Raw genomic sequence first — 916,544 nt, 5'->3', positions numbered from 1 at the left:
ACACGACGACCCTGCGCTGGGGTGAGGACGGTACATCCCGCCGCCGACAGCGCGTCCGCCAAGGCGGCGTAGAACCCGAGCAGCCGATGGGGGTGCCCGGTCCCGAGCAACACCGTGGCACCACGCTCCGCTACGGCCCCGAGCCGATCAGCGAAGGCGTCAAGCGCGGCAATAGTCCGATCAGGATCAATCACATCAAGCCCATTAGTGCGCCTGATATCGCCAGAAACCCCACACCTATCGGCCATCAACTGAACCAGATCCGGCTGCTTCCAACTCCCCGTCGGATCAATCCCGATCAACACCCGAGGATCCCGAGCAGCGAACAGCCGATAACTCCGCAGACTCTCCTCGCGAGAGGTGGCCACGGTCCCGGCCAGCCGAGCGGCCACCAGATGAGCGCGCAGCGCGCCGGTGCTCAACACGAAGCGATGCTGCCGGATCCCAGCACACCCCGCCCCACGAACAGAAAAACACCGCACAGTCGGCGTAACGCCACCGAGACCACCGCCCTGGCTGGAGGCAGCAGTGCCGCCTCATGCCACCGCGGCAGCCGGGACGACACCCACCCAAGCAGCATTCGCCATCCATCTGCCACCGCTGCGCCCGCCCGGTCACAGCATCCGCGTCTCCGCCCCAGCTGCGGCCAGTCATGCCGCTGAGGCGATGCCCACCCCAGCAGCGGCACCCGCATCCCTGCGCAACTGCGGGCAGTCACACCGCCGAGACAACGCCCACCCAAGCAGCGCCAGCCGTTCATCAGCCGCCGCTGCAGCCAGTCATGCCGCCGGGGCGGCGCCCACCCCAGCAGCGGCACCCGCATCCCTGCGCAACTGCAGGCAGCCACACCGCCGAGACAACGCCCACCCAAGCAGCGCCAGCCGTTCATCAGCCGCCGCTGCAGCCAGTCATGCCGCCGGGGCGGCGCCCACCCCAGCAGCGGCACCCGCATCCCTGCGCAACTGCAGGCAGCCACACCGCCGAGACAACGCCCACCCAAGCAGCGCCAGCCGTTCATCAGCCGCCGCTGCAGCCAGTCGCGCCGCCGGGGCGGCGCCCACCCCAGCAGCGGCACCCGCATCCCTGCGCAACTGCAGGCAGCCACACCGCCGAGACAACGCCCACCCAAGCAGCGCCAGCCGTTCATCAGCCGCCGCTGCAGCCAGTCGCGCCGCCGGGGCGGCGCCCACCCCAGCAGCGGCACCCGCATCCCTGCGTAGCTGCGGGCAGTCGTGCCGCTGGGGCGGCACGGGTGGGCGCAGCGGCACCCCGCCAGCGCGGGCGAGCGAAACCCACCCCCGCTCAGCACCGACGCCGAGCACCCGCAAAGCCCAGCCCAGCACCGACGCCGGGCACCCGAACCACCCCGCCCAGCCCAGCAGCCCTACGCCACAACCACGCCGCAGCCCTACGCCAACAACCCCCGCAACGGAAACACCGCCCGCCGAGTAGCCAACACCGCCTGATCCAGCCGGTCAGCCGGGTCGTACCCCGCCTCCCAGTCGGCCCAGGACACCGGCCACCGCCCATCAGTCATCCGCATCGGCCCCAGCTGCCGAGTCCGAGCGAACACTTCCTGCCGCCAACTCTCAGGAATCACACTCTCCGGCGCCAACTCCCGCCCCGCAGCGATCCCCACCAGATGCGTCCACGACCGAGGCACGACGTCCACGACCGCGTACCCACCCCCACCCAAGGCGACCCACCGCCCATCGGCATAAGAGTGCGCCAACTCATGACACGCCACCTGCACAGCCCGCTGCGCATCCAACGACACCGCGAGATGAGCCAACGGATCCTCGAAGTGCGTATCCGCCCCATGCTGCGTCACCAACACCTGCGGCCGAAAATCAGCAAGCAGCTCAGGCACCACCGCATGAAACGCCCGCAACCACCCCGCATCCCCGGTCCCCGCAGGCAACGCGACATTGACCGCACTCCCCTCCGCGGCCCCGTCCGCCCCGGTCTCCTCAGCCCACCCGGTCTGCGGAAACAACGTCCGAGGATGCTCGTGCAGCGAAATCGTCAGAACCCGCGGATCCTCCCAGAACGCCGCCTGCACCCCGTCCCCGTGATGCACATCGACATCCACATACGCGACCCGCTCGGCCCCCAGCTCCAGCAACCGCGCGATCGCCAGCGAAGCATCGTTGTAGATACAGAACCCCGACGCACCCCCCGGCATCGCATGGTGCAGCCCACCCGCGAAGTTCACCGCGTGCAGCGCGCCCCCGTGCCACACCGCCTCCGCCGCCCCCACCGACTGCCCGGCGATCATCGCGGACACCTCGTGCATCCCGGCGAAGGCGGGATCGTCCAGCGTCCCGATCCCGTACGCCCCGTCCGCCGCCCCAGGATTCTCCGAAGCCGCCTTCACGGCCTCGATGTAGTCCTCCCGGTGCACCAACCGCAGCGTCGACTCACCCGCCGGCTTGGCCGCGACGACATCCACGTCCCGGTCCAGCCCGAAGGCACTCACCAGGCTCCGGGTCAGCGCAAGCCGGACCGGATCCATCGGATGCTCCGGACCGAAGTCATAGCCCGTTACTGCCTCGTCCCACATCAGCTGTGCGCGGCCGCTCATGCCCGCCACCGTATCGGTCCGGTTGAGCGGCGAACGACCGGGCGTACACAAGCGTCACCAGCACCAACACCATCGGCACCAGCATCGCCCCGCGATAACTCCACGCGTCACCGAGCGCCCCCACCAACGGCGAACCGATCAAAAACCCCACATAGTTGAAGACATTGAGCCGGGCCACAGCCGCATCGGACGCTCCCGGGAACAGCCGCCCCGCCGCCGCGAAGGTCTGCGGCACCAGCACACACAGCCCCAGCCCCAGCAACGTGAACCCGAGCATCCCGACCCACGCCCCGGGCGCCACGGCCACCACCGCGAACCCGCCCGCGGCCACCACGGCCCCCGCCCGCACCACCGCCACGGCCCCGAACCGCCGCACCCCGAAGTCCCCGAGCCCCCGCCCGATCAGGGTGGTGACCATATAGACGTTGTACGGCACGGTAGCCAACTGCTCCGAGCTCCCCAGCACGTCCTGCAGATACTTGGCACTCCAGTTGGAAACGGTCGAGTCCCCGATGTACGCGAAGGTCATCACCAGACACAGCGGCAGCAACGCCTTGAAGACCACACCGCCCCCACCGCCGCCGGCCTGCGCGTCCACCGGCTCGGGATCATCGCTGTCGACGTACCACCGACTCCCGACGAACGCGGCCGGCAGCAGCACGGCCACCACCGGCAGATACGACACGAACAACGCCAGGTCCCAGTGCGCCCCCACCCACGCCAGCGACGCCCCCACCATCCCACCGAGGCTGAACACGGCATGGAAGCTGAGCATGATGCTGCGCCCGTACGCCCGCTGCAGACTGACCCCGAGCATGTTCATCGAGGCGTCCAGCGCCCCGACGGCCAGCCCGAACGCGGCCAGCGCGACCGCCAGCTCGACCGTCGCGTCCCCCGCCCCGACCCCGAGCAGCGCCAGCAGCACGACCGGCTGGGCCCACCGCAGCAGCCGGCTCGGGGGTATGCGCTTCACCAGCTTCTCGGTGGTCACGCTCCCGACCCCGGCCAGCACCGGCACGGCGGCCAGGAAGGCCGGCAGCAGCGCGTCGGAGATCCCGTACCGGTCCTGGATCGCCGGAATCCGCGTCACGAGCAGAGCGAAGGCCGCCCCCTGCGCGAAGAAGCTGAACGCCAACGAGGCCCTACCGCGCCGCAGCACATCTGTCATGGCGGCGAGCGTAGGGCCCCGGACTACCCGTGGGTAGATCCAGCCAAAGATGAATTTCCCTCAGCTTCGATCCGAGCCGGTCCCGGAAGGTCTTGGCTCACGACGATCCTTGCCTTACGGCAACGACGTCAGGCGGCGACGGCGACCTGGGCCTTCATGGCCTCCTCGGCCGCCTCGACCTCGGCGGCGATCATCCGCTCCATGGGCCCGGCGGCCAGCGCCCCACCCACCACCATCCCGAGCCCGATCGCACCGACCAGGACGACCGAGCCCAGCCACACCATGGTGTCCACGGGCACGGTGTACGCCCCCACCATCCGCACCACGCACTCGCCGAGGAGCACCACACCCCACACCACCGAGAAGACCCGCTCGGCCCGCAGGAAGTCCGCGGACCCGGCCGCGCCGCCACCCAGCAACCGCTCCCAGGCCGCGTGCTTGGCGGCGTCCGCCTTCACCAGGAACGGCTTGAGACCGGCCGTCATCATCGGCCGCCCCAGCACCACCGACGCCAGGATCCCGATCCCGATCGTGCTGCTGACCGCACTGTCCTTGGCGAGCATCAGCCGCGGATCTCCGGAGACGAAGCTGAGCAGCAGCGACACCAGGTTCACGACCAGGATCAGCCCGGCGAGCCCGTTGGCCTTCCGCTCCTTGACGACCGCCCACACGGTCCGCCCGGCCGGCACAACACTGCTCCAGGCGAGCGCCGCGAAGGTGCTCATCCCGAAGGCCTCCCGGAAGAGGTAGTACGACCCGACCGGCACCGCCACGTCCAGGAGCAGGGGGCGGAAGGGGTTCTGCGGCTTGTTCGCACTCGTCGTCGTCATGCCCTCAGCTTCTCGTCCACCAGGGGTCCCCCAGTAGAAACGATCGTCCGGAGCTGGGCGTGACAAATGTCAGGCCGCCGACGATGCCCACGATCACTTCAGCAGGTCGGCCAACTCGCCCATGTCGGAGAAGAGTTGAGTGGCACCGGCAAGCCTGTCGGCAGGCGTCATAGCGGTGAACCCATAGACATCCATCCCGGCCGCGACAGCCGCCTGCACCCCCAGCGGACTGTCCTCGACGACCACACACCGCCCCGGCGCCACCCCCATCCGCTCGGCGGCGTACAGAAACAGATCCGGCGCCGGCTTCCCCCGCCCCACATCCTGCGAACTGAAGACCCGCGACTCCTCGAACCACCGGTCCAGCCCGGTCGTACGATGCCCGACCCGAATCCGCTCATGACTCCCGGACGAGGCCACGCAGTACGGCACCCCGGCACCGGCCAGCCTCTCCAGCACGTCCACCGCGCCGCTCACGGGCTTCAACTCCCGCTCGAACGCGTCAAACACCCGCCGATGAAAGACGTCATCGAACTCGGCCGGCAGCCGCTCCCCCGTGCGCCCCAGCACCAGATCATGAATCCGATGCATCGCGGACCCCATGTAGTCCCGGATGGAGTCCTCGTACGAGGTCGGGTGCCCGAGCTCCGTCAGATAGGCGGCCAGCAACCGGTTGGAGATCGGCTCACTGTCCACGAGGACACCGTCATTGTCGAAGATCACCAAGTCATAGCGCATAACTTCACAGCCTAAACGCAGAAAACCCCGCACCGAACCGGTGCGGGGTTTTCTCAAAATTTGTTCGGCGGCGTCCTACTCTCCCACAGGGTCCCCCCTGCAGTACCATCGGCGCTGTAAGGCTTAGCTTCCGGGTTCGGAATGTAACCGGGCGTTTCCCTCACGCTATGACCACCGAAACACTATGAAACTGTCAGCCGCACCATGCCGTGACCAGGCATGGGGCTGTTCGTGGTTTCAGAACCAACACAGTGGACGCGAGCAACTGAGGACAAGCCCTCGGCCTATTAGTACCGGTCACCTCCACACGTTACCGTGCTTCCAGATCCGGCCTATCAACCCAGTCGTCTACTGGGAGCCTTACCCCATCAAGTGGGTGGGAATACTCATCTCGAAGCAGGCTTCCCGCTTAGATGCTTTCAGCGGTTATCCCTCCCGAACGTAGCCAACCAGCCATGCCCTTGGCAGAACAACTGGCACACCAGAGGTTCGTCCGTCCCGGTCCTCTCGTACTAGGGACAGCCCTTCTCAATATTCCTGCGCGCGCAGCGGATAGGGACCGAACTGTCTCACGACGTTCTAAACCCAGCTCGCGTACCGCTTTAATGGGCGAACAGCCCAACCCTTGGGACCGACTCCAGCCCCAGGATGCGACGAGCCGACATCGAGGTGCCAAACCATCCCGTCGATATGGACTCTTGGGGAAGATCAGCCTGTTATCCCCGGGGTACCTTTTATCCGTTGAGCGACGGCGCTTCCACAAGCCACCGCCGGATCACTAGTCCCGACTTTCGTCCCTGCTCGACCCGTCGGTCTCACAGTCAAGCTCCCTTGTGCACTTACACTCAACACCTGATTGCCAACCAGGCTGAGGGAACCTTTGGGCGCCTCCGTTACTCTTTAGGAGGCAACCGCCCCAGTTAAACTACCCATCAGACACTGTCCCTGATCCGGATCACGGACCCAGGTTAGACATCCAGCACGACCAGACTGGTATTTCAACGACGACTCCACCCGAACTGGCGTCCGAGCTTCACAGTCTCCCAGCTATCCTACACAAGCCGAACCGAACACCAATATCAAACTGTAGTAAAGGTCCCGGGGTCTTTCCGTCCTGCTGCGCGAAACGAGCATCTTTACTCGTAGTGCAATTTCACCGGGCCTATGGTTGAGACAGTCGAGAAGTCGTTACGCCATTCGTGCAGGTCGGAACTTACCCGACAAGGAATTTCGCTACCTTAGGATGGTTATAGTTACCACCGCCGTTTACTGGCGCTTAAGTTCTCAGCTTCGCAACCCCGAAAGGTCACTAACCGGTCCCCTTAACGTTCCAGCACCGGGCAGGCGTCAGTCCGTATACATCGCCTTACGGCTTCGCACGGACCTGTGTTTTTAGTAAACAGTCGCTTCTCGCTGGTCTCTGCGGCCACCCCCAGCTCAGACAGTAAATGTCATCACCGGTGATGGCCCCCCTTCTCCCGAAGTTACGGGGGCATTTTGCCGAGTTCCTTAACCATAGTTCACCCGAACGCCTCGGTATTCTCTACCTGACCACCTGAGTCGGTTTAGGGTACGGGCCGCCATGAAACTCGCTAGAGGCTTTTCTCGACAGCATAGGATCATCCACTTCACCACAATCGGCTCGGCATCAGGTCTCAGCCTTAATGAGCGGCGGATTTGCCTACCACTCGGCCTACACCCTTACCCCGGGACAACCACCGCCCGGGATGGACTACCTTCCTGCGTCACCCCATCACTCACCTACTACCAGATCGGGTCAGCGGCTCCACCACTCCCCTTCGCCCGAAGGCTCCAGGGCGGCTTCACGGCCTTAGCATCACTGGATTCGATGTTTGACGCTTCACAGCGGGTACCGGAATATCAACCGGTTATCCATCGACTACGCCTGTCGGCCTCGCCTTAGGTCCCGACTTACCCTGGGCAGATCAGCTTGACCCAGGAACCCTTAGTCAATCGGCGCACACGTTTCTCACGTGTGAATCGCTACTCATGCCTGCATTCTCACTCGTCAACCGTCCACAACTCGCTTCCGCGGCTGCTTCACCCGGCAGACGACGCTCCCCTACCCATCACAGCACCCGTTGGGGCTATTGCTGCAATGACACGACTTCGGCGGTACGCTTGAGCCCCGCTACATTGTCGGCGCGGAATCACTAGACCAGTGAGCTATTACGCACTCTTTCAAGGGTGGCTGCTTCTAAGCCAACCTCCTGGTTGTCTGTGCGACTCCACATCCTTTCCCACTTAGCGTACGCTTAGGGGCCTTAGTCGATGCTCTGGGCTGTTTCCCTCTCGACCATGGAGCTTATCCCCCACAGTCTCACTGCCGCGCTCTCACTTACCGGCATTCGGAGTTTGGCTAAGGTCAGTAACCCGGTAGGGCCCATCGCCTATCCAGTGCTCTACCTCCGGCAAGAAACACACGACGCTGCACCTAAATGCATTTCGGGGAGAACCAGCTATCACGGAGTTTGATTGGCCTTTCACCCCTAACCACAGGTCATCCCCCAGGTTTTCAACCCTGGTGGGTTCGGTCCTCCACGAAGTCTTACCTCCGCTTCAACCTGCCCATGGCTAGATCACTCCGCTTCGGGTCTTGAGCGCGCTACTATACCGCCCTATTCGGACTCGCTTTCGCTACGGCTTCCCCACACGGGTTAACCTCGCAACACACCGCAAACTCGCAGGCTCATTCTTCAAAAGGCACGCAGTCACGAGATATGTGCAAGCACATATCCGACGCTCCCACGGCTTGTAGGCACACGGTTTCAGGTACTATTTCACTCCGCTCCCGCGGTACTTTTCACCATTCCCTCACGGTACTATCCGCTATCGGTCACCAGGGAATATTTAGGCTTAGCGGGTGGTCCCGCCAGATTCACACGGGATTTCTCGGGCCCCGTGCTACTTGGGTGTCTCTCAAACGAGCCGCTGACGTTTCGACTACGGGGGTCTTACCCTCTACGCCGGACCTTTCGCATGTCCTTCGCCTACATCAACGGTTTCTGACTCGTCCCACGGCCGGCAGACCGTGGAAGAGAGATCCCACAACCCCGTATACGCAACCCCTGCCGGGTCTCACACGCATACGGTTTGGCCTCATCCGGTTTCGCTCGCCACTACTCCCGGAATCACGGTTGTTTTCTCTTCCTGCGGGTACTGAGATGTTTCACTTCCCCGCGTTCCCTCCACATACCCTATGTGTTCAGGTATGGGTGACAGCCCATGACGACTGCCGGGTTTCCCCATTCGGAAACCCCCGGATCAAAGCCTGGTTGACGACTCCCCGGGGACTATCGTGGCCTCCCACGTCCTTCATCGGTTCCTGGTGCCAAGGCATCCACCGTGCGCCCTTAAAAACTTGGCCACAGATGCTCGCGTCCACTGTGCAGTTCTCAAACAACGACCAGCCACCCATCACCCCGCCACACTCGGCGAGTTCACTGGGGCCGGCATCGAAGTACAGCCATACGGCCGCTACTTCAGACACCCAACAGCGTGCCCGACACCCTCGCCACTCATGATCAGCGTTCCACGCTCCGAAGAGCAGTACTGGCAGCCCGAGATGACTGAAAGTGCCGAATAATCAACGTTCCACCCATGAGCAACCAGCATCGGACATTCGCCGATGTACTGGCCTCTGGACAACCTTGCGGCTGCCTAGAAGTGCTCCTTAGAAAGGAGGTGATCCAGCCGCACCTTCCGGTACGGCTACCTTGTTACGACTTCGTCCCAATCGCTGGTCCCACCTTCGACAGCTCCCTCCCACAAGGGGTTGGGCCACCGGCTTCGGGTGTTACCGACTTTCGTGACGTGACGGGCGGTGTGTACAAGGCCCGGGAACGTATTCACCGCAGCAATGCTGATCTGCGATTACTAGCAACTCCGACTTCATGGGGTCGAGTTGCAGACCCCAATCCGAACTGAGACAGGCTTTTTGAGATTCGCTCCACCTCACGGTTTCGCAGCTCATTGTACCTGCCATTGTAGCACGTGTGCAGCCCAAGACATAAGGGGCATGATGACTTGACGTCGTCCCCACCTTCCTCCGAGTTGACCCCGGCGGTCTCCTGTGAGTCCCCATCACCCCGAAGGGCATGCTGGCAACACAGGACAAGGGTTGCGCTCGTTGCGGGACTTAACCCAACATCTCACGACACGAGCTGACGACAGCCATGCACCACCTGTACACCGACCACAAGGGGGCGACCATCTCTGGCCGTTTCCGGTGTATGTCAAGCCTTGGTAAGGTTCTTCGCGTTGCGTCGAATTAAGCCACATGCTCCGCTGCTTGTGCGGGCCCCCGTCAATTCCTTTGAGTTTTAGCCTTGCGGCCGTACTCCCCAGGCGGGGAACTTAATGCGTTAGCTGCGGCACCGACGACGTGGAATGTCGCCAACACCTAGTTCCCACCGTTTACGGCGTGGACTACCAGGGTATCTAATCCTGTTCGCTCCCCACGCTTTCGCTCCTCAGCGTCAGTAATGGCCCAGAGATCCGCCTTCGCCACCGGTGTTCCTCCTGATATCTGCGCATTTCACCGCTACACCAGGAATTCCGATCTCCCCTACCACACTCTAGCTAGCCCGTATCGAATGCAGACCCGGGGTTAAGCCCCGGGCTTTCACACCCGACGTGACAAGCCGCCTACGAGCTCTTTACGCCCAATAATTCCGGACAACGCTTGCGCCCTACGTATTACCGCGGCTGCTGGCACGTAGTTAGCCGGCGCTTCTTCTGCAGGTACCGTCACTTTCGCTTCTTCCCTGCTGAAAGAGGTTTACAACCCGAAGGCCGTCATCCCTCACGCGGCGTCGCTGCATCAGGCTTTCGCCCATTGTGCAATATTCCCCACTGCTGCCTCCCGTAGGAGTCTGGGCCGTGTCTCAGTCCCAGTGTGGCCGGTCGCCCTCTCAGGCCGGCTACCCGTCGTCGCCTTGGTGAGCCGTTACCTCACCAACAAGCTGATAGGCCGCGGGCTCATCCTTCACCGCCGGAGCTTTCAACCCCCACCCATGCGAGTGGAAGTGATATCCGGTATTAGACCCCGTTTCCAGGGCTTGTCCCAGAGTGAAGGGCAGATTGCCCACGTGTTACTCACCCGTTCGCCACTAATCCCCACCGAAGTGGTTCATCGTTCGACTTGCATGTGTTAAGCACGCCGCCAGCGTTCGTCCTGAGCCAGGATCAAACTCTCCGTGAATGTTTTCCCGTAATCGGGATGAACACCACGAGAGCGGAACCACCGGAGGAATAATCCGGCAGTTCACAGCGTCCTCGCTGTGTTATTTCAAAGGAACCTCGCCCCAGTCGGAATGACTGGAGACGGGGTATCAACTAATCTGGCGTTGATTTTTGGCACGCTGTTGAGTTCTCAAGGAACGGACGCTTCCTTTGTACTCACCCGAGAGACTCTCTCAGGCTTTCCTCCGGGCTTTTCCCTTCGGTCTTGCGTTTCCGACTCTATCAGATCGTTTCCGGTTCTGATTTCCTCGGCGCTTTCCAGGTTTCCGCTTTCGCGTTTCCCTTTCCGGCGGTTCCGACTCTATCAGATCCTTTCGGGCCTGACTCCCAGTCAGAGGGGCTTGTCTTCCCGGCCGTTGGGCCGTTCCGACGAGTGAGACTTTAGCGGATTCCCGGCCCCCGAGCTAATCGGGGTCCGCGTCCTTTCGAACGTGGATTCCTCATTTCGCAAATACGCATGGCGATACGCACGACGACGGGTCATCGATTGTTTGCTGGTACCTGCGGAATGGCTGTCCGGGGACCGACCGGAGTCGGCTCTCACGTCGGACAACTCGGAGAACAGTACGGACCGGGCCTGGGTGTGTCAACTCCGCTCCGGAGGGGACCCTCCCGGCGTACTCTGGGACGCATGACGACGCGTACGTACACCCAGCTGTGGTGGGCCGCCTGACGGCGGCCGGACTACGTATGCACTCAACGGCCGCCGCCTCGGCGGCCGTTCTCGTATCTCCCTCCAGAGCTCCAGGGGGACGGCCCGCAGGGGTGGCGGTCCCGACCAGGAGGTGGAGTAGGGATGACGCGGGTCTTCAGTGGGATCAAGCCGACCGGGCATCTGACGCTGGGGAACTATCTGGGAGCCATGCGGCGGTGGGCTGCCGTGGATCAGCACCAGGCCGACGCGCTCTTCTGCGTTGTGGACCTGCACGCGCTGACCGTGGACCACGATCCGGCGCGGGTGCGACGGCTCAGTCGGCAGGCGGCGACGCTGTTGCTTGCGACGGGGCTGGATCCGGAGCTGTGCACCGTGTTCGTACAGAGTCATGTCGATGAGCACGCGCGGCTGTCGTATGTGCTGGAGTGCGTGGCCACCGACGGCGAGATGCGGCGGATGATCCAGTACAAGGAGAAGGCCGCGCGGGAGCGGGAGCGTGGGGGGAGTGTCCGGCTGTCGCTGCTGACGTATCCCGTGCTGATGGCGGCGGACATCCTGGCGTACCGGACGGACGAGGTGCCGGTCGGGGACGACCAGACGCAGCATGTGGAGCTGGCGCGGGACATCGCGGTGCGGTTCAACCAGCGGTACGGCCATACGTTCGTGGTGCCTCGGGCCACGCGTCCCGGTGTGGCGGCTCGGGTCATGAATCTTCAGGATCCGGTGTCGAAGATGGGGAAGAGCGACGACGTCGGGCCGGGGATCGTCTATCTGCTGGACGAGCCGGACGTGGTGCGCAAGAAGGTCATGCGGGCGGTCACGGACAGCGGGTCCGAGGTCGTGTACGACCGGGAGGCGCGGCCGGGGGTGGCGAATCTGCTGGAGATTCTTGCTGCCTGTTCGGGTGGGAACCCCGAGGAGCTGGGCGGTGTATATGAGTCGTACGGCGCCTTGAAGAAGGACACCGCAGAGGCCGTGGTGGAGGTTCTGAGGCCCGTGCAGGAGAGGCACAAGGAGTTGTGCGCGGATCCTGGCTATGTGGAGGGGGTGCTGCGGGATGGTGCGGAGAGGGCTCGGGCGATGGCCCGGCCGACCGTGGATGCCGCGTATCAGGCGATCGGGTTGCTGCCGGCGGCCGCTGATATCGGCGTGACCGTTTAGGGGTGTGCTGGGCCGCCCCTCCCTCAGTTTCCGAGGGGTGGGGCGGCCGGCGGTGTCAGTTGTTGCCGGAGGCCAGTTCGCGGCTGCGGTCGCGGGCGGCTTCGAGGGCGGCGATGAGGGCTGCTCGTACGCCGTGGTTCTCGAGTTCGCGGATGGCGTTGATCGTCGTGCCCGCGGGTGACGTGACGTTCTCGCGGAGCTTGACGGGGTGCTCGCCGCTGTCGCGGAGCATCGTGGCGGCGCCGATCGCGGACTGGACGATGAGGTCGTGGGCCTTGTCGCGGGGCAGGCCGAGCAGGATGCCGGCGTCCGTCATGGCTTCGACCAGGTAGAAGAAGTACGCCGGGCCGGAGCCGGAAAGGGCGGTGCAGGCGTCCTGCTGGGACTCTGGGACGCGGAGCGTCTTGCCGACGGCGCCGAAGATCTCCTCGGCGTGCGCGAGGTGGTCGGCGGTGGCGTGGCTGCCGGCGGAGATGACGGACATGGCCTCGTCGACGAGGGCGGGAGTGTTCGTCATGACGCGGACGACCGGGGTGCCCGTGGCGAGGCGCTCCTCGAAGAAGGAGGTGGGGATGCCTGCCGCGCCGCTGATGATCAGGCGGTCGGCGGGGACGTGCGGGGCGAGCTCGGCGAGGAGGGTGCCCATGTCCTGCGGCTTGACCGTGAGGATCAGGGTGTCGGCGGTCTTGGCGGCCTCGGCGTTGGTGACCGGGGTGACTCCGTAGCGCGCCTGGAGTTCGTCGGCTCGCTCCTGGCGGCGGGCGGTGACGAGGAGGTCGGCCGGGGCCCAGCCGCCTCGGATCATTCCGCTGAGCAGGGCTTCGCCGATCTTGCCGGTGCCGAGGACTGCGACTTTCTGGGTCATGGCTGCGGGTGCCCTCCGGGGGTTGCGTCGTCCGGGGTTCATCCTCGCACCGGGGGTAGGGGTACGGCTCGGTTGTCCGGTGGGCGGGACGTCCGGGCGGCCGGCGGGACGGGGTGTGGGCGCCCGTGCGGCTACGGGGTCCTGCGCTTGAGGGTCGCGGCGCCGAGGCCCAGGACCAGGAGGGCGCAGCCGGCCACGATCAGGGTGTCGCGGACGAAGGCGGCGGTCATGTCGGTGTGCTTGAGGACCTCGTTCATGCCGTCGACGGCGTAGGACATGGGGAGGACGTCGGAGATGGCCTCCAGGACGGGGTGCATGTTGTCGCGGGGTGTGAACAGGCCGCAGAGGAGGAGCTGGGGGAAGATCACGGCCGGCATGAACTGGACGGCCTGGAACTCGGAGGAGGCGAAGGCCGAGACGAAGAGGCCGAGGGCGGTGCCGAGGAGGGCGTCGAGCAGGGCGACCAGGAGCAGCAGCCAGGGGCTGCCGGTGACGTCGAGGCCGAGGCCCCAGAGGGCAAGGGCGGTGGCGAGGGTGGACTGGATGATCGCGAGGGTGCCGAAGGCGAGGGCGTAGCCGGCGATGAGGTCGCCTTTGCCCAGCGGCATGGCGAGGAGGCGTTCGAGGGTGCCGGAGGTGCGTTCGCGGAGGGTGGCGATGGAGGTGACCAGGAACATCGTGATCAGCGGGAAGATCCCGAGGAGGGAGGCTCCGATGTTGTCGAAGGTCTGCGGGCTGCCGTCGAAGACGTAGCGCAGGAGGAACAGCATCACGCAGGGCACCAGGATCATCAGCGCGATCGAGCGTGGGTCGTGGCGGAGCTGGCGCAGGACGCGGGCGGCGGTGGCGAGGGTGCGGGAGGCGTTGAGGGGGCTGGTCGGGGCCGGGGCGATCGGCGGGGTGGTGGTCGTGGTGCTCATCGGGTCGTCTCCTTGTTGCGTCCGGCCGCGACGGCCTCGTCCACGAGGTGCAGGAATGCGTCTTCGACGGTCTCGGAGCCGGTGCGGGCGCGCAGGGCGTCCGGGGTGTCGTCGGCGAGGATCTCGCCCTCGCGCATGAGGAGGAGGCGGTGGCAGCGCTCGGCCTCGTCCATGACATGGGAGGAGATGAGGAGGGTGGCGCCGCGTTGGGCGGTGATGTCGTGGAAGAGGTTCCACAGGTCGCGGCGCAGGACGGGGTCCAGGCCGACGGTCGGCTCGTCCAGGACGAGGAGTTCGGGGGTGCCGAGGAGGGCCACGGCGAGGGAGACGCGGCTGCGCTGGCCGCCGGAGAGGTTGCCGGCGAGGGAGTCGGCGTGGCCGGTGAGGTCGACGTCCTCGATGACTCGGGTGACGTCGGAGTGGCGGCGTTCGGCGGCGGCGTGGCCGGGGGCGAGGATCGCGGCGAAGTAGTCGAGGTTCTGGCGGACGGTCAGGTCGTCGTAGACGGAGGGGGCTTGGGTGACATAGCCGATGCGGGTGCGCAGGGCGGGGTGTCCGGCGGGGCGGCCGAGGACGTCGAGGGTGCCGGTGACCTTGGCCTGGGTGCCGACGACGGAGCGCATGAGGGTGGATTTGCCGCAGCCGGAGGGGCCTAGCAGTCCGGTGATCTGGCCGCGGGGGACGGTGAAGTCGAGGCCGCGCAGGACGGTGCGGGGGCCGCGGTGGACGGTGAGGCCTGCGGCGTGGACGGCCGGGGTGCCGGGAGGACCGTCGGAATAATTCATCATGCGATGAATAATGCTCTCGCGGACGAGGGTCGTCAAGCGGCGTGCGTGCGGCGTGATCGGTGGCGCAGGCGCGTGATGGTATGACCGGAGGCAGGCGGTCCGGTCCTGGTCCGGTCCTTGCGCCTCGAGAGCCCCCTGCGGCTCGCCGGAACGGGGTGCGCGATCAACTCCCGTTCCTGACAATGGGTTTCAGTGCCGCGTACTCCCCCGACGCGGCACGCCCACGCATCTCCCGTAGCTCCCATGGCTTCGTAACCGGAGGTGCTCCTGTCATGCGTGTACTGCGCGCTCGCGTACGCAAGGCCGATCTGTTCGCTTCCCTCGTCGTGTTTCTCGTGGCGCTGCCGCTGTGTGTGGGAGTCGCCATCGCCTCCGGTGTGCCGACCGAGCTGGGGCTGGTGACCGGGATCGTCGGCGGGCTGGTCGCCGGGGCGCTGCCGGGCAGCAGCCTCCAGGTGAGCGGGCCGGCGGCAGGGCTCACGGTGCTGGTCTACGAGGCCGTGCACCGGTACGGGGTCGGGGCGCTCGGGGTGCTGGTGTTCGGGGCCGGGCTGGTGCAGCTCGGGCTCGGGATGCTGCGGCTCGGGCGGTGGTTCAGGGCCGTGTCCGTGGCGGTCGTCCAAGGGATGCTCGCCGGAATCGGACTCGTTCTGGTCGCCGGTCAGATGTACGCGCTGGGCGACGTGACCGCGCCAGGTGGCGGTTTGGGGAAGCTCACCGGGCTGGTGTCGTTGCCGGCGCTGCTGGACCCGGTGGCGTTGTCAGTGGGGGGTGCCACCATGGCCGTACTGCTGCTGTGGCCGCGATGGAAGCGCGGGGCCCGCCTGGTGCCCGCGCCTCTGGTCGCGGTCGGCCTCGCGGCGGCGGTGACCGGGGTGTTCGGCCTGGAGGTGCGGCGGGTCGAAGTGCGCGGGCTGCTGGATGCCGTACGGCTGCCGGAGGCCGCGGATGTCGGCCGGCTGACGGAAGTGGGCGTGCTGGGGACGGTCGTCGCGTTCGCGTTGATCGCGTCGGCGGAGTCCCTGTTCAGCGCGGCGGCGGTGGACCGGCTGCATGACGGGCGGCGTACGGACTACGACCGCGAGCTGATCGCACAGGGCGCGGGCAACGCGGTGTGTGGGGTGCTCGGGGCGTTGCCGATGACGGCGGTGATCGTGCGGAGTGCGGCGAACGTGCAGGCGGGTGCCGAGACGAAGGCCTCCCGGGTGCTGCATGGGGTGTGGCTGCTGCTGTTCACGGTCGTCGTGCCCGGGGTGCTCGGGGTGATTCCGGTGGCGGCGCTGGCCGCGCTGCTGGTGCACGCCGGCTGCAAGCTCGTGCCGGTGCGGGAGGTGCGGGAGGTGCGGGGGTTGTGGCGCGGGCATCGCGGGGAGGTGGTCGTGCTGGTGGTGACGGCGACGGCGATCGTCGTCGGAAACTTGTTCGAGGGGGTGTTGGTGGGGTTGGCGCTGGCGGTGGCGAAGACCGCGTGGGATGTCAGCCATGTGCATGTGGAGACCGAGGACCGGGGTGAGGCGGGGCTCGTCGTCAGGGTGCTGGGGCATGCGACGTTCCTGCGGCTGCCCAAGCTGCTGGACGCGTTGGAGGCGTTGCCGCGTGACCGGGAGGTGCGGCTGGAGTTGGGTGGGCTGCGCCATCTGGACCACGCGTGCGCGGCGGCCCTGGAGGGGTGGGCCGCCGGGCGCGGTCAGGCGTTGACGGCGGGCGTGGGGGTGGGCGGTTAGGGGGCGGGCGGCTTGGTGGCGACGAGCAGTTCGACGTCGTAGGTCTCCTCGACGATGCCGTCCGGGAAGACCTCCAGCAGTTGGCGGCGCTCCTCGGTGGGGAAGGCAGTGGCGCGTTCCTCACCGGCGACCAGGAACATCGAGTGGCTGCCGATGTTGGCGAGGTGGGTGTCGACGGGGACGCGGCGGCTCCAGCGGACCAGGCGCTCGGTGAAGTCCAGGCTGCGCGTGGGGTCGGCGAGGGCGGCTCGGGAGCCGCTGCCGTTCGCCTCTACGGTCGGTACGGCGCCGACGTCGCGGAAGTTCGCTTCGATGCGCTCGCCCTGGGCGGCGATCCAGGGCACGTCGAGGGGGGAGATGTTCCACCACAGCGCCAGCGCCCCGCCCGGCCGCAGTACGCGCAGGGCCTCCGGGGCCGCGAGGCTCGGGTCCGTCCAGTGCCAGGCCTGGGCGTAGGTGAGGAAGTCGACGGAGGCGTCGGCCAGCGGCAGGGTGTTGCCGTTGCCGCGGACGATCGGTATGTCGGGGTGGCCGCGGCGGAACTGGGCGGCCATGCCGTCGCCGGGTTCGACGGCGATGACGTCGGCGCCGCGGGCGTGCAGGAGGGCGGTGGCGATACCGGTGCCGGCGCCTACGTCCGCGACGCGGGCGCCGGTGAGAGAGCGGCCGGCGAGGTCCTCGATCGCGTCGAAGAGGGCGGGCGGGTAGGAGGGGCGGTTCGCCGCGTACTGGGCTGCGGCGGCGTTGAAGGAGTGAGCTCGGGCGGAATGCGAAGGGGCCGTCGTCATACGGCCATGGTGGCGGAGGTGGGTGCAGGGTGCAGTGAGTTTTCGGTGAGAGAGGGCGGCCTCTCGCAGCGGGAGCGATGAGGCCCCGGGGCCGGCGCCCCCGCTGTGGCTTCCGCTCAGGAGCGGCGGCGCTTCTTCGACGGGTTGCCGGAGCGGCGGGTGGTGCGCTTCTCGTAGTGCTGGAGGGCGGCCTCGTACTCCTCGCGGTGGAGCTTCTCGCCGGGGGCCTCGGTGAGGGAGCGGAAGAAGTAGGCGAGGAGGGAGCCGACGAAGCCGATGGCGAGCAGGCCGCGGAGGGAGGCCTGGCGGTCGGGGTCGGGGCGCTTGGTGAAGCCGTCCCAGGTGTGCCGGAAGGCGAGGGCGCTGCAGATCGCGAACATCACCACCATGAGGAGGGTGACGAAGCTGCCGATGTCCGCGATCGCGAGGCCTTCGTAGGCGAAGCGGAGGACCAGGCAGGAGGCGACGGCCGCGGCGAGGGAGCCGACGGCGGCACCGATACGGCGGGCCGTGTAGCCGTTGGCGTGGTCGACCCAGGTCGTGCCGAAGAACCGGATGGGTTCCGGCCGGGGGCCGGGTGCGGAGCCCGCGGGGGTTTCCTGGGTGCCGTTGTCGTCGCTCACGCGTCGATTATGGCTCCGGGGCGGGCGCGGGCTCCGCGGGGGCTCAGCGGCGCCTGGTCGCAAAGCGGGCCGCCTCTGGACCTCCCCGGTGGTCAGAGTGCGCAGCGTGGGCGGATGTAACCGTCGCTGCCCGTCTGCACATAGGTGTCCGACACGTACTCACCGCTGGAGATGCAGTCCCAGATGTTCGACGTGCCGTACGGACCCGTCACGGTCGTCCCGGGCGAGAGCCGGGTTCGGAAGGTGCGGCGGCGGAGGCGGACAGGGCCGCCTCCGCGATGTCACGTGCGCGTACGGGGTGACTCAGCCGCAGCGGTCCGCGACATAGCCGTCGCTGCCGGTCTGGACGTAGGCGTCCGAGACGTACTGGCCGTTGCTGATGTTGTCCCAGATGTTCGACGTGCCGTACGGGCCCGAAACGTTCGTCCCCGGCGTCTGGCAGTAGATCGGCACCTTGGAACCCTCGGGCAGGACCCGCACGACGCTGAAGTTGGTGCCGGGGCCGTTGCGGACGTTGAGACGGATGCCCGGCGCGATCGAGTAGTAACGAACCGATGCCGTCGCCGACAGGGCCTCGATCTCCTCGGCTCCCGCGGCCTCTTCCACACGGTCGACAGACATACAAAAACCTCCCCCGTTGAACCCCATGACTGCCATGGGGCCCCGTTGATTCCCCCGAATCACGCCATCAAACAGATGTGCGCAACTCGCGCACGGAGACTAGCAAGCCGCCTCTGTCTCGTACGAGTCATCGACTAGGCTCCGTGCGTCGCGCGCGCGGACGAACAGCACGGGGGTGGTCCCATGGCGCCACAGCGCAATACCGGAGCGGGCGCGGAAGCGGAACTTCCGGAGTACGCCGGTCACTACCGTCTGGAGTCCCGCCTCGGGTCCGGCGGGATGGGTGTCGTGCACCTCGCCCGCAGCACCTCGGGGATGAAGCTCGCGGTGAAGATCGTGCACGCCGAGTTCGCGCGGGATCCCGAGTTCAGGGGACGGTTCCGGCAGGAGGTGGCGGCCGCGCGGAGGGTGAGCGGGGCGTTCACGGCGTCCGTCGTGGATGCCGACCCGGAGGCCGAACGGCCTTGGATGGCCACCCTGTTCATCCCTGGGCCGACGCTGTCCGACCATGTGAAGCGGAACGGCCCCATGGATCCTGCCCAGTTGCGCCGCCTGATGGCCGGACTGGCGGAGGCGCTGCGGGACATCCACCGTGTCGGCGTGGTGCACCGTGATCTCAAACCGAGCAATGTGCTGCTCGCCGACGACGGTCCGAAGGTCATCGACTTCGGCATTTCCCGGCCAAAGGACAGTGAACTGCGCACGGAGACCGGGAAGTTGATCGGCACTCCGCCCTTCATGGCGCCCGAGCAGTTCCGGCGGCCCCGAGAGGTGGGGCCTGCCGCCGACGTCTTCGCGCTCGGGTCCGTGTTGGTGCACGCGGCGACCGGACGCGGTCCGTTCGACTCCGACAGCCCGTATGTCGTCGCCTACCAGGTGGTGCACGACGAGCCGGACCTGACCGGCGTACCGGAGAGCCTCGCACCGCTGGTGCTGCGCTGCCTGGCCAAGGAGCCCGAGGACCGGCCCACTCCCGACGAGTTGATGCGTGCGCTGCGGTCGGTCGCGGCCTCGTACGACACGCAGGCCTTCATACCGGCGCAACGGGCCGCGGACGTGCAGAGATCCGAGCCCGTACCACCGCAACGCCGGCTCCGGAGACGCCCTGGCCGGAAGGCGGCCATCGCCGCCGCGAGCGTCCTCGTCGTGGCCGGCGCCCTTGCCTCGGTCATGTTGTTCGGCGATGGCGGAGACGGCACGACGCCGGAGGACGACGGCTCACCCACACCCTCCGTCTCCCGGTTCAGCGGCTGGGCGGCGAACCCGGTACCCGAAGGCGTGGGTGCCGCTCAGTGCTCGTACGGGGGACGGCAGTTGATCTGCGCACGCCCTGGCGCGGTCTTCGGCCTCGCCCCGTCCGACGGCCGTGTGCTGTGGCGCCACCCGGTGGCCACGTCGAGCACGAGCAGGCCGCCGGTCCTCGCAGGCGGGCTCGTGCAGCCGATGGCGGACGGGACCCAGCGCCTGGAAGCGCTGGACCCCGCGTCGGGCAAGGTCCGATGGCAGCGCAAGGTGCCCGCGCACAACGCGATGCAGGTCGCCGGGGGCACGATCCTCCTCACCGGCCCCGACGGGACCGTCCACGCCGTGGACGCTGCGACGGGCGACTCGAAATGGAGCCACCGGATACCGGGACACCCCCTGCCGTCCTTCGCGTCGTTCGCCGGAGATCCGCTGGTGTACGCGACGAATCCGTCCGTCGACGCGTCGAAGACCCGGGTCACCGCCGTGGACCCGGCCACCGGCGCCGTGCGCTGGGACGTGCGACTCGACGGGTGGCTGACGCTGGTCGGTGATCAGGACGGCTCCCTCTTCTTCCTCGCCGCCGACAAGGACTACGGCGACACGGACGCTGTCGTCCGCTACACACCGTCCACCAAGTCGACGCGCCGGGTGGCGCTCCCGGTGGGGCGTGCCGACGCCCAGGCGGCCGTCCGCGGGAACGTCGTCCACCTCCTCGGTTCGGGCGGCTCGCTCGAGGCCGTCGACATGACGACGGGCAAGCGGCTGTGGCATCTCGAGACGGCCGTGAGCAGGGGCTCTGTTCCCGTCTCCGACGGGACGCACGTGTTCTTCGTCGCCGCCGACGGCCGGCTGCTGGCCGTGGACGCACACGAGGGGGACCTGGTCGGGCAGACCCCGGTGCGTATGAAAGCGGCCTCGGGCCGGGTCGCCGGTGCTGTACCCAGCCCCTTGCTCGCCCAGGGGCACCTCTACGCCACCGCCCCCGACGGCACCGTCTTCGCCGTCGACGCGCACAACCCGTCGGCCTGGTAGCAAGGAAAAGGGCCGCCCCCGACAGGAGGCGGCCCCGTGGGTCAGAAGGCTCAGCCCAGCTTCGACACGTCCCGGACCGCGCCCTTGTCCGCGCTCGTCGCCATCGCCGCGTACGCCTTCAGCGCGGCGGAGACCTTGCGCTCGCGGTTCTTCGGGGCGTACGCCCCGCCCAGCGCCTGCTCGCGGCGGGTCAGTTCGGCGTCGTCGACCAGGAGGTCGATCGTGCGGTTCGGGATGTCGATGCGGATGCGGTCGCCGTCCTCGACGAGGGCGATCGTGCCGCCCGCGGCGGCCTCCGGGGAGGCGTGGCCGATCGACAGGCCCGAGGTGCCGCCGGAGAAGCGGCCGTCGGTGACGAGGGCGCAGGCCTTGCCGAGGCCGCGGCCCTTCAGGTACGAGGTCGGGTAGAGCATCTCCTGCATGCCCGGGCCGCCCTTGGGGCCCTCGTAGCGGATGACCACCACGTCGCCCTCCTTGATCTCCTTCAGGAGGATCTTCTGGACGGCTTCCTCCTGGGACTCGCAGACGACCGCCGGGCCCTCGAAGGTCCAGATGGACTCGTCGACGCCCGCCGTCTTCACGACGCAGCCGTCGACCGCCAGGTTGCCCTTGAGGACCGCGAGGCCGCCGTCCTTGGAGTACGCGTGCTCGGCGGACCGGATGCAGCCGCCCTCCGCGTCCTCGTCCAGGGCCTCCCAGCGCTCCGACTGCGAGAAGGCCTCGGAAGAGCGGACGCAGCCGGGGGCGGCGTGCCACAGCTCGACCGCCTCGGCGGACGGGGAGCCGCCGCGGACGTCCCACGTCTTCAGCCAGTCCGCGAGCGACGGGCTGTGGACCGAGTGGACGTCCTCGTTGAGCAGGCCCGCGCGGTGCAGCTCGCCCAGCAGGGCCGGGATGCCGCCCGCGCGGTGCACGTCCTCCATGTAGTACGTGCGGTTCTTCGCGACGTTGGGGGCGACCTTCGCGAGGCAGGGGACCCGGCGGGAGACCGCGTCGATCTCGTTGAGGCCGAAGGGGACGCCCGCCTCCTGGGCGGCGGCCAGCAGGTGCAGGATCGTGTTGGTCGAGCCGCCCATCGCGATGTCGAGCGCCATCGCGTTCTCGAAGGCCGCGAAGGAGGCGATCGAGCGCGGCAGGACCGTCTCGTCGTCCTGCTCGTAGTAGCGCCGGGTGATGTCCATCACCGTGCGGGCCGCGTCCTCGTACAGCCGGCGGCGGGCCGTGTGCGTGGCCAGGACCGAGCCGTTGCCGGGGAGCGAGAGGCCGATGGCCTCCGTCAGGCAGTTCATCGAGTTGGCGGTGAACATGCCGGAACAGGAGCCGCAGGTCGGACAGGCGTTCTCCTCGATACGGAGGATGTCCTCGTCCGAGATCTTGTCGTTCACGGCGTCGGAGATCGCGTCGACCAGGTCGAGCGTGCGGACCGTGCCGTCCACGAGGGTGGCGCGGCCGGACTCCATCGGGCCGCCGGAGACGAAGACCGTCGGGATGTTCAGCCGCAGCGCCGCGTTGAGCATGCCCGGCGTGATCTTGTCGCAGTTGGAGATGCAGATCAGGGCGTCGGCGCAGTGGGCCTCGACCATGTACTCGACCGAGTCCGCGATCAGGTCGCGGGAGGGGAGGGAGTACAGCATGCCGCCGTGGCCCATCGCGATGCCGTCGTCGACGGCGATGGTGTTGAACTCGCGCGGGATGCCGCCCGCCTCGCGGATCGCCTCGGAGACGATCCGGCCGACCGGCTGGAGGTGGGTGTGGCCCGGCACGAACTCGGTGAAGGAGTTCGCCACGGCGATGATCGGCTTGCGGCCGATGTCCGCGCCGGGTACACCGGAGGCGCGCATAAGGGCGCGGGCGCCCGCCATGTTGCGGCCGTGGGTGACTGTGCGGGACCTCAGCTCGGGCATCGTCGCTCGCTCCTTCAGACAGTTCTGGCTGCTATCGAGCGTACGCCGGTCATCCAGAGGGCGGACAGGGTGTCCGGAATGCGGGACGCATGTCTCAGGGACGCCTGCGTCAGGGACATGCGTCTCAGGGGTTCGTCAGATGCCCCTGCACCACCGGCGCCACCCGCGCGATGATCTGCTCCACGTCCGCCGACGCCAGCGGCTCCACCTTGATCACGTACCGCAGCATCGCGATCCCGACCAGCTGCGCGGCCGCCAGCTCGGCGCGCAGTTCCGCGTCCGGGGCGTCGAGCTCGCCGGCGATCCGGCGCAGCAGCTGCGTGGAGACGAGGCGGCGGAAGACGGTGGCCGCGGCCTCGTTGTTCACCGCCGAGCGGACGATCGCGAGCAGCGGCGTGCGGGTCACCGGGTTCTCCCAGAGCCCGAAGATGACGTGGGTCATCCGCTCGCCGATGTCCTCCACCGGCCCGTCCAGCACCGTGTCCCGCTCGATCAGCGCCGGCGCGAAGGCCACCTCCACGGCCGCCTCGAAGACCTGCTCCTTGGTGCCGAAGTAGTGGTGGACCAGGGCCGAGTCGACCCCGGCGGCCTTCGCGATGCCGCGCACCGACGTCTTCTCGTACCCCCGCTCGGAGAACTCCGCGCGGGCGGCGGCCAGGATGCGGTCGCGGGTGTCGGCCGATTCCGTACGAGGGGGCCGGCCCCGTTTGCGCGCGGTGACGCCGTCGGTCACGGCAGCCTCTGCGCCTTCACGGCCGACGCCAGATGCAGCCGGGTGAACGCCAGCGCCTCCGCGAGGTCGGCCTCACGTTCGGCGCCGGACATCGCGCGCCGGGTGTTGACCTCGATGACGACATGGCCGTCGAAGCCGCTCAGGGCGAGACGTTCCAGCAGCTCGGCGCAGGGCTGGTTGCCGCGCCCTGGCACGAGGTGCTCGTCCTTCGCGGAGCCGCGCCCGTCGGCGAGGTGGACGTGGCCGAGGCGGTCGCCCATGCGGTCGACCATCTCCATCGCGTCGATGCGGGCCGTCGAGGAATGGCTGAGGTCGATCGTGAAGTGCCGGTAGTCCTCTTTGGTGACGTCCCAGTCGGGGGCGTACGCGAGCATCTCGCGGTCGCGGTAGCGCCACGGGTACATGTTCTCGACGGCGAACCGCACGTCCGTCTCGTTGGCCATCCGCCAGATCCCCTCGACGAAGTCGCGGGCGTACTGGCGCTGCCAGCGGAACGGCGGGTGGACGACGACGGTGCTCGCGCCGAGCTTCTCCGCGGCGGCCTGGGCGCGCTGGAGCTTGACCCAGGGGTCCGTCGACCACACCCGCTGCGTGATGAGCAGGCAGGGGGCGTGCACGGCGAGGATCGGGATCTGGTGGTAGTCGCTCAGTCTGCGCAGGGCTTCCATGTCCTGGCTGACGGGGTCGGTCCACACCATGACCTCGACGCCGTCGTAGCCGAGGCGTGCGGCGATCTCGAAGGCCGTCGCCGTCGACTCCGGGTACACGGAGGCCGTGGAGAGCGCCACCTTCGCGTCCGGGATCCGTACGACTGGTTCTGCCACGTGGGTCAGCCTAAAGGGTTCGGTCGGGTGGATGCGGGGTGCCTATTCGCCGTTGTGGGGTACGCCACGGGCGGGCGTCACACCGAGCCCATGTGATCAAGTCGCCGCAGGATCACGCCTTCCCGCAGCGCCCAGGGGCAGATCTCCAGGCTCTCCACCCCGAACAGGTCCATCGCGCCCTCCGCCACCAGCGCCCCCGCGAGCAGCTGGCCGGCTCGGCCCTCCGAGACTCCCGGGAGCTCGGAGCGCTGTGCCACCGTCATCCCCGCCAGCTGCGGTACCCACGCCTCCAGGGACTCCCGCTTCAGCTCGCGCTGGACGTAGAGGCCCTCGGTGGAGCGGGCGGCGCCGGCCAGGCGGGCCAGCTGCTTGAAGGTCTTGGAGGTGGCGACGACGTGGTCGGGGGCGCCGAAGCGGCTGAACTCGCCGACCGTGCGGGCGATCTGGGCGCGGACATGACGTCGTAGGGCCCTTATCGCCTCCGGGTCCGGCGGGTCGCCCGGCAGCCAGCCGGCCGTGAGGCGGCCCGCGCCGAGCGGCAGCGAGACCGCCGCGTCGGGCTCCTCGTCGATGCCGTACGCGATCTCCAGGCTGCCGCCGCCGATGTCGAGGACGAGCAGCTTCCCGGCCGACCAGCCGAACCAGCGGCGGGCCGCGAGGAAGGTGAGACGGGCCTCTTCGGCGCCGGTGAGGACCTGGAGCTCGACGCCGGTCTCGGTCTGCACGCGCGCGAGGACGTCGTCGGCGTTGCTGGCCTCGCGCACGGCGGAGGTGGCGAACGGCAGAAGGTCCTCGACGCCCTTGTCCTCGGCGGCCTGGAGGGCCTCCTTGACGACCGCGATCAGCTTCTCGACGCCTTCGGGACTGACGGCCCCGGCCTCGTCGAGGAGTTGGGCGAGGCGCAGCTCGACCTTGTGCGAGTGCGCGGGCAGCGGGCGCGCGCCAGGGTGTGCATCCACCACCAGGAGATGCACCGTGTTCGATCCCACGTCGAGGACACCGAGTCTCATGTACGGAACGCTACTGCCAGGCAAGCCGTGCGCCGTCCCCGGAGTCGTCCTGGGCGACTTACCCTGGACGCGTGCCAAAGACCAAAAAGGCGAAGAATGAGCAGGCCGCCACTGCCTCCGGCGCTTCTTCGCAGGCGAAGTCGCAGGTGAAGTCGTCGGCGAAGTCGTCGGCAGCGTCGGCGGACTCCCAGAAGTCACAGCTGATGACCGAGGTGAAGTCGCCGAAGATGTCGAAGAAGGCCCGGGCAGCGGACGAGAAGGGGCTCGACTTCGCGCGCGCGTGGGTGGAGTTCCCTGATCCGGCGGACGACGAGCAGGTCTTCCGGTGCGATCTGACATGGCTGACCTCTCGCTGGAACTGCATCTTCGGCAGCGGCTGCCAGGGCATCCAGGCGGGCCGCGCGGACGACGGGTGCTGCACACTGGGCGCCCACTTCTCCGACGAGGACGACGAGCAGCGGGTGGCCGGGCATGTGGCCAGGCTCACTCCGGAGATCTGGCAGTTCCATGACGAGGGCCGGGAACACGGCTGGATCTCGGAGGACGAGGACGGCGACCGGCAGACCCGCCCCTATCAGGGCTCGTGCATCTTCCAGAACCGTCCCGGCTTCGCCGGTGGCGCGGGCTGCTCGCTGCACATCCTGGCCATAAAGGAGGGCCGCGAGCCGCTGGAGACCAAGCCGGACGTCTGCTGGCAGCTTCCGGTGCGGCGGACGTACGACTGGATCGACCGGCCCGACGACACGCGGGTGCTCCAGGTCTCGATCGGTGAGTACGACCGGCGCGGCTGGGGTCCGGGCGGCCATGACCTGCACTGGTGGTGCACGTCGGCCACCTCGGCGCACGGCGCGGGCGACCCGGTGTACGTCTCCTACGGCCCGGAGCTGACCGAACTGATGGGCAAGGCGGGCTACGACCGGCTGGTCGAGCTGTGCGAGGAGCGGCTGGCCTCGCAGCTGCCCCTGCTGGCACCGCATCCCGCGGATCCGGCGGGCTGACCGGTCCATCGGCGACCGGTCGTCGCTCTGACCGTCCATCGGCGGCCGGCCCACGACCGATTCCCTCGGCGGCCGGCCCACGACCGGGTCCATCGGCGACCGGTCTACGACGTCGACGGGCTCGGGTCGCCGCTGTCGCTGGGCGGCGGCGAACTCGCCGGGTCCGACGGGGTCGGGTCGGTCGGGGTCGGGTCCGGGTCCGGCGACGAGGGCGGTGGGTCGCTCGGCGTCGGGTCCGTGGGCGCTGAGGTGCTGGGGGTCGGGTCGGGGTCGTCGGACGAGGGCGGCGGGTCGGCGGGGGGGCCGGTCGGGGTGGGCGCGGTGCCGTAGCCCTCGATGGAGACGACGGCGCCGGCCGGTGACACGGCCACCCGCGCGCTCCAGTAGCCGGACGGCTCGCGCAGATGGTCCACGTACACCTTGATCGTCAACGAGTCGCCGGGGGCGAGGGTTCCCGCGGACTGGCTGAGGTAGAGCCAGGAGGCGCCGGTGGTCGCGGACCAGCGGACCGGGGATTCGCCGGTCGCGGTGAGCGTGATCAGCGTGGTGTCGCCGCTGTTGGCGGCCGCCACCTCCAGATGACCGGCGCCCTTCTTGCCGGCGCCCGCGACGCTGATGACCTCCACGGACACATCGGGTTTGTTGCCCTTGGCGAAGCGGTCGCCGGGCTGACTGCTGGCGTTGCCCGCGTTCTCGTAGCCGTCCCCGACCGCCTCGCCGTCCAGGCCGTCCGGGCCGCGCGCCTCGCTGGCGGAGGCGGAGCGGCCCTCGCCGCCCTCGGCGGTGGGAGTGCCTCGGTAGGCGGCCCAGAGCGCCAGCACCGGCGCCGCGACGACGGTGGCGACGACGGTCGTGGTGACGGCACGCGCGCGGAGACGGTCCCGGCGGGCGGCGCGGTCCTTGGGGTCCATCGGGAAGCCGCGCCGGTCGAAGCGCGGCGCGGACGCACCCCGCGCGCGCGGGAGGTGCGCCATGGCGACATGCAGGGTCGCGCGGGGCGCCTCCAGGACGGGCAGCTCCGAGGGGGTGACGCTCGCGCCGGGCCAGCGGCCGGTGATCGCGCGCTCGGCGGTACGGCGGCAGCGCGGGCAGTCGTCGACATGCCGGACCAGCTCACGGCGCACGGCCGTGCTGAGCACCAGCTGGTCGCCGGTGAGGCGGGCGACGCCCGGGCAGGTGCCGGTCTCCACTACGGCGAGGGCCGCGCGGGTGCGCTCGACCTCGCAGGCGGCGGCCGAGAGCAGTTCACGGGCGGCGGCCAGGTCCATGCCGAGGACGGCGGCGACCTCGTGGGCGGCGAGGTGGTGGCGCACGGCGAGTTCGAGGGCCTCGCGCTGCTCCGGGGTGGTGCCGGCGGCCTCCGGCCAGGCGAGCAGGGCGAGTTCACGCCGGCGCGCCTCCTGGACCTCCTCGGAGACGGGCGGGGCTGCCTTGCGGTCGACGGTGTTCCGGTCGCCGGCGTGGCGGCCCGCCGCGTGGGTGGCCTGACGTTTCTGCTTGGCCTCGGCCAGCTTGCGCAGACAGGCCCAGCGGGCGAGCGCGTAGAGCCAGGCCCGGCGGTCGCCCGCCGCGTCCGGGCCGCGGCGCTTCTCGGCGAGCGCGAGGACGTCACCGAGCGCGGCGGTGGCCGCGTCGTGGTCGCACAGCACCGACAGGCAGTAGGTGAACAGGCCGTCCAGGTACGGCTCGTAGCGCGCGGGCGGCCGCTGCGCCAATGTGCGCGCGGCACCGCGATCGCGCGCCTCCCGTTGCGCTCGATGTGCGCCGGTGGTGCGGGTCGAGGTCTCCGGACTGCTGCTCATCACCCGTGGACGGTAGGACGCGGGCGATCGCCCCTTCTCCCACCTTGAGCACTTTTACTCCGTACGGGTGAAACGATCCCTCATAAGGGGACAGGAACCCTTCGTTCCGTGGCTTGTTCCTGACAGCGGTGGCCGGTTACCGACGGCGCGCACCGCCCGGCGGCCGATGCGCCGCACTGAGTGTGAGGCACGCCATCTCCTGAGTAGTCGTACTCATGTCCGGTCTCTTGCGCGCTCACAGACTTCCGGCATGAGACGAATTTCCCTGCTGCCCATAGCCGCACTGACCGCGCTGTGCGGGCTCGCGCTCGCGGGCTGCGGCACCGAACGGGCCGCGGACGCGTCCGCGCGGACCGAGGTCGACCAGGTCCGGCCCGGTTCCTCCGCTGCCGCCACGCCCCGGCCCGACCCGGCCGACGACGAGTCCGGCGACTCCGAGTTCCTCGCGTTCATGATGCTCCTCAACACGGTCGTCGAGCCGTGCGCACCGGAGCTTCCGACCGCGATGCCCCCGGAGGAGTCGGAAGCCACGATTCCTGCTGATATATCCGTCCCCGACGAACTGCCCCTCCCCGACGAGCCGCCGCCCACGAGCGCGCCGCGCGACCCCGAGGAGGCCCGGCAGGAGATCGAGCTGAGCTCCGTCGAGAAGTGCGAGGCCCGCGAGCACACCCGCCGCATCACCAAGGCCCTCGCCGCCGGCACCGCCGACCCGGCGCCGGGCGACGTCGCCGGGGTCCTACGCAAGCTCGGCTACCTCGAGGAGCGCATCGACGGCCCGCAACGCGCGCGTGGGGGCGTCGAGTTCACACTTGACCTGCGCGTGATGGGCGGCTCGCTGTGCCTGTCCGGCACCACGACCGGCACGAAGACCACGATCGAGCCGTACGGCGCCGACGTGGAGGTCGCCTGCACGGAGGTCCGGAGGTGAGGCGCGGAAACTGAGCCCTGGCGGACGTTGTCAGTGCGGGCGGCTACGGTTTCGTCCATGGCTGCCCGTACGAAGACCGCCAAGGACCGCCCCGCCTTCCGCTGCACCGAGTGCGGCTGGCAGACGGCGAAGTGGCTCGGCCGCTGCCCCGAATGCCAGGCATGGGGGACGGTCGAGGAGTACGGCGCGCCCGCGGTGCGCACGACGGCACCCGGCCGCGTCACCACCTCCGCCCTGCCCATCGGCCAGGTGGACGGCCGCCAGGCCACCGCCCGCTCCACCGGCGTGCCCGAGCTGGACCGCGTCCTGGGCGGCGGCCTCGTCCCCGGCGCGGTCGTGCTGCTGGCGGGCGAGCCCGGCGTGGGCAAGTCCACGCTCCTGCTCGACGTGGCGGCCAAGTCGGCGAGCGACGAGCACCGCACGCTGTACGTCACGGGCGAGGAGTCGGCGAGCCAGGTCCGGCTGCGCGCCGACCGCATCAAGGCCATCGACGACCATCTGTACCTCGCCGCGGAGACCGACCTCGCCGCGGTCCTCGGCCACTTGGACGCGGTGAAGCCGTCGCTGCTGATCCTCGACTCGGTGCAGACGGTGGCCTCCCCGGAGATCGACGGCGCCCCCGGCGGCATGGCCCAGGTCCGCGAGGTCGCGGGCGCACTCATCCGGGCCTCCAAGGAACGCGGCATGTCCACGCTCCTGGTGGGCCATGTCACCAAGGACGGCGCGATCGCGGGCCCACGCCTGCTGGAGCACCTCGTGGACGTGGTGCTCTCCTTCGAGGGCGACCGGCACGCGCGCCTGCGTCTCGTCCGGGGCGTCAAGAACCGCTACGGCGCGACGGACGAGGTCGGCTGCTTCGAACTGCACGACGAGGGCATTACGGGCCTTACGGACCCGAGCGGACTTTTCCTGACCCGTCGTGACGAACCGGTCCCCGGCACCTGTCTGACGGTCACCCTGGAAGGCCGCCGCCCGCTGGTGGCCGAGGTCCAGGCCCTCACCGTCGACTCCCAGATCCCCTCCCCCCGGCGCACCACGTCCGGTCTGGAGACCTCCCGCGTCTCGATGATGCTCGCCGTCCTGGAGCAGCGGGGCCGGATCAGCGCCCTCGGCAAGCGGGACATCTACTCCGCGACGGTCGGCGGAGTGAAGCTCTCGGAGCCCGCCGCGGACCTGGCCATCGCCCTCGCGCTGGCCTCCGCGGCGAGCGACACCCCGCTGCCCAAGAACCTCGTCGCGATCGGCGAAGTAGGCCTCGCGGGCGAGGTCAGACGGGTCACGGGCGTCCAGCGCCGACTGTCCGAGGCCCACCGTCTGGGCTTCACCCACGCCCTCGTGCCGGGCGACCCCGGCAAGATCCCCCCCGGTATGAAGGTCCTGGAAGTCGCCGACATAGGGGACGCCCTGAGAGTCCTTCCGCGCTCGCGTCGGCGAGAGGCCCCACGGGACGAGGAGGAGCGCCGGTAGACTTTGCCCTGGTCTCGCCCGTCCGTACGAACCGCATGTACGAAAGGGGAGCGCCAGAAGACCTGCGACCGGAGGAGTGCAGTGGCAGCCAACGACCGGGCAGCAGCTCCCGGAAAGTCCGGCGGGAGCTCCGGTGCCGATGGCCTGATGCGCGCCTCACTGAGCGCCGTGGCACCCGGCACGGCCCTGCGCGACGGCCTGGAGCGGATTCTCCGCGGCAACACGGGCGGGCTCATCGTGCTCGGCTTCGACAAGACGGTGGAGCCGATGTGCACGGGCGGCTTCGTCCTGGACGTCGAGTTCACGGCCACGCGCCTGCGTGAGCTGTGCAAGCTCGACGGCGGCATCGTGCTGTCCACGGACCTGTCGAAGATCCTGCGGGCCGGCGTCCAGCTGGTCCCGGACCCGACGATCCCGACGGAGGAGACCGGCACCCGCCACCGCACGGCGGACCGGGTGTCCAAGCAGGTCGGCTTCCCGGTCGTCTCGGTCTCCCAGTCGATGCGCCTGATCGCCCTCTACGTCGACGGCCAGCGCCGCGTCCTGGAGGACTCCGCGGCGATCCTGTCCCGCGCGAACCAGGCGCTGGCGACCCTGGAGCGGTACAAGCTCCGCCTCGACGAGGTCGCGGGAACGTTGTCAGCGCTGGAGATCGAGGACCTCGTCACGGTCCGGGACGTCTCCGCGGTGGCCCAGCGCCTGGAGATGGTCCGCCGCATCGCGACGGAGATCGCCGAGTACGTGGTCGAGCTCGGCACGGACGGCCGCCTCCTGGCCCTCCAGCTCGACGAGCTGATCGCGGGCGTGGAACCGGAACGCGAACTGGTGGTCCGGGACTACGTCCCCGAGCCCACGGCCAAGCGCTCCCGCACGGTCGAAGAGGCCCTGTACGAACTGGACGCCCTCACCCACGCCGAACTCCTCGAACTCCCCACGGTGGCAAAGGCACTGGGCTACACGGGTTCGCCGGAGGCGTTGGACTCGGCAGTGTCCCCGCGCGGCTTCCGCCTGCTGGCAAAGGTCCCGCGCCTCCCGGGCGCGATCATCGACCGCTTGGTGGAACATTTCGGCGGCCTGCAGAAGCTCCTCGCGGCGAGCGTGGACGACTTGCAGACGGTGGACGGCGTCGGCGAGGCACGGGCGCGGAGCGTACGGGAGGGCTTGTCCCGCTTGGCCGAGAGCTCGATCTTGGAACGCTACGTATAAGGGCCTATAGGGGCGCGGGGAACTGCGCGACAAGCCCCCACGGAGCCGCACACGACAGGCAACCCACCCTGGCCGCCCCTTAGTCGCTCTCCAACACGAACGACGTCTGCACCTTCGCGTACCCCGGAGCAGCCAACTCCACCAGATACGTCCCCGCTCCCGCCGACCCCGCTGGAGGCGTCGCACACTGCGGAGCACTCGGCTTCCGGTCCCACTTCACCGTGTACGTGATGCTGCTGCCCGCAGGCGCCCGGAACACCAGACTCCCCGCGGTCTTCGGGCAGTCGGCGGACGACCAGTACTCGTCGTCCTCCGCGGCCTGAGTGATCGTCAACACCGCGCTCTTCGGCCCGAGATCGACCTTGCAGTCACTGCCGGAGGAGTTGGCCGCGGTCACCAGCAGCGTGGGCGTCTCACCGGGGCCGTACCCGTTGTGGAGGCTGCGCACGGTCAACTTCACCGCGCCGCTGGTGCAGTTGGGCAGCGTCGAGCCCGCCGGCACGGTGTCGTCCTGACCGACGCCACTGCCCGCACCGCCACCGGCTGTCCCGCCTTCCGAGCCGCCGGAGCCCGCGGACCCCGAGCCTCCGGACCCGGCGGTCGAGCCGGCGCCGTCACCGGACCCGTCGTCGGAGCCGGACCCACCGCCGTCGCCGCCACCGCTCGACTCGTCGCGCCCGCCCGGCGCTTGACTGATCGCGGGCCCTGAACTCGACGGTCCCGGGGTGATGGAGGGCGCGGGATTCTTGCCGTTGGACCCGTCGGCACCGTTGTTGCCGCCACCGCCGTCCGACGTGACCACCCAGGCGATCAGGAGTGCCAACAGGGCCAATACAGACAGCAGTACGGCCCTCCGTCGCCAGTAGATGGAGGAGGGAAGCGGCCCGACCGGATTGCGCAGAGATCCCACGGCGCAAACTGTACGAGAGATCGGCGCCCGCGCTGGCCCTACCCGCCGCGGGGGATCACAACTTTTCCGGATCATCATTCCGGACGCGGGCGTTCGCCCCCTGCCTTTCGTCGGGTGCGGCACCTGATGATCGCGGGGTGTGACCATTTCGGCCCGCCGTCTACGTTCCGTGACCACGGAGGGCGAGGACACCGGGCGCTGTTCCGCCATCACCGACCGGCCCACGACACTCTTACGTGGGTACAGCGCACGGTTCGCGATCGCGTCCCTTGCACCTCTGGCCACGGCTCTGGCGTATACGGAAGAGGGCGTTCAACCGGCCGACGTCACAAGTGCCCGGAGAAACGGCACTGCTGTCGACCGTCAGGGACTGCCGTACGCCTGAGGGGTGGCGGTGCCCCCGCGTCCCCTGTCCGGCATGGCAGGATCGGAAGGCCATGACTGCGCCCATCACCAAGTCCCCCGCCCTCTCCGAAGCCGAAGCCGAAGCCGAAGCCGTCGCCCGAGTCGGCGCTCAGGTCGACGCCGACGCCGCCGGAGCGCATCTGCACGCCCCCGTCATCGACTGGTTCGACGAGCACGCCCGCGATCTGCCGTGGCGCCGCCCCGACGCCGGGCCGTGGGGGGTGATGGTCAGTGAGTTCATGCTCCAGCAGACGCCGGTCAGCCGGGTCCTGCCGGTCTACGAGCAGTGGCTGGCCCGCTGGCCGCGCCCCGCGGACCTCGCCCAGGAGGCGCCCGGCGAGGCCGTGCGCGCCTGGGGCCGGCTCGGCTACCCCCGCCGCGCGCTGCGGCTGCACGGCGCCGCCGTGGCGATAACGGAACGGCACGGCGGGGACGTACCCACCGACCACGCCCAGCTGCTCGCGCTGCCCGGCATCGGCGAGTACACGGCCGCGGCCGTCGCCTCCTTCGCCTACGGCCAGCGGCACGCCGTCCTCGACACCAACGTCCGGCGGGTCTTCGCGCGGGCCGTCACCGGCGTGCAGTACCCGCCGAACGCCACCACCGCCGCCGAACGCAAGCTGGCCCGCGCCCTGTTGCCCGAGGACGAGTCCACCGCCTCCCGCTGGGCCGCCGCCTCCATGGAGCTCGGCGCGCTGGTGTGCACCGCCAAGAACGAGTCCTGCCACCGTTGCCCCATCGCCGCGCAGTGCGCCTGGCGCCTCGCGGGCAAGCCGGAGCACGACGGTCCGCCGCGGCGCGGACAGACGTACGCCGGTACCGACCGCCAGGTGCGCGGCAAGCTGCTGGCGGTGCTGCGCGAGGCGCACGCGCCCGTGCCGCAGGCCGCGCTGGACCGGGTGTGGCACGAGCCGGTGCAGCGCGCGCGGGCCCTGGACGGCCTCGTCGCGGACGGGCTCGTGGAGCCTCTGCCCGGTGGTTTGTATCGGCTGCCGTTGACGTAACGCCGTGCAAACACCTCTCCAAATCAGCCCAAACCGGCGCCATTCGCTGCGCCGGTTTACCCCTTTCCTGCTTCCGTTACACAACCGACGGACAGCCGAGGGCTAGCCGCGCGCTGCTCCGCACAGCCCCGTGACAACAGCTCCGTAGCTTCATTGGCGTACCGCAAGGACGGCGGCACACAGGCAATGAGGAACCGACGGCAGGCGAGTCGGAAACGGGGATGGAGGCGGTCGATCATGGCGCAGGGCGAGGTGGCAGAGGTGCTCGAGTTCGAGGAGTACGTCCGCACCCGGCAGGACGCGTTGCTGCGCAGCGCTCGTCGCCTGGTCCCGGACCCCGTCGACGCGCAGGACCTGCTCCAGACGGCGCTGGCGCGGACGTACGGCCGCTGGGAGACCATCGAGGACAAGCGGCTCGCGGACGCCTATCTGCGCCGGGTCATGATCAACACCCGGACCGAGTGGTGGCGGGCCCGCAAGCTGGAGGAGGTGCCGACCGAGCAGCTCCCGGACGCTTCGGTCGACGACGCCACCGAGCAGCACGCGGACCGCGCCCTGCTGATGGACATCATGAAGGTGCTCGCCCCCAAGCAGCGCTCCGTGGTCGTGCTGCGACACTGGGAGCAGATGTCCACGGAGGAGACGGCCGCCGCCCTCGGCATGTCGGCCGGTACGGTCAAGAGCACGCTGCACCGGGCCCTCGCCCGGCTCCGCGAGGAGCTGGAGAGCCGCGATCTGGACGCACGCGCGCTGGAGCGTGAGGAGCGGGAGCGTTGCACGGCGGCCTGACCGACAGGGCTCGCGGCGCCGACGGGACATTCGGCGCCGACCCCGACCCCGCACCGGGGCGGGGCGCTTTCCAGGCGGCGATGACGGCGGTGGCCGTACTCGCCGCCCTTGCCCTTTTCGTCTCCGCCTGCGCCACCGGAGGCACCGGCACCCGTGACGAGGGTCCGGCCCATGTCGAGACCTCCGCCGGCTCGGAGATGGCCGCGGGCGCCGCGCCCTCGGCGAAGGCCTCGTACTCCGGCAATCTGACCAAGGCCGAGGCCGCCCAGCTGCTCAAGGACGACCCCTCGGTCTCGGCCGAGGTCAAGAACGACCTCCAGCCCTGCACCGGCGACGACCCGCCCGTCGACGTGACCTCCGGCGACCTGACCGGCGGAACCGCGCGCGACGTCGTGGTCAACGTGCTGACCTGCGGCGACATCATCGGCATAGGGGCGTACGTGTATCGCCTTCAGGACGGCGCGTACGAGAATGTGTTCAAGGCCGAGGAGCCCCCGGTCTACGCGCAGATCGACCGGGGTGACCTGGTGGTGGACAAGCAGGTGTACGAGAAGGGCGACGCGGTGGCGGCACCCTCCGGCGAGTACGTGTTCATCTACCACTGGACGGCGGGGCGGTTCGTCAAGCGCTGGGACCAGTACAGCGAGTACGGCAAGACGAGCGAAGGCCCTGCCGAGACCACGCCGACGCCGGTGCCGACGAGCTGAATTTCGAGAAGCCCCGGATTCCGTGAACCGATCGGGCCGTTCGGAACGATCACCTTTCGACAGCAAGACCACGCGAGACCACAACGCAGGACCAAGGACAGAGAGCAGCGGGATGGCAGACCAGACTCACGTTCTGTTCGTCGAGGACGACGACGTCATCCGCGAGGCCACCCAGCTCGCCCTGGAGCGGGACGGCTTCGCGGTCACCGCGATGCCCAACGGCCTGTCGGGCCTGGAGGCGTTCCGGGCCGACCGCCCCGACATCGCCCTGCTGGACGTCATGGTCCCGGGCCTGGACGGCGTCAGCCTGTGCCGGCGCATCCGGGACGAGTCGACCGTGCCGGTGATCATGCTGTCGGCGCGCGCGGACTCCATCGACGTGGTGCTGGGCCTGGAGGCCGGCGCCGACGACTACGTGACGAAGCCGTTCGACGGCGCCGTGCTGGTCGCCCGTATCCGCGCGGTGCTGCGCCGCTTCGGGCACGCGGGCGGCGGCGAGCGGGCGGACGACTCCGCGGCCGCGGCGGACGGCGGGGTGCTGACCTTCGGCGAGCTGGAGATCGACACCGAGGGCATGGAGGTGCGCCGGGCCGGCGAGCCGGTGGCGCTCACCCCGACCGAGATGCGCCTGCTCCTGGAGTTCTCCTCCGCGCCGGGTACGGTCCTGTCCCGCGACAAGCTCCTGGAGCGCGTGTGGGACTACGGCTGGGGCGGGGACACGCGTGTGGTGGACGTCCATGTGCAGCGGCTGCGGACGAAGATCGGCCAGGACCGCATCGAGACGGTCCGTGGCTTCGGCTACAAGTTGAAGGCCTGAGCGGGGCGGACATGCGGGGGACAATGCAGCGCCTGGTCCCGGCGCGACTGGAGCGCGCGGGCATCCGTACGGGACTGCGGTGGAAGCTCAGCGCGGCCATCGCGTTCGTCGGCGCGCTGGTCGCGATCGCCCTGAGCCTGGTCGTGCACAACGCGGCCCGGGTCTCGATGCTGGACAACGCCCGCGACCTCGCGGACGAGCGCATCCAGATCGCCCAGCGCAACTACGACCAGTACAAACGCCCGAACCCCTTCCCCAACGTCAAGATCAACGACTCCTCGCTGCCGAGAGAGCTGCGGGAGAAGGTCGAGCAGGGGCGCCGGGCGACGTATGTGACCGACCGGCCGGGCGGCGAGCCGGACATCTGGGCCGCCGTCCCGGCGGCGAACGGCAATGTGCTGTCCCTGCACACCACGTTCACCGACCGCAGCACCGACATCCTCAAGGACCTCGACCAGGCCCTGGTGATCGGCTCCATCGCCGTCGTCCTCGGCGGCAGCGCCCTCGGCGTGCTCATAGGCGGCCGCCTGTCGAGCCGGCTGCGCAAGGCGGCGACGGCGGCGGGGCAGGTCGCGAGCGGTGAGACGGACGTACGGGTGCGGGACGCGATCGGCGGTGTCGTACGGGACGAGACCGACGACCTGGCCAGCGCGGTGGACGCGATGACCGACGCGCTGCAGCAGCGCATCGAGGCCGAGCGCCGGGTCACCGCCGACATCGCGCACGAACTGCGCACCCCGGTGACCGGCCTGCTCACGGCGGCCGAGCTGCTGCCGCCCGGCCGTCCCACGGAACTGGTCCTGGACCGGGCGAAGGCGATGCGCACGCTCGTCGAGGACGTGCTGGAGGTGGCCCGCCTCGACAGCGCGTCGGAGCGGGCGGAGCTGCAGGACATCCTGCTGGGCGAGTTCGTCAGCCGGCGGGTGGCGGCCAAGGACCCGGACATCGAGGTCCGCGTGGTGCACGAGTCGATGGTCACGACCGACCCGCGCCGCCTGGAGCGCGTCCTGTTCAACCTGCTAGCCAACGCCGCGCGGCACGGCGCGCCGCCGATCGAGGTCACCGTCGAGGGCCGGGTCATCCGCGTCCGCGACCATGGCCCCGGCTTCCCCGAGGACCTCCTCGCCGAGGGCCCGAGCCGTTTCCGCACGGGCAGCGCGGACCGCGCGGGGCACGGCCACGGCCTCGGCCTGACCATCGCCGCGGGCCAGGCCCGGGTGCTGGGCGCCCGCCTCACCTTCCGCAACGTCCGCCCGGCGGGCGCGCCGAACGGCGTGCGGGCGGAGGGCGCGGTGGCGGTGCTGTGGCTGCCGGAACACGCGCCGACGAACACGGGGAGCTATCCGCTGATGCCGTGAGGCTCCCTGCGGTCGATGGTGGCACTGGGCGCCGGCATCGTCGTAGGGCATGAAGATCTTCGTAGGCCATGAAGTAGGACACGAAGTACGACATGAAGAAGGCCCCCGGGGCGGACACCGACCGGGGGCCTTCAGCTCATCTGCGCCTGTGCGGATCAGACGGCCTCGACCATCGCCGCCGGAGCCGCGGCGGCATCCGCGTCCTGCGTCTTCGGCCCCGCGCCCTTCAGCGGGACCTCCTTCACGAAGACGGCCGCCACCAGCGCGACCACCGCGACGACGGACCCGAGCAGGAACGCCGAGTGGGTGCCGGAGGACACGGCGTGCTGATAGGCCTCGCGCAGCGCGTCCGGCAGCTTCGCCAGGCTCGCCGCGTCCAGCTGCGCGGACTGCTCGGTCATCTTGGCGCCGGCCGCTCCACCGCGCTCGGCCATGACGTCCTGGACCCGGTTGTTGAACAGCGCGCCCATGATGGCGACGCCGAACGACGAGCCCAGCGTCCGGAAGAGGGTGGTGGACGACGAGGCGACGCCCATGTCCTTCATCTCGACGCTGTTCTGCGCGACCAGCATCGTGATCTGCATCAGGCAGCCCATGCCGAGACCGACGACGGCCATGAACACCCCGGAGGTGAACCGGGACGTGCCGGTGTCCATCAGCGACAGCAGGTACAGGCCGACGACCATCAGCATGCTGCCGAGGACGGGGAAGACGTAGTACCGCCCGCTGTTCGTGGTCACCCGTCCGGCCACCATCGAGGTCACCAGCATCGCGCCGAGCATCGGCAGGAGCAGCAGGCCCGAGTTGGTCGCCGAGGCGCCCTGGACGGACTGCTGGTAGAGCGGCAGATAGAGGGTCGCGCCGAACATCACGAAGCCGGTGATGAAGCCGATGACCGACATCAGGGTGAAGTTGCGGCTGCGGAAGATGTGCAGCGGCACGACCGGCTCGACGGCCTTGGTCTGCCAGAACACGAACCCGATCAGCGAGGTCACGCCGATGCCGATGAGCTCCATGATCCGGGCGGACGTCCAGGCGTACTCGGTGCCGCCCCAGGTGGTGACCAGCACGATCGAGGTGATGCCGACGGTCAGCAGGGCGACGCCGAGGTAGTCGATGCGCGCCTTGGCCCGCTTCTTCGGCAGGTGCAGTACGGCGCTGATCGCGGTCAGCGCGACGACGCCGAGCGGCAGGTTGATGTAGAAGGACCAGCGCCAGCCCCAGTTGTCGGTGATGGTGCCGCCGACGAGCGGTCCGCCGATCATCGCCAGCGCCATGACGCCGGCCATCATGCCCTGGTACTTGCCGCGCTCCCGCGGCGGGATGAGGTCACCGATGATCGCCATGACGCCGACCATCAGACCACCGGCGCCGAGGCCCTGAACGGCCCGGAAGCCGATGAGCTGGCTCATGTCCTGCGCCATGCCGCTGAGCGCGGAGCCGATCAGGAAGATCACGATCGACGTCATGAAGGCGCCCTTGCGCCCGTACATGTCGCCGAGCTTGCCCCACACGGGCGTGGAGGCCGCGGTCGCGAGGGTGTACGCCGTCACGACCCACGACAGATGTTCGAGTCCGCCCAGATCGCCGACGATCGTCGGCATCGCGGTGCCCACGATCATGTTGTCGAGCATCGCGAGCATCATCGTGATCATCAGGGCGAGCAGGACGACCCGCACGCTCCTGGGCTGCTTCTCGTCTTCCGGTACCGCTGGCTCGGCTGCCTGTGTGTCCGCCATCATTCCCACTCCCCCGGCACTTACTTGCCGCCCGGCTAGTTAACTACACTGAGGGAAGGTAGACCCGTAACTAGCCGGGCGTCAAGTAAGTTTTGTTCCAAGCACGTTTCCCCAGTCAAGGAGTGCGCGAGGATGGGCGGCACCATGGACGGCACCAGGCAGCGGCGCCGCGGGGACACCCGCCAGCGCATCCAGGACGTAGCGCTCGAACTCTTCGCCGAGCAGGGCTACGAGAAGACGTCGCTGCGCGAGATCGCGGAGCGGCTGGAGGTCACGAAGGCGGCGCTGTACTACCACTTCAAGACCAAGGAAGAGATCCTGGTCAGCATCTTCGACGATCTGACCCAGCCGATCCTCGACCTGATCGAGTGGGGCAAGCAGCAGCCGCACACGCTGGAGACCAAGCAGGAGATCGTACGGCGCTACAGCGACATCCTCGCCGACGCCACCCCCCTGTTCCGCTTCATGCAGGAGAACCAGGCGACGGTACGGGAACTGCGCGTCGGCGAGACCTTCAAGGAGCGCATGCAGGGCCTGCGCGACATCATGATCGACCCGGCGGCGGACCTGGTCGACCAGGTCCGCTACATCAGCGCGATCTTCACCCTGCACGCCGGGATGTTCTTCCTCCAGGACCTGCCCGGCGACGCGGAACAGAAGCGCAAGGCGGTCCAGGAGGTGGCGGCGGACCTGGTCACCCAGGCCCACCGGGGCATCGCGAAGGGCTAGGGCCTGTCCGGGTCTCAGACGGTGACGCCCTTGGAGCGCAGGAAGGCGACCGGGTCGACGGCCGAGCCGTAGTTGGCGGTCGTACGGATCTCGAAGTGCAGGTGCGGACCGCTGGAGTTGCCGGTGTTGCCGGACAGGGCGATGCGCTGACCGGTCTTGACGACCTGGCCGACCTTGACCTCGATGCGCGAGAGATGGGCGTACTGCGAGTAGAGCCGGTTGCCGTGCTTGATGACGATGGCGTTGCCGTACGCGGGACCGTCACCGGCACCATTGCCGCCGGCCTTGACGACCGTGCCGCCGTGCGCGGCGAAGACCTTGGTACCGCTGGACACGGCGAAGTCCTGCCCGCTGTGGGTGGACTGCCACATGCTGCCGGCCTGCGCGAAGCTCGCGCTCAGCGTGTACTTCTTCACCGGGTCGATCCAGGAGGCGGCCTTCTTGGCGGGGACGCCGGTCTCGGCGGCCGCCGCGACCCCGGTCCCCAGCACGGCCGAGGCTCCCAGGCCGACGGCCACCACGGCCGCGCGGGTGCGGAGCTTGGACATACGGGAAGAACGGGAAGCAATACGCGGGGACATCGGAACCTCATGGGGACGGGGACAGAAAAGCCACCCGACGCACAGGCATCCGCCGGATGGGGCATCCCTTGGTAACCCCGACCTCCCGAAACGCCCAAACCACCTGTCTACGACGGAAGCTAGTACTTCATCCGAAAACTTCCGCTTTCTTGACAGAGGCACCACTTGGGACGAATCCACCCAAGACGGTGAGATAGCGCCAGAGGTTGTAGGCCGAAAGTCCTTTTCGTCCGCATCAGACCCATCACTAAGCGCCTTAGTAAGGGACAAATCGCCTGTGCGGCATGTCACCGGGCGTGGAGATCCACTGACGGGGAGATGTGACGGGGGCTACTCCGCACGACCTCTTCCCACTTACCCCCCAGTAACCCTACGGTTCCCCTCGCGCCACCCACGCCAAGCACCATGCCCCCGTCAACGGCAGCAGCACCGGACGTGAGAGGACCCCCCACCCATGACGAGCAGACGCCCCTTGGTGCGCCGCATGACCGTCACCGCCGTCTCCACGGCGGCCCTCGTCGCACTCGCCGCGCCCGCCGACGCGGCGACCACCGAGGACGTCGACTACGCGACCTGGCAGCAGGACTGTCAGACGGTCATGAACCAGGCGCTTCCGTACCTCAAGCAGCGGATCGCCGCCCCCAAGCCCGGAGAGAAGCAGGCGATCGTCTTCGACATAGACAACACCACCCTGGAGACCGACTTCGGCTTCAGCTACCCGCAGCCGGCCAACAAGCCGGTCCTGAACGTCGCCCAGTACGCCCAGGAGCACGGCGTCTCGCTGTTCTTCGTGACGGCCCGCCCCGGCATCATCCGCTCGGTCACGGACTACAACCTCGACCACGTCGGCTACGACGTCTCCGGCCTCTACGTCCGCAGCTTCATCGACCTGTTCAAGGACGTCGCCGCCTACAAGACCGCCCAGCGCGTCGACATCGAGAACAAGGGCTACACGATCATCGCGAACATCGGCAACAGCGCCACCGACCTCTCGGGCGGCCACGCCGAGAAGACGTACAAGCTCCCGGACTACGACGGTCAGCTCTCCTGACCGACCTGGTCAACTGCCGATATCCTCACCTCCGTTGACGCGATCACGGGGGTGAGGCGGATGGACCCGGCGGTCCTCGGCAGCAAGTTGGCGTCAAGCCTGATGGCGTCGCTGGTGCGCAAACTCTTCGCGCCGGACGCCCCGGGCGCGGGCCTGACCGACAAGCCCGTACGCCTGTCCTCCCTGGTCTCCTTCCGCGGCGAGAAGCGCACCCTCGGCGAGAAGGAGGTCCGCGCCCTGGCCCGCCGCATGGTCACCGCGGCCACCGAATCCCCCGGCGAGCCCCCTTTCCCCGCCGACGAGGAACCGGCCGTCGTCGACGCCCTGACCGCCCGCCTGCTGGCCCTGGGCGACCTGGACATGGACGACGTACAGGCGGTGCACCTGGGCCACTGGGAACTGGCCCGAACCCTCGCCCGTACGGTCCCTCCCCCCACCGGCCTGTCCACCGACGCCGGCTACTTCCTCGACTCCGCGACGGAGTGGGCCTGCCTCCAGATCCTGGAGTTCTTCACGCGCAGGTCCACCTTCGTAGCCCGCACCCTCGTCGAGCAGACCCGCAACCAGGCCGTACTGATCGCCAAGACCGACGAGCTGCTGTCCCGAACCCCCCGCGCCGGCGCCGAGGACCGCGCCTTCGAACGCCGCTACCTCCAGCACATCGCCGACCGCCACAACCACATCACGATCTACGGCATCGACCTGCGCGACTCCCCGGACCGGTGGCCGTTGGAGGTGGCGTATCTGAGCCTGGAGGCGACGACGGTCGAGGAACGGACCCTCCCGGAGGAACGCCCCGCCGGCCCGCTGACCGTCCAACTCCCCGCCGAGGACGCCCTCCTGACCCACGCCCGCGCCCTCCTGCGCGGCGACGCGGGCTCCGGCAAGACGACGCTGGTGCAGTGGCTGGCGGTGACGGCGGCGAAGGAGGCCGCCCACGTGCCGTTCGTCCTCCCCCTCCGCACACTGATCCGCACGGGCACCCTGCCCACACCGGCGGAGTTCCTGAACGCCGTGAGCTGCCCCCTCACTCCCCCGCAGGGCTGGGCCGAACGCGTCCTGACGGCCGGCCGGGGCCTGATCCTGATCGACGGCCTGGACGAGATCCCGGCCCCCGACCGCACCCGCACCCGCGACTGGCTCCTCGCCCTCATCCACGCCTTCCCGGGCAGCAACCGCTGGCTCCTGACCTCCCGCCCCACCGCCGTACGCCCCGACTGGCTGGCGGCCGAAGGCTTCCACGAACTGCTCCTGGCCCCGATGCGCCGCCCGGAGGTCGCGACCTTCGTCCACCGCTGGCACACGGCGGCGGAGGCCCCGGAGTACGAGGGCCCGCTACTGGACTCCCTGCGCACCAAACGCGACCTCGCCCGCCTCGCCACCAACCCGTTGATGTGCGGCCTGATCTGCGCCCTGCACCGCGACCGGCGCGGCTACCTCCCCAGAGGCCGCGAGGAGTTGTACGAGGCGGCCCTCACGATGCTGCTCACCCGGCGCGACCGGGAGCGGGGCCTGGGCGAGGAGGAGCTGGGCGAGAACGCGCAGCTGGAGGTTCTCCAACGCCTCGCCTACGCCCTCGTGTTGAGCGCTCGCACGGAGATGGACGTCGAGACGGCCGAGGCCATCGTGGAGCGCTGCCTGCCGTCGATCTCGGCGCGCGGTGGCGCGGCGTCCGTGCTCCGCGCCCTGCTGCTGCGCAGCGGCCTGCTCCGCCAACCGGCCCTGGGAGTCGTGGACTTCGTCCACCGCACCTTCCAGGACTACCTGGGCGCCCGGTACGCGGTCGAGGAGGGCCACCTCGACGTCCTGCTCAGCCACGCCGACGACACCCAGTGGGAGGACGTGATCCGCCTGGCGGTGACCCATGCCCGGCCCCGCGAACGGGCTGCGCTGCTACGGCAGTTGCTGGCACGGGAGACACCCCGGCTGACGTTGCTGGCTCTGTCCTCCCTGGAGCACGACACGGTGGTGGACGCGGCGGTCAAGGCGGCCGTGGAGTCACAGGCGGCCGCGCTGATCCCACCCCGGACGGCCGCGGAGGCGAAAACCCTCGCGGAGGCCGGGCCGCTGGTCCTGGAACTGCTGCCCGGCCCAGACGGACTGACCCCCGAGGAGGCCCTCGCCGTCACCGTCACCGCCTCGATCCTCGGCGGGGAGGAGCCCGACGGGGCATTGGCGGTGCTGAGGCGGTTCCGTGAGCATCCGGATCTCGATGTCCGGCGTCAGCTCGTGGGGACGTGGGACCGGTTCGACGCCGAGGAGTACGCGGTGGAGGTTCTGGACCACCTTGACCGTAGGGATCTCTTCATCATCTGTGCGTCGGCTGAGCAGCGAGCGGCGCTTGGCCGGATGCGTCCCTGGCCCTATCTGACGTTCAAAGGCGCCCACTCCGCCAAGGACATCCTGGCCTCCCTGCCCGCGCCCGAGGCGCTGACGGAACTGAACCTGTGGGACAACCCGCTTCTCACGGATCTCAGCGCCCTGCTGCCGCTCACCTCGCTCGACAGGTTGTTTGTGTTCGGCGGCCCGACCCTGGAAGGCCTCGATCGACTCACCACACTGACCGGTCTCGGTTTCTCCGATATCGGCGACATTTCCCAGCTGCGTTCTCTGAGGGGAATCCGCTTTCTCTCCGCGGGGCGATTGCCAGGTACCGCTCTCACAGATGCCCTGCCTGTCGACTCCTCCCTGGAGTTCCTCCTCCTGAGCGCGGGCGCCACCGATCACACCGGTCTGCGCGGATTGCGGCACTGGGCCACCCTGCGAACTCTCAGCCTCGGCCCGCTGACCACCGAACTGACCGTCGCCGACTGGCGGGAAGTCACGGAACTCCCGGAGTTGACGCACCTCTTCCTGAACGCGAAGATCATCCGCGACTTCCCGCACTCCATCGAGGCCATGCCCGAACTCCCCGGCATCGAAGTGCTGCAAATCGCGAACATGCACGGCGCCGAAGACCTTTCGCCCCTCGTCCCCCACCTGCCTGGCCTCCGCTCCGTAACCCTCCATAGCCGCCCCGGCGAACCCATTTCCCCCGCCCTCTACGAAGGCCTCTTCCCAGGCATCGAGATCAACCTGGACCTGCGGTAGGCAAACTGAAGGGGCCGGCGCCCAAAGGCACCGGCCCCTTCAACGCATCGCCCTACGGCTTACGCGTCCTTGCTCAGATTCGGCCCAGCCCCACCGGCCGCCTGCTCGATCGGCGGAACGTCCGGCAGTGCCGACTTCTCCTCGCCGCGGAACGTGAAGGTCTGGGCGTCGCCCTCGCCCTCCGTGTCCACGACGACGATGTGACCGGGACGCAGCTCGCCGAAGAGGATCTTCTCGGAGAGCGTGTCCTCGACCTCGCGCTGGATCGTGCGACGCAGCGGCCGCGCGCCCAGGACGGGGTCGTAACCCTTCTTGGACAGCAGCTCCTTCGCGGACTGGGAGAGCTCGATGCCCATGTCCCGGTCCTTGAGGCGCTCGTCCACCTTGCCGATCATCAGGTCGACGATCGCGAGGATGTCCTCCTGCGTCAGCTGCGGGAAGACGACCACGTCGTCGACACGGTTGAGGAACTCGGGCCGGAAGTGCTGCTTGAGCTCGTCCGAGACCTTGTTCTTCATGCGCTCGTAGTTGGACTTCGTGTCGCCCTGGGCCGCGAAGCCCAGGTTGAAGCCCTTGGAGATGTCCCGGGTGCCGAGGTTGGTCGTCATGATGATGACCGTGTTCTTGAAGTCCACGACCCGGCCCTGGGAGTCGGTCAGACGACCGTCCTCCAGGATCTGCAGCAGCGAGTTGAAGATGTCCGGGTGGGCCTTCTCGACCTCGTCGAAGAGGACGACCGAGAACGGCTTGCGGCGGACCTTCTCCGTGAGCTGGCCGCCCTCTTCGTAGCCCACGTAGCCGGGGGGCGAACCGAAGAGACGCGAGACCGTGTGCTTCTCGCTGAACTCCGACATGTCGAGGGAGATCAGCGCGTCCTCGTCACCGAAGAGGAACTCGGCGAGCGCCTTGGACAGCTCGGTCTTACCGACACCGGACGGGCCGGCGAAGATGAACGAACCACCGGGACGCTTCGGGTCCTTGAGGCCCGCACGCGTACGACGGATCGCCTTGGAGAGCGCCTTGACGGCGTCCTTCTGGCCGATGACCCGCTTGTGGAGCTCGTCCTCCATGCGCAGCAGACGCGAGGACTCCTCCTCGGTCAGCTTGAAGACCGGGATGCCGGTGGCGGTCGCGAGGACCTCGGCGATCAGCTCGCCGTCGACCTCCGCGACGACGTCCATGTCGCCGGCCTTCCACTCCTTCTCGCGCTTGGCCTTCGCCGCCAGCAGCTGCTTCTCCTTGTCGCGGAGAGAGGCCGCCTTCTCGAAGTCCTGGGAGTCGATCGCCGACTCCTTGTCGCGACGCACGCCCGCGATCTTCTCGTCGAACTCGCGGAGGTCCGGCGGCGCGGTCATCCGGCGGATGCGCATCCGGGAACCGGCCTCGTCGATCAGGTCGATCGCCTTGTCCGGCAGGAAGCGGTCCGAGATGTACCGGTCGGCCAGCGTCGCGGCCTGGACGAGGGCCTCGTCCGTGATGGACACACGGTGGTGGGCCTCGTAGCGGTCGCGCAGACCCTTGAGGATCTCGATGGTGTGCGGGAGCGAGGGCTCGGCGACCTGGATGGGCTGGAAGCGGCGCTCCAGGGCCGCGTCCTTCTCCAGGTGCTTGCGGTACTCGTCCAGCGTGGTGGCACCGATGGTCTGGAGCTCACCGCGGGCCAGCATCGGCTTCAGGATGGAAGCCGCGTCGATGGCGCCCTCGGCGGCACCCGCACCCACGAGCGTGTGGAGCTCGTCGATGAACAGGATGATGTCGCCGCGGGTGCGGATCTCCTTGAGCACCTTCTTCAGGCGCTCCTCGAAGTCACCGCGGTAGCGGGAGCCGGCGACCAGCGCGCCGAGGTCGAGGGTGTAGAGGTGCTTGTCCTTGAGGGTCTCGGGCACCTCGCCCTTGACGATGGCCTGGGCGAGGCCCTCGACGACGGCGGTCTTACCGACGCCGGGCTCACCGATCAGGACCGGGTTGTTCTTGGTACGGCGGGACAGCACCTGCATGACCCGCTCGATCTCCTTCTCGCGCCCGATGACCGGGTCGAGCTTGGATTCACGAGCGGCCTGGGTGAGGTTCCGGCCGAACTGGTCGAGGACCAGGGACGTCGAGGGGGTGCCCTCGGCAGGCCCGCCGGCGGTGGCGGTCTCCTTGCCCTGGTAACCGGAGAGCAGCTGGATGACCTGCTGCCGCACCCGGTTGAGATCTGCGCCCAGCTTGACCAGGACCTGGGCGGCGACGCCCTCGCCCTCGCGGATCAGGCCGAGCAGGATGTGCTCCGTGCCGATGTAGTTGTGACCCAGCTGAAGGGCCTCGCGGAGCGACAGCTCCAGGACCTTCTTGGCACGGGGGGTGAAGGGGATGTGCCCGGACGGGGCCTGCTGGCCCTGGCCGATGATCTCCTCCACCTGCTGGCGGACCGCCTCGAGCGAAATCCCGAGGCTCTCAAGGGCCTTGGCGGCGACACCCTCACCCTCGTGGATCAGGCCCAGGAGGATGTGCTCGGTGCCGATGTAGTTGTGGTTGAGCATCCGGGCTTCTTCCTGAGCCAGGACGACAACCCGCCGCGCGCGGTCGGTGAACCTCTCGAACATCGTTAATCGCTCCTCAGAGCGGTCAGGCAGTGGGGGGAACTTCCCCTCCCTGTCCTTCCGCAGCTTAGTCCCGCAAGCGGGGACCGCTCATTCCAACTGCCGACACCGTCGATGGCCTCCTGACCCCGAACGCCGACATCTGCTCCAACCTGATGGTGCGAGACGATGTTCCCGCAGGCCAGGCAGTTACCCCTACTGTCAGTACGCCGATGGCGAACGTGAGACGGCCTGTCCTGCGTGTCGCCCCCTCCCACTAGGGATGTCTTACCCGCTGGGACTGACACTCCATGCCGAGCGCCCCGGTTCCCTCCGCTATGGGCGAACAACCTTGCGTCCCCTCACACCCCGGGACGCCCCCTCTTTCGCCACGCTGCGCATTCACCGGAACACCCAGCGTAACTCGCACGCTCCTCGGACGGTTGCACTTGGCATGGTTGGCACCCTCCCCCCGGCCGCCCCTCCGCTCCCGGCGGCCCCCACGGTCCCGCTCCCCCGCCGGCCGCTCGACGCGAGCGATCAGGTCCGCCGGTGGTACGAGAACGATCTGGGGTGGCCGACGGTGCCCGACGGCCCGGGAACTCCGGTACGACTTTTCGTGGGCCCGCTGTTCGACGTCCTGGACGTGCCGGTCGAGGCGGGCCTGGCCGCGCTGCGGCATCTGGCGCCGGGCTCTCCGGTGGCCGTACAGGACGGACGGATGCGGCTGCTGCTGGCCGCGGGCAGCGCGGAGGAGGTGCCCGGGGTCCTGGACTGGCTGGAGTGGGGGTCCCTGCGGCTCGACCTGAGCACGCTGGGCGAGGGCGACACGATGACCGCGCCCCTGCCCGCCGACAGCGGCGTGACGCCGCCCGGCGGTGCCGGCGTTCTGGAGCCGAACTCCACCGGCCTTCGGCCGTTGCTCATTCGGAGCGCGTACGGCGCCCTGCAGGGGGCCGCCGTGTGGCTGCGGCCCCCCGAGGCGGGGTGCGAGGTCGAGGCCTCGCTGCCGACGCTGTCGGCACTGGGGGGCGGTGGGGGCGCCCCCGATCTCGTGAGAGTGCTGGACACGGTGGCCACGCAGTGCCACCGTCTGCGGCTGCGCGCGTGCGCTCAGCCACCTGCCTTTTCCTAAGCGTCGCGCTCAGGCGTTGGCCTTCTCGTAGGCCTCGCGAATGGCCGCGGGAACACGACCGCGGTCGTTCACGTCGTGGCCGTTCTCCTTCGCCCAGGCGCGGATCAGCGCGGTGTCCTGGCTGCCGCCGCCGGAAGCGGCGCGCGTCTTTCCGCGACCGCCCGCAGCACGGCCTCCGGTACGACGACCGCCCTTCACGTAAGGCTCGAGAAGGCCACGGAGCTTGTCCGCATTGGCAGTCGTGAGATCGATCTCGTACGTCTTGCCGTCCAGCGCGAACGTCACGGTCTCGTCCGCCTCGCCGCCGTCGAGGTCGTCGACAAGAAGGACCTGAACCTTCTGTGCCACCGGATTTCCTTTCATCGATAACTTCAGGACCAGGGTCTGCGGCGTCCGCCGTTTCGCCACCCCTGTTATATGCAGTACTGCAGTACGTCGGAAAGCAAACCGCTTTTGCTGGAAAAACACAAACCCCTGGGAGAGACAGACCGGCCGACACCGGTCCGGAAACATGCGCGTTTCGGACATAGGGAACCTGGGCATCGTGCCGCGGCCGAATACGCCTTGATCACAGATGCAGAAGCATCCGGCTGTTGCCCAAGGTGTTCGGTTTCACTCGTTCGAGCCCCAGGAACTCCGCGACACCCTCGTCATAGGAACGCAAGAGCTCCGCGTAGACATCGGTGTCGACGGGCGTCTCGCCGATCTCGACGAAGCCGTGCTTGCCGAAGAAGTCCACTTCGAAGGTCAGACAGAAAACCCGGCGAACACCGAGCCAGCGCGCGGTGTGCAGCAACTTCTCCAGCAACTGATGCCCGACACCGGCACCCTTCAGGCCGCGCTTCACCGCGAGAGTACGAACTTCGGCAAGGTCTTCCCACATCACGTGCAGTGCGCCGCAGCCGACGACCTCGCCGTTGTCGTCCCGTTCGGCGACCCAGAACTCCTGGATGTCCTCGTAAAGCGTCACCGTCGCTTTGTCGAGCAGGATGCGTCGCTGGACGTACTCGTCGAGGAGAGCGCGCACCGCCGGCACATCGCTGGTGCGGGCCCGCCGGACGGTGATGGCTTTTGCGGTGACTTCGGGGCTCTGAGGAGACGAGCTCTCTGCTGACATGTGCGGACGCTATCGCCCGTCGCCGCCCGGCGCCGAGGCGGGGTTCTCGCGGCCGGTTTCGGCGGCGGTATCCGCCGCGGGCGCTTCCGGGGTTTCCGGTCCTTGGACGATGCGTACGGCGTCCCGCAGCGCCTGTCGCTGTTCGTCGCTCATCATCCCGAAGAAGGCGACGAGAGCGGCGGCGGGGTTGTCGCTCTGCGACCAGGCGTCGTTCATCAGGGCGGCGGCGTAGGCGGCGCGAGTGGAGACGGCCTCATATCGATAGGCCCGCCCTTCGGCCTCCCGTCGCACCCAGCCCTTCTGATGGAGATTGTCCAAAACGGTCATCACCGTGGTGTAGGCGATGGACCGTTCCTGCTGCAGATCTTCCAGGACTTCCCGAACGGTCACCGGGCGGTTCCACTTCCACACCCGCGTCATGACCGCGTCTTCGAGTTCTCCCAATGGGCGAGGCACAACTCAGCACAATAGTGGGAGATCTCGGTATTGGCGTGCCGGACGTGCACGTCACCGGCAAACGAGAACAAAAAGGGCGTACGACTCGGAAAGCGAGGGAGTCGTACGCCGGTGAGGGCGGGCTCGGACGCGGGTCAGACGTCCGTCTTCGCGGAGGCCTGCCGGGCACCCTCCGCGCGCGCGAGGGCGGCGTCGACGACCGCGTCCTCCTTGGCCTTGTTGGCCCCGCCCTGGGTCTTCACGATCACGCGGATCACACCGATGAAGAACACCGCCATGACGACGGGGGGCAGGAGCGCGGAGACATAGTCCATGCGTCCAGGGTAGCCAGGGGGCCCACGCGCGCGGGCCCGGGGTGGGCGTACCGGTATTTGCCGACACAGGGGGCGTGTCGTGACGGACGCCCGGTACGCCCGGTCGAATCAGCCCGCGGCGAGTTGCTGCGGCGGGTTCGCGGGAGGCGGTGGGGTCGGCTTGCGGCGGGGGAAGACCTCGCCCGGGGTGGGGATGGGGCGGCTCGGCTTCGGGTCGGCAGGGACCGGGCCCGGCTTCTCCGCGGGCTTCTTCGCGGGCGACGCGGGCTTCTCCGGCTGCTCGGCGGACGCTTCGCCCAGCGCTCCGACGAGGGCGCCACCGGAGCCGGCGGGCGCGGCCGAGAGGCCCCCTGGGAGGGCCAGGAGGCGGGTGCGGGAGGCCGGGACGGCCGGGGCGGCCCGGCCAGCCGTGCCGCGCGCCAGACGGGCGCGTACGTCCTGTTCCGCGAGCCTCTGGCAGCGGTCCAGCAGCGCTGCCGCCGTGGGGTTGCCGCGCAGGGCGCGCAGCGCGGCGAGGTCGTCGGGGTTCGGGCGGTACCCGGCACCCAGCGCCTCCTCCAGGAGGGCCAGGTAGCCGGCGGCGGTGCCGGGCAGGGCGTCGCGGTACCGGGCGAGGTCGGCCACCAGGAAGGCACGCAGCCGGGCGCCCTCGCGCATCGCCTCGTCGAGGGAGTCGGCTAGGCGGAGACAGTCCTGGACGTCCTCGGCCGAGGCGGTTCGGGGGTGAAGGGCGAGGGCGAGAGCGCGGCGGAGCACACGCAGCTCCTCCACGCCGAACGCCATGCCGCCGCGGGATCCGTATGGCGTGGGCATGCGGCGACGATACGCGCTAATCAGACAAATTCGACATAGCGGATGGGCGTGGCGCGAGCGGCCACCCGGTTGCCCGCCCCCGTCTCACATCCGCGAGACGTTCCGCTCGTACACCAGCCGCAGTCCCACCAGCGTCAGCCACGGCTCGTGCTCGTCGATCACCGACGACTCGCCGAGGACCATCGGTGCGAGACCGCCCGTGGCGATCACCGTCACGTCGTCCGGGTCCTCCGCCAGCTCCCGGGCCATCCGGTTCACGACCCCGTCGACCTGACCGGCGAAGCCGTAGATGATGCCGGACTGCATCGCCTCGACCGTGTTCTTGCCGATCACGCTCCGCGGCCGGGCCACCTCGATCTTCCGCAGCTGCGCGCCCCGGACGCCGAGCGCCTCGACGGAGATCTCGATGCCGGGCGCGATGACCCCGCCGATGTACTCCCCGCGCGCGGACACCGCGTCGAACGTCGTCGCCGTACCGAAGTCGACGACGATCGCGGGGCCGCCGTAGAGCTCGACCGCGGCGACCGCGTTGATGATGCGGTCCGCGCCGACCTCCTTGGGGTTGTCGGTGAGGATCGGCACGCCCGTCTTCACGCCCGGCTCGACCAGGACCGCCGGCACGTCGCCGTAGTAGCGCCGCGTGACCTCACGCAGCTCGTGCAGCACCGAGGGGACGGTCGCGCAGATCGCGATGCCGTCGATGCCGTCGCCCAGTTCCTCGCCGAGCAGCGGGTGCATGCCCATGAGGCCCTGGAGCAGCACCGCCAGCTCGTCGGCCGTGCGGCGGGGGTCCGTGGAGATGCGCCAGTGCTCGACGATCTCCTCGCCGTCGAACAGACCGAGGACGGTCTGGGTGTTGCCTACGTCGATCGTGAGGAGCATCGCGACTACTCCGCCTCACGCAGGTCGAGACCGATGTCCAGGATCGGCGAGGAGTGGGTGAGAGCTCCTACCGCGAGGTAGTCGACGCCGGTGTCGGCGTACGCGCGCGCGTTGTCCAGCGTCAGCCGGCCCGAGGCCTCCAGCGCCGCCCGCCCGTGCACGAGCGCCACCGCCTCCTCGCACTCGCCCGGCGTGAAGTTGTCCAGAAGGATCAGGTCGGCGCCCGCGTCCACGACCTCGCGCAGCTGGTGCAGGGTGTCGACCTCGACCTCGATCGGCACGTCCGGGAAGGCCTCCCGTACGGCCTTGAAGGCCTGGGCCACGCCACCGGCGGCGACCACGTGGTTGTCCTTGACCAGGGCCGCGTCGGACAGCGACATGCGGTGGTTCACGCCGCCGCCGCAGCGCACCGCGAACTTCTCCAGCGAGCGCAGGCCCGGCGTCGTCTTCCGCGTGTCCCGCACGCGTGCCTTGGTGCCGTCCAGGGCGTCCGCCCACGCGCGCGTGGCGGTCGCGATGCCGGACAGGCGGCACAGCAGGTTGAGCGCGCTGCGCTCGGCGGTGAGGAGGTCGCGCGTGCGCGTGGTGACCGACAGGAGCTTCTGCCCGGCCTCCACGCGGTCGCCGTCCTCCACGTGCCGCTCGACCTCGAACTCGTCCTCGCACACCACCGAGACGACCGCCTCGGCGACCCTGAGGCCGGCCACGACGCCCGCCTCGCGCGCGACGAAGTCGGCGGTGGCGACGGCGTCCTCGGAGATGGTCGCGACGGTCGTCACGTCCACGCCGTGGTCGAGGTCCTCCTGGATGGCCACGTTGGCGATGTCCTCGACCTCGACGGGGTCGAGCCCGGCGTCGGCCAGGAGCTGGGCGAGCGCGGGGTCGAGCCCGCACTCCAGATATTCCTCGCCGCCGTCCGCGCCACAGGCGCAGCCGTCGCCGCAACCGCCGGCGGAGGCGAGGGGAAGGTCGTCGGTGCTCACTGCTGTCACTGCTCCTGAAGGGGCCGGCGGGTCGGGGGGAAGTCTGCGGTATCCGTGGTGTGTACGGCGAGGGTCCGGTCCGGATTCAGCCGTACGACGATGTGGCGCCGCCATGCCGCGTCGTCGCGGTCGGGCTCGTCCTCGCGCCAGTGGCAGCCGCGCGTCTCCTCGCGCAGCTGGGCGGCGGTGACCAGGACGCGGGCCACGCACAGGAGGTTGGTGGCCTCCCAGGTGTCGACGCCGGGCTCGGCGGTCTTGCCGTTCTCGTCGAGGGCGCCGCGTGCCTCGTCGTGCAGCCGCTGGAGCTGCTCGGCGGCCTGCGCGAGGGACTCGGCGGAGCGCAGGACGCCCGCGCCGCTCGACATGATCCGCTGGATCGCGAACCGTGCCTCGGGCGACTGCAAGGGGTGCGCGGGCTTCTCGGGGTGCTCGACCGGCTCGGGCACGCGCGCGTGGAGGCCGTTCGCGGCGTGCTCCGCCGTGATGTCCGCGACGATGCGCTCGGCGTAGACGAGTCCCTCGAGGAGGGAGTTCGACGCGAGCCGGTTCGCGCCGTGCACGCCGGTGCAGGCGACCTCGCCGCACGCGTACAGGCCCGGGACGGTCGTCCGGCCGTGGGAGTCGGTGCGCACGCCGCCGGAGGCGTAGTGGGCGGCCGGGGCGATCGGGATGGGCTCGGTGACCGGGTCGATGCCATGCGCGCGGCAGGCGGCGAGGATCGTCGGGAAGCGGTGCTCCCACATGTCGGCGCCGAAGTGCCGGGCGTCGAGGTACATGTGCTCGGCGTCCCGCTCCAGCATCCGGCGCAGGATGCCCTTGGCGACGATGTCGCGGGGCGCGAGCTCGGCCAGTTCGTGCTGCCCGACCATGAAGCGCACGCCGTCGGCGTCGACCAGGTGGGCGCCCTCGCCGCGGACCGCCTCGGAGACCAGCGGCTGCTGGCCCTCGGCGTCCGGGCCGAGGAAGAGCACGGTGGGGTGGAACTGGACGAACTCCAGGTCGCTGACCTCAGCGCCCGCGCGCAGGGCGAGGGCCACGCCGTCGCCGGTCGACACGGACGGGTTGGTGGTCGCGGCGAAGACCTGACCCATGCCGCCGGTCGCGAGGACGACCGCGGGGGCGTGCACGGCGCCCACGCCGTCGTGCTGGCCCTCGCCCATGACGTGCAGGGAGACGCCCGCCGTACGGCCGTCCGCGTCCGTGAGGAGGTCCAGGACGAGCGCGTTCTCGATCGTGCGCAGGCCACGCGCGCGTACGGCCTCGACGAGCGCGCGGGAGATCTCCGCGCCGGTCGCGTCGCCGCCCGCGTGGGCGATGCGGCGGCGGTGGTGGCCGCCCTCGCGGGTGAGCTCCAGGGCGCCCTCTTCGGACTCGTCGAAGTGGGCGCCGGTCTCGATGAGGCGCCGTACCGCGCCGGGGCCCTCGGTGACGAGGATGCGGACCGCGTTCTCGTCGCACAGGCCCACGCCGGCGACCAGGGTGTCGTCGAGGTGCTGCTCGGGGGTGTCGCCCTCGCCCAGGGCCGCGGCGACGCCGCCCTGCGCCCAGCGGGTCGAGCCGTCGTCGAGGCGGGCCTTGGTGACGACGACGGTCCGCAGGCCCGCGGCCTCGCAGCGCAGGGCCGCGGTCAGGCCGGCGACGCCGGAGCCGACGACGACCACGTCCGCGTCGATGGACCACCCGGGCGCGGGCGCGTGCAGTCGTATGCCTGTGCTGGTCACGAGGCGGCTCCGAGGTTTCCGAAGGTGAGCGGGAGGTTGTCGATCAGCCGGGTCGTCCCCACCCGGGCGGCGACGGCCAGGACGGCCTCGCCGGTGAAGTCGTCCTCGACCTCGGTGAAGTCGGAGGGGTCGACCAGGGCCAGATAGTCGAGCTCCAGGGGCGGCGAGAGGCGCGCGGCGTCGTCGAGGACCAGGCGGGCGGCGGCGCGTACGGCCGAGGGGGCGCCCGGGATCGCCTTCGCGACGGCGTGCGCGTCGGCGGCCGCGCGGGACTCCCCTATGGCGCTCAGCGCCTCGGCACGCGCGTGCGTGGCGGGCACCTCGCGCGCGCGGGCCCGCAGCGCCTCCTGGGCGGCGTGCCGGTCGCGGCCCGCGAACAGCGCCTGGGACAGCGCGAGGGCCGTGTGGCGCTCCTGGGGCGAGAGGTAGCGGTTGCGGCTGGACAGGGCCAGGCCGTCCTCCTCGCGCACGGTGGGTACGCCCACGATCTCGACGCCGAAGTTCAGGTCCCGCACCATGCGCCGGATGAGGGCGAGCTGCTGGGCGTCCTTCTGCCCGTACAGGGCGACATCGGGACGGGTGAGGTGCAGCAGCTTGGCCACGACCGTGAGCATGCCGTCGAAGTGGCCGGGGCGTGAGGCCCCCTCCAGGCGCTCGCCCATGGGGCCCGCGCTGACGCGGACCTGGGGCTCGCCGCCGGGGTAGACCTCGTCGACGGAGGGCGCGAACACGGCGTCCGCGCCCGCCTCCTCGGCGATCTTGACGTCGGCGTCCAGGGTGCGCGGGTAGCGGTCGAGGTCCTCGCCCTGGCCGAACTGCAGGGGGTTCACGAAGACGGTGACGACGACCTCGCCCTTGGGCCCCGCGATCTCGCGCGCGGTGCGGATCAGGGTGGCGTGTCCCTCGTGGAGGGCGCCCATGGTCATCACGACGGCACGGCGGCCTTCGCGGACGCGCGCGTGGAGCTCGTCGGCGGTGCGCAGCAGGGTGGTGGTCATCCGGCATCTCCCTCGGTGCCGTCGGTGCCAGGGGTCCCGTCGCTTCCGTGGGTCCCGTTGGCGAGTACCCCGAGGAGGTCCTCGGCGAGCTCGGGCTTGAGCAGCCCGTGGGCGAGCGCCCGGTCGGCGGTCGCGCGGGCCATCGCCAGATAGCCCGCGACGGTCTGCGGGGAGTACTTGCGCAGCTCGGCCACGTGCGCCGCGACGGTGCCGGCGTCCCCGCGCGCGACGGGCCCGGTCAGGGCCGCGTCGCCGGAGCGCAGGGCGTTGTCGAGGGCGGCGCCGAGGAGCGGGCCGAGCATACGGTCGGGAGCCGTGACACCGGCCTCCCGCAGCAGCTCCATGGACTGGGCCACCAGCGTGACGAGGTGGTTGGCGCCCAGCGCGAGCGCCGCGTGGTAGAGCGGCCGGCGCTCCTCGGCGATCCACTCGGGCTCGCCGCCCATCTCGATGACGAGGGCTTCGGCGGCCATCCTGAGCTCCTCGGGCGCGGTGACCCCGAAGGAGCAGCCGGCGAGCCGCTGGACGTCCACGGGCGTGCCGGTGAAGGTCATCGCCGGGTGCAGGGCCAGCGGCAGCGCGCCCGCGCGCAGGGCGGGGTCGAGGACCTTCGCGCCATATCGCCCGGAGGTGTGCACCAGCAGCTGTCCCGGCCGTACCGCGCCGGTCTCGGCGAGGCCCTCCACGAGGCCGGGCAGGGTGTCGTCCGGGACGGTCAGGAGCACCAGGTCGGCACGCTGGAGGACCTCGGCGGGCGGCATCAGCGGCACGTCCGGGAGCATCTCCGCCGCCCGCCTGCGGGAGGCGTCGGACACCCCGGACACGGCCACCGGACGGTGCCCGGCGAGCTGGAGGGACGCGGCCAGCGCGGGCCCCACGCGTCCGGCGCCGACGACGCCGACGGTGAGGCGCGCGGGGCGGTCCCTCGGGTCTGGCTGTTGGCTTGTACTCACGCGACGGAGGCCTTCCCGTTCCAGTCCGCATCTGGGTACCGGACGATTTCTCGTCATGTTAACGCGATTGGTTCGAGGGCCGTCCGGTTGTCCACAGGCTGTGGGTTTCCCCACGTCGCCCGCGAACGGAAATGGGGGTGCCCATGGGACGGGCCGCGGGGGATGATCACGGGCATGAGCGATGCTGCGGAGCAGGTGGACGAGAAGTCGGCGGAGGAGCGGTTGCGGGAGCGCCGCAAGAAGGCCGTCCGTGCGGCGCGGCGGGTCCTGTGGCGGGGCGGGCTGAGCCTCACGATCCGGGACCGGCTCGCGTCACTGGCGGAGGCCGCCCCCGAGGTCTACGACCTGGAGGAGCAACCGGACATCTACGGCAACGGCGTCGTGACAGCCCTGGAAGAGCGGGTCGCGTCCCTGCTGGGCAAGGAGGCCGCCGCGTTCTTCCCGACCGGCACGATGGCCCAGCAGGTCGCCCTGCGCTGCTGGGCGGCCCGTACCGGGAACGCCACGGTCGCCCTGCATCCGCTGGCCCACCCCGAGGTCCACGAACGCCATGCCTTCGCCCAGGTCAGCGGCCTGCGCCCGGTACGCCTGACCGGAGAGCCGCGGCTGCCCACCGCCGAAGAGGTGCGCGACTTCGACGAGCCCTTCGGCGCGCTGATGCTGGAGCTGCCGCTCCGGGACGCCGGATTCGTCCTGCCGACCTGGGAGGAGCTCACCGAGGTCGTGGAGGCGGCGCGGGAGCGCGACGCGGTGGTGCACTTCGACGGCGCGCGCCTGTGGGAGACCACCGTCCACTTCGGCCGCCCCCTGGACGAGATCGCGGGCCTGGCGGACAGCGTCTACGTGTCGTTCTACAAGTCCCTCGAAGGCCTCGCCGGAGCCGCGCTCGCAGGCCCGAAGACGCTGGTGGACGAGGCGAAGACCTGGCGGCACCGGTACGGCGGGGCGCTCTTCCAGCAGTTCCCCACGGCGCTGTCGGCGCTCGTCGGCCTGGAGCGGGAACTGCCCCGACTGCCGGAGTACGTCCGTCACGCGCGCGTGGTGGCCGCCGCGCTGCGGGAGGGGTTCGCCGAGGCGGGCGTGCCCTGGGCGCGCGTGCACCCCGAGGAGCCGCACACCCACCAGTTCCAGGTCTGGCTGCCCTACGACCCCGAGGTCCTGGTCGAGACGGCGGTGCGACAGGCGGAGGAGACCGGGACGTATCTGTTCACCGGCTTCTGGGAGCGCGGCGGGCCGGGGCTCGCCCTCACCGAGGTCACCGTGGGCGCGGCCGGCCTGGAGTGGACGGCCGACGACGTGAAGGCGGCGGTGGCGGACTTCGTGGCGCGGCTGCCGTAGGGCCCGGCCCAGCGGGGCCTGCCGTAGGGCTCAGCGAGCGGGGTGCAGCCAGTGGGCCAAGGCCCGCCTCATCCGCCCCCGGGCCGGCCGTTCGGCGAGCACCGCGCGGAAGCGGCGGTAGTCCCGCCACTCGCGCACGACCTGCCAGTCGTGGGCGCCGGGCGCGGGCGGGGCGGGCTCGCCGTGCTGCCGGGCGCGGTAGGTGTCGAGGAGGTACTGCTCCGTGATGCTCATGACTGATCGCCTTCTCGGCTCGTGCTCCGATGGGGCGGGGGCCGCGGCTGCCCCGGTCCTCCCAGGTTGCGCCGGTACGGCGGCGCCGTCGCGTCGATTGACGGCCGCCGTCAATCGGGGGCGGCGTTGTCAGTGGCGGGGTGCACCATGAGGGCATGAGCGTGCGCATCGACATCGCGGGGCTGCGGCCGGAGAGGGTCGCCGTCGTGCCCTCACCCCTGGCCGAGCTCGGCATGGCGCTGCACGCGCTGGCCGAGCCGGGACATCATCCGGGTCTGCAGGGCTGGGTGACCGGCGTGACCGCGCGGCTCGACTCGCACCTCGCCGACCGGATGTGCGAGGCGGACTTCCTGTGGCGGACGACGTTCTCCGACCTGTTCCTGCCCTTCGCCGGCATTCCGGGCCGGAGCACGCTTCCGGGGGCGACGATCACCCAGGAGCTGGACCTGCTCGACAAGCTGACGGACGAGCAGTTCGTGGACGCGGCTCTGGAGTTCACCTGCGCGGTGCCCTACTCGTCGTACGGCCCCACCGTGCTCTCCGACCCCGAGCTGCACCGGCGCGCCCTGGAGCTGGCCGCGTCGCGCGGGCCCCAGCAGGTGCGGTTCACCGAGCGGCTGCTGGCCGACCCGGTGCGGATCCGGACCTGGTTCCGCGAGTTCGTTGAGGACTGCGACGCGGCGTTCTTCGCCGACACCTGGTCCCGGCTGCGCCACCAGCTCGCGGCCGACGCCCGCCACAAGACCGACCTGCTGCGGCACAAGGGCCTCGCCGAGGCGCTGACCGCGGTGTCCACGGCGTTGACGCTCGACGAGGCCTCCGCGCGGATCACCGTCGACAAGCTGGGCGACGGCCGGACCGCCACGGAGGGCGGCGGCCTGCTGCTCGTCCCGACGAGCCTGGGCTGGCCGCATCTGAGCGTGCTGCACCGCCATGGCTGGCAGCCGACGCTGCACTACCCGGTCGGCTCGCCCGAGCTGGCGTCACCGTCCTCGGTGGAACAGCTGGCCCTGCGGATGACCGCGCTCTCCCACCCCGTCCGGATGCGCCTGTGCCGCCATCTGGCGCGCAGCGCGTACACCACGAGCGAGCTGGCCCAGGCGCACGGCATGACCGCCCCCGAGATATCCCGCCACCTGAGCGTCCTGAAGAAGGCGGGCCTGATCACCACCCGCCGCCGCGGGCGGTACGTCCTGCACCAGCTGGACGTGACCGTGGTGGCTCGGCTGGGCAGCGACTTCCTGGAGGGCATCCTGCGCTGAGCGCGCGGGAGTCCGGCTCAGTCGAACCGGATGTGCTTCACCCCGATCCGCACCTGCCTCAGCCGTGTCCGCAGCGCGCCCTCGTTGTTCGGCCTCAGCCGCAGCCCGGCGAGGACCGCGATCCGGTCCGCCGTCTTCGGCACGGTCGAGTCGTCCGTCCACAGATGCTCGGCGAACTCCGGCTCGCGCAGCCGCTCCAGACAGTGGTCGAGCTGCCGCACGGCCCAGGTCTCGCGCCCCAGGCCGGCGTTCTTGCCGCCCACGAACCGAAGGAGGTGCCCGAAGCCGCGCTCCCGGAGCCGCTTCACGACCGTCTCGCGCTGCGCGAGGAGCGTGAAGTGGCGTACGTCATGGCCGAGTTCTCCCAGGCGGCCGACGGTCTCGGCGAAGTAGCCGGAGTCCGTCACCGTCATCGGCGCGATGACCACGCCGTCGTGCTTGGTGAGGGCGAGGTCGAGGACCTCGACGACGCCCTGCCGCCAGGACGTCAGATCCTGGAAGTCGCCGCGCAGTCCGGGCGGCAGCATGCGGCGCAGCCCGAAGCCGGCGTGCTCGGGGTCGCAGACGACGCTGCCGGGCAGGCGGCGCTGGATCTCGTACGCCGTCTGCGTCTTCCCGCCGCCGAAGGGGCCGTTGATCCACAGGAGCATGCGCAGACCCTAGTGGGCGGCGGTCACGCGGGCGTCACGTTCGCGTGACTCAGCCGTGCCCGCCGGCCCGGACCAGCCCGGTCTCGTAGGCCAGGACGACCACCTGCACCCGGTCCCTGAGCCCCAGCTTGGTCAGGATGCGGCCCACATGGGTCTTCACGGTCGCCTCGGACAGGACCAGGCGGGCCGCGATCTCGCCGTTGGACAGGCCCTGGGCGACCAGCACCATGACCTCGCGCTCGCGGTCGGTGAGCCGCTCCAGCTCCTTGTGCTGGGGCTCCTTGCCGGTGCTCGGCAGCATGGGCGCGAACCGGTCGAGGAGGCGGCGCGTGGTCGAGGGCGCCACCACGGCGTCCCCGCTGTGCACCGCGCGGATCGCGGCGAGCAGCTCGCCGGGCGGCACGTCCTTGAGCATGAAGCCGGAGGCGCCCGCCTTCAGCCCGGAGAAGGCGTACTCGTCGAGGTCGAAGGTGGTCAGGATGAGCACCTTCGGCGGGTTCTCCTCCTGGCAGATGCGGCGGGTGGTCTCCACGCCGTCCAGCTTCGGCATGCGCACGTCCATCAGCACGACGTCGACGGTCGTGGCCCGCAGCACCTGGAGCGCCTCGACGCCGTCGCCCGCCTCCGCGACGACTTCCATGTCCGGCTGGGCGGCAAGCACCATCCGGAACCCGGTGCGCAGCAGCACCTGGTCGTCGACGAGCATCACGCGGATCGTCATCGGGGCCTCTTCCGTCTCTCTACGACTCATCTGGTTGCGTCGGCAGGGGTGTTACAGGTGTCAACAGGGGGCGTGCGTCGGCGTCAGTGCACCGGTTTCAGCGGGAGCAGCGCGCTGATACGGAATCCTCCGCCCGGACGCGGTCCCGCATCCAGGGTGCCGCCGACCATACCGACGCGCTCGCGCATCCCGATCAGTCCGTGTCCCTGGCCGTCGGCGCCGCCGTCCTCGTACAACTCGTGCGGCGCGCCCTTGCCGTCGTCCTCGACGAGCAGGCCGAGCCCGTCGTCGAAGTACACCAGGCGCACGCTGGCGCCCGCGTTGGGCCCGCCGTGCTTGCGGGTGTTGGTGAGCGCCTCCTGCACGATGCGGTACGCCGTCAGCTCGACGCCACTGGGCAGCGGGCGCGGGGTGCCCTCCACCTTGAAGTCGACCGGCAGGCCGGAGGTGCGGCACTGCTCGACCAGGTCGTCGATCTGCTCGACGTCGGGCTGCGGGACGTACTCCCCTACCTCCTGGTGCTCGCCGGTGCGCAGCACGCCCAGCAGGCGGCGCATCTCGGCGAGGGCCTGGCGGCCGGTGGAGGAGATCGTCTCCAGGGCCTTCTTCGCCTGGTCGGGCGCGGCGTCGAGGACGTACGCCGCGCCGTCGGCCTGCACGACCATCACCGAGACGTTGTGCGCGACCACGTCGTGGAGCTCGCGCGCGATGCGGGCGCGTTCGGCGGCGACCGCGACCTTCGCCTGCGCCTCGCGCTCCTTCTCCAGCCGGCTCGCGCGCTCCTCCAGCTGCGCGAAGTAGGCGCGGCGGGTGCGCATCGAGTCGCCGAGCACCCAGGCCAGCGCGAACGGCACCGTCTGGAACACGATCAGCGCCGCGTTGGCCAGGGCGCTCGCGTCGTGGTTCCACCACCGCAGATGCGCCACGCACGCCGCGCTCAGCCCCATGGCGAGCGCGAGCCGGGACGCCCAGCGGGCGCCGGTCGCGGCGACCGTGTAGACGATGACCAGGAACGCGAAGTCACCCGGCGTCGTGGGGACGTCCGTCAGCAGTTGGGCGACGCCGATGGCGATGGCCAGGAGCAGCATCTTCTCCGGCATGCGCCGACGCAGCGCGATCACCACGCACAGCAGGAGGACGATCGGGATGACCGCGGCCTCGGCGTCGGTCCCCTCGTCCGACTGCTCGGCGACTTCGAACACGACCGAGATCCCGAACAGGAAGAAGGCCCAGAAGCCGTCGACCCATGTCGGGTGCCTGCGGAGGAAGTCATAGAGGCGCTGCACGTAACCCAGCGTAGGGAAGCGTGATAGGTGCAGGGGTCAACCGGAGGGTCGATCCATGCGCCCCCGGCCTACTCCCCAAGGTGGAGGCTCCGCTCCCCTGTGCGCATAGTCTGGCGCCGTGACGGACGGGACTGCGGAGGAGTGGCACGGCTGGCGGGCGGCGACAGAGGCCGCCCTGTACGGCCCTGACGGCTTCTACCGCCGCCCCGAGGGCCCGGCGGGCCACTTCCGTACGTCCGTCCACGCGTCGCCGCTGTTCGCCGAGGCCGTGGCCCGGCTGCTGTGCCGGGTCGACGAGGCCCTGGGCCGGCCCCCGGCGCTCGACTTCGTCGACATGGCGGCCGGCCGGGGCGAGCTGGTCACCGGGGTGCTCGACGCGCTGCCCGCGGACGTCGCGGCCCGCACGCGCGCGTACGCCGTCGAGCTCGCCGACCGACCGCCCGGCCTCGACCACCGGATCGAGTGGCTGCCGAAGCCCCCGCGCGGGATCACCGGGCTGCTGTTCGCCAACGAGTGGCTCGACAACGTGCCGGTGGAGATCGCCGAGGTGGACCCCGCTGGGGTCGCGCGCCGGGTGCTCGTACGACGGGACGGTACCGAGCGGCTCGGGGAGCCGCTGTCCGGCGCGGAGGCGGAGTGGCTCGCGCGGTGGTGGCCGCTGCCGGCCGAGGAGGGGCTGCGGGCGGAGATCGGGCTGCCCCGGGACGAGGCGTGGGCCGACGCGGTCGCGGCGGTCGGGCGGGGGCTCGCGGTGGCGGTCGACTACGCGCACACTCTGGACGCGCGCCCCCTGTTCGGGACGCTCACCGGGTTTCACGCGGGGCGCGAGACGGCGCCCGTGCCGGACGGGTCGTGCGACATCACGGCGCACGTCGCGCTGGACGCCGCGCTGGAGGCGTGTGGCGTGCCCGGGGGGCGCGTCCTGACGCAGCGCGCCGCCCTGCGCGCCTTGGGGATCGCAGGCGCACGCCCCCCGCTCGCACTCGCGACCACACAACCCGCGGCCTACGTACGCGCCCTCGCGAGCGCCGGCGAAGCCGCCGAACTCACCGCACCCGGCGGCCTCGGCGACTTCGGCTGGCTGCTGCAACCGGTCGGCATCGCGCAGGCGCCCCTGGGCGGCCTACTTGTCGATGTCCCCGACCACGAAGAACAGTGACCCCAGGATCGCCACCATGTCGGCGACCAGCGTCCCCGGCAGCAGCTCCACCAGCGCCTGGATGTTGTTGTACGACGCCGAGCGCAGCTTGAGGCGGTACGGGGTCTTCTCGCCCTTGCTGACGAGGTAGTAGCCGTTGATGCCGAGCGGGTTCTCGGTCCAGGCGTAGGTGTGGCCCTCGGGCGCCTTCAGGACCTTCGGGAGCCGCTGGTTGATCGGGCCGGGCTCCAGCGCGGCGAGCCGGTCGAGGCAGGCGTCGGCGAGGTCGAGGGAGTTGTGGGTCTGCTCCAGGAGGACCTCGAAGCGGGCCAGGCAGTCGCCCTCGGTCCGGGTGGCCACCTTCAGGGTGTCCTGGAGCTCGCCGTAGGCGAGATAGGGCTCGTCGCGGCGCAGGTCGAAGTCGACGCCGGAGGCGCGCGCGATGGGCCCGCTCACGCCGTACGCGTGCACGGTCTGCGGCGCGAGCGCGCCCACGCCCCGCGTGCGCCCCCGGAAGATCTCGTTGCCGAGCACCAGGTCGTCGTACACGTCCATGCGCGAGCGCACGGCGGCGACGGCGGCACGCGCGCGTCCCGCCCAGCCGGCCGGGAGGTCCTCCTTGAGGCCGCCGACGCGGTTGAACATGTAGTGCATGCGCCCGCCGGAGACCTCCTCCATGACGTTCTGGAGGACCTCGCGCTCCCGGAACGCGTAGAAGACCGGCGTGATGCCGCCGAGCTCCAGCGGGTACGAGCCGAGGAACATCAGGTGGTTGAGCACCCGGTTGAGCTCGGCGAGGAGCGTGCGCGTCCACACCGCGCGCGTGGGCACCTCCATGCCCAGCATGCGCTCGACGGCGAGGACCACGCCCAGCTCGTTGGAGAAGGCCGACAGCCAGTCGTGGCGGTTGGCGAGCATGATGATCTGGCGGTAGTCGCGCGCCTCGAAGAGCTTCTCCGCGCCGCGGTGCATATAGCCGATCACCGGCTCCGCGTGCTGGATCCGCTCGCCGTCCAGGACGAGCCTGAGGCGCAGCACACCGTGCGTCGACGGGTGCTGGGGGCCGATGTTGAGCACCATGTCGGTGCTCTCCGCGGCGCCGCCGATACCGACCGTGGTCTCCGTCGTGGGAGTCATGGACACAGTCTCTCCTACGTACGCTGGCCCTATGGAGACGGGGAGCGGGCAGGACACGGAGTCTGTGGCGGGTGAGCCGGTGTGGATCGGGCTGCCCCCGGGGCTGCTGCGGATGCGACGGCTGTTGCTGGTGGTGTGGCTGGGGCTGATCGCCCTCGCGCTGGGTGGGCTGCTCTGGCTGTTCGCCGGGCCCGCCTGGGCCGCGATCGCGCTGCTGCCGGTCGCCGCCATCGCCTGGGGGTGGGTGATGGTCGGGCGCAACTGGGCTTCCTGGCGTTACGCGGAGCGCGCGGACGACCTGCTGATCAGCCGGGGCGTGCTGTGGCGCGAGGAGACGGTCGTGCCGTACGGACGGATGCAGCTGGTCGAGGTCACCTCCGGCCCCGTGGAGCGGCACTTCGGGCTCGCCAGCGTCCAGCTGCACACGGCCGCCGCCGCGACCGACGCCACCATCCCCGGCCTCAACCCGGCCGAGGCGGAACGGCTGCGCGACCGGCTCACCGAGCTCGGCGAGGCCCGATCGGCGGGCCTGTGACGACGCCGGGCCTCGACGGCGGCGTGCCCGAGCTGCGGGCCAAGGCGCCGGTGATCGAGCGCCGGCTGCACCCCGTGACGCCGCTCAGGCGGGCGTGGGCGCCGGTCGCGGTGCTCATCGGCTGGGCCGTGCACGACCCCGACCAGGCGCAGCGCCAGCTGACCCGGCTGACGACCACGACCCTGCTGATCGCGCTCGCCGTGCTGGTCCCGGCCGCCGCCCTCTACGGCTTCCTCACCTGGTGGGCCACGCACTTCGCGGTCACCGAGTCCGAACTGCGCATCCGCACCGGGCTGGTGTTCCGGCGCACCGTGCACATCCGGCTGGAGCGCATCCAGGCCGTCGACGTCACCCAGCCGCTCCTCGCGCGCGTGGCCGGCGTCGCCAAGCTGAAGCTCGACGTCATAGGCGCCGACAAGAAGGACGAGCTCGCCTTCCTCGGGGAGCGCGAGGCGCGTGCGCTGCGCGCGGAACTCCTCGCGCGCGCCGCCGGGTTCGCACCCGAGACGGCGCACGAAGTCGGCGAAGCGCCGGCGCGCGAGCTGCTGCGCACGCCCCCGCGCGACCTCGCGATCGCCCTCGCGCTCACGGGCGCCACCTGGGGCGCGCTGGTCGCCGCCCTCGTCGTACCGCCCGTCCTGTGGTTCGCCACCCACAGCCTGTGGACAGTCCTCGCGACCGGCGTGCCCCTGCTCGGCGCGGCGGGCGCGAGCAGCGTGGGGCGGTTCGTCGGCGAGTACGACTGGACCGTGGGCGAGTCGCCCGACGGACTGCGGATCGACCACGGGCTCCTGGACCGCACGCACGAGACGGTGCCGCCGGGACGGGTGCAGACCGTGCGGATCGTGCAGCCGCTGCTGTGGCGGCGGCGCGGCTGGGTGCGGGTGGAGCTGGACGTGGCCGGGTCGTCCAACTCGGTGCTGGTGCCGGTCGCTCCGCGCGCGGTCGCCGAGGCGGTCGTCGCGCGCGTGCTGCCCGGGGTGACGGTGCCGCCGCCGGACGCCCTGTCCGGGCCGCCGCGGCGCGCGGGGCGGTGCGTGCCGCTGTGGTGGCGCGGCTACGGACTCGCCGTCACCGACGCGGTGTTCGCGTCCCGGGAAGGACTCCTCAGGCGCAGCCTCGCGCTGGTCCCGCACGCGAAGGTGCAGAGTGTGCGGCTCGCGCAAGGGCCCTGGGAGCGTCTGTGGCGGCTCGCCGACGTCCATGTGGACACGGGGGCCGGCAAGACCGTCACGGCCCGTCTGCGGGACGCGGAGGAGGCCGCCGAGCTGCTCCGCTCGCAGGCCGAACGCTCCCGCACGGGACGCCGCGACGCGCTGCCGGACCGCTGGATGGCCTGACGGCGGCACGAGCGCAGGCGAGAGGACGGCCTGACGGCGCCGCGAGCACGCCACGAGCACGGACGAAAACGGCGAGGCCGCGCGGCCCCACCGGGAACCGCGCGGCCTCGCCGCCAGGCACGTCGCTCAGGACACCGCGCTCCGCAGCCCCTGAAGGTCGATCTGCTCCGTCTCGTCGTGGGCCGTCAGGTCGATGACCTGACCGGCGCCTCGCGACTCCTCGTCGGCCGGCTTGAACTCCGACTCGGCCTCGGCCTTGTGGAGGGCGAGCGCCTCCTGCCCCACCACGTCGGCGAGGTCCTCGTTCTGCACCGCCTCCAGGGCGGCGGACGCCTTCTGGGCACCGAAGAAGTCGAAGCCGCCCTGGACGGCCGGGCGCCGCACGGGCGCGGCCGGTACGACGGCCACCGCGGTCGGCGCGACGAAGTGTCCGGAGGGCTGCTGCACGGGCTGGGCCGGCTTGGCCGCGGTGGTGGTGACGGCGGCCGCGCGCTCATGCTCGTCGGCCGCCGCGGGCTGCCCCTGCGCCTCGTCCTCCTGCGCGGCCTCCGCTGCGGAGTCGCCGGGCGCGGCGACCTCGGCGGCGACGGGACCGGCCTGGGCCGGCACGCTCCTCGCGGGACCGTCGCCCTTGGGACCGCCGTCGCCGTCCGGCGTGCCGTCCCCCTTCGGGGAACCGCCGCCCTTGGGCGAACCCTCGCCCTGGGGAGCCTCCTGGGAGACGTCCCGGGCGACCTCGGTGACGTCGGTGGCCGCAGCGGCGGCGGTGACGTCCTCGGGAGCCTCGTCACCCTTCACCGAGTCACCGGAGTAGGCAGCGACAGCGGAGTCCTCGGCGTCATCGGCGTCATCGGCGTCAACGGAGTCGCCGGACACCTCGCCCCCCTTGCCGGCCGCCCCCGCGTCCTCCGCGTCGAGCCGCGCCAGCGCCACCTTCGCCCGCAGGAACAACTGCGAACCCTCCGGCGAGAAGATCGCGGGCGTCTCCGGCTCGTCGTCGGCGGCCTCGGCGGCCCCCGCGCTCTCCACGTCCACGTCCACGTCTACGTCCGCGTCCTCGACCGGGGCAGCCACAGCCTCGGTCTCCTCGACGGCGCCGCCGGGAACCGGAACCGACGCGGGCGGCAGTTCGCGGGCCGGAACCGCGGTCTCTATCTCGAGCAGCCGGCGGCCCTCCAGGGCGCTCGCGCGCTCGGTCTCCGCCGTGGCGTACCGGCGCAGCAGTGCCGCGTGCTCGTTGCGCAGGCCCGCCAGTTCGGAGCGCTTGGCCCGCAGCCGCTGCTCCAGCTTGGCGCGCAGCTCGCGCGACTCCTCAAGGTCGGACTCCAGTTCGGCGACCCGCTCCTCGAACCGCCACTCGTCGCTGGCACGCGCGCGCGTGAGGTCGGCGACCTGCTTGCCGGCCTGCGCGTCCCAGCGGCGCATGACGGCGGCGCCGACCACCGCCGTCGCCGCGGCGCTCGCGGCGATGACACGCAGCACGGCCTGTTGCGAGAACACCCAGGGGCCGAAAGCGCAGACGAGCGAGACGCCTGCGATCGCCGACGGGGGGAGCAGCCTGTGCAAGGGCGGTGAATGGCGGTGACGTCCACGTGGCATGGCCAGAAACTTACCGCGCGTAGGCGAATCATGGTGCCCCGGCCCGTAAAAACACAGCCATCCCGCGGCCTTCACACGACATCAGGAATCAGACCGGCCACCGAATTCGGCAAGGGGAACTCCCGCACCCCTCGAACATCAAGATCATTTACGGTCTCACCGGTCGCTCAACCGCCCGCTGATCCACTGCAAGGTCGCCGGAATCTCCCGTCGCCAGGTGTTGAAGTTGTGCCCGCCGCTTTCGAGGATGATCGACGAGATACGGGTCCGGTCGGTCGCCTTGACGCGCTCTATGAACTTCAGGGTGTCCTTGTAGTTCGACTCGCCCACCTTGCTGCTGCTGACGAGCAGTGAGGTGTCGGGCGCCGGTTCGTGCTTGAGGTACCACCACAGGTCGGCGCGATTGCGGAGTTCCTTGTTCCCCTGGAAGAGATCTCCCGTGGTGGGGTCGATCGGTGCCTTGTAGTACGGCGAAAGCCCCGCGCCCGCCGCGTACACGTCCGGGTGGTGCATGGCGAGCTTCAGCGCGCAGTAACCGCCCGTCGAGTCGCCGATGACGCCCCAGCTGCCCGGCTTCTTGCCGACCCGGTAGTGCGCGAGCACGGCGTCCGGCAGGTCTTTGGCGAAGAACGACTCCGTATGCGGTCCGTTCGGAATGTCGACGCACTCGGTGTCCCGTGGCGGCGCCACGGTCGGCCGCAGCATCACCAGGATCATCGGCTGCATACGGCCGTCCTTGGCGAGCTCCAACGCCGTGCTCGGGTAGTGCAGTTTGTCGACCAGCGCCTGCGCGGTGCCCGGATATCCGGTGAGGACCACGGCCGCCGGGAACGTACGCGTGCGGTACTGCGGCTGGAAGTACTCCGGCGGCAGGTACACGAACGCGGACGTCGCGATGTGCGTCGTACGGCCCACGATGTCGACCTTCTGGATCTGGCCGCCGCGCTGCGGCCGCCCGCTGCCGGTCTCCTTGACCCGTCGTACGTCCGTGACCTGGAGCGGGCCGCCCGAGCCGCGGTTCGCCGTGTGGTCTATGACGACGCCCTGCTCGTCCTCCTGCCCGAACAGGTCGGCCCAGCTCGCGTAGAACCCGAAGGACTGGTTGGCGCCGAGGCCGAGCGCCGCGAACAGCGCCAGCTGGGTCGCGAACAGCAGCCCCACGCGCCCGCTGACGGCCCGCCAGCCGCGCCGCGCCAGCCGCGGCCACAGCCATACCGTGCCGACGAACAGAGCCACGGCCGACGCGATCGCCAGCACCAGCACGTTGTTGCTCGTGAGACCCATGGTTTGTTTCCTGCCTGCACTTTCGCCCCGTGCCGACGCGCCTCCCGCGGATCTTCGCGAGGGCTTGTCCGGCCCTTTTCCCGGCCTTTGAACCGGCTTTGAGGAAGTGAGTGAACCTCTCTCCCCGAGACACCGTCCTAGAGGGCGCAATGTCGCCGGATGCCCGAAACGGGCACCGGATCCAGGTCTCTCGCAGAACTACGGGATGCGATGTCTGTCAGGACAGATGAGGAAATGTCGGCCGGGGTTCCGAGCCGATCACCGCGCGTGCGGCGCGTACCGCGTGGTCCGCGCCCTGAGGCCGTCCCGGTCCTGGTCGCCAGAGCCTGCGCGGTGGTGGGGCTTCTGGACATCGCCGCGGGCGTGTTCCCGCGCTTCCGTCACAGCCGTATGCACACCCTGGCCGAGGTGCTGCCGGGCGCGCTCGGCCCGTTCGCCGCGGCGCTCTCGCTGAGCGCGGGCGTCCTGCTGCTCCTGCTGGCGCACGGCCTCCGGCGCCGCAAGCGGCGGGCCTGGCGGGCCGCCGTGGTCCTGCTGCCGGTCGGCGCGGTCGCGCAGTTCACGTACCGCCACTCCCCGGTGGGCGTGCTCATCTCGCTCGCGCTGCTCGCGCCGCTGCTGATCCACCGCGACCAGTTCAAGGCGCTGCCCGACCCGCGCAGCCGCTGGCGCGCGCTCGCGAACTTCGTCCTCATGGGTGCCGGTTCCCTCCTCCTCGGCCTGGTCATCGTCAGCGTCCACCCCAAGACGCTGGTCGGCGACCCGAGCCTGGCCGATCGCATTACGCACGTCCTGTACGGCCTGTTCGGCTTCGAGGGCCCGGTCGACTACCAGGGCAACACCTCCTGGACGGTCGCCTTCTCGCTGGGCGCCCTGGGGCTGCTGACGGCCATCACGACGATCTACCTGGCCTTCCGCCCCGAACACCCCGCCGCGCGCCTCACCGAGGACGACGAGGCCCGCCTGCGGGTCCTCCTGGAGAAGCACGGCGGCCGCGACTCCCTCGGCCACTTCGCGCTGCGCCGTGACAAGGCCGTCGTCTTCTCCCCCAGCGGCAAGGCCGCGGTGACCTACCGCGTCGTCTGCGGCGTGATGCTCGCCAGCGGCGACCCGATCGGCGACGTCGAGGCCTGGCCGGGCGCCATCGAGCGCTTCATGGACGAGGCCCAGGCCCACTCCTGGACGCCCGCCGTCATGGGCTGCTCGGAGACGGGCGGCGAGGTGTGGACCCGCGAGACCGGCCTGGACGCCCTCGAACTGGGCGACGAGGCGGTGGTGGACGTCGCGGATTTCTCCCTCGCCGGGCGCGCGATGCGCAACGTGCGCCAGATGGTCAAGCGCATCGAGCGCGCGGGTTACGAGACCCGCGTACGGCGCGTCCGTGACCTCGGCGACGCCGAGCTCGAGCGCATCCGCCGGGCCGCCGACGACTGGCGCGGCACCGATACCGAGCGCGGCTTCTCCATGGCGCTCGGCCGCATCGGCGACCTCGCCGACGGCGACTGCCTGATCGCCACCGCCCACAAGACCGACGAACAGCCGGGCGAGTACGGCGACCTGAAGGCGATCCTGCACTTCGTGCCCTGGGGCCGCGACGGCGCCTCCCTTGACCTGATGCGCCGCGACCGCTCGGCCGACCCCGGCATGAACGAACTGCTCATCGTGGCCGCCCTCCAGGCCGCCCCGAAGTTCGGCATCACGCGCGTGTCCCTCAACTTCGCCATGTTCCGCTCCGCCCTCGCGCGCGGCGAGAAGATCGGCGCGGGACCGGTGCTGCGCGCCTGGCGCGGGCTGCTGGTGTTCCTCTCGCGCTGGTTCCAGATCGAGTCGCTGTACAAGTTCAACGCCAAGTTCCAGCCCCGCTGGGAGCCCCGCTTCGTCGTCTACCGCGCCTCCGGCGACCTGCCCCGCATCGGCTTCGCCGCCATGCAGGCCGAGGGCTTCGTGAACCTCGCCCTCCCCGTGCCGCGCTTCCTGCGCCGCCGCAGGACCGTCCCGCGCGCGTGCGCGCACTCGGTGACGGAAAGAGACGTCCGCGCGGCGTGACCCCTGAGCGGCCCGGAGCCGCCCGAGGAGCAGCGTGCCCATGGGCGGCCCGGAGCCGCCCGAGGACCAGCCTGACCCTCAGCGGCCCGGAGCCGCCCGAGGACTGGCCCGAGCGGAAGCCCCACCCCCCAGCCCGGGGGCTTCCGCTCGGGCCGCACTCCGGTACGGCTCCCCACGGGGCCTAGGCTGAACGCATGAGCAAGCAGAGCGGACGCGGGCGCGTCGTCGGCCTACCGGCATGGGACCGCTGCGCGGTCATGGGAGTCGTGAACGTCACGCCCGACTCCTTCTCCGACGGCGGCCGCTGGTTCGACACCGCAGCGGCCGTCAAGCACGGCCTCGCCCTGGTCGCCGAGGGCGCCGACCTGGTCGACGTCGGCGGCGAGTCCACCCGCCCCGGCGCCACCCGCGTCGACGAGGCCGAGGAGCTCAAGCGCGTCATCCCGGTCGTCCGAGGCCTCGCCTCCGAGGGCGTCACCGTCTCCGTCGACACCATGCGCGCCTCCGTCGCCGCCCAGTCCCTCGCCGCCGGCGCCGCCCTCGTCAACGACGTCAGCGGCGGCCTCGCCGACCCCGCGATGATCCCGGTCGTCGCCGAGGCGGGCGCCCCCTTCGTCGTCATGCACTGGCGCGGCTTCCTGGAGGGCGGCAACGTCAAGGGCGTCTACGACGACGTCGTCACCGAAGTCGTCGACGAACTGCACGCGCGCGTGGAAGCCGTCCTCGCCGGCGGCGTCTCCCCCGACCGCATCGTCGTCGACCCCGGTCTCGGCTTCTCCAAGGACGCCGAGCACGACCTCGTCCTGCTCGCCCACCTCGACCGCCTGCTCACCCTCGGCCACCCGCTGCTCGTCGCCGCCTCCCGCAAGCGCTTCCTCGGCCGCGTCCTCGCCGCCGGCCCGGAGGCGGCGCCCCCGCCCGCCCGCGAGCGCGACGCCGCCACGGCCGCCGTCTCCGCGCTCGCGGCGCACGCCGGCGCATGGGCGGTGCGTGTGCACGAGGTGCGCGCGACGGCGGACGCGGTACGGGTCGCACGCGCCGTGGAAGGGGCGCGCGCGGCGGGCAACGGCGCAGAAGGAGCCCGGTGAACGCCCCCCACACCGACGTCGAGCAGGTGGAAGCCGCCAACACCGCCTACTACGAGGCGATGGAGCGCGGTGACTTCGAGGAGCTCTCCTCGCTCTGGCTCACCCCGGCGGACCTGGACGTCGACGAGGAGTACCACGACCCCGCCGACGCCGGCGTGATCTCCTGCGTGCACCCCGGCTGGCCCGTGCTCACCGGTCGCGGCGAGGTCCTGCGGTCGTACGCCCTGATCATGGCGAACACCGACTACATCCAGTTCTTCCTGACCGACGTGCATGTCTCCGTCACCGGCGACACCGCCCTGGTGACCTGCACCGAGAACATCCTCAGCGGCGGGCCCGCCCCCGAGGGCGGCGAGGAGCTCGGCCCGCTCGTGGGCCAGCTGGTGGTCGCCACCAACGTGTTCCACCGCACCCCGTCCGGCTGGAAACTCTGGTCCCACCACGCGTCCCCCGTTCTGGCCGAAAACGACGAGGGCGAAGGGGACGAGACCCCCTCCTGAGTGGGTAGGCGCACCACAAGCCACCTACCTGAGACCCCCGGAGACCCCCGAAGGCCCACCGACGACCCACCGGAGCCGCCCACAGGGACCAAGAAGTGGTTGGAATCACCACCCCTTGGGTAGGGGCGGCTACCAACCCGTGAGCTGCCGGGTTCCCCAGGGGAAACACACCGTGAAACCTCCTGGCCCCGGCTCGGCCCCATGCCCCCGTGGCCCGGTGCTGTCAGTGCCCGCAGGTAGATTCGTTCGAGGCCGGTGTGCCGCCCGCACCCGGTACGAACCGGCCATTACCGACGATTGCAGGAGTGATTCGCGTGGATCGTGTCGCGCTGCGCGGCCTGAAGGCCCGCGGGCACCACGGTGTGTTCCCCAAGGAACGCGAGGAGGGCCAGACGTTCATCGTGGACCTCGTCCTGGGTCTGGACACCCGGCCGGCCGCCGCCGACGACGACCTGGCGAAGACCGCGCACTACGGCATCGTGGCGGAGGAGGTCGTGGCCGTCGTCGAGGGCGAGCCGGTGAACCTCATCGAGACCCTCGCCGAGCGCATCGCCCAGGCCTGCCTGAAGCACGAGGGGGTGGAGGAGGTCGAGGTCACCGTCCACAAACCGGACGCGCCGATCACGGTCCCCTTCGACGACGTGACGATCACCATCACCCGGAGCCGAGTATGACCGCGTCCTTCGCCACGGGCCCGAGCGACCCGACCGTCCAGCCGGTGCCCGCCTCCGTCGTCCAGCAGGTGGACGCCGCCGACACCACGCTGCACAACCCCAAACGCGCGGTGATCTCCCTCGGCTCCAACCTGGGCAACCGCCTCGAGACCCTCCAGGGCGCCATCGACGCGCTGGAGGACACCCCCGGCGTCCGCGTGAAGGCCGTCTCACCCGTGTACGAGACCGAGCCGTGGGGCGTCGAGCCGGGCAGCCAGCCGTCGTACTTCAACGCGGTGGTGATCGTGAAGACGACGCTTCCCCCGTCGTCCCTGCTGGAGCGGGCCCACGCGGTCGAGGAGGCCTTCCACCGCGTCCGCGACGAGCGCTGGGGCGCGCGCACGCTGGACGTCGACATCGTGGCGTACGCCGACGTCGTCTCCGACGACCCGACGCTCACCCTCCCCCACCCGCGCGCCCACGAACGCGCGTTCGTCCTGGCGCCGTGGCACGACGTGGAGCCGCAAGCCCAGCTCCCCGGCCGCGGCCCCGTCGCCGGCCTCCTGGCCGACGTCACCCGGGACGGCGTGGAAGCCCGCAAGGACCTGGAACTCCGGCTGCCCGAATAGTCGTTAAGGTCAAGAGCACGGGCTCGTTAAGGTCGGAGCACGAGCGTCGGGCACAAGGATCAGGGCACCACACCGTCCCTGCCATCCGGGGGAGCTGAAGGGTCACCGTGAGAGAGCTGCGCATCAGGCTGCTGGCCGGCGTGTTCATCGTCGCCGGAGTCCTGTCCTGGGCGGGCGCCGGCCTGTGGGCCTCGATCGGGACCCTTCCCAGCGTCCCCCTGGCCGCCCCCATCGTGCTGGCCCTGATCGCCGTGGTCCTGCTGTCCACGGCGCTGTCGATCCGCGCCCGCCTCAAGGCCCAGCGTGAGCGCCGTCCCGAGGCCAAGGGCGTGGACCCGCTGATGGCGGCCCGCGCCGTCGTCTTCGGGCAGGCCAGCGCCCTGGTCGCCGCCCTGGTCTCCGGCATGTACGGCGGCACCGGCGTCTTCCTGCTGGAGTCCCTCGACATCCCCGCCCGCCGCGACCAGGCCATCTACGCCGGTTTCTCGGTCCTGGCGGGCATCGGGGTGATAGCGGCCGCCCTCTTCCTGGAGCGCGTGTGCAAGCTCCCGGAGGACGACGACCGGAACACGGGCGCGACGTCGACGGCCTGACGCCCCAAGGCATCAGACCCCACCTCCGGGTCTCCCAAGGCATCAGACCCCACCTCAGGGTCTCCCAAGGCCTCAGCGCGCCATGATCAGGCTCATCGCCTCATTGCGCGTCGCGGGATCCCGCAGCTGCCCACGGACCGCCGACGTTATGGTCTTCGCCCCGGGCTTGCGTACCCCCCGCATGGACATGCACATGTGCTCGCACTCGACGACGACGATCACGCCACGCGGCTCCAGGATCTCCATCAGGGAGTCGGCGATCTGCGTGGTGAGACGTTCCTGCACCTGCGGCCGGCGGGCGTAGACGTCCACGAGCCGGGCGAGCTTCGACAGCCCCGTGATCTTGCCGTCGGCGGACGGGATGTAGCCGACGTGCGCGACACCGACGAACGGCACGAGGTGGTGCTCACAGCTCGACAGGACCTCGATGTCCTTCACGAGGACCATCTCGTCGTGCCCCAGGTCGAACGTCGTCGTCAGCACGTCCTCGGGCTTCTGCCACAACCCCGCGAAGATCTCCTTGTACGCCCGGGCCACCCGCCCCGGCGTCTCCTTGAGCCCCTCCCGGTCCGGGTCCTCCCCGACCGCGATCAGCAGTTCGCGGATGGCGTTCTCGGCGCGCTTCTCGTCAAACTCGCCGATGGCGCCTTCGCCGTCCAGCGTCACGGGGTCGGTCATCTGGTGCCTCGTTCCTCGGTGTCCCTGCCTGCACGGCCGAAAAACGCCGCGCCCCCCAGGCTAGAACCTGGGGGGCGCGGCATCCATTCCGGGCCTGGTGGGGGCCACCGGGGCCCGGAACATCAGCTCTCCGGACGGTCCTCGGGGGCCGGCTCGGTCACGGGCGCGGACTCCGCCGCCGTGGCCTTGGCGGTCGAGATCGCCGGGGTGGCGCCGTTGGCACCGTTCGTCAGGGCGAGCTCCTTCGGGGAGAGCACCGGCGGACGGGTGGACGGCGTACGGCGGGAGGAGCCGGTCCAGGCGGGCCGGGCCGGACGCTTGACGATCGCGGAGAAGATCTCGGCGATCTCCTCCTTGCCCAGCGTCTCCTTCTCCAGCAGCTGCAGGACGAGGTTGTCGAGGACGTCGCGGTTCTCGACCAGGATCTCCCAGGCCTCGTTGTGCGCGTTCTCGATGAGCTTCTTGACTTCCTCGTCCACCAGGGCGGCGACCTCTTCCGAGTAGTCGCGCTGGTGGGCCATCTCACGGCCGAGGAACGGCTCGGTGTTGTCGCCGCCGAACTTGATGGCGCCGAGACGCTCGGTCATGCCGTACTGGGTGACCATCGCGCGGGCCGTGGCGGTGGCCTTCTCGATGTCGTTCGCCGCGCCCGTGGTCGGGTCGTGGAAGACCAGTTCCTCGGCCGCGCGACCGCCCAGCATGTAGGCGAGCTGGTCGAGCATCTCGTTGCGCGTGGTGGAGTACTTGTCCTCGTCCGGCAGGACCATCGTGTAGCCCAGGGCACGGCCGCGGGACAGGATGGTGATCTTGTGGACCGGGTCGGAGTTGGGTGAGGCCGCCGCGACCAGGGCGTGTCCGCCCTCGTGGTACGCGGTGATCTTCTTCTCCTTGTCGGACATGATCCGGGTCCGCTTCTGCGGGCCCGCCACGACGCGGTCGATCGCCTCGTCCAGCATCTGGTTGTCGATCAGCTTCTTGTCCGAGCGGGCCGTCAGCAGCGCGGCCTCGTTCAGCACGTTGGACAGATCGGCGCCCGTGAAGCCCGGCGTGCGGCGGGCGACCGCCGACAGGTCGACGTCTGGGGCGACCGGCTTGCCCTTCTGGTGAACCTTGAGGATCTCCAGACGGCCCTGCATGTCCGGGCGGTCGACCGCGATCTGGCGGTCGAAGCGGCCGGGGCGCAGGAGGGCCGGGTCGAGGATGTCGGGCCGGTTGGTGGCGGCGATCAGGATGACGCCGCCCTTCACGTCGAAGCCGTCCATCTCGACGAGCAGCTGGTTCAGCGTCTGCTCGCGCTCGTCGTGACCACCGCCGAGGCCGGCGCCGCGGTGGCGGCCGACCGCGTCGATCTCGTCGACGAAGACGATCGCCGGGGCGTTCGCCTTGGCCTGCTCGAACAGGTCACGGACTCGGGAGGCACCGACACCGACGAACATCTCGACGAAGTCGGAACCGGAGATCGAGTAGAACGGGACGCCGGCCTCGCCCGCGACGGCACGCGCGAGCAGGGTCTTGCCGGTGCCGGGAGGACCGTAGAGCAGGACGCCCTTCGGGATCTTGGCGCCGACGGCCTGGAACTTGGCCGGCTCCTGGAGGAACTCCTTGATCTCGTGGAGCTCCTCGACGGCCTCGTCGGACCCGGCGACGTCCGCGAAGGTCGTCTTGGGGGTGTCCTTGGTGATGAGCTTCGCCTTCGACTTGCCGAAGTTCATGACCCGGGAGCCGCCGCCCTGCATCTGATTCATCAGGAACAGGAAGACGACGACGATGAGGACGAAGGGAAGCAGGGAGAGCAGGATGCCGACGAACGCGTTCTGCTTGGTCGGCGAGACGGTGTACCCGTCGGGGATCTGCTTCTGCTCGAACTTGGTCTGCAGTGTCGCGGCGAGGTTCTGGCCCTGGTCGCCGATGTAGCTCGCCTGGATCTTTGAGCTGCCGTCGACCTTCTCGCCGTCCTTGAGCTCGACCTTGATGGTCTGCTCGTCGCCGGTGGTCAGTTTGGCCTGCTGGACCTTGTTGTCATTGATCGCCTGGACCACCTGGCCGGTGTCCACCGTCTTGTAGCCACCGGACGAGCCGACGACCTGCATCAACACGACCACGGCAAGGACGGCCAGCACGATCCACATGACCGGCCCACGGAAGTATCGCTTCACGTCCATCCATACGGAGCGGTGTCGCCCCGTCCCTCCTGCCATAGTGAGTTTGATAAGACAGTTCTTCTGACGGTACCCCAGCTTTGTTGCCCAAAGCCGCACGGGACGGCTGAACGAGCCCGTCTGCATGCTCCAACGGCGCGAAACCCGCCGGGGTTCCCGATCGTCTTAGGAAGACGGCTCGCTTGGCCCCAAGGCCGAGTCAGCCGCCGTAGACGTGAGGCGCGAGCGTACCGACGAACGGGAGGTTGCGGTACTTCTCGGCGTAGTCGAGGCCGTAGCCGACGACGAACTCGTTGGGGATGTCGAAGCCGACCCACTCCACGTCGATGGCGACCTTGGCGGCGTCCGGCTTGCGCAGCAGGGTGCACACCTTCAGCGACTCCGGCTCCCGGGAGCCGAGGTTGGACAGCAGCCACGACAGGGTCAGGCCGGAGTCGATGATGTCCTCGACGATCAGGACGTGCTTGCCCTTGATGTCGGTGTCGAGGTCCTTGAGGATCCGGACGACACCGGAGGACTGGGTGCCCGCGCCGTACGACGACACGGCCATCCAGTCCATGGTGACGGGGGTGGACAGCGCCCGCGCGAGGTCGGCCATGACCATCACCGCGCCCTTGAGGACGCCGACGATGAGCAGGTCCTTGCCCGCGTACTCCGCGTCGATCTTCGCGGCCAGCTCGGCCAGCTTGGCGTCGATCTGTTCCTTGGTGATGAGCACCTCTTTGAGGTCGGTGCCCATGTCTTTCGCGTCCACCCGCATCACTTTCGGTCGTCCCACCGGTCTGCCCGTCACCCCTCGCGAGGGGGAAGGATTCAGCCTTGCCGAATCACCAGTCTGCCACCCTGCCGCTGGGCGACGACCTTGCCGGGGAGATTGATGGCCCCCTGGCCGCGCCAGCCGGTGATCAGCCGGTCGACTTCCTCGATGTGCCGGGCGAACAGCGAGCCCGCCGGGGCGCCGGCCTCGATGGCGGCGCGGCGCAGCACTCGGCGGCGCACGGCGGGCGGCAGGGCGTAGAGCTTGGCGCATTCGAGCAGTCCGGCGGCGTCACGGACGGCGGTCGCGGCCTGGCTCGCCCAGGCGTCGAGGGCGTCGGCGTCGTCGCGGGAGAGCTGGGCCGTCCGGGCGAGTGCCTCGACGACGCCCTTGCCGAGGGCCTTCTCCAGGGCGGGCAGGCCTTCGTGGCGCAGCCGGGAGCGGGTGTAGGCGGGGTCCGCGTTGTGGGGGTCGTCCCAGACGGGCAGCGACTGGACCATGCAGGCCTTGCGGGCGGTCTGCCGGTCGAGCTGGAGGAAGGGGCGACGGTAACGGCCGTCGGCCCCCGAGACCGCAGCCATTCCGGACAGGGAGCGGATGCCGGAGCCGCGGGCGAGGCCGAGCAGGACGGTTTCGGCCTGGTCGTCGCGGGTGTGGCCGAGCAGGACGGCGGTGGCGCCGTGGCGCTCTGCGGCGGCGTCGAGGGCGGCGTAGCGGGCGTCGCGGGCGGCGGCCTCGGGGCCGCCTTCGCGGCCGACGGTGACGGCGACGGACTCGACGGGGTCGAGGCCGAGCTGGCGCAGCCGCAGGGCGACTTCCTCGGCGCGGAGGTCGGAGCCGGGCTGCAGGCCGTGGTCGACGGTGACGCCGCCGGCGCGGATGCCGAGTTTGGGGGCCTCGAAGGCGAGGGCGGAGGCGAGGGCCATGGAGTCGGCGCCGCCGGAGCAGGCCACGAGCACGAGCGGGTACGGCGGGCGCTCGTGCGGGGAGTCGTCGGAGGGGGTGGTGTGTTCGGTCAGGATGTCGTGGAGGACGCGGCGGACCGCCAGGCGTATCGCCGCGACCGCAGGATGGGGACCCATGTCCGGTTCCCTTCATGAAGTTTTCGGGGGGTGAGCCCGAGGTTCGGTCACTCAGAGTGTGTAGATGGTGACAGAACCGGGCCGTTCCCCGAGCATTGCACGCCTACCCAGGGCTCACGGTCCCTCGGACGGGTGATTGGAGGGGCGTTCGCCTGCCGTCGGCCGGTTTTCTTTCACGACCTTTCCGCGCGGTTCACGACTCGGTCGCGGAGTCCCCCGGATCCCCCTTGCGGTGCACCCGCGCGATCCAGTCCGCCGGTTTGGCGATCTCCGTCTTCGTCGGGAGCGTGTTGGGGGAGGTCCACACGCGGTTGAAGCCGTCCATGCCGACCTCGTTGACGACGGCCCGTACGAAGCGTTCGCCGTCGCGGTACTGCCGGAGTTTGGCGTCCAGGCCGAGCAGTTTGCGCAGGGCGATGTCGAGCCGGGAGGCGCCCTTGGCCCGCCGCTGCTGGAACTTCTCGCGGATCTCCTGGACGCTCGGCACGACGTCCGGGCCCACGCCGTCCATCACGAAGTCGGCGTGGCCCTCCAGGAGGGACATCACCGCGGTGAGGCGGCCGAGGATCTCGCGCTGGGCCGGGGTCTGCACGATCTCGACGAGCGAGCGCCCGCCGTCGTCCTCCTCGCCCTCGGGACGCCCGCCGGCGAGCGACTGGGCGGCCTCCCGGATGCGTTCCAGGACGGTCATGGGGTCGACCTCGGTCTCCCCCAAGAACGACTGGATTTCGCCCTCCAGGTGGTCCCGCAGCCAGGGCACCGCGGTGAACTGCGTGCGGTGGGTCTCCTCGTGCAGGCACACCCACAGCCGGAAGTCGTGGGGCTGTACGTCGAGTTCGCGCTCCACGTGCACGATGTTCGGCGCGACCAGCAGCAGCCGTCCGCCGCCGTTCTCCCCGGCCGGGAGTTCGCGGGTGGCCGGGGCGAAGGTCTCGTACTGGCCGAGGACGCGGGAGGCCAGGAAGGACAGCAGCATGCCGAGTTCGACGCCGGTGACCTTGCCGCCGACGGCGCCGAGGACCGCGCCGCCCGGGGTGTTGCCGCGCCGTTCCTGCATCTTGTCGAGGAGGGGCTTGAGGATCTCCCGGAAGCCGGCGACGTTGGCCCGCACCCAGCCGGGGCGGTCGACGACGAGGACCGGGGTGTCGTGGCTCTCCTCGGTGGCGAGCCCGGTGAAGGCGCGGACGTGCCCCTCCGAGGTTTTGGCGTGCCGGCGCAGTTCGGCGACGACGGCCCGGGCCTCGTCGCGGCTCACCTCCGGCCCCGGCCGCACGAGCCGGGTCGCGGTCGCCACCGCGAGGTTCCAGTCGACCATCTGAGAAGAAGCAGCACCGCCGATGCTCGTCATGCGTCAACCGTACGTGAGCGTCCGCGCTGGGGGCAGGCCGCGACGATGTCGGCTCCCTGGCGGCCCGTCAGCCGCAGCCGCACGCCGCGAGCGCCGTCGCCGCCCTGTCCAGGGCCGCCTGGGCGGCGTCCTTGCTCGCCGTGTTCGACGCCAGGAACGCGAAGGCGAGGAGGCGGCCGTCCTGGTCGACGACCGTGCCCGCCAGCGTGTTCACGCCGGTGAGGGTGCCGGTTTTGGCGCGTACGACGCCGGCGGCGCCGTCGGGCGTGTACCGGGTGGTGAGCGTGCCCGTGAAGCCGGCCACGGGGAGGCCGGTGAGGACCGACCGGAGTTCGGGGTGGCCCGGGTCGCCCGCCTTCGCGAGGAGGGAGGTCAGGAGGTCGGCGGTGAGCTTGTCGTCGCGGTTCAGCCCGCTGCCGTCCTTGAAGGAGACGCCGGCTACCGGGAGTTGGAGCTTCTTCAGCTGGGCCCGGATCGCCTTGCCGCCGCCCTCGAAGTCGGGGCGCGTCTTCGTCGCCACGGCCGTCTGGCGGGCCAGGGCCTCCGCGATGTCGTTGTCGCTGTTGGTCAGCATGCGCTCGACCAGGGTGGACAGCGGCGGCGAGGAGACCTCCGCCAGCGTCTCCGCGCGGTCCGTCGCCTTGGAGGGGCCCGGAGACGTCGTCTCGATGCCCTCGTCCGCCAGGAAGGCGGCGAACTTGCGGGCCGCGTCGTCGGCCGGGTCCGGCGCCCGGACGGCCGTGCCGCTCGTGGAGTCGTTCGTCCGGGCCTCGTCGGCCATCAGGGGGCTGACCAGGGCGAGGTTGGCGTCGACGCCGATGGGGTGCAGGGCGGAACCGGCGTAGAGCGTGGTGTCGTACGACAGCGTGACCTTGCGGACGCCGTCCTTCTTCAGGGCCTTCGCCGTCTTCACGGCCAGGTCGCGCAGGCTCGCCCAGCCTTCGGCGTCCTTGCGGGCCGTGAGGGTGGGGTCGCCGCCGCCGACCAGGACCAGTTCGTGGGTGCCGGGTTCCAGGGCCGTGCGGGTGGTGAGGCGGTGGTCGGGGCCCATCGCCGACAGAGCGGCGACCGCGGTGGCGATCTTGGTGGTGGAGGCGGGGGTGAGCGCGGCGTCGGCGCCGACGCCGTACAGGCGCTTGCCGGTGGCCACGTCGACGACCGCGGCGGTACGGCGGCTGCCGAGCGCCCCGTCCTTCAGGAGCGGCCCCAGGACGGCGGAGAGGGCCTCGCCGTTCGGCGCGGACTTCACGGTGTTCGTGGCGCCGCCGAGGCCCGCGAGGACCGAGGAGGCGCTCGGGGCGGGCTCGGGAGCCCCTGCCGTCGTACCGGAGCCACGGTCGTGATCTGCGCCACCCGTGTCCTGGAGGGCGGCCACCCGGTCCCGCTCGGCCGTACGCTGACCGGTGGAGTCCCAGGGGCCCGCCGCGGTCACCACCACGGCCGTCAGAGCCAGGCCGGCGGTGGCGGCGCCCGTGGTGTACTGCCAGGTCTTCACCGTCGTCAGACGCTTGACCTGCGGTTTCACCGCGTTCGCGGCGCGTGCCAGCTGGGGGCGTGCGGCTGCCAGACCGGGTCGTACGGCGTTCGCGAGCCGCGTCACATGCGGTCTCGCGGCCCGCCAAGGCCTCAGTTCAGGCACGACCACCAGCCCCTTTCGCGATCACACACCTGCGTGAGGGACACTTAACCACCAGAACTATGTGCTGATCATGGAGGAGCCACCGGTGGAGTTCGACGTCACGATCGAGATCCCGAAGGGTTCGCGGAACAAGTACGAGGTGGACCACGAGACCGGTCGGATCCGCCTGGACCGTCGACTCTTCACCTCGACCGCCTACCCGACCGACTACGGATTCGTCGAGAACACCCTCGGCGAGGACGGCGACCCGCTGGACGCGCTGGTCATTCTTGACGAGCCGACGTTCCCGGGCTGCCTCATCAAGTGCCGCGCGATCGGCATGTTCCGCATGACGGACGAGGCCGGCGGCGACGACAAGCTGCTGTGCGTCCCGGCGACGGACCCGCGCGTGGAGCACCTGCGTGACATCCACCACGTGTCCGAGTTCGACCGCCTGGAGATCCAGCACTTCTTCGAGGTCTACAAGGACCTGGAGCCCGGCAAGTCCGTCGAGGGCGCCGACTGGGTCGGCCGCGTCGACGCCGAGGCCGAGATCGAGCGGTCCTACAAGCGCTTCAAGGACCAGGGCGGCCACTGAGCTTCCTGACGTCGACGGGCCGCACGCGCACGCGTGCGGCCCGTTCGCGTATCCCCTCACCTGCGGGGAACGTGTCTGTGCGCATACTGATGCGACGGATGGTGCTACAGGGAGCGATAGGCAAGTGACGTCGGCGGAGGACCGCAAGCCGCAGTCGGACGAGGCGAGGAGCGTCTACGACCCCGAGATCACGTCCGAGTTCGCCATTCCCGACGGACTGGCCGTCCCGAAGCCGGGCGGCGGCGAGTCGGAGACGTCCTCGGAGTTCGCCGTACCGGAGGGCCTTCAGGCGCCCGAGGGGCCGGCGGCCACCGAGCCGGAGGGGTCGGCGTTCAGTACGCCGCGCACCTACAGCGCCAAGCACGCCCCGGCCGCGTTCACCCCGCCGACCGGCGTTCCCCTGGTCTCGCTGACCAAGGACGCGCCCTGGCAGGACCGGATGCGCACGATGCTGCGGATGCCGGTGGCCGAGCGGCCCGCGCCGGAGCCGCTGCACAAGGAGGACGAGACCGGGCCGGCCGTCCCGCGCGTGCTCGACCTGACGCTGCGTATCGGGGAGCTGCTGCTCGCGGGCGGTGAGAACGCGGAGGACGTGGAGGCGGCGATGTTCGCCGTCTGCCGCTCGTACGGCCTGGACCGGTGCGAGCCGAACGTCACCTTCACGCTGCTGTCGATCTCGTACCAGCCGTCCCTCGTCGAGGACCCCGTGACGGCCTCCCGGACCGTGCGGCGGCGCGGCACCGACTACACCCGGCTCGCGGCCGTCTACCAGCTGGTGGACGACCTCAGCCACCCCGAGACGGCGTTCTCGCTGGAGGAGGCCTACCGGCGGCTCGCCGAGATCCGCCGCAACCGGCACCCGTACCCCGGCTGGGTGCTCACCTCGGCGAGCGGGCTGCTCGCGGGCGCCGCGTCCGTGCTCGTCGGCGGTGACGTCATCGTGTTCGTGGCGGCCGCGCTGGGCGCGATGCTCGGCGACCGGCTGGCGTGGCTGTGCGCGGGGCGCGGGCTGCCGGAGTTCTACCAGTTCACGGTCGCCGCTATGCCGCCGGCGGCGATAGGGGTGGCGCTGACGGTGGCCCACGTGGACGTGAAGGCGTCCGCGGTCATCACCGGTGGGCTGTTCGCGCTGCTGCCGGGGCGGGCGCTGGTGGCGGGCGTGCAGGACGGGCTGACCGGGTTCTACATCACCGCGTCGGCGCGGCTGCTTGAGGTGATGTATCTGTTCGTCGGCATCGTCGTGGGCGTGCTGGTCGTCCTGTACTTCGGAGTGCAGCTCGGCGCCGACCTCAACCCGGACGTGGTGCTGGTCATCGAGAAGCGGCCGCTGTGGCAGATCGGGGCGTCGATGCTGCTGTCGCTGACGTTCGCGGTGCTGTTGCAGCAGGAACGTTCCACCGTGCTGGTCGTGACGCTCAACGGGGGTGTCGCGTGGTCGGTGTACGGCGCGCTGCACTACGTCGGCGGGATCTCGCCGGTGGCCTCCACGGCGGTGGCGGCGGGGCTGGTGGGGCTGTTCGGGCAGATGCTGTCGCGGTACCGGTTCGCTTCGGCGCTGCCGTACACGACCGCGGCGATCGGGCCTCTGCTGCCGGGGTCCGCGACGTACTTCGGGCTGTTGTCCATCGCGCGGGACGATGTCGACAAGGGGTTGGTGTCGTTGGCCACGGCTGCGTCCTTGGCCATGGCCATCGCCATCGGGGTCAATCTGGGGTCGGAGATCTCGCGGTTGTTCTTGAGGGTGCCGGGTGGGGCCTCGGCGGCGGGGCGGCGGGCTGCTAAGCGGACCCGAGGGTTCTGAGTGCCCAGGAGCTCGGGTCCTTCGCTTTGGCGGCGGGTGCGGGTTGTTCGTGGTTGCTCGCGCAGTTCCCCGCGCCCCTTAGGGCGTTTCAGTAACCCTGGTTGTACGGGTACTGCTGGTTCTGCTGCTGGTCGTAGCCCTGCTGCTGCGGGTACTGCTGGGCGTACGGCTGCTGCGGGGCGTAGTACTGGTCGTCGTAGCCGTACTGCTGCTGTTGCCCCTGGTTGCCGTTGCCGTATTGCTGCTGGTCGTCGTTGGACGGGATGCGGCGCAGCTGTGTCGTCGCGTCGTCCATCGGTGGGGGCTGGTAGGCCTGGGGCTCGGGGGCCGGAGGCTGTTCGGCTGCCGCCCTCTTCTTCTTTCCGCGCTCGCGGAGGTACTCGATGATGATCGGGACCACCGACACGAAGACGATGAGAACGAGGATCGCCTCGACGTTCTTGTGGATGATGTCGATCTGACCCAGCCAGTACCCCGCGAGGGTGACGCCGGTTCCCCAGGCGACGCCACCGATGACGTTGTACGTCAGGAACGTGCGGTACTTCATGCGGCCGGCGCCCGCCACGATGGGGGCGAAGGTGCGGACGATCGGGACGAAGCGGGCCAGGACGATCGCCTTGGGACCGTACTTCTCCATGAACTCGTGCGCTTTCTCCAGGTTCTCCTGTTTGAAGAGCTTGGAGTTGGGGCGGCTGAAGAGCTTGGGGCCGAAGAACTTGCCGATCATGTAGCCCACTTGGTCGCCGAGGACGGCGGCCAGCACGATCAGGAGGCAGACCAGCCACAGCGGCTGGCTGATGTAGTCGCCCTGCGCCACGAACAGACCCGCCGTGAACAGCAGGGAGTCGCCCGGCAGGAAGGCGAAGAGACCCGACTCGGCGAAGACGATCAGCAGGATTCCGGGAAGGCTGAACGTCTGGATCAGATAGTCGGGGCTGAGCCACTCGGGGCCTAGCGCGAGCGTGGTCACGGGTCTGTGACTCCTGGTGCTGGGGGACGGGCGGGGGCTGGCTGCCCAAAAGTATCAACGCAGGCCCCGGAGCCCAGGTTCCATGGGGTCGCAGAGGATGCGCCGTGGGCTCTCCGGGAGAAAGCTGTGAGCCATGAGTATCGATGATTTCGGCGGCGGCCAGGGCCCCGAGCCCGATGTGCTCGTGGTGACCACCAACGACGTGCCCGGCCTCCGGGTGCAGCAGGTACTGGGGGAGGTCTTCGGGCTGACCGTGCGCTCCCGGCATCTGGGGAGCCAGATCGGGGCGGGCCTGAAGTCGATGGTCGGCGGTGAGCTCAAGGGGCTCACCAAGACGCTGGTGCAGACCCGCAACCAGGCCATGGAGCGGCTCGTGGAACAGGCACGCGCGCGTGGGGCCAACGCCGTCCTGGCGTTCCGCTTCGACGTGACGGAGGCGGCCGACGTCGGCACGGAGGTGTGTGCCTACGGGACCGCCGTGGTCCTGGCCCGGGAGTGAACCCCGGGCCAGGACGGACTACGAGGCGTGCCGGGCCGCGTTCGCCCTGATCGCGTCCCTCAGGTGCTCGGCCAGGCCGTCGCCCATCGCGTCGTAGAAGGCCTTGAAGCGCTCGTCGGCGACGTACATGTCGCCGAAGCACAGGTGCATCTCGTAGGGGACCTCGAAGTAGTACCGGCCGATGTGCTGCCGGTGTTCCTCCGCGAGGTCCATGGCCGCCTCGGCGGAGGGCTGCTCGCCGGCCGTCACCAGGGCGGCGTAGCGCCGGCCCCAGTCGTCGACCTCGGCCTGGATGCGCTTCCAGTCCTCCTTGGTGTACGTCGCGGCGCGGCGCTGGGACTCGGCGTACGCCTCGGTGCCGCCCCAGCGCTGTTCCGCCTCCTCGGCGTACTGCTCGGGATCCTTGTCGCCGAAGACCTCGAAGCGTTCCTCCGGCGTGAGGTTGATGCCCATCTTGCGTGCCTCCATGGCCTGCTCCACGGCCGCCGCCATCTTCCGCAGCTTCTCGATCCGGGCGGTCAGCAGCTCGTGCTGGCGGCGCAGGTGGACGCGCGGGTCCGTGGCCGGATCGTCGAGGAGGGCGGCGACCTCGTCGAGCGGGAAGCCGAGCTCCCGGTAGAACAGGATCTGCTGCAGCCGGTCGAGGTCGGCGTCGCTGTAGCGCCGGTGGCCCGCGTGGCTGCGCTCGCTGGGCGCGAGCAGGCCGATGTCGTCGTAGTGGTGCAGCGTGCGCACCGTCACTCCGGCGAAACCGGCGACCTGTCCCACGGAGTAGCTCACTTCGTCCGCTCCTTCCCTTCTCGGTACGCCGTCCACGGTGCGTCCTCACGCCACGTGAGGTGCAAGCCCCTGGGGCGACTCCGGATGTGGTGACCGTTTTGCCCGTTTATGGTGTGCCCGTGGCCCAGGACACCGCGCAGCAGGCACCCGCAGCCCCGGCGACCCCGGCCCGCGCGCTGCTGCCTCTGATCCTCCCCGCTCTCGTCGTGGGCGTGGGTGCGAGCCTGATCTTCGTCGGGGTGAGCGCGGCGGCCGAGGCGTTCCAGGACGTGCTGTGGAAGAACCTGCCCGACGCGCTGGGCGTGGGCCGGTACTCGGTGCTGTGGATGCTGGTCATGCTCACCGCGACCGGGGTGGCCGTCGGCCTGGTGGTGTGGAAGGTGCCCGGGCACGCCGGGCCCGACCCGGCCACCATGAGCCTGGACGCCCCCGTGCTGCCGCCCGTCGTACTGCCCGGGCTGGTCCTGGCGACCGCCCTGATGCTGGCCGGCGGGCCCAGTCTCGGACCCGAGAACCCGATCATCGCCGTGAACGTCGCGATCGTCTTCTGGCTCGGGCGGCGGTTCCTGCCAAGGGCTCCGGGCAGGCTGTGGCCGGCGCTGGCGGAGGCGGCGACGATCGGCGCGCTGTTCGGCACGCCGGTGGCGGCGGCCCTGGTGATCTCCGAGGCGCTGGCCGGGCGGCAGGTCCAGGGGGCGCTGTGGGACAACGTCTTCGCGCCGCTGACGGCCGCCGCCGCGGGCGCGCTGACGACCACCCTGGTGGCCCATCCGTCCTTCGATCTCCACCTGCCCCCGTTCGGGCGGCCCGGCTGGGGTGATCTGCTGGCGGCGCTGGTGATCGCGTCCCTGGCGGCCCTGCTCGGCATGTGCGCCGTCCGCGCCTTCCCGTACGTCCACGGCGCGTTCTCCCGGCTGCGGCACCCGATGCTGATGCTGCCCGTGGGCGGCCTCGTCCTGGGCCTGCTCGCGGCCGTGGGCGGCCATCTCACGCTCTTCAAGGGGCTGGAGGAGGTCGGGGAGATCGCCGCCGACCCGGACGGCTGGTCGGCCGGGGAGTTCGCCACGATGTCGGTGGTGAAACTGGCCGCGCTGCTCGTCGCCGCGTCCTGCGGCTTCCGCGGCGGACGGATCTTCCCGGCGGTGTTCGTCGGCGCCGCCTTCGGCCTGTGCGCCCACGCCCTGGTGTCCGGCGTCCACCCCTCCGTCGGTGTCGCCGCGGGTGTGCTGGGCATGCTCCTCGCCATCACCCGGCAGGGCTGGGTGAGCCTGTTCACGGCCGCCGTCCTGGTGGCCTCGCCGGCGATCATCGCCTTGCTCTGCTTCGCCTCGCTGCCGGCCTGGCTGCTCGTGACCGGGCGGCCCCAGATGCAGTTGCGCGAGGACGGAACCCCGGTCCGCTGAACCCATCTCGAGGAGTCATCGATGCCGCTCCACCAAGGTCCCGACAAGCGCGACGAGCGCCCCATGTCCGTCAACCCCTTCTACGGGGAGGCCAATCCGGTCGGCGGCATGACCGAGGCACCGCCCAAGCACAGGCTGCCGGACACCCCGCTGCCGCCCATGACGGCGTACCAGCTGGTGCACGACGAGCTGATGCTGGACGGCAATTCGCGCCTCAACCTGGCCACCTTCGTCACCACCTGGATGGAGCCGCAGGCCGGCGTCCTGATGGCGGAGTGCCGGGACAAGAACATGATCGACAAGGACGAGTACCCGCGCACCGCAGAGCTGGAGCGGCGCTGTGTGGCGATGCTCGCCGACCTGTGGAACGCACCCGATCCAGCAGGTGCCGTGGGCTGTTCGACGACCGGATCGAGTGAGGCCTGCATGCTCGCCGGGATGGCGCTGAAGCGGCGCTGGAGCAAGCGGAATCCGAAGCCGGGCGCCCGCCCCAATCTGGTCATGGGCATCAACGTCCAGGTCTGCTGGGACAAGTTCTGCAACTTCTGGGAGGTGGAACCCCGGCTGATCCCGATGGAGGGCGACCGCTTCCACCTCGATCCGCAGGCCGCCGCCGCGCTGTGCGACGAGAACACCATCGGGGTCGTCGGCATCCTCGGCTCCACCTTCGACGGTTCCTACGAGCCCATCGCCGACCTGTGCGCCGCCCTGGACGAGCTGCAGGAGCGCACCGGCCTCGACATTCCCGTGCACGTGGACGGGGCGTCCGGCGGCATGGTCGCGCCCTTCCTCGACCCGGACCTGGTCTGGGACTTCCGGCTGCCGCGCGTCGCCTCCATCAACACCTCGGGGCACAAGTACGGCCTGGTCTACCCGGGCGTCGGCTGGGCGCTGTGGCGCGACCAGGACGCCCTGCCCGAGGAGCTGGTCTTCCGCGTCAACTACCTGGGCGGCGACATGCCGACCTTCGCGCTCAACTTCTCCCGGCCCGGCGCGCAGGTGGTCGCGCAGTACTACACGTTCCTGCGGCTGGGCCGGGAGGGCTACCGGGCGGTGCAGCAGACCACCCGGGACGTCGCCGGGCGCCTCGCCGAACGCATCGAGGCCCTCGGCGACTTCCGCCTGCTCACCCGGGGCGACCAGCTGCCGGTGTTCGCCTTCACCACCGGGCCCGACGTGACGGCGTACGACGTCTTCGACGTGTCCCGGCGGCTGCGCGAGAAGGGCTGGCTGGTGCCGGCGTACACCTTCCCGCCCCATCGTGAGGACCTGAGCGTCCTACGGGTCGTCTGCCGCAACGGCTTCTCCGCCGACCTGGCCGAGCTGTTCGTGGACGACCTGCGGCGGCTGCTGCCCGAACTGCGCCGCCAGTCGCACCCGTTGACCCAGGACAAGGGCGCGGCGACGGGCTTCCACCACTGAGGGCGGCTACTTGCCGAGCGCCGCGAACCGCCGTACCGCCAGCGGGAAGAAGACCGCGAGCAGCGCCAGCGGCCAGGCCACGGCCGCCCACACGTGGTCCGTGCCGAGCCCGCCGAACAGGTCCCGTACGGCCGTCGCCGTGCGGGACATCGGGTTCCATTCGACCACCGTGCCGAGCCAGTCCGGCATGGAGGCGGGGGTGGCGAGCGCGTTGGACAGGAAGCCGACCGGCCAGACCAGGATCTGCACGGCCTGCACCATCTCGGGCTTCCCTGCCACCAGTGCCAGGAAGATGCCGATCCAGAGCATGGCGAAGCGGAGGAGCAGCAGCAGTCCGAGGGCGCCCACGAACGCCCCCGGGCCGCCGCCCGGCCGCCAGCCGAGCGCGAGGCCGACAGCGACGAGGACCCCGAGTCCCACCGTCGACTGGAGCATGTCCGCCGCCGAACGCCCCACCAGGACCGCCCCGTTGGCCATGGGGAGCGAGCGAAACCGGTCGATGACGCCTTTGTCGAGGTCCTGGGTGACGGCGATCATCGTGCCCTCCAGACCGAAGGCCATGGTGAGCGCGAGCATCCCGGGGACCAGATAGTCGACGTACTCCCCCTCGACGCCCCGGCCGCCGCCGATGAGATAGCCGAACATCAGCAGCAGCATCACCGGGAAGACCAGGCCGACGACGACCCGTACCGGCTGCCGTGCCCAGTGGGCGAGTTCGCGCCGGGTCATGGTCCAGGAGTCGGTCAGCGCGTACGTGTTCATGCGGCTCCCTCCGTGAGGTGCAGGAACACCTCGTCCAGCGTGGGCCGGCGCAGCACCACGTCCTCGGCCTCGACACCCGCCTCCTCCAGTGCCCGTACGACCCCGGAGAGCGCCGCCATCCGGTCGGTGACCGGGGCGCTGAGCAGCCGGCGGTCGGGGTCGACGGAGACCCCGGCCGGGTCGACCGGCAGCAGCGCGACCGCCGCCCCCAGTTGGCCCGCGTCGCGCAGCACGACGTCGATACGGTCGCCGCCGGTCGCCTTCTTCAGCTCCTCCGGTGTGCCGTCCGCGACGACCCGGCCGGCGTCCACGACGGAGACGCGGTCGGCGAGTTGGTCGGCCTCCTCCAGGTACTGCGTGGTGAGCAGGACCGTCGTACCGCCGCCGACCAGGGAGCGGACCGACGCCCACACCTCGGCGCGGCCGCGGGGGTCGAGGCCGGTGGTGGGCTCGTCCAGGAAGAGCACCTCCGGTTCGGTGATCAGGGAGGCCGCGAGGTCCAGGCGGCGGCGCATGCCTCCGCTGTAGTGCCGTACCGCCTTGCGGCCGGTGTCGGTCAGGGCGAACCGCTCCAGGAGCTCGTCGGCACGCGCGCGTGCCCGGCGGGCGCCGAGGTGGTGGAGGCGGCCGAACATCTCCAGGTTCTGCCGGCCGCCGAGCTCCTCGTCGAGCGCCGCGTGCTGGCCGAGCAGGCCGATGCGCAGGCGGACGGCGTAGGCCTGGCGTACGACGTCGTGGCCGGCCACCTCGACGCGGCCGGCGTCCGGGCGCAGCAGGGTGGAGAGGATGCGGACCAGGGTGGTCTTGCCGGCGCCGTTCGGGCCGAGCACTCCGTGCACCGTGCCGCGGGCGACCGTGAGGTCGAGCCCGTCCAGTGCCTGTTTCGTGCCGTACTTCTTGCGTGCTCCGTCGACGGTGATCGCCGTTTGGGTCACTGCCACTCCCTTGCTAGTCAAAGTTGACTACCTGATCGAAAGTAACTGCGCGAGACCCATTGGTCAAACTTGATTAGCTCGCATCCCCCGGGTGCCGCTCCCCCGTCGCGTACGGGTTCTCCGCGCCCTCGGCGAGGACGCCGACGAACGGCTCGCCCTCCCCCGCGAAGGTGTAAGCCCCCTCCTCGACGCGCCCGATCAGGCCCTGGATCCAGGCGAGTTCGGCGTCGGCCGTGTGGATCCAGAGGTTCATGATCTCGCCGATGTGACCGAGCTGCTCGGGTCCCTCCTCGGGGACGTAGTGCTCGGTGACGGAGGCGCGCCACTGCTCGATGCGCCGGATCCGCTCCTTCAGGAGGGAGACCGCCTCGGCGCGCGGAAGGTCGACCATGAAGCCGAGGGCAGCTGACTTCACGTCCATCTTCTGGTCGTACGAGGTCAGCGCCTCGCGCAGCAGCCGCAGGAACTCCTCGGTGCCCGCCTGGGTGATCTCGTACTCGGTACGGGGCGGGCCACCGGCGGTGGACGGCGCGATCTCGTGCGCGTGCAGCAGTCCCTGCTTCGCCATCTGCTTCAGGGCGTGGTAGATCGAGCCGGGCTTGGCGTGGGACCACTCGTGCGCGCCCCAGTACTCCAGGTCGTTGCGCACCTGGTAGCCGTGGGCCCGCCCGTGCTGGCGGACCGCGCCGAGCACGAGGAGACGGATCGCTGACATGGGGCCAGCGTAGGACGCTTGACGTCAGGTCCAGCTCGTGCCCTGCTCCTTGGCCACGAGTTCGAAGGCGGTGGCACCGTCCAGGGACTCGCGGATGATGTCCGCGTGGCCGGCGTGCCGGGCCATCTCGCGGATCAGGTTGAGCAGCATCCAGCGGACGGAGACCCGGCTGTCCGGCGGGAACCAGGGGTCGTTCGGCAGCGCGAAGGTGTCGTCGAGGCTCGGCACCGAGCGGGCGTACGCCTCCGTCTCGGCGGCGACCTTCTCCCAGTAGGCCAGCTGGGACTCGACCGTCTCGCCGTCCACGAGGGCGAAACACTCGTGCCAGTTCTCCTCGGTCCGCCGCACGGCCGGCGGCTCGCCCTGGGCGCGGGCGACCCAGCCCTGCTCGACCTCGGCCACGTGCTTGAGCAGCCCGGCGAGGGACAGGTCGCTCGCGCTGGGGCGGGAGGACGCCTGCTCGTCCGTCAGTCCGAGCAGCGCCCGCCGGATGGCGCCGCGCTCCGCGGCCAGATAGCCGAGCAGCGCTCCGCGCTCGTCGCCGGGTGCTTCCGCGGGAACGTGGGTGACCATGGCGGCCGCCTTTCATCGAGTGCCTTGCCGACACCGACGAAGCTACGGGCCCTTGCGGTCAGCTTCTGTCCGCAAGGGCCCGGCGCGCGCGGGAAACGCCTAGAAAGGGAAGCCGCTTCGGCCGTGCTGCACGGAGATCCACTTCAGGGTCGTGAAGGAGTCAATGGTCGCGTCGCCGTTCAGGCGGCCCATGCCCGAGCTCTTCTCGCCGCCGAAGGGGACAAGGGGCTCGTCGTGGACGGTGCCGTCGTTCACATGGAACATGCCGGTGTCGATCCGCTGGGCGAAGAGGACACCCCGCTCGATGTCCGCCGTGTGGACGGCGCCGCTCAGGCCGTACGGAGTGTCGTTGACGATGCGTACGGCCTCCTCCTCGCCGTCGAAGGGGATGAGGAAGGCGACCGGGCCGAAGACCTCCTGCCGCAGCAGGGCCGAGCCGGCGGGGACGCCGGTCAGGACGGACGGTTCGACGAGGTTGTCGATCCGGCCGCCGCGTACCAGGGCCGTCGCGCCCTCGGCGAGCGCCTGGTCGATCACGCCGGTCACGGCGTCCGCCTTGGAGCGGTTGATGAGCGGACCGATGACCGTGTCGGGCTCGCGGGGATCTCCGGTCCTGAGCGTCTTCACCTTGGCGACGAACTTCTCGGTGAACTCGTCGAAGACCGAGCGGTCGACCAGGACGCGGTTGGCGGCCATGCAGATCTGGCCCTGGTGGATGTACCGGCTGAAGACGGCGGCGTCGACGGCGTAGTCGACGTCGGCGTCGTCGAGAACCACGAGCGCGCTGTTGCCGCTCAGTTCGAGGACCGAGCGCTTGAGGTTCGCGGCGCACACGGCGGCGACATGACGCCCCACCTGGTCGGAGCCGGTGAACGAGATGACCTTCAGGAGAGGGTGGTCGATGAAGGCGTCACCGGTCTCGGCTATGTCGGTGATGACGACGTTCAGCAGGCCGCCGGGCAGACCGGCGTCCTGGAAGATCCTGGCGACCAGTGAACCGCCGACGATCGGGGTCTCCTGATGCGGCTTGAGGACGACTGCGTTGCCGAGGGCCAGGGCCGGGGCGACCGACTTGATCGACAGGAGGAAGGGGAAGTTGTAGGAGCTGATCACACCCACCACACCGACCGGGACGCGGTGGACGCGGTTCTCCTTGCCGTCGACGGGAGAGGGGAGGATCCGGCCTGCGGGGCTCAGTGCCTGCTGGGCGGCTTCGCGCAGGAAGTCCTTGGCGAGGCGCAGTTCGAAGTCCGCCTTCAGCCGGGTGCCGCCGAGTTCGGTGATGATCGCGTCGGCGATCTCCTGCTCACGTTCCTCGACCAGACGCAGCGCCTTTTCGAGGACGGCCCGGCGGGCGTACGGATTGGTCGCGGCCCACGCCTTCTGGGCACGGGCGGCCGCCTGGTACGCGTCGTCGACCTCGTCGACCGTGGCTATGGTGATCGACGCCAGCTTCTCGCCGTCGTACGGGTTGAAGTCGATGATGTCCCAGGAGCCGGTGCCCGGACGCCACTCACCGTCGATGTACTGCTGGGCGAGGTCAGTGAAGTACGACGACATGTGATCCCCAAGTCACTAGCGGACGCGCGATCTGCATCACGTCTGAGCACACGTCATCGTACGTGCGGCACAAGCGAGTTGGGGACGGAGAGCGAACTTATGGGGAGAACCCTAAGAAAGCTGGAGAAGACCCCGTAGCAGGTCCCGGCTCTCGGCCGGGCCCGGGCTGTCCTGCTGGAGCTCCTTGAGGGCGGTCTCGTACTGGGCGACGTCCTCGCGCTTGTCCAGGTAGAGGGCGCTGGTGAGCTGCTCCAGATAGACCACGTCGGTGAGGTCGGACTCCGAGAAGCTCAGGATCGTGAACGCGCCGCTCTCGCCCGAGTGCCCGCCGAAGCTGAACGGCATGACCTGGAGCCGGACGTTGGGGCGCTCGGAGAAGTCGATGAGGTGCTGGAGCTGCTCCCGCATCACCTCGCGGTCCCCGTAGGGGCGGCGCAGGGCGGCCTCGTCGAGGACGATGTGGAAGTCGGGGGCGTTCTCGGCGACGAGGTACTTCTGCCGCTCCAGGCGCAGCGCCACCCGCTTCTCGATGTCGGCCGTGCTCGCGCCCTTCATGCCGCGCTGGACGACTGCACGTGCATACGCCTCGGTCTGCAGCAGACCGTGCACGAACTGCACCTCGTACGCGCGGATGAGGTTCGCGGCGCCCTCCAGCCCCACATAGGTGGGGAACCAGCTCGGCAGGACGTCGGAGTAACTGTGCCACCAGCCCGCCACGTTGGCCTCGCGGGCGAGGGAGAGCAGCGACATGCGCTCGACCTCGTCCGTGATGCCGTACAACGTCAGCAGGTCCTCGACGTCCCTGGTCTTGAAGCTCACCCGGCCCAACTCCATCCGGCTGATCTTCGACTCGGAGGCGCGGATGGAATAGCCCGCGGCCTCGCGCGTGATCCCCCGCGCCTCACGCAGTCGCCTGAGTTGTGATCCGAGCAGCATGCGCCGCACCACCGATCCCGGCTCTCCCGCGCTCACGTTCGCCAGCCTCCCCAACCGTCTTCAGGGGCCGAAGTCTGCCACTAAAACACTTCGAGCTGTACTCGTCCGATTACAGAGATGGAAAGAAGCCAAAGATTCCACACCGGAGGTGGCCGCGAGAAGGCAAGAGAGAGGAGGAAGTTGGCGGAAAAAATGCCCAACAAGCGGTACGGCACCGTCCAATTCGGTCACGTGCACGTGCATCTGCACCTTGCATCTGCACCACACATCCGAAACCATGGTCCCGCGCAACCGCTGCATCGCAACGACCGCGAGTTCCCGGGAGTGCCTCGCATGGGGATGAATGGATCGACCATGCTCGAGCCGTTACGGCAGGGCCTTCCGCCGCTGGATCCCGCGGCCGTGTCCAACGCCGCCTCCTGTGCGCTGCCCGCCCGCTACGAAGCGGTGCGCGAGGCACGGCAGTTCGCCCGCAGAACGCTCGACCAGTGGGACATCGGCGACCGTTTCGACGACATCTGTCTCGTGGTCTCCGAACTGGTCACCAACGCCCTGCGCCACGGACTGCCGGCCGGCAACGGCCACGCTCCCGCGCCGATCCCGCCGGTGCGGCTGCATCTGATGCGCTGGACGGACCGGCTGGTGTGCGCGGTGCGCGATCCCAGCCACGACAGCCCGGTGGCGCGCGATTCGGACGACTTCGCGGCGGAATCCGGCCGCGGCCTGTTCCTCGTCGACTCCTTCGCCGACAGCTGGGGCTGGCACCCGCTGGCCGGCACCCTCAACGGCAAGGTCGTCTGGGCTCTGTTCCTGCTCCAGCCGCGGGAATCCGCCGAGTGAGGCACCGCGGCGTTTTCGACGCCGCGGTTCTACGCGCGTCACCGCAGGTAGGGAGCCGGTCACCCCGGGTTGACCGGGGCGGCCGTCGCCCTCAGCCGGCTATCAGGTGGTCGAACTCGCCGTCCTTGACCCCGAGGAGCATCGCCTCGATCTCCGCGCGCGTGTAGACGAGCGCCGGACCGTCGGGAAAGCGCGAGTTGCGCATGGCCACGCCGCCGTCGGGCAGCCGCGCGAACTCGACACAGGAACCCTGCGAGTTGCTGTGCCTGCTCTTCTGCCAGGCCACCCCGCTCAGGTCCGTGGCCGCCATGCCGTTGTACACGTCCATGCCGTTGTACACGTCGTGGTCCACAGGTCGCTCCCCGGTGCTGCGGTGGCCTTGGGGCCAATTGATGCAATGGTCAACTGGTCCGGATCATAGCTCTGTTCACGTGCAGATGCATGAGCAGATGCACGTGCACGCGGGGTGTTCCCGTGGTTACAGATGTGACGCAGGAGCCGCTACATCCGTTCCAGCACATCCCCCAGAGCGCGCATCACATGCGATCTCCAGCCCCCGTCCATGATCGTCCGGGCCATCAGCTGTGCGGGGTCGTCCGGGTCGAATCCCTCGTGTACTAGAAAGAGACGCGTTCCACGCCCTTCCTGTTCCAACCTCCACGTGATGGTCCAGTCGGCGGAGTTGGCGGGATCGGTGTCGGTCCAGCGGACGCTCAGCATCCGTTCCGGCTGAAAACCGAGAACCTCCACGTCGACGGTGCCGGAGAAGTTGGTGTTGGGCCGCGGGACGGAGGTCATCGTGTACCGGTGACCGACCTCGAGACGGAACGCCTCGGTCCCTTGCATCTGCCACTGCACGAGCAACTCGGGCTCGGTGAGGGCGCGCCACACCTTGGCGGGCGGGTGCGGGAAGAACTGGTCGACGCGGATGACGGTGAGGTCGTCGTCAGGGGTGGCGTTCATGTCGCGTCATCGTCGGGCATGCGGTCGAGCAGCTCGCCCAGCCCCTTCAGCCGGTCGCGCCAGAACCGCTCGTACGGGTGGAGCCAGTCCTGCACCTCGGCGAGCGGGGCCGCCTCCAGGCGGTAGATGCGCTGCCGGCCGGAGCGCTGCTCGGAGACGAGACCGGCGTCGCGCAGCACCTTGAGGTGCTCGGAGAGGCTCGGGCGGGCCATGTCGAAGTGGGCGGCGAGGGCCTGCACGGGCTGGGGGCCGCCGTCGCGCAGGAGGCGCAGCACGGCACGGCGGGTGGCGTTGGCGAGCGCGGCGAACACCCGGTCCGCCTCGGCCTCTTCACCGACCCCGGCTGCGGTCATGCCGACCCTCCTAGTGGTGTGCCTCCGTCAGCAGCATCAGACCGTTGCCGTCGGGGTCCGTGAAGGCGGCCATCCGGCCCCAGGGGAGTTCGTCGGGACCCTGCACGGACACACCGGCCTCGGCGAGGCGCGCGCAGTCGGCGTCGACATCGGTCGTCACCAACATGATCCCCCGGGCCGAACCGGGCTCGAAGCCGCCCATCCCGGGGCCGGAGAGCGTGAAGACGGTCTGCGCGCCCTCGGGGGCGACCTGGAGCCAGCGGCCCTGGGGCAGGTCCCGGTCGGCGGTGACCGTCATGCCGAGGACGTCGGTGTAGAAGCGCAGGGCGCGGTCCTGGTCGGAGACCGGGAGGGTGACGAAGGAGGCGTGGGTGATGGTCATGCGGACAGGATAGGTAGGCGATTCCCTACGCGTCAAACGTAGGGAATCGCCTACCTATCAGTGTTCACCTGGTGCTGGAGTACGGCAGCAGTGCCGTCTCCCGCGCGTTCTTGACGGCGCGGGCCAGCTGTCGCTGCTGCTGGGCCGTGACGCGGGTGACGCGGCGGCTGCGGATCTTGCCGCGGTCGGAGATGAACTTCCGCAGCAGGTCGGTGTCCTTGTAGTCGATGTAGGTGATCCCGGCGGCGTCCAGCGGATTGGGCCGGGACTTGAGGGGCTTGCGGTCGCTCTTACGAGGCATCAGACCTCCAGGAGGGTGTCGAAGGCGGGCGGCAACTGCTTCCAGGCGGTGCGGCCCGCGGCGTACTCGGCATCGGTCAACAGGCAGGACTCCAGGAGCCGTTCAAGTCCGTCGCGGTCGAGGGCGGGGGACGTGAACACGAGGTGCTGGCAGCAGTCGCCGTGCTCGGGGTGCCAGTCCAGCGCGGCGGCGGCGCGCCGCACCGGCGGGACCATCTCCCAGGCCGCGTCGGGGAGGGAGGCGAGCCAGGGCCCGGCGCTCTCCACGCACAGCGCGCCCCCGGCCGCGTCCCAGTGCAGCAAGGTGTCCGGCCGGTCCGCGAGCCAGAACCGGCCCCGGCTGCGGGCGGCGGCACAGGTGATGTCCTCCAGCGCCTCGTACAGCCGCTCCGGATGGAAGGGCCGGTCCCGGTGCCATACGAGGGTGGAGACGCCGTGGGCGTCGGCCTCGGCGGGCAGCAGGGCGCAGGCCGGATGCTGGGCCGCGGCGGCGGCCTCGACGTCGAAACCGGCGAGGGCGGCTTGGGCGAGGGAGCCCGGCACGCTCGCCGGGGGCGCCGCGCCCGCCAGGTCACCCGGGCCGATCGGGACCTGGCGGGCCGTCGGGTGGAGCTGGGTGAGCAGCTCGCGGTCCTCGTCGTCGGCCTCCTCCGAGTCGGCCACGGCGAGGACGGGGGCGTACTCCAGCTGGCGGGCGAAGGTGTCGGCGATCGTGCGCTGGTCGGTCGCGGCCGCGGCGAGGCCGCGCTCGGCGAGGTCGTCGCCGTTGCCGAGGTAGGGCAGGACCAGCGCCGGGTCCACGGCGGTGATCACGCCGGTGACCATGAGGCCGCCGGCGGTCACCACCTCCGCCATGGCCTTGGGCTCGACGGAGTCCCACAGTTCGACGATCGCGAGCCGTGTCGCCCCGTCGTCCGCCAGCCGCCGCAGCTCGGGCACGAGGTCTTCCCGCAGCGCGCAGCACGCGCAGTCGTTGACCAGGGGCGCCTCCTCGGCGGACAGCAGGCCGGAGGCGTCGCGCACGGTGCGCACCACGGTGCCCGCCGCGGCCGTCGCCAGGTCGTGGTGGAGTACGACGCTGGCGGGCACGTCGGCGAGGAGGCGCTCGACGGCCGCCTTACGGGCGTCGGCGTGCAGCCCGCCGACGATCACGACCGAGAGCATCAGCCCCGCTCCCCCGACCGGCCGTAGCGCCGCTCGAAGCGCTCCACGCGGCCAGCGGTGTCGAGGACGCGCGCGGTGCCGGTGTAGAAGGGGTGGCTGACGTTCGAGATCTCGACGTCCACGACCGGGTCGGTGGCGCCGTCCTCCCACTCGACCGTCTTCTCGCTCGTCATCGTCGAGCGGGTGAGGAAGGCGTGGTTCGCGGCGCGGTCCCGGAAGACGACGGGCCCGTACGCCGGATGGATTCCCTTGCGCATGGCGGCGGTCAGCGCTCCTCTCGGAAGTCGACGTGGCGGCCGACGACCGGGTCGTACTTGCGCAGCGTCATGCGGTCCGGGTCGTTGCGGCGGTTCTTGCGGGTGACATAGGTGAAGCCGGTCCCGGCCGTGGACCGGAGCTTGATGACCGGGCGGAGTTCGTTGCGAGCCATGCCGTGTATCTTACTGAAAATGAATTCCATTTACACAACTGCTTCGAGAGAGGTGCGTCACCCGTGTCCGCCCACTGCATGCTGACCGGCGCACAGCCCGGCTTCGGTAACCACATCTCCCACTCCCACCGGCGCACCTCGCGCCGCTTCGACCCCAACATCCAGTCCAAGCGGTACTGGCTGCCCAGCGAGGGCCGGTACGTCCGGCTGCGGCTGAGCGCGAAGGGGATCAAGACCGTCGACACGATCGGCGTCGAGGCGGCCGTGGCGCGCATCCGTGCCCGGGGAGTGAGGATCTGATGGCCAAGAAGAGCAAGATCGCGAAGAACGGGAAGCGGCAGGAGATCGTCGCCCGGTACGCCGAGCGGCGGGCCGAGCTGAAGGAGATCATCCGGCGGCCGTCCTCGACGGACGCCGAACGCCTGGAGGCCCGGCGGGAGTTGGACAGGCAGCCGCGGGACGCCAGCGCCACCCGGGTCCGCAACCGGGACCAGGTGGACGGCCGGCCGCGCGGCTACTTCCGGGCCTTCGGCCTGTCCCGGGTGAGCCTGCGGGAGCAGGCGCATGCCGGGTACCTTCCGGGGGTCCGCAAGTCGTCCTGGTAGCTTGCTGCGGTCGTAGCGTCGCCGCGGTCGTGGCGTCGCCTGCCCTCCGCTAGGGAGCTTTCATGGGTTCGGCTTCGGCTTCGGTCAACGTCTCGCGCATCGCGACGGCCGCGGCCTTGGCGCTGGCGGGCGCCCTCGTGCTGGGTGCGTGCAGCTCGGACGGCGGGTCCGACTCCGACGACGCCACCCCGAGCGCGAGCGCGTCCACCGGCGGCTCGGCCTCGTCCTCCGGCTCCGCCGCCCCCTCCGGTGACCTCGCCGGCAGCTGGCTCACCACCGCCAAGGGCAAGGCCGTCGTCCTGATGGTCAACGGCACCGAGGCGGGGCTGTTCGCGACCGGCGGGACGGTGTGCAGCGGGACCGCGGGCGAGGAGTCCGGCATGCAGATGATCCACCTCAAGTGCACGGACGGCAGCAAGGACCGGGCGACCGGGATGGTCGACTCCGTCGACAAGACCACCCTCAAGGTGACGTGGGAGGGCGGCCTCGGCGCGGAGACGTACACCAAGGCCGACGGCGGCAAGCTGCCGTCGGGCCTGCCTACGGCGAGCTTGGGCTGACGTAGAGGCCGTTCCGCGGGGGCGGGCAACCGCTGCCCGGGCTCGTGCGTGATGATCCATGCACGAGCCTCAGCGGCACCAGGCCGCCCGGAGCATCCAAGGACCACCATGCGCGCCCTCCCCCTCGCCGCCGCCACCCTCGCCGCGGCCTTCCTGCTGACCGCCTGTTCCGACGACGGCGGCAAGGACACCGGCGCCTCCGCCTCCCCCTCCGCCAAGGCCGGCGGCGCCTGCACGATCGAAGGGCTGGGCGTGCGGGTCGGCCCCGCCAACGCCGCGCCCGCCGCCGGCGACACCGGCAACGTGCCCGTGACCCTCACCAACAAGAGCGGCGCCACGTGCACGCTGGACTCCCTGCCCGGCGTGGACCTCATCGTCGGCGGCAACTCGGTGAGCGTGGCGGCCGACCCCGCCGTCACCGCCAGGAAGACGTCCCTCGCCAAGGGCGCCTCGGTCGTCTTCACCCTCACCTACGTCCGGGGCGAGAAGGGCAGCGACCGCAGCCTCGCCGTGACGAGCGCGGAGTTCAACCTGACGGGGTCCACCAAGCCGTACGCCTTCAAGTGGTCGTACGGCGATGTCGCGCTGAAGAAGGACGGCCAGACACCGGACGCGACGGTGGCCGGGTTCCAGCAGTCCGGCGACTGATCCGGCTCAGCGCAGGGGCTTGCGGGACTTCACCTGCGCCCGGTCGGCCGCCTCGGCGCCCTCCACCCAGCCCGCCTCGTCGGTGACACCGCGCAGCCGGGTCGCGGTGGTCTGCGGGAACATGCGGTCCACGCGGTCGGTGACGGCGACCTCGCGGGTGGCCAGGACCGGCAGCAGGTCGTCGCCGACCTGGGTCTCGGCGGCGGCGCGCAGCCGGTCGCCGACACGGTGGGCGTAGGCCGCGAGGAAGGACTGCCGGAAGGTCTTGGTCCGCTTGCGGCCACCGGCCCGCTGGGCGGCCTCCGCCTTCGTCATCGCGGTCGTGGCCTGCACCAGCAGCGAGGTGTAGAGCAGCTCGACGGCGTCGAGGTCGGGTCCGAAGCCGACCACCGTGGAGAAGGCGAAGCCCTCGTTCCAGACGGCCCGGCAGTGGTTCGCCGTCGCCACCGCGTCCAGCAGCACCGCCTTGGCCTGCTCGTACGGCGGCTCGACCCCGATCCGGCAGGCGCCCGGGGAGTCGTGCGTGGGCGCCTGCGCGTCCAGCAGCGCCTCGTCGACACTGTGCCGGGCCATCAGCTCCTGCGCCTTGGCGGTGAGCGCCTCCGCCTCGTCCGGGTAGCCGGTCGCCTCCGCCTTGGCGAGCAGCGCGCGGATCCGGGTGAGCATGCGGGGCTCGGCGGAGGAGTGCCGGGAGACGGGCTCGTCCAGGGGTTCGAGGGTGGGCAGCCGCAGCAGCAGGCGGTACAGCTCCAGGACCGCGGTGGCGTGCGAGAAGCGGTCGGTGCGGGGTGCGGGTTCGGCGGGCAGCTCGGCCAGCTGGGCCGCCCACCGGGGGCCGCGCGCCCGGTCGTCGGGCGCCTGCGCGCGGATCAGCGCCGACAGCAGGCGCAGGTGTACGTCGTCCAGCTCGCGCCGCACCAGTCGTACGACGTCGGCGGGCTGCCAGCCACGGCGCCAGGCGGCCGCGACGAACTCCCTCCCCCGGCGTTCGAGTTCGGCGTCGGCCTTCGTGTCGGCGGCGAGGAGGGAGGCGGCCATGTCGAGGGCGGAGTCGGCGTCGGTGTAGAGGGCGGCCTCGAAGGCGCGGTCGACGGTGCCCGGGGTGCCGGGGGTGCCGGGGGTGTCTCCGCTGGGCGTACTGCTGCTGGTCACGGGGCGATCGTCTCACTCCCCGAAAATCGGGTGCCGCGGGCCGTGGGGGCTTCGAGCATGGCCGCATGATGGACATGTCTCTCTACGCGGCCTTCCTCGTGGCCGCTTTCGCGCTCTGTGTGACTCCGGGTCCCGACATGATGTTCATCGTGGCGATGGGCGGCCGGGGCGGGCCGTCGGCGGGGGTGATGGCGGCGTTCGGGGTGGCCTGCGCGATGTTCGTGCACACGGTCGCCGCGGCGCTCGGACTGTCGGCGCTGTTCCTGGCGCTGCCGACGCTCTACCACGTGCTGCGCTGGGCGGGCGCGGCCTATCTGCTGTACCTCGCGGTGAAGGCCTTCCGGGACCGTTCGGTGCCGGGTGAGGGGACGGCGGCCGGGCCGGGGATGCGGCGGGCGTTCTGGCAGGGCGCCGTGACCAATCTGCTGAACCCCAAGGTGATCCTCTTCAACGTGGCGTTCCTGCCCCAGTTCGTGGCGCCGGAGAGGGGTCATGTGTGGGAGCAGTTCCTGGTGCTCGGGCTCTCGATCACGGTCATGGGGTTCGCGGTGGACGGTTCGATCGGGCTGCTCTCCGGGAAGCTGTCGGCGTTGCTGCGGCGGAGCCGGCGGGTGGCGCGGGGGCTCAACGTCTTCAGCGGGACGGTGTTCACGGGGCTGGCGGTGCGGCTGGCCGTCTCGGCGCCGAAGTAGTGTCAACTCCGGGTTGACACCCCATGGGTGTCAACCTACGGTTGACACATGACGACGAACCCCATCATCACGTCATCCGTACGCCTCGACGACCTCATCGCGGCCATCAAGAAGGTCCACGCCGAGCCCCTCGAACAACTTGAGGACGCGGTGATCGCCGCCGATCACCTCGGTGACGTGGCCGACCATCTGATCGGCCACTTCGTGGACCAGGCCCGCCGCTCGGGCGCCTCCTGGACGGACATCGGCAAGAGCATGGGGGTGACCCGGCAGGCGGCGCAGAAGCGGTTCGTGCCCAAGGAGGGCGGGGACGCCGGCGCCAACCAGGACTTCAGCCGGTTCACGCCACGCGCGCGGAACGTGGTGATGGCCGCCCACAACGAGGCCGTCGCCGCCCGCAACGCCGAGGGCCGCCCCGAGCACCTGGTCCTCGGCCTGCTGGCGGAACCGGAGGCGCTGGCCGCGAAGGCGATCGTCGCGCAGGACGTCCTCCTCGACACCGTCCGCCAGGCCGCCACCGCCGCGCTCCCGCCGGCCGCGGAGAACGCCCCGGAGCTGGTGCCCTACGGCGCCGACGCCAAGAAGGTCCTGGAACTCACCTTCCGCGAGGCCCTGCGCCTGGGCCACAACTACGTCGGCACCGAGCACCTGCTGCTGGCGCTGCTGGAGTTCGAGAACGGCGAAGGAGTGCTGTCGGGTCTCGGGATCGGCAAGCCGGCCGCCGAGGAGTACCTCACCGCGGCGCTCGCCAAGATCCAGGCGAAGCCGGCGGAACAGGGCTGACCCTCGTTGTCAGACCCTCCTGCGACACTCGCCATCATGACCGACCGCTGGGCGCTCGCCCCGGCCGAGGGCGGTGGCGCGCAGGTCGCCCCCCTCGGTGACGACGGGCTGCCCGTGGGGCCGGTGGTGCGGGAGCCGGACCTCGCGGCGGCCGTGCGGGGGCGGCCGGAGGTCACGCGGTGGGTGTGGCGGTCCACCCCCGAGGTCTATCCGCGACTGCTCGCCGCGGGGGTGCGAGTCGAGCGGTGCTACGACATCGAGGACGCGGAGACCCTGCTGCTCGGCCATGCCGGGCGGTACGGCGAACCCCGGTCGGCCGCCGCCGCGCTCGCCCGGCTGCGCGGCGGCCCCGTACCGCCCGATCCGCCGCTGCGCTCCGCCGCACCCGCCTCCCAGTCCTCCCTCTTCGAGCCCCAGGCCGTGGACCTCCCCCTCACCGATCTCCTGGAGGTCTACGCCGACCAGCTGCGCCGCCAGGACGCCACCGCGCACCCCGACCGGATGCGGCTGCTGATCACCGCCGAGTCGGCCGGGATGCTGGTGGCCGCCGAGATGAACCGCGCCGGGCTGCCATGGAGCGCCGACGTCCACCGGGCCGTGCTGCACGAGCTGCTGGGCGAGCGGTACGCCGGAGGCGGTGAGCCCCGGCGCCTCGCCGAGCTCGCCGACGAGGTGTCCGCCGCGTTCGGCCGCCGGGTCCGGCCCGACCTGCCCGCCGATGTCGTGAAGGCCTTCGCGCAGGCCGGCATCAAGGTCGCCTCGACCCGTCGCTGGGAGCTGGAGACCGTCGACCATCCGGCCGTGAAGCCCCTCATCGAGTACAAGAAGCTGTACCGGATCTGGGTCGCCCACGGCTGGTCCTGGCTCCAGGACTGGGTGCGGGACGGCCGCTTCCGCCCGGAGTTCCTCTGCCACGGGACCGTGACCGGCCGCTGGGTCACCAACGGCGGCGGCGCCCTGCAGATCCCCAAGGTGATACGCCGTGCGGTCGTCGCCGACCCCGGCTGGCGGCTGGTCGTCGCCGACGCCGACCAGATGGAACCGCGCGTGCTCGCCGCCATCTCCCGCGACCCCGGCCTGATGGAGGTCGCCGGCCGGGAGAGCGACCTCTACCAGTCCGTCTCCGACCGCGCCTTCTCCGGCGACCGCGACCAGGCCAAGATCGCGGTACTGGGTGCCGTGTACGGCCAGACCTCCGGGGACGGCCTGAAGAACCTCGCCGCGCTGCGCCGCCGCTTCCCCAAGGCGGTGGCCTACGTCGACGAGGCGGCCCGCGCGGGCGAGGAGGGGCGGCTCGTACGGACCTGGCTCGGCCGCACCTGCCCACCCGCGGCCGGCTCGGGCGAGGACGGCGCCGAGGAGGCCGGCATTCCGCAGGAGGACGACGGATGGGTGCCGGGCTACGCCTCCACCAACGCCCGCGCCCGCGGCCGCTTCGCCCGTAACTTCGTCGTCCAGGGCAGCGCCGCCGACTGGACCCTGCTGCTGCTCGCGGCCCTGCGGCGGACCTGCGCGGACATGGCGGCCGAGCTGGTCTTCTTCCAGCACGACGAGGTGATCGTGCACTGCCCCGAGGAGGAGGCCGAGCAGGTCGTCGCCGCCATCAGGGAGGCCGCGGCGCTGGCCGCCCGGCTGACGTTCGGCGAGACGCCGGTGCGGTTCCCGTTCACGACGTCGGTGGTGGAGTGCTATGCCGACGCCAAGTAGCCGTCGCACGGCCCGGTCAGCTGTCGAGCAGCTCCCTGAGCTCGGCCAGGACCTCCTTCTTGTCGGTGCCGTCCAGCGCGGCCAGCGCGACGCGCCACTGCTCCCGCGCCTCGGCCGGCCGGCCCGTCTCCCGCAGCAGCAGCCCGTACTGGTGACGGGCGAGACCGCCGGTGTAGCCGTCGGCGCGGGCGTCCGCGCGGCGCAGCAGCTCGACGCACTCGCTCTCGCACGGCCCGGTCCGGCCGAGCAGCCGCAGCGCGCGTACCAGACCGAGCCGGGACTGGGACTCCCCGTGCCAGTCGCTGTGCCCGCCGAGCATGCTCAGGCTCTCCTCGAAGTGCGGTACGGCGGCGGCCGGTTCACCGAGGGCGAGATACGCGTAGCCGATGTTGCACAGCGCCGAGTGCGCCACGATGACGTTGCCGATCTCGCTGCCGATCGCGAGCGAGCGCCGGTGGTACTCGATGGCGGCCCGCGGGTCGGTGTGCTCGTAGAGGTTGCCGAGATGGCCGTACGCCACCGCGTCGCCCCACGGGTCGTCCAACTGCGGTGACAGCTCCAGGCATTGGAGCAGGGCCTGCTCGCACTCGGCGTACCGGCCGAGGCTCTCCAGCAGCAGGCCCTGGTTGCCGAGGCAGCGCCGGACCCGGGAGATCATGCCGAGCCGCCGCCACAGCACGGTCGCCTGTTCCATGAACGCGAGGGACTCGCCGTGCCGGCCGGCGAGGAAGTGCATCCCGGCGAGGTCGCTCAGCGCGTACGCCTCGGCCACCTCGTCGCCCAGGCGGCGGGCCAGCTGGAGCGCGACCTGCCCGAGCACCTCCATCTCGGAGACCCGGCCGCCGCGCTGGAGGCAGGGGAAGATGAGCCGCAGCAGCGTGGAGACATGGGCTGCGGTGCGCTCGTCGGAGGCGTCCGCGTACCGCTCGGCGAGCGCGACGATGTTCTCCAGCTCCACGGTGCTCCAGGCGAAGGCCTCCTCGGAACCGGCGAACGGCGGCACGGACCCGACGTGCGCCGTGTGCTCGGGCGGTTGTGTCGGGGTCGGGCGACGCCGGTCCTCCTGGTCGAAGCCGGGCACGACGGTCTCGGTGAGGACGCGTTCGGCTACGGCCGTGTACCAGCGCACGCCGGTGCGGGCGACGTCGGCTGCCTGTCCGCTGCCGGCGAGTTCGCGGGCGAAGTCGCGGACCAGGTCGTGCGGGGCGTAGCGGCCGTACGCCGTCTCCTCCAGCAGGGCCACCTCGACGAGCCGGTCCAGCGCCTCCTCCGCACGGTCGGTGTCGGTGCCGAGCAGCCGGGCGACGAGCGGGGCACCGTACGTGGGCAGGTCCAGGGCGCCCAGGCGGCGCAGCGCGAGGGCGGCGTCGCGGTCGGAGCGGCGGCCCGAGGCGGCGAGCGCGTCGTGGGCGACGGCCAGGGAGCGGCGTACGGACAGGTCGTCGTACTCCAGCCGCTGCAACCTGCTTTCCGTGGCGGCGAGTTGGTCGGCGAGCACGTCCGGGGTGAGGGCGCGGCGGGCGGCCAGGCGGGCGCCGACGATACGCAGGGCGAGGGGGAGGCGGCCGGTGAGTTCGACGAGGGGGTGGGTGGCGTCGATGCGGTCGCCCCCGTCGTCGGCGTCGGCATCGGGGCCGGGGCCGGGGCCGCGGCCTGAAGCCGCGCGCAGCAGGGCCGCGCTCTCCTCCGCCGACAGGGGTTCGAGCGGGAAGCGGCGGGCCCCGTCGAGCGCGGCCAGGGGGGAGCGACTGGTGACGATCACCGCGCAGCCGGGGCCGGCCGGCAGCAACCGCCGTACCTGCGCGGCGTTCTCGGCGTCGTCCAGCACCATCAGGGTGCGGGTCGGGGCGAGCATCGAGCGCAGCAACGCGGCGGCCGCGTCGGGGTGTTCGGGGATGGAACGGGGGTCGGCACCGAGGTCCCGCAGCAGCGCGGTGAGCGCCTGGGCCGAGGTGAGGGGGGTCATGCCGGGGGTGGCGCCGTGCAGGTTGACGTACAGCTGCCCGTCGGGGAAGCGGTCGCGCAGGGCGTGCGCCGTGTGCAGGGCGAGAGCGCTTTTGCCGACGCCGGCTGTGCCGCTGATGACGGCGACGGGGGTGCGGGAGTCGCGGGGGGCGAGGGTCTGGCGCAGGTCGTCGAGGTGGGTGGTGCGGCCGGTGAAGTGGGGTGGGGGTGGGGGGAGTTGGGCGGGGCGGGGCAGGGGTGCCGGGGGCGGGGTGGCGGACGGGGTCGAGGGCGGGGCGGGTGTGGGGTCTGCGGCTGCGGTGGCTGCGGCTGCTGGGGTGGCAGGAGCGGCGGTTGTGGTTGCGGGGGCCGAAGCGTCGGCGGACGTTGGCGGAGCGGTCGGTACGGCGCCGGGTGCCGCGGACGTGGCGAGCGGGGCCGGCGTCCGTCCCGCCGCGCCCACCGAAGCGTTGGACGTGTCCGGCGAACCGTCGGCCGTGCCCGTCGAGCCGGTCGTGTCCACCGAGCCGTTGGCCGTGCCCACAGACCAACCGGCCGTGCTCACCGCCCCGTCGGCCGTACCCCGCGCCCCTTCCACAGCGCCCGGCGCCCCTTCCGAAGTGCCCGGCGCCCCTCCCGAGGTGCGCGCGGCCCCATCCGAAGCGCCTGCCACCCCTCCCGTAGTGCCCGTGACCCCATCCGACGTGCCCGGTGCCGCATCCGACGTGCCCCGCGCACCTCCCGAAGTGCCCGCGGCCCCATCCAACGTGCCCGGCACCGCATCCGACGTGCCCCGCGCACCTCCCGAAGTGCCCGGCGCCACCGACTCCCCCCGCAGCACCTCCACATGCGCCTCCCGCACCCCCGCCCCCGGCTCCACGCCGAGTTCCTCGATGAGGCGGGTGCGCAGGTCGCGGTGGACGGCGAGGGCCTCGGCCTGGCGGCCGGTGCGGTGGAGGGCCAGCATCAACTGGCGGTGGAAGGCCTCACGCAGCGGATGTTCGGCGGCGAGCGCGGTCAACTCCGGTACGGCGGCGTCGAGTCGACCGCCACCGACGGCGAGCTCGGCGTCGTAGCGCCGCTCCAGGAGCCGCAGCCGGGCCTCCTCCAGGCGTTGCACGAAGGCGTATCCGCCCAGCTCGGGCGACAGCCCGGCGAGCGGGGTGCCGCGCCACAGCGTGAGCGCCGCGGTGCTCGCGCGCAGGGTCCGCTCCCAGTCCCGCCCGGCGTGCGCGGCGCGGGCCTCGGCGGTCAGGGACTCGAAGACATGGACGTCGAGTTCGCCCTGTTCGACCCGGAGCAGATAGCCGGGCGGCACGGCCCGCAGCCGGTCGGGGTCGTCGAGCAGCCGGCGCAGCCGGGTGACGTGGTTGTGCAGGGAGGCCTGCGCGGAGGCGGGCGGCGACCCGCCCCACAGGGCGTCCTTGAGCGCGTCGACGGAGACGGTACGGCCGGCCTCCAGCAGCAGCGCGGCCAGCAGCACCCGCACCTTGGGGCTGCTCACCACACGAGCGACCCGGCCTTCGACGTCGTACAGGACCGGCGGACCCAGGAGTCCGAAGCGCAGCTCGCACCGCTTCACACCGACCCACTGCCTTCCGACGCGCTGTACCTGGCGAAATCTCGCCGTTGGCCACATGTTAGCGATCCGTTGGTGACGCCTGATGTGATCATTCCATCGGATCTGGCCCGAGGGTGCGCGCGTCTGACGCGTTACTCGGGGGAGTGTCGCCGTCGCGGCCGGATCCGGGGATGTGACAGGACCCCGGTCGTCGGAGGTGAACGACCGGGGTCCTCGTCCATGTCCCCCTCATTCCTGTCCTGGGCTCGGGCCTTCCCAGGTCAGACGATCGGCGGCCGCCCCAGCCGGGTCAGTCGCCACACCGTCCGCCAGCGCATCGGCCGCCGCTCCCCCGCCGACTCCCGCAGCCCCTCCGCGAACCCGCCGAACCAGGCGCGCAGCCCGGCCCCGGACCGGTTCCGGGCGACGGTCAGCAGCATCCACACCCCGAGGTGGACGGGGATCAGCGGCAGCGGCAGCCGGCGCCGGGCCAGCCACACCCGGTTGCGGGCGTTGACCCGGTAGTAGACGGCGTGCCGGGCGGGCGAGGTCTTCGGGTGCTGGAGCAGCAGCTCGGGGGCGTACAGGATGCGCCAGCCGGCGTCGGCGGCCCGCCACGCCAGGTCGGACTCCTCGTGCGCGAAGAAGAACCGCGCGGGCCAGTCCCCGATCTCGTCGAGCATGGCCATCCGGAAGCCGTGTCCTCCGCCGAGGAAGCCGGTGACGTACCCGCCGCGCAGCGGATCGGCGGAGCCGAGGCGGGGCACGTGCCGCTGCTGGGTCTCGCCGTGCTCGTCGGCGATCCGGAAGCCGACGATGCCGAGCCGGTCGTCGGCCGCGAACAGCTCGCCGACCCGCCGCAGCACGTCGGCGTCGACGAGCAGCCCGTCGTCGTCCAGTTCGACGACGACGTCGACGTCCCCGAACTCCCGCAGCCTGGCCAGCCCGACGTTGCGTCCGCCGGGGCAGCCGAGGTTCTCCTCCAGCTCCACGACGGTGACCTCGCCGGGCAGTGACAGCCGCTCGGCGAACTCCGGGAGCCGGCAGCCGTTGCCGACGATCACGATCCGGGTGGGCGGGACGTCCTGCTTGGCCACGGACTCCAGCAGGGCGTCGACCTCGGCCGGCCGGTTCCCCATGGTCACGACGGCCACGGCGACCCGCGGCGCCCGCGCTGCCTCCTCCATGCCCTCACCTCATCCCGGCTCTCAAGTACCGCCGCGATGCTAGTGGTTCACGGTAAGGACTTCTCGACGACTCCTCAGGTACGGGGACGAGTCGCCCGTTCCGCGCCCCGGTTCTCCTTCCTCCGTACGAATTTCAGCCCCGACCAGTCCTCCCCCAGCGCCGCCACCTTCACATCGACGACGCCGAGCGGGAGGAAGAGCTCCCGCAGGTCGTTCTCGGTGATGTCGCTGACATGCCCGGCGGCCTTGCGGGGCCAGGCGATCCAGAGCATGGCGTCGTCGGCGAGGTCCCGTACCAACGCCGTCGCCTCGGCCGCGAGTCGGGCACGTTCCCGGTAGAAGGCGAGGGTGACGTCCATCCCGCGCGGGCCGCCCACGGCGGGGGAACACCCGTCGGGCAGCCCGGGGATGTCCCACCCTTCGGGCGCGTGCCGCAGTCCCACCCGCTGGCCGCCCTTGATCCCGATCTTCCGGGCGAGCGGGGTACCGGAGTAGCCACTCGTCATGTCTCTCTCCCTCGCACTCCCTCACCCCATCATGGCGCGTGTGACCCATGCCACACGGCAGGGGTGCATAGCGGGACCGGGCCCCACGTCCTTATTAGAGGTGTGAGGGAGGGGCGACGCTGATGAGGCAGGGGCGGTCCGACGCGTTCGACCGGTTCGTGGCGAACCGGTGGCCGGCGTTGCTGCACCTGGCGCGGCTGCTCACCGGCGGCGACCGGCACCGGGCCGAGGACCTGTTGCAGGAGGCGCTGGTCAAGCTCTGGTTCGCCTGGCCTCGGGTGGCCGACCAGGCACCCGAGGCCTATGTGCGCAAGATCCTGGCCCGCGCCGCGGCCCGCTCGGCACGGCGTCGCTGGTGGGGTGAGCAGCCCACGGATCCGCTCGACCGGCTGCCCGACCCGCCCGAGCCGGCGGACGAGACCGCCGCCGTGGACGAACGGACCCGTCTGGAGGCCATGTTGGCGCAGCTCCCGGCACGTCAGCGGGCCGCGGTGGTGCTGCGCTACTACCAGGACCTGCCCGAGCAGCAGGTGGCCGAGGTGCTGGGCTGCCCGGTGGGGACGGCCCGCTCGCTCACGGCACGGGGCGTCGGACGGCTGCGGCGGCTGATGGCGGAGACGGCCGAGCCCGTGTCGTCGGCCGAGGGAAGGGCGGGGTGAAGAAGGAGCCATGGACCACTTCGAAGAGGAACTGGCGCACATGATGCGCCACAACGGTGCCCCGGAAGAGGGGTACGAGGACCGGCACCGCCGACGCCTGTACGCCGGCGTCCGCGCCCGGCAGCGCACACGGCGGGCCTGGATGGCCACGGGTTCGGCGCTGACGATCGCCGCACTCGGGGCCGTACTGATGACCCTGCCGAACTCCTTCGCCCAGAACGGCCCCGGCCCGCACACCCCGCGCCCCGCGACCTCCGCCGAGCCGCTCCCGACCCGCTCGACGGCGGACGGCGCCCCGATACCGGCCCTCACGTCGAGCAGGACAACCGTCCCTGTGGCGTCACCTCGCGGCGGAACCCGTACGACGTGAGAGCCGAGAGCACCCCTACGGTCGCGGCAGCACAAGCCACCGAGCCCTCCCCACCCCCGTGGGAACAACGCCTGCGCCGCTTCGGATACACGCCCCGCCCGCACCCACCCCTCCGGGACCGCCTGACCGCCCCCTTCCCCCAGCCCTTCGCACGCTGGTCGGGCTGGGCCGGCCCCCTGCTGGTGGCGACCCTGGCCGGCGTGCTGCGCTTCTGGCGCCTGGGCGACCCGCACACGCTCGTCTTCGACGAGACGTACTACGCCAAGGACGCCTGGTCGCTCCTGCACCTCGGTTACGAGGGCACATGGCCGGACCGCAAGATCGCCGACCCTCAGATCCTGACCGACCCGCAGGTGATCCCGCTCTCCGACCCCGGGGTGTTCGTGGCGCATCCGCCCGGGGGCAAGTGGGTGATCGCGCTGGGCGAGTGGATGTTCGGCCTGGACCCGTTCGGCTGGCGCTTCATGACCGCGGTGCTCGGCACGCTGTCGGTGCTGATGCTGTGCCGTATCGGCCGCCGTCTGTTCCGCTCGACGCTGCTGGGCTGTCTGGCCGGGACCCTGATGGCGCTGGACGGCCTGCACTACGTCATGAGCCGCACCGCACTGCTCGACCTGGTCGTCATGTTCTTCGCGCTGGCGGCGTTCGGCTGCCTGCTGATCGACAGGGACAAGGCACGAGAGAGGCTCGCGTCGTCACTACCGCCCGCCGGCACCGACGGCCACATACGCCCGGACGCCCACGCGGCCGCCCACGCAGGAACCGGACCACGCCCCTGGCGCCTCGCGGCCGGCGTCTGCCTGGGCCTGGCGTCCTCGGCCAAGTGGAACGGCCTGTACTTCCTGGCGTTCTTCGTGGCCCTGACCCTGCTGTGGGACGTGGGCGCCCGCCGAATGGCCGGGGCACGCCACCCCTACCGCGCGGTCGTCCGCAAGGACCTCGGCTGGTCGCTGCTCTCCCTGATCCCGGTGGCCACGGTGACCTACCTGGCCACCTGGACCGGCTGGTTCCGCTCCTCCGACGGCTACGACCGCCACTGGGCGGACGGACGCGGCGGCCCCTGGTCCTGGATACCGGCCCCGTTGCGCAGCCTGTGGCACTACGAGCACGACGTCTACCAGTTCAACGTGCACCTGGACGCGTACCACAAGTACAAGTCGAACCCCTGGAGTTGGCTGGTCCTGGGCCGCCCGGTCCTCTTCCACTACGAGTCCCCGAAACCGGGCACGACCGGCTGCCACACCCCGACGAACTGCTCCCAGACGATCCTGGCCCTGGGCACCCCGGCCCTGTGGTGGACGGCCTGCGCCGCCCTCGCCTACCTGCTCTACCGCTGGGCGCTGCGCCGCGACTGGCGAGCCGGCGCGATCCTCTGCGGGGCGGCCGCCGGCTACCTCCCCTGGTTCCTCTACCAGGACCGCACGATCTTCTCCTTCTACGCGGTGATCCTGGTCCCGTACGTCTGCCTGGCGGTCACGATGCTGCTGGCAGCCCTCCTGGGCCCACCGGACTCGCCGGAGACCCGCCGCGTCCGAGGCGCGGTGGCGGCCGGCGTGATCGTCCTGCTCATCGCCTGGAACTTCATCTACTTCTTCCCGATCTACACGGCCCAGACGATCCCGTACGCGGACTGGCAGGCACGGATGTGGCTGGACTCGTGGATCTGACCCGAAGCCCCGCCTTAGGGGATCAACCGCCGGCATGTGACGCTTCGGAGGCGGCGTCGGAGTCGGAGTCGGCGTGGGTGGGCCAGTTGTCCCGCCGTTCCCGGGCCACTGCCGCGCGAGGCAGCGCGGGGCGCGGGATACTGCGGTGGATGGATTCGCCGTCGGTCTCCCGGCTCTGGTGCTCGAAGAAGCGGAGCATTTCCACCGGGAACGGCATGACCAGGGTGCTGTTCTTCTCCGCCGAGACGTCCACCACGGTCTGCAGCAGGCGCAGTTGGAGCGCGCCCGGAGTGTCGGCCATGGTCGCCGCGGCGTCACTCAGCCGCTGGGACGCCTGGAACTCACCGTCGGCGGCGATGACCCGGGCACGGCGTTCCCGCTCGGCCTCGGCCTGCTTGGACATGGAGCGCATCATCGACTGCGGAAGGGCGATGTCCTTGATCTCCACCCGCTCGATGCGCAGTCCCCACGGTTCCTCGGTGGGGGCGTCCATCACCTTTTTGAGCTCCGCGTTGATGTGGTCGCGGTCGGAGAGGAGCGTGTCCAGATCCGCCCTGCCGATGACCGCGCGCAGCGAGGTCTGGGCGATCTGGGAGACGGCGCTGGGGTAATCGCGGACGTTCACCAGGGCCTTGACCGGGTCGATGACCCGGAAGTAGACGACCGCGTCCACGGTGAGCGTCACGTTGTCGGCGGTGATGGACCCCTGCGGCGGGATGCCCAGCACCTCGGTCTGGACGGACACCTTCCGCATCCGGTCCCCGATCGGCCGGATGACACGCAGGCCGGGCCCGCGGATGTCCGGCAGCAGCCGCCCGAAGCGGAACACCACGCCCTTCTCGTACTGCTGGACGTTGCGCAGGCTCATGGCCAGCAGCACCAGCCCGGCCACGGCGAACACCACCAGCACAGTGATCAGAACACCCATGGTTCTCACATTCCTTGCGTCGATGACGGTCCCGGACCGAGCGGCCCGGGAAGCACCCGGCACGGGAGGACCCCGGCCTGTGCCCGTGGGTGCGGCCGGGGTCCCGGGCTGCTGTTGAGGTTCTGCTACGTCGGCCCGGCTCGGCCGGGAGAACTCCGCGGTACGTCGCTCGGGCCGGCCCCGGTGATGCCGGTGGCGGCCAGAATCCGCTCGGCGGAGACGTCGTTGTCGTCCTGTACGGCCATCACCATCGCGTCGTGCGCGGGGCCGGTACCGGCCCCCGGCGGGATCACCAGGAACAGGAAGTGGTCCTGGTCGCCACGGGTGACGATCATGGTGTGGTCGCCCACGGCGGACCAGTCGATACGCACCATGTACCCGTCGACGAACAGATGGCCCGGAGCCCCGTCCCAGTCGCTCGCGTCGAGGCCCACGCGGGCGATGGGGCCCAGGCGTTCCGTCAGCGCGGTGAGGAGAGCCGACAGCTGGCTCTTGAAGTCACGGGTCCGCGGCCACCAGGCGCCGTCGAACGTCCCCGTGCGCCTCGCTGTGGTCTCCATCCGCAGGACCGCGGTGCCGGGAAGCACCGGCTCACCCCTGGTGTCCGCCAGAAGCTTCACGGACTGCGTGGCGGGGAGCATGGCGACTCACTTCCCCGCCATCCGGGTCCGGGTCCGGCGCCGTGGCCGGAGCCGTCCGCGTCCCCCGTCGCGGTGGTCGCGGCGATCGTCGGCGCCCTGCGTTCCGGCACGATCGCGAGGCTTCTGCGGGGACGATGGTGCCGCCCCCCGGACAGCCGACCGGGAGCGGCCGTAGGGGAAAACGGCGATGCGCTCGTCGTGCTGGTTGTTGAGCAGGTGGATCAGGAGCACGCCCACAGCGATCATCGCCAGGAGCGCCATCACGCCCACGAAGGTCTCCATGACCCTCACCTGCCCTTTGCCGGATTCGGTGTCGGCGGGGCGACGGCCGAACGGGCCGTGGACGTCGTCACGGTGCGCAGCCGCGCTGCGTCCTCCATCAGTCGGCCCGTGCCTGACACGCGCAGTGGATCGCTCACGGCGGGTATCAGCCACGAGGGTCGGTGTGCGATTGCCGGCGCGTACGAATCGGTCGCTGTCATGATGCGAACCCTGCTCCGGGCCGGTCGGACCGGCCCGGTGAAATCAATCGCCGAAAACGACACAAGCATGGAGGCCGGTGCGCGAAATACCCTCGGTAACACCAGCCTACTCCTCCGGCGGCCCGTTCCACGGACGCGTTCCACCCGTCGCCGTCAGCGGAGAGGACGCCGCTTGGCACGCCGGGACAGCCGCACGGCGACCACGGTCACATCGACCACGAGAACCACGATGCCGACGATCAGCAGATAGCCCAGACCTTCGGCCGCCACGCCGATGATTCCCAGGACGACGGCGACAAGGACGAACAGGAGAAAGTACGCCACGGCTTGGACACCTCCCTTGGACCGTGCCGTCGCTCAGCGGCGTGCGAGCTTTCGTTCGCCGTTCGCGCCCGGCTGGTACGTCATCCCGTAGTGCCGGAAGATCGCTTCCTCCCGCTCGGCGGGCAGGACGTCGTCCGTGCCGATCGAAGGAGCCTTCCTGACCAGGCCCCTGGTGTAGGCGATCTTCACGTAGCCCGGCCCCAGGAGAGCGTCCTCAACGGGCACGAAGACCAGGCGCCGACGCGTCGGCAGTCCGGTCCGTACGGTGGCCACGGCCGGTTCGTCGGTGGTGGTGTCCACGTAGACCGCTTCGAGCACGCCGATCTTGTGCCCCTTCGGGTCGACGACGTCACATGTGCGCCACTCGCGGATGTCGGCTGCCTGGATCATGCGCTGTCCCTCCTGAGCGGGACACCGGTCGATGCGGGCCGCTCCCCTGGAAGATCGCGGTCCGGCCGGAACCGGAAGAGCGGCGGTGCCAACGACTCCGGCGCAACCACGCCGGAGTCGCCCTTCCGGGCGGCTGCACGTGAGAGTGAGCCAACCCACCATCCAGGGTACTGCGGCTACCGCGGCTCGCGCCCTTGATGGGGTGAAGGCGGAGGCTGGGACCCTGGCGGCAGTTCCGATCTCCGGGACATCGCCGGGAGACGAAGTCCGCCTGCGGCAGGGCGCCGACGAGCATCCCTCCCGCCAGGTTCACCTGCTCGGCCCCCACTGCTGCCGCAGTTCGAGTTCGTCCATCACGAGCTCGACCCGCTCCTCCATGGCTTCTCGACGCCTCCACTTCGCGTGCGTCGCACCCGACCGGCGCAGGCGGCTATCCGGGCCGTTGGGTCCGGTCGTTGTGCGCGAGGCCGTCCGGATGCTGTGTCGTGCGCTCTCCGAGGGACAGAAGCAGTACGCGCAGGAGGGTCGGGGCGCGGTGGACCTGGCCCACCTCCTGCCAGCCCCACGCCTCCAAGGCGGCACGGGCCGGACGGTCGGACCGGTCCAGCAAGGTGACACCGAGCGAAGCCTGGTGGTCGGCGAGCAGGCGCTCCTGGAGCCGGCGGGCGAGCCCGCGGGCGTACTGGTGCGGATGGACGACGGTTTCGAGGATCGCGAAGACGTGTCCGGACGCGGTCAGTTGCTCCAGGTTCTGGGGCAGCGGACCGTCGAACCCCTGCCACCAGGAGCCGTCACGTGGCACGGGGATTCCGAAGACACAGCCGGTCAGGGACCGGGCCTCGGCGACCAGCATGTCGAATCCCGGCAGTTTCACGCCGTCCGCCAGACGGCGCAGGAACTCCTGCCGGCCGCGGAACTCGGCGCCCGGCGGGGTGGTGGTGGACTCCACGTACAGATCCGCCAGGTCCTCTCGCAGGCCCTCGGCCTGCCAGCGGTTCAGCCGGCGCAGCCGCACCGTGTCCATGGCGGACGGCTCCAGGCCTTCGGGTTCGTGGGGTTGCCGCGGAGTGCGCATGGGGCGCCTCGGTTCAGGAGACCGGCGGATGGGCGGGAGTGCCATCGTGGCCGATGTGCGGTGCGGCGCCGGGGTCCGGGACGTCTGTTCGCCAGCATAGCCCCGGATCGGCGCCGCTCCGGGGCCAGTTGGGGGCGCGGGGCCACTGTGGCCCGGGCGGCGGGTCGGCCGACCGCCAGGTCGTTCAGCACAACCGGCGTTGACACGAGACGAGCACCCTGACGTCAGGCCCTGTTCCGCCGCTCCTGAATCTCCTCTAGGCTGCAGGCGGGGAACGTAGGACTGCGACCGTTTCAGGTACCAGCACGTCTCCCCACCCAGGCTCCCAGCCCCCGAGTCGGAAATCAGGCCCGGCCGGAGCCGCCTCGCCGGACAGCGCGGCTCCAGCCCCAGTCCTCCCGGCATTTTCCAGACGGGGTGTTCCCATCAGTCCCGCCGCCGCGGAGGGCAACGCGCGAGGACATGGCGGAGGGGGGCCTCCCATCCTCGCGCTCCGGACGGCCGCCGCCGTCGTGCGGCGGCGGCTGTCCGGCCCACGGTTCCGGGCGCGGGAGCGGCGTGCCGATGCGCGTAGGCCGCGGCGCGGTGTGGGTCAGGACCCCAGCCCGGCAAGGGGCTCCGAGCCGTCGACGAAGGCGCGGGCCACGTCGGCCAGGCGGCGGTTGTGGGAACGGGCGTAGCTGCGCAGCGCACTGAACGCCTGCTCCATGTCGAGGCCCTGGCGTTCGGCGAGCTTCCCCTTGGCCTGTTCGATCAGCACCCGGCTGTTCAGCGCCGTCTGCAACTGTTCGTTCAGCACGGTGCTGCGCTGCGCGGTGCGTTGTTGCAGCAGGCTGATGGTGGCGACGTCGGCCAGCGCCTGGGCGACGAGGGTGGCGGCCGGGTCGAAGGGGCCGGGCGCGGCACGGAAGAGGTTCAGGGCACCTACGGTCTCCTCGCGCAGGCGCATGGGCAGGGCCTGGACGGCCCCGAATCCACTGCGGTGGGCCGCCGTGACGAAGCGCGGCCAGCGGTCGACCTCCCGGGTCAGGTCGGGGATGATCACCGGCGCGCCGGTGCGGAAGCACGTGAGGCAGGGGCCTTGGTCGTTCTGGAGCTGGAAGAGCTCCAGCACCCGCACCTGTTCGTCGGAGGCGGCCATGACGCGGAGTTTGCCGTCCCGGTCGGCGAGCAGTACGCCGGCGGCGCTCGCGTCGAGCATGCTGACGCAGCGGTCGGTCAGCAGGCGCAGGAAGTCCATGAGGTCGAAGTCGGCGACCAGATTGTCGGCCAGCTCGACGAAGGTCTTGGCCAGGAGTTGTTGATCCATCGTGGGCACCCTCGATTGAGACTAGTCCCGGCCTGAAGGGGCGGGAAGTACTGCACGTTCCTCGGCCGGCACCCATGCGTCAGGTTTCCTCCGCGGCCTGGTCCGGCTCCGCGTCCGGTGGGAAACGAAGCCGTCGGGCCACCACGTCCGCGGCCACGTCGGCGAGCCGGCGTCCCTGCGCATAGGCGTAGGCGCGGAGCCGGACGAAGGCTTCCTCGATGCCGACGCCGAGCTGAACCGTGAGCATCCCGCTGGCCTGGTCGATCTCCGCCCGGTAGGCGCCCAGATCCTCGACGGGATCACCGCGCGGCCCGCCCGTCGCGTCGATACGCGCGTCGAGCAGCACCAGAGTGGCGAGATCGGCGAACGCCAGCGCGTCCGCCAGTTCCTCCGCGCTCAACCGGACCGGAACGTGGGCGTACAGGTCCAGAACTCCCGGACTGATCGCGCCCATCTGCAGAGGAAGCGCGAAGACCGCGCGGGCCCCGGCTTCCAGGGCCGCCTCGGCGAACACCGCCCAGCGGTCCTGGGGGTCACGGGTGAGCAGATCGGGGGTCAGGACGGCCGAGCCGTGCCGGAAGGCGTCCACACAGGGCCCCTCGCCCAGCGTGAGCTGGAGCTCTTCCAGCTGCTCGCTGACGGCGTCGGTGCTGCACAGCGGGTGGCTCGGCACGGCCCTGGACATCGCCGACAGCCCGGCCCCGCCGACCGGCAGCGCGGCCACGGCCGCGGTGCACACGTCCACCACACCGACCCGGGCACCGCGCCGGGCCGCCTGCTCGGCCACCAGCAGCTGGATGCGCGCCGACCTGCTCTCAGGGCCCACCCGGGCCACCTCCTCCCGGCAGCGCGGCAAGGCCCAGCGGCGTCACCGTGGCGCGTTCCGCCAGGGGAAGCACCAGCGCGCGGAACGTGGTGACGCCCAGTGGCCTGCGAAGCTCTCCGACATCCAGCCATCCCCAGGAGCGGAGCGCGGCGAGAGTCGGCTGATCGGTCCCGTCCACCAAGGTGGCGCCGAGCGACGCCTGATGGTCGGTCAGCAGCCGCTTCTGCACACGACGGGCGAGTTCCCGGTCCTGCGGGTGCGGGCGGATCAGGATGTCACCGAACGCGAAGGCCCTGCCGGACACCGTGAGTTGCCCGACGCCGCGCGGCAGCACGCCGTCGAAGCCGAGCCACCACGAGCCGTCGCCGCGCACCGGGAATCCGAAGGCGCATCCCATCAGGCCGTCCGACTCGGCGATCACCATGGCGAATCCCGGCCGGCCCAGGTCCGCGGTGAGACGGTTCAGGAAGTCCTGGCGGCCGGTACGGCGGCAGGCATCACCCGGCGCCGGCACGCGGGACTCCACGTACAACTCCGCCAGATCCTCGCGCAGGTCCTCCACCAGCCGACGGTTCAGCCGGCGCAGTCGCGCCGGAGCCACGCCGTCCCCCGGCTTCCGTGACTGTCCCCGCCCGGGTCCGGCCGCCATCACACATCGCCCGAGAGAACAGGCGCAGGCGGGACAGACCCGTGCCCGTGCGGCAGGGCTGGAGCCGGGGCGTCGCCGGAAGGAGGTGGCGGGTCGTACGGAGGACCGAGGAGCAGGAAACCGCACCCGGTGAGGCCGACTACGAGGACGAGCATCGGCGGTGGGTGGTGCAGTCGCAGGGTCCCGCCCGCCACAGTGGTCTGCTGCGCGGCGTGCAGGAAGGCGTTGAGGCCGCTGCAGTCGCAGAAACTGACGGGGGTGAGGTCGACGTCGATGGTGCGGATGCCGTCCCGCAAGCACTGTTCCACGGATGCTCGCACCAACGGCGCGGATTCGAGGTCGATCTCACCGGCCAGGGTGATCAGCGCCCGTTTCCTTCGGTCATGGCGATACACGGTGAGCTGTGGAAGGGGCATGACGCCTCGGTTCGGAAGACCGTCCGGCAGCGGGCCCGGCCGTGCCGGATATCCGGCACCACCTGGCGCGCTCCCGGTGGGGGCGGACGTTCGGCGGAGTCGGAGCGAACGCGGGTGCGGCCGCCTGTGGCGACAGGCAAGAGGCCCACCCGGTTCCCTCCTGGGATGCGCCGGGTGACGGACTACGAGTCCGCTCCCCGCGCGCTGTGTGTCGAGCACGACAAGTCGCCGGGGTCTGGGACGTCCGTACAGCAGCATAGTCCCCGGTGTAGTCCGGTGGGGTCCGCTGAGCCGCCTGGTCTCAGCGCCTGGACCGTGGCCGCGATGTGGACGGCGTACGCAGGCATGTCCGACGCGTAGCGCGGTACTGGACAAGCGGCGCGAAACGCGGCGGCCGACGGCCGCCGGGCACGTCAGTCCGTGCACCACCCGAGGAGGTGGCTTCACATGACGGAGCCGAACGGTTCGACCCTGCCCCAACCCGATCCGAGGGAGCCCAGCACCGACCTGGGCACGACACTGCACGCCGCACGCCCCGGGCTCCAGGAACCGCCGGAGACCCGCGGCCGGACGACCATCGCCGACGGGGTGGTGGAGAAGATCGCCGGCATCGCCGCACGGGAGGTCCCGGGAATCCACGCGCTGGGTGGCGGATTCACCCGCACCATGGGCGCGATGCGCGACCGGGTTCCGGGCGGGCATGCGAGCGCGGGGCGCGGCGTGAAGGTCGAGGTCGGTGAGAAGCAGACCGCCATCGATCTCCAGGTCGTCGTCGCATACGGGGTGAGCATCACCGATCTCGCCGCGGAGGTCCGTGAGAACGTGATCGCGGCGGTGGAACGGATGACGGGCCTGGAGGTCGTCGAGGTGAACATCGCGGTCAGCGACGTGCACCTGCCGGACGAGGACACGCAGGAGACCCTGGAGGGCCGGGTGCATTAGGGCCTTGCCCGGGGGCACGTCGAACGGACGCGGTCAGAGGGCGGTCAGCGGCGCGCGAGTTGCCGTTCTCCGCCCGCGCCGGGCTGGTAAGGCAGTCCGTAGTGCTTGAAGACCGCTTCCTCCTGCTCGGCGGGAAGCACGTCGTCGGTGCCGATCGATGGAGCCTGTTTCACCAGCGTCTTTACATAGCCGACCTTCAGATAGCCCGGCCCGACGATCGCGTCCTCAAGGGGGACGAAGACCAGACGGTGCCGGGTGGGCAGCCCGGTCCGTACGGTGGCCATGGCCGGCTCGTCGGTGGTGGTGTCCACATAGACCGCCTCCAGGACACCGATCTTGTGCGACTCGGAGTCGATGACATCCCGGGTGCGCCATTCCCGGACGTCGGCTGCATGGATCATGGTCTCTCCCTACCTGGACGACTCATCGGCCGATGAACAGTCGCGCCCTCGGTCCTCCGCGCCGAACCGCCGCAGTGCACACCGCAGCGCACGCTGCATCCGCTCCGGCAGCGGCTTGCCCTCCCAGGCGGCGACCACGGCCGCGGCCACCTCCGGAAGTCTGGTGTCGCACTGCCGCGAGATGTCGACCAGCAGGTTCCTGGCCGCCCCGCGGCTGCAGGGGGTCAGCACCATCACCATTCCGCGGGCCTGGTCGATGACCGCACGGCCGGCCAGCGCCCGCCGCAGCTGATCGTTCTCGGCGCGCAGGGCGACGAGGTCCTGCCCCGCCGACGCGTTCCCCCACGTGGCCTCGGCCCGCAGTTTCCACCAGTCCTCTTGGAGCACGGTTGTGCGTTGCATGGCATGTACCTCTTCACGAGTTCGACGTCTCCGGTCCGGCCGAGCCGTCCCGGACCGTGGTTGCCTGCCCACTCCCCGGGTCACCTGTGGTGGTCATGGTCCCGACGGTCCTCGCGCCGCCGGCGCGCCCGGTTCTGGCGGCTGTAGCGGCGGTCCCAGCGGTCCTGGCGATCTCGGCGCTCCTGATAGTCCCGGTAGTCCCGGGGCTGCCGGTAGTCCCCGAGATCGGAACCGCCACGGCTTCGGCCTCCGCCACGATCGCGGCCGTGGCGGGTCGCGCCGTAGACCAGCACCGCCGCCGCCACCCACCAGAGGGGGTGAAGGAAGCCGAAGCCGAAGAGAACGGCGATGAGGACGAGGAGCAGGACGAACACGGTGGGCCTCCCCGGGAGCAGAACACGGCATCGATACCGGGGACCGGGGCCTCACCTCGCAGCGTAGTCCTGTCCAACGGTTGTGGATACCGTGCGACGTCAGCGCGTCCTGTCCGGCACGGATGGCCGCTTGACACCTGTCGGGACACTGCGGCGAGGGCTAGCGTGCGACATGCCGCCCCGGCCCCCGGCAGCGTCGCACCGCCAACGCGCTCCTCAGAGGGCGCGCCCTGCGCATCGGAACCGGAACCCGCCGCGTCACGAGCCCGGCCGTTCCCGCACCCGCCCGTCGTCACGAGAACCCGGCGACGCTCCGATGCGCCTCAAGCGGGCAACGATCCACCGCCCGCCGCGTCGCACGCATCCCCTACCAGGCGGTACACATGTACGCGCTGATCGTTCCCGCTTCGACCCCCTTCGTCCTGCTCATCACGGTGATGGCCCTTTCGTGGTGGGAGGACCACATCCTGCCGCCGTCGACCGAGCCGGCCGAGTCCCCCGCCGAATCCCCCGCCAAGTCCACCGCCGAGGCTCCGCTCACCCCGGTGGCCCCGGCGCAGCTCCCAGAACTCGCCCGTGTCGACACCGCGTTGACAGGGGAGGTTGCCGGGCGTTGACTGGCAGCACGGCGTAGGGCCATGCCACTCCGGAACATCGGGGCGCGGCATTCCACCTTCCCACTTCGCCCGGACCCCGCGGACTCAAGGAAATCCCCGCGATCTGGAGGCCCGGCAATGATCTGGATTCTTCTCCTTCTGCTGATCCTGGTGGTCTTCGGGTTCGGCTTCACGATGCAGATCCTGTGGTGGGTCGCCGCCATCCTGCTGGTCGTCTGGATCGCCGGCTTCGCGATGCGCGGGCGCGGCAGTGGCCGCCGCCGGTAGCCCGTTCCGGAGTCCGCCCCTGCCCGCAGGGACAACGGCCTGTGCGGCGATCACCCGCGGGACCCCACTCACCAGACAAGCAGGAGGCCGGCCATGAGTGTCGGACAGACCATCAAACACAAGACACAGGCGTTCAAGGGCCGGGTCACCGAACGCATCGGCCGGACCACCCGCAACAGGCGCCTGCAGCGCGAAGGCAGGACCGACCGGGTCTCCGGAAACCTGAAGCAGTCCGGCGACAAGGCCAAGGACGCCTTCAGGCCCTGACCACCGACGCCCCCGGGTGGTGCCCACCTCGGGCGGACATCACCCGGCAGCCCGAACGCCCGACAAGCCGACAGGAATCGACGGCAATGAAGCAGACCAGCGTGCGCACCGAGAGCCGGAGAAGGCAACCATGATCATCGCCGTGATGATCGCCGCGGCCGTCATCGGCCTGGCCATCCTCCTCTACACAGGACGTGGACGAACCCGAGGCAGTGGCGGGCAGGGACTGCAGCGCCGCTTCGGACCCGAGTACGCCCGCACGGTCGCCGACCACGACGGCGACACCAAGGCCGCCGAACAGGAACTCGGCAAGCGGGTGAAGGAGCACGGCTCCCTCACGCAGCAGGCGCTGTCGCCCGCGGCCCGCGAGCGCTACAGGACGCGATGGGCCGCCGTCCAGGAGCAGTTCGTCGAATCACCGCAGCAGGCCGTCACCGAGGCGGACACCCTGCTGGCGCGCCTGGCACGGGACCGCGGCTTCCCCGACGGCGAGCGGTTCGAGGACCAGATCGCCGCCCTCTCCGTCCACCACGCCCACTACGTCCAGGGCTACCGCAGCATGCACGCGGCGGCCCACGGGCCGAGCGGTACGGAGGACATGCGGGAGGCGATGGTCGAATCCCGAGGCCTCTTCGAAGCACTGGTCACCGGGGACCCTGCCACCCCGCCCCGCCCCTCCGCCTCCGCCTCCGCCTCCGCCTCCGCCTCCGACGGCCAAGGCAATGCGCCGCGGCCACTGACCCGACGCCACGCGAAGGGAAGCCGCACCTGATGTCCCACGACACCGAACACGCACCGCGTGAGCCCGGCACCGGCCCCGGCGCCGACGCCGCCGGACCCGAGCGCACGCCCGGCCCGGACCTGATCCCGCAGGGCGACCGGGACAAGCTGACCCTGCGCCTCCAGCAGGCCCTGGCCACCTTCGTCGACGGGCCGCGCCAAGCGGTGGAAGAGGCCGACGCCGTCCTCGACGAGGTCACCACCCGGTTCGCCGACACCCTCGCGGAACGACGGCGCGTCCTGCGCACAGGCTGGCAGGCCCCGGACGCCGACGCGCAGACCGAGGAACTACGGCTCGCCCTGAGGCAGTACCGGGAGATCACCGAACGGCTGCTGCACATGGCGGTGCCTGCCGGTCAGTGACAGCGCCCTCCCCGCTCATTCATCCGACCGGTACGGCGAAGCGCAGGATGCGTCCCCAGGTGGAGCCGTACTGCCGCCACAACGGTCCGGTGACGTACGGGATGTTGTGCTTCTCGCAGAGTGCACGCACACGCGGGGCGATCTCGGCGTAGCGGTTGCTGGGCAGGTCCGGGAAGGCGTGGTGCTCGATCTGGTGGCCGAGATTGCCGCTGAGGATGTGGAAGAGCCCGCCGCCCTCGATGTTGGCGGAGCCCTGGACCTGACGCAGGTACCACTCACCGCGGGTCTCGTCCTCGATGTGCTCCTCGGTGAACGTCTGGACGTCGCCGGGGAAGTGCCCGCAGAAGATGATGGTGTGGGTCCACAGGTTGCGCACCGTGTTGGCGGTGAGGTTCCCGAGCAGACACGGCAGCGCGGAGGGCCCGGCCAGCAGCGGGAAGACCACGTAGTCCTTGGCGATCTGCCGGGTCGCCTTGGCGAGAAACCCCCGCACATCGTTCAGGAAGGAGCGCCACGGCTTGCGGCCGGCGGCGACGACATCCGGTTCCAGGTCGTACAGCGCGATGCCCCACTCGAAGAGCGGCGCGAGCAGGAAGTTGTAGAACGGCTGGGCGAGATGGCGCGGATGCCAGGCCTGGTCGGCGCTCATCCGGAAGGCGACGTACCCGAGGTCGCGGTCGCGGTCCACGACGTTGGTCCAGGTGTGGTGCAGGTGGTTGTGGGTGTGCTTCCAGGCCTCGGCGGGAGTGAGGAAGTCCCACTCCCAGGTCGTCGAGTGGATCGCCGGGTCGCCCATCCAGTCCCACTGGCCGTGCAGGATGTTGTGGCCCAGCTCCATGTTCTCCAGGATCTTGGCGAGGGAGAGCAGGGCGGTGCCCGCCACCCAGGCGGGCGGGAACAGCGAGACGGCGAGGGCGACCCGGCCTCCCGCCTCCAGGCCGCGCTGCACGGCGATCACCGTACGGATGTAGCGCGCGTCGTCGGCACCGCGCGCGGCGATGATCTCGGCACGTATGCGGTCGAGTTCCTTGCCGAACTCGTCGCCGAGGGTGACCTCGGGAAGCTCGGGAGCGGTTGCGGTCACAGGGGACTCCTTGCGTGGCTGGGCGTGAAGTTCGCCGGTACTCAGGTCGCGTGCGCGACCTGCAGGAGGGAACACGTCCACAAGCCGGGGCCCCGGTTTGTCGTCGGCGGATGCATGGTGGCGCTCACCGCTGGCGCCGAGACCTGCGTGCGCGGCGCGCCTCCCAGGAACAGAGCGATGGAGCTGCTGCCGGGGGCTCGGGCCTCGTCGGCCACCCTAGTGCCGCTTCCGGGTCGGCCGACAGTACGCCTACGGCCAACCACGGGCAGGAGACCTTGCAACCGGGCTCTCGCGCGTACGGCGCCGCCGAGCGGTCTGTGATGTGTCAGGCATCGACAGCCTGAACATGAGCCGGAAACAGCAGGCCGGGGCATGTGGGCAGGGCCGCTGTCAGCCAACCCGCTGCATTGCCTTCCGGCGCCGTTCCGCCACTGCCGAACCGGACTCCCGGCGGGCCATCCTGCGCAGGACGGAGGGGGCGATCAGCAGCCCGGCGACCGCCCAGACGCTCAACACCCCTGCCGTCTCCAGATGCCGCCAGGACTCGCCGATCTCGGCGGCGACGGCGTCGGCCGGAAGCAACGCCGAGCGGACGCCGAGCCCGAGCCAGTACACGGGGAAGACCTGCCCGACGATCTGCAACCACTCGGGCAGCTTCGTCAGCGGAAAGTAGATACCCGAGATCACGACGAGCCCCATCACCGGGAGCATCAGCAGCCCGACGGTGCGAGGGCTTTCCACCAGGGCCCCGATGACAGCGCCGATCGGCAGGCTCGCCAGGAGGCCCAAAGGTACGACCCACAGCAGTGTCAGCCATGCTTGGCCGCCCTGCCGGGCCACACCGTCGACCAGGAACACACCCGCGATCAGAGCAAGAGCCATGGAGACCAAGGCCGTACCCGAGACCAAGATGATCTTGCCGACCAGGTGGCCGACCATGCCGTGCGGCACGGCCTTCGCCCGCAGCAGGGTGCCGTCCTCGCGCTCGGCAGCGAGCAACTGTGCCGTGGTCATCACTCCGGTGAAGGCAAGCGTCATTCCCACCATGCTCGGCAGCATGAACGCGCCGGCCGAGATGCCCGCGCCCTTCAGCGGATCGTCCCTGACGAGGAACATCGGCACGATCAGCAGAACGGTCCAGAGGGCGTGCCCGAACAGGTCCTGACCCGTGGTGAAGGTCTGCCGCAGCTCCGTCCGGCCGCGCCGGACCCCGGCTCGCGCCGCATGCCACACCGGGTTCATCGCGTTCCCTCCCCAAAGGTCTGTGCCGCCCGTTCGCCGGAGGCGTTCCTCCCCGCCTCCCACTCCCTGACCATCAGCAGGTAGGTGTCCTCGAGATGGGCCCGGCGCACCTCCAGGTCACCGATCGCGCCGCCGTGCTCCTCGAACAGTCGACGGACGAACTGAGTGGGCTGCGCCGTCTGCTGCTCGAAAGGCCGCCCGTCCCGCGTCCAGCGCACAGTGGCCTCGGCCGACGCCTGCCGGGACAGCTCCTCGGCGGACCCGTCGGCGACGATCCGGCCGCCGGCCAGGATGAGGATCCGGTCGGCAAGTTTCTCCGCTTCGGCAAGATCGTGGGTGGTCAGCAACACCGTGGTGTTCTCGTCCGCGAGCCCGCGCACCAGGCCGTGGAACTCGTTCCTGGCCTCCGGATCCAAGCCGGCCGTCGGCTCGTCGAGAAACAGCACCTCGGGCCTGCCCACGATGCCGATGGCCACGTCGAGCCGCCTGCGCTGCCCCCCGGACAGTGCTCCGACCCGCTGGTGCGCCTGCTCGGCCAGCCCGACCGCGGCGAGGAGTTCGTCGACGGCCCACGGACGAGGCACGAGGAGGGTCGAGTAAGGGGTGTAGTACGAGCCCAGATGGGCCAGCAACTCCCGTACCCGCCACTTGCCGTGATCGCGCCAGGACTGCAGCACGATGCCGAGCCGTGCTCGCCACCGCTCGTCCCCGTGCGCCGGATCGGCGCCCAGCACGGTGACGTCACCGGACGAACGCATCCGGAAGCCTTCCAGGATCTCGATCGTGGTCGTCTTGCCGGCGCCGTTCGGGCCGAGCAGGACGAGTACCTCACCCCGCCGCGCCGTGAAGCCGACCCCCTTCAGTACGTCCTGACCGCGATAGCCCATCCATAGATCGCTCACGTCGATGACCGTGTCGCCCTGCGGCGGTGCATCGGCCCGTCCGTCGAGCGCCGCATGAACAGTCGTCACAGGTGTTCCTCCTCTGTAAACAGGATCGAGACTCGCCGATGGCCGATAAGGCGCCCATGTGCGAGAAATCTTCTGGCGCAGAACCCCATTGGAATCACTCTTGCATTTCCCCTCTCCTCTCCTATTATTGACGTGCCCATAATCCCTCAGGGAAACCCAGGTGATTCCAGATGAACCCCAGGACAGCAAAACGAACAATCGCGTCCATCGCTGTCGTCATCGCTGCCTTATCTTCCTCAGTGAACTCAGCGACAGCCGGTCCCGCAAGTTCAGCGGCCACTCCGGTGGAGTGGTCGGCAACCCACGGTTCGTCCAGCGCATCCGGCACCCGGTGGACCGAACAGGACGGCAGCAGGACAGCTCTCGTGGTCAACGGAGAAATCCAGAACACAGGAACCGAATGTTTTTCCGTCTGGGTCCAGTGGACCCGTGACTTCATCCCTTCCCCCTATACCAAACATGCCACTCAATGCGGTGCCGGAGTCTCTCCCGTCAACCTTCGACTGAGCCCTTATCAACTCACCACCACCGGCCGACTGAAGGTCTGCCAGGGCGCCGCGGACACCACGGACTGCGGATCGGCCATATCTCTCACTACCTGGCCGATAAACAACTCGAAAAAGACCGCCTCCACCAATCAATCACCTCCTCGTTGATATCCCGGGTGGGCCGGCGGACCAGGACTCTGGAATGCCGCGCCCACCCGCAAGTCCCCCCACTGAAAGGCCCCCCATATGCCACAGTCCCTGTGGAAACGCCACGGCCTGGTGCTGACCGCCGGCGCCGCGTGCATCCTCGTCAACGGCAAGGGCATCGGGCCGTTATGGCTCGTCGGGCTCGCCCTGCTGGTGACAGGTCTGCTGATGCGGCAGGCGATGACGCGTGCCCAGCGCCCGCCGAGCGACGAAGCTCCCCCGTTGGCACTGGACATCCCCGTGAAGGGCCGCTGGATGGCCCGCAACGGGCCCGCCACCAAGGTGCCCAGCCACACCCACAACCTCGCGCAGACCTACGCCATCGACCTGGCCCGCCGCCCGGCGCCGGAACCCGTGTGGCTGTGGCCGCTGACGCGACGCCCCGAGTCCTACCCGTCCTTCGGTGAACCGCTGCTCGCCCCCGCGGACGGCCACGTGGTCGCCGCCACGGACGGCCAGCGCGACCACCTGACGCGTAGTTCCCTGGCCGGCTTGCTTTACGTACTGCCGGAGGGTTTCGTGCGTTCCCTCGGCCTTCCGCGCCACCTGCTCGGCAACCACCTGATCCTCGACCTGGGCGACGGAGCACACGCCGTCTTCGCTCACCTGCGGCGCCACTCGCTGAAGGTGGCCGTCGGGGACCACGTGACGGCCGGTCAGCCGCTGGCCGAATGCGGCAACTCCGGAAACTCCGCAGAGCCACACTTGCACTTCCAGTTGATGGACGGCCCTGACATCACATCAGCCCATGGCCTGCGCTTCAGCTGGCGGTATCAGGACGACGACGGCCGCGAACACGAAGGCGTACCCGCCGACAACACGTGCTTCGTCCCCGTCCGGACCTCCCCCGCCGACTCCGCAGAACCCTACGCCGCGTCATAACCGGGATCGAGCGCGAAGCGGACCGACTGGACACGGCCGTCCGGGGCGAACTCGCCGAAGGCGAAGACTTCCTGCGGCCGCTTCGGGTTCCCGTCCCGGCTGGTGGTGTAGCGGGCCGCGAAGCGGTTGCCCTCTCGCAGCGTCTCGTGCACCTCCACCGGATAGGTGTGGCCCAGCTTGCGCCCCTCCTCCAGCGCCTTCAGGACGCCCGAGCGCTGCATCACCTTTCGCCCGACCTGGTGCAGCGCGTCGGGGGTGTGAAAACGGTCGTGGGCCTCGGCGGCCGGTACCGCCACGTCGTATCCGGCCGCGTAGTAGGCCCGCAGATAGTGCGCCGGGTCCTGGGCGGGCGTCGGTTCCTCTCCCTCGGCGGGCGGCGGTGCCGGCGAGGTACCCGGCGCGGGGCGGGCCGCGCTGTCGAACGGCTCGTCCCGGTCCCGTCCCGACCAGCCGGGCCGGGTGGCGGAGAAGGAGATCGTCCGGGCCACCCGCCCGTCCTGGGCCAGTTCGGCGAAGACGGCCGCTTCCGTAGCGGACTGGATCTTGCCCAGCATGGGTGTGCTGATCGTGTACCGGGCGGCGGCCCGGCGTCCCTCCACGGTCACTTCGTGGATGTACAGCTCGTACGACGCCCCGAGGGAACGTCGGGAGCGGAGGCTGCCCAGGATCTTGTCGCGGTCCCACATCCGGCCGTTGACCTGGTGTGTGCCATCGGGCAGGTGATAGCGGTCCCAGACCTCCGCGACCGGGTCGCTGCCGTCGATGGCATCGGCGTGATAGGCCCGCAGGTACCCGGCGAAGTCCTCCGCGGCGGTGGGACGGTGGCTGACACTCATGACGCTCTCCTGCTTTCCTCTGTGGGGGGGCGGATTGTTCTCTGTGGGGGTGGGGCCGCCGTTGGGCCCCAAGTGCGGCACGGCGACGATGTGGAACTCTCGGCGGAGGGCGGCCATCGCGGCGAGGTGGCCGCACATGCCATGGACACTGGGGCCGGGTGGCGTCGACGCCGAGCACAGGTACACCCCGGGCAGTGGTGTGCGGTACGGGTTCCATGCGGGTGTGGGCCGGAACACGGACTGCGTCAGGGTGATGGCTCCGGCGCCGATGTCCCCACCCGGATAGTTCGGGTTGTAGGTCTCGTACTCGGCGGCCGGCACGCCGCGCGCCGCGATGACCGTGTCGGCGAAACCGGGGGCGTACCGCTCGATCCGGCGGGTGATCAACGGCACCGGATCCCGGGTGTCGCCGTTCGGGACGTGCGCGTACGCCCACACCGGGCGGCGCCCGCCGACGGCTCGGCCGGGATCGGTCACGGCCGGGTCGACCAGCAGGACGAAAGGCTCCTGTCCGGCCTTGCCTCGGACGGCCGCGTACTCCGTGGCGAACATTTCGGCACGTGTACCGCCCAGGTGTACGGTCCCGGCTCGTCCCACCTCCGGGTCGGCCCACGGAATGGGCTCGCTGACCAGGAAGTCGGCCTTCGCCGCGCCCGGACCGTAACGGAAGCGTTCCAACGCCCGGCGGTAGCGGGCCGGCAACCGGTCGCCGGCCAGCGTCAGCAGACCGCGCGGCGTCGTGTCCAGCATGATCACCCGGGCATCGAGTTCCGCGAGGTCGGTGACCTGTCGGCCGGTGTGCACCGCGCCGCCGTGCGCCGTCAGGTCGTCGGCCAGGGCCTCGGCGATGCGATGGCTGCCGCCCTGCGGCAGCGGCCATCCGGTCGCATGAGCCAGATGACCGAGCAACAACGCGATGGCGCCGGCAGGCAGGCTGGGCAGCCGACCCACCGCGTGCGCCGCGACTCCCGTCAGCAGTGCGCGGGCCGCCTCCGTGCGAAGTCCGTTGCCCCGCAGGAGATGGTCCACCACTCGTGGGCCCAGGAGCAGCGGTGCAGCGGGGTCGGGTGGCAAGGACCGCTGGCCGGACAGCAGGAAGTCGGTCACGCCCGGGCTGTGTCTCACCAGCGGCGCCATCAACCGGTACCAGCGCCGCCCGTCCGCGCCCAGCCGGTCACGCGTCGCGGCGAGGTCACGGTACGCGAACGCAGCGGCACCACCGTCCAGCGGGTGCGCGTAGGAAATGGGCGGCTGCAGCAGCCGTACACCGCGGGCCTCCAGGTCGAACGCGCGGAAGAACGCGGAGGCGGCCGCCATGGGGTGGACGGCAGCGCAGAGGTCGTGCCGCACCGCGGAGTCGAACAGGGCTTCGCCGCGCAGGCCACCGCCGATGACGGCAGCCTGCTCATGGACCTCCACGGTCAGCCCGGCGCGCGCCATGGTGACGGCGGCGGCCAGACCGTTGGGACCACTACCGACGACCGCGACATCAACCCGTGTCATGCCAACGCGCCCTCGGTCGCGAACTGCCCACTGGCAAGCCGCCGGTAGACCGCGTCGGATTCGATGAGCTCGCGGTGGGTGCCGGTCGCCCGTACCCGTCCCTCCTCCATCACGATGATTCGGTCGGCCTGCACGATGGTGGACAGCCGGTGCGCGATGGCAAGCACGGCGCATTCCCGGCCGGCTTCCATGATGGCGTCGCGCAGCGCCGCCTCGGTGTCGCTGTCGAGGTGGGCGGTGACCTCGTCGAGCAGGATCAGCTCCGGACGCTGCAGCAACGTCCGTGCGATGGCGAGCCGCTGCCGCTGGCCGCCGGACAGGCCGGCCCCGCGCTCACCCAGCTCGGCGTCAAGGCCGTCGGGCAACGCGGTGATGAGTTCCTCCAAGCTCGCGAGCCGCAGCGCGCGAGCGATGTCGGCCTCGTCGGCCTCCGGGTTCGCGTACGTCAGGTTCTCGCGGATGGTGCCGCGCAGGAGCGGTGCGTCCTGCTCGACATAACCGACCAGCGAGCGCAGTTGGGCGAGCGGAAGAGCGGCGATGTCATGGCCCGCGACCCGAATGGTGCCGGTGTCCGGCTGGTGAAAACGCTCGATGAGCTGGAACGTCGTCGTCTTGCCCGTGCCGGAGGCGCCCACGATCGCGGTCAGGCCGCGACGCGGCACGGTGAACGAGACGTCCCTCAACACCGGCGCGTTCTCGTGGTAAGCGAAGCCGACGCCCTCGAAACTGACCGCCACTGCCGACTCCACGACGGACGCGTGCTCCTGCCGTTCCGCCGGCCGCCCCTCTTCCTGCTCCTCCTGGGGGATCGTCCCCAGCTCCGTCACGCGCTGGATGGCGGCGCGCCCCTGCTGGATCTGGGCGATCGACATGAAGAGCATCACCAGCGGTGACACCAGATAGAAGAGGTACATCACGAACGAGGTGAGGTCGGCGGGCGTGAGCGATCCCGTGGCGACCCGGGCCATACCCCAGGTGATGACGACGGCGAGCGAGAGTTGCGTGCCGACGTTCATCATCGGGGTGAGCAGTGAGCTGAATCCGGTGACGCGGATCCCGCTGCGCCGAGCCCGGTCGGCGAGCCGTACCAGTTGCTCGGTCTCCCGCCCTTCGGCGCGGGACGCCTTGACCGTCGTGATCGCACCGAGCACCCGTTGCAGACCCGAGCCGAACGCACCGATGTTCTGCCGGTTCTGCAACGCGGCGATCCGGACCTGACGGGCCAGCAGCAGCGCACTGGCGCTGGCCAGCCCCAGGCAGCCGAGCGTGGTGAGCAGCAGCTTCCAGTCGAGCCTGGCCATCAGCACGATGCCGCCGAGCACCATGAAGACGGACGTCACCACCTGCGCCAGGGCCTGGGCGATGACCAGACAGGCGATGGAGGTGTCGGACACCGTGCGCGAGAAGACGTCACCGTGCTCCAGGCGCGAGAAGTGCGGAATCCGACTGCGCAGCAGACGGCCGCCGAGGATGCTCCGGGCGTCGAACACGATGTTCTCGCCGGCCCTGCCGATGGCATAGGCATGGCCGGCACTCAGCGCCGCGTCCGCGAGGAAGAACAGCGCGATGAACGTGATGGGCCAGGCGATCGGTTCGTCCAGGGCCACGGCCTCGATCAGCCGGCCCAGCATCCAGGGCTGGGCGAGGGTGGCCGCCGCACCGAGCAGGCCCATACCGATGCCGGCGATCAGCAGGACCCGGTGGCGGAGGACTATCTCCCGGAGGTTCATACCGGCTTGGTGTAGGTGGCGACGAACAGTCCGGTCGCGGGGACGTACTCGGTCCGCCGCCAGTCACTGTAGTGACCCTCGGTCCGCAGGCCGGCGTCCTGTGCATAGCCGTCCACCTCTTCGGGCGTGAGCAGGCGGGCGACTTCGGTGCCGATGCGGTGGGTGCCGTCGGCCTCGAACCACACGGTGGACACCTGCCAGATCCGGTTGTCCATCAGGAGCGTGGCGTGCATCTGAATGCCGGTGTTCGGCTCCGGGTAGGGCACGAACATCGTCGTGCGCGTCAAGCCCTCGTGCTGAGCGACGACTCCTGGGCGGTTGTGGGTCTCGACCACCAGTCGGCCGCCAGGCCGGAGGTGTTCAGCCGCGCGAGCGATGGCCTCGCGCTGTCCCTCGGGGTCGAGGACCAGCGCGAGCGTGGAGCAGACGCAGTAGACCAGGCCGTACTGCCGGTCACCGCGGTAGGTCCGGATGTCCCCGAGCTCGGCGACCACCTGTCCTTCCCCGGCCCGCTTGTCCAGGGCTCCAAGCATCTCTTGAGAGGAGTCCACACCCACGACCGGGCCGACACGACGCGAAAGCGGCAGCGCGATCCGGCCTGTCCCGACGCCGAACTCCAGCGTGCCCCAGGCAGGGTCAGGGTGGAGTTCGGTCAGCGCCTCGACGGTGATCCGGGTGGAGGCATCGTCCTGGAAGATGCGGTCGTACCAGCCCTCGAACTGTTTGCCATAGCCAATGTCCGCGATGGTCATCGGTTCTCCGTTTCTCTTGGGTGAGGACACTCAGGCGGCCCGCAGAAAGGCTGGCTGTGTTGGATTCATCGCCTGATAGGTGGAAACGTAGAGAACCTCCGGATCCTCACTGTCGTCGTGACCGGCAGCACGGACCACAGCGAATTGGAAGCCGCGGACATGAGAAACATTCGGGGCCTCTCTGATCTGCCTCCGAATGAATTCTGACAACACTCGGAAGGGCGGAGTACCGGTCGGATCACTGCCCTTTGCAATGTTCTTGATGATCGCGGTGCAGATATCAAACACCGCTTTTTCCGTCCGGCGGGACGAGAACCAGAATGCCTGGATCATCCTGCGGTTCTGGATCAGGTCAAGTTCGATCCATGGGGACGTCTCATGACGTTCGTCGAGGGTGCGGTAGAGGTAGTGGTAGTCGTGCGTCGCGGGGTTCGGGGCGAAGAACTTCCAGTTCGGCACAAGGGAGAAGAGGTCCTTTTCCCGTGCGCGCTCGAAAGCCGGATTCGGATGCTGTGCGGCCAGGGTGGTCACCAGCAGGGCGGCGCCCGCGAGACGCGTCACCGCACCGGGCCCGGTGAGCGCCTCCTTGAGGGATGCGGCGATGCTCACTTCTCCTCCCCGGCCATTCCCGCGAGCTTCCCGGCGGGTGCCGCGACGGTCGGCGCGCAGTGCTGGTCCACGAAGGCAGCGATCAGGTCCGCGGCGGTTCGGGCATGGCGAGCGTCGGTCAGGATGGTGTCGTGACCGGCACGCTCCACGACGGTGATGTCACCGTGCCGGCTCGCCGCGTGGTGGGTCCGGACGATGTCGTTGAACATCAGCAGCTGTTCGGGATCCATGTCCACGGTCACCTGCGCGGCAACGACCAGGCCCGGTACGGGAACCGGGGCCAGGCTCTCGTCGAAGGAGTGGAACTCCTCCCTGACCACCTCCCACTCCCGTGCTGCCGCACGCCACAGCCGTGCGTCGGTGTAGAGAGAGAAGACCTTCTGGCGATAGGCGTACGGCAGGTCGTCCACCCAGCGAGGGCGCGACATCAACGCACCGCTGCCCAGCTTGGTCCAGCGCGCCATCTCCGTCAGGGAGTAAGTGAACATCTCACTGCCCTTCCGCTGCTTCTCCGACCGCACGAGCTGCCCTGGGTGCGTGGGGTCGAGGTGGACGACGCCCGCCACCCGTTCACCGAGCTGAGCCACCGCCCGGCGGTTGAGGTCCGCGCCGAGGGAATGCCCCACCAGCACCACCTTGCGGGCCTCGGGAAGCGCCTGGCGGACCAGGTCCTCCAGGTCGTCCACGGACTCCTGGATGGTGTACGGGGCCTGCTTCACCCGGCGGCTGGGGCCGTAGCCTGCGCGGGCATACGTCACCACGGGGTGTCCGAGGTCGAACGCCAACCGCTCGACCATCCATGCGAAGTGCTCGGGGGTCGAGGCAAGGCCGTGGTTGAACACCAGGACCGGGCGGTCGTCGAGTGCCTGACCTCCGGTGTCGTAGAAGAGGATGTTGCCGTGCCGGGTGGTGACGGTCCGCGAATTGGGCCAGCCCGCCACAGCCCGCGCGCGCCGCTGGGTCGCCAGTACACCCGCGCCGGCGACACCTCCGGCCAGCAGCACCAGTGCGGTCCTGACCATCCGATCGTCCCGCCCGGCGACTGCCGAGAACGTCCGCGGCGCCGTCGTGTAGGCGATCATGGGATGCATGGCGGGAAACGCGGTCATGAACCGTCCCAGTCCCATGACGAACGCGTTGGCGACATGGAAGCCTGCGGCCGAACCGATCATCACTCGGGTCATCCGCCCGCCGGCCAGATAGACGACGGGGAAAAGGCATTCCATCGCCAGTACGGCATGCTGCGTCGCCTTGCTGATCTTGGGATAGCGCTGCGTCAGCCGGTAGGCGCGCTCGAAGCCGTAGGTGCGGGTCCGCATCACACCGGGGAGAGCCGAACCGTCGCGCCACTTCGTTCCCGCCAGCTTCGCCCAGCCGGACGCCGCGTAGGACATGTTGGCCTGGATCGCCAGGTACCACATCAAGGCGTCGCTGACCTGCGGACTCTTTGACAGCCGAGCAAGCCCGGTGACCGTCTGCACCTGGGTGGCGACCTGGTCCGAGCCGTCCGTGCCGTAGCGGTGGCGGGCCTGCAGCAGGGTGGTCGTCGCGGCGAGATAGAGGTTGCCCGCCGCCCGCCACTTGCTGTTGCCGGGCAACAGCATTCCCAGGCTGCAGGCGACGCGCGTGGCGTGCAGCGTCAGCGTGGTCCGCCTGCCGCTCACGGCATTGGTGAGCTTCTGGATCGCCGGGATCTTGCTCTCCGGCGTCTGCTTCATGATCTCCCAGTCATTGAGACCACCCGACTCCAGGTTCCGATGCTGGTGCAGGTATTCGAGAGAAGATGAAAGGCTGGAGAGGGCCGCGAGACGTTCGGATATCCCTATCGCGCGATCCCGGGAAACCGGAATTGGCGAAAATACTGAAGGAACGAGTCTCTTTATTCGCATCATGCCGAATGTTTCCTCCACGTTGAACCTGTTGAGGGTAGGGTGGAAAGGCTGTCGGGCCGCGATTCCGCCGCGGCCCGACAGCCTGTCGCTCCCTGGAGACAACTCCCAGGTGGGAGCCCCCTCAGAAGCCCACAGGGCTCCTCAGCAGGTGGTGCTCAGTCGGGTCGAACCGATCAGTCGTTGGCACCTGCTTCGTACGCCTGCACGGTGACCCAGGCAGCCCCGGCGCCGCCGGCGAAGCCCACGCCGAACGCGACCAGAGTCGGGGTGGCCTGAACGGGCGCCATCGCGCCGAATTCGCCCTGGCTGTCGTCCGTCAGGTGCGCCGGCGTGACGGCGACAACACTGTCTACGATCCTGCTCATGGCATTTCTCCTTCGAGATTGATCGTCGTGAATCGTGGCGAGGTTCAGCCGACGACGCGGCCGGTGACGTAGGCACCCACAACAGCGGCGGCGCCGGCAGCCGCGCCGCCGACGTACCAGCAGGTGGCGACGGCCGCGGCGGGGGTGGCCAGGACCGGCATCGGGGCGTCGTCCCGGTAGCCCTGCTCCAGCGAACCCAGGTCCTGCTCGTTCATGAACGCGGCGATCTTCTGTTCCATCGCGTTGTCTCCCGTTTTCTCTATTGCGTTGCGGTGAATTCCGGTTCTTGCTGGTGGTACCGCCGGGCCAGGACGTGGCCCGACCATGCCTGACGTGGGATATCAGGCAAGCCTGTGAGGGGCATTGCAAGAGATCGCGTCGCTCCTGCAGCGGCTTCGCCGACCGGACACTACGCGCGTCACGCCGAAGGCGATAATGCAGAGCGAGCTTCCCCGAAAAGGTGTAGGAGCTATGACAGGCATGTCAGACAGCACTATTCCCCCATTTAGTCGCATGCCTCGGAGTGTCAATATTTCCGGGATTATCCACAACCGATGAGCCAGCAGTGGTCAGCCACTGGCCTCTATCGATCGATTGCCGCACTTCCCGAAGGCAACGTCACACTAACCACTGAGGATCAGCGAGAACAGGCCATGAAGTCGTCCTGGCTTGATCCGAACCATGCCGCCTGACGCCGTCCTCGACCTCGACACCGGGATCGACCTGCGATTTCACCAACGGGATGCAGGCGCCCGCGAGTAACGCCTGAGCAATGGGATGACCGGTTCTTTCCCATGAAAGAGTAATGGAATCCTAAATTCCGCTCACGCTCGCGACGAAGACCTCCGGCATGGCGGAGGTGTCTGAGCTGCCTCGCGCGGAGGCGGGAGGGCAACACAAAAGGCCAGGTCAGAGTGAATCTGACCTGGCCTTGAAATGGAGCCGCCTTCGGGATTCGAACCCGAGACCTACGCATTACGAGTGCGTTGCTCTGGCCATCTGAGCTAAGGCGGCGCGCCGTCCGCACCATGGTGCGATCAGCAACGTCGGTAAGTCTACACAGTTTCGGAGGGTGCTCCGTACCAGCCCCCGGAGCACCCCGCGCACCCCGCGACCGGGGCTACGAGCAGCGCTTGCCCCGCGTCGGAGGCGTGCCGCGGAGCAGGTACGTGTCGATCGCGGAGTCGATGCAGGTGCTGCCGCGGCCGTAGGCGGTGTGGCCGTCGCCCTCGTAGGTGAGCAGGCGGGACGACGTGAGCTGGGCGGCCAGGGCGCGAGCCCAGCGGTACGGGGTCGCCGGGTCGCGGGTCGTACCGACGACGACCATCGGGGCGGCGCCGCGTGCGGCGATGCGGTGCGGCTCGCCCGTGGCCCGCACCGGCCAGTACGCGCAGTTCAGGGAGGCCCAGGCCAGGCCCTCGCCGAAGACCGGGGACGCCTTCTCGAACTCGGGGAGCGCCTCGCGCACCTCGTCCGGCGTCGAGAACGCCGGCGGCAGGTCGAGGCAGTTCACGGCTGCGTTGGCGAACATCAGGTTCGAGTAGCGGGCGTCGGCGTCGCGCTCGTAGTAGCTGTCCGACAGGAACAGCAGCCCGGCGCCGTCGTTCTCCTTCATCGCCGACGTCAGCGCCTCGCGCAGCTGCGCCCAGGCCCCCTCGTCGTACATCGCCGCGATCACGCCGGTCGTGGCGAGGGCCTCGCCGAGCTTGCGGCCGTCCGCGTCGCCGGTGGGGATCGGGTGCGCGTCGAGCTTGCGGAAGAAGGCCTTCAGCCTGGTCCCCACCTGGTCCGCCCGCTTCCCCAGCGGGCAGTCCGGCTGCTGCACACAGTCCCGCGCGAACGACTGGAACGCCGTCTCGAACCCCGCCGTCTGGTCCAGGTTCATCCGGCGGGCGGGCAGCGACGGGTCCATCGCGCCGTCCAGCACCAGCCGCCCGACCCGGTCCGGGAACAGGCCCGCGTACGTCGCCCCGAGGAACGTCCCGTACGACGCCCCGACGTACGTCAGCTTCGCGTCGCCCAGCACGGCCCGCAGGATGTCCATGTCCCGGGCCGCCTCGGCGGTGGACACATGGCGCAGCAGCTCGGGCGAGTGCGCCCCGCAGCCCTCCGCGAACTTCTGGTACGCGGCGACGAGTTCGTCGGTCTCCTCCGTGTCGTCGGGTGTCGTGTCGGTCTGGGTGTACGCGTCCATCTGCCGCCCGTCGAGGCACTTGACGGGCTCGCTGCGGGCGACGCCGCGCGGGTCGACCGCGACCATGTCGTACCGCGCGCGGACCGCGGCCGGGTAGCCGACCCCGGCGTACGCCTGGAGGTAGCCGACCGCCGAGCCGCCCGGCCCGCCCGGGTTCACCAGCAGAGAGCCGAGCGCCTTGCCGGAGCCGGTGGCCTTCTTGCGGGCGACGGCGAGGCGGACGTCGCCGCCGTCCGGCTTGTCGTAGTCGAGCGGCGCCCTCATCGTGGCGCACTGGAAGCCGGGGACACCGCAGCTGCGCCAGCTCAGCTTCTGCTCGTAGTACGACGTGAGCGCGGCCGGTGTGGCCTTCGGCAGCGCGGCCAGCGCCGCCTCCGCGGCCGAGCTGGGGGAGCCGGTCGCGCTCCCGGACGAACAGGCGGAGACGAGCAGCGCGGCGACGGCGAGCACGGCACCGCCGGTGCGGGTACGCCGGTGGCGGCGTGGACGAAGCGGCCGGGGGAGCGGGTCTGCGGAGCGGGGACTGCGCCTGATGTGCATCACGCGAGCGTAACTGTGCGCAGTGGCTTGAATGCTCTCCGTGCACGATCCGGCTCGTACGAGTTACCTGGTCAACCTCCTGTTGATCGTCGGGTGGGGATGCGTGCCCGGCCGGTCAGCCGGCGCGCAGCGCCATCGTCATCGCCTCCACCGCGAGCAGCGGCGCCACATTGCGGTCCAGGGCGTCGCGGCAGGCGGCGATCGCCTCGATGCGGCGGAGCGTGGCCTCCGGGGAGCTGCCGCGGGCGAGCCGCTCCAGAGCGTCCTCCGAATCCGCGTTGGCGATGGCCACGCGCGAGCCGAGCTGGAGGGCGAGGACGTCGCGGTAGAAGCCGGTGAGGTCGGTCAGCGCGACGTCGAGGCTGTCGCGCTGGGTCCGGGTTCTGCGGCGCTTCTGCTTGTCCTCCAGGTCCTTCATCACGCCCGCCGTGCCGCGCGGCAGCCGCCCGCCCTGGGCCGCGCCCAGCGCCGCCTTCAGCTCCTCGGTCTCCTTGCCGTCCATCTCCTCGGCGAGCAGCTTGGCGTCCTCGGCGGCGGCGTCGACGAGTTCCTGCGCGGCCTTGAGGCAGCCGCCGACGTCGTCCACACGCAGGGGGAGCTTCAGCACGGCGGCCCTGCGCTCCCGCGCGGCCGGGTCGGTGGCCAGTCGGCGGGCGCGGTCGACATGCCCCTGCGTGGCCCGGGCGACGGCCGCCGCCACGGCGGGCTCGATGCCCTCACGTCGTACGAGAAGGTCCGCGACGGCGTCCACGGAGGGCGTCCGCAGGTTGAGGTGCCGGCAGCGGGAGCGGATGGTGGGCAGGACGTCCTCGATGGAGGGGGCGCACAGGAGCCAGACCGTGCGGGGGGCGGGCTCCTCCACCGCCTTCAGCACGGCGTTGGCCGACTTCTCGTTCAGCCGCTCGGCGTCCTCGACGAGGATCACCTGCCAGCGGCCGGTCGCCGGGGACGTGAAGGACTTGCGGACGGTGTCCCGCATGTCGTCGGCGAGGATCTGGGTGCCGACGGCGGCCACGGTGGTGACGTCGGCATGCGTGCCGACCAGGGCCGTATGGCATCCGTCGCAGAACCCGCAGCCGGGGACCCCGCCGAGCGCCCGGTCCGGGCTCACGCACTGCAGCGCCGCGGCGAAGGCCCGCGCGGCCTGCGTACGCCCCGCGCCCGGCGGGCCGGTGAACAGCCACGCGTGCGTCATCTTCGACGTGGCGGGCGGCGGCGTGTCGGAAGCGGCGGCGGTGACGAACGCGTCGGCGTCCCGAGCGGCAGCGGTCAGCTGCTCACTCACCTTCTCCTGTCCGACGAGGTCGTCCCAGACGGTCATGCCTCACGCCGCCCTTTCGTCATGGTCGAGGTCGCGGATTCCCTATGGTCGAGGTCGCGGATTCCATTGTGCGGTGCGGCACTGACAACGCCTGCCTCCAACTGAGACAACGCCACCCCGCACTCGACCCCTCAGCCCCGACGCCCCCGGCCACGCCGCCCACGCCCGTCGCCGAACTCGTCGCCGTCCCGGTCCCGCGGGCCCAGCAACTCGTCCGCCAGCGACGGCAGATCGTCCAGCGGAGTCTCCTCGGCCCAGTCCGACCGGGCCCGCCGCCGAGGCGCCCCGGTCTCGTCGACCTGAGGCATCTCGCGCGTCCGGTCCTCGGCCCCGTCGGGCCGCGACTGCTCCTCCCGGAAGAACCCCGGCGGCACCCGGTCCGCGGGATCCTCCCCCGGCACAGGCGGCAACACGGCCGTCTCGTCAGCGGCCCCCGGCACGACGGGCGGCAGCACTGCGGTCTCGTCCGCCGCACCCGGCACGACCGGCGGCAGCACCGCGGTCTCGTCCGCCGCACCCGGCACGACCGGCGGCAGCACCGCGGTCTCATCAGCGGCCGAAGCCGGCGGAGGCTTGGGCAGCTCGGCGGTCACCTCGTTGTCAGCAACCCGCCCCGCAGCGCCACGCCCCTCACCGGCGTCCGCATCCGCATCCGCCCCCTCGGACACCTTCCGCAGGACCGCCGTCTCCTCCACCGGCCCGCCCGACGCGTTCGTCGGCGTCACCACCGGCGTGGGCACGGTCGCCGCGTCCGGGGCCACCGCGGGCGGCGTCGGCTTCTTCGGGCCCGCCTCGGCCGCCGCGGACGCCTGCTCGGCGAGTCGCCGCGCCTCCTCGGCCCGCAGCAACGCCTCCTCGGCCTTGCGCTGCTTCTCCAGGCGCCGCGCCTCGGCCTCGGCGTGCAGCCGCGCCTCCTCCTCGGCCTGCTTGCGCCGCCGCTCCTCCTCGGCCTTGCGGCGCGCCTCTTCCTCCGCGCGGGCCTTCTCCTCGGCGAGCAGCCGCTGCCGCTCCTCCTCGGCCCGCTTACGCGCTTCCTCGGCCCGCAGCCGGGCCTCCTCCGCCTGGCGTTCGGCCTCGCGCCGCTGCGCCTCCTCCAGCTCGCGCCGCTTGCGCTCCTCCTCCTCGGCGCGCAGCCGCTCCAGCTGCTCCTGGCGCTCCCGCTCCAGCCGCTCTTCCTCGGCCTTGCGCGCGGCCTCTTCCTCGGCCTTGCGGCGCGCTTCCTCCTCGGCCTTGCGCCGGGCCTCCTCCTGCTCGCGGATCTCCTGCTCGGAGAGCGGCAGCAGCTGGTCGAGCCGGTGGCGTACGACGGTGGTGACGGCCTCGGGCTCTTGGCCCGCGTCCACCACCAGGTACCGCCCGGGGTCGGCGGCGGCGAGCGTCAGGAACCCGGAGCGCACGCGCGCGTGGAACTCCGCCGGCTCCGACTCCAGCCGGTCGGGCGCCTCGGTGAACCGCTCCCGGGCGATCTCCGGCGAGACGTCGAGCAGGACGGTCAGGTGCGGGACCAGTCCGTGCGTGGCCCAGCGGTTGATGCGGGCGACCTCGGTCGGGGACAGGTCGCGGCCCGCGCCCTGGTAGGCCACCGAGGAGTCGATGTACCGGTCGGAGATGACGACCGCGCCGCGCTCCAGGGCGGGCCGGACGACGGTGTCGACGTGCTCCGCGCGGTCCGCCGCGTACAGCAGCGCCTCCGCGCGGTGCGAGAGTCCGGCCGAGGACACGTCGAGCAGGATCGACCGCAGCCGCTTGCCGACCGGGGTCGCGCCCGGCTCGCGCGTGACCACGACCTCGTGTCCCTTGGCCCTGATCCACTCGGCGAGCGCCTCGGCCTGGGTGGACTTCCCGGCGCCGTCGCCGCCCTCCAGGGCGATGAAGAAGCCGGTCGCCATGGGCGCCGTCACCGGGTCGTCGCCGCCGAGCAGCGCGTCCCGCAGGTCGTGCCGCAGCGGCACTCCGGAGCGGTCGTCGACCTTGGCGAGCACCAGCGCGGCCACCGGCAGCAGCAGCGCGCCGACCAGCATCAGCGTGAACGCCGCCCCGCCGTGCGCGAAGACGAACTTGCCACTCTCCAGCCGGTGCGGCCCGATCAGCGCGGCGACCAGCGGGGCGATGACGGCGCCGAGCGCCACGAACACCCGTACGACCGCGTGCAGATGCTCGGTCGTGCGGGGGCGGCGGTGGTCCTCGGTCTCCTGGTCGAGCAGCGCGTGCCCGGTGTTGGCGGCCACGCCCGCGCCGATGCCGGCCAGCGCGACGATCAGGAGGACGGTGGTGACGTCCGGGACCAGGCCCGCGGCCAGCAGGGCGACGCCGGTGAAGGCGATCGCCAGCGCGAGCAGCCGGCGACGCGACAGCGAGACCAGCACCTTGGGCGCCGTACGGATGCCGACGACGACCCCGCCGGTCAGCGCGAGCACCAGCAGGCCGTACGTCACCGGCCCGCCGCCCAGGTCCTTGGCGTGCAGCACGGACACGGCGACGGCCGCGGAGACCGCGCCCGCGACGGCGGCGGAGGCGAGGACCAGCAGCGGCAGCACGCCGGTGCGGCCCTTGTCGACGCCGGCGCCCGTCTTGGGGCGGCGCAGGCCCTCCAGCGGCGAACGCGCGCGCGGGGTGCGCGTGTCGGGCAGCTCCAGGAAGGTCAGCACGGACAGCGACGCGGCGAACAGACCCGCCGCGACATACGAGGCGAGGGCGGCCTGGTGCTGGTCGAACCAGTCGATCCCGGCGCCCAGAAGGTTGTTGACGAGCGCGGCGGTGACGAGCGCGGCGGCGGCCAGCGGGATCGCCACGAAGCCCGTACGCAGCGACAGCCGGCGCAGCGCGTCCAGGTGGTCCGGCAGCGGTCGTACCGTCGCGCCCTCCGGCGGCGGGGCCGGGAGCAGGGCGGGCGCCGCGCTCTCGCGGCACACCGACCAGAAGCGCTCGGCGACTCCGGTGACGAAGGCCGTCACCAGGAGCATCGCCAGCGCGTTCTCCGGCGTCCAGTCGATCCACAGGGGCGCGACGATCAGCAGCGCCGCCCGCACCCCGTCCGCGCCGACCATGGTCCAGCGGCGGTCGAGCGGCCCCTCCTGCGCGGTGAGGGACGTCAACGGGCCGAGGAGCACCGCGCCGAACAGCAGCGTGGCCAGGATGCGCACCCCGAAGACGGTCGCCACTGCGAACGCGACCCCTCGGTACCCACCCCCGAAGGAGCCCTCGGCGATCGCCGCCTGGAGGGCGAGGAGGACCACGACCAGAAGGGCGAGGGTGTCGCCGACACCGCCCACCAGCTGGGCGCTCCACAGCCTCTTCAGCTGTGGTTGGCGCAGCAGGGCGCGGACGGCGCGCTCGCGGGAGTCCGCGGCAAGGGCGTCGTCGGGGGCCGGGTGGTGGGCCGTTGGCTGCTCGGCTCGCGTCATGCTTTCAGCCTATCGGGCAGCACCGACAGACCGCGGCGCCCGTCCGAACGTGCGCACGCCCCGACACCAAAGTGATGCCGGGGCGTTCGTTTCGCGAAGCCTCAGTGGGGCAACAGGGCCGAAAACAGCCCCTGGTGCCGCCGGTCTCAGTCCTCCGACGCCGTCTTCGAGGCCGCCGCCTTCTTCGCGGTGGTCTTCTTCGCGGCCGTCGTCGTCTTCTTCGCGGCGGTCTTCTTGGCGGCCGTCTTCTTGGCCGGGGTGGCCTTCTTCGCGGCGGCCTTCTTGGCGGGAGCCTTCTTCGCCGTCTTCTTGGCGGGGGCCTTCGCCCGCTTCTCGGCGAGGAGTTCGTAGCCGCGCTCGGGGGTGATGTCCTCGACGCTGTCGCCGGAGCGCAGGGTCGCGTTGGTCTCCCCGTCGGTGACGTACGGGCCGAAGCGGCCGTCCTTGACCACGACCGGCTTCTCGCTGACCGGGTCGGTGCCCAGCTCCTTCAGCGGCGGCTTGGCGGCGGCCCGGCCGCGCTGCTTGGGCTGGGCGTAGATCGCGAGCGCCTCTTCGAGGGTAATCGTGAAGAGCTGCTCCTCGGAGGTGAGCGAGCGCGAGTCCGTGCCCTTCTTCAGGTACGGCCCGTAGCGCCCGTTCTGCGCGGTGATCTCCTGGCCCTCGGCGTCGACGCCGACCACGCGCGGCAGCGACATCAGCTTGAGGGCGTCGTCCAGCGTCACCGTGTCCAGGGACATCGACTTGAACAGCGAGGCCGTCCGCGGCTTCACGGCGTTCTTGCCGGTCTTCGGGGTGCCCTCGGGGAGCACCTCGGTGACGTACGGGCCGTAGCGGCCGGCGCGGGCGATGATCTGGTTGCCGCTGACCGGGTCGGCGCCGAGCTCGAAGTCGCCGCTCGGCTTGGCGAGCAGCTCCTCGGCGTACTCGACGGACAGCTCGTCCGGGGCGAGGTCCTCCGGCACGTCCGCGCGCTGGTGGCCCTCGGAGTCCTTCTCGCCGCGCTCGATGTACGGGCCGTAGCGGCCGACGCGGAGCACGATGCCGTTGCCCACCGGGAACGAGGAGACCTCGCGCGCGTCGATCGCGCCCAGGTCGGTCACCAGTTCCTTGAGGCCGCCGAGGTGGTCCCCGTCGCCGTTGCCGGCCTCGGCCGCGCCGCCGCTCTCCGGGGAGCCCTCGCCGAAGTAGAACCGCTTCAGCCACGGCACGGACTGGGCCTCACCGCGGGCGATGCGGTCGAGGTCGTCCTCCATCTTGGCGGTGAAGTCGTAGTCGACGAGCCGCCCGAAGTGCTTCTCCAGGAGGTTGACCACGGCGAAGGACAGGAAGGACGGGACGAGTGCCGTGCCCTTCTTGAAGACATAGCCGCGGTCGAGGATGGTGCCGATGATCGACGCGTACGTCGACGGGCGGCCGATCTCGCGCTCTTCGAGCTCCTTGACCAGGCTGGCCTCGGTGTAGCGGGCCGGGGGCTTGGTGGCGTGCCCGTCGACCGTGATCTCCTCGGCGGAGAGCCGGTCGCCCTCGCTGACCTGCGGCAGCCGGCGCTCGCGGTCGTCCAGCTCGGCGTTCGGGTCGTCGGCACCCTCGACGTAGGCCTTCAGGAAGCCGTGGAAGGTGATCGTCTTGCCGGAGGCGCTGAACTCGACGTCCCGGCCGTCGGCGGCGGTGCCACCGATCTTGACCGTGACGGAGTTGCCGGTCGCGTCCTTCATCTGGGAGGCGACGGTCCGCTTCCAGATCAGCTCGTAGAGCTTGAACTGGTCGCCGGTCAGGCCGGTCTCGGCGGGCGTGCGGAAACGATCACCCGAGGGCCGGATCGCCTCGTGCGCCTCCTGCGCGTTCTTGACCTTCCCGGCGTACGTCCGCGGCGCGGACGGCAGGTAGTCGGCGCCGTACAGCTGCGTGACCTGCGCGCGGGCCGCGGCGACAGCGGTGTCGCTGAGCGTCGTGGAGTCCGTACGCATGTAGGTGATGTAGCCGTTCTCGTACAGCTTCTGAGCGACCTGCATGGTCGCCTTCGCGCCGAAGCCGAGCTTGCGGCTGGCCTCCTGCTGGAGGGTCGTCGTACGGAACGGGGCGTACGGCGAGCGGCGGTACGGCTTGGACTCGACGGACCGGACGGCGAAGTCGGTGTTCTCCAGCGCGGCGGCCAGAGCGCGGGCGTTCGCCTCGTCGAGGTGGAGGGTGTTGGCGCCCTTGATCTGGCCCAGCGAGTCGAAGTCACGGCCCTGCGCGACCCGCTTGCCGTCGACCGTCTGGAGCCGGGCGACCAGCGTCGACGGGTCGCTCGGGTCACCGGCGCGGCCGGTGCCGAAGGTGCCGGTCAGGTCCCAGTACTCGGCGGAGCGGAAGGCGATGCGCTCGCGCTCCCGCTCGACGACGAGCCGCGTGGCGACCGACTGGACACGGCCCGCCGAAAGGCGCGGCATGACCTTCTTCCACAGGACCGGCGAGACCTCGTAGCCGTAGAGACGGTCGAGGATGCGGCGGGTCTCCTGGGCGTCGACCATGCGCTGGTTGAGATCGCGCGGGTTGGCGACGGCGGCCCGGATCGCGTCCTTGGTGATCTCGTGGAACACCATGCGCTTGACCGGGACCTTGGGCTTCAGCACCTCCAGGAGGTGCCACGCGATGGCCTCGCCCTCGCGGTCCTCATCGGTGGCGAGGAAGAGCTCGTCGGAGTCCTTCAGCAGGTCCTTGAGCTTCTTGACCTGGGCCCTCTTGTCGGCGTTGACGACATAGATCGGCTCGAAGTCGTGCTCCACGTCCACGCCGAGGCGGCGCACCTCACCGGTGTACTTCTCCGGCACCTCCGCGGCGCCGTTGGGGAGGTCGCGGATGTGCCCGACGCTCGCCTCGACGACGTATCCAGGGCCGAGGTAGCCCTTGATCGTCTTCGCCTTGGCTGGCGACTCGACGATGACGAGTCGGCGGCCGCCGTGTGCGGTCTCGCTGGTCGGGGACAACTTCGCTCTTCTCTCCGGTCGACGCTGGGGCCTCCCCAGGCGGTCCCCGGGGTCGGGTCATGGTGACGCTGCGGAGTGTGACGGTACATCCCGCCCCCGTGTCAAACGGGAAAAGCCCGCAACGGCCACTCGAACGGTAACCCGACTACCGCCATTCCTGCCGCCCGGAGTACCCACCGGTCATTTCGAGCCTTAGTGGAGGACCCCCCTCCCCATTACCGGGACCTCGGCCTTTCCATGGTCGTCACAGCTGGGTGAAGCACCATGCGCCGGCGACGAGCGCGATCACCGCGGCCGAGCTCGCGATCATCACCGATGCGACCGGGCTCACACCGTGCGCCACCGGTTCCCGGTGCCGTACGCGGACCGCGGTCCACGCCAGCAGCCCGGCTCCGAACAGCGCGAACACCGATCCAGCGAAGATCGCCGGTCCGCTCTCCATGCCTCCCCCTGTCCCTTTTCTCCCGACCGCACGTGCCCTCGGGCAGGGAGGTTGACACGCGCGGGCGGCGGCCAGGCGAACCCAAGGTGAACGCGGGACCGACCCGGTTGTGGACTCCCCGGGGCGCCGGCCCCGGCCGGGCTCAGACCGAACCGGGCGCGGGTATCTTTCCGGTCGTCTTCTCGCCGTCGGCCCGGCTCACCGTGCACACGGCCTTCTTGAACCCCTTGTTCCAGTCCTCGTCGTCGGCCACCCAGCCGTAGACGGTGCGCTCGGATCCCGGCGCCCAGGTCGACTCGAATTTGTTGCGGCACAGCTTGGTCGCGTTGTCGCTGCCTTTCTCGTAGGTCATTTCCTCGGGTGCCTGAACCACGCCTATGACCTGGTCGGTGTGGGGTTTCAGGCAGTCGGTGAGCGGGGCGTTGTAGCCGTCGTCCTGCTCCTCGTAGATCCAGCAGTCGCCGATGCTCATCTGACCGACCCACAGCCGCGTGCCCTCGTCCCGAAGGCGGCCGACCTCACCGCCGATCGCCGCATGGCGGCCGAGTACGAGACATGCCGTACCGCTGTTGGCCGCGGTGAAGCCCGCCTTCGTCGGTACGACGGCGTAGAGCGCCGCGTCGGGAAGGGCGTCGACGACCGCGCGCGTCTGGTTCTCGCAGCGCTGAGCACCCTCCGCGCGTGCGTCGGCGTAGTCGGTGGCCGTGTCGACGGCGACGACTTGTCCGTCCGGCCAGTCCTCGGCGCAGTCCACCACACCGAGGTTCGGTTCCGACTTGAACGGCGTCCCCGTCCAGACCGCCTGCACGCAGTCACCTGTCTCCAACGGCTCGCTGAGGCCGACGACTTCGCCGTACGGCAGCACGGGCCCGGTCGGCGGCGGTGAGCTCTTCGGGACGCTGGAGGTGGGCGGCTTGTTCGCCGTGGTCTTCGTGCCTCCGCCGCCGCTGTCCTTGGTCAGCGAGACGGCCAGCCAGGTGCCACCGGCGACGACGAGGACGGCGGCCACGACGAGCGCGATGAGCGCGAGCCGCTTCTTGCCTCCGGAGGGCGGCGGTCCGCCTCCGGGCACCCCCGGCCCACCCGTGCCCCATCCGGCCCCGGAAGTGCCGCCCAGGTAGGGCTGGGTGGGGCTGGCGGCGACAGCGGGGTTGCCGGCGTAGGGCGGAGTCGGGCCGCCGGCGTAGGGCGGAGTCGGGCTGCTCCCGTACGGCGACGGGGCGCCGCCGCCCGCATAGGGGCCGTAGGGCGCGGGGCCGCCGCTCGCATAGGGCCCTTGCGCATAGGGGTTGCCGGGTTCGGGCGAGGGTGAGGACGGCTGCGGTGAGGACGGCTGCTGAGGAGCGGCGGCCTGCCGCCACGGGTCGTACGCGCCCCCGGCCGCCGCACCCGGCGTGGCCGCCCCACCACCGCCGGCCGCGGCTCCCGGGGTGTGCGGCGTCTGCGGGGCACCGGGCGTGAAGGGCCCACCCGACGACGGCGGAGCCCCGGACGACGGTGGGGTGCCCGGCGTGAAGCCCCCACCCGGCGCGCCCGGCGTCTGTGGCGTCCCGGGTGTCTGCGGAGTACCCGGAGTCCGCGGAATCCCTGGAGTCTGCGCGGCACCCGGCGTCCCAGGTCCCGCACCGAACGCCCCTTCAGCCGCGCCGAACCCACCGGCCGGCGGCCCGAACCCCGGCGTCGCACCGAACCCCGCCGCCACCCCGGCGCCGACGCCCGCACCCGCCTCTCCCCCCGCCGTGGGCCACCCCGGCGAAGCCCCCCGCACCACCCGCTCCAGCCCCCGCGCCACCGCCTCCGGCGACGACCTGCGCACCGGGTCCTTCACCAGCAAGCCCTGGAGCACGGGCGCCAGTTCACCGGCCCGCACCGGTGCCGTCGGTTCCTCGCCGAGCAGGGCCGTCAGGGTCGCGTACTCGCCATGCCGGTCGAAGGGGCCATGGCCCTCCACCGCCCAGTACAGGGTCGCCCCCAGCGAGAACAGATCCGCGGCCGGTGTCGGCGGCTCCCCACGCGCGCGCTCCGGCGCGAGATAGCCGGGCGTGCCGAGGATGCCCGCCGTGGCGGTGAGCCGGGGTTCCCGGGACTCGGGTTGGAGGGCGATGCCGTAGTCGGTGAGCAGCACGCGCGCGTACGGGTCGCCCGAAGCATCCGATCCCAGCAGGATGTTGGCCGGTTTCACATCCCTGTGGAGGATGCCGATCCGGTGCCCCGCGGTCAGCGCGTCGAGCACCGCGAGCCCGACGCGGGCCGCCTGGACGGGCGGCAGCGGCCCCGAACTCCGCACCACCGCCTGGAGGTCGACCGCGTCCGGCACGTACTCCATGACGATCCACGGCAGTCCCTCGTGCACCACCACGTCGTGCACCGTCGCCACATGGCGATGCCCGCGCAGCCGCGCCGCGTGCCGTGCCTCGCTGCGGGCCCGCGCGATGCGCTGCGCGGGCTCGCTCGCGTCCATCGGCACGTCCGGCAGCGCGATCTCCTTCAGTGCGACCTCGCACGCCAACTCGTCGTCGTACGCCAGCCAGACCCGGCCCATGCCGCCCGCGCCGAGCGTCCGCAGCAGCCGGTAGCGGCCACCCACGACCCTGCCTTCACCGTGATCCGGCGTCTCCCCCGACATCGCGCCTCCCCCCGAGGCCCGAGCGGGTACGCCTCCCCCGAGGACGCGTCGGGCCTGCCCCTCGAAGGTAGCCTCGCACGCCCCACTGACAGGAGACCTTTTCGTCACCAATCAGGCCAGACCGGACGCACCCGTCTCAGGGGTACACCCACACCTCAGCCGCCCCGGCCCCAGTCGCCTCGACCTCAGCCGCCCCGGCCTGCGTCGGATCAGGCCGGCTCCAGGAACCCCTGCTCCACCAGCACCCGGATCTGCGCCGGGGTCCGGTCCCGCAGCGACACCGGGTCCTCGCCGACCAGTTGCGCGATCGCGTCCAGGATCCGCCCCGCGCTCAGCGAGCCGTCGCACACGCCGGCGAAGCCCGCGCCGACCGTGTCCACCTTGGTGGCGCGGCGCATGCCGCGGTTCTGGCGCAGCACCACATGCTCCGGGTCCTCGGCGCCGGGCAGCCCGACCTGCTCCTGCACGATCTCCGGCGCCAGCTTGAAGTGCCCTTCCAGCAGTGCCGCGTCGTCGTGCGCCCGCAGATAGTCGAGCCGCTCGAAGTGCGCCGCGACGGTGTCCCCGAGCGGCTGCTCGACGGGGTGCGGCCACTCCTCCGCGACGACCGAGGGCACGGCGGCCGCCGTCCTCCGCAGGGTGATCCAGCCGAACCCGACCGCCTTCACCTTGCGCGCCTCGAACTCGTCCAGCCAGGCGTCGTACAGCGCCTGGTACTCGGCCGGGTCCCCACGGTGGTCACCGGCGTCCCTGAGCCACAGCTCGGCGTACTGCGTGACGTCCTGCACCTCGCGCTGGACGATCCACGCGTCGCACCCGCGCGGCACCCACGACCTGAGCCTGTCCTGCCAGTCCTCCCCTTCCACGTGCTGCCAGTTGGCGAGGAACTGCGCGAACCCGCCCTCGTTCAGGCGTTCCCCCGCCTGCTGAACGAGCGACCGGCACAGATCGTCCCCGCCCATCCCGCCGTCCCGGTACGTCAGCCGGGCGCCCGGCGAGATCACGAAGGGCGGGTTGGAGACGATCAGGTCGTACGTCTCGTCGTCGCGCACCGGCTCGAAGAGCGAGCCCTCCCGCAGGTCCGCCGCCGGGGCGCCGGACAGGGCCAGGGTCAGCGCGGTGATGTGCAGCGCACGCGGGTTGAGGTCGGTCGCCGTCACGCGCGTGGCGTGCCGCGCGGCGTGCAGCGCCTGGATGCCGGACCCGGTGCCGAGGTCGAGCGCGGCGCCGACGGGCTTGCGGACGGTGATCCCGGCGAGCGTCGTGGAGGCGCCGCCGACGCCGAGGACGACACCCTCCTCGCGGCTGCCGATGCCACCGGCGCCCCCGACGGCGCACCCCAGGTCGGACACGATGAACCAGTCCTCGCCGTCGGGCCCGCCGTACGGCCGTACGTCCACCGTCGCGGCCACTTCGTCGGCGCCGGCCCGCACCAGCCACCCGGCCTCCAGACACGCCTCCAGGGGCAGTACGTCCGCCACGCGCGCGTGGCGCACGGGTTGCTGCAGCAGGAAGAGCCGTACGAGCACCTCCAGCGCGCTGTCCCCGCGGGTGGCCCGCAGCGCGGGCACGGTCTCGCTGCGGGCCAGCGCCGCGTACGCGGGGGCGCCGAGCAGTTCGAGCAGGCCGTCGGCGGTGAAGGAGGCGCTCAGGAGGGCGTCGCGCAGGGCGGCGGCGACGTCGGGGCGGTCGGCGGAGGGCAGGGGGGCAAGGCTGGAGTCACTCACGCCCCCATTGTGGACGCAAACCGGCGCCGCAGGCGGTGCCTGCGGCGCCGGGGGCCACCCGGGGCGGGTGTCAGCCGTTCGTCGCCGACGGCGTGGCGGACGCGCTCTTGCAGCTCTCCTGCTGGGCCATCGCCTTGCCGACGTCACCCTCTTCGAGGTTCTTGAGGGCGTCGCTGCCGGTCGTGCTGAGCTTGTCGAGCTCGGTCGCGACGTCCTTGAGACCGTCCGCGAACTTGCCCTGGTCCTTGGTGTCGAGCCCGTCGACCTGCTTCTTGAGGGAGGCGTAGGAGGCGGACAGGCTGTTGAGCTCCTTGACCGCGTCCAGCTGCTTCTTCTCGGCGTTCTTGCCGTCGCCGGTGTCGGGCGCCCCGGCCTTCTGCACCGCCGCGCCGATCGCCTTGTAGGCGTCGGACATGTCTTGGAAGGCCTGGGCGTCGGTCTTCTGGACGTCCTCCGGCTTGCTGTTGTCCGAGGTCTGCTGCTGGATCGCGGCGTTCGCAGCCTCGATCTTCTTGGCCTGCGGCTGGACGGCGTCACAGACCTGCTTGGCCCAGGCGTCGAGCTTCTCGCTGTTGTCGTCACCGCTGCTGCATGCCGACAGCGCCATCGCCAGTACCGCACCGCCGGACAGCGCGGCTGCGAGCTTCTTGTTCACCGGATTGGTCCCTTCCATGGCTCCTCGGCCCCGGAACATACACGGCGACTGGAGGACACCTACAAGCAGGGCGTCCGATAAGTCATGCATTAAAGCCATTTGCACCAAGTGAGAGAAGGGTCACGAAGGGGGCGTGCGCACACAGAGCGGGCGGGCGGCGCGTCCACCGCGCCACCCGCCCGCCCCAGGTGAGGAGGCTGCCGTAAGACCGCCTACGAGACCACCGCGGGATCGGCCGAACCGGCCACCCTATTGGCACTGTCCTCCTCGTCCCCCACGGCGATCCCGCGCCGCTTGGAGACATAGACCGCGCCGACGATCACGGCGAGCGAGAGCAGGGCGATCCCGATCCGGACGCCGATGCTCTTGTCCTCGCCGTAGCTGAACTTGATGACCGCGGGCGCGATGAGCAGCGCAACGAGGTTCATCACCTTCAGCAGCGGGTTGATCGCGGGCCCGGCGGTGTCCTTGAAGGGGTCGCCGACCGTGTCGCCGATGACGGTCGCGGCGTGGGCCTCGCTGCCCTTGCCGCCGTGATGGCCGTCCTCGACGAGCTTCTTGGCGTTGTCCCAGGCACCGCCGGAGTTGGCGAGGAACACCGCCATGAGCGTGCCCGCCCCGATCGCGCCCGCCAGGAACGAGCCGAGCGCGCCGACGCCGAGCGTGAACCCGATGAAGATGGGTGCCAGCACGGCCAGCAGTCCGGGCGTGGCGAGCTCGCGCAGGGCGTCCCGGGTGCAGATGTCCACGACCTTGCCGTACTCCGGCTTCTCGCTGTAGTCCATGATCCCGGGGTGCTCGCGGAACTGCCGCCGCACCTCGTAGACCACGGAACCGGCCGACCGCGACACGGCGTTGATGGCGAGCCCGGAGAACAGGAAGACGACCGCGGCGCCCGCGATGAGGCCGACGAGGTTGTTGGGCTGCGAGATGTCCATCATCAGACTCATCGGAGCCCCGTCGCCGGACAGCTTCTCGCCGACGTCCCGGGCGCCCGTGGTGATGGCGTCACGGTACGACCCGAAGAGCGCCGACGCCGCCAGGACGGCGGTGGCGATGGCGATGCCCTTGGTGATGGCCTTGGTGGTGTTGCCGACGGCGTCCAGGTTGGTGAGCACCTGCGCGCCCGCGCCCTCGACGTCGCCGGACATCTCGGCGATGCCCTGGGCGTTGTCGGAGACCGGCCCGAAGGTGTCCATGGCGACGATCACACCGACCGTGGTGAGCAGACCGGTGCCGGCCAGCGCCACCGCGAACAGCGCCAGCATGATCGACGTACCGCCGAGCAGGAACGCCCCGTAGACGCCGAGGCCGATCAGCAGGGCGGTGTAGACGGCCGATTCGAGACCGACGGAGATACCGGCGAGGACGACGGTGGCCGGGCCGGTGAGCGAGGACTTCCCGATGTCCATGACGGGACGCCGGTTGGTCTCGGTGAAGTAGCCGGTCAGCTGCTGGATGACGGCGGCGAGCAGGATGCCGATGGCGACCGCGACGAGCGCGAGGATCCGCGGGTCGCCGTCCTTGCCGGCGATCTCCGCTTCGGTGACACCGTCGAGATCGGCGTACGACGACGGCAGGTACGCGAAGACGGCCGCGGCCACCAGCACGAGTGAGATCACCGCGGAGATGAAGAACCCCCGGTTGATCGCGGACATGCCGCTGCGGTCGGACCGGCGCGGCGCCACCGCGAAGATGCCGACCATGGCCGTCAGCACACCGATCGCGGGCACGATCAGCGGGAAGGCGAGCCCGGCGTCGCCGAAGGCCGCCTTGCCGAGGATGAGCGCGGCGACCAGGGTCACGGCGTACGACTCGAAGAGGTCGGCCGCCATACCGGCGCAGTCGCCGACGTTGTCGCCCACGTTGTCGGCGATGGTCGCGGCATTGCGCGGGTCGTCCTCCGGAATGCCCTGCTCGACCTTGCCGACCAGGTCGGCGCCGACGTCGGCGGCCTTGGTGAAGATGCCGCCGCCGACACGCATGAACATGGCGATCAGGGCGGCCCCGAGGCCGAAGCCCTCGAGCACCTTCGGCGCGTCGGCCGCGTACACCAGCACGACACAGGAGGCGCCCAGCAGACCGAGCCCCACCGTGAACATGCCGACGACGCCGCCCGTGCGGAAAGCGATCTTCATTGCTTTGTGCGAGACGGCGGTGAGATCCTTTTCCGGTTCACCTTCCGCCGGGGTCGCTTCCCGTGCCGCCGCGGCGACGCGCACATTGCTGCGCACGGCGAGCCACATGCCGATATAACCGGTGGCCCCCGAGAACCCCGCGCCGATCAAGAAGAAGACGGACCGACCGGCACGCTGATTCCAGTCGTCCGCGGGCAGCAGCATGAGCAGGAAGAACACGACCACGGCGAATACACCGAGCGTGCGCAACTGCCGGGCCAGATAGGCGTTCGCGCCTTCCTGTACGGCCGATGCGATCTCTTTCATGCTGTCGGTTCCCTCGCCCGCCGCGAGCACCTGGCGCACCAGGACACCCGCGACCACGAGCGCGGCCACCGCGACGGCGGCGATCACCCAGACGATGATCCGGTTGTCGTCGGTCAGGACCGCGGCTGCGAGAGAAGTGGGATGGTCCAACTGAGGGGTAGAAAGCCCCGCCATTCGTCCTCCTTGACGCTTGGGCTGAGCTCAAGATGTGGACGGATTGTAGGTAGCGGAACCTGATCAAAACAGTGGGCGGTAAACGGAATTAGCCGTCGCCTGCTCTTCAGAACCCGAAAGAGCTAATGCCCCAAAGGCATTGACTGATCGTGAATCATTTCACGAATTCCGAAAATACAAAGGGCCCCGCCGGAGCGGGGCCCTTTTGATGTTCTGCTCGTATGTAGTCGTATGTATGAAGGTCAGGCGCATGGAGGTCAGGGAAGCGTTGCGGCCGGCGGGGTGGTCGGCCAGGTCATACGGATCGACCCGCCGTGCTCCCCCGCGGTGACCTCCACGTCGTCGACGAGGCCGCTGATGACCGCGAGGCCCATCTCGTCCTCCTCGGTCTCCGCGTCCGGGTCCTCCGCCGCCGCGCCGGGCGCCCGGTGACCCGGGGCCGAACGCGGCGCCTCGTCGCCGACCTCGATGGAGAACTGCTTCTCCTCCTCGATCAGCAGCACCTTCACCGGAGCGGTGATGCCGCCGTTCTGATGCAGTCCGACGGCACGGCTGCAGGCCTCGCCCACGGCGAGCCGCACCTCGTCGAGCACGGCCTCGTCCACTCCGGACCTGCGCGCCACCGCCGCCGCCACCAGGCGGGCGGTCCGGACGTGCTCGGGCAGCGCGCTGAAGCGGAGTTCAACGGTGGCCATGCATCCCCCTCGGAACTACGGGCGTGCTGTCGGGGGACCGGACCGCCGATCGCCCGGACCCCCCATGTACTACAGCCGTGCCGGGAGCGGTTCAGGTCACCGCGCCCGGGACGCTGGTTCAGTCGGTCGCCGCAACCGCTTCCTCGACCGAGGTGTGGATCGGGAACACCTTGGTGAGACCGGTGATACGGAAGATCTTCAGAATGCGCTCCTGGTTGCAGACCAGGCGCAGCGAGCCCTCATGGGCACGCACCCGCTTCAGGCCGCCGACCAGCACGCCGAGCCCGGTGGAGTCGAGGAAGTCCACGCCCTCCATGTCGACGACAAGGTGGAAACTGCCGTCGTTCACCAACTCGACCAGCTGCTCGCGCAGCTTGGGCGCGGTATATACGTCGATTTCGCCACCGACCTTGACGATCGTGCGATCGCCGACGGTCTCAGTCGACAGGGACAGGTCCACGGATCCTCCAGCACCTTGCTATCGAGCGGTCGTCCCTCGGGACACCTCGGCTTGAAGCCCCCGGGACGGTTCGCCAGCCGCGATGGCATTCAATCACTTACCGGCAGGCGTGCACGACGCCTTGGTCCCATTGTCCGTCACGCCGGTGACACACTCGGTGCCGATGGCCAAGAATCACCGATCCGATCGATCCCCGACGGACGCCGTATCCCGGGTGGACCCGGGCACGGTGCTGGGCAGGCTCGCCTCGGGGCCGAGCCGTGCTTCGCGCATCACTCATACGGAGCACTTGCCCCCGCGCGCGGGCCGCCATGCCGTCTGGCCTGACCGGATTCGCCCGGAGGTGCTCGCGGCCGTGCAGGCGGCGGGCATCGAGCACCCCTGGGCCCACCAGGCACGTGCCGCGGAGCACGCCCTGGACGGCGAGTCGGTGGTCGTCGCCACCGGCACCGCCTCCGGCAAGTCCCTGGCGTACCTCACGCCCGTCCTGTCGGCCCTCCTGGACGGCTCCGAGGCCCCGAACGGCCGCGGCGCCACCGCGCTCTACCTCGCCCCGACGAAGGCGCTCGCGGCGGATCAGCGCCGTTCTGTGAAGGAACTTTCACAACCACTGGGCAATTCAGTTCGACCAGCCGTCTACGACGGTGACACCCCGTTCGAGGAACGCGAGTGGATCCGCCAGTACGCCAACTACGTGCTGACCAACCCGGACATGCTGCACCGCGGCATCCTCCCGTCCCACCCCCGCTGGTCCTCCTTCCTGAAGGCGCTCAAGTACGTCGTCATCGACGAGGTCCACACCTACCGCGGTGTGTTCGGCTCGCACGTCGCCCAGGTCCTGCGCCGGCTGCGCCGGCTCTGCGCCCGCTACGGCGCCTCCCCGGTCTTCCTGCTGGCCTCCGCGACGGCCGCCGAGCCCGCGGTCGCCGCCCGCCGCCTCACCGGGCTGCCGGTCGTCGAGGTCTCCGACGACGCCTCCCCGCGCGGCGAGCTGGTCTTCGCCCTCTGGGAGCCCCCGCTCACCGAGATGCAGGGCGAGAAGGGCGCCCCGGTCCGCCGTACGGCCACCGCCGAGACGGCCGACCTCCTGACCGACCTGACGGTCCAGGGCGTCCGCTCGGTCGCCTTCGTCCGCTCCCGGCGCGGCGCCGAGCTCATCTCGGTCATCGCCCAGGAACGGCTGGCCGAGGTCGACCGCTCGCTGGTCCGGCGTGTCGCCGCCTACCGCGGCGGCTATCTCCCGGAGGAGCGCCGGGCCCTGGAGCAGGCCCTCCACTCGGGCGAGTTGCTGGGCCTCGCCGCGACGACGGCCCTGGAGCTGGGCATCGACGTCTCCGGCCTGGACGCCGTCGTCATCGCCGGCTACCCGGGCACACGCGCGTCCCTGTGGCAGCAGGCCGGCCGGGCGGGCCGCTCCGGCCAGGGCGCCCTGGCCGTCCTGGTCGCCCGCGACGACCCCCTGGACACCTTCCTCGTCCACCATCCCGAGGCCCTCTTCGACCGCCCCGTGGAGTCGACGGTCCTCGACCCAGACAACCCCTACGTCCTCGCCCCGCACCTGTGCGCGGCGGCGGCGGAACTGCCGCTGACGGACGAGGACATGGAGTTGTTCGGCCCGGAGACGGAGGGCCTGCTCCCCCAGCTGGAGGCGGCGAAGCTGCTGCGCCGCCGCACGAAGGCCTGGCACTGGACCCGCCGGGAGTCCGCCGCCGACCTCGCCGACATCCGCGGTGGGGGCGGCCGCCCGGTGCAGATCGTCGAGTCCCGCACGGGCCGCCTGCTGGGCACGGTCGACGCGGGCGCGGCCCACACGACCGTCCACGAGGGCGCGGTCCACCTCCACCAGGGCCGCACGTACCTGGTGCGGACCCTGGACCTGGAGGACTCGGTGGCGCTGGTGGAGGAGGCGAACCCCCCGTACTCGACCGTGGCCCGCGACACCACCGCCATCACCGTCCTGGAGACGGACGTCGAAGTCCCCTGGGGCCAGGGCCGGTTGTGCTACGGCTCCGTCGAGGTCACCAACCAGGTCGTCTCCTTCCTCCGCAGACGCCTCATCACCGGTGAAGTCCTGGGCGAGACGAAACTCGACCTCCCTCCTCGTACGTTGCGCACGCGCGCGGTGTGGTGGACCGTCACCGAGGACCAGTTGGACGAGGCCCGCATCAACCCCGAGATCCTCGGCGGCGCCCTGCACGCCGCGGAACACGCCTCCATCGGCCTGCTCCCCCTGTTCGCGACCTGCGACCGCTGGGACATCGGCGGCGTCTCGATCCCCCTGCACCCCGACACGCTGCTGCCGACGGTCTTCGTCTACGACGGCCACCCCGGCGGCGCGGGCTTCGCGGAGCGCGCCTTCCACACCGCCCGCGCGTGGCTCACCGCCACCCGCGAAGCCATCGCCTCCTGCGAGTGCGACGCCGGCTGCCCGTCCTGCATCCAGTCCCCCAAGTGCGGCAACGGCAACGACCCGCTGCACAAGAGGGGGGCGGTGCGGTTGCTCACGGTGTTGCTGCGGGGGGCGCCGGCGGAGGGGGCGGCTGGGGAGGCGGGGTCCTCGGGGCCGGCGGAGGGAGCGCCTGCGGAATCGGGGGCCCAGGGACCGGCAGAGGGAGCGCCTGCGTAACCCGAGCCCCCAGGGCCGGCGGGCGGAGCCGACTACGGAAGCCGGTCCCCAGGCACCGAGGGAGGGGGCGGCTCCGGAAGCGGAGCCCCAGGGACCGGCGTCGGAGCCGACTGCGGAAGCCGGTCCCCAGGTACCGACGGAAGGGCCGGCTGCGGAAGCGGAGCCCCAGGGACCGGCGCCGGAAGCGGCTGTTCCGCCGGGCCCGCCCGGGACCTGACCTCCGCCGCGAACGGCCCCCGTCCTGCCGCCGCCGTCACGTCCGAGACCTCACCCACCAACGCGCACCGCACGAGCCGCGTGCCCTGCGCCCGGGCCACCCGACCGGCCCGGGCGCAGGCCGCCGTAGCGCCCTCGGCCCAGTGGTCCGCCGCCGCGAGCGCCGCCAGATCCGCACCGCCGGCCGCACGATGCCGGGTCACCACGGACTGCCCCAGAGCGAGCACGACCCCGAACACCACGCACAGCACGGCGATCGCACCGACGCTCCACACGGTGGCGGAGCCACGGTCGGAATCGAGGCCGCGACGCCGCCCGCTCATCTCCCGCCCTCCACCGAGGCCACGGCCTCCTCCCGCACCTCGAACGGCAACCCCCGCAGCACCGATGGCTTGGCCACGACCACCACCCGGACCTGCGTCTCCTCCCGGCTGACCGTGACCTTCGCACCGCCCGGCGCCGCCCCGCGGGTCACCTCGACGACCGCGTCGGCCGGGTCCTCCCGCGCCGCGGCCCGGGCCCCCGTCCGAGCCGCGTCCACGCACTGGATCTGCGCGGCCACCACGAGCAGCCCCCACACCAGTGCCGTCGCGAACATCACCAGCACGGGCAGCACCACGGCCGACTCCGCCGTCACGAACCCCCGGTCCGCGCGGCCCCGTTCACATCCGCGCATCGAGGGCCTGCTTCACGATGCCCTGGAGCTCCGCGCTGACGGCCCCGCTGGTCACCACCTTGTAGAGGACGACCGCGAACGCCACCGCCGCGACGATCCCCATCGCGTACTCCGAGGTGACCATCCCCGTGTCCTTCCGCGCCGCCCGAAGCCGCGCGAGTACCACCTTGCACATCTCAACCCCCGTAAGGATCAGCTCTGTTGCCTGCTGCTTCTCTGTTGCCTGCTGCTTCTCTGTTGCTTGCTGCTTCTCGTTGCCTACTGCTTCTCGATCACCGGAACCGCTGCACGCCCACCCCCGTCATCCACCACCCCCGCCCATGGCCGCGCCCGCCAGCCCGATCACGATGGGCAGCACCCCCACCGCGATGAACGCGGGCAGAAAACACAGCCCCACCGGCGCCGTCACGAGGACGGCGGCCCGCCGGGCCCGTGCCGTCGCGGTGCGCGCCCAGTCGGCCCGTGCCTCCGCGGCCAGCCGGGCGACCGGGACGGCGGCCGGCAGCCCGGACACGTCGGCCCGTTCCAGCAACCGCGCCAGCGGCCCGGCGCCCGGCATCGAGGCCAGCCGCCGCCAGGCGTCGCCGGGTTCACCGCCCAGCCGCACCTCCGCCGCGCCCCGCGCGAGCCCCTCCCCGACCGGCCCGCCCAGCGCCTCGCCCACGGCCTGGGCCGCGACCACCGGACCGGCACCGGCCGCGATACAGGCCGCCAGCAGATCGGCCGCGAGGGGCAGTTGACGCGCGGCCTCCCCGACGTCGTACTCCTCCTCGGCGCCCGCAGCCGTCTGCCGCCTGCGCCACCACCACAGTCCGGCGGCCACCCCCAGCCCGACGGCGACCCCGACGGCACCCCCGACGAGGGCCCACCCGCCGGCCGCCACCCCCACCGAGGGCAGCCACCGCCGTACGGCCTTCCGCGGGTCACCCCGCGGCCCGGCGGACTTCGCCTCCCGCGCCACGAGCCGGGCCAGCCGCCGCCGAACCGCCCGCTCGCGACGAACCCCCTCGGCCCATCTCGCGCCCCACGCGAGAACCAGCAAGGCCCCCACAACCGCCCCCAGCCTGTGGACAACTTCCGCGCTCACAGCACCCTCCTCCGCACGCCCCGACACTCCGAGCCACTACGGCCCCTCACCCGCCTCACACCGCCCCCCTCCGCGCACGCCCCACGCTCAGGACCACCACCGCCCCTCACCCGCCTCACACCGCCTCCGCTCCCCGCACGATCCGCATCGCCCACCACATCCCCAGCCCCTCCAGCACCCCGCCCACCACCAGGCACCCCAGCCCTGACCCCGTGTGCAGCAGGACATGGAGCGGGTCGGAGCCGAGGGCCGTGCCGAGCAGCAGGCCCAGGACCGGCAGGCCGGCGAGCATCAGAGCCGTGGAGCGGGCGCCCGCCAACTGGGCGCGCAGGTCGGCGCGTTGGTCCCGCTCGGCGCGCAACGCCGCTTCGAGCCGGTCGACCCCGGCGGCCAGCCCGGCGCCCCGGTCCACGGCGACCCGCCAGCACGCCGCGAGCCCCAGCAGCCCACCGGCCCCCGGCTGCCGTGCCGCCGCCGCGAGCGCGTCCGGCACGTCCCCGCCGAACCGCGCCGCCGCCAGCACCGCCGACTGGGCGTCACCGAGCCCGTCGCAGTCGCGCGCGGCCCGCAGCAGCGCCTCGCCCGGCTGCCGCCCGGCCCGTACCTCCCCGGCGAGCACCCCGCACAGCGCGATGACCGCGTCCCCGCGCCGCTCCCGGGCCCGCCGCTCCCGCCGGGCCAACCGCACCCGCCGCAGCAACGGCACCCCGGCCAGCCCCACGACAAGCGGCACCACCGAAGTCCCCAGCACCGCGAGCACCGCCCCGGCCGCCGCCGACCACCACTCGGCCCCCAGCCGCCCCCGCAACCGCCGTACCTCACCGCCCAGTTGCCCCCACAGCGGCGGCCCGGCCCCGACCGCGCCACCGCTCCCCGCGAGCAGCAGCCGCGCCCGTCGAGCCCCGACATGGGGCCCGCCCAGCAACCAGACGACCGCCCCGGCACAGGCCGCGGCCGCACCGGCCGACATCTCACTCACCCCGGTCATGGCATCCCTCTCCGAGCAGCCCCCGCAGCCGCTCCCACCCCTGCTCGTACGCGAAGCCCTCCGCGCCCCAGCGCAGCGCCGGCACCGTGCGCACCAGCCCCGACGGGTCCCGTTCCAGCACCCGCACCTCGGCGATCCGCCGCCGTCCGGTCCGGTCGCGCACCAGGTGCAGCACCACTGACAGCGCGGCGGCCACCTGGGAGTGCAACGCGGCCCGGTCGAGCCCGGCGGCGGTGCCGAGCGCCTCCAGGCGGGCCGGCACGTCGGCGGCGGCGTTCGCGTGGACCGTCCCGCAGCCGCCTTCGTGGCCGGTGTTCAACGCGGCCAGCAGATGGACCACTTCAGGCCCCCGCACCTCGCCCACGACCAGCCGGTCCGGCCGCATCCGCAGCGCCTGCCGCACCAGGTCCTGGAGCGTGACCAGGCCCGCGCCCTCCTGGTTGGCCGGTCTGCTCTCCAGGCGGACGACGTGCGGATGGTCAGGCCGCAGTTCCGCCGAGTCCTCGGCGAGCACGATCCGTTCCCCGGGCCCGACCAGCCCCAGCAGCGCGCTCAGCAGCGTCGTCTTGCCGCTGCCCGTCCCGCCGCTGATGAGGAACGACAGCCGTGCGTCGACCAGCGCCCGCAGCACCCGGTCCCCACCCGGCGGCACGGTGCCCGCCGCCACCAGCTCGTCGAGCGTGAACGCGCGCGGCCGCACGACCCGTAGCGACAGACAGGTGCAGTCGACGGCCACCGGTGGCAGCACCGCATGGAGCCGCGTCCCGTCGGGCAGCCGGGCGTCCGCCCACGGCCGGGCGTCGTCGAGGCGCCGCCCGGCCACCGCGGCCAGCCGCTGCGCGAGGCGTCGTACGGCCGCGGCGTCGGGGAAGGAGACCCCGGTCAGCTCCAGCCCGCCGCCCCGGTCCACCCAGACCCGGTCCGGCGCCGACACCAGGACGTCGGTGACAAACGGGTCGGCGAGCAGCGGCTCCAACGGCCCGCTGCCGACCAGCTCGGACCGCAACCGCGCGGCGGCGCCCAGGACTTCGGCGTCCCCGAGCACCCGCCCCTGTTCACGCAGCGCCTGCGCCACACGCGCGGGCGTCGGTTCGGCCCCGCTCTCGGCAAGCCACTGCCGCACCCCGTCGAGAAGTTCCGAGGCCATCACGGCACCACCCCGCCCACCGTCGGCAGACGCCGCGATCGAACCCGCCCGACCGAGCCCATCGTCGAAAAGCCCCGTCGGCCGTCCACGCGCGCGTACCCCGTCGAACCCCACGGCCGTGGTCATGCCGCCTCCACCAGTGCCCGCTCCCAGAACTCCTTGCAGAACCGCGTCAGCGGTCCCCTCCCGGCGCCGGGCGGTGTCCTGGTCTCGTGCGGTCGCAGCAGACCCGCCTCGACCGGCACCTCGCCCACCAGGGGCAGGCCGAGCAGGCGTGCCACCTCGTGGTCGTCGAGTCCGGGGGCGTACGGGCCCCGTACGGCGACCCGCAGGTCGCGTACGACCATCCCGACGGCGGAGGCCACCCGTCCGGCCGCCGCGACGGCCCGCAGTTCGGCGGGGACGACGAGGATGCCGAGGTCGAGCTGGGCGAGCGTCTCGGCCACGCCGCCGTCGATACGGCGGGGCAGGTCGACGACGACCGTGCCGCCCCGGCGGCGGGCCGCGGCCAGCACCGCCCGGACGGCCTGCGGCGGAACGGCGACGCAGTCGCCGCGGTCCCAACTGAGCACCCGCAGGGAGTGCAGCTCGGGCAGCGACTCCTCCAGGGCGCCGCCGCCGACCCTGCCGCGCGAGGCGGCGAACGCGGGCCAGCGCAGCCCCTCGGCGGTCTCCCCGCCTAGGAGTACGTCGAGTCCGCCGCCCAGCGGATCGGCGTCCACGAGCAGGGTGCGCAGTCCCTCCCGCGCGGAGGTGACGGCGAGCGCACACGCGAGCGTGGAGGCCCCGGCCCCGCCCCGGCCGCCGATGACGCCGACGGTGAGGGCGGGCCGGCCGACGCCCTCGGCGACGTCGGCGATCCGGTCGACGAGCCACTGCTCGCCGTCGGGCAGCATCAGGACGTGGTCGGCGCCGATCTCGACGGCCCGACGCCACACCCCGGAGTCGTCCTGGTCCCTGCCGACGAGCACCACCCCGCCTCTGCGTGCGGCGCCCCGCACCCGTCGTACGGCGTCGTCGCCGACCAGGACGAGCGGTGCGGCCTCCCAACGGTCCCGCGGCTCGGGCACCCCTGGGTGCACCTCGGGTGTGGCGCCGGCCGCCGCGCAGAGCCGGAGCAGGTCGTCGAGGAGCCCGGGGTCCTCGGTGATGATCAACGGCCCGCTCTGGCGCCCTCCGGCGCCGGACGGCGGATCGTGTGTGACGGCTGCGGTCACGCTTTCCATCCCCCTTCGCTGCATCCCGCGAGGGCTCAAGCGCCTCGCGATTCCCGAACGTGTGAAGAACCGGCAAGCGGCCTCCATATGAACGGCCGATAGGAACCGGCCAAACGCGCCCGACTAACCGGATCCAGCCATCGGATCGGCGTCGGCGGGCCGCGCTGGAATCACGGTGCAACGCAGCGGGAAATGAAGTGGATCTTGGTCGATATCTGTGGACAACTCGGCCGTTGTGAATATGTCCGTCACCCGAACCGGTGAGCTCCGCACCGACCCGTACCGACCTCTGTGCGACTTCCGCAGAGCAGCGCTACGACTACGTACGGTGACGGATCATGGGCATGCAAAAGAGGCGGTCGAAGCCGCCTCGGTGTGGCGGTCCAGCCGCCTGTGAAGAGGAGAAAACCCACCCGGACATGCGACGACCCCCACCGGGGGGGAGAGTGGGGGTCGTCTCCACGGCCGACTCGGGGGGGGAGGAGCCGGGCCGGGTTAGCACGGTCGCGAACGATCCGTGACTTCCATGGTGTACCCGAGAGCCCTCTCAGGCAAACCCACGCGCCCCACCTTACGCCGAATGGGCTGCGCCTATGCTCGGGGTCGTGGAAAACCACTCCCTGCCCCGCACAGCGGCCTTCTTTGACCTGGACAAGACGGTCATTGCGAAGTCGAGCACGCTCACGTTCAGCAAGTCGTTCTACCAAGGCGGGCTGATCAACCGCAGGGCCGCGGTGCGTACCGCGTACGCCCAGTTCGTCTTCCTCGTGGGCGGTATGGACCACGACCAGATGGAGCGGACCCGCGAGTACCTCTCCCAGCTCGTGCGCGGCTGGAACGTGCAGCAGGTGAGGGAGATCGTCGCCGAGACCCTGCACGACCTGATCGACCCGATCATCTACGACGAGGCCGCCTCCCTCATCGAGGAGCACCACCGGGCCGGCCGCGATGTCGTGATCGTGTCCACGTCGGGCGCGGAGGTCGTCGAGCCGATCGGCGAACTCCTCGGCGCGGACCGCGTGGTGGCCACCCGGATGGTGGTCGGCGAGGACGGCTGCTTCACCGGCGAGGTGGAGTACTACGCCTACGGCCCGACGAAGGCCGAGGCGATCAAGGAGCTGGCCGAGTCCGAGGGGTACGACCTGGAGCGCTGTTACGCCTACAGCGACTCGGCAACCGATCTGCCGATGCTCGAGTCGGTCGGCCATCCGCACGCCGTGAACCCGGACCGCGCGCTGCGTCGTGAGGCGCTCGCGCGCGGGTGGCCGATTCTCGATTTCCACCGTCCGGTCCGGCTCAAGCAGCGCTTCCCCGCGTTCTCCGTACCGCCCCGTCCGGCACTGGTCGCGGCGGCCGCCATAGGGGCCGCGGCCGCCACCGCGGGCCTGGTCTGGTACGCGAGCCGGCGCCGGGCGACGGCTCTCTGAGCCGCGTCGGCGGGCGTCACCACTGTGGCCCTGTCCGGCCCATCGGTGCCCGTTTAGCGACTGTTTGAGAGTAAAAGTAAAGAACTGCAGCCAGCACTTCCGCTTGCCCAGGTCCTGGAGTACAAAGGGGTTAACGGCCCGCGAGACCAAGGACATCCGAGAGGATCACCTTAATAACGCATTTGGCCCCACGGACCGCGCATGAACACTGGGCACCCACGCGACGTCGACCCGTCGATTACGGGCCAGCCGCACCAGGTGACGGGCAAAGTTCCCGACCTGATGGGCAACACATCGAGGACGCTTGGTACCCCGGTGAGCATGCCAGCGGCGGTACGAATTCTCGTACCGCCGCAACCCTGTTCAGGCCCCCCGCGCGGGGGCCTGTTTCATGCCTTACGCCGCCCCGCGCTGCAGCGCCTCGCACACCGCTGTCGACTCGCGCACACCGAGTTCGACCGCCTTGCCGCAGTGGGCGATCCAAGCGGCCATCCCTTCCGGAGTGCCGGAGACATAGCCCTCAAGGGCTGCCAGATAGGCCGCCCGGCCCAGTTCGGCGTGGCCGACCTCCGCCGGACAGACGGACTTGGGGTCGAGACCACTGCCGATCAGGACGATGCGCTCGGCCGCGCGCGCGACGAGGCCGTTGTGCGAGGTGAAGGGCCGCAGCGCGAGGAGTTCACCGTGCACGACGGCAGCCGTCACCAGCGCAGGGGCGGAACTGCCCGCGATGATCAGCTCGGACAGTCCCTCCAGCCGGCCGTTGACCTCCGCCGCGCTCGGCAGCGGCAGCTCGATCAGCGGCTCATCGACCGATTCGCCCTCCCGGCGCGGGCGCCCGACCTCGTCGCCGTTGCTCGCCGCGGCCACCAGGTGCAGCCGGGCCAGGACACGGAGGGGCGACTGGCGCCAGATGGACAGGAGTTGGCCCGCCTCGGCGGTCAGCCTGAGCGCGGCACCCACCACGCGCGCCTCGTCGTCCCCGCTGAAGTCGGAGCGGCGGCGCACCTCTTCGAGCGCCCAGTCGGCGCCGGACAACGCCGCGGAGCCGCGGGAGCCACGCAGCGCGGCCTCGCCGGTGACGGTATTGCTGCGGCGCCGCATGATCCGGTGCCCGTAGACCCGGTCCACGGCCTTGCGCACGGACTCCACGGAGTCGGCCACACCGGGCAACGAGCCCAGGGCCGCGAGCGGGTCGGCGGTCGCGCCTGTCGTACTCATGAGTACGACACTACGCAACCGCGGACCGGACCCCACGATGGAGTGGTCTTCTTCACGCACACCTGCCACGTACAGCTATCACACCGCTACCCTTCGTGAACATGAAAATTGCTTTCGTCGGGAAGGGCGGCAGCGGCAAGACCACCCTGTCCTCCCTGTTCATCCGGCATCTCGCCACGACCGGGCGGCCGGTGGTCGCGGTCGACGCCGACATCAACCAGCACCTGGGCGCCGCCCTCGGCCTCGACGAGGCGGAGGCCGCCGCGCTGCCCGCGATGGGCGAGCGGCTGAAGCTGATCAAGGAGTACCTGCGCGGCGACAACCCGCGCATCGCCTCCGCCGAGACGATGATCAAGACCACACCGCCCGGCGAGGGCTCCCGGCTGCTGCGGGTACGCGAGGACAACCCGGTCTACGACGCCTGCGCCCGGCCGGTGGAACTCGACGGCGACACCGTCCGTTTGATGGTCACCGGGCCCTTCACCGACGCCGACCTCGGAGTGGCCTGCTACCACTCCAAGACGGGAGCGGTGGAGCTGTGCCTGAACCACCTGGTGGACGGGCGTGACGAGTACGTCGTGGTGGACATGACGGCCGGCTCCGACTCCTTCGCCTCCGGCATGTTCACCCGCTTCGACATCACGTTCCTCGTCGCCGAGCCGACCCGGAAGGGGGTCTCCGTCTATCGCCAGTACAAGGAGTACGCCCAGGACTACGGCGTCGTGCTCAAAGTCGTCGGCAACAAGGTGCAGGGCCAGGACGACCTCGACTTCCTGCGCGCCGAGGTCGGGGACGACCTGCTCGTGACGGTCGGGCACTCGGACTGGGTGCGCGCCATGGAGAAGGGCCGGCCGCCCCGGTTCGCGCTCCTGGAGGACACCAACCGCCGCGCCCTGCGCCTGCTGCAGACGGCCGTCGACGCGACGTACGACCTGCGCGACTGGCAGCGCTACACCCACCAGATGGTGCACTTCCACCTGAAGAACGCCCAGGCCTGGGGCAACGAGCGGACCGGGGCCGACCTGGCGGCGCAGGTCGACCCCGGGTTCGTGCTCGGCGAGAGCCTGGCGGCGACCGCCTGACGGACTCCTACCGCTTGGCCGCCGGTGCCCCCGGTACGCCCTTCGGGGCCGGGGCCGGACGGCTGGAGAGGAAGGACGCCCAGCCCTGCTTGGGGGCCTCGCCGACGCCGAGCGTCCGCATCTTGGCCAGGGTCTCGGGGTCCTGGGCGTCCAGCCAGTCGGCGAGCTGCCGGAAGGAGACACAGCGCACGTCGGGCTTGTTGCAGACCCGCTCGACGGTCTCCTCGACGGCACGCATGTAGGTGCCGCCGTTCCAGGACTCGAAGTGGTTGCCGATGATCAGCGGGGCGCGGTTGCCGTCGTAGGCGCGGTGGAAGCCCTTGAGCAGGCCGTCACGCATCTGGTCGCCCCAGAACTCGTACCTGTTCGGGTCGCCCTGCGTGTTGGTGCCGGACTGGTTGACCATGAAGTTGTAGTCCATGGTCAGCTGCTCGTAGGAGTGCCCGGGGAACGGCACGAGCTGCATCGACAGGTCCCACAGCCTCTCCTTCTTCCGGGGCCAGAGCTGCTCGTTGACGCCACTGGTGTCGTAGCGGAAGCCCAGCTCGCGGGCGGCCTTCATGAAGTTCTTCTGGCCCTCCAGGCAGGGCGTGCGGGCGCCGACGAGCTCCTTGTCGTAGTCGAAGGGGAGCGGGGCGGCCTTCTTCATGCCGGTGTTGGTCTTCCAGGACTTCACGAACTGCTTCGCCTGGGCGATCTCGTCCTTCCAGTCGGCGACCGACCACTGGCCGACCCCGCCGCCGCTGCCGCAGAAGTGGCCGTTGAAGTGGGTGCCGATCTCATTGCCCTCCAGCCACGCCCCGCGCAGTTGCTTCACGGTCGCGGCGATGCCCTCCTCGTCGTTGAAGCCGATGTCGGAGCGGCCCGGGGAGTGCTGCGGCGGCCGGTACAGGTCGCGCTTCTCCTCCGGCAGCATGTACACACCGCTGAGGAAGTAGGTCATGGTCGCGTGGTTCGCCTTGGCGACCTTGCGGAAGTGGGAGAACAGCTTCTGGCCGTCCTCACCGGCGCCGTCCCAGGAGAACACCACGAACTGCGGAGGCTTCTGACCGGGCTTCATGCGCTCCGGCCGGGGCAGATGCGGCTGGGCGCCGGTGTACGCGGTGGAGCCGTCGCCGATCAGGCGGACCGGGCTCTTCGGCGGTGCCTGGGCGGGCTTCGCCTTCTGCGGGCCGGCGGCCCCTTCCTTGGAACCGTCGGTGCCGATCGCGCAACCGGCGAGCGATGCGGCACAGACCGCGGCGACCACGGCGCCGGCGGCGATCCTCTGGGTGGCGGCCATGTTCCGCCCACCTACTTCCTTCTGTCTCGGGAACTGGGGCCAACGACAGCGCCGCCAAGCTCGCACGAGACCGAGAAGGAATTAGTACGACAAGCCGATCAAATGTCCGCATCACCCTGATGGGTGACTTATTAACCCATTTGCCAGGAAAGTCTATGCCTGGCCTTTACTCTGAATTACGATCCGTTTACCGAGCGTTGATTCATCCCGCCGCTGCACGCCGTGACCCACGGCCGCGACCCGCCCCCCGTCATCCGGCGGGGGACCACCTGTTCCGCGACCGCGCTGCCCCGGAGGAGACGGGAATTATGTCCGCCTGCGTCCCCACCCGCGCCACCGACTCGAGTCGGCCGAAGCGCATCCACCGCCCCCACAGCCCCCCGCCGCCCCCGCCCCGCCGCTTCCGCATCGCGGGCGCCGACGTGTCGGCCTCGATCGCGGTCTTCCTGATCGCCCTGCCCCTGTCCCTGGGCATCGCCCTCGCCACCGGCGCGCCCCTCCAGGCCGGCCTCGTCGCCGCCGCCGTGGGAGGCATCGTCGCCGGACGGCTCGGCGGCTCCCCGCTCCAGGTGAGCGGCCCCGCCGCCGGACTCACGGTCGTCACCGCCGACCTCATCCACCGCTACGGCTGGCGCACGACCTGTGCGATCACGGTCCTCGCCGGTCTCGCCCAACTCGGCCTCGGCTGCCTGCGCGTGGCCCGCACCGCCCTCGCCGTCAGCCCCGCGATCGTGCACGGCATGCTCGCCGGCATCGGCGTCACCATCGCCGTCGCCCAGCTGCACATCGTGCTCGGCGGCACCCCGCAGAGTTCCGTCCTGGCCAACCTCCGCGCGCTGCCCGCCCAGTTGGCCGGCCTCGCGCCCGCCGCCGTGTCGGTGAGCGCGCTGACGCTGACCCTGCTGCTGCTCTGGCCGCGCATCCCCGGCCGGGTGGGCCGCCTGCTGCGCAAGGTCCCGGCCGCCCTCGTCGCCGTCACCGGCGCCAGCGCGGTCGCGGCCCTCACCGGGCTCTCCGTGCCCAAGGTGGACCTGCCCTCCTGGAGCAGCCATGCCCTGGCCGGACTCCCCGAGGGGCCGGTGCTCGGCATCGCCGCCGCCGTCCTGACGACGACCCTGGTGTGCAGCGTGCAGTCGCTGCTCGGCGCGGTCGCCGTGGACAAGATGGCGGCCGCCCGGCCCGGTCTGACCGCCCGGGTCGGACGCTCCAACCTGGACCGTGAGCTGCTCGGCCAGGGCGCCGCCAACATCGTCTCCGGCACGCTCGGCGGACTCCCGGTCGCCGGGGTCGCCGTGCGCAGTTCGGCGAATGTGCACGCGGGTGCCGTGAGCCGGAACTCCACGATGCTGCACGGCGTTCTCGTAGTGATCGCCGCACTGCTGATGGTCCCCGTCCTGGAGTTCATCCCGCTCGCCTCACTCGCCGCCCTGGTGATGGCCGTCGGCATCCAGATGGTGTCCCTGCACCACATCCGTACGGTGACCCGCCACCGCGAGGTGCTGGTGTACGCCGTCACCACCCTCGGCGTGGTGGGCCTCGGCGTCCTGGAGGGCGTGACGCTCGGCATCGCCGTGGCCGTCGCCGTCGCCCTGCACCGCCTCACCCGCACCCGCATCACGCACGAGCACGACGAACAGGAAGGAGTCCATCACGTCCATGTACGAGGCCAGTTGACGTTCCTCGCGGTGCCCCGCCTCAGCCGGGCCCTGCACCTCGTACCCCAAGGCGCCCATGTCGTCGTCGAGTTGGACGGCTCCTTCATGGATCACGCGGCGTTCGAGGCATTGCAGGACTGGCAGAACACGCATACCGCCCAGGGCGGCACCGTCGAACTCACGGGCCGCCGCGCCGGAATCACGATCGCCGAGCCCGGCGAGACGCCCGCGACCGGCGCCGGCCTCACGCCCCCGGCGGACGCCGACGCGCCACCGAACGCCGCCGGCTGCCGCTGCCGCCCCTGGACACCCTGGCGCAACCACCAGTGCGAACGCCCGCCGTCCGCACCGCCGTCCGAGACGTCCGACGCGTCCGACGCACCTGGCCAGCCCGGTACGCCCACCACGTCCGGCACATCCAGCACGTCCGGCACGATCGGTGCTCCTGGCACCCCCTCCCTCGGCGCCGCCAGCGCTGTCGGACCGAGCGGGCATGAACTGGCCCGTGGCATCAGCGCGTTCCAGCGCAACACCGCGCCCCTGGTGCGGGGTGAGCTGGCGCGGCTGGCCCGTGAGGGGCAGCGGCCCTCCCAGCTCTTCCTCACCTGCGCCGACTCACGGCTGGTCACCTCGATGATCACCTCCAGTGGTCCGGGCGACCTGTTCGTGGTGCGCAACGTCGGCAACCTCGTCCCGCTGCCCGGCGAGGAGAGCGGGGACGACTCGGTGGCGGCCGCGATCGAGTACGCGGTGGACGTGCTGAAGGTGCGGTCCATCACGGTGTGCGGGCACTCCGGGTGCGGAGCCATGCAGGCGTTGCTCAACTCCGAGCCCGGGGGCGCCCAGACGCCGCTCAAGCGGTGGCTGCGGCACGGGCTGCCGAGTCTGGAGCGCATGGCCGACGACAGCCGGACGTGGGTCAGACTCTCCGGCCGGGCGCCCGCGGACGCGGTGGAGCAGCTCTGTCTGACCAACGTGGTCCAGCAGTTGGAGCATCTGCGGGCGCACGAGTCGGTGGCCCGGGCGCTGCACAGAGAGGAGTTGGAGCTGCACGGGATGTACTTCCACGTGGGTGAGGCCCAGGCGTATCTGCTCACCGAGGCCTCGGACTCGGGGGTGTTCGACCACGTGACGGATCACGTGGTCGACACGGAGGGGCTGCGCAGCCCCGCGTGACCCTCGCAGTCACCCCACCCGCACGCCCCGCCCGGCGAAGACCGGACGTCTCCGCCGGGCGGGGCTACGGAGCGGGACTACAGAACGGGACTACGGAGCGGGACTACGGAGCGGGACTACGGAGCGGGGATCGGATGGCACGGGGCGACTTCACCGCGGTAGAAGCCGAAGCCGCTGACCGTCATGAAGCTCCCGTCGGGCTGGCGCTGCCCCGCCCTCACGACGGCAAGGGAGTCCCCGCGCCGCAGGTCGAACACCTGGCTGGGGCCCCCGTCCGCCTCGGGGCGGCCCCGGACCCACTCCCCCCGGCCCTCGGCGCACTCGTAACCGTTCGGCAGCTTGTCCACGACGACGTGGATGCCGTTCGCCTCCAGCCGGTCGACGAATTCGTCCGGCAGGGTGCCGCCGAGGCCGATGTCGTTCAGGGTGACCGTCAGGCTCCCGTCCGAGTGGGACACCACCGCGTAGGCCGGGCTCTCGGCGGGGGAGCCCGGCATCAGTACCGCGGCGGCCGCGACGGCGGCGCAGGCCAGGGCGACGAGGCCGAGCCTCGGCGCCGTAAGAGCCGTAAGAGCCGTACGGCCTCGGAAGCGGCGGCGCTCCGCGGGCGTCGGTGCCGCCTCGGCCGTAGCGTCGGCCGCGCGCAGGTCGATCTCGCGGCGCAGTTCCGCCAGCAGCCGGTCCTCGAATGTCGTCCTGGTGGTCATGCCTCTCCCCCGGTTCCTCCGGTGACGTACGACAGGGTGGTGGCGCGCGGGCCGTCGGCGGGCTCGTCCGCCGCCCGGCGCAGCGACTTGCGGGCCCGGTGCAGCCGCACGCGGGCCGTGACCTGGGTGATGCCCAGGGCGGCGGCGGTCTCGGGGACCGTCAGCTGGTCGACCACGATCAGCTCCAGAACGGCTCGCTCCCCCGCGGGGAGCCGTTCCAGCGCGGCGAGGGCGCGGCGGCCCGGGGACTCCGCGTCGAGCTTGTCCTCAAGGCGCGCGATGTCGTCCGGCTCCAGCAGCCGCCGCCCGGAGATGCGCCGGTCGCGGGCCGTCTCGCGGGCCACGCGGCGGTGCTCCCCCGCGACGACGTTGCGGGCGATCCCGTAGAGCCAGGCCGTCTCGCTGCCCCGGCCCGGGCGGTAGGTGTGGGCGGAGTCCAGGACCGCGAGGAAGATCTCGGCGGTCAGGTCGGCGACCGTGTGCGGGTCGGCGACACGCCGGGCCACGAAAGACGTCATCGCGTCCACATGGCGCCGGTAGAACTCCTCGAAGAGCTCTGGGTCGCGGACCGCCGCCTGCGGCCCGCCCCGTATCCCTTCCACACGTACCTCCTTCATGTCGGTGGCGCTTCATCAGGCGCTTCATCAGGCGCTTCATCAGTACTTGGGCCGGAGTGTGAAAGGCGTTACAGGGGCTGAACTCTGCCTGGTCGGCGTCCGTGGGTACGGATGACGTCGGCCGCCGCTGGAGACGTACGAAAAGGTCCCCCACAGACCGTCCCGCACAGGTCTAAACCAATTTTCCGTCGACCCTTGTCAGCAGGGGCTTCGGTCTGATGAGCTGTGGCCTGGGACACAACGGACACCCTGGGAAAGGGAGATGTCGTGAGCAACGAATCCTTGGCCAACCTGCTCAAGGAAGAGCGCAGGTTCGCGCCGCCCGCGGACCTGGCAGCGAACGCCAACGTCACCGCGGAGGCGTACGAACAGGCCAAGGCTGACAGGCTGGGCTTCTGGGCCGCGCAGGCCCGTCGGCTGACCTGGGCCAAGGAGCCGACCGAGACGCTGGACTGGTCGAACCCGCCGTTCGCCAAGTGGTTCAAGGACGGCGAGCTCAACGTCGCCTACAACTGCGTCGACCGGCATGTCGAAGCGGGCCACGGCGACCGGGTCGCCATCCACTTCGAGGGGGAGCCCGGCGACAGCCGCGCCCTCACCTACGCCGAGCTCAAGGACGAGGTCTCCAAGGCCGCGAACGCCCTGCTGGAGCTGGGAGTTCAGAAGGGCGACCGGGTCGCCGTCTACATGCCGATGATCCCGGAGACGGCGATCGCGATGCTGGCCTGCGCCCGCATCGGCGCCGCGCACTCCGTCGTCTTCGGCGGGTTCAGCGCGGACGCGCTCGCGACCCGTATCCAGGACGCGGACGCCAAGGTCGTCATCACCTCCGACGGCGGCTACCGGCGCGGCAAGCCGTCCGCGCTCAAGCCGGCCGTGGACGAGGCGATCGCCAAGGTCGACAACGTCGAGCACGTGCTGGTCGTACGCCGTACCGGGCAGGACGTCGCCTGGGACGACAGCCACGACGTGTGGTGGCACGAGATCGTCGACCGGCAGTCCGCCGAGCACACCCCCGAGGCCTTCGAGGCCGAGCAGCCGCTCTTCATCCTCTACACGTCGGGTACGACGGGTAAGCCGAAGGGCATCCTGCACACCTCGGGCGGTTACCTCACCCAGGCCGCGTACACCCACCACGCCGTCTTCGACCTCAAGCCGGAGACGGACGTGTACTGGTGCACGGCCGACGTCGGCTGGGTCACCGGGCACTCGTACATCGTCTACGGGCCGCTCGCGAACGGCGCCACCCAGGTCATGTACGAGGGCACGCCGGACACCCCGCACCAGGGCCGCTTCTGGGAGATCGTGCAGAAGTACGGGGTCACGATCCTGTACACGGCGCCGACCGCCATCCGTACGTTCATGAAGTGGGGCGACGACATCCCCGCGAAGTTCGATCTCAGCAGCCTGCGGGTGCTGGGGTCGGTGGGCGAGCCGATCAACCCCGAGGCCTGGATCTGGTACCGCAAGCACATCGGCGCCGACCGGACGCCGATCGTGGACACCTGGTGGCAGACCGAGACCGGCGCGATGATGATCTCGCCGCTGCCCGGCGTCACCGAGACCAAGCCCGGCTCGGCCCAGACCCCGCTGCCCGGCATCTCCGCGACCGTCGTCGACGACGAGGCCAACGAGGTGCCGAACGGCGGTGGCGGCTACCTGGTCCTGACCGAGCCGTGGCCGTCGATGCTGCGCACCATCTGGGGCGACGACCAGCGCTTCCTCGACACGTACTGGTCGCGCTTCGAGGGCAAGTACTTCGCCGGTGACGGCGCGAAGAAGGACGACGACGGCGATGTCTGGCTGCTCGGCCGGGTGGACGACGTGATGCTCGTGTCCGGGCACAACATCTCCACCACCGAGGTCGAGTCCGCGCTCGTCTCCCACCCGTCCGTCGCCGAGGCGGCCGTCGTCGGTGCCGCCGACGAGACCACCGGGCAGGCCATCGTCGCCTTCGTGATCCTGCGCGGCACGGCGAACGCCGAGGACGAGAACCTCATCGCCGACCTGCGCAACCACGTCGGCGCCACCCTCGGCCCGATCGCCAAGCCCAAGCGCGTCCTGCCGGTGGCCGAGCTGCCGAAGACCCGCTCCGGCAAGATCATGCGCCGCCTGCTGCGGGACGTCGCCGAGAACCGCCAGCTCGGTGACGTGACGACCCTGACCGACTCCACGGTCATGGACCTCATCCAGGCGAAGCTCCCGGCCGCGCCCAGCGAGGACTAGGAACCTAAAGAAAAGGGGCGTCCGGCGTCAGAACGCGCCGGGCGCCCCTTTTAGGTAAACTAAACAAAACTAGCGTGACCCCACAGGTGTGCCGGGAAGTCTGGTCGGCGAGCAGCTCAGCCCTACCCACCGACCGGAGGTCCCCCTGATGGCCGCGCCCCGCTCCACCACCCCCCGCAAGGTCTTCGGACGGCTCTCGCTGCCCGAACGCACCTTCGTGGCGGACGCGCTGCGCACCGAGACCGTCGGCGGTGTGCTGCTCCTCGCCGCCGCGATCGCCGCGCTGATCTGGGCGAACGTACCCGCACTGCACGACAGCTACGAGTCCGTCAGCCACTTCCACTTCGGCCCCGAAGCCCTCGGCCTGAATCTCTCCGTCGCCCACTGGGCCGCCGACGGACTCCTCGCGCTCTTCTTCTTCGTCGCCGGCATCGAACTCAAGCGCGAGCTGGTCGCCGGTGACCTCAGGGACCCCAAGGCGGCCGCGCTGCCGGTCGTCGCGGCCCTGTGCGGGATGGCCGTACCGGCGCTCGTCTACACGCTCACCAACCTCAGCGGCGGCGGGTCGCTCGACGGCTGGGCGGTCCCGACCGCCACCGACATCGCCTTCGCGCTCGCCGTGCTCGCCGTCATCGGAACGTCCCTGCCCAGCGCCCTGCGCGCCTTCCTGCTCACCCTCGCCGTCGTCGACGACCTCTTCGCGATCCTGATCATCGCGGTCTTCTTCACCGACCGGATCGACTTCGCCGCCCTCGGCGGCGCGGTGATCGGCCTGGTCGTCTTCTGGCTGCTGCTGCGCAAGGGGGTGCGCGGCTGGTACGTGTACGTCCCGCTCGCCCTGGTGATCTGGGGGCTGATGTACAACAGCGGCGTCCACGCCACCATCGCCGGCGTCGCCATGGGGCTGATGCTGCGCTGCACCACGCGCGAGGGCGAGCAGCACTCCCCCGGCGAGCACGTCGAACACCTCGTACGCCCTCTGTCGGCGGGCCTGGCCGTGCCGCTGTTCGCGCTGTTCAGCGCCGGGGTCTCGGTCTCCGGCGGCGCCCTGGGCGACGTGTTCACCAAGCCGGAGACGCTCGGCGTCGTCCTCGGGCTCGTCGTCGGCAAGGCGATCGGCATCTTCGGCGGGACCTGGCTGACGGCACGGTTCACCCGGGCCTCGCTCAGCGACGACCTGGAGTGGGCGGACGTCTTCGCCGTCGCGACCCTCGCCGGCATCGGCTTCACCGTGTCGCTGCTCATCGGCGAGCTGGCCTTCGACGGGGACGCGGCCCTCACCGACGAGGTCAAGGCGGCCGTCCTGGCGGGCTCGGTCATCGCGGCGAGTCTCGCGACCGTGCTGCTGAAGGTGCGCAACGCCAAGTACCGGCGGATGGTCGAGGCCGAGGAGCGCGACGACGACCTCGACGGCATCCCGGACATCTACGAGGAGGACGACCCCGCGTACCACCTGCGGATGGCCGCGATCCACGAGAGCAAGGCCGCCGAGCACCGCCGGATCGCCGAACTGAAGGCCGCGCAACGCGCCGGGCTTGCCGAAGTGACGGGCGGGGCAGGCGAGGAGGACGACCGTCGGGCATGATCTGACGGGACGGTACAAAAGGACACGCCCCATAGAGTCCCAGTGAATATAGGGAGACCGCGATGAGCGCACCCGACGGCAGCCCGGTCGGCGCCGAACGCAGCATCGGCCAGTTGTTCGCCTCGGCGACGACCGAGATGTCCGCGCTGGTGCACGACGAGATCGCACTGGCCAAGGCGCAGCTCAAGCGGGACGTGAAGCGCGGCGCGACGAGCGGCGGCGCGTTCACGGTGGCCGGCGCGGTGCTGGTCTTCTCGCTGCCGATGCTGAACTTCGCGCTGGCGTACGGCATCCGGACCTGGAGCGACTGGAACCTCGCGGTCTGCTTCCTGCTGTCCTTCGCCGCCAACGTGCTCATCGCGGGCGTCCTCGCGCTGATCGGCGTGGTCTTCGCGAAGAAGGCCAAGCAGAGCGGTGGCGCGCAGAAGACCGCGGCATCGATGAAGGAGTCGGCGAGCATCCTGCAGAACGCCAAGCCGCACCCGCGGCCCGAGCTGCCGCAGGACCGTGTCCCGGAGGCCATCGAGGCTGTGGCACGCTCGTCGTCATGAGCGAGCCCGCCACCCCTTCGGCCGAATCCGTCGTACGGCCCGACGTCCTCGGTGACAGACCGCTGACCCACCGGGACGTCGCCGCCAACGGCGCGCGGTTCCACATCGCCGAGATGGGCGACGGGCCGCTGGTGCTGCTGCTGCACGGCTTCCCGCAGTTCTGGTGGGCGTGGCGGCATCAGCTGCCCGCGCTCGCGGACGCCGGGTTCCGGGCCGTCGCCATGGACCTGCGGGGTGTCGGCGGCAGCGACCGCACCCCGCGCGGCTACGACCCGGCGAACCTCGCCCTCGACATCACCGGCGTGATCCGCTCGCTCGGCGAGCCGGACGCCGCGCTGGTCGGCCATGACCTGGGCGGATATCTGGCGTGGACGGCGGCGGCGATGCGGCCCAAGCTGGTGCGGCGGCTCGCGGTGTCCTCGATGCCGCATCCGCGGCGCTGGCGCTCGGCGATGCTCTCGGACGTCAAGCAGACGCGCGCCGGGTCCTACATCTGGGGGTTCCAGCGCCCCTGGATCCCGGAGCGGCAGCTGACCGCGGACGACGGCGCGCTGGTCGCCGAGCTGATCCGGGACTGGTCCGGGCCGAGCCTGCCGGACGACGACGCCGTGGAGACGTACCGCCGCGCGATGTGCATCCCGTCGACCGCGCACTGCTCGATCGAGCCGTACCGCTGGATGGTGCGCTCGATGGCCCGCCCGGACGGCATCCAGTTCAACCGGCGCATGAAGCGGCCGGTCCGCGTGCCGACGCTGCATCTGCACGGCTCGCTCGATCCGGTGCTGCGGACCCGGAGCGCGGCCGGTTCCGGGGAGTACGTCGAAGCGCCGTACCGCTGGCGGCTGTTCGACGGTCTCGGGCACTTCCCTCATGAGGAGGATCCGGTCGCTTTCTCCACGGAACTGATCAATTGGCTGAAAGACCCCGAACCCGATCGGTGACCGTCCGATCGCGCCCGGTATCCGGACCTGAACATCTGTCCTACGAACAGCCACTTGCCCGGCGCATAGGCCAATTGGGGGCCGTGGGGGCGGTTATCGACCTTGGGGCAGGGGCACACGTCGGGGTATGGGCTGGACGCACGACTACAGTGACGCAGCACGCTCCCGCCGCTCGGGCCACGGTCTGAGCCCCCACCAGCGAGGAGGTGCCCCGCAGGAGCAGGGAACGGACCTCCGGGTGGGCATCCCGCGCATCCTGCGCCGCCGGGCCCGCTGGGTCTCGGTAAGGCTGCGTCACCCCCGAGGCTGACGCACCCTCAAGCCCTCCCCGCGACTCACAGCGCGCAGCTGTCGCTGTCCACCTGTTGGTTCGCGGTGCGCCCCTTGTCGATGTCCTCCCGGATCTCGTCCGCGGTCAGCGCGTACCCGGTGTCGGCGTTGTCGAGGGACTTCGCGAACACGACCCCGTACACCTCGCCTTCGGGCGTGAGCAGCGGGCCGCCGGAGTTGCCCTGGCGGACGGTCGCGTAGAGGGAGTACACATCACGGTGCACGGTGCCGCGGTGGTAGATGTCCGGACCGTTGGCCGGGATGCGGCCGCGCACGCGCGCCGCACGGACGTCGTACGAGCCGTTCTCCGGGAACCCCGCGATGATCGCGTCGTCGCCGCTCACGGCGTCCGTGGCCGTGAACTTCAGGGCGGGCGCCTTCAGTTCGGGTACGTCGAGGACGGCGATGTCGCGCTTCCAGTCGTACAGGACGACCGTGGCGTCGTACTTCGGGCCCTCGCCGCCGATCTGGACGGTGGGCTCGTCGACGCCGCCCACCACATGCGCGTTGGTCATGACGCGGCGCTCGCCGAAGACGAAGCCGCTGCCTTCGAGGACCTTGCCGCAGCTCTGGGCGGTGCCCATGACCTTGACGATGGACTGCTTGGCCTTGGCGGCGACCGGGCTGCCCACGAGCGCGGGGTCCGGCGGCTGGACCTCCTTGATCGGCTCGTCGGAGAACGGGCTGAAGACCTGCGGGAAGCCGTTCTGCGCGAGGACCGAGGTGAAGTCCTTGAACCAGGTGTCGGCCGCGTCCGGCAGCGCCTCGGAGACACCGAGGAGCACCTTGGAGCCGCGGACCTCCTTGCCGAGGGTCGGCAGGGTGGTCTGGGCGAGGGCGGAGCCGATGAGCCAGGCCACGAGGAGCATCGCGACCACGTTGACCAGCGCGCCGCCGGTGGCGTCCAGGGCGCGGGCCGGGGACCACGTGATGTAGCGGCGGAGCTTGTTGCCGAGGTGGGTGGTCAGGGCCTGGCCGACGGAGGCGCAGACGATGACGACGACCACGGCGACGACGGCCGCGGTGGTGCTGACCTCCGACTTGTCGGTCAGGGCGTCCCAGATGACGGGGAGCACATAGACGGCGACGAGACCGCCGCCCAGGAAACCGATCACCGACAGGATGCCGACGACGAAGCCCTGGCGATAGCCGACGATCGCGAACCACACGGCGGCGACCAGCAACAGGATGTCCAGCACGTTCACCGGTTCAGGCCTCGCCTCATCACATGACACAGCACGGCAGACACCCTGTCATGACCGCCAGTCGAGCGGGACCTGCCTGTCCCGGTCCCAGGGGCGCTCCCAGCCGGAGTAGTGCAGCAGACGGTCGATGATTCCGGCCGTGAATCCCCAGACCAGGGCCGATTCGACCAGGAATGCCGGGCCTCGGTGGCCGCTGGGGTGGACGGCGGTGGCCCGGTTGTCCGGGTCCGTGAGATCCGCCACGGGGACGGTGAAGACGCGGGCCGTCTCGTTGGGGTCGACGACCCCCACCGGCGTCGGCTCGCGCCACCAGCCCAGCACGGGCGTGACGACGAAGCCGCTGACCGGGATGTACAGCTTGGGCAGCACGCCGAAGAGCTGGACGCCGGACGGATCGAGGCCCGTCTCCTCCTCGGCCTCGCGCAGCGCGGCCCGCAGCGGCCCGTCACCCTGCGGATCGCCGTCCTCCGCATCGAGGGCGCCGCCCGGGAAGGACGGCTGCCCGGCGTGGGAGCGCAGCGAGCTGGCCCGCTCCATGAGCAGCAGCTCGGGCCCGCGCTCGCCGTCCCCGAACAGGATCAGTACGGCGGACTGCCGCCCCGCGCCGTTCGCCGGCGGCAGGAAGCGGCTCAGCTGCACCGGCTCGACCGTCTCCACGGCGCGCACCACCGGGTCCAGCCAGCCGGGCAGGCCTTCCTTGCTCAGCGCCACGCTCCCCTGCGCGTTGCTCGCGTGCGTCATCGCCACCCCCGTTCCACCCGCTTCAACGCCCGGGTATCCACAGATCGTTCCGTCATCCGGCCCCCAGCGGCGGGGCCGCCTTGCCGCCCGCGTCCAGATAGGACTGGGGCGGGTTGAGGCGCTGGCCCGGGAAGCCGCCCTTCTCGTACTTGAGGAGCTTGCGCGCCTTCTCGGGGTCCGTCTCGCCCTCGCCGTACGCCGGACAGAGCGGGGCGATGGGGCAGGCGCCGCAGGCGGGCTTGCGGGCGTGGCAGATGCGGCGGCCGTGCCAGATGACGTGGTGGGAGAGGTCGGTCCAGTCGCTCTTCGGGAACAGCGCGCCGACCGCGGCCTCGATCTTGTCGGGGTCGGTCTCGTCCGTCCACTGCCAGCGCCGCACCAGCCGCTGGAAGTGCGTGTCCACGGTGATGCCGGGGCGCCCGAAGGCGTTGCCGAGGACCACGAACGCGGTCTTACGGCCGACGCCGGGCAGCTTGACGAGGTCCTCCAGCTTGCCGGGCACCTCGCCGCCGAACTGCTCCACCAGCGCCTTCGACAGCCCTATGACCGACTTGGTCTTGGCCCGGAAGAACCCGGTCGGGCGGAGGATCTCCTCGACCTCCTCGGGGTTGGCGGCGGCCAGGTCCTCGGGGGTGGGGTACTTGGCGAAGAGCGCGGGGGTCGTCTGATTGACCCTCAGGTCGGTGGTCTGGGCCGACAGGACCGTGGCGACGACGAGCTGGAAGGGGTTGGTGAAGTCCAACTCCGGGTGGGCGTACGGATAGACCTCGGCCAGTTCGCGGTTGATACGGCGGGCGCGGCGCACCAGGGCGGTGGCGGACTCGGCTCCGGCGGGCTTGACGGCCACCTTCCTCACCGGAGCGGCCTTCTTCGCCGGGGCGGCCTTCTTCACGGCGACCTTCTTCACGGCGACCTTCTTGGCGGCAGCCTTCTGCACAGCCTCCGGGGCCTTCTTCACCGCAGCCTTCCTTGTCGCTTTTACGGCTTTCGTCGCTTCGCTCTTTCCGCCACCGGAGTTCTGTTCGCCCACAGCGGAATCCCGACGTGCAACCACCCGTCCAGCCCCCTTGGCCTGTGTTCTCACCGGCGATTTGGACACCCGGCCAGCCTAAAGCCCGGCACCGACAATCGCCCCGGACCCAGGAGATCGGCCCCCGATTGGACCCCTGCCGCTTACCTCAGGACAGGTGTGCGGCATCCTTGTGACAGATCACACTGTTTGGACCGTCCGGCAAAATGGGGAGCACGGTCCCCTGGTACCAAGGGGGAGAAAGATCCCCTGAGCAGGTCGACAAGGAGAGAACTCGTGGACGACGTCCTCCGGCGCAACCCGCTCTTCGCGGCACTCGACGACGAGCAGGCCGCTGAGCTGCGCGCCTCCATGAGTGAGGTGACTCTCGCTCGCGGCGACTCCCTCTTCCACGAGGGCGACCCCGGCGACCGGCTCTACGTCGTCACCGAGGGCAAGGTCAAGCTCCACCGCACCTCCCCCGACGGCCGCGAGAACATGCTCGCCGTCGTCGGCCCCGGTGAGCTGATCGGCGAGCTGTCGCTGTTCGACCCGGGCCCGCGCACGGCGACCGCCACCGCGCTGACCGAGGTCAAGCTGCTCGGCCTCGGCCACGGCGACCTCCAGCCCTGGCTGAACGTCCGCCCGGAGGTCGCCGGCGCCCTGCTGCGCGCCGTGGCCCGCCGGCTGCGCAAGACCAACGACCAGATGTCCGACCTGGTCTTCTCGGACGTCCCCGGCCGGGTCGCCCGCGCGCTCCTGGACCTGTCCCGCCGCTTCGGCGTGCAGTCCGAGGAGGGCATCCACGTCGTGCACGACCTCACGCAGGAGGAGCTGGCCCAGCTGGTCGGCGCGTCCCGCGAGACGGTCAACAAGGCCCTCGCCGACTTCGCCCAGCGCGGCTGGCTCCGTCTGGAGGCGCGTGCGGTGATCCTGCTGGACGTGGAGCGGCTCGCCAAGCGGTCCCGCTGACGCCCGGTCCTGGCCGTGCTTCTGGGGGCTCCGCCCCCAGACCGCGGGGCTCTGCCCCCAGACCCCCATTCGGCGTGAACGGCCTCGTCCTCAAACGCCGGACGGACTGCTGTAGTTGTCCCATGTCTGAAAATGTGCCCTCCAAAGGTCTCGACCCGCAGGGCTACATCGCGCGCGAAGGCTCCCTCGCGCGCGTGCCGCACGCCTTCCGTCCCGTCGTCGCCATGGCACGGGACCGGCTGCTGGACGTCTTCGGGTCCCGGCTGCACAGCGCCTACCTCTACGGCTCGATCCCGCGCGGCACCGCGCGCGTGGGCCGCAGCGACCTCGATCTGCTGGTCGCCCTGCGCGAGGAGCCCACGGAGGCCGACCGGGACGCCGTACGGGCCCTCGGCGACGCGCTCGACAAGGAGTTCCCGGAGATCGACGGCGTCGGGACCCTGCTCTACGGCCGGGCGCGGCTCCTGAGCGAGCTGGAGACCTACGACCTCGGCTGGTTCGTGGCCTGTCTGTGCACCCCGCTGCTCGGTGACGACCTGGCCGAATACCTGCCGCGCTACCGCCCCGACTCGCTCCTGGCCCGCGAGACCAACGGCGACCTCGCCCTGCTGCTCCCCCGCTGGCGCGCCCGCATCGAGGCCGCGGACGACTCCGAGGAGGCCCTGCGCCCCCTCGTCCGCTTCATGTCCCGCCACCTCGTCCGCACCGGCTTCACCCTCGTCATGCCCCGCTGGAACGGCTGGACGAGCGACCTGGGCGAGATGGCGGCGGCGTGCGGCACGTACTACCCCGAGCGCGCCGAGCAACTACGGGAGGCGGCCGTACGCGGCCACGAGCCGACCGGGGACCGCGCGGTCCTGATGTCGTACGTCGATGATCTGGGCCCCTGGCTCGCGGACGAGTACGCGCGCGTGCACGGCGTGAAGGCATCCCGCCCGGACTAGGGCCGGCCCTAGAGGAGCTCGATGAGCCCGTGCTCCTCCAGGTAGTCCATCTGCGCCCGAACCGACAGCTCCGCCGCCGGCCACAGGGAGCGGTCCACGTCGGCGTAGACATGGGCGACGACCTGGGACGGGGTCCGGAAGCCGTCCTCCACCGCCGTCTCCACCTGGGCGAGCCGGTGGGCGCGGTGGGCGAGGTAGAACTCGACGGCGCCCTGGGCGTCCTCCAGGACCGGGCCGTGGCCCGGCAGGACCGTGTGGACGCCGTCGTCGACCGTGAGGGACCGCAGGCGGCGCAGGGAGTCCAGATAGTCGCCCAGGCGGCCGTCGGGGTGCGCCACGACCGTCGTCCCGCGGCCCAGGATGGTGTCGCCGGTCAGGACCGCCTGATCGGCCGGGAGATGGAAGCACAGGGAGTCGGAGGTGTGGCCGGGGGTCGGTACGACCCTCAGCTCCAGGCCGCCGAGCGTGATCACGTCCCCGGCCGCCAGCCCCTCGTCGCCCAGCCGCAGCGCCGGGTCCAGGGCACGCACGCGCGTGCCGGTCAGCTCGGCGAACCGGGCGGCGCCCTCGGCGTGGTCCGGGTGACCGTGGGTCAGCAGGGTGAGCGCGACGCGCTTGCCGGCCTTCTCGGCGGTGTCGACGACATGGCGCAGGTGGCCCTCGTCGAGCGGTCCGGGGTCGACCACGACGGCGAGTTCGGAGTCGGGCTCGGCGAGGATCCAGGTGTTCGTGCCGTCCAGGGTCATCGCGGACGCGTTGGGCGCCAGCACGTTCACGGCTCGCGGGGTGGCGGGGCCGGAGAGGACCCCGCCCCGGGGCTGGCCGGGAAGGGCTGCTGCGTCGGTCATGCCGTGGCTCCCCCGGTCGGGATGTGCTTGGTGAACTCCTCGTGCCCCGGCCAGGACAGGACAATCTCCTCGCCGTCCAGCCTGGCCCGCGCCAGGACCGGGGTCAGGTCGCGGTCGGGCGCCGCCGCGAGCGCCTCGGCGGCCGTCGCGTACCCGGTCAGCTGGCGCAGCGTCGCGATCGTGGGCGGCATCATCAGCAGCTCGCCCTTGTCGTACGCCGAGGCCGCGTCCGCCGGTGCGATCCACACCGTGCGGTCCGCCTCCGTGGAGGCGTTGCGGGTGCGCTGGCCGGCGGGCAGGGCGGCGACGAAGAACCAGGTGTCGTAGCGGCGGGACTCGAACTCGGGGGTGATCCAGCGCGTCCACGCGCCGAGCAGGTCCGAGCGCAGGACCAGGCCGCGGCGCTCCAGGAACTCGGCGAAGGACAGGTCCCGGGCGACCAGGGCCTCTCGGTCGGCCTCCCAGTCCGCGCCGGTGGTGTCCCCGACCACCGAGTCGGGGGTCTCGCCGGCGAGTAGGACGCCGGCCTCCTCGTAGGTCTCGCGGACGGCCGCGCAGACGATCGCCTGGGCCTCGGTCTCCGTGACGGCCAGCCTGCGTGACCACCACGCGCGCGTGGGGCCCGCCCAGCGGATCTGGTGGTCGTCGTCGCGTGGGTCGACGCCGCCGCCCGGATACGCGTACGCGCCTCCGGCGAAGGCCATGGAGGCGCGTCTGCGCAGCATGTGCACGGCGGGACCGGCGGCGGTGTCCTTCAGGAGCATGACCGTGGCCGCGCGCTTGGGGACGACCGGGGTGAGGGTGCCCTCCGCGAGCGCACGGATGCGTTCCGGCCAGTCCTGCGGAAACCACTGCCCATTCGCCATGGGCGGAGGCTATCCCGTGGTGCGCGAATGTTCGAGAGGGGCCCGGAAGTGCGGCGATGCCGCCGTACGGGCCCGTAGGCGGCGCTCTACGCGTTCGTGAGCTCCACCTGGACCTCGACCTCCACCGGCGCGTCCAGCGGCAGCACGGCCACGCCCACGGCGCTGCGCGCGTGCACGCCCTTGTCGCCGAGGACCTCGCCGAGCAGCTCGCTGGCGCCGTTGATCACGCCGGGCTGGCCGGTGAAGTCCGCGGCCGAGGCCACGAACCCGACGACCTTCACCACGCGCGCGACCCGGTCCAGGTCACCGGCGACGGACTTGACGGCCGCCAGCGCGTTCAGGGCGCAGATGCGGGCCAGGTCCTTGGCCTCCTCCGCGGTGACCTCGGCGCCCACCTTGCCGGTGACCGGGAGCTTGCCCTCGACCATCGGCAGCTGGCCGGAGGTGTACACGTACACCCCGGACTGCACGGCCGGCTGGTACGCGGCGAGCGGCGGCACCACCTCGGGCAGCGTCAGTCCGAGCTCGGCCAGCCGAGCCTCGACGGCGCTCACGCCTTCTCCCGCTTGAGGTAGGCCACCAGCTGCTCGGGGTTGTTCGGCCCGGGCACGACCTGGACGAGCTCCCAGCCGTCCTCGCCCCAGGTGTCCAGAATCTGCTTCGTCGCGTGCACGAGCAGCGGCACAGTCGCGTATTCCCACTTGGTCATGTGGCCGACTCTAGCCGCCCGCTGCTTTGACGCTTATCCACAGCCTGCTGCTTGACGCGCACGCCGAGTGGTTACGCTCGAAGACGTGAGCAGGCTCCAGGTCGTCAGCGGCAAGGGCGGAACCGGTAAGACCACGGTGGCCGCAGCCCTCGCGCTGGCCCTGGCCGAGGAGGGGAAGCGCACGCTTCTCGTCGAGGTCGAGGGCCGGCAGGGCATCGCACAGCTCTTCGAGACGGAGGCATTGCCCTATGAGGAACGGAAGATCGCGGTAGCTCCCGGCGGCGGGGAGGTGTACGCACTCGCCATCGACCCCGAACTGGCCCTTCTGGACTACCTCCAGATGTTCTACAAACTCGGCGGCGCGGGCCGCGCCCTGAAGAAGCTCGGCGCCATCGACTTCGCCACCACCATCGCGCCCGGCCTCAGGGACGTGCTCCTGACCGGCAAGGCGTGCGAGGCGGTGCGCCGCAAGGAGAAGTCCGGGCGGTTCGTCTACGACTACGTGGTGATGGACGCGCCGCCCACCGGGCGCATCACCCGCTTCCTCAACGTGAACGACGAGGTGGCGGGGCTCGCCAAGATAGGGCCCATACACAATCAGGCGCAGGCCGTGATGCGGGTGCTGAAGTCGCCGGAGACGGCCGTGCACCTGGTGACGCTCCTGGAGGAGATGCCCGTCCAGGAGACCGCGGACGGCATCGCGGAGCTGCGGGCGGCGAAGCTGCCGGTGGGCCGGGTCATCGTGAACATGGTGCGCCCGGAGGTGTTGGACGCGGCCGAGCTGGAACTCGTACGCGGCACGCCTCGTTCTTCCTTCGCGCAGTCGCTGTCCGCCGCGGGACTCGGCGGTGCGCGGCGCGGCGGGCACGCCGAGCGGCTGGTGGACCCGCTCCTGGCCCAGGCCGAGGAGTACGCCGAGCGGTACGCGCTGGAGCACGAGCAGCGCGCGGTGCTCGGCGAGCTGGGCCTGCCGCTGCATGAACTGCCGCTGCTCGCCGAGGGCATGGACCTGGCGGGCTTGTACCAACTGGCCAAGGAACTGCGGAAGCAGGGGATGTCATGAGCCCGGAAGCCGAGCGGCAGCACCGCCTCTCCCCCGCGCGCGTGCTCGATCTCGACCCCCTGCTCGACGACCCGGCGACCCGCATCGTGGTGTGCTGCGGCTCGGGCGGGGTCGGCAAGACCACGACCGCGGCGGCGCTCGGGCTGCGGGCCGCCGAGCGGGGCCGCAAGGTGGTCGTGCTGACCATCGACCCGGCCCGCCGGCTCGCCCAGTCCATGGGCATCGACTCCCTCGACAACACCCCGCGCCGGGTGAAGGGCGTCGAGGGCGCAGGCGAGCTGCACGCGATGATGCTCGACATGAAGCGCACCTTCGACGAGATCGTCGAGGCGCACGCGGACCCCGCGCGGGCCTCCGCGATCCTGGGCAACCCCTTCTACCAGTCGCTCTCGGCGGGCTTCGCGGGTACGCAGGAGTACATGGCGATGGAGAAGCTGGGGCAGCTTCGCGCGCGGGACGAGTGGGACCTGATCGTCGTCGACACCCCGCCGTCCCGGTCCGCGCTGGACTTCCTGGACGCTCCCAAGCGGCTGGGGTCCTTCCTCGACGGCCGGCTGATCCGGCTGCTCACCGCCCCGGCCAAGCTGGGCGGTCGCGCGGGGATGAAGTTCCTCAACGTCGGGATGTCGATGATGACCGGCACCCTCGGCAAGCTGCTGGGGGGCCAGCTGCTCAAGGACGTCCAGACGTTCGTCTCCGCGATGGACACCACCTTCGGCGGCTTCCGTACACGCGCGGACGCCACGTACAAGCTGCTCCAGGCGCCCGGCACCGCCTTCCTGGTGGTCGCCGCGCCCGAGCGGGACGCGCTGCGCGAGGCCGCCTACTTCGTGGAGCGGCTCGCGGCCGAGGACATGCCGCTCGCGGGGCTGGTGCTCAACCGGGTCCACGGCAGCGGCGCCGCCCGGCTGTCGGCCGAGCGGGCACTCGCCGCCGCGGAGGAGCTCGATCTCGTGGGCGACCGCGCCGCGGAAAATCTTGAGGAGTCCCGCATTGTCGATCAGGAGGACGGGAAAGCTGGTGTTCGTAACTCTCCCGACACAGACGGCAGTTCAGGTTCCCCCACCTCGGACCCGACCGTCCCACAACTCACCGCAGGTCTGCTGAGGCTGCATGCCGAGCGTATGCAGCTGCTCTCCCGCGAGCAGCGCACGCGCGACCGCTTCACCGCGCTCCACCCCGAGGTGGCGGTGGCAGAGGTGGCCGCGCTGCCCGGCGACGTCCATGACCTCGCGGGGCTGCGGGACATCGGGGCACGGCTCGCGGCCGGCCGGCCGGAGCTGCCCGAGACGGCGGAGGAATGACCCCGAGGGGCTCAGCCCACCGCCGCGAAGTTCTCGTACACCTCGTCGTCGTCGAGGGGCAGGATGCCGGCCCCTCGTTCGTACTCCAGGCGCGCTGTCTCCAGAAGCCGGCGCCATGAAGTGACCGTCGGCCGCCTGCGCAGCAGTGCGCGGCGCTCCCGCTCCGTCATGCCTCCCCACACGCCGAACTCGACGCGGTTGTCGAGCGCATCTGCCAGGCACTCGGTCCGCACCGGGCATCCGGTGCACACCGCCTTGGCCCTGTTCTGCGCTGCTCCTTGAACGAACAGTTCATCCGGATCGGTAGTGCGGCAGGCCGCCTGCGCACTCCAGTCGGTTACCCAGCCCATACCGGCGCCGTCCTCTCCCGAATCGAGGCTCCCCCACGGCGGCAGCGGCATATTCACCGCCGCCAGTTGAGGACGTTACGGAAGGTGGGCACAGCGCAACACCCCCTTCGGGCCCAATCTTGAATGGCCCGAACGGACTATGCGTAAGCGGCAGATCACCCGGGGGAGTGAGCCCGCGACATGCGCGACCATCCCGGCAAAGCGGGACAGTTCTGCTGAGTCACAACGGGCACCAGGTGACACACAAGGCGGTTTCGGACACGCCCCCACCAGAAAGTCGGGGAACCTCCGGAACGATTCGGGGTCGCCGGACGTATTGATACGTGGCCGCACTGCTGTGACAGTTGAGAGCAGCTTAGGCCAAGGCCTGCGCGCGTGTCCGGCGAATGAGAAGGGCGAGTGCTCTCTTTGCCATGCGCTCGAAACGGCCGGTGCACTTCGTCGAACGCTCATGAGTACGGATTAGGCTGCCCCCATGTCGAAGAAGCGCTCCGGTGGCGGTCTCTCCGCCACCCAGCAGGCCGCGAAGTTCCTCGGTGTCAGCGTGCTCTCCGGTGCGGTGCTGGCCGGCATCGCCCTGCCCGCCGTCGGCGCGCTCGGACTCGCGGCCAAGGGGTCGGTCGAGAGCTTCGACGAACTCCCGGCCAATCTGAAGACGCCGCCCCTGAGCCAGCGCACCACGATCCTCGACGCCAAGGGCGGCACCATCGCCACGGTCTACTCCCGTGACCGCACGGTGGTGGAGCTCAAGGACATCTCGCCGTACATGCAGAAGGCGATCGTCGCGATCGAGGACTCGCGCTTCTACCAGCACGGCGCGGTGGACCTGAAGGGCGTGCTGCGCGCCCTCAACCAGAACGCCCAGAGCGGCGGGGTGGCCCAGGGCGCCTCCACCCTCACCCAGCAGTACGTGAAGAACGTCTTCGTGGAGGAGGCGGGCGACGACCCCACCAAGGTCGCCCAGGCCACCCAGCAGACCATCGGCCGCAAGATCCGCGAACTGAAGTACGCGATCCAGGTCGAGGAGGAGCTGGGCAAGAAGAAGATCCTCGAGAACTACCTGAACATCACGTTCTTCGGCCAGCAGGCCTACGGCATCGAGGCCGCCGCCCAGCGCTACTTCTCCACGTCCGCCAAGGACCTCACCCTCGCCCAGTCGGCGCTGCTCGCCGGCATCGTCCAGTCGCCGAGCCGGTACGACCCGGTCAACGACGAGGCGGAGGCCACCAAGCGCCGCAATGTGGTGCTCCAGCGCATGGCGGAGGTCGGCGACATCTCGCGGGCCGAGGCCGCCAAGGCGCAGAAGGAGAAGCTGGGCCTGAAGGTCAGCAAGCCGCGCAACGGCTGCATCACCGCGGTCGACGGCGCCGGCTTCTTCTGCGACTACGTACGCAACGTCTTCCTCACCGACCCGATCTTCGGCAAGACCAAGGAAGAGCGCGCCAAGATCTGGAACCAGGGCGGTCTGACGATCAAGACCACCCTCGATCCACAGGCGCAGGACTCGGTCCAGGCCTCCCTCAAGGACCACGTCTACAAGACGGACAAGGTCGCCGCCGCGGCCACCCTCGTCGAGCCCGGCACCGGCAAGATCGTGGCGATGGGGCAGTCGAAGCCGTACGGCACCAACGCCAAGCAGCACGAGACCGTGATCAACTACTCGGTCAACTACAGCATGGGCGGCTCCAACTTCGGCTTCCCGACGGGTTCGACGTTCAAGCCGTTCGTCGCGGCGGCCGCGCTGGAGGAGGGCCGCCCGGCCGACCAGGAGTACTCGTCGCCGTACCAGATGGAGTACCCGAGCCCCGTCCAGACCTGCGACAGCAAGCCCTGGGTCAACACCAGTGGCGAGAAGCTGGAGAACGAGTCGGAGTCGGAGCGCGGCCCGTTCCGTCTGCGCAAGGCGATGGAGCTGTCGGTCAACACCTACTTCGTGCAGATGATCTCCGACATCGGTCTGTGCCCGGTGGTCAACATGACCAACAAGCTCCAGGTCGTCCAGGGCAACGGCGACAAGCTGCCCGAGGTCCCGGCCATCGCCCTGGGCTCGAAGGGCATCTCCCCGCTGACGATGGCGAGCGCGTACGCCGCCTTCGCCTCCCGCGGCATGTACTGCACGCCGGTCGCCATCGAGTCGATCACCCAGAAGGTCGGCCAGGCGAAGAAGTCGCTCGAGGTCCCCAAGTCGACCTGCTCGCGCGCGATGTCCGAGACGACCGCGGACACCATCAACCAGCTCCTCAAGGGCGTGGTCGACTCCGGCACCGGCAAGACGGCGGGCCTCACCGACCGCCAGAACGCGGGTAAGACGGGTACGACGGACTCCCGCAAGAACGCCTGGTTCGTCGGCTACACGCCGAACCTCTCGGGCGCGGTCTGGGTCGGCAGCGCCACCCAGAAGGTCGAGATGCATCAGATCTCCATCGGCGGCGAGTACTACGACCTCGTCTTCGGTGGCAAGGTCCCGGGCCCGATCTGGAAGGACGCCATGACCGGCGCCCTCGCGGGCAAGGACGCCCCCGGCTTCAACTACGTCGAGATCCCGGAGCACAACAACCCGCAGCCCGGTGACGGCAACGGGGACGGGAACGGCAATGGGAACGGCAACGGCAACGGCGACGGGAACAACGGAGACAGCAACGGGAACGGCAACAACGGTGGCACCGGTGACGGCGGCACCTTCCCGAACCCGACGATCTCCATCCCGGAGAACCTGTTCCAGGGGAACAACGGCAACGGGAACGGCGGCCGACGCGGGTAAGGAGCCCGGCCGAGCAGGCCGGCCGGGACACCGGCGACCGTGATCCTGAGAAGGGGCCCGTCAGGGGGACATGGCGGGCCCCTTCTTCATGCCCGCCCCCGCCCCGCCCTCGCCCTCCGGTGCTGGCGTGATTACGACAACTTCGGCCGGTCCGTAGCCGTCTCATGTGGCGCCGACGACGATGGTGCGCATGGCTGGCGATCTTTCCCGACGACTGGTCTCCGACGAACTGTGGGCCCTGGCCGAGCCGTTGCTGCCGGCGTTCGCACCCCGCAGACAGGGCGGGGGCACCGCTCCCGTCGACGAGCGCGCGGTGCTCACGGCGGTGGTGTACGTGCTGACCAGCGGATGCGCCTGGCGGCAGCTGCCGCCCTGGCTCGGGGTCGCGCCGGCGACCGCGCACCGCCGCTTCACCGCCTGGACGGAGGCCGATGTGTGGCGACGGCTGCACCGGCCCGGCGCACGGGGCGGACTGGCGGGCCCGGGTGAGTCCGACTGGGTCGCCGTGATCGTGCGGGCGGCGAGGGTGCGGACGGGGCAGGCACCCGCTCCGGCCGACCGGACAACACGCGCCGAAAGCGCGCCACGCGAGACGGCCACGAAGTCACAGAATTACTCCGCAATCCCCCAACTCGGGCATCGCCAATGCCCTTGACTCCACAATTGCCGCGATGATCCTCTGACCATCACGCGCAGGAGGGGAGGAGTGATTCATGCGGTTTCCGAACATCTCCGAGAGGCGAATACGCGGTTTCCTGGCCGGCCCGGCGGCCGTGCTGGCGATTCTGGCCGGTGCCACCGCGTGCGGCTCGGGCGCGACTGGTGAAGAACGCGGGAAGCCGGTCGCGGCGCATGAGGAAACCGAATCCCCCGTCCATCCGGCCAAAGGCCCGCTCTACCTCGCCATGCAGGAAACAGCGGACGACCGAAAAGGGTTTTCGCTCCGCGACGCGACCGGCCTGAACCGCTATGTGAGTCCGGCCCACGCGAAGAAATTCAAGGTCTGCTTCGAGAAGGAGAAACCGAAGCTCAGCGCGGTGATCCTCTTCGCGGTCCGGAATTCCGAGACCTGCCCCGAAGAAGTCGGCGCCGAAGCGAAAGCGGACGCACAAGCCGACGCGACGCCGAACGTCGTGGGCACACAGCTCCGCAAGGCCACCGACCAGCTCGTGCTGGCGGGCTACGCACCGCGCCGCATCCACGTGGACTTCAGCGGCAAAGCCGCGTCCAGGGAGCGGAGTTGGTCCTACGAGGTCTGCGGGCAGACCCCCGCGGCCGGCACTCCCTACTCGGCGGACCTGAGGCCACGACTCGTGATCTCGGCCTCCTGCCACCAGGGCTGAACCAGAAACCGACGGATCCACCAGAGAGTCAAGGGGTATTCCCATGCGCAAGCTCGCACGCGTCGCGGCCGTACTTCCGATCATGGCGGCGCTCAGCATCGGCATGACCGCCACCGCCGGGGCCGAGACGGACTGTACCGACTACTCCGACAACGGCGGCGCCAAGGCCCAGTTCAAGGCGTACGGCGAACATCTCCTGGTCGACGACGTTTACGCCGACGGGCACTCCGCCATCGGCGGGATCGAGATCTACGGCGACGGTCACTACTTCTACTGGAACCGCATGGGCGCGGACGGCGGCGTCCGCGACGTCGACCTCGACATCGCCGAGGGGACGTCCGTCGTCATCAACGCCTGGCTCGGCAACTGGGACGGCACCACCACGGGCGGAATCGACTTCGGTTCCAATGCCGTCTCGAACTGCCACGGTGTCGCCTGACCCTCGCCGCCCCCACCCCTGAAAACGACAAGAGCCCCTGAAAACGACAAGAGCCCACACCCCTGAAAAGGACAAGAAGGGAAGCGTGACGGACCATGCGCAGAACTCTCGCGATCACGGCCGCGCTCGCACTGTCGTTCACCGGCCTCAGCATGGCCACGGCCCCCGGCGCGTTCGCCGCCCCTGAGGCAGCCGCCGAGTACGGCTGTCCGGGGTCGCTCATCGACACGTACAACACACCCGCGAGCGGCGAGGTGTGGGGGCAGCTGCGGCTGTACTACTCCTCGGCGAACGGCGGCACCAACTGTGCCGTGCTGCTGGCGAAGAAGTACTACGGCACGACCCACTACATGGAAGTGGGCATCAACATCTCCGGGAGCAGCAGCAACCCGCCCGACTCCGGCGCGTACAAGTACTACGCCGGGCCGGTGTCCGTGACCTCGACCAACGGGCACTGCATCGACCTCGGCGGGGGCGAGGACAACGGCGGCGTGTGGGCGGGCCGGAGCCTGAACCGAGTCCACTGCGGATGACGGTGCGACGCTGACACCGAGGAAGGGGCCCGGCATCCGCCGGGCCCCTTCCTCGGTGTCGCCTGCTCACCCCCTGCCGCTCGCCGACAACAGCCCCAGTTCCTGGGCGCGAGCCCCCAGCGCGACCCGTCCGTTGACCTGCCAACGGGTCATCAGATTGCGCATACGGCGCTGAACCGTGCGGTGCCCGAGGCCCACGCGCCGCCCGATGGCGGCCTCACCCAGGCCTTCACACAACAACCGCAGAATGCGCAACTCGACTTCATCTATCACCGGCGGATGATCCATCCGAGGCCCCCCATGAGCACATAACGACCTGTTCGCCTGTGAACGACCCTAGGTCGCCCTGCGCCCTCTCCCCAGACGTACAAAGTTGATCAGGTGCACCCAATCTGACATTTGGTGCGGCGTAATTGCGCCACCCGAAGCCTGACGTGCATGTTTGCCGGGACTTTACGCCCCCTTGGCCAGATTTATTCGACTGCCCGTTGTCAGTGGCCCTTCTTAAACTGGCCACGCAGTCGACACAGAGCCGACTCAGGGGAGGGCGAATTGACCATTACGCCGGAATCTGAAGTGAGTGCCGAAACGCCGCACATCGACATCGATGACCGAAGAATTCTGAACCTGCTGTACCTGGGGCTCAACGACGCCGCCATCGGGCGGCGCCTGGGGATGGGCCACCGCACGGTGCAGCGCAGAGTACAGCGCCTCATGGACCGCTTGGACGTCGTCGGACGGGTGGCCCTGGGCGCCCGCGCCCAGGAACTCGGCCTGCTGCCCCCGGCCGCTAGGGAATGAGGAAGGCCACGAAAAGGCCGAGCGGCAGGAACACCGTCGCGGCCGCCATCAGCCAGCCCACCCTCCATGAGCTGCTGTCGCCCACCTTGACGCAGAACAGCGACATGAGAACCACGTAGACGGTCATCGGCACGAGCAGGATGCCGGCACCCACGGTCCGCTCCTTTCCGTCAGTGCGCCCGGGACCGCCGCCAGAGCGGCCCCGGGCGCATCCGGTCCTACGCCTTACGGCGTGTAGTTGTCGAGGAATCCCGTGGTCGCGGCGTCGCAGTGCACGACACCGGCCGGACGTGCCCCGGGTCCGTCACCGACGATCGGCACGGGCGCGTCGATGGCCCACGGGTTGCCGCCGCTGCCGCGGTCGGTCGCGTCGCACTTCCCGTAGGCGTTGCCGCCGATGCTGTTGACGCCGGGAACGTTGGAGAAGTTCCCCCAGTCTCCCAACCGGATCCGCGTGTTGGACGGCCGGCCGAGGTTGTCGGTCATCCGGTCGTCGACATACAGGTACAGGTCGGGCATGTAGCTCTGCCAGACGATGCCGTTGGCCGGCGTCGCGTCCCGGTTCTCCACGAGGTGGGTCGGCTTGACGCTGCCGTCCGCGCAGAACGCCGCCGCGATGTCCTGCCAGATCGGCGGGGCGTTGCCGATCTGGCTGCCGAAGATGTTGTTGTCCCCGCTGTTCTTGAAGAACATCGAATAGATGTCACCGGCGAAGTTCCGGATCATGATGTTGGTCTCGGGATGGGCCTTTACCTTGTCCACCCACGCCTTGACGTTGTCGTTGATGTACTTGTGGGCGATCATCGGCCGGTAACCGTGCACACCGCCGCCGACCGCCCGGAAGTCCACGCAGGTGTTGTCCGAGTTCAGCCGCGCTCCCCGGAAGTGCGGGAAGAACACCTGCCCAGGGGTGTCGCCGTCGGTGTACGGATGGGCGGTGATGTCCTTGCCGTACTCGAGGGCGTCCTGCGTGAAGTAGTCGATGTCGGGCTTGGTGATGCCGTAGTCCGACTCGATGGCCTGGATGATGTCGGTCACGAAGTGCGGCAGATGCGCGTTGCCGATCCGGACCTGGTAGTCACCCGACTCGCTCCCCGAGACGATCTTCCCCGTCGAATCGTCGACGATGAAGCTGACCTCGACATCACTCTTGATCTTGTAGCTGTTGTCGCCCTTGAGGGCCACGCTCGCGGGCTGGGACGCGTCCGGCCGCTGGTTGGACATGGCCATCCACACCGGGATGGACATGGAAGGCGCTGTTCCGTCGGCTCTCGGCGTCCAGCCGCCCGCCTTGATGTCCTTGTACCACTTCTCGGCGGCGTCATAGGTCCGCTGCCCGCTGCACTCGCCCACGGGCACGACCGTGGGGCAGCGCGCGGCGCCGGTGATGCCGACCGTGTCCGCCCCGGGGTTGTCCCAGCGCGGCCCCTGGTAGGCCAGGCCCATGCCCCAGTCGTACAGGGTCTTCATGCTGCGCAGCGGCGTGTAGAACTCCTCCGGAAGGTTCCCGTTGAGGTTCTGGTTGGCGTCGAAGATCGCCGCCGCGGTCAGGGTCCGCTCCACGTACCGCCCGCTGATCGGCTGCACGGCCACGGCGTCGTACGCGAGGTCCTTGTCGCCGGTGCCGTCCTGCGTGATGGTCGACAGCGTGACCTTGGGCTTGTCGTTGAACATGAACGCCCCGAGGGCCACCCAGCGGTTGGAGCTGCCGTTCTGGTTGATGACCCGGGTCTTGACCCCCTTCGCCGTGTGGATCTTGTATACGGCGTACTTGACCTGCGCGCCGTGGTCGGGCAGGTGCACCCAGATCTTCGCGGGTCCGTTGACCGCCTGGCCCAGCGTCCAGGTGCCGGTGATCTTCAGCCGTTCGCCCTTGGCGCCCTGCGAGCGGTCGTGGCCGAAGTAGAAGTGCCCGCCGAAGCCGGCGCCGAGCTGGTGCAGGTCGACCTTGGCCGGCCAGACGGCGGAGATGGTCTGCCCGTCATGGGCGAGCCCCGCCTCGCCGTCACCGAAGTCGAGCGAGAAGCTGCCCTGGTTCGTCCAGTCGCTGTTGGCGCAGCCGGGCCGGACCGACGGGGTCCCGCCGGGCAGGTCGTCGATGATCATCGCGCCCGAAGGCAGCCCCGAGCGGCTGCACTTGGGCGGGTAGGCGGTGCCGTCCGCCTGCTCGGCGTCGTAGTCGGGCGAGGTGAAGCGGAAGAGCTCGTTGCCGCACGAGTACGAGCAGTCGGTCTTCCAGCTCACGGACTGGTGGTACCAGCACTTGAAGTCGTCACGGGTACAGGGCCCCGCGCCCGGCTCGTTCTGCGCGCCGTCACCGATCTTCGACGGCTCGCACCAGTTGTACGGGCCGCAGAACAGGTCCTCCGGCGGCTTGACCTTGGCACGGTTGTACTTGGCCGAGCCCTGGACGGTGGCGTCCTCGCCGGTGCCGTTCCACCAGGCGGCGCGGAACGCGGCCACCATCGTGCCCGGTGACTCGATGAAGGACGGCGGATGGGCGGCGAAGCCCAGCACCTTCTCCGGGTACGGCCAGTTCTGCGGGCGGGCGGCTGCCGAGGCGTCCTCGTTGCCGAGCCGGTCCTCCATGAACGGCATCCGACCGGCGTCCCATTCGGGGTTGGCGGGGTTGTTGGCCCAGCCCACGCCCCAGGGCTCGTTGCCGTTGACGTTCTCGTAGAAGCCGGAGTTGTACGCCCACAGCGCGAAGAACCAGTTCTCCAGCTTGGTGGGGTCACCGTTGTGGACGACGAGTCCGGCCTTACGGGTCTGGTTCCACTTCCCGACCAGGATCTGCAGGCCGGCGGCTATGTTCGCGGCGTAGTCGAGGGCCACGGCGCGCTGCTTGTCGTAGTCCCAGGCGGTGCCGCCCTTGCCGTGCTCCCGGCCGGCGAGGCGCATGTGGTCGGTGACCTGGGTGACGCCGTAGCCGCAGTCGGCGCCGGACCAGTCGACGTCCCAGTCGTTGTCGGTGTTGCCGTCGTAGTAGTCGATGCCGTAGAAGTTCCCGATCAGCGGGCTGCCCGTGACGCCGGGCACCGCCGAACGGGCGGCCTGCCACATGTTCGACTCCTGCGTGGTGATGCCGAGCAGCACCTGCGCCGGCACCCGGCCGCCGCCCTCCAGGGTCGGGTTCGGGAAGAGGGTCTGCGGCGCGTACGCCGGCATCCCGAGGTTCTTCCAGTTCGCCGCGCGGGTCGCACCGAGGTTCAGCTTCCCGGTGACGGCCTTGTCGACGGCCCACTCCACCTGGCGGGGCTTGGGCTGCATCGCCTGGTTGCGGGGGTCGTTGCGGGGCACGGAACAGGTGCGTTCCGATTCGACGACCTCGGTGCGGGTGCCGGTGACGTCGTTGGGGTCGTCGGCAGCAAGGGAGTTGGTGGCTTCGCCGGCGTTGTCGGCAGCAAGGGGCCGCGTGGCAAGGGAGTTGGTGCGCATCCCGCCTTCACCGGCGGTCGCCTTTTTTGCGCCCCTGCCCAGCAGCGGCGACGGCGTGCGTGAGGTCTCCCACTGCGCCGACCTGGACTTCAGCGGCGTCACCACGAACTCGGCCTGCTCACCGCTGTCCCGGACCGTCGCCGTGACGTTCACCGGACGGGCGTCGAGCGCCGAGTCGGGCTGGAGGTACTTCGGCGAGCTCTTGCCGTCCGCCCACTCGGTGTGCTGGACGATCGCGGCACCCTTGGTGGAGAGGATCGCGTCCTTGTCGGCCCCGGCCAGCCGGGTGACGGTCCGCGGCAGACTCTTCGCCGGCTTCACCCCACCGGTGAGATAGACCTGGCCACCGCGCCGGGCCAGCCCGGTGTCACCGAGCGGCCCCGCGCCGAGCCGCATGACCTTGCCGCCGGCCCAACGCCGCACCAGGGCGGTCTCGTTCTCCTTGAGACTGTCGCGCTGCACCCGCTCCAGGAACACATAACCGCCGTCGCCGTCCCGGCTGACGCGGTAGGGCACGGTGCCCGCGGTGGCGAGCTTCTTCTTACGGCCCTTGCCGTCGATCTCGACCAGGGTGCGCCCGGACGCGGCGGCGATCTTCCCGCCGCCGCCCGGCACGGCCGAGGTGATCTGTCCGGCCACCACAACGGGCTTGTCCGCCTTGCCCGTTGCCGCGTCCACCCGGATCAGCCGGGTCTGCTTCTTGTCCTCACCCGGCGACTGCGTCAGCACCGCGGTCTCGCCGGTGCCGCACCCCGGGTTGTAGTACGACAGCGAGGCATTGACCTTCAGCTTCGTCACCACACCGGTGACCAGGTCGACCACGGCCGTGAAACCGCCGCGCGCCATCAGCTTCGGGTCGTTGGTGAACGTGCGCGGCGCGTACACGACCACCGCGCGCTTTCCCGACCCGGTGACACACACATTGCCGATCCACTGGTCCGCGTCGAAGCCCGGCTCGGCCAGCGACGCCAGCGTCTTCCAGGCGTAACCGCTCTTCTCCGTCGCGGTCAGCAGATGGAAGCCCTGGGCGTCACCGGTGGTGGTCCAGGCGATGTCCGTCGACGACTTGTAGTCGTCACCGAGCACGTCGGCACGGTCGCCTGGGGGCACGGAGTCCGGGCCCGGCTCGGTCGGGGAACCGGCTCGGGAGGTGGCGCCGGGTGCGGGGTTCTCCTCGGCCGACGCCGTGACCTGGAGCAACCCGGCCAGGATCCCGCCCGCCGCCATGAGGGCCAGCGGCGCTCTTGCTCGTCTGAGTCCTTGTCTGGGGCTCAACCACTCGTCCTTTCCTGCGTCCTGATACGCGTGCCTGGGCAGCACGGATCGTCCGGCCCGCGAACGTGCGGGGTGGGGCCGGAAGTTGGGGGGAGGGTGCGTATGGGGAGAGGGGGAGGGTGTGGCGTACGGGGGATGCGACGGCGTGGGGCGCTTTTGGTCTGCGGTGCTAAACCCCGCTGATACAGGCCTTGTTGATGCGTTATTCGATCAGAGGGGACGCGGGCGCCTCAATGGACGCAGGGGAATTGACGTCATTACGCCAGGGCCCGGGAGAAGGACGGGGGAAACGCGGAAAGCCCCGCTCTCCCTCCTGGGGAGGGGGAAGCGGGGCTTTCGGGTGCGGGGCTTACGGGTGCGGGGCTTACGGGTGTTCTTACCGGTGGCGCTTCTCAGCCGGCCAACAGCTTCTTCACCGTGGCGGCGACGCGGCCGCCCTCGGCGAGGCCCGCGACCTTCGGGTTCACGATCTTCATGACCGCACCCATGGCCCGCGGCCCCTCGGCGCCGGCGGCCTTGGCCTCCTCGACGGCCTGGGCGACGATGTCGTTCAGCTCCTCGTCGGACAGCTGCTTGGGCAGGTACTCGGCGAGGACCTCGCCCTCCGCCTTCTCCCGCTCGGCGCTCTCGGCACGACCACCCTGCGCGAAGGCGTCCGCAGCCTCGCGGCGCTTCTTCGCCTCCTTGGCGATCACCTTGAGGACCTCGTCGTCGGAGAGCTCGCGCTTCTCCTTGCCCGCGACCTCTTCCTTGGTGATCGCGGCGAGCGTCAGCCGGAGCGTCGAGGAGCGGAGCTCATCGCGCTCCTTGATCGCGGCGTTGAGGTCTTCCTGCAGCTTCGACTTGAGCGTGGTGGTCATGGGTCCGATTCTCGCAGGTGTACGACGCGGGACGCCCGTGCATTTACGGGATCTCGGTCTGCTGGTCAAGGGGGCGCTCGCGGTCTGACACGATGGAGGCATGCGCGCGCGATACGGAGTTCCCTTGGGAATGGCGGCGGTTGGCGCCGCCGGCTTGCTCTACTCGGCGGGGTTCGAGGCCCGTTCCTTCCGCCTGCGACGGGTGACGGTCCCCGTCCTCCCCGCCGGCATGCGCCCCCTGCGTGTGCTCCAGGTCTCCGACATCCACATGGTCGGCGGTCAGCGCAAGAAGCAGCGCTGGCTGCGATCGCTGGCGGGGCTGCGCCCGGACTTCGTGATCAACACGGGCGACAACCTGTCGGACCCGGAGGGCGTGCCGGAGGTCCTGGACGCGCTGGGCCCCCTGATGGAGTTCCCGGGGGCGTACGTCTTCGGCTCCAACGACTACTACGGCCCGCGCCCCCGCAACCCCGCCCGCTACCTCCTGGAGAGGGCCAGCGGCCGGCACGGCCTGAACGGCAACCCGCCCGCGGTCAGCGTGGTCCACAACCCGTGGGAGGACCTGCGGGACGGCTTCGACGCGGCGGGCTGGCTCAACCTCACGAACACGCGCGGCACGCTGAAGGTCGAGGGCGTGTCGGTGGAGCTGACGGGACTGGACGACCCGCACATCAAGAGGGACCGGTACGCGGAGGTGGCGGGCGGCCCGTCGTCGGCGGTGGACTTCTCGATGGGCGTGGTGCATGCACCGTACCTGCGCGTCCTTGACGCGTACGCGGCCGACGCGTACCCGCTGATCCTGGCGGGCCACACGCACGGCGGCCAGCTGTGCATCCCGTTCTACGGCGCCCTGGTCACCAACTGCGACCTCGACACGGACCGGGTGAAGGGCCTGTCGACGCACACGGCGGAGGGCAGGACGTCGTACCTCCACGTCTCGGCGGGCTGCGGCACGAACCGGTACACGCCGGTGCGGTTCGCGTGTCCGCCGGAGGCTACGTTGCTGACACTGGTGGGGCGGGAGCAGGGCTGAGGCCGGCGGCGGGGCGGCAGGGCTTACGCCGGGTGGTGGGGCGGGAGCAGGGCTGAGGCCGGGTGGTGGGCCGAGGGGTCTGTCGTCATCTGGCGGAGCGAGCGCGGGGGCGAGGGTGAGGCGAGGGTGAGGGCAGGGGCCGTTACTGACCGGGGCTGAGCGGGACTGAGGGGCCGATTAACCCGCACGGCCCGCCCGTATCGCCCCTTTTGCCACCCGTGCTTAGCGTGAGGGCATGACCGCCCCGATACCCAGGGACATCCCGGACCTCCCCGCGGTCCCGGGTGCACCCGCGCTGCTGCCCTCCCCCGTCCCCGCCGCGGCGGTGGTGGCCCCCGTACGCCGCCCGCTGGCCGCGACGTACCGCCTGCTGGTCGCCCTCGCGGCCGCCGCGGCGGTGACGATCGACCTGATCCTGGGCAGCCCGACGCGCGTCCTGAGCTACTTCACGATCCAGAGCGCCGTCCTGCTGGCACTGGTCTCGGCGGCGTCAGCCCGCAGGGCGTGGACCGCACGCCGCCCACTCCCGGCCGCGCTGACGGGCGCGACACTCCTCTACATCCTGCTCACGGGCCTGGTGTACCACCTGCTGCTGGCGGACACGACGACACCGTTCTCAATGACGGACGCGGCCGTCCCGGCGGGCTGGGCGAAGATCACGAACGTGGCCCTGCACACGGCCCTGCCGATCGCGGCGACGCTGGACTGGCTGCTGCTGACAGCCCCGGGCCGCCTGCGCCTGCGCCATGCGGCGACCTGGCTCCTGTTCCCCCTGGCCTACCTGGCCTTCTCCTTCACCCGGGGTGAGCTGCTCGTCCCCGGCACCCCGGCCCGCTACCTCTACCCGTTCCTGGACGTCGACCTGCACGGCTACAAGACCGTCCTGGGCAACGCCCTCCTCCTGGGCCTCTCCTTCTACGCCCTCGCCGTCCTCCTCGTGGCCCTCGACCACATCCGCCCGAACCCCCTCCGCCACCGCGCCCACCACCGCGCGAAAACCGGATTTCGTCTCCAGCCACCAGTGGGCTAAAGTAAACGACGTCGCCGCGACAAGCAGGAACAGCAGCGACATCGGGGTGTAGCGCAGCTTGGCAGCGCGCTTCGTTCGGGACGAAGAGGTCGTGGGTTCAAATCCCGCCACCCCGACAGCTAAATAGCAGTTCAGAGGGCCCTTACCGAGTCGGTGGGGGCCCTCTGGCGTTGCTGCGTGTCTATCTGCGTGACTATCGCTTTCTGAGTGCCTACGGCTTGCGCGGATCGGCTCCGAAGATCCCGTCCATGACGACGGCTCCAGTCTGGATCACGGGGCGGATCTGCTTCCGGTAGACCTCCTCTGTCACGGCCGTACCGGAGTGTCCGACGAGCCGGGAGATCTCCTCCAGCGGGACGCCCCGATCGGAGAGCAGGGACACGAAGCTGTGCCGGAGCTCCCGGGGCGTCCACTCCGCAGCGTCGACCCCGTCGACATCCTTGAGCGCCTGGCGGAAGGCGCGGCGGACGTTGGCAGCGTCGAGCGGCTTGCCGACAGCCGAGGAGAAGACGAGGCCGTGTTCCTCCCAGTGGTCACCGGCGGCGAGCCGATCCCAGCCTTGATCTTCGAACTGCTGCCAGAGTGCTTCGACGCAGCGCGCCGGCAGGGCGAGCGTGCGACGGGATTTGCGCGTCTTGGTGTCTCCGCTCCGGCGGACCGAGCGCCACACGGCGATATGCGGAGGCTGCGGCGGATCGAACTCGGGGCGCCCCTTCAGGAAGACGTGATCCCAAGTGAGGGCGCGCAGTTCCTCGGTACGGGCCCCGGTCAGCAGCGCGACGACGATGTAGGCGTACATCGAGGTTCCTTCGGCCCCTTTGAGCACTGCCTCAGCTTGGGCGAAGGTGAGCGCCTTGGACGGGCGCCCAGCCTGCCCCTGGGGCACCGAGCACAGCTCGACGACGTTGCGCTTCACCTTGTCCCGCGCCATGGCCCGCTTGACCGAGCGGTTCAGGCAGGAGTGGAGGCCCTGGAGTGTGCGCGTGCTGAGCGTCTTCGCCTTGGTGGCCAGCCAGCGGTCTACGTCCTCCGCGCTGAGGTCGCGGAGCTTGCGAGCGCCGAGCGACGGGATGACGTGCTTCTGGCTCAGGAGGGTTGTGGTGTAGTTGGTAGGTGCGATGGCGAGGCCGTCTTCGTGGTCCCGCAACACCTCCTTGAGCTTGTTCTTCGCTTCCGTCTTGGTCTTGCCACTCCCCCGCTTGACGATCCGCTTGCCGCTCGGGTCGAAGCCGAGGTTCGCCGTGGCGATCCAACGCTGTCTCTTCTCGTCCCAGTGCAGGCCGCCGTCACCGCGGCTACGGCGCTTCGTCATCAGGCGGCTTCTCCCATCTGGCCCCGGATGAAGGCGCGTAGGGCTGTGTCAGGGATGCGGCGGCAGCCGTCGACCTTGATGGAGACCAGGCGCCGGGTACGGATCAGGTCGTAGACCTTGGTGCGGCCGAGCTTGAGCCGGGCCATGACCTCAGGAACGGTGAGCAGTTCGGACGAGGCCGTAGTCATGTGGTGGGTTCTCCTTCCGTTCCGGGCGCGGGTTCGAGGGAGGCCGCGAGCCAGGTCTCGGCAGCGCTGAGGCCCGTTCCGGCGAAGACCCAGTGGGCGAGGACGAGTGTCGAATCCACCTCCGAAATTTCGGAAGTGCCATTGCTGGATGCCGCTGCTTGGGCACGGCGCCATTCGGCGCGGGCATCGCGGAGGGCGCCGAGCGTGGTCGAGTAGCGGCGGGACTTGGTGGAGAAGTGGCCGCGGAAGCCGAGCATGTGCGCCCAGGCCCGTAGGCGGAGGCCTGCGAGCTCCCGGCGCGCGCCGAGGGCCCAGGCGGTGCGGATCATGCGCCGGGCATGGTCGGTGATCCGCGCTTGGGCGAGTTCGGCGAGGAAGCGGATCGGGCGGTCAAGGGTGCCCGTTGCCGTCTCGGCGCCCTTGGTCGCGTACTTGGCGATGTATGCCGCTACGGCCCGCTCGGTCAGCTCCTGGCCGCCATCAAAGTCGGCAGAGCGGATCGGGCGGACGTCGAGCTGGCGGCCGAAGACGAAGCGGTGGGATCGGCCGTCGACCTCGGGTCCGGCGATACGCGCGGCGGTGGCGGCGGCTCGTATGGCGTCGGTGAGCAGGTCTGTCGAGGCCCAGGCCGGGGGCGCCGTTTCGCCCCCCTCCGGGCCGTCGAGGCGGATGACCGCGTGGAAGTGGACGGCGCCGCGCTTCTGGTACTCGGCCACCTTTGCGAAGGAGATGCGGGCGTGGTCGCGGAAGGCCCGTTGGGTGAGGCCGGCGCGCTGGGCCACCTCGCGGCGGAGGTAGATCGAGAAGCGCCGCCACAGAGCACCGGCATGCGCGTTCCAGAGGACGGCGGCTTCGTAATCGTAGGTGTCCGGGTCGAGGGGTGTGCCCAGAGCGGGATCATTCTCGTGGTGCCGGATACCGCAGCGGCAGTCCCGGCCGCCGTTCGGGCGGTTGTGGACCGGGCCGAAGCTCGGGGCGGTCAAGGTGGCGAAGACGCGGGGGTGGGTCGCGACCTGTTCCGAGGTGCCCTTGCCGCCGCGTAGTCCGGCGGTGATCAGGTGGTAGGTGTCGCGGCGGTAGGTCTCGGCGCAGGCGGCGCAACGGGTCGCGCGGCGGTTGTTGCAGCGGACGAGAAGCTGCCCGGCGGGGAGCGTGGCGGAGTCGAGGTGGTGCAGGACGTTGCCGATCTCGCCGGTTGTCTTGTTGACCGCGTACTCCGTGCGGTGGCCGTCGAGGCGCACGGGGTGCGTGCAGCCGCCCAGGCCAGAGAGTTGGCGGGCCAGCTCGGGCATGGTGCCGAGGGAGGCCAGCATGGAGAGTTCCGCCAGTGGGGGCGGAGTCTGCCGGGTGATGATGGGAGTTCCTTTCGGCTGTTTCGGCGGTTGGGAGGGACGGCCCCGGGGCGGCGGGATGCTTGGCGGCGTTGTTGCCGCCCCGGTGGCCGGTCAGCGCCTGTTGGCGCCGTTGAGAAGCGAGCGAAGGACTGCGGCGGCGACGGCCACGGACACGGCCGTGACGGCGACGGCCGCCAGGAGCGCGGTCAGGACGACGCCCACGACGACCACGCCGACGACAGCACCCACGTAGGGCGTCAGCGACTTGCCGGTGGAGGGCGCCGGGGTGTGCGTCTGCTGCGGGAAGACAGGGGTCGTTGGCAGCGTGGGAACGTCGGGGAGCTTGGGGCGGAACATGGCTGACCTCCTTGTCACTTGTCGGTGCCGTTGACCACGCCGACTCCGGAACGGGTGCCGGATTCGATGGCGGGGGCGAGGAAGGTGTGCGAGAGCCAGAAGCCGAACAGGGCGATCACGACGGCGACCCAGAGGCGGACGCCGAGGAACTTGATCGCGGCCCAGGCGATGACGCCCAGGACGAAGACGAGCGGGAGCGAGACGGTCACGGGGTCTCCTCAGCGGGCGGCGCAGCGGTGGGTACGAGCGGCCAGCTCGGCGGCGGCGCGGCTGTCGTAGTCCGTGGAGAAGCCGCAACGCGGAGCGGTGCACGCGGCGGTGTGCTTCTCGCGGCCCCGGCCGTCGTAGGACGTGCCGACCTGGACGGGGCCGATACAGACGACGCGGCGGAAACGGCGGTTGGCGGGCATCAGTCGTTCTCCTTTGTCTCGCCCGTGAAGTCGGTGACGTGGTCGGCCAGCCAGCGCAAGATCTCGTCACCCTCGTAGCTGTCGGCGGCGAGGATGACCGGCTCGGCGATCAGCACGGCTTCGGTGAGGCGGTTCTGCCGGGTCAGCTCGGCGGCGCGTTTCAGCGCGCGGAGCGTGGACGGGCGCATCGAGAAAGTTCCTCCGGGTCAGGCGAATTGGGCGGCGATGGCTTCGGCGAGCGGCAGCGGTACGCCGAGCCGGGCGCGAAGCGTCGAGGTGTCGATGGGGGTTCCGGTTCGGGCGCGGTGGTCGTCGGCGACCTTGCGCGCGTGGGCGACCAGGGCGGGCGGGACGGTGGTGGCAGGAGGCGGAGTCGGCTCCCTTGCTGCGGCGGGTAGTTGCGGTGCCGCGGAGGGCGCCGGAGCCTCGTCCTGGACTGCCGGGTTCTCCGCGGAGACCGGTTCGGCTTCCGGAGCGCCGTGGACGAGCAGGGTTCCGCCGAGGAAGGCGACGGCCGGCCATCCGGCGACGAGGATGCGCAGCCAGGCCGGTACGGCGCCCAAGTCGAGCAATCCGGCCGTGGCGACGTTCGCGCCGAGTGACGCGGTCAGCGCGACGACGAACCAGCACCAGGCGGCCGCCTTGGACCCTCCGGAGCGGAGCCGCCGCCACGCCGCCACCAGGAGCAGGTCCACGCTGACCGGGTAGGCCCACGCCTTCCAGCCGTCCTGTCCGGCAGCGGCAGCGAGGTCGTGCAGGTGGGCGAAGGACAGGGCTCCGGCGATGACGGCCTGGACCAGGACCGCGTCCACACGGACGGTGGAGCCAGCCATCAGGACGCCGTGCTGGGGTAGTCCGGGCCCTCGTCGGGGTCGTAGCCGGGCGGGAAGACACCGGGCGGCGGTTCGGGCAGAGACGCCGCGAGCGACGGGCCCAGAGCCTCGATGAAGTCCCCGTCAGCGCCGGATACATCGGCGTACAGGGCGAGTTGGCCGAGCAATAAGACGGTGCGGGCGAAGTTCTCGCAGTTGGGGCACATGAAGACCGCTCTCCCTTCTTCGGGCATGGAGGGGGTAGGGACTTGGCGCGGGACGGCCGCGCCGGCCGTTGGATCGGGGGTGGCTACTCGGCGACGGGGAGGGGGACGGTCACCGGCCCGGAGCCGTCCACAGGTACGGGCGGGGCGTACGGGCGGAAGGACGTGAGCCTTGGGACGTCCGGGGCGAGGTGCGCCGTCTCACGGCACGTGGCCGCAGCGTCGGCGAGGGACAGGTACGGGGTACGGATGCGTGACCAGCCGCCGGAGGTGTCGCCGACGACGGCCAGTCCGGGCAGCTCGGCGGCGATGGCACAGGCCGCGTAGACCGCCTCGGGGGCGATGTCGCCAAGCGCCATCTTCGCGGAGGCTTCGTCGTTGACGCGGTGGCAGACGCGGCCGGTGAGCTGGGCGCGGAGCATGGTCGCTCCTTTGCCGAGTTCGGCGCCGAATCGCTGGCCGCAGACCTCCAGGTAGATCCCGGCCGCGCGGCCGAGTTGGGCGAGGCGGATGAGCTGGGTGACCATCTCATCCCGCCGCTCCTCTTCCTTGCGTGCGGAGACGAGGAAGAGTTCGGCCACCTCGTCGATGAACAGCACGATGGGAGCCGGGCGTTCGGCATCCGGCAGACCCCAGATGTCCGAAGTGATCTCTTCTTCCAGGGTGCCGGGCGCGATGCCCTGTCGGGACTTGATCAGGTCGTAGCGGTCCTCCATTTCCTTGACGAGCACGGGCAGTAGCTCGGCCGCCTGATCGGGGTCGGTCGCCAGCACGGAGAACCGAGCGGCGAACGGCGCCAGCTCGACGCCGCGCTTGCAGTCGATGCCGACCAGGGCGACCGGCTGAGCCGCCAGCTTGGTCAGCAGGTTCCGCAGGTACATGGATTTGCCGGACAGCGTGGCGCCGAGGACGAGTTCGTGCGGTACGGCTCGGTAGTCACGTACGAACGCCGTGGCGTCCTCCCGCAGGGCCACCGGAACCCGCAGGTGATCAGCGGGAGTCCGGCGGGGCATCCGCACCTTGCGCAGGACGTCGAAGCCGACGAGCCGCAGTTCGACGACACCGGGCTTGATGTCTCGTATGTACACGGCATGTACGCCCCAGGCGTGGCGAAGGCGTTCCGCCGAGGCGGCGACGTCCGCTGGTTCCTGCCCCGGAGCCAACCGCAGCCGAACCCGGAGGCCCGTGGAGGTGGGGCGGATCAGTCCGCGGCGGGGAGGCGCGGGGCGTACCTCCCGGCGGGTCGTCGCCCTGATGGCCAGGGCCCGCCACCGAGGCGGCTCGACCGTGAGGCCGCAGGCGTCCATGGTCGAGGTGTACGAGGCCAGCAGCCGTGCCGCCGAGATCGGCAGCCCGACCGTGGACCAGTACGCCGCCGGGTGGGCGTGCCGGGCATAGGCCGCGCCACCTATCGCGGCCAGCGACCCGCCCAGTTCGGCCCACGTCACGAGGTCGGTCACGTCGATCAGACCGCCTCGGCCATCGGGAAGGCACCAGGCGCAACGGCGGTGGCCCGGTAGGCGATGCCGTGCCGCTGCTGCCCGTTGAACACGCTCTCCCAGGGCCGGGCGATCAGCCCCGGAAGCGAGACCGGAGCACCGACGGTCAGTCCGTCGGTCACGCCGCTCTCGGGGATGGTGACCTGGATCAGGGACGACTCGCCCTCGTCGATGAAGACGACGCCGACGGTCATCAGCGCCTCACCGCTCACAGCATCCTTGGCGATCTCGCCGGTCTGGCGGTCGCGCACCTTCGGCGCCGGCGCTTCGGTGAGCAGGATGGTGGCGGACGAGGCGTCAACGCGGATCACACGCACAGGGTTTTCTCCTTCTGAGTCGATCAACTCGCCACCTGACAAGTTGACTTAGCAAGTTCGAAGCTAAGGTTGCTAACTTGACTTGTCAAGTCGCTACTGAGGGGAACTCGCCCCGGAGGGCGGTCAGTTCAGACGGTAGGTGTCCTCCAGTTCCTGCCGATCAGCAGGAAGGAGCACGTCAGAGACTTGCAGTGCACGCCCCGAAGCGTCACAAGCAATCACCAGGACACTCAGCACGGGCACGCCATCCGGCAGACCAAGCAGCCGCGCGACCTCGGCGTCAGGCAGCCGAGCCGACACCCGCTCCGTCACATGATCGAAGCGGACCTTCTTCCGCGCTTCCAGGTGCGCGCGCCCGCTGCCGATCAGAGGCTCATCGACCGGCAGCTCGGTTCCATCGACAAGGTCGGCAGGGAAGTATGAAGTGACCAACTCGACCGGTTCGCCGTCCTCTTCGACGAGAAAACGCCGCGCTAGCACCTTGGCACCCTTTGGCAATCCGAGCGCCGAAGCGACCCGGGCGGGAACCGGCTCCTCACCGACGCCGATCAAACGACCCGACGTCATCGTCTCGTCGCGCTCCAGCGCCTCACGCCCTCGGCGGTCCTTCTCGGCGACGACCGCCGGCCGACCGCGCACGATCGTGCCGAACCCCTGCCGCGACTCCAGCCAGCCATCCCGCTTGAGCAGCTCCAGCGCCCGCACAACGGTCGGGCGGGACATCCCGAAGGACTGCACCAACTGGTTCTCACTGGGAACACGGGTGCCGGGCGCGTACGTGCCGTCCTCGATGCGACGCTGAATCGTCTGCGCGAGGCGCACGTACTTCGGTGGCTCCACTTCATACGCCATGAACGCCGCCCGTCGAGATTGGCCAAGTCAACTGGTCAACCAGACTAGCGAGTGTTCGGCCGCAGGAGTAGACGAGACTCAGGGCCCACTCAGGACCGCCAGGCATCGGCCATCACGAAGGCCACGACCGTACCGCCGTGACGGCTCGGGCCCGCGTGCCACGAGTCGGCGATGGAGTCGACCAGGAGGAGGCCGCGCCCGTGCGCGTCGTTGGCATCCGGTCGACGCATCCGCACGTTCGCCGGGAACCCAGGGTTGTGCACCTCCACGCGGAGGGAGTCCCCCTCACGGAACCACTCCACTCGTACGACCCAGGTGTCATCCGACCGCCCGTAGAGAATCGCGTTCGTGACCAGTTCGGAGATCATCAGCGCGCAGTCGTCGACCGAGCAGGCCGGGTCGTACGGAGCGATGAACTTCCGGAACCAGCGCCGAGCCGTCGACACGGAGTCCGGAAGCGGATGCAAGGTCATCGCCCCGAGGGACTGCCGTCCAGGTCGGCCACGTTCATGGGTGCTGTCGCCCATCCGTGCTCACTCCTTGCCGGTGCCGTCACAGTCGAGGCACCGTCGCTTCGATGTGGCACGGGCACGGTCGTTGGCGGCGGAGAGCGCCAGCGCAGTACGTGAGCTGACATGCTTCCAGCCACGTCCCCGGCACCCTCGGCAGGCTAAGTGCGTGCCCTGGTTCGGCCGCTGACTCGTCACACCGTGCCCCCTTCCGAGTAAGTGGCCTTAGCCACTTACTGGATAGTGGCATTAGCCACTCACGGCGTGCAAGCGGTTCGGCGCAACTGATGGTCCATCAGGTGAGCGGGTAGCCCTGCTCGAACGCCCAGCGATGGGGCGGGTAGGTGGCTTCGGCAAACTCCAACGGCCGGTCCTGAAGGTCGAATACGACGTGGTGAACAATCAACACCGCCGACCCAGGCGCCAACTTCAGATCCGCCGCCTCTTCGTCCGTGGCCGCCCGCGCACACATGCGGTCCTCCGCGTAGCTACCTTGACGGCCCGTCATGTTCTCGACGTACATCAGGGTGCCCTCCTGGATCCGCTCAGGATCGAGGAGCTTCGGCGCCTTCTGCCCGACATCGGGAGCGAACCACGAGGTCGACAGCGTGATGGGCCCGTCCTGGTTGTTCGTGATGCGTCGACGGTGTGCCGCCCGTCGATCCTTGACCAGCCCCAGCGCCTCAGCAACATGATCCGGCGCGTCCAGCCAGCCGGCCGACGTGATGACCGCGTACTCACCAGGGGTGTAGATCTTCCCCGTCTGCCGAGCACGCCCGTACAACTCCCGCGCCCGCCGGTTGACTTCGAGACTCCGCACGTAAGTGCCGGACCCCTGCCGCTTCTCGACCAGGCCCTGATGGCTCAGCGCCTCCAGCGAGCGAGCCGCCGTCGGCCTGGATACCTTCCAGTCCGCGGCGAGTTGCCGTTCCGACGGCACCTCGTCACCAGGTCGCAGGTCTCCCCGCAGGATCTGGTCCCGGATGAAGTGTGCGATCTGGAGATACTTCGGCTGAGCCTCCTCGATCTGAGGCATGCCCCCTCCTTGTCCAAGTGGCTATGGCCTCTAGCCACTATAGGGTGAGTGGCAAATGGTCGACCCCGTACGCTGTCGGCATGACGCGGTTGATCGTCGCAGCAGGAGGAGGGGGCGACGCTGTCGCCGCCACAATGCTTCACGCCGCTCTCTACCGCGGCGAGGACCAGGCAGTGATCCTCACGTACGCGTGGGACCGCTTGCTCGTCGATCCGGTACCAGGGCCGCGGGGACCGGACAACTTCACGGGGCTTGAGCAGCTGACCCCGACGGTTTGGACGGTGCCGGCGGATGCCCGCCCGATCGCTCCAGCGGGTTCCACACTCCCCCGGCTCGCGGCAGAGCTTCCGCACACGTTCGCCCTCCTCGACCCGCATCACGGTGCCGAGGGCGTCACCCGGCAACTCGAAGAGCTTGTGAGCGACCTTGCCCCGGCCTCCATCGATGTCCTGGACGTGGGCGGCGACATCCTGGCCCGAGGCGACGAGCCGACTTTGAAGAGCCCGCTAGCCGATGCCCTCACCCTCGCGGCATGCTGCCAAGTGAACGCCCCCGTGCGGCTCTTGGTCGCCGGCCCCGGATTGGATGGAGAGCTGCCGCTTGACTACGTACGCGGCATGCTCGGCCCTCTCGTCCACACCTTCACTGTGAAGGACGCCGAGTCGGTCAGCTCGGTCCTGAAATGGCATCCCTCCGAGGCAACCGGAATGCTCGCGGCGACAGCCCGAGGCGTACGCGGTACGTGCGAAATCCGAGATGCAGGCATGCCCGTATCCCTCACGGACGAGGGACCAACGGTCCACCAGGTCGACCTCGACGATGCGTTGAGCCGGAACGAGCTGGCGCGTGCAGTCTTGGCGACGGAGAGCCTGGACGAGGTAGAGGCTTACAGCCGCGAGATCTGCGGCTATTCAGAGATCGACTACGAGCGCAACAAAGCCGTATGGCTGAAGGACCAGGCAAAGGCGGAGCTCGACGCCGAGTCCGTTCTGTCCCAGCTTGGCGAGTTCGAGACCGAAGCCCGAGAGCGCGGCATCACTCACACGACGTTTCGCCATCTCACGGAAGTCCTGAGTCTGAGCGGCTCCCAACGCGACAGCCTGCGCCAGCTACTCATCACCAACCGCCCGGAGCAGTACGAAGCGCCCCTGTGGCGGATCAGATGACAGACACCCACGAACTTCCGCCCCATGATGCTCTCCCCGCCCCGCACGAGACGCTCGCCCAGACCAACTGGGCCGACTTGGAGCACGCTTACGGGCCGGCCGACGACGTACCCAAAATGCTGGTCGCGCTCCTGGACACGAACCAGGCGGTGAGGACCAAGGCGCTAGACCGCATCCATCAAGTCGTGCACCACCAGAACACTCTCTACGAGGCGACAGTGCCTGCGGCCCTGTACGTGGCCGCGATCCTTCCCGACCCACGGACAACATGGTCCGTCGACAAGGACCACAGGTCCTTCCCAGGCAACATGCGCGCCGAACTACTGGGCTGGATCAACTCGATCGCCAACGAAGTCACTGACGTCGCCGAGGCCAACGGCATCAAGCATGGGTTCCCTCTTGACGACCATCCGCCTGCTGTAGCCGTACGCGACATGCGGCCGTTGCTCTTCTCAGCCGCCGTCGCATACGCCGATGACGACGACCGTGATGTACGCGAAGCGGCCATCGCAGCATGCATCCCGCTCCTGGACGATCCTCAGGTGCGCCACCACCGAGCGGCGCTGGTCCCCCTCGTCCGGGAGATCCTCGGAACCAGCGAACTGTGGCAGTACCGGGAGCGGGCCATCGACGCTCTTGACGCATGGGGCGAGGACTCCACAGGTCTCGAAGGCCAGCGCGACCCCTTCTGGTTCTGCAACCCCACCTCGGTACCAGACCACCGCACGCGGTATCCGGGCGCTGACGCGGGTTGCAGCGAAGAACCACCGTTCTAGCTGGCCTGCCGCACGACCCCGAACACTGCTGTCGATATGCCCAGCCCCAGTTGATGCGCGACGTTTTGGTCCCAGGTGATGCTTGACGCTGCGCCTAGAGATCACACCATCCGACTGACCTGGCAGCTCGCTGCTATCGTCCGCCGGGTGACGAGCGACGACGACGTCTTGGACGCGATCAGGCAGAACCCGGATCTCGCTGAGCTGCTGTGGGGCGCTTGTGAGTTCGACCCCTCACGGGCCGATCACGGCGAGCCGGTCCGGCTTCCGTCGGGGCTGGCCTTGGAAGGTGTGGCCGGTGACTTCACTGGCGGGACGTTCTTCCTCTGCGGTAGCCGCAGTGAGGCGCGGCCCGTGCTGTACGCCAGCTCTGAGGGACAAGCTGGTCTGATCGGCCAAAGTCTCGCTGAAGCACTGGGGATCATGGTGGGACTACCGTCTTGGTGGGACTGCCTGAAGTTCTCCGGAGCTGGTGATCTGGCGGTCATGCGGATGACTGCCGATCACCTGGTCCGCGACGAGCGCCGCGACGAACCTACGATCACAGAGCAGCGTGCTCGCCTGGCTACGGCACTAGGCCTGGAGCTGGCATCCGTTCCGGTCCTGGTGGCTCGTCTACATGCCGCGGTCTCCGCTACGGCGCCTGACTTCGTACTCACCGTCGAGACCGGCGAAGAGTACGAGACCTTGTTCGGACCTTGGCTGCCGAGCCGCAATCCCGCGTGGTGGTGAAGAACGCCGACCCTGCCTCCCGCACCACGCCACACAGGCACGCACAGAAAAGATGATCACGGCCACTGTCAAGCATCTACCGGGACCGGACACACTGCTGCCGATAGCTGAGTAACAACCTTCTTCACGGGTTCAAGGCGGCTCGCTCCGCTCCCCGCGCGCGGCCCGGCCCCCGGCTGGGCCTGCGCTCCTGTCTCCGCCCCGCTCCAGCCCGGCCGGCGCCCGTGCCGCGCTCAAAGCATGCAGCCACCTGGCGCCAGAGAAGGGGTACGTCGTGGCTGGGGCGGTCGGCTCCACAGCTTTACGGAGCCACTTTGGCGCGAGCCTCGAAGATCATGGCCCCAACGTCGTGCTTTACCGGGCAGGTCCACAGACTGCCCGACGCGCCGGAAGCTTACGGGGCCATGATCACTCGCGCCAAAGCAGCGCCACCCCAAAGCCGTTCCACCGACCTTGAGTAGCCCAACCAGCCGAATCGGCTAATTGATCTGGAAGAATCAAGCTCCCAAACCAGAGTTGCGGCGCCAGCGAGCCTTCAACTGATATCTGTCGACTCCATCCAGCTCACCGAGATTGTGAAGACGGTCGATCATCGATGAAGTACTGACGTGCAAACGAGTCGCCAGGCTAGAGATTGTCTCAAGATCTCGAATATCACCGTTGATCTGCGCTAGGTGATCCCGCAATAGCCATGTAGGCATCAAAAACGCAGCTGCGAAGGCATTTGCACGCTGTTCTACGAAAAGAGGCGCCCACGGCCCGGATGCCACAGCTAGCTCGCTTGCCCTATTGCGGTCGAGCAGCAAATGACCCAACTCATGAGCCAGTGTGAAGCGCTCGACTTCGCGACTCTGACCCCATTTCGTTTGAGTGTTGCAAAAAACCTTCGGGCGCTGATTTGGACCGAATACGGAAACGGCACGAATTTCTTGATCAGACAGGCTGATCTTTTCGTGTAGAATATCCAAAGCAGCAAGCGTGGAATGAACGTCAATCCATGAATGCTCTTGGCGGCCAGCCAACATTTCACAAGCTCGCTCACCGAGCCAGCTTCCCTGCTCTCCTGGCGTTAGCTCTCGAACCTCGATTGGATCGAAGGAGAGCGCAAGCTTATTGAGCCACGATGACGCATCGTCAACGTGATTCTTGACCAACGCGGAGGCAAGGGTCATTACGTCATCACGAGTGATAGAGGGGCTGTATGCACCGTAAACCAACTGTGCGTACGCACTACCTTGAACGACAAGGGCAGTAACGCGGTTTTCCCCAGTGATCTCTTGCCGCACATCCTCGGCGACCTCGGAAAGCGCCTGGTCAACAGCAGAAGAAATGCTGACGTACTTTTCGAAATCAGCTCCAAGACCCGCAAGCCAAGCCATTCGGTTTGAGGTCTTTGATTCGCTTGCGATCGCCGCGACATCCTCAATCAATGCGGCCACTCGACGCGACTCGGGAAGTCGGCGAGAAAGTTCCTGCGACGCCGCTTGAAGTACCGCATAGACAACCTCGGCGGCCCTAACTAGATCAACTTCGTAACGCCTATGCGGGGCCAGAAAAGTGAACTCTTCTGGAATACCGATAAGCTTTTCAGCGCCAGTAGAGATCTCAAGCGAGGCCCCATATCGACGCATATAAGCATCCGGAAATAGTCCACCCTCGCGAGCGGACCGCAAACTATGCCTATCCCACCAAGCAGTCCACTCGTCAAGCCAGTCGAATTCATCCAATTCCTTAAGTGAAATCGGAGGATTCTTGGTGAGTGCCATAGCTTCAGCGGCCGAATAGCCTGCATTCTTGAGAGGTAGCTGCTCTTCATGGAAAATGGCATCCCAATTCTTGGTAACCCACTCCAGGAAGGGGATCATGTACCAGTGAGCAGCCTCGATCACTTCACTCTGCTCAAGGTGTGCGCACAAATTCTCTCCGGCCACCCACAACGCAAAGGAACCCCAAGAGCTGGCTTCCTCAGGGGTAGCTCGATCTTGCTCTCCATGAGGGTTGCGCAAAAACGAAAGCTTGAATGCAAAGTCGGCAGGGTCCCCTGCCTGCATCTCCCAGTTGCTCACAGTCATTGCGGTCACCAATACTCTTTGATGCTTCGACGTGACACTCGGTGGTCAGCTAACCACTGACGCCGAAGTCTCTCGGGCACTCTCCTCCACTCGACCGGGAAGCCATGCCAGCAGTCCGGAGCGTGTTCATGCCCACAGTAAGCTCGCTCCCCGTCCGTAGCATATCGCTTGCCCGGTTGGCTAGGGTCTACAGCGCTGTCGGCTAGGAGCGCCGGACCGTCAGCTTCCGGTGGGCAGAGCGAGCCGCGCGCTCCCGGTTGCCACGGCTCTTTGTGCTTCGCATTGGGCTCATACTTCAAGTGCCCCCCAGTTACTGTAAGTAACGCCCGTATGGCCACGCACCCTCAGTGTCCAGGAGAGTGCCCCAGGGGAGCAAGGGCCTGCGTCACCTACACAGGTGATTCTCGAAGAACGTGGGCCGGTGAGCCTGGCGCAGCCTCTCAACACTGGTTACGCCCCGACCGTCGAAGCTCGGTGGGCAATCGAGTGGACGTGGGCAGCACGAGCGTTGGACCAGTCAGCGGACCTGGCTGAGTCAGAGTGATCTTGCAGAGCTGTGCTAGCCGCGGTCCCCTGCACTATCTGGCACGGCGCATAGTCCTTGATCTCGGCTCTTCAGAACCGGGCTCAGCGATCGGAGGGCAGCATTAGCCTTCCGGACCGGCTCGCGTTAACAACTTTACTGCTGGTCAGCCCACGAATCGCTCTCCGAAAGACCCAAGCCTCCCAAGCTGAGAGTCCTGACCCTTGTCATGGGCCGGCCGAACGGCGCTTGCTCTGGTTGACTCCGAGCATGGCTGACGCCGATTGAGGCGCGTGATCCGTGCGTGCACTCGCTGTACGTCGTCGGCTGAGATTCGTGGCACAGATTTCGGCGGAGTTCTAAGGGCCGAGCCCCGTGCTAGCCGGCAAAGGCGGGGAGGGGTGTTAACCGAGGGGCGTAGGGTCCGTTTCTGTGCTAGTGCCAGGGCTCGTCCCCCTGAGTACGGGCTTCGATCAATGCCAGAAGCAACCGAGGGAAACTCTCACCACGGGCCGTTGTGGCAAGCGCGCTGCTAAACCTGAAGCGAGCCGGTTCATGTATCTCGGCTCAACTGAGATCAGCCCGTTGGCGCTCAGCAGGCGAGGTCGACAGCAGAAGCTGCGAAATCGTCCTCAAGGGCCTGGGGTGCGTCGTCCTTCGCTAGCAGTACCTCAGCATCGAAGAGCTTGGAGGTCAGCGCCTCCGTAAGGGGCGGGGGCACGGCATTGCCGATGATGACTTGAACCTCAGTGCGAGTCAGTTCGTAGCGAGGCTTGACTCTTTCATCGACGAACTTGAAATAGTCCGGGAAACCCTGGATACGCGCGGCCTCATGGGCGGTAAGACACCGTGGGACTTCAGGGTGGACGAAGCGTCCGCGACCCATCGTGGCGAATCCGCTGGTAATCGTCTGAGCCGGACGGTCCCACCACAAGCGGCCATACATCGACGTGTAATTGTGCTCGCCCTGATGACACTCAGGGCGTTCTTCGTTGGGCAGATTGTGCTCGTCGTTCTCGAAGAGATACTTCATACGCCGCTGGTTATCCGCGTTGGGTACGGCAGCCTCATCGAAGAACGACTTCGGTCGGACGTCAAGTAGGTCACCGATCGCCCAACGCAAGTCATGGGGTGCGGCTTTGTGATCTTCGACCTGCAGCAGGTCGGCAGCCGAAAAGCCAAAAGGTAGCGCGTCTTCTCGGATGGCCAACAATATGTGGCGTTTGCGCGTCTGGGCGACCCCGAGCTTCAGCAGGTCGATACGACTGGTGGCAACGTCATAGCCAAGCTTTCTAAGGTGAACGATGGCGCGGGAGACCACCTGCTGCTTGTCATTGACAACGGCCAGCACGTTCTCAATGACGACCGCGCGAGGGCGCAGCACCTCTGCGGCACGAGCCATACGCAGGTACAGCCGGTTCTTGGGATCATCTCGGCGAGTGTGATTATTGAGGTTACTGTGCCCCTGGCACGGCGGTCCGCCGATCAAGAGTCCGACCTCGCCCACCGTGGACCGCGTCGCAATCTCCTGAGTAGTCAACGATGCGCCGAGGTCGCCGTCGAAGTAGGACTCAACACTTCCCTCTTGGACGTTGGCCTTAGGGAAGTTGGCCTTGAAGACCTTGGTGGGAGCTGCCTCGAAGTCAACTGCGAGACGAACGTCCAGCGAGACGTCACGCTTGTGGGCTGCCTGGGCAATACCCAGAGTGAGGCCACCGCAGCCCGCGAAGAGGTCCACGACTCGCAGGGAGCCGACGCCCTCCTCAAACTTCGGCCGCCGCTTAGCCTGCAGGGGGTACTGCTTACCCACGCGTGCCCCCCATCTGCCCTTGCTTGTAGAACCGGCGGAACGAGCGGTCATGGTACTCGATCAAGGATGAAGGCGTGCGGTAGACCGGTAGGTCAGTGGCGCCCGACGTGCCGATCACGACGCATCTAGGCCCCGTATGCCAGCATCACGAGCGCCCTGAACCATCTCGGCATCGGCCCTCACCTGCGGCACCATTGCTGCCTCGGCGTCAGTAGGTCCCGCAACCCCGGCCGGTCCCGCACGAATCGCGGTCAGCGTCGAGTGCCTCAGCGCCAACCCCAGCAATCCGGGACCCTCAAGGGCCCCACCCACTCCCCCGCTGGCGAGTCAGACGTACTTCAGCGGTCCGGCAACGCATTTGATCTACCGTCAGGAACGTTGCCAGCTAAAATCCTTCAGCGCTCACTGCCCGGTCGACGAAGGACAGCAGCATGCCGCTCGAGGTCAACAAGCACGTCCAACGGATACGTCGCTACCAGCCGTTCGATGTCGACGCGTCGGAGATGATCTACGAGCAGGCGGACCAGGCGGACCGGACACAGTCGCCGTACCCCGTGGTGACGCTGGAGTACTTGGTGAGCGCCATCGAGCAACCAGCCGTGAAGACCATCGTCCTCACCGGGGACGCCGGGCACGGCAAGACGAGCCTGTGCGCCAACCTGCTGGCCGAGCTGAGGATGGGTGGCGAAACGGTCCCATCAGATGTCCGAAGGACAGTCTTCAGCGAGTTGCTCAAGGATGGTGATGCCGGCCGCCCTGTTGCCCTGACCCGTAGCGGGCGGCCGCTGTACATACTCAGGGATCTCAGCGAGCTAAGCCTTCAGGCGGGCGCCCAGAAGCTCGTCGAGCTGCTTGACCCCCCGGGCAATGGGGTTGCGATCATCTGCGCAAACGAGGGCCAGCTGCGTAAGTGCGTTGCCGAAGACGACCTCAACCGCAGTGGCACGGGGCGCGCCAAGATCTTGGTCAAGACCCTTACAGATGGCATTGCTCGTGGGCAGGTCAGCGACCCCGATGGCGCAGTCACGGTCATCAACCTCAACTACCAGTCCGTAGCGGCTGACGGTCGCACTGGTGGTTTTGTCCCCTGGGTTCTGAGGCAGTGGACGACCCCGCAATGGTCGCGGTGGAAGGCCTGTGAGACGTGTGATGCACGTGAGGTCTGCCCGATTCTAGCCAATCGTAACGAGTTGAACGATGCCACTCACGGGCCTCAGCGCCGGGCCGCGGTCCGGGAACTGTTCGCTGCCGCCGAGCGCGCCGGAGCTGTTGTTACGACCCGTCAGGCGCTCTCGGTTACCAGTTACATGATCACTGGTGGTCTGTCCTGTGAGAACGTCCACGCCAAGTACCAGCGGTCGCACTCCAACAGGTTGTGGCAAGCACCTCATCTGTACCACCAGGCGCTCTTCGGCGATCAGTTGACCCCGCACCAGCGTCACCGTGTTCCCGCATTCCTCACGCTACGCAAGCTGGACCCGGGCAAGGTCTCTCGTCGCCAGGTTGACGACCGTCTCGATCCGGATACAGCCGGCCGATTTCCTCCGGGGGACCCCAAAAGTTACCTGCAGAAGGCCCGTACGACCCGGGACGCGCAGAAGCAGGCCGAACAGCTGAGGGGCTTGTACACGTTCCTGCGACGTGCCGACTTCTTCAACAGCATCGACAGCAAGGACCGGTTTGCCCGCATGGGCTTGCAGGCCGGCGACGACTTCGTCACTGTCCAGAACGACAGAGGGGACCTGGCGGACACCTCGGTGCGCGACCGTTTCCTCAAGGGTTTGGAAGCCGTCCAGGGTATCCACCGTCCCGGGAGCAACCCTGACTTCCTCGTGCTCGACCCGGCCTTCTTTGCTCAACGCGCCCGCGCGGCCGTCATCTCCCGACGGGTGTCCAGCAAGAACGTCGAGGTGGTCGACCAGGTCACCCAGTGGCAGAAGGAAGGCCAAACGGGTGACATTCCAGGCATGCGGAATGCAGTCGAGTGGCTCAACCGCTCCATCTTCATTCGGATCCCGGCCGTCACTCCTGGCCAGGGGGCAGTTTCGGTCGAAGTAGATCTTCTGCGCTTCGAGTTGCTGACACGGTGGGCCGCAGGGCTGCGTAGCGAGACGCAGCACGAGGCCGAGATCCGCGGGCTGACCGGGTCTCTCGCAGATCTGGCTGACTCCTTGAACAAGGACGACGAGATCCAGGTCCTCGTGGGCAACGTCATGAGAAAGCTCATGATCGACGTCGGTGACAAGATCAGGTCGGTGCGAGCGTAATGGCTGACCGTTCTAAGTCAGAGGTCGTCCGCCGCCTCTTCGGGGTGAATCTTGAACAGCAGGGCCGAGGCTTCTACGTCCCGTTGGAGATGCTCGCGATCGCCCGCGGCGTATACCTGGCACATGAAGAAGACCCCGAGAAGCACGCGGGGCTCCTGGATGCCGGAGACCGGATCGCCTACAAAAGGACCTCACACGACCTGGCTCGGCGAATCGCTACCAGGGCCCTCATTGTTGAAGGAGACGAAGAACTCAGCAAGGCGGTCGAGCTGGACTCGCCCGAGACGTTGGAGACGCTCCACGCCCTGTTCTCTTCTCTGTTGGTCGAAATTCCGGGACGCCGCAGTCAGCCCAACTGGTTCGGGGCGCACATCTATCCGTTCGTGGGTGAGCTCATCCACTACGACGCAGTCGAGCGACCAATCGTCCAACGCGGTGCCACCCCCAAGAAGAAGGAGCAGGCCAGGAAGCTACCGGCCAAGGTCAAGGCGAAGGCTCCGAGCATTGAGCGCTATCTGTTCCGCGGCCCTGGGGGCTGGGCCTACAAGGTCCTGCGTACTGACTCTGATCCTGACCGCAAGGAAGCGACCCGGCAGGGCCTTGATGACCTCGTTCGGGACAGCGGCACCCCTCTTGGCAGCCTCGCAAAGGCACTCAGCGCCCATGACTTCGACTACGACGAAGAGCCCTACGAAGACGATTCAGAGAGAGACATTGACCTGTACGAGGACCTCAGCCCGTGGCCTGGCCTGCTGAGGATTGGGGCTCGTAACATCGTCGCCCGGACTACGACACCCCGGGCCAAGCGCACCGAGAGCCTCATGCACTGGGTCCCCTATTGCTTGGCTCGCCACCAGCTACGCCTCGCACGCGCGAAGTTGGGCCTCACCGATGGCGAGTCGATCCTCTTGGACTTCGGCAACGAGGCAACCCCGCTGCGCAGCGTGTCGCAGAAGAACCTCACCAGCTTCCGCAACGACATCGCCAATGCGATCAACGTCCAGGCCCGGGAAATGATCAACGAAGCCGAAGGCGACGAGGCTAAGAAGGGCCGCTACGAGCGATTCACCAAGGAGACCGGCAACGCCTTCGCATCGCCTCGAGCGTTCTTCAGTGAAACCCTCGCCGCTGTGGGAGCCCTGAACGCGACGTCCGGGCGCCGGCACTTCACCATGAAGCCACCGATGCTTGAGGCCCTGGTGTCTGCCACCATCCCACAGGGCACAGAGATGGAATTCGACCAGTTCTGTGCGCTGATGTACACGAACTACGGTCTGGTGACGGAGAAAACGGTCGCAGCTGTGAGCCCGTTGGTCCATGAGGTCGACTCATCGGTCTTTGAACACAACGGCAAGGCCTTCCGCGACAAGCTGGCCGCTATCGGTCTGCTCACTCAGTATTCAGACGCAACCAGCATGGTACGAGGAGAGCCCCGTTGACCGACAGCAGCACCCGAGCGCTTGGCCGGTTCATCGCCGATGAAGCACTACGCAAGGTCATTGAGACCAGCGGCGCCCGTGTCGGTCTGCGTATCAGCGGGTTCGATCCGCCGACCGTAACCGAGGCCCTCCGTCACACTGCCCAGAGGCTGTCCGAGTCGCCGGAACTTCAGGTTGTAGTCAAGGTAGGCACGTCGGAACAGATCGATGGCGTGCCGGATGATTTCCTGCTGGATCGGGGGGACCAGCTGACCAAGTGGCGAAATTCCGGGCAGGGCAGCGCGGTGCTGCTGTTCGAGTGGGGGCCGTCTCCGGACGCAGAGGGCCTGGCAGCCATGAGCGCTCTTGACGACGCCCCAATCCTCGGCGACCACCACGACACCTCCAGCGAGCGTGGATTCGACAGGTTTATGGCGGATGTATGGCGGGAGGCAGGTGGCAGCGGAACCGTTCCGGCCGTGATGGCCGGCTCCCTACCCGAGATCTGGCGTGCCGTCACCGATGAAGATCCCCTGTCGTTGCACCGCTGGGCTGCCTTCCTCGTCGAGACGGCGCAGAAGGTCGTCGCAACTCAAGTCCACACACCGGACGTCGTCTGTACCGAGATTTCTGCAGCCTTGCCCGCTCTTGGCCTCTTCCCGGACCGCAGCCTTTTTGCCAAGCCTGCCGCACTGCCCGCCCGGATCAAGAAAAACGTATGCGTCAGTGCCTTCAAGCAGCCCACCGGCAAGGAAATCACCGCGGACGACCTGATAGACCGCATCGACTCGGCTGAGTTCAGCGAGGAATCTCTGGAACACATCGGTGCGGATTCAGAGACTGTCAAAACGCGCATGCGCGACCTCGTACTCAATCACCGTGGGCCTGCCCTCCACGATCGTCGTCAACTGCGCAGTGGTCTGGACCTGACCCTTTGGCTTGAGGTCTTCGAGCAGAAGTCCAAAAAGATTGGCCTTGGCCAGCAGGTTAAGCAGGAGATCTTGAGGGCCGCCGCGGACCGGGTCGACGAATTCGACGCGATGATGATCGAAGAAGCGCTTGACCGCGGAGACCAGGAGTCCGCCCAGCGCTTTCTTGACGAAACACCCGCCGGTGGCGCTGAACCGCTAGCCGACCTGCTGTCCAAGCGTTCACGCCGCAAAGTTGAGAAACTCGCTTTCCCAGACTCTCAGTTCGTCCAGGACCCACTGCGTGCCCTGCTGCGCGAACTGACCTACTTCTCCGACGAAGAAGAAGGCTCCGTCGTCGTCCGACTTGAAGGAAACCAGGAAGCCGGGCGGTGGAGCCGCTGGTTGTTCGCCTTCCTGTACGCACGCACCCTGCAGGACATCCAGGACTCGACCAGCCTCCGTCTCACTCTAGAGGTCCAAGACTGCCTGCTGGACGTGACCAAGCCGTCCCTACCGGATAATCAAGAAACCCAAGAGCCATTCGAGCTAAATACCGAGTGGGCGCCGTTGCGCTTCCTGGTCGAAATGGACGAAGCCGCCCAGCGACGCTTTCGCTGGGATCCCATGGGCATCCCCGGTCAGATAGCGCTGGCAGCTCTCATCAGCAGCTGTCAAAACCCCCCTGCCCACGCCAGCAATCTGACCTTCGACAGCTTCCTTGAGAAGTTCAACGACCCCAGGCAGTGGCAGACCGACGAACCGGCTCCTGCCCCTGATACACATTTCGCCGGTCGGCTGGACCGCCTCAAACGGAAGCACTTCGAGCGATTCTCCCAAGGGCTCGACGCCACGAACATCGGCGAATACGTACGTGAGTGGGAAGACATCCTCCGCGAAGCCCGCACCACCCTGGTTCCCGACAACGCTCCGGATGCAGACCTCGAGGCAGTCGTGCTTGCCGACGTCGTTGAGCTGGCCGATCACCGCATGATGATGCTGGCCACCCACCCATTGAAACTGCGATGGCTGGCAAGGAACTACGCAGAGACCTCCAACAGCATTGAGATTGCCCTCAACAAAGAGGGTGGCTTGAGTCTCAACCAAGAGAACGAGGATCTCTTCTTCGACGCTATTGACCGCATCTCTCCACACGGAACACCGGCGGTCCTCGTCGGGCCGCGCGGCACGATCGCCATCCCGATGCGGGAATCGGCCGGCCATGAGGAGTACGCACCGGTCCGTCGCGGCGGCAACGAGTCCAAGGAATGGCTCTCCAGTGTCGACGAGGCCGCGATCGACGAGATGGTACGCGTCATCACCGACTACCTGACGACTTACCCCCACAAGCTTGACGGCCTACGCGTACTGCTTTTGGACCGCAACGGCGACCCTGTACTGCCCGTGCGCGTAGCCAAGCAGGTACGGGCCAAGAATCCCCGTCTGAAAGTTGATCTGGTGGTCCTGGCTCCCCAGGCCACCCATCACGAGATCATCCAGGGGTTCGACCTGCAGTTCTCTGGCGCGGAGATGTCCGAGGACAGCTTCCTGCCCGACGTTCAACTCATCCTGCAGGCATGGGAGCCCGACCAGACAACGGACCTGTCCGGGCTGCAAGGCACCATTGACCTCGCCCTGGCTCCGGCGCTGTTCGGCACCCAGACCAGTATCAAGGAGAGCACTAAGAAGGAATCCTTGTCGGGCTCCTTCAACCCCTGGAAGCACCCGGCATCACACAACCTGGCGCAGACCAGCGAGAACGTTGTGAAAGCGCTGTTGCCCGAAACCGCCGACGAGACTCTTGAGTCCTGGTCCACCTTGTGTGTGCGCTACGACCGCAGTTCCCCGGTCTCCCGGGAGAGTGTCGACGGCATCGACTACTTCGAGATGCAGGTGCAATTCCACCAGCACCAGGATCTGTTCGCCGAACTACACAGCGTGGCCCACTGGGTCGTCACCCTTGACAGCTTCATTGGTCGTGAGCAGATCGATGCCCTGCGTAACCGCCCAGACGTCATCCTCGTCAAGCCGAGTGTCGGCAAGAACGAGTCGTACACCCTCATCGTCAGCTCACAGACCGGCAAGCAGTTCGTCGTCCAACGACTACGACGCCGCCTGGAGCAAATCGGCGTCGTCACTCCGCAGGACTCTGAAAGCACCGCTCGGCGAATCTACGAGGTTGGCCGCAACGTGGCTCCTGGCGCCGTGCTGCGCTCCCTCGGCATCGGCACCACGGTCAACGAAGTTGTCGGCCTCGTGGCCACGCGGTTCGTCATCGACCAGCAGTTTCCCATCCCTCAGCAGGGCACGAGCCTGATCACCTGGATCAGCTTCGACGAGCACCACCGGTGGTTCGGTCGCGGACACAAAACCCGTGCCGATCTGGGCCGATTCATACTGACGGTCCAGGACGACGGCATCATCCGCCTGGATGTCCTGGTCGCCGAGTCCAAGTTCCGCCAGACCTTCGATGTCGGCTCAGCGGAAGAGCAGCTCAACCGCACCACCGACCTGTGCAAGGATGCCTTCCGCTCGGGCGGCGAAGCTCGCCACGACCGCCCCTTCTGGCTGGACGAGCTGGCCGCCGCAATTGCTCAGACCAGTGGAAACGTCCTACGGGCCGCAGACCTTCCAGCGCGCACCACGATCGGCAAGGACGACCATCGTCAGATCGAAGCGAAGGTCCTAGACGCCCTGCGATCCGCGGATGTTCAACTCGGCCAAGTCTGCGGCGTTGCCGTAGCCATCTCAGCCGAGGACGACCAGCCGGCTCCGGCGGTCAACACCTTCGGCAGGCACACCCTGGTAAGACTGAACAAACACGAGCTGCTGAACCTCATCGGCTCTCTACGCGCCAACCAGGACCCGACAGATGCCGACCACCTCGTTGACTCCTGCAACCTAAGTGAGCCCGCGGAGATCCCCCGCACAGTCGTCAAACCCACTTCAGGCACTTCCTCCGAACTCTTCGCCCAGGAAGAGCAGGCAGCACCTGGCGAGGCCGCCGTAGCGACTGCTCAAACGCCCGTACCAAGCGGAGCAGTTGCTGGTGACATCGCAGCAGGGTCCGATCCTGACAACCTGAATAGTCACCGCGGTGGGCTCGGCGAGGAGGAGCTGAGGCTTCGATACAACAAAGTTCTCGACGTCTTCCATCGCCACAAGGTCGGAGTTACCGCTCCAGAGAACGGCAAGTGGCAGGAAGGGCCCGGCTTTTACATCTTTCGGTTCATCCCCGACCCTGGGGTCACCGTGGACAAGCTGACCAACCGACGGGACGAGATATTTCTGGCCCTGGCACTCCCCTCCGGGTTCAGCATTCGTACCCGCAGCGACCGCGGCTCTGTGCTTTTCGAGATCCCCAAGATCGACGACGAGAAGTACGGGGTCGATGCAAAGGCGCTGTGGCAGCAGTGCCCGGCCAATCCCGAGAGCCTCATCGCCCCCCTCGGCGCAGATATCGAAGGCAAACCGGTCACCATCGATCTGTCCTCCGCGGACTCACCGCACTTGCTGGTGGCTGGCACTACCGGATCAGGAAAGTCTGTCGCCCTGGACACAATCCTCAAGGGCTTGGTCCGGTACGACGAGAGCACCTTGCGACTCCGCCTCGTCGATCCCAAGGGCACCGAGCTTGTCGACTTCGAGGACGACCCTCACCTTGATGGCGAGATCGGCATGGATGCCGCCGACGCCATCGAGATTCTTGAGGAAACTGTCGAAGAGATGACCGGGCGCTACAGGGACATGAAGGTGATCCGCACCCGCAAACTCGTCGAGTACAACGCCAAGGCCGACAAAGCGGACCGAAAGCCTTGGATCGTCATCGTCCTGGACGAATACGCCGACCTCACCAGCGATCCCGAAGAGAAGAAGAAAATCGAAGCGCTACTCAAGCGCCTGACGCAGAAGGCACGCGCTGCCGGCATCCACGTCATCGCTGCCACGCAGCGTCCGAGCGCGGATGTTATCTCGACGACCATCCGCTCCAACTTCCCTGCCCAACTCGCGCTGAGGGTCAAGACCGCGACTGACAGCCGCATCATCCTGGACGAGACCGGCGCCGAGGCTCTGGCCGGGCAAGGCGACGCCTTCCTGCACACGGCTAAGGGCACCGTGCGGCTGCAGGTGGCCTATGACGGGAGCTGACCAGGTGGTCCGCCATGGCTGACCTCAGCCGCCAGCGATGCGGCGGTCAGGACGTCTTTCTCGGACGATTCGAGGCCTCCTGCCGCCGGGCGACCACTGCCTCAATGACAGTAGTGGCACACGCCTGTGGTTCGAGGTGCTCCCAGAAGCGGAGCACCAGCCAGCCTGCCTCCGCAAGGCGGTTGTCCGTGTCTCGGTCCCGCTGGATGTTCCGACTGATCTTGTCTTCCCAGTACGGCTGGTTCGTCCTGGGCATCACGAAGTGGTCCGGGCAGCCGTGCCAGAAGCAGCCATCGATGAAGACGGCCACCTTCACAGGGCGGAAGACCATGTCGGCCGTGCGGCGCATATTCGGGAGAGGCTTAGCAGCCACCCGGTAGCGCAGTCCAGCGGCGTGGACAAGCGAGCGAAGGAGCAGCTCGGGGGCGGTATCACGGTTCCGGTTGGCGAGCATGCTCCGCCGGTTCGCGGCCGATGACGCCCACGACCCCTCCGGCGGTGTCCACTGCGCAGCCGGCGTTTCTGGTTGTCTTTGTTCGCTCATATCTCCGGCAGCTTAGGGACGGATTCCTCTGCGTCTGTCGGCCTGGCGAAAACCTGTTCCTGTCCGTTCAGCCCTATTCTCGGTGCCTTCCGTAGTGGTACGGGCAGCTGCAAGTCTCGCACTCATCAACTCGCCTGAGCTGAACACGGGCACCCCAGGTGCTTCAGCGATCCAGCAATGAGGGAGTCCATGGTGATGCCGTCGGCGACGTCTGAGAGCCGACGCGATCCCGAGCACCAGGTGAGTGTCTAACTGCGTGACAACGCCGACGAACGCCGACGGATGACCGCGAACATCTGCGGACCATCAGTACAGGTGAGAGCCACACCAGCCCAAGCCCCCTCCCCCACTTGAGTTGCTTCGGGACGAAGAGGTCGTGGGTTCAAATCCCGCCACCCCGACAGAGAAACACCAGGTCAGGCCCGGTGCTGAGGGATCAGCATCGGGCCTGAATCGTTGTTCGGCCCGTCTTGGTAGTCGACTTCGAGAACCGGCTCCCAGGACCCGTCTGACCGCACACGCAGGAGCGTGTGCGGTCAGAGCCAGTCCCAGTGTCTGAAAGCGAAGTACAGCGTCACAGAGACAACGACGATGACGGCGCTGGAAACGATGAAACCCGACTGTTGTCCGAAGCCGGGGTAGGGAAGGTTCTGTCCGTAGAAGCCAGTGATCGCCGTGGGCACGGCGATGATCGCGGCCCAGCTCGTCACCTTCTTCATGATCAGGTTCATCCGGTTCGCCTGCACCGACAAATTGGTCTCCATCACCGAGGCCACCAGGTCGCGCAGCGACTCCGTCCACTCGCCGGCACGCAGCACGTGGTCGTAGACATCGCGGTAGTACGGCAGCAGGGGGCCGTCGACGACGCCGAGGTCGGGGCGCATGAGGGCGTTGACGACCTCCCGCATGGGCAGGACCACGCGACGGAGCCGGACCAGTGACTTCCGCAGGGCGTAGGACTGGCGCTGTACGGTCTGGATCTGCCGGCCGCCTTCGGCGAAGAGCAGGTCGTCAAGTTCCTCGATACGTTCGTCGAGTTGCCGTACCGCGGCGAAGTGCCCGTCGACGACGTAGTCGAGCAGGCCGTGGAGCAGCAGGGCGACCCCGTGTGCTGCCAGAGCCGGCGTACGGTCCCAGCGGGCAACCAGCTCGTCGAGGTCGAACGCGGCGTCCTTACGGACGGTGATCAGCGCCTGCGGCGTGAGGATGACCGCGAGCTCGCTCATCGTCAGTCCCGCGCCGTCCGGGTCGATGGCGACCGCGTAGACACTGAGGAAGTGATGGGTGCGGTAGTTGTCGAGCTTCGCCCGCTGTCCCTCGTGCAGCGCGCCCTCGAGAGCCAGCTCATGGAGACCGAGTTCCTCGCCGACCGCCGTGAACTCGGCGCGGTTCGGGCGGTACAGGTCCAACCACACGATCGAAGACGGATCCGCCAGATGCCGGGAGATGTCGCGGACCGGAAAGTCCTCCTCGACCAGGGAGCCGTCGCGGTACAGCCGAGTACGGGCCATGTCGCGCACCCTAACGGCACCAGCGGAGCATCAGCGGGCACCACTACCGGATATCCACCCCGACGGGTGGGCCAGTGACTGACACCAAGAATGGACAGCGGACAGCGGCTGGCCCCCCGTTGATACCGGGAGGCTGACGCCCTGCTGTTTCTTCTGCCAAACGCGGATGGGGCACAGCCGTGGGCCCCGCGCCCGGCAGGGCGGTCCGGCCGGCCACCCGACCTGCCCTTCTGCGTGGGATACCACCGCGTCTCCTGGCGCAATGCCCGACATCGCTCACAAGCCGCATGCCTGAGCGAGGTCGGGCACTCGCCGTTAGCGTGAAAGGAAGGGGCACGACAGGCCGCCTGTTGCGTCGGAAAGTGGTGACCGAAGATGACGGATACCGGACTGCCGAACCGGCCCGAGACCCCTCGCGCGGGATCATTGGGTGAGCGCGGCGGGAAGAGTGCGGGGGTGCCGCACGGAAGCGATCCGGGGTCGCGTGGCCGTACGACTATCGCCGACGGTGTGGTGGCGAAGATCGCCGGGATGGCGGCCCGGGATGTGCCGGGCGTCCATTCGATGGGCGGTGGGTTCGCCCGTGGCATGGGGGCCATGCGTGAACGGATGCCCGGTTCGGGCGGGAAGTCCGTCACCAGCGGAGTGAAGGTCGAGGTCGGCGATGTGCAGACCGCTGTGGACCTGGAGATCGTCGTCGAGTACGGCGTCTCCATCATCGAGGTCGCGGGCGACGTCAGAGAGAACGTGATCGCTGCCATCGAGCGGATGACCGGCCTGGAAGTTGTCGAGGTCAACATCGCCGTCGGCGATGTGCATCTGTTCGACGAGGACGAGGGACAACAAGAGCGGCGGCTCGAGTAATCGCTTGCCGGAGCCACGGCGAGCAAGGAGCGCGCGATGGGCATGGCCGCGGTTGGCCTGATCACCGGGATGGGGCTGGATTCCGCCGGACGGTTCGCCGACGGTCACGGGGAACTCGGTGACCTCTTCCACACCCGCGAGCACGGCAACCGGCGGCGATGAGACCATCCACTCCTCGGAGGACGACCGCCGACGGAAGTGAGCCGACGTCCAGGAGCGGTACGTTCGGCCTCTTCGGGGAGTAGCGTGAATTCATCGGGAGCACTTCGCACACCGGCTCCGATGCCGGTTTCGTTCCCGGTGAGCAACGACACCGGACGGCTGCCCTCGCGCAGAGGTGCAGAGGTCCGGAGACAGGTTCGCGCGATGTCCGCGACCACCTCTCCTCCCCCGTTGCGGGCCGTTCCCTTCAGGGCCCCGACCGCGCGACTCGCCCTGAAAGCCGTGGGTCCTTCACCAGGGCACGTCGAGTTGGACGGTGCCTGGTGGCCCCGTTCACGTGACCTGACACACGAACTCTCCGCTCTGGCGGACGTACTGGATCCGCTGTGGGGACGGATCACCCATATCGCCGTCAACCCCCGCCTCTGGCCGATCCTCCCGCGCAAAATCCTCGTCAACGGCCATGTGGTGAAGGCCGGTTGGTTCACATCGGGGCAGGATCCGCACAAGATCCTGCTGCTGTCCTATACGGCAGGCCGCTGGGACCTCTTGGTGATACCCCCCGAGACCAGCGCTCCCTCGGCCGCCCGGCTGATGGCCGCCGCGAGCGCGAACACCGGCCCGCCGATGACCGCGACCGCCCTCATGACGGCGGAACAGGCCGGCGAGACCTCCTCCTCGTACGAGGCCACCAGCGGCCGGCCCGGCCGACTGGTGGTGGGGGTGTGACGGTCGTCGTCGCCGCCCTGGCCGTCGGTGCCTGATGATGCGCCGGGCAGTCCGTGGTGGGTCGGATCACACGTGGCCACCTGCCGCGGCCGCCATCAGCGGTTCCGCTGTCTCCTCGGTCGTATCCGGAGGCACGACCAGCAGATCCCAGCGCCCCCGGCCGGGGGCGAGCAGGACGATCGTGTGCGGGGCGGATGCCGCCAGGGTCCTGTGCAGGCGTACGACCTGGTTGAAGACGAGCATCCGGCCGGGCACCGCGGGCCACGTCGCCCCGTTGACGGTGACGCTGGTGATGTGACCCCACGCGCGCGGCAACCCGGCAAGCAGCTGGGGGAGTTCGGAGAGCAGGTCGCACGAACGGGGCCACCACGCTCCGTCGATGGGTCGGGGCATGCCGCTGCCGGATGCGAGACGCAACCGGAGGACGGGGTGGGAGGGAAGCGGGGACTGCAGTGCGGTGGTCATGAAAGCTCCTGCCAACTGCCGTAAGCGATGGAGTGGTTGACGTCAGGCACGACGGGCCGCGACCCGCTGCGCCGTCGGCCAGCGCACGTCGTACACCCAGCCGAGGCGTTCAAGGAGACGGATCACGGCGGCCGACGGGTCGATCTGACCGCGGTCGACGCCGTGGCGGGCGCTGGTGGGGTCGGCGTGGTGGAGGTTGTGCCAGCTCTCGCCGAACGAGAGCAGGGCAAGGGGCCACAGATTGGTGGCCCGGTCGTGGCGCCGGGTACGGAAAGGGCGCTCACCGATCAGGTGACAGAGGGAGTTCACGCTCCAGGTGACGTGGTGGAGCAGCGCGATACGCACAAGCCCCGCCCACAGCAGGGCGGTCACGCCGTAGAGCCACGTACCGCCGATGGCCCAGCCCACCGCGAACGGCAGGGCGAGGGTGAGAACGCACAGCGCCGGGAAGGCGCGGGCGACGGCACGGATGTCGCGGTCGGCCAGGAGATCGGGGGCGTAACGCTCCGGCGGCGTACGGTCGTTGCGGAACAGCCAACCGACGTGCGCGTGCAGCAGACCGCGCAACTGGCCGCGCAGATGCGTGCCGTAGCGGTACGGGGAGTGCGGGTCCCCCGGCCGGTCGGTGAAGGCGTGATGGCGGCGATGGGTGGCGACCCAGCCGATGACATCGCCCTGGAAACTCATCGAACCGGCCACCGCGAGCGCGATCCGCACAGGACGGACGGCCCGGTAACCGCCGTGGGTGAGGCCGCGGTGGAAGCCGACCGTGACGCCGAGGCCCGTGATCGTGTAGAGGACGAGCGCGAGCACGATGTCGGCGGGATGGATGAGACTCCCCCACAGCAGCCAGCCGGCCAGGCCGATCGCCACGAACGGCAGGACGACGATCACCGCCGTCACCGCAACGTACAGACGCTCACCGCCACTACGCGCAGGTACCGGGCCGTCCGGCGGGAAGGGGGACGCCCCGTCGTAGCCCTGAGGCTCCGGGGCAGGATCCGACGGTGTGACCGTCGTGGGCGGGGTCGGGCTGAGTGGCATGCGTGGCTCCTCGGCCTGGATGCGGGTGGCGCGGCCGGGGTCACGGGCTGCCCTTGTGAGGGAGTCGCGAGGACAGAGCCGGTTCGCACACCGGCATACGAAGAGCCCTCGCTTCCTCCACCGTACTCCCGCCCGCTCCGGGACGAGGCAGGCCGGATCGCGCGGCCACCGCGTTGACACGGACCATTGCCGGACGTTGACTGGCAGCACGGTGCAGGGCCATGCCACCCCCGAACACACGGCGAGGCATTCCGCCTTCCCGCCTCGCCCGGACCCCGCGGGAACCCATCTACCGGACAACAGCGAGGCCGGCCATGACCGTTTCACGGTCCATCAGGAACCAGGCGCAGACGATGAAGGGAAGGATCACGGAAGAGCTCGGCCGGGTCACCCGAAACAGGCGGCTGCAACGCCGGGGCAGGGCCGACCGGGTCTCCGGAAGCCTGAAACAGGCCGTCGAGAAGACCAAGGACGCCTTCAGGCGGAACGGGAGCGGCCCCCGATGATGTACGACCAGACGCGCGCCCAGCAGCCTGCGGGGCACACCCCGGGCCCGGCGGGGCGCCGCAGCCCGGGCCCGGAGCCGCTGCTCTCGTCGATCGAACGGGACAAGGTCGTCCGGAGCCTCCGGCACGCCCTCAACACCTTCGCCGACACCCCGCGCGAGGCGCTGGAAGAGGCCGAGAGCGCCCACGACGAAACCACCGCCCAGCTCGTGAACGCCCTCGCGGAACGGCGGCGTCTCCTGCGGGCCGACTGGCAGGACCAGGACTCCGAGACGCAGTCCGCCGAACCCCGCGCCGCGCTGAGGCAGTACCGGGAGATCACCCAACGACTGCTCCAGATCTAGGCGGCCACTACTCCGCGCTGCTTCGAAGCGCGGAGTAGTGTGGACAGTACCGAGAGCATTTCGCACACTGGCTTCTACGCCGGGTCGTTCTCGGCGAACCATGAAACCCGGGCCGCCGCACAAGCGGCCCGGAGACGGGTCCGCATCATGTCGGCGACCTTGCTTCCACCTCTGGCACACCCCGAGCCCGTCGCAGCCCCGGCCGCGCGTCTCACCCTGAAGACCGACGGCACCTCCCGCGGACTCCTGGACGGTGCCTGGTGGCCCCGCTCCCGGGATCTGCTGAGCGAACTGCCCGCACTGACCGACGTGTTGGACCCCCTGTGGGGCCGCATCACCCGCATCGCCGTCAACCCGAAGCACTGGCCGGTCATCCCCCGCAAGGTTCCCGTGCACGGCCACATCGTCAAGGTCGGCTGGTTCACCCCGGAGATCGACCCGCACAAGCTGCTGCTGCTCTCCTACGGCACCGGCCGCTGGGACCTGCTGATCATCCCGCCCGAAACCGGGGCGGAGTCGGCGGCCCGGCTGATGGCTGCCGCGTCCGACTACGACGGCCCGCCACTGACCGCGAGCGCGCTCATCGCCGCGGACGAGGCCCGGCACGGCGTCCCGGCGGCCGACGAGCCACTGGACCCGGACGAGGCATGGGAGTACGAGGGCGGCGCCTCCGCGGTGTCCGCTGCCGTTCCCCACCAGACCGGCCCGACCGGCCGGGCCAGCCGACTGATCATCGGTATGTGAGGTGGCCGCCATGAACGCCTTCCTGACAGCCATCACCTTCGTGGTCCTCATCGCAGCGGCGGCGTACCCGATCCACCGGCTCAACATCCAGCATGCGGACACCTCCCCCCTGCCCGGCCGCCGCGGCCGCTTCCCGCCGCGCCGCCGCCGTACCACTCACCACGGGTGACCAGCCAGCTTCCGTCAGCGGCCTCGCGCACGGACCATCGACTCCACTCGCACCACCGCGGGCGCACTCGGGCCATTAACCGCGCGAGGAGCAGCCGGGACCCCATGAACCGAGGCATCCGAACCGAGGCGCCATGACTCTTCCGCAGCTGAACATCTACCGGCACGACCGGGGCAGGCGGGCATTGATCACCCTGGCCGGTGAGATCGACCCGGCCACCGCGCCCCAGGTGCGCGCCGCTCTGGAGCGGTGCCTGTATGACGGCATCACCACCATCGACGTGGATCTGACCACCGTCGGCCGCTGCGACAACAGCGGTCTGCGCGTCTTCCTCGACGCGTCGCGGCACGCCGCCGGGAGCCACGCGTCCCTGCGGCTGCACCACCCGTCCCCGCAGACCGCGCGGCTCCTCACGGACACCGGCTCCGATCTTCTGCTCCTGTGACGGCTCCGGGAGAGACCTGGTGCACAGCGGTACGGAGAGCCACCTTTTCTGATCATGTGTGACATGCCGTTCTCTGGAGTAATGGGCTGTTCGGGGTGACCGGCCGCGTCACTCTGTGCGGGTTGATCACGGTCGTGTCAGTAGCCCGTGTGTCGGTGCGGGCCCAGGACTCGCGGCACGAGGTGGGCATGGACACGGTCGTCGATGCTTTGACGACGCCGGTGCGGGGGTGCGGTTGTGACGGAAGGCGAGCGCCGACCTGACAAGGTCATGCTGGACCGGTCGGAAGGGTTCGGTGAGCGGCTGCTGGGGGTGCTGCTGGACCGGGCGCACGAGATGCCGCCGCAGCTGATCGCCCCGCTGATCGCGGAAGAGGTGGCCAGGGTCGGTGGCCGCGACGTCTCGATCCTGCTGCAGGACTACGGCCAGCTGGTGCTGGTACCGCTGCCGGGTCGGCGACTGATGGTCGGTGAGCCCGAGCCGATCGACGACTCTCCCGCCGGTACGGCCTTTCTGCAGGCGACCACTGCCGAGGTGCCGGAGGCCGACGGCGTCCGGATGTACCTGCCGTTGCTGGACGGCAGCGACCAGGTGGGCGTGATGGCCCTCACCCTGGACACCGTCGATGACAACGACCGGCGGCTGCTGCGCAGACTCGCCGGCCTGGTCGCCGACATGCTGGTCACCAAGCACAGCTACACCGATCAGTTCTTCCGCGCCCGGCGCCGTGAACCGATGAGCGTGGCCGCGGAGATCCAGTGGTCCCTGCTGCCACCGCTGGCGATGGCCGTCCCGCAGGTCGCGGTGGCCGGAATCCTGGAGCCCGCCTACGACGTCGCGGGCGACAGCTTCGACTACGCCCTCAACGAGGACATCCTGCACGTGGCCATGGTCGATGCGATGGGCCACGGCCTGGACGCCGCCACGATGGCGACCGTCGCCGTCGGGGCCTACCGGCACGCCAGACGTGCCGACATCGGCCTGTCCGAGATCTACGCGTTCATGGACCGGGCCATCGCCGAGCAGTTCGGGCCCGACCACTTCGTCACCGCCCAGATGATGCGTCTGAACATCGCGACGGGCCACCTGCAGTGGGTCAACGCGGGCCACCCCGCACCGCTGCTGATCCGCGACCACCGGGTCGTCCGGCAACTGGCAGGCCCTACCACCCTGCCCGTCGGCTTCGGCGGTGAAGAGCCCCGCATCAGCGGGCAGATGCTCCAACGCGGCGACCGGGTGCTGTGCTTCACCGACGGCCTGATCGAGGAGCACGAAGCCGGCAAAGAACAGTTCGGCGAAGAACAACTCATCCACTGGGTCAACCGCATCGAACACACAACGAAGGGGGTACGAGCGGTGGTGCGCTCGCTCTCCCACGCCCTGAAGCAGCAACGGGGCGGCCGCACCACCGACGACGCGACCCTCTTCCTGATCGAATGGCGCGGGGGCGCCGCCGACCACCTCGTGCTCCTGGAGTGAGCCGACAACCGCACCGCCGAAGACAGGGCCGACGCCACGGGGACCCGCCAAATCCAACGCCCTGACCTGCGAAAATGAGAAACTGGCAGGCATCGATCACGCCCGGTCCTCATTCGGGACGAAGAGGTCGTGGGTTCGAATCCCGCCACCCCGACAGAGAAACACCAGGGCAAGGGCCTGATCCTCACTGAGGATCAGGCCCTTGCTGCGTCTCCGGTGATCGTTTGGGAGAAGTCCGGGAGGAGATCTTGGTCGGCGTTTCCCGAGCGGCGGCCCGGCTCCTCATCCTGAGACGTTTCACCAGCCAGCTCGGGTTCTGCGCGTCCGTGAATCCGAGGCCCGCGTGGGTCACGTCCGCTGGAGTCGAGTGTCAACGGCTACTCCAGCGGACTTGACCGTCTCATGCACATGGCTCGACGAGCGCCGAGGGATGCGTGGCGAGAGGCGTGCCAGTGGATTCGTGGTGGACCGGAACTGAGCCGGAAACGTGCGTGCGTGCATGCATGCGCATCAGATCAGTTCCTCCTTGTTCTCCTTCACAGCCAGGGCTTCGGTTGTCGGACTGTGGTCATCGGGACAGTCGGCCGGCATGTGGGAAGCAGCGGACGGGTCGGTGTGCTGGTCGAGGTCCTCAGCCTCGGTGCCTTGTACCCATACCGATGCGGACGGCGCTGCGTCGTCGGCTCCAGCCGTGCGGAACTGAAGGGTTGAACCGAGCGGCAGGCAGAGCACGACGATTCCGCCGGACATGGCCAGGGCGAAACTCCACAGGCCCATCATGAGAGCGATGGAGAAGTGGAAGAGGAGGCCGGCTCCCATCGCCCACCACCTCAGTCGCTGCGGAAGCAGCAGGGAGATCACCAGGCTGCCTTCGATCACCAGGGGGAGCCAGGTCATCAGCGCCACTCCCAGAGCGCTGCTGATGACCGGTGCGACGAGAGTGTCGAGCCACGGGGCCGGACCGAAGTCGAGGTTGCTGCCCCAGTACCACATGGCAGTGCCGTCCTGCCATTCGGGATGGGGCAGTTTGGCGACAGCGGCCTGGAGATACACGATGACCATCTGCAGGCGCAGCATGATCAGCCCGCTGGTGCCGATGAGTGCGAGTACCCGCTGCGTGGCGTGTGTCTTCGGGGGCTGCTCCGAGGGCTGTTCCCAGTGCCAACGGCGTTTGTCCCCCAGGGCCGGGAGCACGAACAGTACGGACAGGATGAGGGCGATCTGGTCGCCGCCGTCGACGATCGCGATGCCGGAGAAGACGCTGTAGTTGACGTATGCGTGCGGTAACGCGGTGAGCCGAGGTCGCCAACCGGAGGCAACTACCAGGAGGGCGGCGACGCACACCCATTTGAGCCAGGTGAGCTGGGTGTAGTCGTCGGGTGCAAGGCAGAAGAGGCTGGCCGCGGTGGTGGAGGTGCAGCCGGGGTAGTCGCCGATGGTGGCCACGGGCCGGAAGAGGGTTTCGGCACTCGAGGCGGCGAGGGTTCCGGCGGTGCCCAGGGCGACGAGGGTGCGGGCGAGGCCGTAGACGTTGGTCCAGGGCAGCAGGATGTGACGCTGGTTCACGGGCACCTCACGTCCCAGACGGCGACGCGTTCGGGGGTGTGCCGTTCAGGAGAGAGGTCACGCCAGGCCCAGGGGACCGGGCGCATCTCCGCCACGGCCGCCCGGCCGCACAGGGTCGGAGCCGGCGACGGGTTGGTCGTCGCCGTTGCGCGGGGGGCCGCATGCTCCAGGCAAGCCATTACCGAAGTGGTCTCCTCGCACGAGGTCCACCTGACGTTCTTCTGGTGCAACAGCAGGGCCACTTCGATGCCCTGGGACCTGGAGGCACGGTCGAGCCCGAAGACGTTCGACGGCCTGGAGTGCGGTGTGAGCGCCGCGCTGTGCCATCCCCCGCCGGTCATGCGGTACGGGGCGTACTGAGGGTCCTTCGCGGACTTGGTGAAGAAGGCCCAGCCCTGGGGGGCCACGACTGTAGCCACCTTCTTGGTGCTGCCCTGTCCGGGAAGCGAGATGGCGTTGTGCGGCAGGAAGCTCTGGGCCACGTACAGGCACACGATGACCCAGACCACGGTGATCGCTGCGACCCAGGCGTGCGGCACCGCAACGGAATGGCCGGGGCGGTGGGAGCGCAGCTGGATGCTGTCGGTGAGACGCATGAGAAGGGGTGCCCTTGACTGGTCGACAATGCGCGAGGCCTGCAAACAGGAACGGAGAACGCGGGGCCTGCAAACAGGAGCGGGGAACAAGGGGCGGCGGGCCGGCCGCCAGGCGCCGTGGAGGGCGACCCGCCGCCTTCAAGCGCGCTTAGGCCGCCAGGACCTGCGTCAGCTCGGCGATCTGCTCATCCCTGGTCAGAGAGTTCTCGCTCTTTGCGGACGAGGACCAGAAGTTGAGGGCGTTCACAATGTTGCCAGCCGCCTGGATATTGACGGCGACCGAGACGTTGACCGCGCCGCCCAGGTTCACGGCGACGAGTACGTTGACGGCGAGCACGACGGCGGCGCACTTGCCAGTTCCGGTGCCGGTGTCGACGGCCTTCGGCTCCGCCGCGGCCGCCAGCGATTTCAAGATGCTGCCGGCTTCAGCAACACCGCTTTCCACCTTCCGTGGGTCTCCGGAGCGGAGCTTCTGCGAGAAGGAGCTGAAGAACCCTGGCCGCTCCTTCTGGATCTTGTCCAGCAGCGCGGACGCGGCTCGCCTCTGCGCGGTGGTGCTGTTCTCCTTGCGGAGCGCGGCGACGTCCACGAACTTGCCCGAGTCGGCCAGGTCCTTTGCGACGGCGCCCTGAGCGAAGGCCAGGCCCGCGAACAGAGCACGGCCGTCCTGGGTGGCCTCGGCCTTCGACCGGGAGGCGGACGCTAAGGACGAGCCCGCATGACTCGCTGCGGGTGTGGCGACGGCCTGCTGTGCCACGGCTCCGCCGAGTCCGAGGACGGCTACGGCAGCGATAGCGACGCTTGCGCGTCTGTGCATGGATGACTCCCCTGTTTCTGGTGATGCCCGAGCGGTTACGTAGCGCAACCACCGGGCGCGGTCGAGTAAACGCTACAAACGTTCGATAGAGGTTCGTCAACGCCTTTGCGGCTCCACGGGGGCGATCAAGCCAATGACCCGAGGCTGGGCGTGGGGCGGAAAGGAGCCGGGTAAGTGGATCGGCGAAAGCTACGTTTGTTCTACTGCGATGCGAACAAAAGCAGTGACGAGATTCACAGAGGGGACCGATGTTCATGTCCACGACCCACACGACGCCCACCGGCCTTGCCCGCCGCGTGGGCTTGGTGACAGGGCCCTTCATCGGAGGGGCGTTAGTCACCGCCATCGCGTTCTTGCTGTTGCAGGACTCGTTCCCCGACAAAGTGGCCACGCACTTCACGCTCGACGGCACCGCCGACGGCTACAGCTCCCCCGGCACGGCACTTGGCCTATACATGCTGGTGTTCGCCATCGAAGCCGTCGGCATCATCGCCGCAGCCTTCTCCGCCAAGACCGCTCTCACCAGCACCAGGTCGCTGTGCACCTTCTCCTACGGTCTGGCCGCCGCAACCACCTACCTCCTGATCGCGGTCATGTGGAGCGCAAGTGACTCCGACGGGCGCACAGTTCAACTGCCGCTCTACCAGCTGCCCGTGGCCGTCGCCGTCGGCGCCGTCATAGGCGCCGCCATCTGGCTCATCTCCCGGAGGCGCGCATGAACCAGGACGCCACCCCGCAACAAGTGACGGTCTGGCACCGGTCGCTGGCCAGCGGCTGGATGCTCGCCACCGGCATCGTTTCCGCAGCCGGCCTCCTCGTCATCGCCGCCGTCGACCGCCCGCACCGGACCGTCGCCCTCTGGCTCCTGCTCATCTCCGCAGCCTTCCTCATCACGGGCACCATCCGGGTCACTGTCTCCCCTCGCGGGGTCACCGCCGGATCGGCTCTCGTCCCGTTCCTGCGACGGCGGTTCTCCCTCGACCGCATCCAGAGCGCCTCCGCCCGCTGGACCAGGCCCACCGAGATCGGCGGATGGGGCTACCGCTGGAACCCCGACCTCAGCGCCATCTCGCTCCGCGAAGGCGATGCCCTGTGGCTCACCCTCACCAGCGGCAACCAGTTCGTGATCACCATCGACGACGCCGATACCGCCGCCCAGCTCACCAACCAGCTTCTCGCGCACGGACGCAAAGGTCGCTGACATGCTCGTCACCATCGACCGCTCCTCGCCCCAGAGCCTCGCGGAGCAGATCGCGGCCTCCGTACGCCGCAACATGGCAGACGGCAAGTGCAGCAAGGGCGACCGCCTGCCGCCCGCCCGCGCCCTTGCCCGCAGCCTGGACATCAATATGCATACCGTCCTGCGCGGCTACCAGATCCTCAAGGAGGAGCGACTCATCGAGCTCCGTCCTGGACGCGGGGCAGTCGTCACCGCCGATGCCCCCAGTCAGGCCCTGGTCATCGAGGCATGCCGGCACTTCATCAACCTTGCTCAACGCACAGGGATGGCAAGTCCCGACATCCTCCAACTCGTCACGGACCACCTCAAGACGACCGCCTGACGAGACGTAGCGGGCCGCACGAGGGGGGCCACCCGTGGTGCCTTCCTCGGATACCAGCCGTCGGCGACGGCCTTCTCGACCCGTGGAGAGTCCAGCTCGGCTTCGGCGCCTCCGGCGCTCCCCCCTGCCGGCGCGCAGGCCGCCGTAGCCTTGGGCCGCAGGAAGCGAATCGATCAGCCCGTTAAGGACGTCCATCCAATGATCATTTTCGGCACCAAGGGATACCTCTACCAGCTCGCGATACTCACGCTGGTCTGCGGTGGCTGTGGCAATCCCGCCGCGCACACCCTTCGGAAGCGCGTCACGAAGTTCACGTTGTTCTTCGTTCCTCTGTTCCCGATCTCGACCAAGTACGCGACGCAGTGCACCTTCTGTGGCACGGAGGTGAAGATCGGGAAGGAACAGGCCGAGCAGCTTCAGGCGCAGGGGGCCGGCGCTTCCGGCCCGTACGGGCAGGGGCAGGGGCAGGGGTACGGGCAGGCTCAGCAGCCCTATCAGTCCTGAGCCACTCCCACGCCAGTCCTGAGGCACTCCCACGCCAGTCCCGAGCCACCCCCACGTCAGTCCTGAGTCAGTCCCGCGCCAGACAGATCGGCACCCTGGGTGGATACAGCACCATCTGGCTGGGGCGTGCCCTGCCCGAAGGGGGGCGGCTGGTGACCCTGGAGGCTGACGCGCGGTGTGCCGAGGTGGCTCGGGCCAATGTGGTGCGGGCCGGGCTCGGGGGTGTCGCCGACCCCGACAGCGACGACCCGCGCGTCCAGGGTGTCCGCCGGTTCACCGAACTCATCGCCGCGGAGCCCCGGTTGACGGCCACGACCGTGCAGACCGTCGGGGCCAAGGGGTACGACGGGTTCACGCTCGCCCTCGTCACCGGCTGACAACAGGGTGTGTGTGCAGGGCCAAGCCCGCTGTGCCCTCCCTCTCCCTGCCCGGCAGCAGCCGCATGTCGTGGTCGTAGTCGCCGCCCGTGAGGGTGCGGAACGGGATCGGCGGGTCCGTGAACAGGGCGTCCAGGCGGCGGGCGTAGGCCTCAAGGGTGGGGGCGTAGCGGTCGGTCGGCATGCGGTCCGTGTTGTAGACCGCGAAGGGTTCCAGCGGGGTCATGCCGGTGAACCAGAACAGGCCGTGCTGGAGCGGGTGGAGGACGTCGGTGAGGCGGCCGTGGATGCCCCGGTCCGAGAACGCCGTCTCCCTCGCGCCGAGCGTCACCGAGAGCAGGGCCCGGCGGCCGGCCAGCGCGCCGGCCGTGTCGTCGTACGGCGGCGGGACCTTCGGGCCGTACGCGAAACCGCTCGTGAAGACGCGGTCGATCCAGCCCTTCAGGATCGCGGGGGCCGAGAACCACCACATCGGGAACTGGAAGACAAGCGCGTCCGACCAGAGGATCTTCTCCTGTTCGGCGGCGATGTCCGGGGCCAGGCGGCCGGCGAGTGTGGCCTCCTCCGAGTCGCGCATCACGTGGAGGCGGCGCGGCCCGCGGTGGCCGTGGTCCGGGTAGTCGTCCGTGTCGACCGTGGGGTTCCACTTCATCGCGTACAGGTCGGAGAGTTGTACCTCGTGGCCCGCCGTGCTCAGGTGGTCTACGGCGAACTTGGTCAACGCCGCGTTCAGGGAACGGGGTTCGGGGTGGGCGCTGACTACCAGGATCTTCTTCTTCATGGGTTCACGGTCTCCCGGCGGGCGGCGCCGTAGCCAGAACCCTCTTCGACCGGTGGAACGCGAATCCTGGTATTGAGAGGACCAGGACATGTTGATACTGGGACACATGGACGGGATCTACGACAGCCGGCGCGCCCTCGGTGCGTTTCTGCGGGCCCGGCGTGGGCGGGTCGCCCCGGAGCGGGTCGGCGTGGCCGGGGGTGGTCGGCGGCGGGTGCGGGGGCTGCGGCGCGAGGAGCTGGCCCAGCTCGCCGGGATCAGCGTGGACTACTACGTCCGCCTGGAACAGGGGCGGGCCACCGCGCCGTCCACCGAAGTGCTCGACGCCCTGTCCCGTGCGCTCGGTCTCGACGCGGCGGAGCGGCGGCATCTCGACACCCTGGCCGCCGGGCGGCCCGACCCCGTGCCGCGGCAGCGGATCGGGCCGGGGCTGCGGCGGGCGCTGGACGCGATGGACGGGCTGCCCGTTTTTGTGACCAACCACCGGCTCGACGTCGTCGCCTGGAACCGGCTGGGAGCCGCGCTGATGGGTGGCCTGGACGTGCCGGGGCGGCGCGACCCCAACAACGCCCGGTTCGTGCTTCTGGACCCTGCCGCGCGGGACCTCCATCCCGACTGGGAGGACCGGGCCGCGGAGGCGGTCGGGCAGTTGCGGGTCGCTGCCGGGCGGCATCCCGACGACCCCGAACTGACCGGGCTCATCACCGAACTCGCCGAGCGCAGCGCGGAGTTCCGGCGGATCTGGGACTCCGGTGAGGTCACCATGTGCGCGGCCGGGCGCAAGCGGCTGCGGCATCCCGTCGTAGGCCTGCTGGAGCTGGACTTCGAGACGCTGCACGTGCCCGCCGGGCCCGGGGAGTCCGGGCTGGTCCTGCATGTGTTCAGCGCGGCGGAGGGCAGTCCTGAGGCCGCCGCGCTGCAGAAGCTACTGGCCTAGTCAGTTGTTCCAGGTCTCGTCGTACGGGTCCGCGGGCGTCGACACCGGGCGGGCCGACGTCACCTTCAGATACGGGATCGGGCCGTTGTTGACCGGGTCCTTGGTGCGCTCGGGCGTGTAGGTGCCGGTGGCCTCCAGCCAGGCGTCCGGTCTCAGCACCGGCGGGATCTTGCCGGTCAGGGCGATCTTCACCGGCTGGGCGTCCGCGGCACAGCAGTTGAGGGCCATGCGGACGAGGTAGGGACGGCCGGACGCGTCCAGGGCGATGAATCCGGTGACCTTGATCTGGCGGCCGCCCAGCTCACGCCCGTGGTCGTAGACCGCGCGGCCCGCGTAGTCGGCCACCCCTAGGCGCAGGGGGCCGGTGGCGGGGAGGTCCTCGTAGCCGTACGCCTGCTGGAGTGCCGTACCGGAGCGCATCGCGCTGTAGGAGCCGAGGGCGGGCGGGGCGACCAGGACCAGGGCGAGGAGGGGGAGGACCAGGAGCCAGGAGACGCGCGGCTCACGGTGGTTGTGGTCGTCGGGGGTGGCGTGATCGGTGTGGTCGTCGTGGGCGGCGGGGGTGGCGTGGTCGGTGTGGTTCGCGTGGTCGGTGTGGGTGGCGGTTCGGCGTTCGTACCAGAGTGTTGCCAGCGCCGCCGCGATCAGGACCGCGCCGGACAGCAGGAGCAGGGGGCGTAGGCCGGCCTTGACGTAGCGCAGGTACAGGTCGGTGGAGCCCGCGTGCAGCAGGGTCGCGCCGAGCAGGAACATGACCGCCGACTGGGCGTGCCGGTTCACAGCAGCACCGTCCCCGTCAGCACCGCCACCAGGACGGCGAGGGCGAAGGTGGCCGGCGCGAAGCGGAGCGCGAAGCCGCGGCCGAACGTGCCCGCCTGCATCGCGAACAGCTTCAGGTCGATCATCGGGCCGACCGTCAGGAACGCCAGCCGGGCCGTGAGCGAGAACTGCGACAGCGACGCCGCCACGAACGCGTCCGCCTCCGAGCAGATCGACAGCAGCACGGCGAGGACGGCGAGGGCGAGCACGGACACCACCGGGTTGCCGGCCGCCGCCCGCAGCCACTCCTGCGGTACGACCGCCTTCAGCGTCGCCGCCGCCATCGCGCCGACGACCAGGAAACCACCGGCGTGCATCACGTCGTGCCGTACCGAACCCCAGAACGCCGCTCCCCTGCCCCGGCCCTCGTACGAGGCACGGGCCGGTGGCCGCAGCCAGTCCGCGCGGCCGAGGCGCAGCCACAGCCAGCCCATCGCGCACGCCACCAGCAGGCCCGCGACCAGGCGGCCGAGCACCATCTCCGGGTTGCGCGGGAAGGCCACGGCCGTCGCCGTCAGCACCACCGGGTTGATCGCCGGGGCGGAGAGGAGGAAGGCGAGGGCCGCGGCCGGGGTGACGCCCCGTCGTACCAGCGCGCCCGCCACCGGCACCGACGCGCACTCGCAGCCCGGCAGCACCGCCCCCGCCACGCCCGCGACCGGCACCGCCAGCACCGGGTTCTTCGGCAGGGCGCGGGCGAACAACGACGCCGGCACGAACACCGCGATCGCCGCCGACAGCAGGACGCCGAGCACGAGGAACGGCAGCGCCTGCACCGTCACCGCCACGAAGACCGTCATCCAGCTCTGCATCACCGGGCTGGCCAGTGCGCCGCGGATGGGGCCCTGGAGGAGGAGGGTCAGGAGCAGGAGCATCGTGAGCAGGAGGGGGGAGTTCAGGTGGCGGGCCTGCTCGTCGTCACCGCCCTTGGGCTTGGGTGTCCGCTGGTCGGTCGTCTGCTCGGTCTGCACGGGTGGCGTCGGTTCCGTCGCCGCGGGCGGGGCTTCTTCGGTGATCGCCACGGGTGAGGTACCTCCGGTGGTGCGCGAGGGCGTGGGCCTGGGTTCCACGTGGATTTCCCTCCCCTTCAGTACGGCGGGCGGGAGGCGGGCGTTCAGCCTCTGGAACCACCCGTATCCGGAACCATCCGTATCTGGAACCACCCGACTCGTTGAGGCAGTCTTTCCCCTCGTGGCGAGCGTTCCGAATCAGAGTCAGCAGGCACCGCAGGGTGCGGTCGGGCACATGGTCGTGTGCGGGGACGACGGGCTCGCCCATCGGCTGGCCGCCGAGTTGCGGGGGGTGTACGGGGAGCAGGTCACGCTCGTCGTACCGGCGTCCGAGCGGACGGTACGGCCGCCCGTGGTCGGGCGGGCCCGGGCCGCGTCGGCGGCGCTGCTCGACCGGGTGGTCAACGCCGCCGCCGGGCGGACCGGCGGGAGTGAACCCGTCGGCGGGGAGCGGCTGCTGGAGGCCGCGGAGGCGACGGAGGCCGTGCTCGCCGACGCGGGGGTGGAGCGGGCCGCGGCGCTGGCGCTCGTGTACGACGACGACGAGACCAACATCCGCGCCGCGCTGACCGCCCGTCGGCTCAACCCGCGCCTGCGGCTCGTACTGCGGCTCTACAACCGGCGGTTGGGGCAGCACATCGAGGCACTGCTCGATCAGGCCGCCGCGTTGGCCTCCGGCGATGGAGGCGATGACGGGGATGGCGGGGGTGGCGGTGACGGTGGCGGGGGTTTCGATGCCTCTACGACCGTGCTGTCCGACGCCGATACCGCCGCGCCGGCGCTCGTGGCCTCCGCGGTCGCCGGGACCAGCAAGGTCGTGCAGACGGACGGGTTGTTGCTGCGGGCGGTGGAGCGGCCACCGGGGCAGGCGGGCGGGGCGGGGCTGGCCACGTTGGCGCTGCTGTCGGCCACGGGGAACGGTACGGCGGGGAGCGGCGATCCCGGTGCCGGTGGTGGTGGCGGTGGGGGGTTCGCCGGGGAGCAAGGGCCTGAGCTGTTGCCGGACGCGGGGGCCGTGCGGGACGCGGTGGGGCGCGGGACCGTGGTGTTGGAGCAAGTGTCTTACGCGGGGCCCTCGTTGCCCTCGGGGCGGGGTGGGGTCGTGCTGCCGTTCGCCTCGTTGTTCTCGCGGCGGTTGCGGTGGTCGCTGGCCGGGCTGGTCGGGTGTGTCGGGGCGCTCGCGGTCGCGCTGTCCGTCGTGACCGGTGAGCATCCGTTGTTCGCCACGTACGAGACGCTGCTCGATCTCTTCGCCATCAACGATCCCGCGCTCGGGGCGCCGATCGGGCGGCAGATCCTGCAACTCCTCGCCGGGCTGGTCGGGTTGTTGCTGCTGCCGGTGCTGCTGGCCGCGGTGCTGGAGGCGCTCGGGACCTTCCGGTCCGCGTCGGCGCTGCGGAAACCTCCTCGGGGGCTGGGTGGGCATGTGGTGCTCCTCGGGCTCGGGAAGATCGGTACGCGGGTGCTCACGCGGTTGCGGGAGCTGGACATTCCTGTGGTGTGTGTCGAGGCGGGGGCCGAGGCGCGGGGGCTTGCCACGGCTCGGCGGTTGCGGGTGCCGGTGGTGCTCGGGGATGTGACACAGGAAGGGGTGTTGGAGGCGGCGAAGATCCATCGGGCGCATGCGTTGCTGGCGGTGACCAGTTCGGACACGACGAATCTCGAGGCCGCGTTGTATGCGCGGTCCGTGCGGCCGGATCTGCGGGTGGTGTTGCGGCTGTACGACGACGACTTCGCGACGGCGGTGTACCGGACGTTGCGGGCCGCGCATCCTCGGGCGTCTACGCGGAGTCGGAGCGTTTCTCATCTGGCCGCGCCCGCGTTCGCCGGGGCGATGATGGGGCGGCAGATTCTCGGGGCGATTCCTGTGGAGCGGCGGGTGTTGTTGTTCGCGGCTGTGGAGGTGAGTGGGCATCCGCAGTTGGAGGGGCGGACTGTGGGGGAGGCGTTTCGGGCGGGGGCGTGGCGGGTGTTGGCGTTGGACACGGCTGCGGGTGGGGGTGGGGGCGGGGCGGAGCCGGCGGTGGAGGGGGCGTATGAGGAGGGGGCTGTGCCTTCGGGGCTGGTGTGGGATCTGCCGGACAACTATGTGCTGAAGGGGTCGGATCGGGTGGTGTTGGCGGCTACGCGGCGGGGGTTGGCGGAGTTGCTGGGGCGGCGGGTCCGGGGCGCGGCGCTGAGCTGAGGCGGGGGGTGCGTTGAGCTGAGGCGGCTTGCCGGTCATCCGGCGTCGGAGGTGAGGCGGCCTGCTGGGCACCCGGCGTGGGGGCTGGGGTCGGGGGGTTTTCGCTCGCCCGCGCTGGCGGGGTGCCGCTGCGCCCACCCGTGCCGACCCAGCGGTACGACTGCCCGCAGCTACGCGGGGGTGTGGGTGCCGCTGCTTGGGTGGGCGCTGCCTGGGTGGGCACCGACCCAGCGGTACGACTGGCCGCAGCTACGCAGGAATGCGGGTGCCACTGCTTAGGTGGGCGCCGACCCAGCGGTGTGGCTGCCCGCAGCAAGGTAGGCAGACAGGTTCGCTGCCCGCAGCGGCTGCAAATGAACGGGTGGGCGTCGCCCGAGCAGGACCCCTCTCCACAGCTAGGTAGGCGGGCAGGCAGGTTCAGCCGCCGAGGTGGGTGACGACCCCGCAGCGCATCCGCCCGTGGCTGTGGCAGTGGGCGCCGGTCCGTTCGGGCGGCGCCCCCGCGGCCGGCTACGCAGGTGTAGGGCTGCTGCTCAAGTGCCTTTCCGCGAAGTCCAGTTCCAGTCTTACCTGCTTGATCCTCTCGTCCACCACCAGCGAACCGTGGCCCGCGTCGTAGCGGTAGACCTCGTGGGTCGCTCCCCTTGCCTCCAGGCGCTTCACGTAGTTGTCGATCTGGCGGATCGGGCAGCGGGGGTCGTTGACGCCGGCCGAGATGTAGACCGGGGCCTTGACCTGGTCGACGTAGGTGAGGGGGGACGAGGCCTCGAAGCGGTCCGGGACTTCTTCCGGGGTGCCGCCAAGGAGCGTGCGGTCCATGGCCTTCAGGGCTTCCATCTCGTCGTGGTACGCCGTGACGTAGTCGGCGACCGGGACCGCCGCGATGCCGAGGGTCCACGCGTCGGGCTGGGTGCCGAGGCCGAGGAGGGTGAGGTATCCGCCCCAGGAGCCGCCGGTGAGGATCAGGCGGGTGGGGTCGGCGAGGCCGGACGTCACCGCCCGCTCCCGGACCGCCGCGATGTCCTCCAGCTCGATCAGGCCGACGCGGTGCTTGAGGGCGTCCGTCCAGGCCCGGCCGTAGCCCGTCGAGCCGCGGTAGTTGACCCTGACCACCGCGTACCCGTGGTCCACCCAGGCCGCCGGGCCCGCCGCGAACGCGTCGCTGTCGTGCCAGGTCGGGCCGCCGTGGATGTCGAAGACCGTGGGCAGCGGGCCGGTCGCACCGGCCGGCTTCTGGACCAGGGCGTGGATACGGCCGCCGGGGCCCTCCACCCACACGTCCTCCACCGGCACCGAACCCGGCGACTTCATTCCGGGCGGGTCGAGGACGACCGCGCCGGTCGTGGAGCGGACCGTCGAGGGCTGTGCCGCCGACGACCAGAGGTACTCCACGCTGCCGTCGGGGCGGGCCGTCGCCCCGGAGACCGAGCCCGCGGGCGTGGGGATCTTCACCAGGTCGCGGGTCGTCAGGTCGTAGCGGAACAACTCGCTGCGGGCCTCGAAGCTGTGGGCGATGAGCAGCCCCGTGCCGTCCGGGTACCACTCCGCGCTGACGTCACCCGGCAGGTCGAGGGCCAGGTCCGTTTCCTCCCCCGACGCCACGTCCCACACCAGCGGCTCCCAACGCCCCCGGCGCTGGTGCCCGATGAGCAGGCGGCTGTCCCCGTCGACCGGCGCGAAGCCCAGCACCTCAAGGCCCAGCTCCTCGGTGCCGCCCTTGGTGTCGTCCAGCTCGGCGACCGGCGTGCCGTCGAGGCGGACCACGCGCAGCGCCGAGTGCATCGCGTCGCCGTGCTCGGTGTGCTCCAGGGCGATCAGCGAGCCGTCGTGGGAGAGGTCGCCGACGCCCGCGGACTCGCGGTGGCGGTAGATCTCCACCGGGGTCTCGCCGGTGCGGGTGACATAGATCGTCGTACCGTCCTCGTCCGTCGAACGGCCCACCACCGCCGTGCGGCCGTCGCGGCCGAGAGCCAGGCCCGCCGGGTAGGAGGCGTCGAGACCGGGGGCGGCCGGTTCGTCCGGGCCGCCCTCGAAGGGCTGGCGGCGCCAGACACCGAACTCGTCGCCGTCCTTGTCGTCGAACCACCAGATCCACGCGCCGTCCGGGGTCAGCACACCGTCCGTCGTGCCGTTCGGCCGGTCGGTGACCTGGCGCTGGGCGCCGGTGGCCCGGTCCCAGGCGTACAGCTCGTACGTCCCCGTCGCGTTCGACACGAACAGGGAGCGGTCCGGGGCGTCCTCCGCCCAGTCCGGCAGGGAGACCCGGGGCGCCCGGAAGCGCTTCTCCCACTCCGGCATCGCTTCCTGCCGTTCGCTCGCGACACCCTGAAGGTCACTCGGTTCGTTCTGTCCGGGCGCGGCGGACCCGTTGCTCTCAGTCATGGGCCCATACTGCCCGCCCGCACAGACAATTCACGGCCGGGGTGCACAGGCTGTGGACAACTCATTGCCTGTGGACAACCTGGCCGGGCCGTACGAGCCGCCGGCCGGGCGGGACCACCTCACCGAGCGGTAGCGAGCCCACCGACCCCGCGGGCCGAGGCTTCCGGGCTGCCCCGTACCGTTGAGGTGTGTACCGGTTTCTGCTGACGCCCCGATGGTGGGGGATCAACGTCTTCGTGCTGCTCGCCATCCCCTTCTGCGTGTTCATGGGGTCCTGGCAGCTGAGCCGCTTCGAGGAGCGGATGCAGGACCACGACCGGGCGACCACACAGGCCGCGGCCAATGAGCGGGAGGCCGCCGCGCCGCTGGCCGAGCTGCTGCCGGTGGACCAGGAGACGTCCGGGCGGCAGGCCACGGTGAGCGGGCGGTACGGCAAGCAGCTGCTGGTGCCGGGCCGGAAGCTGGACGACAAGCGCGGGTTCTACGTGCTGACGCTGCTGCGCACCGACGAGGGCAAGGCGCTGCCCGTGGTGCGGGGCTGGCTGCCGGGGGACGCCGACGCGGCGAAGGCGCCGGCCGCGCCGAAGGGCGAGGTCACCGTCACGGGCGCCTTGCAGGCGTCCGAGCAGCCCGGTGAGAACGGGGTCAGTGCGCGGGGCGGGCTGCCCGCGGGGCAGACCTCGGCGATCAGCGCGGCCTCACTGGTGAACCTGGTGTCGTACGACCTGTACGACGCCTGGGTCACCCTGGACAAGGCCGATGCCGGGATGAAGACGGTGCCCGTGAGCGCGCCGGCCGACAGCGGGCTGAACCTGAGGGCGTTCCAGAACCTCGGCTACACCGGTGAGTGGTTCGTGTTCGCCGGGTTCGTGGTCTTCATGTGGTTCCGGTTGGTGCGCCGCGAGGTGGAGTTCGCCCGGGACGCGGAGCTGGGGCTGGTGCCCGAGGAGAGCGAGCAGCGAGCAGCTGTGTGACGCCGGCCGGCATCAAGAACAGCGTCACCACCGGCATCGAGCAACACCGACGGACGTCCCCCGTCCCGCAGGCTGAGCAGAGCTACGCAGCAGCCGCCCACGTCACGACGCAGCCAGCACGCCCGTCCAGTACACCGTCCCCGCGCACGCGTTGTTCACCGTCGTCGTGGCGGAGGCCACGCCGCCGTCGGCGGAGTTGGTGATCGTGACGCTGCCGTCCGCCGTGCCGCCGTCCTCCCTGACGAGCTGGGTGGTGGTGCCGGTGTCGCCGCCGGTGGAGGTGCCCTCCGTGGTGGTGCCGGGGTCCTCGCTCGGGGACGGGTCCGGGGACGGGTCCGGCGACGGGTCGGGGTCGCCGCCCTGGACCGGGCAGGTCTCGGTGGGGACCCAGGCGAACTTCACGTCGTAGGAGGCGCCGGGCTGGAGGACCAGGGAGGCGAGTTCCGTGGACGGGTCCGGGAGGGAGGGCGCGGCGTCACCGGCGGTGTGCCGGGCCTGGCCGACCTTGGAGTAGTCCGCCGCTCCCGCCACCGCGAGGGTGAGCGAGCCGGGGCCCGCGATCGTGCAGGCGGCCGTGGCGGTGTTGGTGTAGCGGAAGGTGCCGTAGACCACGCCGGAGGCGTCCGGGGCGGCGGAGTTGGCCGTCGCCGAGCCGAGGTCCGTGGCCGTACAGGCGGGGACGCCGGCGGTGCTGGTCGCGGACGGGTCCCCGGCGCCGGCGCTGCCGCCGCCGGTGGTGGAGCCCTTGCTGTCCTTGTCGCCCTTGTCCTTGCCCTCGACCTTGCCGGAGCCGCCCCCGGAGGTGGACTCGCCGCCGTCGGGATTCTTGCCCTGGCTCGCGCCGCCCTGGACCTGCGAGTAGTGCCCGGCGTTCAGCGGGTCGGCGTCGGAGCCGGTGGCGCCGGAGACATGCAGCAGGGCGGGGACGGCGGTGCCGATGAAGAGCGCCGCGGCGGCCACGCCCACGAGGGCCTGCCGCTTGCGGGCCCGGCGGGCGGGCACCGCCTGCCGCAGATGGTCCAGGGTGCCGTCGCGAGGTTCGATCTCCTGGACCGCCTGGTGCAGCATGCGGCGCAGTGCCAGCTCGTCCGAGTCGAACCCTTCGGGGCTCTGGTCGTCGAGGCCGTGGTTCACAGTTCCGTTCCCAGCGTGTGATTGCTTCGGGGTGTCCTGCCCGTCCCCGCCCGGCTCGTGCCAGTCGAAGGGACGGTGCAGGTGGCGCCGCCCGTCCCGGCCTTCGTGGTCCCCGCTCATGCCGGTGCCTCCATGGCGACGCGCAGCGCGGCGATACCGCGGGAGCCGTACGCCTTCACCGAGCCCAGGGAGATCCCGAGGGTCTCGGCGACCTGTGCCTCGGTCATGTCCGCGAAGTAGCGCAGGACGAGGACCTCGCGCTGGCGGCGCTGGAGTCCCTTCATCGCCTTGATGAGGGAGTCGCGCTCCAGCTGGTCGTACGCCCCCTCCTCGGCGCTCGCCATGTCCGGCATCGGCTTGGACAGCAGCTTCAGTCCGAGGATGCGGCGGCGCAGGGCCGAGCGGGAGAGGTTGACGACCGTCTGGCGCAGGTACGCGAGCGTCTTGTCGCGGTCACGGACGCGTTTGCGCGCGGAGTGGACGCGGATGAAGGCCTCCTGGACGACGTCCTCGCAGGAGGCGGTGTCGTCGAGGAGGAGGGCGGCGAGACGCAGCAGGGAGCTGTAGTGCGCCCGGTACGTCTCGGTGAGGTGGTCGACGGTCGTGCCGGCCGCCGTGGCGTCCTCGGCGCCGTCGCGCTGGTTCGGAATGCGGGCGGGCCGCGCTGCGGGCATGGGCGCGATCACCGGCATGCCGCCGGGCGCGCCGGGCATGCGGGGTCGTAGGGCTGCGGGGCGGGGCCGAAGGGCCGTACCGCCACGTGCCGCGCTGAAGTCGAGTACCTCTGCCACGCCTGTTGGACACGGCTACCCCCGTAAGGGTTGTACGTGCCGGACGTCACTTTTGCGTCGTCCCTCGCGACCGGCCCTCTGGTGTCAGGCAGCACAACTGACCGTGCGTCGAACGCCCTCATGCCTACCCGCTCTTCCCCTATGTCCCGAATGATCGAGGTGTCCCCACACCTCGTACCGCATCCCCGCAACCCCTGAAGGGCGTTCGCAAAGACGCTCCCCGCCCTTCGCGCGGTTGCGGAGAGCGGGGAGGAAAATCTTCGGACGACAACGACGTCCACAGCAAGTGGTCCGGACCATCGACCGGCTCACACTTGGTTCACAGATCTTACAAACCGGTCGCGCTCAGCCGCCCTTGAATTCGGGTCAGCCGCTCGTGAACTCGGCCGCGACCAGCTCGGCGATCTGCGCGGTGTTCAGCGCCGCGCCCTTGCGCAGGTTGTCGCCGCACACGAAGAGTTCGAGCGCGGTCGGGTCGTCGAGCGCCCGGCGCACCCGCCCCACCCAGGTGGGATCGGTGCCGACGACGTCGGCCGGCGTCGGGAACTCCCCGGCCGCCGGGTTGTCGAACAGGACGACGCCCGGCGCGGTGGCGAGGATCTCCCGCGCCTTGGCGACGGTGACCTCGCCCTCGAAGCGGGCGTGGACGGTCAGCGAGTGCGTGGTGACCACCGGGACCCGCACACAGGTGACGGCGACGGGCAGTTCGGGCAGGCCGAGGATCTTGCGGGACTCGTCCCGCACCTTCATCTCCTCCGACGACCAGCCGTCCTCGCGCAGCGACCCGGCCCACGGTACGACGTTCAGCGCGACCGGCTCCGGGAACGGCCCGGTGTTGTCGCCCACGGCCCGGCGTACGTCCCCGGGGTGCGTCCCCAGTTCCGTACCGGCGACCAGGGCGAGCTGCTGCCGCAGCGTCTCCACGCCGGCCCGACCGGCCCCGCTCACCGCCTGGTACGACGACACCACCAGCTCGCGCAGCCCGAACTCGGCGTGCAGCGCGCCCAGGGCGACGATCATCGACAGGGTCGTGCAGTTCGGGTTGGCGATGATGCCGCGCGGCCGCACCCGGGCGGCGTGCGGATTGACCTCCGGGACGACGAGGGGCACTTCCGGGTCCATCCGGAAGGCGCCCGAGTTGTCCACGACGATCGCCCCGCGCGCCGCGGCGATCGGTGCCCACTGCGCGGAGACCTCGTCGGGTACGTCGAACATGGCGACGTCGACCCCGTCGAAGGCCTCCTCGGTGAGGGCCACGACCTCGACCTCCGCCCCGCGCACGGCCAGCTTGCGGCCGGCCGAGCGCGGCGAGGCGATCAGGCGGATCTCGCCCCAGATGTCCGCGTGCTGGGACAGGATCTGGAGCATGACCGTGCCGACGGCTCCGGTCGCTCCCACGACCGCGAGCGTCGGGGGGTTGGTCATCGGCCGGTGCCTCCGTAGACGACGGCCTCGTCGCTGTCGGAGTCGAGCCCGAAGGCGGTGTGCACGGCGCGCACGGCCTCGTTGACGTCGTCGGCGCGGGTGACGACCGAGATGCGGATCTCGGAGGTCGAGATCAGCTCGATGTTCACGCCCGCCTCGGAGAGCGCCTCGAAGAAGGAGGCGGTGACGCCCGGGTTGGTCTTCATGCCCGCGCCGACCAGGGAGATCTTGCCGATCTGGTCGTCGTAGCGCAGCGACTCGAAGCCGATGCCGTCCTTGTGCTTCTCCAGCGCGTCGATGGCCTTGCGGCCCTCGGACTTGGGAAGCGTGAAGGAGATGTCCGTCAGGCCGGTGGAGGCGGCGGACACGTTCTGCACGATCATGTCGATGTTGATCTCGGCGTCGGAGATCGCCCGGAAGATCGTCGCGGCCTCGCCCGGCTTGTCCGGCACGCCGACGACCGTGATCTTGGCCTCGGAGGTGTCGTGCGCGACACCGGAGATGATGGCCTGCTCCACCTTCTTGTCCCCTTGCTCGATGGGCTCGCTGCTGACCCAGGTGCCCTGCAGCCCGCTGAAGCTGGACCGGACGTGGATCGGGATGTTGTACCGGCGGGCGTACTCCACACACCGGTGGAGCAGCACCTTGGAGCCGGACGACGCCAGCTCCAGCATGTCCTCGAAGGAGATCCAGTCGATCTTCTTCGCCTTCTTCACCACACGCGGGTCGGCGGTGAACACGCCGTCCACGTCGGTGTAGATCTCGCACACCTCGGCGTCGAGCGCGGCGGCCAGCGCGACGGCCGTGGTGTCGGAACCACCGCGGCCGAGCGTGGTGATGTCCTTCTTGTCCTGGCTGACGCCCTGGAAACCGGCGACGATGGCGATGTTGCCCTCGTCCAGCGCGGTGCGGATCCGGCCCGGCGTGACGTCGATGATCCGCGCTTTGTTGTGGACCGAGTCGGTGATGACACCCGCCTGGCTGCCGGTGAACGACTGGGCCTCGTGGCCCAGGTTCTTGATCGCCATGGCCAGCAGGGCCATGGAGATACGCTCTCCGGCGGTCAGCAGCATGTCGAACTCACGCCCGGCAGGCATCGGGGATACCTGCTCGGCGAGATCGATCAGCTCGTCCGTCGTGTCGCCCATCGCGGAAACGACGACGACCACCTGGTGGCCGTTCTTCTTCGCTTCCACGATCCGCTTGGCGACGCGCTTGATGCCCTCGGCATCGGCTACGGAGGAGCCTCCGTACTTCTGCACGACAAGGCCCACGTGCGCTCCTCGCTCAGTCAGTCACTATCCGCACATACGCATATGTACTGCGGTCGGCTCAGTCTAACGAGCGTCCGAAATCGACCTTCGTAAAGCCACATGGTGAGACCGGACGCCCAGCACGGTCCCTGCCCATCCGGCGGACGAACACTCGGCAAAGTGGCCCAGCTCACCCGCCGCCGATCGTCTTGAGGTTTCAAGCACATGGGATGTCAGGCAATAGGGTGCGCCTGTGCGCGTACTGCTGGTGGAAGACGATGAGCCGGTCGCCGAGTCGCTCCGGCGCGGACTGCTGCGCTACGGCTTCGAGGTGGCCTGGGTCACCACGGGCGGGGCGGCCCTCGGGCACGCGGAGCCCTACGACGTCGTACTCCTCGATCTCGGCCTGCCCGACACCGACGGCCTCGACGTGTGCAAGGCGCTGCGCGAGCGCGGGGACGTGCCGATCATCGTGATCAGCGCGCGCAGCGACGAGACGGACCGGGTGGTGGGCCTGGAGCTCGGAGCGGACGACTACGTCTCCAAGCCGTTCGGGGTGCGGGAGGTCATCGCGCGGATAAGGGCGGTGATGCGCCGCGCCCAGCCGCGCACCGAGCCGGCGGCGGGCCCCGACCGCTACGGCACCCGCCTCACCATCGACCGCAAGGCGGCCCGGGTCCGGCTGGACGGCGAGGAGGTGGCCCTCGCCCCCAAGGAGTACGACCTGCTGGCCTTCCTCACCGAGGAGCCCGGCGCGCTGATGTCGCGCGAGCAGATCATGGAAGCGGTCTGGGACGCGAACTGGTTCGGCCCGACGAAGACCCTCGACGTCCATGTGGCGGCGCTGCGGCGGAAGCTGGCGGGGGCCGTCACCATCGAGGCGGTGCGGGGCGTCGGCTTCCGGCTGGAGATCGCCGAGGGTGACGCGGCGTCATGAACCGCCAGCTCATCCGGAGTTACATCCTGCTCGTCGCGGTCGCGATCCTGCTGTTCACGGTGCCGGTGGCGTTCACGCTCACCAGCCAGCTGCGGGACGACACCCGGCAGTCCGTCCTGCGCGAGGCGAACACCATGGCGCTGCTGCTGGGAGGCGGGGACCGGATCTCGTGCGAGGCCCTGACCGAGGTGGCCAAGGCGTACGACGAGGAGACCCCCGGCACCGTCCAGGCGACCCCGACCAGCGACTGCGCCCCTGGCCTGCCCGCGCCGTCCTCGGACAAGGCACTGGACCAGGCCGTCCACCACAACAACGAGACGACCGACTGGGGTTCCGACTTCGTCTGGGGCAAGCGCCTGACGGTCACCGTCCCGGCCGAGGGCGACGCCGCCGTGCGGATCGTCTACTCGACGTCGGACATGACGACCAGGCTGTGGCAGATCTGGGGCTTCCGGGCCGCGCTGGCGGTACTGGTGCTGGCCGCCGCGGCCGCGATCGGCGCGTACGCCGCCCGCCGGATCACGGCGCCTCTGCGCGAACTCAACGCCATGGCGAGCAAGTTCAGCGACGGCGACCTGACCGCCCGCTCGCCGGTGACGGGCCCGCCGGAGACCCAGACGCTGGCCCGCACCCTCAACCAGGGCGCGGAACGCCTGGACACCCTGGTCGCCTCCCAGCGCATCTTCGTGGCGGACGCCTCCCACCAACTCCGCACCCCGCTCACGGCGTTGCGGCTGTCCCTGGACAACATCGCGGACGGCGTGGACGACGAGTTCGTACGGGAGGACGTGGAGCAGGCGACGGCGGAGGTGGTCCGGATGAGCCGCCTGGTGAACGGACTGCTGGTGCTGGCGCGGGCGGAGGCGAAGGTGTCGGCCGCGGAGCCGTTGGTGTTGCGGGACATCGTGGCCGAACGGCTCGCGGTGTGGAGGCCGGCCGCCGACGAGCGCGGAGTCACCATCGCGCTGGGGGGAGGTACCAGGGGAGGTACCGCCGACGGCCGGCTGCTGGTGCTGGCCAGCCCCGGTCATCTGGACCAGGTGCTGGACAACGTGCTCTCCAACGCCCTGGAGGTGTCGCCGGACGGTGCCACGATCACGGTCTCTTACGAGCCGCAGGGCGACGAGATCCTGCTGACCGTGCGGGACCAGGGGCCGGGCATGTCCGACGCGGAGAAGTCCCGCGCCTTCGACCGCTTCTGGCGCGGCCAGGGTCTGACCGGGCGCTCCGGGTCGGGGCTCGGTCTCGCCGTCGTGAAGCAGCTGGTGACGGATGACGGGGGGACCGTGGCGTTGGCGGATGCGCCCGGGAGCGGACTGGAGGTCCGGATCACCCTTCGGGCATCACCGAAGAGTGGTGGTTGACGATCTTCCACGTGCCACCGCGCTTCTCGTACTCGTACGTGTAACGGGCCTCGACGACGCGCTTGGCGCCGGTGTCGGGATCGGTGAGCGTGAACTCGTACACGCCGGTGTCGAGGGCGGAGTTGGAGTCGAGGACGTTGATGTGCGTCTCGATCTTCTTGCCGACCGGCTTGTTCTTGAGGAAGTGCTCGAAGTAGTCGACGATGCCGGCGTGATCGGTGCGGACCTTGTTGGAGACGGTCGGCAGCAGCACCGCGTCCTTGGCGTACCGGTCGGCGACGGTCTCGGCGTCGCGGGTCCGCAGGGCGTCGTTCCAACGGTCGAAGAGGGCGGCGATCTCGGCCTTGGCGGGCTTCTTGGCGTGCTTCTGCTTCTCCGGCCCGGCGACACCGACCCCGGCGGCGAAGGTGCCGACGGCGACGAGGGCACCGGCGGTGACGAGGGCGACACGCTTGGTTATCGGGCGAGGGGTCATCTCAACTCCAGTGCGGGCGAGGGGGGTCGGCTTCCGGTGCGGGTTCGGTTCTCCGCTTCGGAAGTGACTCCAGGGTCGCTTGGCGCTGGTTAGGGGTGGTGCAGGGGAGATGCAGGGGACGGACAAGACGGGGGCAAGGCGCGGAGGGTGGCCAGTTGGTGACTTAAGGTGAGGACAGTAGGCGGGCGTAGTACGCGCGGAGCCATTCGAGATGCGGGGTCTCGCCGAGCAGTCGCTCCCAGTCGCTGATCAGTTGGACGACCAGTTCGCGGGCGCGCTCGGAGGCGCCGACCGTACCCCACAGGAACGTGGCGAACGCCCCGCGGGTGTTGAGGGTGATCCCGCTCGTCTCGCCGTAGAAGCGCTCCCTGCGCGCGATGCACCGCTCGAAGTGGGCCGTGGCGTCATCGAGGTCCCCCGCAGCCGCGCGAACCCAGATGAGCTCCCAGTGGACGTGGTCGTAGAACCTGTTGTCCTCGCCCTGGGTCGCCTCGATCCTGGCCAGCCACCGCTCGATCGCGTCGGTGGCTTCGGCCGCGTGGGCGCCGTCGTCCGCCTCGACGCTGTACCGCAGCGCCTTGGCCCACACCGACCACACGCTGAGGGCGACCTCGTGTTCGCTGCCCAGGACCCGTTCGGCTCGCGCGGCGTTCTTCTCCGCCAGCTTCAGCGCTTCTTTCAACCGCCCGGCGTTCAGGAGGACTTCGGCCAGGTCCGCCCGGGTCTCGAACGTCCCCGGGTCCCTCTCGCCGAACTCCCGCGCGTGGTCGGCCAGATCCCGCTTCAGCAGCTCGACCGCGCGGTCATGGTCACCGGCGAACCCGTACGCCGTGGCACGACTCCGGCGCAGGGTGAAGGTGAGCTTGTCGCGGGGCCCGTACGCCCGCTCCGCCGCCGCCACCGCCCGTTCGTGCAGCTCCGTCCTGCCGCTGCGCCCGTACTCCTGAGCGGACTTCAGGCCGCCCATGTTGAAGAGCCAGGCCTCGGTCCCGCCGTCGGTCTCCGGGTCGGCGTGGCCGGCGAACGCCTCCAGATGCGTGAGCCACCGAACCTCCGCGTCGATGCCACGGAACGTGTTGCTGTTGTCAAGCAGCACACGAGCGGCCTCGTGCCTCGCCCCGCCCTCCGCCCGCGCCACCGCCTGCACCAGCCGATGCACGGAGATCGTGTCATCGTCATGCACCTTGACCAGACTGTGCGCGGCCAGCCGCCGCACCGCCTCCGTCACCTCCACCGGCGTCCCCATCGACTCCAGATACCCCCGCGGAATCCCCTCCGAAGCCCACCACCCCACAACCCCCAGAATCCGCCCCGCCAATGGCGTCTCGGCCAGCCGGTCCAGCGACACCCGCCACACCCGCGCCACCGTACGGCCCTGATCCGTCCCCTCCGCCGACTGCGCGAACACCTCCTCGGGATAGGCGCCCAGCAGCTCCAGATACCGCCCCGCCGAGATCCCCGCCTCCGCGCAGTACGCCGCCGCCTGCTCCACGGCCAGCGGCAGATACCCCAACTCCTGGCACAGCGCGTCGACTTCCTCCCCGGGCCCGTCGATCCGCGCGAACAGCTCGGCCGCCTCCGCAGGTGACAGCACGTCCAGCGACAGGGGCTGCGCCACCTTGTGCCAGCCGCTCGCCCGCCGGGTCGTGACCAGGAACCGTCCACCCGTGGCCCGCCCCAACAACCCCCGCACATCCGCCGGATCGGACACGTTGTCCAGCACCAGCAGCCACCCCTCATGCCCCGCCAGCCACTGCACCGCCCGCTCCCGCAACGCCTCCCGGGACAGCACATCCCGCAGCGCCGGTTGCAGGGCCACCGCCAACTCCGCGAGCCCCGTGTCGAGATCGGCCGGCGTCTCCGCCGTGATCCACCAGACCGGGTTGTACGACCCCACGCGCCCCGCCGCCCAGTGCGCCGCCAGCGTCGACTTGCCGATGCCGCCGAGCCCGTGAACGGCCTGGACGACGACACCGTTCGCCTCCCTGAACGCCTCGTCGAGGAGCGCGAGTTCACGCGCGCGGCCCACGAACAGCGACGTCCGGTCCGGCAGGTTCACCAGCCCCTCCGGCGCCGTCGCGGGCAGCGCGAACGCCTCCGCCGGGAGATTCACCGACTTCTCGGCGTACAGCGCGACCGAGCCGTCCCCGGTCAGCGCCTGCCGTACGCCCTGCCCGGCCGCGATCGACCGCCGCCCCACCGCCTCGGCCCCCGGCTCCCCCGTCATACGGTCATCATGGCGCCCGCGAGCACGCAGACGCACCACGTTCCGGGCGAAGGAGACCGAACCATGACAGGCGGCTGGCAGGGCGACGTACTGCTGGGAGGCATCGTCCTGCTCGGCTCCTCCGTCCAGTGGCTCACCGGCATGGGCTTCGCCCTGGTCGCCGTACCCGCCCTGATCCTGCTGCTCGGCCCGGCACAGGGGGTGGTGCTCGCCAACTGTGCCTCGGGGGTCATCTGTGTCGTGGGTCTGCTGGGCGGATGGCGACGGGTGCGCCCGGCCGCGATGGTGCCGTTGTGCGTGGCAGCGGCCTGCACGGTACCCGCGGGCGCCTGGCTGACCCACCAACTCCCGCCCCCCATGCTCCTGTTGGCCATGGGAGGACTGGTGACCATCGCCGTCCTCCTGGTCATGCGCGGCGCCCGCCTGCCCGCCCTGCGCGGCACGAAGGGCGCCGTGGTCGCGGGGGCGGCGGGCGGGTTCATGAACTCCGCGGCGGGCGTCGGCGGACCGCCGATATCCCTGTACGCCCTCAACGCGGGCTGGACGGTACGGGAGTTCGTGCCGAACGCGATGTTCTACGGCGTGGTCGTCAACGCCTTCTCGGTCGCGGCGAACGGGGTCCCGGAGCTGAGCGCGCCGAGGTGGGCCGCGGTGGTCGCGGCCATGGCGGTGGGCGGCGTCATCGGCAGGGCACTCGCCTCCCGCATCCCCGAGCAACGGGCCCGGCTGCTGGTCCTGTTGCTTGCGCTGACGGGCGGGGTGACGGCGGTAGGGAAGGGACTGTGGGGGCTGTGATCAGTCCGCGAACTCCTTGAGGGGCTCGGTTTCGAGGGTGATGTTCACTGGGTCGGGGAGCTGGACAGTGGCGCCGAAGGGGAGCTTCCCCTCGGGCTGGTTGAAGACGACGACCGAGCATCACACTGGTTCGTGTCGGAGTCGTACGAGGTGATCTCGACCGATGGACGAACTCCAGCGGCACGGTCTCCGGGGCATGGCGCTCGAGCTCGAAGCCCGAGGCTCAAGCCCCGCACGTGGATGCCGGAGGCGAACGCGACTCACGGCTGTCCACCATCCGCCCGATGCATCGGGCCGACTCGTCCGGGCTGAGAGCCTGCGTCCGGATCGCGCTAAGCCGCTGCGTCACCCGGCTGACAACCCCCGGGTCAGCAGACATCTCACCGGCCAACACCCCTTCTGCGAAGGCGAATCGCTCAAGGTCCCGCGTCTCCAGGAGCACCATGGCGCCCTCAAGGGCAGCAGGAAGGGCCCGTTCGAAGGGCAGCACTGCACGACCACATTCCGCATCCGGGACGTCTCAAGCAGTCGGCGCAGTTGACCAGTGTCCACCCAGACGTGATGGTGTCGGGGGAGTAGTTGTCGGCGGAGGGCAGATGCTTTCGGCTCACGTCCGCCTTCATACGCCGGCGCTTCAGCTGGTCGCCGGCGTAGCGCCAGGCAACGGGCGGCTGGGAGTTGGAGCTGTAGCTTCGCCCCCACCGCCGTGTGACCATGACGAGCACACTCGAGCCGCTTGACTTGAGCGGACTCAGCGGGTGGGCCCGTCCTCCTCGGCGTCGGGTATCCGCAAGCCGTCGAGCATCGCCGTCAGGGCGTTGGCCGCATCGGACACGGTGTCCGGGAGGGGCAGTTCGGCAGGGCCCGCGCCCTGCTCGGTCGGCGAGAGCAACTCCTGCAGGGCTCCGGCGAACTTCCCGAAGACGCCCAGGATGTCGTCGAGTGCCGCCCCGCTCACGTCCGCGCCTTCCAGGCCGGATATCAGCATCGCCCGCATCGAGTCAACCTGCCGCAGGGCGTCGACCACGAGGTCGAACGCGCGCAGAAGCCTGTTCAGCCGCTCCATGAACCAGTAGTCCGGCCCCAGAATCCGTACGGAGTCCGCCCGCAGGTCCGCGACCGCCTCGGCGAGACGACGGCCGTCCATGGTCTCGCCATAGGCCTGCACGAGAGTCATCCGCGCAACCAGGGTCTTCATGTGATCGTCGCCGAAGACCCTCCTGCATGCGGCGACATACCGTTCGGCCGTCTCCACATGCTCCGAAGGCGTGGGCATTCCGGTCAGCAGCTCCTCGACGAAACCGGAGTCAATCCCGGTCTTCGCAAGGGCGGTCAGCGTCTCCAGCGCCGAGGTTTCGTCGCCGGGCGCGACCATGCCCTTCAGGAAATCTCCGGTCGGTCCCTCCATGGCCTTCGACACCGGCAGCGCCATCAGGAGGTGCGACTGCACCCCAAGGCTCACATAGTGCTCAGCCCCCAGCTCGGTCACGCATTGCTCGAAGAGGTTCTCCCACAGAAGCCGGGCCGCGCCGTACTCGCCCCGGCCGAGCAGGCACATGCCGATGTGGCCGCGGGTCCACAGCGTCGCGGGGTGGCTGTCCCCCAGGATGCGCGCCTGCTTCCCGGCGATCTCCTCCAGCAGCCCCTGGGCCCGATCGAGATCCCCTCTCCGCTGGGCGGTCTCGGCCACCATCGTCAGAGCCCTGAGCGTCACTGGATCGTCCTCGCCCAGGGCTCTCGCACAGTCCTCGTAGAGGGTTTCCGTGGCCTCCTGGCCCCGCCGCTCGTCGCCCACCGCCCACCAGGACTCGGGAAGGTCGACCCGTGCCGCGAGAGTCGCGCGCCCTTCGCTGCCGAGAAGGCGCACAAAGGCCGCCTCCGCCCGCAGGAGCAGGCGCAGGGACCGTTCGGCCGACCGGACGCCTGAGTGACGGAGGTGGACGGCTGCCATATAGAACACCGTGGCCTCCGTCTCCGTATCCGCCTCCGGCGCGGTCTTCTCGGCCAGCGCCTCGGCATGCGGCAGCAACCGCCGCACGTCGGGCCAGAGTTCGGGAGAAGCCGGATCACCTTCCGGGAACGCCTCCAGCAACGACTCCGCCGCACTCACCCGGGCCGCCTCGATGGCGGCGGCGTCCCGGTGGCTGTCGCCCTGCGCCGGTGTCCGCGACACGGCCTGCACCAGACGATGTACGCCGAGCTTCCCGTCGTACTGAGTGATCATGCTGTGCGCCGCGAGGCGCCCGAGGGATCCTCGGACCTTCGGGGGTGTGCCGAGGGAGTCGAGGAGGGCGCGCGGGATCTCCTCGGGGGCGTACCACGCGAGCATGAGGAGGATATGGACGGCCAGGGGGTCGTCGGCGATGCGGGCGAGGGTGACGTGCCAGATACGGGCAATGGTGCGCTCGGCGTCGCCGGACTCGTCGGTCGCCTCGTACATGTCGGCCGGGTAGTCGGCGAGGTCGTCGAGGTACTCGCGGGCGCTGCAGTCGTGCTGCTCGCAGTAGGCAGCCGCCTGCGCCACGGCCAGGGGCAGGCAGCCCAGTTCCGTGCAGAGCTCGGTGATGTCGTCCTGGTCGCCGCCGGGTGTGCCCTGGCCCCGGGTGAAGAGGGCGGTGGCCTCGACGGTCGAGAGGACGTCGAGTTCGATCGGCTCCGCCCGGCCCCGCCAACTGGTCGCGCGGCGACTGGTGATGAGCAGGCGGCCAGAAGTCGCACGGGACAGGACGACGTCGATGTCGACGGGATCCGAGACGTTGTCGAGGACGAGGAGCCAACCGGTGTGGGAACCCAGCCACTGCAGGGCCCACTCGGTGAGCTGTTCCTGCGGGAGGAGGGTGACCAGTGAGGGCTGGAGGGCGGCGGCCAGGGCGGCCAGACCCGCGTCCAGTGCAGGGCGGCTCTCCGCGGTGATCCACCAGACCGGGGTGCCGGTCGCCGCGCGCCGGGTGGCCCAGTGGGCGGCGAGCGTGGACTTGCCGATGCCGCCGAGACCGTGCACGGCATGTGCGACGACTGTCCGGCCCGGTGCGAGCGGCTCCGCCAAGTCTGCGTTCAGGATTGCCAGTTCGCGTTCACGGCCCACGAACATGGGGTCGCGCGCGGGGATGTTGGTCACCCCGGGGGACCAGTCCACCGACGCGGCCGGAGGGCAGGCCTCCGGAGAGAGCAGCGTCGCCCGGTCGATGTGCAGGCCCACGGAACCCGAGCCCGTGATCGCCTGTCCGATACCTCCGCCGGCCGACACGGCGGAAGCACCGGACGCCATGACCGATGCGCCCGGAACGGCGACGCGGCTGTCGAACGAGGCACTCATGCCTCCATGATGACGTGCCCCAGGGACAACCGTCAGGAAGCCGACGCCACTTGACCGATCGGCTGACCGGCCGTCACTGACTCTGCTGCAACCCCAGCGGCCCCGCGATCTCCTCCTGCATGACCCGTCCCGCCTCGAACTCGAGCGTCTCGTCGCCCATGCTCTGGTCGGTGTCCAGGCCGTCCAGTTCCTCCAGGGGCTGGTTCAGGCGGACGTGGGCCAGGACGGAGTGCAACGCTCGCAGCGTCGCGGACGCCGTCGTGCCCCAGTTGGAGAAGTAGGAGAACTGCCACCACCACAGGGCCTCCGTGGTGCGGCCCGCGCGGTAGTGGGCCATGCCGTGGCGGAGGTCGGTGATGACGTCCGTGAGGTCGTCGGAGATGCGGGCCGGGACCGGGGACTTGCGCGGCTCGTAGGGGTCGAAGACCTCCGAGTACACGTCGATCGGCTCCAGCAGGCGGGCCAGGTTCTCGCGGAGTTCGTCCACGTCCGGCTCCGGGCCCAGGTCGGGCTCGTAGCGCTCGTCCGGCACGATGTCCTCGTGCGCGCCCAGGCGACCGCCGGCCAGCAGGAGCTGGGAGACCTCCAGGAGGAGGAAGGGGACGGCCGAGTCGGGCTCGTCGCCCTTCGCCACCTCGGTCACCGCCACCAGGAAGCTCTCGATCTGGTCGGCGATCTGGACCGCGAAATCGTCGGGGTCCTGCGCAGTGGCGTGCAGTGTGGCGTCAGACATCTAGGAGTCGTCTCCCCTCGAAGGCGCGGCCGAGGGTCACCTCGTCCGCGTATTCCAGGTCGCCACCCACCGGGAGGCCGCTGGCCAGGCGGGTGACCTTGAGGCCCATGGGCTTGATCATGCGGGCGAGGTAGGTGGCGGTCGCCTCGCCCTCCAGGTTCGGATCCGTGGCCAGGATCAGTTCCGTGACCGTCCCGTCGGCCAACCGCGCGAGAAGTTCTCGTATACGCAGGTCGTCGGGACCCACCCCTTCGATGGGGCTGATCGCGCCGCCCAGGACGTGGTACTTGCCCCGGAACTCCCGGGTGCGCTCGATCGCCACCACGTCCTTCGGCTCCTCCACCACGCAGATGACGGAGGGATCGCGGCGGGGGTCACGGCAGATGTTGCACAGTTCCTCCTGCGCCACGTTGCCGCAGGTCGCGCAGAAGCGGACCTTCGCCTTGACCTCCATCAACGCCTGCGCGAGACGCCGTACGTCCGTCGGTTCCGCCTGCAGGATGTGGAAGGCGATCCGCTGGGCGCTCTTGGGACCGACGCCGGGCAGCCGACCCAGTTCGTCGATGAGGTCCTGCACCACGCCTTCGTACAACGGACTGCCGTCCTTCCTGGGGTTCCTTACACGTACGTACGGTAGTTGGCGGACCGCCCTCTGAGGAAGGCGGGCTCCGTCCTAGAACGGCAGCCCGGGGATGCCGCCGCCCAGGCCCTGGGCCAGTGGGCCGAGCTTCTGCTGCTGGAGCGTCTGCGCGTTCTCGTTGGCCGCCTGTACGGCCGCCACGATCAGGTCGGCGAGGGTCTCGGTGTCCTCCGGGTCCACCGCCTTCGGGTCGATCTTCAGGGCGCGCAGCTCACCGGAGCCGGTGACCGTCGCCTTGACCAGGCCGCCGCCGGCCTGGCCGTCGACCTCGGTCCTCGCCAGTTCCTCCTGCGCGTTCGCCAGGTCCTGCTGCATCTTCTGGGCCTGCTGGAGCAGCTGCTGCATATTGGGCTGGCCACCACCGGGGATCACGATCAGCTCCCGCTCGTAGGTCTTGTTTCCTGCTGTGTCTTGCTGCGTCTTGCCGTGTCTTGTTCCTCTGTCTTGAGCCTACGTGCTCCACGCAGGCATCGCCCCAGCACTCTTTCGAGTGAGATGACGTCGAGGCCTATACCTGATCAAGGCCCACTTCCGGGCGGAAAAGAGGTGAAAGCCGTCCCTTCGCCACCCATTGGGAGGTAGGAAAGGTCCGGCACGTCGGCATCATGCGTCACACGTGCACTACGCAGCGTGATCAGCGGTGATCAGTCGTGGTCGGTCGTGGAGGGAGTGCCGGGTGGGTCAGCCGGAGATGCAGCCCGAGGGTCCGCCTCAGGACGAGCGGGGCGGGGAGGCGGCCGGGCCGCGGCCGGGCGACCTGACGGGGCGGACGTTCCCCCTCGGGGACTGGGGCGAGCCCGCGCCCCGGCTCGACGAGCTGTACCGGTGGGTGGAGCGCGGGGCGCTCGACACCGCCGCCTGGTATCTCGCGGACCGGGTGTGGAAGCGGCGCGGCGCGCGGGCCCTGCGGGGCGGGGCGGCGGCCGGTGCGCTCGTCGGGGCCTCGCTGCCGCTGCTCGACCTCACCGGGGTGGTCGGCGACGTCGCCGCCTGGGGCTATCTGGCGCTGCTGCTCGCCGTCGCGTGCGTCGCGGTTGATCGGTTCTTCGGGGTCACGTCCGGGTGGATAAGGGACGTGGCCACCGCGCAGGCCGTGCAGCGCCGGCTCCAGGTGCTCCAGTTCGACTGGGCCTCGGAGAGCGTACGGGAGGTGCTGGGGCCGGCCGAGGGGACCGCCGGGGAGGCCGCCGAGCGGTGTCTCGGGGTGCTGCGCCGGTTCTCCGAGGACATCACCGAGCTGGTGCGGGTGGAGACGACGGACTGGATGGTGGAGTTCCGCACCGGGTCCGCGCCGCTCGGGATCCAGACGGCGGTGGCGGGGGCGCCGCGGGCGGACGCGAATGTGGTGCAGGGAAGGTTTCCGTTGCCTCCGGGGGCGGGGGGTACGCGGCCGAACATGCCTCGGCAGCGGCCGCCGGAGCCGAGGTGAGGTGGGGTGAGGTGAGATGACGGGGCGCCCTAGGGGCGCCCCTAGGGCGTCGCATGGCAGCAGGGCTAGGGGCGGATCTAGCTTTGTGGTTCGGGGAAAGCGACCGGGCTTCTGAGCCCCTTCGTGTTCACCGCCCGCACCCCGAAGAAGACGTTGTCCTTCGAGAGGTCGATCTCGTACGTCGTCACGTCGCCGACCGGGATGACATGCGTCCACTCGGGCGCCGTCGTCTCCCGCCATACGATCTCGTAGCCGGCGAGGTCCTCTTCCGTACCCCGCGTCCACACCAGCTGGGTGGAGTTGGTGAGCAGGGTCGTGACGATCTTCGCGCCCCTCGGAGTGCCCGGGGCCTGCGCCAGCGTCCACAGGGCTGCACCGTTGACCTTGGCGACGCGGGCGGTGAAGTCGAAGTCGCAGAACTCGGGCAGGTCGCCGTACTGCTTGCCGTCCTCCACGCGGACGTCCTGGTGCTGGTGGGCGAAGTCCTCGGCGGGCTCGGTGAAGCGGGCGGCGGGGTAGGCGCGTTCGAGGAACGGGATGTGGTCGCCGCCGCGGCGGTAGCGGTCCCGGCGGTAGACGACACGGACGTGCATGCCGGTGGCGTCGTTGTCGGCCACGTCCCGTACGAAACGGGCGAGTTGGCGGGTCGCCGAGTCGTTCTCACCGCCCACCGAGCGGCGGATCGCGGCCTGTTCGGGGGTCTCGGAGGACGGCACGCCTTCCGCGAAGAGCCGGATGGTGTACGGGTCGCGGGTGCCGTCGTCCGCCGTCGTGCTGCCGACGATGTCGTTGGTGAACATGCCCTGGACGTCCGCCCCGGCGGCCTTGAACTGCTGGGCCAGGTACGCCGATCCGAACAGGCCCTGCTCCTCCCCCGCCACCGCCGCGAACACGATCGTCGCGGCGGGACGCCGTTTCGCCATCACGCGCGCCAACTCCAGTACGACCGCCACCCCGGACGCGTCGTCGTCCGCGCCCGGCGCGTCGGAGGTGGCGTCCATGACGTCGGTGACCCTGGAGTCGTAGTGCCCGGAGACGACGTAGATCCGGTCCGGCGTCACCGAACCGCGCAGAGTGGCGAGGACGTTGGTGATCCGGGTCGGCGTCGGGATGCGCGGGCCCGGTTCCTGGACGTACGACTGGAGTTCCGCCGTCATCCGGCCCCCGGAGGCGGCGGCGTACGCGCGCAGCTCCGCCAGCAGCCAGTCGCGGGCGGCGCCGATGCCGCGGGCCGGGTCGTCCTGGGCGGAGAGGGTGTGGCGGGTGCCGAAGGAGACGAGCTTGCGGACCGTTGCCTCGATGCGGGCTGGGTCTATCTCCCTTAACAGCGCCCGGAGTTCGCGGGTCGGGGGCTGGGCGGTGGCGGGGCGCTGGGCGGTGGCCTGTGGGCCCCCGCCGGGCGGTGCCGCCTCTGCCGTGCCGGCCCCCGCGGCCAGTGCGGACCCTCCCGTCGCGGCCAGGACCGTTCTTCTGCTGGGACGCATGCGCTCTCCCGGGGTCAGGGGGTTCAGGGGGTTCAGTGGGTCAGATGGCTTCGGTGGGGTCGGTGAGGTCGGTGGGTCAGGATGTCGTCACCCACACAACTCCTCTTGCCGCTCGCACGGAAGATGGCCGTACTCGCGGATCACGTCCTGGCTCGTGGCCTCGTCGAGGTAGGCGAGGAACGCGGCGGCGAGCGAACCGGGGCGCGTGGCACGGTGGGTGTAGGCGTACTCGACGCCCCGGTAGGGGTAGCGGTCGGTCTTCACGGACGGGGCGATACCGTCGAGCGGCACGGTCCGCACCCCCTCGTGGCCTGCGGCGACGGTGAGTTCGCTGTAGCCGATGGCCCCCGGCACCTTGCTCACCGCCTCCAACACGTCCTGTGTGGAGTCGAGTTCGCAGCGCACGACGGACGCCGAGCGGTCGTCCTGGTGGACGCAGTCCAGTGACGTGCTCGGCACCCGCTCCCAGGTGCCGAGGACGCGCTGCTGGAAGGTCTGCCGGGTGCCGGAGTCGGCGTTGCGGCTGACGAGGGTGACCGGCAGATCGGGGAGGGCCGGGTCGAGTTGGCGCCAGCGGGTGATCTCGCCGCCGTAGAGCCGTCGTACGTCCCGTTTCGACAGTCCCTGGGCGCCGAGGGCGATCCGGTCGTTCACGACGAGGGTGAAGGCCGACAGGGCGACCTTCTCGCCGTGCAGGCCCAGGCGGTCGCCCATGGGGCCGTCCGAGAAGGCGATGACGTTCTTGGTGCCCTCGGCGGCGAGTTCGGTGACCCCGGCCTCGCTGCCGCGTGCCTCGACGGTGATGTCGGCGCCCTCGCAGTCCTTCTCGTACTCCTTCGCGAGCGTCCTGACCACGGGCGCGAAGGCGGTCGAGCCGGTCACCGTGAGGCTGCCCTGTTCGCAGCCGAGCGGGGGTCTGGTGTCGTCGCGGGCGACGATGATGGCGGCGAGGGCGACGACGGAGAGCGTGAGCAGGGCGGTGAACAACCGGGCCGGGCCGCTGAGCAGGGGCGGGGTCTCGTCCGGGGTCGCGCTGCGGTTGGGGTGCACCTCGCCCTCGCGCAGCCCGCCGGTGAGCCGTATTCCGCTGCCCACGTCGCCGCCGGACAGCAGGACGAGCAGCTTGAAGTGGTCGCCGCGGTTGAGGGGGACGCGGGGGATGCGCAGCCGGTTGCCCTCGTAGCCGAAGCCGCGTTCCGGGGTGAAGTGGTCCATGAGGTGGTCGCGGTCGGTGGGCTGGGTGACCGAGACGCCGCGGATGGTGCGGTCGGTGAAGACCGCGGTCAGGCCGTGCGGGGCGGGGCCCGTGTAGTCGTCGCGGTCGATGCCCTGCGAGCCGTCGTTCTCGACACGCAGGAGGACGAGGGTGGCGTCGGCCATGTCCGGGGCCTCGTTGAACAGGCCCAGGCGGACGTTGGCCCGGCCCGAACGGACGTCGTCGCCGATGGGGTTGTCCATCTGGACGCGGTAGCCGATGCGCTTCCTGCGCGGCACCCGGCGCTCGTACCAGACCATGACCCCGGACGCGGCGATGCCGAGGACGGCGGTCCCGACGGCGACCAGGTTCTCTGCGCTCAGCCATTCCACCGACGGGACCGTACGAGTGTGCGGCCTCAACTCCCTTACCAGGGCGCGTACTTCGCGTTACTGCTTGGTGTACGTCAGCTTCTCGCCGGTGCCGGTGTTGACGCGCTCCAGGGTGCCGTCCGACTTCAGGGTGATCTCGGTGGCCGCGCCCGGGGAGCAGGAGGTGGCGGGCTCTCCGACCGTCACCGTGGACGGGCCGATCTCCAACGGGCCGTCGCTGCCCGGTGGTTCGGTGAGCGCGGCCTGGAAGACGCAGTGGTAGTCGGGGCCGTCGGCGACGAGGGAGAGCACCGTGTCGCCCACCTCGCCCTGCTGGATGGTGAGTCGGCGGGTGTGGTGGCCCTCCGCGTTGTCGATGCCCGCGGTCCAGGTGCCGAGGTAGCCGGCGGGGACGGTGCCGTCCGCCGGGGCCGAGGTGGTGGGCGTCGGCGAGGGTTCCGTGGGGGTGGGTGAGGGGCCGGGGGTCGTGGGCGCGCTGGTGGTGGGCGTGGGCTTGGGGTCGGCCTTGTCGTCGCCGCCGCTGCTCATCAGCGCGTAGACCGACCCACCGGCGCCGAGCGCGACGACCAGGGCGACGGCGACGAGCGCGATCGTGGACCGGCTGCTGCGGCGCTGGGGGTCGGGCTGGGGGTGCGGTTGGTGCGGTTGGTTGGGGTACGGGGTGCCCCCTGGGCCGTACGGCGGGGTGGCGCCGGGGCCGTACGGGGGAGTGGCGCCGGGGCCGTAGGGCGGGGTGGCGCTTGGACCGTAGGGAGGAGTGGCGCCGGGGCCGTGGGGCGGGGTGGCGCCGGGGCCGCCGCTGTACGGGTTGTACTGCGCCGGGACGCCGGGCGCCCAGGGCTGCTCGGGGTGGCCGTAGGCGGGGGTGGACGGGGGCGGTGGCGCGTACTGCTGGGGCGGCTGCGGCTGTGGCTGCTGCGGGTAGCCGTACGCGGGATGGGCGGGCGGGGTCGGCGGAGGGGTCGCCCCGCCGTACTGCCCGACGGCCGTGGGCAGGTGATTCAGCGGCGCCCCGCCCCCGGGCTTCCCAGGCACGGGCGGCGCGTCCTCGGCAGCGGCGGAGGCATGCTCGGGCGCCACCTCACCGCCGACGCCCTGCGCGCCTCCAGCCCCCTCGACGCCTCCTGCACGCGCAGCGCCCTGAGCGGCTCCGGCGACGCCGGCCTGCCCGGCTCCCCCGAACTGCCCGGCGCCCCCAGCAGACCCAGCAGCCCCGGCACCCGCCTGCCCGGCGCCCCCGGCCTGCCCACCGGACCCGAACTGCCCGGCAGCCCCGGCCTGCCCGCCGGCCCCTGCAGACCCAGCAGCCCCGGCACCCGCCGCGGCCCCCGCGCCCCCGGCAAAACCAACACCCCCCGCGAATCCCGCGCCTCCAGCTACCCCAGCCTCCGCGGCGACTCCCGCGCTTCCAGCAGCCCCGGCGCCAGCCGCACCTCCAGCACCTCCAGCAACCCCAGCAACCCCAGCAACCCCAGCACCCGCAGCACCCGCGCCCCCGACGCCCCCAGCACCCCCGCCGCCAACGCCCCCGGCACCCCCATCGCCGCCGCCAACGCCAACCCGGCCCCCCTCAACGCCACCCCCGGCACCCCCATCCCCCTCCGGATCCTCCGTCTCCAGCAACTGCACCGCATGCCGCCCGAGTTGCGCCACCAGCGCGCTCGGCAGCCACGGGTCGCGGGAGCGGCCGTCGGAGACCGTGTCCTCGGCGCCGGTGCGGTCCAGGACGCGGTCCAGGGTCGGGCGGGCCGCCGGGTCCTTCTTCAGGCAGGCCCGGACGAGATCGGCGAGGCTCTCCGGGACCCCCTCCAGGTCGGGTTCCTCCTGGGCGATCCGGAACATGAGCGCGTGCACGCCACTGCCCCCGGCGCCGAAGGGAAGCTTGCCGGTCGCGGCGTACGCGAGTACGGACCCCAGGCAGAAGACGTCGCACGCGGGCGTGATCCTGTCGCCCCGCACCTGCTCGGGCGCCATGAACCCGGGCGAGCCGACCAGCGCGCCGGTCCGCGTCAGGCCCCCGTCGGTCACCGTCTCCAGGGCGCGCGCGATGCCGAAGTCGATGACCCGCGGCCCGTCGATCGTCACCAGCACGTTGGAGGGCTTCAGGTCCCGGTGGATGATCCCGGCGGCGTGGATGTCCTTCAGCGCGTGCGCCAGCCCGGCGGCGAGGATCCGCACCGACCGCTCGGGCAGCGCCCCGTGATCATGGCCGACGACCTGCTGGAGGCTCGGCCCGGCGACGTACCCGGTGGCGACCCAGGGCACCGTGGCCTCGGTGTCGGCGTCGAGGACGGGCGCCGTCCAGTACCCGCCGACCTGCCGGGCGGCCCGCACCTCCTGCCGGAACCGCGCCCGGAATTCCTCCTGCGCGGCGAGCTCCTCGCGCACCAGCTTCACGGCGACGGTCCGCCCGCGCTCCGAGCGCGCGAGATACACCTGCCCCATCCCACCGGCCCCGAGCCGCGCCAGCAGCCGATACGCCCCGATCCTCTGCGGATCCCCGGCCCCCAGCTTCTCCATCGCAGGCCCTCCCCCGACGTCCCCCGTTGTGCGCCTGTGCAACATCCCCACGATAGTGCGAGGGCAGGGGGGTTGAGCGGGCCGGGTTCGACGGTTCCGTAACGGCGCCGTCCACTTCTGTGACCGACGGGCCGACCCGCGGGCCGACCCGGTAGGCCCGCCCTCAATAGACGTCTCGCGTGGTCCAGTTGACGAGCAGGTCCATGTCCACGGTGAACGGCATGTGCAGCACCTCACCCGCCGCGCCGGTGAACAGTCCCCAACCCGGCTCCTGCACGATCTCCCAGGTGAGCACCACTTCGATCGCCGAGTACGGCGGCACCGGTACCGCCACGGTGTGCTTCCGGGACAGCTCCGCCCGCGACGTCACCGAGTAGGACCGCCTGACCTCGTCGCTCAGCGTCTTGCCCAGGGAGGCGAACCCGGCGAAGTTCAACCCTCCCTGAGTGCCCTGGACCGTAACGTTGTGGTGGTCGACCGTGACCGTACGCGCCACGGCCCAGGCGAACTCGTGGGAGCCCGTCACCGTTGCGGCGCTGCCGTTGCGCATGACGTGGCTCTCGGTGCGGGCGGGGTATTTCACGCGCTCCAGCTTCGAGAGCCGCGTCAGCCGGAACTGGGCGGGGGTGCGCGCGGACGAGGCGGCGGACACGTTCTGCCGCGGGTTCCGCGCCGAGAACAGGAGGGCCCGGACCTCGCTGGGCGTCATGTCCCCCCAGATGTTCCAGACCTCTCGGCACCAGCCGCAGGTGAAGGTGTTGGGACGCGAGTACGTGACCTTGGCGCCGCCCGGAGCGAGTCGCAGACGCTCGAAGGCGTTCAGGCCGTTTCCGCCGCCGGTGAGGTTCAACGCGTCGTTGAGCAGGTTGTAGGCGCCGTTCAAAATCGCTGCGCCGCAGTACGGACAGCAGCCGCTCCTCATGTAGTGGCGCATTTCGTCGGTGATCCTTCGCAACATGGCCCGCCCCCTCGATGCCACCCACGATCGGCGCCCGCGACACGAGGCAGGCCCCCTACCGAGAGTAGGGACGAACCACCCCGGCCGCGCCCCTCACGCGACAACCTGTCGCGGAAACCCCCCGTCCACAGAACAGGACGCCGATACCGCTTCCGCATCGCGGACATTTACGCTCACCCGCATGACCCCTCAGCCAAACCCCGAGGTCGGCGCCGCCGTGAAGGCCGCGGACCGTGCTCATGTGTTCCACTCCTGGTCCGCGCAGGAGCTCATCGACCCGCTCGCCGTCGCCGGTGCGGAGGGGTCGTACTTCTGGGACTACGACGGCAAGCGGTACCTCGACTTCACGAGTGGCCTCGTCTACACGAACATCGGCTACCAGCACCCGAAGGTCGTCGCCGCGATCCAGGAACAGGCCGCAACCCTGTCCACGTTCGCGCCCGCCTTCGCGATCGAGGCGCGGTCGGAGGCGGCGCGGCTGATCGCCGAGCGGACGCCCGGCGATCTCGACAAGATCTTCTTCACCAATGGCGGCGCGGACGCCGTCGAGCACGCCGTGCGCATGGCGCGGCTGCACACCGGGCGGCCCAAGGTGCTCGCCGCCTACCGCTCGTACCACGGCGGTACGCAGCAGGCGATCAACATCACCGGCGACCCGCGCCGCTGGGCCTCCGACAGCGCCTCCGCCGGTGTCGTGCACTTCTGGGCGCCGTACCTGTACCGCTCCCGCTTCTACGCTCAGACCGAGGAGCAGGAGTGCGCGCGGGCGCTGGAGCACCTGGAGACGACGATCGCCTTCGAGGGGCCGGGAACGGTCGCCGCGATCATCCTGGAGACCATCCCCGGCACCGCCGGGATCATGGTCCCGCCGCCGGGCTATCTCGCGGGCGTCCGCGAGATCTGCGACAAGTACGGGATCGTCTTCATTCTCGACGAGGTCATGGCCGGCTTCGGGCGCACCGGTGAGTGGTTCGCGGCCGATCTGTTCGGGGTCGTGCCCGACCTGATGACCTTCGCCAAGGGCGTCAACAGCGGGTACGTCCCGCTCGGCGGTGTCGCCATCTCCGGCGCGGTCGCGGAGACCTTCGGCAAGCGGCCCTACCCGGGCGGTCTGACGTACTCCGGGCATCCGCTGGCCTGTGCCGCCGCCGTTGCGACGATCAATGTCATGGCGGAGGAGGGGGTGGTCGAGAACGCCAAGAACCTCGGTGCGGCCGTGGTCGAGCCCGCCCTGCGTGAGCTCGCCGGGCGGCACCCCTCCGTGGGCGAGGTCCGCGGCGTCGGCATGTTCTGGGCGCTGGACCTGGTCAAGAACAAGGAGACCCGCGAGCCGCTGGTGCCGTACAACGCGGCCGGCGAGGCGAACGCCCCGATGGCCGCGTTCGGCGCCGCCGCCAAGAAGCACGGCATCTGGCCCTTCATCAACATGAACCGCACCCATGTGGTGCCGCCGTGCAACGTCTCCGAGGCAGAGCTGAAGGAAGGCCTGTCCGCGCTGGACGCGGCGCTCTCCGTGGCGGACGAGTACACGGAGTAGCCACCTGTGCCTCCCGGCGCTACGCGGGTAAACACCGGGAACCCGAACGCGTAAGGTGGCGTGCTCGTAGACATAGACGTGCACGCCACCCGACCGCCATCAGGGAGAGGCCCGAACCATGCCCGGCACCGGCGCCGTGACCCGCAACACCCTGCGGCAGCAGATCGCCGACGCGCTACGCGACGAGGTGCTGGGCGGACGGCTCCAGCCGGGGCAGGAGTTCACGGTCAAGGAGATCGCCGAGCAGTACGGGGTGTCGGCGACGCCGGTGCGCGAGGCGCTGGTCGACCTCGCCGCGCAGGGCCTCCTCGAGGCGGACCAGCATCGCGGCTTCCGGGTCCACGAGTACTCGGTCGAGGACTACCGCGGCATCATCCAGGCCCGCGCCCTCGTCATCGACGGCATGTTCAAGGCGCTCGACGACGGCCATCTGGGCCTGGTCGACGAGCCGGACGCCACCCGCATCCCGGCCCTGCTCGCCGGTGTGCGGCGCCGCGGCGAGGAGGCCCAGCGGGCCGCCGGGGCCGGTGACCTGACCGTCCTGATCGGCTATGACCTGCGGTTCTGGCGCGAGTTGAGCGCGCTGTTCGGCAACCCCTACCTCTCGGACTTCCTGCACCGGCTGCGGGTGCAGTCCTGGGTGTGCGCGGTGCAGCATCTGCGCCGGGTCGGCGATCTGCGCGGGGAGCTGTGGGCCGACCACACCGGGCTGGTCGACGCACTGGTCAGCCGGGACACCAAGGCCGCGCGGGAGATCGTCGCCGCGTACAACGCGCAGTCGCTGGCGGTCATCGAGCGCATGGCCGGGCAATGAGGCCTGCCCCCGGGGTGTGGGTAGGAGAACTTCACGATTACTCTTCCCAGACCGGTTCGCTACGCCGAGCTATCCGAGGAGCCCTCTTTGGCCTGTGACCTGTGGCTGGTACCGCTCGTCGACGTGTTGTGCCACACGCCCGACAACCCGTTCGCCGAGGAACTCGCGCAATACAACAAGGTGCTCGCCGAGGCCGGGCTGCCGCCGGTGCCGGTGTACCAGTACATGCCGGGCCTGTCCGGCGAGGTCGCCCCGGTGGCCGGCTTCGACTACGACGCCCTGCACTTCCTGCGCCGCGCGTATCTGCTCCAGGTCTGCGGGCTGCCGGTGACGCCGGTCGACGAACTCGGCGGGGACTACGAGCAGTTGCTGGAGATGTTCGAGGCGACGGCCCAGCAGTCGCATCTGGTCTGGCACTACGACCACGCGGGCGCCTACGTCCCCGTCGACTTCCCGCACCCGCTGGCCAACGACGAACTCCTCGCGGGCGGCGGCCCCTTGGGCTCCGCGCAGACCCTGCTGCGGGAGCTGGCGCTGGTCGGCCCGTCGATCGGCATAGACCCCGCCAACCCTCCGGCGGCCCCGCAGCCGCCGCTCGGCCCCACCGAGCTGGAGGAGCCGGCCGTCCCCGCCCCGTACGACCCCAGTCCCTTCGCCCGGGAACGGCACGTCTGGCTGGGCCTGCACGCGGCGGCGACCCGCAGCCTCGCACAGGGCTCGATGATCATCTTCAGCTGAGGTCAGCGCCCCAGCTGCGAGAGGCCCTTCTGGACGTCGTCGAGGTTCATCAGCGGCGTGTAGGAGATCTTCGCACCCAGGTTGAGGAAGAACGGCTCGCTGATCGCCGGCATCTGGGAGACGTCCTGCAGATCGAAGACCAGGAGGGCGGTGCGGTTGCCGTCTTCGGCGGTGAAGTAGGCCGCCTCGGGCTTGGTCTGCTCCACCGACTCCTGGATCAGTTTCCCCAACGTCCCGTTCCGGATGGCCTCGTTCGACCGTTCCGTGTCCAGGCTCGCCTTGAGCAGTACGCGCATCGCACTCACCTTCTCCTGGCCGACCGATTTGCGTACCTTCACATCGTATGCCTGATATCTCCGTTCCTGTACTCCACCGGAAGGACACCGAACGCCTCCCCCGGTGCGACGCGCCCCGCGGCCGCCCGGAGCACGCTGGAACCCACTCGAAGGGAGACGGCGATGATCCTGGTGACCGGTGCGACAGGGCACGTGGGCAGTGAGCTCGTACGACGACTGGTGGCGTCCGGCGCGCCGGTACGGGCCATGACGCGGCGCCCCGACGAGGCCCGTGTGCCCTCCGGCGCGCGGCCGGTGTACGGCGACGCGGGCGACCCGGCGAGCCTGCCGGCGGCGTTCGCGGGCGTCTCCGCCGCGTTCCTGATGTCGGCCCAGCCGGTGGGCGCGGCCCCGGCCCCGACCCATGACCTGGCGCTCGCGGAGGCGGCCCGGCAGGCGGGCGTACGGCGGCTGGTGAAGCTCTCCGTCCTGGACGGCGGCGCGGGCAGCGACCCGATCGCCCGCTGGCACGCGGCGGCGGAGGCCGCGGTCGTCGACGCCGCCCCCGTCTGGACCCTGCTGCGCCCCGGCCGCTTCATGTCCAACGCCCTTCATTGGGCGGGCCAGTTGCGCGGCGGCGACGAGGTGGCGATCCCGTTCGCGGACCGCCCGGCGGCGAGCGTCGACCCGGCGGACCTGGCGGAGATCGCGGCCCTCGCCCTGACGACCGACGAACACGCCCACATGACCTACGAGTTGAGCGGCCCCGAGTCCCTGACCCCGGCGCAGGAGCTGTCCCTGCTGGGCCGGGTCCTGGGCCGCGACCTGCGGGTACGCCCCGTACCGCCCGAGGCGGCCCGCGCGGGCATGGCGCGGTACGGCTTCCCGCCCGAGGTCGTCGACGCGATCATGCGCCGCACGCTGGAGGACGACCGGGGCGCGGACGTCCTCCCGACGGCGGCGAAGGTGCTGGGCCGCCCGCCGCGCACGTTCGCGCGGTGGGCGGCGGCACACGGGGAGGCGTTCCGGTGAGGCTCAGAACACCGGCGTCCCGGCCTGCGTCAGCTTCCAGTTGGTGACCGCGAAGTCGGCCGGGTCGAGCGCCCCCTTGGCCGTCACGTAGTCGATCATCAGCTGCCGGATCTCGTTGGTGGAGCTGTAGGCGATGTCGGCGGTGGCGATGTGCGGATACCCCGAACCGCCGTTGGCCCGGTAGTTGTTGACGGCGACGACGAAGACCTGGTCGTCGGTGACCGGGGCGCCGTTGTAGCTGAGGTTCTTGATCCGGGAGCCCTCGGCCTGCGCGACGTCGATCTCGTAGTCGACGCCCGCCGCCGTGTCGTACATGTAGTCCCAGAACTTGTTGGCGTTGGTGAGGGTCGCGGTGTCGACCTTGGTGCCGGCCGGGACCTGGTAGTAGTACTTCGCCGCGAACTCCAGGTAGTCCTTGAGCTGGGCGCCCGTCAGCTTCTTGCCGTACAGGGTGTTGTCGTAGATGTAGAGCCCGGCGATGTCCTTGATGGTGACGCTGCCCTGGGGGATGTCGGCCGTGCGGCTGAAGGGCGCGGCGACCGAGATCAGCGGGAGCGCCGCGTCCGACGCGGAGAGCCCGGCCTTCACCGTCTCCATCTGGACCTTGTGGATGAAGTCCATGATCGGCACGTCCTTCCAGCAGGACTCCGCCGCGGAGAGGTCCTGCGTACAGGTGCCGACCGCCGTGTTCACGTACTTCACGACCAGCTCGTGGTCGGCCTCCAGGAGCTTCTTGATCTCCGGGTCCTCGTCCACGTCCTTGGGGTTGAGGGTCTGCGCGGTCTTGCTCGTCACCTTCCACTGGCCGTGGTGGAGTTCGAGTTCGAAGTCGAAGACGCTCAGCCGGTAGCCCCAGCAGTACGGCTCGGACAGCAGCACCTCGTCACCGGTCTCCGCGTTCTTCACCGTGTACGAGGGCACCTCGACGTGCGTGTGGCCGACGAGGATCGCGTCGATGCCCGGCACCTGCTCGGCGACCAGGTTCGAGGCGTTCTCGACGTACGGGAGCGAGTCACCCCAGGACGTGGAACCGTCGAGCCCGGAGTGATCGGTCAGGAACACCACGTCGCACCCGAGCGCACGCAGCCGCGGCACGTACTTCTTCGCCTGCTCGACCAGCCCGGGGAAGACCATCTTCCCGCTCACGTTGTCCTTGTCCCACAGGGCGATACCGGGGTTGGTGAGCCCGAGGATGCCCACCTTGATGTCCGGCGCGCCCGGCACACAGATCCGCTTCACGGTGTACGGCTGGAAGGCGGGCTTGAGCGTCTTCGCGTCCAGCGCGTTGGCGCCGAGCAGCGGGAAGCGGCACTGCTGCTCGAACTTCCGGAGCACCTCGATGCCGTAGTTGAACTCGTGGTTGCCGAGGGCGGCGGCGTCGTAGCGCATGTGGTTCATGGCGACGGCCATCGGGTGCTTCGGCGCGCCCTTGTCGGTGATGGGCTGCACCCGCGCGAAGTAGTAGGCCAGCGAGGTGCCCTGGATGATGTCACCGGCGTCGACGAGCAGCACCCGGTGCTCGCCCTTGGCGGCACGCTGCTGCTTGATGAGCGTGGCGACCCGCGCCACACCCACGGAGTTGCCCGCCTTGTCGCTGTAGGCGGCGTCCTTGTAGTAGTCCCAGTCGAAGACGTGGCTGTGCAGGTCGGTCGTGCCGAGGATGGAGAACGACCAGGTGCGCGGCTTCCGCTCGGCGGCTTGCGCCTCACCGGCACCGACCGCTCCGGCCACGGCGACGGCCGCACCGGTGACGGCCGACTTCTGCACGAACTCACGGCGGTTCATGGGAGGGACGGGCATACGGGGCTCCTGGAAGCTGGTGGGGGCGCGACGCGGTGCTACTCGCGTAGATCGTGGCGTCTGTCCGTCCGGCCGGAAACCAGGACTTGTCCATGTCCGGTTCAAGGATGGGTCAGCTACGAGGTCGCCGACCGGCCCGGTACGAAGCCAAGCAGGAAGTCGATGCCACTCAGCGGCTCTTCGCCCGCTTCCCCACCCGGTCGATCAACTTGGCATCGAAGTACTCGAACCGTTCGCGGTCTATGTCCCCCGCAGCGAGGATCATCCGAGCCATCGAGGCAGGACCTGTTGCGTATTCCTGGCACAGCGTCCAGACACCCTTGCGAGCCGCGATCCGGCAGTCGAGGGCCTCCAGGGAAGATCAGCGGCAACCTGTGGCACCCCCAGCGATACAGCCGCCACCTCCAACGCGTCTTCTACATCTCGGCGTTGTTCAGCATCCGACCTTGTGAGGAATCGCGCCGGTTCTACGACCGTAAACGCGTCGAAGGCCAGCGCCACACCCAAGCCGTGCTCGCTCTCGCTCGCCGACGCGTCAACGTCCTCTGCACCCTGCTGCGCGATGGACGGCGCTACGAAGTCACTCCACCGACCATTCTCGCGGCTCGAAGAGAGATGGATCATCGAAATCACACTCCGCTTCACGCCACGCAGGACTGGCAGATATAACGAAGCTCTGAGCACCCTCTTCAAGCAGATACACACCCCCGGACCTCAGGCCAGCCGGAACACGGTCGGCAATACGCGCGGCATCATCAAAAGCGGGTTCCCGGATCAGAATACCACGATAAGCAGACCTAATGGACATGAATTCCACATGGCCGAAATAGATCTCAATTCGCGTCGATGTCCGAGCGATTCGATCAGGATTACTACGCAGGATCAATTGGCGATGCGATGCACTAAAGCTCCACACTTCAAATTTTCTACCCGACTCAAAAAGTACGCTCATCTGATGCCCGCCGCCTTCCGAATGCCAACGAAATCGGGGATGTGCATCGTCGCCGGCATGCCGTTCCAGTACCAGTTGATCGAGTCCCAGCTGCGATTACCTAGCATGACATTCCTACCAATGACACTCATTTCCCATGCCGTTCCGTAGCCCGATTGAGTCGCCATCTTAAGACCACCCTGGGCTCCCCGGATGTAGGCATTCACAAAAGCTTCCGCAGGGGTATCCCCGGGTAGACCATCAAGCGTCACAGTGAGCCTGGTACTGGAATTACCGACAGCTTCTTGTACACCATTCATCCAAGCAGGAAGGCCGTTCTCTGCGACTTCTCCAAAGTTGCTGTCATTGAACGTGTGAGCGTTGGAATCTCCTGCTGATCGCCGTTTCTTCGCCAGGGAATCAGAATGGTCGCCAACCCCGAGCACAACGCTATCCGGGCAGTTGCTGTTGTGAACCAGGACCGGCGTGCCGCCCGCCACCACATAGTACGTGTGGAGTTCCTCGACAGTGAGGTTCCAACGGTTTGCATTGCCAGGCGTGAGGTGGACGCCAAGAACGTAGACGTGGCCGTTGTCAGCGGTTTCCAAGGCGTCGCCCTGGTGGAGCTCGCCGGCGGGGACCCAGGTGTGTGTGGTGTCGTCCCAGAACGGGTGGTTGGCGGTGGTGTGGACGGTGGCGGTGCCGCCGTGTTCCGTACGGATGGTGAGGTCGAGCAGGTCGTGGTCGTGGTTGATCCACACGTGCTTGACCGTGCGGGCGCCTCGGTGCTTGCCCGTCTTCGGATCCGCCGCTTCGACCTTGTCACCGACCTTGAGCTTGCCGATGGGCTTCGTCTTGCCCTTCGGCATGAGGACGGGCGTGTCCGGGGAGAAGCTGCATTTCTCGGAGGTCCGGCTCCGGGCCGGCTTGGTTCCGGACGAGCCTGATGCGGGGCTGCTGGGCTCGGCGGCTTCCGCATCCGCCTCCTCCGCCCGCGCCTGCGCGTTCGCCCGCTTCAACTCGACCAGGTCGCGAGCGTCGGCAGCAGCTTCGCTGATCGCCTCGGGGGCGGCACCCGCCTTGGCGGCGGCGTTCGCCTCGCCCGTACGGGGGGTGTCCTCGGCCGTGTCCTCGCTGACCGACTCGCCGCCCGGGCCGGGACCGCAGTCCCCCGTGAGGGCGCCACAAGCGGCGACTGCCGCTGTCGTACCACCCTCGATGCACGCGGGTCCGAGCAATCCGCCCGACTCCACCGTGCAGGCGCCTGCACCGATCACGACGACAGTGACCACAGCACCGGCGGCGACGTACGGCGCGGCCTTCTCCACGTAGTGCCCGAGGCAGCCTATGAAGCCGTCACAACCGCCGCCCCCTCCGCCGCCGCTCCCGCCGCTGGACGTGTTGGTGTTACCGGAACCGCTCGACCCGCCCGAACCGCCGGAACTGATGTCCCCCGGCCCACACGCGTCCCAGCCACCGCTGCACGGCGTGCCGTTGGGGTTGACCTTGATGGTGCCGGTCGGGTCGCTGCCCGTCGCCGGGTTGTCACCGGCGTATGTGTACCCGCCCATCTGGTTCGGATCGCCCGCCTCGAACAGCGGGTCCGCCGTCAGGAACCGGCCCAGTGTCGGGTCGTAATTCCGTGCTCCCAGCAGATCCAGACCCGTCACCGAGTCGGTCGGCTGGCCCAGGTAGCCGTGGTTTTCGTCCGCCGCAACCCATGTCGACGGCTTCGCGCCGCGCGGGTTTCCGTACGGGTCGTAGTAGCGGCGGGTGACCGACAGGTCGTCAGCGGCCACCGACGTCGTCGCCGTGCCCTGCGAGTTGGCGACCTGGTAGGTGACCTTGCCGGTGCTGGATCGGGTGATCCGCGTGCCGTCCGCGCCTGCGTAGTAGCGCAGCGCCGTGCACGTCTTCGCCGCGACGTCCAGCGTCAACTGCTCGGCGCCGCCGAAGAGATAGAGCACCCGTGTCTTGTCCGTGCCGCCGACCGCCGCCGTCTGCTCCAGCAGGTTGCCGTCCGCGTCGTACAGATACTTGCTCGTGCGGCTCGTCGTCCCGGACGGCGTCGAGACCGTCGCCGTCCGGCCCTCGGCGTCGTACGTGAACGTCTGTGTCTGGCCGGCGGGCAGTGCACCCGCCGTGATCGTCGACCACGTCTGCCCCTTGCCGCCGCAGGTGGTCAGCGTCAGCTGGGTGCCCTTGGTGGCGCTGGCGCTCGGGTCGGTCAGACACAAGGTGCTCTTGGCCGCGTTGACGAGTGTTCCGGTCGACGTCACGCGCCACTTCTGGGTGGCGTCGGTGGAGCAGGTGTCGGCCACCACGCCGGTTCCGGAGGTGGTCGCGTTGCCTGCGGTGTCCAGGCAGAAGCCGCCCGCCTTCACGGTGCCGTCGGTGCCGATCGTCCACTTCTGGGCCGTGGCCGACGAACTGCACGTGTCGACGTCGACCTTCGCGCCGGACCCCGTCTCCACGACGCACAGCTTGCCGCCACCCGCGAGAGTGAAGCCGGTCGCGATCGGTCCCGCCGTCTTCGTCGCACGGCTGACCGTGTTGCCCGCGTTCTTGCTGGCGGCGTCCGTGTACGACGGGGTCTGCGTCGCCGTACCCGTCCCCTGGTTGCTGATCGTCGTCGCGCCCGCCTGATCCGGGTGTGCGACGGGAGTCGTGCCGTCCGCTCCCGGATACGACGTGGACTGGGTCGTGTCCGCCGCCGCGTTGCCGGTCGGGTCGTGGTCGACCATCCCCGTGCGGTCGCCGAGCAGATCGTAGGTGTACGTCTGCCAGTACGGCGCCGGGCCACCGATCGTCTTCGTCTTCACCGGCGCCGCACTGGTCTGCACGGAGGCCGTGGTGCAGCCGCCGACCGCGCCCACCGGTGCGCTGCCGGACTCGGTGATCCCGGCGGTGTCAGTCCAGGCGGCGGTGAGCCGCTGGAAGGAGTCGTAGGTGAAGCACTGGGTGTCGTGGGTGGTGTTGTTCTGGAGGTCGTCGGCGGCCGTGACCTCGCCCGCCTGGTTGTAGCGGTAGTTGACGACGTCCAGGGCCGTGGCCGACGTCTGCACCATGCTGCTGGTCTGCGTGGTGCGGCCCGTCGTCGCGTCGTACTGGGCGAACGTCGCCAACTCCTTGCCTGTTGGCCCGTAGTTGGCCTGCTGAACCCTGCCGAAGGGATCGTGGACCGTACCGTCCAGGTAGGAGGGCGTGTTGGAGGGGCTGATGTCGCCGCCGAAGCCGTCCAACTCGCCCTGCAGCGTGTAGCCGTAGCCGACCCGCTCGGCCGGCAGGCCGCCGTCCGCCTGGTACTGGGTCGTCGCCAGCAGGCCGGTGTTCGGCGTGTAGGTCAACGCCAGGGTGTACGTGATCGTGTCGCCGTCGGTGCCGGCCTTGCCGGGGAAACCATCGGCGGCGGGGATCGTCAGCGTCGAACCCTGCGGTTGGTACGCCGTGTTGTATCCGGTGATCGCCTCGGTGTACGCGCTGCCGCTCGCGCCACCGACATAGCGGGTCGAGGACGTCGGGTAGCCCTTGGCCAGCGTGTCGTACTCGCGTGAGATCAGTTGCTTCGTTGAGTCCGGGGTGGCGGACCACGGCGCCGAATACTCCGCCGTGACCCGGCTGTCCCAGTCGTAGGTGTACGACAGCACCTGGCCACGCGGGTCCGTGGTCTGCAGGAGGTTGCCCAGGACGTCGTACTTGTCGAAGGTCGTGGTGCCCGTGTTGGGGTCGGACTGGGAGGTCTTCTCTCCGAGCAGGTCGTACTTGTACGACCAGGTGTTGCCGGCGCTGTCACTGACCGAGTCGACCCGGCCGGCCGGGGTGTAGGTGTACGTGGTGATGGCGTCGGCCTCGCCGGCCGTGTGCCAGGTGTTGGTCTTCCAGATCGCGGCGCCGGTGCCGTCGTACAGCACCATGTTGGCGTCGTTCTGGATCTGCAGCACGGTGCCGGTGGCGGAGGTGCCTGACGACCACAGGACCGTGGTGCCACCTGAGTTGTAGACGACGAAGTTTCCGTCGCTGCGCAAGGTGGCGAAGGCCCCCGGGTTGCCGGAGGTGCCGGTGGACCACAGGGTCTTGCCTGTGGCGAGGGAGGACAGCACCAGATTGCCGTCGGCCTGCATGGCCAGGCGCACGCTGCCCGAGGTCAGTGACGTGCCCGAAGGGATGACCTGCCCCTGGGTGACCTTGGCCGTGGCACCGGTGTTCTTCACCAGCGATTTCACCGTCCGGCCAAGTGCGTCGGTGAAGACAGCCGTTGCGGATCCACCAGCCGGAGGGGTGGTGTCGGTCTCGTCAGCACCGGGGTAGGCGGTGCTGGAGCCCCACTGCTTGACGGCCTGGTGCCACAGGGTGCTCGCGGTAGCGCGGCCCTGACCGTCGTACGTGGTCGTGGTCTCGGCCGGGATCTCGTTCTCGTTGGCCGCAAACAGGGTGGCGGACGGGGCGTGGTCCGGGTCCGAATAGGGGGCGTATGAGGCGCTCGGCCAGCCGTGGGAGTCATAGAACGTGTCGGAGATGATCCGGCCGGAGTCGGAGTCGCCGTCGGCGGTCGTCTGGACCTGGCGGGGCTGGAGCATCCCGTCGTAGATGCTGATGGACGTCGCGTACGTGCCGTCCTCGCGCAGGGTGCGCGTGGTGACCGAGGACGGGTCGCCGGGCTGCGTGATCGTGCCGCCGGGGGCAGGCACCGCTCCGGGGTTCACCGAGTAGGCGAACGTCCGGTCCGCGCTCTGCGTCGCCTTGTCGCGTCCGGGCAGCCAGACGGCGGTACGGCGGCCCAGGGCGTCGTAGGTGATGTCGGTGACACGGTTGTTGGCGTCGATGTTCTCGAGGGGCAGGCCGCGCAGCCGGTCGAGGGTGGAGGTGACCTTCCACTGCTTCTGGTTGGTGGAGGCGATGCTCGTCGGGTTGGTGTTGCCGCCCGTGCTGCTCCACTTGGGCAGGTAGTCGGTGTGGGTGCCCTTGCCCGTGGCGTCGAGAGCGTCGGTGACCCGGCCGGCGCCGTCATAGGAAATACCGCTGGTGGTACGCCAGTTCTCGGTGCCATCGCCGGCGAATCCGGTGGCGAGCCGGGTGCCCGTCACCCGTGGATGGGTCACGGTGCCGTAGGAGCCGAGGTCGGTGACGGAGCCGTCCCCGTCGTAATAGATCTTCTTGTCGGAGAGCAGGGTGTCGGTGCCGGGCTTGGTGCCACAGGGGCCGGAGACGGTGGTGATGCGGTCCGGGTAGGCGAGCAGCATGGCGTTGCCGGCGGAGGACGACGGTGTCGCGTAGTCCGTGGTGGCGCACTTTTCCTGCGCGGCCACGGAGACGTCTCCGTGCGCGTCCACGGACTGCACGCGGCCCTGGTCGTCGTAGGCGACATCGCTGCGGGTGTGCCGCCAACTGCCGTCCGTCAGCAAGGAGTAGCCGTTGGTCTGGGTGGACTTGATCCGGCGGGCGGTGAGGGCCGGCAGCGTGGCCGCGGACGGCTTGCTCTCGCCCGGGTTGTCCTCCTGGGTCCAGGCCGTCCACGAACTGCGGTCCTTGTGCGCCGTGGTGGTGAAGTCGAACGGACCGTTGACGGTGGAGGCGTTCACCGTCACGCCGGAGGCGGTGTAGGTGTCCGACTGCAGTGCGGTGCCCGCGAGTTGGTCGGCGTCGTCGACCGTCTCGACGGTCTTGCCACCGACCGTGGCGGCCAGGCTGATCGAACGGCGGCTGCCGTCGGCCTTGTAGTCGCCGTCCATGCCCTGCAGATAGGTGGTCGTCTGCTGGGTGACCGGCTCGGGCGCCTTGCCGGTGCGTACCGTGACGCTGCGGAAGCCGCGGAACTGGTCCCAGGTCCGGTACTGGTCGTCGGTCAGGTCGGAGTCGTCGCGGTGCCAGGCGGCGCCCGAGTAGGCGTAGGTGAAGAGATGCGCCTCGGAGCCGGCCGGGATCTTTGAGGCGTCCGGGCGATACTGCGCGGCGACGGTCAGGTCGGCGACGGCCACGCTGTGGACCGTCGTCTTGTTGAACCAGTCGGCGATCGGCTTGGTGGCGCCGGGCACCGTCCAGTACACGGGGTAGCAGGAGTTGGTGTTGGTGTCGGCCTGCTTGATGTCGAGCGTCTTGCCCGCGCACGGGTTCTGGTTGTACTCGACGGTGATCGACTCACCGGTCTCGGTCTGCACGTTGGCTATGCGCGGCCGGTACAGCGCCGGCGCGGACGGAGCGTCGTCATCGACCCGGTTGTCGATCTCGGTGCCGGTGAAGGAGACCTGGTTGAGGGCGATGTCCTTGTTGCCGTTGCCGTAGGTGTCCTTACCCGTGTGCCGGATGGACTGCAGCCACATCACGGCCTGGAGCGAGCCGGCGTCCTTCGGGTCGACGGTGGTGCCGCTGACCGGGTCGACCGCACCGCCCGCGTCGGAGTACACCTGCCCGAGGTCATAGGAGTCGACCGGGACCAGCTTGTCGGTGTCACCGTCCTTGACGTGCACCTTGGTGGTGATGGAGTCCAGCCGCGTGGTCGACCAGAAGGTCGGCGAGGACACGATGCACACGTCCGTGGGCACCTTGGTGGCGTCGTCCGGCAGCTTGGTCTTGTCCGTCGAGTCGCAGTGCAGGTCCCAGGGGACGTCCGGCCAGTGCGGCGCGGTGTTGTCGTCGAGGTTCCCGGCCGAGCAGTCGGTGAAGGAGGACGTCGTCTGGCAGCGCTGCTTGGACGTGAACGACACCTGCGCGGACGGGGTGCGGCCCGCCTGCTCGTCGTCGAGGGTGTAGCCGTACGAGATGGACGTGAGGGTGCCACCCCGGGTGTAAGGGGTGAGGGTGCCGGTGTCGTCTTTGTCGTCGGTCGCCGCTGCCTGGCCGCCGCCGAGGTCGTACCAGCCGGTCTCGGTCGTGTAGTCGTAGCGCTGCACGAAGCCGCTCGGCGAGACGACGAAGTCGAGGTTCCAGCGCCAGCCCTCGGGCTTGTCGCAGCGGGACTTCTTGCCGTCGGCGTCGCTGTGGCAGGGGTCGGAGGAGCGCGGGTGCAGCACCGGGACACCCCACGCAGCATTCGTGGAGTCGTCCGAGCCACCCGAGACCGATCCCTTGGTGCCCGGGCCGCTCGGCGCGTGCTCGGCACCGAAGTAGGCGGCGGCGCCGTCCGTGGTCAGGACGCGGAAGTAGGTGCCGTTGTAGAGGCCGTTGGCGGCCCCGGACAGCTCCTGTACGAGGGTGCCGTCGTCTCCCTGGAGCCTGAACTCCCGTATCTCACCGGGCGCTCCGGAGGACGCCGTGGGGACGAGGACACCGGAGTGCGAGCCGAAGGAGACGGTCGCGTTGGCACCGCCCCAGCACTGGTCGCCCGAGCCCTTGAGGATCTTCTTGCCGTCGGCGTCGAGCAGCGATCCGCAGGAGCGGTACGCCCGCTCCACGAAGCCCGGTTGGTAGCTCCAGCCGTCACCGATCCACGAAGCCTGCGAGTTGCGGGCCGAGGTCTCGCCGTCCACCGACTGCGAGTCGTACGACAGTCCGACGGCGGGGCCGGTGTCCCCCACGCCTGCCGGAACATCGATCGGGTACGAGTACGTGTACGCGCCGGTGCCGTTGGTCTGCCAGTTCCCAGCCGGGGTCAGCGAGGTGGCCGAGTAGTCGCCCTGCGAGCCACGGCTGCCGGAGGTGACGGCGATCGCGGAGTCCGCGGTGGTGGTGGCGGTGAGCTGGTTGGCGGTGGCGCGGTTGACGGACCTCAGGGGCGTACGGGTACGGCACTCGGCACGCTGCGGGGTCGTCAGGGCGCAGGCGGGAAGGCGGGTGAGGGTGAGACGGGAGCCATAGCCACCGCCGTAGGCCTTGGCGGCGGAGGAGTAGTCGACAACCACGCTGACCTTGGTGGCGGGGTTCCCAGCCCCGCCCAGCCCGACCAGCAGGCCGGTGTCGGCACCCGCCCGCAACGCCTGTGTACGGGAGGCGAGTCGGACCCGGACCTGCTGCGGCTTCGCCTTGCCGGATGCCGCGACCCATACCGGCAGCGTGCCCGCCCTGACCGGCCTGGCCTTGACGTCGACCGTGTGCGAACCGGCGTGCGGCCAGGAGGGGTTCGCTGCCGTGTAGCGGGTCAGCGGGCGGAAGCCACGGGGGCGGAGGGACTTCGGACGGCCCAGCTGGTGGTCGCCCACGGCGGGCGTCTCGGGCAGCGGCTTCGGCTTCCACATGTCGCCATGGAAGACGTATGGCCCGACGCCGTTCTGCGCGACGGCTCCGGTGGCCAGCAGCGCCATCACCGCCAGCAGGGCAGAGACAAGCGTCAGCGTTCTTCGCGCAGCCACGTGAGAAGTACCCCCGTAAAACACGGACCTGGCGGTCCGTTGACTGAAAGGTCACGTGGTCGGCGTGATCCAGCATGGGAGGTTAGGAACGAGGTTGAACGAACCTCAAGACTTTTTGCCAAGGCCATGACACTTCCGTGATTGCTTTTGGCATTTCCTGTGTACGTTCCATGGAGGGGAGCGAACATCACCGCCGCACGCCGTCGCTGACGCACTGACCGCCGTCCAGCAGGCTCTTCGGGCGGCGGATGGTCGCAGATCTCGTGTCTGCCCTGTCCGTCGTGCGAAGGAGTAGTTCCGTGCTGCCGTCATACGCCCGCAGATCGGCGGTGCTCTCCGCACTCGCCGCCCTGCTGCTGACCGGGCTCGCCGTGCCGGCCGGCGCGGCCGCCGCCGATGAACCCGCCGACGCCGCGGACCCGTTGCTCACCGCCCAGGCCGAGGCGGTCGCCGACGGTACGTCCGTAGCGGTCGAGGCGCTGACCAGCGAGACCGACACGGTGACCGCCGAGGCGGACGGTTCCTTCACCACGACCACGTCCGTGCTGCCGGTGCGGGTGCGGCGGGACGGTGGCTGGGTACCGGTGGACGGCACACTCGCCGCCAACTCCGACGGCACCTACTCCCCCAGGGCCACGCCCAGCGGCGTGCGCCTGTCCGGCGGCGGCAGCGGTCCGCTCGCCACGCTCGCCGACCCGGCCGGGCACAGCATGAGCCTGACGATGCCGTTTGCGCTGCCCGCGCCGCAGGTAAGCGGGGACACCGCGCTGTACCCGGCGGTGCTGCCCGGTGTCGATCTCTCGGTGACGGTGACGGACCAGGGCGGCTTCAGCGATGTGCTGATCGTGCATGACGCGAAGGCCGCAACCGACCCCCGCGTCCGCAAGCTGGCGGTGGCGACGGACACCCACGGCCTCGATCTGGCCGCCACTTCGGCGGGCGGCATGACAGCGAAGGCGCCGGACGGCTCGGTGTCGTACACGACTCCACCACCGCTGATGTGGGACTCCAGCACGACGGACACGGCAAACACGGCAGCGACCGTCAGGCCTGCGGCCTTCGTGCGAGCCGGCGCCGACGATCCGGCGCCCGCCTCCGCCTCTTCCGCCGCCGGCCCCGGCCCCGGCGCCCAGGTCGGCCAGGTGCCGATGACCACCACCGCCGACGCCCTCACCCTGGCTCCCGACACCTCGGTGCTCGACGGCCCGGACACGCACTACCCCGTCTACATCGACCCGTTCGAGACCCCGGTGACCAGCAAGTCCGGCGCCTTCGACGAGGTGTACTCCAGCTCAGCCTGCTCCGACGCCCCGCAGTACAACAAGCCGCAGACCAACGGCGAAGGCGTCGGCTACCAGCAGTGGGGCGGCGCCTGCGGAGTCGGCCTCGAGCGTTCGTACTACGCCGTCAATACGGCCGGCCTCGACCCGTCGATGACGGTCATCAAGGCCGAAGTGAAGGTCAGCACCAAGTACGCGGCCAGCCTCGACTGCTCCCACGACCAACCGATCACCCTGCACACCACCGGCACCATCAACGAGAACACCGACTGGAACCACCAGCCCGACACCCTTGACGACAACGACTATCCGGCAGTGAAGACCACCGTGCCCAGCGGGGCGAACGGCAACGGAAACTGCTCCAACAGCACCGCCTCCTTCCGCGTCGACAGACAGATCCAGAAGATCGCCGACGGCAACAAAGGCACCTGGACCATCGGCCTGTTCGGCAACGAGTCCAAGACCAGCTCCAACCTCGACTACCTGCGCATGTCGCAGGTCCTCTCGCTGACCACGAACTTCGACATCCCGCCGGACGTCCCCACCAAGCTACGCACCACGCCCAAGCCGCTGGGCTCGGACGGCGACTGCGTGACCGGCGGCGGAGCGATCGGCTGGATCGGCGCGACTACGTACAGCGACGCGGGCAGCAACCTCCAGTTGCATTCCACGGTCGTCACGCACATCACGGGCGAACACGCGGAGGCGCACTACCACGTCTGGGACCGCACCGACCTGGACTCCGCCGGCAACCCCGTGGAAAAGAGCACCCCGGTCAGCGACATGGTCGCCTCCGGCCAGGACGCCGATGCGCCGATCGGCTTCACGCTCAAGGACGGCCACGAGTACGGCTGGGACGTGTACGCCCAGGACAACATCAAGCTCAGGTCTGCGGTCAGCGACCACTGCTGGTTCGACACTGACTTCACCCCGCCGCAGACCCCGGCGATCGCCGACAACGCGCACTTCCCGCCGGTCGGCAGCGGGGCCGGCGACACCTACGCGGGCAGCGGCGTCACCGCCGACTTCGCCGTCACCGCGGCCGACAACACCCCGGCCGACACATGCGATCCGGCGGGCTGCAAAGCCAGCGGCATCGACCACTTCATCTGGCAGCTCGACGGCCAGCCCACCACCGGCACCGGCAGCCCCGCCAAAGCGACCTCCACCAGCGGCACCACCGCCTCCGGCATCGTCACCATCCCGGTCACCGACTGGGGCGTGCACACCCTGTACGTCGCCGCGGTCGACAGGGCGGGCAACCTCTCACAGAATCCGGCGAGTTATACCTTCACCGCGCCCTGGGACCCGAAGACGAAGATCGCCCCGGGTGATGTGACCGGCGACGGCAGCCCCGACCTGCTCGCCACCACCGGCACCGGAGACCTGGAGCTGATCCCCGGCGACAGAGACCCCGCGCAGACTCCCGCGCCCGCGCAGGACGGCCCGGTCGGCGACAACCCGCCCGCGATCAAGGGTCCGGTCATCGTCTCCACCGCCGCCGGCGCGCCCACCGGCACCTGGAAGGACTACCTGATCGCCCACCGCGGCAACCTGCACGGCGACACCCACGACGACCTGCTCGCCTACAACCGCAAGACCCAACAGCTCTACGTGGTGAAGAACGACCTCGACCCGAAGAACGACGGCGACTTCCCGCGCACCCCGTATTCGACCTTCCCCGGCTTCGTCGGCCGCCGCTATGACGTCGTCACCAAGGACGCCTGCGAGGCCACCGACGTCGTACCCGCCGACCGTTGCGCGAACGCGGGCTATGACCCGGCGAAGCCCTGGGACATCTCCCAACTGGTCGTCGACGGGGACGTGTACGGCAACGCCGACCACCCGGCCGTCATCACGGTGGAGAACAACAGGCTCTGGCTGTACCAGACGTACGGGGTCAACCACCTCGGCCACCCGCGGCTGCTGGGTGACGGCGACTGGTCAGGCCTGACCCTGATCGCCCCCGGTCGCGTCAGCGGCACCTTCACCGTGGACAACAACGGCAACGGCAAGATCACCGGCGGCACCCCCACCCTATGGGCCCGCGACGACACGTCCGGCGCCGTCTACACCTTCCCGATCGACATCGACGCCGACACGACCCTCCCCAAGTTGTTGCACGCCCCGATCCGCACCGCGTTCGTCTCCGCCGTGAGGACGTCGACAGGCGGCACGCTCTGCATGGACGACGCGGGCGCCCACACCGCCGACCACACCAAGATCCAGATCTATACGTGCAACGGGAGCCCGGCCCAGCAGTGGGTCCTGCACGGCGACGGCTCCCTGCGCGTCCTCGGCAAGTGCCTCGACGCCACCGACGGCGGCACGGACAACGGCACCCTGTTGCAGCTCTACAAGTGCAACAGCAGCGGCGCCCAGAAGTGGACCACGGGCACGTCCGGCAGCCTGGTCAACCCGCAGTCCGGCAAGTGCGTTGACAATCCCGGCGCGAGCACGACCAACGGCACCCAGGTCCGCCTCTACACCTGCAACGGCAGTGCGGCCCAGAACTGGACGAGCAGTGCCACAGCGGGCTGGAACGCACACCCTCCCACCGCCCTGCCCGTGGTCCTGCGACAGCGCGACTACCCGACCGTCGCCTCCCCCGGCGACGTCAACAGTGCCACCGGCGGCCCGGACGGCAAGCCCGACCTGTACGCCACGGATGCCTCCGGCCGGCTGACCGAGTATCCGGGGGCCGCTCCCACCGGCACCACCGCCGCCTTCTCCGCCCCTGTCTCGCTGGGCACGGTCACGGAGACCGCCACGCACCGCTGGAACCTCGCCGACGGCACCGGCACCACAGCGGCCGACCCGACCGGCAACGCCCCCGCCACCCTGACCGGCGGGGCCTCCTGGGCCACGGACGCCGACCGCGGCACGGCCCTGAACCTCAACGGAACCACCGGCTACGCGGCCACCACCGGCCCCGGCGTCGACACCAGCAGCAGCTTCACCGTCTCGGCCTGGGTGAAACTCAACTCCCTGGCGAGCACCAATTGGACCTTCGTGTCGCAGTCCGACAACCCGTCCGTCGGCGCCGCCAACGGCTTCCAGCTCTACTACTCCTCCGGCGCCGGCGTCTGGGCCTTCGGCCGCCACGACGACGACACGACGAGCACAGCCTTCACCGCCGTCTATGGCGCCAAGGCCGTGGCCGGCAAGTGGACGCATCTCGTGGGTGTCTACGACGCCGACGCCGGCCAACTGCTCCTCTATGTGAACGGCCACCTGTCCGCCGCCAAGGACTACTCCGGGACGATCTGGAACGCGGCCGGCCCCGTCCAGTTCGGCCGCCGGCTCTTCCAGGGTTCCTACGGCGAATACGCCAATGGCCGCCTCAGTGATGTGCGCCTCTACCCGACCGCCCTTCCCCCGGAAGCCGCGACGGCACCCGGCGGCAGCGCGGTGGTGGAAGAGCTCGGCTAGGTCGCCCTCGCCGAGAAACGCAGCAGGAGCCGCCCCCGAAGGGACGGCCCCTGCTGCGCGTCATGTCAGAGGAACGAGTTGATCTCGATCGTCTCGTCGCGGCCCGGGCCCACGCCGATCGCGGAGATCGGGGCGCCGGACATCTCCTCCAGCGCCTTGACGTAGTTCTGGGCGTTCTTCGGGAGGTCGGAGAAGGACTTCGCCTTGGTGATGTCCTCGGACCAGCCGGGGAGGGTCTCGTAGATCGGCTTCGCGTGGTGGAAGTCGGTCTGGGAGTAGGGGAGCTCCTCGACGCGCTTGCCGTCGATCTCGTAGGCGACACAGACCGGGATCTGCTCCCAGCCGGTGAGGACGTCGAGCTTGGTGAGGAAGAAGTCGGTCAGGCCGTTGACGCGGGTCGCGTAGCGGGCGATGACCGCGTCGAACCAGCCGCAGCGGCGGTCACGGCCGGTGGTGACACCCCGCTCGCCGCCGATGCGGCGCAGCGCCTCGCCGTCCTCGTCGAACAGCTCGGTCGGGAACGGGCCCGAGCCGACGCGGGTCGTGTAGGCCTTGAGGATGCCGATGACCCGGCTGATCTTCGTGGGGCCGACGCCGGAGCCGGTGCAGGCGCCGCCCGCGGTCGGGTTCGACGAGGTCACGAAGGGGTACGTGCCGTGGTCGATGTCCAGGAGGGTGCCCTGGCCGCCCTCGAACAGCACGACCTTGTCCTGCTCCAGTGCCTGGTTCAGCACCAGGACCGTGTCCGCGACGTACGGCTTGAGCCGGTCCGCGTAGGACAGCAGTTCCTCGACGACCTGCCCGGCCTCGATGGCGCGGCGGTTGAAGACCTTGGTCAGGAGCTGGTTCTTGCCGTCCAGCGCCGCCTCGACCTTCTGCGTCAGGATCGACTCGTCGTACAGGTCCTGGATGCGGATGCCGACGCGGTTGATCTTGTCGGCGTAGGTCGGGCCGATGCCCCGCCCGGTGGTGCCGATCTTCCGCTTGCCGAGGAAGCGTTCCGTCACCTTGTCGACGGTGACGTTGTACGGCGTGATGATGTGAGCGTTACCGCTGATCAGGAGCTTGGACGTGTCGACGCCTCGCTCGTTCAGCCCGTTCAGCTCGGAGAACAGGACCGACGGGTCGACGACGACACCGTTGCCGATGACCGGAGTGCACTCCGGGGAGAGGATTCCGGAAGGGAGCAGGTGCAGGGCATACTTCTGATCGCCCACGACCACCGTGTGGCCGGCGTTGTTGCCGCCCTGGTAGCGCACCACATAGTCGACAGACCCACCTAGCAGGTCCGTCGCCTTTCCCTTGCCTTCGTCACCCCACTGAGCACCGAGCAGCACAAGTGCGGGCACGCGCGTACACCCCTTCCGGGCGGGGCATGTCCAAGGTCAGGGGCGTACGCGGCACAGCCCTGTGCCGCATACACCGGCGACCTTCTTCGGCCACCGTCGGCCGTGGTCGGCCGCGAACCCGTCGGACCCGGATGCCCCGGAATAGACGAAGCCCCTGGCGCAATAGCGCAAGGGGCTCTTGCACAAAGATGCTACCCGAGGAAGCGAGGCAGGACCGAGGTGGCGACTTCAGCGACTTCCGATCAGCTGCTGGTGGTCATCGATCCGGTCGCCCGGAGGACCGACGGCGAGTCGGTCCGGATCGCGAAAGACGTGCTCAGCGCGGGTGCGACCACGAAGGTCTGCATGCCGGAGGGGCCTGAGGAATTCGCTCGGGTGCTGGCTCGCCGGGGTTCGCGGCGGCCGGTGGTGGTCGGCGACGACCGGGCGCTGCTGCGCGCGGTGTCCCTGCTGCACCGGCAGCGGGAGCTGGCCGGATGTGCACTGTCGTTCGTGCCGGTGGGCGGTGCGCTTTCGGTGGCTCGTTCCCTGGGGGTCCCGACGGGTGCGGTGGCCGCCGCGCGGACGGTCCTGGACGGCGTGGAGCGCCGCCTCGACCTGCTCGTCGACGACAGCGACGGGGTGGTGCTGGGCGCGCTGCGCATCCCCGCGCCGACTCAGCAGCCGCCGGAGCCGGCGCTGGCGGCGGTCGCGGGGGCCGGGCACCCTTGGCTGCGGACCTGCCAGACGCTCGTACGGACCCTCGTCCCGGCCCGCCCCCTCCGGGAGCCCGCGCCGCCCGCGCCCGGACCCTCCCGGCTCCGGGTGGAGGTGGACGGGGTGACGCTGGTCGACCTGGGCCAGCCGGTGGAGGCGGTGTCGGTGACGCCGGGCGCGGCGGGGCTGGCCGACGTGGAGGTACGGCCGGTGTCGGTGGGCGCGGAGGCCGCCCCGCTGCGGGCCTCAGGCAGAACGGTGACGGTCACGGGCGCGGACTTCCGCTACGGCGCGGACGCGGGCGTGGCGGGCCCGGTACGACGCCGGACGTGGACGGTGTGGGAGGGGGCGCTGGGGCTGACGCTGCCGGGGCGGTGACGGGCCCCCACATGGGGGTGTTGCTACCGTGCCGGTCCGCCGATCGCACCGGGAGGACGCGTGAGCCAGTACTTCGACGTGGGCGACGAGACCCTGTGGAACCCCTCCAACGGAGCCGCCCGCCTCTTCCTGCGCCATGTGCGGCTGTACGAGGAGGAGCTGGGCGTTCCCTCGGGGTTCGGGCCCATGGAGAACGACGAGTGCAAGATCGACCCGGCCGCCTTCGCGACGTACGTCGACGCCCTCCTCGACCTGCACGACCGCACCCGGCACTCGATCATCGACGCGCTCTCCGAGGGCTTCGTCGCGACGGTGCTGGTGCTCGCCGGGCGGGCCGGCATCGAGCCGCGGCGCCCGGCACCCACCGACGGCCTCGCGGGCCTCACCGACGTCCAGGTGCCCCTGCCCGACGCCCAGGACAGGGCCGTACGTCTGCGCGAGCGGGCGGATCTGCTGCGACGCGGGATGCCTGTCTAGGCGCCGGCGCCGGTGCGGCCCCGGCAGCTCCCGGCCCCGGCACTACGCCGGCAGCGCGTCCGACTCGTCCTTCAGGGCCACCCCGGTCGCCCCCAGCTCCCGCGCCCGCCCCATCAGCGCCGCCAGCTTGCCCGCCGCGCCCTCGTACGACAGGCCCAGGGGCGGTCGGATGTTGGACAGGCAGTTGCGGTCGGCGTCGGTCGTCGCGCCCGGCACCGGCCGGTACGTCAGATACGCGCCCAGCGAGTCCGCCGCCGACATGCCCGGCCGTTCGCCGATGAGGACGACCACCATCGCCGCCCCCATGGCCGCCGCCACCGCGTCCCCCAGCGCCACCCGCGCCTGCTCGGCCAGCACGACCGGCGCGATCCGCCAGCCGGGCAGCCGCGTCACGGTCTCCGTCACCACCGTCGCCGCGTGCTCGTGCACCGCCCGGCTGGACAGCCCGTCCGCGACGACGAACACCACGTCCCACTCCCCCGCCGGCAGATGCGCCCGGTCGGTCGCGTCCAACCGGCGCCCCAGGTCCGGGCGTTGGAGATACGTCAGCCGGTCACCGGCCGCGCTGCGCACCCGTACCGTCGGAAGACCCGGCAGCCCCGCCGCGACCCGGTCCGGCTCGAACGGCGAGTGCACCGCGTCCCGCGCGGCGGCGTGCGCGGCCTGGAGTTCCAGCCGGTGCCGGGTGGGGAGGGCGGAACCCGCCCGGCCCAGGCCGATACGGGCCTGTGTACGGCCGCGCAGCGACCGCCACAACTCGCCCTGTCCCAACGTCAGTTCACTCATGCCGCGAGCTCCCTTCCGGCGATCTCCGTCAGTGCGTGCGCGCCGACCTCGCGGATGCCGCCGCCCTCGTCGAGCAGCCCCATCGTCGCCAGCCACGCCTCGAACTCCGGTGCCGGGCGCAGCCCGAGGACCTCGCGGAGGTACAACGCGTCGTGGTACGAGGCGGATTGGTAGTTGAGCATGATGTCGTCGCCGCCCGGCGTGCAGATCACGAAGGACGCGCCTGCGACGCCGAGCATGGTGAGCATGGTGGCGACGTCGTCGTCATCGGCGTCCGCGTGGTTGGTGTAGCAGATGTCCAGGCCCATGGGCAGGCCGAGCAGCTTGCCGCAGAAGTGGTCCTCCAGCGCGGCGCGCAGGATCTGACGGCCGTCGTAGAGGTACTCCGGGCCGATGAAGCCGACGACGGTGTTCACGAGCAGGGGGTCGTAGCGCCGCGCCACCGCGTACGCCCGTGCCTCCACCGTCTGCTGGTCCACCCCGTGGTGCGCGTCGGCCGACAGGGCGCTGCCCTGCCCGGTCTCGAAGTACATGACGTTCCGCCCGACCGTGCCGCGCTCCAGCGTGAGCGCCGCCTCGTACGCCTCGTCGAGCAGCCCGAGCGTCACGCCGAAGGACGCGTTGGCCGCCTGGGTGCCCGCGATGGACTGGAAGACGAGGTCCACCGGGGCGCCTCGCTCCATCAGGTCCACGCTGGTCGTGACATGGCAGAGGACGCAGGACTGGGTGGGGATGGCGTACCGCTGGATGACCCCGTCGAGGAGGTCCAGCAAGTCCCGTACCGCCTTGGGGCTGTCGGTGGCCGGGTTGATGCCGATCACGGCGTCTCCCGACCCCAGCAGCAGCCCGTCCAGCAGGGCGGCCGCGACGCCCGCCGGGTCGTCGGTGGGGTGGTTGGGCTGGAGGCGGGTGGCGAGGCGTCCGGGCAGGCCGATCGTCGAGCGGAAGGCGGTGACGACCCTGACCTTGCGCGCGACGGCCACCAGGTCGGCGTTCCCCATGAGTTTGGAGACGGCCGCCACCATCTCCGGGGTCAGCCCGGGGGCCACGGCGGTCAGCGCCGGACCGTCCGCCGCCAGCAGCCACTCCCGGAACTCCCCGACCGTCATCCCCGCCACCGGCGCGAACGCCGCCGTGTCATGCGTGTCCAGGATCAGCCGGGTGACGTCGTCGCTCTCGTACGGGATCAGCGGTTCCGTCAGGAACGTCGTGAGCGGCACCTCCGCCAACGCCCAGCGCGCCGCGACCCGTTGGCGGGCCGACTCGGCCGCGAGCCCGGCGAGGCGGTCGCCGGACCGTTCCGGGCTCGCGGCGGCCAGCAGCTGGGCGAGGGACGCGAAGCGGTGGCGCTCGCCGCCGAGGGTGGAGGTGTGGACGCTCATGGCGGCGACCGTACGAGCCGCGTGTTGCGAGCAGATTTCCGCAGATTTCCTCGAACTTCTAAAGGTCTGGTTGACAAACATTTAACGCCCCGAGACCCTTGGCCGACTCATTCGGCCGACAGAGTCCAGCCCGGTACACCAGCGCGTCAGCAGGAGAGGGGCCTAGCCCGATGGCAGTGGACGAGGGAGTCGCCCCAGCGGCGAACACGGACGAGACAGGCACGGTTCACCGGCTCAAGCCCAACGCCGTGGGCCTGCTGGGCGTGGTCTTCATGGCCGTCGCGACGGCCGCGCCGATCACCGCGATGACGGGCAACGTGCCCTTCATGGTGTCGGCGGGCAACGGCATCGGCGCCCCGGCGAGCTACCTCGTCGCAATGGTCGTCCTGGCAATCTTTTCCGTCGGCTTCACGTCGATGGCGAAGCACATCACCTCCACCGGAGCCTTCTACGGCTTCATCTCCTACGGCCTCGGACGCACCGTCGGACTCGCCTCCGGACTGCTCGCCACCTTCGCGTACGTCGTCTTCGAGCCGGCCCTGATCGGCATCTTCTCGACCTTCGCGACGGAGACGCTGAAGGACCAGACGGGCGCGGACATCCCGTGGTGGGCGTTCGCCATCCTGATGCTGGCGATCAACGCCATGGGCACCTGGTTCGGCGTCTCGGTCGCCGAGAAGCTGCTCGTCGTGCTGCTCGCCACCGAGGTCACCGTCCTCGCCGCGATGGCGATCTCGGTCGCCTTCCACGGCGGCGGCCCGGACGGCTTCAGCATCGACCCGGTCAACCCGGTCAACGCCTTCAAGGGCACCTCGGCCGGTCTCGGTCTCTTCTTCGCCTTCTGGTCGTGGGTCGGCTTCGAGTCGACGGCGATGTACGGCGAGGAGTCCCGCAACCCGAAGAAGATCATCCCCAAGGCGACGATGATCTCGGTGCTCGGCGTCGGCGTCTTCTACGTCTTCGTCTCCTGGATGGCCATCACCGGCACCGGCCAGTCGAAGGCCGTCGAGGTCTCCACCGCCAACCCCCTCCAGCTGTTCTTCGGCCCCACCGAGCAGTACGTGGGCCACTGGGCGGTCGACGTCATGCAGTGGCTGATGATCACCGGCTCGCTGGCCTGCGGCATGGCCTTCCACAACTGCGCCGCCCGCTACATGTACGCGCTGGGCCGCGAGGGCGTCCTGCCCTCCCTGAAGAACACCGTCGGCCGCACCCACGCCCGGCACGGCTCCCCGCACATCGCGGGCCTGGTCCAGACGATCGTGACCGCGCTGCTCCTGCTGGCGTTCGCGGCCGCCGGCAAGGACCCGTACACCGGCACGTACGTCCTGCTCGCGATCCTCGGCACCATGGCGATCCTGGTCGTGCAGGCCGTCTGCTCCTTCGCGGTGCTGGTCTACTTCCGCCGCAACCACCCCGAGAGTCGGCACTGGTTCAAGACCCTCACCGCCCCGCTCGTCGGCGGCGTCGCGATGCTCGCGGTGGTGGCGCTGCTGGTGTCCAACATGGGCGCGGCAGCTGGTTCGGAGTCCGGCTCGCTGGTGCTGAAGGCGACCCCGTGGCTGGTGGCGCTGGTCGCGGCGGCGGGCATCGGCTACGCGCAGTACCTCAAGCGCCGGGACCCGGCCCGCTACCGGCTCCTGGGCCGGACGGTCCTGGAGGAGACGAAGGAACGCTAGTCGTCGCCGAAGAGTTCCGCGCGGCGGACCTGCCAGCGCTCCATCATCTCGGCGAGGTCCTTCTCGATGAACTCGAAGAAGGCGAGCGTCTCGGCCAGCCTGCGGCCTGCCGGAGTCCCGGCCCCCAGGCTGGCCACACCTTCGCGCAGGGCGTCCTCCCAGCGCTTGATGACCGCCTCGCGGTTGGTGATGGCCTGGTACCACTGGTCGCTGTGCACCCGGTACCGCTCGCGGCGTGAGCCGGGCTCGCGCTCCCGCGACAGCATGTGCACCTGGGACAGGTAGCGCACGGCGCCCGAGACCCCGGCCGGGCTGACCTGGAGCCGTTCGCCCAGCTCGGCGGAGGTGAGGGCGCCGCTGTCGGAGGCGAGCAGCGCGGCGAAGACCCGGGCCGGCATGCGCGTCATCCCCGCCTCGACGAGCTGCGCCGCGAACCGCTCCACGAATCTGGACACCGCTTCCGGGTCCCGACCTGCCACGTCACTCATCCCCTCACCCTAACCGGCGTTCATACGCTTCCTTAACTTCACAAATTTCTGAAAGAAGCGTACGTTCTGAAACATGACGAAGGCAATCAGCGTCTCCGGCCTCCACAAGGCCTTCGGCAGGACGCAAGCGCTCGACGGGCTGGACCTCACGGTCGAGACCGGCGAGGTGCACGGCTTCCTGGGCCCCAACGGCGCCGGCAAGTCCACCACCATCCGCGTCCTGCTGGGCCTGCTGCGCGCCGACGCGGGCGCCGCGCAGGTGCTCGGCCGCGACCCGTGGGCGGACGCGGTCGAGGTGCACCGCAGGATCGCCTACGTCCCCGGCGACGTGACGCTGTGGCGCAACCTGTCGGGCGGCGAGGTCATCGACCTGATGGGCCGCCTGCGCGGCGGCCTCGACGCCAAGCGGCGCGCCGACCTGATCGACCGCTTCGAACTCGACCCCACCAAGAAGGGCCGTACGTACTCCAAGGGCAACCGCCAGAAGGTCGCCCTGGTCGCCGCGTTCGCCTCGGACGTCGACCTGCTCATCCTCGACGAGCCGACCTCGGGCCTTGACCCCCTGATGGAGGAGGTCTTCCAGCGCTGCGTGGAGGAGGAGCGGGAGCGAGGCAGGACGGTCCTGCTGTCGTCGCATATTTTGAGCGAGGTCGAGGAGTTGTGCGACCGCGTGAGCATCATCCGAGGCGGCCGTACGGTCGAGACCGGTTCGCTCGCCGACCTGCGCCACCTCACCCGCACCAGCGTCTCGGCCGAACTCGCGGGCGCCCCCAACGGGTTGGCGTCCCTCCCTGGCGTCCACGATCTCGACATCCAGGGCCACCGGGTCCGCCTCCAGGTCGACACGGACAAACTCGACGCCGTACTCAGGCAGTTGAGCGAGTCAGGCGTACGTTCTCTCACCTCGACACCCCCGACCCTGGAGGAGCTGTTCCTGCGCCACTACCAGGAGGCGGCGTCGTGATGACCTCCCTCGCCGGGACAGGCGTACTCCTCCGCTTCTCTCTCCGCCGAGACCGGCTGATGATCCCGGTCAGGGTCGCGGTGAACGCGCTGATGGTCCTCTCCATGCCCGCCTCCCTGAAGGGCCTGTACGGCACGGACGCCGAGCGGGCCGACCTGATCCACCAGGTGGAGACCAACGCGTCCTTCCGCGCCCTGATCGGCCCGGTCTTCGACACCGACCTGGGCGCGCTCACCGCCTGGCGCATCGGCGTCTACGCCGGGCTGGTCGCGGCGGCGATGAGCCTGCTGATCGTCGTACGGCACACCCGCGACGAGGAGGAGAGCGGCCGCCAGGAGCTGGTGGCGTCCGGGATGGTGGGGCGCAGGGCGACCCTGACGGCGGCGCTGCTGGCGGCGGGCGTCGCGAATGCCGTACTGGCACTACTGGTCACGGCGGGCCTGGCCGGCCAGGGAGCCGTGGGCGCGCTCGCCCTCGGCCTGGGGCTGGCGGCGGTCGGCATGGTGTTCGCCACGATGGCGGCGATCGTCGCGCAGCTGACGGAGAGCGCGCGGCTGGCACGCGGGCTGACCTCCGGCATCCTCGGTACGGCGTTCGTGCTGCGCGCGGCGGGCGACTCGGCCTCGGACGACGGCAGTTCGGTTTTGACCTGGCTCTCCCCACTGGGCTGGCTGGAGAACCTGCGCCCGTACGCGGGCGAACGCTGGTGGGTGCTGCTGCTGTTCGCGGCGGCGGTACTGCTACAGGCTTGGCTGGCCTACGAGTTGGCGGGCCGCAGGGACGTCGGCATGAGCTTCTTCCCGACCCGCCCGGGCCCGGCGAGGGGACGGCTCGGCACGGCGGGGGCGCTGGCCTGGCGGTTGCAGCGGGGCAGTGTGTACGGCTGGAGCCTCGCCTTCTTCGTCGTGGGCGTGGTCTACGGCGGCCTCACCGACGGCGTCGCGGACCTGGTCGGCGACAACGAGCACGCGCGCGAGATCTTCGAGCGGATGGGCGGCCAGAGCGGTCTGGAGGACGCGTTCCTGGCATCGATGGTCGGGATGATGGGCCTGGTCGCGGCGCTGTACGTCGTCCAGAGCGTGCTGCGCCTGCACGGCGAGGAGACGTCGGGCCGCGCGGAGCCGGTGCTGGCGAACGCGGTGAGCCGCCTGGGCTGGGCCGCCGGGCATCTGGTCGTCGCCTTCGGCGGGGCGGTGCTGCTCATGCTGCTCACCGGTCTGGGCTTCGTGGCGGGCTACGGCAAGGAGATCGGCCCGATCCTGGGCGCGTGCCTGGTGCAAGTGGCCGGGGTCTGGGTCATCGGCGGCCTGGCGGTCCTGCTCTACGGGGTGCTGCCGCGAGCGGCTCTCGCCGCGTGGGGTGTGGCGGGCGCGGTGCTGCTGATCGGCTGGGTGGGCCCGGCGCTGGATGCTCCGCAGGCGGTGCTGGATCTGTCGCCGTTCGGGCATCTGCCGAAGTTGCCGGGTGGGGGGATGGAGTGGGGGCCGGTGGTGGTGCTGCTGGCTCTGGCGTTGGTGCTGGTCGGCGCCGGCCTGACGGGGCTGCGGCGGCGGGACATGACGGCGTGACGGGGTTCAGTCGACGTACTGCTTGAGTTCCTCGGTGTCGAGTTCGATGCCGAGAGGCTCCGGCAGCGAGAGCTTCGCGCCGAAGACCTTCTTCACGGCGCTGCGGTAACCCTCCTCCGAATCCGGATCGCTGAAGAGCGTGACCGAACAGTCATCGCGGTCGATCAGGAGATAGAAGGGGATCCCGGCATCCGCATACCCGAAGGGTTTCTCCTCGCGGTCGCGCCGGTGCGTGTCCGCGTCGTACGAGGTGACTTCGACCGTCATGACCACGCCGTCGGTGTCGGCCCAGTCCCCTTTGCCGGTGAACGTCCCGCGAGGCGCGAGCACTGCGTCGGGAAGGGCTCGGCCCTTGCGGTACTTCTCGATCCGCAAGCCGAGCTCTCCACCCCCGTAGAGCCACAGCCCGGTACCCGCCATCAGGAAGCACTCCTGCAGCCACCTGACGACCTCGGCGTGATTGCCGTCCGTCATGCCCTTGATCCCGACCCGTCCGTTGATGAACTCCAACCTGACGGCGTCGAACCTCTTGGCCACGTGTGCAGCGAGTTCCTCGAACTCCTCGACGGACATCTGAGATGTGTGCTGCGCCATAACCGTCATGGTGCCTCCCTCCGCAGGCGGGCACCAGCTTGACGAGCCACCGGTGCCCACTGGCCGTGATCGATCGACGATCATCCGAACGAGTGATCACCCCACCTCAACGGCCAGTCCCTCCAACCCCCTGATCACGAAGTTGGGCTTCCGTATCGGCTCCGCCGCCAGGGCCAGCGTCGGAGCCTTCTCCAGCAGGGCCGTCATCGAAGCGGCCAGCTCGATGCGGGCCAGCGGTGCGCCGATGCAGTAGTGGATGCCGGCGCTGAAGGAGATGTGCGGGTTGTCGGCGCGGGCGAGGTCGAGGCGCTCGGGGTTCTGGAACACCGCCGGGTCGTGGTTGGCGGAGCCGAAGAGCATGGCGATCTCGGCGCCCCTCGGGATCGTCGTGCCGTCGATCTCGATGTCGTCCAGCACCCAGCGCTCGAAGAGCTGGAGCGGGGTGTCGTAGCGCATGAGTTCTTCGATGGCGCCCGGGATCAGGGAGTGATCCGCGCGGAGTGCAGCGAGCTGGTCGGGGTTGCGGAAAAGGGCGTACCAGCCGTTGACGGTGGCGTTGACCGTCGCCTCGTGCCCGGCGTTCAGCAGCAGTACGCAGGTCGAGATCATCTCCTGCTCGGTGAGCCGGTCGCCCTCGTCGTGGGCGGCGATGAGCCCGGAGATGAGGTCGTCGCCGGGGTGCTTGCGCCGCTCGGCGATGAGATCCCGCAGATAGTCGGAGAACTCCACGGAGGCACGTACGGCCTTTGCGGCCACGTCCTCGGAGGGGTTCAGCTCGTACATCCCGCAGATGTCCGCCGACCAGGGCCGCAGCGGGCCACGGTCGGCCTCCGGGATGCCCAGCATCTCGGCGATGACCGCGACGGGCAGCGGCTCGGCGACGTCGGCGAGCAGATCGCCGCCGCCCTTCTCGACGAGCCCGTCCACGAGCTCCCCGGCGAGCTGAGCGACGTACGGCTTGAGCCGCTCCACCGTCCGCGGCGTGAACGCCTTCGACACCAGGCGGCGTATACGGGTGTGGTCCGGCGGCTCCAGGTCGAGCATGCCGTGGTCGTTGAGGGTGTGGAACGGCTCGTGCTCGGCGGGCGGCGGGGTGCGGTTGAAGTCCTCGTGGGTGAAGCGGTGCTGATAGGTGCGGCCGAGGCGGCGGTCCCTGAGCAGCGCCGAGACATCCGCGTGCTGCGGGACCAGCCACTGGTTCGTGGGCTCGTAGTACTGGACGCGGCCCCTGGCACGCAGGTCGGCGTAGGAGGGGTAAGGGTCGGCGAGAAAGTCCGGGTCCCACGGGTCGAAGGCTGCCATGCCCGGACGCTAGCCCGACCCTCCCCCTCCTGACCAGGGGTGTCTCACTCAGCCCTGGGTGTACCAGCGCTGCCAGGTGGCGGTGTCCTCACAGTTGCGGAGGTTGACACCCGCGTGCGGGTCCCAGCTGCCACGGTCCTGGATGCTCAGGCACTGGTAGTTGACGTCGGTCCGCAGCTGCTCGCCGTACCAGCTCCAGCGCTGATTGGCCTGCCCGTGGCAGTCGCCGACGAGCTGGGCCGGGGCGTCGAGCTCGCCGTTCCTGACGTCGAGACACTTCCCCTCGGCGTAGTTGACCAGCTTGGCGCCCTCCCAGTACCAGTCCTGGCTGGAGATCGGCCGACTGCTACAGGCCGCCACCTCCACGTTGTCGCCGTTGGCGGTCAGGCAGCGGTCGCTGAAGCGGGAGAGGATGCGGAAGGTGTCGGCGGCGTGGCTCGCCGGGGCGTTCGCGATGACGGGGACGACGGCGAGCGCGAGTGCGGCCAGGCCGTACTTCAGGTGCTTGATCATGTGCCCTGGTGTAGCCAGGCGGGGGCATATGCCGACAGCCCGGGACACGGGCATTCACCCGACCGGCCTGACGGGTTCACCGCAGAAACGATCAGTTTCCGGCGCCGAAGTCGGGCAACGTCAGGGTCCCGTCCTCGGCGAGCGGGAAGCCGGGGTTGTGGGCGACCTCCCAGGCGTGACCGTCGGGGTCGGTGAAGGCGCCGGAGTAGAAGCCGATGTCGTTTCGGGCGGCGGGCTTGGTGACGGTGCCTCCGGCGGTGCGGGCGGTGTCGAGGAGGGCGTCGACTTCACCGTCGTCGCGGACGTTGTGCGCGAGGACGATGCCGCCGAAGGCGGGCGGTTCCTTGTCGGCCTCCAGACCGCAGTCGGCGGCGAGCTTCTCCCGGCCCCAGAGGACCAGTCCGAGACCGCCGGCCTGGAAGAAGACGGTCTCCTGAACCTCCTGGCCGCGCCAGCCGAGGGCTTCGTAGAAGGCTTTGCTGCGGGCCAGGTCGGAGACGCCGAGGGTGATCAGGGTGACTCGCTGTTCCATGGGGGGACTTCTTCCTTCAGGTGGTTGATGAGGGCCGTGAAGGAGGGGGTGGGGAAGGAGAGAGTGGCGCGAGTGGGGGCTTTTGAGTCGCGGATGGATATGTGGGTGGGCAGCGCCGCGATCTCGACGCAGGTGTTGCCGTCCCCGCCGTCGGAGTAGGTGGACTTCCGCCAGTTCATCAGAGTTCCTTGGTCAGTCGGTGGATGAAGTCCCGTGACGCCGCCGGGTCCAGCGACGCCTTCTCCACCCTACGAAGCAACGTGCGAAGGTGCTCCAGTTGCGGTTCGGCGTCGATGAACGCGGTGCCGGTGGGTGAATCGCGCAGTCCGGTGTCCAGCTTGGGCACCGGGCCCCCGAGGTACATCATCGAGGCACCCGTACCACCGAAGCCGTCCTGGTCGATGGGGATGACCCGCACTGCGGCGTGGCCGTGTTCGATCTCCTGCAGGATGAACCGGAGTTGGGCCCGCGCGGCCTGCCGGTCGGCCACCCGGACCCGCAGAGCGAACTCGTGGACAACGGTCTCGTACGGCGTCGGGGTGTCCCCCTCGATGACGACGCGCCGGCGCATCCTGTGCTCCACACGAGGCGCCACTTCACTCTCGGGCAGTTCGGGGCGCATGTACCGGAACACCGCACGCGCGTAGTCCGGTGTCTGCAGCAGCCCCGGGACGTGCGTGATCACGACCTCGCGAATGGATGTGGCATGGTGCTCGACCTCGGCCATGTCCAAGAACACCGGTGGCAGTACACCGCGGTAGTCCTCCCACCAGCCCCGCGTACGGTCGGTGGCCATGGCCACCAACGCCTCGATCAGCGCCTCGTCCATGCAGCCGTAGTTGGCGGCCAGTCGCCGGACCCGCTCGGCGCTCACGCCCGCGACGGCGGACTCGATCTGGCTCATCTGAACCGAGTCGGCTCCGAGCAGGGCCGCGGCCTCCCGCGCTTTCATACCCGTGGCCTCGCGGAGCTTGCGCAGCTCAGCACCCAGACGAACCCTACGGGCCGTGAGATGCCTCTTCGGCGGCACTGGCGCCTCCCCGCCCCAACTTCGTTTCGAACGTACCTCGTTCAGAGACCGAGAATACGACAACGGCTTGCACTCTCCTAAATTTAGGAGATACCGTCAGTGACGCACCGCTCACCCTGCGGAAGTGCACCGCTACCCCCATGCGGCACCGCCACCGCACCCCAACTCCCCACCCCCAGAACGGAGTTCACGCATGCCCGAAACAACGACCGACCCCTGGGAGTACTCCCTCTACATCCCCAACGACCCCAGAGCCGTCACCGTAAGTCGCCGCACCCTCCGCCTCATCCTGACGATGCACGGCCTCATCACCCTCGTAGACGCAGCGGAACTGCTCGCCACCGAACTGATCTCCAACGCCGTTCTCCACACCGACGGCCCCGCCGCCCTGCGAATCCGCTGGCGGGACGGAGTCCTCCGCATTGGCGCATGGGACGCGGCCCCCGAACCCCCGGACCCTCCCCAGAAGCTGACCGGCGACCTGGACGCCGAATCCAGCCGCGGCCTCGCCCTCGTCGCCGCCACCTCCGACCTCTGGGGCTGGCAGCCACTGTCCAGATTCGGCAACCGCGGCAAGTACGTGTGGTGCGAACTGGCGACGACGGCGTAACCGCGACACGCAACCGATGGTTGCGTGTAACCGTCTCCCGGGCTTACAGTGATACGCAACCAAAGGTTGCGAAAGGGCCCGGTGAGCGCAATGGAGTACGGCAGCATCGAGCGGGAGATCCACATCGACGCCACACCCGAGGTGGTCTACGAGGTCGTCAGCAGACCCGAGCATCTGAGGGAGTGGTGGCCCGACGAGGCCGAGCTCAAGCCCGTGCCCGGCGGCACCGGCGTCATCTCGTTCGGGGACAGGAGCACGCCGGACGCGAAGGTCGAATCGCTGACCGTCGTGGACGCCGATCCGCCCCGGCGGTTCTCCTTCCGGTGGGTGTACGACGAGGGCGAGGCTCCGACACCGACCAACTCCCTCCTCGTGACCTTCGACCTGACCCCCTCCGGCTCGGGCACGCTGCTGCGCTTCAGTGAGGCCGGGTTCCGGGAACGCGGCTGGGAGGCCGCCGTGTTCGAGAACGCCTACCGCGAGCACTCCACCGGCTGGGACCACTTCCTGCCGCGCCTCGTCGCCTACGTGAACCGACTGGTGTCCACGCCATGAGCGTCACCGTCGACGACGAGCTGTGGTCCGCCGTCGGAGATCCCACCCGGCGCCGGATGCTCGACCTGATGCTGACCGACGGCTTCGGCACGGCGACCTCGCTCAGCGACCGACTGCCGGTCACGCGCCAGGCCGTCGCCAAACACCTCGGCGTACTCCACCGGGTCGGGCTGGTCCACGCGACCCCGTCCGGCCGCGAGCGCCGCTACGAGGTGGACGAAGAACAACTCGCCCGCGCCATAGCCCAGTTGGCCTCAGTCGGGGCGAGCTGGGACGCCCGACTGCACCGCATCAAGCGCATCGCCGAGGCGATCCAGCGCGACCGGGAGACCTCACCCCAGGCCCAACCGGAGAACACGACATCAGAGAGAGGTACCGAACATGCCTGACATCCTGCACCGGATCGGAATCACCTCATCCCCGGACCCCGTCTACACGGCCCTGACCACCGTCGACGGGCTCGCGAACTGGTGGACGCGGGACACCGAGGGCGACCCCAACGTCGGGGGCGTCATCAAGTTCCGCTTCGTACCCGGCGGGTTCGACATGAAGGTCCTGGAGGCCCAGCCCGCCGAACGCCTGGTCTGGGAGGTCGTCGACGGGCCCGAGGAATGGATCGGCACCCACGTCCGCTTCGAGCTGAAGCAGGAGGACGACTTCACGATCGTCCTGTTCCGGCACGAAGGCTGGAAGGAGCCGGTGGAGTTCATGTACCACTGCAGCACCAAGTGGGCGACCTATCTGATGAGCCTCAAGAAGCTGATCGAGACCGGCAAGGGCGAGCCCGCGCCGGATGACGTCCAGATCAGCAACTGGCACTGAACGCCCCGCCCCGCCCGAAGCGCCGTCAGCGGATCACGTCGAAGACGTTCTTCTGCAGGCCGTTCGCGTACGCCTCGTGCTCGACCAGCTTCAGGCGCTGCTTGTCCTTGTCCGTCGTCGAGAAGAGTCGCTTGCCGGCGCCGAGGAGGACCGGGAAGACCAGCAGGTGGTAGCGGTCGATCAGGTCGGCGTCGGCGAGGGAACGGGTCAGGGAAGCGCTGCCGTGGATGATGATCGGCCCGCCCTCGGTCTTCTTCAGTTCGGCGACCTCTTCGAGGGAGCGCAGGATCGTCGTGTCGCCCCAGTTCGAGACGAGGTCGTCGTCCTTGAGGGTCGTCGACACCACGTACTTCGGCATCACCTTGTACTCGGCGAACTCCTCCATGCCGGGCCACACCGGGCTGAACGCCTCGTAGCTGGTCCGGCCCAGCAGCATGGCGCTCGCTTCCTGCTGCTCGCGGCCCTTGATCTCGAACGCCTCGGGGAGGAACTCGATGTCCTGGAACGTCCACCCGGCGTTCCGGTAACCGGCCTCGCCGCCCGGCGCCTCCACGACGCCGTCGAGCGAGATGAAAGCGGTGCTGATGAGGGTGCGCATGTCGGTTCCTCCGTTGTTTCTCTGTCTGCCCGGTGCTGTCTCGTGTCCAGCTGTGATCTACGACCGCTGATCATGGAGAAACTCATCGGCTGACGCCCACCCTATTTTTCGAACCCGCCTACGGCCCCTATCCCGGCGTCACGAGCCGCGCCTCGTACGCGAACACCGCCGCCTGCGTCCGGTCCCGCAGCCCCAGCTTCACCAGCACGCGGCTGACGTGGGTCTTGATCGTCGACTCCGCCACCACCAGCCGCCCGGCGATCTCCGCGTTCGACAAACCCTGCGCGATCAGGACCAGCACCTCCGTCTCCCGTTCGGTGAGCTCGCCGTAGGCCTCATGGGCGGAGACCATCAGCCGGGGACCGTCGGAGAGCCGCGAGAACTCCGTGATCAGGCGCCGGGTCACGGAGGGGGCCAGCAGGGCCTCCCCGGACGCCACCACCCGTACGCCGTCCGCGAGCTGTCGGGCCGAGGCGTCCTTCAGGAGGAAGCCCGAGGCACCCGCCTTCAGCGCCTGGTAGACGTACTCGTCGAGGTCGAACGTCGTCAGCACCAGCACCTTCGCCGCACCGTCCGCCGCCACGATCTCGCGCGTCGCCTCGATGCCGTTCAGCTCAGGCATCCGGATGTCCATCAGGACCACGTCCGGGCCAAGCTCCCGGACCTTCGCCACCGCCTCACGGCCGTTGACCGCCTCGCCGACGACCTCGATGTCCGGCATCGCGTTGAGGAGCACCGAGAAGCCCTCGCGCACCATCATCTGGTCGTCCGCGATCAGCACGCGGATCGTCATGCGTCACCCTCGCTCGTCCTCACACCCGCACTCGGCACCGGCAGATACACCGCCACCTCGTAACCCCCTTCATCCGTCCGGCCCGCCGTCATCTCGCCGTCCAGCATCGAGACCCGCTCCCGCATCCCCGTGATGCCATGACCGGCGCCGGGTGACGGCTTCAGCAGCGCCCCCGCCGGCGGCGGACCGTTGACTATGCGCAGGCCCAGCCCGCCCAGGACGTAACCGATCTCCACCTGCGCGGCAGCACCCGGCGCGTGCCGGAGCGTGTTGCTGAGCGCCTCCTGGACTATGCGATACGCCGACAGCTCCACGCCCTGCGGCAGCTCACGCACCGCGCCCGTCACCGTCTTCTGCACGCTCAGACCGGTGTCCCGCACATTGGCCAGCAGCCGGTCGAGGTCGGCGAGCGTGGGCTGCGGGGCGTCCGGGGCCTCGTAGTCCTCGGCACGCACCACGCCCAGCACCCGGCGCAGTTCCGTGAGCGCCGCCACCGCGTTCTCCCGGATCGTCGCGAACGCCCGCTCCAGCTCCGGCGGCGGGTTCTCCACCCGATAGGGCGCCGCCTCGGCCTGGATGGCTACCACCGACATGTGGTGCGCGACCACGTCGTGCAGCTCACGGGCGATCGTGGAACGCTCCTCCAGCAGCGTGCGCTTGGACCGCTCGTGCGCCGTCACCGTCTGCTGGGCGGTCACCTCCTGCTCGGCGGTCCGGCGTATGTGCCAGACCGTGACGACGAGAAGGGCCATCGCGGAGACGACCAGCATGGGGCCGGTGTTGGTGGCGTAGTGGCCCCAGCCGAAGACGGTCTCGGAGACGAAGCCGTACACCGCCGTCAGCACCCACATCCATGCCGCCGTGCGCGGCCGGGTGCGTATCGCCACGACCGTCAGAACGGTCAGGTGGGAGATGAAACTGCCGGGCAGCCAGGGCCAGTTGGACCACGAGCTGCCCAGCACGGCGACTGCGGTCGTCGAGGCCAGCGAGAGCCAGAAGGCACCGACCGGCCGGATCAACGTGACCAGCACCGGCGCCAGCGCGAACAGGCCGCACAGCACCGCCGACATGGTGCCCTGGCCGCTCGCCCAGGCACTGAACATGGCCATCACGCCCGCTGCCGCCACCACCGCGTGCGGGGTCCAGGCCGCGTACTCGCGCACCCTGCCGGGCAGTCGGCGGGTGAGCGGGCCGCTCGCCGCCATGCGGGGCAGCGGGCGGTAGGCGAAGGCGTCGTGGAAGAGGTCCTGGCGCAGCCCCCGCAGGGCGTCCAGGGCGGCCCGCACTTCCGGGCTGCGCGGCTTGTACGCGTCGTGTCCGCCCCCGTGCGGAGGCGGCATGTGCGTCTCGGTCGTATCGGTCACGATGAAAACGGTAGGTGCGCCAGGGGGTCCCCGTCGTCACCAGTGAGAGGGGTCCCTGCGCCTCCCCCTCAAGTACTACGGGTAGCGAAGACCCGCCGGCTGTCGGTGCCGGTCAGTACCCCGACGGCCGCACCAGCCCCGACTCGTACGCGAACACCGCCGCCTGCGTCCGGTCCCTGAGCCCCAGCTTCACCAGAATCCGGCCCACGTGCGTCTTCACCGTCTGCTCGGCCACCACCAGCCGCTGGGCGATCTCCGCGTTCGACAGGCCCTGCGCGATCAGCGTCAGCACCTCCGTCTCCCGCTCGGTCAGTTCGCCCACGCGTTCCTTCAGCGGGGGCTTCGGGCGGTTGTCGAGGCGGGAGAACTCGGTGATCAGCCGCCGGGTGATGCCGGGCGCGAGCAGCGCGTCACCGGCCGCCACCACCCGCACCGCCTCCGCGAGCTGGTCGGCGGAGGCATCCTTCAGCAGGAAGCCCGAGGCGCCCGCGCGCAGCGCCTCGTACACGTACTCGTCGAGGTCGAAGGTCGTCAGCACCAGCACTCTGATCTGCGGGGTCGCCTCGGTGATCAGGCGGGTGGCCTCGATCCCGCCGAGCTCCGGCATACGGATGTCCATCAGCACGACGTCCGGGGCCAGCTCCGCGACCTGCTTCACCGCGTCCAGACCGTCGACCGCCTGTCCGACCACCTCTATGTCGGGCTGGGTGTTGAGCAGCACGGTGAAGCCCTGCCGGACCATCTGCTGATCGTCGGCGATGAGGACACGGATCGGGCTGCTGCTCGTCATACGGTGCCGTCCTTGGGGTCAGGGGAAGGGTCGGGCGCGGAGGCTGAGGCGGAGCCGACGACCGGGGCCTCGGCCCACGGGGGTGACGTCGGCAGATACGCGGCGACCTCGAAGCCGCCCTCGGGTGCCGGCCCCGCGCGCAGCGTGCCGCCGAGCATCGCGGCCCGCTCCCGCATGCCGAGCAGGCCGTGGCCGGCGCCGCGGGAGAGCGGGACCCGGCCGGTGGGCGGCGAGTTGGTGACCCGCACGTCCACGCCGTGCTTGTGGTGGACGAGCCGCACGACGGCCGTCGCGCCGGGGGCGTGGCGCAGGACGTTGCTCAGCGCCTCCTGCACGATCCGGTACGCCGACAGCTCCACGCCCTGCGGCAGCTGCCCGCGGGTGCCCTGGACCTCGACCCGGACGGTCAGCCCGGCCGCCCGGGTGTTCTCCACCAGGGCGTCGAGCCGGTCGAGGGTGGGCTGCGGGGTGTGCGGGGCGGTACCGGTGTCGGTGCCGGGCGCGCCGACCGGGTCCGGGGTGTCGGGGTGCTCGGAGCGCAGCACGCCCAGCACCCGGCGGAGTTCGGTCAGCGCCTCCAGCGCGTTCTCCCGGATGCCCTCCAGGTTCTCCTTGAGCTCGTCGGACGGGTTCTCCACCAGGTGCGGGGCGACCTGGGCCTGGATGGAGATCACCGACATGTGGTGGGCCACCACGTCGTGCAGCTCGCGGGCGATCCGGCTGCGCTCCTCCAGCAGCGTGCGCCGGGCGCGCTCCTCGGCGGTGAGCGACGTCTGCTCGACGAGCTGCGCGCGGGCCTCGCGGCGACCGCGCAGGGCGGCGCCGAGAAGCACGACGATCCCGGAGAGGATGACCGCGATCACACCGGTGGGCGTGTAGTCCGGACCACCCCACAGGCCTTGCAGTACATAGGTGGCGAGCACGGTCAGCGCCAGCGCCTCCATGGCGACCCGGGTGCGGACGCGCAGGGTCAGCAGCAGGAGCACCAGCAGATGGGCGATGATCCCGGCCGGCGTCCAGGGCCAGGTGAAGCCGCCCGCCGGGCCGCCGAGCTCGCCGTGCACGGCCACGGCACCCACCACGGTGGCCACCAGGGACAACCACCACGCCGGTATCGGGCGCCACATCGCGAGGACGACCGCGCCGCCCTGGGCGAGCCCGATGACGAACGCCCCGGTGGACTGCAACGAGCCCTGGTCCCCGAGCTGGGCGACGGCGCCGAGCGTGATGCCGAACGCGGCCAGCCACAGCAGCCCGTGCGGCAGCCAGCGCACCCAGACCGATGGGGGCAGCGGATCCGCGCCGGTGGTCCGCAGGTCGTCGCGGAGCACACGCAACCAGCGCCCTACGCGCCCCACGACCACGTGCTGGATCCCCGTCTCCGTCACACGGCTCAGCCTAGACATGCCGCTTCTCCCTCGCCGTACCCCGTTCGGACGGGCGGCTGCTCCGCACCACCCGTGTTCTCGCACCCCGCCGGCTCCCCTGCTCGTAGCCTCGGAACGCCGTCCAGCAGACGGCGAGGACGGCGGCGAACACCGGCAGCCAGGCCACCCGCGCCGCGACCCAGCCGAGGCCGTCCGGGACGGTGTGCAGTCCCGGGAGGCGCCCGGCGAGGCGTCCGGTGGCCGTGGTCGCCATCAGCGCAGTCTGATGCCACAGGAAGATCGTCATCGCGGAGAGGTTCACGAGGGCGACCGCCGCCCAGGCGAGCGGCCGGCGCATCGCCCCGCGCAGCCGGTCGCGCAGCAGCAGGGCCAGCCCGCACTGGGCCAGGCCGAAGGTGACGGCGGCCAGCGTCGGCGGGCTCAGGTTGGACACCGCGGCGCCCGGCACGCCGACCATCGACGCCGGATAACCGGCCCACGCCACGAGTGCCGCCGTCGCCGCCGCGCCGCCCGTCAGCAGGATCCAGCCCGCCCTGCGCCGCTCCAACTCACCGCGCGTCCAAGCCGCACCCAGCGTGAACGGCACCAGCCAGGCCGCGGCCTCGTTGACCCAGCCGAGCCAGGACGGGCCGCCGAGGCCGAAGCGGATCAGGTCGACGTGGAGGACGACGGCGAGCGGCCACACCGGGCTCAGCCGGGTCAGCAACGGGGTCGCCGCCGTCAGCGCGGCGAACACCACGAGGAACCACATGGGCGACAGCGCCAGTTTGACGAGCGTGTGGACCGTGACGAACTCCGCGCCGGTCAGGAGCAGTCCGGCCGCCGCCACCGTCCACAGGGTGAGGACAGCCGCGACCGGTCTGAACAGCCGGGACAGCCGCGCGGTCAGCCAAGCGCCGTACGTCGTCCCGCGCGCTCTGGCGGTGGCGTAACTCCTGGTCGCCACATGGCCGCCGACCAGGAAGAACACCGCCAGCGTCTGGAACGCCCAGGAGATCGGGGCCAGCCACGGCATGTGCTGCAACGGGCTCGCCGTGTGCAGGCTCCCGCCGTCCGCCACCAGGGCGGTCACCAGCCAGTGGCCGAGGACGACGCCGAGGATCGCGAAGGCCCGCAGGGCGTCCACGGCTCTGTCCCGGGTGGTGGGGGTCGCCGCGTCCACGCGGGCGGCGCCCTGCTGGATGGCCTTGCGTATGTCTGTCCGTATGCCTTGGCGGGCCGGCCTCTGGGGCAGGTCACGCACGGGTCACCTCCGAGGTCTTGCCCAGGACGATGCGGGCCAGGTTGGCCAGGGAGACCGAGCCGGGGGCGAAGTAGTCGCTGTGGCCGCCGTCGCCGGCCGCGAAGCGGTTCGCGCCGAAGGACGGGGACATGGGGTCGGTGCCGAAGCCGACCGTCGTGCCGAAGAGGTCCGTCTTGATGTGCGGTACGTCCGCCACCCAGTCGTCGGTGCCGCGGGCCGCCCAGACGCGGGCGCGGGTGTGCAGGGCGGCGGCGGTGTCGGCGCCGGTGCCGGGGCTGCCGAGGAGGACGAGGTCGGTCGCGTCCAGGTCGGTGGCGGCGCGGGCGCAGACGACCGAGCCGTAGGAGTGGCAGAGGAGGGAGACGGTGGTGTCGTCCTGGTCGGCGATGCCTCTGAGCTGCCGTATGAACTGCCGGAGTTGCGGGGCGGCTCGGTCTGCTCTTCCGGTGGTCGTGACCGTCGTGCTGATGGTGTCCGGGGTCTGGTAGCCGAGCCAGGCGATGACGGCTGTGCGGGGAGTGGTGCGGTTCAGCTCGTGGTGGAGGGCGGTCGCTTCGGCGCGGAAGCGGGCGTAGGTGTCGAGGGAGGTGTCGGAGCCGGGGACGAGGACGGCGATGTGGTCGGCGTGGGTCAAGTCGCCCAAGACCTCGGTGACTTTGCCTTCGCCTCGGCCGTCGAAGTGGAGGAGGTGGTGGGTGGGGGTGGTCAGGGATCGGTCGGCTGCGGCGCGGTGGGTGTCGCCGTGGGCGGCGGCCATGCGGGAGGCTTCGGCGGCGTTGGCTCTGTTGGCTGCGTATGCGGTGTCCAACGTCGACGTCGTCAGTGGGGGGAGCGTTGCAGGAGCTGGGGCCGGGATTTCCGGGCGGGCCGCGGCGGAGAGGGGCAGTACTACGGCGGCGGTGATGAGGGTCGCGAGGGTGGCTCGGCGCCAGTTGCGGGTGCGGCGGGGTGGGGGTGCGGGTGGGGGCGTGGCGCTCGCCCGAGCTTGCGGGGTGCCGCCTGCGCCCACCCGTGCCGCCCCAGCGGCACGACCGCCCGCAGACGGCGCGGCATCACCATGCACCGCAGACTCCGCGGCGCGGCTGCCACCAGGCTGCATGGAGATACGCGCAATGAACCCCACGTCCGTTCCCCCTCCCAGTCCGCCCGTCCATCGGGCCTCTCTGACTGGGAAATTACGGATCCGGACGCCTCGTCCGCGTCCCGCCGGGGAGCTCACCTCCGGCGTAGCTCTCAGGTACTACGGGTATGAAAGGGAGCCCCTCACCACACCGCGCCAACCGCCCGTCACCACGCCAACTGCGCGATCTCCTCCGCCACCACCGCACACGCGTCCGCCGCCGGATCGATCAGCGGGAAGTGGCCGACGTCCTCCAGCAACGTCACCCCCACCACCTCCCCCGCCTTCGCCGCCGCGTCCGCGTACGCCTCGGCCACCGCCTGCGGCACCACGTCGTCCGTGCGGCCCTGCACCAGCGTCGTCGCGATGCCCGTCGGGAGCAGCAGCGCCGGGTCGGCGTACGGCCGGCGGGATGCGAAGTGGTCCTCGCCGCCCAGGAGTTGCAGCGAAGCGCCACCGCACACGCCCAGCTTCTCCGCCACCGTGAAGTCCGCGATCGGGGCCAGGGCCACCACCCCGCGCAGCGGCGGGGGCCGGTCCACGCGCCACCCGGAGTCGGGCGGCAGGACGTGCCGGGCGGCGGCCCACAGCGCGAGGTGGCCGCCCGCCGAGTGCCCGGTGATCACCGTGCGGCGCAGGTCGGCCTGCGGGAGGGCGTCCCGTACGAGCGCGGGGAGCGCGTCCAGCGCCGCGGCCACGTCGTCGAACGTGTCCGGCCACCGCCCGGCCACATGAGCACCGGGAATGTCCTGCCCCGGCAGCAACGCCCCCCGCCGGTACTCGACGTTCGCCACGGCGAATCCCCGCCGCGCCAGATAGTCCGCGAACGGGGTGACGTGCCGCCGGTCGTACGGCGCCCGCCACGCGCCCCCGTGCAGCACGACGACCAGGGGGGCCAGGACCCCGGCCGGGAGCTCGCTCCTCGGGGCGTAGAAGTCGATCACCTGGTCGGGGTGGTCGCCGTACACGGAGCTGACGTCGGGGTCGACGGGCGGGTGGGAGAACGCCGACTCCTCCTCGGCGGCGGCCCGGGCTGCTGCGGAGTCGTCGGGCATGCTCCAACCTCTCAGCGATGAAACGCAATTGGATGAGAATTCACGAGAATTCGACTGTTGGCGGGGACGCTATCAGGCCCGTGACGTGCGCGGACACACGGATGTCACGCTCGGTGAGGGTTAAACGGTTCTGCTGTTTCGTTACGCTGGTCCCGACTCGAACGTCAGCCACACAGTGCCGTCCCATGGAGGCCGATATGTCCGCCGAACCCGGCACCGTACGTCCCGGAGGGCGTACCGCCCGTGTCCGCGCGGCCGTGCTGCGGGCGGCCGGTGACGTTCTCGCCGAGCACGGGTTCGCGCATCTCGACCTCGCCGATGTCGCCCGCCGGGCCGAGGTCGGCAAGACGACCGTGTACCGGCGCTGGGGCTCGGTGACCGGCCTGGTCGCCGACGTGCTCACCGACATGGCCGAACAGTCGCTGCCCCGCGAGGAGACCGGCACGGTACTCGGCGACCTCCTCGCCAACGCCCGCCTCGTCCAGCGCACCCTCGCCGACCCCCGCCAAGGCGCCCTGTTCCGCGCGGTGATCGCCGCGGCCACCTGCGACGAACGGACCGCCGACGCCCTGCGACGGTTCTACGACATCCGGATCGCCGAGTGGGCCCCCTGCGTCCAACAGGGCGTCGCACGCGGGGAGTTGCCTCCGGGGACGGACGCCGAGGAAGTCGTACGAGCCGTCTCCGCACCGCTCTACTATGCCCTCCTCACCACCGGCACACCCCCGACCCCCGCCGCCGCGGACCGCGCGGCACGCGCCGCTTTCGCAGCCGCCGCGGCCGGCGTCTACGCCACCCCCTAGAGCCCCTCGCAACCACCCCGCGCAACCCTCAATTTTGTGGATTGCGGAGCACATCGGCGCACGAGGAACATGGCGCGCATCGCAGATGCATCCGGGCGCATGTGGCGCACGCGCACGTCGTGCCGGAGCGGGGGCTGCGGGACGGGGGATGTGCAGCATGGCCGGGAACGGGGGACGGAAGCCCTATCTCGTCGTCAAGGCGCCGGGTCACCTCGCGGGAACGCGCTGGGAGTTGATCCACGATGCCCATGTCCTCGGCCGGTACGGCGACATCCGCCTCACCTCCCCCGACGTCAGCAAACGCCACGCCGAACTGCGCCTCGGCAGCGACGGGGTCTGGCTGAACGACCTGCACTCCAGCAACGGCGTCCTGCACAACGGGGTGCGGCTCGCGCCGGACCGGCCGGTGCGGCTGGCCGAAGGGGATGTGCTGCGCTTCGGCTCCGTCGAGCTGGAGTTCCACGGCAACGGCTATGGCGTCACCGACCTGCGCGACCATCAACGCCGCCGCGCCTCCGGCCCGCCCGGACCCCGCCGCGGCCCCGACCCCGACCTCCCCACCGGCCCACTGCACCACGCCGACCCACCACCGGTCGACGACGACGCCCGCTCCTCCTCGACCCGCTACCTCTCCGCCGCCACCCAACTCGACCCGTGGTTCGCGGAGGTGGTGGTGCGGCAGGTCGTGGACGAGCCCTACCGCGCCCTCGCCCCGGTCTTCGGCGCCGACCTGGGTGTCGTCACCCGCTGGGCGCTGTCGGCCCGGCGCCGCCGACTGGTGCGGGACCTCGTGCTGTGCGGGGCACTGGGCGCTCTGCTCGCTGTGCTCGGCATCGGCCTCCACGAGAACCTGGACACCATCAACTCCGGTGAGCTGGGCGGCACTTGGTGGCAGACGTACGCGGCCGGCGGTGCCGTGCTGTTCGGGGTGGCCTGGGTGACGGTCGCCGTCGACCGGTGGGTGACCGACTATCTGGTGCTGCGCCGCAGGCTGGCCCCGGGGCGCTACGACCCGGCCAAGACCCCGCCCGCCGTCAGCGGCCGCGTCCGCGCCCGGCTCGACACCGTGGCCGAGCGGCCCTCCGGGAACCTGATCGTCTGCTCCGGCTACTGGCCCTTCGCCGGCAGCGGAGACCAGGTGGACTCCTGGGAGCGCCCTGTCGACATCCGCCGCGGCTCGATCCGGCCCGACGGCACCCGCCGTACCCCGCAGCCCTTCGACACGGGGGAGCTGTACGACGTACTGATCGCCGCCGCCCGCATGATCGGGCTGAACAATCTGCGTGTCGAGGAACGTCTGTTCGTCGACGGCCTCAGCGTGGCACCCGACCGCCGCCTCCTGCCCGAGCCCGGTCGGCCGCCGCTCAGCCGCATCCCGATCCCGGTGATGCGCGGCATGCCGGACGGACTCGGCGCCACGAAACGCTCGTACGTCAGCGTCGAAGTGCCCGCCTGGAGCGGCCAGTTGGTGCTCACCATGTATCTGCGCGCGGTGCTGGTCCAGGGGACGCTGTACCTGGAGTGGTCGGCCCACGCCCTGCTGCCCATGCGGTCCTGGTACTACACCGTCGACGACCTGCCGCACCGCACCGCTCCCGGCGCCGCGGCCCGCGCCCTCGCGGCGGCCCTCCCGCGGACCCTGCCCGCGCTGGTCCGTGCTCCGTGGGCGCTGGCCCGCAGGGCGGCCTCGGCGAGCCGCGCCGCGTCCGGCCGACGCGCCCAGCGCCGCACCATCCGGGGCGGCTACCGGTTCGACTACGGCGCATCGCTGAGCATCCGGGAGTTCGCCAGCGGCGTCGACGAGGGGCGCTACTACGTCGGCCGAGACCTGACCCGGGCGTTGTTCACCACCCAGCAGCATCTGCTCAACACCATCGGGGACTTCCTGGTGTCCAAGGGCATCGCCTCGGACTCGTTCGAGCAGGTCCAGCAGAACCTGGTGCAGAACTTCAACGACAACCGTGTCCAGGCCCAGAACATCCAGGGCAACGTCTTCAGCAACGTCAGGCACGCCCAAGGCGGCAACCTGCACGTCGGTACACCCGGCCGTGCGAGCGCTCCGCGCAACTGACCCATCGACAGGGAGAGATCGGACATGACGCACAGCGACGGCGACCACTTCGGCAACATCACCGGCAACCTCTTCAGCCGCGTCCAGAACGCGACCGGCGGAGACGTCTACGTCGGGGCACCGACCCAGGACCCCACGGCCCTCGAACTCCAGCGCCTTATTGCCGAGTTGCAGCAGCTCCTCACTCAGTACGCCACCGTCCTGCCCGACGCCGACGGCCTGCGCGACGACACCGAGCAACTCGGAGCTCAGCTACAGCGCGACCGGCCCAACCCCAGCGTCGTACGCGGCCTGCTCGACTCCCTGACGGCGGGAGCCGGCAGCGTCACCGCCGTGCTGACCGCCGTCAGGAGTCTGGCCTCGTTCGTCAGCGGACTGCTATGACAGGACCTCGCCCAACACCCGCGCCGCCCGCTCCACATCCCCGAACCCGACATACAACGGCGTGAACCCGAACCGCAGCACATCCGGATGCCGGAAGTCCCCGACCACGCCCCGCGCGATCAGCTCCTTCATGACCTCCCCCGCGTCGTCGCACCGCAGCGCCACCTGGCTGCCGCGCTCCGCGTGCGCCTCCGGCGTCACCGACTCGACCCGGCCCGCGGGCGCGTACGCGGCCACGCATTCCAGGAAGAAGTCCGTCAGGGCAAGGGACTTGGCCCGTACCGCCTCGATCGACACCCCGTCCCAGACGTCAAGTGCCGCCTCCAGGGCCAGCATCGAGAGGATGTCCGGCGTACCGACCCGGCCGCGCAGTGCGCCCGCCGCCGGTTCGTACGCGGCCCGCATGCCGAAGGGCTCGGCGTGCGAGTTCCAGCCGGGCAGCGGGGAGTCGAAGCGGTCCTGCAGCTCCCGGCGCACATACAGGTACGCCGGTGAACCCGGGCCGCCGTTCAGGTACTTGTAGGTGCAGCCCACCGCCAGGTCGACCCCGTGCTCGTCGAGCCCGACCGGCAGCGCGCCCGCGCTGTGGCACAGGTCCCAGACCGCCACGGCCCCCGCCGCGTGCACGGCGGCCGTGAGCGACGGCAGGTCGTGCAGCCGCCCGGTGCGGTAGTCGACGTGGTTCAGGAGCACGGCCGCCGTACGGTCGCCCAGCACGCCCGGCACCTCCGCCGGCGTCACCGGACGCAGCGTGCACCCGGTCAGCCGCGCCGCCGACTCGGCGATGTACCCGTCCGTCGGGAAGGTCGTCGCGTCGACGACGATCTCGTCGCGACCGGCGCCAGCCAGCCGTACCGCCCCCACAAGTGCCTTGAAGACATTGACACTTGTCGAGTCGCCGACCACGATCTGCCCGGCCGCCGCACCCACCAGCGGAGCGATCCGGTCGCCGATCCGCTCGGGCGCCGTCCACCAGCCGCTCTCGTCCCAGGACCGGATGCGCAGCTCGCCCCACTGCCGCCGGACCACGTCCTCGACGCGTCCGGGGACGGCGGCGGGCAGCGCGCCCAGCGAGTTGCCGTCGAGGTAGACGCCCGCGGCGTCAGCCGCATGGTCAGACACAGTGTCGAGCACGAACTTCCCGCGTACGCCCGCCAGTTCGTCAGCGGCGTCCAGTTTCTCGGCCTTCGCCGGCAGCTCAGACATGCGACCGCGCCGTCCACAGCTCGGGGAAGACGTTCTTCTGCGCCCGCTTCTCCAGCCAGGCCACCCCGGCGGAGCCACCCGTGCCCGCCTTGGCGCCCATCGCGCGCCGCGTGGCCACCAGATGGTCGTTGCGCCAGCGCCACACCAGCTCGGCGACGTCGGTCAACGCCTCGCCGAGCCTGGCGAGTTCGTCGTTCGCGTCACCGGAGTAGAGGGCGGTCCAGACGGCCTCCACCTCCGGCGACGACTCGTACCGCCGCGACACGTCACGCGTCAGCACGGTGTCCGGGATCGCGTGCCCGCGCCGGGCCAGCAGCCGCAGCACCTCGTCGTACAGGCTCGGCTCGTGCAGCGCCTTCGCCAGCTCGGCGTGCACCCGCGGGGCGCCGCGGTGCGGGACGAGCATGGACGCCGACTTCTCGCCGAGCAGGAACTCCATCCGCCGGTACATCGCCGACTGGAAGCCGGAGCCCTCGCCCAGCGCGGCCCGGTAGGAGTTGAACTGCGCCGGGGTCAGCTGGCCGAGCGGCCGCCAGGACGCGTTCAGCGCCTCCAGCTCCCGTACGGAACGCTTCAGCGCGTCGATCGCGACCGGCACGTCGTCGGAGCGCAGCGCCTTGGCCGCGGTCTCCCACTCATGGACGATGACCGTGAACCACAGCTCCATCACCTGGGTCGTGACCAGGAAGACCATCTCTCCGGGATCGTCGGAGAGGGTGTGCTGGAGGTGGGTGAGCACGTCCGCCTTGACGTAGTCCTCGTACGGCGTCGTGCCTTCGAAGTCGAGATGCGGGGTCTCGGGCTCCGGGTTCTCGTGAGCCTCGTGGGACATCGCTGTCTCCTGTTGTGTACTCCGGGTAGCGGTCCGCCCCTGCCGTTACCGACACGGGGGCCCCGGTCCCCACCCGAATCCTCAGCCGTCACCCCGGGAAAGCGCAAGGCCCGACTGGATCACAGCCGGGCCCGCGCACGTCTCACCAGGTACGGGTCCTAGCCCAGGGTCTGGGCCGCCGTCGGCGAGGAGTCCTTCAGGAACTGGCTGCAGCGCTCGTACTCCTCCTGCTCGCCGATCGACCCGGCGGCGCGGGCGAGGGCGTGCAGGGCGCGCAGGAAGCCGCGGTTCGGCTCGTGCTCCCAGGGGACCGGGCCGTGGCCCTTCCAGCCGTTGCGGCGCAGCGCGTCCAGGCCGCGGTGGTAGCCCGTACGGGCATAGGCGTACGACTCGACGACGCTGCCCCGCTCGAACGCCTCGTCGGCCAGCTGGGCCCAGGCCAGGGAGGAGGTGGGGTACTTGGCGGCGACGTCCGCGGGCGCGGTGCCGTTCGCCAGGAGCTCACGGGGCTCCGGGTCGTCGGGGAGGTGGGTCGGGGGCGGGCCCCCGAGGAGGTTCTCGTGAATCGACATGGCTCCAGTCTCCTCCATGGCCCACGCCGGCCGCCCCCTCGGCCGGGCCCCCTACGCCAGCTTCCCCCGCGTCCGCTGCCCCTCCAGCGGCGGCGCGGTGATCGACCCGTGCCTGAGGCACTCCGGCCGGGTGCAGTCCGGCGGCAGCGTCCGTACCGTCGTGAACGCCACCGCCGCCCCCACCACCAACGCCCCCGCGCACACCACCATCGCCCGCCCGAACGCGTCGTCGAAGGCACTGGGCGTGCGGTACGCCTCCTCGCCCATCCCGGCGATCATCGGGAGCGCGGCGACCGCGATGAGGCCGGCCGCGCGGGCCGCCGCGTTGTTGATGCCGCTGGCCAGGCCCGCCCGGGCCACGTCCACCGAGGCCAGCACGGTCGCGGTCAGCGGGGCGACCAGGGTGACCAGGCCGAGGCCGAGCACCAGCAGCGCCGGCAGGACGTCGGCGAAGTAGTTGGCGTCCGGGCCGACCCGCAGCATCAGCAGCATCCCGGCCGCGCAGAACAGCGGCCCGACGGTGAGCGGGATGCGGGGGCCGATCCGGTCCGCCAGCTCGCCGGAGCGGGCCGAGAACAGCAGCATCATCACGGTCGTCGGCAGCAGGGCCGTACCGGCGCCGAGGGCCGAGTAACCGGCGACGACCTGGAGCTGGAGCGCGGCGAGGAAGAAGAAGCCGCCGAGGGCCGCGTAGACGCAGAGCGTGACCAGGTTGACGGCCGTGAACTGCCGGGACGCGAAGATCCCGAGCGGCATCATCGGGTCGGGCCGCCGCTTCTCGACGTACACGAAGACGACGCCGACGCCCACGCCGAGCACCGCCGTGATCCAGTCCGCCTCGATCAGCGCGTACGTCACCAGCGCCAGCGCGAGCGCCCCCAGCAGCGCGCCCAGGACGTCGAAGCTCGTGTGCTTGCGGCCGTCCCCCGACTCGGGGACGTGCCGTACGGCGATCGGGGCGCACAGCAGGGCCACCGGGACGTTCAGCAGGAACACCCAGCGCCAGCCGGGCCCGTCCACCAGCCAGCCGCCCAGGAACGGCCCGACGGCCGCGCCGATCCCCCCGAAGCCGGACCACAGCCCGACCGCCCGCCCCCGGTCGTCGGGATGGAAGGAGGCCTGGATGAGCGCCAGCGAGCCGGGCGTGAGGAGCGCGCCGCCCACGCCCTGCAACGCCCGCGCCCCGATGAGCACCCCGGCGTTGGGCGCGAGCCCGCACAGCAGGGAGGCGGCGGCGAACCACACCACGCCCACGACGAAGACCTTGCGCCGCCCGTACCGGTCCCCGAGCGAGCCGCCGAGCAGGATCAGCCCGGCCAGCGTCAGCATGTACGCGTTGACGGTCCACTGCAGCGCGCCGAGACCGGCGTCGAGGTCCCGCCCGATACGCGGGAGCGCCACATTGACGACGGTCGAGTCCAGCATCGCCATGCTGGAGCCGAGCACAGTGGTGAGCAGGATCCATTTGCCCTGCGGTGAGGCCAGCCGGACGTCAGCCATGCCCCTAAGTAAACAGTGAGCCCGGCGCCTTTGGGGGCCACCGGGCTCACTGAACAAGACCGAACAAGAACGGGTTACTTGATCTTCGTGCCCGTCGAACGCAGGTCGGCGCAGGCCTGCGTGACGCGCGCGGCCATGCTGCCCTCGGCGAGCTTGCCCCAGGTGCGCGGGTCGTAGGTCTTCTTGTTGCCGACCTCGCCGTCGACCTTCAGGACGCCGTCGTAGTTCTGGAACATGTGGGCCGCCACCGGACGCGTGAAGGCGTACTGGGTGTCGGTGTCGATGTTCATCTTGACGACGCCGTTGTCCAGCGCGGTCGCGATCTCCTCGGCGGTGGAGCCGGAGCCGCCGTGGAAGACGAAGTCGAACGGGGCGGTCTTGCCGTACTTGGCGCCGACGCCCTCGTTGAGGTCCTTCAGCAGCTCGGGACGGAGGACGACGTTGCCCGGCTTGTAGACGCCGTGCACGTTGCCGAAGGACGCGGCCAGCAGGTAGCGGCCCTTCTCGCCGAGGCCGAGGGCCTCCGCCGTCCGCAGGGCGTCGTCGACCGTGGTGTAGAGGGAGTCGTTGATCTCGTGCGAGACACCGTCCTCCTCGCCGCCGGTCGGGGTGATCTCGACCTCGAGGATGATCTTCGCGGCGGCGGCGCGGGCCAGCAGCTCCTGCGCGATCGCCAGGTTGTCGGCCAGGGTCTCGGCCGAGCCGTCCCACATGTGCGACTGGAAGAGCGGGTTCTCGCCGCGGGCGACACGCTCCTCGGAGACCGCGAGCAGCGGACGTACGTACCCGTCGAGCTTGTCCTTCGGGCAGTGGTCCGTGTGCAGCGCGACGGTGACGTCGTACTTCTTGGCGACGATGTGCGCGAACTCGGCCAGGGCGACGGCGCCGGTGACCATGTCCTTGTTGTACTGACCGCCCAGGAACTCGGCGCCACCGGTCGAGATCTGGATGATGCCGTCACTCTCGGCCTCGGCGAAGCCGCGCAGTGCCGCGTGCAGGGTCTGCGTCGAGGTGACGTTGATGGCCGGGTAGGCGAACTTGCCTGCCTTCGCCCGGTCGAGCATCTCGTTGTAGACCTCGGGGGTTGCGATGGGCATCTGTCCGCTCCTTGGAGTGTGCGGGTTGGCGTGCTACGTGCTGACGGCCCTGACCTAGACCTTGGTGTGGGGGTGCGACGTCGTCGTCGGCCCCCATCTTTCCAGACGTACCGGGATGCTCCGAGAGGCCATAAGCCCCGGTTGCCGGACGTTTCCGGCGTCCTTGTCGGTCCCGGGTCAGTCCAGGCCCAACTCGTCCTTGGAGAAGGCGAAGCGGTACGGCACACCGGCGCCCTCCTCGATCTTCTCGGCGGCACCGGTGGCCCGGTCGACGATGGTGGCGACGGCGACGACCTCGGCCCCCGCCTCCCGCACGGCCTCCACGGCGGTCAGCGGAGAACCGCCGGTGGTGGAGGTGTCCTCGACGACCAGGACGCGGCGGCCCGCGATGTCCGGACCCTCGACGCGGCGCTGGAGGCCGTGCGCCTTGGCGGCCTTGCGCACGACGAAGGCGTCGAGCCGCTGCCCCCGCGCGGCGGCCGCGTGCAGCAGGGCGGCGGCGACCGGGTCGGCGCCCATGGTCAGCCCGCCGACCGCGTCGAACTCCAGGTCGGCGGTCAGGTCGAGCAGCACCTGGCCGACCAGCGGGGCGGCCTCCCCGTCCAGGGTGATGCGCCGCAGGTCGACGTAGTAGTCCGCCTCCAGACCCGACGACAGGGTCACCTTGCCGTGCACCACGGCCTTGTCCTTGATCTGCTGCAGCAGCGCGCCGCGTACGTCCGTCATGCCGCCCAGCTTAGAGGCGCCGCCAGCTCCAGACGGTCTCGGCTTCCAGCGGCTCCAGCAGCGTGACCAGGCGCGGCAGTGTGTTGAGCCCGTTGGGCGGCCCGGTCTGCGGCTCCACGCAGACGGCCTCGGCCTGCTCGTCGTAGACCACGACCCACTCCTCGCGGGAGCCGACCTTCAGCTCCAGTTGCCCCGGCCAGGTCAGCGTCACGTCGACGCCGCCGGGCATCCCGAAGCAGTCGTCCCAGGGGCCGGGCTTGGGATCGATCCGCCGCCCGGTGGGCAGGTGATCGTCCCCGCGCTCCTCCTGCCAGGCGGCCTCGAAGGCGACTCGCACGTCCTGCGCGCCCTCGCCGCCGAGGTTGCGGTGGAACCACGGGTGCCAGCCGATCTGGGCCGGGAAGGAGGAGTCGTACGTCTCGACGGACATGGTCAGCGTCAGGGCGTCCGGGGTGAGGGCGACGGCCTGGGTGACGCGGCCGGGGTAGGGCCACGGGTCGACCAGGTCGTACGTGATGACGGCCTCGTCGGCCGTGGCGCGGGCGACGCGCCAGGCGCCGTCGCGCGCGGTGCCGTGGATGGCGTGCGGCGGGGAGTTGAGCGGCATCTGCTGGACGGTGCCGCCGTCCCGGAACCGTCCGTCCCTGATCCGCCCGCACCAGGGCACCATGGGGAAGCAGCCGAAGCGCTCGCCCTGCCTCAGCAGCTCGACGCCACCGACGCGCAGCCCGCCGATCCGCCCGCCGTTCCCCGGCAGCACGGTCACCTCCGCGTCACCCGCGGTCAGCGTGATGGGTTCGTTACTCACGGGACGACCCTACTGGGGCGATCAAGAGGGCGTCGGGTGCGGCTGGGGTTTGGGCCGGGGCGTGGGTCAGCGGCGCTTGCGCAGCACCCGGGTCACCACGATCGCCGACGCCAGGGCCACCGCCGCCGCGGGAGCCGCCCACCGCAGTGCCGAGTTCGGGGCGATGGTCTGCGGGGCGGGGACGGGGGCGTAGCGGCCGCGCGGGGGTGCGTGGTCGACCTCCTCGGCGCTGCGGCCGATCATCGTGCGGCGGGCGTGCGCGGCTTCGGCGGGGAGGTCGCGGGGGGTGGTGTGGTCCTCGGCCTCGGGCTCGTCCTCGCCTAGGTGCTGGTCTTGGTCCTGGTCGGCGGAGGGGGCCTCGGGCTCGGTTTCCTCCGCGGCTTGCGGGACCTCGGTGACCTCCTGGCTCCCCAGGTTCTCCGCGAAACGGTTCAGCAGCCGCGTCACCGTCGACGTCACCGACTCCCCCGGCAGCTCCGTGATGCGGCCGTCCGCCGCGGCCGTCCCTCCGAAGGTGAGGGTCGTCCCGCCCTCGGCCGCCGTCAGCCGCAGGGTCAGCGTCAGCTTCACCGTGCCGCTGCCCCGGGTCTCCGCCGCGTCGCCCTCGATCGTGTACGTGCCGTCGTCCCGCGAGGAGAGGCGGGCCGTGCCGCGATAGGTGACGGAGTGGCTGCCGACGCGCACCTTGAGCCGGCCGGTGAGGGGCTCGGCGCCGGCGTCCTGCTGGAGCCCGGGGACGGCCAGGGCGACCCGTAGGGGATCGGCCAGCGCCTCCCTGAGTCGCTCGGCCGGAACCGGAACGAACACCTCATGCTCCATGGTCAGCGAGCCTACCCAGAGGACCGACGACTGCACCCCCGTTGGTCGAAAGTGACCGCACCCTCGTGTCGACAGGCCCGGGCGTCCTTTCCTCAGCCTCCCGGCGTCACCAGTCCGGTCAACAACACCCGCGGGAGTGTGCCGGTCAGTTCGCGTACTCGGGGTGCACCAGCGTCGACGGCGGCATGCCGGTGATCCGGGTACGGGCGACCGTGCGGGCGTCCGCCGCGAGGGACGCGCCGGTGAGGGTGCGGGGCGGCGGGGCGTGCGGGTCGAGGCCGAGGGAGGGCGTCGTATCGGCGGCGGCCAGCACGAAGCCCCAGTCGCGGGGCGCGCGGGAGGCGCCGGTGACCCGGTCGGGCCCGGCGGCGAACCCTTCGTCGCGTCCGTCGACGCGGTAGGGCACGGTACGCAGTCCCGCCGCGCGCATCGTGGTGTCGACCGTCCAGAAGACGCGCGGCCGGGAGGAGACGGGCCCGGCGTGCACCACGAGGCGGCCGTCCGGGGCCAGGGCGCGGTGGGCGAGGCCGTAGAACTCCTGGGAGTACAGCTTGGTGCTGGCGGTGATGCCCGGGTCGGGCAGGTCGGCGATCACCACGTCGTAGGCGGCGGGCCGGGCCTGCCGCAGCCAGCCGAAGGCGTCGCAGGTGGTGACATGGACGCGCGGGTCGGCGTACGCGTGGCCGTTGAGGGCGGCGAGGGCGGGGTCCGTGCGGGCCAGCCGCACCACGCCGGCGTCGAGTTCGACGACATCGACGCGGCGGACGTCCGGATGGCGCAGGACCTCGCGCGCCGCCAGTCCGTCGCCGCCGCCGAGGATCAGCACGCGGGTGTGCGGGCCGTTCATCGCGGGGTGGACCAGCGCCTCGTGGTACCGGCGTTCGTCGAGGCCGCTGACCCGGAGGCGGCCGTCGAGGAAGAGGTCGAGGGGGCGGCCGTGGGTGCCGCCGGTGAGGACGACCTCCTGCACGTCGGTCTGGAGGGCCACGCGGACGTCGTCGCCGTACACCGCCTGCCGCGCCGCGCGTTCGAAGTCGTCGACGAGGACGGCCGCCGCGGCGAGGACGCCCAGCACGGCGAGGTTGGCGACCACCAGCAGCCAGCGCGCCCGGCGGCTCAGGTCGCGGCGGAACAGGCCGAGGACGAGGGCGCCGCCCACGACCGCGTTGACGGTCCCGGTGATCAGGGCGCCGGTCAGCTGGCCCAGCATCGGCAGCAGGAGGAACGGGAAGGCGAGGCCGCCCACCAGGCCGCCGACGTAGTCCGCGGCGAAGAGGTCGGCGACCGCGCCGCCCGCGTCCTGGCGGCGGATGCGCTGGATCAGCTCCATCAGCAGCGGCACCTCGGCGCCGATGAGGAGCCCGATCGCGAGGGAGAACGCGACCAGCAGACAGCGCGGTCCGTTGGCCCACAGGCCGCCCCAGTCGCCGGTCCAGGCGAAGACGGCGTACAGCGCCATCGCGCTGCATCCGCCGACGAGGGCGAGCGCGGCCTCGATCGCGCCGAACCCGGCCGCCGCGTGCCGGCGCAGCCGCTTGGCGAGCAGCGAGCCGACGCCCATCGCGAAGACCATCACGGACAGCACGACGGAGGCCTGGGTGACCGAGTCGCCGATCAAGTACGAGGCGAGGGCGACCAGTTCGAGTTCGTACACCAGTCCGCAGGCGGCGCAGACGAACACCCCTGCGAGGACCAGGAACCGCCCGACCGTGGGCCGCACCGGAAGCCGCACAGGACCCGCCCAGGGCGGCGCTGTGCCGGGCGGGGCGGGCGCGTGCGGTTCGATCACGTTGCGACGGTACGTCACTGCAACGGGACGCTTCGTCACCCACACGTGTGGAACTCACGGCCGAGGGGCGGACCGGGGTTTGCGCGACCGATGCGGCGACTGGCCCTAGAGCGCGGCGGGAACCTTGACGCCGACCTTCGTCCGCGTCGCCACCAACTGGCCGTCCTGCGGGTACGCGTGCCAGGTCCGCCACAGCACCTGGCCCTCGTGGCGCTGGGCGAGCAGGGCCGTGAAGGCGTGCGGGCTGCCCGGGAAGACGCCCGCGAGGCCGTGCGGATGGTCGGAGACGAGGGCCAGCAACTCCTGGGCGCGGCCCGCGAACTGGCCCGGGGAGAGGACCTCCACGCGCGCCGCGAACTCGTACTCCCAGTCGCCGACCCGTTTGGCGACGCCGAGCGGCAACGGGGTGCTGCTGCCCGGGATGCAGGCCACCGTCTCCGAACAGGTGCCGCGCTCCTCCTCCAGGAGGACCTGGTGGGACGCGCCGAGAAGTCTCAACTGGAGGGTTGCCCCGTCCAGTTCGAGGTCGCGCGTAGCCAGCGCCGGAAGCGGCTCGCGTCCCAGCGCCCAGGCGAGGTCGGCCGCGCGCGTATCGGTGTAGGAGGTGTTCAGGGTCGTGAGCATGGATCGGCTCCGCAAGCACGCAAAGAAAGGGCGGTGTGGGGGGGCCGGCGCGCCCGGGTCGACACCGGCGGGGACTCGGCCCGGTCGGCCCGGTCGGGACGTCACAGCTGGAGTGTCCGGAGGACGGCCGAGGGCCCGCGTTGGTGATTTAGAGGGAATCATGAACTGTGGCGCCGCCACAGCGTTTTTACCCAACTTCGTGCCGTTTCCATCCCTCAGAGGGCCCCACAGTTCAACTGTTCAACCACGGCGCACGCCGGGCCCGCCAGGGCGTACGCCGGGGCATTCGCGCGCGGGGGCGCGAAAAGCCGGGCCCCACCCCCGTGCGGGCCCGGCTCGTCCGGATGCGACAAGAAGCTCACGTGACAAGGAGCTCAGCCGCCCATCTCAGCTGCCTCCTCCGCAGCCGCCCCCACCGCCTCCTCCGCAGGACGACCCACCGCCCCCTCCGCACGACGACCCGCCGCCGCACGACGAGCCGCCGCTGTCCCCGCCTCCGTCCGCCCAGCTGTTGCCGCTGGTGTCGGCGCCGCCCCCGGACCCCCCGAAGAGGTACCCGCGCCGCCGACCCGGCTTCCGCCGGACGGACCATCTGATCAGCCATACGATCAGGCCCCAGTACAGGGCCACCAGGACGAGGACGAGAGCCGTGATCACGGCGTCACCCCCCTTCCGCCTCCCCCCGGCCGCGGCTCAGCTGCCGCCGCCGCAACCGCCTCCGCCACCGCAGGACGACCCGCCGCCGCACGACGAGCCGCCCCCGCAGGACGAGGAGGAACCACAGGACGAGGACGAGGACGAGCCGCACGACGACCCGCCGCTGCTGGACCCCCCGTCGGCCCACCAGCTGTTGCCACTGCCGCTGCGGCTGCCGCCGCGCCGACCGGTCCGCGCCCGGTGCGAGCTCCCCCCGCTCGCCCTCGCGATGATCATGACCACGAACCCGATGAAAGCGACTGCCAGGATGATGCCGAAGACCATGGCGTCACCCTCCTTCCGTGTCACCCGAGACGACCCCCCGTGGGCGCCTCGGGTCCTGCGTGCGAGGGAGATGCCCCGGCGTCTCACCAGCCAAAGCAGAGTTGAGCGAATCCAGAGCTTGGGCGCAGGATGACCGGCATGACCTCCACCGCACGCCCGCACCTCAACCGCCGACTCGCCGAGTTCGGGACGACGATCTTCGCGGAGATGTCCGCGCTCGCCGTGCAGACCGGCTCGATCAACCTGGGCCAGGGCTTCCCCGACACGGACGGCCCCGAGGAGATCCGGGAGGCGGCGGTGCGGGCACTGCGGGACGGGCGCGGCAACCAGTACCCGCCGGGTCCGGGCGTCCCCGAGCTGCGCACCGCGATCGCCGCGCACCAGCAGCGGCGGTACGCACTGACGTACGACCCCGACACCGAGGTCCTGGTGACGGCGGGCGCGACCGAGGCCATCGCCGCCGCCCTGCTCGCCCTCCTGGAGCCCGGCGACGAGGTCATCGCCTTCGAGCCGTACTACGACTCCTACGCGGCCTGCATCGCCATGGCGGGCGGCACCCGGGTCCCGGTCACCCTGCGCCCGGACGGCGACAGCTTCCGCCTAGACCTCGACGAGCTGCGCGCCGCGGTCACGGACAAGACCCGGCTGCTGCTGATCAACACGCCCCACAACCCCACCGGCACGGTCCTCACCCGCGAGGAACTCACCGCGATCGCCGAACTGGCGGTCGAGCGGGATCTGCTGGTCGTCACCGACGAGGTGTACGAGCACCTGGTGTTCGACGACGCCGAACACCTCCCGCTCGCGACCTTCCCCGGCATGCGGGACCGCACGGTCACGATCGGCTCGGCCGGCAAGACCTTCTCCTTCACCGGCTGGAAGGTCGGCTGGGTGACCGCCTCCCCGTCGCTCGTCGCGGCGGTCCGCTCGGCGAAGCAGTTCCTGACGTACGTCGCCTCGGGCCCCTTCCAGTACGCGGTCGCCGAGGCCCTCGCGCTGCCGGACAGCTACTTCACCGCCTTCCGCGAGGACATGCGCGCCAAGCGCGACCTGCTGGCGAGCGGCCTGGCGGAGGCGGGCTTCGGGGTGTTCCGGACCGCCGGCACGTACTTCATCACCACCGACATCCGCCCCCTCGGCGCTGTGCTGTCCCAAGAGGGCGACGGCTTCGCCTTCTGCCGCGCGCTGCCGGAGCGGGCCGGGGTCGTCGCCATCCCCAACGCGGTCTTCTACGACCACCGGGAGGCGGGCGCGCCCTTCGTACGGTTCGCGTTCTGCAAGCAGACGGCGGTGCTGGAGGAGGCGGTCCAGCGGCTGAAGGGTCTGGCGGGCTGACGCAACCCGGGCGGTCAGACACTGGGGCATGATGCTCGCTTATGCCTGACTTCTTATGCAATGTGCTGATGTGACCCCTGTCAGCACGCTCGCGCCGCCCGTCGTCGCCCAGCCCGGCACCACCGAACGCCTGCCGCCGCGCCACCCCGTGGCGGTGGCGCTCGGCCTGTTCGCCGCCGCCCGGCTCACCGGGCTGGCCGTGCTCGCCGCGACCGCCTGGGCCACCGGCCATCACCCGCTCACCCTGCTGGGCCGGTCCTGGGACTCCCGCTGGTACCTGGGTATCGCCGCGCACGGCTACGGCCGCACGCTCGACATCCGGCCCGGCGTCGTCTACAGCGACCTCGCCTTCTTCCCGCTCTACCCGGCGCTGGTGCGCGCGGTGACCGCGGTCAGCCCGCTGGGCGGCGGCGCGGCGGGCCTGCTGGTCTCCTGGACGGCGGCCGCGGTGGCGGCGTGCGGCATCTACGCGATCGGCGTACGGCTGCACGGCCGCGCGGTGGCCACCGTCCTCGTGCTCCTGTGGGCCTTGCTGCCGCACTCGGTCGTGCTGTCGATGGCGTACACGGAACCCGTCCTGACCGCGTTCGCCGCCTGGTCGCTGTACGCCGTGCTCACCGGCCGCTGGCTGTGGGCGGGCACGCTGGCCGCGCTGGCGGGGCTGGCCCGGCCGAACGGGTTCGCGGTGGCGGTGGCGGTGCTGGCGACGGCGGCGTTCGAGATCGTCCGGACCCTGCGGCGGGGCGGAAAAGTTACCCACAGCCTGTGGACGGGCGCGACGCTCGCCCCGCTCGGCTGGTCGGCGTACGTCGTCTGGGTCGGCCACCGCGCGGGCGACCTGCTCGGCGGCTACTTCGCGGTGCAGCGCGGCTGGGGCTCCAGCTTCGACTTCGGCCGGGGTTCGCTGCGCTTCGCCCGACACATCGTCCTCCAGGGCGACCGCCTGGTCTTCCCGATGACGCTGCTGATCGTCGCCGTCGCGGTCCTCCTGTACGCCCTGCTCCTGCTGGACCGCCCGCCGCTCCCGCTGGCCGTCTACACCGCCGTACTCCTGCTGATCACTCTCGGCGGTTCGGGCTTCTTCGAGTCCAAGCCGCGTTTCCTGCTCCCCGCGTTCCCGCTGCTGCTGCCGCCGGCCCGGGCCCTGGTCCGCACGGCGAGAGCCCGGCCCTGGCACGCGGTCGTGGTGACCGGTGCCCTGGCCGGGCTCTCTTTCGCCTACGGGGCGTATCTGGTCGTACTGGCGGACACGCCGCTGTAGAGACGGCTACGCCTTACGCGTCGTCGCCCTCGCTGTCGGGCTTGTCGGCGTCGTTGATCTCCTGCTCCAGGCCGAGCTGCTCCACGAGCCACTTGTCGAACTCGATCGCGGCCCGCACCCAGCTGACCGTCGACGACACGAAGTGCTCCAGGCTCACCCCGGTGCCGATCAGCATCTGCGCCTCGCCGATGAGGCGGACGGTGCCGTCGTCGTGGGTGTGCGTGTAGACCTTGGGCCACAGGGTGCGCCGGTTCCAGTCGTCGATGGACTCGAGCAGCTGCGGCTTCTCGTCGATCTTGTGGGGCCGGTCGTAGAACGTCCGGACGGAGAAGACCTGCTGGTCGTCCTCACCCCGGAACATGAAATACGTACGGAACTGCTCCCACGGCGCCGCGAGGTCACCCTCTTCGTCAACGACGTACTTCAGCTCCATCTGCTCCAGGAGCTGCTTCACGAGGTCCTGATCCGGGACGACGGGGCCTGCCGGTCCTTGCGGCTGCGGCTCGGGCTGGCCCCCGAAGTTCGGAATCGAGGACGGGTCGATGGTCACCGTGATTTTCCCTTCGTACGGATTCCGCCATCCTCCCCCATGCGGGGAGGGGGGTGGCAACCCCCGGCGGGGTCTGTCAGCCGAGGGCTGACTTGATCCGGTCGCCGGGGTCCGGGTACCCAAGGTCAGAGCGTCTTGCCCGTCGCCGGTCCCACGATCAGGCCGTCTCCGAAAGTGTCCACCCGGACCGTGTCGCCGTCCTTGATCTCGCCGGACAGGATCTCCTTGGCGAGGCGGTCGCCGATGGCGGTCTGGACCAGGCGGCGCAGGGGGCGGGCGCCGTAGGCCGGGTCCATGCCCTCGGTCGCGAGCCAGGCCAGGGCCTCGTCGGTGACCTCCAGGGTGAGGCGGCGCTCCGCGAGGCGCTTGGCCAGGCGGTCGATCTGGAGGCGGGCGATACGGCTCAGCTCGTCCTTGGTCAGGGCCGAGAAGACGACCAGGTCGTCCAGGCGGTTGAGGAACTCCGGCTTGAAGGCGGTGCGGACCACCTCCAGGACCTGCTCCTTCTTCTCCTGCTCGGTGGTGAGCGGGTCGACCAGGAACTGGCTGCCCAGGTTCGAGGTCAGCACCAGGATCGTGTTGCGGAAGTCGACCGTGCGGCCCTGGCCGTCGGTGAGCCGGCCGTCGTCGAGCACCTGGAGCAGGACGTCGAAGACCTCCGGGTGGGCCTTCTCCACCTCGTCCAGCAGCACCACGCTGTACGGCCTCCTGCGCACCGCCTCCGTCAGCTGGCCGCCCTCCTCGTATCCGACGTAGCCGGGGGGCGCGCCGACCAGGCGGGCGACGCTGTGCTTCTCGCCGTACTCCGACATGTCGATGCGGACCATCGCCCGCTCGTCGTCGAAGAGGAAGTCGGCCAGAGCCTTGGCGAGTTCGGTCTTGCCGACGCCCGTGGGGCCCAGGAAGAGGAAGGAGCCCGTCGGGCGGTCGGGGTCGGCGATGCCGGCGCGGGTGCGGCGTACGGCGTCCGAGACCGCCTGGACCGCCTCCGTCTGGCCGATCAGCCTGCGGCCCAACTCCTCCTCCATGCGCAGGAGTTTCTGGGTCTCGCCCTCCAGGAGGCGCCCGGCCGGGATGCCGGTCCACGCGGCGACGACGTCGGCGATGTCGTCGGAGCCGACCTCCTCCTTGACCATGGTGCCCTTCGCGGCCTCTTCCTCGGCCTGCGAGGCTTCCTCCAAGTCCCGTTCCAGCGTGGGGATCTCGCCGTACAGCAGCTTGCTGGCGGTGTCGAAGTCGCCGTCGCGCTGGGCGCGTTCGGCCTGGCCGCGCAAGTCGTCGAGCTTTTCCTTCAGTTCACCCACCCGGTTGAGGGACTGCTTCTCCTTCTCCCAGCGGGCGGTGAGGCCCCGCAGCTCCTCCTCCTTGTCGGCGAGGTCGCGGCGCAGCTTCTCCAGGCGTTCACGGGAGGCCGGGTCGGTCTCCTTCTCCAGGGCCAGCTCCTCCATCTTCAACCGGTCGACGGAGCGCTGGAGTTCGTCGATCTCGACGGGGGACGAGTCGATCTCCATACGGAGCCGGGAGGCGGACTCGTCGACGAGGTCGATGGCCTTGTCGGGCAGGAAGCGGGAGGTGATGTACCGGTCGGAGAGGGTGGCGGCGGCCACCAGCGCGCTGTCGGCGATCTGGACCTTGTGGTGGGCCTCGTACCGCCCCTTCAGTCCGCGCAGGATGGCGATGGTGTCCTCGACGGTCGGCTCGGCGACCAGGACCTGCTGGAAGCGGCGCTCCAGGGCCGGGTCCTTCTCGATCCGCTCGCGGTACTCGTCGAGGGTCGTGGCGCCGACCATGCGCAGCTCGCCGCGCGCGAGCATGGGCTTGAGCATGTTGCCCGCGTCCATGGCGGAGTCGCCGCCGGCGCCGGCCCCGACGACGGTGTGCAGCTCGTCGATGAAGGTGATGATCTGGCCGTCGGAGTCCTTGATCTCGGCGAGGACGGTCTTGAGCCGCTCCTCGAACTCGCCGCGGTACTTGGCCCCGGCGACCATCGCGCCGAGGTCGAGCGCGACGAGCCGCTTGTTCTTCAGCGACTCGGGCACGTCCCCCTTGACGATCCGCTGGGCGAGCCCCTCGACGACGGCGGTCTTGCCGACGCCGGGCTCGCCGATGAGGACGGGGTTGTTCTTGGTACGGCGGGACAGCACCTGCACCACGCGCCGGATCTCCTGGTCCCGTCCGATGACGGGGTCGAGCTTCCCCTCGCGCGCGGCGGCGGTGAAGTCGGTACCGAACTTCTCCAGGGCCTTGTAGGAGCCCTCGGGATCGGCGGTGGTCACCCTTCTTCCTCCCCTCGCCTTCTGGAAGGCGTCCTGCAACTTCCTGGCGTCGGCCCCCTGCGAGGAGAGTACGTCCCCGGCCTGGCCGCCCTTGGCGGCGATGCCGATGAGGAGGTGCTCGGTGGAGAGGTACTCGTCTCCGAGGTCCTTGGCGCGGGTCGCGGCGTCGTTCACGACGGCGAGCAGTTCGCGGCTGGGCTGCGGGGGCGCGACGGTGGAGCCGGTCACGCTGGGCAGGCCGGCGAGGATCTTCTCGGCTCCGGCACGGACGGCGGCGAGGTCGGCCTCGACGGCGGCCAGCAGGTCCACGATGTTCTCGTTGTCCTGCCCCTGGAGCAGAGCCAGGAGCAGGTGGGCGGGGGTCAGGTCGGGGTGCCCCTCGGCGGCGGCGCGCTTCTCGGCCGCGTTGATCGCGTCCCGGCTCCGGTTGGTCAGCTCGGCGTCCACGTGTCCGTACTCCTCCTCGATGTCGACGGCTCTCCTGAGTCTGACTCAGTCAACGTACACAAAGTTGAGTCTATTCCACTCAAGGTGCGGCTCGGGAGGGGTCGGGGACCGGGTTCCCCTTCTGCCGGGGTTAAGTTCCGGGGCATGGCGACGACGTACACCCAGGACCCCGGCGCACCGGACCCGCTCTACCTCAGCTTCTGGCGGGAACGGCACCTGTGCACCCTGACGACCCTGCGCCCGGACGGCAGTCCGCACGTGGTGCCGGTCGGAGTGACATACGACCCGGAGGCGCGGCTCGCTCGGGTCATCACCAACAAGTCGAGCGCGAAGGTGGGGCACGTACGGGCGGCGGGGCCTTCCGGGGCCCTGGTCGCGGTGTGCCAGGTGGCCGGGCGGCGCTGGGCGACGCTGGAGGGACGGGCGTACGTCCGGACCGATCCCGAGCGGGTGGCGGAGGCCGAGCGGCGGTACGCGGAGCGCTACGAGCGCACGCCGGCACCGAATCCGTCCCGGGTGGTGATCGAGATCGAACTGACGCGGGCACTGGGGCGGGGCTGAGCGGCGGCCCGCGGGCAGCGCTGGCGATTTCCAGCCAACGGCCAGAAAGGGTGGATACCCTGAAATGTCCCCCAAAACTGCAGCGGCGTCACCGTGTTCAGGTCACGGTGACGCCGCTGCGGGGGGAAGCGCCTGAGCGATCTGTTACGACGGGGGAATCGCGTCAGGCACTGCGGGGGGTGGCTGAGATGGTCCGTGGGGTGGGGGACTCCGGTTCCACCAGCCGATGGTCTCGTTGGTCGAGGTTCACAAAGATCATTCCGTACCGAATGGCACACCGCACAGGCTGCGGCGCCCCCCGAGGCCGCCGCAGACACCGGTACGCCCGAACGTCCTCGTCGTCGTCGCGGGTGACGACGACCGGCTCACCGAAGACTGTCACCATCAGTGAGTCACCGGAGTGGGGGATCGCGGTGACCAAGTCGATGAAGTGCCAGCCGGAGCGATAGGCCGTGGCCATCTCGCGTCGGAACGAGCGGTCGTCAGGGGGAGTTGTCACGTCAGCTCCCGACAGCCCAAGCGCTGTCCTGGGCCTTCCACGCACTGTCGCCAGGCGCGGCCTGCACCAGCCAGGCGCTGTCCGCTCGAACGTCGCCCTTCGTGTCGGAGAAGGCACCCAGTGCCCCGAAAGCCACAACGGCGGAAAAAGCGGCGGCAAGCACCGAGCGAAGCAATTTCTTCTGCATAGTCGGCTTCGTCCTCACTTGAAGGTCCCCTCTTCACCCCGTTAACCAAGACGATGGCTCATTCGGGCACGTCATGGCCACACAATCGATGCATCATGTTCCTGCACGTTCATAACCCTGGGGGGTGGAGGTTTGACAACAAAGGGGACCAAAGGGACACATCCGCACGCGATGACCATGTTGTGTGAGGAGGGGGGCCTGCTTTACGCGAACGCGCTGCGCACCGGACGCATACCCCGCTCGGATGTGGAGGTCGCTCCCTGCCTGATGGAGTTCGACCTGCTCCATCCCGACCCGGACGATCCGAGCTGGCTGCGCCCCGTGCCCCCGGCGATCGCCCTGGCGCAACGGCTCAACCCCATAGAGCACGAGATCAGCGAACGCAGACAGCTGTCGATCGAACTCGCCGACGCTTTCAAGCCGTTCATGGCCCTCAGTGCCCAGGCGACGACGGCGACCCACTCCATCACGGTGCTGGAGGGGCGGGACCGGATCAACGCCGCGCTCAACCTGGCCGCGGACCAGTGCCACACCGAGATGCTCACGGTCCAGCCCAGCACCCGCCGGACCGAGCGCAGTCTCCTTCAGGGGCTGGAGCGGGACAAGACGCTGATCGAGCGGGGTGTGCGCATCCGGACCCTCTACCAGCACACCGCCAGGTACAGCCCGGAAAAGCTGGCCTACGTGGATCAGCTCTCCAAGGGCAAGGTGGAGTACCGCACCATCGACGAGCTGGTCGAGCGTCTCATCATCTGCGACGAGACCGTCGCCTTCATCCCCACCCGGGACGACCTCGAGGTCGCCCTGGAGCTGCGGCACCCCGGGCTCGTCCGCTACCTGATCAAGGTCTTCGAGTTCATGTGGGGCCGCTCGGTCCCGCTGAGCGCCGGCGCCCCCTACGAGACCGCCGCCGACGGCATCACCGACATCCAGCACTCCATCGCCAAGCTCCTGGTGGAGGGCCACGTCGACGAGGCCATCGCGCGCAGGCTGGGCATGAACGTCCGCACCTGCCGGGCCCACATCGCCAAGCTGGCCGCGGCGCTGGGCAGCGGCAGCCGGGCCCAGCTCGGCTTCCTCATCGCCGAGTCCGGCATCCTCAAGCACGACGGCACCGAGCCGTGACCTCGCCGCACCCCGAGCACGGCCCGGAGGAGCTGTGCGCGGAAGGTCTGGAACTGTACGGACGCGCCCTACGGGACGAAGGTGTCCCGGAGCAGCAAGCGGACGCCGTGCCCTGTGTGCTGCGCGCCGGCCTGCTCCGACCCGACCTCGACGACCCACGGTGGCTGCGACCCGTCCCTCCGGGATTGGCGCTGTCGCGTCTGCTGCGGGGCATCGCCGAGGACATCGCCCTACGGCGGCAGGCCGAGACTCAGCTGGCCGAGGCCTTCGAGCCACTGCTGGGCCTCGCCGACCGGCACCCCGACGCCGTGGACTCCGGCGGTTTCACCCTCGTGAGCGGTCGCGCCCGGATCAACGACGCCATCAAGCACGCGCTGCTGCGTTCCACCGACGAGGCGCTGACCATCCAGCCGGGCGGCAAGCGCCCGCTGCCCTCACTGGCCACCGCCCTGGTCAACGAGCGGCCGCTGCTCGCGCGAGGCGGCCGGATGAGAACCCTCTACCAGCACACCTCCCGTCACGATCCCGCCGTCCTCGCCCACTACGAGCTCCTCGACGGCGATGTGGAGGTCCGCACCCTCGACGAGGTCCCCGAACGGCTCATCGTCCTCGACCGCAAGGTCGCCTTCCTCCCCGCCAACGCCGACCGGACCGTGGCCGTCGAGATCCGCCACCCTCCCCTGGTCACCTACCTCGCCACCACCTTCGACCGCCTCTGGCGCCTCGCCACCCCCATGTACCCCGAGGCGGTCCAACCCCCCACGCTCAACGGCGTCACCCCGCGCCAACGCGCCATAGCCGCCCTGCTCATCGAGGGCCACACCGACGCCGTCATAGCCGACCGCCTCGGCCTCAACGTGCGCACCGCCCGCGAGCACATCGCCAAGCTCGCCGCGACGCTGGGCAGCGAGAGCCGCGCCCAACTCGGCTACCTCATCGGACGCTCCGGGATTCTTGACCAGGAATCGTGAGCGCACCCCCGGCACTCCCGGCGCCGCCCATGCCTCCGGCAGCCACGGCCCCGCCGTCCGTAGGCCGCGGCGGGCCGTCCAGCCCCACCTGGGCGATACGCACCCCGAGTTGCGTGCGGCTCGCCGCGCCCAGCGTCTCCGACAGGCGGGCGATGTGGGCCCGGCAGGTGCGCACGCTTATGCCGAGCCGTTCCGCGATCACCGCGTCCTGGTGGCCCTCCGCGAGCAGTGCCGCGATGGACTGCTCCCGGTTGGAGATGCCCTCGATGCCGGTGTCGGGCAGCGGGGCGGTCAGCGGGATCGCCAGCCGCCACAGGCGTTCGAAGACCGTCGCCAGGAAGCCCACCAGCGCCGGGTGCCGCAGCTCCAGCGCCAGCGTGCGGTCCGCGTTCGCCGGGATGAACGCCACCGTGCGGTCGAAGAGGATCAGCCGGTCGATGACCTCGTCGAGGGTGCGGGCCTGGACCGTGTCGCCCATCAGTTCCAGGTAGTTGAGCAGGCCCTGGCCGTGCCGGGCCACGTGCGTGTACAGGTCGCGCATGCGCACGCCCCGGGCGCGCAGCGCCAGCGCCCGGTGCAGGCCCTCGGTCAGTTCGTGCTCGGGACGGATGCCGCCGGGCTGGACCGTCAGCACCTCCGTCGTGCACGCCTGCGTCGCCTCGTCCATCGCCGCCTGGATACGGGACAGCCCGTCCAGGACCCGGATCGCGGAGCGGTCCGCCATCGCCGACGACGCCAGCTGCGAGTCCAGCCCCGCGTACCACTCGAACGCGGCCACCGCCGAGCCCATCCGGCGTTGACTCGCGCTGACCTCGTCGTAGACCCCGCGCAGCAGCCGGGTCATGACCTCCTGCGGGGAGGTGGGGACCAGCCAGTCCATGTCGTCGGGGTCGGGGTGCAGCAGGGCCAGCTCCAGCAGGCACGGCACCGGCTCCGCGTCCTCGCGCGGCACCCGGCCCCGCCGTACGGCCCGGGAATACACGCGATCCCCGGCCTCGCACAGTCGGTCAGCACCGTGTGGATGCTCGTCCGCCGCGTGCCCGGCCATCGCCCAGCCCACCCCCGGTTCCCGCCTCATGCGCCCGGCGTGCGCGCGCTCGTGGCACGGACACACCCCTACGGCTCCGCAACTATGCGCGGACCAGACCAGCTCCGCAACACGGCTCGTCCCGGTGTGACCGAGGGAAACCACTGATTTACCCCGCTATCGTCGGACCTCCGGCCGCCGCACTGCAACAAGCTGATGGTCCCCCTCCGCGCCCGGCGCACACCCGGCGGAACCCGTTTCTCCGCGTGAGCTGCCGGAAATCCACCGGTGATCGCCGTGTTACGCACCGCATCTAACGTCCCCTCATGGCGGACATATTTGACGCGTACGCGTTGGCCGACGCGTGGGACGAGATGTTTGTGCGGCCGGGTGAGGTCAGGACCGCCTATGAGCCGGTGCTGGCGGCCCTTCAGCCGATCGAGCCGAGTGAACTGCGCTTCCGGGCCGACCAGATGGCCCGGGCGTTCACCGACCGGGGCGTGACCTACGCCTTCGCGGGCGAGGAGCGGCCCTGGCCGCTGGACCTCGTGCCGAGGATCCTCGACGCCCTGGAGTGGGATCTCATACAACGGGGGGTCGCCCAGCGGGTGCGGGCCCTGGAGGCCTATCTCGGCGACGCCTACGGGCACTGCCGGGCCTTCGAGGACGGTGTCGTGCCGTGGCGGCTGCTCCTCAACTCCCCCCACTTCCACCGGGTGGCGCACGGGGTCGAACCACCCGGCGGGGTGCGCATCCACGTCGCCGGCATCGACCTGGTCCGGGACGAGGCCGGTGACTTCCGGGTGCTGGAGGACAACGTCCGGGTGCCCAGCGGTGTCTCGTACGTCATCGAGAACCGGCGGGCCATGACCCGGATCTTCCCCTCCCTCTTCGCCGAGCAGCACGTCGTGCCGGTGGACGGGTACGCGCAGAAGCTGCTCGCCGCGCTGCGCAAAGCCGCTCCGGACGGGGCCGACGACCCGCGTGTCGTCGTCCTCACCCCCGGGCCCAGCAACGCGGCCTACTTCGAACACGCCCTGCTGGCACGGCTGATGGGCGTGCAGCTGGTCGAGGGGCACGACCTGGTGTGCCGGGGCAACCGGGTGTGGATGCGGACCACGCGCGGCGAGGTGCCGGTGCATGTCGTATACCGGCGCCTCGACGACGACTTCCTCGACCCGCTGCACTTCCGGCCCGACTCGGTCATCGGCTGCCCCGGCATCATGAGCGCCGCGATGGCCGGGAACGTCACCCTCGCCAACGCCGTCGGCAACGGCATCGCCGACGACAAGCTGCTCTACACCTACGTCCCCGACCTCATCCGCTACTACCTCGGCGAAGAACCGATTCTCCCCAACGTCGAGTCCTTCCGCCCCGACGAACCGGGCCAGCTCGACGCCGTCCTCGACCAGATCGACCAGCTCGTCATCAAGCCGGTCGACGGGGCGGGCGGGCAGGGCATCGTCATCGGGCCCAAGGCCGACGCCGAGACCCTGCGCAAGACCCGGAAAGCCGTCCTCGCCGACCCGCGCGGCTTCATCGCCCAGCGGCCCGTCGCCCTGTCCACCTCCCCCACCCTCGCCGGAGAACGGATGGCACCGCGCCACATCGACCTCAGGCCGTTCGCCGTCAACGACGGCAACGATGTCTGGGTGCTGCCCGGCGGCCTCACCCGCGTCGCCCTCCAGGAGGGCAATCTGATCGTCAACTCCAGTCAGGGCGGCGGCTCCAAGGACACCTGGGTACTCGCCGAGGGCCCCGCCGAGCCGCTCGACGAGGTGCCGAGCGCCGAGGGACTCCCCGAGGTCGCACCCCGCCAGCACGGTCCCGACGGCAACCCCACCTTCGTGGAGGAAGGGGCGCAGCAGCAGTGAGCGACGTGATCCTCTCCCGGATAGCCGAGGCACTGACCTGGACCGGCCGCTACGTCGAACGGGCCGATGCCACCGGACGCATCCTCGACGCCTACCTCCACCGCATGCTGGAGGACCCCTGGCGCGACGAGGACGTGGCCTGCCGCTCGCTGTACGCGATCCTCGGCGTCGACGCGGGCGCCGAGCGCGTCGACATGCAGCAGGTCCTCGACCAGCTGGCCTTCGACTCCCGCTCCACCTGCTCCATCGAGGGCGCCCTCGGCGCCGCCCGGCTCAACGCCCGCAGCGCCCGGGAGGCCGTCTCCTCGGAGATGTGGGAGTGCCTCAACTCCACCTGGCACGCCCTCGCCGACCAGCGCCGCGCGGCCCGCCGTACCGGCCCCTACGCCTATCTGGAGCTCGTACGGGCCCGTGCCGCGCTGTTCTTCGGGCTCGCCGACTCCACCATGAGCCGGGACGACAGCTGGCGTTTCGTGGTCCTCGGGCGCAGCCTGGAACGGGTGGACATGACCGTACGACTGCTGTCGGTACGCGTGCTCGACGCCGCCCACGCGCCGGACTGGACGACGCTGCTGAGCGCGTCCGGCGCCGACGAGGCGTACGCGCGCGTGCACAGCGGTTTCGGCGACAACGCGCGCGTGGCCGAATTCCTGTTGCTGGACCGGGACTTCCCGCGCTCCGCGCTGCACGCCCTGACCACCGCCGAGGAGTGCCTCAGCGCCCTCGGCCGCCCCCGCCAGGACCCGGCCCGCCGCCCGATCGGACGCCTGCGCACCCGCCTCGAATACCTCGACCTGACCGCCCTCCAGGACCAGCTCCCCGCCCTCCTCGGCGACCTGCAACAGGCCTGCATGGCCTCGGCGGAGGCGGTCGCGGAGCGGTTCTTCCCGTACCAGGGGCCCGTGATCTGGGCCCAGGAAGGGGCGTGAGCAGATGGCGCGCCGCCTGAGGATCAAGCACGTCACACGGGTGTCGTACGCCCAGCCCGCGGCCTCCTCCCACAACGAGGTCCGCATGACCCCGCTGACCCTGCCGGGCCAGACCACCCTGGACTCCCGGGTCACCGTCAGCCCGGCGACCTCCACCTGGTCGTACTGGGACTACTGGGGCACCCAGGTCACCGGCTTCGACCTCCTCGACCCGCACGCCGACCTCACCATCACGGCCTCCAGCCTGGTGGAGACGGCCCCGCCGGACGCCCTGCCCGAGGCGCCGAGCTGGGCGGAACTGTCGGAAAGTACGGCGAGTTCCCGCCTGTTGGAGTTCACGGGCCCCACCGCCCGTACGACCGTCCCCGCGAAGCTCCTCAAGAAGGCCCGGAAGGCCGCCGCCGGCCTCGACCCGCACGAGACGGCCGTCGCGGTCTCCGCCCTGGTCGCCGACCGGGTCACCTACCTCCCCGGCGCCACGGGCGTGACCACCTCCGCGGCCGAGGCCTGGGAACAGGGCGCCGGCGTCTGCCAGGACATCGCCCACGTCACCATCGCCCTGCTGCGCGGCCTGGGCCTGCCGACCCGGTACGTCTCCGGCTACCTCCACCCCGAGCGGGACGCGGAGCTGCACCGCCCGGTCGCGGGACAGAGCCACGCCTGGATCGAGTACTGGGCCGGCGACTGGTGCGGCTACGACCCGACGAACCGCACCCGCGCCGACGAGTCGCACGTCGTGGTCGGCCGCGGCCGGGACTACGACGACGTGACCCCGCACAAGGGCATCTACCGGGGCGTGCCCGGCGGCCCGCCGGAGGTGACGGTGGAGTTCACACGGGTGGCCTGACCGCCCGGGACCGACTCGTGTCGCCCTCCTCCCCTTTCCGGGGCGGAGGGCGCACAATCGCCGTCATGCCGACAGCGCGCCCGATCAGGCTCATGGCACTGTCCCTGACCGCCCTGCTGCTCGTCGCCGGCTGCGGCGACGACGGCGACGACCCCGGCAGCACGGCCCCGAAGCCGCACAAGGACGGGCACCTCACCTTCACCCTGCTGACCCTGCACTGCGGGATCACGGGCGTGACGGGCTCCCACGCGGACGCCCCGCCCGAGGGTCAGTTCTGCGCCGCACGGCTGCGGGTGGAGAACAACGACCCGAACTACCACACCTACGAGTCGGCGCGGCAGCGCGTCGCGGGCGTCACCGGCGACCGCTCCCGTCCCGACGCCTTCGCGATGGCGGTGCGCCGCCAGTCGGAGAAGGTGCGGCTCGGCGGCCACACCCTCATGGAGGTCGAGCTCTGGTACGACGTCCCGAAAGGCGCGAAGATCACCGGCCTGCGGGTGTCCGGCGACAACGACCCGACCAGCTTCACCAGCACCAAGCCCATCGGACGGGCGCCGAACGGGGTGTTCATCCCGATGACGCCCGCCGGGCCGGAGGCTACTTCAACTTGATCTGGGCACAGGCGGCGGCGAACTTCGCGGTGCAGATCTGCTTCACGCTGTAGATGCCGTCGGCGACGACCGTGCTCTTGATGTTGGACTGCGTCAGCGCGGACACCGACACCAGCTGGGCCGGGATGTCCTTGTCGGTGGGGCTGTCGACGCGGTCCTGGGTGAGCGAGTCGAACAGGATGCCCTTGCCCTGGATCTTCGACACGGCCATCTCGGCGGCGGCCTCGGCCTCCAGCGGGTAGGACTTGTAGACGCTCATGTACTGCTCGCCGCTGACGATCCGCTGCACGGCGGCCAGTTCGGCGTCCTGGCCGGTGATGGGCGGCAGGTCGGTCATGCCGGCCTCCTCCATCGCCTCGATGGCGGCGCCGGCCATGGCGTCGTTGGCGGAGTAGACGGCGGCGATGTTGCCCTTGCCGATCGCCGAGATCGCTTCGGCCATGTCCTTCTTCGCGATGGCCGGCTTCCAGCCGTCGACGTCGTACGTCTTGGCGATCGACACCTTGCCGGTGATCTCGGAGAGCGCGCCCGCCTTGAACTGTCCGGCGTTCGGGTCGGAGGGCGAGCCGTTGAGCATGACGATCTTGTCGGAGGTGTCGATGCCCGAGCCCAGCGACTCGATGAGCGTGCGGCCCTGCACCTCGCCGACGAGTTCGTTGTCGAAGGAGACGTACGCGTCGATGGGGCCCTCGGCGAGCCGGTCGTAGGCGATGACCGGGATGCCGGCGGACTTGGCCTTCTTCACCATGGGGGCGATGGCGTGCGAGTCCACGGCGTCCAGCAGGATGACGTCGACCTTGTCGTCGATCATCTTCTGCATCTGGCCGGCCTGCTTCTTGGCATCCGCCTCGCCGTTGGCGTAGACGGTCCGGCCTTCCTTCTTGGTGAGCTCCGCGACCTTCTTCTGGATGATCGGGTAGTCGAAGTCCTCGTAGCGCGTGTTGGTCGTCTCCGGCATCAGCACACCGACGGTGACGTCGTTGCCCTTGGTCGGACTCGCGTCGGCACTGTCCCCCGTCACACCCAGGGCCCCGCAGGCGGTCAGCGACAGGGCCATCGAGGACACGGCCATGCATATGGCGGTACGACGCATTGGGGAGCTCACTTCTGGTGCCTTCCGGACGCGGGCGCAGCTTTGCGACCCAGATGACTGAAAAGCCAACGCGGCGACGCCCCTCAGCGTCAAGCGGAACCACTTAACGAGTGCGCAACGCCACGCTCCGCTTCTTATGTGAAGAGATGGCGGAACCCCCTCCAAACACCCTTTACGGACCCTTCATTCAAGCGGAGCCCGGGCGAAGGCAAAGATCCGTACAACCAACTCCATTCCTCACGAGTCGTGATCACGACGGCTTGCGCCGACCGTTTCCCATCCGCTCAGAGGATCGAATGAACCCAGCCAGACGCACGACGATCACGTCCGCCGCCGTGCTCGCCGTGACCGGTGGTCTCCTCACCGCGACCGCCGCCCCCGCCTCCGCCGCGACGACCTGCGCCTCGCCGGTCTTCAAGCGGCAGTTCTTCGCGAACACCACCTTCTCCGGGACCCCGAGGAAGACCGACTGCGACAACGCCATCGACCAGAGCTGGAGCGGCGGCCCCGCCTCCGGGCTGCCGTCGAACGACTTCGGTGTGCGGTGGTCGGTGACGCGGGACTTCGGCTCGGGAGGCCCGTTCGCGTTGAGCGCGTCGGGGCTGGACGGGATACGGGTGTACGTCGACGGCGTGCGCAAGATCGACCTGTGGAAGAACACGTCGGCGACCGTCTCCAAGACCGTGAACGTCACCATCCCGTCCGGCAGCCACACGCTCCGCGTCGACTACGCCAACTGGACCGGCAGCGCCAAGGTCAAGTTCGCCTACACGCCCCGCACCTCCGCGACCGTCGACAAGGTCAAGCCTCTGACGCCGACGGGCACCTCGGTGTCGTACGACGCGGCGACCGGCAAGGCGAAGCTCACCTGGGCGAAGAACAAGGAGATGGACCTCGCGGGCTACCGCGTGTACCGCCGCCTCAAGGGCGTCTCCTTCGGCAGCACCCCGCTCGCGACGACGACCTCGACGTCGTACACCGACACCCCACCCCCCACCGGCGAGACCTACTACTACGAGGTCCGCGCCTACGACACGGCCGGCAACGTCTCCGGCGGCACCGCCGACCAGGGGGTGACGACGCCGGACCGTACGGGGCCCGCCGCGCCCACCGGGCTCAGCGCGCACGGGGATCTCGACGGGATGGTGCTGGGCTGGGACACCGTGCCGGGGGCGGTCGGGTACGAGGTGTTCGAGAAGGACGCGGCGACCGGCTCGTACACCCTGCTGAAGTCGCTCACCGGCACCTCCTACCTGCACTACGTGGGTCAGGACGAGACCCTGCACACGTATGTCGTGCGCTCCCTCGACGCGCTGGGCAACCCGGGCCCGTACTCGGCGCCGGTCACCTCCGACGGCATCGACCGGACCGCACCCCCCGCTCCGTCCGGACTGCACGTGGTCACCAACCGCGGTGACGTGCACGTGAGTTGGCAGACGCCCGAGGCGCACACCCGCGACGAGCTGGACAATTACGGCCGCTTCACCGTGTACCGCTCCGTGGGCACCGCCCTCGGCGCCGACGCCGAGCGCGTCGACTGCGACTACCTCACCACGCTCGACAGCGCGGGCGGCGTCTACGTCTTCGACTGCGACGACCCCACCTGGGCGTACGCCACCACGTACACCTACGCCGTCACCTTCACCGACGGGCGGGGCAACGAGTCCGCCCCGTCCGCGCCCGTCACGGTGACGACCGCCGACCGTGTCCCGCCCGCGCCCGTCACCGGCCTGACCGCGACGCCCCGCGCCGACGGCATGCTGCTGCGCTGGAACGCGTCCACGGACCAGGACATCGACCACTACTGGGCCGCGCGAGGCGTGCGCCAGGCCGACGGCTCGTTCAAGGCCACGGACCCCTGCACGCGGAGCACCACCGACCCGCTGACCGCCCTGTGCATCGACATCCCGGACGGCGAGCACGCCGCCTACGCGGTCTACGCCGTCGACAAGTGGGGCAACGTGTCGTCCTGGACCGTCGTCGACGCCACCGAGCTGGCCATCACCCCGGGCGAGCCCATCGGCGCCGACTCCGGCGCGCTGTGGGGCAGCGGGGGCTGGACCATGCCCGAGCAGGGCAAGAACGTCCTGTGGCACTGCGAGGGCGCCTTCTGCGCGGACGTCACCGCGTACCGCGTCAGCCGCTGGAACGCCGAGACGCAGGCCTACGACCTGCTGGGCACCGTGGCCCCGAAGGACGGCGTCTTCTACCAGTCCTACACCGACGCCGCGATGCCGCTCGGCTCGATCTCCTACTACCGGGTCGTCGGCGTCCTGTCCGACGGCACCGAGACCGCCGCCGCCCACCCCTGGCAGATCCGGCCGGACCTCGTCTGAGCCCGAGAGCCCCCGAAGAACCCGAGGAATACGACTAGATGAACCACCCTCGCTTCACGACGGCCGCTGCCGCGAGCGCGGTCGTCCTGGCCACGGCGGGCACGCTGCTCACCGTCACGCCCGCCTCCGCCGCCACCACCTGCACCTCCCCCGTCTTCAAGCGGCAGTTCTTCGCCAACACCACCTTCTCCGGCACCCCGAAGAAGACCGACTGCGACAACGCCATCGACCAGAGCTGGAGCGGCGCCCCCGCCTCCGGGCTGCCGTCCGACAACTTCGGTGTGCGGTGGTCGGTGACGCGGGACTTCGGCTCCGGTGGGCCCTTCTCCCTCGCCGCCTCCGGGCTCGACGGCATCCGCGTCTACCTCGACGGCACCCGCAAGGTCGACCTGTGGAAGAACACCTCCACCACCGTGTCGAAGACCGTCAACGTCACCATCCCGTCCGGCAAGCACACCCTCCGCGTCGACTACGCCAACTGGACCGGCAGCGCCAAGGTCAAGTTCGCCTACACGCCCCGCACCTCCGCGACCGTCGACAAGGTCAAGCCCCTTGCCCCCACCGGGGCTTCGGTGTCGTACGACCAGGCCACCGGCAAGGCCAAGCTCACCTGGGCGAAGAACAAGGAGATGGACCTCGCCGGGTACCGGGTCTACCGCCGCCTCAAGGGCGCCTCCTTCGGCAGCACCTCGCTCGCGACGACGACCTCGACGTCGTACACCGACCTCCCCGGGGCGACCGGCGAGACGTACTACTACGAGGTCCGCGCCTACGACAAGGCGGGCAACACCTCCACCGGTACGACCGACCAGGGCGTCACCACCATCGACCACACCGCCCCCAAGGGGATCACCGGTCTCACGGCGGACGGCACCACGGCCGGGGTCTCCCTGACCTGGCAGGCCTCCGTGTCGACGGACATCGACCACTACGAGGTGTGGACCTACCGCAAGGGCGAACCGGACCCGGACGGGCCGGACTTCGTGGTGGGGACCTCGTTCAACGCCCCGGTGCCGGCCGACGACGCGGGCGTGCCCTACGCCTTCTCCGTAGTGGCCGTCGACACCGCGGCCAACGTCTCGCCCGACTCGGACGGAGTGTCCGCGAGCCGGGACGTGGCCTCGACGGCCGCCGCGCCGACCGGCCTGGCGACGCAGCCGCCCGCCGACGACCTCACGATGGTCACGTGGACGGCGTCGCCCGACGAGGTCGGCGGCTACCACGTCTACCGCCGGACCAGCCCCACCGGTGCCTGGACGGCCATCGGCGCCACCAACGGCACCGGGTGGGAGGACCGGACCGCGCCGGCCGGCAAGGCGTACTACTACGTCGCCACCGTGGGCGCGGACGGGCTGGAGTCGCTGCCCTCCGAGCAGATCTCCGCCGAGCGCGTCACCAAGGCGACGGCGGTCGGGCCGAAGGCTCCGCGGCTGACGCTGGTGACGAACGGGATACCGGGGCGTTCCGCGATCCAGGTGACCGCCGCGCCGGGCGCCGGCGACGAGGGGCGGCAGCTGAAGGGGTACTCCTGGGAGATGTCCGGGGCGTGCGGTGACAGCGGCACGCAGCTGTCGACCACAGGGGCCATCTCCTGGGTCGCGCCCTACAACGGGCCCTGCATGGTGACCGTGTACGCCGTCGACCACTACGGCCGGGTCGGGTACGAAGGCGCCTCGCTGGAGTTCTTCAGCGGGCGGTGACATACGGGAGCGGGGCCCGGAGGACGAACCTCCGGGCCCCGCTCTCGTGTGTATGGCTAGTCCTTGGCCTTCTTCGGCCGCCAGACCACCAGCGCGCTGGTCTGCTGCACCTCCTGGTACGGCACCAGGTCACGCCGGTACGACGCGTGCACCGCCGCTTCCCGCTGCCGCATCGCGGCGGCGGCGCCTTCCAGTGCCGCCTCCATCTCCGCGACCCGGGACTGCAGCGCGGCGACCTGGTTCTCCAGCTCGATGATGCGCTTGATGCCGGCCAGGTTGATGCCCTCGTCCTGCGACAACTGCTGCACGGTGCGCAGCAGTTCGATGTCGCGGGCCGAGTAGCGGCGGCCCCGCCCGGCGGTGCGGTCCGGGGAGACCAGGCCGAGGCGGTCGTACTGGCGAAGGGTCTGCGGGTGCAGGCCGGAGAGTTGGGCCGCCACCGAGATGACGTAGACCGGGGTCTCCTCGGTCAGTTCGTACGGGTTGCGTCGACGGCCGTCCATCACTCTCATGCTCCCTTCGCGGCCTGGAACAGCTCCGCCCGCGGATCCTCGTCCGCGGTTGCCTCGCGATACGCCTCAAGCGCTTCACGAGCCTTCCCCGTCACGTCCTTGGGGACACTCACCTCGACGGTGACCAGGAGGTCGCCGCGGGTGCCGTCCTTGCGGACCGCGCCCTTGCCGCGGGCGCGCATGGTGCGGCCGTTGGGGGTGCCGGGCGGCAGCTTGAGGGTGACGGGCGGGCCGCCCAGGGTGGGGACCCGGACCTCGCCGCCGAGGGCCGCCTCCGCGAACGTCACCGGGACGGTCACCGTGAGGTTGTCGTCCTTGCGGCCGAAGACCGGGTGGGCGTCGACATGGACGGTGACGTACAAGTCGCCCGCGGGGCCGCCCCGTTCGCCCGGCGCGCCCTTGCCGCGCAGGCGGATGCGCTGGTTGTCCGTCACCCCGGCGGGGATGCGGACCTGCATCGTGCGCGAGGACTTGGCGCGGCCGCTGCCCTTGCACTCCATGCAGGGGTGCTCGGCGATGAGGCCGCGGCCCTTGCAGTCGGGGCAGGGGTCGGTCAGCGAGAAGCCGCCGCCCGAGCCCCGGGCCACCTGGCCGGTGCCGACGCAGGTCGGGCACACGCGGGGGGTGCCGTTCTTGTCGCCGGTGCCGGAACACGCCTTGCAGGGGGACTGCGAGGACATCCGCAGCGGGACCGTGGCCCCTTCGATGGCCTCCGTGAAGCTCAGCGTGACCTCGGTGTCGATGTCCTGGCCGCGTCGCGGCTGGACCCGGGTGCCCCCGGTGCCGCCGCGGTTGAACAGGCCGCCGAACACGTCGCCGATGCCGCCGCCGAAGCCGCCGGAACCCTGGCCGCCCTGGCCGCCACCGCCTCCGAAGAGGTCACCGAGATCGAAGTTGAAGGAGCCGCCGCCCGCGCCCGGCCCGGCGCGGAAGCCGCCGTTGCCGAACAGCGCGCGGGCTTCGTCGTACTCCTTGCGCTTCTTGGGGTCGCCGAGGATGTCGTTCGCCTCGGAGATCTCCTTGAAGCGCTCCTCCGCCTTGGTGTTGCCCTTGTTGGCGTCCGGGTGGAACTCGCGGGCGAGCTTCCGGTACGCCTTCTTGATCTCGGCCTCGGTGGCGTCCTTGGGGACGCCGAGGACCTTGTAGTAGTCCTTCTCGATGAAGTCCTTGGTGCTCATCCTCGACGCCCCTCCTCTCGGTCGGTCCCGTTGACGTCAGCCCTCTTCAGAGCTGTTGTCCTTCTCCTCGGTCTCGGCGTCCTCGGCCTTGACCGTCTGCGCACCCGGCTGCGGTTCGGCGACGGCCACCCGGGCGGGGCGGATGGTGCGCTCGCCGATGCGATACCCCGGCTGGAGGATCGCCACGCAGGTCGTCTCGGTGACGTCCGGTGCGTAACTGTGCATCAGGGCCTCGTGGATCGTCGGGTCGAAGGGCTCGCCCTCCTTGCCGAACTGCTGCAGACCCATCTTCGCCGCGACGGTCTCCAGCGACTCCCCGACGGACTTGAATCCGCCGACGAACTCGCCGTGGTCCCGGGCGCGGCCGATGTCGTCGAGCACGGGCAGGAGTTCGGTCAGGAGGTTCGCGATGGCGATCTCCTTGACCGTGATCCGGTCCCGCTCCACGCGGCGGCGGTAGTTCTGGAACTCGGCCTGGAGCCGCTGGAGGTCCGTGGTGCGCTCCTCGAGCGCCTTGCGGACCTGGTCCAGCTGGGCCGTCAGGCCGGCGATCTGTGCGTTTGCGTCCCCGGCCGGGGCCGCCCCCTCACCCTCGGGCGAGGCGGCGGTCTTCGGCTCGGCGTCGTCGGGGGTCGCGCCGGAGGGGACGTCGGGCTTCTCCTCGAAGCCCGGGGTCTCCTCCGTCACGCGGCACCGTCCTTACGGTCCTCGTCGACGATCTCGGCGTCGACGACGTCGTCGTCGGCCTTCGGGGCCTCGGTGCCCGCGCCACCCGCGGCCTGCGCGGCGTTGGCGTCGGCGTACATGGCCTGGCCGACCTTCTGGGAGACCGCGGCGACCTTCTCGGTGGCCGTGCGGATCTCGGCGGTGTCCTCGCCCTTGAGCGCGGTCTTCAGCTCCTCGACGGCGGCCTCGACCTCGGTCTTGACCTCGCCGGGGACCTTGTCCTCGTTGTCCTTGAGGAACTTCTCCGTCTGGTAGACGAGCTGCTCGCCCTGGTTGCGGGTCTCGGCGGCCTCGCGGCGGCGGTGGTCCTCGTCCGCGTACTGCTCGGCCTCCTGGCGCATCCGGTCGACCTCGTCCTTCGGCAGCGAGGAGCCGCCGGTGACAGTCATCTTCTGCTCCTTGCCCGTGCCCAGGTCCTTGGCGGTCACGTGCATGATTCCGTTGGCGTCGATGTCGAAGGACACCTCGATCTGCGGGACGCCGCGGGGCGCCGGCGGCAGACCGGTCAGCTCGAACATCCCGAGCTTCTTGTTGTACGCCGCGATCTCGCGCTCGCCCTGGTAGACCTGGATCTGCACGGACGGCTGGTTGTCCTCGGCCGTGGTGAAGATCTCGGACCGCTTGGTCGGGATCGTGGTGTTGCGCTCGATGAGCTTGGTCATGATGCCGCCCTTGGTCTCGATGCCGAGGGACAGCGGGGTCACGTCGAGGAGCAGGACGTCCTTGACCTCACCCTTGAGGACACCGGCCTGGAGGGACGCGCCGATGGCGACGACCTCGTCCGGGTTGACGCCCTTGTTGGCGTCCTTGCCGCCGGTGAGCTCCTTGACGAGCTCGGCGACGGCGGGCATGCGGGTGGAGCCACCGACGAGGACGACGTGGTCGATCTCGTTGATGGAGATGCCGGCGTCCTTGATGACGTTGTGGAACGGCGTCTTGCAGCGCTCCAGGAGGTCCGCGGTCAGCTGCTGGAACTGGGCGCGGGTGAGCTTCTCGTCGAGGTGCAGGGGGCCCTCGGCGGAGGCGGTGATGTAGGGCAGGTTGATCGAGGTCTCGGTGGACGAGGACAGCTCGATCTTCGCCTTCTCGGCGGCCTCGCGCAGACGCTGGAGCGCCATCTTGTCCTTGGCGAGGTCCACGCCGTGGCCCGACTTGAACTGCTGGACCAGGTAGTCGACGACGCGCTGGTCCCAGTCGTCACCACCGAGGTGGTTGTCACCGTTGGTGGCCTTCACCTCGACGACGCCGTCGCCGATCTCCAGGAGGGACACGTCGAAGGTGCCGCCACCGAGGTCGAAGACGAGGATCGTCTGGTCGTCCTTGTCGAGGCCGTAGGCGAGCGCGGCCGCGGTCGGCTCGTTGACGATACGAAGGACGTTGAGACCGGCGATCTCACCGGCTTCCTTCGTCGCCTGACGCTCCGAGTCGTTGAAGTACGCCGGGACGGTGATGACTGCGTCGGTCACCTTCTCGCCCAGGTAGGCCTCGGCGTCCCGCTTCAGCTTCTGGAGGATGAACGCCGAGATCTGCTGCGGGTTGAAGGGCTTCCCGTCGAGCTCGATCTTCCAGTCGGTGCCCATGTGGCGCTTCACGGACCGGATGGTCCGGTCCACGTTGGTGACCGCCTGGCGCTTGGCCACCTCGCCGACGAGCACTTCGCCGTTCTTCGCGAAGGCGACGACGGACGGCGTGGTCCTGGCACCCTCGGCGTTGGTGATGACGGTGGGCTCGCCGCCTTCGAGAACGCTGACGACGGAGTTAGTCGTGCCCAGGTCGATGCCGACCGCACGTGCCATGGTTGATTCCTCCAGCTGACTTGAGTGGAACGGACTCAAGTGTGCATGACGCCCGCGAATGGGTCAACAGACCTGAGTCTGTGAGGCTCAACTCTTATCCGTTCCTTACACGCAACTGCGTCCTGACCTGCGAAGATACCGGTCGAGGAGTCCCGGAGGACTTCACCCGCAGCAGCGCGAGTACGACGACCAGGGCGCCCGAGGCCACCCACAGCGCCGCCGTTCCGCCCACCCACCCGAGGTGCTCCAGCACCCCGACGAGCACCCCGGCGAAGGCCCCGAGCCCGAGCAGCACCACCGTCCCCTGCGGGGTCAGCCCGAGCCTGCGCAGCCGGTGCCCGAGATGGTCGGGCCCGCGCCGCCCGGCCAGCCGCCGGGAGACGACGACCAGAAGGACGTCGGCGACGGCGACCGCGTTGAGCGCGAACAGCACCCCCGCGCTGGAGACCGCCTCGTGCCCGGTCCGCGCCACCACGCCCGCCGCCGCGAGCACGAACCCGGCGAACAGCGCCCCACTCGAACCGAGCCCCACGCGCGCGGGCGGCCAGTTGTGCATGAGGAACCCGGTCAGCGCGGCGGCCAGCACGCTCAGCAGCACCGCGAGCCCGTCCATCACCTCGGCCGCCGCACAGGCGCCCACACCGAAGGCGGCGACGACCCCGACGGTCCCGGCGAGCCCGTCGGCATGGTCGAGTGCCCGGAACCCCAGGGCCACGAACACGATCCAGCCCACCGCGAGCACCCCGCCGACGACGCCGGTCTCCTCGTACGGCACCACACAGGCCGCCGCCACGGCCGTACCGACGCAGAGCACGCGCGCACGGACGCGCCAGAGGTCGGCGGCGAGCCCGAGGGCGGCGACGGCGCCGGCCGCGACGAGAAGTTCCCCGCCGCCCAGGGGTGCGACCTCCGTCCACTCCCCCGTGGCGACGACGGCGCAGGTCGCGAGGACGACGGCCACACCCCCGGACAGCGGCACCTTGCGCTGCTGTCTGCGGCGGTCGACGAGACCGAGGCGCAGGGCGGGCGCGCGGAGTACGGCCGCCAGGACGGCGGTCAGCAGCAGAGCGGTCGTGGCGGCGGCGATCCCATAGAGCACGCGTCTTAAAGTAGTGATGAATGTACCAATTTGATACGAATAACACGTTCGGATTGCCACACGTCTTAAGGGAACCCTCAGCGATCCAGATCACTCCGCGGCTGGCTACAGTGCGATGGAAGATACGGGTAGTCTCAGACGGACTGCATAAGTTACCGCTTAGTAATCTCCCTCGCAGGCCCGAGGAGCCCCCAAATGCAACTCGCCGCGATCATCGTGTCGATGGTCACCATGGCAGTCGGCATCGCCCTGTTCGGGCGAGCCACCCTGCAGATCGTCCGCTTCATGATGCTCGGCCAGCCGGTCCCGGCCGGAACCCGGACCAACGACCCGGTCACGCGCACCATCACCGTGGTCAAGGAGTTCCTCGGCCACACCCGGATGAACCGCTGGGGCATCGTGGGCTTCGCCCACTGGTTCGTGGCGATCGGCTTCTACACGCTGCTGCTGACCATCGTGAACGCCACCGGCCAGCTCTTCCAGGCCGACTGGCTGCTGCCGATCATCGGCGACTGGGCGCCGTACAACCTCTTCGTCGAGGTCATCGGCACCCTGACGGTCGTCGGCATCCTGACGCTGATCGTCATCCGGCAGCTGAACCGGCCGGGCGGCGCGGGCCGCAAGTCCCGGTTCGCGGGCTCCAACACGGGCCAGGCGTACTTCGTCGAGACGGTCATCCTGATCGTCGGCGTCTGCATCTTCATGCTGCACGCGCTCGAAGGCGCCCAGCACCACGTCGACGGCTACGAGGCCTCGTTCCTGATCTCGTACCCGGTCGTCCACGCGCTGGAGAACCTGGACCTCTCCACCCTCCAGAACCTCACGTACTTCTTCGCCGGCCTGAAGATCGTGACCTCCTTCGTCTGGATGATCGTCGTCTCCCTGAAGACCGACATGGGTGTGGCCTGGCACCGCTTCCTCGGCTTCCCGAACATCTGGTTCAAGCGCAACGCCGACGGCGCCACCTCGCTGGGCGCGCTGCTCCCGATGACCTCCGGCGGCAAGCCGATCGACTTCACCGACCCCGGTGACGACGACGTCTTCGGTGTCAGCCAGGTCGAGCAGTTCTCCTGGAAGGGCCTGCTCGACTTCTCCACCTGCACCGAGTGCGGCCGCTGCCAGTCGCAGTGCCCCGCCTGGAACACCGGCAAGCCGCTCTCCCCCAAGCTCCTGATCATGTCCCTGCGGGACCACGCCCACGCCAAGGCGCCCTACCTGCTCGCGGGTGGCGGCAAGACCATGGAGGGCGAGGAGAAGGCGTCCGAGGAGCAGCTTGCTTCGGTGCCCGCGGCGGCGCTGGCCGAGGCCGAGCGGCCGCTGATCGGCACCCTGGAGGAGAACGGCGTCATCGACCCGGACGTCCTGTGGTCCTGCACCACCTGCGGTGCCTGTGTCGAGCAGTGCCCGGTCGACATCGAGCACGTCGACCACATCGTCGACATGCGCCGCTACCAGGTGATGATCGAGTCCGCGTTCCCGTCCGAGGCGGGCACGATGCTCAAGAACCTGGAGAAGAAGGGCAACCCCTGGGGCCTGGCCAAGAAGCAGCGCCTGGAGTGGACGAAGGAAGTCGACTTCGAGGTGCCGGTCGTCGGCAAGGACATCGAGGACCTCTCCGAGGTCGAGTACCTGTACTGGGTCGGCTGCGCCGGCGCCCTCGAGGACCGCGCCAAGAAGACGACGAAGGCCTTCGCGGAACTCCTCCACATCGCGGGCGTCAAGTTCGCGATCATGGGCGGCGACGAGAAGTGCACCGGCGACTCCGCCCGCCGCCTCGGCAACGAGCCCCTGTTCCAGGAGCTCGGCATGGAGAACGTGGCCGCGCTGAACATGGCGTTCGGCGAGGACGACGAGGACGAGAGCACCAAGAAGCCGAAGTCCTCGAAGAAGATCGTCGCCACCTGCCCGCACTGCCTGAACACCATCGGCAACGAGTACCCGCAGCTCGGCGGCGACTACGAGGTCATCCACCACACCCAGCTGCTCCAGCACCTGGTGGACGAGGGCAAGCTGACCCCGGTCACCCCGGTCGAGGGCATCATCACCTACCACGACCCCTGCTACCTGGGCCGCCACAACAAGATCTACACGCCCCCGCGCGAGATCATTGCCAACGTCCCGGGCCTGCGGAACGAGGAGATGCACCGCCACAAGGAGCGCGGCTTCTGCTGTGGCGCCGGTGGTGCGCGGATGTGGATGGAGGAGCGGATCGGCAAGCGCATCAACAACGAGCGTGTTGATGAGGCGCTGTCGTTGAACCCCGACATCGTCTCCACCGCCTGCCCGTTCTGCCTGGTCATGCTCACGGACTCGGTGAACGGCAAGAAGAACGAGGGCAAGGCCAAGGAGTCGATCACCGTCGTGGACGTCGCCCAGCTGCTGCTGGAGTCGGTCAAGACGCCGGTGGACCCCGAGGACGCCGCGGAGACCGAGAACGAGCCGGAGCCCGAGCCGGTCAAGTAACGGTCGTGGCCGATACGGCCGTACGACGCCCCCTGTCCGAGGAATCGGCAGGGGGCGTCGCCGTATGCCGGCGCGCGCCGCAGATGACGAAGGTGACGCTGATCAGCAGCGCCCAGGAGACCCACTTCCCGATCGCGACCGGCTGCCAGCCGTCGAGCTGGTCCGGATAGGTCCAGGCGCCGAGATACGTCGCCACGTTCTCCGCCAGCCACAGGAAGAACCCGATCAGCGCGAAGGACAACGCCAGCGGTATCCGGTACCGGCGGGAGCCGATCGTGTACTGCACCCAGGTGCCCGCGGTCGCCGCCAGCAGCAGCGCGGCGAGCGGCCAGCGCAGGTCGGGTATCCAGTGGTGGGTGAGGAAGTTGGCGTACAGCAGCACGGCGACCGCGGCGGTGGCGCGGGGCCGGTAGCCGCTCAGCGACAGCCGCAGCAGCCGCCAGGCACGGCACACGTAACTGCCGACCGCCGCGTACATGAACCCGCCGTACAGCGGCACCCCGGCGAGCTTCGCGACCCCCGGCTCGGGGTAACTCCAGGAGCCGACGTGCACCTTCACCATCTCGAAGGCGAGGCCGAGCAGATGGCAGAACGCCACGACCGCCACCTCACGCCGCGTCTCCCAGCCCACCAGGAACCCCACGCCGGTCAGCAGGACGCCGTACGTCAGCAGCAGGTCGTAGCGCGCGACCGGCAACGGCGGCAGCAGGGTGGACGCCGCCATGCCGGCGAACAGGGCGACGGCGAAGGCACAGCAGCGGGCCTGGAGCCAGGTGAAGCGGGCGAGTTGGCGGAGGGCATGCATGGTGCTGTAGATCGCCGGCGGGGTGGGGATGGTTGCAGCGGCGCCCTACATGGGCAGCGAATGCAGCCTCGCCCGCCCCGCCGGCCACACGACGCCCTCGGCCAGCGGCAGCCACATCGTGTGCAGCGGATGGTCGACGACGGTCTCCCCCGGCTGCTCCACCCGCATGCCGTCGGCCGACTCCCGCCAGCCCAGCCGCCGGTACAGCGGCATCCGGTCCGGCAGGCAGAACAGCAGCCCGAAGTCCGCGCCGGTGCCCCGGGCGTGGGCGACGGCGGCCTCCACCACCAGCCGCGCCAGCCCCTGGCCCCGCAGGTCCGGCGCGACGACCACCCCGCCGAGCCCTGCCACCGGGAACCGCCTCGCGCCGACCGACACCGCGGCGTCCACCAGCCCGGCGTGCGCCACCAGCCGCCCCTGGTGGCGGACGCCGAAGTGCACGTCCTTGTCCCGGGACCGCACCCCGAGCGCGGCCACCTCGAAGGGGTCGTCGATGCCACCGGTGATCTCGTCGAGGTCGGCTTTCGTGTACTGGGGGAGTCGGACGGCCGAGTACGTCATGGCGATCATCGTTTCACCGCGGGTGCTCCTCGGTGCACAGCCCCCTCAGCCACTCCGCGCACGCCGCGTCCGCCGCCGGGAGGCTCGTGCCGGGGAAGAGGCGGGTCCAGGCGCGGGTGGGGGCGAGGGCGCCCAGGCGGGTCGCCAGGGTCAGGGCGCGGCGCAGTTCCGGCAGCGTACGGCCGTCGCCGGTCCAGGGTTCGAGGTACGCGTCGCGGAGCCGGGGCAGCGCCTCGGGGCCGTACCGTTCGCGGACGCGGCGGGCGGGGACGGTGAAGCTGCAGAAAGGGTGGGAGATGTTGGCGTCACCCCAGTCGAAGAAGGTGAAGCGGCCGGGCTCGGGGTGGAAGAGCTGACCGTCGTGCAGGTCGCAGTGGTCGAGGGAGTCGGGGACGCCCGTCTCGGCGAGTTCCGCGCACCAGTCGAGGAGGCGGGGGCGGAGCGCGGTCAGGCGGGCCCGGTCCGCCGGGTCCAGGGCGGTGTTCGCCGCCAGCGCGCTGTCGAAGATCGAGGGGAGAGCCGCGGCGCGGGCGTCGGGCACCCCGAGGCGGCTCATCTCGTCGACGTACGGGACCAGCGCGCGCTGCATCCGCGCGTACTGCCACAACGCCCCCTCCCACGCCCGCACGTCGGCGGCGCCACGCTCCAGCACGTCCCGGAAGACCTCACCGCCGGAGGGCAGCAGCGCCCAGCCGCGTCCGGCGTCCACGGCGAGCGGCTCCAGCACATGCTCCGGCACCCAGCCGGCCAGCGCGGCGGTGAGCGCGCCCTCGAAGGCGCTCGCGGGCGGGTTGGCCTTGAACCAGACATCGGCCCCGTCCCGCACGCCGATGCGCACCAGCACCGACCACGGCCGCAGCCGCACCCGCCACTGCCCCCGCCCCGCCGGCCGCAGCCCACGCGCGGCGAGCTGAGCCTCCACCCACCCGAGCGCGCCCTCCCGCCACTCCGACCGCTCCCAGGGGGTCACGGCGTCCTGGTAGTTCCCTCGGTCCACACTCATCGACACCTCGCGCTGCATCGCCCCATCCGAACATCACGGCCCCCGCCCCACCAGCGTTTTTCGCGTCCCCGCGCGCCACTGAGAGGATCATCGGACCGTAGGCATGGATGAGGTGGGGGAAGCATGGGGTTCGTGGTGCTGCTGGGCGTGCTCGCGCTCGTGATCTTCGGGTGCGTCTGCGTGGTGTGGGCCGCGCGCGGCGGGCCGCGGTGGGTGCGGGGCGTGGCCGTGGTGACGACCGGGCTGGGCGAGGTCGTAAGGGTGCTCGCGAAGAGCAGCAAAGGGAGCAACCGCTCCAACTCCAGCTCCAGCGACGACGGGAGTGACTGAGCCGAGCCGACGAGTGACTGCGCCGAGCCGACGAGTGACTGAGCCGACCCCTCCCACCCCTTAACCCCGCGGTCGAACACGTGCATCATTGCGAGGTCGTTGTCGATGATGCTGACGGGGTGAGCGGTGCGCGTGCGAAGAGCCGGGACGGGGACGGCAGTTCTCTGCGCTGTGCTGCTGGTCGCCTCCTGCGGCCCCACCCAGCGCGCCGAGAGCTCCGCCGACCCGACCGGCACCCCCGTACGGGCCAACAGCGCGCCCGCCCTGCTGCCCGTGCCGCGCGGCGACGGCAGCAAGGTCGCCGACGACTTCAACGGCGACGGCCACCGCGACCTCGTCCTCAACGACCTCGTCAAGGCGGAGAGCCACACCGACGACCCCGGCATCGGCATCGTCTACGGCAGCGCGCGTGGACTGCGGCCGGGGGCGCGGCAGTTGGTGAGCGCGAAGAAGCAGGCGGTGGCCACCAAGGGCCAACTCCCCGCCGTCTTCGACGCGGAGGCGAGCTGTGATCTCGACAGGGACGGGTTCACCGACCTCGTCGTCTCCACCGACCCGCCCTTCGACGGACAGGGGCAGCCGCCCGTCCCGCTCCAAGTCCTGTTCGGCTCCCCCACCGGACTGACCGGCAAGGCCGTCAAGCTCGCCGTCCCCGCCAAGTCCCGCGCGGGCAACGACTGGGCGGACCAGCCGGTGTGCGGCGACTTCGACGGCGACGGCGACCAGGATCTGGTCCTGCACGCCTCGGGCGGCCAACTGAGCTTCCTCCAGGGCCCGTTCAGCCGGAAGGGGCGCCCCCGCCAGGCCGGTGCGCCGATCCGGTCGCCGGGACAGGTGCCGGTCGGCCCGGCCGCCGACGTGAACCTCGACGGCTACGACGACCTCGTCGTCCGTACCGCCGAAGGCACCGCCGCCTCCGCCCTCGTCCTCGGCGGCCCCGCCGGCCCGGCCCGTACCGGCGCCACCCTCCCCACCGGCATCGACGTCGCCCTCGGCCGCTTCGGGGCGGGCAAGGCCTGGGACGCCGCGGTCGGCGCGATGGGCGGCACCGCCGTGCGCTACGACCTGCCCACCGCCGTCCGCGGCACCCTCGCCTCCCCCGGCTCGATGCTCGACGCCGCGGACTTCGACGGCGACGGGCTGAGCGAACTCGTCTCCAGCGGCTCGCGGGTGAAGGTCTTCCGCGGCCGTACGAAGGGACTGTCCGCGTCGGCCATGGTCACCGTGGCACCGAAGGCCGTCGGGACGACACGGGTCGTCGGCGTCGGCGACTTCGACGGGGACGGCCGGGCGGACCTCGCGGTACGCACCTACCGGGGCGAGACGAAGGACAGCGTCGCGGTGTTCTCCGGGACGGAGAAGGGCCTGGTGACGGCGGAGCCGACGGTCACCTTCTCGACGGCGGCGTTCCTCGGAACGTGACGGCACGCACGCACCGGCACGCACACCCCACCCGCCTCAGCTCGCACAAAAATTTACCGAACTCACGTACAACCCTTGCCTCACGGCAGCGGTCTCCTGATCGCCGACCGCGCTGTGGGCCCGAGGTGAGCCGTGAACCGCTCCCCGGAGAACGCGCGCGGTCCCCCACCCCAGCCACGGGAGGACCCCTCCATGCGCAGAAGCACCGCCGCCGCCCTCACCACCACCCTCCTGGCGACCGGCCTCACCCCGCTGTTCCTCGCCGCCCCGGCCTCCGCCGCCGTCGCCAAGCACTACGACGACTTCAACGGCGACGGCTACCGCGACCTGGCTTACAGCAACTACTCCAGCGGGATCTCCGGCCCCGGCGGCTGGCTGGGCGGTGCCGTCACCGTCGTCTACGGCAAGGCGAGCGGCCTCGACACCGCGCACACCCAGGTCGTCCACCAGGACAGCCCCGGCATCCCCGGCACCGGCGAGGAGGACGACTACTTCGGCGAGTCGCTCAGCAGCGCCGACCTCAACAAGGACGGTTACGCGGACCTGATCGTCGGCAACAGCACCGAGCACGTGGGCAGCGCGAAGTACCGCGGCACGGTCACCATCGTCTGGGGCTCCCGCACCGGCCTGTCCGGCGGCACCAGCCTCGCCCCCAAGTCCGGCGCGAGCGGCTCCCAGTCCCACTTCGGCAGCGAGCTCGCCACCGGCGACTTCAACGGCGACGGCTCGCCCGACCTCACGGTGATCGGCGGCGGCGAGGCGTGGCTGTACCGGGGCCCGTTCACCAAGTCCGGTACGACGGGCAGCGTCACCAAGATCGACAAGGAGGGCGCGGGCTGGTACTCGTACGGCCTGGCCGCCGGCAAGGTCAACGGCGACGGCAAGACCGACCTGGTGATCCTGGGCACCCAGTTCACCGGCCAGACCGAGGCCAACCGCGTCTGGTACCTCAAGGGCGCCGCGTCCGGCCTGACTTCGGGCGCCTCGAAGACGTACGCGAGCCAGCCGTGGGGCGCCGCGATCGGTGACTTCGACAAGAACGGCTACGGCGACATCGCGGTCGGCCTGCCCGACAACAACGACGGCAAGGGCATCGTCAGCGTCTGGCGCGGCACGTCGTCGGGGCCGAGCGGCTCGATGACGTACAACCAGGCCTCCTCCGGCGTCTCCGGCAGCCCCGAGGCGGGCGACAACTTCGGCTACTCCGTCTCGGCCGGCGACACCAACGGCGACGGCTACGCGGACCTCGCGGTCGGCGTCCCGCAGGAGGACGTCGACGGCAAGGAGGACCAGGGCGGCGTCACCGTCTTCCGCGGCGGCTCCGGCGGCCTGACCGGCACCCGCTCCACCTGGATCCCGCAGACGGTCCTCGGCCCGGCCGACTCCTACGTCTCCTTCGGCTCCGCGGTCCGCCTGCGCGACCTCGACCGCGACGGCAAGGCGGACCTGGCGGTGGGCGCAGGCGGCGACGGCCTGCTGATGCGCGGCACCGGCACCACCCCGACCGCGACGGGCTCCGTCCACCTGCCGGAGTACGGCGGCGGCTTCCTCGACTGACCCCCCTTCCTCCCCCTTGTTGGAACACCTCTATGCGCCTTACTGGAGCACCTCTATGCGCCCCCTGAGAACCGTCCTCGCGGCCGCCACCGCCGCCGCCCTGACCGGCGGTCTGCTCACCCTCGCTTCCGCCACGACCGCCGCCGCGGCCCCCTCCGGTCTCGCCGGTGACTTCAACGGCGACGGCTACCGCGACGTGGCCATCGCCGCCCCCATCGCCAAGGTGAGCGGCAAGACCGGCGCGGGCTACGTCGCCGTCGTCTACGGCACCAAGAGCGGCCTCGACACGAGCAAGCGCCAGATCATCAGCCAGGCCACGGACGGCATCCCGGGCACCCCGGAGGCGTCCGACTACTTCGGCGACCGCCTCACCTCGGGCGACTTCGACGGCGACGGCTACACCGACCTCGTCGTCGGCGTGCACGGCGAGCGGATCGGCACCACCGACTCCTTCGGCGCGCTGACCGTGCTGTGGGGCGGCGCGACCGGCATCAAAACCGGCACCGACATCTCCTCCCCGCTGCCGCGGTACCGCAACGAGCTGGGCTGGGTCATCGCGGCCGGCGACTTCGACGGCGACGGCCACACCGACCTCGCCGCCGGCAACAATTCCACGCCGGCCCTGAACATCTTCAAGGGCCCCATCTCCCGCGCGGGCAAGGCGAGTTCGCTGGTCGGCGTCGACACCGTCGACCAGACCACGATCTACCCCGACGGCCTGATCGCGGGCGAGGTCAACGGCGACGGGAAGACGGACCTGCTGGTCATGGGCCAGGAGGAGACCAGCACCGGCGACTACCGCACCCGCAGCGTCCTCTACACCGGCAACGCCACCACCACCGTCAAGGCCGGCAAGAAGCTCGCGGGCGGCTACGCGGGCGTCATCGCCGACGTCGACAAGGACGGCTACGGCGACATCGTCACCGGCAACTTCATGGAGAAGTCGGCGACCGAGCCGAACGGCGGCCTGGGCGGCGCGGTGACGGTGACGTACGGCGCGGCCACCGGCCTGTCCACCCGCACCCCGGTGAAGTTCACGCAGGACTCGGCGGGCGTCCCGGACACGGCCGAGAAGAACGACTTCTTCGGCTGGAGCCTGTCGGCCGGCGACGTCAACGGCGACGGCTTCCCGGACGTCGCCGTCGGCGCCGCCCAGGAGACCATCGGCTCGGCGAGGCACGCGGGCACGGTCACGATCCTGCGCGGCTCGGCCAGTGGCCTGACCGGCACCGGCTCGAAGTCCTACTCCCAGAACACCACGAACGTCCCCGGCACGGCCGAGTCGGACGACCAGTTCGGCTACGCGGTCCAGCTCACGGACATCGACAACAACGGCCGCACCGAACTGGTCGCCTCCGCGTCCGGCGAGAACACGAGCGACGGCGCGGTCTGGTTCCTGAAGTCCACGACGTCCGGCATCACGGCCACGGGCTCGAAGTCCTTCACCGGCACGACGCTGGGCGGCCCGGCGGGCGACGCGTACTTCGGCGACGTGCTGGAAGGCTGACCGATGCGCGGCCGCGCAGTGGCCGCCCGCCCCGGGGAAAACCCCATGACCTTCAGGGATTCCCCGTAAGGGATGTCACAGCTCGGCAGCAAAGCCGGGCCCGAACGCTCGGGCCCGGCACGCCACTCTCCGGGACCAGGTACGTTCGAAGGCGTGGCTGGATTCAGGATCGGACGCGGCCGGGACAACGGCGCTCCTCACACGCGACCGCAACAACCTCCGTACGGGCAGCAGGCCCCGCAGGGACCGTCGTACGGCGGCTACCCCGCGCCGCCGCAGCCGTACCCCGGGCAGCAGCAGGGGTACGGCGGCGGTCACCAGGGCGGCGGCTACGACGAGCCGGAGTACTTCGGCGACGGCGGCTACGGCCAGCAGCACCCCGCCGGCCCCGACCCGTACGCGGCGAACCAGCCGGGCCACACCCAGGCGTTCCAGGTCGGTGAGGACCCGTACAACCAGGGCGGCACCTACCGCGCCGGCTCCACGCCCCCCGCGGGCCCGGTCGGCCCCCGCCTGCACTGGAAGGACCTGCTGAGGGGCATCGTCATGGCCCCCAACCAGACCTTCCTCCAGATGCGCGACTACACGATGTGGGGCCCCGCCCTCATCGTGACCTTCCTCTACGGCCTGCTGGCGGTCTTCGGCTTCGACGGCGCCCGCGAGGAGGCGATCAACGCCACCCTCTCGAACGCGGTCCCGATCGTCCTGACGACGGCCGTGGCCATGGTCCTGTCGTCGTTCATCCTCGGCGTGGTCACCCACACCCTGGCCCGCCAGCTCGGCGGCGACGGCGCCTGGCAGCCCACGGTCGGCCTCTCCATGCTGATCATGTCCCTCACGGACGCCCCCCGCCTGGTCTTCGCCATGTTCTTCGGCGGCGACGCGACCTTCGTCCAGGCCCTCGGCTGGGCGACCTGGGTGGCCGCGGGCGCCCTGCTGACCCTGATGGTCTCCAAGTCCCACGACCTGCCGTGGCCGAAGGCGCTGGGCGCGTCGACGATCCAGCTGATCGCACTGCTGTCGATCGTGAAGCTCGGCACGTTCTGATCCCGGTTCGAGGTCAGGTGATGGCCAGGCGGGCCATCACCGCCTCGAAGATCTCTGCGAAGGCCGCGCCGCGGCGGGCAAGTTCGTCCTGGCTACTGGACGTCCACGAAGTCACCGGCCGCGCTGACCGCCGGGGTGGTCGAGGTGCCCGCGAAGGAGTAACGGAAGTAGCCGTCGGTGGCGGCGGTGACGGTCGTCTTGAGGTTGCCCGTCGAGTCGGTCTTGATGGTCTTGACGGTCGTGTAGGTGCTGGAGCCCTTCTTACGGAACTGCAGCTTGACCGGCTGGCCGGCGTACCCGTGGTAGAGGTTGTCCTCCCAGTTGGCCCGGGAGAGCTTGCCGGTGACGGTGAGGGTCTTGCCCTTCTTCACCGGTTCCGGCGAGGCGTTGACCGTCAGCTTCGAGGCGCGCTGCACCTTGAAGGTGGTGGCCGCGTCACGGCGGATGTAGTCGAAGTCGTTGGCGGAGACGAGCGCGCCGAGGTTCCAGGTGCCCGCCGCGGCGTTGTTGGCGAAGCCGGTCTCCGCCTGCGGGTCGAAGGTCAGTGTGCCCGAGCAGGTCGACGTGGTGGCGCTGACTGCGACGCAGGTGATGTCGCCGTCGTCGTACCAGATCGTCGCGAAGTTCGGGCCGGGCCCGTCGCCGCTGATGTACGACGCCTTGGCGATGCCCGAGTTGTCGGTCGCGGTCACGGACACCTTGGCGGTCACCGCGTTGGTGGTGCCCACCACGACCGGCTTGCCGCCGTTGACGACGGCCTTGTCGATCGTGATGTTCCCGGCACCTACGTCGTCCGCCTGGGCGCTGGTGGCGCCGACCGCGGTGACGGCCAGCGCGAGGCTGGTGCCGAGCAGGGCAAGGCGCGTGGTTGCGCGCATGAACGTCCCCCCATGGAGTCTCTGACCGGTCGGAATCGATCCGACCGGAGCTGATCAGAACCAGATCTGATCAGAGGGGAGCGTACGGCGTTGGCCAAGGCCTAACCACGCTGTTATTTCAACGACTTCGCCACAGCACTGTCACGAGGCCTCAAGCCGCCAAGCCTGACGATCAAGCCAGTTGAGGCGGTCTCTGAGGCTTGGCAGACGTCGACAAGCTGCGGATGTGGCCCGCAGGGGCAGGGCGTAATGTGGGCATACATCCGGACCGCGCCCGCTGGGCGTGATGTCCCGCGTGCCCCCACCCATTGCTCCGTAGCTGGGGTGCGCCTGGACGAGCGGAGGATCTGCGATGGGTACAGTCACGACCGACGACGGCACCACGATTTTCTACAAGGACTGGGGTCCTCGGGACGGGGAGCCGATCGTCTTCCACCACGGGTGGCCGCTGAGCGCCGACGACTGGGACAATCAGATGTTGTTCTTCCTGGCGCAGGGCTACCGAGTCATCGCCCACGACCGCCGTGGCCACGGACGCTCCACCCAGACCGCGACCGGCCACGACATGGACACCTACGCCGCGGACGTGACCGCCCTGACCGACGCACTCGACCTGCGGGGCGCCGTACACATCGGCCACTCCACCGGCGGTGGCGAGGTCGCCCGCTACGTCGCCCGCGCCAAGCCCGGCCGTGCCTCAAAGGCGGTGCTGGTGGGCGCGGTGCCACCGTTGATGCTGAAGACGGAGGCCAACCCGGGCGGCTTGCCGATGGAGGTCTTCGACGGCTTCCGTGAGGGCGTTGCCGGCAACCGGGCTCAGTCGTTCATCGATATTCCCTCGGGGCCGTTCTACGGCTTCAACCGTCCCGGAGCGCAGGTGTCGCAGGGTTTGATCGACAACTGGTGGCGCCAGGGCATGATGGGCGCGGCCAACGCGCACTACGAGTGCGTTGCCGCGTTCTCCGAGACCGACTTCACCGAGGACTTGCGGCAGATCGAGGTGCCCGTCCTCGTCGCGCACGGAACCGACGACCAGGTCGTCCCGTACGACGACTCGGCACCCCTGACGGTCAAGCTGCTGAAGAACGGGACCCTCAAGTCCTACGAGGGTTATCCGCACGGGATGCTGTCGACGCACCCGGAGGTCCTCAACCCGGACATCCTCGCGTTCATCCGTTCCTGACCCGGCGGGCCGGCCTCGTGCTCCGGCCCGTTCCCCGGCATCCCCGGAGTTCGCATGGGGGAGCGCACCTGGTCAGGCCGACGTTCGACCGGACGTTTCTAAACGATCCCGGCCGAAGCCATGACTCTCGCAGGTCAGACGGCTTCCCTGTTCTCTTTCGGAGCCTCCCCCGACCTATGTACCGGAGGCAACACGCTCCACGGGAAGTTGATCCAGTCATCGGTCCGCTTCCACACGTACTCGCACTTCACCAGCGACTGCGACTTCTCGTAGATCACGGCGGAACGCACCTCGGCGACATGGTCGAGGCAGAAGTCGTGCACCAGCTTGAGCGTCTTGCCGGTGTCGGCGACGTCGTCGGTGATCAGGATCTTCTTGTCGGAGAAGTCGATGGCGTTGGGGACGGGGGCGAGCATGACGGGCATTTCCAGGGTCGTCCCGACGCCCGTGTAGAACTCGACGTTGACCAGGTGGATGTTCTTGCAGTCGAGGGCGTACGCGAGGCCCCCGGCGACGAAGACACCACCCCGGGCGATGCTGAGCACGATGTCCGGCTCGTACCCGTCGTCGGCGATGGTCTGCGCGAGTTCGCGGACGGCGGTGCCGAAGCGCTCGTAGGTGAGGTTCTCCCGTACGGCTGCGTCGCTCATGCTCACACCTGCGTCCGATGGAAGTTGAGGAAGGAACGGGAGGCGGTGGGCCCGCGCTGCCCCTGGTACCGGGAGCCGTAGCGCTCGCTGCCGTACGGGAACTCGGCCGGCGAGGACAGCCGGAACATGCACAGCTGGCCGATCTTCATGCCGGGCCACAGCTTGATGGGGAGGGTGGCGAGGTTGGACAGCTCGAGGGTGACGTGCCCGCTGAAGCCGGGGTCGATGAACCCGGCGGTGGAGTGGGTGACGAGCCCGAGCCGCCCGAGGGAGGACTTCCCCTCAAGGCGCGACGCGAGATCGTCGGGAAGCGTGATGACCTCGTACGTCGAGGCGAGCACGAACTCCCCGGGGTGCAGAATGAACGGCTCGTCGCCCTCCGGCTCCACGAGCCGCGTCAGATCGGCCTGCTCGATGGAGGGGTCGATGTGCGGGTACCGGTGGTTCTCGAACACCCGGAAGTAGCGATCGAGGCGCACGTCGATGCTGGACGGCTGCACCATGGATTCGTCGTAGGGATCGATCCGTACCCGCCCGGCGTCGATCTCGGCCCGGATGTCCTTGTCTGAGAGAAGCACGTCCCGAGGATACGCAAGGCGCGCGGACCGATTCGAATCGGACACCGCGCGCCTGTGTCACTGCCGGGTGATCGCTGCCGTGGCTAGTGCTTCTCCAAGGTCACCGGTACGACGCTACGAAGGCGCGCACACCGTGGACATCGGACCAGCCGACCGGGGCCGAGCCGCTCGGCCTGCTGCATCGGGAACGAAGCGGTGCTGAACACGTGCCCATCGGCACAGCGGACGACGGTGCGTTCCATCAAGTCCCAGAGTCCCTTCCCCAAGAGCCCCGTCCGGCTGTTGCTCGCCGGACGACAAATGCCACATTACGGGATGGAAGGAACGACTCTCCAGGCGGCACTCCGGCCACTCCCGGACCCTCTCCCACCCCTCCACCGTACGCCCCAACTCCGGCCCCCCGCAGCCCTGTCACACCCCGTTAACGCACTCAGACCCCACGGCTTCAACGCCGGGGGTCTGACATGAGGTAGAGTGACGAGGCATTACGACACCGGTCGAACCGGCGTCTTACGCGGGTGTAGTTTAATGGTAGAACATCAGCTTCCCAAGCTGAGAGCGCGAGTTCGATTCTCGTCACCCGCTCCATGTGAAACCCCCAGGCCATGGGCCCGGGGGTTCTTTGTTGTCTAGACCGGTGAGCGGGGCGCGCACCACAACCGCACCATTAGCTCTCCGCGGCCTCCTCGCTGTGGTGCGCGGGATATTCCTTGTGGTGCTTCGCACGCTCGGCGCGGACCAGGTCATCGAGGCCTGCGGCCACCTCTCGCTGCCGCGCCTCGTCGGAGTGCTGATAGATCAGCGCGGCTTTCTCGGAGGACTGTCCGGCGCGAACCATCGTGTCCTTGAGGGTGGCGCCCGAGCGGGTCGAGAGGGTGTGCCCGGTGTGACGAAGGTCGTAGAAGCGGAAGCCGTCCGGGAGACCGGCAGCGGCACGGGCGCGTCGCCACTTCCGGCCGAAGGAGGTGCGTCGGAAGGGGGCTCCCTTCTCCCCGACGAAGCGCCAAGCCCTCTTACGCTCCGAACCCTGCACGGTCACGATCACCCAGGACCACACCCGCATCACATGGACGATCCGACCAGCGATCTTCCTACCACTCGCCCACCGCCAGGGCGCCGAACTCCCAGCCTGCGCACACGACTTCAAGCCCCACACGCCCGACTGAGTTACAACTTTCTCTACTGGTTCAAGGCGGCTCGCTCCGCTCACCGCGCGCGGCCCGGCCCCCGGCCGGGCCTGCGCTCCTGTCTCCGCCCCGCTCCAGCCCAGCCGACGCCCGTGCCGCGCTCTGCAGCGATCAGCCGCTTGAAGTCAGAGAAGGGTGCGTCGGGCTGGGGCGGTCGGCTCCACGGCTTTAGGCAACCACTTTGGCGCGAGCCTCGAAGATCATGGCCCCAACGTCGTGCTTTACCGGGCAGGTCCACAGACTGCCCGACGCGCCGGAAGCTTACGGGGCCATGATCACTCGCGCCAAAGCAGCTCCAGCCCAAAGCCGCTCCACCGACCTCATCACTCAGGCGGATAGCACCGCGTAGCGGCCTCTGCCAACGATTCCGATATCTCTCTGCGTCGCGGATTCTCAGGTCGGGGAACTTCGCATTGAATCAAAGCGTGCGCAACCCCGATGGGCGGATCATCGAAATCCGGAGAATCCAGCACCTTCGCTTTACATAACCGCACCACCTGAACGGGAAGGCCGTATACCACTTGACCTTCCTTCTTGATCATGGAATGCGGGCCGAGTCCATGCTCTTCAAGCAAGGAGTGTCGATGCACAGAGATGCCGTCCCGGTCCCAGCGGAACGCCGTATGAGTAGGACTTTTCTTCCCTGTGAGGAGATCAGGAGCTAGAAAATCCGGCTTATCCGGAATCCTCCTATATATGATCTCTTCATCTGGAATTTCACTTTCGCTCGAGACCAAAGAGCCCCCCCTCTCACGCCCTATCGGCCTTCAGGTAAACAGTCTTTTCCAGGCCGGGTTTGCTACCCAGACGCGAAGCGAAAGGGACGAGAGGCATCGCCGAACGACCTCGACGCCGACCCCCTCTTCGCCAAGAACGCCGCTCACCTGAGTCACGCCAGAAGGGTCCGCATATCGAACGAAGGGGACCTCATCGGGGATGAACTCAAGCTCCAACCTCTCGCGGCCAGCTCGCCACTCGAAGATGATTGAGTCATCCTCACCCGGGGTGATAAATGGGAAGACGGTGCGATGATCAGAAATCCTATCGAGCGTCCGATAGGCCACGTGGGTGACGGACTGCAGCGCTGGCCCCCCGCCGGCGTCGTCCCAGTTAGACGGTAGCGTCCTGAGCTCGTGCAGTTTCCCACTCACGTACGACTGAAGCTCAAGCTTCGTTCGCCGCTCCAAGCCGCGGGAAGCTTCACGCCTTACCTCGTTGCGCCGAATCAGCCACACGCCAGCATCCCGAATTTCGCGAGCATGGGCGGACGGGAACGCCTTTAACCCTCGCGGCCGATGTGCTATCACCTAATCTCCCCCCATTGACTTCTCATTCCTTCGCTGGTGACTTCCCGGAAGGCGCCAGCCACCACGTCATGCGCCTTATCCATGCGATCCGCGAAGTCATCTTCCGCTTCAACTTGCGATTCAGCATCGATGATCAGAGAAGACCCTTCGGCGAATTCACCATCGGTAGGCTCTGTTACCGCGGAGTCAACGCCGATCAGTACAGCGACTCGCGGATCCAGTTCCGACTCATCGTAATGCACCCTAAAACCGCAGTAATCCGGAACACGGAAGGGGAATGCGGATTCAGATTGCCATCCGGTAAGCACACCCGCCATAGCTTGATGGGCAGAAATGCCGGGGAGCCTGTTCGTGTAGGTGACATCGGCCCGCTTTACCTCGGGAAGTACGCCCGAGACGGATTGCGCAAGCTTCGAGAATTGATCGAATTTCGCAAGCAGTTCTGCTTTAAGGTTTAGATATCCTGGATAGGGATTCTCACCATCACACAGATACCACCTTAAAACAAACCGATCCTGCTGAAACCTGACTTCCCTGTCACCGGCCTCGGTGGTGAGCGAACAAAGCGCCATGGGCCAAGACAAGCCGGACTTAACAAACTCTACGGCGTCTTGTTCTGATGCTTGCCAGGCGGGCAAAGGTGTGGACTCCCGAAGAATCGGGTAGTCCTCCCGCCAATCCACACGCAACTGGGCCAGGTCCAACGTCTGCAATTTTGGCAACGTATCGAACAGCAGTGAGAGCATCACGCTGTGCACAGGCGGACGTTCGAATCGCAGTTGCTCTGCCATGAGATCTCCCCCCTCCGGCTAGCTTACCCATGTGGTGCAGATCACCAACACAGGATGGACCAAACGAGGGGCCTAGGCATACAAGACGGCCGAAAACTAATCTCTGAATCTCGACTCATACCCGGAAGGACGAATTCCGTCACCTACAGGAGTGACCAGCGTGACAGGGTGTTACCCCTTGCTGCGGCAGCCCGAGCTAGCCCTACCCTGCCGCCTCCGCGATGGGATGCTCAAGCCGCCGCAGCGTGCTAGATCGGATGGAGCTCTCTCGACCTGCTGCGGCTGTCGCTCATCAGTCGCAGGTCGGCGCGGCATCCATTCTGGGACGACCCACGCCTCGCGAATTGAGGACCCGGTCGCAGGCACATGAGCCAGCCCCGACGTGCTCCTGTGCGCCCCGGCCGCGCCACTCCGCTACCCCAAGCCTCACTGAACCATGGCCTTGTATGAAGGGATTCGGGAAGTACTGGGGTTGGATCGTCTTCGCGGTACTGATTGCCGGCTGGTTGACCTTCGACTTGGGACCAGTCGTGCTCCTGGTCCTGTCCGCGATCAGCGCCTTCTACTTCTTCTTCAACGTACCCGTGTGGTGCGGAGCGGAGGGGCGCGGTGGCTCGTGCCGCAACAACAGCCATGGAGCTCTCATGGGCTGTCACCTACGCCAGCACAAGTGGCAGAAGCTCAAGATGCTCTTCTGGAGTGCCCGGTGGGCGCGGCTGCGACAAGAGCTGTTCCAGAACGCAACCACCACCCTTGCCAGCCTGGGTGGCATCCTCGCAGTGACTTCAGGAGTTGCTGCGACCCTGCAACCGCTGTTCGGTGGGGGTTGGTAGCAGGACTCTCCAACATCCGCGGCTGACATCAACGGCAGCGACCAGTAGCACAGTCAGCAGTGGACCCCCGCAGGACCGGCCCCGTTGGCCGGAGTTTTCCTTAAACGCCCTGGATTGCACTCCTAAAGCGGTGTTCACCCTCTCTGCTCTGCCCAGAGCGAGGGAGTGAAGCCATCAGACAGGTCGAGTTGGAAGGAGGAGCCTCGGAGCTGTCGACGTCCAGCCCTCGCGCAAGCGCGTTTGATGGCTTGGGCAACGTCGGGTGGCAGGACTGGCTTGGCCTCGCGTTCGATCCAGTTGCTCGTGAGCGGCTGGTTGGTGATGACCACGAGTGTTGTCCTGAAGTGCCCTCATGCTCGGCCGCGAACGTGCACGGCGTGCAGAACAGTCCCTGGAAGTAGGTTGATCGGCGTCGTAGTCGCCAGCGGTGCGCCGTGCCGTCGAGGACGATGCGCCGCGCGCTCGTACGCCCCAATGCCATAGCTACTCCTCGACGTGGAGGATGCTAGCCACTTCGGCTCCGCCGTCCGTAGGAATTTAGGCATGCCAGACCCGTGCCAGATAGTGCGGGGAACCACGGGGAACACCGGGCATCAACTCGGCAAGCAGTCCAACTCCGACGGAGCTCACGTCCAGGTCAGGCGAGCAACCCTCCGCAGATCACCTCAGCTTCCCAAGCTCAGGGCTTCGACCATCGGATAGCAGTGGCCACCTGACGCGTGGTTCTGTAGCTTGCCCCCATGACCGACAACCGAAGGGGCAATGCCGCGTAGGCGCCCGTCAGCCCTGCGGGGCGACCTCCCTATCCGGCCCTGGAGGCGGCGACGGTACCCGTTCATTGATCGCCTTTCAGGATCTTGCACAGCCGACCTGCGTCGGCTAGAGCGGACCCGCTTCTGGCCCGAAGCCACAGAAGAAGCGTTCTGGCACTGGCAGGCCTATGCCCATGGCCCCCTCAGTCAGCTTGTAGACCCACTCACAGGTCCCGATTGCGGCATCCCTGAGTGCGGGTGTTACGGCGCCGGCTTCCGCGAGCACCTCGAAGCCGTGCTTCACGCATTGCCTAGGAAGAGCGCGCGTGAGTTGCGCGCTCTGGTGTGGGCCCTCGACGGGAAGATTCTGGCAAGGGCCAAGGTCATCCCGGCTGACAGCCTGGACGTGCCATGGTGGCGAGGTCAGCTCTAGGACCACAGACGGCCGTCTCAGTTTCCGTCTCGTTCAACCCTGTTCACGGCTGTTCAGGCGAGACCCTCAGTCGTCCCCGCGTCGACAGCCGGCCGCCCATGAACGCAGGTGAACGCCCTCGAACCAAGCCCAACACCCCACCACCACAGTTGGAAAGCGTGTTGGCATCGGAGTTGGGCTACGGCCCGCGGAGGACGACGATGCGTGATCAGCTTGGGATGTGGAGACCATCATCGCCAGCGGCATAGCCGTCCTGGGAACGCTGCTTGGTTCGGGGATCACCCTGGCGTTCCAGCAACGCACCGCCGACAGGAGCCACCAGTTCACCCGCCAGGAGAAGCTGCGACAGGAACGACTCGATGCCTTCTCCGCCTACGCCGGCGCATTGGTCAACTACCGCCGCTGCCTGGTTCACCTCTGGTTCTGCGAGCACGAACAGCCACCACCGGAGAACCCCGACACGGTGCGGATCCGCGCCTACGACTTGCGCTCCAACGCCCAAGAGGCCCTGTTCCGGGCGCAGATGCTCACCGACGACGAGACCCTGAGCCAGGCTGCGGAGGACGTGCTCGCAGACGTGACGACGCTGTCCAAGACAGACAGCAGAACAGCACTCGACGATGCCAGGGTGCGGACCCGTGACGACATCAGCCGACTGGTCAGAGCAGCCAAGCAACACCTTTGAGGTACGGGCAGACGCTCCGGTTCGTAGAGCCCCAGGCCGAGAGCGACCGCACCACAAGCGCACCAGATCGAGCGGGGAACAGCGGGGAACCACGGTGAAGGCGGCCTGGCTCGCCGGGAGCGCTCAGCAGGCGTTCGCCCAGGTCAGCACCCAAACCACCCTCAAATGATCGCAGCTTCCCAAGCTGAGAGCGCGAGTTCGATTCTCGTCACCCGCTCCATGACTAGGGCCCAGGTCAGAGACCTGGGCCCTGGACTGTTGTCTAGTCCAAGTCGAGTGCCACGTGCCCTTCGCGTGCCAAGTCGGCAGGTAGTGACTGCACCCAGAACAGCGGCTGCCGAAAGCAGGGATCCCGCCTCGTCGTAGGCCGACGCCCGCCCGTGGTCACAGCAGTCCGGGTCGCTGCCACTCGGCACCGAGGACGTGGTGGTCGAGGAAGTTCAGGAACGCCTCGTACCAGACCTGGATGTGGCCCGGGGAGAGGATCCAGTGGTTCTCGTCCGGGAAGTACAGGTACTTCGCAGGCACCTCGAACCGCTGCAGATCCTGGAAGAGTGCGGCGCCCTGGCCGACCGGCACGCGGTAGTCCTTCGCGCCGTGGATGACCAGCATCGGCGTACGGATCTTGGCGGCGTGCAGGTACGGGGAGTGCGCCTCGTAGCGCTCGGGCCGGGTCAACGGGTCACCGAAGATGCACTGGAAGTACCAGGGCGCGTCGGTGTCGCCCTGGAAGGACCGCAGGTCCCACAGGCCCGCGTGGCTCACGATCGCCTTGAACCGATCGGTGCTCGTGGCAACCCGGTTGGCCATGTAGCCGCCGTAGGAGCCGCCCCCGAGCGCGGTCCGCGCGGCATCGATGTCGTCACGGGCCTCGGTTGCGTCGGTCAGCGCCATCACGTCCGTGTACGGGACCCCGCCCCACTGCCCCCAGCCGCGCCGGTGGCCCTGCTGACCGTAGCCGGTCGACAGGGCCGGGTCGGGCAGCAGCACCGCGTAGCCGCGGGCCGCGAACGGCCACGGGTTCCACCGCCAGGTCCAGCCGTTCCAGCTGCCCTGCGGCCCGCCGTGCACGGCGACGAGCAGCGGCGCGGGGTTCTCGGCCGACGCGCCCTCGGGCAGCACGAGCCAGCCGCGCAGCCGGTACCCGTCCGCCGCGTCGGCGTGCACCTCGGTGAGAGTGCCCGGCAGCACGTCGAACGCACCGGGGGCGGGCAGCTCGACCGGCGTCTGGTCGGCGACGCCGGCCTCGAACCTGACCGGCCGCGGCGGCGAGTCGATCGCGTTGCGCAGCGCGTACAGCGTCCGCCCGTCGGGGGCAACGCAGAGCGAGCCGTACGCGCCCGAGGCGGTGAGCCGGGTCACGGTCCCGTCCGCGTCCCGCCGGAAGACGGGCGCGTGCCCCTCCACATCGGCCACGAAGAAGAGGGCGTCGTCGACCGGCGAACAGACGGCGGCGACAGGCCAGTTGTCGAACCCGGGCAGCAGATCGACGGCCTCGCCGCCGTCCGCGCCGACCCGGACGAGCGTCATGTCCATCGGCTCGTCGTACGTCGGCCACGTCATCCGCGAGCACACGACCGCCGAGCCGTCGTGCGTGAACACCGGCCCCTCGTAGAGGTGCTCCACATCGCCCAGGACGAAGACCTCCTCGCCGGTGGCCGCGTCTGCCACCACCACGGCGGTGCGGTTCTCGGCGGGCACCCGGCCGGGTACGAACCGGGTGTAGGCCACTCGCGTCCCGTCGGGCGACAGCGCCACGTCCCCGGGGTTCTCCAGTCCGACGCCCTGCCCGCCGGCGTCGACCACAGCGCCCTCGGCCCCCGCGCGCACGAAGGTGTGCTGTTCCTCGGGGCCGAGATCGCGGTCCCAGGCCCGGGTCGGCCCGGCCTCGTACAGGATCGCGGTGACCTTGGCGTCCTTGCGTGCCGTGCGCAGCTTGCCGTGCGCGTCGGCGTCGGCGGCCCCGGGCAGCAGCCCGGCGGTGTGGGCCAGCGCGCCGGAGTCCCGGGCGACGGTGAACGCGGTGATCCCGCCCGGGTGCCGGGCCACGACGGCGGCCTCACCACGCTCGGGCAGGGCCCACAGCGCGGCACCCTCGTGCTTGTCCTCCGCACTGTCGTCCTCGCGTGCCGACAGGAAGTACAGCACCCCGTCCGGGCCGAACGCAGGCCCGGACTCGCCCTTCCCCGACCGGGTCAGGCGCAGCGGCTCGCGCTCCCCGGCCGGATCGAGCTCCCACAGCCCGGACACGAACCTGGTCCGGTCCTCCGACAGCGTCTGCACGGCGGCGACGAGACGGCCACCGTCGGCGGACAGCGCAAGGGAGTTGACGCGAGGCTGGGCGAGGAACGCGGCTAGGTCGTGGAAGGCGGTCGTGGCACCGGGGATCGCAGACATGCGGACGATTCTTGCTCGCTGAGGAGGCGCTGAACAGCGGATTACGGGCGCCACCCGCCAGGGATGCCTGCCGCCCTTCCGGCGAAACCCAGAGATCCCGCCCGATCGAAGTGATCGGACGGGATCCTGTCAACCGCCTACGAGCTGACCCGTGAACGGCGCTGGAACGGTGGCCGATCTTGATCGACTGTCCGTCTGAGACATCGCCCAAGCAAAGCACCAAGCCACCGCTCAACTCGCCTTCGCCGGAACGCCACTCGCCGCCCCACTGATGGCGCCCGCACCGGCCTCGCTTCACCCGCGTGCCCCATCCGTGCCCTTCAGAGCGGACAACAACGGTCACCAAGTGTGCGTTCCCGGCCCCGCCGCGGAAACCTGGTTCCGCGTCAGCGCAGGTCAGCACACTGTTCGGCGCGCAAGCGCCATCGCTTCCCAAGCTGAGAGCGCGAGTTCGATTCTCGTCACCCGCTCCATGATGAACCCCCAGGCCAGTGGCCCGGGGGTTCTTTGTTGTCCAGGCCGATGGGCCGGGGCGTCCGTGCAAGCACCCCGTCACCCTCGCCATGGCCGGCGTCTCCCGCTGGGCCAGAGGAACGGCAAGCACTGGCTTGGCCGAACTGCTCCTCGACGCTGAGGAGTTGATGACGAGTTGTGGCACGTCCGGCAGCGGGCGGTGGCCAGGCGAACACGACACCGTCTCGTCGGCCGCCCCCTTGAAGGGGAGCGGCCGTCCGATCTCGTCGACAAGGCTCCGCCGCCTCGCGGCAGCGGTGGAGCGGCTGTGTGCCAAGGGCCGAGTCCGGGGTCAGCAGCCGCGCACGTCCTTCGTCAGCACCCCTTGCTCCGTCGCGAGCGTGTGGTCGTAGCACGCGCCGGGAGCCCGGAGCCGGTAGCGCTCGCTGGTCGTGGCCACCGCGTGCCGGTCCTCGCGGGCGACGCCGAGGGTGAAGGTGGCGTCTCCCTGGTAGGTGTCGTCGATGCGGGTGGCGCCGAGGTGCGCCCGGTCGGCGACGGACATGATCACGCGCAGGCGGTTGGCGCTGTCGATGGTGGCGCGGCCGTCGAGCGTGTAGGTGCGGTCGGTGCGGGAGACGTGCCCGTTGGTGGTCACGGTCTGGTCGTCGGTCCACGTGCCGGTCTGGTCGTCGGTGTTCTCGTCCGGCGTCCACTGGTGGTCGATCGCGCTCGTGACGGCTCGCTCGACCGTCGTCGTGACCCGGCCGTGGGAGGTGTCCAGGTAGCCGGTGACCTTCAACCGGTCCTTGCCGGCGGTCACCAGGTGGCGCAGCGAACCGTCGGTGTAGGTGTTGCTCACCGCTGGATCCGCCTTCTTGTACGACGTCACGGCCCCCGTCACCACCGACTTGTGTGCGTCCTGCCACACCAGGATGTTCGTCGGCGCGCTCCACCCCGTCTGGCCGCTCGGCACCCCGACCACCGACACGTCGACCTTGTGCGCTCTGCCGTCGTTGAGCAGGCCGGCGAACGGAGTCAGGTCGAACTCCAGCGGCCGTACGTCGAAGGCGTGTGGAGCGGGGATCACCGACCACAGATAGGGCGACCAGCCGCCGGTCCACACGTTCGGATACGGCGAGGCGATTCCGGCGACCTTCCCGTCGATGCTCACCCGCACCTCGCGGTACGGACCGTCGTCCCCGCCCTCGCAGGAGTACGACGCGGACGGCGTGACCACCGAGTACCAGAACTCCTCACAGCCGCCGCCCGAGCCGGTGGCGTACACCTCGGCGAGAATCCGCGTGGAGTTGCGTGGAGTGGTCAGCGAGGCGCCGGTCGTCACGCTGTCGCCGTCGCTGAGGGGGATGACCCGGTCGGGGGCGGAGGGTGTACGGCCGGGCTCGGGGGCGTAGAAGGTGAGGGTCACCTTGACGTCGAGCACGCCGGTGTAGGTGTCGTTGACAACGTTGCCTATGAGCATGTCGACCGACTGTGCGCTGCTCAGCGTCTTCTCGTACTCGGTCACGTCCTTCTCGACGGACCAGTTGATCCCGTCCTGCGAGGGCTCGGGCGTCGATGTACGGAAGACCTGTACGCCTCCGATGTCCAGATAGCCGAGCCGGTCGTATTGCCGTCCCTTCACGCTCCCGTCCATCCGCAGCACGACCTTGGACCAGCGGCCGGCGGTGCCGCAGCCGGTGGGCGGCGCGTAAGTGCCGGTGTAGGGGGTGAAGTCCTTGAACTGCGCCTGGGCGATCGTGACCGAACACGACTTGGTGTGCGGCGTCGAGATGGCCGGGGCGGCGGTCACCGGGTCGTGGTAGTCGGTCCCGAACTCCGCCGGCACCGTGTCCGCGGCGGCTGTTCCCAGGGACAGGCCGAGTGCGGCAAGCGCGCCGGTCAGCACGGTGGCCGTCCGTCTCGGGCGGATCAGGGATCTCATGGGTTTCCTGTGTCGCATACGGCGCAGTGAACAGGCGTGTGTCAGCCCCGGCCAAGAGGGGATGGAAAGGTGTTGACCAATTCCTGTCCGTTCACCGACCGAGCAGCCACACGCCCGTAACTCAGTCACCGGGGAAGCCCGGCTCCCGAGGGTCACCTCGTGCGTCCCCTCCCGACGGAGTTCGCGGAGTCGGCGACGCCGGAGTCATCCCCGCCTACGGCAACCAGCGCACCGCCTGGGACGCCGGCTTCCTCCACGACTACGAGAACCCGGAAACCGCTGGTGCCGAGCCGCGCGTCAGCGCGGATGCCGGCGCGTGCCCGCTGTCCGAGGAGGGGCGTGTGGCTGGCGCGGTCATGGAAGGCCCGCGAAGCGGCACTCGACTCGAAAAAAGATCGCGGATCAAGGCAACCCCATGAGGAGTCTGTGACCACAAGAGAGCGGATCCGGCCGGTCCCGGCGGCCGTGATCCGGCTTTCCTCAGGTGACAGCACACAAGGAGAACACCCCCTTATGGACAACCCCACGAACGGCGGGCGCCGCGGGCGCCGCGGGCGCCACCGCCGTCGCTGGACCGCCACCGCCCTGCTGGTCGGCGCGCCCGCCGTCGTCGTGCCGTATCTGCTGTTCGTGCAGGAGGACTCGCAGGCCGCGACGGTCGACGCCGGCGCCTACTACCGGCTGGTCTCCGTGCGCAGCGGGAAGGTGCTGGACGTCAGTTCCTTCTCCACCGCCGACGGCACCCGTGTCCAGCAATACACCGACCAGAGCACCGCCAACCAGCAGTGGAAGCTGAAGGCCACCGGCGACGGCTACTACGAGCTGGTGAACCGCAACAGCGGCAAGGTGCTTGGCATAGCGGGCAATTCGACCGCCAAGGCGGCCGCCGCCGAGCAGCAGACCGACAGTTCGGCCACCTCGCAGGAGTGGCGGATCGACCAGGTGAGCGGTTCCGACGCCGTCACCCTCACCTCTCGCAGGAGCGGCCAGGTCCTGGACGTCTCCGGAGGCTCCACGGCCCAGGGCGCGGCCGTCATCCAGTATCCCGGCCACGGCAGCACCAACCAGCAGTGGAAGCTGGTGAAGATGGCCGAGGCCCCGGCGACCGGCAGCGGGACCGGGACCGGGACCGGGACCGGTGGGGAGCAGACCACGGCCGCTTCCGGACCGTACCGGTGGAAGAACGCCCAGGTCGTGGGCGGCGGTTACGTCACCGGGCTGGTGTTCAACCAGAAGGAGAAGGGGCTGCTGTACGCCCGTACCGACATGGGTGGCGCCTACCGCTGGGACGCCGCGGCCGAGCAGTGGATCCCGCTGACCGACTGGGTCAGTGAGAAGGACTGGAACCTGCTGGGCATCGACTCGGTGGCCACCGACCCCGTCGACCCCAACCGGCTCTACCTCTCCGCGGGCACCTACACCAACGACTGGGCGGGCAACGGCGCGATCCTGCGCTCCACCGACCAGGGCCGCACCTTCAAGCGCACCGACCTGCCCTTCAAGCTGGGTGCCAACGAGGACGGCCGCGGGGCGGGCGAGCGGCTGGTGATCGACCCCGCGAACAACGCCGACCTTCTCCTCGGCACCCGCAAGAACGGCCTGTGGCGCAGCACCGACCACGGCGTGACATGGAGCCAGGTCTCCTCGTTCCCCGTCAAGGACGGGGCGGGCAGCGGCGGCGGCATCGCCTTCGTGACGTACGGCCCGGCCGGCAGCAAGACGGTCTACGTCGGTGTCGGCGACAAGTCCACCTCCCTGTACCGCTCCACCGACGGCGGCGCCAGCTGGCAGGCCGTCTCCGGGCAGCCCACCGGCCAGCTGCCGCAGCACGGCGTGGTCTCCGGTGACGGTTCGCTGTACCTGACGTACACCGACAAGCTGGGGCCCAACGGTGTGACGGCCGGTTCGGTGTGGAAGTACACGCCGGGCAGCGGGGCGTGGAAGAACATCTCCCCGTCCCAGGGCGGTTACGGGTTCTCCGGTCTGGCCGTTGACCCGCGCAAGCCGTCGACGGTGATGGTCACCACCCTCGACCGCTGGTATCCCGAGGACGAGATCTACCGGAGCACCGACGGCGGCAACACCTGGAAGGCCCTGGCCGACAAGTCGCAGCGCAGCGCCGCCGCCGCCCCGTACGTCGGCACCCACACCGGGCACTGGATGACCGCCCTGGCCATCGACCCGTTCGACTCCGGGCATGTGCTGTACGGCACCGGCAACGGCATCCTGCGCAGCACCGACGCCAACGCCTCCGACAGCGGCGGCACCAGCCACTGGAGCACGGGCGCCCGAGGACTGGAGGAGACCGCGTTGATGGACGCGATCGCCCCGCCCGGCGGCGCCACCGTCATCACCTCCATGGGCGACCAGGGCGGCTTCCGGCACGACGACCTGACCAAGGTGCCCTCCGGACGGCTGAGCAACCCGATGATGGCCAACAGCACCGACATCGACTTCGCCCAGGCCAAGCCCTCGATGATGGTCCGCGTCGGCCGTGGCGGCGCGCAGGACGGCGCCTACTCCACCGACGGCGGCAGCACCTGGACCGGCTTCAAGGCGGAGCCGGTGGCCAGTGCCCAGGACGGCCGTATCGCGCTCGCGGCGGACGGTTCCACCATCGTGTGGACCGAGGCAGGGCAGGCCCCGTACCGCTCGACCGACAAGGGGGCGAGCTGGTCGCGGGTCGGCGGTCTGGGCAACGACGCCGTGGTGGTCGCCGACCGCTCCTCGGCCAACACCTTCTACTCCCTGTCCGGCGGCACGCTCTACGCCAGCACCGACGGCGGGGCGACCTTCACCGCCCGGGCCGGCAGCCTGCCCTCCGGCCGGCTCACCGCCGTCCCCGGTGTCGCCGGGGACCTGTGGATCTCCGGCGGTGACAAGGGCCTGCTGCACTCCACCGACGGCGGCCGCAGCTTCACCACGCTCAACTCGGTGAAGTCCGCCTCCGCCCTCGGCTTCGGCAAGGCCAAGCCGGGCACCAGTTACCAGGCCCTGTACATGATCGGCACCGTCAAGGACGTCACCGGCGTCTTCCGCTCCACCGACAAGGGCGCCACCTGGCTCCGCGTCAACGACGACGCCCACCAGTGGGGCAACATCAGCGGCAGCGGCGTCATCACCGGCGACCCCGACACCTACGGCCGGGTGTACGTCGGCACCAACGGACGCGGTCTCCAGTACGGCGACCCGTCCTGACGCACCACCCCGGCGGGGCCGCGGGCACAACCGCCTGCGGCCCCGCCGTCACCGAGGGCCTCCCTTGCCGATGTGGGTGGTCGGGCAATTGGTCGGGCTATTCGGAGAACGAGAAGTACAGGGTGCGGGCGTAGTCGCCCGTCGCCGTGGTGGGGGCGCCGCTGGGGCCGAGGGCGGCCGGCGGGTCGAACTTGGTGCCGATCGCCGGGATGGCGTCGAGGAAGGAGAGATCGCCCTTCGGGAAGGGCGGCGCGGTGTGCAACCTGCAACTCCTCTACCAGGGCCGGAACCCCGCATCGGACGGCACCGACTACCTGTTGCTGCCGTACCGGCCGGCCCTGCTCACCCTGCAACGCTGACCGACCCACCGCCTTGCGGAACCCCGGCCACGCGTCGGCCGGGGTTCCTCCCAGGGCCTCAGTGCTCGGGCGGGTGTCAGGTCTGGTCGGATGCGTCGCCGTAGACGTTGGCGGGGCTGATCACCTGGGTGATGGCCCGGCCGAGCAGGGTGCTGGGATTCTCGCCGTTCGAGGGGATGTCGGTGTTGAGCAGGATCACCATCGTCGCCTTCTGGGCGGGCAGGTAGACCGTCAGGCTCTGGTAGCCGGGCAGGGAGCCCGCGTGGCCGATCCACCCGTGGTTGATGTCGATGCCCAGCCCGTAGGCGTCACCCGGCGCGCCGGTCGGCTGCGCGTCGAGGCGTTCCGCCTGGGTCTGCGGGGTCAGCAGTCCGCCTGTCGCGACGTTCTTCGCCCAGGAACGCATGTCGTCGAGGTTCGAGATCATCGCGCCGGCTGCCCAGCCCCAGCTGGGGTTGAAGTCCGTGGCGTCCGCCACCGTGCCGTCCGGCGTCTGATCGGTGTAGCCGTGGGCGTGCGGCTGCGGGAACTCCGCCGCCTTGGGCAGGAAGGTGTGGTCCAAGCCGCTCGGCCGCGTGATCAGGTCCCGGATCACGTTCCTCAGGGGGCGGTGGGTGACCTTCTCGATGACCAGGCCGAGCAGCACGGTGTTGGTGTTGGAGTAGTCGAACTGCGTGCCGGGAGGGAACTCGTTGGGGTGCTCGAAGGCGATGCGGAGCAGCTCACTCGGCGTCCACTGGCGATGCGGCTGGGTCGCCAGCAGATGCTGGAAGCCCTCGTCCTTGGTGTAGGCGAACAGGCCGCTGCGCATGTTCGCGAGCTGACGCAGCGTGATGTTCTCTCCGTCGGGCACTCCGTCGACGTACGCCGAGATCGGTTCGTCCAGGCCGACCTTGCCGCGGTCGACGAGTTGGAGCAGCGCGGTGACGGTGAAGGTCTTGGTCTCGCTGCCGATCCGCATGTTCAGGTCAGTGCGCATCGGGGCGCAGTCTTTCGTGTCCGCGACGCCGAAAGCCCGCACGTAGCGCGGCTGTCCGGGCTTCCAGACGCCCACGATCACTCCAGGGACACCGGCGTCGGTGGCCGTCTGCTGGATCACCCGGTCCAGTTTCGCCGCGGTCGCTTCCCAGGGCTGTGACGCGGCGGCCGATTCCCTGGGAACCGGTACGGCCGCTGCGGGAGGGGCAACCGGGGTCAGGGCGGCCGCCGCGCAGGCAGAGATGACCATCGCGATGCTGAGCAGGGCAGTTCGGCCCTTCCGGATGCACATGCGTTCCAGGTAAGTTCCTCCAGGCCTTCGCCCGCAGCGCCACGCCGCCCCCCGGCGCGCATTCATCCGAACGCCTCGGGCCGCTCCGCAGAGAACGCAACCGAGAAGGTCAACCGGGCCTGGTCCGTGCGAACTGCCCACCAAGCGTTCCGGGCCTTTGTGCTGTCCACCATCCCGTGAGGCGAGGGCTCGGTGGTCGATGCGGCTGGTCAGGTGCAGTTCGGCGCTGAGTCCGGCCACCTCCGACCGGAGCGACGCGCCGCCGGATTACATGGGCCTGCGTCTCGGCGCGGGGCGTGCCGGTGTCCTTCACGGCCCCGGATCCGACGAACGAAAGAGCGCAATGGCAGAGCGCGACCCTCGCAACCGCACTGGCCGCAGCCCGCTACTCCGCGGGCTCGCCGCTGCCGTGCTCACGGCCGGCATGCTGGTGGCCTCAGCGGGACCCGGATACGGAGCCGGCGCGGCCACCGCGGCGCCCGGCGCACAGTTCACGCCGTTGACGGCGGCAGTGATGACCGAACCGACACCGTTCGTCGCCACGGACGGCAAGACGCACCTCTCGTACGAACTGCTCACCACGAGCTCACTGCCCAGCAACCTGCCGCTGCGGCTCGACAGGGTCGACGTCCAGGACGCCCGCACGCACCGGGTCGTCGGCTCGCTGAGCGGGCAGGCACTGGCCGAAGCCGCCAATCCGGTGGGCGACCCCCTGCCGGGTGCGGACGGCTACACCCCGGCACCCCCGGCACCGACGCCGACCGTCATCCAGGGCTCCCAGAAGTGGATCATCTGGCTCGACCTGACCCTCGACCGCGGTCAGCGGGTGCCCAAGGTCCTCGAACACCATCTCTCCGGTGCCGTCCTGGCCCCCTCCGGACCCTCCGCCTTCGAGGAGACGGTGCAGGCCACCCGGACCGGTGGTACCCCGCCGTTGAACCTGGGCTCGCCGGTCCGCCCGGGCACCTGGTACGCCAGCGAGTCGTGCTGCGGCAACACCCACCACCGGCGCGGCCTCGGCCCGATCAACGGCCGCTTCTACGTGCCGCAGCGCTTCGCGATCGACTGGTACCGGGTCGGCAGGCAAGGGCAGACCTGGGAAGGCGACCCCGCACGGCTCACCAGCTATCTGAGCTACCGGCAGCCGGTCGTGGCCTCGGCCGGCGGCAGAGTGGTGGAGGTCCAGGACGGGATCCCGGACAACACACCACCCGTCACGCCGCCCATCCCGCCGATCGAGAACACGGTCGGCAACCACGTCACCGTGCGAGTCGCGCCTGGCCGCTATCTGCTTTACGCCCACCTGAAGCCCGGCTCGCTCAAAGTCCGCGAGGGCGACCGTGTCGAAAGCGGCCAGGTCCTCGGGCTGATCGGCAACAGCGGCAACTCGACCACGCCGCACCTGCATTTCCAGGTGATGACCACGGCCGAGTTCTTCCCGACCGACAGCCCGCCGTTCACCTTCCGGCAGTTCCGCGTCCTCGGACAGGTCGAACCCCGGCTCTGGGACGACAACCTGGGCCTGGAGCCGACCGGCGTCCTGCCGATCACGCCCTCGCCGTACGAGGGCCGTCACCGTGCGCGGTATCCGCTCGACCGCGAGGTGCTGGAGTTCTGACCGGACTCCGGCGGCCCCACGGCCGGGCGCCGGCCGCGGCAGCGTAGGGCCCTCATGCTCCGTTTCCGTGAGGGCCCGAACAGGGACAAACCTCAGCTCAATGAGCTGGGGTTTGTTTCTTGTCCAGGCCCGATCGCGCCTTCCGCGAGCCTCCACGGGGTGCTGTGCCTACTGCTGCCTGTCCGCTCGCCGGCCCTGCATGGTCGGGTCCCACGATGCGAGGACGGTTCCCGCAGGACACAGTCCACTCCTTTGGGTTGTCCCCCGCGGAAGAGCTTGACATTACCGGCCGGGAGCTGACGCGTACGGTCTCGCCGCCCGCCCACCCGAGGCCGCACGCCCTCACCACACGGCCCCGGTTCCGCTAGGCTCGCCATGTGACGGCCGACCCGTCCCCCGAGGACCAATACGCCATCGTCGCTGTCGCATCGTCCGCCGGCGGCGTCCAGGGACTGATCGCGCTGTTGGGGGCCCTGGGCCCGGATCTGCCGGTGCCGGTGCTGGTCGTCCAGCACCTCGATCCCCGGCATCGGACCGTGATCGCCGAGGTCCTCTCCCGCCGCACCGACCTGATGGTCAAGCTCGCCGAGGACGGGGAGCGGGCGCTGCCCGGGACGGTGTACATCGCCCCTCCGGACCGGCACCTCCTCGTCGGATCCGACGGCGTCCTGACACTGTCCCGCACCGAGCTCGTCCACTTCGTACGTCCCTCCGCCGACCTCCTCTTCGAATCGGTCGCCGCCGCCTACGGACCGCGGGCGATCGCCTGCGTGCTCACCGGCACCGGCAGAGACGGCGCGATGGGGCTGGACGCGGTCAAGTCGCGCGGCGGCACCGTACTCGCCCAGGACCCGTTGACGGCCGAGTTCAAAGGAATGCCGCAGGCGGCGGTGGACACGGGAGCCGTCGACTACGTGCTACCCCTTGAGGAGATCCCCGCGGTCATCCGGGGGCTCGTCGAGGCCAGAGGACAGTGATGGGCGAACCGCAGGACGCCGAAACCGACGAGGCGCTGGAGGAACTGCTCGTCTTCCTCAGGGACGCCCGCGGCTTCGACTTCACGGGGTACAAGCGCTCCACCCTGGGCCGGCGCATCCACAAACGCATGACCGACATGGGCGTGCGTTCCTATGCGGACTACCAGGACCTCCTGGAGACCAGCGCTGACGAATTCGGCGCTCTCTTCAACACGATCCTGATCAATGTCACGTCCTTCTTCCGCGACCCGGACGCCTGGACGCTCCTCCAGCGGGAAGTCATCCCCGAGCTCATCGCGGATCTCGCGCCGGAGCAGGAGATCAGGGTGTGGAGCGCGGGCTGCTCCACCGGCGAGGAGCCGTACTCGCTGGCCATCATGTTCGCGGAAGCGCTCGGCACCGAGGAGTGCCTGCGCCGCGTGAAGATCTACGCCACGGACATCGACGAGGAGGCCCTGCGCCAGGCGCGGTCGGGACTGTACCCGGCGAAGTCCCTGGAACCGCTCCCCGCCGAGCTGCGCGACAAGTACTTCGAGCAGAGCGGTCAGAACGGCGCGCAGTTCGGCTTCCGTCCCGACCTGCGCCGCCGGGTGATCTTCGGCCGGCACGACATCACCCAGGACGCCCCGATCTCCCGGCTCGACCTGCTCGTCTGCCGCAACACTCTGATGTACTTCAACGTCGAAGCCCAGACCAAGATCGTCGACCGCTTCCACTTCGCCCTGCACAAGGGCGCTTTCCTCTTCCTCGGCAAGGCCGAGATGCTGCTGAACGACGCCGAACGCTTCGATGTGCTGAGCATGCGGCAGCGGATCTTCCGGCGCCGCGCGGGCGACGCGGAACTGCCCTACCACCCGGCTCCCGTGAAGATCAGAACCGGTCCGGGCGTCGAACTGCACTCGGTCGCCCGTACCCGGCAGCTACGTGACCTCACCCTCGACGCCGGCCCCACCCCGTCGATCGCCGTCGACGGGGACGGGACCGTCGTGGTGGTCAACAGTCAGGCGCGGTTGCAGTTCGGTCTGACCGCCACCGACATCGGCCGCCCTTTCCAGGATCTGGAGATCTCCTACCGGCCGGTCGAGCTCCGCTCGCTGATCGACCAGTCCACGCACGAGCGCCGGACCCTCAGGGTGCCCAGAGCCGAGCGGCGGACGGGCGAGGAGATCCAGTACTTCGACATCCTCATCCAGCCGCTCTCCGCACCCACCGGCCTGCATGTCGCCACCCTGATCTCCTTCACCGACGTCACGGTGTCCACCCAGTTGCAGGCCGAGGTCAAACGGGTGCGCGAGGACCTGGAGACGGCGTACGAAGAACTCCAGTCGACCAACGAGGAACTGGAGACCACCAACGAAGAACTCCAGTCCAGCATCGAGGAGTTGGAGACCACCAACGAGGAACTCCAGTCCACGAACGAGGAGTTGGAGACCACCAACGAAGAACTCCAGTCCGGCAACGAGGAACTGGAGACCATGAACGACGAACTGCGCATCCGCGGTGAGGAACTGGACGAGGCCAAGGCGTTCCTGGAAGCCGTGCTGACCAGCATCGCGGCGGGTGTGGTGGTACTGGACAGCAGTCTGAAGGTCCGTAGCTGGAACCGGGGCGCCGTCGACATGTGGGGGCTGCGCGCGGACGAGGTGATCGACAAGCGGTTCTTCGACCTGGACTTCGGCCTGCCCACCGAGGTACTTCAACCCGTGGTGCGGACGTGCCTGGAAACCCGCAAGCGCTCCGGGCCGGTCGGCGTCGAGGCCCTCAGCCGCATCGGCCGGCCCCTCACCTGCGACGTGTTCTGCTCGCCGTTCGACGGCCACAACGGAGGCGTCGTGCTGATGATGGAGGAAAGCCGCGACAACGACTCCGGCTGACCCCGCTGCCGCGTACGCTTCGAGCATGAACCGGCAGGGGCGTGAGGACCCCCGTGACCTGGCCGCGGTCGCACGCGGTCGCGCCGCCCGGGCGCGGGAACGCGCAGACCGTGCCGACGCGTCCGCCGAGCGTCATGAACGTCTGGCGGAGGAAACGGGCCGCGAGTTCCACTCGCACATCGCCGCGGCACACCGCCGGTCGGCCGCGTGCCATCGCTCCTCGGCACGGCTCCAGGAGGCGTTCGCCCGCCGTACCGCCGAGTGGGCCGAGGCGCAGGGCACCCCGCCCCGGTTCATGACCGGCGTTGCGGAAGCGTGCGGGACGGGCAGCGCGGCGCTCACCCTGGTCGACTCCGCCCGCGACCAGCTCGCGGTCGCCGTGTCGGACGAGCGGTCCCGCGCCGCCCAGGACCTGGAGTACATGCTCGGCGAGGGGCCGGCCCGGGACGCGGTGTCGGGCCACTGCCTGATCCTCGCGTCGGGGCCGGTGATCAGAAAACGCTGGCCCGCCTACGGCCCCGCCCTGACTCATCTGGGCATCGCCTCGGTGGCCGCCGTCCCCCTGGACACCGAAGGCGGCTGCATCGGGGCGCTGACGGTGTTCGGTCCGGAGCCCGGCCTCGTGGGCTCCGGCGTCCTCGGCGAGGTCGCCGGAGCCCTTGCCCGGATCGTGCTCCTGGGCCCGGACGCCGACCCGGAACTCTACGGCGGAACCGACCACCGGGACCTTGTGCACCAGGCGGCAGGAGTGCTCTCCGTCCGGGAAGGCTGCACCGTCGGCGACGCCCTGGCCCTCATCAAAGCCCGGGCGTTCGCGGAGGAGGTGTCCACCGAGGTGATCGCCCGGCGGATCGTGCACGGACATCCGACAACCAGCTGAGGAAGAGAGATCATGACGTCGCAGCAGCGACTGGCCGACGTATTCGTCGCACTGGCCGGCGGCACGAGCGACGGCCCCCTGGACGTCTCCGGCACCCTCACGGTCCTCGCGACCCGCAGCCCGTCCCTGCTCGGCGTCCGTGCCGCGGGCGTGGTGTTCGCCCCCGGCGAGCGCGCGGAGGTCGAGGTCGCCGGCTCCGACCCCAAGGTCTCGCGCATGGAACACGACGCGTCCGAACAGCGCGAAGGGCCTGGCCACGACTGCCACCGTGGCCGCCGGCCTCCGGTCCAGGTCGCCCTCGACGGCCGCCCGACCAGACAGCGCTGGCCGCACTACGCCCCTCGGGCACTGGAACTGGGTTACGCACGCGTGGCGGCCCTCCCGCTGCGGGGCCCCGCCGGGACCACCGGTGCGCTGGTCCTGCTGTCCGGTCGACAAAGTCCGTTCTCGCCGGACGCACTGGCGCTCGGCCAGTCGATGGCCGACTTCACCGCCATCGCCCTGGAACGGGCGGGGGAGGCCGACCGCAGCCGGACCCTGAACGCACAGCTCGAACTGGCCCTGACCAGCCGCGTCGTCATCGAACAGGCAAAGGGCATCCTGGCGACCCGCCTGTCCCTGACCATGGACGACGCCTTCACGCTGCTGCGCGGCCACGCCCGCTCACACCATCGGCCGCTGCACGACGTGGCCCGCGAGATCGTCGAGGGACGCGCCGATCCCGCGCTGTTGGATCCCCTGCCGTGACGAGAACAGAAGACGTGCACGTCCACAGCTCACCGCCCGCCGGTGTGAGCGTGCGCCGGTGCTGTCAGTTCGGGCGGTGGGCGCCGTCGTCGCGACGGCCACGGCGACCTGCGGCGCCGCTCACTCTCGCCCAGCCGTGGGCCTTCCGCCGAGCCGCCGCGGCCGGGCCCGGGACAGGCATCCCGGAGCGGCCGTAGTGGAAGGCGGCCATGCGGTCGCTGTGCTGCGAGTTGAGCAGGTGGATGAGCAGCACGCCGAGGGCGATCATCGCAAGGATCACGATCACGGTCACGAACGTCTCCACGGTCCTCACCTTCCCATCGGCTGACGCGGCATCGCGGCGGTCACGGTCGGGACCGGGGGACGTGCGGCCGGATCGCGGGCCTCATGGCCTCCTTCGGAGTCCCAGACCTCTTCCACGGACCGCTCGGCCTCGTACACCGTCCGCAGGCGCGCCGCCTCCTCCATCAACCGGCTCGCGTTCGACGTGCCCAGTGGGTCGCTCGCGGCGGCCATCAGCCAGGCGGCCGAGACGGGAGTCGTCTGTGGCGGGACCACCAGGAGGTTCCAGCGGCCTGTGCGGTACGAGAGCAACATCAGTTCGTGCGGGTCCTGCTCGGCCAGGAACCAGCCCACCTTCACCACGTGCCCGGCGACGGGCACCTTGCGCGGAACGACCGGCCAGTGGGTGGGATTCACCGTGACGCGGGTGATCCGCCCCCACAACGGATCCAGTACGGCGGCCAGCGAGGGGAGTTCGGCCCCGAGGTCGCGGGAGCGGGGCCACCATGCGCCGTCCAGCAGAGCCGGTGCGGGACCGGCGGGAGCCAGCGACAGACGGAGAGAGGACGAGGAGGACGAACGGTCGTCGGTTTCGGCTTCGGCTGTCGGCGGGAGGGAAACGGTCGCAGTCATGGCGCGAACCCTGCCCCGGGCCGACCGCAGTCGGCCCGGCGTATTCAATCGCCGAAAACGACACGAGCCTGGAAGCCGGTGCGCGAAGAATCCTCGGTGGTTCCAGCCTACTCCTCGGACAGGCCCAACGGATCGTACGGCCAAGGGAGAAGCGGCCCCACGCGCCTGCACCCGGGACCTTCGGGGAGTAGCGTGAACTCACCAGGAGCATTTCGCACCTCGGCCCCGATGCCGGTGTCGTTCCCGGTGAGCGACGACGCCGGGCCGCTGCCCCGCACGGCAGTCCGGAGACGGGTTTGCGCCATGTCCGCGACCACCTCTCATCCCCCGCTACGAGCCGTTCCCTTCAGGGCCCCGACGGCGCGCCTCGCGCTGAGGTCCGAGGGGTCCGAGGGCCCGTCCGCGGGGCGCGCCGAACTGGACGGCGCCTGGTGGCCCCGTTCACGTGACCTGGCGGACGAGCTCTCCGCCTTGGCGGACGTGCTGGATCCGCTGTGGGGGCGGATCACCCGTGTCGCGCTCAACCCCCGCCACTGGCCGAACCTCCCGCCCAGGCTCGTCGTCAACGGCCATGTGGTGAAGGTCGGTTGGTTCACCTCTGAGCTGGATCGGCATCGGATCGTTCTGCTGTCCTACTCCGCGGGCCGCTGGAACCTCCTCGTGATCCCCCCGGAGACCGACGCCCCCTCGGCCGCACGGCTGATGGCCACCGCGAGCGCCGAGGCCGGGCCGTCGATGCCCGCGACCGCGATTCGGCTTCGTGCTCTTCGTCGCCGACGTGGCCTTCTTCGCGATGCGGCTGCCTGCGCGCCCTGACGACCAGGTCCTCGTGCCGACCGTGCGAGCGGGTTCCTCACAGGGGACCATGGGTGACAGAGGTGTCGTTTCCTGATGCTGATGCGCCCGCGGCCTTCGGGGGGAGGCCGCCGTCACTGGAGGGCGGCGTAGTGCAGAACGCGGTGCCCGGTGCGGGAGGTGAGGAGCCGTCGCGGCCGACCGCAGCCGCGTCGGGTTTCTGGCGCCAGGTCGTCGAGCAGCTGAGCACGGCCCTGATGGTGGTCGATCCGGCCGGACTGATCCTCGCCGTCAACCCGGCCGCCGAACGGCTGCTGGGCCGGGCCGCCGCCGCGATGCACGGCAAGGACGCGCACGAGCTGCTGCACCGGGACACGGACGGCGGCGCACTCCTGCGGGAGCGGTGCCCGCTCCTGCGTGCGCTGGCCGCGGGAGCCGCCGCGCGCGGTGAGGGCGACAGCTATCTGCGCGGTGACGGGCGCCTGGTCACGATCTCCTGGTCCGCTTCCCCTCTCACGGTCGGCGGCTCCTACCAGGGCATGGCCGTGCTGTTCACCGACATCACGGGCGACCGCAGCGCGGGCCGGGAACGCGCTGCCTACACGAGTGCTCTGGAGGACCTCACCGAGCGGCTGACGCTGGTCGCGGAGATCACCGACGTACTGGGCCAGACCCTGGAGACCGACGAGGCCCTCGCCCGGCTGGGCCGCCTGCTGGTTCCCCGCCTCGCCGACTGGGCGGCGGTGGACCTCCGGACCGGTTCCGGGAAGGTCCACCGGGTGGCGGTGACCGGTCCCGCGGGCCGGGCCGCCGGGCTGGAGGGCGGGCGCGAGCGCCTTCCCGAGACGGGGGCGGCCGACCGCTCACCTCTTGTCCAGGTGCTGCGGGGAGGCGATCCCGTGCTGCACAGCGAGCGGGACACGGCGGAGACGGCGGCACCGCCCGTCTCGCCCCTGGCCGCCGTCCACGGCCACTTCCTGCGGACGGTGCGCGCGACGTCCGCCATCACGGTCCCGCTCGGCTCGAAGCGGCAGATCACCGGCGCCCTGACGCTGGTGCGCACCGACCCGGCGCACCCCTTCGACGCGGAGGACCTGGAGGTGGTGAGCGACATCGGCCGCCGGGTCGGCCTGGTCATCGACAACGCACGGCGGTTCGGCCGCCAGCGCGCCGTCGCCGAGGCCATGCAGCACAACCTGCTCGCCCCGCTGCCCCAGCCCGGCCGTCTGCGGCTGGCCGCCCGCTACCAGCCCGCGCCGGCCGGTTCCCAGGTCGGCGGCGACTGGTACGACGCGTTCGAGCTGAAGGACGGCACCCTGATGCTGGTCATCGGCGACGTCGTGGGCCACGACCTGACCGCGGCGGCGGGGATGGCGCAACTGCACGGCATCCTGCGCGCCCTGGCCTGGGACCACACGGGGCCTCCCGGCGCCGTCGTCGACCGTCTCGACGACGCCATGCCCGCCATCACCACCGTCCCCATGGCCACCCTCGTCCTCGCCCGGGTCGAAGGCCACTCGCAGGCCGGACCGTGGACACTGCGGTGGACCAGCGCCGGACATCCGCCGCCCCTCCTCCTGACCCCCGGAGGACACGCGCGGTACCTCGAAGCCGGACAGGGACTGGTCCTCGGCGCCCCCGTGGGCACCGGCGAGAGCCGGCCGAACGCCACCCAGCCCCTGCCACCGGGCTCCACCCTGCTGCTCTACACCGACGGCCTGATCGAGATCCCCGGCAGCGACCTCGGCACCGGCCTGGACCGGCTGCGCCGCCATGCCCTGGCGCTCGCCCACGCGCCACTGGACACCCTGTGCGACCAGCTGCTCGCCCGTATGCCGCCCGGCAGCACCGACGACGTGGCTCTGCTCGCCCTGCGTCTGCCGACGCCGTGACCGGGACCCCCAGGACCGCAGCGCCTCGGTGGTCCTGCTGTCCAAGCGGCTCACCGACCATGACGCCGAGCGCGGCGCCATGGTCGGTGATCTGACCTCTGGTGGTGCCCGAACCGGTGGGGCGGTCGCGGCGGGGCCGTCTGTCGCCGCCGGCCGGGACAGCGCCGCGCGACGGAGTACGGTGGAGGCACTGAGGGCATGTCGCACACCGGCTCCCGCGCCGGTCTCGTCCTCGGCGAGACACACTCGCCGGTAGACCCGCCGAACCCCGGGGTCTCCCGAGACAGGTCGGCATGATGGCCTCGGCCCCCGAACCCTTCACGGCTCTCCCCCAGCGCTCTTCGGCGCCTGTTTCCACCCCTCCCTCCCGGCCTTCCCGCTCCTCCCGCCTCCGCCCGAGCGGGCAGCCCGGCACCGCGCGGGGCCTTTCCGCCACCGGCTCGCGGCCGGAGCCCGACCCGCGCAGGACCGTCCTGCTGTTCTTCACCACCGGCGCCGTCGCGCCATGGCACAGCGGTCCGCGGTACCCGGCCGCCACGAGGCGTTGAGGCAGCGTCGCCCGGCTCACGGCACGGGCACGGGCACAGGGGACGGCGACGGCATCCATGCCGGAGTCGACCGCCACGCCTGACCCGAACCAGCCACTCCACCAGCCCTGAAGGAACCCTCACGACCACACCTGAAGGAACCTCATGACCGCCACAGCGCCACCGCTCCCGCCCACCACCCCTCACCTCCGTCTGCGCCTGGCACCCCACAGCCCCCTGCCGCGCCGCTTCGACGGCGTGTGGTGGCCCCGTTCCTACGACCTCCTGGCGGAGCTTCCGGAGTTGCTCGCCGGGCTGCCGGCCGCCTGGGGGCACATCGCCGGCATCACCGTGAACGGAGCGGCCTGGTCCGCAGCACCCGGCCGGATGCTCGTGTGCAACAAGGTCGTACGACTGCGCAAGTCCGCCGCGCGGCATGCCCTGGACACCGTGGTCCTGCTCGCCCCCGGCCACGGCCGCTGGGACCTTCTGGTCGTGCCGCCCGACACCACCGAGGAGGATGCCGCGCCGCTCATGACCGGCGCGCTGAGCTCCCCCGCCTGACATCGACGGGCTCACTCGGCGCCCGCGCGACCGTCCCTCAGGGCCCCGCGCTCCCGGTCCCGGTGTCGATGAGGATCTGTTCCGCCCGGGAGACGTTGTCGGGCCGCACAGCCTGGGCCATGGCGGCGTGCGCGGCCTCGGTTGTCGCGTTCGGCGGAATCACCAGCAGCGAGATGATGTCCTCTTCCCCCCGGGTGATCAGGACAGTGTCGTCACCGACGGCGAAGGAGTCGATGTGCACCACACGGTCGTCGACGACGAGCCGCGTCGGGAGCCCTTCCCAGCCCACGGCATCCAGCCCTACCCGGGTGACGGGACCGAGGTGTTCGGCGAGGGCCGTCACGAGGGCGGGCAGCTCGGCACCGATGTCCCGGGACCGCGGCCACCACGCCCCGTCGAGGATGCCGTCGCGCGAATTCGTCGTCTCCAGTCGGAGCAGTGCGCTCCCGGGCCTCAGGTCGGAAAGATCAACACTGGGCAGATGCCGTGACCCAGGGGGTGTGTCGGAGTCGACCATGAGGAACCTGCCCGTCTTCGAGGTTCGGCGTCTGCGGCGAACACGGGATCGGAAGGTGCCTTCACCACGTTACTCCGCGTGGTGAGGTGAAGCCCCTCGCGGCCGCGCGGTCCCATTGAAGGCACGATTCTGCCGTCCGCTGTCGCAGCCGGACGGCAGGAGCGGGCGGACGAATGGAACGCCGGCTCACTGCCGAACCGGCACGCGATACGACCTCCGCCCACCGTGTCCCCGAACGCCTCCAGCCGAAACGCCCACGCGGAGCTTCGGACACAGGCACTGCGCATCACCACCGCGAGGAGGGGCGGAGCGCCGGAGTACAGTCGAAGATCCGCTCCACTGATCCGTGACGAGACGACGAGGTCGCCATGCAGCAGCCCACGGAAGCACCCCGGGAAGGGCATGCCGACGTACGCATCGTCGCGGCCTCCCCCGAGGTCGCCCGGCGCGTCGCGGAGGTGCTCCGTCGTTGCTTCGCGGCCACCGAGCAGCGCAGCTATCCCGCGGGCGCGGGGGGAGGAACGCGCCTCGAACTCGTCGTCGACACGACGCGGGCGGCGGAACCGGCGCGGTCCTGGCTGGAGACCAGCCGGTCCCCGGAGAAGGATCGCGGGAGCGAGTGAGGCGACGGCCGGGAGCGGTCCGTTCGGCCTGTTCGGGGAGTAGCGTGAGGTCATCGGGAGCATTTCGCGCACCGGCCCCGATACCGGTGTCGTTCCTGGTGAGCAACGACGCCGGACAACTGCTCACGCGCAGGGGGTCCGGAGACGGGTCCGCACGATGTCCGCGACCGACGACCGTTCTCCGCCGAGCGCCATACCTTTCACAACCCCGACCGCACGACTCGCCCTCAGACCTGCGAGCTGCCCTCCTGCGGGACACGTCGAACTGGACGGCGCCTGGTGGCCCCGCTCACGCGACCTGCCCCAGGAACTCCCCCCGCTGGCGGGCGTACTGGAGCCGCTGTGGGGCCGGATCACCCGGATCGCCGTCAATCCCCGCTACTGGCCGATCCTTCCGCGCAGGATCTTCGTCAACGGCCGTGTGGTGAAGGTCGGTTGGTTCACCTCTGAGCTGGATCCGCACAAGATCCTGCTGCTGTCCGGAACGGCGGGGCCCTGGGACCTCCTGGTGATTCCCCCGGAGACCGCCGATCCCTCGGCCGCCCGGCTGCTGGCCGCCGCGAGCGCGGGCACCGGCCCGCATCCGACCGCGTCCGCCCTCATGGCGGCGGAACAGCCCGACGGCACTCCCTCGTCGTACGAGGCCGGGCCGCTCCGGCGGGCAGATGACGCCGTGCTCCCCGCTGCGGCCGTCAGCGCCGCGGTGGCCTGGTGAGCCTCCGGGGCAGAAGACGGGCCGGCCGGGTTCCCGGCAGCCTGAAGCAGGCCGCCGGGAAGGCCGGAGGTGCCTTCGGGCGGCGAACCCCATCACCACTCATCACCACGGAAACGGTGCATACGACGATGTACGACCAGACACGCGCCCAGCAGCCCGCCGACCGGCCCGCCGACCCCGGCGGGCACCGCTCCCTGGGCCCCGACCCGCTGATCCCCTCCGATGGACGGGACAAGGTCGTCCGGCGTCTCGGGCACGCCGTGAACGCCTTCGCGGACGCACCGCGCGAGGCCCTGGAGGAGGCCGAGAGCGCCTTCGACGAAGCCACCGACGCGCTGCTCAAGGCCCTCGCGGAACGGCGACGCGTCCTGCGCGCGGGCTGGCAGGACCAGGACCCCGAGACGCAGAACACCGAACTCCGGCTCGCACTGCGGGAGTACCGGGAGATCACCGGGCGGCTGCTGCGGGCGTGAACCGGGCGGCTGCCGCGCGCACGAGCGGCCACAGGGCCGCCGTCGCGCCGGCGCCCCGCCGGGTGGTGCGGCCGGTCAACCGACCGGAGCGCACAGGCCACGCCGGGGACTTGGGCGGACGGGCACTCCCGGCGCCCGGCCGGGGCACCTCGCGGGACGCGACCGCCGGTGCCAGCGTCTTCCGACGGCCGCCGCCGGTCATCCGAGCCTCGGCGGCGGCCGTCTGAGACTCCCCACGCGGCCGAATCCCCCTTCACGGGCGCGCGATACGGGAGCCGTGTGCCCCGCATCGGACCGTGCGACGGCACGCGGGAGGCACCGCGCCGGTCTCGCGACGAGGGGAAGCAGGACTGGGTGAGCAGGAGCCGGCCCACAACGGGCACCGAAAGCCGACTGCTCTGCAGAGGCCGCGAATTTGTCCTTGCCCGAGGGCCGGGGGCACAGGCAGCCACCGGGCTGCCGGACCGCGTGCGTTCCGACGGAATCCTGTGCACGGCGGGGTACCGCAAGCCTAGGCGGACTCCCCCGGGGTGAGAACCCCCGCGAGCGATCGAGAATCCCTCGGACGGCCCGGCCGCCGACGCACCGGGGCGGAGTAGCGTGGACGAACCGGGAGTTGCCCGTACGCCGGCTCCCCGTCGGCGTCCTTCTCGGCGCACCACGACACCGGTCCGCCGCACGGCGGCCCGGGGACAGGGACCGCGACATGAACGCGCCCATCGGTCAACGCGCCTCGCCCGACCGGACACCGCCCGCCTCGCTTCGGCCCGCCCGCCTCACCCTGCGCCCGCCGGCCTTCCCGCCCGGCCCTGTGAGCGGCGCCTGGTGGCCCCGTTCCGACGACTTGCGGGCCGAACTGCCCGCGCTTGTCGAGGCGTTCGACAGGTCGTGGGGGCGGGTGAGCTGTGTGGCCGCTCACCGCGACGCCTGGCCCCAGGCACCGTGCGAGCTGCCGGTCGCCGGCCACACGGTGCGGGCGGCGTGGTTCACGTCCGGGTTCGACCCGCACGCCATCCGGCTCTTCGCCTATGGCGTCGGACGCCGGGACCTGTTGGTAGTCCCGCCCGGTACCGGGACGGCCACGGCCGGGCGGCTGATGACGGCCGCCGCCGATCCCGCGCTCCGCCTCACCGCGAGCGCGCTCCTTCAGGACGCGGAAAGAAACCGCCCGGCGCGTGACCTCTCAACTGTGACCCGTGACCTGTGACCTGCGCGATGCCGCGCCGGCGACGCCCGGTCCATCCGCTTCCGGTTGGCGATCACCCGCACGGGGCATCAGCACCGGGCAGGCCCGGCGGGGGAGAACGTGCCGCGGACCGTAGAGCGGCCACGGCCATGGTGGTCGGGTGGCCCAGGAGGGGAAGTGATTCGCCATGCGTACGCATCGGCGTACCCATCGGCGTTCCGCAGGAGTTGAGTACCTGCTGCCCGACGAGGCCGAATCGGCGGGCAGGGCACGCAAGTTGACCTCGGAGTTCCTCGCCCGGAGCGACCACCGGAGGGCGGGGCTCGACGCCGAGCACATCGACGACGCGACCCTCATCGTCTCCGAGTTGGTCACCAACGCCACTCGGCACGGCGGCAGCTGCCGTCTGCGCCTGCACGTGTCGGACACCCAGGTGACCGTCGAGGTCTACGACGGCAGCCCCGGCCGACCGGGCGTGCGGCCGTTGACGACCTGGGGTGAGAGCGGGCGGGGCCTCGCCATGGTGCGGTGCCTGGCGCAGCACTTCGACATCGATCCGGTCGACGGGGGCGGCAACAGAGTGCGCGCGGTGCTGGCCCTGTGACCGGCCCGGACGTCGGTCCTCGGCCCGCCGGCACCCGCCCGGGCGTAGGCTCGACGTACCGAGGGCTCTTCGCGCAGCGCGACCTGCGGTGCCGTTCCCGGACGAGTGACGAAACGGGCAGCCGTCCTCGGCTCCCGGGACGGGACCGCACGATGGAACCCAGCACGACGCCGGCCGAAGGCCCACTCGCGGACCCCGGGCACACCTACCGCATGCCCCTGCCCCGCCTGGCCCTCACCCCGGAAGTCGGCCACGGCCCGCTGGACGGCGCGTGGTGGCCACGCTGTGACTCCCTGGAACTGGAACTGCCCTCGCTCGTCGCCGCGTTGGAACCGGACCGGGGCAGCACGGTGCGCATCACCGTGGACGCCGCCCAATGGCCCGACCCACCGCACACGATCATGGCGCCCGGCCAGGTGATCGCCGTGGACGTGACCGGATCCGCTGACGGGGAAATATCTGTCGGCTCAAAGGGAGAATTAGGCACGCGGCACCGAGAATATTCCCCGAACCGACCGATTGAGCAGAATTATTCGCGGCACATCGTCGAGCATCACGTGCTACTGTCGAATCAGGTTGCAGTTGTGGTTGCCAAAAGGTTCATTTTCCGACGGGCAGATCATCACGGCGACACGGAGCGCGCACAGGGCGAACTCCGAGCACCGTTTCCGAAGGAGAATTGACATGGTTACCGGCACTGTGAAGTGGTTCAACGCCGAAAAGGGCTTCGGCTTCATCGCGCAGGACGGCGGCGGCGCCGACGTCTTCGCCCACTACTCGAACATCGCCACCCAGGGCTTCCGCGAGCTGCAGGAAGGCCAGAAGGTGTCGTTCGACATCGCGCAGGGCCAGAAGGGCCCGACCGCCGAGAACATCGTTCCGGCCTGACCACGGCACCGAAGCATACTTCGCAGCTGGGGCCCGCACCTTGGGGTGCGGGCCCCAGCTCGCTGCATTTTCAGGGAAAATCACCCCTGCTCTCTCCCGCTCGTTCTCGCAATTCTCTGCGCCGTTCATCGTGCTGCGGGAATTCCTTGACACGCGCCCGCATCGAGGAAGGCTCCGCATGAACCGAGCACGCGCTCAACACCCCCGTCGAACCACACACACCACCCGCCGCTCCAAGGGCAGCGCAGGCCGCCAGGCCGCACCCCGCGGCGAGTTCACGCTGCCGAAGACGGTCGTGCCCGCACTGCCCGCCGTCGAGTCGTTCACCGAACTCGCCCTGCCGGCGCCGCTGCTGGCCGCGCTCGGCCGCGAGGGCGTGACCGTGCCGTTCCCGATCCAGGCGGCGACCCTGCCGAACTCCCTGGCCGGCCGTGACGTACTCGGCCGTGGCCGCACCGGTTCGGGCAAGACCCTCGCCTTCGGCCTCCCGGTGCTGGCCCGTACGGCGGGACGGCGAGCCGAGCCGCGACGGCCACTGGCCCTGATTCTCGTCCCCACCCGGGAACTCGCCCAGCAGGTCACCGACGCACTGACCCCGTACGCCCGTGCCGTACGGCTGCGACTGGCCACCGTGGTCGGCGGGATGTCGCTCGGCAGGCAGGCGAACGCGCTGCGGACCGGGGCGGAGGTCGTCGTCGCGACACCGGGGCGGCTGAAGGACCTCATCGACCGGGGCGACTGCCTGCTGGGCGAGGTCGCCGTGACCGTCCTGGACGAGGCGGACCAGATGACCGACATGGGGTTCATGCCCCAGGTCACCGCGCTGCTCGACCAGGTGCGTCCCGGGGGCCAGCGGATGCTCTTCTCGGCCACCCTGGATCGCAACGTCGACAAGCTGGTACGCCGCTATCTGACCGACCCGGTGGTCCACTCCGTCGACCCGTCGGCGGGTGCCGTCACCACGATGGAACACCACGTGCTCCATGTGCACGAGACGGACAAGCACCGCACGACCACCGAGATCGCGGCCCGGGACGGCCGGGTCATCATGTTCCTGGACACCAAGCACGCGGTGGACCGGCTGACCAGGCACCTCCTCGGCAGCGGTGTCCGCGCCGCCGCCCTGCACGGCGGCCGGTCCCAGCCGCAGCGCACCCGGACCCTCGCGCAGTTCAAGAGCGGGCAGGTGACGGCGCTGGTGGCGACCAATGTCGCGGCGCGCGGCATCCACGTCGAGGGCCTCGATCTGGTGGTCAACGTGGATCCGCCCGGCGACCACAAGGACTACCTGCACCGCGGCGGCCGTACGGCGCGCGCCGGTGAGTCCGGCAGCGTCGTCACCCTGGTGACGCCGGGCCAGCGCCGCGAGGTGAGCCGGTTGATGGCCTCGGCCGGCATCGCCCCGACGATCACCGCGGTGCGCTCGGGAGAGGCGGAACTCAGCCGCATCACCGGCGCCAAGGCCCCGACCGGCGTCCCGGTCGTCATCACCGCACCGCCCGCGGAGCCGTCCCGGCGAGCCGCGGCCCGTACGTCGGCCTCGGCCCGAGGCCGTCGAGGGCGCGCCGCTCGGGGCGGGCCGGCCGGACAGCGCCGCGCAGCATGACAGGTCGCCGGTCCGTCGCCGACCGGCGACGGCGGACGGCCCGCGCACAGCCGTCGCGATCAGAACACATCCGCCCGTACCGCAGGAGGCAGCTGTGACACCGCTTCAGATGCACCGAAACCCGACCGCCCTCGACGTCATGGCCCGCATCGACCACCTGGACGCGATCGAGCTGCGCGTGTTCGACGACATGACCGTCGAGGTGGCCCTGTCCATCATGGCCGGTGCCGGTGTGGAGCATCTGCTCCTGTGCGACGGGGACGACGAGCGCACCGGCTCGGTCACCCAGGCCGAACTCGCCGTGCACCGCGGCAGTTCCGGCTACACGGACCGCGTCCGCCTGCGGGACGTCCTCGGCGCACCGCGCCCGACGCGGTAGCCCCTGGCCCCGGCCCTCTCCGTGCAGTCCGTTCCGTGCAGTCCGTTCCGCGCGACAGAGGCTCTGCGCACACCGAAGCTCCACCGGACAGAGGAGATGGGGCGCATGTGCGCTCATCCCGACCCGCCCGAGCCTTTCCCGAGGCCCGAACTGTTCGACGAATGCCGGATGGTGCACGCCCACGGCGAGCTGGACCTGACCTCCGTGGCACCCCTGGCGGACGCTCTGGAGGGTGCCCGCAGCGGACGCGGGCGCGTCTTTCTCATAGTGGACCTCCGCGAGGTGACCTTCGCGGACGGAAGCATCCTGCGTCCGCTGTGCGAGGCGTGGGACGACTGCCGGGCCCGGCGGGGCTGGGTCCGCGTCGTCCACAACAGCGTGGGCATCGACCTCGTCCTGCTCGGCGGCGGCGTACTCGGCCGTTTCCCGGCCTATGCCAGTGCCCAGGACGCCTGGCGCGGAACGCCTACGGCAGCGCGTGGCGCGGCACCCGCCCCCACATCGACGCGCACTGCCGACGGAGCGGCCCGGTGACGTACGGCAGTCCGTGCCGGGCGAAGATCTCCCGCAGGTCCTAGGCGTCGAGGACGAGCGGACCTGCTGCTCCGTTGACGCAGGTCTGGATCAACTCGCCGGGTTCTCCGTGCACTTCACCGGTCCGCAGATCGCGGATCCGGCCGTCGATCAGCGGTACGAGGCAGCTGTGGCAGACGCCGATACGGCAGCCGTACGGCATGGCCACGCCCGCCTTCTCGCCGGTCAGCAGCAGGGGGGCGGACGCTGGGGCGTCGGTCTCCGCGCCGCTGCGGTCGAACCGCACCCGCCCGCCGGTGGCGTCGGCGGCCTGCGGCAGTACGGGCGTCAGCCGGAAGCGTTCGGTGCGCAGCCGCCCGCGCAGGCCCGCGGCACCCCAGTGCCGCTCAGCCGCGTCGAGCAGTCCCGCCGGCCCGCACACCCAGGCGTCCCGGCGCCGCCAGTCGGGGCAGAGCGCGGCGATGCGCCGCGGGGTGAGCCGGCCGTCCGCGCGCGTGTACGTCAACCCGAGCCGCAGCCAATGCGATCCGGCCGCCAGGTCGGTCAACTCGTCCCGGAAGAGGCACTGTTCGGGATCGGGTGCGCTGTGCAGGAGTACGACGGTGCCCCGGGCGCCGGGTGGTCGGCGGCGGCCGGCGAGGGTGCGCAGGATTCCCATCACCGGGGTGATGCCGCTGCCCGCCGTCACGAACAGCATCCGTTCCGGCGGCGGCTCGGGCAGTACGAACTCCCCCTGGGCGGGCCCGAGTCGCAGCACCGTGCCGGGCGGGGTGCGGTGCACGAGGTGCGGGGAGACACGGCCGCGGGGGTCCGCCTTCACGGTGATGGTGAGCACCCGGTCGCCGGGCCGCGCGGTGATCGAGTACGTACGCCAGTGCCGTACGCCGTCGATCTCCACCCCCACCGGCAGATACTGCCCGGCACGGTGCCCGGCCCAGCCACGCCCCGGCCGGATCGTCAGGGTGGCCGCGGCGGGGCCCTCGGCGCGCACGGCGACGATCCGGCCGGAAGGGTGCCGGGCGGACAGCAGCGGGTCCAGCAGGGCGAGGTAGTCGTCGGGGGTGGAGGGAGTGGTCAGCGGGCCGGACAGCCGGGACGCGGCCGTCAGGATCCGGTCTCCGGTACGTCCGGACCACCACCCGGTGAGCCGGTCCGCGACGGGCGACGGCAGCGCGGGCCTCGGCACGGGCATGGGTGCGCCTCTTCTCCTGGGCGTGTTGCGTGGCGTGGGTGGCGCGTGATGCGTGTTCCTGGATCCGCGGGCGGCCGCCATGGGACTCGGGAGGGTCAGCCCAGTGATCGGTCGACGGACCCGTACGACAGGCCCGGCATCGGCGAGGGCCTCTGCGGAGCGGTCCGGCAGGTGAAGCCCAGACGGACCAGTGCCCGGACCATCTCCGCGGCGGTGAAGTCGCGCGGGTCCTGGCCGGTGATCACCACTCCCACCTGCTTGACGGGGTACACCCGTTCCCCGATCACGACACCCTCCCTCGTCACGGGCTCGGGCCTGACGTTCTCCATCGACATCTCCACCCCGGCCTTGGACAGGTCGAAGGGGTAACGGGCGATCACACAGCGCATGGTGCCTCACCAGGGTCGGGAGGGATCCGGGACGGGTGGAACGTGAGCGGGCGGCAGAGCGGCGGGGGTCCGGCCGCCGGTCAGTGGAGTACAAGCAGTCGGCCGGGAGCGAGGTGTGAAGCCTCGCGGGCCTCGGCCGACAGACGGCGCCAGCCCCAGGACAGCAGCGCTTCGAGTGTGTCCGCGTTGGCACGGTCGACCAGCGTGATACCGAGCGCGGCCGCGTGATCGCTCAGCAGCCGCTTCTGGAGGCGCCGGGCGAGGTTCCAGTCACGGCTCTGGTCCTGGGTGCGTACCAGTCGCTCGACGAGAATGTCGACGATCGCGAAGAGCCCTCCGGAGGCGGCGACGCGCAGCAGGCTCTCCGGGAGGTACCCGTCGAGGCCGTCCCACCAGGGCACGTCGCCGCGCACGGGGAAGCCGTAAGCGCACGCCGTGAGGACGACGGCGCGCGAGGGGCCGTCGCTCTCCGCCACGAGCAGTTCGAAACCCGGCCGCCGCATATGGCCCGCGAGCCGTCGCCGGAACGCGGCGGACCGGTCCTGGTCCGACGCGTCCGAGGCCCGCACCTGACTGCACGAGGTGCGCGTGTACAGCTCGCCGAGCTCTCGCATGCGGTCGTCGATCTGACACCGTGTCAGCGCACGGACGAGTTCGCCCTTCTCGGGTGAGGGCCCCTGCCGACGCCGCTGCGGCGGCGCCTTGGGAAGCGTCGGCCACCGGCCCGTTGTCCCGGGGTGGGCGGTCTCCGGGCGCTCCGGCGTGTTCACGGTCATGGGCGAACCCTGCTCCGGTCCGGACGGGTCCGGCCCGGTGTCGTCGTTCGCCGAGAACGGCACCGGCGTGGGAGTCGGCACACGGAGAGCCCTCGGTACCTCCGAGCCTACGCCGCCGGTGCGGCGGACGAGCGCATCCACACCATCCAACCCGAGGAGAGCAATATCTGTACCCGCGAAATGAGAAATAGGAGCGGCGTGCGGCGAGTATTCCTCGACCGGCTGGCGGAGGGGAATTACCCACCACGCAAGGCCGATCGCACCGTGCTACTGTCGATCTCAGTTGCAGGTGTGGTTGCCAGAAGGTTTTTCCGACGGCTGATCACCACGGCGACACGGGAATATGCACAGGGCGTACTCCCGTACACCGCCTCCGAAGGAGAAACAACATGGCTACTGGCACTGTGAAGTGGTTCAACGCGGAAAAGGGCTTCGGCTTCATCGAGCAGGACGGCGGCGGCGCCGACGTCTTCGCCCACTACTCGAACATCGCCACCCAGGGCTTCCGCGAGCTGCTGGAGGGCCAGAAGGTGTCGTTCGACATCGCGCAGGGCCAGAAGGGCCCGACGGCCGAGAACATCGTTCCCGCCTGACGCACCGGCACTGACGCATACTTCGCGGCTGGGGCCCGCACCTTGGGGTGCGGGCCCCAGCTCGCTGCATTTTCAGGGAAAATCGCCCCTGCCGTCTCCTGCTCGTTCTGGCGATTCTCTGCGCCGCTCATTCTGCTGCGGGAATTCCTTGATACGACCGCTCCAACGGTTATGGAAACCGACAGCCCGGTCGGCCCGTTCTCCTTCTCCCCGCGACTTCTTCCCTGTGAGGCATCATGCGCTGTGTCATCGCCAGGTACCCGTTCGAGCTGACCAAGGCCGGGGTGCTGGCCTCGATGAAGGGCGTCAGGCCCGAGCTCGTCACGGGGGCGTCCGTGACCATCGGCCGCCGCCGCTACCCCGTCAAGCAGGTGGGCCGGGTCATCACTCGACAGGACCCCCGTGACTTCACCGCCGGCGAAGTCGTGCGGGCCATGACGGGTCTCGGCTTCACCTGCCACGACCGCCCCGAGGGTGCGCCCGTGGGCGTGGGCGGACCCGCTCTCGTCCACACCACGTCCGCGCTGCTCGGCGACGCCGGCGCCGGCGCCGTGGCCGTGTGAGGACGGGCGGGAGACCGCCCTCAGGAGCCCGGTGGGGGCCCTGCCGACGCGCGTCGGCAGGGCCCCCACCGCTGTGTCGCCGACCGCCCGGAAAGCGCCGGCCGGGCGAGACGCAGGCCTCTCACCGGGACCGATCACTGCAACATTCTTCCTCCACCAGAAGGGTGAAACCTTCTCTTGCCGGAGTAGATTTTTGTTCCTGGCGTGGGTATTCTTCTTCTCGTAGACACGGTCGACGAGATCCGCCAGACACGAACTGGCGGGTGTTCCATCAGTGGTTGGTTCAGAGAGGAACGGAGGAGCAGACGCCATCAGGATCGCCCGGCCCGAGGATGCACTCGGCCCGGGTACCGCAAGACCCCGGAATGGATGGTGGTCCCCGGTCAAGCAGCTGCGATCCCCCCGCACCCCCCTCTGTCGGGCCGGGTAGCGGAAACAGAAGGTCGGCACAGCAGTAGGGCCGACAGATGGTGTTCAATTTCCTTCGGGGCCCTGGTGCCGTACGGCACCAGGGCCCCTCGACGCGTTGCACAGTGAGGTGGCATGACATCGGACAACCCCCTGAATGATCGTCTGGACGACGACGACTACCCCGCGTACTCAATGGGCCGGGCAGCCGAGATGCTCGGCGCCACCCCGGCCTTCCTGCGGGCCATCGGCGAGGCGCGTCTGATCACTCCGCTCCGCTCGGAGGGAGGACATCGCCGGTACTCCCGCTACCAACTGCGGATCGCCGCGCGCGCCCGGGAGCTCGTCGACAAGGGGACTCCGATCGAGGCCGCGTGCCGCATCGTCATCCTCGAGGACCAGCTAGAGGAAGCACAGCGCATCAACGCCGAGTACCGTCGCGCCGCCGACGAATCGGCGGGCCGTGTCGGCTCCGCCTGACCAGGCGGGGTGAGAGCGCAGTTCGCTGCGGGATGATGGCCCGTATGCGCATCCGCATCGACGCCGTCGATCTGCCTGGCCTCACCTGCCCGGCTCCAGCCGACGGCAAAGTTCCTGAGTACCGCAACGTCCATGTCGCCGTGCAACGCCGCGACCGTCCGGCCGAACTCCTCGCACCGCAGCCCGGTGACGCGCGGTCCGCGACGTGGACCCTGGAGTGCACCACGAGCGTCTCGCCGTCCGGCATCGAGGTCAAAGGCCCCTACGTGCAGGACCGTCTGGGCCATCGGTTCATCTACCTGTCTTGGGGCACGGTCGACGATTCGGGCACCTTCACGATGTTCCGCCGCGCCAAGCTGATGCTCGACGCCATCCCCGCTGATGTGCTCACCGGCGCACGCGACGGACTGCTGGTCGGACGCCTCGGCCTGACCGACGCACAGGGCGGGCCTCTGTGCGCACGCGTCCAGCCTCCGCACATCACCTGGACCGCCGAACGCGCCGGCTAGGAGAGGGTCGCACACCGGCCCGGCGCTCCAGTGGGAACACCCCGAAGTCGACAAGCTTCGCGGACCGGGTGGGGCGGAACCCCTGCCCGAGGAACCTCATAAACCCCAGGAGCCCCTGGAGTTCGGGGAGGAAGAGCTGGAGGTGGATGCCCGCAGGCCCCGGGTGATCACCGTGGCGTTCTGGCTGTTGATCACGTCCGCGGTGCTCTGGGTGCACCGGCACCGGTGTGGCCCTGCTCTACGGCCGTCGCGGCAACACGTACTTCCGCCGGCGGCCATGGTGACCGCGTCAGGCCGAGTCGATCAGTGCCAGGTCCATCGGTACGAGCGTGGTCGATGCCATGAGGGCCCGGATCAGGTGGTCGTTGAGCGCGTTGCCCACCGGCTCGCCGAGCTCCTCGCGGGTCAGCCAGGGCACCCCGTCGCGGGACAGCTTGGTGCGCACGCCGTTGACCAGGTGCTCGACGCGCTTGTCCGTCCAACCGGCACCGGGCTGCACCTCGGCGAGTTCGGCGGCGGTCTGCCGCCAGGTCAGCGGCTGTGGCCGGGGTTCGTGCAGCAGGTAGCGCCGGCCGAGGACGACGAGGGCGAGCTTCTCCTGTTCGGTGAGCGCCCACACCCGGGGCGGGCGGGTGACGTCCTCGTGCCGCGGCGGCGGCCGGTCGCCCTCGGGGCCGGTGACGAAGACCTCCAGCAGGTGCTCGCGCCCGTGGGAGCCGCCGACGAACAGCGGGGTGTAGCCGGTGTCGAGCGGCAGTGACTCCTCACCCCGGAACAGCAGCCGAGCTCCCGCACAACGGATCGGCAGCCGCCCGGAGTTGCTCACCCACCAGCGGCCGTCCCGGTGCGTGAGCGTGCCCTGGTGGCGACTGACCTGCGGGTCGTCCTCCCCGAGGCAGACATGCACCTCGGGGCGGTTGCGGCCGAACAGGACCTCGCGGCCCTCCCCCGGCCCCAACGTCATACCGCCGGACAGCGCGAGCGCGAAGACGGTGCCGGGCAGCGGTGCGGACGCGCCACGGGCGAGGCTCCCATGGGTGGCGGGCAGGCGCCGGCCACCCGGGGCGGGCACGGCCCGCTCTCCGGGCCGACTCCGTGCCGTGTCCCGTTCGGTCATGTCACCGCTCCTGCGCTCGCTTCGCGATGTTCTGTACGGCGACGGTGGCGAACTCCCTGGCGGAGTCGCACAGTTCGGCGGTCGGCTGCGGCGCGTACACGGTCAGCTGGAGCAGCTCGACGGTGCGGTCGCCGACGGAGTCCGTGTACGTACGGTGCGGTGTCCGTACGGTGCAGCTGTCGTCCTCGGCCTCGTCCGCCACGTAATAGCTCCGCGTCCCGGCGACGTCCACCGCCGTTCCGTCGTCGGAGTCCAGCGAGTTGTCCCGGCTGAACTGGATCTCGACCTCGCGCTTGCCGTCCTCGCTGGACCAGTCGCAACTCCAGGAACCGAAGCCGCGGTCCCGGCTGTCCGCGTCGACGCCCGGCAGCCGCTTGAGCTCGGAGGCGTCGAGCAGTGCGCAAGTGTCCAGCAGGGCCAGGGACTTCGCGGCCGACGGCGACGATCGCCGGGGCACTGGGCCGTCCGCCAGCACGCCGACCACGTGGTCGGTGGCGGCGTCGGCCATCTGGCACGGGTCGGGCGCCGCTTCACCCAGTTGCTGCCCGATGACGCGGATCTGCCTGCCGTCGGTGGTCAGGACGGCCCGCTCGCAGGCCTCCCCGTCCCGTTTGAGGGTCACGACCGTGAGGCCGCCGACGAGGTGGGTGGATGCGATGTCCTCGAAGTCGTCCCGGTCCGAGTCGAGGTTGACCTGGACGTCCGCGTTGTCGTCACCGCTGTTGTTGCGCACCAGGACGTCGCAGCGGTCGAACTCCCCGTAGTCCGGGTCGAGTACGGTGTCGCCGAAGCGGCTCAGCGAGGCGGCGGCGAGCAGCGCGCAGGGGTCCGCCGTACGCTCGTCGCCGATGGCACCGGCCGGCGACGTGGCCGAGGGTTTCGCGTCGGCCGCGCCCGTACGGCCGCCCTCGTCCCCCTCGTTCTTCGAGGCCCACGGGCCGAAGACGACCAGCCCGGCCGTGATCGCGCCCGCCGTGGCCAGCGCCACCGCCGTGATGGCCAACCGACGTCGGCTCAGGGGCTGTTGCTGCTGCGGCACGAAGGGCGTGGAGTCCTGCGCCCGGCGGACGAGTCGCCGTAGCCGGAGGGTTGGGGACGTCAGGTCCCGCGCGCGGTTGCCGTGCAGCAGCTCCGCTATGTGCGGGGGTGGTGGCACGGCGCGCGTCAGCAGCCTCTGCGCCCCGGCGGCGTCGGGTCGGCGCCGGGGCTCCACCTCCAGCAGGGCGGTGAGCGGCCCCTCCAGCGGGCCGGCCCGGTGCGCGGGCTCGATGTGTCCCTCGACGGCCCGGGCCAGGTAGGCCGCGGGGTGTTCGACCTCGCCGTACGGCGACCGGCCCTCGACCGCCATGAACAGGGAGGCACCCAGGGAGAACACGTCGGACTTCTCCCCCGCGGGCAGCCCCTTGGCCAACTCCGGGGCCAGATACGGTGGTTTGCCGGGCACACTGCTCGTCCCGCTCTGTGTGACGTCGCTCCACAGCGCCCGCGAGATCCCGAAGTCGGTCAGTCTCGCGACGCCTTCGTCGGTGACGAGGATGTTCTCCGGTGTCACATCGCCGTGCACCACGCCCTCGTGGTGGGACTTCGCCAGCGCGGCCGCGATCTGGCAGCCGATCGAGCCGGCCGCCTCGGGCGTGAGCGGACCGCTCTCCGTCAGGATCTGTGCGAGGCTGCGCGAGGGGACGTACTCCATGATGATCCAGCAGGTGGCGCCCTCGTCGACGAAGTCGAAGACGCCCACGATGTTCGGGTGGTGCAGCCGCCCGGCATTGCGCGCCTCGCCCATGAGCCGTCGCGTGGCCCGATCGTCGTCCAGGCGTGCGCACTTGACCGCGACCCGCCGTTCGAGCCGCTCGTCCCAGGCCAGCCAGACGACGCCCATCCCGCCTCTGCCGATGGGCTCCTGCAAGAGGTACCGGCCGGCGATCTTGTCCCCGGCCTCCGGTGTCACCGGCACCGCCCCGCCCCTCGCCTCACCGCCGATGGTCCTGCCAGACGACGGAGTGTACTCAGCCCGCACCTGGCGGTGATCTCTTTCACCGGACTTCGCACGGACCCGCCCACACCCCCCACACCACCACCGGTCCACGGTCGCCCGGGACCCCTCCCGGGAACGGCGCCGCACCATGCGGGCACCGGACCTGTTCGTGACCGAGACCGGGGGAGATCAGGATGAGCGACCCGACGTACGCCCCGCCCACCGTGCCGAGTGCCGCGCCCGACGAGCCCAGGGCACCCGACCCGGTGGCCGCCGCCCTGGGCAATGCCTCGCTTCTCGGCGTCGGCTATCTGCTGCTGCGGCGACGCCGGCTCGCCCTCGCCGCCGTGGCCGGCAGCGCCGTACTCGTCTTCAGGCTCGTCACGACCGCCTCGCCGTCGTACGAGGTGGCCGTGCTGGTGTGGTGGGCGGCCGTGGTCGTCCACGGGTGGTTCCTGGCGCGCGGAGGCGGTGGCCGGGGCAGGGCGCACAGACAACGCCTGGTGGCGCTCGGCATCACGCTGCCGGTGCTGCTGGTGGTGGGGCTGTTGCGCTTCGACGCGTTCAGGATCGGTCGCAGCGTCACCGAGGCACGCGAAAGCGGCGACTGCGCACGGGTGTCGACCGCCCAGGACCGCGTCTGGTTCGGGCACCGCGTCGCCGACGCCCCGCTCACCGCCCGCGGTGACGAGGCCGTGGCGGCGTGCGACCGGCTGCGGACGGCCCGGGCCGAGCTGAGCACGGCGCTGACCGGGGACACCGAGGCGCTGGCGGACGGCTTCGGCACGCTCGCTTCCGTACTGGCCGAGGACGGCAACGAGAAGACGGTCGAAGCGACCTTGAACGGATTCCTCGGCAGGCTGCCCGCCAAGAACCCCTGCGACACCGCCGACGTCACCGACTGGCTCGACGACCGGGGGCGGAGCCACGACGTACTGGACCGGGCCGCCGACACGGCCGAGCTGACCGCGCCCGCGGCACTCGTCGGATGCGGTGACGACTTCCTGGCGGACGGCAGTTGGGAGGAGGCGCGCACGTACTACGAGCGGCTGCTCGCCCGGTATCCCGGCAGCGGCCTCGCGGACCGGGCCCGGAAGGGAGCCAGGAAGGCCACCCTGAGCATCGAGTTGGCGAACGTCAGCAACCTTCTCTCCGCAGGGACCGGCACACAAGCCGAGTACTGCGCTGCCCCCGCGAAGTACAGCGGCGCCAAGCCCATGGGCAAGGGCACCAACCCCGCGCTGTTCTACGCCTCCGACGAGAACGGCACCGCCTCCGGGTACCCGAAGCTGTTCCCCGGCTCCTGGAAGGCGGACGATGCCGCCGACGCGGTGCTGGTGGTCTGCATGGGCGAGGACACCTTCGGGGATTCCGTCGAAACCTGCCCGTACCGGAGCGAGTCCTCCGGCGCCGTCGGCAACGTGAGCTTCCACAAGATCGAGATCCCGGTGAAGGTCTACGAGCTGCGCACCGGCAGGCTGGTCGCCGACCGCAAGATCCAGATCAGCGGTACGAGCTGCCCCCCGACCATCTTCACCGCGGAGAGCACCGACTCGATGTACGTCGACCCGTCCAGGTCCGATGTGCGGTCCGCCTTCCGCCCGCTGGTCGTCCGGTGAACGGCGGCGCGGACCGTGGCTTCGGCCGGGTCATCGCCGGGCGGTACCGGCTCCGGGAGCGGCTGGGTTCCGGCGGTGGCGGACACGTGTGGCTGGCCGAGGACGAGGATCTCCAGGTCCGGGTCGCGGTCAAGGAGATCGCCGTTCCGTACGAGTCGGACGGACCCGGCGACGACCCCGTCCACCGCGGGCGCAGGGAGGCGCTCAAAGCGGCGCAGCTGCGCGAGCACCCGAACGTGATCACGGTGTACGACGTGGTGGAGGACGACGACCGCCCGTGGATCGTGATGGAGTACCTGCCCGGCACCCGGGATCTGCGGGCCGTGGTGGAGGGCCGCGGGCCGCTGCCGAGCGAGGAGGTGGCCCGGATCGGGGCTGCCACCCTCGACGCGCTGTCCTCCGGGCACCGGCTCGGCATCATCCACCGGGACATGAAGCCCTCCAACGTCCTGTTGGCGCCGGACCCGTCCGGAGCCGCCGATCGACGGGTCCTGCTCACGGACTACGGCATCTCGCTGTGGCCCCGGGAGACCCGGGTCACCCGGAGCGGCATGGTGGTGGGCACCCCGGGCTACCTGGCGCCGGAACGACTGTCCGGCGGCGAAGCGACGGAAGCGACCGATCTGTTCTCGCTCGGTGCCACTCTCTACTTCGCCGTCGAGGGCGCCTCCCCCTTCGAGCGGGACACGCTCGACGCCTCCCTCATGGCGGCGCTGACCGCGGAACCCGTCGTACCGCAGCGGGCGAGCGAGCCGCTGAGCCGCGTGATCACGGGGCTGCTGGCCAAGGATCCGGCGCAGCGTATGCGGGTGGAGCGAGCGCGTGAGCTGCTCGCGGAGGCCGGGGGAACCGGGACCCCTCGTGCGCCACTGCCCGCGCTTCCCGGAGCCGCCCGGGAGACGACCGGTTCCAGCGCCGATTCCGCCGCCGCGACCGGCCCCCGGCGCACCTCGGCCGCCGCTCGCCGGGCGCCCGGCCGCCGAACGTCCGCACTGCTGACGCTCGTTGCCGTGGTGGCGGGGGCCGGCGGATTCGCGCTGGGCGCCGCCACGTACCCGGTGGAGAAGGCCGGGGTGAAGGGGCCGGAGGTCGGTACGAAGGTGGCCGCGAGCCCTTCCCCGACCGTGACCCGAAACGCGTACCCGTACGGCCGGCAGGCGGGGCTGCGCGAGGAGCTCACACCGGGACAGTGCGTCGACGCCGACGGGAAGGACGGGAAGTCCAAGGAGCTGTCCGAAGTGAAGGTCGTCGACTGCTACGACGACGATCCCGACGGCCAGGTCATCACAACCGTCGCAGCCGACGGCGCACGGGCGGGGCTGGACGAGTGCACCCGGCGCACCGCCAGGCTGCGGGCGACCATGGCCGACCCGGTGCTGTACGTCCTCCCGCCCGGGCCCGGGCAGAGTGAACCGCCGCCCTCGGCCTGCCTGCTCTTCCTGAAGAACGCCACCGCGGGCGGCCCGCTCGGCGGCTTCCGCAAGTTCGGCCACGAGGTGTACGTCACGCAGCTGGGCCCGGGTGACTGCGTCGACACACGGAAGGACGAGGACGACACGTACACCAAGACCCTGGTGAACTGCGGCGGACCGCACGACCAGCAGATGGTGGGCTGGACCCGGGCCTCGGGCGACGGCTCGGCGGACAGTGTCGACGCGGGAAACCTCTGCGACGAGAAGTACGGCGTCAACTGGGCCCGTGGCCAGGGACACGAGATGTGGGGCTGGTACTCCACGGACGAGGAGTGGGATGCCGGGTTCCGATGGGTGCTGTGCGGCGTGGGCCGGGAGGACGGGAAGAAACTCCCCGGCGGAACGGTGAAGTCGGCGTACTGACTGCCCGCGGGATCCAAGCTCTGGTGTCCGTGGTGATCAGCCGCTGCAACGGCAGTTCTCAGGGCCCTGTACTGAGCGACGTTCCCGAAGCGTCGAGTGCGCCCACAGCCGCATGGATATGAGCCGAGCCCTGACGCAAGCGTTCTCCCGCGCACCACCAGGACAGTCGCTTTTCTGCGTCCTCCCTCGGGTGCATGCCCAGGCCGTGCTCGGGGCACAGAGGCCATGCCTGCCACAGAAGCTCCACGACGGTCTCCTGCGCGGCATCGGCGACGTTCGCCAGCGCGGAGGCAAGGCTGTGCTGTGAGTGCGGCTCCAGGGAGCTGCCGTGCCACTCGCCGTTGGCCGTGGCGACGTGGATGTACTCCGGCTCGTCCGCGTCGTCGAACGGAAGGGCCAGTAGCTGTAGGGGTTCCAGCGCGGGAAGCGTCGCCGTGAGGTCCTGGTTCAGGAGGGCCAGGGCCCGGTCCCACACGGGGTATTCGCCCGGCGCGACGCGGCGAGGCTCTGGGGGGTCGAAAAGAGCGCACATGGGCACCATCCTGACGTGCTCCGGGTGAAGCCGGAATCGGTGGCCGTCATGGTGTGCCGGGCACGGGGGGACGCGGGGTCTCCAGGCGTAGTACGAGTGCGCGTAGGGCCCGCAGCTCGGCGTCCAGGGCCTGTGCGCCTTCACGGGTGAGGGTTACCCATGTGCGGGGGCGTCGGCCTGCGTAGCCCTTCTCCACGGTGATCATTCCGGACTCCTCCAGCACCTTCAGGTGCCGGGAGAGGTTCCCGTCGGTGACGGCCAGTTCCTTCTTCAGGAAGCCGAACTCGACCCGGTCGGCCTCGCGGGCGACGGTGAGGATGCCGAGCCGTACGCGCTGGTGGACCGTGTCGTCCAGCCCCTGGGTGGGATGCGGTTCCTCCTGGGCGTCCCGCGCAGCGGTCGGGTCTTCGACGCTCATGAGGTGACCGTACCCGCGGCTGCTGCGCCGGGCGCGGCTCGGCGGCGGGCCGTTGTCCACTCACACATACCGGCCAGGAGCAGGACGGCAGCGAGGAGAAGGGCCTTGGCCTGTGGGCCGTCGGGCCAGCCGGGGTGGGCCGGGTGCTGCCAGGGAAACAATCCGGTGCCCCAGGAGGCTCCCAAGTACCCCGTGAGCAGTAGGGCGTGGGTGGTTCCGGCCGCCGCGGCTGCCCAACTGCGTTCGGCAATGCCGAGGGCGAGCAGTCCGATGCCGACCAGGTACCACGGGGAGGCGTAACTGTTCTCCAGCAGCACGGCCTCCCACGGCTGGTCCTTGCCGAGCAGAAACACCGACAGAGCTGCCGTGATCACAGTGGTGGTTGCGGCGATCACGCGGATCCACATGCCACGCCGGGGGACGACGCCCCGAGCCTCACCGCGCAGGCGGTACCAGCGGGCGAAGGCGAACCAGGCGAGCGGGAGGAGCGCGAACCACACGCCCCATGCCGCGAAGCGCAGGAAGGCTCCGTCGAACTCGCCCTTCAGGCAAGGAGTTCCCGGTTCGTGGACGACACACAGGCCGGTCAACTCGGCGTAGGCAAAGGCCGGATAGGACCCGATGTCGCGCCCGTGGGCTCCGAAGTTGAAGGCGTACCGGGCGACCGGGACCGCCGCCAGCGCGAGGAGTCCGAAGCCGAGGAGGGGCGTCCACGCTCCGTGGGTCTGCGTGCGGGTCCTCGCCCGGAGGCCTTCCGTCGCGGCCAGCAAGGCGGCCGCGGCCGCCCTCGGTTCCGATCCCGCGCCGCTCTGTGCGGATGTTCCCATCTGCCGTGTCCCCCTTGTGGCTTGCGCTGTGCCGGCGCTCGTGAGCGGGCCGCCGGAACGGCATCCGCCCACTTAACTTTGCAACACAAAGTACATGGCATTCAAGAGTGATCTCCTTGATCCGACGGCCCCACGATCGCCCGCAGCGCCGCAAGGTGCCCCTGATACGCCTCCCGGCCTCGCCGGGTCAGGCGGAGCCACACACGTTGCCGGGTGTCGCGTACGGCCTTGCGCTGTTCGACGTAGCCGGCGCCGACCAGCACGGCGACGTGCTTGCTCAGGACGGAGGCGGAGAGGTCGAGTTGCCTTTGGACCAGGCCGAACTCCGCTTCGCCCGCACTGTCCAGGAGGGCGCAGACGCGCAGCCGGTTCGGGGCGTGGATGGTGACGTCGAAGCCCTCCAGGCCGCCGTGGCTCTCGGCGCTCACGGGGTCCTCCGGTGCAACCGGACGAAGGCGAGGTGGAAGGCGACGGACACGGCGGCGCCGATCAGCGAGGCGGCGATCAGCCACACCGGCTGTCCCGTGAGACGGAAAGCGAGCGCCGGCCCCACCAGCAGTACGGGCATGCCGACCGCGAGCGGCACGGTCGCCCGCCTCGGCAGTACGTCGAACCGCAGCGCCACCCCTGTCTTGTCTCGCCACGCCTTCGATGCGACGGCGGAGAGCGCCCCGTACACCGCGGTGCTCGTCAGCAGGATGGCCAGCCAGGCGGGACGCGGCAGCAGCCAGTCCGAGTCGGCCATGACGCCTGCGCAAGCGATCGGGAGCGCGGCGATGTAGAGCGTGAGGGTGACGAAGAACCAGCTCGGCCACGGTGTCGCCGACAGTGCCGCGACGGAGGCCCGGATGTGCGCGGTGTCGGCCAGGGCGGCACGGGCCTGCTCCGGCGTGAGTCGTACCCCGTTGGTTTCCATACCGGAAAGAGTAGCCTTCAGTTTCCAGTACGGAAAGAGACCAGTTTCCGGTACGGCAAATCAGGGGTCGCCGATGTGTCCTGTCAGCGGGCCAGCCATGTCAGCACCGTCGTCAGCAGGAAGACGGCTGCCGCCGCGAGCCAGACCACCTGCCGTTTCGGGCCCGCTGGTCCGGGCGCCTGCCCCTCTTCACCCGGTGGCACGGGTGACAGCAGCGCGTCCGCGAACTCCTGTGCCGTTCGCGGTCGTTCCTCGGGGTCGGCGGACAGCGCGGCACGAAGAAGGGTCGCGATGCCGTCCGGGACGTCCAGCTCCCCGGGAATCGTCGGCAACGACGACGTCGATGTCCCGTCCGGCACCAGGAAGGCGCGACCGCCCGAACCGAACGGCTTGTTCCCGGTCAGCAGCTCGAACGTGACGACCCCGAGGGCGTACACGTCGGCGCGGCCGTCGAACCCGCCGGTCTGGAAGGCCTGTTCGGGCGCCATGTACGCGGGAGTGCCGGTGGTCACGGTCAGACCCGACGCGTCGGCCAGTTGCTTCGCGCTGCCGAGGTCCGCGACCAGGACGGCCACGGGCGTGCGGTCGGCGTCCACGAGGAGGTTCGACGGCTTGATGTCGCGGTGGATGACGCCCGCCTCGTGGAGCACCTGCACCGCGTACCCGGCCTCGGCCGCCAGGTGGAGCGCCTCCGCGGGCCGGCAGTGGCCGATCCTCTCGGCCAGAGTGCCGTCCCGGACGTAGTCCATGACGAAGTACGGCCGGTCCTCGTGGACGCCGACGTCGTGCACCCGTACGACACGGGGGCTGGAGATCCTGCGGAGCAGCCTCGCCTCCGCCAGGAAGCGTTGCCGCACATCGGCGTTCGAAGCCCAGTTGTCGGCCAGCACCTTCACCGCGACATCCGTGTCGAGCTCGGGGTCGTACGCCCTCCAGACGGTGGCGAACGAACCGGCTCCCAGCCTGTCCTCAAGGAGATAACGACCTAGCTTCTGCATGCGGCAACATTTTCCTGGGGGGATACCGCGGGTGCGGTGCGTGCTGTGGGGGACTTGCGAACTACTGTGCGACCTTGCGGGTCCAGGTCGGACGATATCGGGGGGACAGCAGGGTGTTCGAAGAGGATGAGCTGACGCGGCTCGTGGCGTCTGCGCAGGCAGGCGACCGGGCGGCCCTGGACCGTCTCCTCGTGAGGCTTCGGCCCACGGTCATGCGCCGCTGCTCCAGGTTCCTTCCGCACCACGCCGACGCCGAAGAGGCGGCACAGGACGCCCTGTTGTCCATCAGCACGCATCTGCACGAGTACACCGGGCGCGGCTCGTTCCTCGGCTGGGTGACCGTGATCGCGTCGAACGCCGCCAGGTCCACGTATCGCTCGATGCGCCGGCGCGCGGAGGACAGCCATGCGGTCGTTCCCGACGGGGTCGACCCGCGGACGACGAGCGTCATCGCGGGGACCCGCCTGGACCTGATGGAATCGCTGGCCGCGCTGGAGCAGCGGCACCCGGCTTTGGTGGAGTCCTTCGTGCTGCGTGATCTCGGCGACCTGACCTACCTCCAGGTCGCCGAGATCACCGACGCTCCGCTGGGCACGGTCAAGGACCGCATCCACCAGGCTCGCCGCTTCATGCGGGACCGTCTCGGCGGTGGATCCTGAGCCGCCCGGGGTCCCCGCTCGACGAGGGGACGGGAGGTGCGGTCGTGCGGGGCCGGTCGGTCGTCGTCATCCTGGTGGCAGCCGCCGTACTGGGCGTGCTGACCGGCCGGTTCGTCCTGCCTCAGCCCTCCGCTTCGGCCACCCCGGCGGAACGGCCGGGCGCCACGGCCTCCTCGTCGGGTGACGCCTCGCCCCTGCCGACACCCGCGAGCGGCCCCATGACCGACCGGCACCTGCTGACAGCGGCCGACTTCAAGAAGGTCGGCGTCTCCCGGCGCATCCACGTGCGGGACCGGGTCGGAGACGGCAACTACGCCAACGCGGCCTGCACCGGCGAGAAGACCCTCGCCGAGACCCTGGGTTCGAACGACGCGCACTTCCGCGGACTGCTGACGGGCAAGGACACGGGCTACGGCGACGACCCGACCACCGCGGCGGACATCGACGACCAGGTCGCACGCGAGGTCGCCGACGACGCCGGCAGCCGGGCCCTGGCCGAGAACTTCGCCCAGCGCCTGCTGCTGGAGGAGGTGCCGTGCCAGGACGAACCAGCCACCCACTGGGTCTACGGGCCGACGCACACGATCGACATCACCCCGGCCATCACCGCGAGTTGGATGGGTGCGTACGACGGCGATCTGAACACCACAGGAACCGCACCACGAGGCAAGGAGCCCTGTGGAGGCATCGCCGTACTCCGCAACGGCACGCACTACGGGGTTCTGGAGGTACAGGCCTGCCTGGACACGGCCGCGATGACGCAGATCGTCCGCACGGCCGTGATCAAGCTCTGACACCCCGGCACCTCATGTGGCATGGATCACATCCCATGCGGCGGATCGCCGTCCAACATCTCCCGCACCCCCGGCATCTCCATGTGTACGACGACGCCCACCGCGTCGCGACCAGACAGGAGATGACATGTTCGACAACCTCGCAGCCGCGGCCGGCAAGAAGTCCTCGCGTCGGCGTCGTACCGCAGGAGCAGCCGCCGCCGGTGCTGCGCTGCTCGCGGTCGGCATCGGCGCGCTTCCCGCCGCCGCTGCCGCTGCCGCGCCCCGCCTCGGCTCCGCCGACCTGCTCCAGAGTGAGGACCTCGTCCAGCAGGGGCTGACGCCGGTCGGCGCGAGCGTGGACCTGACGGGGAAGCAGGCTCTTTCGGCGTGCTCCGGCGAGGAGACGATGCGCTCGCTGACCAAGGGGAAGGCCGCCGCCTACGCCGACGTGACCTGGGCCTTCGACACCGGCCGCACCTCGCTGACCGAATCCGTCGCGGACGCTTCCACCGGCACGTCGGCGGCCTCGTACGAGAAGCGGCTCAACAAGATGGTGCGCGGCTGCCAGCAGGAGCCGCAGGGGCACTGGTACTACGGCAAGGGGCACTCGCTCACCGTCAAGGCCGGCCACGGCAGCTGGTACCCGGCCTTCAACGGCGACGGCAAGCTCTCCGGCGGCGTCGCGGTGATCCGCAGCGGCCACAGGTTCGGCATCGTCGAACTCACCGGCCGGCCCTCCGACGACGCCGGCTACCTGAAGGGCCTCACGGCCGCCGCCGTCGACCGGCTGAAGTCGTAGCAGGCGGGCGAAAGAATCTTTCGCTCTTCGCGGCAACCTTTTCGGCCTCGGGGACCACTCAGTGCCGTCCGGACCAAGTGGTCCGGTCGGATGCGATAGCTGAGGCTGAAAGAGAGCACAGGCATGCCCCTGGAACGACAGCACAGACATGGTGGTCACCCGAAGCACCGTGGGCGTCGGTTGCTTGCGCGGCGGGGGCTCTGGGGAGGGCTCGCCATGGTGGTCGTGGCCGGCTCGGCTGTCGTGGTCAGCCAGGCTTCGGCGGACCAGAAGAAGACCCCGGATCTGAAGAAGTGGTACGTCCTGGTCAACCGCAACAGCGGCAAGGTGCTGGACGACCGCGGCTCCGCCAAGAACGACGGGGCCGCGGTGGTGCAGTGGAGCCGTCATGGCGGCGCCAACCAGCAGTGGCGGTTCATCGACTCGGGTGACGGGTACTTCCGGCTGCAGAACCGGACCTCCGGCAAGGTGCTGGACGACCTCGGCTGGTCGAAGACCGCCGACTCCGCCCTCGTGCAGTGGAAAGACCAGAACGCCTCCAACCAGCAGTTCAAACTGGCCAAGTCGTCGGACGGCTACCTGCGTCTGGTCAACCGCTTCAGCGGCATGGCCGTCGGTGTCCACAAGGCCGTCAAGGCCAACGGGGGCAGCGTCGTCCAGAACCGTGACCGCAGCGGCGCCGATCAGCAGTGGAAGCTGGTCGCGGTAGGGAACGTCAGCGGCGACGGCACGCCCACCACGCCGGGCAGCAGCGCTCCCGCGAGCCCGGCTCCGAGCGCCCCGCGACCGTCGTCCTCGCCTTCGTCCGCGTCTCCGACACCCACGGCCGGTGGCGGCAGCTCGGCGAAGCGTTTCATGGGCAGTGACACGGTGCTCATCGGCGGCTCGATGACTGACGCCTCGGCGAACGCCGCGCCGTTCGACGTGCGCTACGCCTACATCCACAGCCAGCCCGCGCCCTCGTCGGACGCCTATACGGCATCGCGCTGCAAGGCTGAGTGGTCGGCCTGGTGGGGCTGCTGGGGCGGCACCAGCACGGCGCCCGGAAACCAGGTGACCTGGCAGGACGGCGTGGCGGCCAAGGCCACCTACCAGGGCAAGTCGCGACCCCAGAAGTACCTGTGGACCTGGTATTCGTTGCGCGACCTCGGGGACATGGCAGGCGAGGGTGACGGCCCGGGCGAGGTCAAGGCCATCGACAGGCGTGACCTGCTCACCAAGTACCTGAACGACTACCGGTTCTTCCTCCAGAAGATCGGCAACTCGCACGACATGATCGACCTGGAGCCCGACTTCTGGGGCTTCGCCCGGTCGCTCGGCAATCTGCACCAGGTTCCCGCGCAGGTCACGGCCTCGAATCCGACGGACTGCGGATCGCAGGAGAACAGCGCCTCCGGCCTCGCCCAGTGCCTGATCTCGATGGCGCGCAAGTACGCGCCGAACACCGGCGTGGGCCTGCACCTCTCCTGCTTCGACTGGGAGAACAACCTCCAGAAGTGCGTCAAGGACTACGCGGACCTCGGTGCGAAGAACGCCGACTTCCTGGCCACCGATGTGTCGGACCGCGACGCGGGCTGGTACGCACAGCCGGCCCACGGGGGCAGTGACCACTTCTGGAACGACCAGAAGGCCGCCGCCTCGCTGAAGTTCTGGAAGACGATGGCCGAGTCCGTGGGCAAGCCGGTCGTCCTGTGGCAGATCCCCGTGGGCAACATGGCGGGGAACAACACTCCCGGCCACTTCAAGGACGACAAGGTGGACTGGTTCTTCTCGCACATGGACCAGGTGGCGAACGCCCACATCGCCGGGCTGCTGTTCGGTGCGGGATGGACGGAGCAGACGACGCCCGAGACCGACGGCGGCAACCTGATCAACAAGACGATCGCCTATCACAACTCGGGTGGTACAGCGCTCAAGTAGCGGTGCAGCACTCACGCGGGTGAGGACGACGAAAGGCGCCCCCCTCTCTTCGAGGGGGGCGCCTTTCGTCGTCTTCGTCGGGCTGAGGGTCCTCGGGCTGAGGGTCAGCGCTTCAGGGTGAGGACACCCGGCCGGTACGGCAGCTTCGCGTAGTCGACGCCGTCCGATGCGGGGTTCCTGCCCTGGTAGAGGAACTGCAGGTTGCAGGGGTCGATGGTCATGGTCTGGTCGGGGTTGTCGCGGACCAGGTCACCGTGGCTGATGTCGTTGGTCCAGGTGGCACCGCTGTTGGCCTTGCCCGCGAAGGGGCTGCTCTCGCTGCCGGCCTGCACGGCCCACGGGCCGTTGAGGCTGGAGGCCGTGAACGAGCGGAAGTAGCGCCCGTTCGCACCCATCGCCTCGACGATCATGAGGTACTGGTTCTGGCCCTGGACCTTGTAGACCTCCGGCGCCTCGAACAGCTTCGCCTTCGTGTCGCTCATGACCGTCGTGTACGAGGAACCGAAGCTGCCCGGGAAGTTCCCGAGCGGCATGGACGACTTGTAGATCTTGCCGTTGTCATCGGCGAAGAACAGGTACATGTTCTGGTCGTCGGCGATCACGGTCGGGTCGATCGGGGTGCCTCCCGAGCCTGCGGGGAGGCTGCCGGTGAACAGCTCCTTCGGCGCGGACCAGCCGTTGGGGTCGGTGGGGTCGCTGGACGTGCGGTAGCTGAAGGGCCAGGAGGTACCCCACCCGTTCGAGACCAGCACCCAGATCTTCTTGGGCGCGAAGTAGAACAGCTTGGGCGCCACCGCGGAACCGCTGATCTTGGTCTGGGTGGCCGTCGCCATGTCCGACCAGTTCGTGAACGGACGGAAGGTCATCGCGCCCCACTGCGATCCGGTGGAGGTGGTCGCGTAGACCAGGTGCTTGCCGTTGTACGTCACGGTGGTGAAGTCCTTCAGCGCGACCGACCCGTTCGCCGGCTCCGCCAGCGGGCCCGTCGAGGTCCACTTGTACGTCGACGGAAGAGCACACGTGTCGCTCTTCGGCGCCGCGGTCGCGTCGCTCGTCGGCGCCGCGGCCGGCTGGAAGGTCCAGCGCTGGTTGGCGCCGCCGTTGGTGTCCCAGATCTGGACGGGCGTGCCGTTGGCGGTCTTGCCGCCGGGGAGATCCAGCGCCCGGCCGCTCGCGACGTTGGTCAGCGTGTAGGTGCCGTCGCTGTTCCGGCTTGCCTTCCAGTGCTGGTGGGCGCCGCCGTTGGCGTCCCAGAGCGTCAGCTTCGTCCCGTTGGCCTTCTGGTTCAACGGCTCGTCCAGTACCCGGCCGCTGGCGACGTTGGTCAGGGTGTAGGAGCCGTCGCTGTTCTGGGTGGCCTTCCACTGCTGGTTGGCGGCGCCGCTGGCGTCCCACACCTGGAGCGGGGTGCCGTTGGCCTTCTGTCCGGCGGGCACGTCGAGAACGCGTCCGGCGGCCGCGTTGGAGAGCGTGTAGACGGTGCCGGACGTGATGCCCCCGGCCTGCGTGCCGCTGCCGCTGCCGCTACCGCTGCTGCCGCCCAGGGCGGTGCGCACCGCGTCGTAGGCGGGCTTCTTGTTGCCGCTGTTGTCGAACAGCAGCGCGTTCTCACCGGTGCGCCAGGAGTCGCTGTCGCGGATGCCCCAGACCGTGATGCCCGTGCAGCGCGCCACGTTCGTGCACGCCTTGACGGCGTTGGTGTAGGCGGTGGCGGACGCCTGGGCGATGTCGAGCTCGGTGATCTGTACGTCCACGCCGAGCGCGGCGAAGTTGGACAGCGTGGTCTGGAAGCTGGCCGGCGGCCCGCTCGCGCCGAAGTGGCTCTGGAAGCCGACGCAGTCGATCGGCACACCGCGGGACTTGAAGTCCTTGACCATCTTGTAGACGCCCTGGGTCTTGGCGTCGGTCCAGTTCTCGATGTTGTAGTCGTTGTAGCAGAGCTTGGCGGCGGGGTCGGCGTCCCGGGCGGTGCGGAAGGCCTCCTCGATGAAGCCGTTGCCCAGGACGTCCTGGAACACGGAGCTGCGGTGCTGCCCGCTGCCGCCGTCAGCGAACGCCTCGTTGACCACGTCCCAGGCGTAGATCTTGCCCTTGTAGTGGGTCATCTCCTGGGTGATGTGGTTCTTCATCACCGAGCGCAGGGTGCCGGCGTCGCTGATGGACTTGACCCAGCTGGGCAGTTGGGAGTGCCAGACCAGGGTGTGGCCGCGCAGGCGCTGGCCGTGCGCGGAGGCGTGGTCGACGATCCGGTCGGCGGCCCCGAAGGTGAAGTTGCCGCGGGAGGGCTCGATGGCGTCCCACTTCATCTCGTTCTCCGGGGTGATCATCTTGAATTCCCGGTCGAGAATCGTGGAGTACGTGGAGTCGCCGAGCCTGCCCGCGGCCACGGCCGTACCGAAGTAACGGCCGCCGGCTGCCGCCGCGTCGGCGATCGTGGCCGGTGCGGCGGCGTCCGGCGTGAGTGCGGCCAGGGCGACCAGCGGTACGGCGGCGCCCACGGCGGCGAGGCCCACCGCGGCGGCGATGACGCGGCGGGTCGCCGGGCGGCGACGATGAGAGCGGTTCTGTTCTGACAACGGCATGTCCTTCTGGCGCGGCGGGACTTGATCCGGTCCCGATCACCCGCCAGTTGCCGCCACGCGCACAAAGGTTGCCGCGCGGCGGCGATCACCGCTTCGGGGCGAACCCTCCCCGTACCGACGCGGAGCCGCCCGAACCCTGTGCGTCGACGCGGTAGCCGTCGCCCTCGGCACTGTGCGCGCCGCCGGCACCGTTGTTGAACTGCGCGGCGAACTCATGGCTCCCGGCCGGCACGGTCTGGCCCGGCTTCAGGACCCAGCGGTAGACCAGCGCGCCGCCGGTCTCCTGCACGGTGACGGTGAAGTCGTCGCCCGGCAGGGTCTGCCAGGTGCCGGTGCTCTTCGCCCCGCCGGTCTGCACGATCCGGATCTCGACCGTGAGCGAGGTGAGCGGCTGGGTCGTCTTGAGGAGGAGGTCGCTCTGCGTCCAGTAGACAGTGCTCTTCGTATCCACCGACCCGGCCGACCGCAGCGGCCCGTCCTGGCTCTCGTCGGCGGTCGGCGAGGGCAAGGCACTGGTGGCCGACGGGGTCGGGCGCGCGCTGCCCGGGGTGGTGGCCGGGGGCGGCGCGACCGGGCTGGGGCGGGCCGATTTCGGGGGCGGGGAGCTGACGGCCGGGGCCAGGGTGGTGGGCGTGGTCACGGTGGGCGGCGGCGACGGCTTCGCGACGATGGCGGCGACGGCGAGGCCGCCGGTCGTCAGGATGCCGCCGGCGGCGAGCCCGGCGAGGGTGATCCTGGTCCAGGACTTCGCGAACGGTCGCGCCCGGTGCCGTACGGCGGGGCCGGCCATGCCGCGTTCCACCCGGGCCAGCATCCGCGCGCGGTCGGGCTGGTGGGCCTCGGCGGCCTCGCGCAGCCGACGGTCGATGTCCTCGTTCACCGGTTCCTCCTCCTCCCAGGCACCAGGTCCCCGGCCGCGTGTGCGCCCAGGAGCTTCTCCAGCTCGGCCATTCCCTTCGAGGTCTGGCTCTTCACCGTTCCGACCGATATGCCCAGTGCTGCCGCCGTCTCCTTCTCCGACAGATCGAGGGCGTGTCTCAGCACCACGCAGGCGCGCTTGCGGTACGGCAGCCGGGCGAGCGCCGCGCGGACGTCCAGGACGGCCGCCGTGTCCGGCCCGTCCACCTTCTCGGGGCTGCGGGACCAGAACAGCGTGATCCGGCGTCGCTCCCGGACCGTGCTGCGGATGCGTCCCCGCGCCATGTTGGCCACCACACCACGCGCGTAGGCGAGCGGGTGGTCGGCCTGCCGCAACCGGTCCCAGCGCTGCCACAGGGCGACCAGGGCATCCGCCGCGAGGTCGTCCGCCGCGTCGGACTCGCCGGTCAGGAGGTATGCCAGACGGGCGAGTTCGGCGTAGTGGCGTTCGAAGAATTCGTGGAACTCCGCGGACGCGTCATCGAGGACCATCCCCCGGTCGCCCTCTCCTTGCCATGAAGTGCGCATTGGTTGCGTATTTAACAACAACGGGGGGCGCAGCCTAACAGGGCCCATCCCGGGATTCGAACGGCGGTCGTGCACGGTGGCGGGGCGGTGCAGGCCGGCCGGGGGGCTGGTCAAGGCCGGGCGAACCGGTCGTCGTCGGTCAGCCACGCGCTGTCCGGCTGTACGGCGATGTCGTCGACGAACAGCGGCGCCAAGGGAACGCCCCTGACCATTCCGCTCCTGCGCCACGGCCGCGGCGCGGCGTGCTTCCTTGCCCTCATGCCCGTCCATCCGGTTGCTCGAATCGACCTTCCGGCTGCCAGTTGCCGCGGAGGACGAGAAGGTTGCCGCGCCGACGCAGTTTTTTCGCGCGGCGGCCCGGCGGGCGGGGAGGGCTCAGGTGGGGCGGGGCCCGCTCTCCGACTTGGCGCGGACCGTGTCGATGACCGCCTGGACGGCCGTCACGAAGTTCTGGGGGTCGTCCAGGCCCACGAACCGCGGGGCGACCCGCGCGATATTGGGGTACTTCTCGGGCGGCAGCGTGAGGTAGTCGGTCTTCCACGCGCGCAGATCGGCGTCCCGGAGCTCCGGGGACAGGGCGGCCAGGCTCGCGTCCATGGCGCTGTAGGCCAGCACCAGGTCGGCGAAGACGCGGTAGTAGCGGGCGGCTTCGGTGTCGTCGAGGCCGGCCCGGCGCATGCAGTCCAGTTTGCGCTCCACGGAACGGAACTCGTTCTCCCGGCGGGCGGTGCGCGCGGCTGCCAGGGCTCCGACCCGGGGATGGCGGAGGAATGCCGCACGGGTGTGGATCGCGATCTGCATGAGGTCGTGCGCCCAGTCGTCCGTGGGCGGCGGGAGGTCGGCCAGGGCCTCCTCGTGCAGGGCGTCGATGAGGGCAAGGAGCAGTTCGTCCTTGTTGCGGAAGTGCCGGTAGATCGCCGTCGGATGGGCGGACAGCTCACGGCCGAGGGCCTGGAACGTCAGCTTCTCCATGCCGGAGGAGTCCGCGACCCGGAACGCCGCCTGGACGATCAGCTCCTGGCTCAGGGTGCCTCGCGGCAGCCGGCTCCGGCTCGCCCTCTTGGTCGTCCTGGCACTGCTGTCGGTCATGCTTCCTTCCCCACCTCGATCGCTCGCTCCCCTGTCGCGCACCCGGCCATGGTGTCAGCCGGCCACCGCCGCCCCGTCCGCGCGCGGATCGGTGGCCGCCGCCAGCTGCGGTCGGCCGTCCCCGGCAACGCGCCGGACCAACTGGCCGTGCCCCACCCCGTCGTCGTACGCGCCGAGCGACCGGACGCCGAAGCCCGCCCCCCTGATCGCGTCGACACCCGCGGCCGGGACGTCCCGCTCCGCGCCGACGACGCCCGCGCCGCTCGTCACCCCTGCCTCCATGGCGCCGAGGACCCAGCGTGGCACCGACACGGCGTGTTCGGGAGCGGAACCGGCGGCCAGGTGCAGGGCCATGTGCGTGTGCACCTGGGGTTGCGCGCGTCCGCCCATCGCCCCGTGCGCTCCGACGAGTTCGCCGCCTTCGCGGACCAGGACCGGCATGAGCGTGTGCAGCGGCCGCTTCCCGCCGGCCAGTGCGTTGGGCGAGGCGGGGTCGAGGGAGAACGAGGCGCCCCGGTTGTGCAGGACGATCCCGGTGCCGGGGTCGAGCAGCGCGGCGCCGAAGCCGTGGAAGACGCTCTGGATCAGCGAGACCCAGGTGCCGTCGGCATCGGCCACCACGACCGCCACCGTGTCACCGGTCGCCTTGCGCTCGGCGAGCAGGTCGACGGCCGTACCGGCCAGGGCGTGCTCGGCGATGTGGCGCGCGTACGCGTCGGACAGCAGGTGGTCGACGGGGGCGCTGCTCCATTCGGGGTCGGCGCAGTGGCGGTCACGGTCGCCGGCGGTCCAGGCGAGGACGGAGGCGACCACTCCGGCGTCGCGGCCCAGCGGGTCGAGCGGCCCGCGGACGGTGCGGGCCACGTCGAGGGCCTTGAGGCCCTGGAGGAAGTAGAGGCCCTGAGAGTTGGCTCCTGCCGACAGGTACTCGACGCCGTCGTACTCCACGGCGAGCGCCGGCGACAACTCCACGGTGTGCGCGGCGAAGTCCTCCTCCGTCATCGCGGAGCCCCCGGCCGCGAGCAGCTTCACCAGGCTCGCGCCCACCTCTCCGCCGTACAGCGCGGCGGGGCCCTCCGAGCCGATCTGGGCCAGGGAGCGGGCGAGGTGGGGCTGGCGCAGTGTCTGTCCGGCCGTGAGGACCTCTCCGTCGGCGAAGAACACGCCGCGCATGCCGGGATCGCGCGCCAGGCTGCCGCTCTCGCGGGCGAGGTCGTGGGCCAGTCCGGACGCCACGGGCACCCCCTCACGGGCGGCGGCCTCGGCGGGCGCGAGGGCCGCGGCGAGCGGACGGCTGCCCCAGGTCCCGGCGAGTACGCCCCACCCGGCGACCGCGCCGGGAACGGTCACCGGCAGCGCGCCGAGCACGGGCATCAGGTCGTACGACGACGTCAGCGACGCCACGTCGACCGCGCGCGGGGAGCGGCCGCCGGCGTTGACGAAGCGGACGTCACCGTCCCGGGTGCCCACCAGGGCCAGCAGATCGCCGCCGACCGAGCACTGGTTGGGGTACACCACCGTCAGCATGGCGGCGGCGGCGAGCGCCGCGTCGACCGCGTTGCCGCCAGTGCGCAGGACCTCGGCGGCCACCTCGCTCGCCGCGGCGTGGGGCGTCGCGACGGCCCATTCCCCGCCCCTCGCGGCGAGCTGACGTTCGGTGAGTGCGGACATCGTTCCCTTTCCGGGCCCAAGGACATGAGTGCGCCGACGGCAGGGCGCCGACGGCCACCTGCGGTGCGCCTTGTTTAACTCCCGTGTTACCTGGGGCTTGTTGACAGTCCGAGAGCGCCGGGCCTAGCTTCCCTGTCATAGTCAACGTCGTCGACTATGACACTGACTAAATCGCCGCGCAACAGCGCGAACTCTCAAAGGGGTTCGGAAAATGGCCTGGTCGCTCTCCTTCTCCCGCCGATCGGTGCCCGTGCTGACCGGCGCCACCGCGGCGGCCGCCCTGGCCCTCGCCGGCTGCGCCGGCAGCTCCGGCGACACCGACGCCGCCGCGAAGCCGGCGTCGGTCAAGGTGCCCTCGGGTGCGCTCGTGAAGAGCGGTCAGATCACCTACTGCTCGGACATCAGCGCACCGCCGCTGACGTACTACGACGCCGCGCAGAAACCGGTGGGAGCGGAGATCGAACTCGGCGACGCGCTGGCCGCCGAACTCGGGGTCAAGGCGAACTGGGCCAACACCAGCTTCAACGGGATCGTCCCGGCGCTCCAGGCCAAGCAGTGCGACGCGATCGTCAGCCAGCTCTACATCAAGCCGGAACGGGAGAAGGTCGTCGACTTCGTCCCGTACATGTACGCCTCCAACACCCTGGTCGTGGCCGAGAAGAACGCCAAGACGATCAAGAGCGCGGACGACCTGTGCGGCAAGAAGGCGGCCGGGCAGACCGGTACGACCGTCGTCGAGTACCTCACCGACCAGTCCAAGAAGTGCGCGGCGGCCGGGAAGCCGAAGATCGACGTCCGGCAGTTCACCAAGGACAGCGACGCCCTCCAGCAGCTGCGCCTCGGACTGGTGGACTCCTACGGCACGACGCTGGAGACCGCCGCGTACGTGCAGAAGCAGCAGCCGGGCACCTTCGGCCTCGTCGGCGACCCGTTCAACCGCATCAAGGTGGGAGCCGCGACCCGCAAGGACGACGCGTCCCTGCACGACGCGCTCACGAAGGCGCTGGCAGCCGTACGCAAGAGCGGCACGTACGACGCGATCCTCAAGAAGTGGAACCTGTCCGGCGACGACATCGCCCACTGATTCCACGGCAGGCGCGCAGAGAGAAGACGACGTGACCCACGCAACCGTGCTCGCCGACGCGGGGCAGCCGGCCGGCTTCGACTGGCCGTTCTTCTGGCACTACCTGTTCTCGCCCTCCGGGGTGTTCCTCGACGGACTCTGGCGCACCGTCTACATATCGGTCATCGCGCAACTGCTCGGTGTGCTCCTCGGGTTCGCCGTCGCCCTGGCCCAGCGCAGCCACTTCGCCCCGCTGCGCTGGGGCGGCCGGACCTATGTCTGGCTGATCCGCGGCACGCCCCTGCTCGTCCAGCTCGTCCTCGTCTACAACGGCCTCGCCGCCGCGGGCATCTACCGCTTCGGTGACCTCCAGGTCGGCGGGCTGGTGTTCCTCGGCGTCGTACAGGCGGCCATTCTGACGCTCGCCGTGAACGAGGCCGCGTACATGGCGGAGATCTTCCGCGCGGCCCTCGACGCCATCGATCCCGGGCAGGCGGAGGCGGCGCAGGCGCTGGGCATGACCCCCGCGATGACCATGCGGGTCGTGCTGCTGCCGCAGGCGGTCCGGATCATCGTTCCGCCGCTGGGCAACGAGTTCAACCTGATGATGAAGTCGACGTCCCTGCTGTCGGTCATCGGCCTCCAGGAGATGTTCCTGACCGCGCAGTCGATCAACTCGGCGACCTTCAAGACCTTCGAGATCTTCCTCGTCGTCGCCTGCTACTACCTCGCGCTGACGACGGTGTGGTCGTTCGTCCAGCGGTTCATCGAGCGCAGGCTCGCGGATCCCGGCCAGGTGATCGCCACGCCCTCGCTGCGGGAGCGGCTCGCCGGCGGCGGCCTGGGCCGCGCCCCCGCCCGCGAGGACGCCAGGCTCGTAGGCAAGGAGACCCACTGACATGGAAGCGATCACGAGTGCGGCCGACGCGTCGGCGGTGATGTCGGCGCGCGGGGTGGTCAAGCGCTTCGGTGACGTGCGGGTGCTGAACGGTATCTCCATGGACGTGCGGGCCCGCGAGGTCGTGGTCATGGTGGGGCCGTCCGGGTCCGGCAAGACCACGTTCCTGCGCTGCCTCAACCACCTCGAACGCATCGACGAGGGCGAGATCCTCGTCCATGGCCGTCCCGTCGGCTACCGGCCGCGGGTGTCCGCCTCCGGTCGGCCTGTGTCGGAGCGGCCGAAGGTGGTGGCCGAACGCCGCCGCAACATCGGTTTCGTCTTCCAGCGCTTCAACCTCTTCCCCCACCTCACCGCGCTCGACAACGTGGCCGTCGCGCCGGCGAAGGTCCTCGGCACGCCGAAGGCCGAGGCCAGGGAGCAGGCACAGCAGCTCTTGGCGAGGGTCGGCCTCGGGCACAAGGCGTCCTCGCGGCCGTCGGCCCTGTCCGGCGGTCAGCAGCAGCGCGTCGCCATCGCCCGCGCCCTCGCCATGAAGCCGGAGCTGATGCTCTTCGACGAACCGACGAGCGCCCTCGACCCCGAGATGGTCGGCGAGGTCATCGCCGTGATGAAGGAACTCGTCGACGACGGCATGACGATGATCGTCGTCACGCACGAGATGGGCTTCGCCCGCTCGGCGGCGGACCGGCTGGTCATGTTCGACCGGGGGGCCGTCCTGGAGGAAGGCCCCCCGGAGAAGCTCATGACCGACCCCGCCCACGAACGCACCCGCGCCTTCCTGCGCCGGATCAACGAGGGCGACTGAGCCGGCGCGGTGCGACTTGATCCCGGGGTCGTCATTGGCGGTCAACTTGACGGTGATCGGGGCCCCGTCGGCGCGGTTGTCCCCTTCGTTGTCCGTGAACCTCCCCGGAATTGTCCGTGATCGGTAACGGAGGGATCCCGGGGCCGCCGTTGCCCGTCCTGCCATGCGAAGGTCGGGCGAGCAACTGCGGGAGAGTGGGGCGGACATGGCGCGGCACGGGGCTGGGCGGGGCTGGTACGGCAAGGTCATCGGGGCGGCTCTCGGCGTGACGATCCTGGCCACCGGCGCCTCGATGTGGACCGCGCAGGCCGGTGTGGGCTCGACGCCGAAGGCGAGCGCGTCCGCGAAGCCGGCCGCCGTGAAGCCGGTGGACGTGACCATCGTGCACGCCTCCGACAAGGGGCCGCGCGGCGTCAACATCACCATCGACGACGGGCCCGACCCGCAGTGGACCCCCCAAGTGCTGGACGTGCTCGCGCAGTACGGCGTGAAGGCCACCTTCTGCATGGTCGGCACGCAGGCGCAGGCCCACCCCGACCTGGTGAAGAAGGTCGTCGCGGCCGGGCACCGGCTGTGCGACCACTCGGTGTCGCACGACACCACCATGGACAAGAAGTCCCAGGCCTACCAGTCCCAGCAGATCCTCGACGCCGAACGCATGATCACCGAGGCGTCCGGCGGCGTCCGCCCGATGTACTACCGCGCCCCCGGCGGCGCCTTCACCCCGTACAGCCGCAAGCTCGCCGCCTCCCACGGCATGCGCCCCCTCGGCTGGAACGTGGACACCAAGGACTTCGAACGCCCCGGCACGGCGGCCATCGTCACCACGGTCCAGCAGGAGATCTCCAACGGCCCGACCCTCCTCTTCCACGACGCCGGCGGCGACCGCTCCCAGACCGTGGCGGCTCTGCGCCAGGTCCTGCCCTGGCTGAAGGAGCAGGGGTACAGCTTCGGCTTCCCGGTGCGCTGAACCCCTTACGGAGTCATGACGTCCCCGCGCGCTCCCCTGGCCGCGCGCCCGTGCGGGCCTAGCGTGGCGGTATGCGTGTACTGGTCACCGGCGGTGCCGGGTTCATCGGGTCCCAGGTCGTCGCGGCGCTGAGCGCGCGCGGGCATGAGGCGGTCGGGTACGACGTCCGGGACGATCCGGGTGCCGATGTGCGGGACGCGGAGGCTGTCGCGCGTGCTCTGCGTGGTGTCGACGCCGTCTGTCATCAGGCCGCCATGGTCGGGCTCGGGAACGGGGTCGCCGATGCCGCGGAGTATGTGTCCCACAACGACCTCGGTACCGCCGTGCTGCTCGCCGCCATGGCGGAGGCGGGGGTGCGGCGGCTGGTGCTGGCCGGGTCGATGGTCGTGTACGGGGAGGGGCGCTACGAGTGTCCCCGGCACGGGGTGGTGCGGCCCGGGCCGCGGGCCGTGAGCGACCTCGACGCGGGGCGGTTCGAGCCGCCCTGTCCGGTGTGCGGGGCCGATCTCGTGCCGGGGCTCGTCGGGGAGGACGCGCCCGTCGATCCGCGGAACGTGTACGCCACCACCAAGCTCGCGCAGGAGCATCTGGCTGCCGCGTGGGCCCGGTGTACCGGTGGTTCGGCGGTCGCCCTGCGCTACCACAACGTGTACGGGCCGGGTATGCCGCGCGATACGCCGTACGCCGGGGTCGCCTCCTTCTTCCGGTCCGCGCTGGCGCGCGGCGAGGCGCCTCGGGTGTTCGAGGACGGGCTCCAGCGGCGGGACTTCGTGCATGTGCGGGACGTGGCCTCGGCCAACGCCGTCGCACTGGAGGCGGGTTCGGGGGCCGGGGTGCTCGTTTCGTACAACGTCGGCAGTGGGGAGCCGCATACCGTCGGGGAGATGGCCCGCGCGCTCGCCGATGCTTGTGGTGGACCTGCGCCCGTCGTCACCGGGGAGTATCGGCTGGGGGATGTACGGCACATCACTGCGGACTCGGGGCGGTTGCGGGGGGAGTTGGGGTGGAAGGCGGAGGTTGGGTTCGGGGAGGGCATGGCTGAGTTTGCGGGCCATCGTTAGAAGCGGTTTTCGGGTGCGGGTTCGTGGGGGCTGGTCGCGCGGTTCCCCGCGCCCCTCAGCCGCGCTGTCCCACCCGGCATCATGAAGTGGCCGTCGGCAACGTCACCTCGAAGCGACAGCCGCCCGGGATGTTCTGTACCGTCGCCCGGCCCTGATGCGCCTCCACGATCCCCCGCACGATCGCCAAGCCCAGGCCCGCCCCCGCCGGAGGCGTCCGCGCGTGGCTGCCGCGCCAGCCGGTGTCGAACACGCGGGGGAGGTCCTCCTCGGGGATGCCGCCGCAGCCGTCCGTGACCGACAGGACGACCTCGCCGTCGGGCGCGCGCTCGGCGGCGACCGCTACCGTGCCGTCGGCCGGGGTCCGGCGGATGGCGTTGACCAGGAGGTTCCCGAGGACGCGGCTCATCTCCTTGCCGTCCACCTCCACCGGCACCGGCTCGATGCGGTCGCCCACCAGCCGTACGCCCAGCTCCCGGGCCAGCGGATCGGCGCCCGCGAGGGCGTCGCCGACCAGGTCGTAGAGGGAGATCCGGGCGTACGACAGGGGCAGCGTGCCCGCGTGGATGCGGGAGAGCTCGAAGAGGTCGCCGACCATGTCGTTGAGGCGTTCGACCTCGGTGCGGATCTGGCGGAGGTAGCGGTCGGGGTCGGCGGCGACGCCGTCCTCCAGCGCCTCCGACATCGCGCGCAGTCCGGCCAGCGGGGTGCGCAGGTCGTGCGAGATCCAGGCGACCAGTTCACGCCGGGAGGTCTCCAACGCCCGCTCACGTTCGCGGGATTCGGCCAGGCGGGCGCTGGTGGCCGCCAATTCGCGGCTCAGCGACTCCAGTTCCGCGGTCGCCGGGACCGTAGGCGCGGCGAAGTTGCCGCCGTCCCCGAAGGAGCGTGCCGCCACCGCGAGTTCGCGGCTGCGGGCGACCACCCAGCGGCCCAGCAGGAACGCGGTGGCGAGGGAGACGGCCGCCGCCATCGCCACGACCGTCGTGACCACGGTCAGGTCGTGCGGGGACAGGAACATCGCCCAGGCCACGGCGAGGGTCCCGGCCAGCATCGCCACCACGCCGACGGCGGCCACCACCGCCATGGACACGGTCAGCGAGCGATGCCGGACCACCCGCAGCACGACGGCCCCGGCCAGCCCGGTGCCCGCGGCGCCCAGGAAGGCGTACAGGGCGATGAGGAGGGTGTCGTTCACGAGGCCTCCCCCTCCGTGCCCGTGGGGTCGAAGCGGTAGCCCACGCCCCACACCGTCTGGATCAGCCGGGGGCGGGCCGGGTCGTCCTCGATCTTGCCGCGCAGACGGCGGACGTGGACGGTGACGGTCGACAGGTCGCCGAAGTCCCAGCCCCACACCTCCCGCATCAGGTCCTCGCGGCCGAACGCCCGCCCGGGGTGCCGCAGGAAGAAGGCGAGGAGGTCGAACTCGCGGAGGGTGAGGGCGAGTTCGGTGTCGTTCTTGGTCGCCCGGCGGGCCTGGGGGTCGATGGCAAGACCGGCCGCGCCCAGCCGTTGCCCCGGGCCGGCCGGCCTGCTGCGGCGCAGCACCGACTCCACCCTGAGCACCAGCTCCCGGGGGCTGAAGGGCTTGGTCACGTAGTCGTCGGCGCCGACCTCCAGGCCCAGGATGCGGTCGTCCTCGTCGCCCCGGGCGGTGAGCATGATGACCGGCACCGGGCCGTGGCCGCGCATCCGGCGGCACACCTCCAGGCCGTCCATGCCGGGCAGCATCAGGTCCAGGACGACCAGGTCGGGCCGGTGGGCGGCGGCGCGGGCGAGGGCCGTGGGCCCGTCGTCGGCCCGGTCGACCAGGTATCCCGCGCGGTGCAGGTACCCGGCGACGACCTCGGCGACGGTGGGATCGTCGTCCACGACGAGGATCCGGGAGGGACCACCGTCCGCATTCGGCTGCTGCTGCATACCTCCAGCCTGGCACCGGGCACCCTCCGATGCCGTGCCCGAGCGGGGCCTGGCCGCCGACGTCCGCGTTTCGTAAGGAGCAGGAGTCCGGTATGACCGATTCGCGTTCGTAGGGTGAAACCGTGACGACGACACCTTCCGACGTCGACGTGGTGCTGCCCTGCCTGGACGAGGCCGAGGCCCTGCCCTGGGTCCTGAGCCGGATTCCGGCGGGCTGGCGTGCCCTCGTCGTCGACAACGGTTCCACCGACGGCTCCGCCGACCTCGCCCGTACGCTCGGCGCGACCGTCGTGCACGAGCCGCGCCGCGGCTTCGGCGCCGCCTGCCACGCGGGCCTGACCGCCGCCACCGCCGAGGTGGTCTGCTTCTGCGACTGCGACGCCTCCCTCGACCCCGGGCTCCTCATCCCCTTCGTCCGCGAAGTCCAGGACAAGGAGGCCGACTTGGTCCTCGGCCGACGCCGCCCCCAGGCCCGCGGCGCCTGGCCCGCCCACGCCCGCGCCGGCAACCTCGCCCTCGCCCGCATGCTGCGCCGCCGCACCGGCCTGCGCCTGCACGACCTCGGCCCCCTGCGCGCCGCCCGCCGCGAGCCCCTGCTGGCCCTGGACCTCACGGACCGGCGCAGCGGCTACCCCCTCCAGATGGTCGTCCGCGCGGCCGACGCGGGCTGGCGGATCACCGAGCACGACGTGCCCTACCTGCCGCGCACCGGCGCCTCGAAGGTGACGGGCACCTGGCGCGGCACCTGGCAGGCGGTACGCGACATGAGCCGCGTCCTCGGCGAGGCTCCGACCGCCGGGAGGGCCGTACGGTGACCACGCTGCTCGTCATCGCCAAGGAACCGGTGCCGGGCCGGGTGAAGACCCGGCTGACCCCACCGTTCACCCCCGAGCAGGCGGCGACCCTGGCGGAGGCGTCCCTCGCTGACACCCTGGGGACGGTCGCGGCAACCCCGGCCGACCGCAGAGTCCTGGTCCTCGCCGGAGAGCCCGGCCCCTGGCTGCCGCCCGGCTTCGAGGTCGTACGCCAGTGCGCGGGCGGCCTCGACGAACGCCTGGCCCACGCCTTCGCCCAGTCCGACGGCCCGACCCTCCTGATCGGCATGGACACGCCGCAGGTGACGCCGGAGCTGCTGACGGTGGACTTCGCGGACTGCGACGCGTATTTCGGTCCGGCGGAGGACGGGGGTTTCTGGGCACTGGGGCTGGCGGATCCGGATCCGCAGCTGTTGCTGGGGGTGCCGATGTCGACGCCGATGACGGGGGCGGTGCAGCGGGAGCGGCTGGTGGCGGCGGGGTTGCGGGTACGGGATCTGCCGCCGCTGAGGGATGTGGACACGGCCGGGGATGCGGAGGCGGTGGCGGAGCTGGCTCCACACGGCCGGTTCGCGGCGAGGCTGGCGGGCTGCGGGGCTCTTACGCCGGGCAACTCATCGACTGGCGATCACCGCAGCTCACCTAGGGGCGCGGGGAACTGCGCGCCCAGCCCCCACCGACCCGCGGCCGAACGATGACCAGCCCACCCACCGCCCTCGCCTGGGCCACAGCCGACCCCTACGCAAAAGCCCTCCGCACCGGCCAAGGCCCCCTCTTCCTCCGCCGCCCGGACGGCTGGCTCCTCCCCCTGGAAGTGGAACGCTGGTGCGCCCGAGCCGACGAGGTGGACCGCGACGTCCTGGACCACTGCGAGGGCACCGTCCTGGACGTCGGCTGCGGCCCCGGCCGCCTCGTCGCCGAACTCGCCGCACAAGCCCGCCCAGCACTCGGCATCGACGTCAGTGAAGCCGCCGTATCCCACACCATCCGCCTGGGCGGCCAAGCCCTGCACCGCTCCGTCTTCGACCCACTCCCCGGCGAGGCCCGCTGGGACACCGTGCTCCTCATGGACGGCAACGTGGGCATCGGCGGCGACCCGAGCGCCCTGCTCGACCGAGTGGCCCAACTCCTCAAGCCCCACGGCCTGTTGATCGCCGAAACGGCGCCCGTGGACGTGGACGAACGCGTCCACGTCCACCTCACCGACGCCCGCACCACCACCGGCGCCCCCTTCCCCTGGGCGCGCCTGGGCACCCCGGCGCTGCTGCGATACGCCCGCGCCTGGGAGCGGGAACGTCAGTGGTCGGCCGGCGGACGCACCTTCGTCGCCCTACGCACCCGCACCGCCAGCAGCAGCGCCGAACCGCCGAACAGAACGGCCGTGATCAGCAGCCAGCGCCCCAGGAAGCCGTCGGGCGACAGCCCCGTCGCGGACCGGTAGCGCCGGTCCACCATCCCGCTGATCAGCGGGAACCACACGAGAAGCAGCAGCCCGGACAGCGCGGCCGGTACCCGGACGTACATCGCCCACTCCCGGCGCCCGGCCGCCCCCAGCCCCCGTACGACCATCCGGTCCGCGACCGCGTACACCGGCAGCAGCACGAGGTCGTGCAGCAGCGCCGCGCCCACCAGCCACACCGCCACTCCGAACCAGTCGTCGGCGAACAGCCGCACCCCCGCGTAGGCGGCGAGGGCGAACGAGCAGCCGAGCAGCAGGATTTGGAGCGGACTGCCGACAACCACCTTGCGCATCACAGGTCTCCGAACGTCAGCCGGGCCACCCACTTGGTGTTCAGCACACCGGGTGCCGCGGGCACGATGACGCGTGCCGGGTGGCCGTGGTCGGGGGACAGTTCCTCGCCGTTGACGTAGAGGGCGAGGAGGGAACGCGGGTCGGCGACCTGGTTGGCACGCAGGGCGGCGCGGCGGAAGGCGCCGTGGCGTTGCAGCGACTCCACGAACACGTCCGGCGGATCGTCACCGTCGTAGCCGACCAGAGCCGCCAGGTCCCGCAGCCGCACCCCGCGCCACCACTGGTCCGAGGTCGACCAGCCCTCCACGCACGCGATGGGCAACGCGGAGCTGTGCAGCGGGAGTTGCAGCAAGTCGGCGCGGCTCAGCCGGACGGTACCGGTGCGGCCGGTCACGACGAGGCGCCACGCCTCCGCGCTCCTCTCGGCGGCGGAGATCCCCGCGTAGGCGGCCGTCTTGTTGATCTGGAAGCCGTTCGGGCCGCTGCCGGGGTCGGGGCCGCCGTGCGGGGCGAGGAGGGCGGTGCGGCGCCACGGACCGCCGACGCTCTGTCCGACCGTCGTCACGAACAGCAGCAGCGAGCCGCCCCCGACGAACCACAGCGCGCCCCGGCGGGAGACGGTCGGCGCGGCGGGACGCGGGGAGACGAGGTCACTGCCGGGCTCCTCCCGCCGCTGCCCCAAGGCCCCGCTGCCGGGCTCGTCCCGCAGGTGTCTCAAGGCCCTGAGCGCCGCCGGGAGTTTGAGGCAGGCGTGCGCGACGAAGGCGGCGAAGAAGACCCAGGCGCCGTAGAAGTGCAGGGGGTAGAAGGAGCCGGGGAAGACGTAGTCGAGCTGGACGTTGAGGACGCCTGTCACGAACTCGAACAGGCCGCCGCCGACCAGGAGGAGCAGCGAGATCCGCTCCAGCGCGTGGGCGAGCGAGCGGGCCGGGGGCAGCGTGAACAGCCTCGGCACCACCGACCACAGCTTGGCCAGCAGGACGGGGATGAGCGTGACGCCGAGCGTGACGTGGACGCCCTGGTTGAGTCGGTACAGCCAGTGCGGGTGGGTCGGCCAGGCGAAGAGGTAGAAGCCGAGGAGACCCTTGTCCGGGGTCTTGTCGTTGACCGGCGACAGGTCCGGGTTGTAGGCGGCGTACGAGACCAGTCCCGTCACGAACAGCACGGTGATGCCGACGAGCAGGACGAGTCCCAGCACCGAGGTGAACCAGGGACCGCGCAGCGGGCTGCGCCAGAAAGCGGGGGTGGATGGAAGCCGCGGATCGTCTCGCATGGGCCGACCGTAGGCCCGGACCACCCCAAGAAAGGGTGCGCGACCCATGACGAAACGCTGACGTCCGGCCCGGGAGACGGGTCACGGGCCGCCACCCGGCCTAGCGTCTCCGGCGTGACCCGCTCACCCTCCCGCGCCCTCCGCCGTGACCTGTACGCCGCCGGCGCCGCGGCCCTGCTGGTGACGGCCGCCGTACTGGTCGGCCGCCACATCCAGGACACCCGCCACACGCTCTTCGTGAGCTGGCCGCCGCTGTTCGCCAACTGGGACCCGCACCTCGGCCCCGGCACCCCGGCGGCCGTCCTCGTCGCCGCCGCGACCATCGCCTACGGCCCCGCCCTCGCCGCCCGCCTCCCCTGGCGGGCGCTGCTCCCCCTCACCTGGGCCACGGCCACGGCATGGATCTTCTCCCTCGCCCTCATCGACGGCTGGGACCGAGGCATCGCCCACCGCCTGACCACCCGCTACGAATACCTCCAGGTCATCGACCGCTTCCACGACATCCCGGCCACCCTGCGCACCTTCACCGACCACATCCTCCTCACCTCCCCCGACCACTGGCCCGCCCACATCGCCGGCCACCCGCCCGCCGCGACCCTCACCTTCGTCCTCCTCGACCGCGTCGGGCTGCGGGGCGGCGGCTGGGCCGGGGTGTGGTGCATCGTGGTCGGCGCGACGGCGTGCGTGGCCGTGCTCGTCACGATCCGCGCCCTCGCCGACGAGACCCTCGCCCGCCGGGCGGCCCCCTTCCTGGTCCTGGCCCCGGCGGCGGTGTGGATGGGCACGTCGGCGGACGCGTACTTCGCCGCGGTCGCGGCATGGGCGGTGGCGTTGCTGGCGCTGGCGGTGACGCGGGGTTCGTGGTGGTGCGCGGGCGCGTCCGGCCTGCTCTTCGGCCTGACCTGCTATCTCTCGTACGGCCTCACACTCGTCGCCCTGATCGCGGCGGCGGTGCTCGTGCTGGGCCGCCCACGCCCCGTCCTCCTGGTCCCGCTGCTCGCCGGACTGGCCGTCGTCCCGGCCGTGTTCACGCTCGCCGGGTTCGACTGGTGGGAGGCGTACCGCCTGCTGGTGACCCGCTACAACCAGGGCGCGGGCGGCATCCGCCCGTACGGCTACTGGGTGTGGGCGAACCTGGCCTGCACGGTCCTGATCACCGGCCTGGCCACAGTGGCGGGCCTGCGCCGGACCGGGGCGGTGCTGCTACGCCGGGAGGGCAACGCCGACTCCGCAGCGGCGCTCCTTGTCAGCGCCGCGCTGCTCGCCCTCCTGGTCGCCGACCTGTCCGGCATGAGCAAGGCGGAAACGGAACGCATCTGGCTGCCGTTCGCGGTATGGCTGCTCCCGGCGTGCGCGTTCCTGACCCGGCCGCGGGGGTGGCTGCTCGCGCAGGCGTTGCTGGCGTTGCTCCTCAATCACCTGCTGCGTACGGGGTGGTGATCACTTGAGCCACTGCACGAACGCGGTGAAGGTGGTGGGGGTGACGCGGAGGTGCCCGAGGGTGGGGGCCTTGGAGTCGCGGAGGGCGATGTGGGTGGTGGGGGTGGGGGCGACTTCCACGCAATCGCCGCCAGTGTTGCCGCTGTAACTGGACTTACGCCACGGAGCGTTGGTCAGGTCCGGAGTGCTGCCCATAACGTTCCTCCAGTACGCGCTTGATCAGTTCCGCCGAATCCTCCACGGAGAGCGCGGCTGCCTGCAAGCTAGCGTAACGAAGCGTGGCCTCTCGAACCGTTTCCGGGCTGGCGGTCATATGGCCCGAGATCACGTCCTCGGTGTAGACGAGATCGGGCTCCTTGTCGAAACGCAGCAGGTTGAACGAGCCCACCAGGTTGGCGTGTTCGCCGATTCCGAACGGCAGCACCTGAATCCGCAGCCAACGCCGCTCGCCGAGGTCCAGCAGGTGGCGGAGCTGTTCGCGCATGACCTCCGCGCCGCCGATCTCGCGACGCAGCACCGCCTCATCGAGCACCACCAGAAGCAGCGGCGGCTGTTCGCGCTCGAGGATGCGCTGCCGTTCGATCCGGGCCGCGACCTGCTCATCGAGCTTTCCCGGGTTGCCGGTAGCAAGCACGGCGCGTGCATACGCCTCCGTCTGCAACAGCCCGTACACCACCTGACACTGGTACGTGGAGATATACGTGGCCTTCGCCTCCATGGCGGCGTACGGCTGGAACCAACTCGGCAACTGGCTCTGCAACACCAGCCCCACCAGCCCCGAGAAGAACCCCTCCGTCCCCAGCGCCGCATCCACCCGCTCACTGAACTCCCGCGTCGGCACCTTCTGCGCGCACTCGATCTGGCCCACCAGCGACCCCGTGCAGAAGATGATCGACCCCAACTCCCCCAAGGTCAGCCCCGCGCTGTCGCGGCGTCGCCGCAACTCGTAGCCGTAGTAGTCCAGCGGGGACGCGCTGGGATCAAGGTCTCGGCGGACGTGTGCCATGGGCGGTCACCCCTCGCATGCTCGACTCATAGCCGAGCGTAACCGCCCGGCGACGCTCTGGTGGCACGAATGTGAAACCTCACGGGCTTCTGGTGAAAGATCAGAGTCCCCGGCCAGTACGCCAACTCCCGCCGATCATCGCCCGGTTACGATCAAATCCGCTGCATGACGACGCGCGCAGGGCGGTCACGCCCGAGGTACTCCCCCACACCTCCTGTGCAGCGAGTAAGCCCCACATGCACCGAGAAAGGCCTCCCATCATGCGCAAGTTGAAGCGCGCCACGTCCGCCGCGGTTGTCGTCGCCGCACTCGCGGGCACCACGGCGATCACGGCCGCGACCCCGGCCGCCGCCGCCGACTACAAGTGCACCACCAGCACGAAGTCCATCGACGACCCCTCGTACTCCGGTCCGTGGGCCGACAACTGGGACTTCACCGTCAAGGTGTGCGCGAAGCGCTCCGGCTCCACCGTCTACAGCTACGCCAAGATCAGCTGGGACGGCCCCGTGTACGGCCAGGTCGACGACTCCACGATCTTCGACTCGGCCTACTTCAAGGTCCAGATCAAGAAGTCGCAGTCCGGCACGGACCCGGTGAAGAAGTCGTCGAACTTCTCCGGCATCGAGTCCCGGCTGGAGAACAGCGACTCCAACGGCAACTACAACGGCTCGTACACCACGGGCACGATCAGCTACAAGATCGGCTCCGCCAAGGGGCTGGGCGACGGCGAGCTGCACCTCGACTGGGACAGCGACGGCGGCGGCGACCAGAAGCACCTGTTCAGCGCCTCGCCGACGGTCTGACCCGACCGCCTGGCACCTTGCCATGCCCATGCTGTTAGTCTCCCCCCACCCGCGTGGGGGGAGCGGCCGGGGGGCCGGGGAAGCGATCAGTGGGTCGCCGTAAGTCCCGCCACGCTTCTTCTTGCCTTCCGGAGGAACCGTGGCCCGACCTGGCCGACACAGACCCTCTGCCCGTACGGCGGCCGTTCTGGCGACGGCGCTGACGCTGAGCCTCCCGCTCGCCGCGCTGCCGTCCCCGTCCGTCGCCGCCACGGCCGGGGAGATCGTCGTACCGGCAGCCGCGCGGGCCGTGCCCAGGGCCACGCAGATCCTCAACGCGGGGACCAGCGGGTTCCTCTGGACGCAGGAGGGCGACGACCGGTTCCTGTGGACGGACTACGCCTCCGGCGCCACCACGGCACTGGAGCAACGGCTGGACGTGCCGGTCCAGTACGACATCGACAACGGCTCCTACCAGTCGTCCCCGTCGTTCGGGACCGGCTACTACGGGCGCGGTTCCGACACCGTGGCCCTCTACTCCGACGAGGACGACCAGGTCACCCTCCTCAAGGGCGGCGGCTCGACGGTCGTACCGGTGTCGGAGTACGACGATTACCTGGGCACCTTCGGAGACACGGTCGTCACCGCGAGCAAGAGCACCGGTGCGTTGCGGTTGCGGCGCGTCCAGGACGGTGGCGCGGTCGCCGAGACTCCGGTGACCGGCCTGCCGGAGGGACAGCGGTCCTTCACGGTCGAGGACGGCGACGCGCGGTCCGTCATCCTCCGCTACGAGACGGACGGCGACGAAGGGGCCCAGCAGCACTGGGGCATCGTCGACCTCACCACGGGCGTGTTCAGCGCGCTGCCCGACCGGGTGAACGACACGGACCACTGGGAAGTGACCGGCTTCCGGCTGTCGAAGGGCTCGGTGCTGCGGCTCCGGCCCGGGCGCGGCAAGGCCGACCTCTACGACCGTGACGACCTGTCGGCCGCGCCACGGACCTTCGACACATCGTCCATGACCTACGAGGCGTCGTACGGCGTCGTCGGCGACAAGCTGCTCGGCCTGGAACCGATCGCCCCCGGCGACAACAAGTACCGGGGCCAGCCGCTGTTCGCCTTCAGCACCGACGGCACGGACACCGCAATGGCCAAGGTCATGGACCCGGCCGCCAACGGCGTGGTCCAGGCGCCGGACGGCTCCCTCCTCGTGGCGGGCGCCGCGCAGTACGTCGAGCGCGGTGACCTCGACTGGGGCATCTACCGCATCGCGCAGGGCGCCGACGGCGCTCTCACCCGCACCCGCGTGGCCTCCGTCGACCCGATGCCCGCGCAGATCCACGGCCTCTCCCTCGGCAGCGGCGTCCTCACCACGGCCGACAACAGCACGCTCTACGAGCCGGGCACGATCATCGGCGCCTACCGCAGCACCTGGCTCACCGGCAGCGGGATCGCCAAGTCCACGGTGGACGGCCTGGTCAGCGGCTGGGACGGCGACTGCTCCCCGTACCAGCCCCGCTGTATCCAGATGTTCGCCGACGGCACCGGCTTCCACGGCCGCAGGGACTCCACCGAGTCCGGTCTGACCATGCTGCGCGCCAACGGCGCCACCGACTGGGGCCCGAGTGTCGACACCGGCGACAGCACCCCGCAGTTGAAGGACCTCTCCGGGCGCTACGGCGTCGTCGACGGTGCCTCCTCGGGCAAGCAGTACGTCGTCGACTTCACCGGCGCGGGCAAGGTGCTCCAGAAGCGCGACCGGGTCGCCGCGGCCGTGTGGGGTGACACCCTGTGGAGCGGTGCGGCGAGCGGCGGCAAGGTGACGGCGACGACACTGCCCGCCGGCACCGCCGGGGAGTCCTTCACCACCCGCAACGGCTGCACCCCGTCCGACCTCCAGGCCGTGGGCCGCTTCGTGTACTGGGTGTGCGAGGACTACTGGGGTGACGTCCAGGGCTCGGGCGTCTACGACCGTACGACCAAGAAGACGGCCACCGCCCCGGAGAGCCGGGTCCTGCTCGGCGACGGCTACCTCGTCGAGGCGCTCGCCGGCATCGAGTCGGACAGCGGTCTGACCCTCTTCGACCTCCACAACGGCCTTCCGGCGAGCGGGAACTACACCGATCTGCCGCACCACAAGCTCGCCGCCTGGACCGACCTCGGCCGGGACAACGTCGGGGCGCGCACGAGCTGGACCGTGGACCGCTTCGGCGGCGGCGTCGCCTACGCTGACCGGGAGCAGCGCGTCCACATCGTCCCGACCGGCGTCCCCGCCTCCGCCCTCACCGCGATCGACGCGACCGTCACCCCCAAGCCGGCCGGCTGGTCCGGAACCTGGTGGCTGTCCAAGCCCGCCGCTTCCTGGAAGGTCACGATCCGCTCGGCGTCCGGCGCCGGCGTCCGCACCCTGACCGGAGCGGCGGCCCGCGGCCTCCTGACGGCCGCCTGGGACGGCAAGGACGCCACCGGCCGCCTCGTCCCGAACGGCACCTACACCTGGACCCTCACCGCCGCCCCCGCCGACGGCACCGGCGCGGCCCTCACCCGCTCCGGGACGACCAAGGTGACGGACGGCTCGGCGGCGCCGCGCGACCACGCCGGCAACGACGGCATCGGCGACCTGCTCACCCTCAGCTCCTCCGGCGCGCTCACCGTCCAACGGGGCACCGGCACGGGCACCTTCTCCGGCAAGGTCACCGGCAGCGGCTGGCCGACGAGCGCCAAGTTCGTGTCCTACGGCGACCTGAACGGCGACCGCTGCAACGACGTGCTGGTGCGGCTGAGCTCCGGCGCCCTGCGGCGGTACACGCCGGGCTGCGGCAAGGCGGTGACCCCGTCGACGCCGTACACCTCCCTCGCCACCAGCGGCTGGACCCAGTACGACGTCCTGACGTCACCCGGTGACGTGACCAAGGACGGCCGCCCGGACCTGCTCGCCCGCAACGCCTCCACCGGCGCCGTCTACCTCTACAAGGGGACCAGCACGGGCAAGCTGTCGGCGCGGGTGAAGCTCTACGCCAACTGGAAGACGTACAAGAAGGTCGTCGGCACCGGTGACCTCAACGGCGACGGCATCGGGGATCTGCTCGTCCAGGACAAGTCCAACACCCTCTACCGGTACGACGGCAAGGGCGACGGCACCTTCAAGGCGCCGGTGAAGCTCTTCACCAATTGGGGCGGCTCGTACGACGTGATCGTCGGCGTCGGGGACATCACCGGTGACGGCAAGGCGGACCTCGTGTCCAGGGACACCGGCGGCACCCTGTGGCGCAACAACGGCACCGGCACGGGCTCGTTCGGCGGACGCACGAAGGTCGCCACCGGGTGGGGCGGCTACAAGTCGGTGAGCTGAGGCGGTAGTTGGTGGTCCGGCGGTAGGCGCCCGCTACCGGCGCGCGGTCACGTGCGTGCGCCACAGCTCCAGCGCCTCCGCCGCCACCCCCGGCGCCGCCAGCAGCAACGGCTCGCCGTAGGAAGGGAGTTCGGGTACCGCTACCGCGCCCGCCTCCCGGGCGATCAGGAGGGCCGGGAGGCCGTCGACGTGGTGGAAGGAGCCGATCGCCGCCGCCGTGGCCCGGCCCGCCGCGACCTGGGCCAGGGACAACGCCGTCGAACCCATCACGCGGGCCGTGCAGTGGCGGTCGGCGAGGTCGCACAGGAGGGCGTCCAGTCCGGGCCAGTGGGCGTGGGCCGCCCACTCGGTGAGGAAGACATGGCCGGTGAGGGTGGTGTGGGGCGCCGCGTGGACCGGGGTGCCGTTGAGGCGGGCGCCGCCGCCCCTGACCGCCGTGAACGTCTCGCGGCGCCAGGGGTCCGCGACCACGCCGAGCAGCGGGGTGCCGTCGGGGGCGGCGAGGCCCAGGGAGAAGGAGCACCAGCCGATGCCGTGCGCGTAGTTGGTGGTGCCGTCCACCGGGTCGACGACCCAGTGCGGGGCGTCGGGGGCGCCCGCCGTGACGCCGTACTCCTCGCCGACGATCCCGTGGCCGGGGAAGGCCGCCGCGAGTGTCTCGCGGACGTGGCGCTCCACGGCCTCGTCGGTGTCGGTGACGATGTCGGCGGGGCCGTCCTTCTCCCGGACCGTGTCGGGGCGCGGGCGGCGGATCAACTCCGCCGCGTCCTCGGCCAGTTGCGTCGCGACCGTCAGGGCGCGGTCCAGGTCCACGCGGGTCGTCATCTCACCCTGCGTTCTGCGTCGCCATCGGCACCACCGCGGTCAGGATCTCCCGCACCCGGTCGGCGATGTCCGCGCGGTCGTTGAGGACCCAGGAGATGTGCTGGGCGCCGAAGAAGGCGGAGACGAGGACGCGGGCGGTGGCCTCGGGCGAGGTGCCCGCGGGGAGCTGGCCCGCCTCCTGGGCCTGGCGCAGCCAGACGGTGAGGGACTCGGTGTAGCCGAGGTAGGGCATGGGCATCTCGGCGCCGATCAGGGACCGTTCGATCTGGAGGCGGGCGCCGGCCTGGACCATCGTCTCGTCGCGGAACGCCCGCGCGGTGCGCTCCAGCAGCTCGGTCACCGCCCGCAGCGGGGAGAGGTCGGCTTCCTCGACCTCCTGCCCGATGACGCCGATCCGGTGGTAGAACTCCTCGGCGCAGGCCTGCGCGAGGGCCTCCTTGTTGGCGTAGTGGAAGTAGACCGCGCCCTTGGTCACTCCGGCGAGTGCGGCCACGTCCTGCACCGTCACCGCGGGGAACCCCTGGGTGGCGAAGGCCTCCGCCGCCGCGTCGAGGACCTGGGCGCGGGTGCGCACGGCCCGCTCCTGCTTCAGGCCCGTGTCCCGGTGACGGGGGGCGGTGTCCCGGGCGGGCCGGGACCTGGCTGCGCTGCGTTCCAGGGCCATGCTGTCCATCCTCTGGCGTTCCTTGAAATATACCTTCGGGAATGTATTGTAAGTCTCGGCCCGACCGGCGGAAGTCCTGTGCCGGTGTTGTGCCGGTGTTGCTGTCTGCGTGAATCGTCACTGGGGGTACAGACCATGCATCAGCCTGTCGTCATACCTGTTCACAAGCCGGAAGTGCACGCTCCACAGCTCAGCTACCTCCAGCCGGTCCCGCGCCACATGGTGCACCGCGCCGCCATCGCCGAGGTCTTCCTCACCGACGCCGTCCGCACCGACGAGCACTCCTTCCTGGTCGCCGCCCAGTGGCCGCGCGACCACGCCCTCTACTCGCCGGGCAGCGACGGCACCAGCGACCCGCTGCTGTTCATGGAGACCATCCGCCAGGCCCTGGTCTACCTCGCGCACGCCTACTACGACGTGCCGCTGACCCACCGCTTCATCGGCTTCGGCTCGGAGTTCGAGATCACCGACCCGGCCGCCCTGCGCATCGGCGGCGAACCGGTCCCGGTGGTCCTGGAGGCCGAGTGGGCGTGGGTCGGCAACCGCCCGCCGCACCGCTTCGGCATGCGCCTCGACGTCGTCCTCACCGTGGGCGGCCGGGCCTGCGGGCGCGGCGCGCTGCACGTCGTCGCCGTCGACGACAAGCGGTACGCCATGCTGCGCGGCCGGGGCGCCAAGCCGCGCGGCGTCCCCGTCACCGGCCCGGCCCCGCGCGCGCTGGAGCGGGTGCAGGCGGCCGCGGTGGGCCGGCTGCGCGCCAAGGACAGCGTGCTGGTGCGCGAACGCACCGACACGCCCTGGCAGTTGCTCATCGACGTCGAACACCCGATCTTCTTCGACCACCCCAGCGACCACGTCCCGCTGATGGTCACCCTGGAGGGCTTCCGCCAGCTCGGCCACCTCCTGCTGCACCCCGGCGACATGGCCCGCGGCGCCGGGCACGGCCTGCTCGGCATGGAGGTCGACTGCCAGGCCTTCGGCGAACTGGACGCCCCCATCGACCTGGTGGTGCGCGAGCGGCAGCCCGACAGCGGCTCCGGCACCACCCGGATGACCCTGGACGCCGTGCAGAACGGCACCTCGGTGGCCACCTGCCGCACCCTGTGGGGCACCCAGGCGGCGGACGGCACCGCTCACCCGGCTCACCGGGCGCCCGTTTCCTCTACGGCCTGACGCCCGTCCACCGCGTCCCACAGCCCCCGCACCCGCTCGGCCAGTCCGCGCCGCTCCGGATCGGGGGCGGTGTAGTACGCGCCCACCAGGATCACCACGGCCAGATCGGCCAGCGACTCCGCGGACAACGCCCTCAAGTCGGCCGGGAGCCGCGGGGGTTCGGGCGCCGACTGGGCGTCGTCCATCACCAGACGCAGCGCCGCGTTGAACCGTACGTCCGACTCCACACACTCCGCGAGGGCGCAGCACAGGGCCCGCAACCGCTCGGCCGCCGGGAGGTCCGCGTCCTTGTGCCGGGCGAGGAGTTCGTCGACGACCTGGTCGAGATGGTCGGTGAGCGCCCGCGCCAGCTGCTCCTTGGAGGAGAAGTGGGCGTACAGGGCCCCCTTGGTCAGCCCGGTGCGGGCCGCCACGTGCTGGAGGTTGGCGCGCGGATAGCCGTGCCGGACGAACTCGGCCGCGGCGGCGTCGAGGACCAGTTCATGGGTGCGCAGCGAGCGCGCCTGTTTCGCCATCACGGTCCCCTTCGGCCGACTGCCTCGAACAATACCTTCTTGAACGCACTTTTTTTACCTGATCCTGACAGATGACGACGAGGAGCGGTCCCATGCCCCCCACCTCCGCGCCGGCCACCGCCGCCGAACACGCCCAAGCCGCCGACCGCGAGGGCCGGTTGGTCCCCGAGGTCGTCGCCGCGCTGACCGCCTCCGGCCTGGCCCGGCACTTCGTGCCCCGCCGCTGGGGCGGTACGGAAGGGACGTTCACCGCGCTGCTGCACGAGGTCGCCGACGTCGGCGAGGCCTGTACGTCGGCCGCCTGGGTCGGCATGCTGTGGGCCGCGCACGGCCGGTTCGCCGCGCTGCTGCCCGAGGAGGGGCAGCGCAGACTGTGGAGCGCCGATCCCGACGTACGGATATCGGCGGCGCTGATGCCACCGGCCGGGCGCGCCGAACCGGCGCCTGGCGGCTGGCGGTTGACCGGCACCTGGGGTTGCGTCAGCGGCGTCGACAGCGCGGAGTGGGTGCTGGTCGCCGCACCCGTCGCGGACGACGGGGAGACGCGGGTGTTCGCGGTGCCGGGCGCCGCCGTCGACGTATTCGACACCTGGGACGCCACCGGACTGCGCGGCACCGGCAGCCACACCGCGGTCGTACGGGACGCCTTTGTCCCGCACGAACTCAGTTTCCCCATGGCGGAGTTGATGCGTGGCGCCACCGCCCCGGACCTCCCCCGCTGTCACACCGCGCCCGCCCAGCTGGCCGGTGGGCTGATGTTCTGCGCGCCCGCGCTGGGCGCGGCCCGCCGGGCGCTGGCGGTGTGGTCGCAGTGGGCGGCGTCGAAGGCGCCCGGCAGCGGGCGTCCGCAGCACGACAGTGCGGCGGTGCGCGAGACGCTCGCCGTGGCCTCGGCCCACATCGACGCGGCCGGCCTGCTCCTGGAACGGGCCGCGCAGCGCGCCGACACCGAGCCGGTCACCCCGGCGCTCGTCACCGGCAACCAGCGGGACGCGGCCGTGGCCGCCGGCCTCCTCGCCGACGCCGTGGACCGCCTCTTCCGCACCGGCGGCGCCCACATCCGCGACGCCTCCGGCGCACTCACCCGCCTGTGGCGGGACGTCCACACGGTCGCCTCGCACGGTGTGCTGCGCCTGGAACCGGTCGCCGCCGCCTACGCCTCCACCGCACTGGCCGCGGCGGACCGGGCGAGCACGGCCTCCCGCTCCGCGTAGAACCCGATCTTCCAGTCCAGGTAGCGGAGCGTGGCGACGAACTCGGCGGCGCGCGGCCGCAGCAACTCCCGGTGCGCTTCGAGCAGTTCACGGCGGGCGGCGATGGTCGAGTCGCCCGCCCGGTACAGCTCGACGTAGTGGTTCATGTCGGCCGGGGACATCCCGGTGCTGCGCAGGTGGTTGAGGAACTCCAGCCAGCGCAGATGGATCGGGCTGTAGGCGCGCACCCCGTACGGGTCCTCCTCGGCGCCCTCGATCAGCCCCTGCCGCTCGTACCAGCCGAGGGTGTCGGCGTCGAGGCCGCTGATGCGAACGACCTCCTCCAGGGAGTAGGTCTCGGCGTGGGTGGTGACGTACGCGGTGGGCCGCTTGCGGTCGTAGCCCGCGTACTCGGTCGTGGTGTCGCTCACGGACATGGTGATCCTTCGGTCGGGAGGGTCGGGAGAGTCGTGAGGCTCGGGTGGCCTCAGTGGCGCCAGGACGCGGCGGCGCGGTGCGCGGTCAGGGCGGGCCGGTGCCAGGTGGGTGCGGCGGTCCGGGCGGGCGCGGGCTCCTCCGCGGCAGGCGCCCGCCGGGCCAGCTCCAGCAGTACGGCGGTGGCGGCGGCGAGTTCCTCGGGCGACGGGTCGCCGCGCTCCACCCTGAGCAGGGGCCCCTCGGTGTCGCTCATACCGGCTGGTTCCCGTGCTTGCGGGAGGGCAGGTCGGCGTGCTTGGCCCGGAGCATCGCGAGCGACCGGACGAGGACGGCCCGGGTGTCCCGAGGATCGATGACGTCGTCGACCAACCCGCGCTCGGCGGCGTAATAGGGGTGCATGAGCTCGGACTTGTACTCCTTGATCCGACGCTCGCGGACCGCCTCCGGATCGTCCGCGGCGGCGATCTCCCGCCGGAAGACGACGTTCGCGGCCCCCTCGGCCCCCATCACGGCGATCTCGTTGGTGGGCCAGGCGAGCGCGAGGTCGGCGCCGATGGAGCGCGAGTCCATGACGATGTAGGCGCCGCCGTAGGCCTTGCGCAGCACCAGCGAGATACGCGGCACGGTGGCGTTGCAGTACGCGTACAGCAGCTTGGCCCCGTGCCGGATGATCCCGGCGTGCTCCTGGCCGACGCCCGGCAGGAACCCGGGCACGTCCACGAGCGTGACCAGCGGGATGTTGAAGGCGTCGCAGAACTGCACGAACCGCGCGCCCTTTTCGGACGCCGCGATGTCCAACACCCCTGCCGTGGCGGCGGGTTGGTTCGCGACGACGCCGACGACATGCCCGTCGAGCCGGGCCAGCGCGCACACCAGGTTGGTCGCCCAGGTCGGCTGCACCTCGAAGAAGTCGCCGTCGTCGACGATCTCCTCGATGACGCGATGGATGTCGTACGCCTGGTTCGGCTCGGCCGGCACCAGGTCGAGCAGGGCCTCGCAGCGCCGCTCGGGGTCGTCCGACGGCGGTTCGTAGGGCGGCAGTTCGCGATTGTTGTTCGGCAGCAGGGACAGCAGATGCCGTACGTCCTCCAGGCAGCTCGCCTCGTCGTCGTACGCTGCGGCGGCGACGCCCGAGACATCGGCGTGCACGTCGGCACCGCCCAGCCCGTCCTGGCTGACCTGCTCGCCGGTGACGGTCCGGACGACGTCGGGGCCGGTGATGAACATCTGGGAGATGCCGCGCACCATGAAGACGAAGTCGGTGAGCGCGGGCGAGTAGGCGGCGCCGCCGGCGCAGGGCCCGAGCATCACGCTGATCTGCGGGAGGACGCCGGAGGCGGCGACGTTGCGGGTGAAGATCCCGCCGTATCCCGCGAGGGCGGAGACCCCCTCCTGAATCCGCGCCCCCGCCCCGTCATTGAGGCTGACCAGCGGGGCCCCGGCGGCCAGTGCGAGGTCCATCACCTTGTGGATCTTCGTGGCGTGGGCCTCTCCGAGGGCGCCGCCGAAGATGCGGAAGTCATGGGCGTAGACGAAGACGGTCCGGCCGTGCACGGTGCCCCAGCCGGTGACGACACCGTCGGTGTAGGGGCGGCGGGCCTCCAGGCCGAACCCGGTGGCGCGGTGCCGGCGCAACGCCTCGATCTCGGTGAACGACCCCGGGTCCAGGAGGAGTTCGATGCGCTCCCGGGCGGTGAGCTTGCCGCGCGCGTGCTGCTGGTCGGTGGCGCCGGGGGCGGGGCCCTCGTGCGCGAGGTCGCGGATGAGGTGCAGTTCGGCGAGGCGGGTGCGGGTGGTGTCCGGTGGGGGTTGGGGAAGGGTGCGTTCTTCCATCACGGTCATGAGTCCATCCTGCCCTCTTTAAATTCCTTCGTGAAGGTATTTTAACGGCTGTTTGCGAAACTGGTCCTTGTCCGGTGCGGCGAAAACGCCGGTTCCCCGCACCCACCCGAGGGGCGCGGGGAACTGCGCGACCAGCCACGACGAACCCGCGGCCGAAGAACCGGCCTACTCACCGCCCTTCTTGGTGACCCGAGGCAGCAGCACCGCCGTACCCACGGCCGTGACCAGCAGCATCACCACGCACGCCACGAAGCTCGTGTCGAAGCCCCGCTGGAAGTGCCCCGTGTCCGCGATCAGCGCGCCGAACGCCGCCACCGCGATGCAACTGCCCACCTGCCGGAAGGTGTTGAGCACCGCGGCCGCCGTACCGGCCCGCTCGCCGTCCACGTTCTCCAGGATCGCCGCCGTCAGCGACGGCACCGCGAACCCGCCGCCCAGGCCGATCGGGACCAGCAGCAGCACCGGGATCCAGTACGAGGTGGAGGAGGTGACCGTCAGCATCAGCAGCGAGCCCGCCGTCATCACCAGCTGCCCGATCGTCATCGGCACCCACGCGCCCTTGCGGGCCGCGAGCTTCACGCCCGCCATGTTGACGATGGAGATCAGCGCGCACATCGGGATGAACATCGCGCCGGTGCTGACCGGGGAGGCGCCGCGCACCTGCTGGAAGTACATGCCGAGCAGGAAGATGGCGCCGTAGAAGACCGCGTTGATGGTGAAGCCGGCCGCGAGGCAGACGAGGACCGTGCGGTTCTTGAAGATGCTCAGCGGCACCATCGGCTGCTCGCGCCGGGACTGCGTCACCACGAACACCGCGATCGCGACCGCGGCGAGCGCCAGCGTGCCCAGCACGTCCACGCTCGTCCAGCCCGCGCGGCCGCCCTCGATCACGGCGTACGTCAGACCGGCCAGGGACGCGACCACCGACAGCTGGCCGACGAGGTCGACCGGCGCCGACCGGCGCGGCGAGGGGGTGATGCGGGTCAGCAGGGCGAGACCGAGGGCGCCGACCGGGAGGTTGAGGTAGAACACCGCACGCCAGCTCAGGCCGCTGGTGAGCATGCCGCCGATGACCGGCCCGACCGCCACGGCCACGGAACCGGCGGCCGTCCAGATCGCGATGGCCCGCGCCCGCTTGCCGGGGTCGGTGTAGGTCTGCCGGATCAGCGCGAGCGAGGCCGGGACCATGAGGGCCGCCGCGCCGCCCTGCACCATGCGGGCGCCGATCAGCGTCCCGAGGTTGGGGGCGATTCCACAGGCCAGGGAGGCGACGGTGAAGGAGGCGAGGCCCCAGGCGTAGGCGCGGCTGGCGCCGATCCGGTCCGAGAAGGTACCGGCCGACAGCATGAACGCGGCGAACATCAGGGTGTAGCCGTCGACGATCCACTGGAGGTCGGCCATCGTGCCGCCCAGCGAGTGGGAGATGGCCGGAAGGGCCACGTTGACGACCGAGCCGTCGAGGGAGATGACGAAGAAGGCGAGCAGGGCGGCGGCGAGGACGGTGGTGGGGGACGTGGACCGTGCGGTGGACGGTCCACCGGACGGGTCGGTTGCCGGTCCGTCCGGGGTCCGGGTCCGGTCGGTCCGCGCGGGCCGGGTCAGGATGGCCATGGGAACTCTCCTTGGAGGAAGGGGTGGGGGGAGGCGAGGGTCGGGGAGCCGGTCAGGCGTCCACCGGCGCGGCGCGGCGGCGGCTGAGTTCGGCGAACTCCGGGTTCGTGCCGAGCACTCCGCCCTCGCCCCAGCGGTTCTGCGGGATCTCCTGGATGTAGACGGTGATCTTGTCGAGGGGCGCCCCGATGACGCGGTGCACGGTGGCGGTGAGCTCCTCGATGAGCTCCTGGCACTTCTCGTCGGTCTGGTTGGGCCAGGTGGTCATGGAGAGGATGGGCATGGCGAAGCTCCTTGTGGCGTACGGGGGTTGAGGGTCGAGCGAGATGAGGGGGCGGCGGACTACAGGCCGGCCGAGGCTCCGCCGTCGAGGGTGAGGGCGGCGCCCGTGATGTGGCGGGCGGCGGGCGAGAGGAGGAAGGCCGCCACGCGGGCCACGTCCACCGGGTCGGCCAGCCGGCCGAGCGGGGTCTGGGCGGCGACCTGGGCGGTGACCTCCACCGCGGTGGCACCGGTGCGGTCACCGATCGCCTTGGCGATCTCGTCCCAGAGGGGCGTACGGACGGCACCGGGGTCGAGGACGTTGACCCGGACTCCCGCGCGCCCGAGATCCTTGGAGACGGCCTTGGCGAAGGCGGCGAGGGCGGCGTTGACCGCGCTGTTCACCGGGAAGAGCGGGTCGGGGTCCTTGCGGAAGACGCCGCTGACCAGCACGACCGAGCCACCATCACCCTCGGCCAGCGGTCCGGCGAGCGCCCGGGTGAGCCGTACGGCGCCCATCAGCTTGCCGTTGAACGTGGCCTGCCACATCGCGTCGTCGGCTTCGGCGAGCGGGGCGAGCGGGCCGTCGCCGGCGGTGTGCACCAGGCCGTCCACCCGGCCGAGCTCGGCGACCAGGGCGGTGACGCAGGCGTCGACCGAGGCGGCGGAGTTGATGTCGGTCTCGTAGGTCACGAGCCGGCCCGCGCCGCCCGTGCGGGCGTCGATCTCCTGCCGGGTCCGCTCCAGGCGGCCCGTGTCCCGGCCGAGCAGGACGACGGTGGCGTCCGAGCGGGCGAGCTCCTCGACGACGGCCGAGCCCATGCCGCCGGTGGCGCCGGTGACGACGATGACGGGCGTACTGCTGTTCACGGGGACCTCAGTTTCCGGGGCCGCACCCCTGATTGACGTTGCGTCAGATCACACCGGCGACCCCCGAGCGAAGCGGGTCCGGCCTGGTGATGAAGAAGGTAGCCCGGTTCGGGAACGCGCGCAACCATCTAGTTGGTTTTCAAGAACCAACTAGATGGTTAACCCTTCTTCCGTCCACCTCTGACCGGCAGAGGGGCGGAGGCGCGGGAGGGCTACTTGCCAACCTGGCTCTCTGCTTGGTGCTTGAGGTTGTTGACCCAGTTGCGGAGGGAGTTGTCCAGGGCGGTCTGCAGGGTGGCCTGGTTGGCGGTGACGGGGTCGCCGGTCCAGGATTCCTCGGTGTGGACGAGGACGCCGTCGGCGGTCGGGGTGAAGGTCCATACGTGGATGGCGGTGATGCCCTGGGCGGGGCCGCCCCAGACCAGGCGCTTGCCGTGGTCGACCTGCTTGACGGTGGACGTGATGTTCAGTCCCTCGGTGCTCCAGCGGAAGACGGAGCCGGGGCGCAGGCGTCCGGGGGTGTCCTTGACGACGACGTCGACGTCGGGCTGCCAGGTGGGCCAGTTCTCGACGTCGGTCTGGATCTTCCAGATGGTGTGCAGGGGGGCGTGGATGAGGATGTTGTCGCGGGTGATGACCGGGGCGCCGGCGTCGATCTGCACGTCGTCGGCGTGAGCGGCGGCGCCGGCCGCGATGGTGGTGGCGGTGGTGGCGGGCTTGTCGTCGTTGAGGGCGTGGGCGGTGCCGGTGGCGAGGAGGACAGCGCCGGCGGTGGCGGCGGCGAACTTCGTCGCGGTGAGGATGCGCATGGTCGGGGACCTTTCATCAGGTGTGGTGGTGGTTGTCTGCACTTGTGGTGGTGGTTGTCTGCCGGGCAGCGGACCGGGCCGGGCAGGGGTGCGTGTGGTTACGGGGCGCCGAAGGCGGAAGGTGGCGGGTTGAGGCCGTGGGGGTCAGTCGGCCTGCTCGGCGCGGATCTTCAGGCAGGCGAGCCAGGCGGTCAGAGACTGTTCCAGGGCCTGACCGAGCTGCTGGGGGGCGGCGTCGACGGGGGCGCCGCTCCATGACTCCTCGGTGCGGACGGTGACCTGGCTGCCGGTCTGCTCGAAGGTCCACACATGGACGCCGTCGATGCCGCCTGCCGGGCCGCCCCAAACCAGGCGCCGGCCGGGGACGACCTCACGGATCGTGGAGGTGATGTCCATGCCGTGGGTCTTCCAGTGGAAGGAGTTTCCGGGCAGCAGTGGGCCGGCGAGCCGGGCCTGGTCGACGTCGGTGTTCCAGTCGGCCCAGGCGTCGATGCCGGTGTGCAGAGACCAGACGCGCTCCAGCGGGGCGTCGATCACGGCGGTCAGGCGGACGATGACGGGGGCGGTGGCGTCGATGGTGAACACGGCGGTGGCTGCCTCTCGGTTGGCGTGGCGTCAGGTGCGGTGGGGCGAAGGGGTTGGGGTGGTCAGTGGTCGGGTTGCGCGACGGTCGACCGGCCGGTGTCACTGCGGGGGTGCCGGTAGGGCTGGGGTGTCAGTCGGCGCAGGTGGTACCCGGTGTCGACGGGGCGCGGGTGGTCAGGTGGCGATGAGTGGCGTCGCGCGCGCACGTCCCAAGAGGGCAGGAACACGCTGTAGTCGTCCCCTTCGGGGCTGAGGGACAGCGCGGTGGGCGTGTGAACGCTGCGACCACCGGGGGACGGATGCGTGCCGGCTTCCGGGTGGTGCGTCAGGCGCGCAGGACGACCTTTCCGGCGACGGTGCCGGACTCGGCCAGCCGCATCGCCTCGGCAGCCTGGGCGAGGGGCAGTTCGGCGGCGATCTGAGCGGTGATCTCACCGCGCCGGAGCGCTTCGAAGACCTCGGTGAGGTCGGCGCGCAGCCGGGCCTGGAAACGGCCGCGGTTCAGGGCGCGGCCGGCCCAGACGTTGAAGAAGTAGGCGCGGCGGCGGTTGGGCAGGGCGTTCCACAGCCAGATCCGGCCGAGCAGCTTGAGGACGGGCCACTGCTTGGAGCCCTCGTCGTCGCGGGTGGAGGCGGTGCCGTAGGAGACGAGGGTGCCGCCAGGCGCGAGCAGGCGCCAGGAGTCGACGATGCCGCGGCCGCCGACGTGGTCGAAGACGGCGTCCACGCCGCGCGGGGCGAGTTCGCGGACGCGGGCGGGGATGTCCTCGGTGCGGTAGTCGATCGGGCGCACCCCCCGCTCCCGCAGAGCGGCGTGGTGACGCGCGGAGGCAGTGCCGATCACGTCGGCCCCGGCGGCTTGGGCGAGTTGGACCAGTACCGAGCCGACTCCCCCGTTGGCGCCGTGCACCAGGACGGTCTGCCCGGCGCCGATGCGGGCCTTGCGGTGCAGCATCTGCCAGGCCGTGATGCCGTTGATCACCACGGTCTCCGCCTCCGCCGCGCCGATCCCGTCCGGGACCGGCACCACGTCGGTGGCGTCGAGGACGACGTGGCTGGCCCAGCCGCCCACCTTCAGCAGCGCGGCCACCCGGGTACCGACGAGACCGGCGCCGACCCCGTCCCCGGCCGCCAGCACGGTGCCGACCATGTCGTAGCCGGGGACGAAGGGGAAGGGCGGCTGGTCGTAGTAGCGGCCGCGGCGCATCTGCTGCTCCGCGAAGGAGACACCGGTCGCCTCCATGCGGACGACGACCTGCCCCGGCCCGGCACTCGGGACGGCACCCAGCCGCACCTGCAGTCCCTCCGGCTCGACCTTGCCCGGCAGCACGACCTCGATCATTTCTGCGGTGCTCATGACGACCTCCATCGACTCCACCAGTTTTGTTAGTGGCTGGCGCGTTCGTTAGAAGTTATAACTCCATCGCGCAGTGACAGTCAAGCGCGTTCGTAATAGGGTCTAACTCCGAGCGTGCGAGCAGCGGCTCACCCGGCCCACGGGAGCCGGCGAACACGACGGAGAAGGGACGAGCACATGGCCATCGCGGGCAAAGAGGCCCCACGTGAGCGCTACCGCGCCCAGCTACGCGCCGAGATCAAGCAGCACGCCTGGGAACAGATCACCGCAGCCGGGGCGCCGGGGTTGTCCCTGAACGCCATCGCCAAGCAGATGGGTATGAGCGGCCCCGCGCTTTACCGGTACTTCGCCAGTCGAGACGATCTGATCACCGAGCTGATCCGCGACGCCTACCGCAGCCTCGCCGACGCCCTCCACGCCACCGCCGGCTCCGGCGCGGACCTGGCCGGACTGGGACACGCCCTGCGCGCCTGGGCCCTGGACGACCCCCAGCGCTACTTCCTCGTCTACGGCACACCCGTCCCCGGCTACCACGCCCCCGACGACATCACCACGATCGCCTCCGAGATCATGGACGCCCTCCTCGACGCCGCCCGGCCCAGCGGCACCCCCGCCGACACCCCGGACGACTCCCGCTTGGAGGCCCACCTCGCCGAGCACCGCGGGTGGGCAGCCGACCACCCAGCACCCCCGGCCGCCCTGCGCAGCGCCCTGCTCTTCTGGACCCGCCTGCACGGCATCCTCTCCCTGGAACTGGCAGGCCACTTCACCGGCATGGGATTCGACCCGGCCGAGCTGTACGAACACGAACTGCGGCACCTGACCCGGTAGGCACGCCTCCGCACTCCGGCCTTTAGCTCGGCCCACGCGCGCAGGTCGTCCGAGGTGGCGGTCTGACGGCTGTTCTCCCGCTTGTAGATCTTCGAGTGGGGCCGGCCGAGCATGGCACCGCGCGTGGCGACGTCCCGAAGCCGGCAGTAGCGCAGACTCCTGCTGTCGCGGCCGGAGGCATGTGAGCCGCTCTCGGAGGACGGCTACAGCGCGCTGTTGACGGCCAAGGCGATCAATGGCCTGGGGTGGTCAGGCCCCACCGTCTACCCGGGCGCGGCCCGCTCCACGTCATGACAGGAGGTTCGCGCGGGTGCACACGCGCGCGGCGGGCGTACCACTCCCACGAGCAGCACCGCCCTCAGAACTCCCCCAGCCCAGCGGGGCCTTGACCCACGTCAGACCGCCCCCTGCAGCACGTTGTCGATGATCGAGTGCCCGTGCGCCACCACGCTCGCCCGCAGCAGCGCCCACCCGCTCTCCGTCTCCCCGTCCGGCCCCAGCATCAGCCGGCGCTGCTGCGGCACGATGAACGGCCAGGACGCGATGCCGATCAGGGCGATGAGCACGCGGGCGGCCGTCGCGGGGTCGTCGACGCCGAGCGCGAGGCTGAGCGCGGCCGTCTTGTGGACGTAGTACGCCTCGCGCTCCTTCTCGTCCGGGATCGGCTTGTCGCGGTAGTGCAGGCCCTCCCAGGCCAGCAGCCGTACGAGGTCGGACTGGCGGTGATAGTCGAAGACCTCGCCCACGTACGAGCGCAGCCCCTCCTCCGTGACGGGGATGGGCACCGCGTCCGACATATGGGCGTAGACCTTGGTCATCACGGCCGCGAACAGGGCTTCCTTGTTGCCGAAGTAGGCGTAGATCCGCTGCTTGTTGACGCCGGAGCGCTCGGCGATGCGGTCCACGCGCGCTCCCGCGAGCCCGTGCTCGGAGAACTCCGCCTCGGCGGCTTCCAGAAGCTTGGCGCGGGTCGCCTGCGCCTTGGGTGTCTCAGCCATGGGAACAGCGTAGTCCACGCCACAACCAACTGGATGGTTCAGAAAAACCAACTAGATGGTTGCACTCCCGCCGCGACTCCTCTACGGTCTTTCACATCGGCCCCGCCACCCCGGAAAACCCGGTGCGGAAGAGGCGGCAGGCCCCTCATGTCAGCTGAGGAGAAACGCATGTCAGCCACAGCCACCCTCCGGACCCTGCTGCTCGTCGGTGACCGTTTCGCCGGATTCGCCGCCCAGCAGGACGTCCTCACCGTCAGCCAGTTCATCGAGGAGATGCGCCTCGGGGTGTACTCCTGGGACAGCCGCCCGGTCCGGGTCCGCGCAGGTCAGGGCGTCACCGCCGAGGACGCGGACATGGTCAGGGACGCCGCCCTGCTGCTCGGCCTCGGTGACCGACTCGACCTCGACTTCCGGGCGCCGGCGCTGGCCGGCCGCGGCGAGGCCCACAAACACATAGCCAGCAACACCCTGATAGCCGACCTACGGCGGGACGGCGCGGACCTCTTCTCCGCCACCCTCCGCGTCCACAACGACAACGAGCTGCTCATCGACCACCAGACCGGCGAGCACGTCCAGGGCATGGTCGCCGTCGAAGCGGCCCGGCAGATGTTCCTCGCGGTCAGCGAGCGCTACCACGCCTGCCGCTACCTCGACCGCTCGTACTACTACGTCATCGAGTCGATGAACACCGACTTCGAGAACTTCCTCTTCCCCGTCGACGCCACGATCGTCTACCACGCGCTGCGCGCCGAACTCGACGACCCCGACCGGCTGTCCTTCGCCGCGGAGATCTCCCTCCACCAGGCCGGCCGCCGCGCCTCGATCACCACCGTCACCTACACGGCCTTCGACGCCCCGGTCATCGAGGCCAAGGAGCACCGCCGGGCGCAGTTCGCCGTCGAGCACACGGTGCGCAACGCACGCGTGACGGTCACGCCCACGAAGCCAGTGCCGGCCGCCGTCTGAGCACCACTCACCCGCTCAACTCCCGTCGTATCCCAGCAAGTCACTCACTCAAGGAGACCGTCATGTCCGCTTCCGCCGCCCTCATCACCGCCACCGAGCTGTTCGCCAAGCCCGAGCAGATCGACGCCGTCGCCGAGGCCTGGCAGGCCCACAACGACGCGTCCGGCTTCGACGGCCGCATCCTCTACCGCGGCCTGGAGAGCAACTCCGTCCTCGAACTCGCCCCGCTGCACCGCGGTTTCGAGCAGATGGAGGAGCTGCGCGCCGACTGGTGGAAGCTGTGGGAGGCCGTCGGCCCGCTGGGCGAGGGCGACTTCCGCCGCCAGTTCCTCCAGTTCGTCGAGGCGCCCAAGCCGGCCGCCGGCGCCCTGCCCGACACGCACTACGTGCAGATGCGGCACGTCGAGGTCGTGCCGCGGGTCTACCGGCAGTACCGCGCCTGGCGCGAGGAGACCATCTTCGACGTCGTGCGCACCACGGACGAGGTCAAGAGCTTCCAGGCGTTCCACTCGCTGGCCAGCACCGAGCCCGGCGTGATGTTCGTGTCCGGCTTCGACGCCGACCCCGCGAAGTACATGGAGGCCTTCACCTCCCCGCGCTACCAGCAGATCGTCCGCGAGGCGGGCGACACCTACATCACCGGAGGCGACAACGGCCTGTACACCCGCATCTACGAGCGCGTCACCGCCTGATCCCCTACGGCCCCCACCCCTCCCCACGGCCGGCCGCGGAACCCCTGTGCACTGAGCGCGGCGTTGCGCGGCCGGCCGTCTCCAGCTCTCCCTTCCGTCACCCGCCTCTCCCTCCGTCACCCGCCTCTCCACCTCGCGTCCGCGAAGGAGTACCGACATGACCCTCTCCCCCGTGGCCCCCGCGCCCGTCGCGGCCGCGCCCATGACCCGGACCTACGACCTGAGCGTCACCACCCAGGGCCCGCTCTACCCGCCGAGCGAGATCGTCGACGAGAACGGCGACTTCGTCGTCATCGGCCGCGTCAACCGGCCCGGCCCCGACGGCGCCACCGTCTCGGCGTGGGGCGGCGCGGTGGTCTCCCCGGACAGCCCGCTGCCGCCGCTCGGCCAGAACCTGCCGTACGACATCGTCCGCGAGCTCGACCTCACCGACCCGACCGGCCCGGACGCCCAGGTCCAGCTGTTCACGCTGCCCCTGCCGCTGCCCTGCAACAACTACCCGATGCTGTTCGCCCCGGAGCAGCGCCCCGACGCGCACGACGTGCGCCGCCCCAGCTATCCGCTGCACGGCGCGCCCATCCCGGACCTGCGCGAGGAGGACGGCCCGAAGGTGCGGGAGCCGATCACGCTCGGCCAATGGACCAAGGCGCGCGGCCAGTTGGAGGTGCATGTGCCCGCGAACCGGCGCAGCGCCGACTTCGCGTTCGCCTTCACGGGCCTGATCCCGGACAGCCTCTACACGGTCATGTCGCTGCGCGAGCACGACCTCGACCCGGCCGGCCCGACCCGCCCCGGCCCGCTCGGCGTGCCGAACGCCTTCATCAGCGACAGCAACGGCATGGCCCACTACCGGGCGACCCTCCCCAACCCCTTCCCGGCGCCGGGCACCCCCGGCTCCAACCGGGTGATCAACGTGGTCGTGCTGTGGATGAGCTACCAGCAGAACTACGGCGGCGCCATCGGCCACTTCGGCCTCGGCGGCGACATCCACGCCCAGCTGAAGCTCCAGGGCCCGAGCTTCGCCGAGTTCACGACCGAGCCCGCCAACTGATCGTCCTGCTGTGCCACTCGACCCTCAGGAGAGACCATGGACATGGACCAGCCCATCGGCATCATCGCCACCGGCTCCTACCTGCCCGCGACCGTCGCCCACAACGACGAGGTCGGCGCCGCGGCGGGGGTGACCGCCGAGTGGATCGAACGCAAGACCGGCATACGACGACGACACCGCGCCGCCCCGCACGAGGCCACCTCCGACCTGGCGGCCAACGCGGCCCGACAGGCGTTGCTCCAGGCCGGCCTGACGGCCGATCAGATCACGTACGTCGTCGTCGCCACGTCCACCCCCGACCACCCCCAGCCCGCCACCGCCGCCATCGTCACCGACCTCATCGGGGCGCGCCGGGCCGCCGCCTTCGACGTCAACTCGGTGTGCAGCGGCTTCCTGTTCGCGCTGACGGCCGCCGACCGCATGCTGCGGGCCGAGCCGCGCACGGCGTCGGGGCAGGGGCCGTACGCCCTGGTCATCGGCGCGGACATCTACTCGCGCATCCTGGACCCGGCCGACCGCAAGACGGCGATCCTGTTCGGCGACGGGGCGGGGGCCGTCGTCCTCGGGCCCGTGCCGGCCGGGACCGGCGGCATCACCACCAGCCTGACGACCCGCGGCGACCAGCACCGCCTGATCAGCGTCCCGGCCGGCGGCAGCAGGCGTCCCGCGACGGCGGACACGGTCGCGGAGGGCGCGCACTGGTTCACGATGGACGGCCGCGGGGTGCGCGGCTTCGTGCACGACAACCTGCCCGGCGCGATCGGCGAGTTGCTGGCCAAGGCACGCGTACCGGGGCGTGCGGTACGGCACTTCGTCCCGCACCAGGCGAACGGCGTGATGCTCGCCGAGGTGTGGCCCGCGCTCGGCCTCGACACGGCCCGGATGCATCTGGCCCTCGCCCACCACGGCAACACCGGTGCCGCGTCCGTCCCGATCACCCTCGACGTGACGCACCGCCGGGGCCTGTTCACCGAGGGCGACCTGACGGTGCTGTCGGCCTTCGGGGGCGGCATGTCGGTCGGCTCGGCCCTGTTCCGCTGGGCCCCGACGGCCCACGCCCGCCCGGCACGGGCCCAGGCGCCGACGGAGGCGAGCACGGGCGTGAAGGAGCCGGTGCTGGTCGGAGCGAGGTAGGTCCACCCCCGCCCGCCGCACCCCTACGGAGAAACCCCAGACGTGCACGGACCACCGACCCCACCGACGCCCCTCAGGAGCAACAGTGATCACCCTGCAGAAAACAACAGGCCTCACCGGCACTCCCCGCCTCCCCCGTCTGCACGTCCTGGCCAACGGCACCCTGGCCTCGGTGCGGCGCGGCGGCACCTGGTACCTGCTGAACACCGGCCCCGAGGCACGGCGGCCCGTCCTCCACCTCGCGGGGGACGCGGACGACGCGGAGCTGGAGCCGCACATCTGCCGGAGCATCGACTGACCCCGCACACGAGGGGAGGGACGGAGGACCCTGACGGCCTCCGTCCCTCCCCTCACGCATGCTCAGCAGAGCGGCATGGCGCAGCCTCCGGTGCAGCCCTCGGAGTGCTCGTCGCGGCCCATGGACCAGCAGGCGAGCGCGCACCCGGAGACGGTGGCCGCGGCCCGGTCCGCGTGCCGGGCGAGATAGCCGCGCACGACGGGGTCGTCGCCGACGCCACGGGGGTGGCCGACGCAGTCGAGGAGCGGGAAGTCGGAGGGGTGGTCGCCGTAGGCGAAGCAGTCGCGCGGGTTGACGCCGGGGTGTTCGGCGAGCATCCGCAGGGCCGCCGCCCGCTTGCCCTCGCCGATCACCGGCTCGGCCAGCTCGCCGGTGTAGCGGCCCTCGCGCACGACGGGCGAGGAGCACAGGACGTGCCGGGCGCCGACGCGCTCGGCGACCGGGTCGAGGCAGGGCGGGAAGGACCCGGAGACCAGCACGATCTCGGCGCCGGCGGCGCGATGGCGGGTCAGCTCGTCGACGGTGGAGGCGATGAAGAAGCCCGGGTCGGCGGCGGCGAGGGCGAACCACTCCCGCCCGAGCGCGGCCATCTCCTCGACGCTCTCCCCGGCATAGGAGCGGTAGTAGGCCCGGTTCACGTCCTCCCGGGGCACCCCGGCGGCGGAGCGGCCCTTGAGGTCGGCCTCGACGAGCCGGTACCGGTGCTCTCCCTCCTCGCCGAACCGCCGTACGAGCTGAAAGCGCAGGAACTCGAACATGCTCTTGCAGTTGATGAGCGTCTCGTCGACGTCGCAGAAGACCAGGTAGGCCGGCCGATGCGCCGTGTCGACCCGCACCCCGCCGGCTATCTCCGCCACCACCGTCATTCCCAGAACCTCCCCCTCGGGGCCCGGCACGGTACCGGGCACTAAAAAAATTCCTTCGTGAAGGTATCACTCACCGGATGCTGTTGTCAGTGGCCCCGGCTAGCCTCCGAAGGAGTACCGGCACCCCTTTTCGGGAGGTTTCCATGGCCTCGCGCCTGAACCCGTACCTCAGCTTCGACGGCACCGCTCGACAAGCGATGGAGTTCTACCAGGAGGTGTTCGGCGGCACGCTGGCGCTGAACACGTACGGCGACTTCGGCCAGGCGGACACCCCCCTGGCCGACAAGATCATGCACGGCATGCTGGAAACCCCGTCCGGCTTCACCCTGATGGCCGCCGACGCCCACCCGGACATGCCGAACACCGTCGGCACCAACTACTCGATCAGCCTCAGCGGCGACGACGACACCGAACTGCGCGGCTACTGGGAGAAGCTGTCGGCCGACGGCACGGTGTCGGTGCCCCTCGACAAGCAGATGTGGGGCGACGTCTTCGGCATGTGCACGGACCGGTTCGGGGTGCCGTGGATGGTGAACATCGCGGCGACGCAGGGCTGAGCGGGCCCGGCGCCTCAACCGAGGGCCCGTACCCGCCCCACCGCCTCCGTCAGATACTCCCGCGTCCAGGCGACATGCTCCGTGTCGTCCGTGGCGCGGGGGCCGTCCTCGACGACCAGGATGAGGCCCAGGTAGAGCTGGTAGAGGGCGAGGCGGTGGCGCAGGGCCGAGGTGAAGTCCAGGGTGCCGCCGGCTTCGACGTAGCCGGTGACGACGTCGCTGTCCGGGGTGACGTCGCCGCCGAAGGCCAGGGAGATCAGCTCGGCCGCCGGGTCGCCCCAGAAGGCGCGTTCGTGGTCGATGACGCCGGTGATACGAAGGTGATCGCCGCCGTTGACGAAGACGTTGCCCGGCCAGAGGTCGAAGTGGACCAGGCGGGGTTCGGTGACCTCGTCGAGCGCGTAGCCGCCCTCGGCGACCAACTTCCTGATGGTGTCCGGCTCTTCGGGCAGCTCCGAGTTCCAGTGGGCAGCGTCCTCCAGCAGCGCGTCCACCATCGCCGTGAACGCCGTCCGCCAGTCCGGCGCCGACAGCCCCGACCGTGCCGCCGGGTAGCCGAACCGGCCGTCCTCGGACACCAGGGTGTTCAAGCGGGCGGTGACCGCGCCCAGTTCGCGGCGCAGGGTGCCGGTGGCGGCCGGGGAGAGGGTCGTGGCGACCTTGTCCCAGGGGGTGCCGTCCAGGAGGGAGACCATGAGGAACTCGTCGTCGGCGTGGAGGAGTTCGGGGCCCGGCACCTGCCCCTCCGGGAGCTCCGCGAGCCGGCGGTAGACCATGGCCTCCGTCGCCATGATCCCGCGCTCGTACCGCAGCACCGGCACCTCCGGCGGCGGGGCGAGCTTCACGATCGCGGGGCGACCGTCGTCGAGGCGGACGCGGTAGGCCGTGTTGTAGCAGCCGTCGGTCAGCTCGGCCTCCGGCCGGCCCCCGATCCCGGCCGAGGACCGCAGCAGGGCGTCGAGGTCGGCGGGGGACAGACGGCGCTTGGTCTGACTCTGCATGGGGCCACGCTTCCAATCCAGATGCACTCTGTCGGACAGCGGAGGGGCCAGCCGCCTGGGAGCGCTCCCAAGATGCCGCCCGGTCACGGCGGCGTCAAGGGTGACGGAGGGGCTCGCGGCGGTCGCCGTCCCGGTGCGCCCGGGGCGACGGAGCGGCTCATGGCAACCGCCCTCTTCCCTGCGTCAGGGATGACCGAGCGGCTCGCGGCGACCGCCCTCCCGCTACGCCCGGGGCGACCGAGAAGCGCGCAGCGACCACCCTCTTCCCTACACCCGGGGCGACCGAGCGACTCACCACAACCACCCTCCCCCTACACCCGCGGCAACCGAGAAGCGCACAGCGACCACCCTCTTCCCCCGTCAAGGAGGACCGAGCGACTCACCACAACCACCCTCCCCCTACACCCGCGGCAACCGAGAAGCGCACAGCGACCACCCTCTTCCCCCGTCAAGGAGGACCGAGCGGCTCACCGCAACCACCCTCTCCGCTAAGGCAGTTCGACCGTCACCTGCCCGGTCAACGCCCGCAGGAAGTCCGCCGCGTCGAACATCTCCCCGGCCGACACCACCCCCGCCCCCACCTCGGTCCGCCCCGTCAGCACCCGCTCCGTCGCCTCCACCACCAGCGGCGCCGTGACGGCGTAGATGTCCCGGCCGCGCGCCACCGCTCGCCGTTCCGCCCCGCCCGACCGCACCACCACGTCCACCAGGAAGGTCTGCGCCGACCGCCCCGTCCCGTCCCCGTCCGCCGCGACCGGTGCCGGGGTCTCCGGCGCCGACAGGTCCCTCGCCGCCTCCACCGTCATGTACGTCCGCACCTCGGGGATCGACAGATGGCTCGGGACCGTCACCACGTCGGCCATCGTGAACTCCCCGATGACCTCCCGCGCCCCCATCGGCTCCGGGAACACCCACTCCAGCACCGGCGCCGCGTCGTCCCGGTACTCCAGCCGCCCGCCGCTGAACCGCACGCGTCGCCCGGCCCGCCGCCCCCGCGACACCTCGCCCGCGCTCCGGGTGCCCGGGGTCGGGTGCCAGCTGTTCAGGCCGTACGCGACATGCGCCTCGTCGGCCGCCGTCCACTCCCCCATCGCGGCCGTGATGAGCAGGTCGCCGAGTCCGCCGTAGAACGCCATCGCGGGCACCACCGGCACGCCCGCCGCCCGGGCGCGGTCCGCGAAGTGGGCGAAAGTGTCGGCGTTGGCCTCGATCTCCGCCGCCACGTCCAGATAGGGAATCCGGGCGCGCAGTGCCGCCTCGATCACCGGGGCGGCCGTCGTCGCGAACGGCCCGGCGCAGTTGATCACGGCCGCCGCGCCGGCCAGCGCACGGTCCAGCGAGGCCGGGTCGTCGACCGACGCCGGACGCGCCTCCACGTCGTACGCGACGGCCATCGCCTTCAGGCGCACGGCGTCGCGGCCGGAGAGCAGCGGCACGAGCCCGCGCTCGACCAGTTCCTCCACGACGAAGCGCCCGGTGTGCCCGTACGCGCCGAACACCGCCACCGTCTGCCCTGCTCCCATAACGCCCCCAACCCCCCGCGTTGATCCGTCGACGACCATCCTGGGCCGCCCGGCGATCACGGTGTGAGTGTCCGGAACGACACGCCCCATACAATTACGGACATGACCACGGTCGCCCTCGCCGTCACCGACGGCATGCTGCACTTCGAGCTGTCCCTGGCGTACGAGGTGTTCGGCGCCGTGCCGGACGGGGTGACCGTCCCCTGGTACGAGGTCACCGTGTGCGGCTCGGCGCCGGTCCGGGTCGGCCGGTTCCTGCTCGCACCGGATCACGGTCTCGACCGGCTGCGCGACGCGGACACCGTGATCGTGCCGGGCTGGGCGGACGTGGCGGTGGACCCGCCCGCCGAGCTGGTCGAGGCGGTGCGCGCGGCGCATGCGGCGGGGGCGCGGGTGGCCTCGCTGTGCACGGGCGCGTTCGTGCTGGCCGCCGCCGGTCTGCTGGACGGCAGGCGCGCGACCACGCACTGGGCCCACACCGAGGAGCTCGCCGCCCGCCATCCCGAGGTGGAGGTCGACCCGGACGTCCTCTACGTCGACAACGGCAGCGTCCTCACCTCCGCCGGGAAGGCCGCGGCGATGGACCTGTGCCTGCATCTCGTACGGCTCGACCACGGATCGTCGGTCGCCAACGCCGCCGCCCGCCGTCTCGTCGTACCCCCGCACCGGGCCGGTGGCCAGGCGCAGTTCGTCGCCGCGCCCGTGCCCGCCCGCGACGACCACCCGCTCGGCGCGCTGCTGCCCTGGGTGATCGAACGTTTGGACCAGCCGCTGACCGTGACGGACCTGGCCCGCCGGGCCGGGATGAGCGCGCGCCACCTCACCCGGCACTTCCGGGCGGCCACCGGCACCACCCCGTTGCAGTGGCTGCTGACCCAACGCATCCGCCGCGCCCAGGAGTTGCTGGAGTCCACCGACGACGGCATCGACACGATCGCGACCGCGACGGGCATGGGCACGGCCACGACGCTGCGCCGCCACTTCCACCCACGGTCGGCGTCCCCCCGGACACCTACCGCCGCACCTTCCGCACCCGGCCCGCCATCGCCCAGAAGTCACCTACAGGGACAATGAGCACATGAGCATCGTGAAGATCAACGTCCTCACCGTCCCCGAAGAGCAGCGCGAGGTCCTGGAGAAGCGGTTCGCCGCCCGGGCCGGGGCGGTGGAGGGCTCTGACGGTTTCGAGTGGTTCGAGCTGCTGCGCCCGGTGGAGGGAACCGACACCTACCTCGTGTACACACGGTGGCGTGACGAGGAGTCTTTCCAGGCCTGGCTCGAGGGCCCCATGAGGGCAGCTCACCAGGGCGGTGGTGGGAACGGCGGCGAGAAGCCGAAGCCGGCCGCAACGGGATCGACTCTGTGGTCGTTCGAGGTCGTCCAGCAAACTGAGCCCAAGAACGCATAGACGTCACCATCAGCCGTCCGTGGTCCCAGCCCTGCCCAGAGTCCTCGCTCTCGTGAAGAGCTCGAAGGCTCCGGCCAATTGGGAGGTGGCTCTGGGAACGGTTCGACAAAGACGATGACAAGCAGCGGCACGCGGTCGAGTGCGGGATCAACCGCCTCAAGCGTCACCACGCTGTGGCCACGAGATACGACAAACTCGCCGTCCGCCATGAAGCGACCGTGCTGGTCGCGACCATCAACGAGTGGCTGTGATCAGCTACTCGGACGGTGAGCGAATGAGCCTCAGGACGACATCGCTGCGCGCTCGGCCGCGCTGCGCAGAACGCAGAATTCATTGCCTTCGGGGTCGGCGAGGACGGCCCAGCCGGCGCCATCGGGTTCCCGGCGATCGGCGACCAGGGTGGCACCGAGGCTCAGCAGTCGCTCGACCTCCTCTTCGCGCGAGGTCTCGGGGCGCAGACACAGGTGAATCCGGTTCTTGATCGTCTTCGGCTCTGGCACCTGGTTGAAGTACAGCAGTGGGCCCTCCGGCAGGGTCACCGCAGTCTCCACGTCACCCGGCTTGCTCTCTGGATGCAGCGGACAACCGAGCGCCTCGCTCCAGAACCGAGCCAGCTCATAGGCATCCCCACAGTCAACCGCCACGTTCTGCACCACCGAAACCATGCACGAGATCCTGCCCGGAGCTCCGCTCGGGCAGCAAATTGCGGTCGGACTGCACCAGCACTTTCGCAACAGGCCCCCTCACCGGAGGCCTAGGCGGGCTTGCCCGGGGTGCCCTTCCACGGCCAGTAGGAGAAGCCGTTGCCGGTGTACCAGTCCAGGCGGGTTTTGCCGCAGGCGCCGCTGTGCACGTCCAGGAAGTCGTAGTTGACGGCCTTGATGGACTTCTTGGGGAAAGTCACGGAGATTTCCGTGGTGACAGTGCCGCGCGAGGGGATCGTGCCCACGGCCAGGGACTGTGAGTTCCACAGGGGCAGCGAGCCGTTGGTCTTGCTGTTCCAGTGCAGCGCCATCGAGTGCCAGGAGCCCTTGCCGACGCGCCAGCGGACGTGCGGCGCGGGGCCCCGGTTCTTCATGAGGTTGCCGATGGCGAAGACGTACGAGGCCTTGGTGAGCGCCGTGTTCTCGGTGTTGTGGAGCCGGAGCTTGGCGTGGAGGGGAACGCCGGGCTTCTGTGCGGTGGGGACGACCGATCCGGCAGGGTCCGAGACCGATACCGCTCCGTACCGGCAGTCGTACTCCGCGGCGGCGCCCTTGGTCACAGCCACGGCACCGTGGGCGGCGAGCGTGCTCAGGATGCCGGCGGTGGCGGCGAGAACGGCGCCGTGGCGAACAGCAGTTTTCAACATTCCTCCTCGTCGCCTCGATGCCACAACGGCGCACGGCCTGCCGTCAATGATCTTTGCGGGATCATTGCGGTGACTTGAGATCGCTGTTCATGGTCATGAACAGCGATCACATACACATCTATTGACGCGTACAGAGCAGGCCCTTACGGTCCGGAGAAAGCGCTTTCCCCTTCTCTGGAACCCGCAACAGAAAGGGCACGGCTCCCATGACCAACCTCTCCGCTCCACGCACGAGACCCCTGGCCGCCGCATCATCCGCGGTCGCGACCGTCGGCCTCCTCGCCGGCACCCTGGTCGCCCTGTCCGGCACCACGGCGAACGCCGCCACCACCCGCTACGAGGCCGAGACCGCACCCGCGGTCTGCACCGGCGCCGTCGAGACGGAGTGGACCGGCTACTCCGGCAGCGGCTACTGCAACGGCACCAACGCCGCCGGCGCCTACAGCCAGTTCACCGTCTCCGCCTCCGCCGCGGGCACCGCCACCGTCAGCGTCCGCTTCGCCAACGGCACCACCACGGGCCGCGCCACGGACGTCGTCGTCAACGGCACGACCGCCGCCTCGGCGTCCTTCGAGGGCACGGGGGCGTGGACGACGTGGGCGACGAAGACGTTCACCGTGCCGGTGAACGCGGGCAGCAACACCATCCGCCTCAACCCGACCGGCGCGGGCGGCCTGGCCAACATCGACTACGTCGACGTGGAGACGTCCGGCACCACCACCCCGCCCTCCGCCACGGCCCTGTACGTCTCGCCCACCGGCACGGACGGCGCGGCCGGCACGGTGTCCGCGCCGACGACGCTGACGTCGGCGATCAGCCGGATCGCGGCGGGCGGCACGATCTACCTGCGCGGCGGCACATACACCTACGCGTCGACCATCACGATCCCGGCCGGCAACAACGGAACCTCCACCGCCCGCACCCTCCTGTCCGCCTACCCGGGCGAGACGCCGGTCCTCAACTTCGCGGCTCAGAGCGAGAGTTCGACCAACCGTGGCATCCAGCTGTTCGCCGACTACTGGCGGCTGTACGGCCTGGTCGTCGAGCACGCGGGCGACAACGGCATCTACGTCGGCGGCAGCAACAACGTCATCGAGCGCACGGTGACCCGCTACAACCGTGACACCGGACTCCAGTTGGGCCGCATCGCCTCCACCACGCCCAGCAGCGCATGGCCGTCGAACAACCTCGTCCTCAGCGCCGAGTCGCACGACAACGCCGACTCCGACGGCGAGGACGCGGACGGCTTCGCGGCCAAGCTGACGACGGGCACCGGCAACGTCTTCCGCTACGCGGTGTCCCACAACAACATCGACGACGGCTGGGACCTCTACACCAAGACGGACACCGGCGCGATCGGCCCGGTGACCATCGAGTACTCCCTCTCCTACGGCAACGGCACCCTCAGCGACGGCTCCCAGGCCGGCAACGGCGACCGCAACGGCTACAAGCTCGGCGGCGACTCCATCGCCGTCAACCACGTCGTCCAGCACAGCGTCGCCTACGGCAACGGCCACCACGGGTTCACGTACAACAGCAACCCGGGCTCGATGACCATCACGAGCAACGTGGCCGTCGCCAACACCGAACGCAACTTCAACTTCGAGACCGGAACCTCGGTCTTCCGCTCCAACACCTCCTGCGACAGCGGCGCCAACGACCGCTACGCCGGCGACGCCGACAGCTCCAACCAGTTCTGGTCCGGCACGAACGGCTCCCGCTGCGCCTCGTACACGGGCGCGCTGGGCTGGTCCTTCGCGGCGAACGGGAGCTTGGTGGTGACGTTCGGCGGCAAGCAGGTCACGCTGTAGGACGTTGCCTGCTCCAGGGCAGGAAGGTCAGGACGTATCCGACCTTCCTGCCCTAGATTTGACGCCGTGCGGCACGCCGGAGGGGGCACGGTGGACTACGACTACGACGTCTTCATCAGTTACAGCCACAGAGGGCATGTACGGGACTGGGTGAAGAACCACTTCAGCCGTGAACTCCAGCTGTATCTGGAGGACTTGCTCCCCACCGACCCCCGCATCTTCGTCGACTTCGAGATACCCGCGGGATCGCCCTGGCCCGACCGCCTCGAACAGGCGCTGCTGCGCAGCCGCTGCCTGGTGGCCATCTGGTCACCGCCGTACTTCCGTTCGGACTGGTGCATGGCGGAGTGGAAGAGCATGCAGCTGCGCCAGGAGTCGCTGTCGCGGGCCAACGGCCAGGCGCCGACGCTCGTCTACCCGATCAACTTCATGGACGGCGAGCACTTCCCGGAAGAGGCGCAGAAGATCCAGCAGTACAAGGAACTCACCAAGTACGGCTACGACGGCCCCCAGTTCCGCGACACCCCCGCCTACCTCGCCTTCCAGGACCGGATGCGCACGGTCGCCGAGGAGGTCGCGGCCTGTCTGGCCTGCGCCCCCGAGTGGCAGGCGGGCTGGCCGGTGGTCCGCCCCGCCGCGCACGAGGAGTCCCCCCAGCGTTCCGTCCCGAGGCTGTGATGACGATGGGCCAGGGCCGGATCGCGACCTTCTACTCCTACAAAGGCGGCGTGGGACGCAGCTTCCTGCTCTCCAACTCCGCCGTCCTGCTGGCCCGATGGGGCTACCGAGTCCTCTGCATCGACTGGGACCTGGAGGCCCCCGGCCTGCACTACTACTTCCGCCCGTACATGGACGTCCCCGCCACCGGCCTGACCGACATGGCGCTCGCCGTACGCGAGGGGGAGCGCGTCGGCGCGCTCGACCACATCACGCCGGTCACCCTGGAGGACGGGGCGACGCTCGACCTGATCGCCGCCGGCGGCGTCGGCAACGACTACGTCCCCAAGCTCCAGAGCATCGACTGGGAACAGCTCTACCTGGAGCACGACTTCGGCAACGTCCTGGAGGGCTGGCGGGAGCGCTGGCTCGACGCCTACGACGTGATCCTCGTCGACAGCCGCACCGGCATCTCGGACTCCGGCGGCATCTGCACGGCCCAGCTGCCGCACATCCTCGCCTACACGTTCACCGCGAACCAGCAGAACGTCGACGGCGTACTCGACGTCGTCCGCCGCGCCTCCGTCACCCGCAATACCCTCCCCTACGACCGCTCACGCCTCCTCACCCTCCCCCTCCTCTGCCGCTTCGACATGAGCGAGGAGTACGAACGCGCCGCCGAATGGCGGGAGAAGCTGCGCGGCGAACTCAAGTCCAGCTACGACGCCTGGGTCCCCGACGGCTCCCCCGTCGAACGGGTCCTCGACAACTGCACGGTCCCGTACTCCGCGTACTGGTCCTTCGGCGAGGACCTCCCCGTCGTCACCGAGGACTTCCGCAACCCCCAGCTGATCAGCCACAGCATCGCGTCGATCGCCGCGCTGATCGCCCGCAACCTGGAGGACGCGCGGCTGTTCACGGAGAGCCGGGACGCGTATGTGGACGCGGCGATCAGGACGGGGCGGCGGGGCGGGCGCTACGCGTACGACTTCTTCATCAGCGGTACGCCGAAGACGGAGCACGAGGCCGCCAGGCTCGGGGCGCTGCTGGCGGAGGCGGGCCTGTCCAGCTTCTCGGCACTACAGCCGGATGCCGGCCCGCGCGAGGATCTTCGGCCGGTCATCGACAAGAGCCGCCATCTCCTGCTGCTGGCCCGCGACTCGGTGGACTCCTGGCATCGGGACGAGCTGAACTACTTCCTGCGACAAACGCTGGACGAGCAGTCGGACGACCGTACGGTGTTTCCGGTGGTCGGTTCGATGCGGGTACTGCGTGATCTGCCGTCACTGGTGCAGGCGTTGCCGTCGTACCGGCTTGCGGAGGATCAGTTGGGGGAGGTTGCGCGGGGGGTTGCGGCGCGGGTTCGGTCGGAGTCGGGGCGCGTCGGCTTCGAGACGGGGTCCTCGTCGGGGCGCGGGCGGGTGTTCGTCGTTCGCTCGCCAGCGGAGGAGGGGGCCTGGGAGAAGTGGGTCACCTGGACCCTGCGGGAGGCGGGGTACGGCGTCGGCCAGCAGTGGCCGGGCCAGCGGGGCGACCGTTTCCGTACGACGCTTATGGGACTACCAGCCGAGGACCGGGTCGTGGCCTTGTACTCCGCCGCGTTCTTCGGTGAGAGCGGGGTGCCCCAGGACGCATTGGAGGCGCTGCTGGCGCAGCCTGAGAAGTTCGTCCCGCTGCGCATCGAGGCGGTCGAGGTGCCGGGGGAGCTCCAACGGCACGGTTACACCGACCTGTTCGGCGTGGACGAGCAGGAGGCACGGGAGGCGTTGCTGCGAGCGGTTGAAAACCCGGTCAGTACGCCTACGAGTCCGCCGGCCTTCCCCTCGGCGCGTACGACTGAGTCCCGACTACCAGGGGTTCACCCGAGCGCGTGGAACCTCCCCGCCCGCAATGCCGGCTTCATCGGGCGGGATGACCTGTTGCTGGAGATCAGGTCCAGGCTGACGGAATCGACCCCCAGGGCACCTCTGGCACTGACCGGGCCTTGCGGCGTCGGCAAGACCCAGTTGGCCTTCGAGTACGCCCACCGATTCAGCGGCGAGTACGACCTGGTCTGGCGCATGGCTGGGGCGGACGTCTCGTCCTTGGCCGGGCTCGCCGTGGCCATCGGCTGTGCGCGGGACGACAGCAGCTGGGGCGAAGCGGTCCGGGCCCTCCGCCAAGAGTTGCGCGACCGTTCGCGATGGCTGTTGATCTTCGATGGCGTCGAGATCCCTGCCGCACTCTCCGGTCTCCTGCCGAGCGGTGACGGGCACGTGCTGATCACCTCCCGCAACCCGCACTGGCATCAGGTCGCCGCCACGCTCGACGTCGGCGTCCTGTCCAACCCGGATGCGGTCGCGCTGCTGACGTCCCGCAGTCGTGGCCTGCCCGAGCCGATGACGATCGAACTCGTCGATGCGCTGGACCATCTGCCCCTCGCGCTGGTACTGGCCGCGGACGCGCTGTACGTCTTCCCGCCGGAGCAGTACCTGCTCCTGCTGCAACAGCACGCCGCCGAAGCACTGCACGACGACGGGCCACCCGACTACTCGGGGTCCCTCGCCTCCCAACTGGAGTCAAGCCTGACGAGACTGGCCGAGCAGAACGCCGAGGCCGCCCTCCTGGTGCGCGCGTGCACGCTGCTCGCCCAGGCGCCGCTTCCTCTGAACGCTGCCGCCCTGGGGTCCGGTCCCGGCGCGTTCCGTCAGCTGCTGATGATGGTCGAGCGGACCGGGCTGGCCCGGGTGTCCGGCGGCAGCATCCTGATGCCCCGCTTGACCCAGGCCGTGCTGCGCGACCTGCTCAGGCCCGATGAGCGGGCCGCCGCCGCCACGCTCGCCAGCCGACTGCTGGCCGCTCTCGTCCCCGGCGACACCGACCCGGACGCCTGGCAACGCTGGTACGACCTGTGGCCCCACTATCTGGCCATCGCCCCGAGCGACATCGTCACCGAAGAGGCGCGGCTCGCGACACTCAAGGCCTGCTGGTACCTCATGGAGAAGGGCGCCGACGCCGAGGCACTGAGCAGGCTGGGGGACCTGTACGAGACCTGGAAACGGGAGTCGGGTGCCGAGGCCGTGGAAACCTTGGCGGCGGCCGGCTATCTGGCGCACGCCCATTACGTCATGGGCGACCCCGAGGGGGCGTACCTCCTGGACACGCAGCTCCACAGCTCGCAGCGGAGCCTATTCGGTGTGGAGGACCCCGACGCACTGCGTACCGCCACCAATATCGCCCTCGACCTGGCGGCCCGCGGCCGGTACCAAGAGGCAGCTGACCTCGGGGAGAAGACCCTGATCATCCAGCGGGGGGTGCTCGGCCCTGACCACTCCGACACCCTGCACACCGCCAACAATCTCTCGATAGACCTCGAAACCCTCGGTCGGTTTGAGGACGCGGGTGACGTCCTCTCGGCCCCCCAGCGCACCATCAACAGACGTAAGCGGCGCCATCCCCCCAAGGGCGCCCCGAAGCTGACTCGCCCCTGAGCCGCACCCCCACCCGTACAACTCGTTTGTACGGGTGGGCAATGGTGAACGTACGGGGATCAGTGGGGAGTTCTTACCCATGGGGACGACGACAGGGCCGCGGTCACGGCATGCACGCAGGAACGCGTCGGCGATGCGGATGGTGGGCGCGCTGCTCGCCGTGTTCCGTACGGCGGCTGGGTATACGCAGAGGTCGCTGGGGGACGAGTTCGTCATCGGCGAGGAGACGATCGCGTCGATCGAGCAGGGCAGGCGGCGACTGAAGCCGGATCTCGCCGAGCAGTTGGATGACTTCCTGGACACCAAGGGGGCGTTGTCGGCGGCGCTCAGGCATTTGCCGGAGGTGGATCTCGTACCTCAGTGGGCGGAGGAGTATCTGGACCGGGAGCAGGAGGCCGTCGCCATCTCCTGGTACGAGAGCCTGGTGGTGCCCGGCCTGTTGCAGACGGAGGGCTACGCGCGGGCGGTGTTCCGCAACCGCGTGCCGCTCTACGACGAGGAGGAGATCGAGCAGTTGGTCGCCAAGCGCATCGAGCGGCGGGACATCCTGCACCGCAAGGCGCCGCCGATGGCGAGCTTCGTCATCTGGGAGGCGGTGCTCCGGGACCGGCTGGGCGGCGAAGACGTGTACGCGGATCAGGTGCGACACCTGCGGGAGTACTCCGAACTCCCGGGCATCACCGTGCAGATCCTTCCGCTGGGCCGCACCTCGCACGCCGGGCTCGAAGGCCCCCTCGTCCTGCTGGAAACCCCCGAGCACCAGCGGCTCGCGTACAGCGAGACACAGCGTGGCAGCACCTTGATCGCCGATCCCGACGAGGTGGGGATCGTGGCCCAGAAGTATGCGATGCTGCGGACGCAGGCCCTCAACGAGGAAGACACCAGGGCCCTGTTGGACCGTCTTCTGGGAGAGCGATGAGCGACACCGAACTCACGTGGTTCAAGTCCAGCTACAGCAGCGGTGAAGGGGGCGCCTGCGTGGAAGTCGCCTACAGCTGGCGCAAGTCGAGCTACAGCAGCGATGAAGGCGGCGCCTGCGTGGAGGTGGCCCTCCAGCCGGCCACCGTCCACATCCGCGACTCCAAAACCCCCACCACCCCCCACCTCAAAGTAACCCCCGCCGCCTGGGCCGCCTTCGTCACGCAGCGGTAGCGTCAAACGCCCGCCCCCCGACCCGCAGCCCCACAACCCTCCTCCGCCGCACCGGATACATCACCGGCTTCGCCACCGACCAGTACGCCCCCTTGCAGATCAGTTCCTTGTAACGGGCGGCGCCGCGGCCCGTCCACGCACGCTCCTTCACCGTGTCGTCGGGCGTCACCATCTGGATGAGGCCCTCGTTGCGGCCGAGGCTGATGCACTGGTGGGTGTAGCCGATCACGGTCTGCGGCACCTTCGTGCCGGCAAGCCGCGCGGCGATCACGTCGGCCGCGTGCCAGGCGGCCGGGATGCCCGAGGCGCAGGACATGCGCAGGGGCTTGTCGTTGTGGCCCAGGGCGTACGCGGCGTCGCCGATGGCGTACACGTCGGGGTGCGAGACCGAGCGCATGGTGGCGTCGACGACGATGCGGCCGGTGTCGGTGACGTTCAGAGACGTCGCCGCGGCCAGCGGGTGGACCGCGAAGCCTGTCGTCCAGATCGTCACCGCCGCCGGGAGCCGGCCGGCGTCCGTCCGGACCGCGTCCGCCTCCACCGCCGTCACCGTCGTGTGCTCGTGGACCGTGATGCCGAGGTCCGCAGCGACCTTGCAGACGTGGGCGCGGCCCTTCGGGGACAGCCAGGCGCCGAGGCCGTCGCGGGCGACGAGCGCGATGTCGAGGTCGGGCCGCGACTCGGCCAGCTCCGTGGCGACTTCGAGGCCGGTGAGGCCGCCGCCGACGACGACCACGGGGGCGCCGGCGGTCAGTTCGGTGAGGCGTTCGCGCAGCCGGAGGGCGCCGGCGCGGCTCGCGATCTGGTGGGCGTGCTCGGTGACACCGGGGACGCCCTGGTCGGTCCAGCCGCTGCCGAGGGCGTAGACGAGGGTGTCGTAGGCCAATGGGTCTTCAGTGTCGTCGACCGTGACCGTCTTGGCGTCGGTGTCGATCGACGTCACCCGGGCGACGCGGACTTCGACGCCTGTGCCCTTGAACACCTCCGCCAGCGGGCGCGGCTTCAGCTCCTGCCCGGTGGCCAGCTGGTGCATCCGGACGCGTTCGACGAAGTCGGGCTCGGCGTTGACGAGGGTGATGCGGACGTCCTCGCGGCGCAGGCGGCGGGCGATACGGCCGGCGGCGGTCGCTCCGGCGTACCCGGCGCCCAGGACGACGATGCGGTGCTTCATGGTGCGGGCTCCTGTCCGGTTTCGGTTGCAGTTGCGGTTTCGGTTGCGCACCTTGAACCGGACAGCCCGTGGATTCCTGACAGGTTCAGGAAGTGACCTGCGTCACGGCACTCGGTAATAGCCGTCAGAAGGCCTGGAACAGGGGTTTCCCATGGTCCACGCTCCCCCACCACTCGCTCGCCCGCGTCAGCTTGTCCGGGTTGATCTGGTTGCGGACCGCGACGATGCCCTCGGCGGTGACCTCCAGGCACATCACCCCTACGACCCGGCCGTCCACGACCGCCACCGCGGCGGGCTCGCCGTTCGCCGTCCAGGCGTACATCTCGGGACGGCCGCCCGCGTAGTCCCGCTTGACCTGGGCGGGCCTGAACAGGCCCCACAGGAACTTCGCGACCGCCACGGCACCGCTGAACGGCGTGGCGCGGGCCGGGATCCTCCCGCCGCCGTCACCGATGCTGGTCGCGTCGTCGGTGAGCAGCCGGATCAGGGAGGCCGTCTCACCGCTGGTCGCGGCCGCGAGGAACTCCTCGACGAGCTGCCGGGCGGCGGCCTCGTCGATCTCCCCGCGGGCCTTGCGGGCCCCGCCGTCGGCGACGTGCTTCTTCGCGCGGTGGTAGATCTGCTGGCTGGCGGCCTCGGTGAGGTCGAGGATCTCGGCGATCTCGCGGTGCGGGTAGTCGAAGGCCTCGCGCAGCACGTAGACCGCGCGCTCGTTGGGGGTCAGCCGTTCCATGAGGGTGAGCACGGCGTACGACACCGACTCGCGCTGTTCGACGGTCTCGGCGGGGCCGAGCATGGGGTCCCCACCGAGCAGGGGCTCGGGGAGCCACTGGCCGACGTAGGTCTCGCGGCGGGCGCGGGCCGAGGTCAGTTCGTTGAGGCACAGGTTGGTGAGGACCTTGGTCAGCCAGGCCTCCGGCACCTCGATCCGTTCGGTGTCCGCCGCCTGCCAGCGCAGGAAGGTCTCCTGCACGAGGTCCTCGGCCTCACCGACGGACCCGAGCAGACGGTAGGCCAGCGCCAGCAGGCGATACCTGGAGGCCTCGAAACGATCGACGTCCGTCACGGTCGCAGACATGTCCCCGACCCTAGGCGGCTGTTGTGGATCAGGCCAGGGCACTCACTCCGCGAGGAACGCCGCCGTGTCCAGGGTGGGGTAGGGCGCGGGGAGGGGGAGGGGCTGCCCGAGGCTGACCTTGGTGTCGGTGTCGTAGTACGCCTCGGTGGGGTCGTCTCCGGGGAGAACCGGATGGGTGTAGCAGTGGGCCGTCTTGGAGTGGCGGTCGATGAGGACGTAGGTGGGGACTCCGGCGGCGGCGTAAGTCCGGAATTTGGGTCCAGTGTCAGTCTCATGGTTGGTCGAGGTGACCTCCCCCACCAGGTCGATCATGTCGATGGGGTACCAGCCCTTGTGAACACCGCGGTACGACTCGTCCAGTTCGGTCGGCTCCCGACGAAGGACGTAGAAGTCCGGAACCAGAAGTGTCATCGTGCGGCCGTCCTTGTGGGAGGCGCGGTAGCCGTTGCCCATGCCCACGAGCCGGAACCCCGCCATGCGGAACTGGAAGCTCAATTCCAAGGCGCCGGCATTGTGCTGGTGATTCGGCTGTGGAGGCACGATGATGGTCCCCTCGACGTACTCGGGTCGAATCGGCGCCTGGGACGCTTCCTCGATCGCGATCAACAGATCGATGGGATCCTGCTTCGGCTCCATGACCAGCTCCCCGATGGGTTCCGCCCTCATCTCCGGTCCTCCTCGTCACGCTGATGCCAGGCTAAGCCCGCGGCGGGTGCCCCGGCAGAACGATGGGGCACCGCCCACGCCACCCGCGCCGCGATGCCCCGCCCTTCACTCGAACGAGTGTGCTGAACCGTTACGCCGTCCTCACTCCCGCCCTACTCCAGACCGATCGCCGCGCACCTCGCCGCGTACGCCGCCGTACAGATGTCCTTGACCGTGTAGACGCCGTCCTTGATCACGGTCTCCTTGATGTTGTACTGGGTCAGGGCCACCACCGGGACCAGCATCGACGGGATGTCCTTCTCGGTCGGGCTGTCCACGGTGTCCTGGGTGAGGGCGTCGAACATGATGTCCTGGCCCTGGATCTTGGCGACGGCCATGTCCGCGGCGCTGTTCGCCTCCTCCAGGAACGACTTGTAGACGGTCATGTACTGCTCGCCGGAGACGATCCGCCGGACCGCCGGCAGGTCGGCGTCCTGGCCGGTCACCGGCGGGATCTTCGTCGCGCCCGCCTTCTTCAGGGCGTCGATCGCCGCGCCCGCCATGCCGTCGTTGGCGGAGTAGACCGCGGCGATGTTGTGGACGCCGATCGCCGCGATGGCCTGCTTCATGTCCGCCTCGGCGATCTTCGGCAGCCACTCCTCGACGTCGTACGACTTGGCGATGGCGACCTTGTTCTGGAGCACGCCGAGAGCGCCCTGCTTGAAGCGGGCGGTGTTGGGGTCGGCCGGTGAGCCGTTCAGCATGACGATCTTGCTGCTCTCGGCCTTGTCGCCGAGCGCCTCCACGATGGCGCGGCCCTGCACCTCGCCGACGAGTTCGTTGTCGTGGGATATGTAGGCGTCGATCGGGCCCTGGGCCAGGCGGTCGTACGCGATGACCGGGATGCCCGCGGCCTTGGCCTTCCTGACCGCCGGCTCGATGGCCTTGGCGTCGACCGCGTCCACGAGGACGGCGTCGACGCGCGCGGAGATCATCTGGTCGAACTGGCTGCTCTGCCGCTTCGCGCTCGCCCCGGCGTTGGCGTAGCGCACCTTGCCCCTGCCGTGCGTGAGCGTGGCGACGCGGGCCTTGATGAGGGGGTAGTCGAACTTCTCGAAACGCGTCGTCTCCTTGTCCGGCAGGAGCAGCCCCACCGTGAGGTCGTCGCCCTTCGCGGGGCTCCGCGTGCTGTCGCCGCCGCCCTCCGCGGCGTCGACGACTCCGCAGGCGGTGAGCAGGAGGGCGGAGCCGACGGCGAGGGCAAGACGAAGGGCGGTGCTGTGGGGGGTACGAGCGTTCACGTTCCAGGGCCTTCCGGGCGATTGCGCGGCAGGGCGGCCGGGTCACGTCACGGCGACATCAGCCCTGCGGGATCCCGAGCCTCTCGCGCGCGGGCCGCTCCCAGGAGGCGGGTGCGGAATCTCCCCCACCCGTCACGCCATGTTTCACAATTCCCGTGCATGGAAAAGGTGCGGGCCCCCGGAGGAGGCCCGCACCGTCGCTCACACCGTCGGTTACGCCGCCGGCGTCAGGGCGCGTTGACCAGGTCGACCGGCGGGACCTGGACCGTGCGCTTGCCGGGCTCGCCGCCCAGGATCACCTTGCGCAGGGCGACGTTGTTGTTCAGGTTCGTCTCCTGGAGGCGCTTCTCCGGGTTGGCGATGACCTCGATGTAGTACGTGCCGTTCGGCAGGTCCGTCACGTCGAAGGACTGGCCGGGGCGGTACTGGGTGTAGGTGTCGCCGGAGCCGACGTCGAGGACCTCACGGACCGAGATGGAGTTCTGCTGGCCGCAGGCCGTCGACAGATCGGTGTTGTACGGCTTGAAGTTGGCGTTCTTCACCGTGTAGTCGATCGCGTCGGTGTTGGCGAGGCAGAACGCCTCCTTGCCGCTCTTGACGATCTCGTGCTGGTCGGCGGCGAGCAGGCGGTAGCTGGCGAAGTCGGTGAAGTGCCAGTGCTCGTGGCCGACGCGCGGGTCCCACTCCATGGTGCCGGTGGGCGCGTAGCCGACCTGCTTGCCCTTGGCGTCGTAGAAGTACTGGTAGGCGTCCATCAGGTCGGCGCCCGGCTTGCGGAAGCCGTCGACGACCAGCGGCGCCGGTCCCGCGTTCCAGACGTTGGCGCTGAAGGCCAGGTAGTCCTTGCCCGGCGCGTCGCCGTCCTCGCCGTCGGTGATGGCGATGTCCCAGGCGGGCAGCGACCGCAGGTCGGGCTTGGGCACGCCCGCGGGGGCGCCCGCCCGGCCCGTGGGCCGCTGGCTCGCCGGCTTCAGCGCGGGCGCGATGCGGGAGCCGTCGGTGTGACCGGTGCCGTCGCCCAGGTGGTGGGCCAGACCGCGGTCCTCCAGCGCGTGCGAGAGGGCGCCCGGGGTGGGCTCGTCAGCGCCGCGCGGGCCGTAGTGGTGGGCCATGGAGTGACCCGCCATACCGCTCATGCCGCTCATGCCGCTCATGGAGTGGCCGCTCATGCCCGTCATGCCGCTGCCGCCGCCGTTGCTGATCTGGCGGACGGTCACCTTGATGGTCCGCTGGTCGTTCGGGATGCCGAACAACTCGCGGTACTTCTTGGCGACGCCCACCTTCGCGGTGTACTCACCGGCCGGCAGGTCGACCGGCTTGTCGTAGTCGACGGTCGAGGAGTTGGCCGCCCAGCCCTTCTCGACACCCCACACCGAGCCGAGGGTGAACGGGTTGGTGGGGCAGCTCTCCGGGTAGTGCGAGGTCGCCGGGGCGTCCGGGCGGAGCCGGCCGGAGGCGTTGTTCGGGCAGAACGTGCCCTTGGGCTTGGCCACCTCCTGGCCCTGCGCGTTCTTGATGGACACCTCCAGGAAGTCGGACAGCCCGGAGAAGTCCTTCACCAGCCCCGAGGGCAGGGCCTTGCTCCCGATCTTCTTGCCCTTCGCGTCGCGCAGGATCTGCTGCGCGACGACCGGGTCCTTGTACGACTTGCGCTTCACCTGGAACTCCAGCGGCGCGTTGTCGACGGTGATGTACGTCCCGAGGTCGAGGTAGACCCCCGGTTCCCCCTCGTACCGGTCGAGCGTCACGGCGTTCGTCGCGGCGATCAGCTTCAGCTTCGGCTTGCCGGGTGTGGCGGCCTGTGCCGCACCGGCGCCGGGAGCGGCCCCGGCACCGGTGATGACGACGGTGAGTACCGCCGAGGCGGCGAGCGCCACGCGTCGGGCGCGGCTGCGATGGTGCTGACTGGTCATCGGTTCCTCGTCTGCGAGTGCCATGGTCAGTGGCATCGGACTGGACAGCTCACACGACGGCCGCTGATACGGGCGCACCCCAACGCGCCCGGGCCGGTTCTGTGAGCACCCTGTGAGAGTGGTAAACGGTGTGTCGAGGTTGCCTGTTGAACCGAAAGTCGCGCCGGACTTCCTCCGAAGGAGGGACGGTTACGTTTTGCTCAACCCCTGGTTGCCGGGCGGTGATCAGGCGACGATGGGCGTATGACGCTGGCCGAGCGCGCCCTTGAGCGCCTGCGAATCTGGCCCGACCTCCGCACGGGGCGGGCCAGTTGCGGTACCGGAAGCGCGCTGCGCGCCGGTCGCAGCGAGATCGTGCACTTCCACTCCGCCCATGAGGTGGACCTGCATCTCACCGACCGGGCGCTCGACCGCTTCGGCCTCGACCTCGCGGAGTCGACGGCGATCCGGCTGGTCCCCGGTTCCCGCTGGGTCACCGTCCACCTGGACTGCGACACCGACGTCGATCTGCTGATGAGCCTGGTCAGCATGGCCCTCAAGGCCCATCAGGCGCCGCAGGCCGAGACGACGGACGTGTGCAACTTCCGCCGGGTGACGGTCATCCCGTCGGCGCCGCCCGCCAGGCCCGGTGGTGGTCGAGGATCGTCTCCTCGAACGGGCGGTAGGTGACGCCGAGTTCGGCACGGCTGCGGCTGTTGTCGACGCGGAAGCGGATGCCGAGGTGCTTGCGGATGTAGTCCTGGGTCAGGCCGAACGCGGGACCCAGGAGCCGGATCGGCCAGTGCGGCAGCCGGGTTCGGGGCAGCCGTAGGTCGCGGGGGCGGGCGGTGCGCAGGACGCGGGCCATGTCGTAGAAGGAACTCATCGTCTCCGCCGCGAGGATGTAACGCCCGTGCGCGTCCTCGTTCTCGGCCGCCGCGATGTGCGCGTCGGCGACGTCCCGGACGTCGACCGTCGTGAAGCTGAAGTCCGGGGCGCCGTAGAAGAAGTAGCCCTTGAACAGCTCCTCCAGGAGGAAGAGGCTGCCCGACTCGGAGGCGGGAGTGAGGGAAGGGCCCAGGATCAGGCCGGGGTTGAGGGCCACCATCCGCCAGCGGTCCTGCGCCTTCGCCGCCTCCCAGGCGCTCTGCTCGGCGACCGTCTTGGCGTAGTGGTACGGGTTGTTCGCCACCGTGCTGGTGGTGTTGACGTACTCCTCGGTGAGGACCTGGTCCGTCATTTTCTCCAGTACGTCGATGTAGTCGCCGAAGATGGCGCCGACGGTGGACGTGAAGACCAGGCGGCGGACGGCCGGGGTGCGTTCGATGGCGCCCAGCACGTTGCGGGTGCCGAGCAGCGCGGGCTCGACGACGTCCCGCCGGCCGTCCTTGATCTTCTCCGGCATGAGGAACGGGGAGGCCACGTGGAAGACGGTGGCGCAGCCCCGCGTCGCCTCGTCGAAGGAGCCCTCGACGAGCAGGTCCGCCGCGAAGAGGTCGAGCCGGCCCGGGAATCGGTCCCGCATCGCCCACAGCGGCCTGGTCTTCGGTGAGTCGGCGGTCGAACGGACCGTCGCATGGACCCGGTAGCCGCGTTCCAGCAGCCGTAGCACCAGATGACTGCCGACGAAGCCGCTGCCGCCGGTCACCAGGACCGGCGCCGTTCTGTCCACGTCGCCCACCCGTGCCCCCCTGCCGGTCGCAGTCGTCGGTGTCCAGTATGGCGAGCAGGCGCGTGGTGCGGGTGCGGGTGGATAATTGCGATATGAGTACGGCAGCGTACATAGTCGCGGCCTCGGGGAGCGATGTGCTCAACGTGGTCGCCGCATTCGTCGGTGGCGCGGTCATCGCCGGGGCGCTCATCTGGGCCGTACAGTTCGGCATGCGGGTCCGGGACCGGGAACTTCCCCGGCCGCGCCCCGAGGAACAGCCCAGACTCCCCAGCACCGGCGCGATCCGCGAGATCAGAGAGATGCGGGAACCGGACGAGCTCCCGCTCACCGAGCGGGAACGGCTCATGCCGCACCAGCTCCATCACTCGGGCAGCAAACGCGGGAAGGACCAGAACCGCAGACGCTGGCTCCCAGGCTCCAGCGGCGGCTTCGGCAGCGGCGGCCTCGGCCACGTCTGACAGACACCACCAGGGGCTGCGCCCGCCGCACCGGCGGGCGCAGCCCCTCTTTCACGCGACCCGGCTCAGGTCGTGCCGCGCCGGGCGCCGGAGGTGTCGGGCGCCGTCGCGAGGGCCCAGATCACGAAGAAGTCGACGCCGATCATGAGCCCGGACCAGACCGGCGAGTACGGCAGGAACAGGAAGTGCAGCACCATCGCCGCCGACGCCAGGAAGATGCCGGTCATCCGGGCCCACCAGGCACCCTTGAGGACGCCGTAGCCGACGCCCATCAGGACCACGCCCAGGGCCAGCATGATCCAGCCCCAACCGGTGAGGTTGATCTTGTAGACGTAGTCGCCGATCCGGTCGTACACGTCGTCCTTGGCCAGCGCCGAGATGCCCTGGAGGATCGCCAGCACGCCGTTGACCAGCATCAGCACACCGGCGAAGACGACTCCGCCGGTGGCCCAGCCACTGCCGGCGCGGTCGGGCGGCGGGGCGGGTTCGGCCTGCTGCCGGCCCTGGTCCCACCCCGGGGACGTGCTGGGAGGTGTCGTGTGCGGCTGCTGGGTCATGTCCGTACCCCGTCTCTCGCGCGGTCCGCGCGTCGGTGTCGGTGATGCTTCGACCATCCGCGCGGTGCGGGAGCGGCGCCCGGGGGGCTGCGCCGTTCGGGTGACGGCCCGGGTGCGGCGGCGGGCGCGAAGGCCTTCACTGGAGGACATGACCGGTAACCGGACGCACCGCGCCCCGATCACGCTCGTCACGATCGCCGCGCTGTCGGCCCTGACCACCTTGACGGGCTGCTCGGGCGACGACACCCCGTCCTCGGTGGCGAGCAAGGCGGCGTCCGTCGCCTCCCGGGCCACGGAGGTGTTCGCGTCGGCCACGGCGGAGGCGGGGAAGAAGTTCGACGACGTCAAGAACGGCGTCGACGTCAAGGGCGACGTGACCCTGGGCACCCCGCGGACCGGCTCCGACGGGCGCACCACGGTAGAGATTACCGTCAGGAACACCGCCGACTCGCAGAAGTCGTTCCTGGTGCAGGTGAACTTCAGGGACGGCAACGGCGACCTGGCCGACGCGGCCGCGGTCACCGTCTCCGACGTACCGGCGGGCGGCACCGGGAAGGCCACCGCCCGCAGCAACCGCGGCCTGTCCGGCACCGTGAAGACGCAGGTCGCGAGGGCGGTCCGCTACTGAGCCCGCCCGGGAGGACGGCTCAGGCCATCCAGAAGAACACCGCCGTCATCCGCTTCTCCTCCAGCGTCGTACCGCAGTAGCCGGTCGCGCTGTGCACGAGGTTGGCGTTGTAGAGCAGCAGCCGGTTGAAGCGGTGCGGGACGCGTACGTCCTCCTCGAAGGCGTCGGGCGCCACGAACCGGGTGCCGAGCGCCTCGACGAGGTTGTTGTGCGGGGCCTGCACGACATTGCCGCCGAGCCGGCCGCCGGGCAGGGACTGGCGGTAGAAGCTGGTCCCGCAGTCCTTGGGGACGGCCGGGTTGAGGTAGAGCACCGCCGCGTACCGGCACAGGGAGCGTGAGTCGGTGTGCGGGCGGGGGGTGCTCTCGCCCTCGCCGACGACCTGGACGCAGTTGTGGTTGAGGGTGCCGCCGCCGGGCGCCGACTGCACCCACAGCTCCTTGGCGCCGGTGGCCTGCCGCACCAGCCGCTCGACCCGGGCCAGCTCCCCCGGCTCCAGACCGGGCATGGCGCGCAGCCCCGGCCAGGTCTCCGGCCGGTGCGGGTATCCCTCCACCCAGTCGTCCTTGGCCAGACACCGTTCCCGTACGGCGTGCGCGTCGGGCAGGACATCGTCCAGGACCCAGTAGTCGCGGCCCTTGGTGGGCTTGCGGTACGGGAGAACGGGCAGCGTTCCGGAGGGGTGTGGGGGCATGCGCCGAATCTAGGGCCGGGCCGCTTCTGGACTCGCCCGCGAACCGGTCTGGAATCCTCCGCGAACCGGTCAATGAACGGTCAACGTCCGTACGGAATAAGGGAGATCACGCACCGAATCGTCCGCATTCCGGTCCCCAAGACTCGGTAATCCGCCGGTAACGGCCGCTGCCTAGGGCCGTCCCCTCGGCCCCGTCCCGCCGACCACCACATAGATCTGCTCGCTCACCGCGGCCACCCCGTTGAAGGTCGCCGTCGCCTGCAACCGGCCCGGCCCGGCCGGCAGCTCGGTGGAGGGGACGCAGGTCCATCTGCCGTCCCGGTCCGCCGTCGCCGTGCACACCTCCGGGCCCGGCTCCGGGCCCTGCCCGGTCACGCCCTCGTCCTTCGTCGCCTCGTACCGGACGGTGATCTGCGCCCCCGGATAGGCCGTACCGCCCGTCACCGGCCGCGCGGCGAGCGCGACCCCGGACACCGGCCGGGTGAGGGTCGGTTCGGGCAGGCCGACGGTGACCGCGCAGGTCCCGTGGTCCTTGCGCGTGCCGTGCGCGTCCGTGAGGCGCACCGCGCAGCCGGCCAGCCGGGTGCCGGGCACCGCGTCGGCGGGCACGGCCAGCACGAACGGGAAGGAACGGCCCTGCCAGGGACGTCCACTCGCCGACCCGGTCCAGGTGTACGACGCGCTGTCGCCGTCGGCGTCGACCCGGCCCCGGTAGTCCTGGGCCTGCAGGGGCGTCTTCGTCACCTCGGCGCCCTCCGGCGCGGTCAGGGTCAGCCGGGACCCGATGCCGAGCGCGTCCCCCTCGTACCCGGCGATGTCGACGATGCCCTCCCGGCCGGGCAGGACCGTGACGTCGCCCCACAGTTCACGCGTGCTCTCCGCTCCCTGAGCGGGCGTCAGCACGCCGAGCGCGGCGAGGGCGGTGGCGGCGATGCCGAGGACGGCGGTGTTCCTGGACCTGCTCATCGTGTGCGGGCTCCCTGTGCGGACGAGGTCGGTCGGACCCACCCCCGGTTGCGATTCTCGCGGGGTACCGTCCCGGGGCACGTGCGCTGTGCGGCCGTATGGCCGAAGCCGTTCGCGCCCAGGTGGCGACCCGGCGTGGCTCCTGTCACAGCATGAACAACCGTGGCTCCTCGTCCGTACAGAGGGTCGTACGCCCCCCGACCGGACAGGAGCCACGGTGCGCTTTTCGCGGAACGCGACGGGAACGCTCTTCGTGGGCGGTGCGCTCAGCCTGACGATCGTCGCGCTCGCCTACCCCACGATGCTCGGATTCAACAAGGTTGCCACGGCACAGGACCGCGTCATCGCCCAGACGCAGTGGGGGCCGTTGACCGAGCAGGACCGCGACTTCGTGGTCAAGGTGCGGGCGGCGGGACTGTGGGAGTACCCGCTGGGGAAGGTCGCCCTGGAGAAGGGCACGACCCCCGAGGTCAAGGAGGCGGGCCGGCATCTCATCGACGGTCACGCCGCCCTGGACGCGGCCTGCCGCAAGATCGCCCCGATGCTCAACGTCACGCTGCCGAACGTGGCGAGCCCTCAGCAGCAGGGCTTCGTGAACACCATCGAGAGCAGCAACGGCAGGGAGTTCGACTCGAACTTCGCCAACATCCTGCGCATCACCCACGGTTCGATCTTCAACACGATCGCCAAGATCCGCTCCACCACCAAGAACTCGCTGGTGCGCTCGCTGGCCGACATGGCCAACAACACGGTCCTCGACCACATCACGGTCATGGAGAGGACCGGCTTCGTCAACTTCGACCAGGCCCTCTTCCAGCAGACCACCCCGCCGAAGCTGCCCGACACCGACCTGACGCCGCCGGCCCCGCAGCCCGGTGCCCCCATGGTCGTCCTGACCCCGCCGCCGAGCCCGACGTCCACCCCGATCGCCATCCCGGGCGAGGCAGGGGCCCCGGGCGCGACCCCCAGCCCGACGATCGGCTGACCCCGCTAGGCCAGCCACACCGTGGTGTCCGGTCCCAGCAGCCCGTTCTCCAGCGGGCCGCTGGCGACCAGCACTTCACCCTCCGGCAGCGCGACCGCCGTCTCCGACAGGTTCGTCACGCACCGCCAGCCGCTGTGCCGGGCGAAGTCCAGCACCCCGGCCGGGCTGTCCTCGGCCCAGGTCAGCGCCTCCCCCTCCAGCAGCTTGCGGCGCAGCTTCAGGGCCGTGCGGTACAGCTCCAGGGTCGAGCCCTCGACGCCCTCCTGCGCCTCGACGGCGTACGCGGCGAAGCTCTCCGGCTGCGGCAGCCAGGCGCCGCCCGCCCCGAAGCCGTACGACGGGCCGGTGCGCGTCCACGGCAGCGGCACCCGGCAGCCGTCGCGGCCCTTGCGGACCCGTCCCGTCTGCTCCCAGACGGGGTCCTGGAGCACCTCGACGGGCAGATCGGCGACCTCGGGCAGTCCGAGTTCCTCGCCCTGGTAGACGTACGACGAACCCGGCAGCGCCAGCATGAGGAGCGTCGCGGCGCGGGCCCGGCGCAGCCCTCGGGCGGTGTCGATCTCGGGGGCGTGGCCGGCGGACAGCAGCCAGGCGTTCTCGTCGGTGCCGGGCGGGAGCATCAGGCGGGAGGTGTGGCGTACGACGTCGTGGTTGGAGAGCACCCAGGTGGCCGAGGCGCCGGCCGCGCGGGCGCCGGCGAGGGAGTCGGTGATGACCTGGCGCAGCGCGTCGACGTCCCAAGGTGCTTGCAGATAGGCGAAGTTGAAGGCCTGGCCGAGTTCCTCGGGGCGGGCGTACAGGGCCCGCCGTTCGGCGCTCGGGACCCAGGCCTCGGCGACGGCCATGCGGGGCGGGCGGTAGGAGTCGAGGACCCTGCGCCAGTCGCGGTAGATCTCGTGGACCTCGTCGCGGTCGAAGAACGGGTGGGTGCCGGGGGCGAACTCGGTGAGCGCGTCCTCGCCGCTGAGGGCGGGCGCGCCCAGGTCGCGCAGGGGGTCGGCCAGGTCCTTGGCGAGGGCGTGGGCGACGTCGACGCGGAAGCCGTCGACACCCCGGTCGGACCAGAAGCGCAGCGTGGTGCGGAAGTCGGCGCGGACTTCTTCGTTGCCCCAGTCGAAGTCGGGCTGCTCGGGGGTGAACAGGTGCAGATACCACTGTCCGTCCGGGACGCGTCCCCACGCGCTGCCCCCGAAGACCGACTGCCAGTCGGTGGGCGGCAGTTCGCCGTGTGCGCCGCGGCCGTCGCGGAAGACGTACCGGGCGCGGGCGGCCGAGCCGGGTCCCGCGGCGAGCGCCTCCTGGAACCAGGCGTGCCGGTGGGAGCTGTGGTTGGGGACGAGGTCGACGATGACCTTGAGCCCGAGGCGGTGGGCCTCGGCGGCCAGGGCGTCGAAGTCGTCGAGGGTGCCGAGGCGGGGGTCGACGTCCCGGTAGTCGGCGACGTCGTAGCCGCCGTCGGCGAGCTCGGAGGGGTAGAAGGGGCTCAGCCACAGGGCGTCGACGCCGAGGGCGGCCAGGTGGGTGAGGCGCGCGGTGATGCCCTTGAGGTCCCCGAGGCCGTCACCGTCGGCGTCGGCGAAGCTACGGGGGTAGATCTGGTAGATGACGGCCTGTCGCCACCAGTCGGGGTCCTTGGACGAGAGGTCGTGGGTCACGCGGCGCTCCTGGCTGATCCTCGCGGGCGGAAAGACGGACGGAAAAGACATACAAAGGGGAATCTGTCCCCAGCTGTGCCAGGGCGAACCCCGCACATTTCGTGGAGCAGCACGTTCCCTGTGTGGCGGAATTGTGATGACGACGGAACAGACCTTGTATTCCCGCAGGTTGACAGGGTTCCGGCGGGAGATCCACGATGTCCGAACGCTGTTGTGCGTGTGACTCGTGTGACCAATGAGTCCAATGTTTCCGAGCGCCCTTTTGCGCTCCGCAGCGCTCCACAGCGCCTTTCGGTTCACTCCACCCTGATGGGATACGCATGTCCATAGCGAGATCTGTCACTGTGCGCCGCCTGCTGGGGACGGGCGCCGCGACGCTCGCCATCTGCGCCTTCACCGCTTCCGTCGCCTCGGCCACCGACTGCCCCGGCGGCAAGGGCTGGGACGACGGTGGCAGCTACAAGCCCGGCACGGGCGCCGGCACCGAGACCGGCACCGAGCTGTGCGAGTTCTCCCTCGACGGCAAGAACTTCTTCCCCTCCGTCAAGGTCGACGACCAGAACCTCAAGCCGACCGAGGACGGCAAGATCCACGTCACGGTCCGCACCGCCGGCAACGCGTCCACCTGCACGGCCTCGCTCGCCTCCTACCGGGCGCACGGTCCGACCTTCGCCACCTCCGGCGAGCAGGTCTTCCACGACTTCGACACCGTGTCCGTCAAGGCCGGCGGGACCGACACCCTCGACATCGCCATCCCGGACCAGGGCTGCTACGCGCAGATCGACCTCTACCGGGGCAACACGAAGTTCGACGGCAAGCTCGACGCCAACGACGGCTTCCAGCACGGCGACCTGCCCAAGGGCCCGGACCACCCGGTCATCAAGGACAAGCTGATCGCGGCCTGGAACGGCGGCACGAAGGACTGCACGGCCCAGCCGTCGCCGACCCCGACGCCCACCCCGTCGGCCTCGGAGTCCACCCCGGCCGAGGAGACCACCCCGCCGGCGTCCGAGTCCGAGACCCCGACCCCGACCCCGTCCGCCTCGGAGTCCACCCCGGCCGAGGACACCCCGTCGGCCTCGGAGTCCACCACCGCCCCGGCGGCCACCCCGAACGGCGGCGGCGACGACCTCGCCGAGACCGGCGCCAGCAGCAACACCCCGATCATCGCGGGCGGCGCGGCCGTGCTGCTGGCCGGCGGCGCGGGCATCGTCCTGGCGACGCGTCGGCGCAAGGCGACGCGCGCGTAAGGAACTCACCAGTCATCTGGACGCCGGGCAAGGGGACCTGCCCGGCGTTCAGTGCGTTCAGCTCTCGACGGCGCCCAGCCACAGTTTCACGTACCGCTCGACGTCGACGTCCAACGCCACGTCCACCAGGCGCAGTTCACGCTCGCCCCCGTGGATCTCGGCCTCGCCGGGCCGCGGGCGGCGGTCGACGATGGTCTGGCCACGGGTCGGGCCCGGGGCGAGGGAGACCTCGACGGGCAGCAGGCTGGTGGTGAGGCCGCCGGGGTCGGCGACCGCGCACACCGCGCCCGCGTCCCCGAGACCGCCGGTGGGCGTGGGGTCGCCGGAGGTGGCCGGGTCGCGGTGGGCGAGCAGTTCGCCGGCCAGCCGCAGCCGGGGGTCGGAGCTGGCGCGCAGCCGCTGCACGTCCGCGGCGGGCACGATGACCCGCCGGAAGACGTCGAGCCCGTACATGGTGATCGGCACCCCCGCGGTGAGCAGGATCGCGGCGGCCTCCGGGTCGTGCCAGACGTTGAACTCGGCGACCGGCGTGGCGTTGCCGACCTCCACCGCGCCGCCCATGAAGACGATCCGCTCGATGTTGCGGGTCACCTCGGGGTGGGTCCGCAGCAGCAGCGCGATGTTGGTCAGCGGGGCGGTGGGGATCAGGGTCACCGGGCGCGGCGAGGCGAGGATCTCGCGCCGCAGCAGGGCCACCGCGTCGAGGTCCACCGGGCGCCGGGTCGGTGCGGGCAGCCCGAGGTCGCCCATGCCGTCCTGCCCGTGCACGTGCGAGGCGGTGCGCACCGGCTCGATCAACGGCCGCTCGGCGCCCCGCGCGACGGGGATGTCCCCGGCCCCGGCCGTCTCCAGCACGGTCAGCGTGTTGCGTACGACCCCGTCGACGTCGGTGTTCCCGGCCACGCAGGTGATCGCGCGGACGTCGAGACCGGGGTGCCGTACGGCGAACAGCAGGGCGAGCGCGTCGTCGACGCCGGTGTCGCAGTCGATGATCACGGGGATGGGCTGGGCGGTCACGGGGACTCCTTCCGTCGTGTCACCGACCTTACGCAGCCTTAGGCGGCCGCCCACAGTTCGGCGCCACGGGTCCGGGCGACGGCCGCGACCCGCGCCAGGAGTTCGTCCACCGGGACGGCACCCGGCCGCCGCCCGTCCCGCAGCCGTACGGCGGCCAGCTCGCCGTCGGCCTCCCGCGCGCCGACCACCGCGACGTACGGCACGAGCCGCGCCTCGCGCACCCGGGCGCCGAGGGTGCCGTGCTCCGGGCCGGCGAGCTCGGCCCGCAGCCCGAGGTCGAGGGCACGCCGTACGACCTTCTCCGCCTGCGCGTACTGCTCCTCCGCCACCGGCAGCACGACCAGCTGCACCGGCGCGAGCCAGGCCGGGAACGCCCCGCCGTGCTCCTCGATGAGATGCGCGACGGCCCGCTCGACGCTGCCGATGATGCTGCGATGCACCATGACCGGGCGGTGTTTCGCCCCGTCGGGGCCGATGTAGTGCAGGTCGAAGCGTTCGGGCTGGTGGAAGTCGATCTGGACGGTGGAGAGGGTGGACTCGCGTCCCGCGCGGTCGACGATCTGCACGTCGATCTTCGGCCCGTAGAAGGCGGCCTCGCCCTCGACGGCCTCGTACTCGACGCCGTCCAGGACCTGTTCGAGCAGCGCGGTGGCCCGCCGCCACAACTGCGGGTCGGCCACGTACTTGTCGCCCTCCCCCGGCAGGGACAGCCGGTATCTGGCGGCGCGGATGCCGAGGTCGGCGTAGGCGCGGCGGATGAGCGCGAGGGCGGCGCGGGCCTCCTCGACGGCCTGGTCCAGGGTGCAGAAGATATGGGCGTCGTTGAGCTGGATGGACCGCACGCGGGTCAGCCCGCCGAGCACACCGGACATCTCGGACCGGTACATGCCGCCCAACTCGGCGATGCGGAGGGGCAGTTCGCGGTACGAATGGGACCGCGACCGGTAGATGAGGGCGTGGTGCGGACAGAGGCTGGGGCGCAGCACGACCTCCTCGCCGCCCAGTTTCATGGGCGGGAACATGTCCTCGCTGTAGTGGTCCCAGTGCCCCGAGATCTCGTACAGCTCCCGTTTCCCGAGCACCGGCGAGTACACGTGCCGGTACCCCGCGCCGCGTTCCGCCTCCCTGACGTACTCCTCCAGGGTGTGCCGTACGACGGCCCCGTCCGGCAGCCAGTACGGCAGCCCGGCGCCCATGAGGGGGTCGGTGTCGAACAGGTCGAGCTCGCGGCCGAGTCGGCGGTGGTCGTTCATGACGGTTTCCTCTCGATGAGAGGGCGAGCGCACCCCCGGGCAGCAGAAAACCCCGGGCACTCGCCCCGGGGTTCGCGTCAGCTCAGGTGTCAGCGCGCCGGGACGTGGTCCGGCGTCGTCGTGGGAGACGGGTTGGCGCGCTTCATGCGGGGACCGTAACAGGAGGGTCGGCCCGGGGGCGACGGCTTTTCCGTCCCGGGAACCGGCCCGGGCCGTCTCACCGCCTCAGGGTGATGACGTGACCGTCCGGGCCCGTGAGGGTGAGGGTGTGGGCGGTCACCCGCGTCTTGTGACGGTGGACCGCCCGGCATCCACGACCGCCGCGCCCGAGAAGCCGTTGCAGCCGTCATGGCCGGTGCCGGTGCGCTGGTCGGCGTCGAACGTCAGCCCCGCGCGGGAACCTTCCGGCACGGTGTGGGTGACGCCGTTCTCGGTGATGGACTGGGCGTGCCATGCGACACCGGTGAGGACGGGCGGCGGGGTGCGCGGACCGGCGTTGTCGGCCCGTGCGACGGATGTGGTGGAGAGGGCGGCTGTCGCCACGGCCGTGGAGGCGAGGAGGAAGGTTCGCTTCATGGCCGTGTGACGTGACGGCAGGAAGGGCGGTTCCGGGGTGGGAGTCGCGTAACCCATACAGACCGGACCAGTGGTGGCCCCTCAGTCGCGGTGATCCCTTGGGAGCATGACCCGTCGCGTCCTCCTCGCCGTCGCGCTCGTGCTGCCTCTCGCGACCACCGCCTGCTCCGCCATCCGGACGGAGAAGGCGGCCCCGGCCACCGCCGCTCCGTCCGCCGCCAAGACCTCGGCACCCCCCGCCTCCGCCCGCCCCACCCCCGCGGCCGTGCCCGCCCTCACCCCCGCCCAGGCGCAGGCCGCGCTCGTCACCTACACCGACCTCGGCGAACCCTGGGCGCCCACCGAGGGTGCCGCCACCTGGCGGGACGGGCTGCTCAAGGCCACCGCCAACGCGCCCGACTGCCAGAAGCTGCTCGACGCCCTCTACTCCGAGCGGCTCTTCGGCGCGGGCGCCCAGGTGCGGGCCGCGACCGGGCTGGACGACACCTGGAACGACGCCCAGCTGCACCACCAGGTCGTCGCCGTACGTCCCGCCGACGCGGACCGGACGCTGGCCTGGCTGAAGACCCTGCCGAAGAAGTGCGGGACGTTCACCGCGGCGACCGCCACCGGCGCCGTCCAGAACGCCGCCGTCAGCGATCCGCGGCTGCCGGGGATCGGGGACGCCCGGCAGGCGCTGCGGCTCACCCTCACCGGGGAGAACGCGGACGGCGACGAGACCGTGCTCACCCTCGACGTGGCCGCCGTACGCGTCGGCGACGACGCGCTGGTCCTCACCAACGGCGGCCTGGGCGACGTCAACCCCGAGGTCACCCAGGCGGTCGCGGAACTGGCCGCACAACGACTGGCGGACGTCCGCAAGCAGGCTCACGTAGAGATCTGACCGGGCACGGCGTACCCGGTCTGAACCGAGTCAAGTGGCCCGTTCCGGCCGCCTCGCCCGGCACTTCACGAAGGGGCGTTCACGAAGGGGGCTTCACACGGTGGGGGCGGCTCGCTACCGTCGGTCGTGGTGCGAGTCAGGAAGCGGACGCCCACGACGTCCATCCCGTGCCGGAGCCGCTCATGCCGCTGCCCTCGTGCCGTCTCACCCCCACGCCCCGGGCGCTGCGGCCCGGCCCAGACCGCTGAGAGACCTGTCCCCGACCCCGCGACGCCGACCGGGGCGTCTCCCGCCGCTCCGTGCGGGGCCGGGGATGTCGGGCGAGGACCGCGCAGGGAGCCGCGGGCCCTCGCAAGGGGCGGCCACCCCCGGCCACCTGGGCGGTGGCCGCCCCGCCAGAGCAGGGCGTGCGTGCCGGACCGGGGCGCCGAGGACGGTTGCAGAGGGGGCTGAGGCCGGGCCGTGCCCCGGGGTGAGCGCGCGGGCGTAGGGCCGAGGACGGTTACAGCGGCGGCTGGGCCGGGGCCGGGCCCAGGGTGGTGGTGCCCGGGGCCGTGCGGTGGCCCAGGCCGGTGCGGTAGGCGTCCAGCGCCGCCTCCACCCGGCCCTCCCTGCGGAGCAGGTCGCCCAGCAGGCGGCACAGGTCGGCCAGGTCGCCCGCGGCGCCCGCGCGTTCCAGGAGGCTCAGGGCGCGGACGTAGTGCTCCTCGGCGGTCTCCGGGTCGCGGGCGTCCTCCGCGATGATGCCGAGCAGGCGGTGCGCGGCGGCGGAGTGGACGGCGCCGCGTTCGGACGAGAGGTCGCCGAGGACGTCGTGGAGGAGGGCCGCCGCTTCGTCGGACTTGCCGCGGCGGTGCAGTACGTCGGCCAGCTCCACCGCGGCCTGGCTGGAGTAGAGCGCGGCGCGCTTCGCGGACAGCATGGCGAGCGCCTGCCTCAACTCCGCCTCCGCCCGCTGCAGTTCGCCGTTCTGGGCGCACACGTACCCGCGCATCCAGTGGCAGTTGGCCAGTTCCGTACGCAGTTGCAGTCCGCGGTAGAGCTCGGCGGCCTTGGCGAGGGAGGCGTCGGCCTCGGCGACGCGGCCCTCGGCGATGAGGGTGCGGGCGACCGAGCGGTGCATGCGGGCGACCAGCGCCGGGTCGCCGGCCTGCGGGGCGAGCGCGAGGGCGAGTTCGGCGGCCTGGGCGGCGCGGGCGTGGGCGCCCATGTCCATGTACGGGCCGATGATGCTGGCGTACAACAGCAGCAGCGCGTCGGGGTCGTGGAGGCCGCCGCGGTTGAGCTCGTCGAGCGTGGACTCCAGCAGGTAGACGGCGTACCGGAGTTCACCGGCGAGGTAGTGCGCGAGGGCGCGGCCGCGCAGGGCGGGCACCCGGGCGGGCAGCGGGGCGTCGGCGAGGACGAGTTCGGCCCGTTCGAAGTACCGCCGCCCCTCGACGAGTTCACCGCTCTCCACGGTCGCCTCGCCGAGCCCGATCAGGGCGTCGTACTGCGCCTCGGCGAGGTGCAGTTCCTCCGCCTCGGCGAGCAGGGCGGCGAAGCTGCGGGCGGCCTCCTCGGTCTCGCCGGTGGCGAGAACGCGCTGGGCCTCGATGAGCCGCAGCCGCAGATCGGTGACGAGCCGGGCGGGGCGGCCGGTGGTCAGCTCGTCGAAGGCGACGCCGAGGCGGTCGGCGAGATGGCGCAGTGCCTGGTCGGAGGGGCGGACCCGGCCCGACTCCAGGGTGGAGATGTAGGCGGCGGTGTACGCGGGTTCGGCCAGCTGCCGCTGGGTCAGGCCGCGTTCGACCCGGAGGTGTTGCACCCTGCGCCCGATGATCTCCGGGTCGTCACGGTTGGACATGGGTCAACTCCCCCTGCACCTCTTGCCGTTAGGCTGCGCCGGGCTCTAGGTTAAACGGCGTATTAAGCCTGCTTAATAGGCAGTACGTAAATAGGCGGGGAAAAACCGTCAGCGCATTCGTCACCGTCGTCACTGCGAGGTCGTCGTGCTCGAACGCACCAGCACCACCGAGCGTTACGCAAGGGGCGTCATAGCCGCCGTGGTCGCCGTGGCGGCCCTGGTCCTGGCGGCGAACGCGGGGCCCGCGCGGGCGGCGGAGCACGGGCCGTACCGGCAGGCAGGCCAGGTGCGACAGGTCGAGGACGTCCAGCGCGGCTGAGCTCGCATCAGTCGCCGCACACCTCGCGGTACGGCACGTCCCGCACGTACGCCCGCCACTGCGCCCGCGTCAGCTCGCGCGCTCCCGCCCGCGCGCACACCGACGCGACCGCCCGGGCGGGGTCGATGACGTAGCGCTGGAGCGGCACGTGCGCGCTGCCCGCGTACACCGTGCCGCTGTCGGCGCCGAACGCGACCGTGTCGATCGGGTCGCCGGGGGTGGACAGCAGGCCGCCCAGCGGCTGCTGGGTGGCGATGTCCCACAGCTGGAGGCTGCCCGCCTCGCCGCCCACCGCGAGCGTGCGGCCGTCGGGGCTGACGGCGAGGGCGCTGACGGCCTCGGAGGTGTCGTCGCTGACCGGGTCGGGGCCGCCGTCCGGCCAGCCGGTCTCGCCCTCGGAGAGCTCGGGGAAGACGTTGGGCAGGATGCCCTCCCGCTGCCGGATCGCCGTGTCCCACAGGGCCACCCGGCCCGTCTGGTCCCCCGCCGCGAACCGTGAACCGTCCGGGGCGAAGGCGAGGGCGCCGATCTCGTCGCCCTGGACCAGGTCGCGTCCGGTGGTCCTGCCGCCCGGCAGGTTCGCCGTCCGGTTGTCGCCGGCCAGGATGCGGCCGTCGGGGCGGACGGCCAGGTGGCTGCTGGACAGGCCGGTGAGGATGGCGGTCCGGCGGTGGCGGGCGAGGTCCCAGGTCTCGTTGGTCAGCTCACCGATGCCCGTGGTGCGGGTGAGGTGGAGCGTGCGGGCGTCCGGGCCGAGGGCGAGGGCGATCACCGCCCCGGCCGAGGTCTTCTCCGCCAGGTCCAGTGTGGTGCGGACCCGGCCCCGGGTGACGTCCCAGACGGTGAGGCGCTGCGGGGAGGCCTCGTAACCGGGCGCCGAGACGGCGTACGCGAGCGCCTTGCCGTCGGGGGTGAAGGCCAGCAGGGGGAGGGTGTACTCCGGCTGTACCGGGCGGGAGGGGTCGTGCGAGACGCCGGGCGGTGGGGGCGGCGGGGTGCCGAGCAGGCGTCCGTCGTTCGTGGCGCGCAGTTCGAAGCGGTAGGTGTCGCCGGTGCGTCGCGCGGTGGCGAGCGTACGGCCGTCCGGGCTGATCAGCGCCTGGTCCACCGGCCGGTCCCGCCAGGCGGGCGTCACGGCCGTCGCCACGTCCACGGTGTGGACCGTGCCGCCCTCCAGATAGCGCAGGACCGGGCGGGCGGGGTCCCAGGCCAGGCCGCCGAGGTGCTGGTTGTTGAGGAAGTACCGGAACACCGGGGAGCCGTACCCCAGCCGCCACAGCGTGACCTCCTTCCCGTCGGCGAGCGCCAGGAACCTCCCGTCCGCGCTGAAGGCGGCGTACCTGACTCCGGTGCGGGCGAGGTCGGGCAGCCGTTTACCCGACCGGACGTCCCAGACCCGTACGCCGCTCGGGAGCACCGCGGCGAGCCTGCGTCCCCCGCCGCCGAGCACCAGTTGCACGCGCTCCTGGCCGCAGATGTCGCCCGCGCGTTCCCAGGGCCCGTGCACCGTGCGCCCGTCCGTGAGGTCCCGCACCCGCGGCGCGCCGCCCTTCCCGGGGGGACAGAACGCGATCAGCCGGCCGTCCTCGCTCGGCGTCACGGTGTCCGCCGCCTCGAACAGTGACTTCCCGTTCGCCGCCGAGTGCACCGCCGCCCGGGCCCCGTCCACCCCGCGCACGGTGTACGTGCTCGGGCCGAAGTCCACGACGGCCGACGTCGGCAGCCGGTCACCGGTCCAGTGTCCGGCGGCCGTGTCCCACAGCCGCACCCCGTCGCCCCCGCCCGGTTCGAGGACGGCCAGCAGCCGCCCGTCCGGGCTCGCCCCGACCGCGAGGCCGGCCTCGGGCAGCCGCCCCTCGGCGGTCCGCCGGTGCCGTGCCACGTCCCAGGTCCGCCAGGTGCGCCCCTCGACGCTGAGCAGGGTCCGGCCGGAGTCCGTCAGCCGGCGGAAGGGGCCGTCGCCCGGTGCCCGGTCGCTGAACGCGTCCACTTCCTGCTGGTCGACCGCGCCGAGCAACGCCTGCCGGGTCTCCGGCAGCCGGGACACCCGCCAGGCGGCGACGGCCAGCAGCCGCGCGGTGTGCGGGTCGGTGGTGCTCAGCCCTTCCGCGACGGCGGCGATACGGCGGGCCACGTCGTCGACGCGGTGGCGCTCGTTGTCCCGGCCCTGCGTCCACGCGGAGAGCCCGGCGATCAGCGCCACCGCGACGACGGCCGACAGGACGCCCACCGCGGCCCGCGACCGGCGCGTGGCACGGGCCGCGGCCCGGCGTTCCGCCTCCCGGGCGGCCAGCGCGGCGGTGACGAACTCGCGCTCCGACGCGGTCAGGAACTCGTCGTGCTCGTGGTCGGGGAACAGCTCCGCCACCCGGTCCAGGCGGGTGCCCCGGTACAGGGCGCCGGAGTCACGGTCGTGCTCCAGCCAGACGCGGGCGGCCTCGGTCAGCCGCCGGTGGTGCCGCAGCCGCTCCCGGTTCTCCTCGATCCAGCCGCGCAGCCGCGGCCAGCTGGTGATCAGCGCCTCGTGGGCGAGCTGCACGGCGTCCTCGTCGACCGTCAGCAGCCGGGCGCGGGCCAGCCGCTCCACCACCACGGGCACGTGCGGGCACGCCCACTCCTGGCGCTCCGCCCGGGTCAGCGGGCGCCGGGTGTCGGGGGTGCCCTGGCCGGGCTCGACCATCCGCAGCAGCAGCCGCCGCGCGGCGTCCGCCTGCTCCTCGGTCAGCTGCCCGTACGCCTCCTCGGCGCTCGCCGCGATGGCGCCGCGCACCCCGCCGGCCGCCTGGTACGCGCTCAGGGTGAGCACCCGACCCTTGCGCCGCCGCCAGGTCTCCAGCAGGGCGTGCGAGAGCATCGGCAGCCCGCCGGGCTCGTCGAGGACCTCCTCCACGATCCGCGCGGTCAGCTCCCGCTCCACCAGCAGCCCGGCCGCCTGCGCGGGCTTGACGACCGCCTCCCGCAGCTCCTGCGCGGTCATCGGACCGACCAGCAGCCCGGCGCCGCACAGCGTGTCCGCCAGACCGCGGTGCTCACCGCAGCGGGCGTAGAAGTCGGCCCGTACGGCGATGAGCACGCGCAGCCGGCTGTCCGGGTCCCGGGCGGCGAGCAGCAGGTCGATGAACCGGGCCCGCTCGGCCCGGTCCCGGCACAGGGTGAAGACCTCCTCGAACTGGTCCACCACCACCCAGCTCTCCGGCTCGTCGGCGGCCGGGGTCAGCAGATGACCGTAGGTGGCGGCGGGCCGGTCGCCGGGCGTGAGCACGCGCAGCACGGCCTGCCGCCCCCGGCCGGCGATCTCCCGCTGGAGCCGGGGGATGAGCCCGGCCCGCAACAGCGAGGACTTCCCGCTGCCGGAGGCGCCGAACACCGCGGCGAACCGGTGCCCGCACACCAACTGGAGCAGGTCCTCCGTCAGCTGGGCCCGCCCGAAGAACAGCCCCTGGTCGGCCGGCTCGAACCGGGCGAGGCCTCGGTACGGCACCACGTCCACGTCGTCGTCGCGGACCTCCCCCGCCACCTCCGCCTCGGCGTCCTTCCACCGCGGCTCCCATGCGTCCGGGTCGCCGCCGCAGGCCTGCACATAGCCGCGGACGACGTCGAGGGACGGCAGCCGTTCGCCGGCCGCGGCCTGCGACAGCGTTGTCGCGGAGAAGCCGGCCGCCTCGCTCATCTTCCGGTACGAGGGGCTCCCCGCGGCCTTGCGCAGCTCACGCAGCTCATGCGCGAGCCGTGGGATGGGACCGGCCGTCGGGTCCAGGGGTCTTTCCGGGCGCCCCATGCGCACACCTCCGTACAGTCCGCGCAGTCCGCGAAAGGGACATCGCGCGCGACGAACGTACAAGCCGCCTGGTGACGCCCGGGTTGCCGCCAGGTGACATACCGGCGATTCGGCACGTGACGTCCGTCAATCCCCTTCCGGCAGGAAGTTGATCGACCTGACAAAAGGGGCCTGCCAATCAACGCTCCGGTTGCGAACGTCGGTGGGGCAAGGCCCGATCCCGGCACTCCGAACACCTGGAGGACACGCATGGCACACACCGACGAGAAGCCGCGGCAGCGCACGCGCAGGCTCACCATCGGCATGATCATCACCACTCTGGTGCTGTCGATCTTCGCCACCCTGGTCGGCCCGCTCGGCCAGCTCTCCACCGCCTCGGCCCAGGACCGCATCCCCCGCTTCCAGGTCGGCAACCAGAACAGGTGGGACTACTGGGGCTTCATCAACCAGATCCGCCGCCAGGTCAACGGCTCCGACAACCGGGTGCCGGGCTCCAGTAACACGATTGATCACACCGCGGGCGACCGGGACTGGATCGACGTGGACATACAGATGTGGGAGAACCCCAACTTCGTCCGTATCCGGCTGCGCCGTGGGGACCTCTACCTGATGGGCTGGTGGTCGAACGACGGCGTCTACAACCGCCTGGGCGGCGAGGCGGAGTCGGGAACGCCGGCGGTGGCGTGGAACAACCAGGGCCAGGTGACCCAGTGGGCGCCGAACCGGCCCACCAACTTCAACGCGGACTACCCCAACCTGGAAAGCCGGGCCGGTGTCGCACGTAATGAGATGGGCTTCAGCCGGGACTCTCTGAACACCGCGGCCTGGAACCTCTACAACGCCCGGACGCCCACCGACCGTGACGGCGGCAACCAGGCGGCGACCGAGATACGGAACCAGGCCCGCGCGGTCCTGACCATGACCCAGTTCCTCTCGGAAGCCACCCGCTTCCGAGGCATCGCCACCAGGCTGGGCTATGCCAACGACGCGGCGTCCGACCACGACCCGGTGTACATCCCGTGGCAGGTCGTCGGGTCGGAGAACAACTGGGGCACCCTCAGCAACCGCTTCAACCGGTGGCTGCAAGCCGCGAGGGCGGCGGGCAACGCGGGCGTCCCCGATCCGGACCGCGGTGACCGGATGGGGGCCTTCACGATCGACAACTGGAACAACCTCGTCGGTGTCACGGTCACGGCCCTGGCCGACTACGCCCTCATCCTGAACACGGCCAACAGGGGCTGACCCGACCGGCATTGATTGCCCTGATCAGACGGGCTGCCGATCAACTCTCCGGCTGCCAGTCTTGAGTCCGTGCCCCTCATCCCCCCCGAGGAGCACACGCCGGTGGACACCCCCCGTCCACCGCCCGGCCGCCGGTGGACGCCCCCCGTCCACCGGCGGCCTTCTTGCGTGGCGCGGGGCCGCGCGCTCACCGTTGCGAGGCCGGGCCCGCCTTCGTCCACAGCTGTGGACGACGCGCCGAAAACAATTGAACGACCTGGTCAGAGCATGCCGCTGATCAATTCTCCGTGCTCCAGTCTCGGTGTCGTCCCGCCGGATTCCCGGCAGGACGAACCAACCGAACCACTGGAGCACCTCACATGCCGCAGACAGCCACGCCCCGCCGACGGTCCCGACTCGCCAAGGCCGCCCTCGTCCTGGGCAGCGCCGCCGCCCTCACCGTCGGGCTGACGGGAAGCGCGAGCGCCGGGGTCCTGAACCCGCTGCCGTGGAACGCGAGCACCTTCCAGAACAAGTACATGCCGTACTTCGACTACGACAACGACGGCTGCTACCCCGCGGCGGCGGTGGACGCGAGCGGACACCTCAACGGCGGCCTCAACCCCAGCGGCTCGATCACCGGCGGCTGCCGGAACGACCACCTCGGCCATGCCAACACCTACTCGCAGTCCCGGTGCGAGAACGGCTGGTGCGCCTACGTCTACGCGCTGTACTTCGAGAAGGACCAGACGCTCAACGGCGCCGACGCCTTCGGACACCGGCACGACTGGGAGTCCGTCGTGGTCTTCCAGAAGCAGGGCGAGGAACGCCCCCGCTACCTGGCCGCCTCCCGGCACGGCGACTACAGCACCCACCCGATCAACGAGGTACCGATGGACGGCAACCACGTCAAGATCGTCTACCACAAGGACGGCGCGAGCACGCACGCCTTCCGCTTCGCCAAGTGGGGCGAGGACACGGAGGCCTGGGGGCCGGGCAACCACTGGGACACCCCGGCCCTGGTCACCATGGAACAGATGCCGCAGGCGCCGCGCGACGCCCTGTGGAACTCCACGTGGGGCAGGGCCAACTTCCCGCTGACCAACAACCTCGTCAACAACATCAACAAGGCCCGGCCTTCGGAGGTCCCGGCCTTCTGACGCGACCGGCGGCCGACGACGCGTGCTCTGCCTGGGCGTCGTCGGCCGCCACGGCATCAGAGCTGGAACTCCACCGGGTTCAGGTTCAGCGCCGCGCAGGCCTCGCGCAGGACCATCTGCTCGGCCTGCGAGAAGTGGCCGTCGGCGCCGGCGATGACGATGCCGGTCTGGACGACCGCGCGGGCCTCGGTCGGCTTCTTGGCGGCCTTGGCGATGTCCTGGAGCGCCTCGGCCTTGCCCTGCGCGAAGTTGCGGGTGAGCTGCTCGACATGCTTGTGGAAACGCGTGCGCAGCTGCTCCGGGGGGAAGTTCTGGAGCACCTCGTTGGTGAGGATCATCGACTCCATCTGCTGCATCTCGGACGCGTCCACCTGCCCGTCCGCCGCCGCGACCAGCGCGCACATCGCCATGCTCGCGTCCCGGTAGGCGCCGCTCTTCAGCTCGGCCTTGATCGAGCCGAGCTGCGTCTTGAACAGCCCGACGAGCTGAGCACGCGAGCCACCGCCATGAGACCCTCCACGCGAACCGCCGCCGCGCCCCCCGCCCTGCACCTGCTGCTGCAAGCCCTTGGCCTGGTCCTTGAGCCGATCGAACAGTGCCATTGACGTCACCTCGGTGCTCGTACTCGCCTGACTGATCTCACCCGCACAACGGCTGCGCCTCGGTAAAGGTTCCATCAAGCCGGGAGCAGCGGCCGGCCGTCCCGTGCGCGCGCTACGGTGCCCGCCATGAGTGATCTGGGACCCGTCGCCTGGCCGCCCGCCCCGATCCGGACCGAACGGCTCGTGCTCCGCGCACCCGAGGCCCGGGACCGCACGGCGTTCATCGAGCTGCTCGCCTCGGCGGACGTGCACGCCTATCTCGGCGGTCCTCGATCGCGCGACGCACTCGAACGCGAGACGCCCGAGGTGCCCGAGCGGTGGCCCGGGAGCTTCGTCGTCGAGGCGGACGGAGGGATGATCGGCCAGCTCCTCCTCAGGCGGGCGCCGGAGCACGCTCGTCCGGCCGCCGCGGGGAAGGTCGATCTCGGGTACATGTTCCTGCCGCGCGCGTGGGGGCGCGGATACGCCGGCGAGGCGTGTTCGGCGGCACTCGACTGGCTCGCCACGGCGCTGCCCGGGGAGCCGGTGGTGCTGCACACCCAGACCGCCAACGTCCGCTCCATGCGGCTCGCGGCGAGGCTGGGGTTCGCCGAGGTGGAGCGGTTCGTGGCCTGGGAGGCCGAGCAATGGCTCGGTATACGGTCCCAGGACGGACCTTGAAGACACTCCTCGGCATACGCTGCCCCGCATGACCTCCCCCGCAGCCCGCACCGCGCTGGATCTGACCGCCGGTCTCGGCCTCCCCGATCTGGAGGAGTTCTACCGGGATCTGCACCGCCACCCCGAGCTGTCCCGGCAGGAGCACCGCACCGCCGGGCTGCTTGCCGGGCGGTTGAAGGCGGATGGGTACGAGACCGTCGAGGGCATCGGCGGTACCGGCGTCGCGGGGGTGCTGCGCAACGGGGACGGGCCCGTCGTGCTGCTGCGGGCCGATATGGACGCCCTGCCGGTGACGGAGGAGACCGGGCTGCCGTACGCCTCCGAGACGCCCGGCGTGATGCACGCGTGCGGGCACGATCTGCACGTGACCTGGCTGGCGGGCGCGGCTCGGGCGCTGGCCGCCGGGCGGGACGCCTGGAACGGGACCCTGGTCGTCGTCGGGCAGCCCGCCGAGGAGACCGGCAGCGGGGCGGCGGCGATGGTCGCGGACGGGCTGTACGCGCGCGTGCCCCGGCCCGATGTGCTGCTCGGGCAGCACGCGGCACCGGGTCCGGTGGGCCTGTACCCGCATGTTCCGGGGCTGATCCTGTCCGCCACCACCGACGTCGAGATCGTCGTGCACGGGCGGGGCGGGCACGGGTCGCGGCCGGAGACGACCGTGGACCCGGTGCTGACGGCGGCGTATCTCGTCACCCGGCTCCAGAGCGTCGTCAGCCGGGAGATCGCGCCGCGCGAGTCGGCCGTGCTGACCGTGGGCCGTATCGAGGCGGGCACCGCGCCGAACATCATCCCGTCCACCGCGCGGATCTCCCTCAACCTGCGCACCCAGTCCGAGGCCGTCCGGGACCGGATGGTCGCCGCGATCCGCCGGATCGCCGAGGGCGAGTGCCATGCCGCGGGCTGCCCGCGCGAGCCCGAGGTGACCGTCGGCGCCTCCTTCCCGGCGACCGTCAACGACGCCGAGGCCGACCGGCGGGTGGCCGCCGTGCACCGCGAGGTCTTCGGCGACGGCACGGTCTTCGACCCGGGCCCGGCGATGGGCAGCGAGGACTTCTCCCTGCTGGCCGCGGCCGGGCAGCCGTACGCCTACTGGTTCGTGACCACGACCCCGGCCGCGACCTGGGACGCGGCACCGGGCGGCGACGACCTGTTCGCCAAGCTCGACGCGATTCCGAGCAACCACAGCCCGCACTTCGCACCCGATCTGTCGGCGGTGGGGACCGGTGTGCGGGCGCTCGTCGCGGGGGCCCTCGCCCACCTATGACCCCTCTGACGTCGTTGTCCGTGGCATGACTTAGTCTTCGCTCACTCGCCACACGCGACGCACAGGTCCCGCACGTGACCGGCCGCGTGGGGCACCTTCACATTCGTTCCGGGGGGTTCGAAACAGAAGTGCGTATGCGCTCCCTCGCGGCCGCCACCACGCTGGCGGTCCTCTTCAGTTCGGCGGCTCTCACCGCCACTCCGGCGTTCGCCGACTCGGTCAAGCCCGTCTCGGCCATCGAGGACGCGGCCCTCACCGTCGTGGACGGCACCCACCAGCGGGTCTTCATCAGCGATCCGTCCACGAACCAGATCGCCGTCACCGACAACGCGGGCACCCTCATCGGCACCCTCACAGGCCTGCCCCAGGTCCTCGGCCTCGCGCTCAGCCCGGACGACAGCACGCTGTACGCCACGGTCTACGGCGCCGACAAGATCGTCGCGTTCGACACGGCGACCCTCGCGCAGACCGCCGAGTACGCGACCGGTTCCGGGACCACCCCGTCCGGCCTCGCCTACGCCGACGGCAAGTTGTGGTTCAGTTACGGCGACCAATCGGACGCCGACCTGGGCATGGTCGACCTGACGGCTGAGACCCCGACGGTCACCCTCGGCCTCGCGGTGGGCCACGACTTCTCGAGCCCGCCGTCGCTCTTCGCCGACCCCGACAACCCGGGCACGCTGGTCGCCCTCGACGGGAACAGCTCCGGAGCGATCGTCGTCTACGACATCTCCTCCGGCACCCCGGTGCTCCGGGTCACCGACAACAAGGGTGGCTTTTACCACGATGCCGCCTTCACCCCCGACGGACAGAACATCGTCGTGGCCGGACCCGGCACCCGGGCCCTCACCGAGTACCGTCTCTCCGACCTGACCGAGGTGCGCACTTACCCCGTCCCCTCGGAACCGCTGGGGGTCAGCATCGCCCCGGACGGCACGGTCGCGGCCACCGCCGAGGACACCGAGGACGTGGGTGACACCTACGTCTTCCCCACCGACACCAGCAAGCCGGTCAACGTGCGCAACCTGTCGCGCGAGTGGATGCCGTACGGTCACAAAATCAACTGGTCGGCCGACGGCAGCAAGCTGTTCCTCGTCACCGACACCTACTACACGCCCCAGTTCCGGGTCGTCGACGAGCCCCGCAAGTACGCGGCGACGCTCAAGGTCAACGCCCCCGCCTCCGCGCCCCGGGCCAAGACCCTGACGGTGACCGGCACGCTCACCGCCAACCTGGCCCTGCCCGCCGGTACGCCGATCACCGTCACCCGCACCGACCTGGAGTCGCCGAACGGCAAGTCGCTCGGCACCAAGTCCCTCGGCACGGGCGGCAAGTTCAGCTTCACCGACGTCCCGCCGGCCGGCGCCAAGGTCAAGTACACGGTGGCGTACGCGGGCGACGCCGAGCACACGAGCGCTTCCGCCTCCGACACCGTCGACGTCTCGCGCGCCACCCCGACCCTGACGCTGAACAACAACGGCAAGGTCTACGCGTACGGCCAGGACGTGAAGTTCACCGCGCACCTCGGGACGACGTACAAGAACCGCACGGTGGAGATCTGGGCCGACCCCTACGGCTCGGACAAGCCCAACAAGCTGGTGAAGACCGGCACCGTCAACGCCGACGGCAACCTGTCCGTCGTCGTGGACCTCAAGCGCAAGACCAAGCTGACGGCGAAGTTCGCGGGCGACGCCCGCTACGCGCCGCGGTCGGTGAACAGCACGGTCGGCGCCAAGGTGTCGATCGCCACGTCGGTCAGCGGCTCCTACAAGTCCAAGTCCACGTGGGGCCACACGTACTTGTTCTTCCGCCAGTCCAAGGACCCGGTCGTCACCGCGAAGCTGCCGCCGTACGGGGGCCGCACCCAGCTGCTCCAGATCGAGTACTGGTCGGGCACCAGCTGGGTCACCACGTACCGCGAGTACTTCAAGCTCGACTCGGCCGGCAAGTCCGCCGTGCAGCTCACCGGCACCCCGCCGACGGGCGTCCGCTTCCGGGTCCGCAACTCCTACGTCAGCGGCTCGGGCGACAGCGTGAACACCACGACGTACGGCTCCTGGAAGTACTTCACCTTCACGAAGTGAGCGTCTGCAACTGACTGAGGTGCTTGTGCACATGGTCCAGGGCGCCCTCCCGGCGCCCTGGCACCCGAGCCCTCAACTCCGCCAGCGCGGGCCCCAGTTCGCGGGCCCGCGCCGGGTCGTCGATGCGGCCCCACTGGTGGTGGGCGCGGTCGACGGCGGCCTCCACGGCGGGCGCGTCCGGCGCCTGCCCGGCCGTCAGGCGCGTGGTCGCCACCGCCAGCCAGGCCCGGCAGCTGCGCACCGGGTCCCCGGCGAACATCGCGAGGTCCGCCCGGACTTCACTCCAGTGCAGCGCCTCCTCGGAGGCGGGGCCGTGCGCCCGGACGGCGTTCAGCTCGTGGTGCGCGGCGAGCGCGTCCGCGTCACCGTGGCGCCGGGCGGCGACGGCGGCCGAGATCAGGGCGTGCGGATCGCCGGCCTCGGGGCCCTGCGCGCTCAGCACGTAGCCGACACTCTCCTGCGGGAGGCGGCTGAGCGCGTGCTGGTGCAACTGGTCGAGGGGCGGCCGGTGTCCGCTGCGCAGGATCGTCGCGATCGTCTTCATGTACGCGGGCGTGCCGAGGCTGCGCCGGGACGGCGGCGGGGCGATCCGCCCGTACACCGCGTTGTTGCGGCCGGTGTCCAGGGGGTTGGCGCGCAGCCACTCCCAGGTCTCGGGGTCGGCGTGCAGGTCGAGGACGAAGGCCGTCGCGCCCGCCGGGCGCAGCCGCAGTTCGTCCTTGAACCAGTGCCAGGGGAACCCGTTGTAGCGGACCGTGGCCGGGGTGGTGCGGGCCAGCGCCAGGTGCGGCAGCCGTTGGCGGCGGTCCAGTTGGAGCTGGCCGGTGACGAAGACGGTGAGCGGTCCGGGGGCGGCCGCGGCGGCGCGCAGCCGGGTCAGCACGGCCTGCGGGTCCAACGGGTCCGCCAGTTCCACCACGTTGGCGGTGTCCGCGCCGGACAGCACGGCGGGCGGCACGGCCGCGAGGACGGGCAGGACGGACGCGGCGTCGACCAGACATCCCCTGCCCGCCGGTGCGGCGGCCAGCAGCAGCACGGTTCCGGGCATCGGTCCCTCCCCATCCCCCGTCGATCACGTACGTCAGCACCGTAACCGCTGCGGCTGCAAAGGTGGACCTCAGGACGGGGAACGTCCCTTTCGGCCGGTTCCTGGGAGTGAACGGCGGACCGCGAACACCGTGGTGTCGTCGGCGAGCCGGCCGCCGCTGTGCCGGAGCGTGCCGTCGCGGACGTGGGCGACCAGGCGGCGGGGTTCGGCGGCCCGCGGATCGGCGGCGACGGCCCGGGCGACCTCCGTGGCCAGCGGGTAGAAGGCGCCGTCGGCGTCGCGGGCCTCGGTGACGCCGTCGGTGGTCAGCAGGAGGGTCTCGGTGCCGGCGAGGGGGACGCGCTGCACGGGCGGCGGCCCGTCGGCCGACAGCTCGCCGAGGCCCAGCGGGAGTCCGGTGCCGACCGGCAACCGCCGTACCCCTTCGGGGCCGACGGCCAGCGGGGGCTCGTGGCCGAAGACGACGACGTCCACCACACCGGAGGCGTCGTCGGGGAAGCCGATCAGGACGGCGGTGGCGAAGCGGTCGCCGTCGTCGCGGCCGAGGGCGGCGAGATGCCGGCTGTGGCGCAGCATGCGCAGCTCCAGGCGCTCGGCCACGGTGCCGAGCGCCTCGTGGTACCCCGCCTCGCGGAACGTGCCCAGCAGCGCGGCCGCCGCCTCCACCGCGTCGAGGCCCTTGCCCTGCACGTCGCCGACGAGGACGCGGGTGCCGTGCAGGCCCTGCTGGACGTCGTAGAAGTCGCCGCCGACCCGGGCCTCGACGTCGGAGGCGAGATAGACGGCGGCGTGGTCGAGGCCGCCCCAGTCCGGCGGCAGCGGGCGCAGCACCGTGCGGCGGGTGGTGTCGGCGACGTCATGCATGTGCAGCATGTGGCGCTCGCCGCGGACTCTGACCACGCAGGCGAGGACGGCGAGCGCCCCGCCGATGCCGACAAGGAGGAAGTCGGCCAGTCCGCTCCGGTACCAGGTCGGGTAGGAGGAATCGGCGAGGACGTAGGTGAGCAAGGCGAGCACCGCGAAGCCGGCCGTGCCCCGCACACCGCAGATCGCGGCGGCGATACCGGGCACCAGCACGACCCAGGTGATCATCCGGAACTCGCCGGCGGTGTAGAAGTCGATCAGTGCGATCCCGGCGAGCATCAGCAGCGGCGGCACCCAGGCGAGGCTGTGCCCGCGGACCCGCAGCAGCTGCTGCCGGCGCAGGACGTCGCCCTCCGCGGCGGGCCGGGGCCGCCGGGCCATCGGACCGCGCCGCCCGCCGACCGGCCCAGGGCCTGCCCGACGCATCATGCACTTCAGCGAAACACGGGGAGACGGGGGCCGCACTCCGACTTGCCAGGCCCCTCTCCCAGGTGTGCTCTGGTAGGCGGGGGCGAGGAGAGAGAGGAGTCCTCTCATGGCTCATGCGGCACCCGCGTCCGGCGCCAGGTCCGGAACGGCCGGACGGTCGCCCGACGTCTTCAGCCCGCAGGTCCACACGGCGGCCCGGTACGGGATTCCCGTCGTCCTGGGGCTGGTCTACGGCTACTGGGCCGCCGCCAACCGGCGCGGCGGCGGCGAGATCACCGGCTGGAACATCCTGTTCGGCTTCGTGACCGCGCTGGCGTTCATCGTGCTGTGCCTCGCGGTGGCGACGTTCGCTCCGATGCTCAAGCGCGAACTGCACTCGCTGGTGAAGTCCGCGTTCGCGGGCGCGGCGGTCGGCTTCCTCTACAGCCAGACCGGCGAGAGCGTCCTCAGGTCCGCGGCGCTCGGGGTGGCCGTCACGGCGGGCATCTTCGGCGTGTTCTTCTACCGCTACTACACGCGCGAGGACGCCGAGGGCAACCGCATCCGCTGACGCGCGGAACGCGCGGACGCGATCGGCAGAAGGGCCCGGCAGCAGCTGCCGGGCCCTTCTGTCTCCCTCTCTCACCCGCCGGCCGAGGAGCCGGTCACGCTGAAGCTCCACGAACCGGAGAAGCTCCAGGTACCGGAACTCGACACGCTCCAGGAGTCGTTCATGTACGGGTCGTCCCAGTTGCTCCAGGATCCGTCCTTCCACTCGGGACACGGATCGGAGCAGGTCGGCACCCCGCGCCCGCCGGTGTCGACGAACGCGGCGCTCGCCCAGCCCTGGGCGCCGACGAGCCAGTACCAGTAGGGGTTGCCGTTGACTCTCTGCCCCAGGACCTTGCAGTCCACGCGATCCTGGCTCCACGGCGAGAGCTGGTCGACGACGGGCGAGTGGGTGGTGGGCGCGGCCCTCACGTTGAGGTCGACGCCGGAGACGATGGTGCCCCAGATCGGACCGCCGGAACCGCCGCCGCCACCGTGTCCGTCGGCGTAGGTCGGCGGGGTGACGGCCGCGGCCGTGGTGCCCGCTGCCGCGGCGACGAGGGTGCCGCCGGTGAGCAGGGCCGCGGCCAGGGTCCGCAGGGCCGGAGTGGTGCGCATGGATCGGCCTCCTTCTCCCCAGAACCAGGAAACACCCGTTCGGGTGAACCCTCCACCGGAGAGCGGGAGGGCTTGGGGGGACTGGCTTCCGGACGGCTGGAAGGGCTTGGGGCGACCGGCTTCCGGTCGGCGGGACGGGTGCCGTACACCCGAATGCAGTGCCCCCGCTCGCGCCCCCGCCCGCCGCGGCCTTGCCTGGAAGGGTGCGCCCACGCCTTCGCAACGCCCTCTCGGCCACCCTCATCGGCCTGGCCTGTCTGCTCGTGCCGTTCAGTGTGCTGGCGTCCTGGGCGGCGTACTGGACGACCGTCGAGCTCGCCCAGGTAAGACGCCAACTCACCGACGCCTACGTACCGTTCGACCTCGCCGGATTCTGGCTGCCCGTCAGCGCCCTGGTGCTGGCCGCCGCCGGGATCGCGGTCGCCGCCTGCCGCCGCCGCGCGGTGACGGCCACCTCGCTGGGCACGGCGCTCGGCGGCGGGCTGCTGGGCCTCGCGGTCGCCGTCGGCCGCCGGATGACCCTCGCCGACCTGCCCGACGCCGACCACCGCAGCGCCGCCGGTGTCATCTACGACACCCTCACCGGCACCCTGCGCGCGGTCTCCTGGCTGCTGGTCGCCCTCGGCCTCACGGTGGCCTGCGCGACCTGGCTCACGGCCCGGTACGCGCGACGCCGGCAAGTGTCCGCAGTGCCCGTCGCAGATCCGGCACCGCGGCCGACGCGAGCCCGAGCCTGACCGCGTCCGGCGTGCGGCTGGGGTCGACGGCGAAGGCGGGGCCCGGCGTCACCGCGATCCCGTGCGCCGCGGCGGCGGCCGTGAAGGTGTCGGCCCGCCACGGCGCGGGCAGCTCCCACCAGGCGTAGTACACCTGCGGATGAGCCCGTACGGCGAACCCGTCGAGTTCCTCGGCGACGATCCGCTGCCGCAGCGCGGCGTCCGCCCGCTTGGCCTCGACGAGCCGCTCCACCACCCCGTCCCCGATGACCCGCACCGCCGCCTCCAGCGCGAACCGCCCCGCGCTCCACCCCCCGGACCGGATCGCGGCGGCGACCGCGTCGACCCGGTGCTCCGGTACGACGGCGAAGCCGGCTGTCAGCCCCGGCGCGACCCGCTTGGAGAGGCTGTCGACGACGTGGGTGAGGGCGGGAGCGTGGGCGGCGAAGGGAGCGGGGGCGTCGGGGTGCAGGAAGGACCAGATGCGGTCCTCTACGACGGCTAGCCCCAAGTCGCCTGCCGCATGCGCGAGTTGCTGTCGCCGCTCGTCGCTCATGGTCCGGGACGTCGGGTTGTGGAGCGTCGGCTGGAGGTAGAGCGCGGACAGCGGGGCCGTGCGATGGACGGCGAGGACCGACTCGGGCAACGGCCCGTCCTCGTCGGCGGCCAGCGGCACGAGGACGAGGCCGAGACGGGCGGCGATCTCCTTGACCAGCGGGTACGTCAGCGGCTCGACGCCGACCCGGCCGCCCGGGCGCACGAGGGAGGCGAGGGTGGCGGCGATGGCCTGCCGGGCGTTGCCGGCGAACAGGACCCGGCCGGGTTCGGGACGCCAGCCCGGGGTCGCGAGAAGGGCCGCCGCGGCCTCCCGGGCGGGTGCCGTGCCGGTGGCGGCGGCCGGGAGGAGTGCCTCGGTGAGGACGTCGGGGCGCAGCAGGGGCGTGAGGAGCGGGGCGAGGAGCTCGGACTGGCCTGGCACGGCCGGGTAGTTGAGCTCCATGTTCACCGGCGCGGCACCCGCCTGCTCGATGAGGGCCCGGCCGGTGGGGTCGTGCGCGGCGGCCCGTACGAAGGTGCCGCGGCCGACCTCGCCCACCACCAGCCCCCGCCGTACGAGTTCGGCGTACACCCGCCCCGCCGTCGACCCGGCGATCCCGCGCCGCCGGGCGAACTGGCGTTGCGGCATGAGCCGTTGGCCGGGTTTGAGGCGCCCGGCCGTGATGTCGTCGGCCAGCCGGTCGGCGATGGCCCGATAGTCGTCCACAGTCCCCGTCCCCCACTTGCGTCTTGCGTCCTGCGTCTCGCGATTGCACCGAGGGCAAAGATCTTATTGCACCGAGGAGCGAGGGCGGCCTAGGGTCGTGATCATGACCGATCCCGCACCCCTGGTGCTGATCCACGGCCACCCCTTCGACCACACGATGTGGACCCCGCAGATCGAGGCGTTCGCCGACGACCGCCGGGTGATCGCCCCCGACCTGCGCGGCTACGGCGCCTCCCCGGTGCTCCCCGGCGTCACGGAGTTCGCCGACTTCGCCCGGGACGTCGCGGCGCTGCTGGATGACCTGGGGATGGGGGCCGCCGTCCTTGCGGGCCTGTCGATGGGCGGGCAGATCGTCATGGACTTCCATCGCCAGTACCCGGACCGGGTCCGCGGCCTGGTCCTCGCCGACACCTTCCCGGCCCCGGAGACCCCCGAGGGCGCCCGGGCCCGCAACGCGATGGCGGACCGGCTGCTGCGCGAGGGCATGCGCGGGTACGCCGACGAGGTGCTGGAGAAGATGGTCGCCCCGTACGCCGACGCCCGGGTCAAGGCGCACGTGCACAGCATGATGACGGCGACCTCCCCGGAGGGCGCCGCGGCGGCCCTGCGTGCCCGCGCCGCCCGCCCCGACTACCGCGAGCTGCTGGCCCGGGTGCGGGTCCCCGCGCTGGTCGTGGTCGGCACGGATGACGAGTACACCCCGGTCTCCGACGCGGAGGCGATGCACGCGGCGCTCCCCGACGCGGAGCTGCTGGTGGTGGCCGGAGCCGCCCACATGCCGAACCTGGAGCGGCCCGAGGAGTTCAACGCGGCGCTGGGGGCGTTCCTGGCACGGGTGGACGGCCACTCGTAGGGTCGGGTGCGTGACGCACCAGTCCATCACGGGGGACACCGATGTACGCGCGCTGCCGGACCAGCGAGGCGGCAGGCGGGCCGGGGCCTGGCTCGGCGGGCTGCTGTTCGCCGTCGTGAGCGTCGTCGTCGGCTGCCGTACGGCCGACACGGACGGCATCACCCCCGTGCCCCAGCTGCTGGCCTTCCTGCCGTGGCTGCTGGTGCCGACGGGCGCGGGGCTGCTGCTCGCGCTGCTGTCCCGGTGGTGGGTGGGCCTGGTCTGGGGTGTGGCGCTGCTCGGCCTGCTGGCGTGGTTCATCGAGCCGTACGGGAAGATCAGCGAGCCCGGTGGCAGGGTCCTCGCCTCGCTCCGCGTTCTGACCTCGAACGTCGAGTTCGGGCGCGGTACGGGGGCGTTGGTGGACGCGGTGCGCCGGGAGAAGCCCGATCTCGTGTTCGTGCAGGAGTGCGAGTACACCTGCGAGGCGGAGCTGAAGCGGACCCTCGGCGTCGCCTACCCGAACCGGCAGAGCGTGCCGGGCGCGGGCTCCGAGGGCTCGGTGATCCTCAGCCGCCACCGTCTCACGGCGGCCGACCCGGTCGCGGGCACGATGGGGATGCCGGGCGCGCTGGCGGACGTCGACGGCCGGACCGTACGGCTCCAGCTCGCGCACCCCATGCCGCCCCTGCCCGGCCAGGTGGGCGTGTGGAAGCGGGAGCTGGGCACGCTCCGCGACTTCGCGGCACGGCACCGGGGCGCACCGCTGCTCGTGGCCGGTGACTTCAACGCCTCCCAGGACCACGCGGCCTTCCGGCACCTCCTCGACGCCGGTCTCCAGGACGCCGCCCGGCTGGCCGGTTCCGACCGCACCCCGAGCTGGCCGGCCCGTACCGCGCCCACGCTCGGCGCCCAGATCGACCACGTGCTCGCGTCGCCGGACTTCTCCTGCGAGAAGGCCCGCTTCCTGGACCTGGCGGACACGGACCACCGGGCGCTGCTGGTCGATCTGGACCTGCACCAGGGCGGATGACGTGTAATAGGCGCATGTCCCGAGAGTTCCCCATCGGCCTCACCCCTCCCGACTGGCTGGTCAGGAACCTCCAATCCCAGCCCGCCCCGGTCAACTGGGCGGCCGTGGCCCGCGCCGCGATCGCGATGACCCTGCCACTGGCGATCGGTCTCGCCGTCGGCAACGTCGAGTACGGCGCCCTGGCCTCGATGGGCGCCCTGTCGGGCGTCATCGGCGACACCGCGGACGCGTACCGCATGCGCATCCTCAACATCGCGATCCCGCAGCTGTTCGGGGCGGTGGGCGTGACGATCGGGTCGCTGGTGTTCGGCCAGGGCTGGCTGGCGGTGGCCGTGGTCACGGCGGTCGCGCTGGTGTCGGGCATGATCTCGACGATCGGCGCGGTGGCGTCGGTGTCCGGGCTGCTGCTCCTCCTCAACTCCGTGGTGGGAGCCGGGCTGCCGATGCCGGGCGAGTGGTGGCTGGCGCCGCTGCTGATGAGCGGCGGCGGGCTGCTGGTGCTGGTCCTGGCGCTGCTGGCCTGGCCGTTGCGCTCCGGCGTCCCGGAACGCTCCGCGGTCGCGGACGCGTACCGCACGGTCGCGACCCTCATGTCGGCCTGCGGCACCGAGGCCTACGACCAGGCCCGCCACACCGTCACCCAGTCCCTGAACCAGTCGTACGACCTCATCCTGGCCCGCCGCACCCGCCACCACGGCCGCAGCCCCGACCTCACCCGCCTCCTCGCCCAGTTGAACGCCATCACCCCGGTCGTCGAGGCGGCTCCCGCGGCCCACCTCACCGGCGAGCCACTGCCGCCGGAGGTCACCGAGGCGGTGCGCCACCTCGCGGAGGCGGTGGAGACGGGCTACACCGGCCCGATAGCCCTGAACCTGCCCGTCCCCACCTCGGAGACGACCCGGGCGGTGGACCACGCCCTGCGCCACGCGGCCGAGGTCGTCCGCACCCCGGACGTCGACCCCGGCGGCATCGACGACCGCCTGGGCCGCCCGGCCGCACTGCGCATCCGCGCCGCGCGGGCGACCCGCAACGTGGCGCTGTCGGCGGCCTCCTGGCGCTACGGCCTGCGCCTGGCGCTGTGCATCGGAGTGGCCCAGGTCCTCGTCTCGATCCTCCCGGTACCGCGCTCCTACTGGGTGGCCCTGACCATCACCTTCGTCCTGAAGCCCGACTTCGGCTCGGTGTTCTCCCGCGCCCTGCTGCGCGCGCTCGGCACGGTGGCGGGGCTGGTGATCGCGGCGGCGGTCCTGGCGGAGGTGCCGCGCGGCTGGTGGGACGTCCCGGTGATGCTGGTCCTGGCCCCCCTGATCCCGGCGCTGACCCCGCGGGGCTACGGCTACCAGACGGCCGCGATCACCCCGGTCATCCTGCTTCTCTCAGACATCCTCAACCACCAGGGCACCGCCCTCCTGATGCCCCGCCTCCTGGACTCCCTGATGGGCTGCGGCATCGCCCTGGTCGCGGGTTATCTGCTCTGGCCGGAGAGCTGGCACACGCGCGTCGGCGACCGCCTGGCGAAGGCGGTGGACGACACGGCGGCGTACGTGGAGACGGCGTTCGGCCGCGACCCCACCGACCCGCCGGCCCGCGCCCGCATGCGCCGCCGCCTCTACCGCGACCTGTCGGTGATCCGCACGGAGTTCCAGCGCGCCCTGACCGAACCCCCGCCCACCGGCCGCCGGGCTGCGGCCTGGTGGCCCCTGGTGGTCGCGGTGGAGCGGATCGTCGACGCGACGACGGCGGCCCGCGTCCGCACCAAGCACGGCGCCCCGCCGCCCTCGGCGGCGGAGGTGGCCCAAGTGGTCCTTCAGCTGCGCGAGTTGGCGGAGGGCGTACGCGAGGTGGAGACCCTGTACGCGGTCCGCACCGACCTCACGGGACCGGCGGGAAGCGTCCTGGAGCCGCTGCGGCAGGAGGTGGCGGCGGCTCGGGCGATCGCCTCACCCCGGTGACACGGGAGGCACCGGGGTGAAGCGACCGGCGTCTCAGACGCCGATGTCCGAGCCGTCCTTGCGCCACACGGCCACGACCGCCGGGCGCACGATCCTGCCCGGACCGTCGGGCCAGGTGCTGGCCGGGTTCTCCACCGTCGCGCCGGTGATCTCGCCCGGGTGCTGGACGGCGACCAGGACACGGCGGTCCTGGATGACCGGCCCGCAGGTCTCCGCACCGGTCGGCATGGTGAGGAACTGCTTCAGCTCACCGCGCCGGTCGCCCTTGGTGGCGACGCCGAACAGACCGTCGTGGGAGCCGAGCTGGTTGCCGTCGGTGGAGATCCAGAGGTTGCCGTACGGGTCGAAGGCCACGTTGTCCGGGCAGGAGATCGGGCTGACCCGGTCCTTCGGGAACCCGGCGAAGTAGGTGGCCGGGTCGGCCGGGTCACCCGCGACCAGGAACAGGGACCAGGCGAACTTCTTGCTCTCCGGCCGGTTCCAGCGCTCGGTCAGCTCCAGGATGTGCCCGTGCTTGTTGGCGTTGCGCGGGTTGGCCTCGTCGGCGGGGGCGTTGCTGCCGACACCGCGGTTGGTGTTGTTGGTGAGGGCGACGTAGACCTTGCCGGAGACCGGGTTGGGCTGGATGTCCTCGGGCCGGTCCATCTTCGTGGCGCCGACCTTGTCCCCGGCCAGCCGCGTGAAGACGAAGACCTCCTCGGCCGTCATGCCGTCGACGTGCGAGACGGCGCCCTTGGCGGTCGCGGTGGCCAGCGGGATCCACTCACCACTGCCGTCGAACTCACCGTCGGCCGGGAGCTTGCCGGTGCCGTCGACCTCGATGGCGGGGGAGTCGCCAGTGAGCTTGGCGACGTAGAGGGTCCCCTCGTCAAGAAGGGAAAGATTGTGCTCGCGAACGGCCCGCGAGGCCCCCTTCTTCACCCTCTTGCTGCTGACGAACTTGTAGAAGTAGTCGAACCGCTCGTCGTCGCCGGAGTAGACGACCGGACGCCCGTCCGAGGTCAGCCGCACGGTCGCGGCCTCGTGCTTGAAGCGGCCGAGGGCGGTGTGCTTGCGCGGCGTGGACGTCGGATCGTACGGATCGAACTCCACGACGTACCCGAACCGGTGCACCTCGTTCGGCTCCTGGGCGACGTCGAACCGCTTGTCGAACCGCTCCCACTTGCGCTCGCTCGCGCCGGTGCCGATGCCGTACCGCTTGTCGGTGGCGCGGCCGCTGTTGGCGAAGTACTGGTTGAAGTTCTCCTCGCCGTGCAGCGTGGTGCCCCAGGGGGTGGTGCCGCCGGAGCAGTTGTTGAGCGTGCCGAGAACCTTGGTGCCGCTCGGGTCGGCGGAGGTCTTCAGCAGCTCCGACCCGGCGGCGGGCCCGGTGAGCCGGAACTCGGTGGTGGCGGTGACGCGCCGGTTGAGGGGGTGGCGGGGTACGGCGGTGAGTTTGCCGCTCCGCCGGTCCTCCTCGACGACGACCGCGGACAGTCCGTGCGCGGCCCACGCGATCTCGACCTGCTCGCGGGTGGGGTTGGCGGCGTCGTAGCCACGGAACATGAGCACTTCGTCGGTGTACTCGTGGTTGGCGACGAGGAGCTGCTTGCCGTGGCCGAGCGGGAGCAGGGCAAGGAAGTCGTTGTTGTACCCGAACTGTCCGGCCTGCGCGGCGGCCGTCTGCTTCTCCGGGTCGAAGGCGGGCGCGCCGCGCAGGATGGGCTCGCCCCAGCGGATGACGACGTTCTGCGCGTAGCCGTCGGGGACGGTCACGGCGTCGGTGGTGTTGGGGGCGACGGGGCTGTACCGCAGCCCGCGGGCGGCCTTGCCGTGCTTCACGGGCTGGTACGGCGCCGTACCGGTCGCGGCGTGGGCCTGCGGGGCGCCGACGACGGTCGCGCCGGCCGCGGCGGCCACGGTGACGACGGCGGCGGTCCGCATCAGGGAACGGCGGCTGAGGGCATCGGCGATGACGTCACCGACGTACTCGTTGGCGCTGGTGTTGGGCACCTCGTGGAAACAGGCGTTGCCGCACCGGTAGAGGCAGGTCATGGCGGAACGCCCGCCCGGGTGTCCGTCGGACGACGGCGTACTGATCAACGGCAGCGGTATACGCACTTTGCAGTCCCCTTGCTTCTCCATGGACTCCCCTTGAATCCGCGCCACGGACGCTAGGGGCCGGTTTGTGCGGGAGCGGGGACTGGCGATGAACGCGCGGTGAATGCGGGGTAGCGGGGTGGGAGTTGAGCGGGAGTTGGGGTTGGGTTGCACGGTAAGACCGAATACGACCCTTGACGGGAGCGGCTTCCGATGCCCTCCCCGGCCCAAGATCCCCCTCCGGGGCCGCTAACCTTACGTGTCCGTCCTGGCCAGGGATTGACGGGCATCAACTCATGCGAAGGGTTGCGCACATGGGCATTCTCACTCTCCTGCGGAACGCGTTCGGCCGCTCACGCAAGGGGCGTACCGCCGAGGCAGAGGGTGCGGAGGGGACGCAGCCGACAGCTCAGCCGACGGTACCGGCCCCTGCAACGCCCGAGCCGGAGGCCAAGGTCGAGGTCCCGGAGCCGCGTACGTCGACGTCCCTGTCGACTAAGGACGAGCACGATCTGGTGGCGGCGGCGTTCGACAACGTGACGGTGCCTCGACAGACGTCGGGGGGTGAGGGGGCGGGGGCTGAGGAGCGGACGGCTGAGGCTGAGCCGGTGGCTGAGGTTGAGGCTGAGCGGGTAGCCGAGGTTGAGGTTGAGCCGGTGGCCGAGGAGCCGGTGGTCGAGGCTGGAGCTGAGCCGGTGGCTCAGGAGCCGGTCGTCGAGGCTGAGGTTGAGCCGCTCGCTGAGGATGGGGCCGAGGCCGTCGCTGAGGCTGGCGCTGAGCCTGCCGTAGAGGGTGCCGAGCCCGAGACGGTGGCCGCTGCCGAGGTTGAGGCTGCCCCCGAGGTGGCTGCCTCCGAGACTGAGCCTGCCGTCGAGGCGGAGCCCGTTGTAGAGGAGGCGGCTGAGGCCGCGCCCGCTCCCGCGTCGCAGACCGCTGAGGAGAGCGCCCCCGTCGAGGAGCCGGTTGCGGAGGAGCCCACTCCGGAGACGGTCACGGAGACCCAGCCGGCGCCCGAGGCCAAGGCTGAGCCGGCGGCCGTGGACGAGCCCACCGCAGAAGAGACCCCCGCAGTCGAGGAGCCGAAGCCGGTCGCCGAGCCCACTCCCGAGCCGGAGCCGACCGCCGAGGTCGCCACCGAGCCGGAGGTGGAGGCCGAGGCCAAGGCTGAACCGGAGCCGGAGGTGGAGGCCGAGGCCACCGCCGACACCACCCAGGAACTCGCTGCCGCCGCCGACGCCGAGCCCACTCCCGAGCCGGAGCCGACCGCCGAGGTCGCCACCGAGCCGGAGGCCGAGCCCGAGGCCGCCACCGAAACCACTCAGGACCCTGAGGCCACCCCCAAGGCCGAGCCCACCCCAGAATCCGCCCCCACCCCCCTCGCCGCAGCCGCCGACGGCGAGTCCGCCCCTCAGGGGCCACCCGCAGACGACATCGAAACCGTCACGGGTGGTGCGGGTGGGAACACCGACGCCGAAGGCGAAGCCGAGGCGACCCCCGCCCCCGCCCCCGCCCCCGCCGCCGCAGGCACCGGCACCGGTGCCGCCGCCCTCGCCCTCGCCAAGGCCGGCCTCACCACCGCCCGCGCCAAGACCTACCTCGTCCTCGACCGCTCCGCGAGCATGCGCCCGTACTACAAGGACGGCTCCGCCCAGGCCCTCGCCGACCAGACCCTCGCCCTCGCCACCCACCTCACCCCGGACACCGACGGCACTGAGGACACCCCCTCCGTCCACGTCGTCTTCTTCTCCACCGAGGTCGACGGCACCCTCGACCTCACCCCGGCCTCCCCCAAGGACGCCATCGACGAGGCGCACGCCGGCCTCGGCCGCATGGGCCGTACCAGCTACCACGCCGCGGTGGAAGCCGTACTCGCCCACTACGACAAGACGACCACCCCCGGCGAGACCACCCCCGCCCTCGTCGTCTTCCAGACCGACGGCGCCCCCGACGCGAAGACCCCCGCCACCCAGGCCCTGACCGAGGCGGCCAAGTCCCACCCGTCCGTCTTCTTCTCCTTCGTCGCGTTCGGCGAGCACGAGAACAAGGCCTTCGACTACCTCCGCAAGCTGAAGACCGACAACACGGCCTTCTTCCACGCGGGCCCCACCCCGAAGGAGCTCACGGACGCGGAGCTCTACGACGGCGTACTGATCGACTGGCGCCCGTAGCCCCCAGCCCGCCCCCGACCCGCACCACCCCAGGGCCGCCCCTTTCCACCCCTCAGAACGGAAAGCGGGCGGTCCCCCCATGTCGGCTACGATTTCTTGGTTCGTAAAGCATCACGAAATCCGACCTGGGAGCAGCCCCCGATGGCTCGACACCTCATCACCAGCGCCCTTCCCTACATCAACGGGATCAAGCACCTGGGCAACATGGTGGGGTCCATGCTCCCGGCGGACGTGTACTCCCGGTACCTCCGCCAGCGCGGCCACGACGTCCTCTACATCTGCGCCACCGACGAGCACGGCACCCCGGCGGAGCTCGCCGCGAAGGAGGCCGGCCTCAGCGTCGCCGACTTCTGCGCCCAGGCACACGACGCCCAGAAGGCGGTCTACGACGGCTTCGCGCTCGCCTTCGACTACTTCGGCCGCAGTTCCTCCCAGCAGAACGTCGAGATCACCCAGCACTTCGCCCGCCGCCTCAACGAGAACGGGTTCATCGAAGAGCGGGCGATCCGCCAGGTCTACTCGCCCGCCGACGGCCGCTTCCTCCCGGACCGCTATGTCGAGGGCACCTGCCCCCACTGCGGCTACGACAAGGCCCGCGGCGACCAGTGCGAGAACTGCACCCGGGTCCTGGACCCGACCGACCTGATCAACCCGCGCTCGGCGATCTCCGGCTCCACTGACCTCGAGGTGCGCGAGACCAAGCACCTCTTCCTCCTCCAGTCCAAGCTCCAGCACGAGGTCGAGGAGTGGGTGGCCCGGCACGAGGCGGAGTGGCCGCAGCTGGCCTCCTCCATCGCCCGCAAGTGGCTGACCGAGGGCCTGCACGACCGCGCGATCACCCGCGACCTGGACTGGGGCGTGCCCGTGCCCGCCGACACCTGGCCGGAGCTGGCGGCCGAGGGCAAGGTCTTCTACGTCTGGTTCGACGCCCCGATCGAGTACATCGGCGCGACGAAGGAGTGGGCCGACGAGGACCCGTCGACGCGCGACTGGAAGTCGTGGTGGTACGAGTCGGACGAGACGGTCCGCTACACGGAGTTCATGGCGAAGGACAACGTCCCCTTCCACACGGTGATGTTCCCGGCGACGGAGCTCGGCGTCAGGGAACCCTGGAAGAAGGTCGACTACGTCAAGGCCTTCAACTGGCTGACCTACTACGGCGGAAAGTTCTCGACTTCCCAGAAGCGAGGCGTCTTCACGGACCAGGCCCTCGACATCCTCCCGGCCGACTACTGGCGCTACTTCCTCATCGCGAACGCCCCCGAGTCCGACGACTCGTCGTTCACCTGGGAGCACTTCACCGCCACGGTCAACAAGGACCTCGCCGACACCCTCGGCAACTTCGTCAACCGTGTCCTGTCCTTCTCCCGCAAGCGCTTCGGCGACGACGTCCCCGAGGGCGGCACGCCGGGCGAGGCGGAGGCGAAGCTGGGCGAGGAGATCGCCCGCCTCCTCGCCGAGTACGAGACCCAGATGGAGGCCCTCCAGTTCCGCAAGGCGGCGGCCGCGCTGCGCGCCCTGTGGTCGGCCGGCAACTCCTACCTGGAGGAGAAGGCCCCCTGGCTGGAGATCAAGACGGACAAGGACGGCGCGGCCCTCACCCTCCGCACGGCGATGAACCTGATCCACCTCTACTCGGTGGTCTCGGAGCCCTTCATCCCGGCGACCTCCGCGGCGATGCGGCAGGCCTTCACCCTCCCCGACGACACCGCCACCTGGGTGTCGCGGACCGAGGCGAAGACCCTGACCGCCGTCCCGGCCGGCACCCCCTTCACCGTCCCGCCGGTCCTGTTCGCCAAGCTCACGGACGAGGACCTGGAGACGTACAAGGAGCGCTTCGGCGGCACGGCGGAGTAAGCGAGGGGCGGGGGCGTGCTGAAGATCTTCCTCTGCCATTCGTCGGGGGACAAAGAAGACGTACGGCGCCTGCGGACACAGCTGCTGTCCGCGGGCTTCCAGCCCTGGCTCGACGAGGAGGACATCCTCCCGGGCCAGGACTGGGACCGTGAGATCCGCCGTGCGATCCGCGCCTGCGACCTGGTCCTGGTCTGCCTGTCACGGGCTTCGGTCACCAAGACCGGATACGTGCAGAAGGAGATCCGCATCGTCCTCGACGAGGCCGACCACCAGCCCGAGGGCACGATCTACGTCATCCCGGCCCGCCTGGAGAACTGCGAGGTCCCGGAACGGCTCCAGAGGTGGCACCGGGTGGACCTGTTCAAGCAGGACGGCTACGACAGGCTCCTGAAGTCGCTGGCGGCGGTGGCGGCGACCCGCGGCGGCGTCCGGTACGACGGGTTCTACGCGAAGCCGGCGTCGGATCCCGGGTTCACGGAGTTCCTCCGGTTCTACCCGGACGGCACCGTGCTGGACGTGACGACCAGCGGATCCGCCGAGCAGATCACCAAGTGGTTCCACGCAGATCAACCGGACCTGGGCAAGGGCCCCTACGACATCGTCGGCGACCGCATCACGTTCGCGACCACGGCCTCCTACGGAACCATCGAATACGACGGCACCGTCCGCGAAGACGGTACGGAACTCCACCTCCACACCCTCAGCCACATCAACGGCCACGAGTCCGACGGCGTCTGGCGGTTCGTGCCCGTAAAACTTTCCACCTGATGGTGATCAAGTTGTGGGCAGGGGGCGGAACTTGCCAGGAAACATACGTATGGTTTGCGCCATGGCAGTACCTGGGATCATCCCGATCGCCTACGAGCCGCACGGCCGTACCGAGGCCATCGGGCTTTACGCGGAAGGGCAGTTCCTGGGGTCGGTCTCCTACGCCTTCCCCAAGGGCTTCCGGCCCGACGACGGCTGGGAGGCGCAGAAGCGCCTCTACTCCGTGCTGCACACCTTCGACGCGGAGGGCAACTACCGCGACTCGGAGATCTGGTGCGCCGGGACCTGGGCCGAGCAGCAGCGGGACGCCTCCGTGCTCGCGCGTGCCCGTGCCCATCTGGCGACCCGGTTGCGGAGCCTGCCCCGGCGGACGTACACCGACATCGCGGTACGGCCCTTCGAACTCGTCGTGGACGGCGTGCTGTTCGGGCTCGTCACCGGGGAGGAGGACGGCGAGGGGTGGGCCGAGCTGTATCCGGACCGGCTGGGCTTCGGGCCGCCCTGGGACGGGAGTTATGACACGTGACGCACGCACGTCCTTCACTTGATCTAGGCAGGGACCCGGGCCAGGCGCTATACATGCCCGAAGATCACTAGTGGGGGGTTTCATCCATGGCACTTTTCGGCAACGCGCACACCATCGACCCGGGCCAGGCGGCCTCGGACTTCGCCAAGCTGCTGGGCTCCGGCGAGGGTGTGCAGGCGGCGTACCAGCTGGTGCGTGACGTCATCATGTTCACCGACCGGCGGCTGATCCTGGTCGACAAGCAGGGCATCACCGGCAAGAAGGTCGAGTACCACTCCATCCCGTACCGCAGCATCACGCACTTCGCGGTGGAGACGGCCGGCACCTTCGACCTCGACGCCGAGCTGAAGGTCTGGGTCTCGGGCCAGTCGCTGCCGTTCCAGAAGACGTTCACCAAGGGCGTCGACATCTACGAGGTGCAGGCGATCCTCACCCAGCACGTGGCCCGCTGACGCAGGCCGTGAACAACAGATGAAGGGGCCCGGAACCGCCTGGCGGTTCCGGGCCCCTTCTCATGCCGGCCGTGCGGACTAGGACCAGCCCGGGTCGTGGAGCGTCGCGGTCGCCACGGTGGTCGTCTGTGCGTCGGCACCGGAGTCGCTCGCGCCGAGGACGGCGATCAGGGCGGCGGCGGTGACGGCGACGAGCGTGGCGAGCATGCGACGCATTTGGTTCCCCCAAGTAGTGGTGTTTTAGCAGCAGTTGGGCCGTTCCGGGCGGTTCGGCGTGACTCCATACTGGGGTTCGAGTGATCCTCGAGTCGCGTGTTTTGTGTGGCACGAAACGATCTGGCACATGTGTGCCAGTGCGCGGTCCGGAGGGCCGGACAGGTGGGCACGGGATCTTCACAGGCACTCGGCGTGATCTTGGCAAGTCGCCACGAGCATGATCCCTTCACGCTGCTGACCTGCGCGTCCGCTCCCTGGACAGGCTTGTGGTGAGACCCCGTCGAGCGGCACAATCCCTCCGCATGACTTGACCCACGGAGTGGCCGCGCCGGGGCTGGGACGGGCCCGTCCCCCATGTGCCGCCAGCGTTGTCGGGACCCGCCGCCGCTCCGTGACACGAAGCTGGGGGGCTTGCGTGCTGGTTTCTCTCGGACTGACCGAGCAGTCCGACCGTCTGTATCGGGCCATTCTCAGACGGCCGGATCTGGCCGTCGCGGAGGCCGCGAAAGAGCTCGGTGTCACCGAGGAGCAGGTGCGCGAGGAGCTGGAGAAACTCACCCGTCTCTCCCTTCTCACCCCCACCTGGCGCCGCGACGGCAAACTGCGCGTGGTCGCCCCCAAGGCGGCGCTCGACTCCCTGCTCGCCCACCAGCAGGCCGAGATCGTCGAGCGGCAGCGCGCCCTCGCCGAGAGCCAGGCCGCCGCCGACGCGCTGCTGACCCAGTACGCCGAGCTGCACCCGGAGGAGCCCGAGCAGGGGGCGGAACGATTCCTCGGGGTCGAGGCGGTGCGCGCGAAGATCACCGAGCTGACCGCCGACGTCCGCACCGAGATCATCAGCTTCCACCCCGGCGGCCCCCAGCCCGCGGCCCAGTTCGAGGCCAGCGAGCCGATCACCACCGGCCTCCTCGACCGCGGGGTCAAGGTCAAGGGCGTCTATCAGGACTCCCTCCGCAACGACCCGGTCAGCGTCGAACACGCCCGCTGGCTCACCGAGCACAGCGGCGAGCTGCGCACCGTCCCCTCGCTGCCGATGCGGATGATCATCCTGGACCGGCAGAAGGCCCTGGTCCCGATCGACCCCGCCGACAGCTCCCTGGGCGCGGTCCTGCTGCGCGAACCGGGTGCCGTGGCCGCCTTCTGCGCCCTCTTCGACGCCGTGTGGGCGACGGCCACCCCCTTCGGCGAACCGGCCCGCCGCAGCCTCGACGACCCCGGCTCCCAGCCCCGCGAACTGCTGCGCCTGCTCGCCCAGGGCTACACCGACGAGGCCGCCGCCCGCCGCCTCGGCATCTCGCTGCGCAGCGAACGGCGCCTGATCTCGGAGCTGATGGAGAAGCTCGACGCGCAAAGTCGCTTCCAACTGGGGCAGCGAGCCGTCGAACACGGGCTGTTGTAACGGGACTTCAGCAGGCGCAGGCGATTCCGCTGACCGGCGCCGTCAGCGGGTCGACCGCCTGCTTGCGCGGGCCTGCCGCGTCCTCGACCTCGAAGCCCTCGCGGGACCAGTACTCGAAGCCGCCCAGCATCTCCTTGACCGGGTAACCGAGCCCGGCGAAGGCGTACGCGGCCCGGGTGGCCCCGTTGCAGCCGGGCCCCCAGCAGTAGGTGACGACCAGCGACCCGGCCGGCACCAGCTCGGCGGCCCGCTCGGCGATCTCGTCGGTCGGCAGATGCACCGCCCCCGGGATGTGCCCCTGCTCCCACGCCTCGCTGCTGCGCGTGTCGATCAGCACGAACCCCTTGGCGCCCGACTCGATGTCGGCGTGCACGTCGGAGGCGTCCGCCTCGAAGGACAGCCGCCCGCGGAAGTGGGCGAGCGCCTCGGCGGGGTCAGCGGCGGGGACGCGCAGCACCTTCGAGGGGGCGGTGGTGGTCGTGGTCATGGGGCTTCTCCTTGGATCGGTTGGTCGTCAGGGTGCGTACGGCGGCTACGGCTACGACCGCGAGGATCGCCGCGGTCGCGCTGCCGGGCAGCAGGAGCAGGGCGGCGGTCGTGCCGCCCGCGAGATGGGCGAGGGTGAGGGTGACGAGGGCGAGGGTGGCGGCGGTGGCGGTGCCCTCGGACTGCGGCCGACTGGTCAGTTCGTGCCAACGGGCGCCGGTGGCCTGGAGGTTGGTGCGGCAGTACAGGGCGAGAACGAGGGCGCTCAGCAGGGCGAGGGGAGTGAGGGGGAGGTCGGCGAGGGGGGCGGGAGGTCGCAGGAGTACGGCGTACAGGGCGGCGGCGCCGAAGACGCCGAGGAGTGTTCCGGTCAGGCCCGTCCGCTCGGGCACCGAGCCCTGGATGCCCAGGCCCGCCCGCCTCGGCACCGAGCCCTCGATACCGACCCAGCCGAAGAGCAGCGGGAGCAGCACCCACCCGGAGGCGGTGGCGTCGGGGGTCCCGCCGAGCGCCCACCATCCCCCGGCCGCCGCCAGCACGGCCGCCAGCCGCAGCCGCCGTACCGGCGTCGACAGCGGGCGGGGGCGGTAGGTGGCCCAGGTGGCGGCGGCCAGCAGGACCGCGACCGACCAGCCGTACGCGTCACCCCCCAGCCGGGCCGCGAACTCGCCGGCCGTCAGCGCGACGGCGGCCTGCCCGGTGGCGAACCCGGCGAAGTACAGCCCGGTGACGATCCGGGCGGCCCGGAACCCCAGCCGCCGCCGCACGAACCCGACCGCCCCGCCCTGGGCGGTGCCGCCCGCCCGGGCGGCGAGCAGACACCAGGCGGCCACCACGAGCGCGACCGCCGCGGAGTACCCGACCGGCACGGGAGCGAGCGCGGCGGGCAGCAGCAGGGCGCCCGCGCCGAGGACGGCGGCGAGGGTGCGGACTGCCGCCGCCGTCACGTCCCTCATGACAGCTCGTGGAAGAACAGCGGTGCCGCGTCCGGCAGTTGGGTGCCCGCCGGGACCAAGCGGGCGTCCAGCGCGGCCCACTTGGGCATCTGCGTCGTCATGTCCACCGGCACGCCCAGCTGTCCGGCGAGGTGGGCGGACCAGCCCGGCATGAGGGGGGCCGAGGTGACCGCGACCGACGCGAGGAGTTCGAGGTGGGCGACGAGGCGGGCGGCGTACTCCTCGCGCGGGCCCGCGGCCCGGACCAGGGACAGCTGGCGCAGGTCGTCGACGGCGCGGTCGACGATCACGGCGAGTTCGGCGGCGGCCTTCTGCGGGGAGAAGGTCTCCGCGCCGAGGGCTGCGGCGATGCGGGCGGGCAGTTCGGCGCGGTCCTCGTCGAGGAACGTGACGGACAGGGCGGCCTCCGGGACCACCGACTGGAAGTCCTGCGCGAGGAGGTCCAGGACGGTGTCGGTCCAGCGCTCGATGCCGCCGGCGAGGACCGTGCTGACGGTGTCGGCGAACTCCTTCATGGAGAAGTTGTTCTGCTCCCGTTCGGGGCCGGTCAGCGCGAGGTGGAAGCGGAGCGCGTCGGCGTTGACCCGGCGCAGGAACTCGCCGCCCCAGATGGCGTGGCCGCGGCTGGTGGAGAACTTGTCGCCCTCCAGGCGGTAGAACTCGTTGATCACGACCTGGGACGGGAGCGTCAGCGTGCCCTGGGCGAGCAGGAGGGCCGGCCACAGCACCGCGTGCGAGAACGAGCAGTCGAAGCCGATGAAGTTGACGATCTTCGTGTCGGGGTTCGTCCACAGGCGCTCCCACTCCGCCTTGTCGCCGTTGGCCTCGGAGAGGCGGGCCGTGGCGGCGGCGTAGCCGAAGATGCCGCTGAACCAGGTGTCGAGGATGTGCCCCTCCCAGCCCTCCAGCGGGACCGGGATGCCGTAGTCGGCCTCGCGGGAGATCGGGGTGTCGGGCAGGGCGCGCTCGAACAGGCCCTCCAGGTAGGAGATCAGGCGCGGGCGCCATTCCGCCTTCGACTGGGCCTCGGCGTAGTACGCCTGGAGCCGGTCGCGGTAGTCGTCGAGGGGGAACACGATCCGGCGCAGGGTGGTCAGGCCCGGTTCCTGCCAGCAGGACGTGCACTTGGGGTTGGCCAGGCCCGCGGGGTCCTGGGCGAGACCGCAGGCCTCGCAGTAGACGCCGTCGGAGGGGTCGGCGCAGAACTGGCACTCGCCGCGCACCTCGGCCTCGTAGAGGTAGCGGTCGCAGGGCTCGCAGCGGAAGACGGGCAGCTCCTCGACCTTCAGCGCGCCCGCGTTCCACAGCTCCAGGAAGAAGCGCTGCACGAACTCGGTGTGCGTGGTGTCGGTCAGCGGGCGGGTGAACCAGTCGTGGTGCATGGCGCCCAGCGACAGCGTGTTCTCCATGCGGTCGCCGAACAGCTTCGCGGTCGGGTACGCGGTGGAGCCGATCTCGGCGGCGCGGCGCGGGACGTAGCAGGAGTGCTCGTCGGAGTAGCCGACGTACCGGACGTCGTGGCCGCGCTGACGGAGGTGCCGGCTGAGGATGTCGGCGCCGAGGAACGGGCCGGAGAGGTGGCCGAGGTGGAGGTCGCCGTTGGGGTTGGGCGGGGCGCTGGTGACGACGTACGAGGTCATGGTCTTCGAAGTCCTTACGATGCGAGCTGGTTGAGGGCGGGCTCCGGCACGGCGCCGGTGTCGAGCGCCGGGAGCACCTCGCAGGTCGGTGCCACCACGCGGCTGTGCGGCGGGAGGTCGTCCAGGACGATGGCGTGGGCGCCGACCCGGGAGTCGGAGCCGACGGTGACCGGGCCGAGGACGCTGGCGCCGGTGCCGATGATCACGCGGTCGCCGACGACGGGGTGGCGGCGGGAGCCGGCCGGGCGGCGCAGGTCCTTCCACCAGCCGACCGAGCCGAGCGTGACCTGGTGGTACAGCATCACGTCGTCGCCGATGCGGACGGTCTCGCCGATGACGACGGCGGTGCCGTGGTCGACGAAGAAGCGGCGGCCGATCCGCGCGCCCGGGTGGATCTCGATGCCGCTGACCGCGCGGGCCAGCAGCGACAGGGCGCGGGCGGTGAAGCGGTGCCCGCGCCGCCACAGGCGGTGCGCGACCCGGTAGGTCCACAGGGCGTGGATGTGCGGGTAGAGCAGCACCTCGGCGCGGGAGGAGGCGGCGGGGTCCTTGGCGAGGACGGTGGCGATGTCCTCGGCGAGCAGTGCCCGCAGCCGCGGTCCCTTCTCACATGTGGTCATAGGGCGCCTCCGGTCTGACCGGCCGGCCCGCGAGGAACCGCTGCGGACGGTAGGGCTCCAGGAGTTCCTGGACGGCCTTGCCGGGGACGGCACCGCCGTCGACGATCTCCCTCGCCGCCAGCTCCGCGACGGCGGGCGCCATCTTGAAGCCGCCGCCGCTGAAGCCGAGGGCGAGGTAGAGGCCGTCCGGCCCGGCCGCGCCGACGACCGGTCGCTTGTCCGGCGTGTAGCCGTCGAGGCCGGAGCGGGTGCCGGCGAGGGGCGCGGTGGCCGCCTGCGGGACCCGGACCGCGATCGCGTTGATGGCCGCCTCCAGCTCGGCCTGCGTGAGCGGCTCCACGTCCCGGCCGAGCTCGGTGTCCGGCTTGCTGGGCACACCGAAGTAGAAGCGGTCCAGGCCGTCGGGCCGGAAGTAGGAGCCGGTGGTGTCGTCGATGCAGGTCGGCACCGAGGCCCGGGAGCCGCGCCGCCCCGCGCCCGGCAGCTCGGCCTGCGCGAGGCCGATGCGGCGGGCGGTCACCGGGATGTGGACGCCGAGATACTCGGCCGGGGCCGAGCCCCAGGCGCCGCCCGCGAGGACGACCAGCGGCGCGTCGATCCGCCCGATGGAGGTGAGGACCCCGGTGACGACACCGGCGTGCTCCAGGACCTTCATCGCCCGGATGCCCTCGGACGGGGAGACCCCGAGCCGGTAGGCGGCGGCCAGCAGCGCCCCCGAGGCGGCCATCGGGTCGGCGTACCCGCCCTCGGGCTCGTAGGCGGCCAGCGCGATGTTCTCGGTGCTGAGCCCGGGATAGATCTCCTTCAGCTCGGCCGGGTCGACGATCTCGACCCGCCGGTGCCCGGCCGCGTCCGTCGTCGCGGCGGCGTTCTGCCGCAGGTCGTCGGCGTGGTTGTCGCCGACGATCATCACGAACCCGGTGCGCCGGTAGCCGCAGTCGCCGCCGATGACGTCGGCCCACTGCTCGAACACCGGCAGCGAGCGCGCGGCGAGCCGGGTGTCGGCGACGGCGGTGTGGTGCAGCCGCAGCAGCCCGCCCGAACGGGACGTGGCGCCCTGGGCGTTGACCCGGCCCTGGTCGCACAGCACGATCCGGCCGAGCCCGGCCAGCGCGAGCTGGTGCGCGATGGCCGCGCCGATCACCCCGCCGCCGACGACCACGGCGTCGGCGTGCGCGTGCACGATGGGACTCATCAGACGGACACCCCAGACACCAGGCGGGAGTTGAGGGGACCGGACGGGTCGTCGATCTCGAACACGGAAGCCCACTTGGCGCGTTCGCGCGCCACGGCCTCCGCGCCGCCCCACCAGATGGTGACGAACCGCAGCCGGGTCTCGCCGTCGTTGGTGAGGTCGTGGTCCTGGTACGGCGTGATGAACACCGTCTCCCCGGCCCGCACCCGGCGCGTCTCGTCGCCGATGCGCATGACACCGCTGCCCTCGGTGATGAAGAACATCTCGTTCTCGTCGTGGTTGTGGGCGGTGGACGTCTCGCCGGGCGCCACGTCCACCCAGGCGCCGCCCCAGGTGGGCTCCTCGACCGCGCCGGGCCAGGGGAAGATGCGCCGGCCGCTGACGTTGTACGGCTCCTCGAAGACCATGTCCCCCTCGTGCGCGGTGAACACGTGCATCAGGCTCTTCTTCTCGGTCTGCTGCTTGCTCATGGGGTCCCCCGTTTCACGCGGCGACCGGCTGCCGCAGTCGGCTGCGCAGGTCGCGGTGGATGGTGTCGGCCTTGGCGGCCATCTGGCTGAAGGAGGTGGCGGAGCCGATGCCGTGCCGCCACTCGGTGAGGCCGTCGAGGTAGAGGCCCACCTCGCAGTCGTCGGTGGTCTCGGCGCGGTAGGCCCGGGTGACGTCGGGGCGGCCCTTGGCGTCGAAGGTCAAGTAGGGCTTGAACGCCTTCAGTTGGCGGGGGAAGGCGGCCTCGCGGTAGCCGGTGCAGACGATGACGGCGTCGGCCTCGATGACGCTCCGCTCCCCGGTGAAGACCTCCTCGGTGTGCAGCCGCACGACGTCGCCGGCCTGCTGGACCTCGCGCACATCGGTGCGGCGGTGCATGTGCAGCCGCTGCCGTCCGGTGAGCCGGTCCTGGTAGACGGCCTGGTAGAGCCCGGTGGAGACGTCCGGGTCGACGGCGGCGTAGTTGGTGGCGCGGGCCTGGCCCAGGGCGCGCTCGCGCTCCTCGTCGCCGAGCGCGTAGAAGTAGTCGGTCTCGTCGGGGAAGTACACCTCGTTGCTGAAGTGGCCCAGCTCGTACATCCGGAAGCCGGCGTGCCGGACCAGGGAGTGGATGTGGGCGTCGGGGTTCTGCCCGGCGAGGTGCAGCACGATCTCACCGGCGGTCTGCCCGGCGCCGATGACGGCGACGCGGCCCAGCGGTCCGAGGGCGGCCAGGGAGGGCAGCAACTTGCTGGCGTGGAAGACGCGTTCACCGAGCGCGGGCCGGAACACCTCCGGGACGTAGGCCTCGTGACCGGTGGCGAGGGCGATGTTGCGGCCCTCGACGGTGTGCAGGGACCCGTCCCGGGGATCACGCGACACGACCCGGGCACTGAGCACCCGCCCGCCGTCGCCGACCACCGGCTCCACGGACACCACCTCGCGGTGGTAGTCGACCCGGCCGCGCACCTGCCCGGCCGCCCACTGCACGTAGTCCGACCACTCCAGGCGGCTCGGGTAGCCGCCCATCAGCGTGAACGGGTAGAAGCGGCCGGTCTGGTGCAGATAGCTCGGGAAGCCGAACCGGGAGCGCGGGTCGCGGGGCGTGGCGAAGTCGCGCAGGAAGTGGTGCTGGATGTCGGTGCCGGGCAGGACGAGGTTGGGCTGCCAGGCGGAGTCGGCGGCCTTCTCCAGGTAGCGGGCGCTGAGCACCCCGCCGTGGGCGTCGTCGTGGTCCTCGACGGCGGCGGCGAGCGCGATCCCGGAGGGCCCGAACCCCGCGACGACGAGGTCGTGGACGTCGTACGGGCTCATCGGAGGGCCTCCTCGGCGGCGGTGAGGGCCTCGCGCAGGATGCGTCCGGCGATGTCGATCTCCTGCTCGGAGCAGTTCAGGGGCGGCAGCATGCGCACCACGCAGTCGTCGCGGCCGCCGAGTTCGAGGATCAGCCCGCGGCTGACGGCCTCCCACTGCACGCGCTTGGCGAGCTGGGTGGCGGGCCGCCCGGTGACGGGGTCGTTGAGCTCGACACCGGTCATCAGCCCGAGTCCGCGCACGTCGGCGACGTACGGGCTGATGCCCCGCAGCCCCTGGAGGTGCACCATCAGCTGCTCGGCCCGCGCCCGGACGTTCTCCAGGACCCGGTCCCGCTCGACGACCTTCATCGTGGCGACGGCGGCGGCGAAAGCGGGCTGGTTGCCGCGGAAGGTGCCGGTGTGGGCGCCCGGCGCCCAGGCGTCCAGCTTCCCGTCGTAGAGGATGACGGCGGCCGGCAGCCCCATGCCGCTGAGCGCCTTGGACGCGCACACCACATCGGGCTCGATGCCGTACTGCTCGAAGGCGAACCAGGTGCCGGTGCGGCCGCAGCCGCTCTGCACCTCGTCGACGATCATCGGGATGCCGAGCCGCTTGGTGACCTCCCGCACCCGCCGCACGAATTCGACATCGGCGGGAATGACACCGCCCTCGCCCTGCACCAGCTCCATGATCACGGCGGCGGGAAGGGTGATGCCCCCGTTGACGTCCGTCAGGGCGCGCTCCAGGAACGTGGCGCAGTTGACCTCGCAGCTCTCGCGCTTGAGGCCGAGGGGGCAGCTGTGGCAGTTGGAGTACGGGAAGAAGTGCACGCCCGGCATCCGGCCCCGCACCGGCTCCTTCTGCTCGACGAGCCCGGTGACGCTCATCGCGGCCATCGTGGCGCCGTGGAAGCCGCCCTGGAAGGTGATGATCTCCTCGCGGCCGGTGGCGGTCTTGCACAGCTTCAGCGCGGCGTCGACGGCGTTGGCCCCGGTCGGCCCGCAGAAGTGGATGCGCGTCCGCTCCCGCATCGGCGCCGGCAGCATCCCGATGGTCAGCTCGGTGAACTCGTCCTTGATGGGGGTCGGGAAGTCCAGCCCGTGCACGAACTCGTCGAGCTGGCGGTGCGCGGCGGCGAGCGGCTCGGGGTGGTTGTGCCCGAGGGACAGCACGCCGGCCCCGGAGAGGAAGTCGAGGAAGACGTTCCCGTCGAGGTCTTCCACGTAGCTGCCCTTGCCGCGTCGTATGGCTATGGGCAGTTTCCGTGGATAGGAGCGCGAGTTGGACTCGCGAGCGGCCTGCCGGTCGAGCAGCTCGGCGCTGCGGGGGCCGGGGAGGGTGCCGGAGACGTAGGGACCGGGGTAGCCGGAGGAAGTAGGGGCAGCGTGATCGATGGTTGCAGTCATCTCGGTTCCGTTGGTCAGGCGGCAGCCAGGACGGCGCTGCGGTCGGTGGTGGAGCGGGTGGACAGACGCTCGGTGAGGGCGTCGGTGAGGGTGGAGGCGCGCAGGGACAGCAAGCTGAACGACCCCGCGTCACCGATCCCGTGACTCGACTCGCACAGCCCGTTGAGGAACAGCGGCGGCGTCCCGTCGGCGACCGGCTTCAGCGCGTAGTCGTTGGAGACCTCCAGCCGCCCGTCGCTCTCCTTGGCGAACCTCTCCGCCAGCCCGGCCATCAGCGGCGGGCACAGCTCCTCGTGCGCGCCCGGCCCCATGTTCCGGAAGCCGGTCGCGAGGACCGCGAAGTCCACGGAGTCGGTCACCGTCTCCCCGGTGTGCCGCTCGCGGAAGTCGATGTTCACCCGCCCGTCGGCCTCGGCCACCGACACGGCCTCCAGGTTGCCGCGGACGAACAGCCGCTGGTCGCCGTCGAGTTCCTGCTCGTAGATCTCCAGGTACAGCTCGCGCAGCACGTCGATGTCGGCGGACGAGTAGTTCGTCGGGTGCATGAACGCGTCGAGCGCCTTCTTGCCGTCCCGCGAGGCCCGGAAGTAGTAGTCGGTGAACTCGGGGAAGTACCCCTCCTCGCTGAACGGGCTGGTGTCCTTCTGCCGCAGCGAGTGGGAGCGGGTGTACGTCGTCACCCGCGTCCGCGGGAAGCGCCGGCCCAGGTCGAGGGCGAGCTCCACCGCGCTCTGGCTGCCGCCGATGACCGCGACCGAGGCCGGCTCACCGGATGCCGTCAGCGAGGCGAGCTTCGGCAGGTACTGGGTGAGGTGGAACACCCGGTCGCCGCGCAGGGTGTCATACGGCGCCGGGATGTAGGGCGTGCGCCCGGGGCCCATGACCAGCGTGCGGCCGAGGTAGCGGTTGCCCGCCATGGTCGTCACCTCGTACAGCCGCTCCCCGTTCTCCTCCACGACCTGAAGGCCCTCGGCCCGCTGGTTGCAGTCGACGAGGTGGGAGAAGAAGCCGGCGGCCCAGCGGATGTACCCGGCGTACTCCTTGCGCAGCGGGAACTCCGAGGGCAGGTTCAGGTGGCGCAGCAGCCGCCCCTGCTCGTGCAGGTAGTTGAGGAAGCTGTAGCGGGAGCGCGGGTTGCGCAGGGTCACCAGGTCGCGGCTCGGGTGGTTCTGGATGTCGGAGCCGTCGAGCAGCATCCCGGGCTGCCACTCGGGACTGGGCCGGGCCTCCAGGAAGCGTGCCGTCAGCGGTGAGTTCCGCTCCTCCAGGGCGATGGCGAGGGCGAGGTTGGCGGGTCCGAAGCCGATGCCGAGGATGTCGTAGACAGGAGTGGACGTGCGGCTGGTCATCGCTGAGTGCTCCTTGAAGTGACAGTCGTGAAGGTCGGGTTGCCGTCGAAGTCGATGCGCAGGCCGCCGAGCCGGTCGGCCGCGTACACGCGTTGGTCGGTGCGGTACCAGAGGGGGATCAGGGCGAGGTCGCGGATCGCGATCCGGTCGGCGCGCCGCCAGGCGTCGACGCGTTCGGCGGGGTCGCCGGCGGCACGGGCGCGGGCCACCAGGGCGTCGAACTCGGCGTCGACGTACCGCCCTTCGTTGTCGCCGTGCGCGGTGCCCTCGGCGTCGGGGGCGGTGCAGGAGGAGTGCAGCAGCGGGAAGAGCATGTTGTCGGGGGTGGGGTAGTCGCAGGCCCACCCGGCCCGGCACAGACCTGCCGCCCCGACCGAGGTGCGGTGGTCGACGAGGCCGCGCGCGTCGGTGCGCAGCAACTCGACCCGCCAGCCGTGGACTTCCTCAAGCCCCTTGGCCAGCGCGATCACCCAGTCGTCGTGCCCGGCGCCGGTGTTGTAGGCGAGGTCGACGCGGGTACCGGGCCCGAGCCCGGCCCGCCGGGCCGCTTCCCTGGCCCTTGAGGGGTCGTACGCCGTCCAGTCGTCCTCGATCTCCGCGCGCGGGGTGTGCGCCTTGCCGAACCACGGCGACAGCAGCGAGTGCGCGGCCGTACGGCTGCCGTGGAAGTGGGTGTCGATGAGCCCCTGCCGGTCGATGGCGGCGGAGACCGCCCGGCGGGCGTCCACCGAGTCCATGGGCGTCTGGTGGCAGAAGGGGATGAGGTAGAAGAGCCCGGCGCCCTCCTGCTCCAGATAACCGCCCTGCCGGGTCGCCTCCTTGGTGCGGGCCGGCGGGATGCGGGCGTAGTCGTAGGTGCCGTCGGCGAACCGGGCGTACTCGTCGTCGAGGGCGGTGACCGGGTCGAGGATGTCGAGGTGGATCTCCTCGATCTGAGGCCGCGGCCCGAACCACCGCTCGTTGCGCCGCAGCCGGATCGCCTCGCCGTGCCGCCAGGGCCCGTCCATCACGAACGGGCCGTTGCCGACCGGGAGATCGTTGTACGACGTCTCCAGCGCGGGCGGGGTCCAGGACGGCACCGGGAAGAAGATCGGCTGGAGCGTCTTGAGGTCGAACTGGACGTCCGGCTCGGTGAGTTCGACGACCAGCGTGGCGTCGTCCACGGCCCGGAAGTCCCGCACGCCCGCCAGGTGGTAGGCGGTCTCGGTGTTGGCCTCGGGGTCGAGGGCGCGCCGCCAGCCCCGTACGAAACTGTGCGCGGTGACCGGCTCGCCGTCGCTGAAGACGGTGTCGGTGCGCAGCCGGAACGTCCAGGTCGTCGCGGTCGGGTCGGACTCCCACGCGGTCGCCGTGGCCGGGACCAGCTCCCCGGCCTCGTCGAGCGCGAGCAGCCCGGTGAACAGGGCCTTGCAGACGAGGATGCCCTCGCCCTCCTGGGCCTTGTACGGGTCGATGGCGGTGGGCTCGGTGATGCCCATGCGGAAGATCACGCGGCGCCCCTGACCGCCGGCGGCACGGCCACGGGCGGGACCATGACGACGTCGAGCTGCTCGTCCAGTTCGGCGGCGATCCGTTCCACCCGGTCGACGTCCTCGACGCCCCGGTAGGGCGCGGCGACGGCGAGCGATCCTGCTATCTCGTACCAGCCCTCGGGGGCGCGGCGCAGCCGGTCGCCGGGCTTGGAGGCGGGGATGTAGGAGCGGAAGTAGGGGGAGTGGTAGGCGTCGCCGGGGTTGTTGCGGACCAGCGTGCCGGTCCGGTAGGCGAACTTGATGCAGGTCGCGGCGCGGGGCGTGGCCGCCCGGCGGACCTCGCCGTCGAGCACGGCGGCCCGCTGGTCGGCGTCGTCCCCGGCGAGCACGGCCTTGGCGTAGAGCCGTACCGCGTCGATGCCGTGCACCTCGCGCAGGTTGCGGTAGTTCTGACCGCCGCTCATCCGGGTGGCGAACTCCACGACCCGGTACCGGCCTTGGGCGTCCTGCCGGAACTCGGCGTTGAACAGGCAGTGCTCGACGCCGAGTCCGGCGACTATGCCCTCGGCGACCGCGACCAGCTCCGGCTCCTCCTCCGGGGTGCGGAAGGGCAGGGTGTAGAAGTCCTCCTCGAAGTAGGGGCCCGGCATCTGCATCTTGTTGGTGACACCGACGAGATGGAACTCACCGCTCACGACGACCCCGTCGAGGGTGACCTCCTTGCCCGGCAGGAACTCCTCGATCAGCGCGATCTCGGGGCCGTCGCTCGGGAAGTAGCCGCCCCACTCCTCGGCGAGCCGCGCCACGTCGGTCAGCGCCCGCTCCAGCTCGTCCCGGTCGCGGACCAGGCTCACCCCGATGCTCGCGGCGAGCGCGCTGGGCTTGACGATGAAGGGGTACGCGAAGTCCTCGGCGGCCTTCAGCCCCGCCTCGACGCCGGTCACCCCGGCGAACTGCGGGGCGGGCAGGGCGTGTTCGGTGAGGAAGGTGCGCTGGAGCTTCTTGTCCCGGGAGATCGCGTCGGCCAGCGGGCGCGGCCAGGTGTGGCCGAGGAGCTGGTTGGCGCGGGAGGTGACGGCGATGTCGCTGTCGTAGAAGGTGATCGCGGTGGCGATGCCCAGCTTGCGGGCCTCGTCGGCGCAGAAGGCGGCCATCGACTCGCCCTCCAGCTCTTCCGGGACCGGGATCACGGAGGCGAAGCGGCCGTCGGCGGCGGCCTGCTTGACGCCGGTCGCCAGGTGGATCTCCAGACCCATCCGCTCCAGCGTCTCGATGTGCTCGCGGTGCCACGCGTAGGTGTTCCGCATGATCAGCAGGATCTTGTTGCTGCCGTTGCTGTGGATCTTGTTGCTCATGCCGCGACCTTCTGCTCCAGCTCGACGGTGACGACGGTGACCTGCTCCAGCAGGGCCTCGGCGGTCTCGACCGCCGCCGTGGTGTCCGGACCGGTGGTCAGCACCTGGCCCGCGCGGTCCCAGTTGCCGCGCAGTTCGCCCAGGACGTCGCCCGGCTTGACGGTGGTCTCCACGTCGATGACGTCGGCCAGCTGCTTGGCCTCCTCGACGCCCTGCACCTCGACGACCGTGCCGGGACGGGCGGACAGGAAGCGGGTGGCGGCGGAGCGCTCCGGCACCGGGCGGGCGTCCACGGCCGGGATCAGCCCGAACTGCCAGGCCACGATCCACTCCTCGACGTCGATGCCGTAGGCGGCGTTCAGCAGGTCGAAGATGCGGTCGCCGCCCATGCGGTTGTGGCTCTCGATGATCTTCGGGCCGGTCGGGGTGAGCCGCAGCTCGGTGTGGGCGGCGCCGTCCGTGAGGCCGAGGGCGTCCAGGAAGCGGGCGACCGTGTCCTCGACGCTCCGCTCCTGCTCGGCGGTGAGCCGGGCCGGCAGGGCGTGCCCGAACTCGATGAACCCGTTCTCGCCGCCGGTCAGCTTCTCCGTGATCGCGAGGACCACGTGCCGGCCCGCGAAGGAGAACGACTCCACGCTGAACTCCGGCCCGGAGATGTACTGCTCGACGAGGAAGCGCTCGATGTGGAAGAAGTTCCCCCACTGCAGGTCGGTGCGCGCCCGCAGCGCCTCCACGCCGGCCCACGCGGCCGCCGCCTGCTCGGGCCCGTCGATGCGCTCGACACCGAGGCTCGCGGTGGCGTCGGCGGGCTTGAGCACGAACGGGTAGCCGTGCGCGGCGCCGAAGGCCACCAGGTCGTCCGCGCTCGTCACCTCGGCGGCGGCGACCGACAGGTCCCGGGTCGCCTCCGAGGCGGCCAGCAGATCACGCATCGCGCGCTTGTCCCGGAGGAGTTCGGCCGTGCGCTCGGTGGTCCCGCCGAGTCCCAGGTGGTCGCTGATCCGCGCGGCCGGCACCAGACCGGGCTCGGTGATCGACACCACCCGGGTGAAGCCGTACGCGGTGTGCGCGGCCTCGATCAGCGGGCGGGTGGTCTCCCAGTCGGTGTAGTCCGCGATGATCACGGCCTCGGCGAGCTTCGCCGCCTCCGGCACGAAGTGGTCCTGGTGCTGGATCAGCACGAAACGGATACCGAGGGCGGCCGCCTTGCGCAGGGTCTGGATCCGGCCGCCTACGACGAGCAGCGTGTGGTCACCGGTTGATCGTGAGGTCGCTGATTGCTGGGTCATGGCGAAAACTCTGGGCCAGGAATTCCGGCGGCGAAATAGTTTTCGGGTGGCACAAGAATGCCCGGCACAATTGATCCAGCGGGCCACCGGAAAAGCCCCCTGGCACGTTTGTGCCACGCACTTTGGTGCCCGCCCGTTCCCCTTCCCAGGCGGCTCGCGCACCCGGAACATCGAGGTCATGCCAAGGATCGCCATGACCACGTTCGCCGTGCTCAAGCAGCCGTATCCGCACCTGTCGAACGACGACTTCAACGCACTCGAACCACTGGTTTTCGGCGCCTCGGAAACCAGCCCTGGCTTCATCGCCCGCGCCACCGCGATCGACGTCGTCGACACCAGGTGGACCAATTTCGGCCGGGACTACGGCGACTGGGGGTTCTTCGACGCGCCCGCCTTCTACACCGGCGGCCGCACCGACGACACCGACACCCGCGCCTCCACCCTCTCGCTGTGGACCGACCTCGCCTCCGTGAAGGCGTACGCGTACGGCGGTCTGCACCGGCAGGCGCTGCGCGACCGCCGCCGCTGGTTCGCCCAGATCCCCCACAAGCTGTACGCGGCCTGGTGGGTGGCCGACACCGAGATCCCCACCTGGACCGAGGCCTGCCGGCGCCTCGAGCACCTGGACACGCACGGTCCCAGCGCGCACGCCTTCGACTTCAGGCAGCCCTTCGACCCCGAGGGCCGCCCCGTGTCCTCCTCCCCCGCCCCCGAGGTGACCCATGTCTAAGCCCAACGTCCGGGCTCTGCTGCTGGTGCTGAGCGCCGCGGCCTTCCTGCTGACCCTCGCCGGTTCGGCGCTGAAGAACACCGTCCAGGTCTACTTCGTGCCGATGGCCGACACGTTCGGCGGCTCGCGCGGCGCCCTCGCCTGGGCGACCACGCTCTTCGCCGTCACCGTCGCCGTGGCCTCCCCGCTGGTCGGCGCGATCGCCGACCGCATCGGCGGCGCCGCCACCCTCGCCGTCGGCACCGCCCTCTCGGGCGCGGCCCTCGTCGGCTGCGCGCTCGCCGGCCGGCTGTGGCTGTTCGTCGCGGTGTACGCCGTCGTCGCCGCGCTCGCCTCCACGATGCTGTCGTACGTCCCCCTCGGCGTCCTCGTCGACGAGCTCTTCCGCGACGGCCGCAAGGGCCTGATGTACGCGCTGCTCACCAACGGCGCGGCGGTCGGCTTCGTCGTCCTGGTCCCGCTGTGGTCCTGGCTCGGCACGTGGGCGAGCTGGGAGAACGTGCTGCTCGTGGTCGGCCTGCTCTTCCTGTTCGTGCTGGCGCCGGTCGCGCTGCTGGTGGCGCGGGCGTCGGGCAAGGTGACGTCGGCGACGTCCGAGACGGAGGAGGCCGTCTCCGAGGAGCCCGCCGTGCGGCTCTCCTTCGCCGAGCGGTTCCGGCTCACCACCCGCAACGCGGACCTGCGCCGGCTCGCGCTCGCCATGTTCGCCTGCGGCGCCACGATGGCCTTCATCGACGTGCACTTCATCCCGCTGATGCACGACCACGGCCTGGGCCACACCGTCTCCTCCACCGCCGTCGCCCTGCTCGGCGTCTTCGAGATCGCCGGCGGACTGCTCGCGGGCTGGCTGTGCGACCGGGGCCGCATCAAGGCCGTGCTGCTGAGCGCGTACGCGGTGCGCGGGGTGGCGATGCTGCTGGTCGCCCTCACGCCGACCGGCACGGTCGCGATCGCCTTCGGCATCGTCTTCGGCATCAGCTACCTGGCCACGGTCATCGCCACCACCATGTGGGCGGCCCGGGTCCTGCCCGTCGAGGTGCGCGGCTTCGGCATGGGCCTGGTGTGGACGGTCCACGCCCTCGGCACCGCCCTCACCAGCGAGGTCGGCGCCCTGATGGCCGACGCGACGCACAGCTACACGCCGGTGACCCTCGGCTGCGCGGCCCTCGCGGCGGCGGCCTGCGTCCTGGTCCTGGCCAGCCGAGTGCCCTCGGCGGACACCCCGGCAGCCCCCGACGCCCCGGTGGAGGAGAAGCAGCTGGCCCCGGCAGCGAGCTGACCCCTCCCGAGCCCTGCGCCCTCCCCTCCTGAAGGAGCCCCACCCATGGCGGACACCGCCCCCCTGCACCAGCGCCTGCGCCAACTGCCGCGCAGCGCCTGGGTGATCTTCGCGGGGATGTTCCTGATCAAGTTCGGGAACTTCCTCAACGTCTTCCTCGTGCTCTTCCTCGTCTCCCGCGGCTACTCCACCGCCCAGGCGGGCCTCGCCGTCGCCGCGGTCGGCCTCGGCACCTTCGTCGGCAACATGATCGGCGGCACGGTCGCCGACAAGTTCGGCCGCCGCAGCGCCATCGCGGTCTCCATGTTCGGCTCGGCGGCGGCCACCGCCGCGGTCCCCTTCACCGACGGCCTGCTCACCACGACCGCCCTGGTCTGCCTGGTCGGCGTCTTCGCCCAGCTGTACCGCCCGGCGGCCGGCGCGCTGCTCGTCGACGTCGTCGACGGGGAGCAGCGGGTCATGGCGTTCGCCGTGCTCCGCCTCGCCGTCAACGTCGGCATGGCGGTCGGCCCGCTGGTCGGCGGTCTGCTCAGCGGCCACTCCTACACGTACGTCTTCGCGGGCGACGCCCTGTTCTCCCTCGCCTTCGGCACCCTGGCCCTGCTGCTCCTGCCGGCCGGCCGCCCGGCCCAGGCCCCGGTCACCGCCTCCGAGGCGGCGGGCAAGGGCGGCTACCGCGAGGTCTTCACCGACCGCCCGTACGTCCTCTTCCTGCTGTCGATGGTCGCGGCGACCTTCGTCTACGGCCAGACCACCGCGACCCTCCCCCTGCACGTCACCGACGCCGGCTTCTCCAACACCGTCTACGGCCTGCTCCTCGGGCTCAACGCCCTGCTGTGCGTGGTCATCGAGCTGCCCCTGACCCGGCACACCGAGCGCCGCGACCCGCGCCGCGTCATCGCCCTCGGCCTGCTGCTGCTCGGCGCCGGCATGGGGCTGACGGGCGCGATGAACGCCGTATGGCTGCTGGCCCTGACGGTCGTCCTGTGGACGGTCGCCGAGACCATCTACACCCCGATCGCCAACGCCTACCCGGCCGAGTTCTCCCCGGCCCACCTGCGCGGCCGCTACCAGGGTGCCGAGGGCCTCGCCCACACCCTCGGCGGCACCCTCGGCCCGGCCGTCGGCGGCCTCCTCTACGGCATCAACGCCCCGCTGCACTGGACCGTCTGCGCCGCCGTCGCCGCCCTCGGCGCGGTCCTGGTGCTGGGCGCGAAGCCCGGCGTACGGCAGACCGAGACCCCGGCGGCGGAGACGCCCGAGCCGGTGTCCGCCACCTCCAACTGACCTCCACCACCCGCCCCTTCACATCTGAGAGACCCCGATGACCGTCACCGATACCGAAGTTCCCCGCATCGACATCCCCTCCGCGACCGACGACCCGGCCGCGTACGTCACCGCGCTCCTCGAAGTCGCCGCCGAGCGCGACCCGTTCGACGTCCTCGCCAAGACGCCGGTGTGGGCCGCGCGGCTCTTCGCGGACCTGCCGACCGAGCTCGCCGAGACGGTCCCGGAGGAGGGGGAGTGGCCGGCCGCGTTCACCGTCGGGCACCTCTTCGACGTCGACATCGTCTACGGCTTCCGCTGGCGCCTGGTCGCCACCGAGGACGCCCCCGTCTACCCCGGCTACGACGAGGAGAAGTGGGCCCCGCTGCCCCGCCTCCCGTTCCGTCAGATGCTCGACGCCTGGACCGGCCTGCGCGCCTCCAACGTGGCCCTGCTCGCGGCCCTCTCGCCCGAGGACTGGCAGCGCACCGGCCACCACGGCGAGCAGGGCGGCGAGACCATGGAGGTCATGATCAAGAAGGTGGTCGGCCACGACATCGCCCACATCAACCAGATCTACCGCGCGATCCGCCTGGTCCGCCAGGCGGCGGGCCTGGACGTGGCGGAGCTGGACGAGACATACCTGTCGCTGGGCCTGTAAGGAGTTCGCGCGGCAGGGCGCCCGGGACGTGACCACCGTCCCGGGCGCCTTTTCAGCTGCCCGACGTCACCTCGTGGTGTTGTCGTTCTCCGCGTCCGGGTCGACGCCCATCGTGATCGATCCGACGACCCCCTTGGCGATGTGCTTCTTGTCGTACTTCAGCTTGAGGAGACCGCCCGCGGTGCCGCTCTGGTCGTAGATGGTGTCCTCGGTGAGCGTGGTGCGGGTGGTCGTGCTGGTGGAGTACGGCTCGACCTCGGCGGAGGCGAGCACGGCCTCCTCGGAGAAGAAGAACTGGCCGGTGTGGCAGGTGTTGCCGCCCTCGTAACCGGCGTCCGTCCACTCGCCGTTGACATGCACCTTGGTGTGGATGTGCACACAGCGGCCCTGGTACCAGCCGGGGAAGACGGTCTTGAAGGTGACCTTGCCGTGCTTGTCGGTCTTCCAGGTGCCGCGCAGATAGCGCTCGTCGTCGGTGGGCTCCTCGTGGATGGAACCGCCGGTGCCGCCGGAGGGCCCACCGGACGGCGGCTCACCGGTGGGCGCACCCGAGGGCGCGTCGGTCGGCATCGTGCCGCCGCCCCCACCGGACGACATGCTCTCGTACCCCGAGTAGATGCCCAGCGCGTCGCAGTGCCAGATGTCCACGGCCGCGTTCGCGATCGGCTTGCACGTCTCGGCGTCGATCACCGTGAGGTTCAGGACGAGCGGGATGCCCTCCTTGTCCTCGGTGATGTCCCGGCGGATCTTGTCGGCGTCGATGTAGTACGGCCCCTCGGTGGTCTCCGAGGTGAGCTTGTAGCAGGCCTCCGACGCCGTGGAGGAGCTGCTCGCCGAGGCGGTCGTGCCCGTCTCGCCCGCGAACGCTCCCGACGCGGCGAGGGTGCCCGCCGCACCCACCGCCACGGCCGCGCCCGCTCCGGCCACGACGACCTTGCGCCGCGTCAGGTCCTTTTTGTGTTTCGGCTGGTTTCCCGTCATGGACACGGAAGTTAGGCAAGAAGCCTGAGAGGGCCACCGGCAAGACCTGTGCTCCTCCCACAGGAAAGGCGCACACGAAAAGCGAAAGGGCCCGAAACCGACGCCGGTTCCGAGCCCTTACCGTCCGCTGGTTACTTCGGCTGCGGCTTGCGCACCGTCAGGTGCAGCTCCTTCAGCCGCGCCTCCTCCAGCTCCGTCGGCGCGCCCATCATCAGGTCCTGGGCGTTGCCGTTGAGCGGGAAGGCGATCGTCTCGCGGATGTTCGGCTCGTCCGCGAGGAGCATCACGATGCGGTCGACGCCCGGGGCGATGCCGCCGTGCGGCGGGGCGCCGAAGCGGAACGCGCGCAGCATGCCCGCGAACTTCTCCTCGACGGTCTCGCGGTCGTAGCCCGCGATCTCGAAGGCCTTCAGCATGATCTCCGGCTCGTGGTTCCGGATCGCGCCGGAGGACAGCTCGACGCCGTTGCACACGATGTCGTACTGCCAGCCCAGGATGTCCAGCGGGTCCTGGGTCTCCAGGGCCTCAAGACCGCCCTGCGGCATGGAGAACGGGTTGTGCGAGAAGTCGATCGCGCCGGTCTCCTCGTCCTTCTCGTACATCGGGAAGTCGACGATCCAGCAGAACCGGAAGACGTTCTCCTCGAAGTGCCCGGCACGCTTGGCGGCCTCGACCCGCACCGCGCCCATGATCTTCGAGACCTCGTCGAACTCGCCCGCCCCGAAGAACACCGCGTGCCCGGCGGCCAGCGACAGCCGCTTGGTCAGCTCGGCGACGTTCTCCTCGGTGAGGAACTTGGCGATCGGGCCGGACAGCGAACCGTCCTCGCCCACGCGCACCCAGGCCAGGCCCTTCGCGCCCAGCGTGACGGCGAAGTCGCCGAGCTGGTCGAAGAACTTCCGCGGCTGGGCGGAGACGTCCGGCACCGGCAGCGCGCGCACGTGCTTGCCCGCGAAGGCCTTGAACTCCGAGCCCTCGAAGATGTCGGTGATGTCGACGAGCTCCAGCTGGGCCCGCAGGTCCGGCTTGTCGGAGCCGTACTTCAGCATCGCCTCACGGAACGGGATCCGCGGGAACGGCGAGGTCACATGCCGCCCGTTGCCGAACTCCTCGAACAGCTCGGTCATGAGCTTCTCGATCGGCTGGAAGACGTCCTCCTGCTCGACGAAGCTCATCTCGACGTCGAGCTGGTAGAACTCGCCCGGCGAGCGGTCCGCGCGGGCGTCCTCGTCACGGAAGCAGGGCGCGATCTGGAAGTAGCGGTCGAAGCCGGAGATCATCAGCAGCTGCTTGAACTGCTGCGGCGCCTGGGGGAGGGCGTAGAACTTGCCCGGGTTCAGACGCGACGGCACCACGAAGTCACGCGCGCCCTCGGGGGAGGTGGCGGACAGGATCGGCGTCGCCATCTCGTTGAAGCCGAGGGCCACCATCTTGGAGCGGATCGAGGCGATGACCGACGACCGCAGCATGATGTTCTTGTGCATGCGCTCGCGGCGCAGGTCGAGGAAGCGGTACTCCAGGCGCCGCTCCTCGTTGACCCCGTCCTCGGTGTTGATCGTGAACGGCAGCGGGGCGGCGGCGCCGAGCAGCTCGACCTCGCCCACCTCGACCTCGATCTCACCGGTCGGCAGGTCCGGGTTCACGTTCTCGGTTCCACGTGAAACAACGCGGCCGTCGATGCGGACCGTGGACTCCTTGGAGACCTTGTCCAGCGCCTCGTAGGCCTCCGTGCCCGGCCGGGCGACGAGCTGCGTGATGCCGTAGTGATCGCGCAGATCGATGAAGAGGATGCCGCCCAGGTCGCGCCGATTGTGCAGCCAGCCACTCAGCCGGACGTCGGTGCCGACGTCAGAGGCGCGGAGCTCGCCGCAGGTGTGGGACCTGTACCGATGCATCGTCGTTCATCGTCCTTACGGTGTGGGCGTGTGCCGAGGGTCACTCCCCGACAGGAACGGGCCATGGTGCCCGGACCTCCCAAGGGTACCGGCCACCCAAAGATCGCCTCCCCACCATTTACGCCCGGCGATCAGTGGCACCCGCCGATCATCTGTTCTTACAGTGGGGCAATGCGCACTGGTGAGCCCCTGCCCGCCGTGGGGGAGGTACTCTCCGCCCTCGCCACCGGCCTGTGGCACTGGGACACCGCGACAGGCCTGGTCACGGTGGACGCCGAGGCCGCACGGCTGCTCGGGCTGCGTGCCGAGCCCACCACCCTCACCGAGGTCCAGGCACGCGCTCGCATGCACCCCGTGGACTGGAACGAGATCACGGGCGTGATCCAGCTCGCCGTCGCCGAGGGCACCCTCGCCGAGGTCCGCATCCGGATCATGGACGAGCAGAACCGGGTCATCCGCGTCGTCCGCAGCCGCTCCAAGCCGTCCTACGACCCCGAGCGCCGCGCCTTCGTCCTGATCGGCGCGATGCAGGAGGTCACCGAACCCTCGCCGACCACCGCCGCGGCCCGCAGCAGCACCGCCGTCACCGGCGACTGGCGCCGCTCCCGCGAGGCGTTCCTGCTGGACGCGGGCCGCGCCCTGGCCGAGGCCCGCTCCACGGAGGAGGTCCTGCGCGTCGCGGCGGGCCTGTCCATGCCCGGCTTCTCCCCCGACGGCCTCGCCGTCTTCGGCGTCGAGGGCGACCGCCTGAAGATCATCGGCCACCACGGCCAGCAGCCCGGCGACGAGGGCCCCTTCTCCCACATGTCCCTGGAGACGGACTACCCGGCGGCGGAGGTCGTCCGCACCGGCCGCGCGGTGTACCTGTCGAGCCCCGACCACTACCGCGAGCGTTACCCGCTCACCTGGCCACTGGCCGCCCACTTCGGCCGCCAGTCCTGGGCGTTCCTGCCACTGACCGTCGCCGGCCGCACCATGGGCGCCTGGATGGCGGCCTTCACCTACCCGGTGGCCTTCACCCCCGACGAGCGCTCGGTCCTCACCACCGTCGCCCGCATGCTCGCCCAGGCCCTCTCCCGCGCCGAGGCCGCGGAATCCGCCCGCGAGCTGACGGACGGCCTCCAGCGCTCCATGCTCCCCAAGCTCGGCCCCGAGATACCCGGCATGAGCGTCGCCGCCCGCTACGTCCCCACCGGCGGCGGCCTCCAGGTCGGCGGCGACTGGTACGACATGATCCCGCTGCCCAGCGGCCGCCTCGCCCTCGTCATCGGCGACGTCCAGGGCCACGACGTGCGGGCCGCCGGCCTGATGGGCCAGCTCCGCATCGCCCTGCGCGCCTACGCCTCCGAGGGCCACCGCCCCGACGCCGTCCTCTCCCGCGCCTCCCGCTTCCTGCACGGCATGACGTACGACGACGACCAGGACCCCGGCGACCTGCGCTTCGCGACCTGCCTCTACGCCGAGGTCGACCCCCGCACCGGCGTCCTCGACATCGCCCGCGCCGGCCACCCCGACCCGGCGATCCGCATGGCCGACGGCACCGTCCTGGCCCGCCGCACCGACGGCGGCCTCCCCCTCGGCATCGACCCGGACGCCGACTACCCCACCACCCGGCTCACCCTCGAACCCGGCGAGACGATGATGGTCTGCACGGACGGCCTCCTGGAGACCGGCGGCCACGACCTCGACACCGGCTGGCAGCGGGTCCGCACCATCCTGGAGGAACACAAGGGCGACGACCTCGAGGAACTCGCCGACGCCCTGGTCCAGGCGGTCCACGGCCCCTCCTCCCACCACACCCCGGGCCCCCTGACCGACCGCCGCGAGGACGACATAGCGGTCCTGCTGCTGCACCGCGAGGGAGACGGCTGCGGCTGCGGCGACACCGTCACCCCGCCCCAGGTCCGCCGCACGATGCTCACGGTGGCCCAGGCGGAACCGGAACGCGTCGCAGTGGCCCGCGCCCAGCTCAGGGAACTCCTCCACGACTGGCCCTCCCAGGACCAGATCGACTCCGCCGTCCTGCTCCTGTCGGAGACCCTGACGAACGTCCTCGTCCACACGGACGCCGACGCGCTGCTCCTCGCCGAGGTCCGCGGCGACGGCCCCGGCACCCGCCGGATGCGCATCGAGGTCACCGACACCAGCGACGACCTCCCCCACAAACGCCGCCCCGGCGAACTCGCCTCCTCCGGACGCGGCCTGGTGCTCATCGAACTCCTCGCCGACGCCTGGGGAGTCGACCCGCGCGGCGAGGGCAAGAGCATCTGGTTCGAGCTCTACGAGTCGACGACCGAGGCATCCTCCGCGTAACGCTCCCGCAGCTCGTGCCCGACCGCGAACGCGGCGGCGGTGAGCGGCACGGCGAGCAGCATCCCGAGCACCCCGGCGGTGGACGCCCCGGCGGTGATGGCGACCAGCACCACGGCGGGATGCATCTGCACGGTACGGCTCTGGATGGCGGGCTGGAGCACATGCCCCTCCAGCACCTGCACGGCGAGCACGACTCCCAACACCCACAGCGCGATGACGAACCCCCGGTCGGCCAGCGCGACGAGCACGGAGACGGCCCCCGAGATGAAGGCTCCGAGATAGGGAATGTAGGCCCCGACGAACACAAGCGCCGCGAGCCCCACGGCCCCCGGGACATCAAGGATCAGCAACCCGACGCCGATGCAGACGGCGTCGATGAGGGCGATGATCGTGGTCCCCCGCATAAACCCCTCCACCGCCCCGAAGGCCCGCCGCGCCAGGGCCTCGACGAGGTCGCCGGAGCCTGCCGGAACCATCGACCGCAGCGTACCGACGGCCCGATGGGAATCCCGCAGAAAGAAGAAGACGAGGAACAACGCGAGAACGGCCATCGCAAGGACCTCCCCGACGACACTGACCCCACTGATGACCCCGGAGGCGGCGGTCCCCCCGAACCTGCTCAGCAACTCCTTGGCATTGGAGGCGAGATCGTCGAGCGAGGTCCCCGCGGCCCCGAAGTGCTCGGCGATCCCCTGAGCCGCGTCCTTGAGCGAGGCGACGATCTGGTCCCCGGTGTCGATGAGCGCGGCGACGACGATGTAGACGGCCCCGCCCACCACGGCGACCACGGCCACACAGGTGAGCCCGGCGGCAAGCGACCGCCCGACCCCGACCTTGATGAGCCACCGGTGCAAGGGCCCGAGCAACGCGGTCCCGAGCAATGCGAGCAACACGGGCACCAGAGCGGTACGGAACTCCGCGCACAGCAGGATCCCGACGTAGACGACGCCGGCGACGAGAAGCGTCACGGCACACCAGGCGGCGCCACGACGAACCGGTCCCGGAAGCAGCGCTGTCGACGGTTCCTGCATGCTCCCATCTGGCCATACGCCGGTTCCCCTGTCGCGCAGAGTCATCCGAACGAGCCCCTCGAACCGACCCACGGCCACCTGCTGTCATGATCAGCGCCTGGGGCGCCTGGGCGGAGCGCCACGGCCTGGCCCCGGCCGAGGTCTACAAGGTGGCCCTGCGCACCCGCCCGCTGGAGACCTTCGCCCAGGTCGCCCCGGACCGGGACCCGCAGGAATGCCTGTCCTCCCTTCACGAACTGGAGGACCACGACGTCCGGTTCGGCGTCTACACGGCCTCGCCGGCGCGTCCGACCTGCTGAACGCCCTGCCGCCGGGCTCCTGGGCTCTGGTGACCTCGAACTACGAGCACCGGGTCCGCGGCCGTTTCGAGCGAACCGGTCTACCCCTCCCGGACGTCATCGTGGACGCGGCCGCCGTGGAGGAGGACAAACCGTCCCCCGTCCCCTATCTGCGGGCCGCCGCCCGACTGGGCACGGCTCCGGAACACTGCCTGGTCATCGAGGGCGCCCCCTCCGGAGTACGGTCCGGCCTGCGCACCGGAATGAACGTGTGGGGCGTGAACACCGACATCGCGGTCGACGGCGTCCACCGCCACTTCCCCACCCTCCACCAGGCGATCCCCCCCATCCTGGCCTTCGCTCAGCGGGGCTGATCACTTTTCGCAATCGGCTGCGACACTCCGTAGTGGCCGCCTAGCGTTCGCGATAACAAACAACCCCGGCCGGATGTTCGCAGCACCCGCCGGGGTCTCACCACACAAGATCGAACGGACCGATCCGATGGATATCGGCGACTCTAACGCCGCCTTGCCCGCTCCGGCACACCTGACCGCTCCCACTAGGCCGGGAATCGTCACCGGAATGGCGATTCACGCAGGGATCTACGTGCGCCAGTCAGAACGTCGCGCCCGCGGCAGTGAAGCCAGCACGGCCGCACAGCGCGCAGAGTGTCTCAGGGCGATGGCGCGATGGGACGTGCCACCAAGCCATGTCGAGGTCTATGAGGACCTGGGCCTGAGCGCCTTCAAGGACGTCAAACGCCCCGCCTACGAACGACTTCTTCGCGATGTCCGGGCAGGCCGCGTCAACGTGATCGTGGTGCACTACATGTCCCGGCTCAGCCGCAGATCCGCCACGGAGACGATCGACGAGCTCCGTCCGCTTCTCATGAACCGGATTCGCATCGTCAGCGTCGGCGAGCATCGCGAGTTCCACGCCGACAACCAACTCGCCCTCACAGAGCTGCTGTTCAAACTTCAGGCCAGTCACGACGAAAGCCTGAACAAGAGCAACGCGATCAGGGCCGCCAAAGCCCTGGAGGTCAGCCTGGGCGGCTACACGGGCAAGGCCCCGTTCGGCTTCACTCTCGTCCACGAGACGCGCAGTTCAACCGACGGAAGACCGGTCAACGTGAAGGTCCTCACGCCTGACACGAAGCACGAGGCGCCGATCGTCCGTCGCATGGTGGAGATCGTCGAGGGTTGGCTTGTCAGGGGCGACACGTCCGGCTCCTGCTGGAAACTCGCCCGCGAACTCGAAGCCGAAGGGCACCTGACGCGCGGGAGGAGGACCGAACGGCAGCATGCGGACGCCCCCTGGGACGCGGCCACCGTCAAGCGCATTCTGATCGACCCGCGTATCGCAGGCTTCGCTTGTGAAAGCGTGTACGGCAAACGCCGAGACGGCACACCGAGCAAAAAGATCGCCGAGTACCGGATCATCCGTGACGACAGCGGCAACCCCGTGCCGGCGTGCGAGCCAATCGTCAGTCCTGAACGGTGGTACCGCGTACAGGAGTGGTTCACGGACCGGCACCCCGGCGGTGGAGACTGGCAGAGCCGCCCCTCAGGGATCCTGTCCGCGATGAAACTCCTGTACTGCGAGTGCGGCGCCTCCATGACGCACGGGGGAACCGGCGCGAAGAAGCACTACCGGTGCCGCCGCCGGACGGCGAAGCCGGATCAGCACGCGGGAGACGTGACCATCGGGTCGAAGGGGATCGAGGAGTACCTGGCCCGGCGGATCCTCTCCATGGTCACAGCGTCACAAGTCGATGAAGGGACCAGCACCGTTCTCGCCAACGCGTCGGCGCGATATGCGCGTGCACAGGAGGAGCAGGAATCTCCGGAGGTCGCCGAGGAGCGGGACCGGCTCTTGGCCGAGCGGGCGAACCTTCGGCACGCTCGGCAACAGCAGCACGCGGACGGGCGCCACGAACGCGCGCTCGCGGAAGACATGAGGGCACTGGATGCCCGTATTGCGGAGCTGGGAAACAGCGAGTGTGTCGAACTCCCGCGTTCCGCTTGGGTTGCGCAAGGTGAGAGAGACCCGCTCGGCCCCGGCTCATGGTGGGATCAAGCCGGCCGAGACGACAAGCGGGCCCTCTTCCGCCTCTTCTTGGACCGAGTCGAGGTGCGCAAGGCCTATCGCCACGCCGGGCAAGGCGTGAGCACCGAGTCCCGTGTGAGCGTCACCTGGGCGGGCGGCATCGACCTCGACGTACGGCTGTAGCACTGCATTGGGCAGAGACCCGAATCCGCGGACCGGACTCGCGGATTCGGGCTCTGGCGACCTGAGGAACCGGCCCCCTACAGGCCACCCTCCGACATCCCGTGCACAGCGGGGATCGTCCCCAGCCGCCCCTTCTGGAAGTCCTCGAACGCCTGCTGGAGTTCCTCGCGGGTGTTCATGACGAACGGGCCGTAGTGGGCCATCGGCTCACGGATCGGCTGTCCGCCGAGGAGGACGACCTCAAGGTCCGGCGTGTGGGAGTCCTGCTTCTCGTCCGCGCGGACCGTCAGGGAACCGCCGGCGCCGAAGACGGCCGTCTGCCCCATCTGGACCGGCCGCCGCTCGGCACCCACGGAACCACGCCCCGCCAGCACATACGCGAGGCCGTTGAAGTCCTCACGCCACGGCAGCGTGATCTCCGCGCCCGGTGCCAGCGTCGCGTGGATCATCGTGATCGGGGTGTGGGTGATACCGGGGCCTTGGTGGCCGTCCAGTTCACCGGCGATGACACGGAGCAGCGCGCCGCCGTCCGGCGAGGTCAGAAGCTGGACCTGACCGCCACGGATGTCCTGGTAGCGCGGGTCCTTCATCTTGTCTTTGGCGGGGAGGTTCACCCACAGCTGGAGGCCGTGGAAGAGCCCTCCGGACATGACCAGCGACTCGGGCGGGGTCTCGATGTGCAGCAGGCCCGAGCCGGCCGTCATCCACTGGGTGTCCCCGTTGGTGATGGTGCCGCCACCGCCGTTGGAGTCCTGGTGGATGAAGGTGCCGTCGATGATGTAGGTGACGGTCTCGAACCCCCGGTGCGGATGCCAGGGCGTGCCCTTCGGCTCGAGGGGACCGTAGTCCACCTCCCCCATCTGATCCATCATGATGAACGGATCCAGATGGCGGTAATTGATCCCGGCGAACGCACGGCGCACCGGGAAGCCCTCGCCCTCGAAGCCGCTCGGCGCGGTCGTGACGGTGAGCACGGGACGGGCCACGGCGTCTGCCGATGCGGCGACGCGCGGCAGCGTCAGCGGGTTCTCGACGGTCACTGCAGGCATGTCGGTACCTCCTTGGTGCAACCAGTTTAGTTGAGCGTTGAACTTTCTGCCACCCCTAACGGCAGAAGCCCGGAGGACATTCCCTCCGGGCTCCACCACGCGGGCCTGACCCGCGTCAGTTGCTGAAGTACAGGTACTTCCACGACCCGTACGTCGTCGAGTTCACGCTGTCGCCGGACGAGCCGTTGACGTACACCGACCGCATCCGCGCCCGGATGCCCGACTCGTCGGGCGCCCCGAGGGAGACGGCCGACTTGCCGTTCGAGCCGAGCGGGAAGTACTCCGAGTCGGTCGAGTACCAGGTGCCCTGGTAGTAGACCTGGAGGTCGAAGCGCTGCTGACGGCCCGGGTAGTACGACATCGTCGTCGTGAGCAGCGGGTCCGTGCTCTTGTGGAACCAGTAGTACGTCGTCGAGCCGATCTTCGCCGTCTTGTAGTGCTTCGAGACGGCCGTGGAGATCTTGACCTTGGCGTAGGCCGTGGACTTGACGGTCTTCGACTGGTAGCGGGAGTCGCCCGCGAAGACCGCGGTGACGGCCGTGTCCCGGGTCATGTCCACCCAGGCGCTGATGTTGCCGTCGGAGTTGACCGTGCCGGTCTTGATCAGCTTCTTGCCCTTGTCGCTGCCGAAGGGGTCGGCGTAGATCGAGACCGAGCGGTTCTTGTACGTCTTGCCGAGGTGCGCGGTGAACTTCACGTCCTGGCCGTACGAGTACAGCTTGCCGTTGTTGTTCAGGCTCAGCGTGGTGGTGGCGCGGGAGACGTCGACGGTGTCCGAGGCGCTCACGGCCGTGTGGGCGGCGTCGCCCGCGTACTTCACCGTGTACTTGACCTTGCCGCCGGCCGGCGGGGTGTCGGCGAAGGAGTACGTGCCGTCCGCCTTGACCGTCACCGTCGCCAGCGCCTTGCCGTTCGGGCTGTCCAGGTCGGTGCGGGTGACGGCGAGCTTGGCGCCCGCCGGCAGCGGCACCGTCGCCGAGATCTTGCCCTTGACGGTGAGCGACTTGGCGCGGGCGGCCGTGGCCGGGGCGTTGACCGTGAGCGTCGGGACGTTGAGCGCCGGGTCGGTGAGCACCTTGAGGGTGTAGCCGGACGCCGAGCTGACCAGCGCGAAGACCCGGGAGGAGTCCGGCGCCCAGGCGAGAGCGGTGGCGGACTGGCTGTAGGTGCGCACCGGCTGGGTGGCGTCCGGCCGGTAGATGGCGACCTTGTCGCCCGAGGTCTGGGCGACCAGGCCGTTGCGCGCGATGTCCGCCTGCCAGCCGGCCGGGTAGGCGCCGTCCTTGGTGAGGTTGCCGTTCGCGTAGGCGTGTCGTTCGGTGCCGTTGACGAGCACCTGGTCGTTGCCTGCGACGAGGTCGATGTCCCCGAGCCCGTCGTTCAGGGTGTACGACTGGTCGTTCCAGGCCACGACCTTCGGCGTGCCGCTGGACACGTCGAGGACGGCCTCGGTGCCGGTGGAGTCGCCGGTCTCGCCGACGGCCAGCAGGCCCGGCCGCAGCGGGTCGGTGTCCAGCAGGGCCTGGCCCCACATCCCGGAGCCGGTGCCCTCGGTCGGGATCTGGGCGAGGGCCACCGGGTCGGTTCCGCTCGCCGGGTCGACGGCCGGGTCGACGGAGCCGAGGTCGCCGTCCCACTGGTCGCCGTAGGAGAACCAGGCCTTGCCGCCGGCGTACTCGACGTACAGCGGGCCGGTGTTCGTGGCGACGGGGTAGCGGGCCTTGATGTCGAGGGTGGCCGCGTCGAGCGCCACGATCTCGTGGCTGACCCGCGCGGTGGCGTACAGGGTGCTGCCGTCGTCGGAGAGTGCCAGGTCGAAGACGCCCTTGATGCCGGTCACCGAGTCGACGCGGTTGCCGTTGTAGTCGGCGGCGATGATGCTGCCGGTGGTGTCGTCGCCGAGGTAGACCCGCTTGAGGGTGTCGCTGACGACGATGCCCCCGGGTGAACCGACCGTGGCCGTGACGGCGGACGCCGGGCCGGCCGATACGACGCTCAGCGCCGCCGAGCTGAACAGGACCGCGAGTGCCGTCGCGGTCGAGGTGCTGCGCATGCGCACAGTGATGAACCCCCACAGAGAATCCCGGCGGTGCCGGGAGAGCTGAAGGCGCCGCGCGGCACCCGGACGCGGGCCGCCTGAAGGCGGTGTGACGTGCGGGGCGCGGCTGCCGAAAAGCACTCTATGGCATGCCTGTGACAATCGAGTGGAGGTTTTTCGACCGCCGTTCGTCGCCTACCCGTACATCCTTCGCATCGCGAACTCCACCATCTGCTCGACCGCCTTCGCGTCGAACACCATCCGGTGCTCGCCCTCCATGTCGAGGACGAAGCCGTAGCCGGTGGGCAGGAGGTCGATCACCTCGGCGCCGGTGATCACGAAGTACTTGGACTCCTTGCCCGCGTACCGGCGCAGTTCCTTCAGCGAGGTGAACATCGGGATCACCGGCTGCTGGGTGTTGTGCAGGGCGAGGAAGCCGGGGTTGTCGCCGCGCGGGCAGTAGACCTTGGAGGTGGCGAAGACCTGCTGGAAGTCCTCGGCGGCGAGCTGCCCGGTGGTGAAGGCGCGCACCGCGTCCGCGAGGGACGGCGGGGACGGCTCGGGGTACAGCGGCGGCTGCTGGCCGTACCCGCCCGGCATCTGCTGCTGTGGCGTGGAGTACTGCTGCTGCGTACCCGCGCTCTGGTCGTAGCCGTACATGGGCGCAAGCGTACCGAGCGGGGCGGGGGCGGTGGGCGCCCCTGGGGTGCGGGAAACCGACAGCGACTCGACAGCCGTCGGCTCTGGGTTCCGGGGGCCGCCGGCTCCTAGCGTCGTTCCCATGCGCCGACACGAGCACGACGAGGTCCATGACGAGGTCCATGAGCACGACCGGGGGCTCTCCTACGACCTTCCCGTCCTGGCCCGCCGCCGGATGATCCGGCTGCTGGCGGGAGCGAGCCTCGTGTCGCTGGCCGGCTGTTCCACGGACGACGACGCCGCCACCGCCGCGACTCCGGACTGTGCGCCGATCCCCGAGGAGACGGCCGGTCCGTACCCCGGTGACGGTTCGAACGGGGTGAACGTCCTCAAGGAGAGCGGTGTCGTGCGCGGCGACATCAGGACGAGTTTCGGCGACTCGGCGGGCGGCACGGCGGCGGGTGTCCCGCTGACCGTGACGCTCACCGTCGTGGACGCGGACTCCGGGTGCGGTACGCCGAAGAAGGGCGCCGCCGTGTACGTGTGGCACTGCGACCGGGAGGGCCGCTACTCCCTCTATACGGAGGGGGTCGCGGACGAGAACTATCTGCGGGGCGTGCAGGAGACCGACGAGGCGGGGCAGGTCACCTTCACCAGCGTCTTCCCGGGCTGTTACGCCGGCCGCTGGCCGCACATCCACTTCGAGGTCTACGGCGGCCTCGCGGACGCCACCGCCGCGAGGGCGATCACCAGCACCTCGCAGCTGGCCCTCCCCAAGGACGTCTGCGACACGGTGTACGCCACCAAGGGCTACGAGGCGAGCGTGACCCACCTCGGCGGTCTTTCCCCGGAGAGCGACGGCGTCTTCCGGGACGGGTACGAGCGGCAGCTGGCGGTCGTGCGGGGGAGTACGGGCTCCGGATACACCGCCACCCTCACCATTGCGGTGTGAACCGTCACAGATGGCCGGATCGGGGTTGCGGCTTATTACCGGCGGGTAGCATCATCGTATCGAAGCTACTTGTCGGTACGTGAACTAGCGCGAGGATCCAGTGCCTCGCCCGTCTCTCCAGGGAGCCGTCGCCATGGGGCACTACAAGTCGAATCTCCGTGACATCGAGTTCAACCTCTTCGAAGTACTCGGCCGCGACAAGCTGTACGGCACGGGTCTCTTCGAGGAGATGGACACGGACACCGCGAAAAGCGTCCTCGCGGAGCTGACGCGGCTCTCGGAGAACGAGCTGGCCGAGTCCTTCGCGGACGCCGACCGCAACCCCCCGGTCTTCGACCCCGAGACCAACACCGCGCCGGTCCCGCCGTCCTTCAAGAAGTCGTACAAGGCGTTCATGGACTCCGAGTACTGGCGGCTCGGCCTGCCGGAGGAGATCGGCGGGACGACCGCGCCGCCGTCCCTGATCTGGGCGTACGCGGAGCTGATCCTCGGCGCGAACCCGGCCGTGTGGATGTACTCCTCCGGCCCGGCGTTCGCGCGCATCCTCTTCGAGGAGGGCACCGAGGAGCAGAAGAAGTGGGCGCAGATCGCGGTCGAGAAGACCTGGGGCTCCACCATGGTCCTCACCGAGCCCGACGCCGGGTCCGACGTCGGTGCCGGTCGCACCAAGGCGATCCAGCAGGAGGACGGCTCCTGGCACATCGAGGGCGTCAAGCGCTTCATCACGTCCGGTGAGCACGACATGGAGGAGAACATCCTCCACTACGTCCTCGCGCGTCCCGAGGGTGCCGGTCCCGGCACCAAGGGCCTGTCCCTCTTCCTCGTCCCGAAGTACCTCTTCGACTTCGAGACCGGCGAGCTGGGCGAGCGCAACGGCGTCTACGCGACGAACGTCGAGCACAAGATGGGCCTGAAGGCCTCCAACACCTGCGAGATGACCTTCGGTGACCAGCACCCCGCCAAGGGCTGGCTGATCGGCGACAAGCACGACGGCATCCGCCAGATGTTCCGCATCATCGAGTTCGCCCGCATGATGGTCGGCACGAAGGCGATCTCGACGCTGTCGACCGGTTACCTGAACGCGCTGGAGTACGCCAAGGAGCGCGTCCAGGGCACCGACCTGGCCGCCTTCGGCGACAAGACCGCGCCGAAGGTCACCATCACGCACCACCCGGACGTGCGCCGCTCGCTGATCACGCAGAAGGCGTACGCGGAGGGCATGCGCGCCCTCGTCCTCTACACCGCCTCGATCCAGGACGCGATCGCCGTCAAGGAGGCCGCGGGCGAGGACGCCAAGGCCGAGCACGCGCTCAACGACCTGCTCCTGCCCATCGTCAAGGGCTACGGCTCCGAGAAGGGCTACGAGCAGCTCGCCCAGTCGCTGCAGACCTTCGGTGGCTCCGGCTTCCTGCAGGAGTACCCGATCGAGCAGTACATCCGGGACGCCAAGATCGACACCCTGTACGAGGGCACCACCGCGATCCAGGGCCAGGACTTCTTCTTCCGGAAGATCGTCCGCAACCAGGGCGCGGCCCTGAACTCTCTCGCCGAGGACATCAAGAAGTTCCTGGCGCTCGGCACCGGCGGCGAGGAGCTGGCCGGCGCCCGCGAGCACCTCGCGAAGGCGGCCGTCGAGCTGGAGGCCATCGTCGGTCTGATGCTGACCGACCTCGCGGCCACCGAGCAGGACGTCAAGAACATCTACAAGGTGGGCCTGAACACCACCCGTCTGCTGCTGGCCTCCGGTGACGTCGTCGTCGGCTACCTGCTCCTCAAGGGAGCGGCCGTGGCCGCCGAGAAGCTGGAGACCGCCTCCGCCAAGGACAAGGCGTTCTACACGGGCAAGATCGCGGCGGCGAAGTTCTTCGCGGCCAACGTCCTGCCGGGTGTCACGGGTGCGCGCAAGCTCGCCCAGAACGTCGAGCTGGACCTGATGGAGCTGGACGAGGCCGCGTTCTAGGACACATCAGCACAGCTCTCCTGAGGGCCCGCTTCCTTCACCGGGAGCGGGCCCTCGTACGTCGTCCAGGTGAATCCCTTCGTCGTTAAGGTGAACCCCATGAGCGAACCCTCCCGCTTCGACCGCGGCCACACCGACGACCTCATGTCCTTCCTGGCGGCGAGCCCGTCGCCGTACCACGCCGTGGCGAACGCCGCCGAGCGGCTGGAGAAGGCCGGCTTCCGGCAGGTCGCCGAGACGGACGCGTGGGAGGGGACGAGCGGCGGCAAGTACGTGCTGCGCGGTGGCGCGATCGTGGCCTGGTACGTCCCCGAGGGTGCCGAGGCGCACACGCCGTTCCGGATCGTCGGCGCGCACACCGACTCCCCCAACCTGCGGGTCAAGCCGCTGCCGGACGCCGGGGCGCACGGCTGGCGGCAGGTGGCGGTGGAGATCTACGGCGGACCGCTGCTGAACTCCTGGCTCGACCGTGACCTGGGGCTGGCCGGCCGGCTGACCCTGCGGGACGGCTCGACGCGGCTCGTGAACGTGGGCCGGCCGCTGCTGCGGGTGCCGCAGCTCGCCATCCACCTGGACCGCTCGGTGTCGGCGGAGGGGCTCAAGCTCGACAAGCAGCGGCATCTGCAGCCCATCTGGGGGCTCGGCGACGACGTCCGCGAGGGCGATCTGATCGCGTTCCTGGAGGCGGAGGAAGGGCTCGACGCGGGCGAGGTCACCGGCTGGGACCTGATGGTCCACTCCGTCGAGCCGCCCGCCTACCTGGGCCGCGACCAGGAGCTGGTGGCCGGGCCGCGCATGGACAACCTGCTGTCGGTGCACGCCGGGGTGGCCGCGCTGACGGCGGTCGCGGCCTGCTCGGACCTCGGCTACATCCCCGTACTCGCCGCCTTCGACCACGAGGAGAACGGCTCGCAGTCCGACACGGGCGCGGACGGGCCGCTGCTCGGCAGTGTGCTGGAGCGGTCGGTGTTCGCGCGCGGCGGGTCGTACGAGGACCGGGCGAGAGCGTTCGCGGGCACCGTCTGTCTGTCCTCCGACACGGGCCACGCGGTCCACCCCAACTACGCCGAGCGGCACGACCCGACGCACCACCCGCGCGTGAACGGCGGCCCGATCCTCAAGGTCAACGTCAACAACCGCTACGCGACGGACGGTTCGGGGCGCGCGGTGTTCGCCGCCGCCTGCGAGAAGGCGGACGTGCCCTTCCAGTCCTTCGTCTCCAACAACTCCATGCCCTGCGGCACCACCATCGGCCCGATCACCGCGGCCCGGCACGGCATCAAGACGGTCGACATCGGTGTCGCCATCCTGTCGATGCACAGCGCCCGCGAACTGTGCGGCGCGGACGACCCGCATCTGCTGGCCAACGCGCTGGTGGCGTTCCTGGAGGGATAGCCGTCAAGAACGGGAGGGATAGGTTTCCCCGGTTGGGTACCCGCCCCTGACGGAAACGTCATGCAGGGGAGGCGACACACATGGGCCTCGGCGGATGCATCATCCTCATCGCCGCGGGAGCCATCCTCACGTTCGCGACGGACTGGGACATGCAGGGGGTCAACCTCGATCTGGTCGGGATCATCCTGATGATCGTCGGACTGATCGGGGTCAGCACCTTCAGCAGCATCGCGCGGCGCAGGCGGGTCGTGGTGCCGCCCACCACGCCGGTCGTCGACGAAGAGGTACGGCGCAGGGAGTACTGACAGCGGCTGAACAACGGCTGACAGCGGGTCCTTTCTGACAGCTCGTCATCAATGGGGCTCGCAGGAAATATCCAGACAACCGTGAGCAGTCCGTTACCCCGGACTGCTTGTCGGCTTGTATGGATTTCGTGAAGACTTGTGAGGACTCCGGGGCTCGGGGGGTGAGTGGTACCGAGCCCCGTCCTCACAAGACTTCGCACCAGGGGGCCCGGCGTGCTCGACCTCGCGGCGCCGAGCGGTCCGAGACCGCACCCGGTGCCCCGCCATGCGGCCCGGCGCGCCCACGCGGCCCCCGAGGAGCCGCCGACCCGCCCCCGGCTCGCCGTCCTGATCCCGGCGCACAACGAGGCGGACCGCATCGGCGCCGCCATCGACGGCCTGCGCGACCAGACCCGGCGCCCCGACCTCGTCGTGGTGGTCTGCGACAACTGCACGGACGACACCGCCGAGATCGCCGTCGCGCACGGCGCCCAGGTGTTCCACACCCAGGGCAACACCCACAAGAAGGCCGGCGCCCTCAACCAGGCCATCGCCTGGATGCTGCCCCACCTCGACGACCGCGACCTGCTGCTGGTCCAGGACGCCGACACCGTCCTCGACCCCTGGTTCGCCGAGACCGCCCTCGCCACCTTCAATCGCAAGGTCGGCGCCGTCGGCGGGGTCTTCTACGGCGAGGAGGGCGGCGGCCTCCTCGGTCTGCTCCAGCGCATGGAGTTCCACCGCTACGCCTGGGAACTGGAACGCACCGGCGGCAAGGCCCAGGTCCTCACCGGCACCGGCACCATGTTCCGCGCCCGGGTGCTGCGCGAGGTGCGGGCGGCCCGCCGCGCCGGGGTGATCGGCGGCGGCAGCAGCTACTACAGCCTCGCCTCGCTCACCGAGGACGACGAGATGACCAAGGCGGTCAAGACCCTCGGCTACCGGGCCATGTCCCCGGCCGGCTGCGCGGTCACCACCGAGGTCATGCCGACGCTGGGCAAGCTGTGGCACCAGCGGCTGCGCTGGCAACGCGGCGCCCTGGAGAACCTGCGCGACTACGGCTGGACCAAGGTCACCGCCCGCTACTTCGCCCAGCAGGTCCTGATGGGCTTCGGCGCGCTGTCGTTCCTGGTCTACCTCGTCTACATGACGACGTTCACCACGCTGTACGGCTGGCCGGGCCTCTCCCCGTTCTGGACGGCGATCGGCCTGATCTTCGTCGTCGAGAAGACGGTCTCCGTACGGCGGGCCGGCCCGAAGGCCGTCCTGGTCGCGGCGCTGATGGTCCCGGAGATGCTCTACGACCTCTTTCAGCACGCCGTCTACTTCACCTCGCTGTGGGGGTTGGTGCGCCGCAGCGAGGAGAAGTGGGTCGCCACCTGACCCTCAGCCAAGAGACCTGACCCTCTACCGAGAGAAGCGAGAAGCACGATGTACGGACGAGTGATCGGCGCGGGCACCACCGGTGCCGGAGGTGCCACCCTTGCCGCGACGGGCCTGTGGATGAACAGCATGGCCCTGGTCGTCACGGCGACCACCCTGGCGGCCGCGGGCGTGGCCCTCTACAAGCTGGCCCCGCGCCCGCGCCGCCGCTGACCCCTTCACCGAGCGGGCTGGTCGGGGTCCATCCCGGCCAGCACGAGCGGCAGCCGGTCCGCTCCGCCCTCGACGAGGCGGACCGGGACGCCCCAGTCCTGCTGGTGGACATGGCAGGCGGGGTATTCGTTCTCGGGGTCGTCGTCGCAGGACGCGGCCATCGCGGAGACGTGCAGAACCCCTTCGGTGACGGCCGGGTCGAGACGCAGGGTGCGGGAGAGGTCGGTGCCCTCGCCCTCACCGTCGGCGAGCAACTCGGGCGGGGTCGACGAGACCAGCAGCCGGGTCGAGGGGCCGTAGCGCGTGTCGAGCTTCTGTCCGGCGGGCGCCTGGAAGACCACGTCCAACCGCAGCTCACCGGGGGCGACTTCGGTGGCGGCCCGCTGCGTGCGGTGGGCGACCGAGGCCACCTTCACGGCCTCCTCCGGCAGCCGCAGCCGGGTCAGCCGGTGCCGGGCGGACTCCACGACCACGATGTCCTCGCCGACCAGCACCGCGTCGCTGGGCTCGCGCAGGTCGGTGGCGAGGGTGGTGACCTCGCCGGTCGCCGGGTCGAAGCGGCGCAGGGCGTGGTTGTAGGTGTCGCTGACGGCGACCGAGCCGTCGGGGAGCGCGGTGACGCCCAACGGGTGCTGGAGCAGCGCCTGTTCGGCCGTGCCGTCGCGGTGTCCGAAGTCGAACAGTCCCGTCCCGACGGCGGTGTGGACGGTGCCGTCGAGGGCGACCCAGCGCAGGGCGGACGTCTCGGAGTCGGCGAGCCACAGCTTGTCCGGGGTGGCGGCGAGCCCGGAGGGCTGGGCGAACCAGGCCTCTTCGGCGGGGCCGTCCACCAGGCCCTCGTTGGTGGTACCGGCGGCGACGGAGACGGTCCCCTCCTCCGGGTCGTACGTCCACAGCTGGTGGACGCCGGCCATGGCGATCCACACCCTGCCGTTCCAGTGGGCGACGTCCCAGGGGGAGGAGAGGTTGACCTCACGCGCGGGACCCGAGGTGGCGTCGGCCTGCATCCACTGCCGTCCGGTACCGGCGAGGGTGGTCACCTCGCCGGTGGCGAGGTCCAGCCGGCGCAGGGCGTGGTTGACGGTGTCGGCGACGACCACGGAGCCGTCCGGCAGCAGGGCGAGCCCCTGCGGCTCGTTGAAGGAGGCGGTGTCACCGGCACCGTCCCGCATTCCCCTGGCACCGGAGCCGATCCGGCGCATCACGCTCTCCCCGTCCGCCGCCAGCTCGACGAGCTGATGCCGGGTGGTGTCGCTGACCAGGAAGCTCCCCGAGGGCAGCACGAGCGCCTTCCCGGGGAACCGCAGCACGGTCGGCTCCGGCTCCGGCGCCACATAGGGCCCGTCGCCGCGCCGCAGCGTGCCCTTCGCCGCGTGCTCCGCCTCCAGCTCGGTCACGAGGCGCTCGATGGCGTGCACATGGCCCTCACCGGCGTGCTGCGCGACGACGTACCCCTCCGGGTCGATCACGACGAGCGTCGGCCAGGCCCGTACCGCGTACTGCTTCCAGGTGGCCAGCTCGGGATCGTCCAGCACCGGATGCTCGACCCCGTACCGCTCCACGGCGTCCACCACCGCCCCGTGCTCCGCCTCGTGCACGAACTTGGGCGAGTGCACGCCGATGACGACGACGGTGTCGCGGTGCTTCTCCTCCAGCTCGCGCAACTCGTCGAGGACATGCAGACAGTTGATGCAGCAGAAGGTCCAGAAGTCGAGGATGACGATGCGTCCCCGCAGGTCGGCCAGGCTGTACTGCTTCTCGCCCGTGTTCAGCCAGCCGCCCTTGCCGATCAGCTCGGGGGCGCGGACACGGACGCGGCGGGGTGCGGAGTCGCTCATGGACCAAGCGTGCCACCCGCCACCGACAGTCACCCGAGCGGAGGCCCGGCGGGACCGCGCTCAGCCCGTCGGAGTACCGGCGGCGTTTCGGCCCGGCGTCCGGGGAAGCGGTCATACATGAGATTCCTCGTACGCGACCGGCTGCTCGGCTTCGGCGACGACTACTGGATCGAGGACGACCAGGGCAACAAGGTCTTCCTCGTCGACGGCAAGGCCATGCGGCTGCGCGACACCTTCGAGCTGAAGGACACGCGCGGGCGCGTCCTCATCGACATCCACCAGAAGATGTTCGCCCTGCGCGACACGATGGTGATCGAACGGGACGGCGAGCCCCTGGCCCGCATCAAGCGCAAGCGCCTGTCCCTGCTCCGCAACCACTACCGGGTCTCCCTGGCCGACGGCAGCACCGAACTCGACGTCAGCGGCAAGATCCTCGACCGCGAGTTCGCCATCGAGTACGACGAGGAGCTCCTCGCCGTCGTCTCGCGCCGCTGGCTGCACGTCCGGGAGACGTACGGCGTGGACGTCGTACGGGAGGACGCCGACCCGGCGCTGCTGATCGCGGTGGCGGTGTGCGTGATCCACCTGGCGGAGAAGGAACGCGAGGAGGACTGACGGCGAACCGCTATGGCTTGCGCGGGGGCTCCAGGCCCAGGACGCGGTCCTTGAGGGCCGGGAACTGTTCGCGGGTCGTCGCGACCTTCCCGGGGTCGAACTCGACCGTGAGGATCTCCTCGCCGGCCCCCGCCTCCGCCAGTACCTCGCCCCAGGGATCGACCACGATCGAGTGACCGGCCTGCGGAACTCCCGCGTGCGTCCCGGCCGTTCCACACGCGAGCACGAACGCCTGGTTCTCCACCGCCCGCGCCTGAGCCAGCAGCGTCCAGTGCGCCCGGCGGCGCTCCGGCCAGCCCGCGGGGAGGACGAAGGTCTCGGCGCCGGCGTCGACGAGACCGCGGAAGAGTTCGGGGAAGCGGAGGTCGTAGCAGGTGCCGAGGCCAAGGGTCGTCTCGGGCAGACGGACCGTCACCAGCTCCCGCCCCGCGCCCATCAGCACGGCCTCGCCCTTGTCGAAGCCGAAGCGGTGGATCTTGCGGTAGGCGGCGATCAGATCACCGGAGGGGGAGAAGACGAGCGAGGTGTTGTAGAGCGTCCCGTCGTCGGCGCGCTCGGGGATCGAGCCCGCGTGCAGCCACACGCCGGCGTCGCTCGCGGCCTTCGCCATCGCCTCGTGCGTCGGCCCGTCCAGCGGCTCCGCGTCGCTGTCGAACCCTTCGTAGGCGAAGGCGCCGGTGGTCCACAGTTCGGGGAGGACGACGAGGTCGGCGCCCGCCTGCCCGCGCACCAGAGCAGCCACCCGCAGTCGACGCGACTCGACCGATTCGTCCTCGTTCACGTCGATCTGGATCAGAGAGGCGCGCACACTACCACCGTCCTGGCATTCGAGCCGTTCACACGGGCCTACGATCGTCACACGAAAGCACTGCCGGGGTGCCTCAGAGCAGCGTAACTTAGCGTTTCAAGACACCCGCTCAGTGCAGCCACCTCCCGCTGGCAACGCCGCCGCCATCTGCCCGTGTACCGACCGCCGAGGGGTCCCGTTCCGTGAGTCTGCATCCCACCCTCCAGCCCTACGCCGACGCCTGGACCCACTCCATCGAAGCGATATCCGAGCTGGTGACCCCGCTCGTGGAAGGAGAGTGGAACCGGCGCACGCCGTGCCCGGCCTGGTCGGTCCGTGACGTGGTCTCCCATGTCATCGGTCTGGACTGCGAGATGCTCGGCGACCCGCGCCCGATCCACACCCTGCCCCGCGACCTCTACCACGTGACGAACGAACAGCAGCGGTACACGGAGATGCAGGTCGACGTCCGCCGTCACCACACGGCGCCGGAGATGACGTCCGAGCTGGAGTACGTGATCATCCGCCGCAACCGCCAGCTCCGCAACGAGTCGCGTGACCCCGGGACCAAGGTGCGCGGCCCCTACGGCAGCGAACTGACGCTCGAGGAGTCCATGCGGCGGCACGCCTTCGACGTCTGGGTCCACGAGCAGGACCTGCGCGCCGCCCTCGGCCGCCCCGGCAACCTCGACTCGCCCGGCGCGCACGTCGCGCGGGACTATCTGCTCGCCGAACTCCCCGCCGTGGTCGCGGAGAAGGCCGACGCCCCGCGCAGTTCGGCGGTCGTCTTCGACGTGCACGGCCCCATCGAGTTCCTGCGCACGATCCGCGTCGACATCCAGGGCCGCGGCACCCTCGAAACGGTCCCCGCCCTGGGCCCCGCCGCCACCCTCACCCTCGACTGGGAGACCTACGTCCGCCTGGCCTGCGGCCGGGTGACGCCGGAACAGGTGGCGGACCGGGTGAAGGCGGAGGGCGAACCCCAGCTGACGGCGGCGATATTGAGGAACTTCACGGTGACCAAGTAACAGGCGGCACCCCGAAGCGCCGGGCTGCGCGACCCACCCCCCGCCCAGCACCGGCGCCGGATGCCTACGCAGGTACGTGCACCGCCTCCACCCGGCTCGCCACCAGCCGTTCCCGCTCCCGCCGGATCGCCCGCTTCCGCAGCCGCAGGATCTGACTGACCCCCACGGCCTGGAGCACGAACACCACGGAGAACGCGATCCGGTAGTTGCCCCCGGTCGCGTCCAGCAGCACCCCCACCGCGAACAACGTCGTCATCGAGGCGACGAACCCGCCCATGTTGGTGATCCCGGACGCCGTCCCCTGCCGCTCCGGCGGATTCGCCGGCCGCGCGAAGTCGAAGCCCAGCATCGACGCCGGCCCACAGGCCCCCAGCACCGCGCACAACACCACCAGCAGCCACATCGGCGCGTGCTCACCGGGATACGCCAGCGTCACCGCCCACAGCAGCGCGGTCGCCCCCACGGTCCCGAGCGCCAGCGGGGTGCGCGCCTCGTGGTGCCGGGCGACGACCTGACCGTAGACGAGCCCTATGACCATGTTGGACAGCACGACGAGGGTCAGCAGCTCACCGGCGGTCGCCCGGGACAGCCCCTGCGCCTCGACCAGGAACGGCAGGCCCCACAGCAGCAGGAACACCATCGCCGGGAACTGGGTCGTGAAGTGCACCCACAGCCCGAGCCGGGTCCCCGGCTCCCGCCAGGACGCGGCGATCTGGCGGCGTACGTAGGCCGCGCCCTGGTGCGGGACGGGCTCGGGCTCGTAGCCCTCGGGGTGGTCCTTGAGGAAGAGGAGCAGCAGCACCAGCACCAGCACGCCCGCGAGCGCGCTGCCCGCGAAGGCGGCCGTCCAGCCGATGCCGTGCAGCAGCCGGGCCAGCACCAGGGTGGAGACGAGGTTGCCGGCCATGCCGACCAGTCCCGCGAGCTGGGCGACCATCGGCCCGCGCCGGGCGGGGAACCAGCGGCTGCCGAGCCGCAGCACGCTGATGAACGTCATCGCGTCCCCGCAGCCGAGCAGCGCGCGCGAGGCGAGGGCCATGCCGTACGAGGGGGAGAAGGCGAAGCCCAGCTGCCCCGCCGTGAACAGCACGACCCCGATGGTCAGCACCTTCTTGGTGCCGAGCCGGTCGACGAGCAGGCCGACGGGTATCTGCATGCCCGCGTAGACCAGCAGCTGGAGGATCGAGAACGTCGACAGCGCGGAGGCGTTGACGTGGAAGCGGTCGGCGGCGTCGAGGCCGGCGACGCCGAGGGAGGTGCGGAAGATGACGGCGACGAAGTAGACGGAGACACCGATGCCCCACACGGCCATGGCGCGGCGGCCGCCAGGAGGGTCACCGGGGAGGGTCTCGGACCTCATCGGACCTCACCCCGGGCGAGGTGGGAGAACCACTCGACGTGCGCGTGGACGATCCCGACGACCGCCTCCGCGTCGCCGGAGCGCAGCGCTTCGAGGATCTGCTCGTGCTCGGCGAGGGCCTTGGTGACGCGGTCCGGGTGGGCGTGCATGACGGCGACGCCCATCCGCAGCTGCCGGTCGCGCAGTTGGTCGTAGAGGCGGGAGAGGATCTCGTTGCCGCCGCTGCGGACGATCTCGGCGTGGAAGCAGCGGTCGGTGACCGCGGCGCCCGCAAGGTCACCGGCGGCGGCCTGCTCCTTCTGCCGCGCGAGCAGTTCCTCCAGGCGGGCGATGAGCTGCGGGGACGCCGGTACGGCCTTCCGCGCGGCGTGCTCCTCGACCAGCTGGCGGGTCTCCACCACGTCCGCGATCTCCTGTGCGGAGACCGGCAGGACCAGGGCGCCCTTCTTCGGGTAGAGCTTGATCAGCCCCTCCACCTGGAGCCGCAGCAGCGCTTCCCGCACCGGGGTGCGGGACACCCCGACGGCCTCGGCGAGCTCGCCCTCGGTGAGGAGCGTGCCGCCCTCGTAGCGGCGCTCCAGGACACCCTGCTTGACGTGGGTGTAGACGCGGTCGGCGGCGGGTGGTTGCTTGGCGGGAGCGGGGGGCTGGTCGGTGGCGGCGGATGGAGCGGAAGGCATGCGCACAGCATAGATACAACACGTACGCAAGCGTGATCCCGTTCCATCATGTGGACCGCAACATTCGCCCCACCCATCGCACAACCTTCTGTGCTACTTACGTGTCACACAGATGCGGCCCCTTCGTCACCCCCTCCAACTTGGCCGCATCCCAGGCGAATTCGACGTATTCGGGGTATTTCAGTTGACAACCGCTACCAAGGGCCTCCGTGTCCGCCGAGCCGCTGCCGTCGCCCTCACGACCGGCGCGATGCTCGCCACCGGAGCACTTACCGCGGCACCGGCGCAGGCTGTGGCCACGCCCACCATCACCGCCAAGGGCGGCTACCTGATGAACGGCGCCACGGGCAAGACGCTCTTCACCAAGGCCGCCGACACCAAGCGGCTCACCGCGTCCACCACCAAGGTCATGACGGCGAAGGTCGTGCTGTCGCAGTCGAACCTGAACCTGGACACCAAGGTCACGATCAAGAAGGCCGTCAGCGACTACATGGTCGCCAAGGGCTACCCCTCGTCGGCCCATCTGATCGTCGGCGACAAGGTGACCGTCCGTCAGCTCCTCTACGGGATGATGCTGCCGTCCGGCTGCGACGCCGCGTTCGCGCTGGCCGACAAGTTCGGATCCGGCTCGACGTCCGCCGCCCGGACCAAGAACTTCATCGGCAAGATGAACACCATGGCCAAGAACCTGGGCATGACGAACACGCACTTCGACTCGTTCGACGGCCTCAGCAACGGCAACAACTACTCGACGCCGCGTGACCTGACGAAGGTCGCCCGGAGCGTGATGAAGAGCAGCACGTTCAAGACCGTCGTCAAGGCCAAGTCGTACACGGCGAAGACGATCACGAGCTCCGGGTCGACGCGCACCATGGGCAAGTGGACGAACACCAACACGCTGCTCGGCTGGAACGGCACGCTCGGCATCAAGACCGGCTCGGGCCCTGACGCCCACTACTGCCTCGTCTTCGCCGCCACGCTGAACGGCGAGTCGGTCATCGGCGCCGTCATGACCGCCCCCAACGCGACCGACCGCACGGCGGACGTGAAGAAGCTCATCAACTACGGCTACGCGAAGATCAGCTGACGCGTAGGAACGCATCGAGGGGGCCCGCGGCGGCGGGCCCCCTCACGCATGTCCGTCACCGGACCGGCAGAAAGAACCGCCGCTTGTCCTTGGACGTGGCCCCGATCCGCGTATAGAACCGAATGGCCCCGTCGTTCCACACGGGCGTCTGCCACTGCACATGCCCGAGCCCGAGCCGCCGCGCCTCACCCCGCACGGCGTCCATGAGCGACTCCCCGATACCGAGCCCCCGGTGCCCGTCCCGCAGGAACAGGCAGTCCATGTGCAGGTACTCGGCCCCGTCCCAGGTGGACACCTCGGCGGAACAGGTGGCGTACCCGACGAGGGGTCCGCCCTCCCCCAACTCCGCGACAAGCCCGATCAGTCGGGGCTCGGGGCTCCCGAACAACAGCGGCTCCAGCCGCCCGGCAAGCCCCTCACCAGGCGGCTCGGCCTTCTCGTAGACGGCATGCTCGGCGATGAGGGCGACAAGCTCGGGAAGATCCCCGGCACGCGCCCGCCTGACGTCGGTCATAGGAAGGAAGCCCGCATCACGCGGGGTTGCCGGACGACACGTCGAACTGCATCTCCGGCGGATCCTTCGGATCGAAATCCTCACCCGCCTTGGGGTACTGCTTCAGCACGGTGCCCTGGCCCCAGGTGTTCTCGTCCACGGGTGTCGGGTCGTAGTGCCAGCCGGCGGCCTTCAGGCACTCGAGCACCGAGTCCCAGTTCTTGTACTGGAAGTCCGGCATCTCGACCTTCTCCGGGTCGTTGTACGACTCCTGCGGCTCGGTGCACTCGGTCTTGTCGACCGTCCGGGTCGCGTCACCCGTCCGATATCCCGTCGGGTGCGAAGAAGCCGACGTGCTCGCCCCGCCGCCGCCCTTCGCGTCGTCGTCCGAGCCGCCGCCGTTCATCAGCAGGGCCGCGATGAGGCCGCCGACCGCGATGACCGAGACGACGATCGAGCCGAGGATCACCGGCTTGTTGTTCTTGCCGCCGCCGCCCGACGACGCCGGCGCCTGCTGCGGCGAGATGGTGTACGGCGGCGGAGTCGACGCGTACCCGTTCGGCGCCGGCGTCTGGTAGCCGCCGCCCTGCTGCGGGTAGCCGTACGCGGGCGCCGGCGTCGGGGTGCCGTACGGGTTCGGCGTCGGGGCCGGCTGGTACGGGGTCTGGACGTTGTTCGTGGGCGGCGGGGGCGTCTGGCCGACCGGCGGGAACACCGCCGAGCCGACACCGGCACCGCTCGCGGTCTGCGCGCCCGGCACGATGCTCGGCGGCGCCGCCTGGAAGGAGGCCGCCACCCGCAGGCACTCGTCACGCATGGACTCGGCGCTCGGGAACCGTTCGTTCGGGTTCTTCTTCAGGGCGCGGGCGACCAGCGCGTCCACGGCCGGCGGCAGCGATCTGTTGATCGAGGAGGGCGCCACCGGCTCCTCCTGCACATGCGCGTACGCGATCGCCAGCGGCGAGTCCGCCTCGAACGGCAGCCGCCCGGTGACCAGTTGGAACAGCATGATGCCGACCGAGTAGAGGTCGGAACGGGCGTCCACGCCACGGCCGAGGGCCTGCTCGGGGGAGAGGTACTGCGGGGTGCCGACCACCATGCCGGTCTGCGTCATCGACGTCACGCCCGACTGCATGGCGCGCGCGATGCCGAAGTCCATCACCTTGACCACGCCGCGCTTGGTCATCATCACGTTGCCGGGCTTGATGTCGCGGTGGACGAGGCCCATCTCGTGGCTGATCTCCAGCGCCGCCAGCACATCCGCGGTGATCTTCAGCGCCTTGTCGGCGGGCATCGCGCCGAACTGCCGTACGTCCTCGTCGAGCACCGAGCCCAGCGGGCGGCCCTCGACGTACTCCATGACGATGTACGGCATCGTCGACCCGTCGAGGGCGTCCTCGCCGGTGTCGAAGACCGAGACGATGTTGGTGTGGGTGAGCTTGGCCACGGCCTGGGCCTCGCGGCGGAACCGCTCGCGGAAGGCCTGTTCCCGGCCCAGTTCGGTGTGCAGCGTCTTGATCGCGACGGGGCGGTCCAGCATGGTGTCGTGCGCCAGGTGCACCGAGGCCATGCCGCCCTCGCCGAGCAAGTCGCGCAGCTGATAGCGGTTGTTGGCGAGCGCCCGCCCCGCGTACCGGCCCTGTGCGCCGTCCTGGCTCATCTTCCGCGTCCCCCATCGGCCATCAGGCGCCGGCCCGACTGTCGTTGATCGAATGGCTCATTCCCGGCCAAGTCTGCCCCACGGCACTGACAGGTCAAGCCGGGTGCCCGTTCCGTGACCGTACGCGAAAGAAGCGTCGCGGAAGCGTTACAGGGGCCGTACGGCCGGTACACAGAATTTGCACGACAGCGCGTGCTACCGCTTTGATGGCCGGTCCGTCTCGGACCGGTCCCCGGGGTCTTCCCGGACCGGAGGCTTGCGCGGAGGCTGTAGCGTGGCCGACGGAGACCGTAACAACACCGCGCGCACCGCGGGCAGAAACGACGGCGAGGACTGATGGCACAGCAGCAGCGCGCTCAGGGCCCGTCCGACCCCGAGGCGACTGGCGGCGGAATGTCAGATGCGCCGGAGCTGTGGGGTAACGGCGGGCTGGTCGGCGACGGCCGATATCGGCTGACACACAGACTCGGCCGTGGCGGCATGGCAGAGGTGTTCGCCGCCGAGGACGTACGGCTGGGCCGCACCGTCGCGGTCAAGCTGCTGCGCGCCGACCTCGCCGAGGACCCGGTCTCCAAGGCCCGCTTCACGCGCGAGGCCCAGTCGGTCGCCGGTCTCAACCACCACGCGATCGTCGCCGTGTACGACTCCGGCGAGGACCATGTGAACGGCCAGTCCGTTCCGTACATCGTCATGGAGATCGTCGAGGGGCGGACGATCCGCGACCTGCTGCTCAACGCCGAGGCGCCGGGCCCCGAGCAGGCCCTGATCATCGTCTCCGGTGTCCTGGAGGCGCTCGCCTACTCGCACCAGCACGGCATCGTGCACCGCGACATCAAGCCGGCCAACGTCATCATCACCCACAACGGCGCCGTCAAGGTGATGGACTTCGGCATCGCCCGCGCCCTGCACGGCGCGCAGTCGACGATGACGCAGACCGGCATGGTCATGGGCACGCCCCAGTACCTGTCGCCGGAGCAGGCTCTCGGCAAGGCCGTCGACCACCGCTCCGACCTGTACGCGACGGGCTGCCTGCTCTACGAACTCCTCGCGCTGCGGCCCCCGTTCACGGGTGAGACGCCGCTGTCCGTCGTCTACCAGCACGTCCAGGACATCCCGACGCCGCCCTCCGAGGTCTCCGACGCCACGCCTCCGGAGCTCGACGGCCTGGTCATGCGCTCGCTCGCCAAGGAGCCGGACGACCGGTTCCAGACGGCCGAGGAGATGCGCGGGCTCGTCCAGTACGGGCTGCAGATGCTCTACGAGCAGGGCGGCCACACCGGCACCTGGAACACCGGGCCGGTCGCGATGCACGAGGGCCGGCACACCCCGGCCGCGGGCTTCGCGAACACCACGGTCATGGGGCACCCGGACGCCGGCGCCTCCGGTACGACCCAGATCCCGCAGCCGATCCTGCCCCACCAGGGCTACGGCGGCGGGGACGACGGCGGCTTCGAGGGGCACGGCAACCGGGGCAGCGGCCGCGGCAAGCTGTGGATCCTCGCCGTTCTCGCGGTGATCGCCATCGCGGCCGGCGTCGCGCTGGCGCTGAACGGCGGGGGCGGGAACGGCGGCGGGGGCGGCACCACGCAGTCGCCGACCACCTCACAGACAAAGGACGACGAGACGGCCAGCGAGTCGCCGAGCGACGAGCCGACGGACGAGGCCACCGAGGAGCAGACCGACAACGGCACGAGCGACGGCGGCTCCTCCTGGACCCCGTCGTCGCAGCCCTCGTACACGCCCTCGGCGACGCCTTCGGAGACGGCGACGGAGCCCACGGACGAGCCGACGACCGAGGAGCCGACGGACGAGCCGACGACCGAGGAGCCGACCGACACGGCGGAGCCCACGGACACGAGCGGCGGCGACACGGGCGCCCCCGACGGCACTTGAAGGCCAGGCCTGCCGACCGGGGGCCTGTGACCTGACCTCCACGCGCGCGTGCGGACCGGAAACGGACCGTACGCGCGCGTGCTGCTTCCCGGGCCCCGTGGTCCGCCGTGGTCCCCCGCGGTCCTCATCCCGCGAACGCGTCGCACACCGTCTCGTACTCCCGCGTCCACCACACCGCCAGCGCCGACGCGGCCGGGAACTGGGGGTCCGCGCGGGTGTCGCCGCGCTCGTAGTGCCAGCGCAGCATCCAGAAGTCGTTGAGCCGCTCCCACCACACCCGGTGCACGGCCGCCGCCAGCTCCGAGGGCGTGACCCCGGCCGCGCGCCGGTACGCGCGCGCGTACGCCCGTACCTTCGGCAGGTCGAGCGCCCCCGCGGGCCGTACGAAGAAGATCGCGGCGGCGCGTACCGCCTCCTCCGCGCGGGGCTGCACGCCGAGCCGGTCCCAGTCGACGATCGCGGCGGGGGCGTCCCCCTGGTAGAGCAGGTTGAACGGGTGGAAGTCGCCGTGCACCCAGCCCACGCAGGCCCCGTTCGGCGGCCGCCGGTGCGCGTGCTGCTCCAGCAGGGCGCGGCGCTCCAGGAGGCGGTGGCGGGCCAGCTCGTCGAAGGAGTCGGCGGGGCGGTGGCGGCGCACGCGCGTGAGGAGCTCGTCGATGAGGGCGAAGGTGGCGGTGGGGTCGGCGCTGCGGACGGGGTGGGGGCTCGTAGCCGGGCGGGTGCGCCCCTTGGGCGGCATCACGCGCTCCAGGGCGGCGTGCACGGCCCCCAGCAGCGCCCCGAGCCGTGCGCACTGCTCCGGGGTGAGCTGGCCGCCGTGGCGGTGCCGGCCCTCGATCCAGGGGTGCAGGGCGTAGGCGTGGCCGCCGACGACCGCGACCGTACGGCCGTCGCGGCCGGCCAGTGGAGGGGCCACGGGGACGCCGAGGTCGGCCAGGCGCTGGGTGGCGCGGTGCCGGCGCTCGATGGCGGCCGGGTCGGCGGTGTCGGGGTCGAAGTGGTGCTTGAGGAAGTAGCGGCCGCGGGTCGTGCGGAGCCGGTAGCCGCGGTTCAGCAGCCCTTGTTCGACGGGTTCGCAGGCGACGGCGGAGCCGGCGGCGTACTGGCTCAACAGGGCGCTCAGCGGGGGCGCGTGGGGCATGAGGGGTGGTACACAAGGGCGCGGCACGCGCCAGATGCTAGGGCACGCGACGGGGCCGTGAGCTGGGCGTTGTCACAGACAGTCGCATTCGATCACGGCAGGTGCGCGAAGTGACTTTCCAGGGCTCCGTCGGTGGAGTGCACGGTCCCGAACTGCGGCTCGACGCGCAGATAGACGGGTTCGTACGGCTCGCCGTCGACGACGTTGGGCCCGGGGCCGAACCGTTCGAGTTCGGCGGGCGTCGGCTCGTGCCGCGCGCACGCGCCGACCACTTGCACCGACCACAGCCCCTCGCCCGGCCGGGCCGAGCTCAGGTTGTCCGCGCCGTAGGCGACGACATGCCCGACGCACGCCCGGTGGTAGCCGACGTTCCCCGGCAGCCGCAGCAGCACCCGGCCGTCGGCCACGATGTGCCGGGCGAAGGCGAGGAAGGGCAGCGCGCGCATGCTGGTGGCCACCCGGCCGTAGTCGGTGCGGGCGAGCAGGTCTACGGCGAGCTGTTCGTCGGAGAGCTGTTCTTCGGAGGGCATGTAACCAATGTCGGACCTCGGCGCCCCGGAGGGCAGAGGTCTTTGGTCCTCAATGCCGCTGCCGCTCCGCCTGCATGCGCGCCACGTACGCCGCCGCCTGCGAGCGTCGCTCCATCCCGAGCTTGGACAGCAGACTCGACACGTAATTCTTGATCGTCTTCTCGGCCAGGTGCAGCCGCTCACCGATCACCCTGTTGGTGAGACCCTCCCCGATCAGATCGAGGATCTTGCGTTCCTGGTCGGTCAGGTGCGCGAGTCGGTCGTCGCCCTTGGCGGTGCCGCCGTCCCGCAGCCGCTCCAGCACGCGCGCGGTGGCCACCGGGTCGAGCAGGGACTTGCCGGCCGCGACGTCCCGTACCGCCGACAGCAGCTCATTGCCGCGGATGGCCTTGAGGACGTACCCGGCGGCGCCCGCCATGATCGCGTCGAAGAGGGCCTCGTCGTCGGCGAAGGAGGTCAGCATGAGGCACTTGACGTCCTCGTCGCGCGAGCTGATCTCCCGGCAGACCTCCACGCCGCTGCCGTCCGGCAGCCGTACGTCGAGGACCGCGACGTCGGGCCGGGTGACCGGGATCCGTACCAGCGCGTCGGCCGCCGTACCGGCCTCGCCCACCACCTCGATGTCGTCCTCGACCGAGAGCAGTTCATGGACGCCGCGCCGGACCACCTCATGGTCGTCGAGCAGAAATACGGTGATTTTTCGGTTTTCGCGCACGCGGCAAGTCAAACACAGAAAGTCTTCCGGTGACCTGGGTAGCCGGGATAACGTGCCGTTGCTCCGGCCTCCTGCAAGGCTGTGACCAGCGGCTGTTCCCGAATGCGCGACTTACTTGGAAATCCAAGCATCCATTTACTTGGAAATCCAAGCAAAATCGCAGGTCAGGAGGGGTTTCACAGATTTGTGCAGCACTGGGTAACGTGCCTTGTGCAGGGCGCTCGCCGGGGCACCTTGTCACGCCTGATCCCGACCCGTCCGCACCCACCCCGTGCGTCGGCAGGGCCTCAGGTGAGCCGCACTGGCACCCGGCGAACCCGGGGATGCCGGACCGACGGAGGAGCACACGTGACCGTGGAGAGCACTGCCGCGCGCAAGCCGCGACGCAGCGCCGGGACCAGGAAGTCCCCGAGCACCGAGCCCGAACTGGTTCAGCTGCTGACGCCCGAGGGCAAGCGCGTCAAGAACGCCGCATACGACAAGTACGTCGCCGGCATCACCCCCGATGAGCTGCGCGGTCTGTACCGCGACATGGTGCTCACCCGCCGTTTCGACGCCGAGGCCACCTCCCTGCAGCGCCAGGGCGAGCTGGGTCTGTGGGCGTCGCTGCTCGGCCAGGAGGCCGCCCAGATCGGCTCGGGCCGGGCCACCCGCGAGGACGACTACGTCTTCCCGACCTACCGCGAGCACGGCGTCGCCTGGTGCCGCGGCGTCCCGCCGGAGAACCTGCTGGGCATGTTCCGCGGCGTGAACAACGGCGGCTGGGACCCCAACAGCAACAACTTTCAGCTCTACACGATCGTCATCGGCTCCCAGACGCTGCACGCCACCGGCTACGCGATGGGCATCACCAAGGACGGCGCGGACAGCGCGGTCGTCGCCTACTTCGGCGACGGTGCCTCCAGCCAGGGCGACGTCGCCGAGTCGTTCACCTTCTCCGCGGTCTACAACGCGCCGGTGGTGTTCTTCTGCCAGAACAACCAGTGGGCGATCTCCGAGCCGACCGAGAAGCAGACCCGCGTCCCCCTCTACCAGCGCGCCCAGGGCTTCGGCTTCCCGGGCGTCCGCGTCGACGGCAACGACGTGCTGGCCTGCCTCGCGGTGACCAAGTGGGCGCTGGAGCGCGCCCGCGCCGGCGAGGGCCCCACCCTGGTCGAGGCGTTCACCTACCGGATGGGCGCCCACACCACCTCCGACGACCCGACCCGCTACCGCGGTGACGAGGAGCGCCAGGCCTGGGAGGCCAAGGACCCGATCCTGCGCCTTCGCCGGTACCTGGAGGCCTCAAACCACGCGGACGAGGGATTCTTCGCGGAACTCGAGGCCGAGAGCGAGGCGTTGGGCAGGCGAGTGCGCGAAGCGGTCCGCGCCATGCCGGACCCGGACCACTTCGCCCTCTTCGAGCACGCGTATGCGGACGGACATGCGCTGGTCGACGAGGAGCGAGCCCAGTTCGCCGCCTACCAGGCGTCGTTCGCAGACGAGGGGGACCACTGACATGGCAGAGAAGATGGCTCTCGCCAAGGCGATCAACGAGTCGCTGCGCCGTGCCCTCGAATCCGACCCCAAGGTGCTGGTCATGGGCGAGGACGTCGGCAAGCTCGGCGGCGTCTTCCGGGTGACGGACGGCCTGCAGAAGGACTTCGGCGAGAGCCGCGTCATCGACACCCCGCTCGCCGAGTCCGGCATCGTCGGCACCGCGATCGGCCTCGCCCTGCGCGGCTACCGCCCGGTGGTGGAGATCCAGTTCGACGGCTTCGTCTTCCCGGCCTACGACCAGATCGTCACCCAGCTCGCGAAGATGCACGCCCGCTCACTGGGCAAGGTCAAGCTCCCCGTCGTCATCCGCATCCCCTACGGCGGCGGCATCGGCGCGGTCGAGCACCACTCGGAGTCGCCCGAGGCGCTCTTCGCGCACGTGGCGGGCCTGAAGATCGTCTCGCCGTCCAACTCCTCCGACGCGTACTGGATGATGCAGCAGGCCATCCAGAGCGACGACCCGGTGATCTTCTTCGAGCCCAAGCGGCGCTACTGGGACAAGGGCGAGGTCAACACGGAGGCCATCCCCGGCCCGCTCCACAAGGCCCAGGTGGTCCGTGAAGGCACGGATCTGACGCTGGTGGCGTACGGCCCGATGGTGAAGACCTGCCTGGAGGTCGCGGACGCCGCGGCCGAGGAGGGCCGCTCGCTGGAGGTCCTGGACCTGCGCTCGGTGTCCCCGCTGGACTTCGACGCGATCCAGGCCTCGGTCGAGAAGACCCGCCGCCTGGTCGTGGTCCACGAGGCGCCGGTGTTCTTCGGCTCGGGCGCCGAGATCGCCGCCCGCATCACGGAGCGCTGCTTCTACCACCTGGAGGCCCCGGTGCTCAGGGTCGGCGGCTACCACGCCCCGTACCCGCCGGCCCGCCTGGAGGAGGAGTACCTGCCGGGCCTGGACCGGGTGCTCGACGCCGTCGACCGTGCCCTGGCGTACTGAGGAGAGGGTCGTGACGACGATGACGGAAGCGTCCGTACGCGAGTTCAAGATGCCCGACGTGGGCGAGGGCCTGACCGAGGCCGAGATCCTCAAGTGGTACGTGCAGCCCGGTGACCAGGTCACCGACGGCCAGGTGGTGTGCGAGGTCGAGACCGCCAAGGCGGCCGTCGAGCTGCCCATCCCCTACGACGGTGTCGTCCGGGCGCTCCACTTCCCCGAGGGCACCACGGTCGACGTGGGCACGTCGATCATCGCCGTGGACGTCTCGGGCGGGGCGGCCCCCGCCGAGGCCCCGGCGTCCGAGGCGGCCCCTGCGGCCGCCGAGCCCGAGAAGAAGCCCGAGGGCCGCCAGCCCGTCCTCGTCGGCTACGGCGTCGCCGCGTCCTCGACCAAGCGCCGCCCCCGCAAGGGCCCCCAGATCCCGGTCCAGGAGGCCTCGACGGCGATCCAGACCGAGCTCAACGGCCACGGTCCCGCCGCACCGCCGACGCCCGCCGCATCCGCACCGGCGACGCCCGCCGCGCCGGCGGCCACGGAGCGCCCGCTGGCCAAGCCGCCGGTGCGCAAGCTGGCCAAGGACCTCGGCGTCGACCTGGCGACGGTCACCCCGACCGGCCCGGACGGCATCATCACGCGCGAGGACGTCCACGCGGCGGCCGCCCCGGCACCGGAGGTTGTGGCCGCACCGGCGCCGGCCCAGAAGCCCGCCCCCGCGCCCGTGCCGACGTACGACACCGCGCGCGAGACCCGCGTCCCGGTCAAGGGCGTCCGCAAGGCGACGGCGGCGGCCATGGTCGGCTCGGCGTTCACGGCGCCGCATGTCACGGAGTTCGTGACGGTCGACGTGACCCGGACGATGAAGCTGGTCGAGGAGCTCAAGCAGGACAAGGACATGCAGGGGCTGCGGGTCAACCCGCTGCTGCTGATCGCCAAGGCCCTGCTGGTCGCGATCAAGCGCAACCCCGAGGTCAACGCGTCCTGGGACGAGGCCAACCAGGAGATCGTGCTCAAGCACTATGTGAACCTGGGCATCGCCGCGGCCACCCCGCGCGGCCTGATCGTCCCGAACATCAAGGACGCGCACACCAAGACGCTGCCGCAACTGGCCGATTCGCTCGGCGAGTTGGTGGCGACCGCGCGCGAGGGCAAGACCTCCCCGGCCGCCATGCAGGGCGGCACGGTCACGATCACCAACGTCGGCGTCTTCGGCGTCGACACCGGCACCCCCATCCTCAACCCCGGCGAGTCCGCGATCCTCGCGGTCGGCGCGATCAAGCTCCAGCCGTGGGTCCACAAGGGCAAGGTGAAGCCGCGTCAGGTCACCACGCTGGCGCTCAGCTTCGACCACCGCCTGGTGGACGGGGAACTCGGCTCCAAGGTGCTCGCGGACGTGGCGGCGATCCTGGAGCAGCCGAAGCGGCTGATCACCTGGGCGTGAGACACGAGTGAGGGGCCGGCGTCCGCTGACGCCGGCCCCTCGTCGTGCTCGCGAGATCTACGAGATCTATGGGCTCAACGGGATCTACGGGGTCTACAGGTACGGTCCGCCGGAGCGGCCGCCCGGGTGCCCGTCCTCGCCCTCGTGGCCCACGCCCGGCGGCAGCGCCCGGCGCATCTGCTCCAACTGGGCCCGCGCGGCCATCTGCTGGGCGAACAGCGTGGTCTGGATGCCGTGGAAGAGGCCCTCCAGCCAGCCGACCAACTGGGCCTGCGCGATCCGCAGTTCGGCGTCGCTCGGGGTCGCCCCTTCCGTGAAGGGCAGAGAGAGCCGCTCCAGCTCCTCGACCAGCTCCGGCGCCAGACCGTCCTCCAGCTCCTTGACCGAGCTGCGGTGGATCTCCTTCAGCCGGACCCGGCTGGCCTCGTCCAGAGGAGCCGCGCGCACCTCCTCCAGCAACTGCTTGATCATGCTGCCGATCCGCATGACCTTGGCGGGCTGCTCCACCATGTCCGTCACCGGAAGCTCGCGGGAGTCCTCGTCCCCGGTGCCGCCGAGCGCCATCCCGTCCTGGCCCACGACCAGGATCTGCGGCTGCTCGGACGACCGTTCGTTCCTCGGCATCTCCATGCCGCCATTCTCTCGCACCCGTACACCTCATCATTGGGGTGCCCCCGGTGGAGGGTGATCCACCGTTTACGGGTCGTGAGATCCGGTCGGCCGCCGGGCCCGATCGTGCGGCCTTTTCGGCCCGGCGGCGGTATCCGTAATGCCGGAATCGCGGGGTGATGTGACGCTGGTGCTGTGACGGGATGGCTGCGCACAGTGCGCACGACGGGACTGCTGATCGCCCTCGCGGCGGGCGGCGCGCTGCTGCCGTACGACGTGATGGCGGCGCCCGGCGGGCCGACGCCGGGCGCGCACCCGTCCGTCACGGCGAGCTCAACGGAACACCCCACAGAACGTCCCGCCGAGCATCCCGCCGAACATCCCGCCGATGGTGCCGCCGCCCCCGTACCCGACACCCCCCGGAAAACCGCCTCACCGCGGCCCTCCGTCGCACCGCCGCGCCATGGGCAGCCGGTCGTCCCGCGCACCGGGCCGTCCCGGGCCGGGAGCAGCGCGGGCGAGGGGCGGGAGCGTCCGGGGCGGCACGAGGACGCCGGGGCAGCGGAGACGGAGGAGAGTGCCGACGCCGGTGCGGATGAGGACGGTGAGCTTCAGGACTCCGGGGCGCCGGACGACGGCGGCGTGACGGACGAAGGGGCCACCCAGCCGACCGGCGGCGCCGCCACCGCCGTACCGGAGGCCTCGCGGCAGGCCGTCAGCCAGGAAGGGCCGAGCACCGAGCCCGTTCTGCGCATCCTGCCGCTCGGCAGCGGGCTGGTGCTGATCGGGCTCGGCCTGGCGCTGGCCCTGCTCGGGGTGCGGCTGCGCCGCGGCTGACGACCGGGCTACTCCACGACCAGCAGGACCTTGCCCACGTGCCCGCTCTCCTCCACCACCCGGTGGGCCGCCGCCGCGTCGCTGATCGGGAGTTCGCGGTCGATGACCGGGCGGATGTGACCGCCCTCGAGCAGGGGCCAGACATGTTCGCGCACGGCCGCCACGATCGCCGTCTTCTCGCTGAGCGGGCGGGCGCGCAGGGTGGTCGCGCTGATGGCCGCGCGCTTGCCGAGCAGCGCGCCGATGTTCAGCTCGCCCTTGGTGCCGCCCTGGAGGCCGATGATCGCGAGGCGGCCGTTGACCGCGAGCGCCCGGACGTTGCGGTCCAGGTACTTCGCGCCCATGTTGTCGAGGATGACGTCGGCCCCCGCGCCGTCCGTGGCCGCCTTGAGCTCGGCCACGAAGTCCTGCTCCTTGTAGTTGATCAGGATGTCGGCGCCGAGCCGCGCGCAGTGGTCCAGCTTCTCCTTGGTTCCGGCCGTGACGGCGACCTTCGCGCCCACGGCCTTCGCGAGCTGGATCGCCATCGTGCCGATGCCGCTGGAGCCGCCGTGCACGAGCAGCGTCTCCCCGGGGCGCAGGTGGGCGATCATGAAGACGTTCGACCAGACCGTGCAGGCCACCTCGGGCAGCGCGGCGGCGTGCTTGAGATCGACCCCCTTGGGCACCGGCAGCAGCTGGCCCGCCGGGACGACGACCTTCTCGGCGTAGCCGCCGCCGGACAGCAGCGCGCACACCTCGTCGCCGACGGCCCAGCCGGACACCCCGGTGCCGATCTCGGCGATCCGGCCGGAGCACTCCAGGCCGGGGTAGGGGGAGGCGCCGGGCGGCGGGTCGTAGAAGCCCTGCCGTTGCACGATGTCGGCCCGGTTGACGGCGCTGGCCACCACCTCGACCAGCACCTCGCCCTCGCCGGGCACCAGGTCGGGGACCTCGTCCCACACCAGCACTTCGGGTCCACCTGCTTCGGGAATCGTGATCGCACGCATGGGGGCGACGCTACTCCTCGGTCTCCGGTCCCACGTCGCTCGGCCTTTTGACGGGGCCACCCGGAAATCCCTGTGCGGCACCGATGAGTTTGCGCGACCGTAAAGGTCTCCCCATGCGTAGCCCAAGCAGGCGCCAGCGCCTCGCACGCGGAAGGACACCCCGCCATGAGCCCCACCCTGAGCCGGCCCACCTCCGGTCTGGCGATCGAGACCGCGGGACTGGTGAAGACGTTCGGTGAGACCCGTGCCGTCGACGGAGTCGACCTCGCCGTCCCGGCCGGCACGGTCTACGGCGTCCTCGGTCCGAACGGCGCCGGCAAGACCACCACCGTGAAGATGCTCGCCACCCTGCTCCGTCCCGACGGCGGCGAGGCCCATGTCTTCGGACACGACGTGGTCCGCGAGGCCGACGAGGTGCGCGCCAGGGTGAGCCTCACCGGCCAGTACGCCTCCGTCGACGAGGACCTCACCGGCCTGGAGAACCTGATCCTGCTCGGCCGTCTCCTCGGCCACCACAAGAAGGCCGCCCGGGTGCGGGCCGGGCAGCTCCTGGAGGCCTTCGGGCTGACGGACGCGGCCGCGAAGCAGGTCAAGCACTACTCGGGCGGCATGCGGCGCCGGATCGACATAGCCGCCTCCATCCTCAACACCCCCGACCTGCTGTTCCTCGACGAGCCGACGACCGGCCTCGACCCGCGCAGCCGCAACCAGGTGTGGGACATCGTGCGCGCGGTCGTCGCCCAGGGCACCACCGTGCTGCTGACCACGCAGTACCTGGACGAGGCCGACCAGCTGGCGTCCCGGATCGCCGTCATCGACCGCGGCCGGGTGATCGCCGAGGGCACCAAGGGCGAGCTGAAGGCGTCCGTGGGCGCCGGGTCCGTGCATCTGCGGCTGCGCGATCCGGGACAGCGGCCGGAGGCGGAGCGGGTCCTGAGGCTCGCGCTCGACACCGACGTACAGCGGGAGCCGGACCCCGTGGCGCTCACCGCACGGCTGTCCGGGGCGGGCGACTCCGCAGCCGAGCAGGCCTCCCGCGCGCTCGCCGAACTCGCCCGCACCGGCATCACCGTCGACAACTTCTCGCTGGGCCAGCCCAGCCTGGACGAGGTCTTCCTCGCCCTCACCGGACACGACACCCACGAAACCCCCGACGCGAAGGAAGAGGCGGCGGCATGAGCACCGCGACCACCACCGAGGCCAAGGACCTCGCCCCCGTCAGCGCCGAGTCGCTGGCCGCCCTCCTGGTCGCCGGGGAGCGGCCGCCGCGCCCCAGCGCGCTCTCGGCCTCCCTCACCTTCGGCTGGCGGGCGATCCTCAAGATCAAGCACGTCCCCGAGCAGCTCTTCGACGTGACCGCGTTCCCGATCATGATGGTGCTGATGTACACGTACCTGTTCGGGGGCGCCCTGGCCGGCTCCCCGAAGGAGTACATCCAGTTCCTGCTGCCGGGCATCCTGGTGATGTCGGTCGTGATGATCACGATGTACACGGGCGTCTCCGTGAACACCGACATCGAGAAGGGTGTCTTCGACCGGTTCCGGTCGCTGCCGATCTGGCGGCCGTCGACGATGGTCGGCTATCTGCTGGGCGACGCCCTGCGCTACACGATCGCGTCGGTCGTGATGCTCGTCGTCGGCATGATCATCGGCTACCGCCCGGACGGCGGGGCCGGCGGCGTCCTCGCGGGGATCGCGCTGCTGGTCGTGTTCTCGTTCGCGTTCTCGTGGATCTGGACCATGTTCGGGCTGCTGCTGCGCACCGAGAAGTCGGTGATGGGCGTCAGCATGATGGTGATCTTCCCGCTGACCTTCCTGTCCAACGTGTTCGTCGACCCGAAGACCATGCCGGGCTGGCTCCAGGCCTTCGTCAACAACAGCCCGATCACGCATCTGTCCTCGGCCGTACGAGGGCTGATGGCGGGCGACTGGCCCGCCGACGAGATCGCCTGGTCGCTGGGGTGGGCGGGCCTGTTCGTCGCCGTCTTCGGCCCGGTCACCATGCGGCTCTACAACCGCAAGTGATCACTCCTGTACGAGGGGACGGACGTCGGGTGCGATCTGCGAACCCGGCGTCGCCCGCACGATCGTGATCAGCCGGTCGGTCAGCTCCAGCGTCCCGACGGCCGGATCGTCGTAGCCGAGCACCCGATGACCTCGTACGACACTCACCACCAGGTCGTCGGTCTCCCGCGGCCTGCGGCCCACCTCGGCCTTTATGACCGGCCGTTCGATGATGTCGAGCCCGCTGCCCTGCTGGATGAGGTCCTCCATCACCATGCCGGCGGCCGGGCTCAGCACCGACAGCCCGAGCAGCCGTCCGGCCGCGCTCGCGCTGGTGATGACGGCGTCCGCGCCGGACTGCTTCAGCAGGGGCGCGTTCTCCTCCTCCCGCACCGCGGCCACGATCTTGGCGCCCTTGTTGAGCTGCCGGGCGGTGAGCGTGACGAGGACGGCGGTGTCGTCCCGCTGTGTCGCGATGATGATCTTCCGAGCCCTGTGCACCTCGGCCCGCTTCAGCACCTCGCTGCGCGTCGCGTCCCCTATGACCCCCGCGTACCCCTCGGCGGTCGCGGCGTCGATCACCTTGGAGCTGGGGTCGACCACGACCACCTGCTCTTTCTTCAGCCCCGTCGCACAGACGGTCTGGATCGCCGACCGGCCCTTGGTCCCGAAGCCGACGACGACGGTGTGATCACGCAAGGTGGACCTCCAGCGGTTGAGCCGCCATTCCTCCCGGGTGCGTTCGGTGAGGACTTCGAGCGTGGTGCCGACCAGGATGATCAGGAACAGCACGCGCAGGGGCGTGATGACGAAGATGTTGGTGAGCCGGGCCCCGTCACTGACCGGGGTGACGTCGCCGTATCCGGTGGTGGAGAGGGTGACGGTCGCGTAGTACCAGGCGTCGAGGAAGTCGACGGAACCGTCGGAGTTGTCGTTGTAGCCGTCGTGGTCGAACCAGACGAGCAGCGCGGTCACCGACAGCACCAGCAGCGCCATGAGAACCCGCTTGGCGACCTGCCGGAACGGATGCTCCACCACTTTGCGCGGCAGCTTCACCCGGTGGGTCACGAGATGCTCGTCCGCCTGGCGGGCGATCGCGTCATGGCCCGGAAGTTTCACGTGAAACACACCCCGATTCCGGCGGACGCCCAGGGCAGGTCGAGGAGTTCCAGCTCCTGACCCGCGCGGGCACCGCCAGGCGGTACGACGGCCAGGGCGTCGGCCGCCGCGATGCCGCGCAGCATGGCCGGGCCGTTGTAGTGCAGCGGGACGGCACTGTCACCGCGCAGGACGACCGGGATGAGCCGGGTGTCGTACGGATGGCCGTGGACCTCGTCCCGCAGGGGCAGCGTGTACGACTCCGGGGCGGGGTGGGCGGCAAGGGTCCGCAGCAGCGGCTCGGCGAGCGTGAGCAGCCCGGAGACGGCGGCGAGGGGGTTGCCGGGCAGGCCGACGAGGTGCTGGTTCTCCTTGATGCGGGCCAGCAGCATCGGGTGGCCAGGGCGCACCTTGACGCCGTTGACCAGGAGTTCGGCGCCGATGCGCTGGAGTGTGGGGTGGACGTGGTCGACGGGGCCGGAGGCGGTGCCGCCGGTGGTGAGGACTAGGTCGGCGCCGGAGGTGGTGATCGCCTTGTGCAGGGCCTGGGCGTCGTCGCCGAGTCGGCGTACGGCGATGACCTCGGCGCCCAGTGCGCGCAGCCAGGGCGGCAGCATCGGGCCGAGCGCGTCCCGGATCAGGCCCTCGCGCGGGAGGCCCGCGGTGAGCAACTCGTCACCCAGGACGAGGACTTCGACACGGGGGCGGGGGACAACGGTGAGGGTGTCGTACCCGGCGGCCGCGGCGAGCCCGAGGACGGCCGGGGTCACGAGGGTGCCGACCGGCAGGAGTTGGTCGCCGTTGCGGCACTCCTGGCCGCGCGGGCGGATGTCCTGGCCGTGCTTGGTCTCGCGGGTCGCGTGCAGCCGGCCCTGGCCGTCGGTACGGCCGTGCTCGCTGCGCAGCACCGCGGTGGTGTCCGGGGGGATGCGGGCGCCTGTGGCGATCCGGACGGCCTCGCCGTCGCTGAGCGGCTGCGGCTCGGCGTGCCCGGCCAGCACGCCCTCGTCCCGTACGTCCCACGGACCCGGTCCGGCGACCGCCCAGCCGTCCATCGCTGAGGTGTCGAAGGAGGGCAGGTCGGTGAGGGCGGTGAGGGGGGCGGCCAGGGTGAGGCCGAGGGCGGCGTCGAGGGGGACGGGGGCGTTGCGGGGAGCGGGGGCGCGGCGGTCGGCCGGAGCGCCGGAACGGGTGGCTTCGGCGGCCTGGGCGGCGCGGGCGGCTCGCGCGGCTCGGGCCGCGATGTCACGGGCCTGGGGCCAGGGGGTGGCGCGGTGGTGGGCGTCGGACGTGCGGGAGGCGTCGCTCTGCGCCGGCCCGGTGGGCGGGGGCACCTGCTCGCCCGAGGCGCGGTCCGAGGTGAGGCCTGAGTCGCGGGTACGGCCTGTGTCTCGGCGGTCGTTCACGAGGGCGAGCACCTCCTCGACGTCCAGGTCCTCGGCGTCGGTCTGCGCGCCGGTCCGGGTGGAGCGGGCCGTCATCCGGCGTCCGTACCGGGCTGGGCGCCGGACGTGTCACCCGGCTTGGCGTCGGACGCGTCCTCGTCGGGCCAGGCGAGGGCGAGGGCGGTGGCCTTGCGGGCTGCCTCGGCGACCGCCTCGGGGCCTCCCCCGGCCTGCGCGGCCGCGTAGCCGACGAGGAACGTGGTCAGCGGCGCCCCGGGCCTGGCCACGTTGTGGGCGGCGTCGCGGGCGAGGTCGAGCAGGACGCCGGTGTCGACGTCGAGTTCGATACCCAGCTCGTCCTTGACTGCGGAGATCCATTCATCCAGCACGGGTCCATGCTCCCTGATACGTGCCCTGGCGGCGGCGATGTCGTCCCAGGTGTCGCAGTCGAAGGACGCGACGGGGTCCGGGACACGGGTGAGGTGGAGTCCGGCGGTCAGCCGGCGCAGGGGCAGCCCGGTGAGGCCGTCGTGCGCTGTGGTGAGCGTGGTGAGCTCACGGCGCAGTGCGGAGGCGCGGTAGGCGGCGACGAGGGGTTGGTCGCGGCCGTCGGCGTCGGTGAGCAGCGCTCCGTCGGTGCCGGCCTCGCGCAGGGCGGTCAGCAGCCGGCGGACGGTGTCCGCGGTGAGGAAGGGCAGGTCGGCGGAGAGGACGACGACGTCCCGCGCGGTGGTGGGGCGCAGGCCGGCGCCGAGCGCGGCGAGCGGGCCGCCGCCGGGCGGGTCCTCGCGGGCCCAGGTGACGGGCCGGGCGGTGGGCCGGGGGTCGGCGACCACGACGGTGGTACGGGCGTCGGCGCAGGCGGCCAGAACCCGCTCCAGCAGCGCCCGCCCGCCCACGCGCACGCCGGGCTTGTCCGCACCACCGAGCCGCCGAGCGGCACCCCCGGCGAGCACGACGGCGTCGTACGCCAGATCGGCGCCGGGGGCCGCGAGATCGGCACCGGCGGCGCCCGCGGGCTCGTACGAGGTCACCCTCCGAGTATGCGGGCCGTCGCGATCACAGGGAACGCGTGGGGCTCGGGGATCGCGGAGTGCGTGGGGGGACGCAGCAATCGCAGGGGCGGGTCGGGCGACCCCGTCATCGCACAGGGCGGGTTGGGCAACCCGTCACCGCAGGGGCAGGGTCGGGCGACCCGTCATCGCAGGGGCCGGGTCGGGCGACCCGTCATCGCACGAGGCCGGTCGGGCGATCCGGCCATCGCGGGGTCCCGGTCGTGCGACCCCGCGATCACGGGTGCGCGGCAGCGTCGGTCCCATCGCAAGGTGCGCGACGGCACCACGGCGATCACCGCGCACCCGTCGGCACCACGGCCGTCAGAGGGTGCGCGGTGACGCCGCGGCCCTTACAACGTGCGCAGCAGCACCGCCGGTTGCTCCACGCAGTCCGCCACGTACCGCAGGAAGCCGCCCGCCGTGCCGCCGTCGCAGACGCGGTGGTCGAAGGTGAGCGACAGCTGGACGACCTGCCGGACCGCCAGCTCCCCCTCGTGCACCCACGGCTTGGGGACGATACGGCCGACGCCGAGCATCGCGGCCTCGGGGTGGTTGATGATCGGCGTGGAGCCGTCGACGCCGAAGACGCCGTAGTTGTTCAACGTGAAGGTCCCGCCGGTGAGTTCGCCGGGCGTGAGGGTGCCGGTGCGGGCCGCCTCGGTCAGCCGGGCGAACTCCGCGGTCAGCGACTCCGCGTCCCGCGCGTGGGCGTCCCGGACGACCGGCACGACGAGCCCGCGCTCGGTCTGGGCGGCGAAGCCGATGTGGACCTGGTCGAGCTGGACGATCTCCCTCGCCGCCATGTCGACCGTGGAGTTGAGCTCGGGGTAGCGGGCCAGAGCCGCCGTGCAGATGCGGGCCAGCAGGGCGAGCAGGGAGATCTTCGGTCCCCCCGCGCCGTTCATCGCAGCACGCGCCCGCATGAGTTCGGTCGCGTCGGCGTCGACCCAGCAGGTGGCGTCCGGGATCTCACGCCGGCTGCGGGACAGCTTGTCGGCGACGGCACCGCGGATGCCCTTGAGGGGGGTGCGGATGCCTCCGGCGGTGGGGCCGGTGAGAGCCGGGGCGGCGGGCAAAGGCGCCGTCTCCGGAGTGGCGGTCGGCACGGAGGCGGTGCGTCCCTGGGCCGTGGCCGCTCGCAGCGCGTACTCCACGTCCGCCCGCAGGATCAGCCCCTCGGGTCCGGAGCCGGTCAACTCCCGCAGGTCCAGGCCGTTCTCCCGGGCCAGCTTGCGCACGAGCGGCGAGATCACCGGAACAGGCCCTTCCACCGGTTCGGGAACCGCCGGTCGCCCGTTCGCCGCCATGGGCGCCGCAGGCCTCCGTACCCTTCTGCGCCGCGCCGGTGCCTCCGAAGTGCCGTATCCCACCAGCACGTTCCCGGAGCCCTCGGTCTTCGCGCCGGTCTCCTCCGCCGAACCGCCGGAGGCAGACGCCCCCACCGCGACGGTGATCAGCGGCGCGCCCACGGGCAGTTCCGTGCCCTCCTCGCCGAAGCGGGCCGTGACGACACCGCCGTAGGGGCAGGGCACGTCGACCAGCGCCTTGGCGGTCTCGACCTCGACGACCGGCTGGTCGACGGCGACGACGTCACCGACCTCCACCAGCCAGCGGACGATCTCCGCCTCGGTCAGCCCCTCCCCGAGGTCGGGGAGCTTGAACTCCAGCACCTGTGCCATCAGCTCTCGGCCTCCCACTGCAGACGCCCCACGGCGTCCAGGATCCGGTCCACGCCGGGCAGGTGGTGACGCTCCAGCATCGGCGGCGGGTAGGGGATGTCGAACCCGGCCACGCGCAGGACCGGTGCCTCCAGATGATGGAAGCAGCGCTCCGTGACGCGGGCCGCGATCTCCCCGCCCGGGCCGCCGAACCCGCCCGACTCGTGCACGACGACCGCGCGTCCGGTCCGCCGTACCGAGGCGCAGACCGTCTCGTCGTCGAACGGCACCAGGGAGCGCAGGTCGACGACTTCGAGGTCCCACCCCTCGGCCCGGGCCGCCTCGGCGGCTTCGAGGCAGACGGGTACGGACGGCCCGTACGTGATGAGTGTGGCGCTCCGGCCCGAGCGCCGCACCACCGCGCGGCCTATCGGTTCAACGCTCTGCGGCTCCTCGGGGTTCCAGGAGTCCTTCGACCAGTACAGGCGCTTGGGTTCGAGGAAGACGACCGGGTCGTCGGAGGCGATCGCGGCCCGCAGCAGGCCGTAGGCGTCGGCGACCGTGGCGGGCGTGACGACATGGAGTCCCGGGGTCGCCAGGTAGTACGCCTCGGAGGAGTCGCTGTGGTGCTCGACGCCGCCGATGCCGCCGCCGTAGGGGACGCGGATGGTGATCGGCAGTGGCATCGCGCCGCGCGTGCGGTTGCGCATGCGGGCGACATGGCTGATGAGCTGCTCGAACGCCGGGTAGGCGAACGCGTCGAACTGCATCTCCACGACCGGCCGCAGCCCGTACATCGCCATGCCGACGGCGGTGCCGAGGATGCCGGCCTCGGCGAGCGGGGTGTCGGTGCAGCGGTCCTCGCCGAACTCCTTGGCGAGGCCGTCGGTGACGCGGAAGACGCCGCCGAGGGTGCCGACGTCCTCGCCCATGACGTGGACGGCGGGGTCGGCGGCCATGGCGTCGCGCATCGCGCGCGTGAGGGCCTGCGCCATGGTGGCGGGCTTCACCGCGACGGTGGTCATGGAGTCTCCCCCTCGGCTTCCAGCTCGGCCTGCAACTGGGCGCGCTGCTCCAGCAGTTGCGGGGTGGGTTCGGCGTAGACGTGGGCGAACAGGTCCATGGGGTCGAGGACCGGGTCCTGGTTCATGCGCTCGCGCAGGTCGGCGGCCATGGTCTCGGCGGCGTCGCGGGCCGCCTGGATGCCGGCGTCGTCGAGGAGTCCGCGCGTGGTCAGCTCGTGTTCGAGGAGCTTGATCGGGTCGTGGTCGCGCCAGGCGTCTACCTCGGCGTCGCCGCGGTAGCGGGTCGCGTCGTCGGCGTTGGTGTGGGCCTCCACGCGGTACGTGATGGCCTCCACGAGGGTGGGACCGCCGCCCGCGCGCGCGTGCCGTACGGCGTCGGCGAGGACCTCGTGCACGGCCGCCGCGTCGTTGCCGTCCACCAGCCGGCCGGGCATGCCGTAGCCGACGGCCTTGTGGGCCAGCGACGGGGCCGCGGTCTGCTTGGCGAGCGGGACGGAGATGGCGAAGCCGTTGTTCTGGACGAGGAAGACGACCGGCGCCTGCCAGACGGCGGCGAAGTTCAGCGCCTCGTGGAAGTCGCCCTCGCTGCTGCCGCCGTCGCCGACCATGGCGAGCGCGACCACGTCGTCGCCCTTGAGGCGGGCGGCGTGCGCGAGGCCCACGGCGTGCGGGAGCTGGGTGGCCAGCGGGGTGCACAGGGGGGCGATCCGGTGCTCGTGCGGGTCGTAGCCGGTGTGCCAGTCGCCGCGCAGCAGCGTCAGCGCCTCGACGGGGTCGAGGCCGCGGGCGACGGCGGCGAGGGTGTCGCGGTAGCTGGGGAAGAGCCAGTCACGGTCCTCCAGGACCAGCGCGGCGGCGACCTCGCAGGCCTCCTGGCCGGTGCTGGATGGGTAGACGGCGAGGCGGCCCTGCTTGGTGAGGGCGGTCGCCTGCGCGTTGTACCGCCGGCCGCGCACCAGCTCGGCGTAGAGGCGGCGCAGCAGGCCGGGGTCGGCCTTCCCGGCGGCCTCGGTGCCGAGGACGCGGTACGGCTCCGTGTCGGGCAGCAGCGGCGCGGGGTCCGTGCGGGGCTGCCAGGCGGGCGGCGGCGATGGCCGGTACGCGCCCCGCTGCTCCATGACCGTCATGACGGCACCTCCTCGTGGGAGCGGCTTCAGACGCGTCACGGGTTGTGATGCGCCTCACCTACCGATTGTTCGGTCGTCGGCACATTTTGGCTACAGGCACCCTCAGGCTGTGGACAAACGGTTCTGCACAGCCTGCAATGAACGCAGTACGTCCATGATAGGGAGGCGGGGGGACATGGCACCTGAACAAATGGCCGAAGGCCGGGAGGGCGGCGTGCCCCTGCCGCCCCCGCGTCCTCTCGACGCCATCGATCAGGACATCCTGCAGATGCTCCAGGTCGACGGCCGCGCCTCGATAAGGTCCGTCGCCGAACGCGTCCACGTCTCCCGCGCCAACGCCTACGCGCGTATCAACCGCCTCATCGAGGACGGCGTCATCCGCGGCTTCGGGGCCCGCGTCGACCACGAACGGGCAGGCCAGGGCACCTCGGCGTACATCACCCTGAAGATCGTCCAGAACAGCTGGCGCACGGTCCGCGAACAACTCCGCCAGCTGCCGGGCGCCTCCCACATCGCCCTGGTCGGCGGCGACTTCGACGTCCTGCTGCTGGTGCACACGCCGGACAACAGATCCCTGCGCGAGCTGGTCCTCACCCGCCTCCAGGCCATCCCGGAGGTACTGAGCACGCGCACGCTGCTGGTCTTCGAGGAGGAGGACCTGGAGCCGCAGGGCTGAGCGACGCCCCCGAAGGCGCCGGTCTCCCGCGCACGCGCGCGCTCAGGCGGCGCGTCGCAGCCCCCCGAACACCAACTGCGCCACCGCGTCCGCCACTTCGCGCTCGTTCATCCCGCGCCCGTCCGGCCGGTACCACTCCACGATGGAGTTGATCATCCCGAACACGAGCCGGGTGGCGAGGCGGACCTCCACATCCCCCCGCACGTCCCCCTCCGCGGCCGCGGCCTTCAGCAACTCGGCGACCCGGTGGTCGAACTCACGGCGGCGCTCCAGGGCCCAGCGCTCGGTGTCGGTGTTGCCGCGGACGCGCAGCAGCAGGGTGACGTAGGGGAGTTCGGCGATGAGGACCTCGACCATGCGCCGGACCACGTACTCCAGGCGCTCGGCGGCGTGCCCCACGCGCGCGTGCTCCTCGTCGAGGATGCCGAACAGCCCGTCCAGCGCACGGCTGACGGCCCGGCGCAGCAGTTCCTCCTTGCTCGCCACGTGGTGGTAGATCGAGGACTTGGAGATCCCGGCCGCCTTGGAGAGGTGCTCCATGGAGGTGCCGTCGTAGCCGCGCTCGTTGAAGACCTGGACGGCGACGGACAGCAGCGTCTCGGGGGTGTACGTGTCGCGCTTGGCGGTGGTCATGACGTACTGCCCTCCCTCTTGTCGGTGGCGTACGCGTGGCGGTACAGCGCGAGGGACGGGGCGTACCGCCCGGAGGGGTCGCGAAGATGCAGGTCGTCGAGGAGCGCGTAGGCCCAGTTGCGGCCCAGCCGGCGGCTCCATTCGAAGGGGCCCAGCGGGTAGTTGACCCCGAGCCGCATCGCCGTGTCGATGTCCTCCTCCGTGGCCACGCCCTTGGCCACGGCGTCGTGCGCGAGGTCGACGATCCGGGCGACCGTGCGCGCGACGATCATGCCGGGGACGTCGCCGATGACGCTGACGTCCTTGCCGAGCGCCTGGAAGAGGCCGATGGCCTCGGCGAGGGTCTGCGGGGCGGTGTCCTGGGAGGCGGACAGGGCGATGCGGGTGGCGCGGCGGTAGTCGAGGGCGAGGTCGAAGTAGACCACGTCCCGGAACTCCACCGACGTCTGCCCGTCGGCGAGCGCCAGCTGGCCGCCGCTGGGCAGCACCAGCCGGGTGCCGTGGTCCTCCTCGTCCTCGCGGACCTGGATGCCGGCCTCGCGGATCAGGGCGAGCAGCTCGGACGCGGGGCCAAGGTCGCCCTCGGCGGTGACGTGGGCGGGCGGCTGGGAGGGTTCCGCGGTGTGCGGCTCGGCGGCCTCGGCGTCGGGACCGTGGTCGTACCAGCCGTGTCCGCTCTTGCGGCCGAGGCGGCCCGACTCGACCAGGCGGCGCTGGGCGAGCGAGGGCGTGAAGCGGACGTCCCGGAAGAAGGACTCCCAGACCGAGTGCGTGACGGACTCGTTGACGTCCTGCCCGATGAGGTCGGTCAGCTCGAACGCCCCCATCTTGAAGCCGCCGGACTCGCGCAGCACCGCGTCGATGGTGGCGGGGTCGGCTCCCTGAGCCTCGTAGACCGCGAACGCCTCGGCGTAGAAGGGCCGGGCGATGCGGTTGACGATGAAGCCGGGGGTGTCGGCGCAGGCGACCGGTGTCTTGCCCCACGCGCGTGCCGTCTCGTACGCGCGCGTGGCCGACGTGACGTCGGTGGCGAACCCGGAGACGACCTCGACGAGCGGCAGCAGCGGGGCCGGGTTGAAGAAGTGCAGGCCCACGAGGCGGCCGGGGTTGCGCAGGGCGCCGCCGATGGCGGTGACCGACAGGGACGAGGTGTTGGTGGCGAGCAGACAGTCCTCGTCGACCACGTCCTCCAGCTCCCGGAACAGCTCCTGCTTGACGTCCAGCCGCTCCAGGACGGCCTCGACCACCAGGGAGCAGTCGGCGAGGTCGGCGAGCGTGCCGGCGGCCGTCAGACGGGCGCGTGCCGCGTCCCGGTCGGCGCCGGTGAGGCGGTCCTTCTCGACGAGCCGGTCGAGGCGGGCGCCGATCGCGTCGGCCGCGTCCTGGGCACGCCCGGGGGCGGTGTCGTACAGCCGTACGGGGTGGCCGGCGACCAACGCGACCTGGGCGATGCCCTGGCCCATGGTGCCGGTGCCGACGACGGCCACGGGGCTGCTGAGGTCGAGTGCTGTCATGTGCGCGATCCTCCCGCACGGGGTTTTCCACAGATGCGGCGGACCCCCTTGTCCCGACCGATCGTTCGGTTACTCTAACTCTGACTGGCCGTTCCTGCCCATGGTTCCGACCATTGGTTCTGCCCAGGTCATGAGCTCGACGCAGAGTTCTCCAGACGAGGAGTTGGTCCCGCATGGCCGCCGAACTGACCGCCCACGAGCTGATCGCCCAGCACCGGCCCACTCTCGACCAGGCGCTGGAAGCGATCCGCACGCGCGCGTACTGGTCCCCGCACCCCGAGCACCCGAAGGCCTACGGCGAGAACGGCAGCCTGGACGCGGCGGCGGGCAAGGCGGCCTTCGACGCCCTCCTCGGCACCCGCCTCGACCTCGGCCAGCCCGGCACGGACGGCTGGGTGTCCGGCGAAGTGTCGCCGTACGGCCCGGAGCTGGGCGTCGAGTACCCGCACGCGGACGTGGACGTGCTGCTGCCCGCCATGAAGGCGGGCCAGAAGGCCTGGCGGGAGGCCGGCGCGGAGATCCGCGCGGTGGTCTGCCTGGAGATCCTCAAGCGCATCAGCGACCGGACGCACGAGTTCGCGCACGCGGTCATGCACACCTCCGGCCAGGCCTTCATGATGGCGTTCCAGGCGGGCGGCCCGCACGCGCAGGACCGCGGCCTGGAAGCGGTGGCGTACGCGTACGTGGAGCAGGTCCGCACCCCCGACACCGCGGAGTGGTCCAAGCCCCAGGGCAAGCGCGACCCCCTGGCCCTGACCAAGCAGTTCACTCCGGTCCCGCGCGGGATCGCCCTGCTGATCGGCTGCAACACGTTCCCGACGTGGAACGGCTACCCGGGCCTGTTCGCGTCCCTGGCCACCGGCAACGCGGTCCTGGTCAAGCCCCACCCGCGCGCGGTGCTGCCGCTCGCGCTCACCGTCCAGGTCGCCCGCGAGGTGCTGGCCGGGGCCGGCTTCGACCCGAACCTGGTGGCGCTGGCCGCCGAGCAGCCGGGTGAGGGCATCGCCAAGACCCTCGCCACCCGCCCGGAGATCCGGATCATCGACTACACCGGATCGACGTCGTTCGGCGACTGGCTGGAGGCCAACGCCCGCCAGGCGCAGGTCTACACGGAGAAGGCCGGCGTCAACACCGTGCTGGTCGACTCCACGGCGAACTACAAGGGCATGCTCTCCAACCTGGCCTTCTCGCTGTCCCTGTACAGCGGCCAGATGTGCACGACCCCGCAGAACTTCCTGATCCCGCGCGACGGCATCCGCACCGACGAGGGCCCCAAGACCTTCGACGAGGTCGCCGCCGACCTGGCCCGCTCGGTCGACGGGCTGCTCGGCGACGACGCCCGGGCGAACGCCCTGCTGGGCGCGATCGTCAACCCGGACGTCAAGGCCCGCCTGGAGGCCGCGGCGGGGCTCGGCGAGGTCGCGCTCGCCTCCCGGGAGGTCACCAACCCGGAGTTCCCGGACGCGGTCGTGCGCACGCCGGTCATCGTCAAGCTGGACGGCGCCAAGCCGGACGACGAGGCCGCCTACATGAGCGAGTGCTTCGGCCCGGTCTCCTTCGCCGTCGCGGTCGACTCGTCGGCGGACGCGGTCGAGCTGCTGCGGCGCACGATCCGCGAGAAGGGCGCGATGACGGTCGGCGCGTACACGACCGACGACGAGGTCGAGCGTGCGGTCCAGGAGGTCTGCTTCGACGAGGCGGCGCAGCTGTCGCTGAACCTCACGGGCGGGGTGTACGTCAACCAGACGGCCGCGTTCTCCGACTTCCACGGCTCGGGCGGCAACCCGGCGGCCAACGCGGCCCTCACGGACGGCGCGTTCGTCGCCAACCGCTTCCGGGTCGTGGAAGTACGCCGGGAGGCCTAAGGCCTGCGCTGGAAGTCCGCCGTGAGGCTCCAGTGGTACAGCGTCATCCCCACGCTCGTCGCGAGGTTGTAGCTGGAGACCTGGGGCCTCATCGGCAGCGCCACCAGCTGGTCGGCACGCGTGCGCAGCTCGGCGGACAGCCCGCTGCGCTCCGAGCCGAACGCGAGGACGGCGTCGTCCGGGAGCTTCACGCCCCGGATGTCGTCGCCCTCCGGGTCGAGGGCGTAGAGCGGCCCCGGAGGCAGCTCCTCGACCGTCACCCGCTCCACCGCGGTCGCGAAGTGCAGCCCCGCGCCCCCACGCACGACGGTCGGGTGCCAGGGGTCGAGCGTGCCCGTGGTGACGACACCGGTCGCCCCGAATCCCGCCGCAAGGCGGATCACGGCCCCCGCGTTGCCGAGGTTGCGCGGGTTGTCGAGGACCACCACCGGCGCGGGGCGGGGCACGCGCGCCAGCGCCTCCAGGTTCGCCGCGCGGGGCGGTCGTACCGCCAGGGCGGCCACCTCCGTCGGATGCGGGCGCGGCACGAGCTTGTCGTAGGTCCCCGGCACGACCTCCGTCAGCAGCGCGTCCAGCGCCTCGCGCACGTCGGGGGCCAGCTCCTCGGCGAGGGTGAGCGTGGCCGCGCGATCGGTGGTGACCGCCACCGGGACCTCGGCTCCGAAGCGCAGCGCGTGCTTGAGGGCGTGGAAGCCGTCGAGCAGGACGGCGAAGTCGGCGAGCCGGTGCCAGACGGCCACCGGGCCGGCGGAGTCGGCGGGATCGGCGGGGTCGGTCATGCCGTGAAGCCTACGTGCGTCTCCTCGGCGCTCTCGGGGGCGCGGGGCTGCGGCAGCGTCGTACGGCCCCGCCCTGCCGTGAGCCGCCCACGCGCGCGTGCCGCCCAGCCGCCCAGCCGGCGCAGGAACGACGTCGGCAGGAACACCGCGTCGGCGGCGATCATCGCCAGCGAGAAGAACGGCAGCCCGAGGACGACGGCGATCACGGCGTGCTCGGTCATCATGGCCGCCAGCAGGACGTTCTTGACCCGCCGGTTGAACAGCGTGAACGGGAAGGCGACCTGCACGGCGACGGTGCCGTAGGTGATGAGCAGCACCATGGTGGAGCTGGAGGACAGCGCGTCGGCGAGGCCGGGCCAGGGCGAGAAGTAGTCGAGGTGGAGCGGGTAGTAGACGGCGGTGCCGTCCTGCCAGCGCGAGCCCTGGATCTTGTACCAGCCGGCCGTCGCGTAGATCAGACAGGCCTCGGCCATGATCACGAGCAGGGCGCCGTTGTGGACGATGTTCGTGATGACGTCCAGCAGGATGCGCGGCTGGTCGGTGCGCGCCGGCCGCCCGACCGCCCACCACACGCCCAGGGACAGCCACACCGCCCACAGCAGCGAGGGCACGAACGGGTCGCCCTCGAAGAGCCGGCCCGCGCCCGTCGCCGCGATCAGCACCAGCCCGAGCACCACCCACAGCACGGGCCCGACCCGGTCCGGAACCCGCTCCCCACGCGCGCGTGCCCGGCGCGCGTCCAGCGACCACACCAGGCCGCACCGCGTGAACACCAGGTAGATGCACATCAGGTGCAGGACGTTGTCGCCGCCGTCGCCCATGAAGATGCTGCGGTTCTGCAGCGAGAGCACGCCGACCATGAAGAGCACGGACATCGTGCGGGTGCGCCAGCCCAGCAGCAGCAAGGCGCTGGACAGGACGGCGAGGCCGTAGACGAGTTCGAACCAGAACCGTCCGTCGGACCACATCAGCGCGGTGAACGCGCCGTTGCCCGCGATCAACTGCTCGGCGAGGTCCCAGCTCCAGGGCCCGTCGGGGCCGTACAGCTCCTGGCGGTGCGGCAGCTCGCGCAGCAGGAACAGCAGCCAGGTCGCGCTGAAGCCGATACGGACCACGGCGGCCTGGTAGGGGCCGAGCGCCGACTCCGTGATCCGGGCGATGGCCTGGGAGACCGCGAGGGAGAACCGGTTCACTGGTCGCCTCCCACACGGTCGGCCGGGGTGACCGCCCACCAGGGCAGCTCCCGGTAGGCGGGCTTGTCGGAGACCTGCTCCTGGCTCCAGTCGGGCGGCCGCACGTTGGTGGACACGGACCGCACCTGCACCCTCTCGACGCTCCCGCCGGAGCCCGCCGCGTCGTCCCGGTCGAGCCGCATCACCACGATCCGGCGCAGATACGTCTCCGACAGCGCGCCGCGCAGCCCGACCGGCCGGTTGTCGGTGCCGTGCGTGGCGCTGAAGAAGTCCCAGGCCCGGCGCAGCTCGTTCTGCTGGGTGTGGCTGGGCAGCAGATTGCCGTCGATGGCCCGGCCGTCCTCGGCCGACAGGTCGTACCAGCCGGTGGTGCGGACGGTCCCGTCCGCGGCCAGGACCTGGGCGCGGACCTGCACGGCGATGTCCTGCTGCAGCGGGTTCGGCGCGAACAGCTTCCAGTTCTGCTCGAACTCCGGGTAGATCCAGTCCTCGATCGCCCTGCCGTGCTGCTTGGTGACCGCGTTCGCGGGCGCGACGTGCAGGAAGGTCATCCCGAGGTGCACGCAGACGGTGACCGCCACGATCGCGAGGGCCAGCGCGGCCCCGATCTGGTACCGCAGGGACAGCGCGGCGACGCCGGTGCGGGGATCGGCGGGTGCGGGCGGGGCGGGCGGCGGCAGCGGGGGAGCCGGCTCGGCGGGCGGCTCGGGGGCACGCGGCCCGTCGGCCCCGCGCCGGGCCTCCGCGCCTGTGTCGTACGCGTCCATTGCGCCCCGTTTCCCGATGTCCGGACCGTGTCCGCGGCCTGTCACCCCACCCTGTCGTGCACAGGGACCACGGCAGGTTATCCACAGCGGTTGACACCATACGGCGCCCGGCACACCATGGATGCGACGAACCGAACGATCGGTCGGGAGCTTGTTCCGGACAAGGCCGGGGTCGAGGGGGCCACATGGCAACAGCAGCACAGGCGTACGACAGGACGGACACCGCCGGTCAGGACGCGTACGAGCGTGCCTTCGACGCCGCCGTGGCCGCCGACGAGCGCATCGAGCCGCGCGACTGGATGCCGGACGCCTACCGCGCCACGCTCGTCCGCCAGATCGCCCAGCACGCCCATTCCGAGATCATCGGCATGCAGCCGGAGGCGAACTGGATCACGCGCGCGCCCAGCCTGCGCCGCAAGGCCATCCTGATGGCCAAGGTCCAGGACGAGGCGGGCCACGGCCTGTACCTGTACAGCGCCGCCGAAACCCTCGGCACCGGCCGCGACGAACTCCTCGACAAGCTCCACTCCGGCCGCCAGAAGTACTCCTCGATCTTCAACTACCCGACCCTGACCTGGGCGGACGTCGGCGCGATCGGCTGGCTCGTGGACGGCGCCGCGATCACCAACCAGGTCCCCCTGTGCCGCTGCTCCTACGGCCCGTACGCGCGCGCGATGGTCCGTATCTGCAAGGAGGAGTCCTTCCACCAGCGCCAGGGGTACGAGCTGCTGCTGGCCCTCAGCAAGGGCACCCCCGAGCAGCACGCGATGGCGCAGGACGCGGTGGACCGCTGGTGGTGGCCGTCGCTGATGATGTTCGGCCCGCCCGACGACGAGTCCTCGCACTCCGCGCAGTCGATGGCCTGGAAGATCAAGCGGCACTCCAACGACGAGCTGCGCCAGCGCTTCGTCGACATCTGCGTCCCGCAGGCCGAGTCCCTCGGCCTGACCCTCCCCGACCCGGACCTGAAGTGGAACGAGGAACGGGGACACCACGACTTCGGCCCCATCGACTGGACCGAGTTCTGGGACGTCCTCAAGGGCAATGGCCCCTGCAACGAACAGCGGATCACCCAGCGCAGGTGCGCCCACGAAGAGGGCGCCTGGGTGCGGGAGGCGGCAGCGGCCTACGCCGCCAAGCACGGCAACGGGACAGGAGAGCAGCAGGCATGACGAACACCGACTGGCCCCTGTGGGAGGTCTTCGTGCGCTCGCGCCGTGGCCTCTCCCACACCCACGCCGGCAGCCTGCACGCCCCGGACGCGGAACTCGCCCTGCGCAACGCCCGCGACCTGTACACGCGGCGCGGCGAGGGCGTCTCGATCTGGGTCGTCCCGTCGGCCGCGATCACCGCGTCCTCCCCGGACGAGAAGGACCCGTTCTTCGAACCGGCCGCCGACAAGCCGTACCGCCATCCCACGTTCTACGAGATCCCGGAGGGGGTGAAGCACCTGTGACCGCCGACGTGACCCTCGACGCGACCACGCGCACGGCCGCCCTGGCCCTCGGCGACGACGCCCTGGTGCTCTCCCACCGTCTCGGCGAATGGGCCGGCCACGCGCCCGTCCTTGAGGAGGAGGTCGCCCTCGCCAACATCGCCCTGGACCTGCTCGGCCAGGCCCGGGTGCTGCTGTCGATGGTCGGCGACGAGGACGAACTGGCGTATCTGCGCGAGGAGCGCGCCTTCCGCAACCTCCAGCTGGTCGAGCAGCCGAACGGCGACTTCGCCCACACCATCGCCCGCCAGCTGTACTTCTCCACCTACCAGCACCTTCTGTACGCCGAACTGGCCGCCGGGCAGGGCCCGTTCGCGCCGCTCGCCGCGAAGGCCGTCAAGGAGGTCGCCTACCACCGCGACCACGCCGAGCAGTGGACCCTGCGGCTCGGCGACGGCACCGACGAGAGCCGGGAGCGGATGCGGCGGGCGTGCGGGGCGCTGTGGCGGTTCACCGGCGAGATGTTCCAGCCGGTCGAGGGCCTCGACGTGGACGGGACGGCCCTGGAGGCGGCCTGGCTGGCGTCCGTGACGGCCGTCCTCGACCGCGCCACCCTCACGGTCCCCGAAGGGCCGCGCACGGGCGCGTGGGCGGCCGGGGCGGGCCGACAGGGCCTGCACACCGAGTCGTTCGGACGCATGCTCGCCGAGATGCAGCATCTGCACCGCAGCCACCCGGGGGCGTCATGGTGACCACGACCCCGCTGGAGGCGGAACTCCTGGAGATCGCCGGCGCGGTCCCCGACCCCGAACTGCCCGTGCTCACCCTCCAGGAGCTCGGCGTCGTCCGCGCGGTGCACGCGAGCGGCACCGACACCGTCGAGGTCGAACTGACCCCGACCTACACCGGCTGCCCCGCCATCGAGGCGATGTCCCTCGACATAGAGCGGGCCCTGCACGCCCACGGCGTCCGGGACGTCACCGTGCGCACGGTGCTCACGCCCGCCTGGTCGACGGACGACATCACGGCCGAAGGCCGCCGCAAACTCCAGGAGTTCGGCATAGCGCCCCCGCGCGCGCAGCGGACCACGGGACCGGTCCCCCTGGCCCTGGGCGCCACCCGCACCCTCACCGCGGCCCCCGTGCACTGCCCGCACTGCGGCTCCGCCGACACCGAACTGCTCAGCCGGTTCTCCTCCACCGCGTGCAAGGCGCTGCGCCGCTGCCTGGCCTGCCGTGAACCGTTCGACCACTTCAAGGAGTTGTGATGGCCCGCTTCCACGCGCTCCCGGTGGCGGCGGTCGACCGGCTCACCGACGACTCCGTGGCCCTCACCTTCACCGTGCCGCCGGAACTCGCCGAGGAGTACCGCCACGCCCCGGGCCAGCACCTCGCCCTGCGCCGCAGGGCAGACGGCACGGAGATCCGCCGCACGTACTCCATCTGCTCCCCGGCCCCGCACAGCGAGGCTCCCCGTCAACTGCGGGTCGGCGTACGGCTGGTGGAGGGCGGCGCGTTCTCGACGTACGCGCTGAAGGAGATCAACGTCGGCGACGAGGTGGAGGTGATGACCCCCGCGGGCCGTTTCACCCTGGCCCCCGCGCCCGGGCTGTACGCGGCGATCGTCGGCGGCAGCGGCATCACTCCGGTGCTGTCGATCGTCTCGACGCTGCTGGCCCGTGAACCGGCCGCCCGCTTCTGCCTGATCCGCAGCGACCGTACGGCCGCTTCGACGATGTTCCTGGACGAGGTCGCCGACCTGAAGGACCGCTACCCCGAGCGGCTGCAGCTGGTGACCGTGCTGTCCCGGGAGGAGCAGCAGGCGGGCCTGCCGTCCGGGCGGCTCGACCGGGAGCGGCTGACCGGGCTGCTGCCCGCGCTGCTGCCGGTGGCGGAGGTGGCGGGCTGGTTCCTGTGCGGGCCGTTCGGCCTGGTGCAGGGCGCGGAGCGGGCCCTCAGGGAGCTCGGCGTCGCACGTACCCGGATCCACGAGGAGATCTTCCACGTCGACGCGGCCGCCCCCACCGCCCCGACGACTCCGGCGCCCGCGCACAGCACGGTCACCGCCCGGCTCGACGGCCGCGGCGGCACCTGGCCCGTCCAGGACGGCGAGTCCCTCCTGGAGACGGTCCTGCGCAACCGCCCCGACGCCCCCTACGCCTGCAAGGGCGGCGTCTGCGGCACCTGCCGCGCCTTCCTGGTCTCCGGCGAGGTCCGCATGGACCGCAACTTCGCGCTGGAGCCGGAGGAGACGGAGGCCGGCTATGTGCTGGCGTGCCAGTCGCACCCGGCGACGGAGAAGGTGGAGCTGGACTTCGACCGGTAGCCATCGGGTCAGGAGACGGGCGACGCCACGCCGTTCCCTTCTTCTAGAACCTGTTCTATCTTGACGGTCCGTCAGATCAGCGCGGTGGCCCGGTCCCTGCTGTCCATGGGCCGCCGCGGCGATCGGCCACCCGTCGGGAGGACAGGACCGTGGACTTCAGCTTCACCGAGGAGCAGCAGGCGGCGGCCGAGGCGGCACGCGGGGTCTTCGCCGGGGTCGCACCGGACGCGGTGCCCAGCCCCGCGCTCGCCGTGGGCGCCGTCGCCGACACCTTCGACCGTGTGCTGTGGCGCAAGCTCGCGGACGCGGACCTGCTCAGTCTGCTGCTGGACGGCGCGTACGGCGGGGCCGGCCTGGACGCGGTCGCCCTGTGCCTGGTGCTGAGCGAGTCGGCGAAGGTGCTGGCCCGGGTGCCGCTGCTGGAGAGCAGCGCCGCCATGGCCGCCGTACAGGCCTATGGCAGCGCGGAGTTGAAGTCCGCCCTGCTGGAGCGGGCGGGCCGCGGTGAGCTGGTCCTGACGGTCGCCGCGAGCGGCCGCACCGGCCACGACCCGGCCGAACTCGCCGTCACCGCGCGGCAGGAGGACGCCGAGTGGGTGCTGGACGGGATGCAGACGGCGGTGCCGTGGGCGTACGACGCCGACCTCGTCGTCGTACCCGCGCACACGGCCGCCGGTCACGCGGTGCTCGCGCTGGTGGCGCCGGACAGTGCCGGGGTGGTTCTCGCCGAGCAGTTCTCCACGACGGGGGAGCGGCTGGGCGTGCTGCGGCTGGAGTCGGCGCGGATCGCGGCGCGGGACGTGCTCGACGCGGAGGGCGCCTGGGACTGGCTGCGCCATCTGCTGACCGTCGGGACCTGTGCGCAGGCACTCGGCCTCGGTCGGCAGGTGCTGCGCATGACCAGCGAATACACCGGAAAGCGGGAGCAGTTCGGGTTCCCGGTCGCCACGTTCCAGGCGGTCGCCGTGCAGGCCGCCGACCGCTACATCGACCTCAAGGCGATGGAGGCCACCCTGTGGCAGGCCGCGTGGCGGCTCGGCTCCGGCACGCAAGGGACGCTGCCGGTCTCCGGTGACGTGGCCGTCGCCAAGATCTGGGCTTCGGAGGGCGCCCGGCGGATCGTGCAGACGGCACAGCATCTGCACGGCGGCTTCGGCGCCGACGTCGACTACCCCCTGCACCGGTACCACGCCTGGGCCAAGCACCTGGAGCTGTCGCTCGGCCCGGCGGCGGCCCACGAGGACGCCCTCGGCGACCTGCTGGCGACCCACCCGCTGGGCTGACGCCCGCTCTTTACAGGACGAAGGCGGGCGAGCCGTTGTCCGTCACCATCGGACGGCCCGCGCCCTCCCAGGCCAGCATGCCGCCGTCGATGTTCACCGCGTCGATGCCCTGCTGCACCAGATACTGGGTGACCTGCGCGGAACGGCCGCCGACGCGGCACATCACATAGGCGCGCCGCCCCTCCGCCACCGCCTCGGTCACCTCACCGAACCGGGCCACGAAGTCGCTCATGGGGACGTGCAGGGCACCCTCGACATGCCCGGCGTCCCATTCCTCGGCCTCCCGGACGTCCAGCACGAGAGCGTCGGCCGGAACGCCGGCGACGTCCACCGAAGGCAAAGCAGCACCAAAACTCATGTCCCGAGGCTACCTGAGCCCGGCCGGGCCCTTGATGCTCGGCGTACGCCCACCCCAGCCCGCTTCCCCGGCTACTGGCCCAGCAACTCCGCCAGCTCCCGCTCCCGCTCCGCGACCTGCGCGAGCAGCTGCTCGGCGATCTCCTCCAGGAGGCGGTCGGGGTCGTCCGGGGCGAGACGGAGCATCGCGCCGATCGCGCTCTCCTCCAGCTCCCGCGCGACGACGGTCAACAGTTCCTTGCGCTGGGCGAGCCATTCGAGGCGGGCGTAGAGCTCCTCGCTCTCCGACGGCGTCTGCTCGGGCGGCTTGGGTCCGGCCGCCCACTCCTCGGCGAGTTCCCGCAGCAGTGGTTCGTCGCCGCGGCCGTAGGCGGCGTTGACGCGGGTGATGAACTCCTCGCGGCGGGCTCGCTCGGTCTCGTCCTGGGCCAGGTCGGGGTGGGCCTTGCGGGCCAGCTCGCGGTAGAGCTTGCGGGCCTCGTCGCTGGGCCGCACCCGCTGCGGGGGCCGCACCGGCTGGTCCGTGAGCATCGCCGCGGCCTCCGGGAACAGCCCGTCGCCGTCCATCCAGCCGTGGAACAGCTCCTCCACGGCCGGCATCGGCATCACCCGGGCCCGGGCCTCGTCCGCCTTGCGCCGGTCCTCGGGATCACCGCTGCGGGCGGCCCTGGCCTCGGCGATCTGCGCGTCCAGCTCGTCGAGGCGGGTGTACATCGGGCCGAGCCGCTGATGGTGCAGCCGCGAGAAGTTCTCGACCTCGACCCGGAAGGTCTCCACCGCGATCTCGTACTCGATCAGCGCCTGCTCGGCGGCCCGCACGGCCCGCTCAAGCCGCTCCTCCGGCCTGGGCTCACCGCCCTCCGGCCGGGGCGCACCCTCTTCGGGCACCGCCCGCGTCCCGCCGGCGACACCACCCTGCTCAGCTTCCGGGGTCGTCACCCGACCAGCGTAGGCCACCCCCGAAGCACCACCCCCGCCACGGCCTGCACCGGCCGGGCACCCGCACGTCAGCCGCCACGTCCTGCACCGGCCGGGCACCCGCACGTCAGCCCCCACGGGCGTCCGGGCAGTCCACCGCCACCCACTCGGCCACGAGGTCCCGGCACGCGACGACCAGCGTCCCGGGCCGGCACGCGACCTCATGGGTGCAGCCACCCTCGTGCGGCAGCACCTCGTCGAGGATCACGTCCCCCAGCGCGGCCACGTCACAGACGTCCAGGACATCCACCTGGAACCGCGAGACTCCCACGTACCGGACGAGCAGGTCCTCGTCGTGCTTCCAGCAGTTGTGCCCGAAGCGGATCTCGATCTCCTCGTCACCGGTCCGCCGCACCTGAAGCGGCTTGAGGTCCTTCACACACCTCTTGCCGGAGAAGTCGTAGTGCCCGGGGTCGATGGCGAAGGCGCGGGCTCCCGGCGGGAGGTTCTCCGCCAGCTCGGACAGCCTCGCCAGGTAGGGCCGCGGGTCGATGATCCCGGTGACGTCCCCGTCCCGCCCGTCGAGGTCGACGTATCTCACGCCTCTCAGACCCCCATCTCCCCCGCGATCCGCCCCGCCCGCACCGCCGCCACCAGTTCCGCGTGGTCCGCCTCCGTGCGGTCGGCGTAGGTGACGGCGAACGTCGCGATCGCCTCGTCCAGTTCCTCGTTCTTGCCGCAGTACCCGGCGATCAGGCGCGGGTCGGTGCTGTGGGAGTGGGCGCGGGCCAGGAGGGCGCCGGTCATGCGGCCGTAGTCGTCTATCTGGTCGGCGGCGAGCGCGGCGGGGTCGACGCTGCCCTTGCGGTTGCGGAACTGCCGTACCTGGAAGGGCCGGTCCTCGACGGTCGTCCAGCCCAGCAGGATGTCGCTGACGACCTGCATGCGCTTCTGCCCGAGGACCACCCGGCGCCCCTCGTGACCTGCGGCGGGCGTCTCGAAGCCGGCGGTCACCAGGTGCGGCAGCAGTGCCGAGGGGCGGGCCTCCTTCACCTGCAGGACCAGCGGTTCGCCGCGGTGGTCGAGAAGCAGGACGACGTAGGAGCGGGTGCCCACGCTGCCCGTGCCGACGACCCGGAACGCGACGTCGTGGACCGCGTGCCGGGACAGAAGCGGCAGGCGGTCCTCGGAGAGCGTGTCCAGGTACTCCTCCAGGGAGCCGGCGACGGCCGCGGCCTCCGCGTCCGGCACCCTGCGCAGCACCGGCGCCGCGTCGACGAAGCGGCGCCCGCCGTCCTCGCCCGGCTCGGTCGACTTCGCGGCGAACCGGCCGCTGGTGTTGGCCCGCGCCTTCTCCGAGACCCGCTGCAGGGTGCCGACCAGGTCATGGGCGTCGGTGTGGGAGACGAGTTCCTCGTCCGCGATGGCGTTCCACGCGTCGAGCACCGGGAGCTTGGCGAGCAGGCGCATGGTGCGGCGGTAGGCGCCCACCGCGCCGTGCGCCGCCTGGCGGCAGGTGTCCTCGTCCGCGCCCGCCTCCCGGCCCGCGAGCACCAGCGAGGCCGCGAGCCGCTTGAGGTCCCACTCCCAGGGGCCCGGCACCGTCTCGTCGAAGTCGTTGAGGTCCATGACGAGGTCGCCGCGCGCGTCGCCGTAGAGACCGAAGTTGGCCGCGTGGGCATCGCCGCAGATCTGGGCGACGATCCGGGTCATGGGGGTGCGCGCCAGGTCGTACGCCATGAGTCCGGCCGAGCCGCGCAGGAACGCGAAGGGCGTGGCCGCCATCCGTCCGACGCGGATCGGGGTGAGGTGGGGAAGGCGTCCGCTGCTGGACTCCTCGACCGCGCCGACGGCGTCGGGACGGGAGCCGTCCAGGTCGAGCGCGGCGTGCGCACTGCGCGGGACCTTGCCCCGCAGCGACTTGCCCTCCTCCTTGGGCGACCCCTGCACGGGCCATACGGCGAAGCCGCGCACCCGGGGCAGCCTGCGCCCCGCCTCCGCGGAAACCCGCACGGCAGCTTCTGCTCCGACCTCGGTCATCCCGACCGCCTCCCCCGAACACGCACGCGCCCGAACATCAACTCGTGCAGACCGTACAGCCGGTGGCCGAAACGCGTCAGACCCTGTGGACAACTCCACAGCTGTGGAAAACCCACCGCCTGACCGTGCGGCTCAGCATCCGCCCCCCGGCAGGTACTGCTCCGCCCACCGCCCCAGCTCCGCGAACGCCGGCTCCAGCGCGGCCCCCGCCTCCGTCAGCCGGTACGAGACCCGCAGCGGCGGCCCCTCGTCGACCTCGCGCACGACGAGCCCCGCGGCGGCGAGCTCGGTGAGGCGGTCGGACAGCATCCGTTCGCTGATGCCGGGCACCGCCCGGCGCAGATCGACGAAGTAGGCCGGTCCGGGGGTGAGGACGGCCACGATCGGCCCGGTCCAGCGCTTGCCCAGCAGCTGGAAGACGCGGGTGATCCCGTCGTCGACCCGCTTGCACGCTTCGGTGCCGTGACTCAGCTCGCCCGCCATGTCCCCAGGGTACTGCCCTGTTCGTAGGGGGATGAAAAAAAGTAAGTCCCTGTGCTATTCATAGTCGAGTACGAATTATTAGCCGCTTACGTGAGCCCCTGCCCTTGGCCGCTCGCACGAGCCTGTTGCCTGGAGACCCCCATGGCCACGCTGCTCCACATCGACTCCTCCGTGTTCCCGCACGGCGCCTCCGCCTCCCGCTCCGTCACGGACGCCTTCCGCAGGACCTGGGAGGAGCAGCACCCGGAGGGCACGGTGATCTACCGCGACCTCGCCACCGACCCCGTGCCACACCTCACCGCCGACGCCCACCTCGCCGGCTTCTCCGATCCGGCGACCCACACCCCCGAGCAGGCCGCCGCCTTCGCCGCGCGCGTGGCGCTGATCGAGGAACTGGAGAGGGCGGACGCCGTGCTGATCGGCGCCCCGATGTACAACTACTCGATCCCCTCGACCCTGAAGGCCTGGCTGGACAACGTGATCCTCAGGGGCCGCACCTTCATGGCGGAGGACTCGAAGATCAAGGGGACCCCGGTCACCGTCGTCGCCAGCCGCGGCGGCTCGTACGCGCCGGGCACCCCGCGCGAGGACTACGAGTACGTGCAGACCTACCTGCGCGCGGTCTTCGCCGACACCCTCGCCCTGGAGGTCGACTTCATCGTCCCGGAGCTGACCATGGCCCCGCACGTCCCGGAGATGACCGAACTGGTCCCCCTCTACGAGGCCTCCCGCGAGCGCGCCCTCGACGACGCGACGACCAAGGCGAAGGAACTCACCGAGCGCCTGGCCGCCTAGCCCCCGTCACCGAGCGCCTGGCCGCATAGCCGCGTAGCCTCCCCCACCGACCGCCACATCTCATGTGATTGTCCTCACCACCGGCACTCGCAGGATGTGCGGCCGGACAACGCGAAAGCCCCCAGGTCTGAGACCTGGGGGCTTTCAGCTGGTGCGCGAGGGGGGAGTTGAACCCCCACGCCCTTGCGGGCACTGGAACCTGAATCCAGCGCGTCTGCCTATTCCGCCACCCGCGCATTGGGTGTGTCTTCGGGCCCTGCTCCCTTTCGGGCCTGGCGCCTTCCGACATCCAGAACATTAGCACGCTGACCGGGGTGGGTTCACATCCCTTTCCCCGGGGCAGCAGCCGACCAGGACGTTCGTCGGAGGGCACCGAACCACCGCCCTTCCGGCCACGTATCAACGTCGACCGGTTCACGTATCAACCTCGTACCGGTCCCGTCCGTCTCCCCAGGAGCCGGTCGGGGTCCACAGTCAGGTGCGGGACACTGGTCTGCGGCCGCCTCTACGATCCTGACAAGGAGGAGTCGGCCACGGGAGTTCGAAGACGAGCTCCACAGGGAACTTCGGAGGCGTCGACACCCGTCGACGAGGCCGACAGGGGGAACCAGCCGATCCACCCGCGCGTGGATACGATCAGTAAGCAGTACCAGGTAAGGCAGTACCCGCTCTGCGGGGTGCAGGACGGCAGCAGCTACGGAGGAGGTGCCCCATGGGAGTCCTGAAGAAGTTCGAGCAGCGTCTCGAAGGTCTGGTCAACGGCACCTTCGCCAAGGTGTTCAAGTCCGAGGTCCAGCCCGTGGAGATCGCCGGCGCGCTCCAGCGCGAGTGCGACAACAACGCGACGATCTGGAACCGCGACCGGACCGTCGTACCCAACGACTTCATCGTGGAGCTGAGCACGCCCGACTTCGAGCGGCTCAGCCCCTACTCCGGCCAGCTCGGCGACGAGCTCGCCGGCATGGTCCGCGACTACGCCAAGCAGCAGCGCTACACCTTCATGGGCCCCATCAAGGTCCACCTGGAGAAGGCCGACGACCTCGACACCGGCCTGTACCGGGTGCGCAGCCGTACCCTCGCCTCCTCCACCGACCAGCAGGGCCCCGGCGCCCCGTCAGCGCCCGCCGCCCCGGCCGGCCGGCCCACGGCGCCCAGCGGCTACGGCTACCCGCCCTCCGCGGCGCCCGCGGGCGCCCCTCCCATGCCGGCCGCACCGCCCCCCGGCGGACGCCCCGGCGGCTACGGCTACCCGCAGCCCGCCCAGGCCCCGCGCGCCGGCGGACCCGTCGGCGCCCCGGCGCCCGGCGGCCGCACCCGCCACTGGATCGAGATCAACGGCGCCCGCCACCAGATCTCCCGCGCGACGCTCGTGCTGGGCCGCAGCACCGAGGCCGACGTGCGGATCGACGACCCCGGCGTCTCCCGCCGGCACTGCGAGATCCGGACCGGTTCGCCCTCGACGATCCAGGATCTCGGGTCCACCAACGGCATCGTGGTGGACGGACAGCACACCACCCGCGCTACGCTCCGCGACGGCTCGCGGATCGTCGTGGGCAGCACCACCGTTATCTATAGGCAAGCCGAAGGGTGAAGCGGGGGCAATGTCAGAGCTGACCCTCACGGTCATGCGGCTGGGTTTCCTGGCCGTACTGTGGCTGTTCGTGATCGTGGCCGTGCAGGTCATCCGCAGCGACCTGTTCGGTACGCGCGTCACCCAGCGCGGCTCCCGGCGTGAGGCCGCCCGGCCTCAGCAGGCCCAGCGGCAGCAGCAGGCGCCGCCGCAGCAGCGCCAGCAGAGCGCCGGCGGCCGCCGCGGCCGCAACGCCCCCACCAAGCTGGTCGTCTCCGAGGGCACCCTCACCGGCACCACCGTCGCGCTCCAGGGCCAGACCATCACGCTCGGCCGAGCGCACGACAGCACCATCGTGCTGGACGACGACTACGCCTCCAGCCGCCACGCGCGGATCTACCCGGACCGGGACGGCCAGTGGATCGTCGAGGACCTCGGCTCCACCAACGGCACGTACCTGGACCGAAGCCGGCTGACGACCCCCACACCGATTCCGCTGGGCGCGCCGATCCGCATCGGCAAGACCGTCATCGAGCTGCGGAAGTAGTGCTACATCATGAATAGGCGCGAGCGGAGCGAGCACGCAGCGGCCCCCACCCCGGGCCCCGGCGCGCTCCCGACCGGAGGGTGGGCACCGTGCGGATGTATCCGGAGCCGACGGGCGAGGTGCGCATGAGTCTGTCACTGCGCTTCGCCGCCGGATCGCACAAAGGCATGATCCGGGAGGGCAACGAGGACTCCGGATACGCCGGTCCCCGACTGCTCGCGATCGCCGACGGCATGGGCGGCGCCGCCGCCGGTGAGGTCGCCTCCTCCGAGGCCATCTCCACCATCGTCGCCCTCGACGACGACGTCCCCGGCTCCGACGTCCTCACCTCCCTCGGCATCGCCGTGCAGCGCGCCAACGACCAGCTGCGCTCCATGGTCGAGGAGGACCCGCAGCTCGAAGGCATGGGCACGACGCTCACCGCCCTCCTCTGGACCGGCCAGCGCCTCGGCCTCGTCCACGTCGGCGACTCCCGCGCGTACCTGCTGCGCGACGGCGTCCTGACCCAGATCACACAGGACCACACCTGGGTGCAGCGCCTGGTCGACGAGGGCCGCATCACCGAGGAAGAGGCCACCACCCACCCGCAGCGCTCCCTGCTGATGCGCGCCCTGGGCAGCGGCGAGCACGTCGAGCCCGACCTCTCCATCCGCGAGGTCCGCGCCGGCGACCGCTACCTGATCTGCTCCGACGGCCTCTCCGGCGTCGTCTCCCACCAGACCCTGGAAGAGACCCTCGCCAGCTACCAGGGCCCGCAGGAGACCGTCCAGCAGCTCATCCAGCTCGCGCTGCGCGGCGGCGGCCCCGACAACATCACCGTCATCGTCGCCGACGTCCTCGACCTCGACACCGGCGACACCCTCGCCGGACAGCTGCACGACACCCCGGTCGTGGTCGGCGCCGTCGCCGAGAACCAGAACCACCTGCACGACAACGGCATCATGCAGACCCCCGCCGGACGCGCCTCCGGGCTCGGCCGCCAGGTCCCCGGACAGGGCGGCGGAGGCGGCGAGTTCGGCCCGCCCGGCTCCGGCGACGTGACCGGTTTCATCTCCACCGACGGCTTCGGCGGCTACTCCGACGACGACTTCGTCAAGCCCCGCAAGGGCCGCAAGTGGCTGAAGAGATCCCTCTACATCGCGCTCGCCCTCGGCGTCATCGGCGGCGGCCTCTACGGCGGCTACCGCTGGACCCAGACGCAGTACTACGTCGCCGCCAACGGCGACCACGTCGCCCTCTACCGCGGCATCAGCCAGGACCTCGCCTGGGTCTCGCTGTCGAAGGTGGAGAAGGACTACCCGAAGATCGAACTCAAGTACCTGCAGCCGTACCAGCAGGAGCTCGTCGAGAACACCATCGCGGAGGGCGGCCTGAAGACCGCCCAGAAGAAGATCGACGAACTGGCCGTGCAGGCCTCCGCATGCCGCAAGGTGGCCGAGGCGCAGGCCACCGAGAGCGAGAAGAACTCCAAGACCGGTGAAGGCGAGGCAGGAGGGACCACGGGAACCACCCGCTCCTCCCTGACGTCCAAGGCATCGCCCAGCCCCAACACCTCGACCTCACCGACCCCGAACGCGTCCGCAACCCCGACCGCGCCCACTCCCACCCCCGGCCCCACGCTCTCGGACGAAGAGAAGCAGGTCGCGGGCAAGTGCGGTACGTGAGAGGCCCCGTCACACGATGAGCAGTACCACCAACTCGCCGACGCACCACACGTCCACGATCGGCTCGATCGGCACGCCGAGCCGGCGCAACACCGAGCTCGCACTGCTGGTGTTCGCCGTCGTCATCCCGGTGTTCGCCTACGCCAACGTGGGCCTCGCCATCAACGACGAGCTGCCCGCCGGTCTGCTGGCCTACGGTCTGGGCCTCGGCCTGCTCGCGGGCGTCGGCCATCTCGTCGTACGCAAGTTCGCGCCGTACGCGGACCCGCTGCTGCTGCCGATGGCCACCCTGCTGAACGGACTCGGCCTGGTCGTCATCTGGCGTCTGGACCAGTCCAAGCGGCTCAGTGCCAACTACCCCGAAGCAGCACCGCGCCAACTGCTGTACTCGGCGCTGGGCGTCGCCCTGCTGGTGGCCGTACTGATCTTCCTCAAGGACCACCGCGTCCTGCAGCGCTACACCTACATCTCCATGGCCGGAGCCATGCTCCTGCTGGTGTTGCCGCTGATCCCCGGTATCAGCGCACCCACCTACGGCGCCAAGATCTGGATCAAGATCCCCGGCCTCGGCACGCTCCAGCCCGGTGAGTTCGCGAAGATCGCCCTGGCCGTGTTCTTCGCCGGCTATCTCATGGTCAAGAGAGACGCCCTGGCCCTGGCCAGCCGCCGCTTCATGGGTCTGTACCTGCCGCGCGGCCGCGACCTCGGACCGATCCTCGTCGTCTGGGTGCTGTCGATCCTCATCCTGGTCTTCGAGACCGACCTCGGTACATCCCTGCTGTTCTTCGGGATGTTCATCATCATGCTGTACGTCGCCACGGAGCGGACCAGCTGGATCGTGTTCGGTCTGCTGATGTCCGCGGCCGGCGCCGTCGGCGTCGCCTCCTTCGAGCCGCACGTCCAGCAGCGCGTCCAGGCCTGGCTCGACCCCATGAACGAGTACCTGCTCAGCAGGAAGGGCATCTACGGCCACACCGAGCAGTCCATGCAGGCCCTCTGGGCCTTCGGCTCCGGCGGCACCCTCGGGACCGGCCTCGGGCAGGGCAACTCCGACCTCATCGGCTTCGCCGCCAACTCCGACTTCATCCTCGCCACCTTCGGCGAGGAGCTGGGCCTCGCCGGCGTCATGGCGATCCTGCTGCTCTACGGGCTGATCGTGGAACGCGGCATCCGCACCTCCCTCGCCGCCCGCGACCCCTTCGGCAAACTGCTCGCGGTCGGCCTGTCCGGCGCCTTCGCGCTCCAGGTCTTCGTCGTCGCCGGCGGTGTCATGGGCCTCATCCCGCTGACCGGTATGACGCTGCCCTTCGTGGCCTACGGCGGTTCCTCCGTCATCGCCAACTGGGCCCTCATCGGCATCCTGCTGCGCATCAGCGACACCGCCCGCCGTCCCGCGCCGGCCCCCGCCCCCAACCCCGACGCCGAGATGACCCAGGTGGTCCGCCCGTCATGAACAAGCCCCTGCGCCGGATCGCACTCTTCTGCGGCCTTCTCGTCCTGGCCCTGCTCATCCGCGACAACTGGCTCCAGTACGTCAAGGCGGACGAGCTGCGGACCGACACCGACAACCGCCGGGTGGCCATCGAGCGGTACGCCACCCCGCGCGGCGACATCATCGTCGGCGGCAAGGCCATCACCGGGCACAAGGAAACGACCACCGGCGACTTCAAGTACAAGCGCACCTACAAGGACGGCGCCATGTGGGCGCCGGTCACCGGGTTCGTCTCCCAGGCCTACGGCGCCAACCAGCTGGAGTCCATCGAGGACGGCATCCTCACCGGCAACGACGACCGGCTCTTCTTCCGCAACACCCTCGACATGATCACGGGCAAGGCGAAGGAGGGCGGCAACGTCGTCACCACCCTCAACGCCGCCGCCCAGAAGGCCGCCTACGAGGGCCTCGCCAAGCGCGGCAAGGGCGCCGTCGTCGCCCTGGAGCCGTCCACCGGCAAGATCCTGGCGCTGGCCTCCTACCCGTCGTACGACCCGGGAACGATCGCCGGCGGCGGCGACTCCGACGCCGAGGCCTGGAAGAAGCTCGACAAGAAGAACAACCCCGACGACCCGATGCTCAACCGGGCCCTGCGCGAGGTCTACCCGCCCGGCTCCACCTTCAAGGTCGTCACCGCGGCGGCGGCCCTGGAGAACGGCCTGTACTCCAGCGCCGACGAGAAGACGAAGTCGCCGCTGCCCTGGACCATGCCGGGCACCACGACCCCGCTGAAGAACGAGGGCAACATCCCCTGCGAGAACGCCACCCTGCGCGTCGCCCTGCAGTGGTCCTGCAACACCGTCTTCGGCAAGGCCGGCTACGACCTCGGCAACGACAAGATGCTGGACGAGGCCAAGAAGTTCGGCTTCACCGAGGAGCAGTTCACCCCGGTCCGCTCCAGCGCCTCCGTCTTCTCCGACAACATGAACGACTCCCAGGTCGCCCTGTCCTCCATCGGCCAGTACAACACCGCCGCCACCCCGCTGCAGATGGCCATGGTCGCCTCCGCGGTCGCCAACGACGGCAAGCTGATGAAGCCGTACATGGTCGACGAGCTCCAGGCCCCGAACCTGGACACCATCGCGAAGAACGACCCGGCGGAGCTCAGCCAGCCGCTGTCCCCGGACAACGCGCAGATCCTCCAGTCGATGATGGAGACCGTGGTCGAGAAGGGCACCGGCAAGACCGCCCAGATCGGCAACGGCGTCACGGTCGGCGGCAAGACCGGTACCGCCCAGCACGGCGAGAACAACAGCAAGAACCCGTACGCCTGGTTCATCTCGTACGCCAAGCTCGCCGACGGCAGCAAGCCGGTCGCCGTGGCCGTGGTCGTCGAGGACGAGACCGCAGTCCGCGAGAACATCTCCGGAAGCGGCCTCGCGGCACCGATCGCCAAGAGCGTGATGGAGGCGGTCATCAACTCCAAGAAGTGACCCCCATCACGCCCCCTTCACATCCGTGCACGTTGGGATACCGGTCCTGTATCGGGTGACGGGCTTGGCCAGGTCACACAAAGCCAGCCGGGTACGGTAGGCCCGGACGGCAGCCCCCGACCGCACACCAGTGCCGGTCGGGACCGACGGAGAGGGCTGGTAGGGAACTATGGAAGAGCCGCGTCGCCTCGGCGGCCGGTACGAACTGGGCCAGGTGCTCGGTCGTGGTGGCATGGCGGAGGTCTACCTCGCGCATGACACCCGTCTCGGCCGCACCGTGGCGGTGAAGACGCTGCGCGCCGACCTCGCGCGCGACCCGTCCTTCCAGGCCCGGTTCCGCCGGGAGGCCCAGTCGGCCGCCTCGCTCAACCATCCCGCGATCGTCGCGGTCTACGACACGGGCGAGGACTACATCGACGGGGTCTCGATCCCGTACATCGTCATGGAGTACGTCGACGGCTCCACGCTCCGTGAGCTGCTCCACTCCGGCCGCAAGCTCCTGCCGGAGCGGGCGATGGAGATGACGATCGGCATCCTCCAGGCCCTGGAGTACTCCCACCGCAACCAGATCGTCCACCGCGACATCAAGCCGGCCAACGTCATGTTGACGCGCAACGGCCAGGTCAAGGTCATGGACTTCGGCATCGCCCGCGCCATGGGCGACTCCGGCATGACGATGACCCAGACGTCCGCGGTGATCGGCACAGCGCAGTACCTGTCACCGGAGCAGGCGAAGGGCGAGCAGGTCGACGCCCGCTCGGACCTCTACTCCACGGGCTGCCTGCTGTACGAGCTCCTGACGGTGCGGCCGCCCTTCGTGGGCGACTCCCCGGTGGCGGTGGCGTACCAGCACGTCCGCGAGGAAGCCCAGCCTCCGTCGGTCTTCGACCCCGAGATCACGCCCGAGATGGACGCGATCGTGTTGAAGGCCCTGGTCAAGGACCCGAACTACCGCTACCAGTCCGCCGACGAGATGCGCATCGACATCGAGGCGTGCCTGGACGGCCAGCCGGTCGCGGCGACGGCGGCGATGGGTTCGGTCGGCTACGGCGGCTACCCCGACGACCAGCCGACCACCGCGCTCCGCTCGACGGACGCCGGCGCGACATCGATGCTCCCGCCGATGAACCCGGACGACCCGGGCTACGGCGGCTACGACGACCGCCCCGACCGCCGCCGCCAGAAGAAGAACAACACCTCCACGATCCTGCTGGTCGTGGCGGCTGTGCTGGTTCTCGTGGGCGCGATCCTGATCGGGAAGTGGGCGTTCAGCGGTAATAACGCGGCCGATGACAAGGTGGCGGTGCCTACGTTCGTCGGCGAGACGCTGAAGAGCGCCCAGACCATGGCGACGAACAGCGACCTGAAGCTCGCCACCACCGATAAGCCCTGCGAGAACCAGCCCAAGGGCAACATCTGCACACAGGATCCCGAGCAGGGCACCAAAGTCGACAAGCAGACCACCGTCAACGTGGTGGTCTCGACGGGCGCCCCGAAGGTCACCGTGCCCAGCGTCATCGGCGACCAGTTCGACGACGCCAAGGCGAAGCTGGAGGGCGACGACTACAAGCTCGTCGTCAAGAAGCAGACGAAGGAGTCCACAGAGGAAGCGGGCTCCGTTCTCGACCAGGACCCGGTCTTCGGCAAGGAAGTCCAAAAGGGCTCGACGATCACGCTGACCGTCGCCAAGGAAGTGGCGAAGTCCACGGTCCCGGACGTCGCCGGCAAGACGTGCGACGAAGCCAAGGCCCTGATGACGCAGAACAACCTCACCGGCAACTGCGTCACCGACACGGAGACCGACGACCCCAACCTGGTCGACAAGGTCATCAGCACCGACCCGGGCATCGGCAACTCCGTCGACAAGGGCTCGACGGTGACGATCCACATCGGCAAGGCCAAGGAGAACCAGCAGGTCCAGATCCCGCAGGACATCGCGGGCAAGAAGCTGAACGACGTCAGGAACACGCTCCAGGGCCTGGGCCTGCAGGTTCAGGTCCAGGGCTCCCAGGACGGCAACGCCACGGTCGTCACCTCCAACCCGCAACCGGGCAGCACGCTCAACAAGGGCGACACCGTCACCCTGTTCACCACCGACCAGGGCGGCGGCAACAACAACGGCGGCACCAACTTCTTCGGCGGCACGACCGGATAGGCGCCCCGCACGACCGAGCCCCGGTTCCCTGCATCTCAGGGGGCCGGGGCTCAGTCATGCTCGTGTCCTTACATACGACAACTCGTTGATCAGTCCAAACCCCGAACAGAAGGGCGAACCATGATCAACGAATCCGCGCTGCTGGAATCGAAGAGCCTGCGCGACAGCGTGCTCGAACGGACGGATGTGCTCGACAGGGTGAAGGCGCTGTCGCTGTTGCCGGACGGGATGCATGTGACTACAGCGATGGCGGCGGCGTACTTCAACGTCACCGTCGAAGCGATCCGAGCCCTCGTCCATGACCATCGTCCAGAACTGGAAGCCAGCGGCTACCAAGTGCTGACCGGTACAGAACTGAGTGACTTCAAGCAACTCAGTGGAATCCAGTCACGCACACGCTCGCTCGCGCTCTTCTCCCGCCGAGCCGTCCTCAACGTCGCCATGCTCCTCCGCGACAGTGAAGTCGCACGTCAGGTGCGTGTGTACCTCCTCGACATGGAGTACCTGGCCCGCACCCAGCCTGTGGATAACTCCGCGCCCGCCCCGTCCACAGCCTCCGACAACCTCGACGACCGCATCGATCAACGCATCACCCACATCCTCGGCAAGACCGTCGTCCCCATGTTCAACGCCCTGATCGAAACCTCGGGCGAACACCGCAGGGAACTCATCGCCCTGCGCACCGGCGTCCAGCGCATCGAGCGGCGGCTTCGTCAGCACCACGAGCGACTGAAAAGGCTCGAAGGGGTACGGGACGACCGACCCGCCATCGGCGTCATGGCCGCCATGGACGCCATGAACGGCAGCGCGTTCGAGCGTCACATCGCCAAGCTGCTGGTGCGGGACGGCTGCACCAACGTCGTCGTACAGGGCGGTCACGGAGACAGAGGCGTCGACCTCATCGGGCTCACGGCCGACGGACGACGCATGGTCGTCCAGTGCAAGAGGCGCGCCCCCTACCTCACCATCGCCGGCTCCGACATCCAGAAGTTCATCGGCTCGGCAAAGGTGCTGTACAGCGCGGAAGTGGCCCTCTTCGTCGCGACGTGTCCCTTCACCCCCGAGGCCCTCGCCCTCGCCGCCGAAACGGGGATCACCGCCGTACACCGCGGCGTGCTGGAGGAATGGAGCACCGGGGAACCGCTGAAGGTCCTGGAGTAGGTACGGCATGACGCAAAGGGCCCGAAGCCGCAAAGGGTAGTTGCGGCTTCGGGCCCAGCTCATGCCGAGAGTGACGGCATGTCACTCTCGAAACCTACTGAAGTTCCTTCGGCAACGTCCGCTCCCCATCCACCTTCTCCACCCGCACCAACTCCCCCCACACCACATACCGATACCGAGACGTGTACACCGGCGTGCAGGTGGTCAGCGTGATGTACTTCCCGGCCTTCTTCTTCCCCGACTCCTTCGGGATGGCCCCCAGCACCTTCACGTTGTACTTCGACGTCTCCGGAAGGATCGCGTACGCCTTGTAGACGTACCACTTGTCCTTCGTCTCGAAGACGATCGGGTCGCCCTTCTCGATCTTGTCGATGTTGTGGAACTTGGCGCCGTGGCCGTCCCGGTGCGCGGCCAGGGAGAAGTTGCCGTCCTTGCCGGACGACGGCAGCGTCGCCTTCACCGGGTCCGTGTAGTAGCCCGCCACACCGTCGTTCAGGATCTTCGTCGACGTGCCCTTCTCGACCAGGACCTCGCCGTTCTTCATCGCCGGGACGTGCAGGAAGCCGATGCCGGCACCGGTGTCCAGTGCACCGGGACCTGTGTCCTGGGCCCAGTTGTCACGGACCTTGTCGGCCTGCTTGTCCGCCGCGCGGTCGGCGATGACGTTCGTCCACCACAGGGAGTAGACGACGAACAGGCCCAGAATCAGACCCGCCGTGATGAGGAGTTCACCGAAGACACTGACCGCCGTCGCGATCGGGCCCATGCCACCGCGGCGGCGCGGAGCGGGAGGCGTGGTGTCTGTGTGCTCTTGGCGGTCGGTGGTGGATGCCACTTGGTCCTCTGCCCCTAATTGACGAGCGCATCCGGCTTGCCCTTGCTGCGCGGCCGTTCCTCGACCATCTTGCCCCAGACGATCAACCGGTACTTGCTGGTGAACTCCGGCGTGCAGGTGGTGAGCGTGATGTAGCGGCCCGGCTCCTTGAACCCGGACTGCGGCGGCACCGGATTCAGCACGCTCGTGTTGCTCGGCGACGTCACCGGAAGCGACGACGTCATCTTGTAGACGAAATAGTCGTCCTGCGTCTCTACGACGATCTCGTCGCCCTTGGACAGGCGGTTGATGTACCGGAACGGCTCGCCGTGCGTGTTGCGGTGGCCCGCCAGCCCGAAGTTGCCGGTCTTCGCGCCCGGCATCGCCGTCTTCAGGGGGCCCTCCGAGTAGTGGCCCACCATGCCCCGGTCGAGCACCTTCTTGTTGCTGACGCCCTCGGCTATCGGCACGACCACGTCCAGCTTGGGAATGTGGAGGAGGGCGAAACCCTGCCCGGGCGCGAACTCACCCGGCGCCCGCTTCCCGCTCTCCCACTCCTCCTGGAGGTTGCTCGCCTCCTTGCCGGCCTGCGCATGCGCCCGCACGTTCGTCCACCACAACTGGTACGTGACGAACAGCAGCATCAGCACACCGGTGGTGATGAACACCTCACCGATCGCCCGGCTGACCAGCACCCCTGGGCTGGGCTTGCGGGCCTTCGCCCGCCGACGGGCCTCGACACGGGAGAGGGGAGCAGAGGATTCATCCGGGGAATCCGCGGCCTCCGCCGACTCCGTGGAGGGGCTCGCTCCCGCCCCATGACGCCCGCCACGCCGCTTGGCGGCCTTTCTGCGGGCCGCACGGCCGCCCGTGGGACTCCCAGTGGCTCCTGTGACGGACGAGGCGCCAGAGGGCGACGTGGCCTCTCCTATTCGCTCCGACAGGTCGGAGAGCCTGAGCGCCACCGTCTCGTCATCCAGAGGCGGCACATAAGGCTCGTAGGGCTCGTACGGCTGCTGCTCCCCGTACGAGGCCTCCGACTCGCGCTCGGGGCGCAGTGCGGTCACGCCGTGGCCCTGCCCACCACCGGGGCCAGCCCCGCAGATCGCGCCACGGCACCCTGGTCGCCGCACTCCACCAGCCAGTTGGCCAGCATCCGGTGACCGTGCTCCGTGAGCACCGACTCGGGATGGAACTGGACGCCCTCGACGGGCAGTTCACGGTGCCGCAGGCCCATGATGATCCCGTCATGCGTCCGCGCCGTGACCTCCAGCTCGGCCGGCACCGTGGCCGGCTCAGCCGCCAGCGAGTGGTACCGGGTCGCCGTGAACGGCGTCGGCAGCCCGGCAAACACACCCTTGCCCTCGTGCTCCACCAACGACGTCTTGCCGTGCAGCAGCTCCGGCGCACGGTCCACGACCCCGCCGTACGCCACCTGCATCGACTGCATACCGAGGCAGACACCGAAGACCGGCACCCCGGTCGCCGCGCAGTGGCGGACCATCTCGATGCAGACGCCCGCCTCCTCCGGCGTCCCCGGGCCCGGCGACAGCAGGACACCGTCGAAGCCGTCCTGGGCATGCGCCGTCGACACCTCGTCGTTGCGCAGCACCTCACATTCGGCGCCCAGCTGGTACAGGTACTGCACCAGGTTGAAGACGAAGCTGTCGTAGTTGTCGACGACGAGAATCCGCGCACTCACTGGTTGTCCACCGTCACATCGTTGAAGGGCAGCAGCGGTTCGGCCCACGGGAAGACGTACTGGAAGAGGACGTAGACCACAGCAAGCGCCAGCACGAGTGAGAGCAACGCCTTCACCCACGCGTTCCCCGGCAGATGCCGCCAGATCCAGCCGTACATGCCGTCCCTTCCGTCGCACCACGGCACCAGACTCACGCCGTACAGCCAACAGACTAACGGCGCAGCGCCTCCGGTTTCCCTGCCTCCACAGGCTGTGTGGAGTCCAGATGCGCCCACACGATCAACCGGTGGCTGTGACCCCACTCCGGATCGCACGTGGTCAGGGTGAGATAGCGCCCCGACCGCGTATACCCGGAGTTACGTGGCACAGGATCGATCACCTCAACGTCCGTGGGCACTGTTTTGTAGGGCCCTTTGTCGATCCGATACGTGAACCAGGTCGTCCCGTCCGTCAGCACCACCGCGTCCCCGCGCCGCAGCTTCGGAAAGTCCTTGAACGGATCGCCGTACGTCCGCCGATGCCCCGCCACCGAGAAGTTGCCCTCCTGGCCCAGCTGCGCGGTGCGCGCGTAGTGGCCCAGGCCCTTTTTCAGGGTGCCGACCGCCGTCCCCTCCAGCACCGGCTTGTTCCACGTGAAACCAAGACGCGGGATGTACATGATCGCGAAGGGCTTGCCCTTCTTGTACGGCGCCGGAGCGGACGGACTCGCCGAGGCCTCTGCGCCCCCGGTGGCCTTCGGCTGCTCCACCCGCCCCTTCGACCACTGCTCCTGGAGCTGGTCGATCTGCTCGCCCATGACGTTGTCGGCCTTCACGCCGGTCCAGAAGAGCACGTACACGACGAACAGGACTATGACCGCGCCGACGGTGATGCAGAGTTCGCTGAGGGTCCTGACGACGAGACGTACTCGCACCGGCGGCTCCCGGAGAGACCTACTCCACAGGCTTGGCGTACTGCAGATCCACTGTGCCCGAGTAGCCGGGCAGAGTCACCGCCCCGTCATCCTCGACTTTCCATCCGAGACCGTAGACGTTGACGTACACCATGTAGTTCTGGATCGCCTTGCTGGCGGCCAGCGACTGCTTCAGCTTCCCCGGGTCCCCGACCGCCGTGATCTTGTACGGCGGTGAGTAGACCCGGCCCTGGAGGATCAGCGTGTTGCCCACACAGCGCACGGCGCTGGTGGAGATCAGCCGCTGGTCCATGACCTTGATGCCCTGCGCACCGCCCTGCCACAGCGCGTTGACCACCGCCTGGAGGTCCTGCTGGTGGATGACGAGGTAGTCGGGCTGCGGCTCGGGATAGCCCGGGAGCTTCGCCGTCGCGTCCGGCGGGGCGTCGTTGAGCGTGACGCTGATCGCCTCGCCCTTCAGCGGCTGCGTGCCCGCCTTCTTCTCCAGCGCCGTCAGCTTCTCGTCCTCGGCCTTGGTCGAACCGTCGTCCCGCTCGGCCAGCGCCTCGACGTCGTCGCGCAGGGCGCCGTTGGACTCGTCGAGCTGACCGTTCTTGTGGCTGCGCTCCAGGATCAGGTCGGAAAGCTTCAGCAGCGAGGCATCCGTACGGATGTTGGTGCCCTTGGCCGTGTTGAAGCTGGTGAAGAAAATGAGCCCCGCGAGCGCGAAGACGGCCACCGTGAGCAGCCGCACGGGCCGGAAACGTCGGCCGCGGTCAGGGCTGGATCCCATCCCCTGGGGGTTGGCAGAATTGCTCAACGTACCCTTATCTCCTTCGGCGCCGCGGAAGCACTACGCTAACGGACGCCCGGGGGAGCACTCAGTGTCCCCTTGTACGCTGCCCCGAGCCCGACCCAGCTACCTGCGCGGCCACGCAGCGCATCGACAGGAGAGACCCTCGTGCCGAAGTCACGTATCCGCAAGAAGGCCGATTACACGCCGCCGCCGGCGAAGCAGGCGACCAGCATCAAGCTGAACAGCCGCGCCTGGGTCGCGCCCGTGATGCTGGCCCTGTTCGTCATCGGGCTGGCCTGGATCGTCATCTTCTATGTGACGGACGGCTCGCTGCCCATCGACGCGTTGGACAACTGGAACATCGTGGTGGGCTTCGGCTTCATCGCCGCCGGGTTCGGCGTCTCCACCCAGTGGAAGTAGCTCTGCCCCGAGCTGTTCGCTGAGTTATCCACAGATCGCGATATTGTCCACAGGCTACCTGGGGACAAAAGAACGACGATCTGTGGATAACTCACAGAGGGTTGACGCCGGTACGACTGGATTGACGCCCGTACGACTGCCACACCGGCTCCCGCAAACTTGTTCGCCCCCTGCCTGACCTGCGGAAACACAGGTCAGCGACCGGGGGCACAGTTGTTCGCGCACACTATGCACAAGATTACTAACCCGCTGTGGACAACGGGCCTTTTCGCGCTCAGGTGAGCTGGGCCGTGCGCAGCAGAGTCATGATGACGATCACCGCGAGGACGACCGCGCAGGTCCCGTACTGGACGAGGGCGCGGCGCTCGCGCGGGGCGTGGACCATGGCGTAGCCGATGACGATGCCGCCGACGAGGCCGCCGATGTGGGCCTGCCAGGAGATGTTGAAGCTCGGGTTGAAGGTGAAGATCAGGTTGATCACCAGCAGGGCGATGATCGGCCGCAGGTCGTAGTTGCGGTGGCGCATGAGGACGCCGGTGGCACCGAAGAGGCCGAAAATGGCGCCGGAGGCGCCGAGGGTGGCGGTGCTCGGGGAGGCCAGCAGGTACGCCAGGACGCTGCCGCAGAGGCCGGAGACCAGGTAGAGCGTGAGGTAGCGGGCGCGGCCGAGGGCTTTTTCGAGAGGGCCGCCGAGGAACCACAGGCTCAGCATGTTGAAGCCGATGTGCCAGTACTCCTGGTGGGTGAACATCGAGGTCACGAGGCGGTACCACTGGCCGTCGGCGACGCCTTCGGTGGGGGTGAAGGGGGCCGGTGGCCAGACGCCAATGAGGACCAGATCGCTGAGGAGCGAGTCCGAATACTGGACGGCGATGAACACGGCGAGGTTGATGCCGACGAGGAGCTTGGTGATGAGGCGGGGGTCGGTGGTAACCGTCCCTCCGGCGAGCGTGCGGGGTGTCGCCGCGTCCGGGGCGTGGCCGGTGCCGGAGCCGTCGCGGACGCAGTCGGGGCACTGGAAGCCGACGGAGGCGCTGATCATGCATTCGGGGCAGATGGGGCGTTCGCAGCGGGTGCAGCGGATGCCGGTCTCGCGGTCGGGGTGGCGGTAGCAGCCGGGCAGGGCCTGTTCCTGTCGCGGGCTGCCTGGCGCCTGGTCCATGAGGTCGTCCCCTACGTCGTCGTATGCAATGAAACCGCCCCGTCCCTCCTTACGGATGGGCGGGGCGTTTGGTTCCCTGCGGGTGGTTCCCTGCGGGTGCCGGTGTCAGTGGGTGCGGGTCTCGACGACGACGGTTTCGATGACGACGTCGCTGAGGGGGCGGTTGGTGTTGGGGTTGGTCGGGGTGGCGGCGATGGTGTCGACGACCTTCTGGCTGCCGGCGTCGGTGACTTCGCCGAAGATGGTGTGCTTGCGGTTCAGCCAGGTCGTGGGGCCGAGGGTGATGAAGAACTGCGAGCCGTTGGTGGCGGGGCCGGCGTTGGCCATGGCCAGGAGGTAGGGGCGGTCGAAGCGGAGGTCGGGGTGGAACTCGTCCTCGAACTGGTAGCCGGGGCCGCCGGTGCCGTTGCCCAGGGGGTCGCCGCCCTGGATCATGAAGTCGTTGATCACCCGGTGGAAGACCGTGCCGTCGTAGAGCTTGTTGGTGGATGTCTCGCCGGTGGCGGGGTGGGTCCACTCACGCTCGCCCTGGGCGAGCTCGACGAAGTTCCGGACTGTCTTGGGGGCGTGGTTCGGCAGCAGCCGGATTTCGATGTCGCCTTGGTTGGTCTTCAGGGTGGCGTAGAGCTGCTCTGCCACGGTGGTGCCTTCCGTTGTCTTTCTGTGACTCTGCGATCCTCGCACGGCCTGGGCGGTTCGGCGCCCGTCGCCTCGGTGGAGGTCTCGTTCAGACGCTGTTCAGAGAAAAAGGGGCGAGTCCTCCCGGGTCGGGCGCGCTCTTCGGCGATCCGTGGCATTGTCGACGGCAAGCTCCCGTTGCCCCGTATGCCCGCCCTCGCATGCCTCTCTGGCTGTTGGCATGCATGATCCGTAAAAGGGTGGAAAGTCGAATTACCGTACGCCACCGAGGAGGAGGATTCCCGTGACCCGCATTGACAGCGTGCGCGCCGCGACCGGTTCGGCGAAGGACAGCGTGCTGCACGCCGCGGAAGTGGTGGCGCCCTACGCCGACACGGCCAAGGACAGGGCCTCGCAGTACGCACACGAGGCGCGCGTACGGCTCGCGCCGAGGGTGTCACTGGCGGCCGAGCAAGCCCGCGTCCAGTACGGCGCGCATGTCGCGCCGCGTCTGGAACAGGCCCGTACACATGTGCCGCCGAAGGTCGACCAGGCCGCCCATGAGGCCGCCGAGCGCACCCGTAAGGCTGCCCGGCAGGCCGCTGATTATTCACGGCCGAGGATCGAGCAGGCCGTGGCCGCGGCCGGGCCCGTGAAGGACGAGGCTGCTGCGCGTGGGGTGGCCGCTCTGGCCGCGTTGCGTGGCCAGGTTTCGCCGAAGGAGATCGAGAAGCTGGCGCGTAAGCATGCGCGGCGGGCGAGGGCCGGCCGTATTGCGAAGGCGTTGGCGGTTGCCGGCCTGCTCGCGGGCGGCGCTTTCGCGGCGTGGAAGTGGTGGGACAAGCAGGCCAACCCGGACTGGTTGGTCGAGCCGCCTGCCGCGACGGAGGTGCCCGAGTCGGGTCGGCTGACCTCTGTGGACGGCAGCGGTCAGTCCGTTCTCGACCCCGAGGTGCAGGCGAAGCAGGCTGAGGAGGAGGCGGCGCACCGCGACGAAGGGCGGTGACAGCTGATGCCTTGAGCCGATGGGGCCGATGGGTTCAGTCGGCTCTGTGAGTGGTGCTGTGGGGCGGAAGGGTGAAGGTGCCTTCCGCCCCACAGCGATGTTTCACGTGAAACGTCGGCCGAAGAGGCTCCCGGCCGTCGCCGGGTCCGGGGCGCTGTCGGGTGCGGTGAGCTGGAGGCCGTACCAGAGCACCGCCTGGTTCGAGGTGATGACCGGGACGCCGAGTTCCTGTTCCAGGGGGGCGACCGCGCCCAGGGAGGGGAAGCCGCTGCCGGGTATCAGGACGCTGTCGGGGCGTGGGGTGTCGGGGGCGTGGAAGGCCTTGACGACCTGCTGGTGCACGTCGGTGGGGTCGATCGTCCAGTGGGCGCCCTCGTCGAAGGCGTTGTAGCGGGGGATGCCGTCCCATTCCGGGCCGAGCTGGAACTGGACGAGGCTGGTGTCGTGGATGCCGAGTTTCCCGAGGTATTCCTCCGTGGCCCGGAAGGTGGGCTCGGTGAACCAGGGCGGCATGACGAGCAGGGGGTGGCGCACACCGGTCGTCTGGAGGGCGGCGGTGATGGCGGTGGCCGCGGTGTAGACGCGGACGCCGTGGGCGTGGGCGCCGGCCGCTTCGATGAACTCGGTGTCGAAGGCGGGTCCGCCGAAGAAGCTGCTGGATCCGAAGCAGAGGGCGATGCTGTGGGCGCCCAGCCGGCCCAGCTGGTCCAGGCCCCGGACGACGTCGGGGGTGTTGGCGAGTGCCGCGGCCGGGCTGCCGACGTACTCGGTGTCGGCGGGGCGGGGGCACTCGAAGCGGGCGGTGTGGACTGAGACGTTGTCGGGGGCCATGCGCCAGATCTCGGTCTCGGGCACGGGGTCGTTGTGGATGACGAGGATGCCGACGCGGGCGGCTGCGGGGGTGGTCATCAGTGTTCACCCACCGGGGTGGGGGTGGCTTCCGTGGCTTGCGAGGTCCGGTCGGTGGCTTCCGTGGTCGCTCCGAAGCCGATCCAGGCGATCACCGCGCCGGCCAGGGCGACGCCTCCGGCGAGCAGGAACGCCGTACGGAAGGCTTCGTCGCCGGGGTCGGTGCCGAGGACGAGGACCAGGGCGGCGACTCCGAAGGCGCCGCCCGCGTACTGCGTGGTGGTCATCAGGGCACCGGCGACGCCTTGGTTGCGGTCGTCCACGTCACGGGTGCCGCCGACGAACATCGAGGTGTAGATCATGCCGTGGCCGAGTCCGCTGATGACGAGGCCGGGCAGCATCGCGGCGAGGTAGCCGTGGTGGGTGGCGGAGACGCCGAGCAGGGCGAGGCCGAGCGCGCCGACGGTGAACGCCAGGGTCAGCGAGCGGCGTACGCCGAAGGGGCCGATGATCTTTCCGGCGATCATGTTGCCGAAGGTGATGCAGGCGGCGAGCGGCAGGAAGGCGATGCCGGCGGCGAGCGGGGCGTAGTCGCGGCCGTCCTGGAGGAGCAGTGTCACCAGGTAGAACTCGACGCCCGCGACGCTGGCCATGTAGAGGGCGGAGGAGGAGCAGCCCATGACGAGGCTGCGGGTGCGTCGCAGTACGGGGTCGACCAGGGGCTGGGTGCTGACCCGCTCGCGTCCGGCGAAGAGCACCAGGAGGACGGCTGCGGCGAGGAAGCTGCCGAGGGTCAGGGGGTCGGTCCAGCCGGCGTCGGCGGCGAGGGTGAGGCCGAAGACGGAGACGAGGACCGTGGCGGTGCACAGCACGGCGTTGAGGACGTTGAGTGCGGTGGTGCGGTCGTGTTCGGCCTTGCCCGGCAGGAACTTGGGGGCGGCGAGCACGCACAGCACGGCGAAGGGCAGGTTCACGAAGAACGTCCAGCGCCAGGAGATGCTGGTCAGCAGGCCGCCGATGACGACACCGGCGGCGAGGCCGCTGGCGCCGACGGTGCCCCAGACGGCGAGCGCCCGGGTGCGTTCCTTTCCGGCCGGGAACGTGGTGTTCACCAGGGCGAGGATCGAGGGCTGGAGGCAGGCCGCGGCGATGCCCTGGAGGGCGCGGGTGATCAGCAGCAGGGCGGCGTTGGCGGCGAGGCCGCCCAGCAGTGAGGCGACGCCGAAGAGGATGAGCGCGGCCATGAAGAGCTTGCGTGCGCCGAGCCGGTCGCCGATCCGTCCGCCGACGATCAGGAAGCCGGCGAAGAACACGGAGTAGGCGCTGACGACCCACTGGTTGGCGGTGCCGGACAGGTCCAGGTCGGCGCTGATGTCGGGCAGGGCGACGAAGATGACGGAGAAGTCGAGCGCGATGAGGAACTGGGCCGCGGAGAGGGTGATGAGCCCGCCGAGGAGTCCGCGGGACGCCGCCGGCGCGGGGGGTGTGGTGGGTAGGGGCATGGTGGGGTGACCGCCTGGTTCTGTAGTCGTGCCGTCGGGTGTGCTGTCAGCGGCGTGATCTGTGGTGCCGTCAGGATCACTGACGGCTGCTTCATCTGTCGTGCCGTCAAGATCGCTGTCGGCGGCTTCGTCTGTCGTGTCGTCAGAGGTGCGGGGACTGGTGGGCTCGTGCGGGGGCGAGCGTCTGGGCCAGTTCCTCGACGGTGTCGGCGACCGCCCCGGCTCCCGCCTCGGTCAGTTGGTGCCGGGTGGCGACGCCGTAGGTGACGCCGATCGCGGGGATGCCGGCCGCGGCGGCCATCCGTATGTCGTCGACGGCGTCGCCGACGACCACGCAGCGGCCGGGCGGCACGTCGACCGAGCGGGCGGCGAGCAGGGCCAGGTCGGGGTGGGGTTTGCCGCGCGGGGCCATGCCGTGGCAGACGACGGCGTCGAAGGCGTCGAGGAGGCCCGCGGGTTCGAGGAGTTCGAGCGCGCTGGCCCGGATCTTGCTGGTGCAGATCGCGGTCCTGCGGCCTTCGGCCCGTAGCCTGCCGAGGAGTTCGGGTATGCCGGGGAAGACCAGGTCGGCGGCCTTGGGAACGACCTCCTCGCGGAACAGGTCCCGGAACAGGGCGACCGCGGTGGTCACGTCCGGGTGTTCCTCGGGGAGCCCGGTGAGTTCGGCGAAGACGGCTCCCAGGGGTTTGCCGACGGTGGCGCGGATCCGGTCGTCGGCCACGTCGGGGCGGCCGGTGCGCTCCAGTACCCGGGCGAGGACGCCGGCGATGGCGCCGGGGGTGTCGAGGAGGGTGCCGTCGAGGTCGAAGAGGACGGCGTCGGGTCCCTGGGCGGCCGTCACGAGTCCGCTCCCGCCGCGAGTTCGAGGGCGAACTGGGCGGCGAACCGCCCGGCGAGGCTCGCGGTGGACAGCAGGACCGACCGGTTGGCGGCCGAGGTGCGGCCCGCGGTCGCCTGGGAGATCGCCTTGAGGAGGTACGGGGTGATGGCGGGGCCGGTGACGCCCGCGGCCTTGGCCTCGGCGGTGGCGCCGGCGAGGGCGGCCTCGATGTCGGCGGACGGGATGCCGTCCTCCTCGCGGATCGGGTGGGTGATCAGCGGGGAGGTGTGGTTGCCGGCCCGCCAGTGGGCGAGGACGACGGCGGCGATCTCGCGCAGGTCGTCCAGGCGGTGCGGGTTGGGGAGGCCGGTGCTGACGCTCAGGTAGGCGGGGAAGTCGTCGCAGCGGTAGCCGAGGACGGGGATGCCGGCCGTCTCCAGCCACTCCAGGGTCCATGCCGGGTGCAGCATCGACTTGGCTCCCGCGCAGACCACGGCCACCTTGCTGCGGGTGAACTGCACGAGGTCGGCGGAGATGTCGAAGGTGTCCGGGGCGTCCCGGTGCACGCCGCCGATGCCGGCCACGGCGAACACCCTGATGCCGGCCAGCTCCGCCGCGACCAGCGAGGACGAGACGGTGGTGGCGCCGGAGCCGCCGCGGGCCAGCGTGATGCCGATGTCGCGGGTGCTGACCTTGGGTACGGCGGGGTCGGCGGCGAAGAGTTCGAGCTGCTCCTTGGTCATGCCGATGCGTATCCGGCCGTCGAGCAGGGCGACCCGGGCGGGGACGGCGCCCTCGGCGCGGACGGCGGCGTCGATGTCGAGGGCGAGGTCGAGGTTGGCGGGGTAGGGCAGGCCGTGCGGGATGGCCGAGGACTCCAGGGCGACGACCGGGCGGCCTTCGTGCAGGGCCTCGCGGACCTCCTCGTCGATGTCGAGGAGGGTGGGGTCGGGGGCGAGGGTGGCGGTGCGGGTGGACATGGGGGCTCCTTCAGCTGTTCGGGGTGGCTTCGAGGGCGAGCGAGCCGCCGGAGACCGTGCCGGTTCCGGCGCCGTCCAGGAACCGCGGGTGCGCGGTGCGCATGGACGCCATCACGAACTCGTAGGGCAGGTCGTCGAAGGCGCCGTGGTCCTTGAGGAACTCCATGGCGGCGCCGCTGCCGTGCGGGTGGTAGAGGCTGTCGGTGCGCCCGTCGAATTCCAGGGCCTGCATGCCGTAGAGCTTGCAGAGGACCTTGTTGAAGACGGGGGTGGCCTTCACCCAGCGGCCGTCGAGGTGGATCTGGGTGAGGCCGTGGAAGAAGACGTCGCCGCCGATGTGCTCGATCAGGCGGGGCGAGGCGAGGTGGTTGCGGACATCGCCGTAGACCAGTTTCGAGGGGATGCCGAGGGCGCGTACGGCGGCGGCGAACAGGGCCGACTTGTGCAGGCAGAAGCCGGACTTGGCGGTGGCGGTGCGGGATGCCTTGAGGCCCTCGCGGGACAGGTCGGCGCCGTAGACCTCGTAGTGGACGGTGTCGCGGACCGCGTAGTACAGCTTCACGGCGTTCTCGCGGCGGTCGGCCGAGCGGTCGGTGATGACGTCGTCGATGAAGGTCTGGACGGCGTCGGACTCGTAGTCCAGGAACTCGGTGGGCGCGGTGAGGCTGCTGGGCACGTCGGTGATGGTCATGGCTGGTTCCCTGGTCAGAGGCCGAGGAGGCTGGCGATCCGGGTGCGCTGGATCTCGCTGGTGCCGGAGTAGATGGTCCCGGCGACGGAGTCGCGCAGTCCGCGTTCGACGCCGTGGGAGGTGAGGACTCCGCGGCCGCCGTGGATGCGGACCGCGTCGAGGGCGTTCTGCACGTTCGCCTCCGAGACGACGGTCTTGGTGGCGGCGAGGTCGAGGGCGGCGTCCTTGCTCGCCTCCACTTTCGCGCCGGTGTCCCGCAGCCACTTGCGGGCGGTCTCGGTCCTGATCTTCATGGTGGCGATCTTGTGGGAGATGGCCTGGTACTTCCCGATGGACTGGCCGAACTGGGTGCGGTCCTTGGCGAATCGGACCGTCTCCTCCAGGCGGCGGGTCATCTCGCCGAGCGTGATGGAGAAGGAGTAGAGGACCTCGCGCTTCATCACGTGGTCCAGGACGAGGAACCCGGCGCCCTCCCCGCCGACCCGCTGGGCGACCGGCACCCGCAGTTCGTCGAAGGTGAGGGTGCCGAGCGGGCTGGTGCGCAGCCCGATCTTGTCCATGGCCGGCCCGACCTCCAGGCCGGGCGTCCCGGCCTCGACGAGGAGGCAGGTCAGCCCGAACGGGCCGGGGGCGCCGGTGCGGACGTAGAGGAGGAAGACGTCGGCGACGGGGGCGTTGGTGATGAACATCTTTCCGCCGCTGACGACGTAGTGGTCGCCGTCGCGGACGGCGGTGGTGGAGATGTTCATCGCGTCGGAGCCGCCGGACTCCTCGGTGATGGCGTGGGCGGTGATCAGATCACCGGAGACGATCTTGGGGAGGTAGCGCTCCTTGAGGTCGTCGTCGCCGAAGCGCTGGAGGGGTGTGCCCACGGACACGATCTGGGTGGAGGCGGAGAAGGACAGGCCGGAGTCGTGGGAGACGCGGCCCAGTCCTTCCAGGGCTCGCATGGTCTCGGTCAGGGACCGGCCGTGGCCGCCGTACGCGGCGGCGAAGGGGGTGCGCAGAAGGCCGGAGTCCTGGACGGCGGCCCACTTGTCCCGGGAGAACTCGGCCCTGTGGTCGAGGTCTTCGAGATCGGCGTTGAGGCGGTCGGCCCAGGGGGCCATGAGGTCGAGGAGATCGGAGGGGGGTGGCTGGTCGGACATGGCTGCTCCTAGCTCAGGCTGGTCAGTACTGGGAGAAGCCGTCCTCGGACAGGGTGTGCCGTTCGTCGCCGACGATCGGCGGGTTGAAGACCGAGACGAGGTGCAGGTCCTCGTAGTCGGAGGCTATGAGGTAGTGCGGGTCGTGCTCGTTGAGGACGTAGATCGTGCCCGGCATGATCTTGTGCCGGGTGCCGTCCTTCTCGACGACCTCGCCGGAGCCCGCGACGCAGTAGCAGGCCTCCAGGTGGTTGCGGTACTGCAGCGCGCTCGTGGTGCCCTGGCGGACCAGGGTCACGGCGAAGGCGAAGCCCATTCCGTCGGCCTCGACGAGCAGCCGGTGGCTGGTGCCGTTGCCCCACTCGACGGGGGCGACTTCGTCTACGTTGCGCGTGAACACAGGAGTACTCCTCGGGTTGTCGAACGGTGGGGGGTGGTGCGGGGTCAGGCCGCGGCGGGCGCGGAGTGCCGGACGATCAGCTCGGTGATCGCGGTGATGCTCCGGAAGTGCTCCGGCTTGAGCTCCAGGTCGTCGACGGGCACCTGATAGGCGGTCACGATGTGGGACACCAGCCGGACGAGGCCGAGGCTGTCGATGACGCCGGAGGCGATGAGGTCGAAGTCGTCGGTGAGGTCGGAGGCGTCCTCGCCGGCCAGGTACTCGGCGGCGATGTGGGCGCGCAGTTCGTCGGCTATGACGTGGGGGGTGGGTGTGGTCGTCATGCGGTCGCGGTCTCCTTCATGCGGTCGTCTCTGATCCGGTTGCGGTCGGGTTTGCCCGTGGAGGTGCGGGGCAGCGGCTGGTCGGTGAGGTGGACCGAGGACGGGATGGCGTGCCGGGGCAGCCGTGCGCCCACGTGGCTGCGCAGGCCGAGGCCGGTCAGCGCGGCGGTGGGGCGCAGGGTGACCCTGGCGTGCAGGCGGGCGCCCGCCTGGTCGTCGGGCAGGGCCACGACGACCGCCTCGGCGACATCGGGGTGGGTGGTGATGACGGCCTCGACCTCCTGGAGGTTGGTGCGGATGCCGCGCACCTTGACCTGCCAGTCGGCGCGTCCTTCGAGGTGGACGAGGCCGTCCGCGGCGCGGGTGACGATGTCGCCGGTGCGGTAGTGGGCGTGGCCGTCGATCTCGGTGAACGCCTGCTCGTTGAGGGCGGTGCGGAGGTAGCCGTCGGTCTGGAAGGGCGTGGAGACGACGAGTTCGCCGGTGCCGGGGCCGTCCAGCGGGGTTCCGTCGGGGGCGAGTACGAGAGCGCGTACGCCCGGCAGGGGGCGGCCGATCGGCAGCGGGGTCTGGGGGTTCGGGGTGCGGGGGACCTCGTGCACGAAGGAGTCGTTGGTCTCCGTGCAGCCGAAGACGTTGTGGAAGCGCGCTGCGGGATAGGTCTCGAACACCGCCGACAGCAGGTCGGCCGGCATCGCCTCGCCGGTGAACACGGCCTGCCGCACGGTGGGTTGGGCGGGACCCTGCGCGAGCAGCCGGTGCAGCATCGGCACGCCCTGGACGAAGGTCACCCCCCGCCCGCTCACCAGCTCCGCGAGCCGGCCCGCGTCGGCGGCCTGCTCCTTGCCGACGAGGACGACGTGGGCGCCGAGCCGTAGGAAGGTCCACACGTCGAGCAGTGCCAGGTCGAAGTTGAGGGGGGCGTAGGAGAGGGCGACGTCGTCGTCGGTGAGGCCGAAGGCGTGGGTCGCCCAGTCGGCGAAGGCGGTGAAGCCGTCGGCGGGGATGGGCACGATCTTCGGGGTCCCGGTGGAACCGGAGGTGGTGAGCAGCAGGCGGGTGCGGCCGGGGGCGGGGATCGCGAACCCGGCCGCCTCGGTCTCGTCGTGCGGTATCGGCTCGGCCGACAGCGTGCCCCGCTCGTCCGCTCCAAGCAGCTGCACGGCACGTGCCTGCCGGCTCAGCCGGGCCAGCGCCTCGGCCCCCAGGTCGGGTGAGGGGACGAGGGCGATGAGGCCCTTGCGGAACACGGCCAGCAGCAGGGCGACGGTCTGCGGCGACTTGTGCGCCGGGACGCAGACGACGGCACCCGGCGCGAGGCGAAGGTGGTCCAGTCGGTCGGCGAACGCCGAGGTCAGGTCGTCGAGTTGCCGGTAGGTGACGCTCTGGTGGCAGCAGGACAGGGCGACGCGGTCGGCACGTCTTTCGCGCTGGGCGCCGACGGCGTCGGCTAGGTGTGGTGACGGCATGAACGGCCCCCGGACGGTGGTGAAGGGAACCCGGCGGGAACCGGTTGCCCTGCGGTCGGGCCCCGGTGCCGGGCGTTGATCACGACCCTCACTGTGTGGAGCGGGCCGGGGGTGTCACAAGGACGGTCCGGGATCCTCATCAGGTCCACAGGAATCCGTCAGGTCGCCCCCGGGAAAAGGGGGCGCCGGGCCGCGGATGGTGGCCGGACCACCTCCCGGAGTCCGTGCGGAGCGCTTTCGTCCGTCGCTCGACGGCCCGGTGTGGTGGTCCGGCCACCATCCGCGGGGCGGACGGGGTTCTCCGGGCACCTCCTCCGGACAGCCGGCCGCTCGGCAGGGTGGGACGCGTCAGAAGTCAGCAGGGCGAGAGGCAGGCGTCACCGTGAGCAGAGCCGTCTTCAGCGAAGCCGCCTTCAGCGAGAACGTCTTCAGCGAGGCCGACTTCAACGCAGGCTTCAGCCAGGCCGTCTTCGACCGCCCCGGCGCCGACCTCGGCTGGGCCGGCTTCCACCAGCCGCCGGACGTCGTGGCCGAACTGTCCGCCGCGCTCTTCCCGCAGGTGCTGCGCCGCAAGGACCAGCGCTGGTGGGCCGAGCAGTATGTGCGCGGACTGCTGGCCGCGGACGGCCGCAAGTCGGTGCGCCGGATCGCCTCCGCGGTCGGCGGCGGGGCGGCCGAGCAGAGCCTGCACCACCTCATCGCCGCCTCCACCTGGGACTGGTCACCGCTGCGGGCGGCCCTGGCCCAGCGCCTCCAGGACGCCGTCACCCCGGCCGCCTGGGTGGTGCAGCCGATGGCCATCCCCAAGGTCGGCGAGCACTCGGTGGGCGTCGGCCGGCAGTTCGTGCGGCGCGCGGGCCGGCCGGACAGCGGGCAGCAGGCGTTCGGCCTCTGGTTCGCCTCCGAGCAGGCGAGCGCGCCGGTCAACTGGCGGCTGCATCTGCCCGGCGGCTGGATCCGCGACGCGGAACGGCGCCGCCGGGCGGAGATCCCCGAGGCCGCGGGCGAGGAGACGCTGGAGGAGTGCGCGGCCGCTGTCGTACGGTCCACGCTCAAGTGGGAGCTGCCGCGCCGGCCCGTGATTCTCGGGGCGGCGGGCCCGGACCTGGGTACGGCGATGCGGCGCTACCGGGAGGCCGGCGTACCGCTGCTGGTGCGGGTGCCCGGCGGCACCGCGCTGGCCGTGGCCGAGCCGTCGCTGCCCGGCTTCGGCGCGGGGCCGCTCGCCGCGCAGCGGATCGCCGACTCGGTGCGGGCCCTGCGCCGCCCCGTCCAGTGGGCCGATCCGCTGGCCGGCCCGGCGGCCGTACGCAGCTCGCTGGTGGTGGGCGTCCCGGTGACGCTGCCGGACGACGGACGGCCGGGACTGCTGCTCGGCGAGTGGCCCGGCCCCCGAAGCGGCCCCCGAAGCGGCCTCCGGACCGGCCCCCAGACCGACCCGCGCCACCCGCCGACGGAGTTCTGGCTGACCGATCTGGACCGGATGCCGGTCCCCGCCCTGCTGAGGCTGGCCAAGCTGGCCCGCCGGGTGGCCCGCGACTGCGCCACGACCGGGGAGCAGGTCGGGCTACGGGACTTCGTCGGCCGCTCCTTCAAGGGCTGGCACCGCCACACCACCCTCGCCTCCGTCGCCTACGCGGCCCGCACGCTGGACACCTCCGGCGCCAGCACGGCACCGGCACGCAGCGCCTGATCCCGTCGTACGCCTTACTGCCCGCAGCACCTGAACCCGTCGCCTGCCCTACTACCCACCGCCCAGCAGATGCCGCGTCCGATGCAGCCGCAGCGCCAACTGCACCTCCAGCGCCTGCGCGGGCTCCTGCCAGTCGGAGCCGAGCAGGTCGGTGATCCGCTCCAGGCGGCGCGAGACGGTGTTGGGGTGGACGTGCAGCAGCTCCGCCGCCCGCGTGGGGCTGCTGCCGGAGGTGAAGTACGACTCCAGCGTGCGCAGCAGCTCGGTCGACTGCTGGTGGTCGTAGTCCAGTACGGGCCCGACGGCCGACCGTACGAACCGTTCGACGTCCTGCTTCTCCGACAACAGCAGGCCCAGGAACCCCAGTTCCTTCGGCGACGCCGTCCCGCCGACGCCCTCCAGCACGGTCAGGGCCTCCAGGCACCGCCGGGCCTCCTGGTGGACGCGGCGGACGTCGTCCGGCGCGGTGGTCGGCCCGGCCGCGCCACCGGTCACCGGATGCCCGAGGACGACGGACAGTTCGCGCTGTACGGATCTGGCGGCGCCCGACGGGTCGTCGCCGGGCAGCAGCAGCACGATGTGGCCCCCGTCGACGTACTTGAGCCCCGACAGCCGGTGCGCGCACGCCGAGGCCCAGGCGTTGGCCCGGCTCTGCGAACCGCCCTCCGGGCGGACCACCACGACCACGTGCGGTTCGGCGAGGTCGACGCCGAGCCGGCGGCCGCGGGCCGCGAGCTGGGTGGGCGGCAGTTGGGAGACGTGCAGCAGGTCGTGCAGCAGCTCGTCCCTGACCTGGCCCTCGGCCACCGCCGAACTGCGCTGCATCAGCAGCTGCACCGCGACGGCCTGCGCGACCAGGCCCAGCAGCTGCTCCTGCGTCTCGGACGGGGGCCGGGCGCCGTGCAGCAGCAGGGTGCCGAGGCTCTCCGTGCCGCCGGTGACCGGGCACGCCGAGAGCACGCCGCCGGTGCCGTCGTCGCAGCGTACGGGCCCTTCGGCGGCCTGCGCGTCCAGGCACAGACGGTCGAGCGGGGAGCCGTCCGTGCGGTTGTCTATGCGGGTAGATTCGGTGCCCGACAAAAAATCCGGGAAGTTTTCCGTACACGCGAGATCTTTGCCGATGGCGCCCCGCACCAGCAGGGGGCCGCCCAGTTCGGCGGCGGCCCGCTCCAGCAGGGCGGTCAGGTCGCTGCCGCCGAGAGCGAGGTCGATCAGGCCGCGGTGGACGCTGTGCAGGCGGCGCACGGCGGCCGAGGAGTCCATGGCCTGCGAGACGTCACCCGCAAGCTCGGCGACCTCGGTGCGGGTCCGCTCCAGCAGCCGGGTCCGTTCGATGGCGACGGCCGCGAGGTCGGCCAGCGAGGCCATCAGGGAGATCTCGTTGGGCAGGAAGTGCCGGATGTTGCGGTCGGCGACATAGAGCACGCCGAGTGTGGAGTGCTCGTGGCGCAGCGGGACGGCCATGATGGCCCGCAGTCCCTCGGAACGGACCACATGGTCGATGGTCTCGCTGTGGACGAAGCTGTCGTCGTGCAGGTAGTCCGGCGTCCAGAAGGGAGCGGACCGTTTCTGCGCGTGCGCTCCGACCCCGCCGGCGAACGGCACCTCGAACCCGACCGTGATCGCCGAGGCATGGCCGTCCGCGGCTCTGACCTCGGACGCCCCGTCGTCGCCGTGCAGGCTCACCCAGGACATGTCGAGGCCCATCAGCAGCCGGGCCCGCCGGGTGATCACCGCCAGCAGGGTGTCCAGGCTGTACGGGTGCGTCAGATCGCGTGCCGTGTCGACCAGCGCGGACAGTCCGGCCTCGCGCTGCTGACGCCGCGCGAACAGCTGTCTGACCTCCAGCGAGCGGTCCTTGGCCTGGGTCAGCTGCGCCAGGTCCGTGCCGTCGACGCCGGCGTCGGCCGCCTGGCGCAGCAGTTCCTCGAAGCGCTGGGCGGGCGCCTCTCTGGCCAGCAGGTCGAGCATGGCCAGCACATACGCGTCCAGCAGGCCCCCACCGGTCTGCAACCCGCGGCCCTCCCCCAGAGCATGGACCAGATCCTTCCGGAAAACCTAGTTCAGGTTTTTACCGAGGGTCAACCAGTCCTTGATCGGGTCACATCAAAAGCGCAGGTCAACGGCGTCGACGGTGGTGCGGCCACCAAACCTGCGGGCCCGCGCTGTTGCCGGAGCACCTTCCGCCGCGTCCGCCCCGCCCGTCACGCTCGGCAGCACAGGCAACGCACAGTGCGACGCCGCGAGTTGACCGGAACGGGTGGGGACTCATGCCGTACACACCGCAGGTGCAGGACTACCAACGCTCCCTGGAACGCAGCCGACAGTCCCTCAACCGGGCCGACCGGCCGGACGTGTTCACCCTCGCCGGACGGCAATGGGACCTGCTGGACGAGGTGTTCGCGCCGGTGTACTCGCCGTCGACCGGCGTGGCCCTGGACTTCCTCGGCCTCACCGGCCCCGGCGCCGACGAGGTGCGCGGCGGCTCGTTCCTGGAGATCGGCTGCGGTACGGGGGCCATCGCGGTGACCGCCGCCCTGGCCGGCCACACCCCGGTCGTCGCCTCGGACATCAACGTACGGGCGGTGGAGAACGCGGCCCGCAACGCCCGTCGGCACGCCGTGACCGACCGGGTCAGGGCCGTGCACGGCGACCTGTTCTCCGGTCTCGACGCCGACGAACGCTTCGACACCGTCTTCTGGAGCTCCAACTACGTGCTCGGCCCCGACCATTACGAGTACCGCTCCGCCCACGAACGCGCCTACGTCGACGCCGGCTACCGCACCCACCGCCGCTACCTGGAGCAGGCCCCGCTGCGCACCACGCCCGGCGGCCGGGCCCTGCTGCACTTCAGCAGCCGCGGCGACCACCCCTGCCTGACCCGCATCGCCGAGGAGACCGGCCGCGAGCTGCGGGTCCTCAAGAGCTGCCAGGTCCGCGAGGGGGAGTACGGCAACGACATCGTCGAGCACCTGTTGCTCCAGATCGTGCCGGTCGGCTGACCGTCGAGCACCTGCCGCTCCAGATCGTCCTGGCCAGCCGCCCGCACCCCACGGATCCGACCTGCGGAGAGACCGGATTTCCATGCGCACCCTGCTCGTCGACAACCACGACTCGTTCACCTACAACCTCGTCCACCAGCTCGCCCGCGTCACCGGCGCCGAGCCGACGGTCGTCCGCAACGACGACCCCAACTGGCACCCCGCCCTGCTGGCGGAGTTCGACGCCGTCGTCATCTCGCCCGGCCCCGGAACCCCGCAGCGCGCCGCGGACTTCGGCATCAGCCGGGAGATCGTCGAGCGCACGGACCTGCCGCTGCTCGGTGTGTGTCTGGGCCACCAGGGCATCGGGCTGCTGAACGGGGCGAGCGTCGGCCGGGCCCCGGAGCCCCGGCACGGCCGCACCTCGCCGGTGCTGCACGAGGGCGAGGGCCTGTTCGCCGGCCTGCCCTCGCCGTTCGAGGCGGTGCGCTACCACTCCCTCGCCGTCACCGGCCTCCCCGACCGCCTCGAGGTCACCGCGTGGACGCCGGACGGCGTGGTCATGGGCCTGCGACACCGGGAACGGCCGCTGTGGGGCGTGCAGTTCCACCCCGAGTCGATCTGTTCGCAGTACGGCGACGAGCTGCTGGCCAACTTCCACCGCCTGGCCCGGGCCGGCGTCGGCCGCCGGCGCGAGACGGTGACACTCCGGCCCCCGGCGCCGCTGCCTCGTACCCCCACCCGTTCCCTGCGCGTGCTCACCGCCCAGGTCCCCACGCCCTGCGACGACGAGACGCTCCACGACCGTCTCTTCCACGCCGCCGACCACGCGTTCTGGCTGGACAGCAGCCGCCGCGACGGCCAGGGCCGCTTCTCCGTCATGGGCGACGCCTCGGGACCACTGGCCCGGGTGGCCACGGCGGACGTGGCGACCAACACCGTCACCGTGCGCTCGGCGACCTCCGAGGAGACCGTGGAGGGCCCGTTCCTGGACTGGCTCGACCGGGACATGGCCGCCCTCGACGTCGAAGTGCCGCCGCTCCCCTGCGACTTCGCCCTCGGCTGGACCGGCTACCTCGGCTACGGCCTCAAGGCGGAGTGCGGCGCCCCGCCCGGCCCGCGCGCGGAGGAGCCCGACGCCGTGATGGTCTTCACGGACCGCGCCCTCGTCCTCGACCACGAGACCGGTACGACCCACCTCCTCGCCCTCGCCGAGCCCGACGACCCGGAGCCCGCCCGCGCCTGGCTCGACGCCACCGCCCGCCGCCTCACCACCCTCACCGGCGCCCTCCCGGCCCCGCCGCCCGAACCCCCGGCCCCCTTCGGGGAGGTACGGCTGCGCCACGACCGCGACGCCTACCTCCGGCTCATCGACGCCTGCCAGGAGGAGATCGCCGCAGGCGAGAGCTACGAGATCTGCCTGACCAACATGGCCGAGGCCACGGCGGACGTGCACCCCTGGCAGGCGTACCGCTTCCTGCGGCGCACCAGCCCCGCCCCCTTCGGCGCCCTCCTGCGCTTCGGCGAGCTGTCGGTGCTCTCCACCTCGCCCGAGCGGTTCCTGCGCGTCTCGGCCGACGGTGTCGTGGAGTCCAAGCCCATCAAGGGCACCCGCCCGCGCGGCGCCACCCCCGAGGAGGACGCCGCCCTCGTCGCCGACCTGCGCACACACGAGAAGGACCGCGCCGAGAACCTGATGATCGTCGACCTGGTCCGCAACGACCTGGGCCGCTGCGCCGAGACCGGCAGCGTCCGGGCCGACCCCGTCTTCGCCGTCGAGAGCTACGCCACCGTCCACCAGCTCGTCAGCACCGTGACCGCACGGCTGCGCCCCGACAGCAGCCCGGTGCGCTGTCTGCGCGCGGCCTTCCCGCCGGGGTCGATGACCGGCGCGCCCAAGCCGCGCACCATGGAGATCATCGACCGCCTGGAGAACGGCCCGCGCGGCATCTACTCCGGCGCCATCGGCTACCTCTCCCTGACCGGCGCCGCCGACTTCAGCGTCGTCATCCGCACCGCCGTCGTCACCCCGGGCCGGTTGCGGTACGGCGTCGGCGGCGCGATCGTCGCCCTGTCCGACCCGGCCGACGAATTCGAGGAGACGGTCGTCAAGGCGGCCCCGCTGCTAGCGCTGGCGGGCACCGGCTTCGCCGACCTGCGGCAGCCGCTGCCGACGGCCGCCCACTGACACCGCGGGCCCGGCTCCCCAAGGGGACCGGGCCCGCAGCAGTTCCTCTCCTACGACGTCCACGTCGACGTCACACTCGGCCAGACAGCGCAGCTCGCGCAGGGACTGCTCATGACAGCCCAGCAGCGTGTCGCCCTCCAGCGCCCGGCCACGCGCCGCGGCCTCCACCGTCTGCGTCGTCATCACATGCCCGGTGTTCCAGCTGACCAGGGTCCGCACCTGCTCGGCCCGCATCCCCGACCACAGCAGCATCGGCGGCCGGGCACCGCAGGCCCGCAGGCTCTGCCAGCGCTCACCGCCCAGCGCGGTCTCCCGCGCCCGGTACAGCAGCCGGGCGGCGGCCAGGGCGGCTATGCCGCGCAGCGCGCTCGCCGCGGCGCCGGGCCGTCGGTCGAGACGGGCGTCCACCTCGTCCTCCAGCGCCCCCAGCTCGCACGAAGCGGCCGTGCCCAGGCCCGCCAGCTCCACACCGCGCTCCCGGGCGCGCACCAGGCCCGCCTCCTGAGCGGCGAGGACGGCCCGGTACTGACGTACCGAGAAGACCAGAGTGGACTCGACGCCGATCCCCTCGGCCAGGCAGTCCGCCACGGTGTCGATGCCGGCCGCTGTCGCCGGCACGCTCACCAGCACGTTCGGCCGGTCCACGGCACTGCGCAGCATCCGGGCCGCCGCCACCCACGCCTCCGGGTCGTCGGCCCCGTCGAAGGCGGCCGCGGCGACCGACACGAAGCCGCCGCGCACCCGCACCGCGTCACACGCCGCCCGGACCGCGCCCAGCGGCGTCCCGGACGCCATCCGGACACCGCGGAACCCGCACCGCACGGCGTCGAGCACCCCCGGGCCCTCTTGCGGGCCCGCGTCCCACCACGGCGCGACCCCTTCGGCGGCGAGCTCCTCGAGGAGCCCCATAGCTTCAGACGTCATCACCCCCCAAACCTAGGGGGATTGGCTGGAACACGTCACTGTCGTCATCCAGACGTTGTCAGGTCTCCGCACACTCCGTCCGCACAGAAAAACCCCCTGACCGTGTTCCCACAGGTCAGGGGGTTCTTTGTTGTGGAGCCTAGGGGAGTCGAACCCCTGACATCTGCCATGCAAAGACAGCGCTCTACCAACTGAGCTAAGGCCCCGGAAAAGGAACGTCCGTCCGGTGGAGTCACACCACCGGCGGGCGCCGCAGACCAGAGTACCGGGTCGCCAGGGGTATCTCGCAAAAAGATTGGGGGTCCCGATGAATGACCACTCTCCGTAAGATGCTCGGCGTGGTTCGCTACAGCGAACCGCGGTATTTGGGGAAGCGATGGGGAGACGCAATGGACGCCGCACAGCAGGAAGCCACCGCAAGAGCGCGGGAACTGCAGCGGAACTGGTACGGGGAGCCGCTGGGGGCGCTCTTCCGTAAGCTCATAGACGATCTTGGCCTCAACCAGGCTCGTCTCGCGGGGGTACTGGGACTGTCGGCACCGATGCTGTCGCAGCTGATGAGCGGACAGCGGGCGAAGATCGGCAACCCGGCCGTGGTGCAGCGCGTGCAGCTGCTCCAGGACCTGGCGGGCCAGGTCGCGGACGGCAGCGTCAGCGCCGCCGAGGCGACGGAACGGATGGACGAGATCAAGAAGTCCCAGGGGGGCTCGGTGCTCAGCAACACCACGACCTCGACGAACAGTTCGGGAGCGCCGACGGTCAAGCGGGTCGTCCGCGAGATCCAGTCGCTGCTGCGCTCGGTCGCGGCCGCCGGCGACATCATCGACGCCGCCGACACCCTCGCCCCGACCCACCCGGAACTGGCAGAGTTCCTCCGGGTCTACGGCGCCGGCCGCACCTCCGACGCCGTCACGCACTACCAGTCCCACCAGAGCTGACCCGGCGAGGCGCGAGGGGGTCGCGCCTCACCACAGAGGGACCGGAGAACGACACGCGGGGGCGTGTCCTTCCACCGGACCCGGGGGCATGAGGGGTGTCACTCATCTCTGAGGGATACGACGGGAGTCGTATCCCCCGCAGTGGGGGAAGCAAGGGGGGAGACCGAAGGGGGAGGAGCGACGCACAGCCATGGGTGAGGTCTTCGCCGGCCGGTACGAACTCGTCGACCCGATCGGGCGCGGTGGCGTCGGCGCGGTCTGGCGCGCCTGGGACCACCGGCGTCGGCGCTATGTCGCCGCCAAGGTGCTCCAGCAGAGAGACGCGCACTCCCTGCTGCGGTTCGTCCGTGAGCAGGCGCTGCGGATCGACCACCCCCATGTGCTCGCGCCCGCCAGCTGGGCCGCCGACGACGACAAGGTCCTGTTCACCATGGACCTGGTCGGCGGCGGTTCGCTGGTCCACCTGGTCGGGGACTACGGCCCGCTGCCGCCGTTCTTCGTCTGCACACTGCTGGACCAGCTGCTGTCCGGACTGGCCGCGGTGCACGCGGAGGACGTCGTCCACCGGGACATCAAGCCGGCCAACCTGCTGCTGGAGGCCACCGGCGCCGGCCGCCCCCGGCTGCGGCTGTCCGACTTCGGCATCGCCATGCGGCTGGGCGAGGCGCGCCTGACGGAGACCGACCTCGTGGTGGGGACGCCGGGATACATCGCGCCCGAGCAGATGATGGGCTCCGAACCGGACTTCCCCGCCGACCTGTTCGCCGTAGGACTGGTCGCCCTCTATCTCCTGGAGGGCGCGCGGCCCGACACCAAGGCGCTCGTGCAGTACTTCGCGGCGCACGGGACACCGGGGGCGCCCAAGGGCATACCCGAGCCGCTCTGGCAGGTCGTGGCCACCCTGCTCCAGCCCGATCCGCAGGCGCGGTTCCGCACGGCCACGGGGGCGCGCAAAGCACTCGCCTCGGCCATGGAACTCCTGCCCGAACCGGGCCCCGACGACGAGCTGATCGAGATCTTCGACCAACTCGGCCCCCTGCCACCAGGGTTCGGCCCCGAGGGACCACTCAAGCCGGCACCGGGTGTGGAGACGACCCGGGGGGCGAGGGCGGCACGGGAGGCGCGGGGCGCGCCCGCTGACCCGACGGACTCTTCCTGGCCGGACACGGACAGGTCCTCCGACTCCGTATGGCCCGGCACGGGTTCGGTGACGACCGATCCCCGTCGCGGCGCCGCGAGTTCGAGAACTGCTGATCCGCATAGCGCCGCCGCGAGTTCGAGGACGACCGACCCTCGTCACGCCGCCGCGAGTACGGGTACGACCGACCCCCGTCACGCCGCCGCCCCCGGAGTCGTACCGCCCGCCCCCGGAGTCGTACCACCCGGCCCCCGACAAGGCACCGCCACCGGCCCCACGCCGGACAACACGCCACCCCGCCCCCAGCACCCTCCCACCACGGACCCGTCGACCGGAGCGCAGCCGCCCTCCATGTCGGACACCGGCAGCTTCCACCTGCCGCCTCCCCAGACCACCGCACCAGAACCACAGCACAGCGGCACACCACAACAGCCCACGCACCCAGCCTCGATCGCCCCCCACGACCCCACGCACGTCCTGCCCACCCCCCGCCCCGAAGCACCCCACCAGCCCAACCGGCACGATCAGCCCGGTCGGCCGCACCAACCGCACCAGTCACCCCACCCGGCACCGCCCCTGACCCCACCGCTCCCGCGTCAGCCCGCCGATGCCTCTACCGCTTCATACACCGCTCAGGTCCCGCAGGTTCCGCCTCCGGCTCAGCCAATCCCCCGCCGCCGCGGCTCAAGGGCCCGCCGCCGCCCGGGCCCCCCGGCCAAGGTGACGCTCCCCCTCCTGCTCCTGGCGCTGACCTGCTACGCCGTGGGCTTCTGGGCACTGACCCGCATCTGATCAACCCACCCCCCACGAGCAAGCCGACGATGCGGCCCCCGCCGCTCCACTCAGCCGGCCACCCTTACGCGGCGCCCCCAGCCCGCCGCCGAGCCACCACCGTCCACACCCCGAGCACCCCCAGCAGCACAGTCCCGCCCCCGATCCCGGCGACAGCGACCACCGTCATCACCGCATCGCCGCCCCCCGCAGCCCCGCCACCGCCGTCACCTCCCCCGGCAACCCCAGCCCCCGGCCCCTGCCCCTGAGCCGCCACCTCGAAGGGCCCCGGAGGCTGGAACCGTCCGTCATACGCGGGCCCCGCCTGGGCCGAGCCGTCGACCCCGACGCGCAACATCACTCCGAACGGCCCCGCACCGAACTCCTCGCCCATCTGCTCGGAGAGATGGAGGACGAGGTAGTACGAGCCGGCGAACCGCATGCCGCGCACCGCGCCGGAGGAGTCGTAACGGTTGGCGTAGTCGACCGGCGGTACCGGGCGGAGCGCGACCGCCTTCTGGCTGCCGCTGTAGCCGAAGCTCACGTCGGCGACGGGACCGCGCGCGGGGTTGTAGAGGGACATGGTCAGGGCGCCGCCCACATAAGGGCCGCGGATCGTGCTGTCCAGTTCCGCGGTGGCGCCCAGGCGTTGCCCCCAGCCGACCGGTACCGCGTAGAAGAGCGTCTGGCCGGGGGAGATGTCAGCCCTCCAGACCCCTTGCTCCACCGGCGCGGCCGAGCCGAAGCCCGTGCCTCCGGAGCGGGGTGTGGCCGCGCCCGTGACGCCACCGGGCGAGGTGGAGTCGGAGTCCGGGTCCGGGCTCCCGGGCGGAGTGGTGCCCATGGCCTTCTCGAGCCGCGGTTCCAGGAACGGCGCCAGCTCCAGATCCCAGTCGTCCGGTGTCCCGCCCGTCCCGGCGATGCGGTGGACGATCACGTAGTAGGAGCCGTCTTCCTGGCACGCCGTCCGCCGGGGGGAGATCTCCCGCGTCCCCGACACCACGATCGGCCGCGGACTGCGCCCCGCACCCACCAGATCGCTCTCGATGGAGCAGTTGCGGCTGTCGGCGTCCTGCACGGTCACCCTGATGCCGTCCGACGCGGTCACCGTCGCACCCGCGCGCGGGACAGCGGTGACGGAGACGTACGCGTCGGAGGTGTCGTCGAGTTCGAGGCGGTAGTAGACGTCGCCGTCCGCCGGAAGGGAGCTCTTGTAGGTCTTGCCGGGGAGGAGGAGCTCGGCGTCCCCGGTGCCCGCGGCACCGTCGACCGGCTGGTCATCGGCCGAGAAGCCGTACGACCCCTCGGACTCAGCCGCAATCGACGCCGTCTGCCCCATCAGGGTGACGGCCACGACCACCGCTCCCACGAGTGCCGGGCGCAGAGCGGTCCACGGCCGAGAACGCCACCGCACGGTACGCCGCCCCACCGCAACCCGCCACCTCTCCTCGTCGCCGGACCGTCGCCGGACCGTGGCCCATCCTGCCCAGCCGGGGCGGCGCTCACCCCCGCTCACCCCCGTATTCAGGCCACCCCATGATTCAGGGAACGCAAAACCCCGACCGCAGCGGCGGCCGGGGTCTGTTCAGAATCGGGTGTCAGTGCTCACGAACCCGTGGGCACGGAGTCAGTCGCCTCCGTCCACAGATCCTGCTCGGCGCGATCCGCCTGGATCTGGCGGTACACGAGGAGCCCGCCGATGGCGGCCAGTGCGACCAGGAGAAGCTTCTTCACCGCGCGACCTCGTCTTTCCTTGACGTAGGGGACCTCTGGCGCCCGACTATACACACCGTCCGATACCGATCGGTGACCTGCGTCAGCCCCTCAACTTCCGCCTTCGGCACCGCAATAGAAGCGGATGACGCCGCTCCGATCGGAGGGTGATCACACCTCCACACACGGTGACTTTGATGCGATCCCTCCCCTCTGCTCCGGATTTCGGGCCCCTTGCGTCCATCCGGGTGGTGTTCATCTGAAGATCGACGCGCCATGGGCGTCGGTCCGTGCTTTCGCGACCCTCATACACATCATGAGGAAAGTACGCAAATCGCCCAACCCGAAAGTAGAGGGACCATGGACCGGAACAAGGTCATGAAGCTGTGGACCGCGATCGTCACCGCCTTCCTGGCGCTGTGCACGACGCTCGGACTCGTCACCACCACCGCCGCGGCGGCCGTACCGCAGGCCGACACCACGCGTAACAGCACCGCGCCGGTCGCGGCGCCGGAGCTGTCCCCGTGGGCCGCGGCTTGGTCCTGGTCCCTGACCCACGCCAGGTCCCTGCCGCCCACGATGAAGCAGCGCATCCGCGCCGAGGCCCACGGCAAGACCCCGAGCTGCCGCCACCGCTCCCCGTCGGACACCGAGTACACCGACGACGCGACAACCCTCTGCGACGACACCGCGGCCGCCCCGCAGGCCGAGTCGGCCGCGGCCCCGCACGGCGGCTGACCACCCGCCACACGCGCACGACCCTGACGTAACAGCACGACGTAACAGCACGACGTAACGACACGACACAACAGCACGACGCAACAGCAGGCCCAAGTACCGCGCTGTGCACACCCCCTCTGCCGACCACCCGCCGAAGGCCTACCGCTCCCATGCGAGCAGCGGTTGCCCCACGGCCGGGAAGGGCACTGGGTGATCCAGGAGAACGGCCCGAACGAACACGGAGCAGCCCTCCACCACAGAAACACCAACGACTTCCGCGCACATGGATCCGGCCGAGCGTGAGGCCCGGATGTCCCGCCATAGAGGAGAGAGCGCGCGCACTCGCCGCCCTTCACTGGCGTACGACTCCGAAGGCCCCGCTGCCGGGATCCCTGGACCCGCCCCATCGTCCGGCACCGGTCCCTCCCCTCGTGGGGACCGGTGCCGAACCCTGGGGCAGCGTCGGCCTGCGCCCGGGCGGCGTGGGCCGGGCGATGGCCGGAACATGGCAGTCCGGATGCGGCCGGTGATTACTCCGGCGGAAGCTCAGGCAACACACAGTCAACGCGTTGCGGTGGCTTGATCCTGCCCCCTGGGGTCGCCGCCGGGGAGGTTCCGGACCTGAGGGGTCGACTTTTCCGCAGGTCAGCCCTATAGAGTGAGTTTTCCGGTCCGGACGTCCAGTGGCGAGGGAAGTAAGGGGTGGAGGCCTTGAGTTCCGACTCAGGGGCACGCACGGCCTTCGCCGAACGCCTCGCGCTGCTGTACCGGGAGGCCGGAAACCCTCCCCTCAAGAGCGTGTCCGAGGCGGTCGGACGACTGCAGCGGGTCGACGAACGGGGGCGTCCCGTACGGGTGTCCGCGCAGCGGATCAGCGACTGGCGCCGGGCGCGGAACGTACCCGCACAGTTCACCGCGCTCGCGGCCGTCCTGCACATCCTGATACCCCAGGCGCGCCGCGCCCAGCCCACTCCGGTCTCCACCGGGCTCTACGACCTCACCCACTGGCAGCACCTGTGGGAGCGGGCGATCACCGGCGCCGCCGACGAGGAGCGCGCCCCTGCCGAGAGTCCGCCCCCGCCCACGGCCGGCGTCTGCCCCTACCGCGGCCTCGCCTCGTACCGCCGCGAGGACGCCCGCTGGTTCTTCGGCCGCGAACGCAGCACCGACGCCCTCCTCGCCCAGCTGCTGTGCGCGGAGCGCACCGGGGGCCTGGTCATGCTGGTGGGCGCCTCGGGAGCGGGGAAGTCCTCGCTGCTCAACGCCGGTCTGGTGCCCGCGCTGGCGGAGGGCGGCCAGGAGGTGGTCCAGCTCGTGCCGGGCACCGATCCGCTCGCCGAGCTGACCCGTCGTATCCCCGCACTCACCACGGCCGCCTCGGAACCGTCCGACCTCGCGTTCGCCCAGACCGTACGAGACTCCGTGCGCGCGTGGGCCAGCAAGGGCCCGTCCGGCGAAGGCCCGTCCGGTGAAGACTCATCCGCCGGATCCCGGCCGGTCCTGATCGTCGACCAGTTCGAAGAGACGTTCACTCTCTGCGGCGACGAGACGGACCGCCGTACGTTCGTCCAGCTCCTGCACGCCGTGTCCACACCCGGCGACGTCCCGGACGATCCCGCTCCGATGCTGGTCGTCCTCGGTATCCGCGCCGACTTCTACGAGCAGTGCCTCTCCTATCCCGAACTCGCCGACGCGCTCCAGCACCGGCACATGGTGCTGAGCCCGCTGACCGCCACCGAACTGCGCGAGGCCGTGACCGCCCCGGCCAAGGCCGTGGGACTTGAGCTGGAGCCGGGGCTCGCGGAGCTGATCGTCCGTGAGGTGAGCGCCGACGGGCCGCGCGGGGCACACGACGCCGGGGTGCTGCCGCTGCTCTCCCACGCCCTGCTGGCCACCTGGCAGCGCCGCAAGTCGGGGCGGCTGACGCTGGCCGGATACCGGGCCGCGGGCGGCATCCAGGGCGCCGTGGCGGCCACCGCCGAGCGCGCCTGGTCGGGGCTCGACCCGGCCGCCCGTACCGCCACGCGGCTGCTCCTGCTGCGGCTGGTCCGGATCAGCGAGGACACCCAGGCCACCCGCAGGCGCGGCACCCGGCGTCAGCTGGCGGCGGAGTCGGCGGACCCCGACAAGACCGAGGAGTCCCTGGAGGCGCTGGTCCGGGCCCGGTTGGTGACGCTGGACGCGGAGACGGTGGAGATCACCCACGAGGCGCTCCTGCACGCCTGGCCGCGGCTGCGCGAGTGGATCGACGAGGACCGCAGCGGCAACCTGCTGCGCCAGCGTCTGGAGGAGGACGGCAGGTCGTGGGAGGCCTCCGCGCGCGACTCCGCGCTCCTGTACCGCGGCTCACGCCTCGAACAGGCCCGCACCTGGGCCAAGTCGGCCGGCGACACCTTCCTGACCCGCAGCGCGGTGGAGTTCCTGGCGGCCTCGGTACGGCTGCGCCGGCGCACGGTGTGGATCAGCCGGGCCGCGATCTCCGCGCTGCTCGCGCTCACGCTCGTCGCCGTCTGCGCGGCGGTGATCGCGTGGAAGCAGCGGGACGACGCCGTCTTCGAGCAGGTCGTCGCCGAGGCGGACCGCTTCCAGGACACCGATCCCTCGCTGTCCGCGCAGCTCGCCCTGGTGGCGCACCGGCTGCGCGGGGGCGACGAGGGCGCGCGCAGCCGCGTGCTGTCGACGGCGAACGCCCCACTGGCCACCCCGCTGCTCGGCCACACCGGCGCCGTCTACCTCACCTCGTTCAGCCCCGACGGCCGCACGCTGGCCACCGCGAGCTACGACCGCACGGTCCGCCTGTGGGACGTCGCCGACCCCGCCCGCCCCAAGCCGCTCGGCGCACCCCTGACCGGCCACACGAGCTGGGTCAGCAGCGCGGTCTTCAGCCCGGACGGCCACACCCTCGCCAGCGCCTCGGATGACGGAACGATTCGCCTGTGGGACGTACGGCAGCCGGGCCACCCGCGTTCCCTCGGCACACCGGTGACCGGCCACAGCGGCACGATCTACCTGGTCGCGTTCAGCCCGGACGGCCGCACCCTGGCTTCCGCCGGCGACGACCACACCGTCCGCCTGTGGAACGTGACCGACCCCGCCCGCCCCGAGCCGCTCGGCAGACCGCTCACCGGCTCCACCGCGGCCGTGCGGTCCGTCGCGTTCAGCCCGGACGGCCGGACCCTGGCGGCCGGGGGCGACGACGACACGATCCGGCTGTGGGACACGACCGACCCGCGTGAACCCGAGCCGCTGGGCGGCCCGTTGACCGGGCACACCGGAATCATCCACTCCGTGGCGTTCAGCCCGGACGGCCGCACCCTCGCCAGCGGCAGCACGGACGACACCGTACGCCTGTGGAACGTGGCCGATCCGCGGGCGCCCGAGCCGCTGGGTGCCCCGCTGGCCGGGCACACCGGCCCGGTCTGGTCGGTGGCGTTCAGCCCCGACGGCACGCGGCTCGCCGCCGCGAGCGCGGACAGCACGGCCAGCCTGTGGGACGTCGCCAACCCCGCGTTCCCGTCCCGGATCGGGGAGCCGCTGTCCGGCGCGAGCGGGGAGATGTACGCGCTGGGCTTCAGCCCGGACGGCCGTACGCTCGCCACCGGCAACGGCGACAACAAGGTCCGGCTCTGGTCCATCCCCACCTCGGACATGACCGGCAGACTCGGCGCGTTCCGCCCGGACGGCCGGGTCCTCGCCACGGCGGCCCGCGACGAGAACATCCGCCTGTGGAGCCTCACCGACCCCGACCGGCCAAGGCGCCTGGCCGCGCCCTTCAGGCCGGGGGAGGGCGACATCCGTGCGCTGGCGTTCGCCCCGGACGGCCGGACCCTCGCGGTCCTGACGGGCAGCCACGCGGTACAGCTGTTCAACGTCGCCGACCCCCGCCACCCGGTCCCCTACGGTCCCCCGGTCCCCCTCCGGACCCGCTTCCCGGGCCCCGAGGCGCTGGCGTTCAGCCCGGACGGCCGCCTCCTGGCGACGGCCCACGACGACCGCTCGATCCAGCTGTGGAACGTCACCGACCCTGCCCATCTCACCAGGCTCGGCGCCCCGCTGACCGGTCACCGGGGTTACGTCAACTCCCTGCTGTTCAGCCCGGACAGCCGCACGCTGGCCAGTGGCAGCGCCGACGACACGGTCCGCCTGTGGAACGTCACCGACCCCGGGCACGCGACCCCGCTCGGCGCCCCGCTCACCGGCCACTCCGGCCCCATCGACACCCTCGCCTACAGCCCGGACGGCCACACCCTCGCCAGCGCCGGCGACGACGACACGGTCCGCCTGTGGAACGTCGCCGACCCCCACGACGCGTCCCCGGTCGGCCCGATCCTCACCGGCCACACCGAGGCGATCGTGTCCCTCACCTTCAGCAGGGACGGCGACACCCTCGCCAGCGGCGGCAACGACAACACCATCCGAGCCTGGGACGTCACCGACCCGGCGCTCGCGACGCCCATCGGCCAGGCGATGAGCCCGGGCGGCCGGACGGGCAGCTTCCTGTCCTTCAGCCCGCACGCCGACCTGCTCGGCATCTCCAGCGGCGTCGACACCGTACGGCTGTGGAACCTCGACACCGACACCGCGGTCCGCCGCATCTGCGCGGCCACGCGCGGCGTCCTGACGCCCGGGAAATGGCACGAGTACCTGCCGCGACTCGCCTATGAACCCCCGTGCGAGGACTGACGGGATCACGTGATCCCCATCACAACACCTCACCGGTCCCGAGCAGCCGCCTCCCCCAGCACCTTCACCGTTGTTAGCCTTGGCCATAGCCCGGTCGCTGGTGCATCCCCCGTCGCCAGCGACCGGGCGTTCGCATACCCACCGCAGGACGATTTCCGCGCATACGAAAAGACCCCCAGTCGTATCGACTGGGGGTCTTCGTTCTGTGGGGCTAACAGGATTTGAACCTGTGGCCTCATCCTTATCAGGGATGCGCTCTAACCAACTGAGCTATAGCCCCGCCGCGCTCTGCGGTGTGTGTCCCGCGCGCTGACTCCTGAAGATTAGCGCACGACCGGGGCAGTCCCAAAATCGATAGTCAGGGCCGCTTACTCGTCCTCGGCGAGCGTCAGCTCGACGCCGCCGACGAAGCCCGCGGAGAGGTTGTAGATGAACGCGCCGAGCGTCGCGAGGGCCGTCGCGAGGACGACGTCGATGACCGCGATGATCGTCGTGAACATCAGGACGTTGGGCAGGGAGAGGAACGACTGCAGGTCGAAGCCGTTCGACTCGTTCGAGCCGGTCGCCTCCGAGATGGTGCCGCCGACGGTCGAGAAGACGCCCATCGCGTCCATGACCATCCACAGCACGGCGGCCGCGACGATCGTGCAGATGCCGAGCGCGATGGAGAGCAGGAAGCTGACCTTCATCACCGACCACGGGTCGGCCTTGGCCACCCGCAGCCGCGCCTTGCGGGTGCGCGGCGTGGTGCGCGCGCCGGTGCGCGGCCGGCGTACCGCGCCGGTGGCCGCGGCCTGCGCCGGGTAGGCCTGCGGCGGGTGGTAGGGGCCCGCGGCCTGTTCCGGCCGGCGTTCCCCCGGCAGCGGCGACGGCGGCTGCTGGGCCGGCGGCTGCGGCTGTGGGCCCGGAGCAGCCGGGCCCGCGCCGGCCGCGTACTGCTGGGTCTGCGGGCCTCGGGTGTCCGTCACAGTTCCCCCCTGTGATCCAGATGCGTCGGGCGAGGGAGAGTCCTTGGCGGGCGCCTTGATCGCCTTGAGCTGGGTCGTGTGCGAATCTGTCGCCCGCCCGTCCGTGCCCCGCCCGTCCGTGATGTGCGCGTCGGTCGTACGCGCAGCGTTCGTACGCGCGGCGGAGCCACGACCGCCGTCGTCCGTGTCCGTACCGGAAGGGGTACTGGACGGTCCGGCGCCCGTGGCTCCGCTCACGTGACTCACTCCTCGTGCTACTCGGCCGAGGGCGCCTCACCCTCGTCCGTGCCGGGGGTCGCGGCGCCTTCGGCGGTCTCGTCGACGGCGTCCTCGCCGTCGACCTCCTCCGCCTCGCGCCCCGCCTCGGCGTTACGTGCGATACCGACGACGGCATCGCGCTTGCCCAGGTTGATCAGTTGGACGCCCATGGTGTCACGGCCCGTCTCCCTGACCTCGTTGACTCGCGTACGAATCACACCGCCGCCCAGTGTGATGGCGAGGATCTCGTCGGTCTCCTCGACCACCAGCGCGCCGACGAGAGAACCCCGGTCCTCCACGATCTTGGCGGCCTTGATGCCGAGGCCGCCGCGACCCTGGACGCGGTACTCGTCGACGGCGGTCCGCTTCGCGTACCCACCGTCGGTGGCAGTGAACACGAACGTACCGGGTCGAACAACATTCATCGAGAGCAGCTCGTCTCCCTCACGGAAACTCATGCCCTTCACACCCGAGGTGGCGCGGCCCATGGGACGGAGTGCCTCGTCCGTGGCCGTGAACCTGATCGACTGTGCCTTCTTGCTGATCAGAAGCAGATCGTCCTCGGCCGAGACGAGTTCGGCTCCGATCAGTTCGTCGTCCGATCCGTCGTCTGTTTCCCGGAGGTTGATCGCGATGACACCTCCGGAACGGGGCGAATCGTAATCCTTCAGAGCCGTCTTCTTCACCAGACCGCCCTTGGTGGCCAGGATCAGATACGGCGCCACCTCGTAGTTGCGGATGGCGAGGATCTCCGCGATCGCCTCGTCCGGCTGGAAGGCCAGCAGGTTGGCGACGTGCTGTCCACGCGCGTCACGCCCGGCGTCCGGCAGCTCGTACGCCTTCGCCCGGTAGACGCGGCCCTTGTTGGTGAAGAACAGCAGCCAGTGGTGGGTGGTGGAGACGAAGAAGTGGTCGACGATGTCGTCTTCCTTGAGCTTCGTGCCCCGCACGCCCTTGCCGCCGCGCTTCTGCGCCCGGTAGTCGTCCGTCTTGGTGCGCTTGACGTAGCCGCCGCGCGTGACGGTGACGACGATGTCCTCCTCGGCGATGAGGTCCTCGATGGACATGTCACCGTCGTAGGGCACCAGCATGGTCTTGCGGTCGTCGCCGTACTTCTCGACGATCGCGGCGAGTTCCTCGCTGACGATGCCGCGCTGGCGGACCGGCGAGGCCAGGATCGCGTTGTACTCGGCGATCTTCGCCTGGAGTTCGTCGTGCTCCTGGATGATCTTCTGGCGCTCCAGGGCGGCCAGTCGGCGCAGCTGCATCTCGAGGATGGCGTTGGCCTGGATCTCGTCGATCTCCAGGAGCTGCATCAGGCCCGTGCGCGCGATGTCGACCGTCTCGCTCGCCCGGATCAGCGCGATGACCTCGTCGATGGCGTCCAGGGCCTTGAGCAGGCCGCGCAGGATGTGCGCCCGCTCCTCGGCCTTGCGCAGCCGGAACTTCGTCCGGCGGACGATGACCTCGATCTGGTGCGTCACCCAGTGCCGGATGAACGCGTCCAGCGAGAGGGTGCGCGGCACGCCGTCGACCAGGGCCAGCATGTTGGCGCTGAAGTTCGACTGAAGGTCCGTGTGCTTGTACAGGTTGTTCAGGACGACCTTGGCGACCGCGTCCCGCTTCAGGACGATGACGAGGCGCTGGCCGGTGCGCGAGCTGGACTCGTCGCGGACGTCCGCGATGCCGCCGACCTTGCCGTCCTTCACCAGGTCGGCGATCTTCTGCGCGAGGTTGTCGGGGTTGGTCTGGTACGGCAGTTCCGTGACCACCAGGCACTGGCGGTTCTGGATCTCCTCGACCGCGACGACCGCCCGCATGGTGATCGAGCCACGGCCCGTGCGGTACGCCTCCTCGATGCCCTTGCGGCCCACGACCAGCGCGCCGGTCGGGAAGTCCGGGCCCTTGATGCGCTCGATGAGGGCGTCCAGGAGCTCCTCGTGGGAGGCCTCCGGGTTCTCCAGGTACCACTGGGCACCGGCCGCGACCTCGCGCAGGTTGTGCGGCGGGATGTTGGTCGCCATGCCGACCGCGATACCGGCCGAGCCGTTGATCAGCAGGTTCGGGAAGCGGGCCGGCAGGACGGTCGGCTCCTGGGAGCGGCCGTCGTAGTTGTCCGTGAAGTCGACGGTCTCCTCGTCGATGTCACGGACCATCTCCATCGACAGCGGCGCCATCTTGCACTCGGTGTAGCGCATGGCGGCCGCCGGGTCGTTGCCCGGGGAGCCGAAGTTGCCGTTGGAGTCGACGAGCGGCATGCGCATCGACCACGGCTGGGCGAGGCGGACCAGGGCGTCGTAGATCGAACTGTCGCCGTGGGGGTGGTAGTTGCCCATGACGTCGCCGACCACGCGCGCGCACTTGTAGAAGCCGCGCTCGGGGCGGTAGCCGCCGTCGTACATCGCGTACAGGACGCGACGGTGCACGGGCTTGAGGCCGTCCCGGACGTCCGGCAGGGCGCGGGCCACGATGACGGACATCGCGTAGTCGAGGTACGAGCGCTGCATCTCCGTCTCGAGCCCGACGGGCTCGACACGCTGGGCGATGATGCCGCCCTCTTCAGGGGTGACAGGAGTGTTCTCGTCGGCCATTGCTGGTGAAGATCCTTCCTGGTGCGGTCAGCTGAGACCGACTCAGATGTCGAGGAAGCGGACGTCCTTGGCGTTGCGCTGGATGAACGCACGGCGGGCCTCGACGTCCTCGCCCATCAGGACCGAGAACAGGTCGTCGGCCTGGGCGGCGTCGTCGAGCGTGACCTGGCCGAGGACGCGGTGCTCCTGGTCCATGGTGGTCACGCGCAGCTCCTCGGCGTTCATCTCGCCGAGACCCTTGAAGCGCTGGATCGAGTCCTCACGGACCCGCTTGCCGCGCTGGCGGCCCATCTCCAGCAGCGCGTCGCGCTCGCGGTCCGAGTAGGCGTACTCGATGTCGTCACGGCCCCACTTGATCTTGTAGAGCGGCGGACGGGAGAGGTACACGTGCCCGGCCTCGACCAGCGGCCGCATGAAGCGGAACAGGAAGGTGAGCAGCAGGGTGGAGATGTGCTGACCGTCGACGTCGGCGTCCGCCATCAGGATGATCTTGTGATAGCGGAGCTTCTCGATGTCGAAGTCCTCGTGCACACCCGTGCCGAAGGCCGAGATCAGCGCCTGGATCTCCTGGTTCTGCAGGATCTTGTCGATCCGCGCCTTCTCGACATTGAGGATCTTGCCTCGGATCGGGAGGATCGCCTGGTACTGCGGGTTGCGGCCGGACTTGGCCGAGCCGCCGGCGGAGTCACCCTCGACGATGAAGATCTCGCACTTGGTGGGGTCGTTCGACTGGCAGTCGGAGAGCTTGCCCGGCAGCGACGCCGACTCAAGGAGGCCCTTGCGACGGGTCAGGTCGCGCGCCTTGCGGGCCGCCACGCGCGCGGTGGCCGCCTGGATGCCCTTGCGGATGATGTCCGCGGCCTCGACCGGGTTGCGGTCCAGCCAGTCGTTGAGGTGCTCGTAGACGGCCTTCTGCACGAAGGTCTTCGCCTCCGTGTTGCCCAGCTTGGTCTTCGTCTGACCCTCGAACTGCGGCTCGCTCAGCTTCACCGAGATGATCGCCGTCAGACCCTCGCGGATGTCGTCACCCGTGAGGTTGTCGTCCTTCTCACGGAGCAGCTTCTTGTCGCGCGCGTACTTGTTGATGAGCGAGGTCAGCGCCGCACGGAAGCCCTCCTCGTGCGTACCGCCCTCGTGGGTGTGGATGATGTTGGCGAACGAGTACACGCCCTCGCTGTAGCCCGTGTTCCACTGCATCGCGACCTCGAGGGACAGGCTCTTGTCCTTGTCCTCGGCCTCCAGGTCGATGACCGTGGGGTGCACCAGGTCGCCCTTGCGGGAGTTCAGGTACTTCACGAAGTCGACGATGCCGCCCTCGTAGTGGTACGTGACGTGCTTGACCTCGGCCTTCTCGTCGGCGCCGGCCTCGTCCGCACCGGACGTGGCCTTCGCCGACTCGCGCTCGTCAGTGAGTTTGATCGTCAAACCCTTGTTGAGGAACGCCATCTCCTGGAAACGCCGCGACAGCGTCTCGAAGGAGTACTCCGTGGTCTCGAAGATGTCGCCGTCGGCCCAGAAGGTGACCGACGTCCCGGTCTCGTCCGTGGCCTCGTGCTTGGCGAGGGCCGCCGTCGGGACGCCCATCTTGTAGTCCTGCGTCCAGCGGTGGCCGTCCGTCCTGACCTCGACGGCGACCTTCGACGACAGCGCGTTCACGACGGACACACCCACGCCGTGCAGACCACCGGAGACGGCGTAACCGCCGCCGCCGAACTTGCCGCCCGCGTGCAGCACGGTCAGCACGACCTCGACGGCGGGCTTGCCCTCGGACGGGACGATGCCCACCGGGATGCCACGGCCGTTGTCCACGACGCGCACACCGCCGTCGGCCAGGATCGTCACGTCGATCGTGTCCGCGTGCCCGGCCAGCGCCTCGTCGACGGAGTTGTCGACGACCTCGTACACGAGGTGGTGCAGGCCGCGCTCACCGGTGGAACCGATGTACATACCGGGTCGCTTGCGGACCGCGTCCAGACCCTCGAGGACGGTGATGGCGCTGGCGTCGTACGAGGCGGTGACCTCGCCGTTCATGCCGGCGTCGGTGGACGGGATGTTCTCGTTGGGGTTGCCGGAATCGGCCACGAAGCGCCCTTTCTGGCACAGCACGAGCCAAGCTCGGCGGCGGGTTGCCGGAGCGGCTGCGGCATGTTGCGTTGGTAAGCCTTGATCAGCGTTGCTCAGCTTGTCCCGGCGGTCCCCACGAATGGGGCGGGATTGGCTTCCAGTCTACCGGTAGCGCTGACAGTGATGGGGGTTTGCCGGTACCTGAGTCCTCATGTGCCGCCCGAAATACCGCTCCGCCGGGTCCCCATATACGGAGCGGGGCTCCAAGAGGCTCACGGAGGCACTCAGCGCTTCCGACTGTCAACCCTTGGCTACTTGGGAGTCAGGTCGCAATTCGCAACCGCGTGCGGGTGTACGACACGACGGCCGCCGAAGGTCCCGAAGAACCGCCGACGGCCGTCGATGTGATGTCTGTCACCCACAGGTTTGCGGGCTCATCCGTAGGTGTCACCAGGGCCTGTGCTGCCCGGGGCACGCAAGGGGCCGTAGCGCCGCGGGGGACCACCAGGGTTGAGCACTTTGATCATCCGCACGCTGCCCTGGCCCAGGTCCTCATTGAGACGGGCGACCAGAGCGGGCGCGAGGTGACGCAGTTGGGTCGCCCACGCCGTGGAGTCGCACTGCACGACCAGCACCCGCTCGTCCTCGTCGTACTTCTGCGGCACACAGTGCTTGGCGAGGTTCTCCCCGACGATCTCCGGCCAGCGCCCCATCACCCCGCCGACCGCCGCCGGCGCCTCCCAGCCCCGCTCACTGATCAGCCGGTTGATCGCCGACCCCAGCGCCATCGGGTCACGCCCGTCGGCGCGCGCGCCGGAGCGCAGACCGCCCCGCCGCGCCTGCTTCTTCTGCTGCGCCGCGTCCCCCCGCGCGCGTGCCTGCTCCTTGGCCGCCCTGAGGGCCACGCGCGCGAGGTCGACACCGGAGGGCTCGGGCGTCTTCTGAGGCTCCTCGGCGGTCATACGCGCTCCACCACCCCGTCCGAAACCGAGTACCGCGCCCCCACCAGCAGATGCGGTACGTCGTCGTCGACCGCCGCCGTCACCAGCACCTGCTCCCCGGGCGCCACCAGCTCCGCCAGCCGCTCCCGGCGCCGGGTGTCCAGCTCGGCGAACACGTCGTCGAGGATCAGCACCGGCTCATTGCCCTCCGCCCGGAGCAGGTCGTACGACGCCAGCCGCAACGCCAGCGCGTACGACCAGGACTCCCCGTGCGAGGCGTAGCCCTTGGCGGGCAGCTGACCGAGTTTGAGAAGCAGATCGTCCCGATGAGGGCCCACGAGGGTGACACCCCGCTCGATCTCCTGCTTACGGGCCTCCGCGAGCGCCGCCATCAGCTGCTCGTAGAGATCCTCACGCGTGTGCGCCTCACCGGGCGCCGACGGCTTGTACTCCAACGCGATCGGGCCGCCCCCGGGCGCCAGTTGCTCGTACGCCTTGTCGGCCAGCGGCTGGATCGCGGCGATCAGGTCGAGCCGCTGGGCGAGCAACTCGGCACCCACGCGCGCGAGGTGCTGGTCCCACACGTCGAGCGTGGACAGGTCCATCGAGCGGCCGCCGTGCCGACGCGCGAGCGCCGCCGACTTCAGCAGGGTGTTGCGCTGCTTGAGGACCCGCTCGTAGTCGGAGCGCACGCCCGCCATGCGCGGGGAGCGGGCGGTGATCAGCTCGTCGAGGAAGCGGCGCCGCTCCCCGGGATCGCCCTTCACCAGGGCGAGATCCTCGGGGGCGAACAGGACCGTCCTGAGGATGCCGAGCACATCACGCGGCCTGACCTGCGACGACCTGTTGATCCGGGCGCGGTTCGCCTTGCCCGGGTTCAGCTCCAGCTCGATCAGCTGCTGCCGCTCGCCCTGCCGGACCTGCGCCCGGACGATCGCACGGTCGGCGCCCATGCGGACCAGGGGGGCGTCGGAGGAGACGCGGTGGCTGCCGAGGGTGGCGAGATAGCCGACCGCCTCGACCAGGTTCGTCTTGCCCTGCCCGTTGGGGCCGACGAAGGCCGTGACGCCCGGGTCGAGCGGAACCTCGACCCGGGCGTACGAGCGGAAGTCGGCCAGCGACAGATGCGTGACGTGCATGGTCGGGCGCCGACCTCCCCCAGCTTGTGGGCCGTTCTCAACAGCCCTGTGGATTACTTCTTCTCGACCGCGTGGCCGCCGAACTGGTTGCGCAGCGCCGCGATCATCTTCATCTGCGGCGAGTCGTCCTGCCGGGACGCGAACCGCGCGAACAGGGACGCGGTGATCGCCGGCAGCGGCACCGCGTTGTCGATGGCGGCCTCCACGGTCCAGCGGCCCTCGCCGGAGTCCTGTGCGTAACCGCGCAGCTTGTCCAGGTGCTCGTCCTCGTCGAGGGCGTTGACGGCCAGGTCGAGCAGCCAGGAACGGATGACCGTCCCCTCCTGCCACGACCGGAAGACCTCGCGCACGTCGGTGACGGAGTCGACCTTCTCCAGGAGCTCCCAGCCCTCGGCGTAGGCCTGCATCATCGCGTACTCGATGCCGTTGTGGACCATCTTCGCGAAGTGCCCGGCGCCCACCTTGCCGGCGTGCACCGAGCCGAAGTCGCCCTCGGGCTTGAGCGCGTCGAAGACCGGCTGCACCTTGGCGACGTTCTCCGCGTCACCGCCGTACATCAGCGCGTAGCCGTTCTCCAGACCCCACACACCGCCGGAGACACCGCAGTCCACGAAGCCGATGCCCTTGGCCGCGAGCTCCTCGGCGTGCTTCTCGTCGTCCGTCCAGCGGGAGTTGCCGCCGTCCACGACGACGTCACCCGGCTCCAGGAGCTCGGCCAGCTCGTCGACCGTCGACTGGGTCGGGGCGCCGGCCGGGACCATCACCCAGATCACGCGCGGTCCCTTGAGCTTGCCCACAAGCTCTTCCAGGCTGTGGACATCGGCGAGGTCCGGGTTGCGGTCGTATCCGATGACGGTGTGGCCTGCGCGGCGGATCCGCTCGCGCATGTTGCCGCCCATCTTGCCGAGGCCGACGAGACCGAGCTCCATCAGTTGTTCCTTAGGTTGCTGTGGCGTGTGTGGCACCTTCGTACCTACGTCCGAGCCTAAACCCGGACGCTCACGCACACCTGTGGGCATACGCGCTCAAACGCACGCCCCCACCTGCGGACTTTCCCCAGACCGCGCGACCGTCGTCCACGGCCTGGGGATAACTCCGGCCGGCTCAGCCGCTCAGCCGCACCGGCATGATCAGGTACTTGTAGGCCTCGTCCGCCTCCGCGTCCAGGGCCGGCTTGCCGCTGAGCAGCGCGGGCTTCGTGGACGTCGTGAAGGACAGCTGGGCGACCGGGGAGTCGATGGCGCTCAGGCCGTCCAGCAGGAAGGTCGGGTTGAAGGCGATCGAGATGTCGTCGCCGTCGAGGTTGGCGTCGACGCGCTCCACAGCCTGTGCGTCGTCGCTGGAACCGGCCTCCAGGATCAGCACGCCCTGCTCGAAGCTCAGCCGCACCGGGGTGTTGCGCTCGGCGACCAGGGCCACACGCTTGACGGCCTCCACGAAGGGGGCGGTCTCGATCACGGCGACGGAGTTGAACTCGGTCGGGAACAGCGTGCGGTACTTCGGGAGGTCGCCTTCGAGCAGACGCGTGGTCGTACGCCGACCCGCGCCCTCGAAACCGATCAGGCCCTCGCCCGCGCCCGAGCCGGAGAGCGCCAGGATGACGCTGTCGCCGCTCGTGAGCGCCTTGGCGGTGTCCAGGAGCGTCTTGGCTGGCACCAGGGCCACCGCGGACGCCTCGGGGTTCTCCGGCTTCCACAGGAACTCGCGGACCGCGAAGCGGTAGCGGTCGGTGGAGGCCAGCGTGACGGTGTCGCCCTCGATCTCGATGCGCACACCGGTCAGCACCGGCAGCGTGTCGTCGCGTCCGGCCGCGATGGCGACCTGGGCGGCGGCGGAGGCGAAGACCTCACCGGGGACGGTGCCGGTCGCGGTCGGCATCTGCGGCAGCGCCGGGTACTCCTCCACCGGCAGGGTGTGGAGGGTGAACCGCGAGGAGCCGCAGACCACGGTCGCCCGTACACCGTCTGTGGAAATCTCGACCGGGCGGTTGGGGAGGGCTCGGCAGATGTCGGCGAGCAGGCGGCCGGAGACCAGGACCGTGCCCTCCTCCTCGACCTCGGCCTCGACGCTCACCCGCGCGGAGACCTCGTAGTCGAAGCTGGACAGGCTCAGCTGGCCGTCCTCGGCCTTCAGCAGAAGGCCGGCGAGGACAGGCGCCGGCGGACGGGCCGGGAGGCTGCGTGCCGCCCAGGCCACTGCCTCCGCGAGTACGTCGCGTTCCACCCGGATCTTCACTGTTGCCGCCTCCTGCTGTTGCCGGCGCTTCGCTCTGCCTGGCCTCGTCGTCTGTCTCGGTGTCGTCGGCCCCTGTGAGGGGAAGGACACCGGGGAACAGTCTGACGCACCCCACTGACAGTAGGTGCCTCTCGGGGTCAAGTCGTGACGAGGGGCAGTCGGGAGCCGGACAGCGAGTTGTGCACAGGCCCCCCTTCGAAACGGATTCCCAGCTCTCTCTAGTTGGGAGTAGTAGTAGGGGCTGTGGATACCGTGGATAACTGCGTTTTCGCAGGTCAGACCGGAAATTTTGTCCACGGGCCCTGTGGGCGGAGACGGTGGACAACTCGGGGTGTCTGTGGAGAACAGAAAGTTCTGCACACCCCGTGCACAGGCTGAGCCGAGTTCTCCCCAGCTGCGTCCCCAGCTTTACCCACGTTTCCCACACCCCAACCCGGCACCTTCGTGTGACGCCTTTCACTCGACACGGTGAGCAGCCGCGTCGCGTTGCCGAACAGTGGACAGCCATGTGGAGAAGCTGGGGATCGCTGGGGACAACTCGGCTCAGCCTGTGGGTTGCCGGTGGACAACTTGATGCACAGCCTGTGGATCTTTTCGTCGTCCACAGTCTGTGGAGATCGCTCATCCACGAATCCACAACCACTTGACCTGGCCTGATGGCCTTTCAACAGCCGCCCTGTGGACGGTGATCTGGACAACTTGGCGGTCCCCAGGATGTGGACGGCAGAAAGTCGCCGAATCTGTGGAGGGAGGCCGTAACCCGGCAGGTAATCGAACATGCGGCTACGGGGACGTGACGGCCCGGACGGCGTCCCGGGCCGTGGCGGCCTGACGAAGGGCGCCCGGGACCATGACGAAGGGCGCCCCGGGACCATGTCCCGGGGCGCCCTGAACGCCGTGCGTACGCCTGCGCCGGCCTGTGTCAGCCGTTCTTGATGCGGTTCGTCAGCTCCGTCACCTGGTTGTAGATGGAGCGCCGCTCGGCCATCAGGTTGCGGATCTTGCGGTCCGCGTGCATGACGGTCGTGTGGTCGCGGCCGCCGAACAGCGCGCCGATCTTCGGCAGCGAGAGGTCCGTCAGCTCGCGGCACAGGTACATGGCGATCTGCCGGGCGGTCACCAGCGCGCGGCCGCGCGAGGTGCCGCACAGGTCCTCGACGGTGAGGCCGAAGTAGTCAGCCGTCGCGCCCATGATCGCCGTCGAGGTGATCTCGGGCGCCGAGTCCTCGCCGCCGGGGATCAGGTCCTTGAGGACGATCTCGGTCAGGCCCAGGTCCACCGGCTGCCGGTTGAGCGACGCGAACGCCGTCACCCGGATCAGCGCGCCCTCCAGCTCGCGGATGTTCCGCGAGATCCGGGAGGCGATGAACTCCAGCACCTCCGGCGGGGCGTTGAGCTGCTCCTGGACCGCCTTCTTGCGGAGGATCGCGATCCGCGTCTCCAGCTCGGGCGGCTGGACGTCGGTGATCAGACCCCACTCGAAACGGTTCCGCAGCCGGTCCTCCAGCGTCACCAGCTGCTTGGGCGGCCGGTCGCTGGAGAGCACGATCTGCTTGTTCGCGTTGTGGAGCGTGTTGAACGTGTGGAAGAACTCCTCCTGCGTCGACTCCTTGTCCGCGAGGAACTGGATGTCGTCGACGAGCAGGATGTCCATCTCGCGGTACCGCTTGCGGAAGCTGTCGCCCTTGCCGTCGCGGATGGAGTTGATGAACTCGTTGGTGAACTCCTCCGAGCTCACGTAGCGCACGCGCGTGCCGGGATACAGACTCCGCGCGTAGTGCCCGATCGCGTGCAGCAGGTGCGTCTTGCCGAGCCCCGACTCCCCGTAGATGAAGAGGGGGTTGTACGCCTTGGCGGGTGCCTCGGCGACGGCCACCGCGGCCGCGTGCGCGAAGCGGTTGGAGGCGCCGATGACGAACGTGTCGAAGAGGTACTTCGGGTTCAGGCGTGCGGTGGGCTCACCGGGTCCGGTCGCCGGCGCGGGCTTCGCGGCCAGCGGGCCGGGGGCGCCGCCGGCCGAGGGCAGGGTCGAGCCGCCGGGCCCGCCGCGGTGTGCGTGCCCGCCGCCGGAGGGCGGCTCGGACAGGTCACGGCGGGGCCCGGGCTGGTCGTAGTCGTCCCGGCGCGGTCCCGGCTGGTCGTAGTCGTCCCGCCTGGGGCCGGGCTGGTCGTAGTCGTCACGTCGGGGCTGGTCGTAGTCCGCGCGCTGCTGGTCGTAGTCGGGGCGCTGGCCGTCGTAGGGCGGGCGGTCCATCGGCTGCGGGCGGTAGTCCTGCGAGGGCGAGGCGTAGGAGTCCTTGGGGTAGGGGTCCTGGCCGTACGGCTCCTGCGCGGGCGGGGTCGCGTACGGGTCCCGCTCCGGGAAGCCGAGCCGCGGCTGCTGCCAGCTGTACTCGTCCTGCTGCGGCCGGGGCCAGGCGCCGGGCTCGGGGCGCTGGTACTCGCCCGGGTAGGCGGGGCGGGCGCTGGGCAGCTGGTCGCCGGGGCCGCCGGGGAGCTGGTCGGGGCGGCCCGGCGGGCGGTCGTCGCCCCGGTGCCGGTCGTCGCCCCGGTGGCGGTCGTCCGCGCGGTGGCGGCCGTAGCCCTCGTACTGGTTGCCGCTGTCGTACTGGTTGTCGTACGGGCCGGAGGGGAGCTCGGGCTCCTCGTAGCGCGGCTGCTGGGGGCGTGCGGGCTGGGGGGCCGGCGGGGCCGGGGGCTCGCCGGCGGAGTCGTCGACGGTGATCGCGATACGGATCGGGCGGCCGCACTCGCGGCTCAGGGTGTCGCTGACGATGGGGGCGAGGCGGCCTTCGAGGACGCCCTTCGCGAACTCGTTCGGTACGGCGAGCAGGGCGGTGTCCGCGACCAGCGCCAGGGGCTGGCAGCGGCGGATCCAGTGCTCGTCCTTGACCTCCACGCCCTGCCCGCGGCCTTCGCCGAGGAGTTGCTCCAGTACTCGTGGCCACACTGCGGCAAGATCGGCAGGTACGTCAGCCACAGGGCACGCTCTCTCACAGGTCCCACGAACGTGTGATGGTGGGACGGGTCGGGATCTACACCGCGGGGCGCGGGGGGACAAAGGAACGAATCGGAGTTCAGCCACGGTAGTCAGGGCGACGGGTGCGGTTCAAGTTGTTGTCCCCAGCCTGTGGATAGTGTCTCCCGGAGGCGGCTGGTTTGACCGGATGGCGTAGCCGCGCGTACCGTAACCAGGTCGAGTTGTCGATGGCTGCTGCCGCCTGCCTCCGATGGGCACAGATCGCGTCAGGTGATCGGGAAGCGGTGCACTCGGGCGTAAGCGAGAGCTACTCGTGGGCGCACGGTGACAGCCAGGACGGCACCCGCCACCACCGATTTGATTTCTGGAGCCCCCGAGTGAGCAAGCGCACCTTCCAGCCGAACAACCGTCGTCGTGCCAAGACCCACGGCTTCCGCCTGCGGATGCGTACCCGTGCCGGTCGCGCGATTCTCGCGAACCGCCGTGCCAAGGGTCGCGCCAGCCTGTCCGCCTGATTCCGGTCAGGTCATGCCGTCGTGCTGCCCACCGAGAACCGGCTGAGGCGGCGCGAGGACTTCGCGACCGCGGTACGACGAGGACGCCGGGCAGGACGCCCGCACCTCGTAGTCCATCTTCGTAGCGGTGCAACGAACCCGCACGCGCCTGGGGAGAGCGCTCCCCCGACGCGTGCGGGTTTCGTCGTGAGCAAGGCTGTGGGCGGTGCGGTGGTGCGCAACAAGGTGAAGCGCAGGCTTCGCCATCTGATGCGCGACAGGGTCGACCTGCTGCCCCCCGGTAGCCTGGTAGTCGTACGAGCGCTGCCCGGTGCGGGTGACGCCGACCATGCACAACTGGCCCGAGACCTGGATGCCGCCATCGAGCGGCTGCTGGGAGGGGGCGCGCGATGAAGTACCCGCTGCTGGCTCTGATCAAGCTGTACCAGTGGACGATCAGTCCGCTGCTGGGGCCCGTGTGCAAGTACTACCCGTCGTGCTCCCACTACGGCTACACGGCCATCGACCGGCACGGTGCGATCAAGGGCACGGCGCTCACCGCCTGGCGCATCCTGCGCTGCAATCCGTGGTCGCTGGGAGGCGTGGACCATGTCCCGCCCCGCAAGCGGCCGCGGTGGCACGAAATGCTGCGTGACGCCTGGCGTACACGCAGGGGCGGGCACTCCGCCGCCGAAACGGCCACCGAGGAGAATCCCTCTTCGACCACCGAAGAGAATCCTCCTTCGAGCCCGGCCGCAGAGACTCCGTCCCATGCCCAAGGAGCATGATTAGTGGACACGATTGCCAGCCTGTTCAGCTTCATCACGACACCGGTCTCCTGGGTCATCGTCCAGTTCCACAAGGTGTACGGCGCCATCTTCGGCCCTGACACCGGCTGGGCCTGGGGCCTGTCGATCGTGTCCCTGGTGATCCTGATTCGTATCTGCCTGATCCCGCTCTTCGTGAAGCAGATCAAGTCGACTCGGGCCATGCAGACGCTGCAGCCCGAGATGAAGAAGATCCAGGAGCGCTACAAGAACGACAAGCAGCGCCAGTCCGAAGAGATGATGAAGCTGTACAAGGAGACGGGTACCAACCCGCTCTCCTCGTGCCTTCCCATCCTGGCGCAGTCGCCGTTCTTCTTCGCCCTGTACCACGTGCTCAACGGGATCGCGAACAACGACACCATCGGTGTCATCAACGAGAGCCTGCTGGCGAGCGCCCAGAAGGCGCATATCTTCGGTGCTCCGCTGGCGGCGAAGTTCACCGACAGCGCCGCCGACGTCTCCGCTCTCGACGCCTCGCTGACCACGGTCCGCATCGTCACCGCGGTCATGATCGTCATGATGTCGGCCTCGCAGTTCTTCACCCAGCGCCAGCTGATGACGAAGAACGTCGACACCACGGTGAAGACGCCGTTCATGCAGCAGCAGAAGATGCTGATGTATGTCTTCCCGGTCATGTTCGCCGTCTTCGGCATCAACTTCCCGGTCGGTGTCCTCGTCTACTGGCTGACCACCAACGTGTGGACCATGGGCCAGCAGATGTACGTCATCCGCAACAACCCGACCCCGGGTTCCAAGGCTCAGGCCGCCTACCTGGAGCGTCTGACCAACCACGTCACGCACCACGGCAAGGTCCGCCGTCGCAGCGAGAAGACCATCGTCAAGGCGATCGTCGCCAAGGGCCGTGACCGCAACGAGTTCGAGCGCAAGTTCATCAACGCCCTCAGCAAGGCGGGCCTCGCCGCCCAGACCGACGGCACCGTGATCAAGAGCGAGAGCCAGGCCGCAGCCCAGGCCGAGGACGGTACGCCGACCACCGGTGGCACCGGTACTCCGAAGCGTCAGCAGCCCAAGCGGCAGAGCAAGTCGCAGCGGCAGTCGGGCGCCGTCGGCGCCGGTACGGCTAAGCCTGCCGGTGAGCCCACCTCGCTGAGCAAGTCCGACGACGAGCCCGAAGACGCCCAGCCCGCCCCCGCCAAGAAGGCCGCTCAGAAGCAGCAGCCCGGCGCCGGTACCCGCAGCAAGGCCCAGTCCGGACAGCGCAAGGGTCCGCAGCGGCCCAAGTCCCCGTCCAAGAAGTAAGAAGGAGTCCAACCCGTGACGGAAGGCACCACCTCCGCCGCTGCCGAGGGTGCAGACACCCTGACCCGCCTGGAGCAGGAGGGCGAGATCGCGGCGGACTACCTCGAGGGTCTGCTGGACATCGCTGATCTCGACGGCGACATCGACATGGACGTCGAGGCCGACCGCGCCGCTGTCTCGATCATCAGCGACGCCGGCGGCCGCGATCTGCAGAAGCTGGTCGGCCGGGACGGCGAGGTGCTTGAGGCCCTCCAGGAGCTCACGCGTCTGGCCGTGCACCGGGAGACCGGCGACCGCAGCCGTCTGATGCTGGACATCGCGGGTTACCGGGCCAAGAAGCGTGCCGAGCTCTCCGAGCTGGGTGCCAAGGCCGCCGCCGAGGTCAAGAGCAGCGGCGAGCCCGTGAAGCTCAAGCCGATGACGCCGTTCGAGCGCAAGGTCGTCCACGACGCCGTCAAGTCCGCCGGTCTGCGCAGCGAGTCCGAGGGCGAGGAGCCGCAGCGCTTCGTCGTCGTCCTGCCCGCCTGATCGGACCGTAGGTTCCTCCGGCCCCGTCTGCCCGGCAGACGGGGCCGGACTTTGTCAGCCTGATAGTTCTGGTGGTTGTGGTGATCGGCGCCGTGAGCGCCCATCGCGGTACGGAAGGACGGTCCCCGTGACGGAGGCAGCGGAGCTTCCCCCTGCGCCCGAGCAGGCGCGCACGGTGTTTGGTGATCGCTACGCGGACGCGGTCCGGTACGCGGAGCTGCTCGCTGAGGCGGGCGTGCAGCGCGGTCTGATCGGCCCGCGTGAGGTGCCCCGGCTGTGGGAACGGCACCTGTTGAACTGCGCGGTGCTCTCTGAGGTGGTCCCCGAGGGCGTCACCGTCTGCGACGTCGGCTCGGGCGCCGGCCTCCCGGGCATTCCCCTGGCGCTGGTCCGGCCCGACCTGAAGATCACGCTCCTGGAGCCCCTGCTGCGGCGCACGACCTTCCTGACCGAGGTCGTGGAACTGCTCGGCCTGGACCATGTGACCGTCATGCGGGGCCGTGCCGAGGAAGTCATGGGCAAGCTGCCGCCGGTGCACGTGGTGACGGCACGGGCCGTGGCCCCGCTGGACCGGCTGGCCACCTGGGGCATTCCGCTGCTGCGCCCGTACGGCGAGATGCTCGCCCTCAAGGGCGACACCGCTGAGGAGGAGCTCAAGGCGGCGTCCACGGCACTCAGTAAGCTCGGTGCCGTGGAGACCTCCGTCCTGCAAGTGGGTGAGGGCGTCGTGGATCCTCTGTCCACGGTCGTCCGGGTCGAGGTCGGGGAGAGCCCCGGCGGGGTGCGCTTTGCGGCCAAGCGGGCGAAGGCGGCCCGTACCGGACGGGCGCGCCGCCGTCGCGGATAGGTGAGGTCTCGTCGTGGATCGGTTGCGCGTCCTCGCCACTGATCCGTCCTGACGACGAGACGTACTCCACACAAGCTGCCAAACCTACGCATGCCGGAGTGTCGCGACTCTTCGGCTCTGAGTGCTGTGCATCGTGTTTCACGTGAAACGTCGCTCATTGCTGCACGGCATCATCAGCCGCGGCCGCGCCGCGGCCGAACCTCGCGAACGTAAGCCTCTAGGTTCTCTTGGAGGAGGTCGGCCTGATGACACTCCGTCCCCCGCAGGGGGCACGGAGTTGTCCACAGAGGTGGATTTCTCCACAGAACACCAGGCCTCACTGGTTCACGACCCCGAAGACATGGGAGGCTCTGTTCATTGCGAGCCTGAAGTCGAGGAGAGTGAATCCTTGCGGTCCGACGCCAACATCGCGGGACCGATGACCGATCCGGTCCCCGGTCCCCGTACCGAGTCGATCGGGGACGATGTTTCACGTGAAACACCACCCCCGATGGACGACACTCCCATCGGTCGAGCTGCCCAGCTGGCGGTAGAGGCTCTAGGCCGCGCCGGCGAGGGCCTGCCGCGGCCTGAGCAGACGCGTGTCATCGTGGTCGCCAACCAGAAGGGCGGCGTGGGCAAGACGACGACAACCGTCAACCTCGCTGCTTCGCTGGCTGTGCACGGTGGCCGGGTCCTTGTGATCGATCTGGACCCGCAGGGCAACGCGTCCACGGCTCTGGGGATCGACCATCACGCCGAAGTGCCGTCCATCTACGACGTGTTGATCGACAGCAAGCCGCTGGCCGAGGTCGTTCAGCCGGTCCCGGATGTCGAGGGGCTCTTCTGTGCGCCCGCCACCATCGATCTCGCCGGTGCGGAGATCGAGTTGGTGTCGCTGGTGGCGCGTGAGAGCCGTCTCCAGCGCGCGATCCAGGCGTACGAGCACCCCCTGGACTACATCCTCATCGACTGCCCGCCGTCGCTCGGCCTGCTGACGGTCAACGCTCTGGTCGCCGGAGCCGAGGTCCTCATCCCGATCCAGTGCGAGTACTACGCGCTGGAGGGGCTTGGTCAGCTGCTGCGCAACGTCGATCTGGTGCGGGGGCACCTCAACCCCGCCCTGCATGTCTCGACGATCCTGCTCACCATGTACGACGGCCGGACGCGGCTCGCGTCCCAGGTCGCGGAAGAGGTGCGCACCCACTTCGGTGACGAGGTGCTGCGGACGAGCATTCCTCGCTCGGTCCGTATTTCGGAGGCACCGAGTTATGGGCAGACGGTGCTGACTTACGATCCTGGATCGAGCGGTGCCCTCTCCTATCTTGAGGCGGCACGTGAAATCGCGCTGAAGGGCGTGGGCGTCAGCTATGACCCGACCCAGGCCCACATCGGCGCCCAGAGCAACCCGAGCATGGTGGAGGGCATTCAGTGAGCGAGCGACGGAGGGGTTTGGGCCGTGGTCTCGGCGCACTGATCCCCGCTGCCCCGACGGAGAAGACACCGACTCCGGCCGCGATGGGTGGCGCGGGTTCCGCGTCCCCGGCAGCTGTCCCGGTGCTGACGACCGACCGTGGAGTGGCCGCGGCGAAGGTGGCCACGCTGCCGCCTGTTTCACATGAAACGGAGGAGCCGTCGCTGAACGGTGCCGTGGAGACCTTCGCGTCTCCCGTCGGTGCCCACTTCGCCGAGCTACCCCTCGACTCCATCACGCCGAACCCGCGCCAGCCGCGCGAGGTCTTCGACGAGGACGCCCTGCAGGAACTGGTCACCTCCATCAAGGAGGTCGGCCTCCTCCAGCCGGTCGTCGTACGCCAGGTGGGCCCTGCCCGCTACGAGCTCATCATGGGCGAGCGGCGCTGGCGGGCCAGCCGGGAGGCGGGCCTGGAGGCGATCCCCGCGATCGTCCGGGCGACGGAGGACGACAAGCTCCTCCTGGACGCCCTTCTGGAGAACCTGCACCGGGCGCAGCTGAACCCGCTGGAAGAGGCAGCCGCCTACGACCAGCTCCTGAAGGACTTCAACTGCACGCACGACCAGTTGGCGGACCGCATCGGCCGGTCCCGCCCGCAGGTCTCCAACACCCTGCGTCTACTGAAGCTCTCCCCGGCCGTCCAGCGTCGGGTGGCCGCCGGGGTTCTCTCCGCCGGGCACGCACGGGCGCTGCTCTCCGTCGAGGACTCGGAGGAGCAGGACCGCCTCGCCCACCGGATCGTGGCCGAGGGGCTCTCGGTGCGTGCCGTCGAGGAGATCGTGACCCTCATGGGCTCGCGTCCGCAGACGGCTCAGCGCGCCAAGGGGCCGCGTGCCGGCACTCGGGTCTCCCCGGCGCTGAGCGATCTGGCGGGGCGGCTCTCGGACCGTTTCGAGACGCGGGTGAAGGTCGACCTGGGGCAGAAGAAGGGCAAGATCACGGTCGAGTTCGCCTCCATGGAGGACCTTGAGCGGATCCTCGGCACGCTCGCCCCGGGCGAGGGGCCGGTCCTTCAGAAGAGCCTTCTGGACGGCGACTCCGAGGACACGGAGGACTGATCGCCCGGCCGGTGGCGCGACAGCGTCGGCTGGCCGGGAGAGCAAGCCGTGTTCAACGGCAGAGCGGGCTGAGTTCGGCAGAGACCGGACACGGCCCGCTCTTTGCTTTCATGCGGTGTCGATGCCATCGCATCGTGGATACGATGCGATCGGGTACGGCGCATCCACCCGGCAGCACCTCTCAGGGGAGGCAGGTGTCATGCGAACGGTGAACCGCAGCGGACTGGTGAGCGCGGGTCTGGGACTGGGCGCGGTCGGCGGCTTCGTCGGCAGTCTGCTCCGGGAGCGGAGCGCTCTGACAGCCGCCCGCGATGCTGCGGGCGAGGGAAGCGAGGAACAGCCTTCATGGGGCGTCGGCTCGTACCGCTCACGCTGGACAACCTTCAGGACATTCCCCAGCGCTGTCGCTCGTGCGTCTTCTGGGAGCTGGACCCAGTCAGCGGCGAAGCCGCGGTAAGAGGGGGCACGGCAGCCCTGGAGAAGGAAGCCTGGATCTCCGCCGTCCTGTTGGACTGGGGATCGTGCGGCCGGGTCGTCTACGTCGATGACGTGCCGGTGGGCTTTGTGCTGTACGCGCCTCCGGCCTACGTCCCGCGGTCGACTGCGTTTCCCACGAGCCCCGTCTCGCCCGATGCGGTGCAGCTGATGACGGCGTTCATCATGCCGGGTTACCAGGGGCAGGGGCTGGGCCGGGTGATGGTCCAGACGGTGGCCAAGGATCTGCTGCGACGGGGCTTCAAGGCCATCGAGGCCTTCGGGGACGCCCGTTGGAAGGAACCGGCCTGTGTGCTGCCCGCCGACCATCTGCTGGCGGTGGGCTTCAAGACGGTGCGTCCGCACCCCGTGAACCCGCGACTGAGGCTGGAGCTGCGCACGACGCTCTCCTGGAAGGAAGACGTGGAGATGGCGCTGGACCGGCTCCTGGGCGCGGTTCAGAAGGAACCCGCCCTGCGTCCCCTCTGACAACCCGCTCCTCTGACGACGATGGGCCGACCCTCTCGGGTCGGCCCAGTCGTGTTTCACGTGAAACATGTGCCATCGACTCGATGGCTCAGTGCGTCACTCGGCGATGAAGTCCTCGAGGTCGCGCACGATAGCGGCCTTCGGCTTCGCGCCGACGATGGTCTTGGCGACCTCGCCATGCTGGTAGACGTTCAGGGTCGGGATGGACATGACGCCGTACTTGGCGGCCGTACCCGGGTTCTCGTCGATGTTGAGCTTCACGATCTCGATCTTGTCGCCGTACTCGGCGGCGATCGCCTCGAGGGACGGAGCGATCTGGCGGCACGGGCCGCACCAGGCAGCCCAGAAGTCCACCAGGACGGGCTTGTCGCTCTTGAGGACGTCCTGCTCGAAGGAGTCGTCGGTCACGTTCTTCAGGGTGCCGGCCACGGCGGGCTCCTTAACTCTTGTTGCGTGGGGTGGTGGGTGGGAGGGGATCAGACAGAGGTCTTCTCGGGCTCGGCCTGCTCCTCGTCCGCCAGGGCGGCGAGGTAGCGCTCGGCGTCGAGAGCGGAGGAACAGCCGGTGCCGGCCGCGGTGATCGCCTGGCGGTAGGTGTGGTCGACCACGTCGCCGGCGGCGAAGACCCCGGTGACGTTCGTCCGCGTGGAGGGCGCGGCGACCTTCAGGTAGCCCTCCTCGTCGAGGTCGAGCTGGCCCTTGAAGAGCTCGGTGCGCGGGTCGTGGCCGATCGCGATGAACAGGCCGGTCACCGCCAGGTCCGACAGTTCGCCGGTCTTGAGGTTGCGCAGCTTCAGGCCGGCCAGCTTCGGGTCGCCCTGGATCTCGGCGACCTCGCTGTCCCACACGAACTTGATCTTCGGGTCGGCGAAGGCACGCTCCTGCATGGCCTTGGAGGCACGCAGGGTGTCGCGACGGTGGACGATCGTCACGGACTTGGCGAAGCGCGAGAGGAAGGTGGCCTCCTCCATCGCGGTGTCACCGCCACCGATCACGGCGATGTCCTGGTCCTTGAAGAAGAAGCCGTCACAGGTGGCACACCACGAGACGCCGCGGCCGGAGAGCGCGTCCTCGTTCGGCAGGCCGAGCTTGCGGTGCTGCGAGCCGGTGGCGACGATGACGGCCTTCGCCTTATGGACCGTGCCCGCCGTGTCCGTGACGGTCTTGATCTCACCCGTGAGGTCGACGCTGACGATGTCGTCCGGGACGAGCTCGGCGCCGAAGCGCTCCGCCTGGCCGCGCATGTTGTCCATGAGCTCGGGGCCCATGATGCCGTCCTGGAAGCCCGGGAAGTTCTCCACCTCGGTGGTGTTCATCAGCGCACCACCCGCGGTGACGGCGCCCTCGAACACCAGCGGCTTCAGCGACGCGCGCGCGGTGTAGAGCGCCGCCGTGTAGCCGGCGGGCCCGGAGCCGATGATGATCACGTTACGGACGTCGCTCACGGCTTGGTTCCTCGTCTCTGGACTGCGTCAGTACGACCGGTGGGAGCCCCTCTCAGGACTCTCACCCCACCCAACGGATCCTACGGGGCGCGCATTCCCGGTGTGTCCGGGCACACGGAGAGGCGCCACCGTACGGGATACCACGGCGGAGAGAGACGAAGCGTCAGTGCGCGGAACGCGCGTAGGAGTGCGTCAGCAGAACCTTCGCGGAGGAGGACGGGTCCTTCTCACATCCGGCGTCGACCACGTAGGCGTCGACACGGTCGCTGTCGTTCGTGTTGGGCATCACCACGAGGTAGGCCGGGACATCGTCGTAGGTGCCCTTCTTGGCGGCCAGAGCCGTGTCGTCGCGGCCGATGCCTTTCAGCACACACGAAGGGACCTGCGGCACGGGCTGGTTCTTGACGTGGTTCTCGGGCACGGTGTTCGCCCCGAAACTGCGAGGGGGCCGGGAACCCGCAACGGAACCTTGGCCCAGAAGCTTGGAGACCTGGGTCTCGACCTTTTGGCCGGAGAAGGTGTCGGCCTGTGCGGTCGGGTCGGACGGCTTACCGTCGTTGAAGGACGACAGCAGCACAGCACCGAGTCCGAAGGCGGCGACCGTGAATACGGTGCCCAGCACGGCGATCCTGCGTCGGCCGCCCCGGGAACGGCCCTTGCGGCCGGGGCCGGTGCTGGAGGCGCGGGCATGACCGCCGGGACGGTCCGCGGACACCGATGTTTCACGTGAAACATGCGTACCGGCGAGTGCGTGGGTCTGGGTCGCTACAAGATCGACGGCATGATCGGAGCCGGGAGCATCGGCGGGCTCCGGAGCTGTCGCGCTGAGTAGAGCCTCGGCAGCGAGAGCGGCGTCGATACGGCCTGCGACATCGTCGGGCATGCGCGGCGGACCCGGCAGCGAGCCGAGCAGGCCTCGGATCTCCTCCAGCGAGGCGTGCACGTCGGCGCAGAGCTCGCACTCGTCCAGATGTCGTCGTACGTCGGCGCTGCGGGTCTGCGTGAGCAGGCCCTCGGTGAGCTCGGAGAGCTCCGCGACGTCCGGGTGCCCGGCCGTGTCTGTCGTGGATGTCACGCTCGCCCACCTCCGCCCTTCACAGCAGCTGAATCGCCTGGACCTGTCTCATGGGGACCCGGGTCAGGGGATCCCGCTGCCGGTGGGACGGATGTCCCGTGCACCCGGTTCCGTCCCCCGCCCGGTTCTCTGCTGTCACCGGTGCTTTCCGGCCGCAGATGAGTGAGGAGGGGGAGGAGTCTGGCCCGGCCGCGAGCACAGCGGCTCTTCACCGTGCCGGTCGGCACGTCGAGCATGCGGGCGGCCTCGGCGACGGGATAGCCCTGCATGTCCACCAGGACGAGAGCGGCCCGCTGGTCGTGCGGCAGCGTGCCGAGGGCCTCCAGCAGCTGGCGGTGCAGATCGTTGCGCTCCGCCGGCGCCGAGGCGGATTCGTGCGGTTCCAGGAGCTGTTCCAGGCGCTCTGTGTCGTCGACCGGTGAGGTCTTGCGGGAGGCAGCCTTGCGGGCGCGGTCGAGGCAGGCGTTCACCGTGATGCGGTGCAGCCACGTCGTGACCGCCGACTGGCCGCGGAAGGTGTGTGCGGCGCGGTAGGCGGAGACCAGGGCGTCCTGGACGGCGTCAGCGGCCTCCTCGCGGTCGCCGAGCGTGCGGAGGGCCACGGCCCAGAGCCGGTCACGGTGACGTCTTACGAGCTCGCCGAACGCGTCGGGGTCGCCGTCCACGTGGGCGGCGAGGAGGTCCTGATCGCTTGCGTCGCCGTATGCGGTGCCATCTGCCATCGGACCCCCTCCCCTGGGATGCGGTGCGCTCAGCCCTTGAACGTCACGTCGGTGATCGCCTGCTTGTAGCCGGCCCCGCTGTAGCCGTCTGTCGGGGCGTACGGCACTGCCGTGATCCACAGCAGCACGTACCGCGTCTTGGCCGACTTCGACGCCTTCACCGTAAGGGACTTCTCGCTCGTGGTGGCGGTTCCGATCTCCGTCATTCCGTCGATCCCTGTGGAGGGGGACAGGGAGTCGGTGGCGTAGAGCTTCACGGTCGTGTTGTTGCCGTCGTACCGGAGCCCTATCGACGCGGTCGAGATCTTCTGCGCCGAGCCGAGGTCGTAGACGATGCCCACGCCGGGCTTGTACGGGGCGAGCGTCGGGCCCTCGTTGTAGCGCTTGGTGCGCCAGTACGTGGAGCTGTTCCCGTCGTAGGTCAGCTGCACGTCGTTCGGAGCTTGTGCGTCACCACTGGCGACGTACTCCTGCGCACCGGCGATGCTGAGCGTCTTGACCGGCTTGGTCTTGTCGCCGTTCTTGTCGTTGTCGTCCGTCGTCTGGGTCTGGTTGGTGTCGTCGGACTTGTTGCTCTGTTCCATCAGGGCGTCGGCGAGCTGCCAACTGCCGAGGCCCAGCGCGGCGATGAGCAGCGCCGACACGGCCCACTTGAGCACCTTGCCGGTACGGCTCTGCAGCGGCGGCGGAGGGGGCGGCAGCGGCTGCGTGACGCCGGGGTGCGGCGCCGGGCGGCCGTACGTGCCCTGCTGGTACGTCGTGCGCTGGTACTCCGGCGGGGCGGTGAAGGCCGGCTCCGGCGGGCGGATGCGGGGCATCTCGCCGATCGCCTTCACCAGCTCCTCCGGCGTGGTGCACGCGGATTCGTGGCGGGAGGCGGTCGCTCCGTCGTTGACGAGCGCGCGCATCGACAGCTCGGACAGGCCGCGGTGGACGCCCGCGCGTACCTGGTCGGGTGCGATGAGCCCGATGTCCTTGGGCAGCCCGGACAGACCGTAGGCGTCGTTCTCGTACGGCCAGCGCTGGGTCAGGCCCGCGTACAGCAGGGCGCCGATGGCCTCGGTGTCCGTGCGCTGCGGAGTATCGGAGGTGATGCCGCGCAGCGCGGCGTTCACGGCGAGGCCGCGGATGCGCCACTGGCCGCTGGAGGTCCGCAGGACCGCGTTCGGGTTCAGGCGCAGATGCGCGAGCCCTTCGCGGTGGGCGGCGGCCATGGCGGAGGCGACCTGACTGACCATCTGGTAGGCGTCGTGCGGCTCCAGCGGCCCGGGGGCCAGGAGGGCGGTCAGCTCGGTGGCGTCGGGCAGCCACTCGTGGACGACGTAGACGAGGTCGTTCTCCTCGACGGCGTCCAGGACCTGGACGAAACGCGGGTCACCGAGCAGCGCGGACGAACGGGCCGCGGCCAGCACGGAGCGGGCTCGCGCGTGGTCCGCGGGCAGGATGTGCACACCGACGGCGCGACGGAGCTTCTCGTCGACCGCACGCCAGCTGCTGAACCCGTCCAGCCGGGTGACGCACTCCTCGAGCCGGTAGCGTCTGGCGAGCTTGTGACCGCTATGCAGCTCGGGCGGTGAGGCTTTCCCGGGACCCTCGGTCCCGCCACTCCCCTGTGCCTCGTCGATGTCCGTGTCCCGCTCCCGGTTAGTGGCCACCCCGTCGGCCGTGGCCTGGTCCGCCTGTGCGGTCAGCGACTCGTCGCCGCTGTTGTCTGCCACGTCGACGGCAGCCGTGCTCCGTTCCGCCACCGTCGTCCCTGCCTCCCCATTCGTTGCGCGCCGACCGACATCCGTGCGCGCCGTCCGACGCCGAAACCAATTGTGCCCACAGTCCGCCGCTATGCACGACACACGGTGGCGGACGATGGTTGTGCGCGTACCCCCTTATCAGCGCCCCAGCCGTCCGCGCACCATGCCGACCAGGGAGTTCAGCTCCTCGATACGCATCTTCCGTGCGGCCATGAAGAAGATCCCGAGCAGGACCGCTCCGCCGACGACCAGAGAGGCGAACGAGCCGATGACGCCCTGACCGAGGACGTGCGCGATGCCGTAGCAGGCGGCGCCGCTGAGGATCGCGGCCGGTACGGAGGCGATGCAGAGCCGGGCGTACGTCCGCATGACCCGGGCGCCGTCCAGGTCGCCGCCGAGCTTCTTGCGCAGGCGGCTCCAGGCGACACCGACGCCGATGGCGTAGGCCAAGCCGTATGAGGCTGCCATGCCGGCCACCGCCCAGCGGGCAGGCAGCACGATGTAGCAGACGGCGGACGCGGCGGCGTTGACGGCAGCCACGATCACCGTGTTGTAGAAGGGGGTGCGGGTGTCTTCGTACGCGTAGAACGCGCGCAGGACGACGTACTGCACGGAGTACGGGATCAGGCCGAGGCCGAAGGCCATCAGCATGTAGCCCATGTTGGTGGCCTGGTCGGTCCCGGAGGACCCGAAGATCAGGGTGCACATGGGGATGCCGAGGGCCACGAAACCGAAGGCGAGCGGGACGATCGCCACCGCCGTCGTGCGCAGGCCCTGGGAGATGTCGTCGCGCACCGCGCCCGCGTCGTCCTCGGCGGCTGAGCGGGAGATGCGGGGCAGCAGGGCGGCCATCAGCGAGACGGTGATGATGGCCTGCGGCAGACCCCAGATGAGCTGGGCGTTGGCGTAGGCGCTGAAGCCGGTGCCGGGCACGCGGGAGTCCGTGATCGCCGCCGTGGCCAGCTGGGTGACGACGAGGGCGCCGGCCTGGTTGGCGAGGACGAAGAAGATCGTCCACTTGGCGAGCATCGCGGCCTTGCCGAGGCCGTGGCCCTTCCAGTCGAAGCGGAGACGCACCTTGAAGCCGGTCTCGCGCAGGTACGGGATCATCGCCAGCGCCTGGACGACGAGGCCGAGCAGGACGCCGACACCGAGCAGCCGGACACCCTCGGGCGGGATGTTCTCGACGGTCATGCCCGAGTGCTTGGCCGTGCCGTACACCCACAGGAACGTGCCGAGCGTCACGATGATGACGATGTTGTTCAGGACCGGCGTCCACATCATGGCGCCGAACCGGCCGCGGGCGTTGAGGATCTGGCCCATCACGACGTGGATGCCCATGAAGAAGATGGAGGGCAGGAAGTACCGCGTGAAGGTGACGGCGGTGTCGTTGGCCGCCGCGTTGTTGGCCAGTGGGTTCGACAACATCCGGACCAGCAGCGGCGCGGCGAACATGACGAGCACGGTGAGCGCGCCCAGGATCACCATGACGAGCGTCAACAGGCGGTTGGCGTACGCCTCGCCCCCGTCCTCGTCGTCCTTCATGGAACGCACCAGCTGAGGGACGAACACGGAGTTGAGACCGCCGCCGACGGTGAGGATGTAGATCATCGTCGGCAGCTGGTACGCCACCTGGAAGGACTCGCCCAGGAGCCCCAGGCCGAGAGCCGAGACGATCATGGCCGACCGCACGAACCCCGTCAGCCGCGACACCATCGTGCCCGCCGCCATCACCGCGCTGGACGCCAGTAGCCCCCCGGCCTTCCCGCCCTTCTCCGCGGCAGCGGCCGGAGCCGGCGACGCCGGAGGTGCTGCGGGCGCCGTGCCCAGGTTCATGGTCCTGTCCGCGGACGGCGGCATCGGGGGCTCGGCGCCCGGTACCGGGGCCGGAGACGGAGCCGGTACCGACGGGGGCTGGTACGGCTGCTGGCCGCCGCCCTGCTGCTGGTCCCGGAAGAGGTGGGCGAACGCGTCCGGCTCGTGGCGCTCCTCGGCGGAGTGCGTGACGAGGTCGTCGACGCCCACGTACTGCGTGGTGCGCGGGTCGTCGCCGTACGGCAGGTACTGGGTCGCGCCGTCCGGTTCGGGCGCCGGGGTCTGAGCCCATACGTGCGGGTCGGGGGCGTACGGGGACTGCGGCGGCTGGGCGTACAGCGGCTGCTGCGGCTGGTACGTGCCCGGCGGCGGCGGAGGGTGCGCGGCGCGGTCGTAGAGCGCCTCGGCGACCGGGTCCTGGGCGGAGATGTCCTGGGCCCGGTAGGGGTCCTGGGCGTAGGCGTCCTGGAGGTACATGTCCGCGGGTGGCTGCGGCGGTACCTGGCCGTGCTCGGGCGGCGGGCCCTCGGGGTGGCCCGAGCTGCCCGCGGCCTGGCCGCGGTCACCGTCGTACGGCGCGTTCATGGTTACCCCACCTCATCGTCCCGGGCCCACCGGCCACGACATCCTCAACGGTCCACTCTCTCACCCGTGCCGGAAGGGTCGGTGCTTTCCGCTGCGGTGTCCGGTGTCAGGTCACTCGGCTGCTCCGGGTCGTCTGCCCCGGGCCGGGTGCCGGACTCCTCCGTGAGACGGTCTTCGGGCCCCTCGGGGTTCTCCGGGCCGTCCGCCGACTCCCCGGCCTCGTCGGGACCGTCCGGGCCGCCCTCTTCGGCCTCCCGCTGGGCGGCGCGCTTGCGCTGCTTGTACATCCGGAAACCGGCGAGGACGAGAAGGAGGAATCCGCCGCCGATGACCAGCATCACGGTGGCCGTGAACTCGGTGACCTTCACGTCGAACTGGACGGGATCGCCGTACGCCTGGCCGTCCTCGGTGAACAGCTGGGCGACCACCTTCGCCTGGCCGTTGGCCTGTGCCGAAGTGGTGAACTTCACCGTCTGGCTGTGGCCCCCGTTGACCGTGACCTGCTGTTCCTCGTAGTCGCCGTCGCCGATCTTCAGACGGGTCGGGCTCGTGGAGGTGAGGCGCAGGACGAGGTGGTCGACGCCCTGCACCAGGTTGTTCTGCACGGTCACGGGGATCGTGGCGCTGCGCCCGGAGAGCTTGGTCTCCGACTTGTCGATCAGCTTGACCTGGCTGGTCAGGCTGTCGAGGTAGTTCCGCACGCCGTCGCGGTAGCTCTGCGCCTCGGCGGGGCGGCCACGCCACGACGTCGACATCTCGCGGTTCATGGCCCGCCCGAAGGGGGTCACCACGCGGGACTGCTTGGTGAGGATCACCTTGAACTTGTCGAGCTTGTGCTGCACGGCCGCGATCAGCTCGAAGGCCGGCTTCGACAGCTCCCGCTTGCGCAGCTTGGCGGGGTAGGCAGAGGTCGGCGGCACCTTGGTGGTGGCGCTCGCGTCCGGCTTGGCGGCGGCCGCCGACGTCAGGGTCTGGGTCTGCGTCCAGTTCCCGCCCTGGAGGGCGGCCACTGCCGCGGCCATCGCCTGCGCCTGGCTCGCCGTCGGCATGCGTTGCGGGGCGACGACGATGCTGCGCTGCTTGTCCACCTGCTGGTTCAGCGCCAGGCTTGAGGCGAGGAACTTCTGCACGGCGAGGGTGGACGCGGAGGCCGAGGTCAGGTCGCCCTCGAACGCGGTCGACAGCCGGGCGTCCGAGACCACCGCGGTGGTGCCGCCGCCGATGGGGCGGGCCGCGGAGGGCGTGTACGGCAGCCCGGCGGTCTCCTGGAGGCTGTCGTTGCGCGCGATCACCTTGTCGGCGCCCGCGGAGGTGGCGACCTTGATGATGGACGGGTCGACGGCGCCGTTCACGGGCCAGGCGAAGTCGGTGTTCGGCGTGACGTGGAGCACCGTCTCCACCGTGGTGGTGGCAGCGTCGGTGGCTTCCTTGAGGTGGCTCAGCGAGCCGTTGACGGTCGTGCCGTTGTGGGCGAGGGACGCGAGGTCAGGGTCGGCGAACGGAAGGGCGACGACCTCCTTGTCGGTCACCGCGTCCTGAAGTTCGGCCAGCCACTGATTGGCGACCGCCTGGTGCGTGCCCGCCACCGTGCCGGTGCCCGACTCGATGCGATAGGCGCCTGTCATCGCGTCGACGGAGGCGAGCAGGTCCGGGTCGATCACCCAGGTGACGTCCAGGGTCTTGCCCAGCGACAGCATCTGCTCCAGCCGGCCGCCCGGCGAGATCTCCTTGGCCAGGTCGTCGTTGAGGAAGACCGGCGTCTGCTCCGCGTTGGACCCCGTCTCGGCGGTCATGTGGGCGGTGGAGATCAGCGGCCACAGGACCGTCGTCTTCGTCTTGGTGTCGGCGTCTTCGGGCTGCCAGGGCAGATACGTCCGCTGGATGCCGAGGACCTGCTGCCACTGCTGCGCGGAGGTCTGACCGGTCAGGGAGACACCGAGCTGGTAGACGCCGTCCGAGCCGAGATCCAGCTCGTCGACCGGGACGGCGATGCTGAAGCTCTGGGCGACACCGGGTGCCAGCTTGGCGAACTTCTCGACGTACTTGCCGCCGACGATCGTCCCGTCGAGGCCCGGCTGGAACTCGCCGCGCTGCGCGACGCTGTCGACGTCCGAGCGGGTGCTGAGCTCGGGGCCGACGCGCAGATCCACCTGGGCGTCCGTGACCGTCTGCTTGCTGTCGTTGGTCACGGTGCCGGACACCGTCACCGTGTCGCCGTCCGTGGGGACGCTGGGCGTGAGCGTGTTGATGTCCACGGACACGGTGCTGGAGCCTGACGCGGCGCTCGCGGGCGCGGCGGCAGGCAGCTGGAGCAGTCCGGCCAGCAGAGGCGCGCCGGCGAGCAGTGCTCCCGTGCGCCGGAGCCACCGGCGGGCAGGTGAGGGACTCATCCCCTGGAAGTCTGCCGCCTCGGCCACGCGCTCGCCCGTCCCTCGTCGTCAGTGGTCGTCAGTGGTCGTCGCAATGTGCGTCCACGCATGGTAACGATGCGCGCTGAGGGGAAGTGCCGCGGTCTGCTCCACAAGATCGGGAAACCGGGCCGGGCCGTCCTGTATGTGTGCGTATAAAGGGGAGCGAATCCGTACGTCCGACAGGCGCTTCTTCTGCGGTGGCCTGCGCACGGGGCTGTGCAGATTTGATGGAGGTGTCCGTCGGAGGCGCTCGCGATTAATCGGGGCGCTCCGGGTCGCCGGGGCCACGTACCCTTTTCTGTTGTGCCGAACGCCAACGAAGACAAGCCCAGCGCCCTGAGTCAGGTGCAGCACCGCGCGGTCAGTGAACTGCTGCGGGTCGCCCCTGTCGCCGACGACCTTGCCCGCCGTTTCCAGGAGGCCGGGTTCTCTCTCGCCCTGGTCGGCGGCTCGGTCCGGGACGCGCTGCTCGGCCGGCTCGGCAACGACCTGGACTTCACGACCGACGCCCGCCCTCAGGACGTGCTGAAGATCGTGCGCCCGTGGGCGGACGCCTTGTGGGAGGTCGGGATCGCCTTCGGCACGGTGGGTGCGCAGAAGGACGGCTACCAGATCGAGGTGACGACCTACCGGTCGGAGGCGTACGACCGGACCTCGCGCAAGCCGGAGGTGTCGTACGGCGACTCGATCGAGGAGGACCTCGTCCGCCGTGACTTCACGGTGAACGCGATGGCCGTGGCTCTGCCGGAGAAGGAGTTCATCGACCCGCACGGCGGTCTGGAGGACCTGGCGGCCCGAGTACTGCGCACGCCGGGCACGCCGGAGGCGTCCTTCTCCGACGATCCTCTGCGGATGATGCGAGCGGCGCGCTTCGCTGCCCAGCTCGACTTCGAGGTGGCCCCCGAGGTGGTGGCGGCCATGAAGGAGATGTCCGAGCGCATCGACATCGTCTCGGCCGAGCGGGTCCGGGACGAGCTGAACAAGCTGATCCTGTCCGCGCACCCGCGCAAGGGCCTGACCCTGCTGGTCGACACGGGCCTCGCGGACCACGTGCTGCCCGAGCTGCCGGCCTTGCGCCTGGAGCGCGACGAGCACCACCGCCACAAGGACGTCTACGACCACACGCTGATCGTCCTGGAGCAGGCGATGGCACTGGAGGAGAACGGCCCCGACCTGGTCCTCCGCCTCTCCGCCCTCCTCCACGACATCGGCAAGCCGCGCACGCGACGCTTCGAGAAGGACGGCCGGGTCTCGTTCCACCACCACGAGGTGGTCGGCGCGAAGATGACCAAGAAGCGCATGACGGCGTTGAAGTACTCCAACGACCTGGTGAAGGACGTCTCCCGCCTGGTCGAACTCCACCTGCGCTTCCATGGCTACGGCACGGGCGAGTGGACGGACTCCGCGGTCCGCCGCTACGTCCGCGACGCGGGCCCGCTCCTCGACCGCCTCCACAAGCTGACCCGCTCCGACTGCACGACCCGCAACAAGCGCAAGGCGACGGCACTCTCGCGTGCCTACGACGGCCTGGAGGAGCGCATCGCTCAACTCCAGGAGCAGGAAGAACTGGACGCCATCCGCCCGGACCTGGACGGCAACCAGATCATGAAGATCCTCGACGTCGGCCCCGGCCCGGCGGTCGGCCGTGCGTACAAGCACCTGCTGGAACTGCGCCTGGAGAACGGACCGATGGGCGAGGAGGCTGCGGCTGCGGCGCTCAAGGAGTGGTGGGCCGAGCAAAGCTGAGGCAGTGAAACGGGGTCATGTTTCACGTGAAACATGACCTCGGAAAGCCCCGAGGGGCGACGTTTCACGTGAAACGTCGCCCCTCGGGTGCGTGCGGTTCCGCCGGACCTACTACTTGTCCTTCAGGCAGAGCAGGAAGTCCTTGCCGTCACCGGACTGGGTGTAGACGTACTGGAAGTCCTTGGCCTCGGCCGTGCACTTGGTGTTGGCGAGTTCCTCGCTGTACGTGCCTTCGATCTTCGCCAGCACCGTGTACTGGGCCTTCGAGGAGTTGCAGTCGACGACCTCAAGGTCAGGGTTGTTGTCGTCAGTGCTGCCGCGGTGCATGCAGTCGCCGACCGCAGCGGTGTTGGCGTCGTCACGGCTGGAGTACCAGCCACCGATGGCGATGCCGAGTGCGGCCACGACGATGACTATGTTCTTGATCGTCTTGAAGCTCAGCTTGCGCTTCGGCTGCGCCGGCGGGACCGGGGCGTAGGGGACTCCGCCCTGCTGCTGCGGGAAGCCCGGCTGCTGACCCTGGGCGAAGGGGTTGCCGCCCTGCGGCGGGTACGGGGCCTGGGCCTGGGGCTGGCCGTAGGGCTGCTGGCCCTGGGCGTACGGGTTCGGGCCCTGGGGCGGCGGAGTAGACACTTGGGGGTCCCCCTAGAACATGGGTGAGTGATGCGCAAAGAGGCGCGAGTAAGACGCACGTAAGTTACCGGCCCCCACTGACACCCCTGTACTCCAGGGGGGCTCTGTGTCATTGATGTGACACTTACTGGAGCTCAAAGCGGGCCATAAACACAGCAACTGCCCCGTAGATAACGGCCACTGTGACCACCAACACCACAGAGCGCCCGTCCGGCGGCAGCATCAGGGCGGCGACAGCGGCTGCGCCGACGAAGGCGATGTTGAACAGGACGTCGTAGACGGAGAAGATCCGGCCCCGGAAAGCGTCGTCGACCGACGACTGGACGAGGGTGTCCGTCGCGATCTTCGCGCCCTGGGTGATCAGCCCCAGGACGAACGACGCCACGAGCATCGGCGCGACGGCGAAGGGGAGACCCAGGGCGGGTTCCAGGACTGCTGCGGCTGCTGCGCAGACGGCGATCCAGCGGCCCGGGCCGAGACGCCCCGCCGCCCACGGTGTCACCACGGCGGCCACGAAGAAGCCCGCGCCCGAGATGCCCAACGCCAGTCCGAGGAGGGCGAGTCCGTCATCCGTCGACGAGGAGAACTCGTAGCGGCACAGCATCAGCAGCATCACCAGCAGGGCGCCGTAGCAGAAGCGCATCAGCGTCATCGCGGCGAGTGCCCAGGTGGCTTCCCGGCGGGGTTTTCCGGTGAGGTGGCGCACGCCCGCGGTCAGGTCGCGGGCGGTGTCGGCGAGGGCCGCGGTGAGGCCGGGGCGTACCAACGCGCTGTCGGGGCCGAGTTGTTCCATCGAGATGCGCAGCGCTGCCAGTGCCGCGCACAGGTACAGGGCCGCCCCGAGGAGCACGACGGCCGCGTCGGTGTCGGCCACGACCAGGCGTACGACGAAGGCGAGACCGCCGCCCGCGGTCGCCGCGAGCGTGCCCGCGGTCGGGGAGAGGGAGTTGGCGATGACGAGTCGCTCCGCGTCGACCACGCGGGGCAGCGCGGCGGACAGGCCCGACAGGACGAAGCGGTTGACGGCGGTGACGCACAGGGCGGAGACGTAGAAGAGCCAGTCCGGGGCGTGGGTGACCATGAGGAGGGCCGTCGCTGAGGCCATCGCCGCGCGCACCAGGTTGCCGTAGAGGAAGACCTGGCGGCGGCGCCAGCGGTCCAGGAGGACGCCGGCGAAGGGGCCCACCAGGGAGTAGGGGAGCAGCAGGACGGCCATGGCGGAGGCGATGGCGGCGGCCGAGGTCTGTTTCTCCGGGGAGAAGACGACGTACGCGGCGAGCGCGACCTGGAAGACGCCGTCGGCGCCCTGGGAGAGCAGGCGTACGGCGAGAAGGCGTCTGAAGCCCTGGAAGCGGAGCAGGACGCGCAGGTCACGTACGACGGCCATGGGGCACAGCCTCACACAAGGGAAGGGTCCCCGGGCGGTTCAACCCGGGGACCCTCGACACAGCCCTGGCAGGAGCGTTTTTGAGCGGGGGTGAGCTTTAGCGCTCGACCTCGCCCTTGATGAACTTCTCGACGTTGGCGAAGGCCTCGTCGTCGAAGTACTGGACCGGCGGGGACTTCATGAAGTACGAGGACGCCGACAGGATCGGGCCGCCGATGCCGCGGTCCTTGGCGATCTTCGCGGCACGCAGGGCGTCGATGATGACACCCGCGGAGTTCGGGGAGTCCCAGACCTCGAGCTTGTACTCCAGGTTCAGCGGGACGTCGCCGAAGGCACGGCCCTCGAGGCGGACGTAGGCCCACTTGCGGTCGTCGAGCCAGGCCACGTAGTCCGAGGGACCGATGTGGACGTTCTTCTCGCCCAGGTCGCGGTCGGGGATCTGCGAGGTGACGGCCTGCGTCTTCGAGATCTTCTTGGACTCGAGGCGGTCGCGCTCCAGCATGTTCTTGAAGTCCATGTTGCCGCCGACGTTGAGCTGCATCGTGCGCTCAAGGCGGACACCGCGGTCCTCGAACAGCTTCGCCATCACACGGTGCGTGATGGTGGCGCCGACCTGCGACTTGATGTCGTCACCGACGATCGGGACACCGGCCTCGGTGAACTTGTCGGCCCACTCCTTGGTGCCGGCGATGAAGACCGGGAGGGCGTTGACGAAGGCGACCTTGGCGTCGATGGCGCACTGGGCGTAGAACTTCGCCGCGTCCTCGGAGCCGACGGGCAGGTAGCAGACGAGAACGTCGACCTGCTTGTCCTTGAGGACCTGGACGACGTCGACCGGCTCCTCGGCGGACTCCTCGATGGTCATGCGGTAGTACTTGCCGAGACCGTCGAGCGTGTGACCGCGCTGGACCGTGACGCCCTTGTTCGGGACGTCGCAGATCTTGATGGTGTTGTTCTCGCTGGCACCGATGGCGTCCGAGAGGTCGAGGCCGACCTTCTTCGCGTCGACATCGAAGGCGGCGACGAACTCGACGTCACCGACGTGGTAGTCGCCGAACTGGACGTGCATCAGTCCAGGCACCTTGGTCGCCGGGTCGGCGTCCTTGTAGTACTCGACTCCCTGCACCAGCGACGCGGCGCAGTTGCCCACGCCGACGATGGCTACGCGAACCGAACCCATTCCGGTTGCTCCCTGTGTGTACGAGTGAGGCCCTGACTGGGCGCTCACGTGGCGGTGTCGTCGGGCAGATCGGTCCGGGGGGTGTCCCCGGGCCGTGGCAGGTTGCCCGTCGCTCCAGATGTGTTGTTCTGCTGAGAGGACTGAGCGGGCCCCCCGGTGGAACCACGAAGGTCCCGTCCGGCCCGCTCGCTCTCGATGAGCTCGTTCAGCCAGCGCACTTCGCGCTCCACGGACTCCATTCCGTGGCGCTGGAGCTCAAGCGTGTAGTCGTCGAGGCGCTCCCGGGTGCGCGCGAACGAGACGCGCATCTTGTCCAGGCGCTCCTCCAGCCGGCTGCGGCGGCCTTCCAGCACCCGCACGCGCACATCGCGCGACGTCTGCCCGAAGAAGGCGAAACGCGCGGCGAAGTGCTCGTCCTCGTACGCGTCGGGGCCGGTCTGGGAGAGCAGTTCCTCGAAGTGCTCCTTACCTTCCGCCGTCAACCGATAGACGATCTTGGCGCGACGCCCCGCGAGTGATGCGGCGAGGGCGTCCTCAGGAGCGTTCCCCGGCTCCTCGATCAACCAGCCGTTGGCGACCAGCGTCTTGAGGCAGGGGTAGAGCGTGCCGTAGCTGAACGCACGGAACACACCCAGTGAGGTATTGAGTCGTTTGCGCAGCTCGTAGCCGTGCATCGGGGACTCGCGCAGGAGACCGAGTACGGCGAACTCCAGGATCCCGGAACGCCGGCTCATGGTCGCCTCCTCTCGGTCTTCCGCTCGCTTATGCCGCTCTGATGTATCGACTCGATACATCACGACGATAGAACGGCCTTCCGGATGCGACAAGTGCGGGGGTGGTGAACGGGATCACATCACCGATTCGTTGCAGGCAAGTTGCCTGATTTGGGGTGAACTTCGGGGCTAGGCGGGTTTTGACGGTGCGTAGTCTGTGCGGCATGCACACCACCGGGAACCGAGTGACGCGTGGGGGCGTCATCGTCCCCGGTGCAGTACGGGTGAATGCGAAAGCGACCGCATCCGTACTTCGGGGGGACCGGAAACCAGCAGCCGCCGTTTCCAGGCGCGCAAAGGTGCGCCTGCCCTAGGAGTAGTCGTTCGATGAGCGAGCACCGTCGCAAACCGCCGCAGCCGCAGGGAGGCGGACGTGCCGCGGCCCGACGCGGCCAGTCCGGCTCGTCCTCCGGCCGCCGTGCGGCACCGCGTGGCGCCACCGGATCTCCTTCCGACGCGTACGGGTCGGGTTCACACGAGTCGGGTGCGGAGGAGCGGCCGTACGGCGGCCGCGCCGAGGCCCGCCGCGCGGCGCAGAGAGGCGGGGGCAGCAGGCGCAGAGCGCCCGAGCCCACGGGGCGCGGTGCGCGCCGCGGCTCCACCGATCCTGGACGCGGCCGAGCCGCCGCCTCCACCAAGAACCGGTTCATCGACTACCCGCGCGCCGGCAAGTACGGCTGGCAGCGCTGGGTGCCTTCCTGGCGCCTCGTCTCCGGGCTCAGCCTCGCCTTCTTCGGCAGTCTGGTCGCCATCGCGGGCCTCGGTTACGCGATGGTGAGCATCCCCAGTGAGAACGCCGCGGCGAAGTCCGAGAACAACGTCTACTACTGGGCCGACGGCAGCCGGATGGTCGCCACCGGCAGCGGCGTGAACCGGCAGAACGTCTCCATCGACAAGATCCCCAAGTCCATGCAGTGGGCCGTGATCTCCGCGGAGAACAAGAGCTTCTACACCGACTCGGGCGTCGACCCCATGGGTATCGCGCGAGCGCTCGCCAACATGGCCCGCGGCGGTGACACCCAGGGTGGTTCCACCATCACCCAGCAGTACGTGAAGAACACCTACCTGAGCCAGGAACAGACCGTCTCCCGGAAGTTCAAGGAGATGTTCATCTCCATCAAGGTGGGGACGAAGCTCAGCAAGGACGACATCCTCCAAGGCTATCTGAACACGTCGTACTACGGCCGTGGCGCCTACGGCATCCAGGCCGCCGCGCAGACCTACTACGGCAAGGACGCCGAGGACCTCACCGATTCCGAGTGCGCTTTCCTCGCCGCGCTGCTCAAGGGCCCGACGTACTACGACCCGATCGACAACACGAGCATCGACCCCTCGGCGAACAAGGCCGCCAACCTCAAGCGCTCCCAGGAACGCTGGGCCTGGATCCTGGAGCAGATGCACAACGACGATCACCTGACGGACGCTCAGTACCAGAAGGCCACCAAGAGGTATCCGACGCCGCAGGGCCTCAAGGCGACCAAGGGCATGACCGGCCAGATCAGCTACCTCGTCGACACGGCCAAGAAGTACGTGCTGTCCCACTCGAACATCTCGCGGGCCGACTTCGACAAGGGCGGCTACCAGATCTACACGACCTTCGAGAAGGAGAAGGTCAACGATCTGGCCAAGGCCGTCAAAAAGGTCGAGGACCAGAACATCGACCCTGACAAGCGCGAGAAGGACAAGCACGTCCAGTTCGGCGCGGCGTCGGTGCGGCCCAAGGACGGTGCGCTCGTCGCGATCTACGGCGGTGCAGGTTACGAGAACGGCCACTTCAACAACAACGCTGACACTTCGGGTGTGCCGGTTGGTTCTACGTGGAAGCCGTTCGTTCTTGCCGCGGCCATGGAGTACGGCACGTACAAGGACCCGGACAACGGCGTCTCGCCGCTGAGCAAGTACAATGGCAACGACCATCTGAAGGTCCAGAGGCCGGACGGCACCTACTACCTGCGCGAGGACAACTCGATCTTCTATCAGGAGAACGAGAGCGACTATCCCTGGGGCTACATCAGCCTGCGCAAGGCGATGGAGCAGTCCGTCAACACCCCGTTCGTGCAGCTCGCCGTGGACGTGGGGTTGGACAACGTCGCGAACGTAGCTGAGAAGTCCGGCATTCTGAAGAGCACCTTTGCAGGTCTCAACCCCTCCTTCGCCCTCGGTACCTCCACCCCCAGCGCCATCCGGATGGCCGACGCCTACGCGACGTTCGCCGCCTCCGGCAAGCACGCAGACCCGTATTCGGTGACCGGCGTCAAGCACAACGGCACGGACGTCCCAGGCTTCAGCAAGCCGAAGGTCACCCTGGCGATTCCGGAGAATGTGGCGAACAACGTCACGGACACCCTCGAGAACGTCATCAAGAACGGTACGGGTAAGAACGCACTGGCCCTGGGCCGTACGGCCGCCGGCAAGACCGGTACCACCGACAGCAACAAGTCGGCCTGGTTCGTGGGCTACACCCAGCAGCTCGCCACGTCGGTCGCGATGTTCCGAGAGGACCCGAAGGAGGGCAAGCTGCTCTCCATGAACGGCACGGCGGGTGTGGAGTCCATCCACGGTGGTGACATCCCGACATCCATCTGGACCGAGTACATGAAGGCTGCTCTGAAGGGCGACAACGACCCCGGTTTCCCGGATGCCGAGAAGATCGGTGAGATCCAGGACGAGGCGGGTGCGCCGTCCCCGACGCCGTCCGTCACCGCGACTCCGAGTGAGACGCCGAGCGTGACGCCGAGCCCGACGCCCAGCGAGACCGAGACCCTTCCCCCGCCGTCGGCCAGCGAGTCCTGCAAGTTCAGCTGGCAGTGCTCGGACACCGGAGGTACGGACAACGGCGGTACGGACGGAGGCGTGACCTCCACACCGACAGCCACGGAGACAGATACCACCAAGGGCAACGGCAATGGAGGTGGCATCTTTGGAGGATCATCAGGGTAAAGCCTTCGCCACCTGAATTAAGTTACATGAGGAGGGGCTGAGACACCGCATTACAGGCGGTGTCTCAGCCCTCCTCATATTTATTGATTCACTTACCCTCATGCCGGGACTTCTTAGTCGGAAGCCCACTCCGTGCAATAGTTCAGCAGTGTGTCACCCTCGAAGCGGGCCACCTGAATTGCTGCGCCAGAGATGGTTCCATATCCGGACACGTAAGACTCAAAGGTCTTGGCGCTGCCCGCTCCGTCATAGTTGGCATGCCAGGGGAAATATGTCTTTCCATCCACATGAGATGTGACCAAACGGACCCGGACATGGTGCCCGTCGGCACTGCTGTCCCGCACTGTCAAGGTGAGGTAAGGGATACCGTTGTCGTTGTAGTCCCAGCCAGTCGTGATGAGAGTCCCGTTTGCTCCGGTGGTTGCGCAATATGCGGTGTGCACATCAACAGCCTGAGATGGAGTGGCCGCAAAACCCAAGAGCAAAAGGGAGCCGGAGGCGGCAAGGGCAAATCTGGTCCTATTTTTCATTGGTCTCCCTGAGAGTGAACGAATGGAGAAACCCCCTCGACTGCGAGGAAGTACAGTAATGGCACGGGGCGCCTTCGTGGTCACTGTGGACCCCACCACCGGAAAGGTCACCAAGCTGCCTTTCCAAGCCTCGCTGGCCTACTTCAGCCCCGGTTGCGGTTCGGACGAACGGGCCGTTTTCACCCAGCTGTCCTACGAGGGCGACACCGAGCAACGGACCCGCCTGATCAGTGCCCGAGAACGTGGCGAACAACGTCACGGACACCCTTGAGAACGTGATTCAGAACGGCACGGGTAAGAACGCGAAGGCCCTCGGTCGTACGGTGGCTGCAAGACCGGTACCACCGACAGCAACAAGTCCGCCTGGTTCGTCGGCTACACCCGGCAGCTGTCGACATCGGTCGCGATGTTCCGAGAAGACCCCCAGACCAACAAGCTGCTCTCCATGAACGGCACGGCGGGTGAGGACTCGATCCACGGTGACACCCCGACGTCGATGTGGACCGAGTACATGAAGGCCGCTCTGAAGGGCGACAACGACCCTGGTTTCCCGGATGCCGAGCGCGACGCCGAGCCCGACGCCCAGCGAGACCGAGACCCTTCCCTCGCCGTCGGCCGGCGAGTCCTGCAAGTTCAGCTGGCAGTGCTCGGACAACGGCGGTACGGACGGAGGCGTGACCTCCACGGCGACGCCGACGGCCACGGAGACGGACACCACCAGAGGCAACGGCAACGGCGGCATCTTCGGAGGACCCGCAGGCTGATGATCCTCGGGGCCCGCCGCTCGGAGGGCCCCGAGGTCACTCAGAACTTCGTGCTGCACTTCAGGGGATACTCGTTGCCCTGGAAACTGATGCACACGCGGTAGTAGTACGAAGCGCCGCCCAGCATGTTCGACCAGTCGTTTCCGGAGTCCGGCACTGCGACGGAAAGCGACTTGAGAAGTGTCCCGGACGAGTTGTACTTCTCTATGTACCCGAAGGCGTTGTAGGTCGGATTACTCGACGTGTTGTGCACGCGGACCCAGGCGGCGTCACAGGTGCTCGACCATCTGAGCTCGGCGATCCGCTCGTTGTTGTTCACGGTCCGTACCGTAGATGTGTACTGGTCGTCGCAGTTCATGGAAACAGGGCCCTTGTTGTCGCACCCCGTGCTGAGGCAACCTGCCGCGTACGACGTTCCGCCCAGTGGAATCAACACGGCGGTCATTGCCGCTCCGGTGACGGCAGCGGCCTTGATCATTGAATTCTTCTTCATGGATCCCTCTTTGGCTATATGGTCTTCGGTCATACGGATTCGTCCAGCAGTCCGATCTCGCTGACGCGCAGGCCCAGTGCGAATCGCCCACGTGCCTCCAGCTCTTCCATCAGCCTGTTCACGCGGCGTTGGACAGTCCTGTGGCCGAGGGTGAGATGCTGAGCAATGGCTTTGTCCGGGAGACCGCTTCGCATAAGCCGAAGGATCTCCATTTCCAGGTCATCGGTGAATAATTTGCGGCCCAATGCGGACCCCCGTTTGCGTGTTCTTTACCGCTCTAGTTTGCTGCAGATTGCCGGCGCGCGCACTTCACTTTATGTGTTGCGACTGAGGGTGAGCAAGATGTTTAAAGCCAGCCTTCTGTGCATAACGGGCGAAAGTTTGGCGTAATTGCGCCATGTCATTCGGTTTTTTCGGGCTGGATCTGGTTATTTTTCCGGCTTCCGGCGGATTTGCATACTTCCTCGTTCGTATTCCTGGCGACTGGGCGTAAATGCGCCAACGGTATCTGTGTTTTCGGCAGTTCCCTCATGGTGTCATGTCGGTGATTTGCCTTTGCTGGGTTCACTCGGTGACCGTCGTTCCGTTCCCTTTGGGTCGAATGAAGTGGAATTAACCGCATCATTCGGAATCGGCGGCCGAGTGTGAACTGCGCAGCAATCCACCTTCGAGGGAGTTGCGTTGACACATAGAAGACGCAGGACGACCGCCGCGGTCGCCCTGGCGGCCACCGCGGCCTTGGCGGGGCTGATGCAGCCACCCGCCATGGCGTCCGACCGGACACCTGCCCCTGCGGCCGACGCCGCCGACAGCGGGCACACCCCGTTCTCGGTACCGGCGGACAGGCGCTCCGAGCTGCTGGGCAAGAACTGGAAGAAGTCGGACGACCTGGCGTGGACCACGTCCGGGGACGCCGACGGCTTCCATCTCCTCACCGCCCGGAAGAAGGACGGCTACACCTGGCGCACGGCCGCGTCGCTGTCCGAACCGGGGTTCGACGCGGATGCCTGGATCGGCAACGTGTGCGTCACCGGCTCGGGCCGGCGGGCGGTCGTGGTCTACGCGCCGCGTACGTTCACCAACAAGCCGCAGCTGATGGCTCGAGGCGGCTTCACGGCGATCGTCGACCTGACGAACGGCCGAGTCAGGAAACTGGGGCTCAAGGCCTCGCTGTCGTACTACAACCCGGGATGCGGCACGGGGGAAACAGCCGTCCTCACCCAGTCCGGTGGCGATGACCTGGGCGGCACTCGGCTGATCAAGCTGAACACGTCCACGGGCAAGCCCGGCAAGGCGATCGCACTCAAGGGGCAGTACACGTCCGCGGTGCCCGTCGCGGACGGTTCCATAGCCGCCGCCTCGGGAGCGGAGGTCGTACGCGTGAAGGCGGACGGCGGCCGCGAGGCCCTGGTCCGTACGGACGGGGTGCCCTACCGGCTCAGCCCGGACGGCCGGGGCGGGCTCACCTTCCTCGACAAGCGGGGCCTCATATCCAAGGTCAAGCGCGTCGGCGCCGCCGCCCTGGCCCATCCGGACGCACGCCGGACGCGTGCGGCGGTACTGGCCCAGGGACGTGCCACCGAGACGGGACTGACGCGCAGCGCCGGGACCGTATACGTGACCGGCACCACGAGGCAGTCGGTGAAGGCCGGCCACCTGCCCTCGTCGGTACGGCGGTTGGCGGCCACCCCGAAGGACGTCACCGTCTCCACACGCGGCGAGGCCGTCCTGACCCACACGGCGTGGGCCGACGGCAAGGGCACGCTGCTGCAGCCCGGCGAGGCCACCAGGGCTCGTACGGTGAAGCTGTCCCTGACCACGCGCGCCACCGGCCGCAAGGCCTCGTTCACCGTCGACCCGGCCCGGCAGGTACTGGCACCCGCGGGCCAGGACCGTGCCGCGTCCCCGGGGCTGTCGACCGGATCCGGAGACGGAGCCAGGACATCGGTGGCGGCCGCCGCCGGTGATCCGAACGACCCCGTCGAGGCGGAACGCACCTGTTCCGTACCCCGCAACGACCCCCGGAACCAGGCGATGCAGCCCAAGCCGCGCCAGGTGGAGTGGGCCGTGGACATGGCGGTCAAGGGACTGCTGAACACGCACATCTCGCGCCCGGCCAACTGGAAGAACCTCGGGATGCCGGCCTACCAGCCGCAGACCCTCTTCCTGAACCCGGCGCTGGAGGGCGGCGGCCGTGCCATGGCGCAGGTCATGCTCGGCGTGACCACCCAGGAGTCGAACATGTGGCAGGCGGGCCGCGAGGCCGTCCCCGGTGTCACCGCCAACCCGCTGATCGGCAACTACTACGGCATCGACCTCTACGACGGCAACACCAGCAACGACTGGGACATCAACTTCGCCAAGGCGGACTGCGGGTACGGCATCACACAGATCACCGACCACATGCGGATGGCCGGTCGTGAGGACGGCCACGGCGGCGAGGCCTGGCCGTACGAGAAGCAGCGTGCCGCGGCTCTGGACTACACCGCGAACATCGCGGCGGGCCTGCAGACCCTTGTCTCCAAGTGGAACGAGACGCGCGCGGCGGGCATGATCGCCAACCACGGCACCACCGGTCGCCCGGAGAACTGGTACTTCGCCCTGTGGTCCTACAACTCCGGCTTCCACGTCAACGCCGGTGACGGATCACCGTGGGGGCTGGGCTGGGCCAACAACCCCGCCAACCCCGAGTGGGACGCCGGGCGGCTGCCGTTCATGGAGAACGCGGCCGGCGGCGAGGACGCCAGCGCCGCCGCCCGTCCGCAGAACTGGCCCTACCAGGAGAAGGTCCTCGGCTTCGCCGCACACCCGCCCTCCTTCCTTGAGTCCCCCGGCACACTGGTCCCCGCCTTCCGCCCCGCCACCTGGAACGGCACCAACTCGGCCGTCACCGTCAAGGGCAGCGCGCTCTACAACCGCGCCCATCTGAAGGCCCCCGAGGACGCGTTCTGCGACTCCTCCAACAGCTGCGACCCGAGCCGGATCTCCGACGGCGCCTCCAACGACACCGCGTCCAGCGGCCCCTGCGGTCGCGATGACGTCAAGTGCTGGTGGAACAAGCCGGTGACCTGGAAGAGCGACTGCGTCGACACCTGCGGATACGAGTTCGTCCGCTTCGGCGACACCTCGCCGGAGGAGCCCGACGGCACCGCCTATCCGCCCAGCTGCACCACCAGCGGCCTCCCGGACGGCGCCCTGATCGTCGACGACGTTCCCGCGGGAACGCCCGTGGTCCGTGCGGGGTGCACCAACTCCTGGACGAACTCCGGCACCTTCACCCTCGGCTTCGCGAACAACGGGGTCGAGACCGTGTACCCGGCCAAGGTCGACCTGCATCAGCTGGGGGCCGGCTTCGGCGGGCACTTCTGGTTCGGCCACACCAGGGCCGACGACGCCAAGGGCCAGCGGCTGAAGATCACGGGTGACTGGAAGCTGAACAAGTCGATCACGGGGCGGGCCAAGGTCATGGTCCACCTTCCCGACCACGGTGCTCAGACCAAGTACGCGAAGTACCGGATCACGACCAGGAACGGAACACGCACCAGGACGATCTCCCAGCCGGGCAACAGCAACCGCTGGGTCGAACTGGGCATCTACGCCTTCGACAACGTGCCGGAGGTCCAGCTGGACACGATCACCCCGGACGGCACGGGCGACGAGGACATCGCCTTCGACGCGGTGGCCTTCGTGCCCGGCCGCTACCCCACCGTCGACATCACGCTGCCGGAGCCGAACCCCGACGCGGCGAACGTCGACTGGGACAGCATCAACGGGCCCGTCACGATGGAGGCTCCGCAGTACGAGATAGCCATTCCGGACAACGCGGGACCCGGCTCCGGCGCCACGGCGTTCAAGGGCGAGCCGGCGAAGCTGAAGGGCTACTCCTGCTCCCCCGCGAACTCCCGGGGGATCAGCGGCTGTTCCCGTCTCCTCACGACCAAGAAGCAGATGGTCGGCCGGCCCGCGACACGGCAGGAGAAGTCGCCGCGGATCGCTTCCGACTTCGGCGACATCGTCTCCTGGTGCAGCAACACCATCGGCTCGCACCGGTACACGCGGTTCGAGGCCTGCTTCCACACCACCTACGAGTACGTGGCCATCGACACCGAGGACGGTTCGACCTTCGCCGAAGCCGACTTCGACGTCTTCCAGCAGATCAAGCTGAACCAGAAGTCGAAGGACTTCGAGCAGCAGATGGAGGTCTGGCCGATCGGAACGCTGGATCCGAAACTGGTGAACATCACGCTGGACATGCGCATGAACTGCTTCGACGAAGGCAGCACGTGCACGTCCGAGCCCGAGCAGTGGGACTCGTCGCTGACCTGGACGCCCGGTGACGCCCACATCGCTAGGGCGACGAAGAAGCACTCCTGGACCAACTACACGACGACCAAGGGCTGGGACATCCTCGGCTTCAACTGGAAGTTCCAGGGCTACACGCCGGTGGCCGGCCCCACCGCGGTCAAGGTCTACGCCCACGACCTGCTTCCGCAGTGCGACAACTTCGCCATCAACAACACGGTGGGCTGCAGCTTCGGGACGTACCAGCCCACCTACCAGTTCAACTCGGCGAAGTACCCGGCCGCCGCGGCGCACGCCTGGCTCATCCAGAACGCGTTGTCACCGCACGCGGGGTCGAAGAAGTTCAAGTCGCCCATGAACTTCCTTCCCAACCTGAAGAACAAGTGGGAAAGGGAAACGGAGAGGAACCGGAGGATCATCTGCCCGACGTCCTACGCCTACCACCCGGACACCACCCTGCTGCCGGAACTGGTGTCGACGGGTACTCCGGATGTCGCCTCGTGCGACGAGTTCGCCTTCGCGGGCTCCTATCAGTCCGCCGGTATGCCGTCGGACATGAACGGCCGCAATCCCGTCTCCTCGGGGAACGAGTGCGTCCAGACGTACGCGACCAGGATCAGCCAGGGGACCTGGAAGCTGTACGACGACGATCGGTACGACCCGCCCAGTTTCAACGAGGTGTGCGGCCGCTCCTCGATGTCCCAGTGGCAGAACGGCGGTTCCATGAACCGCTTCAGCGGCTTCGCGTCGTACTTCCGGCTGCTCGACTCCGACTCCTACTGGGTGGACATCCCGGGATTCGACGACTGCTCGGCCGCGGGCCCCAAGATCGACTGCACCATGAAGCCGTAACCGGCAGCCCGTGACAAAAAGGGGGGTGCGCACCAGCCGGGTGCGTACCCCCCTTGCCGTGCTCAACCCCGACTCGGCCCCGGGGACGTTCGTTCAGTCCCAGGACAGCGCGTCGTCCTTGACGAAAGGCACATAGCCGCGCAGTTTCGTGACGTTCTCGACCGCGTCGGCCAGGTTCTCGGTGAAAGAGGCGAGCGAATCCCACCGCCCGCACTCCCCGCCGCTCTCCATGAAGAAATAGCCCACCTTCCCGTAGCCGGGCCCGGGACGAGCGTCGACGAAGCAGCAACTGGCCCCGTCGTGGTTGGCCGAGAAGGGAATCCACTGCGGGTGCCACCACACCCCGAGAACCTCGTCGCTGTCGATGGAACCGCTCAGCCTTCTGGTCAGCACGGTGGCCTCCTGGACGGAGAGCAGCCGTGCCTCGCCCGGGAGGAAGGCGCCCGCTTCGGTGTGGTCGGCGCCGTCATGCAGTTCGAAGAGACGTACCAGCTGGTCGGGAAACTCGGCCCCCGTTTCCTCCTGTGCCCTCGCGATCGCCGCGGGATCAGCGGGCGGCCGTAGCGCGGCCCGGCTCGCGGGTGCCATCACCTCAAGCCACTGCTCCACGCCCGACCAAGCCCGATCCAGAGATCCTCGACCCATCGCAGTCCTCTCTCCCGACACGACCGCCTCATTATGAGGCGGTGGCCAAGGGCGGTCGCGGCGCCTTCCGGCGTATGCTCGACGCCCCCACAGCCACGTACGGCAGGATGACCCCCATGACGAGCGTGGGCAACGAGCGAACGGTGCGGCCGACCGAAGAGGACGAGGTCGCCACGACCGGCAGTGAGCTGATCGGGGGCCCCATCGGACGGCGCGCACTGCTCGGGACGTCCTGGTGGACTCCCGTGCGGGTCATCGCGCTCGTGGCCATCGGCATGTTCGCCCTCGGTCTGATCCAGAAGGCGCCCTGCTACAACGGCGGCTGGTTCTTCGGCGCCAGCTCGCAGTACACGCACGCCTGCTACTCGGACATCCCGCACCTCTACGCGGGGCGCGGCTTCGCCGACGGGCTCGTGCCGTACTTCGACAAGCTCAACGGCGACATGGAGTACCTCGAATACCCGGTGCTGACCGGTGTGTTCATGGAGGTCGCCGCCTGGCTCACGCCGGGCAGCGGCAGCATCCAGGACCAGGAACAGTGGTACTGGATGGTCAACGCCGGGATGCTGATGGCCTGCGCGGCCGTCATCGCCGTCTGTGTGACCCGTACGCAGGCCCGGCGCCCCTGGGACGGTCTGCTGGTCGCCCTGGCGCCCGCCTTCGCGCTGACGGCCACCATCAACTGGGACCTCCTGGCGGTCTCCCTGACGGCCGCCGCGATGCTGATGTGGTCCCGGGGCCGTTCGCTGGCGTTCGGCGTCCTGCTGGGCCTCGCCACGGCCGCCAAGCTCTACCCCGTCTTCCTGCTCGGCCCGCTGTTCGTGCTGTGCTGGCGCGCCGGCAAGTGGCGGGACTTCGGGAAGGCGTTCGGTGGAGCCGCGGTCGCCTGGCTCGTCGTGAACCTTCCGGTGATGCTGCTCGCCTGGGACGGCTGGGCGAAGTTCTACGAGTTCAGCCAGGAGCGCGGCGTCGACTTCGGGTCCTTCTGGCTGATCCTCGCCCAGAACTCGTCCGACCCGCTGAGCACCGACACCGTCAACATGCTCGCCACGCTGCTGGTCCTGCTGTGCTGCGTCGGCATCGCCGCGCTCACCCTGACCGCCCCGCGCCGGCCGCGCTTCGCCCAGCTGGCCTTCCTGATCGTCGCGGCGTTCATCCTCACCAACAAGGTCTACTCGCCGCAGTACGTCCTGTGGCTGGTCCCGCTGGCGGTGCTGGCCCGGCCCAAGTGGCGGGACTTCCTGATCTGGCAGGCGTGTGAGGTGGCGTACTTCCTGGGCATCTGGATGTACCTCGCGTACACGACCAGCGCGGACGCCCACAAGGGTCTGCCGCAGGAGGGCTACCACTGGGCCATCGGCCTGCATCTGCTGGGCACGCTGTACCTGTGCGTCGTCGTCGTGCGCGACATCCTCATGCCGGAGCGGGACGTCGTACGACGAGCGGGCGACGACGACCCCTCGGGCGGTGTTCTCGACGGGGCGGAGGACGTGTTCGTGCTCGGCCCCGCCGCCCATCCCCCGCGGCACGCGGCCCACTTCGCCGGACCGCAGGTCGAGTGGGGCGAGCGCGGAGACTCCCCTTCCGGCGGTAGTTCGCTCTGAGCGAACGGGAGTTGATGACCTCCGGCAGAACCAAGCGAAAGGCCGTACACGGGCAGTCCGTGTACGGCCTTTCGGCTGTCTGCGTACGGCTTCTCAGGCGACCCTAACGCTTCAGCGGTCGACGATCCGGTCGAACTGCGTGGTGGTGTGCCGCAGATGGGCCACCAGCTCTTCGCCGACCTTCGGCTCGGGGGCGTCGGAGGGCACGAACAGGATCGACACCTGCATGTGCGGCGGCTCGGCGAACCAGCGCTGCTTGCCGCCCCAGACGAACGGAGAAAGGTTCCGGTTCACCGTGGCCAGCCCCGCGCGGGCGACGCCCTTGGCGCGCGGCATGACGCCGTGCAGGGCCTTCGGGGCCTCCAGGCCCACCCCGTGCGACGTACCGCCCGCCACGACGACCAGGAAGCCGTCCGAGGCGGCCTTCTGCTGCCGGTAGCCGAAGCGGTCGCCCTTGGTCACGCGCGTGACGTCCAGGACGGCCCCGCGGTACTCGGTGGCCTCGTGGTCACCCAGCCACAGCCGCGTGCCGATCCGCGCGCGGAAGCGGGTCTGCGGGAACTGCTGCTGGAGCCGGGCGAGATCCTCGGCCTTGAGGTGGCTGACGAACATCGTGTGCAGCGGCAGGCGGGCCGCGCGCAGGCGGTCCATCCAGCCGATGACCTCCTCGACGGCGTCCGAGCCGTCGGTGCGGTCCAGCGGCAGGTGGATGGCGAAGCCCTCCAGGCGGACGTTCTCTATGGCGGCGTGCAGCTGCGGCAGGTCCTGCTCGCTGATGCCGTGCCGCTTCATCGAGGACATCACCTCGATGACCACCCGGGCGCCCACGAGGCCGTAGACCCCGTCGATCGACGACACCGAGCGGATGACCCGGTCGGGCAGCGGGACGGGCTCCTCGCCGCGCCGGTACGGCGTCAGCACCAGCAGGTCACCGCCGAACCAGTCCTTGATGCGCGCGGCCTCGTACGTCGTGCCGACGGCGAGGACGTCCGAACCGAGCCGCGTGGCCTCCTCGGCGAGCCGCTCGTGCCCGAAGCCGTAGCCGTTGCCCTTGCAGACCGGGACGAGCCCTGGGAACTGGTCCTGCACGTGCTTGTGGTGCGCACGCCAGCGCGCGGTGTCGACGTAGAGCGTGAGCGCCATGGCCGGACCTGGAACCTTTCTCGTGGCTGCGGTGTATCAGAGGTATGAAAGCGAATTGTGGTGGCTCAGCGACGCGACATGTAGATGTCGAGCGCCTTGTGGAGCAGCTTGTTCAGCGGGAAGTCCCACTCGCCGAGGTACTCGGCGGCCTGACCGCCGGTGCCGACCTTGAACTGGATCAGACCGAAGAGGTGGTCGGTCTCGTCCAGCGAGTCGGAGATGCCGCGCAGGTCGTAGACGGTGGCGCCGAGCGCGTAGGCGTCGCGCAGCATCCGCCACTGCATCGCGTTCGAGGGCCGGACCTCACGGCCGATGTTGTCGGAGGCGCCGTAGGAGTACCAGACGTGCCCGCCGACGATCAGCATCGTCGCAGCCGAGAGGTTCACGCCGTTGTGGCGCGCGAAGTACAGCCGCATGCGGTTGGGGTCCTCGGTGTTGAGGGCCGTCCACATGCGCTGGAAGTACGACAGCGGGCGGGGCCGGAAGTGGTCGCGCACAGCCGTGATCTCGTAGAGCCGCTGCCACTCCTCGAGGTCGTGGTAGCCGCCCTGGACGACCTCGACGCCGGCCTTCTCGGCCTTCTTGATGTTGCGGCGCCACAGCTGGTTGAAGTTCTTGTGGACCTCTTCCAGGGACCGGTTCGCCAGCGGCACCTGGTAGACGTACCGCGGCTGGACGTCACCGAAGCCGGCGCCGCCGTCCTCACCTTGCTGCCAGCCCATCCGACGGAGCTTGTCGGCGACCTCGAAGGCGCGCGGCTCGATGAAGTCGGCCTCGATGTCGCGCAGCCGCTTCACGTCCGGGTTCTGGATGCCCGCCTTGATGGAGGGGGCCTCCCAACGCCGGATGATCACCGGCGGTCCCATCTTCACGGAGAAGGCGCCCTGGTGCTTGAGGTGGGCGAGCATCGGTTCCAGCCAGTCGGTCAGATTCGGCGCGAACCAGTTGATGACCGGGCCCTCGGGCAGATAGGCGAGATAGCGCTTGATCTTGGGCAGCTGGCGGTAGAGGACGAGGCCCGCACCGACCATCTCGCCGGTCTTGTCGTCGAACCAGCCGAGGTTCTCCGAGCGCCACTCCGCCTTGACGTCTGCCCAGGCCGGAACCTGCATGTGGCTCGCCGACGGCAGGCTCTGGATGTAGGCCAGATGCTGCTCGCGGCTGATCGTCCTCAGGGTCAGGCTCATTCGGGGCGCTCCTCGGGCTGGTGTGTCCCCATGGGTACAGGGGCTCCGGCTCTCGCGCCGAAGCCTACTGCGCCTTGCGAGCGCCCCGACTGGGCGTACGGAACCCGCGCCCCGGCTCGAAGCGCTGCCGAGGTGTTCCGTGGTGCTTTGGGTGATGTGAAAGAGGACAGTGCCCCTGGCGTCAGCTGATCACTCCGCCGAAGAGGCCGCCGTGGGCCATGCCGAGGAAGAAGCCGACCGCCGAGGCGCCGAGACCGAGGATCAGTCCGAAGCGCTCGCGGGTCGTCTCCGAGATCCACTGACCGTACGCGCCGGTGCAGATCCCGGCCAGGCCGGTCCAGGAGCTGAGCAGGTGCAGGTTGTGGAACATCGCCGTGACGAACGCCGTGATCCCCAGCACCAGGGTCACCGCGAGCAGCGTGTCCTGGAGGGGGTGGGGTTTTCCGTCCGTGGCGAAAAGGCCTCCGACGGTGTTGGGTCGCATTGCCTGTGCCATAGGGCACCTCCTGCGGAAGGCGGCGCATCGTAGCGCCGTACACACCCGATGTGTACAGATTGTCGGTCCTGGCGGCCGGATTTCAACCGGAAGCCGGTGTGCGGGTACTCTGTACCGTCTGCACCTGTGTCTGCCCATGTCACGACCGGGACTACCGCGAGGAAGCCCCGATTGTCAGTGGCGGCCGATACCGTTGCGTACGCATCACGACCCTCCTGCCACGGAACGACCGTGGCCGCTGAGTCCAAAGGAGGTGGGTTCCACATGCGTCACTACGAGGTGATGGTCATCCTCGACCCCGATCTGGAGGAGCGCGCTGTCGCCCCCCTGATCGAGAACTTCCTCTCCGTCGTCCGTGAGGGCAACGGAAAGGTCGAGAAGGTCGACACCTGGGGCCGTCGTCGTCTCTCGTACGAGATCAAGAAGAAGCCCGAGGGCATCTACTCGGTCATCGACCTGCAGGCCGAGCCTGCGGTCGTCAAGGAGCTCGACCGCCAGATGAACCTGAACGAGTCGGTCCTCCGGACCAAGGTCCTCCGCCCCGAGACCCACTGAGCTCTCCAGCTCAGCTGATCTCGGGATTCGAGTAGCAGCACCACAAAGCAGCCAGCAGCAAACCCGCCGAGAGGTTCCCCCATGGCAGGCGAGACCGTCATCACGGTCGTCGGCAATCTTGTCGACGACCCCGAGCTGCGCTTCACCCCTTCCGGTGCGGCGGTCGCGAAGTTCCGTGTCGCGTCCACTCCCCGCACCTTCGACCGTCAGACCAACGAGTGGAAGGACGGCGAGAGCCTGTTCCTGACCTGCTCGGTCTGGCGTCAGGCGGCGGAGAACGTCGCGGAGTCGCTCCAGCGAGGCATGCGCGTCATCGTGCAGGGCCGGCTGAAGCAGCGGTCCTACGAGGACCGTGAGGGCGTCAAGCGCACGGTCTACGAGCTGGACGTCGAGGAAGTCGGCGCCAGCCTGCGGAACGCCACGGCCAAGGTCACCAAGACCGCCGGCGGTGCCGGCCGCGGTGGCCAGGGTGGTTACGGCGGCGGTGGCGGCCAGGGTGGCGGCGGCTGGGGTGGAAACTCCGGCGGCGGCCAGCAGGGCGGCGGCGCTCCTGCCGACGACCCGTGGGCGACCGGCGCTCCCGCCGGTGGCCAGCAGGGCGGCGGCGGTGGCGGCTGGGGTGGAAACTCCGGCGGCGGCGGCGGTGGCGGCGGCTACTCGGACGAGCCCCCCTTCTAGACCTTCGGGCCCGGTTCCCCGGGCTTGATCGGTCGAGGGCGGGTCGTACCCAAACTTCTTGATCACACAGGAGAAACACCATGGCGAAGCCGCCTGTGCGCAAGCCTAAGAAGAAGGTCTGCGCTTTCTGCAAGGACAAGGTCACGTACGTGGACTACAAGGACACGAACATGCTGCGGAAGTTCATTTCCGACCGCGGCAAGATCCGTGCCCGCCGCGTGACCGGCAACTGCACGCAGCACCAGCGTGACGTCGCCACGGCCGTCAAGAACAGCCGTGAGATGGCGCTGCTGCCCTACACGTCCACCGCGCGCTAAGGGAAGGGTGACCGACTAATGAAGATCATCCTCACCCACGAGGTCTCCGGCCTCGGTGCCGCTGGCGACGTCGTCGACGTCAAGGACGGCTACGCTCGCAACTACCTGATCCCGCGGAAGTTCGCTATCCGCTGGACCAAGGGTGGCGAGAAGGACGTCGAGCAGATCCGTCGTGCTCGCAAGATCCACGAGATCCAGACCATCGAGCAGGCCAACCAGATCAAGGGCCAGCTCGAGGCCGTCAAGGTCCGTCTGGCCGTTCGCTCCGGCGACGCCGGTCGTCTCTTCGGTTCCGTCACCCCGGCCGACATCGCCTCCGCGATCAAGGCTTCCGGTGGCCCCGAGGTCGACAAGCGCCGCATCGAGCTGGGCTCGCCCATCAAGACCCTGGGCGCCCACGAGACGTCCGTGCGTCTGCACCCCGAGGTTGCCGCCAAGGTCAACATCGAGGTCGTCGCGGCCTGATCGCTGCGCTCGGTTTGAGCAGTTGTGAGAGGGGCCGTACCCACATCGGGTACGGCCCCTCTTGTTTGGTTTGTACGGGGCTCTTGCTTGGCTGTTTCACGTGAAACACGTCCGCCCGCGACGTTTCACGTGAAACACCGCAGAACGAGGATCTCGCCCAGCTCCAGCACCGGCGCCCCCGCTTGAGCATGTTTCATGTGAAACGTCAGCGGGTCGCGCCCGTGACGATCCAGCGCCCCGACCGGGCTCGCATCCACAGCGTCAGCATGCGGACCGCCATCATCAGCGTCATGGCCCCCCACAGGGCGGTGAGACCTCCGCCCAGTGTCGGGACGAGCAGTGCCACGGGGGTGAAGACCGCCAGGGTCAGCACCATCGCCCAGGCCAGATACGGGCCGTCGCCCGCACCCATCAGCACACCGTCCAGGACGAAGACGATCCCGCAGATCGGTTGGGAGAGCGCCACGACGAGCAGCGCCGGCAGAGCGGCGTCCTTCACGGCGGAGTCGCTGGTGAACAGCGGCAGGAACGCGGGCCGGGTCACCACGACCGCCAAGCCGAGGATGACTCCGACCGCGATGCCCCACTGCACCATGCGTCGGCATGCCTCGCGGGCGCCCTGGGCATCGCCCGCACCGAGATAGCGGCCGATGATGGCCTGCCCCGCGATGGCGATCGCGTCCAGGGCGAAGGCGAGCAGGCTCCACAGGGACAGGATGATCTGATGCGCCGCGATGTCCGCATCGCCGAGGCGGGCCGCCACCGCCGTGGCGATCATCAGGATCGCGCGGAGCGAGAGGGTGCGGACGAGCAGGGGGACACCGGCTTGGGCCGAGGCTCTGATGCCCGCTGCGTCGGGACGCAGGGAGGCCCCGTGGGCACGGGCCCCGCGCACGACCACCACGAGATAGACGGCGGCCATGCCGCACTGGGCGATGACGGTGCCCCAGGCGGAGCCGGCGATGCCGAGGTCGGCTCCGTAGACGAGGCCTGCGTTGAGGGCCGCGTTGGCGACGAAACCGCCGATGGCGACGTAGAGCGGGGTCTTCGTGTCCTGCAGCCCGCGCAGGACGCCGGTCGCGGCGAGGACGATGAGCATCGCCGGGATGCCGAGAGACGAGATGCGCAGATAGGTGGTCGCGTACGGGGCGGCGGTGTCGGAGGCGCCGAAGAGTTCCACCAGGGACGGTGCCGCGGGCAGCACGACGGCGATGACCGCGGCGCCGAGGAGGAGGGCGAGCCAGATGCCGTCCATGCCCTGGCGGATGGCGGCCTGAAGGTCGTCGGCGCCGACCCGTCGGGCGACGGCCGCGGTGGTGGCGTAGGCGAGGAAGACGAAGACGCTGACCGCGGTCGTCAGGAGGGCCGAGGCGACGCCCAGGCCGGCGAGTTGTGCGGTGCCGAGGTGGCCCACGATCGCGCTGTCCGCCATGACGAAGAGGGGCTCGGCGACGAGCGCGCCGAAGGCCGGAACGGCCAGTGCGACGATCTCTCGGTCGTGCTGTCGCCGCGTGGCGCGCGAGGTCGCGGGAGCGTGTGTCATGAGCACCAATCTAATCGTCCACAGGTAATAGATGCAATTACTTAGTGACCCTTACTCGAAGTCTTGTGCCGCGCGCTTGTGAACACCGTGCGGCCTGATCTTGATCCGACTGGGAAAGTTTTTCTTCTGCACAGCCGGTGGATGGGAAGTGTGCAGGTCAGGGCGGTTCCTTCGAGAGAAGGGCGAGCTTGTTCACAGGCCTGTCCACCGGGTCGTGCACAGGTTTCGCCGAGTTCTCCACAGCATCCGGGCCGTCGTCCACATGGCCTGTGGATAACCAGATTGGCTGACGGTGCCGAGAGGCCTACCGTGGTCCGGCGCCCGCTCCGTCCGTCGGCCCGAAAACCATCACAAAACCGACGCGCCGCAAACGGAGTTGGGCCTCTTATTTGTCAGTGCCGTGCCGTAGAAAGAGAGGCACGGCGAGGTCCGCTCGGCGGACGGGAGGAGGTGGCTCGGTGAGCATTTCCGAGCCCTTGGACGATCCGTGGGCCGACAGCGGTCCCAGTGATCGCCTGCCTGCCTCGCGCCGACGCGGCGACGGAGGCCGGGGCCGCGACGAGCAGCACGACCGCGGCCGGGAGAACGGCGCATGGGACGGTGGGGGCGCGTCCTTCGAGCGCGTGCCACCGCAGGACCTCGACGCGGAGCAGTCCGTGCTCGGCGGCATGCTCCTGTCGAAAGACGCCATCGCCGATGTCGTCGAGGTCATCAAGGGCCACGACTTCTACAAGCCGGCCCACGAGACGATCTTCCAGGCGATCCTCGACATCTACGCCAAGGGCGAGCCGGCCGACCCCATCACGATCGCCGCCGAGCTGACCAAGCGCGGCGAGATCAACAAGGTCGGCGGCGCATCGTATCTGCACACCCTCGTACAGACGGTCCCGACGGCGGCGAACGCCGAGTACTACGCGGAGATCGTCCATGAGCGGGCGGTGCTGCGACGGCTGGTGGAGGCCGGTACGCGCATCACCCAGATGGGATACGCGGCCGACGACGACGTAGACGAGATCGTCAACCGCGCCCAGGCCGAGATCTACGCGGTCACCGAGCAGCGCACCAGCGAGGACTACCTCCCGCTCGGCGACATCATGGAGGGCGCGCTCGACGAGATCGAGGCGATCGGCTCCCGCACCGGTGAGATGACCGGTGTGCCGACCGGCTTCACGGACCTCGACTCGCTCACCAACGGCCTGCACCCAGGTCAGATGATCGTCATCGCGGCCCGTCCCGCCATGGGTAAGTCCACGCTCGCGCTGGACTTCGCCCGGGCGGCGTCCATCAAGAACAACCTGCCGAGCGTCATCTTCTCCCTTGAAATGGGGCGCAACGAGATCGCGATGCGTCTGCTGTCGGCCGAGGCGCGGGTGGCCCTGCACCACATGCGGTCGGGCACCATGACGGACGAGGACTGGACGCGCCTGGCGCGCCGGATGCCGGAGGTCTCGGCGGCGCCGCTCTACATCGACGACTCCCCGAACCTGTCGATGATGGAGATCCGCGCGAAGTGCCGCCGGCTCAAGCAGCGCAACGACATCAAGCTCGTGATCATCGACTATCTCCAGCTGATGCAGTCCGGCAAGCGCTCCGAGAGCCGCCAGCAGGAGGTCTCGGACATGTCGCGAAACCTCAAGCTGCTGGCCAAGGAGCTCGAGGTCCCGGTGATCGCGCTCTCGCAGCTGAACCGTGGTCCCGAGCAGCGCACGGACAAGAAGCCCCAGGTGTCCGACCTGCGTGAGTCCGGCTCCATCGAGCAGGACGCCGACATGGTCATCCTCCTGCACCGCGAGGACGCCTACGAGAAGGAGTCGCCGCGCGCGGGCGAGGCGGACATCATCGTGGGCAAGCACCGTAACGGCCCTACGGCGACGATCACGGTCGCCTTCCAGGGCCACTACTCACGCTTCGTGGACATGGCCCAGACCTGAGCCGCCCGGCCCGGGCCGAATGAACTCGACGCCCGGGCACCTGGCGGGGTGGACTGGGGCCATGACGACATCTCAGGAACTGCTGCTTCCCGGCACGCGTCGTGCCCTGTTGCACCGGATCGCCGTGGCTCAGGCCGAGGGGCGGGCGCCGTCGCTGGTCGCGGCGGTCGTGCGGGACGGCCGGGCCGTCTGGCACGGCTCACGGACCTCGGTGGACGGCCATGGCCCGGACGAGAACGTCCAGTACCGGATCGGCTCGATCACCAAGACCTTCACCGCCGTGCTCGTGCTGAGACTGCGTGACGAGGGGCTGCTCGACCTCGGCGACCCCTTGGAGAAGCACCTTCCGGGCACTGATGCGGGGGAGGCGACCATCGCCGAACTGCTCGCGCACACTGCCGGGTTGGCGGCCGAGGCACCCGGTCCGTGGTGGGAGCGGACCCCGGGGGCCCTGCGCCCCGAGCTGTCCGACGTTCTCGGCGCACAGCCCTTCCTGCATCCGGCCGGCCGCCGTCATCACTACTCGAACCCTGGCTACACCCTGCTGGGCGCCCTGGTGGAGAAGGTGCGCGGGGCCTCATGGGAGGAGGTCCTGCGGCGTGAAGTGCTCGAACCCCTGGGCCTGGACCGCACGAGCGCTCATCCGTCGGCCCCGCACGCGGGCGGCTGGGCCGTGCACCCGTGGGCCGATGTGATGCTGCCGGAACCCACCGAGGACCTCGGGAGGATGGCGGCGGCGGGTCAACTCTGGTCCACCACCGGCGACTTGGCCAAGTTCGCGGCCTTCCTCGCGAACGGCGACGACCGGGTGCTGAGCGCGGAGACGGTGCGGGAGATGCGCACGCCCGCCGCGCCGGCCGAGGCCGCGGACGTGGTCGACGGCGCCACCTACGGCCTCGGGATGCAGATCCAGCACCGGGACGGCCGACTGCTCGTGGGGCACTCCGGTTCCCTGCCCGGGTTCCTGGCGAATCTCACCATCAGCGTGGCGGACGATGTCGCGGCGGTCGTCCTGGCCAACTGCACATCCGGCCCGGTGCTGTCCGCCGTGGGCGCCGATCTGGTCCGGATCGTCGCGGACGCTGAACCACGCTTTCCCGAGCCGTGGCGTCCGCTGCCCGAAGTCGACCCGGACGTCCTGGAGTTGGCGGGCCAGTGGTACTGGGGCACCCATGTCTTCGCCCTGCGGCTCACCTCCGACGGTGGCGTCTCGATGGGGCCGCTGTCCGGTGGTGGCCGACGCTCGCGCTTCCGAGCCAACGGCGACGGCACCTGGACAGGACTGGAGGGCTACTACGCCGGAGAGCTTCTGCGGGCCGTACGGCGGCTTGACGGCAGCGTGAGCCATCTGGACCTCGGGTCGTTCGTGTTCACGCGTGAGCCGTACGACGAGGGGGCTCCTGTGCCTGGCGGGGTGGACCCGGAAGGGTGGCGCGGCATCGGCTGAGCGATGCGGGGGCTTGTTTCACGTGAAACAAGCCCCCGCCGCTGTATGGAACGTCAGAGCGGCAGCTTGAAGCCCACGTGCGAGGCCTCGAAGCCCAGCCGCTCGTAGAAGCGGTGGGCGTCGGTGCGGGTGGCATCAGAGGTCAGCTGCACCAACTGGCAGTTCTGGCGCCGGGATTCCTCGATCGCCCACTCGATGAGCTGGGTTCCCAGTCCGCTGCCGCGCTCATCGGCATGCACCCGGACGCCTTCGATGATCGACCTGGTGGAGCCGCGCCGGGACAGCCCGGGAATGATCGTGAGCTGAAGGGTGCCGACGACACGGCCCTCGCGGACGGCGACGACCAGGTGCTGGTTCGGATCGGCGCTGAGCCGTTCCAGCGCGGTCAGATAGGGCGTGAGGTCGTCCGGCGTCTCACGCTGCGCACCCAGCGGATCGTCGGCGAGCATGGCGACGATCGGGGCGACGTCGTCGGAGCCGGCGGCGCGTATTTCAAGATCTCCCATGCCGTCAGCCTATGCGGGCACCTTCAGCGACTCGACGACCTTCACCAGAGGTTCCAGCTCGGGGTTCTTGGCCGCTTCGTCCAGCGCCTCACGCAGGGCGGAGTCATTGGTCGGCCGCGCCTCCTCCAGCAGGGCGAGGCCTTCCGCGGTGACGTTGGTGTAGATGCCACGGCGGTCGGTGGGGCACAGGTACCGGGTCAGCAGGCCGCGGTCCTCCAGGCGGGTCACCAGTCGGGTGGTGGCGCTCTGGCTCAGCACGACCGCGTCGGCGACCTGCTTCATCTGGAGGTGGCCGCCGTCGCCGTCGTGCTGCCGGCTGAGGACGTCGAGCAGGGAGTACTCGCGCACGCTGAGGTCGTGCCGGGCCTGGAGGGCCCGCTCGATGTGGGCCTCGATCCTCCCGTGCAGCAGGGAGAGGGCGCACCAGCCCTGGGCGAGGGCGGTGAGTGCGGGGTCCGTCGCTGTCATTGGCGCTTCCTTCGTCCCGGAACGACTGAAACCAGGATAGGGCAGGCCCGCAATATCCTGCGCTTGCAATTAGCGCGCGTCTGCAAGTATTGTCAGCGAACGTAAAGCGCTTATGCAATCAACCGGGAAGGTGCAGACCTCCATGCCTCTCGCGCTCCTGGCCCTCGCGATCGGGGCCTTCGGCATCGGAACCACCGAGTTCGTGATCATGGGTTTGCTGCCCGAGGTCGCGGGTGACTTCGGTGTCTCGATCCCCACGGCCGGCTTCCTGGTGACGGGCTACGCGCTCGGCGTCATGTTCGGCGCCCCGCTCATGACGGTGCTCGGCACCAAGGTGTCCCGCAAGCGGATGCTGATGGCGCTGATGGGCCTGTTCATCGCCGGCAACCTGCTCTCCGCCCTCGCCCCCGCCTTCGGTGTCATGCTCATCGGCCGGATCGTCGCCTCGCTCGCCCACGGCGCCTTCTTCGGCATCGGGTCGGTCGTCGCCGCCGACCTGGTCGCCCCGGACAAGAAGGCCGGCGCCATCGCGATGATGTTCACCGGCCTCACCGTCGCCAACGTGGTCGGCGTGCCGCTGGGCACCCTCGTCGGACAAACCGTCGGCTGGCGGGTCACCTTCGCCATCGTGGCCGCCCTCGGCGTCCTCGGCCTGGCCGGCATCGCCAAGCTCGTCCCCGACATGCCCAGGCCCGAGGGTGTGCACCTGCGCCACGAGCTGGCCGCCTTCAAGAACGCCCAGGTCCTGCTCGCCATGGCGATGACCGTGCTCGGCTTCGGCGGCGTCTTCGCGGCGATCACCTACATCGCGCCGATGATGACCCATGTCACCGGTTTCGCCGACGGCTCCGTCACCTGGCTGCTCGTCCTCTTCGGCCTCGGCATGGTCGGCGGCAATCTCATCGGCGGCAAGTACGCGGACCGCGCCCTGATGCCCATGCTGTATGTCTCCCTGGGCGCCCTCGCGATCGTGCTCGCGCTCTTCACTGTCACCGCGCACAACAAGGTGCTCGCGGCCGTCACGATCGCGCTCATCGGCGCCCTCGGCTTCGCCACCGTCCCGCCGCTCCAGAAGCGCGTCCTGGACCAGGCGCACGGCGCCCCGACGCTCGCCTCGGCCGTGAACATCGGCGCCTTCAACCTCGGCAACGCGCTCTCCGCCTGGCTCGGCGGCCTGGTCATCAGCGCGGGCCTCGGCTACACCGCCCCCAACTGGGTGGGCGCCGCCCTCGCCGCGGGCGCCCTGGGGCTCGCCGTCCTCTCAGCGGCCCTGGAGCGCCGGGACGTCGGGTCCGGCACGTCCAGCGCGGTCGTCGCCGGAGCCGTGCCGACGACCGAACAGCGCGCAGCCGCCCACCACTGAGCCATGACGACAGCGCCGGTCCCGAACTCCTCGGGTACCGGCGCGGTCGTATGCCGGACCCTCAGCCCGCCGCCACCGTCACCGGCGCGAACCGCCGGCTCCAGTCACCCGGCAGTTCCGGGATGCCGTAGGTCATGACCGCGTTGAAGGCGACGGACTCCAGGCCGTGCGCCCGCGCCCACGCCAGCAGCTCTTCGTGCCGTACATCGATGTCGGTACGCAGCGGTCGGTCGGTGTGGGCGGCGAGGGAGGCGAGGAGAGCCTTCGCCGTCTCGGTGTCCCGGGCGACGAGCGGCCCCACCACGTGGGTGTCCATGTTGGGCCACGCGGCCGCGTAACCGATGATCCGGCCGTCCTCCTCCGCGACCCGCAGCTGGTCGGCGAAGGCGGGCAGCCGCGTGACGATGTGGGTGCGGTCGGCGCCGAACACCTCTTCGTCGAGCCGGAGAATGGCGGAGAGGTCTCCACCGGTGGCCGCCCGTGTCGCGACGGTGGGCTGGTAGCCGTCGGCCCTGAAATGCCCCCGCACCATTTCCGCCCGCCCGGTGGCCTTGAAGCCGAGTTCCTCGTAGAGGGGCCGGCCGTTGGGAGTCGCGTGCAGGGTCAGAGGGGTGGTGCCCATGGCCGCGAGCACATGGCGCATCAACCGGCGGCCGATCCCCTGGCGGGCGTGCCGTTCGGCGACCAGGACCATGCCGATGGCCCCCAGATCCGGGCGCTCCTGCGGCCCGTACTCGGTGACGACGCACGCGCTGACGAGCCCGCCCTCGGGGTCGTCGATGCCGTATCCCGTCCCGGCGGCGAGGAGGAAGCCCCACTTGTGCTCCTCACGCGGCCACCCCCGGTCCTCGGACAAGTCGGCGCAGGCGGCGAGATCGCGATGCGTCAGACGGCGGATGGGCAGAGCGGCGGGGGAAGGTGTCGACACGCAGGTCAGGCTGTCTGACGGGCACCCCTGACGTCCACCCGTTTCCAAGGAGAGGTACGAGCTTTTGGCCATGTCGTAGCCGCCTGCACAGCCCGGCGACAGCTGCCCGTTGTTTCACGTGAAACATGGGCGAATCGGAGGTAGCCGCCCCTTCGCGACGATGCACGAAAGCCGAGCGGGCAGCCTCGGGCTTCAGCCAACCCCGTTAGCCTCAGGCTCCATGGCCAGACTTCATCTCTTCGATCTCGACGGCACGTTGTTGCACGGCACCTCCGCGCCGGTCGAGATATCCCGGCAACTCGGCTTGGAAGCCGAGACGGTGGCCCTCGATCAGGCGGTTTCGGCGGGGCTCATCGAGCCGCCCGAGTATGCGGCGCGGGTGCACACCCTGTGGGCGCAGCTCACGGACGCCCATGTGACGGCCGCATTCGAGGGCGCGCCGTGGCTGGCCCGTATTCGTGAGGTCTGGGAGGAGATCCGGAGCAACGGGGACTACTGCGCCGTCGTGTCGCTTTCCCCCTCCTTCTTCGTCGAGCGGCTCATCGCCTGGGGTGCGCATGCGGCGTACGGATCACGCTTTCCGGCCGTGCCGTTCACCGAGCCCGTGGATCCGGCCGGAGTGCTCAGCGCCGCGGCCAAGGTGCTGATCGCCGATCGGCTGTGCGAGGAGTTCGGGGTCACCCGGGCCGAGTGTGTCGCTTATGGAGACTCGTCGTCGGACAAGGACCTCTTCGCTGTGGTTCCGGTCTCCGTCGCGGTCAATGCCGACCGTCATCTGACCGGTCTCGCGACCCACTCCTACGCGGGGAAGGATCTGTGGGAAGCCTATGAATTGGTGTGTCGTACCCGGTAATTGAGCGCATTCACGGTGCGCACCCCTGCCTCATTCATGGGGGACCGAGGGGGGACTTGTGTGCGCGGCGGCGACCGGTAGGGTCGACTCCGGTTCTTGTCCGACGAGGGAGCGTCCTGTGCGTACCCTCCTGCACCGGGCCGAGAGCAGGACGACGCAGCCTAACGGGACGGAGAGATCGAAGACCCGCATTTTCGGTTATGCGGCCGGAGGATCCGCGCCCGATGCGATGCTGCGGTGAGCACGCTGCGGCCAATGTCGCACTCTCGCCTTACTTGCCCGTTATAGGGCGTGAATGCGGGCGGAATAGGGCCGCCTCGGCCGTGGCCATGAACGGGGAGCAAACCGTCTGCGGGGGAAGCAGGCACATTCCGATCGGGGAAGTGCGCAGACCGACCGAAAGATGTTCGAGGCGAGGCACACCATGGACGCTCCGACCACCACATCGGCCGACAACGGCACTTCCGGCGGCGGGAGCGGCTGGTTCAGGCCGCACCAGCAGCCGGCGACGCCACCGGGCGGCGAGACGGCGTCTCCCGAACCGGCCCCTCCGGCCCTCGTGACACCGGAGACACCCCCGCCCGCCGAACAGCGCGTGCCCCCTCAGCGGACCGCCCCCGCGAGGGCCCAGGAGGCTTCCCCGGACGCGGTTCTCATCCGCAGGACCATGGCGGAGGTCGGCCCGGTGGCCGACAAGGTCACCTCGTACTTCTACGCCCTCCTCTTCGTACGCCACCCCGAGCTGCGCTCGCTCTTCCCCGCGGCGATGGACACCCAGCGGGACCGACTGCTCAAGGCGCTGCTCACCGCGGCGGAGCACATCGACAACACCCCCGTCCTCGTCGACTACCTCCAGAACCTGGGCCGCGGCCACCGCAAGTACGGCACGCGTCCCGAGCACTACCCGGCCGTCGGCGAGTGCCTCATCGGCGCCCTGAGCAAGTACGCCGAGCACATCTGGGACCCGGAGTTCGAGGCGGCCTGGGTCCGGGCGTACACGACGATCTCGCAGGTGATGATCGACGCGGCGGCCGCGGACGAACGGCGGGCGCCCGCCTGGTGGTACGCGGAGGTCGTGGCGCACGATCTGAGGACGCCGGACGTCGCCGTCGTCACTGTCCGCCCTGACCAGCCCTATCCCTTCCTCGCCGGGCAGTACACGAGCCTGGAGACGCCCTGGTGGCCGAGGATCTGGCGGCACTACTCCTTCGCCTCGGCGCCCCGCTCCGACGGCCTGCTCTCCTTCCATGTGAAGGCCGTCCCCGCGGGGTGGGTCTCCGGCGCCCTGGTGCATCGCGCCCGGCCCGGTGACGTCCTCCGTCTCGGCCCGCCGGCCGGTTCGATGACCGTGGACCACACCACCGACAACGGCCTCCTCTGCCTGGGCGGCGGCACCGGCATAGCGCCCATCAAGGCGCTGGTCGAGGACGTGGCCGAACACGGCGAGCGGCGGCCGGTCGAGGTGTTCTACGGCGCCCGCACCGACGTGGACCTGTACGACATCGACACGATGCTCCGCCTCCAGCAGTCCCACCCGTGGCTCTCCGTGCGCGCCGTCATCGACGAGCAGGCGCGCCTCCAGCTCCCCGACGCGATCCGCCGTTACGGCCCCTGGAACGAGTTCGACGCCTATGTCTCGGGCCCGCCCGGAATGATCCGCAAGGGTGTGGACGCGCTGAGGGACAGCGGCATCCCCTTCGAGCGCATCCGCCACGACTCCGTGGAGGAGCTCGTCGTCACCGGCGGCTGAGCACCCGCACCTGCCTCATCCCAAGTCCGGCGCGTGCATGGCACGTACGCCCTCGATGTTGCCGTCCAGGTAGTGCCGCAGCGACAGCGGCACCAGGTGGACGGAGGCGATCCCGACCCGGGTGAACGGCACGCGCACGATCTCGTACTCCCCGATGGGCTCGTCCACCTCGGGGCCGTGCCGCAGCGAGGTGTCCATGGACTCCAGTCGGCAGACGAAGAAATGCTGGACCTTCACGCCGGTCGCACCGCCGTCCTCACCGATGTGCTCGACGGTGTCGACGAAGCAGGGCACCACGTCGGTGATCTTGGCGCCGAGTTCCTCGTACACCTCGCGGTGCAGGGCGTCGACGACGGTCGTGTCGCTCGGCTCCACGCCCCCGCCGGGGGTGACCCAGTAGGGATCCACGCCGGGCTTGCTGCGCTTGATCAGGATGAAGTCGTCGCCGTCCAGGAGAACGGCACGTGCGGTGCGCTTGACCACGGGTCGGACGGTCATGGGTGAAATGTGGCCCGCTTGGTTCCACGTGAAACATCGCAGGCGGTCATGGATCGAGTGCACCAGGTGACCCTTGGAGAACCGCAGGTCAGCACCAGTCCTCGGCCGCCCTCAGCAGCCAGTCGTGGGCCCGTGCGACATGCGGCATCGCCAGGGTGCCGGTGCGGACCACCAGGAAGTACGTGCGCAGCGGTGGCACCGCGGGGTGGTGCAGCGCGACCACGTCCCCCCGCTCCAGGGCCTCGGCGCACAGATATCTGGGCAGCACCGCCAGCCCCGCCCCCGCCACCGCGCAGGCCAGTACCGCCCGCAGATCGGGGACGATGACCGTGCCCGGGGTGGCCGGACGGGAGTCGAAGACGGAAGCCCAGTAGCGGGAGACGAAGGGCAGCGACTCGTGCACCTCGACCACCGGAACGTCCTCCAACGCATGCACCCCCTTGCTGCGCAGCAGGCCCGAGCCGATCTGCTCCGCACGGCGCGGGGAGGCGACCAGGACGTGCACTTCGTCGCAGAGCGGAGTCGCGGTGAGCAGGGCACCGCGTGGACGGGCCGTACTGATGGCCAGATCGTGATGTCCGGCGGCCAGCCCTTCCAGCGTCTCTTCTGCGTTTCCGAAGGAGGCGCGAAGTGCGAAGCCCTGGCCGTCCTCGCCGGTCAGCTCGGTGAGCGCGGGCAGGGCGCGTTCCGCGGTGAACTCGGGTGGCCCGGCGAGGTGCAGGGTCCGTAAGGAGGACTCGTCGTCGAGGCCGGTCTCGGCGATCTCCACGAGGGCGTCCAGATGAGGCGCGGCCTTGTGAGCGAGCTCGTCGCCGATGGTCGTCGGGGTCACGCCGCGGGCCTGCCGCAGGAACAGGGGTCGGCCCAACTGCCGCTCCAAGGTGCGGATCTGCGAGGTCACGGCCGGCTGCGACAGGCCGAGCAGCGCTGCGGCGCGGGTGAAGGAGCCGGCCCGGTGCACGGTCACGAAGGTCCGCAACAAGGCCAGATCCATGCCACGCCCTCCCCATCGAGCCCTGTGCCGGCCCCCGGCCGGGCCCCAACTATAAATATGTCGATAGGTCTCTGTCGCTACTGTGATTGGACACTGACACAGAGTCAACTAGCCTTGTTCGCGCGGTTCTTCGCGCGCGGAACCGAGGACGGTCCGAGCCACGAGGGGGGAGGCTCGGACCGTCCGTTGTACGTAGCCGGACACCGACCGACGGGTACGTGTACGGCTCAGCCGGCCGACTCCCGCAGCGCCCGCCGCACATCCGCCACCAGGTCCTCGGTGTCCTCGGCACCGGCCGAGAAGCGGACGAAGCCGTCCGGCACCGCGTCACCGCCCCAGCGTCCCCGCCGCTCGGCCGTCGAGCGCACCCCGCCGAAGCTGGTCGCGTCGTCCACGAGCCGCAGCGCGTCGAGGAAACGCTCGGCACGCGCGCGCGTGGGCAGCGTGAAGGACACCACGCACCCGAAGCGGCGCATCTGCTGCGAGGCGACCTTGTGCGACGGGTCGCCAGGCAGCCCGGGATAGCGCACCCCGAGCTCCTCGGGCCAGTCGCGCAGCGCCTCGGCGACGGCCAGCGCATTGGCGCTCTGCCGCTCGACGCGCAGTTGGAGCGTGGCGATCGACCGGTGGGCGAGCCAGGCCTCCATGGGACCGGGGATCGCGCCGACGAGCTTGCGCCAGCGTCGTACGGCCGCCATCGCCTCGGCGTCGCGGCCGCTGACGTACCCCAGGAGGACGTCTCCGTGCCCCGTGAGCTGCTTGGTGCCGCTCGCCACGGAGAAGTCGGCACCGAGCTCCAGCGGGCGCTGTCCGAGCGGTGTGGCGAGCGTGTTGTCGACCGCGACGAGGGCACCACGCGCGTGCGCCGCGTCCACGAGCCGCCGGATGTCGCACACGTCGAGCCCGGGATTCGACGGCGTCTCGATCCACAGCAGCCGCGCGCCCTCCAGGACGGCCAGCTGGGCGTCCCCGCCCGTCGGCGCGGTCCGCACCTGGATGCCGTACGCCCGCAGCTGCTCATGGACCAGAGGCAGCGCCTGGTAGCCGTCGTCCGGCATCACGACGGTGTCGCCGGCGCGCAGCTGCGAGAAGAGCACCGACGAGATGGCGGCCATGCCGGAGGCGAACACGAGCGTCTCGACGTCGTCGTGCCCGGGCGCCTCCAACTCGCCGACGGCCCGTTCCAGCAGGGTCCAGGTCGGGTTCTCGTCGCGGCCGTAGGTGTACGGCCCCTCGACGTCGCCCGGCAGATGGAAGTGGGCGGCGAAGACCGGGCCGGGAAGGGTGGGCTCGTTCTTGACGGGCTCGGGCAGTCCGGCCCGCACCGCGCGCGTGCCCTCCCCGGTGGCCCCGGTCGTCTCCCTCATGCCGCCTGTCCTCCCAGATCCTCACGTACGGCGTCGAGCAGTCCCACGCTCGCCGCCTCCACCATCTCAAGGCACTCCTCGAAACCGTCCATGCCGCCGTAGTACGGGTCCGGGACGTCGAGGTCGTCGCCCGCCGACGCGCCGTACGAGCGCAGCAGACGCACCTTCGCCGCATCCTCCGGCGTCGGCGCGAGGCGCCGCAGGGCCTTGAGATGGCCGTGGTCGAGGGCGATGACGAGATCGAGGCGGGCGAACCACGACGGCTGGAACTGACGGGCCGTGTGGGCGCTGTCGTACCCGTGCTCCTCCAGGACGGAGACGGTGCGCGGGTCGGCGCCGTCGCCCTCGTGCCAGCCGCCCGTGCCGGCGCTGTCGACCTCGACCCGGTCGTCGAGCCCGGCCTCCGCGACGCGGGCGCGGAAGACGGACTCGGCCATCGGCGAGCGGCAGATGTTGCCGGTGCAGACGAAGCAGACGCGGTAAGTCATCCCCGGGCTCAGTCCCCGTCGGGGAGGATGACGTTGAGCGCCCAGGACACGATCGAGATGATCAGGCCACCGAGGACGGCGGTCCAGAAGCCGTCGACGTGGAAGCTCAGGTCGAGCTTGTCGGCCAGCCACGACGTCAGCAGCAGCATCAGCGCGTTGACGACCAGGGTGAACAGACCGAGCGTGAGGATGAGCAGCGGGAGGCTGAGCAGCTTCACGATCGGCTTGACCAGGAAGTTCACCACGCCGAAGATCAGCGCGACCAGGATCAGGGTGCCGATCTTCTTGCCCGTGCTGTCACCGGTCAGAGTGATCTTGTCGAGCAGCCATACGGCGACCGCCAGGGCACCCGCGTTGGCGATCGTCTTGACTACGAAATTCTTCATGTGTCTGATCGTGGCAGAAGAGATCGGTTACCAGCAGTGTGACGAGGGCGGACAACGGCGATGAAGGCATTCCGGCTGGACGAACTGGAGGCGGAGCGCGCCGCCAACGACGGCGCCTACCTGCAGTTTCTGCGGGAACGGAACATGTCCGTCGGCCTGTACGCGCTCGACGCCGGTGAGCATGATCCACAGAAGCCGCACAACCAGGACGAGGTCTACTTCGTTGTGAGCGGACGTGCCGCGATCACGGTGGGTCTGGAGACGACCCAGGTGGCCCGGGGCAGCGTCGTGTACGTGCCCGCCGGTGTCGCCCACAAGTTCCACCACATCAGCGAGGATCTGCGGGTTCTGGTGGTCTTCTCTCCCCCGGAGAGCTGAGGCCCCGTCTCGGGGTTCCCTAGGGGATCGATCAGGGGACGACGAGGGGTGCGAGGCCCCCGTTCGGGCCCCCGCCCGCCCTAGCATCGAAGCAGGACATCGGAAGGATCCGGCGACAAGAGATGCCGGGGACGAGAGAGGTTGGGGCGATGCGTGAGATCTTCGCGGGACTGCCGTGGTGGGTGAAGTGGATCGCGGTGCCCGTCATCGCCCTGGTCGTGTTCGGCGGGCTGATAGCCAGCGTCCTGCACTTCGTCGTCTGGCTGCTGTTCAAGGCACTCGTCTTCGTGGCCCTGGTCGGCGGGCTCATCTACGTCGTACGGAAGTTCACGACGAGCTCCTCGTCGCGCAGCGACTGGTGAGGTGGGCAAGGGGCGGTGGCGACGGGCATCGGTGATCGGTAACAGGAATCACCGGTTCCCTCGCGCGAGGGAAGTTTCCGGCACAGACCGTCTGTGAGCGGTGGCGGGCGGTTAAAGTCCGGAATTCGACGCGGGGACGATCCCCCGCGAGCGGCGCACACCCCCTCCCGTGTCCCCCGCACGGGCAGCCCCCTCGCGCTTCGGGAGTGACCCTTGGCCACGGTTGACACCGCACCGGCAGAACTCCACGTACCAGTACAGGCCGCGCCTCCACCACGACCGGCAACCCCCGTAGGGCGGCACCCGGCGACGCCTGCCGAACGGTCGCAGCGCCCGGAGCGGCCGGACCATGCCGACCACCAGGACCAGACCCCCTCCACGACCCTCATCGGCTCCGTCCAGCGCGCGATGCGCCTGCTGGAGTCCGTCGCCGGGCATGAACACGGCGCCCCCGCCAAGCAATTGGCCCGGGAGACCGGCCTGGCCCTGCCGACCGCCTATCACCTGCTGCGGACCCTCGTGCACGAGGGCTATCTGCGCCGGGACAAGGGTCTGTTCTTCCTCGGCGAGGCGGCCGAGCGGCTCAGCAGCAGCGGAGCCAAGCAGAAACGTCGCAGCACGGTCGTCGAGGCGCTGGCCCACTGGCGGGATGTGATCGGCGTACCCGTGTACTACGCGATGTACCGCGAGGGCGAGATCGAGGTCATGTGCGTCTCCGACACCCCGGGCAACCCCGCGGTGGAGGAGTGGGCCGACTTCCGCGAGACGGGGCATGCGCACGCCATCGGCCAGTGTCTGCTGTCCCAACTGGACGAGAGCGCCCGCCGCGACCACCTCGAGCGCTATCCGGTGCAGGCGATCACCCCGTACACCGTGCACGACAACCACACCCTGCTCCGGCGCCTGGAGCGGGTGGGGCGGATGGAACCGGTCTTCGAACACCAGGAGTACGCGCTCGGCACGGTGTGCGCGGCGATCCCGATCACGATCGGACCGACCGCCGCGACCATGGCCATTTCTCTCCCCTCCCATCAGGCGGATCGTCTGATGGATGCCACACGGCAGCTACAGAGCGAGATCGGACAGCTTCTGGGGTCGCTCGCGATCTCTATCAGTATCTGAAAACTCACTCCTTGTGATCTCTCGTATACGTTCAGCAAGATTCTTCAGAGTCAGAGGGATCATTCCCGGCCAGTCGACGGCAGATGACGGGGTAGGCGATGGACGAGTGCGTACAGGCAGAGGTCATGATGAGCTTTCTCGTGTCCGAGGAGCTCTCGTTCCGTATCCCGGTGGAGCTGCGCTACGAGACCTGTGATCCCTACGCGGTGCGACTGACCTTCCACCTGCCCGGGGACGCCCCCGTGACCTGGGCTTTCGGGCGTGAGTTGCTGATCGACGGCGTGGGGCGGCCGAGCGGCGACGGTGATGTGCGCATCGCGCCGGCGGAGCACGAGACGCTCGGTGAGGTGCTGATCCGGCTTCAGGTCGGCGCCGACCAGGCGCTGTTCCGTTCGTCGACGGCGCCGCTGATCGCCTTCCTCGACCGCACCGACAAGCTGGTGCCGCTGGGACAGGAAGGGGCGCTCGCGGACTTCGACGCCCATCTCGACGAGGCGCTGGACCGCATTCTGGCGGAGGAGCAGAGCGCGGGCTGAAGCGTTACACCGGTAGGGAGGCGGAACGCTTCAGCGCCGGTGTGGAGGAGTGCAGGAACGCTTTTTCTGGGGGAGGGGCGGCGTTCTGGGCGTCATTCTGGATGTTCTGGCCGACTGGGGCGTGGCCGGTTCCGGCCGGCCCGGCCTCAGTGCTTGCGGCGACGCCCGCGGCCACCTCGTGCGGCGGCAGGCTGCGGAGTCTGGGCGCCCTGTGAGCCGTACGCCCCAGCCTGTGTGTGTGCTTGCGTGCCCGCCGGAGTCGGCTCGCCGCCCGCCGGGATCGTGCCGGAGCCAGCCCGGTCGGCCGACACCACCAGCGCGGCGAGGACCGTCGTGACCGGTACCGACGCCACCAGGCCGATCGAACCGACCAGCGTCCGCACGATCTCCTCCGCGACCAACTCGCTGTTGGCGACCGTCCCCACGCTGCTCTGCGCGATCGAGAAGAGCAGCAACAGGGGCAACGCAGCGCCCGCATAGGCGAGGACGAGCGTGTTGACGACCGAGGCGATGTGGTCGCGGCCGATGCGGATGCCCGCGCGGTACAGGCCGCGCCAGCCCATCGAGGGGTTGGCCTCGTGCAGTTCCCAGACCGCCGAGGTCTGCGTCACCGTCACGTCGTCGAGGACACCGAGCGAGCCGATGATGACGCCGGCGAGCAGCAGACCGCTCATGTCGATCGACGGAAACAGGCCGTGGATCAGACCGGTGTTGTCGTCGGTGTTGCCGGTGAGCGCCGCCCAGCCGATGAACAGCGAGCCGAGGATGCCGATCAGAAGCAGCGAGATCAGCGTGCCGAGCACCGCGACGGAGGTTCTCGCCGACAGCCCGTGACACAGATACAGCGCGATCAGCATGATGGCGCTCGCCCCGATCACGGCCACGACCAGCGGGTTCGAGCCCTGGAGGATCGCGGGCAGGATGAAGAAGTTCAGGATCATGAAGCTGATCGCCAGCGCGACCAGCGCCATGACACCGCGCAACCGCCCCACGACCACGACGGCCAGGGCGAAGATGCCGGCGAGCAGGGCCATGGGGAACCGGCGGTTCACGTCGGTGACCGAGTACTGCAGGTCCTTCGGGGCGGAGGGCTCGTAGGCGACCACGACCTTCTGGCCCTCGTGCAGCTGCCGCGACTGGTCCGGCTGCACGATCTCCGTGAAGGTACGGCCCTTGTCCTTGCCGGTGTCGACGCGGATGGTGGCCTTTTTGCAGGTGCCGCCGGCTTCTTGCTGGGCGGAGGAGCCCTCGGCGGTGGAGGTGTCGCCGGTGGGTGCCTCGCCCGAGGCGTTGACGGACTTGCAGCTCACCTCGTCGACCTTGGTGACGGTGGCCTGCTGGGTCTGCCGGTCGAAGCCGACGCCGGTGCGCTCGTGCGCGGGAGCGCCGCCGGGCCACAGCACCACGAGGCCCACCAGAACGGCGGCGCCGAACGGGATGAGGATCGCCGCGATGACCTTGCGCAGGTGCTTGGAGACGGGGGCTGCGGGGCCGTGGCTGTGACTGTGGCCGTGCGAGTGACCGTGCCCACCGCCACCTCCTGTGCCGCCGCCGCTGCCTTCTCTCGGGAAGGTGCCGTGCCCGCCACCGGTGTCGTGGGCGTGCTCATGGCTGTGACCGGGGGTGCCAGAGGCGCCGGCAGAGTTGTGGCCGACGTCGTGACCGTGGTGGTGACCGCCACCGCTTGTCGGCCCGCGTTCGACCCGGCCGCCGGGTCGGGGGCCGTGCTCGGATCCTCTGCTGGGACCGGGACCGGGCCGGGGCTCGTGCTCGGATCCTCTGCCGGGACCGGAACCGGGTCCCTTCCAGTCGCCGGACCCAGGCCCGTTCCAGCCGCCCGCCCCAGGCCCCTGCCGTTCATCCGACCTAGGCCCGTTCCAACCGCCCGCCGCAGACCCGTTCCAGTCATCCGGCCCGGGCTGAGCGCCGCCTCTGCGGCCGGGGCCACGGGGTGGCTCGGGCGGGTACGGGGGCTGCGGTGTCGTGGTCACCGACCGATCATCGCAAGAACGGCAGGGGCCCTCTGTTCACCGCGCCCGAATTGACGCTAGCGTGGAGCCACCTTTGTACACGCGGGAGCTCGGAGCACCGGGCTGAGAGGGCGCTGACCTCCGTCCCAGCGATGTTTCACGTGGAACGTCGTCACCAGTGAGTGACGTTCCCCACGAAACATCGGCAGACGGAAACCGCTGCGTCGACCGCCGAACCTGTTACCGGGTAATGCCGGCGTAGGGAGTAGGTCTCATGACCATCAAGGACGCACGCACGCCTGCCTCCAGCCAGGACGAACAGCCCATCCAGGGCGAGAAGTCCACGGAGAGCGGGAAGTCCATCGGCTGGCACAAGGGGTACGTCGAGGGCTCGCGCCCCGACCTTCGCGTGCCGGTCCGTCAGGTGCACCTCACCAACGGGCAGTCGGTCACGCTGTACGACACATCCGGCCCGTACACCGATCCCCTGGTCGATACGGATGTCCGCCGGGGCCTGGCCCCGCTGCGGGAGAACTGGATCATCGCCCGCGGCGACACCGAGGAGTACGCGGGTCGTCCCGTCCGTCCCGAGGACGACGGCATCAAGCACACCTCGCCGCGGGGCGGCAACCTGCGCAATCTCGACGCGGTCTTCCCCGGGCGGCCCCGGCTGCCGCGCCGGAGCCGTGACGGCGGGGCGGTGACGCAGCTGGCGTATGCGCGCCGCGGCGAGATCACGCCCGAGATGGAGTACGTGGCCATCCGGGAGAACGTGGCGCCCGAGGTCGTCCGGGACGAGATCGCGGCGGGGCGCGCGGTGCTCCCGGCCAACGTCAACCACCCGGAGATCGAGCCGATGATCATCGGCAAGCGGTTCCTGGTGAAGGTCAACGCCAACATCGGCAACTCCGCGGTCACCTCCTCCATCGAGGAGGAGGTCGAGAAGATGACCTGGGCGACCCGTTGGGGCGCCGACACGGTCATGGACCTGTCCACCGGCCGCAACATCCACACCACCCGCGAGTGGGTGCTGCGCAACTCCCCCGTCCCCATCGGCACGGTGCCGCTCTATCAGGCGCTGGAGAAGGTCGACGGCAAGGCCGAGGAGCTGACCTGGGAGATCTACAAGGACACGGTCATCGAGCAGGCCGAGCAGGGCGTGGACTACATGACAGTCCACGCGGGCGTCCGCCTGCCGTACGTCCCGCTGACCGCGAACCGTAAGACGGGCATCGTCTCGCGCGGCGGCTCGATCATGGCGGCGTGGTGCCTGGCGCACCACAAGGAGAGCTTCCTCTACGAGAACTTCGAGGAACTCTGCGAGATCCTCGCCGCCTACGACGTCACGTACTCGCTCGGCGACGGCCTGCGGCCCGGCTCGATCGCGGACGCCAACGACGAGGCACAGTTCGCGGAGTTGAGGACGCTCGGGGAACTCAACACGATCGCCAAGCGTTTCAACGTTCAGACCATGATCGAGGGCCCGGGGCATGTCCCGATGCACAAGATCAAGGAGAACATCGACCTTCAGCAGGAGATCTGCGAGGAGGCTCCGTTCTACACGCTCGGCCCGCTGACCACGGACGTCGCCCCGGGGTACGACCACATCACGTCGGGCATAGGCGCCGCGATGATCGCGTGGTGGGGCACGGCGATGCTCTGCTACGTCACGCCCAAGGAGCACTTGGGCCTGCCCAACCGTGACGACGTGAAGACCGGCGTCATCACCTACAAGATCGCGGCCCATGCGGCGGACCTCGCCAAGGGACACCCTGGCGCACAGGAGTGGGACGACGCCCTGTCGGACGCCCGCTTCGAGTTCCGCTGGGAGGACCAGTTCAACCTGGCCCTCGACCCCGACACGGCCCGCGAGTTCCACGACGAGACCCTCCCGGCGGAGCCGGCCAAGACGGCCCACTTCTGCTCGATGTGCGGTCCGAAGTTCTGCTCCATGAAGATCTCCCAGGACATCCGCCGCCAACACGGCGGCAGCCAGGGGGAGATCGAAGAAGGGATGGCGCAGAAGTCGAAGGAGTTCGCGGCGGCGGGGAACCGGGTGTATCTGCCGATCGCGGACTGACCGACGCAATTACAGGCGCCGTCCCGGAGAATCCGGCCTTCACGGGGCGGCGCTTGGTTGAGCAGCTCGATCAAGCGGCCACCGTAGGCTGCCTGCTTGACGGTGTCGGTACGAACAGGTGAGCTGCGGGCATGGGCATATGGGATGTGAAGCCTGACGGCGAACGGTTGCGATGGGAGCTGGAACCGTTCGTGGGCATCGGACCTTTGAGGTTCGGGATGAATCCCACCGAAGTGGCCGCTGTCCTTGGCCAGGGCACGGCGGACTACTCCACCAGCATTCCGTGGGGTGACACCGTGACTCGTCAGGAGAGCTTCAGAGACGTGGGCCTGACGGTCTACTACGCGGACGAGATGCGATTGGCCGGCGCATCGGTGGACGCGCGCCTTGGGCCTCAGGTGCTGTCCGACGGTACGGCTCTGGTGGGGCGTGTGCCCTCGAAGATGGAGCAGTGGCTCATCGATCGTGCCGAGACGAGAGAGCCCTACTCCGAACTCTTCTACATGCCGGGGGCCGATCCCGGCTCACTGACGCTCGGCCTCGTGATGTGTGTCCAGAGAGTCGGAGATGTCGTCCTTACCCGGCCGGTCTTCCTCGCGTCTGAATGGATCGACGACGTCTATCACCGTCTCCCGACCTCGGAGTGGGCGACGTTCTGAACCGATCGCCGGGACTCCTGGTTGCCGTTGTCGTCCATGAAGATCTCCCAGGACATCCGCCGCCAACACGGCAGCAGCCAGGGGGAGATCGAAGAAGGGATGGCGCAGAAGTCGAAGGAGTTCGCGGCGGCGGGGAACCGGGTGTATCTGCCGATCGCGGACTGAGCACCGGGCGACGGGCGACAGGCGGCGGGGACAGGTGGAACCCCTGTCCATGCCGCCGGCCGGGCATCCGGCTTGCGCTCCCCGAAGGCGGACGGCCGCGGCGAGGGGCGCAAGCCGGGGGTTACTCCGGCTGGTGTTCGGGGCCGCCGAAGTCCGGGCTGGTGTAGTCCGGGCTGGTGAAGCTGGGGCGGGAGCCCGTGGTGCCGTCGTCCGGGCTGCTGAAGCCCGGACGGCCGTAGCCGAGGTGGGGCATGCGGCTGGGCGTCTGCGGTGGCGTGCGGTGCAGGGCGGCCGCGGTGCCGGGGTCGGCCAGGGCGTCCCGCAGGAAGGGCAGGACGCCCCGCTCCAGCAGGGCGTCGTGCCAGGCTTCCCTGGCGCGGGCGACCTCCCCGGTCAGCTCGGCGTACGGCCCGGTGTCGACGAGCGAGGGGCGGTTGCGCAGAGCGGTGAGCAGCAGCCCCACCGCGGCGACCAGGATCGCCACCGCGGTCATCGCACCGAAGACCCAGCCCGTGGTCAGCATCGTCTTGGCGAACGCCTGTTTGGGATCGAGCATCTTCAGGATGTAGCCGACCAGCAGGAATATCGCCGCGGCGGTTCCGGCGAGGACGGGAGCCAGCACCGCGACGACGGCGACGGCGCCCGCGCCGGCGGTCTCGGCGACCTCTCCCATGGTGGCGGCGAGCCCCGCCGCGCTCGAACCGGACTCCGCGGAGCCGGTCTCGCGCACGGACGTCGGGGTGGACGGCGCCGGCTGGCGCAGTTCCTCGCGGACCTTCACGTAGTGCTGGTACTCGGTCGCCGCGGCCGCCGTGATGATCGCGGTGGCGTTCAGCGCCATGGTGCGCAGCTGTTCGGGATTGAGCCGCTGTCCCACAGCGGCCAGTTCCGGGCGGTGTGGGGCGGAGCGCAGCGCCTCATCGAGGATCCGCTCGTATTCCTGGCGGTCCTCGCTCAGCAGGTGCTGCGGAACGCTGTTCATGTGCATCCCCCGATGCTCCGTAGGGCTTGGGGCTCGCATGACTGTGAGCCGTCGGGCAGAAACGGAGGGGAGCCTGCTACGGATAAGCCGATGGTAGAGCGGTCACCGCACAGGGTGACAGGGGGTTTCCAGAAATTGGCCCCTGGCCTGCGCCGTCTCCGATCGGTTCGGCATGGGGGATCGTCTGCCCGGTGAATCTTCAGATATCCAGCGGAAGTTGCTGGACCAGCAGCTTTCCGGCCATGGTCACGCCGCCGTCCATCGCGATGGCCAGCCCGTCGGCGTAGACGTGCGGTCCCTCGACCACGGGGCCCCTCTCGTCCTCGCCGTCCTCGGAGCCGACTTCGCCCAGGAGGTAGGGAATCGGGCTGTGCCCGTGAACGATCCGGGTGCCGCCGTACGTATCGAGCAGGGAGCGCACATGGTCGGCGCCGCCCTCGTCGCGGAAGGAGAAGCGCTTGGTGAACTTGCGGAACAGGTCCCAGACCTCGTCCGCGTCGTTGCGCGTGAGGGTCTCGCGGACCGTGTCGTTGACCGCCTCGATCGAGTCGCCGTAGTCGAGGTAGGCGGTGGTGTCCGAGTGGACGAGCAGATGACCGTCGACGGCCTCCATGGCGTCGAGGCGGGCCATCCACTGCAGGTGGTGGTCCTGGAGGCGGTCCATGTCGGTCTTCTGCCCGCCGTTGAGCAGCCAGGCCGCCTGGAAGGTGGCGGTGCCCGCGCCGGAGTTGACGGGGGTGTCGCCGAACCGCTTCGCGCCGAGCAGCAGCAGCTCGTGGTTGCCCATGAGGGCCTTGCAGTAGCCGCCGGCCGCGGCGGCCTCGGCGGACAGCCGCATCACGAGGTCGATGACGCCGATGCCGTCCGGGCCGCGGTCGGTGAAGTCGCCGAGGAACCACAGCCGGGCGGTGCCGGCGCACCAGTTGCCCGCGGAGTCGATGAGGCCCTTCTCCTGGAGGGCCGCCACCAGCTCGTCGAGATAGCCGTGCACATCTCCTACGACGAACAGGGCGCCCGGCCCGTCCACGGGCTGCGGGACCACGGCCGGGTCGACGGTCACCTGGAGCGTGTCACCGCGGTTGACGACCGGAAGGTTCCGCTCCGTGGGGGTGTACCCCTCCGGGTAGGCCTCGGGGTACGCCTCCTCGTGGGGCGGCGCGACGTCGCCGGGGTGCGTGCTGTGGCCGTAGGGACCGGTCTCGTGGACGTACGCGGGCACCCGGAAGTCGCGCAACGTCGCCGTCCGCTCCGCCTCGGGTCCCTGACCGGCCCCCTGAGTCATCAGACCCCTCCACCATCGCGCCGCATCTGCACCGCTTCGGACTGCCTGGTCGCAGCGGCCCGCGGTGTCGTGGGCCCATCATAGGAATGCGGATCGCGCCATGTGATGACCCAGGGGTGGTGAATCGGCGCAAGAGTCCAGTTCACCGCGGCTTTCGCCCCGATTGGGCCGGGCTTCGGCCTCCTGCTGACGCCCCGGTGACGGCCGTACGACGTTGACGTCCGCGCTCTACTTCTCCTCCGGTGACCGGGGCGGGCTGACGGTCGTCCGCGGCGGGCGGCGCTGGGACGAGGTGCGCACGATCAGTTCGGTCGGTATCACCTGCTCGACCGGCTGGTCCGATTCGACGCCCTCGATGGCGTCGATGAGGAGCTGGACGACCGCCGTGCCGATGCGCCGGGGCTTCAGCGAGAGCGTGGTGATGGGCGGCTCGGTGCTGGCGTACACGGTGGATTCGCTGCAGCAGACCAGAAGCAGGTCCTCCGGTACGCGCAGTCCGTAGCGGCGTGCGGCGGCCAGCAGGTCGGTGCCGTTGGGGTCGAACAGCCCGTAGACGGCGTCGGGCCGGTCGGGCCGGGCCAGCAGCCGGTCGGCGGCTACGGCGCCGGCGCACGGGTCGTGCGCCGGATAGGCCTCGTACACCGGGTCCTGGCCGACGCGTTCGCACCAGCGCAGGTACGCCGTCGTCGACAGATGGGTGTACGTGTCCGTCGACGTCCCCGTCAGTAGCCCGATGCGGCGGGCGCCGGCGTCGGCCAGGTGGTCGAGGATGCCGAGCACGGCGGCCTCGTGGTCGTTGTCGACCCACGCGGTCACCGGCAGCTCGCCGGCCGGGCGGCCGTCGGAGACCACCGGCAGTCCTTGCCGGACCAGTTCGCTGACGACCGGGTCCTGGTCGGACGGATCGATGACGACCGTGCCGTCCAGGGCGACGTTCGACCACACGTCGTGGCGCGAGGTGGCCGGGAGGATGACGAGGGCGTAGCCGCGGGCGAGCGCGGCCGAGGTGGCGGCCCGGGCCATCTCGGCGAAGTACGCGAACTCGGTGAAGGTGAAAGGTTCATCCCCGTACGTCGTCACGGTCAGGCCGATGAGTCCCGACTTGCCGGTACGGAGGGTTCGGGCCGCTGCCGAGGGGCGATACCCCAGTCGGTCGGCGACTTCTCGGACATGGCGTCGGGTGGCGTCCGGGAGCCGGCCCTTGCCGTTGAGGGCATCGGAGACGGTCGTGATGGAGACTCCGGCGGCGGCGGCCACATCTCTGATGCCCGCCCGGCCCGGCCGGCTGCCTCGACGTGAGGTTTCCGCGCGGCTCACCTGGTGCTTCCCTGCTGCTGTCATGGCGAGCCGATAGTAGGGCTCATGCGGTGGGGTAGTGCGGACGCATATGCACGCGTTGACAGGCACGTTTCTGCATGGTCACAACCCGCCAATTCCCTTCGAAAAGAAGGGAGTTGAGCGATTCAATGCCACTACGTGACTTGTCGGCACGCATGAGCCTGCCAAGTCCTCGATGTTTCGAAGAGGTCTCAACTCACCTTCACGAGGGATGCGCGCCACGGCGCGCACCACCGGCGCATAGATATATGTGAGAGCGCCCTGCGATTCGTCTGCCTTCGGGCCGTGATGCCCCTGATGCCTGTGAGGCTGGTGGGGTGTGCGATCTCCTGCGCCTCACCTGTACGCACCGGGGCCGAATCCTCATAAGGTGTGGAGTATTGGAAGCCGGCGGTGGCGACGGGGCCGCCGGCGGTCGCGAGGAGGACTGCGGTGAGCGAGACGAGCCCCAAGCTGCGCGCCGAGCTGGAGGGTATCCCCACCTACAAGCCGGGCAAGCCCGCCGCGGCCGACGGCCCGGCCGCCTACAAGCTCTCCTCCAACGAGAACCCCTATCCACCCCTCCCGGGTGTGATGGAGAGCGTCACGGCGGCGGCCTCGTCCTTCAACCGCTACCCGGACATGGCCTGCACCGGCCTGATGAACGAGCTGTCCGAGCGCTTCGGCGTCCCGCTCGCGCACCTGGCCACCGGCACGGGTTCGGTCGGCGTCGCCCAGCAGCTGATCCAGGCGACCTCGGGGCCCGGCGACGAGGTCATCTACGCCTGGCGGTCCTTCGAGGCGTACCCGATCATCACGCAGATCAGCGGCGCGACCTCGGTGAAGGTGCCCCTGACGCCCGGTGATGTGCACGACCTGGACGCGATGGCCGCGGCCATCACCGACCGGACGCGGCTGATCTTCGTCTGCAACCCCAACAACCCGACGGGCACGGTCGTGCGCCGGGCGGAGCTGGAGCGGTTCCTCGACCGTGTGCCGAGCGATGTGCTCGTCGTCCTCGACGAGGCGTACCGCGAGTTCATCCGCGACAACGAGGTGCCGGACGGGGTGGAGCTCTACCGCGACCGGCCGAACGTCTGCGTCCTGCGGACCTTCTCCAAGGCGTACGGTCTCGCCGGCCTCCGCGTCGGGTTCGCCATCGCCCATGAGCCGGTGGCGGCGGCGCTGCGCAAGACCGCGGTGCCCTTCGGCGTCAGCCAGCTCGCGCAGGAAGCGGCGATCGCGTCGCTGCGTGCGGAGGACGAACTGCTCGGCCGGGTGGGCTCCCTGGTGTGTGAGCGCAACCGCGTGGTCGAGGGGCTGCGCGCTCAGGGCTGGACGGTGCCCGAGACCCAGGCCAACTTCGTGTGGCTGCGGCTGGGGGAGCGCACAGTCGACTTCGCGGCGGCGTGCGAGCGGCACGGCGTGGTGGTCCGGCCGTTCCCCGGCGAGGGTGTGCGGGTGACGGTCGGGGAGGCCGAGGCGAACGACATCTTCCTGAAGGTGGCGGAGGGGTTCCGTAAGGAGCTCTAGTTCGCGATCAGCTCCACCGGGATTCTCGACCAGCTTCACCCGGACCGGGTCGCCGTCGCGCACCGTCGCGAGGCGGCCCGGTCCGTCGTCGAGGCGGCAAAGCGCAGGCACGGGCTCGGCCAAGAGGTGCCGCACGCCCCTTGTCCGGGGTGCCGCTCGGCCCAAGCGGGACCCCCCTTCCGGCGTCGAAAATCAGTGCGTCATAATTGCTTGTGAATGTGAACGCGTTCACAAGCGTGTCCCGGTTGCTCCAGTGATGTGTGAGACATAAGGGGCAAACTGCCGCTGTATCACGGCGACGTAAGGAGACTGACGACGTGGACCTGGCTCTGGCGCCGGAGACACTGGCGCGCTGGCAGTTCGGCATCACCACCGTCTACCACTTCCTGTTCGTCCCCCTGACGATCTCGCTCGCGGCCCTCACGGCCGGCCTGCAGACCGCCTGGGTGCGCACGGAGAAGGAGAAGTACCTCAGAGCGACGAAGTTCTGGGGCAAGCTCTTCCTGATCAACATCGCGATGGGTGTGGTCACCGGCATCGTGCAGGAGTTCCAGTTCGGCATGAACTGGTCCGACTACTCGCGCTTCGTCGGCGACATCTTCGGTGCCCCGCTCGCCTTCGAGGCCCTGATCGCCTTCTTCTTCGAGTCGACGTTCATCGGGCTGTGGATCTTCGGCTGGGACAAGCTGCCGAAGAAGATCCACCTGGCCTGCATCTGGATGGTCTCGATCGGCACGATCCTGTCGGCGTACTTCATCCTCGCGGCCAACTCGTGGATGCAGCACCCCGTCGGCTACAGGATCAACAAGGCGAAGGGGAGGGCCGAACTCACCGACTTCTGGCACGTCCTGACCCAGAACACCGCGCTCGCCCAGGCCTTCCACACCCTGTCCGCCGCGTTCCTGACCGGTGGCGCCTTCATGGTCGGCATCTCCTCCTTCCACCTGCTGCGCAAGAAGCACATCAGCGACATGAAGACCTCGCTGCGGCTCGGCCTGGTCACCGTCATCGTCGGCGGTCTGCTCACCGCGATCAGCGGCGACACCCTCGGCAAGATCATGTTCGAGCAGCAGCCGATGAAGATGGCCGCCGCCGAGGCCCTGTGGGACGGCGAGAAGCCGGCGCCCTTCTCGGTCTTCGCCTACGGCGACGTCGACGCCGGCCACAACAAGGTCGCCATAGAGATTCCGGGACTGCTGTCCTTCCTGGCCAACGACGACTTCAACTCGTACGTCCCGGGCATCAACGACGTCAACAAGTCCGAGCAGGAGAAGTTCGGACCGGGCGACTACCGGCCCAACATCCCCGTCGCCTACTGGGGTTTCCGGTGGATGATCGGCTTCGGTATGACGTCCTTCGCGATCGGCCTGCTCGGACTCTGGCTGACCCGCAAGAAGTTCCTGCTGCCGCAGCACCTGCGGGTGGCCGACGACGAGGTGCCGCATCTCGTGCTGCTGCCCCGCGGCAAGAAGGCCCTCGGCCCGACGCTCACCAAGTGGTACTGGCGCATCGCCGCCCTGACCATGGGCTTCCCGCTGATCGCCAACTCCTGGGGCTGGATCTTCACCGAGATGGGCCGCCAGCCGTGGGTCGTCTACGGCGTCCTGCAGACCCGCCACGCGGTCTCCCCCGGTGTCTCCCAGGGCGAGGTCCTCACCTCGATGATCGTCTTCACCACGCTGTACGCCATCCTGGCCGTCGTCGAGGTCAAGCTGCTCGTGAAGTACGTCAAGGCCGGCCCGCCCGAGCTCACCGAGGCCGACCTCAACCCGCCCACGAAGATCGGCGGCGACACCCGTGACGCCGACAAGCCGATGGCCTTCTCGTACTAGGCCGAGGGAGAGCGAGTCATGGAACTTCACGACGTCTGGTTCGTGCTCATCGCCGTCCTGTGGACCGGCTACTTCTTCCTGGAGGGCTTCGACTTCGGGGTCGGCATCCTCACCAAGCTGCTGGCCCGCAACCGGCCCGAGAAGCGGGTGCTGATCAACACGATCGGCCCCGTCTGGGACGGCAACGAGGTGTGGCTCCTCAGCGCGGGCGGCGCGACCTTCGCCGCCTTCCCCGAGTGGTACGCCACGCTCTTCTCCGGCTTCTATCTGCCGCTGCTGATCATCCTGGTCTGCCTGATCGTCCGCGGGGTCGCCTTCGAGTACCGGGCGAAGCGGCCCGAGGAGAACTGGCAGCGCAACTGGGAGACCGCGATCTTCTGGACCTCCCTCATCCCCGCGTTCCTGTGGGGCGTCGCCTTCGGCAACATCGTGCGGGGCGTGAAGATCGACAAGAACTTCGAATACGTCGGCACCTTCTGGGACCTGCTCAACCCGTACGCCCTCCTCGGCGGCCTGGTGACGCTCACGCTGTTCACCTTCCACGGGTCGGTGTTCACGGCGCTCAAGACCGTCGGGGACATCCGGGAGCGGGCGCGAAAGCTGGCGCTCCAGGTCGGGCTCGTCACGGCCGTGTTCGCGGCGATCTTCCTGCTGTGGACGCAGGTCGACAGCGGTGACGGCAAGAGCCTGGTCGCCCTGGTCGTGGCCGTCGCCGCCCTGATCGCCGCCCTGATCGCCATTCAGGCCGGGCGTGAGGGCTGGTCGTTCGCGCTGTCCGGCGTCACCATCGTGGCCGCCGTGGCGATGCTCTTCCTGTCGCTCTTCCCGAACGTCATGCCGTCCTCACTCCACGATGACTGGAGCCTGACGGTCACCAACGCCTCGTCGAGCCCCTACACCCTGAAGATCATGACCTGGTGTGCGGCGATCGCCACGCCGGTCGTCCTGCTCTACCAGAGCTGGACCTACTGGGTGTTCCGCAAGCGCATCGGAACGCAGCACATCGCCGAAGCCACGCATTGAGGTGTGTTTCACGTGAAACCAATCGATCCGCGTCTGCTCCGCTACGCCCGCGCCACTCGCCTCTTCATGGCGGCCGTCGTCGGTCTGGGCGTCGTCGGAGCGGCCCTGGTCATCGCCCAGGCGATGCTCATCGCCGAGGTGGTGGTGGGCGCCTTCCAGCACGGGATGTCGGCCGCTGAACTCCGTACTCCCCTGCTGCTGTTGGTGGCGGTGGCCGGTGGTCGCGCCCTGGTGTCCTGGCTCACCGAGCTCGCCGCCCATCGGGCGAGTGCGGCGGTGAAGTCCGAACTGCGGGGGCGGTTGCTGGAGCGGGCCGGGGCGCTCGGGCCGGGGTGGCTCAGCGGGCAGCGGACCGGTTCGCTGGTCGCCCTCGCCACGCGGGGTGTCGACGCCCTGGACGACTACTTCTCGCGCTATCTCCCGCAGTTGGGGCTGGCGGTGGTCGTGCCGGTGGCGGTGCTGGCGCGGGTGGTCACGGAGGACTGGGTCTCGGCGGCGATCATCGTGGGCACTCTCCCGCTCATCCCGGTCTTCATGATGCTGATCGGCTGGGCCACCCAGTCGCAGATGGACCGTCAGTGGCAGTTGCTGTCCCGGCTGTCCGGGCACTTCCTCGATGTCGTCGCCGGTCTGCCGACCCTGAAGGTGTTCGGCCGGGCCAAGGCGCAGGCCGAGTCGATCAAGCGCATCACCGGCGAGTACCGCCAGGCGACCATGCGGACGCTGCGGATCGCCTTCATCTCCTCCTTCGCGCTGGAACTGCTCGCCACGATCTCGGTGGCCCTCGTCGCCGTCACGATCGGCATGCGGCTGGTGCACGGTGAGATGGACCTCTACGACGGCCTGGTCATCCTCATCCTGGCCCCCGAGGCGTATCTGCCGCTGCGGCAGGTCGGGGCGCAGTACCACGCGGCGGCGGAGGGGCTGGCCGCCGCCGAGGAGATCTTCGAGGTGCTGGAGACGCCTGTGCCGGCGGCGGGGACGGCTGCCGTGCCGGGCGGTGCGCTGACCTTCGAGGGCGTCACCGTTCGTTACCCGGGGCGCTCCGGTGACGCCGTCCAGGACGTGTCCTTCGCCGTCGAGCCCGGGGAGACGGTCGCGCTCGTCGGACCGAGCGGGGCGGGCAAGTCCACGCTGCTGAATGTGTTGCTGGGGTTCGTGCGGCCTGCGGAAGGGCGGGTGCTGGTCGGGGGAGTCGATCTCGCCGACGCCGACCTCGACCAGTGGCGGTCGCAGGTCGCGTGGGTGCCGCAGCGGCCGCAGCTGTTCGCCGGGACGATCGCGGAGAACGTCCGGCTGGCACGGCCCGACGCGGACGACGCCGCCGTACGACACGCGCTCGCGGACGCGGGGGCCCTGGAGTTCGTCGACGCGCTGCCGCAGGGTGCCGAGACCGGGCTCGGGGAGGACGGGGCCGGGCTGTCCGCCGGTCAGCGGCAGCGGCTCGCGCTGGCGCGGGCGTTCCTCGCGGACCGGCCCGTGCTGCTGCTCGACGAGCCGACCGCCGCGCTCGACGGCGCCACCGAGGCCGAGGTCGTGGCGGCGGTGCGGAGGCTGGCGGTGGGGCGCACGGTGCTCCTCGTCGTGCACCGGCCGGCATTGCTGGGGGTGGCGGACCGGGTGGTGCGGTTGGCCGAACCCGCGACCGTGGCCCCCGCCGAGGCTGGCACGGTTCAGTCCTCTGGTCAGGCCGGGGGGCGTGAGGCCGCGGCGGCGACGCATCCCACCGAGGACAGCGACGACGCCACAGACGCCGCCGACATGGCCGTACCCGCAGCGGAAAGCCGCCGTGTCCTCGCCCGCGTCCGTGCCATGTCCGGCCCCCGGCGCGGCCGGCTCGCGCTCGCCCTGTTGCTCGGGAGTCTCGCGCTCGGCAGTGCCGTCGGGCTCATGGCGACCTCCGGGTGGCTGATCTCGCGGGCCTCGCAGCAGCCGCCCGTGCTCTATCTGATGGTGGCCGTCACGGCGACCCGCGCCTTCGGGATCGGGCGGGCCGTCTTCCGCTACGCCGAGCGCCTCGTGTCGCACGACGCCGTGCTGCGGATGCTGGCCGACACCCGGGTCGCCGTGTACCGGCGCCTGGAGCGGCTCGCGCCCGCCGGGCTGCGGCGGACCCGCCGCGGTGATCTGCTGTCGCGGCTGGTCGACGATGTCGACACCCTCCAGGACTACTGGCTGCGCTGGCTGCTGCCCGCGGGCGCGGCGCTGACCGTGTCCGCCGCGTCCGTCGGCTTCACGGCCTGGCTGCTGCCCGAGGCGGGTGCCGCACTCGCCGTGGGGCTGCTGGCGGCCGGCGTCGGGGTGCCGTTGATCACCGGTGCGGTGGCCCGGCGTGCGGAGCGGCGGCTGGCGCCGGCGCGCGGTGTGCTGGCGACGCGGGTGACCGACCTGCTGACCGGAACCGCCGAACTGGCCGTCGCCGGCGCTCTGCCCGCACGTACCGCCGAGGCGCGCGAGGCCGACGGAGTGCTCACCCGGATCGCCTCGCGCGGCGCCAGCGCCACCGCCCTCGGTGACGGTCTCACCGCGCTCGTCTCCGGCCTCACCGTCGCCGGCACCGCGCTCGCGGGCGCCCAGGCGGTCGCCGCCGGACGGCTCGGCGGCGTCGCCATGGCCGTCGTCGTCCTCACCCCGCTGGCCGCCTTCGAGGCCGTCCTCGGCCTCCCGCTCGCCGTGCAGTACCGCCAGCGGGTCCGCAAGAGCGCGGAGCGGGTGTACGAGGTGCTGGACGCCCCGGAACCCGTACGGGAGCCCGAGCAGCCGTGCGAGGTGCCCGCGTCGCCCTTCCCGGTCGTCGTGAAGGGGCTGTCCGCCCGGTACGCCGGACAGGAGCGGGACGCCCTGGTGGATCTCGACCTGACCGTCACGGAGGGCCGCCGCATCGCCGTCGTGGGCCCGTCCGGGTCCGGCAAGACGACCCTCGCGCAGGTGCTGCTGCGGTTCCTGGACGCCCAGGCCGGTGCGTACACCCTCGGCGGCGTCGACGCGTCCGGCCTGGACGGGGACGACGTGCGGCGGTTCGTCGGGCTGTGTGCGCAGGACGCGCACCTCTTCGACAGCTCGCTGCGGGAGAACCTGCTGCTCGCGAAGAAGGACGCCACCGAGGCGGACCTCCGTGACGCCCTGCGGCGGGCCCGGCTGCTCGACTGGGCCGACGGCCTGCCCGACGGTCTGGACACGCTGGTCGGCGAGCACGGGGCACGGCTGTCCGGGGGCCAGCGGCAGCGGCTGGCGCTGGCCCGGGCGCTGCTCGCCGACTTCCCCGTCCTCGTCCTGGACGAGCCCGCCGAGCATCTCGACCTGCCCACCGCCGACGCGCTCACCGCCGACCTGCTGGCCGCCACCGAGGGCCGGACGACGTTGCTCATCACCCACCGGCTCGCCGGGCTGGAGGCGGTGGACGAGATCGTCGTGCTCGACGGGGGGCGGGTCGTGCAGCGGGGCTCCTACGCGGAGCTGGCCGCCGAGGAGGGGCCGTTGCGGGAGATGGCGGAGCGGGAGTCGGATGCCGAGGTCCTGGCGCTGACGGCATAGGCCGCCACTGGTCTCCGACTTTCTGTATCAAATGGGACTAATTACGCTCGGCTCATGTCCGACACCATGCGTCCCGGCCCCGGCCCGCTGCCTCCCGCGCCGTCGGCCGAGCTGACCGCGCGGGTGCCGCAGTTGCTGGAGGCCATGCGGTCCGTCGGCAGCGGGCTCGAACTGCACTCCACGCTGGACCGGATCTGCGAGACCGCGGCGGAGCTGACGGGCGCCCGCTACGCGGCCATCGGAGTCGTCGACCAGGACGGGCGGGGACTGGCGGACTTCGTCTACCACGGGGTCGACGAGGCGACCGCGCGCCGTATCGGACGCCTGCCGGACGGGCATCGGGGCCTGCTCGGTGCCCTCATCCGCGACCCAGAGCCGGTACGGCTCGCGGACCTGACCACGGACCCGCGCTCCTGCGGCTTCCCCGAGCACCACCCGCCGATGCGCGGCTTCCTCGGCCTCCCGATCCGCGTCCAGGGGGAGATCTTCGGGAACCTGTACCTGACGGAGAAGCACGGCGGGCAGCCGTTCAACGACTACGACCTCACCATGGTCCGGGTGCTGGCGACCGAGGCAGGGATCGCGATCGGCAACGCCCGGCTGTACGAGGCGGCCAAACAGCGCGAGCACTGGATCGACGGGTCGGTCGCCGTCACCACCGCCCTGCTGTCGGGCGGAGACGCGGACGACGCCCTCCAGGTCGTCGCCGAGCAGGCCCGCAAGCTGTCGGGTTCGGCCGCCGGGATCGTGCTGCTGCCCGCGGACGAGGGCGGCTTGGAGATCGCGGCCGTGGCCGCGGACCGTCCATCGGCCATGCTGGGCACGGTCGTGCCGCCGGAGAGCGGGATCGTCGCCGAACTCCTCGACGGACAGCCGGTGTTCCTGGAGGACGCGGCCGGCGACCCCCGCATGATCACCACGCTGGCGCACGGCTACGGGCCCACCATGATGGTGCCCCTGCACAGCGACGGCCGGATCCTGGGCGCCCTGGTCACCCCGCGGGCGCGCGGGGAGCGGCCGTTCACGGAGACCGAGCGCACGCTGGCGATCCAGTTCGCCTCGCAGGCCGCGCTCGCGCTGATGATGGCCGACGCGCAGCGCGACCGGGAGCGGCTCGCCGTCTACGAGGACCGTGACCGCATCGCCCGTGACCTGCACGACCTCGTCATCCAGCGGCTGTTCGCCACCGGGATGATGCTGGAGAGCGCGCAGCGCGGATCGGTCGTGCCGGAGGTGCGCGAAGGCGTCGGCAATGCCGTCGACGAACTCGACGTCACCATCCAGGAGATCCGCACCGCGATCTTCGCGCTACAGCAGGGGCCGGCCGAGGCACCCTCGGGGCTGCGCACCCGCGTGCTGCGGGAGATCGACACGGCCGCGGTGCCGCTCGGCTTCAAGCCCTCGTACCGTTTCGTCGGCCCCGTGGACGCCCTGGTCGGCGATCTCACCGGCAAGAACCTCATCGCGGCCCTGCGCGAGGCACTCTCCAACGCCTTCCGGCACGCCCGGGCCTCCCGGATCGATGTCGTCGTGGACGCCGACGTGATCCTGCCGGACGGCCGGAAGGGCGTCCGCCTGACCGTCGCGGACGACGGCGTGGGCATCCCGGACGGCGGGCGGCGCAGCGGCCTGAAGAACCTCGAGCGACGCGCGGAGTCCCTCGGCGGCGACAGCCGGCACGGCCCGGGCATCGGCGAGAACGGAGGCGGTACGACGGTGGTGTGGGAGGCACCGCTGGAGTAGCGAGGCATGACGGCCCGTCACCCCGCATCTCCACGGAGGCCGTTCAGTCGTACGACTGACCCGTCCGAGGCCCTCTGTCCCCCGGCCGTACGACTCCAACAGGACCGCCCGCGTGGGCCGGGGTCAGGATCGCTGGCATGCGACTGTCCCGCCGTCATCCGCTGCTCGTCCCGGCCCTGTTGTGCGCGCTCGCCGTCCTGGCGGCCCGTCCGACCGACGCCGCGGAGAAGAAGGCGCCCGCCGACGGCGGTACGGACGCCGGGATCAGTGCGCAGGTGGCGCGGCTGTACGAGGACGCGGCGGTGGCGACGCAGCAGTACGAGGCGGGGAGGCTGGAGGCGGAGGCACAGCGGGCGAAGGCGCAGCGGCTGGAGGCGCTGCTCGACCGGGAACGGCGGGACATCTCGGTCCTGCACGAGGACCTGGGCCGGATCGCGCGCGCCCAGTACCGCAACGGCGGCGACCTCCCGCTGACCGCGCAGATCATCCTCGCCGACAGTCCTGATCAGCTGATGCGCGGTCAGCAGGTGTTCTCCCAGACGAACCTGGCCGTGAACAACGCCATCGAGAAGAGTCGGCGGGCCGAGGCGAAGCTCTCCGCGGACGAGGCGCAGGCCGCGACCGCGTGGCAGTCGCTGGAGAAGCGGAGCGTCGAACTCGCCGGTCTGAAGACGGGGATCGAGCAGAAGCTCGAGGAGGCGCGCCAGCAGTTGCAGGGCCAGGCGGACGCCTCGGTCGCGGCGGGGGCCTGCCGCGGTGCCGTCCGGCTGGATCAGCCGGCGGTCCAGGTCACGAGCCCTTGGGTCACGCCGGTGGAGACGTACGAGCTGTCCGCGGGCTTCGGCAGCGGTGGCTCGCGGTGGGCGAACCGGCACACCGGGCAGGACTTCGCGGTGCCGATCGGCACGCCGGTACGGTCGGTGGGCGCGGGCCGGGTGGTGACGGTGTCCTGCGGGGGCGCCTTCGGGATCGAGATCGTGATCGAGCACGCGGACGGCTACTACACGCAGTACGCCCATCTCGCCGCCGTCACCGTCGACCAGGGCGACCAGGTGGCGGCGGGGCAGTGGATCGGCCAGTCGGGCACCACCGGCAACTCCACGGGCCCGCACCTGCACTTCGAGGTGCGGGTCACCCCGGAACTGGGCTCAGGGGTGGATCCGGTGCCGTGGCTGGCGGCGCGGGGTGTGCCCCTCGGCTAGAACCGGCCCTAGGACAGCCCCTAGGACAAGCCCTCGCGCTGAGCCACCAGCTGCTCGATGACGACCGCGACGCCGTCCTCGTTGTTGTCGACCGTCCGGCCGGAGGCCGCGGCGAGCACGTCGGGGTGCGCGTTGCCCATCGCGTACGACCGGCCCGCCCAGGTCAGCATCTCGACGTCGTTGGGCATGTCCCCGAAGGCGACGACCTCCTCGTGCGAGATGCCGCGCTCCGCGCAGCACAGGGCGAGGGTGCTGGCCTTGGAGACACCCGGGCCGCTGATCTCCAGCAGGGCGCTGGGGCTGGAGCGGGTGACGTTGGCGATGTCACCGATGGCGAGACGGGCCAGGGTGAGGAAGGCGTCCGGGTCGAGCGTGGGGTGGAAGGCGAGGATCTTCAGGACCGGCTCACCGGCGCCGGGCCCGTCCGCCGCCAGCAGCTTCTCGGCGGGCTGGAGCTCGTCCGGGATCTCCATGTGCAGCTTCGGATAATCCGGCTCCTGGTGGAAGCCGTACGTCTGCTCCACCGCGTACACCGTGCCGGGCGCCGCGTCCCGCAGCAGGCGTACGGCGTCCAGCGCGTTCTCCCTGGCCAGCTCGCGCACCTTCACGAACCGGTGGGCTCCGGGGCCGCCGTGCAGGTCGACGACCGCGGCGCCGTTGCCGCAGATGGCGAGGCCATGGCCGTGCACGTGGTCGCTGACGACGTTCATCCAGCGAGCGGGGCGGCCGGTGACGAAGAAGACCTCGATCCCCGCCCCCTCGGCGGCGGCGAGCGCCGCGACCGTGCGGGGCGAGACGGACTTGTCGTCGCGCAGCAGCGTGCCGTCGAGGTCGGTGGCTATCAGGCGCGGCGGGACGGCGGCGGCCGGGGTCTCGGGCTGTCGAGTCGCTGAAGTCACCCGGCCATTCTCCCGCATATGCCTGCACGGTCGGGCGGGAGGCTGCACAGGTGAGTGATTACAGCCTCTCACCTGCACCCCCACCCACAGTGGTCTCAGCGCAGCTGCGCCGGGGCCTCCATGGCGATCTGCTCGAAGACCTTCTCGTCGGCGGCGAAGTCCGAGTCGGGGATGGGCCAGTGAATCACGATCTCGGTGAAGCCCAGCTCCCGGTGGCGCCCCGCGAAGTCCACGAACGCGTCGAGCGACTCCAGCGGCCGGCCGCGGTCCGGGGTGAATCCGGTGAGGAGGATCTTGCCGAGTTCGTTCGTGTCCCGCCCGATCTCGGCGCACGCGTCGGCCAGCTTGTCGACCTGTCCGCGAATGGCTTGAACCGACTGTTCAGGAGTGCCGTTCTCGTACAGCTTGGGGTCGCCCGTGGTCACCCAAGCCTGTCCGTACCGTGCGGCGAGCCGCAGCCCGCGCGGGCCGGTGGCGGCGACCGCGAAGGGCAGCCGGGGCCGCTGCACACAGCCCGGGATGTTGCGGGCCTCGTGCGCCGAGTAGAAGTCGCCCTCGTACGACACCGAGTCCTCCGTCAGCAGCCGGTCCAGCAGCGGCACGAACTCCGCCAGCCGGTCGGCACGCTCGCGCGGCGTCCACGGTTCCTGGCCGAGGACGGTGGCGTCGAAGCCGGTACCGCCCGCGCCGATGCCGAGCGTGACACGGCCGCCGGAGATGTCGTCGAGGGAGATCAGCTCCTTGGCGAGGGTCACCGGGTGCCGGAAGTTCGGCGAGGTCACCAGCGTGCCCAGGCGGAGGCGATCGGTGACGGCCGCGGCGGCGGTCAGCGTCGGCACGGCACCGAACCAGGGCCCGTCGCGGAAGGTCCGCCAGGACAGGTGGTCGTAGGTGTACGCGGTGTGGAAGCCGAGCTGCTCCGCCCGCTCCCATGCGGCACGACCCCCCTCGGACCAGCGGCGGTACGGGAGGATCACGGTGCTCAGACGCAGGCTCATGGTTCGAGCGTATGCGGCCGAACGTGTTTCACGTGAAACAGTGACCCACGGTCATGATCCAACCGCCCTGGGATCACCGCGCGCGGCCGCTCAGCCAGGGACTCAGGCCGACCAGAATGAACTCCTTGTGCACCCGGTCGCCCGGCAGCGGCACCATCAGGAAGTTGCCCGGCGGGAAGCGGCGCCGCTTGACCCAGGCGTGGCCTTCGTAGAGGGCGCGCAGGAACGCGGGCACGTCGTCGCGGGCGACGTCGGGGCACTCGACGCCGTCGACGGTGATCAGCGCGTCGTCGTCGGCATAGAGCCGCACGTCCACCCGGGGCCGGCCGCCGAGCTCGATGTAGGCCTCGTGGGGCAGGGAGCCGTCGGGGTCCGCGGTGACGCCGACGCCCGCGGCCGTGCGGCGCGAGGTTTGGTCGGCGCCGATGTCATGGGTCACCTCGATCGCGAGCGCGTACTCGGCGGCGAGCGCGCGGAGGGCGGTGACGGCGGCCTCGGTGGTGGGCAGGTGGTCCATGGCGCCGATCATGCCGGGCCTGCCTGCGGGGCGTGCCGGAAGGGGTCAGTGCGCCTCGGGGAACCGCAGGTACTGCGGCGGTACCGCCTCGGTCAGCCATACGCCGTTCGCGCTGACGTGGAAGACATGGCCCGCGCGGTGCATGGCGTCGGCGTCCACCGAGAGCACGACGGGGCGGCCACGCCGGGCGCCCACCCGGGTCGCGGTCTCACGGTCCGCCGAGAGGTGCACGGCGTGCCGGTTCATGGGCCGCAGCCCCTCGGCGCGGATCGCGTCCAGGCTGCGGGCCACGGTGCCGTGGTAGAGGTACGGCGGTGGGGTCGCCGGGGGCAGTCCCAGGTCCACGTCGATGCTGTGTCCCTGGCTGGCGCGGATGCGGGTGCCCTCCACGGCGAAGCGCTTCTTGTCGTTGGCGGCGACCACGTGGTCCATCTCTTCCCGGGTGAAGCGGAAGCCGTGCGCTGCCGCCGCCGCGATCAGCGTGTCGATCTCGACCCAGCCGCCCTCGTCGAGCGTGAGCCCGATACGTTCCGGCTGATGGCGCAGGTGCTTCGAGAGGTACTTCGACACCTTCACGGTGCGTCGTTCGTCCATGCCCTTCAGCGTGACGGGCGAGACGTGAATCACGCGAATGATTTTGCTTCGGATGTTTGATCCACAACCAAGTTCACTTATCCACAGGCTAGTTGGCGATTCTGTGGACAACTCACCGCCCTGTCAGCCCCTTTCGCCAAGATCGCTTGGGGGCACTCGCCTTGACGTGAGTGCGTCCAACCCCCGTGCCCGAACCTCCCGTTCAGCCGCCAACGCCACGAACTCCGCCGCCCGCTCCTCGCCAACCAGCCCTTCTACAGCCCGCATCGTCTCCTCGGGCAGAACCACGGTTCGCGTCGCGGAACGCTCCGGTGTGACCTCGTCCGTGCCGAGGTGCCGTCTCAGGTGCCGCACCGCCAACAGGCGCATCGCGCGGGCGAGTTCCGCGTCCACCGTCTGCTGCGCGAGCGGCCGAAGTCGTCGTACGAGAGAAGCCGCTTCGGCCGCTTCCGCGTCGGTCGGACGGTGTGGTCCGTCGAGGTAGCGGGCGAAGACGTACTCGGTGGTGAACTCCAGGAAACGGGCCGCTATGTGCTCGACCTGTCCCCTCAACTCCCGCAGATGGCCCGCGATCGCGGACAGCGGTACCCCAGCGGCATGCAACTCGACGGCCACAGCCAGCTCTTGAGGGCTCGGTACGAGAAAGGAGTCCTCGTCACCCGGCACCGGCTCCAGCACGCCGAGCTCCACCGCGTCGGCGACCGCCGCGGCGTCCGGACTACCGCCGAACCGCTCGTCCAGCTCCGCGCGCGAGATCCGCACCGCCTCCTCGTCGCTCCACGGCCCGTCCACCTCGGCGACCAGCCCGAGCACCCCGCCGAGCCCTCGCCCGGCGTCCCAGGCCTCCAGCAACTCCTTGATGGAGGCCAGGGTGAAGCCGCGGTCGAGGAGATCGGCGATCTGGTGGAGGCGGGCGAGATGGGCGTCCGAGTAGACGTTGGCACGGCCGCGCCGCTCCGGGCGGGGGAGCAGGCCCCGGTCCTGGTAGGCGCGGATGGTGCGGACAGTGGCGCCACTGCGGTGCGCGAGGTCCTCGATCCGGTACGCGGGGGCGGTGCTCACGGGATCGCCCGTGCCGCCGGTGGCCTCCGCGGAGTCCGGCACAGCAGTGTGCGCGACCGGCCGACGAGGACCTCGCGAGGGGCAACCCCCGCCCTCACAGCGGTGGTTCCAGCCGTGCGATCGCCCGGAGCGCGCGGGGCGTGAAGCGGGACATCAGGTGCGCGCCACGCGCCTCCGGCGTCACCGGCACGACCGCCTCGTTGCGCACGACCGCCCGCAGGATCGCGTCCGCGACCTTCTCCGGCGGGTAGTTCCGCAGCCCGTACAGCCGCGCGGTCCTCTTCTGGCGCCGCTTCTCCTCCGCGCCGTCGACGCCGGCGAAGCGCGCGGTCGAGGTGATGTTGGTGTTGACGAAGCCGGGGCAGATCGCGCTCACGCCGATGCCCTGGCCGGCGAGTTCCGCGCGCAGGCACTCGCTGAGCATCAGCACCGCCGCCTTGGAGGTGCTGTAGGCGGGCAGCGCCTTGGAGGGCTGATAGGCCGCCGCCGACGCGGTGTTGACGATGTGGCCGCCCTGTCCGCGCTCGGCCATCTGCCTGCCGAACAGCCGGCAGCCGTGGATGACGCCCCAGAGGTTCACGTCGAGGACCTTCTTCCAGTCCTCCGGGGTGGTGTCGAAGAAGGACCCGGACAGGCCGATCCCGGCGTTGTTGACCAGGACGTCCACCACCCCGTACGCGGCGGCGACCTTGTCGGCGAGCTTCTCCATGGCCTGCTCGTCAGAGACGTCGACCGTCTCGGCCCAGGCCTCGGGCGCCCCCAGCAGCCGGGACATCTCGGCCGTGCGGGCCGCGCCCTCCGCGTCCCGGTCGACGGCGATCACGCGCGCGCCGGACTCGGCGAACGCGTACGCCGTGGCCCGCCCGATGCCGCTGCCCGCGCCGGTGACCAGCACCAACTGTCCGCCGAACCGGTCGGCGTACTTGCCGCTCGGCGCGGTGACCGTCCTGCCGCTCTCGTTGGCTGTCACGAACTCTCCGATCCAGGCGGCCAGTTGGTCGGGCCGGGACCGGGGTATCCAGTGCCGGGCCGGGAGGGTGCGTCGCGTCAACCGCGGCACCCACTGCTCCAGTTCGTCGTAGAGCCGCTCCGACAGGAACGCGTCGCCGAGCGGCGTGATGAGCTGCACGGGCGCGTGCGCGTAGGCGTCCGCGCGGGGGCGGCGCAGTCGGGCCCGTACGTTGTCCCGGTACAGCCAGGCTCCGTGGGCCGCGTCCGTGGGGAGGGACGCGGTGGGATAGCCGTCGCCGGGGACGCGTTCGAACCGCTCCAGGACCCGCGGCCACGCCTTGCCGAGCGGGCCGCGCCAGGCCAGTTCGGGCAGCACGGGCGTGTGCAGCGCGTACACGTACCAGGACTTGGCGCCCTGGCCGAGGAGCTGGCCGACGCGGCGCGGGGTGGGCCGCCTGAGGCGGGTGTTGATCCAGTGCCCGAAGTGGTCGAGGGACGGCCCGGACATCGAGGTGAAGGACGCGATACGGCCCTCGGTGCGCGCCACGGTGGCGAACTCCCAGGACTGCACCGACCCCCAGTCGTGCCCGACCAGATGCACCGGACGGTCCGGGCTGACCGCGTCGATCACGGCCAGGAAGTCGTCCGTCAGCTTCTCCAGGGTGAAGCCGCCCCGCAGCGGCCTCGGTGCCGTGGAGCGGCCGTGGCCCCGGACGTCGTAGAGCACGACGTGGAAGCGGTCGGCGAGCCGGGCGGCGACCTGCGCCCACACCTCCTTGCTGTCCGGATAGCCGTGCACGAGGACCACGGTCGGCTGCCCGGGCTCCCCCAGCTCGGCGACACACAGCTCCACGCCACCGGTCCGCACCCGGCGCTCACGCGCGTTCTCGAGAGTCATCCCGGTCACTTCCCCTCCGCCCAGCGCCGCACATGCGGCAGGTCGTCGTCCAGCCAGAAGGCGCTCTCCTCGGGGTCCTTGGAGTCGGTGACCACGAGGATCTCCTCGAACTTCGCGCCCGTGCCCCGGAATCCGAGGTGCGGTTCGACCGCCCACAGGCCCGGCTGCGGCGGATGGTCGGAGAAGCGGTACGGCGACCACAGCGGGGACCAGCCCTCGCGGTGGCCGTGCAGCGCGTCGGCCGCGAGGCCCTTGAGGGACTGGGTGCCGAACCCGAAGATCTTCGGTGACCAGCGGCGTTCCTTCACCCGGTCCACCTTGTGGGCGATCACCCCGAACGGGTAGGCGCGGTGCCGGTTCGCGTAGCCCTGGCGGACCATCAAGCGGTCCACGTCCTCGTAGATCGCGCGCAGCGGACGCCGCTCGCGCACCTCGCGCAGGATCAGCTCGCGGTGGGCCTCCAGGTCGTCCATCAGCTTGTCCTGCAGCGGGTTCAGACCGAGCGAGCCCGAGTAGCCGATGTCCGCGGTGAAACCGTCGTAGACCGGGGCCATGTCCAGGATGAACGGCATCCCGGGCTCCAGACGCCGGTCGGTGGGGAAGAACTGGAGCGGCACGCGGAAGTTCACGAACGCCGTACGGTCCCCGAACCAGGCGAAGGGGAGATGGAACCAGTCCCGCACCCCACGCTCACGCAGCCATGCGCGCTGCATCCGCGCCGCCTCGCGCTCGGTCACTCCGGGTTCCAGCCGCGCCGCCACGGCCTCGGCGCACTCGTACGCCAGCCGCTGGACCTTCCTGAATCCCCGCAGTTCCGCGGCCCGTTCGCCTGCAACTGCCGTTGTCATGCCACCCCGTCCCACCCAGTCCACGCCGACTGCGCTACGCGCCCGTAACTTGACACCGCCGAATGTGACAGTTGTTAGAGGCTGCGTCAATAGGCCGGGTCAGCCTGTGGAAAACCCTCGCCCGAGCCCCGCCGCGCGGCCCCTCCGTAACTCTCAGGCATGGCATCCCCTACGGGCCCGTACGTCTGGAGGCTGACCCGAAGACAGCTCTGCGGTGTGACGACCCGAGTGGCGCGGGTCACTACTGTCGAAGACGTGACTGTGATCGCGACCGAAAGCCTGAGCAAGCGGTTCCCCCGGGTGACCGCGCTTGACCGGCTCTCCGTGGACGTCGGACCCGGTGTGACGGGACTCGTCGGAGCCAACGGAGCCGGCAAGTCCACACTGATCAAGATCCTGCTGGGTCTGTCCCCCGCCACCGAGGGCCGCGCCGAGGTGCTCGGCCTCGACGTCGCCACCCAAGGCGGCGCCATCCGCGAGCGCGTCGGGTACATGCCGGAGCACGACTGCCTGCCGCCCGACGTCTCGGCCACCGAGTTCGTCGTCCACATGGCGCGCATGTCCGGCCTGCCGCCCACCGCCGCGCGCGAACGCACCGCGGACACCCTGCGCCATGTCGGCCTGTACGAGGAGCGCTACCGCCCCATCGGCGGCTACTCGACCGGCATGAAGCAGCGCGTCAAGCTCGCCCAGGCCCTCGTCCACGACCCGCAGCTGGTCTTCCTGGACGAGCCGACCAACGGCCTGGACCCGGTCGGCCGCGACGAGATGCTCGCCCTGATCCGGCGCATCCACACCGACTTCGGCATCTCGGTCCTGGTCACCTCCCACCTCCTGGGCGAACTGGAGCGCACCTGCGACCACGTGGTCGTCGTCGACGGCGGCAAGCTCCTGCGCTCCAGCTCCACCACCGACTTCACCCAGACCACCACCACCCTCGCGATCGAGGTCACCGACACCGACGAGCACCCGGACGGCACCCGCGCGGTCCGCGAAGCGCTCCACGCGCGCGGAGTGAGCGTCGAGGCGGGCAGCGGCCTGCCCGGCGCCGGCCACATCCTGCTGCTCACCGCGCAGGGCGAGGAGACGTACGACGTCGTCCGGGACGTCGTCGCCGACCTCGGCCTCGGCCTGATCCGCATGGAGCAGCGCCGCCACCACATCTCGGAGGTCTTCCAGGACGACCAGGAGACCGAGGAACAGCAGCGGAAGGAGGCCGTCGGCCATGGCAGCTGAACACCCGGTCGCCACCCCCGCGGGCGACCAGACCCGCATCCACAACATCGGCTACCGCTCCTACGACGGCCCACGCCTCGGCCGCTCCTACGCGACCCGGTCCCTGTACTCGCAGTCCCTGCGCGGCGCCTACGGCCTCGGCCGCTCGGTCAAGTCCAAGGTGCTGCCGATGCTGCTGTTCGTCGTGATGTGCGTCCCGGCGCTCATCATGGTCGCCGTCGCGGTCGCCACCAAGGCCAACGACCTGCCGGTCGACTACACCCGCTACGCGATCATCATGCAGTCCGTGATCTGCTTGTACGTCGCCTCGCAGGCCCCCCAGTCCGTCTCGCGCGACCTGCGCTTCAAGACCGTCCCGCTGTACTTCTCGCGGCCCATCGAGACCGCCGACTACGTCCGCGCCAAGTACGCGGCGCTGGCCTCGGCCATGTTCATCCTGACCGCGGCTCCCCTGCTCGTCCTCTACGTGGGCGCACTGCTGGCCAAGCTGGACTTCACCGACCAGACCAAGGGATTCGCACAGGGACTCGTCTCCGTGGCACTGCTCTCGCTGCTGTTCGCCGGCATCGGCCTGGTCATCGCGGCGGTCACCCCCAGGCGCGGCTTCGGCATCGCGGCCGTCATCGCCGTCTTCACCATCTCCTACGGCGCCGTCACCACCCTCCAGGCCATCGCCGACACCCAGGGCAGCACCTCCGCCATCCCGTGGATGGGCCTCTTCTCGCCGGTCACCCTCATCGACGGCGTGCAGTCCGCCTTCCTCGGCGCGACCCCGTCGCTGCCGGGCGGGCACGGGCCCTCGACCGGCCAGGGCGTGGTGTACGTCCTCGTCGTCCTCGGCCTGATCGCCGCCGGCTACGGCCTCATGCTGCGCCGCTACAAGAAGGTGGGACTGTGACCACGCTCTCCATCGACCACGTCTCGCGCTGGTTCGGCAACGTGGTCGCCGTCAACGACGTCACCATGACGATCGGCCCCGGCGTCACCGGCCTCCTCGGCCCCAACGGCGCCGGAAAGTCCACCCTCATCAACATGATGGGCGGCTTCCTCGCCCCCTCCACCGGCACCGTCACCCTCGACGGGCAGCCGACCTGGCGCAACGAGGCCATCTACAAGCACATCGGCATCGTCCCCGAGCGCGAGGCGATGTACGACTTCCTCACCGGCCGCGAATTCGTCGTCGCCAACGCCGAACTGCACGGCCTGGGCGCCAAGGCCGCCCAGAAGGCGCTCGCCACGGTCGAGATGGAGTACGCGCAGGACCGCAAGATCCAGACGTACTCCAAGGGCATGCGCCAGCGCGTGAAGATGGCCTCCGCCCTCGTCCACGACCCGTCGCTGCTCCTGCTCGACGAGCCCTTCAACGGCATGGACCCGCGCCAGCGCATGCAGCTCATGGACCTGCTGCGCCGCATGGGCGACGAGGGCCGCACGGTCCTGTTCTCGTCCCACATCCTCGAAGAGGTCGAGCAACTCGCCTGGCACATCGAGGTCGTGGTCGCCGGACGGCACGCCGCCAGCGGCGACTTCCGCAAGATCCGCCGCCTGATGACCGACCGCCCGCACCGCTACCTGGTGCGCTCCAGCGACGACCGCGCCCTCGCGGCCGCGCTGATCGCCGACCCGTCGACGTCCGGCATCGAAGTCGACCTGGCGGAGGGCGCGTTGCGCATCCAGGCCGTCGACTTCGGCCGCTTCACCGCCCTGCTGCCGAAGGTCGCCCGCGACCACGGCATCCGGCTGCTGACGGTCTCGCCGTCCGACGAGTCCCTCGAGTCCGTGTTCTCTTACCTGGTCGCGGCGTAGGAGGCCGAAGATGTACGACCCCACAGTCGCCCGACTCACCTACCGAGCCCTGCTCGGCCGTCGCCGGGCCCTCATCCTGGGCGCCCTGCCCCTGCTGCTGATCGTGATCTCGGTGATCGTGCGCGCCCTCGTCGGCGCCGACGACCAGACCACGTCCGACCTCCTCGGCGGCCTCGCGCTCGCCACCATGGTGCCGATCATCGGCGTCATCGCCGGCACCGGCGCGATCGGCCCGGAGATCGACGACGGCTCGGTGGTGTACCTGCTGTCCAAGCCGATCAAACGGCCCACGATCATCTTCACCAAGCTGATCGTCGCGATCGCGGTCACCATGGTCTTCTCGGCCCTGCCGACCCTGGTCGCCGGCCTCATCCTCAACGGCAACGGCCAGCAGATCGCCGTCGCCTACACGGTCGCCGCGCTGGTCTCCTCCATCGCCTACGCCGCCCTCTTCCTGCTGCTGGGCACGGTGTCCCGGCACGCGGTCGTCTTCGGCCTCGTCTACGCCCTCGTCTGGGAAGCCCTGTTCGGCTCCCTCGTCTCGGGTGCGCGCACGCTCAGCGTCCAGCAGTGGTCGCTGGCGGTGGCCCACAAGGTCGCCGGCGGGGACCTGGTCACCTCGGACGTGAGCCTGCCGACGGCCACGGTGCTGCTCGTCGTGGTGACGGTGCTGGCCACCTGGTACGCCGGACAGAAGCTGCGGACGCTGAAGCTGGTGGGCGAGGAGTAGGCGCCGCCAGGAGTAGGCACCGCCAGGAGTGAACGCTGCTCTTATTGACGGGGGCTTCACCCCCGTCCCGGCAGACTGTCCGGTCGGGAGACGCACGACGAGGAGGAACGGGGATGGCGGACGCGCACCGAGACGAGCGGGGCCGTTCCGGGGACGACACCTGGGACAGCCTCGTCCTCGACGACGACTTCATACGCTCCGCGCAGACCTCGGAGCCGTCCGCACGCGCCCGCATGCTCGCCGCCCGCTGGCGGGACGAGGCCCCCGAACCACAGCCCTGGCGCACCGACGAACCACCGGCGGGATGGTTCTTCAGCAAGGTCCGCCGCAGGTGGTGGCGCCGGTAGGCGAACACCCGGCCGATTAATTCAGTGGCGCCCAACTCGGCGTACCGGCACGATGGTTGTGTCCCCGCCGGAGAGTGACACCGGCGCCACGTTCTGGGAGAGGAGCCGGGCGACGTCCATGCACGACAGTACGTCCAGCTCCCGTCAGGGCAGTCCACGGAGGACTCCGGTGTAGTTACCCCACCGTCGAGTCCACCGCACCGGAACTGCCCGGGGCGGCCGCTTCGAGCACGCGATGTCGCTCTCGCGTGGGCCGCCCACCCGGAGGATTGGCCGAGAGGCAAGGCACCGGCTTGCGCTGTGCTCAATTAAAAGCGAGTCGCGGTCGGGGTAATCCCCGCGCACGTTCGATCCGTGCATCCTCCGCAAGACGCAATGACGTTCAACCGCCGTCACCGCCCCTAGCCGAGCAACCGCTCCAGCACCACCGCGATCCCGTCCTCCTCGTTGGAGGACGTCACCTCGTCGGCCACCGCCTTGAGCTCCTCGTGCGCGTTGGCCATCGCCACGCCCCGAGCCGCCCACCCGAACATCGGAATGTCGTTGGGCATGTCACCGAAGGCGATCGTCTCCGCGGCCTTCAGACCGAGCCGACGCGCCGCCAGCGACAACCCCGTCGCCTTCGACAGCCCCAGCGGCAGCAGCTCCACGATGCCCGCGCCCGCCATCGCGACGTTCACGAACCCGCCCGCGGCCTGCCGCGCGGCCTCCGCCAGCTCGTCGTCCGACAGCTCCGGATGCTGTATGTAGATCTTGTTCAGCGGCGCGGTCCACAGATCGGCCGCGTCCGTGAAGGGAGTGGTCGGCAGATCGCCGGTGAGCGCGTAGCCCTGCCCGACCAGCACCTCCCCGTCCAGCCCGTCCCGACTGGCCGCCAGGAACAGCGGACCGACCTCCGCCTCGATCTTCGCCAGCGCGACCCCGGCCAGCTGCCGGTCCAGCGTCACGGACGTCAGCAGCCGGTGCGCCCCGGCGTCGTACACCTGCGCGCCCTGCCCGCACACCGCGAGGCCCTCGTAGCCGAGGTCGTCGAGGATGTGCCGGGTCCAGGGGACCGCGCGGCCGGTCACCACGATGTGCGCGGCACCGGCCGCCGTGGCCGCGGCGAGCGCGGCACGGGTGCGGTCCGAGACCGACTCGTCGGAGCGCAGCAGCGTCCCGTCGAGGTCGGTCGCGATCAGCCGGTACGGGAAGCTCCCGGCCGCGGTCGAAGTCGCGTCGCTCACTTGGCGACCGGCTCCAGCACCTCACGGCCGCCCAGGTACGGGCGCAGCACCGCGGGGACGTGGACGGAGCCGTCGGCCTGCTGGTGGTTCTCCAGGATCGCCACGATCGTGCGCGGTACGGCGCACAGCGTGCCGTTGAGGGTCGCCAGCGGCTGCACCTTCTTGCCATCGCGCATGCGGACGGCGAGGCGGCGGGCCTGGAAGCTGTCGCAGTTGGACGCCGAGGTCAGCTCGCGGTACTTGCCCTGGGTCGGGATCCACGCCTCGCAGTCGTACTTGCGCGACGCGGAGGCGCCCAGGTCGCCCGAGGCGACGTCGATGACCTGGAACGGCAGCTCCAGGCCGGTCAGCCACTGCTTCTCCCAGTCCAGGAGCCGCTTGTGCTCGTTCTCGGCGTCCTCGGGAGCGACGTACGAGAACATCTCGACCTTGTCGAACTGGTGCACGCGGAAGATGCCGCGGGTGTCCTTGCCGTAGGTGCCGGCCTCGCGGCGGAAGCACGGCGAGAAGCCGGCGTAGCGCAGCGGCAGCTGGTCGGCCTCCAGGATCTCGTCCATGTGGTACGCGGCGAGCGGGACCTCGGAGGTGCCGACCAGGTAGTAGTCGTCCTTCTCCAGGTGGTACACGTTCTCCGCGGCCTGGCCGAGGAAGCCGGTGCCCTCCATGGCGCGCGGGCGGACCAGCGCGGGGGTGAGCATCGGGACGAAGCCGGCCTCGGTGGCCTGCGCGATCGCCGCGTTGACGAGCGCGAGCTCCAGGAGGGCGCCGACGCCGGTCAGGTAGTAGAAGCGCGAGCCGGAGACCTTGGCGCCGCGCTCGACGTCGATGGCGCCCAGCGCCTCGCCGAGCTCCAGGTGGTCCTTGGGCTCGAAGCCCTCGGCGCCGAAGTCGCGGATGGTGCCGTGCGTCTCCAGGACGACGAAGTCTTCTTCGCCGCCGACGGGCACGTCGGGGTGGACGAGGTTGCCGAGCTGGAGGGCGAGGCGCTTGGTCTCCTCGTCGGCCTCGTGCTGCTCGGCGTCGGCCGCCTTGACGTCGGCGGCCAGCTGGCTCGCCTTCTTCAGCAGCTCGGCCTTCTCGTCCCCGGAGGCCTTGGGAATGAGCTTGCCGAGCGACTTCTGCTCGGAACGCAGCTCGTCGAAGCGGACGCCGGACGACCTGCGCCGCTCGTCGGCAGACAGGAGGGAGTCGACGAGGGCGACGTCCTCTCCACGGGCGCGCTGCGACGCGCGCACTCGGTCGGGGTCCTCACGGAGCAGGCGAAGGTCAATCACGCGCTCAAGGCTACCGGTGCCGAGTGAGCGCCCACGACTCACTATTCCGCGCCGACCCCTTACCTACCGTTATGGGGCAATTGACCGGTGTAGGGGAGCGTGTCAATAAAAGGCGTCCCACTACCTGGAACGAAGCAACAGGTTAACGGCGGGTTGACTCGATTCCCTTGCGGGGAACGGGACTTGGGAGCGGCTTCGTCCACAGGAATCCACAGCGCCACAGAGTTATCCACAGGCTGTGCGAAAGATCTGTGGACTTCGGAAGTGATCATTCCTAATCGGCTCCCGCGGGCTGAGAATTCCCGATCCAAACGCTCTTCACGCCCACTTTCGGGTGGAAAAGGGTCGCCCCAAAGGATTGATCAATGGAAACGGGTGGACGAAGAGTGACCTGTGGGTCTGTGGACGAAGTTGGGCGCTGTAGGGCGATTTGTCGACTAGGTGGCGCTTCCATGTCGACTTGTCCCCAGGTCGAGATGGCGGCCTGTGGATAACTCCTGTGGATAACGAAAATATGCAGGTAGCAACGGACGGAAACGCTCCCCGAACGCACGGGAAACGGACTAGAAACGTCCGTCCTGGCAGCGCGCCACCCAGTCCGACGCCGACATGAACTCGTCGTCGGAAGTGCCGCGCAGCGGCGGACGCACCTCGTCCACGCTCGCGTCCGCACGCGGGTACGAACCGAGGTACCGCACCTCCAGGCAGATCCGCTTCAGTCCCATCAGCGCCTCGGCGACCCGGCGGTCGGAGATGTGGCCCTCGGCGTCGATGCAGAAGCAGTAGTTGCCGATGCCGGCGCCGGTGGGCCGGGACTGGAGCAGCATCAGGTTGATGCCGCGGGTGGCGAACTCGCCGAGCAGGTCGCGCAGGCCACCGGGGTGGTCGTCGCGCTGCCACAGGACGACGGAGGTCTTGTCGGCGCCGGTCGGCGCCGCGGGCCGGGCGGGGCGGCCGACCAGCACGAACCGTGTCTGCGCGTTCTCCGCGTCGTGGATGCCGGTCTCCAGGGCCTCGAGGCCGTACAGGGCGGCGGCGAATTCGCCGGCGAAGGCGGCGTCGTACTGCCCCTGCTGGACCAGTCGGGCGGCGTCCGCGTTGGAGGCGGCGGATTCCCAGTGGGCGTCCGGGAGGTTCTTCTTGAGCCAGTTGCGGACCTGCGGCTGGGCGGCGGGGTGCGCGGAGACGGTCTTGATCTCGGAGAGTTTCGTGCCGGGCCGGACCAGCAGCGCGAAGGTGATCGACAGCAGCACTTCGCGGTAGATCATCAGCGGCGCGCCCGCGACCAGCTCGTCGAGGGTGGTGGTGATGCCGCCCTCGACGGAGTTCTCGATCGGCACGAACGCGGCCTCGGCCTCGCCGCCGCGCACCGCGTCCAGGGCGGACTGCACGGACACGTACGGGATCAGCTCCCGCGTGGCCGCCTCCGGAAGCGTGCGCAGAGCGGCTTCGGTGAAGGTGCCCTCGGGACCGAGGTACGCATAGCTGGCTGGCATGACCTCACCCTAATGGGCCTTGCGTAACGCCGGACACTCGTCCCAGGACAGCCCCACCGCCGGGTGAACCGGCGTGACCGAACGCCGTCGCAACCGTTCGTGCGCGCTCAGCCCTCCAGCAGGCCCTGCCCCACGTACTCCCCTTCCGCCGCCCCGCCCGGCACCGCGAACAGGCCGCTCGACTCGTGGCGGATGTACCGCGACAGCGCGTCCCCGCGGTCGAGTTTGCGCTGGACGGGGACGAAGCCGCGCAGGGGGTCGGCCTGCCAGCAGACGAAGAGGAGGCCCGCGTCCGGGACGCCGTCCGTGTCGATGCCGTCGTGGAAGGACCAGGGGCGGCGGAGCATCGCCGCGCCCCCGTTCTGGTCGGGCCGGGTGATCCGGGCGTGGGCGTTGAGGGGGACGACCAGATCACCCTTGGCGTCGGTCTTCTCCAGGTCCATCGCGGTCGTCTCGGACCCGCCGGTCAGCGGCGCCCCGTCCGCCTTGTGACGCCCGATGACCTGCTCCTGCGCCTTGACCGTGAGCTGCTCCCAGTCGTCGAGGAGCATGCGGATACGGCGTACGACGGCGTAGGAGCCGTTCGCCATCCATGCGGGGTCTCCGGAGGAGGGGACGAAGATCCGCCGGTCGAAGTCGGGTTCCGTCGGCTTGGGGTTGCGGGTGCCGTCGATCTGGCCCATCAGGTTGCGGGCCGTCATGGGGTGGGCGGTGGCGCCCGGCGACCGGTTGAAGCCGTTCATCTGCCAGCGGACCTTCGCGGCGCCGCCGGCGTCCTTCTGGATCGCGCGCAGCGCGTGGAAGGCGACCAGGGCGTCGTCGGCGCCGATCTGCACCCACAGGTCGCCGTTGCTGCGCGCCTTGTCGAGCCGGTCGGAGGAGAAGGGGGGCAGTGGATCGAGGGCGACGGGCCGCTGTTTCTCCAGTCCGGTCCGGGCGAAGAAGCTGTGTCCGAAGCCGACGGTGATCGTCAGTGAGGACGGGCCGGCGTCGCGGGCGACATCCGTGTCGTCGTTCGCCATGGCCTCGCCCGCCATCAGCCGCCGTGCCGTCTGCGACCACCGGCGCAGCAGTGCGGCCGCGCCCTTGCGGCCCGCGCCCGCCGCCAGGTCGAAGGCGACGAGGTGGCCGCGGGCCTGGAGGCCCTGGAGGATGCCGGGCTGATGTTTCCCGTGAAACATCACCTCTTCGGCGCCGAGCGAGGTCAGCGGGGTGGCCTCGGCGGGCCGGGCGGCGTATCCCACGGCTCCGCCGGCCGCGCCGAGGACGAGTCCGGTGGCACCGGCGGTGCCGAGCAGCCGGCGTCGCGAAAGGCCCTCCTGGGGGGCGCTTTCGGAAACGTCGTCATTAACTGCCTTCTCGGGCGTCCGCGTCTGCGGAGGGGACTGGTCAGCCACGGTGGTTCAGCCGATCTGCGCGTTCTTGGAGACGGTGGTCTGGTCGATGTCGGAGGTCCGCACGGTGACGGCGATCTTCCAGTCGCCGGCCATGGGGAGCTGCACACCGCCGGCGGACCAGTGGCCGGTGGTGATGCGGTCGGGGGTGACGGGCAGCGGGCCGATGCCCTTGGCCTCCAGGGTGAAGGACACCTTCACCTCGGGGACGTCGAAGGCCCGGCCGTTGGGCCGCTCCACGTAGACGTGCATTTCGTTGGCGCCCACGCGCGCGGGGTTGAGGTCGACGCGGACGACGCCCTTGCCGTCCTCGCCGCCGGTGTCGAAGGGCATGTCGAGGGTGACCGCGGCGGACGAGTCGGCGGAGGAGGACGAGGAGGACGCGGACGAGGACGTGGCGGCCTTGGCGTCTTGTTCGGTGCGGCCGGGCTCGGTCTGGGTGAGCACGGTGGTGACGGCGAGCAGGACGACGGCGACGCCCGCCTCGGCGAGCACCGAGCGGCGCAGTCCGAACCGGTCGGGGTCGGCGTCGCGCTGCCGCTTGCGCCGGGCGGCGTCGACGGCGGCCTGCTGCCGGGCGAGCTGGGTGGCGCGTACGGAGTCGGCGCCGGCTGCCTTGGCCCCGACGTGCTCCTTCTCCCGTACGGCAGTCCCTTCCGCGTCAGCCTCTTCGGTCTTCGCGGTGGTCAGTGCCCGCGCGTCCCCCAGTCGTGCCGTCCACCGCCGGGAGATCCAGGCGATGCCGACGAGCAGTGCCACGAGTCCGATCTTGACGAGCAGCAGCTGGCCGTATCTGGTCTCGGTGAAGGCGGACCAGGAGCCGAGCTGCCGCCAGGACTGGTAGATGCCGGTGGCGACGAGGGCGAGGACGCTGCCGAAGGCGAGTGTGGAGAAGCGGCTGATGGCGGAGCGTTCGATGGGGGTGTCGGCGCGGTAGAGGGCCACGAGGAGGGTGCACAGGCCGCCCAGCCAGGCGGCGACGGCGAGCAGGTGGATCACGTCGACGGGCATCGCGATGCCGGTCTGGAGGCCGGTGGAGGCGTGTTCGGCCATGGCCCAGCTCGCGGCGAGCCCGGCGGCGACGACGGTGCCGCCGATGGCGAGCCCGAAGGTGAGGTCGCGCTTCTCCTCGTCCTCGCGCTTGTCGTAGGCGCCGAAGAGCACGGCGATGAACAGGGCCGCCGCGGCGAGCAGCAGCAGCCGGGAGACGAGGGCGGCGCCGGTCTTGGTCTGCAGGACCTGGCCGAGCAGGTTCAGGTCGAAGATGTCGCCGACGGAGCCGGTGCTGGTGTAGGAGCCGCGCAGGAGCAGCAGCAGGAGGGTGGCGGCGGTGAGCGCGAGCCATCCGGAGACGACGGTGCGCTGTACGGCGCGTACTCCGGAGCCGCGTTGCCAGCAGGCGAGGACGAAGGCGGCGCCGCCGATCATGACGGCGAAGCCGGCGTAGGAGACGTAGCGGCCGAAGCCGTAGAGCCAGCCGACGACCCCGCCCCCGGCGGTCTGGCCGGAGACGGAGACGCTGGTCTGGGAGGGGGCGCCGATGGAGAAGGTGTAGGCGCCGGCGACGGGGTGGCTGTCCTCGGAGACGACCTGGTAGGTGACGGTGTAGGTGCCGTCGGGCAGGCCGCTGTGGAGTTGTACGGCGTAGGTGGTGCCGCTGATGTTGGATGCCTTGCCCTGGTCGACGCGCTTGCCCTTGGGGTCGAGGACCCGCAGTGAGCCGTCGGACATGGCGACCTTCTCGGAGAAGGTGAGCGAGACCTGGTCCGGGGCCTTGTCGACCACCGTCCCCTGCTGGGGGTCGCTGCCGGTCAGCGCGGCGTGCGCGGAGGCCGGCCCGGCGCCGGCGAGGAGCAGTCCGGTCGCTGCGAGGAGCAGCAGTACCAGGACCCGTACGCGGGGGGCGATGGTCTTCGTCAAGGTGGTTCCCTCCCTCAGTGACCGGTCTTGGGGGTGTACGTCGCGGACTTCACCGGCATCTCGACGGTGACCGGGTCGGAGTCGGCGAAGTGCAGTTCGACGGTGACGGTCTGGCCCTGTTTCGGCTGGTGCTTCAGCTTCTCGAACATCAGGTGGGTGCCGCCGCTTTTGAACACGAGTTGACCGTGTGCGGGTACGTCGAGGCGGTTGGCCTGCTGCATGGCGGCGTCGACCGTCTCGTGCATGGTGACCTCGCCGAGGTCACTGGTCACGGACGTGAGCTCGTCCTTCGTACCGCCCTTGTTGGTGACGGTGAGGAAGCCGGCGGCCATGGTGTCGGAGACCGGCTGGGGCATGTAGGCGCCGGAGACGGACAGGTCGGCCGCGGTGTCGTCGGAGGTGCCGCAGCCCGCGAGCAGGAGGCCCCCGGTCAGTGCGACGCCGAGGAGCGCGGTGCGCTTCACGGGGTCGCTCCCTTGACGAGCTTGGGGAGGTCCTTGATGTAGTCGTCGACGGTGGCTTCCTCGGTGTAGAGGACGTATCCGCCGTCGGTCTTCGGGGAGAAGGCGACGACCTGGGTGCCGTGTGTCGAGACGATCTTGCCGTTCTTGTCCTTGTGCGGTGCCTCGATGGTGATGCCGAGGGTGCGGGCGCCGGCCTGGATGGTGGCGAAGTCGCCGGTGAGGCCGACGACCTGGGGGTCGATGCCCTTGAGCCACTTGCCGAGCGCCTTCGGGGTGTCCCGGTCGGGGTCGGTGGTGACGAAGACGACCCGCAGTTCGTTCTGCTGGGCCTTGGGCAGCTTGCTCTTGGCCACGGCGATGTTGCTCATGGTCGTCGGGCAGACGTCGGGGCAGTTGGTGTAGCCGAAGTAGATCAGGGTCGGCCGGCCCTTGGTCTGCTCGCGGAGGTCGTACTTCTTGCCGTTGGTGTCCGTGAGGACGAGGTCCGGCTTCTCGAACGGCTTGTCGAGGACGATGGCGGCCTTGGTGTTGGCGGAGTCCTCGGAGACCACGGAGACGGGCGAGCCGGTGTCGTCACCGCTGCCGCAGGCGGTCAGGGTCAGGGAGGCGGCGGCGAGGAGGGCGGCCGCGGCGAACGTCTTCTTGCGCATAGAGGAATGTCCCAGATGTGATGGCTCCGGCGTGCACCGGGGGCGGTACGGGTGGCTGTACCGCCCCCGGTGCGGCGCGCGGACGGTCGGACTCAGGCGTCGGCGCCCGGGCGCCTGCGCCCGGCGAGCACGCCGTAGGCGACGCCCAGGGCGCCGACGACGATGCCGACGACGCCGAGGACGCGGGCGGTGGTGTCACTGCTGTCGGCGGGGGCGGCGGTCTCGGCGGCGGTGTTCTCGGCCGGCTTGGAGTCGTCGGAGGCCTTCTCGGCGTCCGCCGAGCCGTGCGAGTGGCCGTCCTCGGTCGCCTCGGTCAGCGTCAGCACGGGCGCCGGGTTCTCCGGCTCCTCCTGGCCGTCCTGCTGGACCTCGATCCAGCGGACGACCTCCTTGTCGGAGTACGTCTGGATCGCCTTGAAGGTCAGTTCGTCCGCGTCCTCGGGGAGGGCGCCGACGGAGACCGGGAACTTCTGGAAGAAGCCCGGCTCGATGCCCTTGTCGGTGGCGGTCCAGGTGATCTTGGAGACGGCCTGGTCGATCTTCTCGCCGTGCATCTCGATCGGCTTGTCGAGTTTGGCCTTGGTGACCTTGACGTCCCAGCCGTCGATCGGCTCCGGCATCGCGGAGGCCAGCGGGTGGTCGGTCGGGAAGGTGACCTCCAGCTTGGTGGTCGACGCCTTGTCGCGCTCGTTCGGCACCTTGAAGTCGACGACCGCGTAGCCGCCCTTGGCCGCGGGGCCCTCGGGCTGCACGCTGACGTGCGCGAACGCGGGGGAGGACAGGACGACGACGGCCGAGGCGGTGAGGGCGCCGAGGGCGGCGACACGAGAGGTCTTCATGGAAAGGGGCACTCCACTTCGAGAGGTGGTTCCGGTGATGAAGAGGGGTACGCGCGCGTGGAGGTGCCCGACGGCTGTCGGACCCGGGCACGCGTACGGGGGCCGCACGACGGCGGCCTCCCCTTCCCGGGAAGTGGCGCGTCGTGTCAGGCGGCGAGTGCGAGAACGCCGGCGGCCGGCGGGCCGCGCCTGATCACCGTGTGCTGGAGTGCGGTGGTGCGGGGGGTGGGCGGCGCGAGCAGCGCGGTGCGCGGCAGCGCCGGGCCGGTCAGCGGTGCGCCGGGGAGCCCGGCACGCAGGGCGCGGACCAGGGCGAGCGCCCCGCGCAGGGACCGTACGAGCGCGCCCTCGGCGACTCCGTGCGCCGACAGTTCGGCCAGCCGCAGCAGCGCCAGGTCGCCGTGGCGCAGCAGCCAGCCGGCGGCCAGGGCCGCGAGGACGTGGCTGAGCAGCATCGGCAGGGAGGGCAGCAGCGAGACGGAGGAAGCGCCGGACATGGCGTTTGCGGACATGTCCATGGACGCGTGCATGTGGGTGCCCCGGTAGAGGCGTGCCTCGGTGAGGAGGTGGGCCGCCTGGGCCGGGCTGATCGCCGCCGCGGTGGTTCCGCAGACCAGGCGCGCGGCCTGCTCGACCAGGGACGCGTCGCTCATGCCGGCCATGGAGGCCATCGACGGCTTGGCCGCGGCGGTGTGCTGCCCGAGCCCGAACAGCGTGTGCAGCACGACCTGTCCGGTCGTGAGCAGGGCCGCGATGCCCGGCAGCGACCGCACGCGTCCGGCGAGCGGCGCGGCCACCACGGCCACCCCGAGGAATCCCGCGCCGAGGGTCCACAGCGGAACCGTGGCGCAGGAGGCGAGCACGTGACCGCCCGCGGCCAGCACGACGCAGACCGCGGCGAACACCGCGGCCCGCAGGACCCGGAGGCCGGTTCCGGTGCGCGCCGTGCGTGGGTGGGGGGCAGTCATGGCGGGCTCATCATCGCACTGGCCTCACGGCCGCCATACGGCAGGTCCACAAGATGACGTACGAGTCGTACGACCGGAAGATCACCTTCTGGTGCGAACGCGCCCCACATACCCCATCCAACGCCCCCTACGCATCCCCCATATGGGCGGCATCACGTCGACAGTGTGCTTACACCCGGTCGCGGGCGGCAATACGTAACGGTATGTCGAGCCGCGGCCGGGAGGCTGGAGCATGAGCATCTGGTGGTCACTCCATCTGCGGCGCGATGCTGCGAGCGTTCCGCTCGCCCGGCGCCTGCTGCTCGGCACCATGGAGACCGCGGGCGTCGACCCCGACGTCTGCTACGACCTCTCCGTCGCCCTCAGCGAGGCCTGCGCCAACGCCGTCGAGCACGGCGGGGACACCGGGCAGGGCGGCACCTCGGAGGCGTACCGCGTCACCGCTTACCTGGACGGCGAGAAGTGTCGTATCGAGGTCGCCGACTCCGGCCCCGGTTTCCTGCGCTCCGCACCGGCCGTCCGCCGCGCGCCCAGTGAGGCGGAGCACGGCCGCGGCCTGTGTCTGATCCAGGAACTCGCCGACCACGTCCACATCGGCAACAAGCCGGGCCGGGGCGGTGCGGTGGTCAGCTTCGACAAGATCCTCAAGTGGAAGAAGGACGCTCCGCTCATGGCGGTGTAGGGCTTTCCACATGATGGCGGTCTAGGGCTCTCCAAACGGCTCAACTGCCGTTGTCAGTGGCCCCGGTTAGGGTCGCGGTATGGAGATCGAGTCCGAAGAGCTGCCCGGCGGCGTGGTCCTGCGTCCCGCCGTGCCCGGTGACGCCGAGGCGCTGTGTGCCGCCCAGGTCGCCAACCGGAAGCATCTCGAGCCGTGGGAGCCGTACCGCCGCGAGGACTTCTTCACGGTCGTGGGCCAGCGGATACGTCTGGAGGAGCGGCTCCGCCAGTTCGCGGAGGGCCGGCTCGTGCCGTGGCACCTGGAGTCCGACGGGCGGATCGTGGGCGCGATCACCCTGACCGGCATCATCCTGGGGCCGTTCCGCAGTGCCTACCTGGGCTACTGGATCGCCGCCGACCAGCAGGGCCGTGGGCTGGCGACGGCCGCCGTGGAGCGGGTGAGCCGGGCCGCGCGGGAGACGGTCGGACTGCACCGCATCGAGGCCACCACGCTCGTGGACAACGCGGGTTCGCAACGCGTGCTGGAGAAGTGCGGCTTCGAGCCGATCGGACTCGCGCCGGGCTATCTGCACATCAACGGCGGGTGGCGGGACCACCGGATGTTCCAGAAGATCCTGCACGACGACGACCCGGAGATATGACACGGACCGCGCAAGACCCCTTGAGTAAACGGAAGTTCAGCCTCCGCGGCATTCACAGTCCGTTCTCAGTCTCCTGAGAACCCCCTGACGGACAGCGTCCCTAACTTCCCGATCATGACGGGAAATCACAAGGACAAGACGATCACCCGGCGCCGCGCCCTCGCCGTGACCGGCGGCACGGTCGCCGCGGGCGGGCTCGTCGCCGTCGGCTACCAGTCGGCCTTCGCCGACACCGGGACCACTGCCGACGCCGCCGCCACCGCGTCGGCCGCCAGCACCGGCAGCGCGTGCATGACGCTCATGACAAGCGTCACGGAAGGCCCGTACTACCTGGACGGCGCCCTGGTCCGGAAGGACATCACCGAGGGCAAGAGCGGCGTCCCGCTCACCCTGCGCCTGACCGTCGTCGACGCCACCGACGGCTGCACCCCGGTCCCCGGCGCGGCCGTGGAGATCTGGCACTGCGACGCGTGGGGCTACTACTCCGGCTACACCACCGCCAACCCCGGCGGTTCGGCCCCCGCCGAGAGCGAGGACGGCTCCACCGCCAACGACGCCACCTACCTGCGCGGTTACCAGATCGCCAACGCCAACGGAGTCGTCAAGTTCGAGACGATCTTCCCGGGCTGGTACACCCCGCGCACCTGCCACATCCACGTCAAGGTCCACACCGGCGGCGAGAAGGAGGACGGCACCTACGAGGGCGGCAAGGTCAACTACACCGGCCAGTTCTTCTTCGACGACGACATCGCCCAGGAGATCTTCACCCTGGAGCCCTACTCCCGGCACTCCGGCAGCTACACCACCCTCGACAACGACATGGTGTACGACGGCGGCGGTGCCGCCAGCGGCCTGCTCACCCTCAAGGCGGTCAAGAAGGCCGACCCGTCCAACGGTTACAAGGGCTTCCTCACCCTCGGCATCGACCCCGACGCCGAGAACACCGGCGCGGGCGGCGGCACCGGCGGCGGTGACGGCGGCACGCCCCCGAGCGGCGCGCCGACCGGCGCACCGCCGTCCGACGCTCCGTCCGAAAGCGCCACTGCCTCCGCCTCGACGTCCTCGTAAGGTACGGCCATGAGCAGCCGCGAGGACGAAGCGCTGGCGCAGGCCGCCGTGACCGCGCTGACCGGGCAACTGGCCCTGGCCCCCAAGCCCGGGCTGCCCGACCCGCGCGACCTGGACGCCCGCACCACGCGCGTGGACCACCGCGCTCTGCGCTGGTCGGCGAAGGCGCTCGTACCCGGCCTCGCCGCCATGGCCGCCGCCGCCCGCCGTACCGGCGAGCCGACTCCCGTGCTCCGTACGGAACTCGGCGCGATCGGCCGCTGCACCGAGCATTCGGTGGGCCTCGCGGGCGGCGGTCACCGGGGTGCCCTGTGGGCGCTCGGCCTGCTGGTCGCCGCGGCCGCCCTGAACCCGGGCACGACGGGCTGGGAGGTCGCCGCGACCGCCAAGCGCATCGCCCGGCATCCCGACAAGCGGGCCCCGCGGCGGCCGTCGCGTGGCTCGTCGGTGTCGGCGAAGTACGGCGCCGCCGGGGCACGGGGCGAGGCGAGGGCCGGATTCCCGCACGTACGGCGGGCGTTGGACGCGCTCGCCGCCGCCCGCAAGGCCGGTGCCACGGAGGCGCAGGCCCGGCTGGACGCCCTGCTCACCGTGATGTCCACCCTCCAGGACACCGAACTCCTCTACACCGCGGGCCCGCTCGGCCTGCGCCACGTCCAGGCGGGCGCCCGCGGGGTCCTGGAAGCGGGCGGCACGTCCACGGCGGCGGGCGCCACGGCCCTCGCCGCCTTCGACGAGGACCTGCGCACGCGCGCGTGGAGCCCCCGCGGCAGCGCGGGGCTGCTGGCGGGGGCGCTGTTCCTGGACTCGCTTCCGCTGCAGGCCGGTCCACGTTGGTGACGCCGCTCCGGAGCCGTGATACGGGTGGCTGACCGCCTCCTCCGCTGTGTGGTCGGTGATAGTTGTAGTGGACGTTCCACACACTGAGCGCGGCAGTTCGCTCATCCTCGCTGGCGAACTCGCGGGCGTAGAGGAGTTCTTCGGCCAGGATGCGCTGGTACCGCTCGACCTTCCCGTTGTGTCGGGGTGTGTAGGGCCGAGCGAGGAACGCCGCTGCGGTGGCTCCTTTCTCGTCGGCGAGTGGTTCGGCGTAAGCGAGCCGTCGACGGTGGAGTGCAGGTGGACGTAGCCGCGTTTCGCGCCTGCGGTCTTGGCACGGTCGACGGCTCGCTTTTCGTCGCTGTCGCGGCCGTGGGTGCGCCAGCCACCGCCATCGGGGATCCGGCCGACCTTTTTCACGTCGAGGTGGGCCATGTGGCCGGGCCAGCGGGCGATGATCCTCTGCGGCTTGCGATTGTTCTCGCCGTTCGGATCAAGGAGACGGCGCTTGCCCAGCCCCAACCGCGTGAGGTGTCTGGTGACGGTGCGTCGGTTGATCACGTAGCCGAGGTCGGCCAGTTCGTCGGTGATCCGATGGGCGGACCACTTGTGGTTCCGTCGCCAGGTCTCGATCTGTTCGACGACCCGGTCCGGGGCGGCCTTCGGGCTGTGATGTGGGACCGAGGAACGATCCTGCAGGCCACCTTCGCCAAATCTGCGCCATCGGTTGACCCATTTGCTGGCGCAGGCTCGGGAGATGCCCATCTCAGCGGCGACATGGGCAATCGGGCGGGTCCGGCACCGCTCGACGAGTCTGCGTCGCCCTTCCATGCTCAGCGGGGCGTTGGCATGGACCACTGCGGCCCCAGCGCACGGAGGGGGTCAGAGCCTGCGGTGAGTGCGGCCGATACCGGCCCTTTCGCGGCGTTCACCGCTTCACCAGGTCCAGGATCAGCGTGGCGATGTCCTCCGGAGCCTCCTCGGCCATGAAGTGGCCCGCCTGGGTGGTGAAGTGCTGAAGGTCGGTGGCCCACGGCTCCCAGGTCGCGGTGGCGTCGAACCCCAGCTGCCGGCCCCAGTCCTGCTGGACGACCGTCAGCGGCATGGTGATCCGGTTGCCGGCGTCGAGGTCGGCCTGGTCATGTTCGATGTCGACGGTCGCGGTGGCGCGATAGTCGGCGACGATCGACGGAACAGCGTCCCGGCATGCGCGAAGGTACTCGGCGCGCACCTCCGCCGGGATCGCCTCGGAGCTCGTGGACCAGACGTCGAGGAAGTGGCCGAAGAAGGCGTCGGCGCTGCCCGCGATCATCTGCTCGGGCAGACCGGGCGGCTGGGCCATCAGATACAGGTGGAAGGCCACCGCCGCGCTGACCCCGCGGAGGACGTTCCAGGTGTCCAGAGTGGGAATGATGTCCAGGATTCCCAGGTGGCTGATGCGATTCGGATGATCAAGGCCGGCCCGGAACGCAACGTGCGCGCCGCGGTCGTGCCCGACCAGCGCGAACTGGTCGAATCCGAGCGCGTCGGCCAGGCCGACGATGTCTGCGGCCATCGTCCGCTTCGAGTAGGTGTCCTCGGCGACCGCTTCCGGCTTGCTGCTGGCGCCATAACCGCGAAGGTCGGGGCAGACCACGGTGTGGTGCTCGGCCAGGACAGGAGCGACATGCCGCCACATCAGGTGGGTCTCGGGAAAGCCGTGGAGCAGCACAACGGCCGGTCCTTCTCCGCCCACCGCAGCGTTCAGGTCTATGCCGTCAGCCACGCCGATCGACCTGGTTGCGAACCCCGGAATGCTGATGCTCATCGTTGTCGTCTCCTTCTCCCAGACTCGTGAGTCGCTGCTGTTCACGCGTGGATGCATGAACGAGAGGAGGATCGGAGAGCCGGGTCAGCAGTGGATCAGCAGCAGCCTGAAACCGATGACAATGAGGACATGGAGATCCTCGTCAAGGTGCTCGGGCCGATCGAGGTCACGGATGCCGAGGGCCGCCCTGTGCCGGTGGGCAGCCGGCGCCGCCGGGAGCTTCTGGGTCGGCTGGTCGCGGCCGGCGGCCGGGCCGTCCCGCTTTCGGTGCTTGTCGATGATCTCTGGGAGGACCCCCCACCCGCAGCCGCCGGGACGGTCCGCACCTTCGTCGCCGAGCTGCGCCGCGCCCTCGAACCCGATCGTCTTCCGCGAACCAGGTCGCACACCATCGAGACCGTCGGTACCGGATACGCCCTGCGGCTTCCACGGGCAGACGTCGACGCCCACCGATTCGAGGACACCCTTCGGGCCATGCGCGAGGGGCCCAGCGGCCAGGTTGCCTGTGCGCTGAGCGAAGCGCTCTCATGGTGGCGGGGCGAGCCGTACGCAGACCTCGGCGCCTCGCCCTGGCTGACGGCAGAGCGCGCCCGGCTGGCAGAACTCCACCGTCAAGCCGTCGAGCTGCGCGCCCGGGCGGTGCTCGACCTCGGACGTGGTGCGCCCCTCATCCCGGAGCTGGAGACGTTCACCACCGCACACCCATGGCGGGAGCATGCCTGGGTTCTGCTTGCCCATGCTCTGTACCAAGCCGGCCGCCAGGTTGACGCGCTGGCCTCGCTGCGTGACGCGCGAGCCCGGCTGCTGGATCGGTTCGGACTGGAATCGGCAGACAGCCTTGATCATCTCGAACGTGACATCCTCCGGCACGCTCCGCACCTCATGCCCGCGCCTCGGGACGAGGACCAGCTGCGCCTGCTCACGCGCACAGAAGCGACGGGGACCTACACCCGGCTGCGCTCGATGAGCACCGTGGCCAGGGCCGCCGCGGTCACAGGCGGCACCAACCTGGTACTTGCCCAAGAACAACGCGCCGCGGCAGCCGCGGAAGCCGAACGGACCGAAGACCCCGGCCTCACTGCCCGCGTGATCGCGGCGTACGACGTCCCCACCATCTGGACGCGCGCCGACGATCCCAGACGATCCGAGGCCCTGGTCGCAACCACTCGGCGCACTCTGCACCGACTGGAGCCAGGGACTCCGCCCGCGCTTCGAGCACGTCTCCTCGCCACCATCGGGCTTGAGCATCGCGGAACCCGAGACCGCTGGGCCCTTGAGGCGGCGACCGAAGCCGAACGACTGGCGCGAGACCTACACGACCCCAGCGTGCTGGCACTCGCGCTCAACGCCCGATTCGTACAGTCCTTCCAGCACCCCGGGCGCACCAGCGAACGCGACGTGATCGCCGGCGAGCTCATCGATCTCTCCACGCGGCACGATCTCCCGATGTTCGAGATCCTCGGCCATCTGATCAAGATCCAAGCCTGCGCGGCCCGCGGCGACACCGAGACCGCGCAACACCACGTCGTGGCGGCCGAGCGGCTCGCCGCCATCCACGAGACCCCGCTCGTTCACGTTCTCACCGCCGCCTTCCGGACGACGCAGTTGTCAGAACGCTCGAACGACCCCGCCGAGGTCGCTCACGCCTATCGCACCACAGCTACCGACCTCGCCGGCGCCGGCATGCCCGGGGTAGAAGCCGGCATCTTCCCGCTCGCGCTCCTCGCACTCCGCATGCGCCACCAACGCCCTGCGCCAACGGACCCCGCCCTCGACTGGGGCCCTTACCGTCCCTGGGCCCAGCCGCTCCTCAACCTCGCCGACGGCGACCCCATAGCGGCCCGCGAGGCCGCCGCCATCCTGCCCAGACCCCCTGCTGACCACCTGTATGACTCACTCTGGGCCGTCAACGCCCATACAGCGATCCTGCTCCAAGACGAGTCACTCGCCACACAAGCGCACGACGCCCTCTCCCCTCTGCGCGGCGAGATCGCGGGCGGAACAACCGCCATGATCAGCTTTGGCCCCGTCGACGACATCCTGGCCACCCTCGATCAGTACCTCATTCGGCGATAACACCCACCCCTCGAACCGAGTCCCCGCCCGTTGCCTGGCGCCAACAACGTCCAGCCCCACAACAACTAGCTGCTGGTTCAGATCACAAGAACCGGCTGCCGGTTCAGCTGACGAGCACCGGCTGCCGGTCGGCCTCCGGCCGAGAGACGGCGCCCTGGCGGCGCGCCACCGGCCCCATGGCGTACGACGCCACGAGCGTCGCCCCTCCCAGCAGCAGCCACCCGGCCGTGCCCCACCCGAGCAGCAGCGTCGTCAGCACGAGCGGCCCCAGTGTCCGCGCCACCGTCACCCCGGTGCCGAAGAAGCCCTGGTACTCGCCGACCCGGTCGGCCGGCGCCAGGTCGAAGGAGAGCTGCCAGGACCCGGCGGGCTGTCCCATCTCCGCGACGACCTGAAGCACCGCCCCGACGACCAGCGCCCCGGCGGCCACCCACGCCGACCCGCCCGCCGACAGTGCGAACACCCCGCACGCCACCAGCATGACCCACCCCGACCGCCGCACCGCGCGCGTGGCCGACGCCAGCCCCGTGACTCCGCGGGCCATCCGCACCTGGAACAGCATCACGGCCCCGGTGTTGAGCACGAACAGCGCGGAGACCAGCCACGCCGGTGCGTCGGTCCGCTCCGCGATCCACAGCGGCAGCGCGAGGCTGAGCAGCGGCATCCGCAGCAGGAGAACGGTGTTGAGGAGCGTGACGGCGACATAGCGCCGGTCGCGCACGACACCGGTCCCGTTGTGCTGACGCTTCCGCGAACCGGCACGAGGCGCCCGCGTCGGCGCCGGCGAAGGCAGCCGCAGCAGCACCCCCGCACACACCACGAAGCTCACCACGTCCAGCGCGAACACCCCGAGATACGCCCCGCGCGTCCCCGCCTGCAACGCCAGCCCGCCGAGCCCGGCCCCCACCGCCAGACCGGCGTTGAAAGCCGACTGCAGATGCGCCAGCAGCCCGGTCCGCTCCCCGGCGGGCACCAGTCCCGCCAGCAGCGTCTGCCGGGCCGCCGCCAGCCCCGACTGCGCGGCGGCGTAGACGCACGCGGCCAGGACGAACGGCACGAACCCGCGCACGAACAGGAACGCCGCGACCGCGAGCCCCGCCACCACCGCCAGCAGCACCGCCGTCCCGCGCGCCCCGCGCCGGTCCGCCAGCCGCCCCAGCGGCACGCCCGCCACCGCCCCGAGGGCCCACGCGAGGGTCAGCCCGAGCCCCACGCGCGCGGGGGCGAGTCCGACGACGTACGTGAAGTAGAGCGCCGAGGTCACGAGGAAGGCGCCGTCACCGACGGCGTTGGTCAACTGGGCGGCGGCGAGGACGCGTTGCGGCCCCCTGGGCGGGACGAGTGAGTTCGTCATGTGACCGACATTAGAAGCCGACTGGACCGACAGGCAGGCCCAATCGCCGCCCCTTTCAGTGGTCCAATCCGTCGAGCGCCTGCCCCAGCGCCTCCAGGGCCTCCGGGTAGACCCGCTCCCGAGGCGTCCCGTACCCGACGACCAGAGCCTGCGTCCGCCCTTCCCCGCCGTCCGGCGTGTGCCAGTGATCGCCCAGCCGCCCCACCGCGACCCCCGCCGCCTCCGCCCGTGCCAGGGCCTCCTTCTCGTCGGCGACCTCCACCAGCGCGTGCAGCCCGGCCGCGATCCCGCGCACCGCCCGCCGTGCCCCGAGCCGGTGCAGCAGCTGGTCCCGGCGGCGCCGGTAGCGCAGCCGGCAGGCGCGCACATGACGGTCGTAGGCATGACTGTCGATGAGCTCGGCGAGCGCCAACTGGCCGATGGTCTCGGTGTGGTGATCGCTGTGCAGCTTGGCGTCGGCGACCGCGTCGACCAGGTGCGGCGGCAGCACCATCCAGCCGAGCCGCAGCGCGGGCCCCAGGGTCTTCGAGGCGGTACCCAGATACACCACCTGCCCCGGAGCCATGCCCTGGAGCGCCCCGACGGGCTGCCGGTCGTACCGGAACTCTCCGTCGTAGTCGTCCTCGACGATCAGTCCGCCACGCGCGCGTGCCCAGTCGGTGACCGCCCGCCGCCGCGAGGGATGGAGCGTCACCCCGGTCGGATACTGATGCGCCGGCGTCAGCACGACCGCCCGCGCATCCCCGAGCTCCCCCGCGCAGGCCCCCTGCTCGTCCACCCGCACCGGCACGACCCGGCCACCGCCCCGGCGCACCACCTCCCGGTGGAAGGCCAGCCCGGGGTCCTCCATGGCGATCTCGCCCCCGTCGAGCACGCGCGTGAGCAGCGCGAGCCCCTGGACGTACCCCGAGGTGATCACGATCCGCTCCGGCGGTGCGACGACCCCGCGCGCCCGCCCCAGATACCCCGACAACGCGGTCCGCAGCTCGATCCGCCCGCGCGGGTCGCCGTAGTCGTACGCCAGTGAGGGCGCCGTGGCGATGGCCCGCCGCAGGGCCCGCAACCAGGCGGCGGCGGGAAACGTCCCGACGTCCGGACTCCCGGGCCGCAGATCGAAACGGGGCGCACGCGCGCGTGCGGGGACGGGAGCAGCCTCGGCATCGCTGACGGGAAGCGACGCCACCTGCGTCCCAGCCCCCTGCCGAGCGGTCAGATACCCCTCGGCGACCAACTGGTCATAGGCCGCCTTGACGGTCCCCCGGGAAACCCCGAGCTCCTCGGCAAGCCGCCGAGTAGCGGGCAACCGAGCCCCGGGAGCCAGCCTCCCGTCCCGCACGGCATCACGAAGGGCATGCTCAATCCCGTTACGCCGCCCTTCGGAAGCGATGAGCTCAACATGCAGGTCCACTGAAACCCCCAGGTCTTCTAGGGGCGCGGGGCTGTATCAATTTGCGGCTCCGCCGCGTGGGCGCGCCCAGCCCCCACAGACCCGCAGCCCGCAACGAGGGCCGGGCACCCCACTGGTACCCGGCCCTCATCAAAAACCTCAGCCCTTCAGCGAAGCCATCCAGCTCTCGACCTCATCAGACCGCCGAGGCAGCCCATCCGACATGTTCCGGTTGCCGTCAGCGGTCACCAGGATGTCGTCCTCGATCCGCACACCAATGCCCCGGTACTCCTCGGGCACGGTCAGATCGTCGGCCTGGAAGTACAGCCCCGGCTCGACGGTCAGCACCATCCCCGGCTCCAGCGTGCCGTCGACATACGACTCCACGCGCGCGGCAGCGCAGTCGTGGACGTCCATGCCGAGCATGTGCCCGGTCCCGTGCAGCGTCCAGCGCCGCTGGAGCCCGAGCTCCAGCACCCGCTCCACCGGCCCCTCGACAAGCCCCCACTCGACGAGCCGCTCGGTCAGGACCCGCTGCGCGGCATCGTGGAAGTCGCGGTACTTGGCGCCCGGCTTCACGGCCGCGATCCCGGCCTCCTGGGCGTCGTACACGGCGTCGTAGATCTTCTTCTGGATCTCGCTGTAGCGGCCGTTGATCGGCAGCGTGCGCGTGACGTCGGCGGTGTAGTACGTGTGCGTCTCGACGCCCGCGTCCAGCAGCAGCAGGTCACCGGAGCGCACCGGTCCGTCGTTGCGCACCCAGTGCAGCGTGCAGGCGTGCGGACCGGCGGCGCAGATGGAGCCGTAGCCGATGTCGTTGCCCTCGACCCGCGCGCGGAGGAAGAACGTGCCCTCGATGTAGCGCTCGGAGGTCGCCTCGGCCTTGTCGAGGACCTTCACGACGTCCTCGAAACCGCGGACCGTCGAGTCGACGGCCTTCTGCAGCTCGCCGACCTCGAACTCGTCCTTGATCAGCCGCGCCTCGGAGAGGAAGACCCGCAGCTCCTCGTCGCGCTCGGCGGTGACCTTGTCGGTCAGCGCGGCCTCGATGCCGGCGTCGTAGCCGCGGACGACGCGGACCGGGCCGGTCGCCTCGCGCAGCGCGTCGGCCAGCTCGCGGACGTCGGAGGCGGGGATGCCGTACAGCTTCTCCGCCTCGGTGAGGGAGTGCCGGCGGCCCACCCACAGCTCGCCGTGGCCGGAGAGCCAGAACTCGCCGTTGTCGCGGTCGGAGCGCGGCAGGAGGTAGATCGTCGCCTTGTGCCCGTCGGCGACCGGCTCCAGGACGAGGACGCCGTCCTCGGTCTGGTTGCCGGTGAGGTAGGCGTACTCCACGGAGGCCCGGAAGGCGTACTCGGTGTCGTTGGAGCGGGTCTTCAGGTTGCCCGCGGGGATCACCAGCCGCTCGCCCGGGAAACGGGCGGAGAGCGCCGCACGGCGGGCCGCGGTCTCGGCGGCCTGGGCGATGGGCTCCAGGTCGTGCAGTTCGGTGTCGGCCCAGCCCGACTTCATGTTCTCGGCGAGCTCGTCGGAGACGCCCGGGTACAGGCCGTTCTTCCGCTGCTTGATGGGCTCTTCCGACTCAGTCTCCGGGGTCTCCGGGTTGAGCTCGTCGGCCACGGTCATCCTCCTCGATACGGCACTGGACCCCCTCCATCGTACGGTCGTACGGAAGGGGGCCCAGGGCCGGAAGACCTGTTACACGCCGCTGTCCGGTGTTACACGGCGCGCTACTCGTACCGGGCGTACGCGCGGCGCTACTCGAACCGGGCGGCGAGCAGGACGACGTCTTCGTCGGAGTCCGCCGCGTCCAGCCCGTCCGGCAGCACCGTGCGCAGCACGTGGTCGGCGATCGCGTCCGGGTCGTGCCGCAGCGCCTTGGGTACGCCGGCGGCGGCCGCGTGCAGCCGCGCGAAGGCGCGGTCGGTGGCGTCGCCGGTACGGTGCAGCAGCCCGTCGGTGTAGAGCAGAACCGTCTCTCCGGGTTCGGCCACCAGCTCCACGCTGGGTGCCTCCCAGCAGGCGAGCATGCCGAGCGGTGCCGACACGGACGTCTCCACGAACTCCGTGCGCCGCTCGCCGACCAGCAGCGGCGGGCAGTGCCCGGCACCGGCCAGCGTGATCTTGCGCAGCGCGGGCTCGCAGTAGGTGAACAGGGCGGTGGCCGAGCGGGCGGGCTCGGTCAGGCGCAGCAGCAGCTCCAGGTCGGACAGGACCGCGACCGGGTCCTCGCCCTCCATGACGGCGTACGCCCGCAGCGACGCTCTGAGCCTGCCCATCGCGGCGACCGCGCTGGGACCCGAGCCGGTCACCGAGCCGACCGCGAGGCCGAGTGCGGCGTCCGGCAGCGGCAGTGCGTCGTACCAGTCGCCGCCGCCGCGCGGGCCGGTGCGGTGCCGGGCGGCGAGCTGGACGCCGGCGACGCGGGGGAGCCGGGACGGCAGCAGCTCCTCGGCCATCGTCGCCATGCACGCGCGCGTGCGCTCGACCTCGACGACGCGCGCGAGGTGCTCGGTGGCGTAGCGGGCGTACAGGCCGACGAGGTGGCGCTGGCGCTCGTTCGGCTCGGCCGGTTCGTCGTACAGCCACACGGCCGCGCCGAGGCGGCCCGCCGCGTCGGACGACAGGGGCAGCGCGTAGCTCGCGGCGTAGCCCAGGCGGGCGGCCACCTCGCGGTGGCGGGGGTCGAGGCCGTCCCCGGCGAAGAGGTCGGGTTCGGCGATCTCGCCGTCGGCGTCGGGGAGTCCGTCCAGGATGCGGCCGTAGGACATGGCGCTGCGCGGCACGGTCTCGATGTGGCCGAGGTCGGCGCGGGCGAGGCCGAGGCCGATGGTGGTGTCGGGGCCGAGTCCGTCGCCGGGTTCCAGTACGACGAGACCGCGCCGGGCGCCCACCAGGGCGGCTCCGGCGCGCAGCAGTTCGGTCAGTGCCTCCGAGAGGGAGTCCGTGCGGGCCAGCCGCTCGGTGAGCTCGTGGAGGGTCGTGAGGTCGGAGACCCAGCCGGCGAGCCGGTCCTGGAGCAGAGCCCCGGGAGCGCCCGGCGGAGAGGCCGGTGAGGTGTCCGGGGCTACGGGCGCGGGCGCGACAGTGTGTGCGGGCGAGGGAACCGTTGAATCGATTCCGGCCACTTTCGGAGGGTGAGGGGCGTTCATGGCGTCCGGCTTTCCGACCGGTGCGTATTGCTCAAAAGCATCGCAAACCCCCATGTCATTCTGCGCCGCTAGCAGTGTCTCCACATGTACACGCACTCGTGAGGGGATGTCCAGCATTGTCCTGCTGGGATTCCTGGTGTCCGTGGGTCACCGGGGTACCCCTTGCCGAAAAGCCAAGTTGGCTTGAAACTGACTCAGGTAACGCCTTATTGCGGTCGACTGGCCTTGCTCCACAGAGCGTCACAGCGGTCGTGATGGGTACGTACTCGGAGAAGGCCAGGGGTGGTTGACAGCCACCCGGAACCTGGTGACGGACCCGGGCGTCTTAGCCACCGACGACCGAGCCCCATCCTCCCGTGGCGGAGGCGAAGAGAAATACGCGGGACGGCAAACGCCAGACTTCGCCACCCCCACGCCACGCCCATGCTTTTGATAGATGCAGTGTGGGCCCGGCTGCCGCGGACGCAGCCGACGTTCGGCCCATAGGGGTTCCCCTTGTCTCGGACAGGGGTGTGATGCGCCAACAGGTACGCACAGTGCAGTGATCGACACATGGTGTGATGTGGCCCACGGTGTTGCCAGCGGTGCAACGGAAAGGAACGAGCGCTCATGCGCGAGATCCTCGGAAAGGCACGCAGGCTCCTGTCCAAGCGGAACGACGGGGCGCCTGAGTTGATCAGCGCGGCCCTGACCTTCGCGACGGAATGGCAGTGGCCCGTACTCCCGGGCGCGGCGCCGGACCCACAGGGCCGGGCCCGCTGCTCCTGTCCCGACCCCGAGTGCACGGTGCCCGGGGCGCACCCCTTCGATCCCGGACTCCTCGCGGCCACCACCGACGAGCGCATGGTGCGCTGGTGGTGGACCAACCGGCCCGCCGCGCCGATCGTCCTCGCCACGGGTGGCGCGGCTCCCTGCGCGGTCTCCTTGCCGGCGCTCGCGGCCTCCCGCGCGCTCACCGCCCTGGACCGTCAGGGCATGCGCCTGGGACCGGTGGTCGCCGCGCCCAATCGCTGGGCGATCCTCGTCAAGCCGTACTCCATGGAACAGTTGGGCGAACTGCTGTACGCCAAGGACTTCGTCCCCGGCTCGCTGCGGTTCCACAGCGAGGGCGGCTACCTCGCCCTGCCCCCGTCCGAGACCGGCCACGGCGCCATCCGCTGGGAGCGTGCCCCGCTGCCCGGCTCGGCCTCCCCGTGGGTGCCCGACGTGGAGGCCGTGGTCGACGCGGTCGTCGACGCTCTCACTCGTACGGGTGTGAGCGCACCCGAGTTGTAGGGGTGTCGGGCGCGCACGGAACCAGCCGTGTGCGCCCGGTCGTTATCGTCCCCTTTCATGAACCTTCGTCTCCTCGCCCTGTCGGGCGTCGTGGCATGCGCGGTCGCGCTGCCGCTGGCCGTGGCGTCCGCGGGGCAGGTGGGGGACGACGTGGCGCGTGAGTCGTCGCGTGAAGGGGCGCGCACCGCCCCGCGCGAGGACGCCAAGGCGCCGTCCGCCGCACCCGGCCGCGCCCCGCTCCTCGGCCTCGGTCTGGCCACCGCCGCGCGCTGCGGTCCCGAAGTCACCTCCCCCGACGGCATCGAGGCGCAGACCTGTGTCCTGACGCAGGGGGAGGAGACCTGGGCGCGGACCTACTACCGCAATGTCACCGGCGGAGCGCTCGACACCGTACTGAGCCTCATGGGTCCGGACGACCGGACCGTGCAGATGAGCTGTGCCGTGGGGGCGGGGGACGAACCGGGGACCTGTGAGACGCCCAGGGAGCGCAGCCGTGGCGGTCCGGATGCCTACACGGCGGTCGCGGAGTTCGCGGGCGAGGCCGGGAGCGGGCCGCTGCTGCTGCGAAGCGGAAGCAACTCCTCGGCGCCTTCCGGCAGTTGACACGCGTCAGCGTGCCCTGAACGGAGGCGGGCGTACAAAGACCCGGTTGCTGGCGACGGGGGATGCACCAGCAACCGGGCTACTCGAACGGTAACAAGAGATCGGCTGTTCGCAAATTCGATCTCGTGAGTTCGTCGGCTTTCCGGACACCGACTCACTTGCCGCGGGCGGCAGTTGTGATCCGTTCCGGCCGCACGGCGAGACCGGTTCCGGCTGAACGGCCATTCAGCCGGAGCCTGTCTCGAACCTGTGTCTCAGCTGAGGGTCACCTGTCGGTTGGTCAGGCCGCCCCGCGCGCGGCGCTCGTCCGCGGTGAGCGGTGCGTCCGAGGCCAGGGCCGCGGTGAGGCGCTCGGCGAACTCGGCCGCCGGCTTCTCCACGTCCTCCGCCGAGACCCCGCTCGGCAGGTCCCAGACGGGCACGGTGAGGCCGTGGGCGCGGAAGGAACCCACCAGCCGGGTGCCCTCGCCGAGGCCGGACTTCCCGGCCGCGTGCAGCCGCGCGAGCGCGTCCAGAAGCTGCTCCTCGCCGTACGGCATGACCCAGCGCAGGTGGTTCTTGTCCGGCGTCTCGCACCAGTAGGCGGCGTCGACACCCTGGAGCTTCACGGTCGGGATGGCCGCGGCGTTGGCCCGCTCCAGGGAGGCGGTCACCTCCGGGGTGGCGTTCTCCGCGTCCGGGACCCAGAACTCGAAGCCCTCGTGCACGACTGGCTCGAACGTGCCTTCGGGGTCGAGCAGATCCTGCAGCCGCGGACCCTCGGCGGGCGCGCGGCGGCCCTGGACCGGGGTGCCCGGCTCGGCGGTGAGCGCGCGCTGGAGCGTGTCGGCGAGGTCGCGGCTGATGTCGCCCGACGCCGTGTCGTTCTGCAGGCCGAGCAGCACCGAGCCGTCGTCGCGGCGCAGCGCCGGCCACGCCATCGGCAGGACCGTCGCCAGCGTGACCGACGGGACGCCCTCGGGGAGGCCGCCCTTCAGGGACAGCTCGACCGTGGCGGCCGGCACCAGCTCGCGCAGCGCCACCCAGTCGCCCTCGCCCGGCAGGCCCTCGAACGGGCGCTGCACCAGCTCGGTCACCGCGTGCGCGGCGGCCCGGCCGTGGCACGCCTTGTAGCGGCGGCCGCTGCCGCAGGGGCAGGGTTCACGGGCACCGACGACCGGGACCTCCCCGTCGGCGATCTGAGGGCGCTGGGCCTTCGTCTGGGGTCGCTTCTTGGCCATCGTGGGGTCTCCCGGTTACGGCTCGTCTCGTACGGGCGGGAGCCTAGTCGTTCACGCCATGCGCGACGGGAGCCTGTGGACAACGCGGGGCGGTGTGCCGGGCTGTGGACGACGCGGAGCGGTGTGCCGACCTGTGGACAACGCCGGTGGCCGCCCGTGGCGCCTCAGTCCATGTCGGTGAAGGCGTCCGCGAAGTCCAGGTCGCCGATCGACGAGACCGACGGCGCCGTGACGCGCGTAGCGAAGTCGTCCCGGCGGTGGCCGGCATCCGGATCATGAACGTCGTCGTGCACCACGACCCACACCGTGACCTCGCCGCGGGTGTCGTCCCGGACGCCCCAGTCGTCGGACAGCGCGGTGATGATGTTCAGCCCACGGCCGCCGTGCGCGGTGACCGAGGGCGTGGCCGGAGCAGGGCGGGTGGGCCCACCGCCGTCCGTCACCTCGACCATGAGTCTGCCGCTCGGCTCCACGCGCCACGCGGCGCGGACGTCGCCGTCCCCGGCCAGAGCGTCGCCCAGGGGCCGGCCGTGCTTGCACGCGTTGCTCAAGAGTTCGGAAAGAATCAGTACGGCGTCGTCGATGACCGCTTCCGACACACCGCCCCTGCGCAACTGAGAACGCATCCGGTGTCTTGCTTCCCCCACGCCCGCAGGGCCATGGGGTACGGCCATGCTCGACGACGTGGGCACCTCCTGTGCCACCACCAACGCCACCCCCGAGACCTCCTTTGCCCCACGCCACGGTGTGGATGCCCCATTGGCCTGCACCGGAAACCGGCCAACACAGTTCCGCTGACGCATTCGTAACGATCGAACACGGACCGAACGCGCCGGAGCACTCCCTGTCATCATGTGGCCGGATTTCGACGATTTGGCCGTGACCGAAGATGCTTCAGTCGACTCGTGGGGTCAAGGTTTCTTCACAGGTCTTTACCAGTGACTCACCGTCAGGCGCCGTGAAGGTCATCGGCCCAGCCGGCGCAGGACCGCCCGGGGCCGGTTGGTGATGATGGCGTCGATGCCGAGTTCCACGCAGAGGTCGACGTCCTCGGGCTCGTTCACCGTCCACACGTGCACCTGGTGGCCGGCTCGTTTCAGTCGCTCGATGTACGCCGGGTGATTGCGCACGATCCGGATCGAGGGCCCCGCGATCCGCACACCCGCCGGAAGCCGGCCGTCCCTCAGCCGGGGCGAGACGAACTGCATCAGATAGACCGTCGGCAGCATCGGCGAGGCGGCACGCACGCGTGCCAGCGAACGGGCCGAGAAGCTCATGATCCGCACCGGTGAGTCGGCGGCCGTGGCGGGTGCCTCCAGGCCGAACCGCTTCAGCAGCACCAGCAGCCGCTCCTCCACCTGTCCCGCCCACCGCGTGGGGTGCTTGGTCTCGATGGCCAGTTCCACCCGCCGCCCCGCGTCCGCGACCAGCTCCAGGAGCCGCTCCAGGGTCAGTACGGAGGTCTCCTCGCGGTCCTCGGGGCGGTGCTCCCAGTCGGGCTCCTCGTCCCGGTTCTTCCAGGAGCCGAAGTCCAGGGCGGCGAGCTCGGCCAGCTCCAGGGCGGAGACCGCCCCGCGCCCGTTGGACGTACGGTTGACGCGTCGGTCGTGGACGCAGACGAGATGGCCGTCGGCCGTCAGGCGCACATCGCACTCCAGGGCGTCGGCACCGTCCTCGATCGCCTTCTTGTACGCGGCCAGAGTGTGCTCCGGGGCCTCTTCGGAGGCTCCGCGGTGGGCGACGACCTGAATGCTGTGCTGCCGTGCGTGGGTCACCGCGTCATGGTGCCATCGTGGCGGGGTACGCGTCGCACGAGGTGGGCGATGACAGGACGAGATGCGGGCGTCGAGATGCGGCCGTTCCGTCCAAAAGGTCCCATATAAAGGATGGTCGCAGACCCACAGGCACCGCTTATGGTGCTCTGACGGCCTGTGGGAAAAGCTGACGGCATACAAAAGCACATGCACAGCTGCATCGCGCCGGACCGTCGGCAAGCGTGAACGAGCGTGACCGAGTGCGACCTTAGGACAAACAGCCGTGGATCGAGGAGACAAGCTGTGAGCACCGAGAACGAGGGCACTGCGGTACCCCCGGCCCCGTCCGCACCTCCCGTGCCGGTGGATTCCCCCGCAGCCTCCCCGGCCTCCCCGCAGGCCGGTGCGCCGGACAGCGGCGCCCCGACGACCCCGCTCCCCACGACGCCTCCGCACGCCCCCGGCGCACCGGAGCAGGAACTGGTGCACGCGGGGCAGGCGCCGGCCTATGCGTCGGCGGGCGCGGACGCGGGCGGCGCGCAGGGGCCGCAGGGCTCGCATGGGGCACAGGGCTCGTACGGGCCGCAGGGTTCGCAGGCCTCGCAGGCCTCGCAGGGTGAGGGCGCCCCGGGTCAGGCCCCGGCACAGGGCGTGCCCGGCTACGGCACCCCGGCCCAGACCCCGCAGGCCCCGGACGCCTCCTGGCCGCCTCCGCCGCCCGCGACCCCGGCGTACGCCGACAGCGGCTCGGGTGGTGCGGGCGGTGCGGGTGCCGGCGGCTGGGGTGCCACCTACCAGCAGCCCGCCCCCAAGGCGGGGCGCGGCCGTGGCGGCCTGATGGCGGCGGTCCTGATCGCGGCCCTGGTCGCGGGCGGCCTGGGCGGCGGCATCGGCTACACCCTGGCCAAGAACGACGACAACGGCTCCTCGACGACCGTCTCCGCCTCCGACAGCGGCGGGGACGTCAAGCGCGACGCGGGCACCGTCGCGGGCGTGGCCGCCGCGGCCCTGCCGAGCACGGTGACCATCGAGGCCGAGTCGAGCAGCGGCGAGGGCGGCACCGGCACCGGCTTCGTCTTCGACCGCGAGGGCCACATCCTCACCAACAACCACGTGGTGGCGGACGCGGTGGACGGCGGCAAGCTGACCGCGACCTTCCCGGACGGCAAGAAGTACGACGCCGAAGTCGTCGGCCACGCACAGGGCTACGACGTCGCGGTGATCAAGCTCAAGAACGCGCCGGGCGACCTCAAGCCGCTGACGCTCGGCAACTCCGACAAGGTGGCGGTCGGCGACTCGACCATCGCGATCGGCGCCCCCTTCGGCCTGTCCAACACGGTCACCACGGGCATCATCAGCGCCAAGAACCGCCCGGTGGCCTCCAGCGACGGCACGGGCTCGAACGCCTCCTACATGAGCGCCCTGCAGACCGACGCCTCGATCAACCCGGGCAACTCCGGCGGCCCGCTGCTGGACTCCCACGGCAACGTGATCGGTATCAACTCGGCGATCCAGTCGACGAGCAGCGGCGGCCTCGGCGGCTCCAGCCAGTCCGGCTCCATCGGCCTCGGCTTCGCCATCCCGATCAACCAGGCCAAGTACGTCGCCCAGCAGCTCATCAAGACCGGCAAGCCCGTGTACGCCAAGATCGGCGCGTCCGTCTCCCTGGAGGACTCCACGGGCGGCGCGAAGATCACCGAGCAGGGCGCCAGCGGCTCCGACCCCGTCGAGTCCGGCGGCCCGGCCGACAAGGCGGGCCTGAAGCCGGGCGACGTCATCACCAAGCTCGACGACTCGGTGATCGACTCCGGCCCGACCCTTATCGGCGAGATCTGGACCCACCAGCCCGGCGACAAGGTCAAGATCACCTACGAGCGTGACGGCAAGACCAACACGGTGGAGCTCACCCTGGGCTCCCGAGAGGGCGACAGCTGACCCCCACGCGCGCGTGGGCACCGGTTACTCTTGTCCCCGCGCCGCCGGGCTGAACGGCGGCGCGGGGAAGCGTGCCCGAGCGGCCTAAGGGAACGGTCTTGAAAACCGTCGTGGCAGCGATGTCACCGTGGGTTCAAATCCCACCGCTTCCGCCGGGTCAGAGAACTAGCAGGTCAGAGGGCGTGCTCCCGAATCGGGGGCACGCCCTCTCTGCTCACCCGGCTTCGTCCGCCATGGGCGTCTTGGCCTCTTCCTTGCCGAGGACGGCTTCGCGCGCCCCCGCTACAGCTCGTGATCTTTTGCCAGTTCCTCCCACGCCACGTCCCGGAGCCCCTCTTCGGCATCGCACCCCGATGGCACCCGGGTCGTCGGCTGGAACCAGATGACCGTGAGGGACGAGCGGTACAGGACCGGATCGTGGGACGGGTTCAGGGCGTGGGAGCGGAAGCTGCCCACGCAGGCCACGGCGGGCATGACCTCCACCGGGCCGAACCCTCCCGCGTACTGGTCGGGGTATTCGCGCGGCGGCGGGACCAGATGGATCGGGGAACTCGGGAACTCCCGCGCGGCCGACCGCAACAGGCCCTGGATCTTCATCTCGTTGACCGGTTTGCAGGGGTAGCCCTCGAGCAGTCCGCCGTAGGTGGAGGAGAGCCGCAGCTCGGAGAGGTCGACGCTGCGGCCGGACGTGAGGACGATGCGGGCCAGGGACATGGTCGGGACTCTAGGGCGGCGGTGCATGGGTGTTCCTCTGGGTTTTCCGGCCGGCGCCCCGGCTCGCGCTGTTCTTTCGGTTTTTCGGTTCCTTCGGGTTCCTTCGGGTTCTTTCGCTTCGTTCGCCGATGTGTGCGACGGCCGGCTACGGCCGATGCCCCGTCATGCGCGCCGCCGAGGCGATCGTCGCGCGGGCCTCGCGTTCGGACAGGCCGGTGTTGAGGGCCGCCTCGACGAGGGGGTCCACGAGGGCGGGGCCGATGCCGTCCTCGTAGGCGCGGCAGGCCGCCCAGAACAGGCGGGTGTTGCGCTGGCCCTCGTGTGCGGCGAGCACGAACTGGACGAGGCCCTGTCCGTGGTCGCCGACCGACGCGGGCGTGGGGTGGTGGGTGGTGCGGGGCGGCGGGAGCAGGAGGCGCAGCAGGGCCGGCGGGCAGGCCGCCGGGGCTAGGCGGCCCGTGCCAGGGGCCGTCGCGTACACGCCGTGGTCGGTGCGGGAGCCGGGGCCGACGAGATAGCCGCCGGCGCCGCGGATGTCGATGCCGGGGGCCAGCCGGCCAGCCGAGTTGGGGACGACCACGTCCGGCGGGCCGCTCAGCCACAGATGGCGGCCGCCGCTCGGGGTCAGGACGACCACGGTGGCCGGGATCGTGAAGAGGTGACGCAGGGCCAGCTCGCGCAGCGCCGCGGAGGAGTCCGTACCGGATTTGGTGTCGAGGTCGACGCCGATCAGATGGTGGGGCGGGAGACCGCACGCGATGCCGTAGCCGGTCGCCCAGGGGGCCGCGGCGAACATCTCGCGGATCCGCGCCGGGTCGGTGGCGGCGTCGTAGACCCCGTGCCCGAAGCGGCCGCACTCGCCGTGGCAGGGCGGGTCCGGCGCAGCCTCGGAGGAGCCGGAGGTCTTGGTTTCGTCGCGGTGCGGGGAGCGCAGCGCCGGGAGCTTCGTCCGGGACAGGGGGATGACGGCCAGTCCGCGTTCGGCGGCGGACAGGGCGTGTGCGAGGGCCAGCGTCGTGGCCTGCCGGTCTGTGGTGGCCATACCTCCATTTTCGTACGAGTGTTCGAAAAAGGGAAGGGAGTTCGGAGGCGACTCGCCAGGCGGAACGGATTGGCCGGAAAAGCGCCGGAACGCTTCACCTCTTGCGGCACTTGGGGTGGAGATGCCCTGACCGAGCCGGTCTGATGCGGTAGATCGCGAAAGGGGTTTATCGACTTGTCCTCACGCTTCAGGGGGAATGATCGCTTCCGGGCTGGTTCGCCGGGGATTCGGTGGGCAACTCTGGTCTCGCGACGTCGTGAACGACACCGAGGCGGTCGGCCAACTGCCTTGGAAACAGCTCTACTTGACGCACTTCCGGCTCAAGAGGCCGGGTTCTGGAGGAAGAAACATGGCAAGCATCCGTACCGCCCGCGTCATCGCCGCCGTCTCCGCCCTTCCGCTCGCCGCGGCTCTGTTCACCGGCGTCGCGGCGGCGGACAACGGCGGCTTCGCGGACGACGGATCGAATGCGGGTGTCGCGAGCATCGTCGGCAGCGGGGTCGGCGGCACCAACAACGGCAACTCGTCCACCACGCAGCAGAACGCGGTCGGCTCCGGCGCCTCGAACCAGAGCAACACCGCCCAGGTCAACGGCTCGGCGTTCACGGCCATCAATCAGGGCAACGACAACACGTCCGTCAATTTCACCCCGCTGTGGTGGTGAGCCGGGGGCGTGAGCTGAGGACGTGAACTGAAGGGAGGGTCGGCCGACCGGGGGGTCGGCCGGCCTGGTCCGACGGGTGTGGTCCGAGGGGTGGTCGTACGGCTGCGCGGTGGTGCTTCGGCGCCACCGCGCAGCCGTTTTCTCATGACCTTGGCAGCCACGCTGGCCTTTCCCGCTGGCCGTGACAGCTCTCGCTGGCCGTGCCGGCTCCCGCTGACCGCGCCGGCTCCCGCCTACCTTGACAGCTCCCACTATCTGACGGACAGTCAGAAATCTTCGCGAAGTACGCGGCCGGATCGTGGAACCCGGGCGGCGGCAGCGGTGTACCAGAAATGACAGAACGCGACGGGCGGGACGGCGGGGACGAGGAAGACAAAGGGGGCTGAGATCCATGGCGCACGAGCCGCGGGCGAGCGACGACTTGGGCAGGCGACTGAAGGCGTACGAGGGACAGGCCGCCGCCGTCTCCGCCGTCGGCAAGGACCCCGTCAACGCGCCCATGATCCGGCACTGGTGCGAGGCCATGGGCGACACCAACCCGGCGTACACCGGCCCGGACGCCATAGCGCCCCCCACCATGCTCCAGGCCTGGACCATGGGCGGCCTCTCCGGTCATACGGGCCGCTCGTCGGCGTACGACGAACTACTCACCCTCCTCGACGAGTCGGGCTGCACGTCGGTCGTCGCCACCGACTGCGAGCAGGAGTACGTCCGCCCCCTGCGCCCGGGCGACGAGATCACGTTCGACGCGGTCATCGAGTCCGTGTCCGACCGCAAGACGACCAAACTCGGCACGGGTTACTTCGTCACGACCCGCATGGACATCCGCGTCGGCCCTGACCTTGCGGGCACCCATCGCTTCCGCATCCTCAAGTACGCACCGGCGCAAAGAAAGCAGGGACCGCAGCAGGAGTTGACTCGGCGCAACAGGCCCCCGCGTCCCCGCCCCGTGATCAATCGCGACAACGCGGGTTTCTGGGAGGGCGTCCGCGAGCGCCGTCTACTGATCCAGCGCTGCACCGCTTGCTCCACCCTGCGTCACCCCTGGCTCCCCGGCTGCGCCGCCTGCGGACACCCGGAGTGGGACACGGTCGAGGCGAGCGGGACGGGCGAGGTCTATTCGTACGTCGTCATGCACCACCCGCCCTTCCCGGCCTTCGACCCTCCCTACGCGGTCGCCCTGATAGAGCTCACGGAAGGCGTACGCATGATCAGCAACGTGATCGGGGTGCCGTACGACGAGGTGCGGATCGGCATGTCGGTGCGGCTCGCATTCGAGGAGTACGACGGCGAGTTGGTGCTCCCTGTCTTCCGCGCCTTCCGCGCGGAGGAGAGCCGCGTCGCCATCGAGGGGAGGCCCGTATGAAGCCCGGTGAACAGCTCCCGCCGCTGGAGATCCCGGTGACCCGAACCCTTGTCGTCGCCGGGGCCATCGCCTCCCGCGACTACCAGGACGTGCATCACGACGCCGAGACGGCCCGGCAGAAGGGCTCTCCCGACATCTTCATGAACATCCTGACCACCAACGGCCTGGTCGGCCGCTACATCACCGACCACTTTGGCCCGACGGCCGTCCTCCACCGCGTGGCCATCCGGCTGGGGGCGCCCAACTACCCGGGGGACACGATGGTGTTGAGAGGCACGGTCGAGGAGGTCGCCGAGACCCCCGGCGGCGCCACGGCGACGGTCCGCGTGGTCGGGGAGAACGGCATCGGCAGACATGTCACGGGCACGGTGACGGTGACGGTCCCTTCGGAAGCCGACGCCCCTTCGAGAGCCGGAGTGCCCACAACGGCCGACGTCCCCTCGGCAGCCGACCTGCCCTCGGAAGCAACCACCCCCGCAGGAGGTGCCGGATGAGCGTCCGCGCCCGTGACACCCTCGGCGGGCGAGCCGCGATCGTCGGGATCGGGGCCACGGAGTTCTCCAAGGAGTCCGGCCGCAGCGAGCTGAAGTTGGCCGCGGAGGCGGTGCGGGCCGCGCTGGACGACGCCGGGCTGACGCCGGCCGATGTGGACGGGATGGTGACGTTCACGATGGACACCAGCCCGGAGATCACCGTCGCCCAGGCCTGCGGGATCGGCGAGCTGTCGTTCTTCTCCCGCGTCCACTACGGCGGCGGCGCGGCCTGTGCGACCGTCCAGCAGGCGGCGCTCGCCGTGGCGACCGGCATGGCCGAGGTGGTGGTCTGTTACCGCGCCTTCAACGAGCGCTCGGGGCGTCGCTTCGGCTCCGGCGTGCAGCACCGGGAACCCTCCGCGGAGGGCGTCGCGCTCGGCTGGTCGCTGCCGTTCGGGCTGCTCACCCCGGCGTCCTGGGTGGCGATGGCGGCGCAGCGCTATCTGCACACGTACGGCCTGACACCGGAGGCCTTCGGACAGGTGGCCGTCACCGCACGCAGACACGCGGCGACCAACCCGGCGGCGTACTTCCACGGCCGCCCGATCACCCTCGCCGACCACGCCGCCTCGCGCTGGATCGTCGAGCCGCTGCGGCTCCTCGACTGCTGCCAGGAGACGGACGGCGGCCAGGCTCTGGTCGTCACCTCGCTGGAGCGGGCGCGGGACCTGCCGAACCCGCCCGCCGTCGTGGCCGCCGCCGCGCAGGGAGCGGGCCGGGCGCAGGAGCAGATGACGAGCTTCTACCGGGACGACCTGACCGGCCTGCCGGAGATGGGGGTGGTGGCCCGCCAGCTGTGGCGGACCTCGGGGCTCACGCCGGCCGACATCGACGTGGGGATCCTGTACGACCACTTCACGCCGTTCGTGCTGATGCAGTTGGAAGAGTTCGGGTTCTGCGGGAAGGGGGAGGCGGCGGAGTTCGTGGCGGAGGGGAGGCTGCCGCTGAACACACACGGAGGACAGCTGGGGGAGGCGTATCTGCACGGGATGAACGGAATGGCGGAGGCTGTGCGCCAGATCAGGGGGACGGCCGTGAACCTCATACCCTCGGCCCGCCGGGTCCTGGTGACGGCGGGGACGGGCGTGCCGACGTCGGGGCTGGTGCTCACGGCGGACGGATGACCCCGCTCCAGTGCCTTCGTGGGACGAGCCCCCAGGGGTCATCCCGCAGTAGTCCCCACCCCCTCGTCCACCCTCAGGAGGTGGAGCCACCCCCACCCCTACAACCTGAGGGGGAGTCGTCTTCGGGACCTGCGGCCGATGAGCCGGAGGCCCCCTCGCTCCTAGCGTTGAGCCATGACCACACCCGTCTGCACCAGCGCTTCGGACGCCGCGGTACCGGCGAGGCCGACCCGCCCGCATGCGACGTACCCCTCCTTCTCGTCGTACGTGAAGGCACGCCAACCGGTGCTGCTGCGTACCGCCCGGTCGCTGACCGCGAACCCGAGCGACGCCGAGGACCTGCTGCAGACCGCGCTCACCAAGACGTATGTCGCCTGGGAGCGGATCGAGGACCACCGTGCGCTCGACGGCTATGTGCGCCGCGCGCTGCTGAACACGCGCACGTCGCAGTGGCGCAAGCGCAAGGTGGACGAGTTCGCGACCGACGAGATCCCGGAGCCCGAGCCGCTGCCCGGCGGCGACGACCCGGCGGAGCAGCAGGCGCTGCACGACGCGATGTGGCGGGCGATCCTGAAGCTGCCGGCGCGGCAGCGGGCGATGGTCGTCCTGAGGTACTACGAGGATCTGAGCGAGGTGCAGACGGCGGAGGTGCTCGGGGTGTCGGTGGGGACCGTGAAGTCGGCGGTGTCGAGGGCGCTGGGCAAGCTGCGCGAGGACCCGGAACTGGACCTCGTCCGCTAAGGGCCTGTCTGACAATTCCCGGTAGCGCCACCCCGCTGTGAACGCAACGTGACGTGATCGATCACCGTCCACTAGTGACATACCGCGCGGTATGTGAGCAGAATCAGCCCAACCCTTACTACCGCGTAGGCAATGTCGCCCCGGGAGGACGCCGTGCTGAGCACCATGCAGGACGTACCGCTGCTGATCTCGAGGATCCTGACCCACGGGTCCACGGTCCACGGCACATCGCAGGTGACCACCTGGACCGGTGAGGGCGAGCCGCACCGCCGCTCCTTCGCCGAGATCGGCGCCCGCGCGGCCCAGCTGGCGCACGCGCTCCGTGACGACCTGGGGGTGGCCGACGACGACCGGGTCGCGACCCTCGCCTGGAACAACGCCGAGCATGTCGAGGCCTACTTCGCGATCCCCTCCATGGGCGCGATCCTGCACACGCTGAACCTGCGGCTCCCGGCCGAGCAGCTGGTGTGGATCGTCAACCACGCGGCGGACCGGGTGGTGATCGTCAACGGTTCGCTGCTGCCGCTGCTCGCCCCGCTGCTCCCGCACCTGAAGACGGTGGAGCACGTGGTGGTGACCGGCCCCGGTGACCGTGCGCTCCTCGAGGGCTCCCACGCGAGCGTGCACGAGTACGAGGAACTGCTCGCGGGCAAGCCGACGGCATACGACTGGCCGGAGCTGGACGAGCGCCAGGCCGCCGCGATGTGCTACACCTCCGGCACCACGGGCGACCCCAAGGGCGTGGTGTACAGCCACCGTTCGATCTACCTGCACTCCATGCAGGTCAACATGGCCCAGTCGATGGGCCTGACCGACCAGGACACGTCCCTCGTCGTGGTCCCCCAGTTCCACGTCAACGCCTGGGGCCTGCCGCACGCCACCTTCATGACCGGCGTGAACCTGCTGATGCCGGACCGCTTCCTGCAGCCCGCGCCGCTCGCCGAGATGATCGAGCGTGAGAAGCCGACGCACGCGGCGGCCGTCCCCACCATCTGGCAGGGCTTGCTCGCCGAGCTGACCGCCAGGCCGCGGGACGTCTCCTCCCTCGGCCAGGTCACCATCGGCGGCTCGGCCTGCCCGCCCTCCCTCATGGAGGCCTTCGACCAGCTGGGCATGCGGGTCTGTCACGCCTGGGGCATGACGGAGACCTCCCCGCTCGGCACCATCGCCCGCCCGCCGGCCCATGCGGTCGGCACGGACGCGGAGTTCGCGTACCGGCTCACCCAGGGCCGTTTCCCGGCCGGCGTCGAGGCCCGCCTCACCGGCCCCGGCGGCGAGCGGCTGCCGTGGGACGGCGAGTCGGCCGGTGAGCTGGAGGTCCGCGGCACCTGGATCGCGGGCGCGTACTACAACGGCCCGGACGCCGAACCCCTGCGCCCCGCCGACAAGTTCAGCGAGGACGGCTGGCTGAAGACCGGCGACGTCGGCACCATCTCCCCCGACGGCTTCCTCACCCTCACCGACCGCGCCAAGGACGTCATCAAGTCCGGCGGCGAGTGGATCTCCTCGGTGGAGCTGGAGAACGCGCTGATGTCCCACCCGGACGTCGCCGAGGCCGCCGTGGTCGCCGTACCCGACGAGAAGTGGGGCGAGCGCCCCCTCGCCACGGTCGTCCTCAAGGAGGGCTCCACCGCGACCTTCGAGACCCTGCGCGCCTTCCTCGCCGACGAGGGCCACATCGCCAAGTGGCAGCTCCCGGAGCGCTGGACGGTCATCGAGTCGGTGCCCAAGACGAGCGTGGGCAAGTTCGACAAGAAGGTGATCCGCAAGCAGTACGCGGAGGGCACCCTGGACGTCACGAAGCTCTGACCAGCACGACCACCGGCACCAACGGGCCCTTCCGAGGGCTCAGTTGGTGCCGATGCGTGCCAGCAGGTCCACGATCCGCGCCTGCACCTCGGCGCTGGTCGACCGCTCCGCCAGGAACAGCACCGTCTCCCCGGACGCCAGCCGCGGCAGGTCGGCCTGGTCGACGGCGGCGGTGTAGACGACGAGCGGGGTGCGGTTGAGCTGCCCGTTCGCGCGCAGCCAGTCCACGATCCCGGCCTGCCGCCGATGCACCTGCAGCAGATCCATCACCACCAGGTTCGGCCGCAACTGCCCCGCCAGCGCCACCGCGTCGGCATCGCTCGCGGCCCGCGCCACCTGCATCCCGCGCCGCTCCAGCGTCGCCGTCAGCGCCAGCGCGATCTCCGCGTGCTCCTCGATCAGCAGCACCCGCGGCGGATGCTGCTCACTGTCCCGCGGCGCGAGCGCCTTCAGGAGTACGGCGGGGTCGGCGCCGTACGCCGCCTCGCGCGTCGCCTGTCCGAGCCCCGCGGTCACCATCACCGGCACCTGCGCGGTGACGGCGGCCTCCCGCAGCGACTGGAGCGCGGTCCGCGTGATCGGCCCGGTCAGCGGGTCCACGAACAGCGCGGCCGGGAAGGCGGCGATCTGCGCGTCGACCTCCTCGCGCGAGTGCACGATGACGGGCCGGTACCCGCGGTCGCTCAGCGCCTGCTGGGTCGTCACGTCGGGCGCGGGCCACACCAGCAGCCGGCGCGGATTGTCCAGCGGCTCCGGCGGCAGCTCGTCGTCCATCGGCTGCGGCCGCGGCGGATCGGCGACCTCCACGGCCCCGCCCGGCCCGTCCAGCGGCTCGGGGCCCTCGGCGGCGTTCTCGTCCGGTGCGCCTATGGCGTACGACCGTCCGGTGCCCTCGGTCATCTGCGCGAGCCGCGACTGCCCGGCGAGCGACGGCTGCGGCGCCGCGGGCGCGGGGGCCTCGGCCGTGGGGTGCGGCCGACCGGCGGCCGGGTCGGGCGGCGTACCGAGCTTGCGGCGCCGACCGGAACCCCCCGGCTGATGCGGCGCGGGCGTGGCGGTCTGCGGCTGCTGCACCTGGGCGGCCTGCCGCGTGAACGGCACCCCCTGCCCGAGCGTCCGCACACTGATCGCCCGCCCCTGCGTCGAGTTCGGGTCGACGGGAGCGGCGGGAACCGCGCCCGCCGCGGCCTCGGCGGGCAGCGGCTGACCGCCACGCGCCTGCGCCGCACCGGCCTCAGGCGGCAACGCCGCCCCGGGCGCGGGCTGCGGAGCCTGTGGCGGTACGGGAACCCCCTCGCCGTTCGCCGGTACGGCAACCCCGGCAACCCCCGCGCCCTCGCTGCCGGCCCAGGCCTGCGGCGCGGCGGCCTCCGCCGGAAGCGGCTGCGCGGGAGCGGCCGCCGGAGCCTGCTGCGGAGCCGACGCCTGCGCGGGCAACGCGGTCTGACCGGTGGCGTTCTGCGGAGGCACGGGAGCGGCAGCGCCAGGAGCGACAGCCTGCGCCGGCACCGACTGAGCGGGCACCGGCTGCCCGGGTGCCGCGGCCGCCGGAACGCCCTGCCCTGCGGTCGCCTGCTGCTGCGCCGGAACCCCCGGCGCGGGCGTCGCCCCGGCGGCCTCCGCGGGCTGGCCCACGGCCCGCCGACGCCGACCGGTAGGCGCGCTCGCGGGGTGCGGCTGCGGCGGAGTGTGATCCTCGGACTGATCGTGCGGCACCGCGTCGTGCCGCCCGTCGTCGACCAGTCCGCCGGCAGGCACGGCCTGCCCGGGAACGTGTACGGCGACCTGAGCGCCGGGCACCTGAGGAGGCACCGCGGCCGAAGCCTGAGCCGGTGCCTGAACCGGCATCTGAGCCGGCATCTGAACGGGAACCGGAACCGGCGCGACCCCCGCCACCTGAGCCGGAACCGGCACGGCCCCCGGCAGCTGAGGCTGCCCTGGAACTTGAGGCGCCCCGGGAATCTGCGGCTGTCCGGCAACCTGAGCCGCCCCAGGAACCTGAGGCTGCCCGGCACCGGCACCGGCACCGGCACCAGCAACGGGCGAAGGCACCCCGGCAACCGGCGAAGGCACCTCAGCCGCCTGCCCAGGCACCCCGCCCCCAGCCACCTCGGGCCCCCGGTCCGCCTCCGCCGGCGGCAAGGCGAACACCGCCCGCGGCCCCGCCTCCTGCGCGGCCGCACGCTCGTTCGCCGCGGCCAGGGCACGGCGCCGACGCCCGGTCGGCTGAGCCTCGCCACCGGCCGCGTCCCCGGACGCCACTGCGGGCAAGGCGGGCGGCAACGCATGCTGCGCAGCCGCGGCCACCCCCTGCGGCGGCACCCCCTGCGACGGCACCCCTTGCGGCGGTACGGTCCCGCCCAGCCCACTGCCCACCGCCGCGGTCCCCGCGGCATGCTCGGCAGCGGTCATGACGGCACCCTCGGAGACCCCCACGCCCCCGCCAACACCCGCAGCGCCAGCCGAACCCGCGCCCGCGGCCACCTCACCACCGGCAACCTCGGCAGGCCGCCCCCGCCGCCGCCCGGTGCCCCCGGACGCGGACTCGTCGGCCGTCTGAGCCGCCGCAACCGGCGCCCCCTGGCCGTCCGCGACCGGCGCCGCCTCGTCCGCCGTACGCCTCCTGCGTCGCCCGGTCGGCACGGTGCCCCCGGCGCCACCGCCCTCACCCGAGCCCTCGGCGGAGCCGTCCGGGTCGGTGAGGTCCTCGCCCTCCAGGAACGCGTCCGTCGTCGCCCGTCGGGCCCGGCGACGCCCGCCCCCCTCGGTGGCCTCCGGGGCCGCCTCGATGGCGGCCGGAGCAGCGGTGGGTGCGGCCGGAACGGCCCCCGCGCCACCCCCGATCGGCACTTCGAGGACGTATGCGCTCCCGCTCATCCCCGGCACTTCATGGGTCTGGAGCACACCGCCGTGGGCCCGCACGATCCCGCGCACGATGGGCTCGTGCACCGGGTCTCCCCCGGCGTACGGCCCGCGCACCTCGATGCGTACGACCTCGCCGCGCTGGGCGGCGGCCACCACGACCGTGTTGTCCATGTAACCGCCCGCCGACACGGGCGCGTTGCCGGTCGCGTCGACGCCGGCGACGTCGGCGACGAGGTGGGCGAGGGCGCGGGCCAGCAGCGCGTGGTCGACCTCGGCCTCGATGGGCGGCGCGTGCACGGCGAACTGCACACGGCCGGGCCCGATGAGCTCGACGGCCCCTTCGACGCCGGCCGCAACGACGGCGTCGAGCATCACCTTGGTCCGGGTGATGCCGTCGGTGCCCGAGTCGAGCCGCTGGTAGGCGAGGACGTTGTCGATGAGCTGGGTGATCCGGGAGTACCCGGCGGACAGGTGGTGCAGGACCTGGTTGGCCTCGGGCCACAACTGCCCGGCGTCGTCGGCGGCGAGGGCGGCCAGCTCGCGGCGGAGTTCGTCGAGCGGCCCGCGCAGAGAGGCGCCGAGCAGCGTCAGCAGCTGCTCGTGGCGCCCGGCGAGCGCCTCGTAACGGTCCTTCTCACGCTCACCCAGCGCCGCGTACCGCTCCTCGCCGGCGGCGAGTTCCTCCGCGTGCCGTTCCTGGAGTTCCTCGACCTCGGTGACGTGCTTCTGGCGCAGCGCGGTGAGTTCGGAGGCGTGCTCCTCCGAGAGCCGTTCGAGCTCGTCCGCGTGCTGCTTCTCGACGGCGGCCTTCTCCTCGACGAGGGCGTCGTACGGCCGCCGGTCGGTGAAGGTCATGACGGCGCCGACGAGCTGGTCGCCGTCGCGTACCGGCGCGGTCGTCAGGTCGACGGAGACCTTCTCGCCCTTCTTCGACCACACCACCTGCCCGCGCACCCGGTGCTTGCGCCCGGAGCGCAGGGTGTCGGCGAGCGGGGACTCCTCGTACGGGAAGGGCGTGCCGTCGGCGCGCGAGTGCAGCATCAGCTCGTGCAGCTCGCGTCCGCCGAGGTCGCTGGCCCGGTAGCCCAGGATCTGGGCGGCGGCCGGGTTGACGAGGACGATCCGCCCGTCGGTGTCGGTCCCGACGACACCCTCGGCCGCGGCCCGCAGGATCATCTCGGTCTGCCGTTGCGAGCGCGCCAGCTCGGCCTCGGTGTCGACGGTGCCGGTGAGGTCGCGTACGACGAGCATCAGCAGTTCGTCGCCGCCGTAGCCGTAGCTGTCGTAGGCCTGCTGGCTGTTCTCGAGGTTGGCGCTGGTCACCTCGACCGGGAACTGGGTCCCGTCGGTCCGGCGCGCGATCATCCGGGTCGGCTTGGTCCGGCCGCGCGGATCCATGTGGTCCGGGCGTCGCATGGAGCCCGGGATGAGCTTGGAGTCGAACTCGGGCAGCAGATCGAGCAGCCCGCGCCCCACGAGCGCGGTGCCCGGGGCCTCGAAGGCCTCCAGGGCGATCGTGTTGGCGTTGACGACGGTCCCGTTGGCGTTGACCAGCACCAACGCATCGGGCAGCGCGTCGAGTATGGCTGCGAGGCGAGCAGCGCCTCGGGATGGCCTGCTGCTCACGAGACGCTTCCTCCCTGTTACCGCACCTTGCCGACCGCTCGGGCCATCTTGCCAACCGGTCCGCAGCGTGTCACGCGAGGGAGTCTAAGGGCTGCGGTTGCGCGCGCGGCCCCGGATGAGAGGGAGGTCGCACGACGAAGTGACGCAGAACGTGTGACCGACTCCCGCGACCTCTTGCTTCGTCTCCGGGGGACCTTCGCGCCGTTTTCACGACTCCGCCGAATCCGCCATGAAATGCCTGTGCGAACACGACAGGTGTACGCCCCCTCTCGCTACGGCCTCTCGCCCCGGCCTCACGCCCTCAGGTCGGGCAGCAGCGGCACCATCCGGTCCCACCGCCCGATCTCGCACCCGTTGCTGCGGTCGTACGTCGCCTCGACGGGCCGCCCGGCCCAGGTCCCGGTGACATGCGCGGTGGCGGGTCCGCCGTACTGCATGGTGCACAGGCTGTCGTCGGGTACGGGGGCGAAGGTGTCCTTGCCCCACTGGGTGCCGCGGTCGAGCGCGGCGCAGGCGCGGCCGGCGTCGGGGTGGGTGCCGCCTCCGGGGTGGCAGTACAGCTCGAAGGTGCCGTCCTTCGCGCCGCCCGCGTTCCGGACGGTGACGGTGAGGTGGTCGCCGGTGCCGAGGTCGTCGCGGGCGGGCGGCGGCATGCGGTCCAGGGCGGTGGCGGGCGAGGCGGCCAGGGAGCCGACGGCGACGAGGGAGGAGGCGCCGGCGACGAGCAGCCGGGCGAACGGGGCGCGGGACTTCCGGAGCAGGGACATGACCTGACTAACGCCGCCCGCCCCGGCCGGTTGCGGCGCGGCCCGGTGACGGTGGGAAGTGCTTTGCCCTGCGGCCCGCCTGCCTAGTACCGTGGGAGGCGATTGGTGACACCGCGCTCGACTGTGTCATCATCTGCACGCACCACTCGCGCTCGCGCGGGCGGCTGTGCTGGAGGCGTCGCCTAGTCCGGTCTATGGCGCCGCACTGCTAATGCGGTTTGGGCCTTAAAGCCCATCGAGGGTTCAAATCCCTCCGCCTCCGCGCTTGATCACGAAGCCCCGGTCCTCGGACTGGGGCTTCGTCGTTGTCCGGCATCGCCCGCGCATGCCGCCATCTGGGCGTTTTCGCAGGTCACAAGGGGTACGGCAAACGGATTTCACATGGCGGCGGCAGTCATGTAATGTTCTTCCTGTCGCCGCGAGCGGCCCGGAAGGGCAAGGAACGGCGGGAAAACAAAACAAGCACTCGTAGCTTAACGGATAGAGCATCTGACTACGGATCAGAAGGTTGCAGGTTCGAATCCTGCCGAGTGCACACTGACGAAAGGCCCCGGAGAGATCCGGGGCCTTTCGCGTTTCATGGTGATGTTCCGGGGAGGGAGAGCGCGATGAGGGTCAGGGGCGGCGGCAGAGCGGGGCTCGTGGGGGTGGGGCTCGCGGCCGTGCTGGTGGGGTGCGGCGGTGGGGGCGACGCGGAGGGCGCGGGGTCGGGCGAGGCGTCGGAGCGGGCGTCGTCCACGGCTTCCCCGTCCTCGTCCGCCTCCTCGTCCTCGTCCGCCTCTGCGTCCGCGTCCTCCTCGCAGCAGGGGCGGCTCGCTCCCGATGTGCTGCAGAGCCGTTGGTGGTCCTGGGCGGCCTCCGAGCCCGAGTCGACGAACCCGGTCGCGGACGAGGACGGCGGTGACTGTGCGCGGAACCAGCCGAAGGACGTGTGGTTCCTGGCCGGCACGTTCGGCGCGCAGGAGGCGCGCAGCTGCCCGGTCCCGGCCGGGGTGCCGCTGGCCTTTCCCCTGGTGAACCGGATCGGCGGGCCCGCCGACTGCGTGCTGTTCATGGACGACGTGAAGGGCACGGCGGTCCTGGACGGCAAGAAGGTCGAGGCGGACGTCTACCGGGGCCAGGCCGTCACCGTGGAGAGCGTCGCCGGCAATCCGGTCACCGGTACGGGCGAGACGTTCGAGGGCACCGGGTGCGGGCTGTGGATCCAACTGCCCGGTCTGGACAGCGGTCTGCACACGCTGAAGATCCGGGGCCGGTCCGCCGACTTCTCCACGGGCGTCGACTACACGCTGACGGTGGCCGCCACCTCGTAGGGGCCGTACGGCAGTTCAGGCCGTCGCCCCGGCCAACCGGTGGAAGGCCTCGATGGTGCGCGGGTGGGCGAGCTCGTCCAGGAGGTGGCGCCACTCGGGGTCGGCGGCGGCCGGGTGGGTCAGGTCCCAGGCGGTGAGCAGCGGTACGAGTTCGCTGTCGTCGGCCGGGGACGGGGGGTTCACCGGTGTGTTCATGAGAGCTTCCTTCCTGCGAGGGGGCTGAGCCCCTGGGACGGGATGCGTTCCTCCGAAGGCCCTTGAGAACCTCTGTCTTCCACCATGCCGCGACCCCACTCGCGGAACCATGGAGTCGCTAACGGGCGAGCAGAAGGTCGTCGTGGCGGAGGCGGACGACGTTCGGCAGCGGTCGTACCGGCACCGCCTCCTCCGCACGGCCGCCCGCGAAGACGCACAGCCGCAGCACCAGGAACCGGCCGATGCCGGCGAGGCCGGAGGCGGCGAGATAGACGGCCTGCTCCCAGGCGAGGCCCGGCGAGGCCGCCACAGCGTGCAGCACGAGCATCGCGGCGCAGGTCACCACGTAGGCCACCGACGCCGAACCCGCCGACTGCAGATGGCGGCGCAGTCCGGCGCGGCGGCCGGTGCCGAAGGTGAACAGGGCGTGCAGCTCGGTGCAGAGGAGGGTGGACGCGACCGTGACCACCGCGTTCGCGAACGCCCAGGGCATCAGCGTCGCCAGCAGCGGGACCGCCGCGCCGGCCAGCAGCCCCACGCCTCCGCCGCACACCACGAACCGGACGAAGGAGGCGAGCGCGCCCACCCCCTGCCGCACGTCCGGGCGCTCCGTGCGCTGCGTCTCCATGGCGATGTCCTTCCGGGGCGGTCGGGGAGCTGCTGACGTGCTCCACGATCCCCCGGCGGGCCTCGCGAAACGATGGTGTGCCCTCCCGGAACGGAGGTAGGGCCAGCTCCACCATCTCCCCTCGGCCGCGCCCTACTTGGACTCCCTTGCAGGGACTCCCTTCGGCCGCGCCCTACTCGGAGCGCCCGGCGTCCTCCGCGTCCTTGCCGCGCAGCTCCTCGATGTACTCCAGCGCGAGGCCTGTCGCGCGCGTGAACCAGTCGTTCAGTACGGCGGTCTCGGCGGCGGAGTAGTCGGCGAAGAGGGTGTCGAGACGGGCGTAGTAGGGGCCGTACAGGGCCGTGACCCGGGCGACCGCGGCCGGGACGGCGGCGACGCGGACGCGGCGGCGGTCCGTGGGGTCGGGGCGGCGGGTGATGAAGCCGCCGCGCTCCAGACGGTTGAGGATGCCGGTCATCGCACCCGTGGTGACGTGCGCGTGCTCCGCGAGGTCGCCCGCGGTGAGCAGGTTCTCGCCGGCCTTCAGGACGCAGGCGAAGCAGAGCAGGTCGGTGACGTTCAGGCCCAGCCGCTGGGCCATCTCCTGCTGGCCGAGCAGGTGCGTCGCGATGAGGGAGTCCATCGACGACAGCGCCTCGGCCGGGGTCGTGGCGGGGCGGGGCTTGGCTGGCATCTTTCCTATTACCTTAGATCGTGAGAGATTTAGGATCTGAACTTCTTAGACTGTGAGAGATTGGAGGTGGGTACGTGAGCCAGTATGACGAGGGGCACACGATCGCGGGGTGGACCGGATGCGCCGTGGCCACGGTCGGTTGTGTCGTGCTGGGCCTCGGGGTGGTCATGGTGTCGGTCCCGGTGCTGGTGGGCGGGGGCGCCCTGGTGGTGCTGGGACTTCTGGTCACCTGGGCTCTCCATCTCGCCGGCTGGGGCAAGCCGCCGGGGCGACGGCCCCGGGAGGAGTGGGGGATGCGGACGCGGGACCTGTCGGCGCGGGACGGGCATCCGGGGTGTGTGGGGTGCCGGTTGGCCGGGCGGGGGCGGCGGGCCGCGGTACCCGTGGTCGTCGGCGCCGAGCCGGAGGTCGTCACCGCGGACGCCGGTGGCTGATCGGGGCGTTGTCAGTGGTGCCCCCTACTCTCGTCAGAGATGGCACAGGCATGGAAGTGCGCGGGGCTGCGCTGGTCGGCGGACGGCCCCGTGCTGGCGTGGGACGGCGGTCGGCGCAGTGCGCTGACCTGGGGGAAGAGAGTGGCCTTCGGGGTCGCGGACGGGGGTGTGCGGACATGCGTGGGAGCGCGGGGGCATGCGTGTCCGGTGCGGGCGGCCGTGCCGGGGCGGAGCACGGGGGCGCGGTGCGAGGAGTGTGCGCGGCTGGACCGGGCGCACTCCGTGGCCGCCGACACGATCGCGGACGACCCGCGCCCGTACCACGTATATCTGGCGTGGTTCGGCCCCGGCATGACCAAGGTCGGGATCACCGCTGAGGAGCGGGGTTCCGCGCGGCTGCTGGAACAGGGGGCCGTCTGCTTCAGCTGGCTCGGCGTCGGCCCGCTGATGGCCGCCCGGCGGACGGAGGAGCTGCTGCGGGCCGCCCTCCGGGTGCCGGACCGGATCCCGTACGCCGACAAGCGCGCCGTGCGGTCCGCGTTGCCCGGGACGGCGGCGGAGCGGGCGGCCGAGATCGCGGAACTGCACGGGCGGGCGCTGGCGTTGGGCGGCTGGCCGGAGTCGCTGCGGGCCGAGCCGTTCCGGCCTGTGGACCATGTGGAGGTGTTCGGCCTCGCGGGGGCGCCGGCCGCTGTCGGTGCGGTGTCCGAGCTCGTCGCGGGTGGGGTGGTGGGCGGGCGGCTGGTCGCCGCCGCCGGGCCGGATCTGCATCTGGACACGGGGGACGGTGTGATCGTGCTGGACACGCGGCTGATGACGGGGTGGGGACTGGTGCCGACGGAGGGGGCGGAAGTCTCGGTGCCGGTGCGGGAGTTCAGGAGGGAGGCGGGGGTGCAGGACGGGTTGTTCTGAGGGGCTGCGGGCCGGGCGACGGCCGGGACGCGGAAGGTAAAGAGACGGATCCCTCCGGGATCCCTTTCGGCAAGGTCCCTGGACGCGGCGCCGCGCCGGGGCGACCGTGGATGACATGAGTGATCAACACGTTGCACCTGTCGCGCCCGTTCTCCCTGTCGCCGCCCATGAACCGCCGTACTACGCGGTCGTCTTCACCTCCGTCCGTACCGAGGAGGCGGAGCGGGACGGCGGATACGGCTCCACCGCGGAGCGCCTGGGCGAACTGGTCCAGGAGATCCCCGGGTTCCTCGGCGAGGACTCGGCGCACACGCCGGGCGGACTCGCGGTCACCGTGGCCTACTTCCGGGACCTGGCCGGCATCGAGGAGTGGCGGCGGCACGCGGCGCACCGCGAGGCCAAGGAGCGCGGGCGGGCGCACTGGTACGAGCGGTACTCGCTGCACATCGCCAAGGTCGAGCACAGTCACGGCTTCCAGCGGGCCCGCGTCTGACCTCGGGCGACCGGTGCCGCCTCGGTGTTCCCTCTTGGTGTTCCCTGTGCGTTTCTCAGGGAAATCACAGGAAGACGAAAGCCTGTTCTCAGAGCGTCCCGACAGTGTGTCCAGCATGACCACGACCTCGCCCCAGGGGCGCACCGAACTGCTGAGGCCGGACGGGAGCCCCGTCCGAGTGCTTGTGGTGGACGACGAGCAGTCGATCACCGAGCTGCTGTCCATGGCCCTGCGCTATGAGGGATGGCAGATCCGGAGTGCGGGGGACGGCACGGGCGCCGTCCAGACCGCGCGGGAGTTCCGGCCCGACGCCGTCGTCCTCGACATGATGCTGCCCGACATGGACGGGCTGACCGTCCTCGGGCGGCTGCGGCGTGAGCTGCCGGACGTTCCGGTGCTCTTCCTCACCGCCAAGGACGCCGTCGAGGACCGTATCGCCGGGCTCACCGCCGGTGGGGACGACTACGTCACCAAGCCGTTCAGCCTCGAAGAGGTCGTGGCCCGGCTGCGTGGGCTCATCCGGCGCTCCGGTGCCGCCGACCGCCGCTCCGAATCCGTGCTGGTCGTCGGCGACCTCACCCTGGACGAGGACAGCCACGAGGTCGCGCGGGCCGGGCAGTCCATCCACCTCACCGCCACCGAGTTCGAGCTGCTGCGCTTCCTGATGCGCAACCCGCGGCGGGTGCTCAGCAAGGCGCAGATCCTGGACCGCGTGTGGTCCTACGACTTCGGCGGCCAGGCCAATGTCGTCGAGCTGTACATCTCCTACCTGCGCCGCAAGATCGACGCCGGTCGCGAGCCGATGATCCACACCCGGCGCGGCGCCGGTTACCTGATCAAACCCGCGGCGTCATGAGCGGACGGCGACGGCCGCGTCCGCAGCGGAAGCGACTGGGCAAGCCGCGTACCCTGCGGGCGCGGCTCGTCGTCGCGTCCGTGGTGCTGATCGCCGTGGTGTGTGCGGTGATCGGGACCGTGACGACACTCGCGTTGCGGTCGCATCTGTATGAGCAGCTCGACACGAAGGTGGGCGAGGCCGGGGCGCGGGCCGCCGGTATGAACGCTCCGCCCGGCAGGGAAGACGAGGGCCATATCCGGCCGCAGGGCACCGCGACCCTGGACGACCTTGTCAGGGGCCCGCAGGAGGGCACCCTCGTGGCCTCGGTGAAGAACCACGTCGTCACCGATGCCAAGGTCGGGGTGAAGGACGACACCTCCTACGAGCAGAAGGCCGAGGGGCTCTCCGACGAGGCGATGAACGCACTCGACGAGGTCTCCCAGGACGGGAAGATCCACACCGTCGACATCCCCGGCCGCGGTGAGTACCGCGTCGAGTACCGCACCGGCCCCAAGGGCGACTACTACGTCGGCCTCCCCACCAAGGAAGTCAACAACACCCTCAACACCCTCATAGCCGTAGAAGCCAGCGTCACCGCCGCCGGCCTCGTCGCCGCCGGTATCGCCGGTACCGTCATCGTCGGCGTAGCCACCCGCCCCCTCCGTCGCGTCGCCGGGACGGCCACCAGGGTCTCCGAACTCCCCCTCCACACCGGCGAGGTGAACCTCAGCGAGCGGGTCCCCGAGTCGGAGTGCGACCCGAACACCGAGGTCGGCAAGGTCGGCGTCGCGCTCAACCGGATGCTGGACCACGTCCACGCGGCCCTGCACTCCCGCCAGCAGAGCGAGATGCGGGTCCGCCAGTTCGTCGCCGACGCCAGTCACGAGCTCAGAACCCCCCTCGCCTCCATCCGCGGCTACGCCGAACTCACCCGGCGCGGCCGGGAGCAGATCGGCCCCGACACCCGCCACGCGCTCGGACGCATCGAGTCCGAGGCGGGGCGTATGACGTTGCTGGTGGAGGACCTGCTGCTGCTCGCGCGGCTGGATGCCGGGCGGCCCCTCCAGTTCGAGCAGACCGACCTCATCCCCCTCGTCGTCGACACCGTCAGCGACTCCCGCGCCGCCGGAATGGAGCACAACTGGCGGCTCGACCTCCCTGATGAACCCGCCCTCGTCGCCGGCGACGCCGCCCGCCTCCAGCAGGTCCTCATCAACCTGCTCGGCAACGCCCGCAAACACACGGAACCCGGCACCACCATCACCGCCCGCGTCCAGCGGCGCGGCCCCTGGATGTGCGTGGACGTCGAGGACAACGGGCAGGGAATCCCACCGGATCTGGTGCCGCATGTCTTCGAGAGGTTCGCGCGCGGTGACTCGTCCCGGTCCAGGGCCTCCGGGTCCACCGGGCTCGGGCTCGCCATCGTGCAGGCCGTGGCGACCGCGCACGGCGGTGCCGTGACCGTGGACAGCGTGCCGGGGCGGACCGTGTTCACGGTTCATCTGCCCGCGCTCGCCCCCGCGATCCCCCGCCCGGCGCCCGAAACGAACTGGCAATCACACTCACAGGCACAGCACAGTGCCACCACATGGGTGCGACAGGGCAGTTGACGACAGTCGGTCCATGCGAACCGACTCTTCTCCCGGCACTCTGCCGGCGCGGGAGCACCTCCCGGCCGCAGCCGCCGGTACGCCTGTCCTGGACGTAGTGATCCCCGTCTACAACGAGGAGAAGGACCTCCAGCCGTGTGTGCGCAGACTGCACGAGCACCTCGCGCGCACCTTCCCGTACGCGTTCCGCATCACGATCGCGGACAACGCGTCGACGGACACCACCCCGCAGGTGTCCCGGCGGCTGGAGGCGGAGATCGCCGAGGTCCGGGCCTTCCGACTGGAGCAGAAGGGCCGCGGCCGCGCCCTGCGCGCCGTGTGGTCCGCCTCGGACGCGCCGATCCTCGCCTACATGGACGTGGACCTGTCCACCGACCTCAACGCCCTGCTCCCGCTGGTGGCCCCGCTGATCTCGGGCCACTCCGACCTGGCGATCGGATCCCGCCTCGCCCGCTCCTCCCGAGTGGTGCGCGGCCCCAAGCGGGAGTTCATCAGCCGCTCGTACAACCTCATCCTGCGCGGCTCGCTCCAGGCCCGCTTCTCTGACGCGCAGTGCGGCTTCAAGGCCATCCGGCGTGACGTGGCGCAGGCGCTGCTGCCGATGGTCGAGGACACCGGCTGGTTCTTCGACACCGAGATGCTGGTCATCGCCGAGCGCGCGGGACTCCGTATCCACGAAGTGCCCGTCGACTGGGTCGACGACCCCGACTCCACCGTCCACATCGTCAGGACGGCGACCGAGGACCTGAAGGGGGTGTGGCGGGTCGGCAAGGCGCTGGCCACCGGCTCGCTGCCGCTGGACCGGATCGCGCGTCCCTTCGGCGACGACCCGCGCGACCGCGAGATCGAGGACGTACCGAAGGGCCTGGCCCGCCAGCTCGTCGGATTCTGTGTCGTGGGCGGCCTGTCGACCCTCTTCTACCTCCTCCTCTACAGCGGCTTCCGGACCTTCTCCGGTTCGCAGGTCGCCAACGCGCTCGCGCTGCTGGTGTCCGCCGTCGCCAACACGGCGGCCAACCGCCGGCTCACCTTCGGGGTGCGCGGCAGCGGCGGCGCCGTACGGCACCAGGCGCAGGGCCTCGTCGTCTTCGGCATCGGCCTCGCCCTGACCAGCGGCTCCCTCGCCGCCCTCGACGCGGCCGGCGGCCACCCCGCGCACTCCACCGAACTGGCGGTCCTGATCGCCGCCAACCTCGCCGCGACCGTGCTGCGCTTCCTGCTCTTCCGCGCCTGGGTGTTCCCCGACCGCCCCGAGTCGACGGTGATCGCGAGCCACACCCCCGCCCCCGCCACATCACCTCTCCACCCGCCGCTGCCGGTGCGCGCGGGTGGCAACCACTTCTCGTACGACGACCAGCTCCGCGCCGGTGAAGCCGCGGACCGCACCCGGGGGGACGCCACCATGCAGCTGCAGCCGGTGCGCCCGACCGACACCGACCCGAGGGACGCCCGATGACCATCACCAGTACGACCGTTCAGGAGCCCTCGGCTCCTGCGGCCCCGCCCGCCCCCGAGGCCGGAGAGCCCAAGCAGCCGTTCGTGCGCGGACTCTGGCGCGGCCGCCCCGAGGACCCCCGCTGGGCGCGCCCGGCCTTCTGGGCCCTGCTGCTGGCCACCGCCGCCCTCTACTTCTCCAACCTGAGCTCCTCCGGCTACGCCAACTCCTTCTACTCCGCGGCCGTCCAGGCCGGCAGCCAGTCCTGGAAGGCGTTCTTCTTCGGCTCGCTCGACGCGTCCAACGCCATCACCGTCGACAAGCCGCCGGCCTCGCTGTGGCCGATGGCGCTGTCGGTGCGGATCTTCGGGCTCAGCTCCTGGGCGATCCTGATGCCCGAGGTGCTGATGGGCATCGGCACGGTCGCCGTCGTGTACGCCTCCGTGCGCCGCCGCTTCAGCCCCGCGGCCGGTCTGATCGCGGGCGCCGTGCTCGCGCTCACCCCCGTCGCGGCGCTGATGTTCCGGTTCAACAACCCGGACGCGATGCTCGCCCTGCTGATGGCCGTGGCCTGCTACTTCGTGGTCCGCGCCCTGGAGGACGGCCGGACGAAGTGGCTGGTGTGGGCGGGTGCGGCGATCGGCTTCGCCTTCCTCGCCAAGACGCTCCAGGCCTTCCTGATCCTGCCGCCGCTCGCGATCGTGTACGCGGTCTGCGCGCCGGTGTCGCTGAAGAAGCGCTTCGGCCAACTGGCCGCCGCGACCGCCGCGTTGATCGTCTCCGGCGGCTGGTGGGTCGCGATCGTCGAGCTGTGGCCCGCCTCCTCCCGCCCCTACATCGGAGGCTCCCAGAACAACTCCTTCCTTGAACTGACCTTCGGTTACAACGGACTCGGCCGCCTCAACGGCGACGAGACCGGCAGCGTCGGCGGTGGTGGCGGCAACGGCGGCGGCCAGTGGGGCGAGACCGGCTGGGACCGGATGTTCAACTCCGAGATCGGCGGCCAGATCTCCTGGCTGCTCCCGGCGGCCCTGATCCTGCTGGTCGCGGGCCTGTGGGCCACCCGAAAGGCGCGCAGGACGTCCGTCACCCGCGGTGCGTTCCTGGTCTGGGGCGGCTCGCTGGTGATCACCATGGTCGTCTTCAGCTACATGGCGGGCATCTTCCACCAGTACTACACGGTGGCCCTCGCTCCCTACCTGGCGGCCGTGATCGGCATGGGCGCCGGGCTGCTGTGGGAGAAGCGCGCCGAGCTGTGGGCGTCGATCACGCTCGCGGCGTCGGTCGTGGCGGCGGCAGCCTGGAGCTACGTCCTCCTCAACCGCACCCCCGACTACCTGCCCTGGCTGAAGTGGCTGGTCCTGATCGGCGGTCTGGTCGCCGCGCTCGGCCTGGTCTTCGCGGGCCGGATCAACCGCCAACTGGCCCTCGCGGCGGCGGCCCTGGGCCTGGTGGCCGCCCTCGCCGGCCCGACCGCGTACACGATCAGCACTCTCCAGGAGGGCCACACCGGCTCCATCGTCACGGCCGGCCCGGCCGGCGCGAGCATGATGGGCGGCCGGGGCGGTGGCCCCGGTGGCGGTGGCTTCCCGGGCGGCGGCCAGAACAGCCGACAGGGCCAGCAGAACGGCCGGCAGGGCGGCGGTTTCCCGGGCGGCGGCGGCATGCCGGGTCAGAACCAGCAGAACGGCAACGGCAGCACCCAGAACCAGCCGGGCGCCATGGGCGGCGAAGGCGGTGGCATGCGCGGCGGCGGTGGCGCCGGCGGCCTGCTGAACGGCGCGACCGTCTCCGACGAGGCCAAGAAGCTGCTGGAGACCGACGCCGGCGACTACACCTGGGTCGCGGCGGCCATCGGCGCCCAGAACGCGGCGAGCTACCAACTCTCCACCGGCGACCCGGTGATGGCGATCGGCGGCTTCAACGGCACCGACCCGTCCCCGACGCTGGCCCAGTTCAAGCAGTACGTCGAGGACGGCAAGATCCACTACTTCATCGCGTCCGGCTCCGGCGGCGGCATGCGCGGCAGCAGCAGCGGCACGTCCTCGCAGATCACCTCCTGGGTCGAGGCCAACTTCAAGAAGGTGACGGTGGGTGCGTCGACCTTCTACGACCTGACGCAGAAGGCGAGCAGCTGACGTAACGCGACGAAGGGCGGCGACCGGTGGAGGTCGCCGCCCTTCTTCAAGGCGACCTGAACCATGCCGCCGCGCCCCTCCGGGCCACTACCGCCAGGACGCCCTGCACCTCCACCCTGAAGGGGGGAGCACTGGGCAAGTTTTCGGTAGCTCGTACAGCCAGGAAGGTGCGCCATGGAGAAGGCCGGTCAGCGGGCTGCGCGTACCAGTGTGTGGCTGGAGGGGAAGGCGCGGCGGGGTGCCCGGGGCGGGGGTCAGCCCACTGGGCTCGATCGTGAGCGCATCACCTCGGCCACCGTCCGGCTCCTCGACAGTGAAGGGCCGGCCAGGTTCTCCATGCGGCGGCTCGCCGCCGAGCTGAACGTCACCGCGATGTCCGTCTACTGGTACGTCGACACCAAGGACGACCTCCTCGAACTCGCCCTCGACGCCACCTACGGCGAACTGGTCCTCCCCGGCCCGGAGGCGGCCTGCGAGGACTGGCGCGACCAGCTCCGCGTGCTGGCCCGGGGCTACCGTGCCCTGCTGGTGCGGCACCCGTGGATGTCCTCGCTGGTCGGCACGTTCCTCAACATCGGGCCGAACAGCCTGGTCTTCTCCCGGTGCGTCCACGGCGTCATCCGCCGTACCGGCCTGCCCGCGCACGGCCTGGCGGCGGCGATCTCCGCGGTCTTCCAGTTCGTGTACGGCTTCGGCACGATCGAGGGCCAGTTCAACGCCCGTTCCGCGCAGGTCGGCATGACCCCCGACGAGTACTTCCGCGACGCGATGAGCGCGGTGAGCCAGGCCCCGCAGACCGCCGGCCTCGTCAAGGAGGCGGAGGACATCATGGCGGCGCGGGGCGGCGGCACGGTCGAGGAGGTGTGGGAGCGGGACTTCGCCTTCGCCCTCGATCTGCTGATCGCGGGGATCGAGGCGATGGTCAGGCGTCCGGCGTGACGAGCCGGGCCGGAAAGCCCCCCGTCGCCACCGGCCCCCACTTCTCCGGCGTGATGCGGATGATCGACTTGCCCTGCTTCAGCATCGCGGCCCGGTACTCGTCCCAGTCCGGGTGCTCCCCGGCGATGTTCCGGTAGTACTCCACGAGCGGCTCGACGGAGTCGGGCGAGTCGATGACCTCGGCGGTGCCGTCGATCTGGACCCACGGCCCGTTCCAGTCGTCGCTCAGCACGACGAGGCTGACCCGTTCGTCGCGCTTGGCGTTGCGCGTCTTGGCCCGCTCCGGGTAGGTGGAGACGACGATCCGCCCGGAGTCGTCGACCCCGCAGGTCAACGGCGAGGCCTGCGGGCTGCCGTCCGCCCGCCGGGTCAGCAGCAGGGCCTTGTGCCGGGGCCGTACGAAGTCCAGCAACTCGTCGAGGGAAACACGGGTGTTGGTAGCGATGCTCGGTGCCATGTCCTCAGCCTAGGCCTGCGGAGGCAGGGACTCCCCTTGCACCGCCTGAATGTCGAGCTCCACCTTCAGCGTCGTGCCGATCGCCGCGATCCCCGCCTGCACGACCTGGTTGTAGTTCATCGCGAAGTCGTCCCGGCGCAGCTCGGTCGTCGCCCGGAACGCGGCTCGCGTCCCGCCCCACGGGTCGGCGCCGGTGCCGAGGTAGGCGAGGTCCAGGTCGACCGGCCGTACGACACCGTGCATGCCCAGCTCCCCGTGGACCGTCCAGCGGTCGGTGCCCGCGAGCGAGATCCCCGTCGACCGGTAGGTGATCTCGGGGTGCACCTCGACGTCCAGGAAGTCGGCGGACTTCAGATGGCCGTCGCGCATCGCGTTCCCCGTGTCGATGGACGCGGCCCGGATCACCGCCTCCACCCGGGACTTGGTGACGTCGTCCGGCGCGATCTCGATGGTGCCGGCGAAGTCCGTGAAGCGGCCGTGCACGCTGGAGATGCCCAGGTGCTGGGCCACCGCGCCGACGCTGGAGTGCACCGGGTCGATGGTCCACGGCCCCGGCGGCGGGAGTTCGGTGCCGCCCTGCCGGGCCAGGGTGACCGTGCCGACCTCGGCCCGGCCGCTCGCCGTGACGATCGCGCTGGACGCGGCGGGCGCGTAGCCGACGGCGGTGACGATGACGGTGTACGCGCCGGGCGCCAGCGGCTCGGGGTCGCGGACCGCGCCCTCCTCGTCGGCCTCGGCGCGCAGCACCTGCGTGCCGGTCATGTCCGTCACCGTGACGACCGCGTGCGACACGGCCCATCCGTCCCGGGTGCGGATCCTCGCGGTCAGTCCCATCTCAGCTCTCTCCTCCACACAGGTCCGGCCCGTGGCGCGCGCCTCCGCTCGAAACGCGCTCCACGGGCCGGGGTATTCAGTGACTCACTCGCCGGGGTGCGCGAGCTCTATGTCGTGGCCGTCGGTCCCCCGGCCGGCCACCGTCAGGGCCGTCGCGACCGGCGGGTAGCCGGTGGCGATGACCGTGTACTCGCCGCCGTCCAGGTCGGTGAAGGCGTACGCCCCGTCCGACCCGGTGGTGGCGGTGCCGACCACGTTGCCGGCCGCGTCCACGAGGGTCACCCGTGCGTCGGCCAGCGGACCGTGCGGCGCTCGTACGACGCCCTGGACCTGGGCGCCGGAGTCCAGCTCCACCTCGATCCGGGTGACACCCGTGCCGCCGACCTCGACGGGCAGCGCGCGCGGCCGGTACCCGGCGGCGTTCACCGCGACGGTCACGGCGCCCGGCACCAGCTCGGCGAAGCCGAACTCGCCCTGCTCACCGGTGGTCCCGGTGGCCAGCAGATCACCGCGGACGTCGGTCACGATGACCATGGCGTCCTTCACCGGCAGCGCGCCGTCCGAGGCCCGCACGACCCCGCTCAGCCCGCTCGTGCCGCTGAGCAGGATGTCGTACGCCACCGGCTCGCCGTTGACCACGACGGTGGACGCCTGCGGCTGGAAGCCGTCCGCGGCGGCGATCAGGACGTACGAGCCGACGCTGGGCGCCTCCACCCCGTACGAGCCGTCCGCCTGCGTCACCGACCGGCCCAGCTGCCGTCCCGCGAGCGAGATCAGCGTGACCGCGGCCTGCGGAACGGGCGCGCTCTCGGCGCCGCGGACGTGACCGCGGACCGGGATGCCGCCGGACGGTGCGGCCGGGGCCTCGACGGTCGCCACGGCGGCGAGCCGCTGGGTGCCGTCGGCGGCCGGCTCGGCGGTGGCCCAGCTGGGCACCCGCTCCTCGGCGACCGGCGCCTGCGCATCGGCCTCCACCGGAGCCTTCTCGGCCTCGGACTCGGACGCCGCCTGCGCCATCGCACCCTTGGTCTTCAGCGGGACCTCCTTGATGAACAGCGTGATCAGGAAGGCGACCGCGGCCAGGCAGGCGGCGATCAGGAACACGTCGGCGATGCCGTGGCCGTACGCGCTCTCCATGACCGTGCGCAGTGGCGCGGGCAGCTTGTCCATGTCCGGGATCTCGCTGGAGCCGCTCGAACCGTTGGCCAGCGATGCGTACTTGGGGCCGAGGTCGGTCAGGCCGTCCTTGACGTAGTCGGTGATCTTGTTGGCCATCACGGCACCGAGCACCGAGACGCCCATCGCACCGCCGAGGGACCGGAAGAAGGTGACCGTGGAGGACGCCGAACCGAGGTCCTTGGGCTCGACCTGGTTCTGCGTGCACAGCACCAGGTTCTGCATCATCATGCCGATGCCGAGACCCAGCAGGGCCATGAAGATCGCGGTCTTCCAGTAGTCCGTGTCGTAGCGGATGGTGCCCAGCAGACCGAGGCCCGCCGTGATGAGCACGCCACCGCTGACCAGCCAGGCCTTCCAGCGGCCGGTACGGGTGATGAACTGCCCCGAGACGGTGGAGGAGACGAACAGTCCGCCGATCATCGGGATGGTCAGCACGCCGGACATGGTCGGGGACTTGTCGCGGGCCAGCTGGAAGTACTGGGCGAAGAAGACCGTGCCGGAGAACATCGCGGTGCCGACGAACATCGACGCGATCGACGACAGGGTGATGGTCGGGTTGCGGAACAGCCGCAGCGGGATGAGGGGTTCGGAGGCCTTGGACTCCACCAGCACGAAGATCAGGGCGAGCGCGATGGAGCCGCCGACCATGGCGTAGGTCTGCCAGGAGATCCAGTCGTACTTGTCACCGGCGAAGGTGACCCAGATCAGCAGCAGCGACACGGCCGCCGCGACGAAGAACGCGCCGGCCCAGTCGACCTTCACGTCCCGCTTCACGACCGGCAGGTGCAGGGTCTTCTGCAGCACGATCAGCGCGATCACGGCGAAGGGCACACCGACGTAGAAGCACCAGCGCCAGCCGAGCCAGGAGGTGTCGGTGATGACACCGCCGAGCAGCGGGCCGCCGACGGTGGCGACGGCGAAGGTCGCGCCGAGGTAGCCGGAGTAACGGCCGCGCTCGCGCGGGGAGATCATCGCCGCCATCACGATCTGCGCGAGGGCGGAGAGGCCGCCGACACCGATGCCCTGGACCACGCGGAAGGTGATCAGCATGCCGGCGTTCTGGGAGAGTCCGGCCGCGGCCGATCCCAGCACGTAGATGATCAGCGCTATCTGGACGAGCGCCTTCTTGCTGTAGAGGTCGGCGAGCTTGCCCCACAGGGGAGTGGAGGCCGTCATCGACAGCAGGGCGGCGGTGACGACCCAGGTGTAGGCGGACTGGCCGCCGCCGAGGTCGCCGATGATCTCCGGGAGGGCGTTCGAGACGATCGTGGACGACAGGATCGCCACGAACATCCCGAGCAGCAGCCCGGAGAGCGCCTCCATGATCTGCCGGTGGGACATGGGGGCGTGGTCCGTGCCTCCCCCGTGCTTGGCGTGAGCCCGCACACCGGCTGGTGTGGTGGTTGCCATGGACTTCCTTCTCTTATGTGTTTGCGGGTGTACGGGTGGTCTCTTCGAACACAGGAGGGGCGGCGGGGGCGCGACCGTCGTCGAAGCTCGCCCGGAGCCGGGCCATGAGCCCGCTCAACTGGGCCACCTCGTCGTCGCTCCAGTCGCTGAGCCGCTCGGCGAGCATCCGGCAGGTCCGCTCCGACAACTCGTCGAGCCGGGCCAGGCCCGCCGGGGTGAGGTGCAGGATGCGGCCGCGCTTGTCCGCCGGGTCGGGGGAGCGCCGTATCCAGCCGCGCTCGGCCAGGTGCGCCGCATGGCGGCTGGTCACCGACATGTCCACGGCGAGCAGCTCCGAGAGCTTGCTCATGCGCATGTCCCCGTGACGGGCGAGCAGCGTCAGCACGGCGGCGGAACCGCTCGGGCAGTCGGACGGCAGGATCCGCCCCATCTCCCGCTTCACGGCACCGAAGGCGCTGAACTGGCGCATCAGCTCCTCGTACTGCGGCTGACCGGCCATTCCACCTCCCGTATTCGTTGCTTAGGGCAACCATAGGAGAGGTTGGTTGCTGCAGGCAAATAAACCGGGTGGGTGAGACATAAAAACTTGGCAAAGGCAAGTATTGCGAGCGTAAACGTGCATGTGAGAGGGGTTGGAGCAGGTCCCTGCCCCGCACTTGGGCCGTCACGGCGGATTCGCTAGTGTCTCGGGGCATGGCTAACACCCAGGACCCCCAGGGCAACTACGACCCCGCCGGCAGCACCCAGATGTTCCGCGCGTTCGTCGACGAGGGCCCGCAGGGCCGCCAGCAGGCGGCCGCCGCTCCCACTTCCTCCGGCCCGCGCCTCGGCCTGATCGTCGGTGTCGTCGTCGCCGTGGCGATCGTCGCCGCGGTGGCCTGGCTGGCGCTCAAGTAGTTCCCGAGGTCACTTCCAGCGGACGTCGACGTCCCGCGTCTCGATGTGCATGCCGAGCGGCACGCGCCACTCCTCGACGCACACCGTCCACGTCCGCCCCTTCCGCGCGCCGCCTTCGACCGGCGCCGGAAGCTCCACCTCCGACTCGACGGTCCCCCAGTCGACCCCGAGCGCCCCGATGACGTGCGTCCCGAACCGCACGGTCCCCGAACGGACCGCGGCGCCCCCGGAGTTGCGGAACACGAGCGTCACGTCCTCGCACCACCGCTGGTCGGTGGCCGCCCGCACGGGAGCGTCCCAGGTGAGGGCGGCGGGCGCGGTCGTACGGCTGGGGGAGGCCGTCGGGGACGGCGAACCGGACGCCGTACGACCGGACTTGGCGCCGCTCGACGGGCGGGCGCTCGGCGCCGGGGGCTCAGGGGCCGGTGAACCGTACGTGTGGAGTGGGGAGTTGCCGACGCTCGGGCTTGCCGCACCGCTCTCGAGCGGCACCACCCGCACGTCCCCCGTCGGCCGCGCGGACGAGGGCGGGACGGCCGGCGGGCCGACGGCCGTGTAACCCTCCCCCGTGCTCCCGCACGAGGTCAGTGCCACGCCCAGACAGACGACGGCCGCCGATGCGCCGATCAGGGCGCCTCGACGGCCATACGTCCATGTCGTACTCGGGGTCGTTCTCGCGGTCGTGCTCGGTGTCGTACGGAGCATCGGGCCATGGTGGCTGACGCTCCGTCAATTATGAAGACCTCAGTCGGAGATGAGGCCTTCCCGCAGCTGCGCCAGGGTCCGGGTCAGCAGCCGGGAGACGTGCATCTGGGAGATGCCGACCTCCTCGCCGATCTGCGACTGGGTCATGTTGGCGAAGAAGCGCAGCATGATGATCTGCCGCTCGCGGGGCGGCAGTTTGGCGAGCAGCGGCTTCAGGGACTCGCGGTACTCGACGCCCTCCAGGGCGGTGTCCTCGTAGCCGAGGCGGTCCGCGAGGGAGCCCTCGCCGCCGTCGTCCTCCGGGGCCGGGGAGTCCAGCGAGGAGGCGGTGTAGGCGTTGCCGACCGCGAGGCCGTCGACGACGTCCTCCTCCGACACCCCGAGAACCGCGGCGAGTTCGGCGACGGTCGGGGAGCGGTCGAGCTTCTGCGAGAGCTCGTCGCTGGCCTTGGTGAGGGCGAGCCGCAGCTCCTGGAGGCGGCGCGGGACCCGCACCGACCACGAGGTGTCGCGGAAGAACCGCTTGATCTCGCCGACGACCGTCGGCATCGCGAACGTCGGGAACTCCACGCCCCGTTCGCAGTCGAAGCGGTCGATCGCCTTGATCAGGCCGATGGTGCCGACCTGGACGATGTCCTCCATCGGCTCGTTGCGCGAGCGGAACCGGGCGGCGGCGTACCGCACCAGCGGGAGGTTGAGCTCGATCAGGGTGTCCCGGACGTAGGCACGCTCGGGGCTGTTCTCGTCGAGTGCGGCGAGCCGCAGGAAGAGGGAGCGGGACAGGGTGCGGGTGTCGATGGCTCCCGAGGCCACGGGGGCCGGGAGAGCCGGGGCCGGCGCGGCCTCGACAACGGTTACGGCGTCGAGCGCGGGCGCGGACTCGCTCTTCGTGAGCGTGAGCACCTTCGAGCTGCCCTGGTCTGCGGACATGCCACCCCCTCTGGGTCGCGGGACGGTCGCGGCGGGCGTTCCGTCGAGAACGTCAGCCTTCACCTGAATACCGGAGCCGAAGCCCCGGCAAACGCGCTTCCGGCAGAATGTCACATGTCGGCAACACGCTGTAGTGACATGTCGACATGCGAGACGTGAATACGCCCTGGATAAAGGGGGTCTGACGGTTTTTCGGCGCACAACCGTCGGGATCCGTGCTGGTGAGCGATTCGCTCGCGAAGGTGATCTATCGCTTGTGCATTCGGTTGGGTCTCGTTCGATTCCCGACCGGAGCTCCAGGCTCAGGCCTCGATGCGATTCGCGGACCGCAGCCGCTGGAAGCTACGCGCGAGTAGCCGCGAGACATGCATCTGGGAGACGCCGAGTTCCGCGCTGATCTGTGACTGGGTGAGATTGCTGTAGTAGCGCAGCAGCAGGATGCGCTGTTCCCGCTCGGGCAGCTGCACCAGCAGATGCCGTACGAGATCCCGGTGCTCCACGCCGTCCAGGGCGGGGTCCTCGTAGCCGAGCCGGTCCAGCAGGCCCGGCATCCCGTCGCCCTCCTGGGCGGCCTCCAGCGAGGTCGCGTGGTACGACCGTCCGGCCTCGATGCAGGACAGCACCTCGTCCTCGCCGATGCGCAGCCGCTCGGCGATCTCGGCGGTGGTGGGGGTGCGTCCGAAGGCCGTGGTCAGGTCCTCCGTCGCGCTGTTGACCTGCACCCACAGCTCGTGCAGCCGGCGCGGTACGTGCACGGTCCGTACGTTGTCCCGGAAGTACCGCTTGATCTCGCCGACGACCGTCGGCATCGCGAACGTCGGGAACTGCACGCCCCGGTCCGGGTCGAAGCGGTCGATGGCGTTGATGAGCCCGATGGTGCCGACCTGGACGACGTCCTCCATCGGCTCGTTGCGGGAGCGGAACCGGGCGGCCGCGTACCGCACGAGCGGGAGGTTGGCCTCGATGAGTGCCCCACGCACCCGGTTGTGCTCCGGCGTGCCCGGCTGGAGCCCCTTGAGCTGGCCGAAGAGCACCTGGGTGAGCGCCCGGGTGTCCGCTCCGCGGCTGCGCTGGGGGGTGGCGGGCGCGGGAGTCTGGACCGGCGCCTCTTCCTGGGGTGGCGCAGTACTGGCCGACACGGTCAACGCCACCTCTTCATCGGTCTACATCGGTCAACTCATCCGTCAAAAGCGGTCATAGCATCACAAGACATGTGCACTGTGTGCAAGCACCCCATAACGCCGTGTTGAGGGAAGAGTTGGGGCAGAAGACGCACGAAAGCCCCCCGCCGTTCCGACGAGGGGCCGAACGAGGTGGGTCCAGGACTCAGTACGCGTAATCCGCGATCACCCAGGTGGCGAACTCCTTCCAGAGCCCCACCCCCGCCTGGTGCTCCGGGTGCTCGACATAGCGCCGCAGCGCATCCACGTCCTCGAACCCCGAGTTGATCGCGAAGTCGTAGGCGATGGGCCGGTCACTGAGGTTCCACCCCAGCTCCCAGAACCGGATCTCGTCGATCTTCCCCTCCAGCGCCCGGAAGGCCTCGACGCCCGCCTTGACGCGCGGGTCGTCGCGCTCGACACCGTCGTTGAGCTTGAAGAGGACGAGATGGCGGATCATGAGCACTCCTGGTTACGGCTTACTTCGCCCCGTCGGCGAGCCAGGTGAAGAAGTCGCCGATCGCCTTGGCGGCGTCCGATATGCCCTCGAACCCTATCTGGACGTAGTCGGCGGCCTTGGCCGGGTCCGTGATGATCACGTACAGCACGAAGACCACGAGCAGATAGACGGCGGCCTTCTTCGAATTCACCGCCATCGCGGCCTCCCCCGTGACTGAGGTGCTCTTTGGGACTGGTGTGCCGGCGGCGAGTGTAACTTCACGTCGTATTTAAGGACCAACGGCCCGCGGACTCAGGCCCTTTGCTTCCTGGCCGCTCCCTCAGGTTCCGGCACGCACGAAGGGCCCCGTCTTTCGACGGGGCCCTTCTCAAGCGGTAGCGGAGGGATTTGAACCCTCGGTGACTTGCGCCACACTCGCTTTCGAGGCGAGCTCCTTCGGCCGCTCGGACACGCTACCGAGGGAGACCTTACAGCAAGGTGGGGCATGCTCTGAAATCGGTATCCGGGGTCTTCAGCGGGAGCGGAAGAACTCGGTGAGGAGCGCCGCGCACTCCTCGGCCAGGACGCCCTCGATCACCTCGGGGCGGTGGTTGAGGCGGCGGTCGCGGACGACGTCCCAGAGGGAGCCGGCCGCACCGGCCTTCTCGTCGCGGGCGCCGTAGACGACCCGGTCCACCCGGGACTGCACGAGGGCGCCCGCGCACATCGTGCAGGGTTCGAGGGTGACGACGAGCGTGCAGCCGGTCAGCCGCCACTCGCCGAGACCGGCTGCCGCGCGGCGGATCGCGAGGACCTCCGCGTGGGCGGTCGGGTCGCCGACCGCCTCGCGTTCGTTGTGGCCGGCGCCGAGGACGGTGGTGCCGTCCGGGGCCAGTACGACCGCCCCCACGGGCACGTCCGCACCCGCCTTGCCGGCCTCGTCCAGGGCGAGCCGCATCGCGGCCCGCCAGCGGTCGCGTACCGGGTCCGGGGACCCCACGGGGACGCCCACGGTCAGCGGACGGTCTCCAGGACCTCCGAGGCGCCCAGGGCCTCGGCGATCTCGGTGAGCGCGTCCTCCGACAGGGCCTTCAGCTCCTTCTGGCTGACACCCAGGTCGTCGAGGATCTCGGGGTCGCCGACCGGGCCGTGCGGCACGGCCTCGGCGGAGCCGCCGCCCTCGCTGTCGTCGTCGTCCTCGTCCTCGTCCTCGCCGTCCTCGGTGCCGTCGAGGTCGAGCGCGTCCAGGTCGGCGTCGTTGTCGCCGGGCTCCCTTCCGAGCAGTTCGTCGGTGAGCAGGATCTCGCCGTAACTGCTGCGGGCAGCGGCGGCGGCGTCCGACACGTAGATACGGGGGTCGTCCTCGCCGTCGATGCGGACGACGCCGAACCAGGCGTCCTCCTGCTCGATCAGCACGAGCACCGTGTCGTCCTCAGCCGCGGCTTCCCGGGCGAGGTCGGCCAGATCCGACAGCGTCTCCACATTGTCGAGGAGCTCTGTGTCGCTCGCTTCCCACCCGTCTTCGGTGCGCGCGAGCAGTGCGGCGAAGTACACCGTGACTCTCCCACTGGTCATAGGCGTGCCGGTTGGGGGTCCCCCCGGCGGAGGTCTGCGGGCGGGGAGGCTTGGGTCCGAGCCCCACCCACTCGGAATCGTGGCAGAAACGGAGCGATCAGGGGACGTCTTCGGCTCCCTGTGTCCGCCCGTTTTGATCGTCCACCAGCGGGATCGTACGCGGCTCCCGCCGTGGCGCACGCATCAGGCGGCCCAAGAACGGCTCAAGCCCTACCAGCGGAAGGTGCGCATGCGCATGGCGTGGCGCAGCCGCGCCACCTTGGCACGCCGCGGCTGGACGCGGTCCCGCAGCTCCCGGGCCTCCGCGAGATCGCGCAGGAACTGGGCGCGCCGCCTGCGGCGCTCGGCGTCGGTCTCCTGTTGTGGCTCCTGCTCCGGCACTGGCATAGGTACACCACCCCGCTACGTCCCTCTCACTTTCCCTCCGACGAGGGGTTTGATGCCAGCGCCCGGGTGAATCGTGCTTCCCGGGGGTTTGGGGATCGCCGGGACGCCGGCCCCAGCGGGCCCGGTTACTGTTGTGGACATGCGTCTCCACGTCGTCGACCACCCCCTGGTCGCCCACAAGCTCACCACGCTGCGCGACCAGCGCACCGACTCCGCGACCTTCCGCCGCCTCGCCGACGAGCTGGTCACCCTCCTCGCCTACGAGGCCACGCGCGACGTGCGCACCGAGCAGGTCGACATCAACACGCCGGTCGCCCGGACCACCGGCGTGAAGCTGTCCTACCCGCGCCCCCTGGTCGTGCCGATCCTCCGCGCCGGCCTCGGCATGCTCGACGGCATGGTCCGCCTGCTGCCGACCGCCGAGGTGGGCTTCCTCGGCATGATCCGCAACGAGGAGACGCTGGAGGCGTCCACGTACGCCACGCGCATGCCGGAGGACCTCTCCGGGCGCCAGGTGTACGTCCTCGACCCGATGCTGGCGACCGGCGGCACGCTGGTCGCGGCGATCCGCGAGCTCATCAAGCGCGGCGCGGACGACGTCACGGCCGTGGTGCTGCTGGCCGCCCCTGAGGGCGTCGAGCTCATGGAGCGCGAGCTGGCGGGCACGCCGGTGACGGTGGTGACGGCAGCGGTCGACGACCACCTGAACGAGCACGGCTACATCGTGCCGGGCCTGGGAGATGCCGGTGACCGGTTGTACGGGGCTGCGGAATAGCGCCTGATCGCCGTAGGGGTGCGGATTCAGCGCGGCCGCGGGGGGTCCGTGGTTGCTCGCGCCCCGCGGCGGAGCCGCAGATCGACACGGCCCCGCGCCCCTAAAAGCCTTTCAGCAGGCCTTCTTTGAGGAGCTCGGCTCTGGCTGCGGCTTCCCCAGCGCGGCCAGCGCCTTGTCCGCGTCCGCCTTCTTCGCCAGCGACTTGAACCCGGTCCCGATGATCAGGTCCACGTCGGCACCCTTGCGCCCGTCAGCCCGCGCCTCCGCCCCCGCCACCTGCGTGCCCAGCACCTCCAGCGACGTGCTCATGGCCGACGTACGCCCCAGCAACAGCCCCGCGCCCTTGACCTTCTTGTCGAACTCCTTGGTCGCGTTGCCCACGTCGCCGATCTTGAAGCCGCGCTTCTTGAGGGCGTCGGCCGTGTCCTTGGCGAGCCCTGCGCGGGGCGTGGCGTTGAAGACGTTGACGGTGATCTGCGACGGCTTCGGATACGCGGAGGCGGACGCCGAGGCCGAGGGGGACGCCTTCGTCGCGCAGTCCGCCTTGGGACCCGCGGCGGACGCCTTGTCGTCGTTGCCGGTGAAGATGCCGATGAGCTGCAACGTGCCCCAGCCGACCAGACCGAGCGCGGCGACGGACGCCACCAGCGCGACCACGAGCCTGCCGCGCCGCCGGGGGCGGCGCATGCGCGGGTATTTGTCCCCCGTGATCCGGTACTTGCCGCCCATGCCTGGGGGAGTCAGCATGCTCATGGGCGCAGCGTAGTGCGCCGCGGCGGCGATGCCTACTAAATGATCATTGGATACCGGGCAGGAGAACCCGAAAGGGCCAACCCTTTACAGGGCGGTCACTTAATCCAGCTCCAGCACACGCGCGTGCAGCACCTGGCGCTGCTGGAGCGCCGCCCGCACCGCGCGGTGCAGGCCGTCCTCGAGGTACAGGTCGCCCTGCCACTTCACGACGTGCGCGAAGAGGTCGCCGTAGAACGTGGAGTCCTCGGCGAGCAGGGTTTCCAGGTCGAGCTGCCCCTTGGTCGTCACCAACTGATCGAGGCGGACCGGGCGCGGCGCGACGTCCGCCCACTGCCGGGTGCTTTCCCGGCCGTGGTCGGGGTACGGCCGGCCGTTTCCGATGCGCTTGAAGATCACACGGAAAGCCTACCGGTCAAGACCTTCCGGGCGCAGCCATGGCGACGGAGTGTGATGCTGGAAAAGATGCCTTAAACGGGGGCAAACCGGAACAGGTGCCTGAGATGAGTGACAGCGAGACCATGCCGCCGGCCACCGCTCCCGAGGCGCCGGGCAGCGCTCCCGCGCTTCCGAAGGAGGCCCTGGAGATCGCCTCCGGGTACGCCTTCACCGGGCCCGCCCTCGATCTCGGCGCGCTGCTGTGGGACGGGGTGTGTCTGCCGGACGCGCAGGTCAGGATTCCGCTGCCGATGCTGAACCGGCACGGACTCGTCGCGGGTGCCACCGGCACCGGCAAGACCAAGACGCTCCAGCTGATCGCCGAGCAGCTGTCCGCGCAGGGCGTGCCGGTGTTCCTCGCCGACATCAAGGGGGACGTGTCCGGGATCTCGGCGCCGGGTCAGCCCCATGACAAGGTCCGCAGCCGCTCGGAAGACGTCCATCAGCAGTGGGCGGCGACCGGCTTCCCGGCCGAGTTCTACGCCCTCGGCGGCATCGGCCACGGCATCCCCGTACGGGCCACGATCACCGCCTTCGGCCCGCTGCTGCTCTCCAAGGTGCTCCAGCTCAACCAGACCCAGGAGCAGTCCCTCGGCCTGATCTTCCACTACGCCGACCAGAAAGGGCTCGAACTCGTCGACCTGAAGGACCTCAGGGCCGTCGTCACCTTCCTGACCTCGGACGAGGGCAAGTCCGAGCTGAAGAACATCGGCGGCCTCTCCACCGCCACGGCCGGCGTGATCCTGCGCTCCCTCACCGCCTTCGAGGCGCAGGGCATGGCCGACTTCTTCGGTGAGCCGGAGTTCGACACCGCGGACCTGATGCGCACGGCGTCCGACGGGCGCGGCATCGTCTCCGTCCTCGAACTGCCCGCCGTACAGGACAAACCGGCGCTGTTCTCGACCTTCCTGATGTGGCTGCTCGCCGACCTCTTCCACGATCTGCCCGAGGTCGGGGACGCGGACAAGCCGAAGCTCGTCTTCTTCTTCGACGAGGCGCATCTGCTCTTCCACGACGCCTCGAAGGCGTTCCTCGACTCCATCACGCAGACCGTCCGGCTGATTCGCTCGAAGGGGGTCGGCGTCTTCTTCGTGACGCAGACCCCGAAGGACGTGCCGTCCGATGTCCTCGCCCAGTTGGGCAATCGCGTACAGCACGCGCTGCGGGCCTTCACTCCGGACGACCAGAAGGCGTTGAAGGCGACGGTGAAGACGTTCCCCGACTCGGCGTACGACCTGGAGGAGCTGCTCACCGGGCTCGGCACGGGTGAGGCCGTGGTGACGGTCCTCAGCGAGAAGGGCGCCCCCACCCCCGTCGCCGCGACCCGGCTGCGCGCCCCCGAGTCCCTGATGGGCCCGATCGAGCCCACCGCCCTCGACGAGGCGGTCAAGGGCTCGCCGCTGCACGGACGTTACGCACAGGCTGTGGACAGAGAATCGGCGTACGAGAAGCTCAACGCGTCCCGCGGGGCGAAGGGACCGGACGAGATGAAGGCCCCGCCGCGCAAGGCCGCCCCGAAGGAGGAGCCCTCCGTCGTCGAACAGGTCGTCGGCAGCGGCATGTTCAAGTCCCTCGCACGTTCCCTCGGCACCCAGATCGGCCGTGAGATCACCCGCTCGATCTTCGGTACGGCCAAGCGGAGGCGGTAACCCCGGTAATCCTGGTAACCCGAAGGCCCCGCCTCCGCCCCTGGCTCAGCCGCGCTTCCCTTCCTTCACCGGCGGTTTCTCTTCCTGGGGGACCGGTGGCTTGGGCGCGCTGCGGGCGGCTTCCGCGCGCAGGAGGGCGCGCAGGACGGCGTACGGGTCGACGGGCATGGTGGTGGTGCTCCTTGCGTTCGTTGCTGAAACGGCCTCGGTCGCGAGGGCCGGTCAGCAGCGCAGGACCACCGTGCGGAGGGCGAGCAGGCGAGACGTGGGGTGCGGCGGCGCCGGGAGCGGTGTGCCCTCCGGGGTGACGGGGGAGGGTGGTTCGACGCGGGGCGCGGGACGCAGCGGGGCGACGGGATGCCGTTCGGCCGGTCGCAGGACCGTGTCGAGCACGTCGTACTCGGCGATCTCACCGACCGCGACCGGCACGGCGGCCGGCGTCCCGGTGGGTGCGACCGGCACGAGCAGCGCGAGCAGCAGGACGAAGGCGCGGAGCCAGGTTCTGGTGCTGCTCATGGTTGCTGGTCTGCCCCGGGGAGTACGGGGTCCATCGCGTCGTCCGTCAGATCCGCCCGCACGGGTGACTCACACCTCGCGCGGCACCTGAGCGGCCCGCCCCCGCATCCGTACCGCCGTGACGATCTCGACGACGCCCACGACGACCAGCCAGATCCCGCCGACCACGGTGAGGACGGCGACCGACTCGAAGGGGGAGTCGATGAGGACGATGCCGGCGACGAACGTGATGATCCCGAGGAAGACCTGCCAGCCGCGGGCCGGCATCGACGGGTCGGAGGCGGCGGCCAGGGTCTGGGTGATGCCGCGGATCAGCCAGCCGATGCCGATCCACAGGGCGAGCAGCAGGATCGACTGCATGGGGCCGCGGAAGCAGAACAGGCCCAGCAGGATCGACAGGGCGCCGCTGATGAAGGCGAGGACGCGCAGGCCGGTGGTCTTGTGCGTGCCGAAGGCGGAGACCAGCTGGAAGACGCCGCTGACGACGAGGTAGACGCCGAAGAGGATGCCGGTGGCGAGGAGTGTGGAACCCGGCCAGATCAGCACCAGGACGCCCAGGATCAGCGAGGCGATCCCGGTGATCAGGACCACCTGCCAGGCCGCCTTGGACAGGGCGTGGAGGGGGCCCTCGAAGGGGGGTTCCGGCTCGGTGACCCGTCGTTGGGTGTGGACCTTGCGGTCGTCGTATTCCGGACCCCACGGGGAGCCGCTCGGTGCCTCGCTCATGGTCCATGCTTGGACCGCGGACGGCCGCCGTGCGCGGTGGGCTGAGCCGACCGGGTTACTTCTTGGCGGCCTTCGCCGCCTTGGCCGCGGCCTTCATCTCCTGCTTGTGGGCCCGCACTTTGGTCAGGGACTCCGGGCCCGTGATGTCGGCGACCGACCGGAAGGACTTGGCCTCGCCGTACGCGCCCGCGGCCTCCCGCCAGCCCTTCGGGGTGACGCCCAGCTGCTTGCCCAGCAGCGCCAGGAAGATCTGGGCCTTCTGCTTGCCGAACCCGGGGAGTTCCTCCAGGCGGCGCAGCAGTTCGGGTCCGTCGGTCACGCCCTTCCAGATCAGCTCGGCGTTCCCGTCGTAGTGCTCGACGAGGTACTGGCACAGCTGCTGGACGCGCTTGGCCATGGAGCCCGGGTAGCGGTGGACCGCCGGCTTCTCGGAGAGGAGGGCCGCGAAGGCCTCGGGGTCCTGGGCGGCGATCTCGTGGGCGTCGAGGTCGTCGCCGCCGAGGCGGTCCGCGATCGTCCGCGGTCCCTTGAACGCCCACTCCATCGGGACCTGCTGGTCCAGCAGCATCCCGACGAGCGCGGCGAGCGGGGAGCGCCCGAGGAGCGCGTCGGCCTCGGGGTCCTGGGCGAGGTGCAGGGTGACGTCCATGACCCCGATCATGCCCCGGGGCGGGCTAGAGCTCCACGTGAGGACCGGGCAGGGCGGCGCCGAAGTAGCCCTTCACGTTCCGCACGCTGATGCCGGCGCTCTTGCCGCACACGTTGACCGAGCCGCTCGGCACGGGACCCGAGGCGGAGCCGCGGGCCACCCAGACGCAGCCGTCGCTGTTCTCGGTCGGCGCCCCGACGACCGTCTCGGCCTTGCCGTCCTTGTTGAGGTCGGCCAGGTGCACGGCGGCACCGAACTGGTCGCCGGTCTCGACGGCGCCGGGGACGCCCGCGGTGTCCTGGGTGTATCCGGCGGCCTTGGCGGTGGTCAGGCCGGAGGCGGAGCCGCGCAGGAGCACGGCGGTGCCGGCCAGCTTGCGCGAGCCGACGGCCTCGCCCGGGGCGCCGACCAGGACGTCGGCGTATCGGTCGCCGTTCACGTCGCCGATGCTGAGCGACCGGCCGAACTGGTCGCCGTTCTCCGCGGCGCCGGGTACGCCGGCCGTGTCCTGGTGGTAGACCTTCGGCTGCTGGTCGGCGGTGATGCCCTGGGCGCTGCCGTAGAGGACCTGGATCTCGCCGCCGGGGCGGGCCCGGCCGGCCGGGCCGCCGGACATGGAGTCGTCCATCGGGATGCCGGTGACGAGGTCGCCGTAGCCGTCGCCGTTGATGTCGCCGATGGCGCCGGCGTAGCCGTCGGCGTAGGGGAGTTCGGTGGGCCTGTTCGTCGCCGGGACGGCGTTGGGGCGGCGGGCGCCCTCGTAGACGTACACCGATCCGCGCAGGTCGTCGTCCGAGGGGCCGGGCAGCCAGTACAGCTCGGCCAGGCCGTCGCCGTCGGTGTCCCCCGCCACCACGCCTTCGGTTCCCCCGAAGAAGTCGTCGCGGACCGCGGCGGCGGCCTTTCCGGTGCGGGTGAAGGGGCCGGTGTAGGTGGCGGCCTCGCAGCGGGAGCCGACGGCCAGTTCGGGGTTGCCGTCGCCGTTCATGTCGGCTGTGGCCAGCGACATTCCGAAGCCGCAGTAGGTCCTGCCCTCCCCGTAGCCGGTGGGCACGGTCAGGCCCGCCCCGCCCTTCAGCCCGGTCGGCCCGCCCCATACGACGGTCACCGCGCCCCGCGAGTCCTTGGTGCCGACGGTCTCGTCCGACGCGCCGACGATCAGGTCCGCGTACCCGTCCCGGTCGAGGTCCGCGCTGGTCACCGCGGAACCGAAGTGGTCCCACGCCTCGGGGCCGCCCGGAATGCCGGACGTCGCCTGGGTGATGACGGACCGCCGCGTGGCGTTCACTCCCGAGCCCGGGCCCCCGTACAACACGACGACCGAACCGGCCTCCTCCACGCTGCCGTTGGCCGCGTACGGCGCTCCGACCGCGAGGTCCCGGTATCCGTCACCGTTGAAGTCGTCCTGGACGGCCGCGGTGTTGGCGCCCTTGTAGGGGCTGGCGGCCGATGACGTCAGCGGGGTGAGTGTGACAGCGAGGGAAGCGGTGAGCACGGCGGCTGCCGCGGCTGCTCTGCGCAACGGGACTCCTTGACTCGCGCAATGGACGTCCCTCTCGACACACAGGCCCCGCGAATGGTTGTGCTCACGCCAGAACGCCAGGCTTTAGGCCGCCCGCCAGTACCCCAGCGCGTGCATCCGGTCCTTCGGCACGCCCAGTTCCTTGCGGACGTAGGCGGAGAGGGTTCGGGTCGTGCGGGTGTCGCAGGCGATCCAGACGTACGCGTCCGGGTGGGCTTTCAGGAGGTCGGGAAGGTCGGCCTTCACCCGGTCGAGGAGGCCCTCGCCGTCGCGCACGTCGTGGCGGGCCGGGTCGGTCCAGAACGGGAGGCCGTCGTGGGCGCCCTCGAACCAGATCGTCGCCGGGGACTGGTCCAGGGCCGCCAGGAGGGAGTTGATCGCGGGCAGCGAGGCCGGGTCGCCGATCGCGAAGACATGGCTCGGGGCCGGGTCGGGGTGTGCGAAGGCCGTGCCGTGGACCGTGGCCTCGATCGTGTCGCCGGGCTGCGCCGCGCGCGCCCAGTCGCTGGCCACGCCCTCGTGCAGCGCGAACTCCAGGCTGAAGGTGCCGGCCGCCGGGTCCGGGTCGACGAGGGTGTACGCCCGCTGGTGCGGCTTGCCCGCGTCGGAGAACCAGAGGCGGACCCACATCGTCGGGTGCACGCCGGTCGCGGCGAGCAGGCCGCCGTCGCTCAAGTGGAGCCGCCGGTAGTGCGGGGTGACGTCCTCGGCGCCGGTCACCGTGAGGACGAAGTCCTTCGCGCGCAGCAGTTTGAGGATCGCGCCCTCCCAGCCGTGCCCCTGCCCCATTGCCTCTTCACCCCTCGCGTACGATTCCACCCGACATACTTAGGTGAGCCTAACCTAAAGCACGGGAGAGCTGCAGAGTGAGCGCCGAGATCTACCGCGATGCCTGGGGCATCCCGCATCTGCGGGCGGACAGCGTGCACGAACTCGCCCGTGCCCAGGGCCTGGTCACCGCCCGCGACCGGGCCTGGCAGCTGGAGGTCGAACGGCACCGCGCCCGCGGCACCTCGGCCGCCGTCCTCGGCGTCGACGCCCTCCCCTGGGACCGCTTCGTCCGACGCGCCCGCGTCGACGACACCGCGAGACGCTGCTTCGCCGACCTCTGCGCGAAGGACCCCGAGACGGCCGACTGGGTACGGGCGTACGTCGACGGCGTCAACGAAGGCCTCACCGGCGCCGAACTCCCGCTCGGCGCCCCCGGCCGCTGGGAGCCCTGGACCCCGCTCGGCGTATGGCTCGCCACCCACGTCCTCTTCGCGGGCTTCCCGGCGAAGCTCTGGCGCGAGCAGGCCGTCCGGCACCTCGGCGAGGCGGCCGTCGCACTGTTCGCCACCGACGGCCCCGGTACCTCCGGCAGCAACGGCTGGCTGGTGAGCGGCGAGCGGACCGCGACCGGCCGGGCCGTCATCGCCGGTGACCCGCACCGCTTCATCGAGGACCCCGGCGTCTACCAGCAGATCCACCTGTCCTGCCCGGAGTTCGACGTCATCGGCCTCGCCGTCCCCGGCATCCCCGGCATCGCCCACTTCGGCCACACCGGCACGGTCGCCTGGGCCATCACCAACGCCATGGCCGACTACCAGGACCTCTACCGCGAGAAGCTGCGCCGCACCGGGGCCGGGGTGGAAGCCCTCGACCCGGACGGGAGTTGGCGGCGCGCGTCCCGGCACACCGAGACGATCGAGGTCGCCGGGGAGGAGCCGGTGGAGGTCGAGGTCATCGAGACCGCGCGCGGCCCCGTGATCGCCGGCGGTCCCGAGGGCCTCGACGACGGCACCCCGCTCGCCCTCAGTCTGCGCACCCCGCCCCGGGTGACCGGCGACCTCGGCTTCAGCACCCTCCTCCCCCTCCTGCGCGCCCGCCGGGTCGCCGACGTCGACCGGGCCTTCGACCAGTGGGCCGAGCCGGTCAACGTGGTGCAGGCCGCCGACACCGAGGGCGGGGTGCTGCACCGGGTCGCGGGCCGGGTGCCAGTACGGTCCACCACCAACCGCACCCGAGTGGTGCCCGCCTGGGAGGCCGGGCACGAGTGGACCGGCTGGCACGACATGCCCCGCACCGGCCTCACCGACGGCGTCGCCGTGATGGCCAACCAGCGCGGCCCGGCCGCCCCGCTCGGCGTCGAGTTCGCGCCGCCGCACCGCGCCGACCGCATCGCCGAACTGCTCGCCGGGAAGGAGAAGTGGACGGCCGCCGACATGCCGGCCATCCACATGGACACCCATCTCGCCTCCGCCGGGCCCCTGTTGGACCACCTGGCGGCGCTCACGGACCTGAGCCCGGCGGCCGGCGACCTCCGGGCGACGCTCCTCGCCTGGAACCGCCGTATGGACGCGGACAGTTCGGCCGCGGCGCTCTTCGCGGCGGTGCGCACCGCGCTCGTACGACGGCTCGCCGCGCACCCCGCCTTCGCCGCGCTCACCACCCCGCCCGCCTACCCGGAGGTCCTTCTGCCCTGGCTCGGGCTCACCCCGCGCATCGGCTACGCGCTCGAACACCTGCTGCGGGCCGAGGAGTTGTACGGCATCGACCGGCCGGCCGCGGTGCGTGCGGCCGTCGAAGAGGTGGCCGCCGGGGCCCCCGTGAAGACCTGGGGCGAGACCCACCGCCTGTTCGCCTGGCGGGCGCTGCCGGACCCCTCGTACGACGCACCAGGCCTCTCCGGCGACCACGACTGCGTGCTGTGCACCTCGGCCGTCCCGGGGCTGACCGACCTGGCCGCGCGCGGACCCGCCGCCCGGTACGTCTGGGACCTGGCCCGGCGTGAGGACAGCCGCTGGGTGGTGCCGTTCGGCGCCTCCGGGGCGCCCGGCTCGCCCCACCACCGTGATCAACAGCCCCTGTGGCTCGGCGGCGACCTGGTCCCGGTCGTCACCGACTTCGAACAGCTCAGCAAGGAGAGCGATGTCTGACCTCTATGTGCACAAGCAGGACATCGACGGCTTCGGCACCGTCGCCATCCGCCGGCTCGACGCCGAGGCCGACGCCGGGCTGGTGCACGCCTGGGTCCGTGAGGAACGCGCCGCCTTCTGGGGCATGAACGGCCTCACCCAGGACCAAGTGGCCGACATCTACGCCCACATGGACACCCTCGACACCCATCACGCCTACCTCCTGGAGAAGGACGGCGAACCGGTCGGCCTGCTCCAGACCTACGAGCCCGAGGCCGACCGGGTCAGCGAGTGCTACGCCGTCGAGCCCGGCGACATCGGCGTCCACCTGCTCCTCGGGCCCGCCGACCCCACCGCGGGCGCCCGCTCCGGCTGGTCGGCGGCGCTGCTGGGCGCCGTCGCGTATTACGTCCTGGTGGCCCTCGACCGGCGCCGGGTCGTCGTCGATCCCGACGTGCGCAACGAGAAGGCGATCGCCCGCTTCCTGCGGCAGGGGTTCGTGGCGGGGGAGCGGGTCGTGCTGCCGGAGATCGACCTCCCGGACGTGTACCTGCCCGAGAAGCACGCCCAACTGGCCTTCCTGAGCCGGGAGGTAGTGTTCCCCGGGTGACCCCGGATGACCTCGTCGCCCACTACGGACTGGAACCGATCCCGCGCGAAGGAGGCCTGTTCCGCCGCACCTGGGAGGGCCCTGAGCGCGCGGACGGCGGCCCGGAGGGCACGGCCATCGTCGCCCTCCTCACCGCGGACGACTACTCGGCCCTGCACCGCCTGCCCGCCGACGAGATCTGGCACCACTACCTCGGCGACCCCCTGGAACTGCTCCTCCTCGCCCCCGACGGCACGTCCCGCACGGCGGTCCTCGGCCCGGACGTCCTCGCCGGACAGTCGGTGCAGCTGACCGTCCCCGCCGGCACCTGGATGGGTGGCCGCAGCCTCGGCGCCTGGACGTTCTTCGGCTGCACGATGGCACCGGGGTTCACCTACGAGGGTTATGAGCACGGGGACTTGTCGGATCTCGTGGCGCGTTATCCGGCCGAGGCGGCGCGGATCGCGGGACTGTGCCGTCCATGAGACTCCTCGAAGGACAGGTCGCCCTGGTCACCGGCGCGGGCGGCGGCATCGGCCGCGGGATCGCCCTGCGGTTCGCCGAGCGCGGCGCGGCGGCGGTCGCGGTCCACTGCCGTACGTCGGTGGCGGCGGCGGAGGAAGTGGCGGCGCGGGTACGGGAGTCGGGGGCCCGGGCCGTCGTGCTGCGGGCCGATCTGCGGGACGAGGGGGAGTGCCGGCGGCTGGTGCGGGAGGCCGCCGAGTGGGGTGGCGGGCGCCTGGACGCACTGGTCAACAACGCGGGGGTGCAACCCGTCCAGGCGCTGCCCGGGATGACCGCCGAGGAGTGGCGGGAGGTCGTGGACGCCAACCTGTCGAGCGTGTTCGCGTGCACGCAGGCGGCGGCCGAGGTGATGGGCGGGGGCGGGTCGGCGATGGAGGGGGACGGTTCGGCGACGGGCGGTGGCGGGTCGGCGACGGGCGGTGGCGGATCGGCGATGGACGTGGGCGCGTCGGTGATGGGCCGGGGCGGGTCCGTCACGCACATCGCCTCGATCGAGGCACACACCCCCGCCGCCGGGCACGCCCACTACTCCGCCGCGAAGGCCGCCGTCGTCATGCACGCACGGTCCGCCGCCCTGGAGTACGGGCCGCGCGGCATCCGCGTCAACAGCGTCTCCCCGGGCCTGATCGACCGGGACGGGCTGGCCGAGGCCTGGCCGGAAGGGGTGCGGAGATGGCAACAGGCGGCTCCCCTGGGCCGGCTGGGCCGCCCCGAGGACATCGGCGACGCCTGCGCCTTCCTCGCCTCCCCGCTCGCCTCCTGGATCACCGGGCAGGACCTGGTCGTCGACGGCGGGGTGTCCGCCCGCCCGACCTGGTGAGTGTTCCGCGGCTCGCGTACGTACCTCTCCCGAAGCGGCGGGACGAGCGGAGTACTGACGTGGAGCGTGACGGTGGCCGAGGACGGCGGCGATTTCAAGGGCTGGTGCTGCTGGGCACCGTGCTGGTCCTGCTCCTCTTCGGCGGCGCGGGACCCGCGTCCGCCCACGCCGCCCTCCGCGCCTGCGACCCCGAGGACGGCGGCGTCCTCAAGACCGCGCCCCGCCACCTCACCCTGACCTTCACCGAGTCCGTCGGCCTGCTCGACGACTCCTTCCGCGTCCTGGACCCGGACAACCGCCGGGTCCGCACCGGCGAGCCCGAGCATGTGCCGGGCCGCTCCGACACGGCCCGCGTGACGCTGCCCGCGAAGGGGCTCGGCGAGGGCACCTTCACCGTGGCCTGGCGGGTCGTCTCGGCGGACAGCCACCCGGTGTCGGGCGCGTTCACCTTCTCCGTGGGCCAGCCCTCGGTCACCTCGGCGGTCGCGGACCCCGGCCCGGTGGAGAACCCGACGACGGCCACGCTCTACAACATCGCCCGCTATCTGGCCTACCTCGCCGCCGCCCTCCTCATCGGCACGGCCGTCTTCCTCGCCGGCTGCCGCCCCGCGGACGCGACCGTGCTGCCCCGGCTGCTGTGGGCGGGCTGGGGGATCCTGGCCGCGGCGACCGTCGCCCAGCTGCTGCTGCGGGCCTCGTACGAGACGGGCACGGCCCCGGCCCTCGACGGCTTCGACCGGACGCTGACGACCCGTCCCGGGCTGGTCCTCCTCGCCCGGCTGGCGCTGCTCGCGCTCACCGCGCTGTATCTGCGCTGGGTGCGCAAGGCGTGGAGCGCCAAGGGCACCCGGATCGCCGGCGGTGTCCTCGCCGTCGCCCTCGCCCTCACCTGGGCCGCCGGTGAGCACGCCTCCGCCGGTATCCAGGTGCCGGTGGCGATGACCGCCTCCGTGCTGCACGTCCTCGCGATGGCGGCCTGGCTGGGTGGCCTCACCGCCCTGGTCACCACCCTGTACCGGGCCTCCGTCGTCGAGGCCGGCACGGTCGCCCGCTTCTCCCGCCTCGCCTTCGCCTGCGTGACCGTCCTGGTCGTGACCGGCGTCTACCAGTCCTGGCGCGGCCTCGGCTCCTGGGCGGCGCTGACGGGGACGTCGTACGGCCGTCTCCTGCTCTTCAAACTCGCGGCGGTGCTCGTGCTGCTCGGCGCGGCCGGGCTGTCACGGCAGTGGACGGCGCGGCTGGTGACGGTGGACGCGGAGAGCGTCGTACGGGAGCGGGAACGGGAGCGGGTGCCCGAGCCGGTGGGCGGGCCGGGTGGGGGGTCGTCGCTGCCCGCGACGGAGCAGTCCGCGGATGCCGTCCCCGGATACGACGGCGGGTACCGGCGGGGGCTGCGGCGGTCCGTGGCCGTCGAGATCACCGTCGGGGTCGTGGTGCTGGTGCTCACGACCGTGCTGACCGGCACGCTGCCCGGGCGGGCGGCGGAGGAGGCGGCCACGGCGACCCCGGGCGGCGGGCTGCCCGTCGCCTCGGTCACCAACGTCCCCTTCGACCTGGGCCCCGCCGGGCGCGGCACCGTACAGATCACCCTCGACCCGGGCCGGGTCGGCCAGAACCAGGTGCAGGCGATCGTCTACGGCGCCGACGGCGGTTTCGCGACCGTCCCCGAACTGCGGCTGACCTTCACGCTGGCGTCCCAGGACATCGGCCCCCTCGACGCCCGGCTCACCGACCAGGGCGGCTACTGGGGCACCAGCGACTTCAACCTGCCCATCGCCGGGACCTGGACGATGCGGACGACCGTGCGGATCTCCGAGACCGACCAGGTCAGCGAGACGAACAAGGTCGAGATCCGGTAGCGGATCTCCCCAGCGCCGATTACTTCCGCCGGAGGCCACGGTCATAGAGGCCGAGTGACACGACGCCACGAAAGGACGTGAGTCACATGACCGAGCCGGTCAAGGGCCCCGCCAGCTACTTCCCGTCCATCGAGAAGAAGTACGGCCGCCCGATCGGGGAATGGGTGGAGCTGATCCGCAGCTCCCCGCTGACCCGGCACATGCAACTCGTCACCTGGCTGAAGACGGAGCACGGCCTGGGCCACGGCCACGCGAACGCGCTGGTGGCGCACACGCTGGCCGAGGGCAAGTGAGCCGCCCCTGAACCGGCCCACGGCAGGAGCCGCCGGGGGCTGGTGGCAGGTTCTGCCGGCGGGAGCTGCCTGCTGGCGGTGGCAGGAGCCACCGGCGGGGGCCACCCGGCACCGGGTGGCAGGATCCCCTGGCATGGGAACAGCAGCAGCGCAGGACCGCCCCGTGGCCCTGGTCACCGGCTCCACGTCCGGCATCGGAGAGGCCGTGGCCCGGCGGCTGGCCGGGGACGGGATGCGGGTCGTCGTGCACTCGCGGCGCAGCACCGACGCGGGCGAGGCCCTGGCGGCGGAGCTCGGCGGGACGTACGTACAGGCGGACCTGGAGGTCGAGGACGAGACGCGGGCCCTGGTCGGGACCGCCCTCGACCGCCTCGGCCGCCTCGACGTCCTGGTGAACAACGCGGGCATCAGCTGGCCCATCCCGCACGCCGACCTGGCCGCCGCGACCCCGGCGGACTGGCGCCGGCTGCTGGAGGTCAACCTGATCGCCCCCTGGGTGCTGTGCACGGAGGCGCTCCCGGCGCTCCGCGACGCACCCGGCGGCGGCAGCGTGGTGAACATCACCAGCCACGCCGGGGTGCGCCCCAAGGGCTCGTCCGTCCCGTACGCGGCGAGCAAGGCCGCCCTGAACCACGTCACCCGGCTCCTCGCCGCCGCGCTCGGCCCGGACGTCCGGGTCAACGCGGTGGCGCCCGGTCTGGTGGACACCCCGATGACGAAGGACTGGGCCGAGGCCCACCAACTCTGGCGCGAACGCGCCCCGATGCACCGCCCCGCCCGGCCCGCCGACGTGGCCGACCTGGTGGCCTCCCTGATCGCCGGCAGCTACCTCACCGGCGAGGTGATCGTGCTGGACGGTGGCCTGAACCTGACGTGAGCGACCGCACGGAGGCGGCGGAGCCGAACCGGTTTCCGGGCTGGGCCCTCTGAGGGTGTGGGTCTTTGAACTTACGATGAGCGACGGCCCAACACCGCAAGACGCCCGTCCGACATCCGCCCGCACTCACGTCCGCCCGCACCCACGTCCAAGAAATCGGCCGGCCCATTGATACCTGGAGAGCCGCGGGACCACCCGCTCCCGCGAATACGACGAAGAACCACGTCCGCCGCGTGGCGCCGCCCACAGACGATCCTGTGGACCGCGGCCGGTGCGGTGACCGTCGGTTTCCTCATCGCGATGGAGCTCACGGCACGCCACTACGGCTTGCCGGGACCCCTGACGACCCAGGTCAAGGAGGTGATCCTCCCGCCGAAGTCCGGCTTCCTGCTGTACGGCGCCATGGCGCTGATGATGGTGGTGCTCACCCGGCGGGAGCGCTTCCGCGCGCTCGGCGTCGCCCTCGGCATCGACGCCGTCCTGCTGCTCGTGCGCTGGGCGACCGGCACCGGCCTGCACGGCGGCCACCCGTTCGGCAACGGCGCGCTGTGGGTCGTCCTCGGCTACGGCGTCATCGCGCTCACCCGCCGCACCGGCGCCGAACGCGTCCTGCTGCTGAAGGGCGTGGGCCTCGCGCTGCTGCTGGTGGCGGGCCGTAAGACGGGCGACACCTGGCTGCTCATCACCGCCAAGGCGCGCCCGATGGTCCTCGACCCGTACGTGGCGGTCGCCGACCGCGCCCTGGGCGACCCGTCCTGGGTGGCGGGCCGCATGCTCAAGGCCACCGGCCCCTTCGGCGCCCATCTCCTCGACCTGGTCTACGGCCAGCTGGCCGTGGCCGCGGTCCTGGTGTCTCTCTACGGCCTGCGCAACGTGGCGGCCGAACGCCGCTTCCCACGCCACCACCTGGTGCGCACGTTCCTGGTCATCGGCCTGCTCGGACCGGGCATCTACATGATCTTCCCGGTGGTCGGCCCGATCTTCGCCTACGGCACGGGCATCGAGCACTGGCAGCCGGTCGGCCTGTGGACCCACACGCCCGCCACCGCGCAGTGGTCGGTGGGCGACTTCTGGCCGAACACGCCACCCCCGCTCACGGCACCGCACGCGATCCCGTTCGACGAGCTCACCCCGCGCAACTGCATGCCGAGCCTGCACACGGCCTGGGCCACCGCGATCTTCATCCACTCCCGCCGGGGCCCGCGCGTGCTGCGCTGGGCGGGCACGTTCTGGCTGATCGCCACTCTGGCCGCGACCCTCGGCTTCGGCTGGCACTACGGCACCGACCTCGTGGCCGGCGTGGTCTTCACCCTCACCATCGAGGCGGCCCTGCGCGCCCAGGCCCGCGGCTGGGACCGCTCCGCGACCCACCTGGTCACCTACGGCACGACGATCTTCACGGCCCTCCTCCTGTCGTACCGCTACCTCCCGACAGAACTGGCCCGCCTCCCGTGGCTGTACGGCCCACTGATCCTGCTGGCGATGGGTTCGGTCATCTACGGCTACCTCCGCACGACGAGGGCATGGGAGCGGCGGGACATCTCCCTGCCGACGCAACGCCAGCCGGAACAGGACCAGAACCAGGACCAGGATCAGGATCAGGACCAGGATCAGGACCAGGACCACGAACCGGCACCGGCGACCTGACCCGGCCCCGAGTCCTGCGCGGGCATCACGCCATGGATGCGGGAGAGAGTGAAGACACGTTCCGCTTCGCGCAGGTGGCACCACGCGTCGAGGTAGGGCGGGTCGAGTTCCAGGTCGCTGAGCGTGCGTACGGTCCGGTTGCCCGAGGTGGCGACGTACTCGACCGTGATGGCCGCACCGGTGTCGATGGCGTGGGCGACCTGGCGGACGTCGCTGTACGACAGGTGCTTCGCGTATCCGGCGACGATCTCCTCGGTGTCGGTCCCGAAGGGCACCCCGCTGCCGAACGGGTCGGGTTCCGGTGCGAGGGGCGGGCCGGGGTGGTCCGGGGCCCACGCCGCGCGGCGCTCCTTCGCGGGGGCGGAACGGCAGCGGCGGCCCTCTGCGGCGCACGCTTCTCGATGCGCACCGTTCCCTCGGCGGTCTCGGCGACCGAGGCGTAACCCGCGGCGCGGAGCGCGGCGAGAGTCGTCGCGGGTGGGCTGCCGCTGATCAGGACCGTCGGGGCTAACTGATGCCGACGGGGTGGGGACCGCACCAGGACTAATGCGGCCCCCATCGACCTACGAGACGTGCGTCCACGGCCTCGAAGTGGGCCGACCGCATCAGGTGCCTGTGCAGCGAGGCCGGCCGTGCCCTTCTCAGGTGTGGCGAGGGCGAGGCAGCAAGGCGAACACGCTCTCCACGATCGAGGTCAGGCGGTCGGGGCTGTGGCCGTACGCGCCTACGACATCGGTCCCGCGGATGATGGTCAGCAGAAGGTACGCGAGGTCGTCGGGATCCGCGTCGGGGTCGATGTCGCCGTTGCGCTGCGCCGCTCGCACACACTCGGCCACCGCCGTCCGGACCACGGAGAAGCAGTCGTTGGCCAGGCGTTTCACCTCGGGGTCGGAGGCGCCGATCTCCAGGGCCATCTTGGCGGCGAAGCAGGCCGCCCCCGCCCGGTCAGAGGCGGGGGGTACGTCGGCGGCGAGCGGCACTCCGTGGACGGCGCGGAGCAAGTAGGCGTGCAGTCGTTCCAGAGCACCCTCGTCCGGTCCGGCGAGCATCTTCCGCGGACCCTGCGCCAGCCGGGCGAAATAGCCGGCCATCGCCTCCAGCAGCACGCCGTGCTTGCCCTCGAACGCGGCATAGAGGCTGCCGCGGCCCAGGCCGGTGGCGGCGCTGATGTCGTCGACGCTCGTGCCGTTGTAGCCCGAAGCACGGAACTGCCGCTCGGCGGCGTGGAGGACGTGGTCGCGGTCGAAGCTTCGTGGTCTCGCCATACACCGAAGGTAAAGCCGACCCGCCGTTATTGACAACCCAGTACAGAACCATCTAGGTTTCTGACTGTTCAGTACACAACCGTCCTGAGCTCACCGGACAGGGTGCGTGCACGCCTGGCGCGAGGGAGAGCAACCCATGCCTTCTCCTCCGCGCCGCCCGGCATTGCGACGCCTTCAGGCCGACAAGGCCAGGCCCGGTCTGGTCCTCGCGATCCTGGCGACGGCGAGTTTCATCGCCGGACTGGATCTGTACATCACGAACGTCGGGCTGTCCTCGGCGCGGGGCACTTCCCGCACCTCGAACAGCCCAAGACGGTCGCCGACCACATCGTGGGCTTCCTGAACGGCTGACCCCCTCCAACCAACCACCCAGAACTCGAAGGGTCGACCGAACCATGACTGACAAGGAAAGGCAGAAGGCCATGGCTGTGGCGACTCCTCCGTACGCGAGCGACGCGCTGGCCGAGGGGACCGTCGACGCGGTGGTGATCGGCGGGGGCGCCGCGGGGCTGAACGGTGCACTGATCCTCGCCCGCTCCCGCCGCTCGGTCGTCGTGATCGACAGCGGCTCCCCGCGCAACGCGCCCGCGGAGGCCGTCCACGGCTTCATCGTCTTCGACGGCACCCCGCCGTCCGAGATCCTTCGACGGGGCCGGGAGCAGGTGCGCCAGTACGGCGGACGCGTCGTGTTCGGCGAGGTGGTCTCGGCCGAGTCCGCCGTCCCGTCGGCGGACGGGGACCTGCGGTTCACCGTCACCCTGGCCGACGGCCGCCGCATCACCGCCCGCCGCATCCTGGTGGCCACCGGCCTCACGGATGTGCTGCCACAGGTGCCCGGGCTCGCCGAGCACTGGGGGCACAGCGTGGTGCACTGCCCGTACTGCCACGGCTGGGAGGTGCGCGACGAGCCCATCGGCATCCTCGCCACCGGCCCGGCCTCCATCGAGCACGCGTATCTGTTTCGTCAGCTGACCGATGACCTGACCTACTTCACCCACGGCACCGACCTGGACGAGGACAGCCGCGCCCGCTTCGCCGCCCGCGGCATCCGTGTCATCGACACCCCGGTCACCGAGGTCGTCCACGACGCCGACGGTGCCCTCGCCGGGGTGCGCCTGGCCGACGGCCAGGTCGTGGCCCGCCGCGTCGTCGCGGTCGCCGCGCCGATGCAGGCCCGCACCCAGGGCCTGGAGGGTCTGGGCCTGCCGGTGCAGGACGGGCCGAAGGGCCGCGGTGTCGCCTCCGGCACGGCCGGCGCCACCGAAGTGCCGGGTGTGTGGGTGGCCGGCAACGCCACCGATCTGGTCGCCCAGGTCGGGGCCTCCGCAGCGGCCGGCGCACTGGCCGGCGCCGACATCAACAGGACGCTGGCCATCGCGGACACCGACGCGGCTCTCCAGGGGATCGCCGAAGGAAGCCCAAAAGGGACCAAAGGATGATCTCGAAGCCCTGAGATCCCAGCCCGTCGCCCGCTCGTCTCACGGGCGATCAAGTGATTCAACTCGTTCGTCCCGTCCCCCTCAGGAGCTACTGATGCCCTTCCTTGCGAACACCCCCGTGGAGAAAATGACCGGGCCTTACGCGCGGCGCTGGTGGGCGCTGCTCGTGCTGTGCCTGAGCCTGCTGATCACGGTGATGGCGAACACGTCGCTGATCGTCGCCGCCCCCGACATGACCACCGACCTGGGCCTGAGCAGCAGTGATCTGCAGTGGGTCGTCGACAGCTACACCGTTCCGTACGCGGCGCTGATGCTGGTGCTGGGCGCGATCGGTGACAAGTACAGCCGGCGCGGCGCACTGGTGCTGGGGCTGCTGATCTTCGCCGGCGGTTCGGTGATGGGGAGCCTGGTCGACGAGACCTCGCTGGTCATCGTGGCCCGCGCGATCATGGGTATCGGTGCCGCGGTCGTGATGCCGGCCACGCTGTCCCTGGTGGTCGCGACCTTCCCCCGGAGCGAGCGGGCCAAGGCCATCACCGCCTGGGCCGCGACCTCCGGGGTGGCGGTTGCCGTCGGCCCGCTGGTCTCCGGCTGGCTGCTCGAGGACCACGCCTGGGGCTCGACCTTCCTGATCAACGTGCCGATCGCCGTCCTCGCCGTGTTCGGCGCGCTCGCCCTGGTACCCCCGTCCAAGGCGGAGGGCATGGGCCGGATCGACTACGTCGGTGGTCTGCTGTCGATCGTCACGGTCGGTTCCCTGATCTACGCCGCCATCGAGGGCCCGCACGCCGGCTGGGGCGTCGGCCCCGTCACCGCCGCCGTGGTCGCCGGTGTCGGTCTGGTCGCCTTCGTCGCCTGGGAGCTGCGGCACCCGCACCCGATGCTGGACGTCCGAAGGTTCGCGCTGCGGCCCTTCAGCGGCTCGATGCTCGCGGTGATGTTCTTCTTCTTCGGCATGTTCGCAGTGATCTACTACTCGACGCAGTTCCTGCAGTTCGTCCTCGGCTACGGCGCCCTGGACACGGGTGTACGGCTGCTGCCGCTGGGCGGTGCGGTGTTCCTCGGGTCCGCGGTGACCGGGGTGCTCGCCCCGAAGCTGGGGGTGAGGGTGATGGCCGTGACCGGCCTGGCCATCGGCACGGCGGGCATGTTCCTGCTCACCCAGATCGACAAGGGGTCGACGTACGGGGACTTCCTGGCGCCGCTGATGATGCTGGGCCTCGCGCTCGGACTGGCCATCTCCCCGGCGACCGACACGATCATGGGCTCCTTCCCCGAGTCCGAGCTGGGCGTCGGCGGCGGTGTCAACGACACCGCGTTGGAGCTGGGCGGGGCGCTGGGCATCGCGGTGCTGGGCTCGCTGCTGGGCACGGCCTACCGGGACGAACTGACCGACCTGGTGGGCAACCGGCTCCCGGCGCAGGCGATGGAGACCGCCAAGGACTCGGTCGGCGCCGGCCTGGCCGTCGCGCAGCGGGTCGCACAGGACCCCTCCGCCGGGCCCCAGCAGGCCCAGGCCGCCGTGGACGCCGTCCACCAGGCATTCGCCCACGGAGTCGCCCAGACCAGCCTCATCGGCGGGATCATCATGGCCGCCGGAACTCTGATCGTCCTCGCGGTCCTGCCGGGCCGGCGCGGGTTCGCGGGGAAGAGCGCCGAGCCGGAGGCCGGGACGACGGCGAGCGAGGCGGCGACTGTGCGGGAGCACACCGGGTCCACCCGGTAGATCGCCGGCGGAGCGTCCACTGGACTACGTCATCACCATGGGCCGCGGCGACGCCTGCCCGATCTTCCTCGGCAAGAAGCACCTCGACCTGCCCTCAAGCCAGTGAAACCGGGGCCCGCCCCGGCCCGGTCACAGCAACTGCAACCAAAACTGCAACCAGCAACGTCGAAGGGCCCCACCGCGAACGGTGGGGCCCTTCGACATCGTGCCCGGTGAGGCACTGGCGGAGGATACGAGATTCGAACTCGTGAGGGGTTGCCCCCAACACGCTTTCCAACTGTGATGGTGGGGTCATGGGCTAGGTTCAGGGGCATTCACCTGCGGTCATGCGAGGTTGGCCCGTGAGCGATAGCGGCCTTCTGGTCTCGGCTGAACGTCGGCGAACGGTGCTGAATGAGACGGAAACTGAGACGGGGCGGCTGAACCTCGGATCGATCACCGTCAAAGGCATGGGCACGCAGGAGGATCGTCAAGGATCTCCTGACGACAAACCGTCAAGGAAGTCTTGGGACCTTTGTTGAGGTCTGGCGGGCTTGTCGGTCTGGGATGCGGTCGCGGCGGTCAGTGGTGCCCCAAGACATAGCCACGGCTCGCAACCCCTCGACTGCGTGCAATCACCTCTGCTGCAATCAGCCCATGGAGCGGGCTGAGGAGTTGCTGCGTTGCCACGACCCTGCGAGCGCGCTGGAGCGCTTCGACATGGCACTGGCCCGGGACCCAGGTGACACGGCGGCGCTGAGCGGACGGATACGATCGCTGTGGGCTTTACGAAATGCGAACGAGGCACGCGACGCGCTGGCGGACGCGATCGCCGCCCACGGTGACGGACCCGAGTTGCTTGTCGCGAAAGGCACTGTGGCACTCGGGCTGCGGGAGAGCCCCCTCCACGTGGGCATCCACGCCGGCACCCAGGCGCGTGACGACGAGGCAGCGACCGACGCTTTCAACGGGGCCATCGCCGTCGACCCGGACAGAGAGCAGGCTGTACGCGGCCTCGCCACCGCATACCGTCTCGCGGGGCGTACGGCCGACGCCCGTACGCTCCTCGACACAGCTCTCCGTGAACGGGCTCCTAGCCCTGGCCTGCTGGTCGAGTCAGCCTGGTGTGCTTTCGAAACCTGGGATATTCAGGCTGCGCTCAGCGCCCTGGACACCGCCCTGCGCTCCTGGCCCGACGATCTCGAGGCCGTGTTGGCCAAGGCGTACATCCTGCGGATGGAGGACCTCCTAGACGAAGAGCACTTGCTGCTTGAGCGTTTACTGGGGCGCGTTGCGACGCCCTGCCCAGCGCTGGATCTCGAACGGGGCTGGCACGCGTTCGCTCGCTGGTGCCGTCTGGCCCTCGAACAAGTACCCCGCCAGGACGACGAATCACTTCGTGCACTTCTCGACGAGTCCCAGGGCAGTTTCGTACGGGCTTTGGAGTCGATGCCCGATCTCCCGAGCGCGTTCGACGGCCTCGTTCTCCTGGCTGGCTTCGCTGGCCTCCCGGAACCAGATCTACCGACCCACGAGCCTTTGTATGCAGGCGTACTGACCTCGCGCGCCGACGTCCAGGTGTATCGCGGCCAGACGGCCGAGGCCCTGGCGAACTACCGTTTGGCCCAAGCGCTGGACCCGCACCTGGTGTGGGCCCACGCCGGACAGATCAACTGCCTACGGATCCTGGGACGCAAACGGGAGGCTCGCAGAACGGCCGAGGCGGCACTCGCACTGTGTCCCCGCCATCCCTGGGCCCTCTTTCAACTCGCGATGATCGAGTACGAGGAGGAGCGATACGAGCGAGCGGCACAGCTCTACGGCGAGGCCAGTCACTACGGCACGCTCGGCCTCGTGGCGTCGCTGAGGGCATTGGAATGCGCTGATACGGCCGAGGAACTGGCCGCCAGAGCACTCGAAAGCCAACCGCGCAACGTGCCGCTGCTGTTGGAATACGCAGCGTGCGCCTTCGATCAGGGGCACTACGAAGAAGCGGTGGCCCGCTACGACCGCGTCCTGGAGACCAACCCGCAGAGCACCGACGCGCTCGATCAGAAGCAGCGGATCCAGCCCCTACTGAAGCGCCGTTTCGCACGGCTGCGGCCGCCATACCCAGGGCAACAGGAGCGTACGGTGGATGACGCCGACCGCGTCGCACTGATCGCCGAACTGCTCCCCGCCGACACTCCGCCACGACTCCAAGCACGCCTTCGCGCGCTCAGCCGGCGCCAGGCGGCGATCTCCAGTTGGGGCGAGCGGCTCAGCGCCGACTCAGGCCTACCTGGGTTGATCCTCGCCGCCGGTCTCCTCGGTGCGGTTCTGCTGGTGCTCGAGCCTCTGGGAAGTGCGCTCACTTTGCTTCGGTTTGTGCTGCTTGTCGTCTCCGCGATCGTCGGTTTCGTTGCGGTGATCTTGATCGTCGCAGCGGCGGAAAGTCTGGGGATCTTCCGGATTCTGCTGATCTGCACCGTTGTGACCTTGATCGTTCTCGGGACGGTGCTGTGGCGCGGCCATGGGCCCCCCGCCGACGCCGTTCTGATTCCGAGCCTGGCCATGGTTATCGGCTGCGCGTCGTGGTGGCTGATACTCGGCACAATCTTCCTTGCAGAAGTACCGGTGAAGATCGCCCAGTCCCGCCTTCGCTCCCGCGACCCCCTCACTCATCACGTCAACGACGTGATCGATCTCCTAGTCCTCCTCGAATACGAACCGGCTCTGGCCGATCCCACGATCCGCCGCCAGGCCTTGGACCTGATCGAGCACATCGCTCGAGGCCAGGAACGGATCCTTGTCGAACCGCTCGGCCCCGAGGGCCGTCGCTCCACCATCGAGGAGGCCACAGGTCGAGCCTTCCGTCACCACATAGCCGGAGTAGCCGCAGCAACCCGAGACCTCAAGCGCTCGGTCCTCAGCCCCGGTGCCGACACCTGGCTGGCGCTCCGTGCGGTCCTTACCGATGTCCTGAACTGCACGGTGCACGCCCACTGGGACCAACTCCCGCACCGTCAGCCCGATCCCGTCGCCCAGGTTCTCCGCGTTCGCTTCCTGAGCGCCCTTCGCAGTTTCCTCGTCCTTCTCATCCCTCCCGCTCTCGTTCTCACCCTCCAACTCACGGGCGTCGTCCCGGCCACCATCCCCACCGAACTCCAACTGATCGCCTACGTAGGCTGGCCCGTGATCGTCCTTCTCTTGTGGTTGGACCCGGCCTTGGCAACGAAGGTCGACCTCCTCAAGTCCTCGACGGACATACTGCGGAGCAACTTCAAGAAGTAGAAGACGGCCCGGATCCGAAATGATCGATCAAGGTGCGGGGCAGAGCATCAGCTTGGGAAGCTAAGGGCGTTCGCGAGAGGTTGCCGAGCCGACCTGTGGCGACGCCGTGTCGGAGCCTGAATCGCCGCCAGCCTGCTCCCCGCTGTTCCCCGTGGTTCCCCGCACGATCTGGCACGAGTCTGGCACGGCCGCGTCCTCAAGCAGCATGGCAAGTTCTCGTAGGTCGTTCGTGACCATGACTTGAGCGAGGCGCCCGGCGATGGACACGACCTCTGGCCAGGCAGATGACTGGAGATGCTCCGCGTCGGTGTCGTTGGGCGCCTCGGCTGCCGCGGCGTTGAGCGCGGCACCTAGCTCTCGCATGAGGACGACCTCTTCGTCACTTCGGAGGCTGATGCCGAGGTACCGCTCTGGCTCGTCGGCGTCGCAGAAGTCGTCGAAGAGTGTCTGGAAGACGTGGTCCAGGTTTTCGAACGCCGACGGGTCGAGCCAGACGTTCCGCTGCCAGGGTGGATTGGCCAGGGCCAGCACAACGGGTACGACGTGGACTCGGTGGTTCGCTACGAGTCGGGCGGCTTCGCTCACGAGTCCGAGCGTAGCGACCATTGCTGATGAGGCGCCGGCGCTCTCGGAGCACCGCTTTAGGAGTTCGATCCGGGCCCGCTTCGGCTGCGGTCGGCGACTGGTGGGACGGCCGGACAGAGTCGCTGGAGTACGCCCCCGTCCGGCGTCGTTGATGTCAGCCGTGGATGTCAGAGATCTGTCGTCAGGGAAAGATCATCTGTACTCGATCGGGCATCCAGAGCCTGTCTGCAGGAAGGGAGCAGCTGCTCTACAGTCGACGTGAGCTGCCGGTTGAGCGCCTCTGGGTCCGTGTAGTAGTTGAGCGCTTCGTTGAGCAGCACGACCCATTCAGAGATTCCTATGTCGTCCGACAACTGGCCATGCAGCTCCGTTGCGCGTTCGACGGCCTCCGTCACCTCCTGAGGCGGCATCTGTCGTGACCCGGGCCGCGCGTTGTACCCCGTCTCGCTCACTACCACGGCCAATCCCATCAACGCGGCATCCAGTTCCGCAGCTGTGGGATTGGACGATCTGAGGTGATAGAGGATGCTGGCCGCACGGTGATACTCGGCCTTCCGAGCCAGCGCCCCCGTGAGTTCGTAGGTACGCGACGACACGCTTCCAGCAATGTCGGCGACATCAGGGGGTCCTTCGAGCTTCACCACCCAAAGCGCTGCGCTTAGATCATTCTTCGCCCGAGTGAGTTCGTCCTCGGCGGCACTGAGGACTTGAGACGTCTCTAGTAGTCCCCGCGGTAGCGCCTCGGCGGCCTGTACACAGCGCGTCATCGCCAGAAGGAAGCCTGCGTACGCGTCACGTCGAATGCCACGCCGCCACTGCAAGTGAGCCGCGTCAGCCTCGGTACGAACAGCATCCAAGGCAGCTCTGTATGTCGACTCCGCCTGAGCAATGCCGGCACGGCCAGTCTCCTCAGCTGCTCGCAGCGCGCCGCGCATCTGCCAACGGCCCACCAGGACAGCGGCTGGCACTCCGAGCGCTGCCACAGCTGCAGCCGAGATGGCTCCGATCCCCACCAGATCCATGCCCTGAGCATGCCGTAACTGGTGTGCTACGGCAGCCTCGTACACAGGAGCACTGAGCCTGAGACTGGTCGGGGCTCAGTTCAGCCACAACTGATCATGGGCGGCCGTGACCTGTGGCCGCCTTATCGATCAACGCCCTGACCTGCTGCCGAGCTGTCGGCACCTGTCGACGTCGGTCACCATTGAGCGCCCTTCCACGGCCCCAAAGCGGCCCGGGAGGGCGCTTATGGTGACCAGGTGCTTAGAAGATGCGGGCATGCCGTGAGGGGCCGGTCTGATCGTTCCGTGCCTCCACCGTGTCAGGCCGCCGAGCGCTGCTGCCGTGCACGGTCGTTGCCGTCAGACGCTGAGACGACGTCTAAACAGCGGTCGTTCGGCGTCGGATGACCTTGGACGGCCCGGGTGGGGCTGTCAGCACCGGTGATGTCATCTGAGCGCACAAGCGATGCACCCTTGTCTTCGCCTGTTGCCGTGCCTCCACCAGGACGCGTGCTCACCGTCTTGACGCCCTCACAGTCGTTGAGGCGGCCCATTAACCTAATTGGCCTAACACTCGTGGCCGTCACGGCGACCCCCTGTGAAGCTTGTCTTAGGGTCCTGTTTATCAAACGGACGACGGAGTTAGGGGTCGGCGATGCGGAGCACGTCAACACCTCGAAAGAATCGGCGAATAAACCTCATCTCGCTGATCGCGGTGGCACTTCTCGTCGTGGCACCTTTGTATCTCCTCGCGGTCACTGTAGCCATTCGGTCCAACCTTTTTGATTTCGATAAGGGTGCCCTGGATGCCAAGGACACCAAGGCGTTGTGGGCATTCATAGGTTCCGGTATAGCTGCTGCGGTCACACTTACTGGGCTCCTCGTCACCGCAAATCATAACCGGCAAGCCGAGAGGCGTCTCGGTCTGGATACTGCTGTTAAAGGGATCGCTCTGACGCACAGGGAGGACGGAAGTTACGCGCAGAAAGCGGTGCTGGCGGGGGCCCTCTCGACTCTCGTCCACCTGTATCACCCTGTGATTGCCATGAGGATGCTTTCGGCGACCTGGCGTGAGGATGCAGCCGACACCGCAAGTGCAATCTGGATCATCGACGAAGTACTTGAGGACGGAACGCCCGAGAGCCAGATCGAAGCGGCAAGGCTTTTTTATCAGCACGCCGACCAGCTGTGCTACGCATCTGCCGGGCAATATGAGTTTCCGGCAATTTTGGAAAAAAAGTGGCCCGCTAAACTGCCTTGGGATGCACGCCTTGCACTGCTTACCGGACTTCCTAAATTCTTGACGTCTAAGCCGAAGCAGTGGTGGACCGACGGTCATCACTGGATATGCCCACTCCTTGAGGCGGTAATAAAAGACGACAACGATAAGAGCCTTAAAGCTTTCGCGCATGACATGCTCGAGAGATTGTTGTCTGATGTCGAGCCGTCGGACGCTGCTCATCGCCTGGGCAATAAGAAGAGAACCTTCAGTGAAATGAAGAAGACTATCGATGATTACACCCCAAAAGCGGGTGACAGATTTACTGATGCGGAGACACAGGGACTGCTGGCTAGGGTTCAGGATTGGATGGAAGGGAAGACACTCTGAGCATGCGCGCTTACGCAAGGGCGGCGGAGCGGCTTTGGGCTGGAGCTGATTTGGCGCGAGTGATCATGGCCCATTACGCTAGCCAGCGGATCGGGCAGGTTTGTGAGCCTGCCCGTTAGTGCCCGATTTTGGGCCATGATCTTCGAGGCTCGCGCCAAATTGGCTGCCTAAAGCCGTGGAGCCGACCGCCCCAGCCACAGAGGGTGTCTCCCACTCCATGCCCGCAGCCGCCGAGCGCGCCGCCGGGCGCGGCCAGCCGGGGCGAAGACAGGAGGCAGGCCGCGCCGCAGAGGCGGCGCGCGCCCGCGCCGTGCGCGGGCCTTGAACTAGTAGAGAAGGTTGTAACTCAGATGGCGCAGTGGCCTGCATGGCGCTCATTCATGGGGGTTGTCGGGAGCGCTCGGATTGGGTAGAGGCATCTTGTTGAAGAATGTGCGCACGGCCCGGCAGTGCGAGTTTCCGCAGACTATTAGGTCATCTGTATACATGCGCCCTGTCAGCTCGCGAATATATTCCTTTTCTGTCTCGGTGAGGCGGAGATGATGAGTCATTTGATTGCATACGGTGCAGTATCGCTGGATGTGGAAACCCAGATCATTGGGCAACGACAAATAGTGAATGGGAATCTCATCCGAAGGGGGCCTAGCTTGCTGTAGGGCTGCTGTTGCCTTGGCTGCGCTCTCCAACTTCCATGACTCGTACCAGAGCCTGTGCCAGGTAGGTAGCAACTCGGCTGCCGTTTCAGAGTGATGCTGTTCGGCAAGGACATGCAGTAGATCCTGAATGAGCGGCCAGGCCGGAAGTCGATTTTTCGTGAAGGCGTCGTAGATCCTGCTGCGTGAATGAGGAGTCTCCTCGAGAGCCTTCCTCATCGACTCAAGCGAGGGGGCTCCTGCCTCTACGTGGAGTCGATGTAGTTCCTCATTGAGCTCCGCGAGTGGACCAGTGAGCCCCTCCGGCTTGCGCAAGTAGCCAGGCCTCCCCATGTGCCTCCTTCCAACTCGTTCGAAAGTGTTTGGTGCCGTCCAAGACCGTTGGGTCGTGTTCTAAGCCGTCCGTGCACGTCCTAAGGCGTTGCGATGAGTCCCATGAGCCTGCCCGTGTGGGCACCCTAGGAACCGTCGCGAGTAAGTAGTCGTCGCCCAACAGGGCTTATGGGGAGGGTCTCAGGATGAGTGAGCTTTCCAGGCAGTCGAGGAAACGACGTTTGGCAACAGCCGCAGCCTTTGCTGTCGTACGTGGAGCCGGGGCGGCTGCGGGGAGTGCCGTAGTCGCGCTCTTGCTGCACTGGCTGAGCGGCGGGCCTGACTCACTGCCTTGGTAGTGCGGCCCCTGCTCTGCCGCCCATCACGTCCAACCCCAGGTTTCACTCCGACGGCATCCGCGAAACCGCTCATGGCTGAGGTGCGGAACGGTTAGTGCCGGCCGCGATGCTCCAGATCGGCGGATCGTACTGGTCTGGACGGCACTGGATGAGGAGCTGGCGCAGTTCAGCGTGCTGAGAGCCGTCGAAGTTCAGGGCCTCAGTGATGTGGCGAAATGTTGTGTGGGTGACACCGCGGTCTCGGGCTTCAGCCTCGAAGCGATTCAGTTGGGCTAGGAACGCCTCGGGGTCCAGCCTCGGCGGAGCCTGCTTGCTGAGCCATGCGGCTTTGTTTCGCTCGTAGTCAATCTCCGAGTAGCCGCAGATTTCGCGGCTGTGTGTCTCCACGTCGGCCAGGGTGACTGTCGCAGTGATCGCGCGGGCCAACTGGTTGCGGCTCAACGCCGCGTCTATGTTGGCCTCGTGGACCGTGGGACCTTCGCCCGTGAGTAGCACGGGTAGGCCTGCGTCTCGCACCTCGCAGGTACCCCGTACCCCTCGTGCCGTCGCCGCGAGCATTCCGGTTGCCTCGGACGGATGCCAGTCCAGAACCGAGCTGATCGGCTCCACATCCTTCGCAACGAAGGTATGGACGAGAGATCCGAGCATGCCGCTGAGGTCATCGGGCGCTAGTTCGCCGTCTAGGCCGGGGCCTGCGACCAACAGGCGGATGGACGCGTCTACTTGGCAGCACGCGGCGAGTGTGAGGGCATCGGCAAGCGGACTCTTGAGCGTCGGCTCGTCACCCCGGGCCAGGATGTCGCCGCCGACGTCCAGGAGGTCGATCGACTCGGGCTCCAAGTGGCGCACCAGCTCTTCGAGTTGCCGCGTGACGCCCTCGACGCCCTGATACGGGTCGATCAGCGCGAACGTATGCGGGAGCTCCGCCGCAAGTCGCGGGAGCGTGGAACCTGCCGGAGCGATCGGGCGGGCCTCGGCCGGCACTGCCCACACAGACGCGGTGAGCTGTTCGAGGCCGGTGAAGTCGTGGGCGCCTCGGGGACCCGGTACCGGATCGATGAGCAAGCGGTCCCACGCGTACGTGAAGATCACCGCCCGGTCTGCGTCCCCGTACAGGGCGGCGTCAAGCATTGCGGCGGCGACTGCGTCGCCCCCTCCTCCTGCTGCGACGATCAACCGCGTCATGCGGACAGCGTACGGGTTTGCCCATTGGCCACTCACCCTATAGTGGCTAGAGGCCATAGCCACTTGGACAGGGAGGGAGCATGCCTCAGATTGAGGAGGCTCAGCCGAAGTATCTCCAGATCGCGCACTTCATCCGGGATCAGATCCTGAGGGGAGATCTACGGCCGGGCGACGAGGTGCCCTCAGAGCGGCAACTCGCTGCGGACTGGAAGGTGTCGAGGCCAACGGCGGCACGCTCGCTGGAAGCGCTGAGTCATCAGGGCCTGGTCGAGAAGCGGCAGGGGTCGGGCACTTACGTGCGGAGCCTCGAAGTGAACCGCCGGGCACGGGAGTTGTACGGGCGGGCGCGTCAGACGGGGAAGATCTATACCCCTGGTGAGTACGCGGTCATCACGTCGGCGGGCTGGCTGGAGGCGCCTGATCACGTTGCTGAGGCGTTGGGCTTGGTCAAGGATCGGCGGGCTGTGCATCGCCGGCGCATCACGAACAACCAGGACGGGCCCATCACTTTGTCCACCTCGTGGTTTGCCCCGGACGTCGGCCAGAGGGCGCCCAAGCTGCTCGACCCCGAGCGGATTCAGGAGGGCACCCTGATGTACGTCGAGAACATGACGGAGCGCCAGGGGAGTTACGCCGAGGACCGCATGTGCGCACGGGCCGCGACGGACGAAGAAGCCATGGACCTGAAGCTGGAGCCTGGCTCTGCGGTGTTGATCGTCCACCACGTCGTCTTCGACCTTCAGGACCGGCCGTTGGAGTTCGCCGAAGCCACCTACCCGCCGCACCGTTGGGCGTTCGAGCAAGGCTATCCGCTGACCTGATGGGCCATCAGTTCCGTGGAAGTGCTTGCACGCTACGAGTGGCTAATGCCACTATCCAGTAAGTGGCTAAGGCCACTTACTGGAAGGGGGCACGGTGTGACGGGAAAGCGGCCGGATCAAGGCACGCACTTAGCCTGCCGGGGATGCCGGGGGCGCGGCTGGAAGCGCGTCAGCTCCCGCACGGTGCTGGCGCTCTCTACCGTCAATGACCGTGCCCGTGCCACATCAAAGCGACGGTGCCTCGACTGCGACGGCACTGGCAAGGAGTGAGCACGCATGGGCAACAGCACCCATGAACGCGGCACGCCCGGCCCGGAGTTCCTCGGAGCGATGACCTTGCATCCGCTTCCGGACTCCGTGTCGATGGCCCGGCGCTGGTTTCGGAAGTTCATCGCGCCGTACGACCCGGCCTGCTCGGTCGACGACTGTGCCCTGATGATCTCCGAACTGGTCACGAACGCCATCCTGTACGGGCGATCGGACGACACCTGGGTCGTGCGGGTGGAGTGGTTCCGCGACGGGACTTCGCTCCGCGTGGAGGTGCACAATCCCGGGTTTCCGGCGAACGTGCGGATGCGTCGGCCGGACGCCAACGATGCACACGGACGGGGACTTCTGCTCGTCGACTCGATCGCCGACTCCTGGCACTCCGGGCCCAGTCGCATCGGCGGGACGGTGGTCTCTTTCGTGGTCGCCGATGCCTGGCCTGCCTGAAAAATTGCCCCACCCTAACGCATCCATAGATGCGTGGAGCGCTAGTCTGGTTGACCAGTTGACTTGGCCAATCCCGACGGGCGGCGTACATGGCGTATGAAGTGGAGCCACCGAAGTACGTGCGCCTCGCGCAGACAATTCAGCGTCGCATCGAGGACGGCACGTACGCGCCTGGCACCCGGGTTCCCAGTGAGAACCAGTTGGTGCAGGCCTTCGGGATGTCCCGCCCGACTGTCGTGCGGGCCTTGGAACTGCTCAAGCGGGATGGCTGGCTGGAGTCGCGGCAGGGGTACGGCACGATCGTGCGCGGTCGGCCGGCGGTCGTAGCCGAGAAGGATCGACGGGGGCGCGAGGCGCTGGAGCGCGATGAGACGCTGACCTCGGGTCGCCTGATCGAGGTCGGTGAAGTGACCGTGCCGCCCCGCATCGCTTCGGCGCTCGGGTTGCCCAAGCGGGCCACTGCCGTCGTGCGACGCTTCCTCGTCGAGGAGGACGGCGAACCGATCGAGCTGGTCTCGTCGTACTTTCCCGCTTCCCTGGTCGACGGAACGGACTTGGCGGTCGACGAACCCCTGATCGGCAGTGGGCGTGAGCACTTGGAGCTGCGGAAGAAGGTCCGCTTCGATCACGTGACGGAACGTGTGTCGGCTCGACTGCCTGAGGCTGAGGTGGCGCAGCTGCTGCACCTGCCGGACGGCGTGCCGGTCCTGAGCGTTCTCGTGATCGCCTGTGATGCCTCGGGGCAAGCGCTGCAAGTCTCTGACGTGCTCCTTCCTGCTGATCGGCAGGAACTGGAAGACACCTACCGTCTGAACTGAGCCTCATTCGGGGCGAGTTGCCGCCGAAGCTCACTTGACAAGTCAACCTGGCAACTCTAACTTCGAACTTGCTAAGTCAACTTGTCAGGCGGCGGGTTGATTGACTCTCTGAAGGAGAAATCCCTGTGCGTGTGATCCGTATCGACACCACGTCCGCGACGATCCTGCTGACCGAAGCGCCGGCGCCGAAGGTGCGCGACCGGCAGACCGGCGAGATCGCCAAGGACGCGGTCAGCGGTGAGGCTCTGATGACGGTCGGCGTGGTATTCATCGACGAGGGGGAGTCGTCGCTGATCCAGGTCACCGTTCCCGAGAGCGGGGTGACGGACGGCTTGGCCGTCGGTGCTCCCGTCTCCCTTCCGGGGCTGGTGGCTCGGCCGTGGGAGAGCGTGTTCAACGGCCAGCAGCGGCACGGCATCGCCTACCGGGCATCCGCTATCGCTCCGGGCGCCTTCCCGATGGCTGAGGCGGTCTGATCGACGTGAACGATCTGACGACGGTGGCCGAGGTGGGCGGGGCGCTCGCTGCGATAGGCGGCGCGGCCTACGCCCGGCACGCTCACCCGGCGGCGTACTGGTCCACGATCGGGCTGCCGGTATCGGTGGCCCGGTTGCTGGCCTCGTACTCCTCGACGATGGACGCGTGCGGCCTGACGGTCGAACCGTCCCGCTGGCGGGCGCTGGCCCTCAAGGCGACCACTCGCCGTGAGATCCGGCCGGTGCCGCCTCGCCGGGGGCTCATCCGTCCCACCTCGACCGGCCTGCGTATCCGTCTGCGGCTGGCCCCGGGCCAGGAGCCGGCGGATGTCGCGGCCTCGGCCGAACGGCTCCGGCACGCCTGGGGCGTGCACGCCGTCTACGTGCGGGACATCAAGCCTGGTGTCGTCGAACTGCGCCTGGTCGGCTTCAACGTCCTGCGGAACGTGCGGATGCCACGCCGGGCCCGCGGGGGCTTCCTCCGGGTGCCGGTGGCCCTGCGGGAGGACGCGACGGCGTTCTTACGCGACTACCGGGCTGTACCGCATGAACTGGTCCTGGGCGCCACGCTGTCCGGCAAGTCCATGTACCTGCGCAACCTGCTCACTGGCCTGGCTGCTCAGCCGGTGGTTCTGGTCGGTATCGACTGCAAGCGCGGTGTTGAACTGGCGCCCTTCGCGCCCCGGCTCTCCGCGCTCGCCACCGACCCGACACAGGCGGCTGAGCTGCTGCCCGTCCTCGTGAAGGAAATGGAGGACCGCTACGACCTGATCAAGGCCCGGCAGGGCATCGCGCCCGGGGCCCCGGAGGAGCTGATCACCTCGGACATCTGGGGGCTGCCGGAACACGAACGCCCGGCTCCCATCGTGCTGTTCATCGACGAGGTGGCCGAACTCTTCCTCGTCGCCACACGGAAGGAGGAGGAACGGCGGGACGAGATGGTGACCCAGCTGATCCGTCTCGCTCAACTCGGTCGCGCTGCTGGCATCTACCTGGAGGTATGCGGACAGCGTTTCGGGGCCGAACTGGGCAAGGGAGCGACCATGCTCCGGGCCCAGCTCACGGGCCGAGTCTGCCACCGCGTGAACGACGAAGCCTCAGCGAAGATGGCGCTCGGCGACATCGCGCCCGAGTCGGTCTACGCGGCCTGCGCCATCGCCGCCGAGCTGCCCGGCCTGGCCGTCATGGGCGACACCTCCGGGGGTTGGTCCCGCATCCGCACGCCGTACCTCTCCCTCGCTGACGCTGCGGCCAAGTGCCGTGAGAGGGCGCATCTCACCCCGCACGTCCCGGCGCTCTCCACGTTCCGCCCGTACGTGCCACCCGTGCCCCTGGACGCTCCGGGGCCGGTGACCGTCGCGCTCCCCGTCGCCGAGTAACTGCACCCCTCCCACGGCCGGCGCGGCCACATTGCGCCAAGTCTCTACCCCGCCATGCCCGAAGAAAGGACGGCGCTTGTCATGTGCTCCGCCTGCGAGGACTTCACTCGGACCGTCGTCATGCTCGGCCGACTCGCCTTGCACGCACACAACTTGGACGCGGACGACGATTTCATCGCTGCTGTGGGTCCGTCCCTGGCCGCGTCCTTGCCGGAACCGCCGCCTGGCCTCCTCCCGCCCGACTACGACCCCACCGACGGACCCGAATATCCCGGCGAGGCCTCCTGATGGCCCGTACCGCCCTCCGTGTGGACGCGGTCCTGGTCCAGGCCGTCATCGCTGGTGCTCTGTCCTTCGCGCATCTACACGACCTCGCTGCCGCTGCTGGACAGGACGGCTGGAAGGCCTGGGCCTACCCGATCAGCGTGGACCTCCTCTTGGTCGCCGCATGGCGGCGGCTTCGCTCCGGTGGGAGCAAGGGGCCCGCCTGGTGCTGGTTTGTCATCGCGCTGACCGCCTCGCTCGGCGCCAACGTCGCCACAGCTGGGCTGCTCGACCTAGACGCGGTACCGGCCTGGCTGCGCATTCTCGTCGCCGGCTGGCCTGCCGTCGCCTTCCTCGGCGGAACCCTGCTGGTCCACGGGGAACCGAAGCCGGAAACCACGCGGGCTCCGGAAGCCGCCCGGCCTATCCCGGACAGCGTCCTTCCGGCCTCTCCCGCGCCCCAACTCCCCGACAAGGCAACGGCATCGGCTCAGCCTTCAGCAACCACCGTGCCGCCCGCCCTCGTCGCCCACGCGCGCAAGGTCGCCGACGACCACCGCACGCGAACCGGAACCCCCATCGACACGACGACACTTCGCGCCCGGCTCGGCGTACCGCTGCCGCTCGCCGAAGCAATTGCATCTCAACTCACCTGACCTCAGGAGAACTTCCGACCATGCACCCAACCACGCTCCGCGTGCTCAACCGCGCCGCCGAGCTGACCCGACAGAACCGCTTCACGGAAGCCTTTCTCATCGCCGAGCCGGTGATTCTCGCCGCCGACAACGACGAGGGCGACGAGATCCGCCGCTGGCTCATCGACCACGCCGCTGACTTCACCGCCGAGCCCTCAGACAAGGAGATCGCCTGATGCCCGCCAACCGCCGCTTCCGCCGAGTCGTCCGCATCGGCCCCGTCCAGGTCGGCACGTCGTACGACGGCCGGGGCCGCGAGAAGCACACCGCCGCCTGCACGGCGCCGCGCTGCGGCTTCTCCACGGACTACGACAGCCGCGCCGCCGCCGAGTTGGCCGCTCGTACCCACCGCTGCGCCGCCCGCTGAGGAGGACCCGTGACCATCTCGCTCCCGCTCGTCTTCGTCTTGGGCGTCATCTCCTGGGCCGCGATCAAGTTTCTCGGCATCCGCCTCTGGGTCGCCGTCGTGATCGCCCTGTTCGGCTTCTGGCTCTCCTCCACCTTCCTCGCCCCCGCCATCGAATCCGGCACCCGCTCCGGGGTCGACGTCGTCAACGGCACTGACAAGTGACAAGGAGGTCAGCCATGTTCCGTCCCAAGCTTCCCGACGTTCCCACGCTGCCGACGACACCCGTCGTTCCACAGCAGAGGCAGACCCCGGTGCCCTCCTCGGGCCAGTCGCTGACGCCCTACGTGGGCGCGGTCGCTGCCGTGGTCGTCGTCGGTTTCGTCCTGACGGCGCTGCTGGCGGCCGTAGCCATATCGGCCGTGTCCGTGGCCATCGCCGCCGTGGTCCTGCGCTCGCTCTTCAACGGCGCCAACAGGCGCTGACCGACCGCCGGGGCGGCAACAACGCCGCCAAGCATCCCGCCGCCCCGGGGCCGTCCCTCCCAACCGCCGAAACAGCCGAAAGGAACTCCCATCATCACCCGGCAGACTCCGCCCCCACTGGCGGAACTCTCCATGCTGGCCTCCCTCGGCACCATGCCCGAGCTGGCCCGCCAACTCTCCAGCCTGGGCGGCTGCACGCACCCCGTCCGCCTCGACGGCCACCGCACGGAGTACGCGGTCGACAGGACGACCGGTGAGATCGGCAACGTCCTGCACCACCTCGACTCCACCACGCTCCCCGCTGGTCAGCTCCTGGTCCGCTGCAACAACCGCCGCGCGTCCCGCTGCGCCGCCTGCGCCGAGACCTACCGCCGCGACACCTATCACCTGATCACCGCCGGACTGCGTGGCGGCAAAGGCACCCCGGAACAGGTCGCCACTCACCCCCGCGTCTTCGCCACCCTGACCGCCCCGAGCTTCGGCCCGGTCCACAACCGCCCCAATGGCGGCCGAAACTGTCGCTGCGGCATCTGGCACGACGAGAACGATCCCGCCCTGGGGACGCCCCTCGACCCGGACACCTACGACTACGAAGCCGCCGTCCTCTGGAACGCGCACGCCGGTGTCCTGTGGCGGCGCTTCTCGATCTACCTCCGCCGAGAGGTGGCCAAGCGCGCCGGCCTCACCCAACGGGCCTTCCACGACCACGCCCGCATCTCCTTCGCGAAGGTGGCCGAGTACCAGAAGCGCGGCGCGGTCCACTTCCACGCGGTCATCCGCCTCGACGGCCCAGAGGGAGGGGAAACGGCGCCCCCGGCCTGGGCCTCGACCGAGCTGCTCTCCGACGCCATCCGAGCCGCCGCCACTGCCACGCGTATCGCCGGACCCGAAGTCGACGGCCGGTCTCACTGCTTCGTCTTCGGCCGTCAGCTCGACGTCCGTCCGATCCGGTCCGCCGACTTCGACGGCGGCCAGGAGCTGACCGAGCGCGCCGTAGCGGCGTACATCGCCAAGTACGCAACCAAGGGCGCGGAGACGGCGACGGGCACCCTGGACCGTCCGATCCGCTTCCTCGCCGAACTCGCCCAAGCCCGGATCACCGACCACGCCCGACGCATGATCCGCACCGCCTGGACCCTCGGCGCACGAGCAGACCTGGCAGACCTCCGCCTACGGGCCTGGGCGCACATGCTCGGCTTCCGCGGCCACTTCTCCACCAAGTCCCGCCGCTACTCGACCACGCTCGGCGCCCTCCGCGATGCCCGCGCCGAATGGCGCCGCGCCCAAGCCGCACCACCTGCCCCGCAGGACGGCGAAACCACGCTTGTCCTCGCCCACTGGGTCTTCGCCGGAACGGGCCTCAGCGCTGCTGAGACCTGGCTCGCGGCCTCCCTTGAACCCGCCCCCGGAACGGAAGGAGAACCCACCCATGGCTGAGCCCCGAGCCGTGGACAGCGTGCAGGGGAGTGCCGACCCTTCCTTGGTCCTGCTGACCGTCGAGGAGACGGCTCGACGGCTGCGCATAGGCCGTACGACGTGCTTCCGGCTCGTACGCGCCGGAGAGATCGAGTCCGTCACGGTCGGCCGTCTACGGCGAGTGCCGGTCGACGCCGTCCCCGCCTACGTGGCCAAACTTCGCCATCGCCCCGCCGAAGCAGCCTGAGAGGAGACGTCATGACAGAGAAGAAGCGCACTCGTCAGCCCAACGGGGCCTCCTCGATCTACTTCGGCAAGGACGGCAAGTGGCACGGCCGGGTGACGGTCGGCGTCCGCGATGACGGCAAGCCGGACCGCCGCCACATCGAGCGCAAGACCAAGGCCGAGGTGACCAGGGCTGTCCGCGACATGGAGCGGGCCCGGGACGAGAAGAAGCTCAGGAAGCCGGGCCAGAGCTGGACGGCCCAGGCCTGGCTTGAGCACTGGGTCGAGAACATCGCCAAGCCCTACGTCTCCGAGAACACGTACGACGGCTACGAGGTCGACGTACGCGTACACCTCGTCCCCGGCCTGGGCGCCCACAAGCTCGACAAACTGGAACCCGAACACCTGGAGCGCTTCTATCGGAAGATGCAAGAAGCCGGGAGCTCCGCCGGCACTGCCCACCACGCTCACCGGACGATCCGGGTCGCCCTCGGTGAGGCCAAGCGGCGCGGGCACGTCGCCACCAACGTGGCCGAGATCGCCAAGGCTCCGCGCCTCGAAGAAGACGACATTGAGCCGTTCACGATCGAGGAGGTTCAGAGCCTTCTCGTCGAAGCCGCCAAGCTCCGCAACAGCGCGCGCTGGGTCGTCGCCCTGGCGCTCGGTCTCCGCCAGGGGGAGGCGCTCGGCCTGCACTGGGAAGACGTCGACCTGGAGGCGGGATACGTCCGCATCCGCAAGAACCGTCTCCGCCCCAAGTACGCCCACGGCTGCGGCGACAGCCCGTGCGGCCGGAAAGCTGGCTACTGCCCCCAGAAGCAGCAGACCCGCCGCGAGCACAAGTCCACCAAGTCCCGCGCCGGGCGTCGAACGATCGGCCTGCCCGACCCGCTGATCAAGCTCCTGCGTCAGCACCAGGAGGCACAGGAGAAGGAGCGGACGGCGGCCGGTGCCGACTGGGAGGACAAGGGCTACGTCTTCGCCTCCCCGACCGGCGGCCCTCTCAGCCCGAACACGGACTTCCACATCTGGAAGCGACTGCTGCGGGACGCGGGCGTACGAGACGGCCGTCTCCATGACGCTCGCCACACCGCCGCGACGGTCCTCCTGATCCTCGGCGTCCCGGACGTCGTGGTCGACGCGATCATGGGATGGGAGCCCGGGGGAGCGGCACGCATGCGCGCTCGCTACATGCACGTCACCGGAACCCTGCTGCGGAAAGTCGCACAGCAAGTCGGCGACGCTCTCTGGGAGCTCCCGAAGACGAACTGAGACGGAAACTGAGACGGACAACGACGAAGGGCCCCACCGCGAACGGTGGGGCCCCTCGACATCGTGCCCGGTGAGGCACTGGCGGAGGATACGAGATTCGAACTCGTGAGGGGTTGCCCCCAACACGCTTTCCAAGCGTGCGCCCTAGGCCTCTAGGCGAATCCTCCGCCGCAAACAATACAAGACGTTGAGGAGTGCTCGCGAACTCGTTCCCACCCCCCGCCATCGGGTACTGTTTGGGCAGCCCCTCACGCGGCGCTATCTGACTGAACTCCCCCAGGGCCGGAAGGCAGCAAGGGTAGGTTGGCTCTGGCGGGTGCGTGGGGGGCGCTTGCGTTCCCGGGGTGGGTGGAGCCTCCGCGGGGCCCGGGTTGTCAGTGGGCGCCTATAACCTCGTATGCGTGTCGTCTCTCGCGCTGTACCGCCGCTATCGCCCGGAGTCGTTCGCCGAGGTCATCGGGCAGGAGCATGTCACCGACCCGTTGCAGCAGGCGCTGCGGAACAACCGGGTCAATCACGCGTACCTGTTCAGCGGTCCGCGCGGGTGTGGCAAGACGACCAGTGCGCGCATCCTGGCCCGCTGCCTGAACTGCGAGCAGGGGCCCACTCCGACCCCGTGCGGCGAGTGTCAGTCGTGCCAGGACCTGGCCAGGAACGGGCCGGGTTCCATCGACGTCATCGAGATCGACGCCGCGTCCCACGGTGGTGTGGACGACGCCCGTGAGCTGCGCGAGAAGGCCTTCTTCGGGCCGGCGAGCAGTCGATACAAGATCTACATCATCGACGAGGCCCACATGGTCACGTCGGCCGGCTTCAACGCGCTGCTGAAGGTCGTCGAGGAGCCCCCGGAGCACCTCAAGTTCATCTTCGCCACCACCGAGCCCGAGAAGGTCATCGGGACGATCCGGTCCCGGACCCATCACTACCCCTTCCGGCTCGTGCCGCCCGGCACCCTGCGCGAGTACCTCGGAGAGGTGTGCGGCAAGGAGAACATCCCCGTCGAGGAGGGCGTGCTCCCGCTCGTCGTCCGTGCCGGGCAGGGGTCCGTGCGTGACTCCATGTCCGTCATGGACCAGCTCCTCGCCGGTGCCCGGGAGGAGGGTGTGACCTACGCCATGGCCACCTCCCTCCTCGGCTACACGGACGGCTCGCTCCTGGACTCCGTCGTCGAGGCCTTCGCCACCGGTGACGGCGCCGCCGCCTTCGAGGTCGTGGACCGGGTCATCGAGGGCGGCAACGACCCGCGCCGCTTCGTCGCGGACCTGCTGGAGCGGCTGCGGGATCTCGTCATCCTCGCCGCTGTTCCCGACGCCACGGAGACGGGGCTCATCGATGCCCCCGCCGACGTCCTGGAACGGATGCAGGCCCAGGCAGGCACATTCGGCCCCGCCGAACTCAGCCGCGCCGCCGACCTCGTCAACGAGGGCCTCACCGAGATGCGGGGCGCCACGTCTCCTCGGCTCCAGCTCGAGCTGATCTGCGCGCGCGTGCTGCTGCCGGCCGCGTATGGAGACGAGCGGTCGGTGATGGCCCGCCTCGACCGCCTGGAGCGGGGCGTCAACTTCTCCGGTGGCAACGCCTCCGGAGGCATGGGCGCGCCCGCGATGGGCTACGTCCCCGGACCCGACGCCCACGCCCACGCATCCGCAGCTGCCGCCCCGATCCCGCCGGGCAGCGGCGCGGCCGCGGCGCGAGCGGCGGTACGAGGCGGAGGCGGAGGCGCAGGGCCCGTGGAAGCGGGAGCGGGAGCGCAGCCGGGTCAGCAGGGGCACTATGCCCAGCCGGGTCAGCCGGGTCAGCCGAGCCCTCTGAGTCAGCCAGCTCAGCCCGTTCCGGCAGCTCAGCCAGCCCCCTCCACGCCGTCGGCACCGCCAGTGCAGCCGCCGGCCCAAGAGCCCCCCGTCGCCTCCGCCCCCACCGGCGCCCCCGCTCCCGCTCCCGCCCCCGGCGCCTGGCCCACCGCCACCCCCGCCGGCGGCGGCCGGCGCCCCGGCGGCTGGCCCACGGCCACCCCGGCGGGCGGCGGCGGCCAGCCCGCATCCGCACCGGGCGCCGGCACCCCCGCCGCACCCCAGCCCACCCCCACCCCGGCACCTGCCCCGCAGCCCGCACCCCCCGCGGCCGCAGCCGCCTACGCACCCCCGGCCGGCGGCCTCGACCCCCGCATGCTCTGGCCGAACATCCTGGAGGCCGTCAAGAACCGCCGCCGCTTCACCTGGATCCTGCTCAGCCAGAACGCCCAGGTGGCCGGTTTCGACGGCACCACCCTCCAGCTCGGCTTCGTCAACGCCGGTGCCCGTGACAACTTCGTCAGCAGCGGCAGCGAGGACGTCCTGAAGCAGGCGCTGGGCGAACAGTTCGGCGTCCAGTGGAAGATCGAGGCCATCGTCGACGCGTCGGGCGGCTCGGCCCCGGCGCCGACCGGCGGCGCACAGAACTTCAACGCCGGCTACGGCGGTGGCGGCGCCCCCAGCACATACGGCACCCCGGCCGCCCCCGCGCAACGCCCGCAGCCCTCCCAGTCCCCCCAGCCCACACCCACGGCACCCGCCGCCCCGACCCCGTCGACACGCCCTCCGTCGGCAGCCCCCACCCCGGCACCCCAGCCCTCCGCCCCGGAACCGCCCCCGGTCGCCCCCGAGGACGACATCCCGGAGGACGACGACCCCGACCTCAACGAATCGGCCCTCTCCGGCAGAGAACTGATCGTGCGGGAGCTGGGCGCGACGGTGGTGGAGGAGTTCACGAACGAGTAGGCCGGCGAACTCGAGGACCCATCCGAGGACGCAAACGAGTAGGCCAGCGAACCCGAGGGCGCACTCACGGACGCAATCGGGTAGGGCAGCGAACCCGAGAACGCGCTCGAAACCGAGCTCGGCCTCTGCAAGGTCCGCCGCGAGTTGGAGGAACGTACAGGCCCCTCACCCCCCTCCCCTCAGCAACCCGCACAAAGCCGCACCCCCCGCGCCGGTTACCCTGAACCCCGTGAAGGTCCTTGTCATCGGCAGCGGCGCCCGCGAACACGCCCTGTGCCGCTCCCTGTCCCTCGACCCCGACGTCACCGCGCTGTACTGCGCCCCCGGCAACGCCGGCATCGCCGAGGTCGCCGAGCTGCACCAGGTCGACGCCCTGGACGGCAAGGCCGTCGCCGCGCTGGCCGGTGAGCTCGGCGCCGAGCTGGTCGTCGTAGGCCCGGAGGCACCGCTTGTCGCCGGTGTCGCCGACGCCGTGCGCGAGCTGGGCATCCCGGTCTTCGGCCCCTCCAAGGAGGCCGCGCAGCTCGAGGGCTCCAAGGCCTTCGCCAAGGACGTGATGGCCGGCGCCGGAGTGCCGACCGCCCGCTCCTACGTCTGCACGACGCCCGAGGAGGTCGACGAGGCCCTCGACGCCTTCGGCGCCCCGTACGTCGTCAAGGACGACGGCCTCGCCGCCGGCAAGGGCGTGGTCGTGACGCCCGACCTGGAGGCGGCCAAGGCGCACGCCAACGCCTGCGACCGCGTCGTCATCGAGGAGTTCCTCGACGGCCCCGAGGTCTCCCTCTTCGCCGTCACCGACGGCGAGACCGTCGTCCCCCTCCAGCCCGCCCAGGACTTCAAGCGCGCGCTGGACGGCGACGAGGGCCCGAACACCGGCGGCATGGGCGCGTACTCCCCGCTGCCGTGGGCGGACCCGAAGCTCGTCGAGGAGGTCCTCGACACCGTCCTCCAGCCGACCGTCGACGAGATGCGCCGCCGCGGCACCCCCTTCTCCGGGCTCCTCTACGCCGGCCTCGCGATCACCTCGCGCGGCGTCCGCGTCATCGAGTTCAACGCCCGCTTCGGCGACCCCGAGACCCAGGTGGTCCTGGCCCGGCTGAAGACCCCGCTCTCCAGCCTGCTGCTGGCCGCCGCCAAGGGCGACCTCGCCGACCTGCCGCCGCTGCGCTGGAGCGAGGACGCCGCGGTCACCGTGGTCATCGCCTCGCACAACTACCCCGGCACCCCGCGCACCGGCGACCCGATCACCGGCCTGGACGCGGTGGCAGCCGAGGACGCCCCGCACGCCTACGTCCTGCACGCGGGCACCAAGCACGACGGCGACGCCGTGGTCAGTGCGGGCGGCCGCGTCCTGTCCGTCACCGCGACCGGCAAGGACCTGAACGAGGCCCGCGACCGGGCGTACACCGCTGTCGGCCGTATCCACCTCGACGGCTCCCAGCACCGCACGGACATCGCCGCGAAGGCCGCGTCCGGCGCCTGAACCGTCCCGAGGCACCGGACCGATGAACCGGATCGATGAACCGGACCGATGAACCGAGCAGGCCCCGAATCCGTCTCTGGATTCGGGGCCTGCGGCTTTCGCTCGCCTCGAACATGACTGAATCCAAGTCAAGATCCAAGGCCTGATCATCGCTGTCCGTCATCCACCTTTCCCCAAAGCCATTCCATCGAGTGACCGATGTCTTTAACGGCTGACGGGGACCTGGGGCCCAACTAGGGTGCGGCGCAAGCGTTCCGGCACTTGGCCCACCGGCATTGCGATGTCGGTGGTGGGTGCCACAGTGGGGGAATGAGCAACGCCAGGACAGCAGGGAGGGGGCGACTCCGGTCGTGACCGGTATGGGTGTGGAGGCAGGAGCACAGGCCGCTCGTTCCCGGGCTCTCGCCGTGCTGCGCATCCGCAGCCGCGCGCTGGCCGTCGCACTGCTGCCCGCCGCGGTCGCCGTGGTGCTGTACGCGGGCGACAGCACCGGCCATCTGGTGGGCCCCGGCTGGCATGCCGCCCGCTGGACGGTCACCCCGCTCGCCGCCCTCGTCCTGCTCGCCGCCGCCGGCATCGCCCTGGTCGTGGCGCGCGCCCGCCCCGCGGTGAGCCCGACGGTGGCGATCGCCGAGGAGTCCGCCCCGGACCTGTACCGCATGGTCCGCGACCTGGCCGACCGCCTCGACGTCCCTGCCCCCTCCGCGATAGCGCTCACCCCGGACTGCGACAGCTGGCTGGAGGACCGCACCCACCCGGCCCACGGCCCGCCCCCGCGGACCGACCGTGACGAGCTCACCGGCGCCCACGGCGTACACCGCCGTACGACAGCGGCCCCCGTCCTCGTCATCGGCTCCCCGTTCCTGTGGTGGATGCGGGTGGGCGAGCTCCGCGCCGTCCTCGCCCCGGTCGTCGCCGGTACGGGCCCCTCGGCCCACCCGGACATAGCCGCGGCCCGCCGTTTCGTGCGCGGTCTGGACGCCGCGGTGGCCGTCTCCTCGACATCCGGCCGCTGCCCGCTGACCCGCGGGGTGTGCGCGGGCGTCGGCTGGGTGGCGCGGCTGCTGCTCCGAAGCTGCCGGGAGCACGCGGCGCTGATGGAGCGCGGGGTGGCCGCCGCGGCCGCCGAGCGCGCACAGGCGGTGGACTACGGTCTGCGGATCGTCGCGCAGGAGCAGGTGGGCCTTGCGTACGCGGGCTGGGACCGCCTGCTGACCCGGGTCGCGCTGCCCGCGTGGCGCATGGGCCGCTGGCCGTCCCGACTGGACGCCGGCGTGGTGGCCGCCCTCACGGAGCTGTCCCGCCGCGACCGGCTGGCCGAGGGCTTCGCCTCCCGACTGGGTGAGCGCCCGGCCTGCGACCTCCTGGAGGAGCCCGGCGCGATCGACGAGGCGGCCTCCCTCCTCGCCGCCCGCCTCTTCCACGGCGGCCCCGCTGAAACCGGCCCGGACTGGGCCCCGGTCACCTGGCAGGAGTACCCGGAAGAGGTCGTGGACCGGAAGTGGCGCCTGGACGCGGCCCGCCTCCACAGAGTCCTGGACGCCCAGGGCATCCACCACACCCCGGACCCCGCCACCCCGGCCACGGCGGGCCCCACCCTGTCGAGGGTCCTGGACTACTTGGCCACCCCGCCGAACACCGCGGCCGCCCCCGCCCCGACCTTGGCCACCCCGCCGAACACCTCCGCCCCCGTCCCCGCCGATGTCGATGTCGATGTCGATGTCGAAACCGAAGACGGCGAGTCCGAACCCGGCAGCGAACGCACCCACACCCTCGCCGCGGCCCTCACCACCGAGCTCGCCCGCGAGGAGGCCACGGCCCCCGAGGCAAAGGCGCCCGACACCCAGCCCCCGCCCCTGCCCTGGGACGACGCCACCCTCCCCCTCTTCCCGCTCCAACCCCCACGCAGCGCCCGCGAACTCCTCACCGACCACGTCACGGCGATGGTCTGCTGCGCCGCGATGGACACCGCCGGCGCCACCCCCGGCCTGGACTGGCTGGACGGCCCGACCCTCCTCATCAACGGAGAGCGGACCCCGGACCTCGCCCCCGGAGTCCTCAGCCTCATCGAGGACGGCGACCCCGTCCCCCTGCGCCACTGGCTGACCCAGGCAGGGATACGCCCGGAGAAGCCGCTCCGCCTGGTCTGAGGCAGCCGTATCGGAACCTCTGATTCCACTTTCGGCCAATTCGCAACGAATAGTGACAGCCTGCGCGCGTTATGTGATGTGCTGGGACCGATCGCGCACATGGCAAAGGCTTGCGACATAAGACACGCACAACCACACGGGGGTACGAGGGAGGGGAGCAGCCATGGGTCCGGAGCCGATCCGCCGCTGGGAGTCGGGAGCCCTGGCGCACGCCGTGACGGACCCCTTCGGCCAGGGCCCCCTCCCCTGGCTCCGGGGCAGCGAGACCTACTTCGACGACACCGGCCAGGTCGTCCCCTGGTACGTGGACAGCACCCCGCCACCACCCCCGGCAGGGGCCACCGGCGCCCGTATCCCCACCCCCCGCTCCTCCTCCGGCGGCCCCCGCGCGGCCGACGACGTCCGCCGCCAGATCAAGGGCTTCGCCTCCACCGGCGCGGTCGCCCCCGGCGAGGCCGTCGACTTCCACATCACGGTCGACCCGCCGCAGGAATTCAGCGTCGACGTCTACCGCATCGGCCACTACGGCGGTGACGGCGCCGCGAAGATCACCACCAGCCCCCGCCTCTCCGGCATCGTCCAGTCCCCGCCCCTCACCGCGGACCGCACGGTCTCCTGCCACCACTGGTGGCTGAGCTGGCGTCTCCAGATCCCCTCGTACTGGAGCATCGGCGCGTACGTGGCCGTCCTCACCACCGCCGACGGCTACCGCTCCCACATCCCCTTCACGGTCCGCCACGACCAGCCGGCCGACCTGCTCCTGCTCCTGCCGGACGTGACGTGGCAGGCGTACAACCTCTACCCGGAGGACGGCCGCATCGGCGCGAGCCTCTACCACGCGTGGGACGAGGACGGCCGGCTGCTGGGCGAGTCCGACGCGGCGACCACGGTCTCCTTCGACCGCCCGTACGCGGGCGCGGGCCTGCCCCTGCACGTGGGCCACGCCTACGACTTCATCCGCTGGGCCGAGCGCTACGGCTACGACCTCGCCTACGCCGACGCCCGCGACCTGCACTCCGGCCGCGTCGATCCCACCCGCTACCGCGGTCTGGTCTTCCCGGGCCACGACGAGTACTGGTCGGCGAACATGCGCCGCACCGTGGAGCGCGCCCGCGACCACGGCACGTCCCTCGTCTTCCTCTCCGCCAACACCATGTACTGGCAGGTGGAGTTGGGCCCGTCCCCGTCCGGCGTCCCCGACCGCCTGCTGACCTGCCGCAAGCGCCGCGGTCCCGGCCGCCCGGTGCTGTGGCGCGAGATCGACCGCCCCGAGCAGGAGCTGATCGGCATCCAGTACGCGGGCCGGGTCCCCGAGCCCCACCCCCTGATCGTGCGCAACGCCGACCACTGGCTGTGGGAGGCGACCGGCGCCCAGGAGGGCGACGCCATCGAGGGCCTGGTCGCCGGCGAGGCCGACCGCTACTTCCCGCGCACCCCGCTGCCCGCCCACGACGACCGCATCCTGCTCGCGCACTCCCCGTACACCGACACCGAGGGCGCCCTCCGCCACCAGGAGACGTCCCTCTACCGCGCCCCCTCGGGCGCCCTGGTCTTCGCGTCGGGGACGTTCGCCTGGTCCCCGTCCCTGGACCGCCCGGGCCATGTCGACCCCCGCGTCCAGCGCGCCACCGCCAACCTCCTGGACCGCATCTGCAAGCGTGACTGAGCCACGCACATCACCCGCAGCACACCCCAAGTCCAAGGTCAGCCGCTTATAAGGGACAATCGACCCGTTGGCCCGCCCGTCGCCCACCACCGCCCTACTCGAGCCCTACGGGCGCCCCTTTTGTTCAACCACGGGGAGGAACCGTGTCCGGATTCGTAGAAAAGCCCGAGCCGATCCAGGTGCCGGGCTTGGTCCATCTCCACACCGGCAAGGTGCGCGAGCTGTACCAGAACGAGGCGGGCGACCTCGTGATGGTCGCCAGCGACCGCATCTCCGCGTACGACTGGGTGCTGCCCACCGAGATCCCGGACAAGGGCCGGGTCCTCACCCAGCTCTCCCTGTGGTGGTTCGACCAGCTCGCCGACCTGATCCCGAACCACATCATCAGCACCGACCTCCCCGAGGGCGCCCCGGCCGACTGGGCGGGCCGCACGGTGGTCTGCAAGTCGCTCCAGATGGTCCCGGTCGAGTGCGTGGCCCGCGGCTACCTCACCGGCTCCGGCCTGGTCGAGTACAACGAGTCGCGTACGGTCTGCGGCCTCGCCCTCCCCGAGGGTCTGTCCGACGGCAGCGAGCTCCCCGCCCCGATCTTCACCCCGGCCACCAAGGCCGCGGTCGGCGAGCACGACGAGAACGTGTCGTACGAGGAGGTCGCCCGCCAGGTCGGCGCCGACACCGCCGCCCAGCTGCGCCAGGCCACCCTCGCCGTCTACACCCGCGGCCGGGACATCGCCCGCGACCGGGGCATCCTGCTCGCGGACACCAAGTTCGAGTTCGGCTTCGACGGCGACACCCTCGTCATCGGCGACGAGGTCCTCACCCCGGACTCCTCCCGCTTCTGGCCGGCCGAGTCGTGGGAGCCGGGGCACGCGCAGCCGTCGTACGACAAGCAGTTCGTGCGGGACTGGCTGACCTCGGCGGCCTCCGGCTGGGACCGCAAGAGCGAGCAGCCGCCGCCCGCGCTGCCGCAGGAGGTCGTGGACCGCACCCGCGCCAAGTACATCGAGGCGTACGAGCGCCTGACGGGCACGAGCTGGAGCTGACGCACGAGAAAGACCCCGGTCCACCGGACCGGGGTCTTCATCTGGAGCGAACGACGAGGTTCGAACTCGCGACCTCAACCTTGGCAAGGTTGCGCTCTACCAACTGAGCTACGTTCGCACTGCGCCGAAGCGCGATGCCTACTATACCCAACCTCGCTCGCGCGCGAGACGTACGGCGGTGTGCCGGTTCTCCGCCCCGAGCTTCGAGACGGCCGACGACAGATAGTTGCGTACGGTCCCCTGGGACAGCGCGGCCCGCTCTGCGATCTCCGCGACCGGCGCCCCGTCGGCGGCGAGTTCCAGCACCTCGGCCTCGCGCGCGGTCAGCGGCGAGTCGCCGGCGGAGATCGCGTCGGCGGCCAACTCGGGGTCGACGTAACGGTTTCCGGCGTGCACTGTGCGGATGATCTCGGCGAGCTTCTGCGCGCTCACCGTCTTGGGGACGAACCCCCGCACACCCGCCTCAAGAGCCCGCTTCAGATGCCCGGGCCGACCGTGACTGGTCACGATCAGCACCCGGCAGCCGGGCAGTTCGGCCCGCAGTGATGTGGCGACCTTCACACCGTCCGCCCCCGGCATCTGCAGATCGAGCACCGCCACATCCGGCTCGTGCGCCCGGGCCATCGCCAGCGCCTCCGGCCCGGACGCGGCCTCGGCGACGACCACCAGATCGTCCTCCAACGAGAGCAGCGCGGCCAGCGCCCCGCGGATCAGATGCTCGTCGTCGGCCAGCAACAGCCGTACGGTCACGAGGCCACCTCGGTCACCATCGGCACCTGTGCCACCAACCGGAACACACCCTCCCGCACGGTCCCCGCCTCCAACGTCCCGTCCACCGCCGCCAGCCGCTCCCGCAGCCCGGCGAGCCCGGACCCGCCCGGCCCGGACGGACCGGCCGCCCCGTCGTTCTCCACCGTCAGCACCACACCGTCCTCCGTCCTCCGCACGGCCACCGTGCACCGCTTGGCGTCCCCGTGCCGCAGGACGTTCGTCGTCGCCTCCCGGACCACCCAGCCGAGCGCCGACTGCACGTCCAGCGGCAGTCCGGCCGCCTCCCCACTGACCGTGCACTCGATCCCGGCCGCCGCCAACACCCCCTGGGCGCCGCCGAGTTCGACCCCCAGGTCGGCCTCCCGATAGCCGCGTACGACCTCCCGCACCTCGCGCTGCGACTCCTGCGCGATGCGCTGCACCTCGATCATCTGCTCCTCGGCCTCAGGCCGCCCGCGCCTGGCCAGCTGCACGGCGAGCTCGCTCTTCAGCGAGATCACCGCGAGGTTGCGGCCCATGACGTCGTGCAGATCGCGCCCGAACCGCAGCCGTTCCTCGGCGACGGCGAGCCGCGCCCGGGTCTCGCGGGCCTCGTCGAGTTCGTACACGGCGTTGAGGAGCCAGACGGAGAAGGCGGAGCTGAAGGCGACGAACCCGGCGCCGAGCAGCACGACCAGCGTCGTCACCAGGGCGGCGGGCGCGGGCAGCCCCAGCGGCAAGGCCACGACCCCCGCCCCGGCCGCGAACCCGGTGACGACGCCGTAGACCCGCCGCCGCTCGGGCACGCCCATCGCGACGACGCCGGCACCGAAGATCAGGATGACCCCGAAGACGCTGCCGGCCGCGGTCTGGGCGTCGTCCCCGCCCGGCCCGCGCTCCGAGACGCCGATGGCCGTGACGGCGACGACGGCGGTCACCGCGCCGAGTGTCCACAGCATGTGGACGGGCCGCTCGCGCCGCCCGCGCGTCCAGTCCAGCACCCGGGAGGCGGTCACGGCACAGGTGCCGGCGTGCACGGTCACCAGCGCCAGCAGCGGGGCGGCGAACCAGGGCGTCATCGCACCGACGAGCGGCAGCCCGACGGTGACCACCTCGATCACCGCGAAGAAGTGGAACGACCAGCGGGTGTACGTCTCGACCTTGGCCGGCGTGCTCTTCCGCCCCCACCAGCTCCCCGGCTTGCGCATGCTCTCCCCGTACCTCAGCGCCTCGGCTCCCACCGGAACCACCGCCCTACAGCAAACACCCCCGCCGCGGCCCAGGCCAGCGCGGTCAGCACCGGCCCGATCGTCTCGTACACGCTGAGCTCGCCGGTCCAGCCGCCGCGGATCAGTGTGATCACCGGGGTCAGCGGCAGCAGCTCGCACACCGAGGCCATCCGGTCCGGCAGCAGCTCCAGCGGGACGGTCATCCCCGACCCCGCCATGGCGACCAGCACCAGCGGCAACGCCGTGACCTGAGCGCTCTCCACGGTCCGGGTGAACGCCGCGGTGACGGCGGCCAGCAGGGCGCTTGTCGCCAGCCCGAGCAGCAGGCCCAGGACGGCGAGGTGCGGTGCCTTCGGGGCCGGGATGTCTAGCAGGGCGGTACAGGCCGCGACCAGCACCAGGGACTGCACGAGCCCCGTCGTCACGGCCGGCAGCGCGGTCCCGGCGATGATCTCGCCGTCCCGCAGTTCTCCCGTCCGCAGCCGCTTGAGGACGAGTTCCTCGCGTCGCGCGACGAAGACGCCGACGAGCGCCGAGTACACCGCGAACAGCAGCGAGAACCCGATCGCCCCCGGCAGCAGCACCGTCCCGACGTCGAGCCCGGTGCCCTTCAGGTCCATGTCCTCGACCAGGGTCCGCACGCTCAGCGGCAGCACCAGCGGCATGAACACCGCGGTGACGATCATTCCCCTGCTGCGCCCGAAGAGCGTCAGCTCGGCCCGCGCGAGGGACTTCATCCGCCCCACCGCCATCCGATCGACGACGACGCTCATGCCGTGACCTCCTGAGCCGCGATCCCCAGGAACGCCTCCTCCAGCGAGGCCGACCGCACATCGAGCCCCCGCAGCTCGACCCCCGCCCTCGACGCCCACCCCAGTACTTCCGTGGCCACCCGCTGCAACTCCCGCGTCCGCAGCCGTACGACCCGCCCGTCGACCTCGTGGGAGAGCACCCCCAGCTCCCCGAGCGGCGGCAGATCGCCCACGAAGTACCCCTGGGGCAGCTCGAAGGAGATCCGCGAGGGCTGCCCGGCCGTCACCTCGGCGGGGGTCCCGGTGACCGCGATCCGCCCCTCGTGCAGGATGGCGAGCCGGTCGGCGAGGCCCTCGGCCTCCTCCAGATAGTGCGTGGTCAGCAGCACCGTCGTACCGCCGTCGCGCAGCGCGCGCACCAACTCCCAGGTGTCCCGGCGTCCTTCGGCGTCGAGCCCGGTCGTCGGCTCGTCCAGGAACAGCACCTCGGGCCGCCCGAGCAGCGCGAGAGCGAGGTCCAGCCGCCGCCGCTCGCCGCCGGACAGCTGCTTCACACGTACGTCGCCGCGGCGCGCGAGCCCGACGAGCTCCAGCGCCTCGACGGGCGGCCGGGCCCCGCTCACGCACCCCGCCCACATCCGGGCGGTCTCGGCGACGGTCAGCTCGGACGGGAACCCGCCCTCCTGGAGCATCACGCCGGTCCGCGGCCGTACGGCGGCCCGCTCGGCACAGGGATCATGTCCGAGCACCCGCACCCGGCCGCCGGCCGGTGCCGCGAGCCCTTCCAGCACCTCGACCGTGGACGTCTTGCCGGCCCCGTTGGTGCCGAGCAGGGCGAAGACCTCGCCGCGGGCCACGGAGAAGCTGATCCCGCGGACCGCCTCGAACCCGCCCCCGTAGACGCGTCGCAGGCCGGTGACCTCAATCACGTTCGTGTTCGTGTCCATGGTGCAAGCGTCCCGGCGCCGGGAGCCTGGCAGGAGTGCGCGCTGTCATCACTCGGCATGACAAATGTCAGCGGCCAGTCGAGAGGCACTGGGCACACGAAGAAGCCCCCCGGCAGAAGCCGGGGGGCTTTCATCAAGAGCGAACGACGAGGTTCGAACTCGCGACCTCAACCTTGGCAAGGTTGCGCTCTACCAACTGAGCTACGTTCGCATTGCCTCCGGTCAGCTCTCACCGACCGGCGCGAGCACCATCCTACCTGATCCACAAGAGGGACCAGACCGGCGATGCAGAGCGGGTGACAGGAATTGCACACTGCGCCTTCCCCCTGGAAGGGGGATGTTCTGCTACTGAACTACACCCGCATGTACTCCGTGGGCTGGGCTTTTCCGTCCCCGCCCCTCGGCGTGCTCCAGACTCTAGCCGACCAGGAGGGGTGCAGCGCAAGTCGGTTGTCCCGAGGGGCGGGTGACCGGGCGTCGACGGGGCTACTGCGCCTCGGCGAACGCCTCGTAGACCTTCTTGGGGATGCGGCCGCGGGCCGGCACGTCCATCTTGTTCGCCTGGGCCCAGGCGCGGACCGCCGCCGGGTCGGGGGCGACCTCGGTCTGCTTGTACGCCTTGCCGGACCGGGAACGCTTGCGACCGGCTTCCACGTAGGGCTCGAGGGCCTTACGCAGTTTCTCGGCATTCACCTGATTCAGGTCGATCTCGTACGACTTGCCGTCGAGTCCGAAGGCGATCGTTTCCGCCGCTTCCGAGCCGTCGATGTCGTCAAAGAGAGTGACCACGACCTTCTGCGCCACGAATATCGGTCCCTTCGTACGGCACTTTGCCAATTCATTTGTACAGTGCCCGACAATGCATTGTGAAGCCCGACTAAATCCTTTGGCGTGTCCGAGCGCAATAGGTATCGGGTGTCGATCGCGGATCTTTCCTGGAAATTTTGGTGAACGCCGCCCCTGATGCCGGATCGTGACTGTGGTCACGTAGCTTCCTACAAGTCAACGCGCGTAGAAATTTTGTGCGGGTAGTCTGAAGGTGCCTGTTGGAGGACACCCGCAGGAACCTTGCTCAGCACCACACACCGGGAGTGCCAGTGGCACGCGTCGTAGTCGACGTCATGCTCAAGCCGGAGATCCTCGACCCCCAGGGCCAGGCGGTGCAGCGCGCACTGCCGCGTCTGGGTTTCGAAGGCATCTCGGACGTCCGTCAGGGAAAGCGTTTCGAACTGGAAGTTGACGGGCCGGTCGACGAGGCCGCGCTCGCCCGCATCCACGATCTTGCGGAATCCTTCCTCGCCAACACCGTGATCGAGGACTTCACGGTGAAGGTGGAAGAAGTCGCGGAGGCCGCGAAGTGACCGCTCGTATTGGCGTCGTCACTTTCCCGGGGAGCCTCGACGACCGGGACACCCAGCGCGCGATCCGCCTCGCGGGCGCCGAACCGGTCGCCCTCTGGCACAAGGACAAGGACCTCCACCAGGTGGACGCGGTCGTCCTCCCGGGTGGTTTCTCCTACGGCGACTATCTGCGGGCCGGCGCCATCTCCCGCTTCTCGCCGGTGATGGAGACGGTCATCGAGCAGGCGAAGGCCGGCCTCCCGGTCCTCGGTATCTGCAACGGCTTCCAGATCCTCACGGAGGCCCACCTCCTCCCGGGCGGGATGCTCGGCAACGACCACCTGCACTTCATCTGCCGCGACCAGAAGCTGCGGGTGGAGAACACCTCCAGTGCCTGGACGGTCGACTACAGCGCGGGCCAGGAGATCCACATCCCGCTGAAGAACATGGACGGCCGGTACGTCGCCGACGAGTACACCCTCGACAAGCTCGAGGCCGAGGGCCGCGTCGCCTTCCGGTACGTGGACTTCAACCCGAACGGCTCGCTGCGCGACATCGCCGGCATCACCAACGAGGCCGGCAACGTCGTAGGCCTCATGCCGCACCCGGAGCACGCCGTCGAGCCGCTCATCGGGTCGGGCCGCACCGACGGCCTCCCCTTCTTCACCTCGATCCTCAAGAAGCTGGTCAACGCATGAGCCGGACGCCTCTGGACACGGTCGAGCACGCGGCCGCGACCCCCGACGTCGAGCTGCCCTGGGCCGAACTCGGTCTGAAGAAGGACGAGTACGAGCGGGTCGTGGAGATCCTCGGCCGCCGGCCCACCGGTGCCGAGCTCGCCATGTACTCGGTCATGTGGTCCGAGCACTGCTCCTACAAGTCCTCCAAGGTCCACCTCCGCCAGTTCGGCGAGAAGGCCCCGCAGAGCGACGCCCTGCTCGTCGGCATCGGCGAGAACGCGGGCGTCGTGGACGTCGGCCAGGGTTACGCCGTGACCTTCAAGGTCGAGTCGCACAACCACCCCTCCTACGTCGAGCCCTACCAGGGCGCGGCCACGGGCGTGGGCGGCATCGTCCGCGACATCATCGCCATGGGCGCCCGCCCGGTGGCCGTGGTCGACCCGCTGCGCTTCGGCGCCGCCGACCACCCCGACACCAAGCGCGTCCTGCCGGGTGTCGTCGCCGGCATCGGCGGCTACGGCAACTGCCTGGGCCTGCCCAACATCGGCGGCGAGGTCGTCTTCGACGCCTGCTACCAGGGCAACCCGCTGGTCAACGCCGGTGCCATCGGCGTCATGCGGCACGAGGACATCCACCTCGCCAAGGCGTCCGGCGCGGGCAACAAGGTCATCCTGTACGGGGCCCGGACCGGCGGCGACGGCATCGGCGGCGCCTCGATCCTGGCCTCCGAGACCTTCGACGACGCCAAGCCGTCGAAGCGCCCGGCCGTCCAGGTCGGCGACCCCTTCCAGGAGAAGCTCCTCATCGAGTGCACCCTGGAGGCCTTCAAGGAGAAGCTGGTCGTCGGCATCCAGGACCTCGGCGCGGCGGGCCTGTCCTGCGCGACGTCCGAGCTGGCTTCGAACGGCTCCGGCGGCATGCGCGTCACCCTCGACGACGTCCCCCTGCGCGACTCGACGCTCTCTCCCGAGGAAATCCTCATGAGCGAGTCGCAGGAAAGGATGTGCGCGGTCGTGGAGCCGGAGAAGGTCGACCGGTTCCTGGAGATCTGCGACAAGTGGGACGTCATCGCCACCGTCATCGGTGAGGTCACCGACGGCGACCGGCTGGAGATCTACTGGCACGGCGGCAAGATCGTCGACGTCGACCCGCGCACGGTCGCGCACGACGGCCCGGTCTACGAGCGCCCGTACGCCCGCCCGTCCTGGCAGGACGAGCTGCAGGCGGACGACGCGAACAAGCTGCCGCGGCCCGCGACGTCGGACGAGCTGAAGCAGCAGGTCCTGAAGCTCGTGTCGTCCCCGAACCAGGCCTCCAAGAAGTGGATCACGTCCCAGTACGACCACTTCGTACAGGGCAACACGGTGCTGGCCCAGCCCGAGGACTCGGGCATGATCCGCATCGACGAGGAGACCGGCCTCGGCGTCGCCATCGCGACGGACGGCAACGGCCGCTACGCCAAGCTGGACCCGTACGCGGGCGCCCAGTTGGCGCTGTCGGAGGCCTACCGCAATGTCGCCACCACCGGCGCCAAGCCGCTCGCGGTGTCGGACTGCCTGAACTTCGGCTCGCCCGAGGACCCGGCCGTGATGTGGCAGTTCGCGGAGGCCATCCGTGGACTGGCCGACGCCTGCCAGCAGTTGGGCACCCCGGTGACCGGCGGCAATGTCTCGCTGTACAACCAGACCGGCGAGGTCGCCATCCACCCGACCCCCGTGGTCGCGGTGCTCGGCGTCATCGACGACGTCGCCCGCCGCACGCCCGTCGCCTTCCAGGAAGAGGGCCAGCTGCTCTACCTCCTCGGTGACACCCGCGAGGAGTTCGGCGGCTCGGCCTGGTCCCAGGTCGTCCACGACCACCTCGGCGGCCTGCCCCCGAAGGTGGACCTGGAGCGCGAGCGCCTGCTCGCCGAGATCCTGATCTCCGCCTCCCGCGACGGCATGATCGACTCCGCGCACGACCTCTCCGACGGCGGCCTGATCCAGGCGGTCGTGGAGTCGGCGCTGCTCGGCGGCAAGGGCGCGCGTCTGGTCGTCCCGGACGGGCTCGACGCCTTCACCTTCCTCTTCTCCGAGTCCGCCGGCCGCGCCGTCGTCGCGGTCCCGCGCTCGGAGGAGGTCCGCTTCAACGACATGTGCGGTGCGCGGGGCCTGCCGGTCACCCGCATCGGTGTCGTCGACGGCGAAACCGTGGAGATCCAGGGCGAGTTCACGCTCTCCCTGGAGGAGCTGAAGAAGGCCCACGAGGAGACGATCCCGGCGCTGCTCGCGTAGCCGGCTGTACGAAGAGGAGGCCCCGCCCGGATGTTCTGCTTCCGGGCGGGGCCTTCTTGTCGAACGGCAGGTTCAGCGGACGTAGTTCTTGAGGGTCTCCGTGTCGAGCTCGATGTTCATCGGGCCCGGGATGCGGATCTTCTCGCCGAACTTCGCGGTGTGGATGTCGCGGTAACCGCCGATCTGTCGGGCCGGGTTGCTGTGCACAGTGAGCGTGCAGGAATCCCGGTCGATCAAGAGGTACAGGGGGATTCCGGCCTGGCCGTACGCGGTCGGCTTCTCGTGCCGGTCCCGTCGGTCGGTGTCCGAGTCGTACGAGGTGACCTCCACGACCATGAGCGCCCCGTCGGGGTCGGCCCATTCGCCGTGCCCCGCGAAGTGAGCCTCGGGTGCGAGTACCGCGTCCGGTTTCGCCCTTCCTTCCCGATATGCATCGACCCGGAGCCCCTGGCTCTGGTACAGGTCCAGGTCGGGCCTGTGCTGCATGCAGCGCCGGGCGAGCCAGGACACGATGGTGCTGTGGTCCCCGTCCGCCACCTTCTTCACGCTGATCCGTCCGTCGATGAACTCCAACGTGACGGTCTCGGGAGCGGCGGAGGCGATCGTTTCGAACTCCTCCACCGACATCTGAGACGTGCGCTCGGCCATAACCGTCATGTTGCACCCCCCTTCCAGGCGGAAGCCAGTGTTGTCCGGGCCCGGCCCCGCGGGGCGGCTTTCGCGGCCGATCACACGTACGAGTGATCGCTGATCGCACCCGCGGACTTCAGTTCCCGACCGGCACGGGCGCCGGGACGGGCTCCGAGGACGCGGGCCCCGCCTTCGGCAGCCGCAGCGCCAGCACCACCCCGAGCGCCATCAGTCCCGCCCCGCACAGGAACACCGCGTCCATGGCGGAAACGTACGACGTCATGTCCGTGCCGTCGCTCAGCCTGCTGATCAGGGTGCCGAACAGGGCGGCGCCCAGGGCCGTGCCGAGGGTCTGGAAGAAGCGGATGCCGGTCGTGGCGACCCCGAGCTGGTGGCGGGGTGCCGCGTACTGGACGAGCTGGATGAGCTGGCCGATCAGCTGACCGAACCCGGCGCCGACGAGGAGCAGTTCGGCGCGCAGCCACCAGAGCGAGGTGTGGGTGCCGGTGGTGGCCAGGAGGAGGAAGGCCACGGCGGTGACGGCGGAGCCCGTGATCACGAACGTCCGCTCGGACCAGCCGCGTTCGGTGAGCTTGCCTGTGACGATGCCGACCACGGTCATGCCGATCGCCATCGGGATGAGATACAGGCCCGCCGAGGAGCTCGCGATGCCGCGGACGACCTGGAGATAGACCATCACGTAGTACATCGAGCCGACCATGGCCGCGCCGACGAGCCCCTGGATGACGAAGCCCCAGCGCAGCTCCGGGACCCGGAACATGGACAGCGGCAGGATCGGTTCGGCGGCGGTCTGCTGGCGGCGCAGGAATAGCGCGAGGGAGGCCGCCGAGGCCAGCGCCAGCCCGATGACCTGCGGGGACGTCCAGTCGTACGCCTTGCCGCCCCACTCGGTGACCAGCAGCAGCGTGGTGGAGAAGGCGGCGGCGAGGGCCGCGCCGGGGAAGTCGATGCGGTGCCGCTCGGTGTGCCGGGGGAGTTTCAGGGCGAGCGCGGACACGGCGAGGACCGTGATGCCGATGGGCAGGTTGACGTAGAAGATCCAGCGCCAGCTCGCGTGGTCGGAGAGCACCCCGCCGATCCACGGGCCGAGCGCCATGCCGCCGCCCGCGACGATGCCGCCCATGCCGGCGCCCTTGCTGTCCTTCTCCTTGCCGGGCCCCTTGAGCTGGGCGATCACCACCATCGTCACGCTCATCAGCCCGCCGGCGCCGATGCCCTGCACCGCCCGGGCGGCGATCAGCTGGCCGATCGACTGGGCGGCCCCGCACAGCGCCGAGCCGAACAGGAAGGTGCCGACGGCCCCGAGGAAGACCTGCTTGGCGCCGAGGGTGTCGCAGAGCTTGCCGTAGAGCGGGAGCACCGCGGCCGAGGCCAGCGAGAAGGCGCTGACCAGCCACGGGATCTTGTCGATGCCGTGCGTGGGGTCGAGGTCCCGGACGATCGGGACGGTCGCCGCGGACACGATCTGCATGTCCAGGACGGCCAGCACGATCGTGGCGAGGCAGACGAGGAAGCCGATCTTGCGCTGGGTGTCGCTCATGGCCTGGGGCTGGCGCTGGGTCTCGGTCATGGGCAGAACCATGCCCGAGAATCGTGTACCGAGTCAATGTTTCATCCGAGATTAAATTTCATCTTGGTACAGTGACGGCATGGCTTTTGCTGAGGGCATGGGGCTGCGCGAGCGCAAGAAGCTCCAGACGGCGATCCGGATCTACCGGACCGCGGTGGCGCTGTTCGACGAGAAGGGCTTCGACGCCGTCTCCGTGCAGGAGATCGCCGACGCCTCCGAGGTCTCCAAGATGACCGTCTTCAACTACTTCGGCACGAAAGAGGACTTGGTCTTCAAGCCCATGGAGGACCACTTCTCCGATCCGGCCCACGCGGTGCGCGACCGCAAGCCGGGCGAGTCCGCCGTGGACGCCGTACGCCGGCAGTTCCTGGAGATGATCGACGGCCGCGACCCCTCGATCGGCCTGAACGCCGAGCCCTTCGCCCGCCGGATCCGCTCGGTGATCATGGCGACGCCCGTGCTGCGGGACCGGGCCTACGTCTCGGCGGAGAAGGGCGCCCTCGAACTCGCCGACCTGCTCACCGAGGAGACCGGCGACCGCACCCTGGCCCTGATCGCCGCCTCCACCCTCACCCACGTCCGCCAGGCCCTGGTCGAGGAGCACCACCTGCGCATCGACGCCGGCGAGAGCGTGGACGAGGTCGCCGCCGACGCCGCCGAACGGGCCGAGCGCGCCTTCGCGTTGGTGGCCGGGGGCCTCGCCGGGTACGCCGTCCGACAGGCCTAGGCTGACCCCCATGCCACCGGCCAAGAAGCGCGCTCGCAGCTACGACCCCGCCAAGATCCGCACCGCGGTGCTCACGCAGTTCGGGCAGGTACGACAGGCCGTACGCACCCTCACCCCCGAGCAGTTGACCGGCCCCACCCGTCTCGGCGACTGGACCGTCCGTGACCTCGCCGCACACGTCACCATGGCCGTCGGCGCCATCAGCAACGCCCTCGACGCCGAGGAACCGCCCAAGCGCGCCCTCGCCCTCCTGGACTGGCCCGCCACCACCGCGTCCCGAGGCGCCGACATCGACGACGGCACCCGGCAACTGGCGCAGGACAACCCCGACCTCGACGCCCTCTACGCCCGCACCGAGGAACGCTTCATCGCGAGCCTCGACCGGGCCCCCGACGACCGCCTCATCGGCAGCCGCACCGGCGCCATGACCCTCGCCGACTACCTGGTCACCCGGACCGTCGAACTCGTCGTCCACACCGACGACCTGAACGCCGCCGTCCCCGGCCTCGACATCCCGTACGACCGCCAGGCCCTGGCCGCCTGCACCCGGCTGCTCGCCGACGCGCTCGCCGCCAAGGCCCCCGGCGGTTCGACCGAGGTGCGGATCCCGCCGTACGCCGTGGTGCAGTGCGTCGAGGGGCTCCGGCACACCCGCGGCACCCCGCCCAACGTCGTCGAGACCGACCCGCTGACCTGGATCAGACTCGCGACCGGGCGGCTGACCTGGAAGGACGCCGTCGAGGACGCCAAGGTGAGCGCGAGCGGGGAGCGGGCGGATCTCGGCGGGTTGCTGCCCCTCATGGGCTGACACGGGAACCCGTCTCCCGACCCATCCGTCCCACCGCCATGGACAAACAGCGAATGACCCTCGCCGTCCTGACCGTCCTCCCGCTCGCCGCGGCCTGCGGAACCGAGCAGGCCGACGGCGGTTCGGTGGCCGCCGAGCGATCCGTCACCGGCATCCACTGGAGCGTCGACAGCGTCACCGTGGACGGCACCACCCACCGGGCCCCCGCCGGGGCGAACGTCACGATCGAGGACGGCAAGGCGGCCGGCAACTACGGCTGCAACCACTTCAACGCCAAGGTCTCCTTCGAGGACAGCACCCTCCGGCTCAGCGACCCCACGACGACCGAGATGGCCTGCGAGGAGCGCCCCATGGCCTTCGAGCGGACCCTCGCCCGCACCCTCACCGTCGGCGCCCTGAAGACCGACGTCACCGATCACCGGCTCACCCTCACCACCGACGACGGCGACACCGTCCGCCTCACCGAGGAACCGGACGCCCCGCTGTACGGCACGAAATGGGACATCACGTCACCGAGTCCCACCGGCGGAGCCCACCTCGTCTTCGACAAGAGGACCGGCAAGGTCACCGGCAGCCTCGGCTGCAACAAGGTCACGGCGACCGCCACGATCCGCGACGGACATATCACCCTGGGCGCCCCCGCCACCACCCGAATGATGTGCGACACCTCACTCATGAAGACGGAGAAGGCCCTCCTGGGCTTCTTCGACGGCACGGTGAAGTACGAACTGGATCATCGCGCCCTCACGTTGACCAGCGAAAACGGAAAAACCACCAACGCCGTCGCGACCGAGTGATCCCGTAAAGGTCCGTATCCCCAATTCGGACCAGTGGTCGACCTCGCCTACACTCGGGGACGTGCCACGTGGTGACGGTCGACTCAATCATGATCTGCTCCCCGGCGAGAAAGGCCCCCAGGACGCGTGTGGCGTCTTCGGTGTCTGGGCTCCGGGTGAAGAGGTCGCCAAGCTCACTTACTTCGGGCTCTACGCCCTCCAGCATCGGGGCCAGGAATCCGCGGGTATCGCGGTCAGCAACGGCTCCCAGATCCTCGTCTTCAAGGACATGGGCCTCGTGTCCCAGGTCTTCGACGAGACCTCTCTCGGTTCGCTCCAGGGTCACATCGCGGTCGGACACGCCCGCTACTCGACCACCGGTGCCTCCGTGTGGGAGAACGCCCAGCCGACGTTCCGTGCCACCGCGCACGGCTCGATCGCGCTCGGCCACAACGGCAACCTGGTCAACACGGCGCAGCTCGCCGAGATGGTCGCCGACCTCCCGAAGGACACCAACGGCCGCTCGACCCGCGTCGCGGCCACCAACGACACCGACCTGCTCACCGCGCTCCTCGCGGCCCAGGTCGACGAGGACGGCAAGCCGCTGACCATCGAGGAGGCCGCTCACACGGTCCTTCCGAAGGTGCGCGGCGCGTTCTCCCTCGTCTTCATGGACGAGCACACGCTGTACGCCGCCCGCGACCCGCAGGGCATCCGCCCGCTGGTCCTCGGCCGCCTGGAGCGCGGCTGGGTCGTCGCCTCGGAGTCCGCCGCCCTCGACATCTGCGGCGCGTCCTACGTCCGCGAGATCGAGCCGGGCGAGTTCGTCGCCATCGACGAGAACGGCCTGCGCACCTCCCGATTCGCGGAAGCGAAGCCCAAGGGCTGCGTCTTCGAGTACGTCTACCTCGCGCGCCCCGACACCGACATCGCCGGCCGCAACGTGTACCTCTCCCGCGTGGAGATGGGCCGCAAGCTGGCGAAGGAAGCCCCGGTCGAGGCGGACCTGGTCATAGCGACTCCGGAGTCCGGCACCCCGGCCGCCATCGGCTACGCGGAGGCGTCCGGCATCCCGTTCGGCGCGGGCCTGGTGAAGAACGCGTACGTCGGTCGTACGTTCATCCAGCCCTCCCAGACGATCCGGCAGCTCGGCATCCGTCTGAAGCTGAACCCGCTGAAGGAAGTCATCAAGGGCAAGCGCCTGGTCGTCGTGGACGACTCGATCGTGCGCGGCAACACCCAGCGCGCCCTGGTCCGGATGCTCCGCGAGGCGGGCGCCGCCGAGGTCCACATCCGGATCTCCTCGCCGCCGGTCAAGTGGCCCTGCTTCTTCGGCATCGACTTCGCCACCCGCGCGGAGCTCATCGCCAACGGCATGACGATCGACGAGATCGGCACCTCGCTCGGCGCCGACTCCCTGGCGTACATCTCCATCGACGGCATGATCGAGGCGACCACGATCGCCAAGCCGAACCTGTGCCGCGCCTGCTTCGACGGCGAGTACCCGATGGAGCTCCCGGACCCCGAGCTGCTCGGCAAGCAGCTCCTGGAGACCGAGCTGGCCGCGGGTCCCGCAGCCACGGCCGCGGCCGACGCGATCCGTCGCCCGTAAGCCTCGTAGAACCCAACCCGAAAGATCCCAGGCAATGTCTGAGACCACATCCTCCGGTGCTTCCTACGCGGCTGCCGGCGTCGACATCGAGGCGGGCGACCGCGCCGTAGAGCTGATGAAGGAGTGGGTGAAGAAGACGCAGCGCCCCGAGGTCCTCGGCGGCCTCGGCGGTTTCGCCGGCCTCTTCGACGCCTCCGCCCTCAAGAACTACGAGCGTCCCCTGCTCGCCTCCGCCACCGACGGCGTGGGCACCAAGGTGGACATCGCGCGCCAGCTGGGCGTCTACGACACGATCGGCCACGACCTGGTCGCGATGGTCATGGACGACATCGTGGTGTGCGGCGCCGAGCCGCTGTTCATGACCGACTACATCTGCGTCGGCAAGGTCCACCCCGAGCGGGTCGCCGCGATCGTCAAGGGCATCGCCGAGGGCTGTGTCCTCGCCGGCTGCGCCCTGGTCGGCGGCGAGACGGCCGAGCACCCCGGACTGCTGGGCCCGGACGACTTCGACGTCGCCGGCGCCGGTACGGGCGTCGTGGAGGCCGACCGGCTGCTCGGCCCCGATCGCATCCGTACGGGTGACGCGGTCATCGCCATGGCGGCCTCCGGTCTTCACTCGAACGGGTACTCGCTCGTCCGGCACGTCCTGCTGAACCAGGCGGGCCTGTCCCTGGACGCGCGGATCGAGGAGCTGGGCCGCACGCTCGGCGAGGAACTCCTGGAGCCCACCAAGATCTACTCGCTGGACTGCCTGGCGCTGACGCGCACCACCGACGTGCACGCCTACTCGCACGTCACCGGTGGTGGCCTCGCCGCCAACCTGGCCCGCGTGATCCCCGACGACCTGCACGCGATCGTCGACCGCTCCACCTGGACCCCGGCCCCGATCTTCGACCTCGTCGGCAGGACCGGCTCGGTCGAGCGTCTGGAGCTGGAGAAGACCCTGAACATGGGCGTCGGCATGATCGCGATCGTCCCCGAGGAGTCGGCGGACGTGGCCCTCACGACGCTGGCCGACCGCGGGGTCGAGGCCTGGGTGGCCGGCGAGATCACCGACCGCGGCGACCACGCCACGGGCGCGGAGCTGGTCGGGGACTACGCCTGAGCAGTCCGCTGCCGACTGGCAGCGCAAAACCCGGTCCGGTGGTGTGGACCACTACCGGACCGGGTTGCGACTGCTGGAGCGTCAAGCGCCGCGGCGTTGCTGCGACGAAGGACCGGACTCGTCGTCCTCGTCCTCATCGTCGTCGTTATAGAGATCCGCGTACTGCGCGTACGGGTCGTCTTCATCGTCGTCTTCGAACGGCTCGCCATTCGGCGGCTGTTGCGAAGTCGAAGCGCCCAGCTCATTGGCCAGACGCGACAGGTCAGTCCCGCCGCTGCTGTACTTCAGCTGGCGGGCGACCTTCGTCTGCTTGGCCTTTGCCCGGCCGCGCCCCATGGCTCGACCCCCTCGGTGACGGGGCTCGATGGCCCCAGAGTCTTGACACGCGTTCATGATCTGGAACGGGCTCTCCGCAGAGAGACCGGCCCGTAGGGCTTCCACGGTACCTGAGCCCACGCCCATACGGTACGTCGCCCGCAGGACGGGCCTGGCCCCAGAACCCGCGAGGCGCCCTGTCCCCGCTGGTCAACCGCGATTTTAACCACTTCTTGGCGGCCGACCCGCCGACGAACGTGAGAGTTCTCTCTAAGTGCCCGCCGACGGGTACCGGTCATGCGCCGCTACGAGGGTCAGCGCGCCCGGCGCGCCACCGCCGCCTCGTGCATCCGCTGCTCGGCGATCCGGTCGGCCGCGGCGGCCGGCGGGATGCCGTCCGTCTTCGCACGTGCGAATATGGCGAGCGTGGTGTCGTAGATCTTCGCCGCCTTCGCCTTGCACCGGTCGAAGTCGAAGCCGTGCAGCTCGTCGGCGACCTGGATGACCCCGCCCGCGTTCACCACGTAGTCCGGCGCGTAGAGGATGCCGCGGTCGGCGAGATCCTTCTCCACCCCCGGGTGCGCGAGCTGGTTGTTGGCCGCGCCGCAGACGATCGTCGCGGTGAGCGCGGGCACGGTGTCGTCGTTCAGGGCGCCGCCCAGCGCGCAGGGGGCGTAGATGTCGAGGCCTTCGGCACGGATCAGGGTGGCGGTGTCGGCGACGGCCGTCACGCCGGTCGGGTGCGCGGCCAGGATGCGGCCCACGGCCTCTTCGCGGACGTCCGTGATGACGACCTCGGCGCCCTCCTCGCGCAGGTGGGTCACCAGGTGGTGGCCGACCTTGCCGACGCCCGCGATGCCGACCTTCCGGCCGGCCAGCGAGGGGTCGCCCCACAGGTGCTCGGCGGAGGCCCGCATGCCCTGGTAGACGCCGAACGCGGTCAGCACGGAGGAGTCGCCGGCGCCGCCGTTCTCGGGCGACCGCCCGGTGGTCCAGCGGCACTCACGGGCGACGACGTCCATGTCGGCGACGTACGTGCCGACGTCGCAGGCCGTGACGTAGCGCCCGCCGAGTGAGGCGACGAACCGGCCGTAGGCGAGCAGCAGCTCCTCGCTCTTGACCGTGTCCGGGTCGCCGATGATCACGGCCTTGCCGCCGCCGTGGTCCAGGCCGGCCATGGCGTTCTTGTACGACATCCCGCGCGCGAGGTTCAGGGCGTCGGCGACGGCCTCCTCCTCGGTCGCGTACGGGTAGAAGCGGGTGCCGCCGAGGGCGGGGCCAAGCGCGGTGGAGTGGATGGCGATGACGGCCTTCAGGCCACTGGCACGGTCCTGGCAGAGCACGACTTGCTCATGACCGCCCTGGTCCGAGTGGAACAGGGTGTGCAGGACGCCGGCTGATACTTCGGTCACGGTGGTGACTCCTGGATGCGTAGCGGCGGTTGGGACCAGCTCCCGTAAGGGTGGCGGGCGCTGTGGGCACGAGATTAGAGCCTGACCGGACCCGCCCACCTCGCCGTGCTCAGGATCACCTACGCACGGAGTACCCCCGTGCGACGATTTGCATAGATTTCCAGCCCGTTTGTGAGCGGGTTCCGAAGGTTTTCCTGGCAGCGGGCGGGGGAGGGAGCAGGCGTGCCCAAGGTGTCCTCGGTGGTCGTCCCGTATGCGACCTATCTCCGTGTGTACGAGCCGCTGGCCGCCTTCCCGGAGCCGGAGCGCGGCCACTGGGCGCGCTACGCCCGCCGCCCCGACCGCCCCTCGTACCAGGACGAACTGCGCCGCTCCCTGGCCGACTTGCTGCCCACCCCGCCGATGGCCGTACCGGTGCACGAGAGCAGCGACGCGTTCGTGCTGGACGTGGACGGCGTGCTCTGCGTCTGCCCCTGGCGGACCCGGCTGCGCGGCTGGCAGGCCCTGGGGGAGCTGGGCGAGGAGCTGCCGAAGCCGGTCCTGGACGCGGTGCTGCCGGAGGTCGTACGGCGGCAGGCGGCGCAGGACTACGAGCGGTGGCTGATCCGGAACCCGGACGCCCGCCCCTGGATCCGCACCTCGACCTGGCAGGTGCCGCTGCACTGGTTCGTGCTCGTCGGCGACGAGGAGCGGTCCTTTGACAAGGGGTCCGGGGAGATCCCGGCGATGCTGCGCTACCGGACGCCGATGGTGCAGGCGCGGCGACGGGTGGCGCGGGCTCTCAGGACGCTGAAGGACACCCTCGACGAGGGGCCGCTCATCGACGGCCTGGTCGACGTGGGGCGTTGGCTGGAGGAGTTCCACCCGCGCTCGCTCGTCGAGCTGGACTACGGCGGCCTCGTGCACACGCTGCCGGCCGGCGAGCTGGAGGACGACCACTCGGCGGCGGACGTGGCCGAGGGCATCGAGGCGCTGCGGCGGGGTGACGGGGCGGCCGCGGGGGAGGCCTACGGGCGGCTCGTGGAGCGCTGGCGGTCGGTCAGGGACCGGCGCTCGGCGAACTGAGTGCGGCTGCCGAGTGCGGCCTAGGTCACGAACGGGTGTTTGACGTGACGCTCGTTTTGGGGTTTTGTCCTCGCACTGAGTTGCCCGCGAACCTTGAGGTTCCCCCGACATGGGACGTACGTCACGATCCGGGCTTTCATCTCAACTGAGGCTCAAGTGCGGTCAAGCGTGATGGACCGCACGTACCTGGCCCTTGCGCCTCTTCCCCCTCCTCATGCCAAAATAGGACAAGGGGCCCGGGGGAGGTTCCGCTTTGGGGGGTCTGGAGACTCCTGATCGCTCTGTGACTGATCGTCACAGTGGCGTGACTGTCCGCTATGGCATGGTCCATCGGCCTCTGTCGCCGATGAACACCTGGGGGGCAATTCCATCGGTTTGGCCGACGCGGCTGGACAGATGGTGTAGTTGTAGTGCCGAGGACAAGCCGTTCGTCCTATAACCGACTCGACTCGCGTCCGCCATTTCGGGCAACGCGGGTCAAGGTGCAGAATTTAGAGGAAAGAACCGAGAAGGTTCGGTTCTCCCGAGGAGGCCGCTCATGACCGCTCGCACCCCTGATGCCGAGCCGCTGCTGACCCCGGCTGAGGTCGCCACCATGTTCCGCGTGGACCCGAAGACGGTCACGCGGTGGGCGAAGGCCGGGAAGCTTACTTCCATCCGTACGCTCGGCGGGCACCGCCGCTACCGCGAGGCGGAGGTCCGTGCACTGCTCGCGGGCATCCCGCAGCAGCGCAGCGAGGCCTGAACCAACTGAATAACGGACAAACCGGCAGGTCCCCCAACGTGCCGATACGTCCGTGACACCGCTTCACAAGCTCCAAGCGACGCGGGTTCCGCCCCAACGGGGCCCACGCCCAAGCTCATCCCAAGAACATCACAGGGTGCGTCGTCGATCGCGCTGGACTCCGCCGAGTCCAGCGCGATCTTTTTTGTGCGCGCGGGGAGTCTTGCTGACGGCTCTGTGAGCGGGCTTGTCGGAGTCTGGGGAGGGGTGTCGGATCTCCTGTGGACGCCCCCTCCGGACTGGTGCAATTGCACATATTAAATTGACCAGTTGTAGGTGAGGCGTAAGTACCGCGGTTTCAGAAACTCATGCGGTGACACCCGTCACATGCCAGAGTCCTTGTTGCCTCTGGCTCATGTGCGCTAGAGGAGCCACGCGTTCCACCGTCCCACGCCGGTACGGGTGTTGGGGCCGCCGTTGGTCACGCGTCGGCGGGACTTTCGTCCTCCGCGGCCTCTTCGGCGCCCTGTGGGCCTCTCGGGGCGGAGTCCATGGCCAGCCGCAGCAGCTGGTGGCAGATCGGGCAGTGGCGCGTCAGATGGCGATAGGAGGAGGCGGCCGACAGATGCGCACGGAGCAGCGCCCGCGTCTCGTGCCTGACCGAAGCCGCCATACGCCACCTCCAGGGGCCACGCGGGGAAGGGGCCCTGGTTTCTGGGTACCGACCGAAGGGGACGCCGTCAAGACGGCGCAAGGCGGCTGAGGGAGCTGTGCCACGAGAGGTCCAGCTGGTCGACGTACGAAAAGAGGCCCGGATCAAAAGATCCGAGCCTCTTATTGCGGTCCTGACGGGATTTGAACCCGCGGCCTCCACCTTGACAGGGTGGCGAGCACTCCAAACTGCTCCACAGGACCAGGTTTCGCGGCGCTTATTGCTGCGTTGCGCTGCGAGAAGGACTGTACAGGAGGGTGAGGGTCCTGCGCGAACTCACCCGGTGTGCACGGTCGGTTACGGCACGGCCGCGTCGATCGCCTTCACGATCCGCTTGTCCGAGATGGGGTACGCCGTGCCCAGCGCGTGGGCGAAGTAGCTGACCCGGAGCTCCTCGATCATCCAGCGGATGTCCAGGACGGTGGCCGGCACCGGGCGGCCCTGCGGCAGCTGCTCCAGGAGCCAGGCGTACTCGTCCTGCATCTCGTGGACCTTCTCCATGCGCGTGGTGTCCCGCTGTACGGCCGTCGGCATCTGCTGGAGGCGACGGTCGGCGGCGACCAGGTAGCGCATCAGGTCCGGCAGCCGGCGCAGCCCCGTCGCCGTCACGAAGCCCGGCTTCACGAGGGCGTCCAGCTGCTTGCGCACGTCCGTCAGGTTCGCGAGGAGCGCGGGGCTGCGTACGCCCTTCAGACGGCGCTCACAGGCCTGCCAGGCGGCCAGCACCTGCTGCACCTGCCCGACCGTACGCACCGTCGTGTCGACGATCTCCGCGCGGACCTTCTCGTACAGCTTCCGGTACGACTCCTCGTCCCACGCAGGTCCCCCGAAGTCGCCGATCAGCTTGTCCGCCGCCGCCATCGCGCAGTCGTCGAACAGGGCCTGGATCGTGCCGTGGGGGTTGGCCGAGAGCGCCAGCTTCTGGGCGTTCGTCAGGTGATCGCTCGCGAACTTCGCCGGGTTCACCGGGATGTTGCGGAGCACCAGCCTGCGCGTGCCCTTCCACATCGCCTCCGCCTGTTCCGCCTCCGTGTCGAAGAGGCGGACCGAGACCGTGTCGCCGTCGTCCACGAGGGCCGGGTACGCCTTCACCGGCTGGCCCGCCCGGCGCGTCTCGAAGACCCGCGTCAGCGTGCCGATCGTCCAGTCGGTGAGGCCCTTGCGCTCCAGGGACTCGCCGCCCTGGCGCTCGGCGGTGGCCGCGGCAGCCTGGGAGAGGGCTTTCCTCGCCTTCGGCTTCAGCTGGAGCTTCAGCGCCTCCAGATCCTTGTCCTCGGCCAGCTTGCGGCGCCGCTCGTCGACGATCCGGAAGGTGATGCGCAGATGGTCCGGGATCTTCGACCAGTCGAAGTCCTCGGCCTCGAAGGGCACGCCGACCATGCGCTTCAGCTCACGGGCCATGGCCGTGGTCAGTGGCTCCTGGAGCGGGACCGCCGTGTCCAGGAAGCGTTTGGCGAAGTTCGGCGCCGGGACGTAGTTGCGGCGGATCGGCTTGGGGAGGGAGCGGATCAGCTCCGTCACGACCTCCTCGCGCAGGCCCGGGATCTGCCAGTCGAAGCCCTCGTCCGTGACCTGGTTGAGGACCTGGAGCGGGATGTGGACGGTGACACCGTCGGCGTCCGCGCCCGGCTCGAACTGGTAGGTGACCCGGAACTTCAGCTGCCCCTGCCGCCAGGAGTCCGGATAGTCGGCCTTGGTGACCGCCTCCGCCGACTCCCGGATGAGCATCTCCCGCTCGAAGTCGAGGAAGTCGGGCTGCTCGTGCCGCTTGCGCTTCCACCAGGAGTCGAAGTGGGCGCCGGAGACGACGTGTTCGGGCACCCGCTGGTCGTAGAAGTCGAAGAGCGTGTCGTCGTCGACGACGATGTCCCGGCGCCGGGCGCGGTGTTCGAGCTCCTCGACCTCGCTCAGCAGCTTGCGGTTGTCGGCGTAGAACTTGTGGTGCGTACGCCAGTCACCCTCGACCAGGGCGTTGCGGATGAAAAGCTCGCGGGACGTCTCCGGGTCGATCCGGCCGTAGTTGACCTTGCGCTGGGCGACGATCGGTACGCCGTACAGCGTGACCTTCTCGTACGCCATCACGGCCGCCTGGTCCTTCTCCCAGTGCGGTTCGGAGTACGTCCGCTTCAGCAGGTGCTCGGCGAGCGGCTCGACCCACTCCGGCTCGATCTTGGCGTTGACGCGGGCCCAGAGGCGTGAAGTCTCCACCAGCTCAGCCGACATGACGAAACGGGGCTGCTTCTTGAAGAGCGACGAGCCCGGGAAGATCGCGAACTTGGCGCTGCGGGCGCCCAGATACTCGTTCTTGTTGCCGTCCTTCACGTCCTTCATCCCGATGTGGGAGAGAAGGCCGGCGAGGAGGGAGACGTGGACGGACTGCTCGGGCGCGTCGTCCTCGTTCAGATGGATGCCCATCTGCTTGGCGACCGTGCGCAGTTGCGTATAGATGTCCTGCCACTCGCGGATGCGCAGGAAGTTGAGGTACTCCTGCTTGCACATCCGGCGGAAGGAACTCGAACCCCGCTCCTTCTGCTGCTCGCGGACGTACCGCCACAGGTTCAGATAGGCGAGGAAGTCACTGGTCTCGTCGCGGAAGCGGGCGTGCTGCTGGTCGGCCTGGGTCTGCTTGTCGGCGGGGCGCTCGCGCGGGTCCTGGATGGACAGCGCCGCCGCTATGACCATGACCTCGCGGACACAGCCGTTCTTGTCGGCCTCCAGGACCATCCGGGCCAGGCGCGGGTCGACGGGCAGCTGGGCGAGCTTGCGGCCGGTGTCGGTGAGGCGCTTGCGCGGGTCCTTCTCGGCCGGGTTCAGCGCGCCGAGCTCCTGGAGGAGCTGCACGCCGTCGCGGATGTTGCGGTGGTCCGGCGGGTCGATGAAGGGGAACTTCTCGATATCGCCGAGGCCGGCCGCGGTCATCTGGAGGATGACGGAGGCGAGGTTCGTGCGGAGGATCTCCGCGTCGGTGAACTCCGGGCGGGCGAGGAAGTCGTCCTCGCTGTACAGCCGGATACAGACACCGTCGGACGTACGGCCGCAGCGGCCCTTGCGCTGGTTGGCGCTGGCCTGCGAGATCGCCTCGATGGGGAGCCGCTGGACCTTGGTGCGGTGGCTGTAGCGGGAGATACGGGCGAAGCCCGGGTCGATGACGTACTTGATGCCCGGGACGGTCAGCGAGGTCTCGGCGACGTTCGTCGCCAGAACGATCCTGCGGCCGGTGTGCGGCTGGAAGACGCGGTGCTGCTCGGCGTGCGAGAGCCGGGCGTAGAGGGGGAGGACCTCGGTGAACCGGTAGTTCTTCTTGTTGAGCGCGTCCGCGGTGTCCCGGATCTCCCGCTCGCCCGAGAGGAAGACGAGGATGTCGCCCTTGCCCTCGGCCTGGAGCTCCTCGACGGCGTCGCAGATCGCGGTGATCTGGTCGCGGTCGGCGTCGTCGGAGTCCTCTTCGAGGAGGGGCCGGTACCGCACCTCCACCGGATACGTCCGCCCGCTGACCTCGACGATCGGGGCGTCCCCGAAATGCCGGGAGAAGCGCTCGGGATCGATGGTGGCGGAGGTGATGACGACTTTCAGATCCGGCCGCTTCGGCAGCAGCTGGGCGAGGTAGCCGAGCAGGAAGTCGATGTTGAGGGACCGCTCGTGGGCCTCGTCGATGATGATCGTGTCGTAGGCGCGCAGCTCGCGGTCGGTCTGGATCTCGGCGAGCAGGATGCCGTCGGTCATCAGCTTGACGAAGGTGGCGTCCGGGTTCACCTGGTCGGTGAACCGCACCTTCCAGCCGACGGCCTCGCCGAGCGGGGTGTTCAGCTCCTCGGCCACGCGCTCGGCGACGGTACGGGCGGCGATACGACGGGGCTGCGTGTGCCCGATCATGCCGCGGACGCCACGCCCCAGCTCCATGCAGATCTTCGGGATCTGGGTCGTCTTGCCGGACCCGGTCTCACCGGCCACGATCACGACCTGGTGATCACGGATGGCGTCCGCGATCTCGTCCTTCTTCTGGCTGACCGGGAGCTGCTCGGGATAGCTGACGGCCGGCACGCGGGAGCGCCGCCCGGCCATGCGTTCCTCGGCCTTCGCGACCTCGCCCTCGATCTCGGCGAGCACGGCGGCACGGGCCTCCGGCTTGCGGATCTTGCGCGCGCCTTCGAGCCGGCGGCCGATCCGGTGCGCGTCGCGCAGGGACAGCTCGCTCAGGCGGGGGGCGAGGGCGCCGAGGCTCGGGGCGTCGGAGGCGCCGGGGGCGGGGGCGGGATGCGTAGACATACGGGATCCAGGATCTCATCCCCGGGAAATCCGTGGCGAACGCTTTTGCTCCGGTGCCCCGGGCGGCTGCGCGGCGCCGTCCAGGACCCGGCGGGCGGGGGACGTCGTGTGTGCCGTCGTCCCCCACCCCTGCGGTACGCGCGTCAGCGCACGTCCACGTAGTCCTCTCGGCCGCTTCCCACGAAGTGCCTGCTGTCCGGGTACAGGTGGACCGGGACCCAGGTGCCGTCCTGCTTGGCCGTGAAGCCCTTGCTGAAGGAGCCGTTGGTCTTGGTGGTGACGGTGGCCATCAGGTACCAGGTGGTCTGGCCCTTGGGCCGGAAGAGGATCTGCACCTTCTTGCCGCCGTAGGCCTTCCAGGTGGACGAGCCGGGCTGGCGGTCCTGGAGGACGCCCTTCACCGTGATCGTCCGGCCCTTGGAGACCGGCTCGGGGGACGCGTTGGCATCCTTGACGCGGGTGACGGCGCGGTTCTTGCGCAGGCTCTTGGAGACGGTGCCCTTGATGTCCTTGGTGGTGGACCCGGCGTACCGCAGGCGCCAGTAGCCGTCCGTGTAGCCGGGCAGCTTCTCGACGACGAACTGGGAGCCGAAGCGGGTCTTCACGGTCTTCTGCGTGGTCCAGCCGCTGGTGCCGTTGGCCGAGTACTGGACGTCGACGCTGACCTGGTCGCTGGTGTCCCGCCCGATCGCGTCGAGGCTGCCGGTGATCTCCAGCTGCGCGTACTTGTCCATCGCCGCCGTGAACTCGGTGAACTTCGTCGTGGCCGTGACCGCCACGCTGACGTCCGCGGTGGTGGTGCGCTGGATGAACGGGTTGTACGGGTACGGCGTGAAGGCCACCTCGAACGTGGACTTGCTGCCCCACGGGTACTTCTCGAGCGAGAAGCGGCCGTCGGCATCGGTGGTCGCCTCGGCCGGGTTGCAGGTGGTGCAGTCCTTGTAGTCCATCTCCAGCGGGATGCCGGGCAAGGGCTTCCACGAGGAGTCGCCGCTCTGGTACTGGAGGGTGCCGGTGACCGCGACCTTCTCGTTCGCGACGACGTGGAAGCTGCTCCGGTCCAGGACGAAGCGGGTCGGCGCCGCCTTCGGCCGGACGTCGATCCAAGGGCTCGTCGCGAAGCCGAGATCGCCCTCATACTGGGCGAAGGTCCAGCCACCCGCCGTCGTCTCGTGGGACGCGGAGAAGTGGCCGGCGTCGTCCGTGACGGTGGTCGCGTCCTGGTTCTGGTCGAACGTGAGGTCCACGGTGGCGCCGGGCAGCGGCACCGTCTCGCGGGTGCGCGGGTCGCGGACGACCATGTCGCCGGTGGCGGTGACGGTCTTGTGCTCGATGTCCGGCTGTTCCGGCGTGACGGCGAAGCCGCTGATCACGGGCTGCTTCTGGTAGTGCAGCTTGCCCGCGTCCTGCTGGACGGTGGTCTCACCGGCGGTGTTCGTGGCCTCGATGTCGACCGTGTAGTCGCCGAGGGTGTCCAGGTGAATGGGCTGGGAGGACCAGACACCTTCCCAGGGACTCACGTAGTACGTCAGCTTGAAGTCGGTGACGGTCGCGACCGGAGCGTCCGACGCGGCGCTGCCGACGGGCCGCAGGGATGCGGTGATCTTGTCGATCTCACCGCTGTAGTTGAGCCGTACGTCGAGCACCGACCAGTCGGCCTGGTCGCCGTACGCCTCTTTGACGTTGGGTCCGGCGGCGTGTGCGGTGCCGGGAATCGCGAATGTGGAGAACATGACAGCCGCGGCGGTCACGATTCCCCTGGTGATGCGTCTCAAGAACCCCCCTCAGGCTCTCTGTGAGCGACGAAAACCCCCACCGGTTGTCCGGTGGGGGTTTTCGTACTGAGTGGCTGGGGCCGGGGTCGAACCGGCGACCTATCGCTTTTCAGGCGATCGCTCGTACCAACTGAGCTACCCAGCCACGAGGCTTCAAGGAAACCTCAGCGGTCCTGACGGGATTTGAACCCGCGGCCTCCACCTTGACAGGGTGGCGAGCACTCCAAACTGCTCCACAGGACCAAGCTGTTGTGTACGACAGTGTCGCACACGGTGTTGCGTGCCCCCAACGGGATTCGAACCCGTGCTACCGCCTTGAAAGGGCGGCGTCCTAGGCCGCTAGACGATGAGGGCTATCGGCCCGCCTTGCGCTTCGCAGCGCGTCGGGGACGTGAGAAGCATATGGGATGCCGGGAGGTATCGCCAAAACGGTTTAGTGGGCTCGGCCGGAAGGGGTGGAGGAAGGCGGCGGGGAGGGGGTCGGCGTGGGGGTCGCGCCCGGCAGGTTGTCCTCCGGCAGGTGGCGGCTCACCTCCGCCGTCGTCAGGCCGAGGCCGCCCAGTTTGATCGAGTCCCAGGCCTGAAGGCGGCGGGTGTCGCGGTCGAAGTAGAGGATCGAGGCCTCGATCGGGTCGGGGTACTTGCCCTCGACCGCGCGCAGGCCGCTGCCGCCGGTGGAGCCCTCGATGCGCAGCCGGGTGCCGTTGTCCATGACCTCCGTGCCCTCGTGGTGCAGATGCCCGGAGAGGACCAGCGGGACCGAGCCGTCGACCTCGCGGGCGGCGGAGGGCTCGTGGATCACGGCGACGTCGACGGGCTTCCCGGCCGTCGTCCAGTCCCGCAGCGACGCGGCGAGCCGGGCGCCGGCCGCCTCCTGGGTCTCCTGGGCGCCGGACTTCTCGCTGCGGTCGGGCGTGAACTGGGGATCGCCCAGCCCGGCGAAGCGCAGCCCGGCGACGGTCTCGGCGCGGCCGTCGTCGAGGACGTGGACGTTCTTCATGCGTTCCAGGTAGCGCTGGGTGACCTGGGAGTCGTGGTTGCCGCGCACCCAGACGTAGGGCGCCCCGAGGTCGGCGACGGGGTCGAGGAAGCCGTTCTCGGCGGCGGTGCCGTGGTCCATGGTGTCGCCGGAGTCGACGATGACGTTGACCTGGTACTGCTCCACCAGCGAGGCGATGATCTTCCAGCTCGCGGGGTTCAGATGGATGTCGGAGACGTGCAGGACTCGGATGGTCGTGGGGTCCGGCTGGTAGGCGGGGAGCGTGGACGTGACGTCGTACAGCTTGGTCACGTTCGTCACCAGTCGGGCCAACTCCTGCTGGTAGACGTCGAACTCGGTGACGATGCTGCGGGCGTTGCCGACCAGGGACGGGGCCGAGGAGAGCAGGCCGGAGAACTTCGGCTGCAGGACCGAGTCGGGGTTCCAGGTGGCGTACGCCGTCCCGCCGCACGCGGCCAGCAGGGTCAGGGCGAGGCCGCCGGCGGCGAGGGCGCGGCGCGGGCGGCGGTAGACGGCGAGGCCGAGGGCGGTGGCGCCGGCGACGACGGCGACGCAGGAGCGCAGCGCCAGGTCGAGGGTGCCGTGTTCGACGTCCTTCGCGACCTCGTCCTGGAGGCCGGAGAGGCGTTCGGGGTGGTCGACCAGGGCCTGGGAGCGGACCGGGTCGAGCTGGTCGACGTTGACGTCGAGGCGGACCGGGGCGTGGTGGCTGTCCAGTTGCAGGGCGCCGAGCGGGGAGACGTTGATCTTGGTGCCGCCGGTGAGGGACGGGCGCAGGGTCATCGTGGTGTTCATGGGCCCGACGGGGGTGCGGACGTTGCCGACGATCAGCAGGCCCAGCCAGGCGCCGAGCAGCACGACCGCGACCAGGCCGAGGGCGCGGCCCCAGGGGTGCGGCTGGGGCACGAGCTCGACGGCCGGGTGCGGGCGGCGGGTGCGGTAGTGCCGGGCGAGGGCGCGCGGCGAGCGGCGGAGACGGATCAGGGCGTTCAGGACTGCGGCGGGGACGCGGGCCATTGGTCCCGTATGCCCAAGTGCGGGGGCGGGTATGCGGCGGACCTCGCCCGCGGTGATCAGCCCCAGCCGAGTTCGTGCAGGCGCTCGTCGTCGATGCCGAAGTGGTGGGCGATCTCGTGGACGACGGTGACGGCGACCTCGTGGACGACGTCGTCGCGGGTCGCGCAGTGGCGCAGGGTCGGGCCCATGTAGATCGAGATGCGGTCGGGGAGGACGCCCGCGTACCACTCGCCGCGCTCGGTGAGCGGGGTGCCCTCGTAGAGGCCGAGCAGGTCGGGGTCGTCCGCCGGGGGTTCGTCCTCGACGAACACCGCCACGTTGTCCATGACCCGGGTCAGCTCGGGCGGGATCCGGTCCAGGGCCTCGGCCACCAGCTCTTCGAAGGTGTCGCGCGTCATCTCCAGCACAGGGCCATTGTCGGGGACGGGGGCGTGATCCGCGGGGTCGGGCGCGGTTCGGGTGAGGGCGGGCCGCACCGGGGTCCGGCGCGTGTCCTCTTGCGGGCGGCGGGAGTTGAACAGGTTGACTCCCTCACCCGCCCTCGGAGGTGGCTGCCCGTGCGCCCCAAGTACGTACCCGTCCGTCTGGCCGCCACGGTCATGGCCGTCGCCGCTGCCGCCGGCTGCATGAGCGTCGGTGACGACGAGGGGGGAAAGAGCGCCAAGCCCTCGCACTCCGCCGGCGAGCGGGGCGGTGAGGCGCCGGACGGCGGGGCGGCGGTGTCCGGCGGCGGCTCCGGGTACGGGGCGGCGGGCGTCGACGGCAAGCACGGGAAGAAGGAGAAGGGCAAGGGGAAGGACGGGGAGTCGGCGTCCCCCTCCGCCTCGGCGTCCGCCGCGGACGAGGCGTCCCCCTCGGCGAAGCCCCAGCCCGGGAAGCCCGCCAAGCCGGGGCAGGCGACGCCGACCAAGGCGCAGCCGACGCCGACGCGGCCGGCTGACCCGGACCCGGTGACGCCAACGCCGGAGCCCCCGACGTCGGAGCCGCCGACGCCGACGGCGGAGCCGTCCTCCTCCGCGCACCCGGACCCCGAGGCGCAACTCGTCCAGCGGGAGCCGGCGCCGACGGCGGGCTCACCGGCGTGACGGTGTCGCGAGGGCGTGGCGATGTGACGTACGTCTAGTCCGGGGGGATTGGTTTGCCTTCGGGGGTGGAGGGTGCGTATGGTGGTAGATCGTTTGATCCCATTGCCCGGCGCCATTGCAGAGAGCGCCGTGTGGCGCGTTCTCTCCCTTGCCGTGGCTGACCGCATAGAGGCGGTCGTATTGCGAAATCACGGAGTTGACGGGCGCGTGCCGACGAGACTCCGGAAGGTTTCGCTTACGCATGTCCATTTCCAGTTCTGATCACATCGTCATGCCCGAGAACGACGAGAACGAGGCGGCCGTCGAGGCGCTCGAGACCGTCGACTCGGCCGACAGCAACGACACGACCGACACGACCGACTCGGTCGACGAGACCCCCGAGGTCACCTTCGCCGACCTCGGTCTGCCCGAGGGCGTCGTGCGCAAGCTCGCGCAGAACGGTGTGACCACCCCCTTCCCGATCCAGGCCGCGACCATCCCGGACGCCCTGGCCGGCAAGGACATCCTCGGCCGTGGCCGCACCGGCTCCGGCAAGACCCTCTCCTTCGGTCTGCCGACCCTGGCGCGTCTCGCCGGCGGCCGCACTGAGAAGCACAAGCCCCGCGCGGTCATCCTCACCCCGACCCGTGAGCTCGCCATGCAGGTGGCGGACGCCCTCCAGCCGTACGGCGACGTCCTCGGCCTGAAGATGAAGGTCGTCTGCGGCGGCACGTCGATGGGCAACCAGATCTACGCCCTGGAGCGCGGCGTCGACATCCTCGTCGCCACCCCGGGCCGACTGCGCGACATCATCAACCGCGGCGCCTGCTCCCTGGAGAACGTCGAGGTCGCCGTCCTCGACGAGGCCGACCAGATGTCCGACCTGGGCTTCCTGCCCGAGGTCACCGAGCTGCTCGACCAGGTCCCGGCCGGCGGCCAGCGCATGCTGTTCTCCGCGACCATGGAGAACGAGATCTCCACGCTGGTCAAGCGCTACCTGAGCAACCCGGTCACGCACGAGGTCGACAGCGCCCAGGGCAACGTCACGACCATGTCGCACCACATCCTGATCGTGAAGCCCAAGGACAAGGCGCCGGTCACCGCGGCCATCGCCTCCCGCAAGGGCCGCACCATCATCTTCGTCCGCACCCAGCTGGGCGCCGACCGCATCGCCGAGCAGCTGCGCGATGCGGGCGTGAAGGCGGACGCGCTGCACGGCGGCATGACCCAGGGCGCGCGCACCCGCACGCTGGCCGACTTCAAGGACGGTTACGTCAACGCGCTCGTCGCGACCGACGTCGCCGCCCGCGGTATCCACGTGGACGGCATCGACCTGGTCCTGAACGTGGACCCGGCCGGCGACCACAAGGACTACCTGCACCGCGCGGGCCGCACGGCGCGTGCCGGTCGCACGGGTACGGTCGTCTCCCTCTCCCTGCCGCACCAGCGCCGCCAGATCTTCCGCCTCATGGAGGACGCGGGCGTCGACGCCGGCCGGCACATCATCCAGGGCGCCGGCGCCTTCGACCCCGAGGTCGCCGAGATCACCGGTGCCCGGTCGATGACCGAGGTCCAGGCCGAATCCGCGGGCAACGCCGCGCAGCAGGCCGAGCGTGAGGTCGCCTCCCTGACCAAGCAGCTGGAGCGGGCGCAGCGCCGTGCCGCCGAGCTGCGCGAGGAGGCCGACCGCCTCGTCGCCCGGGCCGCCCGCGACCGCGGTGAGGACCCGGAGACCGCGGTGGCCGAGGCGCAGGCGGAGGCCGTGGCCGCCGTCGAGGCCGCCGAGGTGTCCGTGCCCGAGCAGCCTGCCGCGCAGGACGTCGACCGGAGCGAGGGCGCGGCGCCGTACGAGCGTCGTGAGCGTCGGGACAACGACCGTGGCGGCTTCCGTCGCGACGACCGTTCGTCCGGCCGTTCCTTCGAGCGTCGCGACGACCGCGGTGGCCGTGGGTTCGAGCGTCGCGACAACGACCGTGGCGGCTTCCGCCGTGACGACCGCCGTGACGACCGTGGTGGCCGTTCCTTCGAGCGTCGTGACGACCGTGGCGGCTTCAACCGCGACAACCGTGGCGAGCGTGGCGAGCGTGGGTTCGAGCGTCGGGACAACGACCGTGGCGGCTTCCGTCGCGACGACCGCCGTGACGACCGTGGTGGCCGTTCCTTCGAGCGTCGTGACGACCGTGGCGGCTTCAACCGCGACAACCGTGGCGAGCGTGGCGAGCGTGGGTTCGAGCGTCGGGACAACGACCGTGGCGGCTTCCGTCGCGACGACCGTCCGGCCGGCCGTTCCTTCGAGCGCCGTGACGAGCGCGGTGGGCACCGTGGCAGCGACCGTCCCTTCAACCGCGACCGCCGCGACGACCGTCCGGGCTTCCGCTCCGGTGGCCACGAGCGCCCCTACGGCCGCCGTGACGACCACCGTGGCACCGGCACCGGCACCGGCTCCGGTTCCGGCTCGTCCTTCGGCCGCCGCGACGACAAGCCGCGCTGGAAGCGCAACGGCTGACGCCGACTGAGCTGATCGAGAGGGGCCCGTACGACTTCGGTCGTACGGGCCCTTCGGCGTTTCAGGGGCAGTTGCGCGGGCTGGGGCGGGGCTGCGGTCGCACGGCACTTTTTGGCCATGCTGTGACGTGTGTCACGACTCCGGCGAGGGAAGTGCTGGGGGCATGACAGATGACGCGATAGCGAGCGGGCCGTCCAAGGGGCCATCCGGCCTGTCGGACGAGGAACGGCTGGCCCAGCTCGGTTACACGCAGGTCCTTGCCCGCCGTATGTCGGCGTTCTCCAACTACGCGGTCTCCTTCACGATCATCTCGGTCCTGTCGGGCTGTCTGACGCTGTATCTGTTCGGGATGAACACCGGCGGCCCCGCGGTGATCACCTGGGGCTGGGTGGCGGTCGGGCTGATGACGTTGTTCGTCGGGCTGTCGATGGCCGAGATCTGTTCGGCGTACCCGACCTCCGCGGGCCTGTACTTCTGGGCCCACCGGCTGGCCCCGCCCCGGACCGCCGCCGCGTGGGCGTGGTTCACGGGCTGGTTCAACGTGCTCGGGCAGGTCGCCGTGACCGCCGGCATCGACTTCGGGGCCGCGTCCTTCCTGGGCGCCTACCTGAACCTCCAGTTCGACTTCAAGGTGACACCGGGGCGGACGATCCTGCTCTTCGCCGCGATCCTCGTCCTGCACGGCCTGCTCAACACCTTCGGCGTGCGGATCGTGGCCCTGCTGAACAGCGTGAGCGTGTGGTGGCACGTGATCGGCGTCGCGCTCATCGTCGGCGCGCTGACCTTCGCCCCCGACCACCACCAGACGGCGTCCTTCGTGTTCGGCGAGTTCGTGAACAACACGGGCTGGGGGAGCGGGGTGTACGTGGTCGCGCTCGGGCTGCTGATGGCCCAGTACACCTTCACCGGCTACGACGCCTCCGCCCACATGACCGAGGAGACCCACGACGCCTCGACGGCCGGCCCGAAGGGGATCGTGCGGTCGATCTGGACGTCGTGGATCGCCGGCTTCGTGCTGCTGCTCGGCTTCACGTTCGCCATCCAGTCCTACGACGGTGCCCTGAACTCCAAGACGGGGGCGCCGCCCGCCCAGATCCTGCTGGACGCGCTGGGCGCGACGAGCGGCAAGCTGCTGCTCCTGGTCGTCATCGGGGCGCAGCTGTTCTGCGGGATGGCGTCGGTAACCGCCAACAGCCGCATGATCTACGCGTTCTCGCGCGACGGCGCCCTCCCGTACTCGCGCCTCTGGCACACCGTCAGCCCGCGCACCCGCACGCCCGTGGCGGCCGTGTGGCTGGCGGCGGGCGGGGCGCTGCTGCTGGGGCTGCCGTACCTGATCAACTACACGGCCTACGCGGCGGTGACCTCGGTGGCGGTGATCGGCCTCTACATCGCCTACGTCATCCCGACCCTGCTGCGGCTGCGCAAGGGCGAGGAGTTCGAGCGCGGACCCTGGCATCTGGGCCGCTGGTCCCGGGCGATCGGCGTGGTGTCGGTGGTGTGGGTCGGCGTGATCACGGTCCTGTTCATGCTCCCGCAGGTCTCGCCGGTCACCTGGGAGACCTTCAACTACGCGCCGGTGGCCGTCCTCGCGGTCCTCGGCTTCGCGGCGGCCTGGTGGCTGGCCTCGGCCCGGCACTGGTTCCTCAACCCCGAGCACGAGCGCACGCGGGCCCGGGAGGCGGCCCGCAAGGGCGCCCCCGAACCGGTCGATCCGTGACCTTTGCGGCCGGTACCCGACCCCGGCGCGGCCGTGTCCCCGATACCCGATCGGAGAGACGGCCGCGTCCGGCTATGCTCGGGGAGGCAACATCGCCTGGGGCCCTTAGCTCAATTGGCAGAGCAGTGGACTTTTAATCCATTGGTTGTGGGTTCGAGTCCCACAGGGCCTACCGATTCGCCCCCAGCTCAGAGGTAGTTCGAGCTGGGGGCGTGTCCGTTTTGGTAGAGCCTCATGATCGCGGGCTGGCCCGTAGCTGGCCCGAGAGTCCAACGATCATGGTGAACGTGCGACGGCCCCCGCCGGGCCGGGGGACCTAGCAGGGGCCGTCTTTCCTCCCCCAGAGGATGGGGGGGCGGACGGCTACGCCCCACCGACTTGTTCATGGGGTCAGCGCGTCCGTGGCCACAGCGCCCCGAGGATCAGCCTCACCTGGTCGATCAGGTGCGCCGGGTCGAAGGTGCCGGGGGCCGTGAGGGCCAGGCGGCCGAAGTGTTCGGCGCAGGCGACCAAGGCGTGGGCGAGGATGCGCGGGTCGAGGGAGTCGGGACCCGGGCCGGTCAGGGCGTGAGAGAGCCACGCCTCGACCAGGTGCCGGAAACGCTCCCGGTCCGCCTCGATGCGGTCGCGGACGACGGCGGGCATGTTGCCGGGCGGCGACAGGATCAGCCGCCAGGTGTCCGGGTCCTGATGGAGCATCGCCGACATGCGGCGTACGGTCTCCGCGGCGAACTCGGCCGGGTCGGGTGACTCGGTGGAGTCGGGCAGCGTGGCGAGCAGGCGGTCGAAGGCGCGGGCCTGCTGCCGGTCGAGCAGCGCGGTCAGCAGGGTGTCGAGGTTGTCGTAGGCGCCGTAGACCACGGACCGGGCGACGTCGGCCCGCTTGGCAACGGCGTCGATGGAGATCCGGTCGTAGCCGTCGCTCACGATCACGGCGAGGGCGGCGTCCAGCAACTGCTCGCGGCGCTGCTCGATCGGGACGCGGGGGGCGTAGGGGCGTCGCTTGCGGGGCCGGTCTCCGGAAGTCGCGTGGGTCGACACCTTGGCAGTTTACGACAGGCGTGTCTTAATTTAAGACACCAGTGTCGTATGTGAGGGGCGGCGGCTTCATGGCCAAGTTGAGGCGCGGTGACGTCATACCGCACGAGGACTACGGGTTCTTCGGGCCCGGGTCGGTCGTGTGGAAGGTCTGGAGCTATCCGACCGCCCCGACCGTGGGGTTCCAGCGCGCCGTGGTCGTCGAGGAACTCGACCCGCCGCTCGTCGCCGCCGTCCATGCGACCCAGGGCATCTACCGGCGCGCCCGCACCCGTTACGACCGCACGCTGCGGTACTTCGCGATGGTGGCCTTCGCCGGCACCCGTGAGGTCTGCCAGGCCGCGGACGTCCTGGTCAAGGTCCACTCCAAGGCGATCGGCGAGCTGCCGTACGGCGGTGGCACCTACGACGCCAACGACCCCGCCTCCCAGCTGTGGATCCAGCTCACCGGCTGGCACTCGATCCTCTACGCGTACGAGAAGTACGGCCCCGGCAAGCTCACCGAGCAAGAGGAGACGGAGTACTGGGAGGCCTGCGCCCTCGCCGCGGAGCTGCAGACCTGCTCCCCGGACGACGTACCGCGCAGCCGGGAGGGCATCCGGGCGTACTTCGCCGAGACGCGCCCGCGGCTGTCCGCCAGCCCGATCGCCAAGCAGGCCATGAACCACCTGCTCAGGACCGAGCTCGTGCTGCCGCCGACGCCGTGGTGGGCGAAGCCCGCGAGCCTCGCCGTCGCGCGGGCTCAGCGCATCGCCACGGTCGCCACCCTGCCGCGCTGGATGCGAGAGCTGGCCGGCATCCGGCAGTCACGCCTCCTCGACACGCTCATCGTGCCCGTCATGAAGACGGCCTTCGCGCTCGCCCATCTGAGCTCCCGGCTCGAACTGCTCCTGATAGGACGGCTCTCGCCCTCCACGGTCCCGGTGATCGCGCCGATGAAGCTCGGCGTCCCGCCCCGCACGCAGGAGGTGCTGACGCCGGCCGAGGCCCGCGCCCGCCACGGCTACCCCAAGCCCGCCGACGCCCACCTCGACTTCCGGGCCCGGCAGGCGGCCCGCGTCTTCGAGCACGGCGAGGCGCCCAGCGAGCAGGGCCTTGTCGAGTCCCAGGAGATCCTCGGGCCGCTCACGTAACGGGAGGCCAACGCCTGTGCAGGCGACGTAGGTTGGGCCCATGTCGATGTCACCGGTGAGCATGAGCGCCGACGCCGCACGCCACGTCCTCAACCTCTGGCGCCGCGAGCTGAGTCATGTCCCCGAGTCGGTGTGGCAGCGCACCGAGCTTCAGGTGCTGATCCTCGCCGACAACGGCCTCACTCACCTTCCGCCCGCCATCGGCCGACTCCACCGTCTGACCACGCTGGACCTCGGCCACAACCACCTCACCTCGGTGCCGCCCGAACTCGGTGCCCTGACCGGCCTCTCCGGCTTCCTCTACCTGCACGACAACGACCTCGCCGAACTCCCCGACACCCTCGGCGACCTCACCCGGCTGCGCTATCTCAACGTCGGCGAGAACAAGCTCGCCGAACTCCCGGACGCCGTCGGCCGGATGACCGGGCTCGTCGAACTCCGGGCCCAGCACAACCTGCTCACCACCCTGCCGGACGGCATCGGCCACCTCCCCGCCCTGCGCGAGCTCTGGCTCCGCGGCAACCGGCTCACCGGCCTGCCCTCGTCCGTCTCCGGCCTGCGCGAGCTGCGCCACCTGGAGCTGCGGGACAACGCCCTCACCGACCTCCCGGACGCCCTCGCCGGCCTCCCCCGCCTGCGCCACCTGGACCTGCGCGGCAATCACCTCACCGACCTGCCGGCCTGGCTCACCGGCCTGCCCGCGCTGGAGAAGCTGGACCTGCGCTGGAACGCCGTGAACCCCTCGTCGCCGCTCGTGGCCGAGCTGGAGCGGCGGGGGTGCGTGGTCCTGGCGTAGGAGACGGAGACGAAGGCCCTCCACACCGTCACCACCTTCGAGGAGACCCCGAGGATCGCCGTGGTCGCGCCGGCGGTTATCCGACGCTCAGCTCGCCCAGGGGCAGCGTGTGCTGGGTCTGGAGCACCTTGGCCCGCAGGTAGCGGACGTTGTGGGCGGTGGTGAAGACGCCGGTGGGGACGCGGTCGCGGACGTCGATGCCGAGGTCGCGCAACTGGCCCGCCTTGTCGGGGTTGTTGGACAGCAGGTCCAGCGACTCGATGCCCAGGGCCTTCAGCATCTGCGCGGCCGCCGTGTAGTCACGGCCGTCCTCGGGCAGGCCCAGCGCGGTGTTCGCGGCGTAGGTGTCGAGGCCCTGGTCCTGGAGGGCGTAGGCGTCGAGCTTGTTGTAGAGACCGATGCCGCGGCCCTCCTGGCGGAGGTACAGCAGCACGCCGCCGCGTTCGGCGATGCGCTCGACCGCCTCGCGCAGCTGCGGGCCGCAGTCGCAGCGGGCGGAGCCGAAGACGTCGCCGGTGAGGCACTCGGAGTGCAGCCGGACCAGGGGGTTGGGGCCCGGCTCGCCGAGGACGACCGCCAGGTGTTCCTGGCCGTCGACCAGTCCGTGGAAGGTGACCAGCTCGGAGTCGACGCGGTAGCCGTCACCGAAGCGCAGGGGCACGCGGACACGGGAGCGCTGGGTTGCGGCGGGGATGTCGGTCATGCGGGTACTCCGGTCCGTAGACATGTCTGCTTCAGATTTGAAGCAGATCTACGGTTCGAGACCCTATCCCATGCTTTAAATTTGAAGCAACAGATATATGACGCTTGTCACGGGCCGTTCGTCACGGGCCGTTCGTCACGAACAGGGCGACGACGACCGCCGCCGCCACGGAACCTCGTCCCCCGTGTCCTCCTGGAGCCCGTCCGCGATCACGCGGGAGATCTCCTCCAGCTGCCCCACCTGCTCCGGGCTGAGCCGGTCGAAGATCGCGGAGCGGACCGCCTCGACATGTCCCGGCGCCGCCCGCTCCACCTCCGCCATGCCCTCGTCGGTCAGGACGGCGACGCTGCCGCGCTTGTCCCACCGACAGCTCTCGCGCCCGACCAGCCCGTCCTTCTCCAGCCGGGTCACGGCGTACGTGAGCCGCGGCCGCGTGATCTTCAGCCCCTCGGCGAGCTCGGTCATCCGCAGCCTGCGTTCCGGCGCCTCGGAGAGAGTGGCCAGGATGGAGTAGTACAGGTGCGGCATGCCGGCGTCCTGCTGGAGCTGCCGGTCGATCGCGTCCTCCAGGAGGTGCGCCGCGGCCATGTACGCGCGCCAGGCGCGCTGCTCCTCGGGGGTGAGCCAGCGAGTCGTCATGCCCCCAGTGTAGGTTTGCTTCAAACTTGAACCAAGAGTGCCACGTCACAGCATGCCGCAGCGCGTCACGGCACACATCTCAGCGAGAGGGACCGCGCCGATGCCCCACCCGTACGTCCTCCTCTCCGCCGCCGTCTCCCTCGACGGCTACCTCGACGACACCGGCCCCGACCGGCTCCTGCTCTCCTCCCCGGCCGACTTCGACCGCGTCGACGAGGTCCGCGCCTCCGTCGACGCGATCCTGATCGGCGCCGGCACCATCCGCGCCGACAACCCGCGCCTGCTGGTGAACTCCGCGGAGCGCCGCGCGGCCCGGGTGGCGGCGGGCAAGCCGGAGTACCCCCTGAAGGTCACGGTCAGCGGCTCGGGCGAGCTGGACCCGGCGGCGAACTTCTGGCACACGGGCGGCGACAAGGTCGTCTATACGACGGACAAGGGCGCCGAGCGTGCCGAGGCGCACGGCCTCGCCGCCGACGTCGTCTCCCTCGGCGCCGACCTCGACTGGCACCGCCTGCTGGCCGATCTCACCGCCCGGGGCGTGGACCGCCTCATGGTCGAGGGCGGCGGCCGCATCCATACCCAGCTCCTCCAGCTGGGCCTCGCCGACGAACTCCAGCTGGTGCTGGCCCCGTTGTTCGTCGGCACCCCGGAGGCGCCCCGCCTCTTCGGCCCGGGCGGTTACCAAGGCGGCCGGCTGCGGCTGGTGGAGACCCGGCGGATCGAGGACGTGGTCCTCATGCGCTACGAGCCCACGGCCCCCGGCACCGGCCCGCTCGCCACGCCCGCCGACCACCACTGGCTCCGCCTCGCCTGTGAACTGGCGACGCTCTGCCCGCCCTCGCGGACCGCGTTCAGCGTCGGCGCGGTCGTGGTCGCCGCCGACGGCACGGAACTCGCCCGCGGGTATTCGAGGGAGGGCGACGACCCCGTCGTACACGCGGAGGAGGCCGCGCTGGCGAAGATCGACGTACACGACCCCCGGCTGGCGTCGGCGACCGTCTACAGCAGCCTGGAGCCCTGCGCCCGCCGCGCCTCCCGCCCCGCGCCCTGCGCCCGGCTGATCCTCGACGCGGGGGTACGGCGGGTGGTGACGGCCTGGCGGGAGCCGGACACGTTCGTGACGGCGGCGGACGGCAACGGGCTGCTGGCGGCGCAGGGTGTCGACGTCGTCGTACTGCCGGAGTACGAGGAGCGGGCGAAGGCGCCGAACAAGCACCTGTCGCCCTGAACGCGGGACCCCGCGGCCCGGCCGACCGATCGGACCAACAGATCCTGCGCCCCGGCAACCCCCGGTCCACGCTTCCCCTATGAGGCCCCGACTCACCGCCGCCCTCCTGCTGGCCCCGCTCCTCGCCACCGCCTGCGCGGGGACCGGTGCCGCCACCCGCACCATGGCCCGCGCCCTCCCCCCGGACACCGCCTTCACCCACCCCGGCGTGCTCGTCAGCGAGGCGCAGCTGGAGGCCGTGAAGAAGAACGTCACCGCGGGGAAGCAGCCGTGGCTCAAGGCCTACCTCGACATGCGGGACAGCAAGTACGGGGCGTACGACTACCGGCCCGAGCCGTACGCCAGCGTCGACTGCCCGGGTGGTGACCACGCCGACCGGCCCGCGCACGGGTGTGTCGAGGAGCGCGAGGACGCCATCGCCGCCTACACCCAGGCCCTGCTCTTCCGGATCACCGGCAAGCAGCAGCACGCCGTGAAGGCCAGGGAGATCCTGGACGCCTGGTCGGCGAAGATGCGGCGGCACACCGAGGAGGACGCCGGGTTGCAGACCGGGTGGGCCGGGTCGACGTGGGCGCGGGCCGCCGAGATCGTCCGGCACAGTCCCGGCGCGGGCTGGCCGGCGGACCGGGTCGCCCGGTTCGCGACCATGCTGCGCACGGCGTATCTGCCGACCGTCACCCGCAAGGTCCCCGACTACAACGGCAACTGGGATCTGGTGATGACCGACGCCGCCATCGGGATCGCCGTCTTCCTGGAGGACCGCAAGGCCTTCGACCACGCCCTGGAACGGTTCCGCGAGCGCGTGCCCGCCTACTTCTACCTGGCGAAGGACGGCAAGCTGCCGCTCACGCCGAAGGGGTCGACCGTCAACACCCCGCAGAAGCTCACGACGTACTGGTTCGGGCAGCGGACGTACAAGGACGGCATGTCCCAGGAGACCTGCCGCAACTTCAAGCACGTCGGCTACTCCGTCGCCGCCACCGCCCATGTCGCCGAGACCGCCTGGCACCAGGGCATCGACCTGTACGGCGAGGTGAAGGACCGGCTCAAGGCCACCCTCGCCTTCCACGCCCGGTACCAGGCGGGGGAGTCCGCGCCCGTGTGGCTGTGCGGCGGCAAGGTGGACCGGAACATGGGTCCCGACCTGGAGGTCGCCCTCAACCACCTGGAGAACCGCCTCGGCATCGCCGTCCCGGCCGCCCACAAGCTCGCCGAGGAGACCCGCCCGGCCGGCACCGACAACCTCTTCGTCTCCTGGGAGACCCTGACCCACGCGGGCAATCCCGGCACCTGAGAACCGCTCGTGAGCTGGGGCGACGTAAAGGTGGCGCGAGCGGTCCCGCGGATGGCGTATGCTGGTTTCAACGACGCGGGGTGGAGCAGCTCGGTAGCTCGCTGGGCTCATAACCCAGAGGTCGCAGGTTCAAATCCTGTCCCCGCTACTGAAGGCCCAGGGCCGGAATCCAGTCAATGGATTCCGGCCCTGAGTCGTTGTCCGGGTCCTTACTGAGCGTCGGCGGCGTCGGCGGGGTCAACTCGCCCGTTTTTCACCGGCCATGACCCCTACGTCCTGCCGAAAAAGGTTAATGATCAAGCAGAACAGCTTGGAATCCGTACCCCGGGTCTATTAACGTTCGATAACGCAGCGCGGTCGTCCCAGCCGTCACAAGAGTCGGCTCCGTGCGCACGCGCCGAATCCCGCAAGGGAACCGGGGAACCACCAACTTGGGGTGAATCACGCGTAAGTCGCCGTGAACCACGGCGGTTTACGCGCGTAGGAGACCTTCCTGCTCCGAACCCGTCAGCTAACCCGGTAGGCGAGAAGGAAGGAAAGGAGCACGCCCACGTGGCGTCAAACCGGCCTGCCCCCGAGGCCCCGTATGTGCCGAGCCAGCGCAGCACCGATGCCTTCGGCTACGGCAGCTACCACCATGACGAGGGCCCGCAGGACGTCTGGAATCCCACCGAGGACTCCCTCCGTCCGCCGCGTGGCAAACACCGGGTGGCCAAGCAGCGCGGCGGAGGACTCGCCCGCAGCTCCACGGTCCTGGGCGTCGGTGTCATAGCCGCCGTCGGCGCGGGCGGCATGGCCAGCGCCAACACCGGCAAGCCGCCGGTCTCCATCTCGATCCCCGACCTGCCCAACGTGGGCGGCGTCTTCGGCGGTGACGACGAGGCCCCCAAGGGTTCCGCCACCGCCCTCAGCAGCCTGGCCACCAGCGCCACGCAGACCGCCGAGAGCGGCTCGGACGCCGGTGAGGCGCTGCGCAACCGGATCATGGCGCAGGCCGAGAGCCAGCAGAACCAGGTCGACAACAAGGCGCAGCTGGCCGCCGAGGCCGAGGTCGCCACGCAGACCGCGAAGGCCGAGGCCGCCGCGCTCAAGCAGGCCGCCGACGACGCCGCCGCGGCGAAGAAGGCCGCCGAGGAGAAGGCCGCGAAGGAGGCCGAGGCCAAGCGCCTCGCCGAGCTCGCCAAGCAGTTCACGCTGCCGACCTCGTCGTACACCATCACGGGGACCTTCGGTCAGGCCGGTTCGCTGTGGTCCTCCGGCTACCACACCGGTCTGGACTTCGCGGCCCCCACGGGCACGCTGATCAAGGCGATCCACAGCGGCACCATCACGGAGGCCGGCTGGGCCGGCTCCTACGGCTACCGCACGATCCTCACCCTCGACGACGGCACCGAGCTGTGGTTCTGCCACCAGTCCTCGATCAGCGTCAGCGTCGGCCAGAAGGTCGGCACCGGCGATGTCATCGGACGCGTGGGCGCGACCGGCAACGTGACCGGTGCCCACCTGCACCTGGAGGTCCACCCGGGCGGGGCGGACACCGGCATCGACCCGATGGCGTGGCTGCGGAGCAAGGGGCTCAACCCCTGACCTCCCGCGTGGGTCGTTGTGTACGGAATACCGGTTTCCGGAATCGGTGTTGTTCCCGTACATGACTTCTCTTCGCAAGCTGGGCACGTCCGATCTCGAGGTCTTCCCGCTCTCCCTCGGCGGCAACGTCTTCGGCTGGACCGCCGACGAGGCGCAGTCCTTCGCCGTCCTCGACGCCTACGCCGCCGCGGGCGGCAACTTCGTCGACACCGCCGACTCCTACTCGAACTGGGCGGAGGGCAACTCGGGTGGCGAGTCCGAGACGATCATCGGCAAGTGGATCAAGGCGCGCGGCAACCGCGACGACGTCGTGATCGCCACGAAGGTCAGCCAGCACCCGGAGTTCCAGGGTCTGCGGGCCGCCAACATCAAGGCGGCCGCGGACGCCTCCCTGCGCCGCCTGGGCACCGACCACATCGACCTCTACTACACGCACTTCGACAAGCCCGAGGTGCCGGTCGAGGAGATCATCGGCGCGCTGGACGAGCTGGTGAAGGCGGGCAAGGTGCGGCACATCGCCGCGTCCAACATCTCCGCCGAGCGGCTGGAGAAGTCGCTGGCCTTCTCCGAGCGCGAGGGCCTGGCCCGGTACGTGGCACTCCAGCCGCACTACAACCTGGTCTCGCGTGAGACGTACGAGGGTGAGCTGCAGGACCTGGCGGAGCGCACCGGCCTCGCCGCCGTCCCGTACTACGCCCTCGCCTCCGGGTTCCTCACCGGCAAGTACCGCGAGGGCGAGGTGGTGGAGGGTGCCCGGGCCGCCGGCGCCGGCAAGCACCTGCAGACCGAGCGGGGCCGCAAGGTGCTCGCCGCCCTCGACGACATCGCCGAGGCCCACCGGGTGCCGGTCGCCACGATCGCCCTGGCCTGGCTCGCCGCGCAGCCGACGGTGGCGGCCCCGATCGCCTCGGCGCGAGTGGTGGACCAGCTGCCGGCGCTCCTCAAGGTCGCGGAGGTGACCCTCACGGAGGCCGAGGTGCAGCGGCTCACGGAGGCGTCCGCGTAGCTCTCGTCAGGTCTGGTAGGGGTTGTACGCGGGGTACGGCGCCGGCTGCTGGCCGTACCCGTACACCCCGTACATCGGCCACGGCGCCGCCACCACCGGGACCGGCGGTGCCGTCGTCCGGGCCGCGTGGTCGAGCGCCGGGCGGGCGACGTCCCGCCGGGCCCACAGCTCGTGCAGCAACTCCCGCTCCCGTACGACGAAGTCGGCGCCGGCGCGGCCACGGCGCCCCCGGTGCCGCAGGAACGCCAGCGACGTCGCGTAGGCCTCGTACTGCGCGACCGCCCGCGCGGCGGGCCGTCCGGCGTGATGGCGGGCGTACTGGCGGGCGATGCGCCGGGCCCGCATCGAGCCGAGCGCGAAGGGTTCGGCGGGGGTGAGCCAGCCGGCGACGGCGTAGGCGGGCAGTTCCTCGCGGACGGTCCTCAGCTCGCGCTGCCGGGTCCAGATGACCAGCCAGGTCAGCAGCCCGAACGCGGGGACCATGAAGGCCGCGTACACGGCGAAGAAGCCGTACTCCCCGAAGGTGGACGAGCCGTTCCAGACGGCGTGCATGCCCATCGCGAGCAGCAGGCCGGAGAGGGGGAAGAGGACGCGGCGGAGGTGGTGGCGGTCCGCGGAGAGGGCGGCGATGCCGAAGCCGATGCCGGTGAGGACCGTGAACAGGGGGTGCGCGAACGGGGACATGATCACGCGCACGAAGAACGTCGCCGCGGTCACGGACGCGATGCCGCGGTCGCCGGTGAGCTGGTCGGTGCCGAAGGCGGTGCCGAGGTAGAGGATGTTCTCGGTGAACGCGAAGCCGGTGGCGGTGACCCCGGCTATCACCACGCCGTCGACGATCCCCGTGAAGTCCCGTCTGCGGAACAGGAAGACCAGCAGGACGGCGGCGGCCTTCGCGGACTCCTCCACGATGGGCGCTATGACCGTGGCACCCAGGGTGTCCGCGCTGGACGGGTCGGCCGTCGCGGTGGCTATCCATCTCGTCGCGAAGCTGTTGGCGACGATCGCTATCAGCGCTGCCGCGCAGGCGCCCCAGGCGAAGCAGAACAGCAGATTGCGCCAGGGGCCCGGTTCGACGCGGTCCAGCCAGCGGAACGCGGCTATGAGCAGCGGCACGGGGAGGATCGCGAGGCCGAGGCCGACCAGGAAGCCCTCGGTGCCGGTCTGTTCGCGCACCAGGGCGAGGATGACGAGCCCGGACAGGGCCAGCAGGGTGGTGAGGGCGCCGTAGCGCACCCACTTCCGCTGCCACCAGTGCGCGTGCCGCAGCGCACCGCCGGCGGGGCCGGTGGGAGGGTGCGTGGGGTACGGGGGAAAGGTGGTCACGGCATCGACCCTAACGAGTCAGAGGCGCCGCCCGCAGGGGGGAAAACTGAGCTCAGGCGCCGGTGGGGGGTGAGGTGTCGTGCGGTACGCGACGGAAGAGCAGGTCGTTCACGACATGTCCCTTGTCCAGTCCCTGGCCCTCGAAACGGGTCAGCGGCCGGTAGTCGGGACGCGGCGCGAAACCGCCGTCGGCCTGGGTGTTCTCGAAGTCCGGGTGCGCCGTGAGCACTTCGAGCATCTGTTCGGCGTACGGCTCCCAGTCGGTCGCGCAGTGCACGATCGCGCCCGGCTTGAGGCGGGTCGCGGCGAGGCTGAGGAACTCCGGCTGGATCAGCCGCCGCTTGTGGTGCCGCTTCTTCGGCCAGGGGTCGGGGAAGTAGACGCGCAGCCCGTCGAGGGAGTCGGGGGCGAGCATCTCGCGCAGCAGGATGATGGCGTCGCCGTTGCCGACGCGGACGTTGGACAGGCCGTTCTGGTCGGCGAGGTTGAGCAGGTTGCCCTGGCCGGGGGTGTGCACGTCGACGGCGAGGATGTTGGTGCCGAGGTCGGCGGCGGCCATCTGCGCGGTGGCCTCACCCATGCCGAAGCCGATCTCCAGGACGACGGGATGGGCGTTGCCGAACAGCTCCTCCAGGTCGAGGACCCCCCGCCCGTCGATGTCCAGCCCCCACTTGGGCCACAGCCGCTGCAACGCGTCGGCCTGCCCGGCGGTCACCCGGCTCCGCCGCGGCTGAAAACTCCGGATCCGCCGTTCGAAGTGAGACCCGGCGGGGTCCGGCGTGGGCCCGTCGGGGAACCGGGGCTCACCCTTGAACCGGGTGTGCCGGACGGAGACGCCGGGGGTGTGCTCGGCCGCTTCGCCGGGGGCGTGCGGGGCCGGCTCACCGGGGGTGGCGGTGGGCTGGGTGGCTTCGGGGGTGTTGGGGGAGTCAGACACAGTGGGTCGATTTTACTGGCGTTGCTGGCTTCGTCGCCGACCCGCCCGCTCAGCCCTCGGCCAGTACAGCCAACGCCCTCCTCGCAACCTCCCGCCCGATCGGCAGCGAAGCCGTCGCCGCCGGGGACGGTGCGTTCAGTACGTGGACCGTCCGCGCGCCCTCCTTGATCAGGAAGTCGTCCACCAGCGTCCCGTCCCGCAGCACGGCCTGCGCCCGCACCCCCGCCGCCGTGGGCACCAGGTCGTCCTCCCGCACCGCGGGCAACAGCCGCCGCACCGCCCGCGTGAACGCCGCCTTGGACACCGACCGCCGCAGCTCCCCGGCCCCGTACCGCCAGTGCTGCCGCGCGATGTGCCACGACCCGGGCCAGGCGAGCGTCGCGCCCAGCTCCCGAGGCCGTACGACACCCCATCCGTACCCCTCCCGGGCGAGCGCCGGCACCGCGTTGGGCCCGATGTGCACGCCGCCGTCGATCCCGCGCGTGAGATGCACCCCGAGGAACGGGAACGCCGGGTCCGGCACCGGATACACCAGCCCTCGCACCAGTTCGGGCCGCGCCAGCTCGTAGTACTCGCCCCGGAACGGCACGATCCGCATCTCCGGGTCGTCCCCGGCCAGCCGCGCCACCTCGTCGCAGTGCAGCCCGGCGCAGTTCACCAGCACACGCGCGCGGACCACGTCCCCGGCGGTGGTGCGCACGGCGACCCCCAGTGCCGGGCGCCGGTCGATCCGCTCGACCCGCGCGCCGTACCGGATCTCCGCCCCGGACGCCGCCGCGAGCTGCCGGGCGACGCCGACGAAGTCGCACACGCCGGTCGTGCCGACGTGTATGGCGGCGAGGCCCTCGACCTCCGGCTCGTACTCGGAGATCTGGGCGGGGCCCAGCTCGCGCACCGGAATGCCGTTCTCCCGGCCGCGCTGCACCAGGCCGTGCAGCCGCGGCAGCTCGTC

832 protein-coding genes, 21 tRNA genes, 3 rRNA genes, 1 other RNA gene, 10 pseudogenes and 1 riboswitch (2 of these 868 only partly in view) are annotated in these 916,544 nt (G+C 70.2%); of the genes and pseudogenes, 388 read left to right on the top strand and 479 right to left on the bottom strand.

Annotation, left to right across the window (positions count from 1 at the left end; all coding sequences use genetic code 11):
* From CRP56_RS24430 to CRP56_RS24390, 8 genes are all read right to left on the bottom strand, one after another.
* Positions 1-425: the 5' portion of a phosphatase gene (locus CRP56_RS24430; RefSeq protein ID WP_097267345.1), read on the bottom strand. The gene continues 391 nt to the left of window position 1, outside the view; the window shows 425 of its 816 coding nt (coding positions 1-425); its start codon is at positions 423-425; its stop codon lies off the left edge, out of view.
* Between the two features lie 983 nt (positions 426-1,408).
* On the bottom strand, positions 1,409-2,584 hold the full coding sequence (locus tag CRP56_RS24420; protein WP_097267343.1) for an acetoin utilization protein AcuC: 1,176 nt from the start codon (positions 2,582-2,584) through the stop codon (positions 1,409-1,411).
* Positions 2,535-3,752, bottom strand: a complete 1,218-nt coding sequence (locus CRP56_RS24415) for an MFS transporter (protein WP_097267341.1) — start codon at positions 3,750-3,752, stop codon at positions 2,535-2,537. Before CRP56_RS24415 ends, CRP56_RS24420 begins: the two co-directional genes overlap by 50 nt.
* A gap of 128 nt (positions 3,753-3,880) precedes the next feature.
* Entirely contained in the window at positions 3,881-4,582 is a 702-nt protein-coding gene (locus CRP56_RS24410) for a VC0807 family protein (protein WP_097267339.1), read from the bottom strand.
* Between the two features lie 93 nt (positions 4,583-4,675).
* The gene (locus CRP56_RS24405; protein WP_097267337.1) at positions 4,676-5,320 is read right to left on the bottom strand and encodes an HAD family hydrolase; all 645 of its coding nucleotides are present in this window, start codon (positions 5,318-5,320) and stop codon (positions 4,676-4,678) included.
* Positions 5,321-5,382: 62 nt separating this feature from the next.
* Positions 5,383-5,499 (bottom strand): 5S ribosomal RNA (gene rrf, locus CRP56_RS24400).
* An 88-nt stretch (positions 5,500-5,587) separates the two neighbouring features.
* Positions 5,588-8,708 (bottom strand): 23S ribosomal RNA (locus CRP56_RS24395).
* 310 nt (positions 8,709-9,018) lie between these two features.
* Positions 9,019-10,544: ribosomal RNA gene (locus CRP56_RS24390) — 16S ribosomal RNA — on the bottom strand.
* Together the 16S, 23S and 5S rRNA genes form the textbook arrangement of a ribosomal RNA operon.
* An 837-nt stretch (positions 10,545-11,381) precedes the next feature.
* Between CRP56_RS24390 and trpS the strand changes: the two genes are divergently transcribed.
* Positions 11,382-12,401 (top strand): tryptophan--tRNA ligase, encoded by a 1,020-nt coding sequence (trpS, locus tag CRP56_RS24380; protein WP_097267335.1) that lies wholly within the window; start codon positions 11,382-11,384, stop codon positions 12,399-12,401.
* Positions 12,402-12,456: 55 nt separating this feature from the next.
* Here trpS and proC read toward each other — a convergent pair whose 3' ends face one another.
* The 3 genes from proC to CRP56_RS24365 form a co-directional block, all read right to left on the bottom strand.
* Positions 12,457-13,266, bottom strand: coding sequence for a pyrroline-5-carboxylate reductase (gene proC / locus CRP56_RS24375; protein ID WP_097267332.1), 810 nt, complete (start codon positions 13,264-13,266; stop codon positions 12,457-12,459).
* Between the two features lie 131 nt (positions 13,267-13,397).
* The gene (locus CRP56_RS24370) at positions 13,398-14,186 is read right to left on the bottom strand and encodes an ABC transporter permease (RefSeq protein ID WP_097267330.1); all 789 of its coding nucleotides are present in this window, start codon (positions 14,184-14,186) and stop codon (positions 13,398-13,400) included.
* Positions 14,183-14,971 carry an ABC transporter ATP-binding protein gene (locus CRP56_RS24365; RefSeq protein ID WP_441349501.1) on the bottom strand — a complete coding sequence of 263 codons (789 nt, stop codon included), beginning with the start codon at positions 14,969-14,971 and terminating at the stop codon, positions 14,183-14,185. Before CRP56_RS24365 ends, CRP56_RS24370 begins: the two co-directional genes overlap by 4 nt.
* A 275-nt stretch (positions 14,972-15,246) precedes the next feature.
* Here CRP56_RS24365 and CRP56_RS24360 point away from each other — a divergent pair, with 275 nt between their 5' ends.
* On the top strand, positions 15,247-16,698 hold the full coding sequence (locus CRP56_RS24360; RefSeq protein WP_097267326.1) for a SulP family inorganic anion transporter: 1,452 nt from the start codon (positions 15,247-15,249) through the stop codon (positions 16,696-16,698).
* On the opposite strand, the gene CRP56_RS24355 is transcribed toward CRP56_RS24360, so the two are convergent.
* The 3 genes from CRP56_RS24355 to CRP56_RS24345 form a co-directional block, all read right to left on the bottom strand.
* Positions 16,695-17,486, bottom strand: coding sequence for a class I SAM-dependent methyltransferase (locus tag CRP56_RS24355; protein WP_097267324.1), 792 nt, complete (start codon positions 17,484-17,486; stop codon positions 16,695-16,697). The two genes, CRP56_RS24360 and CRP56_RS24355, sit on opposite strands and share 4 nt — an antisense overlap.
* Before the next feature lie 116 nt (positions 17,487-17,602).
* Entirely contained in the window at positions 17,603-18,109 is a 507-nt protein-coding gene (locus CRP56_RS24350; RefSeq protein ID WP_097267322.1) for a hypothetical protein, read from the bottom strand.
* Positions 18,110-18,412: 303 nt separating this feature from the next.
* Complete coding sequence (locus CRP56_RS24345; RefSeq protein ID WP_097267320.1) at positions 18,413-18,730, bottom strand: SH3 domain-containing protein; 318 nt, start codon at positions 18,728-18,730, stop codon at positions 18,413-18,415.
* A gap of 183 nt (positions 18,731-18,913) precedes the next feature.
* Here CRP56_RS24345 and CRP56_RS24340 point away from each other — a divergent pair, with 183 nt between their 5' ends.
* Positions 18,914-21,007, top strand: a complete 2,094-nt coding sequence (locus tag CRP56_RS24340; protein ID WP_097267318.1) for a serine/threonine-protein kinase — start codon at positions 18,914-18,916, stop codon at positions 21,005-21,007.
* 50 nt (positions 21,008-21,057) lie between these two features.
* On the opposite strand, the gene ilvD is transcribed toward CRP56_RS24340, so the two are convergent.
* The 4 genes from ilvD to CRP56_RS24320 all read right to left on the bottom strand — a co-directional run bounded on the left by ilvD (position 21,058) and on the right by CRP56_RS24320 (position 25,478).
* Positions 21,058-22,911 carry a dihydroxy-acid dehydratase gene (gene ilvD, locus CRP56_RS24335; protein ID WP_097267316.1) on the bottom strand — a complete coding sequence of 618 codons (1,854 nt, stop codon included), beginning with the start codon at positions 22,909-22,911 and terminating at the stop codon, positions 21,058-21,060.
* A 124-nt stretch (positions 22,912-23,035) separates the two neighbouring features.
* The gene (locus tag CRP56_RS24330) at positions 23,036-23,644 is read right to left on the bottom strand and encodes a TetR/AcrR family transcriptional regulator (RefSeq protein WP_097267314.1); all 609 of its coding nucleotides are present in this window, start codon (positions 23,642-23,644) and stop codon (positions 23,036-23,038) included.
* The gene (locus CRP56_RS24325) at positions 23,641-24,468 is read right to left on the bottom strand and encodes a sugar phosphate isomerase/epimerase family protein (protein WP_097267312.1); all 828 of its coding nucleotides are present in this window, start codon (positions 24,466-24,468) and stop codon (positions 23,641-23,643) included. The genes CRP56_RS24330 and CRP56_RS24325 overlap by 4 nt, the downstream gene beginning before the upstream one ends.
* Positions 24,469-24,545: 77 nt before the next feature.
* On the bottom strand, positions 24,546-25,478 hold the full coding sequence (locus tag CRP56_RS24320; protein WP_097267310.1) for a Ppx/GppA phosphatase family protein: 933 nt from the start codon (positions 25,476-25,478) through the stop codon (positions 24,546-24,548).
* Positions 25,479-25,681: 203 nt separating this feature from the next.
* Between CRP56_RS24320 and CRP56_RS24315 the strand changes: the two genes are divergently transcribed.
* Positions 25,682-26,476 carry a hypothetical protein gene (locus CRP56_RS24315; protein ID WP_257041979.1) on the top strand — a complete coding sequence of 265 codons (795 nt, stop codon included), beginning with the start codon at positions 25,682-25,684 and terminating at the stop codon, positions 26,474-26,476.
* A 104-nt stretch (positions 26,477-26,580) separates the two neighbouring features.
* Here the strand turns inward: CRP56_RS24315 and CRP56_RS24310 are convergent, their stop codons facing one another.
* The gene (locus CRP56_RS24310) at positions 26,581-28,278 is read right to left on the bottom strand and encodes a BACON domain-containing protein (protein ID WP_373559673.1); all 1,698 of its coding nucleotides are present in this window, start codon (positions 28,276-28,278) and stop codon (positions 26,581-26,583) included.
* Positions 28,279-28,528: 250 nt separating this feature from the next.
* Between CRP56_RS24310 and CRP56_RS48485 the strand changes: the two genes are divergently transcribed.
* From CRP56_RS48485 to disA, 3 genes are all read left to right on the top strand, one after another.
* Positions 28,529-29,209: a hypothetical protein gene (locus CRP56_RS48485; protein ID WP_257040962.1), complete on the top strand. Its 681-nt coding sequence runs from the start codon at positions 28,529-28,531 to the stop codon at positions 29,207-29,209.
* A gap of 57 nt (positions 29,210-29,266) precedes the next feature.
* Entirely contained in the window at positions 29,267-30,676 is a 1,410-nt protein-coding gene (gene radA / locus CRP56_RS24300) for a DNA repair protein RadA (RefSeq protein ID WP_097267304.1), read from the top strand.
* Between the two features lie 81 nt (positions 30,677-30,757).
* Entirely contained in the window at positions 30,758-31,882 is a 1,125-nt protein-coding gene (gene disA, locus CRP56_RS24295) for a DNA integrity scanning diadenylate cyclase DisA (RefSeq protein ID WP_097267302.1), read from the top strand.
* A gap of 79 nt (positions 31,883-31,961) precedes the next feature.
* Here disA and CRP56_RS24290 read toward each other — a convergent pair whose 3' ends face one another.
* A complete protein-coding gene (locus tag CRP56_RS24290) occupies positions 31,962-32,792 on the bottom strand; it encodes a hypothetical protein (RefSeq protein ID WP_097267300.1) in 831 nt (276 codons plus the stop codon).
* A gap of 437 nt (positions 32,793-33,229) precedes the next feature.
* Here CRP56_RS24290 and CRP56_RS24285 point away from each other — a divergent pair, with 437 nt between their 5' ends.
* From CRP56_RS24285 to cseC, 5 genes are all read left to right on the top strand, one after another.
* The gene (locus tag CRP56_RS24285; protein WP_097267298.1) at positions 33,230-34,201 is read left to right on the top strand and encodes an A/G-specific adenine glycosylase; all 972 of its coding nucleotides are present in this window, start codon (positions 33,230-33,232) and stop codon (positions 34,199-34,201) included.
* Between the two features lie 237 nt (positions 34,202-34,438).
* Positions 34,439-34,990, top strand: coding sequence for a SigE family RNA polymerase sigma factor (locus CRP56_RS24280; protein WP_097267296.1), 552 nt, complete (start codon positions 34,439-34,441; stop codon positions 34,988-34,990).
* Positions 34,975-35,697, top strand: a complete 723-nt coding sequence (locus CRP56_RS24275; protein WP_373559671.1) for a hypothetical protein — start codon at positions 34,975-34,977, stop codon at positions 35,695-35,697. Before CRP56_RS24280 ends, CRP56_RS24275 begins: the two co-directional genes overlap by 16 nt.
* 112 nt (positions 35,698-35,809) lie before the next feature.
* Positions 35,810-36,514 carry a two-component system response regulator CseB gene (cseB, locus tag CRP56_RS24270; RefSeq protein WP_097267294.1) on the top strand — a complete coding sequence of 235 codons (705 nt, stop codon included), beginning with the start codon at positions 35,810-35,812 and terminating at the stop codon, positions 36,512-36,514.
* Between the two features lie 11 nt (positions 36,515-36,525).
* A complete protein-coding gene (gene cseC / locus CRP56_RS24265) occupies positions 36,526-37,872 on the top strand; it encodes a two-component system sensor histidine kinase CseC (protein WP_097267292.1) in 1,347 nt (448 codons plus the stop codon).
* Positions 37,873-38,027: 155 nt separating this feature from the next.
* On the opposite strand, the gene CRP56_RS24260 is transcribed toward cseC, so the two are convergent.
* Positions 38,028-39,611, bottom strand: coding sequence for an MDR family MFS transporter (locus CRP56_RS24260; protein ID WP_097274409.1), 1,584 nt, complete (start codon positions 39,609-39,611; stop codon positions 38,028-38,030).
* A gap of 132 nt (positions 39,612-39,743) precedes the next feature.
* Here CRP56_RS24260 and CRP56_RS24255 point away from each other — a divergent pair, with 132 nt between their 5' ends.
* Complete coding sequence (locus CRP56_RS24255) at positions 39,744-40,340, top strand: TetR/AcrR family transcriptional regulator (protein WP_097267290.1); 597 nt, start codon at positions 39,744-39,746, stop codon at positions 40,338-40,340.
* A 14-nt stretch (positions 40,341-40,354) separates the two neighbouring features.
* On the opposite strand, the gene CRP56_RS24250 is transcribed toward CRP56_RS24255, so the two are convergent.
* Entirely contained in the window at positions 40,355-40,921 is a 567-nt protein-coding gene (locus CRP56_RS24250; protein WP_097267288.1) for a M23 family metallopeptidase, read from the bottom strand.
* 454 nt (positions 40,922-41,375) lie between these two features.
* Between CRP56_RS24250 and CRP56_RS24245 the strand changes: the two genes are divergently transcribed.
* Together CRP56_RS24245 and CRP56_RS24240 are read left to right on the top strand one after the other, a co-directional pair.
* On the top strand, positions 41,376-41,972 hold the full coding sequence (locus tag CRP56_RS24245; protein WP_097267286.1) for an HAD family acid phosphatase: 597 nt from the start codon (positions 41,376-41,378) through the stop codon (positions 41,970-41,972).
* Positions 41,973-42,032: 60 nt separating this feature from the next.
* Positions 42,033-45,062 carry an NACHT domain-containing protein gene (locus CRP56_RS24240; protein WP_097267284.1) on the top strand — a complete coding sequence of 1,010 codons (3,030 nt, stop codon included), beginning with the start codon at positions 42,033-42,035 and terminating at the stop codon, positions 45,060-45,062.
* Positions 45,063-45,121: 59 nt separating this feature from the next.
* Here the strand turns inward: CRP56_RS24240 and CRP56_RS24235 are convergent, their stop codons facing one another.
* A complete protein-coding gene (locus CRP56_RS24235; RefSeq protein WP_059193963.1) occupies positions 45,122-47,647 on the bottom strand; it encodes an ATP-dependent Clp protease ATP-binding subunit in 2,526 nt (841 codons plus the stop codon).
* 430 nt (positions 47,648-48,077) lie between these two features.
* Between CRP56_RS24235 and CRP56_RS24225 the strand changes: the two genes are divergently transcribed.
* The gene (locus CRP56_RS24225; RefSeq protein WP_097267281.1) at positions 48,078-48,758 is read left to right on the top strand and encodes an SCO3374 family protein; all 681 of its coding nucleotides are present in this window, start codon (positions 48,078-48,080) and stop codon (positions 48,756-48,758) included.
* A 9-nt stretch (positions 48,759-48,767) separates the two neighbouring features.
* Here the strand turns inward: CRP56_RS24225 and CRP56_RS24220 are convergent, their stop codons facing one another.
* From CRP56_RS24220 to CRP56_RS24175, 10 genes are all read right to left on the bottom strand, one after another.
* Positions 48,768-49,106, bottom strand: coding sequence for a histone-like nucleoid-structuring protein Lsr2 (locus CRP56_RS24220; RefSeq protein ID WP_097267279.1), 339 nt, complete (start codon positions 49,104-49,106; stop codon positions 48,768-48,770).
* Between the two features lie 220 nt (positions 49,107-49,326).
* Complete coding sequence (locus CRP56_RS24215) at positions 49,327-49,875, bottom strand: amino-acid N-acetyltransferase (protein WP_059193966.1); 549 nt, start codon at positions 49,873-49,875, stop codon at positions 49,327-49,329.
* A 9-nt stretch (positions 49,876-49,884) separates the two neighbouring features.
* The gene (locus tag CRP56_RS24210) at positions 49,885-50,331 is read right to left on the bottom strand and encodes a BlaI/MecI/CopY family transcriptional regulator (protein WP_257040960.1); all 447 of its coding nucleotides are present in this window, start codon (positions 50,329-50,331) and stop codon (positions 49,885-49,887) included.
* Between the two features lie 134 nt (positions 50,332-50,465).
* Positions 50,466-50,645 carry a hypothetical protein gene (locus CRP56_RS24205; protein WP_059193968.1) on the bottom strand — a complete coding sequence of 60 codons (180 nt, stop codon included), beginning with the start codon at positions 50,643-50,645 and terminating at the stop codon, positions 50,466-50,468.
* Between the two features lie 108 nt (positions 50,646-50,753).
* Positions 50,754-51,428, bottom strand: coding sequence for a hypothetical protein (locus CRP56_RS24200; protein ID WP_097267276.1), 675 nt, complete (start codon positions 51,426-51,428; stop codon positions 50,754-50,756).
* A gap of 114 nt (positions 51,429-51,542) precedes the next feature.
* A complete protein-coding gene (locus CRP56_RS24195; RefSeq protein WP_097267275.1) occupies positions 51,543-52,340 on the bottom strand; it encodes a type III pantothenate kinase in 798 nt (265 codons plus the stop codon).
* A 5-nt stretch (positions 52,341-52,345) separates the two neighbouring features.
* Positions 52,346-53,323, bottom strand: a complete 978-nt coding sequence (gene nadC, locus CRP56_RS24190; RefSeq protein WP_097267274.1) for a carboxylating nicotinate-nucleotide diphosphorylase — start codon at positions 53,321-53,323, stop codon at positions 52,346-52,348.
* 5 nt (positions 53,324-53,328) lie between these two features.
* Positions 53,329-55,044 carry an L-aspartate oxidase gene (locus CRP56_RS24185; protein ID WP_097267272.1) on the bottom strand — a complete coding sequence of 572 codons (1,716 nt, stop codon included), beginning with the start codon at positions 55,042-55,044 and terminating at the stop codon, positions 53,329-53,331.
* Positions 55,041-56,042 (bottom strand): pantoate--beta-alanine ligase, encoded by a 1,002-nt coding sequence (panC, locus tag CRP56_RS24180; RefSeq protein WP_097267271.1) that lies wholly within the window; start codon positions 56,040-56,042, stop codon positions 55,041-55,043. The genes CRP56_RS24185 and panC overlap by 4 nt, the downstream gene beginning before the upstream one ends.
* Positions 56,039-56,995 (bottom strand): Rossmann-like and DUF2520 domain-containing protein, encoded by a 957-nt coding sequence (locus CRP56_RS24175; protein ID WP_097267269.1) that lies wholly within the window; start codon positions 56,993-56,995, stop codon positions 56,039-56,041. The genes panC and CRP56_RS24175 overlap by 4 nt, the downstream gene beginning before the upstream one ends.
* Positions 56,996-57,169: 174 nt before the next feature.
* On the opposite strand from CRP56_RS24175, the gene CRP56_RS24170 reads away from it, so the two are divergent.
* Positions 57,170-58,333 (top strand): threonine aldolase family protein, encoded by a 1,164-nt coding sequence (locus CRP56_RS24170; protein ID WP_097274407.1) that lies wholly within the window; start codon positions 57,170-57,172, stop codon positions 58,331-58,333.
* A 30-nt stretch (positions 58,334-58,363) separates the two neighbouring features.
* Here CRP56_RS24170 and CRP56_RS24165 read toward each other — a convergent pair whose 3' ends face one another.
* Positions 58,364-58,567, bottom strand: coding sequence for a hypothetical protein (locus CRP56_RS24165; RefSeq protein WP_097267267.1), 204 nt, complete (start codon positions 58,565-58,567; stop codon positions 58,364-58,366).
* Between the two features lie 155 nt (positions 58,568-58,722).
* Here CRP56_RS24165 and CRP56_RS24160 point away from each other — a divergent pair, with 155 nt between their 5' ends.
* Positions 58,723-59,829 carry a DUF5937 family protein gene (locus CRP56_RS24160; protein WP_097267265.1) on the top strand — a complete coding sequence of 369 codons (1,107 nt, stop codon included), beginning with the start codon at positions 58,723-58,725 and terminating at the stop codon, positions 59,827-59,829.
* A 17-nt stretch (positions 59,830-59,846) separates the two neighbouring features.
* Here the strand turns inward: CRP56_RS24160 and CRP56_RS24155 are convergent, their stop codons facing one another.
* The 3 genes from CRP56_RS24155 to CRP56_RS24145 form a co-directional block, all read right to left on the bottom strand.
* Positions 59,847-60,479, bottom strand: a complete 633-nt coding sequence (locus CRP56_RS24155; RefSeq protein WP_097267262.1) for an AAA family ATPase — start codon at positions 60,477-60,479, stop codon at positions 59,847-59,849.
* A 49-nt stretch (positions 60,480-60,528) separates the two neighbouring features.
* On the bottom strand, positions 60,529-61,200 hold the full coding sequence (locus CRP56_RS24150; RefSeq protein ID WP_059193979.1) for a response regulator transcription factor: 672 nt from the start codon (positions 61,198-61,200) through the stop codon (positions 60,529-60,531).
* A gap of 83 nt (positions 61,201-61,283) precedes the next feature.
* Positions 61,284-62,486 (bottom strand): sensor histidine kinase, encoded by a 1,203-nt coding sequence (locus tag CRP56_RS24145; RefSeq protein ID WP_097267260.1) that lies wholly within the window; start codon positions 62,484-62,486, stop codon positions 61,284-61,286.
* A 118-nt stretch (positions 62,487-62,604) separates the two neighbouring features.
* Here CRP56_RS24145 and CRP56_RS24140 point away from each other — a divergent pair, with 118 nt between their 5' ends.
* Positions 62,605-63,645: an SAM-dependent methyltransferase gene (locus CRP56_RS24140; protein WP_097267258.1), complete on the top strand. Its 1,041-nt coding sequence runs from the start codon at positions 62,605-62,607 to the stop codon at positions 63,643-63,645.
* On the opposite strand, the gene CRP56_RS24135 is transcribed toward CRP56_RS24140, so the two are convergent.
* Positions 63,610-64,761, bottom strand: a complete 1,152-nt coding sequence (locus tag CRP56_RS24135; RefSeq protein WP_097267256.1) for an NADH-quinone oxidoreductase subunit D — start codon at positions 64,759-64,761, stop codon at positions 63,610-63,612. The two genes, CRP56_RS24140 and CRP56_RS24135, sit on opposite strands and share 36 nt — an antisense overlap.
* Positions 64,762-64,792: 31 nt before the next feature.
* On the opposite strand from CRP56_RS24135, the gene CRP56_RS24130 reads away from it, so the two are divergent.
* A complete protein-coding gene (locus CRP56_RS24130; protein ID WP_097267253.1) occupies positions 64,793-65,296 on the top strand; it encodes a PH domain-containing protein in 504 nt (167 codons plus the stop codon).
* A complete protein-coding gene (locus CRP56_RS24125) occupies positions 65,293-66,636 on the top strand; it encodes a PH domain-containing protein (RefSeq protein ID WP_097267250.1) in 1,344 nt (447 codons plus the stop codon). Before CRP56_RS24130 ends, CRP56_RS24125 begins: the two co-directional genes overlap by 4 nt.
* 126 nt (positions 66,637-66,762) lie before the next feature.
* Here the strand turns inward: CRP56_RS24125 and CRP56_RS24120 are convergent, their stop codons facing one another.
* Both CRP56_RS24120 and CRP56_RS24115 read right to left on the bottom strand, forming a co-directional pair.
* A complete protein-coding gene (locus CRP56_RS24120; RefSeq protein WP_097267248.1) occupies positions 66,763-68,235 on the bottom strand; it encodes a hypothetical protein in 1,473 nt (490 codons plus the stop codon).
* A gap of 156 nt (positions 68,236-68,391) precedes the next feature.
* A complete protein-coding gene (locus CRP56_RS24115) occupies positions 68,392-69,519 on the bottom strand; it encodes an alpha/beta hydrolase (protein WP_097267244.1) in 1,128 nt (375 codons plus the stop codon).
* A 234-nt stretch (positions 69,520-69,753) separates the two neighbouring features.
* Between CRP56_RS24115 and CRP56_RS24110 the strand changes: the two genes are divergently transcribed.
* The 6 genes from CRP56_RS24110 to CRP56_RS24085 all read left to right on the top strand — a co-directional run bounded on the left by CRP56_RS24110 (position 69,754) and on the right by CRP56_RS24085 (position 75,028).
* Positions 69,754-71,565, top strand: coding sequence for a phosphatidylglycerol lysyltransferase domain-containing protein (locus CRP56_RS24110; RefSeq protein WP_097267241.1), 1,812 nt, complete (start codon positions 69,754-69,756; stop codon positions 71,563-71,565).
* Positions 71,566-71,759: 194 nt separating this feature from the next.
* Positions 71,760-72,653, top strand: coding sequence for a dihydropteroate synthase (folP, locus tag CRP56_RS24105; RefSeq protein ID WP_097267239.1), 894 nt, complete (start codon positions 71,760-71,762; stop codon positions 72,651-72,653).
* Positions 72,650-73,153, top strand: a complete 504-nt coding sequence (locus CRP56_RS24100; protein WP_097267237.1) for a nuclear transport factor 2 family protein — start codon at positions 72,650-72,652, stop codon at positions 73,151-73,153. The genes folP and CRP56_RS24100 overlap by 4 nt, the downstream gene beginning before the upstream one ends.
* 314 nt (positions 73,154-73,467) lie before the next feature.
* Entirely contained in the window at positions 73,468-73,827 is a 360-nt protein-coding gene (gene folB, locus CRP56_RS24095) for a dihydroneopterin aldolase (RefSeq protein WP_079311404.1), read from the top strand.
* The gene (gene folK, locus CRP56_RS24090; protein ID WP_097267235.1) at positions 73,824-74,435 is read left to right on the top strand and encodes a 2-amino-4-hydroxy-6-hydroxymethyldihydropteridine diphosphokinase; all 612 of its coding nucleotides are present in this window, start codon (positions 73,824-73,826) and stop codon (positions 74,433-74,435) included. The genes folB and folK overlap by 4 nt, the downstream gene beginning before the upstream one ends.
* Before the next feature lie 107 nt (positions 74,436-74,542).
* The gene (locus CRP56_RS24085; RefSeq protein ID WP_097267233.1) at positions 74,543-75,028 is read left to right on the top strand and encodes a DUF3180 domain-containing protein; all 486 of its coding nucleotides are present in this window, start codon (positions 74,543-74,545) and stop codon (positions 75,026-75,028) included.
* Between the two features lie 72 nt (positions 75,029-75,100).
* Here CRP56_RS24085 and folE read toward each other — a convergent pair whose 3' ends face one another.
* From folE to dacB, 6 genes are all read right to left on the bottom strand, one after another.
* Positions 75,101-75,706, bottom strand: a complete 606-nt coding sequence (folE, locus tag CRP56_RS24080) for a GTP cyclohydrolase I FolE (RefSeq protein WP_097267231.1) — start codon at positions 75,704-75,706, stop codon at positions 75,101-75,103.
* 122 nt (positions 75,707-75,828) lie between these two features.
* A complete protein-coding gene (ftsH, locus tag CRP56_RS24075) occupies positions 75,829-77,868 on the bottom strand; it encodes an ATP-dependent zinc metalloprotease FtsH (protein WP_059193994.1) in 2,040 nt (679 codons plus the stop codon).
* Between the two features lie 196 nt (positions 77,869-78,064).
* Positions 78,065-78,625 (bottom strand): hypoxanthine phosphoribosyltransferase, encoded by a 561-nt coding sequence (hpt, locus tag CRP56_RS24070; protein WP_097267229.1) that lies wholly within the window; start codon positions 78,623-78,625, stop codon positions 78,065-78,067.
* 53 nt (positions 78,626-78,678) lie between these two features.
* Complete coding sequence (tilS, locus tag CRP56_RS24065) at positions 78,679-79,704, bottom strand: tRNA lysidine(34) synthetase TilS (RefSeq protein ID WP_097267227.1); 1,026 nt, start codon at positions 79,702-79,704, stop codon at positions 78,679-78,681.
* Positions 79,705-79,897: 193 nt separating this feature from the next.
* On the bottom strand, positions 79,898-81,052 hold the full coding sequence (locus tag CRP56_RS24060) for a zinc-dependent metalloprotease (RefSeq protein WP_097267225.1): 1,155 nt from the start codon (positions 81,050-81,052) through the stop codon (positions 79,898-79,900).
* Positions 81,053-81,119: 67 nt separating this feature from the next.
* Positions 81,120-82,697 (bottom strand): D-alanyl-D-alanine carboxypeptidase/D-alanyl-D-alanine endopeptidase, encoded by a 1,578-nt coding sequence (dacB, locus tag CRP56_RS24055; protein ID WP_097267223.1) that lies wholly within the window; start codon positions 82,695-82,697, stop codon positions 81,120-81,122.
* Positions 82,698-82,776: 79 nt separating this feature from the next.
* On the opposite strand from dacB, the gene CRP56_RS24050 reads away from it, so the two are divergent.
* Together CRP56_RS24050 and CRP56_RS24045 are read left to right on the top strand one after the other, a co-directional pair.
* Complete coding sequence (locus tag CRP56_RS24050; RefSeq protein ID WP_007383738.1) at positions 82,777-83,268, top strand: inorganic diphosphatase; 492 nt, start codon at positions 82,777-82,779, stop codon at positions 83,266-83,268.
* A gap of 124 nt (positions 83,269-83,392) precedes the next feature.
* A complete protein-coding gene (locus CRP56_RS24045) occupies positions 83,393-85,069 on the top strand; it encodes a threonine/serine ThrE exporter family protein (protein ID WP_097267221.1) in 1,677 nt (558 codons plus the stop codon).
* 88 nt (positions 85,070-85,157) lie between these two features.
* On the opposite strand, the gene CRP56_RS24040 is transcribed toward CRP56_RS24045, so the two are convergent.
* Positions 85,158-86,039 carry a DedA family protein gene (locus CRP56_RS24040; RefSeq protein WP_097267219.1) on the bottom strand — a complete coding sequence of 294 codons (882 nt, stop codon included), beginning with the start codon at positions 86,037-86,039 and terminating at the stop codon, positions 85,158-85,160.
* A 133-nt stretch (positions 86,040-86,172) separates the two neighbouring features.
* On the opposite strand from CRP56_RS24040, the gene CRP56_RS24035 reads away from it, so the two are divergent.
* A complete protein-coding gene (locus CRP56_RS24035; protein WP_097267217.1) occupies positions 86,173-86,538 on the top strand; it encodes a YbjQ family protein in 366 nt (121 codons plus the stop codon).
* Positions 86,539-86,556: 18 nt separating this feature from the next.
* On the opposite strand, the gene CRP56_RS24030 is transcribed toward CRP56_RS24035, so the two are convergent.
* Positions 86,557-87,318, bottom strand: coding sequence for a MerR family transcriptional regulator (locus CRP56_RS24030; RefSeq protein WP_097267215.1), 762 nt, complete (start codon positions 87,316-87,318; stop codon positions 86,557-86,559).
* A gap of 119 nt (positions 87,319-87,437) precedes the next feature.
* On the opposite strand from CRP56_RS24030, the gene CRP56_RS24025 reads away from it, so the two are divergent.
* Both CRP56_RS24025 and CRP56_RS24020 read left to right on the top strand, forming a co-directional pair.
* Positions 87,438-88,721: an ion channel protein gene (locus CRP56_RS24025; RefSeq protein WP_097267213.1), complete on the top strand. Its 1,284-nt coding sequence runs from the start codon at positions 87,438-87,440 to the stop codon at positions 88,719-88,721.
* A gap of 21 nt (positions 88,722-88,742) precedes the next feature.
* Positions 88,743-90,143: a glutamate decarboxylase gene (locus CRP56_RS24020; RefSeq protein ID WP_097267211.1), complete on the top strand. Its 1,401-nt coding sequence runs from the start codon at positions 88,743-88,745 to the stop codon at positions 90,141-90,143.
* A gap of 6 nt (positions 90,144-90,149) precedes the next feature.
* Here CRP56_RS24020 and CRP56_RS24015 read toward each other — a convergent pair whose 3' ends face one another.
* The 6 genes from CRP56_RS24015 to CRP56_RS23990 form a co-directional block, all read right to left on the bottom strand.
* Entirely contained in the window at positions 90,150-90,905 is a 756-nt protein-coding gene (locus tag CRP56_RS24015) for an ABC transporter permease (protein ID WP_097267209.1), read from the bottom strand.
* On the bottom strand, positions 90,902-91,840 hold the full coding sequence (locus tag CRP56_RS24010; protein ID WP_097267207.1) for an ATP-binding cassette domain-containing protein: 939 nt from the start codon (positions 91,838-91,840) through the stop codon (positions 90,902-90,904). The genes CRP56_RS24015 and CRP56_RS24010 overlap by 4 nt, the downstream gene beginning before the upstream one ends.
* Before the next feature lie 73 nt (positions 91,841-91,913).
* Positions 91,914-92,555, bottom strand: coding sequence for a PadR family transcriptional regulator (locus tag CRP56_RS24005; RefSeq protein ID WP_097267205.1), 642 nt, complete (start codon positions 92,553-92,555; stop codon positions 91,914-91,916).
* Positions 92,556-92,579: 24 nt separating this feature from the next.
* Positions 92,580-93,128 (bottom strand): DinB family protein, encoded by a 549-nt coding sequence (locus tag CRP56_RS24000; protein ID WP_097267203.1) that lies wholly within the window; start codon positions 93,126-93,128, stop codon positions 92,580-92,582.
* Between the two features lie 99 nt (positions 93,129-93,227).
* Complete coding sequence (locus CRP56_RS23995) at positions 93,228-94,688, bottom strand: aldehyde dehydrogenase family protein (protein ID WP_097267201.1); 1,461 nt, start codon at positions 94,686-94,688, stop codon at positions 93,228-93,230.
* A 111-nt stretch (positions 94,689-94,799) separates the two neighbouring features.
* Positions 94,800-95,624: a helix-turn-helix domain-containing protein gene (locus CRP56_RS23990; RefSeq protein WP_097267199.1), complete on the bottom strand. Its 825-nt coding sequence runs from the start codon at positions 95,622-95,624 to the stop codon at positions 94,800-94,802.
* 333 nt (positions 95,625-95,957) lie between these two features.
* Here CRP56_RS23990 and CRP56_RS23985 point away from each other — a divergent pair, with 333 nt between their 5' ends.
* Positions 95,958-96,464 (top strand): ATP-binding protein, encoded by a 507-nt coding sequence (locus CRP56_RS23985; protein ID WP_097267197.1) that lies wholly within the window; start codon positions 95,958-95,960, stop codon positions 96,462-96,464.
* 91 nt (positions 96,465-96,555) lie between these two features.
* Here the strand turns inward: CRP56_RS23985 and CRP56_RS23980 are convergent, their stop codons facing one another.
* The 8 genes from CRP56_RS23980 to rpmG all read right to left on the bottom strand — a co-directional run bounded on the left by CRP56_RS23980 (position 96,556) and on the right by rpmG (position 100,056).
* On the bottom strand, positions 96,556-96,816 hold the full coding sequence (locus tag CRP56_RS23980; protein ID WP_059194009.1) for a DUF397 domain-containing protein: 261 nt from the start codon (positions 96,814-96,816) through the stop codon (positions 96,556-96,558).
* 149 nt (positions 96,817-96,965) lie between these two features.
* Entirely contained in the window at positions 96,966-97,427 is a 462-nt protein-coding gene (locus tag CRP56_RS23975) for an SRPBCC family protein (RefSeq protein ID WP_097267196.1), read from the bottom strand.
* Positions 97,424-97,780: an ArsR/SmtB family transcription factor gene (locus CRP56_RS23970; RefSeq protein ID WP_097267194.1), complete on the bottom strand. Its 357-nt coding sequence runs from the start codon at positions 97,778-97,780 to the stop codon at positions 97,424-97,426. The genes CRP56_RS23975 and CRP56_RS23970 overlap by 4 nt, the downstream gene beginning before the upstream one ends.
* Positions 97,781-97,790: 10 nt before the next feature.
* Positions 97,791-98,162, bottom strand: coding sequence for a VOC family protein (locus CRP56_RS23965; protein WP_097267193.1), 372 nt, complete (start codon positions 98,160-98,162; stop codon positions 97,791-97,793).
* A 64-nt stretch (positions 98,163-98,226) separates the two neighbouring features.
* The gene (gene rpsR / locus CRP56_RS23960; protein ID WP_097267191.1) at positions 98,227-98,463 is read right to left on the bottom strand and encodes a 30S ribosomal protein S18; all 237 of its coding nucleotides are present in this window, start codon (positions 98,461-98,463) and stop codon (positions 98,227-98,229) included.
* Complete coding sequence (locus CRP56_RS23955) at positions 98,463-99,626, bottom strand: CobW family GTP-binding protein (RefSeq protein ID WP_097267190.1); 1,164 nt, start codon at positions 99,624-99,626, stop codon at positions 98,463-98,465. The genes rpsR (CRP56_RS23960) and CRP56_RS23955 overlap by 1 nt, the downstream gene beginning before the upstream one ends.
* A complete protein-coding gene (locus CRP56_RS23950; protein ID WP_097267188.1) occupies positions 99,626-99,883 on the bottom strand; it encodes a type B 50S ribosomal protein L31 in 258 nt (85 codons plus the stop codon). Before CRP56_RS23950 ends, CRP56_RS23955 begins: the two co-directional genes overlap by 1 nt.
* Before the next feature lie 8 nt (positions 99,884-99,891).
* Positions 99,892-100,056, bottom strand: coding sequence for a 50S ribosomal protein L33 (rpmG, locus tag CRP56_RS23945; RefSeq protein WP_019753828.1), 165 nt, complete (start codon positions 100,054-100,056; stop codon positions 99,892-99,894).
* Between the two features lie 63 nt (positions 100,057-100,119).
* Here rpmG and rpmB point away from each other — a divergent pair, with 63 nt between their 5' ends.
* The 4 genes from rpmB to CRP56_RS23925 all read left to right on the top strand — a co-directional run bounded on the left by rpmB (position 100,120) and on the right by CRP56_RS23925 (position 101,869).
* On the top strand, positions 100,120-100,356 hold the full coding sequence (gene rpmB, locus CRP56_RS23940; RefSeq protein ID WP_097267186.1) for a 50S ribosomal protein L28: 237 nt from the start codon (positions 100,120-100,122) through the stop codon (positions 100,354-100,356).
* Positions 100,356-100,661 carry a 30S ribosomal protein S14 gene (gene rpsN, locus CRP56_RS23935; RefSeq protein ID WP_097267185.1) on the top strand — a complete coding sequence of 102 codons (306 nt, stop codon included), beginning with the start codon at positions 100,356-100,358 and terminating at the stop codon, positions 100,659-100,661. Before rpmB ends, rpsN begins: the two co-directional genes overlap by 1 nt.
* 62 nt (positions 100,662-100,723) lie before the next feature.
* A complete protein-coding gene (locus CRP56_RS23930; protein WP_097267183.1) occupies positions 100,724-101,221 on the top strand; it encodes a hypothetical protein in 498 nt (165 codons plus the stop codon).
* Between the two features lie 108 nt (positions 101,222-101,329).
* Positions 101,330-101,869, top strand: a complete 540-nt coding sequence (locus CRP56_RS23925; protein WP_097267181.1) for a DUF4232 domain-containing protein — start codon at positions 101,330-101,332, stop codon at positions 101,867-101,869.
* 6 nt (positions 101,870-101,875) lie between these two features.
* On the opposite strand, the gene CRP56_RS23920 is transcribed toward CRP56_RS23925, so the two are convergent.
* Positions 101,876-103,021: a DUF2786 domain-containing protein gene (locus CRP56_RS23920; RefSeq protein ID WP_179851108.1), complete on the bottom strand. Its 1,146-nt coding sequence runs from the start codon at positions 103,019-103,021 to the stop codon at positions 101,876-101,878.
* Between the two features lie 65 nt (positions 103,022-103,086).
* Here CRP56_RS23920 and CRP56_RS23915 point away from each other — a divergent pair, with 65 nt between their 5' ends.
* From CRP56_RS23915 to CRP56_RS23905, 3 genes are read left to right on the top strand one after another with little or no spacing between them, the layout of a single operon-like run.
* Complete coding sequence (locus CRP56_RS23915) at positions 103,087-103,713, top strand: LysE family translocator (RefSeq protein ID WP_097267179.1); 627 nt, start codon at positions 103,087-103,089, stop codon at positions 103,711-103,713.
* A 48-nt stretch (positions 103,714-103,761) separates the two neighbouring features.
* Positions 103,762-104,496, top strand: coding sequence for a Clp protease N-terminal domain-containing protein (locus CRP56_RS23910; protein WP_097267177.1), 735 nt, complete (start codon positions 103,762-103,764; stop codon positions 104,494-104,496).
* 36 nt (positions 104,497-104,532) lie between these two features.
* The gene (locus CRP56_RS23905) at positions 104,533-106,203 is read left to right on the top strand and encodes a bifunctional 3'-5' exonuclease/DNA polymerase (protein ID WP_097267175.1); all 1,671 of its coding nucleotides are present in this window, start codon (positions 104,533-104,535) and stop codon (positions 106,201-106,203) included.
* A 16-nt stretch (positions 106,204-106,219) separates the two neighbouring features.
* On the opposite strand, the gene CRP56_RS23900 is transcribed toward CRP56_RS23905, so the two are convergent.
* The 3 genes from CRP56_RS23900 to CRP56_RS23890 form a co-directional block, all read right to left on the bottom strand.
* Complete coding sequence (locus CRP56_RS23900; protein ID WP_179851107.1) at positions 106,220-109,786, bottom strand: AfsR/SARP family transcriptional regulator; 3,567 nt, start codon at positions 109,784-109,786, stop codon at positions 106,220-106,222.
* Positions 109,787-109,989: 203 nt separating this feature from the next.
* The gene (locus tag CRP56_RS23895) at positions 109,990-110,895 is read right to left on the bottom strand and encodes a glycosyltransferase family 2 protein (protein WP_097267173.1); all 906 of its coding nucleotides are present in this window, start codon (positions 110,893-110,895) and stop codon (positions 109,990-109,992) included.
* 74 nt (positions 110,896-110,969) lie between these two features.
* Positions 110,970-111,401 carry a DUF3052 family protein gene (locus CRP56_RS23890; RefSeq protein ID WP_097267172.1) on the bottom strand — a complete coding sequence of 144 codons (432 nt, stop codon included), beginning with the start codon at positions 111,399-111,401 and terminating at the stop codon, positions 110,970-110,972.
* Positions 111,402-111,523: 122 nt separating this feature from the next.
* Between CRP56_RS23890 and CRP56_RS23885 the strand changes: the two genes are divergently transcribed.
* From CRP56_RS23885 to CRP56_RS23875, 3 genes are read left to right on the top strand one after another with little or no spacing between them, the layout of a single operon-like run.
* The gene (locus tag CRP56_RS23885) at positions 111,524-112,060 is read left to right on the top strand and encodes a SigE family RNA polymerase sigma factor (RefSeq protein ID WP_097267170.1); all 537 of its coding nucleotides are present in this window, start codon (positions 111,524-111,526) and stop codon (positions 112,058-112,060) included.
* 10 nt (positions 112,061-112,070) lie between these two features.
* The gene (locus tag CRP56_RS23880; RefSeq protein ID WP_097267169.1) at positions 112,071-112,430 is read left to right on the top strand and encodes a cellulase; all 360 of its coding nucleotides are present in this window, start codon (positions 112,071-112,073) and stop codon (positions 112,428-112,430) included.
* Complete coding sequence (locus CRP56_RS23875; protein ID WP_097267168.1) at positions 112,427-114,097, top strand: dolichyl-phosphate-mannose--protein mannosyltransferase; 1,671 nt, start codon at positions 112,427-112,429, stop codon at positions 114,095-114,097. Before CRP56_RS23880 ends, CRP56_RS23875 begins: the two co-directional genes overlap by 4 nt.
* A 22-nt stretch (positions 114,098-114,119) precedes the next feature.
* Here the strand turns inward: CRP56_RS23875 and CRP56_RS23870 are convergent, their stop codons facing one another.
* The 10 genes from CRP56_RS23870 to CRP56_RS23830 form a co-directional block, all read right to left on the bottom strand.
* Positions 114,120-115,025 (bottom strand): SPFH domain-containing protein, encoded by a 906-nt coding sequence (locus tag CRP56_RS23870; protein WP_097267166.1) that lies wholly within the window; start codon positions 115,023-115,025, stop codon positions 114,120-114,122.
* Between the two features lie 125 nt (positions 115,026-115,150).
* On the bottom strand, positions 115,151-115,666 hold the full coding sequence (locus CRP56_RS23865; RefSeq protein WP_097267164.1) for a DUF5994 family protein: 516 nt from the start codon (positions 115,664-115,666) through the stop codon (positions 115,151-115,153).
* Positions 115,667-115,672: 6 nt separating this feature from the next.
* On the bottom strand, positions 115,673-115,948 hold the full coding sequence (locus tag CRP56_RS23860; protein WP_097267162.1) for a hypothetical protein: 276 nt from the start codon (positions 115,946-115,948) through the stop codon (positions 115,673-115,675).
* A 353-nt stretch (positions 115,949-116,301) separates the two neighbouring features.
* Positions 116,302-116,472, bottom strand: a complete 171-nt coding sequence (locus CRP56_RS47695) for a hypothetical protein (protein WP_179851106.1) — start codon at positions 116,470-116,472, stop codon at positions 116,302-116,304.
* A 33-nt stretch (positions 116,473-116,505) separates the two neighbouring features.
* Entirely contained in the window at positions 116,506-116,862 is a 357-nt protein-coding gene (locus CRP56_RS23855) for a PRC-barrel domain-containing protein (RefSeq protein ID WP_097267160.1), read from the bottom strand.
* Between the two features lie 430 nt (positions 116,863-117,292).
* Positions 117,293-117,937, bottom strand: a complete 645-nt coding sequence (locus CRP56_RS23850; RefSeq protein ID WP_257040941.1) for a hypothetical protein — start codon at positions 117,935-117,937, stop codon at positions 117,293-117,295.
* Positions 117,938-118,529: 592 nt separating this feature from the next.
* Positions 118,530-119,246: a GAF and ANTAR domain-containing protein gene (locus CRP56_RS23845; protein WP_097267159.1), complete on the bottom strand. Its 717-nt coding sequence runs from the start codon at positions 119,244-119,246 to the stop codon at positions 118,530-118,532.
* A gap of 79 nt (positions 119,247-119,325) precedes the next feature.
* Positions 119,326-120,072 (bottom strand): GAF and ANTAR domain-containing protein, encoded by a 747-nt coding sequence (locus tag CRP56_RS23840; protein ID WP_257040938.1) that lies wholly within the window; start codon positions 120,070-120,072, stop codon positions 119,326-119,328.
* Positions 120,062-120,673: a hypothetical protein gene (locus CRP56_RS23835; protein ID WP_257040937.1), complete on the bottom strand. Its 612-nt coding sequence runs from the start codon at positions 120,671-120,673 to the stop codon at positions 120,062-120,064. Before CRP56_RS23835 ends, CRP56_RS23840 begins: the two co-directional genes overlap by 11 nt.
* 47 nt (positions 120,674-120,720) lie before the next feature.
* Positions 120,721-121,137, bottom strand: a complete 417-nt coding sequence (locus tag CRP56_RS23830) for an STAS domain-containing protein (protein ID WP_097267157.1) — start codon at positions 121,135-121,137, stop codon at positions 120,721-120,723.
* 447 nt (positions 121,138-121,584) lie between these two features.
* Here CRP56_RS23830 and CRP56_RS23825 point away from each other — a divergent pair, with 447 nt between their 5' ends.
* A complete protein-coding gene (locus tag CRP56_RS23825; RefSeq protein WP_097267155.1) occupies positions 121,585-122,079 on the top strand; it encodes an Asp23/Gls24 family envelope stress response protein in 495 nt (164 codons plus the stop codon).
* Positions 122,080-122,123: 44 nt separating this feature from the next.
* Here the strand turns inward: CRP56_RS23825 and CRP56_RS23820 are convergent, their stop codons facing one another.
* The 3 genes from CRP56_RS23820 to CRP56_RS23810 all read right to left on the bottom strand — a co-directional run bounded on the left by CRP56_RS23820 (position 122,124) and on the right by CRP56_RS23810 (position 123,256).
* On the bottom strand, positions 122,124-122,480 hold the full coding sequence (locus CRP56_RS23820) for a PRC-barrel domain-containing protein (protein WP_097267153.1): 357 nt from the start codon (positions 122,478-122,480) through the stop codon (positions 122,124-122,126).
* A gap of 9 nt (positions 122,481-122,489) precedes the next feature.
* Positions 122,490-122,882, bottom strand: coding sequence for an ANTAR domain-containing protein (locus CRP56_RS23815; RefSeq protein ID WP_097267151.1), 393 nt, complete (start codon positions 122,880-122,882; stop codon positions 122,490-122,492).
* Positions 122,883-122,962: 80 nt separating this feature from the next.
* Positions 122,963-123,256, bottom strand: a complete 294-nt coding sequence (locus CRP56_RS23810; RefSeq protein ID WP_097267148.1) for a hypothetical protein — start codon at positions 123,254-123,256, stop codon at positions 122,963-122,965.
* 383 nt (positions 123,257-123,639) lie between these two features.
* On the opposite strand from CRP56_RS23810, the gene CRP56_RS23805 reads away from it, so the two are divergent.
* The 5 genes from CRP56_RS23805 to CRP56_RS23785 all read left to right on the top strand — a co-directional run bounded on the left by CRP56_RS23805 (position 123,640) and on the right by CRP56_RS23785 (position 125,550).
* Complete coding sequence (locus CRP56_RS23805; RefSeq protein ID WP_097267146.1) at positions 123,640-123,873, top strand: hypothetical protein; 234 nt, start codon at positions 123,640-123,642, stop codon at positions 123,871-123,873.
* A gap of 117 nt (positions 123,874-123,990) precedes the next feature.
* Positions 123,991-124,140, top strand: coding sequence for a hydrophobic protein (locus CRP56_RS23800; RefSeq protein ID WP_097267143.1), 150 nt, complete (start codon positions 123,991-123,993; stop codon positions 124,138-124,140).
* 93 nt (positions 124,141-124,233) lie between these two features.
* Positions 124,234-124,407, top strand: a complete 174-nt coding sequence (locus tag CRP56_RS23795; protein WP_097267141.1) for a CsbD family protein — start codon at positions 124,234-124,236, stop codon at positions 124,405-124,407.
* Positions 124,408-124,537: 130 nt separating this feature from the next.
* Complete coding sequence (locus CRP56_RS23790; RefSeq protein ID WP_097267140.1) at positions 124,538-125,179, top strand: hypothetical protein; 642 nt, start codon at positions 124,538-124,540, stop codon at positions 125,177-125,179.
* Complete coding sequence (locus CRP56_RS23785) at positions 125,179-125,550, top strand: hypothetical protein (protein ID WP_097267138.1); 372 nt, start codon at positions 125,179-125,181, stop codon at positions 125,548-125,550. Before CRP56_RS23790 ends, CRP56_RS23785 begins: the two co-directional genes overlap by 1 nt.
* A gap of 19 nt (positions 125,551-125,569) precedes the next feature.
* On the opposite strand, the gene CRP56_RS23780 is transcribed toward CRP56_RS23785, so the two are convergent.
* The 3 genes from CRP56_RS23780 to CRP56_RS23770 form a co-directional block, all read right to left on the bottom strand.
* Positions 125,570-126,634, bottom strand: a complete 1,065-nt coding sequence (locus CRP56_RS23780) for a fatty acid desaturase family protein (RefSeq protein ID WP_097267135.1) — start codon at positions 126,632-126,634, stop codon at positions 125,570-125,572.
* Positions 126,635-127,024: 390 nt separating this feature from the next.
* A complete protein-coding gene (locus CRP56_RS23775) occupies positions 127,025-127,876 on the bottom strand; it encodes an ABC transporter permease (RefSeq protein ID WP_097267132.1) in 852 nt (283 codons plus the stop codon).
* A complete protein-coding gene (locus CRP56_RS23770) occupies positions 127,873-128,763 on the bottom strand; it encodes an ABC transporter ATP-binding protein (RefSeq protein ID WP_097274397.1) in 891 nt (296 codons plus the stop codon). The genes CRP56_RS23775 and CRP56_RS23770 overlap by 4 nt, the downstream gene beginning before the upstream one ends.
* 818 nt (positions 128,764-129,581) lie before the next feature.
* Here CRP56_RS23770 and CRP56_RS23765 point away from each other — a divergent pair.
* Positions 129,582-130,424, top strand: coding sequence for a M23 family metallopeptidase (locus CRP56_RS23765; RefSeq protein WP_097267131.1), 843 nt, complete (start codon positions 129,582-129,584; stop codon positions 130,422-130,424).
* On the opposite strand, the gene CRP56_RS49110 is transcribed toward CRP56_RS23765, so the two are convergent.
* From CRP56_RS49110 to CRP56_RS23725, 7 genes are all read right to left on the bottom strand, one after another.
* A complete protein-coding gene (locus CRP56_RS49110) occupies positions 130,409-132,763 on the bottom strand; it encodes a phytoene desaturase family protein (RefSeq protein WP_306459450.1) in 2,355 nt (784 codons plus the stop codon). The two genes, CRP56_RS23765 and CRP56_RS49110, sit on opposite strands and share 16 nt — an antisense overlap.
* The gene (locus CRP56_RS23750) at positions 132,760-134,493 is read right to left on the bottom strand and encodes an ABC transporter ATP-binding protein (RefSeq protein WP_097267130.1); all 1,734 of its coding nucleotides are present in this window, start codon (positions 134,491-134,493) and stop codon (positions 132,760-132,762) included. The genes CRP56_RS49110 and CRP56_RS23750 overlap by 4 nt, the downstream gene beginning before the upstream one ends.
* Positions 134,490-135,245: a class I SAM-dependent methyltransferase gene (locus tag CRP56_RS23745; protein ID WP_097267128.1), complete on the bottom strand. Its 756-nt coding sequence runs from the start codon at positions 135,243-135,245 to the stop codon at positions 134,490-134,492. The genes CRP56_RS23750 and CRP56_RS23745 overlap by 4 nt, the downstream gene beginning before the upstream one ends.
* A gap of 30 nt (positions 135,246-135,275) precedes the next feature.
* Positions 135,276-135,854, bottom strand: a complete 579-nt coding sequence (locus CRP56_RS47690; protein ID WP_097267127.1) for a hypothetical protein — start codon at positions 135,852-135,854, stop codon at positions 135,276-135,278.
* On the bottom strand, positions 135,851-137,764 hold the full coding sequence (locus CRP56_RS23735) for an alpha/beta fold hydrolase (protein ID WP_257040932.1): 1,914 nt from the start codon (positions 137,762-137,764) through the stop codon (positions 135,851-135,853). The genes CRP56_RS47690 and CRP56_RS23735 overlap by 4 nt, the downstream gene beginning before the upstream one ends.
* Positions 137,765-137,919: 155 nt before the next feature.
* Positions 137,920-138,111: a hypothetical protein gene (locus tag CRP56_RS23730; protein WP_097267123.1), complete on the bottom strand. Its 192-nt coding sequence runs from the start codon at positions 138,109-138,111 to the stop codon at positions 137,920-137,922.
* Positions 138,112-138,155: 44 nt separating this feature from the next.
* Entirely contained in the window at positions 138,156-138,350 is a 195-nt protein-coding gene (locus tag CRP56_RS23725) for a hypothetical protein (RefSeq protein WP_006132579.1), read from the bottom strand.
* A gap of 315 nt (positions 138,351-138,665) precedes the next feature.
* On the opposite strand from CRP56_RS23725, the gene CRP56_RS47685 reads away from it, so the two are divergent.
* The gene (locus CRP56_RS47685; RefSeq protein ID WP_179851105.1) at positions 138,666-138,803 is read left to right on the top strand and encodes a hypothetical protein; all 138 of its coding nucleotides are present in this window, start codon (positions 138,666-138,668) and stop codon (positions 138,801-138,803) included.
* 245 nt (positions 138,804-139,048) lie between these two features.
* On the opposite strand, the gene CRP56_RS23720 is transcribed toward CRP56_RS47685, so the two are convergent.
* The 12 genes from CRP56_RS23720 to bldG form a co-directional block, all read right to left on the bottom strand.
* Positions 139,049-139,125, bottom strand: a tRNA-Thr gene (locus CRP56_RS23720).
* A 106-nt stretch (positions 139,126-139,231) separates the two neighbouring features.
* Positions 139,232-140,845, bottom strand: coding sequence for an alpha/beta hydrolase (locus tag CRP56_RS23715; RefSeq protein WP_097274393.1), 1,614 nt, complete (start codon positions 140,843-140,845; stop codon positions 139,232-139,234).
* Positions 140,846-140,960: 115 nt separating this feature from the next.
* Positions 140,961-142,166, bottom strand: coding sequence for a DNA polymerase III subunit delta' (locus tag CRP56_RS23710; protein WP_097267121.1), 1,206 nt, complete (start codon positions 142,164-142,166; stop codon positions 140,961-140,963).
* 131 nt (positions 142,167-142,297) lie between these two features.
* The gene (tmk, locus tag CRP56_RS23705; protein WP_097267119.1) at positions 142,298-145,570 is read right to left on the bottom strand and encodes a dTMP kinase; all 3,273 of its coding nucleotides are present in this window, start codon (positions 145,568-145,570) and stop codon (positions 142,298-142,300) included.
* Between the two features lie 146 nt (positions 145,571-145,716).
* Positions 145,717-148,542: a type I DNA topoisomerase gene (gene topA, locus CRP56_RS23700; RefSeq protein WP_097267118.1), complete on the bottom strand. Its 2,826-nt coding sequence runs from the start codon at positions 148,540-148,542 to the stop codon at positions 145,717-145,719.
* 244 nt (positions 148,543-148,786) lie between these two features.
* Positions 148,787-148,984: a hypothetical protein gene (locus tag CRP56_RS23695; RefSeq protein WP_097267116.1), complete on the bottom strand. Its 198-nt coding sequence runs from the start codon at positions 148,982-148,984 to the stop codon at positions 148,787-148,789.
* Between the two features lie 142 nt (positions 148,985-149,126).
* The gene (locus CRP56_RS23690) at positions 149,127-151,610 is read right to left on the bottom strand and encodes a serine/threonine-protein kinase (RefSeq protein ID WP_097267114.1); all 2,484 of its coding nucleotides are present in this window, start codon (positions 151,608-151,610) and stop codon (positions 149,127-149,129) included.
* 209 nt (positions 151,611-151,819) lie between these two features.
* Positions 151,820-153,337 carry a DUF7059 domain-containing protein gene (locus CRP56_RS23685; protein ID WP_097267112.1) on the bottom strand — a complete coding sequence of 506 codons (1,518 nt, stop codon included), beginning with the start codon at positions 153,335-153,337 and terminating at the stop codon, positions 151,820-151,822.
* A 70-nt stretch (positions 153,338-153,407) separates the two neighbouring features.
* Positions 153,408-154,010 (bottom strand): small secreted protein, encoded by a 603-nt coding sequence (locus tag CRP56_RS23680; RefSeq protein WP_097267110.1) that lies wholly within the window; start codon positions 154,008-154,010, stop codon positions 153,408-153,410.
* A gap of 194 nt (positions 154,011-154,204) precedes the next feature.
* Positions 154,205-156,610 carry a sodium-translocating pyrophosphatase gene (locus CRP56_RS23675; RefSeq protein WP_097267109.1) on the bottom strand — a complete coding sequence of 802 codons (2,406 nt, stop codon included), beginning with the start codon at positions 156,608-156,610 and terminating at the stop codon, positions 154,205-154,207.
* Positions 156,611-156,867: 257 nt separating this feature from the next.
* Positions 156,868-157,305, bottom strand: a complete 438-nt coding sequence (locus tag CRP56_RS23670; protein WP_097267106.1) for an ATP-binding protein — start codon at positions 157,303-157,305, stop codon at positions 156,868-156,870.
* A 118-nt stretch (positions 157,306-157,423) separates the two neighbouring features.
* Positions 157,424-157,765, bottom strand: coding sequence for an anti-sigma factor antagonist BldG (bldG, locus tag CRP56_RS23665; protein WP_097267104.1), 342 nt, complete (start codon positions 157,763-157,765; stop codon positions 157,424-157,426).
* Between the two features lie 82 nt (positions 157,766-157,847).
* Between bldG and CRP56_RS23660 the strand changes: the two genes are divergently transcribed.
* Entirely contained in the window at positions 157,848-160,391 is a 2,544-nt protein-coding gene (locus tag CRP56_RS23660; protein WP_257040927.1) for a DEAD/DEAH box helicase, read from the top strand.
* A 32-nt stretch (positions 160,392-160,423) separates the two neighbouring features.
* On the opposite strand, the gene CRP56_RS23655 is transcribed toward CRP56_RS23660, so the two are convergent.
* The 7 genes from CRP56_RS23655 to ssd form a co-directional block, all read right to left on the bottom strand.
* Positions 160,424-160,930, bottom strand: a complete 507-nt coding sequence (locus CRP56_RS23655) for an Rv3654c family TadE-like protein (protein WP_097267100.1) — start codon at positions 160,928-160,930, stop codon at positions 160,424-160,426.
* Complete coding sequence (locus CRP56_RS23650) at positions 160,927-161,283, bottom strand: TadE family type IV pilus minor pilin (RefSeq protein ID WP_097267098.1); 357 nt, start codon at positions 161,281-161,283, stop codon at positions 160,927-160,929. The genes CRP56_RS23655 and CRP56_RS23650 overlap by 4 nt, the downstream gene beginning before the upstream one ends.
* On the bottom strand, positions 161,270-161,458 hold the full coding sequence (locus CRP56_RS23645) for a DUF4244 domain-containing protein (RefSeq protein WP_079312743.1): 189 nt from the start codon (positions 161,456-161,458) through the stop codon (positions 161,270-161,272). Before CRP56_RS23645 ends, CRP56_RS23650 begins: the two co-directional genes overlap by 14 nt.
* Positions 161,459-161,584: 126 nt before the next feature.
* Positions 161,585-162,370 carry a type II secretion system F family protein gene (locus CRP56_RS23640; RefSeq protein ID WP_097267096.1) on the bottom strand — a complete coding sequence of 262 codons (786 nt, stop codon included), beginning with the start codon at positions 162,368-162,370 and terminating at the stop codon, positions 161,585-161,587.
* A gap of 115 nt (positions 162,371-162,485) precedes the next feature.
* Positions 162,486-163,358, bottom strand: a complete 873-nt coding sequence (locus CRP56_RS23635) for a type II secretion system F family protein (protein WP_097267094.1) — start codon at positions 163,356-163,358, stop codon at positions 162,486-162,488.
* The gene (locus CRP56_RS23630; protein WP_097267092.1) at positions 163,342-164,505 is read right to left on the bottom strand and encodes a TadA family conjugal transfer-associated ATPase; all 1,164 of its coding nucleotides are present in this window, start codon (positions 164,503-164,505) and stop codon (positions 163,342-163,344) included. Before CRP56_RS23630 ends, CRP56_RS23635 begins: the two co-directional genes overlap by 17 nt.
* Positions 164,506-164,627: 122 nt before the next feature.
* Positions 164,628-165,731 carry a septum site-determining protein Ssd gene (ssd, locus tag CRP56_RS23625; protein WP_097267090.1) on the bottom strand — a complete coding sequence of 368 codons (1,104 nt, stop codon included), beginning with the start codon at positions 165,729-165,731 and terminating at the stop codon, positions 164,628-164,630.
* 584 nt (positions 165,732-166,315) lie between these two features.
* Here ssd and CRP56_RS23620 point away from each other — a divergent pair.
* The gene (locus CRP56_RS23620; protein ID WP_097267088.1) at positions 166,316-167,149 is read left to right on the top strand and encodes an HAD family hydrolase; all 834 of its coding nucleotides are present in this window, start codon (positions 166,316-166,318) and stop codon (positions 167,147-167,149) included.
* 396 nt (positions 167,150-167,545) lie between these two features.
* On the opposite strand, the gene CRP56_RS23615 is transcribed toward CRP56_RS23620, so the two are convergent.
* Complete coding sequence (locus CRP56_RS23615; protein WP_097267086.1) at positions 167,546-168,370, bottom strand: Fic family protein; 825 nt, start codon at positions 168,368-168,370, stop codon at positions 167,546-167,548.
* A gap of 101 nt (positions 168,371-168,471) precedes the next feature.
* Between CRP56_RS23615 and CRP56_RS23610 the strand changes: the two genes are divergently transcribed.
* Entirely contained in the window at positions 168,472-169,452 is a 981-nt protein-coding gene (locus CRP56_RS23610) for a nucleotide-binding protein (RefSeq protein WP_097267084.1), read from the top strand.
* 7 nt (positions 169,453-169,459) lie between these two features.
* Here CRP56_RS23610 and CRP56_RS23605 read toward each other — a convergent pair whose 3' ends face one another.
* Entirely contained in the window at positions 169,460-170,734 is a 1,275-nt protein-coding gene (locus tag CRP56_RS23605) for a hypothetical protein (protein ID WP_097267082.1), read from the bottom strand.
* 308 nt (positions 170,735-171,042) lie between these two features.
* Here CRP56_RS23605 and CRP56_RS23600 point away from each other — a divergent pair, with 308 nt between their 5' ends.
* A complete protein-coding gene (locus CRP56_RS23600) occupies positions 171,043-173,565 on the top strand; it encodes a bifunctional SulP family inorganic anion transporter/carbonic anhydrase (protein ID WP_097267080.1) in 2,523 nt (840 codons plus the stop codon).
* A gap of 116 nt (positions 173,566-173,681) precedes the next feature.
* On the opposite strand, the gene CRP56_RS23595 is transcribed toward CRP56_RS23600, so the two are convergent.
* Together CRP56_RS23595 and CRP56_RS23590 are read right to left on the bottom strand one after the other, a co-directional pair.
* Positions 173,682-174,272 (bottom strand): hypothetical protein, encoded by a 591-nt coding sequence (locus CRP56_RS23595; protein ID WP_097267078.1) that lies wholly within the window; start codon positions 174,270-174,272, stop codon positions 173,682-173,684.
* The gene (locus tag CRP56_RS23590; RefSeq protein WP_097267075.1) at positions 174,269-174,889 is read right to left on the bottom strand and encodes an RNA polymerase sigma factor; all 621 of its coding nucleotides are present in this window, start codon (positions 174,887-174,889) and stop codon (positions 174,269-174,271) included. Before CRP56_RS23590 ends, CRP56_RS23595 begins: the two co-directional genes overlap by 4 nt.
* Positions 174,890-175,156: 267 nt before the next feature.
* On the opposite strand from CRP56_RS23590, the gene acs reads away from it, so the two are divergent.
* The 5 genes from acs (at position 175,157) to CRP56_RS48480 (ending at position 180,502) form a co-directional block, all read left to right on the top strand.
* Positions 175,157-177,115, top strand: coding sequence for an acetate--CoA ligase (acs, locus tag CRP56_RS23585; protein ID WP_097267073.1), 1,959 nt, complete (start codon positions 175,157-175,159; stop codon positions 177,113-177,115).
* Between the two features lie 148 nt (positions 177,116-177,263).
* On the top strand, positions 177,264-178,700 hold the full coding sequence (nhaA, locus tag CRP56_RS23580) for a Na+/H+ antiporter NhaA (protein WP_097267072.1): 1,437 nt from the start codon (positions 177,264-177,266) through the stop codon (positions 178,698-178,700).
* A 62-nt stretch (positions 178,701-178,762) separates the two neighbouring features.
* On the top strand, positions 178,763-179,251 hold the full coding sequence (locus CRP56_RS23575) for a phage holin family protein (protein WP_097267070.1): 489 nt from the start codon (positions 178,763-178,765) through the stop codon (positions 179,249-179,251).
* Entirely contained in the window at positions 179,248-180,192 is a 945-nt protein-coding gene (locus CRP56_RS23570; RefSeq protein WP_097267068.1) for an alpha/beta fold hydrolase, read from the top strand. Before CRP56_RS23575 ends, CRP56_RS23570 begins: the two co-directional genes overlap by 4 nt.
* 127 nt (positions 180,193-180,319) lie before the next feature.
* Positions 180,320-180,502 (top strand): hypothetical protein, encoded by a 183-nt coding sequence (locus CRP56_RS48480; RefSeq protein ID WP_097267066.1) that lies wholly within the window; start codon positions 180,320-180,322, stop codon positions 180,500-180,502.
* A gap of 25 nt (positions 180,503-180,527) precedes the next feature.
* On the opposite strand, the gene CRP56_RS23560 is transcribed toward CRP56_RS48480, so the two are convergent.
* From CRP56_RS23560 to nth, 3 genes are read right to left on the bottom strand one after another with little or no spacing between them, the layout of a single operon-like run.
* On the bottom strand, positions 180,528-181,727 hold the full coding sequence (locus CRP56_RS23560; RefSeq protein ID WP_097267064.1) for a MarP family serine protease: 1,200 nt from the start codon (positions 181,725-181,727) through the stop codon (positions 180,528-180,530).
* Positions 181,728-181,775: 48 nt separating this feature from the next.
* On the bottom strand, positions 181,776-182,468 hold the full coding sequence (locus CRP56_RS23555) for an NUDIX hydrolase (RefSeq protein ID WP_097267061.1): 693 nt from the start codon (positions 182,466-182,468) through the stop codon (positions 181,776-181,778).
* Positions 182,469-182,520: 52 nt separating this feature from the next.
* Positions 182,521-183,426 carry an endonuclease III gene (nth, locus tag CRP56_RS23550; protein ID WP_373559670.1) on the bottom strand — a complete coding sequence of 302 codons (906 nt, stop codon included), beginning with the start codon at positions 183,424-183,426 and terminating at the stop codon, positions 182,521-182,523.
* Between the two features lie 348 nt (positions 183,427-183,774).
* Between nth and CRP56_RS23545 the strand changes: the two genes are divergently transcribed.
* Both CRP56_RS23545 and CRP56_RS23540 read left to right on the top strand, forming a co-directional pair.
* The gene (locus tag CRP56_RS23545) at positions 183,775-184,449 is read left to right on the top strand and encodes a Crp/Fnr family transcriptional regulator (RefSeq protein WP_058924095.1); all 675 of its coding nucleotides are present in this window, start codon (positions 183,775-183,777) and stop codon (positions 184,447-184,449) included.
* Between the two features lie 122 nt (positions 184,450-184,571).
* Complete coding sequence (locus CRP56_RS23540; protein WP_097267057.1) at positions 184,572-185,393, top strand: nucleotidyltransferase domain-containing protein; 822 nt, start codon at positions 184,572-184,574, stop codon at positions 185,391-185,393.
* A gap of 8 nt (positions 185,394-185,401) precedes the next feature.
* Here CRP56_RS23540 and CRP56_RS23535 read toward each other — a convergent pair whose 3' ends face one another.
* From CRP56_RS23535 to CRP56_RS23520, 4 genes are all read right to left on the bottom strand, one after another.
* Positions 185,402-186,241 carry an MBL fold metallo-hydrolase gene (locus tag CRP56_RS23535; RefSeq protein ID WP_097267055.1) on the bottom strand — a complete coding sequence of 280 codons (840 nt, stop codon included), beginning with the start codon at positions 186,239-186,241 and terminating at the stop codon, positions 185,402-185,404.
* Complete coding sequence (locus CRP56_RS23530; RefSeq protein WP_097267053.1) at positions 186,238-187,107, bottom strand: NUDIX hydrolase; 870 nt, start codon at positions 187,105-187,107, stop codon at positions 186,238-186,240. Before CRP56_RS23530 ends, CRP56_RS23535 begins: the two co-directional genes overlap by 4 nt.
* 86 nt (positions 187,108-187,193) lie before the next feature.
* Positions 187,194-187,661 carry a RidA family protein gene (locus CRP56_RS23525; protein WP_097267050.1) on the bottom strand — a complete coding sequence of 156 codons (468 nt, stop codon included), beginning with the start codon at positions 187,659-187,661 and terminating at the stop codon, positions 187,194-187,196.
* Positions 187,658-187,816: a DUF4177 domain-containing protein gene (locus CRP56_RS23520; RefSeq protein WP_003967454.1), complete on the bottom strand. Its 159-nt coding sequence runs from the start codon at positions 187,814-187,816 to the stop codon at positions 187,658-187,660. Before CRP56_RS23520 ends, CRP56_RS23525 begins: the two co-directional genes overlap by 4 nt.
* An 85-nt stretch (positions 187,817-187,901) precedes the next feature.
* Here CRP56_RS23520 and CRP56_RS23515 point away from each other — a divergent pair, with 85 nt between their 5' ends.
* Entirely contained in the window at positions 187,902-188,879 is a 978-nt protein-coding gene (locus tag CRP56_RS23515; protein WP_097267047.1) for an ArsA family ATPase, read from the top strand.
* On the top strand, positions 188,876-190,183 hold the full coding sequence (locus CRP56_RS23510) for an ArsA family ATPase (RefSeq protein WP_097267045.1): 1,308 nt from the start codon (positions 188,876-188,878) through the stop codon (positions 190,181-190,183). Before CRP56_RS23515 ends, CRP56_RS23510 begins: the two co-directional genes overlap by 4 nt.
* Positions 190,184-190,194: 11 nt before the next feature.
* On the opposite strand, the gene wblA is transcribed toward CRP56_RS23510, so the two are convergent.
* Positions 190,195-190,533, bottom strand: a complete 339-nt coding sequence (wblA, locus tag CRP56_RS23505; protein ID WP_179851329.1) for a transcriptional regulator WblA — start codon at positions 190,531-190,533, stop codon at positions 190,195-190,197.
* Between the two features lie 475 nt (positions 190,534-191,008).
* Between wblA and CRP56_RS23495 the strand changes: the two genes are divergently transcribed.
* The 5 genes from CRP56_RS23495 to CRP56_RS23475 all read left to right on the top strand — a co-directional run bounded on the left by CRP56_RS23495 (position 191,009) and on the right by CRP56_RS23475 (position 195,609).
* Entirely contained in the window at positions 191,009-193,294 is a 2,286-nt protein-coding gene (locus CRP56_RS23495) for a transglycosylase domain-containing protein (protein WP_097267040.1), read from the top strand.
* Positions 193,295-193,484: 190 nt separating this feature from the next.
* Positions 193,485-193,949, top strand: a complete 465-nt coding sequence (locus tag CRP56_RS23490) for a transposase (protein WP_179851104.1) — start codon at positions 193,485-193,487, stop codon at positions 193,947-193,949.
* 58 nt (positions 193,950-194,007) lie between these two features.
* Positions 194,008-194,637: a hypothetical protein gene (locus CRP56_RS23485; protein WP_097267036.1), complete on the top strand. Its 630-nt coding sequence runs from the start codon at positions 194,008-194,010 to the stop codon at positions 194,635-194,637.
* A 43-nt stretch (positions 194,638-194,680) separates the two neighbouring features.
* On the top strand, positions 194,681-195,076 hold the full coding sequence (locus tag CRP56_RS23480) for a hypothetical protein (RefSeq protein WP_097267033.1): 396 nt from the start codon (positions 194,681-194,683) through the stop codon (positions 195,074-195,076).
* Positions 195,077-195,171: 95 nt separating this feature from the next.
* A complete protein-coding gene (locus CRP56_RS23475) occupies positions 195,172-195,609 on the top strand; it encodes a hypothetical protein (RefSeq protein ID WP_097267031.1) in 438 nt (145 codons plus the stop codon).
* Between the two features lie 66 nt (positions 195,610-195,675).
* On the opposite strand, the gene CRP56_RS23470 is transcribed toward CRP56_RS23475, so the two are convergent.
* The gene (locus tag CRP56_RS23470) at positions 195,676-195,897 is read right to left on the bottom strand and encodes a LuxR C-terminal-related transcriptional regulator (protein WP_097267029.1); all 222 of its coding nucleotides are present in this window, start codon (positions 195,895-195,897) and stop codon (positions 195,676-195,678) included.
* A 288-nt stretch (positions 195,898-196,185) separates the two neighbouring features.
* On the opposite strand from CRP56_RS23470, the gene CRP56_RS23465 reads away from it, so the two are divergent.
* Positions 196,186-196,410, top strand: a complete 225-nt coding sequence (locus tag CRP56_RS23465; RefSeq protein ID WP_257040919.1) for a DNA-binding response regulator — start codon at positions 196,186-196,188, stop codon at positions 196,408-196,410.
* On the opposite strand, the gene CRP56_RS47680 is transcribed toward CRP56_RS23465, so the two are convergent.
* The 3 genes from CRP56_RS47680 to CRP56_RS23455 all read right to left on the bottom strand — a co-directional run bounded on the left by CRP56_RS47680 (position 196,400) and on the right by CRP56_RS23455 (position 201,983).
* On the bottom strand, positions 196,400-196,564 hold the full coding sequence (locus CRP56_RS47680) for a hypothetical protein (RefSeq protein WP_179851103.1): 165 nt from the start codon (positions 196,562-196,564) through the stop codon (positions 196,400-196,402). The genes CRP56_RS23465 and CRP56_RS47680 overlap by 11 nt on opposite strands.
* Before the next feature lie 71 nt (positions 196,565-196,635).
* Positions 196,636-201,123: a golvesin C-terminal-like domain-containing protein gene (locus CRP56_RS23460; protein WP_143664931.1), complete on the bottom strand. Its 4,488-nt coding sequence runs from the start codon at positions 201,121-201,123 to the stop codon at positions 196,636-196,638.
* A 392-nt stretch (positions 201,124-201,515) separates the two neighbouring features.
* On the bottom strand, positions 201,516-201,983 hold the full coding sequence (locus tag CRP56_RS23455; protein ID WP_097267025.1) for a GatB/YqeY domain-containing protein: 468 nt from the start codon (positions 201,981-201,983) through the stop codon (positions 201,516-201,518).
* A gap of 100 nt (positions 201,984-202,083) precedes the next feature.
* On the opposite strand from CRP56_RS23455, the gene CRP56_RS23450 reads away from it, so the two are divergent.
* From CRP56_RS23450 to CRP56_RS23440, 3 genes are all read left to right on the top strand, one after another.
* Positions 202,084-203,016: a metallophosphoesterase gene (locus CRP56_RS23450; RefSeq protein WP_097267023.1), complete on the top strand. Its 933-nt coding sequence runs from the start codon at positions 202,084-202,086 to the stop codon at positions 203,014-203,016.
* A 235-nt stretch (positions 203,017-203,251) separates the two neighbouring features.
* Complete coding sequence (locus tag CRP56_RS23445; RefSeq protein ID WP_097267021.1) at positions 203,252-204,046, top strand: Pr6Pr family membrane protein; 795 nt, start codon at positions 203,252-203,254, stop codon at positions 204,044-204,046.
* A 42-nt stretch (positions 204,047-204,088) separates the two neighbouring features.
* A tRNA-Pro gene (locus CRP56_RS23440) sits at positions 204,089-204,162 on the top strand.
* 95 nt (positions 204,163-204,257) lie between these two features.
* On the opposite strand, the gene CRP56_RS23435 is transcribed toward CRP56_RS23440, so the two are convergent.
* The 14 genes from CRP56_RS23435 to CRP56_RS23370 form a co-directional block, all read right to left on the bottom strand.
* A complete protein-coding gene (locus tag CRP56_RS23435; protein ID WP_097267020.1) occupies positions 204,258-205,358 on the bottom strand; it encodes a site-specific integrase in 1,101 nt (366 codons plus the stop codon).
* Entirely contained in the window at positions 205,358-205,546 is a 189-nt protein-coding gene (locus CRP56_RS23430) for a helix-turn-helix domain-containing protein (protein WP_097267018.1), read from the bottom strand. The genes CRP56_RS23435 and CRP56_RS23430 overlap by 1 nt, the downstream gene beginning before the upstream one ends.
* Entirely contained in the window at positions 205,543-206,859 is a 1,317-nt protein-coding gene (locus tag CRP56_RS23425) for a replication initiator (protein WP_097267016.1), read from the bottom strand. The genes CRP56_RS23430 and CRP56_RS23425 overlap by 4 nt, the downstream gene beginning before the upstream one ends.
* A gap of 132 nt (positions 206,860-206,991) precedes the next feature.
* Positions 206,992-207,237 carry a SpdD protein gene (locus CRP56_RS23420; protein ID WP_097267014.1) on the bottom strand — a complete coding sequence of 82 codons (246 nt, stop codon included), beginning with the start codon at positions 207,235-207,237 and terminating at the stop codon, positions 206,992-206,994.
* A gap of 14 nt (positions 207,238-207,251) precedes the next feature.
* Positions 207,252-207,446, bottom strand: coding sequence for a hypothetical protein (locus CRP56_RS23415; protein ID WP_079309351.1), 195 nt, complete (start codon positions 207,444-207,446; stop codon positions 207,252-207,254).
* Positions 207,447-207,455: 9 nt separating this feature from the next.
* A complete protein-coding gene (locus CRP56_RS23410; RefSeq protein ID WP_097267012.1) occupies positions 207,456-207,647 on the bottom strand; it encodes a mobile element transfer protein in 192 nt (63 codons plus the stop codon).
* Complete coding sequence (locus CRP56_RS23405; protein WP_097267010.1) at positions 207,647-207,835, bottom strand: hypothetical protein; 189 nt, start codon at positions 207,833-207,835, stop codon at positions 207,647-207,649. Before CRP56_RS23405 ends, CRP56_RS23410 begins: the two co-directional genes overlap by 1 nt.
* An 18-nt stretch (positions 207,836-207,853) precedes the next feature.
* On the bottom strand, positions 207,854-208,480 hold the full coding sequence (locus tag CRP56_RS23400) for a DUF2637 domain-containing protein (protein WP_097267008.1): 627 nt from the start codon (positions 208,478-208,480) through the stop codon (positions 207,854-207,856).
* Positions 208,480-208,647 carry a hypothetical protein gene (locus CRP56_RS23395; RefSeq protein WP_257040917.1) on the bottom strand — a complete coding sequence of 56 codons (168 nt, stop codon included), beginning with the start codon at positions 208,645-208,647 and terminating at the stop codon, positions 208,480-208,482. Before CRP56_RS23395 ends, CRP56_RS23400 begins: the two co-directional genes overlap by 1 nt.
* Before the next feature lie 122 nt (positions 208,648-208,769).
* A complete protein-coding gene (locus CRP56_RS23390; RefSeq protein WP_097267004.1) occupies positions 208,770-210,143 on the bottom strand; it encodes an FtsK/SpoIIIE domain-containing protein in 1,374 nt (457 codons plus the stop codon).
* A gap of 5 nt (positions 210,144-210,148) precedes the next feature.
* Entirely contained in the window at positions 210,149-210,499 is a 351-nt protein-coding gene (locus CRP56_RS23385; RefSeq protein WP_030967041.1) for an SCO3933 family regulatory protein, read from the bottom strand.
* Positions 210,500-210,622: 123 nt separating this feature from the next.
* On the bottom strand, positions 210,623-211,351 hold the full coding sequence (locus CRP56_RS23380; protein WP_097267002.1) for a GntR family transcriptional regulator: 729 nt from the start codon (positions 211,349-211,351) through the stop codon (positions 210,623-210,625).
* An 89-nt stretch (positions 211,352-211,440) separates the two neighbouring features.
* Positions 211,441-211,824 (bottom strand): ATP-binding protein, encoded by a 384-nt coding sequence (locus CRP56_RS23375; RefSeq protein ID WP_179851102.1) that lies wholly within the window; start codon positions 211,822-211,824, stop codon positions 211,441-211,443.
* Positions 211,825-212,155: 331 nt separating this feature from the next.
* Positions 212,156-212,896, bottom strand: coding sequence for a GntR family transcriptional regulator (locus CRP56_RS23370; protein WP_097266999.1), 741 nt, complete (start codon positions 212,894-212,896; stop codon positions 212,156-212,158).
* An 80-nt stretch (positions 212,897-212,976) separates the two neighbouring features.
* On the opposite strand from CRP56_RS23370, the gene CRP56_RS23365 reads away from it, so the two are divergent.
* The 3 genes from CRP56_RS23365 (at position 212,977) to CRP56_RS23355 (ending at position 215,570) form a co-directional block, all read left to right on the top strand.
* Entirely contained in the window at positions 212,977-214,062 is a 1,086-nt protein-coding gene (locus CRP56_RS23365; protein ID WP_097266997.1) for a DUF1152 domain-containing protein, read from the top strand.
* The gene (locus tag CRP56_RS23360; RefSeq protein ID WP_257040915.1) at positions 214,059-214,838 is read left to right on the top strand and encodes a hypothetical protein; all 780 of its coding nucleotides are present in this window, start codon (positions 214,059-214,061) and stop codon (positions 214,836-214,838) included. Before CRP56_RS23365 ends, CRP56_RS23360 begins: the two co-directional genes overlap by 4 nt.
* A gap of 147 nt (positions 214,839-214,985) precedes the next feature.
* Entirely contained in the window at positions 214,986-215,570 is a 585-nt protein-coding gene (locus CRP56_RS23355) for a hypothetical protein (RefSeq protein ID WP_097274386.1), read from the top strand.
* A gap of 497 nt (positions 215,571-216,067) precedes the next feature.
* Here CRP56_RS23355 and CRP56_RS48055 read toward each other — a convergent pair whose 3' ends face one another.
* Together CRP56_RS48055 and CRP56_RS23345 are read right to left on the bottom strand one after the other, a co-directional pair.
* Positions 216,068-217,642 carry an ImmA/IrrE family metallo-endopeptidase gene (locus CRP56_RS48055; RefSeq protein WP_097266995.1) on the bottom strand — a complete coding sequence of 525 codons (1,575 nt, stop codon included), beginning with the start codon at positions 217,640-217,642 and terminating at the stop codon, positions 216,068-216,070.
* Between the two features lie 1,115 nt (positions 217,643-218,757).
* On the bottom strand, positions 218,758-219,975 hold the full coding sequence (locus CRP56_RS23345) for a DNA cytosine methyltransferase (protein ID WP_179851101.1): 1,218 nt from the start codon (positions 219,973-219,975) through the stop codon (positions 218,758-218,760).
* Positions 219,976-220,406: 431 nt separating this feature from the next.
* Between CRP56_RS23345 and CRP56_RS23340 the strand changes: the two genes are divergently transcribed.
* The 3 genes from CRP56_RS23340 to CRP56_RS23330 are packed head-to-tail and all read left to right on the top strand — an operon-like array spanning position 220,407 to position 228,717.
* The gene (locus tag CRP56_RS23340; protein WP_097266991.1) at positions 220,407-222,242 is read left to right on the top strand and encodes a hypothetical protein; all 1,836 of its coding nucleotides are present in this window, start codon (positions 220,407-220,409) and stop codon (positions 222,240-222,242) included.
* A gap of 44 nt (positions 222,243-222,286) precedes the next feature.
* Entirely contained in the window at positions 222,287-223,681 is a 1,395-nt protein-coding gene (locus CRP56_RS23335) for a hypothetical protein (RefSeq protein ID WP_143664930.1), read from the top strand.
* Positions 223,678-228,717 (top strand): FtsK/SpoIIIE domain-containing protein, encoded by a 5,040-nt coding sequence (locus CRP56_RS23330; RefSeq protein WP_097266987.1) that lies wholly within the window; start codon positions 223,678-223,680, stop codon positions 228,715-228,717. Before CRP56_RS23335 ends, CRP56_RS23330 begins: the two co-directional genes overlap by 4 nt.
* Before the next feature lie 46 nt (positions 228,718-228,763).
* On the opposite strand, the gene CRP56_RS23325 is transcribed toward CRP56_RS23330, so the two are convergent.
* Positions 228,764-229,261 carry a very short patch repair endonuclease gene (locus tag CRP56_RS23325; protein ID WP_097266985.1) on the bottom strand — a complete coding sequence of 166 codons (498 nt, stop codon included), beginning with the start codon at positions 229,259-229,261 and terminating at the stop codon, positions 228,764-228,766.
* 536 nt (positions 229,262-229,797) lie between these two features.
* On the bottom strand, positions 229,798-230,772 hold the full coding sequence (locus CRP56_RS23320) for a magnesium transporter CorA family protein (protein WP_097266983.1): 975 nt from the start codon (positions 230,770-230,772) through the stop codon (positions 229,798-229,800).
* Positions 230,773-231,147: 375 nt separating this feature from the next.
* Between CRP56_RS23320 and CRP56_RS23315 the strand changes: the two genes are divergently transcribed.
* Positions 231,148-231,636: an Asp23/Gls24 family envelope stress response protein gene (locus CRP56_RS23315; RefSeq protein ID WP_097266980.1), complete on the top strand. Its 489-nt coding sequence runs from the start codon at positions 231,148-231,150 to the stop codon at positions 231,634-231,636.
* A 444-nt stretch (positions 231,637-232,080) separates the two neighbouring features.
* Entirely contained in the window at positions 232,081-232,527 is a 447-nt protein-coding gene (locus CRP56_RS23310; protein WP_306459449.1) for a DUF5994 family protein, read from the top strand.
* Between the two features lie 66 nt (positions 232,528-232,593).
* Here the strand turns inward: CRP56_RS23310 and CRP56_RS23305 are convergent, their stop codons facing one another.
* On the bottom strand, positions 232,594-232,992 hold the full coding sequence (locus tag CRP56_RS23305; RefSeq protein ID WP_097266978.1) for a DUF5994 family protein: 399 nt from the start codon (positions 232,990-232,992) through the stop codon (positions 232,594-232,596).
* Positions 232,993-233,034: 42 nt separating this feature from the next.
* Positions 233,035-234,036 carry an acyl-CoA desaturase gene (locus CRP56_RS23300; RefSeq protein WP_097266976.1) on the bottom strand — a complete coding sequence of 334 codons (1,002 nt, stop codon included), beginning with the start codon at positions 234,034-234,036 and terminating at the stop codon, positions 233,035-233,037.
* Between the two features lie 221 nt (positions 234,037-234,257).
* On the opposite strand from CRP56_RS23300, the gene CRP56_RS49105 reads away from it, so the two are divergent.
* The 6 genes from CRP56_RS49105 to CRP56_RS23275 all read left to right on the top strand — a co-directional run bounded on the left by CRP56_RS49105 (position 234,258) and on the right by CRP56_RS23275 (position 237,723).
* Entirely contained in the window at positions 234,258-234,542 is a 285-nt protein-coding gene (locus CRP56_RS49105) for a CsbD family protein (RefSeq protein ID WP_306459448.1), read from the top strand.
* The gene (locus CRP56_RS23290) at positions 234,539-234,886 is read left to right on the top strand and encodes a hypothetical protein (RefSeq protein WP_097266971.1); all 348 of its coding nucleotides are present in this window, start codon (positions 234,539-234,541) and stop codon (positions 234,884-234,886) included. Before CRP56_RS49105 ends, CRP56_RS23290 begins: the two co-directional genes overlap by 4 nt.
* A gap of 39 nt (positions 234,887-234,925) precedes the next feature.
* A complete protein-coding gene (locus tag CRP56_RS23285) occupies positions 234,926-235,630 on the top strand; it encodes a DUF5994 family protein (RefSeq protein WP_097266969.1) in 705 nt (234 codons plus the stop codon).
* A 10-nt stretch (positions 235,631-235,640) separates the two neighbouring features.
* Positions 235,641-235,799 (top strand): hypothetical protein, encoded by a 159-nt coding sequence (locus CRP56_RS47675; RefSeq protein WP_179850903.1) that lies wholly within the window; start codon positions 235,641-235,643, stop codon positions 235,797-235,799.
* Positions 235,800-235,932: 133 nt separating this feature from the next.
* Entirely contained in the window at positions 235,933-236,244 is a 312-nt protein-coding gene (locus CRP56_RS23280) for an STAS domain-containing protein (RefSeq protein WP_097266967.1), read from the top strand.
* Positions 236,245-236,481: 237 nt separating this feature from the next.
* Complete coding sequence (locus CRP56_RS23275; RefSeq protein ID WP_179851100.1) at positions 236,482-237,723, top strand: PP2C family protein-serine/threonine phosphatase; 1,242 nt, start codon at positions 236,482-236,484, stop codon at positions 237,721-237,723.
* A 510-nt stretch (positions 237,724-238,233) separates the two neighbouring features.
* On the opposite strand, the gene CRP56_RS23270 is transcribed toward CRP56_RS23275, so the two are convergent.
* The 3 genes from CRP56_RS23270 to CRP56_RS23260 all read right to left on the bottom strand — a co-directional run bounded on the left by CRP56_RS23270 (position 238,234) and on the right by CRP56_RS23260 (position 240,642).
* Complete coding sequence (locus CRP56_RS23270) at positions 238,234-239,289, bottom strand: sporulation-delaying protein SdpB family protein (protein WP_097266962.1); 1,056 nt, start codon at positions 239,287-239,289, stop codon at positions 238,234-238,236.
* Entirely contained in the window at positions 239,286-239,885 is a 600-nt protein-coding gene (locus tag CRP56_RS23265; RefSeq protein WP_097266959.1) for an SdpA family antimicrobial peptide system protein, read from the bottom strand. Before CRP56_RS23265 ends, CRP56_RS23270 begins: the two co-directional genes overlap by 4 nt.
* A gap of 148 nt (positions 239,886-240,033) precedes the next feature.
* On the bottom strand, positions 240,034-240,642 hold the full coding sequence (locus CRP56_RS23260; protein ID WP_179851099.1) for a sporulation delaying protein family toxin: 609 nt from the start codon (positions 240,640-240,642) through the stop codon (positions 240,034-240,036).
* Positions 240,643-240,956: 314 nt separating this feature from the next.
* Here CRP56_RS23260 and CRP56_RS23255 point away from each other — a divergent pair, with 314 nt between their 5' ends.
* The 5 genes from CRP56_RS23255 (at position 240,957) to CRP56_RS23235 (ending at position 243,145) form a co-directional block, all read left to right on the top strand.
* Complete coding sequence (locus CRP56_RS23255) at positions 240,957-241,421, top strand: DUF1648 domain-containing protein (RefSeq protein ID WP_179851098.1); 465 nt, start codon at positions 240,957-240,959, stop codon at positions 241,419-241,421.
* Complete coding sequence (locus CRP56_RS23250; RefSeq protein WP_097266953.1) at positions 241,418-241,903, top strand: hypothetical protein; 486 nt, start codon at positions 241,418-241,420, stop codon at positions 241,901-241,903. Before CRP56_RS23255 ends, CRP56_RS23250 begins: the two co-directional genes overlap by 4 nt.
* 1 nt (position 241,904) lies before the next feature.
* A complete protein-coding gene (locus tag CRP56_RS23245) occupies positions 241,905-242,264 on the top strand; it encodes a GntR family transcriptional regulator (protein ID WP_097266950.1) in 360 nt (119 codons plus the stop codon).
* A gap of 198 nt (positions 242,265-242,462) precedes the next feature.
* Positions 242,463-242,768, top strand: a complete 306-nt coding sequence (locus CRP56_RS23240) for a zinc-ribbon domain-containing protein (RefSeq protein WP_097266948.1) — start codon at positions 242,463-242,465, stop codon at positions 242,766-242,768.
* Positions 242,765-243,145 carry an O-methyltransferase gene (locus CRP56_RS23235; RefSeq protein ID WP_218878056.1) on the top strand — a complete coding sequence of 127 codons (381 nt, stop codon included), beginning with the start codon at positions 242,765-242,767 and terminating at the stop codon, positions 243,143-243,145. Before CRP56_RS23240 ends, CRP56_RS23235 begins: the two co-directional genes overlap by 4 nt.
* On the opposite strand, the gene CRP56_RS23230 is transcribed toward CRP56_RS23235, so the two are convergent.
* On the bottom strand, positions 243,135-243,926 hold the full coding sequence (locus CRP56_RS23230) for an NAD(P)H-dependent oxidoreductase (RefSeq protein ID WP_097266944.1): 792 nt from the start codon (positions 243,924-243,926) through the stop codon (positions 243,135-243,137). The two genes, CRP56_RS23235 and CRP56_RS23230, sit on opposite strands and share 11 nt — an antisense overlap.
* 88 nt (positions 243,927-244,014) lie before the next feature.
* On the opposite strand from CRP56_RS23230, the gene CRP56_RS23225 reads away from it, so the two are divergent.
* Positions 244,015-244,863: a helix-turn-helix domain-containing protein gene (locus CRP56_RS23225; protein ID WP_097266943.1), complete on the top strand. Its 849-nt coding sequence runs from the start codon at positions 244,015-244,017 to the stop codon at positions 244,861-244,863.
* Here the strand turns inward: CRP56_RS23225 and CRP56_RS23220 are convergent, their stop codons facing one another.
* Entirely contained in the window at positions 244,864-245,643 is a 780-nt protein-coding gene (locus CRP56_RS23220; protein ID WP_097266941.1) for a TIGR03943 family putative permease subunit, read from the bottom strand. It abuts the gene before it with no gap.
* Positions 245,640-246,704: a permease gene (locus CRP56_RS23215; protein ID WP_373559669.1), complete on the bottom strand. Its 1,065-nt coding sequence runs from the start codon at positions 246,702-246,704 to the stop codon at positions 245,640-245,642. The genes CRP56_RS23220 and CRP56_RS23215 overlap by 4 nt, the downstream gene beginning before the upstream one ends.
* Before the next feature lie 223 nt (positions 246,705-246,927).
* On the opposite strand from CRP56_RS23215, the gene CRP56_RS23210 reads away from it, so the two are divergent.
* Positions 246,928-248,877, top strand: a complete 1,950-nt coding sequence (locus CRP56_RS23210; protein ID WP_097274380.1) for an NAD-binding protein — start codon at positions 246,928-246,930, stop codon at positions 248,875-248,877.
* A 510-nt stretch (positions 248,878-249,387) separates the two neighbouring features.
* On the opposite strand, the gene CRP56_RS23205 is transcribed toward CRP56_RS23210, so the two are convergent.
* Positions 249,388-251,259 (bottom strand): S9 family peptidase, encoded by a 1,872-nt coding sequence (locus CRP56_RS23205; RefSeq protein ID WP_097266938.1) that lies wholly within the window; start codon positions 251,257-251,259, stop codon positions 249,388-249,390.
* Positions 251,260-251,447: 188 nt separating this feature from the next.
* Here CRP56_RS23205 and CRP56_RS23200 point away from each other — a divergent pair, with 188 nt between their 5' ends.
* Positions 251,448-252,233, top strand: a complete 786-nt coding sequence (locus CRP56_RS23200) for an SURF1 family protein (RefSeq protein WP_097266936.1) — start codon at positions 251,448-251,450, stop codon at positions 252,231-252,233.
* Between the two features lie 102 nt (positions 252,234-252,335).
* Here CRP56_RS23200 and CRP56_RS23195 read toward each other — a convergent pair whose 3' ends face one another.
* From CRP56_RS23195 to CRP56_RS23180, 4 genes are all read right to left on the bottom strand, one after another.
* Positions 252,336-253,367, bottom strand: coding sequence for a hypothetical protein (locus CRP56_RS23195; RefSeq protein WP_097274378.1), 1,032 nt, complete (start codon positions 253,365-253,367; stop codon positions 252,336-252,338).
* 116 nt (positions 253,368-253,483) lie between these two features.
* Positions 253,484-254,059 carry a SigE family RNA polymerase sigma factor gene (locus tag CRP56_RS23190; protein ID WP_097274376.1) on the bottom strand — a complete coding sequence of 192 codons (576 nt, stop codon included), beginning with the start codon at positions 254,057-254,059 and terminating at the stop codon, positions 253,484-253,486.
* 465 nt (positions 254,060-254,524) lie between these two features.
* A complete protein-coding gene (locus CRP56_RS23185) occupies positions 254,525-255,583 on the bottom strand; it encodes an aspartate-semialdehyde dehydrogenase (RefSeq protein ID WP_097266934.1) in 1,059 nt (352 codons plus the stop codon).
* A complete protein-coding gene (locus CRP56_RS23180; RefSeq protein WP_097266932.1) occupies positions 255,580-256,857 on the bottom strand; it encodes an aspartate kinase in 1,278 nt (425 codons plus the stop codon). The genes CRP56_RS23185 and CRP56_RS23180 overlap by 4 nt, the downstream gene beginning before the upstream one ends.
* A gap of 232 nt (positions 256,858-257,089) precedes the next feature.
* On the opposite strand from CRP56_RS23180, the gene CRP56_RS23175 reads away from it, so the two are divergent.
* Positions 257,090-257,773 (top strand): response regulator transcription factor, encoded by a 684-nt coding sequence (locus CRP56_RS23175; protein ID WP_097266930.1) that lies wholly within the window; start codon positions 257,090-257,092, stop codon positions 257,771-257,773.
* Complete coding sequence (locus tag CRP56_RS23170) at positions 257,770-259,137, top strand: sensor histidine kinase (protein WP_097266928.1); 1,368 nt, start codon at positions 257,770-257,772, stop codon at positions 259,135-259,137. The genes CRP56_RS23175 and CRP56_RS23170 overlap by 4 nt, the downstream gene beginning before the upstream one ends.
* On the opposite strand, the gene CRP56_RS23165 is transcribed toward CRP56_RS23170, so the two are convergent.
* Together CRP56_RS23165 and CRP56_RS23160 are read right to left on the bottom strand one after the other, a co-directional pair.
* The gene (locus CRP56_RS23165) at positions 259,103-259,612 is read right to left on the bottom strand and encodes an SgcJ/EcaC family oxidoreductase (protein WP_097266926.1); all 510 of its coding nucleotides are present in this window, start codon (positions 259,610-259,612) and stop codon (positions 259,103-259,105) included. The genes CRP56_RS23170 and CRP56_RS23165 overlap by 35 nt on opposite strands.
* 163 nt (positions 259,613-259,775) lie before the next feature.
* Positions 259,776-261,839: a tetratricopeptide repeat protein gene (locus CRP56_RS23160; protein WP_097266924.1), complete on the bottom strand. Its 2,064-nt coding sequence runs from the start codon at positions 261,837-261,839 to the stop codon at positions 259,776-259,778.
* 63 nt (positions 261,840-261,902) lie between these two features.
* On the opposite strand from CRP56_RS23160, the gene CRP56_RS23155 reads away from it, so the two are divergent.
* On the top strand, positions 261,903-262,634 hold the full coding sequence (locus CRP56_RS23155; RefSeq protein ID WP_097266922.1) for a sulfite exporter TauE/SafE family protein: 732 nt from the start codon (positions 261,903-261,905) through the stop codon (positions 262,632-262,634).
* Between the two features lie 223 nt (positions 262,635-262,857).
* Here the strand turns inward: CRP56_RS23155 and CRP56_RS48475 are convergent, their stop codons facing one another.
* The 5 genes from CRP56_RS48475 to CRP56_RS23125 form a co-directional block, all read right to left on the bottom strand.
* Complete coding sequence (locus CRP56_RS48475) at positions 262,858-263,079, bottom strand: Scr1 family TA system antitoxin-like transcriptional regulator (protein ID WP_257041971.1); 222 nt, start codon at positions 263,077-263,079, stop codon at positions 262,858-262,860.
* Positions 263,080-263,385: 306 nt separating this feature from the next.
* A complete protein-coding gene (locus CRP56_RS23140; RefSeq protein WP_097266920.1) occupies positions 263,386-265,950 on the bottom strand; it encodes a tetratricopeptide repeat protein in 2,565 nt (854 codons plus the stop codon).
* A 73-nt stretch (positions 265,951-266,023) separates the two neighbouring features.
* Positions 266,024-266,683, bottom strand: a complete 660-nt coding sequence (locus CRP56_RS23135; protein ID WP_097266918.1) for a DUF5063 domain-containing protein — start codon at positions 266,681-266,683, stop codon at positions 266,024-266,026.
* Positions 266,676-267,275 carry a recombination mediator RecR gene (recR, locus tag CRP56_RS23130; RefSeq protein ID WP_059194093.1) on the bottom strand — a complete coding sequence of 200 codons (600 nt, stop codon included), beginning with the start codon at positions 267,273-267,275 and terminating at the stop codon, positions 266,676-266,678. Before recR ends, CRP56_RS23135 begins: the two co-directional genes overlap by 8 nt.
* A gap of 81 nt (positions 267,276-267,356) precedes the next feature.
* Positions 267,357-267,695, bottom strand: a complete 339-nt coding sequence (locus tag CRP56_RS23125; protein ID WP_079309378.1) for a YbaB/EbfC family nucleoid-associated protein — start codon at positions 267,693-267,695, stop codon at positions 267,357-267,359.
* Between the two features lie 304 nt (positions 267,696-267,999).
* On the opposite strand from CRP56_RS23125, the gene CRP56_RS23120 reads away from it, so the two are divergent.
* Complete coding sequence (locus CRP56_RS23120; RefSeq protein ID WP_097266916.1) at positions 268,000-268,752, top strand: SLATT domain-containing protein; 753 nt, start codon at positions 268,000-268,002, stop codon at positions 268,750-268,752.
* A gap of 77 nt (positions 268,753-268,829) precedes the next feature.
* On the opposite strand, the gene CRP56_RS23115 is transcribed toward CRP56_RS23120, so the two are convergent.
* The 4 genes from CRP56_RS23115 to CRP56_RS23100 all read right to left on the bottom strand — a co-directional run bounded on the left by CRP56_RS23115 (position 268,830) and on the right by CRP56_RS23100 (position 275,301).
* A complete protein-coding gene (locus tag CRP56_RS23115; protein WP_097266914.1) occupies positions 268,830-270,236 on the bottom strand; it encodes a M20/M25/M40 family metallo-hydrolase in 1,407 nt (468 codons plus the stop codon).
* 87 nt (positions 270,237-270,323) lie between these two features.
* Entirely contained in the window at positions 270,324-271,823 is a 1,500-nt protein-coding gene (locus CRP56_RS23110) for a PstS family phosphate ABC transporter substrate-binding protein (protein ID WP_097266911.1), read from the bottom strand.
* A gap of 57 nt (positions 271,824-271,880) precedes the next feature.
* Complete coding sequence (locus CRP56_RS23105; RefSeq protein ID WP_097266909.1) at positions 271,881-274,343, bottom strand: serine/threonine-protein kinase; 2,463 nt, start codon at positions 274,341-274,343, stop codon at positions 271,881-271,883.
* Between the two features lie 163 nt (positions 274,344-274,506).
* Positions 274,507-275,301 carry a hypothetical protein gene (locus CRP56_RS23100; RefSeq protein WP_143664929.1) on the bottom strand — a complete coding sequence of 265 codons (795 nt, stop codon included), beginning with the start codon at positions 275,299-275,301 and terminating at the stop codon, positions 274,507-274,509.
* A 181-nt stretch (positions 275,302-275,482) separates the two neighbouring features.
* Here CRP56_RS23100 and CRP56_RS23095 point away from each other — a divergent pair, with 181 nt between their 5' ends.
* The 3 genes from CRP56_RS23095 (at position 275,483) to CRP56_RS23085 (ending at position 278,390) form a co-directional block, all read left to right on the top strand.
* Positions 275,483-276,838, top strand: coding sequence for an aspartate aminotransferase family protein (locus CRP56_RS23095; protein ID WP_097266905.1), 1,356 nt, complete (start codon positions 275,483-275,485; stop codon positions 276,836-276,838).
* Between the two features lie 118 nt (positions 276,839-276,956).
* Positions 276,957-277,652 (top strand): GntR family transcriptional regulator, encoded by a 696-nt coding sequence (locus CRP56_RS23090; protein WP_097266903.1) that lies wholly within the window; start codon positions 276,957-276,959, stop codon positions 277,650-277,652.
* Positions 277,653-277,739: 87 nt separating this feature from the next.
* Positions 277,740-278,390: a hypothetical protein gene (locus CRP56_RS23085; RefSeq protein WP_097266901.1), complete on the top strand. Its 651-nt coding sequence runs from the start codon at positions 277,740-277,742 to the stop codon at positions 278,388-278,390.
* A 2-nt stretch (positions 278,391-278,392) separates the two neighbouring features.
* Here the strand turns inward: CRP56_RS23085 and CRP56_RS23080 are convergent, their stop codons facing one another.
* Positions 278,393-278,686 (bottom strand): hypothetical protein, encoded by a 294-nt coding sequence (locus CRP56_RS23080; protein ID WP_097274374.1) that lies wholly within the window; start codon positions 278,684-278,686, stop codon positions 278,393-278,395.
* Positions 278,687-278,848: 162 nt separating this feature from the next.
* On the opposite strand from CRP56_RS23080, the gene CRP56_RS23075 reads away from it, so the two are divergent.
* Positions 278,849-279,697, top strand: a complete 849-nt coding sequence (locus CRP56_RS23075) for an NAD(P)H-binding protein (protein WP_097266899.1) — start codon at positions 278,849-278,851, stop codon at positions 279,695-279,697.
* Positions 279,698-279,700: 3 nt separating this feature from the next.
* Here the strand turns inward: CRP56_RS23075 and CRP56_RS23070 are convergent, their stop codons facing one another.
* A complete protein-coding gene (locus tag CRP56_RS23070) occupies positions 279,701-281,497 on the bottom strand; it encodes a bifunctional metallophosphatase/5'-nucleotidase (RefSeq protein ID WP_097266897.1) in 1,797 nt (598 codons plus the stop codon).
* 354 nt (positions 281,498-281,851) lie between these two features.
* Here CRP56_RS23070 and CRP56_RS48470 point away from each other — a divergent pair.
* A pseudogene (locus CRP56_RS48470) lies at positions 281,852-282,103 on the top strand (IS110 family transposase); the annotation flags it as partial.
* Here CRP56_RS48470 and CRP56_RS47670 read toward each other — a convergent pair.
* The gene (locus tag CRP56_RS47670; RefSeq protein WP_179851097.1) at positions 282,078-282,449 is read right to left on the bottom strand and encodes a hypothetical protein; all 372 of its coding nucleotides are present in this window, start codon (positions 282,447-282,449) and stop codon (positions 282,078-282,080) included. The pseudogene CRP56_RS48470 and the gene CRP56_RS47670 sit on opposite strands and share 26 nt — an antisense overlap.
* Positions 282,446-290,710 (bottom strand): polymorphic toxin-type HINT domain-containing protein, encoded by an 8,265-nt coding sequence (locus tag CRP56_RS23060; protein ID WP_143664928.1) that lies wholly within the window; start codon positions 290,708-290,710, stop codon positions 282,446-282,448. The genes CRP56_RS47670 and CRP56_RS23060 overlap by 4 nt, the downstream gene beginning before the upstream one ends.
* Positions 290,711-291,009: 299 nt before the next feature.
* Here CRP56_RS23060 and CRP56_RS23055 point away from each other — a divergent pair, with 299 nt between their 5' ends.
* Complete coding sequence (locus tag CRP56_RS23055) at positions 291,010-295,422, top strand: LamG domain-containing protein (RefSeq protein ID WP_097266892.1); 4,413 nt, start codon at positions 291,010-291,012, stop codon at positions 295,420-295,422.
* 65 nt (positions 295,423-295,487) lie between these two features.
* Here the strand turns inward: CRP56_RS23055 and CRP56_RS23050 are convergent, their stop codons facing one another.
* Positions 295,488-296,771: an adenylosuccinate synthase gene (locus CRP56_RS23050; protein ID WP_097266890.1), complete on the bottom strand. Its 1,284-nt coding sequence runs from the start codon at positions 296,769-296,771 to the stop codon at positions 295,488-295,490.
* Between the two features lie 219 nt (positions 296,772-296,990).
* Here CRP56_RS23050 and CRP56_RS23045 point away from each other — a divergent pair, with 219 nt between their 5' ends.
* Entirely contained in the window at positions 296,991-297,845 is an 855-nt protein-coding gene (locus tag CRP56_RS23045) for a diacylglycerol kinase family protein (protein ID WP_097266888.1), read from the top strand.
* Between the two features lie 60 nt (positions 297,846-297,905).
* Positions 297,906-298,322 (top strand): DUF6086 family protein, encoded by a 417-nt coding sequence (locus CRP56_RS23040; RefSeq protein WP_097266887.1) that lies wholly within the window; start codon positions 297,906-297,908, stop codon positions 298,320-298,322.
* Between the two features lie 42 nt (positions 298,323-298,364).
* Here the strand turns inward: CRP56_RS23040 and eutC are convergent, their stop codons facing one another.
* Positions 298,365-299,108 (bottom strand): ethanolamine ammonia-lyase subunit EutC, encoded by a 744-nt coding sequence (gene eutC, locus CRP56_RS23035; protein ID WP_097266886.1) that lies wholly within the window; start codon positions 299,106-299,108, stop codon positions 298,365-298,367.
* The gene (locus tag CRP56_RS23030) at positions 299,105-300,490 is read right to left on the bottom strand and encodes an ethanolamine ammonia-lyase subunit EutB (RefSeq protein WP_097266885.1); all 1,386 of its coding nucleotides are present in this window, start codon (positions 300,488-300,490) and stop codon (positions 299,105-299,107) included. Before CRP56_RS23030 ends, eutC begins: the two co-directional genes overlap by 4 nt.
* A gap of 170 nt (positions 300,491-300,660) precedes the next feature.
* Here CRP56_RS23030 and CRP56_RS23025 point away from each other — a divergent pair, with 170 nt between their 5' ends.
* The gene (locus CRP56_RS23025; protein WP_097266883.1) at positions 300,661-302,169 is read left to right on the top strand and encodes an APC family permease; all 1,509 of its coding nucleotides are present in this window, start codon (positions 300,661-300,663) and stop codon (positions 302,167-302,169) included.
* Here CRP56_RS23025 and CRP56_RS23020 read toward each other — a convergent pair.
* Positions 302,166-302,657, bottom strand: a complete 492-nt coding sequence (locus CRP56_RS23020) for a GbsR/MarR family transcriptional regulator (RefSeq protein WP_097266881.1) — start codon at positions 302,655-302,657, stop codon at positions 302,166-302,168. The two genes, CRP56_RS23025 and CRP56_RS23020, sit on opposite strands and share 4 nt — an antisense overlap.
* A 73-nt stretch (positions 302,658-302,730) precedes the next feature.
* Here CRP56_RS23020 and CRP56_RS23015 point away from each other — a divergent pair, with 73 nt between their 5' ends.
* Together CRP56_RS23015 and CRP56_RS23010 are read left to right on the top strand one after the other, a co-directional pair.
* Positions 302,731-303,621, top strand: a complete 891-nt coding sequence (locus CRP56_RS23015; protein WP_097266879.1) for an ABC transporter ATP-binding protein — start codon at positions 302,731-302,733, stop codon at positions 303,619-303,621.
* Positions 303,621-305,189 carry an ABC transporter permease gene (locus tag CRP56_RS23010; RefSeq protein ID WP_097266877.1) on the top strand — a complete coding sequence of 523 codons (1,569 nt, stop codon included), beginning with the start codon at positions 303,621-303,623 and terminating at the stop codon, positions 305,187-305,189. The genes CRP56_RS23015 and CRP56_RS23010 overlap by 1 nt, the downstream gene beginning before the upstream one ends.
* 6 nt (positions 305,190-305,195) lie before the next feature.
* On the opposite strand, the gene CRP56_RS23005 is transcribed toward CRP56_RS23010, so the two are convergent.
* The 6 genes from CRP56_RS23005 to CRP56_RS22980 form a co-directional block, all read right to left on the bottom strand.
* Entirely contained in the window at positions 305,196-305,792 is a 597-nt protein-coding gene (locus CRP56_RS23005; protein WP_097266875.1) for a Uma2 family endonuclease, read from the bottom strand.
* Positions 305,793-305,879: 87 nt separating this feature from the next.
* The gene (locus CRP56_RS23000; protein WP_097266873.1) at positions 305,880-307,085 is read right to left on the bottom strand and encodes a cytochrome P450; all 1,206 of its coding nucleotides are present in this window, start codon (positions 307,083-307,085) and stop codon (positions 305,880-305,882) included.
* Between the two features lie 48 nt (positions 307,086-307,133).
* Positions 307,134-307,598 carry an RICIN domain-containing protein gene (locus tag CRP56_RS22995; RefSeq protein ID WP_179851096.1) on the bottom strand — a complete coding sequence of 155 codons (465 nt, stop codon included), beginning with the start codon at positions 307,596-307,598 and terminating at the stop codon, positions 307,134-307,136.
* Between the two features lie 91 nt (positions 307,599-307,689).
* Positions 307,690-308,130: a VOC family protein gene (locus CRP56_RS22990; RefSeq protein ID WP_097266869.1), complete on the bottom strand. Its 441-nt coding sequence runs from the start codon at positions 308,128-308,130 to the stop codon at positions 307,690-307,692.
* Complete coding sequence (locus tag CRP56_RS22985; RefSeq protein ID WP_097266867.1) at positions 308,109-308,309, bottom strand: DUF397 domain-containing protein; 201 nt, start codon at positions 308,307-308,309, stop codon at positions 308,109-308,111. Before CRP56_RS22985 ends, CRP56_RS22990 begins: the two co-directional genes overlap by 22 nt.
* Positions 308,309-309,160, bottom strand: coding sequence for a helix-turn-helix domain-containing protein (locus CRP56_RS22980; RefSeq protein ID WP_097266865.1), 852 nt, complete (start codon positions 309,158-309,160; stop codon positions 308,309-308,311). Before CRP56_RS22980 ends, CRP56_RS22985 begins: the two co-directional genes overlap by 1 nt.
* A 193-nt stretch (positions 309,161-309,353) precedes the next feature.
* On the opposite strand from CRP56_RS22980, the gene CRP56_RS22975 reads away from it, so the two are divergent.
* The 4 genes from CRP56_RS22975 to CRP56_RS22960 all read left to right on the top strand — a co-directional run bounded on the left by CRP56_RS22975 (position 309,354) and on the right by CRP56_RS22960 (position 311,147).
* Complete coding sequence (locus CRP56_RS22975) at positions 309,354-309,770, top strand: ATP-binding protein (RefSeq protein ID WP_097266862.1); 417 nt, start codon at positions 309,354-309,356, stop codon at positions 309,768-309,770.
* 90 nt (positions 309,771-309,860) lie between these two features.
* A complete protein-coding gene (locus CRP56_RS22970) occupies positions 309,861-310,325 on the top strand; it encodes an SRPBCC family protein (protein ID WP_097266860.1) in 465 nt (154 codons plus the stop codon).
* Positions 310,322-310,714 carry an ArsR/SmtB family transcription factor gene (locus CRP56_RS22965; protein WP_097266858.1) on the top strand — a complete coding sequence of 131 codons (393 nt, stop codon included), beginning with the start codon at positions 310,322-310,324 and terminating at the stop codon, positions 310,712-310,714. The genes CRP56_RS22970 and CRP56_RS22965 overlap by 4 nt, the downstream gene beginning before the upstream one ends.
* A complete protein-coding gene (locus CRP56_RS22960) occupies positions 310,707-311,147 on the top strand; it encodes an SRPBCC family protein (RefSeq protein WP_097266856.1) in 441 nt (146 codons plus the stop codon). The genes CRP56_RS22965 and CRP56_RS22960 overlap by 8 nt, the downstream gene beginning before the upstream one ends.
* A gap of 25 nt (positions 311,148-311,172) precedes the next feature.
* Here CRP56_RS22960 and CRP56_RS22955 read toward each other — a convergent pair whose 3' ends face one another.
* The 8 genes from CRP56_RS22955 to CRP56_RS22920 form a co-directional block, all read right to left on the bottom strand.
* A complete protein-coding gene (locus CRP56_RS22955; protein ID WP_097266854.1) occupies positions 311,173-311,745 on the bottom strand; it encodes a dihydrofolate reductase family protein in 573 nt (190 codons plus the stop codon).
* A 127-nt stretch (positions 311,746-311,872) separates the two neighbouring features.
* A complete protein-coding gene (locus tag CRP56_RS22950) occupies positions 311,873-312,538 on the bottom strand; it encodes a response regulator (protein ID WP_097266852.1) in 666 nt (221 codons plus the stop codon).
* On the bottom strand, positions 312,535-313,902 hold the full coding sequence (locus CRP56_RS22945) for a sensor histidine kinase (protein WP_373559668.1): 1,368 nt from the start codon (positions 313,900-313,902) through the stop codon (positions 312,535-312,537). The genes CRP56_RS22950 and CRP56_RS22945 overlap by 4 nt, the downstream gene beginning before the upstream one ends.
* 112 nt (positions 313,903-314,014) lie before the next feature.
* Positions 314,015-314,692 carry a response regulator gene (locus tag CRP56_RS22940; protein WP_097266847.1) on the bottom strand — a complete coding sequence of 226 codons (678 nt, stop codon included), beginning with the start codon at positions 314,690-314,692 and terminating at the stop codon, positions 314,015-314,017.
* Positions 314,689-316,098 carry a sensor histidine kinase gene (locus tag CRP56_RS22935; RefSeq protein WP_097266845.1) on the bottom strand — a complete coding sequence of 470 codons (1,410 nt, stop codon included), beginning with the start codon at positions 316,096-316,098 and terminating at the stop codon, positions 314,689-314,691. The genes CRP56_RS22940 and CRP56_RS22935 overlap by 4 nt, the downstream gene beginning before the upstream one ends.
* Positions 316,091-317,314, bottom strand: coding sequence for an acyltransferase family protein (locus tag CRP56_RS22930; RefSeq protein ID WP_373559762.1), 1,224 nt, complete (start codon positions 317,312-317,314; stop codon positions 316,091-316,093). Before CRP56_RS22930 ends, CRP56_RS22935 begins: the two co-directional genes overlap by 8 nt.
* 1 nt (position 317,315) lies before the next feature.
* Complete coding sequence (locus CRP56_RS22925; protein ID WP_257040903.1) at positions 317,316-318,332, bottom strand: alpha/beta hydrolase family protein; 1,017 nt, start codon at positions 318,330-318,332, stop codon at positions 317,316-317,318.
* Between the two features lie 278 nt (positions 318,333-318,610).
* A complete protein-coding gene (locus tag CRP56_RS22920) occupies positions 318,611-319,498 on the bottom strand; it encodes an alpha/beta hydrolase (RefSeq protein WP_097266838.1) in 888 nt (295 codons plus the stop codon).
* Positions 319,499-319,695: 197 nt separating this feature from the next.
* Here CRP56_RS22920 and CRP56_RS22915 point away from each other — a divergent pair, with 197 nt between their 5' ends.
* The 3 genes from CRP56_RS22915 to CRP56_RS22905 all read left to right on the top strand — a co-directional run bounded on the left by CRP56_RS22915 (position 319,696) and on the right by CRP56_RS22905 (position 322,756).
* Positions 319,696-320,301, top strand: a complete 606-nt coding sequence (locus CRP56_RS22915) for a TetR/AcrR family transcriptional regulator (RefSeq protein WP_097266836.1) — start codon at positions 319,696-319,698, stop codon at positions 320,299-320,301.
* A 157-nt stretch (positions 320,302-320,458) separates the two neighbouring features.
* Positions 320,459-322,372: an FHA domain-containing protein gene (locus CRP56_RS22910; RefSeq protein WP_179851095.1), complete on the top strand. Its 1,914-nt coding sequence runs from the start codon at positions 320,459-320,461 to the stop codon at positions 322,370-322,372.
* A 24-nt stretch (positions 322,373-322,396) separates the two neighbouring features.
* The gene (locus CRP56_RS22905) at positions 322,397-322,756 is read left to right on the top strand and encodes a DUF5955 family protein (RefSeq protein WP_097266832.1); all 360 of its coding nucleotides are present in this window, start codon (positions 322,397-322,399) and stop codon (positions 322,754-322,756) included.
* Here the strand turns inward: CRP56_RS22905 and kynU are convergent.
* The 11 genes from kynU to CRP56_RS47665 all read right to left on the bottom strand — a co-directional run bounded on the left by kynU (position 322,751) and on the right by CRP56_RS47665 (position 333,573).
* A complete protein-coding gene (gene kynU / locus CRP56_RS22900; protein WP_097266829.1) occupies positions 322,751-323,962 on the bottom strand; it encodes a kynureninase in 1,212 nt (403 codons plus the stop codon). The genes CRP56_RS22905 and kynU overlap by 6 nt on opposite strands.
* The gene (locus tag CRP56_RS22895; RefSeq protein WP_097266827.1) at positions 323,955-324,794 is read right to left on the bottom strand and encodes a tryptophan 2,3-dioxygenase family protein; all 840 of its coding nucleotides are present in this window, start codon (positions 324,792-324,794) and stop codon (positions 323,955-323,957) included. The genes kynU and CRP56_RS22895 overlap by 8 nt, the downstream gene beginning before the upstream one ends.
* 158 nt (positions 324,795-324,952) lie before the next feature.
* A complete protein-coding gene (locus CRP56_RS22890; protein ID WP_059194130.1) occupies positions 324,953-325,366 on the bottom strand; it encodes a DUF3151 domain-containing protein in 414 nt (137 codons plus the stop codon).
* Positions 325,367-325,417: 51 nt separating this feature from the next.
* Positions 325,418-326,866 carry an MFS transporter gene (locus CRP56_RS22885; protein WP_097266825.1) on the bottom strand — a complete coding sequence of 483 codons (1,449 nt, stop codon included), beginning with the start codon at positions 326,864-326,866 and terminating at the stop codon, positions 325,418-325,420.
* Positions 326,867-326,940: 74 nt separating this feature from the next.
* The gene (fbaA, locus tag CRP56_RS22880; RefSeq protein ID WP_097266823.1) at positions 326,941-327,963 is read right to left on the bottom strand and encodes a class II fructose-bisphosphate aldolase; all 1,023 of its coding nucleotides are present in this window, start codon (positions 327,961-327,963) and stop codon (positions 326,941-326,943) included.
* 177 nt (positions 327,964-328,140) lie between these two features.
* Positions 328,141-328,689: an orotate phosphoribosyltransferase gene (gene pyrE / locus CRP56_RS22875; protein ID WP_097266821.1), complete on the bottom strand. Its 549-nt coding sequence runs from the start codon at positions 328,687-328,689 to the stop codon at positions 328,141-328,143.
* 10 nt (positions 328,690-328,699) lie between these two features.
* Positions 328,700-329,497 carry an aldose epimerase family protein gene (locus CRP56_RS22870; protein ID WP_097266819.1) on the bottom strand — a complete coding sequence of 266 codons (798 nt, stop codon included), beginning with the start codon at positions 329,495-329,497 and terminating at the stop codon, positions 328,700-328,702.
* A gap of 66 nt (positions 329,498-329,563) precedes the next feature.
* Positions 329,564-330,316, bottom strand: coding sequence for an SRPBCC domain-containing protein (locus CRP56_RS22865; RefSeq protein WP_097274372.1), 753 nt, complete (start codon positions 330,314-330,316; stop codon positions 329,564-329,566).
* A gap of 145 nt (positions 330,317-330,461) precedes the next feature.
* A complete protein-coding gene (locus tag CRP56_RS22860) occupies positions 330,462-332,105 on the bottom strand; it encodes a polyamine aminopropyltransferase (protein ID WP_097274370.1) in 1,644 nt (547 codons plus the stop codon).
* Positions 332,106-332,210: 105 nt separating this feature from the next.
* Positions 332,211-332,729, bottom strand: coding sequence for a DUF2617 family protein (locus CRP56_RS22855; protein ID WP_097266817.1), 519 nt, complete (start codon positions 332,727-332,729; stop codon positions 332,211-332,213).
* A 661-nt stretch (positions 332,730-333,390) separates the two neighbouring features.
* Positions 333,391-333,573, bottom strand: a complete 183-nt coding sequence (locus CRP56_RS47665) for a hypothetical protein (RefSeq protein ID WP_179851094.1) — start codon at positions 333,571-333,573, stop codon at positions 333,391-333,393.
* Positions 333,574-333,839: 266 nt separating this feature from the next.
* Here CRP56_RS47665 and CRP56_RS22840 point away from each other — a divergent pair, with 266 nt between their 5' ends.
* Together CRP56_RS22840 and CRP56_RS22835 are read left to right on the top strand one after the other, a co-directional pair.
* Positions 333,840-335,045 (top strand): pyridoxal phosphate-dependent aminotransferase, encoded by a 1,206-nt coding sequence (locus tag CRP56_RS22840; RefSeq protein WP_097266811.1) that lies wholly within the window; start codon positions 333,840-333,842, stop codon positions 335,043-335,045.
* Between the two features lie 55 nt (positions 335,046-335,100).
* Positions 335,101-336,306, top strand: coding sequence for a hypothetical protein (locus tag CRP56_RS22835; protein WP_373559667.1), 1,206 nt, complete (start codon positions 335,101-335,103; stop codon positions 336,304-336,306).
* 13 nt (positions 336,307-336,319) lie between these two features.
* Here the strand turns inward: CRP56_RS22835 and CRP56_RS22830 are convergent, their stop codons facing one another.
* Both CRP56_RS22830 and clpB read right to left on the bottom strand, forming a co-directional pair.
* On the bottom strand, positions 336,320-336,856 hold the full coding sequence (locus CRP56_RS22830) for a YbjN domain-containing protein (protein WP_097266809.1): 537 nt from the start codon (positions 336,854-336,856) through the stop codon (positions 336,320-336,322).
* 125 nt (positions 336,857-336,981) lie between these two features.
* Positions 336,982-339,579, bottom strand: coding sequence for an ATP-dependent chaperone ClpB (clpB, locus tag CRP56_RS22825; protein WP_097266807.1), 2,598 nt, complete (start codon positions 339,577-339,579; stop codon positions 336,982-336,984).
* 144 nt (positions 339,580-339,723) lie between these two features.
* Between clpB and CRP56_RS22820 the strand changes: the two genes are divergently transcribed.
* Complete coding sequence (locus CRP56_RS22820; protein ID WP_097266805.1) at positions 339,724-340,140, top strand: pyridoxamine 5'-phosphate oxidase family protein; 417 nt, start codon at positions 339,724-339,726, stop codon at positions 340,138-340,140.
* 163 nt (positions 340,141-340,303) lie between these two features.
* Here CRP56_RS22820 and CRP56_RS22815 read toward each other — a convergent pair whose 3' ends face one another.
* Positions 340,304-340,639: a hypothetical protein gene (locus CRP56_RS22815; protein WP_059194145.1), complete on the bottom strand. Its 336-nt coding sequence runs from the start codon at positions 340,637-340,639 to the stop codon at positions 340,304-340,306.
* A gap of 358 nt (positions 340,640-340,997) precedes the next feature.
* Here CRP56_RS22815 and CRP56_RS22805 point away from each other — a divergent pair, with 358 nt between their 5' ends.
* Both CRP56_RS22805 and CRP56_RS22800 read left to right on the top strand, forming a co-directional pair.
* Positions 340,998-341,951 (top strand): hypothetical protein, encoded by a 954-nt coding sequence (locus CRP56_RS22805; RefSeq protein ID WP_059194147.1) that lies wholly within the window; start codon positions 340,998-341,000, stop codon positions 341,949-341,951.
* On the top strand, positions 341,948-342,922 hold the full coding sequence (locus tag CRP56_RS22800; RefSeq protein WP_097266803.1) for a helix-turn-helix domain-containing protein: 975 nt from the start codon (positions 341,948-341,950) through the stop codon (positions 342,920-342,922). The genes CRP56_RS22805 and CRP56_RS22800 overlap by 4 nt, the downstream gene beginning before the upstream one ends.
* Here CRP56_RS22800 and CRP56_RS22795 read toward each other — a convergent pair.
* The gene (locus CRP56_RS22795) at positions 342,885-343,970 is read right to left on the bottom strand and encodes a helix-turn-helix transcriptional regulator (protein ID WP_097274365.1); all 1,086 of its coding nucleotides are present in this window, start codon (positions 343,968-343,970) and stop codon (positions 342,885-342,887) included. The two genes, CRP56_RS22800 and CRP56_RS22795, sit on opposite strands and share 38 nt — an antisense overlap.
* Before the next feature lie 305 nt (positions 343,971-344,275).
* On the opposite strand from CRP56_RS22795, the gene CRP56_RS22790 reads away from it, so the two are divergent.
* From CRP56_RS22790 to CRP56_RS22775, 4 genes are all read left to right on the top strand, one after another.
* Complete coding sequence (locus tag CRP56_RS22790; protein WP_097266801.1) at positions 344,276-345,823, top strand: circularly permuted type 2 ATP-grasp protein; 1,548 nt, start codon at positions 344,276-344,278, stop codon at positions 345,821-345,823.
* Complete coding sequence (locus CRP56_RS22785; protein WP_097266799.1) at positions 345,820-346,752, top strand: alpha-E domain-containing protein; 933 nt, start codon at positions 345,820-345,822, stop codon at positions 346,750-346,752. The genes CRP56_RS22790 and CRP56_RS22785 overlap by 4 nt, the downstream gene beginning before the upstream one ends.
* Before the next feature lie 4 nt (positions 346,753-346,756).
* On the top strand, positions 346,757-347,599 hold the full coding sequence (locus CRP56_RS22780; protein WP_097266797.1) for a transglutaminase family protein: 843 nt from the start codon (positions 346,757-346,759) through the stop codon (positions 347,597-347,599).
* A 65-nt stretch (positions 347,600-347,664) separates the two neighbouring features.
* Positions 347,665-348,210: a DUF4352 domain-containing protein gene (locus CRP56_RS22775; RefSeq protein ID WP_097266795.1), complete on the top strand. Its 546-nt coding sequence runs from the start codon at positions 347,665-347,667 to the stop codon at positions 348,208-348,210.
* Here CRP56_RS22775 and CRP56_RS22770 read toward each other — a convergent pair.
* Entirely contained in the window at positions 348,197-349,282 is a 1,086-nt protein-coding gene (locus CRP56_RS22770) for a substrate-binding domain-containing protein (RefSeq protein WP_257040894.1), read from the bottom strand. The two genes, CRP56_RS22775 and CRP56_RS22770, sit on opposite strands and share 14 nt — an antisense overlap.
* A 317-nt stretch (positions 349,283-349,599) precedes the next feature.
* On the opposite strand from CRP56_RS22770, the gene CRP56_RS22765 reads away from it, so the two are divergent.
* Together CRP56_RS22765 and CRP56_RS22760 are read left to right on the top strand one after the other, a co-directional pair.
* On the top strand, positions 349,600-351,639 hold the full coding sequence (locus CRP56_RS22765) for a PA14 domain-containing protein (RefSeq protein WP_097266791.1): 2,040 nt from the start codon (positions 349,600-349,602) through the stop codon (positions 351,637-351,639).
* A 38-nt stretch (positions 351,640-351,677) separates the two neighbouring features.
* Positions 351,678-353,339, top strand: a complete 1,662-nt coding sequence (locus CRP56_RS22760; RefSeq protein WP_097266788.1) for a PA14 domain-containing protein — start codon at positions 351,678-351,680, stop codon at positions 353,337-353,339.
* 56 nt (positions 353,340-353,395) lie between these two features.
* On the opposite strand, the gene CRP56_RS22755 is transcribed toward CRP56_RS22760, so the two are convergent.
* From CRP56_RS22755 to CRP56_RS22735, 5 genes are all read right to left on the bottom strand, one after another.
* On the bottom strand, positions 353,396-353,842 hold the full coding sequence (locus CRP56_RS22755) for a heat shock protein transcriptional repressor HspR (protein ID WP_059194555.1): 447 nt from the start codon (positions 353,840-353,842) through the stop codon (positions 353,396-353,398).
* A 5-nt stretch (positions 353,843-353,847) separates the two neighbouring features.
* Complete coding sequence (gene dnaJ, locus CRP56_RS22750; protein ID WP_079305953.1) at positions 353,848-355,029, bottom strand: molecular chaperone DnaJ; 1,182 nt, start codon at positions 355,027-355,029, stop codon at positions 353,848-353,850.
* 36 nt (positions 355,030-355,065) lie between these two features.
* Complete coding sequence (gene grpE, locus CRP56_RS22745) at positions 355,066-355,716, bottom strand: nucleotide exchange factor GrpE (protein ID WP_097266786.1); 651 nt, start codon at positions 355,714-355,716, stop codon at positions 355,066-355,068.
* A complete protein-coding gene (gene dnaK, locus CRP56_RS22740) occupies positions 355,713-357,551 on the bottom strand; it encodes a molecular chaperone DnaK (protein WP_097266784.1) in 1,839 nt (612 codons plus the stop codon). The genes grpE and dnaK overlap by 4 nt, the downstream gene beginning before the upstream one ends.
* Positions 357,552-357,645: 94 nt before the next feature.
* On the bottom strand, positions 357,646-358,650 hold the full coding sequence (locus tag CRP56_RS22735) for an MraY family glycosyltransferase (RefSeq protein WP_097266782.1): 1,005 nt from the start codon (positions 358,648-358,650) through the stop codon (positions 357,646-357,648).
* 195 nt (positions 358,651-358,845) lie between these two features.
* Between CRP56_RS22735 and CRP56_RS22730 the strand changes: the two genes are divergently transcribed.
* Positions 358,846-361,113, top strand: coding sequence for a (Fe-S)-binding protein (locus tag CRP56_RS22730; RefSeq protein WP_097266779.1), 2,268 nt, complete (start codon positions 358,846-358,848; stop codon positions 361,111-361,113).
* On the opposite strand, the gene CRP56_RS22725 is transcribed toward CRP56_RS22730, so the two are convergent.
* The 3 genes from CRP56_RS22725 to CRP56_RS22715 are packed head-to-tail and all read right to left on the bottom strand — an operon-like array spanning position 361,106 to position 363,482.
* Positions 361,106-361,918 (bottom strand): DUF817 domain-containing protein, encoded by an 813-nt coding sequence (locus CRP56_RS22725; RefSeq protein ID WP_097266776.1) that lies wholly within the window; start codon positions 361,916-361,918, stop codon positions 361,106-361,108. The two genes, CRP56_RS22730 and CRP56_RS22725, sit on opposite strands and share 8 nt — an antisense overlap.
* 45 nt (positions 361,919-361,963) lie before the next feature.
* On the bottom strand, positions 361,964-362,479 hold the full coding sequence (locus tag CRP56_RS22720; protein ID WP_257040893.1) for a GNAT family N-acetyltransferase: 516 nt from the start codon (positions 362,477-362,479) through the stop codon (positions 361,964-361,966).
* A 13-nt stretch (positions 362,480-362,492) separates the two neighbouring features.
* Positions 362,493-363,482, bottom strand: a complete 990-nt coding sequence (locus CRP56_RS22715; RefSeq protein WP_257040892.1) for an aminoglycoside phosphotransferase family protein — start codon at positions 363,480-363,482, stop codon at positions 362,493-362,495.
* A gap of 123 nt (positions 363,483-363,605) precedes the next feature.
* On the opposite strand from CRP56_RS22715, the gene CRP56_RS22710 reads away from it, so the two are divergent.
* The 5 genes from CRP56_RS22710 (at position 363,606) to CRP56_RS22690 (ending at position 369,345) form a co-directional block, all read left to right on the top strand.
* Entirely contained in the window at positions 363,606-363,812 is a 207-nt protein-coding gene (locus tag CRP56_RS22710) for a hypothetical protein (protein ID WP_097266767.1), read from the top strand.
* 126 nt (positions 363,813-363,938) lie between these two features.
* Positions 363,939-365,234, top strand: a complete 1,296-nt coding sequence (locus tag CRP56_RS22705; RefSeq protein ID WP_097266765.1) for an FG-GAP repeat domain-containing protein — start codon at positions 363,939-363,941, stop codon at positions 365,232-365,234.
* 192 nt (positions 365,235-365,426) lie between these two features.
* Positions 365,427-366,791 (top strand): FG-GAP-like repeat-containing protein, encoded by a 1,365-nt coding sequence (locus CRP56_RS22700; protein WP_097266763.1) that lies wholly within the window; start codon positions 365,427-365,429, stop codon positions 366,789-366,791.
* 55 nt (positions 366,792-366,846) lie between these two features.
* A complete protein-coding gene (locus CRP56_RS22695; RefSeq protein WP_097266761.1) occupies positions 366,847-368,298 on the top strand; it encodes an FG-GAP-like repeat-containing protein in 1,452 nt (483 codons plus the stop codon).
* 72 nt (positions 368,299-368,370) lie between these two features.
* Positions 368,371-369,345 carry a Yip1 family protein gene (locus tag CRP56_RS22690; protein WP_097266758.1) on the top strand — a complete coding sequence of 325 codons (975 nt, stop codon included), beginning with the start codon at positions 368,371-368,373 and terminating at the stop codon, positions 369,343-369,345.
* Positions 369,346-369,437: 92 nt separating this feature from the next.
* On the opposite strand, the gene CRP56_RS22685 is transcribed toward CRP56_RS22690, so the two are convergent.
* On the bottom strand, positions 369,438-370,223 hold the full coding sequence (locus CRP56_RS22685) for a calcium-binding protein (protein ID WP_097266756.1): 786 nt from the start codon (positions 370,221-370,223) through the stop codon (positions 369,438-369,440).
* Positions 370,224-370,575: 352 nt separating this feature from the next.
* On the opposite strand from CRP56_RS22685, the gene CRP56_RS22680 reads away from it, so the two are divergent.
* Positions 370,576-371,406, top strand: a complete 831-nt coding sequence (locus CRP56_RS22680) for an alpha/beta fold hydrolase (protein ID WP_097266754.1) — start codon at positions 370,576-370,578, stop codon at positions 371,404-371,406.
* A gap of 134 nt (positions 371,407-371,540) precedes the next feature.
* Here CRP56_RS22680 and CRP56_RS22675 read toward each other — a convergent pair whose 3' ends face one another.
* On the bottom strand, positions 371,541-372,056 hold the full coding sequence (locus tag CRP56_RS22675) for a phosphoribosyltransferase (RefSeq protein ID WP_097266751.1): 516 nt from the start codon (positions 372,054-372,056) through the stop codon (positions 371,541-371,543).
* Positions 372,057-372,058: 2 nt separating this feature from the next.
* A complete protein-coding gene (gene dcd, locus CRP56_RS22670; RefSeq protein ID WP_079305965.1) occupies positions 372,059-372,634 on the bottom strand; it encodes a dCTP deaminase in 576 nt (191 codons plus the stop codon).
* Positions 372,635-373,148: 514 nt separating this feature from the next.
* Here dcd and CRP56_RS22660 point away from each other — a divergent pair.
* Positions 373,149-373,222: transfer RNA gene (locus tag CRP56_RS22660), tRNA-Gly, on the top strand.
* Between the two features lie 79 nt (positions 373,223-373,301).
* Here the strand turns inward: CRP56_RS22660 and CRP56_RS22655 are convergent.
* Positions 373,302-373,634, bottom strand: a pseudogene (locus tag CRP56_RS22655) (tyrosine-type recombinase/integrase); the annotation flags it as partial.
* A 1,490-nt stretch (positions 373,635-375,124) separates the two neighbouring features.
* Positions 375,125-375,919: a TIGR04255 family protein gene (locus tag CRP56_RS22640; RefSeq protein ID WP_097266743.1), complete on the bottom strand. Its 795-nt coding sequence runs from the start codon at positions 375,917-375,919 to the stop codon at positions 375,125-375,127.
* Positions 375,920-376,365: 446 nt separating this feature from the next.
* Here CRP56_RS22640 and CRP56_RS22635 point away from each other — a divergent pair, with 446 nt between their 5' ends.
* Both CRP56_RS22635 and CRP56_RS22625 read left to right on the top strand, forming a co-directional pair.
* A complete protein-coding gene (locus CRP56_RS22635; protein ID WP_097266741.1) occupies positions 376,366-376,752 on the top strand; it encodes a hypothetical protein in 387 nt (128 codons plus the stop codon).
* A 1,405-nt stretch (positions 376,753-378,157) separates the two neighbouring features.
* Positions 378,158-378,622 carry a hypothetical protein gene (locus CRP56_RS22625; RefSeq protein WP_097266739.1) on the top strand — a complete coding sequence of 155 codons (465 nt, stop codon included), beginning with the start codon at positions 378,158-378,160 and terminating at the stop codon, positions 378,620-378,622.
* Positions 378,623-379,006: 384 nt separating this feature from the next.
* Here CRP56_RS22625 and CRP56_RS22620 read toward each other — a convergent pair whose 3' ends face one another.
* The gene (locus tag CRP56_RS22620; protein ID WP_097266737.1) at positions 379,007-381,019 is read right to left on the bottom strand and encodes a S9 family peptidase; all 2,013 of its coding nucleotides are present in this window, start codon (positions 381,017-381,019) and stop codon (positions 379,007-379,009) included.
* Between the two features lie 805 nt (positions 381,020-381,824).
* On the bottom strand, positions 381,825-383,435 hold the full coding sequence (locus tag CRP56_RS22615; protein WP_373559666.1) for a peptide-N4-asparagine amidase: 1,611 nt from the start codon (positions 383,433-383,435) through the stop codon (positions 381,825-381,827).
* A 495-nt stretch (positions 383,436-383,930) separates the two neighbouring features.
* On the opposite strand from CRP56_RS22615, the gene CRP56_RS22605 reads away from it, so the two are divergent.
* A complete protein-coding gene (locus CRP56_RS22605; RefSeq protein ID WP_097266733.1) occupies positions 383,931-386,615 on the top strand; it encodes an RICIN domain-containing protein in 2,685 nt (894 codons plus the stop codon).
* Between the two features lie 97 nt (positions 386,616-386,712).
* Here the strand turns inward: CRP56_RS22605 and CRP56_RS47660 are convergent, their stop codons facing one another.
* Entirely contained in the window at positions 386,713-386,877 is a 165-nt protein-coding gene (locus CRP56_RS47660) for a hypothetical protein (RefSeq protein WP_179850902.1), read from the bottom strand.
* A gap of 173 nt (positions 386,878-387,050) precedes the next feature.
* The gene (locus CRP56_RS22600) at positions 387,051-388,244 is read right to left on the bottom strand and encodes a serine hydrolase domain-containing protein (RefSeq protein ID WP_179851093.1); all 1,194 of its coding nucleotides are present in this window, start codon (positions 388,242-388,244) and stop codon (positions 387,051-387,053) included.
* Between the two features lie 343 nt (positions 388,245-388,587).
* Between CRP56_RS22600 and CRP56_RS22595 the strand changes: the two genes are divergently transcribed.
* The 5 genes from CRP56_RS22595 to CRP56_RS22575 all read left to right on the top strand — a co-directional run bounded on the left by CRP56_RS22595 (position 388,588) and on the right by CRP56_RS22575 (position 394,340).
* The gene (locus tag CRP56_RS22595) at positions 388,588-389,862 is read left to right on the top strand and encodes a M23 family metallopeptidase (RefSeq protein ID WP_097266731.1); all 1,275 of its coding nucleotides are present in this window, start codon (positions 388,588-388,590) and stop codon (positions 389,860-389,862) included.
* 377 nt (positions 389,863-390,239) lie between these two features.
* The gene (locus CRP56_RS22590) at positions 390,240-390,839 is read left to right on the top strand and encodes a chemotaxis protein CheB (RefSeq protein WP_097266729.1); all 600 of its coding nucleotides are present in this window, start codon (positions 390,240-390,242) and stop codon (positions 390,837-390,839) included.
* Positions 390,839-392,713: a CheR family methyltransferase gene (locus CRP56_RS22585; protein ID WP_097266727.1), complete on the top strand. Its 1,875-nt coding sequence runs from the start codon at positions 390,839-390,841 to the stop codon at positions 392,711-392,713. The genes CRP56_RS22590 and CRP56_RS22585 overlap by 1 nt, the downstream gene beginning before the upstream one ends.
* 25 nt (positions 392,714-392,738) lie before the next feature.
* The gene (locus CRP56_RS22580) at positions 392,739-393,593 is read left to right on the top strand and encodes an ANTAR domain-containing protein (protein ID WP_097266724.1); all 855 of its coding nucleotides are present in this window, start codon (positions 392,739-392,741) and stop codon (positions 393,591-393,593) included.
* Between the two features lie 12 nt (positions 393,594-393,605).
* Positions 393,606-394,340 (top strand): GAF and ANTAR domain-containing protein, encoded by a 735-nt coding sequence (locus CRP56_RS22575; RefSeq protein ID WP_097266722.1) that lies wholly within the window; start codon positions 393,606-393,608, stop codon positions 394,338-394,340.
* Between the two features lie 64 nt (positions 394,341-394,404).
* On the opposite strand, the gene CRP56_RS22570 is transcribed toward CRP56_RS22575, so the two are convergent.
* Positions 394,405-394,644, bottom strand: coding sequence for a hypothetical protein (locus tag CRP56_RS22570; RefSeq protein ID WP_097266720.1), 240 nt, complete (start codon positions 394,642-394,644; stop codon positions 394,405-394,407).
* Between the two features lie 5 nt (positions 394,645-394,649).
* Entirely contained in the window at positions 394,650-395,255 is a 606-nt protein-coding gene (locus CRP56_RS22565; protein ID WP_097266712.1) for a DUF5994 family protein, read from the bottom strand.
* 228 nt (positions 395,256-395,483) lie between these two features.
* Between CRP56_RS22565 and CRP56_RS48465 the strand changes: the two genes are divergently transcribed.
* The 3 genes from CRP56_RS48465 (at position 395,484) to CRP56_RS22550 (ending at position 399,033) form a co-directional block, all read left to right on the top strand.
* A complete protein-coding gene (locus CRP56_RS48465) occupies positions 395,484-396,071 on the top strand; it encodes a DUF5994 family protein (RefSeq protein ID WP_097266710.1) in 588 nt (195 codons plus the stop codon).
* 131 nt (positions 396,072-396,202) lie between these two features.
* Positions 396,203-397,942, top strand: a complete 1,740-nt coding sequence (locus tag CRP56_RS22555; protein WP_257040889.1) for a SpoIIE family protein phosphatase — start codon at positions 396,203-396,205, stop codon at positions 397,940-397,942.
* 692 nt (positions 397,943-398,634) lie between these two features.
* Complete coding sequence (locus CRP56_RS22550; RefSeq protein ID WP_097266709.1) at positions 398,635-399,033, top strand: DUF5994 family protein; 399 nt, start codon at positions 398,635-398,637, stop codon at positions 399,031-399,033.
* Positions 399,034-399,070: 37 nt separating this feature from the next.
* On the opposite strand, the gene CRP56_RS22545 is transcribed toward CRP56_RS22550, so the two are convergent.
* Entirely contained in the window at positions 399,071-399,550 is a 480-nt protein-coding gene (locus CRP56_RS22545) for a DUF5994 family protein (RefSeq protein ID WP_097266706.1), read from the bottom strand.
* Between the two features lie 368 nt (positions 399,551-399,918).
* Here CRP56_RS22545 and CRP56_RS22540 point away from each other — a divergent pair, with 368 nt between their 5' ends.
* The 10 genes from CRP56_RS22540 to CRP56_RS22500 all read left to right on the top strand — a co-directional run bounded on the left by CRP56_RS22540 (position 399,919) and on the right by CRP56_RS22500 (position 406,558).
* Positions 399,919-400,173 (top strand): hypothetical protein, encoded by a 255-nt coding sequence (locus CRP56_RS22540; protein ID WP_097266704.1) that lies wholly within the window; start codon positions 399,919-399,921, stop codon positions 400,171-400,173.
* Positions 400,174-400,330: 157 nt separating this feature from the next.
* Positions 400,331-400,888, top strand: coding sequence for a DUF5994 family protein (locus tag CRP56_RS22535; RefSeq protein ID WP_097266701.1), 558 nt, complete (start codon positions 400,331-400,333; stop codon positions 400,886-400,888).
* 128 nt (positions 400,889-401,016) lie between these two features.
* Entirely contained in the window at positions 401,017-401,361 is a 345-nt protein-coding gene (locus tag CRP56_RS22530; protein WP_097266700.1) for a hypothetical protein, read from the top strand.
* A gap of 706 nt (positions 401,362-402,067) precedes the next feature.
* Positions 402,068-402,568 carry a DUF5994 family protein gene (locus CRP56_RS22525; protein ID WP_097266698.1) on the top strand — a complete coding sequence of 167 codons (501 nt, stop codon included), beginning with the start codon at positions 402,068-402,070 and terminating at the stop codon, positions 402,566-402,568.
* Positions 402,569-402,734: 166 nt separating this feature from the next.
* Entirely contained in the window at positions 402,735-403,151 is a 417-nt protein-coding gene (locus tag CRP56_RS22520; protein WP_097266696.1) for an ATP-binding protein, read from the top strand.
* Between the two features lie 212 nt (positions 403,152-403,363).
* Complete coding sequence (locus tag CRP56_RS47165) at positions 403,364-403,834, top strand: DUF5994 family protein (protein ID WP_143664925.1); 471 nt, start codon at positions 403,364-403,366, stop codon at positions 403,832-403,834.
* A 1-nt stretch (position 403,835) separates the two neighbouring features.
* Positions 403,836-404,039: a cold-shock protein gene (locus CRP56_RS22515; protein ID WP_097266693.1), complete on the top strand. Its 204-nt coding sequence runs from the start codon at positions 403,836-403,838 to the stop codon at positions 404,037-404,039.
* Positions 404,040-404,217: 178 nt separating this feature from the next.
* A complete protein-coding gene (locus tag CRP56_RS22510; protein WP_097266691.1) occupies positions 404,218-405,645 on the top strand; it encodes a DEAD/DEAH box helicase in 1,428 nt (475 codons plus the stop codon).
* A 139-nt stretch (positions 405,646-405,784) separates the two neighbouring features.
* Positions 405,785-406,024: a hypothetical protein gene (locus CRP56_RS22505; RefSeq protein WP_097274358.1), complete on the top strand. Its 240-nt coding sequence runs from the start codon at positions 405,785-405,787 to the stop codon at positions 406,022-406,024.
* Between the two features lie 105 nt (positions 406,025-406,129).
* Positions 406,130-406,558 carry an STAS domain-containing protein gene (locus CRP56_RS22500; protein ID WP_179851092.1) on the top strand — a complete coding sequence of 143 codons (429 nt, stop codon included), beginning with the start codon at positions 406,130-406,132 and terminating at the stop codon, positions 406,556-406,558.
* 40 nt (positions 406,559-406,598) lie between these two features.
* Here CRP56_RS22500 and CRP56_RS22495 read toward each other — a convergent pair whose 3' ends face one another.
* The 3 genes from CRP56_RS22495 to CRP56_RS22485 all read right to left on the bottom strand — a co-directional run bounded on the left by CRP56_RS22495 (position 406,599) and on the right by CRP56_RS22485 (position 408,915).
* The gene (locus CRP56_RS22495) at positions 406,599-407,750 is read right to left on the bottom strand and encodes a ferredoxin reductase (RefSeq protein WP_097266688.1); all 1,152 of its coding nucleotides are present in this window, start codon (positions 407,748-407,750) and stop codon (positions 406,599-406,601) included.
* 95 nt (positions 407,751-407,845) lie between these two features.
* A complete protein-coding gene (locus CRP56_RS22490) occupies positions 407,846-408,139 on the bottom strand; it encodes an SCO5918 family protein (protein WP_097266687.1) in 294 nt (97 codons plus the stop codon).
* A gap of 80 nt (positions 408,140-408,219) precedes the next feature.
* Positions 408,220-408,915: a hypothetical protein gene (locus CRP56_RS22485; protein ID WP_097274356.1), complete on the bottom strand. Its 696-nt coding sequence runs from the start codon at positions 408,913-408,915 to the stop codon at positions 408,220-408,222.
* A gap of 389 nt (positions 408,916-409,304) precedes the next feature.
* Here CRP56_RS22485 and CRP56_RS22480 point away from each other — a divergent pair, with 389 nt between their 5' ends.
* The 4 genes from CRP56_RS22480 (at position 409,305) to CRP56_RS22465 (ending at position 411,468) form a co-directional block, all read left to right on the top strand.
* Positions 409,305-409,508: a cold-shock protein gene (locus CRP56_RS22480; RefSeq protein ID WP_028799214.1), complete on the top strand. Its 204-nt coding sequence runs from the start codon at positions 409,305-409,307 to the stop codon at positions 409,506-409,508.
* Positions 409,509-409,744: 236 nt separating this feature from the next.
* Entirely contained in the window at positions 409,745-410,071 is a 327-nt protein-coding gene (locus CRP56_RS22475) for an SCO5918 family protein (RefSeq protein ID WP_097266685.1), read from the top strand.
* Between the two features lie 543 nt (positions 410,072-410,614).
* The gene (locus CRP56_RS22470) at positions 410,615-410,959 is read left to right on the top strand and encodes a MerR family transcriptional regulator (RefSeq protein ID WP_097266683.1); all 345 of its coding nucleotides are present in this window, start codon (positions 410,615-410,617) and stop codon (positions 410,957-410,959) included.
* Positions 410,960-411,003: 44 nt separating this feature from the next.
* Positions 411,004-411,468 carry a DUF5990 family protein gene (locus tag CRP56_RS22465; protein WP_257040886.1) on the top strand — a complete coding sequence of 155 codons (465 nt, stop codon included), beginning with the start codon at positions 411,004-411,006 and terminating at the stop codon, positions 411,466-411,468.
* A gap of 289 nt (positions 411,469-411,757) precedes the next feature.
* Here the strand turns inward: CRP56_RS22465 and CRP56_RS22460 are convergent, their stop codons facing one another.
* Both CRP56_RS22460 and CRP56_RS22455 read right to left on the bottom strand, forming a co-directional pair.
* On the bottom strand, positions 411,758-412,585 hold the full coding sequence (locus CRP56_RS22460) for an FHA domain-containing protein (RefSeq protein WP_257040885.1): 828 nt from the start codon (positions 412,583-412,585) through the stop codon (positions 411,758-411,760).
* 1 nt (position 412,586) lies between these two features.
* Complete coding sequence (locus CRP56_RS22455; RefSeq protein WP_097266677.1) at positions 412,587-414,542, bottom strand: serine/threonine-protein kinase; 1,956 nt, start codon at positions 414,540-414,542, stop codon at positions 412,587-412,589.
* A gap of 215 nt (positions 414,543-414,757) precedes the next feature.
* Here CRP56_RS22455 and CRP56_RS48460 point away from each other — a divergent pair, with 215 nt between their 5' ends.
* Entirely contained in the window at positions 414,758-416,182 is a 1,425-nt protein-coding gene (locus CRP56_RS48460) for a tetratricopeptide repeat protein (protein WP_257040884.1), read from the top strand.
* The gene (locus tag CRP56_RS22445) at positions 416,179-418,017 is read left to right on the top strand and encodes a serine/threonine-protein kinase (RefSeq protein ID WP_257040883.1); all 1,839 of its coding nucleotides are present in this window, start codon (positions 416,179-416,181) and stop codon (positions 418,015-418,017) included. The genes CRP56_RS48460 and CRP56_RS22445 overlap by 4 nt, the downstream gene beginning before the upstream one ends.
* Before the next feature lie 58 nt (positions 418,018-418,075).
* Here CRP56_RS22445 and CRP56_RS22440 read toward each other — a convergent pair whose 3' ends face one another.
* From CRP56_RS22440 to CRP56_RS22415, 6 genes are all read right to left on the bottom strand, one after another.
* On the bottom strand, positions 418,076-418,549 hold the full coding sequence (locus CRP56_RS22440) for a hypothetical protein (RefSeq protein WP_097266674.1): 474 nt from the start codon (positions 418,547-418,549) through the stop codon (positions 418,076-418,078).
* Positions 418,550-418,595: 46 nt separating this feature from the next.
* The gene (locus CRP56_RS22435; RefSeq protein ID WP_097274349.1) at positions 418,596-418,967 is read right to left on the bottom strand and encodes a winged helix-turn-helix domain-containing protein; all 372 of its coding nucleotides are present in this window, start codon (positions 418,965-418,967) and stop codon (positions 418,596-418,598) included.
* Positions 418,964-419,794 (bottom strand): hypothetical protein, encoded by an 831-nt coding sequence (locus CRP56_RS22430; RefSeq protein ID WP_097266672.1) that lies wholly within the window; start codon positions 419,792-419,794, stop codon positions 418,964-418,966. The genes CRP56_RS22435 and CRP56_RS22430 overlap by 4 nt, the downstream gene beginning before the upstream one ends.
* A 101-nt stretch (positions 419,795-419,895) precedes the next feature.
* Entirely contained in the window at positions 419,896-420,222 is a 327-nt protein-coding gene (locus CRP56_RS22425) for a transcriptional regulator (RefSeq protein ID WP_097266670.1), read from the bottom strand.
* Positions 420,219-420,710: a hypothetical protein gene (locus tag CRP56_RS22420; RefSeq protein ID WP_097266668.1), complete on the bottom strand. Its 492-nt coding sequence runs from the start codon at positions 420,708-420,710 to the stop codon at positions 420,219-420,221. The genes CRP56_RS22425 and CRP56_RS22420 overlap by 4 nt, the downstream gene beginning before the upstream one ends.
* Before the next feature lie 83 nt (positions 420,711-420,793).
* Positions 420,794-421,708, bottom strand: coding sequence for a serine/threonine-protein kinase (locus CRP56_RS22415; protein WP_097266665.1), 915 nt, complete (start codon positions 421,706-421,708; stop codon positions 420,794-420,796).
* Between the two features lie 113 nt (positions 421,709-421,821).
* Here CRP56_RS22415 and CRP56_RS22410 point away from each other — a divergent pair, with 113 nt between their 5' ends.
* From CRP56_RS22410 to CRP56_RS22395, 4 genes are all read left to right on the top strand, one after another.
* Positions 421,822-422,367: an RNA polymerase sigma factor gene (locus CRP56_RS22410; RefSeq protein ID WP_097266664.1), complete on the top strand. Its 546-nt coding sequence runs from the start codon at positions 421,822-421,824 to the stop codon at positions 422,365-422,367.
* 44 nt (positions 422,368-422,411) lie between these two features.
* Positions 422,412-423,161 (top strand): hypothetical protein, encoded by a 750-nt coding sequence (locus tag CRP56_RS22405; protein WP_097266662.1) that lies wholly within the window; start codon positions 422,412-422,414, stop codon positions 423,159-423,161.
* 127 nt (positions 423,162-423,288) lie between these two features.
* Entirely contained in the window at positions 423,289-423,942 is a 654-nt protein-coding gene (locus CRP56_RS22400; protein WP_097266660.1) for a hypothetical protein, read from the top strand.
* A 216-nt stretch (positions 423,943-424,158) separates the two neighbouring features.
* Positions 424,159-425,862, top strand: a complete 1,704-nt coding sequence (locus CRP56_RS22395; protein WP_097266658.1) for an RICIN domain-containing protein — start codon at positions 424,159-424,161, stop codon at positions 425,860-425,862.
* A gap of 104 nt (positions 425,863-425,966) precedes the next feature.
* On the opposite strand, the gene CRP56_RS22390 is transcribed toward CRP56_RS22395, so the two are convergent.
* The 5 genes from CRP56_RS22390 to CRP56_RS22370 all read right to left on the bottom strand — a co-directional run bounded on the left by CRP56_RS22390 (position 425,967) and on the right by CRP56_RS22370 (position 432,650).
* The gene (locus CRP56_RS22390) at positions 425,967-428,444 is read right to left on the bottom strand and encodes a non-reducing end alpha-L-arabinofuranosidase family hydrolase (protein ID WP_097266656.1); all 2,478 of its coding nucleotides are present in this window, start codon (positions 428,442-428,444) and stop codon (positions 425,967-425,969) included.
* An 85-nt stretch (positions 428,445-428,529) separates the two neighbouring features.
* Positions 428,530-429,324 (bottom strand): hypothetical protein, encoded by a 795-nt coding sequence (locus tag CRP56_RS22385; RefSeq protein ID WP_097266654.1) that lies wholly within the window; start codon positions 429,322-429,324, stop codon positions 428,530-428,532.
* Entirely contained in the window at positions 429,321-429,854 is a 534-nt protein-coding gene (locus CRP56_RS22380) for a SigE family RNA polymerase sigma factor (RefSeq protein ID WP_097266652.1), read from the bottom strand. The genes CRP56_RS22385 and CRP56_RS22380 overlap by 4 nt, the downstream gene beginning before the upstream one ends.
* A gap of 411 nt (positions 429,855-430,265) precedes the next feature.
* Positions 430,266-430,979 carry a TetR/AcrR family transcriptional regulator gene (locus CRP56_RS22375; RefSeq protein ID WP_097266649.1) on the bottom strand — a complete coding sequence of 238 codons (714 nt, stop codon included), beginning with the start codon at positions 430,977-430,979 and terminating at the stop codon, positions 430,266-430,268.
* Positions 430,980-431,033: 54 nt separating this feature from the next.
* Entirely contained in the window at positions 431,034-432,650 is a 1,617-nt protein-coding gene (locus CRP56_RS22370) for a gamma-glutamyltransferase (RefSeq protein ID WP_097266647.1), read from the bottom strand.
* 211 nt (positions 432,651-432,861) lie between these two features.
* Between CRP56_RS22370 and CRP56_RS22365 the strand changes: the two genes are divergently transcribed.
* From CRP56_RS22365 to CRP56_RS22345, 5 genes are all read left to right on the top strand, one after another.
* A complete protein-coding gene (locus CRP56_RS22365) occupies positions 432,862-433,734 on the top strand; it encodes an ABC transporter substrate-binding protein (RefSeq protein WP_097266645.1) in 873 nt (290 codons plus the stop codon).
* Between the two features lie 31 nt (positions 433,735-433,765).
* Entirely contained in the window at positions 433,766-434,611 is an 846-nt protein-coding gene (locus CRP56_RS22360) for an amino acid ABC transporter permease (protein WP_097266643.1), read from the top strand.
* A gap of 1 nt (position 434,612) precedes the next feature.
* Positions 434,613-435,419 (top strand): amino acid ABC transporter ATP-binding protein, encoded by an 807-nt coding sequence (locus CRP56_RS22355; RefSeq protein WP_097266641.1) that lies wholly within the window; start codon positions 434,613-434,615, stop codon positions 435,417-435,419.
* Between the two features lie 205 nt (positions 435,420-435,624).
* Positions 435,625-436,389: a polysaccharide deacetylase family protein gene (locus CRP56_RS22350; RefSeq protein ID WP_097266639.1), complete on the top strand. Its 765-nt coding sequence runs from the start codon at positions 435,625-435,627 to the stop codon at positions 436,387-436,389.
* Between the two features lie 71 nt (positions 436,390-436,460).
* Positions 436,461-437,450 carry an NAD-dependent epimerase/dehydratase family protein gene (locus CRP56_RS22345; protein ID WP_097266637.1) on the top strand — a complete coding sequence of 330 codons (990 nt, stop codon included), beginning with the start codon at positions 436,461-436,463 and terminating at the stop codon, positions 437,448-437,450.
* Positions 437,451-437,529: 79 nt separating this feature from the next.
* Here the strand turns inward: CRP56_RS22345 and CRP56_RS22340 are convergent, their stop codons facing one another.
* Together CRP56_RS22340 and CRP56_RS22335 are read right to left on the bottom strand one after the other, a co-directional pair.
* Positions 437,530-438,645, bottom strand: a complete 1,116-nt coding sequence (locus CRP56_RS22340; RefSeq protein WP_097266635.1) for a sensor histidine kinase — start codon at positions 438,643-438,645, stop codon at positions 437,530-437,532.
* Positions 438,642-439,367 (bottom strand): response regulator transcription factor, encoded by a 726-nt coding sequence (locus CRP56_RS22335; protein ID WP_097266633.1) that lies wholly within the window; start codon positions 439,365-439,367, stop codon positions 438,642-438,644. The genes CRP56_RS22340 and CRP56_RS22335 overlap by 4 nt, the downstream gene beginning before the upstream one ends.
* Before the next feature lie 122 nt (positions 439,368-439,489).
* Here CRP56_RS22335 and CRP56_RS22330 point away from each other — a divergent pair, with 122 nt between their 5' ends.
* Genes CRP56_RS22330 through CRP56_RS22320 form a run of 3 tightly spaced genes read left to right on the top strand, consistent with a single transcriptional unit; the run spans position 439,490 to position 441,623 of the window.
* A complete protein-coding gene (locus CRP56_RS22330) occupies positions 439,490-440,182 on the top strand; it encodes a glycosyltransferase family 2 protein (protein WP_097266631.1) in 693 nt (230 codons plus the stop codon).
* Entirely contained in the window at positions 440,179-440,880 is a 702-nt protein-coding gene (locus CRP56_RS22325) for a TIGR04282 family arsenosugar biosynthesis glycosyltransferase (RefSeq protein ID WP_097266629.1), read from the top strand. The genes CRP56_RS22330 and CRP56_RS22325 overlap by 4 nt, the downstream gene beginning before the upstream one ends.
* The gene (locus tag CRP56_RS22320; protein WP_097266627.1) at positions 440,877-441,623 is read left to right on the top strand and encodes a class I SAM-dependent methyltransferase; all 747 of its coding nucleotides are present in this window, start codon (positions 440,877-440,879) and stop codon (positions 441,621-441,623) included. The genes CRP56_RS22325 and CRP56_RS22320 overlap by 4 nt, the downstream gene beginning before the upstream one ends.
* A 310-nt stretch (positions 441,624-441,933) precedes the next feature.
* On the opposite strand, the gene CRP56_RS22310 is transcribed toward CRP56_RS22320, so the two are convergent.
* A complete protein-coding gene (locus CRP56_RS22310; protein ID WP_179851091.1) occupies positions 441,934-443,208 on the bottom strand; it encodes a molybdopterin-dependent oxidoreductase in 1,275 nt (424 codons plus the stop codon).
* A 114-nt stretch (positions 443,209-443,322) separates the two neighbouring features.
* Here CRP56_RS22310 and CRP56_RS22305 point away from each other — a divergent pair, with 114 nt between their 5' ends.
* Positions 443,323-444,648 carry a hypothetical protein gene (locus CRP56_RS22305; protein WP_097266623.1) on the top strand — a complete coding sequence of 442 codons (1,326 nt, stop codon included), beginning with the start codon at positions 443,323-443,325 and terminating at the stop codon, positions 444,646-444,648.
* Here CRP56_RS22305 and CRP56_RS49310 read toward each other — a convergent pair whose 3' ends face one another.
* Both CRP56_RS49310 and CRP56_RS22295 read right to left on the bottom strand, forming a co-directional pair.
* The gene (locus tag CRP56_RS49310; protein ID WP_373559665.1) at positions 444,649-444,768 is read right to left on the bottom strand and encodes a DUF397 domain-containing protein; all 120 of its coding nucleotides are present in this window, start codon (positions 444,766-444,768) and stop codon (positions 444,649-444,651) included.
* A gap of 34 nt (positions 444,769-444,802) precedes the next feature.
* Complete coding sequence (locus CRP56_RS22295) at positions 444,803-445,654, bottom strand: helix-turn-helix domain-containing protein (protein WP_097266619.1); 852 nt, start codon at positions 445,652-445,654, stop codon at positions 444,803-444,805.
* A 260-nt stretch (positions 445,655-445,914) separates the two neighbouring features.
* On the opposite strand from CRP56_RS22295, the gene CRP56_RS22290 reads away from it, so the two are divergent.
* Both CRP56_RS22290 and CRP56_RS22285 read left to right on the top strand, forming a co-directional pair.
* On the top strand, positions 445,915-446,457 hold the full coding sequence (locus CRP56_RS22290; protein WP_097266617.1) for a hypothetical protein: 543 nt from the start codon (positions 445,915-445,917) through the stop codon (positions 446,455-446,457).
* A gap of 139 nt (positions 446,458-446,596) precedes the next feature.
* Positions 446,597-449,788, top strand: coding sequence for an FG-GAP-like repeat-containing protein (locus CRP56_RS22285; protein ID WP_257040881.1), 3,192 nt, complete (start codon positions 446,597-446,599; stop codon positions 449,786-449,788).
* 33 nt (positions 449,789-449,821) lie between these two features.
* Here CRP56_RS22285 and CRP56_RS22280 read toward each other — a convergent pair whose 3' ends face one another.
* Positions 449,822-450,613 (bottom strand): inositol monophosphatase family protein, encoded by a 792-nt coding sequence (locus CRP56_RS22280; RefSeq protein WP_097266613.1) that lies wholly within the window; start codon positions 450,611-450,613, stop codon positions 449,822-449,824.
* 1 nt (position 450,614) lies between these two features.
* Complete coding sequence (locus CRP56_RS22275) at positions 450,615-451,286, bottom strand: ScbR family autoregulator-binding transcription factor (RefSeq protein ID WP_097266611.1); 672 nt, start codon at positions 451,284-451,286, stop codon at positions 450,615-450,617.
* A 165-nt stretch (positions 451,287-451,451) separates the two neighbouring features.
* On the opposite strand from CRP56_RS22275, the gene CRP56_RS22270 reads away from it, so the two are divergent.
* Positions 451,452-452,450: a ScbA/BarX family gamma-butyrolactone biosynthesis protein gene (locus CRP56_RS22270; protein WP_257040880.1), complete on the top strand. Its 999-nt coding sequence runs from the start codon at positions 451,452-451,454 to the stop codon at positions 452,448-452,450.
* Here CRP56_RS22270 and CRP56_RS22265 read toward each other — a convergent pair.
* Positions 452,420-452,965: a TetR/AcrR family transcriptional regulator gene (locus tag CRP56_RS22265; protein ID WP_097266606.1), complete on the bottom strand. Its 546-nt coding sequence runs from the start codon at positions 452,963-452,965 to the stop codon at positions 452,420-452,422. The genes CRP56_RS22270 and CRP56_RS22265 overlap by 31 nt on opposite strands.
* A 92-nt stretch (positions 452,966-453,057) precedes the next feature.
* On the opposite strand from CRP56_RS22265, the gene CRP56_RS22260 reads away from it, so the two are divergent.
* Positions 453,058-454,179 carry an acyl-CoA dehydrogenase family protein gene (locus CRP56_RS22260; protein ID WP_097266604.1) on the top strand — a complete coding sequence of 374 codons (1,122 nt, stop codon included), beginning with the start codon at positions 453,058-453,060 and terminating at the stop codon, positions 454,177-454,179.
* Here the strand turns inward: CRP56_RS22260 and CRP56_RS22255 are convergent.
* The 9 genes from CRP56_RS22255 to CRP56_RS22215 all read right to left on the bottom strand — a co-directional run bounded on the left by CRP56_RS22255 (position 454,119) and on the right by CRP56_RS22215 (position 461,931).
* A complete protein-coding gene (locus tag CRP56_RS22255) occupies positions 454,119-454,589 on the bottom strand; it encodes a MerR family transcriptional regulator (RefSeq protein WP_179851090.1) in 471 nt (156 codons plus the stop codon). The genes CRP56_RS22260 and CRP56_RS22255 overlap by 61 nt on opposite strands.
* A gap of 56 nt (positions 454,590-454,645) precedes the next feature.
* The gene (locus CRP56_RS22250; protein WP_097266599.1) at positions 454,646-454,849 is read right to left on the bottom strand and encodes an acyl-CoA carboxylase subunit epsilon; all 204 of its coding nucleotides are present in this window, start codon (positions 454,847-454,849) and stop codon (positions 454,646-454,648) included.
* Positions 454,846-456,438, bottom strand: a complete 1,593-nt coding sequence (locus CRP56_RS22245; protein WP_097266597.1) for an acyl-CoA carboxylase subunit beta — start codon at positions 456,436-456,438, stop codon at positions 454,846-454,848. The genes CRP56_RS22250 and CRP56_RS22245 overlap by 4 nt, the downstream gene beginning before the upstream one ends.
* Before the next feature lie 165 nt (positions 456,439-456,603).
* On the bottom strand, positions 456,604-458,049 hold the full coding sequence (locus CRP56_RS22240) for an MFS transporter (RefSeq protein ID WP_097266594.1): 1,446 nt from the start codon (positions 458,047-458,049) through the stop codon (positions 456,604-456,606).
* Between the two features lie 52 nt (positions 458,050-458,101).
* The gene (locus CRP56_RS22235; RefSeq protein ID WP_059194211.1) at positions 458,102-458,332 is read right to left on the bottom strand and encodes a tautomerase family protein; all 231 of its coding nucleotides are present in this window, start codon (positions 458,330-458,332) and stop codon (positions 458,102-458,104) included.
* Positions 458,333-458,391: 59 nt separating this feature from the next.
* Positions 458,392-459,180 (bottom strand): SDR family NAD(P)-dependent oxidoreductase, encoded by a 789-nt coding sequence (locus tag CRP56_RS22230; protein WP_097266592.1) that lies wholly within the window; start codon positions 459,178-459,180, stop codon positions 458,392-458,394.
* 212 nt (positions 459,181-459,392) lie between these two features.
* The gene (locus tag CRP56_RS22225) at positions 459,393-459,989 is read right to left on the bottom strand and encodes an SRPBCC family protein (protein WP_097266590.1); all 597 of its coding nucleotides are present in this window, start codon (positions 459,987-459,989) and stop codon (positions 459,393-459,395) included.
* Positions 459,990-460,133: 144 nt separating this feature from the next.
* The gene (locus CRP56_RS22220) at positions 460,134-460,574 is read right to left on the bottom strand and encodes an SRPBCC family protein (protein ID WP_097266587.1); all 441 of its coding nucleotides are present in this window, start codon (positions 460,572-460,574) and stop codon (positions 460,134-460,136) included.
* A 325-nt stretch (positions 460,575-460,899) separates the two neighbouring features.
* Positions 460,900-461,931 (bottom strand): medium chain dehydrogenase/reductase family protein, encoded by a 1,032-nt coding sequence (locus CRP56_RS22215; RefSeq protein ID WP_097274345.1) that lies wholly within the window; start codon positions 461,929-461,931, stop codon positions 460,900-460,902.
* Positions 461,932-462,108: 177 nt separating this feature from the next.
* Here CRP56_RS22215 and CRP56_RS22210 point away from each other — a divergent pair, with 177 nt between their 5' ends.
* Positions 462,109-462,762, top strand: coding sequence for a TetR/AcrR family transcriptional regulator (locus tag CRP56_RS22210; RefSeq protein WP_097266585.1), 654 nt, complete (start codon positions 462,109-462,111; stop codon positions 462,760-462,762).
* Positions 462,763-463,157: 395 nt separating this feature from the next.
* Here CRP56_RS22210 and CRP56_RS22205 read toward each other — a convergent pair whose 3' ends face one another.
* Entirely contained in the window at positions 463,158-463,760 is a 603-nt protein-coding gene (locus CRP56_RS22205; protein ID WP_079306016.1) for a TetR/AcrR family transcriptional regulator, read from the bottom strand.
* Positions 463,761-463,928: 168 nt separating this feature from the next.
* On the opposite strand from CRP56_RS22205, the gene CRP56_RS22200 reads away from it, so the two are divergent.
* The 5 genes from CRP56_RS22200 to CRP56_RS22180 all read left to right on the top strand — a co-directional run bounded on the left by CRP56_RS22200 (position 463,929) and on the right by CRP56_RS22180 (position 467,901).
* A complete protein-coding gene (locus CRP56_RS22200) occupies positions 463,929-464,726 on the top strand; it encodes an AfsA-related hotdog domain-containing protein (protein WP_179851089.1) in 798 nt (265 codons plus the stop codon).
* Positions 464,727-464,788: 62 nt separating this feature from the next.
* Positions 464,789-465,418 (top strand): hypothetical protein, encoded by a 630-nt coding sequence (locus CRP56_RS22195; protein WP_097266580.1) that lies wholly within the window; start codon positions 464,789-464,791, stop codon positions 465,416-465,418.
* A gap of 157 nt (positions 465,419-465,575) precedes the next feature.
* Entirely contained in the window at positions 465,576-466,469 is an 894-nt protein-coding gene (locus CRP56_RS22190) for a hypothetical protein (RefSeq protein WP_097266578.1), read from the top strand.
* A 42-nt stretch (positions 466,470-466,511) separates the two neighbouring features.
* Positions 466,512-467,603, top strand: a complete 1,092-nt coding sequence (locus CRP56_RS22185; RefSeq protein ID WP_257040878.1) for a 3-oxoacyl-ACP synthase III family protein — start codon at positions 466,512-466,514, stop codon at positions 467,601-467,603.
* An 85-nt stretch (positions 467,604-467,688) separates the two neighbouring features.
* The gene (locus tag CRP56_RS22180; protein ID WP_097266576.1) at positions 467,689-467,901 is read left to right on the top strand and encodes a hypothetical protein; all 213 of its coding nucleotides are present in this window, start codon (positions 467,689-467,691) and stop codon (positions 467,899-467,901) included.
* Between the two features lie 62 nt (positions 467,902-467,963).
* Here the strand turns inward: CRP56_RS22180 and CRP56_RS22175 are convergent, their stop codons facing one another.
* On the bottom strand, positions 467,964-468,767 hold the full coding sequence (locus tag CRP56_RS22175) for an HAD family hydrolase (protein ID WP_257040877.1): 804 nt from the start codon (positions 468,765-468,767) through the stop codon (positions 467,964-467,966).
* Between the two features lie 143 nt (positions 468,768-468,910).
* On the opposite strand from CRP56_RS22175, the gene CRP56_RS22170 reads away from it, so the two are divergent.
* Positions 468,911-469,324, top strand: coding sequence for a VOC family protein (locus CRP56_RS22170; protein ID WP_097266573.1), 414 nt, complete (start codon positions 468,911-468,913; stop codon positions 469,322-469,324).
* Positions 469,325-469,338: 14 nt separating this feature from the next.
* On the opposite strand, the gene CRP56_RS22165 is transcribed toward CRP56_RS22170, so the two are convergent.
* Positions 469,339-470,325 (bottom strand): phosphotransferase family protein, encoded by a 987-nt coding sequence (locus tag CRP56_RS22165; RefSeq protein ID WP_097266571.1) that lies wholly within the window; start codon positions 470,323-470,325, stop codon positions 469,339-469,341.
* 488 nt (positions 470,326-470,813) lie between these two features.
* A complete protein-coding gene (locus CRP56_RS22160) occupies positions 470,814-471,848 on the bottom strand; it encodes a saccharopine dehydrogenase family protein (protein ID WP_097266569.1) in 1,035 nt (344 codons plus the stop codon).
* A 102-nt stretch (positions 471,849-471,950) separates the two neighbouring features.
* Between CRP56_RS22160 and CRP56_RS22155 the strand changes: the two are divergent.
* Positions 471,951-472,930 (top strand): annotated as a pseudogene (locus tag CRP56_RS22155) (helix-turn-helix domain-containing protein).
* Complete coding sequence (locus CRP56_RS22150) at positions 472,927-473,256, top strand: antibiotic biosynthesis monooxygenase family protein (RefSeq protein ID WP_097266567.1); 330 nt, start codon at positions 472,927-472,929, stop codon at positions 473,254-473,256. The pseudogene CRP56_RS22155 and the gene CRP56_RS22150 overlap by 4 nt, the downstream one beginning before the upstream one ends.
* A 281-nt stretch (positions 473,257-473,537) precedes the next feature.
* On the opposite strand, the gene CRP56_RS47655 is transcribed toward CRP56_RS22150, so the two are convergent.
* Positions 473,538-473,921 (bottom strand): VOC family protein, encoded by a 384-nt coding sequence (locus CRP56_RS47655; protein ID WP_179851088.1) that lies wholly within the window; start codon positions 473,919-473,921, stop codon positions 473,538-473,540.
* 89 nt (positions 473,922-474,010) lie between these two features.
* Complete coding sequence (locus tag CRP56_RS22135) at positions 474,011-474,607, bottom strand: hypothetical protein (protein WP_097266565.1); 597 nt, start codon at positions 474,605-474,607, stop codon at positions 474,011-474,013.
* 206 nt (positions 474,608-474,813) lie between these two features.
* Between CRP56_RS22135 and CRP56_RS22130 the strand changes: the two genes are divergently transcribed.
* The 5 genes from CRP56_RS22130 (at position 474,814) to CRP56_RS22110 (ending at position 481,697) form a co-directional block, all read left to right on the top strand.
* Complete coding sequence (locus CRP56_RS22130) at positions 474,814-476,418, top strand: carbohydrate-binding protein (protein WP_097266563.1); 1,605 nt, start codon at positions 474,814-474,816, stop codon at positions 476,416-476,418.
* A gap of 66 nt (positions 476,419-476,484) precedes the next feature.
* Positions 476,485-477,096, top strand: a complete 612-nt coding sequence (locus tag CRP56_RS22125) for a toll/interleukin-1 receptor domain-containing protein (protein WP_179851087.1) — start codon at positions 476,485-476,487, stop codon at positions 477,094-477,096.
* Positions 477,096-480,545 carry an FxSxx-COOH system tetratricopeptide repeat protein gene (gene fxsT / locus CRP56_RS22120; RefSeq protein WP_097266559.1) on the top strand — a complete coding sequence of 1,150 codons (3,450 nt, stop codon included), beginning with the start codon at positions 477,096-477,098 and terminating at the stop codon, positions 480,543-480,545. The genes CRP56_RS22125 and fxsT overlap by 1 nt, the downstream gene beginning before the upstream one ends.
* 79 nt (positions 480,546-480,624) lie before the next feature.
* Positions 480,625-481,464 (top strand): helix-turn-helix domain-containing protein, encoded by an 840-nt coding sequence (locus CRP56_RS22115; RefSeq protein WP_097266557.1) that lies wholly within the window; start codon positions 480,625-480,627, stop codon positions 481,462-481,464.
* Positions 481,461-481,697: a DUF397 domain-containing protein gene (locus tag CRP56_RS22110; RefSeq protein WP_097266554.1), complete on the top strand. Its 237-nt coding sequence runs from the start codon at positions 481,461-481,463 to the stop codon at positions 481,695-481,697. Before CRP56_RS22115 ends, CRP56_RS22110 begins: the two co-directional genes overlap by 4 nt.
* Here CRP56_RS22110 and CRP56_RS22105 read toward each other — a convergent pair.
* The 5 genes from CRP56_RS22105 to CRP56_RS22085 form a co-directional block, all read right to left on the bottom strand.
* The gene (locus CRP56_RS22105) at positions 481,684-482,868 is read right to left on the bottom strand and encodes an NAD(P)/FAD-dependent oxidoreductase (protein WP_097266552.1); all 1,185 of its coding nucleotides are present in this window, start codon (positions 482,866-482,868) and stop codon (positions 481,684-481,686) included. The genes CRP56_RS22110 and CRP56_RS22105 overlap by 14 nt on opposite strands.
* 124 nt (positions 482,869-482,992) lie before the next feature.
* The gene (sigJ, locus tag CRP56_RS22100; RefSeq protein WP_097266549.1) at positions 482,993-483,946 is read right to left on the bottom strand and encodes an RNA polymerase sigma factor SigJ; all 954 of its coding nucleotides are present in this window, start codon (positions 483,944-483,946) and stop codon (positions 482,993-482,995) included.
* A gap of 42 nt (positions 483,947-483,988) precedes the next feature.
* Positions 483,989-484,612, bottom strand: a complete 624-nt coding sequence (locus tag CRP56_RS22095) for a Uma2 family endonuclease (protein WP_097266547.1) — start codon at positions 484,610-484,612, stop codon at positions 483,989-483,991.
* Positions 484,613-484,764: 152 nt separating this feature from the next.
* Positions 484,765-485,892: a sugar ABC transporter substrate-binding protein gene (locus tag CRP56_RS22090; protein ID WP_097266545.1), complete on the bottom strand. Its 1,128-nt coding sequence runs from the start codon at positions 485,890-485,892 to the stop codon at positions 484,765-484,767.
* Between the two features lie 227 nt (positions 485,893-486,119).
* Positions 486,120-487,829: a lysyl oxidase family protein gene (locus CRP56_RS22085; protein WP_097274341.1), complete on the bottom strand. Its 1,710-nt coding sequence runs from the start codon at positions 487,827-487,829 to the stop codon at positions 486,120-486,122.
* A 219-nt stretch (positions 487,830-488,048) separates the two neighbouring features.
* Here CRP56_RS22085 and CRP56_RS22080 point away from each other — a divergent pair, with 219 nt between their 5' ends.
* Positions 488,049-488,474 carry a luciferase domain-containing protein gene (locus CRP56_RS22080; protein ID WP_097266543.1) on the top strand — a complete coding sequence of 142 codons (426 nt, stop codon included), beginning with the start codon at positions 488,049-488,051 and terminating at the stop codon, positions 488,472-488,474.
* On the opposite strand, the gene CRP56_RS22075 is transcribed toward CRP56_RS22080, so the two are convergent.
* The gene (locus tag CRP56_RS22075; RefSeq protein ID WP_373559664.1) at positions 488,404-489,456 is read right to left on the bottom strand and encodes an NAD-dependent epimerase/dehydratase family protein; all 1,053 of its coding nucleotides are present in this window, start codon (positions 489,454-489,456) and stop codon (positions 488,404-488,406) included. The two genes, CRP56_RS22080 and CRP56_RS22075, sit on opposite strands and share 71 nt — an antisense overlap.
* A 92-nt stretch (positions 489,457-489,548) precedes the next feature.
* On the opposite strand from CRP56_RS22075, the gene CRP56_RS22070 reads away from it, so the two are divergent.
* Positions 489,549-489,914 carry a DUF6479 family protein gene (locus CRP56_RS22070; RefSeq protein ID WP_097266539.1) on the top strand — a complete coding sequence of 122 codons (366 nt, stop codon included), beginning with the start codon at positions 489,549-489,551 and terminating at the stop codon, positions 489,912-489,914.
* Between the two features lie 65 nt (positions 489,915-489,979).
* On the opposite strand, the gene CRP56_RS22065 is transcribed toward CRP56_RS22070, so the two are convergent.
* Positions 489,980-490,471, bottom strand: coding sequence for a DUF7144 family membrane protein (locus CRP56_RS22065; RefSeq protein ID WP_097266537.1), 492 nt, complete (start codon positions 490,469-490,471; stop codon positions 489,980-489,982).
* 148 nt (positions 490,472-490,619) lie between these two features.
* Between CRP56_RS22065 and CRP56_RS22060 the strand changes: the two genes are divergently transcribed.
* The gene (locus tag CRP56_RS22060) at positions 490,620-491,099 is read left to right on the top strand and encodes an FxLYD domain-containing protein (RefSeq protein ID WP_097266535.1); all 480 of its coding nucleotides are present in this window, start codon (positions 490,620-490,622) and stop codon (positions 491,097-491,099) included.
* Positions 491,100-491,118: 19 nt separating this feature from the next.
* Here the strand turns inward: CRP56_RS22060 and CRP56_RS22055 are convergent, their stop codons facing one another.
* Positions 491,119-491,793 (bottom strand): DUF6445 family protein, encoded by a 675-nt coding sequence (locus tag CRP56_RS22055; RefSeq protein WP_097266533.1) that lies wholly within the window; start codon positions 491,791-491,793, stop codon positions 491,119-491,121.
* 171 nt (positions 491,794-491,964) lie between these two features.
* Positions 491,965-492,759 (bottom strand): hypothetical protein, encoded by a 795-nt coding sequence (locus tag CRP56_RS22050; RefSeq protein ID WP_097266530.1) that lies wholly within the window; start codon positions 492,757-492,759, stop codon positions 491,965-491,967.
* A 301-nt stretch (positions 492,760-493,060) separates the two neighbouring features.
* Here CRP56_RS22050 and CRP56_RS22045 point away from each other — a divergent pair, with 301 nt between their 5' ends.
* A complete protein-coding gene (locus CRP56_RS22045; RefSeq protein WP_373559761.1) occupies positions 493,061-493,744 on the top strand; it encodes a DUF4142 domain-containing protein in 684 nt (227 codons plus the stop codon).
* A 5-nt stretch (positions 493,745-493,749) separates the two neighbouring features.
* Here CRP56_RS22045 and CRP56_RS22040 read toward each other — a convergent pair whose 3' ends face one another.
* Positions 493,750-495,450 (bottom strand): glycoside hydrolase family 13 protein, encoded by a 1,701-nt coding sequence (locus CRP56_RS22040; RefSeq protein ID WP_097266528.1) that lies wholly within the window; start codon positions 495,448-495,450, stop codon positions 493,750-493,752.
* A 269-nt stretch (positions 495,451-495,719) separates the two neighbouring features.
* Between CRP56_RS22040 and CRP56_RS22035 the strand changes: the two genes are divergently transcribed.
* Positions 495,720-496,649, top strand: a complete 930-nt coding sequence (locus CRP56_RS22035) for an LAETG motif-containing sortase-dependent surface protein (protein ID WP_097266525.1) — start codon at positions 495,720-495,722, stop codon at positions 496,647-496,649.
* Between the two features lie 57 nt (positions 496,650-496,706).
* Here the strand turns inward: CRP56_RS22035 and CRP56_RS22030 are convergent, their stop codons facing one another.
* The 3 genes from CRP56_RS22030 to CRP56_RS22020 form a co-directional block, all read right to left on the bottom strand.
* On the bottom strand, positions 496,707-497,666 hold the full coding sequence (locus CRP56_RS22030; RefSeq protein WP_097266523.1) for a nucleoside hydrolase: 960 nt from the start codon (positions 497,664-497,666) through the stop codon (positions 496,707-496,709).
* 38 nt (positions 497,667-497,704) lie between these two features.
* On the bottom strand, positions 497,705-498,952 hold the full coding sequence (gene thrS / locus CRP56_RS22025; protein ID WP_306459447.1) for a threonine--tRNA ligase: 1,248 nt from the start codon (positions 498,950-498,952) through the stop codon (positions 497,705-497,707).
* A gap of 243 nt (positions 498,953-499,195) precedes the next feature.
* Positions 499,196-499,495, bottom strand: a complete 300-nt coding sequence (locus tag CRP56_RS22020; RefSeq protein WP_179851086.1) for an META domain-containing protein — start codon at positions 499,493-499,495, stop codon at positions 499,196-499,198.
* A 106-nt stretch (positions 499,496-499,601) separates the two neighbouring features.
* Between CRP56_RS22020 and CRP56_RS47160 the strand changes: the two genes are divergently transcribed.
* On the top strand, positions 499,602-500,378 hold the full coding sequence (locus CRP56_RS47160; protein WP_097266517.1) for a hypothetical protein: 777 nt from the start codon (positions 499,602-499,604) through the stop codon (positions 500,376-500,378).
* 502 nt (positions 500,379-500,880) lie between these two features.
* Here the strand turns inward: CRP56_RS47160 and CRP56_RS22010 are convergent.
* On the bottom strand, positions 500,881-502,224 hold the full coding sequence (locus CRP56_RS22010; RefSeq protein ID WP_097266515.1) for a helix-turn-helix domain-containing protein: 1,344 nt from the start codon (positions 502,222-502,224) through the stop codon (positions 500,881-500,883).
* Positions 502,225-502,369: 145 nt separating this feature from the next.
* On the opposite strand from CRP56_RS22010, the gene CRP56_RS47650 reads away from it, so the two are divergent.
* Complete coding sequence (locus tag CRP56_RS47650; protein ID WP_179851085.1) at positions 502,370-502,543, top strand: hypothetical protein; 174 nt, start codon at positions 502,370-502,372, stop codon at positions 502,541-502,543.
* 7 nt (positions 502,544-502,550) lie between these two features.
* On the opposite strand, the gene CRP56_RS22005 is transcribed toward CRP56_RS47650, so the two are convergent.
* Positions 502,551-506,321, bottom strand: coding sequence for an nSTAND1 domain-containing NTPase (locus tag CRP56_RS22005; RefSeq protein WP_097266513.1), 3,771 nt, complete (start codon positions 506,319-506,321; stop codon positions 502,551-502,553).
* 249 nt (positions 506,322-506,570) lie between these two features.
* Here CRP56_RS22005 and CRP56_RS22000 point away from each other — a divergent pair, with 249 nt between their 5' ends.
* Both CRP56_RS22000 and CRP56_RS21995 read left to right on the top strand, forming a co-directional pair.
* Positions 506,571-507,563, top strand: coding sequence for a ribosome-inactivating family protein (locus CRP56_RS22000; protein WP_097266511.1), 993 nt, complete (start codon positions 506,571-506,573; stop codon positions 507,561-507,563).
* Between the two features lie 359 nt (positions 507,564-507,922).
* Positions 507,923-508,702 (top strand): NPP1 family protein, encoded by a 780-nt coding sequence (locus CRP56_RS21995; protein WP_097266509.1) that lies wholly within the window; start codon positions 507,923-507,925, stop codon positions 508,700-508,702.
* 56 nt (positions 508,703-508,758) lie between these two features.
* On the opposite strand, the gene CRP56_RS21990 is transcribed toward CRP56_RS21995, so the two are convergent.
* Positions 508,759-509,304 carry a tellurite resistance TerB family protein gene (locus CRP56_RS21990; RefSeq protein WP_097266507.1) on the bottom strand — a complete coding sequence of 182 codons (546 nt, stop codon included), beginning with the start codon at positions 509,302-509,304 and terminating at the stop codon, positions 508,759-508,761.
* Positions 509,305-509,430: 126 nt separating this feature from the next.
* Here CRP56_RS21990 and CRP56_RS21985 point away from each other — a divergent pair, with 126 nt between their 5' ends.
* The 3 genes from CRP56_RS21985 (at position 509,431) to CRP56_RS21975 (ending at position 513,312) form a co-directional block, all read left to right on the top strand.
* Entirely contained in the window at positions 509,431-509,964 is a 534-nt protein-coding gene (locus tag CRP56_RS21985; RefSeq protein WP_097266504.1) for a GNAT family N-acetyltransferase, read from the top strand.
* 28 nt (positions 509,965-509,992) lie between these two features.
* Positions 509,993-511,228, top strand: coding sequence for an amidohydrolase (locus CRP56_RS21980; protein ID WP_097266502.1), 1,236 nt, complete (start codon positions 509,993-509,995; stop codon positions 511,226-511,228).
* A 134-nt stretch (positions 511,229-511,362) separates the two neighbouring features.
* On the top strand, positions 511,363-513,312 hold the full coding sequence (locus CRP56_RS21975) for a YncE family protein (RefSeq protein WP_257040873.1): 1,950 nt from the start codon (positions 511,363-511,365) through the stop codon (positions 513,310-513,312).
* Here the strand turns inward: CRP56_RS21975 and CRP56_RS21970 are convergent.
* The gene (locus tag CRP56_RS21970; protein WP_097266498.1) at positions 513,302-514,360 is read right to left on the bottom strand and encodes a hypothetical protein; all 1,059 of its coding nucleotides are present in this window, start codon (positions 514,358-514,360) and stop codon (positions 513,302-513,304) included. The genes CRP56_RS21975 and CRP56_RS21970 overlap by 11 nt on opposite strands.
* Before the next feature lie 69 nt (positions 514,361-514,429).
* Positions 514,430-515,605, bottom strand: a complete 1,176-nt coding sequence (locus CRP56_RS21965) for a PP2C family protein-serine/threonine phosphatase (protein ID WP_257041968.1) — start codon at positions 515,603-515,605, stop codon at positions 514,430-514,432.
* A gap of 154 nt (positions 515,606-515,759) precedes the next feature.
* Between CRP56_RS21965 and CRP56_RS21960 the strand changes: the two genes are divergently transcribed.
* Entirely contained in the window at positions 515,760-516,203 is a 444-nt protein-coding gene (locus CRP56_RS21960; protein WP_097266496.1) for a hypothetical protein, read from the top strand.
* Between the two features lie 71 nt (positions 516,204-516,274).
* On the opposite strand, the gene CRP56_RS21955 is transcribed toward CRP56_RS21960, so the two are convergent.
* Entirely contained in the window at positions 516,275-516,799 is a 525-nt protein-coding gene (locus CRP56_RS21955) for an SH3 domain-containing protein (RefSeq protein ID WP_097266494.1), read from the bottom strand.
* Between the two features lie 203 nt (positions 516,800-517,002).
* On the opposite strand from CRP56_RS21955, the gene CRP56_RS21950 reads away from it, so the two are divergent.
* On the top strand, positions 517,003-517,536 hold the full coding sequence (locus tag CRP56_RS21950; protein ID WP_097266492.1) for a hypothetical protein: 534 nt from the start codon (positions 517,003-517,005) through the stop codon (positions 517,534-517,536).
* Here CRP56_RS21950 and CRP56_RS21945 read toward each other — a convergent pair.
* A complete protein-coding gene (locus CRP56_RS21945) occupies positions 517,451-518,779 on the bottom strand; it encodes an aminotransferase-like domain-containing protein (RefSeq protein ID WP_097266490.1) in 1,329 nt (442 codons plus the stop codon). The two genes, CRP56_RS21950 and CRP56_RS21945, sit on opposite strands and share 86 nt — an antisense overlap.
* Positions 518,780-518,882: 103 nt before the next feature.
* On the opposite strand from CRP56_RS21945, the gene CRP56_RS21940 reads away from it, so the two are divergent.
* Genes CRP56_RS21940 through CRP56_RS21930 form a run of 3 tightly spaced genes read left to right on the top strand, consistent with a single transcriptional unit; the run spans position 518,883 to position 522,596 of the window.
* Positions 518,883-519,632, top strand: a complete 750-nt coding sequence (locus tag CRP56_RS21940; RefSeq protein ID WP_097274335.1) for an alpha/beta fold hydrolase — start codon at positions 518,883-518,885, stop codon at positions 519,630-519,632.
* Between the two features lie 52 nt (positions 519,633-519,684).
* Positions 519,685-520,644: an endonuclease/exonuclease/phosphatase family protein gene (locus CRP56_RS21935; protein ID WP_257041966.1), complete on the top strand. Its 960-nt coding sequence runs from the start codon at positions 519,685-519,687 to the stop codon at positions 520,642-520,644.
* A 14-nt stretch (positions 520,645-520,658) separates the two neighbouring features.
* Complete coding sequence (locus CRP56_RS21930; protein WP_097266488.1) at positions 520,659-522,596, top strand: FUSC family protein; 1,938 nt, start codon at positions 520,659-520,661, stop codon at positions 522,594-522,596.
* 33 nt (positions 522,597-522,629) lie between these two features.
* On the opposite strand, the gene CRP56_RS21925 is transcribed toward CRP56_RS21930, so the two are convergent.
* The gene (locus tag CRP56_RS21925; protein WP_179851325.1) at positions 522,630-524,696 is read right to left on the bottom strand and encodes a PhoX family protein; all 2,067 of its coding nucleotides are present in this window, start codon (positions 524,694-524,696) and stop codon (positions 522,630-522,632) included.
* An 821-nt stretch (positions 524,697-525,517) separates the two neighbouring features.
* Here CRP56_RS21925 and CRP56_RS21920 point away from each other — a divergent pair.
* From CRP56_RS21920 to CRP56_RS21900, 5 genes are all read left to right on the top strand, one after another.
* Positions 525,518-526,843, top strand: a complete 1,326-nt coding sequence (locus CRP56_RS21920) for a VWA domain-containing protein (protein WP_373559663.1) — start codon at positions 525,518-525,520, stop codon at positions 526,841-526,843.
* 141 nt (positions 526,844-526,984) lie between these two features.
* Positions 526,985-528,700 carry a methionine--tRNA ligase gene (metG, locus tag CRP56_RS21915; RefSeq protein ID WP_097266482.1) on the top strand — a complete coding sequence of 572 codons (1,716 nt, stop codon included), beginning with the start codon at positions 526,985-526,987 and terminating at the stop codon, positions 528,698-528,700.
* Between the two features lie 15 nt (positions 528,701-528,715).
* Complete coding sequence (locus CRP56_RS21910) at positions 528,716-529,468, top strand: toll/interleukin-1 receptor domain-containing protein (protein WP_097266480.1); 753 nt, start codon at positions 528,716-528,718, stop codon at positions 529,466-529,468.
* A 61-nt stretch (positions 529,469-529,529) separates the two neighbouring features.
* A complete protein-coding gene (locus CRP56_RS21905; protein WP_097266478.1) occupies positions 529,530-529,994 on the top strand; it encodes a hypothetical protein in 465 nt (154 codons plus the stop codon).
* 86 nt (positions 529,995-530,080) lie between these two features.
* A complete protein-coding gene (locus CRP56_RS21900) occupies positions 530,081-530,446 on the top strand; it encodes a PH domain-containing protein (RefSeq protein WP_097266476.1) in 366 nt (121 codons plus the stop codon).
* Positions 530,447-530,524: 78 nt separating this feature from the next.
* Here the strand turns inward: CRP56_RS21900 and CRP56_RS47645 are convergent, their stop codons facing one another.
* Positions 530,525-530,662 (bottom strand): hypothetical protein, encoded by a 138-nt coding sequence (locus tag CRP56_RS47645; RefSeq protein WP_179851084.1) that lies wholly within the window; start codon positions 530,660-530,662, stop codon positions 530,525-530,527.
* Positions 530,663-531,077: 415 nt separating this feature from the next.
* Between CRP56_RS47645 and CRP56_RS21895 the strand changes: the two genes are divergently transcribed.
* Positions 531,078-532,061, top strand: coding sequence for a helix-turn-helix transcriptional regulator (locus tag CRP56_RS21895; RefSeq protein WP_097266474.1), 984 nt, complete (start codon positions 531,078-531,080; stop codon positions 532,059-532,061).
* Positions 532,062-532,068: 7 nt separating this feature from the next.
* Here the strand turns inward: CRP56_RS21895 and CRP56_RS21890 are convergent, their stop codons facing one another.
* From CRP56_RS21890 to CRP56_RS21835, 12 genes are read right to left on the bottom strand one after another with little or no spacing between them, the layout of a single operon-like run.
* Positions 532,069-532,548 carry a rhodanese-like domain-containing protein gene (locus CRP56_RS21890; protein ID WP_097266472.1) on the bottom strand — a complete coding sequence of 160 codons (480 nt, stop codon included), beginning with the start codon at positions 532,546-532,548 and terminating at the stop codon, positions 532,069-532,071.
* A complete protein-coding gene (locus CRP56_RS21885; RefSeq protein ID WP_143664923.1) occupies positions 532,496-533,503 on the bottom strand; it encodes a hypothetical protein in 1,008 nt (335 codons plus the stop codon). The genes CRP56_RS21890 and CRP56_RS21885 overlap by 53 nt, the downstream gene beginning before the upstream one ends.
* On the bottom strand, positions 533,500-535,143 hold the full coding sequence (locus CRP56_RS21880; RefSeq protein WP_097266468.1) for a methionine--tRNA ligase: 1,644 nt from the start codon (positions 535,141-535,143) through the stop codon (positions 533,500-533,502). Before CRP56_RS21880 ends, CRP56_RS21885 begins: the two co-directional genes overlap by 4 nt.
* A 14-nt stretch (positions 535,144-535,157) precedes the next feature.
* Positions 535,158-535,763 carry a serine O-acetyltransferase EpsC gene (gene epsC / locus CRP56_RS21875; protein ID WP_079310531.1) on the bottom strand — a complete coding sequence of 202 codons (606 nt, stop codon included), beginning with the start codon at positions 535,761-535,763 and terminating at the stop codon, positions 535,158-535,160.
* Complete coding sequence (locus CRP56_RS21870) at positions 535,750-536,958, bottom strand: NAD(P)/FAD-dependent oxidoreductase (protein WP_097266465.1); 1,209 nt, start codon at positions 536,956-536,958, stop codon at positions 535,750-535,752. Before CRP56_RS21870 ends, epsC begins: the two co-directional genes overlap by 14 nt.
* On the bottom strand, positions 536,958-537,428 hold the full coding sequence (locus CRP56_RS21865; protein ID WP_097266463.1) for a cupin domain-containing protein: 471 nt from the start codon (positions 537,426-537,428) through the stop codon (positions 536,958-536,960). The genes CRP56_RS21870 and CRP56_RS21865 overlap by 1 nt, the downstream gene beginning before the upstream one ends.
* Positions 537,429-537,441: 13 nt before the next feature.
* The gene (locus CRP56_RS21860; RefSeq protein ID WP_097266461.1) at positions 537,442-538,740 is read right to left on the bottom strand and encodes a SidA/IucD/PvdA family monooxygenase; all 1,299 of its coding nucleotides are present in this window, start codon (positions 538,738-538,740) and stop codon (positions 537,442-537,444) included.
* A complete protein-coding gene (locus CRP56_RS21855) occupies positions 538,737-540,128 on the bottom strand; it encodes a diaminobutyrate--2-oxoglutarate transaminase family protein (protein WP_097266459.1) in 1,392 nt (463 codons plus the stop codon). Before CRP56_RS21855 ends, CRP56_RS21860 begins: the two co-directional genes overlap by 4 nt.
* A gap of 14 nt (positions 540,129-540,142) precedes the next feature.
* Positions 540,143-541,477 (bottom strand): lysine N(6)-hydroxylase/L-ornithine N(5)-oxygenase family protein, encoded by a 1,335-nt coding sequence (locus CRP56_RS21850; protein WP_097266457.1) that lies wholly within the window; start codon positions 541,475-541,477, stop codon positions 540,143-540,145.
* On the bottom strand, positions 541,474-542,967 hold the full coding sequence (locus tag CRP56_RS21845) for an ABC transporter substrate-binding protein (RefSeq protein WP_097266455.1): 1,494 nt from the start codon (positions 542,965-542,967) through the stop codon (positions 541,474-541,476). Before CRP56_RS21845 ends, CRP56_RS21850 begins: the two co-directional genes overlap by 4 nt.
* Positions 542,964-544,304 carry an ATP-grasp domain-containing protein gene (locus tag CRP56_RS21840; protein ID WP_097266453.1) on the bottom strand — a complete coding sequence of 447 codons (1,341 nt, stop codon included), beginning with the start codon at positions 544,302-544,304 and terminating at the stop codon, positions 542,964-542,966. The genes CRP56_RS21845 and CRP56_RS21840 overlap by 4 nt, the downstream gene beginning before the upstream one ends.
* On the bottom strand, positions 544,301-545,593 hold the full coding sequence (locus CRP56_RS21835) for an ATP-grasp domain-containing protein (protein WP_179851083.1): 1,293 nt from the start codon (positions 545,591-545,593) through the stop codon (positions 544,301-544,303). The genes CRP56_RS21840 and CRP56_RS21835 overlap by 4 nt, the downstream gene beginning before the upstream one ends.
* A 193-nt stretch (positions 545,594-545,786) precedes the next feature.
* Between CRP56_RS21835 and CRP56_RS21830 the strand changes: the two genes are divergently transcribed.
* Genes CRP56_RS21830 through CRP56_RS21815 form a run of 4 tightly spaced genes read left to right on the top strand, consistent with a single transcriptional unit; the run spans position 545,787 to position 549,529 of the window.
* A complete protein-coding gene (locus tag CRP56_RS21830; RefSeq protein WP_257040868.1) occupies positions 545,787-546,323 on the top strand; it encodes a DUF3291 domain-containing protein in 537 nt (178 codons plus the stop codon).
* Positions 546,316-547,602 carry an MFS transporter gene (locus tag CRP56_RS21825; RefSeq protein ID WP_097266445.1) on the top strand — a complete coding sequence of 429 codons (1,287 nt, stop codon included), beginning with the start codon at positions 546,316-546,318 and terminating at the stop codon, positions 547,600-547,602. The genes CRP56_RS21830 and CRP56_RS21825 overlap by 8 nt, the downstream gene beginning before the upstream one ends.
* A gap of 45 nt (positions 547,603-547,647) precedes the next feature.
* Complete coding sequence (locus CRP56_RS21820) at positions 547,648-548,889, top strand: MDR family MFS transporter (RefSeq protein WP_097266443.1); 1,242 nt, start codon at positions 547,648-547,650, stop codon at positions 548,887-548,889.
* Between the two features lie 37 nt (positions 548,890-548,926).
* On the top strand, positions 548,927-549,529 hold the full coding sequence (locus CRP56_RS21815) for a DinB family protein (protein ID WP_097266442.1): 603 nt from the start codon (positions 548,927-548,929) through the stop codon (positions 549,527-549,529).
* Positions 549,530-549,595: 66 nt separating this feature from the next.
* On the opposite strand, the gene CRP56_RS21810 is transcribed toward CRP56_RS21815, so the two are convergent.
* Both CRP56_RS21810 and aspS read right to left on the bottom strand, forming a co-directional pair.
* On the bottom strand, positions 549,596-550,510 hold the full coding sequence (locus CRP56_RS21810; protein ID WP_097266439.1) for an intradiol ring-cleavage dioxygenase: 915 nt from the start codon (positions 550,508-550,510) through the stop codon (positions 549,596-549,598).
* A gap of 131 nt (positions 550,511-550,641) precedes the next feature.
* On the bottom strand, positions 550,642-552,405 hold the full coding sequence (gene aspS, locus CRP56_RS21805; RefSeq protein ID WP_097266437.1) for an aspartate--tRNA ligase: 1,764 nt from the start codon (positions 552,403-552,405) through the stop codon (positions 550,642-550,644).
* 171 nt (positions 552,406-552,576) lie between these two features.
* On the opposite strand from aspS, the gene CRP56_RS21800 reads away from it, so the two are divergent.
* A complete protein-coding gene (locus CRP56_RS21800; RefSeq protein ID WP_097266435.1) occupies positions 552,577-554,718 on the top strand; it encodes a SpoIIE family protein phosphatase in 2,142 nt (713 codons plus the stop codon).
* Here CRP56_RS21800 and CRP56_RS21795 read toward each other — a convergent pair.
* Positions 554,685-555,749: an AI-2E family transporter gene (locus CRP56_RS21795; RefSeq protein ID WP_097274330.1), complete on the bottom strand. Its 1,065-nt coding sequence runs from the start codon at positions 555,747-555,749 to the stop codon at positions 554,685-554,687. The genes CRP56_RS21800 and CRP56_RS21795 overlap by 34 nt on opposite strands.
* 86 nt (positions 555,750-555,835) lie before the next feature.
* Between CRP56_RS21795 and CRP56_RS21790 the strand changes: the two are divergent.
* Positions 555,836-556,401: pseudogene (locus CRP56_RS21790) on the top strand (HAD-IA family hydrolase).
* Between the two features lie 73 nt (positions 556,402-556,474).
* Complete coding sequence (locus tag CRP56_RS21785) at positions 556,475-558,259, top strand: recombinase family protein (RefSeq protein WP_097266433.1); 1,785 nt, start codon at positions 556,475-556,477, stop codon at positions 558,257-558,259.
* 77 nt (positions 558,260-558,336) lie between these two features.
* On the opposite strand, the gene CRP56_RS21780 is transcribed toward CRP56_RS21785, so the two are convergent.
* From CRP56_RS21780 to CRP56_RS21770, 3 genes are all read right to left on the bottom strand, one after another.
* Positions 558,337-559,308 (bottom strand): pirin family protein, encoded by a 972-nt coding sequence (locus CRP56_RS21780; RefSeq protein WP_097266430.1) that lies wholly within the window; start codon positions 559,306-559,308, stop codon positions 558,337-558,339.
* A gap of 115 nt (positions 559,309-559,423) precedes the next feature.
* Positions 559,424-561,361: a YncE family protein gene (locus CRP56_RS21775; protein ID WP_097266428.1), complete on the bottom strand. Its 1,938-nt coding sequence runs from the start codon at positions 561,359-561,361 to the stop codon at positions 559,424-559,426.
* Positions 561,362-561,541: 180 nt separating this feature from the next.
* Positions 561,542-562,006, bottom strand: a complete 465-nt coding sequence (locus CRP56_RS21770; protein WP_097266426.1) for an SseB family protein — start codon at positions 562,004-562,006, stop codon at positions 561,542-561,544.
* A 121-nt stretch (positions 562,007-562,127) separates the two neighbouring features.
* On the opposite strand from CRP56_RS21770, the gene CRP56_RS21765 reads away from it, so the two are divergent.
* The 6 genes from CRP56_RS21765 (at position 562,128) to CRP56_RS47640 (ending at position 568,172) form a co-directional block, all read left to right on the top strand.
* Positions 562,128-562,937 carry a dioxygenase family protein gene (locus tag CRP56_RS21765; RefSeq protein ID WP_097266423.1) on the top strand — a complete coding sequence of 270 codons (810 nt, stop codon included), beginning with the start codon at positions 562,128-562,130 and terminating at the stop codon, positions 562,935-562,937.
* A gap of 133 nt (positions 562,938-563,070) precedes the next feature.
* Positions 563,071-564,897 carry an acyl-CoA dehydrogenase gene (locus CRP56_RS21760; protein ID WP_097266421.1) on the top strand — a complete coding sequence of 609 codons (1,827 nt, stop codon included), beginning with the start codon at positions 563,071-563,073 and terminating at the stop codon, positions 564,895-564,897.
* Positions 564,898-564,996: 99 nt separating this feature from the next.
* Positions 564,997-566,292 (top strand): M18 family aminopeptidase, encoded by a 1,296-nt coding sequence (locus tag CRP56_RS21755; protein WP_097266419.1) that lies wholly within the window; start codon positions 564,997-564,999, stop codon positions 566,290-566,292.
* An 80-nt stretch (positions 566,293-566,372) separates the two neighbouring features.
* Positions 566,373-566,597: a DUF6458 family protein gene (locus CRP56_RS21750; RefSeq protein ID WP_059194289.1), complete on the top strand. Its 225-nt coding sequence runs from the start codon at positions 566,373-566,375 to the stop codon at positions 566,595-566,597.
* 213 nt (positions 566,598-566,810) lie between these two features.
* Positions 566,811-567,959, top strand: coding sequence for a glycosyltransferase (locus CRP56_RS21745; RefSeq protein WP_373559662.1), 1,149 nt, complete (start codon positions 566,811-566,813; stop codon positions 567,957-567,959).
* Between the two features lie 48 nt (positions 567,960-568,007).
* Positions 568,008-568,172 (top strand): hypothetical protein, encoded by a 165-nt coding sequence (locus CRP56_RS47640; RefSeq protein WP_165951232.1) that lies wholly within the window; start codon positions 568,008-568,010, stop codon positions 568,170-568,172.
* Positions 568,173-568,177: 5 nt separating this feature from the next.
* On the opposite strand, the gene CRP56_RS21740 is transcribed toward CRP56_RS47640, so the two are convergent.
* Entirely contained in the window at positions 568,178-570,010 is a 1,833-nt protein-coding gene (locus CRP56_RS21740; protein WP_097266417.1) for a thioredoxin-like domain-containing protein, read from the bottom strand.
* 117 nt (positions 570,011-570,127) lie between these two features.
* On the opposite strand from CRP56_RS21740, the gene CRP56_RS21735 reads away from it, so the two are divergent.
* Positions 570,128-570,625 (top strand): LURP-one-related/scramblase family protein, encoded by a 498-nt coding sequence (locus tag CRP56_RS21735; RefSeq protein ID WP_097266415.1) that lies wholly within the window; start codon positions 570,128-570,130, stop codon positions 570,623-570,625.
* A gap of 10 nt (positions 570,626-570,635) precedes the next feature.
* Here CRP56_RS21735 and CRP56_RS21730 read toward each other — a convergent pair whose 3' ends face one another.
* Positions 570,636-571,433, bottom strand: a complete 798-nt coding sequence (locus tag CRP56_RS21730) for a carbon-nitrogen family hydrolase (protein ID WP_097266413.1) — start codon at positions 571,431-571,433, stop codon at positions 570,636-570,638.
* 182 nt (positions 571,434-571,615) lie between these two features.
* Between CRP56_RS21730 and CRP56_RS21725 the strand changes: the two genes are divergently transcribed.
* A complete protein-coding gene (locus CRP56_RS21725; protein ID WP_097266410.1) occupies positions 571,616-572,440 on the top strand; it encodes a maleylpyruvate isomerase family mycothiol-dependent enzyme in 825 nt (274 codons plus the stop codon).
* A 64-nt stretch (positions 572,441-572,504) separates the two neighbouring features.
* Here CRP56_RS21725 and CRP56_RS21720 read toward each other — a convergent pair whose 3' ends face one another.
* The gene (locus tag CRP56_RS21720; RefSeq protein WP_097266408.1) at positions 572,505-573,800 is read right to left on the bottom strand and encodes an MFS transporter; all 1,296 of its coding nucleotides are present in this window, start codon (positions 573,798-573,800) and stop codon (positions 572,505-572,507) included.
* Positions 573,797-574,480 (bottom strand): GntR family transcriptional regulator, encoded by a 684-nt coding sequence (locus CRP56_RS21715; RefSeq protein WP_097274326.1) that lies wholly within the window; start codon positions 574,478-574,480, stop codon positions 573,797-573,799. Before CRP56_RS21715 ends, CRP56_RS21720 begins: the two co-directional genes overlap by 4 nt.
* Before the next feature lie 184 nt (positions 574,481-574,664).
* On the opposite strand from CRP56_RS21715, the gene CRP56_RS21710 reads away from it, so the two are divergent.
* The gene (locus CRP56_RS21710) at positions 574,665-575,567 is read left to right on the top strand and encodes a D-alanyl-D-alanine carboxypeptidase family protein (RefSeq protein ID WP_257040864.1); all 903 of its coding nucleotides are present in this window, start codon (positions 574,665-574,667) and stop codon (positions 575,565-575,567) included.
* 55 nt (positions 575,568-575,622) lie between these two features.
* Here the strand turns inward: CRP56_RS21710 and CRP56_RS21705 are convergent, their stop codons facing one another.
* Complete coding sequence (locus tag CRP56_RS21705; protein WP_097266404.1) at positions 575,623-576,081, bottom strand: GNAT family N-acetyltransferase; 459 nt, start codon at positions 576,079-576,081, stop codon at positions 575,623-575,625.
* 16 nt (positions 576,082-576,097) lie between these two features.
* Positions 576,098-577,720 carry a protein kinase domain-containing protein gene (locus CRP56_RS21700; RefSeq protein ID WP_097266402.1) on the bottom strand — a complete coding sequence of 541 codons (1,623 nt, stop codon included), beginning with the start codon at positions 577,718-577,720 and terminating at the stop codon, positions 576,098-576,100.
* A gap of 336 nt (positions 577,721-578,056) precedes the next feature.
* Between CRP56_RS21700 and CRP56_RS21695 the strand changes: the two genes are divergently transcribed.
* Complete coding sequence (locus tag CRP56_RS21695) at positions 578,057-579,613, top strand: protein kinase domain-containing protein (protein WP_097266400.1); 1,557 nt, start codon at positions 578,057-578,059, stop codon at positions 579,611-579,613.
* 124 nt (positions 579,614-579,737) lie between these two features.
* On the opposite strand, the gene CRP56_RS21690 is transcribed toward CRP56_RS21695, so the two are convergent.
* The 3 genes from CRP56_RS21690 to CRP56_RS21680 form a co-directional block, all read right to left on the bottom strand.
* Positions 579,738-580,754 (bottom strand): phosphotransferase, encoded by a 1,017-nt coding sequence (locus CRP56_RS21690; protein WP_179851082.1) that lies wholly within the window; start codon positions 580,752-580,754, stop codon positions 579,738-579,740.
* A 92-nt stretch (positions 580,755-580,846) separates the two neighbouring features.
* A complete protein-coding gene (locus CRP56_RS21685; protein ID WP_097266398.1) occupies positions 580,847-581,284 on the bottom strand; it encodes a pyridoxamine 5'-phosphate oxidase family protein in 438 nt (145 codons plus the stop codon).
* Between the two features lie 49 nt (positions 581,285-581,333).
* Positions 581,334-581,999 (bottom strand): response regulator, encoded by a 666-nt coding sequence (locus CRP56_RS21680; RefSeq protein WP_097266396.1) that lies wholly within the window; start codon positions 581,997-581,999, stop codon positions 581,334-581,336.
* 348 nt (positions 582,000-582,347) lie between these two features.
* Here CRP56_RS21680 and pdhA (CRP56_RS21675) point away from each other — a divergent pair, with 348 nt between their 5' ends.
* Genes pdhA (CRP56_RS21675) through CRP56_RS21665 form a run of 3 tightly spaced genes read left to right on the top strand, consistent with a single transcriptional unit; the run spans position 582,348 to position 585,913 of the window.
* A complete protein-coding gene (gene pdhA, locus CRP56_RS21675) occupies positions 582,348-583,496 on the top strand; it encodes a pyruvate dehydrogenase (acetyl-transferring) E1 component subunit alpha (protein WP_097266395.1) in 1,149 nt (382 codons plus the stop codon).
* 1 nt (position 583,497) lies between these two features.
* Entirely contained in the window at positions 583,498-584,475 is a 978-nt protein-coding gene (locus tag CRP56_RS21670) for an alpha-ketoacid dehydrogenase subunit beta (RefSeq protein ID WP_097266394.1), read from the top strand.
* 10 nt (positions 584,476-584,485) lie between these two features.
* Entirely contained in the window at positions 584,486-585,913 is a 1,428-nt protein-coding gene (locus tag CRP56_RS21665; RefSeq protein ID WP_097266393.1) for a dihydrolipoamide acetyltransferase family protein, read from the top strand.
* 93 nt (positions 585,914-586,006) lie between these two features.
* On the opposite strand, the gene CRP56_RS21660 is transcribed toward CRP56_RS21665, so the two are convergent.
* Positions 586,007-586,543: a bacterial proteasome activator family protein gene (locus CRP56_RS21660; RefSeq protein ID WP_079312752.1), complete on the bottom strand. Its 537-nt coding sequence runs from the start codon at positions 586,541-586,543 to the stop codon at positions 586,007-586,009.
* A 174-nt stretch (positions 586,544-586,717) separates the two neighbouring features.
* Between CRP56_RS21660 and CRP56_RS21655 the strand changes: the two genes are divergently transcribed.
* Complete coding sequence (locus CRP56_RS21655) at positions 586,718-587,359, top strand: hypothetical protein (RefSeq protein ID WP_143664921.1); 642 nt, start codon at positions 586,718-586,720, stop codon at positions 587,357-587,359.
* Positions 587,360-587,367: 8 nt separating this feature from the next.
* Here the strand turns inward: CRP56_RS21655 and CRP56_RS21650 are convergent, their stop codons facing one another.
* A complete protein-coding gene (locus CRP56_RS21650; RefSeq protein WP_097266391.1) occupies positions 587,368-588,348 on the bottom strand; it encodes an NAD(P)H-quinone oxidoreductase in 981 nt (326 codons plus the stop codon).
* Between the two features lie 177 nt (positions 588,349-588,525).
* On the opposite strand from CRP56_RS21650, the gene CRP56_RS21645 reads away from it, so the two are divergent.
* Complete coding sequence (locus CRP56_RS21645; protein WP_097274322.1) at positions 588,526-589,527, top strand: ATP-binding cassette domain-containing protein; 1,002 nt, start codon at positions 588,526-588,528, stop codon at positions 589,525-589,527.
* Positions 589,524-590,372 carry an ABC transporter permease gene (locus CRP56_RS21640; protein ID WP_097266390.1) on the top strand — a complete coding sequence of 283 codons (849 nt, stop codon included), beginning with the start codon at positions 589,524-589,526 and terminating at the stop codon, positions 590,370-590,372. Before CRP56_RS21645 ends, CRP56_RS21640 begins: the two co-directional genes overlap by 4 nt.
* Here CRP56_RS21640 and CRP56_RS21635 read toward each other — a convergent pair whose 3' ends face one another.
* The 6 genes from CRP56_RS21635 to pdhA (CRP56_RS21610) all read right to left on the bottom strand — a co-directional run bounded on the left by CRP56_RS21635 (position 590,373) and on the right by pdhA (CRP56_RS21610) (position 597,699).
* A complete protein-coding gene (locus CRP56_RS21635) occupies positions 590,373-591,470 on the bottom strand; it encodes a potassium channel family protein (protein ID WP_097266389.1) in 1,098 nt (365 codons plus the stop codon). It abuts the gene before it with no gap.
* A complete protein-coding gene (locus CRP56_RS21630) occupies positions 591,467-592,930 on the bottom strand; it encodes a molybdopterin molybdotransferase MoeA (protein WP_097266388.1) in 1,464 nt (487 codons plus the stop codon). The genes CRP56_RS21635 and CRP56_RS21630 overlap by 4 nt, the downstream gene beginning before the upstream one ends.
* Entirely contained in the window at positions 592,927-593,868 is a 942-nt protein-coding gene (locus tag CRP56_RS21625; protein WP_097266387.1) for an NTP transferase domain-containing protein, read from the bottom strand. The genes CRP56_RS21630 and CRP56_RS21625 overlap by 4 nt, the downstream gene beginning before the upstream one ends.
* Before the next feature lie 371 nt (positions 593,869-594,239).
* Entirely contained in the window at positions 594,240-595,568 is a 1,329-nt protein-coding gene (locus CRP56_RS21620; RefSeq protein WP_097266386.1) for a dihydrolipoamide acetyltransferase family protein, read from the bottom strand.
* A complete protein-coding gene (locus tag CRP56_RS21615; protein ID WP_097266385.1) occupies positions 595,568-596,572 on the bottom strand; it encodes an alpha-ketoacid dehydrogenase subunit beta in 1,005 nt (334 codons plus the stop codon). Before CRP56_RS21615 ends, CRP56_RS21620 begins: the two co-directional genes overlap by 1 nt.
* Positions 596,569-597,699: a pyruvate dehydrogenase (acetyl-transferring) E1 component subunit alpha gene (gene pdhA / locus CRP56_RS21610; protein WP_097266384.1), complete on the bottom strand. Its 1,131-nt coding sequence runs from the start codon at positions 597,697-597,699 to the stop codon at positions 596,569-596,571. Before pdhA (CRP56_RS21610) ends, CRP56_RS21615 begins: the two co-directional genes overlap by 4 nt.
* Before the next feature lie 175 nt (positions 597,700-597,874).
* Here pdhA (CRP56_RS21610) and CRP56_RS21605 point away from each other — a divergent pair, with 175 nt between their 5' ends.
* Positions 597,875-598,375 carry an Lrp/AsnC family transcriptional regulator gene (locus tag CRP56_RS21605; RefSeq protein WP_373559661.1) on the top strand — a complete coding sequence of 167 codons (501 nt, stop codon included), beginning with the start codon at positions 597,875-597,877 and terminating at the stop codon, positions 598,373-598,375.
* 42 nt (positions 598,376-598,417) lie between these two features.
* Here CRP56_RS21605 and CRP56_RS21600 read toward each other — a convergent pair whose 3' ends face one another.
* Together CRP56_RS21600 and CRP56_RS21595 are read right to left on the bottom strand one after the other, a co-directional pair.
* Positions 598,418-599,008 carry a TetR/AcrR family transcriptional regulator gene (locus CRP56_RS21600; protein ID WP_097266382.1) on the bottom strand — a complete coding sequence of 197 codons (591 nt, stop codon included), beginning with the start codon at positions 599,006-599,008 and terminating at the stop codon, positions 598,418-598,420.
* Positions 599,005-600,522 (bottom strand): 3-hydroxyacyl-CoA dehydrogenase, encoded by a 1,518-nt coding sequence (locus CRP56_RS21595; RefSeq protein WP_097266381.1) that lies wholly within the window; start codon positions 600,520-600,522, stop codon positions 599,005-599,007. The genes CRP56_RS21600 and CRP56_RS21595 overlap by 4 nt, the downstream gene beginning before the upstream one ends.
* A gap of 173 nt (positions 600,523-600,695) precedes the next feature.
* Here CRP56_RS21595 and paaN point away from each other — a divergent pair, with 173 nt between their 5' ends.
* Positions 600,696-602,387, top strand: coding sequence for a phenylacetic acid degradation protein PaaN (gene paaN, locus CRP56_RS21590; protein ID WP_097266380.1), 1,692 nt, complete (start codon positions 600,696-600,698; stop codon positions 602,385-602,387).
* Here paaN and CRP56_RS21585 read toward each other — a convergent pair.
* The 3 genes from CRP56_RS21585 to CRP56_RS21575 are packed head-to-tail and all read right to left on the bottom strand — an operon-like array spanning position 602,384 to position 605,126.
* Positions 602,384-603,166, bottom strand: coding sequence for a TrmH family RNA methyltransferase (locus tag CRP56_RS21585; protein WP_097266379.1), 783 nt, complete (start codon positions 603,164-603,166; stop codon positions 602,384-602,386). The two genes, paaN and CRP56_RS21585, sit on opposite strands and share 4 nt — an antisense overlap.
* Positions 603,163-604,359, bottom strand: a complete 1,197-nt coding sequence (locus tag CRP56_RS21580) for an HTTM domain-containing protein (protein ID WP_097266378.1) — start codon at positions 604,357-604,359, stop codon at positions 603,163-603,165. The genes CRP56_RS21585 and CRP56_RS21580 overlap by 4 nt, the downstream gene beginning before the upstream one ends.
* A complete protein-coding gene (locus tag CRP56_RS21575) occupies positions 604,356-605,126 on the bottom strand; it encodes a DUF5819 family protein (protein ID WP_097266377.1) in 771 nt (256 codons plus the stop codon). The genes CRP56_RS21580 and CRP56_RS21575 overlap by 4 nt, the downstream gene beginning before the upstream one ends.
* Positions 605,127-605,311: 185 nt before the next feature.
* On the opposite strand from CRP56_RS21575, the gene paaA reads away from it, so the two are divergent.
* The 6 genes from paaA to CRP56_RS21545 all read left to right on the top strand — a co-directional run bounded on the left by paaA (position 605,312) and on the right by CRP56_RS21545 (position 610,169).
* The gene (gene paaA, locus CRP56_RS21570) at positions 605,312-606,298 is read left to right on the top strand and encodes a 1,2-phenylacetyl-CoA epoxidase subunit PaaA (RefSeq protein WP_097266376.1); all 987 of its coding nucleotides are present in this window, start codon (positions 605,312-605,314) and stop codon (positions 606,296-606,298) included.
* Positions 606,295-606,582: a 1,2-phenylacetyl-CoA epoxidase subunit PaaB gene (paaB, locus tag CRP56_RS21565; RefSeq protein WP_037614825.1), complete on the top strand. Its 288-nt coding sequence runs from the start codon at positions 606,295-606,297 to the stop codon at positions 606,580-606,582. The genes paaA and paaB overlap by 4 nt, the downstream gene beginning before the upstream one ends.
* On the top strand, positions 606,579-607,313 hold the full coding sequence (paaC, locus tag CRP56_RS21560; RefSeq protein WP_097266374.1) for a 1,2-phenylacetyl-CoA epoxidase subunit PaaC: 735 nt from the start codon (positions 606,579-606,581) through the stop codon (positions 607,311-607,313). The genes paaB and paaC overlap by 4 nt, the downstream gene beginning before the upstream one ends.
* The gene (gene paaD / locus CRP56_RS21555; RefSeq protein ID WP_097266372.1) at positions 607,307-607,828 is read left to right on the top strand and encodes a 1,2-phenylacetyl-CoA epoxidase subunit PaaD; all 522 of its coding nucleotides are present in this window, start codon (positions 607,307-607,309) and stop codon (positions 607,826-607,828) included. Before paaC ends, paaD begins: the two co-directional genes overlap by 7 nt.
* Entirely contained in the window at positions 607,828-608,886 is a 1,059-nt protein-coding gene (locus CRP56_RS21550) for a 2Fe-2S iron-sulfur cluster-binding protein (protein ID WP_097266370.1), read from the top strand. The genes paaD and CRP56_RS21550 overlap by 1 nt, the downstream gene beginning before the upstream one ends.
* 149 nt (positions 608,887-609,035) lie before the next feature.
* Complete coding sequence (locus CRP56_RS21545) at positions 609,036-610,169, top strand: acyl-CoA dehydrogenase family protein (protein WP_097266368.1); 1,134 nt, start codon at positions 609,036-609,038, stop codon at positions 610,167-610,169.
* A gap of 10 nt (positions 610,170-610,179) precedes the next feature.
* Here the strand turns inward: CRP56_RS21545 and CRP56_RS21540 are convergent, their stop codons facing one another.
* From CRP56_RS21540 to CRP56_RS21520, 5 genes are all read right to left on the bottom strand, one after another.
* Positions 610,180-610,527: a rhodanese-like domain-containing protein gene (locus tag CRP56_RS21540; RefSeq protein ID WP_097266366.1), complete on the bottom strand. Its 348-nt coding sequence runs from the start codon at positions 610,525-610,527 to the stop codon at positions 610,180-610,182.
* A 71-nt stretch (positions 610,528-610,598) separates the two neighbouring features.
* On the bottom strand, positions 610,599-611,465 hold the full coding sequence (locus CRP56_RS21535; protein ID WP_373559660.1) for a J domain-containing protein: 867 nt from the start codon (positions 611,463-611,465) through the stop codon (positions 610,599-610,601).
* 106 nt (positions 611,466-611,571) lie between these two features.
* Positions 611,572-612,045 (bottom strand): hypothetical protein, encoded by a 474-nt coding sequence (locus CRP56_RS21530; RefSeq protein WP_097266361.1) that lies wholly within the window; start codon positions 612,043-612,045, stop codon positions 611,572-611,574.
* A gap of 5 nt (positions 612,046-612,050) precedes the next feature.
* A complete protein-coding gene (locus CRP56_RS21525) occupies positions 612,051-613,484 on the bottom strand; it encodes a DUF2252 domain-containing protein (RefSeq protein WP_097266359.1) in 1,434 nt (477 codons plus the stop codon).
* 132 nt (positions 613,485-613,616) lie between these two features.
* Complete coding sequence (locus tag CRP56_RS21520) at positions 613,617-613,967, bottom strand: winged helix-turn-helix transcriptional regulator (RefSeq protein ID WP_097266357.1); 351 nt, start codon at positions 613,965-613,967, stop codon at positions 613,617-613,619.
* Between the two features lie 141 nt (positions 613,968-614,108).
* Here CRP56_RS21520 and CRP56_RS21515 point away from each other — a divergent pair, with 141 nt between their 5' ends.
* Positions 614,109-614,762, top strand: a complete 654-nt coding sequence (locus CRP56_RS21515; protein ID WP_097266354.1) for an FMN-dependent NADH-azoreductase — start codon at positions 614,109-614,111, stop codon at positions 614,760-614,762.
* Positions 614,763-614,911: 149 nt separating this feature from the next.
* Here the strand turns inward: CRP56_RS21515 and CRP56_RS21510 are convergent.
* Positions 614,912-614,998 (bottom strand) — tRNA-Leu (locus CRP56_RS21510).
* 476 nt (positions 614,999-615,474) lie between these two features.
* Between CRP56_RS21510 and CRP56_RS21505 the strand changes: the two genes are divergently transcribed.
* The 7 genes from CRP56_RS21505 (at position 615,475) to CRP56_RS21470 (ending at position 624,784) form a co-directional block, all read left to right on the top strand.
* Positions 615,475-616,353, top strand: coding sequence for an FhaA domain-containing protein (locus CRP56_RS21505; protein ID WP_097266352.1), 879 nt, complete (start codon positions 615,475-615,477; stop codon positions 616,351-616,353).
* 10 nt (positions 616,354-616,363) lie between these two features.
* Positions 616,364-616,879, top strand: coding sequence for an FHA domain-containing protein FhaB/FipA (locus CRP56_RS21500; protein ID WP_059194337.1), 516 nt, complete (start codon positions 616,364-616,366; stop codon positions 616,877-616,879).
* Between the two features lie 95 nt (positions 616,880-616,974).
* Positions 616,975-618,543, top strand: coding sequence for a Stp1/IreP family PP2C-type Ser/Thr phosphatase (locus CRP56_RS21495; protein WP_097274320.1), 1,569 nt, complete (start codon positions 616,975-616,977; stop codon positions 618,541-618,543).
* 16 nt (positions 618,544-618,559) lie between these two features.
* Positions 618,560-619,996, top strand: a complete 1,437-nt coding sequence (locus CRP56_RS21490) for an FtsW/RodA/SpoVE family cell cycle protein (protein ID WP_097266350.1) — start codon at positions 618,560-618,562, stop codon at positions 619,994-619,996.
* A complete protein-coding gene (locus CRP56_RS21485; protein WP_097266347.1) occupies positions 619,993-621,468 on the top strand; it encodes a peptidoglycan D,D-transpeptidase FtsI family protein in 1,476 nt (491 codons plus the stop codon). Before CRP56_RS21490 ends, CRP56_RS21485 begins: the two co-directional genes overlap by 4 nt.
* Before the next feature lie 169 nt (positions 621,469-621,637).
* Positions 621,638-623,623, top strand: coding sequence for a Stk1 family PASTA domain-containing Ser/Thr kinase (gene pknB / locus CRP56_RS21475; protein WP_097266345.1), 1,986 nt, complete (start codon positions 621,638-621,640; stop codon positions 623,621-623,623).
* A gap of 120 nt (positions 623,624-623,743) precedes the next feature.
* Positions 623,744-624,784 (top strand): restriction endonuclease, encoded by a 1,041-nt coding sequence (locus tag CRP56_RS21470; RefSeq protein WP_097266343.1) that lies wholly within the window; start codon positions 623,744-623,746, stop codon positions 624,782-624,784.
* Positions 624,785-624,878: 94 nt separating this feature from the next.
* Here the strand turns inward: CRP56_RS21470 and CRP56_RS21465 are convergent, their stop codons facing one another.
* Genes CRP56_RS21465 through CRP56_RS21440 form a run of 6 tightly spaced genes read right to left on the bottom strand, consistent with a single transcriptional unit; the run spans position 624,879 to position 628,985 of the window.
* On the bottom strand, positions 624,879-625,619 hold the full coding sequence (locus CRP56_RS21465) for a class E sortase (protein ID WP_097266341.1): 741 nt from the start codon (positions 625,617-625,619) through the stop codon (positions 624,879-624,881).
* A 14-nt stretch (positions 625,620-625,633) separates the two neighbouring features.
* The gene (locus CRP56_RS21460; RefSeq protein WP_097266339.1) at positions 625,634-626,665 is read right to left on the bottom strand and encodes a class E sortase; all 1,032 of its coding nucleotides are present in this window, start codon (positions 626,663-626,665) and stop codon (positions 625,634-625,636) included.
* On the bottom strand, positions 626,662-627,300 hold the full coding sequence (locus CRP56_RS21455) for an aminodeoxychorismate/anthranilate synthase component II (RefSeq protein ID WP_003999685.1): 639 nt from the start codon (positions 627,298-627,300) through the stop codon (positions 626,662-626,664). The genes CRP56_RS21460 and CRP56_RS21455 overlap by 4 nt, the downstream gene beginning before the upstream one ends.
* Positions 627,297-627,494 carry a hypothetical protein gene (locus CRP56_RS21450; protein WP_165951216.1) on the bottom strand — a complete coding sequence of 66 codons (198 nt, stop codon included), beginning with the start codon at positions 627,492-627,494 and terminating at the stop codon, positions 627,297-627,299. Before CRP56_RS21450 ends, CRP56_RS21455 begins: the two co-directional genes overlap by 4 nt.
* 17 nt (positions 627,495-627,511) lie before the next feature.
* A complete protein-coding gene (locus tag CRP56_RS21445) occupies positions 627,512-628,213 on the bottom strand; it encodes a class E sortase (protein WP_097266336.1) in 702 nt (233 codons plus the stop codon).
* A gap of 19 nt (positions 628,214-628,232) precedes the next feature.
* The gene (locus CRP56_RS21440) at positions 628,233-628,985 is read right to left on the bottom strand and encodes a DUF881 domain-containing protein (RefSeq protein ID WP_373559659.1); all 753 of its coding nucleotides are present in this window, start codon (positions 628,983-628,985) and stop codon (positions 628,233-628,235) included.
* Between the two features lie 168 nt (positions 628,986-629,153).
* Here CRP56_RS21440 and crgA point away from each other — a divergent pair, with 168 nt between their 5' ends.
* A complete protein-coding gene (gene crgA, locus CRP56_RS21435; RefSeq protein ID WP_097266332.1) occupies positions 629,154-629,408 on the top strand; it encodes a cell division protein CrgA in 255 nt (84 codons plus the stop codon).
* A 274-nt stretch (positions 629,409-629,682) separates the two neighbouring features.
* Here crgA and CRP56_RS21430 read toward each other — a convergent pair whose 3' ends face one another.
* Together CRP56_RS21430 and CRP56_RS21425 are read right to left on the bottom strand one after the other, a co-directional pair.
* On the bottom strand, positions 629,683-630,570 hold the full coding sequence (locus tag CRP56_RS21430; protein WP_097266330.1) for a rhomboid family intramembrane serine protease: 888 nt from the start codon (positions 630,568-630,570) through the stop codon (positions 629,683-629,685).
* A gap of 105 nt (positions 630,571-630,675) precedes the next feature.
* Complete coding sequence (locus CRP56_RS21425; RefSeq protein ID WP_097266328.1) at positions 630,676-631,209, bottom strand: peptidylprolyl isomerase; 534 nt, start codon at positions 631,207-631,209, stop codon at positions 630,676-630,678.
* A gap of 283 nt (positions 631,210-631,492) precedes the next feature.
* Between CRP56_RS21425 and CRP56_RS21420 the strand changes: the two genes are divergently transcribed.
* The gene (locus CRP56_RS21420; RefSeq protein ID WP_097266326.1) at positions 631,493-632,194 is read left to right on the top strand and encodes a DUF5324 family protein; all 702 of its coding nucleotides are present in this window, start codon (positions 631,493-631,495) and stop codon (positions 632,192-632,194) included.
* A 102-nt stretch (positions 632,195-632,296) separates the two neighbouring features.
* Here CRP56_RS21420 and CRP56_RS21415 read toward each other — a convergent pair whose 3' ends face one another.
* The 9 genes from CRP56_RS21415 to CRP56_RS21375 form a co-directional block, all read right to left on the bottom strand.
* The gene (locus tag CRP56_RS21415) at positions 632,297-633,103 is read right to left on the bottom strand and encodes a hypothetical protein (protein ID WP_097266324.1); all 807 of its coding nucleotides are present in this window, start codon (positions 633,101-633,103) and stop codon (positions 632,297-632,299) included.
* Positions 633,103-634,545 (bottom strand): MFS transporter, encoded by a 1,443-nt coding sequence (locus CRP56_RS21410; protein ID WP_097266322.1) that lies wholly within the window; start codon positions 634,543-634,545, stop codon positions 633,103-633,105. The genes CRP56_RS21415 and CRP56_RS21410 overlap by 1 nt, the downstream gene beginning before the upstream one ends.
* 142 nt (positions 634,546-634,687) lie before the next feature.
* The gene (locus tag CRP56_RS47635) at positions 634,688-635,386 is read right to left on the bottom strand and encodes an HAD family hydrolase (RefSeq protein ID WP_097266320.1); all 699 of its coding nucleotides are present in this window, start codon (positions 635,384-635,386) and stop codon (positions 634,688-634,690) included.
* Positions 635,383-636,345: a pseudouridine-5'-phosphate glycosidase gene (locus CRP56_RS47630; RefSeq protein WP_097266319.1), complete on the bottom strand. Its 963-nt coding sequence runs from the start codon at positions 636,343-636,345 to the stop codon at positions 635,383-635,385. Before CRP56_RS47630 ends, CRP56_RS47635 begins: the two co-directional genes overlap by 4 nt.
* A 10-nt stretch (positions 636,346-636,355) precedes the next feature.
* Complete coding sequence (locus CRP56_RS21395) at positions 636,356-637,036, bottom strand: transglutaminase-like domain-containing protein (RefSeq protein ID WP_097266316.1); 681 nt, start codon at positions 637,034-637,036, stop codon at positions 636,356-636,358.
* Positions 637,037-637,050: 14 nt separating this feature from the next.
* On the bottom strand, positions 637,051-638,184 hold the full coding sequence (locus CRP56_RS21390; RefSeq protein ID WP_097266314.1) for an acyl-CoA dehydrogenase family protein: 1,134 nt from the start codon (positions 638,182-638,184) through the stop codon (positions 637,051-637,053).
* 22 nt (positions 638,185-638,206) lie between these two features.
* Complete coding sequence (locus tag CRP56_RS21385; protein ID WP_097266312.1) at positions 638,207-638,581, bottom strand: ectoine synthase; 375 nt, start codon at positions 638,579-638,581, stop codon at positions 638,207-638,209.
* 44 nt (positions 638,582-638,625) lie between these two features.
* Positions 638,626-638,904, bottom strand: a complete 279-nt coding sequence (locus tag CRP56_RS21380; protein ID WP_097266310.1) for an acyl carrier protein — start codon at positions 638,902-638,904, stop codon at positions 638,626-638,628.
* Positions 638,901-640,373 (bottom strand): AMP-binding protein, encoded by a 1,473-nt coding sequence (locus CRP56_RS21375; RefSeq protein WP_097266308.1) that lies wholly within the window; start codon positions 640,371-640,373, stop codon positions 638,901-638,903. The genes CRP56_RS21380 and CRP56_RS21375 overlap by 4 nt, the downstream gene beginning before the upstream one ends.
* Positions 640,374-640,755: 382 nt before the next feature.
* On the opposite strand from CRP56_RS21375, the gene CRP56_RS21370 reads away from it, so the two are divergent.
* Entirely contained in the window at positions 640,756-642,066 is a 1,311-nt protein-coding gene (locus tag CRP56_RS21370; RefSeq protein ID WP_257040854.1) for an IS701 family transposase, read from the top strand.
* A gap of 51 nt (positions 642,067-642,117) precedes the next feature.
* On the opposite strand, the gene CRP56_RS21365 is transcribed toward CRP56_RS21370, so the two are convergent.
* Positions 642,118-644,079: a helix-turn-helix domain-containing protein gene (locus CRP56_RS21365; protein WP_257040853.1), complete on the bottom strand. Its 1,962-nt coding sequence runs from the start codon at positions 644,077-644,079 to the stop codon at positions 642,118-642,120.
* A 257-nt stretch (positions 644,080-644,336) separates the two neighbouring features.
* Between CRP56_RS21365 and CRP56_RS21360 the strand changes: the two genes are divergently transcribed.
* Positions 644,337-645,068, top strand: a complete 732-nt coding sequence (locus CRP56_RS21360) for a methyltransferase domain-containing protein (protein WP_097266306.1) — start codon at positions 644,337-644,339, stop codon at positions 645,066-645,068.
* Positions 645,069-645,150: 82 nt separating this feature from the next.
* On the top strand, positions 645,151-647,235 hold the full coding sequence (pabB, locus tag CRP56_RS21355) for an aminodeoxychorismate synthase component I (RefSeq protein ID WP_097266304.1): 2,085 nt from the start codon (positions 645,151-645,153) through the stop codon (positions 647,233-647,235).
* On the opposite strand, the gene CRP56_RS21350 is transcribed toward pabB, so the two are convergent.
* Positions 647,173-648,159, bottom strand: coding sequence for a transaldolase family protein (locus tag CRP56_RS21350; protein WP_097266302.1), 987 nt, complete (start codon positions 648,157-648,159; stop codon positions 647,173-647,175). The genes pabB and CRP56_RS21350 overlap by 63 nt on opposite strands.
* A 133-nt stretch (positions 648,160-648,292) precedes the next feature.
* A tRNA-Ala gene (locus CRP56_RS21345) sits at positions 648,293-648,365 on the bottom strand.
* Positions 648,366-648,548: 183 nt separating this feature from the next.
* Between CRP56_RS21345 and CRP56_RS21340 the strand changes: the two genes are divergently transcribed.
* Entirely contained in the window at positions 648,549-649,097 is a 549-nt protein-coding gene (locus CRP56_RS21340) for a helix-turn-helix domain-containing protein (protein WP_097266300.1), read from the top strand.
* A gap of 190 nt (positions 649,098-649,287) precedes the next feature.
* Positions 649,288-651,027 carry a serine/threonine-protein kinase gene (locus CRP56_RS21335; RefSeq protein ID WP_097266298.1) on the top strand — a complete coding sequence of 580 codons (1,740 nt, stop codon included), beginning with the start codon at positions 649,288-649,290 and terminating at the stop codon, positions 651,025-651,027.
* 64 nt (positions 651,028-651,091) lie between these two features.
* Here CRP56_RS21335 and CRP56_RS21330 read toward each other — a convergent pair whose 3' ends face one another.
* Complete coding sequence (locus tag CRP56_RS21330) at positions 651,092-652,360, bottom strand: hypothetical protein (protein ID WP_257040852.1); 1,269 nt, start codon at positions 652,358-652,360, stop codon at positions 651,092-651,094.
* Between the two features lie 251 nt (positions 652,361-652,611).
* Complete coding sequence (locus CRP56_RS21325; RefSeq protein ID WP_003999697.1) at positions 652,612-652,740, bottom strand: DLW-39 family protein; 129 nt, start codon at positions 652,738-652,740, stop codon at positions 652,612-652,614.
* 339 nt (positions 652,741-653,079) lie between these two features.
* Between CRP56_RS21325 and CRP56_RS21320 the strand changes: the two genes are divergently transcribed.
* Together CRP56_RS21320 and CRP56_RS21315 are read left to right on the top strand one after the other, a co-directional pair.
* Positions 653,080-653,457, top strand: a complete 378-nt coding sequence (locus tag CRP56_RS21320; RefSeq protein ID WP_097266293.1) for a DUF6344 domain-containing protein — start codon at positions 653,080-653,082, stop codon at positions 653,455-653,457.
* A gap of 684 nt (positions 653,458-654,141) precedes the next feature.
* Positions 654,142-658,122 carry an NACHT and WD repeat domain-containing protein gene (locus CRP56_RS21315; RefSeq protein ID WP_097266290.1) on the top strand — a complete coding sequence of 1,327 codons (3,981 nt, stop codon included), beginning with the start codon at positions 654,142-654,144 and terminating at the stop codon, positions 658,120-658,122.
* Between the two features lie 206 nt (positions 658,123-658,328).
* Here the strand turns inward: CRP56_RS21315 and CRP56_RS21310 are convergent.
* From CRP56_RS21310 to dnaA, 9 genes are all read right to left on the bottom strand, one after another.
* Positions 658,329-658,402 (bottom strand) — tRNA-Ile (locus CRP56_RS21310).
* 88 nt (positions 658,403-658,490) lie between these two features.
* A complete protein-coding gene (locus tag CRP56_RS21305; RefSeq protein ID WP_097266288.1) occupies positions 658,491-659,327 on the bottom strand; it encodes a DUF3566 domain-containing protein in 837 nt (278 codons plus the stop codon).
* Between the two features lie 17 nt (positions 659,328-659,344).
* Positions 659,345-661,939, bottom strand: coding sequence for a DNA gyrase subunit A (gene gyrA / locus CRP56_RS21300; protein WP_097266286.1), 2,595 nt, complete (start codon positions 661,937-661,939; stop codon positions 659,345-659,347).
* A 42-nt stretch (positions 661,940-661,981) separates the two neighbouring features.
* Positions 661,982-664,021: a DNA topoisomerase (ATP-hydrolyzing) subunit B gene (gyrB, locus tag CRP56_RS21295; protein WP_179851081.1), complete on the bottom strand. Its 2,040-nt coding sequence runs from the start codon at positions 664,019-664,021 to the stop codon at positions 661,982-661,984.
* Positions 664,022-664,437: 416 nt separating this feature from the next.
* On the bottom strand, positions 664,438-664,965 hold the full coding sequence (locus CRP56_RS21290) for a DUF721 domain-containing protein (protein ID WP_059194357.1): 528 nt from the start codon (positions 664,963-664,965) through the stop codon (positions 664,438-664,440).
* Positions 664,962-666,083 (bottom strand): DNA replication/repair protein RecF, encoded by a 1,122-nt coding sequence (gene recF, locus CRP56_RS21285; RefSeq protein ID WP_097266282.1) that lies wholly within the window; start codon positions 666,081-666,083, stop codon positions 664,962-664,964. Before recF ends, CRP56_RS21290 begins: the two co-directional genes overlap by 4 nt.
* A 53-nt stretch (positions 666,084-666,136) precedes the next feature.
* Positions 666,137-667,012 carry a phosphogluconate dehydrogenase (NAD(+)-dependent, decarboxylating) gene (gnd, locus tag CRP56_RS21280; RefSeq protein WP_097266279.1) on the bottom strand — a complete coding sequence of 292 codons (876 nt, stop codon included), beginning with the start codon at positions 667,010-667,012 and terminating at the stop codon, positions 666,137-666,139.
* A 175-nt stretch (positions 667,013-667,187) separates the two neighbouring features.
* Complete coding sequence (dnaN, locus tag CRP56_RS21275; RefSeq protein ID WP_097266277.1) at positions 667,188-668,318, bottom strand: DNA polymerase III subunit beta; 1,131 nt, start codon at positions 668,316-668,318, stop codon at positions 667,188-667,190.
* Between the two features lie 922 nt (positions 668,319-669,240).
* Positions 669,241-671,298: a chromosomal replication initiator protein DnaA gene (gene dnaA / locus CRP56_RS21265; RefSeq protein WP_097266275.1), complete on the bottom strand. Its 2,058-nt coding sequence runs from the start codon at positions 671,296-671,298 to the stop codon at positions 669,241-669,243.
* A gap of 377 nt (positions 671,299-671,675) precedes the next feature.
* Here dnaA and rpmH point away from each other — a divergent pair, with 377 nt between their 5' ends.
* The 9 genes from rpmH to CRP56_RS21220 all read left to right on the top strand — a co-directional run bounded on the left by rpmH (position 671,676) and on the right by CRP56_RS21220 (position 678,728).
* Entirely contained in the window at positions 671,676-671,813 is a 138-nt protein-coding gene (gene rpmH / locus CRP56_RS21260) for a 50S ribosomal protein L34 (protein ID WP_015659252.1), read from the top strand.
* A 21-nt stretch (positions 671,814-671,834) separates the two neighbouring features.
* Positions 671,835-672,206 carry a ribonuclease P protein component gene (rnpA, locus tag CRP56_RS21255; protein ID WP_097266273.1) on the top strand — a complete coding sequence of 124 codons (372 nt, stop codon included), beginning with the start codon at positions 671,835-671,837 and terminating at the stop codon, positions 672,204-672,206.
* The gene (gene yidD, locus CRP56_RS21250) at positions 672,203-672,580 is read left to right on the top strand and encodes a membrane protein insertion efficiency factor YidD (RefSeq protein WP_097266271.1); all 378 of its coding nucleotides are present in this window, start codon (positions 672,203-672,205) and stop codon (positions 672,578-672,580) included. The genes rnpA and yidD overlap by 4 nt, the downstream gene beginning before the upstream one ends.
* A gap of 3 nt (positions 672,581-672,583) precedes the next feature.
* A complete protein-coding gene (yidC, locus tag CRP56_RS21245; protein ID WP_097266269.1) occupies positions 672,584-673,879 on the top strand; it encodes a membrane protein insertase YidC in 1,296 nt (431 codons plus the stop codon).
* A 15-nt stretch (positions 673,880-673,894) separates the two neighbouring features.
* Positions 673,895-674,407, top strand: a complete 513-nt coding sequence (locus CRP56_RS21240) for a Jag family protein (protein WP_067018228.1) — start codon at positions 673,895-673,897, stop codon at positions 674,405-674,407.
* Between the two features lie 127 nt (positions 674,408-674,534).
* The gene (rsmG, locus tag CRP56_RS21235; RefSeq protein ID WP_097266267.1) at positions 674,535-675,254 is read left to right on the top strand and encodes a 16S rRNA (guanine(527)-N(7))-methyltransferase RsmG; all 720 of its coding nucleotides are present in this window, start codon (positions 674,535-674,537) and stop codon (positions 675,252-675,254) included.
* Between the two features lie 340 nt (positions 675,255-675,594).
* A complete protein-coding gene (locus CRP56_RS21230; RefSeq protein WP_079083284.1) occupies positions 675,595-676,668 on the top strand; it encodes an AAA family ATPase in 1,074 nt (357 codons plus the stop codon).
* Positions 676,665-677,765: a ParB/RepB/Spo0J family partition protein gene (locus CRP56_RS21225; RefSeq protein ID WP_097266265.1), complete on the top strand. Its 1,101-nt coding sequence runs from the start codon at positions 676,665-676,667 to the stop codon at positions 677,763-677,765. Before CRP56_RS21230 ends, CRP56_RS21225 begins: the two co-directional genes overlap by 4 nt.
* 345 nt (positions 677,766-678,110) lie before the next feature.
* A complete protein-coding gene (locus tag CRP56_RS21220; RefSeq protein WP_097266263.1) occupies positions 678,111-678,728 on the top strand; it encodes a GNAT family N-acetyltransferase in 618 nt (205 codons plus the stop codon).
* Between the two features lie 96 nt (positions 678,729-678,824).
* On the opposite strand, the gene trxA is transcribed toward CRP56_RS21220, so the two are convergent.
* The 7 genes from trxA to CRP56_RS21185 form a co-directional block, all read right to left on the bottom strand.
* Positions 678,825-679,157 (bottom strand): thioredoxin, encoded by a 333-nt coding sequence (trxA, locus tag CRP56_RS21215; RefSeq protein WP_097266261.1) that lies wholly within the window; start codon positions 679,155-679,157, stop codon positions 678,825-678,827.
* A 47-nt stretch (positions 679,158-679,204) separates the two neighbouring features.
* The gene (trxB, locus tag CRP56_RS21210) at positions 679,205-680,173 is read right to left on the bottom strand and encodes a thioredoxin-disulfide reductase (protein WP_059194370.1); all 969 of its coding nucleotides are present in this window, start codon (positions 680,171-680,173) and stop codon (positions 679,205-679,207) included.
* Positions 680,174-680,336: 163 nt separating this feature from the next.
* Positions 680,337-681,248, bottom strand: coding sequence for an anti-sigma factor family protein (locus CRP56_RS21205; RefSeq protein WP_097266259.1), 912 nt, complete (start codon positions 681,246-681,248; stop codon positions 680,337-680,339).
* Positions 681,245-681,970 carry an RNA polymerase sigma factor SigM gene (sigM, locus tag CRP56_RS21200; RefSeq protein WP_097266257.1) on the bottom strand — a complete coding sequence of 242 codons (726 nt, stop codon included), beginning with the start codon at positions 681,968-681,970 and terminating at the stop codon, positions 681,245-681,247. The genes CRP56_RS21205 and sigM overlap by 4 nt, the downstream gene beginning before the upstream one ends.
* A gap of 29 nt (positions 681,971-681,999) precedes the next feature.
* Complete coding sequence (locus tag CRP56_RS21195) at positions 682,000-683,718, bottom strand: protein kinase family protein (RefSeq protein ID WP_097266255.1); 1,719 nt, start codon at positions 683,716-683,718, stop codon at positions 682,000-682,002.
* A gap of 138 nt (positions 683,719-683,856) precedes the next feature.
* Entirely contained in the window at positions 683,857-686,118 is a 2,262-nt protein-coding gene (murJ, locus tag CRP56_RS21190) for a murein biosynthesis integral membrane protein MurJ (RefSeq protein ID WP_097266252.1), read from the bottom strand.
* 44 nt (positions 686,119-686,162) lie between these two features.
* Positions 686,163-688,535 (bottom strand): DUF6049 family protein, encoded by a 2,373-nt coding sequence (locus CRP56_RS21185; RefSeq protein ID WP_097266250.1) that lies wholly within the window; start codon positions 688,533-688,535, stop codon positions 686,163-686,165.
* A 297-nt stretch (positions 688,536-688,832) separates the two neighbouring features.
* Between CRP56_RS21185 and CRP56_RS21180 the strand changes: the two genes are divergently transcribed.
* Positions 688,833-690,275: a CCA tRNA nucleotidyltransferase gene (locus CRP56_RS21180; protein ID WP_097266248.1), complete on the top strand. Its 1,443-nt coding sequence runs from the start codon at positions 688,833-688,835 to the stop codon at positions 690,273-690,275.
* Between the two features lie 111 nt (positions 690,276-690,386).
* Here CRP56_RS21180 and CRP56_RS21175 read toward each other — a convergent pair whose 3' ends face one another.
* From CRP56_RS21175 to CRP56_RS21160, 4 genes are all read right to left on the bottom strand, one after another.
* Positions 690,387-690,908 (bottom strand): LppU/SCO3897 family protein, encoded by a 522-nt coding sequence (locus CRP56_RS21175; RefSeq protein WP_097266246.1) that lies wholly within the window; start codon positions 690,906-690,908, stop codon positions 690,387-690,389.
* A 124-nt stretch (positions 690,909-691,032) separates the two neighbouring features.
* Complete coding sequence (locus CRP56_RS21170) at positions 691,033-692,295, bottom strand: MFS transporter (protein ID WP_097266244.1); 1,263 nt, start codon at positions 692,293-692,295, stop codon at positions 691,033-691,035.
* Between the two features lie 97 nt (positions 692,296-692,392).
* On the bottom strand, positions 692,393-693,475 hold the full coding sequence (locus CRP56_RS21165) for an inositol-3-phosphate synthase (RefSeq protein WP_097266242.1): 1,083 nt from the start codon (positions 693,473-693,475) through the stop codon (positions 692,393-692,395).
* Between the two features lie 44 nt (positions 693,476-693,519).
* On the bottom strand, positions 693,520-694,209 hold the full coding sequence (locus CRP56_RS21160; RefSeq protein WP_097266240.1) for a PadR family transcriptional regulator: 690 nt from the start codon (positions 694,207-694,209) through the stop codon (positions 693,520-693,522).
* 366 nt (positions 694,210-694,575) lie between these two features.
* Here CRP56_RS21160 and CRP56_RS21155 point away from each other — a divergent pair, with 366 nt between their 5' ends.
* Complete coding sequence (locus CRP56_RS21155; RefSeq protein ID WP_179851080.1) at positions 694,576-697,188, top strand: transglycosylase domain-containing protein; 2,613 nt, start codon at positions 694,576-694,578, stop codon at positions 697,186-697,188.
* A gap of 757 nt (positions 697,189-697,945) precedes the next feature.
* Positions 697,946-698,482: pseudogene (locus CRP56_RS21145) on the top strand (penicillin-binding transpeptidase domain-containing protein); the annotation flags it as partial.
* Positions 698,483-698,522: 40 nt separating this feature from the next.
* Here the strand turns inward: CRP56_RS21145 and CRP56_RS21140 are convergent.
* Together CRP56_RS21140 and CRP56_RS21135 are read right to left on the bottom strand one after the other, a co-directional pair.
* On the bottom strand, positions 698,523-699,008 hold the full coding sequence (locus CRP56_RS21140; protein ID WP_097266236.1) for a DUF2690 domain-containing protein: 486 nt from the start codon (positions 699,006-699,008) through the stop codon (positions 698,523-698,525).
* Positions 699,005-699,187 (bottom strand): LuxR C-terminal-related transcriptional regulator, encoded by a 183-nt coding sequence (locus CRP56_RS21135; RefSeq protein WP_097266234.1) that lies wholly within the window; start codon positions 699,185-699,187, stop codon positions 699,005-699,007. Before CRP56_RS21135 ends, CRP56_RS21140 begins: the two co-directional genes overlap by 4 nt.
* A 469-nt stretch (positions 699,188-699,656) precedes the next feature.
* Here CRP56_RS21135 and CRP56_RS21130 point away from each other — a divergent pair, with 469 nt between their 5' ends.
* Entirely contained in the window at positions 699,657-704,129 is a 4,473-nt protein-coding gene (locus CRP56_RS21130) for a golvesin C-terminal-like domain-containing protein (protein ID WP_143664920.1), read from the top strand.
* A gap of 93 nt (positions 704,130-704,222) precedes the next feature.
* Here CRP56_RS21130 and CRP56_RS21125 read toward each other — a convergent pair whose 3' ends face one another.
* Positions 704,223-704,717, bottom strand: a complete 495-nt coding sequence (locus CRP56_RS21125) for an SMI1/KNR4 family protein (RefSeq protein ID WP_179851079.1) — start codon at positions 704,715-704,717, stop codon at positions 704,223-704,225.
* 173 nt (positions 704,718-704,890) lie between these two features.
* Here CRP56_RS21125 and CRP56_RS21120 point away from each other — a divergent pair, with 173 nt between their 5' ends.
* Entirely contained in the window at positions 704,891-706,378 is a 1,488-nt protein-coding gene (locus CRP56_RS21120; RefSeq protein WP_257040851.1) for a glycosyltransferase family 87 protein, read from the top strand.
* Between the two features lie 111 nt (positions 706,379-706,489).
* Here CRP56_RS21120 and CRP56_RS21115 read toward each other — a convergent pair whose 3' ends face one another.
* The 3 genes from CRP56_RS21115 to CRP56_RS21105 all read right to left on the bottom strand — a co-directional run bounded on the left by CRP56_RS21115 (position 706,490) and on the right by CRP56_RS21105 (position 709,204).
* Positions 706,490-707,521, bottom strand: a complete 1,032-nt coding sequence (locus CRP56_RS21115; RefSeq protein WP_097266228.1) for an alanine racemase — start codon at positions 707,519-707,521, stop codon at positions 706,490-706,492.
* Positions 707,522-707,586: 65 nt separating this feature from the next.
* Positions 707,587-708,708, bottom strand: coding sequence for a peptidoglycan bridge formation glycyltransferase FemX (gene femX / locus CRP56_RS21110; protein ID WP_059194383.1), 1,122 nt, complete (start codon positions 708,706-708,708; stop codon positions 707,587-707,589).
* A gap of 181 nt (positions 708,709-708,889) precedes the next feature.
* Positions 708,890-709,204 carry a hypothetical protein gene (locus CRP56_RS21105; RefSeq protein ID WP_097266226.1) on the bottom strand — a complete coding sequence of 105 codons (315 nt, stop codon included), beginning with the start codon at positions 709,202-709,204 and terminating at the stop codon, positions 708,890-708,892.
* A 264-nt stretch (positions 709,205-709,468) separates the two neighbouring features.
* Between CRP56_RS21105 and rpsF the strand changes: the two genes are divergently transcribed.
* The 4 genes from rpsF (at position 709,469) to rplI (ending at position 711,219) form a co-directional block, all read left to right on the top strand.
* Positions 709,469-709,759, top strand: coding sequence for a 30S ribosomal protein S6 (rpsF, locus tag CRP56_RS21100; protein ID WP_005482942.1), 291 nt, complete (start codon positions 709,469-709,471; stop codon positions 709,757-709,759).
* Positions 709,760-709,840: 81 nt separating this feature from the next.
* Positions 709,841-710,437: a single-stranded DNA-binding protein gene (locus CRP56_RS21095; protein WP_097266224.1), complete on the top strand. Its 597-nt coding sequence runs from the start codon at positions 709,841-709,843 to the stop codon at positions 710,435-710,437.
* Between the two features lie 80 nt (positions 710,438-710,517).
* Complete coding sequence (gene rpsR / locus CRP56_RS21090) at positions 710,518-710,754, top strand: 30S ribosomal protein S18 (protein WP_003949403.1); 237 nt, start codon at positions 710,518-710,520, stop codon at positions 710,752-710,754.
* Between the two features lie 18 nt (positions 710,755-710,772).
* On the top strand, positions 710,773-711,219 hold the full coding sequence (rplI, locus tag CRP56_RS21085) for a 50S ribosomal protein L9 (protein WP_059194386.1): 447 nt from the start codon (positions 710,773-710,775) through the stop codon (positions 711,217-711,219).
* A gap of 205 nt (positions 711,220-711,424) precedes the next feature.
* Here the strand turns inward: rplI and CRP56_RS21080 are convergent, their stop codons facing one another.
* Positions 711,425-712,762: an MATE family efflux transporter gene (locus tag CRP56_RS21080; RefSeq protein ID WP_097266221.1), complete on the bottom strand. Its 1,338-nt coding sequence runs from the start codon at positions 712,760-712,762 to the stop codon at positions 711,425-711,427.
* Between the two features lie 458 nt (positions 712,763-713,220).
* Here CRP56_RS21080 and dnaB point away from each other — a divergent pair, with 458 nt between their 5' ends.
* A complete protein-coding gene (gene dnaB, locus CRP56_RS21075) occupies positions 713,221-714,693 on the top strand; it encodes a replicative DNA helicase (protein ID WP_097266219.1) in 1,473 nt (490 codons plus the stop codon).
* Between the two features lie 61 nt (positions 714,694-714,754).
* Positions 714,755-716,140 (top strand): serine hydrolase domain-containing protein, encoded by a 1,386-nt coding sequence (locus tag CRP56_RS21070; protein WP_097266217.1) that lies wholly within the window; start codon positions 714,755-714,757, stop codon positions 716,138-716,140.
* Positions 716,141-716,193: 53 nt separating this feature from the next.
* Here the strand turns inward: CRP56_RS21070 and CRP56_RS21065 are convergent, their stop codons facing one another.
* Positions 716,194-716,646, bottom strand: a complete 453-nt coding sequence (locus CRP56_RS21065; RefSeq protein WP_097266215.1) for a GNAT family N-acetyltransferase — start codon at positions 716,644-716,646, stop codon at positions 716,194-716,196.
* Between the two features lie 9 nt (positions 716,647-716,655).
* Positions 716,656-717,114, bottom strand: a complete 459-nt coding sequence (locus tag CRP56_RS21060; protein WP_079307516.1) for a MarR family winged helix-turn-helix transcriptional regulator — start codon at positions 717,112-717,114, stop codon at positions 716,656-716,658.
* Between the two features lie 142 nt (positions 717,115-717,256).
* Here CRP56_RS21060 and CRP56_RS21055 point away from each other — a divergent pair, with 142 nt between their 5' ends.
* Entirely contained in the window at positions 717,257-718,477 is a 1,221-nt protein-coding gene (locus CRP56_RS21055) for an MFS transporter (protein WP_097266213.1), read from the top strand.
* A 61-nt stretch (positions 718,478-718,538) separates the two neighbouring features.
* Here CRP56_RS21055 and CRP56_RS21050 read toward each other — a convergent pair whose 3' ends face one another.
* Positions 718,539-719,405, bottom strand: a complete 867-nt coding sequence (locus tag CRP56_RS21050; RefSeq protein WP_097266211.1) for a GNAT family N-acetyltransferase — start codon at positions 719,403-719,405, stop codon at positions 718,539-718,541.
* A gap of 220 nt (positions 719,406-719,625) precedes the next feature.
* Between CRP56_RS21050 and CRP56_RS21045 the strand changes: the two genes are divergently transcribed.
* Positions 719,626-720,258: an HAD family hydrolase gene (locus CRP56_RS21045; RefSeq protein WP_097266209.1), complete on the top strand. Its 633-nt coding sequence runs from the start codon at positions 719,626-719,628 to the stop codon at positions 720,256-720,258.
* Positions 720,259-720,682: 424 nt separating this feature from the next.
* Entirely contained in the window at positions 720,683-722,008 is a 1,326-nt protein-coding gene (locus tag CRP56_RS21040) for a globin domain-containing protein (RefSeq protein WP_257040850.1), read from the top strand.
* 15 nt (positions 722,009-722,023) lie between these two features.
* Here CRP56_RS21040 and CRP56_RS21035 read toward each other — a convergent pair whose 3' ends face one another.
* The 5 genes from CRP56_RS21035 to CRP56_RS21015 all read right to left on the bottom strand — a co-directional run bounded on the left by CRP56_RS21035 (position 722,024) and on the right by CRP56_RS21015 (position 725,741).
* Positions 722,024-722,506 (bottom strand): NUDIX domain-containing protein, encoded by a 483-nt coding sequence (locus CRP56_RS21035; RefSeq protein WP_097266205.1) that lies wholly within the window; start codon positions 722,504-722,506, stop codon positions 722,024-722,026.
* An 88-nt stretch (positions 722,507-722,594) separates the two neighbouring features.
* The gene (locus CRP56_RS21030) at positions 722,595-723,500 is read right to left on the bottom strand and encodes a LysR family transcriptional regulator (RefSeq protein WP_097266203.1); all 906 of its coding nucleotides are present in this window, start codon (positions 723,498-723,500) and stop codon (positions 722,595-722,597) included.
* 227 nt (positions 723,501-723,727) lie between these two features.
* Entirely contained in the window at positions 723,728-724,867 is a 1,140-nt protein-coding gene (locus CRP56_RS21025) for a cystathionine gamma-lyase (protein WP_097266200.1), read from the bottom strand.
* Positions 724,864-725,355: a low molecular weight protein-tyrosine-phosphatase gene (locus tag CRP56_RS21020; protein ID WP_097266198.1), complete on the bottom strand. Its 492-nt coding sequence runs from the start codon at positions 725,353-725,355 to the stop codon at positions 724,864-724,866. Before CRP56_RS21020 ends, CRP56_RS21025 begins: the two co-directional genes overlap by 4 nt.
* Positions 725,356-725,363: 8 nt before the next feature.
* Positions 725,364-725,741: a phage holin family protein gene (locus CRP56_RS21015; protein ID WP_097266196.1), complete on the bottom strand. Its 378-nt coding sequence runs from the start codon at positions 725,739-725,741 to the stop codon at positions 725,364-725,366.
* A 60-nt stretch (positions 725,742-725,801) separates the two neighbouring features.
* Here CRP56_RS21015 and CRP56_RS21010 point away from each other — a divergent pair, with 60 nt between their 5' ends.
* The 4 genes from CRP56_RS21010 (at position 725,802) to CRP56_RS20995 (ending at position 728,139) form a co-directional block, all read left to right on the top strand.
* The gene (locus CRP56_RS21010) at positions 725,802-726,119 is read left to right on the top strand and encodes a cupin domain-containing protein (RefSeq protein WP_097266194.1); all 318 of its coding nucleotides are present in this window, start codon (positions 725,802-725,804) and stop codon (positions 726,117-726,119) included.
* A 149-nt stretch (positions 726,120-726,268) separates the two neighbouring features.
* A complete protein-coding gene (locus CRP56_RS21005; RefSeq protein ID WP_097266192.1) occupies positions 726,269-726,481 on the top strand; it encodes a DUF5326 family protein in 213 nt (70 codons plus the stop codon).
* 213 nt (positions 726,482-726,694) lie between these two features.
* Positions 726,695-727,603 (top strand): IclR family transcriptional regulator, encoded by a 909-nt coding sequence (locus tag CRP56_RS21000; RefSeq protein ID WP_373559657.1) that lies wholly within the window; start codon positions 726,695-726,697, stop codon positions 727,601-727,603.
* A gap of 98 nt (positions 727,604-727,701) precedes the next feature.
* The gene (locus CRP56_RS20995; RefSeq protein WP_097266188.1) at positions 727,702-728,139 is read left to right on the top strand and encodes an SsgA family sporulation/cell division regulator; all 438 of its coding nucleotides are present in this window, start codon (positions 727,702-727,704) and stop codon (positions 728,137-728,139) included.
* Between the two features lie 146 nt (positions 728,140-728,285).
* Here the strand turns inward: CRP56_RS20995 and CRP56_RS20990 are convergent, their stop codons facing one another.
* Positions 728,286-730,130: a YibE/F family protein gene (locus CRP56_RS20990; protein WP_097266186.1), complete on the bottom strand. Its 1,845-nt coding sequence runs from the start codon at positions 730,128-730,130 to the stop codon at positions 728,286-728,288.
* 253 nt (positions 730,131-730,383) lie between these two features.
* Between CRP56_RS20990 and thiC the strand changes: the two genes are divergently transcribed.
* From thiC to CRP56_RS20975, 3 genes and pseudogenes are all read left to right on the top strand, one after another.
* Complete coding sequence (gene thiC / locus CRP56_RS20985; RefSeq protein ID WP_097266184.1) at positions 730,384-732,189, top strand: phosphomethylpyrimidine synthase ThiC; 1,806 nt, start codon at positions 730,384-730,386, stop codon at positions 732,187-732,189.
* A gap of 131 nt (positions 732,190-732,320) precedes the next feature.
* Positions 732,321-732,848 carry a hypothetical protein gene (locus CRP56_RS20980; protein WP_097266182.1) on the top strand — a complete coding sequence of 176 codons (528 nt, stop codon included), beginning with the start codon at positions 732,321-732,323 and terminating at the stop codon, positions 732,846-732,848.
* A gap of 33 nt (positions 732,849-732,881) precedes the next feature.
* A pseudogene (locus tag CRP56_RS20975) lies at positions 732,882-733,013 on the top strand (thiamine biosynthesis protein ThiC); the annotation flags it as partial.
* A gap of 121 nt (positions 733,014-733,134) precedes the next feature.
* On the opposite strand, the gene CRP56_RS20970 reads toward CRP56_RS20975, so the two are convergent.
* The 3 genes from CRP56_RS20970 to CRP56_RS20960 form a co-directional block, all read right to left on the bottom strand.
* On the bottom strand, positions 733,135-734,001 hold the full coding sequence (locus CRP56_RS20970; protein ID WP_097266178.1) for a hypothetical protein: 867 nt from the start codon (positions 733,999-734,001) through the stop codon (positions 733,135-733,137).
* Positions 734,002-734,194: 193 nt separating this feature from the next.
* Positions 734,195-735,277 carry a metallophosphoesterase gene (locus CRP56_RS20965; RefSeq protein ID WP_097266176.1) on the bottom strand — a complete coding sequence of 361 codons (1,083 nt, stop codon included), beginning with the start codon at positions 735,275-735,277 and terminating at the stop codon, positions 734,195-734,197.
* 228 nt (positions 735,278-735,505) lie between these two features.
* Positions 735,506-736,618, bottom strand: coding sequence for a LacI family DNA-binding transcriptional regulator (locus tag CRP56_RS20960; RefSeq protein WP_079083271.1), 1,113 nt, complete (start codon positions 736,616-736,618; stop codon positions 735,506-735,508).
* 429 nt (positions 736,619-737,047) lie between these two features.
* Here CRP56_RS20960 and hisC point away from each other — a divergent pair, with 429 nt between their 5' ends.
* The 6 genes from hisC (at position 737,048) to CRP56_RS20930 (ending at position 747,461) form a co-directional block, all read left to right on the top strand.
* Entirely contained in the window at positions 737,048-738,127 is a 1,080-nt protein-coding gene (hisC, locus tag CRP56_RS20955) for a histidinol-phosphate transaminase (RefSeq protein WP_097266174.1), read from the top strand.
* A gap of 317 nt (positions 738,128-738,444) precedes the next feature.
* Positions 738,445-739,959 (top strand): cytochrome ubiquinol oxidase subunit I, encoded by a 1,515-nt coding sequence (locus CRP56_RS20950; RefSeq protein WP_097266172.1) that lies wholly within the window; start codon positions 738,445-738,447, stop codon positions 739,957-739,959.
* 18 nt (positions 739,960-739,977) lie between these two features.
* Positions 739,978-740,982 (top strand): cytochrome d ubiquinol oxidase subunit II, encoded by a 1,005-nt coding sequence (gene cydB / locus CRP56_RS20945; protein ID WP_097266170.1) that lies wholly within the window; start codon positions 739,978-739,980, stop codon positions 740,980-740,982.
* Positions 740,983-740,994: 12 nt separating this feature from the next.
* Complete coding sequence (gene cydD / locus CRP56_RS20940; protein ID WP_097266168.1) at positions 740,995-744,516, top strand: thiol reductant ABC exporter subunit CydD; 3,522 nt, start codon at positions 740,995-740,997, stop codon at positions 744,514-744,516.
* Between the two features lie 66 nt (positions 744,517-744,582).
* Complete coding sequence (locus CRP56_RS20935) at positions 744,583-746,259, top strand: sensor histidine kinase (protein ID WP_373559760.1); 1,677 nt, start codon at positions 744,583-744,585, stop codon at positions 746,257-746,259.
* Positions 746,260-746,396: 137 nt separating this feature from the next.
* On the top strand, positions 746,397-747,461 hold the full coding sequence (locus CRP56_RS20930) for a M23 family metallopeptidase (protein WP_097266164.1): 1,065 nt from the start codon (positions 746,397-746,399) through the stop codon (positions 747,459-747,461).
* Positions 747,462-747,481: 20 nt separating this feature from the next.
* On the opposite strand, the gene CRP56_RS20925 is transcribed toward CRP56_RS20930, so the two are convergent.
* The 7 genes from CRP56_RS20925 to CRP56_RS20895 form a co-directional block, all read right to left on the bottom strand.
* The gene (locus CRP56_RS20925; RefSeq protein ID WP_179851078.1) at positions 747,482-748,378 is read right to left on the bottom strand and encodes an HAD-IIB family hydrolase; all 897 of its coding nucleotides are present in this window, start codon (positions 748,376-748,378) and stop codon (positions 747,482-747,484) included.
* Between the two features lie 77 nt (positions 748,379-748,455).
* The gene (locus tag CRP56_RS20920) at positions 748,456-749,358 is read right to left on the bottom strand and encodes an LLM class flavin-dependent oxidoreductase (protein WP_097266160.1); all 903 of its coding nucleotides are present in this window, start codon (positions 749,356-749,358) and stop codon (positions 748,456-748,458) included.
* A gap of 73 nt (positions 749,359-749,431) precedes the next feature.
* On the bottom strand, positions 749,432-749,875 hold the full coding sequence (locus CRP56_RS20915; protein ID WP_097274307.1) for a hypothetical protein: 444 nt from the start codon (positions 749,873-749,875) through the stop codon (positions 749,432-749,434).
* Between the two features lie 45 nt (positions 749,876-749,920).
* Positions 749,921-750,469, bottom strand: coding sequence for an RNA 2'-phosphotransferase (locus CRP56_RS20910; protein ID WP_097274305.1), 549 nt, complete (start codon positions 750,467-750,469; stop codon positions 749,921-749,923).
* Positions 750,470-750,592: 123 nt separating this feature from the next.
* Complete coding sequence (locus CRP56_RS20905; protein WP_097274303.1) at positions 750,593-751,531, bottom strand: MerR family transcriptional regulator; 939 nt, start codon at positions 751,529-751,531, stop codon at positions 750,593-750,595.
* Positions 751,532-751,625: 94 nt separating this feature from the next.
* Positions 751,626-753,380: an SDR family oxidoreductase gene (locus CRP56_RS20900; RefSeq protein WP_097274301.1), complete on the bottom strand. Its 1,755-nt coding sequence runs from the start codon at positions 753,378-753,380 to the stop codon at positions 751,626-751,628.
* A 5-nt stretch (positions 753,381-753,385) separates the two neighbouring features.
* Positions 753,386-754,228 carry a M24 family metallopeptidase gene (locus CRP56_RS20895; protein ID WP_179851077.1) on the bottom strand — a complete coding sequence of 281 codons (843 nt, stop codon included), beginning with the start codon at positions 754,226-754,228 and terminating at the stop codon, positions 753,386-753,388.
* A 261-nt stretch (positions 754,229-754,489) separates the two neighbouring features.
* Here CRP56_RS20895 and CRP56_RS20890 point away from each other — a divergent pair, with 261 nt between their 5' ends.
* From CRP56_RS20890 to CRP56_RS47625, 6 genes are all read left to right on the top strand, one after another.
* Positions 754,490-755,464, top strand: coding sequence for an ABC transporter ATP-binding protein (locus CRP56_RS20890; protein WP_097266156.1), 975 nt, complete (start codon positions 754,490-754,492; stop codon positions 755,462-755,464).
* A complete protein-coding gene (locus CRP56_RS20885; RefSeq protein ID WP_097266154.1) occupies positions 755,454-756,362 on the top strand; it encodes a hypothetical protein in 909 nt (302 codons plus the stop codon). The genes CRP56_RS20890 and CRP56_RS20885 overlap by 11 nt, the downstream gene beginning before the upstream one ends.
* Positions 756,359-757,270 (top strand): ABC transporter ATP-binding protein, encoded by a 912-nt coding sequence (locus CRP56_RS20880; RefSeq protein ID WP_097266152.1) that lies wholly within the window; start codon positions 756,359-756,361, stop codon positions 757,268-757,270. The genes CRP56_RS20885 and CRP56_RS20880 overlap by 4 nt, the downstream gene beginning before the upstream one ends.
* 10 nt (positions 757,271-757,280) lie before the next feature.
* On the top strand, positions 757,281-758,000 hold the full coding sequence (locus CRP56_RS20875) for an ABC transporter permease subunit (protein ID WP_097266150.1): 720 nt from the start codon (positions 757,281-757,283) through the stop codon (positions 757,998-758,000).
* 113 nt (positions 758,001-758,113) lie between these two features.
* Entirely contained in the window at positions 758,114-758,347 is a 234-nt protein-coding gene (locus CRP56_RS20870) for an SGM_3592 family protein (protein WP_097266147.1), read from the top strand.
* 263 nt (positions 758,348-758,610) lie between these two features.
* Positions 758,611-758,713, top strand: a tRNA-OTHER gene (locus CRP56_RS47625).
* Between the two features lie 35 nt (positions 758,714-758,748).
* Here CRP56_RS47625 and CRP56_RS20865 read toward each other — a convergent pair.
* The 9 genes from CRP56_RS20865 to CRP56_RS20825 all read right to left on the bottom strand — a co-directional run bounded on the left by CRP56_RS20865 (position 758,749) and on the right by CRP56_RS20825 (position 768,578).
* Positions 758,749-759,573, bottom strand: coding sequence for an HAD family hydrolase (locus tag CRP56_RS20865; protein ID WP_097266145.1), 825 nt, complete (start codon positions 759,571-759,573; stop codon positions 758,749-758,751).
* Positions 759,570-760,847, bottom strand: a complete 1,278-nt coding sequence (gene serS / locus CRP56_RS20860; RefSeq protein WP_097266143.1) for a serine--tRNA ligase — start codon at positions 760,845-760,847, stop codon at positions 759,570-759,572. The genes CRP56_RS20865 and serS overlap by 4 nt, the downstream gene beginning before the upstream one ends.
* A gap of 563 nt (positions 760,848-761,410) precedes the next feature.
* A complete protein-coding gene (gene pheA / locus CRP56_RS20855; RefSeq protein ID WP_097266141.1) occupies positions 761,411-762,343 on the bottom strand; it encodes a prephenate dehydratase in 933 nt (310 codons plus the stop codon).
* Positions 762,344-762,450: 107 nt separating this feature from the next.
* Positions 762,451-763,740, bottom strand: coding sequence for an iron uptake transporter deferrochelatase/peroxidase subunit (efeB, locus tag CRP56_RS20850; RefSeq protein ID WP_097266139.1), 1,290 nt, complete (start codon positions 763,738-763,740; stop codon positions 762,451-762,453).
* Between the two features lie 6 nt (positions 763,741-763,746).
* On the bottom strand, positions 763,747-765,657 hold the full coding sequence (locus CRP56_RS20845) for a copper resistance CopC/CopD family protein (RefSeq protein WP_097266137.1): 1,911 nt from the start codon (positions 765,655-765,657) through the stop codon (positions 763,747-763,749).
* A gap of 14 nt (positions 765,658-765,671) precedes the next feature.
* On the bottom strand, positions 765,672-766,121 hold the full coding sequence (locus CRP56_RS20840) for a copper chaperone PCu(A)C (RefSeq protein ID WP_179851076.1): 450 nt from the start codon (positions 766,119-766,121) through the stop codon (positions 765,672-765,674).
* A complete protein-coding gene (locus tag CRP56_RS20835; protein ID WP_097266135.1) occupies positions 766,118-766,771 on the bottom strand; it encodes an SCO family protein in 654 nt (217 codons plus the stop codon). Before CRP56_RS20835 ends, CRP56_RS20840 begins: the two co-directional genes overlap by 4 nt.
* Positions 766,772-766,863: 92 nt before the next feature.
* Positions 766,864-767,610, bottom strand: coding sequence for a YcnI family copper-binding membrane protein (locus tag CRP56_RS20830; protein ID WP_097266133.1), 747 nt, complete (start codon positions 767,608-767,610; stop codon positions 766,864-766,866).
* A gap of 146 nt (positions 767,611-767,756) precedes the next feature.
* Positions 767,757-768,578, bottom strand: coding sequence for a hypothetical protein (locus tag CRP56_RS20825; RefSeq protein ID WP_097266131.1), 822 nt, complete (start codon positions 768,576-768,578; stop codon positions 767,757-767,759).
* 232 nt (positions 768,579-768,810) lie between these two features.
* Between CRP56_RS20825 and CRP56_RS20820 the strand changes: the two genes are divergently transcribed.
* From CRP56_RS20820 to CRP56_RS20805, 4 genes are all read left to right on the top strand, one after another.
* Positions 768,811-769,260, top strand: coding sequence for an ATP-binding protein (locus tag CRP56_RS20820; RefSeq protein WP_097266129.1), 450 nt, complete (start codon positions 768,811-768,813; stop codon positions 769,258-769,260).
* A 79-nt stretch (positions 769,261-769,339) separates the two neighbouring features.
* Positions 769,340-769,900 (top strand): GNAT family N-acetyltransferase, encoded by a 561-nt coding sequence (locus tag CRP56_RS20815; protein ID WP_097266126.1) that lies wholly within the window; start codon positions 769,340-769,342, stop codon positions 769,898-769,900.
* A gap of 114 nt (positions 769,901-770,014) precedes the next feature.
* Entirely contained in the window at positions 770,015-770,968 is a 954-nt protein-coding gene (locus tag CRP56_RS20810) for an intradiol ring-cleavage dioxygenase (RefSeq protein ID WP_179851075.1), read from the top strand.
* A 9-nt stretch (positions 770,969-770,977) separates the two neighbouring features.
* Entirely contained in the window at positions 770,978-771,808 is an 831-nt protein-coding gene (locus CRP56_RS20805) for a triphosphoribosyl-dephospho-CoA synthase (RefSeq protein ID WP_097266124.1), read from the top strand.
* On the opposite strand, the pseudogene CRP56_RS20800 reads toward CRP56_RS20805, so the two are convergent.
* Positions 771,798-772,645: pseudogene (locus CRP56_RS20800) on the bottom strand (integrase core domain-containing protein); the annotation flags it as partial. The gene CRP56_RS20805 and the pseudogene CRP56_RS20800 overlap by 11 nt on opposite strands.
* A 70-nt stretch (positions 772,646-772,715) precedes the next feature.
* The gene (locus tag CRP56_RS20795) at positions 772,716-773,594 is read right to left on the bottom strand and encodes an alpha/beta fold hydrolase (RefSeq protein WP_097266122.1); all 879 of its coding nucleotides are present in this window, start codon (positions 773,592-773,594) and stop codon (positions 772,716-772,718) included.
* A gap of 129 nt (positions 773,595-773,723) precedes the next feature.
* On the opposite strand from CRP56_RS20795, the gene CRP56_RS20790 reads away from it, so the two are divergent.
* A complete protein-coding gene (locus tag CRP56_RS20790) occupies positions 773,724-775,670 on the top strand; it encodes an AfsR/SARP family transcriptional regulator (protein ID WP_097274295.1) in 1,947 nt (648 codons plus the stop codon).
* 103 nt (positions 775,671-775,773) lie between these two features.
* Here CRP56_RS20790 and CRP56_RS20785 read toward each other — a convergent pair whose 3' ends face one another.
* From CRP56_RS20785 to CRP56_RS20770, 4 genes are all read right to left on the bottom strand, one after another.
* On the bottom strand, positions 775,774-777,024 hold the full coding sequence (locus CRP56_RS20785; protein ID WP_097266120.1) for an MFS transporter: 1,251 nt from the start codon (positions 777,022-777,024) through the stop codon (positions 775,774-775,776).
* A 55-nt stretch (positions 777,025-777,079) separates the two neighbouring features.
* Positions 777,080-778,444 carry a MocR-like pyridoxine biosynthesis transcription factor PdxR gene (pdxR, locus tag CRP56_RS20780; RefSeq protein ID WP_097266118.1) on the bottom strand — a complete coding sequence of 455 codons (1,365 nt, stop codon included), beginning with the start codon at positions 778,442-778,444 and terminating at the stop codon, positions 777,080-777,082.
* A 126-nt stretch (positions 778,445-778,570) separates the two neighbouring features.
* Positions 778,571-780,037 carry an aminopeptidase P family protein gene (locus CRP56_RS20775; protein WP_097266116.1) on the bottom strand — a complete coding sequence of 489 codons (1,467 nt, stop codon included), beginning with the start codon at positions 780,035-780,037 and terminating at the stop codon, positions 778,571-778,573.
* 131 nt (positions 780,038-780,168) lie between these two features.
* Entirely contained in the window at positions 780,169-781,680 is a 1,512-nt protein-coding gene (locus CRP56_RS20770; protein ID WP_179851073.1) for a PP2C family protein-serine/threonine phosphatase, read from the bottom strand.
* A gap of 492 nt (positions 781,681-782,172) precedes the next feature.
* On the opposite strand from CRP56_RS20770, the gene CRP56_RS20765 reads away from it, so the two are divergent.
* Together CRP56_RS20765 and CRP56_RS20760 are read left to right on the top strand one after the other, a co-directional pair.
* Positions 782,173-782,838, top strand: a complete 666-nt coding sequence (locus tag CRP56_RS20765; protein WP_097266112.1) for a bifunctional DNA primase/polymerase — start codon at positions 782,173-782,175, stop codon at positions 782,836-782,838.
* 57 nt (positions 782,839-782,895) lie between these two features.
* The gene (locus CRP56_RS20760; RefSeq protein ID WP_097266110.1) at positions 782,896-783,441 is read left to right on the top strand and encodes a hypothetical protein; all 546 of its coding nucleotides are present in this window, start codon (positions 782,896-782,898) and stop codon (positions 783,439-783,441) included.
* Positions 783,442-783,695: 254 nt separating this feature from the next.
* Here CRP56_RS20760 and CRP56_RS20755 read toward each other — a convergent pair whose 3' ends face one another.
* From CRP56_RS20755 to CRP56_RS20745, 3 genes are all read right to left on the bottom strand, one after another.
* Positions 783,696-784,661: a DUF5926 family protein gene (locus tag CRP56_RS20755; protein ID WP_097266108.1), complete on the bottom strand. Its 966-nt coding sequence runs from the start codon at positions 784,659-784,661 to the stop codon at positions 783,696-783,698.
* Between the two features lie 164 nt (positions 784,662-784,825).
* The gene (locus CRP56_RS20750; protein ID WP_097266105.1) at positions 784,826-785,464 is read right to left on the bottom strand and encodes an ATP-binding protein; all 639 of its coding nucleotides are present in this window, start codon (positions 785,462-785,464) and stop codon (positions 784,826-784,828) included.
* 162 nt (positions 785,465-785,626) lie between these two features.
* Entirely contained in the window at positions 785,627-786,436 is an 810-nt protein-coding gene (locus CRP56_RS20745; protein WP_097266103.1) for a glycerophosphodiester phosphodiesterase, read from the bottom strand.
* Positions 786,437-786,718: 282 nt separating this feature from the next.
* On the opposite strand from CRP56_RS20745, the gene CRP56_RS20735 reads away from it, so the two are divergent.
* Together CRP56_RS20735 and CRP56_RS20730 are read left to right on the top strand one after the other, a co-directional pair.
* On the top strand, positions 786,719-788,350 hold the full coding sequence (locus tag CRP56_RS20735; RefSeq protein WP_097266101.1) for a S1C family serine protease: 1,632 nt from the start codon (positions 786,719-786,721) through the stop codon (positions 788,348-788,350).
* Between the two features lie 65 nt (positions 788,351-788,415).
* Positions 788,416-788,502 (top strand) — tRNA-Ser (locus CRP56_RS20730).
* Positions 788,503-788,632: 130 nt separating this feature from the next.
* Here the strand turns inward: CRP56_RS20730 and CRP56_RS20725 are convergent.
* Together CRP56_RS20725 and CRP56_RS20720 are read right to left on the bottom strand one after the other, a co-directional pair.
* On the bottom strand, positions 788,633-789,064 hold the full coding sequence (locus CRP56_RS20725; RefSeq protein WP_257040849.1) for a hypothetical protein: 432 nt from the start codon (positions 789,062-789,064) through the stop codon (positions 788,633-788,635).
* 145 nt (positions 789,065-789,209) lie between these two features.
* Positions 789,210-790,106: a bifunctional DNA primase/polymerase gene (locus tag CRP56_RS20720; RefSeq protein WP_097266097.1), complete on the bottom strand. Its 897-nt coding sequence runs from the start codon at positions 790,104-790,106 to the stop codon at positions 789,210-789,212.
* Positions 790,107-790,455: 349 nt separating this feature from the next.
* Between CRP56_RS20720 and CRP56_RS20715 the strand changes: the two genes are divergently transcribed.
* The 6 genes from CRP56_RS20715 (at position 790,456) to CRP56_RS20690 (ending at position 796,343) form a co-directional block, all read left to right on the top strand.
* The gene (locus CRP56_RS20715; RefSeq protein WP_097266095.1) at positions 790,456-790,770 is read left to right on the top strand and encodes a hypothetical protein; all 315 of its coding nucleotides are present in this window, start codon (positions 790,456-790,458) and stop codon (positions 790,768-790,770) included.
* A 391-nt stretch (positions 790,771-791,161) separates the two neighbouring features.
* Positions 791,162-792,136 (top strand): bifunctional MaoC family dehydratase N-terminal/OB-fold nucleic acid binding domain-containing protein, encoded by a 975-nt coding sequence (locus CRP56_RS20710; protein ID WP_097266093.1) that lies wholly within the window; start codon positions 791,162-791,164, stop codon positions 792,134-792,136.
* Positions 792,133-792,630, top strand: coding sequence for a MaoC/PaaZ C-terminal domain-containing protein (locus CRP56_RS20705; RefSeq protein ID WP_097266091.1), 498 nt, complete (start codon positions 792,133-792,135; stop codon positions 792,628-792,630). Before CRP56_RS20710 ends, CRP56_RS20705 begins: the two co-directional genes overlap by 4 nt.
* Complete coding sequence (locus CRP56_RS20700) at positions 792,627-793,793, top strand: lipid-transfer protein (protein ID WP_097266089.1); 1,167 nt, start codon at positions 792,627-792,629, stop codon at positions 793,791-793,793. The genes CRP56_RS20705 and CRP56_RS20700 overlap by 4 nt, the downstream gene beginning before the upstream one ends.
* Before the next feature lie 174 nt (positions 793,794-793,967).
* Positions 793,968-794,534 (top strand): SigE family RNA polymerase sigma factor, encoded by a 567-nt coding sequence (locus CRP56_RS20695; protein WP_097266087.1) that lies wholly within the window; start codon positions 793,968-793,970, stop codon positions 794,532-794,534.
* A gap of 132 nt (positions 794,535-794,666) precedes the next feature.
* Positions 794,667-796,343, top strand: a complete 1,677-nt coding sequence (locus CRP56_RS20690) for a long-chain fatty acid--CoA ligase (protein WP_097266085.1) — start codon at positions 794,667-794,669, stop codon at positions 796,341-796,343.
* A 39-nt stretch (positions 796,344-796,382) separates the two neighbouring features.
* Here CRP56_RS20690 and CRP56_RS20685 read toward each other — a convergent pair whose 3' ends face one another.
* Together CRP56_RS20685 and CRP56_RS20680 are read right to left on the bottom strand one after the other, a co-directional pair.
* On the bottom strand, positions 796,383-800,834 hold the full coding sequence (locus CRP56_RS20685; RefSeq protein ID WP_097266083.1) for a PAS domain-containing protein: 4,452 nt from the start codon (positions 800,832-800,834) through the stop codon (positions 796,383-796,385).
* Positions 800,835-801,127: 293 nt separating this feature from the next.
* Positions 801,128-801,601 (bottom strand): SSI family serine proteinase inhibitor, encoded by a 474-nt coding sequence (locus CRP56_RS20680; RefSeq protein WP_097266080.1) that lies wholly within the window; start codon positions 801,599-801,601, stop codon positions 801,128-801,130.
* Positions 801,602-801,772: 171 nt separating this feature from the next.
* Between CRP56_RS20680 and CRP56_RS20675 the strand changes: the two genes are divergently transcribed.
* From CRP56_RS20675 to CRP56_RS47620, 3 genes are all read left to right on the top strand, one after another.
* Positions 801,773-801,863, top strand: a tRNA-Ser gene (locus CRP56_RS20675).
* Between the two features lie 200 nt (positions 801,864-802,063).
* Positions 802,064-802,136: transfer RNA gene (locus CRP56_RS20670), tRNA-Arg, on the top strand.
* 73 nt (positions 802,137-802,209) lie between these two features.
* On the top strand, positions 802,210-802,914 hold the full coding sequence (locus tag CRP56_RS47620; RefSeq protein ID WP_179851072.1) for a signal protein: 705 nt from the start codon (positions 802,210-802,212) through the stop codon (positions 802,912-802,914).
* Positions 802,915-802,929: 15 nt separating this feature from the next.
* Here CRP56_RS47620 and CRP56_RS20660 read toward each other — a convergent pair whose 3' ends face one another.
* From CRP56_RS20660 to CRP56_RS20650, 3 genes are all read right to left on the bottom strand, one after another.
* Positions 802,930-803,109 (bottom strand): hypothetical protein, encoded by a 180-nt coding sequence (locus CRP56_RS20660; RefSeq protein ID WP_097266076.1) that lies wholly within the window; start codon positions 803,107-803,109, stop codon positions 802,930-802,932.
* A 118-nt stretch (positions 803,110-803,227) separates the two neighbouring features.
* On the bottom strand, positions 803,228-803,737 hold the full coding sequence (locus CRP56_RS20655; protein WP_097266074.1) for a hypothetical protein: 510 nt from the start codon (positions 803,735-803,737) through the stop codon (positions 803,228-803,230).
* A gap of 172 nt (positions 803,738-803,909) precedes the next feature.
* The gene (locus tag CRP56_RS20650; protein WP_097266072.1) at positions 803,910-804,410 is read right to left on the bottom strand and encodes a MarR family transcriptional regulator; all 501 of its coding nucleotides are present in this window, start codon (positions 804,408-804,410) and stop codon (positions 803,910-803,912) included.
* 74 nt (positions 804,411-804,484) lie between these two features.
* Here CRP56_RS20650 and CRP56_RS20645 point away from each other — a divergent pair, with 74 nt between their 5' ends.
* The 8 genes from CRP56_RS20645 to CRP56_RS20610 all read left to right on the top strand — a co-directional run bounded on the left by CRP56_RS20645 (position 804,485) and on the right by CRP56_RS20610 (position 813,209).
* Positions 804,485-804,844, top strand: a complete 360-nt coding sequence (locus CRP56_RS20645; protein WP_097266070.1) for an HGxxPAAW family protein — start codon at positions 804,485-804,487, stop codon at positions 804,842-804,844.
* Positions 804,845-804,883: 39 nt separating this feature from the next.
* The gene (locus tag CRP56_RS20640) at positions 804,884-805,756 is read left to right on the top strand and encodes a DUF2797 domain-containing protein (RefSeq protein ID WP_097266068.1); all 873 of its coding nucleotides are present in this window, start codon (positions 804,884-804,886) and stop codon (positions 805,754-805,756) included.
* A 115-nt stretch (positions 805,757-805,871) separates the two neighbouring features.
* Complete coding sequence (locus CRP56_RS20635) at positions 805,872-806,249, top strand: antibiotic biosynthesis monooxygenase family protein (RefSeq protein WP_097266066.1); 378 nt, start codon at positions 805,872-805,874, stop codon at positions 806,247-806,249.
* 115 nt (positions 806,250-806,364) lie between these two features.
* Positions 806,365-807,105 carry a response regulator transcription factor gene (locus CRP56_RS20630; protein ID WP_179851071.1) on the top strand — a complete coding sequence of 247 codons (741 nt, stop codon included), beginning with the start codon at positions 806,365-806,367 and terminating at the stop codon, positions 807,103-807,105.
* A complete protein-coding gene (locus tag CRP56_RS20625) occupies positions 807,102-808,697 on the top strand; it encodes a sensor histidine kinase (RefSeq protein ID WP_097266064.1) in 1,596 nt (531 codons plus the stop codon). Before CRP56_RS20630 ends, CRP56_RS20625 begins: the two co-directional genes overlap by 4 nt.
* A gap of 13 nt (positions 808,698-808,710) precedes the next feature.
* Entirely contained in the window at positions 808,711-810,153 is a 1,443-nt protein-coding gene (locus CRP56_RS20620) for a bifunctional glycosyltransferase family 2/GtrA family protein (RefSeq protein ID WP_097266062.1), read from the top strand.
* A complete protein-coding gene (locus tag CRP56_RS20615) occupies positions 810,150-812,270 on the top strand; it encodes a glycosyltransferase family 39 protein (protein WP_097266060.1) in 2,121 nt (706 codons plus the stop codon). The genes CRP56_RS20620 and CRP56_RS20615 overlap by 4 nt, the downstream gene beginning before the upstream one ends.
* Positions 812,271-812,444: 174 nt before the next feature.
* Positions 812,445-813,209 carry a TetR/AcrR family transcriptional regulator gene (locus tag CRP56_RS20610; RefSeq protein ID WP_097266058.1) on the top strand — a complete coding sequence of 255 codons (765 nt, stop codon included), beginning with the start codon at positions 812,445-812,447 and terminating at the stop codon, positions 813,207-813,209.
* Here the strand turns inward: CRP56_RS20610 and CRP56_RS20605 are convergent.
* The 4 genes from CRP56_RS20605 to CRP56_RS20590 form a co-directional block, all read right to left on the bottom strand.
* Positions 813,193-813,666, bottom strand: a complete 474-nt coding sequence (locus CRP56_RS20605) for a PPOX class F420-dependent oxidoreductase (RefSeq protein WP_097266056.1) — start codon at positions 813,664-813,666, stop codon at positions 813,193-813,195. The two genes, CRP56_RS20610 and CRP56_RS20605, sit on opposite strands and share 17 nt — an antisense overlap.
* A 9-nt stretch (positions 813,667-813,675) precedes the next feature.
* Positions 813,676-814,500 carry a YceI family protein gene (locus CRP56_RS20600; protein ID WP_097266054.1) on the bottom strand — a complete coding sequence of 275 codons (825 nt, stop codon included), beginning with the start codon at positions 814,498-814,500 and terminating at the stop codon, positions 813,676-813,678.
* 84 nt (positions 814,501-814,584) lie between these two features.
* Positions 814,585-817,089, bottom strand: a complete 2,505-nt coding sequence (locus tag CRP56_RS20595; protein ID WP_097266052.1) for an MFS transporter — start codon at positions 817,087-817,089, stop codon at positions 814,585-814,587.
* 13 nt (positions 817,090-817,102) lie between these two features.
* On the bottom strand, positions 817,103-817,588 hold the full coding sequence (locus tag CRP56_RS20590) for a MarR family winged helix-turn-helix transcriptional regulator (protein ID WP_097266050.1): 486 nt from the start codon (positions 817,586-817,588) through the stop codon (positions 817,103-817,105).
* Between the two features lie 194 nt (positions 817,589-817,782).
* Between CRP56_RS20590 and CRP56_RS20585 the strand changes: the two genes are divergently transcribed.
* Positions 817,783-817,986, top strand: coding sequence for a hypothetical protein (locus CRP56_RS20585; protein WP_179851070.1), 204 nt, complete (start codon positions 817,783-817,785; stop codon positions 817,984-817,986).
* A 9-nt stretch (positions 817,987-817,995) separates the two neighbouring features.
* Here the strand turns inward: CRP56_RS20585 and CRP56_RS20580 are convergent, their stop codons facing one another.
* The 9 genes from CRP56_RS20580 to CRP56_RS47155 all read right to left on the bottom strand — a co-directional run bounded on the left by CRP56_RS20580 (position 817,996) and on the right by CRP56_RS47155 (position 823,182).
* Positions 817,996-818,691 carry a hypothetical protein gene (locus CRP56_RS20580; RefSeq protein ID WP_097266046.1) on the bottom strand — a complete coding sequence of 232 codons (696 nt, stop codon included), beginning with the start codon at positions 818,689-818,691 and terminating at the stop codon, positions 817,996-817,998.
* A gap of 39 nt (positions 818,692-818,730) precedes the next feature.
* A complete protein-coding gene (locus CRP56_RS20575; protein ID WP_097266044.1) occupies positions 818,731-819,621 on the bottom strand; it encodes an RNA polymerase sigma factor SigF in 891 nt (296 codons plus the stop codon).
* Between the two features lie 302 nt (positions 819,622-819,923).
* Positions 819,924-820,772, bottom strand: a complete 849-nt coding sequence (locus CRP56_RS20570; protein WP_097266043.1) for an RNA polymerase sigma factor SigF — start codon at positions 820,770-820,772, stop codon at positions 819,924-819,926.
* 175 nt (positions 820,773-820,947) lie between these two features.
* Positions 820,948-821,241, bottom strand: a complete 294-nt coding sequence (locus tag CRP56_RS20565) for a Dabb family protein (RefSeq protein ID WP_097266041.1) — start codon at positions 821,239-821,241, stop codon at positions 820,948-820,950.
* A 19-nt stretch (positions 821,242-821,260) separates the two neighbouring features.
* Positions 821,261-821,437, bottom strand: a complete 177-nt coding sequence (locus tag CRP56_RS47615) for a hypothetical protein (protein ID WP_097266039.1) — start codon at positions 821,435-821,437, stop codon at positions 821,261-821,263.
* 176 nt (positions 821,438-821,613) lie between these two features.
* A tRNA-Ser gene (locus CRP56_RS20555) sits at positions 821,614-821,698 on the bottom strand.
* Between the two features lie 54 nt (positions 821,699-821,752).
* Entirely contained in the window at positions 821,753-822,178 is a 426-nt protein-coding gene (gene tadA / locus CRP56_RS20550; RefSeq protein ID WP_097274291.1) for a tRNA adenosine(34) deaminase TadA, read from the bottom strand.
* Between the two features lie 56 nt (positions 822,179-822,234).
* Positions 822,235-822,774 (bottom strand): tRNA adenosine deaminase-associated protein, encoded by a 540-nt coding sequence (locus tag CRP56_RS20545; protein WP_097266037.1) that lies wholly within the window; start codon positions 822,772-822,774, stop codon positions 822,235-822,237.
* A gap of 231 nt (positions 822,775-823,005) precedes the next feature.
* Positions 823,006-823,182: a DUF4461 domain-containing protein gene (locus CRP56_RS47155; protein WP_143664918.1), complete on the bottom strand. Its 177-nt coding sequence runs from the start codon at positions 823,180-823,182 to the stop codon at positions 823,006-823,008.
* Positions 823,183-823,321: 139 nt separating this feature from the next.
* Between CRP56_RS47155 and upp the strand changes: the two genes are divergently transcribed.
* Positions 823,322-823,957, top strand: coding sequence for a uracil phosphoribosyltransferase (gene upp / locus CRP56_RS20540; RefSeq protein WP_097274289.1), 636 nt, complete (start codon positions 823,322-823,324; stop codon positions 823,955-823,957).
* A 111-nt stretch (positions 823,958-824,068) separates the two neighbouring features.
* Here upp and CRP56_RS20535 read toward each other — a convergent pair whose 3' ends face one another.
* Both CRP56_RS20535 and CRP56_RS20530 read right to left on the bottom strand, forming a co-directional pair.
* Positions 824,069-824,710: a LytR C-terminal domain-containing protein gene (locus CRP56_RS20535; protein ID WP_097266036.1), complete on the bottom strand. Its 642-nt coding sequence runs from the start codon at positions 824,708-824,710 to the stop codon at positions 824,069-824,071.
* Positions 824,711-824,809: 99 nt separating this feature from the next.
* A complete protein-coding gene (locus tag CRP56_RS20530) occupies positions 824,810-825,106 on the bottom strand; it encodes a type II toxin-antitoxin system VapB family antitoxin (protein WP_003999914.1) in 297 nt (98 codons plus the stop codon).
* Positions 825,107-825,210: 104 nt separating this feature from the next.
* Here CRP56_RS20530 and CRP56_RS20525 point away from each other — a divergent pair, with 104 nt between their 5' ends.
* A complete protein-coding gene (locus CRP56_RS20525; protein WP_097266035.1) occupies positions 825,211-826,794 on the top strand; it encodes a helicase HerA-like domain-containing protein in 1,584 nt (527 codons plus the stop codon).
* A 45-nt stretch (positions 826,795-826,839) separates the two neighbouring features.
* On the opposite strand, the gene CRP56_RS48450 is transcribed toward CRP56_RS20525, so the two are convergent.
* The 7 genes and pseudogenes from CRP56_RS48450 to CRP56_RS20500 form a co-directional block, all read right to left on the bottom strand.
* Positions 826,840-826,962: a hypothetical protein gene (locus CRP56_RS48450; RefSeq protein ID WP_257040845.1), complete on the bottom strand. Its 123-nt coding sequence runs from the start codon at positions 826,960-826,962 to the stop codon at positions 826,840-826,842.
* 54 nt (positions 826,963-827,016) lie between these two features.
* Positions 827,017-827,310, bottom strand: coding sequence for a hypothetical protein (locus tag CRP56_RS20520; protein WP_097266033.1), 294 nt, complete (start codon positions 827,308-827,310; stop codon positions 827,017-827,019).
* Positions 827,311-827,379: 69 nt separating this feature from the next.
* Positions 827,380-828,036: an HdeD family acid-resistance protein gene (locus tag CRP56_RS20515; RefSeq protein WP_097266031.1), complete on the bottom strand. Its 657-nt coding sequence runs from the start codon at positions 828,034-828,036 to the stop codon at positions 827,380-827,382.
* 55 nt (positions 828,037-828,091) lie between these two features.
* Positions 828,092-828,685, bottom strand: coding sequence for an HhH-GPD-type base excision DNA repair protein (locus CRP56_RS20510; RefSeq protein WP_097274287.1), 594 nt, complete (start codon positions 828,683-828,685; stop codon positions 828,092-828,094).
* A gap of 25 nt (positions 828,686-828,710) precedes the next feature.
* Positions 828,711-829,115 (bottom strand): annotated as a pseudogene (locus tag CRP56_RS49305) (FG-GAP repeat protein); the annotation flags it as partial.
* Between the two features lie 174 nt (positions 829,116-829,289).
* Positions 829,290-830,180, bottom strand: a pseudogene (locus tag CRP56_RS49300) (FG-GAP-like repeat-containing protein); the annotation flags it as partial.
* 111 nt (positions 830,181-830,291) lie between these two features.
* Complete coding sequence (locus CRP56_RS20500; RefSeq protein ID WP_097266027.1) at positions 830,292-830,996, bottom strand: siderophore-interacting protein; 705 nt, start codon at positions 830,994-830,996, stop codon at positions 830,292-830,294.
* A 77-nt stretch (positions 830,997-831,073) separates the two neighbouring features.
* On the opposite strand from CRP56_RS20500, the gene CRP56_RS20495 reads away from it, so the two are divergent.
* The 8 genes from CRP56_RS20495 (at position 831,074) to CRP56_RS20460 (ending at position 839,714) form a co-directional block, all read left to right on the top strand.
* A complete protein-coding gene (locus CRP56_RS20495) occupies positions 831,074-833,125 on the top strand; it encodes a penicillin acylase family protein (protein WP_097266025.1) in 2,052 nt (683 codons plus the stop codon).
* Positions 833,118-833,714, top strand: a complete 597-nt coding sequence (locus CRP56_RS20490) for a GNAT family N-acetyltransferase (protein ID WP_097266023.1) — start codon at positions 833,118-833,120, stop codon at positions 833,712-833,714. Before CRP56_RS20495 ends, CRP56_RS20490 begins: the two co-directional genes overlap by 8 nt.
* Positions 833,711-834,178 carry a cupin domain-containing protein gene (locus CRP56_RS20485; protein ID WP_097266021.1) on the top strand — a complete coding sequence of 156 codons (468 nt, stop codon included), beginning with the start codon at positions 833,711-833,713 and terminating at the stop codon, positions 834,176-834,178. The genes CRP56_RS20490 and CRP56_RS20485 overlap by 4 nt, the downstream gene beginning before the upstream one ends.
* Positions 834,175-835,038, top strand: coding sequence for an SDR family NAD(P)-dependent oxidoreductase (locus CRP56_RS20480; RefSeq protein WP_097266019.1), 864 nt, complete (start codon positions 834,175-834,177; stop codon positions 835,036-835,038). Before CRP56_RS20485 ends, CRP56_RS20480 begins: the two co-directional genes overlap by 4 nt.
* 104 nt (positions 835,039-835,142) lie before the next feature.
* On the top strand, positions 835,143-836,897 hold the full coding sequence (locus tag CRP56_RS20475; protein ID WP_097266016.1) for a copper resistance CopC/CopD family protein: 1,755 nt from the start codon (positions 835,143-835,145) through the stop codon (positions 836,895-836,897).
* Positions 836,898-836,983: 86 nt separating this feature from the next.
* Positions 836,984-837,190 (top strand): DUF4287 domain-containing protein, encoded by a 207-nt coding sequence (locus tag CRP56_RS20470; RefSeq protein WP_097266014.1) that lies wholly within the window; start codon positions 836,984-836,986, stop codon positions 837,188-837,190.
* Positions 837,191-837,323: 133 nt separating this feature from the next.
* On the top strand, positions 837,324-838,067 hold the full coding sequence (locus CRP56_RS20465) for an SDR family NAD(P)-dependent oxidoreductase (RefSeq protein ID WP_097266012.1): 744 nt from the start codon (positions 837,324-837,326) through the stop codon (positions 838,065-838,067).
* A gap of 300 nt (positions 838,068-838,367) precedes the next feature.
* Entirely contained in the window at positions 838,368-839,714 is a 1,347-nt protein-coding gene (locus CRP56_RS20460) for a phosphatase PAP2 family protein (RefSeq protein WP_179851069.1), read from the top strand.
* On the opposite strand, the pseudogene CRP56_RS20455 reads toward CRP56_RS20460, so the two are convergent.
* Both CRP56_RS20455 and CRP56_RS20450 read right to left on the bottom strand, forming a co-directional pair.
* A pseudogene (locus CRP56_RS20455) lies at positions 839,678-840,228 on the bottom strand (WYL domain-containing protein); the annotation flags it as partial. The gene CRP56_RS20460 and the pseudogene CRP56_RS20455 sit on opposite strands and share 37 nt — an antisense overlap.
* Positions 840,229-840,355: 127 nt before the next feature.
* Positions 840,356-840,979, bottom strand: a complete 624-nt coding sequence (locus CRP56_RS20450) for a TetR/AcrR family transcriptional regulator (protein WP_097266010.1) — start codon at positions 840,977-840,979, stop codon at positions 840,356-840,358.
* Positions 840,980-841,401: 422 nt separating this feature from the next.
* Here CRP56_RS20450 and CRP56_RS20445 point away from each other — a divergent pair, with 422 nt between their 5' ends.
* The 3 genes from CRP56_RS20445 (at position 841,402) to CRP56_RS20435 (ending at position 847,396) form a co-directional block, all read left to right on the top strand.
* Positions 841,402-842,418 carry an NAD(P)/FAD-dependent oxidoreductase gene (locus CRP56_RS20445; RefSeq protein ID WP_097266007.1) on the top strand — a complete coding sequence of 339 codons (1,017 nt, stop codon included), beginning with the start codon at positions 841,402-841,404 and terminating at the stop codon, positions 842,416-842,418.
* A 94-nt stretch (positions 842,419-842,512) separates the two neighbouring features.
* The gene (locus tag CRP56_RS20440) at positions 842,513-844,144 is read left to right on the top strand and encodes an MFS transporter (RefSeq protein WP_097266006.1); all 1,632 of its coding nucleotides are present in this window, start codon (positions 842,513-842,515) and stop codon (positions 844,142-844,144) included.
* Between the two features lie 636 nt (positions 844,145-844,780).
* Positions 844,781-847,396, top strand: a complete 2,616-nt coding sequence (locus tag CRP56_RS20435) for a tetratricopeptide repeat protein (RefSeq protein ID WP_101924586.1) — start codon at positions 844,781-844,783, stop codon at positions 847,394-847,396.
* A 60-nt stretch (positions 847,397-847,456) separates the two neighbouring features.
* On the opposite strand, the gene CRP56_RS20430 is transcribed toward CRP56_RS20435, so the two are convergent.
* Together CRP56_RS20430 and CRP56_RS47145 are read right to left on the bottom strand one after the other, a co-directional pair.
* Positions 847,457-847,981 (bottom strand): SCO4402 family protein, encoded by a 525-nt coding sequence (locus tag CRP56_RS20430; protein ID WP_257040844.1) that lies wholly within the window; start codon positions 847,979-847,981, stop codon positions 847,457-847,459.
* A 167-nt stretch (positions 847,982-848,148) separates the two neighbouring features.
* Entirely contained in the window at positions 848,149-849,003 is an 855-nt protein-coding gene (locus tag CRP56_RS47145; protein WP_143664916.1) for a hypothetical protein, read from the bottom strand.
* Between the two features lie 694 nt (positions 849,004-849,697).
* Between CRP56_RS47145 and CRP56_RS47140 the strand changes: the two genes are divergently transcribed.
* The gene (locus CRP56_RS47140; RefSeq protein WP_143664915.1) at positions 849,698-850,591 is read left to right on the top strand and encodes a hypothetical protein; all 894 of its coding nucleotides are present in this window, start codon (positions 849,698-849,700) and stop codon (positions 850,589-850,591) included.
* Between the two features lie 1,393 nt (positions 850,592-851,984).
* On the opposite strand, the gene CRP56_RS20420 is transcribed toward CRP56_RS47140, so the two are convergent.
* A complete protein-coding gene (locus tag CRP56_RS20420) occupies positions 851,985-853,100 on the bottom strand; it encodes a DUF1152 domain-containing protein (protein ID WP_097266000.1) in 1,116 nt (371 codons plus the stop codon).
* 80 nt (positions 853,101-853,180) lie between these two features.
* Between CRP56_RS20420 and CRP56_RS20415 the strand changes: the two genes are divergently transcribed.
* From CRP56_RS20415 to CRP56_RS20350, 13 genes are all read left to right on the top strand, one after another.
* Entirely contained in the window at positions 853,181-853,921 is a 741-nt protein-coding gene (locus CRP56_RS20415; RefSeq protein ID WP_097265998.1) for a GntR family transcriptional regulator, read from the top strand.
* 276 nt (positions 853,922-854,197) lie between these two features.
* The gene (locus CRP56_RS20410) at positions 854,198-854,635 is read left to right on the top strand and encodes an ATP-binding protein (protein ID WP_097265996.1); all 438 of its coding nucleotides are present in this window, start codon (positions 854,198-854,200) and stop codon (positions 854,633-854,635) included.
* 89 nt (positions 854,636-854,724) lie between these two features.
* The gene (locus tag CRP56_RS20405; RefSeq protein ID WP_097265994.1) at positions 854,725-855,453 is read left to right on the top strand and encodes a GntR family transcriptional regulator; all 729 of its coding nucleotides are present in this window, start codon (positions 854,725-854,727) and stop codon (positions 855,451-855,453) included.
* A gap of 125 nt (positions 855,454-855,578) precedes the next feature.
* Positions 855,579-855,929, top strand: a complete 351-nt coding sequence (locus CRP56_RS20400) for an SCO3933 family regulatory protein (protein WP_097265991.1) — start codon at positions 855,579-855,581, stop codon at positions 855,927-855,929.
* Between the two features lie 5 nt (positions 855,930-855,934).
* The gene (locus CRP56_RS20395; protein WP_097265989.1) at positions 855,935-857,308 is read left to right on the top strand and encodes an FtsK/SpoIIIE domain-containing protein; all 1,374 of its coding nucleotides are present in this window, start codon (positions 855,935-855,937) and stop codon (positions 857,306-857,308) included.
* 287 nt (positions 857,309-857,595) lie between these two features.
* A complete protein-coding gene (locus tag CRP56_RS20385; RefSeq protein WP_097265985.1) occupies positions 857,596-858,228 on the top strand; it encodes a DUF2637 domain-containing protein in 633 nt (210 codons plus the stop codon).
* Positions 858,229-858,248: 20 nt separating this feature from the next.
* On the top strand, positions 858,249-858,443 hold the full coding sequence (locus tag CRP56_RS20380; protein WP_097265983.1) for a hypothetical protein: 195 nt from the start codon (positions 858,249-858,251) through the stop codon (positions 858,441-858,443).
* Positions 858,443-858,634: a mobile element transfer protein gene (locus CRP56_RS20375; protein WP_067435640.1), complete on the top strand. Its 192-nt coding sequence runs from the start codon at positions 858,443-858,445 to the stop codon at positions 858,632-858,634. The genes CRP56_RS20380 and CRP56_RS20375 overlap by 1 nt, the downstream gene beginning before the upstream one ends.
* Before the next feature lie 9 nt (positions 858,635-858,643).
* Entirely contained in the window at positions 858,644-858,838 is a 195-nt protein-coding gene (locus tag CRP56_RS20370) for a hypothetical protein (protein ID WP_097265981.1), read from the top strand.
* Between the two features lie 14 nt (positions 858,839-858,852).
* Positions 858,853-859,098, top strand: coding sequence for a SpdD protein (locus CRP56_RS20365; protein ID WP_097265979.1), 246 nt, complete (start codon positions 858,853-858,855; stop codon positions 859,096-859,098).
* A 132-nt stretch (positions 859,099-859,230) separates the two neighbouring features.
* Complete coding sequence (locus tag CRP56_RS20360) at positions 859,231-860,535, top strand: replication initiator (protein ID WP_097265977.1); 1,305 nt, start codon at positions 859,231-859,233, stop codon at positions 860,533-860,535.
* Positions 860,528-860,761 carry an excisionase family DNA-binding protein gene (locus CRP56_RS20355; RefSeq protein WP_097265975.1) on the top strand — a complete coding sequence of 78 codons (234 nt, stop codon included), beginning with the start codon at positions 860,528-860,530 and terminating at the stop codon, positions 860,759-860,761. The genes CRP56_RS20360 and CRP56_RS20355 overlap by 8 nt, the downstream gene beginning before the upstream one ends.
* A gap of 11 nt (positions 860,762-860,772) precedes the next feature.
* Positions 860,773-862,011: a tyrosine-type recombinase/integrase gene (locus CRP56_RS20350; RefSeq protein ID WP_097265972.1), complete on the top strand. Its 1,239-nt coding sequence runs from the start codon at positions 860,773-860,775 to the stop codon at positions 862,009-862,011.
* A 79-nt stretch (positions 862,012-862,090) separates the two neighbouring features.
* On the opposite strand, the gene CRP56_RS20345 is transcribed toward CRP56_RS20350, so the two are convergent.
* Positions 862,091-862,178 (bottom strand) — tRNA-Ser (locus tag CRP56_RS20345).
* A gap of 72 nt (positions 862,179-862,250) precedes the next feature.
* Here CRP56_RS20345 and ffs point away from each other — a divergent pair.
* From ffs to CRP56_RS20315, 6 genes are all read left to right on the top strand, one after another.
* Positions 862,251-862,349: signal recognition particle sRNA small type (gene ffs / locus CRP56_RS20340), an RNA gene on the top strand.
* 63 nt (positions 862,350-862,412) lie between these two features.
* Entirely contained in the window at positions 862,413-864,767 is a 2,355-nt protein-coding gene (locus CRP56_RS20335) for a DNA polymerase III subunit gamma and tau (RefSeq protein ID WP_097265970.1), read from the top strand.
* Positions 864,768-864,996: 229 nt separating this feature from the next.
* Positions 864,997-866,250: a phosphoribosylamine--glycine ligase gene (purD, locus tag CRP56_RS20330; RefSeq protein WP_097265968.1), complete on the top strand. Its 1,254-nt coding sequence runs from the start codon at positions 864,997-864,999 to the stop codon at positions 866,248-866,250.
* 359 nt (positions 866,251-866,609) lie between these two features.
* Complete coding sequence (locus CRP56_RS20325; RefSeq protein ID WP_097265966.1) at positions 866,610-868,400, top strand: hypothetical protein; 1,791 nt, start codon at positions 866,610-866,612, stop codon at positions 868,398-868,400.
* Positions 868,401-868,563: 163 nt separating this feature from the next.
* Positions 868,564-870,066: a N,N-dimethylformamidase beta subunit family domain-containing protein gene (locus CRP56_RS20320; protein WP_097265964.1), complete on the top strand. Its 1,503-nt coding sequence runs from the start codon at positions 868,564-868,566 to the stop codon at positions 870,064-870,066.
* Positions 870,067-870,209: 143 nt separating this feature from the next.
* Positions 870,210-871,109, top strand: coding sequence for a phosphoribosylaminoimidazolesuccinocarboxamide synthase (locus tag CRP56_RS20315; RefSeq protein WP_097265962.1), 900 nt, complete (start codon positions 870,210-870,212; stop codon positions 871,107-871,109).
* A gap of 42 nt (positions 871,110-871,151) precedes the next feature.
* On the opposite strand, the gene CRP56_RS20310 is transcribed toward CRP56_RS20315, so the two are convergent.
* The 8 genes from CRP56_RS20310 to CRP56_RS20275 all read right to left on the bottom strand — a co-directional run bounded on the left by CRP56_RS20310 (position 871,152) and on the right by CRP56_RS20275 (position 875,591).
* Positions 871,152-871,227 (bottom strand) — tRNA-Gly (locus tag CRP56_RS20310).
* 23 nt (positions 871,228-871,250) lie between these two features.
* Positions 871,251-871,859 carry a response regulator transcription factor gene (locus CRP56_RS20305; RefSeq protein WP_097265960.1) on the bottom strand — a complete coding sequence of 203 codons (609 nt, stop codon included), beginning with the start codon at positions 871,857-871,859 and terminating at the stop codon, positions 871,251-871,253.
* Positions 871,856-873,067, bottom strand: a complete 1,212-nt coding sequence (locus tag CRP56_RS20300) for a sensor histidine kinase (protein WP_097274283.1) — start codon at positions 873,065-873,067, stop codon at positions 871,856-871,858. The genes CRP56_RS20305 and CRP56_RS20300 overlap by 4 nt, the downstream gene beginning before the upstream one ends.
* A 14-nt stretch (positions 873,068-873,081) precedes the next feature.
* Positions 873,082-873,861, bottom strand: a complete 780-nt coding sequence (locus CRP56_RS20295; RefSeq protein ID WP_097265958.1) for an ABC transporter permease — start codon at positions 873,859-873,861, stop codon at positions 873,082-873,084.
* Positions 873,858-874,787: an ABC transporter ATP-binding protein gene (locus CRP56_RS20290; protein WP_097265956.1), complete on the bottom strand. Its 930-nt coding sequence runs from the start codon at positions 874,785-874,787 to the stop codon at positions 873,858-873,860. The genes CRP56_RS20295 and CRP56_RS20290 overlap by 4 nt, the downstream gene beginning before the upstream one ends.
* A 138-nt stretch (positions 874,788-874,925) precedes the next feature.
* Positions 874,926-874,998: transfer RNA gene (locus tag CRP56_RS20285), tRNA-Gly, on the bottom strand.
* An 80-nt stretch (positions 874,999-875,078) separates the two neighbouring features.
* Positions 875,079-875,150 (bottom strand) — tRNA-Gly (locus CRP56_RS20280).
* Between the two features lie 123 nt (positions 875,151-875,273).
* A complete protein-coding gene (locus CRP56_RS20275) occupies positions 875,274-875,591 on the bottom strand; it encodes a histone-like nucleoid-structuring protein Lsr2 (RefSeq protein WP_059194499.1) in 318 nt (105 codons plus the stop codon).
* 293 nt (positions 875,592-875,884) lie between these two features.
* Here CRP56_RS20275 and purS point away from each other — a divergent pair, with 293 nt between their 5' ends.
* From purS to purL, 3 genes are read left to right on the top strand one after another with little or no spacing between them, the layout of a single operon-like run.
* Entirely contained in the window at positions 875,885-876,148 is a 264-nt protein-coding gene (gene purS, locus CRP56_RS20270) for a phosphoribosylformylglycinamidine synthase subunit PurS (protein ID WP_015659417.1), read from the top strand.
* Entirely contained in the window at positions 876,145-876,825 is a 681-nt protein-coding gene (gene purQ, locus CRP56_RS20265) for a phosphoribosylformylglycinamidine synthase subunit PurQ (protein ID WP_079310179.1), read from the top strand. The genes purS and purQ overlap by 4 nt, the downstream gene beginning before the upstream one ends.
* Entirely contained in the window at positions 876,822-879,080 is a 2,259-nt protein-coding gene (purL, locus tag CRP56_RS20260; protein ID WP_097265954.1) for a phosphoribosylformylglycinamidine synthase subunit PurL, read from the top strand. Before purQ ends, purL begins: the two co-directional genes overlap by 4 nt.
* Positions 879,081-879,152: 72 nt before the next feature.
* Here the strand turns inward: purL and CRP56_RS20255 are convergent, their stop codons facing one another.
* Together CRP56_RS20255 and CRP56_RS20250 are read right to left on the bottom strand one after the other, a co-directional pair.
* Positions 879,153-879,737 (bottom strand): Uma2 family endonuclease, encoded by a 585-nt coding sequence (locus tag CRP56_RS20255; protein WP_097265952.1) that lies wholly within the window; start codon positions 879,735-879,737, stop codon positions 879,153-879,155.
* A 109-nt stretch (positions 879,738-879,846) separates the two neighbouring features.
* Complete coding sequence (locus CRP56_RS20250; protein ID WP_373559656.1) at positions 879,847-881,301, bottom strand: MFS transporter; 1,455 nt, start codon at positions 881,299-881,301, stop codon at positions 879,847-879,849.
* A 79-nt stretch (positions 881,302-881,380) separates the two neighbouring features.
* On the opposite strand from CRP56_RS20250, the gene CRP56_RS20245 reads away from it, so the two are divergent.
* The 5 genes from CRP56_RS20245 to purM all read left to right on the top strand — a co-directional run bounded on the left by CRP56_RS20245 (position 881,381) and on the right by purM (position 886,329).
* Positions 881,381-882,028: a TetR/AcrR family transcriptional regulator gene (locus CRP56_RS20245; protein ID WP_097265950.1), complete on the top strand. Its 648-nt coding sequence runs from the start codon at positions 881,381-881,383 to the stop codon at positions 882,026-882,028.
* A 10-nt stretch (positions 882,029-882,038) separates the two neighbouring features.
* Positions 882,039-882,836 carry a maleylpyruvate isomerase family mycothiol-dependent enzyme gene (locus CRP56_RS20240; protein WP_097265948.1) on the top strand — a complete coding sequence of 266 codons (798 nt, stop codon included), beginning with the start codon at positions 882,039-882,041 and terminating at the stop codon, positions 882,834-882,836.
* Positions 882,837-882,889: 53 nt separating this feature from the next.
* Positions 882,890-883,633 carry an META domain-containing protein gene (locus CRP56_RS20235; RefSeq protein WP_373559655.1) on the top strand — a complete coding sequence of 248 codons (744 nt, stop codon included), beginning with the start codon at positions 882,890-882,892 and terminating at the stop codon, positions 883,631-883,633.
* 61 nt (positions 883,634-883,694) lie between these two features.
* Positions 883,695-885,224 carry an amidophosphoribosyltransferase gene (gene purF / locus CRP56_RS20230; protein ID WP_097265945.1) on the top strand — a complete coding sequence of 510 codons (1,530 nt, stop codon included), beginning with the start codon at positions 883,695-883,697 and terminating at the stop codon, positions 885,222-885,224.
* Between the two features lie 34 nt (positions 885,225-885,258).
* On the top strand, positions 885,259-886,329 hold the full coding sequence (gene purM / locus CRP56_RS20225; protein ID WP_097265944.1) for a phosphoribosylformylglycinamidine cyclo-ligase: 1,071 nt from the start codon (positions 885,259-885,261) through the stop codon (positions 886,327-886,329).
* A gap of 81 nt (positions 886,330-886,410) precedes the next feature.
* Here purM and CRP56_RS20220 read toward each other — a convergent pair whose 3' ends face one another.
* Together CRP56_RS20220 and CRP56_RS20215 are read right to left on the bottom strand one after the other, a co-directional pair.
* On the bottom strand, positions 886,411-886,665 hold the full coding sequence (locus CRP56_RS20220) for a DUF3073 domain-containing protein (RefSeq protein WP_059194509.1): 255 nt from the start codon (positions 886,663-886,665) through the stop codon (positions 886,411-886,413).
* 293 nt (positions 886,666-886,958) lie between these two features.
* Entirely contained in the window at positions 886,959-888,056 is a 1,098-nt protein-coding gene (locus CRP56_RS20215; RefSeq protein WP_097265942.1) for a Leu/Phe/Val dehydrogenase, read from the bottom strand.
* A gap of 222 nt (positions 888,057-888,278) precedes the next feature.
* Between CRP56_RS20215 and CRP56_RS20210 the strand changes: the two genes are divergently transcribed.
* Entirely contained in the window at positions 888,279-889,121 is an 843-nt protein-coding gene (locus tag CRP56_RS20210; RefSeq protein ID WP_097265941.1) for a hypothetical protein, read from the top strand.
* A gap of 538 nt (positions 889,122-889,659) precedes the next feature.
* Complete coding sequence (bldC, locus tag CRP56_RS20205; protein WP_003949541.1) at positions 889,660-889,866, top strand: developmental transcriptional regulator BldC; 207 nt, start codon at positions 889,660-889,662, stop codon at positions 889,864-889,866.
* A gap of 460 nt (positions 889,867-890,326) precedes the next feature.
* On the opposite strand, the gene CRP56_RS20200 is transcribed toward bldC, so the two are convergent.
* From CRP56_RS20200 to CRP56_RS20160, 9 genes are all read right to left on the bottom strand, one after another.
* Positions 890,327-890,518 carry a DUF6274 family protein gene (locus CRP56_RS20200; RefSeq protein WP_097265939.1) on the bottom strand — a complete coding sequence of 64 codons (192 nt, stop codon included), beginning with the start codon at positions 890,516-890,518 and terminating at the stop codon, positions 890,327-890,329.
* A 167-nt stretch (positions 890,519-890,685) separates the two neighbouring features.
* Positions 890,686-890,760, bottom strand: a tRNA-Asp gene (locus tag CRP56_RS20195).
* 94 nt (positions 890,761-890,854) lie between these two features.
* A complete protein-coding gene (gene hrpA, locus CRP56_RS20190) occupies positions 890,855-894,823 on the bottom strand; it encodes an ATP-dependent RNA helicase HrpA (RefSeq protein WP_097265938.1) in 3,969 nt (1,322 codons plus the stop codon).
* A gap of 143 nt (positions 894,824-894,966) precedes the next feature.
* Positions 894,967-896,574 (bottom strand): hypothetical protein, encoded by a 1,608-nt coding sequence (locus tag CRP56_RS20185; RefSeq protein WP_097265937.1) that lies wholly within the window; start codon positions 896,572-896,574, stop codon positions 894,967-894,969.
* A 95-nt stretch (positions 896,575-896,669) separates the two neighbouring features.
* Positions 896,670-896,743, bottom strand: a tRNA-Phe gene (locus CRP56_RS20180).
* A gap of 23 nt (positions 896,744-896,766) precedes the next feature.
* Positions 896,767-896,841, bottom strand: a tRNA-Asp gene (locus CRP56_RS20175).
* Between the two features lie 38 nt (positions 896,842-896,879).
* A tRNA-Glu gene (locus tag CRP56_RS20170) sits at positions 896,880-896,952 on the bottom strand.
* A gap of 79 nt (positions 896,953-897,031) precedes the next feature.
* On the bottom strand, positions 897,032-898,615 hold the full coding sequence (locus CRP56_RS20165; RefSeq protein WP_097265935.1) for a metallophosphoesterase family protein: 1,584 nt from the start codon (positions 898,613-898,615) through the stop codon (positions 897,032-897,034).
* Between the two features lie 56 nt (positions 898,616-898,671).
* A complete protein-coding gene (locus CRP56_RS20160; protein ID WP_097265934.1) occupies positions 898,672-899,022 on the bottom strand; it encodes a metallopeptidase family protein in 351 nt (116 codons plus the stop codon).
* Positions 899,023-899,172: 150 nt separating this feature from the next.
* Between CRP56_RS20160 and CRP56_RS20155 the strand changes: the two genes are divergently transcribed.
* The 4 genes from CRP56_RS20155 (at position 899,173) to CRP56_RS20140 (ending at position 904,077) form a co-directional block, all read left to right on the top strand.
* Entirely contained in the window at positions 899,173-899,700 is a 528-nt protein-coding gene (locus CRP56_RS20155) for a hypothetical protein (RefSeq protein ID WP_097265933.1), read from the top strand.
* A 241-nt stretch (positions 899,701-899,941) separates the two neighbouring features.
* Positions 899,942-902,185 (top strand): DEAD/DEAH box helicase, encoded by a 2,244-nt coding sequence (locus tag CRP56_RS20150; protein ID WP_097265931.1) that lies wholly within the window; start codon positions 899,942-899,944, stop codon positions 902,183-902,185.
* Positions 902,186-902,348: 163 nt separating this feature from the next.
* A complete protein-coding gene (locus CRP56_RS20145) occupies positions 902,349-903,905 on the top strand; it encodes an amino acid permease (RefSeq protein WP_097265930.1) in 1,557 nt (518 codons plus the stop codon).
* Between the two features lie 99 nt (positions 903,906-904,004).
* Positions 904,005-904,077, top strand: a tRNA-Lys gene (locus tag CRP56_RS20140).
* 218 nt (positions 904,078-904,295) lie between these two features.
* Here the strand turns inward: CRP56_RS20140 and CRP56_RS20135 are convergent.
* A complete protein-coding gene (locus CRP56_RS20135) occupies positions 904,296-904,946 on the bottom strand; it encodes a TetR/AcrR family transcriptional regulator (protein WP_097265928.1) in 651 nt (216 codons plus the stop codon).
* A 68-nt stretch (positions 904,947-905,014) separates the two neighbouring features.
* Between CRP56_RS20135 and CRP56_RS20130 the strand changes: the two genes are divergently transcribed.
* Positions 905,015-906,076 (top strand): oxygenase MpaB family protein, encoded by a 1,062-nt coding sequence (locus CRP56_RS20130; RefSeq protein WP_097265927.1) that lies wholly within the window; start codon positions 905,015-905,017, stop codon positions 906,074-906,076.
* A gap of 40 nt (positions 906,077-906,116) precedes the next feature.
* Complete coding sequence (locus CRP56_RS20125; RefSeq protein ID WP_257040843.1) at positions 906,117-906,872, top strand: leucine-rich repeat domain-containing protein; 756 nt, start codon at positions 906,117-906,119, stop codon at positions 906,870-906,872.
* Between the two features lie 76 nt (positions 906,873-906,948).
* Here the strand turns inward: CRP56_RS20125 and CRP56_RS20120 are convergent, their stop codons facing one another.
* A complete protein-coding gene (locus CRP56_RS20120; RefSeq protein ID WP_097265925.1) occupies positions 906,949-907,575 on the bottom strand; it encodes a GTP cyclohydrolase II in 627 nt (208 codons plus the stop codon).
* A 135-nt stretch (positions 907,576-907,710) separates the two neighbouring features.
* The gene (locus CRP56_RS20115; protein ID WP_097265924.1) at positions 907,711-908,214 is read right to left on the bottom strand and encodes a MarR family winged helix-turn-helix transcriptional regulator; all 504 of its coding nucleotides are present in this window, start codon (positions 908,212-908,214) and stop codon (positions 907,711-907,713) included.
* 100 nt (positions 908,215-908,314) lie between these two features.
* Between CRP56_RS20115 and CRP56_RS20110 the strand changes: the two genes are divergently transcribed.
* The 5 genes from CRP56_RS20110 (at position 908,315) to CRP56_RS20090 (ending at position 913,329) form a co-directional block, all read left to right on the top strand.
* The gene (locus CRP56_RS20110; RefSeq protein ID WP_097265923.1) at positions 908,315-909,442 is read left to right on the top strand and encodes a dihydrofolate reductase family protein; all 1,128 of its coding nucleotides are present in this window, start codon (positions 908,315-908,317) and stop codon (positions 909,440-909,442) included.
* Positions 909,443-909,521: 79 nt separating this feature from the next.
* Positions 909,522-910,736, top strand: coding sequence for an alginate lyase family protein (locus tag CRP56_RS20105; RefSeq protein ID WP_097265921.1), 1,215 nt, complete (start codon positions 909,522-909,524; stop codon positions 910,734-910,736).
* 74 nt (positions 910,737-910,810) lie between these two features.
* Positions 910,811-910,884 (top strand) — tRNA-Met (locus CRP56_RS20100).
* 237 nt (positions 910,885-911,121) lie between these two features.
* A riboswitch (cyclic di-AMP (ydaO/yuaA leader) is annotated at positions 911,122-911,277 on the top strand.
* Positions 911,278-911,288: 11 nt separating this feature from the next.
* Entirely contained in the window at positions 911,289-912,323 is a 1,035-nt protein-coding gene (locus CRP56_RS20095) for a M23 family metallopeptidase (RefSeq protein ID WP_097265920.1), read from the top strand.
* Positions 912,324-912,384: 61 nt separating this feature from the next.
* A complete protein-coding gene (locus tag CRP56_RS20090; protein WP_097265919.1) occupies positions 912,385-913,329 on the top strand; it encodes an aldo/keto reductase in 945 nt (314 codons plus the stop codon).
* Between the two features lie 6 nt (positions 913,330-913,335).
* On the opposite strand, the gene CRP56_RS20085 is transcribed toward CRP56_RS20090, so the two are convergent.
* The 3 genes in view from CRP56_RS20085 to lhgO are tightly spaced (at most 52 nt apart) and all read right to left on the bottom strand, a layout consistent with a single transcriptional unit that may run on beyond the window.
* Positions 913,336-914,655: a PrsW family intramembrane metalloprotease gene (locus tag CRP56_RS20085; protein ID WP_097265917.1), complete on the bottom strand. Its 1,320-nt coding sequence runs from the start codon at positions 914,653-914,655 to the stop codon at positions 913,336-913,338.
* A 52-nt stretch (positions 914,656-914,707) separates the two neighbouring features.
* A complete protein-coding gene (gene trmB / locus CRP56_RS20080; RefSeq protein WP_097265916.1) occupies positions 914,708-915,592 on the bottom strand; it encodes a tRNA (guanosine(46)-N7)-methyltransferase TrmB in 885 nt (294 codons plus the stop codon).
* A 49-nt stretch (positions 915,593-915,641) separates the two neighbouring features.
* On the bottom strand, positions 915,642-916,544 hold the 3' portion of the coding sequence (gene lhgO, locus CRP56_RS20075; protein ID WP_097265914.1) for an L-2-hydroxyglutarate oxidase. It continues 318 nt past the right edge of the window; only the last 903 of its 1,221 coding nucleotides appear in the window; its start codon lies beyond the right edge, outside the window; the stop codon is at positions 915,642-915,644.

This window comes from Streptomyces sp. TLI_55 (assembly GCF_900206255.1).
Classification (GTDB): domain Bacteria; phylum Actinomycetota; class Actinomycetes; order Streptomycetales; family Streptomycetaceae; genus Streptomyces; species Streptomyces aquilus.
Note: the sequence above shows the minus strand (reverse complement) of the source record. Positions and strands in the feature narration are given on the sequence as shown.

Coding starts and splice junctions, on each gene's coding strand:
- CRP56_RS24420 (WP_097267343.1), bottom strand. CDS start 2,584: ATGAGCGGCCGCGCACAGCTGATGTGGGACGAGGCAGTAACGGGCTAT.
- CRP56_RS24415 (WP_097267341.1), bottom strand. CDS start 3,752: ATGACAGATGTGCTGCGGCGCGGTAGGGCCTCGTTGGCGTTCAGCTTC.
- CRP56_RS24410 (WP_097267339.1), bottom strand. CDS start 4,582: ATGACGACGACGAGTGCGAACAAGCCGCAGAACCCCTTCCGCCCCCTG.
- CRP56_RS24405 (WP_097267337.1), bottom strand. CDS start 5,320: ATGCGCTATGACTTGGTGATCTTCGACAATGACGGTGTCCTCGTGGAC.
- trpS (WP_097267335.1), top strand. CDS start 11,382: ATGACGCGGGTCTTCAGTGGGATCAAGCCGACCGGGCATCTGACGCTG.
- proC (WP_097267332.1), bottom strand. CDS start 13,266: ATGACCCAGAAAGTCGCAGTCCTCGGCACCGGCAAGATCGGCGAAGCC.
- CRP56_RS24370 (WP_097267330.1), bottom strand. CDS start 14,186: ATGAGCACCACGACCACCACCCCGCCGATCGCCCCGGCCCCGACCAGC.
- CRP56_RS24365 (WP_441349501.1), bottom strand. CDS start 14,971: ATGAATTATTCCGACGGTCCTCCCGGCACCCCGGCCGTCCACGCCGCA.
- CRP56_RS24360 (WP_097267326.1), top strand. CDS start 15,247: ATGCGTGTACTGCGCGCTCGCGTACGCAAGGCCGATCTGTTCGCTTCC.
- CRP56_RS24355 (WP_097267324.1), bottom strand. CDS start 17,486: ATGACGACGGCCCCTTCGCATTCCGCCCGAGCTCACTCCTTCAACGCC.
- CRP56_RS24345 (WP_097267320.1), bottom strand. CDS start 18,730: ATGTCTGTCGACCGTGTGGAAGAGGCCGCGGGAGCCGAGGAGATCGAG.
- CRP56_RS24340 (WP_097267318.1), top strand. CDS start 18,914: ATGGCGCCACAGCGCAATACCGGAGCGGGCGCGGAAGCGGAACTTCCG.
- ilvD (WP_097267316.1), bottom strand. CDS start 22,911: ATGCCCGAGCTGAGGTCCCGCACAGTCACCCACGGCCGCAACATGGCG.
- CRP56_RS24320 (WP_097267310.1), bottom strand. CDS start 25,478: ATGAGACTCGGTGTCCTCGACGTGGGATCGAACACGGTGCATCTCCTG.
- CRP56_RS24315 (WP_257041979.1), top strand. CDS start 25,682: ATGACCGAGGTGAAGTCGCCGAAGATGTCGAAGAAGGCCCGGGCAGCG.
- CRP56_RS24310 (WP_373559673.1), bottom strand. CDS start 28,278: ATGAGCAGCAGTCCGGAGACCTCGACCCGCACCACCGGCGCACATCGA.
- CRP56_RS48485 (WP_257040962.1), top strand. CDS start 28,529: ATGAGACGAATTTCCCTGCTGCCCATAGCCGCACTGACCGCGCTGTGC.
- radA (WP_097267304.1), top strand. CDS start 29,267: ATGGCTGCCCGTACGAAGACCGCCAAGGACCGCCCCGCCTTCCGCTGC.
- CRP56_RS24285 (WP_097267298.1), top strand. CDS start 33,230: ATGACTGCGCCCATCACCAAGTCCCCCGCCCTCTCCGAAGCCGAAGCC.
- CRP56_RS24280 (WP_097267296.1), top strand. CDS start 34,439: ATGGCGCAGGGCGAGGTGGCAGAGGTGCTCGAGTTCGAGGAGTACGTC.
- cseB (WP_097267294.1), top strand. CDS start 35,810: ATGGCAGACCAGACTCACGTTCTGTTCGTCGAGGACGACGACGTCATC.
- cseC (WP_097267292.1), top strand. CDS start 36,526: ATGCGGGGGACAATGCAGCGCCTGGTCCCGGCGCGACTGGAGCGCGCG.
- CRP56_RS24260 (WP_097274409.1), bottom strand. CDS start 39,611: ATGGCGGACACACAGGCAGCCGAGCCAGCGGTACCGGAAGACGAGAAG.
- CRP56_RS24255 (WP_097267290.1), top strand. CDS start 39,744: ATGGGCGGCACCATGGACGGCACCAGGCAGCGGCGCCGCGGGGACACC.
- CRP56_RS24250 (WP_097267288.1), bottom strand. CDS start 40,921: ATGTCCCCGCGTATTGCTTCCCGTTCTTCCCGTATGTCCAAGCTCCGC.
- CRP56_RS24245 (WP_097267286.1), top strand. CDS start 41,376: ATGACGAGCAGACGCCCCTTGGTGCGCCGCATGACCGTCACCGCCGTC.
- CRP56_RS24240 (WP_097267284.1), top strand. CDS start 42,033: ATGGACCCGGCGGTCCTCGGCAGCAAGTTGGCGTCAAGCCTGATGGCG.
- CRP56_RS24235 (WP_059193963.1), bottom strand. CDS start 47,647: ATGTTCGAGAGGTTCACCGACCGCGCGCGGCGGGTTGTCGTCCTGGCT.
- CRP56_RS24225 (WP_097267281.1), top strand. CDS start 48,078: ATGGTTGGCACCCTCCCCCCGGCCGCCCCTCCGCTCCCGGCGGCCCCC.
- CRP56_RS24215 (WP_059193966.1), bottom strand. CDS start 49,875: ATGTCAGCAGAGAGCTCGTCTCCTCAGAGCCCCGAAGTCACCGCAAAA.
- CRP56_RS24205 (WP_059193968.1), bottom strand. CDS start 50,645: ATGGACTATGTCTCCGCGCTCCTGCCCCCCGTCGTCATGGCGGTGTTC.
- CRP56_RS24200 (WP_097267276.1), bottom strand. CDS start 51,428: ATGGCGTTCGGCGTGGAGGAGCTGCGTGTGCTCCGCCGCGCTCTCGCC.
- CRP56_RS24195 (WP_097267275.1), bottom strand. CDS start 52,340: ATGCTCCTCACGATCGACGTAGGCAACACCCAGACCGTCCTCGGTCTG.
- panC (WP_097267271.1), bottom strand. CDS start 56,042: ATGACCACCACCCTGCTGCGCACCGCCGACGAGCTCCACGCGCGCGTC.
- CRP56_RS24170 (WP_097274407.1), top strand. CDS start 57,170: ATGAGCGATGCTGCGGAGCAGGTGGACGAGAAGTCGGCGGAGGAGCGG.
- CRP56_RS24165 (WP_097267267.1), bottom strand. CDS start 58,567: ATGAGCATCACGGAGCAGTACCTCCTCGACACCTACCGCGCCCGGCAG.
- CRP56_RS24160 (WP_097267265.1), top strand. CDS start 58,723: ATGAGCGTGCGCATCGACATCGCGGGGCTGCGGCCGGAGAGGGTCGCC.
- CRP56_RS24155 (WP_097267262.1), bottom strand. CDS start 60,479: ATGCTCCTGTGGATCAACGGCCCCTTCGGCGGCGGGAAGACGCAGACG.
- CRP56_RS24150 (WP_059193979.1), bottom strand. CDS start 61,200: ATGACGATCCGCGTGATGCTCGTCGACGACCAGGTGCTGCTGCGCACC.
- CRP56_RS24135 (WP_097267256.1), bottom strand. CDS start 64,761: ATGACTCCCACGACGGAGACCACGGTCGGTATCGGCGGCGCCGCGGAG.
- CRP56_RS24130 (WP_097267253.1), top strand. CDS start 64,793: ATGGAGACGGGGAGCGGGCAGGACACGGAGTCTGTGGCGGGTGAGCCG.
- CRP56_RS24120 (WP_097267248.1), bottom strand. CDS start 68,235: ATGCCACGTGGACGTCACCGCCATTCACCGCCCTTGCACAGGCTGCTC.
- CRP56_RS24115 (WP_097267244.1), bottom strand. CDS start 69,519: ATGGGTCTCACGAGCAACAACGTGCTGGTGCTGGCGATCGCGTCGGCC.
- CRP56_RS24110 (WP_097267241.1), top strand. CDS start 69,754: ATGTCGGCCGGGGTTCCGAGCCGATCACCGCGCGTGCGGCGCGTACCG.
- folP (WP_097267239.1), top strand. CDS start 71,760: ATGAGCAAGCAGAGCGGACGCGGGCGCGTCGTCGGCCTACCGGCATGG.
- folK (WP_097267235.1), top strand. CDS start 73,824: ATGACCGCGTCCTTCGCCACGGGCCCGAGCGACCCGACCGTCCAGCCG.
- folE (WP_097267231.1), bottom strand. CDS start 75,706: ATGACCGACCCCGTGACGCTGGACGGCGAAGGCGCCATCGGCGAGTTT.
- ftsH (WP_059193994.1), bottom strand. CDS start 77,868: ATGGACGTGAAGCGATACTTCCGTGGGCCGGTCATGTGGATCGTGCTG.
- hpt (WP_097267229.1), bottom strand. CDS start 78,625: ATGCGGGTGGACGCGAAAGACATGGGCACCGACCTCAAAGAGGTGCTC.
- tilS (WP_097267227.1), bottom strand. CDS start 79,704: ATGGGTCCCCATCCTGCGGTCGCGGCGATACGCCTGGCGGTCCGCCGC.
- CRP56_RS24060 (WP_097267225.1), bottom strand. CDS start 81,052: ATGACGAGCATCGGCGGTGCTGCTTCTTCTCAGATGGTCGACTGGAAC.
- CRP56_RS24035 (WP_097267217.1), top strand. CDS start 86,173: ATGAGTATCGATGATTTCGGCGGCGGCCAGGGCCCCGAGCCCGATGTG.
- CRP56_RS24020 (WP_097267211.1), top strand. CDS start 88,743: ATGCCGCTCCACCAAGGTCCCGACAAGCGCGACGAGCGCCCCATGTCC.
- CRP56_RS24015 (WP_097267209.1), bottom strand. CDS start 90,905: ATGAACACGTACGCGCTGACCGACTCCTGGACCATGACCCGGCGCGAA.
- CRP56_RS24005 (WP_097267205.1), bottom strand. CDS start 92,555: ATGTCAGCGATCCGTCTCCTCGTGCTCGGCGCGGTCCGCCAGCACGGG.
- CRP56_RS24000 (WP_097267203.1), bottom strand. CDS start 93,128: ATGGTCACCCACGTTCCCGCGGAAGCACCCGGCGACGAGCGCGGAGCG.
- CRP56_RS23995 (WP_097267201.1), bottom strand. CDS start 94,688: ATGTCGTCGTACTTCACTGACCTCGCCCAGCAGTACATCGACGGTGAG.
- CRP56_RS23990 (WP_097267199.1), bottom strand. CDS start 95,624: ATGCTGCTCGGATCACAACTCAGGCGACTGCGTGAGGCGCGGGGGATC.
- CRP56_RS23985 (WP_097267197.1), top strand. CDS start 95,958: ATGGGGATGAATGGATCGACCATGCTCGAGCCGTTACGGCAGGGCCTT.
- CRP56_RS23975 (WP_097267196.1), bottom strand. CDS start 97,427: ATGAACGCCACCCCTGACGACGACCTCACCGTCATCCGCGTCGACCAG.
- CRP56_RS23970 (WP_097267194.1), bottom strand. CDS start 97,780: ATGACCGCAGCCGGGGTCGGTGAAGAGGCCGAGGCGGACCGGGTGTTC.
- CRP56_RS23965 (WP_097267193.1), bottom strand. CDS start 98,162: ATGACCATCACCCACGCCTCCTTCGTCACCCTCCCGGTCTCCGACCAG.
- rpsR (WP_097267191.1), bottom strand. CDS start 98,463: ATGCCTCGTAAGAGCGACCGCAAGCCCCTCAAGTCCCGGCCCAATCCG.
- CRP56_RS23955 (WP_097267190.1), bottom strand. CDS start 99,626: ATGCTCTCGGTCGTGATCGTCGGCGGGCTGCACGCCGACGCCCGTAAG.
- CRP56_RS23950 (WP_097267188.1), bottom strand. CDS start 99,883: ATGCGCAAGGGAATCCATCCGGCGTACGGGCCCGTCGTCTTCCGGGAC.
- rpmG (WP_019753828.1), bottom strand. CDS start 100,056: ATGGCTCGCAACGAACTCCGCCCGGTCATCAAGCTCCGGTCCACGGCC.
- rpsN (WP_097267185.1), top strand. CDS start 100,356: ATGGCCAAGAAGAGCAAGATCGCGAAGAACGGGAAGCGGCAGGAGATC.
- CRP56_RS23930 (WP_097267183.1), top strand. CDS start 100,724: ATGGGTTCGGCTTCGGCTTCGGTCAACGTCTCGCGCATCGCGACGGCC.
- CRP56_RS23925 (WP_097267181.1), top strand. CDS start 101,330: ATGCGCGCCCTCCCCCTCGCCGCCGCCACCCTCGCCGCGGCCTTCCTG.
- CRP56_RS23915 (WP_097267179.1), top strand. CDS start 103,087: ATGATGGACATGTCTCTCTACGCGGCCTTCCTCGTGGCCGCTTTCGCG.
- CRP56_RS23910 (WP_097267177.1), top strand. CDS start 103,762: ATGACGACGAACCCCATCATCACGTCATCCGTACGCCTCGACGACCTC.
- CRP56_RS23905 (WP_097267175.1), top strand. CDS start 104,533: ATGACCGACCGCTGGGCGCTCGCCCCGGCCGAGGGCGGTGGCGCGCAG.
- CRP56_RS23900 (WP_179851107.1), bottom strand. CDS start 109,786: ATGTGGCCAACGGCGAGATTTCGCCAGGTACAGCGCGTCGGAAGGCAG.
- CRP56_RS23895 (WP_097267173.1), bottom strand. CDS start 110,895: ATGGAGGAGGCAGCGCGGGCGCCGCGGGTCGCCGTGGCCGTCGTGACC.
- CRP56_RS23890 (WP_097267172.1), bottom strand. CDS start 111,401: ATGACGAGTGGCTACTCCGGTACCCCGCTCGCCCGGAAGATCGGGATC.
- CRP56_RS23885 (WP_097267170.1), top strand. CDS start 111,524: ATGAGGCAGGGGCGGTCCGACGCGTTCGACCGGTTCGTGGCGAACCGG.
- CRP56_RS23880 (WP_097267169.1), top strand. CDS start 112,071: ATGGACCACTTCGAAGAGGAACTGGCGCACATGATGCGCCACAACGGT.
- CRP56_RS23870 (WP_097267166.1), bottom strand. CDS start 115,025: ATGGGTGTTCTGATCACTGTGCTGGTGGTGTTCGCCGTGGCCGGGCTG.
- CRP56_RS23865 (WP_097267164.1), bottom strand. CDS start 115,666: ATGCTCCCCGCCACGCAGTCCGTGAAGCTTCTGGCGGACACCAGGGGT.
- CRP56_RS23860 (WP_097267162.1), bottom strand. CDS start 115,948: ATGGAGACCTTCGTGGGCGTGATGGCGCTCCTGGCGATGATCGCTGTG.
- CRP56_RS23855 (WP_097267160.1), bottom strand. CDS start 116,862: ATGATCCAGGCAGCCGACATCCGCGAGTGGCGCACATGTGACGTCGTC.
- CRP56_RS23850 (WP_257040941.1), bottom strand. CDS start 117,937: ATGCGCACTCCGCGGCAACCCCACGAACCCGAAGGCCTGGAGCCGTCC.
- CRP56_RS23845 (WP_097267159.1), bottom strand. CDS start 119,246: ATGGATCAACAACTCCTGGCCAAGACCTTCGTCGAGCTGGCCGACAAT.
- CRP56_RS23830 (WP_097267157.1), bottom strand. CDS start 121,137: ATGCCCCTTCCACAGCTCACCGTGTATCGCCATGACCGAAGGAAACGG.
- CRP56_RS23825 (WP_097267155.1), top strand. CDS start 121,585: ATGACGGAGCCGAACGGTTCGACCCTGCCCCAACCCGATCCGAGGGAG.
- CRP56_RS23820 (WP_097267153.1), bottom strand. CDS start 122,480: ATGATCCATGCAGCCGACGTCCGGGAATGGCGCACCCGGGATGTCATC.
- CRP56_RS23815 (WP_097267151.1), bottom strand. CDS start 122,882: ATGCAACGCACAACCGTGCTCCAAGAGGACTGGTGGAAACTGCGGGCC.
- CRP56_RS23805 (WP_097267146.1), top strand. CDS start 123,640: ATGTACGCGCTGATCGTTCCCGCTTCGACCCCCTTCGTCCTGCTCATC.
- CRP56_RS23800 (WP_097267143.1), top strand. CDS start 123,991: ATGATCTGGATTCTTCTCCTTCTGCTGATCCTGGTGGTCTTCGGGTTC.
- CRP56_RS23795 (WP_097267141.1), top strand. CDS start 124,234: ATGAGTGTCGGACAGACCATCAAACACAAGACACAGGCGTTCAAGGGC.
- CRP56_RS23790 (WP_097267140.1), top strand. CDS start 124,538: ATGATCATCGCCGTGATGATCGCCGCGGCCGTCATCGGCCTGGCCATC.
- CRP56_RS23785 (WP_097267138.1), top strand. CDS start 125,179: ATGTCCCACGACACCGAACACGCACCGCGTGAGCCCGGCACCGGCCCC.
- CRP56_RS23775 (WP_097267132.1), bottom strand. CDS start 127,876: ATGAACCCGGTGTGGCATGCGGCGCGAGCCGGGGTCCGGCGCGGCCGG.
- CRP56_RS23770 (WP_097274397.1), bottom strand. CDS start 128,763: ATGGGCTATCGCGGTCAGGACGTACTGAAGGGGGTCGGCTTCACGGCG.
- CRP56_RS23765 (WP_097267131.1), top strand. CDS start 129,582: ATGCCACAGTCCCTGTGGAAACGCCACGGCCTGGTGCTGACCGCCGGC.
- CRP56_RS49110 (WP_306459450.1), bottom strand. CDS start 132,763: ATGACACGGGTTGATGTCGCGGTCGTCGGTAGTGGTCCCAACGGTCTG.
- CRP56_RS23750 (WP_097267130.1), bottom strand. CDS start 134,493: ATGAACCTCCGGGAGATAGTCCTCCGCCACCGGGTCCTGCTGATCGCC.
- CRP56_RS23745 (WP_097267128.1), bottom strand. CDS start 135,245: ATGACCATCGCGGACATTGGCTATGGCAAACAGTTCGAGGGCTGGTAC.
- CRP56_RS23730 (WP_097267123.1), bottom strand. CDS start 138,111: ATGAGCAGGATCGTAGACAGTGTTGTCGCCGTCACGCCGGCGCACCTG.
- CRP56_RS23725 (WP_006132579.1), bottom strand. CDS start 138,350: ATGGAACAGAAGATCGCCGCGTTCATGAACGAGCAGGACCTGGGTTCG.
- CRP56_RS47685 (WP_179851105.1), top strand. CDS start 138,666: ATGAGCCAGCAGTGGTCAGCCACTGGCCTCTATCGATCGATTGCCGCA.
- CRP56_RS23715 (WP_097274393.1), bottom strand. CDS start 140,845: ATGCACATCAGGCGCAGTCCCCGCTCCGCAGACCCGCTCCCCCGGCCG.
- CRP56_RS23710 (WP_097267121.1), bottom strand. CDS start 142,166: ATGACCGTCTGGGACGACCTCGTCGGACAGGAGAAGGTGAGTGAGCAG.
- tmk (WP_097267119.1), bottom strand. CDS start 145,570: ATGACGCGAGCCGAGCAGCCAACGGCCCACCACCCGGCCCCCGACGAC.
- CRP56_RS23695 (WP_097267116.1), bottom strand. CDS start 148,984: ATGGAGAGCGGACCGGCGATCTTCGCTGGATCGGTGTTCGCGCTGTTC.
- CRP56_RS23690 (WP_097267114.1), bottom strand. CDS start 151,610: ATGTCGGGGGAGACGCCGGATCACGGTGAAGGCAGGGTCGTGGGTGGC.
- CRP56_RS23680 (WP_097267110.1), bottom strand. CDS start 154,010: ATGGAAGGGACCAATCCGGTGAACAAGAAGCTCGCAGCCGCGCTGTCC.
- CRP56_RS23675 (WP_097267109.1), bottom strand. CDS start 156,610: ATGGCGGGGCTTTCTACCCCTCAGTTGGACCATCCCACTTCTCTCGCA.
- CRP56_RS23670 (WP_097267106.1), bottom strand. CDS start 157,305: ATGGCCACCGTTGAACTCCGCTTCAGCGCGCTGCCCGAGCACGTCCGG.
- CRP56_RS23660 (WP_257040927.1), top strand. CDS start 157,848: ATGGCATTCAATCACTTACCGGCAGGCGTGCACGACGCCTTGGTCCCA.
- CRP56_RS23655 (WP_097267100.1), bottom strand. CDS start 160,930: ATGAGCGGGCGGCGTCGCGGCCTCGATTCCGACCGTGGCTCCGCCACC.
- CRP56_RS23650 (WP_097267098.1), bottom strand. CDS start 161,283: ATGCGCGGATGTGAACGGGGCCGCGCGGACCGGGGGTTCGTGACGGCG.
- CRP56_RS23645 (WP_079312743.1), bottom strand. CDS start 161,458: ATGTGCAAGGTGGTACTCGCGCGGCTTCGGGCGGCGCGGAAGGACACG.
- CRP56_RS23635 (WP_097267094.1), bottom strand. CDS start 163,358: ATGACCGGGGTGAGTGAGATGTCGGCCGGTGCGGCCGCGGCCTGTGCC.
- CRP56_RS23630 (WP_097267092.1), bottom strand. CDS start 164,505: ATGGCCTCGGAACTTCTCGACGGGGTGCGGCAGTGGCTTGCCGAGAGC.
- ssd (WP_097267090.1), bottom strand. CDS start 165,731: ATGGAAAGCGTGACCGCAGCCGTCACACACGATCCGCCGTCCGGCGCC.
- CRP56_RS23620 (WP_097267088.1), top strand. CDS start 166,316: ATGCTCGGGGTCGTGGAAAACCACTCCCTGCCCCGCACAGCGGCCTTC.
- CRP56_RS23615 (WP_097267086.1), bottom strand. CDS start 168,370: ATGAGTACGACAGGCGCGACCGCCGACCCGCTCGCGGCCCTGGGCTCG.
- CRP56_RS23610 (WP_097267084.1), top strand. CDS start 168,472: ATGAAAATTGCTTTCGTCGGGAAGGGCGGCAGCGGCAAGACCACCCTG.
- CRP56_RS23605 (WP_097267082.1), bottom strand. CDS start 170,734: ATGGCCGCCACCCAGAGGATCGCCGCCGGCGCCGTGGTCGCCGCGGTC.
- CRP56_RS23600 (WP_097267080.1), top strand. CDS start 171,043: ATGTCCGCCTGCGTCCCCACCCGCGCCACCGACTCGAGTCGGCCGAAG.
- CRP56_RS23595 (WP_097267078.1), bottom strand. CDS start 174,272: ATGACCACCAGGACGACATTCGAGGACCGGCTGCTGGCGGAACTGCGC.
- CRP56_RS23590 (WP_097267075.1), bottom strand. CDS start 174,889: ATGAAGGAGGTACGTGTGGAAGGGATACGGGGCGGGCCGCAGGCGGCG.
- nhaA (WP_097267072.1), top strand. CDS start 177,264: ATGGCCGCGCCCCGCTCCACCACCCCCCGCAAGGTCTTCGGACGGCTC.
- CRP56_RS23575 (WP_097267070.1), top strand. CDS start 178,763: ATGAGCGCACCCGACGGCAGCCCGGTCGGCGCCGAACGCAGCATCGGC.
- CRP56_RS23570 (WP_097267068.1), top strand. CDS start 179,248: ATGAGCGAGCCCGCCACCCCTTCGGCCGAATCCGTCGTACGGCCCGAC.
- CRP56_RS48480 (WP_097267066.1), top strand. CDS start 180,320: ATGGGCTGGACGCACGACTACAGTGACGCAGCACGCTCCCGCCGCTCG.
- CRP56_RS23555 (WP_097267061.1), bottom strand. CDS start 182,468: ATGACGCACGCGAGCAACGCGCAGGGGAGCGTGGCGCTGAGCAAGGAA.
- CRP56_RS23540 (WP_097267057.1), top strand. CDS start 184,572: ATGTCTGAAAATGTGCCCTCCAAAGGTCTCGACCCGCAGGGCTACATC.
- CRP56_RS23535 (WP_097267055.1), bottom strand. CDS start 186,241: ATGACCGACGCAGCAGCCCTTCCCGGCCAGCCCCGGGGCGGGGTCCTC.
- CRP56_RS23530 (WP_097267053.1), bottom strand. CDS start 187,107: ATGGCGAATGGGCAGTGGTTTCCGCAGGACTGGCCGGAACGCATCCGT.
- CRP56_RS23520 (WP_003967454.1), bottom strand. CDS start 187,816: ATGACCAAGTGGGAATACGCGACTGTGCCGCTGCTCGTGCACGCGACG.
- CRP56_RS23510 (WP_097267045.1), top strand. CDS start 188,876: ATGAGCCCGGAAGCCGAGCGGCAGCACCGCCTCTCCCCCGCGCGCGTG.
- wblA (WP_179851329.1), bottom strand. CDS start 190,533: ATGGGCTGGGTAACCGACTGGAGTGCGCAGGCGGCCTGCCGCACTACC.
- CRP56_RS23495 (WP_097267040.1), top strand. CDS start 191,009: ATGTCGAAGAAGCGCTCCGGTGGCGGTCTCTCCGCCACCCAGCAGGCC.
- CRP56_RS23490 (WP_179851104.1), top strand. CDS start 193,485: ATGGCTGGCGATCTTTCCCGACGACTGGTCTCCGACGAACTGTGGGCC.
- CRP56_RS23485 (WP_097267036.1), top strand. CDS start 194,008: ATGCGGTTTCCGAACATCTCCGAGAGGCGAATACGCGGTTTCCTGGCC.
- CRP56_RS23480 (WP_097267033.1), top strand. CDS start 194,681: ATGCGCAAGCTCGCACGCGTCGCGGCCGTACTTCCGATCATGGCGGCG.
- CRP56_RS23475 (WP_097267031.1), top strand. CDS start 195,172: ATGCGCAGAACTCTCGCGATCACGGCCGCGCTCGCACTGTCGTTCACC.
- CRP56_RS23470 (WP_097267029.1), bottom strand. CDS start 195,897: ATGGATCATCCGCCGGTGATAGATGAAGTCGAGTTGCGCATTCTGCGG.
- CRP56_RS23455 (WP_097267025.1), bottom strand. CDS start 201,983: ATGACCACCACGCTCAAGTCGAAGCTGCAGGAAGACCTCAACGCCGCG.
- CRP56_RS23450 (WP_097267023.1), top strand. CDS start 202,084: ATGCGCGCGCGATACGGAGTTCCCTTGGGAATGGCGGCGGTTGGCGCC.
- CRP56_RS23445 (WP_097267021.1), top strand. CDS start 203,252: ATGACCGCCCCGATACCCAGGGACATCCCGGACCTCCCCGCGGTCCCG.
- CRP56_RS23435 (WP_097267020.1), bottom strand. CDS start 205,358: ATGACGAAGCGCCGTAGCCGCGGTGACGGCGGCCTGCACTGGGACGAG.
- CRP56_RS23430 (WP_097267018.1), bottom strand. CDS start 205,546: ATGACTACGGCCTCGTCCGAACTGCTCACCGTTCCTGAGGTCATGGCC.
- CRP56_RS23425 (WP_097267016.1), bottom strand. CDS start 206,859: ATGCTGGCCTCCCTCGGCACCATGCCCGAGCTGGCCCGCCAACTCTCT.
- CRP56_RS23420 (WP_097267014.1), bottom strand. CDS start 207,237: ATGTTCCGCCCCAAGCTCCCCGACGTTCCCACGCTGCCAACGACCCCT.
- CRP56_RS23410 (WP_097267012.1), bottom strand. CDS start 207,647: ATGCCCGCCAACCGCCGTTTCCGCCGCGTCGTCTGTATCGGCCCCGTC.
- CRP56_RS23405 (WP_097267010.1), bottom strand. CDS start 207,835: ATGCGCCCGTCCACGCTCCGCGCGCTGAAACGCGCCGCCGAGCTGACC.
- CRP56_RS23400 (WP_097267008.1), bottom strand. CDS start 208,480: ATGGCTGGCTCCACCGTCCGTGTGGACGCGGTCCTGGTCCAGGCCGTC.
- CRP56_RS23380 (WP_097267002.1), bottom strand. CDS start 211,351: ATGGCGTATGAAGTGGAGCCACCGAAGTACGTGCGCCTCGCGCAGACG.
- CRP56_RS23375 (WP_179851102.1), bottom strand. CDS start 211,824: ATGACCTTGCATCCGCTTCCGGACTCCGTGTCGACGGCTCGGCGCTGG.
- CRP56_RS23370 (WP_097266999.1), bottom strand. CDS start 212,896: ATGCCTCAGATCGAGGAGGCTCAGCCGAAGTATCTCCAGATCGCACAC.
- CRP56_RS23365 (WP_097266997.1), top strand. CDS start 212,977: ATGACGCGGTTGATCGTCGCAGCAGGAGGAGGGGGCGACGCTGTCGCC.
- CRP56_RS23360 (WP_257040915.1), top strand. CDS start 214,059: ATGACAGACACCCACGAACTTCCGCCCCATGATGCTCTCCCCGCCCCG.
- CRP56_RS48055 (WP_097266995.1), bottom strand. CDS start 217,642: ATGACTGTGAGCAACTGGGAGATGCAGGCAGGGGACCCTGCCGACTTT.
- CRP56_RS23340 (WP_097266991.1), top strand. CDS start 220,407: ATGCCGCTCGAGGTCAACAAGCACGTCCAACGGATACGTCGCTACCAG.
- CRP56_RS23325 (WP_097266985.1), bottom strand. CDS start 229,261: ATGAGCGAACAAAGACAACCAGAAACGCCGGCTGCGCAGTGGACACCG.
- CRP56_RS23320 (WP_097266983.1), bottom strand. CDS start 230,772: ATGGCCCGTACTCGGCTGTACCGCGACGGCTCCCTGGTCGAGGAGGAC.
- CRP56_RS23315 (WP_097266980.1), top strand. CDS start 231,148: ATGACGGATACCGGACTGCCGAACCGGCCCGAGACCCCTCGCGCGGGA.
- CRP56_RS23305 (WP_097266978.1), bottom strand. CDS start 232,992: ATGACCACCGCACTGCAGTCCCCGCTTCCCTCCCACCCCGTCCTCCGG.
- CRP56_RS23300 (WP_097266976.1), bottom strand. CDS start 234,036: ATGCCACTCAGCCCGACCCCGCCCACGACGGTCACACCGTCGGATCCT.
- CRP56_RS49105 (WP_306459448.1), top strand. CDS start 234,258: ATGCCACCCCCGAACACACGGCGAGGCATTCCGCCTTCCCGCCTCGCC.
- CRP56_RS23290 (WP_097266971.1), top strand. CDS start 234,539: ATGATGTACGACCAGACGCGCGCCCAGCAGCCTGCGGGGCACACCCCG.
- CRP56_RS47675 (WP_179850903.1), top strand. CDS start 235,641: ATGAACGCCTTCCTGACAGCCATCACCTTCGTGGTCCTCATCGCAGCG.
- CRP56_RS23280 (WP_097266967.1), top strand. CDS start 235,933: ATGACTCTTCCGCAGCTGAACATCTACCGGCACGACCGGGGCAGGCGG.
- CRP56_RS23265 (WP_097266959.1), bottom strand. CDS start 239,885: ATGCGTCTCACCGACAGCATCCAGCTGCGCTCCCACCGCCCCGGCCAT.
- CRP56_RS23255 (WP_179851098.1), top strand. CDS start 240,957: ATGTCCACGACCCACACGACGCCCACCGGCCTTGCCCGCCGCGTGGGC.
- CRP56_RS23250 (WP_097266953.1), top strand. CDS start 241,418: ATGAACCAGGACGCCACCCCGCAACAAGTGACGGTCTGGCACCGGTCG.
- CRP56_RS23245 (WP_097266950.1), top strand. CDS start 241,905: ATGCTCGTCACCATCGACCGCTCCTCGCCCCAGAGCCTCGCGGAGCAG.
- CRP56_RS23240 (WP_097266948.1), top strand. CDS start 242,463: ATGATCATTTTCGGCACCAAGGGATACCTCTACCAGCTCGCGATACTC.
- CRP56_RS23230 (WP_097266944.1), bottom strand. CDS start 243,926: ATGAAGAAGAAGATCCTGGTAGTCAGCGCCCACCCCGAACCCCGTTCC.
- CRP56_RS23225 (WP_097266943.1), top strand. CDS start 244,015: ATGTTGATACTGGGACACATGGACGGGATCTACGACAGCCGGCGCGCC.
- CRP56_RS23210 (WP_097274380.1), top strand. CDS start 246,928: ATGGTCGTGTGCGGGGACGACGGGCTCGCCCATCGGCTGGCCGCCGAG.
- CRP56_RS23205 (WP_097266938.1), bottom strand. CDS start 251,259: ATGACTGAGAGCAACGGGTCCGCCGCGCCCGGACAGAACGAACCGAGT.
- CRP56_RS23190 (WP_097274376.1), bottom strand. CDS start 254,059: ATGCCGGTGATCGCGCCCATGCCCGCAGCGCGGCCCGCCCGCATTCCG.
- CRP56_RS23185 (WP_097266934.1), bottom strand. CDS start 255,583: ATGACCAACCCCCCGACGCTCGCGGTCGTGGGAGCGACCGGAGCCGTC.
- CRP56_RS23170 (WP_097266928.1), top strand. CDS start 257,770: ATGAACCGCCAGCTCATCCGGAGTTACATCCTGCTCGTCGCGGTCGCG.
- CRP56_RS23165 (WP_097266926.1), bottom strand. CDS start 259,612: ATGACCCCTCGCCCGATAACCAAGCGTGTCGCCCTCGTCACCGCCGGT.
- CRP56_RS23160 (WP_097266924.1), bottom strand. CDS start 261,839: ATGACGGGGGAGCCGGGGGCCGAGGCGGTGGGGCGGCGGTCGATCGCG.
- CRP56_RS23155 (WP_097266922.1), top strand. CDS start 261,903: ATGACAGGCGGCTGGCAGGGCGACGTACTGCTGGGAGGCATCGTCCTG.
- CRP56_RS48475 (WP_257041971.1), bottom strand. CDS start 263,079: ATGGTGCTCCTGGAGACGCGGGACCTTGAGCGATTCGCCTTCGCAGAA.
- CRP56_RS23140 (WP_097266920.1), bottom strand. CDS start 265,950: ATGAGTGCCTCGTTCGACAGCCGCGTCGCCGTTCCGGGCGCATCGGTC.
- CRP56_RS23135 (WP_097266918.1), bottom strand. CDS start 266,683: ATGTCTGACGCCACACTGCACGCCACTGCGCAGGACCCCGACGATTTC.
- CRP56_RS23115 (WP_097266914.1), bottom strand. CDS start 270,236: ATGCGTCCCAGCAGAAGAACGGTCCTGGCCGCGACGGGAGGGTCCGCA.
- CRP56_RS23105 (WP_097266909.1), bottom strand. CDS start 274,343: ATGGAGAAGCTGGGGGCCGGGGATCCGCAGAGGATCGGGGCGTATCGG.
- CRP56_RS23100 (WP_143664929.1), bottom strand. CDS start 275,301: ATGTTGCGAAGGATCACCGACGAAATGCGCCACTACATGAGGAGCGGC.
- CRP56_RS23095 (WP_097266905.1), top strand. CDS start 275,483: ATGACCCCTCAGCCAAACCCCGAGGTCGGCGCCGCCGTGAAGGCCGCG.
- CRP56_RS23090 (WP_097266903.1), top strand. CDS start 276,957: ATGCCCGGCACCGGCGCCGTGACCCGCAACACCCTGCGGCAGCAGATC.
- CRP56_RS23080 (WP_097274374.1), bottom strand. CDS start 278,686: ATGCGCGTACTGCTCAAGGCGAGCCTGGACACGGAACGGTCGAACGAG.
- CRP56_RS23075 (WP_097266899.1), top strand. CDS start 278,849: ATGATCCTGGTGACCGGTGCGACAGGGCACGTGGGCAGTGAGCTCGTA.
- CRP56_RS23070 (WP_097266897.1), bottom strand. CDS start 281,497: ATGCCCGTCCCTCCCATGAACCGCCGTGAGTTCGTGCAGAAGTCGGCC.
- CRP56_RS47670 (WP_179851097.1), bottom strand. CDS start 282,449: ATGAGCGTACTTTTTGAGTCGGGTAGAAAATTTGAAGTGTGGAGCTTT.
- eutC (WP_097266886.1), bottom strand. CDS start 299,108: ATGAGTGAACTGACGTTGGGACAGGGCGAGTTGTGGCGGTCGCTGCGC.
- CRP56_RS23030 (WP_097266885.1), bottom strand. CDS start 300,490: ATGAGCGTCCACACCTCCACCCTCGGCGGCGAGCGCCACCGCTTCGCG.
- CRP56_RS23025 (WP_097266883.1), top strand. CDS start 300,661: ATGGCAGTGGACGAGGGAGTCGCCCCAGCGGCGAACACGGACGAGACA.
- CRP56_RS23020 (WP_097266881.1), bottom strand. CDS start 302,657: ATGAGTGACGTGGCAGGTCGGGACCCGGAAGCGGTGTCCAGATTCGTG.
- CRP56_RS23015 (WP_097266879.1), top strand. CDS start 302,731: ATGACGAAGGCAATCAGCGTCTCCGGCCTCCACAAGGCCTTCGGCAGG.
- CRP56_RS23010 (WP_097266877.1), top strand. CDS start 303,621: ATGACCTCCCTCGCCGGGACAGGCGTACTCCTCCGCTTCTCTCTCCGC.
- CRP56_RS23005 (WP_097266875.1), bottom strand. CDS start 305,792: ATGACGGTTATGGCGCAGCACACATCTCAGATGTCCGTCGAGGAGTTC.
- CRP56_RS23000 (WP_097266873.1), bottom strand. CDS start 307,085: ATGGCAGCCTTCGACCCGTGGGACCCGGACTTTCTCGCCGACCCTTAC.
- CRP56_RS22995 (WP_179851096.1), bottom strand. CDS start 307,598: ATGATCAAGCACCTGAAGTACGGCCTGGCCGCACTCGCGCTCGCCGTC.
- CRP56_RS22990 (WP_097266869.1), bottom strand. CDS start 308,130: ATGGAACAGCGAGTCACCCTGATCACCCTCGGCGTCTCCGACCTGGCC.
- CRP56_RS22985 (WP_097266867.1), bottom strand. CDS start 308,309: ATGAACTGGCGGAAGTCCACCTACTCCGACGGCGGGGACGGCAACACC.
- CRP56_RS22975 (WP_097266862.1), top strand. CDS start 309,354: ATGCCCGAAACAACGACCGACCCCTGGGAGTACTCCCTCTACATCCCC.
- CRP56_RS22970 (WP_097266860.1), top strand. CDS start 309,861: ATGGAGTACGGCAGCATCGAGCGGGAGATCCACATCGACGCCACACCC.
- CRP56_RS22965 (WP_097266858.1), top strand. CDS start 310,322: ATGAGCGTCACCGTCGACGACGAGCTGTGGTCCGCCGTCGGAGATCCC.
- CRP56_RS22960 (WP_097266856.1), top strand. CDS start 310,707: ATGCCTGACATCCTGCACCGGATCGGAATCACCTCATCCCCGGACCCC.
- CRP56_RS22955 (WP_097266854.1), bottom strand. CDS start 311,745: ATGCGCACCCTCATCAGCACCGCTTTCATCTCGCTCGACGGCGTCGTG.
- CRP56_RS22950 (WP_097266852.1), bottom strand. CDS start 312,538: ATGACGATCCGCGTGCTGATCGCGGACGACCAGATGATGGTGCGCGAG.
- CRP56_RS22940 (WP_097266847.1), bottom strand. CDS start 314,692: ATGACGAGCAGCAGCCCGATCCGTGTCCTCATCGCCGACGATCAGCAG.
- CRP56_RS22935 (WP_097266845.1), bottom strand. CDS start 316,098: ATGTCTAGGCTGAGCCGTGTGACGGAGACGGGGATCCAGCACGTGGTC.
- CRP56_RS22920 (WP_097266838.1), bottom strand. CDS start 319,498: ATGCCCGACGACTCCGCAGCAGCCCGGGCCGCCGCCGAGGAGGAGTCG.
- CRP56_RS22915 (WP_097266836.1), top strand. CDS start 319,696: ATGTCCGCCGAACCCGGCACCGTACGTCCCGGAGGGCGTACCGCCCGT.
- CRP56_RS22910 (WP_179851095.1), top strand. CDS start 320,459: ATGGCCGGGAACGGGGGACGGAAGCCCTATCTCGTCGTCAAGGCGCCG.
- CRP56_RS22905 (WP_097266832.1), top strand. CDS start 322,397: ATGACGCACAGCGACGGCGACCACTTCGGCAACATCACCGGCAACCTC.
- kynU (WP_097266829.1), bottom strand. CDS start 323,962: ATGTCTGAGCTGCCGGCGAAGGCCGAGAAACTGGACGCCGCTGACGAA.
- CRP56_RS22895 (WP_097266827.1), bottom strand. CDS start 324,794: ATGTCCCACGAGGCTCACGAGAACCCGGAGCCCGAGACCCCGCATCTC.
- CRP56_RS22890 (WP_059194130.1), bottom strand. CDS start 325,366: ATGTCGATTCACGAGAACCTCCTCGGGGGCCCGCCCCCGACCCACCTC.
- CRP56_RS22885 (WP_097266825.1), bottom strand. CDS start 326,866: ATGGCTGACGTCCGGCTGGCCTCACCGCAGGGCAAATGGATCCTGCTC.
- fbaA (WP_097266823.1), bottom strand. CDS start 327,963: ATGCCCATCGCAACCCCCGAGGTCTACAACGAGATGCTCGACCGGGCG.
- pyrE (WP_097266821.1), bottom strand. CDS start 328,689: ATGACGGACGTACGCGGCGCGCTGCTGCAGCAGATCAAGGACAAGGCC.
- CRP56_RS22865 (WP_097274372.1), bottom strand. CDS start 330,316: ATGGAGCATGAGGTGTTCGTTCCGGTTCCGGCCGAGCGACTCAGGGAG.
- CRP56_RS22855 (WP_097266817.1), bottom strand. CDS start 332,729: ATGCTCACGACCCTGAACACCTCCTACACCGATACGCGCGCGGCCGAC.
- CRP56_RS22840 (WP_097266811.1), top strand. CDS start 333,840: ATGACCGGCATGACCTCCACCGCACGCCCGCACCTCAACCGCCGACTC.
- CRP56_RS22835 (WP_373559667.1), top strand. CDS start 335,101: ATGCAATGTGCTGATGTGACCCCTGTCAGCACGCTCGCGCCGCCCGTC.
- CRP56_RS22820 (WP_097266805.1), top strand. CDS start 339,724: ATGGCGACGACGTACACCCAGGACCCCGGCGCACCGGACCCGCTCTAC.
- CRP56_RS22805 (WP_059194147.1), top strand. CDS start 340,998: ATGACCATGTTGTGTGAGGAGGGGGGCCTGCTTTACGCGAACGCGCTG.
- CRP56_RS22795 (WP_097274365.1), bottom strand. CDS start 343,970: ATGGCCGGGCACGCGGCGGACGAGCATCCACACGGTGCTGACCGACTG.
- CRP56_RS22790 (WP_097266801.1), top strand. CDS start 344,276: ATGGCGGACATATTTGACGCGTACGCGTTGGCCGACGCGTGGGACGAG.
- CRP56_RS22780 (WP_097266797.1), top strand. CDS start 346,757: ATGGCGCGCCGCCTGAGGATCAAGCACGTCACACGGGTGTCGTACGCC.
- CRP56_RS22775 (WP_097266795.1), top strand. CDS start 347,665: ATGCCGACAGCGCGCCCGATCAGGCTCATGGCACTGTCCCTGACCGCC.
- CRP56_RS22770 (WP_257040894.1), bottom strand. CDS start 349,282: ATGGCCGTGTCCTCGATGGCCCTGTCGCTGACCGCCTGCGGGGCCCTG.
- CRP56_RS22765 (WP_097266791.1), top strand. CDS start 349,600: ATGAACCCAGCCAGACGCACGACGATCACGTCCGCCGCCGTGCTCGCC.
- CRP56_RS22760 (WP_097266788.1), top strand. CDS start 351,678: ATGAACCACCCTCGCTTCACGACGGCCGCTGCCGCGAGCGCGGTCGTC.
- CRP56_RS22755 (WP_059194555.1), bottom strand. CDS start 353,842: ATGGACGGCCGTCGACGCAACCCGTACGAACTGACCGAGGAGACCCCG.
- dnaJ (WP_079305953.1), bottom strand. CDS start 355,029: ATGAGCACCAAGGACTTCATCGAGAAGGACTACTACAAGGTCCTCGGC.
- dnaK (WP_097266784.1), bottom strand. CDS start 357,551: ATGGCACGTGCGGTCGGCATCGACCTGGGCACGACTAACTCCGTCGTC.
- CRP56_RS22730 (WP_097266779.1), top strand. CDS start 358,846: ATGCAACTCGCCGCGATCATCGTGTCGATGGTCACCATGGCAGTCGGC.
- CRP56_RS22725 (WP_097266776.1), bottom strand. CDS start 361,918: ATGCATGCCCTCCGCCAACTCGCCCGCTTCACCTGGCTCCAGGCCCGC.
- CRP56_RS22720 (WP_257040893.1), bottom strand. CDS start 362,479: ATGACGTACTCGGCCGTCCGACTCCCCCAGTACACGAAAGCCGACCTC.
- CRP56_RS22715 (WP_257040892.1), bottom strand. CDS start 363,482: ATGAGTGTGGACCGAGGGAACTACCAGGACGCCGTGACCCCCTGGGAG.
- CRP56_RS22710 (WP_097266767.1), top strand. CDS start 363,606: ATGGGGTTCGTGGTGCTGCTGGGCGTGCTCGCGCTCGTGATCTTCGGG.
- CRP56_RS22700 (WP_097266763.1), top strand. CDS start 365,427: ATGCGCAGAAGCACCGCCGCCGCCCTCACCACCACCCTCCTGGCGACC.
- CRP56_RS22695 (WP_097266761.1), top strand. CDS start 366,847: ATGCGCCCCCTGAGAACCGTCCTCGCGGCCGCCACCGCCGCCGCCCTG.
- CRP56_RS22690 (WP_097266758.1), top strand. CDS start 368,371: ATGTCACAGCTCGGCAGCAAAGCCGGGCCCGAACGCTCGGGCCCGGCA.
- CRP56_RS22685 (WP_097266756.1), bottom strand. CDS start 370,223: ATGCGCGCAACCACGCGCCTTGCCCTGCTCGGCACCAGCCTCGCGCTG.
- CRP56_RS22680 (WP_097266754.1), top strand. CDS start 370,576: ATGGGTACAGTCACGACCGACGACGGCACCACGATTTTCTACAAGGAC.
- CRP56_RS22675 (WP_097266751.1), bottom strand. CDS start 372,056: ATGAGCGACGCAGCCGTACGGGAGAACCTCACCTACGAGCGCTTCGGC.
- CRP56_RS22640 (WP_097266743.1), bottom strand. CDS start 375,919: ATGGCAGAGCAACTGCGATTCGAACGTCCGCCTGTGCACAGCGTGATG.
- CRP56_RS22635 (WP_097266741.1), top strand. CDS start 376,366: ATGAAGGGATTCGGGAAGTACTGGGGTTGGATCGTCTTCGCGGTACTG.
- CRP56_RS22620 (WP_097266737.1), bottom strand. CDS start 381,019: ATGTCTGCGATCCCCGGTGCCACGACCGCCTTCCACGACCTAGCCGCG.
- CRP56_RS22615 (WP_373559666.1), bottom strand. CDS start 383,435: ATGCGACACAGGAAACCCATGAGATCCCTGATCCGCCCGAGACGGACG.
- CRP56_RS22605 (WP_097266733.1), top strand. CDS start 383,931: ATGGACAACCCCACGAACGGCGGGCGCCGCGGGCGCCGCGGGCGCCAC.
- CRP56_RS22600 (WP_179851093.1), bottom strand. CDS start 388,244: ATGTGCATCCGGAAGGGCCGAACTGCCCTGCTCAGCATCGCGATGGTC.
- CRP56_RS22595 (WP_097266731.1), top strand. CDS start 388,588: ATGGCAGAGCGCGACCCTCGCAACCGCACTGGCCGCAGCCCGCTACTC.
- CRP56_RS22585 (WP_097266727.1), top strand. CDS start 390,839: ATGGGCGAACCGCAGGACGCCGAAACCGACGAGGCGCTGGAGGAACTG.
- CRP56_RS22580 (WP_097266724.1), top strand. CDS start 392,739: ATGAACCGGCAGGGGCGTGAGGACCCCCGTGACCTGGCCGCGGTCGCA.
- CRP56_RS22575 (WP_097266722.1), top strand. CDS start 393,606: ATGACGTCGCAGCAGCGACTGGCCGACGTATTCGTCGCACTGGCCGGC.
- CRP56_RS22565 (WP_097266712.1), bottom strand. CDS start 395,255: ATGACTGCGACCGTTTCCCTCCCGCCGACAGCCGAAGCCGAAACCGAC.
- CRP56_RS48465 (WP_097266710.1), top strand. CDS start 395,484: ATGCCGGTGTCGTTCCCGGTGAGCGACGACGCCGGGCCGCTGCCCCGC.
- CRP56_RS22550 (WP_097266709.1), top strand. CDS start 398,635: ATGACCGCCACAGCGCCACCGCTCCCGCCCACCACCCCTCACCTCCGT.
- CRP56_RS22545 (WP_097266706.1), bottom strand. CDS start 399,550: ATGGTCGACTCCGACACACCCCCTGGGTCACGGCATCTGCCCAGTGTT.
- CRP56_RS22540 (WP_097266704.1), top strand. CDS start 399,919: ATGCAGCAGCCCACGGAAGCACCCCGGGAAGGGCATGCCGACGTACGC.
- CRP56_RS22535 (WP_097266701.1), top strand. CDS start 400,331: ATGTCCGCGACCGACGACCGTTCTCCGCCGAGCGCCATACCTTTCACA.
- CRP56_RS22530 (WP_097266700.1), top strand. CDS start 401,017: ATGTACGACCAGACACGCGCCCAGCAGCCCGCCGACCGGCCCGCCGAC.
- CRP56_RS22525 (WP_097266698.1), top strand. CDS start 402,068: ATGAACGCGCCCATCGGTCAACGCGCCTCGCCCGACCGGACACCGCCC.
- CRP56_RS22520 (WP_097266696.1), top strand. CDS start 402,735: ATGCGTACGCATCGGCGTACCCATCGGCGTTCCGCAGGAGTTGAGTAC.
- CRP56_RS47165 (WP_143664925.1), top strand. CDS start 403,364: ATGCCCCTGCCCCGCCTGGCCCTCACCCCGGAAGTCGGCCACGGCCCG.
- CRP56_RS22515 (WP_097266693.1), top strand. CDS start 403,836: ATGGTTACCGGCACTGTGAAGTGGTTCAACGCCGAAAAGGGCTTCGGC.
- CRP56_RS22510 (WP_097266691.1), top strand. CDS start 404,218: ATGAACCGAGCACGCGCTCAACACCCCCGTCGAACCACACACACCACC.
- CRP56_RS22505 (WP_097274358.1), top strand. CDS start 405,785: ATGGCCCGCATCGACCACCTGGACGCGATCGAGCTGCGCGTGTTCGAC.
- CRP56_RS22500 (WP_179851092.1), top strand. CDS start 406,130: ATGTGCGCTCATCCCGACCCGCCCGAGCCTTTCCCGAGGCCCGAACTG.
- CRP56_RS22495 (WP_097266688.1), bottom strand. CDS start 407,750: ATGCCCGTGCCGAGGCCCGCGCTGCCGTCGCCCGTCGCGGACCGGCTC.
- CRP56_RS22490 (WP_097266687.1), bottom strand. CDS start 408,139: ATGCGCTGTGTGATCGCCCGTTACCCCTTCGACCTGTCCAAGGCCGGG.
- CRP56_RS22485 (WP_097274356.1), bottom strand. CDS start 408,915: ATGACCGTGAACACGCCGGAGCGCCCGGAGACCGCCCACCCCGGGACA.
- CRP56_RS22480 (WP_028799214.1), top strand. CDS start 409,305: ATGGCTACTGGCACTGTGAAGTGGTTCAACGCGGAAAAGGGCTTCGGC.
- CRP56_RS22475 (WP_097266685.1), top strand. CDS start 409,745: ATGCGCTGTGTCATCGCCAGGTACCCGTTCGAGCTGACCAAGGCCGGG.
- CRP56_RS22470 (WP_097266683.1), top strand. CDS start 410,615: ATGACATCGGACAACCCCCTGAATGATCGTCTGGACGACGACGACTAC.
- CRP56_RS22465 (WP_257040886.1), top strand. CDS start 411,004: ATGCGCATCCGCATCGACGCCGTCGATCTGCCTGGCCTCACCTGCCCG.
- CRP56_RS22460 (WP_257040885.1), bottom strand. CDS start 412,585: ATGACCGAACGGGACACGGCACGGAGTCGGCCCGGAGAGCGGGCCGTG.
- CRP56_RS48460 (WP_257040884.1), top strand. CDS start 414,758: ATGAGCGACCCGACGTACGCCCCGCCCACCGTGCCGAGTGCCGCGCCC.
- CRP56_RS22440 (WP_097266674.1), bottom strand. CDS start 418,549: ATGTGCGCTCTTTTCGACCCCCCAGAGCCTCGCCGCGTCGCGCCGGGC.
- CRP56_RS22435 (WP_097274349.1), bottom strand. CDS start 418,967: ATGAGCGTCGAAGACCCGACCGCTGCGCGGGACGCCCAGGAGGAACCG.
- CRP56_RS22430 (WP_097266672.1), bottom strand. CDS start 419,794: ATGGGAACATCCGCACAGAGCGGCGCGGGATCGGAACCGAGGGCGGCC.
- CRP56_RS22420 (WP_097266668.1), bottom strand. CDS start 420,710: ATGGAAACCAACGGGGTACGACTCACGCCGGAGCAGGCCCGTGCCGCC.
- CRP56_RS22415 (WP_097266665.1), bottom strand. CDS start 421,708: ATGCAGAAGCTAGGTCGTTATCTCCTTGAGGACAGGCTGGGAGCCGGT.
- CRP56_RS22400 (WP_097266660.1), top strand. CDS start 423,289: ATGTTCGACAACCTCGCAGCCGCGGCCGGCAAGAAGTCCTCGCGTCGG.
- CRP56_RS22395 (WP_097266658.1), top strand. CDS start 424,159: ATGGTGGTCGTGGCCGGCTCGGCTGTCGTGGTCAGCCAGGCTTCGGCG.
- CRP56_RS22390 (WP_097266656.1), bottom strand. CDS start 428,444: ATGCCGTTGTCAGAACAGAACCGCTCTCATCGTCGCCGCCCGGCGACC.
- CRP56_RS22380 (WP_097266652.1), bottom strand. CDS start 429,854: ATGGTCCTCGATGACGCGTCCGCGGAGTTCCACGAATTCTTCGAACGC.
- CRP56_RS22375 (WP_097266649.1), bottom strand. CDS start 430,979: ATGACCGACAGCAGTGCCAGGACGACCAAGAGGGCGAGCCGGAGCCGG.
- CRP56_RS22370 (WP_097266647.1), bottom strand. CDS start 432,650: ATGTCCGCACTCACCGAACGTCAGCTCGCCGCGAGGGGCGGGGAATGG.
- CRP56_RS22365 (WP_097266645.1), top strand. CDS start 432,862: ATGGCCTGGTCGCTCTCCTTCTCCCGCCGATCGGTGCCCGTGCTGACC.
- CRP56_RS22355 (WP_097266641.1), top strand. CDS start 434,613: ATGGAAGCGATCACGAGTGCGGCCGACGCGTCGGCGGTGATGTCGGCG.
- CRP56_RS22350 (WP_097266639.1), top strand. CDS start 435,625: ATGGCGCGGCACGGGGCTGGGCGGGGCTGGTACGGCAAGGTCATCGGG.
- CRP56_RS22345 (WP_097266637.1), top strand. CDS start 436,461: ATGCGTGTACTGGTCACCGGCGGTGCCGGGTTCATCGGGTCCCAGGTC.
- CRP56_RS22335 (WP_097266633.1), bottom strand. CDS start 439,367: ATGCAGCAGCAGCCGAATGCGGACGGTGGTCCCTCCCGGATCCTCGTC.
- CRP56_RS22320 (WP_097266627.1), top strand. CDS start 440,877: ATGACCAGCCCACCCACCGCCCTCGCCTGGGCCACAGCCGACCCCTAC.
- CRP56_RS22310 (WP_179851091.1), bottom strand. CDS start 443,208: ATGCGAGACGATCCGCGGCTTCCATCCACCCCCGCTTTCTGGCGCAGC.
- CRP56_RS22295 (WP_097266619.1), bottom strand. CDS start 445,654: ATGGCACACGTCCGCCGAGACCTTGATCCCAGCGCGTCCCCGCTGGAC.
- CRP56_RS22290 (WP_097266617.1), top strand. CDS start 445,915: ATGCGCAAGTTGAAGCGCGCCACGTCCGCCGCGGTTGTCGTCGCCGCA.
- CRP56_RS22280 (WP_097266613.1), bottom strand. CDS start 450,613: ATGACGACCCGCGTGGACCTGGACCGCGCCCTGACGGTCGCGACGCAA.
- CRP56_RS22275 (WP_097266611.1), bottom strand. CDS start 451,286: ATGGACAGCATGGCCCTGGAACGCAGCGCAGCCAGGTCCCGGCCCGCC.
- CRP56_RS22265 (WP_097266606.1), bottom strand. CDS start 452,965: ATGGCGAAACAGGCGCGCTCGCTGCGCACCCATGAACTGGTCCTCGAC.
- CRP56_RS22260 (WP_097266604.1), top strand. CDS start 453,058: ATGCCCCCCACCTCCGCGCCGGCCACCGCCGCCGAACACGCCCAAGCC.
- CRP56_RS22250 (WP_097266599.1), bottom strand. CDS start 454,849: ATGAGCGACACCGAGGGGCCCCTGCTCAGGGTGGAGCGCGGCGACCCG.
- CRP56_RS22245 (WP_097266597.1), bottom strand. CDS start 456,438: ATGACCGTGATGGAAGAACGCACCCTTCCCCAACCCCCACCGGACACC.
- CRP56_RS22240 (WP_097266594.1), bottom strand. CDS start 458,049: ATGGCCATCCTGACCCGGCCCGCGCGGACCGACCGGACCCGGACCCCG.
- CRP56_RS22235 (WP_059194211.1), bottom strand. CDS start 458,332: ATGCCCATCCTCTCCATGACCACCTGGCCCAACCAGACCGACGAGAAG.
- CRP56_RS22225 (WP_097266590.1), bottom strand. CDS start 459,989: ATGCGCATCCTCACCGCGACGAAGTTCGCCGCCGCCACCGCCGGCGCT.
- CRP56_RS22215 (WP_097274345.1), bottom strand. CDS start 461,931: ATGAGCACCGCAGAAATGATCGAGGTCGTGCTGCCGGGCAAGGTCGAG.
- CRP56_RS22210 (WP_097266585.1), top strand. CDS start 462,109: ATGGCCATCGCGGGCAAAGAGGCCCCACGTGAGCGCTACCGCGCCCAG.
- CRP56_RS22205 (WP_079306016.1), bottom strand. CDS start 463,760: ATGGCTGAGACACCCAAGGCGCAGGCGACCCGCGCCAAGCTTCTGGAA.
- CRP56_RS22200 (WP_179851089.1), top strand. CDS start 463,929: ATGTCAGCCACAGCCACCCTCCGGACCCTGCTGCTCGTCGGTGACCGT.
- CRP56_RS22195 (WP_097266580.1), top strand. CDS start 464,789: ATGTCCGCTTCCGCCGCCCTCATCACCGCCACCGAGCTGTTCGCCAAG.
- CRP56_RS22190 (WP_097266578.1), top strand. CDS start 465,576: ATGACCCTCTCCCCCGTGGCCCCCGCGCCCGTCGCGGCCGCGCCCATG.
- CRP56_RS22185 (WP_257040878.1), top strand. CDS start 466,512: ATGGACCAGCCCATCGGCATCATCGCCACCGGCTCCTACCTGCCCGCG.
- CRP56_RS22175 (WP_257040877.1), bottom strand. CDS start 468,767: ATGACGGTGGTGGCGGAGATAGCCGGCGGGGTGCGGGTCGACACGGCG.
- CRP56_RS22170 (WP_097266573.1), top strand. CDS start 468,911: ATGGCCTCGCGCCTGAACCCGTACCTCAGCTTCGACGGCACCGCTCGA.
- CRP56_RS22165 (WP_097266571.1), bottom strand. CDS start 470,325: ATGCAGAGTCAGACCAAGCGCCGTCTGTCCCCCGCCGACCTCGACGCC.
- CRP56_RS22160 (WP_097266569.1), bottom strand. CDS start 471,848: ATGGGAGCAGGGCAGACGGTGGCGGTGTTCGGCGCGTACGGGCACACC.
- CRP56_RS22150 (WP_097266567.1), top strand. CDS start 472,927: ATGAGCATCGTGAAGATCAACGTCCTCACCGTCCCCGAAGAGCAGCGC.
- CRP56_RS47655 (WP_179851088.1), bottom strand. CDS start 473,921: ATGGTTTCGGTGGTGCAGAACGTGGCGGTTGACTGTGGGGATGCCTAT.
- CRP56_RS22135 (WP_097266565.1), bottom strand. CDS start 474,607: ATGTTGAAAACTGCTGTTCGCCACGGCGCCGTTCTCGCCGCCACCGCC.
- CRP56_RS22130 (WP_097266563.1), top strand. CDS start 474,814: ATGACCAACCTCTCCGCTCCACGCACGAGACCCCTGGCCGCCGCATCA.
- fxsT (WP_097266559.1), top strand. CDS start 477,096: ATGACGATGGGCCAGGGCCGGATCGCGACCTTCTACTCCTACAAAGGC.
- CRP56_RS22115 (WP_097266557.1), top strand. CDS start 480,625: ATGGGGACGACGACAGGGCCGCGGTCACGGCATGCACGCAGGAACGCG.
- CRP56_RS22110 (WP_097266554.1), top strand. CDS start 481,461: ATGAGCGACACCGAACTCACGTGGTTCAAGTCCAGCTACAGCAGCGGT.
- CRP56_RS22105 (WP_097266552.1), bottom strand. CDS start 482,868: ATGAAGCACCGCATCGTCGTCCTGGGCGCCGGGTACGCCGGAGCGACC.
- sigJ (WP_097266549.1), bottom strand. CDS start 483,946: ATGTCTGCGACCGTGACGGACGTCGATCGTTTCGAGGCCTCCAGGTAT.
- CRP56_RS22095 (WP_097266547.1), bottom strand. CDS start 484,612: ATGAGGGCGGAACCCATCGGGGAGCTGGTCATGGAGCCGAAGCAGGAT.
- CRP56_RS22085 (WP_097274341.1), bottom strand. CDS start 487,829: ATGGCACTCGCAGACGAGGAACCGATGACCAGTCAGCACCATCGCAGC.
- CRP56_RS22080 (WP_097266543.1), top strand. CDS start 488,049: ATGACGCTGGCCGAGCGCGCCCTTGAGCGCCTGCGAATCTGGCCCGAC.
- CRP56_RS22070 (WP_097266539.1), top strand. CDS start 489,549: ATGAGTACGGCAGCGTACATAGTCGCGGCCTCGGGGAGCGATGTGCTC.
- CRP56_RS22065 (WP_097266537.1), bottom strand. CDS start 490,471: ATGACCCAGCAGCCGCACACGACACCTCCCAGCACGTCCCCGGGGTGG.
- CRP56_RS22060 (WP_097266535.1), top strand. CDS start 490,620: ATGACCGGTAACCGGACGCACCGCGCCCCGATCACGCTCGTCACGATC.
- CRP56_RS22055 (WP_097266533.1), bottom strand. CDS start 491,793: ATGCCCCCACACCCCTCCGGAACGCTGCCCGTTCTCCCGTACCGCAAG.
- CRP56_RS22050 (WP_097266530.1), bottom strand. CDS start 492,759: ATGAGCAGGTCCAGGAACACCGCCGTCCTCGGCATCGCCGCCACCGCC.
- CRP56_RS22045 (WP_373559761.1), top strand. CDS start 493,061: ATGCTCGGATTCAACAAGGTTGCCACGGCACAGGACCGCGTCATCGCC.
- CRP56_RS22040 (WP_097266528.1), bottom strand. CDS start 495,450: ATGTCTTTTCCGTCCGTCTTTCCGCCCGCGAGGATCAGCCAGGAGCGC.
- CRP56_RS22035 (WP_097266525.1), top strand. CDS start 495,720: ATGTCCATAGCGAGATCTGTCACTGTGCGCCGCCTGCTGGGGACGGGC.
- CRP56_RS22020 (WP_179851086.1), bottom strand. CDS start 499,495: ATGAAGCGAACCTTCCTCCTCGCCTCCACGGCCGTGGCGACAGCCGCC.
- CRP56_RS47160 (WP_097266517.1), top strand. CDS start 499,602: ATGACCCGTCGCGTCCTCCTCGCCGTCGCGCTCGTGCTGCCTCTCGCG.
- CRP56_RS22010 (WP_097266515.1), bottom strand. CDS start 502,224: ATGTCCAACCGTGACGACCCGGAGATCATCGGGCGCAGGGTGCAACAC.
- CRP56_RS22005 (WP_097266513.1), bottom strand. CDS start 506,321: ATGGGGCGCCCGGAAAGACCCCTGGACCCGACGGCCGGTCCCATCCCA.
- CRP56_RS22000 (WP_097266511.1), top strand. CDS start 506,571: ATGGCACACACCGACGAGAAGCCGCGGCAGCGCACGCGCAGGCTCACC.
- CRP56_RS21995 (WP_097266509.1), top strand. CDS start 507,923: ATGCCGCAGACAGCCACGCCCCGCCGACGGTCCCGACTCGCCAAGGCC.
- CRP56_RS21990 (WP_097266507.1), bottom strand. CDS start 509,304: ATGGCACTGTTCGATCGGCTCAAGGACCAGGCCAAGGGCTTGCAGCAG.
- CRP56_RS21985 (WP_097266504.1), top strand. CDS start 509,431: ATGAGTGATCTGGGACCCGTCGCCTGGCCGCCCGCCCCGATCCGGACC.
- CRP56_RS21980 (WP_097266502.1), top strand. CDS start 509,993: ATGACCTCCCCCGCAGCCCGCACCGCGCTGGATCTGACCGCCGGTCTC.
- CRP56_RS21975 (WP_257040873.1), top strand. CDS start 511,363: ATGCGCTCCCTCGCGGCCGCCACCACGCTGGCGGTCCTCTTCAGTTCG.
- CRP56_RS21970 (WP_097266498.1), bottom strand. CDS start 514,360: ATGCCCGGAACCGTGCTGCTGCTGGCCGCCGCACCGGCGGGCAGGGGA.
- CRP56_RS21965 (WP_257041968.1), bottom strand. CDS start 515,605: ATGGCCCGGCGGCCCCGGCCCGCCGCGGAGGGCGACGTCCTGCGCCGG.
- CRP56_RS21960 (WP_097266496.1), top strand. CDS start 515,760: ATGGCTCATGCGGCACCCGCGTCCGGCGCCAGGTCCGGAACGGCCGGA.
- CRP56_RS21955 (WP_097266494.1), bottom strand. CDS start 516,799: ATGCGCACCACTCCGGCCCTGCGGACCCTGGCCGCGGCCCTGCTCACC.
- CRP56_RS21940 (WP_097274335.1), top strand. CDS start 518,883: ATGACCGATCCCGCACCCCTGGTGCTGATCCACGGCCACCCCTTCGAC.
- CRP56_RS21930 (WP_097266488.1), top strand. CDS start 520,659: ATGTCCCGAGAGTTCCCCATCGGCCTCACCCCTCCCGACTGGCTGGTC.
- metG (WP_097266482.1), top strand. CDS start 526,985: ATGGCTCGACACCTCATCACCAGCGCCCTTCCCTACATCAACGGGATC.
- CRP56_RS21905 (WP_097266478.1), top strand. CDS start 529,530: ATGGCAGTACCTGGGATCATCCCGATCGCCTACGAGCCGCACGGCCGT.
- CRP56_RS21900 (WP_097266476.1), top strand. CDS start 530,081: ATGGCACTTTTCGGCAACGCGCACACCATCGACCCGGGCCAGGCGGCC.
- CRP56_RS47645 (WP_179851084.1), bottom strand. CDS start 530,662: ATGCGTCGCATGCTCGCCACGCTCGTCGCCGTCACCGCCGCCGCCCTG.
- CRP56_RS21890 (WP_097266472.1), bottom strand. CDS start 532,548: ATGACCACGACCACCACCGCCCCCTCGAAGGTGCTGCGCGTCCCCGCC.
- CRP56_RS21885 (WP_143664923.1), bottom strand. CDS start 533,503: ATGAGGGACGTGACGGCGGCGGCAGTCCGCACCCTCGCCGCCGTCCTC.
- CRP56_RS21880 (WP_097266468.1), bottom strand. CDS start 535,143: ATGACCTCGTACGTCGTCACCAGCGCCCCGCCCAACCCCAACGGCGAC.
- epsC (WP_079310531.1), bottom strand. CDS start 535,763: ATGACCACATGTGAGAAGGGACCGCGGCTGCGGGCACTGCTCGCCGAG.
- CRP56_RS21870 (WP_097266465.1), bottom strand. CDS start 536,958: ATGAGTCCCATCGTGCACGCGCACGCCGACGCCGTGGTCGTCGGCGGC.
- CRP56_RS21865 (WP_097266463.1), bottom strand. CDS start 537,428: ATGAGCAAGCAGCAGACCGAGAAGAAGAGCCTGATGCACGTGTTCACC.
- CRP56_RS21860 (WP_097266461.1), bottom strand. CDS start 538,740: ATGAGCCCGTACGACGTCCACGACCTCGTCGTCGCGGGGTTCGGGCCC.
- CRP56_RS21855 (WP_097266459.1), bottom strand. CDS start 540,128: ATGACTGCAACCATCGATCACGCTGCCCCTACTTCCTCCGGCTACCCC.
- CRP56_RS21850 (WP_097266457.1), bottom strand. CDS start 541,477: ATGACCAGCCGCACGTCCACTCCTGTCTACGACATCCTCGGCATCGGC.
- CRP56_RS21840 (WP_097266453.1), bottom strand. CDS start 544,304: ATGAGCAACAAGATCCACAGCAACGGCAGCAACAAGATCCTGCTGATC.
- CRP56_RS21835 (WP_179851083.1), bottom strand. CDS start 545,593: ATGACCCAGCAATCAGCGACCTCACGATCAACCGGTGACCACACGCTG.
- CRP56_RS21830 (WP_257040868.1), top strand. CDS start 545,787: ATGACCACGTTCGCCGTGCTCAAGCAGCCGTATCCGCACCTGTCGAAC.
- CRP56_RS21825 (WP_097266445.1), top strand. CDS start 546,316: ATGTCTAAGCCCAACGTCCGGGCTCTGCTGCTGGTGCTGAGCGCCGCG.
- CRP56_RS21820 (WP_097266443.1), top strand. CDS start 547,648: ATGGCGGACACCGCCCCCCTGCACCAGCGCCTGCGCCAACTGCCGCGC.
- CRP56_RS21815 (WP_097266442.1), top strand. CDS start 548,927: ATGACCGTCACCGATACCGAAGTTCCCCGCATCGACATCCCCTCCGCG.
- CRP56_RS21810 (WP_097266439.1), bottom strand. CDS start 550,510: ATGACGGGAAACCAGCCGAAACACAAAAAGGACCTGACGCGGCGCAAG.
- aspS (WP_097266437.1), bottom strand. CDS start 552,405: ATGCATCGGTACAGGTCCCACACCTGCGGCGAGCTCCGCGCCTCTGAC.
- CRP56_RS21800 (WP_097266435.1), top strand. CDS start 552,577: ATGCGCACTGGTGAGCCCCTGCCCGCCGTGGGGGAGGTACTCTCCGCC.
- CRP56_RS21795 (WP_097274330.1), bottom strand. CDS start 555,749: ATGCAGGAACCGTCGACAGCGCTGCTTCCGGGACCGGTTCGTCGTGGC.
- CRP56_RS21785 (WP_097266433.1), top strand. CDS start 556,475: ATGTTCGCAGCACCCGCCGGGGTCTCACCACACAAGATCGAACGGACC.
- CRP56_RS21780 (WP_097266430.1), bottom strand. CDS start 559,308: ATGCCTGCAGTGACCGTCGAGAACCCGCTGACGCTGCCGCGCGTCGCC.
- CRP56_RS21775 (WP_097266428.1), bottom strand. CDS start 561,361: ATGCGCAGCACCTCGACCGCGACGGCACTCGCGGTCCTGTTCAGCTCG.
- CRP56_RS21770 (WP_097266426.1), bottom strand. CDS start 562,006: ATGTACGGCTACGACCAGAGCGCGGGTACGCAGCAGCAGTACTCCACG.
- CRP56_RS21765 (WP_097266423.1), top strand. CDS start 562,128: ATGCGCCGACACGAGCACGACGAGGTCCATGACGAGGTCCATGAGCAC.
- CRP56_RS21760 (WP_097266421.1), top strand. CDS start 563,071: ATGGGGCACTACAAGTCGAATCTCCGTGACATCGAGTTCAACCTCTTC.
- CRP56_RS21755 (WP_097266419.1), top strand. CDS start 564,997: ATGAGCGAACCCTCCCGCTTCGACCGCGGCCACACCGACGACCTCATG.
- CRP56_RS21750 (WP_059194289.1), top strand. CDS start 566,373: ATGGGCCTCGGCGGATGCATCATCCTCATCGCCGCGGGAGCCATCCTC.
- CRP56_RS47640 (WP_165951232.1), top strand. CDS start 568,008: ATGTACGGACGAGTGATCGGCGCGGGCACCACCGGTGCCGGAGGTGCC.
- CRP56_RS21740 (WP_097266417.1), bottom strand. CDS start 570,010: ATGAGCGACTCCGCACCCCGCCGCGTCCGTGTCCGCGCCCCCGAGCTG.
- CRP56_RS21735 (WP_097266415.1), top strand. CDS start 570,128: ATGAGATTCCTCGTACGCGACCGGCTGCTCGGCTTCGGCGACGACTAC.
- CRP56_RS21720 (WP_097266408.1), bottom strand. CDS start 573,800: ATGAGGTCCGAGACCCTCCCCGGTGACCCTCCTGGCGGCCGCCGCGCC.
- CRP56_RS21715 (WP_097274326.1), bottom strand. CDS start 574,480: ATGCCTTCCGCTCCATCCGCCGCCACCGACCAGCCCCCCGCTCCCGCC.
- CRP56_RS21705 (WP_097266404.1), bottom strand. CDS start 576,081: ATGACCGACGTCAGGCGGGCGCGTGCCGGGGATCTTCCCGAGCTTGTC.
- CRP56_RS21700 (WP_097266402.1), bottom strand. CDS start 577,720: ATGAGCCAGGACGGCGCACAGGGCCGGTACGCGGGGCGGGCGCTCGCC.
- CRP56_RS21695 (WP_097266400.1), top strand. CDS start 578,057: ATGGCACAGCAGCAGCGCGCTCAGGGCCCGTCCGACCCCGAGGCGACT.
- CRP56_RS21690 (WP_179851082.1), bottom strand. CDS start 580,754: ATGCCCCACGCGCCCCCGCTGAGCGCCCTGTTGAGCCAGTACGCCGCC.
- CRP56_RS21685 (WP_097266398.1), bottom strand. CDS start 581,284: ATGCCCTCCGAAGAACAGCTCTCCGACGAACAGCTCGCCGTAGACCTG.
- CRP56_RS21670 (WP_097266394.1), top strand. CDS start 583,498: ATGGCAGAGAAGATGGCTCTCGCCAAGGCGATCAACGAGTCGCTGCGC.
- CRP56_RS21660 (WP_079312752.1), bottom strand. CDS start 586,543: ATGGAGATGCCGAGGAACGAACGGTCGTCCGAGCAGCCGCAGATCCTG.
- CRP56_RS21650 (WP_097266391.1), bottom strand. CDS start 588,348: ATGCGTGCGATCACGATTCCCGAAGCAGGTGGACCCGAAGTGCTGGTG.
- CRP56_RS21640 (WP_097266390.1), top strand. CDS start 589,524: ATGAGCACCGCGACCACCACCGAGGCCAAGGACCTCGCCCCCGTCAGC.
- CRP56_RS21630 (WP_097266388.1), bottom strand. CDS start 592,930: ATGACGGCCCGCTCCACCCGGACCGGCGCGCAGACCGACGCCGAGGAC.
- CRP56_RS21620 (WP_097266386.1), bottom strand. CDS start 595,568: ATGGCACAGGTGCTGGAGTTCAAGCTCCCCGACCTCGGGGAGGGGCTG.
- CRP56_RS21615 (WP_097266385.1), bottom strand. CDS start 596,572: ATGACCACCGTCGCGGTGAAGCCCGCCACCATGGCGCAGGCCCTCACG.
- pdhA (WP_097266384.1), bottom strand. CDS start 597,699: ATGACGGTCATGGAGCAGCGGGGCGCGTACCGGCCATCGCCGCCGCCC.
- CRP56_RS21605 (WP_373559661.1), top strand. CDS start 597,875: ATGGCACCTGAACAAATGGCCGAAGGCCGGGAGGGCGGCGTGCCCCTG.
- CRP56_RS21600 (WP_097266382.1), bottom strand. CDS start 599,008: ATGACCACCGCCAAGCGCGACACGTACACCCCCGAGACGCTGCTGTCC.
- CRP56_RS21595 (WP_097266381.1), bottom strand. CDS start 600,522: ATGACAGCACTCGACCTCAGCAGCCCCGTGGCCGTCGTCGGCACCGGC.
- paaN (WP_097266380.1), top strand. CDS start 600,696: ATGGCCGCCGAACTGACCGCCCACGAGCTGATCGCCCAGCACCGGCCC.
- CRP56_RS21585 (WP_097266379.1), bottom strand. CDS start 603,166: ATGACCGACCCCGCCGATCCCGCCGACTCCGCCGGCCCGGTGGCCGTC.
- CRP56_RS21575 (WP_097266377.1), bottom strand. CDS start 605,126: ATGGACGCGTACGACACAGGCGCGGAGGCCCGGCGCGGGGCCGACGGG.
- paaA (WP_097266376.1), top strand. CDS start 605,312: ATGGCAACAGCAGCACAGGCGTACGACAGGACGGACACCGCCGGTCAG.
- paaB (WP_037614825.1), top strand. CDS start 606,295: ATGACGAACACCGACTGGCCCCTGTGGGAGGTCTTCGTGCGCTCGCGC.
- paaD (WP_097266372.1), top strand. CDS start 607,307: ATGGTGACCACGACCCCGCTGGAGGCGGAACTCCTGGAGATCGCCGGC.
- CRP56_RS21550 (WP_097266370.1), top strand. CDS start 607,828: ATGGCCCGCTTCCACGCGCTCCCGGTGGCGGCGGTCGACCGGCTCACC.
- CRP56_RS21540 (WP_097266366.1), bottom strand. CDS start 610,527: ATGAGTTTTGGTGCTGCTTTGCCTTCGGTGGACGTCGCCGGCGTTCCG.
- CRP56_RS21525 (WP_097266359.1), bottom strand. CDS start 613,484: ATGACCGAGGTCGGAGCAGAAGCTGCCGTGCGGGTTTCCGCGGAGGCG.
- CRP56_RS21520 (WP_097266357.1), bottom strand. CDS start 613,967: ATGGCGGGCGAGCTGAGTCACGGCACCGAAGCGTGCAAGCGGGTCGAC.
- CRP56_RS21515 (WP_097266354.1), top strand. CDS start 614,109: ATGGCCACGCTGCTCCACATCGACTCCTCCGTGTTCCCGCACGGCGCC.
- CRP56_RS21505 (WP_097266352.1), top strand. CDS start 615,475: ATGGGAGTCCTGAAGAAGTTCGAGCAGCGTCTCGAAGGTCTGGTCAAC.
- CRP56_RS21500 (WP_059194337.1), top strand. CDS start 616,364: ATGTCAGAGCTGACCCTCACGGTCATGCGGCTGGGTTTCCTGGCCGTA.
- CRP56_RS21495 (WP_097274320.1), top strand. CDS start 616,975: ATGTATCCGGAGCCGACGGGCGAGGTGCGCATGAGTCTGTCACTGCGC.
- CRP56_RS21490 (WP_097266350.1), top strand. CDS start 618,560: ATGAGCAGTACCACCAACTCGCCGACGCACCACACGTCCACGATCGGC.
- CRP56_RS21485 (WP_097266347.1), top strand. CDS start 619,993: ATGAACAAGCCCCTGCGCCGGATCGCACTCTTCTGCGGCCTTCTCGTC.
- pknB (WP_097266345.1), top strand. CDS start 621,638: ATGGAAGAGCCGCGTCGCCTCGGCGGCCGGTACGAACTGGGCCAGGTG.
- CRP56_RS21470 (WP_097266343.1), top strand. CDS start 623,744: ATGATCAACGAATCCGCGCTGCTGGAATCGAAGAGCCTGCGCGACAGC.
- CRP56_RS21440 (WP_373559659.1), bottom strand. CDS start 628,985: ATGGGATCCAGCCCTGACCGCGGCCGACGTTTCCGGCCCGTGCGGCTG.
- CRP56_RS21430 (WP_097266330.1), bottom strand. CDS start 630,570: ATGGACCAGGCGCCAGGCAGCCCGCGACAGGAACAGGCCCTGCCCGGC.
- CRP56_RS21415 (WP_097266324.1), bottom strand. CDS start 633,103: ATGACCACCCCCGCAGCCGCCCGCGTCGGCATCCTCGTCATCCACAAC.
- CRP56_RS21410 (WP_097266322.1), bottom strand. CDS start 634,545: ATGCCCCTACCCACCACACCCCCCGCGCCGGCGGCGTCCCGCGGACTC.
- CRP56_RS47630 (WP_097266319.1), bottom strand. CDS start 636,345: ATGTCCACCCGCACCGCCACCCTCGCCCCCGACCCCACCCTCCTCGAC.
- CRP56_RS21395 (WP_097266316.1), bottom strand. CDS start 637,036: ATGACCATCACCGACGTGCCCAGCAGCCTCACCGCGCCCACCGAGTTC.
- CRP56_RS21390 (WP_097266314.1), bottom strand. CDS start 638,184: ATGTCCGACCAGCCACCCCCCTCCGATCTCCTCGACCTCATGGCCCCC.
- CRP56_RS21380 (WP_097266310.1), bottom strand. CDS start 638,904: ATGACGACCACACCCACCCCCCACGTCATAGCCGACGAACTGCGCGCC.
- CRP56_RS21375 (WP_097266308.1), bottom strand. CDS start 640,373: ATGCCGTCACCACACCTAGCCGACGCCGTCGGCGCCCAGCGCGAAAGA.
- CRP56_RS21360 (WP_097266306.1), top strand. CDS start 644,337: ATGCCGTACACACCGCAGGTGCAGGACTACCAACGCTCCCTGGAACGC.
- pabB (WP_097266304.1), top strand. CDS start 645,151: ATGCGCACCCTGCTCGTCGACAACCACGACTCGTTCACCTACAACCTC.
- CRP56_RS21350 (WP_097266302.1), bottom strand. CDS start 648,159: ATGACGTCTGAAGCTATGGGGCTCCTCGAGGAGCTCGCCGCCGAAGGG.
- CRP56_RS21340 (WP_097266300.1), top strand. CDS start 648,549: ATGGACGCCGCACAGCAGGAAGCCACCGCAAGAGCGCGGGAACTGCAG.
- CRP56_RS21335 (WP_097266298.1), top strand. CDS start 649,288: ATGGGTGAGGTCTTCGCCGGCCGGTACGAACTCGTCGACCCGATCGGG.
- CRP56_RS21320 (WP_097266293.1), top strand. CDS start 653,080: ATGGACCGGAACAAGGTCATGAAGCTGTGGACCGCGATCGTCACCGCC.
- gyrA (WP_097266286.1), bottom strand. CDS start 661,939: ATGGCCGACGAGAACACTCCTGTCACCCCTGAAGAGGGCGGCATCATC.
- CRP56_RS21290 (WP_059194357.1), bottom strand. CDS start 664,965: ATGACCGCCGAGGAGCCTCAGAAGACGCCCGAGCCCTCCGGTGTCGAC.
- recF (WP_097266282.1), bottom strand. CDS start 666,083: ATGCACGTCACGCATCTGTCGCTGGCCGACTTCCGCTCGTACGCCCGG.
- gnd (WP_097266279.1), bottom strand. CDS start 667,012: ATGGAGCTCGGTCTCGTCGGCCTCGGCAAGATGGGCGGCAACATGCGC.
- yidD (WP_097266271.1), top strand. CDS start 672,203: ATGAAGTACCCGCTGCTGGCTCTGATCAAGCTGTACCAGTGGACGATC.
- CRP56_RS21230 (WP_079083284.1), top strand. CDS start 675,595: ATGGGAGGCTCTGTTCATTGCGAGCCTGAAGTCGAGGAGAGTGAATCC.
- CRP56_RS21220 (WP_097266263.1), top strand. CDS start 678,111: ATGGGGCGTCGGCTCGTACCGCTCACGCTGGACAACCTTCAGGACATT.
- sigM (WP_097266257.1), bottom strand. CDS start 681,970: ATGGCAGATGGCACCGCATACGGCGACGCAAGCGATCAGGACCTCCTC.
- murJ (WP_097266252.1), bottom strand. CDS start 686,118: ATGAACGCGCCGTACGACGGTGACCGCGGCCAGGCCGCGGGCAGCTCG.
- CRP56_RS21170 (WP_097266244.1), bottom strand. CDS start 692,295: ATGGCCGTCGTACGTGACCTGCGCGTCCTGCTCCGCTTCCAGGGCTTC.
- CRP56_RS21165 (WP_097266242.1), bottom strand. CDS start 693,475: ATGGGTTCGGTTCGCGTAGCCATCGTCGGCGTGGGCAACTGCGCCGCG.
- CRP56_RS21160 (WP_097266240.1), bottom strand. CDS start 694,209: ATGAGCCGGCGTTCCGGGATCCTGGAGTTCGCCGTACTCGGTCTCCTG.
- CRP56_RS21155 (WP_179851080.1), top strand. CDS start 694,576: ATGAGCGAGCACCGTCGCAAACCGCCGCAGCCGCAGGGAGGCGGACGT.
- CRP56_RS21140 (WP_097266236.1), bottom strand. CDS start 699,008: ATGACCGAAGACCATATAGCCAAAGAGGGATCCATGAAGAAGAATTCA.
- CRP56_RS21135 (WP_097266234.1), bottom strand. CDS start 699,187: ATGGAGATCCTTCGGCTTATGCGAAGCGGTCTCCCGGACAAAGCCATT.
- CRP56_RS21125 (WP_179851079.1), bottom strand. CDS start 704,717: ATGGCACCCGCGAGCCGGGCCGCGCTACGGCCGCCCGCTGATCCCGCG.
- CRP56_RS21120 (WP_257040851.1), top strand. CDS start 704,891: ATGACGAGCGTGGGCAACGAGCGAACGGTGCGGCCGACCGAAGAGGAC.
- CRP56_RS21115 (WP_097266228.1), bottom strand. CDS start 707,521: ATGGCGCTCACGCTCTACGTCGACACCGCGCGCTGGCGTGCGCACCAC.
- femX (WP_059194383.1), bottom strand. CDS start 708,708: ATGAGCCTGACCCTGAGGACGATCAGCCGCGAGCAGCATCTGGCCTAC.
- CRP56_RS21105 (WP_097266226.1), bottom strand. CDS start 709,204: ATGGCACAGGCAATGCGACCCAACACCGTCGGAGGCCTTTTCGCCACG.
- rpsF (WP_005482942.1), top strand. CDS start 709,469: ATGCGTCACTACGAGGTGATGGTCATCCTCGACCCCGATCTGGAGGAG.
- CRP56_RS21095 (WP_097266224.1), top strand. CDS start 709,841: ATGGCAGGCGAGACCGTCATCACGGTCGTCGGCAATCTTGTCGACGAC.
- rpsR (WP_003949403.1), top strand. CDS start 710,518: ATGGCGAAGCCGCCTGTGCGCAAGCCTAAGAAGAAGGTCTGCGCTTTC.
- rplI (WP_059194386.1), top strand. CDS start 710,773: ATGAAGATCATCCTCACCCACGAGGTCTCCGGCCTCGGTGCCGCTGGC.
- CRP56_RS21080 (WP_097266221.1), bottom strand. CDS start 712,762: ATGACACACGCTCCCGCGACCTCGCGCGCCACGCGGCGACAGCACGAC.
- CRP56_RS21070 (WP_097266217.1), top strand. CDS start 714,755: ATGACGACATCTCAGGAACTGCTGCTTCCCGGCACGCGTCGTGCCCTG.
- CRP56_RS21065 (WP_097266215.1), bottom strand. CDS start 716,646: ATGGGAGATCTTGAAATACGCGCCGCCGGCTCCGACGACGTCGCCCCG.
- CRP56_RS21060 (WP_079307516.1), bottom strand. CDS start 717,114: ATGACAGCGACGGACCCCGCACTCACCGCCCTCGCCCAGGGCTGGTGC.
- CRP56_RS21055 (WP_097266213.1), top strand. CDS start 717,257: ATGCCTCTCGCGCTCCTGGCCCTCGCGATCGGGGCCTTCGGCATCGGA.
- CRP56_RS21045 (WP_097266209.1), top strand. CDS start 719,626: ATGGCCAGACTTCATCTCTTCGATCTCGACGGCACGTTGTTGCACGGC.
- CRP56_RS21040 (WP_257040850.1), top strand. CDS start 720,683: ATGGACGCTCCGACCACCACATCGGCCGACAACGGCACTTCCGGCGGC.
- CRP56_RS21035 (WP_097266205.1), bottom strand. CDS start 722,506: ATGACCGTCCGACCCGTGGTCAAGCGCACCGCACGTGCCGTTCTCCTG.
- CRP56_RS21030 (WP_097266203.1), bottom strand. CDS start 723,500: ATGGATCTGGCCTTGTTGCGGACCTTCGTGACCGTGCACCGGGCCGGC.
- CRP56_RS21025 (WP_097266200.1), bottom strand. CDS start 724,867: ATGAGGGAGACGACCGGGGCCACCGGGGAGGGCACGCGCGCGGTGCGG.
- CRP56_RS21020 (WP_097266198.1), bottom strand. CDS start 725,355: ATGACTTACCGCGTCTGCTTCGTCTGCACCGGCAACATCTGCCGCTCG.
- CRP56_RS21015 (WP_097266196.1), bottom strand. CDS start 725,741: ATGAAGAATTTCGTAGTCAAGACGATCGCCAACGCGGGTGCCCTGGCG.
- CRP56_RS21010 (WP_097266194.1), top strand. CDS start 725,802: ATGAAGGCATTCCGGCTGGACGAACTGGAGGCGGAGCGCGCCGCCAAC.
- CRP56_RS21005 (WP_097266192.1), top strand. CDS start 726,269: ATGCGTGAGATCTTCGCGGGACTGCCGTGGTGGGTGAAGTGGATCGCG.
- CRP56_RS20995 (WP_097266188.1), top strand. CDS start 727,702: ATGGACGAGTGCGTACAGGCAGAGGTCATGATGAGCTTTCTCGTGTCC.
- thiC (WP_097266184.1), top strand. CDS start 730,384: ATGACCATCAAGGACGCACGCACGCCTGCCTCCAGCCAGGACGAACAG.
- CRP56_RS20980 (WP_097266182.1), top strand. CDS start 732,321: ATGGGCATATGGGATGTGAAGCCTGACGGCGAACGGTTGCGATGGGAG.
- CRP56_RS20970 (WP_097266178.1), bottom strand. CDS start 734,001: ATGCACATGAACAGCGTTCCGCAGCACCTGCTGAGCGAGGACCGCCAG.
- CRP56_RS20965 (WP_097266176.1), bottom strand. CDS start 735,277: ATGACTCAGGGGGCCGGTCAGGGACCCGAGGCGGAGCGGACGGCGACG.
- CRP56_RS20960 (WP_079083271.1), bottom strand. CDS start 736,618: ATGACAGCAGCAGGGAAGCACCAGGTGAGCCGCGCGGAAACCTCACGT.
- cydB (WP_097266170.1), top strand. CDS start 739,978: ATGGAACTTCACGACGTCTGGTTCGTGCTCATCGCCGTCCTGTGGACC.
- CRP56_RS20935 (WP_373559760.1), top strand. CDS start 744,583: ATGCGTCCCGGCCCCGGCCCGCTGCCTCCCGCGCCGTCGGCCGAGCTG.
- CRP56_RS20930 (WP_097266164.1), top strand. CDS start 746,397: ATGCGACTGTCCCGCCGTCATCCGCTGCTCGTCCCGGCCCTGTTGTGC.
- CRP56_RS20925 (WP_179851078.1), bottom strand. CDS start 748,378: ATGCGGGAGAATGGCCGGGTGACTTCAGCGACTCGACAGCCCGAGACC.
- CRP56_RS20920 (WP_097266160.1), bottom strand. CDS start 749,358: ATGAGCCTGCGTCTGAGCACCGTGATCCTCCCGTACCGCCGCTGGTCC.
- CRP56_RS20915 (WP_097274307.1), bottom strand. CDS start 749,875: ATGGACCACCTGCCCACCACCGAGGCCGCCGTCACCGCCCTCCGCGCG.
- CRP56_RS20910 (WP_097274305.1), bottom strand. CDS start 750,469: ATGGACGAACGACGCACCGTGAAGGTGTCGAAGTACCTCTCGAAGCAC.
- CRP56_RS20900 (WP_097274301.1), bottom strand. CDS start 753,380: ATGACTCTCGAGAACGCGCGTGAGCGCCGGGTGCGGACCGGTGGCGTG.
- CRP56_RS20895 (WP_179851077.1), bottom strand. CDS start 754,228: ATGACAACGGCAGTTGCAGGCGAACGGGCCGCGGAACTGCGGGGATTC.
- CRP56_RS20885 (WP_097266154.1), top strand. CDS start 755,454: ATGGCAGCTGAACACCCGGTCGCCACCCCCGCGGGCGACCAGACCCGC.
- CRP56_RS20875 (WP_097266150.1), top strand. CDS start 757,281: ATGTACGACCCCACAGTCGCCCGACTCACCTACCGAGCCCTGCTCGGC.
- CRP56_RS20870 (WP_097266147.1), top strand. CDS start 758,114: ATGGCGGACGCGCACCGAGACGAGCGGGGCCGTTCCGGGGACGACACC.
- pheA (WP_097266141.1), bottom strand. CDS start 762,343: ATGCCAGCCAGCTATGCGTACCTCGGTCCCGAGGGCACCTTCACCGAA.
- CRP56_RS20835 (WP_097266135.1), bottom strand. CDS start 766,771: ATGCGCAAGAAGACGTTCGCCGCGGCCGCCCTCCTCGCCGCCGCCTCC.
- CRP56_RS20830 (WP_097266133.1), bottom strand. CDS start 767,610: ATGAAGACCTCTCGTGTCGCCGCCCTCGGCGCCCTCACCGCCTCGGCC.
- CRP56_RS20825 (WP_097266131.1), bottom strand. CDS start 768,578: ATGACTGCCCCCCACCCACGCACGGCGCGCACCGGAACCGGCCTCCGG.
- CRP56_RS20820 (WP_097266129.1), top strand. CDS start 768,811: ATGAGCATCTGGTGGTCACTCCATCTGCGGCGCGATGCTGCGAGCGTT.
- CRP56_RS20815 (WP_097266126.1), top strand. CDS start 769,340: ATGGAGATCGAGTCCGAAGAGCTGCCCGGCGGCGTGGTCCTGCGTCCC.
- CRP56_RS20810 (WP_179851075.1), top strand. CDS start 770,015: ATGACGGGAAATCACAAGGACAAGACGATCACCCGGCGCCGCGCCCTC.
- CRP56_RS20805 (WP_097266124.1), top strand. CDS start 770,978: ATGAGCAGCCGCGAGGACGAAGCGCTGGCGCAGGCCGCCGTGACCGCG.
- CRP56_RS20795 (WP_097266122.1), bottom strand. CDS start 773,594: ATGAGCATCAGCATTCCGGGGTTCGCAACCAGGTCGATCGGCGTGGCT.
- CRP56_RS20790 (WP_097274295.1), top strand. CDS start 773,724: ATGGAGATCCTCGTCAAGGTGCTCGGGCCGATCGAGGTCACGGATGCC.
- CRP56_RS20785 (WP_097266120.1), bottom strand. CDS start 777,024: ATGACGAACTCACTCGTCCCGCCCAGGGGGCCGCAACGCGTCCTCGCC.
- CRP56_RS20775 (WP_097266116.1), bottom strand. CDS start 780,037: ATGACCGTGGCCGACGAGCTCAACCCGGAGACCCCGGAGACTGAGTCG.
- CRP56_RS20770 (WP_179851073.1), bottom strand. CDS start 781,680: ATGCTGGACATCCCCTCACGAGTGCGTGTACATGTGGAGACACTGCTA.
- CRP56_RS20765 (WP_097266112.1), top strand. CDS start 782,173: ATGCGCGAGATCCTCGGAAAGGCACGCAGGCTCCTGTCCAAGCGGAAC.
- CRP56_RS20760 (WP_097266110.1), top strand. CDS start 782,896: ATGAACCTTCGTCTCCTCGCCCTGTCGGGCGTCGTGGCATGCGCGGTC.
- CRP56_RS20755 (WP_097266108.1), bottom strand. CDS start 784,661: ATGGCCAAGAAGCGACCCCAGACGAAGGCCCAGCGCCCTCAGATCGCC.
- CRP56_RS20750 (WP_097266105.1), bottom strand. CDS start 785,464: ATGCGTCAGCGGAACTGTGTTGGCCGGTTTCCGGTGCAGGCCAATGGG.
- CRP56_RS20725 (WP_257040849.1), bottom strand. CDS start 789,064: ATGTCCCTGGCCCGCATCGTCCTCACGTCCGGCCGCAGCGTCGACCTC.
- CRP56_RS20720 (WP_097266097.1), bottom strand. CDS start 790,106: ATGGCCACCACAGACCGGCAGGCCACGACGCTGGCCCTCGCACACGCC.
- CRP56_RS20715 (WP_097266095.1), top strand. CDS start 790,456: ATGGCAAGCATCCGTACCGCCCGCGTCATCGCCGCCGTCTCCGCCCTT.
- CRP56_RS20710 (WP_097266093.1), top strand. CDS start 791,162: ATGGCGCACGAGCCGCGGGCGAGCGACGACTTGGGCAGGCGACTGAAG.
- CRP56_RS20705 (WP_097266091.1), top strand. CDS start 792,133: ATGAAGCCCGGTGAACAGCTCCCGCCGCTGGAGATCCCGGTGACCCGA.
- CRP56_RS20700 (WP_097266089.1), top strand. CDS start 792,627: ATGAGCGTCCGCGCCCGTGACACCCTCGGCGGGCGAGCCGCGATCGTC.
- CRP56_RS20695 (WP_097266087.1), top strand. CDS start 793,968: ATGACCACACCCGTCTGCACCAGCGCTTCGGACGCCGCGGTACCGGCG.
- CRP56_RS20690 (WP_097266085.1), top strand. CDS start 794,667: ATGTCGCCCCGGGAGGACGCCGTGCTGAGCACCATGCAGGACGTACCG.
- CRP56_RS20680 (WP_097266080.1), bottom strand. CDS start 801,601: ATGTCCCTGCTCCGGAAGTCCCGCGCCCCGTTCGCCCGGCTGCTCGTC.
- CRP56_RS47620 (WP_179851072.1), top strand. CDS start 802,210: ATGAGGGTCAGGGGCGGCGGCAGAGCGGGGCTCGTGGGGGTGGGGCTC.
- CRP56_RS20660 (WP_097266076.1), bottom strand. CDS start 803,109: ATGAACACACCGGTGAACCCCCCGTCCCCGGCCGACGACAGCGAACTC.
- CRP56_RS20655 (WP_097266074.1), bottom strand. CDS start 803,737: ATGGAGACGCAGCGCACGGAGCGCCCGGACGTGCGGCAGGGGGTGGGC.
- CRP56_RS20650 (WP_097266072.1), bottom strand. CDS start 804,410: ATGCCAGCCAAGCCCCGCCCCGCCACGACCCCGGCCGAGGCGCTGTCG.
- CRP56_RS20640 (WP_097266068.1), top strand. CDS start 804,884: ATGGCACAGGCATGGAAGTGCGCGGGGCTGCGCTGGTCGGCGGACGGC.
- CRP56_RS20635 (WP_097266066.1), top strand. CDS start 805,872: ATGAGTGATCAACACGTTGCACCTGTCGCGCCCGTTCTCCCTGTCGCC.
- CRP56_RS20630 (WP_179851071.1), top strand. CDS start 806,365: ATGACCACGACCTCGCCCCAGGGGCGCACCGAACTGCTGAGGCCGGAC.
- CRP56_RS20625 (WP_097266064.1), top strand. CDS start 807,102: ATGAGCGGACGGCGACGGCCGCGTCCGCAGCGGAAGCGACTGGGCAAG.
- CRP56_RS20620 (WP_097266062.1), top strand. CDS start 808,711: ATGCGAACCGACTCTTCTCCCGGCACTCTGCCGGCGCGGGAGCACCTC.
- CRP56_RS20615 (WP_097266060.1), top strand. CDS start 810,150: ATGACCATCACCAGTACGACCGTTCAGGAGCCCTCGGCTCCTGCGGCC.
- CRP56_RS20610 (WP_097266058.1), top strand. CDS start 812,445: ATGGAGAAGGCCGGTCAGCGGGCTGCGCGTACCAGTGTGTGGCTGGAG.
- CRP56_RS20605 (WP_097266056.1), bottom strand. CDS start 813,666: ATGGCACCGAGCATCGCTACCAACACCCGTGTTTCCCTCGACGAGTTG.
- CRP56_RS20600 (WP_097266054.1), bottom strand. CDS start 814,500: ATGGGACTGACCGCGAGGATCCGCACCCGGGACGGATGGGCCGTGTCG.
- CRP56_RS20595 (WP_097266052.1), bottom strand. CDS start 817,089: ATGGCAACCACCACACCAGCCGGTGTGCGGGCTCACGCCAAGCACGGG.
- CRP56_RS20590 (WP_097266050.1), bottom strand. CDS start 817,588: ATGGCCGGTCAGCCGCAGTACGAGGAGCTGATGCGCCAGTTCAGCGCC.
- CRP56_RS20585 (WP_179851070.1), top strand. CDS start 817,783: ATGGCTAACACCCAGGACCCCCAGGGCAACTACGACCCCGCCGGCAGC.
- CRP56_RS20580 (WP_097266046.1), bottom strand. CDS start 818,691: ATGCTCCGTACGACACCGAGCACGACCGCGAGAACGACCCCGAGTACG.
- CRP56_RS20575 (WP_097266044.1), bottom strand. CDS start 819,621: ATGTCCGCAGACCAGGGCAGCTCGAAGGTGCTCACGCTCACGAAGAGC.
- CRP56_RS20565 (WP_097266041.1), bottom strand. CDS start 821,241: ATGATCCGCCATCTCGTCCTCTTCAAGCTCAACGACGGTGTCGAGCGC.
- CRP56_RS47615 (WP_097266039.1), bottom strand. CDS start 821,437: ATGGCGGTGAATTCGAAGAAGGCCGCCGTCTATCTGCTCGTGGTCTTC.
- tadA (WP_097274291.1), bottom strand. CDS start 822,178: ATGCGGCTCGCCCTGGACGAGGCCGGCAAGGCGGGTGCGGACGTGCCC.
- CRP56_RS47155 (WP_143664918.1), bottom strand. CDS start 823,182: ATGCCAGTGCCGGAGCAGGAGCCACAACAGGAGACCGACGCCGAGCGC.
- upp (WP_097274289.1), top strand. CDS start 823,322: ATGCGTCTCCACGTCGTCGACCACCCCCTGGTCGCCCACAAGCTCACC.
- CRP56_RS20535 (WP_097266036.1), bottom strand. CDS start 824,710: ATGAGCATGCTGACTCCCCCAGGCATGGGCGGCAAGTACCGGATCACG.
- CRP56_RS20525 (WP_097266035.1), top strand. CDS start 825,211: ATGAGTGACAGCGAGACCATGCCGCCGGCCACCGCTCCCGAGGCGCCG.
- CRP56_RS48450 (WP_257040845.1), bottom strand. CDS start 826,962: ATGCCCGTCGACCCGTACGCCGTCCTGCGCGCCCTCCTGCGCGCGGAA.
- CRP56_RS20520 (WP_097266033.1), bottom strand. CDS start 827,310: ATGAGCAGCACCAGAACCTGGCTCCGCGCCTTCGTCCTGCTGCTCGCG.
- CRP56_RS20515 (WP_097266031.1), bottom strand. CDS start 828,036: ATGAGCGAGGCACCGAGCGGCTCCCCGTGGGGTCCGGAATACGACGAC.
- CRP56_RS20510 (WP_097274287.1), bottom strand. CDS start 828,685: ATGGACGTCACCCTGCACCTCGCCCAGGACCCCGAGGCCGACGCGCTC.
- CRP56_RS20500 (WP_097266027.1), bottom strand. CDS start 830,996: ATGGGGCAGGGGCACGGCTGGGAGGGCGCGATCCTCAAACTGCTGCGC.
- CRP56_RS20490 (WP_097266023.1), top strand. CDS start 833,118: ATGTCTGACCTCTATGTGCACAAGCAGGACATCGACGGCTTCGGCACC.
- CRP56_RS20480 (WP_097266019.1), top strand. CDS start 834,175: ATGAGACTCCTCGAAGGACAGGTCGCCCTGGTCACCGGCGCGGGCGGC.
- CRP56_RS20470 (WP_097266014.1), top strand. CDS start 836,984: ATGACCGAGCCGGTCAAGGGCCCCGCCAGCTACTTCCCGTCCATCGAG.
- CRP56_RS20465 (WP_097266012.1), top strand. CDS start 837,324: ATGGGAACAGCAGCAGCGCAGGACCGCCCCGTGGCCCTGGTCACCGGC.
- CRP56_RS20460 (WP_179851069.1), top strand. CDS start 838,368: ATGGAGCTCACGGCACGCCACTACGGCTTGCCGGGACCCCTGACGACC.
- CRP56_RS20450 (WP_097266010.1), bottom strand. CDS start 840,979: ATGGCGAGACCACGAAGCTTCGACCGCGACCACGTCCTCCACGCCGCC.
- CRP56_RS20445 (WP_097266007.1), top strand. CDS start 841,402: ATGGCTGTGGCGACTCCTCCGTACGCGAGCGACGCGCTGGCCGAGGGG.
- CRP56_RS20440 (WP_097266006.1), top strand. CDS start 842,513: ATGCCCTTCCTTGCGAACACCCCCGTGGAGAAAATGACCGGGCCTTAC.
- CRP56_RS20435 (WP_101924586.1), top strand. CDS start 844,781: ATGGAGCGGGCTGAGGAGTTGCTGCGTTGCCACGACCCTGCGAGCGCG.
- CRP56_RS47145 (WP_143664916.1), bottom strand. CDS start 849,003: ATGGATCTGGTGGGGATCGGAGCCATCTCGGCTGCAGCTGTGGCAGCG.
- CRP56_RS20420 (WP_097266000.1), bottom strand. CDS start 853,100: ATGACGCGGTTGATCGTCGCAGCAGGAGGAGGGGGCGACGCAGTCGCC.
- CRP56_RS20415 (WP_097265998.1), top strand. CDS start 853,181: ATGCCTCAGATTGAGGAGGCTCAGCCGAAGTATCTCCAGATCGCGCAC.
- CRP56_RS20410 (WP_097265996.1), top strand. CDS start 854,198: ATGGGCAACAGCACCCATGAACGCGGCACGCCCGGCCCGGAGTTCCTC.
- CRP56_RS20405 (WP_097265994.1), top strand. CDS start 854,725: ATGGCGTATGAAGTGGAGCCACCGAAGTACGTGCGCCTCGCGCAGACA.
- CRP56_RS20385 (WP_097265985.1), top strand. CDS start 857,596: ATGGCCCGTACCGCCCTCCGTGTGGACGCGGTCCTGGTCCAGGCCGTC.
- CRP56_RS20380 (WP_097265983.1), top strand. CDS start 858,249: ATGCACCCAACCACGCTCCGCGTGCTCAACCGCGCCGCCGAGCTGACC.
- CRP56_RS20375 (WP_067435640.1), top strand. CDS start 858,443: ATGCCCGCCAACCGCCGCTTCCGCCGAGTCGTCCGCATCGGCCCCGTC.
- CRP56_RS20365 (WP_097265979.1), top strand. CDS start 858,853: ATGTTCCGTCCCAAGCTTCCCGACGTTCCCACGCTGCCGACGACACCC.
- CRP56_RS20360 (WP_097265977.1), top strand. CDS start 859,231: ATGCTGGCCTCCCTCGGCACCATGCCCGAGCTGGCCCGCCAACTCTCC.
- CRP56_RS20355 (WP_097265975.1), top strand. CDS start 860,528: ATGGCTGAGCCCCGAGCCGTGGACAGCGTGCAGGGGAGTGCCGACCCT.
- CRP56_RS20350 (WP_097265972.1), top strand. CDS start 860,773: ATGACAGAGAAGAAGCGCACTCGTCAGCCCAACGGGGCCTCCTCGATC.
- CRP56_RS20325 (WP_097265966.1), top strand. CDS start 866,610: ATGGGTGTGGAGGCAGGAGCACAGGCCGCTCGTTCCCGGGCTCTCGCC.
- CRP56_RS20320 (WP_097265964.1), top strand. CDS start 868,564: ATGGGTCCGGAGCCGATCCGCCGCTGGGAGTCGGGAGCCCTGGCGCAC.
- CRP56_RS20300 (WP_097274283.1), bottom strand. CDS start 873,067: ATGCGCAAGCCGGGGAGCTGGTGGGGGCGGAAGAGCACGCCGGCCAAG.
- CRP56_RS20295 (WP_097265958.1), bottom strand. CDS start 873,861: ATGAGCGTCGTCGTCGATCGGATGGCGGTGGGGCGGATGAAGTCCCTC.
- CRP56_RS20290 (WP_097265956.1), bottom strand. CDS start 874,787: ATGGACACGAACACGAACGTGATTGAGGTCACCGGCCTGCGACGCGTC.
- purL (WP_097265954.1), top strand. CDS start 876,822: ATGAGCCGGACGCCTCTGGACACGGTCGAGCACGCGGCCGCGACCCCC.
- CRP56_RS20255 (WP_097265952.1), bottom strand. CDS start 879,737: ATGACGGTTATGGCCGAGCGCACGTCTCAGATGTCGGTGGAGGAGTTC.
- CRP56_RS20250 (WP_373559656.1), bottom strand. CDS start 881,301: ATGACCGAGACCCAGCGCCAGCCCCAGGCCATGAGCGACACCCAGCGC.
- CRP56_RS20245 (WP_097265950.1), top strand. CDS start 881,381: ATGGCTTTTGCTGAGGGCATGGGGCTGCGCGAGCGCAAGAAGCTCCAG.
- CRP56_RS20240 (WP_097265948.1), top strand. CDS start 882,039: ATGCCACCGGCCAAGAAGCGCGCTCGCAGCTACGACCCCGCCAAGATC.
- CRP56_RS20235 (WP_373559655.1), top strand. CDS start 882,890: ATGACCCTCGCCGTCCTGACCGTCCTCCCGCTCGCCGCGGCCTGCGGA.
- purM (WP_097265944.1), top strand. CDS start 885,259: ATGTCTGAGACCACATCCTCCGGTGCTTCCTACGCGGCTGCCGGCGTC.
- CRP56_RS20220 (WP_059194509.1), bottom strand. CDS start 886,665: ATGGGGCGCGGCCGGGCAAAGGCCAAGCAGACGAAGGTCGCCCGCCAG.
- bldC (WP_003949541.1), top strand. CDS start 889,660: ATGACCGCTCGCACCCCTGATGCCGAGCCGCTGCTGACCCCGGCTGAG.
- CRP56_RS20200 (WP_097265939.1), bottom strand. CDS start 890,518: ATGGCGGCTTCGGTCAGGCACGAGACGCGGGCGCTGCTCCGTGCGCAT.
- hrpA (WP_097265938.1), bottom strand. CDS start 894,823: ATGTCTACGCATCCCGCCCCCGCCCCCGGCGCCTCCGACGCCCCGAGC.
- CRP56_RS20165 (WP_097265935.1), bottom strand. CDS start 898,615: ATGGCCCGCGTCCCCGCCGCAGTCCTGAACGCCCTGATCCGTCTCCGC.
- CRP56_RS20150 (WP_097265931.1), top strand. CDS start 899,942: ATGTCCATTTCCAGTTCTGATCACATCGTCATGCCCGAGAACGACGAG.
- CRP56_RS20145 (WP_097265930.1), top strand. CDS start 902,349: ATGACAGATGACGCGATAGCGAGCGGGCCGTCCAAGGGGCCATCCGGC.
- CRP56_RS20130 (WP_097265927.1), top strand. CDS start 905,015: ATGGCCAAGTTGAGGCGCGGTGACGTCATACCGCACGAGGACTACGGG.
- CRP56_RS20125 (WP_257040843.1), top strand. CDS start 906,117: ATGTCGATGTCACCGGTGAGCATGAGCGCCGACGCCGCACGCCACGTC.
- CRP56_RS20120 (WP_097265925.1), bottom strand. CDS start 907,575: ATGACCGACATCCCCGCCGCAACCCAGCGCTCCCGTGTCCGCGTGCCC.
- CRP56_RS20115 (WP_097265924.1), bottom strand. CDS start 908,214: ATGACGACTCGCTGGCTCACCCCCGAGGAGCAGCGCGCCTGGCGCGCG.
- CRP56_RS20110 (WP_097265923.1), top strand. CDS start 908,315: ATGCCCCACCCGTACGTCCTCCTCTCCGCCGCCGTCTCCCTCGACGGC.
- CRP56_RS20105 (WP_097265921.1), top strand. CDS start 909,522: ATGAGGCCCCGACTCACCGCCGCCCTCCTGCTGGCCCCGCTCCTCGCC.
- CRP56_RS20090 (WP_097265919.1), top strand. CDS start 912,385: ATGACTTCTCTTCGCAAGCTGGGCACGTCCGATCTCGAGGTCTTCCCG.